Here is a 915,225-nt window from a genome sequence, read left to right as displayed (position 1 = left end):
TCGAGATCCTCGCCGCCGGCAAGGGCGCGACGCCCAAGGCCAGCGACACCGTCAAGGTGAACTACCGCGGCACTTTCAAGGACGGCAAGGAGTTCGATAGCTCCTACAAGAACGGCGGCCCGATCAGCTTCCCGCTGAATCGCGTGATTCCGTGCTGGACCCAGGGCGTCAGCGCGCTCACCGTGGGCAGCAAGGCCAAGCTGTTCTGCCCGGCGGCCACCGCTTACGGCAGCCGCGGCGCGCCGGGCGCGATCCCGCCGAATACCGATCTGTATTTCGAGGTGGAACTGCTGGAAATCCAGAAGTAAGCTCGAGCGATGATAAAAAAAGCCCGCATGCGCGGGCTTTTTTGTTGGCGGGAGGCGTCCGGCGCTCAGGCAGGGAACAGCGCCGCCAGCGGCGCGACGATGCGCTCCAGGTAATCGGCGTCGGTCTGGTCAAAGCTGGCGAGCTGGTCGGAGTCGATGTCCAGCACCGCGACGACTTTGCCGGCGGCGTCGCGAATGGGCACCACCACTTCGGAGCGGGCGCTGGACGAGCAGGCGATGTGGCCGGGGAAGGCGTCGACGTCGTCGACCAGCAGCGTGCGGTTCTGCGCCCAGGCGCTGCCGCAGACGCCGCGGCCATGCGGGATGCGGGTGCAGGCGATGGGGCCCTGGAATGGCCCCAGCACCAGCTGTTCGCCCTTGACCAGGTAGAAGCCGGTCCAGAGCCAGTCGAAAGTCATCGCCAGCGCGGCGGACAGGTTGGCCAGCGCGGCGACGAGGTCGGTTTCTCCGGCGACGAGCGCGTGGGCTTGCGGCAGCAGCGCCTGGTATTTCTCTTCCTTGCCGCCGTTTTCGACGATCAGATGTTCAGCCATGGGTATTGCTTGTCAGTTGGGTGGGATGTGACAGCATACACGGCTTTGGCAAAAAGAAAACGCCACCCAGGGTGGCGTTGTTCTCGACCGGCGCTGCCGGCGTCACATCATGTGCTGGCCGCCATTCATGGCGATATTGCTGCCGGTGATGAAGCCGGCGTTTTCGGAGCAGAGGAAGCCGACCAGCGCGGCGATTTCTTCCGGCTTGCCCAGCCGGCCCACCGGAATCTGGGCGACGATCTTGCTGCGCACGTCCTCCGGCACCGCCATCACCATTTCGGTGGCGATGTAGCCTGGGGAGATGGTGTTGACCGTCACGCCCTTCTTCGCCACTTCCTGCGCCAGCGCCATGGTGAAGCCATGCATGCCGGCCTTGGCGGCGGAGTAGTTGGTCTGGCCGAACTGGCCCTTTTGGCCGTTGATCGACGAGATATTGACGATGCGGCCGAAACCCGCTTCCAGCATGCTGTCCAGCACCGGCTTGGTCATGTTGAACACCGAGTCCAGATTGGTGCGGATCACCGCGTCCCAATCGTCTTTGCTCTGCTTCTTGAAGCTGGCGTCGCGGGTGATGCCGGCGTTGTTGACCAGAATGCTGATCGGGCCGATGTCCTTGGCGATGCGGGCGGCGATGTCCTGGCAGGCGGCGAAGTCGGTGACGTCGCATTGGTAGCTGTGGATGTCGTTGAAGCCAAGGCCCTTCATGTCGGCATGCCAGGCTTGCTCGCGGCCCGGTTTGCTATAGGTGGTCACTACGATGTGGCCGGCTTCTGCCAATGCTTTGCAAATGGCGGATCCAATGCCGCCCATGCCGCCGGTGACCAGCGCAATCCTTTTCGTCATGATGCTGACTCCTCTGTCGTTGCCTAAGTTTATTCTTCCGTAATGCTCATTCCCTTTTGTTACAGCATATGTAGGCAGCCATAAAAAGTAAATAAAGAGCGTGTGCTCTTTTATTTACAATCTTACCGGCGCTAGATCTTGAGTCAGCCGTTGCAGCAAGTCCAGCCGATGCCGGCTAATGGCGCCTGTTTCTGCTGCAGCCATGATCGCACAATTCGGCTCTACGCGATGCGTGCAGTTGTGGAAACGACACTGGCCAATATACTGGCGCATCTCCGGGAAATAGTGGATTAAATCCGCTGCTTGCAGGTGCTTTAAGCCAAATTCTTGCAGGCCTGGCGAATCGATCAGGTGACTGCTTTCGTCCAGGTGGTATAGCGCCGCGTGGGTGGTGGTGTGGCGGCCTGAGTCGAGCGCGATGGAGATGTCGCCGATGCGCGCGTTGGCGTCCGGCAGCAGCGCGTTGGTGAGTGTGGACTTGCCCATGCCAGACTGCCCGACCAGCACGCTGGTATGCCCTTGCAGCAAGGGCAGCAGCGGCGAGAAATCCTGCTTGGCCGACAATGTGACCAGTTGGTAACCAAGCTTTACATAGAGTTGCAATTTCGCCAGCAGCGCCGGCGTTTCCGGCAGGTCGCACTTGTTGACCACGATGACGGGTTCGATGTCGCCGGCTTCGGCGGCGATCAGGCAGCGGCCCAGCAGCTCTTCGTTGGGGCTGGGCACGGCGGCGATGACGAACAGGATGCGGCTGACGTTGGCGGCGATCACCTTGGCCTTCCAGTCATCCTGGCGGTAAAGCAGGCTGCTGCGCTCGCGCGAGCGCTCGATCACCGCCTGCTCCTGGTTCTGGATCAGGATGTCGACGAAATCGCCGCAGGCGAAGTCGACGCGCTTGCCGCGGGTGGTGCAATCGTAGGTGCGGCCGTCGGCTTCGACGATGAAACGGCGGCCATGGCTGCGTATGATCTGTCCGGTGCTGGCTGTCATGGGCGGCTGATCAGGGCTTCGGCTTTGGCCGCGCAGATGAAGTCGTTGAGGGTGAGGCCGCCGGCGTCGTGGGTGCTGAAGTTCACCACCGCGCGGTTGTAGTGCACCGACATGTCCGGATGATGGTCTTCGCGATGGGCGATCCAGGCCAGCGCGTTGACGAAGGCCATGGTGTCGTGGAAGTCGGCGAAGCGGAAGGTCTTGCTCAGCTCGATGCCGTCGATTTGCCAGTCCGGCAGGCCGGACAGCAATTGCTTGACGGTGTTTTCCGCCAGCGGGCTTTGGCCGTGTTGCGGGGTGCAGGACAGTTCCAGCAGATTCATGATTGGCTTCCTTTCAGGTGTTGGATGCGCAGCGCGGCGGGCGGGTGCGAATCGTAGAAGGCGGAGTGGATAGGGTCGGGCGTCAGCGTGGCGCCGTTGTCGCGGTACAGCTTCACCAGCGCGCTTTGCAGGTCGGCGGCGCGGGTTTCACCGGCGGCGAAGTCATCGGCCTCGTATTCGTGCTTGCGCGACGAGCGGCTGGACAGCGGCGTCAGCGGGAAGGTGAAGGCGGGAATGGCGATCATGAACAGCAGCAGCGCCATCGCCGTGCTGGGCGCGGTGACGCCGAGGCCGGCGTAGAACCAGGGCGCGTGCAGCAACTGGCCGAGCAGGGCCAGGAACAGCAGCGACAGCGTGAAGGCCACCGCGATGCGCTTGGCGATGTGGCGGCGCTTGTAGTGGCCCAGCTCGTGCGCCAGCACCGCTTCGATCTCGTCGTGGCTCAGCTTTTCCAGCAATGTGTCGTAGAACACGATGCGCTTGCCGGCGCCGAAGCCGGTGAAATAGGCGTTGCTGTGGCTGGAGCGGCGCGAGCCGTCCATCACGTAAACGCCGTTGCTGCGAAAGCCGGTGCGGGCGAGCAGCGCGTCTATCCTCGCCTTCAGCGCCTCGTCCGCCAATGGCCAGAACTTGTTGTACAGCGGCGCGATCAGGATCGGGTACAGCACCAGCCCCAGCAACTGCACCAGGCACAGCACCAGCCACACCCACAGCCACCATGCAGGCCCGGCGATGTCCATCAGCCACAGCACTACCGCCAGCAGCGGCAGGCCGATCAGGATGGAGATGCCGATGCCGCGCAGCTGGTCCAGCAGGTAAAGCCGCGGCGTCATTTTGTTGAAGCCGAAGCGCACTTCGACGCCGAAGGTGCCGTACAGGCTGAGCGGCAGCGATATCAGGCTGCTGAGCACGGTCATGCAGACGATCAGCGCCATGCCGGACAGCAGCGGGGAGGCGAACCACTGCTGGCTGTGGAGGGCCAGCCACTGCAGGCCGCCGCCGAAAGTGAAGGCGGCCGCCAGCGCGGTGTCCACCCAGGCCGACAGCAGGCCGAGCCGTGTTTTGGCGATGGTGTAGTCGGCGGCGTGCCTATGCTGCTCCAGCGTGATATTGTCGCGGAAGGCGGCGGGCACGGCATGGCGGTTGCCGCCGACATGGCGGATGTGGCGCCAGCCCAGCCACAGCTTCAGGCTGAGCGTGGCCGCCAGCGCGATGGCGAAGAGTAGGGAGAATGCCTCTATCATGGGTATCCGTACGGGTATCGGGTTTGCCGCGGAGGCGGCAATGAAGGAAAATGGCAGGGTTTTCTAAAGACTGACTAGTATGGCACAAGATACCAATAACCTCATCTGGCTCGACATGGAAATGACGGGCCTGAATCCTGACTCCGACCGCATCATCGAAGTGGCGATGATCGTCACCGACAGCCATCTGAACGTGGTGGCCGAGTCGCCGGTGCTGGTGGTGCACCAGAGCGACGCCATCCTGGATGGCATGGACGACTGGAACAAGAACACCCACGGCAAGAGCGGCCTGATCGAGAAGGTCAAGAACTCCGCTATCAACGAAGCCGAGGCCGAACAAGTGCTGCTGGCGTTCATGATGCAGTACGTTCCGGAGCGCGGCAGCCCGATGTGCGGCAACACCATCCACCAGGACCGCCGCTTCATGGCGCGCTGGATGCCCAAGCTGGAGGCCTACTTCCACTACCGCAATCTGGATGTTTCCACGCTGAAGGAGCTGTGCAAGCGCTGGAAGCCGGAGGTGGCCAAGGGCGTGGTGAAGCGCGGCAAGCACGAGGCGCTGGCGGACATCCTCGAGTCTATCGAGGAAATGCGCTACTACCGCGAGCACTTCCTCAAGCTTTGAGGCGCGGGGCAGCATTGCCTGACAGCGGGGCCGGCGCGGAGTAACGCCGGCCCTTTTGTTCACCAGTTCATCATTCCACTGGCAGAAAACATGGTCGCACATCGCCACGCCGACATAAACGCCACGCCGATCTGGGCCAAGCTGCACCAGCATCAGCGCGCCACCCGCCACATGCATATGCGGGAGCTGTTCGACACCGACCCTCAGCGTTTCCAGCGCTTTTCGCTGGAGTTGGACGGACTGCTGCTCGACTACTCGAAAAACCGCATCACCGAGCGCACGCTGGAATTGCTGTTCGATCTGGCGCAGGCAGCCGATCTGAAAGGCTGGATGGAGCGGATGCGTGCGGGCGAGCGCATCAATGTCAGCGAAGACCGCGCGGTGCTGCACACCGCGCTGCGGCTGCCGGCGGGCGCCGCATTGCAGCTGGACGGCCGCAACGTGACGGCAGAAGTGCATGATGTGCTGGACAGGCTGCGCCGCTTCAGCGACAGCGTGCGCGACGGCGCCTGGCTGGGGTTTTCCGGCCAGCGGATGCGCGATGTGGTGAATCTGGGCATAGGCGGTTCCGACCTGGGGCCGCGGGTGGTGCAGGAGGGCTTGGCCGCCTACGCGCACGCCGAACTCAATGTGCATTTCGTGTCCAATGTCGACGGCCAGCACCTGGCGCGCACGCTGGCGCGGCTGGATCCCGCCTCCACGCTGTTCATCGTCGCCTCCAAATCGTTCACCACGCCGGAGACGCTGCTCAACGCCCAGGCGGCCAAGGCCTGGTTTCTGCAGGCCGGCAGCGAGGCCGACATCGCGCGCCATTTCGTGGCGGTTTCCACCAACGAGCCGGCGGTGCGCGCCTTCGGCATCGATCCGCAGCAGATGTTCGGCTTCTGGGACTGGGTGGGCGGGCGCTATTCGGTGTGGTCCGCCATCGGCCTGCCGGTGATGATGGCGGTGGGTTACGACAATTTCCGCGCCTTCCTGGACGGCGGCCACGCGATGGACCGCCACTTCTTCGAGGCGCCGTTCTGCGCCAACATGCCGGTGCTGATGGCGCTGATAGGCATCTGGTACAACACTTTCTACCAGGCCCATACTCATGCCATCATGCCTTACGACCACGGCCTGCGCAGCCTGCCGGCCCATATCCAGCAACTGGACATGGAGTCCAACGGCAAGCGGGTGGGGCGTTTCGGCGAGGCGCTGGATTTCGACACCGGGCCGGTGATCTGGGGCGAGGAGGGCGCCAATAGCCAGCACGCTTTCTTCCAGCTGCTGCATCAGGGCACCCGCCTGGTGCCGTGCGACTTCATCCTGCCGCTGAACAGCCACTATCCGGTCGCCAACCAGCACGAGGTGCTGGTGGCTAACTGCCTGGCGCAGACCGAGGCGCTGATGCGCGGCAAGGCCGAAGCCGAAGTGATGCAGGAACTGAGCCACTTGTCCGGCGAAGAGCTGGACATGCTGCTGCCGCAGAAGCTGTTCCCCGGCAACCAGCCGTCCAACACGCTGGCGCTGGACCGGCTGACGCCGTACAGCATGGGCATGCTGATGGCGCTGTACGAGCACAAGGTCTTCGTGCAGGGCGTGATCTGGGGCATCAATTCCTTCGATCAATGGGGCGTCGAGTACGGCAAGCAGCTGGCGCGGCGCATTTTGCCCGAGTTGTCGGGCGCAGCCGCCGAGCTGTCGCATGACAGCTCCACCAACGGGCTGGTCAAACATTTCAGGGAACGTCATGGCAGATAGCAAACAGTTGGCGGTCGATCTGGGGCTGCTGTTGTCGGCGCGCGGCGAGAGCGTGGCTACCGCCGAGTCGTGCACCGGCGGCTTGATCGCCGCGGCGCTGACCGATGTGCCCGGCAGCTCCGCCTGGTTCAGCCACGGCATCGTCAGCTACGGCAACCAGGCCAAGCAGCAATTGCTAGGCGTGCAGGCGGTGTCGCTGATCGACCATGGCGCGGTCAGCGAAACGGTGGTGCGGGAGATGGCGCAGGGCGGCCAGACGCTGGCGGATTCGGACTGGGCGGTGGCGGTGTCCGGCATCGCCGGGCCGGGCGGCGGCTCGCCGGAAAAGCCGGTGGGCCTGGTCTGGTTCGCGATCGCCCATCCTGGCGGGCAGACCGAGGCCTGGCGCTGCCTGTTCGCCGGCGATCGCGAGGCGGTCAGGCGGCAGGCAGTATGCGAGGCCCTGTCGCAGCTGGAAAAGCGTGTCCGCAGCCATGTCCATCTGGCGTGACGGCGGGGAGCTGGGCGGGCGCGGCAGCCTGCCGGTCCGATTCAGGATTTTGCATATGGGTAGCGAATGGAGTTTTACGCATTTCCGGCGATAGCCTTGTTGTTCGTCGGCATCTTCACCCGCGAGGTGATCGCTCCGGCCTCCCGCAATGCCTGCGACCGGCGCTGGCTGGCGTTGGCGTCGATTCTGGGCGCGGCCACGGCGGCGGTGACGCTGGCTGTCGGTTTTCTTTTCGCCGGCTTGATCCGTGAAGTTTCGCTGATCCCGGCGGCGCGCGGCTGGCCGGACATCGCAGTCGGCGCGGCCAGTTTCCTGCTGACCAGTTTCGTCTTCTATTGGTGGCACCGGGCGACGCACGCTTCCGACTGGCTGTGGCGGGTGTTTCACCAGCTGCATCACAGCCCGAAGCGGGTGGAGGCGTTGACCGCGCTCTACGCCCATCCGCTGGATTCCGCGGCGGCGGTGCTGATCAGCGCGTTTTCCAGCTATCTGGTGCTGGGCGCGACGCCAGCGGCAGCCGCCTGGGCGCTATTCTTCACCAGCGTGTTCGATCTGTTCCTGCACAGCGACCTGAAAACGCCGCGTTGGCTGGGATATCTGTTCCAGCGGCCCGAAATGCACACCGTGCACCATGCCTACGGCCACCATGCCCAAAACTACGGCCTGCCGGTTTGGGACTTGCTGTTCGGCACCTGGAGCAATCCGGCGGAGCGGGTGGCGCGGCTGGGTTTCGATGACGATAAGGCGGAGCGGGTGCGCCACATGCTGTTGTTTCGCGATGTCCACAAAAGCGGCGCGGACGACGCCGAACGTTGACGCCGTCGGCGCTCAGTCGTCGTCGGGCTGCGCTTTTTTGCGGGCCCTGGGGTGGGCGTTGTCGTAGACCTTGGCCAGGTGCTGGAAGTCCAGCGCGGTGTAGATCTGGGTGCTGGACAGGTTGGCGTGGCCCAGCAGTTCCTGCACCGCGCGCAGGTCGCCCGACGACTGCAACATGTGCGAGGCGAAGGAGTGGCGCAGCATGTGCGGGTGCACGTGCTGATTGGCGCCGGTCTTGATCGCCCAGTCGCGCAGGCGGTTTTCGATCTGCCGTCCGCCCAATCGCCGCCCGTGGCGGGCGGTGAATAGCGCGCTTTCGCCATCTTGCGCCACCCTTTGCGCCAGCCACTTGTTCAGCCAGCTGGCCGCTTCGGCGCCTATCGGCGTCAGCCGCGTCTTGTTGCCCTTGCCGCGCACGCGCAGCAGATGGTCGGCGAAGTCGACGTCGTCCAGATTCAGCGCCACCGCTTCAGATAGGCGCAGTCCGCAACTATAGATCAACTCGAAAATGGCGCGGTCGCGCACTTCCAGCGCGTCGTCGCCGTCGATGCGGTCCAGCAGTGCGGCGGCGCTGTCCACCGGCAGGGCCTTGGGCAGCAGGCGGTCGCGTTTGGGCGCGTGCAGGCTGGCGGCGGGATTGTCGTCGCGCAGGCCGTTTTGCTGCAGCCAGTGATAGAACTGCCGCCACGACGACAGCCGGCGCGCCAGGGTGCGGCTGCCCAGGCCCTGGGCGTGCAGCTTGGCCAGCGCCCGCTTCAATTCGTTGACGCCGGCGGCGGCCAGCGGCGCCGGCCGCAGCATGGCGGCCAGCAGATTCAGGTCGGCCCGGTAGGCGGACAGCGTGTGGGCGCTGCGCCCGGCTATCGCCAGCTGGTCGATGAAATGCCGGATCGGGTCGTCCATGTCAGTTGCGGCGTCGGGCCATCTGCATCAGGCGCTCGAACAGCTGCAGATCCTGTTCGTTTTTCAGCAGCGCGCCGGCCAGCGGCGGCGGGGCGTTGCGCGCATGGCGGTTTTCCAGCTCGTCGGCGCCGATGTTTTCGCCGCACAGCAGCTTCAGCCAGTCCAGCAGTTCGGAGGTGGTGGGCTTTTTCTTCAGGCCCGGCAGCTCGCGGATGGAGAAGAACACTTCCAGCGCCTGCTTGACCAACTGCTGGCGGATGTCGGGGAAGTGCACGTCGATGATGGACTGCATGGTGTCGGCGTCGGGGAAGCGGATGTAATGGAAGAAGCAGCGGCGCAGGAAGGCGTCCGGCAGCTCTTTCTCGTTGTTGGAGGTGATGATGATGATGGGACGCTGGCGCGCGCGCACGAACTGCTGGGTTTCATGGACGAAGAATTCCATCTGGTCCAGTTCGCGCAGCAGGTCGTTGGGAAACTCGATGTCGGCCTTGTCTATCTCGTCTATCAGCAGCACCGGCGCCTGTTCGGCCTCGAAGGCTTGCCACAGCTTGCCCTTGACGATGTAGTTGGCGATGTCGTGCACTTTGTCGCCGCCCAGCTGGGAGTCGCGCAGCCGCGACACCGCGTCGTATTCGTACAGGCCGTGCTGGGCCTTGGTGGTGGATTTGATCGGCCAGACGATCAGCTCCCGGCCCAGGCTGGCGGCGACCTCTTCGGCCAGCATGGTCTTGCCGGTGCCGGGTTCGCCCTTGATCAACAGCGGGCGTTGCAGGGCGATGGAGGCATTGACGGCCATCATCAGATCGTCGGTGGCGATATAGCGTTCGGTGCCGGTGAAGCGCGTGTTCATTGTCGGTTTCGGTATCTTGGGTGGTGGAATGCAAAAAGCAGCCGCGGGGACTGTGCGCCGCGGCTGCTTCCATTTTTGGGCTCAGCGGGCGAATTCGCGCTCGAGATCGTCGAGAGAGATGCTCCAGCTTTTCATCATGTAGCTGAGCAGCGCCATTTCGCTGTCGCTGATGGTGCCGTCCGACTTGCTGATGTCCATGGCCAGCACGCAGGTCAGGATGCGCTTGCGGTGGTCGCTGACTTCGGACAGCAGGTTGTCGATTCTTTCGCGGTCCAGCAGGCGGATCGCGCCATCGTCGCCGGCTTCGTCCGACACATCGTCGCAGAAGTCGCGCAATACCTGGGCGAACTGTTTGCGCGGCAGGTTGATCAGGTGGTAGACATGCAGCTTTTCCAGCAGCTCAAGCTCGCGCGGGTCCATATTGCCGTCGGTGATCATGAACATGGCCAGGAGTCTGGCCAGCGCCTCTGGGCTGTTGGGCGGGTAGTTTCTCATGGCGCCATTCCTTTTTTCTATTGGCTGAGCTTGCCGGAAAACGCTTCCGGCATGGGGGCGACTTTGCGTGCCTGGTAGTCGAAAAAGACGATACCTGTCTTCAATCTTGCCACTTCTTTGCCAGTGTTGTCATCGACTGCTTGATAAATGAGGTCGAGGCCGTGGCGGCCGATATCCGCGACGCCGATGCGGAAGCGCAGCCGGTCGCCGTGGAAGGCCTCGGCGCGGTAGCAGGCGGCGACGTCGGCGATGACGATGCCGGCTCCCTCCACCGCCAGCTCGCTGGCGTAGCCTAGCTGTTTGAACAGGCGCAGCCTGGCTTCCTGGGCCAGTTTGAGCAGCGCGTCGTTGCCAAGATGTCCGGCGTAGTTGATGTCGCCGATGCGGACTTCCAGCGCGGTGTCGAAAATGAAGCGGGGCGGCAGTTCTATCTGGATGCGGGCCATGGCGGGATCCTGCGGAGGTGGGCTGTGTGGCGGATATGGCCTTTATGTCAAAGGAAGCTAATCTGTGTCAAACGGTACCGGCAAGGGTTTGATAGACTGAAGGTGTAGGCCAAACTCGTAGAGGAGCTGAGCGTCATGTATCAGAGAATCTTTGTGCCTGTCGACGATAGCGACACTTCCAATATGGCGCTGAACGAGGCGTGCAAGCTGGCGAAGGAGTTCGGGTCGTCGATCAGGCTGGTCCACGTGGTGGATCTGGCGCAGTTCGGCTGGGGCGGGACGGAGTTTCTGGACGCCACCGAATTGCAAAAGTCGATCAAGCAAGCCGGCGAGCAGGTGTTGGGACAGGCCGGCGAGCGCGCGAGGGCGCTGGGCGTGGAGCCGGAGTGCAAAATCCTGGAGAGCTGGGGCGACAAGATCGCCGCGGTGTTGTCCGACGACGCCAGCGTCTGGGGCGCGGATCTCTTGGTGATGGGCACCCATGGTCTGGGCGGCCTGATGCACCTGCTGATGGGCAGCGTGGCTGAAGGCGTGCTGAAGGTGGCCGACATGCCGGTGCTGCTGATCCGCAACCCTGGCGATTAGTCAGCAGGCATGGGCGGCGGCGCCTGTCGGCGATTGTTCGACATTCGGAATGTGAAAAAGCCAGCGCGGCGGAGGCCGGGCTGGCTTTTTTGTCGGACCGGATATCAGCCGGCGGTGGCTTCGGCGCCGCCTTCCTGAGCTTCGATCTTGGTGCGAACCGCTTTGCGCAGGCTCTTGTACAGATCGGGGTGGGTCTCTTTCAGGTACTCGACGATCTCGAAGTCTTCGCGGCGTACCTTGGACAGGTCGATCTGCTCGACATGCACCAGGCGCAGCAGTTCGCGCACCGGCTTGGGCATGTTGCGGCCGCTTTCGTAGCGGGAGCCGCCGGATTGGGTGACGCCGATGCGGCTCCAGAATTCTTGCTGGTTCAGGCCAAGCTTGCGGCGGATTTCCCGAGGGTTCGGGATTTTTTCAAACAGTTTCATGAGTGTTCCTCTCGTATCTGAACAAATGGTTCTAGTATTTTTTTAGGACTTCGCCCTGCTTACTAAAAATAGCAAAAAAAATTCAACAGGAATATTTATGATGCAGGGAAATTAGTGAAGTTCCATGAATTTGAAAATTCAACTTTGCTAATGTTAGCGGAATCTTATCGTCAAGGACAATGGGATTTGATGGCGACGTCGTAATTTGGCTGAAAAAGTGTCGCAAATCTGCAATTGAGCTTGGCGGAACTAAAGAGGGGAGGGGTGGCGAGCCTGACCCCCGGCACTTGCACTAAATAACTGTGGCTGCTTCCTTCCGGACCTGACCAGGTTCGCTATCGTGCAATGCGGGGAGGCCCGCCATAGAGAAAACGGATTGTATCCAAAGCCGTGCTAGTTGCCAAGCATTTTTTATGCAGCGCTTTGCCTCCCCGCCGCCGAGCATGATGATGAGGGCGGCCGCTATTGCCTGCAGGCCACGCCGGGTGCAGACTCTGGAACAGACTCAATAGCCAAGCGCAGGATTGTCTCATGCCTACAGACGCATCCGGATTGCTGTCCGAACTGATCCGCTTCGATACCACCAGCCGTTATTCCAATCTGCAGCTGATAGAGTGGGTGCGGGAATATCTGGCCGGCTTCGGCCTGACAAGCCGCCTGACTTATAATGATGATGGCAGCAAGGCCAATTTGTTCGCGCGCATCGGCGCCGAGGACCTGCCTTTGATCGTGTTGTCCGGCCACACCGACGTGGTGCCGGTGGATGGGCAGGATTGGCATTATCCGCCGTTTGAGCTGACCGCCGGCGGCGATGGCCGCTTGTACGGCCGCGGCAGCGCCGACATGAAAGGCTTCATCGCCTGCGTGCTGGCCCGAGTGCCGGATTTCGTCAGGCTGGCCGCCGAAGGCAAGCTGGCGCAGGGCATAGGCATCGCGCTGTCCTACGACGAGGAGGTGGGCTGCCTGGGCGTGGGGCGCATGATAGACGCGTTGATCGCCGATGGCGTGGATGTCGCCGGCTGCCTGGTGGGAGAGCCGACGTCGATGAAGCCGGTGATCGCGCACAAGGGCATCGCCCACTATCGCTGCGTGGTCAAGGGAAGAGCGGCGCATTCGTCGCTGACGCCGCATGGCGTCAACGCCATCGAGTTCGCCGCCCGCCTGATCACCCATATCCGCAAGCTGGCAGATGCCGAGGCCGCGTTTGGCCACCGGCAGCCGCTGTACGACGTGCCGTTCACCACCATGCAGACTGGTTTGGTGCGCGGCGGCGTCGCCTGCAATATCGTGCCGGCCGATTGCGAGTTCATGTTCGAGTGCCGCTGGTTGCCGGGCGACGACCCGCAGCGGTTGGTGGCATCGGTCGCCGACTACGCCGCCACCTTGGAGCAGGAAATGCAGGCGGTGGCCGGCGAGGCGCAGATTCGCATCGAGCCGGTGGTATACAGCCCCGCTTTCGAGTCCGACCCGTCGTCGTCCATCCGGCGCTACGTCGCCAGCCTGTGCGGCTGCGAAGGCGGCGCCGGCGTCGCCTACACCACCGAAGCGGGTCTGTTCAGCCAGGCCGGCATGCCTTGCGTGGTGCTGGGGCCGGGCTCGATCGAGCAGGCGCACCGGCCGGACGAGTTTATCGAGGTGGCGCAGTTGCAGGCCTGCTATGATTGGTTGGGCAGGCTGGCGGACGAGTTGATCCAGCCCAGATAGCTGTAAAAATTGTTTTGCACACATACAAAATAGGCTTCACAATCCACGCCCTGTAGCATCGAAGGTCATGTGAGCCCGCCCGGACGACCTCCGCGCGGGCTCGTTTCATTTGTGGTGGTAGAGAGAACAACAATGAGTGTGGACAAATCCAAATCGGGTGGAGAGGTCAAGCTGAGGGATGGATTCACGTCCAGCTTCGGCGTGCTGGCGGCGACGCTGGGCTCGGCGGTAGGCCTGGGCAATATCTGGAAGTTCCCGTATCTGACCGGCACCAATGGCGGCGCCGGTTTTCTGGTGGTGTACGTGCTGGCCACGCTGCTGGTGGGACTGCCGGTGATGATCTCCGAGATCATGCTGGGCCGCAAGGCCAAGCGCGACGCGGTGACCACGTTGGCCAAACTGGCGCCGGCCGGGCAGCCGTGGTGGCTGGTGGGCGCTTTCGGCGTGTTTGCCGCCTTCCTGATCATGGCTTTCTATTCCGAGGTTGCCGCCTGGGTGTTCGCCTATATTTTCAAGGCGATCGCCGGCGATATCCTGTCCAACGATCCCAAGGTGACGTCCGGCGCCTTCACCGCGCTGATCACGAATCCGGTTCAGTCGCTGCTCTGGCAATGGCTGGTTCTGGGCCTGATCGGCGGCATTCTGCTGATGGGCGTGTCGAAGGGGATCGAAGCGGTCACCAAGAAGCTGATGCCGCTGCTGTTCGCGCTGCTGCTGGTGATAGGCGCGCGCAGCCTGATGTTGCCGGGGGCAAGCCAGGGCCTGGCTTTCCTGTTCACCCCGGACTTCTCCAAGATCACCGCCGGCGTGGTGCTGACCGCGGTGGGTCTGGCTTTCTTCAAGCTGTCCATCGGCATGGGCACCATGATCACCTACGGCAGCTACTTCCGCGACGATCAAGACGTGCCGCTGACCACCTTCCGGGTGATGTGCGCGGATCTGTTCGTGTCGCTGCTGGCCGGCATCGCCATCTTCCCGGCGGTGTTCGCCTTCGGCTTCCAGCCTGCCGCTGGTCCGTCGCTGCTGTTCATCACCATTCCAGCGGTGTTCGCCAGCATGCCGCTGGGACATCTGTTCATGGTGGTGTTCTTCGTGCTGGCCGCCATAGCCGCCACCGGCGCGATGCTGTCTATCCTGGAGGTGCCGGTGTCGGTGGTGAGCGAGCGCTTTGGCATCAGCCGCGTCAAATCCACCATCATCAATCTGTTGCTGTTGGCGTTGGTGGGCGCGGGCTGCGCGCTGTCCAACAGCCTGACCGCCGATATCAAACTGCACGGCATGACAATGTTCGACCTGTTCGACTTCGTCACGTCCAATGTGCTGATGCCGCTGGGCGGGATCTGCCTGTGCCTGTTCACCGGCTGGGTGTGGGGCTACGACCGCTTCCGCGACGCGCTGAGCAATGGCGGCGCGCTGAATAACGCGCGTCTGTTGAAGGCGCTGTTCTTCGTGGTGCGCTTCGTGTCGCCGGTGCTGATCCTGGTGGTGATGCTGAAGGGCTTGAAGGTGATTTGAGGCGGTTTTGCCATGCCCGGCAGCGCGTGCGCGCCGGGCATGGCGCTCAGGAAGGCGTGCCGTCTTCGTCGCCGCTGACTACCGGCGGCGCAACGAAGCCGTTGATGTCGCGGGCGCTTTTTTCCAGCAGCAGGACGATGGCGGTATTGGCCGCGCCGAACAGCCAGCTGGCCAGCAGGAACACCGAATAGGCTGTGAGCTTGTCGGCGAATAGGGCGTTGCCGTGCAAGGTCAGTTCGGCGGGGTCGAAAATCGAGTAAAAAACGGCGGTGGCCGCCACCGCGATGATGAAAGACGGCCAGAACAGCAGGATTCCCTTTTTCATGAAAAGCCTCCGAATATCGGCCTCGGCGCCGGCGCGGAGCGTCCGGGCGCGATGGCCATACTTCTGCTTATGTCATCGGGCCGGCTTTGTCGATGCCGCGCATGCGGCCCTGCCCGTGGGGACAGGCAATCCGTTGTGGGGCGATCGGCATCCGCCATGTTAGACTGTTGTTCGGCTGCGAACTTATTTGCGTTCGAATGGCAACAAGCAAGACTGGATTTTCTTTGGCCGGCTCTGGCAGCCGGCTCATCTGCAAAGCAATGGAGCCTGGTATGACCTCTTCGATCTTCGCCGGTGTGGAACTGGCGCCGCGTGACCCCATTCTCGGTCTCAACGAAGCATTCAATGCGGACGCCCGCGATACCAAGGTCAACCTTGGCGTCGGCGTGTATTCCGACGACAACGGCAAGATTCCGCTGCTGGGCGCGGTCAAGGCCGCCGAGAAAGCCAGGCTGGAAGCGCTGCCGGCGCGCGGCTATCAGCCTATCGAAGGTCCGGCGGCTTACGACAAGGCGGTGCAGAACCTGCTGTTCGGCCAGGATAGCGAGCTGCTCGCCGCCGGCCGCGTGGTGACCGCGCAGGCCTTGGGCGGTACCGGCGCGTTGAAGATCGGGGCGGATTTCCTCAAGCGGCTGAATCCGGCGTCCAAGGTGTACATCAGCGACCCGTCCTGGGAAAACCACCGCGCGCTGTTCGAATCGGCCGGTTTCCAGGTGGAAAATTACCCTTATTATGAGGCGGCCAGCCGCGGCGTGGATTTCGCCGCGATGAAGTCGCATCTGGCGGCGCTGGACGCGGGTTCGGTCATCGTGCTGCACGCCTGCTGCCACAACCCCACCGGGGCGGACATGTCCGCGGCCCAATGGGACGAGGTAGTGGCGGTTTGCCGCGAGCGCGGCCTGGTGCCGTTCCTGGACATGGCTTACCAAGGCTTTGCCGATGGCATCGAAGCCGATGCGCTGGCGGTGCGCCTGTTTGCCGCCTCCGGCATGCAGTTCCTGGTAGCCAGCTCCTTCTCCAAGAGCTTCTCGCTGTACGGCGAGCGCGTGGGCGCGCTATCGATCGTGACGGCAGGCAAGGACGAGTCCGCCCGGGTGCTGTCGCAGCTGAAGCGAGTGATCCGCACCAACTACTCCAATCCGCCGATCCATGGCGCGGCCATCGTCGCCGCGGTGCTGTCCAGCCCGGAACTGCGCCAGCAGTGGGAAGACGAGCTGGCGGGCATGCGCGATCGCATCCGCGCGATGCGCCTGCGGCTGCTGGCGGCGATCAAGGCGCATGGCGCCGCGGTTGACTTCTCCTTCGTCACCGCTCAGCGCGGCATGTTCTCCTATACCGGCCTGAGCGCTGCTCAGGTGGAGCGGCTGCGCGCTGAGTTCGGCATCTACGCGGTGTCCACCGGGCGGATTTGCCTGGCGGCGCTCAATAGCAAGAATGTCGATTACGTGGCGGCGGCAATCGCCGCGGTGATCCGCGATTGATGAGTTTTTGACTCGCGCGCAAGGCCTCGGAAACGCTCCGGGGCCTTATTTTTTGGGGTGCGCGATGCAGCGGAAAAGTAGTTCAAATGCGGATTTGTCATGAATTGAAATGTCAATGGCATTTGCTGTTCGCGGCTGTGACATCCAGGCGAAAGATTGGGTGGCCAAAAGGACAGTTTTGATCTAGCGGCTGCGATATTTTCCTGAGATGGCATTGTCTGCGTCGGTAAATATCCTCATGATGCGTGAAGACATCAGTGAATGTCAGGTTGCAAACCGTCAGCTTCGGCGACGGCGCAATACAAAATAATCCAACAGCTTGTTAGAGGGGAAACCCTCGGGGTAGATGCCATGACTGCGACTTTTCCTGAAGTGCTGGTTCCGCAGGCCATAACTGCGGGTGCTTTTGACGCGGATGATGCCGATGTCCGCAATAACCTTGGCCTCCTTGGCCTGCTTGATGTTTATTCCCGCGACGGCAGCTATCGGCTGACCGTTTCGCTGGAGCCGGTGGATCCGGACAGGCAGCCCAGCTTGTGGGCGCTGGAAGTGGAGATGGAAGTGTGCGCCGACGGCAAGGTCGCGCGCCGCGCCGGGCAGCAGCTGGAGTATTCCGGTTCGACCCCTGGCAGCCATCTGCGCAAGTTGCTGGCCAGCGGCGAGCTGCACGGCTACTTGCTGCAGGGGACGGCCGCCGCGGCTTGATCTGGTTTGAGCTGAAACAAAAAAGCCACTCTCGCGAGTGGCTTTTTTGCGTCCATGGATGGGCATGTCAGACGGCGTGTCTCTCGTACAGCGAGCGGAAGGCGTGCATGTATTCCGGCTGCACATAGGGCTTGAGCAGCGCCAGCACCTGCAGCACGCCGCGGTGGCCGGACTCCTCGGTGATCGGCGCCTTGGGGCGGGAGGTCTGCTCGAAAGCGAACCAGAATTTCACCACCAGCCAGATGTTGATGCTGACGCCCTCGATGTCCTCTTCGTCCATCTTCAGCAGTCCCAGGCGGATGAATTCGCGGAAATGCTCGCCGAGGATGTTTTTCAGCTCGGTGTTGACGAACTGGTGGTACTCCGACTGCATCTGCGGATTGCGCGCCAGCATGCCGGGCAGGTCGTAGAACATGAAGCGGAACTGCCACATCGCCAGGAAGGCGGTGTCCAGATAGTTGACCAGATCGTCCACCGTCATCTTGCGGTCTTCCGGCACCGCCAGTCGCTGGTTGATGAACTCGCGATACATGGTGAATATCTGGTAGACGATCTCTTCCTTGTTGCGGAAGTGATAGTAGAGATTGCCCGGGCTGATGCCGAGGTGCGCGGCGATGTGGTTGGTGGTGATGCTGCGCTCGCCCTGTTCGTTGAACAGCTTGAGGCTCTCCTGAATGATGCGGTCGTAGGTCTTGATTCTGGTTTTACTCATGATGCACCGGCTGGTAATGACTTCGCATAGCGCAATTGTATACGATGTTTGGAGTTCTAGCTCTATTTTTTACGATTGGACGACAGGGTAACAGTCGGCCAGGAATTGATGCAGGATGGCTTGCTCGATACGTTGCCGCTCCCGCGCCGGAATGGCGATGCGCAGGATCAACTGGTAGCGCTTTTCGTCGACCGGCTGGATGGAAATGCGCGGCTCCACCGATGGAATGTCGACCAGATAGCGTTTGGCCATGTCCTCCATGTGGCGGCGCGCCACGTCCACGTGCGGCAGGCAGGCGCTTTCCGCCGCGCTCATCAGCATCTGCTCGGCGCGGGCGGGCGGCACTTCATAGGCCAGCGGCACGTTGACGATATGCATCACGTACTCGCCCATGTAGTTTTCGCGTATCACCGGGGTGGACAGCAGCAGGCTGTTGGGAAAGGTCAGCGCCCGGCCCGTCATCTGATGCGAGCTGTGGTTGGGGCCGATTTCCATCACGGTGGTGGACAAGAGGCCGATGTCCACCACGCGGCCGCGAACGGCTCCGATCTCGACGTGATCGCCCAGGCTGTAGCTGTTCGACATCTGCCGCACCACGCCGCCGGACAAGCACATGATCAGCTCCTTGGTGGCCAGGATCAGCGCGGCGGCGAATGCCAGCATGGAGACGGCCAGCGTCTGCAGCTCGTTGGCCCAGATGAAGCCTATGCCCGCCAGGCCGGTGAGAAACAGGCCGTTGCGGGTGTTGATCGACCAGCGGCGGCGCTCCTCGACCGGCACGCCGCTGTTGGCTGCCAGCAGCCGGTCCACCACCACGCGGATGATCAGCAGGGTCAGGATCAACAGCAGCGATCGGGTGATTTCATGCGAGTAGTTTTCCCGCAGGAAGGCGACCAGGTCGAGGAGGGTGTGCATGGGCTCAGTCGTTCAGCTTGACCGCGTGCTCGCGGGTTTCGTGGAAGACGATGTCCGGCCAGCGTTCCTGCGTCAGCTGCAGGTTGACGCGGTTGGGTGCCAGGTAGGCCAGATTGCCGCCGGCGTCGGTGGCGATGTTCATCTGCAGCGATTTGACGAAATCGTCCAGCTTCTTGCGGTCGTCGCAGGTGAACCAGCGTGCCGACCAGATGCTGGCGGATTCGAAGATGGCGTCGACGCCGTATTCGGCGGCCAGGCGGCTGGCCACCACTTCGAACTGCAGCACGCCCACCGCGCCCAGGATCAGATCGCCGCCGCTATGCGGCTTGAATACTTGCACCGCGCCTTCTTCGCCCAGTTGTTGCAGGCCTTTTTGCAGTTGCTTCAGCTTCAGCGGGTTCTTGATGCGCACCGAGCGGAACATTTCCGGCGCGAAGAAGGGAATGCCGGTGAAGGCCAGCTCTTCGCCTTCGGAGAAGCTGTCGCCGATCTGGATGTTGCCGTGGTTGGGGATGCCGATGATGTCGCCGGCGTAGGCCTCTTCCACGATTTCGCGGTCGTGCGACATGAAAGTCACCACCGAGGAGGCGGCGATGTCGCGGTTCAGCCGCAGATGCTTCATTTTCATGCCGCGCTCGAACTGGCCGGAGCACACGCGCAGGAAGGCGATGCGGTCGCGGTGCTTCGGGTCCATATTGGCCTGGATCTTGAATACGAAGCCGGAGAACTTGCCTTCTTTCGGGTCCACGCTGCGCACGGTGGCGTCGCGCGCCTGCGGCGCCGGCGCCCAGTCGATCAGCGCGTTGAGGATTTCGCGCACGCCGAAGTTGTTGATGGCCGAGCCGAAGAACACCGGAGTGAGGGTGCCGGCCAGGAATTCGTCCAGGCTCCATTCATTGGAGGCGCCCTTGACCAGCTCGATCTCCATGCGCAGCTGTTCCATTTCCAACGGGAACAGTTCATCCAGGCGCGGGTTGTCTATGCCCTGGATCACCTCGATGTCGGATACCAGCTTCTCCGCGCCGGCTTCGAACAGGATCACCGCATCGTTCAGCAGGCTGTACACGCCGCGGAAGGTCTTGCCCATGCCGATCGGCCAGGTGATCGGCGAGCAGCGGATCTTCAGCACGTCTTCCACTTCGTCCAGCAATTCCAGGCTGTCGCGCACTTCGCGATCGCACTTGTTCATGAAGGTGACGATGGGCGTGTTGCGCAGGCGGCAGACGTTCAGCAGCTTGATGGTCTGCTCTTCCACGCCCTTGGCGGCGTCGATCACCATCAGCGCGCTGTCCACCGCGGTCAGCACGCGGTAGGTGTCTTCGGAGAAGTCCTGGTGGCCCGGGGTGTCCAGCAGGTTGACGGTGTGGTCGCGATAGTCGAACTGCATCACCGAAGAAGCCACCGAAATGCCGCGCTGCTTCTCGATCTCCATCCAGTCGGAAGTAGCGAACTTGCCGCCTTTCTTGCCCTTGACCGTGCCTGCCATCTGGATGGCGCCGGAGAACAGCAGCAGCTTTTCCGTCAGCGTGGTTTTACCGGCGTCGGGGTGGGAGATGATGGCGAAGGTGCGGCGATGCGAGACTTCTTCGGCAATGCGGGACAGTTCGGCGGACATGGGCAGCTTGCTTGAAATTCAATAAAGCCGGGTATTTTACCGGACTTGGGGGCTTGAGGAAGTTTTATGTTAATATTTGAGAACGATTATCAATTACAAAAATTTCCGTGATGCAACCAAGAAGCGCCGCAGTACACCCTGGCTCTCCCTCAATCTTTCCATTTTGCTTGTCCGCGATCGCCTTTGGCCTGGCTAGCCACGCCGCCCTGGCGGCGGAGCAGTCCACGCTCGAGACCGTCAAAGTCAGCGCCGAAGCACCGGTGTTGAAGCCGGCAGCCAGCAAGCTCGCGCAAGAGGAAATCGCCCGCCCGCAGGCGAAATCGCTGGCCGAGGTGCTGGATGCGTTGCCTGGCGTCAACGCCGGCGGCTCGCCGCGTCCTGGCGGACAAACCATCAATGTCTGGGGCTTTGGCGACGTGGAGCAAGTGCAAGTGTATCTGGACGGAGCCGGGCAGGGCTTCGACAAATACCAGCAGGGCACCTCCTTCGTCGATCCGGAGCTGCTGGGCTCGGTGGAGGTGATCAAGGGCGGCCATTCGCCGTTTTACGGCAACGGCGCCTTTGGCGGCGTGGTGAAGGCGGAAACCAAGACCGTCAATGAACTGCTGTTGCCGGGGCGCAGCGTGGGCGGTTTCGCCAAGCTGGGCTATCAGGATAATGGCCACCGCTTCAGCCAGTCGCTGGCGGCGTATGCCGGCGGCGCCGGCCAGTCAGCCGACATCCTGGCCTATGTCACGCACAGCAAGGGAGGCGACGGCACGCAGCCGGACGGCACGCCTTACCGCTTCTCCGGCGGCGAGCAGCAAGGCGGCATGCTGAAGCTGGGCTGGCGGCCCGCCGACGGCCATAGCATGAAACTCGGTTTTGTGCGCCAGGACGACGAGCTGCGCACGCCGTGGGCGGCCCGGCGCGGCGACATCCCGGTGCCCAGCGCTTACGATATCGCCAAGTACGGCCTGGAGGAGGCCTGGCTGCGCAAAACCGTGTGGCGCGAGCAGACGGTGGAGTCGATGACCGCCGAATGGAGCTATGTCAGCAGCGATCTGCCTTGGCTGGATCTGCGGCTCAGCTACGCGCAGTCGCGGCGCTTCCAGCATGACACCCGGCCGGACGGGGTGAACAGCTCGGCCTTCGATTCGCAGTTCGGCAAGGAAAGCTGGGTCAGCCAGCGCGATAAACAGTGGGAGCTGCGAAATGTGGCCAACCTGGGCGAAGGCTGGGCCAGCCAGCAGGTGACGGTCGGCGTCGCCTGGTCGCGCAAGGATCGCGACGCCATCGCCTACATGCCGAGCAAGGCCAGGGATCCCAGTTACAACTACGGGCTGATGAACCCGCGCTATTCGCCGCCGGGCAGCGAAACCATGCAGTCGGCCTACTGGGTGCACGAATGGCGGCCGCTGGATGGTTTCAGCCTGACGCCGTCGCTGCGTTACGACCATATCGAGGTGCGCGGCAGGCAGAACCTGGCGCCCACCTACAACAATCCGGCCAAGGGCCACGACTACAGCGCGCTGGCGTTCGCCGGCTGGTCGCCGCGGCTGGCCGCCAGCTGGCGTTTCCTGCCGCGCTGGACGCTGGACGCCGGCTATGCCCACACTTGGCGCGCGCCCAACGCCGATGAGGTTTACGACGTGCAGACGCTGGGCAGCACCACCGCCAGCAGCCGCCAGCTGCGGCCGGAAAAGCTGAAAGCGCTGAAGCTGGGCCTGGCTTACGACGGCGGCGGCGTGCTGGCCGCGGGCGACAAGCTGTCGGCCAGCCTCGCCTGGTTCCGCCAGGATGTCACCGACGCCATCGGCCAGCGCATCGGCCCGAACCGCGGCGACGGGCCCGGCGCGCCGCTGCCGGCGGTGATCGGTTTTTACCGCAACCTGCCGGGTTATGTGATTCGCGGTTTCGAATTCGACAGTCGCTACCAGTGGCGTGGCGCTTTCGCCAGCTTGTCGTTGTCCTCCGTCGTCGGCGAGCGCCGCCACAGCTTGCGCGACCCGTGGGGCAAGGACGAGCCGATGGTGGACATCCCGCCGCGCAAGGCGGTGCTCACCGCCGGCTATACCTTCGCGCCGGCGGGGCTGACGCTGGGCGCGCAGGGCAAGTTCGTCCGCGCGCAGGACCGGGTGCCGCAAAACGTCAACCCGGAGGCCGTCGGCTACGCCTATCCGGCCCAGCATGGTTACGCGCTGGCCGGGTTGTTCGCGGTGTGGCAGCCGGCGACGGCCGGGCTGAAGGGCATGGAGCTGAGGCTGGCGGTGGACAATCTGTTCAACCGCAGCTACCAGCCTTACCTGACCGAAGGCGCGGAAGGCATGGGGCGCGCCATCCGCAGCAGCGTGTCCTGGCGTTTCTGAACGCATCGCGCAATCTTCGCAAACCGGCTCCGTGCCGGTTTTTTTATGGCGGCGGCGGATTGGAAAACGGCCATTCGGCTACAATATCGTCCAAACGACAATTCAAACCAAGGAGGCTTGCCGTGTTCACCGGTATCGTCCAGGGCGTGGCCGAAGTGGTCGCCATCGAGGAAAAACAGGATTTCCGCACCCATATCGTTCGCCTGCCGCAGGCGATGCTGCCCGGCCTGCAGCTTGGCGCCTCCGTCGCCCATAACGGCTGCTGCCTGACCGTCACCCGCGTCGACGGCGATCTGGTGCATTTCGACCTGATGCGCGAGACGCTGCGCATCACCAATCTGGGCGAGCTCAAGACCGGCGACGCGGTCAACGTCGAGCGCGCCGCGCGCTTCGGCGACGACATCGGCGGCCACGCGATGTCCGGCCACGTGATGGGCCTGGCTGAGGTCGTCGAGGTGATCGAATCCCCCAATAACCGCACAATCTGGTTCGAGTTGCCCGCCGGGCTGGAAAAATACGTGTTCGCCAAAGGCTATATCGGCATAGACGGCATCAGCCTCACCGTGGGCGCGGTGGAGGGGCGGCGCTTCTGCGTGCACCTGATTCCCGAAACGCTGACGCGCACCAATATCGCCGCCCGCCGGCCTGGCGCGCGCATCAATATCGAGATAGACCCGCAAACCCAGGCCATCGTCGACACTGTCGAGCGGGTGCTGGCGCAGCGCGGTCAGGCATGATTTTGCGGGATTTGCCGGTGGTGGCGTCGTGGAGCGGCGGCAAGGACAGCTGCCTCGCGCTGTGGCGCGCGGTCCAGGCCGGCGCCAGGCCGCAGGCGCTGCTGACCATGCTGGACGAGACGGGCGAGCGCTCCCGCTCGCACGGGGCGCGGCCCGAGGTGCTGGCGTTGCAGGCCGATGCGCTGGGCTTGCCGCAGCGGTTGGGGCGCGCGAGCTGGAATGATTACCGCGAGGTGTTCGTCGAGCGGCTGCGGGCCGCCGCGGCGGACGGCGCGCGCGCGGTGGTGTTCGGCGACATCGACCTCGCCGCGCATCGCGAATGGGAAGAGGGCGTCTGCGCCGAGGCGGGCCTTGAAGCGATCCTGCCCTTGTGGCAGCAAGCCCGCGCCGATCTGGTGCGGGAATTCGTCGCGGCGGGCTTCGTCGCCCGCATCGTGATGGTCAATGCCGCGCTGGCGGACGAGAAGTGGCTGGGGCGGATTGTCGACGCCCGGCTGATTGCAGAGATGCTGGCCGAAGGGGTGGATCCCTGCGGCGAGGCGGGAGAGTTTCATACCCTGGTGGTGGACGGGCCGCTGTTCGCCCGGCCGCTGGCGCTGCGCGACGGCGCGGTCGCCCATCTGGGCGACTATCGCGCCCTGGATTTATTGCCCGCGTGAGACGGGCAGACTGAACAAAGGAAGAAGCATGGCCATTTCTCCGATTCAAGACATCATCGCCGACATCAAGGCCGGCAAGATGGTGGTGCTGATGGATGCCGAAGACCGCGAGAACGAGGGCGACCTGGTGATGGCGGCCGAATTCGTCACGCCGGAGGCGATCAATTTCATGGCCAAGCACGGCCGCGGCCTGATTTGCCTGACGCTGAGCGAAGAGCGTTGCAAGCTGCTGAACCTGCCGATGATGGCGACCAACAACGGCACCAGCTTCGGCACCAACTTCACCGTATCGGTGGAGGCCGCTGAGGGCGTGACCACCGGCATTTCCGCCGCTGACCGCGCCCATACCATCCAGACCGCGGTGGCGAGGCTGGCCAAAGCCAGCGACTTGGTGCAGCCCGGCCACGTGTTTCCGCTGAAGGCGCAGAACGGCGGCGTGCTGATCCGCGCCGGCCATACCGAGGCCGGCTGCGACCTGGCGATGCTGGCCGGCGTGGAGCCGGCCGGCGTGATCTGCGAGATCATGAACGACGACGGCACCATGGCGCGCTTGCCGGAGCTGATCGAGTTCGCCAAGCAGCACGGTTTGAAGATAGGCACCATCGCCGACTTGATCCAGTACCGCAGCCGCACCGAGTCGCTGGTGGAAAAGGTGGGCGAGCGTCCGGTGGAGACGCCGTTCGGCAGCTTCGACCTGCATGTGTTCCGCGACATCACCACCTCCGCCACCCATCTGGCGCTGAGCAAAGGCAAGATCCGCGCCGACAAGGAAACCCTGGTGCGCGTGCACGAGCCGCTGTCGGTGATAGACGTGCTGGCGCCGCTGTGCAGCCACCACAGCTGGACCGTGCCCAACGCGCTGGAAACCATGGAGGAGACCGGCGGCGGCGTGATGATCCTGCTGTATCGCGATGAAACCGGCCAGGATCTGGCCGAGCGTGCGCTGGGTCAGGAGGCGGCGCGGCAGAAGTGGGACAGCAAGACTTTCGGCATCGGCGCGCAAATGCTCAAGGCGCTGGGCGTGGGCAAGATGAAACTGATGTCCAGCCCGGTGAGCCTGCCGTCGATGGCCGGCTTCGAGCTGGAAGTCACCGGCTTCTGCCAGCCCGGACATTTTCACGTGGATGGCCAGGGCGGCCCAGGCGTGGCCTAAATGCGGCAATTACGTTACAATTGCCGGCTTTCCTTAGTGTTTTCGCCGCGAGGACAAACCAATGCTTGATGCAATCCAGTGTATTGAACCCAATTTTTCCGGCAAGGGCCTGAAAGTCGGCATCGTGATGGCGCGTTTCAACACGCCGGTGTGCCATGGCCTGCGCGACGCTTGTCTCGCCGAGCTGGAGAAGCTGGGCGTGGCCGCTGGCGACATCACCCTGGCCACCGTGCCGGGCGCGCTGGAAGTTCCGCTGGTGCTGCAAACCATGGCCCAGACCGAGCGCTTTGACGCGCTGGTGGCCCTGGGCGCGGTGATCCGCGGCGAAACCTATCATTTCGAGCTGGTATCGAACGAATCCGGCGCCGGCGTCACCCGCGTCGGCCTGGACTTCGATATTCCGGTAGCCAATGCCATTCTCACCACCGAGAACGACGAGCAGGCGGAAGTCCGCATGCAGGAGAAGGGGGCGGACGCCGCTCGCGTCGCGGTGGAAATGGCCAATCTGCACAAGACGCTGCGCGGCTGATTTCCCGCCGCCAGCCATCCGTGGGAAGCGGTCGCCGCGCGCGCCGCTTCCCTTGCTCTTTTGAGGAATCGCCACCATGAAAACCGCCCGCCGCCGCGCCCGCGAATTCGCCGTACAAGGCATTTACGAGTGGGAACTGAACCAGGACCGCCCGGCCTCGCTGATCGAGAAGCATCTGCGCGAGAACGAATACTTCGCCAAGGCCGATGAGGCGCTGTTCCGCAACATCCTGTACGGCGTACTGAAGGATGTGTCCACGCTGTCCGCCCAGATCGGCCGCTACTACGAGCGCGCCGAGGATGAAGTCAGCCCGGTGGAGCGCGCCGTGCTGCTGATGGCCGCGCTGGAACTGACGCAAAGCCCGGAAACCCCGTATCCGGTCATCATCAACGAAGCCATCGAGATCACCAAAACCTTTGGCGGCACCGATGGTCACAAATTCGTCAACGGCGTGCTGGACAAGCTGGCCGCCGACGTTCGCGGCGACGAAGTCCTGGCGCAGAAACAGCGCCGCAAGCAGGATTGATCGTTCCGCCCGCCCTTGGGTCGGCCGGAATCCACGACACCCGCTGCTGGCGGGTGTTTTTGCGTGAGGGGTCATGAACGAGTTCGAACTGATAGCCCGCCATTTCCAGCGCCCGGCGCCGTCGGCGCTGCTGGGCGTCGGCGACGACGCCGCCATCGTGCGGCCGACGCCCGGCTGCGACCTGCACATGTCGGTGGACATGCTGGTCGAGGGGCGGCATTTCTTCGCCGACGTGGCGCCGCGCGCGCTGGGCCACAAGACGCTGGCGGTGAACCTGTCGGACATGGCGGCGATGGGCGCGCGGGCGCGCTGGGCGCTGCTGTCCATCGCGCTGCCGAAGGCGGATGAGGCCTGGGTGGCGGAATTCGCCGCCGGCTTTCACGCGCTGGCGCTCGAGCATGGCGTGGAGCTGATAGGCGGCGACACCACTTGCGGTCCGTTGACGCTGTCGGTGACCGTGCTGGGCGAGGCGCCGTCCGGGCAGGCGCTGCGCCGCGACGCCGCGCGGCCCGGCGACGATGTCTGGGTGTCCGGCGAGCTGGGCCTGGGCGCGCTGGCGGTGCGCCAGCGTCTGGGCTGGCTGACGGTGGATGACGCGGATCTGCTGCAAACGGCGCGGCAGAGGCTGGAATACCCGCAGCCGCGGCTGGCGCTGGGCCGCCTGCTGTTGCCTGTCGCCCATGCGGCGGCGGACGTGTCCGACGGCCTGATGGCCGACCTGGGCCACATCCTGGCCGCCTCCGGCGTGGCGGCCGAAATCCAGGCCGACGCCTTGCCGTCCGATCCCCGGCTGGAAGCGCTGCGCGCGCGGTATCTCGACTGCCTGGCCGCCGGCGGCGACGATTACGAACTGGTGTTCACCGCGCCGCCGCAACGGCGCGCGCAGGTGGAGGCAGCCGGCGCGCAATGCGCTTGCCGGGTCTCCCGCATCGGCCGCATCGTCGAAGGCGGCGGCGGCAAGCTTTTGGACGCCGCCGGCCATCCCATCCCTTTACAGAAAGAAGGCTATGACCACTTCGGCTGACACCCCGCTCATCGTTCCCAACTGGCGTTTTCTGCTGAGCCATCCCGCCCATCTGCTGTCTTTCGGCTTCGGCAGCGGCCTGATGAAGAAAGCTCCCGGCACCTGGGGCACGCTGGTGGCCTATCCCTTGTTCTTCCCGCTGCTGGCGCTGGGGGTGGACGGCTGGTGGCTGATGGCCTTGTGCGCGCCGCTGTTCGCGCTGGGAGTGTACGTGTGCGGCATCACCGGCAAGGCGCTGGGCGTGCACGACTACGGCGGCATCGTCTGGGACGAGGTGGTGGGCATGCTGATGGTGCTGGCTTTCGCGCCGGCTAGCTGGCAGGGCTGGCTGCTGGCCTTCGCGCTGTTTCGCTTGTTCGACATCGTCAAGCCCTGGCCGATCCGTTGGTTCGACCAGCGCGTCGGCGGCGGCTTCGGGGTGATGGTGGATGACGTCATCGCCGCGCTGTTCGCGCTGGCGGCGCAGTGGCTGATCTGGCGCGCCTTGTAAACAGAGGGAATCTAATCCCCGGCGATGTATCAAAGCCGTTACAATTCGGCAATAACAGCAGGTGGCGGCGCTGGCCGGGGTCGCGGCGCCGCCATGACTAAAAACATGCCCAGCCAGGATGCGGGCAGCTTGAAATCGGGGTTTTGATTGTGTGGGTCGTAGTGTTTCTGTTGCTGCTGCTGGCTGCGGCCGGCTGGCTGGTGAAAACCGGCAAGATATCGTTGCCATCGTTGACGAGCAAACTGGACGGGCTGCTGGGGGTGGAAGGCCGGCCGGAGCGTTACGAGCCGGACTACTTCGCCGAGCCGCGCGAGACGCCTCTCGCGCCCGAGGCCGAAGCGGCAATCGCCGCGCGCAGCGAAGACTCGGCAGACGCGCCTGAAATCGAAACGGTTCCGCCGCAGCCCGAACCGCCGCAAGCCCAGGCCGTGCGGCCAGAAATCCGCCTGCCGCGCCGCGCCGCGCCGGTCGCGCCGCAGCCGGAAGCGCCGCGCGAGACCATCGTGCTGCCGCGTCGCCCGGAGCCGCCGGCGCGCGAAGCGCCCGTCGAGCTGCCCAAGCTTGAGCTATCGCGCGAATACCGCAAGAAAACCCGCCTGCCGCCCCGGTCGCAGGGGGACGAGCTGCCGGTCATCGGCCTGTCGGAAATGCAAAGCAATATGCGGCAGGATTTTCGCCGCCGCCAGCGCGCCAGCGGCGTGGCAATGCCGGCAGGCGAGGGCGAGCTGCCGGTGATAGGCAGCCATGAGGTGAGGGAGAAGGTCGCCAGCCTGCATGCCCATCGCCGCGCCGCGCCTCCTGTTCAGCCGTCGTTGCCCAAGGTGGAGCTGGCGCCCATCGTTCGCGCCAATTTACCGCCGGCGGGCAAACCCGCGCCCGCATTCCGCCCCCCCGCGGCGGTCGCGCATCCGCAAGCCGCGGCCATGATTCGGCCTGCCGCCGCGCCGGCGATGCCTGCGGCGGAAACGGCGGCGAGTCCGGTCGCAATGCCAGTCGAAGCGGCCGAGCCGCCTGCGGCGGCGGCGCCTATCCCGCCTTCAGAGCCGCTTGCGGCGACAGCTGAATCCATTTCCGCGATGGCCCCGCAGCCATGGCCGGTACTCGACAGCGAGACGGCGGCGATGGCCGCGTCCGCGCCGGATGAGCCCGAGCAGACGACAACTGAGCTGACGCGCGAGGCGGCGCCTGTCGCGGCGGCCGAGCCCGCGGCGCAGACCGCGCCGGAATGGCAAGCCGCCGCCGAAGCGGAAGCCGAGTTTGACGCGGAAACCGAGGTTGAGACAGAGGTCGCGGCCGCGGATGACGAGCCCGCGCAAGCCGCCCGCACGCCTTGGCGCTGGCCGCAAACCCGCGAAGTGCTGGTGCAGCAGGAAAACGCCAGGCCGGCCATCGTGCAGCAAACCGTGCTGCAGAGCGAAGCCCTGGCCGCGCCGTCTCTGGCCGCCACCACCGACAAGCTGGCCGCCAATCCCATGCCTTGGGTGCTGATAGACAAGGCAGCCGATGCGCCGCCGCCTGAGCCTAGCCTGCAGGCCGCGGATGCCGAAGCGTCCGAGTCAACAGCCGAGGCGCCGGCCTGGACGGAGCGCGCCGCTTACGACGACTCCATCCTGCCGGGCTTGGAGCTGCTGCGTCCCGCCGATGCCGTCACCGTGGCCTGCAGCCAGGATGAGCTGCTGGAGCGCGGCATCGTCATCGAAGAGAAGTGCGCCGAATTCAAGGTCAAGGTCAGCGTGGTGGATGCTTATGCCGGCCCGGTGATCACCCGTTACGAGGTGGAGCCGGCGGTGGGCGTGCGCGGCAACCAGGTGGTGAACCTGATGAAGGACCTGTCGCGCGCGCTTGGCCTGGCGTCCATCCGCGTGGTGGAGACCATTCCGGGCAAAACCTGCATGGGCCTGGAGCTGCCCAACCCCAAGCGGCAGATGATACGGCTGTCGGAAATCTTCGCCGCCGATGTATTCCAGCAGCCGGCCTCGCGGCTGACGCTGGCGCTGGGCAAGGACATCACCGGCGAGCCGGTGACGATGGACCTGGCCAAGGCGCCGCACCTGCTGGTGGCCGGCACCACCGGCTCCGGCAAGTCGGTGGGCGTCAACGCGATGATTCTATCGATGTTGTATAAAGCCACGCCGGACGAAGTGCGCTTCATCATGATCGATCCCAAAATGCTGGAGTTGTCGGTCTACAACGATATCCCCCACTTGCTGGCGCCGGTGGTCACAGACATGAAGCTGGCCGCCAACGCGCTGAACTGGTGCGTCGGCGAGATGGAGCGCCGCTACCGGCTGATGAGCTCGCTGGGCGTGCGCAATCTGGCCGGCTACAACCAGAAGGTGCGCGAGGCGGCCGAACAAGGCCAGCGTATTTCCAACCCGTTCAGCCTGACGCCGGAAACGCCGGAGCCGCTCGACAAGCTGCCTTTCATCGTGGTGGTGGTGGACGAGTTCGCCGATCTGATGATGGTGGCCGGCAAGAAGATCGAAGAGCTGATCGCCCGCCTGGCGCAAAAGGCGCGTGCCGCCGGCATCCACCTGATTCTGGCCACCCAGCGGCCGTCGGTGGACGTGATCACCGGCCTGATCAAGGCGAATATCCCGACGCGGATCGCCTTCCAGGTGTCCAGCAAGATAGACAGCCGCACCATTCTGGATCAGATGGGCGCGGAAAGCCTGCTGGGCCAGGGCGATATGCTGTTCCTGCCGCCCGGCACCGGCTATCCGCAGCGGGTGCACGGAGCCTTCGTCACCGATGACGAGGTGCACGCGGTGGTCGAACACCTGAAGCAGTTCGGCGAGCCGGACTATGTGGAAGGCCTGTTGACCGGCGAGAGCGAGGCGGACGAGGCTTCGGCCGACGCCACGGCCAAGGCGCAGGCGGCGACAGAGTCCGACCCCTTGTACGACGAGGCAGTGGAGATCGTGCTGCGCACCCGCAAGCCATCCATCTCCGGCGTGCAGCGCCATCTGCGCATAGGCTACAACCGCGCCGCGCGTTTGATCGAAGAGATGGAAGCGGCGGGCATCGTCAGCGCGATGGAAAGCAACGGCAACCGCACGGTGCTGGTGCCGCAGCGCGATTTCTAGCGCGATCGCGGCCAATGAAAAAAGCGCGCCGCGAGGCGCGCTTTTTTCATGCTTGCAACCGGCCAGGGCTTAGGGCCACAGCTGGCAGTATTCGGTGTTGGCTTCGTAGTTGCCGCTGACCGAGCCGTCGGCGTTGATCTTCTTGACCCAGCCATTGGGCTGGCGGCTGGTCGGCTTGACGCCGCAGTTGCTATGCACCCAGTGGATGCCTACGCCGCTGGTATAGAGTTGGCCGCACAGTTGCAGGCGGTCGCCTGCCTGGATGGTGCTCAGCGGGTAGGGCACGCTCTCGCCTGCGGTGTCGTAGCCGGAGGCGTATACATTGTCCATCGCCACATCGTAGGTGCGGCCGTCCTGGTCGGCGCGCAGACGGACATGGGTGTGGGACAGCTCCACGCCGTTCAGGTCCTGGCCGGATGCGAACTGCGGGCCGGACACCACGGTGCCGGTCAGGTAGCTGCCGGCGGCGGCGCGACAGTCGGATTTGCCATCGGCCAGCGCGGCAAACGATACGCCCAGCAGGCAGGCGGCCATTACGATTGATTTCATCAGTTTCACCCTTGCAGTTTTAGTTTGATGGTTTTAATGCAGGGGCAATTCTAGTCAATCGGGATATTGCGTATGTTTCGGTTTTGAGAATAATTATGTTTTTTGTTTGCTCGGCGTTAACAAGTGTGAATTCACGCGGCCGGCAATGAAAAAACGCGCCGAAGCGCGCTTTTGATCGTATGGCCAGAGCCGTTCAGCGGCGGCGGGACGCCTCGTCGCGGCGAATGCGGATGGGCACCAGCCGGGGCTGCTGTTGTTCCGGGGTGGCCAGCAATTTGGCGACAGCGACGACCGCGGCGACAAGGGCGGCGAAAAGAAGAACTTGCATGGTATGACTCCCCGTAACGGATGAGGCGTGTTTCGGATCAGAATTCTGGCCTCTTGCTTCATTCTGGGCTACAACCTGCTCCAGACTCAAGGGAAAAGTTATGTGCCAACGTTAAATTTTCAAGCGCGGGCGGCAGTTTTTTTCAAATCCCGCATCGCCTGGTCCAGGCCGCCCAGCGTCATCGGCCGCATCCGCTGCGCCATCAATTGCCGCAGCATGGCCACAGACTGGGTGTATTGCCAATGCTCCTCGCCCAGCGGGTTCAACCAGACCGCGTGCTTGAAGTGTGCCAGCAGGCGTTTGAGCCAGGTTTCGCCGGACTCCTCGTTCATGTGCTCGACGCTGCCGCCGGGATAGGCGATCTCATATGGGCTCATGCTGGCGTCGCCGACGAAGATCAGCTTGTAATCGTCGCCGAAGGTGTGGATCAGGTCCCAGGTGGAAAAGCGTTGGCTTTGGCGGCGGTTGTTGTCCTTCCAGACCGATTCGTACACGCAGTTGTGGAAGTAGAAGTACTCCAGATGCTTGAATTCCGACTTCACCGCGGAAAACAGCTCTTCGCAGGCGCGGATGTGATCGTCCATCGAGCCGCCGACGTCGAACAGCACCAGCACCTTCACGCTGTTGCGCAGCTCGCGCTGCATCCTGAGATCCAGCATGCCGGCCTTGCGCGCGGTGGCGGCGATGGTGGCGTCCAGGTCCAGCACTTCCTCGGCGCCGTCGCGGGCGAATTCGCGCAGGCGGCGCAGCGCCAGCTTGATGTTGCGGGTACCCAGCTCCACCTGGTCGTCGAAATTGCGGAATTCGCGCTGGTCCCACACCTTGACCGCGCGGCGGTGGCGCGACTGGTTCTGGCCTATCCGTATGCCTTCCGGATGGTAGCCGAAAGCGCCGAAGGGGCTGGTGCCGCCTGTGCCTATCCATTTGTTGCCGCCCTGATGGCGCTCCTTTTGCTCCTCCAGCCGCTGGCGCAGGGTTTCCATCAGCTTGTCCCAGCCTAGCGCCTGCAGCCGGCGCTTTTCCTCGTCGCTCAGGTATTTCTCAGCCTGCTTGCGCAGCCATTCCTCGGGGATGGCGCGCTGCAGGTCGTCCAGCGCCATTTCCAAGCCGCGGAAGTGCTGGCCGAACACCTGATCGTAGCGGTCGAAGTGCTTTTCGTCCTTGACCAGCGCGGTTCGCGCCAGATAGTAGAAATCGTCCAGGCTGCCGAAGGCGACATGGAGCCGCAAGGCTTCCAGCAGCGTGAGGAATTCTTTCAGGGTGACCGGCAGTCCGGCGTTGCGCAGCGCGTAGAAGAAGTCGATGAACATGATGGACCGGCGAGGTGACAGCGGGTTTGGCGGGTGCTAATCTTGCCTAGAGCCCAGGCTCTAAACATTTGTTTGGCTACTACTAAAAGGATAATACTATGGACGCCATCAAAATGCCCACCCAAGAGGAAAGCTCGCTGCTCGAAGCGTTCGGCCGGCTCAAGTCGATCGCCCAGGCCACGCCCTATCCCGCGCTGGAAATGCGCCGCGCCTGGCTGGGCGCGCTGGAGCGCCTGATACAGGAAAACCGCGAGACGCTGATCGCCGCGGTGAATCAGGATTTCGGCCAGCGCAGCGCGGTGGAGACCCGCCTGGCGGAGCTGTTCCCCTCGCTGGAGGCGATCCGCCACGCCCGCCGGCATCTGAAAGGCTGGATGAAGCCGGAGCGGCGCCGGGTGTCGTTCTGGTTCATGCCGGCGAGCGCCAGCGTGCTGCCGCAGCCGCTGGGCGTGGTGGGCGTGGTGGTGCCGTGGAACTACCCGCTGTTCCTGGCCTTCGGCCCGATCGTCGCGGCGCTGGCGGCGGGCAACCGGGTGATGGTGAAAATGTCCGAATACACGCCGGCCACCGGCGCGTTGCTGAGCGAGCTGGCGCTGCGCTATTTCGGCCGCGACCTGTTGACCGTGGTCAACGGCGGACCGGAACTGGGCCAGGCGTTCACCCGGCTGCCGTTCGACCATCTGTTGTTCACCGGCTCCACCGCGGTGGGGCGGCACGTGATGCGCGCCGCGGCCGACAATCTGACGCCGGTCACGCTGGAGCTGGGCGGCAAATCGCCGGCGCTGGTGGCGCGGGGGGCCGATCTGCGCCGCAGCGCCGAGGCCATCGTCGCCGGCAAGCTGATGAACGCCGGACAAACCTGCGTGGCTCCCGACTATGTGCTGGTCAACGAAAAGGACTGCGGCCTGCTGCTGGACGAGATCCGCGCCGCGGCGGCGCGCGCCTACCCGACGCTGGCCGACAACCCCGACTACAGCGCCATCATCAACGACCGCCACTACCAGCGCCTGCAAGGCTGGCTGGAGGCGGCGCGCCAGGCCGGCGCCCGCATCGACGCGGTGAATCCGGCCAACGAAAACCTGGCCGCCCGCCGCAAATTCCCGCTGACACTGGTGCAGCGCTGCCCGGACGACTGCGCGCTGATGCAGGAGGAGATTTTCGGCCCCATTCTGCCGATTGTCGCCTACGACAAGTTCGACGAGGCGCTGGGCTACATCAACAAGCGGCCGCGGCCGCTGGCGCTGTATCTGTTCGACAACGATCCGCTGCGGGTGGAGCGGGTGCTCAAGGAAACCGTGTCCGGCGGCGTCAGCGTCAACGACACCTTGCTGCATGTGGTGCAGGACGATCTGCCGTTCGGCGGCGTGGGGCCGTCGGGCATGGGGCATTACCACGCGAAAGAAGGCTTCCTCGCCTTTTCCAAGCTCAAGCCGGTGTTCCGCCAGAGCCGGCTGTCCGGCAGCCGGCTAACCCGGGCGCCTTACGGCCGCACGGTCGAATGGCTGCTCAAGCTGATGCTGCGCCGCTGACATGCCAAGCCGCCGTGAACTGCTGAAAACCGGCGCGCTGGGCGCGGCGGCGCTGTTGTTGGCTGGCTACTGGGCCACGCCGCAGGCCGACCCGCTGGCGCAGCCGGGCGGCGCGGCCACGCTATGGCTGCAGCCGCAGGACGCGGCCATCATCCGCGCGCTGGCGCCGGTGATGCTGGGCCTGGATGGCTTGCCGCTGGAACAGGTGGCGGCTGGGGTGGACAGGGCGGTGCTGGGTTTGCCGCCGGCGCTGCGCCAGGAGGTGCGGCAGCTGTTCGATCTTCTGCAGAATCGCTGGGCGCGCCGCTGGCTGGCCGGCATCGGCTCGCCTTGGGCTTCGGCCGCGCCGCACGAACTGGAACGCTTTCTGCGGCGCTGGCGCAATAGCCGTTTCCAGCTGAAGCGCAGCGTCTATCAGGCGCTGCACCAATTGATCAACGCCGCCTGGTACGGCAACCCCGCCAGTTGGGCCGCGCTGGGCTATCGCCTGCCGGAAGGCGTGGTGGGGATGCTGCCTTGAGCGGCAAGATCCCCGATCCGATCCGCGCCGGACTGGCCTTGGGCTGGAAAGCGTTCGATGGCGCCGCGCAGGGCCAGGATCTGGCTTGGGATGCCGATGTGGCGATCATCGGCAGCGGCGCGGGCGGCGCGGTGGCGGCCGAGGCGCTGAGCGCAGCCGGTTTGGACGTGCTGATTCTGGAGGAGGGCGGTTTTTACAGTTCCAGCGATTTCCGCATGCTGGAGGCCAAGGCCTATCCGGAGTTGTATCAGGAGTCGGCAGGCCGCCAGACGGCGGACAAGGCCATCAGCATTCTGCAGGGGCGTTCGGTGGGCGGCGGCACCACGGTCAACTGGACCAGCAGCTTCCGCACGCCGCCGGATACCTTGCGCTGGTGGCAGGAGCGCTATGGCCTGGCGTCGCTGACCCCGGAAGCCATGCGGCCCTGGTTTGAAAAGGCGGAGGCCAGGCTGGGCATCGCGCCCTGGGACGGGCAGCCCAACGGCAACAATCTGGTGCTGGAGCGCGGCTGCCAGGCGCTGGGCCTGCGCCACGCCAGGATACGGCGCAATGTGCGCGGCTGCTGGAACCTGGGCTATTGCGGCATGGGGTGCCCGACCAATGCCAAGCAGTCTATGTTGGTCACCTGCATTCCCCAGGCGCTGGAGCACGGCGCGCGGCTGTTGTCGCGGGCCCGCGTCGATCGCTTGCAGGCGAATCAATCCAGCAGCCGGATCGTCCAGGTCCATGGCAGCTTGCTGGCGGCGGACGGGGTCCTGGCGACCGGGCGGCGCTTCGTGGTGCGCGCCCGCCATGTGGTGCTGGCGGCGGGGGCGATAGGCTCTCCCGCCATTCTGTTGCGCAGCGGTTTGGCGGATTCGTCGGGCCAGACCGGCAAGCGCACCTTTCTGCATCCGGTCGCTTTGTGCGCGGCCCAGATGCCGGAATTGATCCAGCCGTTCAACGGCGCGCCGCAAACCGTTTATTCCGACCACTTCATGCATACCCAATCGCTGGACGGGCCGCTGGGCTTCAAGCTGGAGGTGCCGCCCATCCACCCTTTGCTGGCCAGCGTCACCTTTCCCGGCTGGGGAGCCCGGCAGGCGCAACTACTGCGGCAGTTGCCGCATCTGCACGCCACGCTGGCGCTGTTGCGCGACGGTTTCCATCCGGACAGCCAGGGCGGCGAGGTGCGTCTGCGCGGCGACGGCTCGCCGCTGCTGGATTATCCGTTGAACGATGTGATCTGGGATGGGGTGTACCGCAGCTGGCTGGCGATGGCCGAGCTGCAATTCGCCGCCGGCGCCAGCCTGGTGATGCCGCTGCACGAGCGGGCCGAGCCAGTCAGTTCATGGCGGCAGGCGCGGGAGCAGATAGCGGGATTGCCATTGCAGGCCTTGCAGGCCAAGTTGGTCAGCGCGCACGTAATGGGCGGGATGGCGATGAGCGATGATCCCAGCCGCGGCGTGGTGGACGAATACGGCCGGCACTGGCTATGGCGCAACCTGACCATCATCGACGGCTCGATTTTTCCCACCAGCATAGGGGCCAATCCGCAGCTGTCCATCTATGCCTTCGCCTGGCGCGCCGCCGACGCGCTGATCCGGCAATTGGGGCGGGAGGGCTGAGCTCAGCGCGGCTCGGTTTGTTGGCGCAGCTGTTCGATGGCCACGCTCGCCGCGCTGGCCGCCACGGCGTAGGCGCCGTCATCCAGGGCCTGTTCCGCCTGGCTGAACTGCTGGCGGTTGACCAGGCCGGCGATCTTGGCGGCTTCCAGATGGAGGATGGCGTGGCGGCTAAGGCAAGTCTGGTACACGCTCAGGTGGCCGAAGCGGCTTTGCCCGGGGCCGTGCAGCCACTTGCCCAATTCGCAGCAGTCGTCGCGGCCGATGTTGTCCTCATCCATCCGCTCTTGCATGAAAATCGCCACCCTGAACCGGGTTTCCCATTCCACGTGTTTGAGCAAGGCCTGTTGCAGATCCATCTCTTTTCAACCGGGTTTCATTTGCGCCAAGCGCGCCGTCTGCCTGGCGGCGGCCGGGAAGTTCGAATTCGACAAGCCATTATTGGTGAATGGTGTTGTCAGATATTTTTATAGATAGACTAAGTAAATTCACTTATCAAGAATGAGCGAGCGCGGCCTCGTTGCCGAGGCCGCGCCGTGATGGGCGGCAGGGATCAGCCGCGCGATTCGTCAAGCGGAGGAGCGGTTTCCGTTTCCGCCTGCGGCGCAGACGGCGGCGGCAGGAAGAAGGCCAGCGGCTGCCGCAGGAAGCGCTTGGCCAGCATCGGCACCAGCGGCAGTAGCATGGTGCCGGACAGCTTGCGCGAGCGCAGCGCCACCCACAGCGCCATGAAGAAGCTGACCGCAAGGTTGGTCATGCCGATCAGGGCGACGCCGGCGCAGCCCAGCAGCACCGCGGACAACGGCACCTGGAAGTCCAGCGCCACGCTGGCGAAGGCCAGGTTGGCCGACGAGAAGGTGATGTGGCGGATATCCAGCGGCAGGCCGAGGATGGTGCCTATCGTGCCGGTCAGGCCGAGGAACATGCCGAAATAGAAGTTGCCGGCCAGCGCGCCCAGATTGTGTTCGATGTAGTGGCCCAGGCGCCAGGCGCGGTTTTCTCCCAGCAGCCGCTTCAGCAGTCGGTGGCTGGCCACCCGCTCCGGGATGCGGCGATAAATCGCCTTGTTGTCGTAATAGCCGGCGATCAGGCCGGACAGGAACAGGAATATCCCGGCGATGGCGGCATGCGGCAGGGCCAGGCTGTGTAGCGGGTCGATCTCGTGCAACAGCTTTTGCGCCTTGGCGGCATCCACCACCGGCGCGCCGAACAGCGCGCTCCAGCCCAGCGCGATCAGCGCCGCGGTGGGAATGGCCAGCAGCACATTGCCCATGATGGCGACGAATTGGGTGCGCACCACCTTGGTGATCAGGTCGGCCAGCACTTCCAGCTGCTTCTTGCGGCCGTTCTGCTCGTGCAGCGCCGCCGCCAGCCGGGCTGCGGTCATCGCGGGCTGCTTGGTGGCGATGGTCAGGTGCAGGATCTGCACGATGATGAAGCCGATCGCGTAATTCAGGCCGAAGGCGATGCCTTCCCACAGCAGCGGCAGGTGGCCGCGCGCAAGCATCAGCTTGATCAGCGCCATGAAGCCGACAATGAAACCGGCGCCCATCGCCGCCTTGCCCATCTTGGCCCAGTCGCGGCGGTCCTCGGCGATGTAGTGCTCGCCATGGCGGCCGGCGTGCTCGGTGACTTGCAGCGCCAAGAGCTCGGTGTTGGACTTGAACAGGTCGCGCAGGCTGTACTTGCGGTTTTCGGCGCGGGCGAAGTCCACCAGCAATCGGAATAGCTGGGGCTTTTCCGCCGGGTCGTGCTCGGGCGACAACAGCTCCAGTAGCGCGCGCAGCCGGGCTATGCTTTGCGCCAGCCGCAGGCCGTGGTAAGTGAGGCTGACGGAAATGCCGTAACGGGCGGCGTTTTTGCGCACTTTGCCGAGGATGGCTTCGCACTGCTCCAGCAGCACCAGCACCTGTTTTTCGTCTTCCGGCGGCGGCGTGCCGTCCACCAGCGCCTGGTGGTAGCCATCCACGTAACGCTGCACTTCGGCGTTCAGGTGCATGAAGGGCGAGGCGAAGCGCTCTACTTCGGGGCAGACCCGCACCAGCTCTGGCTCCAGGCCGATGGCGGTGATGCGGGCCGACAGCACTTGCACGGACTCCAGCAATTGCAGTCGGGTCTGGCGCTCGCTGTCCTGGCGCGGCGCTTCGTCCCAGGCCAGAGCGCGCCACAGCGCGTGCCAGGTGGCGTCGGGCACCGCCTCCAGCCACAGATAATCGTGCTTGTGGCTGAACAGCAGGCCGAAGCGGTCGCGCAGCGAGTCGGGATTGTGGGGCATGGGCAGCGCGCGCTCGCCCAGACGGTGCAGCAACGTAGTGCCGAAGCCGTCGTTGGCCAGGATGCCGGCTTCGGTGTAGAGCGGGATCTGGCGGGTTTCCGCCAGCAGCGTGCACAGGGCCAGGCGCAGTGCCTGGCGGTAATCGGCTTGATGTTCCAGCAGAAAAGACAACGCTTGCAGATTGACGGTGGACTGCTGCGGCGCCTGTCCGTTGCCGGGGCGCAAGGCGGCCACCAGCAAGGCGAGGGTTTCGGTTTTGCCGGGCTCCTGGCAAAGCCGGCGCAGCGAGGATTCCAGGTCGGGAGCGGTGTGTTCTGTCATGTTTTACCAGGTTGGGCGCGCGCTGGCGCGCGGACTTGAGGGGATGCTTGTCATTTTAGGGCATTTGTCCGGCCTGCGGCAGGGGGCGGGGCCGGCCGCAGGCCGCCGCGGGCGATTGACACCTTACTAACCAGTAAGTAGAGTGATTTGATGAGCAATGGTTCCGACAGCAAAAACGACACCCGCAAGCGCATCCTCGACCTGGCCGAGGAGTTGCTGCTGACCCGCGGCTTCAATGGTTTCAGCTACCAGCACATCAGCAGCGCGCTGGGGGTGCGCAACGCGGCCATCCATTACCATTTTCCCAAGAAGAGCGACTTGGGCGTGGCGCTGATCCAGCGCTATCGCCGCCGCTTCCTGCGCTTCACCGAACAGCAGGCGGACTGGGACGCGCCGCGCAGGCTGGAAAGCTATTTCGGCTTGTCGGACCAGTATTACCAGCAGCACAAGCAGATCTGCCCCAGCGGCATACTCAGCACCGAATTCCAGACCTTGCCGGAAGATATGCAGCAGGAGGCGTCCGCTTTCATCGACGAGATGCGGCAGTGGGCGGTCTCAATCGTCAGGCTGGGACGGGATGTCGGCCTGATGCGCTATGCCGGCACGCCGGAAGCGGTGGGCATGATGCTGTTTTCCGCCTTGCAAGGCGGTTTGCAGCTGGCGCGCATCGACGACGGCGCCTTGCCGCTGCTCAAGCAGCAGGTCAGGGTGACGCTGGGCCTGGGCGAATCATGACAACACGAAGAACAGAACTACAGAGGGGTTAAACATGGAATATCGCAAGAACAGCATGAGCCGGATCGCCGACAAGGTGGGCCGCCTGCCGGTGGGCTGGCGCCGCCCGGTGTTGTCGATGATGTTCGGCAAGATCGTGCCCTTCCTCTCCACCGCCGGCTTGCGTTTCGAGGATGTCGGGCACGACAAGCTGACCGTCTCCATCCGCAACCGCAAGAAGGTGCAAAACCACATCCGCGGCGTGCATGCGGCGGCGATGGCCTTGCTGGCGGAAACCTCCACCGGTTTCGTGGTCGGCATGAACATGCCGGACGACAAGCTGATGCTGCTCAAGTCGATGAAGGTGAATTACGTCAAGCGTTCGCAGGGCGATATGCGCGCGGTGGCCAGCCTGACGCCGCAGCAGATCCAGCAGATGTACGAGCAGGACAAGGGTGAGGTGCTGGTGGAGGTGTTGGTCACCGACGACTCCGGCGAATCGCCGATCGTCTGTGAAATGTTGTGGGCCTGGATTCCCAAGAAGCGTCCGGAGGCGAGCGCGGCATGATCGACTTGCAAACCCTGACCGTCGAACTGAACGACAAGGTCGCGCTGCTGCGCTTCAATCGCGCGGACAAGGCCAACGCGCTCAATCAGCAAATGTGGCAAGACCTGCGCAGCGCGCTGGACTGGGCCGATGCCGAGAGCGGCGTGCGCGCGGTGGTGCTGGCCGGGCACGGCAAGCATTTCTGTTCCGGCATCGACCTGTCGATGCTGATGGGCCTGCAAGCGCTGATTCAGGATGAGTGCGAAGGCCGCAAACGCGACAAGCTGCGCCGGGTGATCTTGGATCTGCAGGACTGCGTGACCAGCCTGGAGCGCTGCCGCAAGCCGGTGATCGCGGCCATTCACGGCGCCTGTCTGGGCGGCGGGCTGGATATCGCGCTGGCGGCGGACTTCCGTTTCGCGGCCGAGAGCGCGATGTTCGGCGTGCGCGAGGTGGACATCGGCATGGTGGCGGACGTCGGGTCGCTGCAGCGCCTGCCTCGGGTGGTGGGCGAGGGCGTGGCGCGCGAGCTGGCGCTGACCGGCCGCGACATGGCGGCGCGGGAAGCGCTGGATGTCGGCCTGGTCAACCGCGTGCTGGCGGACGCCGACGCCGTGCTGGCGGCGGCGCTGCAAAGCGCCAGGCTGATCGCCGGCAAGTCGCCGCTGGCGGTGCGCGGCAGCAAGGAAGTGCTGAATTACAGCCGCGACCACAGCGTCGCCGACGGCTTGCAGTTCGTCGCGGGCTGGAATGCGGCGATGCTGATTTCGGAAGACATCCAGAAGGCCGGCATGGCGGCGATGCTGAAGCAGGAAGCCAGCTTCCGCGATTGAGCGGCGCCGCGTTGGCGGCGGCGTATGGGCATGAAAAAAGAGGCGCCGCTGGCGCCTCTTGCTCATTGCGGGAGGGGCTTAGTTGCCGCCCACGGTCGACACCACTTCCCACTTGCCGTTCTTCACCTGGTAGACAGTGACGGCGCCGTTCTTGATGTCGCCCTTGTCATCGAAGGCGATCTTGCCGGTCACGCCGCTGTAGTCGGTTTTGCCGACTTCAGGCAGGTAGGCTTTGGGGTCGGAGGATTTGGCGCGCTTCATCGCATCCACCAGCACCATCACCGCGTCGTATTCGAACGGCGCGTAGATCTGCACGTCGGTGTTGAATTCCTTCTTGAACTTCTCGTCGAAGGCCTTGAAGCCCGGCATCTTGTCGCGCGACACGCCGCAGCTGGACGCGTACTGGCCGTCGGAGGCGTCGCCGGCGAGCTTGATGAATTCCGGGGTCTGCCAGCCGTCGCCGCCCATCAGCTTGGCCTTGATGCCCAGGCGCTGCATCTGCTTGGCCAGCGGGCCGGCTTGCGCGTCCATGCCGCCGTAGAACACCAGGTCGGGTTTGGCCGACTTGATCGAGGTGAGGATGGCGTTGAAATCGGTGGCGGTGTTGTTGGTGAACTCGCGTTTCACCACTTCGGCGCCCTTGGCCTTGACCGCGCCTTCGAACTGGTCGGCCAAGCCCTGGCCGTAGGCGGTGCGGTCATCGATGATGGCGATCTTCTTGGCTTTCAGCTCGCCGGCGGCGAATTCGCCCAGCGCCTTGCCCTGCTGCACGTCGTTGGCGATCACGCGGAAGGTGGTCTTGAAGCCTTGCTTGGTGTAGTCCGGGTTGGTGGCGGACGGCGAGATCTGCGGGATGCCGGCGTCGGAGTAGATCTTGGAGGCCGGGATGGTGGTGCCGGAGTTAAGGTGGCCGACCACGCCGGCCACGCCGGCGTCAACCAGGCGCTGGGCGACCTGGGTGCCGATTTTCGGGTCGCCCTGATCGTCTTCCGACACCAGTTCGAACTTGACCTTCTTGCCGCCGATTTCCACACCCTGGGCGTTGAGGTCCTCGATGGCCAGCTTGGCGCCGTATTCGTTGTCCTTGCCCAGGTGGGAGATCGGACCCGACATCGGCGAAACCTGGCCGATCTTGACCACAGCGGCGTCGCCGCCGGCGGCTTGCGCCGGAGCGGAGGAGGCCTGTCCCGAGGCCGGCTGCTCCTGCTTGCTGCAGGCAACCATGGCGATGGCTGCGGTAGCGATCAGGCTGAGGCGAGCGTATTTGTTCATTGAGCGTTCCCCTGAATCTTATCTGCGTAGACTTTAGATGATCTCTTTGGTAAACCAACAACACCATTAAGAGGCTGTTAGTTGCAACTGATTATGGTGACCAGTTTGCAAGGGTGTCAATCTGGAAAGACGCTGACCCAATGACTATAGGACCATTATTTACATTTTGCGGCAAACAAGTAAAAAACGGGCGCGCGGCTTGAATGCCCGCGCGCCCGGATGGTCTTTTATCTTGTTGATTTTGAAGAAATAGCGGGTAGTGATGCCGCCTGTGGCCTTAAGGCCTGATGTCAGCTGGATGCCCCTTTTTCACGCGCTCGCGCTTGGCGGGCGCGGCCATCTTCTGCCGGATTTTCCAGCCAGCCGGCAAGATTGTCTTTTACAATTGTCGCAAGTGAGACTATCCATTGCGAGTCTTCATTCAGGCAGGGAATGTAGCGAAATTCGCCACCGCCGCTGCTCAGGAAGGTTTCCTTGCCTTCCATCGCGATTTCTTCCAGGGTTTCCAGGCAGTCGCCGACAAAGCCGGGACAGATGACATCCACCTTGGCGGTTTTCGCCTTGCCCAGCTGTTCCAGCACCTCGCTGGTATAGGGTTTCAGCCATTCGGTGCGGCCGAAGCGGCTCTGGAAACTGATGACATATTGATCGGGCGCGAGACGCAGGGCCTCGGCCAACAGCCGGCCGGTCTTCTGGCATTCGCAGTGATAAGGGTCGCCCTTGTCGCGGGTGAAGCGCGGCACGCCGTGGAAGCTCATTACCAGCTTGTCCGGCTGCTGGCCATATTGCCAGTGCTTGCGCACCTGTGCAGCCAACGCGGCTATATAGCCCGGATTATCGTGGAAATGGCGCACGGTGCGCACTTCCGGCATATTGCGCAGCCGCGCCAGCACGCGGAACGCCTCATCCAGCGCGGTGGCGCTGGATGAGGCCGCGTACTGCGGATACAGCGGCAGCAGCAGCAGCTTTTCCACACCTTGTTCGCGCATCTTGCCTATCACGCTTTCGATGGACGGATTGCCGTAGCGCATCGCGTAATCGACCACCAGTCCCGTCATCCCCATTTCGCCCAGCTGGCCTTTCAGCAACTTGGCCTGGCTGCGAGTGTGCGTCAGCAGCGGCGAGCCATCCTTGGTCCAGATGCTGGCGTATTTGCGGGCCGATTGCTTGGGCCGGGTGTTCAGGATGACGCCGTTGAGGATCAGCCACCACGGCAGACGCGGAATCTCGATCACGCGCGGATCGGACAAAAACTGCTTCAGATAGGGGCGCAGCGCCTGGGCGGTGGGGGCGTCCGGCGTGCCCAGGTTGATCAGCAGCACGCCGGTCTTGGGCGCGTAGTCGTGGCGGAAAGCCGGTTCAGGCAGATAGCGGGGCATGGCCATCCTTTTATTGTGGGGAAGGGACGCCGGCATGGCGGCGTCCGCGGTCTCAGTCTTCTCGGGCCGGGGCCAGCACGGTCCGGTTGCCGTTGCTTTCCATCGCCGACACCAGGCCGGCGGCCTCCATTTGCTCGATCAGCCGCGCGGCGCGGTTGTAGCCTATGCGCAGATGGCGCTGCACCGAGGAGATCGACGCCTTGCGGGTTTTCATCACGATGGCGACGGCTTCGTCGTACAGCGGATCGGCCTCGGCGTCGGACTCGCCATCCAGGCCGCTGGAACTGGCGCCATCGTCGCCGTCGGCCTGGCCGGTGAGGATGCCTTCGATGTAATCCGGTTCGCCGGTGGTCTTCAGGAATTCCACCACGTGATGGACTTCATCGTCGGAGACGAAGGCGCCGTGCACCCGCTGCGGATAGCCGGTGCCGGGCGGCAGGAACAGCATATCGCCCTGGCCCAGCAGGCTTTCCGCGCCCATCTGATCCAGAATGGTGCGGCTGTCTATCTTGCTGGACACCTGGAAGGCGATCCGCGTCGGGATATTCGCCTTGATCAGGCCGGTGATCACATCCACCGACGGCCGTTGGGTAGCCAGAATCAGATGAATGCCGGCGGCGCGCGCCTTTTGCGCCAGGCGGGCGATCAGCTCTTCGATCTTCTTGCCGGCCACCATCATCAAGTCGGCCAATTCGTCTATCACCACCACCACCAGAGGCAGGGTGTCGAGGGGCTCCGGCGTTTCCGGCGTCAAACTGAACGGATTGGGAATCTTCTCGCCGCTCTTGTCCGCATCTTTGATCTTCTGGTTGAAGCCGGCCAGATTGCGCACGCCCAATTTGGACATCAGCTTGTAGCGCCGCTCCATTTCTCCGACGCACCAGTTCAGCGCGTTGGCCGCTTGCTTCATGTCGGTGACCACCGGCGCCAGCAAGTGCGGAATGCCTTCGTATACCGACAGTTCCAGCATTTTCGGGTCCACCATGATCAGGCGGACTTCCTTGGGCGTGGCCTTGTACAGCAGCGACAGGATCATCGCGTTGATCGCCACCGATTTGCCGGAGCCGGTGGTGCCGGCCACCAGCACGTGCGGCATCTTGGCCAGGTCGGCCGAAACTGGCTGGCCGGCGATGTCCTTGCCAAAGGCGATGGTGAGCTTGGACGCCATGTTCTGATAGCTGTCGGAGCCGATGATCTCGGTCAGCCGCACGATCTGGCGCTTGGGGTTGGGCAGCTCCAGGCCCATATAGGTTTTGCCGGGTATGGTTTCCACCACGCGGATGGAAACCAGCGACAGCGCGCGCGCCAGGTCCTTCATCAGGTTGACGATTTGCGCGCCCTTGACGCCGACCGCAGGCTCTATCTCGTAGCGGGTGATCACCGGACCCGGGTAGGCGGCGATTACTTTGACGTCGACGCCGAAGTCGGCCAGCTTGCGCTCGATCAGGCGCGAGGTGTATTCCACGGTGTCCTGTGATACCGGCTCCTGCTGCTCCTTGGCAGCATCCAGCAGAGTCAGGCCGGGCAGGGCGGCGTCCTTGGGGTCGGCGAACAGAGATTGCTGCACCGGCTTTTGGGCCTTGGCCGACACTGGCACCTCCAGCACCGGCGGCTCGATGCGCACCGGCGTGGTTTCCTCGATTTTCTTCTTTGCGACGGAAACCTTCTCTTCGCGCTTCTGCGCGGTTTCCTTGCCGATTTCGCGGTCCTTTTTCGCCTGCCAGCCATTCCATAGCCGGATGGCACCGTCTTCCAGCGCCGCGCCGATGCGCTCCATCAGGTCCAGCCAGGAGAGGCCAGTGAACAGGGAAAATCCTATAGCAGACAATACGCCCAGCAGCAGATAGGCGCCGGACAGCCCCAGGCCGTGGGCGATGCCCTTGCCGATGAAGTGGCCGAGCATGCCGCCGGCCTCCAGCGGCAGCGTCACCGCCTTGCCTTCCAGCACGATGGCCTCGAAGCTGGCGCTGGATAGCAGCAGCAGGAAGAAGCCGCCGACCGCGGCCATCGTGATTGGGCTGAACTTGAAACCCAGCGATTCCATGCGGCGGTAGCCCCAGCCTATCGCCACCAGGCAGAACACCACCAGCCACCAGGCGGAAAGGCCGAAGATGTATAGCAGCATGTCCGACAGCCAGGCGCCGAAAGCGCCGCCGTAGTTGCGCACGGTGGGGTCGGAAGAGCTATGCGACCATGAAGGGTCTTGCGGAGAGTAGCTGGCCAATACCAGCACAAGATACACCGCCGCCACCGCCATCAGCAGCCACCATGCCTCGCGCAGCAGGGCGGCCAGCTGCGGCGGCAGCGGCGTCTGGTTGTTCTTGACTACGGCTTTGCGCTTGAAAAATCGCATTTACGATTGCAACCTGTTGAATTTTATAGAAATCTTTGTTTTTTTGGCATTCGGGCGTGCATGGCTAACTGATGATTTTTGTGAGGATTATGCACATGATAATACTGTCTTCTGAATGGTCATAAGTCTACCACGGCGGCGGAATTGTGTTGATGAATAGCGATTGCTATCAACTTGCATCATGCTGCGCCAAAGAGTTGGGCAGATGAAGTGGCGGGATATTGTTCGGCAAAAAAGGTGATATGACGGAGTGTTGGGCGGTGTCGGCCCTTTGATTGATAGCCTGCATGCCATCGAATGGAAAAACCGGTTATGTAGCTAGTATAAGGCATGCAAACACCCCGCGTGAGCGGGGTGTTTCGGTGCGAGCCAGCTTAGCTCGGAAGGATCCGGTATTGCAAGCGATCAATCAGCCCGCCGCTGCTGATGCCGGTAAACGTAATTTGACACCCGTCCATCGCCTCCAGCGTAGCCGAGTTGGCGTTGAAGTTGCCGACTTTCTTTATCGATCCGGAAAGATCAAATTCCAGATAGCTGACAACCATATAGCCTTGATTGGTTCTGGCCTGCATCTTTTTTAGAATGACAACGCCATCATTGGGCATGGTTACCGTCAAGGATTGCAGGCCTTTGGTGTTGCCGCCATAGGAAGTGCTGCCGACAGTAATATTCACTAGCGCGTCACCCCAATAGAAGGTGACCTGGCTGCCTGACATGTTGACACCTTGGAGAGCGCCGCCGGCGCCGCCAAACGTTTGCTTGATTTCGGCCATGATACTTTCCTTTTAAGGTGCTGATTTAATATCGGTGGAATTCAATGGCTATTGCCAAAATAAATATAGGAGAAGGCGTGTGCGGCAGACCTGTCCTTTGGGTTGGTATTTGGCCATCAGTCCTTGGTTGGTGATGCCGGCGTCGAGCCAATGAGCAAGGAGTTTGTCTAGGCGCTGAAGGGGGATGTTTCTGTCGGGCGCCGATGTCGATCGCTCTTTTGTATTGGAGAGTCTGCTGGATGGAATGAATTAACCCTATTGGGTTTAGTGGTATGGGTTCATTGTCTGATTGAACTCGGAGGGGCGCCTGTTGCCAAGCATTGGGTGTGGATGGCTACAAAGAGAGGCGGCTGGAGGCGAGTTTTCCCATGGTGTGTGATGCGATGAGCCTGGTTGAAGCCTTGGCGCAACTCGATACGTTCTTGTATGAATGGAAAAGGGAGAGGCTTGTTCGTCAACTTTGGTTTGAATAATCGCTGTTTCTTGTTCGGTGTATTGTTTGGCGGGCTTGTTTAAGACGACCCTGCCGGTCATTGAAAAACAGCGTCAACGTGAGAGTGCGCTACCTATCTGGTGATAGGTTTGTGCGCGCGCTGACCGCAGGAATGCCGGCCGGGCAATCTCTGGCCATGGTTTGGCGATGGCGTCCGCGGATTTTGGCCGGCTTGCGTGGGGAAAATCCTGCTTGGGAATCGTTATGGTGCGATCATGTGCCATGATCCTGGTGGATCATGGCCTGATCTTATCGGGGATACAGCGCGCCCAGCACGCGAGGCCCCTGCGCGCCGGTGACGGCAGGCAGGTTTCCGGCTTGGCGCTGGTTGAAGCGCCAGCCCAGCCAGGCGAAGGCGATGGCTTCTATCAGCTGGGCCGGCAGCCCGAGCGCCTCCACCGGCTCGATGTTCTGGCTGGCTAGCAGGCGCGCCAGCTCGGCTAGCAGCGCGCCGTTGCGCGCGCCGCCGCCGCAGACGTAGACCGCTTGGTTGTCCGGGCAATGCCGCAGGATGGCGTCGGCGATGCAGCTGGCGCTGAAGGCCAGCAGGGTGGCCTGCACGTCGGCCGGAGCCAGCGTTTGCGGCTGACGCGCCAGTTGCCGGGCCAGCCAGTCGTCGTCGAACAGGTCGCGGCCGGTGCTCTTGGGCGGAGCCTCGCGCAGATAAGGTTCGGCCAGCATGCTTTGCAGCAGCGGCGGATCTACCCGGCCGCTGGCCGCCCAGCGGCCGTCGTCGTCGTAGGGCTGGCCGGTGTGGCGCAGGCACCAGGCGTCCATCAGCATATTGCCGGGGCCGCAGTCGAAGCCTATGGCTTCCCGGCCCGGATGCAGGCGCGCCAGATTGCTGATGCCGCCGATGTTGAGGATCACCCGGCGTTCGCGCTCGCTGGAGAACACGCATTGCTGGAAGGCGGGCACCAGCGGCGCGCCATGGCCGCCGGCGGCCACGTCGCGGCTGCGGAAGTCGGCGATCACGTCGATGCCGGAGAGCTCCGCCAGCCGCGACATATTGCCCAGCTGTATGGTGTAGCCAGCGTGCGGGGCGTGGCGTATGGTCTGGCCGTGGCAGGCTATCGCGCGGATGTCGGCGGGCGCGTGGCCGCTGCGGGATAGCAGCTCGGCGGCGGCGCGGGCGTAGATTTCCGCCAGCCGGTTGGCCAGCCGCGCGCTGCGGTGCAGTTCGTCGTCGCCGCGCGGCTGCAGCGCCAGCACTTCTGCCTTCACTTCGTCCGGATAGGGCAGCGCGTGCTCCGCCAGCAACTCCGGGCGGCCTTCGGCGTCGAAACGCGCCAGCACGGCGTCTACGCCGTCCAGGCTGGTGCCGGACATCATACCAATATATAGCTCGCTCATCAGTCGACCTGCGCTACGTTGACCGGGATATTCTGCAGCAACTGCAGCCTGGCGCTCAACTGCGCGCGCTTGGCGCCGAACTGGGCCAGCTGGGTCTTGCCCAGGTCCGGCGCTTGCAGCGCGTTGGTGGCCGGGTCTACCGGCTGGTCGTTGATCCTCACTTCGAAGTGCAGATGCGGGCCGGTGGCTCGGCCGGTGCTGCCTACGTAGCCGAGAATGTCGCCAGCCTTGACTTTGCCGCCCGCGCGCACGCCCTTGCCGAAGGCGCTCATGTGCGCGTATAGCGTGGACAGCTTGCCGTTGTGGCGGATCATCACCATGTTGCCGTAGCCGTTCTCGCGCTGGACTTTCACCAGCTCGCCGTCGGCCGGCGCCACGATGGGCGTGCCGGCGCTGGCGGCGTAATCTATGCCGGAGTGCATGCGCAGCGCGTGCAGCACCGGGTGCATGCGCAGGCCGAAGCCCGAGCTGATGCGCGCGCCGGCCACCGGCTGGCGGCTGAAGCCTTTCTTCACCGGGCGGCCGGCGGCGTCGTAGTAGGCGCCGCTTTCGCTGTCATGGGCGAAGTAAAACGCCTGATGCAGTTTGCCCTGGCGTTCGATCGACACCGCCAGCAGATTGCCGCTGGCGATGGAAGCGCCGGCGTACACCATGGTTTCGTACACCAGATTGATGCGGTCGCCGCGTTTCAGGCTGGAGAGTTCGAACTGATCGGCGAAAACTTCGGACAGCTGGTTGCGGATGTCCGCCGGCACGCGAGCGGCGGTCAATTCGGCGGCGGCGCTTCTCTTCAGTGTGATCGAGCGCACGGTTTCCACGCTTTCGGCCGCCACCGGGTCGGCGCTGGCCTGCCATTTGCCGTCGCGCTTCTCCAGCGCCACCAGCACCTGTTCGCCGTTGTCGTCATCCTGCAGGAAGCGCAAGCCGAACAGCTCGCCGGCGTCGTTGGTTTGCACCGTCAGCGTGGCGCCCACCTTGAGCTTGAGCAGGTCCTTTGCCAGCGGACTGGTGTACAGGAAGGCGTTGGCCTCCTTATCGCGCACGCCGACGCGGTTGAGCACGCGCGCCACGGTGTCGCCGCGCTTGATGCTTTCATCGCGCCAGTAGCGGGTCTGGCTGTCGGCGAATTGGAATTTCGGCAGCGCCAGGCGTTCCACCACCTGTTGCTGCACCACCTCCGGGCCGCGGGTTTCCTTGGCGCCCACCGCCACGGCGAAGGCGGTGGCGGTGCCCAGCATGGGCAGGCAGGCGGCCACGCCGAGCCAGCTGAGGTGGTGGTTGATCAGCTTGGACGCGCATTTTTGCGGGATGTGTAGCAGTTTGCGATAATCCATCAATTTTCCGGGCGGGCCGCGGCTCGCCATGCATAAACATTGATCAGGGTCCGGTCCCGCGCATGTCGGGGAGGCCGGCGCCAAACAGGGTTGGTTCGGCGAGTCGCGCGATAGTTCCGGCAAAGCGGCCAGTTTGCCGCAGAATCGCTCTCCGGCCAAATGCCCCATGGTCAAAATGGCGCGGATCCGCAATCCATCTGGCAAGAATATGAAATTAATCCTGTTGTTACCGGGCCTGGCCTGGCTGGACGCCCATGACGGCGGCGAAGTGAGCAAGGCGCTGCCGCTGCCCGCGCTGCAGCAAATGCTGGGCAAGGGGCGGCTTGAGCGCAAGGAACGCGGCCTGTCGGCGTGCGTCGAACAGCTGTGGGGCGCGCCGCCCGCCGGCCTGGCCGCGCTGGCGGCCGAGCAAGCCGGCCTCGCCGGGGACGGCGAATGGCTGTTCGCCGACCCGGTTCACCTGCGGGTGGACCGCGACCGGGCATTGCTGGCCGATGTCGGCGTGATGCAGATCAGCCTGGACGAAGCGCGCGGCCTGACCGACGCGCTCAACCGCCACTTCGGCGAAGACGGCTTGGCCTTCCACCCGCAGCAAGCGGGGCGCTGGCTGCTGAATGCGCCCAAGCCGCTGACGGCGCGCTTCGATCCGTTGTGGGATGTGGTGGGAGAGGACATCAATCGCCACCTGCCGCAAGGCGAGGGCGGCCTGGCCTGGAGCCGCATGCTCAACGAATTGCAGATGCTGCTATACACGCAGCCGCTCAACGACGCGCGCGAAATGCGCGGCGATTTGCCGGTCAACAGCGTATGGCTGTGGGGCGAGGGCGCGCCCGCGCCCTGGAAGGCGCCGGCGCCGGCGCTGCTTGCCGACGACGAATCGCTGCAGCTCTTGGCTGCGCGCAGCGGCATGGCGGTGGACGCCGCGCCGTTCGCTTTCGACGGCTTGCCGCTGGACGGCGACTGCCTGCTGATGCTGGACGCGCTGCAGGCGGCGGCGCAATATCGCGACGCCTGGGGCTGGCGCGAGGCGCTGCAACGGTTGGAGCAGGACTGGTTCGCGCCGCTGCAGGGCGCCGTTCGCCAAGGCAAGATCAGCGAATTGACGCTGATCGCCACCGGCCCCGCCGGCTTCGAGCTGACGCTGAAGCCCGCCGATTTGTGGAAATTCTGGAAACGCGCGCTGCCATTGGCGGCGCTTTACTGAGAGCCTATGTCGCAGATCGTCACCCGGGAAGTTCCCGTTCCGTTGCAGCAAACCCTGCTGCAGCAAGGCCTCACGCCGCTGCAGGCGCGGCTGTACGCCGCGCGCGGCATCGCCGACAGCGCGGAGCTGGATTACGGCCTCAAGGGCCTGCTGCCGTTCCAGAACCTGAAAAACGCCGAAGCGATGGCCATGCGCCTGGCCGACGCCATCGCCGCCCGCCAGCGCCTGCTGGTGGTGGCCGACTACGACGCCGACGGCGCCACCGCCTGCGCGGTGGCGGTGAAGGGGCTGTCCGCGCTGGGCGCGACGATAGACTTCATCGTGCCCAACCGCTTTGAGTACGGTTACGGCCTGACGCCGGAAATCGTCGAACTGGCGGCGCGGCAGCGTCCTGACATCATCATCACAGTCGACAACGGCATCGCCAGCGTGGCCGGGGTGGATGCGGCGCGCGCGCGCGGCATCGAGGTGCTGGTGACCGATCACCACCTGCCGGGCGACACGCTGCCGGACGCGCTGATCGTCAACCCCAATCAGCCGGGCTGCGAATTCCCGTCCAAGAACCTGGCCGGCGTCGGCGTGATGTTCTACGTGCTGATGGCGCTGCGGGTGGAAATGCGCCGGCGCGGCGTATTCGACGAGCGCAGCCAGCCCAATCTGGGCGAGTTGCTGGACCTGGTGGCGCTGGGCACGGTGGCCGACGTGGTGCGGCTGGACCGCAATAACCGCACGCTGGTGGAGAACGGCCTCAAGCGCATGCGCGCCGGGCGGATGGCGCCGGGCATCGCCGCGCTGTTCAAGGTGGCCGGCCGAGCCAGCTACAAGGCCAATACTTTCGACCTGGGCTTCACCCTGGGACCGCGGCTGAACGCCGCCGGCCGCCTGGACGACATGAGCTTGGGCATCGCCTGCCTGTTGTCCGGCAACGAGCAGCAGGCGACGGCGCTGGCGCAGGAGCTGGACAAGCTCAACCGCGAACGGCGCAGCATCGAGCACGGCATGCAGGACGAGGCGCTGGCGGCGCTGTCCGGCATCGACGCCGGCAACCGCTACACGCTCACGCTGTACCGCGACGATTGGCACCAGGGCGTGGTCGGCATCGTCGCCTCGCGGCTGAAGGAACGCTTCCATCGCCCGACCATCGTGTTCGCGCCCGGCGACGAAGGCGAAATCAAGGGCTCCGGCCGCTCCATTCCGGGCTTCCACCTGCGCGACGCGCTGGATCTGGTGTACAAGCGCCACCCGGGGCTGATCCTGAAGTTCGGCGGCCACGCGATGGCGGCGGGGCTGACGCTGGACGAGGGGCGCTTCGGCGAGTTCCAGCAGGCTTTCGAAGCGGCGGCGCAGCAACTGCTGGATGAAAAGCAGCTGACGCGCACCATAGAAACCGACGGCAGCCTGCCAGCGCGCGAATTGAGCCTGCAACTGGCCGAGCAGCTGGCGGCGGAGGTCTGGGGCCAGGGCTTCCCGGTGCCGTACTTCCACGATCAATTCCTGGTGGTGAACCAGAAGCTGGTGGGCGACAAGCACTTGAAGCTGCGGCTGGCGCGCGAGGGGCAGGAATTCGACGCCATGCTGTTCAACCATGCCGACTGGCTGCCGGACCGCATCCAGGCGGTGTACCAGCTGATCGCCAACGAGTGGCAGGGCCGCAAGGAATTGCAGGTCTACCTGCAACACTGGGCAGAGGCGTGAAGTAGGGTGGATGTCTTGAGGGCGATCCGCCATTTCTCCACCATGCGGGGCGGAGCGGCCGGTTAGCCGGGAACCCCGCCCTGCGCGGGCATCAAGCGGGATGGAAAGCGAAATGGAAATGTTGATCATCGGCCTGCTGGTCGGTTTGATGGGCGGCGGCGCGGCCTGGTTCGCCGCTCGGGCGCGCGCCGCGCGCGAGCTGGCAGAACTCAAGCAGCAAGCCGCGCAGCTGGATGCGCAGTGCGCCGGCTTGCGGGAACAGCTGGACGAGGCGCGCCGCCGCGAGAGCGCCGCGGCGCAAACAGCGCAGGAACAGAGCCGGCAACTGGCCGACGGCCAGACCCAGCTAGGCGCGTATGTGGCCCGAGCCCAGCGGGTGCCGGAGCTGGAACGCCAGCTGGACGAGCGCGAAAAGCAGCTGGAGGCGCTGCGCGGCGAATTGCGCGCGGCGTCGTCGCAACTGGCGGCGCGCGAGGAGCAGGGGCGGGTGCTGGAGGCGCTGGAAGCGCGTAGCCTGCAGCAGGGCCAGGACATCACCCGCTTGACCGCCCGCGAGCAGGAATTGGCCACCTTGCTGGAAAGCGAGCGGCGGCAAAACCAGGAGAAGCTGGCATTGCTGATGGATGCCCGCCAAGCGCTGTCCGACCAATTCAAGGCGCTGGCCGGCGACATTCTGGAAGAAAAATCCAAACGCTTCACCGAACAGAATCAGCAAAACCTGGGCGCCTTGCTCAATCCGCTGAACGAGCGCATCCAGAATTTCGGCAAGCTGGTGCAGGACACTTACGACAAGGACAGCAAGGAGCGCCTGTCGCTGGAGGTCGAACTCAAGCGGCTGCAGGAGCTGAACACCCGGCTGGGCGACGATGCGACGGCGCTGACCAATGCGCTGACCGGCGCCAGCAGCAAGGCGCAGGGCACCTGGGGCGAGATGGTGCTGGAAAAGGTGCTGGAAACCTCGGGCTTGCATAAGGGCCGCGAATACCGGGTGCAGGTGTCCGACGTGGTGCAAACCGAAGACGGCGCCAAGCGCTACCAGCCGGACGTGGTGATAGACCTGCCGGAAGGCAAGCAACTGGTGGTGGACTCCAAGGTGTCGCTGAACGCCTATGTCCGTTACACCGCGGCGGAGGACGACGCGGCGCGCGAGGCCGAACTCAAGGCCCACATCGCCGCCATCCGCGCCCATATCCGCACGCTGTCGGAAAAGCGCTATCAGGATCTATACCAGCTCAACACGCTGGACTTCGTGTTCATGTTCATTCCGGTGGAGCCAGCCTATTTGCTGGCGGTGCAGCACGACATGAGCCTGTTCAACGAGGCCTTCGAGCGCCGCATCATGATCGTCGGCCCCAGCACGCTGCTGGCGACGCTGCGCACCGTCGCCAGCATCTGGCGCTATGAATACCAGAACCAGAACGCGCAGGAGATCGCGCGCCAGGGCGGGGCGATGTATGACAAGTTCGCCGGTTTCGTCGCCAATATGGAAAAGTTGGGCAAACAGCTGGACAGCAGCCGCGACACCTTCGGCGACGCGATGCGCCAGCTTTCCAGCGGGCGCGGCAACCTGATGAGCAGCGCCGAGCGGCTGCGCAAGCTGGGCATCCGCAACAACAAGCAGTTGGCGGCGCAGTTGCGGCTGGACGACGCCGGCGACGGCGAAGAGGACGGCGAGGCCTAGTCGGAAGCTTGGCCAATGGCATGCGACCCCGCGTGGCAGCGCGCGAGCGGCGGGCGGCGGGCGGCGAAAATACATTACCATGACGCCTCTTTCATTTCGTATCGAATATCGCGATGAGCAAGATCAGGGTAGGTTTGATTTTCGGCGGCCAGTCGTCCGAGCATGAGGTTTCCCTGCAGTCGGCCAGGAATATCCTGGAGGCGCTGGATCAGGACAGATTCGAGGCTTTGCTGATCGGCATAGACAAGCAGGGCCAATGGCATGTCAGCCAGCCCGCCGACTTTCTGCTGAATGCCGATGATCCGGCCCGCATCGCGCTGCGCCAGTCGGGCGAAGGCCTGGCGCTGGTGCCCGGCCAGAGCGAACGCCAGCTGGTGGCCGCCGCCGACGCCCATCCGCTGGCGCAGATCGACGTGGCTTTTCCCATCGTCCACGGCTCTCTGGGCGAAGATGGCTCGCTGCAGGGTTTGCTGAAAATGGCCAACATCCCCTTCGTCGGCGCGGGCGTGCTGGGCTCGGCCGTGTGCATGGACAAGGACGTGGCCAAGCGCCTGTTGCGCGATGCCGGCCTGAGTGTCGCGCCCTTCGTCACGTTGACGCGGGGCAAGGCCGAGCAGGCCGATTTCGCGGCCATCAGCGCCAAGCTCGGGCTGCCGCTGTTCGTCAAACCGGCCAATCAGGGTTCGTCGGTCGGGGTCGGCAAGGCGCGCAACGAGGCGGAGTTCCGCGCGGCCCTGGCCGAGGCGCTGCGTTACGATCACAAGGCGCTGGTGGAGCGGGCGGTGGTTGGCCGCGAGATCGAGTGCGCGGTATTGGGCAATGACCATCCACAGGCCAGCGGCTGCGGCGAGATCGTGCTGAACGACGAGTTTTACGCTTACGACACCAAGTATCTGAACGAGGGCGGCGCGCGGGTGGCAGTGCCGGCCGACATTCCGGATGAAGCCTGCCAGCGCATCCGCCGCATCGCCATTCAGGCTTTCCAGGCGCTGGAGTGCCGCGGCATGGCGCGGGTGGATGTATTCCTGACCCCGGACGGCGAGGTGGTGATCAACGAGTTGAACACCTTGCCCGGCTTCACCAATATCAGCATGTATCCCAAGCTGTGGCAGGCGGCGGGCCTCTCGTACGCCGAACTGATCACGGCCTTGATCGAGCTGGCGTCGGAGCAGGGCGCGATGGACGCGGCGCTGTGCCGCAGCGCCGGCTTGCCTGGCTCTGCTTAAGCTTTTTCGGCGTTTTTATCTATATTTGTTTACACGAGGGGTGGCGCTGGGTAGAATCTCGCCGCTTCAATTGGCGAGTTGTATGCGCGGCCCTCGCGGCTGCCGCTTGCGATTTCGTTTCGTTCCTGTCCGGCGCGGTTCTCTGGGGTGCGCCGGGCACGGTCCGCTTCCTCTGAAGCGCCAGTTCGGCGTGGCCGGCCTGGCAAACCATCTCAAAACTACTACTAGAAAAGCTGATGAAAATGACGTTTGCGATCAAGACCGCAGGCTGCGCCGTAGCCGCCGCCCTGCTTGCCGGCCCGGTGCTGGCCAAGGACTTCAATGTGGCCGTGGTGTACGACCAGGCCGGCAAGTTCGACAAGAGCTTCAACGAAGCGGCCTATACCGGCGCCGAACGCTTCAAGAAAGAGTTCAAGATCAATTACCGCGAAGGTCAGCCCAGCAACGATGCGCAGAAGGAACAAGTGCTGCGCAATATGGCGCGCAAGGGCGCCGATCTGGTAGTGGCGGTAGGTTTCGCCTACTCCCAGGCCATCGAAACCGTGGCCAAGGAGTTCCCCAACACCAAGTTCACGCTGGTGGATTCGGTAGCCAAGGGCGCCAACGTGCAGAGCATCGCCTTCAAGGAGCAGGAAGGCTCCTTCCTGGTGGGCATGGCCGCCGCGCTGAAGTCCAAAACCGGCAAGGTAGGCTACCTGGGCGGCATGGACGTGCCGCTGATCCGCGCCTTTGGCTGCGGTTACGCGCAAGGCGCGCGTTACGTGAACCCGAAGGCTGTGGTGCTGCAGAACATGCTGGGCACCACCCACACCGCCTTCAATGACCCGTCGCGCGGCAACGAGCTGGCCAAGAGCCAGTACGACCGCGGCGCGGACGTGATCTTCGCCGCCGCGGCGCTGTCCAATGTCGGCGTGATCCAGGCGGCCAAGGCCTCCGGCAAGTTCTACATCGGCGTGGACAGCAACCAGAACTACATGCAGCCGGGCACGGTGCTGACCTCGATGGTCAAGCGCGTGGACAACGCCGTGTATGAAACCATGCGCGACGCCAAGGACGGCCAATGGAAGCCCAGCGTCAAGTTGATGGGCCTGAAGGAAAACGGCGTGGATTGGGCGCTGGACAAGTACAACCGCGCGCTGATCACGCCGGAAATGGAGAAGAAGATCGTCGCCGCGCGCAAGGACATCATCGCCGGCAAGATCAAAGTGGTGGACTACCGCGCCGGCAACAGCTGCCCGGTGAACTAAGCGGCCAAGCCGCCGCCGAAGCCGGGCCTGACAGGCCGCGCGGTTCCGGTGTCTCGATCATGACAGCGCCCTTGGGCGCTGTTTTTATTTCCGCGCCGGCCATTCCCGCCTGCCTGCCGGCCATTCTCATGTCCCTTCTTTTACGACGCACCGCTTGCCTTGCGTTTGCCAGAGCTGTCGCCGACTGATTAATATCTGTACGGCATTTTAAAATATTGCGCAATATGAGTCAGGTATGATTTCGCGTTGGGCCGGATAATCCATCCGAGATGCCCGCGCCGCCGTTTCGCCATCAGGCTGAAGCCTTGGCGGGCGGCCGGGCCATTCAATCACTCACGCCGCAGGGCCAGACAGCAAGGGACCAAGATGAAAGACCTTACCGAAGGCGCAATCACCCGCCACATCCTGACGATGGCGGCGCCGATTGCGATCGGCATGATTTTCCAGGCGCTTTATTTTCTGATCGATCTGTATTTCATCGGCGAACTGGGCGCCAATGCGCTTGCCGGCGTCGGCGCCGCCGGCAACGCGGCTTTCCTGGTGCTGGCATTGACGCAGGTGCTGGGCGTGGGCACGGTGGCGCTGATTTCGCAGGCGGTGGGCCGCAAGGACCGCGCCGAGGCGAACCTGGTTTTCAACCAGTCGCTGATGCTGGCGCTGCTGGTCGGCCTGACGGTGCTGTTGCTTGGTTATGCCGCCGCGCATGCCTATATGGCGTCGGTGTCTTCCGATCCGGCAACCATCGCCGCGGGCCGCACGTACCTGCATTGGTATATGCCGGGACTGGCGCTGCAGTTCGCCCTGGTTTCCATGGGTTCGGCCTTGCGCGGCACCGGCATCGTCCAGCCTACGCTGGTGGTCCAGCTGTTGAGCGTCATCATCAACGCCATCCTGGCGCCGGTGCTGATCGCCGGCTGGCTGACCGGCCATCCGCTGGGCGTGGCCGGCGCCGGCTTGGCCAGCACGCTGTCGCTGGTGGCGGCGGTGGCGGCCTTGTGGTTCTATTTTCATCGGCTTGAGCATTATGTCGGCGTGGATCGGCGCTTGCTGGCGCCGCGCTGGCGCGAATGGGGGCGGATCCTGGCCATAGGCTTGCCGGCTGGCGGCGAGTACGCGTTGATGTTCCTGTTTTCGGTGGTCATCTATTGGGCGATCCGCGATTTCGGCGCGGCGGCGCAGGCGGCTTTCGGCGCCGGCTCGCGTCTGGTGCAGGGGCTGATTCTGCCGGCGATGGCGGTGGCCTTCGCCGCCGGCCCCATCATCGGACAGAATTTCGGCGCCGGCCGCGCCGACCGGGTGCGCAGCTGCTTTGGCTCGGCGCTGTTGCTGATCAGCGCATTGATGGCGGCGCTGGCCGGGTGGGTCTACTGGCAGGCGGAAAGCCTGATCGGCTATTTCGCCAAGGATGGCGAGGTAGTGCGTTACGGCGTGCAGTTCTTGCAACTGATCAGCTGGAACTTCATCGCGCAGGGCGTGATTTTCACTTGCTCCAGCGTGTTTCAGGGGCTGGGCGATACCCGTCCGGCGCTGTTGAGCTCCACCGTGCGCCTGCTTGCCTTCGTCGCGCCGGTGATGTGGCTGACTGCCCAGGGCGGCTTTGCCATCGAGCAGGTATGGTACTTTTCGATTGGCAGCACCTTCATCCAGGCGCTGGTCAGCCTGCTGCTGTTGCGGCAGCAGTTTAGCCAGCGTTTGCGCCCTGCGGCCGTATTCGCGCGCTGAGGCCAAGGCGGCGCGGCGAAATGATCACGGTATATTTCGCCGCGGCGCCGCCGCCCGCCTGCGCAAGCGGCGGCTTTATGGTATTCTTGCGCCCCTCGTCAAAACGCCGTGACCCGTCACCCATCCATGAAAGACCCTTGCGATCATTACACCTTCGATCTGATCGGCGGCGTACAGAAAAAGCCAGGCCGCAAGCCGCTGGGTGAGCGCGCGATGACGGTGGCCGAGCGCAAGCGGCGCAGTCGCGAGATGCGGCGCAACCGGCTGCAGGAGTTGTCGGTGACGGTGGAGTTGAGCCGAGACGCGCAGAAGTCGCTGGACAAGATGATCGAGTGGTGGGGCGTCAGCAAGAAGGAAGCCATCAACCGCGCGCTGTTGATCGCCTGTCAATCCCAGACCGGCCGCACCGGCACCCTGTTCGATTTCGAGCTGCCGCCGCAGGGCAAGAAGCCGTCCCGCCGCAAGCCGCAAGGTTGAGTCTGAGAGAAAGAGCCAATAAAAAACGCCGCGATCCGCGGCGTTTTTTATTGGCTTCAGCAACCGTAGCGCTTCATCGCCTCGATGGCGAGGCCGCTGCCGATGCTGCCGAACAGATTGCCCTCGACATGATGCGCCTTGGGCAGCAGCGCGCGGATGCTGGCGCGCAAGGCCGGCACGCCGCTGGAGCCGCCGGTGAAGAACACGGTGTCGATCGCCTCGGCCGGCAGTTGCGCGTCGGCCAGAAGCTTGCTGACGGTGGTGGCTACCCTGTCCAGCATCTGCGCGATGCCGGCTTCGAAATCCTCGCGGCTGAGCTCGCAGCTCAGGCCCGCCTCGATCGGGTCCAGCGCCATGCGGTGCTGGGCCTGGTCGGACAGCGCGATCTTGGCCGCTTCGACTTCCATCGCCAGCCAATGGCCGGCGCGTTCCTGGATCAGGCGGAACAGGCGGTCCAGCTTGTTCGGCTCGGCCGCGTCGCGGTGCACGTCCTGCAGGTCCATCCAAGCCTTGCGGGTGTAGGCGAAGTTGATGGTGTGCCAGGTGGCCAGATTGAAATACTGGCTGGACGGCATTTCGGCGTTGTTGCGCAACCGGGTCTTGAAGCCGAACAGCGGCATCACGCCATGCAGGCTGAGCTGGCGGTCGAAATCGGTGCCGCCGATGTGCACGCCGCCGGTGGCCAGGATGTCGTCGCGGCGTTCCGCCTGGGCGCGGCGATCCGGCGACAGGCGGATCAGCGTGAAGTCGGAGGTGCCGCCGCCGATGTCGACAATCAGTACCAGCTCTTCCTTTTGCACCGAGGCCTCGTAGTCGAAGGCCGCGGCGATGGGCTCCAGCTGGAAGGAAATTTCCTTGAAGCCCACCTGGCGGGCGATGTCGGCCAGCGTGTCCTCGGCCAGCTTGTCGGCTTGCGGATTGTCGTCGACGAAATAGACCGGGCGGCCCAGCACCACCTCGTCGAAAGCGCGGCCGGCGTTGGCTTCGGCGCGCAGCTTCAGTTCCTTGATGAACAGCGTGAGCAGGTGGCGGAAGGGTAGGGCTTTGCCCTGGACTTCGGTCTGGCTGTCTATCAGGCTGGAGCCCAGCAGGCTTTTCAGCGAGCGCATCAGCCGGCCTTCGTAGCCGTCGATGTATTCGCGCAGCGCTTCGCGGCCAAAGCGGGAGTGGTCTTCCTCGTAATTGAAGAACACCACCGACGGCAAGGTGATCTTGCCGTCTTCCAGTTGCAGCAAGGTGTCCTGGCCCGGGCGCAGCCAGCCTACGGTGGAGTTGGAGGTGCCAAAGTCGATACCGCAGGCGCGGGCAGCGGTTTGGGGCGTCATTCAGGCATCTCCTTGAAATAAAAAAGAGGCGCGATGGTACGCTCAAAGCCGCGGCATGGGAAGGGGGAGGCTTTCAGTCTTCTGGCTTGAGGCGGTGCAGCCGGCTGGCCTGGTGCCGGGCGTCTTCTTCGCTGTGAAGGTAGCGGCGAGTGGTTTGGATGCTGGCATGGCGCAGGTTCTGGCTGACCAGCAGCAAGGGAACGCCGGCTTCCAGCTGGTGGCTGGCGGCGGTGTGCCGCAGCCAGTGGGTGCTGGCGCGCGCCAGTCGGGCGCGGGTTTCGTCGTTCGGCGCGTGTTGCAGGGCGCGGGCGAACACCTCTTTGCAGATCAGGTAAATTGCTTTGTCCGACAACGGCTCCGCGCGGTTCTTCGCGCCGATGCGGCAGACCAGGGGGGTATCGTCGCCAATGCCGATGTCGGCGGGTAGGTCCAGTGTCTGGCGGTAATGGCCATAGGCGGCCATCAACTCATCCGACAGCGGGATGCGGGCGCGCACGCCGCCCTTGCCTACCACGTTCCACCACCAGTTGCCGTGGCGGCGCGCGAGGTCGCCCGCGACGGCGCCGGCCACTTCGCTGCGGCGGGCTCCAGTCAGGTACAGCAGGGTGAACAGCCACTGCGCCCGCTCGGCGTGGCGAACTGCCTTTGCCGTGTCACGCGGCAGCCTATCCAGCGTGGCCTGGATGTGCCGCCAGCATTCGCCATCGAGAAAACGTTCCACTTCCGCGGTCTGGCGCGGCGCGCGGCGGCGCAGCAGCTTGAACGGGTTGCCGTTCAGATAGCCGGCGTCGTTCAGATAGCTGAACATCGCGCCGAGCACAGTCAGGCTATGTGCGGCGCTGTGCGGCGTCAGCCCCTTGCTGAACGGCTTCCAGTGCGGATGGCTGCGCGGGCGGGGCGGGCCTATCCATTGTTCGGCCGGGTGCGGCGCGGCGAGGAAGCGTTGATAGTCCAGCACGTCTTCGCGCCGCACCTGGGCCAGTTTTTGGCCGCGGCTGGCCAGCCACAGCAGCAGGCGTTCCGATTCCTTGCGGTAACTGGCCAGGGTGGCGGCGCTGCCAGTGTGCTCGGCCAACCAAGCCAGCACCGCTTGGGTGTCGGATTGCGCCTGGATCAGCAGCGGCGAGGCGTTGTGGGAGGACTGCGGGGGGATGTCGGGCAGCATGACAGTCTGGCTTGGTGAGTTGGGCCGGATTGTAAGGGATGCCGCCGCTCCGGGGAAACCGTTTCCAATGGCGTGAGGGAGGAGGGCGGCCGTGGGCCGGCTGGCGGGAGCGCGCCGGCCCTCGGCAGTTAGGCGCCGATGCCTAGCAGGCGCTGCAGCCGGTCGACGATTTGCCGCCTGTTCGCTTCTTCCTGTCGATAGGCGCTTTCGGCCGCCGCCAGATCGGCGGCGCAATGCGGACAGGTCTTTTCTTCCGGGTGGATGTATTGCTTGCAACTGCGGCAGATGGACAGCGTAGCCGGCGGCTGGCCGATTTCGGGCGCGCGCTTGCCCTGATTTTTCCATGTCAGCTCTATCACCTGTCCGTTGCGGCTGATCTGGCTGACCACTTTCCCGGTGGCGATCTCCTCGGTGATCAGGTCGAAGCGACCGACCGCGAACGAGGCCTGGGCGGCGTCCTGCAACTTGACGATGCGCTCCCGCAGGCCTTTCTTCTGCAGGTCCAGCACGCGATAGTGGCAGTAAGGGTTATTGCCCGGCTTGCCCAGCAGCGAGTGGGAAGTCCAAGTACAGCCGCCGCGGCAGACGTCGTTGTAGTAGCAGCCGCGGCAGTAGCCCCACAGGTCGTCGACCGAGCGCAGCCGGCCAAAGTGCATGCCCTCGCTATGCTGCCAGATGTCAGCCAGCGTCATGTCGCGGACATTGCCGCCGGAGAAGCCTACCGTGGCCAGCGACGGGCAGCCTTTGACGGTGCCGTCGGCCTCCAGCGCCATCACGGTCTGGCCGGCGGCGCAGCCGGTCCAGTGCACGCGCTCGTCGCCGAAGCCGCGCCACAGGTGCTCGTAAGGGCCGTAATAGCCGATATTGTTGCCTACGTTCATCAGGAGGCCGCGTTCCAGCCCAGACTTGTACAGGCGGGCGAGCAGCGGCATCAGCTCCTGCAATTGATAGGGCTGCAGCAGCAGCTGGTCGTTGTCCACCGCATTGCCCATCGCCACGGTCAGCTGGATCTGCCAGTGGGTGGCGCCGATGTCGATGATCGTTTCCATCAGCTCGGGCAGGTCCGGCATGGTGGCTGCGCCGATCTGAGTGTTGACGCTGACGGCGAGGCCGGCAGCCTTGGCGCGGCGCAGCGCGTCCACGGCCTTGTCGAACGAGCCCGGCACATTGCGCACCTTGTCATGCAGCGGCGCCAGCCCGTCCAGCGAAACGCCGATTCCGTTCAGCCCCGCGTCCAGCGCCTGCTGCAACCGGGCCGGATTGAGGTTGCGCCCGCCAGTCTGGACCGCGCAGTACATGCCGTGGCTGCGGATGGCGCGTATCAGCTGCGCCCAGTCCTTGCGCAGATAGGCTTCGCCGCCGATCAGCGTGATTTCGCGGGTGCCCAGCGCGGCCAGCGAGTCTATGACCTGCAGGCATTCTTCGGTGTTCAGCTCATCAGGGCGGCGGTGGCCTGCGCGCGAGCCGCAGTGTAGGCATTTCAGGTCGCAGGCCAGCGTGATTTCCCACACCACGTGCACCGGCGTGTAGCGCTTGAAATCGTCGTCGCTGAGATAGCGGGCAGGGCGGATGGCGGCGCTCTCTTGCATCAGTGTGTCCTTGGCAGGGCGCCGGCCCGATGGCCTGGGCCGGCGCGAGGGAGGCTTACTGCTGTTTTTCCAGACGGATGATTTCGCCTTTGAGCTGGGTCAGCGCGTTTTGAATATTGTCGTGCTGTTTCAGCTGTTCCTCAGCCTGGCTGGCCAAGGCCTTGAGCTGGGCGACATCGGTGCTGCCGCGGGACTGCTGCAGCGCGGCGGCGTACAGCGGCATCACCGGATGGTGGCGGGCATGGTTGCCGGCGTGCGGCTGCTTGCCCGGAGCCAGCTTGTCTTCGGTCACCACGGCATGGACAACGCTGTGCCATGCGCTCTGATAGAAGAAACGGTAGCTGGCGTAGCCTTTTGTCCAGTCTTGCTCCAGGATGCCTTGCAGATTGAAGGTCTCGGCGATCATGCTGTTGGGCGAGCTGGGACTGCCTTCCAGCGACAGCACGATGTGGTGCTCGGTGGCCTTGTCGAGCTTGGCCTGGGTGTAGTGGCCCCAGACATTGGCGTGGAATTGCACCGGCGGATTGGTGCTCTGGAAGATCTGGGCGGCGCCGGCAACCTTTTTGCTGACGGTGTCCACCACCAGGTCGAGGGTCAGAACGGGGGCGCCGAGGTTGGGCGAGGCGACGGTGAGGCGGGTATGAAACAGCCCTGCTGCTGACATGGAGTGCTCCTTGGTCATTGGAGGAATCGTGTAGGGACGAGGCCGCGCCTCTTTAGCCGCCCAGCTTGGAGATTTCCGCCTTCAGTTCGGCCAGCGCCGCTTCCAGCTGCGGCCTGCTGTCCAGCTGCTGCTGGGCCAGGTTGGCCAGGGTTTTCATATGGGTCAGGTCGCCGCTGGCGATGGCGCTTTGGATAGGGACGCCGTAAAGCGGGATGACGCGGCCGCCGGACGGAATGACCGGGCCGGGTTCCAGCGGAATTTCAGGGTGGCGGCGCGATTGCAGCTTGTCGTTCAGCTTGGCCGGCGCGTTTTCGACTTCCACCCACTGCTGGCCGTTGAAATAGCTGTAGTTGGCCACGCCTTTTTTCCAGTCGTGCTCCAGCACCAGGTGGATCTTGAAGTTGACGGCGGCGTTGGAGTGGGGGCCGCCGGGGTTGCCTTGCGCGGTGATCAGAATCCGGCCTTCGCTCGGCGGCATGATGGTCAGATAGGTGAATTGCCCCCGCACGTCCGAGTGCAGATCCAGCGGCGGGTTGGTGGCCTGGGTGATGTGCGCGGTGCCGGTCACCGTTTCGCCGGCGCTGTTCACCAGCAGATTCAGTTGCAGGTTCTGGGCGCCGGGCGCGCCGGTGGTGATGATGTAGCTGACCGGAAACAGTCCTTCAAGAGCCTGAGTGTTGCCTGACATAGAGCCTCCGCAAGTGGACGATGATGCCGGAATCGGCTTAGCGCCTTTCCAGGCGGGAAATTTCGTTTTCCAGTTCCTTGAGCTGAGCGCGCAGATCGTTCAGATACTGCTCGCTTTGCTGGTGGAGTTGCTTCATCTGGGACAGGCTGCCTTCGCTGATGGCTTGCTGAATGGCGGCGCCGTAAGGCATGACGGTGTGGACGGGTTGTGCGCTCATGTTCGCTTTCTCTCGGAAATTGAAAAAGGCAGGGGACGTGCGCGGCAACCCGCGGTGAAGTGACGGGCGGGCGCCGGGCAGTGCTTTCTGATTAGCAGCTTGCCCGGTTCCTGCTCTGCCCTTAAGTACAGGTAGATGGCTGGCGAGGCTTGGGAAAAGGCGGGGCGCGAGGCGGGGTCAGCTTGGGCTGGGGACGCGGCGCGGCATCACCATTCGTCGAATTCCGGCGGCGTGCCGTCCGACAACACCACGTCCTGCATCCACTTTTTCATCTGGAACTGCAGGTTGCTGGTGCCCAGCATCACCGCCATCAGCGGGGCGTGCAGCGGCGAGGTTTCTCCCAGCCGGGCCAGCGTGCGTTGCAGGATGGCGCTTTGCTCTTCCAGCGTGACGAAGGCCGCGCTGTCCGCGGGGTATTGGAAGTCGCGCAGCAGTTTGGCGATGGCGTCGATCTGCGCCTGCTTGTCGGCTTGCGCGTCCGAAAGCGCGGGCGGAAGTTGCTGCAACGCCGCGAGAAAGGCCATGGCCTTGGGGTCGGTGTCGTAATCGGGCCACTTGCCGGTCGGGCGGGTCTGCGGCGTTTCGGATGCGGCGGCGGCCAGCCTTTGCTGCAGAGAGACCGGGGCGTCCGGCTCGGGTGTCGCGGCCGAATAGGGCGATGGGGCGGACAGCGGCGATATCATTCAGCGTCTCCTTGCCGGGCGGCGGCGGGAGCGGATTCCGATTCTGGGTTGCGTTCCCGCTCCCGCAGCAGATGCGCCAGCGAATCGGCCGCGATCCGGCGGCAGTCCTCCTGCAAGCCGTCCAGGGCCTGCAATAATTGCCGCGATGCCGATTCCACGTATTGCTCCGGCTCGAATTCGGCGGCTTGGTCGGCGCAGCGCATGACGAAGCGCGGCTCGGAGTGATAGTCGATGCGTATCGCGCCTGGCCAGTGCTCCGCCAACAGCGCCATCAGCCGCGGCTGCAGCGCCTTGGCGCGCGACGGCAACTGCAGCGTCAGCACGTCGCTGCGCGCGCCGTCCTGCGCGCGCAGCCATTCGTCCAGCAGCAGCAGCAGCGTGTCGGGGTGGTCCACCGCGGCGGACAGCATGGCGCGGGCCTCGGCGCCCAATCGCAGCCGCCACTGTTCGGCCAGCGCGCGGCTGTCGGCGAGATGCGCCGCCACTTGGCCCAGCGCCTCCCGCATGCCCTGCCGGTAGCCTTCCTGGCATGCCTGCTGCCGAATGGCGTCGGCTTCGCGCCGGGCTTCGCGCAGCAAAACTTGCGCGCGCTGGCGCGCCTGGCCGTCCAGCCGGCCGAGCCGGGCGGCCTGGCCAAGCCGCTGGCTGCGGATCAACACGCCTTCTTCAATGCAGGAACGATGGGGAATGGGGATGTCTCTGGGCATGTTGCAAGGCCAAGGTCAGTAGCAAGGGATCGGGCAGCGCGGCGGGCCTGGCGGCCAGCACGGCTGCGGGCGGAAACAGCAGCGGCAGTCTTTGTACCAGCGCGCGCGGCAACTGGCCGCTCCAGGCCAGCAGCTGGCCGTAGCCCGCGGCCAGCAGATCGGCATGATCCGGCGCGCGGGGCAGCGCCGGCGCGGCGGGTGCGGCCAGCGGCATGGCGGCAAAATCCCGCGCCCACGGCGGCAGGCGCAGCAGCGCGCCCTGCCTGGCCAGCGAGGGCCGCAGCAGCTGGCAGCCCATCAGGTAGGCCGCTTGCGGCAGCCGCGCCCAGTGGCGCAGCCATTGCCGGGTGGCGTGGCTGTGCGGCCCCGCCGGCCAGGCGGTGTCCAGCCGGTAGGCGGCGATCAGCATGTCGTTGACGGCGGCGCGCTGGCCGCCGCCGCGCATCTCGTCCGGCAGGCTCAGGCGTTCGCGGTGCAGATAGCCGAGCGGGTCGAACAGGATGGCGCAGGCCTGGCTCCCCAGGCCGGTGTCAGCCATGCGACTCTCCCGCGGCAGGGGCGGGCGCCGTCGCCGGCGCGGGGGGGCGGCGGCGATGCCAGAACCAGCCGGCAGCGCCCGCCAGCGCCAGCAGGGCGGCCAAGCCCGCCAGCCACCAGGCGGCGCCGCTCTGGCCTTCATCGCGCCGCGGGCCGGGCGGCTGTTGCTGCGCTTCGCCGCGGCGCGACAGCACCACGGAGATGTTGTCGTACTCCACTTCGGCGAAGCTGTTTTTCAGGAAACGCTTGATGTTGTTGATCATGGCGGCGGGATCGGCCTCGCTGTCGTACACCGCCAGCGCGGAGATGTGCATGGGCTGGGCTGTCCGGCCGGCTTCGCCGCCGTCCAGGTCGTAGCTGACATGCACCCGGGCAGACAGTATGCCGTCCATGGTCTGCAGCGACTGCTCCAACCGCTGTTCCAGCGCGGAGTACAGCCGCGCCTTTTCCGCGCGCGGCGACGACACCAGCGAGTCGGCGGGGAACATCTGCGCCACCTCCACCCTCGGGCGCGACGGCAGGTTGTAGATGCGCAGCCAGTCCACCGCGGCGGCGAAATCGGGCTGGGCCACGGCGATGCTGAATCCGGTCTTGCCGCGGTCGGTCTTGTCGGCTTCTATGTTGTGGCGCTGCAGCACCGCCACCACTTCGTTGGCTTGCTGCTGATCCAGGCCCTTGAGCAGGTCTTTTTGCTGGCAGCCGGCCAACAGCAGCGCCAGCAGCGCGGCTTTCAGGCTGGCGCGCATCATGAGCGCAGCAGGCTTTCCACCGCGCCCACGGTCTTGCGGGACAGGGTGCTGATCATCGACACCTCCAGGTTGTAATTGGAGGTGCGTTGCTGCAGCTCGAACAGCTCGGCCGGGTTGGTGATGATTTCCGGCTGCTCCAGCTTTTGCAGGATGGCGTCTTTTTCCATGCCGGCGCTGACGGCCGAGCGGGAAAACGCCTGAATCAGCCGCTCTTCCAGCGAAACCAGCCGGTCTTCGCCGCGGGTGAGGTCGCCGGATTGCGCCAGCGCGTGCAGTTGAGAGGCGCCGATGGGATTCATGGGTGGCTCCTGGGGAGGCCGCCGGCGCGGGCCGGCGGCGCGGGTTAACGGAAGTTCTGGATGATGGCGGCGTCGATGTCCTTGAACGCCTTCACCGCGTTGGATTGCGCGTTGCGGTACAGGTTGTACTCGGACAGCTTGCTCTGGTATTGCGCCAGCAGTTCGGGATCGGACGGCTTGTCCTTCAGCGCCGCCAGCGCATCCTCCACCTGTTTGTGCATGTTCTTCACGCCTTCGTCGAACTTGGCGGAGGTTTCGTCCAGATAACCGCTCCAGGGAAAATCGATTTTTGCCATAGCTAGTGGGTCCTTGTGGTCAAAGTGGCTTGGGAAAATACCAGTGGCCGGTTTCCATCTTCACGTAGCCCTGGTCGCCGTACTTGAAGGACTTGCCCTTGAGCCAGTCGTCCTTCAATTCTGTGGCGAACTGCACGTAGCGGCTGCCCCATTGCCGGTAGTAGCCGTCCACGAATTGGCGCGCGCGCTGCAGTTCGCCGTCGTCCAGCGCGCCCTCTATCACGAAGGTGACGCTGTCGGGGTGCTTGTTGCGGCTGAAGGGCAGCGCCTGCCGCGTCAGCCCCGCCTCCGCCTCGCGCGCGGCGGCGGCGTCGTCCATCGGGACGATGTCCACCCGCTCGGCGTAAGGCAGCTGGCCCGCCAATTGCCGGCTGAGCGCCGCCGTGTCCGCCGCGCTCAGCGCGCTGCGCTGCAGGCTGGTCCAGAGCTGGGGGCGGCGCGGGTCGTCCAGCTGCAGCCGGTAATAGGCCAGGCCGGGCCGGGAGTCGGCCAGCCAGCGGTCGATGCGTTCGTTTTCCCGCCGCGGATTGATGACCCGGGCCAGGCCGCCGCCGCGCAGCAGCGCCTGCCGCGCCCAGGCGGCGTCGCGGTCGTCGGCGGCGGCGACGTAGAACGCGCCGTCGCGACCCGGCAGCACCTGGAAGCGTTGCGCGTCGCGTCCCAGCAGCGCGGACAGCTGCGCCGCCTGTCTTTGCGGCGTGTCCCACAGCCAGTAGGCGCCGCCGGCCAGCGCCGCCAGCAGAACGATGGCCAGCGCGGCAGGCCAGGCTGGACGGCGGGCGCGGTCCGGGCGCTCGGCCGCCGGCGCGGCGGCTTGCGGATGCAGCAGAATGTCCTCAGCCCAGGCTTGCCCCGGATGCCGCAGCGCCAGCTCCAGCTCGCCGATTTTCAGCGCCCGGTTGAGTTCGGCCGGATAGGCGTCCGCCGCATGCTCGCCCAGCTGGCGAATGGAAACCCGGCCGTCTGCCGCCTGCAGTTCGAAATTGACGCCGCCTTGCGCCAGCGGCACGTACAGGGTGTCGGCGGGCAGCTCGGGCAGCGTCGCGGCGCTGTCCGGCATCGGCTCGGGGCCGACCACGAACAGGGTCCGGCCTGCCGGCAACGGGAATTCGCAGCCGCGCAGGGGGCTGTTGAGCAGGCGCGCCACGATGGCGGCGCTTGCGCTGGTGTGGGTGTCTTCTACGGCCATGGGCTCTTTGCTGATCTGCGTTGTTGCCGCCACTGTAGCGCTGGCCCGTCCGCGCTTCCTGATGGAAAGCCGATCAAATTCCGATGGCGCGATCAGATTCGGCAAAAAAAGATGGCGGCCCGCCCACGCAGGGCTGCGGCCGCCATTCAAGGGGTGAATCGTTGTCAGCGGCTGGCGCGCAGCCGCTGGTAGCGCTGCCACACCTGATGGGCGTAGCGCATGCGCAAGGTTCGGCGTTCGGGGCCGACGCCGGCGTTGTAGGCGCCCACCGCCTCCCAGGAGTAGCCGTAGCGTTTCATCATGTCCGACAGGATGGAGGCGCCGACGATCACAGACAGACAGGCGTCGCCCAGCAGCCGCTTCTCGTCCACGCCCAGCTGGCGCAGCCGCGGCAGGTGCAGGCTGTTGATTTGCATCAGGCCCAGGTCGCGGCTGCCGTCGCGGTTGCGGCCGGCGGCGTCGGGCCGTAGGCCGGATTCCTGCTCGGCGATGGCGTACAGCAGGTCGGGCTCGATATTGAACATCCGGCCGGCCTGCTCCCAGCAGTCGGCATGGGCGGGCAGCGCGCACAGCAGCGCGGCGCCGGCCAGCCAGGCGCGGCTCACGCGGCCTCCGGCAGCGGCTGCTGAAACAGCGAGGCCAGCCGCGGGTCGTGCCGCCAGGCGCGCAGCCACAGGTAGCGCTCGGCCTGCAATTGACCCAGCAATTGCAGCGCGGCCTCGCGGCCGTGTAGGGCCAGGATCAGCGGCAGCAGGCCGGAGCGGACCTGGCGGCTGTCCACCTTGGCCAGGAAGTCCAGCAGCTGCGGCCGGGCGGCTTCGCCCTGGCTGCAGTGGCGCACGTAGCAACAGTTGGCCGCCAGCAGGCCGCACTCCTCGCCGGAGGCGCGCACCGCTGCCGCCAGCTCTTCTGCCTGGGCGTGCTGGCCTTGCACCGCCAGCATCAGCGCCAGCATGCTCTGCAGCACCGGGTGGTCCTGGCCGTATTGGCAGAGCTGGCTTTTGCCCAGCGCCACCGCGTCGTCGACGCGGTGCTGGCAATAGGTAAGCCACAGTTTGAGGATGCCGGCGGCGATGCGGGAAGGGTCGCGCGCCAGACAGGCGTCCACCGCCTGCTGCGCCTGCTCCAGCCGGTTGGACAGAAACAGGTGCCAGGCGTGGTAGTAGTGGATGTCCAGCGAATCCGGCGCCAGCAGGCGCGCCTGCTCGAACAGAGCGTCGGCCACCGCGATTTGCGCGCGCATGCTGCTGAGCAGGGCCAGCAAGCCCATGGCTTGCGGATGGCCCGCTTCCAGCGCGATCGCCTTGTTGACTGCCTGCTGCGCCTCCTCCAGCGCCAGCGCCTGGTCGAACAAGCCCAGTTGAGCCAGGGTCAGGTAGCACTCGGCCAGGCTGCAGTAAGGCAGCGCGTGGCTGGGGTTGCCGCTGACGCACTGGTGCAGCATGGTCAGCGCCTGGCGCAGGCTGGAGGGGGTGTGGCGCTGCAGTTGGTGGCGGCTGTTGAGGTAGGCCACGGCGAGGTCCAGCGAATCCAGCTCGCTGGCGTTGCCCTGTTTCCAGCGCAGGCCGGGAATGCGTTGCGGCAGCAGGCTGGCCAGCCGGCTGTGGAGCGCGGCGATGGGCTGGCCCGGACCCAGCTCCATGCTTTCGTGATGCACCAGCTGGTGGCCGTCGGCGCGCACCAGCTCGATCTGCAGTTGCGACGCGCCGCCATGGCGGCGCACTTGTCCGGCCAGGTAGTAGTCGGGGCGCAGTTGGTCGATCAGCGACATGATGTCGGCGACGTCGCTGCAATTGCGGGTGATGGTGGCCGGCAGCACGATCAGGCCGAACGGCGAATAGCGCGACAGGCATTGCACCAGCGCCGCGTGCAGCTCCAGCGCGTCCAGTTGGCCGTCGGTGCGAAAGGGCAGCACCGCCATCGTGCACTTTTCCGCGTTGGGCGTCGGGCGCGACACCACCGCCACCGGACGGCAGAAACGGTAGCCCTTGCCGTAGACGGTGTCTATGTAGCGGTTGTCCTTGCCTTCCAGCAGGATGCGGCGCAACGCGTAGATGCAGCGGGTGAGCGACTCCTCGTTGACGTCGCCGTCCGGCCAGACCCGGTCCAGCAGCGAGTCCTTGCTCACCAGCTCGCCAGCGGCTTCCAGCAGGGCGGTCAGCACCGCCAGCTCCTTGGGCGGAATGCTGAGCTGCTGTTCGCGGTGAACCAGCGCGCCGTCGAAGCGCAGGACAAAATCGCCAAAGACGAATTGCCGATTGATGAAGCCATCGTTGTGTAACGCCATCTTCAGTTCCTCTTGCGCGCGGGGCGCGACAACCGTGCGGGCGGGCCGCAGGAATCGAGTCGACCGCCGCCGCGCCTGCTGTTTCCCCGCAGCGTCGCGGCATGTCGCGTGTTGTTATCTGGATGTGTTCGAGTGATCTGTGCCGGTTCTTGTATTTATCTTCGCATCATAAAAACGGATAGTGCATGGTACTTATGCATGCGCGGATGCGGCTTGCAAAAAACGTCCAGAGCGATGGCGTGGCGAGGAAGAGTGGCGGTCATCTCTATTGAATTGAATGACTTGCCGCCGGTTGGATCACGGAATTCAACATTTAGAGTAGGAATACTACGCGAGGGTCTGCTTGCTACAAATGGGAAAAGTCTGAAAAACGACCGGGCGCGAAGGGCGTTTTATGCAAGTCGCGGCGCGCGGCCTGCGTTAATTTGACGCTGGGCCGCCTGCATGGATGCGGGACGCGCCGATCGCAAACTGTCGCCCGGGCCAAGCCGGGCAGGAGTCGAGAACATGGTGAATGGAGTGTCCGGGGCCGCCAGGCCGTATCCGTTGGCCGAAGCGCGGCAGGCGTCCCACGGCGCGGCGGCGTCCGGCCTGGCCCAGCGCTGCCGCGGCTGCGGCATGTCGCCGCAAGCGCGGCCCCAGCCGGCGATGGCCGGCAGCCAGGTCGGCGGTTTTCAATCTTGCCTGGACGGGCTGCGGCGCGATCTGGATGGCGCCGGCGCCATGCTGCGCCAGCTGTCCGGCGACGCCGGGCTTCCGTCGCGCCAGCAAGCGCAGGCGGGGCAGTTGGCGCAGCGGCTGGATGGCTTGAGCCAGGCGCTGGAACGGGGCAACCGGCTGGCGTTGGCGGCCAGCCTGATCGGCGCGCGCGGCGCCTGAGGAGAACACCATGCTGGATGCAATCGGCGCGAACGGCGCCGCCACGCTGCGCGGGTTTCGCGCATTGCCGGACGGCGAAGCCGCCCCGGCGGCGAACTTGGGGCGGGCGCTGCGCGGCGCGGCCGGCCGGCCGGAGAGGCGCGCGGCCATGCCGCGCGGGGCGGAGATCAAACTGGCGGATGCCGAACTGCGCCTGCAGCGCCAGGGCATGCGCGAGGTGCTGCGGGCGATGACGGACGAAGCGCGCCGCCTGGCCGAGCCCGCGCCGCGGCCGCGCTGGGCGGCGACGCTGCGGCTGGGGAATGCCAGCCATCGCCTGACGTCGGACAGCGTGGCCATTTTGCAGAACCTGCGCCAGGCGCTGCGCGAAGGCAGCGGCGACGCGCTGGACATCCGCGAATGCGCGAAGCTGTCGCTGCAACTGGAGAAGCTGGCGGAAAAATTGCCGGCCGACAGCCCGCTGGGCGAGCTGAGCCGCCGCCTGGCCTTGCAGGGGCAGGCCGCCTGGGCGCAGCTGGCGCGCGCCGATGTCGAACGGCAATTGCTGCCGCAGTTTTTGCGTTTCGATCAGCCGGGAGCGGCCAGCGAAAGGCATCTGGGCGTATCGGTGGGCGTCGGCATCGGCCTGGGCGAGGGCGGCCTCGGCGCCAAGGCGACGGTAGGCCTGGGCGCGAACCTGAGCCGCGGCATGGATAACGACGACGAGGGTTTCGTATTCCAGAACCGCGGCCATGCGGTATCGGTTCAGGCCGGGGTGAAGGCCGGCGTCGGCGCGGCCACGCTGTCGGGAGCGGCGGAAGGGCGGCGCCAGGTCACCCGCTTCACCGAATTCAACAGCGCCAAGGCATTTGTCCATCTGCGGGCCGAGCAACTGGGGCACGGTTCGCGCCGCGAAACGCTGGGCGTCAGCGCCCGAACCGTGGTGGGCGCGCTGATCCGGCTGTTCCGCCCCGGACACGGCAACGAGCTGCGCCATTACCACCGCTTGCAGCAACAGGCGGGCGATCAGCAGCAGCGGGTGGCGGTGCTGCTGGGCTGGCTGGGGCGGCGCGATGCTTCCGCCGCGCTGCCTGGCGCGCGGGTGCCGGTGTTGCCGGGCGGCGAATCGGTGGCTATCCGCGGCGCCGTCAGCGCGCGCGCGGCGGCGGCCGGCTTGAGCGCCGGCGTCGGCGCGGCGCTGGAGCGCATCGACATCCGGGCCGACGCGCTGACGCCGTTCTGGCAGGGCGTCGCGGCCGAAGCGGGCGCGGCGCGCGACCCAGTGGTGGCGGCGCAGCGGCTGGCCGGCATCGAGCAAAAGGCGCAGGCGCTGTTCGACCAAGTGGGCGACAAGCCGGGCGCGCGGCCGCTCAGCCGTTTGACCGGCGGGCTGCGGCTGGCGGATTGCCCGCCCGAGGCGTTGAAGTCGGCCGTCGGCCGGCTGGCGGCGGAGTTCGAGCATTTCTGCGCGGTGGCGCGGCAGCTGGATGCCGGCATCGGCCGCCGCGAAGGCGGCGCGCAGGTGGAAAAATCCATTCTGGCCAGCTGGCAGGGAAAAAGCCGCGAGGACGCGCTGGCGAACATGGCGCTGGCGCATGCCGCGCTGTTGCTGGCGGCGGGGCGGCGGGAGGGCGCGGACGATGCCCGCGCGGCCTTGTTGGAAGCCGCGCCCGGCTTGTACGCGCCGCCGATTCGCCATGACGCCGCGGCGCTGGCCGAGCGGGTGAGCTTCCGCGACACCCTGGCTCTGCAGATCCGCGACCGCAGCTACGCGCTGGACCTGGGCGGCGGCATCGGCCCGCTGGGGGTGAAGGCGGAAGCGTCCTTGACCGAGCGCGAACGGGTTCATCCCAATCCGGCGCGCGCCGGCAGCTACAAGGATGTGCGCGTCACCTTGTCCGGCAGCCTGGGCGACGCTGGCGCGCTGGACAAGCTGAAGGACGCGCTGCTGGCGCAACTGGCGCCGCATGGCCTGGCCGATCAGCTGCCGGCGGCGTTGGCGGGCGCGCAGTCGCAATTGAGCGCGCAGACCGGCGCGGGCGTCACGCTGCTGCTGCGCTTCTACCAGCCGCAATACCAGCGCCAGGCCGACTTCCCGGCCGCAGCCGCCGGCTACCGGCTGCAACTGGCCAGGGTGAGCGCCAGCGTGGACGGTTCGGCCGCGCTGTCCGGCGGCGTGCCGTTGCAGCCGGGCGTGTCGCTGGAGCTGGGTTTGAGCGCCGGAGCGTCCTCAAGCGCGGTGTTGCATGAGCGTTGGGGCGACAACAGCCTGAGCGCGCCGATGATGCATTATCTACACCTGCAGGCGGTGGGCGAGCCCGAGCGCTGGCCGGCGCTGCGCGAGTCGCAGCGGGAGGCGCTGTCGGGCCTGTTCCGGCAACTGGCCGACGACGGCGCCGCCGTGCATCAAGAGGCGGGGTATTTTCTGGCGCGCCAGCCGCAAGACGGCTTCGGCGAGCGCTTCTTCGCCGCGATGCGCGCCTTCGCCTCCGGCTCGGGCGGCTTCGACGCGGCAGGCGCGGCGCTGGAAGCCCTGCTGCAGCGGCAATACCCGCTGTGGCAGGCGGACAAGCTGTCCTTCCCCGGCCTGGTGGAGCTGCCGCTGCCGGCGTGAGCGAACCGCCATGATGGTTTTGCCGGCCCGCTTGAGCGCTTTTTGTAAGCGCCGGCGGGCCGGCTGTATTCCAATATTCCTGGTCAGTTCGTTGATCCCAACCAGGAGCCGTCATGCACATTTCCAGTCTTCAACCATCCCGTCCGTTGTCTTCTTCGTCCGCAGCCGATCAGGCCCAAGCTGTCCGCAGCTTTGCCCAGGTTTACGACAAGGCCGACTTCAAGCCGGTGCCGAATCAGATCCACATGGTGTGGGTGGGGTCGCAACCCGGCCAGACCCAGCAGGACTACCTGCGCCAATGGGCGGCCAAGAATCCGGGCTCTGAAGTCAATCTGTGGGTGGATTCCAAGCAGTTCGGCGCCTACGCCGCCAACCGCGAGGTGCGCCAGCAGGTGGACAAGCTGTTCCCCGATGCCGGCGCCTTCCAGGCGGAAAAGCTGTTCCGCGGCCTGTTCAGCCAGTTGGCCGCCACGCTGGGCAAGGAAGACGGCGCCTTGGGGCGCGCCGCGCAGAAGCAGGCGCTGAGCGAATTGAACAAGGAATTGGCGGCGTCGGGGAATGAGGCCTGGCGCGAGGCGCTGCTGCCGCAGGGCGGCAAGGTGACCGGCGACAATGCCGCCGCCGCGCTGGATGCCTTCCGCCAATTGGTTCGCGGCAACGACGAGAAATTCCTGTTGGCCGACCGCCTGATCCTGGACCAGACCGTCAAGGCCTGGGACCGCTGCGCCGCCGGCGCCGAGCGCGACGTCGCCGCGCTGGAGCGCCTGCAGGCCGGCTTCGCCGACGCGCCCAATGTGAAAGTGCGCGACCTGAGCCATGCCGGCGATATCCAGCTGCGCAACCGCGACGCCTACCAGCATGAAATCATCGGCCGCAACGGCGCGTATCCGGCGGCGTCGGACATCGCCCGCTATGAAATTCTGCACAACTACGGCGGGGTGTACGCCGATATCGACCTGGAGTGCACGCAGCCCTTGGCCGGCGCGTTGTCCGCCCACCCGGACCTGATGCTGGTGGGTCTGGCCGAAGGCAAGCGCGAGGCCAGCGGCAGCGCCACCCCGTATTTCGCCAACGCGCTGCTGGCCAGCCACCCCGGCAGCAAGATGCTGGACGGCTTCATCGACAAGATCGGCCGAGACTACCAGCAGATGAAGGGCGCGGAATTCGCCGGCGACCGTTACTTCAGCCGCGCCAACAAGAGCACCATCGAAGGCACCGGCCCCAACGCGCTGCGCGGCCATGTCGACGCCGTGCTGCGCGAAGCCGAGGGCCGGCCGGAAGCCGCGCGCGGCGACGCGCAATCGCTGGCGGAGCGCATCTGGAGCCAGGACGACACCCGCAACCATGATTTCTGGGCGGCGATGGACTCCCACTTCCGTTTCCCCGACGGCTTGGTCAACTTCGAAACCGAAGAGCAGCAGCAAAGCGCGACCAAGGGCATGGCCTGATGGACGCCGGCCGGGCAATGTCGGCCCGGCCATCAGATTCGCATCAGGATTCGCCCGGGACGCTGGGCGAAACTGTCCGTCATCCAAGCACGAGCCCGCAAGCGGGCATGGACCGATGACAGATAACGATGTGTTGAATCCGCTGGAAACATTGGGCGCGGCCGCCAGTCGCGGCGTGGCGTCCCAGGAGGCCTGGCTGTTGCAACCGCGGGAGGGCCGGGCCGCGCGCCTGGCCCTGGACTGGGCATCGGGCGGCGAGATGCTGGAGCTGCCCGCCGGCTGGCGCGGCCTGCTGCTGCTGGACCGGCTGGAGCTGACCGTGCTGGACGGCGGCGTGAGCTTCCAGCCTATGCGGCTCGAGGCGCTGACCAAGCTGCTGTCCTTCGTCGACGAGGCGCGGGACGCCGAGCAGCAGGCCAGCGAATGCCGTTGCGCGCTGCTGCCGTTGGGCGAGGACGAAGTCTGGACCGACCGCCGCGGCTGCGAGTACTGGTTTTTGCGCCAGGTGCTGGCGCCGTCCGAGCCGTTCCAGGCGCTGTTGTCCTTGCTCAGGCGCAGCGAAAGCTACTGGCTGGTGCGCTTCCTGCTGGCGCAGTCCGAGCGCGGCGACAAGCTGCAAGAGCTGGGCGAACGCTACGGCGTGTCCTACTCGCACTTTCGCCGCCTGTGCCGCAATGCGCTGGGCGGCGCGGCCAAGACCGAGCTGCGCGACTGGCGGATGGCCCGCTCGTTGCTGGACGTGGTGGAGGGGCGGGACAGCCTGACCCAGGTGGCGCTCAAGCACGGCTATGCGTCGTCATCGCATTTTTCCAATGAAATCAAGGGACTGATCGGCGTTTCTCCGCGTGGGTTGTCCAATATCATCCAGTTGGCCACCAAATGAACAAGTCTCTTTTGCTCGCAGCCTGTCTGGGCTGCGCCCTGTCGTTGCCGCCGGCCAGCGCCCTGGCCGCGCCGCCGGCCGAACGCGCCGGCGAGGATGCCGGCTATGTCGCCAGGAAAGACAGCCTGCGCGCCTTTTTCGACGCGCTGTCATCGCGGCTGAAGAAGCCGGTGATCGTCAGCAAGCTGGCGGCGCGCAAGCAAGTCAGCGGCGATTTCGACCTTTCCAGCCCGCAGGCGCTGCTGGAAAAGATGTCGCAGCAGCTGGGGCTGATCTGGTACCACGACGGCCAGGCCATCTATGTTTATGACGCCAGCGAAACCCGCAGCGCGGTGCTGTCGCTGCGCAACGTGACCTTGTCCGCTTTCAACGATTTCCTGCGCAAGTCCGGCCTGTACGACAAGCGCTACCCGCTGCGCGGCGACGGCCGCAGCGGCACCTTCTACGTGTCCGGCCCGCCGGTGTTCGTCGACCTGGTGAGCAGCGCGGCGGCGATGATGGACAAGCAGAGCGACGGCCTGGACCTGGGCCGGCAGAAGATAGGCGTGGTGAAGCTGAACAACACCTTCGTCAGCGACCGCAATTACGAGCTGCGCGATCAGAAAATCTCCATCCCCGGCATGGCCACGGTGATAGAAAAGCTGCTGGAGGGCGAACAGAAGCCGGTGCGCGACGTGGCGGCCGCGCCGCCGGCCCGCCGCGGCGACATCCCGCCCATGCCCGACTTTCCCGGCGCGGCCGACCTGAAGCCGCCGCCGTACGCGGCCGGGCTCAGCCTGCCGGAGGCGCTGAAGCAGGAAGCCGCCGCCGGCGACATCCGGGTGATCGCCTATCCGGACACCAACAGCCTGCTGGTTAAGGGCACCGCCGAGCAGGTGCGCTTCATCGAGAGCCTGGCGCAGGCGCTGGACGTGGCCAAGCGCCATGTCGAGCTGTCGTTGTGGATCATAGACATGCAGAAGGACGACCTGGACCAGTTGGGCGTCAACTGGAACGGCAGCGTCAGCGTCGGCAACAAGCTGGGCGTGGCCTTCAACCAGTCCGGCTCGCTGAGCACGCTGGACGGCACCCGCTTCATCGCCTCGGTGATGGCGCTGTCGCGCGACAACAAGGCCAATGTGGTGTCGCGCCCGGTGGTGCTGACCCAGGAAAACGTGCCGGCCATCTTCGACAACAACCGCACCTTCTACGCCAAGCTGGTGGGCGAGCGCAGCGTCGATCTGCAGCATGTCACTTACGGCACGCTGGTCAGCGTGCTGCCGCGCTTCGCCGCCGACGGCCAGATCGAGATGTCGCTGAACATAGAAGACGGCCGCGAAACCCGCGCGCCGGACTATTCGCAGGACAACAAGGACGCCGGCCTGCCGGAAGTGGGCCGCACCCGCATCAGCACCGTGGCGCGCGTGCCGCAGGGCAAAAGCCTGCTGATAGGCGGCTACACCCGCGACGCCAGCGACAAGGAGCAAGCCAAAGTGCCCTTGTTGGGCGACTTGCCGCTGCTGGGCGGCCTGTTCCGCTATCAGCGCAGCAACCAGTCCAACACGGTGCGGGTATTCCTGATCCAGCCGCGCGAGATAGACGAGCCGCTGATGCCGGACGCCAGCGATCTGTCGGGCGGACTGCCCGGCGGCGCCGGCGTCGATGCCGACCCGCTGCAGCAATGGGTGCGCGGCTATCTGGACCGCGAACAACGGAACGGCGGCTAGACGGCGATGGAAATCAACCACCGCGCGGTGTTCAGCATAGGCCTGCGCTCCCCCAAGCAGCAGGCCCGGCAAGAAGCGCAGCGCGACGCCGTGCGCCAGAGCGAGGCGAGGCAGGCCGAGGCGCAGCAGGCGGCGGAGGACGCCAGCCCGGCGGCCGAGCTGCAGCGCTTCGCGCAGTCCAGCGATGAGATGGCGGCGGCGCTGACGATGTTCCGCAACCGCCGCGACTACGACAAGAAGCAGGGCGGCCTCGCCGACAGCTTCGAGCGGGTGCTGGACGAAGAGGCGCTGCCCAAGTCGCGCCAGCTGCTGCAAGTGGCCAAGGCGCACGGGCTGACGGCGGAAGAGCTGCTGCGCCAGGCGCGCGCGCTGTTTCCCGACGACAGCGACCTGGCGCTGGTGCTGCGCGAGCTGCTGCGCCGCCACCAGCTGGACGAGGTGGAACGCAAGCGGCTGAAGGCGCTGCTCAAGCAGGTGGAGGAGCAGGCCGCGCCGCGGCCGTTCAAGGCCGGCATCAATTGCGCGTTGAAGGCGCGGCTGTTCGGCAAGGCGCTGGACCTCAGCCCCGGCCTGCTGCGCGCCAGCTACCGGCAGTTTCTGGAGAGCGACGCCCCCGAGGCGGAAATCTACCAGGACTGGGTGGCCAGCTACGGCTGCCAGCGGCGCGCGGCGGTGCTGGATTTCATCGAGGGCGCGCTGCTGGCCGACATCGACGCGCAAGACCCCAGCTGTTCCGGGCTGGAGTTCGGCCGCCTGCTGGGCCGGCTCAGCCAGCTCAAGGCGCTGCGCTCGGCCGACGCGCTGTTCGTCGGCCGGATGCTGGCCAACCCGCTGGCGCGCCGCTTCAATCCCGCCGAAGCCGACTGGCTGCTGTTGCTGCTGTCGCTGCTGCAGCAGCCGCAAGACGTCGACGCGCTGCTGGCCGACACGGTGGGCGAGGCCGCGCTGCTCAGCCGCCACGCCGATCATTCCGCGCTGTTGCAAACGCTGTACCAGGCCTGCAAGGCGTTGCCCCCCGGCCTGTTCGCCGACGAAGCCTGGCAGCCGGCGCTGCTGGAGGAGTTCCGCCGGCTGGCCGGCGTCGCCTACCGCCGCGAACTGGCGGAAAAACGGCGCGAAAGTTAACCGCCCGGCGCGCCGCGCCGGCTTACCCTGGATGGAGCCCTGGTGTTGAATTCCTTGCTGAACGGCGCGCGCACGCGGCCGGAACTGCTGATCTTGCTGTTGATGGTGATGATCATCGCGATGCTGATCATCCCGCTGCCCACCTATCTGGTGGACTTCCTGATCGGCCTGAACATCGTGCTGGCGGTGCTGGTGTTCATGGGCTCGTTCTATATCGACCGCATCCTCAGCTTTTCCACCTTTCCGTCGGTGCTGCTGATCACCACACTGTTCCGCCTGGCGCTGTCGATCAGCACCAGCCGGCTGATCCTGATCGAGGCCGACGCCGGCGAGATCATCGCCACCTTCGGCCAGTTCGTGATCGGCGACAGCCTGGCGGTGGGCTTCGTGGTGTTCTCCATCGTCACCGTGGTGCAGTTCATCGTCATCACCAAGGGCTCGGAACGGGTGGCCGAAGTGGCGGCGCGCTTCTCGCTGGACGGCATGCCCGGCAAGCAGATGAGCATAGACGCCGACCTCAAGGCCGGCATCATCGACGCCGACGGCGCGCGCGAGCGCCGCAGCGTGCTGGAGCGCGAAAGCCAGCTGTACGGCTCTTTCGACGGCGCGATGAAGTTCATCAAGGGCGACGCCATCGCCGGCATCATCATCATCTTCGTCAACTTCATCGGCGGCATCGCCGTCGGCATGAGCCAGCACGGCATGGACCTGTCCACCGCGCTGTCCACCTACACCATGCTGACCATAGGCGACGGCCTGGTCGCGCAGATTCCGGCGCTCTTGATCGCCATCAGCGCCGGCTTCATCGTCACCCGCGTCAACGGCGACGGCGACAATATGGGCCGCAGCATCATGAGCCAACTGCTGGGCAACCCCTTCGTGTTGGCGGTGACCGCGGTGCTGGCGCTGGCGGTGGGCATGCTGCCCGGCTTTCCGCTGCCGGTGTTCCTGGTGCTGGCGGCGGCGCTGGGCGGCTTGTTTTACTACAAGCGGCGCCAGGCCCGCGCGGCAGGCGGCAAGGCCGCTCCGGCCGCCAGCGGCGGAGCCGAGCCGACGCCAGCCGCCCGCGAGGGCGGCCTGGGCCTGATCGGCAACCTGGACAAGGTGGCGGCGGAAACCGTGCCGCTGATCCTGCTGCTGCCGAAAAGCCGGCTCGCCGCGCTGGAGGCGGCGCAACTGGCCGAGCGCCTGCGCAGCCAGTTTTTCATCGACTACGGCGTGCGCCTGCCGGACATGCTGCTGCGCGGCAACGACAAGCTGCCGGACAACCGCGTGGCGGTGCTGATCAACGAGATCCGCGCCGACGAGTTCGCCATCCATTTCGACCTGCAGCGGGTGGTCAACTACTCCGACGAGGTGGAAACGCTGGGCATGCAGCCGCTGCTGGCCGACGGCCAGGCCTGGGTGGCGCCGGCCGACGGCGACAAGCTCGCCACGCTGGGCTACCAGCTGCGCGCCGCGCCGGACGAGCTCTACCACTGCCTGGCCGCGCTGCTGGCGCGCCACGTCAACGAATACTTCGGCGTGCAGGAAACCAAACACATGCTGGACCAGCTGGAAGGCAAATACCCCGACCTGCTGAAGGAAGTGCTGCGCCACGCCACCGTGCAGCGCATCGCCGAGGTGCTGCAGCGGCTGCTGGCCGAGCGCATTTCGGTGCGCAACATGAAGCTGATCATGGAGGCGCTGGCGCTGTGGGCGCCGCGCGAGAAGGACGTGATCAACCTGGTGGAGCACGTGCGCGGCGCGCTGGCGCGCTACATCTGCCACAAGTTCGCCAGCGGCGGCGAGTTGCGCGCGGTGATGGTGTCGGCCGAAGTGGAAGACCTGGTGCGAAAAGGCGTGCGCCAAACCTCGGCCGGCGCCTTTCTCAACCTGGAGCCGGCGGCGTCTGACGAACTGATGGACCTGTTCGCGCTGGGCCTGGACGGCCTGGGCGTGGCGCACCGCGACATGGTGCTGCTGGCCTCGGTGGACGTGCGCCGCTTCATCAAGAAACTGGTCGAAACCCGCTTCCGCGAGCTGGAAGTGGTGTCGTTCGGCGAAATCGCCGACAGCGTGTCGGTGAACGTGCTCAAAACCATCTAATAGAGGAGGCAAGCTTATGTTCGCACTGGATATCGCCCAACTGGTCCGCTCGGCGCTGCGGGAAAGCGGCTGCGACCCGGCCATGCTGGGCGAGCTGGACAACCATTCCACCATCGCGTTGGACCTGCATGAGCTGCCCAGCATCCACGTCGGCGCGCAGGACGCCGAGGTCTGGCTGTGGGCGCGCCTGACCGAGCACGGCGAAGCGGCGCTGGCGCAGCGCGGCGGCGACCTGCTGCAAGAGCTGCTGCAAGGCTGCGGCTACGCCCGCGGCGGCCAATTGCAGCTGGCGTTGAACGACGGCGCGCTGGAGCTGAAGGCGTTGGTCAATCCGGAATTCCTCGCCGACGGCGCGCGTTTTTCCGAGGCGCTGAACGGCTTCTTCGACAGCCTGGAGCGTTTTTGCGAGTTCACGCTGCGATGAAGCCGCCGCGCCTGCTGCGCCGGCTGGCCAACCCGCAGCGCCTGTCCGGCCCCATTCTGGAAGCCGCCTTGCCCGGCGTGGCGATAGGCGAGCTGTGCGACATCCGCCGCGGCTGGCAGGACCGCGAGGTTGTGGCGCGCGCCCAGGTGGTGGGCTTCCAGCGCGAGCGCGCGGTGCTCAGCCTGATCGGCGCCGCTCGCGGCCTGTCGCGCGAGGCGGTGCTGGCCCCTAGCGGCCGCGCGATGTCGGCCTGGGTGGGCGAGGCGGCGCTGGGCGCGGTGCTGGACCCGACAGGGCGGATCGTCGAACGCTTCGCGCCGGCCGAGGGCGCCGGCGGCGAAGAACGCGCCATCGACGCCGACCCGCCGCCGTATTCGCAGCGGGTGGGCATACGCCAGCCGCTGGCCACCGGCGTGCGCGCGATAGACGGCTTGCTGACCTGCGGCGTCGGCCAGCGCGTCGGCATCTTCGCCGCCGCCGGCTGCGGCAAGACCATGCTGATGCACATGCTGATCGAACAGGGCGACGCCGACGTGTTCGTGATCGGCCTGATCGGCGAGCGCGGCCGCGAGGTGACCGAGTTCGCCGAATCGCTGCGCGCCTCGCCGCGGCGCGGGCGCTGCGTGCTGGTATACGCGACGTCCGACTTTTCCTCGGTGGACCGCTGCAACGCCGCGCTGCTGGCCACCACGGTGGCGGAACATTTCCGCGACCAGGGCAAGAAAGTGATGCTGTTCGTCGATTCGATGACGCGCTACGCCCGCGCGCTGCGCGACGTGGCGCTGGCGGCGGGCGAGCCGCCGGCCCGCCGCGGCTATCCGGCCTCGGTGTTCGACAGCCTGCCGCGCCTCTTGGAGCGGCCGGGCGCCACCCGCGGCGGCAGCATCACCGCCTTTTACACCGTATTGCTGGAGAGCGACGACGAGCCGGACCCGATGGCTGACGAGATCCGCTCCATCCTGGACGGCCACATCTATCTGAGCCGCAAGCTGGCCGGCCAGGGCCATTACCCGGCGATAGACGCGCTCAGGAGCGCCAGCCGGGTGGCGGGCCAGGTGACGGACGCAGACCACCGGCGCAGCGCCGCTGCGGTGCGCGGCCTGATGGCCAGGCTGGAGGAGCTGCAGGTGTTTCTGGACCTGGGCGAATACCGGCCAGGCGAAAACGCCGACAACGACCGGGCGCTGGCCGCGCGCGCGCCGCTGCAGCGCTGGCTGCGCCAGGGCGTGGACGAAAGCTCGCCGCTGGCGGACACCCTGGCGGGCCTGCATGCGCTCGCCGATTGAGCTGGGGCCGCTGTTGTCGCGTTGCCAGGCCGAACAGCGGCGCTGCGACAGCGAACTGGCGCAGCTGGCGCGGGAGGACGGGCAACTGGAAGCGCGCCAGCGCGATCTGGACGGCCAGGGCGAAGGCCTGCGCCGGCTGCTGCTGGCGCAGCGCCCAGCCGGCGCGGCCTTGGACCGCGGCCAGCTGTTCGCGCTGCTGCGCAAGCAGGCGGTGCTGCGCCGCCAGCTGCAAAACCTGGACTTGCAGCGGGAGCAGGCGCGCGAACAGCGGCTGCAGCTGGCGGAGCGGCGCGAGCGGCAGGCGGCGCTGCGCCGCCAGTGGCTGCGCAAGGAAGAAAAATACCAACGCTGGATGCAGCTGCAACGCCGGCGCCGGCGCTTGCTGGGCTTGCGTCAGGAAGAAATCGAACAAGAGGAGATGACGACATGGCAAGCGTGATGCCGACAAGCGCGCCGGCGGCGATGGCGCCGGCCCAGCAAGCGGAAGCCGAGGGCGTGGCGGGCGCGTTCGCGCGGCAGGCCGGCCGGCTGGCGCGGGACGAAACGGGGGGCGAGCGCGACAAGGACAAGGACGCGTTGCCTGAAACCGGCGTTTTCGCGCTGTTGCCGCCGGCGTTGCCGCCGCTCGGCCTGCCGGCGCATGGCCGCCGCGCCGCCGACGTTCAGCCTGCCGTGGCGGGCATGAAGGCGGCGAGCGGAGCGGTGGAGAAAGAGGCGCGCCGCGACGGTGGCCGCGCATCGCTGGAGCAGGCGCTCGCCGCGGCGGCGAAAGCCGCCGCCCATGCCGGCGCGGCCGCGCCGCAGCCGGGCCTGAAACCGCGCGGCAAGGAGGCCAGCGGTCCGGCCGCGCATGGCGAGGGTGGCCTGAAGGAGAAGGCGCAGCCTGCGCTGCCCGCCGCGCCGCTGGCCGAACCGTGGCGGCTTGGGCCCTTGTCGCACGAGCACTTGCGCGCGGCTTTGCCCGCCGCAGCCGGCATGCCGCCCAGCCCGCCGCAGAGCCCCTTGTCTGACCTGCCGGCAGTCCCGTCGCTTGGCCGGCTGAAGGATGAGCCGCACAAGCCGGTTGCGGCTGAAGCGTCGGCGCAGCCGGCCAGCCTGCCCGCCGCGCCGCGGAAAGAGGCGGAAGCAGGTCTGCCGCCGCGGGCGGAAACGCCTCGGCCGCAAACGCCGGGCATGGAGCGCCAGCCGCCGCAACCAGCCGCGGCGGCGGAGCCGCAAGCCGGCCTGACCTATCGCTTCCAGCGCTGGGGCGGCGAGCATTCGGTCAATGTGCAGTTGCCGTCCGGGCCGGGCGCCGCGCAGCTGACGCTGCAGCCGTCCGACAGCCTGGTGCAGCAGCGCCTGAGCGAGCAGTGGCAGCATGGCGACCCGCAGCGCTGGGAGCTGGCGCGGGACGGCGGCGAGCGCCAGCGCCGCGACGGCCGCCAGCCTGAGCCGGAGGAGGACGCGTGATGTTGAAACTGCGGCGAGTGGAGGGCGAAACGCTGGCCTTGCGCCAGGCGGCCGAAATCTGGGCCGGCCAGGGCTGGGAGGCGGAGATCGCCTATCCGCCGCGCCATGGCCGCTGGCTGGAAGTGGCGGACGAGGACGGGCGCTGGCAGGGCTGGCTGGAGCCGCGCGCCTGGCTCGAGAGCATGGCGCCGGATCTGGCGGTGCTGGCCAGCGGCGCTGGCGCGGAGCGGCAGGCCGGACGCCTGATCGCCGCCAGCCCCGCGCCGCTGCATTGGCCTATGCCAGATCTGCCGCGCGGACGGCTGCGCGCCGGCGCGGAACGGGATGGCGGCGAACTGCCGCAGCGGCCGCTGTTGCGGGTGGCCACGCCGCAAGGGCCGGTATGGCTGGCCAGGGTGGAAGCGCCGCGGCCCGCCGCCATGCCGGCGAGGCGTTTCGACTGGCTGTCTGCGCCGCTGGCTTTCGGCCTGGGGCATAGCCACATCAGCCAAGCCCTGCTGCGCAGCGTGCGCGGCGGCGATGTGCTGCTGGTCCAGCAAACGGCGTCCCTGGTGGCCTGCCATGGCAGGACGGTGGGGCGTTATCAACGATCCGATGAAGGAATCATCATGGAATGGCAAATGGAAGAGGCGGCGGAGCGGGATGAGCCGGCGCTGGCCGATATCGAACAATTGCCGGTGCGGCTGGAGTTCGTCTTGCAGCAAAGCCGGGTGACGCTGGCCGAATTGCGGCAGCTGTGCCAGGGCCGGCTGCTGCCGTTGCAGGCCGGCGCCGAGCGCCAGGTGGAGGTGCGCGCCAACGGCGCCTTGCTGGGCCGCGGCGAGCTGGTGCAACTGGATGGGCAGCTGGGCGTGGAAGTGACGCAGTGGCGGGACGGGCCGGACGATGTCGAATGATATTTCGCTGATCGCGCTGCTGGCGTTTTCCACGCTGCTGCCGTTCCTGATCGCGTCGGGCACCTGCTTCATCAAGTTCTCCATCGTGTTCGTGATGGTGCGCAACGCGCTGGGCCTGCAGCAGGTGCCGTCCAATATGACGCTCAACGGCATCGCGCTGATGCTGTCGATGTTCGTGATGCTACCCGTCGCGCAGCAGGCTTACGGTTATTACCAGGAAGAGCGAGTCAGCTTCACCAGCGTGGAGTCGGTGAGCAACTTCGTCGAAAACGGCCTGGACGGCTACCGCGCGTATCTGCAGAAGTATTCTGACCCGGAACTGACCCGTTTCTTCGAGAAGGCGCAGGTCGACCGCGCCGAGCGCGAAACCGGCAGCGCCGCGGCGGACGAACAGCCATCCATCTTCGCCTTGCTGCCGGCCTACGCGCTCAGCGAGATCAAGAGCGCGTTCAAGATCGGTTTTTACCTGTACCTGCCCTTCGTTGTGGTGGACCTGGTGATCTCCAGCATCCTGCTGGCGCTGGGGATGATGATGATGAGCCCGGTGACGATATCGGTGCCGATCAAGCTGGTGCTGTTCGTGGCGCTGGACGGCTGGACGCTGTTGTCCAAGGGCCTAGTGCTGCAATACCTGGACCTGGCGACGTAGCGGGCGCCGGGGCGGCGGCAAATGGCGCTACCGGTTTGAACGGAGCGGAGAGTCCGCTGCGCGGGCGATGATTTTCATGGCCGGGGCTGCCCGGCAGGCAGGTCAGGGAGCTGTCTCGCCAGCCCCCTGACAACCCCAGGCGACCCCGACAGCGCGGCGAAACCCCGCCCCCGCATCCCTCGCCAAGGCGCCGCCGAACTCGCGATTTGCTAGCGTCAAATCGCTCAGACAAACGGCGGCTTAAAACCTTGGCGAGGGATGCGCGGACGGCTTGCGCTGGCGGGGAAGGCGGGAGCGTCGGATGCGTCCTGCCCTTAGGCTCCTGCGTGCACGGTTTTTGTTGATTGAAAGGTTTTCCTATGAACGACCTGGTTTTCGCCGGCAACAAGGCGCTTTACCTGGTGCTGCTGATGTCGGCCTGGCCCATCGTGGTCGCCACCGTGATCGGCCTGCTGGTCGGTTTGTTTCAAACCGTCACCCAGCTGCAGGAGCAGACGCTGCCGTTCGGCATCAAGCTGTTCGGCGTCAGCCTGTGCCTGTTCTTGCTGTCCGGCTGGTACGGCGAAACCTTGCTCGCCTTCGGCCGCGAGGTGATGCGGCTGGCGCTGGCCAAGGGCTAGGCCATGGCGTTCGGGCTGTTTTTCGAGATCCACGGCTGGGTGGCCGCGGCGGCGCTGGGTTTCGCCCGCGTGGCGCCGGTGTTCTTCATCCTGCCTTTTCTCAACAGCAATGTGCTGACCGGGGTGGTGCGCACCTCGGCGGCGATGCTGGTGGCGCTGGGCCTGTGGCCGCACGCGCCGGAGGCGCTGCCGGCCTTCGACGCGCTGTCGTTCGCCGCGCTGATCGCGCGCGAGGCGACGGTGGGCTTGCTGCTGGGCTGCCTGCTGGCCTGGCCGTTCTGGGTGTTCCACGCGCTGGGCAGCATCATAGACAACCAGCGCGGCGCGACGCTGAGCAGCAGCATAGACCCGGCCAACGGCGTGGACACCTCGGAGCTGGCCAATCTGTTCAATCTGTTCGCCGCCGCGGTTTATCTGCAGGGAGGCGGCATGGCGCTGATGCTGGATTTGTTCCGCGAAAGCTACCGCTTGTGCGACCCGCTGGGCGGCGGCATGCCGGCGCTGGCGCCGCTGCTGAGCCTGCTCAATCAGGTGGTGTCCAAATCAGTGGTGCTGGCCAGCCCGGTGATGGCGGCGCTGCTGCTGACCGAGGCGGTGCTGGGCCTGTTGTCCCGCTTCGCGCCGCAGATGAACGCCTTTGCGGTGTCGCTGACGGTGAAGAGCGCGGTGGCGCTGCTGATCATGCTGCTGTATTTCGCGCCGGTGCTGCCGGACGCGCTGGCGCGGCTGTCTTTCCAGCCCGGCGCCTTGTCCGGCTGGCTGCCGGCCGGAGGCTGAGATGTCGAACAAGACCGAACAGCCGACGCGCAAGCGGCTGCGCGATTCGGCCAAGAAGGGCCAGTCCTTCAAGAGCCGCGACCTGGTGGTGGCCTGTCTCACCCTGTGCGGCGTGGCCTATCTGGTGTCTTTCGGCTCGCTGGTGGAGTTGATGGGCGCCTTTCGCCAGGCCATCGCCGGCGGCTTCAGCTTGGACATGGCGGGCTACGCCAAGACGGTGGCCTGGCTGGGGCTAAAGCTGCTGCTGCCCATTTTCTTGCTGTGCGTCGCCGCCTCTGCGCTGCCGGCCTTGCTGCAAAGCGGCTTCGTGCTGGCCAGCGAGGCCTTGAAGCTCAATCTGTCGGCGCTCAACCCGGTCAACGGCTTCAAAAAGCTGTTCAGCCTGCGCACGGTGAAGGAGGCGGTGAAGGCGCTGCTCTATCTGGCCAGCTTCGCGGCGGCGGTGGCGGTGATCTGGCGCAAGCACAAGGAGCTGCTGTTTTCCCAGCTCAACGGCAGCCCGCTGGACATGGCCGGCGTGTGGCGCGAGCTGTTGCTGTCGCTGGTGCTGACCTGTCTGGGCTGCATCGTGCTGGTGCTGCTGCTGGACGCCATCGCCGAGTATTTCCTGTTCATGAAGGACATGAAGATGGACAAGCAGGAAGTGAAGCGCGAGATGAAGGAACAGGAAGGCAATCCGGAAATCAAGTCGCGCCGCCGCGAGGCGCATATGGAAATCCTATCCGAGCAGGTGAAGTCCGACATCGAGAACTCGCGGCTGATCATCGCCAACCCCACTCACATCGCCATCGGCATCTACTTCCGCCCGGAAGTCGTGCCCATCCCCTTCGTGTCGGTGCTGGAAACCAACCAGCGCGCGCTGGCGGTGCGAGCCTACGCCGAGAAGGTCGGCGTGCCGGTGGTGCGCGACGTGCCGTTGGCGCGGCGGATCTTCGCCGGCCATCGCCGCTATTCCTTCGTCAGCCTGGAGGAGGTGGACGAAGTGCTGCGCCTCTTGGTCTGGCTGGAGCAGGTGGAGAACGCCGGCCAGCCGGAGCCGGACGACAACCCGCCGAACGCCGGATGAGCGATTCCTGAATGTTTGCCCGCGCGCTCCGCGCTTAAATGATTCCGACCGCTTGCCACACAGGCGGTTGCTAGCCAGCTCTGCCGGGTTGGTGACCTTACCAGGAGCAGATATGAACGCGAATGACAACGTCAGCGACGACCGCTTTGCGGAGATGGTCTGGGAAGCCGTGAGCGGAGGCGCCACGTTGAAGGACGTGCACGGGATTCCGCAGGACATGATGGAAGGCCTGTACGCGCACGCTTACGATTTTTACAACAAGGGACGGCTCGACGATGCGGAGACCTTTTTCCGTTTTCTTTGCATCTACGATTTCTACAACTCCGATTACATCATGGGCCTGGCGGCGGTTTGCCAGCTGAAGAAACAGTTCCAGAAAGCCGCCGACCTCTACGCGGTGGCCTTCGCGCTGAGCAAGGACGACTACCGGCCGGTGTTTTTCACCGGCCAGTGCCAGCTGTTCCTGCGCAAGGCCGCCAAGGCCAGGCAGTGCTTCGAACTGGTATGCGAGCAAAGCGCCGACGAAGCGCTGCGCGCCAAGGCCCAGGTGTATCTGGACACTTTGCAGGAAACCGAAAACGGGCAGTCCCGCGAGCAGGAAAAGGAGCAGGCATGAGTGACGCAGGCACCATAGGCAGCGCGTATCTGCGCAATCCCGGCCTTGCCGGCGCGGCTTTCGACAGCGTGCGCAAGGACGGTTCCTTTCTCGACGCCGCCGACAAGGCGCTGAAGGCGGTGCTGGCCACCCGGGCCGGCGAAGGCAAGCCGACAGTGAGCGAGCGCGATCTGGCCACCCCGGCGCTGAGCCAGCCCAGCCCCAAGGCCCAGCGCGAGCTGGACGGCAGCGGCAAGCTGACGCTGCTGCTGGGCCAGCTGATGACGCTGCTGGGAAATGTCTCGCTGTCGCAGCTGGAGAGCCGTCTGGCGACCTGGCGCGCGATGATGGAGTCGCAGCAGGCGATGGGCAATCAGCTGTCGCAGGAATTCCAGCAGGCGGTGGCCGAATCGCAGGCCGCCACCGAGGCCTTCCGCGGCGCCGAAGGCGAGTATGAAACCGCCAAGGCGGCGGCCGACGCCGCGCAGCAGAAGGCCGCGGCCGCCAAGGCGAAGCTGGAGGCGATGCAACCGGACGACCCGGGCTACGCCGAGGCCAAGGCGGCCAGCCAGCAAGCGGCGGCCGAGGCGCAGCTGGCGCTGCAAAAGGCCGGCCAGGCGGGCGAGCTGGCGGAGAAAGCCCGCCTGGTGGCGGTGGACAAGGCCAAGCGGGCGGACGAGCTGGCGGGCAAGGTGCAGGGCGCCAACGTCAACACCGACGCGGCCCGCAAGGGCGCGGAAGACCACCTGAGCAATGTCGGCAAGCTGACCATGCTGATGGCGATGTTCTCCAAGCTGGTGGGCGAGAATAGCGAAAACAGCCTGAAGAACGACCTGGCCCTGTTCGAAGCGATGCAGGAAGGCCGGCAAAAAGAGATGGACAAGAAATCCGCCGAGTACCAGGAAGAGGTGCGCAAGGCGGAGGAGCTCAACCGCGTCATGGGATGCGTGGGCAAGATTCTGGGCGCGCTGCTGACGGTGGTCAGCGTCGTGGCCGCGGCTTTCACCGGCGGCGCCAGCCTGGCGCTGGCCGCGGTGGGTGTCGCTTTGATGGTGGCCGACGAGGTGGTGAAGGCCACCACCGGCGTGTCCTTCATGGAAGAGGCGCTCAAGCCGCTGATGGAAAAAGTGCTCAAGCCCTTGATGGAGCTGATAGGCAAGGCGCTGAGCAAGGCCCTGGAAAGCATGGGGGTGGACAAGAAAACCGCCGAAATGGTGGGCGCCATCGCTGGCGCCATCATCGCCGCGGTGGCGATGGTGGTGGTGATGGTGGTGGTGGCCACCGTGGGCAAGGGCGCGGCCAGCAAGCTGGGCGGCGCGCTCAGCAAATTGATGGGCGATACCATCAAGAAGCTGGTGCCCAAGTTGCTGAAGGAATTGGCCAGCAACGGCGGCAAGCTGCTCAGCCAGGGCATGCAGCGGCTGGGCAACAGCCTGGGTCTGCGCACCGACGAGCTGTCCAAGCAGCTGATCCGCAACACGCTCAACCGCGTGGTGGTGGGCGGCGAGGTGGTCAATGCCGCCAGCCAGGCCGGCGGCGGCGTGGCGCAGGGCGTGTTCATGAAGAACGCGTCGGAAGCGTTGGCGGATTTCTCGCTGGCGCGCGCCTCGATGGAGCAGATCGAGCAATGGCTGAAGCAGGCGGTGGAAGCCTTCGGCAGCACCCAGAAAATCACCCAGGAACTGACCGCGGCCATGTCCGCCGCGCTGCAGCAAAACGCGGAAGCCAGCCGTTTCGTGCTGCGCCAGAGCCACGCCTGAACCAGAGGAGCCATAGAATATGATCAGCCTGAATCACAGCAGCCCCCTCGCCATTTCCCTCCCGACCGGCGCCGACAGCCCCAAGGCGCGCGCCGCCGACGGCCTGATTTCCGTCGCCACCCTGCTGCCGGCGCTGCGCGCCAGCGGCGAAACCGGCCGCGAACTGGCCGGCGCGCTGGCGGGCCAGCCCGAACTCGCCAAGCCGCAAGGCATGCTGAAGCCTGAGGACGCCGGCGCGCTGCACCGCTGGCTGAGCGGCAAGCTGGACGACCGCCAGTTCACCGCCGGCATCGAGCAGACCATGGGCAAGCTGGAGTTGCTCATCGACAAGGAATTGAAAGCGCGCGGCGACGAGGCCAAGGACCCGGCCTTCGACATCAGCGGCATGTCCACCCGCATGGCCGCGCTGCTGGCGCAGGCCATCGTGCTGATGTCGGCGCTGCGCACCGCCGACAGCGCCCTGAGCAGCAAGCTGTCGCAGGTGAGCTTCGACGCCACCAAGAGCACCGCGGCTTCCATGGTGCGCGAGGGCCTGTCCAATCTGTCCAGCAGCGTGGCGCAGGGCGCGATCCAGTTCGGCGTCACCGGCGTCGGTGCCAAGAAGCAGCTCAGCGGCCTGTCCGCCGAGCGCGGCGCGCTGAAGAACAACGCGCCCAAGCTGAACAAGCTGGGCGACGAGGCGCGCAACATCCAGGGCGCGCTGGGCCGCCAGGGCAGCGTCAAGCTGGGCGCGGACGCCGACGGCATGAAAGACATCAAGCTGGCGTCGCCGCAGGCGGGCAACCGCCAGAGCCTGGCCGAGATGAATGCCCAGCCGGGCGCCGGCGCCGTGGTGGCGGACGGCATGGCCGCCGCGCGCGACGGCGCGGTGCCGCTGCAGGCCAGCAATCAGCGTCTGGCCAGCCAGCATGAAGCCGCGCTGGGCAGCGTCGGCGACGACATCCCGGTGAAAACCCGCGCCGAGCAGGCCGCGCTGGAAGACACCCGGCTCAAGTCGCAGGCCAAGCAGACCACCGGCAAGGCCATCATGGAGGCATCCAACGCCGCCGGCGGCATCGCCGGCGGCTCCGGCCGCTACGCCGCCACGCTGGAGCAGGCCGATCAACAGATCAGCCAGGCGTCCGGCCGGGTGGCCTCCAACGCCTCCGACGAGGCGCGCGAGCGCAGCCGCAAGGCCGACAGCATCATCCAGGATCTGCTGAAGACCCTGGAAGGCGTCAGCCAGTCCAAGAGCGCCGCGATGGGCGCCATCGCCGGCAACATCCGCGCCTGATCCCGTCAACCGGGCCGGGGCGTTACGCCCTGGCTGCCCTGTCGCCCGCCGGCGTCCTGCTGGCGGGCGTGGAGAGACTCATGCTCGACTCCCTGATCCGCACCCCGTCCATTCCGCTGTACTCCGCCGCGCGCGCGCAAAGCGAAGCGCCGGCCGCCGAGCTGCAAACCGCGCCGCCGCGCGGGGAAAGCGCGCCGCTTCCGCCCAACGCCAAGCTGATGCAGGCCACGCTGCAGTCCGCCAAGCAGCTGTACGCCGCGCTGCAGTCGCAACAGCGAGACGCCGCCGCCGGCCGGCCGCCCGCCGGCGAAACGCAGGACCGCAAGGCCTTGGCGCTGCACCAGCTGGACGGCAATCTGCGCGGGCTGAGCGCGGCCGGCTACCGTCTGGCGCCGGAAGCGGCGAGCGCGATGGCCGCCGAAAACGACGCGGCGCTTGACGCCGCGCCGCAGCTGCTGCGAGAGCAGGCGCCGACGCTGGCTGATCACCAGATGTATCCGGACAGCGTGTTGTGGGACAACATCGCCAAGGCCATCGGCGGCATCAACGACAACTATCTGGGCGTCTACGAGAATGTGGTGGGCAAGTACACCGCCTTCTACCAGGCGTTCAGCGACATCCTGGCCAAGCTGGGCAGCCTGATTTCGTCCAACGACAAGGGCGACAAGGTGACGCTGGAGGTCGGCCAGCTGGTGACGCTGTTGGAGAAGCTGAAAACCGATTTCAGCCTGCCCAATTCCGCCGCCATCCTGTTTCCCAAACAGGGCGCCAAGGCCACCGAGGCGCAAGCCAAGCAGTGGGCGAGCGAGCTGGGCCTGCCGGACGGCTGCGTGAAGCCCTTGCCGGGCGGCGGTTACGGGGTGGTGCTGGACCTGGGGCCGATCACCGTGATGACAACGGAGCTGAACAAGTTGGGCAGCGGCAAGGTGGAACTGGACAACGCCAAGTTCCAGTCCTGGAAGGCCGGTTTCGACGCCCAGGAAGAAAAGCTGAAAAACACGCTGCAGACGCTGACCCAGAAATACAGCAACGCCAACTCGCTGTTCGACAACCTGGTCAAGGTGCTCAGCAGCACCATCAGCAGCTGCCTGGAAACCGCCAAGTCCTTCCTGCAGATCTGACGCCGAACTTCCGGGAGCGCGCATGACCATCACATTGCAACGATCGAACTCCTGCCCGGACCTGTCTTCGTCCGCCGCGCGGGAGCCGGGGCCGCAAACCCCGCTGGCCGGCAGGATGCGCGGCGCCGCCGCCGCGCCGGCGGTGGGGCTGGAGGGTTTCAAGACCGACTTCGCCAACCGCAGCCTGGACGCGCTGTTCGGCCAGTCCGGCCAGCCGGAGCGGCTGCGCCAGCTGTACCAGTCCTCCGCCAACGCCTACGCCAAGCTGGAAATCGCGGAATTCGCCAAAGTGTTCCACCGGCTGGCGCAAAGCCCGGACTTGAGCGCGGAGGCGAGAGCCGCGCTGGACGGGCAGGCGCGGCAATACGCCGCGCAGATTCTCAAGGACGGCCTGGGCGAGCGTTCGGCTTTCGGGCCGTGGACGCCGAAAACCGCCAAGGGCTACCAGCTGCGCGCCCGGCTGGAGCATCAGCTGGCGCAATTCGCCGCCTTGCAGCTGGGCGGCGACGCCGCGCGGCTGGGCGCCGATTTCATGAACCGGGAGGTGTTGCCCTTCGTGCGGCAATACCTGGAGCACCAATTGGCGGGCAAGCTGGACGAAGCCTGCGTACGGGAGCTGACCGGCGTGTTCGACCGCGCCGCGCACCAGGCCTTCGAAGCCTTGCGGCAAGGCCGCGACGAGCTGGTGCAGCTGCACGGGCTGGGGGTGGGCAAGCTGGCGCGCGATCTGGACACGGTGGCAGTGCTGCCGCTGCTGATGCGCAATGTGCTGGCGCAGCTGCAGCCGCCGGCCGAGGGAAGGGCCGATCCGGCCAGCCCGGCCGCTGATGACGGCGCGGCGAAGCCGGAGGCGGCCGGCGGCGTCCACATCCGCATTGGCGACATCCATATCGACAATAGCCGGCACATAGACAACAGCCGCCATATCGACAACAGCCGGCGCGGCCGCGGCGCGCCGACGCCGCTGTCCCTGGCGCTCAAGCTGCGGCGCGATCCGGGCGACGGCGGCAAGGCGCAGGCCGAGCCGACCGCATCCGGCAAGCCGCCGATGCCTCCGGCCGCCAGCCTGGCGCGGGACGCCGCCGTCCAGACCCATCCGGCAACCGCTGAGCCCGCGCCGCCCAGCCCGACCCAGGCCGATGGCCACGGTCAGGCGGCGCCATTCCCGGCCTGGCGCAGCTATTACCCGGAAGCGGTGCTGCGCTCCATCGGTTTTCAAAGCCGGGACGACGCGCACCCGGCGGCAAGGGCGTTGGTGGTGGACATGCGCAGCGCGCTAAGGCTGGATGCCGCCAGCGAGATGGACCCGCATTCGCCGTTCTCCGAGCTGGCGCGCGCGCGCGACGCGGCATTGCGCGAAACGCCGGGCGAGGCGCGGCAGCCATATGAAGCGCCCGTGGATGCTGCGCAGTGGGCGGTGCTGGAGCAGGGGCTGAACCGGCACCCGCAAAGAGAGCAGCTGCGCGGCCAGGTGCGCCGGCTGGCGCGCTTGACCAATCTTGCGCGCGGCGAATGGCCGCAAGACAGCGCGGTGCAGCGGTTGCTGCAATGGGGGCTGGCGGCCATGCCGGCTGCCGGACCCGCCCCGGACCTGCCGCCGGGGCCGCCTCCGGCCGCCGGCCCATCCATATCGACCCAGGATGGCGCGCCGTTCGCCGGCATCGCGCTGCGTGGCGCCGCGCCGCGCCTGCCCGCCGCCGACTACCTGCGCGGCTACCCGTTTCGCAGCGATCCGCAAGCGCCGGCGCTGCTGTTGATGAGCGCGCTGCGCGAAGCGCTGGAGGCGGACCCGGCCACGCCGTGGCCGCTCCGGCGCGAATTCGACCGCAGCCGCGACGAGCTGCTGCCGCGCGCGCAGCTGGACCAGCGCCGGGCCTTGCAACGCTTCGCCGACGGCGACGCCGCGGTAGCGCCCAGGCTGGGCCAACTGCTGTCCTTGCTGGACGCCCATCCGCGGCGGCAGGCGCTGGTCGATCTGGGCAGGCGGCTGGCGCGCGAAACGGCGCTGCTGCCGCGCGGCGAGCCGGCCAACCCGCTGGTGGCGCAGTTGCTGGCCGGACTGGGGCTGGACGCCGCGGAAGAGGCGAGGCGGCGGGAGCCCGCCACGCCGGCGTCCACGGTGGTCCTCACCGTAGACGGCCAGCATCTGGACGCCGCCGCCATCCGGGAGCGCAGCCGTGCCGCGCGCGATTGAGGCCAGGGTGCTGGCGGTGCTGGGCGCCAGCTTGGGCGCGGATTTGGACCGGATCCAGCCCGCGTCGCGGCTGGTGGACGATTTGTGCGCCGATTCGCTGGAGCTGCTCGACATGGTGATGATGCTGAACGACGAGTTCGGCATCGAGATCGGCGTCGAGGACATCGTCGGCATCCGCACCGTCGCCGATGTCGAGGCCGCGGTGGCGCGCCGCCTAGCCTAGCGCCTGCCGCAGCCGGGCCAGCTGTTCGCGCAGCGCGGCGTCGTCCTTTTGCGGCTGGCGCAGCAAGGCTTCCATCTGCCGCGCGGCATCGGCCAGCTCGGCGTGGCCGGTGGACAGCGCCGCGCCGCCCAGCCGATGCGCGTGGTGGATGGCGACCGGCCAGTCGCGCGCCTGCAGCGCCTGTTCCAGCAGCTGGGCGTCTTCCCCGCAACTGCTGCGGAATATCCGTTGCAGGTCGGCGTCGGACGAGGTCGGAGCATCGGCTTGTTCCTCTGGCGAGGCGGCGGGAGTTTCCAGCCACAGCGCCAGGATCTGCCGCAGCTGCTCCAGCCGCAGCGGCTTGGACAGGCAGCTGTCCATGCCGCTTTCCAGGCAGCGTTGCTGGTGCGCGATGCCGGTGGTGGCGGAAATGGCGACGATGGGCAGATGGGGCGGCGGCTGCAGCGCCGGATGGGCGCGCAGCCGCTGAGCCAGCTCGTAGCCGCTGATGCCGGGCAGGTCGCAATCGAGCAGCACCATGGCGAAACGCTGGCCTTGCTCCAGCAGCGCCAGCGCGGCGGGCGCGTCCTCCGCCATTTCGGCGCGGTAGCCCAGCTCCCGCAGTTGCTGGGCGATGACGAAGCGGTTGGCCGGCTGGTCTTCCACCACCAGGACCGCGGCGCTTGGCGACGCCGGCTGCGAAGGCGGGGCGGCGTCGATGTCCGCCGGCTTGGCGGCGGGCTGCGGCAGGCAGTCCACCGGCAGGCGCAGGGTCATGGTGGTGCCTAGCCCCGGCAAGCTGGACAGCGTGATGCTGCCGGCCATCAACTCCACCAGTTGGCGGCAGATCGCCAGCCCCAGGCCGGAGCCGCCGTAGCGGCGCGTGGTGTCGTCGGCCTGGGAAAAGGCGGAAAACAGCCGGTATTGCTGTTCCGGCTCGATGCCGATGCCCGTGTCCTGCACTGTCACCAGCAACGCGCCGCTTTCTCCTTCCGCCAGCCGCAGATCCACTCGCAGCAGCACCTCGCCCTGGTGGGTGAACTTCACCGCGTTGCTCAGCAGATTGCTCAGAATCTGGCGCATGCGCACCGGGTCCAGCAGCAGCGGGCGCTCCAGTCCGCTCAGCTGCACCGTCAGCTTCAAGCCCTTTTTTTCCGCGCAGGGGCGGTAGACGGCGGCCACGCTGCCGGCCAGCGCCGCCATGTCGGTGGCTACCGGCTCCAGCGCCAGCTTGCGCGCGTCCAGCTTGGAGATGTCCAGCACATTGTCCAGCAGCTCCAGCAGGTTCACCGCCGAGGCGTTGGCCAGTGCCGCCAGCTCTTGCTCGCGCGGCGGCAGCGCGGCGCGGCGCAGCAGCTCCACCGATGCCAGGATGGCGTTCATCGGCGTGCGGATTTCATGGCTCATCACCGCCAGAAACAGCGATTTTTCCGCCTCGCTGCGCTGGGCGGCGCGCTGGGCGGCGCGGGCCCGCTGGGCCAGCAGCGCCAGCGCCAGCAAGCCGGCGGCCAGCGCGCTGAGCTCGAAAGCGTAGTAGCGGGCGATGGAGCCCCACGACGGCATGCCGTAGTCGGTGGTGCGCAGCCAGGTGTATAGGATGGCGTCGGTGTCCTCGGCGGTGAGCTGGCCCAGCGATTTATCGATGATGTCGCGCAGCATGGGCTGGCGCAGGTTGACCGCCATCGATACCAGCCGCGGCATTTCGCTGACGCTGCCGGCGATGTGCAGCGTGCCGTAATAACGGCGCTGGATCACCGCCTGCAAGGTGGCGTCCAGGCCCACGGCAGCGTAGGCGCGGTCTTCCGCCACCGCGTCCAACGCGGCCAGCGGCGTGGCCGTCGGCACGATGCGGATGTCGGGGTAGTACTGGCGCAGGAAGTATTCGTAGGGGTCGCCTTGCTCCACCGCGACGGTCTTGCCGCTGAGTTTGGCCGGGTCGAACACGATGGGCTTGTCCGGCCGGGTGACCAGCAGGGTGCTGCCGGAGAAATAGGGGTCGGTGAACAGCATCTGCTGATTGAACGGCGCGGGAATCAGCTTGGGCGAGGTGGCGGTGAGCAGGTCCAGCTTGCCCTGCAGCATCATGGTCATCGCCTGGAAGCGGTTTTGCACCGGCACCAGTTGGAAGCGGATGCCGCTGATGTCGCCTATTCGTTGCAGGTACTCCTGGGTCAGGCCCTTGTGCTCGCCTTGCTCCAGATATTCGATGGGCCAGCCGTGCGGGTCTATCGCGTAGCGCACCACCGGGTGGCGCGCCAGCCAGGCGCGCTCGGCCGGATTGAACGGGCTGGCCAGGCTTTGGCCGTGGTCCAGCAGCAGGGCGGCGGCCAGCCACGCCGCCAGCCGGGCGGTGGATTTCATTTTTCCTCCAGACGCTGCTGCAGCTGGAACAGCTCGTTGTCGCGCCGCAGGCCCAGCTTTTTCAACGCCGACTGCTTCTGGTTGCTGATGGTTTTGACGCTGCGCGAGAACTTGGCGGCGATATCGCTCACCGACAGTCCGTGCAGGCAGCAGCGCAGCACTTCGCGCTCGCGCGGCGACAGGTCGGGGTGGTCCAGCAGGGTGGGGCTTGCGCCTTGCGGCGCGTCCGATGCCTCCGGCCGGGCATGCAATTCGCGCGACATCTCCGGGCTGAGGTAGTCGCGCCCGTCCGCCAGCGCGCGGATCGCCGCCACCAGTTCGTCCAGCCCCTGCTCCTTGCCGATGAAACCATGGGCGCCGCCGCGCAGGGCCAGCGCCACCGTGGCGGGCGTGTAGTAGGCGGACATCACCAGCAGCCGCAGCCGCGGAAAGCGTATCCGCAGCGCGCGGATCAGGTTGAGGCCGTCGATGTCGTCGGGGCGCAGCGCGTAGTCGATCACCACCACGTCGGTTTCCGCTGCCAGCCCGCCGGCCAGCGCCTGCATCAGCTGGCTGCTGGCGGTGAAGCTGCCGGCCACGCGCAGGCCGGCCACGCCAGCCAGGTGGCCGCTCAGGCCGTGCAGGATCATCAGGTGGTCGTCCAGCAAGGCGACGCGAATCGAGTGGGGCAGGGCGATGGAGATTTTGCTGTCGGACATGGCGTTTCCCACGGATGCTCGCCGCAGGGCCGGGCGCGGCCCCGCCGCTCTTTATTGTTGATTATGCATGCCGCCGGAGAAAGGGCGGCATGGCTGTTTTCATCATGGCGAGCGCGCGTATGCGCATTCTCCTGTGACGATTCTACCCGGCGGGGGAGCGGAGCTACAGGCTTATGTCGATGCCGACAATGATTTATGCTGTTGATTTTATTTTTGTTTCTTTTGAATGCCAAAGGCCTTTTGCCTGACCGGCCAGGCGTAGCTATTCTTCGCAAAGCGCCTGCAAAGACGACAGCTCTCCTTGCCTGACCAATTGGCGCAGCCGCTCGATGAAATCCTGGCAGCGCAGGTCGTCCTGGGCAATGTGTTCGGCCCAATCCAGCAGATCCGTCATGGCGCCAAGGCTAATCAGCCGGCGGGCTTCTTCCAGCTGGCTGGCATCCGGCCGCTGGGCATGGCTAGCGTCGGGCGGCGTCTCGGCGAAAGGTGGGCCGCCTAGTTGCAACAAGCTGGCCAAAGTATTGCGCAGTTCCGCCAGGTTGATCGGTTTGAGCAGGCTGGCGTCGTAGCTCTGCGGCCCTATCGGTTGCGGCAGCGCGGAAATGGCCACCACCGGCACGCCGGGCAGCCGTTGGCGCGCTTCGGCCAGTACCGCCAGTCCGTTGGCGCCGGGCATCATGTGATCGGTCAGTATCAAATCGGGCGAGGAGCTCAGTCGCTGCATTTTCCGGATCAGTTCCAAGCCATTTTCCGAAGCGTCCACGGCAAAACCCTGGCCCGTCAGCTCATCGGCCAGCAAGCGTCGGATGTCGGGCGTATCTTCCGCCAGCCAGACCGTTTTGCCTTTTCCGTCTATCTGCGGCAGCACGCCCAGCGCATCCGGCCTGCAATAGCTGTCCATGTCCGCCTCGGACAAGGAGGGCGCCGTCAGCGTGATCTTGACCGCGGTGCCGGCCCCCGGCGCGCTGTCGATCTGCAGAGCGCCGCCCATGCGCTCCACCCATTGCTTGACGATGGACAGGCCAAGGCCGATGCCGGGCTGGGAGCGCGCCTGGCTCAGCCGCAGGAACGGTTCGAAAATGCGCCGCTGGTCCTCAACGGCAATGCCGCAGCCCGAGTCCTTCACCGTAAGCGACAGCTTGCCAGGCTGCCCGGCAAGATGCCGACGGTAATCGACGGCGAGAATGATAAGGCCCGACTGGGTAAACTTATTGGCATTGTCCAGAAGATTGCCCAATAGCTGGCGCACGCGCTTGCCATCCAGCTCCAACACCGGGGGCAACTCCGCGCCCGCCTCCAGCAGGAAACGGTTGCCCTTTTTCATCGAGAGGCTCTCGTGTTCCTGCGCAATCGCTTGAAGCAGCGCATGGATGTAAACCGGCTCTTTCTTCACCGCGTTAGGCGAGGCGCCGGCCGCGTAGTCGATCAGATCATTGATCATTTGCAGCATATGGGTGGCGCTGCGGCGGATGATGCCGCCGCGCTCGGCATCGCTGTGGCCGCCGGCCTGAATCAGGTCGGCAAAGCCGATGATGGACGTGAGCGGCGTGCGCAGATCATGGCTGACGCGGGCCAGAAAGTCCGATTTGGCGCGGTTGGCTTCGCCGGCGGCGATCAAGGCGCCCTGCAACTCCCGCGTGCGCTCGTCCACTGCGTCCTGCAGACGCTCCTGCTCTTTTAAACGAGCATCCAGCAAGGCATCCTGAGCTTGCTGCTTTTCCAGCCGCAACTGCCGTTGGCGGCGAATGTTGACGGCCAGCAGCAGCAGGATGATGGACAGATTGCCCCAGATGATTTCCGCCCCGCCAATCATGGATTCGGACAGCAGGCCAAACCCCACGGCCATTTTCAGAATGGCGCGGCTGCTGTACAGGCAGAAGGCCAGGAAAAACAGCCTGGCCTCGCGCGAACCTTGCCGCCATCGGTGCAGGCAACTGCCAAAGATCAAAATCAGGCAGGGCACCAACAACCAGTTCAAGGCATAAATGAACATGCTGTAGTCGCCAAAGGCAGTGCCCGCGGCGCAGACCGCCAGCCCGGACATGGATGCTCGGTATAGCCAGCGCCAGAGCGCGATGCCGCCGGCTTCGATGAAGCGCATCATCAAGGCAAGCACAAACGCCACGACCAGGCAGGGCAGCACGCCAGTCATGCGTAAAACCGCATCGCCGCCGCCTTGCATCAGGTAGTAATAGTGATATCCCTGGAAGGAAAGATCGGCCATTAAGACGCAAAACGCCATGCCCGCCAGCAGCAGCGAAATCCGGTCTCGACGCGCCAGACCCATGGCCAGCGTGTACAGGGCAATGGTGAGCATGGAGCCGACCAGCAGCATTTCCATGGCCAGCTGTCGGTCCTGGTTGGCGCGATAGGCCGTTTGCGTCCATAGCTCAGGCGAAATGCTGATGATGGAACGACTGCGGATGCGCAGGACAAAGCGGATGCTTTCACCCGGCGCCAAGGTGATGGGAAACACCGACAGCAGCGCGGGAACGGGGTGCTGGGCCAGCGGAATGCGGGTGCCCGCCAGGATGGCCTGCTCCACCTGAACATGATGCGGCGGCAGCCGATAAAAACGGATGTCCTCCAGCCGGGACGAGCCGACGGAAAGCCAGCGCGTCACCGGCTGGCTGCCGCTATTGTCAAGCTGCCCTTGCAGCCAATAAGTGTCGGAAGAGAAGCCGGCTGTCAGCCGTTTGAGCGTGGCGGCCTGCCAGTTGGGGCTCGCGAGCGCCTGGGTAAGCGTCAAGCGCTTGCCCGGCTCCCGCATGATGTCCAGTTTTTCATTTGGCTGGACATGCTCGGGCGCGCCGGCCAAATCGACAGGGACGGCCGCCCCGGCCCAGCCGCAGCAGGCCAGCAGCAGCCAGAGCAAGCAGGCGCGCCAGATCATGCGCCCGCATCTCCGGCATGGCGCAGGCTGGTAGGCGGGCAGCCGAACCTGTCTTTGAACGCGGTGGAAAAATTGGCCGGGTTGCCATAGCCGGTGGCCTGCGCGATCGACTGCACCGGCAGGTCGGTTTCCACCAGCAAGCGCCGCGCCTCCTTCATCCGGGCCTCGCGCAGGAAATCGAACACCGTCATGCCCGCGCAGCTGCGAAAGGCCTGGTTCAGCCGCCGGGTGTTGGTGCCCACCGCCTGCGCCAAGCCGGCCAGCTCCGGCGTGACATCCAGCGCCGCCAGCAGCAACTTGCGAGCGGAGCGGTACAGCACCCCGTCCAGTCCGCCCGCCTTGGGTTCTTTGCTTTTATCTGCCGGCGCGGCCGGCGGCTGCGAGCAAGGCGGGGTCATCCGCAGATGGATGCACAAGCGCATCCGGACTTCCTCGAAATCAAAAGGCTTGGTGACGTAGTCCACCGCGCCGGCGGCCAAGCCTTCCACCCGTTCCTTGGGCAGTGCGGACGCGGTGAGAAACAGCAGCGGAATGGTGGAGGTTTGCTGATTGGCTTTCAGCAACCGGCAGGCGGTCAGCCCGTCGCATCGCGGCATGGAGATATCCATCAGGATCACATCCGGCTGCACTGCCTGCGCTTTGTGATAGCCATCCCGGCCATCCTCGCCGATGTAAAGGCGGCAACCGTGCCTTGACAAAAAATCCATCAGCAGCATGCGGTCCTGCGCATTGTCGTCGACGATCAGGACGCGCAGGCCACGAAGGCCTGCGTCGGGAGGTGCAGAAGCGATCTGATTCATACTTATTACTATGACATAGCTAGGCTGTGTGCGCCTAATTTAAAATGACAAATGAATTGTCTTTTGTTGGCGCAAGGAGAAATTAATATCCTTGCGGCAAATCTTTCCAGCCCTTGTGCAAAAGCGGCGTCTTCTGGCTTGGCTATGACTGGCATAGCATGTGATTGCATTGAAATGTTAAGCGCCATGCTTTGGCGTCTGGCGAAAATAAAACTGCGAAAGCCAGCATTGCCAAATTCAAGTCATGGCAAGTTGCATATCGCAGTGGACTGGCGGCAAGCGCATCCATGCCTGAATGGATGGTAGGGCTGCTTGGATGTATAGGCGCACCGAAAATGCAGAAGGGTGTGCCTGCAAGGCATGAGGTGATTTTCTCGGCAGATGGGATCGAAGTAGATCCGCGCCTGATTGTATGGATTGAGTTCCACGGTTTGAGTATTTCTCACTTACTCTCTTTGCAGCTTGCTGGGTAGGCCGGCTGCGATCGTATTCTACGCATTCATGGAGACATCCAATGAAGATTTTCTCCTTGCGCACCAAGGCGTGGCTGGGCTTGGCGATTGGCGGCGCCGCGTTGTTGAGCGGTGTGATCGGGGCCGAGCAGGCGTATTCGCCCGAAAAGAGCGCGGTGGCGGTGGCAGGCAAGGCCGCAAATTCCTGTTTGCCTCAAGAGGGATGGTTTCCCCATCGGCAGACGCTGGAGCCAAACTCCGGACAGTTCGCTGCCGACGCCAGCAATTGCGCCTTCCATCAATGGTCATGGCAAATGTTTCTGTGGCTGACGCAGGCGCTGCCAGACCCAGATCATCAGGGGCAGACTCTGCCGCGTTTCCTTACCTTTCCGGACCCCCGTATCCTGCGAGGCAAGTCCCAGTCATCGGCCGACAGCTTCCTGCCGGCGCTGAACTTGAAGGATGACAGGCCGCTAGACGAATACCTGCAAGCGGGGCCGGATGGCATGCTGGTCGACCAGAATGGCCGGCTTGTTTACTACTCGATGTATCTGAATGATGTTTTCGCCAACTTCGTCAAAGAGCAGGGCCTGAACAGCGCGGAACGCATCCGCGATTTCAATCCGGGCATTAACTATCCGGTAGGAACATTGACCTTGAAGGCGGCTTGGAAGGTGCTGTCAAGCGAGGAACAGAAACGCAATGACGTATCCCACAAGTTTTATACGCGAACGGCGGAGGTATATCCGCTTAAGAAGCGCGGGAAGGGATTCGAATTAGACCGAACTTACCCTCAAGAGGTTGTATTGGCCTTGGTTGGCTTACATGTTGTCGGCACCACGCGGCATCACGAAGAAATGATCTGGGCTTCCTTCGAGCATGTCGACAACGCGCCGGATGTCGATGCCGGAGCGATACAAGACCCCAAAACGCCGGTTTCGGACCGGGACTGGAGTTTTTACGCCAAGAACACGCCGCTTTCCGCTTGCAATCAGAACCTGGCGTCCAGCGGCAAGTTGGAGCTGGATGAGACCCGCCAGACATTCACTCCCGTCACGCAGGTGTGCCGGATGTATCCGTACGGCAGCGGTCCGGACAAGCAGCCAGCCAACGCCGCCAATATCAAGGCGCTGAATACCGCGGTGCGCAATAAGCTCGAGGGGCCGTGGAACAATTATTTCGAAGTCGGGGCCATCTGGTTCGATACCCAGAAGGGTAAGCCGCTGCAAGCAAATTGCAACTTCCAGCCCGGCGCCAACCAGTGCGGGGTGGTGCTGGCCGGATCCACGAGGTTGTCCAACGCTGCCATCGAAACGTTCACCCAGTCGCAGAGCAGCATGGACAACTGTTTTGCCTGCCATCAGACCATGCCGCATTACGGCGGACCGGGGCAACAAACCCTGCCTGGGAAGAACCTTAGCATCAGCCACATCATGAACAATCTGTATTTCGACCTGCAATCGTCGAAGAAGTCGAACTAAGGAGGATGACTTGATGAGCGATTACATTCTGCGGGTGCACCCGGCCATTAATATCGCGCGCGTGGGGAGCAGCGATGAGTTCTACATTGCGCCAGAAACACCTGCTGGCGAAAGCCTGCCGGATAGCGATCTATTGGGTGGTTTGCCTATCAAGGCCGGCACGGAAAATACGCCGATCGACGAAAGCGATTTTCGCGACGCGCAAGGGTTGGTCAAGCGGCAGGCGGCGCGTTTTCGCATCTTCGCCTATCTAAAGGGCGAGCATCTGAATCAGTATCCGATGGGTCCGCAGGCTCAGCCGGTGGAAGTGGTGCTGGGTGCCCGGCTAGGCGCCAAAATAGTGAAGGACATCATTTGGACCGTGCATGTGGCGAACAAGAAGCTCAACAACTTCGCCATCGGGAGCGATGGGCTGGATGGCTATGACGATCCAGCCAGCGTGCCGCTGCGCAATGGCTATTATCCCAATCTGCCGCCCAACTTCCCATTGCTGCCGACGACGAATGGCTCGCCGTATTGGCGCGAAATTCTGAGCAACGCCAAGCGTTGCATGGATTTGGTGATCGATCCTGGCCCGCGCAGCATCAGCGCCTTTCATGATCAAGGCAAAACCAAGGCCTTTTCGAAGCGTGAACGCGCCTGTTTTGCCGATGGCAAGGGCAATATCCAGTTTTTGGATTACCCGCAACATTTTCCCGATGATGCCCACCCGTATCTGGAGCAGCCCTTGGGGCCGATCGCCTCCCTGGGGGAGTTGCGAGTCGATGCCCAAGGACGCTTGCTCGTCACCGGGGGTTTTGGCCATACGGCGGGGGTAAAGCTATCGGCAACGGGGCTGCCACCAAGCCTGGCCAACTCAACCGAGAATGGACTGTGGTTTGATGATACGTCAGATGGCCCGGTCAATGCGGTGGTGGTGTTCGATGATGGAAGCTGCGAGGCCCATGGTGCCTGGGTGGTGACTGGCGATCCCGGCTATGCGCCGCAAATCCGCAATGTCGTGTCCGCCTGGGACGATATTTTCGACATGTGGGTGCGTGAACTCGATTTGATGCCGAGCCTCTACCGTGGTAACGCATTCAACCATGGCGAGTATCAGCCCTGTTTCCGCCATCAGGTGCAGCCTATTTTCCGGGCGGCCATGTTGCAGCGTTGGGGCACCAATTTACCGAACCATGTTGTGAATGCCCATGATGGGGTGGGCGCCATTCAGCCCACGACGGATCCCGGCGCGATCATTCAGGACTTGGAAAAACTGATCCGCAATCCGGAAGGCTCGCCCCAGGAAATGCAAACGGGCCGGCCGCTGATGCCCTTGTCTTTGGGCGACGCTCGCAAGAGCTTCCTGACAGTGACCCGCAGCCAATATTTCTTTTTGCAGTGTTGGCACAAACAGCAGTTTTCGGCCGAAGACGCGATGCCCTTGAGCGTGGGAGAGAAACTGGACTATGCCGCGCTGGCCAACTGTTTGGGCGGCCGTTACAGCCCGGGCATCGAGGTGTCTTTCCCGGTGCGGGACCGCAATCTGTACATCCAGAATTGGCGCGAGCGCGACTGCGGCCCCTTCCGTATCAATCAGGCTCGGATCGATTACGCCAACATCGACAGCGGCGAGCCTGTGCTGCGTTGCGGCTATGTGCCGCGGCAAATCGGAGCGGTGGAGCCGGGCGATCTTTCCAAGTTCATGTCGGTGCCTTGGCATACCGATTACAACTCCTGCGCAGTCCACCTGCCCAAGCCGAATCCCATCAATGTAGATGGCAACGGCACTCCATACCCTAACAATGTGCTGTTCTGGTCGTGGCCGGCGCAGCGCCCGGTGCAGGTGTTTCCCAAGTCCAGTTGCGATTACGACCCGGCAACGGGAACCTGGAAATTGGGCAATCAGGTGTTTTCCATCCGCGGAGTCGGAACCGAGACGGAATACCCGGCCAGAGCGGGCAGCTTCCGAGAGCATGCAGATTATATGCGGCAATGGAACAAGACCGGCTTTGTGATCCAAGGCTTGCAGATTCCATCCGCGCAGGGAGGCAGCTATGGCGGCAAGCTGTTCCTGGAGGTGTCCAGCCAGTGGGGCCCGGAGGAGGGACCGCCAGTGCAGCCGTTTCCTACGGCTTCCGTGCCGCCTGAGCCTGAGGGGAAGGTTTGACGACGCGGAGCCTGGCGCTGCAAACATGCGATGTGGCGGAAGCGGAAGCCGTCCGTGTCGCGGTCATCGGCGCAGGCGTGGCAGGCTGCGCCGCTTCCCTCAGCTTGCTGGCTTGCGGCGTGGATGGGGTGCTGATGCTGGACAGCGACTCAGGCGGGAGGGCGGATCGGGTAGGAGAGTGCCTGCCGCCTTCGTGCGCGCCGATTTTGCAAAGCCTGGGTGTGTGGAATGACTTTCTGGCCCAGGGGCACTTGCCCAGTGTGGGCAGCGCTGCGTGCTGGGGGCGAGACGGCTGGGGCTTCAATGATTTCCTGATTGATCCGCACCGTTGCGGCTGGCATTTGGATCGCCAGTCTTTCGACGCGAGCATGTTGGCGGCGGCACAACAGCGCGGTGCCCGCTTATGGAAGGGGTGCCGCTTGCGCGGCTTGGCGCGGCGCGACACCGGTGGCTGGCTGCTGGATTTGGAGAGGGAAGGCCAGGCGCTCCTGCAGCGGGCGGACTTTGTGCTGGATGCCAGCGGGGCCGCCGCCGTCGTGGCGAGACGCCTTGGCGTGATGCGCAACGAAATAGACTGCCTGAACGTGTCATATGCCTATTTGCACTGTGATGATGCCATGGCCTTCCCCGCGCGCTCCTGGCTGGAGGCGGTGGAAAATGGCTGGTGGTACGCGGCTGGCGTGCCGGGCGGCAGGATAGTCGCGGCTTATGCGACGGACCGCAAAAATCCCGCAAAGCCGCAAGGCCCGGTGGCGTGGATGGCGGCATTGCAAAGCACCCGCCATCTATGGCCGGTCATGCTGCGCGCGCGTCCCGCCTCCATGCCGGGCGCGGTGCGGGTGGCGGCCGCGCCCAGCGCCATTCTGAGCAATGTGGCGGGCCGGGACTGGTTGGCCGTGGGCGATGCGGCGTGCAGCTATGACCCATTGACGGCGCATGGCATTTTGAAAGCCTTGCAAGACGGAGAGGCTGCGGGGCGGGCGGTGGCGAATGATTTGGGTGGAAATCCCCAGGCCATGCACGATTACCAGAATGGCATTTTCACCCGCTTTTCCGACTACTTGCGCTTGCGAAACCGTTTGTACAGCGAAGAGGCGCGCTGGCGGCATATGGATTTCTGGGCGCGGCCCTTGACGCAAGCGGCGCGGGGCGCTGGCGGCGGACCGGGCGCGGCTGTGGATTGACACCAATGGCGCCTCTGATCGGATGGAGCGCCTATTGATGGTCGACGAGTTTGCGCTGCGCCGTTGGGCGCAGCTTTTCAGCGGAGGAAAATATGCAGCACATCGCAAGCAAACGGGTTATCACTCGACTGGCCGCCGCCGCTCAAGGCGTGCTCATGTTGGGATGGGCCGTGCTGGCGGCAGCGGAACCGCTGCCTGATCCCACGGCAATCGCGGATCCGCCACCGCTGCACCCCCGCGATCTATCCGAGCCTAAGCCTAAAAAGGGGACGCTGCAGCTGCAGAACTTCATGTCCCTCCCAGCTTTGTCGAAATCGGAGTCTGGCGTATTTGACAAGCCGGAATTCCTGACTCCTGATACTGTGGATCTGGATTTGGAAGTTGCGATGCTGAGTGGAAAGATACGCAATCCATCGGCAGACAAAGAGGGAGAGGCGCATTTTGACCGCGTCCTGCTGCGCGGCTACCGCCCCTGGTGCGATCCTGGAGAGAATGGAAAGCCATGCCGGGCATCACGGGTCACCAAGTCATTCATCGCGCCTTTGATCCAGGCCCATCCGGGTCAAACGGTTCGAATCACGCTGCACAATGATCTGCCGCCTGATCCGAGTTGCGTTTCTCAAGGGGGGAGCGCGAATAAGCCGCACTGCTTCAATGGCACCAATTTGCACACTCACGGCTTATGGATCAATCCGGCCGGCAATAGCGACAATGTGCTGCTCGCCATTCACCCCGGGGTGGCTTTTCAGTACGAGTACAACATCCCGTTGGAGCATCCGGCTGGAACCTACTGGTATCACACGCATCTGCATGGATCAACGGCGCTGCAAGTGTCCAGCGGCATGGCAGGTGCTTTAATCATTCGCGGCAACAGGCAGCCTCAACTGGATGGAAATCAGGCCAATTCCAGTCAGAAGAATTCACATGTCCATGGAGATCTAGACACGTTGTTGGTGTCAAGAGATAAAGATCAGTTCCAGGAGCATACCTTTGTCTTTCAGCAAATCCAATATGCTTGCCGTGGAAAAGATAGAAAAATAAAAACCAAAAACGATGAGGAAGGCGGGCCTTATCGTTGTGATGATGGCGATATTGGGCAGGTTGATGGTTACGATCTGTTCGGTCCTGGTCGGTGGGAAAAGTCTGGCCGTTATACCAGTATAAACGGAGTGGTAATGGGCAAACTCCAGAATGCGAAGGTAGGTAAGGTGCAGCGCTGAAGAATGATACATGGCGGTGTGAGAGATACCATTGCTTTGGAAATTCGGCGCCGCGAACCCATTTCCAATGAAAGCGCGCAGAATATTTCTGGACTTACGGCGGAACAGACTCAGGACTATGTCAATAAAGAGTGCACCGGCGAGCCCATCCCCTTCACTTTGGTGGCCGCGGATGGTTTGACTATGGCGCAAGCCATGCAGAAGAAGCGGCTAGTTTTCCAGCCTGGGTACCGCTGGGACGCTTTGATGGTTTTTCCGCAAGCTGGTGATTATTGCCTAATTAACAAAGTAGGCCGCTCCAATATTGACCTGGTTCAGCCTTACACAAGACTGCTGGGCATGATCCATGTCAATGCAGCAAATATGCCAGTTGTGCCCGATGACATCGATGGCAGCATCAAGCGCCATCTGCAAAATCTGTTGATCAAAGCTGCGCAAGATAACTACCCCTCCGCCGTAGCAAAGTTGGTGGTGGCGGATCTGCGGAATGATATGAAGCTAACCCGCTTTGTGCCGCATGCGGATATCCAGGACTCGGAATTGACTGGCCAGCAGCGACTGGCATTTAACATAGACACCCAGTCTGTGAAAGGCCAGTCATTCTATCAGATTGATGGCAAGCCCTACGATGGCGGAAGAATAGACCGTACTCTCCCATTGGGTGGCGTGGACGAATGGACGCTGACGTCGGACTTTGCCAGCCATCCCTTTCACATTCATGTCAATCCATTCCAAATAGTCAAAATTATCAATCCGAAAGGTCAAGATATTAGCGGGCCAATGCCACAAGCTGATGACGACGACGATCAGTATCATGGCATGAAAGGGATGTGGAAAGACACGCTGTGGATCAAGAGCCTGTTTGACGGCACTTCCGGGGGTGAAAAGGATGCGGCGGCGGGAAGATACACCTTTATAGTGCGCACCCGTTACCAGCGTTATGTCGGAGATTTTGTGCTGCATTGCCACATTTTGGACCATGAGGATCAGGGCATGATGCAGAATGTGCGCATCGTTTTGCCGGATGCCCAAGGAAATCTGACAGCAGGCCATCATTAGCAATGGACTGAGAGCCGTCTCAATTAATTTTCTAAGTGATTATCCTGAAGCATCAGCAAGCAACTTAAGGAAAATATATGAGCAATTTATATCTGGACACTGCCATTATCGGTGGTGGCGCTTCTGGCGCGTATAGCGCTTGGCGTTTGCAGCAAGCTTATGGCGAGGAGCGTAAAATCGCCTTGTTTGAATACAGCAACCGCATTGGCGGACGACTATATACGGTGACTATGCCAGGCCTGCCCAATGTCAAGGCAGAAGTGGGCGGCATGCGTTATATTCCGGATCAGCACTATATGGTTGCCAATCTCATCGGCCACCTTGGTCTTGCCACCAAGCCCTTTCCGATGGGGGAGCCTGCGCCGGTCGGGTCCAGCTGCAATATATTTTATTTGCGCGGCAAGCACTTCCGTCTGCACGAATTGTCCGATCCGGAGAAGGTCCCTTACAACCTTTCCTGGTCGGAGCGCGGCCTTGGGCCGACGAATCTGCAAGTGCAAGTGATGAATTATATTTACCCCAATATGCAGAATCTGTCACTGTGTCAGCAGATGCAGGTTAAGGCGTATGGCAAGCACCTCTGGCAGTACGGTTTCTGGGATCTGATGTTCCGCGCTCTGTCCAATGAAGGCTATCAATTCATGAAGGATGCGGGCGGATATGATGCCAATGTGGCGAATGCCAATGCGGTGACTCAATTGCCGGCGACGGAATATAGCGACAGCACGATATTTCTGACCTTGAAGGATGGCTACGATCAGCTGCCGATTAGCTTGGCGCAGGCATTCAATCATGAACTCCCGGGCCTGGTTCCCAAGGGAGAGCGGATTTACATGAATCATTGCCTCACCGAGATTCATGAAAACACTGGCGAATATCGCTACAAGCTGGTTTTCCGTCCGACCAAGGTGCAGCAGCATGAGGGCGGGCTGCGTTCTTTGCTTGATCATGGCGCCGACCCCATCGTTGTCTATGCCAAGCACATCGTGCTTGCGATGCCGCGCCGCTCGCTTGAACTGATCAAGTCTGATTTCTTTTTTAGCGATCCTTGGCTGAAAGAAAATCTGAAGTCGGTGCTGATCCAACCGGCGTTCAAGCTATTCCTGGCCTACGAGCGCCCCTGGTGGCGTTCGCTCGGCCTGGTGGCTGGCCGCTCGGTCACGGACCTGCCCATCCGCCAAGTCTATTACTTCGGCACGGAAAGCGAGCAGGACGGCGGGCAGCCTTGGCTGAACTCCTTGCTGATGGCGTCATACAACGACATCAGCACGGTGCCGTTTTGGAAGGGGCTGGAAGCGGGGCCTGCGTTCAACGGTTATCGTCCGGACTGCATCGAAGCAGACAGCAGCAATGTTGTTCCGCAGATGGAACATGTGGCTACCGAGGAAATGGTATTTGTCGCGAACAAGCAAGTGGCGGAAGTGCATGCCCAGCAGCAGATTCCGAGCCCGTATTCCGCCGTGTACCATGACTGGAGCGACGACCCCTATGGCGGCGGTTGGCATGAGTGGAAGGCGAATTACCGGCTGGACCAGATCATGTGGAAAATGCTCAAGCCGGTTGATGCGCACAATATTTTCATCGTCGGCGAGGCGTATTCCATAGGCCAAGGTTGGGTTGAAGGGGCGCTGTGCACCGCAGAGCAGATGCTGGAAAAGCATTTCCAGCTGAAGCGGCCAGGCTGGCTGAAAGAAGGCTATGAGCTGATGCCTGTGCCGGAGGGTGGCTGCGGCGAGTTGTGCGGCTGCATCCCGGCCAGCGCCATGGGGTCGACGCTTGAGGCTATCACGCCGAACTGTCTCAAGTGCGCGCAGGAGGGCTAAGCGATGACGGCATCGACTCCCGCCTACACGGTTTCAAACTACATACTGGATCGCTTGCGGCAGCTTGGCGTCCAGCATCTGTTCGAAGTTCCCGGCGACTACGCATCGATTTTCTTGAACACGCTCGATGAATGTCCCGCCATCGAGCGCATCCCCAACATCAATGAATCGGGCGTCGGTTATGCAAGCGATGGCTACGGGCGTTTCAAGGGCGCGGCGGCGTGCAGCGTTCAATATGGCGTCGGCACCTTCTCGATACTGAATTGTTTTGCCGGCGGTTTTGTCGAGCGCGTCCCCATGGCGCTCATCGGCCCTAGCCCCAGCACGCAAAATCGCGAGCTTGCCCGTACTGAGGGGATACTGTTCCACCACAGTACCGGCAATCTGAACGCCGATATGCGGGTTATGGAAAATGTGACCGCTGCGGCCGTCGCCATCCATGATGGCGCGAGCGCGCCAGCGTTGATCGACGAGGCGCTGACGGCGATGCTCACTCACCGTCGTCCAGTGTATATCGAGGTGTGGCAGGATATCTTCGGCGTGGAATGCGCGCGGCCCAGAGGCGAGTTGCGAGCGGTCGAGACCGCAAGCGAGCCTGCTGCGTTGCAAGCCATGCTGGATCTGGCGTGGCAAACCATAAGCGATGCCGCGCTTCCGGTGTTTTGGCTGGGCGTTGAAATCCAACGCTATGGCCTGCAAGAGCTGGCGCAACAGCTGGTCGATGCGAGCGGTCTGTTTTTCACGACCACCAGTCTTGGCAAAACCGTGCTAGACGAAAGCCAGGCTTCCTTTATCGGCACCTATGCCGGGCCAGCCTCCCCCGCGTTGACCCGCGAGGTGATGGGCAGCGCCGACTGCGTGGTGGCGCTAGGTGCCATCATCACCGACGATTACCTCGGCATCATGGCGCAGGACTATGCCAGGATGGTGGAGATCAACGATGAAGCCGCGCGCATCGGCTGCGGCCATTATCAAGGCGTGTATCTGCGCGATTTCATGCAAGGCTTGCTGGCGCGATTTCAGCGGCGGGCGAGCGCGCGGCGCTATCGCCTGCCGCAAGTCAGCCCCGATCCGCAGCCCAGCTTGCTGCCGACTGACGGGCTCACCTATGACCGCTTTTATCATGTGCTCGGGGATTGGCTGATTCGGGAGGGCCATATCCGGCAGGCCAAGCTGATTCTGGGCGAGAGCACCAGCTTGTATGTTTTCGGCAATCTGTTTGGCATGCCGCGGGATGCCTTTGTCGCGCAGGCCGCGTGGGGCTCGCTTGGCCATGAGACGGGCTGCGCGCTGGGCGTCGAACTCGCCACCGGCCAGCGCCCCTTGGTGGTTGCCGGCGATGGCGGCTTCATGATGATTTGCCAGGAAATCTCCAGCCTGGTTCGCCAGCGCTCCAATGCCGTCGTGTTTGTCATGTCGAATGCCGGCTACGCCATCGAGCAAGCTTTCGTGAATCTCAATGCCTTCACGCCGCAAGACAACTACGCGGCTTTTGATTTGCTGCCGAATTGGGATTACCTCGCATTGGCAAAGGCATTCGGCGCGCGCGGGCATGTTGTTGAAACTGTCGATCAGCTGCGCAAGCTGCTCAAGCAGTTGGAGCATATGGACGGGGTGCCCAATATCGTGCAAGTGAAGATACCGTTGAAGGATCTGCCGCCGCAGCTGCGGCGTTTGGCAAGCGGTTGAAGTGCTAGTTAGGCATAGGTTCGTTCTGGCTTGTGTGGGCGTTGAGGGGGGCGAGGAGCTTGCCTGCGAGCGCAAGTGGGACGATATATCGCAAAAAAACAGCGCGGCGCCTTGCCGGGGAGTCCGGGGGGAGAGCCGCTTGGCGCGCGGGGCGGCCTGGCAGCCGGGCGCGTGGGCGCCCGCCGCAGATTGTTCGTGCGGGCTGGGGCAATGGTCGCGCGATTCGGCCCCGGCTTGTCGGCCCTGGGTGACGATAGGAGGGGCTTGCCGGGGCGTCGGCGCCAAGTTGACGGGGCGCAATGGCGCGCGTGTCGCAGTCAGCGTTCGACGCTGTGGCAATGCGGCATTCCGGTCCCGCGCGGCGGTAAAACGCTTCGTCCGACTGCGTTCTATTCCTTCTTGCTGGCGGCCGGAGGAATCGTAAACCATCCAGGCGGACTGGGTGGCCGGCATCGCCCGCATTCCTGGTTTTGCGGCGGGTAGCGGGGGCAGTCCAGGGCTTGTGTTGATGCGGTGGGGTAGGGGGGGGCGGTCGGTGTATTGGTTTGCTTGGTGGTAATCATGGGAAAATTTCCGATAAGTAGAATTATCGGAAAAATATAGGATAAATAGTAAATTAATAATGTAATACGTAATATATTTATCAATAGATTTTTGCTACACTCCACGGCAAGTTGCCCAAGGGCATGGAGAGAACAATGGCTGCAGATATTTACGCGAGGATCCGCCAGGCGGCGGTTGAGCTGGTGGGCGAGGGGGTGTGGCCCACCGTGGTGGATGTGCGGACCCGCCTGGGAAGCGGCTCCAACACCACCATCAACAACACGCTGAAGGAATGGCGGCAGGAATTTTTAGGCCGGGTGGCCGCCTCGTCGCGGCGGCCGGATTGGCCGCCCAGCCTGGCGGAAGCTTTTGAACAGGTGTGGCAAAAGGCTTGCGACGAAGCGGAGCAGCAATTGAGCGCGGTCCGGCAGGAGGTGGAGGCGGAGGCGGCCGAGCTGCGCGCGGAGCTGGATGCCAGCCGGGAGCAGGCGCAAAAAACCGAGGCCGAGCTGCAATCGTTGCGCCATGAGCTGGAATTGCGCGCCGCGCGGCAAGTCGAGCTGGACAGCCAGTTGCAGCGGGAGCGGCTGGAGGTGGAGTCGCTGCGGCGTGAGCGGCAGGAATTGCGGCAGACCGCCGAGTCGCAACGCCAGGCCCTGACCGTGGCGCACAGGGAGGCGGAATCCCGGCTGCTGGAAATGGCGGACCGCCACGAGCAGCAGCTGCGCGAGGTGCAGGAGGAGGCGAACCGCAAGGAGGCGTTGGCCTATGAACGCCTGGAAGGCTTGCGCGTTCGTCTGTATCAGCAGGTGGAAGACGAGCGCCAGGAAATGAAGGGGCAGCAGCAAAAGCTGGAGGGCGCGCTGCTGCAGGCGCGGCAGGACGCAGCCAAGGTGGAAAACCTGTGGCGCGAGCGGGTGCTGGAGCGGGAGAGGGAAAACGGCGGCCTGCAGGCCCGGCTCGATCTGCAGCAACAGCAGGGCGATTCGCTGCGGCAGGAGGCGCGCCAGCAGGAGCAGACGGCGGAGGCCGCGCGGGAGAGGCTGCTGGGCGTGACGGCCGAACTGGCCGGGCTGCAGGCGCTGCACGCGATGCGGCGCGAGCAATGGCTGGAGCGGCTTGGCGCGGCGCTGCGCGCCGGCGCCTTGCCGGCGGAGCCGGAGGCGGTGCAGCCCTGGCTGGCCGCGCTGTTGGCCGAGCCTGTCCGGTAGCCGCGCGACCTGTCCTGTGGGACATGCCGGTTTTTCCGCGGCCGGCGCGGCCTTGGCTATGCTGAATGGGTTTCATCCCATCCAAGAAAGGAGCCGCTATGACTGTGCAAGGATATGCCGTTCTCTACCTGGCGTTCATCATCGTGCTGTTTGCCGCTTTGGTTTGGAAAACCCCCGTTCTGCGCGACCGCGGGCCGTTGGCGCCGGGCGTGGCCGATGGCCAGCAAACCTTCAGCCTGGCGCGCAGCCAACTGCTGTGGTGGACGCTGTCGGTGGCGCTGGTGGCGGGCTGGCTGCTGATCGTCACCGGCAATCTGCTGTCGCCCACGCCGCAGGTGCTGGCGCTGCTCGGCATCAGCGCCGGCACTTCGGGGCTGGCCAGCCTGGTGGGTCAGCCTGATGGCGGCGCGCAGGCCGCCGCGCTCGGCGGCTCCCGCGGCTGGGTGCGGGATGTGCTGGAGGACGGCCAGGGCATTTCGGTCCACCGTTACCAGGCCTTGCTGGCCAATGCCGGCATCGGCCTGGTGTTCATCTACAAATCGCTGGAGCTGAAGGCTTTCTACGCGATTGATCCGATGTGGCTGGGCGTGTTGGGCGTCAGCAGCGTGCTGTATGTCGGCATGAAGTCGCGCGAAACCGCGGCCGTCGGCGCGGAGGCGCTGTCGGCGCCGGCGCTCATCCAGCCGCAGGCGGTCAAGCCGGGCAACACGCCGCCGGCGCTGCAGGTCTGACGCCGCGCCGCTTTTCGCAGGCAGAGGCCGCCGCGGCGGCCTCTGGTCATTTTGACGCGGACCATGGCCAGTCCCGCCCCGATCCCCTACAATAACGGTCAATTCAATCAAGGCGGCCTCTGCGTGCAACGCGACCGGAGTCCGCTTTTTCATTACGGAAAGACAAATGGAACCTGTACGCCTGTCAAAACGCATGGCCGAGCTGGGGCTGTGTTCGCGCCGGGAGGCTGACAGCTATATCGAGCAAGGCTGGGTCAAGGTGGATGGCGAAGTGGCGGTGTTGGGGCAGAAAGTGCTGCCGCACAACCAGATCGAGGTCGACAAGAAGGCGCAGGATGCCCAGTCGGCTCGCGTCACCATCTTGCTGAACAAGCCGATGGGCTATGTTTCCGGGCAGGCGGAAGACGGCTACGAGCCAGCGGTGGTGCTGATCACCCCGGAAAACCACTGGGCCGAGGACGGCAGCCGCAAGCGCTTCCAGGCCTCGCACCTGCGCGGGCTGGCGCCGGCCGGCCGGCTGGACATCGATTCGGTTGGCCTGCTGGTGCTGACCCAGGATGGCCGCGTGGCCAAGCATCTGATCGGCGAGAACTCGTCGGTGGAGAAGGAATACCTGGTGCGGGTGGAAGGCCAGCTGAACGCCAACGGCCTGGCCCTGCTCAATCATGGACTGGAGCTGGACGGCAAGAAGCTGCTGCCGGCCAAGGTGAGCTGGCAGAACGAAGATCAGTTGCGCTTCGTGCTGCGCGAAGGCAAGAAGCGGCAGATCCGCCGCATGTGCGAGATGGTGGGCCTACGTGTGGTGGGGCTGAAGCGCATCTCCATCGGCAAGGTCAAGCTGGGCAACCTGCCCACCGGCCAATGGCGCTATCTGCGCGACGACGAACAGTTCTGATTCGACGGGAGGGGCGGCATGTTCGAACGGCTGCGGCGCATCCTGGGGCTGGACCCCGAAGCCCGGCGCGAGGCTAGGGCGCTGGCCGGCCAGGTGGAACAATTGATAGACGCTTGCGACAAGCGCCTGCGGCTGCTGCCCGGCTATTTCGACGCGCTGGCGCCGGGCATGCGCGTGTCGCAGGCCTATCTGTCCACGCTGACGGCGCAACTGCCGCCGGTGCTGGAGCTGTCCTTGCCTGGCTTTGCGCGCGATCCGCGCCTGGGCCTCTTGTTCGCCGGCCCCTCCAGCCTGCTTGCCTTTCTGGAAAGTAGCGAAGTGCTGCGCGACTTCTTTCTTCGCGCGGGCAACGGCGACGAAGCCTGGGCCTTGCTGACCATGCAGCGCAGCGAAACCAATCGCTTTGGCGTGGCGATGGAAAACGGCGAGCTGCGCAACGACGTGGCGCAGGTGGTGGTGAGTTTCGACGGCCACCGGCTGATGATGCCCAGCCCCAGCCAGGAACGCTTCCGGCTGGATTCGGGCGCGCACGCGCTGGACGTGATGGTTTCGGTGATCGCGCGCCGGCTAAGCCTGATGGAACAGGCGCGCCAGCAGCTGGAGGCCGAACAGGCGCGCTTGCAACTGCGCCGGCTGTCGCTGCAATCGAGCAATTGCGTGGTGGTGGATTGCCAGTCCGGTGATGAGAGCCTGCCGGAAACGGCGGCCGCCGTCGATGCCCGGCTGGCGGAAATCAACCCGCAGCTGGACGAGTTGCGCGGCCATGCCAGCCTGGAAGGCCTGCTACGCACGGTGCGCGAAGTACTGGAGCAGCCAGCGGATTACTTCAGCCTGCAGACGGTGACGTTGCGGCTGAGCCGGATGGGCGTCAAGGTGGATGGGGATGCGGAGGACGCCACCGAGCTGGCGCTGGAGGAAGTGGTGTTGGGCAGAATGCTGCCGATCCGCCGGGCTTTGGTGCCGGTGCGCATCCGCCGCGACGACATCGCCGAATTGCGCCGCCAGTTTGGCGGCGATTGAGCGAAAAGCCGGTGCAGGCGCGGCGGGAGCGGCTATGCTGAATACAGTGAGAGTTTCAATCGGCCTCAGGGCGGTCGGTTGAATCTGCCCCGACCTCCTGGCCGGGGCTTTTTTATGCGCGTCAGCCGCGCGGCTTGCCGTCCTGGCCAAACAAAATGGCGCGCGAGGCCTCGGTGAGCGTGGGGGTGGTGTTGACGCTTTCCGCCAGCTTGTAGGCCCTCTGCACCGCCGGCCGCGCCGCGATGCGGTCGAACCAGCGTTTCAGCGCCGGAAAATCGTTCAGATCCTGGCGCTGTTTTTCATGCGGCACGATCCAGGGGTAGCAAGCCATGTCGGCGATCGAGTACTCGCCGGCGATGTAGTCGCGGCCATCCGACAGCCGGGTGTCCAGCACCCGGTACAGGCGGGCGGTTTCGCGCACGTAGCGGTCTATCGCGTACGGGAGCTTCTCCGGCGCGTACTGGGTGAAATGGTGGTTCTGCCCGGCCATCGGCCCCAGGCCGCCCATCTGCCAGAACAGCCATTGCAGGACGTCGTTGCGGCCGCGCAAATCTTGCGGTATGAAGCGGCCGGTCTTGTCGGCGAGATACAACAGGATGGCGCCGGATTCGAACAGGCTGATGGCGGCGCCGCCGTCGGCCGGCGCCTGGTCGACGATGGCCGGGATGCGGTTGTTGGGCGAGATGCGCAGAAAATCAGGCTGGAATTGCTCGCCCTGGGAGATGTTCACCGGGAGCAGCCGGTAGGGCAGCCCGGTTTCTTCCAGGAATAGGGTGATCTTGTGGCCGTTGGGCGTGGTCCAGTAATGCAGGTCGATCATGGCGGGCTTCCTGTGGCTTTGGGTATGAAGTCATGACATGAGGGCATGGGAGCGTTTTCAAAGGGGCCGCGCGGGATTTCGCCTGCGCGCCTGGCTGCGAGGGTCCGGTCTGGAAAACGCCCGGCATGCGGTATGATGCGCCCATGAAAATCAACGGCACACAATCATGAGCCAAACATTGGACTCGCACTCCCGCTTCATCAGCCTGGTGCTGCGGCATCAGCCGCAGGCCATCGGGCTGGCGCTGGACGAGCAGGGATGGGCGTCTTTGGATGAGCTGGTGGCCAAGGCGCGCGCGGCGGGCCGCCAACTGAGCCGGGAGGTGGTGTTGGACATCGTCCGGAATAGCGACAAACAGCGCTTCGCCATCAGCGCGGACGGCCTGCGGATCCTCGCCAATCAAGGGCATTCGGTGCGGGTGGATCTGGACCTGACGGCGCAGGAGGCGCCGCCGCGGTTGTTTCACGGCACGGCGCGCCGCTTTCTCGCGGCTATCCGCGCAGAGGGCTTGCGGCCGGGGCAGCGCCATCACGTTCACCTGTCCAATTCGGCGGAATTGGCGGCCTCGGTCGGCGCGCGGCATGGCGCGCCGGTGGTGTTGACGGTGGATGCCGCGGCGATGCAGCGCGCCGGGCTAGCGTTTTATCAGTCGGCAAACGGCGTATGGCTGGCCGACGCGGTGCCGCCGCAGTTTCTGGCATTCCCGGAATGACGGCGATGCCAGGCGGGGCCGGCCGCCGGCGCGCGGGAGAGCGGCGATGTGCGTGAATTTTTTGCCGCCGTCCCGGCGCCAGATGCGGGAATGCTTCGGCGCGGAGATCGGCGACTGGCAGTGGCGGGACGAGGCCTGGCAGGATTACCTGGCGCCGATTCTCACCCGCGACGGCGTGAGGCTGGCTTCCTACGGTTTCATTCCCAAACGCCATCAGCCGCTGGGCGCGCGGCTGTCCACCATGAACGCGCGCGCGGAAACCATAGGCGAATTGCGCAGCTACCGCGATGCCTGGCGCCGTTGCCAGCTGTGCCTGGTGCCGATGCAAGCCTTTTTCGAGCCCTGCTACGAGCGCGGTCGCGCTGAGCGTTATCGCATCGGCCTGGCGGACGGCGCGCCGTTCGCCGTGGCCGGCTTGTGGCGCGAATGGCGCGAGGCCGACGGCTCGATCAGCGCCGCCTTCACGCAGATCACCATCAATGCGGACGAGCACGCGCTGATGAACCGCATGCATAGGCCGGGCGAGGAAAAGCGCAGCCTGGTGATCATCGAGCCGTCGCAGTACGACGCCTGGCTGAATTGCCGCAATCCGGAGGCCGCGCGCGCCTTTTTGGCGGCGTGGCCGGCGCAGGACATGGCCGCCGAAGCGCCCGACTTGCCGAGCCAAGGCTCCTTGTTCGACTAGCCGTCCGGCTGGGAGTCAGGACGCCGGGAGCGGCCCCGTCATTTGACCCGCAATATCTGGTCCAGGCGGGTGGAGTAGCAAGGTGAACGCTGATCCTGGCGCATCTCCCAGTTTTTCGTCAGCGCTTCCGCTCCCAGCCGCAGGCTGTTGCGGCCGTATTCGCGGTTGATGGCGTCCATGGTTTGCATCAGCTTTTGCCGGCGCGGGTCGGGCGCCTGCTGGAACAGATCAGTCTGGCGAATGCCGCGCGGCGAGATTTCCATCAGGATCACGCCCGCTTTCTGGTAAAGCAGCCCACGCCGGTAGACCGCGCGCAGGCCGGCGAGCGCGGCGCGCGCCAGCGTTATGGTATCGTCGCTGGGCTGCGCCAGCGGCATGGCGACATAGCCGTTGTAGGGGGCGCCCAGGAAGGGGCTGGTGCGTATGCTCACCGCCACCAGCCCGGCCACGCTGTTCTGCTGGCGCAGCTTTTCCGCGGCATGGCTGACGTGGTGGCTGATGGCGGCCGCCAGCACGTTCAGGTCGCGCGGTTTTTCGCCGAAGGAGCGGCTGGATAGGATTTGCTGCCGGGCCGGCGCCACTTCGCCCAGCCGCAGGCAGTTGACGCCGTTCAGCTCCGCCACGGTGCGTTCCAGCGTCACGCTGAACTGGCGGCGGATCTGATGCGGATCGGCCTGTTTCAGCTGCAGGGCGGTATGGATCCCCAGAACTTCCAGTTTGCCCGCCAGCCGCGGGCCGACGCCCCAAACCTTGCCCGCCGGCAGCGTGGCCATCATCGCGTCGGCGTCCGCCGCGGACAGCCAGTCCCAGGAAAACACGCCGTCCCAACGCGGTTGTTTCTTGGCGATGTGGTTGGCCAGCTTGGCCAGGGTTTTGCTCGGCCCCAGCCCGACGCAGGCGGGGATGCCGATGCGGCGCAGCACGTCGCCGCGCATGCGCCGGGCCAGCGCCTCGGCGTCCGCCACGCCGGTGAGATCGAGGAAGCATTCGTCTATCGAGTACACTTCCTGGCCGGGCGCGTGGCCGGCCAGGATGGCCATCATGCGCCGGCTCATGTCGCCGTACAGCGTGTAGTTGGAGCTGAACACCGTCACGCCGTGATGCTTGCAAAGGCCGGCGATTTCGAAAAAGGGGCCGAACATCCGCAAGCCCAGCGCCTTCGCCTCCGCGCTGGCGGCCACCACGCAACCGTCGTTATTGCTCAGCACCACGATGGGTTTGCCGGCCAGGTCGGGCCGAAACACCCTTTCGCAGCTGGCGTAGAAGTTGTTGCCATCCACCAGCGCGTACTGGCTCATCGGAATTTCCTCACGCAGGCGGTCACCACCCCCCAGATTTGCAGCTCCTGCCCGGCGGCGGGCACGATGGCGGGGTAGGCCGGGTTTTCCGCCAGCAGCATCCAGCGGCCGTTTTTGCCATGCAGGCGCTTGACGGTGAATTCGCCGTCCATCGTCGCCACCACGATATCGCCATGGACGGGGGGCAAGCCCTTGTCCACCACCAACAGGTCGTCTTCCAGAATGCCCGCGTCGCGCATCGAATCGCCGGCCACCCGCACCATGAAGGTGGCGGGCGGGTCGGATACCAGATAGGCCTGCAGGTCGATGCTGGCGTCCATGCAGTCGCTGGCTGGCGATGGAAAACCGGCGCGCACCGGGCATAGCGCCAGCGGAAGCGGGCGGGCGGCGGCCGGCGGGCGGAGAGAGAGGGGTGAGGTGTCCATGCGCTGCGCAATTTGAAAATGTACAAATTCAAATTACGCCATTTTCTTGCCGTTGGCAAATCCTTAGCCTGCGCGGTCGGCTCAGCCCACCCGCTGCAGCCGGTAGGTGTCGCGGCCGGCATCCTTGGCGCGGTAAAGGCTCTCGTCGGCGATTTCCAGCAGGCGTTCCGGCGTGATGTCCGGGGTGAGGGCGAAGGCGATGCCTATGCTGGTGGACATGCGCAGCGTCTGCCGGTTGAGCTCGACATCCCGGCGCACCGCCGCCAGCAGCTTTTCCACCACGCTGACCGCGGTGCGCTCGGCGTCCAGGCCGATCAGCAGGATGACAAACTCGTCGCCGCCGAAGCGGGCGACGTGGTCGGTGGCGCGCACATTGCCGCGCAGACGGCGGGCGAATTCGCGGATCAGCTCGTCGCCGGCGGCATGGCCCAGGGTGTCGTTGACCTGCTTGAAGTGGTCGATGTCGAGGAACAGCAGCGCCAGCGCCTGGCGTTTCATGTAGTGGTGCTTGATTTCGTCGCCCAGCAGCTCCATGAAGGCAGAGCGGTTGAGCAGGCCGGTCATCGCGTCCTGCGTCACCTGGCTGCGCAGCTGGATTTCCCGCGCCCGCGCCTGGGTGATGTCCCAGATCATCACGTAAAAGCCCGACACCGAGCCGTCGGCGTGTTGCTGCGGGATGTAGCGGCCTTCCACATAGCGGCTTTCGCCGCGGACGTCCATTTCCTGCTCGAATGAAACCGCTTCGCCGGCCAGCGCCTTGCCGACATGGGGCAGGACCGCCGCGTAGGCGTCCTCGCCCAGAAAATCGCGCATGCGCATGGAAATGATTTGCTCCGGCCCGATGCCGAACAGCCGCATATAGGCCTTGTTGCAGTAGCGGTAGCATTCTTCCCGGTCGACGAAGGCCACCAGCGCCGGGATGGAATCGGTCACGGTTTTGAGCAGCGCCTCGCGCAGCACCAGGTCCAGCTCGGCCAGCTTGCGCTGCGTGATGTCGCGCACGCTGACGCTGACGCTATCGCCGGCGCGGACGATTTCATGGTGGATCCAGGCGGGGTGCGAGGCGTCGAACACCTTGGGCACCTCTTCGGAGATGGCGTTGCCGGTTTCGATCACCTTCTTGTAGCTGTCGAAGTAATTGGGTATCCGGTAATCGGCCATCAGCCGCTTGAGCCTGCGGCCTATGGCTTCGTCGCGGCGCAGGTGCCACATCCGCTCCGCCTCGGCGTTGATGTAGACCACGTGGAAATCCTCCACTTCGCCGCCGGCGCCGCGCAGCGCCTCCATGATGATGAAGGCGTCCATATTGGCCTCGGCGGCATTGCGAAAGCGTTCCGCCGCCAATTCGGCCATCCGGTTGGACTGCAATACTTCATGCAGCAGCGGATGGGTGCGCCAGCGCAGGATCAGCGATCCCAGCGTCACCATCGCCAGCATGATCAGCGCGCTGGTTTCCAGGTCTTGCCGGATCGGCTCCATCAGGTCGGCCACCCGGATCTTGTAGCTGAAGGCCAGGCCGGTGCCGCCGACCGGCTCGTAGGCGCCGATCACGTTGCGGCCGGAGTAGTCGATGGTGTGCAGGGTGCCGCGTTGGCCGGAGAACGCCGGCCAGACGGTGAAGCGCGGGATATTGCCGGCCAGCGGGATGGTACTGCCCTTGTCCTGCGGCGACTGCGAAAAGCAGCGCAGGTAGCGGCTGTCGCGTCCGCACAGCGAGTAAATGCCGCTCAGGCCGCGGCTGGGCGCGGTGTCGGCGACGATGCGGTCGAACATGTCCAGCCGCTGCTCCAGCAGCAGCCGCGCGCTGCCGCCGGAGGTGCGGTAGGTGTCCACGGTGCGGTACAGGTAGTGACCATTCCATAGCAGAAGGGCGCCGGCAGGGGAGTTTAGCGCCACCGACTGGCGCGGCCGGTTTTCGAAATAGCCGACCTGCACCAGCGTGCGGCCGGCGCTGTCCTGTATCGCGATGCCGTTCAGGCTCATGTGGTTCAGCGCCGCCAGCTTGGCGGCGGCGTCGGCTGCCACGCGGCCGCTGCTGGCCGCCTCCAGCAGTGTCTGCATGTCCTGCCGCTGGTACAGGCGGCGGGCGATGTCGTTGCTGATATTGAATTGGGCATCCAGCAAGGCGGCGCGTTGCCGCGCGCTGTACAGCATCACCGTGCGCAGGCTTTGCTCGTGCGCGTTGCTGGAAATGCGGTAAACCAGCAGGCCAGTGGCGAGCGAAATGGCCACCAGCAGCGCGGTGGCGGTGAGAGAGGCCGAGTTGGCCAGGTCCTGCGAGCGCAAATGGCGGCGCGGCTCCAATCGCGTCAACGAGTACAGCCCCAGGCTGGCGATCATGACGCCGGCTGCGGTGAGCAGCGCCATCCGGGCCACCGTGCCCCAGCTGTACAGCAACTCCAGGCTGATCAAGTAGGCCGCGGCGCCCAGAACCCCCAGCAGCAGGGCGAAGGCGGCGCAGGCGCGCGCTGCCCGCCGCCAGCCGGCGTGGCCGGGCAGCAGGCATAGCCCGGCGCCCAGCGCTAGCAGCGCCAGCGCGGTGGAGGGCGCCATCCGCCCCGGGTGGGGCACCAGATCGTGCTTCCAGGCATGCAGGCGCGGAAAATCTATCCACCAGGTCTGCCCGCTGGCGTGCTCCAGCAATACCAGAACAGCGATGGCCAGCGTCAGCGCGGCCAGCAGGCGGTGCGCTTGCCAGCGGGGCCGCCACAGCGCCAGCCCCAGGCCCAATCCATACAAAACCAGACAGACAGCAGTGGATATCACCATGTGGACATTGTCCGGCAAAATGGATTCCGAATGCGCCAGCCAGCCGGCGATCACGCTAGCGCCCAGCAAAACCAGAGCCAGGCTGGCTACGCAGATCAGCAGCCGATGCCGGCGGTGAAGCAGTTGGCGCCGGAATTCGGCGATCGACAGGCTTATTTTGGGCACCGCTTCCATTGGGTAAGCCGATAGTGAAGGTCTCTACGCCGAATGTTAGGACAAATACGCGGCGCGGGACGGGGTGCGGTAAGTGAAATTACATACCCACCGTCGGATCATGTGCTTGTCCGATGATTTGCGGCAAAACATTCCATGGGTATAAATTGCGAGGCAGGCGGACCCGCGTCAAGACGGCAGCCTCCCATCATGGAAAGAGAGAAACCATCATGCAAGCATCCAGGCAACGGCAGGCCGGGCTAATCGAGCGCCGGTCGATAGATTTCATTCCCGAAGACGAACGCCACGGACGGGTTTTCAGCCAGTTCACCTTATGGCTGGCGGCCAATCTGCAGATCACCGCGGTGATGACCGGCGCGCTGGCGGTGGTGCTGGGCGGCGATGTCTTCTGGTCCATCGCCGGCCTGTTGCTGGGGCAGGCGATGGGCGGAACGGTGATGGCGCTGCACGGCGCCCAGGGGCCGCGGCTGGGCTTGCCGCAGATGGTGGCCAGCCGCGCCCAGTTCGGAATCAAGGGCGCGGTGCTGCCGCTGGCGCTGGCCTGCGTGATGTATCTGGGTTTCAACGCCACCGGCATGGTGCTGTCCGGCCAGGCGCTGGGTCAATTGCTGAGCATCAGCGACCGCGCCGGCATCGTGTTGTTCGCGCTGACGGTGCTGGCTGCCGCCGCGTTGGGTTATCGCGCCATCCACAAGCTGGGACGCTACGCCAGCGCGCTGGGCCTGCTGGCTTTTCTGTACTTGTTTGTCCGGCTGGCCGCCGGTGTCGACCTGCCGGCGCTGGCATTGACGCACAAGCACTTCGATCCGGCCGCCTTCCTGACGGCCGTGTCGCTGTCCGCCTCGTGGCAGATCGCTTTCGCGCCATATGTGTCCGACTATTCCCGTTATCTGCCTTCCGCCACCTCGCCGTTCTGGACCGCTTTGGCGATAGGCCTGGGCTCAGGGCTGGGCGCGCAGATCGCCATGTCGCTGGGCGTGCTGGTGGCGGCGGTGGGCGGCGCGGCTTTCCGCGGCCATGAAGTAGCGTATTTTGTCGGCTTGGGGGCCAGCGGCGCCATCGCCTCCGGCCTGTTTTTCTGCGTGGCCTTCGGCAAAGTCACCATTTCTACGCTGAACGCTTACGGTGGTTTCATGTGTTGCAGCGCCATCGCTTCATCCTTGGGCGGGGCGCAGGCGACAATCGGGCAGCGGCGGCGCTGGGCGACGGTGGCCGCCATGGTGTTGGCGTCGGCGTGCATCGCGATCCTAGCCCAGCATGGCTTCCTGTCGCTGTTCAAATCCTTCTTGCTGTTTTTGCTGGCTTTCTTTACGCCATGGAGCGCCATCAACTTGGTGGATTTCTACCTGATCGCCGGCGGCAAGGCGGACGCGGCGGCGTTGGCCGACCCGCAGGGCAGGTACGCCGGCTGCGACTGGACCGGCATGGGCGTGTACCTGGCGGGCATCCTGTTGCAGCTGCCCTTCATCGACTGCGCCTTCTTCACCGGCCCGGTCGCCAAGCTACTGGGCGGAGCGGACATTTCCTGGCTGGTAGGCTGGCTGGCCCCGGCGGCGCTCTACTACTGGCTGCGCCGGCCACAACGCCGGCACGTGGTGTCCGGCGCCATGCGCTGAGCCAGCCGGGCAGGCGCCACGGTATTCGGAGCGCCCGTCTTGCAAATCACCATAGAGGCTGGGCCGAAGGGCAGGGCGGCGCCACTGGGGCGTTGCTGCCGGTATCGAGGAAACCGTCGCTGATCCAGTGGCCGGCTGCGGTGCGGTTCCAGATGTCGGTGCGGCCCCATACGCCGTTCACCATCTCGCCGCGGACATGGCATTGCAGCGCCACCTGCTCCCCGCGGGCCGCCGAGCCCGCGACGTCGGCGCTCAGGCTGGGCGCGCGGCGCAGGTTGACGCGGCTGTCGCCGTTGCCGGGCGTGGCGATGCCGCTGACGCCTCCCGGTGCTGGAGTAGAGTCGCCAGCGCCGTAGTTGACTAGCCGGCCGCCGACATTCACCCGGTTGCCATTGCGCTGCGCGTAGCCTTGGTAGGCGCGGTTGCCGGCGAAAAACTGCCAGCCGCCGATCTGCTTGCGGTGCACCGGCTCGGCCTGTCCCTGATGGATCAGGGAAAAGTGCACATGGGGGCCGGTGGTGCTGCCGCCGCAAGGCAAGCCGTTGCCTATCGTGCCGAGATACGCGCCCTTGGCCACCCGCTGGCCATCCGGCGCGGCGCTGAGCTTGACCATGTGGTAGTAGGTGGTCGAGTAGCCGTTGTCGTGCACCAGCTTGACCAGCGCGCTGCCGTTGCGCACGCAGCTTTTGTAGATGACGCCGGCCAGCGGCGCCAGCACCCGCCCATCGCCGCCGGCGAAATCTATCGAATCGTAGGGCTGGCTTTCGCCGCTGTAGCCATGCGCGCCGCCGGTCAGGCTCCAGGCGGCGCCTTCCTGCCAGGGCAGGCCCAGGCCGGTGGCGTCCGGCGCCAGCCGTTTGCCGCGGGCAGCCTGACTTTGCCAGGCGCGCAGCTCATCATTGCTCAGCCAACCTGCCGGCGCGGCGGCCAGCAGCGCGGCGAATGCCTCGCTGCCTTCCGGCGCCACTTGCCAGCCTTGCGGCGTTTGGCGCGCCAGGAACTGGCGGGATGGCGGCACCATGTCCGCCGCCGCGTCGCCGGCAAGCATCGGCAGCGGCTGGGTGAGCGCGCCCAGCACCCACAGGCGGTCCGCGCTGACGCGGCTCTCTTCCACTAATGGTTCCAGGACCTGTTTGGCCAAGGACGGCTGCGGCGCGAACGCGGCGATAGCTGCCTGGCGCAGCGACAGGTCGCTGGTCTCGGCCGCGGCGAAAGCGGCTGGCGCCGCCAACATGGCGATCCAGGAGGACAGGCGGGCAATGGCGGGTTTCATCATTACGGGCTCCTTGTCTGGTGGCAATGGCCGGCCATGTGCCGGCCATTGCCACCATATGGGGAGCGGTTGCTATTTTCATCTGGCCTTAAGAGGTGGGCGGGCGCGGGGAACCTTTTGCCGCGGCGCGCTTTGCTTGCGTGGATGGCCTGGGTGATCCCGACGGCCAATGGGGCTATCATGTTCTGGCAAACTGGCCATCGTGCCTGTCGTTCAACTCGACTCAACTCGACCCTCTTCATGGCCAAACCGATCAGCGTGATGACGTACAACATCCACAAAGGCATGTCGCCGCTGAATCGGCACCTGCGGGTGGAGGACATGGCTGACGCGTTGGCCGAACTGGCGCCAGACATGCTGTTTTTGCAGGAAGTGCAGGGAAAGAACCTGGAGCGGGCCTTGCGGCACCAGCGCTGGCCGGCGCAGCCGCAGCACCATTTTCTGGCCAATCGGCTGTCGCACCGGGCGGTGTATGGTCTGAACGCCGCCTATGACCACGGCCATCACGGCAATGCCTTGCTGACGCGCTTCGCGGTGCGCGAGTGGTGCAACCGCGACATTTCCGTCAATCGCTTTGAAAGCCGCGGCGTGCTGCAGTGCGTGCTGCAGCCGGATGGCTGGCCGCAGGCGGTGGTGGCGCTGTGCGGCCATTTCAATCTGCTGGCGGCGGATAGGCGCAAGCAGTACCTGGGTTTGGCCAGCTATGTGCAGCAGGCCATCGCCGAGGATTTACCGCTGATCCTGGCTGGCGATTTCAACGACTGGCGTGGCGAGGCCAGCGCGCTGCTGTACCGCGAGCTGGGGTTGGAAGAGGCGTTTTTGCAGACTCGCGGCGCGCATGCGCAGAGTTTTCCGGCGCGGATGCCTATGCTGACATTGGACCGCATCTATGTGCGCGGCCTGAAGGTGGAGGCGGCGCGGGTGTTGTCGGGCCGGCCATGGTCGGGCTTGTCCGATCATCTGCCTTTATGCGCCGAAATACGCCCTTGCTAGCCCGTTGCCGAGTCATTTTGATAACTAAAAAAACTATACAAATAACTAGGCCACCGTAATTCATAGCGTTTTTTGCAATAACGCGACGGTTGCTTATAATTTTTCAAAAGGTGGTTGACGCTAAGCGAAAAAACATGTTCAATCTCAATCAAATTTATCGCCGATTTGAACACAGCTTGCGGGCGTAAAACAGCTAAAGCGTGGGTAAACAGACCCAGTCATCAGACCAACCTGTTTACAAGCAATCTCCCGGACATTCCGAAGATTCCCACCGCAAAGCCCGCCGCAGCCATCGGCGGGCTTTATGCATCTGGGAGTGTTAGGAATGATTCATCTGCAAAATGTCTGCAAGCGGTTTCGCAGCCCCGAAGGCGGCTGGTTCGATGCCGTGGCGGAAACCTCGCTGACCATCCACGCCGGAGAAGTCTTCGGCCTGATCGGCTTCTCCGGCGCTGGCAAGTCCACCTTGCTGCGCCTGATCAATCTGCTGGAGCGTCCGGACGCCGGCGCGGTGATCGTCGACGGCCAAGACCTTACCAGCCTGTCTCCCAAGCAATTACGCGCCGCGCGGCAAAACATCGGCATGGTGTTCCAGCAGTTCAATCTGCTGGCCAACCGCACCGTGGCCGACAATGTGGCCTTCCCGCTGGAGATCGCCGGCTGGAGCAAGGCCGACATCGAAAAGCGCGTGGCGGAATGCCTGGCCATCGTCGGCCTGGAAGACCGCGCCAACCACTACCCGGCCCAGCTGTCCGGCGGCCAAAAGCAACGCGTCGGCATCGCCCGCGCGCTGGCGCCCCGCCCGCACGTGATCCTGGCCGACGAGCCGACCTCCGCGCTCGACCCCAAAACCACCCAGTCCATCCTGGACTGCTTGAAGGACATCAACGCCCGTTTCGGCGTGACGGTGGTGATTGTCACCCATGAAATGCATGTGGTGCGCAGCATTTGCCACCGCGCCGCGGTGCTCGACCAGGGCCGCGTGGTGGAAGTCGTCGATGTGAGCAATCAAGAAGTGGCTGCCGATTCCGACTTGGCCCGCTCTTTGCTGGAGGCCGCGTAATGGATGCCGCAACCCTGAACGAAGCGCTGCAAAACCTGCAGTCTATGGCGCCGGAAATCTGGCAGGCCAGTCAGGAGACCGGCGTGATGCTGGGTCTGGGGCTGGCGGCCGCCATCCTGTTCGGCGGCCCGCTGGGCGTCGTTCTGTACCTGTCGCAGCAGGGCCAGATGTTCGCCAACCGTTTCGTCAACGGCGTGCTCAGCTGGCTGGTGAACCTGGTGCGCTCCTTCCCCTTCATCATTCTGATGGTGTCGCTGGTGCCGCTGACCCGGCTGATCGTCGGCAGCACCATCGGCCCGGTGGCCGCGTCGGTGCCGCTGGCCTTCGCCGCCATTCCGTATTTTGCCCGCCTGGTGGAACAGACGCTGCGCGAGATTCCGCGCGGCGTGGTGGAGGCGGCCGAGGCGATGGGCGCGAGCCCGGCGCAGATCATCTTCAAGGTGCTGGTGAACGAGGCCCGCTCCGGGCTGATATCCAGCCTCACCATCCTGACCATCAGCTTCCTCAGCTACACCGCGGTGGCGGGCGTGGTGGGCGGCGGCGGCATCGGCGACCTGGCCATCCGCTACGGTTACTACCGCTTCCAGACCGACGTGATGGTGGCGATGGTGCTGATGCTGGTGGTGCTGGTGCAGATCATCCAGCTGCTGGGCAACCGCCTGGCGGCCAAGTTGGACAAACGTTGAGCTTCAGACGCGCAAATTTAAAGGAGAAAACCATGCGTAGATTCGTCATCAAGGCAGTTGCAGCATCCGTAGTGGGCCTGGCGCTGGCCGGCAATGTCCTGGCCGCCGACCCGGCCAAGAAGGAAATCGTCATCGGCACCACCGTCGGCGACTTTGGCGACATGGTCAAGCAGTCGATCAAGCCGCAGCTGGAAAAGCAGGGCTATTCGGTCAAGCTGGTGGAGTTCACCGACTACGTGCGCCCCAATCTGGCGCTGCAGGAAGGCTCGCTGGACGTGAATGTGTTCCAGCACAAGCCTTACCTCGACAACTTCGCCAAGGAACACAAGCTGTCGCTGAAAGAGGCTTTCCAGGTGCCGACCGCGCCGCTGGGCATCTATCCGGGCAAGCTGAAGTCGCTGAAGGACGCCAAGCCGGGCGTGACCCTGGCCGCGCCTAACGATCCGTCCAACTTCGCCCGCGCGCTGGTGATGCTGAACGACCTGGGCTGGGTGAAGCTGAAGCCGGGCGTCAACCCGCTGACCGCCTCCGAGCGCGACATCGCCGTCAACATCAAGAAAGTGAAGATCGTTCAGCTGGAAGCCGCGCAGCTGCCGCGCTCGCGCAGCGATGTGGACTTCTCCGTGATCAACGGCAATTACGCCACCAGCTCGGGCATCAAGCTGACCGAAGCAGTCTACCAGGAAAAGAGCTACGCCTATGTCAACTGGGGCGTGGTGCGCGCGGCCGACGCCGCCAAGCCGTGGGCCAAGGACGTGATCGCCGCCTACAATTCGCCGGCGTTCAAGGCCTACACCAAGCAGAAATTCGCCGGCTACAAGCTGCCGCAAGGCTGGAACTGAGTTTTTCTTGTAACACTCCTGGCTACAAGACTTGACGGAGGGCTGCGGCCCTCCTTTTTTGCGTCTGTTTTTTGCCGGCAGGGCGAAGCGCGGCGGTGATTGCCAACTTATTCTGAAAACACTATCGACAAAGCTTGCGCGGCGGTGTTGCTTGCGGCGGCGGCAGGAGGGCTGCGTCGGGCGGGCGACAAACGCCGGCCGGGCGGGCATTTGCGCGGTGTTTCATGATAGAATGGCGGGATTGTTACATCCATCGGTTGTCGTTGCCTGAGCGCCGTTTTGCAAACGTGGCGCGCGCCGGGCGGGCGGCGGCCGGATCATCCTTACGAATCAAGACACTATGACCGATAACCTGTTCGCCAAGGAAACGATTCCCATCAGCCTCGAAGAGGAGATGCGCCGTTCTTATCTCGATTACGCGATGAGCGTGATCGTGGGCCGCGCGCTGCCGGACGTGCGCGACGGCCTCAAGCCGGTGCACCGCCGCGTGCTGTATGCGATGCACGAGCTGTCCAACGACTGGAACCGCGCATACAAGAAGTCGGCCCGTATCGTTGGCGACGTGATCGGTAAATACCACCCGCACGGCGACACCGCCGTGTACGACACCATCGTGCGCATGGCGCAGGACTTTTCCTTGCGCTACCCGCTGGTGGATGGCCAGGGCAACTTCGGCTCGGTGGACGGCGACAACGCCGCCGCGATGCGTTACACCGAAATCCGCATGGCGCGCATCGCGCATGAACTGTTGGCCGACATCGAAAAAGAGACGGTCGACTTCGGCCCCAACTACGACGGCTCCGAGCACGAGCCGCTGATCCTGCCGGCCAAAGTCCCGAACCTGCTGGTCAACGGCGCCTCCGGCATCGCCGTCGGCATGGCCACCAACATTCCGCCGCATAACCTCAACGAGGTGGTGGACGCCTGCCTGGCCTTGCTGGGCAACAGCGAACTGACCATAGACGAGCTGATTGACATCATTCCGGCGCCGGACTTTCCGACCGCCGGCATCATCTACGGCACCGCCGGCGTCAAGGAAGGCTACCGCACCGGCCGCGGCCGCGTGATCATGCGTGCGCGCACCCATACCGAACCCATCGGCAAGGGCGACCGCGAAGCGATCATCGTCGACGAGATTCCGTATCAGGTGAACAAGGCCCGCCTGCTGGAGCGCATCAGCGAATTGGTGCGCGACAAGCAGATCGAGGGCATCTCCGACCTGCGCGACGAGTCGGACAAGTCCGGCATGCGCGTGGTGATCGAACTGAAGCGCGGCGAAATGCCGGAGGTGGTGCTGAACCACCTGTACAAGATGACCCAGCTGCAGGACAGCTTCGGCATGAATATGGTGGCGCTGGTCGACGGCCAGCCGCGCCTGCTGAACCTGAAGCAGATCCTGGTTGAATTCCTGCGCCACCGCCGAGAAGTGGTGACCCGCCGCACCATCTTCGAACTGAAGAAGGCGCGCGAACGCGGCCACATCCTGGAAGGCCTGGCCGTCGCGCTGTCCAACGTCGACGAAATCATCGCGCTGATCAAGGCGTCCGACGCCCCGCCGCAGGCCAAGGCCGCGTTGATGGCTCGCGCCTGGCGCTCGTCGCTGGTGGAGGACATGCTGTCCCGCGTCGAAGGCGACAAGGCGCGTCCGGAAAACATCGATCCGGCTTTCGGCCTGAAGGACGACGGCTACCACCTGTCCGACGTGCAGGCCCAGGCCATCCTGGACATGCGCCTGCAGCGCCTGACCGGCCTGGAGCAGGACAAGATCGTCGGCGAATACCGCGAGATCATGGACGTGATCCTCGACCTGCTGGACATCCTGGCCAAGCCTGAGCGCATCAGCCAGATCATCGGCGACGAGCTGACCGCCATCAAGCTGCAGTTCGGCGACGCGCGACGCTCGGAAATCGAGCCGTACGGCGGCGACATCAATATCGAAGACCTGATCACCCCGCAGGACATGGTGGTGACCATTTCGCACAGCGGCTACATCAAGGCGCAGCCGATCGACGACTACAGCGCGCAGCGCCGCGGCGGCCGCGGCAAGCAGGCCGCCGCCACCAAGGACGACGATTTCATCGAAACGCTGTTCGTCGCCAACACCCACGACTACGTGCTGTGCTTCTCCAGCCGCGGCCGCTGCTACTGGCGCAAGGTGTACGACCTGCCGCAGGGCGGCCGCCAGAGCCGCGGCAAGCCGATGGTCAACGTGCTGCCGCTGGAAGACGGCGAGAAGATCAATGCGCTGCTGCCGATCAGCGAGTTCCGCGACGATCAATACGTGTTCATGGCCACGGCCGACGGCACGGTGAAGAAAACGCCGCTGCGCGCCTTCTCCAAGCCGCGCGCGGCCGGCATCATCGCCATCAATCTGGACGAAGGCAATTATCTGGTCGGCGTGGCGCTGACCTGCGGCAAGAGCGTGGCCGGCCAGGGAGATGAGGAAGACGAAGTGGCGTCCGAAGACGACACCATCATCGAGGGCGAGCTGATCGAGGACGCGCAGTCCATCGAAGGCGATCAGGTGATGCTGTTCTCCGACGCCGGCAAATCGGTGCGCTTCAGCGAAAGCCAAGTGCGTCCGATGGGCCGCACCTCGCGCGGCGTGCGCGGCATGAAGCTGGGCGAAGGCCAGAAGCTGATCTCGCTGCTGGTGACCAACTCCGCGGACCAGATGGTACTCACCGCCAGCGACGGCGGCTACGGCAAGCGCACCCGCGTCAGCGACTTCCGCCTGACCAGCCGCGGCACCCAGGGCGTGATCGCGATGGACCTGACCGACAAGACCGGCTTCAAGCTGGTGGCGGCCAGCCTGGTGGAGGAAAGCGACGACATCATGCTGATCACCACCGGCGGCGTGCTGATCCGCACCAAGGTGGCGGAAGTGCGCGAAACCGGCCGTTCGGCCCAGGGCGTGCGCCTGATTAATCTGGACGACGGCGAAAAGCTGATCGGCCTGGAGATCGTGGCCGAAGCCGAGTGCGCGGATGCCGAAGGCGAGGGCGATGCCGCGCCGGAGCAGGGCGAAGCGTAATGATCCCGACTCCTGCCAACCCGCAGGTGCTGGAGGCGATGAGCCAGCTCTTCGTCTCCTTCCCTCATTGCGCGACGCTGGGCTTCGAGTATGTCGGCACCGAGGGCCGCAAGCCCACGCTGAAGCTGTCCTGGCGCGAAGACCTGGTGGGCAATCCCGCCACCGGCATCCTCCACGGCGGGGTGATCACCTCGCTGGTGGATACCTGCAGCGCCATCGCCGTCACCGCGCAGCTGCCGGGGGCGGAAACCATCGCCACGCTGGATCTGCGCATCGATTACCTGAAGTCCGCCACGCCGGGCAAGGCCATCCACTGCACTGCCGAATGCTACCGGCTGGCCAGCCAGATCGCCTTCACCCGCGCGGTGTGCTATCACGATAATCCGACCGACCCCATCGCCCACGGCGTGGCCACCTTCATGCGCGAGTCCAGCCGGACGCCGATGCTGCCGGAGGAGGGCCGCGAATGAGCGAATTCATGCAACGCTTCGCAGAATGGCGCGAACGGAAGGCTTATGCCGAGATCGTGGACGCGCTGCCCTACGTCAAGTTGATGGGAGTGCAGCTGCGGGAGGACGAACAGGGCGAGCTGCGCTTCGATCTGCCTTTCGCCGAGCGCAACGTCGGCAACACCACGCTGCCGGCGCTGCATGGCGGCCTTATCGGCGGCTTCATGGAAAGCGCGGCGATGATACACCTGATGTGGAACCGCGAGTCGCTGGAAGCGCCGAAGATAGTCGATTTCTCGCTGGACTATCTGCGTCCGGGCCGTCCGCAGACCCTGTTCGCCCAATGCGAAATCACCAAGCAGGGCAAGCGCGTGGCCCATGTGCTGATAGAAGCCTGGCAAGACGACCGCCGCAAGCCGGTCGCCGTGGCCCGCGCCCATTTTCTGCTGAGCAACTGAGCCGCCCGCGATGGCGGCCCATGGAAAACCGGCGCATCCCTGGCGGGACGTGCCGGTTTTTTTATACACTCGTAGCGACAGCCGCAGCCGGCTGACCCCGCGCACGCAATAGATAAAGGATAGACATGGCCAAGGTTTACAACTTTTCCGCCGGTCCCGCCGTCCTGCCGCACCAGGTGCTGGCCGAAGCCCAGAGCGAACTGCTGGACTGGCACGGCTCCGGCATGAGCGTGATGGAGATGAGCCACCGCGGCAAGGAATTCATGAGCATCATCCATGACGCCGAGCATGATCTGCGCGAGTTGATGCGGATTCCCGCGAATTACAAGGTGCTGTTCCTGCAGGGCGGCGCTTCGCTGCAGTTCGCGATGGCGCCGCTGAACCTGCTGGGCGACAAGGACAGCGTCGACATCGTCAACACCGGCCATTGGTCCAAGCTGGCCATCAAGGAGGCGAAGCGCTACGCCAAGGTCAATGTGGTGGCCAGCAGCGAAGACCGCGACTTCAGCCTGGTGCCGGAAGAAGCGAGCTGGCAGCGCGACCCCAACGCCGCCTACCTGCACTACACCTCCAACGAGACCATAGGCGGCCTGCAGTTTCCTTACGTGCCGGCTTCGCTGCCCGGCGTGCCGCTGGTTTGCGACATGTCGTCCGACTTCCTGTCGCGCGAGGTGGACGTCAGCCGCTTCGGCATGATCTACGCCGGCGCGCAGAAGAACATCGGCCCGTCCGGCCTGACGGTGCTGGTGATCCGCGAAGACCTGCTGGGCAAGGCCAGGGCGGACATCCCCACCATGATGAATTACCAGGTGCATGCCGACGCCGATTCGATGTACAACACGCCGGGCACCTACCCGATCTACATCGCCGGCCTGGTGTTCAAATGGCTGAAGGAGCAGGGCGGCGTCAAGGGCATCGCCACCCGCAACGAAGAGAAGGCCGGCCTCTTGTACCACGCGATTGACAGCAGCGAAGGCTTTTACTCCAGCCATATCGAAGCGCCGTTCCGTTCCAAGATGAACGTGGTGTTCAAGTTGAAGGACGAGGCGCTGGACGAAATCTTCCTGCTGGAAGCGCGCAAGAACGGCCTGGCCCAGCTGAAGGGCCACCGCGCGGTGGGCGGCATGCGGGCGTCGATTTACAACGCGATGCCGATCGAGGGCGTGAAGTCGCTGGTCAACTTCATGCAGGACTTCGCGCGCCAGCATAGCTGACCGCAGCATGTCGTCTGGCCGAACGCGCCGCCGCCGTGACCGTCATGGGGGCGGCGGATTTTTTCCCTGCTTGTCGTTGGTGCAGCTGGGATAGGGAGGCGCTTCGCCAGGCGTGCGGTTGCAAAGCCTGATCGGTTCGACTAAAAGCTGGTAACGGGCGGTCCATTTATCGCTGTCGATAGGCAGCGGCGCGCTCGAGGGGCTGGATCGCTCCGCCCATTGCACGGTGTAATAGTCGCGCGCCCCCTTGATGACGGCGATCAGCGCCGATTCGCTGGTGCGCCCGCCTGTGGCCGGCGAAGTGCCGCATTGCATCAGCATGGTGAAAGCGTCGTATCCGTCCAGTTTGCCTTGTCGCAAGGCCTGGGCGCTGAACGAGTCAGGGCAGTCTTTTTTAAACCCGCCGGCTATCGCCATAGCCAGTTTTGGCAGCGTGACGTTGGGATTCAGCGCCAGATCTTTCCGGCCGGTTAGCGTGATCATCTGCGACCATCGTTCCACCGTTTCTCCACTCAGGACCGACTCCTGGATATAGGCGACGGGTTTGGCCTCTTCATAGGCTTGATCGAAACCCCGAGGCATGGGCACTAGCAGCAATTGGTTGTAAATCGGGGTGATGGTTTTGACCGAATAGCCTGGCGCGGCAGTGGGTCTGCTTGCCGCCGGCTTGGCGTCGTCGGCTGCGGCGAAGGCGGAGTATCCCCAAAAAGCGCAGCATAGCGCGCCGATGATGGCTTGGTTTCGCATGGTTGCGTAGCGCCTGTGATAAGTGTGGGTGTTTGCGGCCGCGTCTGGCCATTGAGATGGCGAAGCGGAATGATAGCGCCCAAGCAACCCGCCTCCAAGTTCGCCGTGGGGAAAGCTGCGGTGCCGGAGCTTAGCGCGCCTTGGGCTCGGCGCTGGCTTGCAGCGCCAGCCGGATGCCTCGGCTGATATTGCCGTCGCCCAACTCCAGCGCGATGTCTATGCTTTGCGCGTCGAGATAGACATTGCGGCGCGCGCCGCCTTGCATCTTGAGCGGCGCGCCGGCATTGCTGCCTATGCCCAGCGCCTTTTTCACCTGCCGCTGATCCAGCGGACGCAGCATGCTCGAATTGACCATGCTGTAGACGCCGTTACTGTATTTGCGCACCAGCGCGCCGCTGCGGCCGGCCAGTGTGATCACGCCCACCACCTCGTAGCCGGGCAAGTCGTCCAGCTGATACAGCCTGGGCCGGCCGGGTTGTTCGATATGGATCCGATGTCCGTGATTGTCGCGCATGGCATGCTCCGCTTGGATCGGCAAGCCCTAAGAATGAGGATTTCTGCCTGCCATAATCAATTTTGTACACACCCAATCAAAGCGCAAGCCAAAAATATGTGTGTATGAAAAAAACGGCATCCATGAGATTTGGCGCTGCTAAAAAGAAGAAGCCCGGCGGGGCCGGGCTGCTGAATGGGTGGGAGGCGCTATGGCTTGGCGGCGCTATCCGCTTCGCGCGGCTTGGCGTGCTTGACATACTGATCCAGCCAGCGGTCCTCCTCCCACAGCATGTGCAGAATGGACTCGCGGGCGCGGTAACCGTGGCTTTCCGCCGGCAGCATCACCAAGCGGGCAGTGCCGCCCAGGCCCTGCAGCGCCTGGTACATCCGCTCGCTCTGGATCGGGAAAGTGCCGGGATTGTTGTCGGCCTCGCCGTGTATCATCAGCAGCGCGTCCTTGATCTGGTCTGCGTAATTGAACGGCGACATGGTCTGGTACACGTCCTTGGCCTGCCAGAAGTTGCGCTCTTCGGATTGGAAGCCGAACGGCGTCAGCGTGCGGTTGAAAGCGCCGGAGCGGGCGATGCCGGCGCGGAACAGCCGGGTGTGCGCCAGCAGGTTGGCGGTCATGAAGGAGCCGTAGGAGTGGCCGCCGATGGCGATGCGGTCGCGGTCGGCGACGCCCAGCCTCACCACCTCATCCACCGCCGCCTGCGCGTCCATTTTCAGCTGCGGCAGGTAGCTATCGTTCGGCTCCTTGCTGCCTTCGCCTACGATCGGCATGGTGGGGTCGTCCAGCACCGCATAGCCGCGGGCGAGCAAGGGCTCCGGTCCCCAGTAGCCGATGCGGTTGAAGCGGTACGGCGAATCGGTGACCTGGCTGGCGGCCTCGGCGCTCTTGAATTCAGCCGGGTAGGCCCACATCAGCATCGGCAGCGGGCCGTCGCGCTTGGCGTCGTAGCCGGGCGGCAGATACAGGGTGGCGGTCAGGTCGACGCCGTCCGCGCGCTTGTAGCGCAGCTGCCGCTTCTGCACGCCCTTGAGTTGGGGCGTGGGGTGGGTGAAGAAGGTCAGCTGGCGCAGGCCGTCATTCTGTCCCAATGTTTTGATATACAGATTGGCTGGCTGCTCCACCTGCTCGCGGCTGAGCAGCGCCTTGCCGCTGCTCAGCACTGCCAGCGGCTGTTCGAACCACGGCGCCTGCGAGCGCCACAGCCGACTGCTTTGCTTGGTTTTCAGACTGAATGCGTCGATGAAGGGGCGGTCGCCTTCCGGACTGGCGCCGTCGCCCAGCAGGTAGAGGCTGTCGCCGTCGGCGCTGGTTTGCAGCAGCGACTGGCCCCGGCCGTTGCTGATCATCGCCGGCACGCCCGGATCGGCGTAACGGTCTTCGGATTTACGGCTGTTCAGCAATTCCGCGGCCTGGCCGGGGCGACCCGGCTGGATGCGCCAGGTCTTGATGTCACGGGTTTTCCACCAGTATTCGCTGACCAGCGCCAGATCGTCGCGGCCCCACTGGATGTCGGCGAAACGGCTGGCCAGCTCCTGCAGTTTGAGCGGCGGCTTGGTGAACGGCGCCGCTTGCAGGTACAGGGCATCCCGGACCTTGGCCGCCGCGGCCGGATCGCCGCCGTCCTGGGCTTCGGCCCAGAACAGCGACGCCGGCGCGTCGGCGCGCCACTCCACTTCGCGCGGGCCGGTTTCCACCGCGTCGTTGCCGGAAGGCAGGCGCTCCAGCAGCGGGCGCTGTGTCACTAGGTGGACGCTGCGGCCCTTCATGTCCAGCACTTCTATCCGTTGCGGGAAGCGGCTGATCGGCACCAGCGTGGAGTAGGGGCGCTGCAAGCGCACCGACAGCAGGTATTGCCGGTCGGGCGATGGGCGCACCGCCAGGTAGCGGTCGGGTTTGCCGATGCGGTTTGCCTTGCCGTTCAGGTCCACCAGCGCCAGCTGGCTGGTCAGCTCGTAATCCAGCAAGTCGGCGTCATAAGGGGTTTTCAGCAGGTCAGGATAAGTGCGGGTTTGCGACAGCTTGCCACCCAGGCTTTGCTGGATGTTGGGGCCGGCCGGGATCGTCGGCTTCTCCGGCGCCGGGCCTTGCTCGGCGGGGCGCAGCTTCGCCAGCAATTGCGAGCCCAACCAGGAGAATCCCGCGCCGCTGCTGGCGTTGAGATGGAAGCTGCCCAGCCGGTGCGCCCGCGCCTGGGAGACGTCCAGCAGCCACAACTCCACGCCTTTGTCGCCCCACAGGCTCAGCGCCACCCGTTTGCCGTCCGGCGACCATTGGCTGTCGGCGATGCGCGGGGAAGCCGGCAGGCCGGAGACCGGGCGGCTCTTGCCGTCGGCCAGAGTGAGCAGGGTCAGCGCCGTGCCGAATTCGAAACGGCTGCCGGCATGCATCCTGGGATTCAGCCGCAAGCCGGCCAGCCGCAGCTCCGGCTGCGATACGTCAGCGATGCCGGGCAGGCCGGGGCGGTGGATTTGCAAAATGGTGTCGCGCTGAGGGTTGAGCGACTGCGACGGCGTGCGCGGCGCATCGACGATGGCCGCCAGCTCCGACGGCGGCGTTTGGTAGCCGCTTTCCGCCGCGAGGCAAGGGGACAGCAAACCGGCCAGAACCAGGCCGGCCAAGGGTTGGTGATTACGGGCCATGCAGTCTCCAGATTAGGACAATGCCGCTGACTGGGCGGAAAGCAGCCAAACTGCACCACTCGCGCCGCGCAGTCAAGCGCTTGGCATGTTGCCTTAGGCCAACTGGGGGCCCAGCATGGCGTCCGGCTGCAATCCCGCCGGCGAGAGAGTGGGGTAGTCGAAGAATTGCAGGCTCAGGCCGCCGCCATCGGAATGGAAGCGCGCCGGATAGCCCAGCGGCAGCGTGGTCTTGTTGGCGATGTGGCCGAAAGGCACGCCGGTGAAGACCGGCACGCCGCTGATGCGCCGCAGCTCGGCCACCACCGCGTCGAAGTTGTAATGCGGATCGTAGACGTCGACATGCTTTTGCATCGAGAAGTCGCCGAGGAAAATGGCTTTCTGGCGCGACAGCACGCCGGCCAGATGCAATTGCTGCAGCATGCGCTCCACCCGGTACGGCTGTTCGCCGACATCCTCCAAAAACAGCAGGCCGCCCTGGATTTCCGGCAGATAGGGCGTGCCGGCCAGGCTGGACAGCACGCTGAGGTTGCCGCCCCAGAAAATGCCTTCGCCGCGGCCTTGGGGCTGCGGTTGCGCCGCCGCGATGCGCAGGCTGCGTTGCGGCGTGGTGATCGCGCTGAAGAACTCGTTGATGGCATAAGGGCTGGGGCTGGGGGCGCCGAAATCGCCCAGCATCGGGCCGGCGAAGCTGCCGACGCCGCTCTTGGCCAGCACCGCCAACTGGATGGCGCAAAAATCGCTGTAGCCCACCAGTGAGGATCGGGACTCCTTCAGCCGCGCCCCCAGCCGCGAGAAGTCTAGGTGCGGCAGCAGCCGCATCGCGCCATAGCCGCCTCGAGCCGCCAAGACCAGCGGCGGCAATTGCGGTTCGGTCAGCAGGGTTTGCAAATCGCTCAGCCGCTGGGCGTCGGTGCCAGCGAAGCGTTGATGGCTGCGTTCGAGCGCGGCGGTGTTTTCCAGCTGGAAGCCTGCCTGGGCCAGCCGCGGCAGCGCCAGCTGGCGTTGCTTCGGCGGCACGATGCCGGAGCAGGCGGTCAGGTAGAGGCGGGTGTTGGCGACGCGGGTGGGCAGGGCGTTTTGATCCGGCATAGAGCGGCATCCTTGCAGGATCCCGGCGCCGGCCCCGAGGGCAAGGCACTGCAGCAGCTGACGGCGGGAATGATTGATGTCTGGTGTCATGGAAGTCGGACGGGGCGGCCGGCTGGGAGTTCCGGGCCTGGCGCTGGTGGCGGAATGGCCAAGAGTATACGGCAAAAGAAAAGGCGGCCTCCAGCATGAAGGCCGCCCGGGAGAGGAAAAGGTATCAGCCGACCAGATTGGCCATGCTGGTGGAAGCTTGCTCCATTTGCGCCAGTTCGCTGTTGAGATTGGAGTATTCCGTCAGCAGGCTGCTCTGCTCATTGGAGAGCTGGCTTTGCAGCTGGCTTTGCAATTGCTGTTCGCTGGTCACCTGGGAATTCAGGTTGTTTTGGTCGATGGTTACCAAGCCGGTCGGTCCTAGCAGATTGTTGATGGCGGTGTTGAAGACGTTGCCGATGCCGGTGTTCTGGGCGTTGCCGAACAGATTGGTCACCGCGCCCGGGTTCGACGACAGCGCCGAATTGAAGGTGGTGGAATTCAGCGCCAGCGTGCCGTCGGCGTTCTGGGTGATGCCCACTTGCGCCAAGTAGGCGAAGGAGTTGACCGGATCGGCGCCGGCCACCGGAGTGCCGAGGATCCCGGCGAGCTGTTCCTGCAGGCCGGTCAGATCGCTGCTGATGTCGGTATTGGCCGGCGTGCTGCCCACGGTCTTCGAGCTGGTGGTGGCGGAGTTGGTCGCCGACACCACCTGGTTGTAGGCCGAGACGAAGGTCTGCAGCGTGGAGGTGATGTTGGCGGTATTCTGGCTCATGTTCACCGTCACCTGGCCCAATTTTTCCAGATTGACCGTCGCGCCGGTAATCACATTGCTGACGGCATTGCTGCTGGACGACACGTTGACGCCGTTCACGGTCATCAGCGCGTTTTGCGCATTGGTCGACTCGGTGGCCGCGGTGCTGCTTTGCTGCAGTCCGGCGAGGGTGTTGCCCGAGGTGCCGTTGCTGTCGGTGCCGCCGGCGGTGATGGTAAAGGCATTGCTGGGGCCAGCCTGGGCGGAGTTGAGCACCAGCGAGTAGTTGTTGTTGTACTGCACGATGGAGGCGTTCACGCCGATGCCGGCGCCGTTGATGCTGCTGGCGATGGAGGACAGCGTTACCGGACTGCCGCCATTGCTCAGGTTGACCGTGCTGCTGGTGCCGCCGATGTTGAAAGTCAGCGAACTGGGCGCGCCGCTCAGCGCCGCGTTTTCATTGGTGATGGGCGAACCGTTGGAGTTCTGGTCGAAAACCAGCTGCCGGGCTTGCGCCAGCTGGGTCACGTTCAATACGTAGGAGCCGGCGGTGCCGCCCGAGGTCGTGGAGACATTGGCTACCGTGCTGTCCGACGAGGTTGCGGCGAATTGCTGCAGAAAGGTGCCGGACGACAGGGTGGTCGCCGCGGTCTGCAGCGCGGACAAGGCGGAGCTGACCTGGCCGAGCGTGCTCAGTTCGGACTGGTAATTGGAGACGCGCTGCTGGCTTTGGGTAAGCGGCTGCGAATCGGCGGCGACCAGCTGGCTGACAATGGACTGGACGTCCAGCGGGCCGACGTTACTGCTGATGGATGAAGCTGACATGACGTCGTCTCCCAAACCCCGGTCTGATCTGCCATCAGGCCGGCATGTTGCAAAGTAGGGCGAATGAGCTGCCAAGCTGTCATCACGGACGGGTGCTGCTGTCGTTGTTTTGGTAAAGTTCTTTGAATCGCTATCGGCCGGTTTGGCGGCAACTTGAGCCTCTTGCCGGCTTTTTTTCATGTTACACCGCTTGCCAGGCGGCTTGCTGGCGGAAACGTTTATTCTTCGATTTCATATTTTAAGATTTGCTAAGTTTATATTGATATATCCAATCGGTTTTGAACGTCCCCGGATGTTTCCGGTAGATTGAGTCCATCAAAGAAAAGGCTGCAAGCATGGATATCGATCAAGCAAGGCTGACTCACCTGCAACAACTGGAAGCCGAGTCCATCCACATCATCCGCGAGGTGGCGGCGGAATTCGAAAACCCGGTGATGCTTTACTCCATCGGCAAGGATTCGGCGGTGATGCTGCATCTAGCCAAGAAAGCTTTCTATCCGGGCAAGCCGCCGTTCCCGCTGATGCACGTGGACACCACCTGGAAATTCCGCGACATGATCGCGCTGCGCGACAAGCAGGCCAAGGAAAACGGCTGGGATCTGATCATCCATGTCAATCAGGACGGCGTGGACGCAGGCATCAATCCCTTCACCGCCGGTAGCGCCAAGCACACCGACGTGATGAAGACCGAAGGCCTGAAGCAGGCGCTGAACAAGCACAAGTTCGACGCGGCCTTCGGCGGCGCGCGCCGCGACGAGGAAAAAAGCCGCGCCAAGGAGCGCGTTTACTCTTTTCGCGACAAGAACCACCGCTGGGACCCGAAAAACCAGCGGCCTGAATTGTGGAACATCTACAACGGCAAGATAGACAAGGGCGAGAGCATCCGCGTGTTCCCGCTGTCCAACTGGACCGAGCTGGACATCTGGCAATACATCTACCTGGAAAACATCGAGATCGTGCCGCTGTATTTCGCCGCCGAGCGGCCGGTGGTGGAGCGAGACGGCATGCTGATCATGATCGACGATGATCGCATTCTCGAATATCTGACGCCGGAAGAAAAAGCTCGCATCGAAACCCGCAAGGTGCGCTTCCGCACCCTGGGTTGCTACCCGCTGACCGGGGCGGTGGAGTCCGCCGCCGCCTCCTTGCCCGAAGTGATACAGGAAATGCTGCTGACGCGCACTTCAGAGCGGCAGGGCCGGCTGATCGACCATGACAGCGCCGGCTCGATGGAAAAGAAGAAAATGGAAGGGTATTTCTGATGTCGCATCAATCCGAACTGATTTCCGGGGACATCCTGGAATACCTGCGCCAGCATGAAAACAAGGACATGCTGCGCTTCATCACCTGTGGCAGCGTGGATGATGGCAAGTCCACGCTGATAGGGCGCTTGCTGCACGATTCCAAGCTGATCTTCGAAGACCAGTTGGCAGCGATAGAGCGCGATTCCAAAAAATACAACACCACCGATCAGAACATCGATCTAGCGCTGCTGGTCGACGGCCTGCAGGCGGAGCGCGAGCAGGGCATCACCATCGATGTCGCCTACCGCTATTTCAGCACCGACAAGCGCAAATTCATCATCGCCGATTGCCCGGGCCACGAGCAGTACACCCGCAATATGGCCACCGGCGCATCCACCAGCAACCTGGCCATCATTCTGATCGACGCGCGGCGCGGCGTGCAGACGCAGACCCGCCGCCACAGTTACATCGTCAGCTTGCTGGGCATCCGCCACGTCATCGTCGCGGTCAACAAGATGGACCTGGTGGATTACGACGAAAGCGTGTTCAACCGCATCCGCGACGACTACCTGACTTTTGCCGAACACCTGGACATTCCCGACATCCATTTCGTGCCGCTGTCCGCGCTGCGCGGCGACAATGTGGTCAGCCGCAGCGAGGCCGCTCCCTGGTACCAGGGGCCGACCCTGATGCACCTGTTGGAAACCATCCAGGTCAGCCATGATGTGGCGCTGGATGCGTTCCGGCTGCCGGTGCAGTATGTCAACCGGCCCAATCTGGACTTCCGCGGCTTCTGCGGCACGGTGGCGTCTGGCAGCATCCACCCCGGCGACCGCGTCGTGGCGCTGCCTTCCGGCAAGCAAAGCCGGGTGAAGGAAATCGTCACTTACGGCGGCCAATTGCCGAGAGCCTCGTCGGGCCAGGCGATCACGCTGACCCTGGAGGATGAGATCGATATCTCGCGCGGCGACATGCTGGTAAGGGCCGACGAGGCGGCGCCTCATGTATCGCAGAGTTTCGACGCGCATCTGGTAGCCATGGGCGAAACACCGCTACGGCCGGGCAAGGAGTATGGTTTCAAACTGGCCGGCAAATACGTGACTGGCCGCATTGAGTCGATCCTGCACCGCACCGATGTCAATACGCTGCAAAACGGCCCGGCCGAGGCGCTGGCGCTGAACGAGATAGGTCTGTGCCGCATTTCCCTCAATAGCCTCGCGGTTTTCGACTCCTACCGCAGTTGCCGCGGCAGCGGCAGCCTAATTCTGATCGATCGGCTGAGCAATGGCACCGTTGCCGCCGGGATGATAGGCCAGACAGTGGAAAGCGCTGTCGACAGCCAGTCGCCCTGGCAACGGTTCGAGCAGGAACTGAGCCAGTTGCTGCGCAAGCATTATCCAGACATGACCTTGGCTCAGTTGGCGCAGCGCTTGGCAGAGCGCGCCGGAGACTGACTCCCGATACGCCCAAAACAGCCCCGGCATGCCGGGGCTGTTTGCTTCCCTGAGAATGCCTGGGAGCGGAAGTGCCGTATATGCTGCGAGATGGGGGCGGGCACGGCTTTAATCGGCGCGGGCGCGTTGAGGCGGCAAGCATCTATAAGTTCGCATAATCTATATTATGTCAAATTGACGATACGGATAAAAACGACGAAAACTGCACCCGCAACAACAAAGAGCCCCGCCCGCCGGGGCTCAATAATTTGCGGAGCCCATGCAATGAAACGACGAGTGTTCAGCCCTAGGACGAATTTTGCATGGACCAATGGAACTGGCAGTGTTGTGATGTTCACCAACGACGATAAGGCAACTGCACGAAGAATACGAGCGTGACCGGGAACGCATGGGACCGTGGCGAGGCTTCGTTGGCCAGCCCGCCATCATTAGCCCTGCCCGCACCGACCATCCAGCGGGTGCCAGTCATCAGCTACCAACCAACAAGACTCACCCCATCATGCGCGGAAATACGTCACCAGCGCGACTACTACAGGTCAACCATGGAGCTGAATAGCACCATCAAAGAAAAAGATGTGTGGAGCAAGCTAAGAAGTGTTCAAGAGGAAATGGATAAACGAGAGTGCAGAATATAAAGCGATAAAATAATTCATTAACGGACAGGCCTATCTGGAATTGAAACTAAAAAATAACGTCTATATCATCCAGTTCAGCCGCATCAATGGTGGTGTATGGCTAATTAAAAGGATTTAACAATGACTCTTCCCGCAGGTACAAAGGCAAGAACTGGTGAAAAATGCCCTTGGAAAATCGGATAAAAGATTTTCCCAAGCTGAAGGTTACCGCCGATATCGCCTCGATCAGCGATATCCACCAAGCCTGCGGCATGACGCGCTGGATATGGGTCATTGGCGCTTTCATGCAAGGCTGCACCAGCTTCGACCAGGACATGCAATGGGCGCATATCCGCATTGCGAAATTCGCCGCCACCCGCGACCTGCGCCATGAAGTCGCGCATACCTGCGGCGAGTATCACGGCGACGCGATGCCGCGCTATGTGGAAAACTGGAAACATCGGGTGAACTGGCAACCCCGCACCGACAATCGCTGCTCGCCGCAATACGAAGCGGAAACCTACCAGCATCTTTATCAGGCGCTGAAGCAGGCAGGCTGGCAGCCCTGCGACGAAGAGCACGAACGACTGGCCCAGGACCGCACCCGCCGCGGCGGCTGAACTCGCCGCCCCCTGCCCTGCCCGACATGCAAAACTAGGCTGCCGACGCCGGGCTTTTTAACGCTCCAGCACATAGCGTCCCGGCGCCGGTTCTAGCGGTGGATATTGCGCGCAACCCAGCGCGGGCACCGCCGACAGCGTGCCCGACTGTTTGCCTAACCATTCCTCCCACGCCTCCCACCATGACCCATTTTGCGGAGCGGTTGTTTGCAGCCACGTGTCCGGGTCGATATAGCGGTCTTCGCTGCGGCAGGCCGACAAGCGAAAATGCCTGCCGGGATGGCCCGGCTCGCTCACAATGCCTGCATTGTGTCCGCCGCTGGCGAGGAGAAACTGGCTGTCGGTATCCAATGCCAACTTGATCTTGTGAACGGAACGCCAGGGCGCGACGTGGTCTTTTTCCGTGGCCACCACGAACACCGGCGCCCGGATGTCGTGCAGCACCACCGGCCGGCCGTCTACCTGATAGCGCCCTTCAAACAAATCATTGTCGAGAAACAGTCGCCGCAGGTATTCGCTGTGCATGCGGCACGGCATGCGCGTGCTGTCGGCATTCCAGGCCATCAGGTCCGTCAGCGGCTCGCGCTTGCCCAGCAGATACTCCTGCACCATCTGCGACCAAATCAGATCATTGGAGCGCAGCAACTGAAAGGCGCCGGCCATTTGCTTGGCGTCCAGGTAGCCATGGTCCCACATGATGTCTTCCAGAAAGGCGATCTGGCTTTCGTCGATGAACAACGTCAATTCGCCGGCCTCGGTGAAGTCGACTTGCGCCGCCAGCAGCGTGATCGATTGGATGACGGAATGGTTCTCGCGCGCCAGGTAAGCTGCGGTGATGGCCAGCAAGGTGCCGCCAAGGCAGTAGCCGATGGCGTTGACCCGGCAATCAGGCAGGATTCGGCCGATGACGTCCAGCGCATCCAATATGCCGAGGCGCAGGTAGTCGTCCATCCCCAGATTGCGGTCTTCCGCTCCGGGATTGCGCCAGGAGATCATGAATACGGTGTAGCCTTTCCCTACCAGATAACGCACCAGGGAATTGCGCGGTGATAGGTCCAGGATGTAGTACTTCATGATCCAGGCGGGGATGAACAGCACGGGCTGCGTCCTCACCCGCGGCGTGCAGGGCGAGTACTGGATCAATTCCATCAGGTGGTTGCGGAAGACAACCTTGCCTGGCGTGGCAGCCACCGTTTCGCCGGGAATGAACTGCTCCGCGCCGCATGGCGGCAGCCCTGCCCTGCGGCGCTCCCAATCCTCCTGGAGGTTGCGCCAGCCGCGCAGCAGATTTTGTCCCCCCTCGAGAAAAGTGGCCTCTTGCACCAGAGGATTGGTGGCCAGAAAATTCACCGGGGAAATCATGTCCAGCAACTGGCGCGCCACGAAGGACACCACCTGCTCATGATGGGGGGATACGCCGCGGATGCTGGTGGTGGCGTTGAGCCACCATTGCTGCTGCAGCAAAAAGGCTTGCGAATACAAGTTGAACGGCCAGCGCTGCCAGGCCTCGTCGCTGAAGCGCTTGTCCTGCTCATGAGGCGCGATGCAGGGCGCGCAAGCCGAGTCGAGGCAAGCGCGCGGCAGATAATGCGTAAGCTTGGCCCACTTGCCAGTGCCGTTCTCCGCCAGGTGCGCCCATTTTCCAGGCGATATGGCGAAGTGTGTCGCCCAATCGTAAAAAGCCAGCGCGAGGCTGGCTGGGGAAATGCCCAGCGTGGCGCGCGACATCTGGGCATGCAGCATCTGATCGAAAGTGTTGGACCATGCGGAATCCACCGCATCGGCGGTCTGGCCATATCCTGGGCCGGCAAGGCTTATCCACGGCGCCAGCCAGTGTTCCGCGGCAAGCGCATGCCATGCTTTTGGCGCTTCGTGCGAATCGTGGAGAAGGCGGCTGTCGTTCATACTGTCTCCTTGGCATCCTGCGGCCGGTGGGACGCTGCCTAGAAATCATATTTTCGCAATTGCCGCGAAAACTCCGACAATCCATCAATCCCGCTGTTTTCCGCGCGCTTGCACCAGTCTTCCAATTGACCGGACAACTGCTCTGTCGAATTGGCGGATCGCTCCCACAATGATGCCAGCTCGGCTCTCATGGTATAGATGGTATTCAGCGCCATGCTGAGCGGCAGTGTCCGCTCCAAAAGTTCGCAATCCGGCAGCGGCTCGCGCGCGGCGTGGCGCAGCCATCGGCGGATGGCCTCGACGCCTGCGGCAGGTTGCAGCGCCTCCAGGCGAAAGCGAAGCCGGCGCAATTCCGCCGCCGCTACCCGCCGCAAGGCGTGGTCGAATCGGGACAATACCAGATAACGATGGGCGATCACCGCGCTCAACGTTCCTTCGTCGCAATGGAGTTTGCGCGGATTCAGGCGCAGAGGCGCCAGCGGCTGGCGCACCATGGCCAAGCCCAGGCAGGCGAGCAAGCGGATGTACAGCCAGCCGACATCAAATTCCCACCAGCGGATGGACAACTTGGCGGACGTGGCATAGGCGTGATGATTGTTATGCAGCTCTTCGCCCCCTATCAGCAGCCCCAATGGCAAGATGTTGCGAGAGGAATCGTTGGTGGCAAATGAGCGATAGCCCCAATAGTGGCCGACTCCGTTGATGACGCCGGCCGCGAAAATGGGAATCCACAGCATCTGCGCCGCCCAAACGCTGAGACCGACGGGGCCGAACAACAGCAGGTCGATCACCAGCATCAGGCTGACGCCTAAGCGGGAATGGCGGGCGTACAGCCGGCGCTCCAGCCAGTCATCCGGGGTGCCGCCGCCATACTGATCCAGCATCGCCTGGTCGCCGGCCGCGCGGCGGTACAGCTCGCTGCCCTCCAGCAGCACCCTCCAGATGCCGAGACATTGCGGACTGTGAGGGTCGTCGAGGGTATCGGTGGCGGCATGGTGCTTGCGATGAATGGCGACCCACTCCCGGGTGATCATGCCTGTGGTCAGCCATAGCCAGAAACGGAAAAAATGGCTGGCCAGCGGATGCAGCCGCAAGGACTGGTGCGCCTGGTGGCGGTGCAGAAAGATAGTGACCGAAGCGATGGTGGCATGGGTGAGCCCCAACATCGCCAGGCCGGCTCCCCACCAATGCAGATCAAGTAAATTCAGTTGCATGGCGCCTCCTTCGGCAAGCGGCGCTAAACCGCTTGTCTCTTAACGGGTGCCGCCTGTTTTGGCCAAATCGATCTTCAGCGGACTGGCGTGATTGGCCACGGCGGCTGCCGCGGCATGGCGGGGCGAAGCCTTTTTGCCGATGGCGGCCAGCGGATTCAGGCTATCCACCATGGCGCTGGGTATCAGAATCGTGGTGCCGCGCTCCTTGGTGGTTTCATAGATAATGTTCATCGCCCGCAATTGCAGCGCGGTGGGATGTTCCGCGTAGATATTCGCCGCCTCGACAAACTTGCCGGCGATTTCAGCCTCGGCGGAGCCCAGGATGATCCGGGCCTGTTTTTCCCGCTCGGCCTGCGCCTGGCGCGACATGGCGTCCTGCAGCGCCACCGGGATGGCGACGTCACGGATTTCCACCGAGCGCACGGTGATGCCCCACTCCGCCGTTTTGTCGGCGATCTTGGCGCAAAGCGCTTGGACCGTGCCTTGCCGGTCGCTGAGCAGCACGGCCAGCATCGAGCTGCCTATCATTTCACGCAAGGAAGTCTGTGCGATTCTATCAATCGCCTGCGTGTAATCGGTGATGGCCAGCGCCGCCTTCTGCGCATCATGCACATGCCAGAAGATGATCGCATCCACATTCACCGGCACCGTGTCGCGGGTCAGCGCCTGCTCGGCATTGAAGGCGGTGGTCTGGATTCTTTCGTCTATGGTGGCCACCACGCGGTCCACGACCGGGATGATCAGAAACAGCCCGGGTCCGTTGACGCCGCGCAGCTTGCCGGCGCGCAGCACGACGCATTTCTGCCAGGTGTTGGCCATGCGCAAGGCTTGCGCCACGATCGCGGCGCATACCCAAAGCAAAATGGCCAGCGGCAGATAGCTGGACGCATAAGCCAGCAGGCCAGATAAAAAGAAAACAGCGACAATGAACGAGGTGATGGGATTCATGGCGGGACTCCTTGCCGAGGATTTGAGCGCCGGGCTGGCTATGCTTTAGCATCGGCGCGTTTGCCGCGCGCCATCTGTACGCTGTCATACATAGGGATGAATATTGAGGCCTTGTGTCATTTCAAGCACATCACTGCTCCTGGGTGCAGAACGCAATGGATAGGGCGATGACGGCCTGCCCCAACCCGCGCGCTTGTGACTCGCTTTCGGCAATGGGGTTTGCTTTCAAATGGCTTGAAGACTGGAGAAGACATGAGCGGCAATGATGATCCCAGGCGCAATGGCGTGCTCGCCGACCTGCCAGAGCTCGAGTGGCAAAGGCTGGCCCCGCAGCTGGAGCCGGTGGAAATGCCATTGGGCAAGGTGCTGTATGAGCCCGGCTGCACGCTAAGCCACATTTACTTCCCGACCACTGCCATTGTCTCGCTGCTCTACGTGATGGAGGATGGCGCCTCTGCGGAAATCGCCGTGGTCGGCCATGAAGGCATTGTCGGCATCGCCTTGTTCATGGGCGGAGAGACGACGCCGAGCCGCGCGGTGGTGCAAAGCGCCGGCACGGGCTACCGGTTGAAGGCCCAGATCTTGAAGGACGAATTCAATCGAGCGGGGGCGATGATGCACCTGCTGCTGCGCTATACCCAGGCGCTGATCACCCAGATGGGGCAAACCGCCGTATGCAATCGCCACCATTCGCTGGATCAGCAGTTATGCCGCTGGCTGTTGCTGAGCCTGGATCGGCTGCCCGGCAATGAGCTGGTCATGACGCAGGAGCTGATCGCCAATATGCTGGGCGTTCGCCGCGAGGGCGTCACCGAGGCCGCGCTCAAGCTGCAGAAAGCCGGCTTGATCCACTATGCGCGCGGCCATATCACCATTGTGGATAGAGACGGACTGGAGCGACGCACCTGCGAATGCTACGACGTCGTGCGAAAAGAGTATCAACGCTTGTTGACCGTGCCGCTGGCGCGGCGTTGAGTGCGCGGCATCGCGCCGCCGCGACAAGGCGGACACGCTCACCGCGCCCCCAGCAACTGCCGCAACACATAGGGCAGAATGCCGCCATGGCGGTAGTACTCCACCTCCACCGGGGTGTCGATGCGCAGCAGCAACGACAGTTGCCGGGTCTGCCCATCCGGACTCCGCGCCGTCAGCGTCACCGCTTGCCGCGGCTGGATGCCCTGCTCCAGCCCGCTCAAGTCGAACACTTCATCGCCTTTCAAGCCGGCCGCGCTGTCGGAACCGGTGAATTGCAGCGGCAACACGCCCATGCCCACCAGGTTGGAGCGGTGGATGCGCTCGAAGCTGCGGGCGATGACCGCTTTCACTCCCAGTAATCGAGTGCCCTTGGCTGCCCAGTCGCGGCTGGAGCCGGTGCCGTACTCCTCGCCGGCGAAGATCAGTGTTGGCGTGCCGGTCCGCTGGTATTCCATCGCCGCATCGTAGAGGAAGCGCTGCGTGCCATCCGGCTGGCTCAGCGTCAACCCGCCCTCCACCGGCTTGCCGTCGGCGTCCGGCGGCAGCATCAGATTGCGGATGCGCACATTGGCGAAGGTGCCGCGCATCATCACTTCGTGGTGGCCGCGGCGCGAGCCGTAGCTGTTGAATTCCAAGGGCGCGATGCCCCGTTGTTGCAGGTATTGCCCGGCCGGGGAGCTTGCCTTGATCGAACCGGCCGGACTGATATGGTCGGTGGTGAGCGAATCGCCGAAGATGGCCAGCGCCCGCGCGCCCTGCACCTGGGGCACCGCCGCCGGCTGCAGGGCAAAATCCTGGAAGAACGGCGGCTCGGCGATATAGCTGGAATCCTCCCAGCCATACGCCTGCCCGGTCGGCGCGGCGATGCCGCTCCACAGCGGATTGCTGTCGACAAAATCCTGGTACAGGCGGCGATAGGTGGCCGGATCGGTCGCCTGCGCCAGCGCGGCGGCCACTTCCTGGCCGCTGGGCCAGATTTCGCGCAGCCACACCGGCCGGCCGGCGCTGTCCACGCCCAGGGGCTCGCTGTCCAGGTCGATGTCCACCCGGCCGGCCAGCGCGAACGCCACCACCAGCGGCGGGCTCATCAGGAAATTGGCCTTGATAGCCGGATGGATGCGCGCCTCGAAATTGCGGTTGCCGGACAGCACGGCGGCGCAGATCAGGTCCTTGGCGGCGATTTCCGCCTCCAGCGCCGGCTCCAGCGGCCCGGAGTTGCCGATGCAGGTGGTGCAGCCGTAAGCCACCACCCGGAAACCCAGCTGCTGCAAGGACGGCAGCAGGCCGGCCTTGTCCAGATAGTCGGTGACCACCCGCGAGCCCGGCGCCAGCGAGGTCTTGATGCGCGGCGCCACCTTCAGGCCGCGCGCGGCGGCCTTTTGCGCCAGCAGGCCGGCCGCCAGCATCACGCCCGGATTGGAGGTGTTGGTGCAGGAGGTGATGGCGGCGATCAGCACCGCGCCATGTCCCAGCGCGCCATCCGACGCCGGCGCGGCGCCGGCCTTGCCGTAACCGCCGCTGGACGCCGGCTGCGCCAGCAGCTCATGGAAGCGGGACTTCAGCGCCGGCAGCGCGATGCGGTCTTGCGGCCGTTTCGGGCCGGCCACGCTGGGCACAATGCCGGCCAGGTCCAATTCCAGCGTCTGGCTGTAGTCGATCGCGCCGGCCTGCGGCATGCCGAACAGGCCCTGCGCCTGAAAATAGCGGCGGAAGGCATCGACCTCCTCCTCGCTGCGGCCGGTGGCGGCGAGATAGGCCGCCGCTTGTTCGTCCGGCGGAAAGAAACCCATGGTGGCGCCGTATTCCGGCGCCATATTGGCCAGCGTGGCGCGGTCCGGCAGCGTCAGGCTGGCGGCGCCCGCGCCGAAGAATTCGACGAACTTGCCCACCACCTGCGCCTGGCGCAGCCTCTCCGTCACAGCCAGCACCAGATCGGTGGCGGTAACGCCCTCGCGCAGCCTGCCGGTCAGATGCACTCCCACCACGTCCGGCGTCAGCAGATAGACCGGCTGCCCCAGCATGCCAGCCTCGGCCTCGATGCCGCCCACGCCCCAGCCGACCACGCCCAGCGCGTTGATCATGGTGGTATGCGAATCGGTGCCCACCAGCGTATCCGGGTAATAAACCTCATCCTTGCGCAGCACGCCGCGCGCCAGATATTCCAGATTCACCTGATGCACGATGCCGATGCCCGGCGGCACCACCCGGAAAGTCTCGAACGCCTGCATCCCCCATTTGATGAAGCGGTAGCGTTCGGCATTGCGGCGGAACTCCAGTTGCATGTTCAGATCCAGCGCATTGCCTTCGCGATAGTGATCGACCTGCACCGAATGGTCCACCACCAGGTCCACCGGCACCAGGGGTTCGATCAGCTTGGCCGGCTTGCCGAAGCGTTCCGCCACGCCGCGCATCGCCGCCAGATCGCACAGCAGCGGCACGCCGGTGAAGTCCTGCAGCACGATGCGCGCCACCACGAAGGGGATCTCCTCGCTGCGCGCCGCCCGCGGCTGCCAGCTGGCCAGTTGCCGCACATGCTCCTCGGTGATGCGCCGCCCATCCAGATTGCGCAGCAGCGACTCGAGCACGATGCGCAGCGACACCGGCAGGCGGCTGACATCGCCGACGCCCAGTTCGGCCAATGCCGGCAAGGAGTGGAAACAGGCCTGCTGGCCGGAGGCCAGCGGGAACTTGCGTAAACTGTCTTCAGCGCTAAGGGGCATGACCGGCTCCTGTGGAAATGGGGAACAGCGACGATGCGGATGGGATTCGCTTGGACTATGGCTGATGGACGGAGTTCTTCGCCCTCGCCTGCGCGGCGCCTTGGCCGTAAGGATGCCTGCCGGGACAAGAGGCTTTCGGCAAGGCGCGCGCCTATGAAAAACGCCGCCCACCCTTGCGGGCGGACGGCGCGATGGCGGGACGCGGCGAACCGATCCGGCGGTCAGGCCTTGCTGGCGGCCAGCTCCTGATACTCTTCGATTTGATCGAAATTCAGGTACTGGTACACCTCGGCGCTCTTCTCGTTGATGATGCCGATATTGGCCTGATATTCCTCCACCGTCGGGATCTTGCCCAGTTTGGAGCAGATCGCCGCCAATTCGGCCGAGCCCAGGAACACGTTGGAGTTCTTGCCCAGACGGTTCGGGAAGTTGCGGGTGGAGGTGGACATCACGGTGGCGCCTTCGCGCACCTGGGCCTGATTGCCCATGCACAGCGAGCAGCCCGGCATTTCCATCCGGGCGCCGGCGCGGCCCAGCACGCCGTAGTGGCCTTCTTCGGTCAGTTGCTTGGCATCCATCTTGGTCGGCGGAGCCACCCACAGCTTCACCGGGATGTCGGCCTTGCCTTCCAGCAGTTTGGAAGCGGCGCGGAAATGGCCGATATTGGTCATGCACGAGCCGATGAACACTTCATCGATTTTGGTGCCGGCCACTTCGGACATGAACTTCACGTCGTCCGGGTCGTTCGGGCAGGCGACGATCGGCTCCTTGACGTCTGCCAGATCGATCTCGATCACGGCCGCGTATTCGGCGTCGGCGTCAGCCTTCAGCAGCTGGCCCTTGGCGATCCACTCTTCCATGGACTTGATGCGGCGTTCCAGCGTGCGCGCGTCCTGGTAGCCGTCGGCGATCATCGCCTTCATCAGGGTGATGTTGGAGCGCATGTACTCGACGATGGGCTCCTTGTTCAGGTGCACGGTGCAGCCGGCGGCGGAGCGCTCGGCGGAAGCGTCGGTCAGCTCGAACGCTTGCTCGACCTTCAGATCCGGCAGGCCTTCGATTTCCAGGATGCGGCCGGAGAAGATGTTCTTCTTGCCGGCCTTGGCCACGGTCAGCAGGCCCTGCTTGATCGCGTACAGCGGAATGGCGTTGACCAGGTCGCGCAGGGTGACGCCCGGCTGCAGCTTGCCCTTGAAGCGCACCAGCACCGATTCCGGCATGTCCAGCGGCATCACGCCGGTGGCGGCTGCGAAGGCCACCAAGCCGGAGCCGGCCGGGAAGGAAATGCCGATCGGGAAGCGGGTGTGGCTGTCGCCGCCGGTGCCGACGGTGTCCGGCAGCAGCAGGCGGTTCAGCCAGCTGTGGATCACGCCGTCGCCCGGGCGCAGCGATACGCCGCCGCGGGTGGAAATGAAGGACGGCAGCTCCTTGTGCATCTTGACGTCCACCGGCTTGGGGTAAGCGGCGGTGTGGCAGAACGACTGCATCACCAGGTCGGCGGAGAAGCCCAGGCAGGCCAGGTCTTTCAGCTCGTCGCGGGTCATCGGGCCGGTGGTGTCCTGCGAGCCGACGGTGGTCATCTTCGGTTCGCAGTAGGTGCCCGGACGCACGCCCTTGCCTTCCGGCAGGCCACAGGCGCGGCCGACCATCTTCTGGCCCAGCGTGAAGCCCTTGCCGGAATCAACCGGCGACTTGGGCAGGCGGAAGGCGGTGGACGCGGGCAGGCCCAGCGCTTCGCGCGCCTTGGAGGTCAGGCCGCGGCCGATGATCAGGTTGATGCGGCCGCCGGCGCGCACTTCATCCAGGATCACTTCGGATTTCAGCTTGAACTCGGCGACGGTCGCGCCGTTCTTCTCGATCTTGCCGCTGTACGGGTAGATGTCGATCACATCGCCCATTTCCAGCTTGGATACATCCACTTCAATGGGCAGCGAGCCGGAGTCTTCCTGGGTGTTGAAGAAGATCGGCGCGATCTTGCCGCCCAGGGTGACGCCGCCGAAACGCTTGTTCGGCACGTAAGGGATGTCCTGGCCGGTGGCCCACACCACCGAGTTGGTGGCGGATTTGCGCGAGGAGCCGGTGCCGACCACGTCGCCGACGTAAGCCACCAGGTTGCCCTTGGCTTTCAGGTCGTCGATGAACTGCATCGGGCCGCGCTTGCCCTCTTCTTCCGGCACGAACTTGGCGTCCGGGCGCGGGTTTTTCAGCATGGCCAGGTAGTGCAGCGGGATGTCCGGACGGCTCCAGGCGTCCGGCGCCGGCGACAGGTCGTCGGTATTGGTTTCGCCCGGCACCTTGAATACGGTGACTGTGATCTTCTCGGCCACTTCCGGACGGCTGGTGAACCATTCGGCGTTGGCCCAGGACTCAACCACTTCCTTGGCCACGGCATTGCCCTTGTCCATTTTTTCCTTCACGTCGTGGAAGGAGTCGAACATCAGCAGGGTTTTCTTCAGGCCGGCGGCGGCGATCTTGGCGACGGCGGCGTCGTCCAGCAGGTCGATCAGCGGCTTGATGTTGTAGCCGCCCAGCATGGTGCCGAGCAGTTCGGTGGCCAGTTCGCGCGAAACCAGCGGCGACTGCACGCTGCCTTCGGCGACGGCAGCCAGGAAGGATGCCTTGACCTTGGCGGCGTCGTCCACGCCCGGCGGCACGCGGTGGGTAATCAGGTCGACCAGGGTGCTTTCTTCGCCTTTGGGCGGATTTTTCAGCAGTTCGACCAGTTCTTCAACCTGCTTCGCGGACAGCGGCAGGGGCGGGATGCCCAGCGCTGCGCGCTCGGCAACGTGCTGACGATAAGCTTCTAGCATGACTTGGGACCTTCTTGGCTTGGTTGTTGGCAAGCTTGCCGCTGCAAGCCATGCGGCTGGCAAGCTTCACCCGGCGATTTTGCACCATTCCTCGCGGATGGCGTAGTGAATGATGCTCTTTGTAGTGACTGAAGATTACGCGTTTAGACGATTGCATACAAACGAGTAATGGCAACATGGATTGTGAGTTAAAATCACAGCATGAGCACATACCCCCCATTGAACTCCCTGCGGATTTTTGAAGCCGCAGCCCGACTGGAGAGCTTTTCCGCCGCTGCCGGAGAGCTGTTCGTCACCCATGGCGCTGTGAGCAAACAGATAAAGCAGCTGGAGGACTGGCTGGGGATTTTGCTGTTCGAGCGCAGCGGCGGCCGCGTCAAGCTGACCGACGCCGGCTGGCGCTACCTGGTGCAGGTGCAAGATGGCCTGGACCTGATCGCCAACGCCACTTCGCAGCTGCTGCAGCCCAATAATCAGCGCCGGCTGAGCATCAACTCCACCCCCACTTTCGCCAGCTACTGGCTGCTGCCCAGGCTGGGCGGATTTCGCGCCCGCTTTCCCGACCTGGAGCTGCACCTGGCCACATCGGACCGCGACATCAGCCGACTGGACGCGCCGTTCGATCTGGCCATCCGCCGCGGCCCGGGAGACTGGCCGGGCCATATCGCCAAACCCTTTTTGAAAGAGTGGGAACTGCCGCTGTGCAGCCCGGCGCTGTTGGCGCGCATACCGCTGCACAGCCCGGCCGACCTTACCGCCCACACCCTGCTGCATGCCGATACCCGGCCCACCGCCTGGCCGCGCTGGTTGACGCTGGCCGGCGTGCCGGAGCTGAAGCCGGCCAGCAGCATGCATTTCGACAAGTTCTCATTGGCTTTGCAGGCGGCTACCGATGGGCTGGGCGTGGTGCTGGGGCCGATGCCGATGGGGCAGGCGCAGATAGACGCCGGCTTTCTGGTGTCGCCGTTGCCGGAGCCGGTGGTGACGGTGCGCGATTATTGCTGGGTGGTGCCGCGCATGGCGGCGGAAGACCCCACCGTGTCGGCGTTTTGCCGCTGGCTGGAAAGCGAGGCCGGCGCCTAGCGGACCGGCCCGGGCGGCACGCCTATCAGCCTGACGTCCATGGGCGCGGCATCGCGCGGCAGCCACTTGTTGTAGATGCGCTTGTAGGCGCCGTCCTTCTTGATGGCGGTAAAGCCGTCCTGCCAGCGTTTGACTTCGTCGGCCGGAGTGCCGCGGGAAAACGCCAGGTAGAGCTCAAGCGATTCCAGCACGCGCACCAACTCCACCGAGTCCGACGGCTGATGGATGTCCTTCAATACCGAAGACACCACGAAGCCGCCCTCCACCCACATATCGTAGCGGCCCAGCAGCAACTTCTGCGCCGTCACCTGCGGCGTCGGCGCCAAGTCAACTTCCACAAAGCCAGCCGCGGATGCGGCATCGGCGAAGATGCTGCCGCGATAGGCGCCGACCGGGCGCTGGTAAATGCCGGCTCCCAGCGCCAGCAGTTTCGCCGCTTCGCCCTTGCGCGCCAGCAAAACCGTTTGCGACACCGCTATCGGCCCCAGCAGCGACATCTGCCTCTCCCGCGCTTCGTTGCGGCCGACGGTGAACAGCATCACGCCAGGATTAGTCAGCAGTTCCTTGTAGCCGCGCGCCCAGGGCACCACTTCGATCTGGCTGTTGTCATGAATGCGGGATTGGATTTCCCGCACCACCTCCACCGCCATGCCGTCAGCCACGCCATTGCGCTGGAAGGTGATGGGCGGCCAGTCTTCGGTATAAATGGTAAGCGCGGGAGCGGGGGCGGACCAGGCGGCCAAGCTGAACAGCAGCAGCGCGATAGTGCGGGAGAGCATGGCGGCTCCTACGTAAAACTACTAGCTTCTTGATAGCCCTTCCCAAGCCCGGCCGCCGACTTATTCGCTATAATGCCGCGTTGTGCCCGGCAGCGCGCCGGCATTACCATTTGCGCACCCACCCATTCCCGAAGGAACGACATGAGCCGCATCACCCTCTCCCGCTTTCTGATCGAACAGCAACGCAAGGCCGGCACGCTGCCGCCGGAATTGCGCCTGCTGATCGAAACCGTTGGCCGCGCCTGCAAGGCGATCAGCTATTCGGTCAACAAGGGCGCGCTGGCCGGGGTGCTGGGCGAAGCCGGCACCGGCAATGTGCAGGGCGAGGCGCAGAAGAAGCTGGACGTGATCGCCAACGACTTTCTGCTGGACGCCAATGAATGGGGCGGCAGCCTGGCGGCGATGGCTTCCGAAGAGATGGAACTGCCCTACCACATCCCCGGCGAATACCCGAAAGGCGAATACCTGCTGATGTTCGATCCGCTGGACGGCTCGTCCAATATCGACGTCAACATCTCGGTAGGCACCATCTTCTCCATCCTGCGCTGCCCGGAAGGCGTGACGCAACCTAGCGAGGCCGATTTTCTGCAGCCCGGCACCCGCCAGGTGGCCGCCGGCTACACCGTGTACGGCCCGCAAACCATGCTGGTGCTGACTTTCGGCAGCGGCGTCCACGGTTTCACGCTGGACCGCGAGCACGGCTCCTTCGTGCTGACCCACCCGGACATGCAGGTGCCGGAGCGCACCGGCGAATTCGCCATCAACATGTCCAATATGCGTCACTGGGAAGCGCCGGTGCGCCGTTATGTGGACGAACTGCTGGCTGGCAGCACCGGCCCGCGCGGCCGCGATTTCAATATGCGCTGGGTAGCGTCGATGGTGGCGGAAGTGCACCGCATCATCACCCGCGGCGGCATCTTCATGTATCCGAAGGATGCGCGCGACCCGGGCAAGGCCGGCAAACTGCGTCTGATGTACGAAGGCAACCCGATGGCCTTCGTCATCGAACAGGCCGGCGGCGCGGCCACCAATGGCCTGCAGCGCATCATGGACATCCAGCCGCAGAAACTGCACGAGCGCGTGGCGGTGTTCCTGGGCTCCAAGGAAGAAGTGGAACTGGTGAGCCGCTACCATCTGGAGCAAAAGTAAATCCGGAGTGCCCGCTCCAAGCCAAAGCCCGCCATCCGGCGGGCTTTGTTTTTATCATGCCGCAATCACGCCTGCGCGGGCTTGAGCGCCGATGCCAGCATGCGCCAGCCGGCATAAGCGAACGACACGGACAACGCGCCATCGAACAAGCGGCTCACCCGCAAAAAGCCCTCCCGCACCCGCGGCAACGAAAACACCGCCGCGTAGCCGCCGAATACCAGCAGCCCTATCGCCCCGCACCCGGCCACCATCCACAGCCCATCCCGCAGCGAGCCGCCGGCCGGCATAGCCAGCGCGACAATGGATAACCAGACGAAAATCGCCTTGGGATTGGTCAGGCGCATGGCGGCGCCGCGCAGAAACATCTTCCGTCCAGCTTCCCCGCCCGGCATACCCGCCGGCACGCGCAGACCGGCGATGGCGGTGCGGCCGGAACGATACGCCAGCCAGAACAGGTAAAGCCCGCCGGCCATTTTGATCGCCAACAGGGCCATCGCGCTGTCGGCCAGCACCGCCGACAAGCCCAGAGCGGCAAGGCAGCCCCAGAACAGCGAGCCGCAAACGACGCCAAGCGCAAGCATCAGCGCCGGGCGCGGCCCCGCGTGCATGGCGGCGGACATGATGGCCAGATTGCTGGGCCCGGGGCTGGCCGCGCCCAGCAGATAAGACGAATAGGCCAGCAGCAGATCGACTGGGACGGCATGCGGAGAAATCATGGCGGGCTCCAATTGGGCTAGACCCCTCATTATGCCAACATCCTTACGTAGCTGCGCATTCGGACAAGAGCCACCGCCGGGCATCCGGCCAACCGCTCGGCCAGGCGCTTGGCAATGAGAGCGCTGGCCAACTGGTGTAGAATGGGGGAATACCAATCATTAGCAGCCGGACGAGGCTTGATGGTTTGGTTGGGCAATTCTCGAATTTGCCCGGCCAGCCCCCCTGCCAAACCCTGCCACCCACTGAAAACAACAGGCATTATCAAAAAATGGCTATTCAACTGAAAGACGCCCAGGACATCGAAAAAATGCGGATCGCCGGCCGCCTGGCCTCCGAGGTTCTGGACTTCATCACTCCGCACATCCAGCCCGGCATCACCACCGAAGCGATAGACAAGCTGTGCCATGACTACATGGTGCGCGAGCAAGGCACTATCCCGGCGCCGCTGAATTACGCGCCGGATGGCCACATCCCCTACCCCAAGTCCATCTGCACCTCGGTCAACCACGTCATCTGCCACGGCATCCCCAACGACAAGCCGCTGAAGAACGGCGACATCGTCAACCTGGACATCACCGTCATCAAAGATGGCTACCACGGCGATACCAGCCGGATGTTCTACGTCGGCGAAGTCAGCCCGCACGCACGCCGTCTGTGCAAGATCACTTACGAATGCATGTGGAAAGGCATCGAAAAGGTCAAGCCGGGCGTCAAGCTGGGCGACATCGGCTACGCGATCCAGCAGCACGCCGAAGCCGCCGGCTACAGCGTGGTGCAGGAATTCTGCGGCCACGGCATCGGCAAGAAATTCCACGAGGAGCCGCAGATCCTGCACTACGGCCGCCCGGGCACCGGGCTGGAAATCCAGGCCGGCATGATCTTCACCATCGAGCCGATGATCAACCAGGGCAAACGCCACCTGCGCATGCTGGCCGACGGCTGGACCGTGGTCACCAAGGACCGCAGCCTGTCCGCGCAGTGGGAACACACGGTGCTGGTTACCGAAACCGGCTATGAAATCCTGACCCAGTCCGCGGGCACGCCGGAAAAGCCTTCGTTCAAATAAGCCCGGCGTTGTCAAATGCCTGCCGTCCGACCCGCGCGCCGCGCGGGTTTTTTATTGGCGCGATAACCGCGACGGCGACAGAATTGTTGCGATTTTTAAATTGCCATTGTGTCGGCAAGCCATTGTTTCTAAACTGAACCAATAGTATTGTCTTGAGCAGTCCGTCTGCGGGAGAAGCACCATGTCACTGACCATCAATAGCAATCTGGCCTCGCTGGCCGGACAGACCCAGCTGAGCAAGACCCAGAAGTCCATCCAGCAATCACTGGCGGAACTGGGATCTGGCCAGGCCTCGGTCAATGCGGCCAATCAGGCGATCTCGCAGCAACTGCAGGCTCAGATCAACGGCAACAATCAAGCGTTGAACAATACCAACGACGGCGTTTCCCTGGTGCAAACCGCGGATTCGGCCCTTGGGCAATTGCAAAGCAACACCCAGCAGATCCAGGCCCTGGCGATCCAGGCCGGCGACGGCGCCCTCAGCGGCAGCAACCGCCAGGCGCTGCAGCAACAGGTGGACCAACTGACTCAGGCCAACTCGCAAATCGTGCAGAGCGCCCAGTACAACGGCACCCCGCTGCTGACCGGCGGCAACGCCACCACATTTCAGGTGGGGCCGAACGGCACCAGTTCCAATCAGCTCACGGTGCCCGGCATCAATCTGTCGGCGGCGCCGGCATCCGGCGGTCTCAACAGCTACAACGCCAACCTGGCGGCGACCAACACCATAGACATCACCACCCAGGCCAACGCGCTGGCAGCCCAGCAATCCGCCCAGAGCGACCTGAATGCCATCGGCACGCAACGGACCACGCTGGGAGCGGTCAACAATAGTTTCAACTCGGTGGTGGACAATCTGCAGACCTCCAACATCAGCACGCAGGCCGCCAACAGCCGGATCAGCGATGCGGATTACGCCGCCGCCAGCGCGCAGCTGGCTTCGCAGCAGATACTAGGCCAGTCGGCGGCCCTGGCGCAGCGGCAGGCCAACATCGCGCCGCAAGCCGCCTTGTCACTGCTAGGGTGAGGCAATATTCGGAAAAGTTCCACGGGATGAGGGGTAAATAATTGCGGGATCGGCCTTGTTGGCGCAGCTTTGAATCCTTTATGATCAAGATATGAATCCATCCAGGATTTGTCCATCGGGCACCCGTCGCGGTGCCCTTTGTCCATCTGAAGGAGTCTCATATGTCGATCACCCCAGCCATCACGGTTTCCTCTCTCGATTACGAGCGTCTGGCCGCCTTGCTGGAAACCTGCGAACAGGGGCACCCCGTTGCCGGACGCCTGGAAGCGGAACTGGAGCGTGCCGAGGTGGTGGAGCCTGAAGCCATGCCCGCAAACGTCATCACCATGAACAGCCGCGCCCGCATCCGCCTGGGCGACGGCCAGGAAAAGCTGCTCACCCTGGTTTATCCGCGCGAGGCGGATAGCGAACAAGGCCGGATTTCGGTGCTCGCGCCGATCGGGGCGGCGCTGCTGGGCTTGTCCATCGGCCAGGACATGCAATGGCCGACTCCCTCCGGCACTACCCGGCTGACTGTTCTGGAAATCGTTTACCAGCCGGAAGCCGCTGGCGAGTACCACCGCTAAGCGTTCGCCGCGGCCCGGATGCTGCCCGGATCGGCCTGTTAGGCATTGTCGGCGTAGCGCAGCGCGATGGCGTTGAACTCGTCGGCGATCTGCAAGAAGGCCTTCACCATCTCCGGGTCGAAATGCCTGCCGCTGCCCTCGCGTATCATGTCCACCGCCTGGTCGTGAGGAAACGGCGGCTTGTAGGTTCTGCGCGATATCAACGCGTCGTAGACATCCGCCAGCGCCATCAATCGCGCGGAAACCGGTATCGCGTCGCCGGCCAGCCCTTCCGGATACCCGCTGCCGTCCCACTTTTCCTGATGGCTGTGGGCGATCTCCCTGGCCAGCCGCAGGAAATTGCTGGGCGTATCCAGCATTTTTTCCGCGGCCGCGATGGTATCCCGGCCCAGCGTGGTGTGGGTTTTCATGATTTCGAACTCCTGCGGCGTTAGCGGGCCGGGCTTGAGCAGGATGTGGTCCGGGATACCAACCTTGCCAATGTCATGCAATGGCGCCGACTTGTACAACATCATGATGGTTTCGTCGTCCAGTCCCTTGCGGTATTTGGGGTGGTTGCGCAGCTCCATCGCCAGCGCGCGGACGTAGTTCTGGGTTCGGCGCAGGTGGTTGCCGGTTTCGTGATCCCTTGTCTCCGCCAGCGAGGCCAGCGCCATGATGGTGACGTCCTGGATCACCTGCACTTCGCGGGTGCGCCGCTCCACCTCGCTTTGCAGAAAGGCCGCCTTGTCTTCGAGAAAATCCGAAGCGGCCTTGAGACGGAGATGAGTGGTGACGCGCGCCATGACGATAGGCGGCGAAATGGGCTTGATGATGTAGTCGACCGCGCCGGCATCGAACCCCGCTTGCTCGTCTTCGTTCTCGCTCATCGCCGTCAGGAAAATCACCGGGATTCCCATGGTGCGCGGATCGCTTTTCAGCCGGCGGCACACTTCCAGCCCGCCGATGCCCGGCATCATCACATCCAGCAGCACCAGATCGGGCAGGACATCGCCGGCGACGATCTGCAGCGCCCGCTCGCCGCTGTTGGCGATCTGGGTACGGTAATGATCCTTCAGCAAGCCATAAAGCTGGGTGAGGTTCTCCGGCGTGTCGTCCACGATCAGGACAGTCTGGCGCCTCAGTTCTGACGTGTTCATGATGCATCCTCAGGAAGGGCGATGCCGTGCTGTGTTGCCGCCGTGCGCAATGATGTCAAGGCGGTGGCGAAGTCGAAATTCGTCAATGCCTTTTCGAATGCGGCGTAGTCTCCGCCGGGGAAGGTTTCCCTCACTTCGGCGGCGTGCGACAGGAAATACCCCAAGGCTTCCCCGTCGCTGGCAGCCAACAGACGGGACAGCTCAAGCAGCAATTTACCTCCCTGCGCCACACCCTGATCGGGAGCCGGCGCCAGCGCGTCGAGCCCGCCCTTAAGCGCAGCCACCGCGCGCTCCATCTGCCGCATCAGCGTCGCCACGCCTTCTTTGCATTCGGTTCGGGAACGGATCGCCTGCTCCAGCTTCGCCGCGGTTTCGGGCAAGCCGGCCAGCCCTATGCTGCCGGTGGTGCCTTTCAGCGTGTGGGCGATGCGCTCGGCCAACGGATAGTCGCCGTCCTCCAATGCCTCGTCAAGCCGCGCAGCGGCGCCCGCCTCTTCAGCGACGAACTGCCGCAGCAGGTGCAGGTACAGCTCCCGATTGCCCGCGACGCGCCGCAGTCCTGCGGCGCTGTCGAGGCCTTCGATAAGCGGAATGACCCGTTCCTCTTGGTTTGGTTCCTGCTTTCGCGCGGGAGGGCTCTCTACCGGCCGGGTCCAGCGCTTCAGCGTGGATAACATCAGATGGGGATCGATAGGTTTGGCGATATGGTCGACCATGCCAGCGCTCAGGCACCCTTCCCGCTCTTCCACCAGCGCGTCGGCGGTCATCGCGATGATGGGCAGCGCGGCGAAGCGGGCGTCCGCGCGTATCCGCCGCGTCGCCTCGATCCCGTCCATCACCGGCATCTGCACGTCCATCAATACCGCGTCGAATCCTTCCGGGCCATAGGTCTCCAGCTTGTCCAGCGCCAGCTGGCCGTTACCGGCGACCGTAACAGTGGCGCCCGCGCCCTCCAGCAGCTCCACCGCGATTTGCTGGTTGATGGCGTTATCTTCCGCCAGCAGCAGGTGCAGGCCGTTCAGACTGGTGAAATCATCGTTTTTCCGCGGCGACTCCGTCCGCGCGCCGCCGCCGAACACCTCCACCAGCACGTCGAACAACGACGACTGGCTGACCGGCTTCACCAGGAAGGCATCGCTGCCCGCCGCTTTGGCATCGGCGCGCACATCATCGCGGCCGAAGGCGGTCACCAGGATGATGTGCGCGGTGCGGGTGATTTCGCGGATGCGTCTGATCGTTTCGATGCCATCCATCTCCGGCATCATCCAGTCGATGAAAACGGCGTCGTAGGGTTGGTTGAGCGCCGCCTGGCGCACCAGCGGAATGGCCTCGCTGCCCAGCGTGCAGGTGCTTACCACGAAATCCAGCGCGCGCAGCTGTTCAGACAGGATGTCGCGCGCGGTGGCGTTGTCGTCCACCACCAGGATGCGCATGCCCTTGATATTGTGGGGCAAGGAATCGAGGCGAGCGTCGACAGCGCGCGACAAGCCGAGCCAGGAGCTGAAAATGAAGGAGCTACCCCAGTCGGGCGCAGACTCCACCTGTATCGTGCCGCCCATCAGCTCCACCAGCCGCCTGGAGATGGCTAGGCCCAATCCGGTGCCGCCGAAGCGGCGGGTGGTGGAGCCATCCGCCTGGCTGAAGGCCTGGAACAGCTTGGCTACCTGCTCTTCTGTCATGCCGATGCCGGTATCGTGCACGCAGAAGCGCAATTGAACCTTGTCGCCGATGCGGTCGGCCAGGGTGATGATGATGGCCACCTGGCCTTTCTCGGTGAACTTGATCGCGTTGTTGACCAGATTGGTCAGAATCTGCCCCAGCCGCAACGCGTCGCCCACCAACCCTTGCGGCACTTCCTTTCCCATCTCGAAAAGCAGCTCCAGGTTTTTGTCGGCGGCTTTTTGAGCAACCAGCGAGGAGATGCTCTCCAGCACGTCGTCCAGCCAGAACGGCTCAGACTCCAGGTCTAGCTTGCCGGCCTCCACCTTGGAAAAGTCCAGGATGTCGTTGATGATGCCCAGCAGCGAGGTGCCGGCGTTGTGGATTTTGCCGACATAATTGCGCTGCTGTTCGGTCAGCTCGGTTTTCAGCGCCAGATAGGACATGCCGATGATGGCGTTCATCGGCGTGCGGATTTCATGGCTCATATTGGCCAGGAACATCGATTTGGCTTGGGTTGCGGCTTCGGCCGCCTGTTTGGCGTCGCGCAATTCCGCCGACGAAGCGGCCAGCTTGGCGTAAAGCTTGCCGTTTTCCAGCAACAAGACGATCAGCACGAAGCTGGCGGCCATGAGGCCATAGACGCGGCCGACATAGAAGCCCAGATCGAAACGGCCGGCATTGAGCATGGCCGACAAGGCGACATCGCACAGCCAGGCGAACAGCACCACCATCAGCCACAGGTCTAGCAAACTGCGCGGACGCCTGAGGCCGACCGCCACCAGCGCCAGCAGGCTCATCCCCCAGACGCTGGACACCACTACCCACAGCAGCGGGCTATAACGGTTGCCTTGCATGATCACCGGCAGAAAGCCGTGGCCGGATGTGGCTAACGCCAGGAAGGTGAGGACCAGCACCAATGTCAGCAGAACCGATGCCAGGATGGAGCGCCCCACTCTGGCTGGCGACGGTTCCAGCAGCGGCCTGTCCGCCATCCAGGCATAAACCACCACTACCGCGGGGAAGCCGCCATGCCAGAACATATACATCCAGGCCGTGGTCTGCGCGCCCGAGCCCAGCAGCCCGTGTTCGGCGAACAAGCCGGGAAAGGTCAGCGAGTGCGCCATCGCCATCAGCGCGGTATACAGATAACCTATCGCCAACAGTTGCAGCGAGCGCAGCCTCAAGATGGCAAACTGGCCGAACAGTAGCACCGCGGTGACCAGATCGTTGATGGCCAGCGCCGACTGGTATACCGGAATGAAGGCCCACACCTTGGCCAGCGGAATTTTGGCGAACGGCACCGTAATGACGAACACCAGCGCGGAGATCAGCATGGCGCTGTAGGCCAAAGCGCTCTGGCCGCGCGTAGGCGGCAGGGTTGAGAGAAATTCCGGACTCTGGAGGTTCGCCGAGTCTGATTGCTGCATAAGCATCACTCTCCGCGGAAGCATGTCGCACCATTACCCAGCGTAGAGAACGATCAGGGTCGGCCGTGTCATTGTCGTATGATATCCAGCATAGGTGGAAAACCGGATTGCCGCATCTTTCCCGACTTGCTGACGGGATGAAAAGGCGGGCGCCATTCGCGCCCGCCTTTGGATGCTTGCCGCGTTGAGCGCCTATTTCAGCCAGCCGCTATCCCTGGCCTTCTCCAGCCGGCCTTCCAGGTATTCCCACATCGCCGGACAGCCCTGGCGCACCGGCGGGCCGATCCGGCTGACCACCTGCTCGTGGCGGATGCCGTTTTCCCGCCAGCTCTGGCCTTTGTTGGCCAGGTTCAGCAATACCGGCATCGCGCGGTCGGCGGCGTGGGCGAAACGCGCTTCGGCGCTCTCCCCGGCTTCGAACTCCTGCCACAAGGCGAGGAAGCGCCCGCCCTGCTCGGGCGGCAGCATGCCGAAAATGCGGGTGACGCAGGCCAGTTCCTGCGCCTTGCGCTCCTCCCAGCCGCCTTCGGCGTAGACGATGGTGTCGCCGGTTTCGATCTCGCCGATATCGTGCACCAGCAACATCGCCACCACCTTGGCGATGTCCACCGGCTCGGCGGCATACGGTTGCAAGGACGCCGCCAGCAGGGCGATCTGCCAGCTATGTTCGGCCGAGTTTTCATAACGGTCGCTGTTCAGCACCCGGGTCTTGCGCGTCACTTGCTTCAGCTTGTCGATTTCCAGCACGAAATCCACGATGTCTTGCATTGGTTTTCTTTCTGTCGATACAAAAAAAGCAGACCGCGGTCTGCTTGCGCCGGCGCTCACCAGCACCGTTGAATCATCTGGGCCAACTGCACCAAGCGGCCGTGGAAAAAATGGCCCGCGCCGGGGAACACCAGCACCGGCAGGCTTTGCGGCCGCGCCCATTCCATCACCGCCGCCAGCGGAATCACTTCGTCTTCTTCGCCGTGGATCACCAGCGTGTCGGCCGGCACCTCCGGCGTCGGAATCGGGTATTTGCCCACCGCCACGCCCATCAGCAGCAGCTTGTCGGCGTCGATGCGGGCGCGGGTACGGGCGGCGACGAAGCCGCCGAAAGAAAAACCGGCCAATGCCAGCGGCAAGCCCGGATATTGCGATTTGGCATGGTCGACCACCGCGATGGCGTCGTCCACCTCGCCGTTGCCGTAATCGTGTTCGCCTTCGCTGTCGCCGACGCCGCGCAGATTGGGGCAATAGCAGACATAGCCCAGTTGCGACAGGGCCTTGGCCGCAGTCTGCACCACCTTGTTGGTGTGCGTGCCGCCTTGCAGCGGATTGGGGTGGCAGATCACCGCGACGCCGGTCGCTTCGCCCTGGGCATCCACCACGATGGTGTCCAGCATGCCGGCCGGGCCGGCGATGCCGACCTTGTTCATCGCCTTCAGCATCAGATCTTCAGCCTTTCCACCACGCGGCCGTTGACCATGTGCTCGTTGATGATCTCGTCGATGTCGTCCTTGTCGACGAAGGTGTACCAGGTTTCCTCCGGGTAGACCACCAGCACCGGGCCCTCGTCGCAGCGGTCCAGGCAGCCGGCCTTGTTGACGCGGATCTTGCCCTTGCCGGACAGACCCTTGGCCTTGATCTGTTCCTTCATGTACGCGTGCAGTTCGCTGGCGCCCAGGTTGTTGCAGCAGCCCTCGCCGTTGGCGCGCTGGTTGCAGCAGACGAATACGTGCTTGTCGAAATAGCTCATCGGAATCTCTTGGTTGTGAGGGTCAGGAGTCGCTGTCGGCCCAGCCGCTGACGCCGACGGTGGCGGCGTTGTCGAACTTGGCGTATTTGCCGACGAAGGCCAGCCGCACCGCGCCGGTCGGGCCGTTACGGTGTTTGCCGATGATGGCTTCGGCCAAGCCCTTCACTTCCTGGTTGTCCGGACTGTAATACTCTTCGCGGTACATGAACACGATCAAGTCGGCGTCCTGCTCGATGGCGCCGGATTCTCGCAAGTCCGACATCATCGGCCGCTTGTTGGGACGCTGCTCCACCGCCCGCGACAGCTGCGACAGCGCGATCACCGGTACCTGCAGCTCTTTGGCCAGACCCTTCAGGCCGCGCGAGATTTCGCCCAGTTCTGCGGTACGGTTGTCGCCGCGGCCGGAGCCGGACATCAGTTGCAGGTAGTCGATCACGATCAGGCCGAGCTTGCCGCCGTGCTGGCGCGCCAGGCGCCGCGCGCGGGCGCGCACTTCCAGCGCGGTCAGCGCCGGGGTTTCGTCGATGTACATCGGCGCTTCCGACAGCTTGCCTATCGCGTAAGTGAGCTTCTGCCAGTCGTCGTCGCCCAGCTTGCCGGTGCGCAGCGTGTGCTGGTCCAGCCGGCCCACCGACCCCAGCATCCGCATCACCAGCTGCGCGCCGCCCATTTCCATCGAGAACACCGCCACCGGCAAGTGGGTTTCCACCGCCACGTGCTCGGCGATGTTCATCGAGAAGGCGGTTTTACCCATGGACGGCCGGCCGGCGACGATGATCAGGTCGCCCGGCTGCAGGCCGGAGGTTTTGGCGTCCAGGTCGACAAAGCCGGTGGGGATGCCGGTCACTTCGTCCGGGTTGTCGCGGCTGTACAGCATGTCGATCCGCTCCACCACTTCCTTCAGCAGGCCCGGCATTTCCAGGAAGCCCTGTTTGGACTTGGCGGTGGATTCGGCGATCTGGAACACTTTGCCTTCGGCTTCGTCCAGCAACTGCGAGGCGTCGCGGCCCATGGGCGAATATGCGGCCTCGGCGATTTCGGTGCCCACCAGCGCCAGCTGGCGCATCACCGAACGTTCACGGACGATTTCCGCATAACGGCGGATATTGGCGGCCGACGGCGTGTTTTGCGCCAGCGTGGCGAGATAGGCCAAGCCGCCGATATTGCCGAGCTGGTCGTTCTTGTCCAGCGATTCCGCCACCGTCACCACGTCGGCCGGGCGCCCCAGCTCCACCAGTTTGGCGACATGCTTGTAGATCAGCCGGTGGTCGTGGCGGTAGAAGTCGGCCTCGGACACCACGTCGGCGATCTTGTCCCAGGCGCTGTTGTCCAGCAGCAAGCCGCCGATGACCGACTGTTCGGCCTCGATCGAATGCGGCGGCGTGCGGATGGCGGCCATCTCGCCATCAAAATTCTCGTACTGTTCTGTCATGTATATCCGGGGTGCTCAGCGCCGGATGGCGCCCAAAAGGCAAAAGACGATTCTAACCCGAAACCCGGCCCGGCTCACGCGCTTTGGCCGGGCTGCGGCCTGTCAGCAGTTCATTCCGGCCACGTAGCCGGACGACCAGGCCCACTGGAAATTGTAGCCGCCCAGCCAGCCGGTGACGTCCACCACCTCGCCGATGAAAAACAGGCCGGGCACATCGGCCGCCATCATGGTCTTGGACGACAGGGCCTTGGTGGAAACGCCGCCCAGCGTGACTTCGGCCTTCTTGTAGCCCTGGGTGCCGTTGGGCTTCACCCGCCAGCGGTGCAAGCTCTCCGCCAGCTGTTTGCGCTGCTTAAGCCCCAGGTCCTTCAGCCGCTTGTTGAAGCCCTCGCGGTCCAGCCAGGCCTCGGCGAAGCGCTTGGGCCAATGGAATTCGCCCAGCGCGTTGGAAATCAGCTGCTCGCTGCCCGCCCTTTCCTCCAGCCAGGCTTCTGCATCGGCGTCCGGCAGCAGATTGAGCGTCAGCTCCATGCCGGGCTGCCAGTAAGACGATATCTGCAGGATGGCCGGGCCGGACACGCCCTTGTGGGTGAACAGCACGTTCTCGCGGAACTTGCCCTTGCCGGCGCGCGCCTCGACGTCCAGCGACACCCCCGCCAGCGGCGAAAACGTGTCGGCGTCCTCCACATGGAAGGTCAGCGGCACCAGCGCCGGCGTCAGCGGCGTCAACGGCAAGCCGAACTGCTCGGCCAGCTGATAGCCGAAAGGCGTCGCGCCTATCTGCGGGATGGACAGCCCGCCGGTGGCCACCACCAGAGATTCGGCGCGCAACTCGCCCATCGAGGTTTGCAGCGCGTAGCCCGACTCGACGCGCGCCACCTGCGAGATAGTGGTCTCCATCCGCCGCTCCACGCCGGCCTGCCGGCATTCCTCGTCCAGCATGGCTATAATCCGCTCGCTGCCGTCGTCGCAAAACAACTGGCCCAGCTTCTTTTCGTGATACGCGATGCCATGGCGCTCCACCATGGCGATGAAATCCTGCGGCGTGTATTGCGCTAGCGCCGAGCGGCAGAAATGCGGGTTGTCCGACAAGTAGCAGTCGAACTTGGCGTAAAGGTTGGTGAAGTTGCACCGCCCGCCGCCGGAGATGCGGATTTTTTCCGCCAGTTTGGCGGCATGGTCCAGCAACAGCACCTTGCGGCCGCGCTGGCCGGCGGTGGCGGCGCACATCAAACCGGCCGCGCCGGCGCCGATGACAATCACATCAAATTGCAAATTTCTATCCTTACCATTTCGGTCAACTATTGGCCTGTCCGCGCATCTTCCAGTAAACTGCGCGTAAAGCATCCGCTTATGCGGCTTACTTTCTCAACCAGGAGAGCATAATGGAACACAAACTGCCTGAACTGCCGTACGCGCTGGACGCTCTGGCGCCGCACATTTCCAAGGAAACCCTGGAATTCCACTACGGCAAGCATCACCAGACCTACATCACCAACCTGAACAACCTGATCAAGGGCACCGAGTTCGAGAACGCCTCCCTGGAAGAGATCGTGAAGAAATCCTCCGGCGGCATCTTCAACAACGCCGCTCAGGTTTGGAACCACACCTTCTACTGGTTCGGTCTGGCGCCGAACGCGGGCGGCGAACCGACCGGCGCGCTGGCCGACGCCATCAAGGCCAAGTGGGGTTCGTTCGAGGAATTCAAGAAGGCCTTCACCCAGACCGCCGTCGGCACCTTCGGTTCCGGCTGGGCCTGGCTGGTGAAGAACAGCGACGGCAGCCTGGACCTGGTATCCACCAGCAACGCCGCCACTCCGCTGACCACCGACAAGAAGCCGCTCTTGACCTGTGACGTGTGGGAACACGCGTATTATATCGATTACCGCAACAGCCGCCCGAACTATCTGGACAGCTTCTGGAAGCTGGTGAACTGGGACTTCGCGTCCAAGAACTTCGCCGCCTGATTCCGGCGCGCAAGACCAAAGGGGCTTCGGCCCCTTTTTTATTGTCGGCGGCCAAGCGGGCGGCTCAGCGCTCGGCCATCCACTGCAGGAACATTTCCGCCGACAGCGGACGGCTGCTGTAATACCCCTGCGCCACATCGCAACCCAGCGCCGACAGCTGCCGCCAGTCTTCTTCGTTCTCCACCCCTTCCGCCACCGACGACAGCCGCAGACGCTGGCACATGGCGATGGCCGCGGTGAGAATGGCCAGCTTCTTCGGACTGCTGGATGCGTCGTGGACGAATTCGCGGTCGATTTTCAGTTCGGTGAACGGGCTGCGCGACAGCTGCTTCATCGATGAGTACCCGGTGCCGTAGTCGTCCATCGCCAGGCCGAAGCCATTCAGCCGCAAGCGCGCCAGCGTGCCCAGCGAGGCCGCCAGGTTGGACATCAGCGAGGTTTCCGTCACCTCCACCACGATGGCATGGCAGGTCAGTCCGCATGACTGCACGATGCAGGTCATTTCATCCACCAGATTGGCGTCGTTGAGCAGCGGAACCGGCAGATTGATCGACGCGTGCAGATCCGGCTGCACGGCGAGAAAACGGTTCAACTCCAGGCAAACCTGGCGCAAGAACTGGTAAAAGAAGCGCAGCGCCAGCGGCCCCTGTTCCAGGTGATGGACGAACACCGCCGGCTGCAGCACGCCGAACTGCGGGTGCTCCCAGCGCACTAGCGCCTCCATCCCGAACAGACGTCCGTCGCCTATCGAGATCTTGGGTTGAAAATAGGGGACCAGCTGCCCCAGGCCCAGCGCCAGCGCTACCTCTTCCTGGCTGAGCTTGAGATTGCTGATGACGGCGCCGGACAGGTGCCAGTCCGGGTCGCAGCCGTCCAGCACCCGCCGCACTTCCGCCAGGCTCAGCGGCTTGGGAAACACCGCCAGCAGGTCCAGCTCGGACGCGTCCACCACCCCCTGCACCGTATCCAGCACGTCGCGCGGCACGCCGCTCATCACCGCGACGAACTTCACCTTGCCCTTGCAGGTCTTGGCGATGCTCTCCAGCAGCTTGACGCCGTCCATGCCGGGCATGTTGAGGTCAGTCACCACCAGGTCCACCGACGCCAGCACAGCCAATTGTCCCAGCGCGTCCAGTCCGTTCTCCGCCTCGTGCACCACGGCAAAACCAAACTCGCGCAACAGTCCGGCTGCCACCATGCGCTGGCTGGGGGAGTCGTCCACCACCATCGCGCTGCGGCCCAGCCATTTTTCCAGATGCGTCATGGTTCAACCCCTGATTCCGGCCAAGGTGTGGGTAATGCGCTCCAGCGACATCACCTCGTTCACCCCGCCGTGGCTGATGGCCTCGTTAGGCATGCCGAACACCACGCAGGACTCCTCGTCCTGCGCCAGCGTCCGCGCGCCCGCGTCGTGCATCTCGCGCATGCCTCGCGCGCCGTCGTCGCCCATGCCGGTCATGATCACCCCCACCGCATTCTTGCCTGCGCTCACCGCCACCGAGCGGAACAACACATCCACCGACGGCCGGTGGCGCGACACCAGCGGGCCGTCCTTGACCTCGGCCATGTATTGCGCGCCGCTGCGCTTGATCAGCAGATGCTTGCCGCCGGGGGCGATCAGCGCCACGCCGGAAATCAGCCGGTCGCCGCTTCTCGCCTCCCTCACCTCCACCTTGCATAGCCGGTTGAGGCGATCGGCGAAAGACGCGGTGAACTTCTCAGGCATGTGCTGCACCACCGCCACGCCGGGGCAGGTGGCGGGCAGCCTGGGCAGCAGATATTCCAGCGCCTGGGTGCCGCCGGTGGAGGTACCAATGGCGATGATCTTCTCGGTGGCGTGGTATTTCTCCAGGCCCGATGGCGCGTCCAGCACCACATCGGCGGTAAGCTTGGGCGCCGGGCCTTGCTCGCCGCCCCTGGGATTGGCCGCGCTGCTGGCGATGCGCTTGAACACGCCCATCCGCGCGCCGGCGGCGTCGCGCACTTCCTGGATCAGTTCCTTGGCCGCCTCCTGCAGAAAGGATTTCAAATTGATGGTGGGCTTGGTGATGATGGCCACCGCGCCGGCCGACATCGCGTCCAGCGTGATGCGGGCGCCTTTTTCGGTCAACGACGAGCAGATGATGACCGGCGTCGGCCGCTCCTCCATGATTTTGCGCAGGAAAGTCAGGCCGTCCATCCGCGGCATCTCGATGTCCAGCAGGATCACGTCCGGCCAGCGCAGCTTCATCCGGTTCATCGCGAAGATGGGGTCGGGCGACGCGCCTATCACCTCGATGTCCGGCGCGGTGGCCAGCATCTGCCCCAGCACTTCGCGCACTACGGCGGAATCATCCACGATCAGGACGGCGATGCTCATTTCCCTCCTCCTCTCATCCGCGAGGCATCCAGCCGGTAGCGGGACGGTTCCTCCTGGACCAGCGGCAGCGCCAGCTTATGCAGCGATTCGGAATGCCCGATCAGCAGATGGCCGCCCTGCTTCATCCGGGTGCACAGATTGGACAGCACGCTCAGCTTGGTCGTCTCATTGAAGTAAATCAGAACATTGCGCAAAAAGACAATATCGAATTCGCCATGGTGGAACTTGTCGCAATGCAGCAGGTTGAGATTGGCGAAATCCACCCGCCGCGCCAGTTCCGGCGCCACCTTGACCATGCCTTCGTATTCATCGTGGCCGCGCAGAAAATATTTCTGCCAGAAATGCGGCGGCGTGCGGCGGGCGCGCTCTATCGGATACACCGCGCGCTTGGCGGCGGCCAGCACCTTGGTGTTGATGTCGGTGGCGTAGATCTTCCAGTTGCCGCTCAAACCCAGCGCCTCGGCCAGCACCATGGCGATGGTGTAGGGCTCTTCGCCGGTGGAACAGGCCGCCGACCACACTCTGAGCATGCCCGGCCGGATATCGCGCAGATGCTGCGCTTCCCGTTCCAGCCAGTGGAAATGCTGGGGCTCGCGGAAAAAATAGGTTTCGTTGGTGGACAGCAGGTTGATCGCCCGCTGGCGCTCGGCATGCGCGCTTGGGCTGCGCAGCAGCTGCCAGTAGGCCGAGTAGCTGGCCAGCCCCAAGTGGCGGATGCGTTTGGACAGCCGCGACTGCACCAGCGAGCGCTTGCCCGGCGGCAGGTCTATCCCCGCCTCGCGGAAAATGAACTGGCGGAAAAAGGCGAATTCCTCATCGCTTAGCACCGGGTCACGATTCAGCACGCGCCGCTCCCGCCCTCAGGCCACCTCGGCATCGTCGTTGAAGTGCTGCTGGGCGACCGACTCCGCCATCGCGCTCAACTCCGTCACCGACAGCGCCTGCTGCACATTCAGCAGAATGGCGAAGCGCTCGTTGATGGTGGCGATGCCCTGGATGAAATCGCCGCGTATGCTGACGCCGAAGGTCGGCGATGGGTCGATGTCGGTCTCCGGTATCTCCAGCACTTCGCACACCGCGTCCAGCAGGATGCCCACCTCGTTGTAGCCGTTGTCCAGCCCCGGCAGCGACAGAATGGCGACGCAGGTGGACGGTTTCAGCTCGGTCAGGCCGCGGCCGAAGCGGATCGACAGGTCTATCACCGGCACCACCGAGCCGCGCAGATTGATGATGCCGCGCACGAAGCTCGGCATCATCGGCACATGGGTGATGCCGTCCAGCTCGATGATCTCGCGGATGAAGTTGATCTGGATGCCGAACAAATCCTCGCCCAGGATGAAGGTGACGCAATGGAACTTGCCGCTGCCATGCGCGGCGCCCGGATTAGCGCGCTCGGTCATGTTGGTTCTCCTCAGTATTTGGAAAACTTGTCGTCGTCCACGCCTTCGTCGAAATCATCGTCGTCCGCCTGCATCGAGTGCGGCGGCGCCGAGGCCGTTTTGCGCGCGCCGCCGGCGCCATGGCCGCTCATGTGCAGCGATATGCCCTTGCGCGCGTGGCGGCTGCTGCGCAGCTTGAACTGCTGCATCAGGTCCTGCAGCTGCATCGCCGCCGAACTGAGCTCTTCCGAGGTGGAGCTCAGTTCCTCCGCCGACGACGCCGACGACTGCATGCCGGTGCTGATCTGCGAAACCGCGGTGTTGATCTGGTCGATGCCGGTGCGCTGCTCGCGCGAAGCGGCCGATATTTCCTGCACCAAGGTGGCGGTCTGGTCTATCCCCGGCAGCATTTCCTGCAGCAGCACCCCGGCGCGCTCCGCCACGCTGACCGAGCGCCCGGCCAGGTCGCCGATTTCCTTGGCCGCCACTTGCGAGCGTTCGGCCAGCTTGCGCACTTCCACCGCCACGGTGGCGAAGCCCTTGCCGTGTTCGCCGGCGCGGGCCGCTTCGATCGCCGCGTTGATCGCCAGCAGGTCGGTTTTGTTGGCGATGTCGTTGATCACGGTGATGCGCGAGGCGATTTCCTTCATTGCGTGCACCATGTCGCCCACCGCCTTGCCGCTTTCGGTGGCGCTGTCGGCCGACTTCGACGCGATGCCCTCGGTGACGCGGGCGTTATCGGCGTTCTGGGTGACGGTGGATGCCATCTCCTCCACCGACGCGCTGGTTTCCTCCACGCTGGAGGCCAGTTCCGACGCCGTCTGCGCCAGCGAGCTGGCGGTGGACGACACCTGTTCCGACGCCGCGCCTATCGACTCGGACATCGAGCTGACCTCGGCCAACGTGTCCGACAAGCGGTGCGCCATGCCTTTGATCGAGTACAACAGGCTGCTGCTGTCGTTGCCGTTCAGCTTGATCGGCACCGACAGGTCGCCGTCGGCCACCCGCGCCACCACCTGCATCGCGTAGGATGGATCGCCGCCCAGCTGGCGCAGGATGCTGCGCGTCACCAGCAGGGACAGCGCGCCGCAAATGAGCAATGAAATGATCGAAAGGGTGATCACCACTCGCGTTGTGGAGGCATATGTCTCCTGACCCAATGTATGCGTCTTTTCAGCGACTCTCTCATTCACTTCTTTCACGAGCGTCAGTGATTGCTCGACAATATCAAAAGCGGGTCGCGCCTTGCTTCTCACAATCTCCATTGCCCGTTTGCGCCCTTCCCCCGTGCCTGGGTCTTCATAAGCCAGCTTCATGGCTTCCTTGCTTGCGCTCAAATAAATAGGCCATTGCGTCTGCCAGCGCCTATTGGCATCAGCTTCTTCTGGCTCCATGGTCGAGCCTAGTTCCAACTTCATCTGCTGGAACAACTCCTTGTCATATTGATCCATGTGCGCCGCGGCATCATCCATTTTGGCCTTGTCGGTTTCTGCCAGATATCGATAAAGCGCTCGGTTGTGCGTCATCGCCGCGACTCTGGCGTTGCTGATGCCGATCAGTGGGCTGAACTGATTGGTGAATAAATCCTCGAGACCCGCATTCACTCTTGCGCTGGCTTGGTAACCGACGATACCCATCGTCAACAACAACGCCAGAAGCACGCCGAAACTAAGCAGCAGCTTGGTCCTGACTTGCAGGTTGTGAAACCAGTTCATGACAGACCTCTCTCCTGAAATTGTCAAAATTAGAACATTCAAGCTCTAATCCCAGTGCGTCGCCGCTTCCGTGCCCTGTTTTATCAACCGGCGTTCGCGCCGGCAGGCGTGATGGATCAACTGCGGAATGTCCAGCACCAGCGCCGGCTTGCCGTTGCCCAGGATGGTGGAGCCGCTGATGCCGCGCAGCGATTTGAAGATCTCGCCCAAGGGCTTGATCACCGCCTGCACTTCACCCATCAGCCGGTCCACCACGATGCCGGCGCGGTGCTCGCCGTAATGGACGATCACGATGTATTCCGGCTGGCCCGATGGCGGCAGGCCGAACAGCTCGCGCAGGGAGACGAAGGGCAGCCAGTCGCCGCGCAGGTTAACCTGGCGCGCGCGCTGGCTCATCGCGCCGGGCGGCATGTCCACGCATTCGATCATCATGTCCAGCGGCATCACCAGCGCCGATTCGTTCACTTCCACCCGGAAGCCGTCGATGATGGCCAGCGTCAGCGGCAGCCGCAGCCGGAAGGTGGAGCCCAGCCCCGGCTGCGACTGAATCTCTATCTCGCCGCGCAGCGATTCGATATTGCGCTTCACCACGTCCATGCCGACGCCTCGGCCGGACAGGTCGCTCACCGCTTCGGCGGTGGAAAAGCCGGGCAGGAAGATCAGCTGCAGGGTTTCCTGGTCGCTCAGAACCCGGCCCTCGGCGACCAGGCCGCGCTCCACTGCCTTGGCCAGCACCTTTTCGCGGTTGATGCCGCCGCCGTCGTCCTTCACCTCCACCACCACCGAGCCGGCGTCGTGGTAGGCATTCAGCGTGACAGTGCCCTCTGCCGGCTTGCCGGCGGCCAGGCGCTTGTCCGCCGACTCCAGGCCGTGGTCCACCGCGTTGCGGACGATGTGCATCAGCGGGTCGGTCAGCTTTTCCACCATCGATTTGTCGATTTCGGTGTCGCCGCCCTTGATTTCCAGGTGGATGGTCTTGCCCAGCTGCTTGGACACTTCGCGCACCATGCGCGGGAAGCGGCTGAAGATTTCGTCCACCGGCACCATGCGCAGGGTCAGCGCGTCGTCGCGTATGCTTTCCACCAGGGTGTTGATCACCGCCACCGATTCCAGCAGCTCGGCATCGCCGCGCGCCTGGGCGATCAGCTTGGTGCCGGACGAGGCGATCACCAGCTCGCCCACCCGGTTGATCAACCGGTCCAGCTTGCCAGCCTCGATGCGGATGTATTGGCCGTCGCCGCGGCCGGGCTTGCTTGGCGCGCCGCCGGCCGGCTGCGCGGCCGTTGACGCCGGCGCGGGGCCTTCCAGAACTGCGGCGGTTTCGGATTCGGGCTCGGGCTGCCCCAGGTCGCCGCGCTCAATGCGGGCGGCTTCGGCCTCGGTCAGCGCTCCCCGCCTGAGCCAGCGCGCCAACTGCTCGTCCAGCGGCTCGCCCAGGCGTTCCGCCAAGGCCAGGAAATCCGCCAGCGAGGCGTGCGGCGGCAGGATGCCGATCAGGCTGTCCTCGGCGATGAATTCGAAGGTGCCCGCGATGCGCTCCGGGCTCTCCGCCGACTCCAGGCTGAGATCCAGGCCCATGAAGCACTCGGTGGCGTCGAACAGCGGCAGCGGCGGCCAATTGCGCCACACCGGCTCCGCCTGCAGCACGGTGCCGCATCCGGCCAGATAGCGCAGAAAGGACAGCGGATCGAAGCCGTGGCGGAAGGTGTCGGCGTGGAAGCGCAGCGACAGCTGCCAATAAGGCGTCTGCGTCGCGACGGACTCGCTGGCGGCCGCTGCGGGCGGCGCAGCGCCCTCCGCCTGCGCGTCGGTTTCGACCGCCTCGCCGTCCTGATAGCGCCGCAGGCTGAGCAGCAGCGGCTCGCCTTCGGGCAGATCCTGGCGCGCCATATCGTCGCTGACCGAGGCGCTGTCCAGCAGCCGGCGCAAATGGTCATTGCAGGACAGCAGCAGGCCGATCAGGTCGTCGCTCAGCGCCACCTGTCCCGAACGCAGCCTTTCCAGCACGTTTTCCACCACGTGGGCGAAGCGGACCAAGGCGTCCAGGCCGAAAATGCCGGCCGACCCCTTGATGGTATGCGCGGTGCGGAACAGCAGGTTGTAGGTTTCGGCATTGGGCGGATAGGCCACCGGGTCGAGCAGCGCCGTTTCCAGCCCGTCGCACAGCTCGCGCGATTCCTCGAAGAATACCGCCTTGGCCTTGCTAAGATCCATGCTCCCCCTCCCCCGCCCCTTCCATCCGCGCGGCGTCTGTTTCGGCGGCGAAACCAAGCCAATTGCCCACCTCGTCCACCAGCGCGTTGCTGCCGGCAATGGAGACATCGCGTTCCATCCGCCGCGCCTCGGCCAACAGCACGCACAGCAACTGGGCGCCGCAGCCGTCCAGCTCCGTCACCGTGGACAGATCAATCCGCACGCTTGGATGATTGAGCAGGCCAAGCAGCTCATCCTGCAGCGTCTCGACGGTGAAGATGGTCAATTCGCCGTCGATTGCGGCCCGCATCGCCTCGCCATCCTGCGTCACTTGAATCGGCATGATGGTTTCGGCTTATGGCTGGATCAGCTTGGACACCGCGTCCAGCAGCTTGAGCGGGTCGAAAGGCTTGACGATCCAGGCTTTGGCCCCGGCCTCCTTGCCCTGCATCTTCTTGTCGTCGCTGCCTTCGGTGGTCAGCATGATCACCGGCAGGAAACGGGTGGCGGCGCCTTCCTTCAGCCGCTTGAGCAAGGTGATGCCGTCCATGCCGGGCATATTGACGTCGGAGATGATCAGATTGACGCGAACGCCGTTCAGCTTGGCCAGCGCGTCGTTGCCGTCGCAAGCCTCTATCACCTCGTAGCCGGCCCCCTTCAGCGCGATGCTCACCGTGGCGCGGATGCTGGCCGCGTCGTCGACTATCAGGATGGATTTGCCCATTGACACCTCCGGGTGGCGGACAGCCCCGCTGTCCTGGTCGGATCAGAAAAAGTCCACGTCGCCTTGCGAGGCCTGCGCCTTGGCGCCGGCGCCCTGATGCAGCGCCGCCTGCTCCAGCGTGGTATAGGTCGACTCCAGCCGCTTCATCCATTCCTGGCTGCTGATGGCGGGCGGCTCGCAGCCGGTTTTGCGCGCCTCGCGCGTCTGGCGCAGGTGCTCAAGCATGCGCTCCAGGTCGCTGGCGACATGCTGGATGATCTGGCTGACCCGGTCCTGGTATTGCAGCGCGACCAGCGAGGCGTTCAGTTCGCGCTCCACCTGCGAGCCGTCGCTCTGCATTTTCTGGTTGATTTCGGCCAGCCGGCCGGCGGCGGCGCTGAAGTCCTGCACCGAGGCGTCCAGCAAGCCCAGCGCGCCATTGCCCTTGTCAGCATCCTGGGCGCCCAGGCTGGTGGTGGATTGCCGGGTCTGCTCCAGCGCGGCGTTGATGGTTTCCACCTTTTCCGACATCTTGATGCCGGTTTGCGCCGATTGCTGCGACAGCTTGCGCACCTCGTCGGCCACCACCGCGAAGCCGCGGCCGAATTCGCCGACGCGCGCGGCTTCGATGCTGGCGTTCAGCGCCAGCAGATTGGTCTGATTGGAGATATTGCCCACTTCTTCGGCCATGGCGCGCAGCTCCACGGAAAAAGTGGTGAGCTTGGACACTTCGTCTATCAGCAACTGGCGATGGCTGACGATTTCCGACAGCACGTGGGAAATTTCCCGGCTGCGCATGCCGGCGTCGCTCACCATCTTATCCAGGCTGTCGGCGCCGATATCGGTGGCGGCCGAGCGCGAAGCCTCGATGGTGGCATGCAGGCTGCCTGCGATGGCGCTCAAGGTGGCGGCCACTTGGTTGCTGCCGGAGGTGGACTGCTCCAGCACCAGTTGCAGATTGCCCATCCAGCGTTGTATCACCGCCTCCAGCAAGGCGAGATTCTCATCGGCAGGCCCCTGGCCGGCATGGCTGGCAGAGGCAGGCTCCTCTCGCGGCGAAATGGGAGACTCCTGCTTGCCCGCCAGCAAGCAAGCCGCCGCGCCGCCGCTGCCGGCCATCAGCCAGCCCAGCCAGGGCGACAGCCAAACCAGCGCCAGCGCCGCCAGCGCGCAAAGTATGAGGTAGGCGATCAGAAAACGATTGCGGTTTGGCATGCTGGCCATGCTCCCGACTGTATTGTGAATCGCGCGCGACAGCCCTCGGCCGATCGTGTGCCGCCGCTTCTGGCGGAAATTCGCCATCGGCTGACGCGCTAGATCGTTTCACTTAAGATGTCGGCGTTGACGGTGTCAAGGCGCGGCGCTCAGGCGCGCGTAGCTGCCGTCCCGCTTCATCGCCGCCAGCGCGGCGTCGAAACGCTGGCGCAGCCCGGCGAGGCTGCGCTTGCGCGCGAAAGCCATATAGCTGGGAATGGCCTCCAGCGGCGGCGACAGTTCGCGCACCAGGGCCTCCTCGTGGCGACGGCGCAAGATATCGCGCGCGCCCAGCCGGTTGCTGACCAGGATGTCGAAGCGCTGCGCCAGCAGCATGTCCATGTTCTGCTCGCCGCTGGCGGCGACTTCGCCCACTTTGATCTGGCCGCTCTTCACCGCCTGGTCGAAAACCACGCCATAGCTGACGGCGCGCACCACGCCGAAACGGTAAGCGGACAACGCATCCAGGCGACCGCCGGACGAAATGGGCGAATCCTTGCGCACGAACAGCGACACCTCCTGCTGCGCCAGCGTCTCATTGGAATAATCGAGCAGCGCTTCCCGTTCCGGCGTGCGGTACAGCGTGAAGATGGCGTCGGCGCGTCCGTCCGTCACCATGGCGATGGAGCGCCCCCAGGGGTAGACGCTGATATGGACCGCCAGATTCAGTCTGCGGAAAGCCTCGCGCACCAGATCGGCCGCGAACCCCTTCACCTCGCCGTTTTCCTGATACTGGTACGGCGGGTACTGCAGCGTGACCAGCTCCAGCGCCGGGGCGGCGCGCGCCGGCGTCCCGCAGCACAATGCGAACAGCAAGCCCGCCAGCGCGATTCTCGACATTGGCCCTTTCCCAAAAGACAGCGGCCGAAGCCCGCTCCCGGCCGGGAGAGCGCTTCGGCCGCCCATGGCGGGGATCCCCCACCGAGGTATAGCCCAATGGCGAGGGTCAGATCAGGTTCTGCTCCGCCACGTTCAGGTTCAGGTCTATCATTTGCTCGCTGCCCGCCTGGTCCTGCTGCTTCAGGTCCAGCCGCGCGCATTCGATGGCGTCCAGATAGGCGGCGGTGATGTCGCCGGTGATGTATTCGCCGTCGAAGCAGGAGCTTTCGAAGTCGTGCAGCTCGCGATTGGCGCTGCGCACCGCGTCCTTCAAGGCTTCTAGGTCCTGGTAGATCACCGCGTCGGCGCCGATTTCGCGGGCGATCTCCGCCTCGTCGCGGCCGGTGGCCAGCAGCTCGGCGCGGGTGGGCATGTCGATGCCGTAGACGTTGGGGAAGCGCACCGCCGGCGCGGCCGAGGCGAAGTACACCTTCCTGGCGCCGGAATCGCGCGCCATCTGCACGATTTCCTTGGAGGTGGTGCCGCGCACGATGGAGTCATCCACCAGCAGCACGTTGCGGCCGGCGAATTCCAGCGGCACCGGGTTCAGCTTCTGGCGCACCGACTTCTTGCGCACCGCCTGGCCGGGCATGATGAAGGTGCGGCCGATGTAGCGGTTCTTGATGAAGCCCTCGCGATACGGCAGGCCCAACGCGTTGGCCAGCTGCAACGCGCTCTGGCGGCTGGAGTCGGGAATCGGGATCACCACGTCGATGTCCAGCTCCGGCAGGTCGCGGCGGATCTTCTCCGCCAGCGTCTCGCCCATGTTCAGCCGCGACTGGTACACCGACACGCCGTCTATCACCGAGTCCGGGCGGGCGAAATACACGTACTCGAACAGGCAGGGCGCGTGGCGGGTGTGCTTGGCGCAGGGGCGGGAGTGGAATTCGCCGTCGAAGCTGATGAACACGCCCTCGCCCGGCTGCACGTCGCGCAGCAGCGTGAAGCCGGAGCAGTCCAGCGCCACCGACTCGGACGCCAGCATGTATTCGGTCTTGGGCAGGCTGTCGTTGACGCCTATCACCAGCGGGCGGATGCCGTTGGGGTCGCGGAAGGCCACCAGGCCGTAGCCGGCGATCATCGCCACCACCGCGTAGGCGCCTCGCACCCGGCGGTGCACCGCCTCGATGGCGCCGAACACCGCGTCCACGCTCAGGTCGTGGCCCTTGACCCGCTGCGCCAGCTCATGCGCGAACACGTTCAGCAGCACTTCCGAATCGGAGTTGGTGTTGATGTGGCGCAGGTCGTGGCGGAACATGTCCGCTTTCAGCTCTTCGGTATTGGTCAGGTTGCCGTTATGCGCCAGCACGATGCCGAACGGCGAATTGACGTAGAACGGCTGCGCCTCGGCCAGGCAGGAGGCCGAACCCGCAGTCGGATAGCGCACGTGGGCGATGCCTGCCGCGCCCAGCAGCGAGCGCATATTGCGGGTGCGGAACACGTCCCGCACCATGCCGCTGCCCTTGTGCATGTGAAAGGTCTTGCCATTGGCGGTCACGATGCCGGCAGCGTCCTGCCCGCGATGCTGCAGCACCTGCAGGCCATCGTACAGCAGCTGATTGACCGGGGATTGACCGACCACGCCTAGAATTCCACACATCTTTAAGCTCTCTTCCCAACTACCTGAAAACAGACAAGACAAAGAAAAAGGCGGAATCTTGAAGTGAAGATATCAAGAGATTCCGCCTTATTCACCTTAACTATCCGGCGCCTGGCCGGTGGTGTAGTGGAGGTTGTCCGCCAGTATCGGCGGCAACCATGGCCTTAATGACAAGGCCAATGATTCGAATGGCACCGAGAGCACCGCATTCCTCCACATCGGTTTCTGCGGCAAACTGCTCAAGCCGCCTATCAATACCAGCGCCGTCACCAGCACCACGCCGCGGGCGAAGCCGAACACGCCGCCCAGCAGGCGGTTGATCAGGCCCAGGCCCACGCTGTCCAGCAAACCGGTGAGGGTGACGCGCAGCAGCGCGCTGGCCAGCCACACCAGGAAAAACACCAGCACGAAGCCGGCCACCAGCCGAATGCCCTCGCCGGGCAGGCTTTCCGGCAGAAAGCCCGCCGCCAGCGGCGAAAACTGCTTGGCGCACCAGAAGGCGATCAGCCAGGAGCCCAGCGACAGCACTTCGGCGATCAGCCCGCGCATCAGCGCCACCAGCACCGAGCCGCCGATGACGGCAATAGCGATATAGTCGAACACAGTCATGGCGGCTACTTGTTAATGATGATGCCGTTGATGCCGGACTTCGCCAGCTTCTGCAGCGTGCTCTGCGCTTCCGCCTGGCTCGCGAACGGGCCGACGCGCACGCGGGTCACTTCGCCCTTGCTGGTTTCCACCTTGGAGAAGTGGGCGCTGACGCCTATGCCGGACAATTTGGCGCGCAGCGCGTCCACTTTGGCCGGGTCGGACAGCGCCGCCAGCTGGATGATGGATTTGCCGTGAGTTTCGGCCTTGGCCGGGCGCGGCTCGGGATCGAAGCGGCCTTCCAGAATGGCGGCCGGGTCGGCCTTGCGCGGCTTGCTCTCCGCTTTGGGCTCGGTCTTGGGCTTGGCTTCGGCCTTCGCTTCCCTAGGCTTGGGCTCCGCCGCCTGGGCGACGGCCGGCTTCGCCGGCGCCGCTTGGGGCTTCACTGTTTCTTTTTCCGCCGGCAGCGGCGCGGTGATGGTGGACAGATTGGCCGGCAGCTCGGTGGCCGGCGCAGCCGCCGCTTCGGCCGCCGAGCCCGACGCGGCATGCTTGCTCCCCAGCGGCGCCGAGGCAGGCACCGGGGCGGAGGCCGCGCCCATGATTTCAATCGATTCGGGCTTCATCTGCTGTTCCGGCAGATGGCCCACTACATTCCACAGTACGACGGTGGCAATCGAAACCAGCACCAGCGCGCCGACCAGACGGCGGCGGGCGCGCTTGCGCAGCAGTATCAGTTCATCGTGGCTGGACAGTGCCATGCATTCCTCAAACCGGGTGACGCCGGGCTTCCATCACCTCGGCGACGGTGTGGAAAGATCCGAAAACGACGATTCTATCATTGTCGCCGGCCCGAGATAAGGCGGCAGACCACGCATCCGCCACAGAGCCGAAGCTTTCGACATTGGCGAGACCCGACTGGCGCAGCGCCGCGGCGATGGTTTCGCCGCTTTGGCCGCGCGGCATGTCCAGCCCCGCCGTCAGCCAGTGGTCGAATTCGCCGCGCGCCAATTCCGCCACCGCGGCCAGATCCTTGTCCGCCAGCATGGAGAACACCGCGTAGCGGGTTTCCGCGTAAGGCAGCTGCCGCAGCGCCGCCAGCATCGCCTTGACCGCGTGCGGATTGTGGCCGACATCCAGCACCACCGCCGGCCGCCCCGGCAGCACCTGGAAACGCCCGGGCCACTCCACCTCCACCAGGCCCTGCTTGATCGCGCCGATGCCCACCGGCAGCGTCTCCTTCAGCGCATCCAGCGCCGCCAGCGCCGCGCAGGCGTTTACCATCTGGTAAGCCCCGCGCAAGGCGGGGATGGGCAGCGCGTGGCGCTGATGGCCGCCGCAGCGGAACGACCATTGATTGTCTATGCGGGTAAAGCCGAAGTCGCGGTCGTACAGCTTGAGATCGGCGCCGATGGCGGCGGCATGGTCCAGCAGCCGCTGCGGCGGATTGGGGTCGGCGCAGATGGCGGGCTTGCCCGCCCGGTAGATGCCAGCCTTCTCGAAGCCGATGTCCTCGCGGTTGTTTCCCAGTATCGCCTGGTGGTCCAGGTCGACGCTGACCACCACGGATACGGCAGGCTCGAAGATATTGACCGCATCCAGGCGGCCGCCCAGCCCCACTTCCAGGATGATCACATCCACCTTCTCGGCGATGAAGCTATGCACCGCCGCCAGCGTGCCGAATTCGAAATACGTCAGCGAAGTCTCGCCGCGGGCGGCGTCTATCGCCGCGAAGCTGGCGACGATGCGCTCGTCGCTGGCCGGCTGCAGATTGATGGCGATGCGCTCGTTGTAGCGCAAGATGTGCGGCGAAGTGTAAGTGCCCACCTTGAATCCCGCGGCGCGGAATATGCTGGACAGCATCGCGCAGGTAGAACCCTTGCCGTTGGTGCCGGCCACCATGATCACCGGGCAATTCGGCGCAAGATCCATGGCCTGGCGCACCTTTTCCACCCGGGCGAGCCCCATGTCGACGGCGCTGAGGTGCAGCCCTTCCTGCCAGCGCAGCCAGTCGTCCAGTGTCTTTCTTGCGGTCATGGTGTGGTTTCCGTTGTATCTGATGGCTGCGGCGGATGGAACCACAGCAGGTATACCCTGAGCTGGCGGCGCGATTCGGCATCGGCCGAGTCCGGCCACAGCATCAGGCTGACGCGGCGGCCCTCCAGCCGCAGGTTGAGCACCGTCAGCAGCGGCGTGACGAAGCAATCGTCCAGCACCTGCGCCTCCCGGCTCTCGGCGGCCGCGCATAGGCTGAGGCGGCCCTGGGGGTCAACCTCCAGCCGCTGCCAGGCGCCGTTCCGCCGCCAGCCTCCGGCGCGCAGGGCGCGCCAGGCGAAATAGCCCGCCGCCGGCAGGCTGAGCAGATAAGCCGGCGGCAGATAGCGCGACAGCAGCAGCGCGTAGGCCAGCCAGCTCGCCAGCACCAGCGCCAGCCACAGCTGCGACGGCCGCATGGCGACGGCGAACGGTTGCAGCAGCGGCCGGTCTCGCATGCCGGGTGTTACAGGTCGTTGGCCGGGTGGTTGGTGATGTCGGCGTCGACGCTGTCCATCACCATCGAATGGATCTCCACGTCGAACCATTCCCAGAAAGCCTTCAGCGACAGGTCTTTCGGCCATTTCGCCTCGTCCTCGTCCCAGGAGGCGAGCTCCATCTTGAACAGCTGCTCGCTGATTTCGTCGATATGGGCGACGCCCTCTTCCGGCTCGACGAATTCCGGCAGCAGGATGGCGGTGCAGTCGCTGCGCAGGCTGTCCAGCGTCAGATCGATCATGTCGGTGTCCGGCAGCTGGTTCAGCCAGTCCAGGAACGGTTGCTTGGGTTTGATGACGGCGACGGCGCGATCGACGAAGTACATGGTGCGGCCTTTCTGGGCAAAACGATTTGGCGCGCATTGTATCAGTCCGCCCGCGGCTAGGCGACCCGTTTGCCTGCAGGGTTTGCCGCCGCATGCCCGTGTTACACTATGCGCCGTTTTTCCTTATCGCTAGACACATAAACATGGCCCTCATCACCGTCGAGAAAGCTTGCCTGGCTTTCGGACACCACGCGCTGCTGGACAATGTCGACTTTTCGCTGGAGCCCGGCGAAGTCATCGGCCTGATCGGCCGCAACGGCGCCGGCAAATCCTCCTTGCTCAAGGGCATCGCCGGCGCAGTGCAGCTGGACGACGGCCGCATCAACATCAAAGGCGACGTCAAGGTGGCCTATGTGCCGCAGGAGCCGGAATTCAACCTTGAGCATACCGTGTTCGAGGCGGTGGCCGAAGGCCTGGGCGACCTGAAGGCGCTGCTCACCGACTACCACCACATCACCCACCAGCTGACGCAGGCGGACGCCGACCACGAACAGGCGCTGGCGCGGATGGAAAGCATCCAGCAGCAACTGGAAGCGCGAGACGGCTGGCAGTTCGACGCGCTGATCAGCTCGGTGCTCAGCCACCTGGACTTGAATCCCGACGTGCGCATCGGCGCGCTGTCCGGTGGCTGGAAAAAGCGGGTGGCGCTGGCGCGCGCGCTGGCGTCCAAGCCCGACGTGCTGCTGCTGGACGAGCCGACCAACCACCTGGATGTGGCCGCCATCGAATGGCTGGAGGGCCTGATCAAGAACTTCGCCGGCAGCGTGCTCTTGATCACCCACGACCGCCGCTTCCTCGACAACGTCGCCAGCCGCATCGTCGAGCTGGACCGCGGCCTGCTGCGCAGCTATCCGGGCAGTTTCAGCGCCTACCAGACGCGCAAGGCCGAAGAGATGGCGGTAGAAGAAGAGCAGAACCGCATCTTCGACAAATTCCACGCCCAGGAAGAAGTGTGGATACGCAAGGGCATCGAGGCGCGCCGCACCCGCAACGAAGGCCGCGTGCGCCGGCTGGAGGCCATCCGCCGCGAACGCTCCTCGCGCCGCGAGCGCGTGGGCCAGGTGAATTTCCAGCTGGACGCCGGCGAGCGCTCCGGCAAGCTGGTGGCCGAACTGGAGCATGTCAGCAAGGGCTTCGGCGATAAACAGCTGATCCGCGATTTCACCAGCCGCATCCTGCGCGGCGACAAGATCGGCCTGATCGGGCCGAACGGCGCCGGCAAGACCACGTTGCTGAAGCTGATCCTGGGCGAGCTGCAGCCCGACGCCGGCGTGGTGAAACAGGGCTCCAAACTGGAGATCGCCTATTTCGACCAGTTCCGCGAACAGCTGGACGAAGACATGAGCGTGGCCGATGTCATCAGCCAGGGCAACGACTTCGTCGAGATCGGCGGCGCCAAAAAGCACGTGATGAGCTATCTGGAAGACTTCCTGTTCTCGCCGCAGCGCGCCAGAAGCCCGGTGAAGTCGCTGTCCGGCGGCGAGCGCAACCGCCTGCTGTTGGCGCGCCTGTTCACCCGCCCCGCCAATGTGCTGGTGCTGGACGAGCCGACCAACGACCTGGACATCGACACGCTGGAGTTGCTGGAAGACGTGATCGCCCAGTACTCCGGCACCGTGTTCCTGGTCAGCCACGACCGCGCCTTCCTCGACAACGTCGTCACCCAGGTGATCGCCTTCGAAGGCTCGGGCCGGCTGGAAGAATACCCGGGCGGCTATCAGGACTGGCAGGACACCCGCCAGCGCATGGCGGCGCTGGGCGCGGCGGACAAGCCCAAGGAAGCCGCGCCGGCCGCTGCCGCCGCGCCGGCGCGCCAGGACAAGCCCAAGGCCGCGCGCGGCAAGCTGTCCTACAACGAGGGACGCGAACTGGCGGCCTTGCCTGACCAGATCAGCGCGCTGGAGGCGGAACAGGCCGAGCTGAACCAGCGCCTGCTCGACCCGAACTGCTACCGCGACACCCCGCGCGAAGCCGTGGCCTGGCAGCAGCGCATCGAGGAAATCGACGAGCTGCTGCTGGAGAAGCTGGCGCGCTGGGAAGAGCTGGAAGCCGCGCAGCAACGCACGCGCTGAGTCCGCCGCCTTTGCCGCGCGCCGGCGCATGAACTACACAAGTAGAAGACTGCAATACCGGACGCCGGCCGGCACGGGAGCGGACAGCGCTTTTCCCTGCCGCGCTGACGCGCGCTGTCGCCGCGGCGAAGCGGCTTTACCATCGGGGACAAGGCGGATGGGGTTCACACTCGCGGGCTGGCAAGGCAGGCGCGTCCGGGCTTGGCGCCTGGCCGCGTGGCTGGCGCTTGCCGCCGCCGCCGCGCATGGCGCGCCGTTGCGCGCTTGCGCCTCCGACATCGACTTCCCACCCTTCGTGCTGACCTCCGGCTTCGCCGAAGGCGCGCAAAGCACCGGCCTCGCCATCAATGTGCTGCAGCGGGCGCTGCGGCGCGCCGGCCGCGAACCGGCAGTGGTGGAGCGGCTGCCCTGGCGCCGCTGCCGGGAGACGGTGGCCTACGGCCAGCGCGACATCGCCATCGGCGTGCCGACCCGGGAGCTGGACCCGCGGCGCTTCCGCGCCACCCAGGCTTTCGCTTCCGTCCACCTGCTCTATTTCTATTCGGCCAAACGCCATCCCGAAGCCGCGCCGCTGCGCACGCTGGCCGACCTCAGGCGCTACACCGTCTGCGGGCTGCTGGGCAGCCGCCTCGACGCTTTCGGCATCGCGCCCGAGCATCAGGACACCGGCTCGAAAAACGAGCGCAGCGCCATCGTCAAAGTCATCGAAGGCCGCTGCGACCTGTTCATCGAAGTCAGCGAAGTGATAGACAGCCTGTCCGCGCACGACGCGGAGCTGCGCGACTTGTTCAACGCTTCCGCCATCCGCCGCGCCGCCTTGCCCGGCAACACGCCCACCGGCCTGCATTTCGAATTCAGCCGCGCGCTGAAGGACGCCCCGGCGCTGCAGCGCTCGTTCGACGCCACCATCCAGGACCTGATCCGCAACGGCGAAATGACGCGGATGACGCCCTAGCCGCTCACTTGCCCGCCCTGCCGAACACCGTCCGCGCCGCGATCGGCATCAACTGGTCTACGTTGCGGCCGGTGGCCACCAGGATGGGCACCAGAATTTCCTTCGCCGGCTGGTGGCCGCGTAGCGAGGACAGCAGCGCCCCGGCGGCGGCGCTGCCCATCAGATAAGGCTGCTGCATGCCGACCGCGATCAAGTCGCCGCTTTTCAGCAGACGCGCGACCTCTGGCATCGCGTCGAACGAAACCAGCAGCACCTGCCCGCTCTTGCCGGCCTCGCGTATCGCCCGCATCGCCCCCTCCACCGGCTGATCGGTTTCGATGAAAAATCCGCGCATCTTCGGCCTCGCCGCGAGAATCTCCCTGACATAGCGGTAACTTTCCTCGGCCGAGTAGTCCTTCATCTGCCGCAACGCGGCTTCGGACGCGAAGCCGGCATCCTTCATCGCGTCGCGGAAGCCGTCGGTGCGGTCCTGGCCGTTTTTGCGCGTCAGCTCTATCGTGATCATGCCGTAGCTGGCGCCAGTCCAGCCGCGCGATTTCAGCGCCGCCGCCAACTCTGAGCCGACATCGTAAGCGCCGCGGTAATTGTCCGACTTGACGAAGCTGACGTAGTCGCCGCCATTGCTGCCGATATCGGCGATGGCGATGGGAGTGTTGGCCTTTTTCGCCAGCCTCAGCGCGTCTTCCGCCGATTTGCTGTTGGTCGGCGAAATCACGATGCCCGCCGCCCGCCGCTCTATCGCCTGGCGCACATTCGCCAGCTGCGCATCCGCGCTGAGCTTGCTGTCCAGCATCGAAAACGTGTATCCGCCGGATTCGGCCGCGGCCCTGACGCCCTTGCCGACCGTGTCCCAGAACGGCAGATCGGCCTTGGCGGCGATGTAGACGATTTCCGCCGCCATCGCCGGCGCCGCCGCCAGGCCAATGGACAAGGCCAGGGCCGCCAGCTTGGCCAGCCAGGCGGAGCCACGCGCGCATCTTGTTGCTTTGCCACTCATCTCGATTCTCCCCGAACCCTGCCATATCTCCATTCTAGTTTGCCCGGCGCGCTCGGCAGCGTTGATGCGGCGCTTCAGGCCATGGGCATCGCCCAGTCACAGGTCATCGCAATTTGCCGCCAGGATTTACATAGGCTTAACGGCGGGCCGGCGGACTCGCGCTATACTTTCGGCAAAGCGTTGGTCCTGGCTCCCCCGCGGAACAGTCAAGACACGCCAGCCATGCCCGTTCATGCGGCCGCGCCGCCAGATCGCGCAGAAATCGCCAAGCGCCGCATGAACCTGACAGGAGTCCAAGCCTCGATGAAAGAAGATTTACCGATCGAAACCGGCCCAAGCCGCCGCCGTTTGCTGCAGAGCGCGGCATTGGCCGGCCTCGCCGCCCTGCTCGCCGCCTGCGGCACCACCCCGCCGCAGAAAACCAGCCAGCGCCCGCCCTACCGCCCCGGCAAACCCGGAGGCGATGTCTCGCTCTCCAATCTGCAGGCGGATGGCAACGGCCGTGAAATCCTGCTGTACACCATAGGCTTGCTGGATGGCGGTTACCAGTTCGGCGGCAATAACCCGGAAGCCGGCCTCGACTGCAGCGGCATGGTCAGCTACATCTATCAAAACGCCGTCGGCATCAAGCTGCCGCATAACGCCGCCAAGATCGCCGGCCTCGCCCGGCCCATCCCGGACAGCCAGATGCAGGTCGGCGACCTGGTGTTCTTCAACACCATGAGCCGCCCGTTTTCGCATATGGGCATCTTCATCGGCGACGGCAAGTTCGTCCATGCGCCGCGCACCAACAGCACCATACGCGTGGCCCGTCTGGACAATGTCTACTTCGCGCCCCGCTACGAAGGCGCCCGCACCGTATTGCGCACCTGAATCTGGCCGCCATTCGGCCCGGGATGCAAAACGTGGCGCTGTCGGGAACAATCGCCCTCCCTGCCGCGTATATCCTGCTGGGAGCGAGACATCATTACCGCTCCTCCGCCCGCCCTGTCATGCCTCATGCATGGGCAGCGCCAGTCCTGGCTTCTCTCTCCCGGAGCGCCAGGACGACGCGCTACGCCAGCCGTGGGCGCTGCCCCAGAGCGATCCGGCGCCCGCAGATGTAAGCCCGGAATGGCTGTGATAAGCTGCCGCATCCACAATGCATTCCGCGACCCGCAATGAAACTGAAATTCAGCAAGATGCACGGCCTGGGCAACGACTTCATGGTCATCGATGGCGTCAGGCAGGCCGTGGCGCTCACGCCGGAGCGCATCCGCCAACTAGGCGATCGTCAGATGGGCATAGGCTTTGATCAGCTGCTGCTGGTGGAGGCCCCGCGCGAGGTCGGCCATGATTTCCGTTACCGCATCTTCAACAACGACGGCGGCGAGGTCGAGCAATGCGGCAACGGCTCGCGCTGCTTCGTCAAATTCGTCTGCGACGAGGGGTTGAGCGACAAGTCCGGGATCGCGGTGGAAACCGCGCGCGGCGTGATCCGCCCCGAATATCTGGGCGACGGCATGGCCCGGGTGGACATGGGCGTGCCCCGCTTCGCGCCCGTAGACATCCCCTTCATCGCCGAACAGGAAGCGCTGAGCTATCCGCTTGAGCTGGAAGACGGCCCATGCGTCGTCAGCGTCGCCTCGATGGGCAACCCCCACGCCGTGCAGCTGGTGGATGACGTGGACACCGCCCCGGTGGCGGCCATCGGCCCGCAAGTGGAAAGCCACCCGCGCTTCCCCGAGCGCGTCAATGCCGGCTTCATGCAGATCGTCTCGCGCGGCGAGGTCCGCCTGCGCGTCTACGAGCGCGGCGCCGGCGAAACCCTGGCCTGCGGCACCGGCGCCTGCGCCGCGGTGGTGAGCGGCATCCGCCTGGGCCTGCTGGACGCGCGCGTGCTGGTCCACGCCCGCGGCGGCGACATGGTGATCGAATGGGCCGGCGCTGGCTGCCCGGTGATCATGACCGGCCCCGCCGTCACGGTTTTTCAGGGCGAGATAGAACTTTAACGCCCTTAGAGACACCAACCCCACTAGCCGCATCATTTCGAAAGGACAAGGCAGATGCACAGCGAACAGGTTCTGGCTTTTCTCGATGAACACCCCGACTTCCTGCAGCAGCATGCCGCTCGCCTCAACCTGCAGGCCGCGCCGCAGAACGGCGAACGGGTGGTGTCCTTTGTCGAGCGCCAGTTGCTGGAGCTCAAGGACCAGAATCGCCAACTGGAAGCGCAGCTGCAGCAGCTGGTCGAGCGCGCGCAGACCAACGAGCGCACTGTCGCCCGGCTGCACCGCCTGACGCTGGGCCTGCTGGCCAGCCGCGAGCTGAAGCCGCAAATCGAGGCGCTCAAGCGCAGCCTGCACCAGGAGTTTCAGCTGGACCGCGTCGCGCTGAGGCTGTGGCACCCGGCGGCGGAAAGCGAGGCCGGGCATTACAACGCGCAGAACGACGTGCAAGGGCTGGCGCGCAATCTCACCACGCCCTACTGCGGCCCCTATGTCAACGACGAGTTGATGAGCTGGTTCCCCGCCACCCCCGTGCTGCAGTCATTCGCCCAGGTTGCGCTGCGCGGATCGGACGGCCAGGCTTTCGGCCTGCTGGTGCTCGCCAGCGACGATGCGCAGCGCTTCACCTTCGACATGCATACCCAGTACCTGAGCCAGATCGGCGAAGTCCTGTCCGCCGCCCTGCTGGGCGCGCTGGAGGCTAAATGACGGCAACGCCGGTCGGAGTATCGCTGCTGCTGGTCGTGCTGCTGTTCTTCCTGCATGCCTCATGGCGGCTGATCGTCAGCCGCAGCGGCAGCGCCATCGCCTGCTTTCTGGCCGCTTACGTGATGCTGGCGGCCCTGCTGAACTGCCACCCCGAGCCTATCTCGCTGACCCCGCTGCTGCTGCCCTTCATCTACGCCTATGCTTGGCTGGGCATCGCCGCGGCGCTGTGGGCGGCGGTGATGATGCGGGTGACGCGCAAGGCGCTGCTGTTTCCAGGGCAAGACAAACGGCTGGCCGCGCTGTTCTCCAGCCAGCTGGCTTTGCATGTCGGCGTGTTTGGTCTGTCGCCGTGGCTGGATTGGCGGCCGCTGGCCGCTTACGCGATGGCGCCGCCGCTGCTGGCCTTCGTCAGCTATTTCGCCTATCGCGCGCAGCTGTTGGCCATGCGCCGGCGGGAGGATTGCGGCGCGCCTTGGGTATCCTGGGGCGCCATGTGCCTGTTGTTGCCGTTGATCCTGATGTGGCTGGCGCAATGGCTGACTCCCGCCATCCTGGATCTAACCTGATCTGCCCCATGCCCCTGGGCATGAGAAAGCGGCGCCGAAAATCGGCGCCGCTTGCGTTTGGATTCCTTTCCCGGCGCCGCGCGTTCAGGTTTGCGGCTCTTGCCGTCGCACCGTAGCTTGCGTGTCCGTGGCCGCCCGGCTGCGGGTGAGCGAACTGAGCGCGATGCCGCTGAAGATCGCAGCCAGGCCGGCAGCGTGGTACCAGTGCAGCTCCTCGCCCAAAAACCAGATCGATTGCAGCGCGCCGAAGGCCGGCATCAGATACAGGAAACTGGCCGCCTTTGCCGTGCCCACCATGCCGATGGCGCGGTTGTACATCAGATAGGCGGCGACCGACGGCAGCACGCCCAGATAAATCAGGCTGGCCAGCCCGGGGCCGTCCAGCGCCGGCAGCCCCCGCCCGGCGGCCTCCGCGGCGAACAAGGGCAGCAACAGCATCTCGCCCACCGCCAGCAGCACGCTCATCAGCACCAGCGAGTCTATGCCCGGCTTGAGTTTGCGCAGGCCCAGCGTGTAAATCGCCCAGCTCAGGCCGCCGGCCAGCACCAGCAGGTCGCCGCCGCCGAAATGGAAGCTGGACAAGGCTGCCGGATCGCCCCTCAGCACGATCAGCAAGGCGCCGGACAGCGCCACCGCCATGCCGCCCCACTGGCGGCGGCTCAGCCGCTGGCGAAAATACAGCGAACCCAGCAGCAGCACCATCACCGGCGTCGCGCTGTTGAGGATCACGGCGTTGGTGGCTGATGTGGTCTGCACCGCCCAATAGACGAAGGTATTGGTCAGGCCTATGCCGAAAACGCCCAGCAGCAACAGCAAAGGCCACTGCGCGCGCAGCTTCGCCAAATTGCCGCGCAAACGCGGCAGCGCGAACGGCAGCAGGCAGCACAGCGCGATGCCCCAACGCGAGAAGGCCAGCGTGAACGGGCCGACCTGGCTATGCAGCGCGCGGGCGATGACGAAATTGGTGGACCACATCAACATGGTCAGCACCAGCAGGAGATAGGCGTTGCGGGAGGTGGAGCGGGCAGACATGGCAAGCTTTTGAATGAAAGTGCGCCATTTTAAAACATGTCAATGATTTATTATGCTCAATGTTGTTTATTTATTAAAATAAACAACCATTTTAAAGTAAATAAATGGATTAATTTTCCAGTAAATTCGCAAATCACGACTTATACAACCTAAGCAAGGCAGCCAGCGTCACGGCTGCCAGTCCTGATAAGGCTGATGCACCTTGGCGTAAGCCTTCTGCAGTTCGCCGCTATCCCGGGCGGCGCGTATCGCCGCGCTCATCGCTTGGTTGACGAAGTCGCCGCGCTTGTTGCAGGAGAAGAACAGCACATCCGGATAGTCGTCCAGATGCTCGCGATGGATATGGCCGAGTCCGTCCTTGCGCACCAGGTAGTCCGCATCCTCCTGCGCCCATATCACCGCGTCTATCCGCCCCAGGTTCAGCTGTTTCAGCGACAGCTCCAGATTGATCACCCGACTGGCGGGAAAGTCCCAGCTGGCCGGCGGCGCGTGTATCGCCACCTCGTACTTGGGCAGCGTGGCCATCCGCAGCAGGTCGGCCTTGCCGAACGGTTTTTCCTTGTTGGAATAGATGACGAAGCTGACCTTGCCCAACATTTCATGGGAAAACTGGAACGGCGTGCCCCGATCGGCGCCTTCGCGGATTTTCATGATGGGAAAACGGAAATCCACGCTTTTGTCGGAGGTGTCCAAGTACACCCGCTTGACTGGCTCGATGCTGAAGCGTATCCGCCCGGCCGGATAATGGCGGCCGACGACTTTCAGCAGGTCGGCGAAAGGCCCGGAATCGCTGCTCTCCAGCACTTTGGGCAGATACACCGCGATGCCTTGCAAGTCGGGCGCGTCGACTGCGGCCGCGCTGTCGGGTGCCGGCGCGCCGTCGCAGGCCCGAGCCGGCAAGACGAACAGACACGCCAGAAGCGCGCCAAGCCAAGTGTGCACCGGTGTCATCGCCATCGCTCCCGCCAAGTCCGCCCTGGTTCAGGTGTAGCACAGCCAGGACGGAACGGCGCCGGCTCAGGAGCGGCCGGCCGGCGGCTGCCACCATTCAGGATGCTGGCGCAGCGGCTGCGCCATTTCGCCGGACAAGGCGTCCAGCAGGCTTTGCAGGCCGGCCAGCGCCGCGTCGACGCCGGGGGCGGCCAGCGGGATGCTGCGGCTGAAGCTGCCGGCGGCCAGCAGCTTGCCGTCGGACACGCCTTGCAACTGCCACACCACCTCCAGCGCAGCCTGGCGTCCCGGCTGCAGGCTGAGCCGCCGCACGTCCAGCGCGTAGCGCAGGTCGCCGCCGTCCATTGTCGGCTGCGGATAGGCGTAGACGCTGGCGACGCCGCTGCGGCGCGACACCGCCAGCGTCAGGCTCTGCGCCAGCAGCCGGTCCAGCGGCGCGCTCCAGCGGTCGAACTCTTGCAGCCGCAACCGGCCGCCGCCGTCGTCCAGCACCAATTGCGGCCTGTCCAGCGCCGCCGGCAGGCTTACCGGCCCCAACATCACGCGTTTGCCGAATTGCGCCGGCTCGCCGGATGCGGCGGACGCGGATTCCAGGCTGTAAAAGCGGGCTTGCGGCGACGCGCAGCCTGCCAGCGCCAGCAACAGCATGCCGGCGCCGCTCCATCGTCGCAGACTCATGGCTGCGCCTCCTTGCCCCGCACCAGCGCTTCCGGGTGGCGGTCCAGATAGTCTGCCAGCGCGCGGAAGCTGCGCGCGGTTTCCTTCACTTCCTGCGCCGCCGAGCGCACGTCTTGCTGCAGCGGCGAGTCTGCCTTCATGGTCTGCCGGGTAGCGTCCAGCGTCTGCTGCAGCTGCTCCAGCGTCTTCAGCGTCTGCGGCAGCATTTCGCCGTTGATGCCGTCGGACAGCTTGCGCATGCTGTCCAGCGTCTGGTGCAGCGACTTCAGCGAGGCGTCCATCTCCTGGCCTATGCTGTCGAACGGCACCGCGTCCAGCTTTTTGGCGATGCGCTGCAACACGCGCTGCAGCTCTTCCAGATCGCCCGGGATGGTGGGCAGCTCGGCGATGCCGCCGCGCACCACCAGCTTGGCCGGCGGCGCGTCGCGGAAGAAGTCCAGCGCCACGTACAGCTGACCGGTGATCAGGCTGCCGGAGCGCAACTGCGCGCGCATGCCGTTGGCCACCAGCTGTTGCGACGACAGCTTGCGCGAGATGCGCGAGCCGTGCGACAGGCTGTCCAACCGGCTGGGGTAGGTGCGGATGTCCACCGTCATGTCGAAGTCCTTGCGTTCCGGCACGTATTCCACGCCTATCGCCGTCACCTCGCCGATGATGATGCCGCGGAAGTCCACCGGCGCGCCGATAGCCAAGCCGCGCAGCGACTGGCGGAAGCGCAGGCGGAAGGCCTGCATTTCGCGGTCGGGGTTCTGCAACGCTTTATCGCGGGTGTCGTGCAGGATGAAATTGCGGTCGGACAAAGGGATGGCGGCATTGTCCGACAGCGGCGTTTCAAAGGCGATGCCGCCCAACGCGATCGCCGCCAGCGACTGCGTGTTGACGTTCAGCCCGTTGGCGCTCAGCGACACGTCGACGCCGCTGGCGTGCCAGAAGCGGCTGTTGGCGTTGACGAAACGGTCGTAAGGCGCGTTGATGAACACGCTGACGCGCACGAAACTGCCCTTCTGGTCCAGTTCGTACCCCACTACTTGGCCCACCGGCACCCGGCGGAAATACACCGGCGAGCCGGTGTTGAGCGAGCCCAGGTTGTCGGCGCGCAGGAAGAAAGTCTGCCCCGGCAGGTCGGCGTTGATGATGGGCGGCGTTTCCAGGCCGACGAATTCGGTCTTGCGCGCCAAGCTTTTGCCTACGTCCATGCCGATATAGGAGCCCGACAGCACGGTGCCCAGCCCCGACACGCCGCCGCCGGAGACGCGCGGCCGCACCACCCAGAAGCGGCTGTCCGCCGCGAGGTAGTCGTTGGCCTGTTTGCTCAGTTCGGCGGTGGCCAGGATGGACTGGCGGTCGGCGCTCAGCGCCACCGCCGTCACCTCGCCGATTTCCACATCCTTGTATTTGATTCTGGTTTTGCCGGCCTCTATCCCTTCGGCGTTCTGAAAGGATATGGTGATGGTCGGCCCGCGCGACATGATGGCGTGCGCGGCCAGCCAGCCGCCTATCAGCGCGGCCACCACGGGGATCAGCCACACCAGTGACGGCGCCCAGCGGCGGCGCTTCAACACCACGGCCTGCGGCAGTTGCGGCTCCTGGCCTTGCGGTTCTACCGGTTCTTCACTGCTCATCTTCTTCCTCTACGGGATCCCAGATCATTCTGGGATCGAAACTCATTGCGGCCAGCATGGTCAGCACCACCACCGCGCCGAAAGCCACCGCGCCGGCGCCGGCCTTGATGCTGGCCAGCGACTGCCATTGCACCAGGGCCACCATCAGCGCCACCACGAAAATATCCAGCATCGACCACGGCCCTATCAGCTCTATCAGCCGGTACAGCCCGGTGCGCTGCCGCGGCGCCCATGACCAGCGCCATTGCACGCTGCACAGCAGCAACAGCAAGGCCAGTATCTTCAGCAACGGCACCAGCACGCTAGCGGTGAACACCACCAGCGCCAGCGGCCAGGAGTCGTTGTTCCACAAATAGACCACGCCGCTGAGTATGGTGTCGCGCTGCACGCCGGTCAGCGCGGTGGTTTCCATGATGGGCAGCAGGTTGGCCGGCAAATAGCTGATGATGGCCGCCAGCAGCAGCGCCCAGCAGCGCTGCAGCGCCGCCGGCCGGCGCAGGTGCAGCGGCGCCCTGCAACGCGGGCAAACGCCGGCGGCGCCGGCCTCCAGCCGGCATAGCAGGCCGCAGCCGTGGCACAGCGCCAGGTTGCGCGCCGCCGCGCTTTTCATTCCGTAGCCTGGCATGCCTGGTAGCGCTCCCACAGTTGCACCGGCTTGAAGCGGCTGGCGCAAGCCGCCATCAGCACGATCAAACCGAAAAAAGCCCATAGCCCGATGCCGGGATGCACTGCCGCCAGATGCACCAGCTTGACCAGCGAAACCAGCACCCCCAGCAGGAAAACCTCCACCATGCACCAGGGCCGCGCCAGCTGCCGCAGCCGCATCACCGCCGCAAAGCCCGGCGGCGCGCGTCCGTACTGCAGGGGCAGCAGCAGGTACAGCATGCTGGCCAGCTCCAGCGCCGGCATCACGATGCCGGTGAACAGCACCAGCAGCGCCACTTCCGCCATCCCCTGCCCTTGCAGCGCCAACGCGGTCTGCCACAGCGTGGCGGCGTTGCGGTTGCCGGCGATTTCCAAGACCAGCACCGGGTAGCTGTTGGCGATGACGAAGGCCACCGCGCCGGCCACCGCCAGCGCCGCGCCGGCATGCAGCGCGCCGTCGGCCTGCTCGTGCAGCAAGGCGCCGCAGCGCGGGCAATGGATGCAGGCGCGGTCGGCGGCGGCGGCCGGCAGCCGCAGCAGCAAATCGCAATCATGGCAGGCGGCCAGCGGCCCGCGCGGCGGCGTCACTGCGGCCATCGGCGCTTGCGCTCCGCGGTGAAGCTCCACCAGCTGCGAGCTTCGCCGGTGTCCATGTAATGGCAGATGGACAGCATCACGTCCAGCACGCAGGGATCATGCCGCTGGCCGGTTCTATCGCACAACTCCAGATAAAGCTGATGAGGATCGCGGCCGCGCAGCTGCCCTGGCTCTTGGATGCCCAGGCGTTCCAGATCGGCAGCCGCGCGCAGCCCGACATTGGGCAATTGCAGCAGGCTAAACGCCGCGTCTGGCGCGGGGCAACGAGATGGATGCATGGAAAGGAACCGCCAAGTAGTCATTCTGCCTACATGATAAAGGAGCGGGACGCGCAGTTCAAAGCGCGTCCCGCTCCCGGCGGCCAGGCCGGCGCGCGATCAGCCGCGCAGAATGTCCCAACCCAGCTTGCAGATCAGCACGCTGGTCAGCATCAAGAACAAGATGCGGACGAAACCGGCGCCCTTTTTCATCGCCAAGCGCGTGCCCACCATCGCGCCGGCCATATTGGCCGCCGCCATCGGCAGCGCGTAGGCCAGCAGGATATGGCCGCCGATGGCGAAGGACAGCAGCGCCGCCACATTGGTGGTGAGATTGACGACCTTGGCCGCCGCCGAGGCGTGCAGGAAGTCGAAGGCGAAAAAGCGGATGAACAGGAACATCAGGAAACTGCCGGTGCCGGGGCCGAACAGGCCGTCGTAAAAACCGATGGCGCCGCCTATCGCCATGCCCATCAGCAACTCGCGCCGGCCTATCGCCACCGGCTTGTGCAGCTTGCCGAAATCTTTCTTCCACAGCGTGTACGCCGCCATGATCAGCAGCAGGGTCAGCACCAAGGGCCGGATCACGTCCTTGGGTATCAGCGCCACCACCTGGGCGCCGGCGAACGAAAACACGAAGGCCATCGCCGCGCAAGGCAGCACCAGTCGCCAAGGCAACCGCACCCGACGCAGATAGGAGCGCGCCGCCGACAAGGTTCCCACCGCCGACGCCAGCTTATTGGTGCCGAACAAGGTGGCCGGCGCCACATTCGGCAAGGCGCTGAACAGGCCCGGAATCTGGATCAAGCCCCCGCCGCCGACAGCGGCGTCGACCAGTCCGGCAAAAAAAGCGATCACGCACAAAAAACTCAAGCTCAACAACATTGGCATTCTCCTCCTTGCACGCATTCTAAGGCCTGGGCCAGATTCATGCTTGCAATGTAATATTGCAATAAACGCAATACTGGAGGCGCGATGAAGCCGCTATGGGGAGTCAGGATATTTTGCGCGGTGGTGGAGCGCCGAAGCTTCGTCGCCGCCGCACGCCAGCTGGGCACCTCGCCCAGCAGCGCCACCCGCGCGCTGCAGGCGCTGGAAGAGGAAATGGGCGCGGCGCTGCTGGCCCGATCCAGCAAGCAGGTGGAGCTGACCATGGCCGGCGAGGCTTATTATCCTATCGCCCGGCAGATGCTGGACCTGCAGCAGCAGGCGGAAGAGGAACTCAATCAGCAAGTCGCCGCGCCGCGCGGCCTGCTGCGCTTCTCCGCGCCGGAAACGCTGGGGCGCGGCATCCTGCCGCGGGTGCTGGCCCGCCTCGCCGAGGAAAACCCGGACCTGCGCTTCGACGTGCTGTACAGCGACGCCACGCTGGAGCCGATCCGGGAAAAGCTGGATTTCGCCATCCGCGGCGCGTTTCCCACCTCCAGCGAACTGATAGGCTATCCGCTATGGGACTACCGGCGCCATCTATATGCCAGCCCCGCCTACTTGGCGCGCCACGGCGCGCCGGCCAGCCCGCGCGAGCTGCCTGAGCACCGGGTGATCATCCACACCGCGCCGCGCGTGCTGAAAGCCTGGAACTTCGTCAGCGCGGGCAGCCAGATCAGCCTCAACCTCAGCGCCTGGCACCGCAGCAACTCCGGCAACGGCGTGCTGGAGGCGATTCGCGCCGGCATGGGCATCGGGAGGCTGGGAGACTGGTTGGCCGAACCATTGGCGGCAAACGGCGAACTGGTCCGGCTATGTCCTGAGTTTCGCATCGTCTCCAGCCATGGCGACGATCCGCAAATGCACGCGGTGTTTCCCAGCCGCAACATTCCGCGCAAGGCGCGGGTGCTGCTGGATGCGCTGCGCCAAGAGGGGCGCGCCGCGGCGATACCCGCGCCATGAAAGCGAAAACCCCGCCGAGAGGCGGGGTTGGCGGAGCGAATGCGTCCGAGCTTACTGGCTATTGTCGTTCAGCGACTGCTTGCCGGCCGTCACCGGGTACTTCTGCCGCAGCGCCTGCAGATAGCTGCCCAATTGGTTATTGGCGGAGATCTCTCCCAGCACCCCGCCCAGCTGGGCGCGATCGGCTTCGCTGACAGCGGGAGCCGCAATCACCTTGTTCACGCGGTAAATCACATACTCGCCGGTATCGTGGCGCACGCCGGCGAACCCCGGCAGCTTGGCTGCGGCCACGCTGAACACCGCGCGCGCATCGGCCATCGGCAGGCCGCCAGACGCGCGGCGCGATACCGTCTGCTCGGCGCCCCACTTCTGCGCGTCCACGCCCTTCCCAGCCTTCAGCTCGGCCAGCAATGCCTGGCCTTTCTTGTCGGCCAGCTTGGCGCCTTCGCGCTCAACCAGTTCGCGCTTGATGTCTTCGCGCACATCCGCGACCGGGCGCTGGCGCTCTGGCTGATGCTCGGCCACGCGCGCCACCACCAGACGGCCGCCGCCGACATCCACGACTTCGCTGTTGTGCTTTTTCTTCAGCACATCGTCGCTGAACACCGCCGCCAGCAACTTGTCGTTGCCCAGCAGCTCATCCTTGCCCGGCTGATTGCGCTGCAGCCAGTCGGAGTGTTTGACTTCCAGCTTCAGCGCATCGACCACGCCCTTCAGCGAGTCGGCCTGCTGGTAAGCGACTTCGTTCAGCTTGTCCGCTTGTTCGCGGAACAGGGCCGAAGCTTTCTGCTTCTGCAGCTTGTCGACGATGGCGGCCCTGGCCTCTTCCAGCCCCTGGGTCTTGATCGCATCCAGGCGAATGATGTGGAAGCCGTAGTCGGTTTCCACCAGGTCGCTGATCTGGCCAGGCTTCATCGAGAACACGGCGTCGTCGAACGGCTTGACCATCATGCCGCGCGCGTTGAGACCCAGATCGCCGCCCTTCTCCGCCGAGCCCGGATCCTGCGACTTGGCCTTGGCGATTTCGGCGAACTTGCCCGGATTGGCGCGCACTTCCTTCAGAATGGCCTCGGCCTCCGCCTTGATCTTGGCCTTCTGCTCAGGTTTTGCGCCCTTCGGCACCGTCAGCAGGATGTGCGAGGCGCGGCGCTGCTCGCTGGCGAGGTCCGACTTGTGCTGATCGAAATACTTATGCACGTCGGCGTCGGACACCTTGACGCTTTGCGCCAGCGCGTCTTGCGACAGCACCACGTAATCCAGCTTGACGCTTTCCGGCGTGCGGAAGCGCTTGGCGTTGGCGTCGTAGTAGGCCTTGACCGCCGCGTCGTCGGTTTTCACTTCGGCGGCGAAATCGGACGGCTTCAGCGTCAGCGGCTGCAGCACGCGGCCTTCGCCCAGCAATGCCGCCATGCGGGTCACCACGGTGTTGGACACGAACTGGGTGCCGGCGACGGCTGTCAGCTGGTTCCTGATCAGCATGTCCTCGCTGATTTCGGCTTCGAAATCGGCGGCGGAGCGATAGCGGTTTTTCAGAAACTCCTCATAGCGCTGCGGGCTGAACTGGCCGTTGTCCTGAAACAGCGGAATGGAGGCGATGACTTTGCGCAGCTGGTCAGGGCTGATGGCGGCGCCATGATCGCGGGCGTCGGCCAGGACCAGCTTGTTGCGGATCATTTCCTCCAAAGCGGCCTGACGGGTGGCCGGATCGCTGGGCTTGCCCTCCAGCGCGCGATCAAGATCGCGCTTGGATATCTTGACGCTGCCCACCTTGACCAGATAGGGGTCTGCGGTGACGTCGCTGTAGCTGCTGACGCCGAAGCCGACGAAAGTCAGCGCGACAGCCCCCAGGATGACTTGAATGACGGTTTTGTTGTTCTGGACAAACTCGAACATGACGATTGGCTAAGGCCACCCCTGTAAAAAAAAAGGTGAACGCGTTGAACCGGTTCACCTTCTCTCGTGTATTTGGCGGAGCGGACGGGGCTCGAACCCGCGACCCCCGGCGTGACAGGCCGGTATTCTGACCAACTGAACTACCGCTCCGGACCTTGGTGGGCGTTGACGGAGTCGAACCGCCGACATTCTGCTTGTAAGGCAGACGCTCTACCAACTGAGCTAAACGCCCGTCTGCCCCGCCGCGGAACCGGTCAGACCGGCCCTGCGGCAGGGGCGCCGATTATAGCGCGTCTTTCAGTGCCTTGCCAGCACGGAACTTCGGAGAACGTGCAGCCGGGATCTTGATGGTTTCGCCGGTCTTCGGATTGCGGCCGCTACGCTCTGCGCGCTCGCCCACATAGAAGGTGCCGAAACCCACCAGAGTCACGGTATCGCCTTTTTTCAGGGCGTCGGTAACGGCAGCAACCATGCCGTCCAGAGCTTTCGCGGCAGCGGCTTTGGAAATGTCGGCTTCTGCCGCGATGGCGTCAATCAGTTCAGACTTGTTCACGTAAGTCCCCTTTCGTCGTTCTTCGGTCTACGTAATTCGGATAAAAACGCTTGCTTTATAGCAAGGCGGAAATCCTTGTGTCAAGCGGCTTCCACGGGTGTTTTGCTAATTCGCAAGCACATTTGGAAGCCGCGAAACCACAAGATATTCACAGCTTCGGTAAGGCCATGATTCTTAATGCTTCAAAACCGACACTCCGCCGGAAGCATCTTGCGCAGGAGGAATGTCCGCGGACTGTTCTTCTTGCGACAATTCTTCCGGCTGACGCTCCAGCGCCAGCGCCAGCACCTCATCGATCCATTTCACTGGATGGATTTCAAGCTTCTGCTTGATGTTGGACGGGATCTCCGCCAGGTCTTTCTCATTGCCCCTGGGAATCAGCACGTGGCGAATGCCGCCGCGATGCGCCGCCAACAACTTTTCCTTCAAACCGCCGATCGGCAGCACTTCGCCGCGCAGCGTGATCTCGCCGGTCATCGCCACATCGGCGCGCACCGGAATGCCGGTCAGCACCGACACGATGGCCGTGGTCATCGCGATGCCCGCGCTCGGGCCATCCTTGGGCGTCGCGCCTTCCGGCACGTGGATGTGCATGTCGCTCTTCTCGTAGAAGTCCGGCTTGATGCCCAGGCTTCTGGCCCTGCTGCGCACCACGCTCATCGCCGCGGTGATGGATTCCTGCATCACTTCGCCCAACTGGCCGGTGCGGACGATATTGCCCTTGCCCGGCAGCGTGACCGCCTCAATGGTCAGCAGCTCGCCGCCCACTTCGGTCCAGGCCAGGCCCGTCACCTGGCCGACGCGGTTTTCCTCTTCGGCCAGGCCGTAGTCGAAGCGCCGCACGCCCAGATACTTGTCCAGATTCTTGGCCGACACCGTCACTTTGCCCGTCTTGCCCGGCTTGAGCAAGGCGCCGGTCACCACTTTGCGGCAGATCTTGGCCACTTCGCGGTCCAGGCTGCGCACGCCGGCCTCGCGGGTGTAGTAGCGGACGATGTCGCGGATGGCGGACTCCTGCACCGCCAGCTCGCCCTCGCGCACACCGTTGGCCTCCATCTGCTTCGGCAGCAAATACTTCAGCGCGATGTTGACCTTCTCGTCTTCTGTGTAGCCGGAAAGACGGATGATTTCCATCCGATCAAGCAAGGCCGGCGGAATATTCAGCGAATTGGCGGTGGCGACGAACATCACGTCGGACAGGTCGTACTCAACCTCGGCGTAATGGTCGATGAAGGCGTGGTTCTGCTCGGGATCCAACACCTCCAGCAGGGCGGACGACGGATCGCCGCGGAAGTCCGCGCCCATCTTGTCCACCTCGTCCAGCAGGAACAGCGGGTTCTTGACGCCGACCTTGGACATGTTCTGCAGCACCTTGCCCGGCATCGAGCCGATATAGGTGCGGCGATGGCCGCGGATTTCCGACTCGTCGCGCACGCCGCCCAGCGCCATGCGCACGAACTTGCGGTTGGTGGCGCGGGCCAGCGACTGGCCCAGCGAGGTCTTGCCGACGCCCGGAGGGCCTACCAGGCACAGGATGGGCGCCTTCAGGCGATCGACGCGCTGCTGCACCGCCAGGTACTCCAGAATCCGTTCCTTGACCTTCTCCAGGCCGAAGTGGTCCTCGTCCAGCACAGCCTCGGCCGCGGCCACGTCCTTGCTGATCTTGGTCTTCTTCTTCCACGGCAGGTCAAGCAGGGTGTCGATGTAGTTGCGCACCACGGTGGCTTCCGCCGACATCGGCGACATCATCTTCAGCTTCTTCAGCTCGGCCAGGGTCTTGTCGCGGCCTTCCTTGCTCATGCCGGCAGCCTTGATGCGGCGCTCCAGCTCGTCGAGGTCGCTGACCTCGTCCATCTCGCCCAGCTCTTTCTGGATGGCCTTGACCTGCTCGTTCAGGTAGTACTCGCGCTGGCTCTTTTCCATCTGGCGCTTGACGCGGCCGCGGATGCGCTTTTCCACCTGCAGGATGTCGATCTCGCCTTCCAGCTGCGACATCAGATGCTCCAGACGTGTCTGGACATCGAACATCTCCAGCACTTCCTGCTTTTGCTCCAGCTTCAGCGGCAGGTGGGCGATGATGCTGTCGGCCATGCGGCCGGCGCGGTCGATGCCGGCCAGCGAGTTCAGCACTTCCGGCGGGATCTTTTTGTTCAGCTTGACGTACTGCTCGAACTGGGCGAGCAGCGCGCGGCGCATCGCCTCGGTCTCGTTGGACTCTTCCAGCTCGCTGGACAGCGGGCTGAATTCGGCGACGAAGCAGCCGTCCTCCTCGCCCACTTCCTTGATGGTGGCGCGCTGGCGCCCTTCCACCAGCACCTTGACGGTGCCGTCCGGCAGCTTGAGCATCTGCAGCACAGCGGCGATGGTGCCCACGCCGTACAGATCTTCGGCGGAGGGTTCGTCCTTGGAAGCCGAGCGCTGGGCTACCAGCAGGATCTGCTTGCCTTCGTCCATCGCCAGCTCCAGCGCACGGATCGACTTGGCCCGTCCGACGAACAGCGGGATGACCATGTGCGGGAAGACCACCACGTCGCGCAGCGGCAACAGCGGCAGCGTGGTCTCTTCTCTGATTTCTGCGGGTTGGGACATATCACCTAACCTTAGCTTTGGGGAAACAATGCATGGAAAATGGGGTGCAAGGCCAGAATATCAACACCCCATACTAAAACAGATTACATGGACGACAAATAAAAAACCGCCCTGCCGGGCGGTTCAGTCATTCAGGCCAGGCTATCAGGCGGATTGTGCCACACCGCCCTCTTCGCGATAGATGAAAAGCGGCTTGTCGCCCTTCTCGATCACCTTCTCGTCCACCACGACTTTTTCCACGTCCTGCATGGACGGCAGATCGTACATGGTGTCGAGCAGCGCGCGCTCCAGGATGGAGCGCAGGCCGCGGGCGCCGGTCTTGCGGATCAGCGCCTGCTTGGCGATGACGCGCAGCGCCGACGGACGCACCTCCAGTTCCACCGACTCCATCGAGAACAGGCGCTGGTACTGCTTGATCAGCGCGTTCTTCGGCTGGGTGAGGATGGTGACCAGCGCCTCTTCGTCCAGTTCCTCCAGCGTGGCGACCACCGGCAGGCGGCCGATCAGCTCGGGAATCAGGCCGAAGCGGATGATGTCCTGCGGTTCGACATCCTTGAACAGCGTACTCAGGCTCTTGCCGTCGTCCTTGGAGGACACTTCGGCGCCGAAGCCGATGCCGCCCTTCTCGGAGCGTTGGCGAATGATCTTCTCCAGGCCGTCGAAAGCGCCGCCGCACACGAACAGGATATTGGTGGTGTCCACCTGGATGAATTCCTGGTTCGGATGCTTGCGGCCGCCCTGCGGCGGCACCGATGCTACCGTGCCCTCGATCAGCTTCAGCAGCGCCTGCTGCACGCCCTCGCCCGATACGTCGCGGGTGATGGACGGGTTTTCCGACTTGCGCGAGATCTTGTCGATCTCATCGATGTAGACAATGCCGCGCTGGGCCTTTTCCACATCGTAGTCGCACTTCTGCAGCAGCTTCTGGATGATGTGCTCGACATCCTCGCCGACATACCCCGCCTCAGTCAGCGTGGTGGCGTCGGCGATGACGAAGGGCACGTCCAAGAGGCGCGCCAGCGACTGCGCCAGCAGGGTCTTGCCGGAGCCGGTGGGGCCGATCAGGAGAATATTGCTCTTGGCCAGCTCCACGTCGTCCTTGCCGCTCTTCTGGTACAGACGCTTGTAGTGGTTGTACACCGCAACCGACAGGGTTTTCTTGGCGAAATCCTGGCCGATGATGTACTGGTCCAGATCCGCGCGAATTTCCTGCGGCGTCGGCAGCGGGCGGTCGGCGGACGCGCCGCCCACCACTTCACTGCTGCTACCCTTCTCCAGCTCTTCGCGGATGATGTCGTTGCACAACTCGACGCATTCATTGCAAATGAATACCTGCGGGCCGGCGATCAGCCGCTGCACTTCGTGCTGGCTCTTTCCGCAGAAAGAGCAATAGAGAAGTTTCTCGTTGCTGTTTTTGTCAGCCATTAGCCAATTCCACTACTTACGCCGTGACATCCTTGCGGGAAGACAGCACTTTATCGATCAGGCCGTAGACACGGGCCTCTTCCGCCGACATGAAGTTATCACGCTCGGTATCCGCCTCCAGCTGCTCCATGGTCTTGCCGGAGTGCTTGGCCATCAGCTCGTTCATCTTGGCTTTCACCTTGACGAGTTCGCGGGCGTGGATTTCGATGTCGGTCACCTGGCCGGACAGGCCGCCGCCGTACAGCAGCGGCTGGTGAATCATCACCCGGCTGTTCTCCAGCGCGAAACGCTTGCCCTCGGCGCCTGCCGACAGCAGGAAGGCGCCCATGCTGGCCGCTTGGCCAATGCACAGGGTGGAAACGTCCGGCTTGATGAAGTTCATCGTATCGTAGATCGACATGCCGGCGGTGATGGAGCCGCCCGGCGAGTTGATGTAGAAATGGATGTCCTTGTCCGGATTTTCCGACTCCAGGAACAGCATCTGCGCGACAACCAAGTTGGCCGATTCGTCCGAGACGGGGCCGACCAGGAAGACGATGCGCTCCTTCAGCAGACGCGAATAGATGTCATAGGCGCGCTCGCCGCGACCGCTCTGCTCCACCACCATGGGCACCAGGCCCAACCCTTGCGGTTCCATCATCGATTTCATCGGCCACTCCTAGAGGTTGTTATCAGGCTTGGCTGCCCATCAGTTCGTCGAAGGACAGCGCCTTCTCTACTACATTGGCCTGAGACAGCACAAATTCAACCACGTTGTCTTCCAGCACCATCGAGGTCGGGCCTTCCAGGCGGTCGGCGCTCTCGTAGTACCAGGCCAGCACGTCTTCCGGCTCTTCGTAGCTGTCGGCGAATTCGACGATCATCGAGCGAACCTGTTCCGGCTTGGCTTCCAGCTTGTTGGCTTCCACCACTTCGGACAGGATCAGGCCCAGTTTGACGCGGCGTTCCGCTTGGGCGGTGAACAGTTCCGGCGGGAACGGCATGTCTTTGACGTTCATGCCGCGTTGCTGCATGTCGCGACGGGCCTGCTCGACCAGACGGCCGATCTCCAGGCCGACCAGCGCCTTCGGCAGTTCGATTTCGGTCGCGTCGATCAGCGCCTGCATCACGTTTTCCTTGGTGCGGGCCTGCAGGCGGCGCTTCACTTCGCGCTCGACGTTCTTGCGGATTTCGCCGCGCATTTTTTCCACGTCGCCTTCGGCGATGCCCAGCATCTTGGCGAACTCTTCGTTCACTTCCGGCAGGATGGCTTCGGCCACGTTCTTCACCAGGATTTCGAACACGGCGGTTTTGCCGGCCACGTCCTTGCCGTGGTAATCAGCCGGGAAGCTCACTTCCACGCTCTTGATGTCGCCTTCTTTGGCGCCGACGATGCCGGCTTCGAATTCGGCCAGCATCTGGCCTTGGCCCAGCACGAAGGGGAAGTTCTCGGAGGAGCCGCCTTCGAAGGCCACGCCGTCGATGGCGCCCTTGAAGTCGATGATCACGCGGTCGCCGACGGCGGCTTCGCGCTCAACGCGGTTGTAGCGGGTGCGCTGCTTGCGCAGGATGTCGATGGTCTTCTCGATTTCGGCGTCGCCCACGGTGACGGCCGGCTTCTCGATTTCCTTGCCCGCCAGCTCGCCAACCTTCACTTCCGGGTACACTTCGAAAGTGGCGGCGAACTTGAAGTTTTCCTTGTCGTCGCCAGCGGCAACCGACTCGAAGCGCGGGTAGCCGGCAACGCGCAGCTTCTGCTCGGTCACGGCCTTGTAGAAGCCTTGCTGAACCTGTTCACCCATAACTTCTTCACGCACCTGGGCGCCGTAGTTCATCTCCACGATCTTCAGCGGCGCCTTGCCCGGGCGGAAACCTTGAATCTTGGCGCTGCGGGCCACGCGCTTCAGGCGCTCGGTGATTTGCGAATCAATGGCGGCCATCGGCAGGGCGATGTCCATGCGGCGTTCAAGATTGCTCAGTGTTTCCAGCTGTACTTGCATGTTAAATCCTTCGAAGTGTGACAGGTTGTAGTCATCTGGGACGGTACGACGCCGGACGGCGCGCTCCCGCGGGCGGGAAAGCTGCCGCTCAGGCGCTGCGCGGAGTTACACCGCGCACCCAACGAAACGCACAGTATATCACGCACCTCGCGCTTGTCTGCCCCCGCGCGGGCCGCCCGACCCGCCAGCGGCGGGCGCCGCCAGCCCGCCCGGACCGGCCTTGGCGCCCAGGCGCCGCGCCGGCCTTTCGCTTGCCGTTTGATATTGCTGGACAATTTCGCCGCGCCGCTCCCGGCCCGGCCAGCCATCTGCTATGATTCCGCATCATGCGAATTGCCAGCCAAGACAAGAAAAATATCCGTTCAGAATGACACGCCCGACAGCCGACTCCCGCCCGAAACCCGATCCGCACCATGGTGACGCCATGAAAACACCGCTGCGCCCAGGCCTGATCGCCGCCTGGCTGCTCCTGCCCGGCCTTTGCGCCGCCGCCGGAGTCACCACCTTCAGCCCGCAAGGCGAAGTGAAGGAAGTCACCCAGGTGCGCGCCACCTTCAACAGCAGCATGATCGCGCTGGGCAACAGCGCTGCGCCGGCGCCGTTCGCCTGGAGCTGCGGCTTGAAGGGCAAGGGCCACTGGGTGGACGACAAGACCTGGACGCTGGACGTGCGCGAAACTCCGCCGGCCAATACTGATTGCCGCTTCACCCCCAAGCCTGGCCTGAAGGACCTGCAGGGCAACGCCGTAGCATCGGGCCAAAGCTACCGCTTCTACACCGGCCAGCCCATCATCGCCGCAAGCTGGCCTTCGGATGGCCGCATCGAAGAAGACCAGGCCTTCGTGCTGCGCTTCAACGCCAGCGGCGTCAAGCCCGCGGCGCTGTATTGCCAGTCGTCCAGCCTGCCCGAGCGCATTCCGGTGCGAACGCTGGCCGCGGCCGACCGCGCCGCGCTGCTCAAACACCTGAAACTGGAAAAACAGGCCGCCAACGTGCTGACCGTGCGCTGCGACCAGCGCCTGGCGCCGGACAGCAAGCTGACGCTGGTGCACCTGCGCGGCGCCAGCGCGCCGGACAAGCAGCAATACCAGGTGCGGCCGGCCTTTGCCGCCAGCATGAGCTGCCAGCGCGAAAACGCCAAAGGCGCCTGCATTCCGTTCAAGCCGATCACGCTGAATTTCAGCTCGCCGGTGCCGGCCAAGCTGGCCCAGGCGATCCGGCTGTCCGGCGGCGGCGCCGAGCGCGCGCCGCAAGCGGAGCAGCGCAACAAGGGCGAGCCGGTGGACAACGTCAGCTTCGCGCCGCCCTTCCCGCCGCTGGCAACCCTGACCCTCGCGCTGCCCAAGGACTTCCGCGACGAAGTGGGCCGGCAGCCGGTCAACGCCGGCCGCTTCCCGCTGCCGATCAAACTGGCCGACTACCCGCCGCTGGCCAAGTTCGCGGCCGCGCCGTTCGGCATCATCGAATCCGGCGCCGACGCCGCCCTGCCCATCACGCTGCGCGGCGTGGAGGGCGACCTCAACATCAAGTCGGTGCAACTGGGCGGGCAGGCGCTGCGCCTCAGCCGCGACGCCGACATGATGGCCTGGCTGGCCAGGGTGGAACGCTACCATGAGAGCAATCTGCCGGCCGGCAAGGACAAGACGGTGGAAAGCCGGCGCGTGTCGCTGCTGAACAAGAACCGCGACGCCGTGCCGCTCAAGCTGCCGGCCAAGCCCGACGGCAACGGCAAGTGGCCGTTCGAGGTGGTGGGCATCCCGCTGCCCAAGCCGGGCCTCTACGTGGTGGAGGTGTCGTCCCGGCTGCTGGGCAAATCGCTGCTGGCCGCCAACAAGCCGATGTACGTGCGCACCGCCGCGCTGGTCACCAACCTGGCGGTGCATCTGAAAAAATCCGGCGAAAACGCCGCGGTCTGGGTCACCACGCTGGACAAGGGCAAGCCGGTGCCCAATGCCCGCATCAACATCTACGACTGCAAGGGCAACGCGCTATGGAGCGGCACAACAAACGCCCAGGGCAGCGCGCTGGCCAAGAGCGCGCTGCCGGCCGGCGATTGCTCCGACGAAGAGCTGTCCGGCCTGTTCGTCACCGCCCGCGCCAAGGACGCGCAGGGCAACGAAGACGTGTCCTTCGTCCGCTCCAGCTGGAACCGCGGCATAGAGTCCTGGCGCTTCCCCTTCCCGACCCAGGGCGGCGACGGCCCGGCCATCATCGCCCACAGCATCCTGGACCGCGCGCTGTTCCGCGCCGGCGAAACGGTGTCGATGAAGCACCTGCTGCGGGTGCAGGCCGGCAAGGGCCTGGCGCAGCTGAAACCCGGCCAGCTGCCGCAGCAGCTGCGCATCGTCCACGACGGCAGCGGCGACGAAGTCAGCCTGCCGCTGACCTGGCGCAAGGGCCGCTACGCCGAAAGCAGCTACGCGCTGCCCAAGGAGGCCAAGCTGGGCGAATACACGCTGTATCTGGAACGCAAGGGCACTCGCGGCCCGGCCGACCAGGGCAAGCCGTCCAGCCCGGAGCTGGACGGCTACTCGCTGCAAAGCGGCAGCTTCCGGGTGGAGGAATTCCGCCTGCCGGCGATGACCGGCCGCATCGCCACCGCCAAGAACGCCGGCATCGCCCCGGTGCAGGTGCCGCTCAATGTTTCGCTGTCCTGGGGCAACGGCGGGCCGGCCAAAGGCTGGCCGGTGGAAGTCAGCGCCATGCTGGCCGACGGCTACCAGCGGCTGAAAGCCTACGACGACTTCAGCTTCTCGCCGCCGCAGCGCAGCCGCGAAAACAGCGAGGCCTCGCTGGACGGCAAGGTGGTGCTGGACAAAGCCGCCATCCAGCTGGACGGCAACGGCAACGGCAAGGCCATCGTCGACAAGCTGCCCAAGCTGGACCGCCGCTACGACTTGGTGACCGAAGCCGCCTACCGCGATCCCAACGGCGAAACCCAGACCCTCACCCGCCGCATCGCGCTGTGGCCGTCCGCCGTGCAGGTGGGCATCAGCGTGGACAGCTGGATCACCGCCGGCCGCGCCTTGCAGATGAAAGCCGTGGCGCTGGACACCGCCGGCAAGCCGCTGGCGGGCAAGGACATCAAGGTCACCCTGCGCGAGCATCGCTACCTGTCCAGCCGCAAACGGCTGGTGGGCGGCTTTTACGCCTGGGACCACAACGAGGAAACCGACGACAAGGGCAAGGTGTGCAGCGGCACCACCGACGGCCGCGGCCTGATCTACTGCGAGCTGAGTCTGAAAGACGCCGGCGACATGGAGCTGATCGCCGAAGCCAAAGATGAGCAAGGCAACGTCACCCGCAGCTCGCAATCGGTATGGGTCAGCCAGCACGACGAGCTGTGGTTCGATGTCGACAACAACGACCGCATCGACGTGCTGCCGGAAAAAACCAGCTACGCGCCTGGGGAAACCGCCCGCTTCCAGGTGCGCATGCCCTTCCGCAAAGCCACCGCCTGGGTGGCGATAGAACGCGAAGGCATCCTGGAAACCCGCGTGGTGGAACTGGAAGGCAAGAACCCGTCGATCGAACTGAAGATCGCGCCGGACTGGACGCCGAATGTCTATGTTTCGGTGCTGGCCGTGCGCGGCCGCATCCGCGACGTGCCCTGGTATTCCTTCTTCACCTGGGGCTGGAAGAGCCCGTCGGAATGGTGGGACGCCTACTGGAACGAAGGCGGCGACTACGCGCCGCCGACCGCGATGGTGGACCTGTCGCGCCCGGCGTTCAAATACGGCATCGCCGAAATCCAGGTCGGCGACGCCGCCAAGCGCCTGAGCGTGGAAGTGACGCCGGCCAAAAAAACTTATGGCATCCGCGAAACCGCCGACGTCGCCATCAAGGTGAAGCTGCCCAACGGCAAGCCGGCGCCGGCCGGCACCGAAGTGGCTTTCGCCGCGGTGGACGAGGCGCTGCTGGAGCTGCAGCCCAATCACAGCTGGGAGCTGATGCAGGCGATGTACCAGCGGCACAGCTACGGCGTGGAAACCGCCACCGCCCAGCTGGAAGTCGTGGGCAAGCGCCACTACGGCCGCAAATCGCTGCCGCCGGGCGGCGGCGGCGGCAAGGCGCCGACCCGCGAGCTGCTGGATACCCTGCTTACCTGGCAGCCCCGGGTGACGCTGGACGCGAACGGCAGCGCCCGCGTCAAGGTGCCGATCAACGATGCCCTCACCCGCTTCCGCCTAGTGGCGGCGGCCGACCTCGGCAATGACCAGTTCGGCACCGGCGAAGCCGGCTTCAACGTCACGCAAGACCTGCAGCTGACGTCCGGCATCCCGCCGCTGGCGCGCGAAGGCGACCAGTTCCAGGCCGGCGTCACCGTGCGCAACGGCGGCGACAAGACGCTGAACATCAAGGTGCAGGCCGGCGCGCCGGGCCTGCCGGCGCTGCCCGCGCGCCAGCTCGCGCTGCCGGTGGGCGAATCGCGGCTGGTGAGCTGGCCGGTGACCGTGCCCAGCGACATCAAGGAGCTGAAGTGGACGTTCAGCGCCCAGCAAGTGGACGGCAAGGCCGCCGACAAGCTGGCGATCAGCCAGCGGATCGACCCGGCGGTGCCGGTGACGGTGGAACAGGCCACGCTGCAACGGGTATCGCCTGAGCTGTCCATCCCGGTGGCGCTGCCGCCGGGCGCGCTGCCTGGCCGCGGCGGCATCCGCGTCAGCCTGCAGGCCAAGCTCGGCAACAGCCTGCCCGGCGTGCGCCGCTGGTTCGAGGACTACCCCTACGCCTGCCTGGAGCAGCGCAGCTCGATCGCGCTCGGCCTGTCCGACCGCAAGCGCTGGGATCAGCTGATGAGCGAGCTGCCGCTGTATCTGGACGGCAACGGCCTCGCCGCCTACTTCCCGCTGGGCGAAGGCGCGCCGGACCGCGGCAGCGACGTGCTGACCAGCTATCTGCTGGCCGTCGCCGGCGAAGCCGGCATGGAAATCCCGGAAAGTCCGCGCGGCAAGATGCTGGACGGCCTGTCCGCCTTCGTCGAGGGCCGCCTCAAACGCGATCTGCCTATCAACCGCCAGGACGCCGACGCGCGCCGCCTGGCCGCGATGGACGCGCTGTCGCGCTACGGCCGCTTCCGCCCGGCCATGCTGGACGTGCTGGACCTCAATCCGCAGAAGATGAGCACTTCGATGCTGGTGGACTGGCTGTCGCTGCTGAACCGCGCGGCCGACATCCCGCAACGCGCCGCCCGCATCAGCGAAGCGTCCAACCTGCTGCGCGCCCGCCTGACCTACCAGGGCACCCGGATGGGTTTCAGCACCGAGTCCGGCGACAACGCCTGGTGGCTGATGGGCAACGGCGACGTCAACGCCGCCAAGCTGCTGCTGGCCGTCCGCAAGCTGCCCGACTGGCAGGCCGACATGCCGCGCCTGCTGACCGGCCTGCTCGCCCGCCAGCAACGCGGCCACTGGGACACCACCACCGCCAATATGTGGGGCTCGCTGGCGGTGGCGCAGTTCTCCCGGCAGTTTGAGAACGCGCCGGTGAGCGGCCAGTCCAGCGCGCTGCTCGGCAAATCCAGCCTCAGCCTCGCCTGGCCGCAGGAAGGCGTCAAACAGCTGGGCCTGCTGCCGTGGCCGGCTGGCGGGGCCAGCCTGCAGCTCAAGCACGCCGGCTCCGGCGCGCCGTGGGCCACCATCCAGGCGGAAGCCGCCATCCCGCTGAAAACCGCGCGCTACGCCGGCTACAGCATCAAGAAGACGCTGACGCCGGTCAGCCAGAAGGTGGGCGGCCAGTACCAGCCCGGCGACGTGGTCAAGGTGACGCTGGAAATCCGCGCGCAGAACGACATGAGCTGGGTGGTGGTGGACGACCCGATCCCGGCCGGCGCGGCGATTCAGGGCAGCGGCCTGGGCCGCGACTCCGCCATCGACGCCAAGTCCGGCAACGGCGGCGACTACGCCGACTACATCGAGCGCCGCTTCGCCGGCTACCGCGCCTACTACAGCTACGTGCCACGCGGCGAGTTCAAGGTGGAATACACGATGCGTTTGAACAATCCCGGCGCCTTCAAGCTGCCACCCACCCGGGTGGAGGCGATGTACGCGCCGGAGGTGTTCGGCATGGCGCCGAACGGGGTGTTCCGGGTGATGGACGGACAATGACGCGAACGGTCCCTCTTCGCAATCGAAGAGGGGCCTGTTTCATTATGACGCCGATCCGGTCGCTATGCCGTGCGGTTCGCGTGGTAGAAAATCAGAGGCGAGGCCCAAGCCCTCCACTCTGCAAACCACTACCGCATCCGACATGGCCATGGACATCGAACAGATCAAAACCCTGCTGGCCAAACCCATCGCCAAACTGACCGCCGGCGGCTTTCGCCCCACTTATCAGGAAACGGAAAGTTGGCTGGGCAAGGTGTCACTATTTGCGCCTGGCGAAGCCATTCCGCTCGACGATGCGGGCAAGCCGATGCTGCCGCTAGCCCAGCTTTGCATTCCGGCTCTGCCTGTCATCTCGCCGCGGCTTGCCGATACCAGGCTTTTGACGGTATTCATTTCCGCCACGCTGCCAGAACCATTCGAAGCGATGGGGGCCAACTGGCTCGTCAGGGAATATGGGCATGGCGATTTGCTGATCCGCCAGGATTTCCTGCCTCAGGGCCCCAGCCTGAAAGCCTTTCCGCTGCAAGCGGAGCGCATCGACGAGGACTATCCGCTATGGGACAGCGGCGACATTCCTCTGGAGCTGGAGAGTGAGATCCTCCGCCAGGAAAAAGCCGGCAAGATCGCTGGCTATTACGATTTGACCTGCCACACCTATACACACAAAATTGGCGGTTATCCTTCTTATTGCCAGTCGGGCGTGGATCTTGGCGAAGGTTTTGAATTTGTTTTCCAGATTGCGTCCGACTCCAAAATCCATCTCAACATCATCGACAACGGCTGCCTGATGTTCTGGAAGCACAAAACCACTGGCCAATGGGCCCTCTACTACGATTTTTATTGAGGCACGCGCCTGACGCTCCGCCCCGCGAAACCACACCATGCCGCTGAACGACTCATCCCATCACATTGCACCGGCCAGGAAGCTCGCGCCGGCCCCCTCGGCTCGCCGCTGGCCAAAGCTGTCGCTCGTCCTGCTCGCCCTCCTCTCCGCCCCCGTCTGCGCGCAGCCCACCTTCAAGGAAGTGAAAGCCGCCTGGCAACCGTCCGACGTGACGCTGCTGGACCGCCACGGCCAGGTGCTGCAGCGGCTGAGGGTGGACAAGCAGGCGCGGCGGCAGGATTGGGTTGGCCTGGCCGACACCTCGCCCGCCTTCCGCCAGGCGCTGGTGCTGTCCGAGGACAAACGCTTCTACCAGCACAGCGGAGTGGACTGGTCCGGCGCGGCCGCGGCGGCCTGGGCCAACTTGTGGAACACCCGCACCCGCGGCGCGTCCACGCTGACCATGCAGCTGGCCGGCCTGCTGGACGATGATCTGAAAGCCGGCAAGGGCGGACGCAATCTATGGCAGAAGATGGGGCAGACCTGGTCCGCCGCCTGGCTGGAGCGGCACTGGAGCAAGGCGGAGATTCTGGAGGCCTATCTCAATCTGGTGGGGTTCCGCGGCGAATTGGTGGGGCTGTCCTCGTTGTCGTCCACATTATTCGGCAAATTGCCGGCGGGGCTGAATCTGGAAGAGTCTGCGATCGCGGTGGCTTTGATCCGCGCGCCCAATGCCGCGCCGGACAAGGTGGCGGGCCGCGCCTGCCGCATTTTGCAGGACATGGGCCGCAAGCCCGACTGCGGCGTCGTCGCCGTCCACACCGCGCAGGCGCTGGCCAAAAGCCGCGCCGCCAACCCGCTGGCCGAACAGGACGCGCCGCACTTCGCGCAAAAGCTGCTGCAAAGGCAAAAGCTGGCGGCCGGCAGCCGGGTGGCCACCACGCTGGACCTGCCGTTGCAGCGCTATGCCAGCGCCGCGCTGCGCCGCCATCTGGCCGCGCTGTCGCAACGCAATGTCCAGGACGGCGCGCTGGTGGTGCTGGACAACCAGAGCGGCGACATCCTGGCCTGGGTGGGTTCCAGCGGCCGCGGCCTGTCCAATGCCGCCCAGGTGGACGGCGTCACCTCGCTGCGCCAGGCCGGCTCCTCGCTCAAACCCTTTCTTTACCAGATGGCGCTGCAACAGCGCTACCTGACCGCCGCCTCGCTGCTGGACGACAGCCCGCTGAACCTGCAAACCGGCGCCGGACTCTATGCGCCGCAAAACTACTCGAAAGATTTCAAGGGCCTGGTGCCGGTACGCACCGCGCTGGCGTCGTCATTGAACATCCCGGCGGTGCGGACGATAGAAATGGTCACCCCCAACGCCTTCCGCGACCGGCTGGTCCAGCTGGGCTTCGCCAGCCTGACCGAAGACGGCGACTATTACGGCTACAGCCTGGCGCTGGGCGCGGCTGACATCCGCCTGCTGGATCTGGCCAACGCCTATCGCACGCTGGCCAACCAGGGCCTGGCCAGCCCGCCGCGCTGGACGCTGGCCGACGCCAAAGCGAAGCCGACTCGGCTGCTGGATGCGGCCAGCAGCTTCATCATCGCCGACATCCTGTCCGACCGCACCGCGCGCGCGCTCACCTTCGGGCTGGAAAGCGCGCTGTCCACCCGTTACTGGAGCGCGGTGAAGACCGGCACCAGCAAGGATATGCGCGACAACTGGGCGGTGGGCTTCTCGCGCCGCTACACGGTGGCGGCCTGGGTGGGCAACGCCGGCGGCGAGCCGATGTGGGACGTGTCCGGCATGCATGGCGCGGCGCCGATGTGGCAGACGGTGCTGGATCGCGCCCAGCAATCGGCGCCGCCATCGCAGCCTCCCGCGCCGCCGCCCGGTCTGGCGCGCCAGCGCGTGCGTTACCAGGGCGATGTGGCCGCGCCGCGCACCGAGTGGTTCCTGGCCGGCACCCAGCGCGCGCTGATCGTGCCGCAAAAGGGCTCCGCCGCCGACCTGACGCCGGGCATCGCCGCGCCGGTGGACGGCAGCATCTTCGCGCTCGACCCGGACATTCCGCCGGCCAACCAGCGCATGGTGCTGCGCGCGCGCGGCGTCGCCAAGCCGCAGTGGTGGCTGGATGGCAAGAAGCTGGGCAATGGCGTGGAGCTGGCCTGGTTTCCCTGGCCGGGCCGGCATCGGCTGGAATTGCGCGCCGGCGACGGCAAGAGCGTGGAGAAGGTGAAGTTCGAGGTGCGCGGCGCCGCGGCGAAGCCTAAGCCGCGCTGAAGCGCCGCGCATGCCGCCCTATGCCGGTTTGCGCCGCGCGAGCGATTGCATCAGCTGATCCGCCCGTTGCGCCGCGCCGGCCTTCTGCTGATCGGTCAGCGCCTGGTAGTCCTTGGTCTTCAGAAACCAGTCGGCGCTGAGCGCATCGCCTGAACGGCGCGCCACCTGGTTCCAGGCCGCGGCCTCCAGCGGCTGTTTTTCCAGCAGATAGCTCTCCGAAATCATCGCCGCCGCATGCATATTGCCCAGCGCGTAGGCCTGCTGCAGCGCCTCGCGCGCTTCGTCGCGGTAGCGGAAGCCAGCCTCGTAGCCGGGCTCGCCCGGATGGCCGTCCAGCTGGAACAGGTAGCGCTCGGCCAGATGCGTCAAGGCCTGCACGTTGCCTTGCTTCGCCAGCTCGCGCAGTTGCGCCAGCGACATCTGGTAATAGCGCGCCTCGATCTGGTAGCCCAGCTTGCGCAACTGCTGCTTGCGCTGGCGCTCGGCCGGCGTTTCCGGCGGCGGCGCCGCCTGGCCTTGGGCGGCGGGATTGCCGCCCACCGCGAAGCTGAAGCCGTCAGCCGGCGCCGCGGCCGTCACCGCCCGTCCCGCCGCCGGGCCGGAAGTCGGTTGCGACGCATGCGTCGCCCCGGCCGCCGGCCCCTGCGCGCGGGGCCCCCATAGCCAGCCCGCCGCCACCGCCGTCCCAACGGCGGCGACGAGCAACAAGGGTGCGCCCCTCATGTCAGATCCGGTTCAGGCAAGTGTTGAGGCCGTTGGCGTAGCCGTAGCGCGAGTAGTAGTCGCGTTGCGACGGCGTGCCGTGCTCGGCGTAGTCGGCCGCGTCGCGGGCGGAGGCCACCGCGTTTTCGATGAAGCTTGGGTAGCGCAGATTGGTCTCGGCGTACTTGGCGAAGGTGCCGCCCACGCAGTCCGCCTGCAGCTCTTGCATCGGCGGCTGGCGGTTGATGCCGCGGGTGAACTGGATGGTGTGGCCCCATTCGTGCGCCAGGATGAACTTGGCCACGTAGTTGCCGTAGCTGCTTTCCTGCTGCTGCAGGAAGCCGACGCCGACGCTGATGGTGTACGGACCGCAAGCCATCGCGCTGGCCTGGCCTTCGCCGCAGGCCGACTGGTCGACATACACCGTCGGGCGGGAGTACGAGCCGAGCTGGCCGCGGATCTCATTGGCGCTGGACTGGATGTAGGCGTTGCTGACCGGCATGGCCAGCGCGCCGGCCGCCTGTCCCGCGATCGCCACTGCCAGGGCTGCCGCGTTGAAGATTTTCCTTGTCATGATCTCTTTCTCCTTGGGTTGTTACATCAGGGAGATTTGTTTATGCGATATAAATAAATCATTTTGAAAGAATTATTTTGCCTAAAAATTCAATTCAATATGCTCGTTATATGTCAATGTATTATTTACATCAAGATCAGACAATCTCTGCAGATACTGAATAAAAAAAGGGCGGCCCATTGCCGCCCCTTTTCCGTCAAGCCGATCCGGACTCAGGCCGCCTGCCCGGTCGCCGCCAGCACGATCTCGCGGATGCATACCCGCTGCGGCTGGCCATAGGCGTAGGCGATGGCCTCGGCCACGTCCTGCGCCTCCAGCACGCCGCCCATGCCCTGCTTCCACTCCTGGTAGCCTGCCTTGATCGCCTCGTCGGTGGTGTGGCCCAGAAGCTCGGTCTCCACCGCGCCCGGGGCGATGGTGATCACCCGCACGCCGCTGCCCGCCACCTCCTCGCGCAGATTCTCCGAAATGGCGTGCACGGCGAACTTGGTGCCGCAATAGGCCGCGTGGCTGGGAAAGGTTTTCCGCCCGGCGATCGAGCTGATGTTGATGATGCTGCCGCGGCCGCGCGCCTGCATGCCGGCCAGCACCGCGTGGATGCCGTTGAGCAGGCCCTTGACGTTGACGTCCAGCATCGCCTGCCATTCGTCCGGGTCCTGCCGCGCCAGCGCGCCCAGCAGCATCACGCCGGCGTTGTTGACGATGGCGTCGGCCGGACCGAAGCGGGCCTCCGCCTCGGCCACCGCCGCCAGCATCGCGGCGCGATCGGTCACGTCCACCTGCCGGCACAGGGTGTCCGGCAAATCCAGGGCCTGCAGGCGGTCGATGCGGCGCGCCAGCAACAGCAGCGGGTGGCCTTGCTGGGAAAACAGTTTGGCGGCGGCGGCGCCGATGCCGGAACTGGCGCCGGTGATCACGATCAGGGCTTTAGTCATAATTGGGCTCTCCATAGAAAAATACGATGTGTTTTTGATGGCTGGAGTATATTCATCGCAGTGCGGCTCTGAAAAATGATAAAAATCTCTACCTGGCATCGAAATTTTCTATGGATATCCGTCAACTAAAGGCCTTCATCGCGGTTTTCGAGGAACGCAGCATCACGCTGGCCGCCCAGCGGCTGTTCGTCACCCAGCCAACGCTGTCGGTCACCATCCGCCAATTGGAAGAGGCGCTGGGCGCGCAGCTGTTCGAACGGCTGCCGCGCGGCGTGGAGGTCAGCGAGGAAGCCCGGCTGCTGTATCCGCAGGCCAGGCGGCTGGTGGCCCAGGCCGAGGCGCTGGCGCGGATGTTCCGCCAGCCGCACGATTGCCTGCCGCTGACCCTGGGCGTGGACGCAGATGTCGGCCCCGGGCAGCTGGAAGCATTTCTCGCCATGGCCGCGCGGGCCTCGCCGGCCATTCTGCTCAGCGTGGAGGAAGGCTGCGTCGGCGACGCCAGGCTGGCGGCGGAGGACAGCCGCTGCGAGGACGAGCTGTTTGTCCCGCTATGGGAGGAAAGTTTTGTGCTGGCGGTTACGGCCGGACATGCGCTGGCGGAACGGCGGCAGGTGGAGATGAGCGAACTGGCCGGCGCCGACTGGGTCACCTGCCCGGCGCACGCGTCGCATCAGCGCCTGCTGGATCTGCATGGCGCGGTGGCGCCGGAACTGGCGCTGGCGGCACAGGCCGGCAGCCTGCGGCTGGCCGCGCGCATGGCGGCGGCGGGACTGGGCTTGGCATTGCTGCCGGCCTCACTGCTGGCGGGCGCGGACGGGCTTGCGCCCATTCCGCTGGCCGGCGCCACGTTGACGCGCCGCGTCGGCCTGTGCCACGCGGCGCAGGCGCAGGAGCTTCCCGCGCTACAGGCGCTGCTGGCTTGCCTGCCGGCCCAGGATCACAGCGGCAGCGGCGCGGACAAGCCGTAGTTGCCGATCAGCATCGCCGCGGTGAACAGCATCACCAGACCGATCACGCAATCCAGCACCTTCCAGCTGGATGGTTTCTGGAACAGCGGCGCCAGCTTGCCGGCGAACAGCCCGATGGCGCCGAACCACAGCACCGACGCGCACAGGCTGCCCAGCAGGAAGGACAGCGCGCCGTGCTCGCCGTACACCGAGGACACGCCGCCTATCAGCACCACGGTATCCAGCCAGACATAGGGATTGAGCAACGTAACCGCCAAAATGGTGCGGATGGCGCGCTTGCGGTCGCGCTCCACGCTGCCCTCCAGCGACATCGCGCCGGCGGAAAAGGCGGAGCGGAAGGATTTGAAGCCCAGCCACAGGATGAAAGCCGCGCCGCCCCAGGCGACCACGCCGACAAAACCGGGAATGCCGGCCACCACCTTGCCCATGCCCAGCACGCCGCTGGCGATCAGCAGAATGTCGGCCACGATGCAAATCAGGATGATGGGCACCACATGGCTGCGACCGATGCCCTGGCGCAGCACGTAAGCGTTCTGCGGGCCGATGCCCACGATCTGGCTGAAGGAAATGCCCAGTGCGGAAAGAAATACGCTGAAGTTGAACACAGTCTGCTCCAAAATTATTCTATTACAGACTACCTGCGCATTTTCATTCAGTAAAACTAATAAAAATCATGATACATAAGAATTATTAATATCTGCCGTCGCACCCTTGCGCAGCCAGTTTCGGGTCCACGCCGGCAACTCGGCGGCGGCCAGCGGCGGCGAAATGCCGTAACCCTGGCCGTCATGGCAGCCTATCTCCAGCAAGCGGCTCCAGATGGCGCGGCTTTCCACCCCCTCCACCACCAGCTTGCGCCCGGTATAGTGGGCGAAGGACACCATGCTGCGGATGATGGCTTCGTTGCCCGGCATTTCCAGCAACAAGCGCACGAAACGCTGATCGATCTTGATGGTGTCGAATGGCAACTGCTGCAGATGCACCAGCGACGAGGCGCCGGTGCCGAAATCGTCCAGCGCGATCGACAGGCCCAGGTCGCGGCAGCGCTCCAGCTTGGAAGTGATCTGCTCCGCCTCCTGCTGGGTGACGCTTTCCAGCACCTCCAACTCCAGGAAGCCGGCCGGCAGCGGATTGGCCTCCAACAGCGCTTCCAGCGTGCGCAGGAAATCGTCGTGCTTGATGGTGGCGGCGGACAGGTTGACGCTCACCGGCATCGGCAGCCCCTGCTGGCGCCACTCGCAAGCCTGGCGCACCGCTTCGCGCAGCACCCACCAGTCCAGCTCGCGCATCTGATCGGTGTTTTCTATCGCTGGGAAGAACTCCCCCGGCGCGATCAGCTGGCCGTCGCGCGTCCAGCGCACCAACGCCTCGGCGCCTTCTATCCGGTGGTTTTGCAGATTGATCTTGGGCTGGTAGTAAAGCATCAGCTCGCCGCGCGCTATCGCCAGCGCGAAAGCGCTGCGCAGCGCGTGCAGCTTGTGGATTTCCTCATCCATCGCCGCGTCGTAATGGCGGAAATGGCCGCCGCCCTGGGCCTTGGCCCGGGTCAGCGCCAAGTCGGCGCGCCGCAACAACGCGGCGGCGTCGCAAGGGCCTGGGCTGCTCACCGCTGCGCCGACGCTGCAGCGCATTTCCACTGCCACCCCCATCGCGTCCACCGGCCGCGGCAGGCTCTGCAGCACGGCATCCGCCAGCGATTGCAGCTGATCGATCCGCTCCGAGCACGCGATGAAGCGCGACGCGCCCACCCTGCCGACGTAGCCGAACGGATAGATGGCCTGGCGCAGCCGCCGCGCCATCTCGCACAGCACCGCGTCGCCGCCGTCATAGCCCAGCCTGGCGTTGATGTCGTGGAAACCCTCCACCGCGATGGCCATCACCGCCACTTGCCCGTCGTTGAAGCGGGCTTGCAGCAGCCTGGCGATCAACTCCTGCATCTGGCTGCGGTTGGGCAGGCCGGTCAGCGCGTCGTGGCGGGCCAGGAAAGCCAGTTCGGTTTCGGCGCGGTGGCTGCGCTCCAGCGCGTCCAGCCGCTCCAGCGCGCGGCCTATCTCGCGCGCCATCACATCGAACAGCGCCAGTTTCGCTTGGTCGAAATAAGCGGTCTCGCGCGAATACAGCGACAAGGTGCCCACCACTTCGCCGCGGACCAGCAAAGGCGCCACCAGCAAGCTGTTGATGCCGTGGCGGCGCAATTCCGACTGCCAGGGCTGCAGCGAGGCGTCGCGCCTGGCGTGGTTCACCACCTGGACCACCCGGCTGCGGATGGCGCGGCCGCTGGGGCCGAGTCCATATGGATTGTCGGGGTCGCCCGAGACATTCGGGGCATTGGTCAGCGGCGTCATGCCGCAATTGGACAGCGCCGCCACCTGGACATGGCGGCGGGTCGGATCCAGCATGCCGATCCAGGCCATGCCGAACTTGGCTTCGCGCACGCAGACGTCGCATACGGCCTGCAGCAAGGCGCGCCGGTCCGGGCTTTCCGCCAGCGCGAGACTGACGCCGCTGAGGGTGGCGTACAGGCTGGACATTGTCTGGAAGTGCCCGCGCCGCCGCGCGGCCTCGCCATGCAGGAAGCGCTGGTAGCCGTGGATTTTCAGCATCTGGTCCAGTAGGATGCGCTTGCGCAGCAGGCGGGAAAGCCCCTCTTGGCCGGCGGCACCGGGCACGGCCGCCAGGCTCGCCAGCAGGTGCGTCTGGCAACGCTCGTACAGGCCAAACAGCCAGCCCAGGCTCACGCCCAACTGGCAATACAGCTCGCCCTGCTCGGCCAGCTTGCGCGCGCCGCCTTCGTCCAGCGGGTCGCGCAGCAAAGCCTCCCACTCCCGCAGCAGGCGCGCCGCCAGGGCTTCCATCGCCTCGCCGTAGTGCCGCTGCAACGGCTCAGCCTCCTGCGGACTCTTCAGCAAATGCCAGTACAGCTCCTTGGCCAGCAGTTCGCTCCTCGCCAGACAGGCGTCGGCCTGAAGCGACAACGCGGCCAGGTGTTCGGTCCGGATCCCGATAAAGCGGCACATGCCTGCCAGGAGCGCCATATTATCCGTCTGCATCTTGTTTTCTGCGCCTGTCGTGGCCAGGGCGCGCTCCTGCCGGCACGCGCCCTCCTTGCTGTCTTGCCCGCCTGCCCGAAAGCAGGCGATTATTGTCGGCGCAAGCGCCTTGCGCCGAAGCCTGCCAAAATGCCACGGCGCTGGCTTTTAAGCAAGTCCACGGGCATTATTAACCAGATAATTATTTTTTAGCGGCATTGGAAAGCGTTTCGTGCTTGATCCCCGACAATTGCAGACTCTGGCCGCGGTGGCGGAAACCGGCGGCTTCGACAAGGCGGCGAAAAAGCTGTTTCTGACCCAGTCGGCCGTATCCCAGCGCATACGCCAGCTGGAAGAACAGCTTGGCCAACCGGTGCTGACCCGCACCTCGCCGGCCGAGCCCACCGAGGCCGGGCGACAGCTGTTGCAGCACCATCAGCAGCTGATGTTGATGGAAAACCAGCTGTTGAGGCAGCTGAGCCCGGCGCCGCGGCAGCGCGAATTCACCACGCTGGCGGTGGGCGTCAACGCCGACAGCCTGGCCACCTGGTATCTGCAGGCGGTGGCGCCTGCGCTGGAAGAAAACGACCTGCTGCTGGACATCGTGGTGGACGACCAGGACCACACTCACGAACTGATGCGCACCGGCCATGTGATAGGCTGCGTCAGCACCCGGCCGGTGCCGATCCAGAGCGGCATCCAGCACTATCTGGGCGCCATGCGCTACCGCTGCCTGGCCACGCCGGCCTTCGCCGAACGCCACTTTCCGGACGGCGTCAGCCATGCCGCGCTGGCGCGCGCGCCCAGCATCATCTTCAGCCGCAAGGACGCCGTGCACGGGCAATTCCTGCTGCAGGCCGCCGGCTACCAGGGCCATTTCCCCTGCATGACGGTGCCCACCGCCCAAGGCTTCGTCGAGCTGACCCGCCAGGGGCTGGCGTATTGCCTGCTGCCGGAGCTGATGCTGGACGACGACCTGGCCAGCGGACGGCTGGTGGACCTGTTTCCCGGCCAATGGCTGGACATCCCGCTTTACTGGCACCACTGGCGGGTGGAGTCGCGGCTGTCGCAGGCGTTGACCGAAGCGATGCTGGCCTATTGCGGCCGCCACTTGCGCCAGGACAAGGACGCCGCCCCCGCCGCCGGCGGAGAATGCCGCTGACAACGCTCGACAGGCGCCGGATTGACAAGGCAAGGGTCCTGGCGCATCATCCGTCGCCGACCTGGTTTTATGGAGGCAGCATGACCAGCAATCAACAAGCACCCAGCAAGGCACAATGGGCCGAACTGGAAACCGCCGCCCGGCAGGCGGCCAGCCAAGCCTACGCGCCATACAGCAAGTTTTCCGTCGGCGCCGCCATTCTCGACGGCGCCGGCAAGATCCACATCGGCTGCAATGTGGAAAACGCCTCATACAGCCTGGGCAACTGCGCGGAACGCACCGCGGTGTACTCGGCCCGCGTCAACCACGGCATGCGCGAGGTGGTGGCGGTCTGCATCTACACTCCCACCGCGACGCCCACCCCGCCCTGCGGCGCCTGCCGCCAGGTGCTGAATGAGTTCGGGCCGACGATGCGGGTACGCGCGATCTGCGACGGCGGCGACGTGATAGACGCCACGCTGGACGCGCTGCTGCCCGGAGCCTTTGGCCCTAAAAATCTGCAGGACGCCGCCGGCTGAAGCGCCGCCCGTCCTTGCCCGCCACGCCAGCGGAAGCCTAGCGCTTCCGCTTTCTTTTTGTCCGCGCCGGCTCAAACCGCCTCGCGGCGGCGCACCAGCCCCAAGTCCTGCGCCGTCGGCAGCCAAGCGGCGGCCCGGGCGCGCAGCCAGGCCGCCTCTACGCCGGCTTGCTCGGCCGCCTCGGACAAAGCCTTTTCGCCGCCGCCCAGCCGCGCCATAGCCTGCAGCAACTCGAATTGCCACGGCTCCAGCTCGTGCGCGCTCACTCGCCATTGCCGCCGCGCCAGCGCCAAGCGCCCTTCCGCCAATGCCGGCACCGCCGGTCGCTGTCCGCGCTGCAGCTCATGCCAGCAGGCCAGGAGCGGCAGACTGGTTTTCAGCAGCCGCACGCTGTCCGGCAGCGCCATGCCGGCCAACGGACTCTCCGCGCCCAGCAGGACCAGCCAGTCGTCGAATGGCGGCGGCGGCGCGCCCTCCACGCCTTCCGCCCGGCCTATCTCGGCATGGGCCCGCTCCAGCCGCGCCAGCTCCACCGGCAGCCGGCACTCCGCCGCGTCCGGGTCTGGCTGGCTGGCCGCCAGAAAATCGGCGAAATCCGCGCCCAAGTCATGCAGCGACGGCGAGCGCGATGGCCGCGACGCGATGTAGCCGCGCGCCAGCAGGTCGAACAAGGGCTGGCCCAGCAAGACGAGCAGCATCGGATAGTCGGCGCGCAGGCACTCCAGCAGCCGCGCCCAATAGCCATGCTGATATACGCCGATGCGATCGCGCCGCTTGCCGCGCGGCGGCTCGGCCACCAGGTCTTCGCCCAGCCCGCAGCGGGACCGCGCCAGCGCCAGGCCCTGCTCCAGCGCGCCGCCGGCCGTCATCGCCGTCAACAGCCACATCTGGCTGTCAAGCAAGGCAGGCCGGCTCATGGCTTTCCTTTCCTCCCGGCAGCGCCTGCGGCGCGTATTCGGCCAGCAAGCGCCTGGCCTTGTCCAATTCCTCCAGCAGCTCCGGATACGGCGGAATGTCGGCATCCCACTCCAGCAGCGTGCTGACGCCGCCGCAAAGCCGCTGCGCCAAGAGGTAGAGCTGCCAGACGCGCTCCGGCACCGGATGGTCGTGGGTATCGATCAGGCAATCGCCGCAGTCGCTCGGCCCCGCCAGGTGGATTTGCACGATATGGTCGGCCGGCAGCTCGCGGATATAGTGCTCCGGATCGAAGCCGTGGTTGTAGCCGGAAACGTAGACGTTGTTGACGTCCAGCAGCAGGCCGCAGCCGCATGCCTCGGCCAGCCGGGACAAAAACGCCCATTCCGGCATCGTGGAGTGGGAAAACTGCAGATAGCTGCTGGGATTTTCCAGCACCAGCGGGCGGCCCAAAAAGTCCTGGACCTGCAGCACGCGGTCCCGCACATGGCGATAGCTTTCCTCGGTCAACGGCATCGGCAGCAGGTCGTGGGAATTGACCGACGCCACGCCGGTCCAGCACAGGTGGTCGGACAACCACGCCGGCCGCAACTCATCGGCCAGCCGGCGCAGTTGTTCCAGATAGCCCCGGTTCAGCGGGTCGCTGCCGCCTATCGACAGCGACACCCCATGCATGACGATGGGAACCTGCCGCCGCAGCTGGTCCAGCATGTGCCGGGCGTAGCCGCGGTGGCCGATGAAGTTCTCGCTGATGATCTCGAACCAGTCGACGCCGGCGCCGTGCTCGGCAAGGTGCTGGAAATGCACATTGCGCAAGCCGACGCCGAAGCCCAGGTTCGGCAAACCCAAACGGGGCAAGGTCACATCGCGCTCCTTTTCAGGTCGAGGGCGGCAGGGCCACCCGCAGCGGCGTAGGCGTCGGCGGATCGCCGGCAGGTTTGCCGCCGCTGGCGGCCATCACTTCGCGATAGGCTTGCCAGGCCTTGTCGTATACCGATTCGCCGACGGCGAAATCCAGCGTCTTCGGCAACGGCTCGCTGGCATGCGTCGGTCCGACGAATTTGTACAGCAGCATCGTGCCCTGGCTAGGGAACAATTGCGACGCCGAAATCGGCACCGCGCAGCCGCCGAAGCTGGCGCACTTGTTGTCGCTTGGCGCGCTGAAGGCATCCGTGGGCGGGGTTGGCCCCGGCGGCATGCAGCACTGCGCGCCGGCGGCCGCGTTCAGATTCGGCGCGGCCCGGCGCATCGCCGAACAGGAGCCGCCGCCCTTGTCGCTCTGCACAAAGCCGCAGCCGCCTTCCGCCTTGCAGCTGTTGGAGCCGCGGCAGGTGTGGTAAACCTCGATCGCCGCGCAGGTTTCCCCGCTTGAGCCGTCCAGATTCATGCCCTGGCATGCGTGGTACAGCTTGCCGGCTTCGCGCTGCCCGACGCCCAGCGCCAGATTGGGCGCCTTGCCCAAAGCCGCCCAGCACAAGGAAACGCGGTCGCCCGAACCCACCATGGAAGGATATGGAAAAGTGGTCTGCGGCTTCTGCCAGTAGGTGTTCAACACCGTGGTGACGCCGGCGATGGCGCCCGCCGATACGAAGCTCAGCACCCGGAACATCGACGGGTCCTGCTTCAGCGTGTTCAGCGCGTCGGCCACTTGGCTCGGAGACGGGATGTTCTTCGGCGCGATGGCCGGGTCGTACGCCGGATTTTTCAGCATGTCCGCCGTCCAGCGATTGCCTTTGGCATGCCATTGCTCCCAGGTTTCCACCTGCCGCAGCAACGCGTACAGTTCGGCGAAACGCTCGTAGTGGGTCCAGGCGGCGCTGTCGCAGCGCGCGGCGGCATCGGCCGACGGCACCGGCTTGCCGGCGCCGTCGTAGGACGGATAGTCCACCTCCAGCGCCTTGCGGTCCTCGCGGTAGGGCTCCTTCACTTCTTGCAGCATGCCGCCGCGGCGATAGCGGCTGAGGCTAATCTGCGCGCCCTCGCCCTGATCGGTGATGGCCGCCATCATGTCGATGACCTTGTTGAACGAGCGATCCTTGCCGCTGAAGTCTTCCGGGACGAACAGCGTCGACAACTGCGGAAATTCCCGCATCGGGTGGCCGCCGCCCTGGGCATTGAACAAATCCTGCTGTACCGAATTCGCCCCTGCCGTCACCCCTGGCTGGTCTGCGCTGGTCAGGTAGTCCCACAGCGACTTGCCGCTGGCGTATTCGATGCTGACATATTGGGCCAGGCACTCGTACATCCAGCCTATGGTGCCGAACAGCGGCAGGTTCTGCACCCCCATGTCCGGCTTCCAGCCGGCGAAAGGCACCTGCGGGAAATATTTGGCCTGCACCGGCGGCGGCTGCTTGGCCAGCTCGGCCCGCGCCGCGCCTTCCGGCTGCTCGATAGCGCGGAACAATTCGATCTGGTTTTCGTTCAAGGCCTCCAGATTGACCCGCACCTTGTTGTAGGTGCTGGTATCGCGCAGGTCGATGATATGCGGCAGCATCGACTGCTGCGGCCCGTAGCAGATCCAGCCCAGCCGCTGGTCCACCAGTCCCGGCGGCGTGAAGTCGGGCTGCACGCCCATCGCCGTGGCCAGGTTGGCCGCCATCTGCAGATGCAGCATTTCCTGGATGAACACGCTGAAAATGACATTGAACGCGCGCTCGTTGCTGTTGCGCGGCTGGCTGACGGGCGCGGAGCCCGGCCATTGGCGGCCGCGATAATAATCCAGGTTCTTGCTGTTGATCTGGTGGGTGCCCTGAATGGAGTACATGGTGGTCATGTACAGCGGGATGGTGAACAACTCCACGCTGACCGCAGCCTGAATGATGGCGCGGGCCGCCGACTTGTCGCTTTCCAACTCGTTCAGGCTGCGATCGGTGATTCGATTCAAACTGGCGCCGAGAACAGGAATTTCCATCTCATCCTCCTAAAAAGCGCGCGAGGCGCAAGGCTGGGGTGCTGCCTTATAACCTTAGGAGTCCGGATGCACGGAGAAAGCGCATATGCGCGGGACTAAGAAATAGTACTTAAGAGCGGCCGTGAAAAACCCGCCGGCAAACCGGCGGGTTTCAGAGGCTTCGCGGCGGCAAACTGCCTCAGCGGCCTGCCAGGATCGCCTGCGCGACCGCCTCGGCGATCTTGATGCCGTCCACGCCGGCCGACAGGATGCCGCCGGCGTAACCGGCGCCCTCGCCCGCCGGGAACAGGCCTTTGATGTTCAGGCTCTGCAGGTCTTCGCCGCGGGTGATGCGCAGCGGCGAGCTGGTGCGGGTTTCCAGGCCGGTCAGCACCGCGTCGTTGAGGTCGTAGCCGCGGATCTGGCGCGCGAAATGCGGAATCGCCTCGCGCATCGCCTCCACGCAGAAGTCCGGCAGGATGCGCGCGAGGTCGGTCATGGTCACGCCCGGCTTGTACGACGGCTCCACCTCGCCCAGCTTGGTGGACGCCTTGCCGGCCATGAAGTCGCCCAGCAATTGCGCCGGGGCGAAGTAGTCGCCGCCGCCCAGCTCATACGCCTTGCTTTCCAGTTCGCGCTGGAAATCCAGGCCCGCCAGCGGGCCGCCCGGGTAGTCCACCTCCGGCGAAATGCTGACCACGAAGCCGGAGTTGGCGTTGCGCTCGTTGCGCGAGTACTGGCTCATGCCGTTGGTGACCACGCGCTTCTCTTCCGAAGTGGCCGCCACCACGGTGCCGCCCGGGCACATGCAGAAGCTGTACACCGCGCGGCCGTTGGCGGCGTGGTGCACCAGCTTGTAGTCCGCCGCGCCCAAAAGCGGGTGGCCGGCGTATTTGCCCCAGCGCGCCGCGTCGATCAGCGATTGCGGATGCTCGATGCGCACGCCGATGGAGAACGGCTTGGCTTCCATATAAACGCCGCGTTTCTCCAGCATCTGGAAGGTGTCGCGCGCGCTGTGGCCCAGCGCCAGCACCACGTGATCGCTGAAAATCTCGCCGCCGTCGGCCAACTTCACGCCGCGCACGCGGTCGCCATCCAGGATCAGATCGTCCACGCGCTGCTCAAAGCGGATCTCGCCGCCCAGCGCGATGATGTCGGCGCGCATGTTCTCCACCATGGAAACCAGACGGAAGGTGCCGATGTGCGGGCGGGCCAAGTAGAGGATTTCCTCCGGCGCGCCGGCCTTGACGAATTCGGTCAGCACCTTGCGGCCCAGATGGCGGGGATCCTTGATCTGGCTGTACAGCTTGCCGTCGGAGAAGGTGCCGGCGCCGCCTTCGCCGTATTGCACGTTGGATTCGGTATTGAGTTCGCTCTTGCGCCACAGGCCCCAGGTGTCCTTGGTGCGCTGACGCACTTCCTTGCCGCGCTCCAGCACAATGGGCTTGAAGCCCATCTGGGCCAGGATCAGCGCGGCGAAAATGCCGCAGGGACCGAAGCCGACCACCAGCGGCCGCTGTTTCAGCTCGGCCGGCGCCTGGCCGACATAGTAGTAATCGGTGTCCGGAGTGGGCATCACCCGGCGGTCGCCCTTGAAACGGGCGAACAGCTTGTCTTCATCGACCGCATCGACGTCGATGATGTAAACCAGGCTCATCACGCCCTTGCGCGCGTCGTAGCTGCGCTTGAACACGGTAAAGCCGCGAACGTCACCGGCCGCGATCTTCAAAAAGCCGGCAACGGCAGCCGCCAACTCCTCCGGAGAGTGATCCAGCGGCAGTTTCAGTTCGGAAATACGCAACATAAAAAATCCAGTACCAGGTTGGTGTCTATTCAACGAGGCGCCATTGTAACGGCAAACCGCCCAGCGAGCACGGCCATGGCCCAGCCTGCGATTGCAATTCACCCGCGCCTTGGCTATAGCGTACTGTGGCTCTATGTGGGCCGCGGCGCCGCATGCCTTGCGCCTGCGGCATCCCCGTTTGCCGCCGGCGCGGTGACGTGGCCATCCAAGCCGCACGGCTCCAGACAGTGCCGGCTGGACATCAAGCTGCAAGTGATCGGGACCGCTGCGATTTTGACGCGCCCGCCGCGGCGGCAACAAGGCGACATCGCCATGCGCGCGGCCTTTGCCAGAAAAGGTCAAGGCGAGCGGGAAGTTTTGCACCAAGGAGAACCTCATGGATCTGGACATGCTCACCCAGCCGGTGGTGCGGCTGGCGATAGAAGCGTTGCAGCAAGGCAACGAAATCATCTGGCTGGAGCAATTCGTCCCCGACGCGACCCTAACCGACGACGGCCTGCCCGCCAACTTCCACAAATTCAGCGAACATGCCATGGGCCACGAGCGCTTCACCCGCATCGACCGCGTGGAAAACCAGGGGCTGGACATCTACGGCGCCTTCCACAGCGACCGCTGGGGCGACTTCGACGCCTGTTTCAAGTTCCGCCTCGACGCCAACGGCAAGATCTGTCAATTGGACATAGGCCAGGCAGCCTGACCTCTCTCCCTCGGAGGACTCCCGCGCAATGCCCGCTATAATGCAGAGCGCGCGCTTGCAACCGGACGCTTCCGCCGAGGAGAGGCAATGCACCAGATACTGATCGTGGATGACGATGCCGTATCTCAGCAATTCCTGCTGATGGTGTTGCGCCGGCTCGGCCATGACAATATCGCGGTAGCTAACGACGGCATAGACGCGCTGATCCAGCTGGACGCCGGCGACCGGTTGTTCGACGTGATTTTCTGCGACCTGGACATGCCGCGGATGGACGGCATCGAATTCGTCCGCCATCTGGGCGAGCGCGGCTATCAAGGCAAGCTGCTGATTTCCAGCGGCTTCGACGAGCGCGTGCTCGAATCGGTAGCCGAACTCGCGCGCCTGTACGACCTGTGGCTGGCCGGCCTGCTGCCCAAACCCATCAACCACCAGCACCTGCAGGCGCTACTGAGCCAGCCGCCGCCTAGCATCCGCCGACCCGGCAATATCAGCCACCCCTCGGAAGACGATTTGCGCACCGGCATCGAAAAAGGCGAGTTCCGCCCCTTTTTCCAGCCGCAAGTGGAAATGGCGTCGGGAGTGGTCCGCTCAGTCGAAGTGCTGGCGCGCTGGCAGCACCCCCGTCTCGGGCTCACCAGCCCGCTCCAGTTCATCGAACTAGCGGAGACTTCCGGCCTGATCACGGATCTCACCAAGCGCCTGCTGGACGATGCCGCACAGATCGTGGCCAAGCTGCCGCCAGATCCGCCGCTCCACATGTCGATCAACCTGTCGATGGCCTCGCTGAGCGAAACCAGCTTGGTCGCCGAATTCGAGGCCATCTTGCGCAACAATGGCTTTCCCATGTCGCGGCTGACGGTGGAAGTCACCGAAAGCGGCCTGATGGCCAATCCAACCCGGGCACTGGAAGTGCTGTCGCGCCTGCGGCTGAAGGGCGCCGGACTGTCGATAGACGATTTCGGCACCGGATTCGCCAGCATGGACCGTCTGTCCCGCATCCCGTTCACCGAGCTGAAAATAGACAAAGGCTTCGTCATCGACGCGCTGCAGAACCCCACCAATATGTCCATCCTGCGCGCCAGCGCCGAACTGGGGCGCCAGCTAGGCCTGAAGGTGGTGGCCGAGGGCGTCGCCTCTTTCGCCGAATGGCAACTATGCCGAGACCTGGACGTGGAAATGGTGCAGGGCTCGTACATTTCCCCGCCGGTCGATGCGGAAAGCTTTCGCCGCTGGCTGTTGAAGCACCAGGGAAGCTTCCCGCTGCCGCCGGCCGCCGATGCCGGCCCCGCTTAATCCCCATCATCAAGGAGCCTTACCATGCGTACGCTGCGCGTTCTCCTGATATCGATCCCGCTCCTGTTTTCCGCCGCGCCGCGCGCTCAAGGCGAAGCCATGCTGGAGAAGCCCGCCGGCAAAGTGGTGCTGACCATCAGCGGCCAGATCAGCAACAAAAACCACGACAATGACGCGGTGTTCGACATGTCCATGCTCGGCAAGCTGCCGCAACACACCATCGCCACCCATACGCCATGGCTGCCCGGCGTCAGCCGCTTCACCGGCCCCTACCTGGAGGACGTGCTCGCCTTGGTCGGCGCCAGGGGCAAGATGCTGAAGGCCATTGCCTTGAACGACTACAAGACCGACATTCCGCTGGAAGACGCCTCCCGCTTCAATATCGTGCTGGCCTTGCTGTTGAACGGCAAACCGATGCCGGTGCGCGACAAAGGCCCGCTATTCATCGTCTATCCCTACGACAGCCAGCCGGAGCTGCGCTCGGAGCTCTATTACAGCCGCTCGGCCTGGCAACTGAAAACCCTGCAGGTGGAGTAAGGCATGTCCGTCCTCAAACGGCAGCGCCTGGATTGGCGGATGCTGATCGCGATCGGCGCCACCTTGATCTGCGTGTTCATCGGCGTCGCCTATATCCAGTTCCGTCAATCTGAGATGCTGGCCGGCGCGCTGCGCGACCAGAACGACAACGTCACCTGGGCGTATTTCCAGCTGGAAACCGAAGGACTGCGCCTGCAAGCGGCGCTGCAAAAGGCGCAGCGCCGCCGCGTCGATCCCGAGGAGCTGCAGCAGCGCTATGACATTTTCGTCAGCCGCGTCGGCATCATCCGCAGCGGCCTGTATCAAAGCCTGCTGCAGGACCAGCCTGAGTATCGGACAATGCAGCCGCGGCTGGACCGCTTCATCCGCCAGGGCGACGCCCTGCTCTCCCGCCCCGGCGCGCTCCAGGATCCGGCGGCGCTGGAAAGGCTGGCCAGCCAGTTGGCCAGCCTCGCCGACGGCCTGCATGACATGTCGCTTAGCGCCAACCAGGCCATGGCCGAACGCTCCGACCTGCGCAACCGGGCGATGGAGCAGCACATCGCCATCGGCAACTGGCTGATGGGCTTCGAATGGGCGCTGGCGCTGGGCTTCGGCTTCACCGTCATCCGCCAGTTGCGCCAATTGGAGAAGCGCCGCCAGACGCTGGAAATCCTCACCGCGCGGCTGGAGGAGGCGCGCAAGCAAGCCGAAGCCGGCAGCCTGGCCAAGAGTGTCTTCCTCGCCAATATGAGCCATGAAATCCGCACCCCGCTCAACGGCGTGCTGGGCATGCTGTCGCTGCTGGCCAGCGAAGCCCCCAACCCGGTCCAGGCCGGCTATATCCGCACCGCGGAAGAGTCCGCCAAACACCTGCTGTTCCTGCTCAACGATGTGCTGGACGCCAGCAAGCTGGAATCCGGCAAGCTGGAGCTGGCGCCGGTCACCTGCAATCTCAGCTACCTGCTGCGGCAGCTCGCCAAACTGATGAGCGCGCAGGCCCAGGCCAAGGGCCTGATGCTGAGCCTGGACATGGCGACCGCGATTCCGGAATGGGTGGAGGTCGATCCCACCCGGCTGCGGCAGATCCTCCTCAATTTGCTGAGCAACGCCGTCAAGTTCACCGAGCGCGGCGGCGTCGCCATCCACGCCTCCTGCACACCTGGCGCGCGCGCGGACCAGTGCAATCTGCAGCTGATCGTCACCGACACTGGCGTAGGCATGAGCAAGGAAACGCTGTCCCGACTATTCAGGCGTTTTTCACAAGGGGATAGCTCCACCGCGCGCCAGTATGGCGGCAGCGGCCTGGGCTTGGAGATCTCCCAGAGCCTGGCCGCGCTGATGGGCGGCGAGATTTCGGTCACCAGCGTCCTGGGGCAAGGCAGCTGCTTCCAGCTGAGCCTGCCCTTGAAAATCATCCAGGCGCCGCAGTTGCCTGAAGAGGCGGCCAGCCCGCCGCTCCGGCTGGATGATGGCCCGCCCCGCCGCGTGCTGGTGGTGGATGACAACGAGGTCAATCGCAAATACATCCAGGCGATGCTGGAGCGGATGAACCAGCAGCCGACGATGGCGGGCACGGGTCCGGAAGCGCTGGAAATCGCAAGAAAGCAGCCGTTCGACCTGGTGTTGATGGATTTGCACATGCCGGGCATGGACGGCATCGAGACCAGCCGGCGCCTGCGCGAGGAGGCGCTGACGCCGCGAATGGCCATCGTGGCGCTGACTGCCGATGCCTTCCCCGAAACGCGGCAAACGACGCTGCGCCAAGGGCTGGACGGCTTTCTGGCCAAACCTGTCGATGGCGATCAACTGCTGGCGGCGTTGCGGCGGCATTTGCCGCCGGCCGCGCCAGTCGCTGCGCTCGACGATGCGCCCGAGCTCGACGAAAAAACCATCGCCGGCTTCATCGAATTGCTGTCGCCCGCCAAATACCGCGAACTGGCCACCCAGTTTTTCTCCAACCACGAATCCACGCTGCGGCTGCTGGAAGCCAACCGGCAAGCACCCGACCGCGACCAGTTGTTCCATCTGGCCCACAGCCTGAAGGGCGGCGCCCTGACCCTGGGATTCTCCGGCCTAGCCCGGCGCTGCCAGGAACTGGAGCAGGAAGCCCAGCAGGACGTCTGCGCGCCAGAGCGGATCATCGGCCAGTTGGCGGCGCAATTCCGCGCCACGCGGGAGGCCTGCGTGCGGCAAGGCTATCTCGCCTGCGCCGCCGGCTAACAAGGCCTCAGGCGACGCGCGCCAACCGGCCGCCGTCAGCCTCGGGAACCTCGAACCGTTTCCAGTCGACGATCATCACCTGGCTGAGGCCGCAGTCCAGCGCCAGCTGGGCTTCGATCTCTTCCAATACCTGGTGGCAATGGATGACGCCATTGATGGCGACCTCGGCCCGACGCATCACGCTGTCGTCGGCGGTGACAAACCAGATGCAGTATCGGCTCATCGGCTACCCTCCCGCAAAGTGCCGCAAAACACAGGCTCAGGAATGTAAATATCGGTCCAATTGCCGCCAGACTGCAAGTTTTGCCTCGAAGGCCAGGGTATGCGCGGGGCTGGACGAAGGCAAGGCGAGCCAAGCCTCCTTGCGGCCGGCCAGTTGCGGCGCGGCTTTGGCGGCGGTCGCGCCATTGAAGGCCACCGCCCGAAGGCCGGGAAGGCTATCCAGCAAGCGGCTCAGATCGTTGCGGCGGACGTCGCGCAGATCGGCATCCAGGCTGCCCTTGCGGCTTGCCTCGGCCACCACGTCCCACAAGCCTATGCCTGCCCCCTGCAACGCCGACAACTTGTCCGGGTAAGGCAGCGCGTGCAACTCCCGCCCCAGCAGCGCGCCGAACAGCCGCCAGAACTGGTTGCGCGGATGCGCGTAATACTGGCTGGCAGCCAGCGAAGCGTCGCCCGGCAGCGAGCCCAGTATCAACACGCGGGTATTGGCGTCGACCACGGGAGGGAAGCAGCGTTTCTGTTCCACTGCGCTCAGCGGAGTATCCATGCTCAGAATAGCTGGCCCTGGTGGCTGGCCAGCCAGGACCGGACCGGCCCGAAGGTTTTGCGGTGTTCCGCCAGCACGCCATGGCGCTCGATGGCGGCCAGATGCTCGGCGGTGGGATACCCCTTGTGGCGCGCGAAACCGTACTGCGGGTGCCGCGCGTCCAGCGCCACCAGCTCGGCGTCGCGGGCGGTTTTGGCCAGAATCGAGGCGGCGGAGATCGCCGCCACCTTGGCATCGCCCTTGACGATGGCCTCGCCCGGCACCGGCAGATGCTTGGGCACGCGGTTGCCGTCTATCTGCGCCAGGTCCGGGCGCGTCGACAAGCCTTCCACCGCGCGGGTCATCGCCAGCATGGTGGCATGCAGGATGTTGAGCTTGTCGATCTCTTCGACGCTGGCGCTGGCGATGCACCAGGCCAGCGCGTCGCGCTTGATCCAGGCGGCCAATGCGTCGCGCTTCGCCTCGCTCAGCACCTTGGAGTCGGCCAGCCCGGCGATGGGCTTGGCCGGATCCAGGATGACCGCGGCGGCGAACACCGCGCCGGCCAGCGGCCCGCGGCCGGCCTCGTCGACGCCGCAAATCAATGGCATCGCGCCACCTCCAGCACCGCGCGCGCGGCGCGGGTGGCGGTGTCCTGACGCAAGGCCAGATGCAGCTCGGTGAACGCCTTTTCCATATCCGCGCGCGCCGCGGAGTCGGTGTACAGCCGTTGCATCTCTTCGGCCAGCTTCTGCGGGGTAGCCTGGCCTTGCAGCAGCTCCGGCACCACGAAGCGCCCGCACAGGATATTGGGCAGGCCGACATAAGGCAGCTTGATCTTGCGCTTGACCAGGCGGTAAGTGAACGCCGACAGCTTGTAGCTGATCACCATCGGTCGCTTGGTCAGCGCCACCTCCAGCGTGGCGGTGCCGCTGGTCACCAACACCACGTCGCTGGCGATGGTGGCCATCTGCGCGTGGCCGAACAGCTTGCGGATCGGCAGATCGCGCGCCTTGTAGCGGTACAGCATCTGCTCGAACAGGTCCAGCGTGGCGCGGGTGGCCAGCGGCACCAGGAACTGGGCGTCCGGATACTGGCGCAGCAGCAGGCGGGCGGTGTCCAAGTATACCGGCACCATGTATTCCAGCTCGCTCTTGCGGCTGCCGGGCATCAGCGTGAACACCGGCACCTGCAGCGGCACGCCCAACTGCTCACGCATCGCGTCCTTGTCGGGATCAAGCGGGATTTCGCTGGCCAGCGGGTGGCCGACATAGGTCACCGGCACGCCGGCCTGGCGGTACAGCGGCGGCTCCATCGGAAACAGGCACAGCACGTGGTTCACCGACTTGCCTATCTTCTGCACCCGCTCCGGCCGCCAGGCCCATACTGACGGGCTGACGTAATGCACGGTGGGAATGCCGCCCTTCTTCAACGCGCCTTCCAGCGCCAGGTTGAAATCGGGGGCGTCCACGCCGATGAACACATCCGGCCTTTCCGCCAACAGGCGGTCGCGCAGCTGGCGGCGGATGCGCAGCAACTCCGGCAGGCTTTTGATCACCTCGGAATAGCCCCGCACCGCCAGCTTTTCCTGCGGCACCATGCTGTGAAAGCCGCGGGCTTCCATTCTGGGGCCGCCGATGCCGGCGAATTCGATATCGCTGCGATGGGCGCGCAACGCATCCATCAGATGGGCGGCAAGAAGGTCGCCAGAGGCCTCGCCGGCCACCATGGCGACCTTCAAGGCCCCCTTGCGCTTGAACAAGTGATCGCTCATAGGGCTTAGCGGATGATGCCTCGCGCCGATTGTCCGAAGAAGCGGGTGAACGCCTCCAGCTCGACGTGCCCTTCGGCCGCCTCGGCCAGGATCGCTGCCTTGGCTTCATCGTAGCTCAAGCCCTGGCGGTACAGCGTCTTGTAGGCGCTGCGCACGCGGCGGATCTGCTCCGGCGTGAAGCCTCGGCGCTTCATGCCCTCGGCATTGATGCCGGAAGGCACCGCGCGGTTGCCATGCGCCGTCACGTACGCAGGAATATCCTGCGCCACGGCGCTGGCGAAAGCAGTCATCGCATGCTCGCCGACAATGACGAACTGGTGCACGCTGGTGAAACCGCCCAGGAACACCCAGTCGCCGAGATGCACATGGCCGGCCAGCGTCGCATTATTGGCCAGGATAATGTGGTTGCCGACCTGGCAATCGTGCGCGATGTGCACGTAGGCCATGATCCAATTATCGCTGCCGATGCGGGTGATTCCGCCATCCTGCACCGTGCCGGTGTTGAAGGTGCAGAATTCGCGGATGGTATTGTTGTCGCCGATTTCCAGACGCGTCGGCTCGCCCGCGTATTTCAAATCCTGCGGGATAGCGCCCAGCGAGCAGAACTGGAACACGCGGTTGTTCTTGCCGATGCTGGTGTGGCCCTCGATCACCACGTGCGGGCCGATCCAGCTGCCGGCGCCGATGCTGACATTCGGGCCGATGATAGAGTAAGCGCCGATTTCGACATCGTCGGCGATCTGCGCCTTGGGATCGACAATGGCGGTCGGATGAATAGCCATGCTCACACCTCGCGACGGGCGCACATGATTTCGGCCTCGCAAGCCACCTGGCCGTCCACCAGCGCGCGCGCGGCGTACTTGCCGATGCCGCGCTTGACGGTCATCTGCGTCACTTCGAACACCAGTTGGTCGCCCGGCACCACCTGGCGCTTGAAGCGGGCATTGTCGATGCCGACGAAGAAGTACAACTCATTCTCCGAGCGCTCGCCCTGGCTCTTGATCGCCAGGATGCCGGCGGCCTGCGCCAGCGCCTCGATGATCAGCACGCCCGGCATCACCGGATATTGTTCGAAATGGCCGACGAAGAACGGCTCGTTGATGGTGACGTTCTTCAGCGCCTTGATGCGCACGTTGGCTTCCAGCTCGGTGACGCGGTCAACCAGCAGGAACGGGTAACGATGCGGCAGGCAGCGCATGATCTCGCGGACATCGATCGAGACAGCGTGTTCACTCATGAGGTTCTTCCTTCGATTTTTTCAGTGTTTCCAGTTCCCGCTCAAGCTGCTTGACGCGCTTGGCGAAATCATCCAGATGACGCACGTGGACGGCGTTGGACAGCCAGTCCTTCATGCTTTGCAAAGGGTAGGACGAGGCGTAATTGCCCGCTTCCTTGATCGACTTCGACACCAGGGTGCCGCCGCCGATATGGGTGCGGTCGGCCACTTCGATATGGCCGACGAACATCGCCGCGCCGCCGACGGTGCAGCGCGCGCCGATCTTGGCGCTGCCGGCGATGCCGACGCAGCCCGCGATGGCGGTATGCTCGCCGATTTCGACGTTGTGGGCAATCTGCACCAGATTGTCTATCTTGGCGCCCTTGCGGATCACGGTGTCAGCCATCGCGCCGCGGTCCACCGTAGTGTTGGCGCCAATCTCGACATCGTCTTCCAGCACCGCGCGGCCGGTCTGCGGAATCTTGAACCAGTGGTCCTTGTCCCAGGCCAGGCCGAAGCCGTCGGCGCCTATCACGCTGCCGGAGTGCACGCCGACTCGGTTGCCGATCACGCAGCCATGATAAACCGTGACATTGGGATGCAGCGTGACATCGTCGCCGATCACGCAGTCGTCGCCCACCACCACGCCCGGCAACAGGCGGCAGCGCTCGCCGATGACCACCCGGTCGCCGATGGTGACGTTGGCGGCGATCTCGCTGCTGGCGGCGATGCGCGCGCCCTCGCCCACCACCGCGCGCGGATGGATGCCGGCGCGCGGCTGCGCTTGCGGGTGGAACAGGCTGGCCAGCCGGGCGAAATACAGGTAGGGATCGGCGGCCACGATCAGCGAACGGCCCTGCAGCTCGGCTGCCAGAGCTTCGGTCACGATCAGCGCGCCGGCGCCGCTCGCCAGCATCTGGCGGCGGAGCTTGGCGTGCGCGACGAAGGCGATCTCGTCGGACCCGGCCCGCTCCAGCGGAGCCAGCCTGACGACCGCCAGATCGTCGCCGCGCAATTCGCCGCCCAGCTGTTCAACAATATAAGCAAGTGTATAGGACATCAAAAACAAAGCCGACCGGGGGTCGGCTTACTCCGGTGACGGTTGAGACGACTACTTGTCCAGTTCTTTCAACACCTGCGGCGTCAGATCGAACTTGGGATTGATGTAGACCGCGTCTTGCAGGATCAGATCATACTGCTCGCGCGCGGCGATCTCCTTGACCAGGCGATTGGCGCGCTCGGTGACCCCGGCGAACTCCTCATTGCGGCGCTGATTGTAATCTTCCGCCAATTCGCGCGTCTTGGCGCGGTAATCGCGGTCCAGGCTCGCGTACTCGCGCTCGTAACGCTTGCGGTCTTCCTGCTGCAGGCTGTTTTTGCCTAGCAGGGTTTCCAGCTCCTTGGCGCGCGCCTCCATCTGCTTCATCGCCTCGCGCCGGTCGGCGAACTCCTTGTCCAGCTTCTTGTAGATGGCGATGGACGCGCCCGCCTCCCGGTAGATGCGCTCAACGTTGATGTAGCCCAGCTTGAAGTCGGCAGCGTGAACCGGCAAGGCAGCCACGCTCAAAACCGCGAGCCACCATTTCAATGCTTTCATGATTGCATCCTGAGAATCGGGTTAGAACGAAGCGCCCAACTGGAATTGGAAGCGCTGGATCTTGTCATTCGGTTCTTTCTTCAGCGGATTGGCAATACTGAATTTCATCGGTCCCATCGGCGACAGCCAAGTCAAGGCCAAGCCGGCGGAATAGCGCAGGCCGTTGCTGGCATTGCTGGCGGTTTGCGGATCGTTCGGACCCGGGGTCCAGCTGGTGTTCCACAAAGTGCCGGCATCGAAGAACAGGCTGGTCCGCAACGATTTATTATCCTTCATCCCCGGGAAGGGGAACAGGATTTCCGCATTGGCCACCACCTTGCGGTTGCCGCCGATGAAGTTGCCGCTGCCGTCTACCGGGCCGATGCTGCTGGTATCATAGCCGCGCACCGAGCCCAGGCCGCCCATGTAGAAGTTCTGGAAGAACGGCAGCTGCTTGGTCTTGCCATAACCGTCGGCATAGCCCAACTCGCCATTCAGCATCAAGGTGAAGTCTTTGGACAGCGGGAAGAACCAGGTCTGCTGATGAGTCAGCCGGTAGTACTGCATGCTGCCGCCAGGCAAGCCGGCGTCGGCGTTCACCTTGATGGAGGCGCCGCGAGTCGGCCACAGCGCGCTGTCGCGGGTGTCCCGCGCCCAGCCTACCGTGCCCAGAACGGTGTAATTGCTGTTGCCGTATTTGTTGACGAAATCGATGTATTGCGACGGGCTGTTCGCATACGTGGTGATATCGGTTTTTTCGGCGCCCAGCGTGAAGTTGATGCGATCATATTCAGTGATTGGCACCCCGAAACGCACATCCGCGCCGACCGTGCTGGTCTTGTACGCCGAAATCGACGTGGCGTCCGGGTTGTAGACGCGGTCATAAATGTCATAACCCAGGCTCACGCCGTCCGGCGTGAAGTAAGGGTCGGTGAACGACAGCGAGTAATTCTTGTTGACCTGGCCGGTGGACATGCTCAGCGACATGTACTTGCCGGAGCCGAAGATGTTGCTCTGCGAAATGCTGGCGCCCAGCACCAGGCCTTCGCCCTGCACATAGCCCAAACTGCCGGAAATGCTGCCGGTGGAGCGCTCTTTCAGGCTGATGTTCATGTCGACCTGGTCCGGCGCGTCGGACACCGCCGGCGTTTCGACGTTGACGTCTTCGAAGTAGCCCAGCAGCTCCAGTCTTTCCTTGCTGCGCTTGACGTCGGCGGCGTTGTACGGCGCGCCCTCCAGCTGGCGCAGCTCGCGGCGGATCACTTCATCGCGGGTCTTGCTGTTGCCGGCCACGTTGACGCGGCGGACGTAGGTCTTGCGGCCCGGGTCCACGAAGAAGGTGAAGGCGGCGGTTTGTTTGTCGTGATCGATGTCCGGCAGCACGTTGACGTTGGCGAAGGCGTAGCCGGCGACGCCCAGGCGGTCGCTGATCGCCTTGACCGACTCGGTCACTTTCTCGTTGTCGAAGGTGTCGCCGCTCTTGATCAGCACCAGCTTGCGCAGCTCGGCTTCCGGCACTTTCAGGTCGCCGGCCAGGCGCACGTCGGACACGGTGAACTTCTTGCCCTCGTGCACGTTGATCACCAGATACATTTCCTGCTTGTCCGGACTGATCGACACCTGCGAGGAATCGATCGCGAACTCCATATAGCCCTGATTCTGGTAGAAGGCTTTCAGCTTCTCCAGATCGCCGGTCAGCTTCTGCTTCGAGTATTGATCGTCCTTGGTGATCCAGGACAGCCAGCCGCCGGTGGTCAGGCTGAATTCGTCCAGCAGCTTCGACTGGGCGAAGGCGTTGGCCCCGACGATGCGGATTTCCTTGATGCGGGCGGTGACGCCCTCGTTGATGTCCAGCGTCACCGAAACGCGGTTGCGCTCCAGCTTGGTCACCGACGGGGTGATTTCCACCGAATACTTGCCGCGGCTATAGTATTGGCGCTTCAGTTCCTGCACCGCGCCGTCCAGCAGCGCCTGGTCGAAGATCAGCGATTCGGCGAAACCGTTGTCCTTCAGCGCTTTCTTCAGCTGGTCCTTGCTGAATTCCTTGGCGCCGTTGATGTTCAGCTGGGTGATCACCGGACGCTCGGCGACGGTGACGATCAGCGTGTCGCCGCGGCTTTCCACCCGGACATCGTTGAAGAAGCCGGTGTTGAACAGGGCCTTGATCGACTCCTGCGCCTTGGCGTCGGTGAAGGTGTCTCCCACCTTGACCGGCAAATAGTTGAAGACCGTGCCCGGCTCGGTACGCTGCAGGCCTTCAACGCGGATATCCTTGATTACAAACGGGTCAGCAGCCATGGCGACGGAGGCCATGGACAGGCCCAATACGGCCGCTGCGAGTCGCTTCAATTTCATAGGTGTGCTTTAACCCCCAAATAGCCGGCTGAAATCATTCAGGATGGCGAACGCCATCAAAGACGCCAGCAATATGAAACCAATTTTCTGTCCGAGCAATTGCACCCGTTCGCTGACGGGCTTACCTCTAACCAGCTCCGCGACATAATACATCAAGTGCCCACCATCCAGAACCGGTATGGGCAGCAGATTCAATATGCCGATGCTGACGCTGATCAGCGCCAGGAACTCCAGATACGGCGTCAAGCCTTCACGCGCGGTCTGGCCGGCGACATTGGCGATGGTCAGCGGGCCGGACAGGTTGTCGAGTGAAGCGTGGCCGATCAACATATTGCCAAGGAACTTGACGCTCATCCAGGCGGTGTCGCCGGTCTTGGTCGCCGCGGCCAGCAAGGCCCCCATCGCATCGTAATGCAGAGTGAAGCCCAGCTTGTCGTTCCAGGCGCGGTCGGGCATCGGCCCCACGCCGATCCGCCCCACCACCTCGTCATCCTGCGTCACCGCCATCGGCCGCAGTTTGACTTCCATGTCCTGCCCCTTGCGTTCTATGCGCAGCGCCAAATCCTTGCCGGGACTGTTGCGCACGATCTGCACCCATTCCTCCCAGCTGCGCAGCATCACCCCATTGACTGCCAGCAGCTTGTCGCCGGTCTTGAGACCGGCCCGCGCCGCCACGCTGTTTTCCTCCAGCGCGCCCAGCACCGGCAGGAAGCGCGCCGGAGACAGGCCCGGATCGCCCTGCTGCAAGGCCTGCGCCGCCTTGTCGCCGAAACGTTGGGCGTCGATGCGGCGCTCGCGGCTGGCGCCGGAAGCGTTTTGCACCACCACCGGCACCGCGCCGCCCGACATCGCCGCATCCACCAGCGCCAGGCGGACATCCTGCCAGCTGGACACCCGCTGCCCGGCTACGCTCAGAATGCGTTCGCCTTCCTGAAAGCCGGCCGCCGCCGCCGGCGTCTGCCCGATCACAGTGCCGATCAGCGGCTTCAACTGCGGCACGCCCTGGGCGATCACGCCCCAGTACAGCAGCACCGCCAGCAGCAGATTGGCCGCCGGCCCCGCCGCCACAATGGCCATGCGCTTGAGCACATGCTGATTGTTGAAGGCGCGGCCGCGTTCGGACGGCGCGACGAAACCCTCGCGCTCGTCCAGCATCTTCACATAGCCGCCCAGCGGGATCGGACACACCACCCACTCGGTTTCGCGCGGGCGAAAACGCAGCAAGGGCGAGCCGAAACCGAGGGAAAAGCGCAGCACCTTCACGCCGCACAGCTTGGCGACCCAATAATGGCCAAGCTCATGAAAAGTCACCAGCAGGCCGATGGCCAACAAAAAAGCCAGGAGCGTCAGCATGCCGCCACCCTGCCGCGGGCGAAGCGCCGCGCATCCTCATCCCGCGCCAGCAGCGCGTCCAGGCTTGCGCTGGCGGCCAGGTCCACTCCCGACAAGGTCTCGGATACCACCTTGGGAATGTCGACGAAGCGCAGCCGCCCGTTCAGGAAGGCGTCCACCGCCACCTCGTTGGCGGCGTTCAGCACCGCCGGCGCGTCGCCTCCCATCGCCAGCGCGTCGAAGGCCAGCCGCAGGCAGGGGAAATTCGCCAGATCGGGCTTTTCGAAACTCAGGCTGGACAGCGAGAAGAAGTCCAGCGGTTCTACGCCGGCGTCGATGCGCTCCGGCCACGCCAATGCGCAGGCGATCGGCGTGCGCATGTCGGGGGAGCCCAGCTGCGCGATCACGGAGCCGTCGCGGTACTGCACCATCGAATGGATCACGCTCTGCGGATGCACCACCACCTCGATCTGCTCCGGCGGCACGCCGAACAGCCAATGCGCCTCTATCACCTCCAGCCCCTTGTTCATCAAGGATGCGGAGTCGACCGATATCTTGCGCCCCATGCTCCAGTTGGGGTGGCGGCAGGCGTCGGCCGGCGTCACGTCCAGCAGCTCGGCCGCGCTCTTGCCGCGGAATGGCCCGCCGGAGGCGGTGAGAATGATTTTGCGGATGCCCGCCAGCGCAGGCTGGCCGGCATAGTCAGCGGGCAGCGACTGGAAAATCGCGCTGTGCTCGCTATCGACCGGCAACAGGCCGGCGCCGCTGCGCCGCACCGCGTCCATGAACAAGCGCCCCGCCACCACCAGCGATTCCTTGTTGGCCAACAGAATGCGCTTGCCGGCGCCGGCGGCCGCCAGCGCGGAAGGCAGGCCGGCCGCGCCGACGATGGCCGCCATCACGGCATCCACCTCGGGCAGGCGGACGATCTCCTCCAACGCCTGAGGCCCATGCAGCACCTCGCCCGGCAGGCCAGCCTGCTCCAGTCGCAGCGCCAGTTGCGCGGCGGCGTCAGCATCGGCCACAACCAGGTAATCCGGCCGGAAGCGGCTGGCCTGCTCGAAAAGCTTGTCCAGCTGGCGATGGCCGCTCAGCGCCACCACCCGATAGCGCTCCGGATGCCGGGCGATCACGTCCAGCGTGCTGCAGCCGACGCTGCCGGTCGCCCCCAGCACGGCAATACCCTGAGGTTTGGTCATTTGAATCGATTCCAGAATTACATGCCGCCCAGCGCGCGCAGGGCATTGCTGACCGCCAGCACGGCGATCAGGCTGTCGATGCGGTCGTACACGCCGCCATGGCCTGGCAGCAGACGGCTGCTGTCCTTGACGCCCGCGGCGCGCTTGAACCACGACTCAAGCAAATCGCCGCACACGCTCACCGCCGTCAGCGGCAAGGCCAGCAACAACAGCCCCCACAGCGGCAGCTTGATGTCCAGCCAGCCGAAATGATCCACCAATGCGACGTAAACCGCCACGCAGATCACGGCGCCATATACGCCCTCCCAGCTCTTGCCGGGGCTGATGGCCGGCGCCAGCTTGCGTTTGCCGAACGCCTTGCCGGAAAAATAGGCGGCGATGTCCGCCACCCATACCAGGCCCATCACCGCCAGCAGGGCCAAAGCATCGTGCCGGCTAGGCTGCGGGCGCCACTCCAGGAAGGCAAACCAGGCCGGCAGCATCAATACCCAGCCCAACAGCCAGGCCGGCGCGCCGCCCGGGATGGTCCAGCGCCGCGCCAGCCAGCACGGCATCAACGCCAGCCAGAACGCCAGCACCACGCCATGCAGCAGCGGCCCCGCCTTCCAGCCCATGGCCCAGCAAACGGCGGCCAGCAGCGAAGAGAGAACCAGGTAACAGGCCTGCTGCGGCCGGCCCATGCCGGCCATGCGGGAGTACTCCCACAACGCCAGCCCGACGATCAGCCAGGAAAAGCCGGCCCAGATGGGGGCCGGAAAAAAGAAAAGCGCCGCCAGCATCAAGGGCAGCAGCGCCAGCGCGGTCAGAATTCGCGTTTTCAGCATGAATGGTCAGGGTGTGTCGCGGCGCAAATGTTCCGGCAATTGCTCGCTGGTGCGACCAAAGCGCCGTTCACGCTGCCAATAGGAAGAAATCGCCTGCTCCAGCGCCGCGCGGTCGAAATCGGGCCAAAGCAGATCGGTGAAATACAATTCCGAATACGCCAACTGCCACAGCAGGAAATTGCTGATGCGCTGCTCGCCGCCGGTGCGGATGAACAGATCAGGCTCCGGCGCCCAGGACATGGCCAGACGCTTGGTCAGCGCCTCTTCGGTAATCGGCGCCACGCCTTCCGCGACCAGTTGATTCACCGCGTTGACGATATCCCAGCGACCGCCGTAATCGGCGGCGATGGTCAGAACCAAGCCGTCGTTGTCGGCGGTTTTCGCCTCGGCGCGCGCGATGCGCTCAGACAGCTCCGCGCTGAAGCGCTCGCGCGAGCCCAGCACCTGCAGGCGGATATTATTGCTGTGCAGCTTGCTGACCTCGTGCTCCAGCGCGCGCAGGAACAAGTCCATCAGGAAGGTCACTTCCTCCTGCGGCCTGCGCCAGTTCTCAGTGGAAAACGCGAACAGAGTCAGATAGCCGACGCCCATTTCCTTGCAGGCGCCGACCACCTCGCGCACGGCGTCCAGCCCGCGCTTGTGCCCGGCCACCCTGGGCAGGAACCGCTTCTTGGCCCAGCGGCCGTTGCCATCCATGATGATGGCCACATGCCGGGGCGGCTGGCGCCCCTCCGGCATTGGTTTCAAAGAACCGGAAAACAAGGCCTGCCCCTTATACTGCGAGCAGGTCGGCTTCTTTTGCGGCCAGCGCCTTGTCGATCTCGGCGGTGTACTTGTCGGTCAGCTTCTGGATCTCGTCCTGGCCGCGGCGCTCGTCGTCCTCGGTGATGGACTTGTCCTTCAGCAGATTCTTGAATTCGGTGTTGGAATCGCGGCGGACATTGCGCACCGCCACGCGGGCGCCTTCGGCCTCGGCGCGCACCACCTTGATCAGGTCCTTGCGGCGCTCTTCGGTCAGCATCGGCATCGGCACGCGGATGATCTCGCCCATGGAAGCCGGATTCAGGCCCAGATCGGAATCGCGGATGGCTTTTTCGATCTTCGCCACCATGGGTTTTTCCCAAGCCTGGACGCCGATGGTGCGGGCGTCGATCAGGGTGACGTTGGCAACTTGATTGACCGGCACGTCGCTGCCGTAATAATCAACCATGACATGATCCAGAATGCCGGTATGGGCGCGGCCGGTGCGAACCTTGGACAGATCGTTTTTGAACGATTCCAGTGTTTTTTGCATTTTTTGTTCGGCCGACTTCTTGACGTTGTTAATCATGTCCACTCCCATCAAAACTTCAAATGACAAGGCGAAAACGGCCATTGCCGTTTTCGCCCTCAGCAATTTTCAAACTCAGCAGTGTACCAGCGTGCCTTCGTCTTCGCCAAGCACGACCCGCTTGAGCGCGCCGTTCTTGAAGATGCTGAAGACCTTGATATTCAGATGCTGATCGCGGCACAGCGCGAAGGCGGTGGCGTCCATCACCTTCAGGTTGCGCGAGATGGCCTCGTCGAAGGTCACGCTCTGATAGCGGACCGCATCGGGATTCTTTTTCGGATCATCGGTATACACGCCGTCGACCTTGGTGGCCTTCAGCATGATGTCCACATTCATTTCCATGCCGCGCAAGGCGGCGGCGGTGTCGGTGGTGAAGAAGGGGTTGCCGGTGCCGGCGGCGAAGATCACCACTTTGCCTTCCTCCAGATATTGCATCGCCTTGCCGCGCACATAGGGCTCGGCGATCTGCTGCATGGTCAGCGCCGACTGCACGCGGGCGATCAGGCCCACCTTAGTCATCGCATCCTTCAGCGCCAGCGCGTTCATCACGGTGGCCATCATGCCCATGTAGTCGGCCGTAGCGCGATCCATGCCCGCGGCGGCCGGAGCCACGCCGCGGAAGATATTGCCGCCGCCGATCACGATGCCCACTTCGATGCCCAGCTCGACCACTTCCTTCACCTGGCCCACGATCTGCTCAATGGTGGTGCGATTGATGCCATAGCTGTCGTCACCCATCAGGGCTTCGCCGGAAAGTTTCAGCAGGATGCGTTTATAGGCAGGAACTTGGCTCATGATGTCCTCGGATTGGCGATTTGTGGTTTTCAGTTTGCAAAACGGCACCCTGCAGGCAGGGTGCCGTCAATAAAGCTGTAAGCCTGGGCTTACAGCTTGGCCGCGGCGGCAACTTCCGCTGCGTAGTCTACTACCTTCTTCTCAATGCCTTCGCCTACTACGAACATGGCGAACGCCTTGACGGAGGCTTTCTGCTCGGCCAGCAGCTTCTCAACGGTCAGGTCCGGGTTCTTGACGAACGGCTGACCCAGCAGGGTCACTTCAGCCAGGAACTTGTTGATGCGGCCTTCAACCATCTTGGCGACGATGTCGGCCGGCTTGCCGGATTCGGCAGCCTGAGCGGTGTAGATCTTGCGCTCTTGCTCCAGGGTCTCGGCCGAAACCTGATCCTTGGAAACACAGATCGGCTTGGAGGCGGCGATATGCATGGCCACGTCTTTGCCCACGCTCTCGGCGCCGGCGTAGTCGACGATCACGCCGATCTTCGCGCCGTGCAAGTAGGTGGCGATAGCGCCTTCGGTCGAGTAGCGAACGAAGCGACGGATGGTCATGTTCTCGCCCAGTTTGGCGATGGCGGCCTTGCGGATTTCCTCAACGGACACGCCGTCGATTTCAACCGCGGACAGGGCTTCCACGTCGGCCGGATTGGCGATGACGGCGGCCTTGGCTGCGGCAGCGGCCAGAGCCAGGAAGGTCGGATCCTTGGCAACGAAGTCGGTTTCGCAGTTCACTTCAACCAGCGCGCCTACGCCGCCTTCAACATGGGAACCGATAATGCCTTCGGCAGCCAGACGACCGGCCATCTTGGAGGCCTTGGTGCCGGACTTGATGCGCAGGATTTCTTCAGCCTTGGCGGCGTCGCCGTCCGCTTCAACCAGAGCCTTCTTGCACTCCATCATGCCGAGGCCGGTGGCCACGCGCAGATCCGAAACCATTTTTGCGGTGATTTCCGCCATGTTTCACTCCTAATGATTTAGATTACGTAAACGATCGGGTCCAAAAAAAGGGGCTTGCGCCCCTTTCTGGTCCGCTTACTCGGCTTGCGCCGGCTCAGCGGCGGCGACGATCTCTTGCAGAGAGTGCGCGCGGCCTTCCAGTACCGCGTCGGCGATGCCGCGAGCGTACAGGCGGATGGCGCGGCTGGAGTCGTCGTTACCCGGGATTACGTAATCGATGCCGTCCGGGGAGTTGTTGGTGTCAACAACGCCGATAACCGGGATGCCCAGTTTCTTGGCTTCGACGATGGTACCCTTCTGGTAGCCGGTGTCGATAACGAAGATGGCGTCCGGCAGGCCCTTCATATCCTTGATACCGCCCAGCGAGCGCTCGAGTTTGTCGACTTCGCGCTGCAGATCCAGCAGTTCTTTCTTGTTGTAACCGGTATCGCCGGAACCTTCCAGGATGGCGCGCTTCTCTTCAAGACGCTTGATCGACTGCTTCACGGTCTTGTAGTTGGTCAGCATGCCGCCCAGCCAGCGGTGGTCAACAAACGGCATGCCGCAACGGGCAGCTTCTTCACGTACGATCTCACGCGCTTGACGCTTGGTGCCGACGAACATCACGGTACCCTTGTTGGCGGCCAGGCGACGCACATACTCCTGAGACTCTACGAACAGCGGCAGGGTCTTTTCCAGGTTGATGATGTGGATCTTGTTGCGGCTGCCAAAGATGTACTTGGCCATCTTCGGGTTCCAGAAGCGGGTTTGGTGGCCGAAGTGGACACCGGCCTCAAGCATTTGACGCATGGTAACGTTGGTGGACATGCAAAAACTCCTAAAGGGTTAAGCCTCCATCCGCGCAGACAACCCGCCTGAACGCAAGTTCAGCCAGGCACCCTTTTGCGCGGATGTGCGTAGTTTGGTTTATATCCCCCGCCAGAATGGCAGAGAACACGAGATTCTAGCACCCAAAGGCCCGCCAGCTCAAGCTTTGCCGGCATCTTTCTCCGCCGCGCGGCGGCGGCGCAGCTTGTTGCGCGTCGCCCACGCCACAAACCAGGTCGGCAGCACGCCCAGAAAGAAGGCGACCGCCAGACCGCCCGCCACGCTGCCCTGGGTCAGCGCCAGCATCAGCACCACGTAAAGCCAGCCCATCAGCACAATGATCAGCGTCATGAATTAAACAATCGTTTGAATTTTAGGACGAATACATCAACAATAGACCCGCATTGTAAACCAGCCGCGAGTTCCAGCCATGCAAACCGCCATTACCCGCCTGTTCGATATCCGGCATCCGCTGATTTGCCCCGGCATGAGCTATATCGCCACGCCGGAATTGGTCGCCGCCGTCGGCAATGCCGGCGGCCTCGGCATCCTGGCCAGCGGCCCGCTGTCGGCCGACGCCACCCGCGCCGCGATCCGCCGCATCCGCGAATTGAGCGACCGCCCCTTCGGCATCGGCGCCACTCTGATGATGCCCGGCGCTGCCGACAACGCCCGGGTGGCGTTGGAAGAACAAGTCCCCGTCATCAACTATTCGCTGGGCAAGGGCGACTGGATAGCCGAAGCCGCCCATCGCTATGGCGGCAAGGTGGTCGCCACCGTCACCACCGAAAAACATGCTGTCTCGGCGGAAAAAAGCGGCGCCGACGCGCTGCTGGTCACCGGCCACGAGGCCGCCGCCCACGGCGGCAGCGTCACCTCGCTGGTGCTGATCCCCGCCATCCGCAAGGCCAGCCGACTGCCCATCATCGCGGCCGGCGGCTTCGCCGACGGCAGCAGCCTGGTCGCCGCGTTGGCGCTGGGCGCCGACGCCGCGGCGATGGGCTCGCGCCTGGCCATGACGCGGGAAAGCCCGGTGCACGCCAAGACCAAGGACATGATCCGCGAACGCGGCGTGGCCGACACGCTTTACTCGAAGAATTTCGACGGCCTGTGGTGCCGGATGATGGACACCCCGAACGCCCGCGCGGCCTGCCGCAAGCCGCTGGGCCTGCTGCCGGCGGCGTTCCGCGCCAGCCGGATGGCGCGGCGCATGGGCATGCCGGTGTTGAAAGTGGCGCTGGGCGGCATGATCAGCCAGCCGCAGGCGCTGCGCCAGTTGGCGCTGTTCGGCGCGGCGACCGAGTCGATACGGTTGGCGATACAGGATGGCGACCACGACAAAGGCGTGCAGCTGATAGGCCAGGCCCAGGGCCTGATAGACGATGTGCCGACGGTGGCCGAGCTGTTCGAGCGCATCATGCAAGAAGCGCAAGCCTGCCGGCAACGGCTGGCCGGCTACTGAAAGCGCGGGCGAAAGCCGGCGCCCCCGCGCCGGCTGCCCGCCCCCAGCCCTAGCCTGACACGCGCATATCCTCGCCGCGCCGCTCGCGGCTGAAGCGTATCAACACCGCGATGGCGATCGCCACGATGCCGGCGACCGTAGCCATCGCCAGGCCGTAATCGCCGCCGTTCATCTTGGCCATATGCGCCTGCATCGGACTGTTTACCGAAGCCAATAGATTGCCCAGTTGATAGACCAGGCCTGGAAACGTGGCGCGCACCGCAGTTGGCGAAATTTCATTGAGGTGCGCGGGAATCACCCCCCAGGCGCCCTGCACCGCGATCTGCATCAGGAAGGCCCCGGCGGCCAGCATCAACGGCGTGGACGAGAACGCCCACAGCGGCAATACCGGCAAGGCGAACAGCGCCGCCAGCGTGATGGCGTTGCGGCGCCCTATCCGCTCCGACAAGCCCCCGATCGCCAGCCCGCCGACGATGGCGCCCACATTCAGGCAAATGGCGATGGTCTGCACGGCATGCGGATCGAACTTGTGCTGCACCCTAAGAAAAGTGGGGTACATGTCCTGGGTGCCGTGCGAGAAGAAGTTGAAACAGGTCATCAGCACGATGGCGTACAGCGACAAGCGCCATTGCGCGGCGATGGCTTGCAGCAGCCCCGGCTTTTCCTGCCCCCTCGCCGCCTCCCAGCTGGGACTTTCCGGCACGTTGCGGCGGATGTACAGCGTCAGCAGCGCCGGCAGCAGGCTGAGCATGAACATGCCGCGCCAGCCTATGTGCTCGAACAGCTGGCCGAAAGCCAGCGTCGCCAGCAGGTAGCCGCTGGGATAGCCGGCCTGCAGCAGGCCGGACACGAAACCGCGCGATTCGCGGGGAATGCTCTCCATGGTCAGCGACGAGCCCACGCCCCACTCCCCACCCATCGCCACGCCGAACAGCGTGCGCAGAATCAGCAAGACCATCAAATTGGGCGAAAACGCCGACGCGAAGCCCAGCACCGAATACATCACGATATTGGCCATCAGCACCGGACGGCGGCCATAGCGGTCGGCCAGCCGGCCGAAGATCAGCGCGCCTATCGGCCGCGCCGCCAGCGTCAGCATGGTGGCCCAGCTGACCGCCTCGACATCGGTGCCGAACTCGCGGGCGATGTCCTTCAGCACGAACACCATCAGGAAAAAATCGAACGCATCCAGCGTCCAGCCTAGATAGCAGGCGAAAACTGTTTGCCTCTGCTCTTTGGTCCATGCCATTTCCATCTCCTCACATCATTCTTCTAACAGCGCACGCTTCATGATATGTGAGTTTTTTGGCGAAGAAGCCGCAAGACAGAATTTGCAACACATTCGCCCGCGGCCGTTCAATAGGGCTGCGGATCGTATTTGCCCGCGGCGAAATCACGCGCCATCTGCCGATACTCGGCGCTCGCCTTCAATTTGGCCAGCCCGGCGTTGAAGCGCCGCAGCAAGGCCTCGCCGCCCGGCTGTTTGCGGCTGAACATCACACCATATTCAGCGCGCACGAACACATGCGGCTCCGCCACGATCGCCGCCTGCTCCCTGGGAGTGAAATGCTGGCGCAACACGCTGAAACCCACCGAGCGGATCAAGGGAATGAAATCCAGCCTGCCGATCAGCAACTGGCGCATCCCGGCCTCGATGTCCTTGACGACGTAACTGCGGATGCGGCCGGCATCTATCGCCTCCTGCCACGCCCCCAGCCGCGAGCCGTTGAAAGTCGCCATCGTCAGGCCGTAGAAATCCTCGATGCGCTCGGCCTTCATCTTGCGGGTGGCAAGATGGAACACCACCTCGTCGTCCACGATCACCGGATCGCTGAACCAGGCGAATGCCCGCCGCTGCGGCGTTTCAGACCATACCAGCGAGCCGGCCACGCCGCCGCCTCGCACCATGGCCTCAGCCCTGGCCCAGGGATAAAAACGGTAAATCACCTGAATCCCGGCCAAACGGAACGCCTCGCTGACCACGTGAGAGGCGAAGCCCTGATGCGGCAGCTTCGCCGACTGATACGGCGCCCATTCGCCATTGGCGAGCACCACCTCATCCAGCGCCCATGCCCGCGCCGCCGCCCCGGCCAAGCACAAACCGCACGCGATCCAGGCCAGGCAACGCATCCTCATCTCCCCGCGCATCACTGCATCCAGCCTAGCCGCTGCCGCCTCCGCCCGCCACCACGCCAACCCGGCCTTCACCCAAAAGCTTGCGGGGGAGATGGCGATGGAGAATACGGACAGCCTTGCTCTGCCTGGCCTGCTGCGGCCACCTGGACATCAGCGGCCTGACCGCGCCCTATCGGCCGCAGGCCTGCGGCTTGGCCAACGCCATCCAGTCCGCCTGCCCATCGCCAGCCTCAGCAACGCCGGTCGCCATCCGGGACTCGACGTGCGGCGCCAACGGGCCGGGATCGGCCGCTTCAACAACAGGGACGCCCCGATCTCCGCCCTCTATCGGCATGGACGGCGCCTGAGCGGGCCGACCGCAGCCGCCAGCGATTTCAAACAAATCGCGATTGACGGGCGCGACCGCAGCGACGTCGGCTGCCAGAGCAACTACGTCAGCTGCGTCACCGGCAGCAACGGCCGCCCCCGCGCCGGCGCCAGCCTGAACAGGCGCTGATTGTCCGACCCCCGCCAGGGCTTGCTGGTCGGCAAGTCCCGGCGGTAGCGGCCATCGATCAGCACATCGACGAAACGCAGGATCTCCAACTCCCGCACCTCTTCGTAGTCGTAACCAGTCCACAGCCAGATGCTCTTGCCCGGATAGCGTTGTTTGAACGCGCGGCACAGCGACAGGATTTCATCGCGATTGGCCGGCAGCAGCGGATCGCCGCCGGACAGGCTGAGGCCGTCATGGCCGGCGCAATGCGCCAGCAGAGCCTCCCGCACCTGGGCAGTGAACGGCCGCCCGCTTTTGCGATCCCAGGTGGAGCGGTTGTGGCAGCCCTCGCAGGCATGCGCGCAGCCGGTGACGAAGAGCGTGACGCGCACGCCCTCGCCATTCACCAAATCGCAGGTGTAGTAGCGATCGTAATTCATGGATCGATCAATGCTCGCCGCCGAAGTGCTTGACCCGGCGCATCACTTCCTTCTGCTTGCCGGCATTGAACGGACGCGCATTGGGACTGCCCAGGTAGCCGCACACGCGGCGCGTCACCGACAGCGAGGCGCTGTCGCGATTGCCGCATTGCGGGCAGCTGAATCCATCTGCCGCGGCCAGCGCCTCTCCCATGAAGCCGCAGGCGCCGCAGGAGTCCACCGGCGTATTGCTGCCGAAATACGGCACCCTCTCCAGCGCGTAATCCCAGATCCGCTCCAACGCCTGCAGATTGTGCTTCATGTTCGGCAATTCGACATAGCTTATATGGCCGCCGCTGGCCAGCTCGGCATAGCCGGTTTCAAAGTCTATCTTCTCGAACGGATTGACCTTGCGGAACACATCCAGATGGAAGGAATTGGTGTAATAGCCCTTGTCGGTCACTTCGGCGATGTCGCCGAAGCGCTCCCGGTCCAATTTGCAGAAACGGTTGCACAGCGACTCGCTGGGCGTGGAGTAGAGCGAGAAGCCGAAACCGGTTTCGCGCTTCCACTGCGCAGCGGCCTCGCTCAGGCGGGCCACCACCCGGCGCAGAAAAACCTGAGCAGGCTCGCTGTCGGCCGGATGCGCGCCGAACAGCAGCACGCCGACTTCGTGCAGGCCGATGTAGCCGAGCGAGATCGACGCCCGGCCGCCCTGAAACAGCGCCATGATGTCTTGATCCGGCTTCAGCCGCGCGCCAAAGGCGCCCTCGGTATACAGAATCGGCGCGACATTGGCCTTGACGCCGCGCAACCGCTCGATGCGCAGCATCAGCGCGCGCAAGCATAGGCCCAAGCGCCCCTCCAGCAGCGCCCAGAACGCCTGCGCGTCGCCCCTCGCCTCGATGGCGATGCGCGGTAGATTCAAGCTGACCACGCCCAGATTGTTGCGGCCATCCAGCACCTCCCGGCCCGCCTCGTCGCGCCAGGCCGGCAGGAAGCTGCGGCAGCCCATCGGCGAAACCGGCACCGACGAGCCGGTGATGCGTCGGTTGAGCTCGGCGGAGATGATGTCCGGATACATGCGTTTGGACGCGCACTCCAAAGCCAGTTGCTTGATGTCGTAATTCGGATCGGCCGGCCGCAGATTGACGCCCTGGTCGATGAACATCACCAGCTTGGGAAAAACCGGCGTGACGCCCTCTTTGCCCAGCCCCTTGATGCGCACGCGGAGGATGGACTGCTGTATGATGCGCGCCTCCCAGCCCAGGCCCATGCCGAAGGAGAAGGTGACGAAGGGCTGCTGGCCATTGGAGCTGAACAGGGTGTTGATCTCGTACTCGCAAGCCTGGATGCCGTCGTACGTTTCCTTTTCGGCGCGCTCGCGGGCATAGCGTTCTGGCTCGGTGATGCCGTACTCCCGGGCCACCTCCAGATTTTTGCGATAGCTTTTCAGCACATAGGGCGCCAAAACCTGATCGATATTGGGAATGGTGGTGCCGCCGTACTGGTGGCTGGCCACCTGGGCGATGATCTGGGCGGTGACGGCGCAGGCGACGCCTATCGACCTGGGGCTTTCGATCTGGGCGTTGCCGAGGCGGAAGCCCTGCTCCAGCATGCCTTTCAAATCCACCAGGCAGCAATTGGTGAACGGCAGGAACGGCGAGTAATCCAGGTCATGGAAATGGATGTCGCCGCTGTTGTGAGCAGCCAGGATGTCCTTGGGCAGGAAGTTGCCGGCAAACTGCTTGGAGACGATGCCGGCCATCAGGTCGCGCATCACCGGAAACACATTGGCGTCCTTGTTGGCGTTCTCAGTGGCGGCCTCTTCGTCCGTTCTGTGCACCAGCCCCATCAGCTTGGCATGCAGCTCGGAGCCGCGCGCGCGCACGCTGTCGCGGTCATGGCGGTACTGAATGTAAACCCGCGCCACTTCGGGATACTCGCGCATCAGTTCGTCTTCAACCAAACGCTGGATCGCCGCGATGCTGATCCGCCCCTGCGCCGAGCGCTCGCGGCAGCGGCGCTCCACCGCCGCCGCGATGGCCAACGCCAACGCGGCCGGCGCCGCATGGCCTGCCGCCGCCGCCGCCCGCTGGCATGCATTGGCGATCTTGCCGATATCGAATTGCGTCACTGCGCCGTCGCGCTTGCTCACTTGCACATCGCACCTCCTGGCATGGCTATCCAACCGGCCGGCTTGCCGCCGGCCGGGAAACGTTGCCACTGTATGCGATTTGCCAGCAGGCTGCCGCGCTATTTTTACAAAATGTAGATATGGAATTTGCTCGTAATCAATATATGGTGCTTTCGCCTGCCAAGTCGGCTTGGGCGGACATCCTGCGGAACCATTTCACGCCATTGGCATCATACAGCGCTATATTCATCCTTTTATCCTGACAGCGAGCCCGCCATGCACTCCCCGCTTCCCGCCCTGCTGCTGACCCTGCCGCTTGCCAGCTACGCCCACGCCGCCGAACAAGTCCAGGGCCAGGGTGGGCGCATCCTGCATTACAGCTCCACCCAGACCCGCTCCGACCTGGACCACGAGGAGCAAAACCGCTACCGCAACCATCGCGACCACCAGTTCAACGGCGCCAGCCTGGCCGCCGTGCTGCAAGCGGCGCAGAGTGCGCTGCATCAGCACGGCTACGGCCAGATCGAAGCGGAACCGGATTACCACGTGATCCGCGCGCTCAGGCACGAGCAGCTGGTCAGCCGCGGCCGCCAGGTGCTGCGCGGCATCCTGAAGCTCAAGCTGCCGATGCCCGGCAAGCCCGATCACCAGAGCACCGAGCTGTTGCTGATGCTGCGCCCCGGCAGCCAACCGCAGCAGGTGCTGGCGCGCGCGCGCCTGGAAACCACCGTCTGGGACAGCAACGGCAACTCCCACACCAAGCTCGACAGCGATCCGGACGACTACCGCCAGCTATACGGCCATATCGACGCCGCGCTGCGAGGACGCTAAGGCCGCCAAACAAAACACCCCGCCGCCTGCGAACAGGCGACGGGGTGCGGGTCTTGCGCGAAGCGCGGTCGGCCGGCTTAGTTGCTTTCAGCCTTGGACATGCGGCGACGCTCGTTTTCCTGCAGGTAACGCTTGCGGATGCGGATGGATTTCGGGGTGATTTCCACCAGTTCGTCGTCGTCGATGAACTCCACCGCGGATTCCAGCGTCAGCTTGATCGGGGTGGTCAGGCGAACCGCTTCGTCGGTGCCGGAGGCGCGGACGTTGGTCAGCTGCTTGCCCTTGACCGGGTTCACCACCAGGTCGTTGTCGCGGCTGTGAATGCCGATGATCATGCCTTCGTACAGTTTTTCGCCCGGAGACACGAACATGCGGCCGCGGTCTTCCAGCTTCCACAGCGCGTAAGCGACGGCTTCGCCGTTTTCCTGCGAGATCAGCACGCCGTTGTGGCGGCCCGGCATGTCCGGCTTCACCGGCGCGTAATCGTCGAACACGTGGCTCATCAGGCCGGTGCCGCGGGTCATGGTCATGAAGTCGGACTGGAAGCCGATCAGGCCCCGGGCCGGAATGTGGTATTCCAGGCGGGTGCGGCCCATGCCGTCCGATTCCATATTGGTCAGCTCGCCGCGGCGGCGGCCGATTTCTTCCATGACGCCGCCCTGGTGGTCGTCTTCCAAGTCGATGGACAGGTTTTCGTACGGCTCGCACTTCTGGCCGTCGATTTCCTTGTAAACCACGCGCGGTTTGGCGACGGCCATTTCAAAGCCTTCGCGACGCATGTTTTCCAGCAGGATGGTCAGGTGCAGCTCGCCGCGGCCCGACACGCGGAAGATGTCCGAATCTTCGGTGTCTTCGACGCGCAGCGCCACATTGGTCAGCAGTTCCTTGGTCAGGCGATCGCGGATCTGGCGGCTGGTGACGAACTTGCCTTCGGTGCCGGCCAGCGGCGAGGTGTTGACCATGAAGTCCATGGTCAGGGTCGGCTCGTCCACGCCCAGCACCGGCAGGCCTACCGGCTGCTCTTTGTCGCAGATGGTGACGCCGATGCCGATGTCGTCCAGGCCGGAGATGATGATGATGTCGCCGGCTTCGGCGCCTTCCACCGGCACGCGGTCCAGACCCTGGTAACCCAGCACCTGGTTGATGCGGCCGGAAGCCACTTGCTCTTCATGGTTCATCACCACCACTTGCTGGCCCGGCTTGATGCGGCCGTTCAGCACGCGGCCCACGCCCAGGCGGCCAGTGTAGGTGGAGTAGTCCAGCGCGGAAATCTGCAGCTGCAGCGGCGCGTCGGCGTCGCCCGGCGGGGTCGGAACGTGCTTAAGCACGGTCTCGAACAGCGGACGCATATTGTCGGAGGTTTCTTCCAGTTCCAGCTTGGCGAAGCCGTTCAGGCCCGAAGCATAGATGATCGGGAAGTCCAGCTGCTCGTCGGTGGCGCCCAGCTTGTCGAACAGGTCGAAGGTTTGGTCCACCACCCAGTCCGGACGCGCGCCCGGACGGTCTACCTTGTTGATCACCACGATCGGGCGCAGGCCCAGGGCCAGCGCCTTCTTGGTCACGAAGCGGGTTTGCGGCATCGGGCCTTCAACGGCGTCCACCAGCAGCAGCACGCCATCGACCATGCCCAGCACGCGCTCTACTTCGCCGCCGAAGTCGGCGTGTCCCGGAGTGTCGACGATGTTGATGTGCACGCCTTCGTATTCGATGGCGGTGTTTTTGGCGAGAATGGTGATGCCACGTTCTTTTTCAAGATCGTTGCTGTCCATTACGCGCTCGTCAACCTGCTGGTTTTCGCGGAAAGTGCCGGACTGGCGCAGCAGTTGGTCAACCAGGGTGGTCTTGCCGTGGTCAACGTGGGCGATGATGGCGATGTTACGAATTTGTCGGGTCATGTCTCAGGCGGCTATCTGGAAACAGAAAAATCGAAAGATTATAGCATGATAGCCAAGCACCAAGAAAATTTCGGTAAAAACAGATTACCGTTTTGTATTTTTCACGTTAAAGCGATGGCGGCGGCAAACTCGTCGCGCGGCGGTTTTGCCATTAAACTGCCAGCCATCAGGCAACAAGGAACACAAGACATGTACGACTGGAACGCATTGTGGCATGAGCGCGAAGCCTACCGCACCGGTTACGACATCCACCACGGCGACGCCAATATGCTGGCCGAGCCGCTCAAGGCCAAGCTGATCCACGCCGCCGAAACGCCGGACCAGGTGGCGGTGTACGAAGACGCCCACCGCTACATCCTGGCCGGCCACGCCGACGGCCTGCAGCTGCTGGAAGTGTTCAAGCACGGCCTGTTCGACATCACCCTGCGCTTTGTCGGCGAAGACGAGGGCCAGGACGCCGCCGTGCCTTATATAGAGCTGCATGTCGACAACCTCGCCACCGAGGAACAGGCGGTATGGCGCGGCGAGGCGCAGCTGGATGAAGAAGGACGCGTCTGGATAGGCAAGCGCACGCTGGACGAAGACGTGTTGCCGGCGATGCCCTTCGACGAACTGTCCTTTACCGACCAGGCCGTCTTCCGCGACGAACTGGCCCGCGTCTGGCATGAAGACCTGCCGCAATTGCGTCCGCTGATCGAAGCCTGGTTCCGCCACGACGAACTGGCGGCGCCGCAGGACGAGCCGGCCCACTACGGCGACCAGGAGCGCGTGATGCAGATCTGCGACCGCTACGCCGAAATCGTCCGCCGCGAACAGGCGGCGCTGTCGCGGCTGTTCAGCGACGACGAGCTGCGGCTGATGGCCGGCGTGATCGGCAGCGTGCATTTCGACAGCGCCGCCTCCTGCCGCGGCGTCTGGCTGGCCGTGGAGGCCCGCATCATCGAAGACGAGCTGGATCAGCAATTCCAGCTGGACGGCGAGGCGCTGCTGGCCAAGATGAAAGGCCTGAGCTACGCGCAGGAAGTGGCGCTGATCGAGGCGCTGTCGCCGCTGAAATCCTGAGAGCATGGGCCAAAAGCGGCGATCGCTGGTATCATGCCGCCGGATTTCGAGCAATCACACTAAACCTTATATCGCGCCGCGGACGCCATCGCGCGCGGCGCGCCGCTGGCCCGAACGCCTCCAGACAAGGAGCCGATCGGCGCCTGAAACCCACCATGGAGAATGCAATATGGCTCAGCCGATTGCCCTGAGAAACCTGCCGCAAAGCAATATCTTCCGCCCCGGCGACGTATTCGTGCTGTTCGGCGAGCTGTTCGGCCGCGGCTACGCCAATGGTCTGGTCAACCAAGCCCGCCAGGCCGGCATGGAGATCATCGGCATCACCGTCGGCCGCCGCGACGACGACAACCGCCTGCGCCCGCTGAACGACGAAGAACTGGCGGCCGCCGAGGCCAATCTGGGCGGCAAGATCATCAACGTGCCGCTGATGGCCGGCTTCGAGCTGGACGCCCCCGCCGGCGAAGCCACCCCGACCGAGCTGCTGGGCGGCCTGACGCTGAAAGGCTGGCAGGACGACAAGCTGGACTGGGCGCATATCGAAAAATGCCGCCAGGTCGGCGTCAAGCGCTTCCAGGACGGCGTCGCCGAAGTGATGGCCAAGCTGGACGGCATGATCGCCGACGGCCGCAACGTGTTCTTCGCCCACACCATGGCCGGCGGCATTCCCAAGGTCAAGGTGTTCCTCGCCATCGCCAACCGCATCTACAAGGGCCGCGGCGACCGCTTCCTGTCCTCGCAGGCGCTGCTGGACAGCGACCTGGGCAAGCTGATCCTGCAAAACTTCGACGAAGTCACCGCCAACACCTTCCAGCACCTGATAGCAGGCAGCGCGGCGCTGCGCCGCCGCCTGGAAGCCAGCGGCGGCCAGGTGCGCTACACCGCCTACGGCTACCACGGCACGGAAATCCTGATCGACGGCCGCTACCAGTGGCAGACCTACACCAACTACACCCAGGGCTACGCCAAGATGCGGCTGGAGAAGGTGGCGCAAGCCGCCTGGGAGCAAGGCGTCAAGGCCACGGTGTTCAACTGCCCGGAAATCCGCACCAATTCCTCCGACATCTTCGTCGGCGTCGAGCTGCCGCTGTTCGCGCTGCTGCGCGCGCTGAAGAAGGAAGCGCCAGGCGCCTGGACCGATAGCCAATGGCAGGACTGCGCCAGCCTGCTGAAGGACGGCCACTCGCTGGAAACGCTGCTGAAAAAGATAGACGCGCTCAACGACGGCGCGGTGATGCAGGGCTTCCGCCGCTTCGACGCCTGGCCGATGCCCAACAGCCCCGAGCTGGCCGAGGTGATGATAGGCACGTCGGACGAGCTCACCGACATGCACCTGGACCGCAAGGCGCTGATCACCGACCGCCTCAGCGCGCTGGTGATCGAAGCCGCCGGCCCGCTGATGTTCGGCGAAGCCTCGCAGCCGTCCGGCCCGGTGCTGTGGCTGAACCACGACATCATCGCCAGCCAGCTCAAACAGCTGCACGGCTGATCGCGGCCTCCCCCCGCGCGAAAAACCCCGCAGCCGTCAGGCCGCGGGGTTTTCTTTTAGCCGGCGGCCTGCGTCGAGAACATCGTCAGCACCACCTTGCCCAGATTACGGTTTTCCTCGACGTAGCGATGGGCGTCCCGCACCTGGGTCCACGGAAAGCTGCAGTCCACCACCGTGCGCAAGCGTCCGTCCAGGATGCCGGGCAGGATGCGCTCGCGCAGCGCCGCCGCCAGCCTGGCCTTCGCCGCGGGCGGCTGCGGCCGCAGCGTGGAGCCGATCAGGCTGATGCGCTTCATCAGCAGCCGGCCGAAATCCAGCTCGGCCTTCAAACCGCCCATCAGCCCAATGTTCACCAGCCTGCCGTCCGGATTCAAGGCCTGCAGGTTTTCCGCCAGATAGGCCGCGCCCACCGGGTCCAGCACCGCGTCCGCGCCGCCCCAGCTTTTGACCAGCTCGCTGAAAGCCGGCGTTTCCCGATAGTTGAATACTTGCGCGGCGCCCAGTTCGCGGCAGAATGCCAGCTTTTCCGCGCTGCCGGCGCTGGCGAAAGCCCGCGCGCCCAGCAAGCCGGCCACCTGGATCGCCGCCACGCCGACGCCGCTGGCACCAGCGTGCACCAGCACATTGTCGCCTGCGGCGACGCCGGCCTTCTCCGCCAGGTTGAACCAGGCTGTCATCCAGGCCTCCGGCAGGCTGGCGGCCTCCACCCAGGACAGCGCGTCCGGCTTGGCGATGGCCAAGGCTTCGTCCAGCAGCGCGTACTCGGCATAGCCGCCGCCCTCAACCAGGCCGAACACCGCGTCGCCGGGCTGAAAGACTGAACCTTCCGCCGCCTCTTCCACCCAACCAGCCACTTCCAGGCCCAGCAGCGGGCTAGCGCCGGGAGGCGGCGCGTAACGGCCCTCGCGCTGCATCATGTCGGCCCGATTCACTCCGGCCGCCATCACCCGCACCAGCAGCTTGCCAGGCGCCAGCTGCGGCCGATCCCATTCCGCCAGCTCCATCGTCTCCGCCCCGCCCGGCCCTTGCTGGACCACCGCCTGCATTTTCATCGCGCTCTCCTTCGCATTGAGTCCACAGCACATGAGGCCGGCCGCCGCCTATCTCAAGTCAATGCGCGAAATATTCGAATACGGCGACATATGCCATGAGCTGGATCAAGCAATGGCGACCGGCTTTGATTACAATGCCCCGTCATGAGCGAGAACTGTTTCCATTGCGGCTTGCCGGTCCCGCCCGGCGCCGATTTCCCCATCCGCTACCGCCAGCGCGATGAAGCCGCCTGCTGCGCCGGCTGCCAGGCCGTGGCCGCCACCATCATAAATTCCGGCCTGTCCGACTACTATCAGCACCGCACCGAGGGCGCGGCCCGCGCCGAAGCGCTGCCGCAGAATCTGCTGGAACAGATCCGGCTGTACGATTCCGACGAACTGCAGCGCGGCTTCGTCCACATCGACCGCGACCAGGTGCGCGAGGCTGCGCTGATGCTGGAAGGCATCACCTGCGCCGCCTGCATCTGGCTGAACGAACAGCATCTGCACCGGCTGCCGGGCGTGGTCGGCGTCGACATCAATTACAGCACCCAGCGCGCCCGCGTGCGCTGGGACAACAGCCGCGTCAAGCTGTCCGCCATCCTGGAGGCGGTGGCAGCGATAGGCTACCGCGCCCACCCCTACGATGCCGAGCGCCAGGAAAAGCTGCAACAGAAGGAGCGCAAGCAGGCGCTGAGCCGGCTATGGGTGGCCGGCTTGTCGATGATGCAGGTGATGATGTACGCGGTGCCGGTCTACCTGGCGCCGGACGGCGACATCGCGCCCGACCTGCTGTGGCTGCTGCACTGGGCCAGCTTCATCCTCACGCTGCCGGTGCTGCTGTATTCCGCGCTGCCGTTCTACCGCGCCACCTGGCGCGATCTGAAAAGCGGCCGCGTCGGCATGGACACGCCGGTGACCATAGGCATCCTCACCGCTTTCTGCGCCAGCTTCTGGGCGCTGATCCACAAGTTCGAGCATGGCATCTATTTCGATTCGGTATCGATGTTCGTGTTCCTGCTGCTGGGCGGCCGCTACCTGGAATCGATCGCCCGCCGCAAGGCCGGGGCCGCCAGCGAAAGCCTGGTCAAGCTGGTGCCGGCCTTCGCGCACCGGCTGGACAATTGGCCCGCCAGCCGCGACAGCCATGAAGCCACCGTCGCCAGCCTGCGCCGCGGCGACGTGATCCTGGTCCGCCCGGGCGAAACCATCCCCGCCGACGGCGTGGTGCTGGATGGCCAAAGCGCCAGCGACGAGGCCTTGCTCACCGGCGAAAGCCGGCCCATTCCCAAAACCGCCGGCGACGCGGTGATAGCCGGCAGCGTCAACACCTCCAGCCCGCTGCTGCTGCGGGTGGAGGAAAGCGGGGAGTCGACCCGGCTGGCCGGCATCGTGCGCCTGCTGGACCGCGCGCTGGCGGAAAAGCCCCGGCTGGCGGTGCTGGCCGACCGCTTCGCCAGCTGGTTCGTCGCCCTGCTGCTGCTGGCCGCCGCCGCCAGTTATCTGGCCTGGCATTTCTTGGACCCCGGCCGCGCGCTGTGGATCATGGTGGCGGTGCTGGTCATCTCCTGCCCCTGCGCGCTGTCGCTGGCCACCCCGGCGGCCCTCACCGCCGCCGGCGGCAGCCTGGCCAGCCTGGGCGTGCTCGCCACTCGCGGCCACGCGCTGGAAACGCTGGCCAAAGTGACCGACGTGGTGTTCGACAAGACCGGCACCCTTACCCACGGCAGCATGAAGCTGCTGGACGTCGCCATCGAGGGCAGCCTCGCGCCGGAACAAGCGCTGGCGTTGGCCGCCGCGCTGGAGCACGGTTCGGAACACCCGCTGGCGCAGGCGCTGCGGCAAGCCGCCGAAGGCCTGGCCGCGCCGCGCGTCGAATCGCCGCTCAACCACCCGGGCCACGGCGTGGCAGGCGTGATGGCCGGGCGCGAATGGCGGCTGGGCTCCGCCCCCTTCATCGCCGCCTGGCTGCGGCAGCCGCAGCAAGACGTCGCCGACTGGCACGCCGGCAGCACCCAGGTGCTGCTGGCGAATAGCGACGGCGTGCAGGCCCGTTTCGCCATCGGCGACGCCGTGCGCGCCGACGCCGCCGAGCTGGTGGCGCGCCTGCGCCGGCGCGGACTGGCCGTGCATCTGCTCAGCGGCGACGGCGAACAGGCCGTCTGCGCACTGGCGCGCGAGCTGGGGCTGGAACGCGCGCGCGCGCGCGCCACGCCGGAAGACAAGCTCGCCTACGTCGGCGCGTTGCAGGACGCCGGCCGCCGCGTGCTGATGGTGGGCGATGGCGTCAACGACGCGCCGGTGCTGGCCCGCGCCGACGTCTCCATCGCCATGGGCGGCGGCACTGACGTGGCGCGCGCCAGCGGCGACATGGTGCTGATCGCGGACCAATTGGGCCTGATAGACGCGTCGCTGGACATCAGCCGGCGCACGCTGACGGTGATACGGCAAAACCTGTGCTGGGCGGCGGGGTATAATCTGGTGGCCTTGCCGCTGGCCGTGACCGGCCACGTCACGCCCTGGCTCGCCAGCCTGGGCATGGCGCTCAGCTCGCTGCTGGTGGCCGGCAACGCCCTGCGCCTAGTCAAACGGAAGAACTGATGGAAAGCCTCTACCTGCTCATCCCGCTCAGCCTGGTGCTGGCCTTCGTCATCGGCGCCATCTTCTGGTGGGCCACCCGCTCCGGCCAGTTCGACGACATGGAAGGCCCGGCCCACCGCATCCTGATGGACGACGACACCCCGCGCCGGGAGGACGATCAGCAGTAGTCCCTCCCGGCGCGGGATGGCCGCGAATTGACAAATCACGATTCGCTTATATAATCGCCCTCTTTTTTGCGAACAGCTTCCCGGCAACCGCCGCGCCGCCAGGCGCCCCGCTGCGGCCATCGCGCCCCTGCCGCTGTTTCACTCCCGAAGGGCATCCGTGAATACCATCCAAGCACTCGCCGGCATGTTGCTGCTGGTCGGCGTAGCCTATGCTTTTTCCACCCGCCGCGACGCCGTCAACTGGCGCACCGTGCTGATCGGCCTCGCCATCCAGAGCGGCTTGTTCCTCTTGATCAACTATATCCCGGCCATTCACCACGGTTTCGCCGCCTTCGGCGCCGGCTTCGCCAAAGTGCTGAGCTTCGCCGGCGAAGGCGCCGGCTTCATCTTCGGCGACCTGGCCAAACCTGGCGGCAAGCTGGGCTTCCTGTTCGCCTTCACCGTGCTGCCGGTGATCATCTTCTTCTCCGCCTTCAGCGCGCTGCTCTACCATTTCGGCATCCTGCAGCGCGTGGTCGCCGCGCTGGCCTGGGCAATGAAGCGCAGCATGGGCATTTCCGGCCCGGAAAGCGTGGTGGCCGCCGCCAATATCTTCCTGGGCCAGACCGAGGCGCCGCTGCTGGTCCGCCCCTACATCCGCCACATGACCCGCTCCGAGTTGGCCTGCATCATGATCGCCGGCATGTCGACGCTGTCCGGCGGCGTGCTGGCCGCCTACGTCGCCTTCCTGGGCGGGCCGGACGCCGCCGAGCAGGCGCGCTTCGCCACCTACTTGCTGACCGCCTCCTGCATGAACGCGGCCGGCGCGGTGGTGTTCTGCAAGATCATGTTCCCGGAAACCGCCCCCGGCGAGCTGTCCAGCAGCAAGCTGCAGGCGTCCAAGGAAAAGAGCGGGGGCAATTTCGTCAGCGCGGTGGTGACCGGCGCGCTGGACGGCATGAAAATGGCCGCCGCCGTGGCCACCATCCTGCTGGCCATCGTGGCGCTGATCGCGCTGGCCAACTTCCTGGTGAAGGACGGCCTGGGCCAGATGCTGGGCGTCAACGCCGCGATCCAGGCCTCCACCCACGGCATGTTCGACGGCCTGACGCTGCAATACTTGGCCGGCCAAGCCTTCCGGGTGTTCGCCTTCCTGATGGGAATCGGCTGGGATGAGACGCTGGGCGTCGGCAGCTTGCTGGGGCAGAAGATCGTTCTCAACGAATTCATCGCCTACCTCGACCTGGCCAAGATGAAGGCCGCCGGCACGCTGTCGGCGCCGACGGTGATGATTTCCACCTTCGCGCTGGCCAGCTTCTCCAACCTGTCGTCGGTGGGCATCTGCGTGGCGGGCATCGGCGCGCTGGCGCCGGAGCGGCAGCAGGAGCTGGCGCAGATCGGCATGCGCGCGCTGCTGGCCTCCATCCTGACCGGCTTCATGACCGCCTCCAGCGCCGGTTTGTGGCTGTCGCTATTCTGATCGGCACCTGACAGTGCGGCGGGAATCAGCTAGCATGCGATTCCCGCTTTTTACCAGAACGGCCATCCGTGAAAGCAGATTTCTCCTTTTTCGCCACCCGGCGCTTCCTGCCCTTGTTCGGCACCCAGTTCCTAGGCGCCTTCAACGACAATATGCTGAAAACCGCCATCGTGGTGCTGATCAGCTTTCACGGCCTGACCCTAGCCGGCCTGCCGCCGGAAATGCTGGTCAATCTGGCGGCCGGCATCTTCATCCTGCCCTTCTTCCTGTTTTCCGCCAGCGCCGGCAAATTATCCGAGCGTTACGACAAGGCGCGCATCGCCAGGCTGATCAAGCTGGCCGAGATCGCCATCATGCTGCTGGCCGGCGCCGGTTTCCTGTGGCAATCGGCCGGGCTGCTATTGTCAGCGCTGTTCCTGATGGGCACCCACTCCGCTTTCTTCGGCCCGATGAAATACTCGGTGCTGCCGCAATACCTGCGCGAAGACGAACTGGTCGGCGGCACCGGCCTGATCGAAATGGGCACCTTCCTCGCCATCCTGCTGGGCCAGCTGCTGGGCAGCGTGCTCACCCACAACGGCTCGCTGCTGATCATCGCCGCGCTGCTGGTCACCGCCGTGCTGGGCTATTTCAGCAGCACCGCCATGCCGGCGGTGGCGCCCGGCGCGCCGCATCTCAAGCTGTCGTGGAATTTCCTCGGCGATTCGGTGCAACTGGTGGGCAAGGCCTGGCGCATCCACGACGTGCGCTGCTCCATCCTGGGCATTTCCTGGTTTTGGCTGATGGGCGCGGTCTACACCACCCAGCTGCCCACCTTCACCCGCATGCACCTGGGCGGCGACGCCGACGTCTATACCCTGCTGCTGGCGCTGTTCTCCATCGGCATCGGCATCGGCTCGGTGATTTGCGCCAAGCTGTCTCACGGCAAGCTGCAGCTGGGCATCGTGCTGCTAGGCAGCGCCGGCATGACGGTGTTCGGCGGCGACCTGGCGCTGGGCGCGATGCCTCATTACCACGGCCCGCTGGCGACGCTGGCCGAATTCATGGCCCGCGCCAGCAGCTGGCGCAGCATCGCCGACGTGGCGCTGCTGGGCTTCTTCGGCGGCTTCTTCACCGTGCCGCTGTACACCTGGCTGCAAACCGGCAGCCCGGATGAGTTCCGCTCGCAGGCGGTGGCCGCCAACAACATCATCAACGGCTTTTACATGGTGGCGGCCGCCATCGGCAGCGTGCTGATGCTGAAATGGTTCGACAGCATCTCGATGCTGCTGCTGGCGGTGGCCGCGCTCAACATCCTCGCCACCGCGCACCTGGCCTGGTGCGCGCCGGACATCTGGCGCCAGCGCTTCAGCTGGATCGCGCCGCTGTTCGCCGGCAAGGCCTGAGCCGATAAAACGACAACGGGGGCAAACGCCCCCGTTTCGCATTGCCCGCCCGGCGCGCTCATTCGCCAGCCCCGTGCGCGGCAGCCTCCTTCTCCCCCAGCAGCAGCGACAGGCGCTCCATGGTTTTGCTGTTCTCCGCGTCCGGCAGCGAGACGAAGAAGCAGATCCCGCCCGCCGGCAGGTTTTCCGCGTAAATGCTGCCGGCGTGCGCCAGGGCGATCTGCCGGCAGATCGCCAAACCCAGCCCGGTGCCGCCGGAACCATTGGCGGTGGCGCTGCTCTGCACGAACTTGTCGAAAATGCGCTCCAGTTCGGCTTCCGGCACCCCCGGCCCCTGATCGGCCACCGACAGGGTGACGATGGAGCCGAAATGCTGCAGGCCGATCCGGATCCGGCTGCCGCGCGGCGCGAACTTGATCGCATTGGACAGCAGATTGGCCAGTATCTGCTGCATGGACTTGCGGTCCACCCAGGCTAGCAGCGGCAGCGGCGGCAACTCCAGCTTCAAGCCGATGCCCGCCTCCGCCATGCGCCCCTCTTCCGCCTGCGTCATCAGGCGGACCAGCTCGCATAGATCCACGTCCTCGCGGTGCAGCGCCATCCGCCCCGACTCCAGCTTGGCCAGATCCAGCAAATCGTTCAGCAAGATCAGCAGCCTGGCGCCGCTGGCATGGATATTGTCGAAATAGCGCTTGATCCGCTCCGGCGGCGCCTGCCCAACCTTGTCGCCGCCTATCTCGGCGAAGCTGAGTATGCCGTGCAGCGGCGTGCGCAGCTCATGCGACATATTGGCCAGGAATTCCGACTTGGCCTGATTCGCCCGCTCCGCCTCCTCCTTCGCCTGCAACAAGTCGGCGGTGCGTTGCGCGACCAGCTCCTGCAAATGATTGCGGTGGCCGTACAACTCTTGCTCCGACCGCTTGCGTTCGGTGATGTCGCGGCCGACGCCGCGATAGCCGCACAGCTCGCCGTCCGCGCTCAGCAGCGGACAGGCGTTGATGGCTATCCAGCGCTCCTCTGCGCGCCGCCGGTAGCTCAGTTCGAAATCCCGCACCTCTTGGCGCCCGGCGAACAGCCGCGACAGCCGCTCAGCCTGGTCGCGGTTCGCGCGCACCGGCCGCCACTCCCGCCAGTGGCGGCCTAGCAGCTTGCCCAGCGGCACGCCGGTCAATTCGCTGAAATGCTCGGAACAGTAGCTGAGCCGTCCTTCGGCATCCAGCTCCCACAGCCAGTCCGAGGCGATGCTGGCGAACATGCGGAAACGCTCCTCGCCCTGCCTTAGCGCGCGGGCGCTTCGGCTGGCCAACTCTTCCGCCACCTCGCGGCGCCGGTGCAGCAGGTTCAAGTAAATGCCGAGCAGCAGCGTGAACACCATGCCGGCCGGCAACACCAGCAGCGCCGCATGGCTGCCGCTGGCCTCCAGGTAACGCGGCAGCGCGCGCAAGGTCACCTTCCAGACCCGCCCGCCTATCGCCAGCTTGCGGCTCAGCCACGGGCTTCCCGGACTCGCTCGCTGCGTCGGCGCCACCAGGCTGACCGTGCCGCCGCCGCCGACATCGTCCAGCTGCAGACTGATCCCTTTTTCAGCCAGCGCCGGGAGGGCCCGCGCCGCCAGCCGGGCGGCGTTGATGCCGCCCACCACCACGCCGCCGCGGACGCCGGGCACAGGAATGATCATCGACACCCCCTTGCCGGAGTCGTCGTTGAACTGGGCCAGGATCAGCGGCTCGCTGATCCTGGCCTGGCCGCTGGCCAGCGCGCGGCGGATGGCTTCGCGCCGCCTGGGCTCCGACCACAGGTCGAAACCCCATACTTTCGGATTGTCTTCCTTGGGCGCGATATAGGTCACCGGATAGTATTCGGGCCGGATGCCGGCGGCGACAATGCGGCCATCGGCCCGCTTCTCGCGGACCTTGCCGTACTTCGCCTCATAAGCCGGCCGGCCGGCCTGCGGCACCAGCGGCGCCCAGCCTATCCCTTGAAACAGCGGCCGGCTCGCCACCAGCGGCCTGGCGAAACGGTAGAAATCATCCTGGCGGATATTGGGCGCGTTGCCCATGAAAAGCGCCAATGAGTCCAGCGCGTCGACATCCTGCTGAATCGCGCTCGCCAGTTGCTCGGCCGCCGCCCCGGCATCGTGGCGGAAATTGGACTCGGTCGCCGCCCGCTCAGCCGTGTCGAAATGACGCGACAATATGACGGTGAGCAACAACGGCGCCAGCAGGATCAGTCCCTGCACCTCGCGCCGGGCCACCATGCGCCGGCAGCGCGCCGCACCGGCCCGCGCGCGCGGCCAGCGCCACAAGATACCGGCCAGCGCAGCGCTCTTCGCCGGCCAGCCTTGGCTCACCTCAAACTCCCGCTAAAGCGAAAACCCCGCGCCAACGCAAAGCCGGCACGGGGTTTTCGGGACGGGGCTCCAGCCCCGCTCTGGGCGGCGAAGGACATGAATTACTCCAAGCGCGATGCTTATGGAATATTCATAGCCACTGCGGCCTCACTTAGGCAAGCGCTATCGCATCCAGCTTCGCCTTCGCGTCGCGCAGAGCGGTGCGCAAGCCTTCTTCTATCACCGGGTGATAGAAAGGCATTTGCAGCATTTGCGCCACCGTCAGCTGTTGCTGATGGCTCCAGGCCAATAGATGCGCCAGATTCTCCGCCCGCGGGCCTATCATCTCGGCTCCCAGGAAGCGGCCGGTTTCCTTGTCCGCGTATACGTGCAACAGGCCTTTGTTGATCCCCATCACCCGGCTGCGCCCCTGGTCCTCGAAGCTGACCTCGCCCGCCACGAAACCCTCGTCGGCCAGATCGGCGAAACGGCGGCCCACCATCATCATCTGCGGATCCGAAAACACCACCGCGATAGGCGAACGGCGCAATCCAGCCGTCAATTGCGGGTAAGACGCAGCATTGCCGCCGGCGGTAGCGCCTTCGTCGGCCGCCTCATGCAGCAAGGGCAGGATATCGTTGGCGTCGCCGGCGATGAAGACCGGCGCGCCGACGCACAGCAGCGTTTCCGGGTCGAACATCGGCACGCCGCGGGCATCCAGCAGCACGCTGGTATTCTCCAGACCGAGGCCGCGCACATTGGGGGCGCGGCCGGTGGCGGCCAGCACATAATCGAAGCGCTCCTCCACCTCCGCGCCGTCCAGGCTCACATAGCGGATCCGCGCCGCGTCGCCATCATTGGCCATTTCCAGCACCTTGGCGTCCGGGTCCAGGTAAAACTCGTTGCCCAGCGCCTGGCGCGCATAGTCGCGCACCGCCGGATCGCTCAAGGGTCCCACGCCGCCGCGGGCGCCGAATACCTTCACCTTCACGCCCAAACGCGACAGCGCCTGTCCAAGCTCCAGGCCGATGACGCCGGGGCCGAACACCGCCACGCTTTGCGGCAGGTCTTCCCAATCGAACACGTCATCGTTGATGATCAGGCGGTCGCCGAAGGCCTGAAACGGCGGCGGAATCACCGGCGACGAACCGGTGGCGATCACCACGCGCTTGGCCTGTACCAAGGTATGCTCGTCCACCTGCAAGGTGGTGTTGTCGATGAAGCGGGCATAGCCGCGCAGCTTGTCCTCGGCCGGAATGCCATCCACGCTTCGCACCACGAAGCCGACGAAGCGGTCGCGCTCGCTCTTGACGCGAGCCATCACTTCGCGGCCGTCGATGCGCACCTCGCCATCCACATGCACGCCGAACATATCGGCATGGCTCGCATGGTGGGCGGCCTCGGCGGCGGCGATCAGCAGCTTGGACGGCATGCAGCCGACGCGGGCGCAGGTGGTGCCGTAAGGCCCGCCCTCGATCACGATGGCGGAAGCGCCGCCGGCCTTGGCGGCGCGGTAGGCGGCGAGGCCGGCGGTGCCGGCGCCGATGACGGCTACGTCGATATGGATGGTTTTCATGGTTTTATCCTTGTATCTGGCAGGGATGCGGCACGCCACGCACGCATGGCGTCCCGCATCCCGGCAAAAAAGGCGGCCGGCAGGAGTACCGGCCCAAAAGAACCGGCGGCGTCAGGGCCCGAGCCGCCGGAAACGAACACCTTACTTGGCGAAGCGCTTTTCCACTTCGTCTGCCGAGCCGATCAGTTCGCCGTTGATGAACACTTGCGGAGCGGTCATCTTGCCAGACACCGCGCCCAGCGCCTTGCCGCGGATCTTGTTGTCCAGCGGCACTTCGACGAAGTCGTAGCCGTTTTCGGCCAACACGGCCTTGGCGCGGGCGCAGTGCGGGCAGCCCACCTTGGTGAACACCACGACCTGGTCGGGCTTCTTGGCGTTGGGGTTGATGTAGTTCAGCATGGTGTCGGCGTCGGACACCTTGAACGGATCGCCCGGCTCTTGCGGCTCGATGAACATCTTCTGCACCACGCCGTCCTTCACCAGCATCGCGTAGCGCCAGCTGCGCTTGCCGAAGCCCAGATCGGCCTTGTCCACCAGCATGCCCATGCCTTCGGTGAAATCGGCGTTGCCATCGGGTATCATCACGATGTTGGCGGCTTCCTGGTCCTTGGCCCACTCGTTCATCACGAAGGTGTCGTTGACCGACACGCACAGGATGGCGTCGACGCCGTTGGCGTAGAATGCCGGCGCCAGTTCGTTGAAGCGCGGCAGGTGGGTGGACGAGCAAGTCGGGGTGAAAGCGCCCGGCAGCGAGAACAGGGCGATGGTCTTGCCGTCGAACAGTTCGGCGGTGCTCACGTTTTTCCACTCGTTGTTTTCGCGGATGCGGAAAGTGACGTTCGGTACGCGTTGGCCTTCACGATTTTGCAGCATGGTCAGCTCCTTGTGGGGTGTTGGTTGTTTGCTATCGATGAATGCATTCTGATAGCCAGTGCCAAAAAGGTCTAATTGATTGTTGCAAGATTTTTGATTGTCTTTTTCAATGCCCCCGCCCCGCGCTGGGCAGCCCGCCGCCCGCGACGTTAAAATGCCGGCATCCGGCAACTGCCTCGTTCAACGACCATGCATATCAGCGGCCTGCATCATCTCGCCATCATCGCCTCCGACTATGCGCGCTCGCGCGACTTCTACCACCGCGTTCTCGCCCTGCCCATCGTGGCGGAGAACTGGCGCGCCGACCGGCAGTCGTGGAAACTGGACCTGGTCCTGCCCGACGGCAGCCAGATCGAACTGTTCAGCTTCCCGCAAACGCCGGCGCGCCCCACCCGGCCCGAGGCCTGCGGGCTGCGCCACCTGGCTTTCGCCTGCCCGGACATAGACGCGGCCCGCGCGCACTTGCTGGCCCAGGGGGTAGAGGCGGAAGCGATCCGCCTGGACGAATACACCGGCTCGCGTTTCTTCTTTTGCGCCGACCCGGACCGCTTGCCGATAGAGTTTTACCAGGCGGCGCATGCCGACCGCCCGACATGACCAACATGCCGGGCGCGCCCGCCTTCATATTTCGCCATTGGCTGTCATAGTGAATTATCGAACCGCCGGCGCCAGCGCCGCGCCGGCGGCAATCCACCCGAAAACGGAATGCTTATGAATATCTCTAACACGCCTGCCCTCCTGGCAGGCTTGCTGGTCGCCCTCGGCACCGCGGCCTCCGCGCACGCGGGCGCCGACGACACCCTGCTGGCGGCCCGCGACGCCTTCCGCGCCAATGAACTGGGCAGGCTGGCCAGCCTGGGCGGCAGCCTGCCGGACAGCTATCCGCTGAAGGATTACCCTTCCTACTGGCTGGCCTGGAAGGCGCTGGAAAAAAACGACGACGCCCAGGTGACGCGCTTTCTCGAACAGGTGCCGGAAGGCCTGATGCCGGAGCGGATACGCAACGAATGGGTGAAGAAGCTGGGGATGCGCGAAAACTGGACCGCTTTCGCCGCCGAATGGAAAAAGCTGCCGGAGGAAGGCCGCGACGAGGAGTCCAGCTGTTATGGCCAACTGATGGGGCTGTACCAGGGGCAGAAGCCCGACAACCTCGACCGCTTCCTGGAGGGCAAGCCGGTCCCGGACGGCTGCAACCGCCTGATCGAAGGCGCGTACGCCCGCGGACTGATCAACCAGGACTGGCTGTGGCGCCGCGCCCGCCTGCTGCTGGCCGGCAACTTCGTCAGCCAGGCGCGCCAGTTGGCCGCCGACACCCAGCTGCCGCTGGACAACGCCGCGCTCAACAAGCCGGCCAACGCCAATTTGTCCACTCCGGGCGGCCAGGAAGCCGCGCTGCTGGAAATCGAGCGCAAAGCGAAAACCGACTTGGACGGCGCCGCCGCCAGCCTGTCCCGTCTGGAAGGCAATATCGACGCCGACCGCAGCGGCTTCGGCTGGGGGCAGTTGGCGCTGCTGTCGGCGCGCAAGCAGCTGTCCGCCCAAGCTCTGCAATGGTTCGACAAGGCCGATCCGCGCCAGCTCACCGCCGACCAATGGGAATGGTGGGCGCGCTCGGCGCTGCGCCTGGAGCAATGGACGCAGCTGGACGGCATCATCCGCCGGATGCCGGCGGCGGTCGCGGCGCGCCCGGCGTGGCGCTACTGGCTGGGACGCTCGCTGCAGCAGCAGGGCAAGCCGGCGCTGGCCGCGCCGCTGTTCAGCCAGGCCAGCGTCGGCCATAACTACTACGCGCTGCTGTCGCTGGAGGAACTGGGCAATTCGCTGTCCGCCTCCACCAATAAAACCATGCCCAGCGCCGACGATGTCGCGCGGATGAAGCAGGACCCCGCCATTCGCCGCTCGCTGGCCTTGCTGTCGGTGGCCGAAATCTACACCAAGCCCGAATTCCGCACCGACGCGCAGCGCGAATGGCGCTGGGCAATGCGCGGCCGCAACGATATGGAACTGCTGGCCGCGGCGGAAATCGCCCGCAAGGAAGGCTTTTACGACATGGCCATCTACAGCGCCGAGCGCACCAAGGAAGAGCATGACTTCTCGCTGCGCTACCTGACGCCCTACCGCGACATCACCCAGAAGTACGCGCGCCAGCTCGACATCGACGACGCCTGGGTCTACGGCCTGATCCGCCAGGAAAGCCGCTTCATCACCATGGCGCGCTCCGGCGTCGGCGCCTCCGGCCTGATGCAGCTGATGCCGGCCACCGCCAAGTGGGCGGCCAAGAAAATCGGCCTCACCCATTTCGCCGTCAACGACATCGACACAAATGTCCAGCTGGGCACCTGGTATCTGCGCTACGTGCTGGACAACCTGTCCGGCAATCAGGTGATGGCCACCGCCGCCTACAACGCTGGCCCCAGCCGCGCCCGCAACTGGCAGACCAACCGCGCGCTGGACGGCACCATCTATGCCGAAACCATACCGTTCAGCGAAACCCGCGATTACGTGCAAAAAGTGATGGCCAGCGCCGCCTACTACTCCAGCACCTTCGGCCACGCCAATATCTCGCTGAAAAACCGCATGGGCATGATCCCTCCGCGCTGAACCGGAACCAACCGTGATGAACCAGACAATTGCCCCACTCCCGCAAAAGATCTGCCTGATAGGCGGCAGCGGATTCATCGGCCGCCATCTGGCGGCGCGGCTGGCCGGGGACGGCCACCGCATCACCGTGGCCAGCCGCAAAACCGCGCTGCCGGAATTCCTGGTGCTGCCGTCGGCGCGGCTGGTGAACGCCGACATTCACGACCCCGCGCAGCTGGAGGCGCTGATCGCCGGCCACGACGCGGTAGTCAGCATGGTCGGCATCCTGCACGGCAGCCGCGCCCAGTTCGAAAAAAACCACGCGCGCCTGCCCGAAGCCATAGTCGAAGCCTGCCGCCGCCAGCGCGTGCCGCGCCTGGTGCATGTCAGCGCGCTGGGCGCGGCCCAGGATGCCCCAAGCGATTACCTGCAGACCAAGGCATTGGGCGAGCTGGCGGTGGAAGGCAGCGGGCTGGACTGGACCATTCTGCGCCCCTCGGTAGTGTTCGGCCGCGACGACGCCTTCCTCAATCTGTTCGCCGCGCTGCAGAAACGGTTGCCCTTGCTGCCGCTGGCCGGCGCCGCCAGCAAGATGGCGCCAGTATGGGTGGAAGACGTGGCGCGGGCGGTGTGCGCCAGCCTCGGCCGGCCGCAAACCCTGCGCCGCAAGCTGGACCTGGCCGGACCCGAGATTTACACGCTGGCAGAGCTGGCCAGACTGGCCGGCCGCTGCAGCGGCCATTCCCGTCCGGTCATCGGGCTGCCTGACAGCCTGGCCATGCTGCAGGCCGGCCTGATGGAACGGCTGCCCGGCCCCACGCTGATGAGCCGCGACAATGTCCGTTCGCTGCGTTGGGACAATATCAGCGAGCATCCCTTTCCGTCCGGGCCGCTGGGCTTCGCGCCCACCCCGCTGTCGGCGCTGGCGCCCGCCTGGCTATCAGGCCGCGACGGCAATCATATCGTCTCCCGCTACCGGGAAAAGGCTGCGCGTTAAGATGGACATTTATATCGTCGGCGGCGCGGTCCGCGACCGCCTGCTGGGCCTGCCGGTCAAGGACCGCGACTGGGTGGTGGTGGGCGCCACGCCGCAGCAGATGCTGGACCAGGGTTTCCGCCCGGTCGGCAAGGACTTTCCGGTATTCCTGCACCCGCAAACGCAGGAGGAGTACGCGCTGGCCCGCACCGAGCGCAAGATAGCCAAGGGCTACCACGGCTTCGTATTCCACACCGATAGCGGCGTGACGCTGGAGCAAGACCTGGCGCGGCGCGACCTCACCATCAACGCCATCGCCGAAGCCGGCGACGGCAGCCTGATCGATCCCTATGACGGCCAGGCCGATCTGAAGGCCGGCATTCTGCGCCACGTCAGCGACGCCTTCGCCGAGGACCCGGTGCGCATTTTGCGGCTGGCGCGCTTCGCCGCCCGCTTCGATTTCGCCGTCGCGCCGGAAACCATGGCGCTGATGCGGCAAATGGTGGACAGCGGCGAAGCCGATGCCCTGGTGGCCGAGCGGGTATGGCAGGAACTGGCCAAGGGCTTGATGGAAGACAAGCCTTCGCGGATGCTGCTGACGCTGCGAGAATGCGGCGCGCTCGCGCGCGTGCTGCCGGAAGTGGATGCCCTGTTCGGCGTGCCGCAGCGCGCCGACTACCACCCGGAAATCGATTGCGGCGACCACACCATGCGGGTGCTCGATTACGCGGCCGCCGCCGGCTACCCGCTGGCGGTGCGCTTCGCCGCGCTCGGCCACGACCTGGGCAAGGCGCTGACGCCGCCCGAGGTGCTGCCGCGGCATATCGGCCACGAGATCAACGGCACCCGGCCGCTGGCCGAACTGTGCCGCCGCCTGCGCGTGCCCAGCGACTGCCGCGACCTCGCCCACATCACCATGGTCAACCACACCAAGGTGCATCAGGCGCAGGAGTTGCGGCCCGCCACCGTGCTGCGGCTGTTCAAGGACAGCGACGCCCTGCGCCGGCCCGACCGCTTCCGCCAGATGCTGGACGCCTGCCTCGCCGACGCGCGCGGCAGGCTGCATTTCGAAACCGCGGCCTACCCGCAAAAGGACTACCTCGAGAGACTGCTGGCTGCTACGCTGCAAATTGATGCCGGCGCCATAGCCGCCGGCTGCAGCGACAAGGCCGCGATTCCCGCCACGCTGGATGCGGCCCGCACCGCCGTCATCGCCGACTGCAAGGAGCAATGGGAGGACCGCTGATGGATGCGCTTTACCGCCTGCCGGCCATGCTGATGCGCGGCGGCACCAGCAAGGGGCTGTTCATCCGCGCCGACTCGCTGCCGGAAGACACCGAGCAATGGGAAGCCATGCTGCTGCGCGCCCTCGGCAGCCCCGATCCCTACGGCCTGCAGATGGATGGGCTGGGCACCGGGCTGGCCAGCAGCAGCAAGGTGATGATACTCAGCCCCTCGCGCCGCGACGATTGCGACATCGACTGCCTGTTCGGCCACGCCTCCATCGCCGACGCGCGCATCGACTGGTCCGGCAACTGCGGCAACCTCAGCGCCGCCGCGCCGCTGTTCGCCATGCTGGAAAACATGGCGCGTCCCGCGGACGGCGTCGCCACCATCGCCATCTGGCAAGCCAATGTCGGCAAGCGCATCCTGGCCGAGCTGGAAGTCTTCGACGGCCAGCCGGTGTGGCAGGGCGACTTCTTCATCGACGGCGTGTCCTTCCCCGGCGCGCCGATCCGGCTGCGCTTCCTCGACCCCTGCGGCGTCAGCTCGGGCGAGCTGTTCCCGTCCGGCCGGCTGATGGACGAGCTCAAACTGCCCGACGGCAGCCACATCGAGGCCACGCTGGTGGACGCCGGCAACCCTACCGTGTTCGTGCGGGCGCGCGACTTCGGCCTGAGCGGGCGCGAGCCGGCCGGACCGATGCCGCTGGCCACGCTGCGCCGGCTGGAGCTGGCCCGCGCCACCGCCGCAGTGGCGATGGGGCTGGCCGAAGACATCTTCGCCGCCGAACGCGAGCGGCCGGCCTTTCCCAGAATCAGCTTCCTGTCCGCCGCCGCCGATGCCGAATGCCAGCTCAACGCGCGGCTATTGTCGATGGACAGGGTGCATCATGCCTATTCCGGCACCGGCGCCATCGCGCTGGCCTGCGCCTGCGCGGTCGACGGCACCCTGCCGGCGGAGCTGGCCGGCGGCGCGGTGCGAGGCATGCCGCTCACTTTCAGCCACGCCAGCGGCAAGCAGACGCTGGAAGCGGTGCTGGGCCGCGCGGAGTTGGGGTGGTCGGTCAGCGAGGTGGTGATGACGCGCACCGCCAGGCCGCTGATGCGCGGCGAGGTCTACATCCCGCCAGCCTGAGTCCATGCCATTGACGTGAATTGACCATTTCCGCCACGCCAGGCGGGATGCTCTCTTGCCTGAAAGCCCCCGAAAATCAAGCCCCCTCCCCCGCCGCCCGGCGTGACAAAGAAATAAGCCCGCAGTTCCTGTTCATTTTTTTTATTTAAAATTGTAAAATTTCGGCCCTAACTATCATCTATGCAACAAAATCGGCTGCCGCGCAGTCCGAATGGAAAACCGAACGCCCGATGTCATCCGCTTTGCATTTCACAATCGACAGCCTGATCAGCTGGCCTCCGGCCCCGGATGTCGACGGCCAGACCAGCCACCCGCCGCTGGAGCCGGTCCCCGCCATGCAGCGGCGGCGCATGAGCCCGCTGTGCAAGGCTGCCATGCATGGCGCGTTCGGCCTGGGCGACGGCGGCGACGACATTCCCTTGGTATTCGCATCGCGCTTCGGCGACATGTCCCGCTCCATCGAACTGTTGCAGCAACTCAGCCAGGGCGAGTCGCTCTCCCCCACCCAGTTCAGCCTGTCGGTGCACAACGCCATCGGCGCGCTGCACGGCATATTGTCCGGCCATGCCGGACAGTACACGGCGATCGCCGCCGCCGAAGAAACCGTGGAGGCGGCCTGCTGCGAAGCATTGGCCATGCTGGTCGACGGCGCGCCGGCTGTGCGGCTGGTGGTTTACGACGCCCCGCTTCCCGCGCCATACCAAGACGCCGCGCCGGCTCAGCCGCCGCTCATCGCCTGGGCATGCCGGCTGCGCCTGGCCGACAGCGGCCCGCGCTTCAGCCTGGAAAGCGCGCCTGCCAGCGGCGACGCCGACAGCCAAGGGCTGTGGCCGTTCCTGAACAGCGCTGCCCGGCAGCATACCCACCATTGCGGCCAACGCGACTGGCATTGGGCCCGACATGGCTGAACGCTGCAATTATTTGTGGCGCCTGATGGCCACCGCCATCGCCTTCTCCGTGTTCGGACTGGGCGGCGTGCTGTTCTCGCTGATCGTCTTTCCGCTGCTGATGCTGCTGGTGCGCCGCCCGGCGCGCCGCATCGCCTTGTCGCGGCGCGTGGTCCAGATAAGCTTCGCGGCCTTCATTCAATTGATGCGCGCGCTGGGCATTCTCCGCTACCGCATCGTCGGCGCCGAAAAACTGCGGCGCCCCGGCCTGCTGATCCTGGCCAACCACCCCACGCTGATAGACGTGGTATTCCTGATTTCGCTGCTACCAAATGCCGACTGCATCGTCAAGTCGTCGCTGGCGCGCAATCCGTTCACCCGCGGCCCGGTGCGCGCCTCCGGCTACATTTGCAACGATTCCAGCGAAGGGCTGATCGAGGACTGCATTCACTCCGTCCACGACGGCAACAATCTGGTGATCTTCCCGGAAGGCACCCGCACGCCGCTGGACGGCCGCTTCACATTGCAGCGCGGCGCCGCCAATATCGCCGTCCGCGGCCGCCGCGCCATCACCCCCGTGTCCATCCGCTGCGAACCGCGCAGCCTGGCCAAGGGCGTGCCCTGGTGGCGGATTCCGCCGCGGCCGATGCATTTCACCATCGAGGTGCTGGACGACCTGCCGGTCGCGCCGTTTCTCGAGGGGCAGAGCGAAGCCATGGCTGCCCGCAAACTGACCCGTTTCCTGCACGACTTTTACCTTACGACATCGAGCCTTCATGCAAACCCTGGAACTTGAGATCAAAAACCTGTTGATCACCTCCTTGAATCTGGAAGACATCACCCCCGACGACATCGTCGCCGACGCCCCGCTGTTCGGCGACGGCCTGGGCCTGGACTCCATCGACGCGCTGGAGCTGGGCCTCGCGCTGCAGAAGCGCTACGGCATCACCCTGTCCCCGGACGGCGAGGAAACCCGCCGCCATTTCGCCAGCATCGCCAGCCTGGCCGGCTTCGTCGCCAGCGCGCGCAAGCTGTAACCCCACTTCCGGAGACCGCCATGACCAAAGACGAACTCTTCGCGCGCCTGAGCGCTGTGCTGCAGGACACTTTTGAAATCGAAGCCGACGCCATCCACCCGGAAGCGCGCCTGCGCGAAGACCTGGACATCGACAGCATCGACGCCGTGGACCTGATCGTCCAGTTCCGTCCGCTGGTGGGCAAACGCCTGCAGCCGGACGTGTTCAAGTCGGTGCGCACGCTGCAAGACGTAGTGGACGCCCTCCACGGCCTGATGCAGGAAAACGACTGAGCGATGCCCGCCACCGCGCTGGCCAGCCTGCTGACCCTGAGCTACCCCTTCCTGATCTATTTCGGCCAGGGACGGGTGGAGCCGCGCCTGCTGGCGGGCGTGCTGGTCGGCATCGCCCTGCTGCGCGCGCTCAGCACGCGCCAGGCGGTCTGGTACTGGGCCGCCGCCGCCACGCTGCTGCTGGCGGCGTTCAGCATGCTGGGCAACGGTTTGCTGCCGCTGAAGCTCTACCCCTTGCTGGTCAATGCCGTCCTGCTGGCGATGTTCGCCGGCAGCCTGCGCTTCGGCCCGCCGCTGATCGAACGGCTGGCGCGGCTGACCGAGCCGGAGCTGGACGCGCGCGCCATACGCTACACCCGCGCCGTCACCCAGGTCTGGTGCGGCTTTTTCATCGTCAACGGCAGCCTGTCGCTGGCTACCGCGCTCTGGGCCGACAACGCCGTCTGGACCGCCTACAACGGTTGCATTTCCTATCTGCTGATGGGCGCGCTGTTCGGCGGCGAATGGCTGGTGCGCCAGCGCGTCAAATCCCGCAATACCACTCATGGCTGATTTCATTCCCCTTTCGCGACTGCTGGCCGTCGGCCGCGGCGCAGGCCACCCCGTCGCCCGCGACGGCCAGCGGCATTACAGCTTCGCCGATTTCCGCCAACGCGCCGCGCGCTGGCGCGCCGGCCTGCTGCGCACGCGCCAGCACGTAGTGGCCATCCATCTGGACGACAGCTTCGAGTTCGCCGCCGCCCTGTTCGGCGCCTGGCACGCGGGCAAAACCGTCTGCCTGCCCGCCGACGACCTGCCGGCCACCCGCGCCGCGCTGGCCGAACGCGGCATGCTGCTGGATGCGCAGCCGGCCGACGCCGACGCCGACGCCGATTTCGGCGAGCTGTCCGAAGACGGCTGCCGGCTGCAGCTGTTCACCTCCGGCTCCACCGGCGAGCCGCAGGCGATAGACAAAGGCCTGCGCCAGCTGGCGGCGGAAACCGCCATCTTGTCGCGGCTGTGGGACGAGGCGCTGCCCGCCGGCTGCCTGGTGGAAGCCACCGTTTCCCATCAGCACATCTACGGCCTGCTGTTCCGCGTGCTGTGGCCGCTGGCCGTCGGCCGCCCCTTCGCCTGCCGGCGCCAGACCTTCCCGGAAAACCTGCTGCAGGCGCTGGCAAACGAGCCCTGCCTGTTGGTCAGCAGCCCGGCCCACCTGAAACGCCTGCCGGCCAGCCTCGACTGGACAAGCGCAGCCGGCAAGCTGGCCGCCGCGTTTTCCTCCGGCGGGCCGCTGGACGACGCCGCGCTGGCCAACAGCCTGGCGACGCTGGGACAAGCGCCGTGCGAAATCTTCGGCAGCACCGAGACCGGCGGCATCGCCTGGCGCCGCCGCCAGACCGACGCCGCCCAGCCGTGGCAGCCGCTGCCCGGCGTGCAAGTGCGCCTGGACGACGGCCTGCTGGCCATCCGCTCGCCCCATCTGGACGATGACGGCTGGCATCAGACCCGCGACAAGGCGGCGCCGCAGGGCGAGGGCTTTGTCCTGCTCGGCCGCGCCGACCGCATCATCAAGCTGGAAGAGAAGCGCGTGTCGCTGGACAGCGTGGAGGCCGCTCTGTTGGCCAGCGGCCTGTTCGACGCCGTGCGCCTGGTGCTGCTGCCCGGCTCCCGCGACACGCTGGGCGTGGCCGCGGTGCCCAACGCCGCGGGCTGGGAGCGACTGGCCGCGCTCGGCCGGCGCGAATTCGCCGCCCGCCTGATCGCCGAACTGAAGCGCAGCGTGATCCCGGAAGGCCTGCCGCGGCGCTGGCGCTACGGCTTCCGCCTGCCGGTCAACGCGCAGGGCAAGACCACCCAGGCGCAGCTGTTGTCTTGGTTCGAGGCCCGCCGCCCCCACGTCACGCTGCTGCGACGCGACGCCGGCTACGCGCTGCTGTCGATAGAAGCCGCCGCCGCGCTGCCGGACTTCGCCGGCCACTTCCCCGGCTTCCCGCTGCTGCCCGGCGTCACCCAGCTGGACTGGAGCGTGCGCCTCGCCCGCGAGCTGTTCGATCTGACCGGCTTCAGCGGCATGGACAATCTGAAATTCCAGCGCATCATCGCGCCGGACAGCACGGTGCGGCTGGAGCTGCGCTACGACATTGACAAGCGCAGCGTCAGCTTCGCCTACGATTCCGACGGCGAGCCCCACGCCAGCGGCAAGCTGCGCTTCGGAGCCCCGGCATGCTGATCTGCGCGGTAGTGCCGGTATACAACCACGGAGGCGCGGTGGGCAGCGTGGTGGCCTCCTTGCGCGCGCAAGCGCTGCCTTGCGTGCTGGTGGATGACGGCAGCGACGCCGACTGCGCCGCGGTGCTGGACGCGCTGACCGCCGCCGACGAACACGTGCGGCTGGTGCGGCTGCCGGAAAACCGCGGCAAGGGCGGCGCCATGATCGCCGGGCTGCGCGCCGCGCGCGAGCTGGGCTACAGCCACGCGCTGCAGATAGACGCCGACGGCCAGCACGACAGCCGCGACATCCCGCGCTTCCTGGAGTTGGCCCGCGCCCAGCCGCAAGCCTTGATCTGCGGCTGCCCGCTGTACGACGAAAACGCGCCCAAAAGCCGCCGCTACGGCCGCTACGCCACCCATGTCTGGGTATGGATCAACACGCTGTCGCTGCAGATCGCCGACGCGATGTGCGGCTTCCGCGTCTACCCGCTGGCGGCGACGGTGCCGCTGTTCGACCAGGCGCGGCTGGGCCTGCGGATGGATTTCGACGTGGAAGTGCTGGTCCGGCTGAGCTGGCGCGGCATGCGCATCGTCAACCTGCCCACCCGCGTCAGCTACCCGCTGGACGGCGTGTCGCACTTCCAGCTGTGGCGCGACAATCTGCGCATCAGCCGCATGCACGCCAAGCTGTTCTTCGGCATGCTGCCGCGGCTGCCCCTGCTGCTGGCCCGCAAGGCGGCGCGATGAAGCCGGCCCGCCATTGGGCCGGCATCGGCGAAAACACTTTCGTCGCCGGCATCGTGCTGCTGTTCTGGGTTCACCGCCTGCTGGGGCGCCGCCTGTTCCGCCTGTGCCTGCTGCCGGTGGTGGCCTGCTACTGGCTGGCATGCGCGCCGGCGCGCGCGGCCTCGCTGCAATACCTGCGCCGGCTGGAGCGGCACTGCGGCGCGCTGGGCCGCCAGCCCGGCGCGCGCGACACCTTCCGCCATCTGCTGCGCTTCGCCGACACCATGCTGGACAAGCTGCTTGCCACCGCCGGCCACTACCCGGCCGACCGGGTGGCGATCAGCGGCGCCGACGTCATCATCGACGGCCTGCGCCAGCGGCGCGGCGTCTTGATCGTCACCGCCCATCTCGGCTGCCTGGAACTGTGCCGCGCGCTGGCCGACCGCTCGCCCGACGTGGTGGTCAACGTGCTGGTGCACACCCGCCACGCCCAGCGTTTCAACGCGCTGCTCGACCGGCTCAATCCGCAGCAGTCGGTGCGGCTGCTGGAGGTGACCGAGGTCAACGCCGCCACCGCCGTGCTGCTGGAACAGAGAATCGCCGCCGGCGAGGTGGTGGCCATCGCCGGCGACCGCGTGCCGGTCAGCGGCGACCGCACGGTGAGCGTGCCGTTTCTGGGCGAACCGGCGCCGTTCCCCTGCGGCCCCTATCTGCTGGCCCACCTGCTGCGCTGCCCGCTCTACCTGATGGCTTGCCTGCGCCAGGGCGCCGGCTACCACTTGCAATTCGTGCCGCTGGCCGAGTCCATCCGCCTGCCGCGGCAAAACCGCGAAGCAGTGATCGGCGAATACGCCGCGCGTTTTTCCGGCGAACTGGCCCGCCTGCTGGCCGCCTCGCCCTACGACTGGTTCAATTTTTTCCCGTTCTGGGATCAGAAATCCAAATCATGACCCCCAAGCATCAAGACTCTGTAATATTCGACGGCTCCTGGCTGTCGCTGGACGACATCCACGCCATCGCCATCGGCGCCAAGCAGGCGCGGCTGTCCGATGACCCGGCGTTCTGCGAGCGCATCGAAAAAGGCAGCCGCTTCATCGACCAGCTGCTGGCCGAAGACGGCGTGGTCTACGGCGTCACCACCGGCTACGGCGACTCCTGCACCGTGGAGATTCCGCCCGCCCTGGTGCAAGAACTGCCGCACCACCTGTACACCTACCACGGCTGCGGCGCCGGCCGCTTTCTCGACGCGGTCGAAACCCGCGCGGTGCTGGCGACCCGGCTGGCCTCGCTGTGCCGCGGCGTCTCCGGCGTCAGCCTGGCGCTGCTGCGCCAGCTGGCCGCGCTGCTCAAGCACGACATCCTGCCGCTGATTCCAGCCGAAGGCTCGGTCGGCGCCAGCGGTGACCTGACCCCGCTGTCCTACGTCGCCGCCGCGCTGTGCGGCGAGCGCGAAGTGACGCACCGCGGCGAGCGCTGCGCCGCCGCCGACGCGCTGAAGGCCGCCGGCCTCGCGCCGCTGCGGCTGCGCCCCAAGGAAGGCCTGGCCATCATGAACGGCACCGCGGTGATGACCGCGCTGGCCTGCCTGGCCTGGCCGCGCGCCGACTACGCCTCGCGCCTGTGCTCGCGCCTGACCGCGATGAACGTGGCCGCCGCCGCGGGCAACGCCCACCATTTCGACGAAGCGCTGTTCGCCGTCAAACCCCACCCCGGCCAGCAACGCATCGCCGCGCGCATCCGCGCCGACCTGGAAGCCCCGCGCCCCAGCCGCAACGACAGCCGGCTGCAGGACCGCTACTCGCTGCGCTGCGCGCCCCATGTGATCGGCGTGCTGGAAGACGCGCTGCCCTTCCTGCGCGGCCTGATCGAAAACGAGCTGAACAGCGCCAACGACAACCCCATCATCGACGCCGACGAAGAGCGCGTGCTGCACGGCGGCCACTTCTACGGCGGCCACATCGCCTTCGCGATGGACAGCCTGAAAAACGCGGTGGCCAATCTGGCCGACCTGATGGACCGCCAGATGGCGCTGCTGGTGGACACCCGCTACAACAACGGCCTGCCGCGCAACCTCAGCGGCGCCAGCCCGGAGCGCGCGCCTATCAACCACGGCCTGAAGGCGCTGCAGATCAGCGTATCGGCCTGGACCGCCGAAGCGCTGAAGCAGACCATGCCGGCGTCGGTGTTCTCGCGCTCCACCGAATGCCACAACCAGGACAAGGTCAGCATGGGCACCATTGCCGCCCGCGACGCGCTGCGCGTGCTGGAGCTGACCGAACAGGTGCTGGCTGCCTTGCTGATCACCGCGCGCCAGGGCGTGGAGCTGCGCGGCGAAATCGCCGAGCTGTCGCTGAGCCCCGCGCTGGAGCGGATGCAGCGGGACCTGGCCGCGCGCATTCCGCGCATCGCCGAAGACCGCGCGCTGGACCGCGAGCTGCAGCAATTGCTCGCCGCCATCCGCGCGCAAGCCTGGAGCCTGTATGCCTGATCTGTCGCACGCCATAGCGCTGGACCCGGCCTTCCACGACCTCGACCCGATGGACGTGGTCTGGCACGGCAACTACGTCAAATACCTGGAAATCGCCCGCTGCGCGCTGCTGGAGAAATACGGCTACAACTACCCGCAGATGCGCGACTCCGGCTATATCTGGCCCATCGTCGACATGCGGCTCAAATATGTGCAATCCATCCGCTTCGGCCAAAAGGTCAGCATCGAGGCCCGCATCGTCGAATGGGAGTGCCGGCTGAAGATCGAATACCTGATCCGCGACGCCGCCACCGGCCACAAGATCAACAAGGCCTACACCGTGCAGGTGGCGGTGGACATCGCCAGCCAGGAAATGCTCTACCTGTGCCCGCCGGTGCTGTGGGAAAAACTGGGAGTGCCCGCGCCGTGAAGAAACTCGTCCTGCTGGCCGGCCTCGCGCTGCTGCCGCTGACCGCCGCCGCCGGCGATCTGATCGCCGACATCACCCGCAAGCTGGCGCAGCCGGCCGTGCTGCGCGGCGCGTTCGAGCAAAGCAAGGAGATCGCCGGCTTCGCCAAGCCGCTGCGCTCCAGCGGCGCTTTCCTGGTGTCGCGCGAGAAAGGCGTGCTGTGGGATACCCGCCAGCCCTTCGCCAGCAAGCTCAGGCTGACCCGCGGCGAGATCGTCGCCACCCAGAACGGCTCAGTGTCATTTCAGCTGAGCGCGGCCAAAGAGCCCACCGTGCGCACCATCAACGAGCTGATGTTCGCGTTGCTGGGCGGCAACCTGAAAGCGCTGGACGGCTATTTCCGCATCGACGGCAAGCTGTCCGGCCGCGCCTGGCAGCTGACGCTGACGCCGCGCCAGAGCGCGCTCGCCCGCGTGATGCAAAAAGTGGAGCTGTCCGGCGACCAATACGTGCGCGCCATCCGCATGGACGAAGCCAACGGCGACGTCACCCGCATCATGTTCAGCGGCCAGAACCCCATGCCCGCCAAGCTGAGCGGCGAGGAAGAGGCGCGCTTTGACTGAGCATCTGGGATCCAGCCGTCCGCAACGCTGGCTGGCCGCCGTCTGGCTGGCCATCCTGCTGGCCGTGGCCGGCCATAACGGCTGGCTGTGGCTGGGCGGCCACGCGCGGCTGGAAACCGACATCCTGGCGATGCTGCCGCAAAACCGCCAGGACCAGGCGGCGCAGGACGCCACCCGCCAGTTGGCAGACGCCGCCGCGCGCCGCGTGGTGGTGCTGGTGGGCGCGCGTGACTGGGCCGACGCCCGCCGCGCCGGCGACGCCTACGCCGCCGCCATCCGCGCCTCCGGCCAGCCGCTGGCGCCGCGCTACCGGGTGGGCGCGCAGGAAAGCGACAACTGGCTGGACTTCTACGCCGCCTACCGCGGCCAGCTGCTCGGCGACGATACCCGCCGGCAACTGCGGCAAACCGCGCCCGCCGCGCTGGCGGAACAGGCCGCCGCCGCCTTGTTCCAGCCAATGGGCATGCCCAGGCTGGGACGCTGGCAGGACGACCCGCTGAATGTCTACGGCCAATGGCTGGGCGAGCGCGCCGCGCAAAGCCGGGTGCGAGTGCGGGACGAGCGCTTGTCGCTGTCCGGCGCCGACATGCAGTACGCGCTGATCATGCTGGAGCAGCAAGGCCCGGCGTTCTCGGTGGCGGCGCAGCAGGCGATGCTGCCGGCGCTGCGCCAAGCCGAGGCCGCCGCCCGCCAGGCGGTCCCGCATGCCCAGATCATCCAGGGCGGCGTGCCGCTGTTCGCCGCCTTCGCCGCCAGCGCCGCCGAGCGCGAAGTCCACACCATAGGACTGGGTTCCTTGCTGGGCATTCTGCTGCTGACGGTGCTGGCCTTCAGCGGCATTCGCCCGCGCATCCTAGTGACGCTGTCCATCGCCGCCGGCCTAGGCTGCGCCATTTCGCTCACCTCGCTGCTATTCGGCAAGCTGCACCTGATCACCCTGGTGTTCGGCGCCAGCCTGATCGGCGTGGCGGAAAACTACGGCAACAATTACTACGCCTATCGGCTGGGCAAGCCGGCCGGCGAGCGCTGGGCGATGCTGCGCGGCCAGCGCGCCACCATGTGGCTGGCCTTCGCCACCACCGCCATCGGCTACGCGCTGCTGGCGCTGGCTCCCTTCCCCGGGCTGCGGCAGATGGCGGTGTTTTCCGTGACCGGCCTGTTCGGCGCCTTCGTCACCACGCTGTGCTGCCTGCCCTTCGCCGACCGCGGCGAGATGCCGTTCAACCGCTTCGCCCGCGCGCTGGGCGGCTGGCGCCGGCGCTGGCCGCGCTGGGGACGCAACCGCTTCAGCCTGCTGCTGGGCCTGGCGATGGCCGCCGCGCTGCTGGCCGGCTTCGCCGTCCTGAAAACCAATGACGACATCCGCGCGCTGCAAAACGCGCCGCAAAGCCTGCTGCAGGACCAGCGCCGCATCGGCGAACTGATGGAAATGGCCGGCCCGGCGCAATTCTACCTGGTGAGCGGCGATAGCCCGGAGCAGGTGCTGCGCCGCGAAGAAGCGCTGAAAACCCGGCTGGCGCCGCTGATCGCCGCCGGCCAGCTCAAGGGCGTGCAGGCGATTTCCGACTGGGCGCCGTCGCAGGCGCGCCAACTGGCAGACCGGCGATTGCTGCAACAAACGGTGTTCGCGCCCGGCGGCGTGCTGGCGCTGGCCTCCGCCCGCCTGGGCCAGCCTGCCGCCGCCGCGCCGCCGCCCGCCGCCTTCCAGCCGCTGACGCTGCAGGCCTGGCTGGCCGCGCCGGTGTCCGAACCCTTGCGCGCGCAATGGCTGGGCCGCTTCGGCCAGGGCTACGCCAGCGTGGTGATGCTGCGCGGCCTGGCCGGCCCGTCCATGCTGCCCTTGCTGGCGCGGCAGGCCGAACCCGCCGCCGGCGTCCGCTTCATCGACAAGGCCGGCGAGGTGTCCGGCCTGATGCGGCACTACCGCCAGTTGATGAGCTGGGTGATCGCCGCCAGCTACCTGCTGGTGCTGGCCATGCTGTGGCGGCGCTTCGGCCGCCAGGCCTGGCGCGCGCTGCTGCCCACGCTGCTGGCCAGCCTGCTGACCGTGGCGCTGTCGGCGCTGCTGGGGCAGCCGCTGCAGCTGTTCACCATCCTGGCCCTGCTGCTGATTCTGGGCATGGGGGTTGATTACGGCGTGTTCCTGCTGGCCGACGACGATCCGCGCGCCTTTCTGTCGGTGACGCTGGCCGCGGCCGGCACCCTGCTCTCATTCGGCCTGCTGGCGCTGTCGTCCACCCCGGCGCTCACCGCCTTCGGCCTGACCATGCTGCTGGGCATCAGCCTGTGCTGGCTGCTCAACCCCCTATTCACCCCAAAAACATAAAAGAAATAAAGCGAAGACATGGAAACTGGCTCTCAAACCCTGCAAGACAAAAGCTTCTCTCCCGCGCGCCAAAGCGTGATGGACGCGCGTTTCGAAGCGCAAAAGATCGCCTTCGGCCCGGTCGTGTTCCAATGTGTGCGCATCGCCTGGAAGCGCGGCATCCTGAAAGCCCTGGCCGAAGCCGGCGAGAAGGGCCTGTCCATCGCCGAGCTGGCCGCCGCCGGCGACTTCACCGTCTACACGCTGAAGCTGGTGCTGGAAACCTGCCTGTCCGCCGGCGTGGTGGAGTTGCGCCAGGGCCGCTACGCGCTGGACAAGACCGGCTTCTGCCTGCTGTCCGACCCCATCACCCAGATCAACCTCGACTTCATCCATGACGTCTGCTACCAGGGCCTGTTCGAGCTGGAGCGTTCGCTGGACGAGGAAAAACCGCACGGCCTGGCCGCGCTGGGCCAGTGGGACACCATCTACCAGGGCCTCGCCACGCTGCCGGAGCCGGCGCGCGAAAGCTGGCTGCGCTTCGACCACTTCTACTCCGACACCTCGTTCCCGGCCATCCTGCCCGACGTGTTCGCCACGCGCCCGCGCAAGCTGATGGACATCGGCGCCAATACCGGCAAGTTCACGCTGGCCGCGCTGGCGCACGACGCCGAGGTGGAGATGCACCTGGTCGACCTGCCGGGGCAGCTGGCAGTGATCGAAAAGACGCTGGCGGAAAAAGGCCTGAGCGCGCGCGCCAACCTGCACCCGATAGACATGCTGAACCCGGCGCTGGACTTCCCCGCCGGCATGGACGTGATCTGGATGAGCCAGTTCCTGTCCTGCTTCAGCGAGGAGGCGATCGCCAGCATCCTGCGCCGCGCCGCCGCCGCGCTGGCCGACGGCGGCCGGGTGATGATCCTGGACACGTTGTGGGACCGCCAGCAGCACGACATCGCCGCCTACTGCCTGATCAACACCTCGCCCTACTTCACCGCGATGGCCAGCGGCAACAGCAAGGTATACCGCGCCGACGACTACATCCGCCTGTGCGAAGCCGCCGGCCTGAAACTGGTGCAAGAGCGCGACGGCATCGGCTATTGCCACTCTCTGCTGCAGTTCGCCCGCGCATGATCCGCCTGCGCCGCCTCCTGCCCCTGTGCCTGTGCCTGGTTCTGCTGGCCGGCTGCCAGAGCGCGCCCGCGCCGCAGCCGCGCCTGCCGGCCATCGCCCTGTCGCCGGCCAGCCTGGGCCTCAGCCTGAGCCTGGCCCAGCGCCTGAGCGCGGCGCCGCTGGACCCGCGCGACGGCACGCCCTCGCCGGCGCTGGACGTGCAGCTGGAAATCGACGGCGACCGGCTGCAATTGGCCGGCCTGGCGCTGGGACAGCGCATCCTGCGGCTGAGTTGGGACGGCAAGACGCTGCAAAGCCAGCGCAGCCCCTTGCTGCCCGCCAGCGTCGACGAAGCGCGCATCGTGCGCGACATCCAGCTGGCCTACTGGCCGCTGCCGGCCTTGCGCGCGGCGCTGCCGGAAGGCTGGACGCTGGAGCAGCGCGGCGCGACGCGCGTGCTCAGCCAGCAGGGGGAGGAAGCGGTGCGGATAGACAGCCAGGCCGACCCGGCCTGGACCGGCCACAGCGAATTGATCAATCGGCGCGAAGGCTATCGCCTGAGCATAGACTCCGCGCCACTGCAGTAAAGATGACGCCATGACGAACGCCGTCTATCTCAACCATCTGGGAGCCCTGTGCAGCGCCGGCCGCGGCCACGCCGCGCTGCGCGAGGCATTGTTCGCGCCGCCGGCGCCTATTCGGCGGCCCGGCCTCGCGCTGCCCGATGGCCGCGTCTGGCCTAGCGCGCCCTATCAGCAGGCGCTGCCGGACGTGGACTGGCTGCCGCTGCCGCTGCGCAGCCGCAACAACGCGCTGCTGCTGGCCGCGCTGGAGGATATCCGCGCCGAAGTGGACGCGGCCATCGCCCGCTTCGGCCCCGACCGGGTGGGCGTGGTGCTGGGCACCAGCACCTCCGGCATAGGCGAGAGCGAAGCCGCCTTCGCCGCGCTGCGGCGCGACGGGCGCTTTCCCGCCGGCTTCCATCCGCTGCAGCAGGAACTGGGCTCTCCCGCCGCCCTGCTGCGCCACGCGCTGGGCATAGGCGGCCCGGCGCTGGTGATCTCCACCGCCTGCTCGTCCGGCGCCAAGGCCCTGGCCAGCGCGGCGCGCCTGTTGCGTTCCGGCCAGTGCGACGCCGTGATCGCCGGCGGCGCCGATTCGTTGTGCCAATTCACCGTGGCGGGCTTCGCCGCGCTGGATTCGGTCAGCGCCACCGGCTGCAACCCCTTCAGCCGCAACCGCGACGGCATCCACATCGGCGAGGCCGCGGCGCTGTTCCTGATGAGCCGCGAACGCGGCCCGGTGCGGCTGGCCGGCTGGGGAGAAAGCGCCGACGCGCACCATATCTCGGCGCCCGATCCCAGCGGCCGCGGCGCCGCGGCGGCCATGCGCCAGGCGCTGGAACGCGCCGGCCTCGCGCCGGCCGACATCGACTACATCAATCTGCACGGCACCGCCACCCAGCAGAACGACGCGATGGAAAGCCTGGCGGTCAGCCAGCTGTTCGGCGCCACCGTGCCGGCCAGTTCGACCAAGGGCCTGACCGGCCATACGCTGGGCGCCGCCGGCGCGCTGGAAGCCGCCTTCGCCTGGCTGACCCTGCACGGCAATCCGGCGGCGCGGCTGCCGGTCCATGTCTGGGACGGCGCGCCCGACGCGGCCCTGCGGCCCCTCAACCTGGTCCGCCCCGGCCAGGCGGCCGCCACGCCGCCGCGCCGCGCGCTGAGCAATTCTTTCGCCTTTGGCGGCAGCAATGCCTGCCTGATCCTGGAGGCCGCGCAATGAGCGACGAGCTGTACGAAATCGACTCCCTGGTGCCACACGCCGGCGACATGTCGCTGCTGGACCGCGTATTGTCCGCCGACGCCGACAGCGTGGTGGCCGAAGTCACGCCGCGGCTGGACCAGCTGTTTTGCCGCGACGGCGAAATCGGCAGCTGGGTGGGCATCGAATACATGGCGCAGACCATAGGCGTCTGGGCCGGTTTGCGCGCCAAAGCCCAAGGCCGGCCGCCCAAGGTGGGCTTCCTGCTGGGCACCCGCCGCTACACCGCCGAGGTATCGTCCTTCGCGCCCGACGTGCCGCTGCAGGTGAGCGTGACCCAGCAATTCATTTCCGACAACGGCCTGTGCCAGTTCGACTGTCATATCGACAGCCAGGGCCGGCGCCTGGCCACGGCCCAGCTCAAGGTGTTCGAGCCGGCCGATATCGATCATTTCATCAAGGAATCCTCGCAATGACAGACCATGCCATTCTGGTCACCGGCTCCAGCCGGGGCATAGGCCGCGCGATCGCCCTGCGTCTGGCCCGCGACGGCCATGACGTGGTGGTGCATTGCCGCAGCCGCCGCGAAGAAGCGGACGCCGTCGCCGCCGAAATCGCCGCGCTGGGCCGCCAGGCCCGCGTGCTGCAGTTCGATGTGACCGACCGCCAAGCCGCCGCCGCCGCGCTGCTGGCCGACATCGAAGCCCACGGCTGCTACTACGGCGTGGTATGCAACGCCGGCCTGGCCCGCGACAACACCTTCGCCGCCATGCCGCCGGAAGACTGGGACCTGGTGGTCAACACCGATCTCGGCAGCTTCTACAACGTGCTGCAGCCGCTGACCATGCCGCTGGTGCGCCGCCGCAAGCCGGGCCGCATCGTCACGCTGGCTTCGGTATCCGCACTGATGGGCAACCGCGGCCAAGTCAACTACAGCGCCGCCAAGGCCGGCGTGATCGGCGCCACCAAGGCGCTGGCGGTGGAGCTGGCCAGCCGCGCCATCACCGTCAACTGCGTCGCGCCCGGCCTGATCGACACCGAAATGGTGGAAGCGCACGTGCTGGATGAAGCGATGAAGATCATCCCGGCGCGCCGCATGGGCAAGCCGGAGGAAGTGGCCGCGACGGTGAGCTTCCTGATGAGCGAGGACGCCGCCTACATCACGCGTCAGGTGATTTCGGTAAACGGGGGGATGATGGGATGAAGCGAGTCGTGATTACCGGCGTGGGCGCCCTCAGCCCGCTGGGCCATGATTGGCAAAGCGTGTACGCCCGGCTGCAAGCCGGCCGCAACGTGGTGCAGGTGATGGAGCCCTGGGGCGAGTACGAAGGCCTGGGCACCCAGGTCGGCGCGCCGGTGCAGCCGTTCGAGCTGCCCGCCCACTACAATCGCAAAACCACCCGCAGCATGGGCCGGGTGGCGCTGATGGCCACCCGCGCCACCGAAATGGCGCTGGAACAGGCCGGCCTGCTGAACGACCCGCTGCTGGGCAGCGGCCGCATGGGCATTTCCTACGGATCGTCGTCCGGCTGCCCGGCCAATATGGGCGATTTCGGCCGCATGCTGGTCAGCAAGAACATCGAAGGCATCAACGCCAACACCTACATCCGCATGATGGCGCACACCGCGCCGGTGAACATCGGCGTGTTCTTCGGCATCACCGGCCGCGTCATCACCACCTCCAGCGCCTGCACCTCGGGCAGCCAGGGCATAGGCTACGCCTTCGAGGCAATCCAGAGCGGCCGCCAGGTGGCGATGATAGCCGGCGGCGCCGAAGAGCTGGACCCGACCCAGGCGGCGGTGTTCGACACCCTGTTCGCCACCAGCGTCGCCCACAACGACCAGCCCTCGCTGACGCCGCGCCCGTTCGACGCCGCCCGCGACGGCCTGGTGCTGGGCGAAGGCGCCTGCAGCCTGGTGCTGGAGGAGCTGGAGCACGCCAAGGCGCGGGGCGCCAACATCCTGGCCGAAATCCTGTCCTTCGGCACCAATAGCGACGGCAAGCACGTCACCCATCCGCAATCCGCCACCATGGCCGGCGCCATCCGCATGGCGCTGGACGGCGCCCAGCTCGCGCCGTCGGACATTCCCTACGTCAACGCGCACGGCACCGCCACCGATCAGGGAGACGTGGCCGAGTCGCACGCCACCCGCGACGTGTTCGGCGAAAAAGTCGCCATCTCTTCGCTGAAGAGCTATATGGGCCACACGCTGGGCGCTTGCGGCGCGCTGGAAGCATGGATGTCGATAGAAATGATGCGCGAGGGCTGGTTCGCGCCCACGCTCAACCTCACCGAGGTGGACCCGAACTGCGCGCAGCTGGACTACATCGCAGGCGACGGACGCCGGCTGCAAACCGAGCTGGTGATGAGCAACAACTTCGCCTTCGGCGGCATCAACACCTCGTTGATCTTCCGCCGCTGGCGCGACTGAACCTTCCCGCCGGCCCCGCGGCCGGCACCACCCTTGACTACTAGGAGCATTAGAAGATGAAATTCGCCGCCCCGCTGCTGGCGCTGGCCCTGGTCGCCGGCCCCGCCATGGCCCGCGACACCGTCGTGCAGATCCCGCTGGCCGACGTGCTGTCCATGCCGGAAGCGCAGGAAAAACTGGATGGTTCGGTCAAGTTCTACCTCGCCGGCCAGCATACCCCCGCCATCCAGACAAAAATGGGCTCCGATGTATCCAACCAGAAGACCAACGCGCTGAACAAGTCCGACGAGCAAGCCTGCCGCTGGGCCATTCTGTCCACGCTGATCTCGTTCCAGGAATCCGCCAAGAAGCGCCACGCCAACGCGGTGGTCGACATCGTCAGCTATTACAAGAAGGAAGAGCGCCGCGATAAAGAAACCATCGAATGCCACTCCGGCACGATGATCGCCGGCGCCGCGATCAAGGGCAGCTACGCCAAGATCGGCCGCTGAGGCCATGCCGCCGGCCGGCGGCGCGAAGCCGGCAAGGCCGCCCGGAACGGGCGGCTGCTTATTGCTCCAGCTGCCGCACTCGCTCGAACAGGCAAACGGTGGCCGCCATCGCCACGTTCAAGGACTCCGCGTGTCCCGGCATCGGGATGCGGATGCGGGCATCCGCCAGGGCCAGCAGCTCGTCGCTGACGCCGGCCCCCTCGTTGCCGAACACGAAAGCCACCGCCCCGCTCAGATCATGGCCGTACAGCGAGCTGGAACCCTCCAGATGCGTGACCAGCTTGCGCCCGCCAAAGCCGGCCAATTCGGCGGCTAGGTCGGCGTGCTCGTGGATGCGGAGCGCGAAGTGCGCGCCCATGCCGGCGCGCAGCACCTTGGGCGAAAACACGTCCACGCAGCCCTTGGACAAAAACACCTCGTAAACGCCCGCCGCCGCGGCGGTGCGCAGAATGGTGCCCAGATTGCCCGGATCCTGAATATCCTCCAGCAGCACTCTGGCGGCGGACGCCTGCGGCGCGGGCGGCCGCGGCCGTTCGCACAGCGCCAGCAACTCGCCGGCGCTGGCCATGGCCGTCACCTTGGCCATCACCGCCGCCGGCAGCGTCGCCACCGCGCAACCAGCCGGCAGCCGCGCCAACAAAGCCTGAACCTCGGGATGGCCCTGAGCCTCCTCGTTGACATACAGCCGCGTCAGCGCGCCGCCAGCTTGCAGGCAGGATTCAGCCAGGTGGATGCCTTCCAGCACCATCACGCCCTCCTTGCGGCGGTCGCGGCTGTGCTGCGCCAGCCTGGCCAGCGCCTTGACTTCGTCGTTATGGGGTGAGGTGATGGTCTTGGAGATGTAATGCATGGTCGATTCTTGTGGCGGAGCGAAGGCGAAGGGGCAGAGTGTACCCGTCCCCCCGCCTTCTTGCATCAATGCTGCATCTGCGTCAGCCGGGTGACCAGATCCTTGAAGCGGTGGTAGGTGGCGTCGTCTATCCCGCGGCCGCTGCGGGCATTGTCGACATAGAACACGCCGCTGAGCTTGTGGCCGCCGAACAGCGTCATCAAGGCGAATTCGTGATCGCCGACATGCTGGAAAAATTCGTCCTCGTAACGCCTGGTCAGCTGCGACCTGACATCGGCCGGCGCGTGAAAGCTTTGCGGCTTGCTGGTGAACACGCCGAAGAAGCTGCCCGGCTCCAGATCCAGCGGCAGCTTGCGCAGCGGGCTGTCGCCGGCCACGCCCACCTGATAGCGCAGCTTGAGGTTATGGCCGTCGTGCTCGTAATGGTAGTACAGCACCCGCTCGAACTTCAGGTCGTTGGCCAGGAAGCGGATGGATTCGCGGATCGCGTGCTCCAGCTGGTCTTCGCCGGACAGCGCCGCCGCCTTCTTCATCTCGCCCTTGCGCGGCCCCGGCGGCAGCAACAGCAGGGCGCGCGCCGGGAAGGTATAGCCGATCACATGCGGGTGGCGCGCCACGTTCAGCACCGCGTGCACCACCGCCATATAGGCCAGCTCCGGCATCACGTTGATCATCTTGGCGGCGGTGTCCACCCCCACCAGCCAGGTGCTGCGCTCCACGCCCTGCTCCAGCGAGTTGGCGGTGGCGATGGCCAGCTTCAGCAACTGGCGGCGCTTGGTCGGCGCGCCCGCGCCTATCAGCGCCTTGAAGCCGCCCGGCAGCGGCATGTGTTTGACGAAAGCCTCCAGCACCTGGCCGTAGTCGGCGTCGAAAGCCTCCGACACTTCCTGCAGCAGCGGCTTGTCCGGCAGCTGGTTGCGCTGGATCATGTAGATGCAGGCCGGCAGGTTGTACAGCAGCGCGGCGACGAAACAGTCCTCGACCTTCAATTCGCCCATGATAGACAGCCACTCCTTGACCAGCAGCGCCGCCACGCGGCTGCGGCCCAGCCAGTCCCCCACCGCCTCGTAGACCTCGGGGTCGAGCACGCCTGGAGACGGCTCCAGCGGAACGATCTTGCCGAAGCGGTTGACCACCGCCTCCAGCCCCATCAGCATCAGCGTCTGCTCCACCGACGGGATGCTCTCGTTGCGCTGCAGCGCGCGCGAATTGCCCACCACCCGGAACAGGTCCAGCAGCAGGAAAGGGTCGGACAGGCACAGATTGGCCAGATCGGTGAAGTTGATCAGGTCGCTGTGGCGCGCGCAGGCGTCGGTCAGCTGATTCAGGGTATCGGGCAATATCGGCCAGCGTTTTTCGCCGATGGACTTGGCCCAGTCATTGAGATCCATTTGGATGGCGCCAGATCAATAATTCTTTTTGCAAGGGTCCGCCAAGCGGAATGCGCTCGTCGGGCTGAATGTCCGGCACTTCGAAAGTATTGCTGATGAGCAGGCTGCCCGGCCGCCCTTCGGACAGGAACTTGCGCCATACCTTAGGCATGGGCTCGGGCGAAAGAAACACGTAGATTGCGTCATAGCTCCCCCAGTCTTCCTTCCAGAAACTGCGGCAACCCACCGCCAGCCGCGCCGGCCGGCCGGCGCGCAGCCAGCGCAGCCAGGCCAGCAGCCAGCTGCCGACGGCGTTTTCCAGCGCGCGCAGCCGCAGATCGGGCCGCAGCCGCGCCAGCTGCAGCGCCAGCCGGCCGTCGCCGCAGCCAGCCTCCAGCAATGCGGCATCCGCAGCCAGCAGGCCTGCCAATCTGTCGGCCACCCGCCGGCCGGAACGGTAAAGCGGCACCCGCTCGACCAGCGCGTTGCGCCCCAGCGCCAGCGTCAGCAGCAGCGCCAGCAGATACCAGCCGGGCGGTATGCCGGCCTGGCGCATCGCCACCGCCGCGGGAACGAACAAGCCGTGGGCCAGCCGCTGCCAGCCCGGCTGGCGCAAAACGATGGCCAGCAAAGCCGCCAGCAGCCCCTGCAGCACTGCCCAGGCGGCGAGATGCTGCGCCGGCGCGATGAACACCCAGGCGCCGACGCAGGCCAAGAGCTGCAACAGCAGGTGGCGCAGCCGGCTCATGTCCGCGCCGGCGTCACGGATTGCCGGCCGGCGCGGCGTCCTGGCCGCCGCCTGGGCCGCCGATCACTTCCTGGTTCATCTGCGGCTTGAAGCCGTCGTTGAGGATGGACTGCTCGGCATCCTTGTTCAGCACCAGAATGGTGATGCGGCGGTTTTCCGGACTGAACACATCGCTCTTGATCAGCGGGTTGGCCGACGACAGCCCCACCACCCGCAAAATCTTGCTTTCGCTCAGGCCGCCGGCGATCAGCTCGCGGCGGGCTGTGTTGGCGCGGTCGGCCGACAGTTCCCAATTGCTATAGCCGCCCTGGCCGCCGGCGAAGGGCTTGGCGTCGGTATGGCCGGAGATGCTGATGCGGTTGGGCAACTGGTTCAAGTCGGGCGCCAGCTGCTGCAGCAGCACGCGGGTGTGCGGCAGCATGCGCGAGCTGCCGGAATCGAACATCGGCCGGTTCTGCTCGTCGACGATCTGGATTTTCAGGCCCTCCGGCGTCATTTCCAGCTTCAACTGGCTCTTGTACTGGTTCAGCAGCTCGCTGTGCTCGATGTTCTGCTGGATCTTCTGCTGCAGCTGGTCAAGCTTGGCCTGCTCCTGCTGCTTCTGCATGACGTCTTCCTTGCGCGCGCCGGCCTTGTTCACCTGGCCGGCCTGCTTGGTCAGGTCGTTGCCGCCGCCCTTGACCACCGAGGTGGCGTCGCCGGCGCCGGCGCCGCCGCTCAGCGCCACCTTCAGCGGGGTCTTGAAGTATTCGGAGATGCCGTTCAGCGTGCCTGCCGAGGCAGAGCCCAGCAGCCACATCAGCAGGAAGAATGCCATCATCGCCGTCACGAAGTCGGCATAGGCGATCTTCCAGGCGCCGCCATGATGGCCGTGGCCGCCTTTCTTGATGCGTTTGACGATAATGGGGCGTTGCGATTCGTCAGCCATGGTGATCTCCCGTCCGCCTTATTTCTTGGCCTGCTTGACGTGGTCTTCCAGTTCCTTGAACGAAGGACGGTCCATCGACGACAGCGCCTTGCGGCCGAACTCCACCGCCACCTGCGGCGCGTAGCCGTTCAGGCTGGCCAGCAGCGTCACCTTGATGGTCTGGTAGACCCGGGTGCCCTCGCCCAGCTTGTGCTCCAGAATGGTGCCCAGCGGGCCGACAAAACCATAGGCCAGCAAAATACCAAGGAAGGTGCCCACCAGCGCGTGGGCGATCAGCATGCCCAGCTCCGACGGCGGCGCGCCCACCGACTCCATGGTGTGCACCACGCCCATCACCGCGGCCACGATACCGAAGGCCGGCAGGCCGTCCGCCAGACCCTTCACCGCGCTGACCGGCACTTCGCCCTCATGGTGGTGGGTCTCGATTTCCACGTCCATCAGGTTTTCGATCTCGAAGGCGTTGAGGTTGCCGCCCACCATCAGCCGCAGATAGTCGCAAATGAATTCGACCACATGGTGGTCGTGCATCACCGACGGATATTTGGAGAACACCGGGCTGGCTTCCGGATTTTCGACGTCGGCCTCGATCGACATCAGGCCTTCCTTGCGCACCTTGGTCAGGATCTCGAACAGCAGCGAGAAAAGATCCATGTAGAAGGCCTTGCCGTACGGGCTGCCCTTGAATACCGTGGGCAGCGTCTTCATGGTGGCTTTCAGCGGCGCGCCGCCGTTGGCGACGACAAAGGCGCCGATGGCGGCGCCCGCGATCATCACCACTTCCAACGGTTGCATCAGGGCCGCGACATGCCCCCCTGCTGCGATGAAGCCCCCTAGCACCGAGCCTAGGATGATGAGATACCCGATTCCGACGAACATGCGTCAAGTCCTGTTTTGATGTTGCCCTATGCCGTTACTTGTATTACAGCATGCCTTTTTGCAATTCATTATAGAAATAATAGAAAAAGCGGGTGGAATTGTACCAACCCGCTTCATCAGCTGTAAAACTTGCTGAGGAGACAAAATTACCGCCTCCCCAGCCAGCATAGCCGCTTACACCAAGCCGCGCGCCTTGATCGTCTGCTCGAACTCCTCCAGGCAGCGCGACGCCACCGCCAGCATCTCGTCCACCTCGGACCGGCTGATCACCAGCGGCGGCGCCGACACGATATGGTCGCCGCAGGCGCGCATGATCAGGTTGTTGCGGAAGAAGATGTCGCGGCACAGCGTGCCGACCTCGCCGAAATCGGAGAACAGTTCGCGCGTGGCCTTGTTCTTCACCAGCGTGAAGGCCTGGATCAGGCCGACGCCGCGCACGTCGTCGACATGCTCGAAGCGGCTGAAGGTTTCGCGCCAGCGCTGCTGCATGTAAGGACCGATGTCGTCCTTGACGCGCTGGACGATGCCTTCGTCGCGCAGCGCCGTGACGTTGGCGTGCGCCACCGCCGCGCACACCGGGTGGCCTGAATAGGTGAAGCCGTGGTTGAAGTCGCCGCCCTCGATCAGCCCCTCCGCCACGCGCTGGCCGATGAACACCGCGCCTATCGGCAGGTAGCCGGAAGACAGGCCCTTGGCGGTGGTGAAGATGTCAGGCTGAAAACCCAGCTGCTGATGGCCGAACCACTCGCCAGTGCGGCCGAAGCCGCAGATCACTTCGTCCGCCACCAGCAGCACGTCGTGCTTGCGGCAGATTCGCTCGATCTCAGGCCAGTAGGTGGCCGGCGGGATGATGACGCCGCCGGCGCCCTGGATCGGCTCGCCGACGAAGGCCGCGACCTTGTCGGCGCCGATTTCCAGGATTTTCTCCTCCAGCCAGCGCGCCGCCACCAGGCCGAACTCGTCCGGCGTCATGTCCTTGCCGTGCTTGTACCACCACGGCTGCTCGATGTGCGCCATGCCGGGAATCGGCAGGTCGCCCTGCTCGTGCATGTATTTCATCCCGCCCAGGCTGGCGCCGCCGATGGTGGAGCCGTGGTAGCCGTTCCAGCGGCCGATCAGCGTCTTCTTCTGCGGCTTGCCCTTCACGTCCCAGTAGCGGCGCACCATGCGTATCATGGTGTCCACCGATTCGGAGCCGGAGTTGGTGTAGAACACGCGCTCGAAACCGGCAGGGGTCACTTCCGCCAGCAGGCTGGACAGCTCCACCACCGCCGGGTGGGTAGTCTTGAAGAAGGTATTGTAGAAAGGCAGCTCTTCCATCTGGCGGCGCGCCGCCTCGGCAAAATCATGGCGGCCATAGCCCACATTGACACACCACAGGCCGGCCATGCCGTCGATGATCTTGTTGCCGTCCGAATCCCACAGATACACCCCCTCGCCGCGCGTCATCACGCGCGCGCCCTGCTGGTTCAGCGATGCGGTATCGGTAAACGGATGCAGATGGTGGGCGGCATCCAGTTCGCGCCATTGGCTGGTGGTACGTTGCTTCTGCATAACACTTCCTTCCAGTTTTCTCCGACGGGGCGGGCCGCTGCCCGCCCCTCCTGCGCCTGCGGCGTCGATTTATTCGAATGTCCTGTCTGTCTCGGCGATTCTACCCGCGCGCGCGCTTCGCGCACTAGACGTGCAACAGCAGGAACTTGCGCTCCCACGGGCTGATCACGCGGAAATACTCGGAAAACTCTTTTTCCTTCATCGCCACGTACATCTTGACGAAGCGCGGCCCCAGCACTTCGGCAATCTCCTTGCAGCCGGCCAGTCGCTGCAGCGACTCCTCCGAACTATTGGGAAACTGGTAAGGCAGTTCGTAGGCGTCGGTCTGGCGCGGTTCGCTGGGCTGCAGCTTGTTCACCATGCCCAGGTAGCCGCAGGCCAGCGTGGCGGCCATCGCGATGTAGGGATTGACGTCCACGCCCGGCACCCGGTTTTCCACCCGGCGCGCGGCCGGCGACGAGTGCGGCACGCGCAGGCCGACGGTTCGGTTGTCGTAACCCCATTCGACGTTGGTCGGCGCCGCGGTGTAGCGAGACAAACGACGGAATGAGTTCACATAGGGGGCGAACAGCGGCATGGTCTGCGGAATGTATTTCTGCAGGCCGGCGATGAAGCCGAAAAAAATCTCAGACGGACTGCCGTCCTCGTTGGTGAACACGTTGCGGCCGGTGTTCTTGTCCACCAGGCTCTGGTGGATATGCATGGCGCTGCCCGGTTCGTTTTCCATAGGCTTGGCCATGAAGGTGGCGTACATATTGTGGCGGAAGGCCGCCTCGCGCACGGTGCGCTTGAACAGGAATACCTGGTCGGCCAATTCCAGCGGATTGCCGTGCAGGAAGTTGATCTCCATCTGCGCGGTGCCGATTTCGTGGATCAGCGTGTCCACTTCCAGGTTCTGCGCGTGGCAGTAGTCGTAGATGTCCTCGAACAGCGGGTCGAACTCGTTGACCGCGTCGATGGAATAGGAGCGGCGGCCGAATTCGGCCCGGCCGGTGCGGCCCACCGGCGCCGCCAGCGGAATGTCAGGGTCGGGATTGGGCGACAGCAGGTAGAACTCCATCTCCGGCGCCAGCACCGGCTCCAGGCCCATGTCGTCGAACAGCCGCAGCACGCGCTTGAGCACATTGCGCGGCGCCACGTCCACCGGCGTGCCGTCGGCGCGGCAGCAGTCGTAGATCAACTGCGCCGTAGGGTCCACCGCCCACGGCACGTAGCGCAGCGTGTTCGGATCGGGCTCCAGCACCATGTCCGGGTCGGTCAGGTCCAGCAGGCTGTCGTCGGGATAGTCGCCGGTGACGGTCTGGATCAGCACCGCCTCGGGCAGCCGCATTTCCGGGTCGGAGACGAACTTGTCCTTCGGCACGATCTTGCCGCGCGCCACGCCGGTCATGTCCGGCACGATGCACTCCACTTCGGTGATGCGATGCTCTCGCAGCCATTCATTGATCTGGTGATTCATAACGCTTCCTCAGTTGACTCCCCGGCCGCTGGATACGGCTCTGGATCGGGAGGTGCTTCTTTATGAGTCATCAAAACGCGCGCCGGGTTCACCGGCCGGCGCGCGGCACTGCCATCATCCCCGGGCGGCCCTCCTCGCGCGGCAGGCGTCGCCGAAGGCGCTGAAGATCGCCTGCGACAACGGATTTTCCCAATAGCGCCACTCCGGATGCCATTGCACCGCGAAGGCGAAAGCCCGCGCCTCGCGGATGCGATAGGCCTCCACCAGGCCGTCTTCGGCATGCGCTTCGGCGTCCAGCCCCGGCGCCAGCCGCTTGATGCCCTGCTGGTGCAGCGAGTTGACCCGCGCCTCGCGCTGGCCGGTCCAGCCCGCCAACAGGCCGCCTTCGACGAAGCTGACGGCGTGCGAGGGCGCGTACATCTCGGCGACCTCCTCGCTGTCGGCCTCGCGATGGTCGTTCAGGCCGGGCTGCTCCTGCACGTGCTGGTGCAGTTCGCCGCCCAACGCCACGTTGATCTCCTGGAAGCCGCGGCAGATCCCCAGCAACGGCACGCCCTCCTCCAGCAGCAGCCGGATCAGCGGCAGCGTGGTGGCGTCGCGCTGCGGATCGTGCAACGTGCTCTGCCGGCTGGCCGGCCCGCCATAATGATGCGGCTCCACATTGGACGGCGAACCCGGCAGCAATACGCCGTCGAGCAGCGCCACCGTGGCGCGCAGCAGCTTCTCGTCGCCCAGCGACGGAATCAGCAGCGGCAGGCCGCCCGCGCCGCCGGCCGCCGCGGCGATGTATTTGTCGCCCACCGCGTGAAACGGCAGCTTGCCTATCATTTTCACGTCGCTGGGTATGCCGATGATCGCTTGCTGCATGGTGTGCTGCGCTCCTCTTTCAGCTGGCGGCCTTGATGGCCTCGATGGGGTCGACATAGGCGTAACCCAGATCCTTCGCCACCGCCTGGTGGGTGACGCGGCCGCGGCAGATGTTCAGGCCGTTGCGCAAGTGGGCGTTGTCCAACAGGGCCTGGCGCCAGCCCTTGTTGGCCAGCTCCAGCATGTACGGCAGCGTGGCGTTGGTCAGCGCCTGGGTGGAAGTGCGCGCCACGCCGCCCGGCATATTGGCCACGCAATAATGGACGATGCCGTCGACGGTGTAGATCGGGTCCTGGTGGGTGGTCGGCCGGCTGGTCTCGAAACAGCCGCCCTGATCTATCGCCACATCCACCAGCACCGCGCCCGGCTTCATGGTTTTCAGCATCGCGCGCGTCACCAGCTTGGGCGCCGCCGCGCCGGGAATCAGCACCGCGCCTATCACCAGGTCGGCCTCGCGTATGCTTTCGTCAATATTGGCGCTGTTGGACATCAGCGTCTTGATGCGGCCGCCGAACACCATGTCTATCTCTTTCAGACGGGTCAGCGACTTGTCCAGGATGGTGATGTCTGCGCCGGCGCCCATCGCCATCCGCGCGGCGTTCAGGCCCACCACGCCGCCGCCTATCACCACCACCTTGGCCGGGGCCACGCCCGGCACGCCGCCCAACAGCACGCCGCGGCCGCCCTGCGCCTTCTCCAGCGCGTGGGCGCCGGCCTGGATCGCCATGCGGCCGGCCACTTCCGACATCGGCGCCAACAGCGGCAGGCCGCCGCGCTCGTCGGTGACGGTTTCATAGGCGACGGCGATGGCGTCGGACTCGGCCAGCAGCTTGGTCTGCTCCGGATCCGGCGCCAGGTGCAGATAGGTGAACAGCACCTGGCCGGGGCGCAGCAGCCGGCACTCCACCGGCTGCGGCTCCTTCACCTTGACTATCATCTCGGCCCGCTCGAACACTTCTTCCGCATTGGAGGCGATGGACGCCCCCGCCTGGATGTACTGCTCGTCGGTAAAGCCTATGGCCAGGCCGGCCTGGGTCTGCACCAGTACCTTGTGTCCGTTCGCCACCAGCTCGCGGACGCCGGACGGGGTCAGGCCCACCCGGTACTCGTGGTTTTTGATCTCCTTCGGAACGCCGATCAGCATAGTCGCCTCCATCTGGTTCTGTTCATGGGCAAGCAAACAACATGCGTTTAAGAAAATTCACATTGCGCTTGCTCCTTCCAGCTGATTCTGACTATAAACCCTCATCCTTGCAAAGATAATCGATTTTGCGACGCAGCAAGCACAATGACGCTTCCACGCGGTACAATGCCTCAAATGTCTAAAATTATTAACATATTGATGGAGCAGGAAGAATGGACGTCGGCGCACGGTTGAGAATGGTCAGGACACGGTTCGGCTTGTCGCAAAGAGAGCTGGCCAAGCGCGCGGGCGTCACCAACGGCACCATCTCGCTGATCGAGCAGAACCGGGTAAGCCCTTCGGTCAGTTCCCTCAAGAAAGTACTGGAAGGGCTGCCGATCACGCTGGCAGAATTCTTCACTTTCGACGCCGAGCCGTCGCAGCCGCGGGTGTTCTACCAGGCGGACGAGCTGCCCAATCTCGGCAACGAGGACATCAACCTGATGCTGGTGGGCACCAGCCACGACAAGCGCGACATCGCCATCCTGCGCGAACGCTACCTGCCCGGCGCCGATACCGGCCCGGACATGCTGGTGCACGATGGCCAGGAAGGCGGCGTCATCATCCGCGGCAGCATAGAGGTGACGGTGGGCAATGAAAGCCGCGTGCTGGGGCCGGGCGACGCCTATTACTTCGACAGCAAGTTGCCGCACCGCTTCCGCAACGTCGGCGACGACATCTGCGAAATGGTGAGCGCCAGCTCGCCGCCCACATTCTGATGCGCAGCAACCAACGGAGAGTTCCATGAAGCTGGGTTACACCATCGTTTACGTGCCGGATGTCGCCGCCTCGCTGCGTTTCTTCGCCCAGGCTTTCGGCTTGAAGCAGAAATTCCTGCACGAATCCGGCGCTTACGGCGAGCTCGACACCGGAGACACTGTCCTGTCCTTCGCCAGCCACGAACTGGCGGCGATGAATCTTCCCGCCGGCCACGTGCGCGCCAGCGATTCGACGCAGCCGCTGGGCATGGAAATCGGCCTGGTCACCGAACAGGTGGAGGCCGCGCACCGGCGGGCGCTGGAATGCGGCGCGCAGGAATTGGCAGCCCCGGCGCGCAAGCCGTGGGGGCAGACGGTGTCCTACTTGCGCAGCCCGGACGGCGCGCTGATCGAACTGTGCAGTCCCCTTTCCGCCTGAAATCCGCACCGCAACCGCAAAGCAGCACCACACAAGAGGAGAAAACCATGTCCCGCAGTACGCATGCCGACTGGAAACAACTTGCTGCAGAACTGAAAATCGAGGGCCGCGCCTTCATCGACGGCGCCTACCGGCATGCCGACGACGAACGCCGCTTCGATTGCGTCAACCCGGCCACCGGCGCCAAGCTGGCCGACATCGCCCACTGCGGCGAAGCCGACGTCAACAAAGCGGTCAAGGCCGCGCGCCGGGCGTTCGAATCCGGCGTCTGGTCCAGCCTGCCGCCGATCAAGCGCGGCGGCATTCTCAAGCGCTTCGCCGCGCTGATCCGCGAACACGCCGACGAACTGGCGCTGCTGGAAACGCTGGACGCCGGCAAACCGATCGGCGACACCACCAGCGTCGACGTGCCGGCCGCCGCCCATTGCGTGGAATGGTATGCCGAATCGATAGACAAGATAGGCGGCGAAGTGGCGCCGGTCGATCCCAAGCTCGTCGGCCTGGTGACGCGCGAGCCGGTAGGCGTGGTCGCCGCGGTGGTGCCGTGGAACTTCCCCATTCTGATGGCCAGCTGGAAATTCGGCCCGGCGCTGGCCGCCGGCAACGCGGTCATCGTCAAGCCGTCGGAAAAGTCGCCGCTCACCGCCATCCGCGTGGCGGCGCTGGCCAAGGAGGCCGGCATTCCCGACGGCATCTTCCAGGTATTGCCCGGCCCCGGCGAAGTCGGCAAGGCGCTGGCCCTGCACATGGGCGTCGATTGCGTCGCCTTCACCGGCTCCACCGCGGTAGGCAAGCTGATCGCCGGCTACGCCGCCCAGTCCAACCTGAAGCGCGTATGGCTGGAATTGGGCGGCAAGTCGCCCAACATCATCTTGCCCGACTGCCCGGATCTCGCGCAGGCGGCCCGCAGCGCGGCCGGCGCCATCTTCTACAATATGGGCGAAGTCTGCACCGCCGGTTCGCGCGTGCTGGTCCACAGCGCCATCAAGGAACGCTTCCTCGCCGAACTGCAGGCCGCCGCCGCCCGCTACTATCCGGGCGACCCGCTCGACCCGGCAACCAGCATGGGAGCCATCGTCGACGGCATCCAGCACAAGAAAGTGCTCGGTTATATCGACAAAGGCGTGAGCGAAGGCGCCAGCCTGCTATTGGGCGGCAAGGCGGCGCATGCCGACAAGGGCCTGTTCATCGAGCCGACCGTGTTCGACTGCCCGCGCCCCGATCTCGCCATCTGCCGCGAGGAAATCTTCGGGCCGGTGCTGTCGGTGATCACCTTCGACGATGTCGAGGAAGCCATCCGCATCGCCAACGACACCGAATACGGCCTGGCCGCCGCCGTGTGGACCGCCAATGTCAGCACCGCCCATCAGGTTTCGCGCCGGCTGCGCGCCGGCACCGTCTGGGTGAACTGCTATGACGAAGGCGGCGACATGAACTTCCCCTTCGGCGGCTACAAGCAATCGGGCAACGGCCGCGACAAGTCCTTGCACGCTCTGGAGAAATACACCGAGCTGAAAAGCACGCTGATCAAGCTGTAAACCCTCTGCGCCGGCCTGGCACCGCCTGGGCCGGCGCGTTTCCCCTCCGCCTCCCCCTCCGCCGCGCATTCTGAACTCACCCACCCAGCCTGTCTTTGCCCTCTTCGCCCGCAAAGCCGCCGCGCGCCAGCCGGAGCTAGCAGCCGCCGACAGCCGGGCTATGATTGAAATCAAAGACTTCCGGATATTTCCCCGCATGCAGCGAATCTACCGACTTGCCGTAGTCGGCCTGCTTTGGCTCACCCCCCTTGCCCAGGCAGCTGACAGCAGCCCCGCCTGCCCTTCCGGGCCGCTCAGAGTGGGATTTTACGAGTATGGCTTGGCTTACCGCGCCGGACGCGGCTATGACGTTGACCTGATACGCGAATTGGCGCGCCGCCTGCATTGCCCCATCGCCAGCGAGAGCGTGTTTCCCTGGATCCGCACCCTCAAGATGCTGCAAATCGGCGAAGTGGACATCGCCACCTCCGCCACCCCCACTCCGGACCGTCTGCAATACGCGTGGATCTACACCTACAAGCACAGCAAGAGCATGGTATTGCTGCGCACCGAGGTTCAAGCCCGCACCCTGGCGGCCCTGCCGGACGACCCCAAGCTGCGCTGGGGCGTGATCCGCGGCTGGAAGTTCAGCCCGATGCAGGACCAGTTGCTGGCTGACCTGGCCAAACGCAACAAGATCGTGCCGGCCGTCGATGAGGACGATTTGTACAAGATGCTGGCCGACGGCGTGATCACCGGCGCGCTAGCCCACCCGACCAGCTACGACGACTGGCTCAGAAACCCGCGCATCCGCAACCAGGTGGTCGTGCTGGATCTGTTTCCGGATGTCGAGGCGACCGCGGGCGGCGTAGCGCTCAGCAAAAAGCGCTTCCCGGAAGCTTCGGCCGAACTATGGCATGCGGAGTTGAAAAAGATGTCCCGCGACGGGACCTTGCGCGACATCTTCCGCCGCTTCCTCAGCGAGGAAACCGCGGACTACCTGCTGCGTTCGCCCGTTCCCTGACGCAGCGTGCCGCGCGGCGCAACAAACGCGCGCGCCGCCAAGGGGTGGAAACGGCTTCCGCGCCGACGGAACATGAGATGAATCCACGAGAGGGAGGAAATACACCAAATGCGGCGAAACATCTGCCTCGCGCTTGCCCTGCTCTTCGCCACCGTCTGCCAGGCCGCGCCCAATCCGGCCTGTCCCAACGGGCCGCTGCGAGTCGGGTTTTACAAATTCGGCGCGGCTTACCGCATGGGCCAGGGCTACGACGTGGACATGGTGCGCGAACTGGCGCGCCGGCTGCATTGCCAGATCGCCTCGGAGACCGAGCTGCCGCGGCTGCGCGCGCTGAAAATGCTGGCCAGCGGCCAGATAGACATCGGCACCTCCACCCTGGCCACGCCGGACCGGCTGGCTTACGCCTGGATCTACCCCTACAACCACACCAAGAACATGGTGCTGCTGCACCCCTCCCTCAAGGAACGCACGCTGCCCGACCTGCTGAACGATCCGGCTCTGCGCTGGGGCATGGTGCGCGGCTATCGCCACAGTCCGGAGCAGGACCAATTCCTGGGGCAGCTGGACGCGCAGCGCCGGCTGGTAGTGGCCGACGACGAAGACGATCTGTACCGGATGCTGAACGACGGAATCGTGACCGCGGCCTTCGCCCTGCCGGGCAGCTATGGCCGCTGGCTGCGCGACCCGCTGCTCGCCAAGCGCATCGCCGTGCTGGACCTGTTCCCGGCCAGCACGCCCATCGCCAGCGGCATGGCGCTGAGCAAGGTGCGTTTCAGCCGGCAAGCGGCCGAGCGCTGGCATCAGGAACTGCTGAAAATGGACCAGGACGGCAGCCTGCTCGGCATATTGCGGCGCTACATCAGCGACGGCGCCGCCAAGCAAATGATGCAGTTGCCGCTAGACTGAATGCAGCGGCCCCAGCGGCCATCGATTGCGGAGTGCGCAGATGAAATGGTTGGCAGCCTGCCTATTGGCGCTTTGCCTGGCGGCCGCGCGGGCGGCGCCCAACCCGGCCTGCCCGCAAGGCGCGCTCGCCATCGCCTATTACGACTTCGGCATCGCCTACCGCCAGGGCAAGGGCTACGACCCCGAAATCATCCATGAGCTGGCCAGGCGGCTGAACTGCCCGATCCAGAGCGAAACCGACTACCCCAGGCTGCGCGTGCTCAAGCTGCTGGAAATCGGCCAGGCCGATATCGGCACGTCCACGCTGATCACCCCGGAGCGCCAGCGCTATCTATGGCTGCTCCCCTACCACCACAGCAAGAACATGGTGCTGCTGCACCGCGGCGTGCAGGCCAACTCCCTGGCCGAGCTGCTGAAGCTGCCCGACCTGCGCTGGGGCATGGTGCGCGGCTACCGGCACAGTCCGGCGCAGCAGAAAATGCTGGACGAGCTGACGCTGCAGCACAAAGTGGTCGTCGCGGAGAACGAGGACGACCTGTACAAAATGGTATGCAACGGCGTCGTTTCCGCGGCCTTCGGCCACACCGTCAGCTACGACCCGTGGCTGCAAAACCATCAGGCCCAGCAGCAGGTGACGGTGCATGACTTCTTCCCGGACAGCGAGATCATCGCCGGCGGCATCGCGCTGAGCAAGGCCCGCTTCAGCCAGGGTGCCGCCGAGCTGTGGAGCGAGGAAGTGCGCCGCATGCTGCGCGACGGCTCGATGCGCGCGATCATGCGCCGCCACCTGAGTCCCGCCGCCGTCGAGCAACTGTTCAAACAGCCGCTGGAATAGCCAACGCCGGATGGCCGCGAAAAAGCCCGGCAGCGCGCCGGGCTTTTCATTCATCCGAGCTGGGCGGGAATCACAGCGCCAGCTTGGCGATGGCTTCCTTGGCCAGGTGGATGGAGGTGGCGCGCTTGTCCGGGCCCATGCCGATCGCTTCGGCGCGGACGATTTCCACGTCGGTCACACCCAGGAAGCCCAGCACCTTCACCAGGAAGTCTTCCTGGAAATCCATCAGGCTGCCTTGCTCGCCGCTGTGCACGCCGCCGCGGCCGGAAACCACTACCACTTTCTTGTTCGGCACCAGGCCGACCGGGCCGTTTTCGGTGTACTTGAAGGTGCGGCCGGCCGCGGCTACGCGGTCGATCCAGCTCTTCAACTGCGTCGGGATAGAGAAGTTGTACATCGGCGCGCCGATCACCAGCACGTCGGCGGCGAAGAATTCTTCAATCAGCTGGTCGGTCAGCGCCGCTTCGCTGCGCTGCAGCTCGGTCCAATCAGCTTCGGCGGTGAAGCGGGCGCCGACGATTTCACCGGACAGGTGGGCGATCGGGTTGGCCGCCAGGTCGCGGTAGGTGGTTTCCACCTTGTCATGGCGCTGGCGCAGGGTGTTGGCCACCACCGCGGACAGTTCGCGGGTGACGGAGTTGTCGGCCAGGATGCTGGAATCGAGATGGAGCAGTTTCATTTGGAGGTCTTTCCGTGTCGGGTGGGAATGAGTGCATGATAGGCATGCGCAACAATCCGCACTAGACTGCTAAAATTGGAAACATTGTTCCACCAATGAGACAATCCCATGCATGATCTGAACGACCTCATGTACTTCGCCAAGGTGGTGGAGCACGGCGGCTTCATGGCCGCCGGCCGCGCGCTGGGCATCCCCAAGTCGCGGCTGTCGCGCCGGGTGGCCGAACTGGAACAGCGCCTGGGCGCGCGCCTGCTGCAGCGCACCACCCGCCGGCTGGCGCTGACCGAGATCGGCAGCCAGTACTATCAGCACTGCCAGGCCATGCTGGCCGAGGCCGAAGCCGCCCATGAGGCCATCCTGCAAAGCAGCGCCGAGCCGCGCGGGCTGATACGGGTAAGCTGCCCGGAGCTGCTGGCCAAAACCATGCTCAGCGCGGTGCTGCCGCGCTTTCTGGCGCTGCATCCGCAGGTGCGGGTGGCGCTGGACTCCACCAACCGTCGGGTAGACCTAATAGAAGAAAGCGTGGATGTCGCGCTGCGGGTGCGCAACGTGATAGACGACAGCGCCAGCCTGGTGGTGCGCCGGCTGGGCAAGAGCCGCTTCATCCTGGTGGCCAGCCCGGACTTCATCCGCCAGCATGGGGAGCCGCAGGCGCCGGAGCGGCTGGCGGCGCTGCCGGCGCTGAGCATGAGCCGGCCCGACGGACGCGGCCAATGGACGCTGCTGGACAACATCGGCCAGAGCTACACCATCCACCTGGATACGCCCCGGCTGATGACCGACGACATGATAGTCCTGCTGGAGGCCGCCATCGCCGGCGTCGGCGTCGCCGCGCTGCCGGCCAACGTCTGCCACCAGGCGCTGGCGGACGGCAGGCTCAGGCACATCCTGCCGCAATACGACTTTCCCTGGGGCATCCTGCACGCCGCCTTTCCCACCCGCCGCGGCCTGTCGCCGGCGGTGCGCGCCTTTCTCGACTTCATCGCCCAGGAGCTGATCAGCGACGAGATGGCGGGCGACTGGGGGCGCAGCGACATTCGCCCGGCATGACTATTGCTTTGGCAGAATGGTGTTCATTCCATTCCGCTCCGCCATGTTCACCATCCGTCCACTGACCGAAACCGACTCCATCGACGCCCTCACCGCCCTGCTGCACCGCGCCTACGCGCAGTTGGGCGCGATGGGACTGCCCTATACCGCGGTGAGCCAGAGCGCCGAGGTGACCCGCCGCCGCATCGCCGGCGGCCACTGCCTGCTGGCCTGGCACCGCGACGAGCTGATAGGCACCGTCACGGTGCATCATCCGCTGCCGGCTTCGTCCTGCCCGCAGTTTCGCCAGCCGGATGGCGCGGTGCTGGTGCAGCTGGCGGTGGCGCCGGACTGCCAAGGACTGGGCCTGGGCGAGCGGCTGATCGCCGCCGCCGAAGCCTGGGCGCAAGCGCAGGGCTATCGCGCCATCCGGCTGGATACCGCCGTGGAAGCCCACCACCTGGTCAGCCGTTATCTCAGGCGCGGCTACCGCATGGAAGCGCCGTTGCAATGGCCGGACAAGCCCTACCGCAGCGTGGTGATGGAAAAACGCCTGGAACCGATGGCCGGCGCGGACACTCCTAACCGCTATTGCACTGCAACAGAATGATGGCTGCGCGCCACAAGTGTCCGCCCCCGCCATCCGCTTTTATTGCATTGCAGCAACAAGCGAGTACAGTGGCGTCCATGGCTCAGTCATGGGCCGCCGCGTCCGTCTCCATCTTTTCCAAAGCAAGGGGTTGCAATGTGGTCAGCTACTGCAGTTCAAGGCGGGACACTCCCGTTCGCACAACCGCTGTTTGATTACTGGCTCGATGCCTGCCAGCGCGGCGTCCTGTACTGGGACACGCTGTACCGGCGCGGCGCCACCTATCTGGAGCATTGCGAAAGCGGCAAGCCGCCGGTGCTGGTGTTCGATTACCGCATCATCCTGGACGGGCGCGAATTGCCCGACCCGGCCAATTACGCGCTGGCCGCCATCGAGCCGCCGCCCAGCTGTCCGCCCACCGACGCCGCCAAGCGCCCCTTCGTGGTGATAGACCCGCGCGCCGGCCATGGCCCGGGCATAGGCGGCTTCAAGATGGACAGCGAAATCGGCATCGCCCTGCAACAGGGCCACCCCTGCTACTTCGTGATGTTCTTCCCGCAGCCGGTGCCCGGACAAACCATAGAAAGCGTCAGCAAGGCCGAAGGCGTCTTCCTCAAGCGCGTCAACGAGCTGCACCCCAATAGCGACGGCAAGCCCTTCGTCATCGGCAACTGCCAGGGCGGCTGGGCGCTGGCCATGCTGGCGTCGGTGGCGCCGGACCTGGTCGGCCCCATCCTGCTGGCCGGATCGCCCTTATCCTACTGGGCCGGCGTGCGCGGCAAGAACCCGATGCGCTACGCCGGCGGGCTGAACGGCGGCACCTGGACCGCATCGCTGGCCGGCGACCTCGGCAACGGCCGCTTCGACGGCGCGCATCTGGTCAGCAACTTCGAGAAGCTGGACCCAGCCAATACCTTATGGAAGAAGTCCTACAACCTCTATTCCAAAGTGGACACCGAACCGCAGCGCTACCTGGATTTCGAGCGCTGGTGGGGCGGCCATTACCTGCTGAACAAGGCGGAAATGGAATGGATCACCCAGAAGCTGTTCGTCGGCAACGATCTGGTGCACGGCAAAATCGCCAGCCATGACGGCAAGCTGCGGGTGGACATGCGCAACATCCGCTCTCCCATCGTGGTGTTCGCCTCCTGGGGCGACAACATCACGCCGCCGCAGCAGGCGCTGAACTGGGTGGCCGACCTCTACGACAACGTGGAAGACATCCGCAACAACGAACAGACAATCGTCTACTGCCTGCACAACAAGGTGGGCCACCTCGGCATCTTCGTCTCCGCCGGCGTCGCCAACAAGGAGCACAGCGAATTCGCCAGCGCGCTGGACCTGATAGACGTGCTGGCGCCGGGCCTGTACGAAGCCGTCATCGAAGACATCGCGCCCGACGCGCCGGGACAGGAATACATCGAAGGCCGCTACATCATCCGCTTCGAAGCGCGCGACGTATCGGACATCCTGGCGCTGGACGACGGCCGCGACGACGAGCACGCCTTCGAAGTGGTGAAGCGGGTATCGGAAATCAACCAGGGCCTGTATGACCGCTTCGCCTCGCCGCTGCTGCGCGCCGCCGGCAACGAAGCCGGCGCCCGCCTGCTGCGCGAGTTGCACCCCGCCCGCCTGGAACGCACGCTGATCTCGCCGAAAAACCCCTGGCTGTGGTGGCTGCCCGGCCTCGCCGCCCAGGTGCGCGAACAGCGCCGCCCGGCGCCCCTGGACAATCCGCTGTGGCAATGGCAGGAACAGCTGTCCGGCTTCATCGGCCAATCGCTGGATCATTACCGCGACCTGCGCGACGCCGCCCAGGAACAGCTGTTCCGCGCCATCTACGAATCGCCGCAGCTGGCGACGCTGGTCGGCGTGCAGCCGGCAAGCGAGCCGCGCCGGCATGCGCTTGCCTGGGAAAGCCGCGAACTGGCGCGCCTGAAGCGCGAGGCGCTGGCCCCCAGCTTCGAGCAAGGCACGCTGGCCGACGGCTTTGTGCGGCTGTTGCTCTATGTCAGCATCGGCATGGGCGTGGTGGATGAGCGGCCGTTCAACGCCATCCGCCGCGTGATGCGCGACGTCAGGCACGAATACCCGCTGACGCTGATGCAGTTGAAGGACATCGTCCGCCACCAGGTGGCGCTGGTGCGGCTGGACGCGCCGCGCGCGCTGAACGGCCTGGCGGCGCTGCTGCCCGACGCGCATCGCCGCCGCCAAGCCTGGACGCTGGCGCGCGACCTGCTGACGCTCAACGGCCCGATCCCGGCCGAGCACCAGGCGCGGCTGGACGAAGTGGCCAGGACGCTGCAATTGGACATGCCCGCCGCCCCTGGCCATCCGACTGCGCCGTCCATTCTGCCCCAACTGGAAACGGCAGCCGCGCCGGCGGAAATCAAGGCCGAGAAAGCCAGCGCCGTCGCGTTGCAGCCCAAACCGGCGCCCGCGCGCAAACCCGCGGCAAAATCCGCCGCGGAAGCCGCCCCGGCCGCCAAACCCGCCCAGGCCGAGGCAAAACCCGCCGCCGCGCGCGCGCGCAAATCTCCCGCCAAAGCCAACGGCCAAGCCCCCGCCGCCGCGCCGGCCAAAACCGCCAAGACAGCCACGCCGGCCAAGCGCCCAGGCAAGGCCTGATCCGGCAACCGGGGCGCGAAAGCGCCCCGGTTCTGACATTGACTATTCCAATAGCAAAAGCTAATATTGCGTCTCTCTGCGGGAGAGAGGGGCCATGCCCCCGCCGAAGACGCAAGCTCCCATAATCGCTCAGGCAAGCCGTACCGCAGTGTTTCATTGATTCAAGCCGATTGGAGAGAGGCTGCCCCGAGCAGCCCACCGAAGGGGCAAGTGGCCGCAAGCCATGCAACTCTCAGGTAAAAGGACAAGGGGAGAGGCTGTTCCGTAGCCCGGAATCCACCCAGGAGTCTGCCTTGTCCCGCTCGCCATTCCGCGGCGCGCCCGGCGTTTGCCGATGGCCCGCCCGCACATCATTCCCTGTTCTTCCGCAGCCGGCTCGTCCGGCGTTATTGCCGCAACCTCGCAAGACACCATCATGCTGACCCTGATCTACCTGATCGCCATCACCGCCGAGGCGATGACCGGCGCGCTGGCGGCCGGCCGCCGCCACATGGACATTTTTGGCGTAAGCGTCATCGCCTTCCTCACGGCCCTGGGCGGCGGCACCGTGCGCGACATCGTGCTGGGCCGCTACCCGATAGGCTGGACCCAGCACCCGGAATACGTGCTGCTGGTGGTGGCCGGCGGCATCGCCGCGGTGCTGGCCGCGCGCTTCATGCGCCATCTGAACCGCCTGTTTCTGGTGCTGGACGCGCTGGGCCTGGTGGCCTTCACCATCATCGGCTGCGACGTGGCGCTGGGCATGCACTACCATCCGGTGATAGTGGCGATGGCCGGCATGATCACCGGCATCGCCGGCGGCATCCTGCGCGACGTGCTGTGCAACCGCGTGCCCATCGTGTTTCGCCGCGAGCTGTACGCCAGCGTGTCGCTGCTGGTGGCCGTGCTCTACATGGGCCTCAACCAGCTGAACCTGCCGCACGACTACAATATCGCCGCCAGCTTCGCCTTCGGCCTGGCCTTGCGCCTGACCGCGCTGTGGCGCGAATGGCAGCTGCCGGTATTCGCCTACCGGCACGATCACCACTGAACCGCCGACGCCCCGCTGCCGCGGGGCGTTTCGCTTGATCGGCGCGCCTCATGCTTGAAGCCACCCCGCCGGGATGCCATGATCAGCCCCTTTGCTGACTCGCCGGCCCAGACCCCGCCTCCCACATGCGCCCATCCCCAATCCGCCCAACCATGCCCCTCCGCCGCCTCGCCATCCGCGCGCTGGCCGGACTATTGGCCCTGCCCGCCCTCTACCTGCTGGCAGCCCTGCTGGCCGGCTTGCTGCCAGTCAACAAGGGCTGGCAAGCGCCGGCAGACGGCATCGCCGTGTATCTGCAGGACAGCAATGGCGTGCATACCAGCCTGGCGCTGCCGGTCCAGACGCCGCAACAAGACTGGAACGCGCTATTCTCTCCGCGCCAAACTCAGCGGCCCGAGCTGTCCGCCGCGCAGCCGTACCTCGCCATCGGCTGGGGCAGCCGCACCTTTTTCCTGCGCACCCGCAGCTGGGCCGACCTGACTGCCGGCAATGCCATCGCCGCGCTGGCCTCGGACGCCAGCGTGCTGCACGTCGAATATCTGCCCAAGCCGGCAGAGGACGCCGATACCCGGAAAATCCTGCTCACGCCCGGCCAGTACGCGAAACTGGCGGCATTCATCCGGCAAAGCGCCGCGGCCGGCGCCGATGGCAAACCGCTTTGGCTGGCGAATGAGCGCTATGATGGCAACGATGCCTTCTATCAGGCCCATGGCCGCTACACCCCGTTCGTCACCTGCAACCAGTGGACCCGCAACGCGCTGGCCGCCGCCGGCGTGCGCACTGCCTTATGGTCGCCGTTCACCCGGCCCTTGTTCTGGCGCCTTCATGGCTGAGCCAATCCCATCCGCACAGGAAAAATGGCAACAACCTGTCCTTTTGTTCAGGTGAAAGCGCCATTCTCCTACCCTCGGTTGCAACACAAGCTCCCCACCCTTTAAAATGCCGGCTTCCGCTTAATAGCCAATCCATACCCTCTTCCGAGGGTATTTTTGCGTTTGTCATCGCCATGAACCTTAGCGCCCTCCTCGCCAGCTTCGCCTCCGCCTTCACCCAGGACCGCCGCCAGCTCACCCTGCAACTGGGCGACGGCCATGTCGCGGCCGAGCAGCTGCTGCCGCAAAGCTTGGACGGCGAGGAAGGCGTGTCCCGGCCCTATCGCTTCACCCTGACCTGCCTGTCGCCCGACGGCGCCATCGCACTCAAGACCCTGCTCGGTCAATCCGCCCGCCTCGGCATCGCCGACGCCCAGGGCCAGGAGACGATACGCTGCGGCGTGGTGTCCCAGGCCCGGCAGCTGGGCGCCGACGGCGGCTTCGCCCGCTACGAACTGACCATCGAGCCGCCGTTCGCGTTGCTGCGCCACCGCCGCACCTCGCGGGTGTTCCAGGACCTGACGGTGCCCGACATCGTCCAGCAGATCCTGCAAGAGCACCAGGCCGCCAACCCGGCCTTCGCCCGCGGCCAGGCCATCGAAATCCAGGTCGGCCCGGCGCAGCCGCGCAGCTACTGCCTGCAATACCGCGAAAGCGACTATGACTTCATCGTCCGCCTGCTGCACGAGGAAGGCTACGCCTGGCGCTTCGAGCATGTCGACGGCGACACGCCCCAGGTCAAGCTGGTGGTGTTCGACGACGCCTACAGTCTGCCGCCGGCCGAGGTGGAACGCGTGCGCTTCCACCGCAGCGACGCCACCGAAGACGAGGATGGCCTCACCGCCTGGCACGCCAGCCGCCAGATCGTCCCCGGCAACGTCGCGCTGGCCAGCTTCGACTACCAGCCGGTGTCCACCCAGCACAGCGGCGACAGCAGCCAGATCGACCAGGGCCAGGGCGGCCAGGCGCTGCAATCCAGCCTGCAGGACTACGACCCGCAGGGCCTGTACTACGCCGGCGACGCCGACCAACTGAGCCACTACGCCCGGCTGCGCCAGCAGGCGCACGACCTGCAGGCCAAACAATTCGAAGGCGGCGGCGCCGTCCGCGGCCTCACCGCCGGCCAATGGTTCCGCCTGGACGACCACCCGGCGCACGAAGCCGACAGCCACGAACAGCGCGAATTCGTCGTCACCGGCCAGACGCTGCAAGCGCGCAACAACCTGCCCAGCGAGCTGACCCAGCAACTGCGCGCCCTCGCCCCCAGCCTGCTGGCCGACAGCGACAGCCAGGCCGCCCCCTTCGCCAGCCAGATCCAGGCGCAGCGCCGCGGCATCCCGCTGACGCCGGCCTACGCCGGCACCGAATCGGCCAAGCCCACCAGCCTCGGCGTGCAGACCGCCACCGTGGTCGGCCCCGCCGGCGAAGAAGTCCACACCGACGCCCAGGGCCGCATCAAGGTGCAATTCCACTGGCAGCGGCCGGACGAACACCCGACCATCGGCGCCGGAATGGACGACACATCCTCCTGCTGGCTGCGCGTCGCCATGCCCTCGGCCGGCGCCGGCTGGGGCCACCAGTTCATCCCGCGCATCGGCCAGGAAGTGCTGGTCGACTTCATCGAAGGCGACATCGACCGCCCCGTCATCACCGGCGTCTTGTACAACGGCAGCCACCCCACGCCCGACTTCAGCAGCGCCGGCAGCCTGCCCGCCAACAAGACCCTGTCCGGCATCAAATCCAAGGAACACCAGGGCGGCGGCTACAACGAACTGCTGTTCGACGACACCCCCGGCGAAGTGCGCGCCAAGCTATCCAGCGAAGCGGGCAAGACCCAGCTCAACCAGGGCTACCTCGCCCACCCAAGAAGCAACGGCAAAGCCCAGCCGCGCGGCGACGGCTTCGAACTCAGAACCGACCAGCACGGCGCCATCCGCGCCGCCCACGGCCTGCTGCTGTCCACCGAAGCGCAAAACGGCGCATCCGGCAAACAGCTGGCGCGCGAGCACGCCCAAAGCCAGCTCGACGCCGCCCTCAGCCTATCCCAAGCGCTGGCCGAAACCGCCAGCGGCCAACTGGCCGACAGCATGGAAACCGGCCCCGACGAAATCAGCGCGGACAACGCCAAAACCGGCAAGAAATCCCAAGGCCACCTGCAACACCACGCCGACGCGCTGAAGGCCTGGGAAGCCGGCAGCAACACCGACAAAGACGGCAAAACCGCCCAGGACCAAGCCGGCCAACAGCCGCTGCTGGTGCTGTCCGGCCCGGCCGGCATCGCCTCCCTGACCGAGCAGAGCCAAACCGTCTCCGCCGGGCAAAACCTGAACCTGATCGCCCAACGCGACGCCAACCACACCACCGGCCGGCGCTGGATCCACAACGTCGGCCAGCACCTCAGCCTGTTTGTGGCGGGGGTGAAGGACAAGGTGGCGCTGAAGCTGATCGCGGCGAAGGGGAAGGTGCAAGTGCAGGCGCAGAGCGACGCGATGGAGCTGACGGCGGATAAGGAGCTGACCATCACCTCGGCCAAGGGCAAGGTGCAGATCGCCGCCAGCCAGGAAGTGCTGCTCACCAGCGGCGGCGGCTACATCCGCATCGCCGGCGGCAATATCGAAATACACTGCCCCAGCGAAGTGAGCGTCAAGGGCGCCAGCCATAGCCTGAGCGGCCCGGCCAGCCTCAGCACCCCCACCCCGGCATTCGCCAAGCCCGGCACCGGCAATCTGCAGGTCATCCACGAGTTCGCCAACGGCGTCTCGATGAACCAGGGCAAGTTCGTCGTCACCGACGCGCTGGGCGTCAAACACAAGGGCGTGCTGGACGAGGCCGGCAAGGCGATGGTGCACGGCTTGCCGGTGGGCCCCGCCCAGGTCGACTTCCTGGGCCGGCCGAACAAGGACAAGGCCGACATCTTCCCCTTTGTGCCACAGCCGGAAGAAGCGGTGAAACAGCTGGTGGGCGGAGAGGCGGTGAAGAAGCAGGCGATGAGCCAGCTCTCCAGCCTGGTGGGCAAGACCTTGCCGCCCGGCGTCGCCGCGGCCGCCGGCCAACTGTCCCAAGCCAAGAATACGCTGGACCAGGCCAAGCAAGTGGCCGGCCAGGCGCAGGCCATGCTGCAGCAGGCGCGCGATGTGAAGCAACTGGCTTCTTCCGCCGCCACCGTCCCGAACGCAGCCAATCTGCTCAAGAAAATACTGTAAAAGATACTCGCCATCATGACGACCGCAGCCCTCGCACGCCCCGTAGCCGTTATTCCCGCCACGCCTCAAGCCGCAGCCCAGGCGCTGCAGCAAACCGGCCAAGACTTCGATAAATGGCTGCGCAGCATCAGCGACGGCCATCTGTCGGTGGAGAGCCTGAAAACCATCGCGTCCGCAGTGCCGGTGGTGGGCAACCTGATTTCCATCGGCGACGTCATCGTCGACATCGTCGACATGTCCAACAAGTCCCGCGCCAATCAGGAGGTCGATGTCTTCGACTGGCTGTTCCTCGGCGTGGACCTGATCGGCGTGATCCCCGCGGCCGGCGGCCTGTTCAAGATGGGCGCGCGGCCCACGCTTAAGTTGTGCGCCACCAGCCTGCGCCGCGCCGGCAAAGACTGGGCCAAGGGCGAGATCGAAGCGGGCCTGGCGGCCAAGCTGGTGACCATGCTGCCGGCCAGTTACCGCAACTCGCCGGCGGAATGGGTAAAGTATGTAGACGGCAAGATCCAGAACGAGCTGAAAGTCTGCGGCGCCAAAGGCGCCACCATCATCGCCGGCATGGGCGAACTGCTGACCAGCCTGGGCACCGGCAAGTTCGGCGCCTATGTGCAAAAGAACGTCAAGCATGCGCCCGTCCGGTACAACCTCAATAAAACCAATGACCAAGGTTTTTGGGGCACGGTCAGCGCCCACCTGCATTCGCTGAACCAGGCCGCTGCCGATGCCGGCACCGAAGCGGCCGCCGGCATGACGGTGGCCGCCGCCAAGCAGATCGACTCCATCCTGAAAGGCACAGTTTCCGCGCGCCTGATGCAGCGCCTGGGCGCGGCCATGGCCAAATGGGCGGGCATGCTGGTGGACATGCTGATGAAGATGTACAGCAGCCACCTGAAGCCGTTGCTGGACAAACTGCTGAAAGCCTTCCTCAATCACCTGCCGAAAAAAGCGGCGGCGGTGGCGACCAAGGCGGTGAATACCGCCAAGAAAAAGGTCGAACAGACCGTGAAGGAAGTTGCCGCCAAGCTCAAGCAGCTCGCCAAACCAGGGCCAAAATGTGCGTGCGCTAGCACCCAGGCCTCCATCGGGTACGCTTTTGGCGACGAGTCGCTACAACACACCGACTTCAGCCTTCCGGGTGTTCTTCCTATTGTTTGGACACGGCAATATCGTTCCAACTTCGGCGGCAACGATCAAAAAGGCGAGTTCGGCGCGCGCTGGAGTCTTGCCTACGCCGCCCGCTTCGACATTGAAGGCGGGCAGCTGAAATTCCACGACGACAGCGGCCGCACGCTGGACTATCCGCTGCTGCCGGAAGGCGAGTCGCACAAGGACGGCATCGAGGGCTTTACGCTCACCCGCCTATCCGACACCCTGCTGTCGCAGACCTTTGGCCATGACTTGATCCAGCTGTACGAGCGCCACGGCGACAGCTTCCGACTGGCGCTGATCAAGGACCGCGCCGGCAACAGCATTGCGATGAACTTCCGCGATGGCCGCCTCAGCCAGCTGGTCAGCAGCGCCGGCTACGCAGTGGACCTGAATCACGACGCCATTGGCCGCGTCACCCGCGTTACCCTGCAGAATCTGGAAACCGGCCTGCCGCAACGCACGCTGGCCGAATACCGTTACAGCGATATCCCGCAGCTGGGCGGCGATGCCGGCGACCTGCTGGCCGCCACCGATGAAAACGGCGAAAGCTGGAGCTACCAGTACCAGCATCACCTGATCACCCGCTACACCGACCGCACCGGCCGCGGCATCACGCTGGAATGGGATGGCACGCATCTGGACGCCCGCGCCATTCGCGAATACGCCGACGACGGCAGCCTGGACGTGCGCCTGGCCTGGGACGAGAACATCGATCTCACCTATGTCACCGATGCCTATGGCCGCACCACCGAATACTATTTCGACGAAAAAGGCTACAACTACCGCATCGTCTATCCGGACTACAAAGAAGAGTGGTTTGAATTCGATGACGACAAGAAGCTGCTCAGCCATATTCGCCCGGACGGCACGCAAGACAGCTATGACTACGACGCCAACGGCAACCTGATCTGGCACGAGCGCGCCGACGGCAGCGAAGTGCGCTTCGCCTACGACGAACAGGACAATCTAGTCGAAATCATTGACCCGATGGGCGAGAAATGGCTGCGCGCCTACGACGACATGGGCCAGCTGATAGAGGAAACCGACCCGCTCGGCCACAAGACCAAGTACGCGTACAACGAGCAAGGCCTGCCGGTGGCCATCACCGACGCCAAGGGCGGCGCCAAGAAGATCGCCTATCGTCCGGACGGCCTGCTGGAAAGCTATACCGACTGCTCCGGCAGCGCCACCCAGTGGCAGTACGACGAACGCGGCCGCCCGCTGCTGATCGTCGACGCGATGGGCAATGCCACCCGCTATCAGTACGCCGCCAACGGCACGCTGCAGGCCATCGTCCAGCCGGACGGCCAGGCCACCCTGCTGGAGCATGACGCCGAAGCCCGCCTGCTGAAAATCACCGACCCGCTGGGCCGAAACACCCACTACGAATACGACAAGGCCGGCCGGCTGCAAAAGCGCACCGACGCCAACGGCCACAGCCTGGGCTACCAGTACGACAAGCTGGGCCGCCTCACCGCGCTGCGCAACGAAAACCACCGCTACTACCGCTTCGACTACGACGACGGCGGCCGTCTGACCGCCGAAACCGGCTTCGACGGCAGCGCCACCCGCTATGTCTACGACAACGCCGGCCGCCTGGCGCAGCAGGTGGAAGGCGACGTCGCCACCGACTACCGCTACGACCGTGCTGGCCGCCTGATCGAACGCAGCGCGCCGAACAGCAAGGAAAGCTTCGGCTACGACCCGGCCGGCCGCCTGTTCCAGGCCAAGAACCGCTACGCCAGCCTGCGCTGGGTATACGATGCTGTCGGCAACGTCGTCGAGGAGCACCACGGCTACCACGTCGCCGGCGTCAAGGAAACCTACCGCTGGCAGCATGAATACGACAAGCTGGGCAACCGCATCGCCACCATCCGTCCGGATGGCCACCGCGTGGACGTGCTCAATTACGGCAGCGGCCACGTGCACGGCCTGCTGTTCGGCCAGCGCGATATCTTCAACCTGGAGCGCGACAAGCTGCACCGCGAAACCCAGCGCATGCTGGGCAATGCGCTGCAGCAGACCCTGGCCTACGACAAGGCCGGCCGCCTATCCAGCCAGCGGCTGATGGGCGCGACGCAGTGGAGCCGCCAGTACCAGTATGACGCCGCCGGCCAACTCGTCGGCATCGCCGACAGCCGCAGCGGCCAGCTGAGTTACCGCTATGATCCGGTCGGCCGCCTGCTGGAAGCCGCCACCCCCAAGGGCGTGGAAAGCTTCCGCTTCGACCCCGCCGGCAACCTGCTGGACAACGCCGCGGCCGCCGACGGCCATCAGGACAACAGCCTGATGGGCAACCTGCTCAGCCAATACGCCGGCCGCCACTACCGCTACGACAGCCGCGGCAATCTGGTGGAGAAACGCGTAAACGGCAGCCTGACCAAGCTGGAATGGGACAGCCACAACCGCCTGTCCCGCCTCACTGCGCCGGATGGACAGCGCACCGACTACCACTACGACCCGCTGGGCCGCCGCATCGCCAAGATCAGCCAGGGCCAGGCCACGCTGTACGGCTGGGACGGCGACGTGCTGGCCTTCGAAACCCGCGACGAAGCAGCAGTGCACTACCTGTTCGAGCCGGACAGCTTCGTGCCGCTGGCCCAGGTGCACACCGACGCCATCCGCGGCGTCAAGGTGCCGGCCTGGAGCCAGCACAATCCCTACGACCCGGACAAGGACCCGCTGCGTCAGGCCGGACCTGAGCCACAAGCGCCGAAGGCGGTGTACTACTACCACACCGACCACCTGGGCACCCCGCAGGCGCTGACCGATGAGCATGGCGCGCTCGCGCTGGAAATGGACTACCAAGCCTGGGGCCAGGCGCGCGAAGTCATCGCCGACGCCGCCTCAAAAGCCGGCATCCGCAACCCGTTCCGCTTCCAGGGGCAGTATCATGACGACGAGTCCGGGCTGCACTACAACCGCCATCGCTACTATGATCCGGAGATAGGACGGTTTATTTCGCGCGATCCGATTGGATTGATGGGTGGGATTAACATTTATGACTATGCGCCAAACCCTCTTAATTGGCTTGACCCATTAGGCTTAAGCAGTACTGTTCTCAATAAAGATCTAGGAGGAGTTGTTGGTGACAAAATGCAGGCTCACCACGTAATTCCCGAAGAGATATGGGGTAAAAAGAAATCATTCCTTGATGCTATTGGTTATCAAGGCCAACGCGACAAGGCACCGAATGGAGTTTTACTTCCTGATAGTCAAAAAACAGCTCAGACAATGGGGAAAAAAGTCTATCACTGTGGCAGTCATGCCAACTACTCTCAGCTCGTCGAAGAAAAGCTTTCTCGCATACAAAACAGATATGAATCAGGTGCAATAACAGCTGATCAAGCAAAAAATCAAGTTTCTTCACTACAAATAAGTTTAAGAAAAAAAATCAACAGTGGCCGCATTTCAACTAAAGCGGCATGTGGCAGGCTAAATTAAGGAATTAAAATGCACTACATTCTCAACAGAAAAGATGGTATCGGTCGCCCTCCATTCATTAATGCCATGTTGCACGAGAGCTTTATTGAAAAAGGGGCCGACATCCCCATGGAATATGATTGGAATTTCGCCCCGCCGCCAGAAATGCCAAAGCCGCTACCAAAAACACTCTACCTAATATCGAAAGACAAAAAGTACAATTTTGATTTTGCCACGACATTCGGCGGCCACATCGTTTCTGGAAAGTTCCTAGAATTAATGGATCAATTTGGCATTCCTACTTGGGAAAGAGCAGCTCTCACTGTGACGAATCAAAAGGGGCAAGCCATATCGCAAAAAAAATATTACTTTATTCGTGAGGTACGGAAATTTTGGAAATCCAACATTGTTGACATAGAAAAATCAAAGTTAGACATAAGAAAAAATGGAGAAATAAAAAAAATTTGGTCACTGGCAATAAAAGGAAACGACCTTGGTGATATTTTTCACTCGACAGAAATAGCACTCACTGGATTTGTTTTTTTTAGTGAAAGCTTCTACCAGGAAGCCAAAAAAACAGAATGGGATGGCTTTCAATTTTTAAGTTGCGACCAAATAGCAGACGCTCGATTTGCTTAGAAAAATCATATACTATCGTTCAAAAATACTGTAGCAATTTAGGCTTCCAAACCAGCCTAACAAGCTGATCTCCTTACTCTAGTTTTTTAATAAATTAGCAGAAGGAAGGAGAACACCAGAAAGGGTAAACGAAAACTTCCGCTTCGACCCCGTCGGGAGTTTGCTGGACAACGCCGCGGCCGCCGATGGCCATCAGGACAACAGCCTGATGGGCAATCTGCTCAGCCAATACGCCGGCCGCCACTACCGCTACGACAGCCGCGGCAACCTGATGGCGAAACGCGCAAACGGCAGCCTCACCAAATTGGAATGGGACAGCCACAACCGCTTGTCCCGCCTCATCGCGCCGGACGGCCAGCGCACCGACTACCACTACGACCCGCTGGGCCGCCGCATCGCCAAGATCAGCCAGAGCCAGGCCACGCTATACGGCTGGGACGGCGACGTGCTGGCCTTCGAAACCCGCGACGGGGAAGCGGTGCACTACCTGTTCGAGCCGGACCGCTTCGTGCCGCTGGCGCAGGTGCACACCGACGCCATCCGCGGCGTCAAGGTGCCGGCCTGGAGCCAGCACAATCCCTACGACCCGGACAAGGACCCGCTGCGTCAGGCCGGACCTGAGCCACAAGCGCCGAAGGCGGTGTACTACTACCACACCGACCACCTGGGCACCCCGCAGGCGCTGACCGATGAGCATGGCGCGCTCGCGCTGGAAATGGACTACAAAGCCTGGGGCGAAGCGCGCGAAGTCATCGCCGACGTCGCAGGCAAAGCCGGCATCCGCAACCCGTTCCGCTTCCAGGGGCAGTATCATGACGACGAGTCCGGGCTGCACTACAACCGCCATCGCTACTATGATCCGGAGATCGGGCGGTTTATTTCGCGGGATCCGATTGGGTTGGTGGGTGGAATCAACACCCATAGTTATACATTAAACCCTGTTATATGGATTGATCCATTAGGACTCTCTCCTACACAGCTTGTTCGCTACAAACCTAGAAGTAGTGTCAAACCTTGCCCAGGGGGACGAGCCACAGCAATTCATCGTGCTTGGGGGGAAGAGCGTGAACTAGTAGCAGCTGGTGGCGGTAGCCGAGAATGGAGTGCAAGTGAGCATGAAACAATTTTGAACACAAAAAATAATGCGCAACTGTCTTCAATAATGTCTAAAGCAGGCTATACGGGCCTTCACATCAACAGTGTGAAAGGAAATGGCGAGCTCGGCACTGCATGGAAAGGTGACCCTCGGAACATCGTATTTCTACAAAATGGCTCTCACCCGAGTGGGTTTGATGAGCACTTGATGGGAAATCAGGGGCACCGAGGAAATTACGATACTCCAGGAAAAGGCCGATTAATTGATAGAAAAGCAACAGCATCCCAAATGGGACAAGATAGCTGCCCACTATAGTTAATCACACCTAATTTCCAAATTGAAAACTTAAACCGAGGCCAACATGACAAACATCGCGACCGAGATGAAAAAAATCATCTCCCTACATAAAAAATATTCACTAAATGGTCACGTCACCACTGGCAATCAAACCATTCAAAATTGGCCATTTACGACATCACCAAATAAAGAACTAGTAGAACTATACGATAACTTTAATCCAGTTGATGTGGAAATTGAAACAGGTTTAACACCACTGACTTTTTACCCCCTAGAAAAGCTAAATGATGCACAAATCGGCTATGCCATCAAAAAAAACAAATCAGGAAATACAGAAGCAATAATCAATTGGCCTAGCAATAGAATTGTTATCATGGATGAGATCGGCGGCGGAAAGCCTATTATTGCCGAAATATCCGAGGAAACTACTACAATTCTAGCTCAATACGAGCCGGGCTCAACAGTTAAAATCTCAGACTCACTGGCTGATTTTATAAATTCTCTTTCTGAAACAATTGATATTGTTTACGGCAAATATCAAATATTTGATGTATTCAATGACGATGGGACTGTAAAAGATTTATTTTTGCAAGACTTTTTCAATACAATTACCCCTATTATTGGACATGATTACTGTTCAAATCTTTTCGAATATCTTTATGGATAGCACATTGCATCCATAATTACTTTATCGCAAAAGCTACACACAACATGGAAAAATTTCTTTACCACATTAAATAAAGCACAATCAGTTAGGCCTGCCAATAATTTAAAATCGGCAGGCCTATCTTCTTTATCAGATCAAATATCTACACTCCCCTCCCCTTCGCATAACTGGCAATCAATCCTCACATCTGGATCACCTTGGCATACAGGACAGTACACTGGGTGTTTCTCCGTAGCAAAAGCCAAGTCGCAAGGAACTTCCCCACTACCGTTGCACTCCGGACATTTCATCTTCGTCATCGCGATACCTCCATCGATAAGAACAAGTCTCATGGACACGCATCAACTTTTCTTCCCCGCCCTCATCGCAAGATCAACTCACTATGCCGATTACCAACCTATAAAGTTGAGCGCCAACCCTGACGGTCATTCATGTCAATGGAGTGCCACTCGACCATATAGGTCGAATGGAGGACTCTAGATGCAAAATGAAGACGCGCTCGCCAAGTCTGTTGGCAAAGCCATTGCCAAACGCCGGACATCTATCGGGCTCAGACAGGAGGAGGTGGCAGAAAAGCTTGGAATTGGCTTGGAAGCCATGTCTAGGATGGAGCGTGGAGTGGTCATCCCAACTATCACGCGCATGATGCAGCTGTCGGAAATTTTCGGCTGCTCAACAGCCGATTTGGTACAAGAAGCTAGCTATCGTCCAACAGATCAGGCCATGTATATAACCGATCTGCTGGCCAAACTGGCGGACGAAGATCGCACCATGCTGGTTGGAATGATCGAACAGCTTGCAGCTCGCCTGCAAAAAAGCTAGCCCCCGTTCCGCAACGGCCACCAGACCGCCGAATCCGGCTTCGACGGCAGCGCCACCCGCTATGTCTACGACAAGGCCGGCCGGCTGAGCAGCCAGCGGCTGATGGGCGCGACGCAGTGGAGCCGACAGTACCAGTACGACGCCGCCGGCCAACTCGTCGGCATCGCCGATAGCCGCAGCGGCCAGCTCAGTTACCGCTATGATCCGGTCGGCCGCCTGCTGCAAGCCGCCACCCCCAAGGGCGTGGAGAACTTCAATTTCGACCCGGCAGGCAATTTGCTGGACAACGCCCCTGCCGCCGACGGCCATCAGGACAACAGCCTGATGGGCAACTTGCTGAGCCAGTACGCCGGCCACCACTACCGCTACGACAGCCGCGGCAATCTGGTGGAAAAGCGCGTCAACGGCAGCCTGACCAAGCTGGAATGGGACAGCCACAACCGCCTCTCCCGCCTCATCGCCCCGGACGGCCAGCGCACCGACTACCACTACGCCCCGCAGGGACGCCGCATCGCCAAGATCAGCCAGGGCCAGGCCACGCTGTACGGCTGGGACGGCGACGTGCTGGTCATCGAACCCTGCGTCAAAGAAACGGTTCGCTATCTATTCGAGCCAACAGCTGCGCACAAAGGGTTCCGCCTCGCAAGAAGAAATTGACAATGCCCTCCTCCAATTCCACCGCCCAAAAGCAAACAGGCCATGCCACTTTGAGGCATGACCCGCTTGTCGAGCATAAAGAACGAAATCAGCGTTCGACATCTGTTGCAACACTCGCCTCACCTGCGCTCGGCATGGCATGCATATGTGTTTTGGGCGCCGACTTTGCTCGTTCTCTTTGGCGCATCAGAAATTCAGTTGCCAATCCGGGCGGCGGGTTTTGATCAGGCCAACCGGCAAATGCTTGCCTTCCGAAGCCAAATTGCAAGATATGCTGAATTGCTTGCTGCCCTCCTTGCTAGCCATAATTTGCAGATAGGGTTCGCCTGCCTTCAGCTGTTCCGGCTTCACCGCTTGCCAGCCGCCTTTCGCCATGCGCTGGTAAGCGAGACAGTTATTGCCATCACAGCTATACGATAGATTGCCGGTCAGGCGCAGGAAATCGCGCAGCAACATATCCTTTTTGCCATCCAGATGAAAAACCCAGTTATAGGTTTCCTTCACGCCGGCATCTGAGTTTTTGGCAAAACGCGCATGCTCTTCAAAGTAGCTGCTCAATGCCCATTGCCCAGAAATCGGAATGGCTTTATCGATATCGGCGTAACGACTGATATCCTTCACTCCGGTCGAACTGCCCGGAATGTTTTCTTCCAGTTCCTTGGCGGCATCGGTTACCAGTTTCATCTTGAGAGCGGCTGCGCCGTTCTTCACGGAAAAATGCTTGTCGGCAGCCGATTGCGGCTGGCTGGCCATATAACGGGAAAAACTGTCGGAACAGTCGGCGATATGGCGCAACACTTCATTATCATCAGCGCGGGAGTTCGCGGATAGGCTGGCCAACGCCAGCAGCGGAAGAATTTTTTTCATTATTGCCAATTACAAAAAATGGAAAAGCAAGCATATTATATCATTAGTCATACGTCTTGCCCTCTGCTGGCGCAGGACATATGGCCGGCTCTCAGCTTTCAATGAACTAGGATGCGCACGGCAGAGTCCCGTTGGCTGCCAGCAGGCCGATCATTCCCTTGCTGAAAGCGCGGATTAGAGAGCCATCCACCAAGATCAGAATGCCTGCCGCCTTAGCTGGGAATTCGACGATGCCGCAGCCGCGCGGCATATCAGGCAGGCATAATCACTGTATGACGGCGCCACTCAGTCTCCAGGAAACGCATCATATTGCGGCAGCGCATCGCTGATGGCATGCCAGGGCGGTTTGGATCCTCTGCCTAGCTTCGCACGCCACCCGCCTCAGCGAGTTTGAAGCGGCCCGCATGGCGTTTTTGATATGACCGCGCGAGAAAGAACTCAATTGCGGACATCACTACAGAAAATTCCGATTTTCTCGATAAAAGTCCATCCATTCAATCTGGGACTCCCCCTGCAGCAGCACCTCCCGCTTGCCTACCGAGCATTGATCGCGGTTCGAGCCATCGAATTCGACGCAGCCCGCGGCTTGAGCGGTGCCAGAGCACAGGATGACGAAAACAGCGGCCTGCTTGCTCGTTGCGGAACTCCCTGGAAACGCTTAATGGTGGTTTTTGACATCACAGCTTCCGCTGATGCGAACCCGCTTGTTCTCATACCATTTGGCGATTTTTGCAATGCATTTCATGACCTGGTTTTCGGTTAATTCAAGATGGCGCCCCCCATGCCATCCGGATGAAAAAGACGCTACGGCAAAGCATGCCCCCATCTCGCCGCGCAAGGCGCGCCCTCTCTTTAGGGCGGCCTGCCGCGGCAAAGCGCGCCGGCTCCGGAAAAAGCAACTCGGCCAAAGGACGGCATCCGCCATCCGCAGGCTCGCTATGCTGCAGGCTTATGGGCCGTGGCAACGGCCCCTAACCAGCCCATGAGGATACAAGCCATGAACAATGCCATCGCCTGCGCCATCGCCGCGGCCGCCAGCTTGCTAGCTCTTGCCACCACCAGCCAGGCTGCGGAATGGCGGCTGGGCGACATCAAGACTCAGGAGTGCCTGAAAAACTCCACGCTGATATCCAGTAGTATCAAGTATTGTCACAATTGCGTCGGCAAGCAGGGCAATCTCACTTCATGGACGTTCACGACAACCTGCGACGGCAAGCTGCAAACCCGGCTTGCGCAATCCAAGATCAATTGCAACACTCCCGCTGGCCAAGCCAGCGAAACGGCGCAGAAAACCACTCACACCCAACAAGCCGCCGCCACCCTCCCCGGACCGGCGACCCCTTGCAAATAATCAGGACGCACTGGCTGCGGCCGCGCGACCAGACCCAACAAATGCGTGCGCCGCCCGGTCTACCCTCCCAGCATCCGAAACACCCATCCGCAGATCTAGGCCCCCCTCTCCATAAAATATCAAACCGCTAAAAAGGGACTTCGCCAGGATTATCAGCGACCGCAGATCGGACCTAGGTGACCGACAGCCACGATCAACTTCAAGCCCAGCGCGCCGCGCCGCCAGGCCAGCAAAGCGCCACCGAAAACGCGGCTCCCCTCAGCCTAGTCGGCACCATCCTGTTTCCGCTGGCAGGACTGCTGCATGCTGGCCGGAGCGGCCCGCCCCCGGCGGGTTCGCCCACGCCATTGGGACATATTCGCCGCAACGTGCCACCATCGCCGGGATAGGCCAACCCTGGCAACACGACCATAACGCCGCGCTGAAAATCACTCGCCGCCCGGCTCACACCAGGCGGCTGCCGTTCGGCCGCGGCAATGGAAGCTCCGCAGGAGCGGCATGGCGGGCTGCGTCGCAAGCACCGGTGACCTGCGCCTCGAAACATACGCCAGACAACCATTTGGGCGGGAAATTGCAAACACGCAACACCCGCTTGCCTATCCGCCGCGAACGCATGCTCCCAGCCGTGCCTTCAATCACCAACTCCCCGCAGCCCAAAGCTGGCCACGTGGGCCCATATGATTTGTTTAGAAAAAACCAAGCAGTAGATTATCCGAAAAGGGGAAAACCTAGTAAAAAGGCCAGGTATAGACCGTTCAAAACCGCTGAGAAATGACAAGAACCTAATAAAAACAACGTGGCTGCCTATATCATTTCGGCTCGGCCATCTTGCCGAGCACGCCCTATTCTTCAAGGCTGCGTTGGCAGCTCAGCTTATCTGGAGTCCTTTCTGCACCTGATTGATTGTAACGACGACTGCGTTTTGGCCTCAAAGCAGGAAATCATTGGCACAATCAAGATGCAATCATATCTCGCCTGCCAAATAAATTTGACAAGCTCTTAAAAAAGGCGAAATATAAAAACCGCCTCACAAGAATACCACCCAAAAAATACTCAAACGGCAAACCCTGGCGTTTCGCCCTTGACGTTCGGATGTCTAGTTATGGACAAGGTCTTGGCCTATTTATCACAATCGACCTGCCATTCAAATTGATCATCGATCAATCACACACCACAGCAAAAAGCGCATACTGCTTTTCCCCACCCATAAAAATTGCGAAAAATAGCAATAATCACAGAGATTTCAATAAAATAAAAATTCTTACAAACACCCCAGCAGCGCGTAGCCTTATACGAGAATAGACTCACCGAAAAGCAAGCCTCTATTTAACCAACCAATTCAATCTACAACATCAATCATATAAGCCACACGCACCATAAAAACAGATTGCCACAAACCCATAAACTTGCAGATTGAAATAAAAAATGAACAATTAACATGGGGGCTGAATGATTGAAAGGACCCCCCATGCGCCGGTTAGATGAAGAAGCAAAAATATCCTCCACGGAGAAAATCGACGACCCTTGCAAAACATGGCCAATACAAGCCAGACTAAAACTTGCCGATTCTCTTTTCCGCAGCCACAGCGAAGGCGTATGCATCACTGACAACCAGCAGAAGATACTACAGGCAAGCCAGACCTTATGCCGAATAACGGGATACAGTCTTACCCAGATAGCAGGCAAAAGGCCTAATCTATTTTCTTCCGGCATCCATGACAAAGCCTTTTTCGACTCGATGTGGGAATCCATCAACGAAAATGGCCAATGGCAAGGCGAAATGTGGAATAGAAATAAAGAAGGTTCTTTATACGCCATCAGACTCAATATTTCTGCTGTTCATGACGCTCAGCATGAAGTATCCCACTACATAGGAATCATGAGTGACATCACGCAACAAAAAATTGACTTGGCCGCAATAACCAAAAGCGCTCACATCGATACATTAACGGGGCTACCCAATCGCCTACTTTTCACCGACAGACTGATTCAGGCAATCTCTCAAGCAGACCGGAATAAAACTTTCCTCGCAGTCTGCTTTATGGACTTGGATAACTTTAAAGCGATAAACGACATGCACGGCCATCAATGTGGCGATGCCGTTTTAAAAGAGCTCGCCATTCGACTGGACTCTACCATCAGGGCTGGCGACACCGCTGCCAGACTTGGCGGAGATGAATTCATCTTATTGCTTATGGGCCTGAAAAAAAGCTCAGAATACGCGATGATTCTAAAAAGAATAGTACGCTCGATATGCCAACCCATTACACTGCCCAGCAGCGTCATTTTTCCGACTGCCAGTATTGGCATCGCCATTTACCCTGCAGATGCAAATACTCCAAACAATCTTGTGGCGCTGGCAGACTCCGCTATGTATCGAGCGAAGGCGCAGGGCGGAAATCGCGTGATCTATCATCACAAAAAAATCGCTTAGCACGCTAGCGCGACAAGCGGCATGGCAACCATGCCACCAGAAGAAAGCGCTCAAAACGAGGCACAATCTACCTATCAAGAGATATTTTGGAAGGAGTACCCAATGCGAATTTATCATATTGCGTGCGAGCGTGGTTCAACTGGATTATTCCTGGGCTGGTCCGTTCATACTGCTGAGAATATATTAGCCTCATCCATTTATCCACGATATGACATGGCCGAAAGTGAAAGCCAACGGCTGGAAGAAGCATATGGCACGCCTGCGATAGGCTTCACGCTCCTCAATGGCAATCAAATCCTGAAGAAATACTGCCACTGAATACCAGACGAAGAGAGCCCCACTCAATCCAAACCGGTTTTGGCCGCCCAACTGCCAGGCTTCTGCATGGCCACTTTGCCAAGAGGAGCAACCCAATGGGCGCGAGCGATTCATGCCATCGCGACGGCGCCTGTGCAGATGCGCGCGCCTGCGAAAGCGGATGGCTGGCTTCGGACAGACCGGGCCGCCCCAGGCCTGCAGGAAAATAGTCTTGACAAATCAAAAAATTACCAGCATAATTTTCTGCTATTGTTTCATGTTGTAGCGCTCGCACGAGCCGTCACGCTCCTCTTCTCAAGCCCAGCCTCAGTTTTCCAGTAAATCAGCCGTTGGCACGCGAAGGTTGTTGTCACAAGCCTAGCCAGCAAACCGTTTCACGCCGCACAGCGCCAGCGCTCTGAATTTTGACGGCGATGAAATCCATTGCCTCGCAGCCCCCCACGACATCCGGGCACAACTCATGAAAATATCGCAAAGCGTCCTTGCCGTTAGGACTCGTTTTACCCATTCCACGCCATGCTATCGGCATGGAGAGCAGAAAGTAAACCATGAAAATTCAGGAACTGAAACAGGGTGACCTGATCACCCAGCACATCGACAATCTGGTTGTATCGTTCGAAGTTTTGTCTATCCAGCAGATCGGCCGCCGCTTCCAGATAACATTCAGCTCGGCCTCCGGCATCGCCACCGCCAGCTATCAGGCCGATGCGTTGATCACCACCATCTGACCAAGCCTACGCTGGCACCGACAACCGCTCTCCGCCAGCGCAAGCTGCCACAACTACGCCCATGGCGCGCTATATCCGGCATCGACAGATGAATCACGTCGCCCATCGCCTGCCGGCCAACGCAGGCAATCACCTCACGGCCACCCGCCCCTCCCATAAGCATCAAGTTGCCTGGCGAAGATTTACCTCCTAGCCAGGGCTATCAAAATTGCCTCTCCGCTTTTCATTAAAATTCATTTGTCATAAAGTCGGCTTTGCCTTAACTTGCCAGAGCCTTCAGGCAAACCAATCCTTCTGGAGATCGTGATGAATTTGAAAGCCTTCAAAGCATTGCTTGCAGCCATCTCTCTAACTATCGCATCCACCGCCAGCGATGCCGCTCCCATCGTCACCCTTTCTGGCCCGCTGGCCCTGCAAACCAGCAATGGCCACTACCTGACCGCAGTGAACGGCGGCGGCTTGGGCGGCCCCAACAACGGCCCGAGCGCAGTCGCACTGCATTCCGACGCCAAAACCAAGGGCGGATGGGAAACGCTCTATCTGGTGCAACTGCCCAATGGCCGCGTCGCATTCCGCACCACCGCCGGCTACTATCTGACTGCGGTGAACGGCGGCGGCGTGGGCGGCCCCAACACCAGTGCCAGCCCTTTTCATACCGACGCCACCTGGGCAAGCACTTGGGAACGCTTCCAACTGGAGTTTGATCCGGCTAGCAACACTTACGCGCTGAAAACCGCCAATGGCAACTACGTCACCTTCGTCAATAATGGCGGCATCGGCGGCGCCAATAATGTCCCTGTCCATAGCGATGCCCGCACAGCCAATGATTGGGAATCGTTCACGCTGGTGCCATTGAGCAATTAAACCGGCAAACTCCACTCCGCATGCCGGGTAGGATGCGTCGCCCGCCACGGGACGCATCCCAGCCTCCTTCCCCGCCTGCCTGTCCGCCCGCCGTTAAGTGACAAAGTAAAAATAAATACCACAGAGGTTGACATGTGAATTTCCTAATCGAATATTGAATGTCCGCTCCGCTTTGGCCGTTGCCTTCACCAGCGCCGCGCCAACAGCCACAAAGGATGCCGCGACGATAAACAGCATCTCCCCATCATTGCCCGCCGCAGCCGCGCGGACAGACAATTCAAGCCTCGATAGCCAGCTGGAGCAACAGATACAACAACTGGAACAGCAACTGCAGAATGGCGGCTAGGGCGGGTCCCAAAGCTCGCAGGAAAGTCAGCAAAAACAAGCGAACCGGATAGAACAGGAAATTGCCCAACTTGAGGCCCAGCTTGCCCAGCTCCAAACAGCAAGAGGCACGCTCAAGCACAAGCGACGGCCGCAGCCCGGCAAGCCGGCAACGCAATCCGCGAGGCGCGATAGACGACTACGCCTGAGTCGCCGCCACTCCCCGCGCTCCCCCCCAATGCGCCCAGCCTGCCGGCATCCGCCGCCGGCCCGTCATTGCACGCCGCCGCATCGCCATGGTATAAATCCGCGTCGGAAAAGGCAGACTTGGTCTGGTAGGCCCAAGTCCTTTCGGTAACGAAAGCTCTGGTCTTTGGCCTCGCGCACAAGATCCCCGCGACGAACAGCAGACGCTACAAGCGTCCCGTCGTTCGTCCGTGCGGGTCTCAAAGTGGGGAACGCTCCGGTCGAACATCGACAATGGAGCTCCTCATGCGCAATCATCATCCCACCCCTTACGACGTCATCATCGCCGGCGCCGGCCCAGTTGGACTCTTTCTTGCTTGCGAACTTCGCCTCTTCGGCCTTTCGGTTCTGGTGCTAGAGCAGGCTGCGGATTCACACTCCCCTCTAAAGCGCCTTCCGTTTGGCATGCGCGGTCTGTCGGTGCCCACCCTTGAAGCCCTGCATCGCCGCAGCCTGCTGGACGAAATCATCGCCGCGACTCAGGCCAACGATGCAGCCAAGCAAACAAAGGCAAGCGCCCATTGGATGCAGCAACCGCGCCGCGCTGCCGGACATTTCGCCGGCATACCGTTCCATCTCGATGACATCGACACCTCGAATTGGCCTTTCCATTTGCCTGGCCCCGCCGACACTCCGATGGCAATCACATTGGAGGTCTTCGAAACGGTCTTGGCACGCCGTGCTTCCGCCACGGGGGCGACGATTCTGCGCGGCGTCGGTGTCGATGGCTATCTTGTTTCAGACGACGAGGTCACGGTTCACGCCGGCGGCACGGTTTTTAACGGAAGCTGGCTCATCGGCTGCGATGGCGGCCGCAGCCAGGTTCGCAAGGCTGGCGGCTTCGAATTCCTTGGCACCGCTCCCGAGTTCACCGGCTACTCCGTGGACGCGGTATTAGCAGAGCCGCACACGCTTCAACCCGGCCGGCACTATACGCCAACCGGCATGTACACCTATGCCAAGCCCGGCGTGATCGCCATGGTTGAATTCGACGGCGGCGCTTGCCATCGAACGCAAGCTCTCACTCAGGAACACTTGCAAGCCGTACTGCGCCGCGTGTCCGGTGCCGATGTGACCCTGGCCGATATTCGGCTTGCCACTACCTGGACCGATCGCGCTTATCAGGCAAGCGCATATCGCCGGGGGCGCGTGCTGCTTGCCGGCGACGCCGCGCACATCCACTCCCCCCTGGGCGGCCAGGGGCTGAATTTAGGGATAGGCGACGCGATCAACCTGGGCTGGAAGCTGGCAGCGACGATGCGCGGGGACGCGCCGGCCGGACTGCTGGACAGTTATCAGCAAGAGCGGCACCCAATCGGCGCCCGCGTGCTCGATTGGTCCCGCGCGCAGGTGGCGCTGATGCGCCCCACGCCAAGCACGCGCGCGCTCGCAGCCATCATCGGCGATTTGATCGAAACCCGAGATGGCGCGACCTATTTTGCAGAGCGGGTATGGGGCCTGTCCCTGCGCTACGACATGGCAAGCCAGCATCCGCTGGCAGGCCGCAGCGTGCCGGACTTCGAGTTTGACGACGGGACGAAGGCCGGCCGCCTGTTGCGCAATGGCCGGGGCTTGCTGCTGCATTTCGACGCAGCTGCGCCCCTTCTAAACTGGATGAAGCGCTGGCAAGGACGCGTCGACTATGTCGCGGCCACGGTCAAAAACAATCTTGGCCTGCGCGCCGTTCTGGTTCGGCCCGACGGATTTGTAGCCTGGGCCAGCGAGACCTCGCCCGATGTAGAGGAGATTACGCCCATCTTGGCGCAATGGTTTGGCGAACCGAAAGATCCAAGCTATCACCAATAGGGTGCGTCACCCCGCTGGGGGGACGCGCCCTACCTGGCCGGCCATGGCCAAATGGCAGCAGCCCCAAATAGAAAAGCCGCCAGCGCAGATGCCGGCGGCTTTTGCTTTCAACTCATCGAGGCTCGCTCAGGGGCTGATCGCGAAGAACACGAAAGACGCGAAGATCACCAGGTGCACAATGCCCTGCAGAATCGTGGTGCGCCCCACCGAAAGCGACAAGGAGCACGCCACCAGCGTCAGCAGCAGGAAGATGGTTTCCTTGATTTCCAGCCCCAGGATCAGCGGCTCGCCTCGGAACACGAAAATCATCGCCACCGTGGGAATGGTCAGGCCAATGGATGCCAGCGCCGAGCCCAAGGCCAGGTTCAGGCTGGTCTGCACCCGATCCGCCCGCGCCGCGTTGGCGGCGGCCAGCCCCTCCGGCAACAGCACCAGGGCGGCGATGATGATGCCCACCACCGCCGCCGGCGCGCCGGCGTTCACCACAAAGCTTTCAATCGATGGCGACAACAGCTTGGCCAGGGTCACCACCGCCACCAGGCATATCAACAGCATCGCCACGGCCAGCATGGCCACCTTGTTTGACGGCGGCGGCGCGTGCTCGTCCTCGTCATGGCTGCCTTCCACCAGGAAATAATCGCGGTGGCGAATGGTTTGCACAAACACGAAAGCGCCATACAGCACCAGCGACACCACGCCGGTAAACGCCAGCTGCGACGACGACAGCAACGGCCCGGGCTGGCTGGTGCCATAGTTGGGCAGCACCAACGCCAATACCGAAATCGCCGCCAGCACCGTCAAGGCCGCCTTGGCGCCGCTGAGCTGGAAGTTCTGCTCGCGATGGCGCAGGCCGCCCAGCAGCAGGCAAATGCCCAGAATGCCGTTGCAGGTGATCATGATGGCGGAAAAAATGGTGTCCCGCGCCAGCGCCAGCTTCTCCTCGCCCCCGCCCAGCATGAAGGAAATGATCAGCGCCACTTCGATCACCGTCACCGCCAGCGCCAGGATCAGCGTGCCGAAAGGCTCGCCCACCTTATGCGCCACCACCTCGGCATGGTGCACGGCGGCGAATACCGTTCCCGCCAGCAACACCGCCAGCAGCGTCAGATAGGAAGCATGCCCACCGGCCGCCGAAGACGCGGCGATGGCGGCCCAGGCCAAGACAGGGGTGACAATGGTCCAGCGCGGAATCGAGTTATGAATCAATGGATTTTCCTTATTGTTGGCGAACAGCCGCTTATCTCGTCCGGCAAAACCTGGCCAGGACACCGAGCAACCGTTCTGGGAGAGCAATCGAGAAACCAGCATGGAGGCTGCACTAGCCACAGCATAGCAGCATTAAGTAAATAGACCACGACACGGCCAATGGGTTCAGGCTTTGTAAACAAACGGCGCGTCGCTCCGTCAGAAAGAACGCAATCGCCCCTCACTCCGAAGGCCCATCCACTTGACCATCACAAATGATCTCCAAGTAAGGTGCGTCACCCGCCAGGGCGACGCACCGCCGGCATATGGTCTGTCCCATTCCCCGTGGACACTAACTTAAGGTGGATAATCCCCACCAAGGAGCAGTGTTCATGATCAAGACCAGACGTACTTTCCCGGAGGCCCTCAAGCGCGAAGCGGTTGAGCAGGTACTTGCCGGCACCCCGTTACGGCATGTTGCCCAAGCCTTCGACATTACCGAGTCGCTGCTGGGCAAGTGGAAGCGTCAACTCCAAGACGCAGGACCCGATGCCTTCCCTGGCCGAGGCAAACAGACCGGTGAAGCCGCCGAGCTCAAGCGACTGCGGGATGAACTGGCCCGCGTTACCATGGAGCGCGATGTCCTAAAAAAGGCGCTCGCCATCTTCTCGCAACCCATGAAGTGAAATTCCGCGCGATTCAGGCGCTGTCGGACCGCTACCTGGTAGCCCCGATGTGCCAACTGTTTCGTGTGTCCCGCAGTGGCTACTATGCGTGGCTACACCGCCCACCTTCGGCGCGAGAGATGGCGAACCGACAACTACTACGTGAAATCCGGCTGGTGCATGCCGAGGTCAATGGTATTTATGGCCATCGGCGTATTCATGCCGAACTTCTTGCACAGGGCTTCGCCTGCGGGCGGCATCGCATCGCGGGCCTGATGCGGCGAAACGGTATCAGGGTTAGAACTCGTAAACATTGTCGACCCGTCAGTGGTGGTCAACACCTTCTACCCGTGGCGCCTAATCTGCTGCAGCGACAATTTGCTGCTGGTGGCGACATCAATCAGCGTTGGGTGTCGGATATGACCTATATCCGGACCGGTGAAGGGTGGCTGTACCTGGCGGTGGTGCTCGACTTGTACTCCCGGGCGATAGTGGGCTGGGCCATGCATCATCGAATGCAGCAAGAACTGGTGCATGCTGCCCTGACGATGGCAGTGGCGCGCCGCCAGCCTTCAGGAGAGGTGATTCTGCATTCGGACCGCGGGAGTCAGTACTGTGCCTTTGACTACCAGGCATTGCTGAAACGGCACGGAATGGTACCGAGCCACTCCCGCACCGGGAACTGCTGGGATAATGCAGCGATGGAGAGCTTCTTCCGTTCATTGAAGTCGGAACGTGTTTATCTGACCCACTACCGGAGCTACGAGGAGGCGCGTACGGATGTGTTTGATTACATCCGCTTTTACAATCACCAACGACGTCATTCAACCCTGGGGTATCTGACCCCGGTTGAATTCGAACGCCGCCGTTCAGAGCTTAGTGCTTAACCCTCTGTCCATGGGGAGTGGGACAGACCAATATGCCACCAGATCAAGATTGGAAAAGGTGGAAACAAGCGGTGCGTCGCCCCGCCAAGAAGGAGGTGACGCACCCTACTCTCACTCATCCACCACGCGCAGACTCCGCTCCGCCAATCGCAGATGGCAAGCCGCAGCCAATCAAGTAGGGTGCGTCACCCGCAAGGGCGACGCACCGCCGGCCTATGCCACCGGATCAAGATTGAAAAGGTGGAAACAAGCGGTGCGTCGCCCCGCCAATGAGGCGGGGTGACGCACCCTACGTTACTCATCCGCCACCCGCAGGCTCATCCGCTCCGCCAGCCGCAGATGGCAAGCCGCCGCCAACTTGACCAGCTCGGTATCACTGGCCGGCATGCCGTCCGGCACCGCGATCAGCTCGGCCAGCGCATCCAAGGTGGCGACGGAGCTGTTCAGGCCCATCATGCGGCCGAGCGGGCGCTTCTGGCGGTTGTGGCGCTCGTAGTCCAGCGTCACCAGCCAGCGGCTATGCTGCCAGCACGCCTCGCCATTTTCCAACACCGCATCCAGCACCGCCCGGCTCACCTGCCGCGCCGTCTCCGCCGCCAGCGCCAAGGCCAGCTCCAGCTGATCCGCCGTCAACGCCTCCTCGCCCTCCCGCCGCAAGGCCGGCAGCAACTCCTCCTCCAGCCAACGCCGAAACCGCCGCGCCGCCGGCTTGCGATAGCGCCGAATCGCCATGGCCACGCCGGTTTCCGACAGGCAAACCACCTCCCCGCCACCCAGCGGCATGGCGCGGACCTCCTCCTTGTTGAGCTTGCTCAGCAAGGCCGCCGTAGTACGGCATTTGATCGCCGCCGCGACATCATCGGCGAAGAACCATAGGCCGTTGTGACGATGCAAGAGATGGAAGGGTTTATCGAGAAATGTGAATTCCCGCAAAGATGGGGACGCGGGTGATTGGATGGACTGTGCCATTGGGAAAGCTCCATGTGGGTATTAGCCACTGCCCCCTCGTCGCCAAACGGGGTGGCAGGCCGAAACGGGGTTGGCGAACCGGACACATGGACCCGGCAGACCCGGAGGTCTCCCCGCCCGGCCCGCCATGGAGTGCATGAGCGCGCGCAAGCGCGACAGACACCGCCTATACCAGCAATGTCTGCCATGTGTCCCAGGTCGCCAAACCTGATCGTGCTGTTGAACACGATCCGACAAGGCTAGAACTCAGGCACAAGGGGGTCAAGGGTAAATGACGGCGGGAAGACTGGCAAGAAGAGCAGGAAATCAAATGAAGTCGGGGGCAATACAGCGCGAATACAGCAGACAAGGTCCCAAGGCTTAGAAACGAACCGTCGCGCCCCCTCCCCATCAGCGCAAGCCGGGGTTTCGCAGCGCTGCTGGGCCGCCTTTTCTTTCGTCCATTTCTTTTGGCGGAGCAAAAGAAATGGACCCGTCCGCCGGGCGGAACCGGCACTTAAACATCCGCCCGCGGAGCGGGCACAAAAATCCTAACAAACCAACGCGGCAAACGTTGGGCTTCATTACATTCAGCCCAACCTACAGCCTTAATACAAACCCGAACAGGAAAAAATCTATCACCATCAACTCATCTTACGCCGCTTACCTTTATTAGCCACGACCAACTCTAACTCCCTTATATTCATATCTACGTCCACAAAATTACCATCTAAGTACAACAAATCTATGGAGTTCAATCGTGTCACCTGGTAGATTAATAATTTAATCTGCAAAGAAATAATAGGATGGCCAGTTGGAATAAAATAAATCCTCTTCCAGCTACGCTCCATCAACTTATCTTTTACTTTTAGCAAAATTCTTGCCAAAGACAACTCAATTACATCACTACCAAACAAATCAACATTGCCTTCACTTGCAACAAAAACATCACCTCGCAAATAGAAATCTGGTATATGATGATGAGATAAATTTGAAATAATAGTTAATTCATGCACCTCAACATTCATTTCTTTCTTAAGAATAGATGTTGCACTTTCCTCCCCAACCTTCTCAACCAATTTCTCTAACAATTGAAGCAGTTCGGTTCTCATACCATTGCCCCAAGGTTTTCAATGTCATTTTTTAAAAATTCATACATAGCAGTTCCGGCCTGAATCTTTAAAGCAGGAATGGAAGCGACATAACCCATAGATGATGTTGAAAGAATTACCCATATAAACTTTTCCGTATAAATAAAACTATACTTCTGCACCGCATCAACATCTCTAATTGTTATCAAATTTCCATTCTTAAACGCTCCAACCACTCTATCCTGCTTACTTATACATTGCGACACAATCGCCCCAACATGCCAATGTTCCAAATATTTCGCCGCAGCCCCACCAGCCTTAACTCGATGAATATGAACTTCCTTCCCTCGACTCAACCGCGACTCAATTAAATCTTTAAACCGGCTCAAAAAACCATCTGAGTAATGCACTCCAATAATAAATTTACTAACCTCCCCTAGCTCTTTTCGGTTATCATCAGAGTGCAAGTCTCGTGAATGCTCCAAAAAGTCTATGACACCACCTGAGCGAACAAAGTCTCTCTTTTTAATCTCACCATCATGCTTAGAGAAATAAAAATCCAAGGTCGACTTAACATCGTCAATAATTAGACGCCGCCCTTCTTGATCAAAAAACCACTGCATAACACCAACAACAAGCAACAAAGCACCAATATTAGCAATCAACTCATGCATCTTAACTTCAAGGACAGTAAGTTTAAATATATTCCCCAAAAAAATAAGAACCAGTCCTATAACCATCAAATTTCTAGATGTAAGCTTTCCAAACATATCACCCATGCTGCACCTCAATAGAAGTAATGCAAAAGCTTTATTAATTAACAATCATGTGACTATAATAAATCCCCTTGAACATCCACCTCCAACGGGAAAACATTCTTTATTATAATGGTCGGCCTTCGATCTGCCACCTTCCTTTTCTTCATATGACGATTTACCGTCCCCTCAACCACACACTTCAAGAAAAGTGCAGATTTAAATCTTGTTATCTTCCCATGTTCCGGAATGCAATTTATATAGTGACCGGCATATTCAACCCCCATTGAGTTTGACCTTTCATTTCCTCTTATTAACTTTCCTTCAATTCTCACTTCGTCCCCATGCACCAGCTCAGGAAAAAGAAAATCCTCCTCACCCTCATCTTCCTCATAAACAAAGAGCGCTTTGTCGAAAACCGATACCGTTGCTAACTCAATGCGCCCTTCCTTCTCGACACCCACCTCCAGTTCACGCCCTTCGACTACCGGGGAGATCATCTTATCTAAAAGCTTTGGCGGCATCTTTTTATACCATTCCAGGTATCGAATAGGAATTTCAACTACAGCACCATTGGAACCAATTACCCTAGCACATGCTTTATCAGCATCAACTTTAAAATCTTCCCTCTCCCAGTTACTTCTCCGCCCAGTTAATTTCACCAGCTCTATAAATTTCCCGATAGCATCTAGAGACTTTGCAATAACGTCTTTCAGCCCAATATCTTTGAAATCATTTTCAGCCATTTTCTCCCCTGCCTTTTTTAAATAAGACAGAGCAAAAGTTGATGCACCAACACCAAGCCCGCCCAAAACAATTACAACCCACGATCCTTCTGATGTCTTTATAGGAATTTGATAGTCAACCACTATCAAATCCTTAAACTGTCTAGAATTAAAATACCTTAGAGATTCATCCAACCCAATCAGTGCAGACCCGGCGGCTTTTGCCTCAATAATCCCCTTACCAACCGCTTCACCGTGATATCGGATAAAACCAACTTCATCGAAGAGATCATTTTCCATATTCATCACAAAAAAAGGCTGCCCGAAGACAGCCTTTTATCATTAAACGGCAATGCAATCAACCCAGTTTGACTAACTGAGCCTTCACCTTCTCCAACTTGTCATTCAGCTCAGCCAACTGAGCCTTGTCGCGCTCCACCAAATGCGCCGGCGCCTTGTCGACGTAGCCCGGCTTCTCCAACTTGGCGGTCAACTTGGCCAGCTCGGCTTCCACCTTGCCCTGCTCCTTGGTCAGACGCGCGGTTTCGGCGGCTTTGTCCACTTCCACCTTCAACATCAGGCGGGCTTCGCCGGACATCGCCACCGGGGCGTCGTCTTCCGGCAGCTTGGACACCAGCGTGCCTTCGGTCAGACGGGCCAGCAGCTTCAAATAAGGCACGAAGTCGGCGATGGAGGCGTCGGCGGTTTCGATGAACAGCGGGGCCTTGACGGCCGGGCCGATGCCCATTTCGCCGCGCAGATTGCGCACCGCGTTGACCATGTCCTTGAACGCGTCCATGCGGGCGTTGGCTGCCGCGCTGATCTTGGACTCGTCCGCCACCGGCCACGGAGCCAGCATCAGCGATTCCGCCTTCTTGGCGTTGGCCAGCGGGGCCACGGTTTGCCACAGCTCTTCGGTGATGAAAGGCATCAGCGGGTGAGTCAGCCGCAGCGCCACTTCCAGCACGCGGACGATGGTGCGGCGGGTGGCGCGCTGCTGGGCGTCGTTGCCGGTTTGCAGCTGCACCTTGGCCAGTTCCACGTACCAGTCGCAGTACTCGTTCCAGATGAATTCGTAGATCACCTGGGCGGCGATGTCGAAGCGGTAGGTTTCCAGCGCGTTGGTGACGTCGATCTCGGCCTGTTGCAGGCGGCCGATGATCCACTGGTCGACGAAGCTGTACTCCAGCGGCAGGCTTTCATCCTGGCCGCAGTCTTTGCCGTCCACGTTCATCATCACGAAGCGGGTGGCGTTCCACAGCTTGTTGCAGAAGTTGCGGTAGCCTTCGGCGCGCTTGAAGTCGAAGTTGACCGAGCGGCCCAGCGTGGCGTAGCTGGCCATGGTGAAGCGCAGCGCGTCGGTGCCGTAGGCCGGGATGCCTTCCGGGAACAGCTTCTCGGTGGCCTTGGCGATGGCCGGGGCCTTTTCCGGGCGGCGCAGGCCGGTGGTGCGTTTTTCCACCAGCGGCGCCAGCGCGATGCCGTCGATCAGGTCCACCGGGTCGATGACGTTGCCCTCGGACTTCGACATCTTCTTGCCTTCGTGATCGCGCACCATGCCGTGGATGTAGACATCCTTGAACGGCACCTTGCCGGTGAAATGCTTGGTCATCATGATCATCCGGGCTACCCAGAAGAAGATGATTTCGTAGCCGGTCACCAGCACGTTGGAGGTGAGGAAGGCTTTCAGGTCCGGCGTTTCTTCCGGCCAGCCCAGCGTGGAGAACGGCACCAGGGCGGAGCTGAACCAGGTGTCCAGCACGTCCTGTTCGCGGCGCAGGGTCTTGCCGCCGGCCTTGGCCTGGGCTTCGGCTTCAGTGCGGCCGACGTAGATGTTGCCGTCTTCGTCGTACCAGGCCGGGATCTGGTGGCCCCACCACAGTTGGCGGGAGATGCACCAGTCCTGGATATTCTTCATCCACTGGTTGTAGGTGTTGACCCAGTTTTCCGGCACGAAGCGCACTTCGCCGGATTCCACGGCTTCAATCGCCTTGGCGGCGATGGACTGGCCGGTGGCGTCGCCTTCGGCGACCTTGTTCATCGCGACGAACCATTGGTCGGTCAACAGCGGCTCGATCACGGTGCCGGTGCGGTCGCCGCGCGGCACCATCAGCTTGTGCGGCTTGGTTTCCAGCAGCAGGCCCTGGGCTTGCAGATCGGCCAGCATCGCCTTGCGCGCTTCCTGGGCGGTAAGGCCGGCGTAGGCGGCCGGCAGCTCGATGGTGCCTTGCGCGGCGCCATCGAAGCCGAAGATTTGCGCCTTGGCCAGAATCTTGGCTTCCAGGCTCATCACATTGATCAGCTGGGTGTTGTGGCGCTTGCCCACTTCGTAGTCGTTGAAATCGTGCGCAGGGGTGATCTTGACGAAGCCGGTGCCAAATTCCTTGTCCACGTACTCGTCGGCGATCACCGGGATGGTGCGGCCGGTGAGCGGCAGTTCCAGCTGCTTGCCCACCAGGTGCAGGTAGCGCTCGTCGTCCGGGGCGATGGCCACGGCCACGTCGCCCAGCAGGGTTTCCGGACGGGTGGTGGCGACGGTGACATATTCATCGCTACCCACCACCGGGTACTTGATGTGCCACATGTGGCCGTCTTCTTCCTCGGAAACCACTTCGAGGTCGGAGATGGCGGTGCCCAGCTTGGCGTCCCAGTTGGACAGGCGCTTGCCGCGGTAGATCAGGCCTTGCTCGTACAGGCGGACGAAGACTTCGGTCACCACCTCGGCGCGGGTGTCGTCCATGGTGAAGTATTCGCGGTCCCAATCCACCGAGCAGCCGACGCGGCGCATCTGGCTGGTGATGGTGCCGCCGGATTTTTCCTTCCATTCCCAGATCTTGCTGGTGAACGCTTCGCGGCCCATGTCGTGGCGGTTCAGGCCCTGGTCGGCCAGCTGGCGTTCCACCACGATCTGGGTGGCGATGCCGGCGTGGTCGGTGCCGGGAATCCATACCGTGTTGTCGCCCTTCATCCGGTAGTAGCGGGTGAGGCCGTCCATGATGGTCTGGTTGAAGGCGTGGCCCATGTGCAGCGTGCCGGTGACGTTGGGCGGCGGCAGCTGGATGGCGAAGGACGGCTTGGCGGTGTCCATGCTCGGCTTGAAGTAGCCGGCCTGTTCCCATTGATCGTACCAGCGACGCTCGATGTCGCCCGGTTCATAGCTCTTGGCAAGTTCCATGGTGCTTAATCTTGGTTTTTTGAATGGAAAAATGGCCTGATTATACCTCTTTTTCAGCCATTCACCGAGCTTGGCGCCGCGATTCCGGCAGCGCAAGCTGCTGCCAGCTGCCCTATCCGACAGCTTCCACACCATGCATTTGAAAACTTTAATGAAAAAAGCTTAATCTTTTAGTTGCAATGCCAAAGGAATTTCAAACACCACGAAACAAGGATATCCACATGACACAACACCATCGTCTAGGCTGCGCCTGCTGCTCGATGCCGCATCTGCCTTCGTTGTTCGACAACCTCCCCAATCCTCAACAAGCGCTGCAAGCCCTGGAAGCCGCGCTCAAGCAAGCCATTCCTTCGCACACCCCGGCGCGCGCGGTTTTCTGCGGCGGCCCTATTTATACGGTCGCCGCCAATGGCAATCAGCGCGTGGAGGCACTGGGCATCGCCGACGGCGTCATCGTCGCCACCGGCTCCCTGCAACTGGTGGAAACCGCGATGGAAGCGCAAATGCCGGGACAAGCCTATGACAAGGTAGACCTGGCGGGCCGCACGCTGCTGCCCGGCTTCATCGATCCGCATGCTCATGTGCTACCCAGCGCGCTTTACCGGCATTGGCTGCCGCTGGCGCCCTTCAAAGGCCAGCGCCTGGACCCGCAATACAGTTACGAAAGCATCTCGGGGCAGATTCGCGAGGCGCTCACCCAGTCCAAATTGCCGAAAGATGCGCAAGGAGACCCATGGGTGCTGGGTTTCGGCGTCGATCCGTCGCTGATGAAGGAATGGATCGATATCAACGCCGACCTGCTGAACGAATTGAGCGAACAGACGCCTATCGCCCTGATCAACGCGTCCGGCCACATCGCCTATGCCAATACGCCTGCCTTGCGCAAGGCAGGGTTGCTGAATCCTGACGGCAGCCTGCCGCCGAGCAAGGGCGTGCTGACCGAGGACCGGGTCAAGGCGCTGCTTGGGGCGATGCCGCCCATCGTCTGGGCGGAGGCCGTGCTCCAGATTCCGAAGGTGCTGCAGGATGCGTCGCAGACCGGCATCACCACCCTGCTGGACGCGGGAGCCGGCGTATCCGGCAGCAAGCTGGAAATCGACCTGCTGAAGCTGGCCGCCCATGAGGGGCCGCTGCGGATCGCCGCGGCGCTGTTCACTCCGGACAAGGAGAGGATGCAACACTGGAAAGAGCTCCAGATCACACCCGATCTGGACAATGCCAAGGACAAGCGCTTCGCGCTGAAGGCGATCAAGCTGATATACGACGGCTCCAACCAGGGCCTGACCGGTTATCAGAACGAACCCTATCCGTGCGCCGAAGCCCATCCGGTGCCGGACGTTCCGCCCACGGGCCTGCACAATCTCGAACCCGGCGAGCTGGCGGAACTGATCCAACTGGCCAGTGATGAAGAATGGCCGATCCTGATCCACGCCAACGGCGACCACGCGATGGCCGATGTGCTCAACGGTTACGCCGAGTCGTTGGCCCCCGCCTCTGAAGCCGCGGATAAGAAGCGCCGCCTGCGCATGCGGGTGGAGCACGCCTCGCTGATGGACGATCGCGCAATCGCCAAGATGGCTCGCCTCAAGGTAAGCCCCAGCTTCCTGATCGGCCATGTCGGCTATTGGGGCTATGCCTTCAACAAGACCATTCTGGGAAATCGCCGCGCGCAGCTGCTGGACCGGGCGCAGTCCGCCGTTCAGGCCGGCATGCGCGTCAGCTTGCATTCCGATCACTTCGTCTCTCCCTTCGGCCCGCTGCGCATGATGGAGCAGGCCATCTTCCGCACGATGGAAGGGGCGCCGGCCAAGGAGCGCGCGCCGTTGAATCCGGCGGAATGTCTCAGCCGCGAGCAAGCGCTGCGGGCGGTGACCCTGGATGCCGCGTGGCAGTGCCATATGGACCACCTGGTGGGTTCGCTGGAGCCGGGCAAGCTGGCTGACCTGGTGATTCTGGACCAGAATCCGCTTGACGACGCGGTGACCGACCTGCGCGGCATAACCGTATGCCAGACCTGGCTGAACGGGGCTCCAATCTATCGCAATCCGTCCCACGGCTAAGCGAGTTCAGGCCACCACAGGCGGCCTGTCCGGCAACGGGCAGGCCGCTTGCTATATTTGAGCATGGAGACGACCCAAGCCGAGCCGGCCAGCCGATTGCGCGCATCCTCCCCACCTTGTCTGCGCGCCTTGTCGCGCCGCGCCCTGCCGCGGCTGCTGGCATTTTCCCTCCTGATATCTTCCGCCGCTCAGCCGGCGGAGCCCGCGCCGAACGCCGTCGCCCCGGCCGCAGGCCCGCCGGCGCAAAGCGGCCGCCATGTGCTGTTGATCGCCTACGATCTGCGCAACGGCGGCATCTCCAAAACCACCCGCAGCTTTCTCAACGCCGCCGGCTATCTGCACTGGCGGGTGACGGTGGCCGACGCCAAAAGCAGCAACGACTCGGTGCGTGAACAACTGCTGCTGCAAGCCACCGCCAAGGACGTCGCCGGAGTGGCGCTGGTGGGCGCCGACAGCGCCGGCTACCACCTGGAACTGGCGTTGCTCAAGCAGATGGGCAAGGTCGCGGTGGGCTGGCACGCCGGCAGCAGCCCGGGTCCCAATGCAGAGCTGTTCGCCAACGTCACCACCGACCCCATCGCCGTGGCCCAAACCGCGGTCAGCTACGCCATTGGCAGCAGCACCGGCACGTTGGGCGCGGTGATCTTCACCGACTCCCATTTTTCCATCGCCATGCGCAAGGCCAACGCGATGAAGGACGCGCTGCTGCGCTGCAAGCGCTGCAAGGTGCTGGCCATGGAAGACGTGGACCTGAGCAAGACCGCGCAGCTGATCCCGCAACGAGTGCCGCGGCTGGCGCAGAAATACGGCGCGGCCTGGACCCACACGCTGGCCATCAACGATCTGTACTTCGACAACATCAACTTTCCGCTGCACCAGACCGCCCGGCCGGACATCGTCAACATCTCGGCGGGCGACGGCTCCAATTCGGCGATGAACCGCATCCGCGAAGGCATCTCGCAGCAAAAGGCCACCGTGGCCGAACCTTGCAACCAACAAGGCTGGCAGATGGCGGACGAACTGAACCGCGGCTTCGCCCGCCAGCCGCCCAGCGGCTTCGTCAGCAAGCCCATCCTGGTGACCCAGGACAAGCTGCTGGCCCACCCGCGCGACGGCGACATCGAAGACGACCAGGCTTATCGCCAAGCCTATCTCGGCATCTGGCTGAAAAAACCTTGACCCCGCGCGCGGCGACATCCTGGCGCGCTGCGCTACACTCCAACCAGGCATGACAGATGGCAAAAGCCGCGGCGTGGTTTGATTGAAAAGCATGCGGCTGATACTATTTAAATAATCTGGAATCAAAATACTGCAATGGACACCACCCAAAGCCTGGGCATAGACGGGATTCCGCCGTCCGCCGCCGCCCTGAACGGCGGGGCGCTTTACCTGATCGCCGCGCCCGGCCCGGCGCTGGCCCAGGCGCTGCTGTTCGCCAACCTGCCCTCGGCCGGCAGCCAGCCGCTGATCTGCGCCAGCCGGCAGCAACCCGCCGCGCAACAAGACACCGCCTGGCTGGACCGCCGCATCCACGCCGGCAATCTGCATCTGCTCTCCCCGCGCAAGCCGCGCAAATCCTCCGCTCAGCAAATCGACGCCTATCTGGATGAGCTGGCGCGCTGCCGCAAGCTGCTGCAGCCTGCCGGCGGCGGCATGACCGTGGCGTTGGACCACGCCGAAGACTATCTGCCGCTGCAGCAGCCGGCCCTGGCGCGCCGCGCGCTGCAGGCCTGCAGCCACTGGGCGGCGCGCCAGGGCCATGCGCTGCTGTTGCTGCTGGACAGCAGCCATCTGGACGCCGCCGCGCTGGCCGCCCTCAGCCAGCTGGGCAGCGACTGCGCCGGCATGGTGTACGCGCAGCCGCTGGGCGACGGCTTCTATAGCTGGCAGATCGCGCACTGGCTGGGCGCCGGGCCGGCGGAAACCGCCAGGCTGCGCACGCTGGAACTGAGCCCGCGCCATTTGCTCAGCGCGCAGCGCGAAGCCGAAGAAGACGCCGGCGACGCGACCGAGGGCCACAGCCGGCTCGCCACCGACGCGCTGCAAGTGCTGGCCACCAACGCCGCCCTCAGCGGCAACACCCCGCCCACCCCGCACTGGCGGCTGTTCGACGACCTGCCCCAGTTGCTGGAAGCCGCCCGCGAGGCAGTGGCGGCCACCGTGCTGCTGGACACCGCCAGCAGCAAGAAGGAAGTGCTGGGCAACGCCGTCGCGCAGTTGCGCCAGCAATGCGGCAAGCGCCTGAAGATCGTAGTGCGCGAGGTAGGCAACCGCCGGCTGCGCCAGAACGAGGAACAGCTGCTGCTGCGGCTGGGCGCCAACGCGGTGCTGCCGGCGGAGCTGCGCTTTTCCAGCCTGGCCAGCATCGTCCACTCGCTGCGCCAGGCGGTGTACCAGGGCAGAAAACATGTCGAAGCCGACGCCCTGCGCGCCGCCAGCCGGCCCGAGGCCGACCGCGGCTACCTGCCGCCGGCCCGTTTCGTCGAGGTGGTGGCCGGCACCGTGCAGCGCAGCCGCGCCATCGATGTCAGCAATATGTTCATCCGCCTGCAGCCGGCGCTGGGCGCGAGCCCGGCCGAACTGCTGGCGCTGGGGCGCTTCCAGCGCGCCGGCGACCTGTGCACCGCCGACGGCGAATACGCCTACCTGTTCCTGTTCGCCTGCCGCGAGGCCGACGCCGACGCCGCGCTGGGCAACCTGTTCCGCATGCCGATAGGCGAAGTGGCCCAGGCCGAGGTGCGCAGCGCGGACAGCGAAAGCATCCAGCTGGCGCTGTCGCAGCTGTCGCGCCAGTCCGGCTTCGACAAGCTGCCGGACCTCAGCCGCCAGCTGTCGGACGCGCCGCGCCCGCGCGACAGCCGCCACGCGCACACGCCGCCCACCCTGCAACGCGCGCCGCTGCGGCGGCACGGCAGCCAATAAAGGACCGATATGTTCAATCCCGAATTGAGCCAGTTGCAGTTTCTGGTGCTGCTGGCGGCGCTGGCGGCCGGCATCGCCGGTTACCAGCTGCACGCCCGGCTGCTGCCGCGGCTGCGCGAGCTGCTGTCGCGCCGGATGCGCCACTTCCAACCCCACCCCTATCTGCAACGCCTGCGCCAGCAGGATGACGCGCCGCTGGCCAAGAGCCGGCGCGCCGATCCGGGCCACAAGCCATCATGAAATCCAGCCAATCCGCCACGCCGGACACCGTCGCGCCCGCCGCCCCCCGCTCTTTGGGGCTGGGCACGTGGAGCGTCTACTTCATCGCCAAGCTGCTGCTGTCCTGGCAGGGCACGCTCAACCTGCACCCGCTGCCTAATCTCGCCTTCGCGCTGGCGCTGCTGATCCCGATCTCCGGCAAAACGCGCCTGCGCCTCCGCGCCGCGCTGGCGCTGCTGGCGGGCGCCGCGCTGCTTTACCACGACAGCTGGCTGCCCTCGCCGTCGATGGCGCTGCAGCAGCTGTCCACGCTGCAAGGCTTCAGCTTCCACTACCTGCTGGATCTGGCCGGGCGCGTGCTGTCGCTGTCCTTGCTGACCGGCGCGCTGATCCTGCTGTGCGGCTATTGGCTGTTGTCGCGCTACCTGCGGCTGGGCACCATCGTGATGATTTCCCTGCTGGGGCTGAGCGGACGCCAGCTGTGGCAGGAGCAGCCGCGCGCGCCGGCCGCCGCGGTGGCCGACAGCGGCGCGGCGACTGCGGGCGCCGCGCCCAACGCCGCGCAGACGCCGGACCAGCAACTGGCCGCTTTCTTCAAGAGCGAAGGCCAGCGCATGGTGAAATTCCAGGGGCCGCTGGCCGACCCGGGCTTCGACGTGCTGATCCTGCATGTCTGCTCGCTGTCCTGGGACGACCTGCGCGCCATCGGCATGGACCAGCACCCGCTGCTGGGGCGTTTCGATTTCTTGTTCAGCAATTTCAACTCCGCCACCCCGTACAGCGGCCCGGCGGCGCTGCGCGTGCTGCGCGCCAGCTGCGGCCAGCCCAAGCACAGCGAGCTGTACCAGAGCGCGCCCAAGGAATGCTATCTGTTTGAAGACCTGGCGGCGCTGGGCTTCAAGACCGAGCTGACGATGAACCACGACGGCAGCTTCGACGACTTCCTCAAGCAGATCCGCAGCGACGGCCGGCTAAACCAGCCGCTGATCTCGCAGCAGGGCCTGCCGGTGGGCCTGCGCTCCTTCGACAACACGCCCATCTATAGCGACTACGCGGTGCTCAACCGCTGGCTGGAGCAACGCCAGCAGGACAGCAGCGCGCACGTGGCCACCTACTACAACACCATCAGCCTGCACGACGGCAACCGCATCCCCAGCGCGCCCGGGCTGAACACCATGGACAGCTACAAATACCGGGCCAACCGGCTGTTCGCCGACCTGTCCCAGTTCATCGACCAACTGGAAAAGAGCCATCGCAAGATGGTGCTGGTGCTGGTGCCGGAACACGGCGCCGCGCTGCGCGGCGACAAGCAGCAATTCAGCGGCCTGCGCGAGATCCCCACGCCGCACATCACCATCGTGCCGGCGGCCGTCAAGGTGATAGGCGGCCAGGCCCACCCCAGCCAAGTCCGCATCGACCAGCCCAGCAGCTATCTGGCGGTGTCCACCATCCTGTCGCGGATGATGACCAAGAGCCCGTTCGGCGCCGACTACCAGCCGGCCGAGTTCGCGCGCGACCTGCCGACGACGCCTTATGTTTCGGAAAGCGCCAGCTCCATCGTGATGCAGAGCGGCAAGCGCTTCCTGTTGCAGCAGGACGGCGGCGACTGGACCGAGTACCCGGTGCAATAATCGCCCCCTCGGCCCCACCTGCCACAAAGCGGCCCTGTCCAGGGCCGCTTTTTTACGCCCCGCCCAGGCGCGCGGACAATAAAAATGCCGGCCACGCGTTCCGTGACCGGCATTTCGCAAGCATCCTGCCGCTATGGCTTGGCGGCGGGCATGGGCCAGGGCGGCGGCAAGGCCTCGGCGGCGGCGGGCGCTGCCAGAGGCTGGCTTGGCGCGGCATCGGCCGGCTCCGGGCCCTGCCCGGCCCACGGCGCGTCCACCACCTGGCGCGAACCGGACTGCAGCCGCAGCAAGTTGGCGCGGATGTCCTCGCGGTCCGGCGCGATGCGCGCCGCCCGCTCCAGCAGCACGATGGCGCTGCCGGTTTGGCCTGCCTTGACCAGTTGCAGCGCCAGGCGGTTGATCGCCTCCGGCTGGTAAGGGTGCTGCCAGTACCAGGCGCGCGCGGCGTCCAGCTCGACGGATGCCGCCATGCCCGCCTGCGGCAGCAGCGCGATGGCCAGACAACAGCCCACCATTTTGAGCAGATTCACGTCATTCTCCTCAGAAGCTCGAATACGGCTGCAGCGGCTCCACCGGGAACGGCAGCGTCAGCGACGCGCCGTCCGGCTGGTAACGCAGGTAGAACAACGCCCGCCCCGGCTGGTAGTACTGCGAATGCTGGTACTCCAGCATGCCGCCCAGGGCCAGCCTGGCGGTCAGCTGGTATTCGAACGCGCCGCTCAGCGACACCCCCCAGCCCGGCCCCGAACTCGCGCTGACGTACGGATTGCCCGCCTGCGCCTGCAGGTCCGGCCGGGTGGGATAGAACGGCGACGCCGCCTCGTTGGCGCTAGACACCGAAACCGACGCCCGCCCCAGCCAGCTCCAGCGCTCATTGCGCGCCGCGTAGCTGAGCGGGACCGACAGCGAGTTGTAACGCTGCGGGCTGTAATAGCCGCCCTGGCCGAAAGTGAATTCGCCCAGGTTTTTCTGGAACCAGAAATTGATGCTGTTGACGCCCACCGTCACTTGCCGGGTCGGCTCCTTCAGCAAGCGCCAGTAGACGCCGCCCATCGCCGTCAGCTTGCGGTTATCGGCCACGTTTTCGCCGGTCAGCTGTTGATAGGCGAAATTCGACCACACGCCGAAGCGTCCGCCCTTGTCGTAGCCCAGGCTGCCGCCGACGCCTGTGGCCACCACCCCGCCCCAGGTCTGGCCAGTGTAGGGATCGCGCACGCCGGCGTAGCTGAGCAGCGAACTGGTCACCGGGCGGCGCGCGGCCTCCAGCTTGTAGTTCAGGATGGAGACGCTGTCGGAATAGCGAACGCCGCCGATCAGATTGGACACCGGGAAGCTCTGCGGCGTGACGCCCGCGTCCACCCGCCAATGCTCGTTCTCGTAGCCCAGCCCCAGCGCCGCGCCTTGCGCGGTTTGCGCGCCGTACTGGCCGGCGCAGCTTTGCACGCTGCTGCCGGACTGCGCGGCGCAGGCGGCGACCGAGCCGAAACGCTGCAGCGCGTAATCGTTGCCCAGGCTGTTGTCCAGCGAGCCGGCGTTGATGCTGACCGCGTCGGCGCGCAGGAAGTACTTGCCCGCGCGCGGGGCCGGCAATTCCACCAGCAGCGGCGCTTGCCACATCGTCATCTGCGACTGGCCCGGCGTGCCGTTGTCGGCGCTGCGGTAGGTCAGGTCCAGCCCCTGCCAGATCTTGACGCTGCGCGCGTCCAGCAATTCGGCGTAGTCTTCGTGCAAGCCTTCCTGCTGCGCCGATTCGGCCGGCACTGGCCGCAACGGCTGCTGCCCCAGCAGCAGGCCGCTGTTGGCGGTGGTCTGCACTTCGTTGCCGGCGGGGGCGAAACCGGCGCGATACCAGGCCAGCGCCTGGGCCGGCCTATCCTGCTGCCGGGCGCGCCGCGCCGCCTGCCCCATCAGCGCCGGGCTCTTCACCCCCTGCGCCAGCAAGGCGGCGATTTCGCGATCCAGCCGCTCCGTCTCGCCGGCGTCGCCCAGGCGCGTCAGCGCCCGCAGGCGGAAGTCCAGGCTGCGGCCGGGCTTGTCCCGCAGCAGCGCGTCCACGCCTTGCACGGCCAGGTCGCGCTGGCCGGTCTTGATGTAGAGATCCACCAGTTGGAGCTGCGCCTCGTCGTCGTTCGGCTGCTGGCTCAACACTTGCCGCAAGCGGGCGCGCGCGCTGCCCCAGCGGCCGGCGTCCATATCGTAATCGGCCAGCTTGCGCTGCAGGCGCGCGTCCTGCGGCGCCGCCGCGGCCGCCTGCAGCAGGATGGCTTGCGCTCGGGCGCCATCTCCGGCGTCCCGCGCCGCGTCCGCCTGCGCCGACGCCAGCGCGGCCTGCAGATCGGCCAGCTTGCGCTTTTGCTCATCGTTCATGTCCTGCCGCGTCTGGGCGGAAGCCGCCAGCAACGGCGCCGCCGCCGCCGCGTCGCCCAGGTCCAGCAGCAGGTCGGCGTAGGCCAGTTCATTGTCGGCGCCGGGCTGTTCCAGATATTGCGTCAACAGCATCTGGCGCGCGTGCTCGGCGTCGCCGGCGCGCAGCCAGGCCTGCGCCAGCTCGGAGAGCCGCGCCGGATCGCCGCGCATCAGACGTTCGGCGTTTTGCAGGCTGCGCCGCGCCTCGGCCGCATGGCCGAAAGCCAGCTGGGCGTCGGCCTGGCGCATGGTTTCCCGCAGCCACACCCGGCGCTGCAGCGCCGCCATGCCTTCGCTGCGCGCGTCCGGCGCGATGCGCTGCAAGGCGCCCAGCGCCGAGCGATCGTCTTCCCGCTTGGCCTGGAACAGCGCGTAGGCGTACAGGCTTTCCGGGCTGGCGGCCGGCGCGTCGGCCAACTGGCGCAAGATGGCGCCGCCCTTGGCCGCGTCGCCGGCCGCCAGCCAGGCGTTGGCCAGCGCGTAGCGGTTCCAGGTGTTTTGCGGCTGCAAATCCACCGCCTTTTGCAGATGCGGCAGCGCCTGGCTCAGCTGGCCCTGGGCCAGCAGGCGGTCGCCCAGTTCGCGCTCCACGTCGGCGCGGGCCGACTGGTAGGACGTCCCCAGCGCGCGCTGCTGCTTCGGCGGCAGCGCGCGCAGCATCTCGGCCGCCTGCGCGTACTCGCCGGCATCCAGATAGGTGCGCAGCAGGCCCGCCAGCGCCTGGCCGCTGTCCAGCTTGCTCTGCAAGGCTTGGCGGTACAGCTGGCGCGCGCGGACGGCGTGCTTCTGCCCCGCCTGCCATTCGGCGTCGGCCAGCAGCACGTCGACATTGCCGGGCTGCTGTTTGCCGGCCTGGTCCAATTGCGCGCGCGCCGCCTGCCATTGTCCCGCCTGCATCGCCGCTTGCGCCCGCGCAAGCAGGTCGGCCAACTGGGCGTCGGCGATGCGGCGCTTCCAGCCCTTGTCGTCCGGCTGTTGCGATTGGCCCTGGCGATAGCTGGCCACCGCGTCGGCGTAGCGGCCCTGTTTCTCGCGCAGCCGGCCCAGGCTTTGCAGATAGCCGGCCTGCTTGCCGTAGCGGCTGGCCGCCAATTGCAAGCTTTTTTCCGCCGCCGCCAGCTGGTTGGCGTCCAGCTGCTTGTCGGCCGCCAGCAAGGCGCGGTAAGCCGGGTCGGCCAGCTGTTCGCGCCGCTTGCGCCGGCCATCCTGCAACGACGCCAGCCGCGAGCTGACCAATTCGTCCTCCGGCTCCACCTTGAGATAGGCGAGATAGGCGTCATCCGGCAGGTCGGACTGCTGCAGCGCGCGGCGCCACAAGCCCAGCGCCTCGCTGCGGCTGTCGGAGAATTGCGTCAGCGCCTTCAGGTCCGCCAGCACGGAAGCCGGCACCGGCGGGTGCAGCAGATAGATGCTGGCCAGCGCCAGGCGGTTTCGGTGATTGGATGGGCTTTGCCGGATCAGCTTTTTCAACTCGGCCTGGCTGCGGGCCCAGCCGCCATTGGGCAGCCGCGCCACCAATTGCCAGTACTCCAGCGCCAGCGCGCCTTCCGGCGGCGGCCCCTGGTACAGCGCGTTGAATGCGGCGTAAGCCTGTTCGATCTTGCCGCTGTTGAACAGGGAGCGCGCGGTCAGCAGCTTGTTGCGGTCCGGCCCCATGATGCGGCGCATCTGCTCCACGCGGGCGATGCCGGAATAGCCGGGATACAGCTTGCGCAATTTGGCCAGCGTCTGCTGCGCGTCCTTATCCTGGCGCTGCTGCACTTGCACCAGCGCCTGCAGGGTCAGCGCCTCGGCACGATCCTGCGCAGTGGCGGCATGGATGCGCTGCAGCTTGTCCAGCGCCTGCTGCGCTTCCAGCGGCCGGCCCAGCGATTGCCATAGCCTGGCCTGCTCCAGCAGCGCCTGCGCCGGATCCACCGCCGCCGGCGCCGCATGCAGCGCGCCGCTGAAGCCCACCGCCAACATGGCGCTCAGGATGCCGCGCATGCGCCCTCCCAGGCCGGCTTGAGCTCGCCATTCGCGTTGAACTGATATCGGCCTTGCTGCCAACCCTGGCCAAACAGTGTCAGCACATGGTCGTAATAGGCATCCGGCCGCTCCGACAGCGGCATCGCCTCCACACGCAGCAACTGCGCCTGCAGCGCCGCCTGCTCGTCCTGCGCTTGCAGAAAAGGCAGCAGCGCCATCGAAAACCCTATCGGCCCGGTGCCCTGCGCCTTGCCGTTGCGGGTGTCCACTGTTTCCGGCGGCAGCCCGGTTTTGGCCACCAGTTGCGCCATCGGCTTGAACTTGGCCAGCAAGGCCGCCCGGCCCGGCGCGTCCGGCGCCAGCATGCCGGTCCACAGGTAGACGCGGATGGCGTTGTAGCTGCCGGCGGCCTGGCTGGCCGCGTCGGCGGAAAAGCCCTGGCGGTAAGCCGCCCAGTCGGGCGCGTATCCTGCAGGCGCGCTCTCCAGCAGCAGGCGCTGCGAGGTGCCGCGCAATGCCGCCCAGCCGGAGCCAGGCAAGGCGTGCGCCATGCGCGCCACCAGTTGCGGCGGCACATAGCTGGGATTCAGCCGGGTCAGCCCCGGCTTGCTGAAGCCGTAGCGGCCGGGCAGCAGGGTCGGCCCCAGGCCCGGCAGGTCGGCCACCTCCTCGCGCAGGATGCGCAAGGCCAGCAGCTTGCCCAGCGCGGTATAGCGCGGCTCGCGCCACAGCCGGCCGGCTTCCAGCAGGTTGTAGGCTATCCACAGGTCGGAATCGGACGCGCTGTTGTCATCCATCACGCCCCACTGGCCGTCTGGGCGCTTGCCCCATTGCCAGGCGGGCAGGCGCGCGCTGAAGTCGCCGCCGGCCAGGTTGTCGCGGGTCCAGCGCAGCAGCTTGTCGAAAGCCGGCCGGTCGTTGGCGGCCAGCGCGAAGAACAGCGCGTAGCTTTGGCCTTCGGAAGTGGTGGGCTGGCCGTCGGCGCCGCGGTCCAGCACCCGGCCGCCGTCGGAAACGAAATGGCGCTGGAAATCCTGCCAGGCCGGCCAGCCGTCGCACGGCGCGGCCCGGGCCGTGGATATGGCCAGCGCGCCCAGCGCCGCCAGCAGCGCGCGTCGCGGCATGCCCACCTCAGGACTCCCGGATGCGGCGCGCCGCCAGCGCCTTGAACAGGCGCAGGATGGCGAAGGCGAAGATCAGCACCGCCAGCGCTGACAAACCGGCCAGCAGCAGCGGATGGGCGGACAGGAACAGCCACACCCAGGTCCACAGCGGCAGGTTGCCGACGTAGTACACCGGCCCCAGTTGCTGGCTGTCTATGGTGTCGCCGCGCACCAGCACCGCGCTGCCCGACATCTGCGCCACCTTGCCGTCGTCGGCCAGCGCGCCGGTCGCCAGCGCCAGCGCGTCGGGCTCGCTGCCGGTGACGATCACCGCGCTGCGGCCGCTGGCCAGCGGCGATTCCAGCGCCAGGATCGCGCCCAGCTTGCCCTGGGCGGCGAAGTCCACCTGGCCGTTGATGCGGCCGCCGGCCGCCTGGCCCGGCGCTTGGCCCATGCCGGCCGGCAGATCGGTGGTTTCGCCCTCAGCCACCTTGCGGCCGGCGCTGTCCAGCGTGGTGGGCAGCTTGTCGCGCCAGGCTTTGAGCAAGCCCAGGTTGCGGGCGTTGCCCACGATCAGCAGGTCCATTTTTTTGACGCTGTCCAGCGCGCCCTCGTCCACCAGCCGATAGCGCAGCGCCGGGTAACCGGTGGACTGGCCCATCTGGCCCATCACATTGAGGAAGGCGCCGATGTCCTGCTGCGCCGGCTGGCGCGGCAGCACCACCGCGGTGTCCGACAAGTCGGCCATCCGGGTGAACGGGAAGCCGGAAGTGGCGAACAAGCCCAGGTTGGGCAGCGCCGCGTAGTGCGGATAGCCGCTGAAATCGATGGTGGAGTCCGGGTCTATCGCCGCGCGGTTGCCGTCGGCCAGGTTATTGGCGCACTCGCCCTGCTTCTCCGCGGCGAACACGTACTGGAACTGCATCTCGTTGCGGCTGCCGACGCGGAAAGGCGGCAGCAGGATGCGGTCGATATTGCTGAGCAAGCCGTTTTCCAGCACCGGCAGGCGCAGGCTGGTCTGGGTGCTGCCCACGCCGCTGGCGTTGAGGTTCAGGCTTTGCACGAACAGCTCGTTGATGCCGATGTTGAGGCGCGAGCCGGTCGCCTGTTGCTGGCCGGTGTAGCGGAATTTCAGGTCCAGCGGAATGCCGCGGCTGCCCCAGGTGAATAGGTCGCCCGGCACGCGGAACGAGACGCGCACCGGCGCCGGCTGCTGGCCGGTGACCTGCAGGTCGCGCGGATTGTCCACCAGCTCGCCCAGCCGGGTCGGCCGGTCGGGTCGCACCCAGTTGGGCGCGTCGTAGGGCTTGCGCGGCGCTTCCAGCTTGATGCCGCGCACCGCCACCTGGCTGCCGCTCATGCCAGCCTGGCCCAGCACCAGCGCGTCGGTGGCCAGCTTGAGGTCCTTGTCGTCGCGGCCCAGGATCAGCAGCAGCTTGCGCTCGGGGCGTTCCGGATGCGGCACGATGGCGATGGTGGGCGCGTTCACCGGCGGCAGCTTGGCGAGGAAGTCGGGACGCTGGCCGTTGACGGCGTAAACGATGGCGTGCTGCGCCGCCGGCAGGCTGTTGAGCGCGGCGCTGTAGCGCACGCCGCGCCAGCCGGCCTGGGCGCCAAACCACGAGGCCAGTTCGCCCGCCGCCTGCAGCGAAGTTTGCGACGGCCGCGCGGCGAAAATGAAGGGCAGCTTCAGCGGCGAGAAATCGCGCCGGTCGAAGAACGGCTCCGGGAAATAGCTCAGATCATTGACGAAAGGCAGCGCCTGCACCGTCATCTGCAGTTCGCTGGCATTGCTGATCTCCGCCCACAGGCTGCTGTGGGTTTCGTCTTCGCAGCGGTTGGTGTAATGGCCGATCAGGCGGAACTTGAGCTGGTTGAAATTGGCCAGCAGGCGCGGGTCCAGCGGCAGGGTCAGCTGCTGCGGCTTGCCGCCCTGCTCTTTGGGCAAGGCCAGCACGGTCACCACTTCGTCGTTGAGCAGCACCTGCACGTGCGACAGGTCGGCCAGCATCGCCGGCGAGAAGGTGTAGCGCAGATGCAGCGTCAGCCCGGTGATCACCTCGTCGCCGCGGCTGCCGAAGCCGACGCCGACCAGGCTATTGTCGCCGCGCATCTTGAGCGGGTAGCCGGCGCCCATCTGCTTGAAGCTGAGGGTGCGGGTGGTGACCAGCGGCGCCGCCTGGACCGGCGGCTGCGCGGCCGCCGTCTCCTCCTTGGCGCCGACACTCAGCGCCGGCGCCGCCAGCAGCAGGCCGGACAGCAGAATGGACAGGGTTTTTCTTGGTATGCGGCTTGTCATTTGATGTCCCGATGAAGATGCGGCTGCCGCGGCAGCAGGCTGCCCAGCCAATTCCAGAAGCCGGCCCAGCGGCCATTGCGGACCGCGAGCGGCGAAAACAACTGCTGCGCCAGCTGCCACAAGCTGCCGCCGCCCATCCGCCAGATGTCCCAGGCGCCGCCCAGCGGCGTGCCCTCGTGCGCGCGCTCGCCGGTTTGCAGCCAGGCGTCGGCGCGGCCGAACGTGCATTGCACCAGCGCCATTTCCTCGTCCAGCGTCAGGCCGACGAAACGCACGCTCAGCCTGCCGCCCTTGGAAAACACCAGGCGGCAAGGCAGCGCGAAGCTGCGGCCGCTGCGGCGCATCGACACCGTCAGCTCGGTGTTCTGCCGCAGTTTCAGCTGCAGGCCCTCGGGCAACTGCAAGGCCATGCCGCCTTCGGAGTAATCCAGCGTATGGCAGGGATACACCTTGCCGTCGTGCAGGTGCAGCGATACCGGCAGGCGGCTTTCCACCCGGTGCGACACCCGCACCTGGCGCAATTCCCGCGCCACGCCCAGCGCCACGCCCAGCAGCAGCGTGTTGTAGCCAACCCAGAACAGGTTCACCAGCACGGTGCCGATCTCGTTGCCCGGCCCGCTCCAGATCCGGTAGACGCCGAAACCGACGCCCAGCAGGTTCAGCGCCAGCAGAAACAGATAGGGCTTGGTGATGTTCCAATCGACATGGTCTTCCTCCACCACGCCGCCCTTGGCGGTGACGTTGAACTTGCCCAGGCCCGGAAACAGCAGCGCCACCGTGGTGGGCAGCGTGATGTACCAGGCCAGCACCGTCTCGTACACCTCGCCCCAGAAGGAGCGGCGGAATTCGCCGTGCATCCGCGAGTTGGACATCACCGAAAACACCATGTGCGGCACCACGTACAGCACCAGGCCCAGCGCCGGCGCGTAGATGGTGTAGGCGTGGAACAGCAGGAAGGCCAGCGGCGCGGTGAGGAAAACCAGGCGCGGGATGCCGTACAGGAAGTGCATCATCGCGTTGAGGTAGCAGAAGCGCTGCCCCAGCGTCAGCCCCTTGCCCAGCAGCGGATTGTCGCTGCGGAAGATCTGCGCCATGCCGCGCGCCCAGCGGATGCGCTGGCCGACGTGGGCGGACAGGCTTTCGGTGGCCAAGCCCGCGGCCTGCACCAGGTTGATGTAGGCGGAGTGGTAACCGCGGCGGTGCATCTTCAGCGAGGTGTGCGCGTCCTCGGTAACGGTTTCCACCGCGATGCCGCCCACCGACATCAGCGCGTCGCGGCGCAGCACCGCGCACGAACCGCAGAAGAAGGAGGCATTCCACAAGTCGTTGCCGTCCTGCACCCGGCCATAGAACAGCTCGCCCTCGTTGGGCACCTTGTCGCGGGTGTTCAGATTGCGCTCGAACGGATCGGCGGAGAAGAAGTGGTGCGGCGTCTGCACCAGCGCCAGCTTCTCATCCCTGAGAAAGCCGCCCATCGTCGTCTGCAGGAAGGAACGGGTGGGGATGTGGTCGCAGTCGAAGATGGCGACGAAGCTGCCGTCGGTGCGGCCAAGCGCGTGATTGATGTTGCCGGCCTTGGCGTGCTTGTGCTCCTGGCGGACGATGTAGCCGACGCCGATTTGCGCGGCGAAATTGCGGATTTCGTCGCGGGTGCCGTCGTCCAGGATGTGCACCCGCAGCTTGTCGGCCGGCCAGTCCATGCTCATCGCCGCGAACACGGTGGGCTTGAGCACGCGCAGCGGCTCGCTGTAGATGGGGATGAACACGTCCACGCTCGGCCACAGCGAAGTATCGGCCGGCAGCGGCACCACTTTGCGCTCCAGCATCCACGACGACTGGAAGAAGCCCAGCAGCAGCACCAGCCAGGCATACATTTCCGCGCCCAGCAGGATCACGCCGGCGATCAGATTCGGCCAGGTGTCGTCATTGATGGTGGAGGTGGTGCGCCACCAAATGTAACGGGTGGACACCGCGATGGAGAACACCATCAGAATCAGCGTCGGCACCGGGCCGGGGATGCGCCGCACCCACAGCGCCATCAGCAACAGCACCACGGTGAACACTGCTTGGGAGTATTCGTCGAACGGCGTCGTCACCAGAACCACGCCCAGCAATGCCGCCGCCAGGTAGCAAATCGTTCGGATCGCCGCGCTTTGCCACCAGGCGTGTTCGGCTATGCCCTCCACCGAGCCGCGCAGGCTGGCCGGATCGAACAAGCGCGGAAAGCGCCCCTCCAGCCAGCCGGCGAGGCGGCGGCGCTGGGCGGAAACAGCCGCCAGCTCGCGGCGCGCGAACTGCAGCAGCGCCGGCAAACGCGCCTGGCGCCTGGGCCCCGGCGCGCGCGGCGGCTTGACCAGCGCCAGCCAAAGCAGCTGCAGCAGTATGCGCAGCGGATCGGCCGGCCGCGGCCGGGAAAAATCCACCTGCGGAAAATAGCGGCGCGCCGCCCTGCCCCAAGCCGCCCAGCCCTCTGTCGGCGCGACGAAGAACAGCCCCAGCAGCGCAAACGCCAGCCGCGGCGCATCGGCCGGATGCAGCAAACCCAGCCGCAGGCACCACGCGCGCCAATCCGCCCCCCGCAAGCTCATGCGCCGCTCCGCCCCGCGTCCAGCCTAACCGACAGCCATACCGCCAGCTGGCGCAAATCATCGGCCGCCTGGCTGGCCGGCGCGTAATCGAACAGCGGCTGCTGCTTGGCGAAAGCCTCGCGCACCGCCTCGTCGCGGTGGATGGGCAACGGCGCCAGCCTGGGTCCCAGCTTCTTGCGCAGCAGCAGCTCGACGTCGCCGTCCAGCTTGCGCAGCGGATTGAAATGATTGATGACGAAAAAGATGCGCTCAGCCGGCAAGCCGCCGGCGTGAAGCTCTGCTTCCACCGCGTCCAGCAACGCGCAGGCGGCGGGGTCGGCCGACAGCATCACCAGCGCGTGGCTGGCGGCTTTCAGGCCCTGCTGCCGCTCGGCCACGCCGCGCGCCGGCAGGTCCAGCACCGTGCGTTGACCGGGCTGCCGCTCCAGCTGCGCCAGCTCGTCGCGCAGCCATTCTTCCGGTTCCGGCCCTTCCTGGTCGACATCCTCTTCCACCCGGCCATGCGGCACCAGCGTCAGGTGGCGGTCGCCCACTTCCCACGCCGCGCGGGCCCAGTCGGCGCCGGCGTCGCGCCGCCGCCGCCAGCCATCGGCCTCATGCCACTCCATGCCGAAATGCAGACGCAGCAGGTTTTGCCGGCACAAGTCCATCGCCAGCACCGGCCTTTGCTGCCGCTGCCACAACAGGGCCAGGGCCGCCGCAACCGTGGTGGCGCCGCAGCCGCCCTTCACTCCGCATACCGCCAAAATCGCCATGTCGTGCTCCATCAAGCCGTATCGCTCGCCGCTTCGCGCGCAGGCGCCGCGGCGTCCTCCCGCTCCCGGCTATCGGTCTGACCGCAATAGATGGCCTGCAGTAAAGGCCAGCGCTCGCAGATCTCGACCACCTCGGCATCCCGGCCGAGTTCCTGATAATGAAAATCCTGACTCTGCAGATGAAAACGTAAACGCGAGGTGTCTTGATGCATACAGTATGGATGAGATTGCGGGTCCGGTTGATCGCGGCGGCAAAGTTTTGCGCCGCTGGGGCGTGAGAATCAATCCGAACAATCTAAAGTAAACCGTTGATTATAAGAATCTATATTTGATATGTAAATATAATTGAAATCAGTTTAATTCAAACAAACAATAACGCAATCTATTCGGCAAATCGCTGATATTCGGCGCGCCGGCATGACGAACTGCCATCCCCTTGGCCGCGCAAGCCATTGATAGCAAAGCGGCATCTTGAAAAAACAATCCGGCATGAATGCCGGATGGAAATGCCACTTTTTAACCACAAAAAGACACAAAACACCCAATATGAATAATCATAAAGCATAAAAAAGTGTTGTATAAAATCACATGACAAAGGCCGCCCTGGAGGGGGGCCCTGGAAAAACGTCTTGCGCACCGCGGCGCTCAGTGCGCGGACGACTGGGAAAACAGATTGATCACCGCCACGCCGGCGATGATCAGCGCCATACCGGCCAGCGCGGCCGCGTCCAGCTTCTGGCCATACAGCAGCCAGGCGATCAGCGAAACCAGCACGATGCCGATGCCGGACCACAAGGCATAGGCGATGCCCACCGGGATTTCGCGCAAGGTCTGCGACAACAGGTAAAAAGCCAGCAGATAACCGCCGGCGGTCAACAGCGACGGCCACAGCCGGGTAAAGCCATCCGACGCCTTCAGCGCCGAAGTGGCCACCACTTCGGACAGGATGGCCCCCATCAGGAACAGCCAGACTTTCATCGATCACTCCACTGCGGCCGACAAGCCCCGCCGAGCGACAAAGCGCTCCCGCAGATGGTCGTACAGCCAGTTGAACACATAGGTGTAAGGCAGGAAAAACACAAAGAAGCCCAAATCCAGCAGGAAAGCCTGCCAGTAGCCGCTATCCAGCCACCAGGCGGCCAGCGGCACCAGCAATATCACCAGTCCGCCCTCGAAACCCAGCGCGTGCAGGCAACGCACGCCGGCGGTCCGCCGCCACCCAAAAAGACGCTCCACGCGCTCGAACAGCGCGTTGAACACCATGTTCCACAACATGGCCGCCGTCGACATCATCAAGGCCAGCGCGCCCATGTGCAGCACGTCCTTTTGCATAACCAGCGCCGCCAAAGGCACCAGCAACGCCATCGCGCAAGCCTCGTACAGCACCGCATGCAGTACTCGCTCGCCCAGTTTCTTGTTTGCCGCTTGCATCGATTTCTCCCGACTGCTGAAGTTCAATGCTTGGCATTATGATTGGCTTTCCGGATACTATAAAAATACCACTCATCGGTTAAACCGATATGACTCTCTCCGTCGACGCCCTCTCCGCCTTTGTCTACGCCGCCGAGCTCGGCTCCTTCTCGGCCGCCGCCAGGCGGCTGGGCAAAAGCCAGTCCACCGTCAGCGAAGCCATCGCCAATCTGGAAATCGACCTGAGCAACCTGCTGTTCGACCGCGGCACTCGCACGCCCACCCTCACCCCGGCCGGACGTCTGCTGCTGCCGCAAGCGCGCCAAATCATGACCGCCAGCCAAGACATGCAGCGACAGGCGGCCCAACTGAGCGCGGGCGTGGAAAGCCGACTCACCATCGTGCTGTCCGACACCTTCCAGTCCGAAACGCTGGAAAACGTCGCTTGTCGGCTGGAGGCGCGCTACCCGCTGCTGGAGCTGGAGTGCCTGGCCGGGGAGCAGGAAGACGTGCTGGACCTGATCTTGTCCGGCCGCGCCCAACTGGGCCTGGTCGGCGCGCTGGACCGCTATCCGCCGGATATCCGCCATCAGCGCCAGCGCGAGGCCAGCGAGCTGGCTCTGTTCGCCGCATACCGGCATCCGCTGGCGGGAATGGACCGCATCGACGAACAGCAACTGGCCCTGCATCGCCAGTTGCGGCTGAATACCTACAACGACAAGAACCCCGCCCACGCCGGCCAGCGGCAATGGTACGCGCCCAGCTACCTGATGCTGCTGGACATGGCGCGCCTGGGCGTGGGCTGGGCTGAACTGCCGTGCTGGCTGGTGAAAAGCTTTGGCGGCGGCGAGCTGAAACAGCTGGACGTGGCCGGCTGGCCCAAGCGGATGCCGGTAGACCTGGTGTGGGCCGCCAACAGGCCGCTGGGCGCGGCGGCCGGGTGGCTGCTGGAACAACTGGCGCGGCCGGCCGACGACGCTCAGCCAAATGGCCAGACATGAAGCGCCAGCGCCGCCAGCCAGCAAAACAGCCACAGCAGGTGCGCAGCCATCCATAGCCGGAACACGTTGGAATGTTCGAATGCCGGCCGCGCCCCCATCGGGACCAAAAGGCGCAGCATGATCCCGCCAGCCGCTCCCGGCAAAGGCAATAAATTGAATACCGCCATCTTGGCCGCGACCACCGGCAACATCGCCAGGAAGCCCGACTGCGCCGTCCAGTCCGACAGCGCGGCCAGCCAATGCTGCGCCTCGCCCCATGGCGGCAGCGCGCCGAACGGCAGTTGCGACCAGCCTGCGCGAAAACTATCCAGGCTCGCGCCCTCATTCAGGCAAGCCCCCAGCCAGAGCAGCGCCACGCAGCCGGAAGCGGCGACGATCAGCTGAATGGGAACGGCCTTGGCATCCAGGCAAACGCGTTCCGCCTCCTCCGGCCGGCGGTCAGCCAGCAGCGCCATCCGCACCCAGGCGGAAATCGGCAGCAAGCGCAGCTGCAGCTTGCCATTGCCGAACAACACCGGCCCGATGCCCACGCAATGCTCCCGCACCCGTATGCCATAAAACCTGGCCGCCAGCAGCAAAGCCAGCCAATACGCCAGATTGCAAACCGCGATCGCGGCCAGCAAACGTCCCCACCCCATCGTCGTCCTTCAAATTGATTCGGTTGATTGTCCGCGCCCATCTCGCCCGGCTGAAAGGACAGCCGTCGGCAAGCTTGCCGGCTCCGCCGCCTATCCTTGCCTGGCGCCCTTCCCACACACGCCCGCAAGGAGATGCAGATGAGCCAACCCGTAGTCACCGTGAAAAACCATTCCAGCCGAGACGTCTTCATCGAAGGCGATCCCAACTGGGATGACCAGACACTGCTGATAGACGGCCAGGCCGAGAGCGGCGCCTATCCGCTGGGGCCGGATCAGTCGGTCCAGTTGAGCGTGGACTGGAGCGGCCCCGGCAACGCCTACATGCTGGGCGTGATCTTCGCCGATGGCCCCGACTACGACTACGGCGGCGATGGCTTCTACCAGCTGACGCTGGGCCAGAACGAGGGCAGCGGCCTGCTAGGCGTCACGGAAAGCGACGGCCAGGCCAAGATCTCCTACAGCGTGAGCCAGCAAACGGCCTGGACCGTCAGCCTGGATTTCGCCGACGGCTGACGCCGGCGAGCGGAACGCGAAACCATAGACATAAAAAACCGGCCTTCGCGGCCGGTTTCGTTTCGACTTCACCAGAACTCAGGCCGGCGCCAGCGCCGCGTTCCACCCCTGCGGGATCGCCCCCAGCAGCTTCTTGGTGTAGCTGTCCTTCGGCTCGCGGTAGATCACGTCCGCATCCGCCTGCTCCACCACCTGACCCTTGTTCATCACCAGCACCTGGTCCGAGATGTGCTTCACCACCGCCAGATCATGCGAGATGAACAGGTAGGACAGCTTGTACTCGTCCTGCAGGTCCTGCAGCAGGTTCAACACCTGCGCCTGCACCGACACGTCTAGCGCCGATACCGATTCGTCGCAGATAAGCACTTCCGGCTTCAGCGTCAGGCAGCGCGCGATCGCGATCCGCTGCCGCTGGCCGCCGGAGAACTCGTGCGGGTACTTGGCCAGCGCGCCCGCCGGCAGGCCCACCTTGTCCAGCAGGTCCTGCGCCAGCTTGCGGCGTTGCCCGCCGTCCTGGCCGATGCCGTGCAGCAGCATCGGCTCGGTCAGGATCTGCTCGACGGTGAAGCGCGGGTTCAGCGACGCGTACGGGTTCTGGAAGATGATCTGGATCCGCTTCTTGTAGGCGTGGAACGCCTTGGCGCTCATGCCGATCAGGTCCTGGCCGTGGAACAAGGCCTTGCCGCCGGTGGCCTGGTGCAGCCGCACCAGCGTCAGGCCAACGGTGGTCTTGCCCGAGCCGGATTCGCCGACGATGCCCAGCGTCTTGCCGCGCGCCAACTGGAACGACACGTCCTTCACCGCGTGGAACTGGCGCTTGCCGAACAGCCCTTCGCGGATGTCGAAGCTCTTGCACAGCCCTTGCACGTCCAGCACGATTTCGTCGCCGGCGGCGTAGCCACGTGTCCTTTCGGCCGGTTCGACATAGCCGCCCGGCTGGAGGAAGTCGTCGATCACCGCCAGCCGCTCCGGGCGGCGGTCCAGGTGCGGCCGGCACGACAGCAGCGCCTTGGTGTAGGCGTCCTGCGGGTTTTCGAAGATCTGCTTCACCGTGCCTTGCTCGCGGATCACGCCGTGGCGCATCACGATCACTTCGTCGGCGAATTCGCCCACCACCCCCAGGTCGTGGGTGATGAACAGCACCGACATGCCGTGCTTCTTCTGCAGGTCGGCGATCAGTTGCAGGATCTGCTTCTGAATCGTGACGTCGAGCGCGGTGGTCGGCTCGTCGGCGATCAGCAGCTTCGGTTCGCAGGCGATGGCGATGGCGATCATCACCCGCTGCTGCTGGCCGCCGGACAGTTCGTGCGGGTAGGCTTTCACCCGCTTTTCCGGCTCCGGCAGGCCCACTTCGCGCAGCAGCTCCACCGCGCGCTTCCAGGCGGCGGAACGGCTCAAGCCGGCGTGAAGGGTCAGCGTCTCGACGATCTGCTCGCCGACGCTGAACACCGGGTTCAAGGAGCTCATCGGCTCCTGGAAAATCATCGCGATGTCCTTGCCGCGCAGCTTGCGCAGCTCGCCGCGCGACAGCCGCAGCAGGTTGCGGCCCTGGAACAGCAGTTCGGACGCCGGATCGATCTCGCTGGATTGCGGCGGCAGCAGCTGCATGATGGCCATCGACGTCACCGACTTGCCGGAGCCCGATTCGCCGACCAGCGCCACCGTGCGGTGGGCCGGAATGTCGAAGCTGACGCCCTTGAGCGCCTCGAAGCGGCCGCCGTCCTCCTGGCGGAAGCCCACCTTCAGATTGCGCACGGACAGCAAAGGTTTGTTGTTGCTCATCGGGTGATCCTCACTTTACCTTGGGGTCCAGCGCGTCGCGCAGGGAATCGGTCAGCATGCTGAACGCCGTCACCAGCACCGACATGAACACCACCACCATCGCCAGTTGCCACCAATAGCCCTGCAGCAACTCCTCCGGCACCTCGGCCAGCATCGATCCCCAGCTGACCTGGCGCACGTCGACGCCGAAGCCGAGGAAGGACAGGATCACCTCGTATTTGATCAGGCCGACCATCAGCAAGGAGAACTGCACCAGCAGCAGATGGGAGATATTGGGCAGGATGTGGACGAACATCCGCCGCGCGCTGCTGGCGCCGATGGCGTCGGCGGCCTGCACGAATTCGCGCGAGCGCAGCTTGATGAACTCGGCCCGCACCAAGCGGAACACCCCGGTCCAGGTGGTCAGCGACAGCACCAGCACCACGGTGCCCAGGCCGCGGCCGGCCACCGCGGCGAAAGCCAGCAGCAGCAGCATGTCCGGCATCGCGGTGAACACGCTGTAGAACCACATCAGGAAATCATCCACCTTGCGGCCGAAGAAACCGGCGCTGGCGCCCAGCACCGCGCCGATGACGATGGCCAGCAAGGAGCCGAAGAAGCCGACGAACAGCGAGGTGGAAGTGCCCTTGATCACCTTGTCCAGGATGTCGCGGCCGCGCTGATCGGCGCCGAAGGTGAGCGATTCCGCCTTCTTCACTTCCGGCACCACGTATTTGTCGCGGTTCTGACGGGCGCGCTGGGTTTCCGCCCAGATCGGGTCTTCCGCCGGTTTCAAGCCTTCCAGCGCCGGTTCGGCGGCCTTGGACTTGTGCACGGCGACCGACTTGTCCTGCTGGTAGATCGCGGTGGGCGGCGCGTAGGAAACGGCGATCTCGTCGTTCCAGCCGCGGCCGATCAGGCCCAGCCAGCTGGCCAGCGCCAGCAGCATGAAAGCCGCCACGATCCACAGCGACGCGAAACCGATGCGGTCGCGCTTCAGTCTTTGCCAACCCAGCGCCCACAGGCTGCGGGATGGCGCGGCCGGCGCGGCGCCGGCGGTATTCTGCAATGTCGTCATTTATCTCTCCCCCGCTCACTTCAACTGAACGCGCGGGTCGATCCACTTGTAGAGGATGTCGGCCAGCAGGTTGAACGCCATGGCGGCTGCGGCGATGGTGATGGTGATCGCCTTGATCACCGGGAAGTCGCTCTTGTCCACCGCGTTGAGCAGCTCGTTGCCCATGCCTGGAATGCCGAAGAAGCGCTCCAGCAGCATCGAGCCCAGCATCAGGAAGGGCAGCGACATGGTGATGTTGGTCACCACCGGGATCAGCGCGTTGCGCAGCACGTGCTTGAACAGCACCTTGGGTTCGGACAAACCCTTGGCGCGCGCGGTGCGCACATAATCGTGGTTCAGCTCCTCGACGATGAAGCTGCGGTAGAAGCGCACGCTGGGAGCCAGCGACACCAGCAGGCCCAGCAACAACGGCAAAGGCAGATAGACGAACAGATTGGCGACGATGCTGTCGTCGTCCCAGCCCATCACCGGGAACCAATCCAGCGCGAAGCCAAGCTGGTATTGGCCGACGATGATGTAGACCAGGGAGCTGATCGACATCGCCACCGTGCAGATCAGCGTGACCAGACGATCGGTCAGGCCGCCGCGGAAATAAGCCACCGCCACGGCGATGGGCAGCGCAGTGAACAGCTCCAGCACCAGCAAGCTGCCGGCCAGCAGCAACGAAGGGCCCACCCGGCTGGCCAGCGTATGCGCCACCGAATGCTGAGTGGCCCACGAGTTGCCGAAGTCATAGGTCAGCACTTGCTTGGCGAACAGCAGGAATTGCTCGGGCAGGCTCTTGTCCAGGCCCATCTGGGCGCGGAAGTTGGCCATCATTTCCGGCGTAAGGCGCTTGCCTTCCAGAATATAGGTGGGATCTCCGCCCACCCAGTTGAACAGCACGAACACCAGCAGCATGACGCCCAGCATGGTGGGGATCATCTGCCAGAGACGGCGAATGACATATGCAATCATGATTTTCCCTCGCTCAGGCGATCAGTGCGGCGCGACGTCCACATAACGCCAGAAACCGCCGAAAGTGGAAATGGGGTGGCGCTTGAAACCGCTGACGTAACCCTGGGTCAATTCGTTGTAAAAGCGGGTGACGCCCAGCACATAGGGCTGCTGCGCCGCGACCAGGCGGTTCATCTTGCTGTACAAGGCCTGACGTTCCGCTCCGTCCGGCAGTATCTGCGATGCGTCGTAGGCCTTGTCGTAAGCCGCCACCTGATAGCCCGCCAGATTGCCCTGGCCGATCAAGCGCGAGGAAAAGCTGGAGACGAAATCGTCGCCGTCCGGCGTCGAGGCCGACCCGCCCAGGCTCCACATCTGCAGCTTGTAGGCGTAAGCCGCCTTCAGGTTCTCATTCCACTTGGCGGTTTTGAAGCGCACTCTCACCTTGATGCTGTCAAAAGCCTTCTGCCAGATCTCATTGAACTGCTTGTCGGTCGCGGAGGACTGAGTGCCCTGCTCTATAACCAGCGGCTTGCCATTCGGCAGGGTGCGATAGCCATCCGGCCCGATCTTGTAACCGAACTCGTCAAGCAAGGCGTTGGCGGTAGCCGGGTCGTAAGGCACCTGTCCCTGGAAATGCGGATCAAAACCGACCATGCCGACAGGCACCAGCCCCTGAAGCGGAATGGCCTGATTGCCGTATAACAGAGGAATCACTTCCTTCTGCAACGGATAGGCCATGGCGATGGCGCGGCGCAATGCGACTTTGTCCTTGCCGTAACCGCCGATGACCGGATCTTTCAGATTGAAATAGGCGTAAGTGACATCCAAGCCGAGCGTATGGCTAAGCCGGATGCTGCGCTTGGCGAGCACCGGCCTCAGGGTGGTGTCGTAAGGGTCGGCCGGATTGATGTTCAACGCGGACTTCATCGCCGACTTAGGCACGTTGATCCAGTCCAGTTGCTTGTTCATGAAAGACAGCCAACGCGGCTGGTCTTCCTCGATGATGCGGATTTCCACCCGGCCCACTTGCGGCAAGGTCTTGCCCTTGAGCGACCGGTAGATTTCCGCGTCGCCCGGCTCGCTGCCCGGCGAGCCGTCGAACACCGTCTTGCGATAGCCCGGATTGGCCACCAGCACGATGCGGTTGCCCGGCTTCCACTCTTTCAGCATGAACGGACCGGTGCCGACCGGATGGGAAAGGGTGTCTTTGCTATAGGTCTCGATCACTTCGCGCGCCACCGCGCCGGAATCCTTGGCGGCGATGGTGTACAGGAATCCGAAATTCGGCTTTTTCAATACGATGCGCAGCGTGTAGCGGTCCAGCACCTGCAGGCCGGAAATCGGCGTGTCGTAATCGAACTTGCCGGTTTTAGCGGCTTTTTTGGATGCCTCTTCCAGGCCGGCGATGAAATCCATATAGGACGCGCCGCTGGGAGCGTTGTTCAGCGGATCGGCGAAACGCTTGAAAGTGTAGGCGTAGTCCGCCGCGGTCAACTCCCGCTTCTTGCCCTTGAACACCGGATCATCCGCAAAATAAATGCCGGGTTTCACCTTGAATGTAAAGACTTTGCCATCTGGCGATACCTCAGGCATCGCGCTGGCGGTATTGGGCACCACTTTCAACGGCCGGGCCAGGTAGTCATAGGTCAGCAGGCCGTCAAAGATGTTCTCGCCAACCGCCATGGAATAAACATCGTGCACTTTGACCAAGTCGAATCCGGTCTCTGGCGCGGAAAACGCCACCCTGAGCACTTTGCCGGGATCGGCCGCCTGGGCATGAGGCATGAGCGCGGCGCCCATCAGCAGCATGGGCAGCCATTTCAGGTGCTTCATATTGTTTTATCTCCTTCGTAGCGCAGGAGCTGTGATCAGCCCCCATCTTCTTGTCGCCGCCCAGAGGGCTGTGCCGAAGCAGCCATGAGCGGCGCGAATGAATGTAAAGCCAACATGCCAGGTAAATCAACAAAAAATTATCAAGATGGCATCAACAAAATTCAAATGCCAAAAGCATGACCATCAAGTGGCGCTGCGGCAGGCATGGTCATACCAGCGCTGCGGCAGCCAGCGGCGCAATAGCCAGTAGAGTTTGGTGGGGAAAGTCACCGGATAACGGGCCTTGGGCCGGCGGCTGGAAATCGCCCGCCACACCGCCTCGGCCACCGCGGTGGCCGGCAGCGTGAATGGCGCGGCGTGCCCCTCCTTTTTCAGCCTTTCCAGCTGTTTCTGGTAGTTGTCGCGGTGCACGCTGGCGTCGATATCGACATTCTTCAAGAAACGCGCCAAGGCGTTGGGGCGGAAACGGCTCTCTATCGGCCCCGGCTCCACCAGCGAAACATGGATGTCGGTGCCGTGCAGCTCATGGCGCAGCGTGTCGCACAGGCCCTCCATCGCGAATTTGCTGGCGTTGTAGGCGCCGCGCCAGCGCATCGCGGCGAAGCCCAGGATGGAGCTGTTGAACACGATGCGGCCGTGGCCCTGGGCGCGCATGACTTTCAGCACCGCGTTGGTCAGCTCCCACGGGCCGAACAGATTGGTCTCGAACTGCTCGCGCATCGCCTGGCGCGAAATGTCCTCCACCGCGCCCGGCTGGCCGAAGCCGGCATTGTTGAACAGCGCGTCCAGCCGACCGCCGCTTCGTTCCAGCACCTCGGCCAGCGCCGCCTGGATGGACGCGGGGTCGTCCACATCCAGCTGCAGGCACTCCAGTCCCTCCTCTCGCAGACGCATCGCGTCCTCTGGACGGCGGCAGCTGGCGAACACCCGCCAGCCGCGCTGGCTCAGCACTTTCGCGCTGTGGTAGCCGATGCCGCTGGAGCAACCGGTGATCAAGATGGAAGGCTGGATGTCTGGCATGAAAAACCTCGCGCGATGGGCAAACGTCCAACCCTACACCAATCGCCGCGGCGCCGGAATCGGCCACATGACAAACATCTGACAGCGGCACTGTCGTTTTGCCGTGGAATTGGACTAGAATGTCGGCCTGACACGCACGAGGAATACCGCCATGGCAAAAGCCGCCAAAGCGCCGGCCAGCTTCGAGAGCGCGCTGGCCCAGCTGGAGGACATCATCCAGGCGATGGACAGCGGCGATCTGCCGCTGGAAACAGCCCTTGCCTCCTACAAGCAAGGCACCGAATTGATCAAGTTCTGCCAGGCCAAGCTCGCCGACGCGGAACAGCAGCTGAAAATCCTGGAAAACAACGAACTGAAGGCGCTGGATCTGCCCAATGGCCAATGAAACCTTCATCGGCTGGATGACCGCCATCCAGCAGCACATGGAAGCGGCGCTGGAACGCCTGCTGCCCGCCGCCGACGCCGCGCCGCAGCGCCTGCACCAGGCGATGCGCTACGCCACGCTGGAAGGCGGCAAGCGGGTGCGCCCGCTGCTGGCCTTCGCCGCCGGCGAGCTGGTGGACGCCAAGCCGGAAAACCTGGCCCGCGTCGGCGCGGCGCTGGAAATGATCCACGCCTATTCGCTGGTGCACGACGACATGCCCTGCATGGACGACGATGTGCTGCGCCGCGGCAAGCCCACCTGTCACGTAGCCTACGACGAAGCCACGGCGCTGCTGGTGGGCGACGCGCTGCAAACCCGCGCCTTCGAGCTGATCGCCACGCCTCTGCCCGGCATCGCGCCGGCCAGCCAGCTGGAAATCGTCCGCATCCTGGCCCATGCGTCCGGCCACGCCGGCATGGCCGGCGGCCAGGCGATAGACCTGGCCAGCGTGGGCCAGCCGCTGACGCCGCCGGAGCTGGAATTCATGCACATGCTGAAAACCGGCGCGCTGATCCGCGCTTCGGTGCTGATGGGCGCGATGGCAGGCAGTGAACTGTCCGCCGCGGATAAAGAAGCGCTGGACGTGTTCGCCAAGCGCGTCGGCCTGGCCTTCCAGGTGGTGGACGATATTCTGGATTGCGAGGCCGACACCGCCACGCTGGGCAAGACCGCCGGCAAGGACGCCGCCCATGACAAGCCCACCTACGTCAGCCTGCTGGGCCTTGCCGAGGCCAAGCGCATGGCTAAGGATTTGCACGACCAGGCCTTCGCCGCGCTGCAGGGCTTCGGCCCGCGCGCCGACCGCCTGAGACAACTGGCCGACTACATCGTCGCCCGCTCGTTTTGAACCGCTCGTAAAGCCAGCAATCGAACCAGGGCGGCCCACCGCCCGGCGAGCCATACCACTGCAGACCAAACAATGTATCCGCTGCTAGAAAACATCAACAGCCCCGCCGACCTGCGGCAGCTGTCCCGCAACCAGCTGCCGCAGCTGGCGCGCGAACTGCGCGAATTCCTGGTGGAGACGGTCAGCAAGACCGGCGGCCACTTCGCGTCCAATCTGGGCAGCATCGAGCTGACCGTCGCCCTGCATTACGTGTTCGACACGCCGCACGATCGCCTGGTCTGGGACGTCGGCCACCAGACCTACCCGCACAAGATCCTGACCGGCCGCCGCGAGCAGATGGGCAGCATGCGCCAGTACGGCGGCCTGGCCGGCTTCCCCAAGCGCGAAGAATCCGAATACGACACCTTCGGCGTCGGCCATTCGTCCACCTCGATCGGCGCCGCGCTGGGCATGGCGGTGGCGGCCAAGACGCTGGGCGTGGAGCGCAAGAGCGTGGCCATCATCGGCGACGGCGCGATGACCGCCGGCCAGGCCTTCGAGGCGCTGAACAACGCCGGCGCGATGGACACCGACCTGCTGGTGATCCTCAACGACAACGACATGTCGATCTCGCCCAATGTCGGCGCGCTGAACAACTACCTGGCCAAGCTGATGTCCGGCCGCTTCTACGCGGCGATGCGCGAAGGCTCCAGCAAGGTGCTGGGCATCGCCCCGCCTTTGAAGGAAATCGCCAGCAAGGTGGAAGAGCACGTCAAGGGCTTCTTCACCCCGGGCACGCTGTTCGAGGAATTCGGCTTCAACTACATCGGACCGATCGATGGCCATGATGTGGACGTGCTGGTGGACACGCTGAAGAACATCAAGAGCCTGAAAGGCCCGCAGTTCCTGCACATCGTCACTAAGAAAGGCCAGGGCTACAAGCTGGCCGAGAATGACCCGGTCAAATACCACGGCGTCACCAAGTTCGACCCTGCCAACGGCCTCGCCGGCGCCAAGAGCGGCGGCGGCAAACCGCAATACACCCAGGTGTTCGGCGACTGGCTGTGCGACATGGCCAAGCTGGACAAGCGCCTGGTCGGCATCACCCCGGCGATGCGCGAGGGCTCCGGCATGGTGCGCTTCGAGAAAGAGCACCCGGACCGCTACTACGACGTGGCCATCGCCGAGCAGCACGCGGTGACTTTCGCCGGCGGCATGGCCTGCGACGGCCTGAAGCCGGTGGTGGCGATCTACTCCACCTTCCTGCAGCGCGGCTACGACCAGTTGATCCACGACGTGGCGCTGCAGAACCTGCCGGTGATGTTCGCGCTGGACCGCGCCGGCCTGGTCGGCGCCGACGGCCCCACCCATGCCGGCGCCTTCGACCTCAGCTTCCTGCGCTGCATCCCCAATATGACGGTGATCGCGCCGTCGGACGAAAACGAGTGCCGCCAGCTGTTGTACACCGCCTTCCAGCTGGACAGCCCGACTGCCGTCCGCTACCCGCGCGGCACCGGCCCCGGCGTGGAAATCCAGCAGCAGATGGCAGCGCTGCCGGTCGGCAAGGGCGTGGTTCGCCGCCAGGGCGGCAAGATCGCCATCCTGGCCTTCGGCAGCATGGTGCGCCCCGCCCTCGCCGCCGCCGAAGCGCTGGACGCCACCGTCGCCGACATGCGCTTCGTCAAGCCGCTGGACATGGAGCTGGTGCGCACGCTGGCAGAAAGCCACGAGCTGATCGTCACCGTGGAGGAAAACGTGGTGATGGGCGGCGCCGGCTCCGCTTGCCTGGAAGCGATGCAGGAAATGTGGCTGAGCACGCCGGTGCTGCAGCTGGGCCTGCCCGACGACTATGTCGAGCACGGCGACCCGGCGCTGCTGCTGTCCAAATGCGGCCTGGACGCCGCCGGCATCGAGGCCAGCATCCGCCAGCGTCTGGCCGGCTGATGGCGTCTCTGCCGCTTCCCAGCCTGGAAACCCGGCTGCAATTGCATGCCGAAACGGCGCTGTCTCTGGCCTGCGCCGCTCTGCTCACTCTGCTGTGGCACGGCGCGGGCCTGCATGCGCTGCTGCCGCGCCAGGGCGAGCAATGGCTGGCCTGGGCGGTGTTCTTCTGGCCGCTGTGGCGCACCGTGCGGCACATCCTGCGGCGGCCGCGCCAACGCCAATTGGGCGACCTGATCGGCCTTTACGTCGGCCTGGTGCTGCAATTCGCCGTGGTGTACTACCTGTTCGCGCTGCTGCTGACCGGCGGCAGCGCCTTCCACGGCATGACGGCGCTGTACGACGGCCAGGGCGGCTTCCTGCCCGGCTTCTACGGCCACGCCGCCTTGCTGTTCCTCGATTGCTTCCACCTGTCCATCGCCACCGCCGCCACCGTCGGCTATGGCGACATGTACCCCACCTACTGGCCGGTGCGGCTGCTCGCCGACTTGCAGATCATCTTCACCAGCGCGCTGGTGATCATAGGCTTCGGCCGCCATTTCTCCGGCCAGGGTCCGCGCGGCGCCGGCAAGCAAGCCGACTGACGCCGCGCCGGCCCGGCGAAACCGACACCATCGCCGCCCGCGCCGCGCGCCCATGAAAAAGCGGCCGGACTTTTCAGTCAGGCCGCTCTTCAGACAAAGCGGGAAATCAACGCGCCGGAATGGCTTTCAGCACCGCCTGCAGCAACTGCCAGGCCTTGCCTACCGACTCCACTTCCACTCGTTCGCCCGGCGCGTGCGCGCCGCGGATGTTCGGGCCGAAGGACACCATGTCCAGATTCGGGTATTTGGCGCCCAGGATGCCGCATTCCAGGCCGGCGTGGATCACCTGCACCTCGGCTTCGCCGCCGAATTCCTGGCGGAACACGTCCTTGAACAAGGCCAGCAGCTTGGAGCCCGGGTTCGGCGCCCAGCCCGGGTAGCCGCCTTCCATTTCCACCTTGAACGCGGCAAGCTTGAACAGGCTTTCCACTTCGCGCGCCAGCATCCAGGTGCCGGAATCCAGCAGGGAGCGCACCATCAGGTTGGCGAAAACCTTGCCGTCGGCCACGGTGACCACGCCCAGGTTGTTGGAGGTTTCCACCACGCCGTCCACGCGCTGGCTCATGCGCTTGACGCCATGCGGCGCCGCATGCAGCGCGGACAGAATGGCGGCTTGGTCGGCGCGAGCCAGCACGCCGGCAGCGGCGGCGGCTTCGGACAACACCGCCACGCCTTCGTCGACGCCAGCCAGTTCGAAACGCATCAGCGCCTGGAAGGCATCCAGCTTGGCCGCCACCTTGGCGGCGTCGGCGGCCGGATAGGCCACCACCGCGAAGGCCTCGCGCGACAGCGCGTTGCGGGCCGTGCCGCCCTTGAGCGTGGCCAGGCGCAGTTCGGTTTCCGCCTCCAATTCACGCAGCAGGCGGATCAGGATCTTGTTGGCGTTGCCGCGGCCCAGGTGGATGTCGGCGCCGGAGTGGCCGCCCTTCAGGCCTTTGATGGTCAGGCTCGCGGTCTGGAAGCCGGCCGGCACGGTCTCAACCGCGTATTCGCGGCTGACATTGACATCCACGCCGCCGGCGCAGCCCATGTAGAACTCGCCCCACTCTTCGGTATCGATATTGATCAGGTACTGGCCTTGCAGCAGGCCGGTCTCCAGGCCCAGCGCGCCGCCCATGCCGGCCTCTTCGTCCAGCGTCAGCAGCACTTCCACCGGGCCGTGGGCCATGTCGTCGCCGGACAATACCGCCATGCCCAGCGCCACGCCGATGCCGTTGTCGGCGCCCAGCGTGGTGTTTTCGGCGATCAGCCAGCCATCTTTCAATACCGGGCGGATCGGGTCTTTGAAGAAGTCGTGCTCGGTGCCGCTATTGGCCTGGCACACCATGTCCAGGTGGCCTTGCAGCACCACGCCGGCGCGGTCTTCATAGCCCGGCGTGGCCGGCTTGCGGATGATCAGGTTGCCCACCTTGTCGACGACGGTTTCCAGGCCGCGCAGCTCCGCCCAGCCTTTCATGTAGTCGCGCACCTGTTCCTCGTGCTTGGACGGGCGCGGAATGTCGCACAGGGTTTGGAAGTGTTCCCAGACGGCTTTGGGTTCGAGTTGGGCGATATCGGTCACAACGCATTCCTTGATTCAGTTCGCGGCGCGCGGTCAGCCGCGTCGCCGGGCACAACATTCGCCATCGCGGCGAAAGCTGGAAATATGATGAAACGCCGCTGCGCGGGGAGAAATCCCGGCCCGCCGACGGCGCTTGCAAATCCGTCACGTTAGCGGATGTGCAATGAAGAGAAAGCATACCCCGGCTTGTCTGGAATGGAAAGAATTCCAAGCAAAATCATGGCGGCAGCAGGCCATGCGATGCAGCACCACCCATGCAGAAGGCATTAAACATGCGAAAATTGCATGGATACATGCAAGGTGGCCGCCAGCCCCCTCGAAGCTGGCAGCCGACCAGATGCAGCCCTTACAGGCTGAAATGCAAGGAGGAAACCAAGGCGCCGGGCAGCAGTTTGCTCTGGGTGGCGCGGCCGCCGTAGCTGCTGGCGTCCGCCAGCAATTCGCGCTCGGCGGTCAGCGCCTCCAACTGCCCGCCCAACAGATCGAACAGGCTATCGTCGAAACGCATCACGCCCAGCGGCGCGACGATCTTGCCGCCCTCCACCCAGAAACAGGCGAAACGCGTCATGCCGGTGATGCGGCAAGCGGCCCGGTCGGAAAAGTTCAGGTACCACAGATTGGACAGGTACACCCCGGTGCCCAACGCTTCCAGCGCCTGCTGCTGCGGCAAGGCCCCCGCCTCCATCCGCAACGATTCCGCCATCTCATGCGCGCCGGCATTGGGCGCCAAGCCGAACTCGCCGGCGCTGCGCGGCCCGATCAGGCTGTTGCGGTGCGCGCCGCCGACGATCAGGCCCACCTGATCCGGCTTGATGAAGCCATCGCTCTGGAACATCGGCGCCAGGCCGGCCGCGGCATCCTCCGTCAACGTCACCAACGGCGACAGGCCGACTTCGCCGGCGGCCAGCTTCAACAAGGGGCTGCGCTTGGAACGCACCTCTTTTTCCGACAGGCCGCCCCAGCTGAGCATGGACAACAGGCTGCCCAGCGCCGAAGGCGTGAAATAAGCGCGATAACAGCCCGGCTCCAGCGTCTTGGGCGGCAACTTCAGCCACTCCAGCTGCGCCGCCGCCTCGTCGATGGCGCCGCGCAGCCGGCCCGCGTCCCATTCGCCGCCGGCCATGCTGCGCTTCACGGCCTTGTCGCCAAACGCATGCAGGCTCCAGTCGAAATTCCAGCTGCCGCCCTGCTGCCAATTGAATTGGCCCAGATGATTGGCGAAGCCGAAGCTCATCTCGCCGGCTGCCAGAATGCCGACCAAGTCATGCCCGCGCGCGGCGGCCAGGATATCCTCCGCCATGGCCGCGCCGTCCGGCAGCGCCGCAGCGGACAGCCGTTCGCTGTCCTGCGGCTTGTCGTTCAGCAACAGGAAGGGATCATCCTCCACATCGTCCAGCGCCGCGCGCAAGGCCGGCAAGCTGCTCTCCAGCAAGGCCAGATCGTGGTCGTCGCCGGATAGCGACAGCTGCTGCGTGACCTGGCGGCTTCCCCGCAGCAGGCGCACATCCAGATACGCCTGCCGCACCGAGCCGGCCTGCCGCACCTTGCCATGGTTGAACCTGACGAAATCGGTGGACTCGGCCTCCAGCCACAGGGTAAAGCCCTCGCCCTCCCGCAGCTGCCGCTTCAGCTCGTTCGCCAATAATTTGAAATGCGCCCGCATCACGCCGCTCCTCCGAATACATCCACCTCGCCGAACACGCAGGCCGGCGAAGCGTGGCCCACTCTCACCACCTGGTTGGGCTCGCCCTTGCCGCAATAAGGCGTTCCCAGCACCGACAGCGTAGACTCGTCGCCCACCGCCCGCAGCGAGCGCCAGAAATTGGCGGAAATGCCGCGGTAATTGGGATTGCGCACCACGCCCTTCAATTCGCCGTCTTCTATCAACTGGCCCCATTCGCAGCCGAACTGGAACTTGTTGCGCGAATCGTCGATCGACCAGCTGACATTGGTCTGCATCAGCACGCCGCGCTCCACGCCGGCCACCAGCTGTTCGAAAGTCTTGTCGCCGGGTTCGACATTGAGGTTGGCCATCCGGTCTATCGCCGGCCGGTTCCAGTTGCAGCCGCGGCTGTTCGCCACCCCGTCCAGCGCGATCCCCTCCAAGCCGGCCCGGGCCGAAGAGATGTCGCCGCCCAGCGGCCGCTCCAGCACGCCGTTCCGGATCAGCCACGTCTTGTCGGCGGCCTTGCCGTCGTCGTCCCAGCCATAGCTGGCCAATTCCTGGCGGCGCAGCGGATCGAAGGTGACGTTGAGCAGGCTGGAGCCGTACTGGTAATGGCCGAACATGTCCAGGGTGACGAAGCTGGTGCCGGCGTAATTGCGCTCGTCGCCCAGGATGCGGTCCAACTCCAGCGGATGGCCTATGCTTTCGTGAATCTGCAGCATCATCTGCTCCGGCATCAGCAGCAGGTCCATCTTGCCGCTCGGGCAATTGGGCGCATGCAGCAGCTGCAAGGCTTCGTCGGCGACGCGGCGGCCGGCGCCGGCCAGGCCGGCCTCCGCGATCAACGCCTCCTCCGCGCCCTGGCGCGCCATGCCGCCATACTGGCCGCCCAGGCTGCGCGTCTGCACTCGGCCGTCGGCGAAGGCCGTCACCGTCAACGACGGCGTCAGCATGCGGAAACGCTGCTCCGCCTCGCCGCCGCGCGACGTCAGGTAGAGCTGGCGGATGTCCTGCCGCACCAGGCCGGCCGACCAATCCACGATGCGCGCGTCCTCGCCCTTGGCCGCGGCAGATTCCTCCATCAGCAAACCCAGCAATTCAGCGCGGCGCCACGGCGCCTCGCTCTCGCTGCCCGGGCCGGCGTAGCGGCCGGACGGGCTGGGCAACTCGACTTGGCGGTAATCGAACACCCCGCAGCCGGCCGTGGCGCGGGCCCACGCCTTCGCCCGCGCGAAAGCGGCGCGCAGGCCGGCCTCGCTCAGGTCGGCGGTGGCCGCATAGCCATAGCCGCCGCCATCGATCACGACGATCATCGCGCCGCGGTCGTGGCTGCGGCTCAACGGCTGCTGCCGCCCCTGCCGGACATGCAGCCGTTCGCGGTCTTCCTCCACGTAGCGCAGCGAACAAAAATCCGCCTGCGGTTGCAGCGCCAGGAAGCGCTGCCGGATGGTTTCAAGCATGGGCAAAACTCCATGTGATGTCGGCCTGGGCCGCAATGTCAATGGCATTGATACTAATCAGCCGCATGTCCCGCTGTCCATACCTATTTCCATTGCCCAAGCGGCAGGCGCGCGCGTCCGCGCGGCCCGCCGCGTCCACGGCTACAAGCCCAGATCGCTCAAACCTGGATGGTCGTCCGGACGACGGCCCAGCGGCCAGAAGAACTTGCGCTCGGCTTGCGCAATCGGCATGTCGTTGATGCTGGCGTGGCGGTCGGTCATCAGGCCGTCGGCGCCGAAGGCCCAGTTCTCGTTGCCGTAACTGCGGTACCACTGGCCGGCGTCGTCATGCCATTCGTAGGCGAAGCGCACCGCGATGCGGTTGCCGTCGAATGCCCATAACTCCTTGATCAAACGGTAATCCAGCTCGCGTTTCCATTTGCGCGCCAGCAAGGCCTCGGCTTCGGCCCGGCCCTGAGGAAAGTCGACGCGGTTGCGCCAGCGGGTATCCACGCTGTAGGCCAGCGCCACCCGGGCCGGATCGCGGCTGTTCCAGCCATCTTCGGCCAGGCGGACTTTCTCGATCGCGGTCTCGCGAGTGAACGGCGGCAGCGGCGGGCGGTTTTCCATGATGTTTCCTTTTCAGGTTAAGTAGACAGATTTGTCTACACGCAAACCAGTCTAGACTTAAGTAGACAACTCTGTCTACAATCACTTTCATGAAACCGAATCCATCCAGCGGCATCGCCGCGCTGCCGGCGCGGGAACGCATCCTCGCCACCGCGCACCGCTTGTTCTACCGCGAAGGCCTGCGCGCCACCGGCATAGACCGGCTCATCGCCGAATCCGGCGTCAGCAAAGTGACGTTTTATCGCCACTTCCCCAGCAAGCACGACTTGATACAGGCCTACCTGGAACAACGCCACCAGCAATGGATGGCGGGCTTTCGCGCCGCGTTGGCGCGCCATGCCGCCGACGGCGCCATGGCGCTGGCCCAGGCGCTGCGGGAATGGTTCGCCTCCGACGACTTTCGCGGCTGCGCCTTCATCAACGGCGTCGGCGAAATGCCGGCCGAAGCGGAGCTGGCCGAGGCGGCGCGCCGGCACAAAAGCGAAATGCGCGATGCGATCGCCGCGCTGCTGCCGGCCCGCCCGGCCCCAGCCGGCTTGGCAGACATGCTGGCGCTGGCAGCCGACGGCGCCATCGTGCGCGCGCAGATCGACGGCCGGCCGGAAGCGGCGCTGGCGGCGCTGGAAGGCTTGATCATGAAACTGGCGGGGTGACGCGGGCGGCGGCGCCGTGATAGTTTCAAACGGAACGAAACGCCGGAGAACAATGCATGGAACACGCGCTGTATCGCCTGCTGGACGCGCAGCAGGTCCGCTATCAACGCTTCGAGCATCCGCCGGTCTATACCTGCGAAGAGGCCGCGCGACTGATTCCAGACCTGCCCGGCGCGGAGTGCAAAAACCTGTTTTTATGCGACGCCAAGGGCCGCCGGCATTTTCTGGTGGCGGTGCCGGCCGCGGCCGGAGTGGACATCAAGGCCCTGGGCGAAACGCTGGACGCCAAAGGGCTGCGTTTCGCCTCGCCGGAAAGGCTGAAGCGCCACCTGGGGCTGGAGCCCGGATCTGTGACGCTGCTGGCGGCGGTCAACGACCGCGACGACGCGGTGCAGGTGGTGGTGGACGCCGAACTGTGGGCGGCGGAGGCCATCCTATGCCATCCGCTGGTGAATACCGCCACGCTCAGCGTGCCGGTGGCCGACCTGGAGCGGCTGTTGCGGCACTGCGGCCACCCGCCGCGGGTGTTGGCGGTGCCGCGGCGCGATAGCCGCTAGTCGGCCAAACCCAGCCGCTCCCGCAGCAGGGCCGAGGCCCATTCGACGAAAACCTGCACCCGCCGCGACAAATGGCGCCGGTGCGGATACAACACCGACACCGGCATCGCCGGCGGCGGCCAGTCGGCCAGCACCTCAACCAGCCGCCCGGCGGCCACATGCGGCGCCGCATCGTAGCGCGGCAACTGGATCAGGCCCAGTCCGGCCAGCGCGCAGGCCAGATAGGTTTCCACCTGGTTGACACTGATTTTGGCGCTCAGCGCCCTCTCCTGCCGCTCGCCGTCGCGCTGCCACTCCCAGGCGAACACCTTGCCGCTGGACGGCGACGCGTAGTTCACCGCCTGGTGCCGCGCCAGATCGTCCGGGCTGCGCGGTTCGCCGAAACTCGCCAGGTAGGCCGGGCTGGCGTAATTGCCTTGCGCCAGCATGCCCACCCGCCGCGCCACCAGCCGCGACTCGCCAAGCTGCCCCACCCGGATCACGCAATCCACCCCTTCCTGAATCAGGTCCACCGGGCGGTCGGTGACGCCCAGCTCCAGCTGGATGTCGGGGTACTGGCGGAAAAACTCCGGCAACGCCGGCGCCAGCACCTGGCGGCCTATCGGCCCCGGCACGTCTATGCGCAGCTTGCCGCGCGGATTGGCCCCCTGCTGGCTGAACAAGGCCTCGATTTCCTCGAAATCGGCCAGCAGCTGCTGGCAGCGTTCGTAGAAGCCGCTGCCGTCCAGCGTCAATTGCACCCGGCGCGTGGTCCGGTGCAAAAGCCGCACGCCCAGCTGCGCCTCCAGTTGCTGCACCGCGCTGGACACCGTGGCGCGCGGCAGCTGCATCTGCTGCGCGGCCTTGGTGAAGCCGCCGGCATCCACCACGGTGGCGAATACCTGCATCGCCTGAATCCGGTCCATGCCTGCTCCAATTAGATCGATTTTATGGATAGTGTAATCAAAATCATCATATTTATCAGGAGATATCCAAACAATACACTGCGAAGCGTCAACACCCGCCGCGACATGCGGCACAGCCAACGGAGCAGCAAACATGAGCCAATCCCACTTCGCAGGAAAAGTCGCGCTGGTAGTCGGCGCATCGCGCAATATGGGCCGCGCCTTCGCCGAGGCGCTGGCCGCCGACGGCGCCGCCGTCGCCATCCACTACAACAGCGCCGGTTCCCGCGCCGGCGCGGAAGAAGCCGCCGCCCAGATCCACGCCGCCGGCGGCCAGGCTTTCGCCGTGCAGGCCGACATCACCAAGACCGCGGAAGTGCGCCGCCTGTTCGACGCGGTGGAAGCGCGCTTCGGCCATCTGGACATTCTGATCAACACCGCCGGCATGATGGTGAAAAAGCCGGTCACCGAGGTCAGCGAGGAAGAGTTCGACGCCATCTTCGCCCTGAACACCAAGGCAGCCTTCTTCTGCCTGCAGGAGGCCGGCCGCCGCCTGCGCGACAACGGCCGCATCCTCAGCATCGGCACCTCGCTCTTGGCCGCCACCACCGGCTACTACGGCGTCTACGCCGGCAGCAAGGCGCCGCTGGAGGACTTCACCCGCGCGCTGGCCAAGGAAGTGGGCCAGCGCGGCATCACCGTCAACGTGGTGGCGCCCGGCCCGATGGACACCGAATTCTTCTACGCGGTGGAAACCCCGGAAACCGTGGCCTACCTGAAACTCGCCAGCATCAACGGCGAGCTGGGCCAGGTGGCGGACCTGGTGCCGCTGGTCAAGCATCTGGTTTCCCCGGAAAACCGCTGGACCACCGCCCAAACCCTGTTCATCAATGGCGGCTTCGTCTCGCGCTGAACCCGGCAGCCTGCGCCGCGAACCGTCCGTCCCGGGCGGTTTTTTCTTGCGCGGCCACGCATCGGCCAGCCTCGCGCAGCCGAGCCGCCGCCCGCATCGCGCAAACATCATTTTGCGTGACTTGCCAGACTCGGCGATGTTCTGCATGATGGCTGATTCGTTGTCGATACCACAGAAGCCAGCATGTCCGATATTCTCAACACCATCATCGCCACCAAGCATGAGGAAATCGCCGCGGCGCAAAGCGGCCGCCCGCTCGCCAGCGTGCGCGCCGACGCCGAATCCCGCGGCGACCGCCGCGACTTTGTCGCCGCCATCCGCGCCAAGCATGCGCTGGGCAAGGCCGCCGTGATCGCCGAAATCAAGAAGGCCAGCCCGAGCAAGGGCGTGATCCGCCCCGACTTCGACCCGGCCGCCATCGCCGCCAGCTACGCCAAGCACGGCGCGGCCTGCCTGTCGGTGCTGACCGACCGCCAGTATTTCCAGGGCGACGCGAGCTTCCTGGAAGCCGCCCGCGCCGCCTGCCACCTGCCGGCGCTGCGCAAGGACTTCATCGTCGACGAATACCAGATCTACGAAGCCCGCGCGATGGGCGCCGACTGCATCCTGCTGATCGCCGCCGCGCTGGAGCTGCCGCAGATGCAGGCATTCGAGGCGCTGGCCGACGAGCTGGGCATGGCGGTGCTGGCCGAAGTGCACAACGAGGCGGAGCTGGATGCCGCGCTGCAGCTGAAGACCGAGCTGATAGGCGTCAACAACCGCAATCTGCGCAGCTTCGAAGTGAGCCTGGCCACCACGCTCAAACTGCTGCCGCGCATCGACAACGGCCGCATCGCCGTCACCGAGAGCGGCATCGCCGGCGTCGACGACGTGCGCCTGATGCGCAGCAGCGGCGTGCACAGCTTCCTGGTGGGCGAAGCCTTCATGCGCGAAGCCGAGCCCGGCGAGGCGCTGGCGCGGCTGTTCAGCCAGCAGCCCTGATGCGAACGGGCGCCTGACGGCGCCCGCTGCTTTCCTTCCTTATCCTGCTTTCCGCTATCTGGCCGGCGAGAAAGCCCCCAGCCGCAAGGCTTCCTGCTGGCTGAAGCGCTGCGCCTGCAGCTGGCTGACCGCCTGCTGGCGCTGCTGATCGCTCAGTTGGCCGTTTTGCAGAATGGCCGCCCGCTCGCGATTGAAATCGGCCACCCGCTGCTGCCAGGCGGCCTCCTCCTTGTCCAGCGACGCCAGCCGGTCGGCAGCGGCCTGCCCCACCATGCCGGCCCGCAGCGCGTACAGTTCCTGCTCGCCGCCGCCCCGCTTGCGCAATTCGGCTTCGGCCTCCGCCAGCTGCAGATGCTTGACCGGCTCTTCACGCGCCGCGCGCAAGGCCGGCGGCAGCTGCTGCTCCAGCAGCGCGATCTGCCGCTGCTTTTCCGCCGCGCTCAAGGCCGAATTGGCCAGAATGGCCAGCCGCTTGGCGGTGAAAGCGTCGTAACGGTCCTCATCGCCGAACAAACCCTCCACTTCCGCCTGCGAGAAGTACTGCAGCCGCAGCGACTGCGCCCGCGCCAGCCGCTGCGCCAGGTCGCTGCTCGCCGCCACCGCCATCCCCGCCAGCGACTGGCGGTAAGCGACGTAGCGGTCGAACAGCGCCATCGCCTGCTTCAAGGCGCCGGCGGACAAGGTGCGCTGCAGATAGGCGCGCAGCTCGGCGCGGATCGCCGGCAGCTCGCGCTCGCCCAACGCGGCCAGATAGTAGTCGAACAGGCGGCGCAGCTCCTGATTGACCTGCAGCGCGCCGTCGGCCGCAGCCTTGACCGCGCCATCCGGCCGCGTGCCGCGCAGGGACGGCGCGAAACCGCCGTCCTTGCCGGCCTGCGCCGAGGCAGGAGCGGTTTTCTGCGCCTGCGGCCAGGCCTGCCAAACCAGCAGGCCGGCGCAGACGCCCGTCAAGCCAAGCAACAGACGGGCCTTGCGCATCTTACAAGCCCGCGTTCTTCAGGCGGTTGGCCTGCTGGCGGTACAGGCTGACCGGGCTGACTTCGAACAGGCTGACCAGGCCGAAGCTCTGGTTGATTTCGTTGACGTGGTTCATCTTGTAGTCGTCGCGGATCACCTGCCCCAGGTGCGCGGAGCACACCGCCACCAGGCCGTCGGAGGCAGTGGAGCCGAAAGCCAGGCCCAACACGCCCATCGGGATGGTCAGCGGATCCAGCACATTGGTGGTGGTGGCCGCGCCGGTCCACGAGTAGTACTGCACGCCGTTGACCTGGTAGTCGCCTTCGCCGCAAGCCGAGCGCGGCACGCCGGCCGGAAACTTGGCGTTGAAGGCCAGCGAACCGGCGGTGGTCAGCGAGTTCAACGCGGCAATCGGCTGCTGCGGCAGGTCGCTGGTGCCGGAGAAGAAGGCGATCACCTTGGCCAAAGCGCCGGCGATGGCGGCGGCCACCGCTTCGGAAACCGTGCCCGCAGGCGCCGCGCCGCGCACGATGTCGGCCACGGTGGAGCCCTTGTTGACGCCGCCTATGGTGGTGACCGAAGCCACCAGGTCCGGCCGCACGCCGGCCACGTAGCGCGCGGTGGGCGCGCCCTGGCTGTGGCCGATCAGGTTGACCTTCTGCGCGCCGGTGATGGCCAGGATCTTCTGCACCTGCTGCAGCAATTGCTCGCCGCGGGCCTCGTTGCTGTCGGTGGCGGAAACCTCGGCCACGTATACCTGGGCGCCGTCAGCCTTCAATGCGGCCGGCACCTGGTAGAAATAATCCACCCCCAGCATCTGGCCAAAGCCGAACAGGCCATGCACCAGCACGATGGGATAGCGGGTTTGGGTGTAGCCGGAGGAAGCGAAGGCCGATGCGAACGGCAACATGAGCAAGGCGAGGACGAATGCGCTGCGCGACAACAGGTGTTTCATTTTCTCTCCCGAATTATTCGTATGATTTCAGGCGTCGAATGGCGCCTATATCGAGATAGGCCATGACAAATGCAAAATCCAGCAATGGTTCAAACGTTTGTCCAACAAAAAGCAAACAACTGGCCACTATGCCAGCTCCGACTGGCCGGACGACTGGCCGCGCTAGCCATCCAGCCCCCCGCCCAGCGCCTGGTACAGCGCCGCCATGTTCTCCGCCTCAGCCAGGCTGGCGCCGATCCACTGCTGGCGCGCCACCTGCGCCGTCCGCTGCGCCTCCAGCAGGCTCAGGTAGCCATCCAATCCTTGCCGATAGCGCGCCTCCGCCAGCCGCAACGAGGTTTCCGCGCTGGCGAGCGTCGCCTGCCGCGCCTGTTTTTCCTCAGCCAGCGCCTGGCGCTGGCTCAAGGCGTCGGCCACTTCGCGAAACCCGCTTTGCAGGGCTTTCTCGTAAGCGGCCAGCGCCGCCAGCCGCTGCGCTTCCGCCTGATCCGCGCCGGCCCTGGCCGCGCCGCCATCCAATAATGGCAGGCTGGCATCCAGCGCCAGGCTCAAGGCCCGCGCAGGCGCGTTCAGCAGACCGGCCAGCGTCACCCCGCTGAAGCCGGAGCTGGCGCTAAGCCCCAGCTTGGGCCACAAGCCGGCCCGCGCGGCGTCCACATCGGCATGGGCGGCCCGCAGCAGATTTTCCGCCTGGCGCACATCCGGCCGGCGCAGCAAGGCATCGGCCGGCGCGTCCACCGGCAGCGCCGCCAGCGTGTAAGGCTTGTCCTCCAGCGCCGCCGGCAGCCGCGTCTCGTCAAGCTCCGCGCCGACCAGCAATTGCAACGCCAGCCTGTCCCGCTCCGCCAGCCCTTGGTAGCGGGCGACATCGGCCCGCGCCTGTTGCGCCACGGTATTCATCGCGCTGACGTCCAGCGCCGAAGCCGCGCCCAAGCGCAGCCGCTCGCGCGTCAGGGCGAGCGAGCGCTCGGCGCTTTGCTGCGTCGCCCGCGCCGCAGCCAGCTGGCTGCGGTCGGCGGCCAAGGTCAAATAAGCATTGGCGGTTTCCGCGATCAGGCTGACCCGCGCCGCCTGCGCGCCGGACTCGCTGGCCAGGTAACGCCGCCACTGCGCATCGCTCAGGCTTTTCACGCGGCCAAACAAATCCAGCTCGAACGCGCTGACACCCACTCCGGCGCTGATGCCGCGGCTGGCCGCCGCCAGCGACGGATCGCCGCTCCGGGTCAATTGCCGATTGGCGTTGCCCTGCAGCTGCACCGTCGGCAACCGCGCCGCATCCTGCACCCGATATTGCGCCCGCGCCACCTGCACATTGGCGACAGCCGCGCGCAAATCGCGGTTGTTGGCCAATGCCTGGGCAATGGTTGCGCGCAGGCCCTCGTCGACGAAGAAGCGCCGCCAGGCCACATCGGTCTGTCCGCTTTCCGCGTCCGCAGCGGGCCAATGCGCCGGCACCGGCGCGGCGGGCCGTTGGTAATCCGGCTGCGGCGACGCGCAGCCTGCCAAAACCGCGCCCACCAATAAGCAGAAAACTCGCTTCATGGCCGCGCCTCCGCCATTTTCAAACGCCGCTGCGCGACTTGCCCCGCCAGGCCGCGTATCAGCAGATGCGCCAGCGGCACGAAGAACAGCGTCAGCAGCGTGGCCGACACCACGCCGCCCAGCACCGCCGCGCCGATCGCGTTCTGGCTGCCGGCTCCCGGCCCGCCGGCCCAGACCAGCGGCGCGACGCCGACGCCGAAGGCCAGCGAGGTCATCAGGATAGGCCGCAGGCGCTGGCGGGCGGCGGCCAGCGCCGCGCTCAGCGCATCGTCGCCGCGCCGTATCGCCGCCTCGGCGAACTCGATGATCAGAATGGCGTTCTTGGCCGACAGGCCTATCGTCGTCAGCAGACCCACCTGGAAATAGATGTCGTTGGCCAGGCCGCGCGCCATCACCGCCAGCACCGCGCCCAGCACGCCCAGCGGAATCGCCGTCATGGCGGCGCAGGGCACCAGCCAGCTTTCGTACAGCGCCGCCAGGCACAGGAAGACGAACAATATCGACACCGCGTACAGCAGCGGCGTCTGGCCGCTGGACAACCGATCCTGATAAGACAGGCCGCTCCACTCGTACTGCGTGCCCGGCAGCTTGCCGGCCACGGCCTCCACCGCCTTCATCGCCTCGCCGGAGCTGACGCCGGCGGCGGCCGAGCCCGACAGCGGCAGCGCCGGCAAACCGTTGTAGCGGTTAAGCTGTGCCGGGCCGTATTCCCAACGCGCGCGGGCGAAGGCGGAAAACGGCGTCATCGTGCCGTCCGCGCCGCGGACGAACCACAGGCCTAGATCTTCGGGCTTGGAACGGTAAGGCGCGTCGGCCTGCATCATCACCTTCTTCACCCGGCCTCTATCGATGAAATCATTGATGTAGCGCCCGCCCCAGGCGGCGCCCAGCGTGTCGGCGACATTGGCCGGGTCCAGCCCCAGCGCGGCGGCCTTGCTCTGGTCCACATCCAGCCGCAGCTGCGGCTTGTCGTCGGCTGCGCCGGAGCGCACCGCGCTGAGCCTGTCGTCGCCCTGCGCGGCCTTCAGCAATTGGTCGCGCGCTTTGGCCAGGCCCTCGCGCCCCATGCCGGACGCGTCCTGCAGCCAGAACTCGAAACCATTGGTCTGACCCAGGCCCCCGATGGGCGGCAGCACCATGCCGAACACCTCGGCGTCCCGCGCTGAGGCCAGCGCGGTGGTGGCGCGGTCGGCTATCGCCTGGGCGCTGTTCTCTTGGCCGCGTCGCTGCGACCAGTCTTTCAGCGCGACGAAGGCCATGCCCGCGTTCTGACCGGAGCCGCCGAAGCTGAAGCCGGACAACATGTACACCGACTCGACATTGGCCTTCTCGGTCTCCAGGAAATGCTGCTCCACTGCGCGCGCCACCTTGTCGGCGCGCTCGTGGGTGGCCCCGGTGGGCAGCGTGAACTGCACCATCACCGTGCCCTGGTCCTCGTCCGGGATGAAGGCCGTCGGCAGCCGCGGATACAGCGCCGCCAGGCCAGCCGCCAGCGCCAGATAAACCATGCCGCCGCGCATGGGACGGCGCAGCCAGCTTGGCAGCCAGCGGTCAGCATAGGCCGACTGCAGGCGGAGGAAACGGCGCTCAAACGTGGCCAAAGGGCCGCTATCCGATGGTTTTTCCGGCCGCAGTAGCGTCGCACACAAGGCTGGCGTCAAGGTCAGCGCGGTCAGCACCGACAAGGCCATCGCCGCGACGATAGTGATGGAGAACTGGCGGTAGATGACGCCGACCGAGCCGCCGAAAAAAGCCATCGGCAGAAACACTGCCCCCAGCACCAGGCCGATGCCGACCAGCGCGCCGCCGATCTCGCCCATCGAACGAACAGTGGCGGCGCGCGCGTCCAGCCCCTCCTCGCTCATCACCCGCTCGACGTTTTCCACCACCACGATGGCGTCGTCGACCAACAGGCCGATGGCCAGCACTATGCCGAACAAGGTCAGCGTGTTGATGCCGAAGCCGGCCGCCGACAGCACGCCGAACGTGCCCAACAGCACCACCGGCACCGTCAGCGCCGGAATCAGCGTCGCGCGCCAGTTGCGCAAAAAGACGTACATCACCAGCACCACCAGCGCCACCGCCTCCAGCAGCGTCTCCATCACCGCGCGTATCGACAGCCGGACGAAGTGGGTGGTGTCCTCCGGATAGGCGACGCGGATGCCCGGCGGGAAGTTTCGCTCCAGCTCGGCGACGCGCGCCTTCACCGCCTCGGCGGTGGCCAGCGCGTTGGAGCCCGGCGCCAGCATCACCGCCAGGCCGGAAGCCGGATGGCCGTTCAGCCGCGAGCTGCTGCTGTAATCCTCCTGCCCCAGCTCCACCCGCGCCACGTCGCCCAGCCGCACCGCGCCGCCGTCCGGCAGCGCCTTGAGCACGATCTCGCGAAACTGCTCCGGCGTGGACAAGCGCGACCAGGCGGTGACCATCGCGTTCAGCTGCTGGCCCGGCGGCGACGGCAAGGCGCCCAGCTCGCCGACCGAGACCTCGGTGTTCTGCTTGGAGATGGCGGCGCTGACATCGGACGGAATCAGGCCGTAGCTGTTCAGCTTGTGCGGGTCCAGCCACACCCGCATCGCGTACGGCGCGCCAAAGGCCCGCACCGAGCCGACGCCGTCCACCCGGCTCAGCGGGTCTTGCACATTGCTGGCCAGCCAGTCGGCGATGTCGGTGTCGCCGCGTTGGCCGCTGACATCATAAAAGGAGGCGATCAGCAGGAAATCGCCCTGCATCTTCTGCACCGACAAGCCGTTCTGCTGCACCTGCTGCGGCAGCCGCGCCAGCATCTGGCTGACCTTGTTCTGCACCTGCACCTGGGCGGTGTCGGCGTTAGCGCCCTGGCGGAAGGTGAGCATGATCTCGGCCTGGCCGGACGAGGAGCTGGTAGAGCTGAAATACATCAGATTGTCCAGGCCCTTCAGCTCCTGCTCCAGCACCTGGATCACGCTGGTCTCCACCACCTGGGCGGACGCGCCGGGGTAGCTGGCGCTGACCATCACCGTGGGCGGGGCGATGTCCGGATATTGCGACACCGGCAGCGCGCGCAAGGCGAACAAGCCGGCCAACATGATGACGATGGCCAGCACCCAGGCGAAAACCGGGCGGCCTATGAAGAAACGCGCCAGCATCGCTCAACTCCTCCCGGCCAGGGCCGGCAAGGCCACCGGCGTCGCCGCCTCGCCCGGGCGGGCGCGCTGCAGGCCGTCGACGATCAGCCGGTCGCCGGCCTTCAGACCCGTCGTCACCAGCCAGTAAGCGCCGTGGGTGCCTTCCGTCGTCAACAGCCGCTGCTCCACCTTGTCGCCGGCGCCCAGCACCAGCGCGGTGGCTCGGCCCTTGTCGTCGCGCGCCACCCCCTGCTGCGGCGCCAATACCGCCTGGCGGCGCACGCCCTGCTCCAGCTCGGCGCGCACATACATGCCGGGCAGCAGCAGCCCCTCGGGGTTGGGGAATTCGGCGCGCAGCGTCACCGCGCCGGAGACGCGGTCCACGTTCAACTCGGTGAAACGTAGCTTGCCGGGATGCCGGTACGGCACGCCGTCCTCCAGCGTCAGCCTGGCGGCCGAGCCGGCGGGCTCAAGCTCGCCGTCGGCCTGACGGCGCTTGAATGCCAGCAAATCCTGGCTGGACTGGACGATGTCCACGTACATCGGGTCCAGCTGCTGGATGGTGGCCAGAGTCGCGCTCTGGCCTGAAGTGACCAGCGCGCCCTCGCTGACGGCGGAGCGGCCGATGCGGCCGGAAATCGGCGCCAGCACGCGGGTGCGGGACAGCTCCACCCTGGCCGCCGCCACCGCCGCCTCGCCGGACTTCGCCGCCGCCAGGCCCTTGCGGTAGTCTGCGTCCGCCTCCTCGCGCTCCTGGCGGCTGACGCCGTCTATCTTGGCCAATTCGGCATAGCGTTCGGCGCGCCCCTTCAGGCTGCCCAGCGCGGCGCGGGCGGACGCCAGCGTCGCCTCCGCCTGCTGCAAGGCAGCCTGGTAGCCGGCCGGGTCGATCTGGTACAGCAGGTCGCCGGCCTTGACCAGGCTGCCCTCGGTGAAATGGCGCTTCAGCACGATGCCGTTGACCTGCGGCCGGACCTCGGCGCTGCGGTAGGCGACGGTGCGGCCAGCCAATTCAGCCCTTACCGCCACATCCTTGGCCTCCAGTTTCACCACGCCCACCTCGGGCGGCTTGCCCGCCTCCGGCGCTGGCTCCTTTCCTCCGCAGCCGGCCAAGCCCGCCGCCATCGCAACAACCGTCAATATCCGCATATTCCCGTGCATTCCGGCCGCGAAAACGGGAACCATCAAGCCCCGGAAAATGCGCGCGCGGACGCATGCGGTCTTCGGCGATTGGACTTGGCGGCTCCCGCTTCGGGCTCAATCGAGTCCAGAAACCGAACGGCGGACAAGCCGGGCGCAGCGCCCGCGCCCATCCGTCGCTCGCAAGAGCTTGCAGGCAAATTCCCGGATTTGAGACGGGAATTTTGGCATCGGCGACAATGTTAATGATAATACTTATCACTTGCAATAAAATCGCCGGACGCTATCGAATGCAAAGGAAACACTCCATGCCGCTCCCCTACGCCACGCGCCGCGGCGCGCTGCGCCTGGCCGCCGCAGCCGGCCTCGCCGCGCTGCTCGGCGCTTGCAACGCCCCCGCCGAATCCGACAAGGCGGCCGCCGCCTCCGCCGGCTGGCCGCGCACGCTGGACACGCCCAAGGGCAAGGTGACGCTGGACAAGATGCCGCAGCGCATCGTCTCCACCAGCGTGACGCTGACCGGCACCCTGCTCGCCATCCACGCGCCGGTGGTCGCCAGCGGCGCCAGCGCCGCCCATTCCAAGGTGACGGATGATCAGGGCTTCTTCACCCAGTGGAGCGCGGTGGCCAAGCAACGCGGCGTGACGCCGCTGTATCAGGGCGAACCCAACGCCGAGGCCATCATCGCCGCCCAGCCGGACCTGATCGTGATGGCCGGCACCGGCGGCGACTCCGCGCTGAAGCTGTACGAGCAATTGAGCCAGATGGCCCCGACCCTGGTGGTGAATTACGACGACAAGAGCTGGCAGGAACTGGCGGCACTGCTGGGCCAGGCCACGGGCCGCGAGGCCGATGCCCGCGCCGCCATCGCCGGCTTCGATGCAGAAGCGGCCCAGCTGAAGGCAGCGTTAAAGCTGCCGCCGCAGCCGACGGCAGCGTTGGTCTATTACGAGGACGGCTCCGGCGCCAATCTGTGGACGCCGCAATCGGCGCAGGGCAAGCTGCTGCAGTCGCTGGGATTTGAGCTGGCCACCGCGCCGGACAGCGTCAAAGGCAATACCAGCATGGGCGTGCGGCACGACATCATCCAGCTGACCGGCGAAAAGTTCGCCGACGGCCTGCAAGGCAAATCGATGATCCTGTTCAATGCCGACCAGGACCAGGTGCCGCAGGTGCTGGCCAATCCCTTCCTGGCCGGCAATCCGGCGGTGAAGGCCAAGCAGGTGTACGCCGCCGGGCTGGACACCTTCCGGCTGGACTACTACAGCGCGCGCAATCTGCTGGCGCGGCTGCGCAAGCAGTTCGGCTGAAAACCACCCGAGCGGCGGCAATAAAAAAGCGGACCGAGGTCCGCTTTTTTTCATATTCCACGCATCACACTCAAGACCCCGCAGCCTGCTCCGCCGGTTCGCCTTCGGCCTGCTCCGGCTTGCCGCCGGAAAGGCGGCGCAAGGAACCAAAGCCCACGCACATCAGCAAACCCGCCGCGGCCGCGCCGGCGCCGAACCAGGCCACCGCCATCAGCGGCGCCAAGGCCCGCGCCAGCGCGCCCAGACCCAGCGCGCCCAGGCTGTCGCCCACCACGTCCTGGGCGTTCCACAGGCTGTTGACGCGGCCCAGCAGGTGGTCCGGCGTCTGGCCCTGCACCAGCGTGAACTGCAGCAGCGAGGCGATGGAGCCCAGATAACCCAGCACTACCAGCGCCGCCAGGCCGTAAGCCAGGTGGGTGAAAGCGCCCAAGGATGCGATGGCCAGCGACGAGGCCGTCACGCAAGCCAGCATCATCGCGCCGGGACGGCTGAGGCCGCCAACCCAGCCGCTGGTGAAGGCGCCCAGCATCGCGCCCAGCGGCACCGCAGAATACATCAGCCCCACTTCGAACGCGCCGCCGCCGTAGCCATCCTCGGCGAGCGACGGGTACAACACCCGCACCGCGCTCAGCAGCGTCTGCAGCGTGCCCACCGCCACCACCGCGCCGACCACCTTGTTCTGCCACAGGAATTCAAAGCCTTCCATCAAGGAGCGCAACGGGTGCGACGGTTCGGCGTTTTGCGGCTTCAGCGACGGCAGCCGCGTCAGCGGAATCAGCGTGGCCAAGGTGCCGATGCCGGCCAGCAGGTAGTTCCAGTTGACGCCGGCGGCGGTGATGATCACCCCGCCCAGGAGCGGCGACAGCACTGCGCCGAAGCGCACGGTCAGCATGCTCAGCGCGCCGGCTGCCGGCAGGTTCTCGCGGCCGACGATCACCGGAATGGACGCCATCAGCGAGGTGATGCCGATGCCGCTGAAGAAGCCGTCCCAAGTGGACACCACATACAGCGCCGTCACCGACGGGTTGGTCATGAAACCGTTCAGGGCCAGCGCCAGGAAGCCCAGGCCGCAAGAAGTCCGGCCCAGCAGGATCAAGCGGCGGCGGTCCATGCGGTCGGCCAGCACGCCGCCGCACATCAGGCCGGCGAACATGCCGATGCCGTCCAGCGCCATCGCCGCGCCCACCTGCAGCGTGGAGCCGGTGAGCTGATGGATCTGCACCGGCACCGCCACCATCAGGATGCCGAAGGCGAACACCGAGATCATCCGGGCGATGAAGATGGAGCGGAAATGCGGGTTAAGCCTGAGCAGGCTGAAATCGACGAAGATGGGCGATTTTTTCATGTTCTCAACGCAGTGGTTCGATCAAGAGCGGCATGCGCGCCGCGGGGATGATGACAAGCCGCGCCATGGGCCTGTCCCTTCATGTAACAGGCATGGTAACATCGGCAGTTGTGATTAGGAATCATTTTCATTTGATTATGCAGACAAGTCCCGCCCGCGGACGCCGCGCCACCCTGCTGCTGGCCTGCCTGGCGCTGCTGGCCGTCGTATCCGTGCTGAGCCTGGCCCTGGGCGCCAAGCCGATTCCGCTCGCCACCGTCTGGAACAGCTTGCTGGGCCGCGCCGCCGGGCCGGACAGCGTGGTCGTATTGCAGGGGCGGCTACCGCGCACGCTGCTGGGCCTGCTGGCCGGCGCGGCGCTGGGCTTGTCCGGCGCGCTGATCCAGGCGCTGACCCGCAATCCGCTGGCCGATCCCGGCATCCTCGGCGTCAACGCCGGCGCCAGCTTCGCGATGGTGCTGGGCGTCGCCTTCCTCGCCGTGGACAGCCAGGGCGGCTACATGGCCTGCGCGGCGGCAGGCGCGCTGTGCGCGACGCTGCTGGTCTACGCCGTGGGCGCGCGCGGCCGCCGCGCCGATCCGCTGCGCATCGTGCTGGCCGGCGTAGCGGTCGGCGCGGTGCTGATGGGCCTGTCCGCCGCCATCACCCTGCTCGACCCCATCGCCTTCAACCGGCTGCGCTACTGGAGCGCCGGCACCCTGGACGTGCGCGACATGGCCGCCGTCGGCCTGGCCGCGCCCGCCATCCTGGCCGGCGGCGTGCTGGCGCTGCTGCTGGCCCGCCCGCTGAACGCGATGGGTCTGGGCAACGATCTAGCGCTCAGCCTGGGCGGCCGGCCGCTGCTGATCCAGGGCGGTACCGTGGCCGCCGTCACCCTGCTGTCCGGCGCCAGCACCGCCGTCGCCGGGCCGATAGGCTTCGTCGGCCTGATGATTCCCCACGTCGCGCGCCGGCTGGGCGGCGCCGACCTGCGCTGGAGCCTGCCCTTCACCGTCCTGCTCGCCCCCATCTTGCTGCTGGCCTCGGACATCGCCGGCCGCTTGCTGACGCCGGGCGAGCTGCGCGTGTCCATCGTCACCGCCTTCATCGGCGCGCCGGCGCTGATCTGGCTGGCGCGCAGCCACGGCGGCGCGGGAGGTAAACCATGAAAACAGCGCACCTGCGGCTGGGCCATCCAGACGGCCGCTTCAACCTTCGCCTCCGGCCTAGCCGGCTATGGCCGGCGCTGCTGCTGATGGCGGCCTGCGCCGCGCTGGCGCTGATCAGCCTGCGCGCAGGCGCCTTGCATCTGAGCGTCGAGCAAGTGTGGGCGGCGCTGCAAGGCCAGGGCAGCCGGCTGAACGTGGCCGTGGTGCAGCAATGGCGGCTGCCGCGGGTGGCGATGGCGCTGATCATCGGCGCGGCGCTGGGCATGAGCGGAGCCATTTTCCAATCGCTGCTGCGCAACCCCTTGGGCAGCCCGGATGTGGTGGGTTTCAACACCGGCGCTTACACCGGCGCGCTGCTGGTGATCACCACCATAGGCGGCAGCCATTTCCAGATCGCCGGCGGCGCGCTGGCCGGCGGCCTCGCCTCCGCCGCGCTGGTTTATCTGCTAGCCTGGCGGCGCGGCGCGCACGGCCTCCGGCTGATCATCGTCGGCATCGCCGTCAGCGCGATGCTGAGCGCGCTCAACAGCTGGCTGCTGATCAACGCCAGCCTGGAGTCGGCGATGAGCGCCGCCATCTGGGGCGCCGGTACGCTGAACGGCATGACCTGGAGCAAGGGCTTGCCGTCGGCGCTGCTCTGCCTGCTGGCGATGCTGGCGGCGCTGACGCTGAAGCCACGGATGCAGCTGCTGGAAATGGGCGACGACAGCGCCAATGCGCTGGGCGTGCCGGCCGAGCGCACCCGGCTGTGGCTGATGGGCCTGGGCGTGGCGCTGATCGCCTCCGCCACCGCGGCCGCCGGCCCCATCGCCTTCATCGCGCTGGCCGCGCCGCAGATCGCCCAGCGCCTGCAGCGCGCGCGCGCCACCAGCCCGATGACCGCCGCCTGGACCGGCGCGCTGCTGCTGCTGGCGGCCGACTACGCCGCCCAGCATCTGTTCTACCCGCGCCAGCTGCCGGTTGGCGTCGTCACCATCTGCATCGGCGGCCTTTACTTGCTATGGCTGCTGCTGCGCCAAACCGGAGGCGCGAAATCGTGACCACCCTGTCCTTCAAGCTCAACCCCGCCGCGGCACTCGACGCCACCCTGCCCGCGTCCGGCCGGCCGCGGCTGTCCGGCGACGGCCTGCGCCTGGGTTACCGCCAACGGACGATCTGCGAGCGGCTGAACCTGCGGATACCCGATGGCTCCTTCACCGTCGTCATCGGCCCCAACGGCTGCGGCAAGTCGACGCTGCTGCGCAGCCTCAGCCGCCTGTTGAAGCCGCTGGATGGCCAGGTGCGGCTGGACGGCCGCGACATCCACAGCCAGCCGGCCAAGGCGGTGGCCCGCCAGCTGGGCCTGTTGCCGCAAAGCGCCGTCGCGCCGGACAGCATCACCGTGGCCGACCTGGTGGCTCGCGGCCGTTATCCGCACCAGGGCCTGCTGCGGCAATGGAGCCGCGACGACGAAACCGCCGTCCAGCAGGCGCTGGAAGCCACCGGCACCGCCGAGCTGGCCGGCCGGCTGGTCGACGAGTTGTCCGGCGGACAGCGCCAGCGCGTCTGGGTGGCGATGGCCCTGGCCCAGCAGACGCCGCTGCTGCTGCTGGACGAACCCACCACCTACCTGGACATCGCCCACCAGATCGAGCTGCTGGAGTTGTTCCGCACGCTCAACCGCGACGGCGGCCGCACATTGGTGGCGGTGCTGCACGACATCAACCACGCCTGCCGCTACGCCACCCACTTGATCGCAATGAAGGACGGCCGCATCGTCGCCGAAGGCGCGCCGTCGCGCATCGTCAGCGCCGAGCTGATCGAGCAGGTGTTCGGCCTGCCCTGCCTGATCATCGAAGACCCAGTCAGCCATACGCCGATGGTGATTCCGCGTTGATGCCGTTTTGATTCGCAGATATGAGAAATGGCCCTCTCTAGGGCCATTTCTTGTTTTTACTGCCATCCCATGCTCGCAGCAAAAGCGAGTCGGCCAACGATTCTAGCTTTGCCTTTTCACACCTAGCCTCGCCCTCCCCTTCGTGCTTCCCCTCCAGGAAAACTGGAGCACGATTAGCACGCACAGTACCGGCAGCACAATGAGCACTACATTGTCGGAAAAGTCCTTGCAGGACCGACTCTTCATGCCATCCCTGCGTGCAAATCCGCACTTGATAGCAACCTGAAGTGGGCTATACAACACAATACAATTATCTGAACCAGACATTCAAGCAAGTCTACTAAGTAAGTGACATGTGCGTCGTGAATCATTGCCGATCAAGTACTTAGCACCCAATATGAAACTGTAATCAGGAGGGCTAGACAATGAATGTGAAGCAAGCAGGTAAGAAGTACTTGAATATGACCGAGCGGGCTGAAGCCATGCTCAACTTACAGTTTCCAGACTTTGACCAGCGCCGCCTTTGGTCCCGGCACCGTCAACAGGGTTTTAGCACAATCCCGCGGACGCTCCCCATCATTATGCAGGCGATTAATGACGCCTCAAAATCTCAGCCGGCAGGCCATGTGCTGTTTTGTCTGTGGGCACGATCACCCGATCATCCGCTACTACGCGTTGAGAACCCAGCCGTTTTCGCAGCAGAGGCTGGCTTCTCTGGACTGCGCATGGTCGATACGTGGCGCAGAAGAATGAAACAGCTTGTCAGTCTTGGCTTTATCAAAAACAAACCTGGAGACCTCGGTGACTTCCAATATGTACTTTTGCTCAACCCTAATATTGCGCTAGTGCACTTACATGAAAAAGGCGAAGTTCAGGCCAGTCTTTACAATCGCTTTCTCGAACGGCTAGCAGATGTTGGTGCCTCCAATGAAATAGAGTTGTACCACACACTATTTTGCGAATCACAAGTAAAAGCACAGGCATAGTCACGAGAAACAACTGTGCCGCCTGTTGATTGAAAAGGAGTAAATGGTGAACAAATTATTAGTGAATGGCACTTGGCGCGAGCCTGCCCGTCAAGTGCCTGATACGAGAAAGCCCTCGATCATCAAAGGTTCGCGGCCAAATTGATCGAGGGCTGTGGCGGGCTAGTGTGTACCCTGCAGCGATTGTAGTACGGCTGCAGGGGCCATGAGGAGGGTCAATTTAGATCAGCCCAGGCTATCCACCTCCTGCAGGATGCCATCCAGCAACGGGCCCAGCGTCTCCAGCGACTGCGGCGACACGATGTCCTCGTGCGCGCAATCCAGCTCATGGACGGTCAGGCCGGCCAGGTGCGGCCGCCAGGTCTCGCGCACGTCCATGCCTTCCGGCAAGGTACGGCGGGCGACGAACAGCGTGGCCGCGCCGTCATAGCGCGGCGTGCGCGCCTTCGACAGCAGACGCACCGCGTCCTGGTAGTTGGCGACGATGTGGCCGAACATCTCGGTCTTCTCGCGCAGCATGAAGGCGTCGGCCGCGTCCTCGGTGGCTGACATAAACTGCTCCTGCTCGCGTGCCACCTCGGCCTTGGCCTCGTCCTCGGTCGGGCCGTTCCAGTCCTGGCCCTCCGGCGGATAAGTGTCGAGCAGGCCCAGGAAGGCCACCTCCTCGCCCTGCTGCCGCAGCCTGGCCGCCATGGCCTGCGCCACCGTGCCGCCCAGCGAATAGCCGATCAGGTGATACGGGCCTTGCGGCTGGATGCGGCGCAGATTGGCCAGATGGCGTTCGCACGCCTCGTCCATGTCGACGCTGCGGGCGATGGCGCCGTCCGGACGCGGCGATTGCAGGCCCACCAGCGCGAGGCCGGGGCGCAGATGGCGCGACAGGCCGCTGTACTGCCAGGCGAAGCCGGAGGCCGGGTGGATGCAGAACAGCGGCCGCCCCTTGCCGGCGCGCAGCGGCAGCACCTCGCCGAAGCCGGCCAGCGCCGGGTCGGACGCCAGGCCAGCATCGGACAACACCGTTGCCAGCTTGGCCACCGTCGGCGAGCTCATGATCTGGCCGACCGACACCGGCAGCTTCAGCTCGCGGCGCAGCGTCGCCGCCAGCCGCATCGCCAGCAGCGAGTGGCCGCCCAGCGCGAAGAAGTCGTCGTCGGCGAACACCGCGTCGCATTCCAAAATCTCGGCGAACAGCGCGGCGACGCGGCTCTCCAGGCCCGGCCGCGGCTCGCGGCCGTCGGCCGCCGCCGTCGAAGACGGCTCCGGCAGCCTCTTGCGGTCCAGCTTGCCGTTGGCGCTGAGCGGAAAATCCGCCAGCCGCATCACGGCCACCGGCACCATGTGCGCCGGCAACGCCTTGGCCAATGCCGCCCGCAGCGCGTCGGCATCGGGCGGGTTGTCCGGATCGGACGCGATCACATAGCCGACCAGCTGGCGGTTGTCGGCGCCGGCGGCGTGGGCCGCCTGGCCGCCCAGCGCGCGGGCGTGGACCACGGCGCGGGCCACGCCAGGCTGCGAGAGCAGCGCCGCCTCGATCTCGCCCAGCTCGATGCGCTGGCCGCGTATCTTCAGCTGGTCGTCGCTGCGGCCCAGATACTCGACCGCGCCGTCCGGCAGCCAGCGCGCGATGTCGCCGGTGCGGTACATCCGTTCGCCATCGGCGTACGGGTCGGCGACGAAGCGGGCCGCAGTCAGATCCGGCCGGCCCAGATAGCCGTGGGCCAGCTGTACGCCGCACAGATAAAGCTCGCCCGGCGCGCCCACCGGCACCGGCCGCAGCGCGGCGTCCAGAATGCGCAGCGCGGTGTTCCACACCGGCAGGCCGATCGGCACGCTGGCCGATTCCGGCGCCGGCTTGGCCGCCGGCTGGTAGCTGACGTCCACCGCCGCCTCGGTCGGGCCGTACAGATTGTGCAAGGGCGCGGCTATCAAGCCGGCGTAGCCGTCGGCCAGCTCGCGCGACAATGCCTCCCCGCTGCAGAACACCCGGCGCAAGCCGGCCGTCTGGGCCGAACGCGCCGCCGCGTCGCCGTGCATATGGGTCAGCAGCGCCGCCAGCATAGACGGAACGAAGTGCAAGGTGGTGACCCCGCGCGCGGCGATCAGCTCCAGCAACGCCTCCGGATCGCGGTGCGCGTCCGGCGGCGCCATGAACAGCCGCGCGCCGACGATCAGCGGCCAGAAGAATTCCCACACCGACACGTCGAAGCTGCAAGGCGTCTTCTGCAATACCACGTCGTCGCTGCCCAGGCCGTACTCGTGCTGCATCCAAACCAGGCGGTTGACGATGGCGCGGTGCGAGACCAGCACGCCCTTGGGCCGGCCCGTGGAGCCGGAGGTGTACAGCAGATAGGCGGCGTGATCCGGCGTCAGCGCCGGCGCGTCGAAGGCTTGAAGCTCGGCCGCCAGCTCATCCTGCAGCAGCAGCGTGCCCATCGCAGCGAAGCGCGGCGCCAGCTCGGCGCAAGTGATGATCAGCGCCGGCTTGGCGTCGGCCACCATATAGGCCAGCCTCTCGTCCGGGTAGCCGGTGTCCAGCGGCAGATAGGCGGCGCCGGCCTCCTGCGCCGCCATCAGCGCCAGGCTCAGGTGCACCGAGCGCGGCAAGGCCACCGCGACGATGTCGCCCGGCTTGACGCCGGCATCCTTCAGCCTGCCGGCCAAATGGCCGACCTGAGCGCGGGTTTCGGCGTAGCTGAGCGCATGCGCTTCGTCCAGCAGCGCCGGCGCGTCGGGTGTCCTGGCGGCCTGCTCGGCCAGCAAGTCCGGCAGCGTGGCTTCCGGTATCGCAGCTGCAGTGGCGTTGACCTTGTCGATCAGCTCGCGCTCGGCGCCGGTCAACGGGTCGAAGGCCGACCACGGCAGCTCGGGCCGGTAGGCCAGATGCTCGAGCAGCGCCAGCATCCGCTCGGCCAGCTGCTGCGGCTCTTTCACCAGATTGCGGTACTCGATCAGCAGGCGCAGCCGGTCACCCGGCAGCGCCAGCACCGTCAGCGGATAGTGGGTATGGCCGCGGTTGCGCAGCGAGGCGATGCGCGCGCAGTGGTAGTCGCGCGACTGCATGTCCTGATCCGGGTAGTTCTCGACCACCAGCAGCGTGTCGAACAGCGTGGTCGCGCCGGCCAGGCGCTGGATTTCGGCAAGGCCCAGCCCGTCATGCTCCAGCAGACGGATCTGCCGCGCCTGCAAGTCGGCCAGCTGTTCCCACAGCGGCGCGTCCGGCCGCAGCGCCACCCGCACCGGAATGGTGTTGCTGAACAGGCCGATATGCTCGTCCACGCCGTCCACCGGGCTGAAACGGCCCGACACCGGCGAGCCGAACACCACGTCGTTGCGGCCGGTCAGCACCGACAGCAGCGCGCCCCACATGCCCTGCATCGCGGTGTTCAGGGTGAGGCCGCGTTCGCGGCAGCGCTCGGTCAGCGCGTCTTCCAGCGCTTGCGGCAGCACCAGCTCGAATTCCCGCACTTCCGGCGCGGCCGTCTGCTGGCCGAACAGCAGCGTAGGCTTGACGCCGTCCAGCGTCTGCAGCCACAGCTGCCGTGCCGGCGTCAGTTCGCGCGCGGCCAGCGCGCGGACCACGCTGGGGTAGTCGACGCGGATCGAAGGCAGCGTGTCCGGCCCGTCGCCGTAGGCGGCCAGCAGGTCGCGCAGCATGATGGGCGTGGACCAACCATCGACAACCAGATGGTGCGCGGTCAGGAACAGCGTGGACAGTTGGCCGTGGCGCGCCAGCGTGGCCTGCAGCAGCGGGCCATCGCCGGGGCCGCCGACCGTAAAGTCGCGGTCCAGCTCCTCACGCTCCAGCGCCTGCAGCGCCTCGGCCTCGTCGGCCGAGGCGGCCAGCTCCAGCTCGCGCCACGGCCATTCCGGCAGCGCAAGCGGCAGCAGTTGCAACGGTTCGGCCTGAGCTTCGCTGTCGAAACCGGCGGCCAACTGCGGATGGCGGCGCAATACCGCCGCCAGCGCCGCGCGCAGCCTGTCGCTGCCCAGCGGGCCTGCGAAAGTGACGCGGGTGATGGAGTTGTACTTGCCGGCCGCCTCGCCCAGCTGGGCGTGGAACAGCAGGCCCTGCTGCAGCGGCAACACCGGCAGCGCCGCGGCCAGGCTGCCATGGCGGGCGCAGAGCGCCGCCAGCTCCGCGTCGGACAGCGGCGCGCCGCCGGCGCCCAGCGTCTCAGCGGCCACCAAGGTATCGGCCGCGGCCAGCGGATCACGCTCCGCCAACTGGGCCAGCGCGGCGATCGCGCTGTCCATCCTTTGCCCCAGGCGCTCGATGGCGTCGGCGCCATACAGCGCGTCGGCCCAGGTCCAGTTGACCGCCACCCGCGGCGCGGCGCCGGACTCGTCGACGAAGACATTGGCCTCCAGCCCGTATTGCAGCGGCAAGGCCGGGGCTATGTCGACGGCGAAGGCGTCGGCGAAGCGGCCGCCGGCGGCCAGCGGCATCCATTCGCCGTCGCTGGCCTGGAAGCGGCCCAGGTAGTTGAACAGCAGCGCCGGGCGGTTCTGCGCCTCCAGCGCGCCCAGCGCCGGGCCGTGCTCGTCGTCCAGATAACGCAGCACGCCGTAGCCCAGGCCATGGTCCGGGATCGCCCGCATCACGCGCTTGACCGCGCGCAGCGCCGCCAGGGCGGCCGCGTCGCCGGCCGTCTGGACTGACAGGTCGAACAGCGCCGGGTATTCGGCGGTCAGCCAACCCACCGTACGACCAAGATCGATGCCGTCGTCGCCGGCATGGCGGCCGTGCGACTCCAGGCCCACGCGCAAGCGCGGCGCGTCGAATTCGCCGCGGCAAGCCAGCAGCAGCGCCGCCAGCAGGATTTCCTCCACCGTCGCGCGGCAGGCGTTCGGCAGCTTTTGCAGCAGCGCCGCGCTGGCCGCCTCGCCCAGCAGCGCGCGGCGGTGGCGGGCCGCGTCGTGGCGGTCGCGGGCCGGGTCCAGCGCCTTGGCGCTCAATGCGTCGGCTTTTCCGGCCAGCATGCCGCGCCACATCGCCAGCTCGCCGCGGCGCGCCGGAACCTGGGCCGCCAGCGTTTTCGCCCATTCGCGCAGGCCGAAGTCCTCGCGCGGCAGTTGGACCGCCTCTCCGGCCATCGCCGCCTCGCAGGCGGCCTGCAGCTCCGGCAGCAACGCGCGCCAAGACACGCCGTCGACCGCCAGGTGGTGAACGGCCAGCAACAGATGCTTGCCGTCGGCCCCGTCCCGCAGCGCGGCCTGCAGCATCAGGCCGTTTTCCGGGTCCAGCCGCGCGCAGGCGGTTTCGAATAGCTGATCCGGCGTCGCCTCCGGCGCGGCCTCGATCAGTACCCGCGCGTCCAATGCCGTTGGAGCGGCATCCAGATGCAGTTGGCCATCGGCGGCGCGGCTGCGCAAGGCCGGGTGGGCGCGCTGCAAGGCCAACAGGCCGGCGGCCAGGTGTTCGGCGCCCAGCGCTGCCGGCGCTTTCAGCCACACGCCCTGGACGAAGCGGCTGGCCATGCCGTATTGCTCGGCGAACCAGCTGACGATGGGCAGCCTGCCCAGCGGGCCGGCCTTGTCGTCGGCCGCCGGATTGGCGGCGCTCAAGGGCTGCAGCGCCGCGGCCATGCCGGCCGGCGTCCGTTTGGCGAACACGTCGCGCGGGCGCAGCAGGAAGCCGGCGCGACGCAGCTCGGTGCCCAGGCTCATCGCCGAGATGCTGTCGCCGCCCAGCTGGAAGAAGTCGTCGTCGGGGCTGGCCTGCTCCAGGTTCAGCACCCGGGCCACCGCCGCGCACAGCAGGCGCTCGGCGTCGTTGGCCGGCTCCCGTCCTGCGGCGGCGTTCTGCGGCCGGATCGCCGGCAGCGCCTTGCGGTCTATCTTGCCGTTGATGTTGACCGGCCATTCCGGCAGCACCGCCAGCGCCGACGGCACCATGTAGTCCGGCAGCGTCTCGGCCACTTGCGCCAGCAAGGCGGCGGACAGGCCGGCCTCCTCGTGGCGGCCGGCGTCGGCCATCGTGCAATAGGCGATCAGCCGGTGGCTGCCGCCCACCGCCTCGGCCAGCACCACGGCGGCGTTGACGCCGGGGAGGCTGGCCAGCGCGTGCTCGACCTCCCCCATCTCGATGCGGAAGCCGCGCACCTTGATCTGGTGGTCGACGCGGCCGATGAAGTCCATCTGGCCGTGGGCGTTCCAACGCACCAGATCGCCGGTGCGGTACATCAACTCGCCGTCGCCGAAGGGGCTGGCGACAAAGCGGGCCGCGGTCAAGGACGGGCGGTTCAGATAGCCGAGGCCCAGCCCGGCGCCGGCCAGGTACAGCTCGCCGGCCACGCCTATCGCCACCGGACGCAGCGCGGCGTCCAGCACCAGCGCGCGGGTATTGGCCACCGGCCGGCCCACCACCGGCTCCTCCGCGACCGAGCCCGGTGCGCCCAGCGCCGAGATCGTGTATTCGGTCGGGCCATAGAAATTATGGAAATGCAGCTGCGAGTAGCCGCGCATCTCCTTCCACAGCGCCGGCGGCACCGCTTCGCCGCCGACCATCACCATGCCGGGCTGCCAATGGCCGTCGTCCATCAGGCCGCAGTCCAGCATCTGCCGCAGCAGCGACGGCGGCACGTCCATCTCGTCTATGCGCTCGCGGCGCACCAGATCCACCAGCTGCTGCGCGTCGCGGCGCAGTTCTTCGTCGCACAGATGCACTTCTTGGCCCATGAAGAGCCAGAACAGCTGCTCCAGCGCGCCGTCGAAGGACAGCGAGGCGGTCTGCATCGTACGCACGCGGCGACCGCGGGAACGGACGAAGTCGCCGAACAAGCCGGTCTGCTGGCTCAGCAGCAAGTTGAGGAAGCTGGCATGGGCGATCATCACGCCCTTCGGTTTGCCGGTGGAGCCGGAGGTGTAGATCATATAGGCCAGCCGGTCGCCGTTCAGCGGACGCAGCCGTTCCCCGTCGTCCAGCGGCTGGGCGGCGCGGGCGGCCAAGCGCGCGCGGACCGCCTCGTCGTCCAGGCACAACGCCGGCAGGTCCGGCAAGCGGCCGCGAACGTCGGAGCGGGTCAGCAGCAGCGCCGGCGCGGCGTCCTCGCACATCATCGCCAGCCGCTCGGGCGGGTAGTCCAGGTCCAGCGGCAGGAAGGCGGCGCCGGCCGCCAAGGTGCCCAGTATCGCCACCACGGTGTCGACGCTGCGCGGCACGGCGACGCCGACCACACTGCCGTCGCCGATGCCGCGCGCCAGCAGCTCGCGCGCCAGCTGCGCGACGCGGGCCGACAGCTGGCCATAGCTCAGCCGCTCGTCGCCGCACGCCAGCGCGGTCTCATTTTGGTATTGCAAGGCGCTTTGCAGGAACACGTCCAGCGCGGTGCGCACGCCGGCCGGCGCGGCTACCCGCGGACCCTGCGCCCACTCGTCCAGCGCGGCCTTCTCCGCGGCGCTGTGCAAGGGCGCGTCGCCCACGGCAGCGCCGCTGGCCAGGGCGGCGATGAAGCCTCGCAGCCGCCACGCATGCCACTCCAGCTCCGCCGCGCCGTAGCGCGCCGGATGGGCGCTCAGCTCCACCACCAGGCTCTCGCCCTGCTGCCAAAGGCCGAATTCGATATCGTCTATCGGCCCCACCGCCAGCGGCAGCGTGACGCCCGCCACCTCGCCCAGCCGCAGCGACTGATCGTAGATCTTCAGGTTCAGCGTCGCGCCGTATAGCGCGCGGCGGGAGCCGACCATGCCGCTGTCGCGCTGGATCTGCTCGGCATCGTAGCGCTCATGGCGGCGCACCTGTTTCAATTCGTCGGCCAGCCGCCGCGCGAGCGTAGCCAGGTCGTCGCCATCGTCGATATCCAGCGCCACCGGCAGCACATTCACCACAGGGCCCACGGCCCGCAGCGCCGCCGACCCCATGCGCCGCATGAAAGGCACGCCCATCGCCACCCTGCTCTTGCCGCTCATCCTGGCCAGGTAGGCGAAAACGGCCGCCATGGCCTGCGGCGCCGCCGTTCCTCCAGCGATTTCAAAACGCCGGCGCAGCACGTCGACATTGGCCGCGCCGTCGCCTGCCAGCGCGTCGCGCGCGGACAAGGTGGACGGCGACGGCAGCGCGGCGGCGTAGCCGCGCCAGAACGCGCGGTCTTCCTCGCAGCGCGGGCTGGCCAGGTAGCTTTCGCGCTCGGCCGCGACATCGGCGAAAGAAACAAATGGCGACGGCGGCGGCGCTTCGCCGCGGCCCAGCGCCTGGTAGAGGTCGGCGATGCGGCGGGTCAGCGCGGCGAAGCTGTAGCCGTCGACGCAGACATGGTGGTAGCGCTGATACCAGAACCAGCGCTCGCCCGCGCCGCCAGCCAGCTTGAACAGGCGGTGCAGATACAGCGGCCGCTCGCCGTCGGCCGGCAGATCCGCGGACAAGTCTTCGCGCATCCACCGCCGAGCCAGGCTTTCCGGATCAGCCTCGGCGCTCAGGTCATGGATTTCGGGATGGGGCAGGTTCTCGGCGCTCAGCCCTTGCCGCAGAAGCTGCGCCGGGCCGTCCGGCGTTTCCAGGTACTGGGCGACGACGGTGTCGGCCTCGGCCAGGCCCAAACAGATGGACTGCCGCAGCCGCTCGGCGTCTATCGCGCCGTCCAGTTCTACGCAGTGGGCGACGGCGTAGGTGCTCTTTTGTTCGGCGATCTGGTCCGCTAGCCAGATGCCCAGTTGCGAGCCGAACAGCGGCAGCTCGCGCTCTACGGCGGAGGGTTTGGTTTCAATGGTCAACACGATGCTTCCCCGGATGCGGGTAATCGGAACGGCCGGCGCGCAGCCGGCCGCGCCCAGGCCTGCGGCATGGGCGGGACGATGCGAAGATGAGGAAACGGCGGCCTTAACCGCTGCGCAGCGATCGCGGACGGATGTCGGTCCAGTTGGCGTCGAGATAGGAAACGCACGCGCCGCGGCCGGCCGGGCCGAATACGGCGCGCCAGCCCGCGGGCGACGCGAGTTGCGACGGCCACAGGCTGTGCTGGTCCTGGGGATTTACCAGGACAAGAAAGGAAAGGCTTTCGTCATCGAAAGGGTTGGTTTGCTCCGCGCTCATGGCGAACACTCCAGCAAGGCGAGCCGGCCTGCAGGCGGGCTTGGCCCGCCTTTGGACGATTCTGGTTTGTTTTACGGGGCGACCCAGGGCCGCCACAGACAGCCCAGCCCCTGCAACAAACCGCCGCGCCAGCACAGCCAGTCGTGCCCGCCTTCGAACACTTGGTAATGCACGTCATGCCCGGCGCGCTCCAGCGCCGCGCGGTGGCTATCGTTGACGTCCACCATCACCTCCTCGCGGCGGCCCACCTCCTGGAACACGCGCAGCCGTCCGGGCGGCGTCTCGCCAGCTTCCAGCTGCTCGGCCAGCCAGCCCTTGCTGCCCGGCAGGCGGCGGCCGCTCGCCGCGCGCGCCTTTTCATGCAGCTCGACATGCGGCCACCAGAACGAACCGGACTGGCTGAGCACGCAGCCGAAACGGTCCGGCCAGTTGAGGCCGGCGAACATCGCCGCCAGGCCGCCATAACTCTGGCCGGCCACCACGGTGCGGTCTGCGCGGTCGCTGAACGGCGCGATCAAGGCCGCCTGCGGCAACAGCTCCGCTTGCAGCGCCAACCAGAATGCGGCGTTGCAGGGCAGGTCTTCCTCGCGGTGCTTGCCGTCGATGCTGTCGATCAGCAAATACACCGCGGGCGGCAAACGGCCGCGGCGGGTATCCTCGTCCAGCGCGGCGAACACCGGCAGGCGCTGCGCCCAATGCTGGCCGTCCAGCAGGATCGCCAGCGGCCTCCCGGCCCATTCTCCAACAGAAACCGCGCCTGTGTGGTAGATCCAGACCCGGCGCGCCTTGCCGAGCATGGCGCTGTCCCAGCGGATCTCCGTCAGGCGGTGCGGATCGGCCCCCTGCCCGGTTTTGTCCCAGGCGGTCCAGGCGGACTGGTCCGGCGCGTCGGGCAGATGCAGCGGCGACAAGCTGGCGCCCCAGCTGCTGCGGTAGCCGGCGGCGGGGTTGAGCGGATCCGCGATGGCCTGGCTCATGATGCTTAGCCACCATTCGCGGTGGCGCAGCCGGCTTTCACGGACATCGTCGCTGGGAACCGGCGGCGTCTGTCCGGCCGCTACCGGGATATAGGCATAGCTGCCGCGCCAATCCGCCGGCAACACCGCCTGCCACCACCAGACATCGGTATCGCCCAGGCGGGACAGCGACTGCGGCTGCGGGCTATGGTGGTCGGTGACGGAATTGACATCGGCGTACACCCGCACCGTCGCCGACGCGGCCGGGCCGCCGGCCGGATCGCGCCACAGGAAAGTCACGCAGACGCGCCCATCCGGCAGCCGCTCGCGCAGCGGCGCGCCGATGGCAGCCAAACGTTCCCACCAGGATGGCAGGCCCGCGTCCGGGTGTTGCAGCCAGGCCGCACTCTCGGCAGCCATTTGATTCCATTTCACATTTCCACCCATGATTTCCATCCACTCCGGCAGTCGGATCGCGCATTTCTCCCGGCGTGCCATTACCGTTTGCATATTGTTAATGATAAATATTATCATTCGCATCGACGAGCTGCAATGCTCGTCCCGGGCCAGCATCATCCCGACTTGTTCAGACGCCGCAATAGCCAACGATTCCTCGCCAGCCAGACGACGCAGAACACCCGGACGCTCTGGCAACGACAACAATGAGGAACGCAAGCAAGATGAAAAACACTCCGCACCGCCAACGCAAGGCACTATCGCAGGCCACCATTCTGGCGCTGGCCTGCCTGGGAAGCACCGCCGCCCTGGCGGCCGGCGCGCCCGACCTGCAGGACAATTCCACCACTCTGCCCGCGGTCACCGTCACCGGCGAGAAGATCAATCGCTCGCTGCAGGACACCACCACCGCGGTGACAGTGCTGCGCGACGCCGACAAGGGCGAAGTCAAATCGGTTTATGACGCGGCGGCCGCCACGCCCAACGCCAGCCTAAACGGCGCCGGCATCGTCAACATCCGCGGCGTGGAAGGCACCGGCCCCGGCACCGGCTACAACACGCTGGTTTCCGGCTCTCGCCCGCGGGTGAGCACCACGGTGGACGGCATGGCGGAAAGCTGGACCGGCCAGCGCTACGTCGACGCCAGCCCGTGGGATGTGGAACAGATCGAAGTGCTGCGCGGCCCGCAGTCCACCACCCAGGGCCGCAACACCATGGCCGGCGCCATCGTGGTCAACACCAAGGACCCGGCTTTCGATTGGGAAGGCGCATTGCGCGCCGGCTACGAAGACAAAGGCGGCCGGGCGACGCTCGCCGGCATGATCTCCGGCCCGATCACCGACGAGCTGGCTTTCCGCGTCACCGCCGAGGGCCTGAACGGCCATGGCTTCATCGACTACCCGGGCCAGCTGCCCTGGGATGCCTCCCAGATCAATCACAGCAGCTACCGCGGCAAGCTGCTGTGGAAGCCCAGCGCCCTGCCCGGCTTCAGCGCCAAGTTGACGGTATCGCACCGCAAGGACAAGGGCGAATACTTGAACTACGTCGACGGCAATTACTTCGACTACCAGTACCATCGCCTGTCCACCCAGGCCCGCTATCAGGACTCGTCCAACAACACCATCAGCACCGACCTGCAATACCAGTTCAACGACGCCTGGAGCGCCCACCTGCTGGTCGGGCACGCCGACAACGTCAGCGCGTTCAAGGACACCGACACCCCGCCGCTGAACATGCGCCTGGATGAGAAAAGCGACACCGTCGAAGCCCGACTCGCCTATGCGCCGCAAAACGGCTGGCTGAGCGGGATGATGGGCGTATACCACTACGACCGCGACCAAAGCCTGCGCACCTTCCAGTTCCCCAATCTGCTGGCCAAGGACCGCCTCAAGACCGAAGCGCTTTATGGGGAGGCCACCTTGGCGCTCAGCGATAAGTGGAGCCTGAACCTGGGCGGCCGCGTCGAGCGCGAAATGCAGCGCCGCCACACCCTGTTCAATCCGGATACCGCCGCGCAAAATCAGGCCAGCTACAACGTGGGCGAAACCTTGTTCCTGCCCAAGGCCGGCCTGAGCTACCGCTACAGTCCGGACACCACGCTGGGCCTCACCGCGCGCAAGGGCTACAACGCCGGCGGCTCCGGCCTGGACAACAATTACGTCTACTACACCTACAACAAGGAAGAAGTCACCGCCTATGAGTTGAGCAGCCGCTCCGCTTTCCTGGATAACCGCGTCAGCCTCAACGCCAACGCCTTCTTCAACCAGTACACCGGCTACCAGGCCATCCTGGCTTCGCGCTTCACCAACATTCCGGAAGGCCAGAGCTACGGCCTGGAATTGGAAACCAAGGCCAGGGTGACGCCGACGCTGACCGTCAACGCCGGCCTCGGCCTGCTCAACACCAAGGTGACCGGCACCGATGCCGCCAACCCCGGCATCATGGGCAACCAGTTCAACTACGCGCCGCACATGACCGTCAACCTGGGCTTCAAGCAGCGCCTGCCGCGCAATTTCTACGTGGGCGGCAGCCTGAACCGCGTCGGCTCCTATTACTCGGAGATCACCAACGACCCCAGTCTGAAGGCCGGCGACTACACAGTGGTCAACCTGAACACCGGTTACGAGGATGCCCGCTGGGGCGTGCGCGCCTACGTCAACAACCTGACCAACCGCGGCGTGCTGTATGCCCAGATCGCATCCCGCGGCAACAACCTGGGCGTGGTCGGCGCGCCGCGCACGGTTGGCGTGACGGTGGACTACCGCTTCTTCTAAGCCGATCCCGCGGCACGTCAAACCGCCCGCAGGCCTCGCCCGCGGGCGGTTTTCATTGCCCGGATGCGCTGCCGGCGCCGCAAACGACAACGCCCGGCGATGACCGCTCATCGCCGGGCGTTCTTTTGGATCAAGATCAGTAATCGACGCCCAGGTAGATGTAACCGGTCAACTGGCCGCCGCGCGCCGTGCCGACGCCGACGAAGAACGGCCCCAGAATGGTGTCGGCTCCCAGGAAAAGCGAACCGGCGGGAATCCAGCCGCGGGCGGTTTGGAGGTCGGAATAGTTCTGCCCCCACAGCCGGCCGGCCTCCAGCGACACCCCGGCGTATACGCCGGAGCCCAGCACCGCCGGCAGCGACGCGGCGCGCCAATACACCATCAGCCGCGCCAACGCCACCTGATCGGCCAGCAACTCGCCGTTCTGGTAACCGGTCAGATTGAGGAAACCGCCCAGCGTCTGCGGAATGTCGCCATTGCGGATATCCACATAACCCCTGGCCTTGGCGGTGAAGCGCGCGGTGACGTCGCCATAGGTGTGGGCCGTCTCGCCGATCAGGTCATAGAATTTCTGGTTGACCTCGCTGCCCAGCCCCGGCAAACCGGCGCCGACCTTGCCGCTGAAGTAATAACCGGCCCTCGGCCAGCGCGGATTGTCGAATTGGTCCACCACCAGGCTGCTTTGCACCCCGGTGTTGCGGAAACGATCGTTGCCGTTGAATTCGCTGGGGTCGCCCTGCTCCAGCGAGTAATCGTTGTCCTGCCGGTACAGGCCCACCCGCCATTCGCCGTACTTGCCCAGAGCCAGGCCGACATTCACCTGGCCGCTCAGCACATCGTTCTTCAAGGTGGCCAGCACCGTATGGTTGTCATTGAACACGCGGAACGGCTTTTGCTCATAACCCAGCGAGCCGGCGACGAAGAACGGGCTGCCGTTCCACAGTGGCTGGTACAGCTCGGTGGTGATCGACTTGTCGTAGCCTATCGCCAAGTCGTTGCGCCAGGACGCGCCGGCGTCGTTCAAGGCCGTCCATTCATGGGCGGCGCGCAGCGTGAAGCTGTTGTCGCCCGGGGTATCGCTGCGCAGGTTCAGCCCGAAATGCAGATAGTTTTGCCCTATGCTGCGCTCCACCGGCATCACCGTCATCACGCTGCGGCCGGACACATTGTCGACGCGGTAGCCCAGCTTGTCGTATTCGCCGCCGGTGAAGATTTCAGCCAAGCGGTTGCGCGCCGTTCCCACCGGCACAGGCCCCGGAAAGGCCAGCGATTCGCGCAGCGTGGAAAGCTTGGTGAAGGTGCCGTCCGTCCCCTCCACCTTCACTTCGTCCAGCACCGGATAGCGCGGCCGCTGCAGCTTGCGCTTCCAGGCGGCGTAGGCCTCCTCCGACACCGAGTAAGCCGACAGCTGCTTGGCCATCTTGCGCGCCGCCTCCTCGCCGCGCCGCACGATGGCCTGGTGATCGCCGAAGGAAGTGGCGGCATAGCCGGTCAGGTCCGGCCGGATCACGATGTCTTTCTTGTCCAGCAGCTTCATCTGCTCCTGGACATTGCGCAGCACCGCCAGATTGGAGCTTTGCGCCACCACGTCGAACAGGGTCTGGATTTCATCCGGCTTCATCAGCGGCGTGCCGACATCCACCACGATGGCCTGCTTGGCGCAGCGTCCCTTCACATCCTCCACCGGCACATTGCGGGCGATGGCGCCGTCCACCAGCAGCCGCCCCTCGTCCTCCACCAGATCGAACACCCCCGGCACCGCCATGCTGGCGCGCAGCGCGCGCGTCAACGAGCCCTGCTTGAACACCACCGCGTCGCCGGTGCTCAAATCGGCGGCGATCGCCCGGAACGGAATGGGCAGCTTGTCGAAATCGTCGATGTCGCGGTCGCGGGTCAGCTTGTGGATGTAAAGCTCGATGCCTTGCGAGTTGATGGCGCTGCGCGGCACCCGCAGCGCGCCGTCCTTCAGGCCGAAGCTGACATCGAGATAGTTTTTGTAATCATTGCGCTTGCGGTCATACGGAATATCCGCCCGCGCCGGCTTGCCGGACAGCATCTGGTCCCAATCGGCGGCATTGAATTCGCGTTCGATCTCATCCAGCGGCAGGCCGTTGGCGTAAATGCCACCAATCAGCGCCCCCGCGCTGGTGCCCGAAATGCAGGCGATCGGAATGCGCAGGCGCTCCAATTCCTTGAGAACGCCCAGGTGGGCGAAGCCGCGCGCGCCGCCGCCGCCCAGCACAACGCCAACGCCCTCAGGCACTTGCGATTCGTCGGCGGCATATGCCGGCGGCGCATTAAAAAGGACTGAAAAGGACAATACCGGAATAAACAGACGAAATGTAAATAGCTTGCGAATTGGCATGTCTGATAATTTTGAGATTATGGTTTCACCATCATCAACGCGTGACGTAAGATATAGTGACATATAAACGAGAACATAAACCCATTAAAAGTTGGCTCAATGTTTGACTTCAAATCCCTAGTCAGCTCGCTCCTCAGCAAAAACACGCCGGCATCTGGCGTGGCGCAGTCGGCCACCCTTCTGGTGCGCGACCTGCCGCAGGCCGAATACTTTACCGCCCTGGTGGAAATCATCAAGGCAGTTTCCAAAATCAACGCCGACACCGACATGTCGCTGAAAGAGAGGGTGAAAACCCTGCTCTATGTCGACGACAAGGCCGCAGGCATCCATCGCCAGCTATGCCAGGACTATCTGCAGTCGAAAAGCGGCAGCAAGGGCTATCTTCCCACCATCCTGGCTTACTGGCACGAACTGTCCAGCGCCTACCAGATCTGCCTGCGCTTGAGCAAGAACGCCGCCAGCCCGGCGGCCGAGCCCGACCTGCAGCTGGTCACCATCCGCGGCTTGCATCACCAGATGCGGCTGATCGCCTGGAACGCGCTGCGCTACCTGAAGCCGGAAGGCACCGCCTGGCAACAGGGCTTCCGCTTTTACACCTACGCCGAAGAGGCGGGATTTTCCCGCACCGCGATGCTGCTATACCCGGACGCGCGCCAGGAAATCAGCTGCGAGCACCTGCTGATCCAGATCGGCATGCTGCACCTGGCGCAGACCGAGAACATGCTGCACAAGGAAATCATCGCGGTGGACCAGCTGCTGATGCTGCTGAGCCAGCACATCCCGCTGGACAAGCAGGCGCCGCCGGAAGGCCCGATCTTCGTCTACAACCTGTCCATCCCCGAGCCGCCGCAGCCGATGCTGCGCGGCATGGCCGGCAAGTGGCACCGCTACTGGTCAGCCTATGAAATCACCAGCCGCCTGGCCGACCTGATGTTCGACCTGGACAGCCGCATACCTTCGTCCCTCGCCACGCTGGGCTGCGAGCTGGAACGCGAGGAGTGGGCCGACCTGTGCGAAAAGCTGGCGATACGCTGGTCCAACGACGGCGGCAAGTCGCTGCGCAAGTCGGAACGCTCGCTGCACACCTCCAATGCGCAAGTGTCCATCGGCTTCGACCGGGTGGCGTTCCAGATCAAGGTGCAGGATGTCGGATCGCTGGACCCCGAGCGGGTGGACGAATGGCGGATCAATGATATCAGCAGCACCGGCATGGGGCTGACTTTCATCGGCAAAACCATAGACCAGCTGGCCATAGGCCGGCTGATCCTGGTGAAAACAGAGAGCCACCCGCTGCTGCTGGGCGTGATCCGCCGCATCCTGCGCCAGAACAACGGCACCAAGGTCGGGATAGAAATCCTGGGCCAGACGCCGGTAGGCGTCTCGCTGCAGGACCCCTCGCGCCAGGATATCCCGCCCTTCACCGCCATCTACATCACCCAGCCCAATTCCCGCAAAGGACAGCGCTGGTTCCTGATGCCCCGAGCCCTGACCTCGCCCGACAAGGAACTGGTCCTCACCGCGCAGGGAAAATCGTACCAGATCAAACTGAAAGACCCGCAGCAGGAATTCGAGGACTGCTGCCACAGCAACTTCGACACTCTGTCCAAGATAGATTGACCCCCGGCCGGCTCCGCGATGGAGCCGGCGCCCTTCCCCGCCCGCCCTCCTCCTCCGAGCGTCCTCTGCCATCCTGCAAATTCTCCATCGCGCAAACATTATGACAAAAGGGTATTTGCGCAATAAAAATTTGCAAATAATATCTTGATTCGGCTACGCCGAACAAAACAAAGGAAATCAGAGGATAAAACCATGCACCATCGCATCTCAAGCAGCGCGGTTCTGCTGGCGCTCGCATCGCTGTCCAGCCATGCCGCCGCCGAACAACCGCGCAACACTCCGTTGCAGCCGGGCGACCCGCTGGCCGCGCAACAATGGCACTTGCAGAATACCGGCCAAAACGCGTTTTCCAAACGCGGCGGCGTCAAGGGCGTCGATCTCAATCTGGCCTTCACTCACTTGCGCGGCATCCGCGGAGTCGGCACCACCATCGCCGTCATCGACGACGGCCTGGAAATCCGCCACCCGGACCTGGCCGCCAACATCGTGCCGGGCTCCAAAAACCTGGTGAACGGCAGCAACGACCCCACTCCCGACTCGCCCGACAACGCCCATGGCACCTCGGTGGCCGGCATAGCGGCGGCGGTGGGATTCAACGGCATAGGCGGACGCGGCGTGGCGCCGTCCGCCAGCCTGAAAGGCTTCAACTGGTTGCTGGCGCAAACGCTGGACGGCTGGCTGCTGTCGCACGGCAAACAACCGGGCGGACGGCCACTGGAGGCCTTCACCGATTCACGCGTGTTCAACCAGAGCTACGGCTCCTCCGCCGTCCGCTCCACCCCGGGCAATCCCGACCAGGACATCGAACTGAAAACCGAGGAGGAAACCTACGAAGACGTCAGCCGCAACAGCCACTGGGGCCGCGGCGCGACCTTCGTCAAATCGGCCGGCAACGCCTACAGCTACTTCCGGGCCGGCAACGGCTACCTGATAGGCTACAAGGGCAATGAAGGCCTGCCGGTGCAGGACGCCAACCTCACCACCGACAACAGCAACTACTGGAACGTGGTGGTATCGGCGCTGAACGCCGACGGCGTGCGCTCCTCGTACTCGTCGGTGGGCGCCAACGTGCTGCTGACCGCGCCCGGCGGCGAATACGGCACCGACTCGCCGGCCATGATCACCACCGACCTGACCGGTTGCCAGCGCGGCTGGAATATCGCCGGCAGCAGCGACAACGCGCTGCACGGCGGCAACGCGCTGGACCCCAACTGCGACTACAACGGCGTGATGAACGGCACCTCGTCGGCGGCCCCGGCCACCTCCGGCGCCTTCGCGCTGGTGATGTCGGCCAATCCGGCCCTCAACGCCCGCGACGTGCGCCACATCCTGATCACCACCGCCCGCCAGGTGGATGCGGCCAACCCCGGCGTCGCTCTGGCCTTCCAGGACGCCGGCGGCGGCAGCCACCGCTACCAGGCGATTCCCGGTTGGCAGAAAAACGCCGCTGGCCTGCCCTTCCACCAGTTTTACGGCTTCGGCCTGATCAACGTCGACAAAGCGGTGGAAAAAGCGCTGTTCTATAACCGCCCGCTGCCGCCGCTGGAAAAAACCCGCTGGCAGACCATCAGCGCGCAGGCATCCATTCCCGACGCCGACGAAAAAGGCGTGGAAAGCGTCTACACCCAGCCGGACAATCTCACGGTGGAGGCGGTGCAAATCCTGGTGGATGCCGAGCACAGCCGCGCCAGCGACCTGGCGGTGGAGCTGATTTCGCCGGCCGGCACCCGCTCGGTGCTGCTATCGCCGCGCACCGCGCTGGTGGCGGAAGACTACGGTCTCAATCAGCAGCGCCTGCTGTCCAACCATTTCTACGGCGAATCGGCCAAGGGCCAATGGCGCATCCGCGTGATAGACACCAACGGCGGCGACTACCAGTTCATCCACCGCGTCGGCGCCAAGAACACCACTTACACCCTGCCCAATGCGGCGGGCAAACTGAAATCGTGGTCGATCCGCTTCTTCGGCCACAGGAGCGCAACATGAAAAAAACCATCCTGACCCTCTCGCTGCTGGCGCTGGCCGGCGGCGCGCTGGCGGCCGACCTGCCCTTCCTGCCCAAGCCGGCGGGACAGGCCGTCACCATCAACGGCAAAACCTATTACAAGCAAGCAAGCCAAGCCAAGGCAGCGGCCAAATCGGCCAGCGGCGCCAGTTTTCGCGCCAGCGGCGCTCCGGCCTTGAACCGCGGCGACGTGGTCCAGTCGCCCAAGCAGGCGCTGCCCGCCACCGTCAGCGGCACGGTGCTGGTGCAACTGGCCTCTGCCCAGGATGAAGCCGCCGTCGCCCGCGACCACGGCCTGAGCGTGCGCTTCCGCACCCAAAGCGTGGTGGTATACGAAGCGCCGGCCCAGACCGAACTCTTGGGCCTGCAGCAAAGGCTGGCCGCCGACAAGCGGGTGAAAAAGGCGCAGCTGGAGCTGGCCAGCAACGACAACCTGCCGCAATAAGTCATGCCGACCAACCGGGCGCGTGCGCCCGGTTTTCTTCTGCCCCGCGCGAAGCGCTTTCAAAGCCCTGCAGCGAGTCGATCGCCAAACAATTGAATACACACAATATATCCATTCCAATTCGCATTTTGTGTGTATAGGAATTTTCCCTGCCGCGGCACAGCGGCAATAGACGCGGACAATAAAAAAACCCAACCGCGAACGGTTGGGTTTTGAATGTGGTGGAGGCGGCGGGAATCGAACCCGCACCCCAAACAAGCCAGTATTGGCTTACAAGGCAACTTTTCAAAATTTGGGCGAAATTTGGGCGATTTGTACCGCCCAGCTTCCCGCCACCACAAACCCGCCGCCGGCGGGTTTTTTCATGCCCAGAGGAAACATGAAAACCATCGCCACATTCTCGCAAAAAGGCGGCTCGGGTAAGTCCACCCTTGCTGTCCACCTTGGCGTCGCCGCCGAAGAGGACTCCACCTCCGTAATCATCTTCGACCGAGACGACGCTCAGGCATCCAGCTCGCGCTGGGCCGGCAGCCGCTCTGCCGAATCCCCGGTCGTTCTCCAAACGCCGCCCTCGCAGCTGCAAGCCGCGCTCAAGGCCGGCAGCGCCAAGGGATTCGGCCTGGCCATCATCGACGGGCCGCCACACTCCTCTCCCGATTCAGCTGCCATTGCGCGGGTCGCCGACCTCATCCTGATCCCCGTTCGGCCGACAGCATTCGACCTGGCCGCGGTCGGCAACGCAGTGAAGATCGTCACCGCCGCGGGCAAGGAGCCGCTGTTCGTGCTGTCCGCCTGCCCTCCTCGCGTGCCGGAGGTGGCTGACGCGCGCCAGGCGCTGGCCGACTTCGGCGAAGTAGCGCCAGTAGAGATCGGTGAGCGCATCGCATTCTCGCGCGCCATCGCCACCGGCCAGTCGGTGACGGAGTTTGACTCGCGCAGTAAGGCGGCGGCCGAGATCCGGGCCCTGTGGCAATGGGTCAAGGAGAAGCTGCAATGAGCAAGACCAGCCTGAAGGAATTCCTGGGCGGAGGCGAGACGGAAGCGCCGACCAAGGAAGAGAAGCCCCTGCCCGACTATGTGTCCATCAAGGTAAAGGTCCACCCCGACGACCACCGCCGGCTTTCGGACCTCGCCAAGGCGGAACGGCCGTCCAGTCTGCAAGACCTGGGCGTGGAAGGATTCAACCGCGTGCTTGCAGAGCGCGGCCTGTCGCCGCTGCGGCCTTACAAGGAGGGGTAAATGCGCATTTGCCCCTTTGCTCACCTGCTCATTTACCCATTTGCGCACATTCGCAATTGCTCATCGAACCGGAGAAACCAATGATCGACATCGACGCAATCATAGACAGCATGGGCTGGTCGCTGGACCCCAGCGAGTGCGCGGATATGCGCCGGCTGTGCCAGGCCACGCTGAAGGCCGCCACCGAGCAGAGCGGCGAGCCGGTAGCGTGGGTAAACCACGCCAACTTGATCAGTGCTGAAATAGAGCGGCAGCGTGGCGGGGCTGGTGATTGCCACACGTGGTCTGAGCAAAAAACCGATTACCACAACACGCCGCTCTACACCCGCCCGCAGCCCGCGCCGGCGGTGCCAGAGGCTGTACAGCTGGTATGCGACGCGTTGATCGCCATCGCTGCCCACTCCGGCAACCCGAAAGGCATGGCCGAAATGCTCAAGCCGTGGCGCGCCCGCGCCGAGGAGTTCACCCGAAACTATGGTAGGCAGCAGCCCGCGCCGGCTGTGCCGGAGGAGGTGTACAGCAAGACCCCCGGGTGCAAGCAGTGTGATGAAGCCGAGGCCTGCGGCCTTACATTTTGTCCGGAGTGTGATGCCCTGCTCGCCGCCGCGCCGGAAACCGGTAAGGAATCCTTACAGGTTCAAGCGGTTCCGGGTATATCGGATGCGGTCATCGATGATCTGCGCCAGGCATTCGCCAACGCTGCCCGCTGGGGCGGTCATGAGGCATGCCATCAAGTTGATGTGCGCGCTCTGCTCGCGGGCAAGTCGCCCAATTGACACACAATTCGCGCATCATACTCTGTAAATTTGCGTAATTCACGCATCATTGCCATGCTGATTGCAAATCACGGAGCAATCAGCCATGCGCCTCTACCTCTCCCCTGACCGCTACTACGCCATCGCCATCCAGCTGGACCTGTTCGACAGGCCGGTGATCGTGCGCGCCTGGGGCGGCCGCGGGAGTCGGCGCGGCGGTATGGCGACGGAACCATTCAGCACGGCGCGGCTCAAGGACATTGACCGCCGCCGGCGACAGCATGGGTATTCTCATGCCTCAGGGAATTAAGTTCCAAACGCCACTCTTGACTATTGACTTTTAGTATGATTGCATGTTATGATGTATTCATGTGAGGAGAGCATCCTCATAACATCCAGCCCTTAACGTCTTTATGACTGCAAGGGCTTTTTTTATTGCCTACTTAATAAGGATAAATATGTTTATAAATTATAGCTTTTACGGCTCCCCTGAAGCTCGCGAAATCATGCCTCCCGACTATCTGTCCTATGGAGATGGCGTTGTTGCTGCGCTCATTGGCATTCATCATCCCTCAGAAGTAAATCCATTTACCGCCGGCAATCACAACCCTTCAACTGGTCAGCGGTTTGGATATCTCGGCGTACTTAAATATTACGGAATCACCTTGAGTCCTTACTGGCACTGCTGCCTTGAGGCTGGCCGCACTCTTGGGACGGAGGACATAAATGCATAACTAAATCAATTACACACGGGCATGATTATTTGAATGAACAGTCTGGAGAAATCTATGAAACTCTCTGCCCTACTCCTCGCCGGCGCTCTTGTAGCGCCGTTTTCTTTTGCTGTGCCGCTGCCGGCTGGCACCGACTATGAGGTCGGGTTCTCGCCCAATGCCGGCGGGTTGGCGCTGGTCCTGCAGAGCATCGACGGCGCCAAGTCGTCGATCCTGGTCGCCGCCTATTCATTCACCAGTAAGCCCATTGCCGAGTCGCTGCTGAGCGCGCACAAGCGCGGCGTGAAGGTGCAAGTCGTCGCCGACGAGAAGAGCAACCGCAAAGGCTACAGTGCTGCTCAGTTCCTGGCGAATCAGGGTGTGCCGGTGCGCCTGAATGGCAATTACGCCATCTTTCACCACAAGTTCATGGTGATCGACGGCCAGCACCTGGAAACGGGCTCATTCAACTACAGCGCTGCCGCGGCCAACAAGAACGCCGAAAACGTGCTGCTGCTACGCAACGCTAAGCCGCTAGCCGACAAATACGCAGTCGAGTGGACGCGACTGTGGCAGGAGGCGACACCCTTGCCGAAAGCATACTGAAATCCGTTTTGATATTTCCTCACCTGTGGTGTAATTTGAATTTGTACGAATTCATAATTTCACCACCATGGCCACCATCCCCTACTTGATGCCGACACCTGGAGGCCAGCCTCTACCGTTGGTCTTGGCCCCCATCCGCGCCGGCTTCCCATCGCCGGCCGACGACTACCTCGACGACAGCATCAACCTGCACGACTATCTCGTGACCGACCCGCCGGCGACGTTCATCGTCCGTGTGCGCGGTGACTCCATGATCGGCGCCGGCATCGACAACGGCGATCTGCTCGTCGTGAACAAGGGGCTCGCGCCGGCGCATGGCGACATTGTGGTGGCCGTGATCGATGGCGAATTCACCGTGAAGCGACTACACAGCCGCGGCGGCTCCTGTGCGCTGATGCCGGAGAACCCCGCCTATGCGCCGATCACCCTGCATTCCGGCCAAGAGCTGCTGGTATGGGGTGTCGTAACCGGCGCAGTGAAGAAGTTCCGGCAATGAGCGCGCCAACCCTTTTCGCGCTGGTGGACGGCAACAGCATGTACGCCAGTTGCGAGCGCGTGTTCCGGCCCGACCTGATCGGCAAGCCCATAGTGGTGCTGAGCAACAACGACGGCTGCGTGGTGGCGGCCAGCGCCGAGGCAAAAGCATTGCCAGGCCTGCGCATGTTCGGCCCGTACTTCGAGATTGCCGACGTGTGCCGGGAACACGGGGTGACCGTGTTCAGTTCCAACTACGCCCTTTATGGCGACATGAGCCGGCGCATGATGCGGGTGCTGTCGGAGTTTGCTGCCGAGCAAGAGGTTTACAGCATCGACGAGTGTTTCCTCGACATGACCGGCATGCCGGATCTGGACAGCCATGGCCACCGGATGCGCGAGGCGGTGCTGCGCCGCGTCGGCATCCCCACCTGCGTGGGCATGGGACCCTCGAAGACCCTAGCCAAACTGGCGAACCGGATCGCAAAGAAGCAGCCAAAATGGGCAGGCGTGTTCGAATGGGACTTCGTGACGCCGGCCGAGGCCGACCAGATGATGGCGCAGATCGAGGTGGGCGACGTGTGGGGGATCGGGCGCCGGCTGTCAGAGCAGCTACAGGCCATGAACATCCACAGCGCGCTGGACTTGAAGCGAGTGGACTCGCGGCAGATCAAGCGGCGCTTCAGCGTCGTGGTGGAGCGGACGGTGCAGGAGCTGAACGGCATCAGCTGCTTGGCGCTGGAAGACGTGACACCCAGCAAGCAGCAGATCATTGCCAGCCGGTCGTTTTCCAAGAAGGTGCGCGACCTGAACACCCTGATCGCGTCCATCTCTCACCACGCAGCGCGGGCGGCAGAGAAGCTGCGCGCCCAAGGCTCTACGGCACGGCTGATCGGTGTCGGCATCCGCACCAGCCCATTCAGCGATGTGGCGCAGTACCGGCCCTATATCGTGGTGCCGCTGGTCCAGGCGTCTGACGACACCCTCGAAATCACGCGCGCGGCGCTGGCGGGCCTGCGGGCCATCTACAAGAAAGGCTACCTCTACCACAAAGCTGGAATCGTGCTGATGGAGATCAGCCCGCGAGGCGTGGTGCAGTCGGATCTGTTTGCGGCGCCGCCAGATCCGCGCCGAGAGCGGCTGATGCGAACAATGGACGCCATCACTCGACAATTCGGCCGCGGCACGGTGCGACTGGCGTCTGAGAACATGACTCAGCGCTGGCAGATGAGGCAGGATGTGAGGTCGCCGCGCTATACGACGCGGCTTGATGAATTGCTGGAAGTGAAATAGACCAATGATATTTGCAAGGGCTGCTGGATAAAACCAGCCAAGCCTTGCCCTGTGGTGGCTACCGAAGCCACGATGCTGGCGCTTACTGCGCTCAAACTACGAACACAGCCAATAACGAAATAAATAAAATAAGCTTTGCATTTTTTCATACCGAACCCCTCTTTCTTTGACGAATTACTTGTTTCTGAACACAAAAAAACATCAACACAGTTCAAGAAAACAGTCAAAATCAAGAGCACAGTAAAAATGCACCAAACACCATGTCCAGGATTCGAACCGGACACCAACCCTAGCAAATACCACTGCAAGAATTCCGAAACAATATCACGATCAACAATAAATGTCAATGCAATTGCGTTAGCCACTTTATTTTGTCATTGGTGCGCTTTCCAACAAATGTGCACCTGAAAGTATCAGAAAGCTCCGAGCTACATCAGGATTCGGACACTCCAACCATGCCTCATAATGTTCGGTCGGCACAATAACCAATGAGCGCTTCTCTTCGCCAGGCCGGTGCATCCTTCCCATCACCTCGTGACCGTCTGCGTTGATGGTTATTTGCGTGAAAGCGTAGCTAACCGCCCCCTCTGGCTCTTGCCACTCGCGCCACATGCCCGCCACGGCGAAGGGCTGGCCGTCGGCCAGTCCGATCCGCGTCCGCACTGCCTTTCCTGACTCGTAGCAGGGTTCGAAGAAGGCTTGCATCGGCACGAGGCAGAGCTGGCACTTGCGCCAAGCTGCCTTGTAAGTCGGCTTCTCCCCGATGGTCTCAGCGCGCGCGTTCATGGTTGTGAAGCGAACGCCAGGCGGCAGATGGCGCTTTGGCACGAAGCCATAGGTCGCCAGCTTCAGCCCGTCACGGGTGATGATCGGCGCTGCATAGTCCTGCCAGCACTCAGGCTTCCAGAGGCCATCGTCGACCTCATAGCCAAAATGCTGGCGGATCTGCTGCGCCGTGGGTGGAATGAAATTTACGCACATGCGCAAAGCATAGTCGCTTAACTCGGACTCGCAAAGGGGGGGCTACAGATGGCCGCTGCAGCATAATTTTATTTTGTCAACTATTCTGATGATAACTGCCATATAAGAAAGGTTTTGGTATACGGCTGCTTTTCCGGGGTGTCTTGACTACTGGCAGTGTTACTGCCTATACAACTGAAATCGAGAAAAATTCAGAAAAATCACATAGTCAAATTAGAAATGGAGAAAGGAAAAGGAATGACCCAAACTGATCCAGGCATTTTAATAGAAGAGTATCGTGGCTATAAAATTATATGCGATTGCAATAATTGCAATACCGTTACAGGTAGATTTGCTGTCATTACCATTTCAAAAATCAATAAAAACATTGATGAAATAATACTTTCTGCCAAAATATCTATCCCAAACGGTGCTGGACTTATGAATTACATTGTAGAAGTGCAATCAATCTCAAGAAAGTTTATTGATCGTTATATTGATGGTGAAATAGAAAATAAATAACGCCCAGCAGCATGCCTTCGACATGCCGCCAGGCCGGATTACTGCCTGTCCGACCGGATCAGGGCTTGGCAGGCGCTGAGTTGCCGGACGACGTCGTCTGCCTCGGCGGCGAGCCGGAGAGCATCGTCTCCATGCGCTGCAGAAAAGTCGGCTGGCGCGGCACCATCACGCTGGCCGGCGCTGGCGGCAGCTGCGGGCAGATCGCCGCGCCCGGCGGCGGGCTGTTGCTGGTGCAGCCGGAGAGCAGCAGCATGGCGAGCCAGAGCGGCTTGCAATTCAAGTTTCCCATCTTCCAAATCCTTTTCGTAGGCGGCCGCCGTGGCCGCGTCATCTGCTGCCACCTGGCGCTCGTGCATCCGGGCGGCTTGGGTGGCCACTGCCTGCTGCTGGGCCTGGCTGGCGCGCACCACCGCAGCGTCACGCTGGGCCAGCACAGCCCGCATCTCCCACCCCAGAAAAGCCAAGGCCGCCACGGCGGCGGCCAGCACGATCTCCCTCCACAACTGCATGTTCACCCTCCTTTTGCCTTAGCCAGAACTACGATGCCGGCCCAGATCGCGCCCAGCAGGCCAATCACAATGCCGCCGGCCAATGCCTTCAGCACAGCATCCGCCACGCCATCCACTCTCTTGGCCAGCTTCACTGCATCAGCCACTCCGGCCTCGTCCAGCGCCTGGCGCGCGCCGGCCTTGGCCGCCGCCTCCAGCAGCGCCCGGAACTCTTCCCGCGGCAGCACGACTTCATCACCCATCCCCTACTCCCCAAAGTAAGCGCGATACTTGCCCCTCCGCACGACCATCACGTTCCTGACGTGCGTATTGGTGATATCCGCAAACGATTGCCCATAGCCGGCATGCCGAGCCTCCGACTGCGCGCTGCTGCGTTCAAGATTGCCGAACCAGACGCCAGGCTGACAGCCGGAGGTATTGGCGCACTTCCGCCGTCGCTGGATCACCCCTCCGAGGCCGGAGTTGTAGGCCGCGTCCATCATGGCCAGCCGGTCAGCGTCGGAAGCTGCCCAGCGGATCAGCTGGTAATTGCCACGGTTCTTCAGCACGATGGCCGGCAGTTGATAGCGCGGATCATAAGCGTTTGCCCAGCTCCAGCCTCGGAGCTCTGGATGCGCAACCACCATCTCTCGAATCGCATCGAAGCGAACCGAGCCATCTGCCTTGTACGCCTTGGTGAACTGCCCCAGGCCGGCGCCCAGCTCGCGCGACGTCTGCAGCTTTGCGTTGACACGCCAGCCGCTTTCTTGCTCAACCTGAGCCGCCAGCACAGAGCGGGACGGCATGTCGGGCCAGTGCTGAGTCACAGCGGTGTTCAGCAGCGGCAACAGGGCCAGCGCGCCGGCGCTCAGCCCCGCAGCCACAACACACCACCAATCACCACCGCAGCCATGAACAAACGGTCGGCCAGCACCACCAGAGCAGCACCAGTAGGCGCGTGCAGAGCAATGTCGGCGGCCTCCGACATGTCAGCATGGAACAGCGCTTTGCGTAGCAGCAGCGCCACGCCCACCAGCACCGGCAACGCCAAACCCAGCTGCAGCCAGGTTTGGGCAACAACGGAGTCAATCCAGAACAGCGCCAACGCGGCCGGAAGGATCAGCAGGTAGATGCGATAGTCGTGCAGTTTTTTCAGCATGGTGTCTCCAGGAATGATTAGGGCCGGGAATCCCGGCCCTGTTTAACTGCCCGCAGATTGCGGAACAGAATGAACACGTAGAACGCGCATAGCAGTTGGTAGGCCAGTGGCGGTGGCGCGAGCAGGTAGCAGGCAAAGAACAGAAATGCCTTGCTCGCCACCAATGCTGGCAGGATGCCAACGCGTGCCATCAGGCGCCTGACGAACGGATTCAGCTCCCTCCCATTCAGGCGGACCAGCGCGTAGTTGGTGCTGGCGATGTCGGCCAGCTGCAGCAGAATGAAAAGCGCGATCCAGATCACTTCGCCCCCTCCGGCAATGCCGCCAGCCTGTTTTGCACGTCTGCCAATTGCAGCTGCAATGCCTGATTTTGCGACAGCGCCACGGTAGCCACCTGCCCGAGCACATCCGCCAGCTTCAGGCCGCTCTGACCATCCGCCACACCAAGAGACTGGGGATCGCTGATGTAGGTCTGCAGCTGCTGGCTCAGGGGGTTGGGCTGATCTGCCGCGAATCGTACCGATGCGCCGACAATGCCAGCGGCAGAGAGCCGGATAAGGATTTCATAGGGATATTGATTCATGGTGTCCTCAGACAGGGTTGCCGGTTCTGACGCTGATCCAGGCATTGCCGTTTGACCATGCCAGCGCAGCGCCGCCAGTGGCGTCTGTGATGTAAACCGATGCGCCAGCGTAGGCCGCCGCCGCCGGCGCAGTTGCCCGGGTGTAGGCTGGAGCAGGAGTTGGCGTCGTGTTGAAACTGCTGACCGTCAAAATGCCTTGCGGCTGTACCGTCAGGAGGTTGCCAGCGGGCAATTTGCTGCCGGTATTCACCACGCTTGCCACCCAGCCTCCATTCGAGGCATCCCCAAACGCGCTGCAGCCGCCAGCGCCGGCCCAAGCCTGGAGCTGGACAAATACCGTGTACGACGTCGGGCTGTTCTGCGCGATCAGAAACGTGCAGCCGCTGTTGCCGAAAACCATGGCCGTCGCGGCACCAAAAAATGGGCCGGCAGAGCCTGGCTGCTGGGCACCGCCATTGCTCGTGCTGAAGATCAGAGTCGCCATGCCCAGCTGGCTGTTGGCTGCGTTGTATCCATTGCCAAAAACAACCGACAAAGCCAGCTTGGCGCCATTCTGGCCGCAAGTGAATGTGCCAAGCTGGACATAGGACATCGCTCCTTTTGTGTCTGGAATGCTGTCCTGTCGCACCGGTTGATAGCCGAGACCAGCGGCCACCTGGGCAGCAGTCACGCTGCTGACCGAGCCCGCATTGCCCGACACCGAGATGGGCCAGGTGCCGCTGGCATTGGAGCCGTCAGCGCGCAGCACATTGGCGGCGCTGGGCACCGTGTGAGTTCCGCCGGCGGCGTCGGTCAGCGTCACCATGCCGGCACTGGTCAGCCAGGCATTGAACTGGTCCATCGTGACGTTGTACTTCTGGAGCAACTGGGCTAGCGATGCCGCAAGGTCTGCGGGAGTTGGGTTTGATGCGGACATCACACCTCCAAAGGAGAAGCCCCGCTGTCATCGCGGGGCTTCGGGTAGGTTTGCTTGACGGCCTGGATCTCCGCCAGCATCGCCTTCGTTTGCGGCGGCAACTGGTCGGGCGGCGCGTCGGCCACCATGCGCCACAGCGCGTCCAGCTGATCGCCAATGTCCGGGTACTGCTGGCGGCGCGCCGCGGCGTGGTCGCCAGCGTGGTGGATCTTCATCATGTCGTCACCTCAAAAACAGCGGTTTGCATTGGGAAGGCATCGACCACGATTTGGTGGCGCCCGGGATGCGCGAACGACAACTCGCACACCTCATCCGGGCACGGGTACGGCGTGCCGTCGAGTATCAGCTGGCACGGCGCCGGCAACTGCCGCAGCGTCATGCCGTCCAGCACCGCGCCGGCCAGCGGGCGCGGCGCGACCGCACCGTCCCGCACGTACTGCGTCAATGGGTCTGCCGCGCCGACCAAGATGCGCTTGCCGGCGGCCACGTCCAGCTGGATATTCTCCGGCCGGCTGGTGCCGACCTGCAGGATGCGGCCGGCGTCGTCGTATTCGATGATATCGATGGGCATCTGCTACCTCCTGAACAACACGCAGCCATAGCGAATCATGCCGCTCACATTGATCGCAGGCGAGGAAACACCAATCGTCACCACCTCACCTGCATTAACATTCAGCACCAGCACCGCACTGCCATTGATGGGCGCCGAGCGCCCGCGACCGTATAGCGTAGGTATCGGCGTCGTGAATGGAGAATCCGCAAACGCCAGCAGTGTGCCGGAATCGCTGCAGTTGAACTGGAACGAGTAGTCGAAGGCATTGGTCCAGCCGCTGACCGTGATGCTGCGGGTGTCGTTCTTGCTGACCGCTTCCCCCTTGATCTGCAAGGTGTCCACCATCAGGTTGCGGATGAAAGAGCCGTCGATCCCGTTCATGCTAACGACGATATTCCCCACGGCATCCCTGATCGTCATGCCCCGGGTGTCAATCTGGCCGACAGTCAGCTGCCCCTTGATATAGGCAGCGCCCATCCCGGTCATGTCGACCACCACATTGCCAGCCGCATCGCAAATGGTCAGCCCTCGCGTGTTGATCTGCCCCGCATCGATAGAGCCGGAAACGATTGCATTTCGGCCGCTGATCGAGCCATCAACAATCATGGATCCGTCAACTCCGACGGCAGTCTGCCCGTTGATTCGGCCAACCGTGAAAGCCGCCCGCGGGTTGGAGCCATCCGGAAACGCGACCTGGAACTTGTCTGCGAGGACCGCAAACGATGACCCCCCCTGCCCATTGCTCAACTGAATGCCGGCCACGCGAGGATTTTGGCCATTCGCGTCAAGCTGGACCTGCACCGCCCACTGCCCAAGAAGACCGTTAATGCTCTGGGCCTGCTGGGTAATGGTCGCGCTGTTGCCAATGAGCGTCGTCTGCATCTGAGAGATTTGGCTGGCCACAGCACTATCGGCGGTGACGCGCGCCATCCATTCGCTCGTGATCGCCGCAGCATTGCCGGCGACGGATGCCTGGAGTGCCGAGATATTCGACGCCATCGAGGCATTCTGGTCGGCGCGGATTTTCTGCTCGTTCACGATGGCGGCCGTAGCCTGGCCGCTGATCACGCGCGCGCCACGCGCTTGCGACCAGGACGTGTCAACCTGCAGCAGCGCTTGCAACAGCGCGTTAGCCACGTTGTCATTGCTGGTAATGCTGCCGGCCAGATCCGGCGCCAACAAGCTGTAGTCGACACCGCCCTGCAATTGCTGGAGCAGCAGCGTGGGGTCTTTCATCGTCTGGGCTTGGGCTGTGGCAAACGACGAGACATTCCCCCAGGTGTCGTAGATGCGAAGCCAGAAGAAATACGTCACACCCAGCTGCGCGCCCTGGAAAGTAAAGGCTGTCGTAGGGTAGCCGAGGTCCGCCAGCTTGCCGGGATTGGGGTCCGCTGCAGTGGTGCTATAAAACAGCTCCGCCCGCTTGATGTCCGGTCGGCCGGCGGGATAAGCCCACGTCAGATCGACCTTCATCGCGCCGCCCACTGCAGACAGCGTCGGCGCCGGTGGCGGCGTCACCTGCCCTTGCGTCTGCTGGTTGCCGGTAACAGGGATGCTGACGACACCGGTTACCGATACCGTGGACACGCGCACATCGTAGCTGCCAGGCACCACGTCCATGATTTCTGCGTGGTTGCTGACCTGATCCGGCAGAACAATCCAGTTGCCGCCATTCTGCCGGTAAGTCATCCGATACCCTCGAAGGTACGGATGCACAACCGATGGCCAGTCCACCAACAGCTTCACCCTGCGGCTGCTATCCGGGGCCAAGTAGGGCTGCTCTTGCAGTTGGAGCGCCAGGACTGGCGGCATCGCCCCTGGGTCAGGCAAGCTGCTGGTCGGCGCCGGATCGAAGCGGAGGCCGGTTTCGATAGCGGCCCACTTGTTCGGATCGTACTGAAGACCCGAGATCTCGAATTCACCGTTGTCCGCCGACTTGATTGAAACGCAGGTCCACAAGTCCGGCTGCAGGTTGGTAGCGATCAGCACCCAGGTCGCGCCGGCGACCGGCTGGGCTGGATACTGCGAAACGATATTGAGGGTGTCAGTCGTGCCCGGCGACGCGACAACGCCGCGGCGAACCGGCACGCCGTCAGGTCCGGTCACCTCCAGCGTGTAGGTCACGCCGGATTGAAGCGTAACCGGTGCATCCAGCTTGACAACCGTGCCGGCGACCGACCCCACCCTGCCGCCCATCCGCGCGCCGGTCACGTGGAAGTCAGACGTTGCAAACAGGTCACCCGGCTGGAGATCCGCACCATAGGCAGCCGCCTTGAACACCACCATTTCGGTGCTGCGCTGCGCCGTCTCCAAAATGTACCGGCCGCAGCGGCGCGCCTGGCCTCGCGTCACCGCCCCCATCGCTACCGCCGCGGTCTGCTGCAGCCCATAAGCCAGCAAACCCTGGCCATGCTCGACATACTCAACTGCGCGCCGGTAGCGGTCACCCGGATCCGTCCAGGCTACCGACGCCGCGGTAAAGCGGCCATTCTTCGGAGTAGACGAATAGGTGAATTTGCCTTCAATGACATTGGTGGCGTTGAAGTGCTTGACCGGCTGCTTGCCGGGCATGTCTGCGACAATCCGAATACCACCGGCCGACCAGTAGGCTTGACCACAGAAGCTGCTCACGATGTCGGACACGACCTTCCAGGCGTCTTGCGTGTCCTGCTGGAAGTTGTGGAACTGGAAGCGTGGCTCGGTGCCGCCGTACCCATCCGGGACGGGCTGGTCGCACCACTGCGCAATGGCGTACATCCCCCACCGGTCCATGTTGGCGGCCGGAATGTTGATGCCGAAGCGGTTGTCCGTGCAGTAGGTCCACAAGAACCATACCGGATTGCTGGTCACCGCTGGCTTGAAGTTGCCATCCCATGGGCCGGTGTACGTGCGCGCCACCGGGTCATAGTTGCTGGGAACCTGGCACTTCAGCTGCTGCCACAGCGCCGACACCGTCGGCATCCGAGAAAATTGGCGCGAGTCGAACTTGAGGGCAAGCACAGTCAGGTTCGGATAGCGTAGCTGCGCATCGATGATGCTGGTAAAGGAGGTGAAGACGGTCTGGTTGGCCAGGTACTGCGTCGTGCTGTCGGGCGTGATGCGGCGGACCCGAACCAGCCAAGGCCCGGCGCCGGTCAGCGGCAGCCGAGTGCTGCGCTGATAGTTGGCCGCGGTCTTGTCGGAGATGGTGACAATGGCCGCCTGCGCGAAGGCCCCATTCGCCGGTGCCAGATCAATCGCATACTGCACCGACGCGCCAGCGGTATCTCCAGTTTTCTGATCCGTCGATCGGAGGCCGGCCGGCAACGAAACCGTCACCCGGATGGCGGTGGCGTTCACATCCGCCACGGTTTGGGTGATCGGGTTCGCAGCCTTCACCTCCAGCCCGACGCCAATCTCTGTTTCAACCGCAGGAAACCCCTGAATGGCCGGCTGCGTCTGCGTACCATTGCGGTATGAGACTTGCATGTTCTGGAAGTTGAACGAGCCGTCCTGGTTTTGGATCGGCGTATCATCCAGATAGATGCTCTTCAGTGGGTTGGCCGCGTCCGCCGGCCCGCCCGTCTCACCATGGCTCAGCAGGACCATCATGCGGCCATAGCTGATCGACTGCGCGGTATCGGGCGACTCTACCGGGGTGTGCTGGCTGCCGCCGCCTCCGCCCTTGGCGCCAAAGATTGCATCGTCGGACATTCATGCTCCAAAACAGAAATGCCCGCGCGTGGCGGGCTATATGAGTACAGGGGAATTGCTGGGCAGCGCCCCGGTGCCGATGTCCTCGACGCTGACGCCGGCGGAGATCACCGTGCCGGCAATCAGCATGGTGCCGGTTCCAATCGGAATGGGCAGGCCCTGCGCGCTGGTCTGCTGCGCGCCGTTGAACCAGTAGTTCGGTTTGCCGTCCTTGGCTTGCCAGTCGGGCTGTTTGGGAATGGGGGTAAGCATTTCGATGGCACCGCCAACCATCATGCTGATTCCAACAGGGACAAGGTTCAAACTTGCGCCGCCGGTATATGGCGCAAGAAGATAGCCCGCCACCACTAGGACAGCGCCAGCAAATATTTTCATGCCGGCACTGGCTCCGCCGATCACTGGCATGATGAGGATGTCGCCCTTGCTCACCAGTACCAGCTCATCTTCTTCAACGACATCCCGGTCAGCCACGGTCACCCGGTATCCCACTTTTTCCGGATCGCTGTCGCGCAGGTGCTGGGCAAATCCGGGCCAGTTCGCCTCCAGCATCCGGATGGCCTCACCGACGCTATCCACGTAGGCGGAAAACTCCTTCACGAACTTCTCGCCCAGCTCGCCGCCGAGGCGGACGGTACGTTTTTCACTCATGTCGTGGCCTCACAACGGTTACGGTGCAGCGCCGCCACCAGCCGCCATAGATGCCGACCTGGCTGGGCTGATGGTAGAGCTGATGCAGAATTCGGCTATCGCCGAGGTAGACGGCTACATGGTTGACCACGTTGGCCTCGCACATCATGAATATCAGGTCACCGCGCACGGGCTCTCCCTCCACGGCATCCACTGGCGCGCTGGCCAGCCAGGCCGGGAACGGGCTGTCACCCTTCAGCCAGAACTCTTCCGCCACCTGCGCCCGTGGCAGCTGAATGCCCGTCTCGTGCCGATGCCAGTCCTGCGCCAGGCTGAAGCAGTCGAACATCCCCCAACAGAACGGGCGCCCTTCGTAGGGTGCCTGCCAGCCGACCGGCTCGGTCAGCGTGTGCTCGCCATTCGGCCAGCTGACGATGTGCCAGGGCAACCCGGTCCGCTCGCACATCACACGATCCACCATGCTCGGGTCGGCCGTGTCGTCCGGGTGGCTGTGCCAGATGCCAACGACCCGGCCCAGCTGCTCGGCGGCGGCATAGTCCACCGGGTCGAGCTCGAATTGCGCGCGGGGATCGCCGGCAATGTTTCTGCACGGGTAGACACGGCCGGAGTCCAGCAACACCCCGCACGCTTCCTGCGGGTGCGCCAGCTCCGCCAGGTGCAGCATTTCGTTGATCATTAGGGCTCCAGAAACGAAGAAACCCGCCGAAGCGGGTTGTTTGTTGGATTGGGATCGCTCAGCTGTAGCGGCGCAGCCCCAGCAGTCCGGGATAGTTGATCTGATTCCCCCGGCACTGGCAGTCGCTGAAGTGCTTCCCGCAAGCATCTTTGCTGGGATCGTTCGTAGGCTTGCCATCGACGTCGAACATGGCAGCGCCAGCGTAGCCGCACGCCGCGCTCCGGTACTGCGTCTGTGCCGGGCAGTAAACGCTGGCCATGGTGTTTGGCACAGTCTTGCCTTCAAGGTCCAGCGCGCTCACCAGCTCAAACTGCAGAACCGTGCCGTCATCCTGGGTACGCCGGTTCACAAACCAGATTTCCTGCTGGTGGAACTCCGGAGCGCCGGCCAGCGCGCCGCCATCCAAATACTTGGCGTAGGTCACCATGCGCGTCACCTGCCAACCGGCCAAGCCTCGGAACTGGCGGACCAACTGGGTAAAGATGCCATAGATGGGGCCATTGGCGCCCATCACCGCGTTGGCGATGGACAGCGTCGGCCGCGGCGCACTGCCCTGCACTGTTTTCTCGAATCCCTCTGCCTGGATTGCCCAAGGTTGGTACTGCTGGCCCATGAAGCTGATCGCATTGGTGTTGGCGTCCGTGCCGGCCGGCGTGAAGTACTGCACCGGGTATTGGGTGCCAGGTGGTGGGGCCAATTGAAAAAGCTCCACCCTTGCATCAAGGATGAAGCCTTGGACGTCTTGCTGGATTTGCATATTAAAACTCTAGGTTATTTACTCGCAGACGCTGATGCCGGAGCAGATGCAGATGCATCAGTCTGTTTTTTTGGATCAACCCCTTTATTTGGCTTGGGGGTGCTTATAGGAAAATCAGCAATCTGTTGAAGGAGGGCAGCATCAACTTTGGAAGAACCCATTGCACAGTCTGCTGCCATCATTATCGATCCGAAAACTATTTTGTTATTTGAAACAGGGTTATCACTACCGCTTTCATTAAAAATAACCGAAACATCATGTGCATACGACTGATTAACCGCATCCATTTTCTTGTAAGACACAATGCTTGAAAAAGTTTTATCCATTGTAGCCTGAATGCCATTCGCCGCCCCAGACATCCCAGACCAGCCTTTTGCAGCAGTTCCCTTTGCAACCACCGACAGTACCGAGCCAGAAAGCACCCCAACCGACCCGACTAAAAGCTTAGAACCATCATCAAGTTCACCGCCAGATTCATAGTAATTCAAAACCTGTCGACAGAATGTAGTTGCCTTAATATAAGTAGAAATCGCATCTTCAGGAGTACAGGGTTCTGTACTGATCTTCGAACAAGGGTAATTTTGAGCATCTTGCCATGGCCACTGCGGAGAAAACACAACACAGCCAGACTCCACCACAAGCACAACACCCAAGAAAGCCAATTTAGCCACTTTCATATCATCCATCCAACCGATCTACTTTTCCTATTTAGCTCCTTATTTTCAAAAATATTATTAGGAGTACTACCTACTCGTCAAAATTCCCACATCATCTTTATTGGTATCTTTAATTTCAACACCATATCTATCTAAGTTGCATCAAATACTTGATCAAAAATACAAGTGAGACTTACCACTCCCGACACTGGATCAGTTCGCTTCCAAGGCTTCTGGCAAATCACTTTGACCTTGTTGCCATCCGCCCCCGTAAACCAGAACCAGGACACGCCACGCTGCTTTGTCAGGAACGCATCAATCGCAGCAATCTCGGCGGGAGAACGGTTATTGAAGGCCAGCGTGAAGGTGTCGGCCAGATTATTGATCCCGGCCGGCGCCCGCTGGCTGTAACCGTCGCCAAACTTGGAAACCGTTACCGCCGGAGCGGTTTCGGTCTCCATATTCACCGAGGGCGTCCAGGTAAAGGTGTCTGCCACTATGCGCTCCTCGCCTTGTACAACATGCCGCCCTGCCGCAACTCTGCGGCAATGCCCTGCTTCACCAAGGCCTTCACCGCCTCGGCCATTCCCGCCATCATCGCGCTACCCTGCGCATCGCCCTGCGTCTGCTTGCCGCCGGCGTCCTGATAGATCACCGTCTGGTTGATCATCACGTCGCCGCCCCCCGAACCGCCGGACGCTCGCACGCCCAACCGGCCATCGGCACCGCGCGTCAACGGCATCACCGCCTCCGGCCCGGCCTCACCCAGCACGCCCAGACCTCCTGCGTGAGCAAACCCAGTCGGCCGGTCGAACACGCCGCCATTCGCATAGAACTGCACACCTCGCGACCATGCCCCGCCGTCGGCCTGAGCGGTCCAAGATGGCGTACCTGCCTCAACAGGAGCGGCAGATTGCGTCGGCATCACGCCCGACACAAAGCCGGCAGCCTGGGTCAGCATGCCGGCCGCAGCCTTCGCTACCGCGATCTTCTCAATTTCCTGAAGGATCGCCGCGGCGAAGCTCTTCCAGCCCAATTTGCCGGTTTCGAAGAACTGGGTCAGCGTCGACTCCATACTGTGCGTCATGGAATTGAAAACGCCGCTGGCAGCGTTTGCGTTGTTATTGGCGGCGTCCTGGTACTTGGCCCATGCATCGGCCCAGCCTGTGGACCACTGCTGCTGAAGCTCGATTTCCTGCTGAATAGCAGGGATTTCCTGCTCCAGCCGGACCTTTGCCCCTTGGCGCAGCTGCTCGACAACCTGCGGGTATTGAGCGATGAACTCCTGATCCGTCAGATTGACCTTGTTGGCCGCGGAGGAGATTGCAGCCCGCAGATCCTGCTCGATCTTCAATTGGGCCGCGTAGAGCTTGCGCGCCTGCGTCGATGCGCCGACCAGATCATGCTCTTGCTGCAGTTGTGCCAACTGCTGAGCAGTGGCGCCGCGCCACTTGTTGCCAGTATCCAGCGCGGACTTGCTCGCCATCTCCTGGTTGTGAGCGGCCAGCCGATCCTCCATGAACTTGCGCTGCAGCGGGATCGCCTGCTGATACTCGGCAATCGCGCTCTTGATTTGGCCGTCGCTCATCTGGCCCACGCGGAACTGCTGCGGCATCTGCAGCTGGGTGCGCAGCTCGATGATCCGCTTCTCCGCCGCAGTCAGCTTCGCCAACCGGCTGTCGTCGCCGTCGGCCAGCATGCCGATCTGTGCCCTTGCCTCTGCCAACATCGCCTGCGCGCGCGCCATCTCTTGATCTGTCTGGCGGGCGGCATGGTCGATCTTGGCATGCGGAGGCTTTTTGTCCTTGTACTTCTCGTTGATCGCTGCGATAGCGTCATCGCGCATCTTGGGCGTAATCTGGTCACCGGCCATGATCATCGCGTCGAAGTCGCGCATCTTTTCTGCGATTTCCATCTGCCGCTTCTCTGCCGGGCTGGCAAATTCTTTTAGGAATAGCTTATACCGAGCTCGAGCTGCAATACCCTCTTGATTGATCTGGGCGGCTTGTCCTTTCGCCTGCGCCACCTCAGTGTCCCTGACCAGCCGTGCTTGCAAATTGGCGTTCTCTGCTCGCAAAGCATCGGCGCGGGCCTTGTTGCCTGCCCCATATCCTGAACCTGTCGAGGCCGCCATCAGGCTGGCTATTTCAGCGTTGTTGGCTGCGATCTGCTCCGCAACCGAGCTATCACGCCCCCACCCCTTCATTGCATCCCAGGCCTTGCGTACCCCCATGGCGACGCCTTCCCAGGCCATCGCCAGATACCCTAGATTTGGCAGTGAGGCAGATTGAAGATGATCATCCAACGCCTTGGACAGCGCCAGTTGCGCCCCCTGAATATCTCCCGCCTTCTGCATCGCCTCAATCTGATCATACTGAGCCAGCGTCAGGAAATGCATCTGATTGTTGAGCTCGACAGCGCTCTTGGACGGATCGCTCAAAGCCTTGGCAAACTTGGTCGCAGCATCCGCAGCATCGCCGCCGGTCAACTTGGCATAGCGCTGCGCCGCATCGGTGATCAGCTCAATCTGCTTGCCGCTCACCTGGCCGGTTTGGATCATCTGATCCATCAGCTCGCGCATCGACCCGGCGCTGACGTGGTTGGCGTCAGCCAACCTCTGGGCCATGGCCTCAAACGACGACGAGGTCATTCCGACATAGTTGCCGGTCAACGCTATGGCGTTGTTGAATGCTTTGGTCTCTTGAGTACCCTGATAGAAGGCAACGGCCACGGCACCCACGGCGGCGGCACCGGCAGTGGCCAGCAGGCCGAACGGAGAGACCAGGGCACCCAGCATCTCATGCAGGCCGCCGGCACGCTCCATCAGCACCATGAACGATCCCGGCATCCGGCTGAAGTTGCCGGTCATGGCCTCGTGAGCCAGAACAATCAGCTCACGGGTCGAACCCGCATTGGCAAACGTCAGGGCTTTGAATCCCTCAGCCGACACCGCTGCGGTACGGCCGGCAAGCTCCTCCGCCTTCGCGGCGGCCTTGGCGGCCTCCTCCTCCCGGTGCCAGGCATCGATCTTCTTGCCGATGTCGTAGGCCTGCTGCTGGATCTGCTGGCTGAAGCCGCTGTATTGAGCCTGTAGCGCCGCCTGCTCTGCCTTGTTCTTGCCCAGCATGTCCAGCTGCTTCTGCAGCGACTGGATGTAGGCATTGGCCGCGCGCTCGCTGCGCTGTATGGCGTCGACGGTTGCGTCCACGCCCGGCACGTAGTCGTGCGCCATCTTCCGTCCGGCGCCTCCGGCGGAAATCGTTGCCTGCTCCGTGCGGCCGGCCGCATCCGTCACTCGGTCCAGCGCCTTGGTCGCCTCATCCAGCTGGCTGGTATCGACCGAGAATCCCAGTTCCGCGTTGTCAGCCATTGCTGCTCCTCGATTCGAAATACACTCCGTCCAGCTGTATGATCAGCTCCACTTCGCGCGGCGACGGGTTCGCCTGCGTCATGGCATTCCATGCCGCCATGTCAGCCCAGCTGATGGGCAGAGGGCCAAACTCAGACTGCCCGCGACGGACTGAGAGCTCACCGAACCAGCGCCAGGCGCCGGAAAGCAGCTCAGGAAATGCGCAAGGCGGATCCAGATCAGCCGGCCGGATGCCGGTGGCCTTCCAGATGGCTTGCAGGTGCTGCGCTGGCGCTACGCCGTCGGCACCGGGTCGGTGGAGTCGGAAGTAGTGCTTTGCCCAGTCGAGGAGTCGCCGGGCTTGCTCCCGAAAAAACTCTCGTCGTCCAGATGAGCGCGCTGCACTTGGCGCTGTATCCAGGCGTGGCGGCGCATCAGCTGCAGCACAACCTCGGGGCTGTATGCCACCGGCTGGCCGTTGTCGGTCAGGCCGGTGAGCCCTACGACTACAGCCGCAGCGCGCCGGGCTTCAAGCTCGTCCTTCTCGGCATCGGTCAGCGGCAGATTCTCGCGCCCCTCTTTGAAGGCAGCGGCGGCGCGCTGGAACAGCTCCGCCTCGATCTGGCGGTCGTGGTGACGCACGCGCGCCGACTCGCGGCCGACAATGTCCAGCACCAAGCCATTCGGCCGCAGCGTCAGGGGGTCGAGGATCTTCAGGGGTTGAGCGACATCGGCCAGATCGGCCAGGCTCGGGGAGGAAAGGTCCATGCAAGGGCTCCAAAATGAAATAACCCCGCCGTAGCGGGGTTGTGCTGTGTTTTTTTGCGGCTTATCGCAATAGCCGGCTGATCGCCGCCTGCGCCTCAATCAGGCCAGTCACCGTGAAGGGAAGAAACTGCGCCTCGTGATGTAGAGACTCCAGGATCCGCTGCGCCTCCTCGGCGTGATAGCGGCGGACCGCTCCGACATTGGCCTGGGCATGCTGGATATGCTCGGTGATGGCGATCATGTGCGACTGCGCCACGCGCTCCGGCGTGTCCTCGCCGCGATGCAGCGGAATCACTGCATCTGGCGGGGTATAGCCGACCTGTCGCACGCGCGGGCGCGCCAGCAGCAGGATCAGCAAGAATGAGGTGATGGCAAGGAAGATTCCCATGCCACCATTCTACATCAGGCGGGGTTGCTCCGCTGGATCAGCAGGTTCGTCCCGTACTGCGTGCCGGTCTGCGCAGCCGTGCCGGGGTCGGCCAGCGCCTGGGCTTTGATGTTCAGCAGCACGCCGGCGTTCAGCTTGATATCTTCGTCGGCAGACAGGATTTTCACGTTGCCCATGCGCAACTTGATGAAATCCACGCCGTTGACATCGAAGAACGGCAGGTCGATCGCGACATTGGTCTCACTACGGAAGGCCTGGACCAGCGACTGGTCGCTGAAGTAGGCGGTGATGTCGAGCGTCACTTCGTTGGTGCCCTCGATGATGGCCGGCGCCACCTTCGATCCGAGCACGCCGTCGGCAGCCTTTCGCCCATTCTGCAGATTCAGAGTCATGCTGGTGATGTTACCTACCGCCTGGCCACCGATGTACAGCGGCGCGCTGAACGCGTCCATCGGCGCATTGGTTGGCGCGGCCGGATAAGTGGTGCCATTGGCGACCGTGCCCTGCACCGAATTCAGGCCGACGAAGTCGAACGAAATCTTCACCATCTCGTTCGGCTTGGCCGAGATGGTCATCTTGTCGACGCACATGCCGGAGTACAGCTCGTAAACGCCGTTGCCGGGAATGTAGTGTTCGATGGACAACGACCCCGGCAAGGTGGCCGCCTGGCCGACGGTCAGGTATTTGCCAATCACCGTAACCGACCGGCCTGCCGCAGCTGCCTCATCGACCAGGGCACCGCCGGCCGGAGAGATGATGGCCAGCGTCAGCGCCTGGGCTGTCACCGCGTTGATCTGGGCGATGGCTGCATTGTTGGCACCCGCCGTAAATCCCGCCAGCTTAACCCACTCACCAGCCATGAAGCCGTCGGTGATCCACGACCCGGCCGAGCGTGTGATCGTGCCGGCGGCGCCAGCGACGGAGGCAGAACCGCTGAACGCCGGCCCCCCTGTCCAGCTGTTATTCATGGCACACGCCAGTTCATCGTCCCACCCGCCCAGCAGCAGGTTGCCGTCGAATTGGTAGTTCGCCTTGTACATGCCCAGGCGCATGGACAGCACCTGGCGCGACACGTTCAGCTCGTCGCTTTTCAGGGCGTCGCGCTGGAACTGAGGCTTCAGGCTGGTGATTCGCTTCACCCTGAACGCCGGGCTCGCCGGCAGCGCGCCTTGAGCAGTTTCAACGCAGGTCGCGAGCCGGACACCAGAGCCGGCAGGGATATTGATTGCCATAGTGGCCTCGTGTGGTTATGGATTGCAGTAGCCGTAGTAGCTGATGCTGATCGGCAGGTATGACCATGTGTCGGTGTGGATCGCTCGACCGCGGCTGGGCGGCTTGTCGACCCGGACGAAGCCGTCAGCAACCGGCAGCGCCAGCCCGCGACGGAACAGCGCCTCCACCTGGTCAGCCATTTGCCCGGCCTGGCCGGTGCCCTCGCCTGTCGGTGTGCACGCCATCACCTGAAAGATGCCGGCAGCGCGGTTCATCGCATTTTCGCCAATGCCGGCGGCGACGCTGCCTGCCGGGAGGTTGTCCACCCGCAGGTATGGCTGCGCCAGATCCGGAGTAAACGTCACATCTTCCCAGGCGATAGGGTATGCGACGAGCTGCGCCAGGTGCGCGCACAGCGCCGCCTCCATGTCGGATGGGGTCATTTGTTGCTCCGGTTAATCTGGTTTTGCAGAATGCGCGGCTCATGGAGCCTGCCATAATCGGCGATATAGGCGGACCGGCCGATGCTGGTATTGGTGAGTCTGCTGGCGAGGCTGGGCGCGTTGTAGCTGGCCGCCTCTGTCAGGTTCATGGTTTTGTCGATGGCATCGAAGACGAAGCCCTTCCACTTAGCGCACGACACGCGGAACATGCCCTGCGGCGCCTGTGTTGAGTAGCCATTCACGGTCCTCTCCGTCTGCCGGTCGAAACCCTTCAGCAGGCGATACAGCCCGTACTCCAGAATCGGGCCATATGGCGCTGAGTTGGTCAGGTAGAACACATCGCCCAACTTCAGCTCATCAACCACAGCGCGAATCCGCATCGCAGTCGGCACCCCGTCCGTGTCGGTGTCCATGGTCCATGTTGTGTCGGGCGCATTCAGGCTGGCGCGCATGTTGGCCATGAACTGGCCGGTGTCGATTGGCGTCGCCGCACCCTGCAGCACCTCGTCGACCAGCTCGACAATCGCGACCTTCGCGACGTTCTCCATGCGCAGGCGTTGGTGGTCCACCATCGACCGGACCTGGGCTTGAAAGGAAATGCTCATTTGCGCAGTTGCTCACTTGCGAATCAGCAGTCGGAAACTCACTGCAACGCCGCGGTCATAGGTGGCCTGGACATTCGACACGTTCCAGGTCGCCCCCTCGTGCAGCAAATTGTCGTTAGGTGCCGGGACAAAGCCGGGATGCATGATGCGGATGCGCTGGTCTCCTGCCAGAATCGACGTGCCATTGATCTCGTCATCCTTTACTGCCGACGGCAAGCCCTTCCCCTCCCACACCTGTCGACTTTGTGTAGGCCGTCTAGCGACTGGATCATAACCAGCGGCCAACAGGTGGATGATGGTCAAACCCACACCTTCCAGCTCAATGGATCGGGCTATCGTTGCCGCTATCGACATATCAGACCCTCTGAATGAAAGGCTTCAGCAGCGCGGCAGTACCGTTGTCGATATAGCCACCAAACGCCAGCGGGCTATGCTCCGAATTTCGGTAAGACACCCCATCAACCGTATGCGAGACCAGATCATCAGCAACCGGCTTGCTTGCGATGTTCGATGCGACCCGAGCGCAGGCTTGCTTAAGCGCACCTGGTGCCGACACCCAACCGGCCAGATATGACACCTCTGCGTCACCTACGCCGTCAGGAAGCACAAGGCCGGCTGCAGCGCGCCGTAGTTGAGTAAGCTGCCCACCAACCGCAGCAGCCAACGGGATTGCTGGTGACTTTCGGAGCGGGAAAATACCTTTTGCCGGTACTGGACCTTCCTCTTTGATGCACAGCCCAGCAAGTGCTTGGCCAGCAGCGTGCGCGTACTGGACCTGCTGCAGAATGACAACCTGGCCGGCGACGCTTTGAACAACTACCGCCTCAGCAGTAGCCGTACCGCGATCCAGCACCAGCACGTCACCAGTCGTCAACACGGTCCAGGCTGGCACAGCCATGGGAACCGATGCGCCGGCCTGAATCGGCCCCGCCTGGATGGACAGAGCAGGCTCCAGCTGTGCCATGCAAACTGGCGTCCCTTGGTTTGTTTCGATCAGGAAGCCTTCCGGCCTCCCGCAGTACTGGTCGATAAGCCGGGACGCCTGGTCAAGCATGGGCTGCGTCACTCCGGCCGCGGCACCAAACTGGGCCGCATCGGCAAGCAACAGGTAGCCCATGCCAATCACTCCTGCGGCTTGTCGGCGGCGGCGCCGGATTCGGAAGTCGGCGCAGGGTCGGTCGGAACCGGATCTGCGACAGGGGCTGCAACCTTCTTAGGTGGCTTCTGCGGCTTGTCGGCGGCGGCCGGCCGCTCCTGAGTCAGTGCAAAGCCAAAGGGCTGCACGGCCCGCAGGAATTCGTGGGCGATATCCTCGGGGAAGGCGATCAGCGCCTGGTCGTCGGCAATATACTGCTCGCCCTGAAAGGTCACGCTGTCGCCGGGGTTGCCCGCTTTGGCGTAAAGGTCTGCCATATTCTCTCCAGATGCTGCCGCCCCTACATAGGGGCGGAGCAGGTTATCAGCCGTTGCCGATGTTGGTGATGACGCCCATCGCGAACGGCGCGTAGTTGGCCAGCACGCCTTCGGCGTACACGCCCATCTCGTACATGCGGGTGCGCAGCGGCCAGTCGATCTGGTAGTAGTCGCGACGCATCTTCATCTCGACCACGTTCTGGATTTCGCTGTTCTGGTAGGACACCGGCAGTTCTTCGCAGCGCGCGACGATGGTGCCCGGTGGCAGATCCGGATGGATCACGATCGGGATGATGCGACCGCCACCTTCGACATACGGATTGAAGTAGCTGTCCACCACGCCGGAGCCGGTCACACGGTACGGCTGATTGCCGCTGCTCTCGCTGTTGTAGCGAAGCAGCGTGCCCTGAGCCGAGTTCATCACCTTGGAAGTGATATTCGTCGCTTCCTGGCTGTTCACGTAGATGACGGTGGCGCCGAGTCGGTAGGTATCCCACATGCCCTTGAGCATGTTGTCGATCTCCACCACGTTGCCGCGGCCGCCCGGCGTCAGCGGAGTGCCTTGGCCGGCAGGACCGGTCGGCAAGGTCACGATGTAAGCGCTGGACGCCGGGTTAAACGCCGAGTACAGCAGGCCATCGAAGGCCATGCCGGGGTTGGCCGAAAAGTCAGCCACCAGCACGCTGGCCGGCTGGCGATTCGCGGCCAGCGGTGCGGTGAAGGTCACGCTATTCAGCGTGGTGATGGCCTGCAGCGTCTCGCCGCCGGCCGCGCCCACGAACCAGGCATAACCGAGAGCGCCATTGACCGGCTGCACAGTCGCTGCCAACGCTTGGCCGATGGTCACGCCCTGCACCGCATTTGCGGACTTGTTCGACACGCCACCGTTCAGCGTGTAGGTCTGGCCATCCGCGCCCTTGATCTGCTGGGAGGTGATAACGCCGCCGGCCAAGGAAGCGACCTTGATGCCTTCGAAGGTCAGAGCCGCCACGATGACGGAGTAGTTGCCGGCAGGCAGCGTCGCAGCAAGACCGGTCGGCGCATACGCCGAGACAACCGGCGAGGCGGGAGTGCCCAGCGAAACGGATGCATTGCCGCCCAGGATCGCCTTTTCTTCCTTGATCATGGTTTGCTGCAGCAGGCGCACGCCAGCAGTCGCACGCGCGTTTTCGAACTCGGCCGAGGCGCTTTCAGCCTCGAACGTCAGGCCATCTTCTTCGCCAAGAGTGACGTAGATCGCAGACTTCGGCACGGCTTGATAGCTCATACGACCCGAGCGCTGGCCTTCCGGCACCCACGGCATCGAGGCAACGCCAGAGCCATTCAGGCCCATGATCACCTTCCAGTTGGTGGACCCGCCGAAGCCGCCCGGCACGCGCGGGATCTTGTTGCGAAGGGGCGTCAGCACCGGATACAGATTTTTGGCCGGTCCGGACAGGTCGTAGCCCATCAGGCCGGTGCTCAGGGTCACCGTCTTGTTGATGTCTTGTCCTGCGGCCTTCATCAGGTCGAGGGTTTCCTTGGTTACATCGGTCATACGTGCTCCAGAAAAGAAGAAACCCGCCGAAGCGGGTTTGGAATTTGAAGCCCGCCATGGCGGGTTGCTTTTATTGAGCAGCGATCACTTGCTGATTGCGAAACCGCCAGCGGCGTACACTTTCTTGAACGCGGTTGCATGCTCATCAATCGAGCCATCCGCCTTGCGAACCGGCTCCACCTCTTGCTGTGCCGATGTCACCACGGCATCAGCCCCCTTCTCCACCGCGATCACTGCCTTCGGCTCGGTGGGCATCTTGTTGAATTTCTCGACCAGCGCTGCGTGATCGGCCTGCAGCGACTCATGAGCCTTGGTCACCGCCTCGAACTGGCCAGCCATCTTGGAGACTTGCTCCTGCAAGCTCTTGACGATGTCCGCCCCGGGCAGCTCCATGGCCTTTGCGACAGGTTCAGCGTCCGCCGAAAGTGCGGTCGGCGCCGGAGCTGCCTCGGCCTTGCCTATGTTGCCTTGCTCCCTTGCCTTGCCCAGGCTGGCCACCAGCTCCGCCGATTCTTCTGCGGCCATGGCGTTGAAGATCTCGGCGCCGGTCTTCAGCCACTCACGCAGTTGGGCGGGTACGGGGCTATCATCGCCCTCCCAGTTGGCTTCATCCTGGGCGTCGCTGGCCATCCAGAAGATGTCGCGCAGTACGTTGGCGAAGTCGCCGACGCTATATATGCCCTTTGCGATCACGGGCTCGGCCTTCTCCACCTGCTTGGCTGCCGGCGATGCTTCCGCCACATCTACGGGCTCGGCTGCCGGCGCCGCAGCCTTCTTGATCAGCGCCACCAGATCGCCCGCACTGATGCCAGACTTCTCCACCAGCGCCGCCAGTTCGTCGTGTACCTGCTCTTGGCTCATGCCTTCCTCGCTTACCTCGGCCTTCCACACCTGGATGACCGCGTTGGGGTTGCATGGGGCATCCACCAGGCTGATTTCCGTCAGCCTCAGCCCCGTGATGGTTTTGCCGAGGCGGCTGGTGCTGCTGCCGCCTATCGAGAATCCCTTGTAAACGCCCTCCTTCACTTTCAGGACGGCCACCGGATCAACTACGCGCGCCTGGATGATGGTTTCGCCGGCGTCGTTGACGTCCGCGACATTCACCGTGCCCGCGGCCATAGGTTGGTGCATCTCACGCAGCGCGCCAGTGCCGTATTTCATGAAGTCGGGCAGCGCCGCCTTCATCGCCTCGGGCGCTACGATCTCGCCGGCCAGGTCAACCGCGCCGTCAGACGCGATACCCTCAACGGTGACGGTGCCGTCGTCGTTGTCGGTCACCTTTCGGATGGCCGCGTAACCGCGATATTTCGTCATTTCGTATGTCCAAAAGAAAGGCCACCCGCGGGCGGCCATCAGTAAATTTCGCCAGTATCGTTATCGATCAGCACCGGCTCGATATCGCATCGACAGCTTACGTGCAGCGGCGAGCGCATCGCGCCGTTGCTGAAGGGCTCAGTCAACGGCACCGTTTCGCCGGAAACCGCTAAGCAGGCGCTGCAGCAGCCTGGATAGGCGTTCCAGCGCTTGTAGGCCACCAGAGGCGATGCCTCGAACAGATCGAGTGAGGCGACGCCTTGCGCCTCCATCACCTCATTGCCCGCAATCGTCGCCGCACGCTCCGGAGAAACCGCATAGCCGGGGTCGATCTGGTCGGCCGCAATTCCTCGCTGGATTGCATCCTCAATCACCGACTTCAGCATGTTGGCGGTCGCGCGCGCAATGCTGACATCGCCGGCCGGCGACAGTAGCTCGCCAATCCGCTGCTTGAGAGTCGCCACAGTTGCCTGAGCTGCGCTTGCAGCCTGCCCTGCAGTGGCGCGCGTCTGCGCTGATCCGGTCGAGATGGTCCGATTGATCACGCCAGCAAGCACCGACTCCAGCGCCGGAGAAAGCCTGGCAAACGCCGCCAGATCCAGCGACGCCATCGCTGCATCCACGCTCGACAGGTTGATCACCAGCACCTGACGCTTCCACCAGTCCTGTAGGAATGCCAGCAGCAGCGCGGCCAACTCCAGCTCGTGATGATCAGCCGGCTTTACCGGCGTCACACTTCCTGCATCACCCGCGTCGACCTTTTCGGGTTCGGCAAACTTCGCCAGCTTCTCGGCCGGCGGATCGCTGCCCAGTCCGGGCTCGCCGTTCGGGTTGTCCTCATCCTCAGCCGCCTTGATGATCGGAACGAAACCCGTCGCAGTGGCGAACATCGGCACGTCGCCGCCATCGACTGGCTCGCGGTTGTCTTCGGCGCGGGCCTCGTTGATCGAAAGCGTGCCATTGCGCACCTTTGTGTCCTGCACCTTTGCCCGCGCCTCGGGGTCGATCTCCTCTTGCGCATCCCATTCCAGCGCCAGGTCGGGTGCCTTGAACTGCTGCGCGATGATCCTGTCCAGCAAAGCTTTCAGGAACGCCTTGGTGATCTCGTCGCCGCGCAGGTCGGCACTGGATTGCTCTGTCTGCTGGCCGGCGCGAGTCTGCTGCTTGAGCGCCCAATGGTTCGGGACATTCAGGGCGTAGCAGACGATGCGTGCAATCCACTCGTCGAACTGGTCCTGAAGCGCACCCTCCTTCACGTTGAAGGGCTGAGTGCCACCAGGAACAAATTTCGTCCGGCGCCGCGCCGCGGTATCGCCGGCCAGCGTGTCGTTCCAGTGCTTGTCGAACGCACGCACCTGGTCGATGGTCCATTCGGGCGGCAGCGAAAACACCAGATCGGGCGTGCTGCCTTCGGTGTAGAACTGCAGCTGGTGGATGGCGCGGCGGATGGCCATGTTGACCGTGAGCAGTATCTGCTCGACCACCGAATGGCCGTAGATTTTGTTCGTCCGGACATTCCGCGGCATGTAAACCAACTCGTCGATAGCGTAGTTGGCCACCACGACGCCCTTGATCACCTGCTGATACGCTGGGCTGGGCGCCGATGGCGTGCGGCCAGTGGCTGTGATCAGCCGCTTGACCGTCGCGCCGTCAATCAGCTCAAGGCGGTAGACGTCCCCCCCATTGGTCTTCCATGGGTAAATCGTCGCGGCGTCCAGGACAAGCATGTCCTCGACGACAGCTCGCGCCCAGGTCGAGAAATCATGCTCGCCATCCGGGAATCGCAGAAAGTCCTCGATCTGCTTGCAGCGCTTGTCCGGCTTGCTCTTGCCATCGCGCGGCTTCACGGCGAATCGAAAGTCGTCGATTGCATCCTTGCGCGTTTCGATAGCCCCGCGGAGGATGTCGCACCCATCTGCCAGCGCCCGGAGCTTTTCGAAAGTGGTCAGCTCGGTACTACGCGGGCGGCTGACCAAGTTGTAACCCGTCGGGTAATCGAACTGGCGCCCTTCCGTTCCAGCTGCCACCGGGTCGGACACAACTGGCACCATCGGCTCCGCCGGCCCCATGTATGCGGCGCCTGAGAAAACCGACTTGATTGCACCGGTGACGCGGGCAATCAGGCCCGTCTCTATCGGCACCTTTTGCCCTGCCGTCATGTAATACCCCTTAGCTTGTGGCGCTGCTCAGCTCCTGCGCCTGCTCGGCGTAGTAGTCCAGCAGCCCCGTATTGCCGGTGAATAGTTCGTTGAACGCCCGGGACAGGGCATCAATCTGGTCGTCGTGCGCACCGTTCGGGAACATGCGCATTTCCTCGACCAGGTCTTGATTCCAGCTCGCCCGCAGCATCATCACATTGCCCACGTTGCACTGAGCGGCGAATGGCTCGGCGCGCGTCACCTTGTCGCCGGACTCCGGCGAGGATGTGACGCTGTAGCCCGCCAACAGGCGGGTGAATGCCGCGACCTGCGACTTGCCGGCCTGGCCAGGGTCTTGCGGGATGCTGATCTTGACGGGCCTGCCGTCGCGGTCTGCCGTGTTTTTGAGCGTGCGCTCAACCTCATCCGGCGAGCCGCGCATGCGCTCCATGTCGCCGATCACAAAGCAGCCATCAGGCGTGATGCCCAGCTTGCCGCCTGCCGTGTGGTCGGGATCTTTGCCCGGCGTCGGCTTGGTGGCTGCGAAGTCCCAGCCACGCACCCACTTCACGCCGGCGGGTATCGCATTAACGATGGCGATGTTACCGGGCTTGAATGTGCCACCCTCGCCCGGCGACGGCTCTTGCTGGTACTGGCCGGCGAACGTGTACGGGTTGGCGATCTGCATCGTCTTCAGGCGCTCGACGCTGTGCTTCTCTGGCCACAGCGCCGTGCCGTCATCCTGCAGGGCCTTCAGCTTGATGATTTCCCACTCTTCGCCATTGCCGCCGGCGGCCAGCCAGCCGGCCAGGTCGCGCTCGTGCAGCCGCTGCATGATGCAGATGATGGGCGTGTGCGGGCTGTTGCAGCGTGACTCTAGCGTGTTCTGGAACCACTCGATTACGCCGTTTCGGATTGTGTCGCTGCGCGCCTCGTCAGCCTTGTGTGGGTCGTCGATGATGATTGCGCCGCCAAAGCCCTCGCGTACCTTGCCGGCACCGTAGCCGGTGATCGTGCCGCCAGAGCCCACGGCGTACATGACGCCGCCGTCCTTGGTCCGCCATTCATCCTTGGCTTGCGAGTCGTCGCGCAGTGCGACGTCGGGGAAGATCTCCTGGTATACCGGGTCGCGGATGATCTCGCGGATCTCGGCGCTGTTCTTGATGGCGAGCTTGCCCGAATAGCAGGTATGGATGAATTCGCTGTCGGGATGCTTGCCCATCGCCCAGGCGATGAACATAACCACAGCCAGCTCGGTCTTGCTGTAGCGCGGCGGGATGTTGATGATCAGCCGCTTGCACTCGCCGTGGAACACCCGCATCAGCGCGTCGCAGATGATTCGGTGCTGCCGGGCGCGCTTCCACTGGAATTTGCGACGGTGCAGGAACATCCAGCGAACGAAGAAATAGAAGTCTTCGCGGGCGGTTAGGATCGCGGCGGCTCGCTCATCGGCCGTGAACTGCCGCATGGTCACACCTCGTCGATGATGTTCTTCAGGGCTGCCAGCAGCTCCGGCGAGGCGCTGTGCTGCGTCTGCTGCTGAATCGGGCCGCCGTCCTTGCCGGTGATGGCCAGCTTGTCGTTGAACATGCCCAGGTGGCGAGCGACGTTCTCAAGGGCCTTGTCGCGGTCGGCCAGCAGCACTTTCAGGCCGTCCTTGCCCTGGTGCACACCGGCGTACAGTCTGCGCGCTGCGCCCCTTAGCCGGCGGGTATCGTGGACGTGGATCTTGCCCTTGCCTTCGCCCTGGCATTCCGGGCATTCAGCATTCGGCTCGCGCGTCGCGACAAAGCCGAAGCCGCCGGCAGCGTCAGGCTGGGAGTCACCCTTCTCTGTTGCCTCGCGCTTAGCCTGCTCGAATTCCGGCTCGGTCCATTGGTACTGGTGGCCGGCGCCCCAGCAGTGCCGGCAGTTGTCGCGTCGGTACTCGACCAACTCGTTGACGTCGGCGTTGGCCAGCTCCCACCAGCGCTGCAGCACCATGTCGGCGGTGATCTCGGTCCGATGGGAGCGGGCTTGCTGAGCTTCAGCGATTGCGGCGATGACGTTATGTTTCGTTATGAGCTGGCGGCCAATGTTGGGGTCTGAATATTTGGCACGCGCAGCAGCAGCGGTGGCGTTCAGGTCGACCAAGTATTCCTGCACGAACAGCTTTTGTTTTGGTGTGAGTTTCGCCATAGAGGCGTTGCCTCCTCGGCTGGTGGAATAGAAAAAGCCGCTTTTGAGGCGGCTCAGTTTTTGTTTCCTAGTTGACTGTCACTTCCAGGGTTTGCAGCTTGCTGGGTAAGTACCAAACAAACTTGGAAGTTTTTCTATATGGCACGTCTCTCCGTCCTTATTATTTGCAACCGTGATATGTTCTAACTCCAACCAGTCATCGGGCGTGTTTTTGCTTCCCTTGTGCCAGTCCTTTAAGATTAAGCAGTTATCTCCCCCGAGTCCTGTCGCTTCGACAAGTTTCTTATTTTCTGAACTTCTAATCACATCCTGCACATTTTTCAGATTATTAATTTTGGTACCAATCTTGACTGCGCAGTCAGCCGAAGCAAATGCGCTTAAAAGCAGAAGTGGAATAAAAAAGAGTTTCATACTGCCTCCAGGGTTTTGCGGGATCGCAAAGTCATGAACGCAATTCAAATAAACTCTGTGAATCCCGCCCCATCAGGAGGGGAAATAGACAAGCTTGGTCGGGCCAACGACAACGGTATCCGACAGTCGCGCAAATGTTCAAGCAGCACTCAGCCACTTATGAGGATGGCTGCGCGTTATTGGCGCTATGTTTGAGGTTGCGCCCCAACCAGCCTCTCCTTCAGCGCATAGCCCAGCAGCGGCCAGACCTTGTTGACCGCGTTCTGGCGGGCGATCTTGCGACCCAACTCGGCGTCGAAGTTCTCCGGGCTGGCGCAGGCGCTCTCGCCGGTGACGGTGTAGCCGTTGCGCAGGATCAGGACGCAGAATGTGAGCAGCAGCAGCGGGCTGCCGAACTGCACCTTCTTGCCAGCTCCGATAACCCCCTGCGAAGCAGTAAAATAGTGCTCGCCGGCAATCGCCGCCTCCACATCCGCCGGCGTCACGCGCGGCGCGGTCATACCCTTCTCCTGAATTTCCCTCTCGATAGCCGAATCAGTCATTGCTCCACTTCCTTTTTCGTAGCCGTTAATACCACTTGGCCGTTTTGATGCGTTTTTGCCGGTGAAATACTCGACCCTGTTAATGCCAGTTGCGATTTTCGGCCTGCACTAAGGGTTATTGCCGCGCCAACACGATCTCCACGTCCATGCACTCCATCGCGATTGCCAGAGCGCGCCGCTGGATCACCTCCATGCGGTGCGGGCTGATCGACTGGCCGGCGTACTCGGCCACCAGGGCGGCGATCCGCTCCTCCGCGGTCACGCTGTCGAACTGGACACGGGCGGTGATGGGCTGAGCCATGGCTATCTCCTTACCAACTTGATGAGTGCGCGGCGGGTGAACGTGGCGTGCTGCCGGTTACGGTGAAATCGCACCGTGATTTCGTCGCCGTCTCGGGCGATGACTCGACAGCGCGTGCCGGTGATCAGCACCAGCTCGGCGCCACGGCCCCAGGGCGCGGCCTCGTAGACGATGGTTGTGTGACGTAGCCGCATACGGGCCTCGGAAAAGAAAAAGCCCCGCGATGTGCGGGGCGAGGTTGATGGTGCCGGTTTTGCGGGGTGCTCACGACGGGAGAGCCGGCGTCCTAGTTGCCAGGTTTAGCCGCTACTGGTGGTTAAGGTGTCGGCGGCGATAGCCTGGCGATCTTCTATTGTAATTTTCAAATCTGCACAAACATGACATCGGCACTTTGTTAATAAGGGATATACCATGCGCAGATATAGCAGCTTGTTTCGTTCACCTTCCTTGTCCTTGGAAAGTTTTTCGAGTGATGTAATCGATGCAGTATGGGAAAAGGCCCTGAGCCACCTCTCACTGTCTGATGGCAAGAAGCTGGACCGCTATGGTGCCATTATTGAACGCGACCAATATGGGAAACAAGAAAGCAGGACAGGTTGGCAGGTTGATCACATAGTGCCTAAATCCAAAGGCGGCTCAGACGAGATTGAAAACTTGCAACCTTTGCAATGGGAGAACAATAACTCAAAGGGGGATGGCAATCACCCATCTGAGCTAGTCACAGCAAAACCTGACTACTCCGACAATGAAATCCCAAAAGCCTTTGGTAAGAAGGTAGAAGACTAACGCTTGCATATCACTACAGCCCACGGCAGAAGCCGTGAGGCTGTGTACCCTTTGGCGACTGCCATTCCTACAGACGCAAAAAGGCCGCCTTTCGGCAGCCTTTTACTCGCCCGCGGGCGGTGACAATTTGTAGATCAATTCTACCGCTGCATTTTGCAGAATTCAAGCGGCCCTTTGCTGTTTAATGCGGTTGTAAATCATCTGAACCAGTTTTGCTACACGATTCTCGTATTCCGCGGTCTGGATACCCAGCTGGCGGCACAGCACTTTCGGATTGCTGGCCTGCCATTCGCCGGCGCGATTACGGAAGCCGCGGAAATGAGCCAGCAGGATGGTCACGTCTCGCTCCGGCATACCCGCCTCTACGCGCCGACAAACCACGCGGCCGTGAGTAATTGCCCGCTCCACGCGCAGCGCCAGTTGGATGTCCACCGGCAGCCCGGCGCCCTTCAGGTATTTGCAGGCGTCGCACGGGTCGGGCAGCTCGAAGCAATGCTCGCAGCGGTTCGACCGGTAGTTTTTGCCCTCTATGCCGGAGCGCCGGCTCGCCTGGCTGTCGCTGCGCTGCCAGCGACCCCAATTTTCCATGGCCTCGTGCGCCTCCAGCGGCAGGTTCAGAATGCGCATTGCGCGGATTACACCGATATCGACAACTGAACTCATTCCCTACCCCTTTCAGATTCCAAACCGACCAATCAGTGCGGCCTCGGCGCGGCCGTCGTCCTTCACTCTGGCGAACAGGCCAGCCTGGGCTGGAAACAGTTCCGCGGCGCGCGCCCGGCTGCCGTCCTTGCCATCCCTGCGCCCCGCCCGCTTCTGCCACTGCTGCGGCGTGACGAACGACACCGGCAGGCCCAGGCCCGCGCAGACGCCCTCCACGATGCCTGCGCTCTTGCCGAAGTTGAACATGCTGGCCACACCCTGGCCGGGCATGGCGCCAACTTTCTCGATCACCACATGCGCGCCGGCGAGCTGCCGGAGCAGGTCGGCCAGCAGCGCCGGCGACACGCTTCGCTTCGTGGTCTTGCCGCTCCTCAACTCCACGACCGGCATGTCGTACACGGCCAGCAGCTGCTCGCCGTCCAGCACCGCGATGGCGCCGTTGATTCCTGGGTCGATTCCTAGCCTCACGCCGCCCTCCATTTCCCGTTGATCACATGCAGCAGCGACCGCTTGCCGCTCGCGTATTGGATGCAGTGCGTGTGCCGCCAGCCGGACAACCCGGTGTTGTAGCCCATGGCCATCTGCGAGGACGTGCCGACCTGGTAGACGCCGTCGGCGATCCCCGGTGCGTGGCCGTGGCCGATCACCAGCTTGGCGCCGGCCTTAGTCATGCCGTGCAAGCTGCCGCGCGCGCCGTTGATGCCTTTGTCGCCGTGCTGGCCATATTCCACGCCGTCGACAATGAACGACTCATCGCGGCGCAGAAAGCGAATGTTGTCCGCGCCCGGCAACAGCTTTCGCACCCAGTACTCCAGTGGATCCAGCTCGCGGCCGGCGGCCAGCGCGCGCAGCATTTCCAGCTTGGTCTCGTGGTACACGATGGCGTTTTGCACGTCCTGGGCGTTCTGGTGGTTTTCCAGCCAGCGGTAGATGTGCTCGTTGTGGTTGCTGCCGGCCAGCACCACTTCGGCGCCGGTGGCGGCGATGCGGCCCAGCAGATCCGCCGTAGCGCGCAGCTCACCATAGACGTCATCGTTGCCGGCCCGGCGCAGCCTGAACCGCTCGAAATAGTCGTTGTGATGGCTGGCGCTTTGAAAATCCAACACGTCATGCAGCACGATGGTTTCCGGCTGCAGGGCGTTGACCATGCTGTCGGCGCCGAACACTGTAGCCTCCAGCACCTCCGGATCATGGCGGACGCCGTGGAGATCGCCCAAGGCCAACACACGGGCGCGGTGGCTGATGCGCTTAGCGTTGCTGGCGCTGTACTTCCGGTCGAGATCACAGAAAGAGCCATCCTTGCCGGCGTTCAGGTGGCGAAAATGGGCGGCGCGGCCGTCCCACTCGACCACCACAGCGCCCTGCACCTGGTGGAATTCCCCCTTCTTGCCGGCTTTGCTCTTGCTGTAGACCGGCTCGGTGATGGCGCCGGTGGTCATCACCAGCTTGGCGGCGCGGCCGATGGCTACCGGCACGCTCTCCAGCGCGATCTTGGGGTGCGCGAAAATGCCGTGGCTGTCGCCACTCATCGTGTGCAGGCCCGACAGCGGGCGCACCGCGGTCGGCTGCGTCGGCACGTCGGCCAGCAGCAGGACGCCCGGGCACAGCTCCAGCCTTTCGACGGTCATGTACCGGGCCAGCTCCGGCGCGAACCACTCGTGCGGCTTTTCGAGGTTGCTTGTCGGGTTGCGATAGGCCACCGGCACGACGATCAGGCGCGCGCCGTTCTCGCGGCAGTACTGCTGCAGGCTCTTGAGGAACGGAGCGTGAACCGGCGAGCCCGACACGGCGCAGGTAATGACGAACCTGTTGCCGTCCGCTGGCTTGGCCACGGTCGTCGCCTGGGCGGCGCGGGCGCGGAACGTCCGGCCGCAGGCCTTGCACATGAATCGCTGTGCCGCGGCGGAGTGAACGCCATGCGGACCGGCGTCGTTGCAATTCGGGCAATTAAGCTGCATTCAACTCCCTTTCGTTCATCAGCCTTGCGGCTTCTGCTTTCGCCTCCCTCGAGGTCTGAAAATTGCCCAGGAACCGCGGCCACTCCCATAGCTCGTAGCGCGGCGGCGTGGCCAGCGCGTAGCGGAATATCCGCCAGTCTCCGCACGCTAGGCATTCACCCTGCAGAATCCATTTCATGCCGCACCCTTTATCGTGATCAGCCCTTTGGCCAGCAGGCGGCGCAAGGTCCGCACCATGGCGCGGCGCATGTAGAAATCTTTCTCGCCCGGCTGCCAGTCACACGGCACGCGGCCGTCGATGACGTCATGGCATGTGCTGCAGCCGTAGCAGCTGGAAACGTCGTCGGCCTTGCGCCCCATGCCGTGGCTTTCGTCCGGCAGATGGCACAGGACTGTCGTGTCGGCGCGGCCGTTGCAGATGCCGGCGATTTGCAGAGTGCAGGTCTCGCCGGCGGCGCTGTCGCGAATGGCTTGGCTGGCGATGCGCCTGGTGTCGCGCCGACCAGTGCCAGGCGTGGACCCGGGGCGCTGTACGATCTTGCTCGGCGTCTTCATGCCGCCCTCCTCCCATACGCTGCGCCCAGCCCGAATTTCACGCCCCTCTCCGCGCCGAAGGCGTAGATCAGCTCCAGCAGCTCGCCCATCTCCCGGATGCTCATGTCGCTGGTGCGCCGGCCCAGGATCACGAAGCCGCTGCCGTCCAGGTTCGGCACCACCTTGGTCTTGCGAAGGCCGGCGGTCAGCAGGTCTTTCCACTCCTCCGGCGTCAGCTTGTTGCCGTACCAGTCCAGTTGCTCACTGACATCCGTCAGCGCGGCCCACATGGCAGCGTTCTGGCTCAGGTTGCGGAGGCTGGCGGTCTGGATCGTGACCTTCAGGCCCCTGCCATCGGCGGCCTCGTCCAGCATCTTGCACGCCAGCTGGTATGCGTGGGCCATGCGCGGCCGGAGATCGGTGCCGGTCTGGATGGTGATAGTCTCGCGACTCATTCCGCCCCCCTTTCCAGCTGCAGCGCAGCCATGAACCACAATGGCGCGGTCAGCAGCAACATAGCGACGAGTAATGTGCCGATGACGGTTCGGCGCCAGGCTGGAGAGCGCTTCATGCCACCTCCAATGCACGGTAATCATCCCAATCGAAGACCAGCACCTCGCAGCCGTCCTCGCGCAGCCGGCTGAACAGCCTCGGCCCGATGCTGGCGGCTACGCCATCACGGTCAAGATTGCTCAGGAAGATGGTCGGCCGACGCGCCTCGTAGCGGCCATTCACGACGGCGAACAGCGAGCGCGCTTCGGTGTCGGTGCCGGACTGCACGCCGACCTCGTCGATGATCAGCAAATCCGGGTCGGTGTAGAGGCGGATAACTTTGCTTTCCGACATCGCCGAGTCGAAGCTCTTGGCTTCGCGGATAAGCCGCGCCATCTCGTCCAGCTTGGTGAAGACCGCGGTGCATTGGTAGCGATGCATGATGCGCAGGGCAATGCCGCAGGCCAGGTGCGTCTTGCCGGTGCCGAACTCGCCTAGGAATATCGCGCAGCGGCCAGAATGGCCATGCTCAAACTCAGCGGCATAGGTTTTGGCAAACTCCAGAGCCGTGCGCTGACCGTCAATCGCTGCGCGGTAGTTTTGCAGGGTGCGATCCTGGAAACGCAGCGGGATGCCAGAGTTTCCACACAGGGCCAGCCAGCCGGCGCGCTGGCGCTCAGCGGCCTGGGCCTTCTCGCGGGCCTGTCGCTCGGCGTCGGCCAGGTCTTTTGCCTCCTGCGCGCAGGCCGGGCAGCGCGTCCAGACGCGGCCAATCGGATTGCGTGCGGTGTATTCGCCGTGGCGCTCGCAGGTTTCTGCACGCTCCCGCGGCGTCGCCGGCACGATATCGGCCAGCAGAGCGCCAATGGGTTTCAGATCATCCATCACAGCCTCCCGCTCTTGCCGTAGTCTTTGGGGGTTTGGTTGATGCGCGGCGCGCGCTTTTGGCCGCTTGCATCGGACTTGAGTGCGAACAGTCCTTGCCAGCTGTTCAACGTCGACTGATCAAGAACGGCCTTGGGGTCATGCCCTTCGGCGCGCAGCTCGGTCAATTTTTCGATAGCAAGTTCTGCGGCGTATTCGGTCAGGGGCTTGCGGATTTTCTTCCGCATCTCGACGAATGCTTTCCAGGCGTCGGCAGGCAACCAAGACGGGGGGCCACCTCGCGCGGCATTGACGGTTACTTGATGATTGAAGTTGGTTACTGACGGTTCGGGTGACATAGCTGTGTCACCCTTTCCGTCGTCGATGTCACCCTTTTCGCCTTGGATGTCACCCTTTTTGTCGTCAATGTCACCCTTTTCTTTGGGTGACAAATTGTCATCCTTTTCAGGGTTCGACAAAATGTCACCCTTTTCGTCGAAGGAAATATCTTCCCCGGCAAGCCATTTGGGATTGATGCAATACTCGTTCGAAAGCCCACGGCCTCCCTTATTCCCAGAGACACGAATCAGCCAGCCCGCTTTGACCATTTTCTCGATCTGCCGCTGTACCGTTCTATCGGACTGACGGGTCTTTTGCGCAAGACTGTCCACTGACGGGAAAATATGCGTCCCATCATCATGCGCATGGTCTGCAAGCTTCAGCGCCAGCACCATCAGGCCGCCACCTTCAGGAAATCGGTCAAAGACTACGCCCATCACTTTGACGCTCATTTCCGCTTGCCTCCGTCGGTATTCGTTGCCATAATTTCTCCAGTGAAGTTGAACCCACCCGAGGCCCGGCCAGGCTGTTGACGGTGGGTTTTGTCTTTATCCCTGAGGGCTAACGCCCGACACCTTCCCTCTAGCCAAAAAGGACTGCATATGGGTGCCGTTCACTTCCTTGACGATCAATTCCTACTGGCAGATGCAAGAGACGACGCAGTCGAACATGAGCTTGAGTTGTTCGAAACTGGAGGGAAGCGTTACCTCCGCATATGGGTTGGGGGTATTGGCAATGGGCCGGAGATTCTCTGTGAAATAACAGAGGAACAGGCCCGGCAACTCTCAGAAGCCGCCGAAAGTTTGGCAGACCGAATCTCCTAAGCATCACTCCCTCACTTGATCTCATGTGCCCGGCCGCCGGTGCCCGGCACCTTGTACGCGCTCAACTTGCACTGCCCGTTCTCGCCCGGCTTGTAGACCACCAGCACGGCCGGGAACGGCGCCTTAGCCTTCGCCCCATCGAACCGCAGCCGCTTGTCCAGCGCGCGGATCTCTGCGGCCTTCAGCGCGTGACGATGGAACCAGCGCGTGTCCGTCCGCGCCGGCACAAGACAGACCACCAAGGCGCCGTCGATGCTGGAGCGGTAAGCTTTGGCCATCCATAGCTTGATCTGGTGGCCAAAAGGCGGATTCATCCAGACGACTTCCCTGCTCCAGTCCTGGGCCAAGCCATCCTGCTCGCGCGTGAAAAACCGCTCGCACTTGGCGTTCTCCTGTGTCGCGCAGACATCCAGCGTGAACCCGAACTCCGCGTGCAGCTGGTCGAATAGCGCCTGCGGTGTCGGCCACTCGTCCGTTTTGCTGCTGAAGTGGATCTGTTCGCTCAGGTCGGCCATTAGGCGGCCTCCGCGAGTGCATAGTCGTTGGCGGCTTCGCGCGGCAGGAACGGGACAAGGCGCTCATCGCCGGTGACCGCGTACAGCCTGGCTCGCTCCGCAACAGAAAAACGCGCCGGACAGTGCGTCGTTTTGTCCCGATTGACCTTCCGCCTTAGCGAGTTGGGGTTTATGCCCAGCTCGTGAGCCAGATGCCTCAGTTTCAATCCGGTCCGATCCTTCCAGTCGGCGACGACCTGGTAGATCACCACATCGATCTCAGAAAACATGGTTCGCAACATTTCCTTGAAAGTGATCATTTTCAAAGGTTTAGCGCTTTGCCATACTTCACTCAGCACCAAGCCAGACCCGCTGCAGCGCCTCGACCGGCTGCCACCTTGTAGCGCGATGCGGGAGTTCTTTTACAACCAGGCCAGCTCCAAAGCAGAGCAATATCAATGAAAGGATAACCCTATGGGTTACCATAACGCAAGCACCGACACAGCAAAAGAACCTTTCAGGCATCTACCCCCATGGGTAAGCTATGACTACCATGCGGGTATGAGCATTGATATCTTCCAGATCCGACTCAACAACCTGCTGCCCTTTTTGGAAAAAAGGGGGGAGACGGCGCGGCTTGCCAAGTTGATTAAGGTTGAGCCGAACTACATCAGTCGGATTAAGGCCGGAAAGAAACGAATTGGCGAAGATGTGGCCAGGCGGCTTGAGGATGCCCTCGGCCAGGAATACGGCTGGATGGATAGAAGCCACGACAACGAATATGCTTCGGCACCTGAGCAGGTTGTGATAACCGCTCTATCTGAAGAGGAGCTCGTGAAGCTCTTGCGCGAGAAAGGCGAGGCCTACGCGTTCGAGCTGCTCCGCAAGGCCTTCATGGAGAAGGAAAACAAAAAAGGCGACTGAGAGTCGCCTTTATTTTTACGCCACCATCTGCGCTAACCAGTCTGGATAATCATCAAAAATAGCTGCATCGCCACTGCGGTAAAACTCAACAGATCCATCCTCATACTTCCTTAGCCCTACTGTCACCTCGGCAACAATTCGGCCTCGCCTATCTGCCAGGCAGCACCCTACTGCCAAGTTACCGCTCACGGAATTCTCGTTTTTTTTCATATACAAGCACATGCGTTGTTGCGGAGCCATCAGTCTCACGCTGCCGGCGCTGGTGGGCATATACGTATTTTTACTTACATGCGACACCTGTCGCATGAAACTCCCTCGCAACAACCAATAGTGCATCCATCTGATTGCACGTCAGGTCCTCGCAGAGTTCGAGTAGCTCTAGTCGCTTGGCTGCCATCCTGGCGCTATCCTGGCCATGGAGTAGCACATCTGCCGGCATGCAAACGCACTCGGAAATCATATCCATATGTTCTTTGTTAGGCACTACATCTATGAGCCAACGGTATGCGGTAGACCTAGAGACGCTGCAGGCTCGGGCGAGCGCAGTGATTTTGATGCCCTTTAGGCGAAGGATGGCTTTCAGCCGTTCATGGAAGGATTGCACGCATGGATGCTAAGTGTAAGCACGTACTATTAGCAATAGTTCATGTTTGAACACTTGTAAAATCCATGCGACACCGTGCGACAAAATCTGATGCAATGGACATACACTGTCCGTTGGAGCAGTTGTATCAGCGACGGTCCTTCTCAGCCAGGATCAGCGCCCAGAGTTGGGTGATCTCGTCATTGCCACGGTCTACCAATTGGCGTGCAAGATCCTCCAGAGAGGTCGCCGCAATATAGGCCCTTTCCTCCTCCACCGCCGGCTCCCGCGGCCCTTTGCCTGTCTGCAGCCATTGCGGCCTCACCATGAGAACTTTGGCAAGCTTGAGCAGATCGCGCGGCTTTCTGGTCGGATCGAGTTCAAGAGCAGAGATAGTGCTTTGGGACACGCCTGCGCGTCCGGCGAGCACTTCTTGAGACATTCCCCGCTTCTCGCGGGCATTCCGTAGTCGGTCGGAGAAGCTATCCATCGCGGCATGGTGCCGCACAGATCAACCACAAAGGTGGTAACTATTACCCGTAAACAAGTTGATCGGTTGTGAAAAAGCCCGCGCGAGGCGGGCTTCGTGGGCGCCAGGTGTTTTTATCCGAACCGTGGTGGGTCAGGCCTGACGTTGGGGGTAGTGTGGATGCCGGCCGGCGGCGGGGTCAAGTAAGGGAAAACCCGCCGGAGCGGGTTTCATTTAGTTACGAGCTGGCAAACTCAACTATTTTATCCTTTTCCACATAGTCGACGACCAAGATGCCAAGGCTTTTGAGTTCCTTTTCTATGCTTCTTGCGGCGGAAACTCTTCTCTCATAAGCGGAGTCAGGCATTTTTATGGTAAATAGGACCTGATTTGGCAAAAAACCAAGCCTAGAAAGGCGGCCGATTTTAGCAATCCATCCATCGCCATGTGTGTAGATTTTATTTGGCTCATCCTGCCCTAAGTAAAGGGGCTTGATAAGTTTGGAAACGCCAACATCGGGTATGGTCTGAACCAAAGGGAAGGTTACTGAGTAATCTTCGCTTCCAATTCTTTCTTCACGAAATGGCAATTGAAGGTCTAGCGAGTTCACAATTGATGCAACACGCTTTGCTAGTTGATTCTCCTGGTATTCCTTTGTTACAAAATTCCGCCCTACGTAATAGTCGAAAAGTTGTTCCAAAGTTTTCTCCGGAGACTCGGTTACCAAAACTCTAGCATTTCCAAACCTGACAATAGCCTCTCTTGGACGAACTAGATGATCAAACTCATCCCTCAACTCGTCTGGAGATATATATTCGGCACCTATGGTTAGCTTGATTCGGCTGAGCTCTGCGTTGAAATTATAGACAGAGCGTTTATATATTTGCCCATCAAGCTCATCAAAAAAGCTAGTTACTCTCGCGTATTTTCGCTTTTCAATGCGAAAATCAAAAAAGCCCGTCTTGGGGCAAGTGAGTACAACCCCTATATTTGCAAATTCACCAGTCTCAGAGTACGGCATGAACTGAATAATGGCATACCGACAAGCCAATTTAGTCATATCGCCTCCCAGAATTCTTGCGACCTAAAGCACCCCAATCGAGTGTGCGCATGTTCAATATCAAAGTCGACAAGGATATCATACTCATCATTCTCGTACTTCCAGTATTCAGGAAGAAACCCACGTGCAGCGTCCCATCTGAGGAACGCTTGCTCTATCCGTTCAGCGTATTGGGCGCGTGAAACCAAGTCCGCGCAAATTTTCGGCCACTCTTCTGAAAAAATATGATTTTCAATTAGACTTTGTCGCGAAACATGCTCATTGAAAGCCAGGTTATGGTCAATTACTATGACTTTATTATTGGTGTCAGAATACAACAAATTCGAGTTGCCGGGGGTGCGATCATCATTGCTGATCCAATAATCAAATACTAACAGATCACGTCTGAATTTTTCAGTTGTCCTATAGACATCCGCAGCCTCAAACCAGCGAACGCTTGGACATTCTTGCAAACCAAACAGCATTCCCTTTCCGATGCCCTTCAAGTCTTTAGTGAGCTCCTCATGAAGCTCCTCGCTCACCTCAAGCATAGCGGCCGGGGGAAGCGGCAGCCCGAATCCTTGGCCAAGGAACCAAGCAAGTAGCTCGCAAGTCTGGCTCCGGCGACCTGCCGGTTTTTGTCCCTTTACATAATAGCTTTGTCCATCATCTGCTTTGCAAATGTATGGCTCAGACTTGCCTTGCGATGACTTGTACAAAATCTCATTGATCTGCAATCGCTCCAGCATACATCTCCCTGTTCTACGTCAGGTCACTACAGAATAGTTTTTCGTTAGAAGGCACTCAGAAGCCGCTTTGTCCGTTCATGCTTTTGAAGTAGCCAGCCCACAGTTGGTGCATCAGAGTCATCAACCTCATCCCACACGGAAATCTGGCAATTCAGTCCAAGCATCAAGGAACTACATGCTCAGCACCCCACCCACCAGAACGCCCACTCGCCCAGCACCAACAACATCGTCACCAGCCGGCAGCCGGCCGGGTCCAGCGCAGCGGCGTCGCCGGCGTAGTAGAGCGGGTCGTTGGCGGCAGTCATCGTCCGCCAGGCAAGAACCACTCCGGTTCAGTCACAATTCGAACAGCCTTGCAGGACTTATGGGCAAAATCCAAGGCGACACTCTCTGTATCGAATGGGCCGTGCACAATGGATTGTTCGTGAGCCCCCTCCGAAACAAACCATTGCCCCAAAGAAAATTCAGTACCGGCGTGCTGGCTCACCGGCTCACGGTTTTGTTCGATGATGTTGGATATCATGCAATGAGGAGGCTCTCCCTCCCCTTGGTCGGCACGAAATCCAAAATACCGAACCAGGCCCTCGGCTTGCGAGTCAAATTCTTCATTTTCAGAATGCCAGTCCTCGAAGTCCTCAAGTTCCTTTTGGGCGGCCTCTGCCTCTTTTTGCATCTCCTCAATGGTTAGTGGTCGTTTCACCTCCACTAACTCGATGCTGTGTATGTTCGAGTACTTATCGACGATGCTCTGCAGAAGAACACCCAACTTTTGTGGGGCGAAACCGAACCGTACAGGTTGAGTCAGGTAAAGGCGAAGCAGGACGAGATCACCATTACTTGCCTGCTGGTCTATTTTTGCGACTTCGCTTTGCAGCCAGCCGCGAAGCTTGAGTGCCGAGATATCTTCCGCTGGATTTAACAAGCAAATTCTCAGTTGCGCCATAAAGTCCTCCTTTGCCCAATCCTCAAGAGTCACAGCCAGTAGCTAGATCACACTCCACAGCCACCTTAGGAACAACCAAGCGATCGAGACAACCACCGCGCCAACAAACATCGCCAGGATCAGCACGCTCAGCCAGTAAAGGGCCGCGCCGCCAGCCGCGGCACCGAGCACGGTCAAGATCAAACGGATTGCCTTCGGCCACTCGGCGCCACCGTGGGCCATGATGGTGTGCCAAGTAAGCAAACCTCCTCCGATCAGGCCAACGAGCAGCCCAAAAGAGCGGATGTTGCTCTCGCGCGCCTCGTCCTCTGCTCGTACTAGATCCGCGGCAGAGTTGTAGTGGGCGGTGACGCCGCCGCCCTGGCGTTTGCTATAGCGGGTCATGCATTTCCCCTTGGAGATACCTCGCAGGATGGCACCCAGTAGACCTTATCGAACGCCTGCATGGCGGCATTACCATTCAGGTCCGGCCCAGGCTCGATCTGTAGGTCAGCTACGTCAAGGACGTTCTTCCCAAAAACTGCACGCGCAACGAAACGCCGCTCTCCAACCATTGCACCGAAAGAGTTTTTGCCGTTGACGTACCCGCAGACATACCCCCTGGTGAACGTGCCATCCTCGCTCTCCTTCTTGAAAACGACATTACGAAAGATGGCAGAAGATGGGTCATTCAAAGAAGCCTTGGCAACCTCTTTTGCCTGGATGATTGCCCGATCCTCTCCAGTTTGCAGCGCCACCGTCACAATGCTGAAAGTGACAAGCATGGCCAGAATGCCAAGTCCAGCGCCAATCCAAAGCGGGGAGCGCTTCTTTGTGCACCCGCAATGTGGACAAGCTTTGGCCTTAGTACTCACTTCCTTGCCACACTCCCTACATGAAGTAAGCGCCAATTCTTGCCCCTACTCAGTCGCGGTCGGCACGATCGACATGGACATGGCCTGATCGATCAGTACGCGGAAGCGGTTGTCCTTGGTCGGGTCAAGTGTCGCTGCGAGCTCCTTCAGGTTGCCCCCACACATGCCGTCAGGCTCTGCCCCGATGATCGCAGCACCTGGCTTGGAGCGAAGCTGCACGACCTCTCCTGCGCCCAGCAAAGCGCTCAACGTCCCGTTCATATAGATGCGTGTATTACACGCACCACCAACAAACCCTGAGTCACGCTTTATTAGGATGCTGGCATCCCCAGATCCCGCCGCAATCAGCCTAGAAGGTGGCACCGGCTTAGCCTGCGCAAATGTCACAGGCTGCGTAGCGCAGCCGGACAACCCCACAACTACCGAAAGAGCTGTCAATACAAGAGTCTTTTTCATATCAACACGCCCACTTATGTGACGTTGGCATTTTACACCCAGCACACCCCGCCCTACTTCTGCCTCTTCATCGACCCGTATGTGAAATGCAACACATAACCTCATGGGTAACTGAAAACACCTTGATTAAAATAACCTGTAGGGTTATTGTTACCCCAACAGCACAGCAACACAGTGCACCGATCTCTAACAACCAGCAGCGATACGGCACAGCCCAGGGCGCAGAAGTGCGGCACCCCTGTCAGGTCTCTGACCTGAGGAAGAAAGCCAAGTCATGCAGCAGCAACTGCATGTCGCGTGAGAGGGCCGCGAGGAGCGGACTAATGACCACGTAAGCGCCAAACCCACCGTGGCGGGTAACGGGGGGCAAGAGTTTCAAACAGGCGAGAGCGGCCTGAGTAAAACGGCTTATTCGAATCGCACCCGTAAGGTGCCAACGAATTCTCCCGTGTAGGCGCCGTCCGCGGCGCGAGGGATGCAGGCAGACCCCTACAGAATGACCCTGCCCTGGCTCAGCAGCGAAATCGGAAGGCGAGGACACCGCCCGGAATCTGAGATAGGACATCCCGACTGGCCGCCGTAAGCGGCCACCTACACGCATGACGATTGACGGAAAGCCCGTCGTCAGCCGTGTAGGTCGCAATCACAAACGAGGAACACATGAGCGAATTCAAAGTTGGTAGCAAAGTGAAGTTCACCACCATCCACAAGCGCGCCGGCAGCGGCAAGATCACTCACATCGACGATGGCCCGAAAGGCTCGTTCTACTCGGTGAAGGAAGAGGACGGCAAGATTACCAAGTGCCGCCTGAAGCAGCTGGAACACGCCTGATCCGCCGCCGGCCTGGCCGGCTTTACCACTGAACGCCTTGCTGTGAGCAAGTGCAGCGTTTGGCCACGCGTACCGGGCGCCACCCGGGCAGGAGCCGGCAGGACGTTCAGTAGTAAAGCAAGACCCCCGCACTGCGCCGGGGCCGCTTCGGCGGGAGGCCTTCCGGTTGCGCACCCCAACCGATATGCGCAGATGGGTCGACCACAACACATCGTAGGTCGTTGCAACAGCGCCGGCAGCCCTCGCGGGTAGTCTGATGCCGGTCGTACCGCTGGATTCAGCGGCGGGGGATTGGACCATGTTCAGCAGTCGCTGGGTGACGAATCGCGCCAGCGCCCCCGCCCCTGCACCTCGCAATACGTGCTTGAGCCGTTCAATCGAATCGATTTATCTTTCAAGCGAATTTGATAGAAATGGACACTTGAATGCATCCTGATCTAGCCCGCTTGGTCGATATCGCCGGCATGGCTCTTGAGGCGGAAGACCGACAAATACTCGGGGCCGTTACCGCTAACCGAGTCGCATACTCCGGCGAGTCTGGCGGCCTTCTCCGCTTCAACAATGAGCGATTCTACCAATTCATAGTTGCCAAGTCCTTGCTGTCCTCCATGCCTTACAAGGTGTCTGTCGAAGTCAATTCTCACGACATGGTGTTGGAGGTGCCGGATACCGGAAATCACTTTGCTGTGGTCGAAATGAAGCGCTGGATGAGCCCGAATGGTGAGCAAGAGTTGCCGGGTATCCGCAAAGATATTTTCCAAAAATTACAAAATACGACAGGGGCTCACAAGCTCATGTTGCTGTTCTCATCCAATCCTCGTGATCAAATGCGCGAGCAGATGAGCTGGCTGCTTGAAAGACTTAACCTTCCCGAAGATAGCTTTTCATCATATTGCTTCTCAACATATGACCAGTTAGGCAAAGCCGTAGAGTTTTGGATCGCCGGGATTGAAATCACTTAGCCCCCTTCGTTCTCTTCCCTATCACCACACCCCGCCATGTGCGGGGTTTCTTTTTCTGGAGCACTCCATGCCCAAGATCGACATCACCATCCATGCGGATCTGGCCTGCGTCAGACCACGCACCATCGCCACTCGCACCGAGATGGAGGTTCGCATCGAGGGCGTGGCACTGGAAGACCTCTTGCAGAGCGTGTCCGCTGACGATCTGGTTCGTCTCATCGGAACGGATGAAATCATCGCAGCAGTTGGCCGGGTTCGAAATGCCGACCTGCTGCTACCCAAGGAAAGGAAAGCAGCATGATCGCCAATGCCATCGCAGCGCCCTCCTCGGCGCTGATTCACCAAGACTGCCGCAACCTGCGCGCAGCCAATTCCGGCAGCTACGCAATCCACTCGCTGGCTGGCTTCCGCGTCCACTTCCAGTTTCCTCGCACTCGCCGCCGCATCGACAACCTGATCGTGCTGGCGCGCAGCAAGGGGGAAGTACTAGACCGCGCAGACGCGATTCTTCCCGACTACTTGCCCACCGGCATGTCGCGGATATGAAAGCCTGGCTCCTTCGCACTCTGGGCGGATGCATAGCCACCTCACTCTTCTTCGTCGTTGTCACTGTGGTTCAAGCCGTGGAGCAACTCAAATGAACATTCACCTGCACTGCCCCATTCAAAGTTCCATTGCCCACCATATTCATGCAGAGACGCTGGCCGCCGCAGCTGATCACCAGTTCGATCGGTTGCGTGAGCAGTACACCACCAACGGCATAGACTGGTCCGACGTCGCAAATCGCAACGAGGCCACGATGGCCATGGCTGCCCAGGTGCTAGCGCTGGTCTATGGGATGCCTGACTGCCCGGCGCGCCGGAAAACTATCCAGTTACTGGACGCTGCGACAGACAGCTACGCCCAAGACATGGTACGGGAGGCAGCGTGATACGCACCATCACCGGCGACAAAATGCATAACGCTCTGAAGGCCCGCACCATCCAACAAGGCGGCCCATTGACCGGCACCCCTCCACACATGAAACGCGCGGCTAGCAAATACCGCGAGCGCCACGTCATTGAAGACATTCTTCTTAAATTCAACAAGCTCGCCTGAGCGGGCTTTCTTAAACGAAAAGGCCATGGCCACCCATCTTGAAGTCTTACAAGGCGACATTGCCGCCATCGCGCCGCAATTTGACGCGGTCCTAGCCGACAAGTCCCTGAATTTCGAAGCCGAAGCCGGCTTCGCCATGCAGATCATCCAGGGCAGCGATTACCTAGCGAAGGTCGCATTCGGGAATCGCCAGTCCCTGGTTGATGCTGTCACCAACGTCGCAGCCATTGGCATCAGCTTGAACCCGGCCAAGAAGCAAGCCTATCTGGTGCCGCGCAAGAGCAAGGTATGCCTCGACATCAGCTACATGGGCATGATGCACCTAGCCCAGCAAACCGGCGCCATTCAATGGGGTCAAGCGCTGATCGTTCGCGAGAGCGACACATTCGAGCTAACGGCGATAGACACCGCGCCGGTCCACAAATACAGCCCGTTCGCCACCGAGGAGCAGCGCGGCAAGATCATTGGCGCGTATGTGGTCGTCAAAACCGATGGCGGCGACTACCTCACCCACTGCATGACCATAGCGGACATTCACTCAATCCGCGACCGCTCCGAGGCCTGGAAGAAATATCAGCAGGACAGCTCCAAGAAATGCCCCTGGGTAACGGATGAGCCGGAGATGATCAAGAAGACGGTCGTCAAGCAGGCATCCAAATATTGGCCGCATCGCGAGCGCTTGCAGCAAGCCATCTACCACATGGACACCGAGGGTGGCGAAGGATATGCCCGCGAGCCCGAGCGGAATGTCACGCCGTCCACCGATGAGCAGCAGGCCCATCTTGCGTCCCTCCTGACCAGCTACGGCCGCACCTGGGAGCAGCTGTCTGCGGTCTACCCCAAGAACGCCCCTTACAAGGGGCAGCCCATGGAAGCCGTGACAGCGCTGGACATGGACACGTTTATTCGATTCGTTGAAAGGAAACTCAATGAACCCCCGCAGCAACAAGCAGCTTAGATCTGACCTTACCCGCCTTACGCTGCGGCACATGGGTTTCGACGGTGCGGCCGTCACCCAGGGCTCTGACAGCTGGGAAACAATGCGCCTCGGCGTCATAACCGCCAGCCGAGCAAAAGACCTGATCGCCAAGGGCCGCAGCGCAAACAGCATCGGCGAAGCTCGCAACACCTACCTGATGGAACTGATCGCTGAAGTCGCAACCGGACAGCAGAAACGCAGCGGCGGCAAGGCCTCCGCCTGGGGCCATGAGCATGAAGAATCATGCGTCGGCCTATACGGCTTCGACGCTGGCGTTGAAGTGGAGACCATCCCCTTCGTCTATGGCGATGACAGCATGCGCTACGGCGCCAGCCCTGACGGACTCATCGGTGATGCGTTGGGAATTGAAGCCAAGAACCCATTCAACACCGCCGTTTACCTCAAGTTCGTTTTGAATGGCGAAATCAAGCCGGAGTACATCGAACAGGTTCAGTTTTCCATGTTCGTCACCGGCCGCGAGCAATGGGTATTCGCCAACCACGACCCGGACGTTCGCAATTACATCCTGCACAGCATCACCATCGATCGTGATGAAGCCAAGATGAAGACGTTCGCGGATGCGATCGGCCAATTCTCCCACGATATGGACCGCGCGCTTGAGAAGCTGGGCTACAAGTTCGGCGATCAATGGACGCCCCTCATCAACACCAGAAAGGCGGCATGACATGGCAGCCGAAGACATCAAAGACCTCGTAGTCATCGAAAAGACCTCCGTTCAGGAGGTCTTTCTGCATCGCGAACTCCTGGACGTGATTTTGGAGCAGATCCGCGACAAGGCGCTGAGCATCGCTCCCGATTTATCCACGGCGACCAGCCGCAAAAACATCGCCAGCGTGGCGTACAACGTGGCCAAGGCCAAAACCTATTTGGACGACCTTGCCAAAGAGCGCGTGGCCGAACTGAAGGATCTGCCGAAGCAAATAGACGAAAGCCGCAAGTACATGCGCGACTTTCTGGACCGGCTCAAAGATGAAGTCCGCCAGCCCCTGACCGACTGGGAGGCCGAGCAAGAACGCATCGCCGCCGAGAAGAAAGCGGCCGAAGAGGCCGCGGCCCTCGCCCGCCAAATCGAAGCCGATCATGAAATCGCCCTGCTGATGAATCGCGAGTTTGACCGAGTGGCCGAAGAGAAGCGCCAAGCTGATCTGCGCGCCCAGCAAGAGCGCGATGCCGAAATTGCCCGGCAGGCCGAAGAGAAGGCACGACGCGAAGTCGAAGAGAAAGCAGAGGCCGAACGGCAGGCGGCCATTCAGCGCGAAGTTGACGCCAAGATTGCCGCTGAGCGCGCGGAGCAAGAGCGCCTGGCCGCTGAGCAGCGTGCTAAGGATGCCGAAGCCCGCGCGGCCCGCGAGAAGGCTGAGGCCGAGGAGCGCATCCGTCAAACCCAGGCCAAAGCCGAGCAGGATCGCCTTGAAGCTGCAGAGCGCGCCAAGCAGGCCGCAATCCAGGCGGAAGCCGATCGCATCCGCGCCGCCGAGGAAGCGGCAGCGGCCGAACGGCGCCGCCAAGATTTGGAACGCCAGGCAGCCGCGGCCGAGCAAAAACGCCGCGAAGCCGATAAGGCACACAAGGCAACAATCAACCGCGCAGTACTAGATGCCCTGCTCACCGAAACAAACATATCGGAAGAGCAAGCAAAGGCGGTCGTAGTTGCCATCGCCCGCGGCCTAGTCCCTCACATCACCCTCATGTACTAAGGCGAATCATGAACAGCATCACCTTTGACGGCCGCCTAGCCGCCGACGCCGAGCTTCGCTATACGCAGGCCGGCGAACCCATCCTCACCTTCCGCGTGGCCAGCGATATCGGCTTCGGAGAGCGCAAGACCACCAACTGGTTCAGCTGCCAGGTCTGGGGCAAGCGCGGCGAATCGCTGAAGAACTACTTGGCAAAAGGCCAGCAGGTGACGGTCTATGGCCAGCTTAACCTGCGCGAATGGCAGGACAAGGACGGCAACAAGCGGCTATCGCCGGATGTGCGCGTCAACGAGCTGAGCCTGCAGGGCGGCCGTCAGGAGGATGGTGGAACGCATTCGCCGCGGCAGGAACCGCCGGCAGCCCCGCGCCGCCAGGAGCCGAGGGCAGCCCCGCGCATGGATGACATGGAGGACGATATCCCGTTCTGAGAGGAGCGACAAAGTTCTATTCAGTAATTTTACTTTAAGAACAAAGAACAATATATAGCCAAGCGCTCTTGAAATTAAATGCCCAAACCACATAATCCCCTATTGCGAACATGGCTGACATGTCCGCAAAGTCTTGATTGAAGCTACATCAACAAATCATTGAAATAAGGGGATCGTTATGGGCATTAAAATGGATGAGGCATATGATAGTGATCGAAAACCATGGAAGGCATCCGATTATGAAAAAGGAAAAGGAACCGAACCTTTGTCCTGCATACACTGCCCAGCAGAAATAACCCACAACCTCGCCCACTTTCGAGAATATCACGACAAATCAGTATTGGTACCAAGCTATTTTAAGCTAAAGCCTGGCAGAAAACATGAAATCGGTTGTCAATTTGGCATTACTAAAGAAGTAGAAATTATTGCCGACAAGTCGGAAGGGCTAATCGAAGCGCTCAAAGGGGGAAAGCGGAGACTAAGGCTTGCAATGCTGAAAGAGGCCATACAAACCCCCGAAGAGCTAACCGCACCGCCCAAGAGCAAAAAGGATGAGGATGAAGGCACTGATAAAATAAGTAAAAAATATGTTAGCTCAGGAAAAAACATTTCCGCCTATATAAATACCGCAAAGCGTGTACTCGAGGTCGCAGCACAATGCGAAGAAGATCTCGATATGGCAGATGAACTTGAACTTGTCTTCGAAGGCACAACCGTTGTTGAGTGGAAGAAATTTTACTTCAATGCCATACGTCAACTCGAAGCATACGAAACCGTCCGCAACAACACTAAGCAGCACCCAATTGCGATATGCGGAACTATTGCATCGATAAAATCGACATCAAAGGGCAAGGTCATCAATCTAGAAAAAAGCAAGGCCATAAAATGCCCTGACCTACCTGACAACTGCATCAATATTGAAATATCCATATTTCTTAAAGATTCCAGCTGGGCAGATGGTTTCTCAGAGGGGGATGAAATAATTGCTTTTGGGATGTGGACCCGCAGCCCGGATCAGAATGGGCGCATTGAAAAACCCATCAAGTATAAAACAATTACAACCAGAAAATTAAACCTTAACCCACAATTAAAGGGGCAAATATTTAAAATTCAACGGCGATAGCCAGCATGCCTTAAAAATACATCTGTAAAAAATGAAGCCCGCCATGTGCGGGCTTCATCAATTCTGGAGCCATCATGCAAAACCCCCGCGACATCCGCCGCCAAACTGGCCTCAACCAGCAGCAATTCTGGAGCGTCCTCGGCGTCACCCAATCCGGCGGCAGCCGCTACGAGAACGAGCGCAACATCCCCAAGCCGGTACAGACCCTGATAAACGTAGTCCACGTTCACGGCATCGACCTGTCCAAGATCACAGCCGAGAATGCCCAGGTCATCCGCGCGCTGCCAGCTGGTGAGCTGGATGTTACATCTCTACTCCGAACCGCCGAGAACATGCGCAAATTGTCTTTACTTGCCGCAGGAGTGTCGAGTGAGGCCGCCAATACATCAGCACGGCTCCAAGGACTGGGGGTGGCAGCATGACCTGGTTCAAACAACTGTCGTTCTACCGCCTGGCCGGCCTGGTCGATCAGGCTGCCCTCGCCACCAACCTGGAGCGGCGCCCGTTCCAGCCCTGCATGGGCCTGGATTGGTTCAGCGAAGGCTGGGTGGCCCCGGCCGGCCACCTGGACGCGCCTGTCTACGCAGAACGCGGCAACCTGCTTCTGGCGCTGCGCCGCGAAGACAAGGTGCTGCCGGCCTCCGTGATTCGCGACTATGTCGATGCCAAGGTGGCAGAAGTAGAGGCTCGGGAGCTGCGCAAGATCGGCCGCAAGGAAAAGCTGGCGCTGAAGGAGCAGCTGACCGACGACCTGCTGCCGCGCGCCTTCGTGCGCAGCGGCCGCACTCTGGCCTACATCGACAACAACCGGCAGTGGTTGATGGTGGAGTCGGCCACCGCCAGCAAGGCAGAGGCACTGGTCTCCAAGCTGCGCGAAGCGCTGCCGCCATTCCCCGCCGCGCTGCCGCGAACGAAGATCGCCCCGCATGCGGCTATGACCGACTGGCTGGCCATCGGCGAAGCGCCCGATGGCTTCGAACTGGACGCTGACGCGGTGCTTCGGGATAGCAGCGAGAACGGCGCGCAGGTGCGGGTTAGCCGTATCGACCTGACTGCCGATGAGATCCGGCAGCACATCGCCACCGGCAAGCAGGTCACCATGCTGGGCCTGATCTGGAACGAGAAGATCCGCTTCCAGCTGACCGACTCGCTGCAGCTGAAGCGCATCCAGTTCCTGGACGTGCTGCAGGAGGAGGCCAGCCAGGCTGGCGACGACCGCGAAAGCCTGTTCGCCGCCACCTTCCTCTTGATGAGCGAAGAGCTGGGCGAACTGGTCAGCGCGCTGGTGGAGGCGCTGGGCGGGCTTGAAGACAGCCAAGCAGCCGCGCCGGCGGCGCCTACTGAAGTGGCCGCAACCCCGTGGGAATAATCCATCAGGCAAGGAGCGATCGCAATGAGCAAGAAACCCATAGGCGCAGACAAGCCGCCCGCCCGCCAGAAACTTGAACGGTTCAGCCATCAGATCAGCCTCACCCTATCCGATGGCGAGCGCACGCTGCCGCTGGGCGTGGCCAATATCCAGTGGAAAGCCCCCCCCGGCAGCACTTTGTCATCCTCGCAGCTTTTCATGGCCGCCGTGCTGGGCGCCCAGCGCCGCTACTCGGCCACCATCAAGGGGCTGGGCCTGCGCTACCTCTGGCAGATGGCCGACGATGCCGGCAACCGAGTGACGCTTCTGGAAATCGACCAGCGGCACATGGAGGCCAAGGATAAGAAAGAGCCGCTAACCATCAAGCGGCTGGGCTTTGACTCAGTCGAAATCGTATAGCAGGCCGCGCGAAGCGGCCATTTTCTTGCCCGGCGCCCGCTCGGCGCCCTGGAGAGCAACATGAACACCCACATCAGCACCATGCGCTACGCGATGCAAATCGCCGTACTGGCACAGCTCCTGGAGCAACGTGAGCGCCAGATCGAGCAATTGGCGACCGTCATCTCCATCAAGGACGAGCAACTGGCCACCCAGAATAGCGCGGCAATGGAATATGTCGCGCGCTGCAACGAGCTGGAAGCCCGCAATAGCGAGCTGGCGCGCCAGCGCGACTTGCTGGCGCTGGAAGCTCAGGAACGGAGGGCGGCGTGATCTACCAGAGCTACGGCGAGGACTACCACGTCACGCCGCGGCCTGAGCCGCTGCCGGCGGCGGCCGGCCAGGCCGATGAGCCGCGCTACCCCGACGACGGGGTGGAGAGCGATGGGGGCGAGCTATGAAAAAACGCACTCCACGGCGCCACTGGCAGATGCCGCAGGGTATTCCCGGCCTGCCGGCCTGCGCTGAATTCAGCCCGATCGCGGAGCGCTGCCAGTCCAAATCCATCAAGCAGCTACTGACCGCCGCGCGGCCGGCCGCGGAATGGACCTCTCACGACGTCAATGAGTTGATCTACCTGGCCAACACCTGCAGCGAGCTGCTGCACCGCTGACCGCAGTACAGCACGCCGGCGCGCTTGGCTGCCGGAAATGAGCTGGTGGCCGTTTTGACCGAGGTGAAGCGGCGCCGGCGGGAGCATGGCCACTATGGCATCACCGGCGACGAGTGGGCGGTGCTGCGGCGAATGGTTGCCGACCTGCAGGGCTGTGTAGAGGCGGTGCCGACGCAGCGGCTGTTTGCTGCTGAGGCGGAGGTTGACCGGGAGATAGTGGTGAGTAGTTTGACCAAGGTGGTGTAGATGATAGGGTGAGCAGAATATTGCACTGAATATTTATTAGGAATACTATTTGTGCTCACTTTAATTTTGGAGAATAAATTATGGGTATCGCAGTCTTTAGAGATAAGAACGGTAAAGAAGTGATGGTCAATCCCAGTGCTGTTTCTTATGCCAGGGAAAGCGATCAGCAATTTGAATGCGTCGTTATTCATTTTGTAGATGACCAGTCGTCCATTATCGTTCGTGATACTTTCTCGGCTGTCCTTCAGGCTTTGAGGAATAACTATTAACATCTGCTGATTTCTTGCCCGCTCATTCGGGCATCGTTATTTACAAGGCCCCATGCGGGCCTTTTTTCATGGAGGCACGCATGAGCATGTACCGAATATGCAGTCACTGCCACCGTTCCCGGCACAAAGCCAGCGGCGCGTACGTGATGACACTAAGCGGCGCAGGGAGCGTGTGGCGCTGCAAGACGTGCAAGGCGGCGAAGTGATGCGGCAGGTCGCGGCACTGTTCGTCCGCGCCGACAGCATCTACAAGGACATGCCCGGCGTGGATGCCTGGGACGCCGAGAGGGACGCCAGAACCTGGCCGGGAGGCTGCCCGGTTGTGGCGCACCCGCCGTGCCGGGCCTGGGGGAGGCTGCGGCAGTTTGCAAAGCCACGCGCCGACGAGAAGGAGCTGGCTCTCTTCGCCCTGCAGCAGATCCGCAAGTTCGGCGGCGTGCTGGAGCATCCAGCGGAAAGCTCGCTTTGGAATGAAGCATTCCTGCCCAAGCCGGGCGAATTCCCTGACGAGCGGGGGGGGGTGGAGCATCGCAGTCGAGCAGTTCCACTGGGGGCACCGCGCCGAGAAGGCGACGTGGCTCTACATCGTGGGCTGCACACCTTACAACCTGCCGCCCATGCCGTTTCGACCGGGGCGCCCAACCCACTGCGTCAGGCCCACTCGTTCATACCCTCGACTGCCATCCATCACCAAGGCCGAGCGCGAGCACACGCCGCCCGATTTCGCCGCCTGGCTCGTCCAGGTAGCCCGGCTATGTGGCCGACAGCAAGAGAGGACCGCCGCATGACCTGCCCCTACGACCGCTGGCTGCCCGATCAGCCGGCACCAATGCCCGACCAGGGCGAGGAGTGCCCATGTCCGTCATGCATGTTGTGAGCGTCAGCGGCGGAAAAGATTCGACAGCCACGCTGCTGCTGGCGCTGGAGCGGGTGCCGCGGGAGAACATCCGACCCATTTTCTGCGACACCGGCAACGAGCACGAGGAGACCTACGAATACCTGCGCTACCTGGAGCTGGCGCTGGACGTGGAGATAACCAGGCTGCGCGCCGACTTCAGCGATCGGATGGCGGTGCATCGCCAGCGGCTGCTGGACATCGCCGCCGGCGGCGCCGACTACCACCCGCAGGCGAAATATGCCTGGACGCCTGAGCGAGCGGCGCGGGCGGCGGAGCTGATGCACCCCACCGGCAACCCGTTCTTGGACCTGGCAATGCTCAAGGGCATGTTCCCCAGCCACAGCCGGCAATTCTGCACCGAGGCGTTGAAACGCGACCCGGCCGTCGAGTTCCAGCTGCAGTTCGTGGACGCTGGGCACCGCGTCGTCAGCTGGCAGGGCGTGCGCCGGGATGAGTCGGCGCGGCGCGCCAACGTCGCGCAGTTCGAGCGCATCGGCCCACGGCTGTATGCCTATCGCCCGATCGCGGCATGGACGGCCAACCAGGTGTTCGACTACAGCGCCAGCAAATCCATCATGCCAAACCCGCTGTACCTACAGGGCATGGATCGCGTCGGCTGCATGCCCTGCGTCAATGTCGGCAAATCGGAGTTGCGGGAGATCGCGCGTCGGTTTCCAGAGCACATCGAGCGCATCGCGCAGTGGGAGTCCCTGGTCAACGAGGTCAGCCGCTCGCAGCGCGCGTCGTTCCTGTTCTCCGGCGGCTGGGAGCCGATCCACCAGCGGGTCGAATGGGCCCGCACCACCCGCGGCGGCGCGCAGTTCGACCTGCTGGCCGACATCGAAGAACCAACGGCCTGTGCCAGCTCCTACGGCTTGTGCGCATAAGGCGCCACGGTCCATTGACCATCGCTATAAGAAGCGTACTGGTTGCCACCCAAGAATACGTTGGCCCTGTGAGCTCCAGCGGCCTGTGCCTCGTGCCATCTGGCGAGCACAAATTCTTGGCACTCCTCATACGTTTCACAATTTCCATGCGGACCAACAATGTCACCGAGGTGGATGCCAGTACTTGTTGATTTCGGCTCTTGTTGAAAGAAAACACTGAACTCCTGCTTTTCGATAGTCATCGCAAACACTTTCAAAAATATGGAAATGGAGTATCTCATGACCATGCACCACCTGCACGACATCCCCGACACCGGCGCGGCGATTGCCGTAGTCAACGCCGCCCACGCGGCCGGCATCATCGGCACCGATACCCGCACCGTCAGAATCCCGGCGTGCGATGAGCACCAAGGTTTCTATGGCCTGACGCTGACCCTGACCTGGCGTTGCATGTACTGCGGTGCCCCGCGCGGCGAGCCGTTCGAAACCCTCAGCTATGACGGCAGTCGCCGGCTGGGCGTCCACGGCTGGGAAAACCCCTGCGGGCACGTCGAAAAGTACAGCGCGATCCGCAAGCTACTCAAGGAGACAGCATGACCACCCAACCCCTGACCCAACTGGCGGACGCCGCGCGCGCCGTCATCGCAGCAGACCGCGCCGGCGAACTGACCGACGACATGATCAATGCGCTGGAGCTGGCGCTGAATGCGCCGGCCACCGAGCAGAGCGGCGAGGCGGTGGCGTGGATATGCCCGGTTGACCTGGATGCACTTGTGAACGGCAGGACTGGTGCAGCTACTGTCCAGCGCGAAAACTCTCCGTACCCTGCTCCGCGTATCGCCCTCTGCACCCGCCCGCTGCCCGCGCCGGCGGTGCCGGATGAATGGCGCGATGTGCTATTAGGCAATTTCGATGCCCTGGAGGCAGCGGCCGATTCCATCGATGCCCTAGGGATGAACAGCCATGCAGAGGGGATTCGTGCGGTAGCGCACGCGCTGAAGCAACTCGCCGCCGCGCCGCAGCCGGCCCAGAAGCTGCCATCCGTGATCGAGGAGATTGCCGCCGAGCGCCGTCGGCAGATCGAGGTGGAGGGCTGGACGCCGGAGCATGACGACCAGCATCGGGACTATACCCTGGCGGGCGCCGCAGGTTGCTATGCCATGCATACGCTCGCATTCCCGGCTGGAGATCCTCCGCCCTCCTGGCCGTGGGATAAGGCATGGTGGAAACCAAGCCAGGACAAGCGCCGCAACTGGATCAAGGCTGCCGCGCTGCTTGTGGCCGCGATCGAGCGTGAGGACCGTGCCAGCCGAAAGGGGGGCGAGTGATGCCCTGCGAGCACTGCACCGGCCTGGATGGCGACGTCTGCTATCCATACTACGGCCACGCGCCGCACATCCATACCCAGCCGATCGGCGGGACGGTGTTCACCGGAGAGGTGCCGGAAAATTTCGAGCCCGATCCGGATGCGGCTGGCCTTGGCACCTACTACTGCCCGAACTGCAAGGAGGGAATGAATGCTGAACGCTGATCAACACCTCATGGGCATACCTGTTGTCGTGAACGACATTGCAACGCACACGGCCCGCATTCAGGTCCGAGCCAGCTTCGAATGGATCACTGAGGCCGCGCGCCGCGACATGAATGCCTGGCTGCTGGAAAGATTCGGCACCCAGTGCCGGGTATTGAACATGGGCGGACTGGGGCTGATTATCTGCCCGCACGTGATGGAGCGGCTGAAGAGGAGGCAACATGCTAACCCCTGACCAGCTCGCCGCCCTGCGGGAGGTATTCGCACGCCAGAGAGAGCGGCCTGGTGCTGTCCTGGGAATGCAGCTGCTCGACAACATCGATGCCTAGGCCGCGCGCATCGCCGAGCTGGGGCGGCATGCAGCCGAGCGCGACGCTGAAATCGCCAGCGTGCTACCAGGAACCTACTACATGGACCCTCCAGATGGCGGCGACGTGCCGCTGCTGGAGCAGTTGCAGCGGATGGCGCGGGATGCGGCGCGCTGGCGCTACGCCGCTGAGAATGGGTTCCCGCAGTGCAGCCGGCAGATCCACCCCGCTCGCGGTCCACGTGAGTGGCATGCTGGGGAGCGCGCGCCAGGCGCGCCGACCTATGAAACCCCTGAGACCGCTATCGACGCAGCTATTGAGCGGGATCATTCCGCAACTCAAGGGGTTGCTGACTGAATGCGGATCAAGCAATCACCCGTTGAACGCGCATGCATGATCAGATCTATTGTCAGCCCATGCACTGCAAATTCCTTATCAGGCCAGGGGCGGGTAACGATACGAAAAAAGTCACTTACATCCTTGCCATTGCGAAGTGAGCCTGGCGGATCCTCATCACCAAAATCCGTTCGACGCTCAAGAAGATAAAAAAGCTGCTCATATCGAAAATCGAACACAAGCCTCCCCTGCTCATCCCGAACGGGGCTTCGCATTTCCTTCAGCTCTTCCAGCAATTCAGCATCTCTCGCAGCCAGCAGCCGGGCAAACTCCCCCTTGAAATATGCTGCAACACGGGCGAGGTACTTTGTCTTTGTCACGGCACGCTCCGCAGAAGAAACATTCATCATATCGCAGGCTCTCTCTACCGTGCTTGCGCAGGAGAACCACATGCAACTAATCGGCCTCGCCGGCCCGAAGAAATCCGGCAAAGACACCATTGCCGACCACCTGGTCGCCAATCACGGCTTCGTGAAGATCGGCTTCGCGGACAAGATACGGGAGGAACTGCGCGCGGCCTACCCTGGCTTGGAAGCGGGTACATTCGAAAATCAAGTATTCAAAGACGTCAATGACATTTCTCTTGCTCTTGAGCATTGCGAGAACTTGGGCTTCATAGACTGGCTGAGGCATAGACGCGTAGTAGAGATATACGCCGAGCTGAGCGAGTCCCGCTCGCCTCGCTGGCTCCAGCAGCAATGGGGCGACTACCGTCGCGCGACCGCCGGCTGGGATTATTTCATCTGCGATGTTTGCGAACGGATTGAGGCGTCAACGACGCCGGTTGTCGTGTCTGGCCTGCGCTATGCTGCCAGCGCGCCGATCCCGACCGCAGAGGCCGGCCTGATCCGGCAGCTGGGTGGTTGGGTATGGCACATCGACCGACCGGGCTATCAGGCGTCGGCCGAGCACACGACCGAAATCGCCCTGCCGCGCCACTCGCGCGACCTCACCATCGACAATGACGGCGACGTCAAGACCCTGCTCGACGTGGTCGACCTAACAGTCGGGGCGCTTGCATGAAGCAGAACTCCCTTCCCGCGAAACGGCCGCCCTCGCTGGCGGCCTTGTTGTTTCCGCAGGCAGTGCCGGCGAGCATGCGCGCCCTGCCCTCTACGCAACATGCCGAGCGGCACAACAAGGGCCAGTCATTCAGCCCGGCGCACTGGCCGCGGATGCGGTCGTCCAGCGAAAATAACTGATAAAGGAATCGCCATGAAGTGGGTAACGCTGACAAAGTACTGCGAAGACTCAGGGGACACCAAGGATGCGGTTTACAATCGCCGCCGTCGCGGCACCTGGCTAGATGGCCGTGAATGCAAATTGGTATCAGGGAAGTTGTGGGTTAACACTGAGGCGGTAAAAAAATGGATAGAAAACGAGGGAATGAAGTCTCACAAGGCGGCGTAGAAACGCGCAGCGGGGCGAAAGGATCGTCTATTCGAATACGGTTCATGTACAAAGGAGTCGAATGCAGAGAGACTCTAAAAATACCCGCTACAAAAGCGAATATTGCATATGCCTCCCGCCTAAAGGGAGAAATTTTAAACGCAATTGAAAAGGGCACCTTCAATTACGCTGACTACTTCCCGGACAGCAAACGTGCGTCACTATTTGGCCACGCTATCATCAAATCAACCATGAATGATCTATTCGACTCAGCAATTTCAGGATGGGAGCAGGCGGTACAAAATGGCACAATGTCACCATCAACGCTCGACGGATACAAAAAGATCGTTTCCGGCCGCTTACGGCCAGCAATGGGCGAAAAACTGTTGCGCGACGTCGGACCTGCATTCTTGAGAACGTGGATTGGAGCACTTGGGGTTACCGCAAAAACGGCGAGAAATATCATTAGCCCTTTGCGCTCTGTTTTTGATGATGCCATGAATGATGGCATGATCGACTTCAATCCACTGGATCGAGTGGCTTTGCGAAAGCTGCTTTCTCAAACCTCACACAAATCTGACTATGTTGTCGACCCATTTTCGATTGAGGAGATTGAAGCAATCCTGAAATTCGCATCGGGAAACGATGTAAATATGTATCAATTTTGGTTTGAGACTGGTTTGCGGCAAGGGGAGCTAATTGCTTTGCGCTGGTCGAAAGTCGATTTCATCCATGGATCAGTCAGGATTGAAGAAAACATCGTAGTCAAAGAGGAGAAAGGGCCAAAAACTGCCGCAGGTATCCGTGACATTACCTTGACGGCCAAGGCGCTGGAAGCCCTGCAGCGGCAAAAGGCGATTTCGTTTCTGGCCGGTGATCGAGTCTTCACTCACCACAAGACCGGCAAGGGATGGGAGACGGAAAAGCAAATCCGAATGAGCTCCTGGACACCCCTGCTGAAGCGGGCTGGCGTCCGCTACAGGAATCCCTATCAGATCCGCCACACGTTCGCCTCTCACCACGTCAGCAACGGTGCGAACCTCTGGTGGTTAGCTCGCCAGCTCGGCCACGAGACTATCGAGATGATCATCCGGCACTACGGCAAGTGGGTTCCGCTGGAGCGAAGAAACTTGGGCGAAAATTGGGCGAACACGACGACAGCAGGAGGCGGCACCAGACAGCAAAGAAAAACGGCAGACTAGCCTAAAAGCCGCGTCCCTATTGGTTTGCGACCTTCTGCTATTGTCTGCCGTTGCCAAAAAACTGGTGGAGGCGGCGGGAATCGAACCCGCGTCCGAAAGTCCTCTACAGTGAGTTCTACATACTTAGTCGTGTCATTTGGATTTAACCGCTGCCACGCCGACGGACAGGCTGGACTTTGGCGAGTCACCTATTATTTCGCACTGCGCCAAGTAACCCGACACAGCACTAGCAGATGTAAAGTGACACTACAGGGTTTTGACGCCCCCGGCCCATCTGCGAACCGTTGTAGTGTCTAGCCGGCCGTTAGGCTGCTAGAGCGTAAGTTTCGTCGTTTGCGACTAAAAAAATTCAGTGTTTTACGGGGTGACTGAAATCCCGGTATGCCCCCATCTGCTTCGCAACCCCCGTCGAAACCAGGTCGCCCCCAGATAAGAAAGAATATTCTACAACATTTGCCATCTTTTGGCGAGCATTATCCCGCGCCCGGCCTTATTTGCTCAGCATGTGGCCCAGCTTGGCCGCCTTGGTGTCCAGATAACGATCGTTGTAGGGATTGCGCCCCACTTGCAGCGGCACCCGTTCGGCCACGTCGATGCCGGCGGCCGCCAGCGTGGCCAGCTTGCGCGGATTGTTGGTCATCACCCGCACGCTGCCTATGCCCAGGTGCTCCAGCATGTGGCGGGCGATGCGGAAGTCGCGCATGTCGGCCGGGAAGCCCAGCCGCTCGTTGGCCTCCACGGTATCCGCGCCGCCATCCTGCAGCTTGTAGGCGCGGATCTTGTTGATCAGGCCGATGCCGCGGCCTTCCTGGCGCAGATACAGCAGCGCGCCGCGGCCCTCCTTGCAGATGGCCTCCATCGCCGCCTCCAGCTGGAAACCGCAGTCGCAGCGCAGCGAAAACAGCGCGTCGCCGGTCAGGCATTCGGAATGCAGCCGCGCCAACACCGGCTGGCCGTCCGACACGTCGCCCAGCGTCAGCGCCACATGCTCGCGGCCGCCTTCTTCTTCGAAACCGTGCATGACGAACTCGCCCCAGGGCGTGGGCAATTCGCAGCTGGCCACATACTGGATGACGGGCTCTGCGGAATCTGGCAACGGGAATGACGACATGACTTCTCCAACTCGGTGAACGCCAGCAACTGGCCTGCAATGCAAAAAGGCCGCCGCGGCGGCCTGGACAAAGTTTAGTTGGGGAGCGAATCCGGTTTTTCAAGCGCAGGCAGCGCGGCAAGCTGCGGCGCCAGCACGATGGCGAGGGCCGCCAGCCACACCTGGCGTTCCGGCGTGAAGAAGCCGGGTTCGAAAGCTTCGGCGTCGATGATGCCCAGCACATTGTCGTCACCGCCCAGCACCGGCAGGCAAACCTCGCTTTTCACTTTCGGGTCGCATTCGTAGTAGCCGCCGCCATCGGCGCGCCACTGCGCCACGTCGTCGACCACCACCGCCCAGCCGGTCAGGCCGACGCGGCTGTTGTTGCTGTATTCGGCGAAGGCTTCGGTCAGCGGGAATTCGGCGCGGCTCTCCACCCCCTGGTAAGCCAGCTTGACCAGGATGGCGTCCTTGCCGACGCCGATCTTGCGGTAGATGCCCAGCCATTCGGCGCCGACCTTGGCGTTGACCGACTCCACCAGCGCGTTGAGGTTGACCAGCGCGGCGGTCAGCTCCGGCGTTTCGCCGCCCAGCACGAACGACAGGTCGTACGGGGTGTCGTCCAGCTCGTTCACCAGCGAGCAGCTGCCGCCCTCGCCCAGCTTGGGCACCCGGTAGCGGTACAGATCGCGGCGCGGCGCGGGCTTGTCCACGCTGAGGACGGCCTGCAGCGTGATCACGGCGATCTGCAGCTCCGTGACATCCAGATTCAGCGCCTGCTCTCGCAGATAGTCGGTCAGCTGGCTTGCGGGTATCATGAGGACTCCTGAACAGCGGCGCATTTGCGATGCGCTTCGATTTGAAACCTAACAGGATACCAAACTCCCCTTCGGTCCGCCATTTCAGCCCCTTATATCCTCATGACAGCCATTCATATCCGCCACCCGGCGCTCACCATCAAGGCCGGCGCCAAAGCCCGGCAAATCCTGCAACGCGGCCTGTCGGCGCAACAAGTCGGCAGCCTGCCCGGCGCGGCCGGGGGACCCAAGGCGGTGGGGCTGACCGGGCTGGACCAGGCGGTGTTCGAATGGCTGGCCGGCGCGCCGCGCGAGCGCGAGCTGGTGGGCGCGTCGATAGGCGGCTGGCGCTTCGCCTGCGCGATGCAGCCGGACCCGGCGCGGGCGCTGGCGCGACTGGCCGAACGCTATACCGAGGAGGGCTATTCCCCCCGCGTCACCACCGCCCAGATCACCGCGCAGACCCGCGCCATGCTGGACGACATCCTCGGCGCGGACGGCCTCGCCAGGCTGCTGGACCATCCGCATTATCGGCTGAGCCTGCTGCTGGTGCAGTCGCACGGCCTGGCCAATAGCGAGGCGAAGCCGGCGCTGTTGTCCGGCCTGGCGGTGGCGGCGGCGCTGAACATGGTGTCGCGGCCGCTGCTGCGGCACAGCTTCAGCCGGGTCATCTGCCATGATCCGCGCAGCTCGCTGCGCTTCAAGCCGACGGACGCCATCCCCACCCGGCTGCTGGCGCTGGACGCCGGCAATCTGCGGCAGGCGCTGATGGGCACGGTGGCCATTCCCGGCTTTCTGCACGGCGTGCAGCTGCCCGACGCGCCGCCGGCCATCTACCGCGACGGCGGCCTCACCGACTACCACATCGACTTCCCCTTCGCCGACGGCGAAGAGATCGCGCTATACCCGCACTTCACCGACCGCATCGTGCCGGGCTGGTTCGACAAATCGCTGCCTTGGCGCAAGGCCAGCCGCAGCAATCAGGCCAATACCGTGCTGATCGCGCCGTCGCGCGAGTACCTGGCGCGGCTGCCCTCCGGCAAATTGCCGGACCGCAAGGATTTCCACCGCTACCTGCGGCGGGACGCGCTGCGGCGCGAGCACTGGAAAACCGCCAGCGCGGAAAGCCAGCGCCTGGGCGACGCCTTCCGCGAATGGCTGGAGAAGCCCGGCTCCATCGCGGTGCAGCCGCTTTAAGCCGCCGGACTGCCGGCGCCGGCATGAAAAAAGCCGGGCAGATGCCCGGCTTCGCTGTTTGTTGATGGGTCAAGCCATCAACCCGCCTGCGCCCAGCACTGCTCTTCCGGCATGTCGCGCGGCGTGGCGTTCAGCTCCACCACCACGTCGCGGGATTGCGCGCCCTTGCTGAGACGAACGGTGATCTTGTCGGCCACGCCCGGCTGATCGAGGTCGCGGCGATAGCTGAACGTGCCCCAGTCGGAAACCACCGCTCGGCCCAGTTGCGGCGCCTGCACCAGCTGGTAGCGCTCGACGCCGCCCACGCCTTCAAACTGGCCGCGCAGGCAGCGCGCCGGGCCGCCGTAGCTCAGCTTGGCCAGGTTCAGCTCGCCGGTTTGCGGCGGCTGCGGCTTGGCGCTGCCGGCCGGACCCAGCGGCCCTTCGCAACGCAGCACGGCGGTCTTGCGCTTGAAGTCGTAGTCGGTGGCCGAGCAGTTGGTCGCCATCAGGTTGTTGACGCCGCCAGTCTTCACCAGGCTCTGCAACGCGCCGTCCAGCAGCTTGTCCAGCTCCTGGCGCGCTTGGGTGTTGTTCGCCGCATTCAGCGGCAGCGTGCCGTTGCACTCGAAACGGCGCAGCGCGCTGTCCTTGCCGTCTGCCCATACCTGGCAAACCGCTGGCAGCGAGCGGCGCAGCGCCGCCTCCACCGCGGCGGCGTCGCCGGCCTGCCACTTATCCTGCGCCAGCCAGTCCGTCCCCTCCTGCGTGGAGGTATTGCCCAACTGGCCGGACTTGGCCGCCTGCACCTGCTGGTCCACATACTGGCGGAAACCGGACACCAGCGCGGCGTCGCCGCCCATGCTGTTCACCAGCGCGTCGAAACGCTTGACGTCGTCGACGCGCAGCGCGGCCAGGATGTCGGCGATCTTGCCCGGCTGCCGCTGGTTCAGGTAGTAGAACCACAGCGCGGAATGGCTGTAGAAGTCCCAGCCGTCGCTATAACTGGAACGCATGATGCGGGACGGCTCGAGGAAGCTGTTCGGCCAGCCGTTCGCCACCACGTCCACCACGTGGCCGCGCACCTTGATGCCGTCGCGCGGGGTGCTCCAGGCCATGAATTCGGCGAAGCCTTCGTCGTACCATGGCATGCGGCGATCATCGCGGTAAAACTCCGACGTCCCCCACATGCCCGGCTGGATGAAGCGGCCGGACAGATAGTGCACGTATTCGTGGCGCACCAGTTCTTCCAGGGTCAGATAGCTCTCGCGCGGCACTTCGCGCTGGAAGGTATAGAAGGTACCGTCTTTCTCGATGTAGATGCCGCCGTTGTCGGTGGACAGCTCGTTGAGCAGGCCCTGGAAGCGCTGGTAGGCGGTCTTGGTGCCGTAGATCACCATCCGCAGCTTGGCGTTGGGGTCGTCCGCCACCGGCTGCTTGGTGCCGGCGACGCGGAACAGCTGGGTCTGCACCTGCTTCATCGCGTAATAGAGCGGCTCCACCTCGGCCAGGCTCAGCGGCGTCTCGAACACCAGATTGCCGTTGTCGAAGCTCCAGCGGTTGGGAAACAGGCTGGCGCGCAACTCCTGTTCAGCCTGGCAGATGCCGTAGCGCTCGCACGGCACCTTGCCCAGCTTCTTCAGCGCATACACCGCTTCGGCCCAGGCGGCGCCGAACCTCTCGCCTTTCAGGTGCAAGGCGACGGCGGCCTCGGCTTGCGGCGCGGTGCGCGGGTATTGCATGAAGCGGCCGGTTTCGCGCAGGGTGTTGAGGAACATTTGCTCGTCGGCGAAAGCCGGCTGGCCGGCGCGGGTCAGCCCTGCCAGGCTGGCCGCGAGTCCGTCAAGCTGGCCCTTCTCCACCTTTTGGGCGAATTCGGGCTGGTAATGCATATTGAACAGCAGCGTCTGCATCGGGTGCAGCGCGAAACGCGCCCAATTGTCCTTGGCCGCGGCGTTGTAGCGGTTGAAGAAACGCGTCAGCAAAGGCAGCGCGTAGTCGGCCTTGCGCACCGAATCGGCCAGGATCAGCGTTTCCGCCACGCTCTGGCGGGCGTCGCGCTCGCGATACCACGCGTCGTGGTCGCCGCGGCTGTCTATCGCCTTGACCTCCCACAGCGCCGGGTTGGCCGCCAGCGCCTCCACCACCTGCATCACCGGCTGGTCCACCGCCGCGCCGTAGTCGCCCACTTCCTTGGCATGGCTGTACTGCAGGAAGTAACCCGCCTTCAGGAACACCGCCAGCGGCCACAGGCCATTCGCGTTCTGGCCGTCCCAGGCGGCCGCGCGCTGGCGCGCCTCGGCCGCCAGCAACTGCATATTGGCCGGCGACACCACCCGGTAGCTGAAAGTGTCCGCCTGGAACAGGCGGTTCATGCAAGTGCCGTCCACGCTGGCCACGTAGCGCACCAGCGCCTGGCCGGACAGCTGGCTGAGCTTGGCTTCGTCGCAATCGGCATAGGCCAGCGCGGCCGCTTCGGCCTTCGCCGCCCGGCGGGCGGCCTGGCCTTGCTGGCCTTGCTGGCCTTGCGGCTTGGCCGGCGGCTGCCCGGCGCCGTTATCCGGCGCGGCCGGCGGCAGGCCGTGCGGATAGTCCGGTTTTTCCGGCAAGGCCGGAGAATGGGAGGAATAGCGCGCCGACGGCTGGTTGGCTTGCGGCGCGGGCGGCTTGGCCGCGGCCTGATCGCCGCCGCCAGTGCCCACGCATGCCGACAGCAGCGCCGAGGCCATCACGGAAAGTCCCAGGGCGCGATACCGCCCCAGTGTTTTTATTGTGCTCATCGAGTCATCCATTCGCTGTTAATGACGCACGACTTGAAAATCATGCGACGCGAAGCATAATGGATGACGCGTATATTGAATATTGTGTTTAAGGTCAGGAAGTGATCTTAAACAATAAAACCGGTCAGTTAATTTTCACAGCTGGAAAAAGCTAAAGTTTGCGCAAAAAAAGCCGCATAAGCGGCTTTTTCCAGAACAATGCGCCCGAGGCGTCAATGCCGCGCATCGCGCGCGCTGGCCACCACATCGTAATCGAACAACTGGGTGACGTCTTCCTCGTCGAACACATAGTGCTGGTTGCAATAGTCGCAAACGATCTCCACGCTGCCCTGCTCCAGCAGCACGCTGCCCACTTCCTCGCCGCCCAACATGGTCAGCATGCCGCCAACCCGTTCGCGCGAGCAATTGCAGTTGAAGCTGACGCTTTCCTGTTCGAACACCCGCACTTCTTCTTCATGGAACAGGCGATGCAGGATGTCTTCGGCGTCCAGCGTCAGCAACTCTTCCGACTTCAGCGTGCGGCCCAGCATCTGGATGCGCTGCCAGCCCTCAGCTTCGCCATGGCCTTCCGGCAGGCGCTGCAACAGCATGCCGGCGGCGGCATCGTCGCCGCTGGCCAGCACCAGCGCGGTGTCCAGCTGCTCGGAGCGGCGCATGTAGTTTTCCAGCATTTCGCCGACGGACTCGCCCTCCAGCGCCACGATGCCCTGCCAGGTCTGGTTCTTGTCCAGGCGCGGCTCCAGCGTCAGCACGAAACGGCCGCCGCTGCCCAGCAGTTCGGCCAGCGGCTTGCCCTCCAGCTCGCCTTCCCATTTGGCGGTGGCGCGCACGGTGCGGTCGTTGTTGCATTCCACCACCGCCAGCTTCAGCGCGCCGGTGCCGTGGATCTGCAGGATCAGCGTGCCGTCGAACTTCAGATTGGCGGCCATCAGCACCGAGGCCGCCATCATTTCGCCGAGAATGGTCTTCAAGGCTTGCGGATAGGCGCGGCGGGACAGCACCTGCTGCCAGGCGCCGTCCAGGCGCACCAGCGCGCCGCGCACCGGCGCGCCGTCGAAAAGGAATCGTTGCAGTTTGTCGTGTTGGTTCATGCTTTTACTTCCCCGGCCGCGCTCGCGGCCAACTCTACGGTATAGACAGACATCGGCATCGAGGAGCTGACGTCGAATTCGCAGCCGGCGCGCACGCCGATCTCGGCGATCTCCCTGGCGGACAGGTCCTGATCGTAAACCGCGTACATCGCGCCCATCGCGAATTTGCGGCCCGAGCCTATCGCCCAGATGCGGGAGAATTCGTAGATCTCGCGCATCGGGTACACGCCAAAAATGCCGTGGGCGTTGGCGATCACCACCATCATCTGGCTGGATTCGTACGGATCTTCCTCATCCTCCTCCGGACGCAGATAGAAGGCGTCCTTCAGCTTGGGATGCAGCTTGCGGAAAGTGTCGAAGATGCCTTGGCGGCTGCTCAGGTCTTTCTTCTTCAGATCCTTCAGCGCGCCCTGCAGCACCAGGTCGTGCGCGGCCGAGCCGGACACAGCCAGATAGCTGTCGCCGTGGCGGAAGATCTTGTTGTGGAAGCAGTCGTACGGCGCCAGCAGCTTCTGGTCATCGCCAAAAGTAGTCTGGCTATCGGCGGCGATGGCAATCTGATTGCCCTTGCGCACAGCCACGATGGTTGTCATGCGGCACACCCTGTCAATGATGGAGAAAATCGCCCATGCCGGCGATATCCGCTTGAAGATATGGCCGGATGGCGGATTTTCCAAGCCCGGCGCGGCGCCGAACCCGCAAATATACCATAGCCGGCAGCTGCGGCGCAGCAGCGTGGACGCGGCGCCGCCCGATCGAAGCTAAGCCGCTGTTTCCTGATGAATTTTATGCGCCGACTAGAGGATCCTACTTATAAACAATCGCCTTCAACCCGCATATGATGTAAGGGCAAAGTTCAGCCCGCCCAGCGCCAAGAGCCAGCGGCGGAGACCCCTTCTTCAAGAGGTGAGTGCCATGCTTGACAGCAACTTCGACCTGGATGAGCCGTTGGAGGCCATTCTGCAGCGTCCCCTGACCTGGTTTGAAAAACAGCAGATTCAGGAAAACGAATCCGCCCCTCTGGAGGTCATCGACGCCGCTGAAGCCGCAACCGATGCTCACCCGCTACGCCGCCATCTGAAAGATCTGGCCAAAATGCAGGTCATCCACATCGACCGCAGCCGCGATGGCCGGCCGTCCCTGATCGACATGCCCTTCAACGCCGAAGCGTTCTAAGCCAGGCCAGTTAACCAGCGCCATGCCCCCGCCCCGCGCGGGGGTTTGTCTTGATGGCAGGAAGAGGCAGCCCTCTCCCGTTCCCCATTCCCCATTTAATTCACAAATAACAAAAAAGATACTGTACTTAATGCCTAATTAAATCCCGTAAATTCGGGGCGAAAAAGCGAACAAATCCGTACAAAAACCATCATCTCCAGAACAAGCCAACTTGCCCAATCAGCAGGGACTGAAACAAAATGTAAATAAATTGAAGATCAGCCCTTAATTACAATGAATTTGATTGCAACTGGCAAAGCCTTGCCGACACAAGCGGTCAGCGCCGCCAGCCTCGACCTCAAACTGGGTTATCGCAGCGGCCGCTGCCTGCAAAAAAGCGGCGTGCACACCCGCTATTTCGCCGCCGATCATGAAACGCAAAGCCAATTGGCCGCCCGCGCGCTGCGCGATGCGCTGGACAACGCCGCGCTGCGCGCGTCCGGCATCGACCTGCTGATCGGCGCCTGCGGCATCCCCGAGCAGGCGCTGCCCGGCACCGCCAGTTTCATATCCCACGCCGCGGGCCTGTCGGCCGGCACCGCCGCCTTCGACGTCAACACCAGCTGCCTCAGCTTCCTCAGCGCCTTGCAGGTGGCGGACAGCCTGCTGCGCGCCGGGTCTTACCGCCGCATCGCCGTCGTCTCCGCCGATCTCGCCTCGCGCGGTCTGGACTGGGACAACCCGGAAGCTTCGCTGATTTTCGGCGACGGCGCCGCCGCCGCCATTCTGGAGCGCGGCAGCCCGGCGCAGGGCCTGAAGGCCTTCAAGCTGGCCACCTATCCTGATGGCCGCCATTACTGCGAAATCCGCGCCGGCGGCACCCAGCGCAATCCGCGCCGCGGCGTAGCGGAACACGACTTCCTGTTCGACATGAACGGCAAGGCGGTGTTCAAGCTGGCATCGAAGCTGATGCCGGACTTCATCGATCAGCTGATGGCCGCCACCCCTGGCGGGCTAGGCAGCATAGACTGCGTGGTGCCGCATCAGGCCAGCCACCTGGGCATGCAGCACATGGCCAAGAAGTTGGGCATCGCGGCGGACCGCATCGTCGACATCTACGCCTCGCACGGCAATCAGGTGGCGGCCTCGCTGCCGACCGCGCTGCACGAAGCGGTCAGCAGCGGCCGCGCCCGAAACGGCCAGCGCGTGCTGATGATAGGCACCGCCGCCGGCCTGAACCTGGGCGGCCTGGTGTGGGATCTGTGATGCGGATTCTGGTCACCGGCGCTACCGGCGGACTGGGGCGCAACGCGGTGGAAAGCCTGCTGGCGCGCGGCTGCCAGGTGCGGGCCACCGGCCGCAAGATGGATATCGGCCGGCAATTGGCCCGCCAGGGCGCGCAATTCGTCGCGCTGGACCTGGCCGCCGCCACGCCGGGAGAGCTGGCGGAGCTGCTGCGCGGCGTGCAGGCGGTATGGCATTGCGCCGCCTTGTCGTCGCCATGGGGGCCGGAGGCGGACTTCGTCGCCGCCAACGTAACCGCCACCCGCAATCTGCTGCAAGCCGCCGGCCAGTCGCAAGCCACCCGCTTCGTCCACATTTCCACCCCGGCGCTGTACTTCGATTTCCGCCACCATTTCGACATTCCGGAAAACTACCGCCCCGCCCGCTACGTCAACGCCTATGCCCGCACCAAGGCCCAGGCCGAAGAATGGGTGCAAGCGGCGGCGCGCGACTATCCGCGGCTGCGCTGCGCCATCCTGCGGCCCCGGGCGATCTTCGGCGAGCACGACCAAGTATTGATTCCGCGCCTGGCGCGCATCCTGCGCGAGCGCCGCGGCCGCCTGCCGCTGCCGCGCGGCGGCGCGGCGACGCTGGATCTGACCTATGTCGGCAACGTGGTGCACGCAATGTGGCTGGCGACGCAGGGCCCGGACATCGCCAGCGGCGAAGCCTTCAACATCACCAACCAACAGCCGGCGGCGCTGCGCGACATGCTGCGGCGGCTGTTCATCGACGAACTGAGACAAGACATGCGCATCGTCGACCTGCCCTACCCGCTGCTGAACGCCGCCAGCCATCTGTTGCAATGGCTGGCCGCCGCCAGCGGCCGCGAGCCGGCGCTGACGCCCTATAGCCTGGGCGCGGTCCAGTTCGACATGACGCTGGACAACCGCCGCGCCCGGGAAAGACTCGGCTACCAGCCCATCTACAGCCTGGAGGACGGCGTGGCCCGCACCGCGCGCTGGCTGCGGGAGCAGGCTCATGGCTAACATCCGCGAATTCAGCGTCGGCCATTGCACCCACCCATCCTGCATGGCTTTGAAAGGCAGCGGCCTCGCCAGCCGATGCTTCCCGTCGCGCGCCTACCTGATTGAAACCCGCAGCCGGCTATACCTGTGGGACACCGGCTACGCCGAACATTTCATCGACGCCACCCGCCGCGGCATCTACCGGCTGTACCCGCTGGTGACGCCGGTGTTCTTCAACGCCGACGATTCGCTGCGCGGCCAATTGCGGCGGATCGGCGTCAATCCCGACGACATCCACGCGCTGCTGCTGTCGCACTTCCACGCCGATCACATCGCCGGCCTGCGCGATTTTCCGCAAGCCCGGCTGCTGGCCTCAGGCGCCGGCTGGCGCGCGGTGCGCGGGCTGACAGGACTGACGGCGCTGCGCCAGGCCTTCGTGCCCGCCCTGCTGCCGGCCGACATCGACAGCCGGCTGGAATGCGTCGAAGCGCAGCCGCGGGTGGCGCTGCCGCCGGAGCTGGCGCCGTTCAGCCACGGCTGGGATGTCTCCGGCGACGGCGAGATTCTGGTAGTGGAGCTGCCCGGCCACGCCGTCGGCCACCTGGGCGCCTTTGTCCGCACCGAAGCCGGCTGGACGCTGCTGGCCTCCGACGCCGCCTGGGCCGTCGAAGGCTACGCGCAATTGCGCGGCCCTTCCGAACTGTCGTTCCTGATTCAGCACAACCGCCGCGACTACTACCAGACGCTGGGCAAATTGCATGCTCTTCACCGCCGCGGACAGGTGGACATCCGCCTGACGCACCAGGAAGCCAACTGATCCATGCTTCGCCTCTTCCGCATTTTGCGCGCCTACCGGCGCACCCGCGGCCTGCGCTTCGCCGACCGCGCCGCGCTGGCGCGCCATCAAAGCTGGCAACTGGCGACGTTCCGCGCCCGCCTGCAGCGCCGCAGCCCCTATTTCGCCGACCTGGGCGAGCTGCCGTTCGCGCAATGGCCATTGATGGACAAAGCCGCCATGCTCCGCCACTTCAACCGGATGAACGCCGCCGGCCTGACGCTGGAGCAGGTGATGCGCGCCGCGCAGCAGGCGGAGCGCAGCCGCGATTTCTCGCCGACCATAGGCCGCTACACAGTGGGCCTGTCGTCCGGCACCACCGCGCAGCGCGGCGCCTTCGTCGTCAGCCGCGCCGAACAGGCGCAATGGGCCGGCGTCATGCTGGCCAAAGCCTTGCCGGACGGCCTGTTCGCCCGCGAGCGGGTGGCGCTGTTCCTGCGCGCCAACAGCAATCTGTACACCGCGGTGCGCAGCCGCTGGCTCACCTTCGAATTTTTCGACCTGTTCCAGCCCTTCGCCAGCCAGCTGTCCCGGCTGGCCGGCTACCGTCCCACCATTCTGCTGGCCCCGGCCCAAGTGCTGCGCGCGCTGGCGCAGGCCCAATTGACCGGCCAGCTGCAATTGGCGCCGAAGCGGGTTTATTCGATCGCCGAGGTGCTGGAAACCCAGGATCGCGCCATCATTGAAAAAGCTTTCGGCCAGGTCCACCAAATCTACCAGGCCACTGAAGGCTTTCTCGCCAGCAGCTGCGAGCACGGCGTGCTGCATCTGAACGAGGAATACATCCATGTCGAGCCGGAATGGCTGGACGAGGAGCGGCGCCGCTTCGTGCCCATCATCACCGACTTCAGCCGCCACACCCAGCCCATCGTCCGCTACCGGCTGAACGACGTGCTGCTGGCGCGCGCCGCTCCCTGCCCATGCGGCCGCGCCACGCTGGCGCTGGACGGCGTGGAAGGCCGCTGCGACGATATGCTGCTGCTGCCCGACCGCGCCGGCCGGCAGCAGACCGTGTTCGCCGATGTGCTCAGCCGCGCGCTGGCGCAAGCCTTGCCCTGGGATGCCGATTACCGGCTGCGTCAAACCGGCCCGCGCGCGCTGACGCTGCACCTGGAGTTGGACGATGCCGGCGCCGGCGCGGTCCGGCAGCGGCTGGAGCAGACCCTCGCCGGGCTGGGGGTGGATGTCGCCGCGCTGGAATGGCGGCTGGAGGGCGCGCTGCCGCCGCTCGACCCCACCCGCAAGCGCCGGCGCATCATCCGGGAGGCGGCATGATGCTAGCCTTGTCCTGGCTGCCGCCCCGGCTGCGCCACATGCTGCTGGGCTGGGGGGCGGTGGGCTGCGCCTACACGCTGGGCAGCGTCTGGCCCGGCGCGCCGCGGCTGCTGCCGGAGTGGCCGACCGACCGCTGGATAGCGTTCGACCCGGCCGCCATCTGGCTGTACCTGTCGTTTTTCTTGCTGGTGCCAGCGGGCTTTCTGTTGGCGCCGCCTGACAGGCTGCCCTGGCTGCGGCGTTCGATGCAGCTGTGCGCGCTGGCCGCCGGCGCGACCTTCCTGCTGCTGCCGACCACGCTGCCCTACCCGGCCGTCGCCGGCGGCGGCTTTCACGCCGAACTGCTGCGCGCCGCCCTGCGCTTCGATACGCCGCACAACTGCCTGCCCTCGCTGCACGGTGCGCTGACCGTGCTGGCGGCATGGGCGCTGTCGGAGCGGCGCCGGCCCTGGCGCGCTGTGCTGGCCTGGCTGTGGGCCGCCGCCATCCTGTTCGCTGTGATACAGCTGCGCCGCCACCTCACCTTGGACCTGGGCGCCGGCGTCGCGCTGGGCCTGCTGTGCGGCTGGCTGTGCGCGCGTCCCGCATTCCTCTTTTCTTTCCGCTATCGCACCACATGAACGTATTCGCCCTCACCTTCATCCTGATGCTCGCCGTGGTTCTGCTGGAGCTGCTTGCCTTGCGCCTATGGCGCCGCGAAGCCATTCCCTGGCGCGAGATCATCTTCAACCTCAACTCCGGCCACATCCTGATGTGGGTCTTCCGCGGCGTGGAGGTGGCCAGCTTCGGCTGGCTGCTTGAACACGCCAACCTGCACCTGGTGGACCGGCTGCCGGCGCTCTGGCAATGGGTTTTCGCCTTCATCGCCTGGGATCTGAGCTTTTACTGCATGCACCGGGCCCACCACACCTGGCGCATTTTCTGGGCGGTGCACGTTGTCCACCACCAGGGCGAGCATTTCAGCCTGTCGCTGGGCATCCGCAATTCCTGGTATTCGTCGCTGACTTCGCTGCTGTTCGTCGCGCCGCTGGCGGTGCTGGGGCTGCCGCTGGAGATGTTCGTCGCCGCGTCGTCCTTCCATTACGCGGTGCAGCTGTACAACCATAATGCTTTCGTCGGCAAGTCCGGCTGGCTGGACCGCGTGCTGGTGACGCCGTCCAACCACCGCGTGCATCACGCCACCGACCCCATCTACCTGAACAAGAACTTCGGCGGCACCTTCCTGATCTGGGACAAGCTGTTCGGCAGCTATCAAGCCGAACGCGACGATGTGCCGCTGCGCTACGGCGTGCGCGGCGAGTCGCCCGGCTACAATCCGCTGTGGGCCAGTAATCCCGGCTTGCTGGCGCTGGTCCGCCGCCGCTTTCCCGCGTGGCTTGCGCGCGCGCGCATGGACGTGCCGGCCGGCTATATCGCCAGCGGCGGCGTGCTGCTGTTCGGCGTGGTGATCTATTACGTGCAAAACGTGGCGGAATGGTCGGCGCCGCAGCAATGGACGCTGTTCGGCTACCTGCTGGCCGGCACCCTCGCCATCGGCGGGATGTCCGACCGCCAGCGCTGGGGCTGGCGCGGCTGGCAGGCGCTGGTGCTGACCCTGCCCGTCCTGTGCGCCGGCTGGCTGGGCATGCGCGACCTGTGCGCGCTGGCGCTGTTCGCGCTGCTGCTGGGCCATGGACTGCTGGGCTGGCGCCTGAAGGAGGCCGCATGAGCAAATTGCGTTTTCAATCGTCGGCCGAGCTGCCGTTCCGCATCGAGCTGCAACAGGCGGCGCAAGCCTATCTGGAGCAAAGCCGCGACCACCGCTTCGCCAGCGCCGGCATCTGGCTCAAGGCCTGGCTGCTGGCCGGCCTGAGCCTGGCCTGCTATCTGCTGGCGTTGCGCGCCGACGCGCTGTGGCAGTTCGCCCCGGCCTATGTCGCCGCTATCCTGCTGGCCATGCTGCTGGCGATGAACAGCCTGCACGACGCCGCCCACGGCGCGGTGTTCCGCCGCCCCTGGCTCAACCGGCTGCTGAGCCGCGTCGCCAGCCTGCCGATGGGCATAGACTCCGATATCTGGATCCGCCGCCACGTGCATCTGCACCATACCTATCCCAATGTCGACGGCTACGATCTGGACATCGAACCCAATCCCTTCCTGCGCCAGACGCCGTTTCAGGACTGGGCGCCGCAATTCCGCCATCAGCACCGCTATTGGCCGCTGATCGCCGCGCTGTCGCTGCCCTATCTGTGCTGGTACGGCGACTGGCTGGACCTGATGGGCAAGAGCAAGCTGCAGCTGCGCGACGCCAAGCCGGTGCGCGCTCCGGGCTTTCTGCTGGCCAAGGCCGGCCACCTGGCGCTGGCGCTGGGCCTGCCGATCTGGCTGCTGCACGACGGCGGCATCGGCTGGGGCAGCGTGCTGCTGTGCTATCTGCTGGGCCAAATGGCCGCATCCTGCTTCCTGGTGGCGATGATACTCGGCACCCACTGGGCCGACGTGGCGTTTTTCCAGCCCGGCGCCGACGGCAAGCTGCCGCACACCTGGCACGAGCATCAATTCCTCACCTGTTGCGACTGGGAGCCGCGGCCGCGCGCGCTGGCCCATCTGCTGGGCGGTCTGCACCTGCACCTGACCCATCACCTGTTCCCGTCCTACAGCCACCGCCATTATCCGGCGCTGGCCCGCATCACCCGGCAGGTGGCGCAAAAGCACGGCCTGGATTACCGCTGCTTGGACTACCCCGAGCTGTGGCAGGCGCAGCAGCGCTTCCTCAAGTTCATGGGGAGCCGGCCGCAGCCATGAAAAAGGCCGGCGGCCGCATGCCAGCGGCCGCCGGCCCGGTTCTCCCCCGCCTTACAGCGGCCCGTACACCGTGCCCTGGTTCTGGTCCACCCTGTCCCGCACCCAGAAGCGCCAGCCGTTGGCCTGGCCGTATTCGCCGACGATGTTCACCCCCTGCTGGCTGTTGTATTGGCCGGCCGGGATGTTATTGACCCCCGACGGGCTGATATGCAGCAGATAGGCCGGCTTCAGCGCCACCACCTCCGCCAGCCGCGCCGCGTAGCGCGTCGGGTCGCCGATGAAGTTGTTGTGCTCGACGGTGATGTGCTGCCTGTCCGGCCCGTAGGCCAGAAACTGGCAGCCGTTCATGCCGTCGGTGAACATGTAATACCTTGCCGGCTGCTGGGTGGGCAGCACGAACAGATTGATGTTGTTGGCCACCGGATGCGCGTAAAAACCGGGGATGTTCGGGCTGGCGGCGGTGGACTGCAGCACCGCCGCGTGCGCGCCCTGCGCCGCGAACTGGTATTTGCCGTTGCCGGGCGGAACCTGCGCCGGAATCAATATCGCCTGAGAACGCATGAAAGCCTGCGGGTTCTCCAGAAAATCGGTAGTCAAAGACATGCCATTCCTTTCCGTTTTACGATGCCGGGATTATTTGTGACCCGGCCGCTTGCCGATCGGTTTCCCTGCCGGCGCGGCCGATTTGTAAATCCGGCGCGCCCCTTGCTGGCGCCGGCGTCCAAACCTTAAACACCTGTTTAAATTGCGGCAACGGTAACAAAGGCCAGTCTGCTGCCCACTACCGGGCCGCCGCCTGCGCGCCTAGCAGGCGGCGCGACTGCGCCAGCAACACCCCGCCCACCAGCAGGCCCAGCAACAGATTGACCAGCGGCATCGCCAGCCATACCCCGTCCACGCCCAGCCACAGGGGCATCAGCCCCAGCGTCGGCAGCAACAGCAAGGTCTTGCTGATGGTGATGCCGAGAGCCAGCCGCGTCAGCGCCATCGCCTGCAGCGCGGTGCAGCCCACCACCACCAGGCCGTCCAACGGCATCGCCAGCAGATGCAGGCGCAGCGCATGGCTGCCGGCCGCCACCAAATCTTGGCTGCCGTCGCTGTACCAGCCGGCGATCCAGGCCGGAAACAGCTGCACCGCCGCCAGCGCCGCCAAGCCCAGCGCCAATCCCACCCTGACGCCGTGCAGCAGCGCCTCGCGCGCCCGGCCCGGCTGGCCGGCGCCGGTGGCGTGGCCCAGCAGCGGCTGCATGCCCACCGCCAGGCCGTGGATCGCCAGCGTGAACAGCGCTTCGGTGTAGCCTGCCACCGCGTAGGCCGCCACGCTCAGGTCGTCGCCCCAGCGCAGCAACTGGTGGTTGTGCGCGTACAGCAGCAAGGCGAGATTCAGCTCCATCAGCAGGCTGGGCGCGCCCAGCGCCAGGATGGGCCACAGCGCGGCCTTGTCCAGCCGCATATTGCCGACGCGCAGCCGCACCGCGGCATGGCGCGTGAAGAAATAGCCCAGGCCCAGCGCCACCACCACCGATTCGGCCAGCAGCGTGCCTATCGCCGAGCCGGCCAGCCCCAGGCCCAGCCCGCCCACCAGCAGGAAATTCAGCGGGATGTTCAATAGCGCGCCCAGGATGGTCAGCGCGGTGGCCAGGTCCGGGCGGCCATCGTTGCGCACCAGATAGGTGACCAGCATCTGCCCCATGGTCAGCGCCGCGCCGGCCAGCATCCACCACAGATAGGCGCGCGCCTGCGCCGCCACTTCAGGCTGGCCGTCGGCCTGCAGCCATTCCAGCAGCTTGCCGACGTTGGGCAGCCCCGCCAGCGGAATCGCCGCGCCCAGCAAGGCCAGCAGCGCCAGGGCCGCCAGCAGCGTGCCGCGCGCGCCGGCGACATCGCCGGCCCCCTGCCGGATCGCGATGCGGGTGGCCGCGCCCATGCTGACCATCGCGCCCAGGCCCACCTGCAGCATCACCAGCGGGTAGGCCAGATTGATGGCGGCCAGGCCGTGGCTGCCGACATAGTGGCCGACGAACACGCCGTCCACGATGGCGTACAGGCCGGTGACGACCATGCCGGCGACGGAGGGGATGGCGTAGCGCCAGAACAATGTGGACACCGGCAAGGTGTCCAGGTCTCGGGTATGCGAGTGAGCCACGGGGAACTGCCTGATGGATAAAACGGCGATTCTAACATTTAATCAGTCATGCATGATTAATTAATTTCCCGCACAATGGCGGCAAGCAAAAAGAAACGGACGAATCGCATGGCCCGCAAAACCAAGGAAGATTCGCAGAAAACCCGCGACGCCATTCTGGACGGCGCCGAACAGGCTTTTCTGGCCAAGGGCATCGCCAACGCCACCATGGCCGACATCGCCGAAGCCGCCGGCGTGTCGCGCGGCGCGGTCTACGGCCACTACGACAACAAGCTGCTGGTATGCCAGGCGATGATAGACCGCGCCTTCGCGCTGGACGCGCTGGACTTCCCCTCCCAGCGCGAATCGGCTTGCGACACCCTGCTGGCGGCCGGCCTCTACTACCTGGCCCAGTTCCTGGAGCCGGGCTCGCCGCAGCGGGTATTCGAAATCCTTTACCTCAAGTGCGAGCGCAGCGAGGAAAACCGCAGCGTGCTGCGCCGGCGCGAGATGATGGACCGGCTGACGCTGCACTACACCCGCCGCCAGCTGCGCCGCGCCATCGCCGGCCGCGAACTGCCGGCCACCCTGGACGTGGGCCTGGCCGCCGACTACCTGGTGTACCTGTTCCTGGGCCTTTACGACCTGCTGGAAACCGGGCCGGCGGCGCTGCCGCGCTGCGAACGCATCCTGCGCGGCGCGCTGGAAGCCCTGCCGCACGCGGCCAGCCTGCAGCGCCAGCCCTGACGGCTATTCGACATGGCGGCGGAAACGCCACAGCGCCAGCGCCAGCGTGGCCAGCGCGATCAGCCACAGCGGCAGCAGCCACGGCCAGGCGTCGGCGAAACCATAACCCTTGAGGAAAGTCCCCTTGAGAATGGGAATGAAGTAACTGAGCGGATTGAGCCGCGCCAGCCATTGCAGCGCCAGCGGCATGTTCTCGATCGGCGACACGTAGCCGGACAGGATCACCGCCGGCACCATGAAGGAAAACACCCCGAGGAAGGCCTGCTGCTGGGTATGGGAAATCGACGAGATGAACAGCCCCACCCCGGCCAGCGCCAGGCCGTAGCTGGCCATGCTGGCCAAGAGCAGCGGCAATGAGCCGCCGAACGGCACCCGGTACGCCCACGCCGCCGCCGCGGCGATCAGGCTGCCCTGCAGCAAGGCCACCAGCACCCCCGGCAGCGCCTTGCCGACCATGATGTAGGCCGGCGTCAGCGGCGACACCAGCAGCTGGTCGAAGGTGCCCTCTTCGCGCTCGCGCGCCACCGACAGCGCGGTGACGATCAGGCAGCCTATGGTGGTGATGATAGCCACCAGGCTGGGCAGCACGTGCCACTGGAACTCCAGGTTCGGGTTGTACAGATTGCGCACCACCACGCCGCCGGCCGCGCCGCCCGCCCTCTCCTGCGCGTAATCCGCCGCCACCTGGCCGACGTAAGCGCCGGCAATCTGCCCGCTGTTGGAGCGCCGCCCGTCCACGATCACCTGCAGCGGCGCGGCGCGCCCCGCCGCCAGATCGCGCGAGAAATCGGCCGGGAACACCACCGCCAGCAGCGCGTCCTGCCGGTCTATCGCCGCCCGCAGCCCCGCCTGGCTGGCCACCGGCACCACCCGGTCGAAAGTCGCGCTGGCCGACAAGCGCTTGATCAATTCCAGCGAGGCCGCGCCGCCGTCCTGGTTGTACACCGCCAGGCTGGCGTGCTTGACCTCCAGCGTGGCGGCGAACGGAAACACCAGCAGCTGCAGCAGCACCGGCACCACCAGCAACAGGCGGCCCTGGCGGCTGCCGGCGACGGCCTGAAGCTCCTTGATGATCAGCCACAGCAAGCGACGCAACATGGCTTCAGTCCAGGGTCCGGCGGGTTTTGCGCACGGTCTGGCCCAGCCAGAAGGCGCCGAGCAGGATCAGGCTGGCGGCATTGAACCACAGCAGCGACGGGATCACCCCGGCCTGGAACAACGTCTGCAGCGTGCTGGCGAAATAGCGCGCCGGCAGGATGCGCGTCAGCCATTGCAGGGGCGCCGGCATGCTGGAGATTTCAAACACGAAGCCCGACAGCATCAGCGCCGGCAGGTAGCCGGCGGTCAGCGCCGCCTGCGCCGCGTCGAACTGGCTTTTCAGCGTGGTAGACAAAAACAGCCCCATGCCCAGCGCATTGGCCAGAAACAGCGAGGACATCAGCCACAGCAGCCACAGCGGGCCGCGGAACGGCACCCCCATGACGAACACCGCCACCAGCAGGCACAGCAGCATGGCGGCGATACCCAGCGCGTAGTAAGGCAGGATCTTGGACAGGATCAGCTCCGCCCGGCTCACCGGCGTGGCCAGCAGCGCCTCCATGGTGCCGCGCTCCCATTCGCGCGCCACCACCAGCGAGGACAGCAGCGCGCCGACGATGGTCATCACGATGGCGATGGTGCCCGGCACCAGAAAGTTGGGGCTTTCGGCGCTGGGGTTGAACCAGACGCGCTGGCGGATATCGATGGCCGCCGGCGGCGGCAGCTCCCGCTTCTCGGCCTCGGACTGCCGCCATTGCAGCCACACCCCCTGCGCGTAGGCGGCGACGAAATTGGCGGTATTGGGTTCGGCGCCGTCGGCCAGCAGCTGGATGGCGGCGCCGGCGCCGCGGCGGGAGAAATCATCGGGGATCACCACCGCGCCGCGTATCTCGCCATGCGCCAGTTGCTCTTCCAGCTGCGCGCGCGAAACCATCGGGTGCACCTCGAACGACGGCGAGCCGTAAAAGGCGGCCGCCAAACGCGCCGCCGCCGCGCCGCCATCCTGGTTCAGCAGGCCCAGCCGGATGTGGGCGGAATCGAGATTCACCGCATAGCCCAGGATGAACAGCAGCGCCACCGGCAGGATGAAGGCGATCAGGATGCTGCTCGGATCGCGGACGATCTGGAAGCTCTCCTTGCGGCACAGCGCCAGCAGCCGGCGCAGCTTCAGTCCGCGCATCGGTCGGCCTCCTCCACCAGCTGGATGAAGGCGTCTTCCATGGTGGGATTGGGCCGCGCCGCGCTCGCCACACCGCTTTTGAGCGCGTCCGGGGTGTCCAGCGCCAGCAGCTTGCCGCGGTAGATCAGCGCGATACGGTCGCAGTATTCCGCCTCGTCCATGAAGTGGGTGGTCACCAGCACGGTGACGCCCTTGTCGGCCAGCCCGTTGATATGGGTCCAGAACTCGCGCCGCGTCACCGGGTCCACGCCGGAAGTCGGCTCGTCCAGGAACAACAGCGGCGGCTCGTGCATCACCGCGCAAGCCAGCGCCAGCCGCTGCTTGAAGCCCAGCGGCAGCGTGGCCGCCGGGCCATCCAGATACGGCTCCAGGCCGAACACCCGCGCCATCTGCGCCACCTTGGCGCGCTGCGCCTGGCCCGCCAGGCCGTAGACGCCGGAGAAGAACATCAGGTTGCGCCGCACCGACAGCTGCGCGTACAGGGAAAACTTCTGCGCCATATAGCCCAGCTGCTGGCGGGCGGCGCTGGGGCTGGTCTTCAGGTCCATGCCCATCACCAGCGCCTGGCCGGCGCTGGGCTTCAATAACCCGCACTCCATCTTGAAAGTCGTCGACTTGCCGGCGCCGTTGGGGCCCAGCAAGCCGAACACTTCGCCGCGCCGCACCGCGAAGCTGACATTGTCGGTGGCGCGAAAATCGCCGAAGCGCTTGGTCAGCGCCCTGGCCTCTATCACCGCCTCCGCGCCGCGCGCCGGCACCGCCGGCATCACTTCCGCCAGCACCGAATCGCCGCCCGGTCCGCCGCCCAGCAGGCTGATGAAGGCGTCCTCCAGCCGCGGCGGCGCCGGCTCCAGCCGCGCGTCCGGCCCGGCTTCCGCCTGCGCCAGGTCCGGCCATTCGCCCTCATGCCGCAGCAGCAGCCGCAGGCTGCCGCCCTGGATGGCGCCGTCCATCAGCTGCGGCTGGCGCAACAGCCTTTGCAGCAAGCGGCGGCGATTGCCGGCGATGCCGGACAGTTTCAGGCAGCGCCCGGCCAGCGGACGCGTCAGCTCGGCCGGCGGCCCGGCGGCGCGGATGCGTCCCTGGTCCATCAGGTAAACCGCGTCGCAGCCTTCGGCCTCGTCCAGATAGGCGGTGCTGAGCAGCACGGTGATGCCGTCGGCCGACAGCGCGCGGATCAACTTCCACAATTCGCGCCGCGAGATCGGATCCACCCCCACGCCCGGCTCGTCCAGCAGCAGCACCCGCGGCCGCCCCAGCAGCGAGCAAGCCAAACCCAGCTTCTGCTTCATGCCGCCGGACAGCTTGCCGGCGTAGCGGCCGGTGAACGGCGCCAGATCGGTCAGCGCCAGCAGCCGTTCGAAATCTTTTTCCCGCTCTGCGCCCGTCACATCGCGCAGGTCGGCGTACAGGTCGAGGTTCTCGCGCACCGTCAGGTCTTCGTACAGGCCGAACTTCTGCGGCATGTAGCCGACCTCGCGGCGCAGCCTCTCCCCATCCGCCTGCGGGTCCAGCCCCGCCACCCGCGCCGCGCCCAGGCTGGGCGCCAGCAGGCCGGCCAGAATCCGCAGCAAGGTGGTTTTGCCCGCGCCGTCCGGCCCCACCAGGCCGGCGACGCAGCCGGCGGGAATCGACAGTTCGACATCGGCCAGCGCGTCGCGCTCGGCGCCGGGAAAGCGCTTCGCCAGGCCTTGCGTCAGAATGGCCGGCGCGGCGCTCATGGCGCCAGCCTCACCGTGACCGGCATGCCCTGGTTGAGGCCGGCGTCGGCGTCGCTCACCACGATGCGGATGCGGTAGACCAGCGAGGTGCGCAGATCGGCGGTTTCCACCGATTTCGGCGTGAATTCGGCGGTGGGCGACACGAAGCCGACCACGCCGTGATAGGTCTTGTCCGGATGGCTGTCGGTGCTCAGCAGCACCTTGCCGCCGCTGGGAAAGCGGCCCAACTGGGCCTCGCCGACATAGGCGCGCACCCACACCGGCTGGCGCAGCGACAAGCTGAAGGCCGGCGCGCCCGCCTGCACCATGCTGCCGGCTTCCACCGCCCGGGTCAGGATGATGCCGGCGCTGGGGGCCTGCAGATTGGCGTCGCGCAATGCCAGCCTGGCGGCGGCCAGGTCGGCGCGCGCCTGCTTCAGTTGGGCATCGGATTCGGCGATCTCTTCCGGGCGGTAGCCCCTGGCCAGCGCCTGCCATTGCTGCGCGGCCGCGTCGCGCTGCGCCAGCGCTTGGTCGCGCTGCGAGCGGGCGGCCTCCAGCGACTGCTGGCTGCTGCCGCCGGCCGGCACCAAATCACGCTGGCGGCGGTACTCGCTTTGCGCCTGCGTCAGCGCGGCCGCGGCGGCCTCCAGCCGGGCTTTGGCCTGGGCGATGTCCTCGCCGCGGTTGCCTTTGTGGATCAAGGCGTTGCGCGCGGCCAGCGCCGCCTCATTGGCCAGCGCCGCGTTCAGACTGTTGCGCAGCGGCTCGGCGTCCAGCCGCGCCAATATCTGCCCCGGCTGCACGCTGTCGCCCTCGTCCACCTGCACCGCGGCCAGGCGGCCGGATACGCGGAAAGCCAGGCTGAGCTCGCGGATGTCGACATTGCCGTACAAAGTGGCGTTCCGCTCCGCGCCGGCCGCGCGCTGGTAGGCGTAATAGCCGGCGCCAGAAGCTGCCAGCGCCACCGCCAGCGCCGCAAATGCGACCCCGATCTTCCTCATCCCGCCTCCCCCGCTTCGCCATGCCCGGCGCCATGTCATTTTTATACGCCCGCGCGGATGCAGCGGCAATGCAATGGATCAAACTTCGGCAGGAGAGCGCCCGCGCAGGCGGGCCGGGGCGGCTATCGCGCGGGTGCGCTCAGAGCGTTTTGCACATCAGGAAGCCGGCGCCGAACCACAAACCCACCACCATCAGAGGCTCGGCCATCTTGCCGCGCAGCAGCATCAACGGCGCGCGGAAACGGACGCGGATGGGCCACAGCAGCGGGATGCCGGCCGGCGTCAGCCAGTCGCCGGCCAAATGCGAGGCATAGCCGACGCAGATGCCCAGCACCACGGGCATCGCGTGCCCCAGCTTGACATGCCAGCCGTGCAGGCAGGCGGCGCAGGCGTAGAACACGCCGGCCACCGCCAGCAGGCTGTGGGTGATGCCGCGGTGGCCGAACAGATAGGCCACCGGGCGCGAAAGAAAGGGAATGCGCCGGCCCAGCCAGCTTTTGGGGTGGTCGATGTCCGGCAATAGCGAGCCGGCCAAGCCGCCGGCCAACAGCAACAGCGCCATCAACGGCGGAAAATGCAGCAACAAGGCGGTGGACACCGCGCAAAACGCGCCAAACGCGACATGTGTGGCGACCATCATCCGGCTATCCCGCCGCTTTCCCTGCTGACCATCGTGCTGCCCCTGCGGCATATTGTTACCGTGCTACCGACCGCTCATGCCGCCATCGCCACCCGCGCGTCCGCCGCCATGGATTTCAGACCGAGGGCGGACAGCGGGCGCCATGCTACTGCATCGCGCGCCGGATGCAAAGAAAACTTGCCATCTGTGAAAGTAAAAGCCTGATCTTATGCCGACGCGCTGCCGGATTTGCGCTGATGGCTGTCAGTATCCGCCGGCGTCCAAGACGCTCACGGCCTCAACAGACAAGGAATTTGCCGTTTAGTGCCGCGGCGCCGGCCGGCGGGAAAGCGTTATAGAATGAAACGGCCAGCAGCGCGCCCGCCGGTGCCGGGCGCCAGCCGGACCCGCCATCCACCGACAGCGAGGACCCCATGCCGCGACGCCTGCCCAGAATCCTTCGCCCGCTCTGCCTGGCCGCCATCGCGCCGCTGCTCGCGGCCGGGCCGCTGCGGGCGGAAACCATGACCTGGGTGCTGTCCGACTGGCCGCCCAACTTCATCGTGCGCGAAGGCAAGCCCACCATCGGGCAGAACGATGTCTATCTGCGGCTGATCATCGAACGCTGGCCGCAGGCGCAGCACCGCTTCGTCGTGATGAGCACCGCGCGCAGCATACTGGAGCTGCAGAACAAGACCCGCCTGTGCCGGCCCAACCTGATCCCCACGCCGGAGCGGCAACGATTCGCCTATTTCACGCTGACCCATATGCAGCTGCCGCTGCAGCTGATCATCCGCCGCGACCTGGCGGCCAAGGCGCCGCTGAACGCCAAGGGCGAAGTGGAGCTGGCCAGGCTGATCCGCCAGCCGGGGCTGCGCGGCATCGTCGCCGCCGGCCGCAGCTACACCGCCGCGATCGACGGCGTGTTGGCCGCCGCGAAAACCGGCTCCAACATCCGCGCGCTGCAAAACCTGCCCGCCAACGAGGGCCTGTTCAAGCTGCTGGCGCTGGGCCGCGCCGACTACACGCTGGATTACGAGCCCAATCTCGAATACCACAATCGGCAAAACCGCGACCAGACGCTGGCCGGCCTGCCGATAGCCGGCGCCGCGCTGATTCCGGTCGGCATCGCCTGTCCGCGCACCGAATGGGGGCTGCAGGCCATCCGCAAGATCGACGCGCTGCTCGCCCAGGCAGTCGCCGACCCCGCTTATCGCGCCGCGCAGGCCAGCTGGGCGTCGCCGGCCTCCTTGCAGCGCTACAAGGCCGGGCTGGACCGCTTCTACCAGCAGCGCAGCCATCCCTCGCCCGCAGCGGAATTCGCGCCGCCGCTGCGGCCCTGAGCCCATACAAAGACAATGCCGGAGGATCGCTCCTCCGGCATCGTTCATCTCCCCGCGCGGCCTTGCGGCCTACACCTGGAACTGCGCCACCGACTGCCTGAGGCTGCCAGTCACCTCGTCTATCCGCTGTATGCTCTCCGACGCCTGGGTGGCTGCCACAGCGTTGCCGGAAGCCACTTGGGCGATCTGTTCGACGTGGCGGGCGATGTCCTGGCTGGCGGTGCCCTGCTCCTGCAGCGCGTGCGAGATGTCGTTGACCACCCGCACCACCTGGCTCGCGCTGCCGTGGATCTGCTGGATCAGCTGGCCGCCTTGCTCGGCCAGCTCCAGGCCGGTTCTCACCTTGGTCACTGTCTCGCTCATGTTCTGCCGCGACAGGTCCGAGCTGACCTGGATTTCGGTGATCATCGTCGCAGTCTGCTCGGTGGCCTTGGCGGTGCGCTCGGACAATTTTCGCACCTCGTCCGCCACCACCGCGAAGCCGCGGCCGCTCTCGCCGGCGCGCGCCGCCTCTATCGCCGCGTTCAAGGCCAAAAGATTGGTCTGGTCGGCGATGTCCTTGATCACCTGCATGATGTTGGAGATGGTGGCGGTCTTGCTGGCCAGGTCGGCGATCGCCGCTTCCGTCATGTCCACCGTGGCGCTGATGCCCTGCATCTCCTCCACCGCGCGCGCGATCACCTCGCTGCCGGTTTCCGACAGCTGGCCCGAGTCCTGCGACACCGAGCGGGCATCCTTGGCGTGCTGGGCGATGTGGTTGATGCTGACCGTCAGTTGCTCCACCGAGGCCGCCATCGCCGCCGCGCCTTCGCTCTGCCCCTGCGAATTGTCCGCCACCATCTTGGCGCCGTCGACCACATCGGCGTTCAGCCGGCCCAGCTCCTCGGCATCGCGCATGATTTCCCCCACCAACTGGCGCAGTTGCGCCTGCATCTCGCGGATATGCGCCAGCAGGCTGTCGCCGTCGCCGGCCTCCAGCCGTATCTCGCGGTCCAGCTTGCCGGCGGCGATCTCGCGCACGATGGCGGCCGCCTCGGACGGCTCGGCGCCCAACTCGCGCATCACGCTGCGATACACCCACCAGCCCAAAGACAGGCTCACCGCCATGAACAGCAGCACCTGGGCGCCCACGCCCAGCAGCTGGCGCAGCAGCACCGTGTTGATGTCGTCGAGATACAGGCCGGTGCCCACTACCCAGCCCCAGCGGGCGGTGGTCTGGAAATACGCGAGCTTGGGCTGCGGCGCGCTGGCGCCCGGCTTGTCCCAGTAATACTCGGCGAAGCCCTTGCCGCCGTTTTCCCTCAGCACGCCGTCGAACAACTGGCCCATGCTGGTGCCGGCCGCGTCCTTCACTCCGTGCATGTCCCTGCCGACCAGCTTGGGATTCATGCCATGGGCCAGCCACACCATATTGCGGTCCAGCGTGAAGAAATACTCGCGGCCGTCGAAACGCAGCTTGCTCAGCTCCAGCAAAGCCTGCCGCTTGGCGTCCGCTTCCGGCACCAGGCCCTTTTCCGCCATTTCCTCATGCGCGGCCACCAGGCTGGCGGCCGCCTCCACCTGGCCGCGCACCTGATCGTGGCGGTCGGACAGCATCTGCTGGCGCAAAGCGTTCATCAGCAACGCGCCCAATACGCATACCAATACGATGGTGCTGGCGGTCTGCAGCAGCAATCGTCGCTTCAATGAAATGGTTTTCGCCATTGCCCCATCCGATGATTTGTAAACAGCTGGCAACGATAGCGCATTCAATTATTCATTTTCAATATAAATATCCAATTTATTGACTTTTGTCATGCCATGCCGCCGAAAAATCTGCCGGATGGTCGGCGCGGCATGCTTCTTCTTGACTTTTATATCTTAAGACATATATCTTAAGATAGTTATCTCTTGCAGGAGCCGCCATGCGCTTCTTTCGCCACGACTCCGGCCGCCATTGCGGCGGCCGCCGCCACGCCCATCACGCCGGCGACAGCGAACACCTGTCGCGCGGCCGCAAATTCAGCTCCGACGACCTGCAATTGCTGTTGCTGGCGCTGATAGCCGAGCGCCCAAGCCACGGCTACGAACTGATCAAGGCGCTGGCCAGCCGCTCCAACGGCTATTACAGCCCCAGCCCGGGCATGGTCTATCCCGCCCTCACCTATCTGGAGGAAATCGGCCATGTCACCGTGGCGAGCAGCGGCAACCGCAAGTGCTATTCGATCGCCGAACCCGGCCGCCTGCACCTGGCAGTCAACCGCGAACATGTGGAGCGGATGCTGGCCAAGCTGGAGCACATCGGCCGCAAGATGGAGCTGGCCCGCCGCGCCTACGCCGGCGAGGAAATCGGCGAAGAAGGCGCGGCCGGCTGGGTCCGGGAGCTGATAGAGGCCCGCCGCGCGCTCAAGCACGCGCTGCTGCTGCGCGACAAGGCCGACGCCGACGAGCAACGCCGCATCGCCGACATCCTGCAACGCGCCACTGCCGAGATCATCGGCCAAAATTAATAAAGGACCACCCATGCGCCACGATCTGACCATACAAAAACTGCGCCACCCGCTGCAATTCCGCTTGCTGCGGGTTAGCCGCATAGAGCGGCTCGCCGGGCGCCTGCTGCGCGTCACCTTGAGCGGCGCCGACCTGGAAGGCTTCGCCTCCTCCTCATTCGACGACCACGTCAAGCTGTTCTTCCCCGCGCCCGGCGAGATCCGGCCCGTCAGCCCCTCCGTCGGCGAGGGCGGCATCGTCTTCCCGGCCGACCAAGCCAAGCCTGCGATGCGCGACTACACGCCGCGCCGTTACGCCGCCGACGCCGGCGAGCTGGACATAGACTTCGTGCTGCACGAAGGCGGCGTCGCCTCCGACTGGGCCGCCCAAGCCCAGGTCGGCCACTATCTGGGCGTAGGCGGACCGCGCGGCTCGCGCGTGGTGCCGACGGGATTCGACTGGCACTGGCTGATTGGCGACGAAACGGCGCTGCCGGCGATCAGCCGCCGGCTGGAAGAGCTGCCGGCCGACAGCCGCGGCGCCGCCGTCATCCTGGTAGACAACGCCGATGCCCGCCTGCCCCTTGGCGGCCCAGCCGGCATGGAAATCATCTGGCGCCAGCGCGACCGGCGACAAGACCTGCTGCAGACGGTGACGGAAATGCCCCTGCCGGGCGGCGATGGATATGTCTGGGCCGCAGGGGAAAGCGGCGAAATGCGCGCCGTGCATAAACATCTGCAGCTGCGCGGCGTGGACAAGGACAGGATGCGTGTGGCCGGCTACTGGAAACGCGGCGACGCCGGCGCGCATGAAACCATAGGCGAATAAGAGCAAACCCGTCGCAGCAGGCCAGGCCGCCCGCCTGCCTGCCTGCGGACGCAGGCATCGCGCAACAGCGGCCCCCTGGATGGATGCCGGCGATCACTCAATCGATCATCACGCCATGCCGAAAAACCATCGTCATTTTGAAAACATAATCGCGGTAAAACATTTTTATAACTGCATAAAAGCGTTTATATACTGATTTTCTCCATCTCAGCGCCCAACAATCCCCCGCCATCGCCATTCTCTGCAGCCGGCTTAAAATCCGCAGTCCAAAACGAATACCTGCATGAAAGCCCGGCGCGCCAGGCTTTCCAATGCCATCCCCCAGTAAAAATACTTATTCGTATCATCCGATAAAAAATATTGTGGCATAAAGGTATATCAAAAAAATCTTGCATTTTGGGTAAGCATTTCTACGCTGAAAAATCGCATACCGGCTGTTGAGTCTTCAGAATGTTGGTTGATTAGCAAAGGATATTGACATGGAAATGTTCGATATACGGCAACCTCTGTCGCGACACCATCTGGACCAGCGCTTTCCCTCTTGCCTGCACGTTCCCGCCGGCGTTCAGGAAACCCGGATCGAGCCTGGCTGCACCGCGTACGGCTTCGTGCAGCAGGGACAGATGCTCGTCTCCCATGCCGGCCTCAACCAGATGCTGCACGCCGGCATGTTCTTCTCGATTCCCGGCCCCGCCCTGCTCAGCCCCTTCGTCGGCCTGGTCGGCATCCGCCAGGACTATCACGGCGCGCCGCTGTACGGCGGCCCGATAGAACGGCTGGGCCGGCTGAAATACATCGACGGTTGCTCCGACAGCCTGCTGATTTCGCCGATGATCAAGGGCGACCCCTGCCTCAACTATCTTTACGTGCCACCGCATCTGCACCAAACCGCCCACACCCACCCATCGGTGCGCATCGGCATCATCATCGAAGGCGAAGGCTACTGTCTGACCGAACAGGAGCGCCTGGAACTGGTTGCCGGCAAGATCTTCGTGTTGCCGGCCGACGAAATCCATAGCTTCCACACCGAGCACAGCCCGCTGCGCATCGTGATCTATCACCCGGATTCCGACTTCGGCCCCACCCACGAAGAACATCCGATGATCAACCGCACCCTGGTGGATGGCGTCTCCCTGGCCGGCGACAACCCTTACCGCACCAGCAAAATCGCCGAATACGTAGCCAACTGAGCGCCCCATGCCAAGAGACGTTCACCCAGGCCCGCCCTGCCCCCAGCTTGGCGCCGACGCGCTGTCCGGCGCGTTGCCGCCGCTGCCTGCCTGGCTGGCAGACCCCAGACCAGCCGCGCCGCGCCTGCCGTGGCCGCCGCGCCCGGACAGGCGGGACCCCGGCCTGAGCCAGGGCGAGTTCGCCCGCCTGCTCAAGCACGCCGGCGTTTGCGATCTCGGCGCCGTGCCGGTGCCGGGCGCCTGCGTGCTGCTGCCGTGGGGGGTGGCGCTGAGCGAAAGGCTGGCGGGGCTGCTGCGCGCCGCCCTCGACGATCTGGGACTGGACGAATACGCCTATCCGCACGTGGTGCCGCAGGAATGTTTCGAGCCGATGGCCGATTTGCTCGATGCCGAACGCTGCCTGTTACAGGTCGCCACCGGCCACGACCGCGAACGCAACCGCCTGCGCGGCGTGCTGACGCCCACCGGCGAACAGGTGATCGCCAGCCACTGGCGGCAGCTGGTCACCCAGGCCGAGGCGCTGCCTATCCGCATGTTCCAGCGCGCGCGCTACTTCCGCCCGGTCAGTTCGGCCGACCGCAGCGGCAAAGGGGTGTTCGCCGCGCTGGAGGCGGCCGACGTCTTCGAATTCCACTGCTGCCACGCCGCCATGGAAGAGGCGCAGGGCGACCTGCAACGGCTGCACCTAGGGCTGGAACGGCTGGCAGAATCGCTTTGCCTGCCGCAATTTGTCGGCGTGCGCCCGCCCTGGGGCAACCGCGAAGCCCTGTACGAATGGGCGCTGGGCGGCGACACCCCGTTGCCCAGCGGCGAATGCGTGCAGACTTCGGCGCTGTATTTCCAAGGCCAGCGCTTGTCCAGCCGCTACGACATCGGCCTGGGCAAAGGCGAGCGGCGGCGGCACGCCTGGCAGCTGGACGGCTTCGCCAGCCGCAGGATGCTGTACGCCCAGCTATGCCTGTCGGCCAAGGCCGATGGCTCCCTGACGGTGCACCCGCAGCTGGCGGCGACCCAGGTGGCCATCCTGGCGCGCAGCCAGGATGAAGACGAACGGCGCTTTCTGGAGACGCTGCGGGAACAACTGAAGGCCCGCGGCCTGCGTCCGGCTCTGGAGCGCTGCGCCGATGCCCGGACGCTGACTTCGCGGATGCGGCAATGGCGGCACCGCGGCGCGCCGCTGCTGCTGCTGTATTTCGGCCGCCGCCACGCGCAAGACCAACCCAGGCTGCGCCTGTACCGCACCGATGCCGACCTCGAGCTGGAAGCCGCTGCGGACTGCGCAGCGGAGGCGCTGGCGCAGCAGCTGGCGGACGCGCTGGCCGACGTAGAAGCCGACGCGGGCGCCGATGTCCTGCGGCGCGCCCGCAGCCAGATCGCCTTCGCCGGCTCGGAGGCCGAAGCCAGGCAGGCGTTGGCGGCGCGCAAGAGCGTGATCGCGCCCGTCAGCCCGACCCGCCGCCACGCGGAGGCCGCGGCGGCGTGGCAAATGGGAGAGCTGTGCAGTTTCGCGGCGGCGGACGAACCCGCCCCATGCATTTTCTCAGGCCGACCGACCTGGGCGCGCGCCCTGCTGTCGCGACGCATCTGACCCCTATCTTGAGCAAAGGAGAAGACATGACAAGCAGCCATGCAGACCAGCTGGAAATGATAGTCGGGCCGGTGCGCCTGCCGCTGAAGATCGACGACAGCGTCAACTACTTCCAGCTGCACTACTTCGAATTCCAGGGCAAGCGCTGGGCCTGCGCGGCGCTTGGCGATCTCGCCGCGCAGGAAGCGGTGCCGCTGCGCATAGAATCGGCGTGCTTTTTCGGCCACGTGATGCATTCGCAGCAGTGCGACTGCGGCTTCCAGCTGGACGAAGCCTTCCGCCGCATCTCGCAGCGCCAGGGCGGGCTGGTGATCTACGGCATAGACCAGGATGCCCGCGGCCTGGGAATAGAAAAGCATTTCCGCATCTACGACTACCGGCAGAACCACCAACTGGACACCGATGAAGTCTACCAGCGCTTCCATGCCCCGCTGGATAGCCGCTCTTACGAGGCGGTGGCCGCCATCCTGCGCTTCCTCAAGGTGGAAAGCATCCTGCTAATGTCGAACAACCGCGCGCGGCTGGAGTTTCTGCGCGAACAGGGCTTCCGGGTGGAGCGCGACCAGATCGAGGCGCCGCTGACCCGCTACAACATGGCCACCATGATGCTGGAGAAGGAAGACCTGGCCTACCAATGGAGCTTCCAGACCCACGGCGACTGGCTGCGGCCGCTGCAGGACCAGGCGGAGGCGCATCCCGACCGCCGCGCCGCGCGCATCGTCCGCGACAACCAGCAGGTGGTGGCGGAATGGCAGGGCGACAGCTGGGACGTGGCCCGCCATCTGCTGGCTGGGCTGGCGCCGCAACCGGCAGGCGAGCTGGTGATCTACCTCAGCGATCTGCCCAGACTGGACGAACTGGCGGCCTACGCCGCCACCGGCGCCCGCTTCGTGGTGGTGCCTTTCGCCACCCTGCCAGGCTATCTGGAAACGGAAGCCCGCCGGCTCGGCATCAAGCTGCAGGACTGGGGCCGTGAAAACAAGTACGCGCAGCCTCGGCCGCAATGGCAACTGGAGGACCAAACCGGCGACAGCCACGTCTATCGCCGCGGCGATGAAAGACGGACCTGCCGCCGGGACGGCGCGGCGGATGCCGTAGCCTGAGTCGCCGCCATGCCCCATCTGGCCCTCTCCACCTCCAGGCAGGCCGCGCTGGCCGCCATGCAGGACGATGCCTCCGACTGCCTGATGGTGGACAGCTTCAACGGCGCGCCCGCCAATATGCGCGGCTTCCGCTGCTTCAATCCCTTCCAACTCTGGCCCGATCCCGTCATCCCGGTGCCGGGGCAGGCCGGACGGCTGGCGCGATCGGTCGAATCGGTGTGGCAGGGCTTGAAGCTGGTGGACGGGCGCACCGACTTCGAGCAGTTTCTGGCCGAGCCGCGCAAGCGGCCCAGCGACGATGAGCGCCGCCGCCAACCAGGCTACTGCTATTCGGACAGCCGCTTCATTTATGGCGACCGGCAGCTGGGCCTCCTGGAAGCCCGCTTCCTGATCTACCTGCCGACCTATCTGTTTCTGCTGGACAGGCTGGCCCCGGAGCCGGTGCTGCGGGAGCTGCGCCGGCACATCGCCGCCGATGGTCCGGTGCTGTTCTACGACTGGGACGCCAATCAGGACATCGCCGACACCAGTTCTTCGTTCAGCCACTCCGCCATTCTGGCCGCCTGGTTCAACGGCACGCTGGAGCGGCGCTACCGCGAGCTGGCCGGCCGCCTGCTGTCGCCCGCCGACAAACCGGCCTTCGACGCCGCGCTGGACGGCCTGCTCGGCCGCTATCGCGCCATCCATCGGGAGAAACCATGACGCTCAATCCGGCTCTGGCCCGCCGGCTGTACTGGGGCTGCGAAAAACTGCAAGGCCGCCAGGATGTGGCGCAACGCCTGCGTTGGCTGGAAGAAACCCAGCACCTGTCGCCGCAGGCTTGCCGCGAACTGCAAATGCGCAAGCTGCACGCGCTGCTCAGCCATGCCTACGAAAGCGTGCCCTATTACACCCGGGTGTTCCGCGAGCGCGGCCTGGTGCCCGACGACTTCAACTCGCTGGCCGACCTGGCCAAACTGCCGCTGCTGACCCGCCAGGAGCTGACCGCCAACCAGGCGGAGCTGATCTCCAGCCGCGCCGATCGCGCCACGCTGCAAACCAATTACAGCAGCGGCTCCACCGGCAAGCGCGCCTGCTTCGTCCAGGACGCCGACTTCAGGCTGTGGATGCGCGCCCACCAATTGCGCACCTACCGATGGTGCGCCGGCTGGAAAGTGGGCGAACCGTTCGCGCTGCTATGGGGCTCTTCCATCTACTGGAGCTTGAAAAGCGTGTCGGACCAGCTGAAGAATCTGCTCAGCAACCGGCGCGAATTCAACACCTTCCGGCTGTCTCCCGAATTGATCGGCCAGTTCACCCGCAGCCTGGCCAGCTTCAACCCGGTGCTGATCAGCACCTACACCAACGCCATGCACCTGATCGCCCGGCAAATGGAGCGCGAAGCGGTCAAGGTGCCGGCGCTGCGCGCCATCCAGGGCACCTCGGAGCCGCTGCCGCCCATCATCCGCGAGCGGCTGCAAAAGGTGTTCGGCTGCGAGGTGTACGACAAGTACGGCTCGCGCGAAACCAATATCGTCGCGCATGAAAGCCCCTGCCACGACGGCATGCTGATCCAGGTGGAAAACGTCGCGGAAGAATTCCTGCGCGACGACGGCGCCGCCTGCCAGCCCGGCGAAACCGGCCGGGTGGTGCTGACCACACTGAACAATTTCGCCATGCCGCTGATCCGCTACGAAACCAGCGATCTGGCCGCGCCGCTGTCCGGCCACTGCGCCTCCGGCCTCGGCCTGCCGCGCATGAGCCATGTCGCCGGCCGTCAGCAGGATCTGATCGTCACGCCCGACGGCGCCTATGTCGACGCTTACCTGTTCTCTTTCCTGATCATGCGCTTCGAGGAAATAGAATGGTTCCAGGTGGTGCAGGATAGCCTGGACAGCCTGCGCATCCGCTTGATGGCGCCGGCCGGCATCTCCCGCCAGCGCTGCGACGCCATCGTCGAGCGCATCCACCACCACACCGGCTACCCATTCCGCATCGAATTCGAACCATTCGACCGCATGCCGGAATCGCCCACCGGCAAATTCCGTCTGTGCGTGTCGGCGCTCAGCGACATCGGCACCCGCCATCCGGTGAACCCATGAACGCAGACATCGCGGTGGACGAGATGCGCGAACTGGCCACGCAAGCGCTGCAACGCTGCGGCGCCCCGTCCGCGCGGGCCCGGCAGGTGATCGACGACCTGCTGGAAAACGAACAGGTCGGCTATCCCTCGCACGGCATGCTGCGCCTGCTAGACTACGCCGCCGATATCCGCTCCGGCGCGCTCGACCCCGCCGCCCTGCCCGCCATCGAGCAGACCGCGGCCAATATCGCCATCGTCGATGGCAGGCGCGCCTTCGGCATCCTCGCCCGGCAGTCCATCGCCGAGGCCTTGCAGCGCATGTGCCGCGAGCAGCCCTTGGCCATGGTCTGCCTGCGGCATGGCCACCACCTTGGCAGGCTGGCGGCGCTAGGCCGCGAACTGGCCAGCGCCGCCCGGCAACCGCTGGCGGTGATGGGGTTTTGCAACTTCCAGGGCCGCGGCCAGAGGGTGGCCGCGCCCGGCGGCCGGCTGGGGCGGCTCTGCACCAATCCGCTGCTGCTGGCCTTCCCCTCCGCCGATGCCGACCCGGTGGTGCTGGACATGAGCACCACCGCCGTGTCCGAAGGCTATGTCCGGCGCCGCGCCCAAGAAGGCGCCGCGCTGCCTTCCGGCTGCCTGGTCGGCGCGGACGGAGAGCCGGCGCTCGATCCCGCCCTGCTCTACGCCCAGCCGCCGCAAGCTACGATGCAGCCGCTGGGCGGAGCCCTGGCCGGCCACAAAGGCTACGGGCTGGCGGTATTCATCGAATTGCTCGCCGGCGCGCTGGCCGGCGCCGGCCATGTCGCCCGACCGGAGGACGCAGGCAACGGCGGCTTGTTCCTGGCGATCAACCCGGCGCTCGCGCCATCCGGCCTAGCCGCCGTCAAAGCCGAGGCGGCCGCCATCGCCCGGCATTGCCGCGAGACCGGACAGGCTGGCCGTTTGGCCAGGATGCCCGGCGAAGGCTACGCCGAACGCCGCCGGGCCGCCGCCGCACGGGCCATACTGACACTTCCCGCCGCCACGCTAGACGCCATCCGGCATCTGGCCGGCCAGCACCAGGAGAACCCGCATGTCGAATGACGCGCCCTTCCATCCGCTATTGAATGCCGGCAATCCGATCAAGGACAAACTGGCTGCCGGCCGCACCTGTTTCGGACTGTTCCTGGTATCGGCCAGCGCGCTGATCGCCGAATGCTGCGCCACCCGCGGGCCGGACTGGCTGCTGGTGGACATGGAAGCGTCCCCGGCCGACCGCCGCGACTTGATCCAGATGCTGCAGGCGCTGAACGGATCCCACACCGCCGGCATGGTGAGGGTGGCCCGCAACGAGCGCCACTTGATCGAGGCGGCGCTGGACAGCGGCGCGCAGGGCCTGATGGTGCCCAAAGTAGACTCGGCGGCCGATGCCCGGGCAGTGGCGAATTGCGCCTATTACCCGCCGCGCGGCCGCCGCGGCGTCAACCCCATCCGCTGCTCCGCTTATTTTTCACGCCTGCCCGACTACTTCGCCGAAGCCAACCAGTCCTTGCTGACCATCGTCCAGATCGAGTCGGCGCAAGCGGTGGCCGAAGCCGACGACATCGCCGCCGTCGACGGCATAGACGTGCTGTTCATCGGCTGCGGCGACCTGGCCTGCGACCTGGGCCAGGCCGGCCAGGTGACCGGCGCGCTGATGGACGCCGCGATCGAACAAGTGCTCGAGGCCTGCCACCGCCACGGCAAGATCGCCGGCATCTTCGCCTACAGCCTGGAATTGGCGCAACGCTACGCCCGCCAGGGCTTCCGCTTCATCGCCTTCGGCAACGACATGAAACTGCTGGCGCAATCGCTGGAGCAACAGATGCGCAGCCTGGAGGAATTCGCTTCACCATGATGCGGCTCCCGCCATCGCATCATGGCGCTTGCAGACTGGCGGTTTGGCAAGCCTCTTTCATACGTCAAGACTTTGGGAGATCGAGATGGTCGCACACAATGAAACCAGCGCCGGCGTCGAACCGCGCCCCGCCTCCGGCCGCGAGCAGGAAGCGCTGGCGCTGATGCGCAGCTACATGCCCTGGGCGGCCGGCGCCGGCCTGGTGCCGGTGCCGCTGCTGGACATGGCAGTGATCGCTGGCGTGCAGCTGAAATTCCTGGCCAGGCTGTCGGCGCTGTACGACGTGCCGTTCAGCGAAAACCAGGCCAAGTCCATCATCGCCGCGCTGCTGGGCAGCGTGGTGCCGGCCAGCATCGCCACCACGGTGTTCTCGCTGCTCAAAGGCATTCCGCTCCTGGGCTTCGCCGCCAGCTTCCTGACGCTGCCGGCGTTGGGCGCCGCCTCCACTTATGCGCTGGGCAAGGTATTCATCCAGCACTTCGAGTCCGGCGGCACCTTCCTCAACCTCGATCCGCAGAAAGTGCGCAGCTATTACCAGGAACAGTTTGAACAAGCACAAAAATAACGCCCCGTCCCGGCCGCCGGCCTTGCGCCGCGGCCGGGACGCTTGCCGGAAGCCCTGCCCGATGAAGCCCTGCCCTCCCCGCCGGCCGCGCCGCGGCCTGCTGACACTCGCCTTTTGCGCCGCCGCGGCTTCGCACCCGGCCGCGCGCGCCGACTTCCCTTACGCCAAGGACCAGACATCCCCGGTGCAGACCGCCACGCAGAACCTGCCGACACAACGCGGCTCCATCGACATCGCCATCAGCCAGGCGCATGTCTACGGCCTGGACACGCCCGGCTCGCATAGCTATTGCTCGCCATCGATCAAAATCATCAATCACGCGTCGGACACGCTGCGCACGCTGATCCTCGGCATCGAATACCACAAGAACGGCAGCCGCGAGTCCTCCGGCTCTTCGGTGGTCAATCTGACTTCGCCGCTGGAGCCGGACAATTACAGCACCACCTATTTCAATCCGCTGAATGTCGCCAGTTGCAAGGACCTGCAAGGCGCCGTCACTGTGCTGAGCTGCCAGTACGCCTTCAATGGCGATTGCGGGGCCGATGTGCGCGCCATCGGCTTCGGCGCCATCCCGCTGCAGCGCGCCGCCGGCAAGAAACCATGAGGCCACGCCATGATTATTTATTCCTACCTGGGACTATGCCTGGTGGTCGCCTACATGGGCAGACACACCCGGCTGGGCTTTCTGCGCACCATGCTGTTCTCGATATTCATGACGCCGGTGCTGATGATGATCTATCTGCTGATCGCCTACGCCACCGACGAACGCCGCTGAAACCCACCACGCCGCCACCCATCGCCTACTGAAATGCTGCTATCCAAATTCCTTTTCCAAAACAGCAAGCTGCCGATGAAACGGCTGGGCGTGATGGCCGCGCTGGCCAGCGCCTCCAACGCCGGCCTGTTGGCGGTGATCAATCACGCCGCCGAGCACATCAAGGACGTGGACATGCAGTTCTTCCACGTGCTCATCTACGGCCTGGTGCTGACCCTGTACATCTACAGCCAGCGCTATGTGCTGCTGGCTACCTGCGACGAGGTGGAGGACATCGTCCACCAGATCCGCTGCCGGATGGTGAAGACCTTGCAGTCGTGCGAGCTGGCCATGCTGGAGCACAGCGGCCACGGCCGCATCTATTCGGCCATCTGCAACGATACCCAGACCCTGTCGCAGGCGGCCTGCACCATCGTGCTGGGCTTCCAGTCCATCATCCTGATCGTGTTCGCGTCGCTGTACATTGCCTGGCTGTCCCTGATGTCGCTGCTGCTGATCATTGCGGTGATGGCGATCGCCACCCTGATCTACTGGGCCAAGATGAAATCGGTGCATGCGATGCTGTACCAGGCCAACGAACAGGAAAGCCGGCTGCACGACCAGATCGGCAGCCTGCTCAGCGGCTTCAAGGAGGTCAAGCTGTCCAGCCGCCGCGCCGAGGCGCTGATAGACGATGTCGAAACCACGTCGGAAATCACCGCCCAGTTGCGCAAGGTGGCGCAGCGCGGCATCTCCATCAACTTCATGTTCGCCCAGATCGCGCTGTTCCTGGTGCTGGGCAGCATGGTGTTCGTGCTGCCGGTGTTTTCGCCGGCCTATACCGACACGGTGATGAAAACGCTGACCGCGGTGCTGTTCCTGGTGGGGCCGATCTCCGGCATCATCGCCGCCATTCCGCAGATCGCCACTGCAACAGCCGCGGTGGAAAACCTGCAGGAGCTGGAGCGCGCGCTGGCCAGCCATGCCCAGGCCGCGCAAACCGCGGCCGACGAAGCGGCCGCCTTCCGCAGCCTGGAATTGAAGAACATCCATTTCCGCCATGAACGCAGCGATGGCCAGGGCTTCGCCATCGGCCCGATCAATCTATCCATCCAGGCCGGCGAAATCATTTTCATCACCGGCGGCAACGGCTCCGGCAAATCCACACTGATCAAGCTGCTCACCGCGCTGTACCCGCCCTCCGGCGGCTCGCTGCTGCTGAACGGCCGCGCGGTGGCGGCGGAGCGGGCGCAGGCCTACCGCAACCACATCTGCGCGGTTTTCTCCGATTTTCACCTGTTCGACAAGCTATACGGGCTGGAGGACTGGAGCCGGGACGAGGCGGAGCGGCTGCTGGAGGAGATGGAAATCGCCGACAAGGCCGAAATGGGGGAATACGGCTTCAACACCATCGACCTCTCCACCGGCCAACGCAAGCGCCTGGCGCTGATCGCGGCGATGCTGGAACACAAGCCCTTGTGCGTGCTCGACGAATGGGCGGCCGACCAAGACCCTCATTTCCGGCGCAAATTCTACGAAACGCTGGTTCCCAGCCTCCGCGAACGGGGCATGACCCTGATCGCCGTCACCCACGACGACCGCTACTTCCATCTGGCCGACCGCCGGCTGCACATGGAAGATGGCCGCCTGTACGAACTTGGCGAGGAAAGCCACCATGCCTGATGCCGCAGCCAGCGCCGTTCCGCGCCCGCCGCTCCGCCGTTTCGAAGCCTGGCTCCGAGAGCTGACCATTCCCCTCACGGTCGCCTTCGCCATTTTCATCTTCCTGCTGCCGCTGATGATCTACACCATCCGTCCCGGCCAACTGGGCGTGCAATGGAAACGCTTCCAGGGCGGCACCCAGCTTGATCACATCTATGGCGAAGGCACCCACATCATCCTGCCATGGGACCACATCTACATCTACGACGCCCGACTGCAGCGCGTGGAACGCGAGTTCGACGTGCTGTCGTCGGATGGCCTGACGATGAAGGTCAGCATGGCCTGGCGCTTCCGCGTCAATCCGTCCAACCTGCCCTACCTGCACCGCTACGCCGGCGAGAACTACGCCGAAACCTTGATCGCGCCCAGCGTCGGCGCCCGCACCCGCGATGTGATCGCCTATTACCGGCCGGAACAGGTCTACACCCAGTCGCGGCTCACCATCCAGCAGCAAATACTGTCCTCGGTGCGTTACGACCTGATCAACAACTTCAACCCCGACGGCCGCAAGGGCTTGAAATGGGTGGAAATCGAGGACGTGCTGATCAAGGGCGTCACGCTGCCGCGGGGCGTGCAGGACGCCATCATCAAGAAAAACGCCGCCTACCAGGAAATGCAGACCTACAACTTCCTGCTGAGCAAGGAGGAAAAAGAGGCCGAACGCAAGCGGATAGAAGCCACCGGCATCCGCCATTTCCAGGAAATCGTCAGCAACGGCATGAGCGACAGCTATCTGCGCTGGCGCGGCATCGAAGCCACCGTCCAGCTGGCCAAGTCCGACAATGCCAAGGTGGTGGTGATAGGCGCCGGCGCCAACGGCCTGCCGCTGATCATGAACATGGATGACAAGAAGGCGGAGGCGAGCAAGCCGAAGGCGCGGCCGCGCAAACCATGAGCGTCATCCGCTCCAGCAGCGCCTGGGCGCGCTCCCGGCCCACGCTGGCGTCGTTGTAAATCAGATCCAGCGCCCAGCGTTCGCCGAACTGCGTCGCCATCAGCTCGGTATCGGCCCCGGCCCAGTTAAGCGCGGCGCCCAGGTCGGGCCGCCATTGCGCCGCCATGCCTGGATACGCGTAATCCAGCTGGAAGTGCGGCCGCGGGTTGAACTGATGGCGCGCCGGCCAATGGCACAGGCCCAGCGCGCCATGGCTGGCGAACAAGTCAGGGCGCAAACTGCGCAGCAGGTGCAGCACCGGCAGCGAGCGCGCCTCGCAGTCGCGCACCGCCTGCCTGGCCGCGTCGCTGGCCGCGGTCAGGCCATCCCCCGGACGCAGCGGCAGCGGAATCGGCAAGGCGTTGGAGAACAAGCCCAGGGTATTGCGCTGAGCCAGCGCGCGGTTGCCCATGCTGAGATTGACCACCAGCGGCTGGCTGGGCGCCATCTCGCGCAGCGCCAGCGCATAAGCCGCCAGCAACATGCTCCTCACCGCCTCCGCCCTCATCCCCGCGCCCACCCCGGGCGGCAACTCGCGATGCACCCATCCCGCCGGCCGCGCCAGCCCTGGCGGCGGCTCGACCGCGTCCATCACGGCGGACAACGCGTCGCGCCACCATGCCAGTCTCTGCGCGCCGACTGCGCCGCCAAGCAAACGCTCTTCCTCCTCCAGCGCCTCCCGCACCGGCCGCCCCGCGGGAACGGCAGGCGCCGGGCAGCCCGCCAGCCGCGCGCCGTACTCCCTGAGCAGCTGCTGCAGGAATAAATGCACCGACCAACCGTCCAGCAGCGCGTGGTGGAAAGTCAGGATCATGGCGCTATTCCCGCCCTCCGTGTCCACCAGCGTGAAGCGGCACAGCGGCGGCGTCGCCAGGTCGAACGGCTCGGCATTGTCGCGCGCCGCCAACCGGCGCAAGCCCGCCTCCCAATCCGCCGCCGCCAAGCTTTCATGCCGGCAGGCCGGCTCGCCCGGCTCGCCCAGCCGCGCCGCCGCCTCTTCGCCGTCGCGGACGAAGCCCAGGCGGAATGCATCGTGCCTGGCCAAAACCTGCCGCAGCGCCGCGCGCCATAATCCAGGCGCCGCCGGCCCCTGCATCAGCGCGGTGATGGTGATGTGCAGGTGTATCCCCTGCCAGGACGAACGGATGAAAAACTCCTGATTGGATTTGACCCGCATGTTTCCTCGCAAGAAACAGGCCGCCACCGCGGCCTGGAGATGAAAATCAATGGGCGCGCCGAGAGTCTCCGGCGCTTACGCTGAAGGATACTTGCCGCGCATCCAGCGGTTGGTGATTGGGCGCGGCCAGCTCCAGGCGGAGCTGATGCGGCCCCGGCGGCAAGCCCACCAGCACCAGCGGATCGGGCGTGGCGTGCACCCAATGCCAGGCCGCCCCGTCCAGATACACGTGCAGGTGGCCGACTCCCCGCAGCGCTGCGGGAACCGGCTCCCCGGCAGGCGCGTAGCGCGGCGCCAGCCGGATCTGTTCGGCGTGGAAGCGGACAATCAGCGCATTGCCCACCGCCTGGCCATCGACGGGAGACTCGATCACCAGTTTCGGCGCCGGCGCATCCGCGGCCTGAGCCGGCGCGCAGCAGGCCAAAGCCAGCAAGGCCAACCATCCCGATAGTCTATTGGTCATCCCCATTCCTCATCGCTTGGGCTTCCGCCGCCGTCATCGTGAGCGCGCAGCCTGGCGGCCCGCCGGAACGCCATTGTCATTATGGTTGGCCACGCCCATAGCGCAAGCGCTTCACGCGCGCGCAAAAAAAACGGAAGCCGCAGCTTCCGTTTGCCTTGCCTGCGCGCAAGCGCGCCCCGATCAGCCCACCCAGCGGCGCGCCGAGGCGAACATGCGGAACCAGGCGCCGTTTTCGCCCCAATCCGCCGGATGCCAGCTGTTCTGCACGGTGCGGAACACCCGCTCCGGGTGCGGCATCATGATGGTGAAGCGGCCATCCGGCGTGGTGACGCCGGTGATGCCCGCCGGCGAGCCGTTGGGGTTGAGCGGATACGTTTCGGTGGCGCGACCGTCGAAGTCGATGTAGCGCAGCGCGGTCAGCGCCTGCTCCTGGCTGCCCGGCGCGAACACCGCGCGGCCTTCGCCGTGGCTCACCACCACCGGCAGACGGCTGCCCACCATGTCTGCGAGGAAGATCGACGGCGAAGCGGTGACTTCCACCATCGCGAAGCGCGCCTCGAACTGCTCCGACGCGTTGCGGCGGAACTTCGGCCAATACTCGGCGCCCGGGATGATGGACGACAGGTTGGACATCATCTGGCAGCCGTTGCACACGCCCAGCGCAAAGGTATCCTCGCGGCCGAAGAAGGCCTCGAACTGTTCGCGGGCGCGCGGATTGAACAGGATGCTCTTCGCCCAGCCTTCGCCGGCGCCCAGCACGTCGCCGTAGCTGAAGCCGCCGCAGGCGGCCAGGCCCTTGAAGTCGGCCAGCGAGACGCGGCCGGCGATGATGTCGCTCATGTGCACGTCCACCGCCTCGAAGCCGGCGCGGTCGAACGCCGCCGCCATCTCCAGCTGGCCGTTGACGCCCTGCTCGCGCAGGACGGCCATGCGCGGCCGCGCGCCGGCGGCGATGAACGGCGCCGACGGATCGCCATGCACGTCGAAGCTCAGCTGGGCGAACAAGCCGCGCGGCTTGGCGTGGCTGCGCAGCAGCTGCTCGCTGTCGGCGCAGGCCGGATTGTCGCGCAGGCGCTGCATGCGGGCGCTGGTTTCCGACCAGGCGCAGAACAGCTCGCTGCGGCTTTCGCTGAACAGGTCCTTGCCCTTGTGCTTGATCACCAGCCGGTCGTAGCCGTTGACGCGGCCCAGCACGAACAGCTCGCGGCCGATGCCGGCCTTCATGAAGCGCGAGATCACTTCCGGGGTGTCGCCCTTGCGCACCTGCAGCACCGCGCCCAGCTCCTCATTGAACAGCACGCGCATGATGCGGCCGTGGGTGGCCGCTTCCAACGATGGCTGCACGTAGTCGTCGATGATGCGCTGGGTATTCTGGCGCTCGATCACCAGCTCCTGCAGATCGACGCTGATGCCGACATGGCTGGCGAACATCATTTCCGCCAGCGTGGCGAACAGGCCGCCGTCGGAGCGGTCGTGGTAAGCCAGGAGCTTGTCGTCGCGCAGCAGCGACTGCACGGTGTTGAAGAAGGCGGCCAGCTGTTGCGGACTTTCCACATCGGGCGAGCGGCCCTTCATGTCCTTCCACACCTGGCCGTAGATCGAGCCGCCCAGGCGGCAGCGGCCGTAGCCCAGGTCGATCAGGATGAGGTCGCTGTCCTTGACGTCCTGCAGCACCGGGGTGACGGTCTTGCGCACATCCTCGACCGGCGAGAAAGCGGAAATCACCACCGACATCGGCGCGGTGACGGCCTTCTGCTCGCCGCCATCCTGCCAAACCGTCTTCATCGACAGCGAGTCCTTGCCCACCGGAATGCTGACGCCCAGGCTCTGGCTCAGCTCGGACACCGCCTCCACCGTGCGGTACAGGCGCACGTCCTCGCCGGGGTGGCCCGCCGGCGCCATCCAGTTGGCGGACAGCTTGACGTTGCCCAGGTGGCCGACGAAGGCGGCGGCGATATTGGTCAGCGCCTCGCCTATCGCCATGCGGCCGGAGGCCGGCGCGCTGAACAGCGCGGCCGGGGTGCGCTCGCCCATCGCCATCGCTTCGCCGCGATAGGTGTTGAAGCCCATGGTGGTGACGGCCACGTCGGCCACCGGCACCTGCCAGCGGCCCACCATCTGGTCGCGCGCCGTCATGCCGCCGACGCTGCGGTCGCCGATGGTGATCAGGAAGGACTTGTCGGCCACGGTGGGGTGGCGCAGCACGCGGTAGGCGGTTTCGCGCAGCGGGTATTTGGACGCGTCGAACACCTGGTAGTCAGGCTCCACCGTCTTCACATCGCGGGTCATGCGCGGCGGCTTGCCCAGCAGCACTTCCAGCGGCATGTCCACCGGGTTGTTGTCGAAATGGTCGTCGCGCACCTGCAGATGGCCGTCGTCGGTGGCCGTGCCCAGCACCGCGAACGGGCAGCGCTCGCGCTCGCACAGCGCGCTGAAGCGCTCCAGGTCCTGCGGCAGCACCGCCATCACGTAGCGCTCCTGCGCCTCGTTGGACCAGATCTGCATCGGCGTCATGCCCTTTTCTTCCAGGTGCACCTTGCGCAGATGGAAGACCGCGCCGCGGCCGGCGTCGTTGACCAGCTCCGGGAAGGCGTTGGACAGCCCGCCGGCGCCGACGTCATGGATGGAGACGATGGGGTTGGCTTCGCCCAGCTGCCAGCAGCGGTCGATGACTTCCTGGCAGCGGCGCTCGATTTCCGGGTTGCCGCGCTGCACCGAGTCGAAGTCCAGGTTTTCGCTGTTGGCCCCGGTGTCCATCGACGAGGCGGCGCCGCCCCCCAGGCCGATCAGCAGGCCGGGGCCGCCCAGTTGGATCAGCAGCGCGCCTTCCGGGATTTCGTTCTTGTGGATCTGCTGCTGCTGGATGTTGCCCAGGCCGCCCGCCAGCATGATGGGCTTGTGGTAGCCGCGCATCTCGCCGTGCACTTCCTCTTCGAAGGTGCGGAAGTAGCCGGTGAGGTTGGGACGGCCGAACTCGTTGTTGAACGCCGCGCCGCCTATCGGACCTTCCAGCATGATCTGCAGCGCCGAGGCGATGCGGCCCGGCTTGCCGTACTCGGCCTGGCCGTCGCGGTATTGCTCCCACGGCTGCTTGAAGCCCGGGATGTTCAGGTTGGACACCGAGAAGCCGGTGAGGCCGGCCTTGGGACGCGAACCGCGACCGGTGGCGCCTTCGTCGCGGATCTCGCCGCCGTTGCCGGTGGAGGCGCCGGCGAAAGGCGAAATGGCGGTCGGGTGGTTATGCGTCTCCACCTTCATCAGGATGTCGGTGGGCTCGCTGTTGTATCCGTAGCGGTGGCTGCCGGGCTGCGGGTAGAAGCGCTCGATGAAAGCGCCCTCTATCACCGAGGCATTGTCCTTGTAGGCCACCAGCGTGCCTTGCGGATGGGCGTCGTGGGTATCGCGGATCATGCGGAACAGCGACTTGCCCTGCTCGACGCCGTCGATGACGAATTGCGCGTTGAAGATCTTGTGGCGGCAGTGCTCGGAGTTGGCCTGCGCGAACATCATCAGTTCGACGTCGCTGGGATTGCGTCCCAGCTTGACGAAGTTTTCCACCAAGTAGTCGACTTCGTCTTCGGACAACGCGAGGCCCAGCTTGGCGTTGGCGGCCGCCAGCGCCTCGCGGCCGCCGGCCAGCACGTCGACGCGGTCCATCGGCTGCGGGTCGATATGGACGAACAGTTTCTCCACCTCGTCGAACGAGGCCAGCACCGTTTCGGTCATCCTATCGTGCAAGAGGCCCGCCAGAATGTGGCGAGCCTCTTTACTTAAAGATTTATCGGCGGACTTGATTCGGAAAGCCGTGCCGCGTTCGATCCTGCGGATTCTTGGCAATCCGCAGTGCCGGGCGATGTCGGTGGCCTTGGACGCCCACGGCGACAAGGTGCCGATGCGCGGCGTCACCAGGAACAGTTCGCCTTCCGGCTCGGCGCTGAGCGGCGGCTCGCCGTAGCTGAGCAATTGGCCCAGCACGCCCACCTCTTCCAGCGTCAGCTCGCTGTCGCTTTCCGCAAAATGCCAATACTCGGCCATCAGGACCAGATCCTTCAAACCGGCATCGGCAGCTGCCGCCTGCAGTTTTTCGAGACGAAACGGTGACAGGGCAACGCCACCGCGCAGCTTGGTAATGTAAGACATTAGACACCCGCGACAAGTACCAGGAAAGGGCGTCATAATACAGCAAAACATCGCTGCATTTAAGGCGGTGCCGGAGTTTCCGGGCGCATATTGGCAATTTTTGCGATTTACCCCCTCGTCATCCGTTCTATCAGGAGCATTCCGCAATGAAAAAGGTCGAAGCCGTCATCAAGCCGTTCAAGCTGGACGAGGTGCGCGAGGCGTTGTCCGAGATCGGCATCAACGGCCTCACCGTTTCCGAAGTCAAAGGCTTCGGCCGCCAGAAAGGCCACACCGAGCTGTACCGCGGCGCCGAATACGTGGTGGATTTCCTGCCCAAGGTAAAGATAGAAGTCATCCTGCCGGACGATCTGGTGGAGCGCGCGATCGAAACCATCGTCGCCACCGCCCGCACCGGCAAGATAGGCGACGGCAAGATCTTCGTCACCGCGGTGGAGCAAGTGGTGCGCATCCGCACCGGCGAAACCAACGAACAGGCGATCTGAGCGCCGGCCACGGCCAAAGAAAAAGCCGCCCCGGCGCGGGAGCGGCTTTTTTCGCGCGCGGCGATCAGCCCGCGCTTACTTCCACAGCTTCCACCACGGCATTTCCTCGACCGTCCACGGCTTGGCCAGGTACTGGCTCTTCGGATAGTTGAGCGCCAGCACGCGGCGGGCGTCGTCGCGCAGCTGCGGCAGCTGCAGCTTGTCGTAGGCGGCCACCATGATGGCCAGCGCCTCTTCCGGATACTTGGTGTTGGCGTAATCCTTCACCACGCCCTGCGCGCGGTTGGCGGCGGCCAGGTAGGCGCCGCGCTTCATGTAGTAGCGCGCCACGTGCATCTCGTTGCCGCCCAGCGCGTCCACCAGCTTGATCATCTTGGCGCTGGCGTCGGCGGTATAGGTGCTGTTGGGAAAGCGGGTGGTCAATTCGCGGAACGCGGCGAAAGCTTCGCGCGCCGCGCGCGGGTCGCGCTCGCTCATGTCCTGGCCGGCCCATTTGGCGAGCAGGCCGGAATCGTCATTGAAATACACCAAACCCTTCAGATAATAGATGTAATCCAGATTGGGGTGGGTCGGGTGCAGCTTGATGAAACGGTCGGCCGCGGCGATGGCCTGTTCCGGCTCTCCATCCTTGTAATGGGTGTAGGCCAGGTCCATTTGCGCCTGCTGCGCATAGCGTCCGTAAGGGAAGCGCGACTCAAGCGTTTCGTAGAGCTTGACAGCGCGGGTATAATTGCCGCTGTTCAACTCGTCGTGAGCTTCCGAATACAGCTTCTCCACGGTCCAGCCGCGCGTTTCGTCGTAGGTTTCCGTGGTTGCACATCCGGCAAGCCCCATCACCAACATTGCTGCAACAACGTATCTTTTCATGACTGATCCTTACATTGACCCGGACGATTATAGCGACATCTCGGAAAACGAGATATCCGCCACGCAACATCTCGAAATTCCGCTGTCGCTGGGCGGCGAAAGACTGGACGCCGCGCTGGCCAAACTGCTGCCCGATTTCTCGCGCAGCCGGCTGACCCAGTGGATCAAGGACGGCCAAGTCAAGGTGGACGGCCAGGTGGTGGCGCCCAAGACCAAGATGCTGGGCGGCGAGAAACTGGAAGTTTCGCTGCAGCCCACGCATGAGGAAATGGCCTTCCAGCCGGAAGCCATGGACCTGCCCATCGTCTTCGAGGACGACCACATCCTGGTGATCAACAAGCCCGCCGGCCTGGTGGTGCATCCGGCGTCCGGCAACTGGAGCGGCACCCTGCTCAACGGCCTGCTGAATCACTGCCCGTCGCTGGCCGGCGTGCCGCGCGCCGGCATCGTGCACCGCCTCGACAAGGACACCTCCGGCCTGATGGTGGTGGCCAAGACCGTGCCGGCCCAGACCGATCTGGTGCGCCAGATGCAGGCGCGCAGCGTCAAGCGCGTCTATCGCGCCATCGCCGACGGCGTGGTGCCGTTCGACGGCACCATAGACGCCAACATCGGCCGCGATCCGCACAACCGGCTGAAGATGGCGGTGCTGAAATTCGGCGGCAAGCCCGCCATCACCCATCTGCGGGTGCTGGAGCGCTTCGCCAGCCACTCCTACGTGGAATGCAAGCTGGAAACCGGCCGCACCCACCAGATCCGCGTCCACATGCGCGAAGCCGGCCACCCGCTGTCCGGCGACCCTGTGTACGGCAACCTGCGCCACAAGATGGATGAAGACACCGCCGCCGCGGTGAAGGCGCTGGGCCGCCAGGCGCTGCACGCCTACGCGCTGGCCCTGGTCCACCCGGCCTCCGGCGAGCTGCGCAGCTGGAAAGCGCCGCTGCCGGACGACTTCCGCCGCCTGCTCGACCTGCTGCGCGGCGACGGCGCGCTGCCGGACGAAGAGGCTTTCGCCCACGCCGACGAGCAGGACGACGAAGACTGGGATGACGACGACGATGACGACGGCGACATCGAGGTGATCTATGCCCGCTGAAACCTGGCTTGCCGCCGACTGGCCGGCTCCGGCCAGGGTCCGCACCCTGGCCACCACCCGCCAGGGCGGCGTCAGCCAGGCGCCGTACGCCAGCCTCAACCTGGGCGCGCATGTCGGCGACGCGCCGGACGCGGTGGCCGCCAACCGTGCGCGGCTGCGTGACGAATTGCCGGCCGAACCGGCCTGGCTGAACCAGGTGCACGGCGTCGCGGTGGCTGACGCCGCCGCCCTCCGCGGCGCCGCCCCGGACGCCGACGCCAGCTTCGCCCGCGCGCCGGGCGTCGTCTGCGCGGTGATGACTGCCGACTGCCTGCCAGTGTTGCTGTGCGACGACGCCGGCCGCGCGGTGGCGGCGGCCCATGCCGGCTGGCGCGGGCTGTGCGACGGCGTGATCGAGGCCACTGTCGCCGCGATGGCTCTGCCGCCTGCCGGACTGATGGCCTGGCTGGGGCCCGCCATCGGCCCGGACGCCTTCGAAGTGGGCGCGGAAGTGCGCCAGGCCTTCCTCGCCCGCGCTCCGGCGGCGGCCTCGGCCTTCATCGACATCGGCGAAGGCAAATACCTGGCCGACATCTACGCGCTGGCGCGCCAGCGCCTGCAAGCCGCGGGCGTCGAGCGGGTGTACGGCGGCGATTTCTGCACCGTGATCGACCGCGAGCGTTTCTTCTCCTACCGCCGCGACCGCATCACCGGCCGCATGGCCTCGCTGATCTGGCTGCAGGACTGAGCCCTTTCGCCCCCGCCGCCCGGCGGGGCGTCCCAACCCGCCACAACTCCCCTTCCTCAAACGCCGCGCGGCGCGATTGACCCGCGCGCGCCACGCGAACATCATGTTGTTTTCACCACAGCCCCTTGCCGCCATGGACATCGCCATCGTCACGCTGGACAGTTTCAATGAGCTCGACTCGCTGATCGCTGCGGGCATCCTTGGCCGCATGTCCCCGCATGGTTGGAACGTGCGCATCTGCTCGCCCATTCCCGTCGTGCAGTCCCGCAGCGGCACGCGCCTGGAACGCCAGGCGGACCTGTCCTATGCCGGCAGCGCCGACGCGGTGCTGATAGGCAGCGGCTGGCGCACCCGCGACTGGGCGGCGGACGATGCCATCATGAGCCAGCTGCGGCTGGATCCCGCCCGCCAGCTGATAGGATCGCAATGCTCGGGCGCGCTGGTGCTGCATCGGCTGGGCCTGCTGGCCGACGGCGTCGCCTGCACTGATGGCCTGACCCGGCCGATGCTGGAGCAGTTGGGCATCACCGTCGCGCCCCGCGCCTTCCGCGCCGTCGGCAACATCGCCACCGCAGGCGGCTGCATGGCTTCGCAGTATCTGGCCGGCTGGGTTCTGCTGCGTCTGGCCGGCGAGGCGCGCGCGCGCGAGGTTTTGTCCTATGTCGCCCCGGTCGGCGAGGAAGCCGGCTTCGTCGACAGGGCCATGTCCGCCATCGCCGCGGCGTCCGAACCCGTTCCCGAATGAAAACCGCCCCGCTCACCAGATTGTCCCCCGCCGACCTCCATCCCTGCTTCCTGGAGGCGTTCAGCGACTACCTGGTGCCGGCGCAACCCAGCCTGGAATCGTTCAGCGCCATGCTGCGCCGGCGCGGCTGGGTGCCCGAGCTGAGCGCCGGCGCCTGGATAGACGGCCGGCTGGCCGGCTTCTGGCTATGCGCGACGCCGCCGATTGACGACGGAATGGAAGGTTATTGCATCGCCGCCGGCGTAGTGCCCGCCGCCCGCCGCCAGGGCGCGCTCTCCGCGATGGCGGCCCGGGTGGCGCGCCTGCTGGCCAGGCGCGGCATCCACCAGCAAAGGCTGGAAGTGATAGACGGCAATCAGCGCGCGCAGCTGGCCTACGCCCAGCTGGGCTTCCAGCCGCTGCGCCAGCTTGACTGCTACCTGCTGCAGGCGCCCATCGACAGCCGGCGCCATTGGCCCGTCACGGTCCATCATGGCTACACGCCGGCGCGCTGGCCAAGCGCTGACTGGCTGGCCTATCCGCCGGCGGTGCCGAACCGCCGGGACTCGCTGCGGCGCGCCATCCCCGCCCCGCGCTGGTTGACGGTAGACGCCGGCGGCGCGGCGCTGGGCTCGCTGCTGCTGTCGGCCGACGGCGAAGCGCTGGAGCTGATGGTGGACCCGGCCCACCGCCGCCGCGGCATCGCCAGCCAACTGCTGCGCGCGGGACAGCTGCTGACGCCGGGCGGCCGGCTGGCATTCAACAACGTCGACCGCCGCGACCTGGCCCTGCTCAGCCTGCTGCTTCGGCACCAGGCCGCCTACCGGCTGTCGCAATGGGAAATGCTGAAACCGGCCGCAGCCGGGGCCGGCATTCGCTCCGCGCGGTGATAAAATAGAGAGTGTCGGCGGCGGCGCGTCCGCAGCCGGCGCCATTCACGCGACACAACCAGCCAGGCCGTCCGCTTACTCGCGGCCCGGCGCAGAACCCAAGGCCAGCCCGATGACTCCACAACAACAAACCGACTGGCAGAACCGCCTGATCACGCTGCTCGAGCAGCAACCGCCCGACGACGACGGCGCCCACGACCTCAGCCACCTGCACCGGGTATGGGCGGTGGCGCGCCAGTTGCTGGCCCACCATCCCGAAGCCGATGCGCGGGTGGTGATGGCCGGCTGTTACCTGCACGACCTGGTCAATCTGCCGAAAAACCACCCGCAGCGCCAGCTGGCATCGCACTGGTCCGCCGAGCGCGCCCGCCAGCTGCTGGCCGACGACGCGCTGTCGGCCGAGCAGCTGGACAACCTGGCGCACGCCATCGAGGCCCATAGCTACTCCGCCGCCATCCCGCCGCGCACGCTGGAAGCCAAGATCGTGCAGGACGCCGACCGCATGGACGCGCTGGGCCCGGTCGGCCTGGCGCGGATGTTCTACGTTTCCGGCCGCATGGGCCGCGCGCTGGCCCACCCGCTGGACCCGCTGGCCGAACAGCGCGGCACCGACGACCAGGCCTGGGCGCTGGACCATATCGCGGTGAAGCTGGCCAAATTGCCGGCGATGATGCAGACCGAAGCCGGCCGCGGCATCGCCGAGCGCAAGCTGCAATGGCTGCTCGCCTTCCGCGACGAGTTCTGCCAGGACTGGATGGCCCGCTAGGCCGAAGGCGCCCCCGCCATGATGATCCGCAAGCTGCCGCGCAACACCGCAGGCCGCGACTGGGTGGTGGGGGATCTGCATGGCTGCTTCAGCCAACTGGGCCGGCTGTTGAAAATCATCGCCTTCAATCCGGCCTGCGACCGCCTGCTGTCGGTCGGCGACATGGTGGACCGGGGGCCGGAAAGCCGGATGGCGGTGGAGTGGCTGACGCAGCCGTGGTTTCACGCGGTGCGCGGCAATCACGAACAGATGGCGCTGGACGCGATGCGCAATCCGCTGGAAGACCTGGAGCGCCACCTGCGCAACGGCGGCCGCTGGCTGACCGAGCTGAGCCATGCCGAGCGCGACGCCTGCCTCGCCGCATTCGCCGGCCTGCCGCTGGCGCTGGAAATCGACGTGGAAGGCGGCAAAATGGGCGTGGTGCACGCCGACTGCCCCGACAACGACTGGCCGTCGCTGCGCGCCAGGCTGGAAGCCGACAATCCCCGCGACCAGGACTACGAGGCGCTGCTGTGGTCGCGCGAGCGGGTACGAAACGGCGGCGGCGGCGCCGTCCATGGTCTGGACCTGCTGCTGGTGGGGCACACGCCGCAGGAAAACGCCATCCTGTACGACAACGTGATGCACCTGGACACCGGCGCGGTCTACGGCGGCAAGCTGACGCTGTTCTGCGTCAGCGACTTCGTCGAAGTCTCGTTGCCGGCCAGCTTCGAACACATGGCGCAGTTCCAGCTGCATTAGACGCCCGCCGCCGCCTGCGGCTAGAATGCGCGGCCAGCATACCAGGAGGCCATATGGCCGAGCACAAGAAGAAATCCGCCGCCCCCAAGGCGGGCCAACTGGACCGCCGCGTTCAGGAGCAACGCCATGGCCAGGCCGAAGACGCCTGCCGCCGCCTCGTCGCGCTGCTGGAAGCCCTGGCCGCCGACGGCCGCCTGGACGGCAACCAGCAGGCCAGCCAATACCTGAACTCCACCCGCGCCTACTACCGCCGCATCCGCAACGGCAAGGTGATGGGAGCGGCCGACTTCACCGCCGCCGCCGACGTCTGCGCCTGCGCCCGCCGCGCGCTGGCCGCGCTAGACCCAGAACTCGTCTTCGCCGGACTGCCGCAGGCGGACGAGCTGCTGCAGGCGCTGCGGCTGGGCGAACAGGTGGAAACCGAAATGCGCCGGATCAAAGCCGCCGGCAAAGCTGGCTGAGGCAGCCATCCGCATGGCATGATGGCTGCACCGCCACGCCATAGGTCGCCATCATGTACAACCGCATTCCCCATCTGCGCGTCGCCCGCCCGGTCAGCAATCTCGCCGCCAGCAAGGCCATGTATTGCGAAGGCCTGGGTCTGCAGCTATTGGGCAGCTTCGCCGGCCACGACGGCTTCGACGGCGTGCTGCTGGGGCTGCCCGACGCCGGCTATCATCTGGAATTCATCGTCAGCCATCGGCATCCGGTCAGCCCCGCCCCCGGCGTGGAAGATCTGCTGGTGCTCTACCTGCCGGACAAGGCCGAATGGGAGGCGCTGTGCGCCTGCATGCGCGCCGCCGGCTTCCGAGCCGTGCCGTCCGCCAACCCGTACTGGGACGCGCGCGGCGTCACCTTCGCCGACCACGACGGCTACCGCACCGTGCTGCAAAACGCCAAAAGCCCGGTATAAGCCGCTATTTGACTTCGCTGGAGACGATTTTCTCCAGCAGCCCGGACGCGCGCATCTGCTCGATCACGCGGTTGAAATCCGGCGCCCAGCGATCGGCGCCGGCCGCCCGGGAAAAGCCGAAGGCGGCGTAGCTCAACTCGCCGATCGGCACGTCGGACACGCCGATCGCATCGGCCACGCCCTGTTGGTTGACCAGATATTTGCCGACATTCGAATCGATGGTCGCCAAGTCGATGCGGCCGGACTCGATCATCTTGATCAGGGTGACCGAATCCCGGGCCCGCTCTATCGGGTGCGCCGTCATGAAGGCGGCCTCCATGTCCTTGTCGACCACCGAGCCTATCTCCATGCCCAGCCGGTGCGTTTTCAGCCTGTCGTAATCCCGCCAGTCCACCGCGCCGCGGAATGCGCTCTTCTTGTACAGGAAGCAGTTGTACTGCCGCATCACCGGCGCGGAAAACTCCATGTACTGCTCGCGCTCCGGCGTTTTGTACAGCGGCAGGATGCCGTCCACCCGGCCCTCCTTGGCCTCGGTCAGGCAGCGCTTCCAGGGCATGATCTTCACCGTCACCGCCAGGCCCAGCTGCCGGCCTATCTCCTGCAGCAGGCGCACCTTGATGCCGCCGCCGGCCACAGTGTCGAACTCGCCCAGCGCGTACGGCGGGTACTTGTCGTAGCACATCGTCAGCTCATCCGCCCGGGCGCCAAGCGCGCACAGCATCGCGGGCAGCAGAAACAGCAGTCTGGCTAACATGCGGCTTCTCCGGTCGAGTAAACGATCATGCGCGGCGCTCCGCCGGCTAGCCTTCCACCGCCTCGCTCTCCTGCTGCAGCTGCCACATTTCCGCGTAGCGGCCGCCCAGGGCCAGCAGTTCGCGGTGGCTGCCCTGCTCCACCACTCGGCCGGCATCCAGCACCAGGATGCGGTCGGCGTCGACCACGGTGGACAGCCGGTGGGCGATGATCAGCGTGGTGCGGTTGGCCGCGATTTCCACCAACTCGTGCTGGATGGCTTTCTCGGTGCGGGAATCCAGCGCGCTGGTGGCTTCGTCGAAAATCAGGATCGGCGGGTTTTTCAAAATGGTGCGGGCGATGGCGACGCGCTGCTTCTCGCCGCCGGACAGCTTCAGGCCGCGCTCGCCCACCAGGGTGTCGTAGCCGTCGGGCAAGCTGGCGACGAAATCGTGGATATGCGCGGAACGCGCCGCCTCCATCACCTCCTCGCGGCTGGCGCCGGCCTTGCCGTAGGCGATGTTGTAGTAGATGGTGTCGTTGAACAGCACCGTGTCCTGCGGCACGATGCCGATGTGGGCGCGCAGCGAGTCCTGGCTCAGCTCGCGGATGTCCGCGCCGTTGATGCGCACCGCGCCGGCGTTGACATCGTAAAAGCGGAACAGGATGCGCGACAGCGTCGATTTGCCGGCGCCGCTGGCTCCCACCACCGCCAGCGTCTGGCCGGCCGGGATGGCGAAGTCCACATCGTGCAGGATCTGGCGCTTGCTCTCGTAGGCGAAGCCCACCCGTTCGAAGCGGATGGCGGCGCTGCGGGTATCCAGCGTTTTCGCTCCCGGCGCGTCGGCCACTTCCAGATTGACGTCCAGCAGCTTGAACATCCGCTCGATGTCGGCCAGCGAATGCTTGATCTCGCGGTAGACGAAGCCCAGGAAGTTCAGCGGCGCGTACAGCTGGGTGATGAACGTCGCCACCAGCACCACGTCGCCCACCGTCATCCGGTGCGCCACCACGTCGCGCGCGGCCAGCACCATCACCAGCGTGACGCCGATGGCGATGATGGCCGCCTGGCCGGCGTTCAGCAGCGACAGCGACACCTGGTTCTTGATCGCCGACGCTTCCCAGGCCTCCAGATTGCGGTCGTAGCGCTTGGACTCATACTCCTCGTTGTTGAAGTACTTGACCGTCTCGTAATTGAGCAGCGCGTCTATCGCCTTGGAATTGGCCTTGGAATCCAGATCGTTCATGGTGCGGCGGTAGACGGTGCGCCACTCGGTCACCAGCAATGTGAAGGCGATGTAGAGTCCGATGGTGCCCAGCGTCACCGCCGCGAATTCCCAGGCGTAGCGGTGGAACAAGATCGCCGTCACCATGCCGATCTCCAGCAGCGTCGGCAGGATGTTGAACACGGTGAAATTGAGCAGGAAGCCTATGCCCTTGGTGCCGCGCTCGATGTCGCGGCTCATGCCGCCGGTGTGGCGCTCCAGATGGAAGCGCAGCGACAGCCTGAACAGATGGCGGAACACGTTGCGCGCCACGCTGCGCACCGCGCCCTGGATCACCCGGGCGAAAACCGCGTCGCGCAACTCCCCCAGCACGCCGGACAGCAGCCGCGCCACGCCGTAGCCCGCCAGCGCCAGCACCGGAACCGCCAGCAGCGTGGCCGGCAGCGACAGCTGGTCGACGATGTCCTTCAGGTAGAGCGGCACCGTCACCGCCGCCACCTTGGCCAGCACCATGCAGCCAAGCGCCAGCATCACCCGGCCCTTGAAACTCCACAGATACGGCAACAGCGTCTTGATGGTTTGCAAATCGTTTCGATTGGCCGGGGCCGGGCCGCTATGACTGATGCGCATAAAGGGTTTGCCTGTCGATCTATCCTGTCCGAAAGTGAAGAAGGCTCACTCAACAAGGGGCAGGCATCATGTGGATTCTGTTGCTGGAAGCTTTGGGCGCCGGAGCGCTCGCCTCCTTCATCGTCTGGTGGACCTGGCCGCGCGAGGACAAGGACCCGTCCTGTAAACGCGACTAGTGCAGCACCCGCGGCGCCACCAGCGTCATTTCCGGGATTTCCGCCTCGAAGCGCTGGCCGTCGTCGGCCACCAGCTGATAGCTGCCCTTCATGCTGCCGTACGGCGTTTTCAGATGGGTGGCGCTGGAGTACTCGAAAGCCTGACCCGGGTCCAGGTGCGGCTGCTCGCCCACCACGCCCATGCCGCGCACCTCCTGCACCTGCTGGTTGGCATCGGTGATGATCCAGTGGCGGCTGACCAGCTGCGCCGGCTCGCTGCCGGTGTTGACGATGCGGATGCGGTAGCCGAACACGTAGATGTCGTTGGCCACATTAGATTGCTCGTCGATGTAATGCGGCTCCGCCATCACTTCCATGAGGTAGGTCTTGTCGGCCATTGCGGCTTCTCCTGATTGATATGGTTTTCATTTTATCCCGCCAATGGCCTTTTGGCGCGGTAGAATGCCCGGCATCCGTGTTTATCGATGTCAGAGCAATCGCCATGCGCACTTTCCGTATCGCCCCCAGCATTCTGTCCGCCGATTTCGCCCGCCTGGGCCAGGAAGTCAGCGATGTCGTCGCCGCCGGCGCCGACATCATCCACTTCGACGTGATGGACAACCATTACGTGCCGAACCTGACCATGGGTCCGATGTTCTGCGAGGCCATCCGCCCGCACACCCGGGCGCCGATCGACGTGCACCTGATGGTGAAGCCGGTGGACGCGCTGGCGGCCGCCTTCGCCAAGGCCGGCGCCGACATCATCACCTTCCACCCGGAAGGCTCCGAGCACGTCGACCGCACGCTGGGCCTGATCAAGGAGGCCGGCTGCAAGGCCGGCCTGGTGCTCAACCCGGCCACGCCGCTGTCCTGTCTGGACCACGTGATGGACAAGCTGGACATGATCCTGATCATGTCGGTGAACCCTGGCTTCGGCGGCCAGTCCTTCATTCCGCACGCGCTGGAGAAAATCCGTCTGGCGCGCCAGCGCATCGACGAATACACCGCCAAGCATGGTGGCGAAATCTGGCTGGAAGTGGACGGCGGCATCAAGGTGGACAATATCGCCCAGGTGGCCGCCGCCGGCGCCGACACCTTCGTGGCCGGCTCCGCCATTTACGGCCAGAAGGACTACAAGGCGGTCATAGACGCCATGCGCGCCGAACTGGCCCGAGTGCAAGGATAAGCGCGCAGCCGTTTCATTCCTATCCATCAAAGGGATAAAGCAAGCAATGCATGCATTCATCGTCACCGGCGCCTCGCGCGGCCTGGGCTACGCCATCTGCGAAACGCTGCTGAACGACGGCTACTTCGTCGTCGGCGTCGCCCGCCATGCCGGTCCGGCGCTGGAAGGCCTGGCCGCCCGCCACCCGGAGCGGCTGCTGGCCGTCAACGCCGACTTGGCCGACGCCGCCCAGGCGTCGGCGTCGATTCACTCCGCGCTGCAGCAACTGCCGCTGCCTGAGTGCGCGACCGTCACGCTGATCAACAACGCCGGCGTGGTGACGCCCATCGCCCAGGCCGGCCGCTATCCGGCCGACGAGGTGGTCAAGGCCGTCGCCATCAACGTCACCGCTCCGCTCCTGGCTAGCGACGCGCTGCTGTCCGCCACCGACCATCTGCCGGCGCGCCGCCGCATTCTGAACATCTCGTCCGGCGCCGCCGCCAAGGCCTACCCCGGCTGGAGCGTGTATTGCGCCACCAAGGCCGCGCTCGACCACTTCAGCCGCAGCGTCGCCGTGGAGCAGGAAGGCAAGGCCAATCCGGCGCAGATCGTCGCGCTGTATCCGGGCGTGGTGGACACCGACATGCAAGGCGATATCCGCGCCAGCGACGAAGGCCAGTTCCCGCAAAAAGCGCGCTTCGACGCCTACAAGGCCGACGGCGCGCTGAGCAGCCCCGGCGACGCCGCGCGCAAGATCGTCGACTACCTGGTGTCGCCGGCCTTCGGCCAGGCGCCAGTCGTCGACATCCGCGAGCTGTAAGCCCGCATTCTTCAATTCCGCCGCGGCCCGCCGGCCGCGGCTTCAAAAGCCAATATATGAATCTCAAGCACATCAAAGCCGTCGCCTTCGATCTGGACGGCACCCTGATCGACTCCATCCCCGATCTGGCCAATGCCGCCAACGCCATGCGCGCTCATCTGGGCCTGCCGCCGCTGGACCCGGAGCGCATCAAGAGCCATGTCGGCGACGGCATCGCCAGCCTGGTCCACCGCGCCATCACCGACGAGCGCCACGCCGAGGCCGACGGCCCGCTGTGGGAGCGCGGCTACCGCTTCTTCATCCAGCATTACCGCGAACACCTGGCCGACCAGACCACGGTCTACGCCGGCGTGCGCGACGGCCTAAGCCTGTTGCGCGCCCTCAAGCTGCCGCTGCTGGTCATCACTAACAAATCCGAGCGGCTGGCCGTGCCGCTGCTGGAACAACTGGAGCTGCGCGACCACTTCAGCCTGGTCCTGGGCGGCGACACCCTGCCGGAGAAGAAGCCATCCGCTTTGCCGCTGCAACACGCCTGCCAGGTGCTGGGCATCTCAGCCAAGGAAATGGCGATGGTGGGCGACTCCGCCAACGACGTGGCCGCCGCGCGCGCCGCCGGCTGCGCCGCCATCGCGGTGGGCTACGGCTACGGCGACGCCGCCTCGCTGGGCGCCGACCTGACCGTGGCCAGCATTGCCGAGCTGTACGATTTGATGAAGAATGACGGCTCCATCTCACTCTAAAACCGGAAACCCCTGACTCATGGCTTTTCTTCCCGCTCCCGCCAGCTGGCGATGGCGCCGCTGCACCCGCTCCCGGCGCCCCGCCCCCAACTGACAGAACCCAAGGAAGAACACCCATGCAGCCACAGACTTTCCAGCAACTCGCCGCCGAAGGCTACAACCGCATCCCGGTCACCCAGGAGCTGCTGGCCGATCTAGACAGCCCGCTGTCCATCTACCTGAAGCTGGCCAACCAGCCGTACAGCTACCTGCTGGAATCGGTGGTGGGCGGCGAGCGCCGCGGCCGCTACTCCATCATCGGCCTGCCGGCCGACACCCGCCTGCGCGTCAACGGCCAGCGGGTGCAGGTGGAGTGCGGCGACAAGGTGATAGAGCGCCACGACGGCGATCCGCTGGCCTTCATCGAAGCGTTCCAGCGCCGTTTCCGCATCCCCGAGCTGCCCGGCCTGCCGCGCTACTCCGGCGGCCTCGTCGGCTACTTCGGCTACGACACCATACGCTATATCGAACGCCGCCTGGCCGACGTCCAGAAACCGGACCCGGTGGGCACGCCGGACATCCTGCTGATGCTGTCCGAGGAAATCGCCGTGGTGGACAACCTGTCCGGCAAGCTGCACCTGGTGGTGTACGCCGACCCGGAAGTGCCCAACGCGCTGCCCAAGGCCCAGGCGCGGCTGGCGCAGCTGCGCGCCAAACTGCGCGAGCCGCTCGCCATTCCGCTGTCGCTGCCCACCGGCCCCGCCGCGGAGGCGGTGTCGGAATACGGCGAGCAGGCCTTCATGGACGCGGTGGCCGCCAGCCAGCGCTACATCCACGACGGCGACATCATGCAGGTGGTGCTGGCCCAGCGCATGCAGCAGCCCTACCAGGGCTCACCCATCGCCTTGTACCGCGCGCTGCGCAACCTCAACCCGTCGCCGTACATGTTCTTCTACCATTTCGACGACTTCCACGTGGTGGGCGCTTCGCCGGAAATCCTGGTGCGCCGCGAGGGCGAAACCGTGACCGTGCGCCCGATCGCCGGCACCCGCCCGCGCGGCCAGAGCCGCGAACAGGACGAGGCGCTGGCCGCCGAGCTGCTGGCCGACCCCAAGGAAATCGCCGAGCACGTGATGCTGATGGACCTGGGCCGCAACGACGTCGGCCGCGTCGCCGACATCGGCACGGTCAAGATCACCGACAATATGGCCATCGAGCGCTACTCGCACGTGATGCACATCGTCTCCAACGTCGAAGGCCAGGTAGACCGCAAGATCAGCAATATCGACGTGATCAAGGCCACCTTCCCGGCCGGCACCCTGTCCGGCGCGCCCAAGGTGCGGGCGATGCAGATCATCGACGAGTTCGAACCGACCAAGCGCGGCGTCTACGGCGGCGCGGTCGGCTACCTGGGCTTCAACGGCGACATGGACCTCGCCATCGCCATCCGCACCGCGGTGCTGAAAAACGGCATGCTCTACGTACAGTCCGGCGCCGGGGTGGTGGCCGACTCGGTGCCGCAATCGGAATGGCTGGAAACGCAGAACAAGGCGCGCGCGGTGCTGCGCGCCGCGCAAATGGTGGCCGACGGGCTGGATGCCTGAATCCGGCCCTCCGCCCCGCCCCGCTCCATGCCGCCGGCCCCGCCCGGCGGTTTGCATTTGCGGACCGCCATGAAAAATGGCGGACGCCCCCGAGGGAGCATCCGCCACGCGCCGATTCTCGCAGAGCGCTCAGCGCTTGGTCAGCGTGATCCAGCTGTTTGCCGGCACCCGCAAAGTCCAGATGCCGTTGCCGATATAAGAGAACTGCTTGCTGGTATCGTATTGCCCATCCATGGGAATGAGCGGCTTGTCGGCGGACAGCGCAATGCCCGGCAGCTGGATTTCCCTGCCCTGCGGCAGCAGCGGACTGCCCGGCAGCACCACCCGCTTGGCCGGATAACCATAGCGCCCCGCGACATTCGCCGCGCCGGCGCTCAGCATGGTGCCGGCGTAGCGCTCCAGCATGTCCGCATAACCGGCGCCGCCTGCGGCCCGCAAGCCCTCGGAGACCGCCTGCGCGCCGGGATTCTGGCTTTCCAGCCACGGCCGGAACAACTGATGGCCGTATTGATGCACCATCAGCGCGCCCAAAGCCAGCGCCTTGGGATAACAGCTGCTCGCGCCATTCCAGCGAGAGAAGTCACAAGGGACGAAATCGAGCGCCCGCTCGAAGTCCGCTCTTGGCCGCAAGTCCGGATGCGCGTCCCGCCCGGCGCCGCGCCCGCCGCCGAAGGTATCGGCCAGCACCAGATAAGCGATCGACTGGGCGAACATTTCGTCCTCCCAGGTTTCCACCTTGACTGGGACAGCCGGTTTGTAGCGCTTGTTGTAGCTGTAAAACAGGTGGGAAAACTCATGCGCCAGCGTGGAAAGCGCCTCGCCCGCGCCTTGCGAGCGCTCATGCCACTCCTCACCCGCCGCGCTGCGCGCCAGCACTTCGGATGACAAGAAGACCGCCAGCGCCGCGTTGCTGCGCTGATATTTCTGGCATGGTTTCGCGTCTTCCGTGCACAAATTGCGCAGCGCGTTGCCCGACCAGACATAACCCATCAGCCCGGCGTTGCCCTGGGCGCGCAACGGCGTTACCACGATATGGACGTCGCGGGTATCCGCCGGGATGGTAAATCCGGCGAACACCGGATTGCCGACCACGCCCCACGGCTGCCCCAGCAGCGACACCTCGAGCGGGTAGACGCTGCCCGCGAAACGCTCGGCCAGGAAGTCGGCCTGCCTGGCGCTGACGCCGGCGCCGTTCTCGGTCCAGACATGCACCGAGGCGCCGCCCGGCAGCGCGCGCTTTGTCCTGAGCGTGGTCGCGACATCATTCTCATGGATGGAATCGAACCATGTCTTTTCCTCGCCCGGCGCATATGCGACCGGCGCCTCCCGCCTGGCGCCCTGCCCCAGCTTCAGACGTTGCGCCGGCGCTTTCTGCGCGTAAATCGCGCTCAGCTCGGCATGCTCCGCCTGATAGTCCGGCTCGCGCGGCCCGGCGTCCTTCTCTTCCTGACGCAGGCTGAGCTCGCCAACCGCCACGCCGGCGCCGCTCACCTTGGTCGAGACCGCGTGCCAGATCGCCGGCGACAGGCCCGATACCACCAGCTCACGTTCAAGATGGCTGTCATTGTAAAAACGGTACATCGAGCCGACCGCCTGGTTGGCGCCATCCGCCAGGCGGCAACGGTTGCCGCTGCAGACCAACTCTCCCGCCTCCGCCCCCGACTTCGCCTCCGGCGCGGCGCCATGCGTAACCGCGCCGCCGCCATCATTGGCGGATGGCGAACCACCTCCTCCGCCTCCTCCGCCGCATGCCGTCAAACCGGCAACCATGGCCGTCAGCAAAAGAGGTCTGAGCATTTCATTCATACAAGTTCACAGTTGCAATATTAATTAACAAGAATGTAATAATACTCATGGCAGCCATCAAGAAAATACAAGCCTGCTCGATAGCGGCAAATCCCGGAAGAGTTGTTGCTCTAAAGCAACAAAATTCCAATAAATATTCTAGTTGGGTCATAAATTTAATATTTTCACCCAGAAAAACCCGTAAACAGTATGTAAACAAACCACGCCGCCCTACAGTCCTTTGTCCTCTCCGCTAAGCGAAAGGGTTCGTTGCCGCATCGCCGACGCGGGAAGCGCCCTCTGCCCGGGGCTCTGGCCGCAGGATGAAATTTCAACGTCATTTTCATGCCCCCCGTCCCCTCGGCGCGAAAAGGCGTTTATCGCAGCGCGCGGCGCGGCCGGGTCTCGCCCGCGAAGGAAAATCATCAAGCCGCGCTGTCGCCGGCCCGCGCCGCGAACTAGTCTGAATGCAGACTAGTTCAGACCCCAAGGTGACAGTCATGCTGCTGCACGATATGCGGACACGCCATAAACTGGCCCTGTTGCTGGCGATCCCGCTGCTGGCCATCGCCGCCGTAGCCGGGGAAGGGCTGGTGACCATGGCCGAATTGAAGGACCACGTCGCCAAGGTTTACGTCAGCAGCGCCGCGCCGCTGTTCGAAGTGTCCAAGGTCAGCTCTCTGGTGCCGCGCACCCGCATAGACGTGATGCAGGCGATGATGGACGCCATGGCCGGCGGCGCCGGCTACCGCACCCCCACCCAGCGCGCCGACCGGCTGTACGGCAAGATAGGCGAAATGCGGGAGGCGATCGCCAAGCTGCAGCAAGGACACATTTCAGCGGAACTGAAACCCCAGGTGGACGCCATCGCCGCGCTGTATCAGGACATGGCCGCCAACAGCCTGGAGCCCTTCGTCAACGCCATCCGCGCCAACCGCATCGAGGACGCCAAGGCGATCTATCCCAAATTCGTCAAGCAGTACGAAGGACTGCGCGACCAGGTCGGCGCGCTGATGCCGCGCCAGCTGGCTATCGCCGAAACCGCCTACCAGGACGCCAACCGCACCTATCAGAGCCAAAGCCGGCTGATTTACGGCGTGCTGGCGGTATCGGTGCTGCTCAGCCTGGCCATAGGCTTCGCGCTGGCCAAGCTGATTAGCGAGGAATTGGACAAACTGCGCGCCACCATGCTGGAAGCCGCCGACCACTTGCGGCTGAGCCTGCGCGCCCGCGTCGGCGGCCGCGACGAATTCGGCGAAGTGGCCGATGCCTTCAACCGGCTGATGTCGGCGTTCGAATCCGCATTGCAGCGGATACGCGCGGTGGGCGAACAGGTGAGCGAACGCTCGCACGCGGTGGCCGACGCCGCGCGCGCCATCGCCCGCGGCACCATGGAGCAAAACCAGGCGGCGCAGCACACCACCACCGCGGTGGAGGATGTCTCGGCCAGCGTGCAGCGGGTGGCGCAGACCGCCAGCGACAGCACCGCCTTGTCGCTGTCCGTGCAAACCCTGTCCGAACAGGGCGGCCAGGTGCTGACGGAAAACGCATCCAACGCCAACACCCTGCACGGCGCCATCCACAAGACCGCCGAACTGACGCAGAGCCTGGCGCAGCGCTCGCAGCAGATCAACAACATCGTCAGCGTGATCCATGACATCGCCGAACAGACCAATCTGTTGGCGCTGAACGCGGCGATCGAGGCGGCGCGCGCCGGCGAGCAAGGCCGCGGCTTCGCGGTGGTGGCCGACGAGGTGCGCAAGCTGGCCGAACGCACCACCAGCGCCACCGGCGAGATCGGCGCCATGCTGGGCGGCATTCAGAGCGACGTGGCCAGCGTGGTCAAGGACACTCAGATGTGTTCGGAATTGATAGAGGAGAGCCGGCGCAGCTCCGAACGGGCGATGGAGGCGCTGCAGCAGATACGCGGCGGCGCCGAGACCTCGGCGCGGCAGATCGCCGAGATTGCCTCCGCCACCGTGGAACAAGGCGCGGCGACAGCGGATATCGTGCAAAGGATAGAGCACATCGCGGCGATGGCCGGCGAGAACGACAGCTCGGTGCAGGCAGCGTCGGCCGCGGCAGACAGCCTGGCGGCGCTGGTCAGCCAGCTGGAAGCGGAAATCGACCGCTTCCGCGCGCGCTGACGCCCTGCCCGCCTCAGGGCTTGCTGGCGGCGTGGATCGCCAGGGTGCCCAGCAGAGTGGGAATCTGCCGGACCAGCCGCACGCCGGCAAAACCGGTTTCGCCCATCAGCCGGGGCAGCACGCCTTCGACATTGCCCTGGGTAGTGGCGAAACCATCCAGCCACTGCACCGGATAGAACAACGCGCGCATCAGCCGGTTTTGCGGCACTCCCCAATCGGCGACATATAACTCGCCGCGCGGCTTCATCACCCGTTGGATCTCCACCAGCGTGCGGCGCTTGTCCTCGGTGTCCAGATGGTGGAAAAACAGGCTGGACAAGACCCGGTCGAAAGCGTTGTCCAGATAGGGCATGGAAAACGACATGCCTTGGCGAAAGGCCAGCCTGGCGCCCGCCCGTTCCGCCTTGTCCGTCGCCAGGCGCAGAATGCGCCCGTCGCCGTCCAGCCCCTGCACCAGCAGGCCCGGCGCGCGCAGGCTGGCCGCTATCGCCAGCGTGCCGGTGCCGCAGCCCACATCCAGTACCCGGTGTCCGGGCCGCAGTTGCGCGGCGTCCAGCAACGCGTTTTTGAAATGCTTCTCCCGGGCGGTAAGCGCCACCAGCGGATCGTAAAGCGCGGTCAATGCCGAAAAGCGCAGCGCATGGATATATTGCCGCCTGGATGAAGCCATCGGTGTTCTCCTTCCTGGTTGACCGGCCACGGCCCGGAACCCGGCCCGGACGCGCGACAGCCTCCTTACCCTAGCCGACCCGCGCTTGCCGACAAACCGTCTGAATGGCCACCCTCCCCCTGTCGTCAGGCCACTTTTCACGCCGCGGCCGTGGCGAAGGCGCAACAGAAGCGGCGCTCGCGGCGCGACACCGCCCGCGTCCCTGGCACCTGCTGCCGGCCAGCGCGTGGTTTTCCGCCATTTCCTGTCGACGCCATTCCGCCGCCGCGACGGCCCCGAAAAAAATCTCACGCCGCAAAGCCAATAACGACGCGGCTTTCCTTGGTTTCAGACAAAGTCAAGACTTGAACTACGTCACCCCCACCACTAGAATTTGGGCATCTAAAGCGCTGCGGACAGCACATCTTGTGTTTACCCACAAACAGCGCACAGCTTTTCAACAAAATTGTCCACAAGCCGACCTGCCCTCAAGAACGCAGCGCGGCCGGGCCTAAACTTCTCTTTATCGAGGGATACATGCAATTGACCACCTTTGAAGGGCAAACCGCCGCAGAACTCGGCCGCGCCGCCGCGCCGCAAGCCGATTTCAGCCTGTACAAGACCATTCGCCGCAATGGCGCGGTAGTGCCGTTCGAGCCTGTCAAAATCTCCATCGCGATGACCAAGGCCTTCCTGGCCGTGGTTGGCCAACAAGGTGCCACCTCCGCCAGCATCCGCGACAAGGTGGCCCAACTGACCGAACAGGTGGTCAATGCGCTGATGCGCCGCAAGCCCGAAGGCGGCGCGATCCACATCGAAGACATCCAGGACCAGGTCGAACTGTCGCTGATGCGCTTCGGCGAGCACGATGTGGCCCGCGCCTACGTGCTGTACCGCGAACAACGCTCGCAAGAACGCGCCGCGCGCGGCGAGGCGCTCACCCAGGTGCAGATCAACGTGCTGCGCAAGGATGGCCGCAAACTGCCGCTGGACGTGGCCCGCCTGCGCGGCAACATCGAAGCCGCCAGCAAGAATCTGGCCGGCATCGACGTCGACGCCATCCTCGGCGAGACGCTGAAGAACATCTACGACGGCGTGCCGGAAGAGGAAGTGGGCAAGTCCGCCATCCTGGCCGCCCGCTCGATGATCGAGCAGGACCCGGCCTACGATTACGTGACCGCCCGCCTGCTGATGGGCAACATCCGCCTGGAAATCCTGGGCGAAGCCGTGGGCCAGGACGAAATGGCCGCGCAGTATCCGCACTATTTCGCCAGCTTCATCAAGAAGGGCATCGCCGCCGAGCTGCTGGATGAAAAGCTGGCCGAATACGACCTGAAGAAACTGGGCGCCGCGCTGGACGCCGAGCGCGACCTGAAATTCGGCTACCTGGGCCTGCAAACCCTGTTCGACCGCTACTTCCTGCACATCGACGGCACCCGCATCGAAATGCCGCAGGCCTTCTACATGCGCGTCGCCATGGGCCTGGCGCTGAACGAAGTGAACCGCGAAGACCGCGCCATCGAGTTCTACAACGTGCTGTCCAGCTTCGACTTCATGTCGTCCACCCCGACGCTGTTCAACTCCGGCACCCGCCGCAGCCAGCTGTCCAGCTGCTACCTGACCACCATCGCCGATGACCTGGACGGCATCTACGAAGGCATCAAGGAAAACGCGCTGCTGTCCAAGTTCGCCGGCGGCCTGGGCAACGACTGGACCCCGGTGCGCGCGATGGGCTCGCACATCAAGGGCACCAACGGCAAATCGCAAGGCGTGGTGCCGTTCCTGAAAGTGGTCAACGACACCGCGGTGGCGGTGAACCAGGGCGGCAAGCGCAAAGGCGCGGTCTGCGCCTACCTGGAAACCTGGCACGCCGATATCGAGGAATTCCTCGAACTGCGCAAGAACACCGGCGACGACCGCCGCCGCACCCACGACATGAACACCGCCAACTGGATTCCGGACCTGTTCATGAAGCGCGTGATGGAAGGCGGCGAGTGGAGCCTGTTCTCCCCGTCCGAAACCGCCGACCTGCACGACCTGTACGGCCGCGCCTTCGAAAAGGCCTACACCGCCTACGAAGCCCGCGGCGAGCGCGGCGAGCTGAAAGTCTACAAGCGCATCCCGGCCCTGAGCCTGTGGCGCAAGATGCTGACCATGCTGTTTGAAACCGGCCATCCGTGGGTGACCTTCAAGGATCCGTGCAACATCCGCAGCCCGCAGCAGCACATGGGCGTGGTCCACAGCTCCAATCTGTGCACCGAAATCACCCTGAACACCAACGACGACGAGATCGCCGTTTGCAATCTGGGCTCGGTCAACCTGGCGGCGCACCTGAAGGCCGACGGCAGCCTGGACGGCGACAAGCTGCAGCGCACCATCCGCATCGCGCTGCGCATGCTGGACAACGTCATCGACATCAACTTCTATCCGGTGAAGAAGGCGCGCAACTCCAACCTGAAGCACCGCCCGGTCGGCATGGGCGTGATGGGCTTCCAGGACTGCCTGCACATCAAGCGCGTGCCCTATGGCTCCAACGCCGCCGTCGAATTCGCCGATGAATCGATGGAAATGGTGGCCTACTACGCCTACCTGGCCTCCACCGAGTTGGCGGAAGAGCGCGGCCGCTACCCGTCGTACAGCGGCAGCCTGTGGGACCGCGGCGTGCTGCCGCACGACAGCATCAACCTGCTGGCGGCCGAGCGCGGCGGCTATCTGGAAGTGGACCGCACCGAACGCATGGACTGGAACCTGCTGCGCGACCGCATCAAGCAGTTCGGCATGCGCAACAGCAACTGCCTGGCCATCGCGCCGACCGCGACCATCGCCAACATCATCGGCGTGTCCGCATCCATCGAGCCGACCTACCAGAACCTGTTCGTGAAATCCAACCTGTCCGGCGAATTCACCGTCACCAACGAATACCTGGTGCGCGACCTGAAAGCCGCCGGCCTGTGGGATGAAGTGATGGTGGCCGACCTGAAATACTTCGACGGCAGCCTGGGCCAGATCGACCGCGTGCCGGCCGAGCTGAAAGCCATCTACGCCACCGCCTTCGAACTGGATCCGCGCTGGTTGGTGGAAGCCGCTTCGCGCCGCCAGAAGTGGATCGACCAGGCGCAATCGCTGAACCTGTACATGGCCGGCGCGTCGGGCAAGAAACTGGACGAGCTGTACAAGCACGCCTGGATCAAGGGCCTGAAAACCACCTACTACCTGCGCACCCTGGCCGCCACCAGCGCCGAGAAATCCACCGGCCGCGGCGGCGAGCTGAACGCGGTGTCCAGCGGCAACAGCCAGCAGGCTCCGGCCGCCGAGGTGGACAACACCCCGGCCACCGACGCCAAGTTCTGCAGCATCGACAATCCGGACTGCGAATCCTGCCAGTAAGGCGGAACCCTCGCCCCAAGACAAACGGCCACCCTGATGGGTGGCCGTTTTTCATTCATGGCCCGCAGCGCCTGCCAGAACGCTGCGCGGCGATAGTGATGCGGCAAAGCCCAAAAATTCGCGCCTGCCGCCGTATCGGCATGAACAGCCTAGTCTTACATGCCCCTTTCGCCTCTCCCGCAGCCATGCCGAACCGGCATAGCCCGCGCCAAACCAGGCTTCCGCCGGCATCTTCTTCCCGCCGGCTCTGCAATCGCGACACAAGATTCGCTTAATCACGCGGAGCCTGTCACTCCGCCGCTGGCGCGGCGCCGCCCCGAAAATAATGACATTGTAATTTAAATTAAAGATCAAAATAATAAATGTCTGCTCTTTAATTTAAATGATTAAGACAATGCTTCATTGAAATTTCAATACAAAAACGCTTAGCCATAATTAGAGCATTTCTACCACACCACCCCTGTCCTAAAGCACAGCCAAACTGACGTCAAACTGTCACTTCTCCAGTCATGGCCGCCAAGCCTACCTAACTCACATCGATTTCAACACATCAGCAAAACTAGATATTTCCTTTTTTATCAATGATCTGTATGTCCAACCATGGACATTCACGCCACGCCGCGCAATGAGATCGTCATGAAAACAGGGGAATTACAATGTCGTACATACCTGTTTTGGCATGCGGTATCATTTACTCGTCATTGGCAGAAAATTTAATGCTGAAAACAAAAAATAGTACAAAGTCATTTTTATGCAGCCAAGCCACAACCCTATTTGACCGCAATGAGATAAAGCAAAGAAATAAATTCATCGAAAAAACAATTTGAATAAAAACAATATCAGGAAGAAGCAAACCGGATCACCCCTTTTACTATGCCGCTAGCAAATCGGCCCAAATAATGGCGCAATCCTCATGAACCATCCGCAACCGTCCCAACCGACCAGCGCTTCGGAAAATCGCCTCCTCCCGTCGCGCCAACCAGAACGCGTCGCCATCATCGGCGCAGCTTGCCGCTTCCCCGGCGCCAACAGCCTCCAGGCGCTCAGAAACCTGCTGCTGGAAGAACGCGAAGCCGTGGACCAGATCGCCATAGACCGCGGCGCCATCGCCGCCGACGGCGTGAGCCGGGCCGGCCTGATCGACCCGCCGGATGGTTTCGACCCGCCTTTCTTCGGCATCGCCCAGCGCGAAGCCAATCAGATGGACCCGCAGCAACGCCTGGTGATGGAGCTGGCGGTGGAAGCGCTGGAGTCCGCCGGCATCCCGCGCGCCAGCCTGGCCGGCAGCCGCACCGGCGTCTACATCGGCATCTCCACTTTCGACTACAGCCGGCTGCAGATGAACGAAGGCCAGGATCTCGACCTGTACGCCGGCACCGGCAACGCCTTCAGCATCGTCGCCAACCGGCTGTCCTACTTCCTCAACCTGGCCGGCCCCAGCCTGGCGGTGGACACCGCCTGCTCGTCGTCGCTGACCGCCGCCCACCTCGCCGTCCGCGCGCTGCGCGCCGGCGAAATCGACCTCGCCATCGTCGGCGGGGTCAACCTGCTGCTGGCGCCCGACCTGATGAAAGTGTTCGCCGGCGCCAAGATGCTGTCGCCCGACGGCCGCTGCAAGACTTTCGACGCCGCCGCCGACGGCTATGTGCGCGGCGAAGGCGCCGGCATCGTCATCCTCAAGCGCGCCAGCCAGCTACAGCCGGAGAGCGAACGCGCGTTGGCGCTGATCGCAGGCAGCGCGGTCAACCAGGATGGCCGCACCAACGGCCTCACCGCCCCCAGCGGCCCGGCCCAGGTCGGCGTGATCCGCGACGCGCTGGCTGACGCCGGACTGCTCCCCGCCGATATCGACGCGGTGGAGTTGCACGGCACCGGCACCCCGCTGGGCGACCCGATCGAAGCCCAGGCGCTGGGCGAGGTTTTCGCCGCGGATCGCGAACAACCGCTGGCGGTCGGCTCGGTCAAGACCAATATCGGCCACCTGGAGGCCGCCGCCGGCATCGCCGGCCTGCTCAAGGGCGTGATCGCCCTGCGCGAGGCCAAGCTGCCCAGCTCGCTCAACTTCCGCCAGGCGAATCCGGACATCGACCTGGCGCGGCTGAAGCTCGCCGTCGCCAGCGCGCCGGTCGCGCTGCCGTCCGCGCGCCGCCCCGCCCGCATCGGCGTCAGCAGCTTCGGCTTCGGCGGCACCAATGCCCACCTGATACTGGAGACCGCCCCGGCGCAACCGCCGCGGACGGCCCATGCCGACGATGCCGCCAGCTGGCTGCTGCCGCTGAGCGCCGCCTCCGCCGACGCCCTGCGCGCGCAAGCCGCCCAATACGCGGCGCTGCTGGAGCGATCCGGCGGCGCCGCGCTGGCCGACATCGTCCACACCGCCGCGCGCCACCGCGACCATATGGACCACCGGCTGGCGGCTCATGGCGATCGCGGCCAGTTGATCGCCGCCCTGCGCGCCGCGGCCGGCGGCCAGACGCATCCCGGCTTGTCGCTGGGCCGCCGCCCGGCCGCCGGTGCCCGCAAGCTGGCGCTGCATGGAGCTGCGCCGGAACTGCGCGCAGCGCTCGCCCAAGCCGGCATCGCCGCGGACGCCGAACTGGAGAGTTCGTCGCCCGAGGCCTGGCAACAGCAGTTGCCGGGCCGCTGGGACATCCTCGCGCCCAGCCATGGCGAAGCCGCCGCGCTGCCGGAAAGGCTTCGGCCGCTGGCCGCTCCCGCCAACGCCATGGCCGCGCTCGGCCTGCTCTACGCCTACGGCCACGAACTGGACTGGCAGCGGATCCAGCCGGCCGGCGCGCTGGCCGAACTGCCTGCCTATCCGTGGCAGCGCCGCCGCTGCTGGTACGGCGACCAAGGCCTGGCCGCGCGCGTCACCGACCGCCCCCGCCATCTGCTCGCTCTGGCCGCCGCCAGCGCCGAAGCGCTGTCCAGCCAAGCCGCGCAAGCGCTGCAAGACTGCGCCCAACTGCCGCCCGACGCCTTGGCCGACTTCTGCCATGCCGCCAACGCCGGTTTGGCCAAGCAGCCCTGGCGCGCCAGCGTCGGCGCCGCCGACTCCGAAGAATTGCGCCGCGGCCTGCAGCAACTGGCCGCCCGGCCCCAGCCCGTGCCCGCGCCGGCCGCCGAGCCCGGCGTGGTGTTCCTGCTGACCGGCCAGGGCAGCGCGCTGGCCGGCGCCGGCGCCGAACTCTATGCCAGCCATCCCCGCTTCCGCGACGCCATCGAACACTGCTCCTCCCTGCTCAAGCCGGTGCTTGACGTTTCCTTGTCGCGGCTGCTGTTCGACCGCGTCCGCGGCGACGCGCTGCTGCAGAACACCTGCTACGCGCAGCCCGCCTGGGTGGCGCTCAGCTGGTCGCTGGCCCAGCTGTGGGCCGACTGGGGCGTGCGCCCGGCGGCGCTGCTGGGCCACAGCCTGGGCGAATACACCGCCGCGGCGCTGTCCGGCATGGCATCGATAGAACAGATCCTGCCGCTGGTGGCGGCGCGCGGCGCGCTGATGCAGGAAACCGCCGGCGCGGCCGGCATGGTCGCGGTGAAGGCTTCGGCGGAGCAACTGCGCGAGCTGGTCGCCGCCCATGCCGGCAGCCTGGCGTTGGCCGCCGACAACGGCCCCGCCAGCTGCGTGCTGTCGGGCGCGTCCGACGCGCTGGCCGAGGCGCTGAAGGCGCTGGACGCCCAAGGCATACGCTGGCGCACGCTGGACGTCTCCACCGCCTTCCATTCCCCTCTGCTGGACCCGGTGCTGGAGCGGATGGCCGCGCTGGCCGCGCCGATAAACTGGCAGCCCGGCACGGTGCCGGTGATTTCCAACCTCAACGGCCTGGCGCACGCGGCAGCGCCCGACGCCGCCTACTGGGCGGCGCATGCCCGCGGCACCGTGCAGTTCCGCCAGGGCGTGCAAACCCTGCTGGCGCAAGGCCACAGGCTGTTCCTGGAGCTGGGCCCGCGGCCGACTCTGAGCGCGCTGGGCCGCGCCGCCAGCGGCGAGCTGGCCGTCAACTGGCTCAGTTCGCTCGACGGCGCCGGCAACGATTGGCAAGCCATGCTCGACAGCGCGGGCGCGCTGCACAACGCCGGCGTCAACCTTGACTGGAGCCGCTTCGACCAGCCCTACCGCCGACGCGCCCTGCCGGCCCCCGCCGCCCGATCCTCCATTCCATCTTCGCTGGAGCCATCCATGCCACAAGTCAACAGCTCTCTGGATCCCCGATCCAATCCGTCGACCTCCGACGACCACGTGCGGCAAGTCCGCGCCGACCTGGTGCGGCAAATCGCCAAGGCGCTGGGAGAGTCGGAGGCCGACCTGCAAACCGACCGCCTGTTCATCGAGATGGGCGCCGACTCCGTGATGCTGGCCGAGGCGATGCGCGGCATCCAGGCCAGCTACGGCGTCAAGATCAGCGCCCGCCAGCTGCTGAACGAACTGAACACCATAGACCGCCTCAGCGTGCACCTGGCCGAGCAAACCGCGCCGCAGGCCGCCCCGGCGGCGGCCGCGCCTGCGCCGGCCATCGCGCTGCCGGCCCACGCCGCGGCGGGCGACATGAACGCGCTGTTCCAGCAACAGCTGAACCTGGTGCAGCAGGTGATCCACAGCCAATTGGCCGCGCTGGGCGGCGCGCCGCAAGCCGCGCCGGCGCCGATTCGCCCGGTGGCCGCGGCCATCGCCGCCCTGCCGGCCGCGCCCAGCAGCATCCCGGCGGCAAAAGCCGCGCCGGCCCGCGCCGCCGGCTCCGCCCAGTCCCAGCAGCAGGCCGCCCACTTCGCCGCCTTTTCCCAGGCCTACGTCGCCCGCACCGCCACCTCCAAGCGCCTGGCCGACGAGCGCCGGCAGCGGCTGGCCGACGTGCGCGCCTCCGCCGGCTTCCGCCCCACATTGAAGGAAATCGTCTACCCGCTCACCGGCAACCGCGCCGACGGCGCCCGGGTCTGGGACGTGGACGGCAATGAGTACATCGATATCTCGATGGACTTCGGCGTCAACATCTTCGGCCATGGCGCGCCTTTCCTGAAAGCGGCGCTGCACGAGCAAGCCGAAAACAGCCTGGCGCTCGGCACCCGCTCCACCCTCGCCGGCGAAGTGTCCACCATGCTGTGCGAAATGACCGGCATGGACCGAGTGCTGTTCTGCCAGTCGGGCAGCGAATCGCTGATGACGGCGCTGCGGCTGGCGCGCCTGTTGCGCGACCGCTCGCGGGTGGCGGTGTTCCGCAAGTCCTACCACGGCCACTTCGACGGCCTGTTGGGAGACCGCTCCGCCATCGGCGACGCCACCGAGCCGGTGGCGCCCGGCATCCTCCCCAACTTCGTCGCCGACCTGCTGATGCTGGACTACTGCGACGACGCCGCGTTGCGGGCGATTGAAACCAACGCCGATCAACTGGCCGCCGTGCTGGTGGAGCCGATCCAAAGCCGCGTGCTGGACGCCCAGCCGCGCGAATTCCTGCACAAGCTGCGCGAAGTCACCCGCCGCCACGGCATCCTGCTGATTTTCGACGAAATGATCACCGGCTTCCGCTGCGCCCCCGGCGGCGCGCAGGAAGTGTTCGGCGTGGAGGCCGACCTGGTCACCTACGGCAAGACCATAGGCGGCGGCGTGCCGATGGCGGCGCTGGCGGCGCGCGGCTCGCTGCTGGACGGCATAGACGGCGGCATCTGGCGCTTCGGCGACGACTCCGCGCCCGACGCCGGCACCACCTTCTTCGCCGGCACCTTCAACAACCACCCGCTGGGCCTGGCGATGGCGCACGCGGTGCTGAAGGAGCTGAAACAGCGCGGCCCGGCCTTCCAGCAGTCGCTGACCGAACGCACCCGCCAGCTGACCGAACGCCTCAACCAGTACTTCCAGGCCGAGAAGCTGCCGCTGTCGATGATCCACTTCGGCTCGGTGTTCCGCTTCAAGCACGCCGGCAATCTGGACCTGTTCTACTACCATCTGCTGCACCGCGGCCTGTTCGTCTGGGAAGGCCGCAACTGCTTCCTGTGCGACGCGCACGGCCAACAGGAGATCGACTTCATCGTCGACAGCGTGATCGATTCCGTCGAGGCGCTGCGCGCAGGCGGCTACCTGCCGGCGCGCCCGGCCGGCGCCGGCCTCGCCGCCGGCGAAGCGCCGCTGTCCGACACCCAGCGCCAGATCTGGCTGGCTTCGCAGCTGGACGCCTCCGGCGCCGCCGCTTATTGCGAAACCGTCGCGCTGGAGCTGGGCGGCCGCATCGAAGCCGCCGCGCTCCAGCGCGCCCTGGCCGAGCTGTCGGCCCGGCACGAGGCGCTGCGCACCACCGTGCACGGCGACAAGGGCATCCAGCGCGTCCACGCCGAACTGGCCATCCCGCTGACGCTGGGCGAAGGCGGCGACGGCGCCGACTGGCTGCGCGCGTTCTCCGCCGCGCCCTTCGCGCTGGAAAGCGCCGGCCCGCTGCAAGCCGGCCTGTTCCAGCATGCCGACGGCAAGCCGGTATTGGCGCTGCGCGCCCACCACATCCTGATCGACGGCTGGTCGCTGGCGCTGATTCTGGAAGAGCTGAGCGCGCTGCTGGATCCGGCCGGCCGCGCGGCGCTGGAAGCGGCGCAGCCGTTCCGCCGCCAGCTGGAATGGCTGCTGTCGGCGCGCGACGAGCAGGCTGAAGCCTTCTGGAGCCAACGCCTGGCCGACGCGCCGGAAGCCTTGCCGCTGCCGCGCGCCAACGCCGGCGACGATGGCCAGCAGGCCCGCTGGCAGGGCGAGCGGCTGCGGCTGCCGGTGCCGGCCGGCACCGCCGACGCGCTGACCCAGCTGGCCGTGCGGCAGAAGGCCACGCTGTTCACCACCACGCTCAGCCTGACGCTGGCGCTGTTCCACACCCTGTTCGACCGCGACGACATCCTGCTGGGGGTGCCGACCCACGGCCGCCTGGACGGTCTGGAGCGCATGGTGGGCCAGGCGGCCCAGATCATGCCGTTGCGCTCGCGCCTCGCGCCCGGCGCGCGCTTCGAGCAACTGCTGGAAACGGTGGACTTTGAACTGGAGGCGATGTCCGACCACCAGGCCTACCCGCTGGCGCGCCTGCTGGAGCCGGTGCTGGCCGGCGGCGAGCGCCCGGGCGCGCTGACCGTCACCTTCAACCTCGACCGCGTGCGCCAGAGCGATTTCGCCGGCCTGCCGGTCACCTTGCTGGACGCGCCGGTGTCCGGCGTCAAGTTCGACCTGGCGATCAACCTGATGCAGACGCCCAAGGGCTGGCTGCTGGACCTGGACTACCAGAGCCGCCGCTACCGCCGCGAAGACATCCAGCGGCTGGCCGAGCGCTGGCTGGACTGGGCCGCGCGCGTCGCCGCCGACCCGGCCGTCGAACTGGAGCGCGCCAACCCGCTGCCGGCCGCCGAGCTGCAGCAGGTGCTGCGCGGCTTCAACGCCACCGCCAACGGCAAAACCGCGCTACCGGTGCCGCAACGCATCGCCCGCCAGGCGGCGCTGACGCCCGACGCCATCGCCGTCACCGCCGACGGCCGCCATATCGACTACCGCACGCTGGACCTGGCGGCGCGCACCATCGCCAGCGAATTGGTCAACCACGGCGCCGGCCCGGAGAAGATCGTGGCGGTGATGCTGCCGCGCTCGGCCGAACTGGTGGCCTCCCTGCTGGGCATCTTCTACACCGGCGCCGCCTACATGCCGATAGACCCGGACGAACCGGCGCTGCGCCGCGAGGAAATCTTCGCCGAGACCCAGCCCATCGCGCTGGTGACCGATGCCGCCATCGCCTCGCGCCTGGCGGTGGACTGCCCGGCCATCATCGTCGAATCGCCGGAAGAGCTGGCCGCCGGCTGGCCCAGCACCGCCGATGCCTGGGTCAACCCGGCGCCGGTGGAAGCCGGCGACCTGGCTTACGTGATCTACACCTCCGGCTCCACCAACAAGCCCAAGGGCGTGCTATGCACCCATGGCGGTCTGGCCAACCTGATGGAGTGGACCACCGAGCGCTTCCCGCTCGACGCCGCCGACGCGGTGCTGCAAAAAGCGCCGTACACCTTCGACATCTCGCTGTGGGAGCTGTGCTGGCCGCTGCTGACCGGCGCCCGCCTGGTGGTGGCGCCGCCGGAAACCCACCGCGATCCGGACTACCTGGCCCGGCTGATCGCCGCTGAACGCGTCACCGCCGCGCAATTCGTGCCGGCGATGCTGGAAGCCTTCGCCGCCACCCCGGCCGCGCGCGAATGCCGCTCGCTGCGCCACCTGTTCGCCGGCGGCGAGGCGCTGCTGCCTTCGCAATGCATCGCGGTGCGCGAACTGGGCTTGCCGGGCCTGGAGCTGCACAACCTGTACGGCCCCACCGAAGCCACCATCCTGGTCACCCATTACACGCTGCGCGCCGGCGGCCGTGGCGCGGTGCCCATCGGCTACCCGATCGCCAACACTTCGCTGCGCATCGTCGACAGCCGCGGCCGCCCGGTCGGCGTCGGCATCGAGGGCGACCTGCTGATCGGCGGCGTCCAGCTGGCGCGCGGCTACCTGAACCGTCCGGAGCAGAACGCCGCCGCCTTCATCGAAACCGTAGCCGACGACGGCGCGCCGCTGCGGCTCTATCGCTCCGGTGACCGCGCCCGCTGGCTGGACGACGGCGCCGTCGAATACCTGGGCCGCGTCGACAACCAGGTCAAGCTGCGCGGCCTGCGCATCGAGATCGGCGAGATCGAGCACGCGCTGCGCGCCCACCCGGCCATCCAGGAAGCGGTGGTGGACCTGCGCGGCGACAGCGCCGCCACCCAGCGGCTGCTGGCCTGGATCGTGCCGCGCCAGCAGGCGGAAGCCCTGCCGGCCGGCGACTGGCAGCAGGCGCTGCGCGAATACCTGGCGCAAAGGCTGCCGATCTACATGATCCCGGCGCAATTCGCCGCGCTGGCCGCGCTGCCGCTGAGCCGCCACGGCAAGATCGACCGCGGCGCGCTGATCGAGCCGCGCCCCGACGCCGGCGCCGTCCAGGCGCCGCGCAACCCGGTGGAAGCCGAGCTGCTCGACTACGCGCGGCAGAACCTCGCGCTGGAAATGGCCGGCGTGGAGGACAACTTCTTCGTCGCCGGCGGGCAATCGCTGGCCGCCGCGCAACTGGTCACCTGGGCGCAGCAGCGCTTCGGCGCGCGCCTGGCGCTGAAGGACTTCCTGCTGAAGCCGACGCTGGCGCAGCTGGCGCTGCTGATCAGCCAGGCTGGGCCGGCCTCCGCTGACGACGAAGGCGGCTTGCGCAGCCGCGAGCGCCGCCGCGTGCGCCGCGATCAGATCGAAAACGAAACCCTGGGCGGCGCCGACAAATGAGCGCTCATCAAGACATGACAGGCAAGGCAACGGATATGCAAGACAACAGCATGGCTCACGAAGTTTTCCTGTGCGACGCGTCGGCGGCGCAACAACGCTTGTGGCTGGTATGCGGCCTGGAGGGCGAACGCAGCAACTACACCATCGCCGGCGCGCTGCGCCTGTCCGGCCCGATGCGGCCCGAGGCGCTGCAGCAGGCGCTGGACGACTGCCTGGCGCGGCACGAAACCCTGCGCACCGGCTTCGTCGACGTCGACGGCGTGCCGATGCAGGCGATCGAACCCGCCGCCTCGCTGCCGCTGGCGCGCGTCGATCTGGGCGCGCTGCCCAGAGAAGAAGCGCTGCGCCAGGCCATGGACGCCGCCGCCGAGCTGGCGCGCCGCCCCTTCGCGCTGGAAAAGCCGCCGCTGCTGCGCGCGGCGCTGTTCCGCCTGGCCGACGACGACTGGCTGCTGGCGCTGGCCATCCACCACATCGTCTGCGACGGCCCGTCGCTGGGCCTGCTGATGCAGGACCTGGCCCACGCCTACGCCCATCGGCAAGACCCGGCCCAGCCGGCGCTGGCCGAGCTGCCGCTGCAGTTCGCCGACTTCGCCGAATGGCAGCAGGAGCAGCTGGCCAGTCCAGCCAGCGAGGCGCTGCTGGCGGCCTGGGAAGCGCGGCTGGCCGGCGTGCCCGATCTGCAGCCGCCGACCGACTTCCCCCGCCCCGCGCTGCGCGAGGCCAGGGGCGCGCGCCATGAGGCCCATCTGCCCGCCGCCGTCCGCGACGCGATGGCCGCGCTTGCGCGCGAGCTGGAAACCACGCCGTTCGCCGTGCTGCTCGCCGCTTGGGGCATGACCCTGGCCGGCTGGAGCGGCCAGGACGATTTCGCCATCGGCAGCCCGGTCAGCGCGCGCAACGACCCCGCGCTGGCCGAAGTGGTGGGCATGTTCGCCGAAACCTCGGCGCTGCGCTTCAAGCTGGAGGGCGACCCCAGCGTCGACCAGGTTCTGCTCTCCATGCGCGACGTCTGGCGCGATTCGCTGGCCTTCTCCGGCGCGCCTTTCGACCGCCTGGTGCAGCGCCTGCGCCGGCCGCAGGACCGCAGCCGCACGCCGCTGATCCAGACCATGTTCTCGCTGAACCCGCCGGCGCTGCCGCTGGACATGGCCGGCCTGCAAGCCGAAACGCTATCGTTGCCGGACGGCGACGCCAAGGCCGACCTGTCGCTGGAAGTCGACGAAACCGGCGATGGCTACGCGCTGACGCTGGACTACGACGGCGCGCTGTTCCGCGCCGAAACCATCGCCTGGCTGGCCGAGCGTTACGCCGCCCTGCTGGCGCAACTGCCCGCCGCCCGCGCCCAGCCCTTGCGCGCCCTGCTCGCCGCCGCGCCGGCCCAGCGCCTGGCCAGCGACGCCGAGCGCGAACAGCTGGACCGCTTCAACGACACCGCGCTCGCTTTGCCCGGCGCGCCGCTCCTGCATGCCCAGCTGGCCCGCCAGGCCGCGCAAACGCCGGCCGCGCCGGCGCTGTGGCATGACGGCAGGCAAATGGACTTCGCCGAGCTCAACCACCGCGCCAACCGGCTGGCGCATCATCTGCGCGCGCTGGGCGTGATGCCCGACAGCCGCGTGGCGCTGCATTTCGAGCGCGGCTTCGACCAGCTGATCGCGCTGTGGGCGGTGCTGAAGGCCGGCGGCGCCTACGTGCCGCTCGACCCGGTCTACCCGCAAGAGCGGCTGGAATTCATGCTCGCCGACAGCGGCGCGCAGATCGTGCTGACCGAAAGCGAGCTGGCGCCGCGCCTGGCCGGCGCCGCCGCGCGCGTTCTGGCGCTGGATTCGGCCGAGCTCGCCGCCGCGCTGGCGCAGCTGCCGGACAGCGACCCGGACGACGCCGAGATCGGCTTGCGCCCCGACCACCTCGCCTACGTGCTCTACACCTCCGGCTCTACCGGCCGGCCCAAGGGCGTGATGGTGGAACACCGCTCGCTGCTCAATCTGCAGGCGGCCTTGCAGCCGCTGCTGGCCGCGCTGCCGCCGGGCAGCCGCCACAGCCTGAACGCCCCGATATCGTTCGACGCCTCGCTGGAGCCGCTGCTGCAGCTGCTGAGCGGCCACTGCCTGTACATCATCCCCAACGAGCTGCGCGCCGACGCGCCGGCGCTGCTGGCCTTCATCCGCGAACACCGGCTGGACGCGCTGGACTGCACGCCGGCGATCATGGAGCCGCTGCTGGCCGCCGGCTTCGGCGACGGCGGCCACGTGCCGCGCTGCGTGCTGATCGGCGGCGAAGCCATTTCCGAGCACACCTGGAACCGGCTGCGCGCCATCGACGACTGCTTCATCTACAACACCTACGGCCCGACCGAGTGCACGGTGGACTCCACCTACTGCGAATTGCACGAGGCCGGCGACATGCCGCACATCGGCCGGCCGATGGCCAACACCCGCGTCTACCTGCTGGACGAGGCAGGCCGCCTGCTGGCGCCGGGCGAAGTCGGCGAACTCTATATCGCCGGCGATTGCGTGACCCGCGGCTATCTGAACCGGCCCGAGCTGAACGCCGAACGCTTCCTGGCCGACCCCTTCCGCCCGGGCGAGCGCATGTACCGCAGCGGCGACTTGGGCCGCTGGCTGCCCGACGGCTCGCTGCAATATCTGGGCCGCAACGACCTGCAGGTGAAGATCCGCGGCCAGCGGCTGGAGCTGGGCGAGATAGAAGCCCAGCTGTGCCGCTGCGACGGCGTGCGCGACGCGGTGGTGGTCGTGCGCGAGGACACCCCGGGCGACAAGCGCCTGGTGGCTTACCTGGTGCCGGCGGCCGGCGCCGCCCCCACCGCCGCGCAACTGCGCGAAGAGCTGGCGCGCACCTTGGCTGAAGTGATGCTGCCCAGCGCCTTCGTCATCCTGGACGCGCTGCCGATGACGCCCAACGGCAAGGTGGACCGCCGCGCGCTGCCGGCGGTCGGCCAGCAAGACCTGGCGCTGCAAGCCTACGAAGCGCCGCAGGGCGAGATCGAAACCGCCATCGCAGAATTGTGGCAGGAGCTGTTCGCCATCGACCGGGTGGGCCGCCACGACGATTTCTTCGCGCTGGGCGGCCACTCGCTGCTGGCCACCCGCGTCGCCTCGCGGCTGGGCAAGCGCTTCGGCATCCGCCTGCCGATGACCACGCTGTTCGATTCGCCGGCGCTGCGCGCGCTGGCCGCCCGCATCGAAACGGCGCAGGCCTCGCTGCGCGCGCCGGCCGAGACGCCGGCCGCCGCGCCGGTCGACGCCGCAGCCGGCGCGCCGCTGTCGGCTGCGCAAACCGGCATGTGGTTCATTCACCAATTGGCGCCCGCCAACACCGCCTACGTGCTGTCCGGCGCCATCCGCATTGACGGCCCTCTGCAGCCCGAATTGCTGCGGCGCACGCTGGACATCCTGCTGCAGCGCCATGAAATCCTGCGCAGCCGCTTCGACCAGATCGACGGCGAACCGCGCCAGTTTGCCCAGCCGGCCGCGCCGCTGGCCTTGCCGCTGGAAGACCTGAGCCAACTGGACGAGGACGCCCGCCAGCGGACGCTGCGCGCCCGGCTGGAGGCCGAGGCCCGCACGCCGTTCGACCTGACCCAGGCGCCGCTGCTGCGCGCGCGGCTGTTCGCGCTGGCGCCGCAAAGCCACGCGCTCAGCCTGTCGCTGCACCACATCGTCGCCGACGGCTGGTCCATCGGCATCCTGTGGCGCGAGCTGGCGCAGATCTACGCCGCTCTGGCCGCCGGCCGGGCTCCGGACCTGCCCGCCGCGCCCAGCTACGCCGACTACGCCCGCGCCGAGGCCGCCCGCCTGCGCGACGAGCAAAGCCAGGACGATCTCGCTTACTGGCGCCAGGCGCTGGCCGACGTGCCGGCGCTGGAGCTGCCGCTGGACCACGCCCGTCCGCCGCAAACCGACAACGCCGCCGCCGAATACCGCTTCACCCTGCCGGCCGCGCTGCGCGCCCAGATGGACAAGCTGGCGCAACAGGCCGGCGCCAGCCGCTTCATGGTGATGCTGGCGGCGTTCCAGATGCTGCTGGCGCGCTGGAGCGGCCAGCGCGACTTCGCCGTCGGCGTGCCGGTGTCCGGCCGCGACGGCCTCGACGTGCACGACACGGTCGGCTGCTTCGTCAACACGCTGGCGCTGCGCGCCGACCTGTCCGGCGACTGCGGCTTCCTGTCGCTGCTGGAGCGCGTCAAGGCGAGCAGCCTGGCGGCGTTCGCCCACCAGGGCCTGCCGTTCAAGCGCCTGGTGGACGAGCTGCGCCCGGCCCACGACGCCGACCGCACGCCGTTGTTCCAGGTGCTGTTCAACTACCAGCACACCGACCACGGCCGCCACGCGGTGGCAGGCCTGCAAATGGAGACGCTGGCGGTGGACGCCGGCGCCGCCCAGTTCGAACTGGGGCTGTATGTGGAGGACGACGGGACCGACATCGTCGCCAGCCTGGTGTACCGGACCGACCTGTTCGCGCCGCGCCACATCGCCCGCATGGGCGCGGCGCTGCAGATGCTGCTGGAGGCCGGCGCCGACCCGGCGCGCTCGCTGTGGCTCGCGCCCATCGTCAACGACCACGACCGCGAGCTGATGGCGGCCTGGAACCACACCGACGTCGACTTCGGCCCCGCCGTCCACATCGACACCCTGATCGCCGAACAGGCGCGGCGCACCCCGCATGCCTGCGCGGTAGAAGCCGAGGACGGCGCGCTGGACTACGCCGCGCTGATGGCGCGCGCCGACGCGCTGGCCGTCCGCCTGCGCCGGCTGGGCGCCGGCCCCGGCAAGCTGGTGGCGGTGCATCTGCCGCGCGGCCAGGACCTGCCGATGGCGCTGGTCGGCATCCTGCGCAGCGGCGCCGGCTACCTGCCGCTCGACCCCGACCTGCCGCATGAGCGCCTGTCCTACATCGTCGAAGACGCCGCGCCGGTCGCCATCGTCGCCTATCCGGGCAGCACCGGCTGGCTGAGCGCCCCGCTGCCGGAGGTCGTCCCGGTGGACGAGGCCGGGCCTGAAACCGAAGCGCTGCCGGCAATCGCGCGCAGCGTCGACGACCTGGCCTACGTGATCTACACCTCTGGCTCCACCGGCAAGCCCAAGGGCGTGCTGGTGCCGCACGTCGGCGTGGTCAACCGCCTGCTGTGGGGCCAGTCGGCCTTCGGCCTGGCGGCCGGCGACAAGGTGCTGCAGAAAACCAGCGCCAGCTTCGACGTGTCGGTATGGGAATTCTTCTGGCCGCTGGCCAACGGCGCCACGCTGGTGATGGCCCGCCAGGGCGGCCAGCGCGACCACGAATACCTGAGCGCGCTGATCGAGAAAAGCGGCATCACCCACATGCATTTCGTGCCGTCGATGCTGGCCATCTTCCTGGCCGAGGTCGACGCCGCGCGCTGCGCCTCGCTGCGCCAGGTGTTCACCAGCGGCGAAACGCTGCCGCCGCAGTTGCGCGATCGTTTCCACGACTGGACCCGCCACGCCCGGCTGTTCAATATGTACGGCCCCACCGAAACCTGCATCGAGATGACCATGTGGCCGTGCGCGCCGATCGAGCGCGGCCAGCCGCTGCCCATCGGCCGCCCGATCGCCAACAGCCGCGTCCACATCCTCGACGAAAACGGCATGGAGATGCCGGTGGGCGTGCCCGGCGAAATCTGCATCGCCGGCGTCCAGGTGGCGCACGGCTACCTGAACCGGCCTGAACTGAGCGCCGAGCGCTTCCTGCCCGACACGCTGGACCACCGCCCGGGCGGCCTGCTCTACCGCAGCGGCGACATCGGCCGCTGGTGCGACGGCGGCTGGATCGAATACGTCGGCCGCCGCGACAACCAGATCAAGCTGCGCGGCTTCCGCATCGAGCTGGGCGAGATCGAATCGGTGCTGCGCCAGCATCCGGGCGTCAGCGACGCCACCGTGCTGGTGGCCGGCGCCGACGCCGAATCGCAGCGCCTGGTCGCCTTCCTGCTGGCGCCGGACGGCGGCATCGACGTGGCCGCGCTGCGCCGCGAGATCGCCTCCCGCCTGCCGGAAATCATGATCCCGTCAACCATCCTGCCGCTGCCCGGCTTCCCGCTCACCAGCAGCGGCAAGACCGACCGCCGCGCCCTGCTGGCCCAGCTGGCGCAAGCGGCGGCCCCCGCCGCCGGCCATAGCCCGCTGGGCGAGGTGGAGCGCCAGCTGGCGGCGATCTGGTGCGAAGTGCTGGGTCTCGCCTCCATCGACACCCGCGCCAACTTCTTCGAAGCCGGCGGCAATTCGCTGCTGATGATCAAGGTGCATTCGCGGCTGAAGGCCTTGTACCAGCCGGCCCCGGCGCTGGTGGATCTGCTGCGCCACCCGACCATCGCCGCGCTGGCCGCCCACCTGGCCCCCGGCGGCCAGGACCAGGCCGCGCCGCTGGCCGCCGCGCCGCGCCGCGCCGAAGGCGACGACGCCATCGCCATCATCGGCATGGCCGGCCGCTTCCCGGGCGCAGACAGCGTCGAGGCGCTGTGGGACAACCTGCTGGCCGGCCGCAGCGGCGTGCGCGAGATCAGCCGCGAGGAAGCCCTGGCCGACGGCGCCGACCCGGCGCTGCTGGACCATCCCGGCTACGTGCCCTTCTCCGGCGTGCTGGAAGGCATAGACCAGTTCGACGAAAAGCTGTTCGGCTACAGCCCGGCCGACGCCGCGCTGATCGATCCGCAAGGCCGGCTGCTGCTGGAAACCGCCTGGGAGGCGCTGGAAAGCGCCGGCCTCGACCCGGCGCGCGCCGGCGGCCGCATCGGCATGTTCGCCGGCGGCTCGGTCAGCACTTACGCGCTGGGCGCGCTGAAAAACCTCACGCTGGCCGATAGCGAACTGCTGCGCGCGCTGTTCTCCAACGACAAGGACTACCTGGCCAGCCGCGCCGCCTACAAGCTGGGCCTGACCGGCCCGGCCATCGGCGTGCAAACCGCCTGCTCCACCTCGCTGGTGGCGGTATCGCTGGCGATACGCTCGGTGCTGTCCGGCGAATGCGACGCCGCGCTGGCCGGCGGCATCTCGGTGGCCGTGCCGCAACGGGTGGGCTACCTGTACGAGGAAGGCTCCATTCTGTCGCCTGACGGCCGCTGCCGCGCCTTCGACAACGACGCCGCCGGCACCGTGCCCGGCAACGGCGCCGGCCTGGTGGTGCTCAAGCGCCTGTCGCGCGCGCTGGCCGACGGCGACCCGATCCGCGCGGTGATCCGCGGCATCGCCATCAACAACGACGGCGACGACAAGGTGGGCTTCTCCGCGCCGTCCATCGCCGGCCAGGAAAACGTGCTGCGCGCCGCGCTGCAAAACGCCGGCCTCAGCGGCGAGGACATCGGCTACGTCGAAACCCACGGCACCGGCACCCGCCTGGGCGACCAGGTGGAGCTGAGCGCCCTCAACGCCGCGCTGGGCAAGGACGGCGGCGCCTGCCTGATAGGCTCGCTGAAGTCCGGCATCGGCCACCTCGACGCCGCCGCCGGCGTCGCCGGCCTGATCAAGGCGGCGCTGACCGTGGAGCGCGGCGTCATCCCGGCCAGCCTGCACGTCGAACAACCGAACGCGCTGCTGGCCGAAACCGCCAGCCGCTTCCAGGTGGCCACCGCCGCCCAGGACTGGCAGCCGGACGGCCGTCCGCGCCGCGCCGGCGTCAGTTCCTTCGGCATCGGCGGCACCAACGCCCACTGCATCGTCGAGCAGCCGCCGCGCGCCGAGGCGGCGGCGATCCAGACCAGCGCGCAGCTCCTCACGCTGTCCGCCAACGACGGCGCCAGCCTGGTCCGCCTGAGCGAACGGCTGCAAACCGCGCTGTCGCAGCCTGACGCCGATCTGGCCGCCATCGCCTGGACGCTGCAGACCGGCCGCCGCGAACTGCCATGGCGCTTGGCCGTAGCGGCGGATGACGCCGCCTCCGCCGCCGAGGCGCTGGCCGCCGCGACGCCGCCGCGCGACGCCGCCGCCGCGCCGGAGCTGTGGTTCGCCTTCCCCGGCCAGGGCAGCCAGCGCGCGGCGATGGGCGCGGGCCTGTTCGCCGAAGAGCCTCTGTTCCGCCAGACGGTGGAAACCTGCCTCGCGCTGCTGGACCGCGAGCTGGCCGCCACCCTGCGCGCCGCGGTGTTCTCGCCGCAGCCGCCGGCCGACGCCGACGCGCTGCTGGCCCGCACCGACATCGCCCAGCCGGCGCTGTTCATCATGGAATACGCGCTGGCCACGCTGCTGCAGGCCTGGGGCCTGCGCCCCAGCGCGCTGGTCGGCCACAGCCTGGGCGAAATCAGCGCCGCCGCGCTGGCCGGCATGCTGCAACTGGGCGACGCGCTGCGGCTGGTGGCGCTGCGCGGCCGGCTGATGCACGACAGCCCGGCCGGCGGCATGCTGCAGGCGGCGCTGTCCGCCGACGCGCTGCGGGCGATGCTGCCGGCGGAGCTGGCCATCGCCGCCTGCAACGCGCCGGAGCTGACCGTGGTCGCCGGACCGGCAGACGCGGTGGACCGCTTCGCCGACGCGCTGCGCGGACAAGGCATCGACCATCAGCGCCTGGACACCGGCTACGCCTTCCACTCGCCGCTGATGGACCAAGCCGCGGCGGAATTCTCCCGCCAGCTGGACAACCTGCAGACCGCCGCTCCCAGCCAGCCCATCCTCACCAACCTGAGCGGCGGCTGGCTGAGCGCCGAAGACGCGCTGGACGCCGGCCGCTGGGCGCGGCAGATCCGCCAGCCGGTGCTGTTCGCCCAGGCGCTGGAACAGGCGCGGCTGCGCGGCGCGCTGGTGCTGGAGGTCGGCCCTGGCCGCACCTTGGCCGCCTTCGCCCGCCAGGCCGGCGTCGCCGCCGTCGCCGCGCTGCCGCAAGCCGGCGCCGAAAACGGCCGCCGCGCGCTCTTGGCCGCCGTCGGCCAGCTGTGGCAGGCCGGTTGCGCGCCGGACTGGCGCGCGCTGCAGCATGACGCGCCGCCGCGCCGCGTGCCGCTGCCTACCTATCCGTTCAACCGCAAACGCCACTGGCTGGCGCAAAACGCCGCCGCGCCGGTTCAAGGCCGCAGCGGCGCGCACCTGGCGCTGCTGGACTGGCGCTACGCCGAAGCGCCGGAGCTGCGGCCGCTGCGCCGCGCCGCCATCCTCGGCGGCGATGCGGCGCTGGCCGGCGCGCTGGCGGAAAAGCTGCGCGCCCGCGGCGTGGAAGCCCATTGCTGGCGCGAGCTGCCCGCGCAGCGCGACATAGAGCTTCTGGTGGCGCTGACGCCCGATTTCGACGCGCTGGCGCGGCTGGCCGGCCAGCTGGCCAGCCAACCGGCCCGCCTGCTGGTGGTCACCCGCAACGCGCAGCTGGACGACGAAAACGCCGACGCCGACGCCGCGATGACCGCCGCCGCCGCGCTGGCAATCGGCCAGGAGCTGCCCGAACTGTCGCTGCGCCAGGTAGACCTGGCCGGCGGCGATCCGGCGCGGCGGCCGCGCCAATTGGCCGCGCTGGCCGATGAATGCCTGGCCTCCGGTCCCGCGGTGCTGGTGCTGAGCGACGGCCGCCGCCGCGCGCCCAGCCTCTGCCCGCTGGATGTTCCGGCCGCCACTGCGGCTCAGGCGGGCGCCGTCACGCTGATCACCGGCGGCTTCGGCAATGTCGGCATGGCCTTCGCCCGCCGCCTGGCCGGCGCCGGCGCCGCCAAACTCGCGCTGCTGGGCCGGCGCATCCCGGCCGACGACGATCCGCGCCTGCTGGAATTGCGCGCGCTGGGCGCCGAGGTGCTGCCGCTGGCCGGCGACATCGCCGAACCCGGCGTCGCCCGCCAGGCGGTGGAAGCCGCGCTGGCGCGCTTCGGCCGGCTTGACGCGGTCATCCACGCCGCCGGCATCGCCGGCGACGCCGCCCACCGCCCGATCCTGGAAACCGACGCCGCGGAAAGCGCCGCCATCTGGGCCGCCAAGCGCGACGGCAGCCTCCATCTGGCCGAGGCGCTGCAAGGCCTGCCGCTGGACCACGTGCTGCTGTGCTCGTCGCTGTCCACCGTGCTGGGCGGCCTGGGCTTCGCCGCCTACGCCGCCGGCAACCGCTGGCTGGAAGTGTTCGCCGAACGGCAAAGCCGCAGCGGCGACACCCGCTGGCTGGCGCTGGCCTTCGACGGCTGGCGCTTCGACGAGCCGGCCGGCAAGGATGCGGCGCTGAGCGCAGCGCAAGGCGTGGCGCTGGCCGAACAAGCCATCGCCGCCGGACTGAGCGGACGGGTGCTGGCCAGCGCCGGCCAGCTGCAGGAGCGGCTGGCGCGCTGGACCCAGGGCGGCGGCGAAACCGACGCGGCTCCCGCCGCGCCGGTGGACATCGCCGGCTACGCCAATCCCGCCGAGGCCATCGTCGCGCAGACCCTGGCCGAGACCCTGGCCCTGCCCGCCATCGGCCCGGACGACAATTTCTTTGAACTGGGCGGCGACAGCCTGGTCGCCACCCGCGTCATCGCCAAGCTGCGCGGCGCCACCGGACTGCCGCTGTCGGTCGGTCTGGTGCTGCAGGCGCCGACCGTGCGGCTGCTGGCCGCCGCCATCGCCGCGCTGCAAGGCGGTGCCGCAGCCGTCGCCGACGACGCGGAAGAATACGAGGAGGGAGCACTATGAGCGCCGAAGCGATACGCCTGCTGGCCGAACTGAACACCCTGGGCATCAGCGTCTGGGCGGAGCAAGGCCAATTGCGCTTTCGCGCCCCCAAAGGCCGGTTGACCGAACCGCTGAAAGCCGAACTGGCGGCGCGCCGCGACGCCTTGCTGGCGCTGCTGGACAAGGACGCGGCGGCGGAAACCGCCATCGTCCGCCGCGACATGCCGGCCGGCCAGCCGGTGCCGCTGTCGTCGCAGCAGCACTCGGTGTGGATGGCCGAACAAAACGGCGGCGGCCACGCCTTCCTGATTCCCGGCGCCCTCAGCCTGCGCGGCGCGCTGGACGTGGATGCGCTGCGCGCCGCGCTGCAGGCGCTGGTGAACCGCCACGAGGCGCTGCGCTGCGCGATCAGGCTGGTGGACGACGTCCCGATGCAGGTGGCGTTGCCGGACGTGCGCTTCGAGCTGCCGCTGACCGACCTGTCCGCGCAAGACCAGGCCGGCCGCGAAGCCAGCGTTGCGGCGCAGCTGGCCGCCGAAGCCGAGCAGGCCTTCGATCTGGCTACGCCGCCGCTGCTGCGCGCCCGTCTGCTGCGCCTGGCGGCCGACAACCATGTGCTGATCCTGACGCCGCACCACATCATGTCCGACGGCTGGAGCATAGACATCATGGTGCGGGAGCTGAGCCGGCTCTACCGTCCGGGCTCCGCCCCCGCCGACCTGGGCCCGGTTCCGCTCGGCTATCCCGACTTCGCTCTGTGGCAGGACGCGCGCCGCAGCCAGGGCGGCGACCGCGCCGATCTGGACTACTGGCGCCGCGCGCTGGCCGACCTGCCGGCGCCGCTTGAGCTGCCCAGTGACCGCGCGGCTGCGCCCGATGTCGATTTCGCCGGCGCCGAGCTGCACGCCGAACTGCCGGCCGCCACCGCCAACGGCCTGCGCCAGTTGGCCAAGCAGAGCGGCACCACGCTGTTCAGCGCGCTGGCCGCCGCCTTCGCCGCGCTGCTGCACCGCTACACCGGCGAAACCGACCTGACCCTGGGCACCGCCATCGCCGGCCGCAGCCGCGCCGAGCTGCAAGACGTGATCGGCCTGTTCGCCGGCCGCCTGCCGCTGCGGCTGGATCTGGACGGCAATCCCTCCTTCCTGCAGTTGCTGCGGCGCGTGGCCGGCGCCGCAGCCGAAGCCTTCTCCCACGCCGAGGTGCCGGCCGAACGCATCCTGGCCGAAGCCGTGGTGCCCGATGCCCGGCCGGCGCTGTTCCAGGTGATGATCGCGCTGCAGAACGCGGTGAAAAACCGGCTGGACTTCATCGGCCTGGAAGTCCAGCCGCTGCCGATCGCCGGCCATACCGCCAAGTTCGAGCTGTTCCTGGCGGTGGACGAAGCCGACGACCGCCTGGCGCTGGCGCTGGAGTACAGCACCGCCCGCTTCGACCAGCCGGCCATGCGGCAATTGCTGAATCACCTGGTGCGCCTGGCCGCCGCCGCGGTGGCGGCGCCGGAGCTGCCGCTGTCCGAACTGGCCATGCTGGACGCGGACGAGCGCCGGGCTCTGCTGGCCCCGCCGCGCAGTCCTAAGGCCTGGGACGGCGCCGGCGATCTCTGGCGGCGCTTCCTGCAGGCGGCCGACGCCCATCCCGAGCGCCCCGCCCTGACGCTGCCCGCGCAATGGCAGCACGCCGGCCCCGACGCTGTGCTCAGCTACGGCGCGCTGCGCGACCGGGCGCAAGCGTTGGCCGGCAGCCTGCGCCGCGCCGGCGTCCGTCCGGGTGAAATCGTCGCGCTGGCCGGCGATCGCTCCGGCGACTTCATCGTCGGCATGCTGGCCATCCTGGCCGCCGGCGGCGGCTACATGCCGCTGGCGCCCGACCTGCCGCCGTCCCGCGTCCAGGAAATGCTGGAAGATTCCGGCGCGGCGCGCCTGGTGTTCAGCGACGACGCCGGCGCCGCGCTGGCCGGCAGCTTCGCCGCGGCCTTCGACGCCCGCGCCGCCGCGAATGGCGATGATGGCGCCGAACTGCCCGCCATAGACCCCGCCTCGCCCGCCTACGTGATGTTCACCTCTGGCTCCACCGGCCGCCCCAAGGGCGTGGTGGTCAGCCACGCCAACGCGCTGCATTTCGTCGCCAACATGCCGACCACGCCGGGCAGCGGCCGCGAAGTTTTCCTGCAGTTCGCGCCGTCCGGCTTCGACGCGTCGGTGATCGAAATCTGGAGCGCGCTGTTGATCGGCGCCCGGCTGGTGATCGCCCCGCCCGGCCTGCCCAGCCTGGACGCGCTGGCTGAATTGATCGAGAGCCGGGGCGTCAATGTCTGCTGGCTGACCGCCGGCCTGTTCCACCAGATGTGCGAGGCCCATCCGGCGGCGCTGTCGCGGCTGGACTACCTGCTGAGCGGCGGCGACAGGCTGTCGGTGGCCGCGGCGCGCGCGGTGCTGGCGCAAAACGGCCCGGCGCGGGTATACAACGCCTACGGCCCGACCGAAACCACGGTCTTCGCCACCCTCCACCGCATCCTGCCGGCCGATGTCGGCCCCGACGCCCGCTCGGTGCCGCTGGGCGGCGCCCACGGCGACGCCAGGCTCTACATCCTGGACAGCCGGCGCGAGCCGGTGCCGGCCGGCGCCGCCGGCGAGCTGTACATCGGCGGGGCCGGCGTCTCCGCCGGCTACATCAATCGCCCGGACCTCACCGCCGAACGCTTCCTCCCCGATCCGTTCAACGCCGCGCCCGGCGCCCGCATGTACCGCAGCGGCGACCTGGTGCGCCGGCGCGCCGACGGTTTGCTGGAATTCATGGGCCGGGCCGACCGCCAGGTGAAGATCCGCGGCTTCCGCATCGAGCCCGCGGAAATCGAAACGCATCTGCAGGAGCACCCGGCCATCTCGCAAGCGGCGGTGGAGCCGCAAAAGCAAGGCGGCATCCAGCGCCTGGTGGCCTACGTGGTGGCGTCCGCGCCGCTGAGCCTGGACGATATCCGCGATTTCCTGGCCGAACGCCTGCCCGAACACATGATCCCCGGCGCGCTGGTGGCGCTGGACGCGCTGCCGTTGACCCGCAACGGCAAGCTGGACCGCCGCGCGCTGCCGCAGCCTGCCGTGGAAAGCTCGGCCGGCCAGGAGCCGGCCAGCGCCGAAGCGCGCCTGCTGGCGGCGATCTGGCGCGATGTACTGCAGGCGGAGCGCATCGGCCTGGACGACAACTTCTACGAGCTGGGCGGCGACTCCATCATGGCGATGCAGGTGGCGATGCGCCTGACCCGGCAAGAGTGGGAGCTGCGGCCGCAGGACATGCTGCGCCATCCCACCTTGCGCGCGCAAAGCCGCCTGCTGCGCCGCAAGGCGAAAACCCTGGCCCGGCGCGAGTTCTCGCAGCCGCTGCCGCTCACGCCGATCCAGAACTGGTTCTTCCAGCTGCCGCTCGCCAACCGCAACCACTGGAACCAGGCGCTGCGGTTGGCGCTGGAGCCGGCCGCGGCCGAGCGCCTGGAAACCGCGCTGGCCGCGCTGGAGCAAACCCACGACGCGCTGCGCCTGCGCTTCAGCCCCGATGCCGGCGGCTGGCGCCAACTGCCCGCGGCCGCCGCCAGCCCGCGCTTGCGCCGCGAGCGGGTCGCCGACGAGGAACAGGCCGGCGAACGCATCGCCGCCGCCCAGCGCAGCCTGGACATCGAGCATGGCCCGGTATGGACCGCGCTGCTGCTGGAGGGCCTGGGCGACTGGCCGCAGCTGGTGCTGATCGCCCACCACCTAGTGGTGGACGGCGTGTCCTGGCGCATCCTGCTGGAAGACCTGGCGCTGGCGCTGCAAGGCCGCGCGCTGACGCCGCCGGCGCTGGGCCTGTGCGACTGGGCCGCCCACCTGGCGGAACAGCCGGACGCCGAGCCGGCCGCCGCCGAAGCCGCTCCCGCCCTGCCGCCATTGGACCATCCGCAAGGCGGCAATCTGGAATCGCAAACCGCCATCGCCAGCCTGCTGCTGCCGCCGGATGCCGCTACCCAGTTGCTGGGGCCGGCCAACGCGCCCTACCGCACCGAGCCGACCGAGCTGCTGCTGGCCGCCATCATGCTGGGCCTGCGCGACGCCTTCGGCCGCGACGCGCTGACGGTGGCGCTGGAGCGGCACGGCCGCGAGGCGGACGGCATCGACCTGTCCGGCACCGTCGGCTGGTTCACCGCCATCGCCGCGGTGCGGCTGGATCTCGCCGCGGCGCAAACGCCGGGCCAGGCCTTGCTGGCAGTCAAGCAGGCGGCGCGCACCGCGCCGCGCCGGATGCGCAATGGCGACGGCCGCGCGCCGGCGGTGGCGTTCAACTACCTCGGGCGCTTCGACAACACCCTGCCGCCGGGCGGCCCGTTCCGGCCGCTGGACGCCGACAGCGGCGTCTGCACCGATCCCGCCGGCGCGCGTCCCTACGCGCTGGAAATCGTCGCCAGCGTCGACGCCGACGGCCTGCGGGTGGACTTCCGCCACAGCGCCGAACAGTTCGAGCGCGCCACCATCGCCGCCTGGGTGGACGCCGCCCGCGCCAATCTGCTGGCCCTGGCCGCGCTGGCCGACGCCGAAACCGCCGGCGGCCGCGCCCCCTGCGACTTCCCGCTGTCCGGCATAGCCAGCCAGCGCGAGCTGGACGATCTGCTGGCCGAGCACCAGCTGGCGGCGCCGGCGCTGGACGACCTGCTGCCCGTCAGCGCCCAGCAGCGCGGCATGCTGCTGGAAAATCTGGCCCACCCCGGCCGCGGCATGCACGTCGAGCAATTCGTCGCCACCTTCGCCGGCCCGCTGGAGCCGGCGGCGCTGGAAGCGGCGTGGAGCGGCCTGATCGCCCGCCACGAAACGCTGCGCAGCGGCTTCATCTGGCGCCATGACGGCGAGCCGCTGCGCGTGGTGCATCGCCAGGCCGCCGCCGGCTGGCAGCACCTGGACTGGCGCGCCGACGCCGGCGCGGAAGGCCGGATAGGCGACTGGCTGGCGGTCGACGCCGCCGCCGGCTTCGCCGGCAGCGCCGCGCCGCTGCGTTTCGCCACCATGCGCCTGGACGACGAGCGCTGGCTGTTCGTCTGGACCTATCACCACGCGCTGCTGGACGGCTGGAGCGTGGCGCGGCTGCTGGCCGAAGTGCTGGAGCCGGCCAGCGGCAAGGCCGCCCCCACCAGCGCGCGCGACCACGCCCGCTGGCTGGCCAGCCGCGACCGCGAAGCCGCGGCGGCCTTCTGGCGGCGCTACCTGGCCGACGCCGCCACCCCCAGCCTGCCCGGCCGCCGCGATGCCGCACTGGAGCCGGGCGAAGGCTATGCAGACCTGCGCCAGACCCTGGACGCCGCCCGCGCCGAAAAGCTGGAAACCCTGGCGCGCCGCCGCCGCATCACGCCCGCGATGCTGGCCCAGGGCGCCTGGGCGCTGACGCTGGCCTGGGCCTCCGGCCAGGACGACGTGGTGTTCGCCTCCACCGTGTCCGGCCGCCCCACCGAAATAGAAGGCAGCGAGGCCTGGGTAGGCCTGTTCATCAACAGCCTGCCGCTACGGCTGACGGTGCCGGCCGCCGGCGACGCCTGGCGCTGGCTGGAACAGCTGGGCGACAACGCCGCCGAGCGCTCGCAATACGAATGGTGCGCCGGCGGCGACATCCACGCCTGGTCGGGGCTGCCGCTGGGCCGCAGCCTGAGCGACACCCTGATCATTTTCGAAAACTACCCCAACACCCCGCAGCAGCCGGTTGCCGAGGGCGGCGCGCGCCTGGTGTCGGTGGCCGGCCGCGGCGCCCGCACCCACTTCCCGGTCACGCTGCTGATCATGCCGGGCGACGGCTGGCGCTGCGAATTCGTCTGCGACAACCAGTACATCCCGGCCGAGGAAGCGGCCCGCCTGCTGGACGCCTTCATCCGCCTGCTGGCCGCGCTGGCCGACGAAGGCGCCGCGCTGGACGGCGTGCGCGCCGCCCTGCCGCCGCAGCCGCCGCGGCTGTGCCGCCAGCCGGAACGCGTGGTGCAGCCGCCGCGCACCGCGCTGGAGCTGGAGATCGCCAAGCTGTGGGAAGACCTGTTCGCGCTCAGCCCGATAGGCGCGGACGACAACTTCTTCCTGCTGGGCGGCCATTCGCTGCTGGCGCTGGACCTGATGGCGCGGCTGCGCGCCCGCTTCGGCCGCCGCGTGCCGTTCACCGCCTTCCTGGCCGAGCCGACCGTGGCCGGCCTGGCCCGGCTGCTGGCCGGCGACGAGCTGCAAGGCGGCGTCAGCCTGCTGCCGCTGGCCGACCAGGGCCGGCCGCTGTACCTGATGCCGGGCGCCAGCGGCAACCCGCTGGCTTACCTGGAGCTGGCGCAGGCGCTGGAGGGACGCTACGCGCTGATAGGCGCGCAGCCGGACATGGTGGACCGCGGCGCGGCGCTGACGATAGAAGCCGTGGCCGCAGACCTGGCGCAGGCTATCGAACGCCGCCAGCCGCAAGGCCCGGTGCTGCTGGCCGGCCACTCCTTCGGCTCCGCCATCGCCTTTGAAACCGCGCGGCTGCTGGCCCGCCAGGGGCGGACCGTGGGCGCGCTGGTGCTGATCGACACCCCGGTGCCGAACGGCGGCGACGAATTCGCCGGCTTCGGCGAGATCGACTGGATCGTTTCCATCGCCGACGCCGCCGGCAGCTACTTCGGCCAGCCTATCGACCTCGCGCCGGAAGAGCTGGAGCCGCTGCCGTCCGACGCGCGCCGCGCCTTGATGCTGGCGCGCTTCCAGGCAGCCGGCGCCTTGCCCGCCGGCGCGTCGCGGCAGGTGATAGACGATTTGCTGGCCACCTATCAAAACAGCATCGCGGCGTTTTCCGCCTATCGCCCGGCCTATTGGGACGGCGCGCTCAGCGTGATCCGCAGCGAACAGGAACACGGCATCGACGACCCCACCCTGGGCTGGGGCGGACTGTGCCGGGAAATCGGCATCACGGCGGCGGCGCCGGGCGACCACATCTCGATGGTGGCCTCCGCCCACGCGGCGGAGCTGGCCAAGCGGATCGTGCTGTGCGTGGACAGCGCGCTGGAAGCGGGACAGGCGCGAGACAAGGAGGCGGCGGCGACAGTGTGAGCACCTTACATCCAGGCAGCACCCAAACCAAAAACCAGATTTTTCCAATTGCACAAGAGAAATGGACATGGCAAGCAACACTCCGCCCCGCAACCACCACGCCGCGCCGATAGCGGTGATAGGCCTGGCCGCCCTGATGCCCAAGGCCAACAGCCTGAGCGACTACTGGACCAACATCCTCAACGAAACCGACTGCCTGGAGCGGGTTCCGTCTAGCCGCTGGCCGCTGGATGAATATTTCGACGCCGACCCCGCCGCGCCGGACCGCACCTATTCCGACCGCGGCGGCTTCGTGCCCGACCTGGCGTTCGACCCGCTGTTGTTCGGCCTGCCGCCCAATGTCCTCAGTTCCACCGACGCCGCCCAGCTGTACGCGCTGGCGGTGGGACGGCAGGCGCTGCTTGACGCCGGCTACAATCCGGACCCGGCCGGGACCGGCCGCAAGCTGCCCAACAGCCGCTCCGGCATCGTGCTCGGCGTGTCCGGCACCACCATGAAGCTGACGCTGGAAATGGCCAAGCGCAGCGAAATCCCCAAGTGGATAGACACGCTGCGCCAGGCCGGCGTCGACGACCAGCTGATAGACAGCGTGGCGCGCGCGATGCGCAGCCACTACCCCAGTTGGACCGAAGACACCTTCCCCGGCTTTCTCGCCAACGTCGTCGCCGGCCGCGTCGCCAACCGCTTCGGCCTGGGCGCCGCCAGCCATACCGTAGACGCCGCCTGCGCCAGCTCGCTGGCCGCGGTGCGGCTGGCCTGCCAGGAGCTGCGCAGCGGCGCCGCCGACATCATGGTCACCGGCGGGGTGGACACCGACAATTCCAATGTCGCCTTTCTCAGCTTCAGCAAAACTCCGGCGCTGTCCAAAACCGGCAAGGTGCGCTCCTTCGACGCCGACGCCGACGGCACCATGATTTCCGAAGGCGTGGGCATGCTGGTGCTCAAGCGGCTGGAAGACGCCGAGGCCGACGGCGACCGCATCTACGGCGTGATCCGCGGCCTGGGCGCCTCCACCGACGCCGCCGGCGGCGCCATCTACGCGCCGCGCAGCGAAGGCCAGATGCGCGCGCTGCGCGCCGCCTACGCCGACGCCGGCTTCGATCCGCTGTCGGTGGGCCTGATCGAAGCCCACGCCACCGGCACCGTGGTCGGCGACGCGGTGGAGATCGAATCGCTGGAAGCCGTGCTGGGCGAGGCCGCCGCGCCGATCGCGCTGGGCAGCGTCAAGGCCCAGATCGGCCACACCAAGGCGGCCGCCGGCGCGGCCAGCCTGATCAAGACCGTGCTGGCGCTCTATCACAAAGTGATCCCGGCCACGCTGAATGTGCAGGCGCCCAACGCGCGCCTGAAGCAGGACGGCCCCTTCTACCTGCCGCGCCGCGCCCGGCCGTGGCTGGCTCCCGCCAACGGCCCGCGCCGCGCCGGCGTCAGCGTGTTCGGCTTCGGCGGCGCCAATCTGCACGTAGCGGTCGAGGAATACCAGGACAAGCACCCCGCCCCCAGCCACCACGCGGCCGCGCCCATGCTGCTGAGCGCCGACACCCCGGCGGAACTGGCGCGCCGCTGCCGCGAACTGGCCGACCGGCTGCAAGCCGGCGACCACAGCGCGCCGCTGTGGCCGGACGCGCCGCCGCCAGCCGCGGCCGCCCGCGTCGGCCTGTTGGCCCGCTCGCTGGACGCCGCGCCCGAACTGCTGAAGAGCGCCGCCGACATGCTGGACAAGCGGCCCGACCAGGACGCCTGGTCGCTGCCCACCGGCGTCCACTACCGCCGCCAGGCGCTGGCGGGCGAAGTGGTGGCGGTGTTCAGCGGCCAGGGTTCGCAAACCGTGGGCATGGGTTCGCGCCTGCTGATAGACCAGCCGCAAGTCCGGCAATACTTCGAAGCCTTTGACGACGCCGGCCGCGAGCGCGGCTTCACGCCGGTGTCGCAGCTGATCTTCGCGCCCGACACCTTCAGCGCCGAGCGCGCCGACGCCCAGCGCGCCGCGCTCACCCATACCCTGTACGCGCAAACCGCCATCGGCGCTTACAGCATGGCCGCCTACTCGGTGCTGCGCGACGCCGGCCTGCAGCCGAAAATGGCCCTGGGCCACAGCTTCGGCGAACTGAGCGCGCTGTGGGCGGCCGGCGTGTTCGACGACGCCGGCTACCGCGCCGCGGTGCTCTCCCGCGGCGACGCGCTGACCCCGCCGGCCGGCGCCGACGCCGGCGGCATGATCGCCATCCAGGCATCGGCCGAACAGCTGCAGGCGCTGGCCGCGCAATTGCCCGGCCTCCACCTGGCCAACCACAACAGCCCGAAGCAGACCGTCGCCGGCGGCGACGCCGCCGCGCTGGAGCGCGCCATCGCCGAACTGGCGCGCCACGGCATCCAGGCCACCCGCATCGCGGTGGCCGCCGCCTTCCACACCGGCCATGTCGGCTACGCCGCCGCGCCGTGGCAGGCGGCGCTGCGCGACATACCGCTGCAGGCCCCCAAAATGCCGGTGCTGGCCAATCTGAACGCCCAGCCCTACCCGGCTGACAGCGAGGGCATCCGCTCGCTGCTGGCGCAGCAGCCGTTCAACGCGGTGCGCTTCCAGCAGCAGATCGAAGCCGCCTACCAGGCCGGCGGCCGGATCTTCATCGAAATCGGCCCGCGCGCGATCCTCACCCGCATGGTCGACGACATCCTCGGCGACAGGGCGCACATCGCCCTGCCGGTGGCGCACGACCCGGCTGGCGACGACGGCCGGCAAATCCAGGAAGCGATCCTGCGGCTCGCCGTGCTGGGACAGGCGATGCGCCTGGCCTCGCCGGCCCCGCGCAAACCGGCGGCCAGCCCGCTGTCGATACAAGTAGGAGCCCATATCATCCGCACCGCCAATCAGCCGGCCTGGCCGGTAGTCGACAAAACCGCCGCCGCGCCCGCTCCGCAGCCGGCCGCCGCCTCCGAACCCGCCGTCGACAGCGCCCAGCTGCTGGCCCAGGTGCACCAGAGCTTCCTGCAGCAGCAGGCCGAGCTGGCGCGCATCCTGGCCGAACGCCAGCCCGCGCCGGAAGTGCTGGCGGAAATCCGCCGCGCCCAGGACAAGGTGCACGCGCTGCACCAGGCCTTCCTCGACAGCCAGCGCCCGGCCGCCGCCGCGAGCGCGGCTCCTCAGCCGGTCGTCGTCCAAGCAGCCCCCGCCATCGCGCCGCCACAGGCTCCGGCCGCTGCGCCGCTGGCTGCCCAAGCGGCTCCGGTCCCCACCGCCGCGCCGTCGGCCGACATCAGCCAGTTGCTGCTGGCCACCGTCGCCGACAAAACCGGCTACCCGGTGGACATGCTGTCGCTGGACATGCGCCTGGAAGCCGACCTCGGCGTCGACTCCATCAAGCGCGTGGAAATCCTCTCCAGCGTCCGCGACGCATTGGGCGTCTCCGCCGCCTCCGCCAGCGACGAGCTGCGCAGCGCCGCCACCCTGGCGGAAATCGCCGCCCTGCTGAGCGGCTACGCCGGCCAAACCGTCACCGCTCCGGCTCCGGCAATCGCGCCGGTTCAGGCCCAAGCGGTTCAAGCTCCAGCGGCTAGCCCGGCCGCCGCCGCCGCCCCGTCCGCCGACATCAGCCAGTTGCTGCTGGCCACCGTCGCCGACAAAACCGGCTACCCGGTGGACATGCTGTCGCTGGACATGCGCCTGGAAGCCGACCTCGGCGTCGACTCCATCAAGCGCGTGGAAATCCTCTCCAGCGTCCGCGACGCATTGGGCGTCTCCGCCGCCTCCGCCAGCGACGAGCTGCGCAGCGCCGCCACCCTGGCGGAAATCGCCGCCCTGCTGAGCGGCTACGCCGGCCAAACCGTCACCGCTCCGGCTCCGGCAATCGCGCCGGTTCAGGCCCAAGCGGTTCAAGCTCCAGCGGCTAGCCCGGCCGCCGCCGCCGCCCCGTCCGCCGACATCAGCCAGTTGCTGCTGGCCACCGTCGCCGACAAAACCGGCTACCCGGTGGACATGCTGTCGCTGGACATGCGCCTGGAAGCCGACCTCGGCGTCGACTCCATCAAGCGCGTGGAAATCCTCTCCAGCGTCCGCGACGCGCTGGGCGTCGCCTCCGCCTCGGCCAGCGACGAACTGCGCAGCGCCGCTACCCTGGCGGAAATCGCCGCCCTGCTGAGCGGCTACGCCGGCCAAACCGTCACAGCTCCGGCTCCGGCAATCGCGCCGGTTCAGGCTCAAGCGGTTCAAGCTCCAGCGGCTAGCCCGGCCGCCGCCGCCGCCCCGTCCGCCGACATCAGCCAGCTGCTGCTGGCCACCGTCGCCGACAAGACCGGCTACCCGGTGGACATGCTGTCGCTGGACATGCGCCTGGAAGCCGACCTCGGCGTCGACTCCATCAAGCGCGTGGAAATCCTCTCCAGCGTCCGCGACGCGCTGGGCGTCGCCTCCGCTTCGGCCAGCGACGAGCTGCGCAGCGCCGCCACCCTGGCGGAAATCGCCGCCCTGCTGAGCGGCTACGCCGGCCAGGCTGCCGCCGCGCCGGCTGTCGCTCCCGCAGCCGCGCCGATTCAAGCCCAAGCGGTTCAGACTCCGGTGGCGGCCCCGGCTGCGGCTGCCGCGCCGTCCGCCGACATCAGCCAGTTGCTGCTGGCCACCGTCGCCGACAAGACCGGCTACCCGGTGGACATGCTGTCGCTGGACATGCGGCTGGAAGCCGACCTCGGCGTCGACTCCATCAAGCGCGTGGAAATCCTCTCCAGCGTCCGCGACGCGCTGGGCGTCGCCTCCGCCTCGGCCAGCGACGAACTGCGCAGCGCCGCCACCCTGGCGGAAATCGCCGCCCTGCTGGGCAACTACGCCAGCGAAGCCACTGCTCTCGCTCCGGCTCAAGCCCCGGCCGCCGCGACGCAGGCTCCGGCGTCCCCCTGGCAGGCGCTGCCGGTGGTCGCTGTCCCGCTGCCTCCGCCCCAACCGAGCCATGACAGCCCTGCTGGCAAAGTGGTGCTGGTGATCGGCGACGGCGGCGAGCTGGCGGCCGAAACCGTGGACCAACTGGCGCGCGCCGGCTACCGCCCGGTCGCCCTGCACTGGAGCGGCTGGATGCGCGCCGGCGCGGCCGTGCGCCCCGCCAGCCAAGCGCCGGTGGTGGAAGCCGGCCCGCAACAGCTGGCCGACGCGCTGGAAGCGATTGAAACCGCCAACGGCGCGCCCAGCGCCATCGTGCTGCTGCAGGCGCAGGATCAAAGCCAGGCCAGCCGCCAACGCCTGGGCCAAGCCTTGCTAGCCGCCCGCCAACTGCTGCCCTGGCTGAACCAGCGCAGCGCGCTGCTGGCAGTCGCCCGCCTGGACGGCCGCCTGGGCACCGCGGGCGCCACCCACGGCGACCCGGTGTCCGGCGGCCTCGCCGGCCTGGTCAAGACGCTGCGCCATGAAGTGCCGGGCGTGGCCGCCCGCTTCGTCGACCTGGCGCCGCAGCTGCCCCCGGCCCTGGCCGCGCAGCGCCTGCTGCAGGAATTGGCCGACGCCGACGGCGCGCCGGCGGAAACCGGCTGGGACGAACAAGGCCGCTGGACGCTGGACTGCGCCGCGCCCGGCGCCGAAGCCGCCTTCGCCGGCGCCGAGCTGGCGCCGCTGCGCGCCGGCGAGCTGGTGCTGGTCACCGGCGGCGCCCGCGGCGTCACCTCGCACTGCGTGCAGGCGCTGGCGCGCCAGGTGCCGGCCCATTTCGTGCTGATCGGCCGCACCGCGCTGCTGGAGAGCGACCCGGCCTGGGCGGCGGGCGTGGATGACAACGCCGCGCTGAAGAGCAAGGCGCTGCAGCATCTGCGCGCCTCCGGGCAAAACCCGACGCCGCGCCAGCTGGAAGACAGCTGCCGCGCGGTGCAGGCCGCCCGCGAAGTCCGCGCCACGCTGCAAACCCTGGCCGCCTCCGGCGCGCAGGCCACGTATCTGCCGCTGGATCTGGGCGACGTCGACGCCACCCGCGCCGCCATCCGCGAGCTGACCGCCCGCCACGGCCGCGTGGCCGCGCTGGTGCACGGCGCCGGCGCCCTGGCCGACCGCCGCATCGCCGACAAAACCGCCGCCGACATCGAAACCGTGTTCCGGCCCAAGCTGGACGGCTTCCTGACGCTGCTGGAGGCGCTGCGCGACGCGCCGCCCGCCCGCATCGCGCTGTTCTCGTCCACCGCCGGCTATTCCGGCAACTTCGGCCAGTCCGATTACGCGATGGCCAACGAGGCGCTCAGCAAGCTGGCCTTCCACCTGCCGCGCCAGACCGGCGGCCGCGTGGTGTCGCTGGCCTGGGGCCCGTGGGAGGGCGGCATGGTCACCCCGGCGCTGCGCCAGATGTTCGCCGAGCGCGGCGTCGGCCTGCTGCCCATCGCCGACGGCGCCGCGGTGTTCAGCGCCGCGCTGACCGGCAAACGCGCCGGCGGCTTCCAGTTCGTGGTGGGCGATGTGATGCCGGCCGACGACTCGACCACAGATCAACAGGCCGGCCACGGCCGCCGCGCCCCGGCCTACCCGGCTTGAGCGGACGCGAAAGGAGAGTATGAAAATGATGTTCCCACTGGATATCACCGGCATCGCCTGCCTGGTGCCGGACGCCGACACCCTGGATGGATTCTGGCAAAACCTGCTGGCCGGCAAGCGCTCGATCCGCGACGCCGACACTGAAGACTGGGGCGTGGACCCCACCCGCTTCCTCGGCCCCGGCCGCGGCGTGGCCGACCAAAGCTCCAGCATCGAACTGGCCAAGCCGCGCGGCCATGACTTCGACGCCAGCGGCTTCCTGCTGCCGGCCGCGCTGCTGGGCGCGCAAGACCGCTGCATCCAATGGCCGCTGCAGGTCGGCCGCAACGCGCTGCGCGACGCCGGCCTATGGGGCGGCGACCTCAGCCGCGTCGGCATGGTGCTGGGCAGCTATGCCTGGGCCGCCAGCGCCGCCAGCGACGCCATCACCCGCCCGCTGTACGACGAGGCGCTGGCCAGCGCCTTCGCCGAGGCCGCGCCCGGCCATCCGCTGCGCCTGACCGCCGGCCGCCTCCAGAGCGGCACCCATCCGGAATCGGCGCGGGTGTCCGGCGGCATCACCACCCTCACCGCCCGCGCGCTGGGCTTGGGCGGCCCGCGCTACGCGATAGACGCCGCCTGCGCCACCTCGCTGTACGCCATCCACCTGGCGGCGATGCACATCGCCTCCGGCGAGGCGGACGCGATGCTGGTGGTGGCCGCCAACGGCTTCGACACCCTGTTCGCCAACTTCGGCTTCGCCGCCACCCAGGCGCTGCCCGACGGCACCTCCAACCGCCCGTTCGACGCCGATTCCGACGGCGTGGCCCCGGCGGACGGCGCGATGGCGCTGGTGCTGCGCCGCCCGGACAGCCACCGCTCCACGGTGTACGGCACGCTGCGCGGCATGGGCCTGTCCAGCGACGGCCGCGGCCAAACCCTGACCGCGCCCAACCCCAAGGGCCAGAAACTGGCGTGCGACCGCGCCTACGAACAAACCGGCATTTCGCCGGACACCATCGCCTACGTCGAATGCCACGCCACCGGCACCAAGCTGGGCGACCGGGTGGAGCTGGAAACCGTGGCCCGGGTGTTCGGCGACAACCAGCCGGTGGGTTCGGTGAAGTCCAACGTCGGCCACCTGTTGACCGCCGCCGGCATCGCCGGCCTGGTCAAAACCCTGCTGGCGATGCGCCACGGCGTGATCCCGGCCACCGTCGGCATCGAAAAACCGCTGTCGCGCGACATCGCCGGCACGCCGGACATCATCACCCAGGCCACGCCCTGGCCGGCCGGGCACAAGCGGGCCGCGATCAACGCCTTCGGCTTCGGCGGCGTCAACGCCCATCTGATCGTGGACGGCCCCGGCCAGGCCGCGCCGGAAACCGCGCCTTCGCGCCGCCGCGGCGACGCCGCGCTGCTCACCGGCCTGGGCGCGGCGATAGGCGACTGCCCCGACCTCAACGCGGTGGCGCGGGCGCTGGCCGCCGGCCAGCCGCGCCTGCGGCCGCTGCCGGAAGGCCGCCACGCCGGCATGCCTTTCCCGGCGCCGCAGGGCGCCTACCTCGACCGCGTCGCCATCGACGCGCTCAAGCTGCGGGTGCCGCCCAACGACATCTCGCGCATGTACCCGCAGCAGCTGCTGATGCTGTCGGTGGGCGACGCCGCGCTGCGCGGCGCCGGCGTCGCGCCGGGCAGCCGCACCGCCGTCATCATCGCCAGCGCCATGGACCACAGCGGCCACCGGCTGATGGCGCGCTGGGAATCCAGCTGGCGGCTGGAGGACAGCCTGGACGCCGCCGGCTTCGAACTGAGCGATGAAGAGCGCCGCAACCTGACCCAGGCGGTGCGCGAATCGCTGCACAACCCGGTGGACGCGGTGGTGATGCTCAGCTACGTCGGCAGCCTGCTGGCCAGCCGCATCGCCGCCACCTGGGACTTCTCCGGCCCGGCCCTCATGCTGACCGGCGACGAAACCGGCGCGCTGCGGGCGCTGGAGCTGGGCCAGCGCCTGTTGGCCGAAGGCGAGGCAGACGCGGTGCTGGTCGGCGCCATCGACCTGGCCGGCGCGATTGAAAACCTGATGGTGCGCCAGGCCTGCGGCGCCGACATCTCCGCCCCGGTGGGCGAAGGCGCGTGCGCGCTGGTGCTGGAGCCGGCCGACGCGGTGCGCGCGCAAGGCCGCGCCGCCTACGCCGAATGGCGCGGCGCCGGCTTCGGCGAATCGGCGCAGGCCGCTGCCGCATCCATCCGCGCCGGCATCGGCCAGGACGCCGCCAGCGCCGGGCTGGTGGAAAGCGCCGGCCCGCTGCCCGCCGCCGACCTGCTCGGCGGCCGCCCGGCGCTGTCCAGCGCCGCCGCCGTGTTCGGCCACACCCGGATGACCGCCCCGCTGCTGAGCGTGCTGCACGCCGCGCTCAGCCTGAGCGGCCGCAGCCTGCCGGCCTGGGCCGGCTGGAACGGCGCGCAGATCCCCGCCGGCCTGGAAGAGGCGCACGCCTATGTGCCGACCGACGCCCGCCCCTGGTTCCGCCCGGCCGACGGCCGCCGCGTCGCCGCCGTGCTAGCGCGCGACGACGACGGCAGCTCGGCGCAGGCGCTGCTGGCGGAAACGCCGGCCGGCATCGCCAACAAGGCGGTGGCGCCGGCCCTGCCGCTGCTGCTGCCACTGGCCGCCGCCGACCGCGATGCGCTGCTGGCCCAGCTGGCAGCCCACATCGCCGAGCTGGAAAAACCGGCCGCCGACGCCGCCGCGCTGTGCCGCGCCGCGGTGCTGGCCCACAACCCGCAGGCGCCGCTGGCGCTGGCGCTGGTGGCCGACGACGCCGCCGGCCTGCTGGAAGAGGCCCGCGCCGCGCTGGCGCAGCTGCCCAAGGCTCAGGCCGACTGGCAATCGCCGCGCGGCAGCCGCTTCAGCCCCGCGCCGCTGGGCCGCGACGGCAAGGTGGCTTTCGTGTATTCCGCGCTGAACACCGCCTTCACCGGCCTCGCCAGCCGCGTCGCCCAACTAGAGCCGCTGGCCGGCGAGCGCCTGTCCGCCGCCCACCGCGACGCCGGCGCGACCATCCGCAGCGAACAGCTGTACCCGCGCCGGCTGACGCCGCTGGACGCCGAAGGCCGCATGCAGGCGGAAGAGGCGCTGCTGCAGGACAATCCGGCGCTGATCAATGCCGGCATCCTGTCCGGCTGGCAATACGCCACCTTGCTGACCGAGCGCGTCGGCCTGGAGCCGGCGCTGCAATTCGGCCACAGCCTGGGACAGGCCACGATGATGTTCGCCAGCGGAGCCTGGACGCCGGGCGACGCCTGGCTGGCGCGGCTGCAGGAGCTGGACGGCTCGCTCACCCGCCTGTCCGGCGACAAGCAGGCGGTGCGCGAAGCCTGGCAACTGGCCGACGGCCAGCCGGTGGACTGGGTCAACTACCTGGTGCTGGCGCCCGCCGCCGGCGTGGTGGAAGCCGCCAAACAGGAAACCCGCGCCTACGTCAGCCTGATCAACTCGCCGGACGAAGTGACGCTGGTGGGCGAGCGCGCCGCCTGCGACCGCATCCTGCAGCGCCTGGGCGCGGAAGCGGTGCCGGCGCCGGACAGCCTGGCCATGCACTGCGCGCCGGCCGAGCGCGAGCGCGCCGCCATCGCCGAGCGCTTCACCGCCCAGCTCTCCGCCCAGCCGCAAGGTTTGCTGTTCGCCGGCGGCGCGCCCGCCGCCTGGACCCCGGAAGCGGTGGCCGAACGCGTCGCCGGCGACCTGGTGTCGCCGCTGGACTTCCCGGCGCTGGTGGACCAGGCCTATGCGCAAGGCGCGCGGCTGTTCCTGGAACTGGGGCCCGGCGGCAACTGCAGCCGCTGGATAGGCAAGACGCTGCGCGGCCGCCCGCACGCAACCTTCGCGCTGGCCCGCCGCGACCAGGACGACGCCGCGATGCTGGCCAAGCTGCTGGCGCTGCTGGTGGCCCAGCGCGTGCCGCTGGACCTGGCCGCCGCGCTGCGCGTCCAGCCTGAAGAGAAAAAACCGGCCCTGCTCAAGGACCTGTGCTTCTGCCGCCCGCCCATCGCCGCCACGCTGGTCGAGGCGCTGCGCAAGCAAGGCCTGGACCAGGCGCTGGCCCGTCCTTCCAAAATCCTTACCCTCAAACCCGCAACGCAAGACGCCATGACCGCCACCACCCAAACCACGCAGCACACACTGGCTGAACAAGCCGAGCGCCACCGCGCCGAACTGGCCGCCAGCCACGCCTCGCTCGCCAGCCTGCTGGCCGGCAAGCCCGCCGCCGACCCGGCGGCCGCGCCCAAGCAGCCGCCGCTGTTCAACGAAGCCGACATCATGGAGTTCGCCGAAGGCCGCGTCGCCAACGTGCTGGGGCCGAAATTCGCCGAAATCGACCGGCTGCCGCGCCGCGTGCGGGTGCCCGGCGCGCCGTTCATGGCGGTCAGCCGCGTCACCGCGCTGTCCGGCACCTACGGCAAGCTGGAAGACAGCCGCATCCGCACTGAATATGACATCCCGAAACCGGCCTGGAACGCGGTGGACGGCCAGGTCTCCTACCTGTCGCTGGACGCCCAGGGCGTGCTGTTCCTGGTGGGCTGGCTAGGCATAGACTTTGAAAACCGCGGCAACCGCGCCTACCGCTGGCTGGACGCGCAGCTGACCTATCTGGACGTGATGCCGCAGGCCGGCCAGTGCGTGGAATACGACATCCACATCACCCAGTCCTTCCGCAACGGCGACGCCACCCTGTTCAAGACCGACTTCCTGGCCAGCGTGGACGGCCGCCCGGCGCTGAAGATCGACCACTGCACCGCCGGCTTCTTCACCTACGAGGAGCTGAGCAAGGGCGCCGGCATCACCGACCAGCACCGCACGCCGCGCAAGGTGGCGCAAACCGCCTTCATCCCGCCGCTGGCGCCGCCGCGCCGCTCGCTGGACGGCGCCGACCTGCTGGCCATCTCGCGCGGCGAGATCGCCCAGGTGCTGTCGCCGGCCCACGCCAGCGGCGGCCGCAACCCGTCGCTGCGCCTGCCGCCCGCCGCCATCCAGTTCATCGACCGCGTCACCAGCATCGAACCGGCCGGCGGCGCCCACGGCCTGGGCGGCTGCGAAGCCGAATTCCAGGTGAACCCGCAGCACTGGGCGATCCGCGCCCACTTCAAGGACGACCCGATCTTCCCCGGCCCGTGCATGATGGAAGGCGCGTTCCAGCTGCTGCAGGCTTACGCGCTGTCGCTGGGCCTGCAAACCGCCGTCACCGGCGCGCGCTTCCAGCCGCTGCCGCACCGCCCGTCGCTGGTGCGCTTCCGCGCCCAGGTGCTGCCGCAGAACCAGACCTTCACCTACCGCGCCGACATCGTCGAGATCGGCCTGACGCCGGAACCCTACCTGATCGCCGACATCGACCTGATCGACAACGGCCGCGTGATGGGCCGGGTGGAAGGCCTGGGCATCCGCCTGACCGGCCAGCCGGCGCTGCCGCAAGCCGCGGCCGCCGCGGCGCAAACCCAGGGAGCGGCGCTATGATCCAGGCCTCCTCCCCAGCCCTCCGCGGCGCCGAGCAACTGGGCAGCGCCGCCTTCCGCCAACGCCACGGGCTGCGCCTGGCCTATATGGCCGGCGCCATGGCCAACGGCATCGCCGGCGAAGAGCTGGTGATCGCGCTGAGCCGCGCCGGCTGCCTGGCCAGCTTCGGCGCCGCCGGCCTCAGCCTGGAACGGGTCGACGCCGCCATCGCCCGGCTGCGCGCCGAGCTGCCCGGCAAGCCGCTGTGCTTCAACCTGATCCACACTCCGGACGATCCCGCGCTGGAGCGCGCGCTGGTGGACCTGTACCTGAGCCGGGGCGTGGAAACCATCGAGGCCTCGGCTTTCATGGCGCTCAGCCCGGCCATCGTGCTGTACCGCGCCAAGGGCGCCCGCCTGGATGGCGCCGGCGGCGCGGTGGCGCGCCAGCGGGTGATCGCCAAGGTGTCGCGCCGCGAAGTGGCCGAGCCCTTCTTCCGTCCGGCGCCGGACGCCATCCTGGACGCGCTGCAGGCGGCCGGCGAGCTGACGGCGCAGGAAGCGGCGGCGGCGCGGCTGCTGCCGGTGGCCGACGACGTCACCGTGGAAGCCGACTCCGGCGGCCATACCGACCGCCAGTCGCTGGTTTGCGCGCTGCCGGCGCTGTCGCTGCTGCGCCGCCGCGTCGCCGAGGTCTTTCCCGCCGCGGCGCGGGTCGGCCTGGGCGCGGCCGGCGGCATCAGCACCCCGGCGGCCATCGCCGCCGCCTTCGCCATGGGCGCCGATTACGTCGTCACCGGCTCGGTCAACCAGGCCTGCGTCGAATCCGCCACCTCGCCGGCGGTGCGCAAGCTGCTGGCCGCCGCCGACCTGGCCGACGTGACCATGGCCCCGGCCGCCGACATGTTCGAACTGGGCGTGCAGGTGCAGGTGCTGAAGCGCGGCACGCTGTTCGCCGTGCGCGGCGCGCAGCTGGCCGAGCTGTACCGCGCCCACCCGTCCTTGCAGGCCATACCGCCGGCCGAGCTGGCGCGGCTGGAGCAGCAGCTGTTCCGCCAGCCGCTGGCGGCGGTGGAGGCCGAAACGCTGGCTTTCTGGCAGCAGCGCAATCCAGCGCTGGCCGAGCAGGCCAGCCGCGACCCCAAGGTGCGGATGGGCCTGGTGTTCCGCTGGTATTTAGGCCAGTCCTCGCGCTGGGCGATACAGGGCGCGCCGGAGCGGACGCTGGACTACCAGGTGTGGTGCGGCCCGGCCATGGGCGCCTTCAACGCCTGGGCCGCCGGCACCCCGTTCGCCGACCCGGCCGCGCGCCGCGCCGCCGCGGTGGCCGACGCGCTGATGCAGGCCGCTGCGCAGCCGCTGCCGCAGCCGGCGACAGGCATGGAAGCCCCGCAAGCCGCGCCGCAGCAGGCTTTGCGGCCGGAACCGGCCCCGGCCGCCATGCCGCCGGCCTCGTTCGCCGCCGAGGACATCCAGGAGTGGCTGATGGAGCAGATCGCCTCCCAGCTGGACCTGTCGCCCGACGACATCGACCCGCGCCGCACCTTCGAAAGCTACACGCTGGACTCCACCCGCGCGCTGCTGATCCTCACCCGGCTGGAAAAGCGGCTGGCGCTGAAGCTGTCGCCGACGCTGATCTGGAACTACCCGACCATAGAGACACTGGCGGCGCAATTATGCAAAATGGCATCAGTAAAGAAAATTGACATGCAAACAGCACAAACTACGTAAGACCGCCGCCCCGGTCGGACTTCGCGCCGCGCCGGGGCGGCTTGAGCACAGATTCAGACCGAACCAGGAATCCGCATCATGATCACAACCCATCAGACCGCGTCATCGCTCCCGCCGGGCCTGCACGACACCGGCAACTGGCTGATCTTCCGCAAACCGCGCCCCAGGGCCGAAGTGCGGCTGCTCTGCTTCCACCACGCCGGCGGCGCGGCGCTGGCCTATCGCAGCTGGACCGATCGCATGCCGGACTTCATCGACGTCTGCCCGGTGCAGCTGCCGGGACGCGGCACGCGCTACGGCGAAGACGCCTATACCCGCGTGGAACGCCTGGTTCCGTCGCTATTGCGGGCGATCCGTCCGCTGCTGGACCGCCCGGTGGCGCTGTTCGGCCACAGCATGGGCGCGGCGCTGGCCTTCGCCACCGCCCAGGCGCTGGAGCGCAGCCAGGCGCAGGTGCTGCACCTGTTCGCCTCCGGCCGCCGGCCGCCGCTGCCGGAATACCGCACCCAGTTGCACCGGATGGGCGACGCCGACCTCACCGCCTACCTGCGCCAGCTGGGCGGCACCCCGGAAATCGTGTTCCAGGAGGAAGAGCTGAAGCACGCGGTGTTTTCGCTGCTGCGCGCCGACCTGGAAATGAACGACCACTTCCAGGCCTCGTCGCCGCTGTTGAACGTGCCCATCACCGCGCTGGGCGGCGACGACGACGACCACGTGCCGGTGGCGGCGCTGGAAGACTGGCGGCGCCTGACCCATTCCCGCTTCAGCCGCCAGCTGTTCAGCGGCGGGCATTTCTTCGTCCGCGACATGGAAACCGCCGTGATCCAGCACGTGGCCTCCACGCTGTCCGCCAGCGTGGCCTGCCCGCTGTGAGCGCGTTGCGGCAAGCGCTGGCCTCGCCCGGCGCGGCGATAGACGTGATCGCCATCCCGCTGGACGGCCCTCCCTGCCCGGACGCGCTGTCGCCGGACGAGCGCCTGCGCGCGGCGCGGTTCATCCGCCCGCGCGACGGCGCCCGCTACGCCGCCGCCCACAACGCGCTGCGCCAGCTGCTGGCCGCCGCGCTGGGCGCCGACCCGGCCGCGCTGGACTTCGCCGCGGAAAGCGCCGGCAAGCCCTGGCTGCCGGCTTATCCTGAGCTGGGCTTCAACCTCAGCCACTCCGGCGACGCCGCGCTGGTGGCGCTGGCGCGCGGCGCGCGGCTGGGCGTGGACCTGGAACAAGCCCAGCGCGACGGCCGCGAGCTGGACTGGCAAGGCATCGCCGAATCCTACTTCAGCGCGGGCGAAAGGCTGGCGCTGGGCGACGCCGACGACGGCGCGCGGCGCTTCCTGCGGATGTGGACCGCCAAGGAAGCGGTGCTCAAGGCGATGGGCAGCGGCCTGTCCGGCCTGGCCGACGTGGAAATCGCGCTGGACGAGGCCGGCCGGCCGCGGCTCGTGTCGGCTCATGGCGACAGCTGGCGGCTGCACGCGCTGGAAACCGAAGACGGCCACGCCGCCGCGCTGGCCCACGATGGCGCGCCGCGCCCGCTGCGCCTGTGGCGCGCGCAAGATTTCACCTTATCCTTCCCCACCTGAGAGGACTCGACCCATGTCCAAGCTGCTTGAAGCGTTTCTGGCGTCCAACGCCTCCTATCCGGTGTTGTACAGCCAATTGACCGAACTGATAGGCGAAGCCGCCCACCTGCCGCCGCCGGCGCGCGAAGCCGGCAGCCCGCTGCGGCTGCTGTTCGCCGGCTACGCCGGCGGCGGCAACACCGGCTCCGACGTGCGGGTGGCGGAAATGATCCGCCAGGTGCGCGCCATCCTGGGCCGCGACCGGGTGGAAATCGGCCTGGTCGGCACCGGCGTGGACCTGCCGGAAGACCTGCAAGACGACGTCAAGCTGGAGCTGGTGCAGGACTACTTCCCGGAATTCCTGATCCGCACCATCCGCGAATACGACGGCGTGATCGCCTGCGACGGCTCCATGTTCAAGTCCAATCTGTGCTGCATGCTGTCGGCGATGCTGGGCGGCGCGCTGGGTATGGCCGTCGCCAGCGGCCGGCTGGCGGTGGGCTACGGCGCCGAGGCCGGCAAGATGGAGCCGGAACTGTCGGCCTTCATTTCCAGCCTGGGCAGCGGCCCGCTGATCCTGTGCCGCAACGAAGAGTCCAAGGCCGTGCTGCAGCCGCTGGGCCTGCGCGCCACCGGCGGCGCCGACACCGCCTGGACCTACCAGTCCGAGCCGGCCGATTCGGTGCGCGAGCGGCTGGTGCGGCTGGGCCTGGCCGACTTCCCGCTGCTGGCGGTATGTCCGATGAACCCCTTCTGGTGGCCGGTGAAGCCCGACCTGGTGAAAGCCCAGGAAATGGCCGAAACCGGCGCGCACAGCGAACTGTTCTTCGGCAGCATCCTGTTCCACCCGGACAACGAATCCATCCGCAGCCGCTATGCCGCCTATCTGGACGCGCTGGCCCACGCCGCCAAACAATGGCAGCAGGACACGGGCGGCGGCGTGCTGATCATCGGCATGGACAAGGTGGACCGCGCCGCCTGCAACGACCTGGCCGCGCGCTTCGAACAAGCGCCGCCCATCGTCGCCAGCGGCGACATGCCGCCGCGCGCCATCGTCGGCCTGCTGCGCGCCGCCGACCTGCTGCTCAGCTCGCGCTTCCACGCCATCGTCACCAGCATGGAAGCCGGCGTGCCGGCGGTGGGCGTGAGCATGGACGAACGCATCGCCAACCTGCTGGACAAGGACGAAATCGGCCGCCGCCTGCTGAAGGTGGACGCGCCGGACCTGGCGGACAAGCTGGTGGACTCGCTGCGCCACGCCGAGGCCAACCGACTGGACATCTCGCGCCAGACCCGCCAGTCGGTGGCCGGCCACCTGCGTGAAATGGCCGAGATGGGCCGCCGCTTCGCCCAGGAAGTGCGCCGCTTCCATCCCGACATCGACACTCCGGCCGACGGCGCGCACTGGACCGCCTTCCTGCCGGAAATCAGCCCCGAGCTGCAAAGCCTGATCGCCCAGCACAACTAAAGCGGCAAACCAGCGACACCTGTTCCAATTGACAGGGGGCGGCACCCAAGCGCGTCCAGACAATCAACATATTGCTACCGCGGCGCGCAAGCGCCCCCCGTCAACCCCACCCCATCGCCTTCCCACAGGCGATGGAGCCGTTTTCATCCGGAGATTTCCATGGCGCACCCCAGCCCCATACCCGCCATCCGCGCGCCGCGCCGCAGCCGTGCTGCGTTGCCGGCGCTGCTTGTCATCGCCGCCCTCGCCGCCTGCTCCACGCCCAATCCCAACGAAAGGGTGACCGGCGACGGCGGCAGCCGGCTGCTGAAACTCAGCTCCAAACAAGTCACCGTGGATCTGACCCCGGCCGAGCAGCAGACGCTGGCCCAGATCCAGGACAAGACCTACCAGCGCGTGCAGCCTCCCTCCGCCGTCAACGCCAGCAGCTCCGCGCTGCAGGCGATGGGCTTCAAGCCGGTGAAGGCCGACCAGGAAACCATGCTGGTGGAAGGCGAACTCAACCGCGTGATCGGCGTGCGCTGGCGCGAAGCCATCCGCGCCATCTTCAAGGCCAAGGGCATTCCGCTGCAGGCCAAGCCCGACCACGAAAGCGTCAGCGCGCTGGTGACCGTGCGCCCCGACCAGGATGGCGAAACGCTGGTGCGCGCCCGCTTCAAGGTCACCATCTGGGACACCAACGGCGACTCCAAAACCTCCACCGTGACCGACCCCAAGATGTACGACCACTTCTTCTCGCTGGTGCAGGACTCCCTGTCCGGCAAAACCTCCTGACCCGCCGGCGCGGCGAAGCCAGCTTGCAATCCGGTTTCGCCTCCGGTAGCCTCGCACCCTTCGGCCGCAGCCTGCCGCGCGCCGAAGGGCCGTCTTGGCCCGGCCCTCGGGCCCGGGCGCGCATATGCGAAAAAACAACGCCGCCCGTTTCCGGCCAAAGCGCCGCCCGCGCCGGGCTGCCAACCACAAGCTATGCCGCCGCCGGCCGCACACCACCACAAATTTCACTAGATATTGTAGAAATTCACATCTAATACACCAGATATGCTAACCTTGAAGCACTGAGAAAACAGTCTGAACACGAATGGCATGCGCCGCGCAAAGCCTGATTCCACAAGGGTTTGCCGACCATCCCCCCGTGGAATGACGCGCCGCCCGGCCCCATCACCGCGACGAAACCGACCATGAGCCTGGAAGCCTTTTTCAAACAATACCAGCACAGCTATTCGCAGCTGGACACGGCCGGCGTGACCCATCACTTCACCGTGCCGTTCACCGCCATCCACCATGGCGACCTGGCCTGCTGGCCCGACATGGCCGCGCTGGAAGCCACCACCGCCTCGCTGCTGGCGTGGTACCGCAGCCAGGGTTTCCTCAGCGCCAGCCACCGGCTGGAAAGCGTGCAGGCGATGGGCGCCAACGCCGCCAGCGCGGTAGTGGCCTGGACCGTGGAGCGCAGCGGCCAGTCCGCCTGGCATTACCACACCGGCTACCACCTGAAACGGGTGGACGGCCACTGGAAGATCTACGGCGTGGTGCAGTACGACACCGCGCCGGAACAGGAAACGCCAATGATGGCCTAGCCATCGCATCCTCAAGCCGTTTGGCGACAGACGGCTTCGGGATGGACCGCAGGGGCCGCGGCAAGGCGCCCCGTGCACGGCAACTGGCAGCGCCTTGGGAGGACAAGATGCAGACATTTGAAAACATCGGCATTACCGGCTTTTGCGAAGACAAATCCCACAATCCGGACAAGCAGTTCCTGCTGTTCAACCTGTACCTGCAGCTCAACCTGGCGCCGCCCAACGAATGGAAGGACTACTTCCAGGAATCGCGCCGCGTCCCGCGCGCCCAGCGCTGGCGCAAGGCCTGGATAGAAGGCGACACCCTGGTGGTGTACTGCCAGCCCGAAGAGCTGCAGCAGGAAATCGAAACCCTGAAGCACGACATCGCCGCCGCCAACCAGCAATACCGCCAGCTGCGGCAGCTGCGCGCGGCGCGCAACCGGCTGCAGGAGCAGCTGGAGCAGGAGGAAGCGCGCGAACGCGTGCTGATCCGCCAACTGGCCCAGCAACTGCGCTTCTAAGCCGGGAGAGCCCATGAGCACCACCGCCTATTACCTGCTGCGCAAAAGCGTGGCCGGCCGCCGCCCCGCCATGGTGAATGCCGGCGCCCACGCCGCCATCGTGCCGGCGCCGCAGCCGGAGCCCGCCGCGGCGCCGGGCGAGGTCCGCATCATCCAGCATTGTCAGCTGCAGCCGGCGCAAGCCGCGCAACAACGCAGAGAACACGTAGTAAAATCCGCATAGAACCGCCGCCGCGCCCCCGCGCGGCAACCGAAGACGATACAGGAGCACCCATGCTGAACTTTGAAGACACCCTCCCCTCCACGCCGTCCGCAGCCGCCAATGCCGCCAGCCACGGCAGCGGCCGCGTAAACGCGGTGGACAAGAAGGTGATCAATGGCACCACCGACGTCAACCAGCTGGTGCCGTTCAAGCACAAATGGGCCTGGGAAAAATACCTGGCGCAGTGCGCCAACCACTGGATGCCGCAAGAAGTGAACATGCAGCGCGACATCGAACAGTGGAAAACCGGCCAGCTGACCGAAGACGAAATGCGCATCGTCAAGCGCAACCTGGGCTTCTTCGTCACCGCCGACTCCCTGGCCGCCAACAACATCGTGCTGGGCACCTACCGCCAGATCACCAGCCCGGAATGCCGCCAGTTCCTGCTGCGCCAGGCCTTCGACGAAGCCATCCACACCCACGCCTACCAATACATCGTGGAAAGCCTGGGCCTGGACGAAGGCGAAGTGTTCAACGCCTACAACGAAATCAAATCCATCCGCGACAAGGATGAATTCCTGATTCCGTTCATCGACGTGCTGTGCGACCCGGCCTTCAAGACCGGCACCCTGGAAAACGACCAGAAGCTGCTCAAATCGCTGATCGTGTTCGCCTGCATCATGGAAGGCCTGTTCTTCTACGTCGGCTTCGTGCAAATCCTGGCGCTGGGCCGCCAGAACAAGATGACCGGCGCCGCCGAGCAGTACCAGTACATCCTGCGCGACGAGTCCATGCACTGCAACTTCGGCATCGACCTGATCAACACCATCAAGCTGGAACAACCGGAAATCTGGACCGAAAGCTTCAAGGCCGAAGTGACCGAGCTGTTCAAGCACGCGGTGGAGCTGGAATACGCGTACGCCGAAGACACCATGCCGCGCGGCGTGCTGGGCCTGAACGCCAGCATGTTCAAGGAATACCTGCGCTTCATCGCCAACCGCCGCATGCAGCAGATCGGCCTGGATCAGCTGTTCCCGGGCGTGAACAACCCCTTCCCGTGGATGAGCGAGATGATCGACTTGAAGAAGGAAAAGAACTTCTTTGAGACTCGCGTCACCGAGTATCAGACTGGCGGGGCGTTGAGCTGGGATTGATTCAAATTGTCAGCGTCGAGCGACACATATTCTTGCCAGAACGACAGATAAGTTTACACTCGACGACACATAAAGCTGCATCAGAAAGCCCGCACATGCGGGCTTTTTCATTTGAATAAAACCAAGTAGGATAAAAATCCTACTTGCATTATAATAAAAACGGCATATGCCATTACTGCATGGAGATAAGATGCTTAGCTCTATCATTGCTGCCATTCAAAACCGTCAGGTCCTTTCTCTCACGTACGATGGGATTGACCGCATCGTGGAGCCACATACAGTTGGCGTGTCGAAGACTGGAAATGATGTTCTTCGCTGTTACCAAACAGCAGGTGGGCATATCACACCTGGTCATGAGTGGGATCTCCTATTGCTAAATAGGATAAGGAACTTAACAACCACCAGCATGACCTTTTCCTCCCCTCGGCCCGGCTATAAAAAAAGGGATCGAGACATGACCAGAATATATGCAGAATTATAATAAAACCAAGTAACAGTCCGGGCAAAAATCTTTACGAGATATTTAACCCGGGCTATTTCACAGACTCGCTTTTTATGCTAAGCCTCGCTTGCCACCTCAAGCATTTCCTTGAAATGAACTTCATCAACTTCGTTTAGCCAATTAAAAATGTCTTTTATGACATTCTGACTTTCGCCAAATAGGTTTTCAGACGAGTCTTCATTAATTTCAATCACAGCCGAGTGCGAGTATTTGTTAATAAAGCGATAAATTTTTTCCTTCGTCTCTGCCGTGATGGTCTTGCTATCTTTCAGTCCGCGATCCATTAATTGGGCAATGTCACTCCGATGCTTTGGATACTTGAAGCTAAAAAATGATTCCAATAGTTTCCTCGCCAAATTCGCGGTAAGAAAGGCATCATCCCGCGAAAGAGCATCCTTCCCAGCGAAGTCTTTCAATCTGGAGAAGATGTAATGGTACTCAGAGTTGTAATGAATTAGGCTGCTACTTGCATTTTTAATTTCAGAATGGCGAGGCTGCCCGCTAGATTCGATTGAAAAGAAATATGCATTTGGCTCTTTTTCCTTGCGTCGCCGCCCTTTGTTAACACCCTCAAACCAATCTCTCACCAATTTAAAATAGGTAAAGTTATGCGTAAAGACAAACAACTGCTTCGCCTTTTCGCAGTTGCTTCTCAAAAAAGAATATGAGTGGAAAAGGTGATTAGAGTCAAAACTTGAAACTGGGTCATCAACAACAATTACACTATCCTCAATCTTGTTGTCATTTTCTTTTATCTTTATCATGAAATAAACAAAAGCAATTGCAGTTTTTTCGCCCTCACTAAGTTGCCCATTTATCACTTCGGAATTATTTCTAATAATTTCATAACCCTTTTTCTGCTGATTAAACCTAAGGGTTAACTCAGTTCTGCCCAAAAATTTATGAAGTGCTTCATTGAATTTGTCGGCACCAATGCTTTCATTTGCCAACGAACTCTCAATAGCAATTATTTCTTTCTCTCGATTATCTATCGAAAGCTTCAATTCATTGTTTTTAGCCTCCCTATCGAAAAGATCTTTTTTCTTCACTTGATACCCAAAGCTTCTTATTTCGGTTGCAGCATAATGCAGTTCAAGTTGCTTTTTGGACTTTGCAGTTTCCTCTTCAAAATTTGCTGACTTGTGATTGTGCGCCTTTACAATTAAATCAATTTTCGCCATGGCCTCATTAAAAAAGCCAATCGCACCTGAATCTATACTTTGGATATGAAAGTTGGTATTTAATGGGGACGTTCTTTTAGCCCCCAGGGCGCCATGCCATAATTCAATTCCCTTATTTACCAATTGAATGGCGTTTTGCAGTTCATCGGAAGCACCCAAATAGCTAGACTTCAACTCATCATAAAACTGGCTAACTGCAGGTAGTACTGGTGTTGTTATATATTGATCGGCAAGCCACTTGTCTGCCGCCTCAATTCTTTCTTGGAATTTCCTGTAATTATCATTAAAGTGCCCTTCAAGCTTTTTTACCCTGTCTTCCGATATTTTTTCTCCACAAAATTCGCAAGAATTCGCATTGTGATTCTTGTGCAGAGCAAGCCCAGCCTCAACCCATGACTTAATGTCAGGGTTATTTGTCAAGTGATCTATAGTTTCGCTTACAAATGTATTTCCAAGTAAATCATCTAAGCGTTCTCTTGCCTTTTCGTACGTCGCATCACTAATTTCCTGTTTTGCAAAACTAACACTTGGAAGCTCTATTGGTTTGGCCGCATTGGTCAATTCAAGCAATTTTTCTTCATCTAAGATAGCCTCTTCCTTTGCCACGCCGTCTTTATTGGCTTCAATAAATGATTCAAATTTTCTTTTGTCGTAGTTGAGATAGTATCTGTCAGAAGTGTCAATGGATTGCAGGCTTGCCTTAATATGCCTCGCGCTATCCGTTCCAAATTTCTGAATGGATGTATTTATCTTTGTCAGCTCTAAAAGCTCTTCCTCATAAAATTCACGGTCAGTTTTTTGTATTTTCTTTTTTGACTCTAACTCTTCTCGTTCTTTAATCTTTCCCTCGTCAATCAGGAGAATTTTCTTAACGACACTATTCCATGCAATATTTTGATCTATAAATTCTTGATTAAAAGTGTGTATATTCAAGCTAGTCAAATCAAGTTGATCAGAGCTAACTGTCACCCCATCTTCCAGGACAATTGAAAACGCACCCTGAGGAAATTTTTCTGACTTTGCCTTCTTCCCTAGGCCGTAAAATATGGTTGACAAGGTTGACTTGCCACAACCATTCCACCCATAGAATAAATTATATTTTCCATAGTCATGCAAGCCAGTATTGTTAAAGCTATTGAAAATGCCATAGTTATTAATTTTCGATATGCTTTTTATTGACATACTTTCACCTTTAACATGTGATGGAATTACTAAATGATTAATATTGCAGTTTCGTTATTGCTTTACGTGGACACAAGAAAATCCTACCCCAGCAGCCTTCTCAATAGATATTTGTACATTTATTCTTTCTTTCATGGCCGATACGTGACTAATTACACCGATTGACTTGCCAGAAGAGTTTATTACGTCCAGCGCATCAAGAGCCATTTCCAATGTTTCTCCGTCCAAGGAACCAAAACCCTCATCCAAAAACAGTGAATCAATAGAAGTCTTGTGACTCACCAGGTCGGACAGAGCCAAAGCTAACGCCAGACTGACCAGGAAACTCTCACCGCCGGACAAAGTACGGGTATCTCGGGTGACGTCGGCTTGCCAGGTATCCACAATTTCCAGTTCCAACTCACCGCTGCTCTTGCGCTGCAAGAGATAGCGGCCGTGCAGCCGCTCCAGATGACGGTTGGCCAGATGCATCAGATGGTCCAGTGTTAGCCCTTGGGCAAACTTGCGGTATTTGTCACCCTCTTTAGAACCAATCAGGCTGTTGAGTCGTTGCCAGATATCAACATCGGCGGCCTGTTGCTCGATTTGATGGAATAGCGCTTGCTGGTTGTCGCGGCGCTGCGCATCGTCCCGGAGCAAGGCATTCAGAGCGCCCTGTTCGCTGAACAGGATTTGTCGCTTCCCGTCTTGCGCTGCCAGCGCTTCATCCAACTCGATCAGGCCGAGCGGTGTGCGATTTTGCTGCTGCAGTACTTGCAGAGTGGCGTCTGCGCTTTGGTGTACTGCCGCGCTGCGTTCCAGCGCTTGCGCCAGTTGTTGCTGCCAGTTGCGCAGGCGCCGGCTCTCCTCTGCCGGTAGCAGTGCCCGCAGGAAAGTATCGGTATCGGTGAAGGGGCTGGTTTGCAGCGCAGCTGACCAAGCGGCCTCAGCCTCGCTGTACTGCTGATGAAGTAAGGCCAGGTCAGTGCTCAACTGAGTTTGCTGGCCCTGCAGATTAGCGATCTGTGCAGTCAGCACCTCTACCAGGTCGGTGTAGCGGGCAAAGGATGGCTCGTCGATCTCCGGTTTGGCTTGCCCGGTTGGAGCTTCGACATCCAGTTTGCTCCAACGGAGCTGCCAGCCTTCGGCAAGGTTGGCTGCCTGCTCAAGATGGCTTTGCAACTTGAGCAGCTCAGCCTGTTGCAACTGCTGTGTACGCTGCCTAGTCTGCCACGCCTGCCAGTCCTGCTGACGATCTGCCAGCCATTGCGCCATGTCGTCTGCCACGGTAAAACCACTGTCGGCAATGGCAGCTTGCAATTGCTCGCGGGCTTGCTGCGCCGCATGGGCGGCCTGTTCTTGCTGCGTGGCCAGCGCCTTCACACCTTGCATGGCATGCAGACTGGCCTGCTGTAGCAGCTCATATTGCTTCCCTGCTTCCTGCAACGCTTGGGCGCTGCGGTAAGCCATCTGCTGGGCCACTACCCGGTCCTGTTCTGCCTGCTCCGCTTGCGCCAACTGGGCTTTCAATTTGGCGTCATGCTGTTCTGCCTTAGCCAGAGCTTGCGGCAGTGTGTCTTCCTGCTGCCAGTCGTTGTCACCTAGCCCCAGCGGCGTAGCCTGTTCACGCCAGGCCGTAGCGGCCTGCCGCTGTGCCTGCTCCAGCACCTGCAGTGCTTCCTGCTGCTGTTGCAAACGACCTTCCAGCTTGGCCTGCTCGCCCTTGGCCGCATTGCCTTGCTCTTCCAGCTGCGCGAGCGCAGCCTCTTTTTCCTGAAGGGTACGCTCGGTATCAGACACGCTAAGCTGCTGGTAGGTCTGGATGCCAGGGTGTTCGTGCGAGCCACACAAGGGGCAGGCCTCACCCGGCTGCAGCGCAGCGCGGTGTGCTTCCAGGCTCTGGATGCGTTGCTCCTGGGCCAGCAGCTTGCGCTTATCTTCAACTTGCTCTTTCAGCTGCTTGTAGTCTCGGCGCAGAGTGTCCAGCAATGCTTGCTGAGCAGTTAGCTGCTGCCGGCTATCGGTTATCGCTGCTTGCTGCTGCACTTGCCGACTGGCGTGTTGACGCTGCTGTGCGGCCAATTGCAACAGCTGTCGCCAGGACTGCACCTGTTCCTGTGCGGTCATCCAGCTAGTGCGCAGCTCGGCCAGCGTTTGGCCGTGGAAAATGTTGGCCGCGACCTGTTCAGCAGCTTGGGCGACAAGCAGTTTTTGCTCGTGCTCCTTTTGGGCAGCCTCCAGCAGTGTTTTCTGTTCGCCTAGGCTGCGTTCGGTCGCTTCCAGTTCGCGCTGCTGTGCCTGTAACTGGTCGTGCAGCTGCTGTACGGTGTGCTGAGCCTGCTGAGTCTGACTGAATTGGCTCTGCCAACCGCTGAGCTGTTCGCCCAGTACGGCAAAATGGCCATGTTCTGCCAGCCAGGCTTGCAAGACCTGCAGTTCGTCATGCGCCGTTGTGTACTGCTGCCTGGCGTGCTCAGCCAGCCCTGTTGCAATGGTGTTGGCCTGCCAGTGGGCGATAACGATCTGTTGCTGGCTATCCGCCAGTGTGACCTGTATTTTGTCCAGCGCACTTCGTGCCTGATTCCGTCTTGCCTGCGTGTCTTGCCAAGCCTGATAGACGGGGCGCATCGCCTCGGCAGGCTCGCTCTGTTGCAGGCGTTGCAGTTCGGGTTCGGCTTCATCCAATGCTTTCCGGGCCGCCTGTTCGCCCTCTCGTGCCAGTGCAGCTGCCTGCTCTGCCTGAATCAGCTCATGACGCCACTGGCGCAAGGCTTGCGTCTGCGTTTGCTGACTCTGCAGCTCGACCAACTGCTGAGTCAGCGTGTCGATTTGCTGCTTCATGGATTGCCGCCGCTCTTCCGGCAGCAGTTCCACACCATCTGCACGGGCTTTCAACTGGTCCAGCGCCTGCTTGGCGTCGCGGGCCTGCTCGAATACGCGTTGGGAGATCTGGCCATAGATATCTGTGCCGGTCAGCTCTTCCAGCAATTCGGCACGTTCATTGGCGCTGGCATTGAGGAAGGCAGCAAAGCCGCCTTGCGCTAGCATCATGGACTTGGTGAAACGGGCAAAATCTAGGCCGGTAATTGCCTCGATACGCTTGAGTTTGTCGTTGATCTGGCTTGTCAGGATGTTGCCGGCACCATCGGCCAGTTCAACCTTGGGTGCCTGCAAAGCACCATCGGCCTTGTCGCGGGCCCGACGCTGGCTCCAGAACGCACGGTATACCTGCCCCTTCACCTCGAATTCCACCTCGGCCAGGCAGTCCGCCGTGTGGCGAGTCATGATTTCGTTGGACGAGGCTGAGATGGTCTTGAGGCGCGGCGTTTCGTGATAGAGCGCAAGACAGATGGCGTCCAGTAGCGTGGACTTGCCGGCACCGGTGGGGCCGGTAATGGCGAACAGGCCGTTGTCCTTGAACGGCGGCTGGGTGAAGTCGATTTTCCACTCGCCCTTGAGCGAGTTGAGGTTCTTCAGGCGCAGGGTCAGGATCTTCATGCCGTACCCTCCTGCAAGCTGGCCACAATACTGCGATAGCGTGCGTCCAACTGTGCCCTCAGGTCTTCATCCAGTTCCTCCTGTTCCATCCGCCTGTTGAACACGTCAAACGGTGTCAGCTCATCCAGCGTTTCTTTGGCGGCGGCTTGCAGGGCGGCTACGGCATTGCCCCTATCCCGACGCAGGCGCAGCACCTCCACCGGCAAGCCTTCCGTCATACTCTGGATGCGGGTTTGCAGATCCGACAGATAATCGTCCCCCTTCACCATCACTTCCAGCCAGACCGGCTGCTCGGCACGGCCCTGCTGGGCCGCCTCCTGGATTGCAGCTTCCAGTTCTTTAAGGTCACCCTTGACCGAGACCAATTGCTGGAAACGCGGAACCGGTAGCGCCGTTACCCCCATCAGACCGATATCGTCCACGTCCACCAACAACACTTCCTTTTGTTGACTGGCTTCGTCAAAGCTTAAGGGGATGGGTGAACCGCTGTAGCGGATGTGATCCAGCCCTCCCACCTTTTGCGGGCGGTGGATATGCCCCAGCGCAATGTAATCGGCTGGCGGAAAAGCGGTGGTCGGAAACGCCTCCAGGGCACCGACATAGATCTCGCGCACGGATTCGCTGGCGCTAGCCCCCACAGTCGTCAGGTGCCCGGTAGCGATGATGGGCAATGGCAGGCGTAGCGCGTCGCGCTTGGCGCAGGCCCGCTGGTACACGGCCTGGTAGTGGTGATGGATGGCTTCCTGTAGCGAAAGCTGCTTTTCTTCCGCGCTCTGCCCGGCTTGGCTCTGCATGACATCACGCGGACGGATGAAGGGAATCGCGCAGATGATGGCGCCAGCTGTGCCGTCACGCTTATTCAGCACCTGCACCTGTTTATCAAGGTCTTCTTCGACTGCCGGGATGACGGTGGTGCTGAGGTAGGACAGCAAAGGTCGGCTTTCACCCAGAGTGGCAACCGAATCGTGATTCCCCCCCAGCATCAGCAAGGAGGTACCGGTGTTGTGCAGCTCGACTACCAGCTGGTTATACAGCTCACGCGCATAGCTGGGCGGTGCTCCGGTATCGAAGATGTCGCCTGCGATGATGACGGCGTCGATGGCATGGTCACGAACTTGTTGGATCAGCCAGTCAATGAAGGCTTGGTGCTCAGCTTGGCGGGTCTTGCCCATGAAGTGCTGGCCAAGGTGCCAGTCCGAGGTATGGAGAATTCGCATGGGTGCCTATGGCGTTTGCAATGCTGTTGATTGTAGCAATACCTACGTGCCAAAAGCATAAACGCCCTGTCATCTGTACTACATGATCTTTGTCAGTATCCAGCCCCTCAGAAACAGTTCTGACGTTGGAAATCATGTACTACCCGACTGCCTCCGCTATTTTGCGACAGCAAAATAATATAAATAAATCATTTAAAAACATGTACTTATTTTTGACAAATGACTCAGGAAAAACTACTCTTCGCGGTGATATTCACCTTAGCCACCGGTCAACATGAGCCCCTTCTCCAAGTATCTACACCAGTTGCGCACAAGCTACGGCGTCCGACAGGTCGAGCTGGCGGAGTGGCTTGGCTATGAACAAAGCTACATCTCTGCCCTGGAAATCGGCACCAAAGGGCCCCCGACTGCCGAGTTCGTTCAGCGCCTAGTCGATGTACTGTCTCTTACTGAAAAGCAACAACAAGAATTGCACAAGACCATTGAGGCATCACAGCGCAAGCTGGTGATACCTACGGGTGTGCATGAAGACGTGTATTGGTTGATGCAGGACTTGCGCAAGCACTTGAACACACTGCGCCCTGCCGAGATCAACATCATTCGGGAAATCATCAAGCTGAAAGACTGCCCCAGCTCAAATCTCTCCCTGCCTGTTCGGGAAGTACGTTCCCGTCGAAAGGAGGAAGCCAAAATGTAAAACGGGACAAACCTTGCGGCTTGCCCCGTTGGTGTAAGTGCCTGATGGCAAATACGGTTAGCGCCTTCAGTATCGTCATCACGCCTTCCAACGTCAAGTCGCCCTCCTTCACGCATTACCTGCATTTCCGCTGCTCATGACCCGCGGTAGGGTTCTTTACGCCCAAATCCAGGTGATTTCAATTCTGTGATCGGCACCGAATAGGCAGCGCTTTGCCTGCTGTTCGGTGCGGCAAGGAGTGATGATGTATCTCCACTCGATACAACTGACCCTGCGTAGAGCCCTACTACAGCAGGCAGAAGAAGCTTTTTCTGAAAAACCTGACCTAGCCGGCGTCGTGCACGGCCGCAGGCGCATTACACAAGGGGCCCGCGGTCGACGTACTACGCTATTTCCCAGCCGTAAAAATGGTGTGACCGTCGCACTGGAAAGCCAGCTGGAAACATCATTTTGCCTACTGCTCGAACGCGACGCAGAGGTAACCGGCTATCGCTGTCAGGCGCTGGAAATCGAGTTTGACCACGGTCGATGCTACTTTCCCGATTTCTTGGTCAGGATGAACGACGGGCGTTGGCTGATCCGAGAGATCAAGCCAAGCCGGCTTCACCTAACCGATGAGGTTCGCGAGTGCCATGAGTTGGTTGAGAAACTCCTAGAACACTGCGATTTTGACTTCGCCGTGCTCGACCAGACGGATCTGCCCGATACCGGTAGCATCCAACTCGAAAACCTCTACACCTTGTACCACCGCTCGATCATCAAGCCGTGGTCACGCCAGGAGTGCGACCTAGCGATGGAGCGCATTGCTCAACTATCGGGCACGCAGCCTCTCGCTACGTGGCACGCACATCTTGCCGAGGCTGGGCTATCGCCGCTGCTCGTCGACCATCTGCTGTTTCATGGGCGCTTGTCGGCGGATCTGGACCGGCCGCTACGACTGAACATGCCAGTGGGGATATCGATATGACCGACAAGTCCTATCTCCCCAGAGCCGGGCTGCGGTTTGCCATTTACGGCAGCGAGTTCGAAGTCACCTACGTTGCCGCTGGCATGGTGCGCTATGCGGCCACCGCTGGCGGCAAGCCATATCGCATTCCTTACGAACGCTTCATGGAGATGCAGGCGTCGAGCACGCTGCTGATTCTGAACAGCGAACTTGAGCGCATATCCGCCGACGGCATTGATCGCAAATTACCCGAGCTGGATCAAAGGGCGATGCGCGAGATGGTTCGGCATGCTAGGTATGTCGAGGCGGCGGTCACCCAGTTGAGTCATCCACGCTCGGTCAAGCGACTGGAAAAGCTGATCCCAGTACTGGCTGCGGAATTTGCCGACGTTGATCCGCCAGCGCCGCGGACGGTGGCGTGGTGGGTGCAGAAATATTTTCAGGAGAGCAAGGCAGTTACGGCTTTCATCCCGCGAGAGCATTTGCGCGGGAACCGAACGCTGCGGTTTTCGCCGCAGGTCGAAATGCTAATCACGGAAGGGATACAACAGGTCTACTTACTGCCCGAGCGCCGACATGCCAAGGATGTCCTGGCCCATATCGTTGGCAAATTCGCCGAACAGGGACTGCTCGACGCGCATAGTGCGGTCATCAAGTTGCCGTCACTACGAACGATCGAGCGTCGGATCAAGGATCTTGATCCCTACGTCATTACGATGGCCAAGCGTGGCAAGGTGGCGGCAGATCGTGTGGCTCGTGCCGCTGGTCGGCAGATTCTAAGTCCCCGCGCCATGTTCTTGGTGCAGATAGACACCCTCTACCTCGATATCCTATTGATCGACCCGGAAAGCGGGGAGGTAATCGGTCGCCCCTATTTGGTTTGTATCATCGACGTGTACACGAGGGCGGTTGTTGGTGTGTATATCAGCATGTTTCCTCCCTCCGCGACGACAACGCTGGCGGCCGTCAAAGACATGCTGACTCGACAAGGGCGTGGCTTGCCCGGAGGGGTTCCGGTTCGCATCATTCCGGACAATGGCGTCGATTTCAAAAACTCCGCCTTTGTTCGCTTATGCGGACAGCTCGGCATCATCACTGTCCCCGCCGAAATACAAGATCCGAATGACAAGGCTCACATTGAGTCGTTTTTTCGGACGTTGACCTATTCCCTGACGCAGAAACTCACGGGAACCACGTTTTCGTGCCCGATCGATCGCGGTGAGTACGACTCGCGTCGTAGGGCGACCCTGATGCTTGAGCGGCTGCAGGAGTACATCCTCGAATGGATCAATGAGGTCTACCACAAGACCATTCATACCCGGACCGGACGAGCGCCCATTCTTGCCTGGGAAGATGCCACGAAAGGCTGGTCAGCCCCGGCGTTCTCTGCTGAAGAGATCAACGCCATCGCGCGCTGGCCCTGGGAGCGCAGCATCCACAAAGGGCGAGTGCTAATCGATGGTATTGAGTATTTTTCGCATCCCCTGGCAACGTTGGAAGTAATGGGGGAAACACGCGTCACCGTGCTGGTCGATGAACTCGATCTCCATTCCGTGTACGTGGAACATCCGTCGGAACGCGGGACACTGATCCTAGCTGAATCAACTAACCCGGATTACACATTGGGCCTGACCTGGTACGCCCATCAGGAAGTAAAAAAGCTTCGCAAAGAGATGAGCAAGGCTGACCTACGACGGCTCGGTCAGTACGCCTACATGCTGGCATGGTGGAAGTTACTCGAGAAAATCCAGACCGACTCCACTCTCGCAAAACGTCAGATCGCCAAACTGACCAATGGCAAGGGGCGATCGCAGCTCACGACCGCCGCACTTTTACCGCCACAGGACCCACCCCATCTCGGCCGCACAGCACCTGTTGAGCCTGTGTCGATACCCACGTCTGTACCTATGGCACCGCCGGCGTCGTTGCCGGAGCACGAACCGAAACCCGCCCTGCCCGCTGCCGATGTCATCGCTTGCAGCTACGCAATCATCACATTGGAGTGATTCCCATGAGCAACTTTGGACTATCGGCCCTGGAAGAGGCCGCGATCGAACGCGTCGCAACGTGGTCTGTCCCATTCCCCGTGGACACTAACTTAAGGTGGATAATCCCCACCAAGGAGCAGTGTTCATGATCAAGACCAGACGTACTTTCCCGGAGGCCCTCAAGCGCGAAGCGGTTGAGCAGGTACTTGCCGGCACCCCGTTACGGCATGTTGCCCAAGCCTTCGACATTACCGAGTCGCTGCTGGGCAAGTGGAAGCGTCAACTCCAAGACGCAGGACCCGATGCCTTCCCTGGCCGAGGCAAACAGACCGGTGAAGCCGCCGAGCTCAAGCGACTGCGGGATGAACTGGCCCGCGTTACCATGGAGCGCGATGTCCTAAAAAAGGCGCTCGCCATCTTCTCGCAACCCATGAAGTGAAATTCCGCGCGATTCAGGCGCTGTCGGACCGCTACCCGGTAGCCCCGATGTGCCAACTGTTTCGTGTGTCCCGCAGTGGCTACTATGCGTGGCTACACCGCCCACCTTCGGCGCGAGAGATGGCGAACCGACAACTACTACGTGAAATCCGGCTGGTGCATGCCGAGGTCAATGGTATTTATGGCCATCGGCGTATTCATGCCGAACTTCTTGCACAGGGCTTCGCCTGCGGGCGGCATCGCATCGCGGGCCTGATGCGGCGAAACGGTATCAGGGTTAGAACTCGTAAACATTGTCGACCCGTCAGTGGTGGTCAACACCTTCTACCCGTGGCGCCTAATCTGCTGCAGCGACAATTTGCTGCTGGTGGCGACATCAATCAGCGTTGGGTGTCGGATATGACCTATATCCGGACCGGTGAAGGGTGGCTGTACCTGGCGGTGGTGCTCGACTTGTACTCCCGGGCGATAGTGGGCTGGGCCATGCATCATCGAATGCAGCAAGAACTGGTGCATGCTGCCCTGACGATGGCAGTGGCGCGCCGCCAGCCTTCAGGAGAGGTGATTCTGCATTCGGACCGCGGGAGTCAGTACTGTGCCTTTGACTACCAGGCATTGCTGAAACGGCACGGAATGGTACCGAGCCACTCCCGCACCGGGAACTGCTGGGATAATGCAGCGATGGAGAGCTTCTTCCGTTCATTGAAGTCGGAACGTGTTTATCTGACCCACTACCGGAGCTACGAGGAGGCGCGTACGGATGTGTTTGATTACATCCGCTTTTACAATCACCAACGACGTCATTCAACCCTGGGGTATCTGACCCCGGTTGAATTCGAACGCCGCCGTTCAGAGCTTAGTGCTTAACCCTCTGTCCATGGGGAGTGGGACAGACCAAAGTGTTTCAACACCACTTTCGATTAGTTTGCATGCGATTTTATATACCCATTCTTTATGCTCATCACTATCATGGGAATACGAAATAAATACTTTCGGGCTTGTTGTCATAGCGGAGCAACCATAGAGATTCGAAAAATCTAACGCCAAAGGTAAGCGGTGCCGGAAGGAGCGCAGCGAGTGCAGGGCACCAACAAGGCCCATGAGAATAGCGAAGCCATGGGCCTTGTTGGCGTCCGCTTGACCGACCAGTTAGGCTGGCAGCTGATGTTTGATTGATGCATTCGGCGGAATTCGAAGACCCCTGTTAAAGCAGGAATAAGTGCTGCTGTAGCTTCGATATGGCCTTAATTTTTAAGCACTGCTGCTTGCATTTCCTGCGACGGAGAGATTTTTGCGTGCAAGCTCCTGGGCGACCTGCAAGTAAAGGCCAAAAATGCTTGGAGCAACGCCGAACGAAGAGGATCCATCTGCATTTGGTTGTCGGATTGCCTGGCGCCAGTTCTCTACCTTTCTTGCGATCTTGAACATAGCATCGACATCATCCTCGATGTCCGAGATAGTGAGCGTGAAGGTATTGTTGTAGCCCTCGTGTGCCATTTGGTTCCGGCGCTGTCGAACTCGACTAAGCAACTCTATTTCTCTCGTGTCGAGCACGCCGTGTTGTACTAGCCTCGGTTCGCAGAACTTTAGAGTGTTGTTTGCCGTGCCGAGTGATCCGTAGAATTTCTTCAGGGATGTTGGTTCATTGCTTGCGAGGTAGCCCTGCATCTGGTCTTTTACCGTCAGAACAAGTGACTCAAACGCGACGGTGTAGAGGCCGATAGCCAGAAGACTTTGGCCTATGGTGTTCTGGAGTTGCGGTTGCATAGGTGTATTCGTGGAGCCTAACGTGAAATATACACCTTTGCAGGTGTATATTTGGTTTGTCTATGTGTATAACCAGGTATGATAGGTGCATTTCTCATTGTTTTACAAGCCACTGGGGTTGCCAATGCCTGAAAGTACACAGCCAGATGGGACCGCCGCGCCACGCTTGCTCGATGTGTTGCGCGAAACGCTGCGAGTCAGGCATTACAGCCTGCGCACCGAGCAGCAATACGTCAATTGGGTACGGCGCTTTTTGCGCTTTCAACATCATCGGCACCCTCGCGAGATGGGGGCTGCGGAGGTCAGTAGCTTTCTCACCCATCTGGCCGTTGAAGGTCAAGTGTCTGCATCCACGCAAAATCAAGCATTGTCTGCGCTTCTGTTCCTCTATCGTGATGTGCTGATGCTGAACTTGCCCTGGCTGGATGAGATTGTTCGGGCCAAACCGTCCAGGCATCTGCCAGTCGTTCTGACGCGACAGGAGGTCGCGGCACTGTTGGCGCAGGTCGATGGGCTATACGCGCTGCAGCTGCGTTTGCTATACGGCACCGGCATGCGGCTGATGGAGTGCATGCGCCTGCGGGTCAAAGACATCGGCTTCGGGCGTGGCGAAATTCTGATCCGCGATGGCAAGGGGGCGAAAGACAGAGTGACAATGTTGTCCCAGAGCCTGGTGGCACCACTACAGGCCCATCTGCAGCGGCGGCGCGCCATCCATGAGGCAGACTTGCAGGCCGGCATGGCTGATGTGTTTTTACCCGATGCGCTGGCACGAAAATACCCGCATGCCGGGCAGGAATGGGGTTGGCAATATGTGTTTGTCACCACTGGCTATGTGCGCGACCCGCGTGCTGGCGCACAACGGCGGCACCATCAGGATGAAAAGCTACTGCAGCGAGCGATGAAGCGGGCGGTAACTGCTGCCGGAATTGCCAAGCTGGCCACCGCATACGCTACGCCACAGCTTTGCCACCCATCTGCTTGAATCCGGCTACGATATTCGCCCGGTGCAGGAGCTACTGGGCAACGCGGATGTCAGCACCATGATGATTTATACCCATGTACTGAACAAGGGAGGCCGGGGAGTAGGCGGTCCGCTGGATAGCCTGTGAGCGCATTATGTGTCGTGCTGGAAGGCGCGTGACGATATTCTTTAATGTCGGCTTTGCTGCAACTAGCTGCCAATGACATCGATGTTATCGACAGGCAGCTTTGGCCGATAAGCAACCGCATGAGTAACAACAGAAGTACTTTCCCGACGAGCCGCCAAAGAGCCATATGGCTAAACAAGGCGAATCGCTACTGCGATATCGCCAAGCGCCAGTTCAAGAAAGTCGATGCCAAATACAAAGCCGATAAAGATGTCCAGGCCATCTTGGAAAACTACCGCGACGAACTGGACGATTAACTGAAAGGTTCGCGATTGCAGACCTTTTCCGGTAGTCCATAGTCAACTGCCAAACCTACCCATTCTGTCAGGAAAGTGAAAACCCTCCCCCAGCCTTCTACGCGTAGAATCGCCAAATGGTGCTCAACACACCTCCGTTAGCGGTGGCCCACGCCCGAAAGCCGTGGTTGTTCAACACGCCCTTGCATTGCATCCCACGCGCGCCTTTGCGCTCGCAATGCTTGGTCGGGCAAAGCCGTTTGGAGACATCGCTATGGATGCTCGTCTTGTGTTTGTCGTGCCAATCTCCCCTCCTCTAATTCGCCCTCCCCGCTGCTTGCCACGCGCCTGGTTGCGCCTACGAGCCGCATATCGCCTTGCGTTCTTGGCGGCGCGGTTTGCGCGTTGGATTGGGGAGGCCCGGCCATGAGCACGGCTATCGATCAGCAGGTGAACACGCCGCTGCGGCTGGATTTCGCCAAGGGTTTGGCGATGCGGGTGGTGCGGCGGCCGGAGGGGTTTTGGCTGGTGGCGTCGGAGGTGGCCGCGTCCATGAGGCTGGAGCTGAAGGATTTGTTGAAGGCGCTGGGCGAGCCGCTGGGGCGGCCCTTGCGGCTGGCGGATGAGGCGGAGCCGGTATTGTGCCTGTCCGAAGGCGAGCTGGACGAGGTGTTCCGCCGCATCAAGAAACCCGGCGCGCGGCGGCTGCGGCGCTGGTGGCTGGAAGAAACCCGCCCGGCCTTGCTGCATGAGGCCGGCGCGGCCAATACGGCGGAAACCCTGCACCTGGCGCTGGCCCTCGCCGCGGAGGCGGCGCAGCAGGTTAGCCGCGCGGTGTTGGAGGCGGTACTGAACGAACCCGGCACCTGGCAGCATTCGCGCTGGGTGGTGGCGCTGGACTACGCGCCCAACAACAAGCAGCGCTGGCCGCACGGCAGGCTGATAGGCCTGAACTGCGACGTTTCCACGCTCAGCGGCATGGCGGAGTTGATCGCCCCGCCCGGCCAAATGCCGGCCACCAGCGCGGAGCTGCTCAAGCTGGCCACCGCTTGCCAGCTGCGGCTGGCGCAGCGGCTGGATAAGTTCGCCAGCTGACCGCGCAGCGCAATAAAAAACACCGCTTCAGCGTGGCGAAGCGGTGTTTTCGTTTCAGCGGCCGCACTCCAGCTGGAATCCGCCTGCTATCAAATAATGCCTAGTAGTTCAAAGGTATCTTGCCGCTCGGCTTCTTTCTCAAGGTATTCACCTGGATATGGGGCCAGCGCGTCACCTGGCCATTTGAGCCGAACATGAATTCAAAGAACAGCACTTGCTCGTATTGCAGCTGCAACACCTCGCAACCATCGCTGTCTATCACGGTTTGTATCCATAAATTCAGGCTCATTTCCGTCACATTAGCGAAGGTGCTGACAAACGGGGTATTCAAAATCCCGCCTTGCGGGCCGCCGTTGTGTTTGCTGGTGAGCTGAATCAGCGTGTATTTTTCCATGCGCTGATCCTTGATCGCGTCACGCAAGCGCAAATTCGGGCGAACGGAATACGGATAGTTGGGATGCGCGACAATGCGTTGGAAATAAGTCAGATTGCTGTCGGGCTGGGTGGTAGGCAAGGACTTATCAAACGCCCATGCCGGCGCGGGCGCGTCGAGATTGAGCGGCGCCGGCGGCGAGCCATCCCCTACCGACAACAAGGCGGCTGCGCCCATGCTGGGTGAAATGGCGAGCGGCGAACCCGCCAAGGGCACGGGGTTGGCCGCAATGGCTGCCGGCACGATGGTATCGTCTTCCGGCGGCGGCGTAGTCGGCCACGATTGGGTGAAAGGCTGGGTCCAGCAATCGGCGCCGGCAGGATAGTCCGGTTTGCCGGGGATATCCGCCTGAAAGCCGCCGGTAATCATGATCGCGCTGCCATGGGGTATCGTCCCGCTGCGCGCAATGGAATACGGCGGCACATAGTTTGGCCCGTTGGCGCCGGCGCCGATGGCGATGCCGGGGAAGCCGTTGTCTGAAATAACGGATTCTTCCGTAGCCGCATGGTTGTACATCGGGTTCATCCAAAGATACATCCCATCTTCTTCGTGAATCCCAACGCCGTCGCTGACACGCTGTATGCTTTGGTTGTATTTCACCGCGCCGGCAAACTGTTCGTTTGTGCCGCCGCGATTGCGCACGCCGCCATCCACCAGGGAAAACGTCAGTTCCTCGGTATAGTTTTCACAGAGGAAATGGAATATGCCAAAAATGGTTTCTGAATTGGTCCCCGGCGACGGCATACAGGTGGTATGCAGCCCCCACCCCACATCTTTCTTGTCCGGATTGTAATTCACCCATGTGCCTTCCAGCTGCTTCAGCACGCCATAGTCAGCCGGCTGACTCAATAGCTCATCCGAATATTCCGGATAGGGAGGGATTGGGGTTTGAGCAATTTTCTTTTCAGTCATGGAAACCTCGCGTGGTTATTCATTTGTAGAAAAGGCGACACGGCGGGAATGCAATGCAAACAAAATAGTTTGAATCAGATAATGACGACCCTTCAACAAGGCTGCATTTGCGATGCGGCAGTCTGCTGCAAATCACCAACTTATAAATGAAATGAATTTCGCCTATACAAAAAACATAGCACCGAAAATGACATTATCAAGGTAAATTCTTTGATAACCATTATTATTATGATGGAGGAAGGACTTGATTATTCCAAACTTCCTGAGATTCATCCGCTTGAAAGAATGCATCTTTAGGAAATGGTTAAAGGAAAAACTAAAGAAAAGAGAAATTGCAGCCGAACTTATCCCTGAAAATCCCTGGCACAGGGGTATCTGACAGGGTCAGAATTGGAACGGACTGCCATCCATTTGAATTCATCCGCTGGATCCAACCAAGACCACATCCGACTTTCATTTTGCTACACGATGAACTTCATTTCATTCTGCAGCCCCCACCCCGGCATTGCTAAGCGGTGCTTTCTTTACAAATCCAGCGCCAATCTCAGCGATTACCTTGATAAGCTTTCAGAGCCTCAAGCCCGCTGCGTTCGGCGCGCACCTGAGCCAAAGTGCCAAATGCCTTGCTGCTTTCCATCAGGCTTTGCGTGTCGGCCAGCAAGTCAAACCGCTCTGCTTGCGGCGCGCCCTGCTGCTCATTGAGCAGCCGGATATAAATCGTCGGCATCAGGTTCTGGAACTCTTCCGAACTCAATTTTCCGGTATTGGCCAAACCCGACAGCACATCATAAGCCTCCTCCGTGGTGACGCTTTTCAGATTGAGCTGCGCCGGGGGATTGGCTTGAGCGGGTAAGAAGCGAGTAGACTTTGCCGCATCCAGCTGTTGAGAAAAGCTGGCCGCCTGCCCAACCTCAAGCGAAGCTCGCATCACAGTGGTTCGGTGCCCTGATGTCGCAAATATCAGCATTTTCCCTCCGTCACGAGTGCGGATTAATAGTGTTTCTAATCTCGTCTGCAAACATGGCACAGCGCGCAACTGGGCGGAGCTGCATGACTCCCCGAGTCGTCAGCTGGAAACTCCCCGGCAACGTTGCCACGGCCCCGCCAACCTGGCCCGGCAACGGGCCAGGCAAAGCCACGGATGCTTCAATGATGCCCGCTGGTCGGATTGCCCTTTTCGTCCGGCAGCGCGATGCGCACGTTCTGCATCATGCCCTGGTCCTCATGGTCCAGGATGTGGCAGTGCAGGACGAAATCGCCGATGTAGCGCTCGTAGCGGGTGCGCACGATGAAGGTGTACTTGCCCGTATCCTTGTTCAGACTGGAATTAGGATCGCCGGAGTAGAGGTTCTTGATCCACAAGGTATCCTTCCACATCCCCTTCATGCCGCGGTACTGCTCATCGTCCTCATCCGCGCCCGGCACCCCTTGGGGGCCGCTGACATCCCTGCCTTTGTTATCCAGAATTTTGACTATCTGGAACGGATTGACGTGGATATGAAAAGGGTGGCTGACAAAATCGGATGTCAGCGTCCATTCATCCACGCCTCCAAGCGGCAATACGCGATCCATCCGCGATCCATCGTAAGGTTTGCCGTCTACTTGATAAAACGACGCCCCCGGCACCGAAGTGGTATCGATATTGAACGCCAGCCTCTGGCGACCGGTCACCTCATTCGCCAGGATATCCGCGTGGGGCACGAAGCGGGTCAGCTTTATGTCCCGCTCCAGATCCGCCACAACCAGCTTAGCTACCGCGCTCGGATAGTTTCTGCGCGCCGCCTTGATCAACTGCGCTTTCACATGGCGCTCAATCGCGGCGGGCGAGCCATCCATATTGCCTGCGGCAGCCGGCTTGACATGAACGATGCCCAGCAAACGCGTATAGGGCGTCACCCGGTCCACGTTGGAACTTTGCACTCGGTTGATCAGACAGTAATCCCCCGACTTCGGGAAAACCATCAACGCATCCCAACGATAGCCTGGCTGGAAAACCACCCGCGTTTTCTGCATCGCCTGCCCTAAAGTGAGGCCATCCGCCGCCACCAGGGTGAGCGGCAGCGGATCGCCCGTGCACTCTTGCGCGACATAGTCCTGGCTCTTCTCCGCCGTCAGGCCGACAAGCGTCCTGGCCGGATGCGGCCGGCGCAGGCGGAGCTCCAGCGCGATGGTATCGCGCACTCCGCCATGGATCATGCGCCAGCGCTGCACCTGGCCCACGGCGGCATCCGGCAGTTTCCCCATGACCATGCCATTGATGCTGGTATAACGGCCGGACTTTTCCCACCTGCCCGGACCGAATAAATCATAGCCGTCGATTTTGCCGACATCGCCGGCATCGCATCGATAACGCTCGTCCGGATAGGTTTTGACCTTGCCGTCTTGATCGCGGCACGCGTACTGGATTTGCTGGAACACCAGCGTGCGTTCCTGGAACGCCCCACCCTTGACAGGCTTCAACAGGGTATCCAGATCGCCGTGGCCATTTTCGCCCCCGCCGGCCTGAGGCTGCCTATCGCCGCGGATGATCAAGGCGCCGGCCATGCCGCTGGAGACCTGCAGCGCGGTAGAACCATGCACATGCGTGTGATACCAGTAAGTGCCCGCCGGGTGCTCCTGCGGGATGTTGTATTCGTACTGAAAGGCAACGCCAGGTTGAATGTTGATCATCACGTTGTCGCTGTTGCCTGCCGGGTTCACCCACAAGCCGTGCGTGTGCAGATTGCTGCCGTTGAAGCAGTGCGGCGTGTTGGCGCTGCCGCCTTGCGATACGCAGCTGGGATCGTCCGGCAGATTGTTATGCAACGTGACCCGCACCGTCTGGCCCGGTCTGGCTTCAATCCTGGGCGCGACAAACTGCAGCGTCTCGGCTGCGTCGTTGCGCTGCGGGCAGCTTTTCTTATCCGGATCGCACCACTGGCGATAGCCGCGCAATCTCACATGGTCCTCGCCTTGCTCCGCCGACGGATTGCGCATGACGCCGTCCAGATAGCGGATTTCCAAGTCCATATTGACCGTTTGCCGCGGCCGGGACGGCCGATCGGGCTGAACTGGCAGCGCCATGAAGTTTTGCAATTGCAAAGGCCCATGCTTGGGCTTGGCCGCCGCCTCGCTGGTGGGCGACAACAAGGGCGGCTGCGAGGGTATCGCCGGCAATTCCTCCGCCGCCGCGCATGCTCCCCAGCTTAACAACGCCGCGCCTTGCGCCGCGGCAAACAGCCGGGCGAAGGCCGGCTTGAACCCTTGATATCGCATTCACATCTCCTTGGCTGATATCGGCGAAGCCTTGCATAGCGCTATCCGTCGTTCATCGATTGACTCGCCATGAAGTTCGCCGCCATTCGTAATGAGCAGCAAATTCACTCATAACAATGCGCCAAAAGAAATGCCAAAAGCATTACACCCCTATCCCTTAGGACAGGTCATCAGCGGCGAGAACACGCGCATTGCCCAGTAGAAGCGCCCGTCAAGCAAGGCTGGCGGGAGGATAGCTCAATTGCAACACTGAAAAGTATTTAAATTTCATATTGCATATTCAATGCCAAAACTCTACAACGCATCTGCAATATTTGTTTTCCATAACTTAAACAAAACAAAGGAAATGAGATGACGTATGAGCGCAAGAGCGTGATGCAATTGGACGGCGTCTGGAACGACACCATGCTGTGGTATGCCAAAGCCGTCCGCGAGATGATGCGCCGCCCCATCACCAACCCTACCAGTTGGCGCTTCCAGGCTGCCATGCATGGGTTCGACCGCGCCTCCTGGGAAGACGCCGGCTATCTGGAGCCCGATGAAAAGCTTCCGCACCAGACCCATTGGAACCAGTGCCAACATCAAACCTGGTATTTCCTGCCCTGGCATCGCGGCTACATCGCGGCCTTTGAAGCCATCGTCCGCGATGCCATCGTCAAGCTAGGGGGGCCGACCGACTGGGCGCTGCCGTACTGGAACTACAGCGACGACGACAACGATTTCACACGGATGCTGCCGCAGTGTTTCAGCGAGCGCACGCTGCCGGATGGGGCGCCCAATCCGCTTTGGGTAGAGCGCCGGTACGGAGAATATACCGTTGAGGGACGCATCGTTCTGCGCCGCGACCTGGTGAATCTGCAAGCCTTGGATGACGCGATGTTCACCAGCCCCAGGGGAAAAGAGTCTGTGCTCAGCGGATTCGGCGGACCGTGCTCCAAATTCCGCCATAGCCGGCGCGGCTGGAGCGGCGGGCTGGAAAACAAGCCTCACAACGGAGTGCACAACGCCATCGGCGGCACCAACCCCGCCAATAACCATATCGCCGGTTTGATGAGTTCCCCCATCACCGCGGCCCTGGACCCCGTATTCTGGATCCACCATGCGAACATCGACCGCTTATGGCAAGTCTGGCTGGACATGAAAGACCGCGGCCACCATAACCCCGAAGACGACAACTGGCTGTATGGCCCGCCGCAAAAATCCGATCATAAAACCTTCGTGATGTACCAGCCGGATGGCAGCCACTATCTGTTCGCCCCCCATGACATGGTCGACCTGGCATCGCCCCGCCTGGACTACACCTACCAGAAATCCCACGATCCCATTCCCCCGGACAGGCTGCAGCGGCGCAGCAAGCAGTTGCGCGTCCGCGCAAGCCAGCTTGAATCGACCCAAGCAAACGCAGCGGCGTCGGTCGAATTGCTGGGCGCCAGCCAAACGGAACTGCAGTTGTCCGGGCAATCGCACCAGGCTACCGTCCGGATCGACCCGCCAAGCCATGCCAAAATGGCGCAATCCTACTTGGCTTTGGAGCAAGTTTCTGGACAAGCGTTGACGCAAGACGAGCCTGACCGCGCCTTCCTGCGACTGGATGGCATCCGCACCCGGCGCAGCGATGTATTGCTGCGTGTCTTCCTCGAGCATCCGGTCGACGGCAGCCATCTGCAAGTCGGCGTGTTCTCGTTGTTCGGCGCCAATGCCGCGGCTCACGACGCGGCTGACCACGACGATGACGGGGTCAGCGAAGTTTTCGAAATCACCGACGCCATCGATCAATGGCATCTGGACGGCCATGCCGACCTGGCAGAGCTGCGCGTGCATATCGAAAGCAACCGCCCGCTGTCCGCCGCGGAAGATGTCCGCATCGAACACATCCGGCTCTACCGGCTGGGCGGCAATTGATGGCAAGAATGCTGCCGGACTCTCTGTTCCGCCTGCCCTGGCCGGCTCGGCTGGCCATGGCGGCCGGCTGGCTGGGGCTGCTGTGGAGGCCGAGCGGCATGGCGGACCCCGGCTTGTGCTTTTCCAGCCCAAGCCCCGGCGCGGGCTGGCTCAGCCTGCGCGCCGCCTGGGAATTCAACTCCGCCACCGCGCTGGCGGCATCCTGGCTTTGCATGCTGTTGGCCATGATGCCGCCCTTGCTCGGCGATGCCATGGATTGGCTGAAAAGCCGGACGCTGTCCCGCCACCTCCAGCCAGCCCACGCCGTTTTTCTATCCGCCTATCTCGCCGCATGGATGGCGGCCGGCGCGGCGATCTGCGCATTGGCGATGTTGTTGCAAGCCTTTTCTCCCGCCGGTGGCCCGCTTTTCCTTGCAGCTGCGGCGACACTGGCATGGCAGGCGTCGCCAGCCAAACGTCTCAGTCTGGCCCAATGCCACCGCCCGCCGCCACTCGCCACTTTCGGCATCCGCGCGTATGCCAGTTGGACGCACTATGGCTTCCGCCATGGATTTTGGTGCGTGGCTTCGTGTTGGCCGTGGATGCTGTTGCCCATGACCCACGCCTACCTCCACTGGCCGTTGATGCTGTTCGCCGCGCTTTTTGTCTGGCGCGAAAGGCTGGCTCCGCTCCCCGCGCCAGGCTGGCGCTGGCCACTGGCGTTAAGGCCGCGCCGCGCCGCCGCCATTCCGCGCCTGAGTCAGCTGCAGCCGCCCGATCCGAAACCCTTTCCTCGGGAAGATCAGCGGATGTCGCCTCCGCGCCCCGCCCTGCGTTAGTATGCCGAGGTATCGCCGCGCGGCGGGCGTCCGCCGCGCGCATCCATCCAGGAGGAGCAAACGATGAGCCTCTTCTCCGCTTCGCGCGAAATCACCGCCGGCGTGGACCAGGTATTCGCCGCCATCAGCGCGCCGGAACGGCTGGCGCGCTGGTGGGGCCCGGACGGGTTCAGCAACCGTTTCGAGACATGCGACTTCCGGCCCGGCGGCCGCTGGGTTTTCACCATGCACGGCCCGGACGGCAAGCATTACCCCAATGAAAACGTGTTCGTGGAAATCGATGCGCCGCGCAAAGTGGTGGTGGAGCACGTCGGCCAGCCGAAATACCGGCTGACGCTGACCCTGACGCCCACGCCGGCCGGCACGCGGGTGAACTGGGCGCAGCAGTTTGAAAGCGCGGAGCTGGCCGAACGCATGGCGCCCATCGTCATCCCCGCCAACGAGCAAAACCTGGACCGGCTCCAGGCCGAAGTTCTGCGTTCCTGATCCCCCTCACCCCCGCCATAGGAAACCGATATGAAGCTCATCGCCCGCGCCCTTGTTCCTTCCCTGCTCCTGGCCGCCCTTGCCGGCTCCGCCCAGGCCGCGCCATTGCAGGCCATAGACGGCACCGCCAGCGGCAAGGTGCAAAAAGTGGGCTTTCGCGCGATGATCCTCAAGCAGGCCATCCAAGACAATCTGGCCGGCAGCGCGAAAAACACCGATGCCGGCACCGTCCTGTTCAGCCTGCAAGGCAAGGACAGCCGGCTGCAGGACGCGCTGAAACGCATAGCGCAAGGCACGGCCAAATCGGCGGATGTGAAGATTGCGACCAGCGCCGGCAAGCCCGTTGCAGACTTGCGCACCTTCACCGTGGTGGGCTGGACCTCCACCAGCCACGGCATCAGCAAGCCCTACAACCTGGTGTTCACGCTGCGCGACGACGACAAGAAAGTGTCGAAAAAAGAAGCGAAGCGCGAGTTCTGCCATATTCTGCAAACCACGCTGGACCCGCATGACTGGCAAAAAGCCGAAGCCGGCTGCCAGGGCAAGTAAGCGGATGCGCCTCCGCTATCTGAACACTTCGGCCCCCGGCCTGCGGGCAAACGGAACGCCTCGGCGCACGAAAGTCGCGCCATGAGGATGCCCCGCCGCCGCTGGATCCGCATCGCCGCGCTGCTGGTCTTGATCTGGCTGGGTTGGCAGGTGGCGCAGCGGCTGGTGATCCTACAGCCCTCGCGGCAGGTAAGCGTCACCCCGCTCAACTACGGCGTGCCGTTCAGCGAAAGCTGGCTGGACGCGCCAGCCGGCGGCGCCACCCGCGCCGGCCGGGTGCATGTCTGGTGGCTGCCCGCTCCCAGCGCCGCGGCGCCGGCGGTGCTGTATCTGCATGGCAATGAAAGCACGCTGTCCACCGACATCGGGCTGATCCTCAGCCTGCGCCAGGCCGGCTTCGCGGTGATGGCGATAGACTACCGCGGCTACGGCCAGGGCGCGCTGCGCCTGCCCAGCGAAACCTCGGTCTATATCGACGCCCGGCTGGCCTGGGCCCACTTCCTGTCGCAAACGCCGCAGGCCTCGCGCCGCCTGCTGTACGGCCATTCTATGGGCAGCGCCATCGCGATAGAACTGGCGCGCAAAGCGCCGCGCCTGGATGCGCTGGTGGTAGACGGCGCCTTCACCTCCGCCGCCGACGTCGCCCGCTACATGACCTCCGACTGGCTGCCGTTCTCCCGCCTGCTGCGCCAGCAGTTTCTATCCCAAGACAAGATAGAAGAACTGAAAATGCCGCAGTTGTTCATCCACTGCACGGCGGACGAGGTCATTCCGGTGGCGCTGGGCATGCGCCTGTACGGCCTGAGCACCGCGCCCAAGCGGCAGCTGCTGATCGAGGGCGGCGACCACGACCATTGCTACCGCGCCGCGCCCGAACCCTGGCGCAAGGCGCTGCGGCAAATCGGCGGGCTGGAGGCGGGCTGAACTCGCTCTCCAGCAGCCGGCGGCAAGCCACCGCGCACCTTGGCCTGCGACCCGCCGAACGTGACCATCCACTGGCAGGAATTGACAGCTTAATGTCATTCCTGTCTGATTCTCCGGCATCGATAATGCAAATGTTATCGATCCGGAGAATCCGACATGTCCACTCCCGCCCCCCGTTCCGGCCTCGGCGCATGGGTTGCCGCCCTTGCCCTGCTAGGCGGCTGCGCGTCCGCGCCGCAGGCTTCAAACGGTTTCGCCGACGCGGACGGCAAGCTGCCGTCCTATCAGCCCCGCCCTGGACATGAGCGGCCGCTGATCGCGGTTTTCGGCGAAAACAGCGGCACGGAACTCAGCGATTTCACGGTGCCTTACGGCGTGCTGTCCGAATCCGGCGCCGCCGACGTGGTGGCGGTATCCACGCGGCCGGGGCCGATCGCCACCTTCACCGACATGGGCAAGCCCGGTTTCCGCATCTTGGGGCAGGCGACGCTGGCGGCATTCGACGCCAGCCATCCGGACGGCGCCGACTACGTCATCGTCCCGGCCCTGCGCGAAACGCCGGAAGCGCTCAGTTGGCTGGCGCTCCAGGCCGGCAAGGGCGCAACTCTGGTCAGCATCTGCAACGGCGGCATGGTCGTGGCCGATACCGGCCTGATGGCCGGCAGGCGCGCCACCGCGCATTGGTCCACCGAGGCGCACCGGCTGGAGCATCACGCCGCCGTGCGCTGGGTGAGAAACGCGCGCTATGTGGCCGACGGCAACTGGATTTCGACCGCCGGCGTCAGCGCCGCCCTGCCCGCCTCGCTGGCGCTGGTGGAAGCCATCGCCGGAACGGAGCGCGCGCAGGCCCTGGCGCGCCAGCTGGGAAGCGGCGGCTGGAGCGCCAGGCACGACAGCGACGCGTTCCATCCCCAGCCCGGCGTGAATCTGCTGCCGCTGGCCCAGGTGGCCTATCTCAATCGCTGGCTGCACGCGGGCGATGCCTACGCCCTGCCCGCCGCCGACGGCGCGGACGAAACCACCCTGGCGCTGACGCTGGACGCGTATTCGTCCACCGGCCGCAGCCGCGCCTACCTGACGGCGGCGGCCGGCGCGCCGCTGCGCACGCGGCATGGCCTCTTCGTTTTGCCCGACCGCGTCCAGGGCGCGGCCGACGCTCCCGCCAGCGCCCTGCCCGCCATCGACGGACTGCCGCCGGGCCAGGCGCTGGACCGGGCGCTGGACGGCATCGCCGCGCGCTATGGCCGCGCCACCGCGCGCGGCGTCGCGCTGGTATTCGAGTACCCCGACTTTCAGGAGTGAGCTGCCAACCATGATCCATCCGCCCGCCTCTTTGCGCGTTGTCGTGCTGGCGCACGACGATATGAATCTGCTCGATCTGACCGGGCCGGTGCAAACGCTGTTCACCGCCAGCCGGCGCCGCGGCGACGGCCCGCCCTTGTACGAGGTGATAACCGCTTCCGAGAATGGCGGCCTGATCGCCACCAGCTCCGGCCTCCAGGTGATGACGACGGCGCTGGCCGCGCTGGACGGCATGCCTATCGACACCTTGATCGCGCCCGGCGGCTGCAAGGGCCGGGAATACCGGGCGTCTCCCGGGCTGGTCGAATGGGTGCGCCTGCGCGCCGGCTCGGCGCGGCGGCTGTGCTCGGTGTGCACCGGCGCCTTTTTGCTCGCCGAAGCGGGCTTGCTGGACGGGCGGCGGGTGGCCACGCATTGGGAATGGGCCGGACGCCTGCAGGAGCGGCATCCGGCGCTGCGCGTCGATCCGGACAAGATCTTCATCCGCGACGGCTCGGTCTGGACCTCGGCCGGGGTGACGGCCGGCATCGACCTGACGCTGGCCTTGATAGAAGAGGACTACGGCCACCAGGCGGCGATAGAGACCGCGCGCCAACTAGTGATGTTCATCAAGCGTTCCGGCGGCCAGTCGCAGTTCAGCGCGCCCTTCGCGGCCCAGGCGGCCGCCTGCGGCCGTTTCGCCGAACTGCACGCCTGGGTGGCGGCCAATCTTGCCGCGGACTTGCGGGTGGAACGCCTGGCCGCGGCCGCCGGCATGTCGCCGCGCACCTTCGCCCGCGTCTACGCCGCCCAAACCGGGCAGACGCCGGCCAAGATGGTGGAGGCCATCCGCCTGGAAGCCGCCTGCCGCTCCCTGGAGGAAACCGCCTTGCCGCTCAAACGCGTCGCCGCGCTGAGCGGCCATGTGGACGAACAGAACCTGCGGCGAGTGCTGTTGCGGCGGCTGGGCATCACGCCCAGCCAGTACCGCAGCCGCTTTTCCGCCCACGGCGCCCCCGCCCCGGCCGGCGACGCGCCCTGAGTCGCCAACCGGGGCGCCGCGCGCTCAGTAGGTGTAAAACCCCTTGCCGGACTTGCGGCCCAGATGGCCGGCGTCCACCATGCTCCGCATCAACGGGCATACCCGGTATTTCGAATCCTGGAATACCTGGTAGAGCACATCCAGCGAGTTCACCACCGTGTCGACGCCGATCAGATCGGCGGTTTCCAGCGGACCCATCTTGTGGCCGAAGCACTCCTTGAAAATGGCGTCCACATCGGCCGGACGGGCGATGCCGTCCTGGATGGAAAACGCCGCCTCGTTCATGAACAGATGGGAAATCCGGTTGGAGACGAAACCGGGGCCGTCCTTCACCACCACTGATTTCTTGCCCAGCAGCGCCAGCATTTCCAGGCAGCGGTCCCGGGTTTGCTCGGTGGTGTTGAGGCCGACGATGACCTCGACGGTGTGCTTCATGTAAACCGGGTTCATGAAGTGCACGCCTATCACCTGCTCCGGCGTCTTGTGGAAGGAGCCCAGCTTGGTGATGGGAATGCAGGAGGTGTTGGCGGCCAGCACCGCGTGGGGCGCGATGAAATCGGCCATGCGCTGGTACAGCGCCTGCTTCAGTTCGATGTTCTCCGGGATGTTTTCCACCACGAAGTCGCAGCCGGACAACGCCTCCAGTTCCGTCGACCAGGTGATGGCGGCCAGGATGTCATCCGGCTTCCGGCCCTTGGCCAGCGGGCTGAACAGGGGCGCGTAGCCGGCGGTTTCCCGCACCCGGGCCTGGCTCTGCTCGCAAGATGGCAAGTCTTTCTCTATCACCACCACGTCCTGGCCGCGCAGCGCGCAATCGAAAGCCAGGCTGGAGCCGATGTTGCCGCCGCCGACCACGGCCACTTTAAGCTTTGTCATAATCATGTCCTTATTGCTGTGTTTGAGAAGCGTGCGCAACGGCCGCTCATTCGGCGGCATCGGGGGAAATCACTTCCCACTTGCCGAACAGGCGCAAACCGGCCGCCTTGGCCAGCGCGACGGAAGCCTGGTTGTCCAGCTGGCAACGGTACTGCGGCTCATGGCCCTGCTCGCAAGCGTGCCGGCTGATGGCGCGCACCACTGCGCGGGCATGGCCGCGCGAGCGGAACGGCGGCAGCGTCAGCACGCCCAGATCGGCGACGCGGGCATTGCTCCACGGATACATGCTGGCGGCGCAGGTCAGCCGGCCTTGTTCGATGGCGCCGAACACCGCCCAGTGATCCAGCTCCACATAGGCGTCGTCCAGATCCTGCTCCGACGCGGATGCCTGGAACTCGGCAAACGCCGCTTCGTCCCGCTCCGTCAGCCGGCGCACCTCAAGCGCCGGGGCGTCATCGGCCAGCGCGGCCTTGTCCGCTTGCGGAAAATAGAAGATGTAATCCGCGCCGTGCAAAGCCAGGCCGGCATCGCGCAAGATGCGGCGCAGCTGCGGCTCGGACAACTGGGGCTGGCTGCGCAAGGCCAGCCTGTCGGCCAGCGCCGGCGTCATGACCGCCATCACGCGGCCTTCGGCGGTTTCCAGCACCATCAGCCGGCGATCCTCGCTCAGGCCCGGATGGATCGCGACCGTGAAGTCGCCGTTGCGGCACAGCACTTCGCCGCCCAGAAAGGTTGTCAGCCAAAAATCGGCAATCGCTGGTGAAAATTCAGACATGTTTCTTTACTCGACTGGGTTATAGCCTGCGAGCGCGGGGGAATGCCGCTCGGCCGAATCGCCCGCCGGCGGATATTCCGCCAGTTCCCGGGCCCGTTCTTCAATCCACGGAATCACTTCCTCGCTGGCGAACAGGTAAAAGTGTCCGCCAGCGAAAATCTTTTGCCGCGCCGGCGCCGCAAACGCCCCGCGCCATCCGGCCAGGCGGGCCAGCGGCACGCGGCTGTCGGCGTCGCCGCCGGCCAGGTGAGCGTCGACATCCAGCGCCGGCTTGGGCAGGCGGGACAGGCTCGCCAGCAGCGCCAGGTCGTTGCGCATCACGCCTATCACATACTTTCTCATTTCGGGGTCGGCCAATACCTCCGGCGGCGTACCTTCGTATTGCTCCAGCAGTTGCAGAATGTCGGCGTCCGACAGCGCCTCGCCCGGCTGCGCGGCCATACTGTCCGGATCGACAAAGCCGCGGGCGGAAAGAACCAGCCCAAGCTTCAGCCGCGGCGCGCGCCGCCGCAGCCGGTGCGCCAGCTGATAGGCAAGCTCGCCGCCCAGGCTGTGGCCGAACAGCAGCAGCGGCTTGCGCCGTCCCAGCTGCAGCCGCTCGATCGCGGCGAGCGCCTCCTCCAGCGTCCGCTCGGCATCCGCCTGGAACGGTTCCATGAAGCGCCCGCCTCTGCCCGCCAATTCCAGGCAGAACGCCTCTATCGATCCGGACAACTGCTGCGCCAGTTGCAAGTAGGGATAGCTGGAGCCGCCGGCGTGATGCAGGAACAGCAATTGCACCGCCGCGTCGGGCCGGCTCCGGGCCAAGGACAATATGGCGTCAGACAAGATGAGGCTCCCTGCTGGCGGCGCGCGGCGTGGCGCCGCGATACACGCGCTCGAACGCCGGCGCCGCGGAGATGGGCGCGCCGGCGATCCAGCCCGGGCCGCGTTCGCTCTTGAAGCGCAGGTAGTCCGGATATTCCGCATCGGTGACGAAGTTGTACGTCAGCGAAATGCTGGGCGACAGCGTATGCACCTCATGCGTCAGCCCCTTGGGAATCAGCATGATCTCGCCCGGCCCCAGGTCGAAGCGCCAGATCCGGTCCGCCTGGCCGCCCAGGCCGCGCCCGGCGGCGGACGGCGCGCGAGTGGCGCGGCCCTCGGCCGCGCTGCGGGCCGCGTCCTCCAGCGATGCGGAAAAAATCCAGCCGGCCTTATAGCCCGCCGCCTGGCACAACACCGCGTTGCTGCGCATGCCGTCCACATGCAGCCGGGTGCACGCGCCCGGCGCGGAGAAATACAGCCCCCAGTCCTGGCACATCCGCAGATTCGGCTGCAACTCCCCCGCCTGCACCCAGGGAATCCGGTAGCCGCCGGCCGGCAGGAAATAAGGCCTGCGCCAATGGTCGCGGATGCGCTGGAACGCCAGAAAGCTGAACGAGCGGGTGCGCACCAGGTGGCCGAAGCCCCAGGTGAACAGCAGGTGCTTGAAAAACGAATCATAGGTGTAGCGCAGGTAATCCAGGTCGCGCCCCGCCTCGCCCAATTCCACGGCCGGCAGCGAGGCGATGCCGCGCAGATAGGCGCGCAGTTCCACCTCGCTCCTGGGCTTGAAGCCGGCGTCCTGCAGCCGCACCGGCATATCGCCGAACTCGCGGCAGAAGTAGTCGAAGCCCCAGATATCCCGCGCCGGCCAATCGCGCAAGCCGTCGCTGACGATGACCGGCTCGCTGGGCATCAGGTAGCGCTCGGCGAAGTCGGCGGCGGAAATATCCGCCACCCGCGCCACATCGCGGTAGTCGGCCGCCCGCAAGCGCTCCGCCGCGTCGCCGTGCGCCGGCTGCGCCGGCCACTTGCGGCGGTAGATGCTCGCCTCTTCGTAGGCCCATTGCCCGACATCGCCCAGCGCATTCCATGCATTGCCGAAAAAACCCATTTTCCGCCCCTTCTCAAAAATCGAATTCCAGATCCACGTCGCGCTGATCCGCCTGGCTGGACGCCCCCGCGACCGCTGGCGCGTCCAGGCCCGGCAGCAGGCTGCCCACTTCCGCCTCGGGATCCGCCAGCACTGCGTCTATCAAGCCGAAGTAGTAATCGAACAAAGCGGCGATGGTGGACTCAGCGAACAGGCGCTCGCGGTACTGGATCGTGCAATCGAAAGCCTCGCCGGTTTCGGACACCTCTACCGCCAGATCGAATTTGGCGGTGTCCGACGCCAGCTCCAGCCGGACGAAATCGCCGCCGCTCTCTTCGGCGCCGTTCAGGCTGAAAGGCAGATAGCCGAACACCACGTCGAACAGCGGATGCCTGCCCTGGCGCCCCTGGCAGTAGTCTTCGCCGCTCAAATCATCCAGCAGCGCGCTCATCGGATAGCCTTGGTGCGGCGCGCTCTCCAACCATTGGGCATTCAGATCCAGCAGGTATTCCGCCACCGGGAAATCCGGTTCCGGCTCGATCTTCATCGCCCGCATATTGACCAGATACCCCACCAGCGCCAGCTCCTGCGCCTGCGCCCGCCCGGTCACAGGCACGCCCAGCAGGAAGGATTCGGCATGGGCGATCTTGCTCATCAGCACGCCGAAAGCGCCGAGGAAGAAGCTGAACGTGGAGACGCCCAGCTCGCCGCACAGGCGCTTTACCGCCTCGCTGGCCGGCGCAGACAGGCTGCGGACCCGCGTCGCCCCCTGATGGCCGTCGCGGCTGTCATGCCCATCCAGCGTCGGCAGCGCCAGCGGCGCCGGCAAGGGCAGCAGATTGCCCAGCCAGTAGGCCTTGTCCTTGCGCGTCTGCTCCGCGTTTTCCGCGCTCTGCCGCTGGCGGCGGTAGGCGGCGAAACTGTATTCCGGCGCCGGCAGGTCGCGCCCGGCGAGCAGGTTTTGGAAGTCGTCGGCCAGGATGCCCAGCGACACCGCGTCGCATACGATGTGATGCACCACGATCAGCACCTGGTGCGGCTGCCCGGCCCCCTTGGCCGCCACCATCATGGCGCGCATCGGCAGTTCCGCGTGCAGATCGAAGGGCTGGCCGGCGAACGCTTCCAGCCGGGCGCGGTCCTCGTCCGTTTCCGCCGCGGCCTCGAACGTCCGCAGCCCCACGCGGGCGTCGAGCTGCGGCAGCATCAGCAGATCGGCGCCCCGCCGCTCGAACAGGCACTTCAGCACCGGGTGCCTGTCGGCCACCCGCTCGATGGCGTCGGCGATGGCGTCCGCGCCGTATGCGCCCGGACACTGGAACGCCACCGGCATGTTGTAGCTGGCGTCGCGGAACGTGGTCTGGTGGATGTACAGCAGCTCCTGGTCGGCGCTGGCGACAATCGGCGCCGCCGGGTCGACCGCCGGCAGCCCGGCATCTTCGGCCGCCGACTCCAGCAGGCATTGGCGTTCGATCTCGCGAATGGTGGGCTGGGCGAAGAAGTCCTGTATCGCGATCCGCTTGCCAAGCTTCTTGTACACTTTCTCCGCCATCACGATGGTCTTCAGGCTATCGCCGCCCAATTCCATGAAACGGTCGTCCGCGCCCACGCCTTCCACGCCGAGAATCCCGCTCCAGATGGCGGCGATGTCGCGCTGCATCGCGGTTTCCGGCGCCAGGTAAGCCGTGGCCAGCGCCTCCGGCCTTGGCTTCAGCCTGACGCCGACGACGGCCGCCTGCTCGCGGCCGCCGGCCGCCGCGCGCCGCCCGCCCCAGGCATACAAGCGCTCAACGAAACGTCCGGCGGAGAAGATCTTCTGGTTTTCGCGGTCGTATTCGCGCAGGCTGCGCTCGAACCAGGCGGGAAATTCGGCGCCGGACAGCGCCTCTTCATTGGCCCCCCAAGCCTGCGCGTCGCCGCGGCCATCCGCGTCGAAATGCACGGTCTCCCAGTTCACCACCACCCAGCGCGGCGCGCCGGGACGGCGGTTCTGCACTTGTCCCCAGCCATCCAGGAACAGATTGGCGGCCGCGTACGGCGCATGGGCGATGCCGCCGAAGAACGCCGACATCGAAGACGTCGCGAAGCAGTAGCGCACCGGCACGGTTTCGAACACCCGCGCCAGCGTCTGCGCCGCCCGGGCCTTCGGGCCCAGCTGCGCCAGGTAGGCGCCGGCGTCCAGTTGCGCCAGCGCGCGGAAGGAATCGCCGTCGGTGACGCCCGCCGCGTGGATCATCGCGAAGATATCGCCCAGGCGGCCGCGGATGGACTGGAACAGGGACAAGGCCTCGGCTTCGGATTCCAGCGCGTACGGGAATACCTCCACCGCCGCCGCGCCGGCCGCTTCCAATTCCCGGCGCAGGCTCAGCATGGCCGGCGAATCGGCCGCTTGCCGGCTGATCAGCGCCAGCTTGCCGCGGAAGCGCCGGGCGATGGCCAGCGCCATCTCCCGGGCCATCCGGCCGCCGGCGCCGCTGATCGCATAGGTCTTGCCGGCGAAGTCGGCCTCGTCCAGCGTTTCGTTCTCTTCCGCATCCGGGCAGCGGAAGTCCTCGGCGAACAGGCCGTCCCCGGTCAAGCGCAGCGGGCCGGACATGGGCGCGCGCAACAAGGCGGCGAGCGCGGCCGGCTCGGGGTCGCGGATGCTCAAAAACGCGCAATCGATGCCGGGGATTTCCTGCGGCGCCACCAGCGCCAGCGACTTCAGCGCCGAGGCGGTCAAGACGTGCTCGGCGGCGGCCTCTCTCGCCTCGGGAACCAGCAGGTAGATATGCGCCGAGGCGAAAGCGGAGAAATCGGCCTCGGCCAGCGCCCTGCCCAGTTCGGCCAGCGCCTGGAGCGACGCCTCCGCGAAGGAGAAGCCGGCGGCGGGAAACGCCAATGTCAGGGACAGCGCCTGCGCCGGGTCCGCCGCGGCCGACAGCCGCGCCAGCGCCGCGCCGAGCTGTTCCGGGCACAGCAGGTTCAAGCTGACGGTTTCCACGCCGCCAGCCGCCGCCTGCGCGGCCAGGCCGTCCAGCGCGGAATCGGCCAGCAGCACCGCGCGGACGGCGGCACCAGCCGCCGGCACTCTCACCGGCTTCCAGAACGGGGTCAGCATCCCCGGCGCGTTTCTCGACGCGTTGCGTCCCTCCGGCGCGGCGATGATGCCGGCGATCTGCGCCCAGGTACGGTCGGCGATGTGCCCGGCGCCATGTTCGTCGCGCGCGAAAACGTAGCCGGGCACGTCCAGCAAGGCGGGGCCGTCGAAACTGCCCAGCAATCCGGCCCCGGCCTCCTTGGTTTTGCCGGACAGCCAGTCGGCGATGGCCTCCCGCTTGCCGGACCAGCCGTCTTCCCGCTCAAACAGCGCCAATGGATCGGCATCGTCGTCCAGGGCCAGGTAGCGCTCGATCGCGCGCATCAGCGCGAAGCGGGAGTCCGCCGCCAGCATCGCCCGGCAAGGCAAGCTGCGGCGCTGCCCCAGCGTGTGGGACAAGGCCCGCAGGTCCAGGCCGGACTGCGACACCAGCCACTGCGACATCGCCTCCAGCTGCCGCCGCAAGGCCGGCCGGTTTCTGGCGGAAAACGGCAACAGGCAAACCTGCTCCGCGCCGTCGCCGCCCGGCGCCGGATGCGCAGGCAGATATTGCTGCAGCACCGCGTGCGCATTGGTGCCGCCGATGCCGAAGCTGCTGACGCCGCCGGTGCGCGGCCGGCCCGCGCGCGCCGGCCAGGGCTGCGCGCGGGTATTGACGTAAAAAGGCGAGCCGTCGAAGTCCAGCTGCGGATTGGGCCGCTGGAAATGCAGGGTCGGCGGGATCACGCCATGGCGGAGCGCCAGCACCATCTTGATGAAGCCGGCGACGCCGGCGGCCGAATCCAGATGGCCGATATTGCTTTTCACCGCGCCCAGCGCGCACTGGTTCGGCGCGCCGCCGCCGCCGAACGCTTGCTGCAGCGCCATGAATTCGATGCTGTCGCCCAGCGCCGTCGCCGTGCCATGGCATTCGATGAAGTCCAGATCGGCGGCCTCGACCTCAGCCACCTCCCAGGCGGCGCGGATCGCCTGCGCCTGCCCCTTGACGCTGGGCGCGGTGTAGCCGACCTTGCGGGCGCCGTCGTTGTTGATCGCCGACCCCTTCAGAATGGCCCAGATCGGGTCGTTGTCGGCGATGGCGTCGCCGGCTCGCCGCAGCACCACCGCGCCGAGGCCGCTGCCGAACACGCTGCCGCTGGCGTCGGCGTCGAAGGCGCGGGTTTTGCCGTCGCGGGAAAACAGCATGCCTTCCTGATAGGTATGGCCGTTCTGCTGCGGCAGGAGCAGGCTGGCGCCGCCGGCGACGGCGAAGTCGCACTCGCCGCACAGCAGGCTCTGCGCCGCCTGATGAATGCTCACCAGGCTGGTGGAGCACGCCGTCTGCAAGGTGAAGCTCGGGCCTTCCAGCCCCAGCTTCCACGAAATCAAGGTGCTCATCGCATCCTTGTTGGACAACTGCGACGCCAGAAAGCCGCCGACATTCTCCACCTGGCCGGACAGCATCGCCTGCATGGTCCATTGCACCGTGCTGCGCGCCCCCAGGAACAGGCCGATATTGCGGCCGCGCCGCTCCGGGTCGACGCCGGCGTTTTCCAGCGCGTGCCAAACGCACTGCAGCATCAGGCGGGTTTGCGGGTCCATCAGCGCCGCTTCCGCCTGGCTGTAGCCGAAGAATTCCGCGTCGAAGCACTGCGCGTCGGGCAGCGCGCCGTTGACCGGCACGAAATCGCGGTTGCGGATCTTGGCCGGGTCGTGCCCGGCTTGCAGCAGCGCCTCCTCGCTGAAGCGGGTGGTGCAATCGATGCCCATCAGCAGATTGCGCCAGTACGCGTCGCAATTTTCCGCGCCGGGAAACCGGCCCGACAAGCCGATGACGGCGATATCCAGATCTTCTCTTATTTCTGCGCTCATGATTTTTTACCTTGTTAAGCTTTCAGGCAATGCCTTCGCGGATAGGGGTTCCGGCGCCGCGCGCCTCGGCCGCGCCGGCTTCCAGGCCGGGGAAGTCCGCGGCGCCCAGGCGGGCGAAAAAGCCGGCGTGGCCGCCGCGGACGCGGCGGATGGCGGCGCGCCCGTCCAGCGCCCCCTCCAGCGCGGCCACTTCCCGGCCATCGGCGTCGTCGGAGAAAAACAGCGTCGCGGCCAGGCCGCCGTCAAGCAGCGCAAGCGCCCGCGCCGTGAAGGTTCTGCCGCTCAGGAAACGGTGCTGCAGCCGGTAATGCAGCCACTCCCGGTGCAAGGCCGGAGACGCCGCGCGCAAGGCTTCCTCATCCGCCGCCGGGCCGGACAGCTGCCCCAGCTCGCTGAAGAAATCGCGGAAACCGGCGTACAGCGCCGGCCCGTCGAACACGCGGGTTTGCAGATTGGGGTCGAGGAACACCAGTCTGGCGACGCCCTGCGCGGCTTGCGGCTGTCTTTCCAGCAGCGCCGCCAGCATCTCCGCGCCCAGCGAGTAGCCGCCCAGCCACAGCGGACGGGCGGGATCGCCGGCATGCGGCCGCAATGCTTCCAGCAAAGCGCGCTCCAGTTCGGCCGGAGACAGCGCGTCGAGCGATGCATGCTCCAGCGTCAGCGCCGAAACCGTCACCCGTCCCGCCAGCCGGCCGGCCAGGGCCTGCAGCTCCACCAGCCCGCCCAGCGCCGGCGGCAGCAACAGCAGCCTGGGCGTCCCCGGCGCGTCGGCGTTCAACCGGCGCTCGCGCACGATGGCGGCGGCGCCGCCGCCGGCGCGGCGCGCCTCGATCAACGCCCATTGCGCGCCTACCGTGGCGTTGCGGAACACGTCGACCGGACTGAAGTCGACGCCGAAGCGCGCCTCCAGCTGGCTGGCCAGCCGCACGGCGCTCAGCGACGAGCCCGACACCAGGAAGAAATCGGAATCCGCCGCCAGCGCGCCCTGGTATGCCAGGCAGTCTCGCCAGCAAGCGACCAGTTGGCGCATACCATCGTCCAGTGCCGCGTCCTGCCCCGCCGCCGCCGGCAGGCTTTCGCGCCAGGCATGGAACAGCGCCACGATCCTGGCCCGGTCCAGCTTGCCGATATCGGTGCGCGGCAGGCCGGCCACCGGAAAAATGGCGGATGGCAGGTGCGAGCGCGCGTAATGGCCCGCCAGGTGCCCGCGCAGGCCGGACAGACTGCTCGGCTCGCCCTCCACCGCCAGCACCAGGCACGCTTCCGGCGTGCCGGCGAACGCCACCGCGGCCCCCGCGGCGGCCACGCCCGGATATTGCCCGGCCCGGCTCTCCAGCTCGCCCAGCCCGATGAAGTTGCCGCGCACCTTGCAGCTGTCGTCCATGCGCCCCTTCAAATAGAACAGGCCGTCTCTGTCCGCCATCGCGCAATCTCCGGTGCGGAAGAAGCTGCCCTGCTCGTCGCGGCCGAACTTGGCCGCGCTCAGCGCCGGGTCGTCCAGATAACCATGCCGTTCGAAATCGCCATAGATCGCCAGCTCGCCCCATTGGCCGGGGCGCAGCCGCCGGCCCTCGGCGTCCAGCACGGCGAAGGCGACGTGCGCGAACGGCCGGCCTATCGGCAGCGTCGGCCCCGACGCCGCCGCCGCGCAATCCACCATGGCGGCGGCGATGCAGGTTTCCGTCGGCCCGTAGCTGTTCCAGATCCGCATGCGGCCCAGCAGGCGGCCGATGTCGCCGGGCGCGAGAAAGTCCCCGCCGCTGATGCACACTTCCGGCAGCGGCTGCAGCCCATCCATCCGGTTCCAGGCGGCCAGCAAGGCCGGCGCGGCGGAGATCACGTCGGGACGCCGGCTGGCCAGGAACGCCTGCGCCCGGCGCTCGTCCAGCAGGCTGTAGCGGTCCGCCACCACGCTGGCGCCGCCCAGCGCCCAGGCCAGCAGCACTTCCTCGAGGTAGCCGTCGAAACTGGGGGAAAACTGCTGCGTCACCCGCATGCCCGGCCGCAGCTTCAAAGTGTCGACCAGGGAGTCCAGATACTGGGCCGCAGTCGCGGCCGCGACGCAGATGCCCTTGGGCCGGCCGGTGGTGCCGGAGCTGTACAGTATCCAGGCGATGGGATTGTCCGCCCGCGCCTTCTCGCTGCGGAAAGCGCGCCAGTCGGCATCGGCCGGCGCCGGGGCATCGTCGGCATCCAGCGCCAGGTCCGGCGCCGCGTGGCGGATCACTTCGTCGATGCGCGCCTGCGGCGTGCCGCGCTCCAGCGCCAGATAGGTGGTGCGCGTCAGGAAGCAGGCCGCCAGGAACGCCTGCATCCGCCGCCCCGGCAAGCCGACCATCAGCGCGCGCCTGACCTCGCGGCGGTTCAGCTGCTGCGCGTAGGCGGCGACAAGGGCGGCGAAGCCGTCCCAAGAGAGCTCGCCCTCGTCGTCTATCACCGCCGGACGGCCGCCCAGCTCGGCGAAGCCGCGCAGCAGCAGATCATCGATCTGCGCGTAGGCGGCGCGCCGCCGCGCCGGCCGGAACGCCCGCGCGGCCGCGGCGGCGTCGGCCAGCATCTCGTCCAGCGGCAGTTCGGCGGGCGCGCGGCCCAAGGCCAGCGCCAATACCGCCCGGTAGCTGGAGGCGATGGCGGCGACCCTTTCGCCGGCGAATACGGCAGGCTGGTACTCCAGCGCGAAGCCGCAGCCTTGCCCGCCATCGCTGACCGCCAGGCTGAGCGGCCCATGCGCCTCGATGGCCAAACCGGCCTCACCGGCGCCGTCCTCCTCATCCTCCGCATAGGCATAGGCGACGTTCAGCAGCGGATTGCTGCCGAAACGGCGCGGGTCCTCGCTCAACAAGGGGAACACTTCCTCCACCGGGAAAAACAGCTGCTCGGCCGCCCGCCATTGCTGGTCCGCCAGCGCCTTGACGTAGTCGGCGAAGGTTCCGCGCGGCTGCCCCAGGCGGAACGCGCAGGGCGCCAGCGACACGAACATGCCGACGGTGGCCTGGACCTGCCGCGGGCGCAGCGCGTTCGCCACCGAAATGGAAAAATCGCCGCTTCGCCCTTCGCGCGCCACCGCCAGGCCCCACAAGGCCAGGAAGAACACCGCCGGCGTCACGTTCAGCTGCGCGCACAGGCGCTTGACTTGCGCTTGCTCGGCCGCCGGCAGGCGCCAGCGGAGCGCGTCGCCGCGGTCGTCGCCCAGCGCCGCGCCATGGCCGAAAGGATCGAAATCCAGCCCGTTCAGGCAATCTTGCCAATAGTCTTGCGCCCGGCTCCACAGCGGATGCCGGCGCGCGCCGGCCAGCGCCGCCGCATAGCCGCGATAGCTCAGTTCCGTTGGCGGCGGCGTCTCTCCGCGCGACAGTTGCGCGAACTCGCGCTGCAGCTGCTCCAACGCCGGCTTGTCGACCAGAATGTGGTGGATTTGCAGGCGTAGCCGGGCCCGTTCCGTGCCCATCTCCAGCAGGCAGCCGCGCAGCAGCGGCCCCTGGTCCAGCGCGAAGGCCCGCGCGCTCGCCCGCTCCCAATCCTCGCCGGCGTCCAGCAATACCCGTTCTACCGGCAAGGCCGGCAAGATGTCGGCGCAGGGCTCGCCCCGGGCATCAAGCCGGTAGCGGGTGCGCAGGATGTCGTGCCGCGCCAGCAAGGCTTGCAGCGCCTGCCGCGCCGCGCTGGCGGACACTTCGCGGGCCAGCGGCATCTCCATCGCCAGCACATAGGCCATCGAATCCGGATGCAGCCGGTATTGCGCATACAGGCGGGCTTCCTGCGCGGACAGCGGCCCCGGCCCATCCGCCGCTGACGCCTCGGCGAGCAGGATGGAAAACGCGTCCGCGCCCGCGCCGCCGGCTTGCGCCGACTTGGCGTCGACCAGCTCCGCCAGCGCGGCTATCGTTTCGTGCTGGAAGAATTCGAGCAGGGACACCTCCAGGCCGAAGCGCTGCCTCAGCTCCGCCAGCACGCGCGCCGCCCGCAGCGAATGGCCGCCCAGCGCGAAAAAGCTCTTGTCCGCCGGCACCGCGTCCGCTTCCAGCTCCAGGTGGCGCGCCCAGCACGCTGCCAGCCACGTTTGGGTGGCGCCGAGCGGCCGCGCGGCGGCGCCGTTGCCGGCTTCGCTCAGCAGCCGCTTCAACTGCAGCCGGTCCAGCTTGCCGTTGCGGGTCTGCGGCAGCCGCGCGGCCAGCGCGATCTGCCCAGGCACCATATAGGCCGGCAAGCGGGCCAGCAAAGCCTCGCGGATGGCCCGCTCGTCCAGCCCGTCGTCCGCCGCCGCGACCAGCGCCGCCAGCCGCGCGTGCCCCAGCCGGTCTTCCACGCCGATCACCGCGGCCTGGGCGACGCCCGGCAGCGCCAACAGGCTTTTCTCCACGGCGTCCAGCTCGACGCGGAAGCCGTTGACCTTCAGCTGGCGGTCGCGCCGCCCCAGCACTTCGATATCGCCGCCGGCGTCCCAGCAGCCCAGGTCGCCGCTGCGGTAAAAGCGGCCGCTCAGCCGCTCCGTATCCAATTCGATGAACGCCTTGGCAGTCAGGTCCGGGCGGTTGAGATAGCCGGCGCCCACGCAAACCCCGCCGATCAGCAGCTCGCCCGCCACGCCGATGGGGCAAGGCTCCAGGGTGCCGGGAAACGCCACCACGCACCGGCAGCCGCGAATGGGCTTGCCGACGGTGATCCGCCGAATGCCGGCTGCCATGCGCAGGCAGGTCGCGAATACGCCGGTTTCGCTGGGACCGTACACATTGAACAGCTCGTAATTGTTTTGCCTATGGCTGCGCAGGCTTTCGCCGCCAAAGTACAGCTGGCTCAAGCCGGGGATGTCGCCCAGCGCCATCAACTCCTCCGCCAGCACCGTCGTGGCGAACGCCACATCGATGCGGTTTGCCGCGAGGAAGGCCGCGTATTTCTCCGCGTCGACGCGGACATCGTCCGGCACCAGCACCAGCACGACGTCCTGCGTCAGCGCCTCCACGCAATCCAGCAGGAAATAATCGAAAGTGTGGTTCGCCGCGGAGGCGACCCTGAGCCGGCCAGCCGGACTGAGCGCGCGCTTTTCCCGGCTCAGGTTGAGCAGCGCCCGATGCGTGTTGACGCTGCCCTTGGGCTTGCCCTCGCTGCCGGAGGTCATCACCACGCACAAGGCATCGTCGGGACTGGCGGCCTCGCCCATGCGCAGCCATTGCGCCAGCTGGGGCGCCGGCGCCGCGGCGGAGGCGTCCCAGCGCGGCAAGACCACCGTCTGGCAGCCGCGGGCATGGAAAAACGGCTCCCAATGGCGGCAATCGTCCGGCAGCAAGGCCACCTTGCTGCCATGCAAGGCGACGATGTCGGCCATCTGCTCGGCCGGCAATTCGTGCGACTGCAGGCAAAACGGCTTGCCTATGCGCATGCATGCCATCGCCGCCAACGCGAGCTCCAGGCTTTTCGGCCCGACGATCAGCACGCAATCGCCCATTTCCTGCCACTGCGGCCAAGCGGGGTCGCTCAGCAGCGCGGCGGAATAACGCTCCAGCTGGGCGAAGCTGACGCTGTCGCCGCCGCGCTCCAGAAACGTCGCGTCCGGCCTGTCGCGCAGCGCCGCGGCGATGGCCTGGGCCAGGTTGGGCCAGGCCATCGGCCAGGCCGGCGCCTGGGCGGACAGCGCGTCGATGCGCTCCCTTTCCGCCTGCGGGATCCACGGCATCGCCCCAAGCGGCGCGCCCGGATCGAAGGCCATCGCCCCCAGCAGCAAGCTCAGGCGCTCCAGCAGCAGCGACGCCAGCTCGGCATCCACGCGGCCGGCGTCGAAGCGCATGTGCAGCCGGGTCTGCGCCGGACTGGCCTGGACCCAGATGCCCAGCGCGCAAGCCGACAAATCCGCGCCCTCGAACGGCGAGCGCGTCTCCGAATAACCGATCAGCACCTGGGGCGGCGCGCCGCCCATTTCCGTCTGCGGCGGCAATCCGGCCGTCAGCGCGGCGGTCTGCTTCCACAGCGCCAGCTCGGCGCCGAACAGGCTCTTGACCGGCTGCGCCAGCGTTTCCGCCGTCACCCGCCAGGCCGCCGGCAACTGGTGGGCGCCGGCCGCATCCGCGTCCAGCGACCAGGCCAGCACGCCTTCCTCCTCGCGGCAATGCAAATAGGCGAGCAGCTTGAGGCAGGCTGAGAACAGCGCTTGCCGATGCAGCGCCGACGCCGACGCCATGGCGAAAATCCGCTCGTTGAGCGCCGGCGCCAGCTCGACAGCCGCCGTCGACATCGCGCCGGATGCCGGCCGGGAGACCGCGAAGAACGGGCAGCCCCGGTATTCCGCGGCCACCTGCCGCTGCGCATGGTCCTTGAGCGCCCGCTTCCGGGCGTTCAAGGCGATGGGATCATTAATCAGCATTTCCAGAGTTTCCTGCTTCAGTTTGACTGGCGGCCGGCGTCGAGCGCGCCTTGCACGATAGAGTGGAACAGCGCGTCCCAAGGCTGCCCGCGGTCATCCGCCGGATGCGACGAGGCTTCCAGCCGCACGTCGAAGCCCGCGTCGTGTTCGGCGATTTCGCAGCTCAGGCTCCAGTGCGCCTGTCCGCCGGCGATGACCGGCGTCTCCCGTTGCCGGCACGGCATCCCGGCGATCCGCCCCGTAAAGCCGTCGCGCGTGAAGTAGCCGAAAAAGGCGGATGGAGACAGAGCCTGCCGCGGCAAATCCGGATGGCGCGCGGCCATCTCGTCGGCATCGAACAGGTAATGGCGGCAAGCCTGGCGCACCGCGGCGCTGACACCGCGCAGCGTTTCCGCGTCCGCCCCGCCCTCCGGCCAGTCGAAACGCACCGGCAGAACCGCCATCAGCGGCGCGATCACCGCTTGCTGCTCCAGTTGGTCGCGGCCGTGGAAAATCATCGACGCCAGTTGATCGCGCCGTTGCTCCAGCCGCGCCTTGAAGCCCAGGAAAACCGCCATGAAGAATTCGGGCATGCTGATCTTCAGCCGCGCCGACAAGGCGGCGATCCGCGCCTTGCTGTCGGCGTCCAGCGCCAGCTCGCATGTTCGGCTCTGCGGCTGGATCCCGGCTTGCGGCGCCGGCGCCCACCCTTGCAGGCGCTCGCGCCAGAACGCCGCGTGCGCTTGCCGCATGGCGGCGAAACCGTCGCCGTGGAACAGGTCCGAGTACGCCGCCAGGCTCGCGCCCGCCGCCAGCTCCGGCGCTTCGCCCGCCAGTTCCTCCAATATCCGCATCAGACCCGAGCCATCGATGCAGGCATGGGAGAAGTCCAGCAGCAGAACGGGCCGCTCGCCATCGGCCAGCCAGCGGCCGCGCACATTCATGCCGTCTTCCAGCGAGAACGGCCGGATGAAATCGCGCAGGTCCTCCTCCAGCGATCCCAGGCTCTGGCGTTTTTCCAGCCGGAACAGGAAGCGCGGCGCCGGCTGCAGGAACAGCTCGCCGCCATCCAGCGCGAACCTCGCGCCCAAGCCCTCGTGCCGCGCCAGCGTGGCCTGCAACAAGTTGCGCAGCTGTTTCAGATCGGGTTCGGCATCAAACTCCAGCGCCACGAAACTGTTGTTGCTCAAGTCGGCAGGATTGAGCCGGATCGCCTTGTAGATGGCTTTCTGCGCGGGCAGCGCCCGGATGCGTCCGGTTTGCGCCGCGGCCTGCGCCGGCGCTTGGGACGGCGCGGCCGCGGCAGCCTTTTCCCGCTCCGCGTCGATCAAGGCCGCCTGCGACATCAGATCGAGATGGGCGACCAGCGCGCTCAGCGGCAGCGACAGGTCGAACGCCTGCCGTATCCGCCCTATCAGCGCCACCGCCAGCAGCGAATGGCCGCCGGCCTCGAAAAAGTGGGTTTGCCGGCCGATGGCGCCGGTATTGAGCAACTCGCTCCAGATAGCCGCCAGCCTCGCCTCGGTGCCCTCTCGGGGCGGCTGCGCCGGCTGTCCGGCCGCGACGCCGGACGGCGCCGGCAAGGCCTTGCGGTCCAGCTTGCCGTTGCCGCTCAGGGGCAAGGCATCCAGCGTCACGATGCTGGACGGGATCATCAAAGCCGGCAGCCGCGCTTGCAGATGCTGCCGCAGCGCCGGCTCCAGCGCCTCTGCGCCGGCAGCCGGCACCACGTAGGCGGTCAGCCGCGCATCGCCGGCCACGTCCTCGCGCACCAGCGCCACGCATTCCTTCACGTCGGCATGGGACAGCAGCGCCGACTCCACCTCGCCCAGCTCGATGCGCACGCCGCGCAGCTTCACCTGGAAATCATTGCGCCCCAGATATTCGATATCGCCGTCTGGCAGGTAGCGGGCCAGGTCGCCGGTTCGGTACATCCGGCCAGGCCGGAAAGGATCGGCGACGAACTTCTGCGCGCTCAGCTCCGGCTGGTTCAGATAGCCGCGCGCCACGCCCGTTCCGCAGATGTGCAGCTCCCCCGCCACGCCTACCGGGCAAGGCTGGCCGTACGCGTCGAGGATATGCAGGCGGATGTTGTCGATGGGCTTGCCGATCGGAATCACGTCGTCGTCGCCGACCTGCCGGCAATCCCAGGCGCAGACATCGATCGCCGCCTCGGTCGGGCCGTACTGATTGTGCAATTCCACGCCGGGGAAGCGTTCGAGGAAACGCCGCACGCTATGCGCCGGCAAGGCCTCGCCGCTGCAGAACACCCGGCGCAGGCTGCCGCCGGCGTCCGGCGCCTGGTCCAGGAAAACCGACAGCATCGACGGCACGAAATGCAGGGTGGTGATGCCGCGCTTGCGTATCGTTTCGCTCAGGTAGCCGGGGTCCTTGTGCCCCTCCGGCTCCGCCATCACCAGGCGGGCGCCGTTCATCAGCGGCCAGAAAAACTCCCACACCGACACATCGAAACTGTAAGGCGTCTTCTGCAGCACCGCGTCCGTCGCATCCAGCGGATACCTCTTCTGCATCCATGTCAGGCGGTTGACGATGCCGCGATGCTCGTTCATCACGCCTTTCGGCCGTCCGGTGGAGCCGGAGGTGTAGATCACATAGGCCAGATGGGAGGCGGTCAGGCCGATCTGCGCCGCGGGCAAATCGGCGGCGTCCTGTCCGGCCCAATCCGCCGCGTCCTCGCTCAGATCGATCAGCGCGGCGCCGGCGCCGGCGGCGTATTCGGCCAGCCGCGCCCGCGCCGCCGCCGGAATGCCGCCATGGCACAGCACCGCCGCCGGCGCCGCGTCGCGCAGCATGTAATCCAGCCGGTCGGCGGGATGGCTCGGATCCAGCGGCGCGTAGGCTCCGCCCGCCTTCAACGCCGCCAGCAAGGCCACCACCATGTCCAGGCTGCGCGCCATGCACACGCCCACCAGCGCATCCGGGGCGATGTTCGCCTTCGCCCTCAGGTGGCGCGCCAGCCGGTTCGCCGCGCCGTTCAGCTGCGCATAGCTGAGCGATTGCGCGCCGAATTCGACCGCGACGGCGTCCGGCGTCCGGCGCGCCTGCGCCTCGATCAGCGTGTGCAGGCAGGCCTCGGCCGGAAAGTCGGCGTCGGTCTGGTTCCATTGCCGCAGGATGCGGTCCTTCTCCGGCGCCGGCAGCGCGTCGATGCGGCTGATCCGCTCCTCGGGGTCGCGCGCCAAGGCGGCGGCCAGCTCGCGCAGGGCCGTCTCGAAGAAGTCGCACACCCGCTCCGGGTCTAGCGCCTGACCAACCTGGGCATTGATGACGAAGTCGTCGCCGAAGTCATCGACATTCACCGCCACCGGATAGGTGGTGCGCTCCATGATTCCGGAATAGGACACGCCGGCCACCGCGGCGGGATTGACGGCGCCGAACGGGTCGGACGACGGCACATTGCGCACTTCGCTGTGGCGGTAGTTCAGCAAGGTGGTGAACAAGGGCGCCGCGCCGGCCGCTCTTTGCGCCTGCGCCAGCGACGCCTGCTCATGCCTGAGCAGGCCCGTCAGCGCGTCCTGGACATGCGACAGGCAAGCCGCCACCGGCAGATCGTCCAGCCGCAGGCGGATGGGCAGCGTATTGATGAACTGCCCCATCGCGCTGTCTGCGCCGCCGCCGGCGCTCATGCGCCCCAGCAGCACCGTGCCGAAGGCCACGTCGGCCTGGCCGCCCAGACTGGCCAGCACCTTGGCCCAAGCCAGGTGGACAATGGCGGCGACGCTGACGCCGCGGGCTCTTGCCTGCTGGCGTATCAGCCGGGATGACAATGCGGGCAAGGTCCGCCAGGCTTCGGCCACGGCGGCGTCGCCGGCCAGCGGCTCGGCAGCGCTGAAGGGCGCCGGCCCCGGTTCGAACCCGCGCAGCATCTCGTCGAAAAAGGCCTTGCGCTCGCCGGCGTCGTCGGCGGCGAACATCCCCGCCCGCACCTGCTCGAAGGCGGCGGCCGCCAGCGGAGCCGGCGTTTCGCCGCGCAGCCTGGCCTCGATCTCGCGCAGCATCGCCTCCACCGTGGCATGGTCCACCGCCAGGTGGTGCAGCTGGTGCAGCAGCACCCATTGTCCGCGCCCCGCATCGTAGCAATAGCTGCAACGCTGCAGCGGCGCCTGGGCGATGTCGAAACGCTGCCGGGCCGGTTCGCAGCGCCGGCGCAGCGCCGCCAGCGCGTCCTCCCCCTCCAGCTCCGCCCGCACCTCCTCCACCGGCAACTCGGCCTCGCGCCACACCAGTTGCAACGGCTGCGGCAGCCCCTCGTGCAGCACGGCGACGCGGAAGGCGTCATGGCGGGCGATGACGGCGCGCAGCGCGTCCAGATAGGCGCGCAACAGGTCTTCGCTGTCGAAGCGGACCACCTGCCACAAGACATACGGATCGCCGGCCTGATGGGCCAGCGCGTGATACAGCATGCCCTGCTGCAGCGGCCCCAGCGGGCAGGCCGCCTGGATATTGGCCAGCCCGCCGGGCACGGCGGCGGCGACGAGGTCCCGCTCCGCCGCGCTCAACCCCGCCAGAAAGGCAGCGCCGCCGTCCTGCCGCGCCGGAGCGGCGCCCTCCGCCAGCGGATCGAACACCCGCAGCTCGGCCGCCAGGCCGGACAAGACCGGCTGCTGGTAAACAGTGTGCGCATCCACAATGAAGCCGCGCCGGCGCAGCGCCAGCATCATTTTCACCACCAACAGCGAGTGGCCGCCCAGATTGAAGAAGTGGGCATGCCGGCCGACGCGGCTTTCGCCCAGCAGCTCGCCCCATACCTCGGCGAGCGCCTGCTCCCGCGCGTCCCGCGGCGGCGCGAAGGCCTCCGCCGCCGGCGCCTGGCCGCAAACCAGGGGGAAAGCCTTGCGGTCGATCTTGCCGCTGGCGGACAAGGGAAAAGCGTCGACGATAGCCAGCGCCGCCGGGCGCATGTATTCCGGCGCGGCGTCCCGCATATGGCGCGCGACGCTTTCCCGCAGGCCGTCCTCATCCGGCGTGGCGGCGATGATGAAGGCCACCAGCCGCTTGTCCGCCGCGCTGTCGCCCTGCGCCAGCACAACGGCGTCGCGCACCGCCGGATGGCTCATCAGCAATGCCTCCACTTCGCCCGGCTCCACCCGGTGGCCGCGTATCTTGATCTGGAAATCGATGCGGCCGAGGATGTCGAGCAGGCCATCCGGCCGCCGCCGCGCCAGGTCGCCGGTCCGGTACAGGCGCCGGACGCCCGCGCCGTCCGGATCCCGCTCGACGAAGCTGGCCGCGGTTTCCTCCTGGCGCCGCTGATAGCCGCAGGCCAGTTGCGGGCCGGCGATGCACAACTCGCCCGGCTCGCCAGGCGCCGACTCGCGGCCTTCAGCGTCCAGCAGATGGATCGTTACATTGTCGATCGGGGCGCCGACCGGCGGCAGCGTCGGCCAATCCTCGGCCCGTCCCGGCAGGGTGTAGGCCGTCACCACATGGCTTTCGGAAGGGCCGTAGTGATTGTGCAGCCGGCAGCCCTGCAGCACGCCGAAGAACTGCCGGATGGCGGCGGTGACCACCAGCTGCTCGCCCGCCGTCACCACGTCCAGCAAGCTGGCGGGGTAGCATTCCTGCTCGGTCGCGGCGGTGGCCAGGCTGTTCAGCGCCACGTAAGGCAGGAAGATGCGCGCCACCTGCCGCTCTTCGATGAAGGACAGCAGCGCCAGCGGGTCCAGGCGCAAGCGGTTGGAAATCAGCACCAGCTCGCCGCCGCTGGCCAGCGTGGAGAAAATCTCCTGGAAAGAAACATCGAAGCTCAACGGGGAAAACTGCAGCGTCCTTCGTCCCGCGTAGTCGCCTTGGTCCTGCAGCTGCCAGGCCACTAGATTGGCCAGCGCCCGGTGCGGCATGCGCACGCCCTTGGGCGCGCCGGTCGAGCCGGAGGTGTAGATCAGATAAGCGAGATCCTGCGGATCGCAAACCGCCGCGTCATCCTCTGCGCCGTCGCCGCGGGAGAGGTCGCGCTGGTCCATGTCGATGAAGGCGTGGCCGGCCGGCAGCGAGCGGATGATCTCCGTGCTGGAGATCACCAGCGACACTTCTGCGTCGCGCAAGATGTAAGCCTGGCGCTCGGCCGGATAGGAAAGGTCGATCGCCGCATAGGCCGAGCCGGCCTTCAGCACCGCTATCACCGCGACGATGGCGTCGATGCCGCGCTCCAGGCAGATGCCCACCACTTCCGCCTCGCCATGGGCGCGGATCAGGCGCGCCAGCCGGTTCGCCCTGCGGTTCAGCTCGGCATACGACAGCGACCGGCCGTCGAAGCTCAGCGCCGCGGCGTCCGGCGTCAGCGCCGCCTGGCGCTCGAACAGCCGGTGGACGCCGTCATCGGCCATCGGCCCGATCGGCGCCGGATGGCCGCCGCTCTTTTCCAGCAAGGACTCAGCAAACATAGCTCTCTTCTTTCAACTCGATCAGTTGACCGTTTTTCATGGTGATCAGCGCATCCGCTTCGGCGAAATACTCATCGTCATGGGTCACGACAAAAACAATGCGGCCCTGGGCTTTCAGCATGGGTAGCCACTCCTGGTAAAACCGGGCCTTGGCGCGGGGGTCCTGGTCGGCGGCCCACTCATCCAGCACCACCAGCGGGCTCGGGTCGGCCAGCAGCATCGCCAGCGACAGCCGTTTGCGCTGCCCGGTCGACAGCTTGATGCTGTCGAAGGCGCCGTCATCGCGCAGTTCGGTCTTGCCGGCCAGCCCCAGCAGCGCGATGTTGCGGTTGATCGCCTCGCGCGACTGCGCCAGCGCCGGGTCGTAGAGGCGTTTGAACAGCCAGTTGTCGCTGAAGATGGCTCGGGTCAGCTCCAGCAGCCGGCGGTGCGGAACCTCCTCGCCGTTCACCTTCACCGTGCCTTGCGACGGCGCGTACAGCCCGGCCAGAATCATCGCCAGCGTGCTCTTGCCCGAGCCGTTGCCGCCGGTCAGGAAGTAGGCCTTGCCACTTTGCGCCGTCAGCGACAGCGGGCCCACGCCGAAGCGCTCGCCTTCGGCGCCGGAAGCCGGGTAATGGAAGCTCACCGCCGACAATTCCAGGGTGTGCACCGCGGGGGGAGGCGACGCGTCCGCCGCCCGCGCGTCGGAACGGATGGACTGGCAAAACGCCACCATATTGCGCATCAGGCTTTGCAGCCGGATCAGCTCGGGCATCGCCGACATCACCGCGTTCAGCGGGCCGATCAGGTACAGCAGGATGATCAGGTATTCCTTCGACGTGTCGGCGTCGAAGCGCGGTATCAGCAGCGGGAACAGCAGCGCCACCGCCACCAACAGCACCGTGAGCAGCGATTCGCCGATGAAGAACGCGCCCAGGAAGCCGCGGTCGTACTGGATCCGCAAGGCTTTGAATCGGTCGGAAACCGCTTGCGCGTGGCGGTGGAAGCCTTGCTTCACCGCCTCGCGGCGCAATCCCTTGTAGCCTTTTTGCAAGTCCTCGACCGCGTCCATGAACTCGCTGCGGGTATCCAGCGCCTGGGGCATCAGGCGGTTGGCGCGCTGGGAGACGTAGTAATACAGCCCGACCATGGGCAGCACGCACGCCAGCAGCACCGAGGTGGCCCCCGCGGATTTGAATGCCATCAGGTAGGCGAACAGGAACACGATGGTCAGCAGGTTGGCGAAAAACGGCACGAAGGCCAGCACGCTCTTCGCCAACTCCTGGGAGTCTTCCCCCACCACCGACTGTATCTTCCCCGGCGACAGCCGCTCGACGCTCTGGTAGTCCGACGCCAGCAGCCTGCGGATGATCTCCATCCGCCAGCCCTGCACGAAGGCGTGGCCGAAACGCATGATCTGCTGCTCGGCGGCCTTGCGCGACGAGATATAGAAATAAATGCAGTTGAACAGCAGCGCGGCGCTGAACGCCAGGTGCGAGGCCGGGCTGCCTATGGTCTGGATGATGCACAGCACCAGCGCCGAGTTGAGCAGGCCGGAAATCACGGTCAGCCCCACCACTCTGGCGATCATCAGCGCGGAAAACGCCTTGCCGGAAAAATCGTCGCCGCGCCGCGCCGCCAGGAAGAAGAACAGGCTGACGGCATTGGCGAAGAAGACCAGCCCCGCGGCCGCCGCCGGCAAGCTGGCGGGGCCCCATACCAGCAGGCTAGTCCACCCCAGCCCGGCCAACAGCGGCGGCGCCGCCGCCAGCGCGGCCAACAACGCCGCGTTCTGCACCGCCAGCCGCGCCAGGAAGGCCCGCCAGCTGGCCGGTTCGGCCGACTGCGCCAGGCTGTCGCGGATGATCGCGCCCTCCAGGCTGCGCGCGTGGGCGCCGGCGGCGGCGGCTCGCTTGCTCCAGCGCGCCCAGGCCGGCCAAAGCAGCAGGCCGCCCAGCCAGAACAGCGCCGCCGCCGCGGTGGACACCCAATCGCCGCTATCGGCGGCGAAGCTGGCCGGCAGGGTTTGCGGATCCGCGCCGCGCAGATGCTGGAAGACCGAGCGGCCCAGCTGGATCACCTGCGGGCTGTTGCTGTTGCCCAGCATGACCACGCCGACGCCGGCCGCCGGATCGAACGCCACATAAGCGCCCGCATTCGGGTTCTGTCCCGGATGGCTCCAGCTGGAGGTTTTGCCGGCCTCCACATCCCAGCCGTAGGCGTAGCCGGCGTCGCCGCCCCCGCCATACGGCCGCTTCGCCTGCTGCAGCGCCGCGTACAGCGCGGCCTGGCTGGCGTCCGCGTCTGGCTTGGCTTCGCGCTGCAGCAAGAAGCGCAGCCAGGCGGCCATGTCCTCCGGCGTGCTCAGCACGTAACCGGCCGGCGCGTTTTGCAGATAACGCGGCGCCTGGTACGGCCGGGCAGCGGTGAAGCCCACCTTATAGCCGGGGATGCGCGCCAAGCCGGCGGGCGCCGCCGGATCGCCTTCGACGAAGGTGTGCCGCATGCCCAGCGGCAGGAAGATCTTCTCCCGCAGCAACACCGCGAACGGCTTGCCGCTTGCCCGTTCCGCCACCAGCCCCAGCAGGCTGTAGTTCAGCGTCGCGTATTCCTCCTTGCTGCCCACCGGATAGGCGAGCGGCACATCCTGCAGCAGCGCCGGCAGCCGCTCCAGCGCCTGGGGCCCGCCGTCGGGCCGCAGCAGGTCCAGCGTGTCTTCGGCTATGCCGCTGGTGTGGAACAGCAGGTTCTTGAGGCGGACGGCGGCATACCCCGACGAGGGCCTCCGCGCCAGCTCCGGCACCCAGCGGGTGAGCGCATCGTCCCGGCTCAGCGCGCCCTCGCGCTCCAATTCGGCGATCAGCAGCCCGGTAAAGGCCTTGGAGCACGAGGCCAGCTCGAACACGCCGGCCTCCTGCTTGCCCAGACGCATGGTCCGGGTCTGCCCGCCCGCCACCACGCTCAAGGCGCCGGTGGGAACCTGGCCGGCGTCCCAGCGCGCGCTCAGCTCGCCGAGCGCGCGTTGCAGATCCCCGCCGGGCGCCGCCGCATGCGCGCCGCCTCTCAGCGCCAGGCACAAGCAGGCCAGGGACAGCGCCAGGCGGAACCATCCGGACTTAGCCATTGATTTCGCCCTCCTGCTTGGCGCCGCGCAGCTTGCGCTGCGCCAGCAAGGCCCGCCGCTTGTCTCCCGCGCCGGATGGGGGCGTCTGCGCGGACTCCGCCGCCGCCGCCGCGGGCGCCAGCTCCCGGCTCAGTTCGCGCAAGGAAGCCGCCTTGAACAGCAAAGCCACCGGCACTTCGCGTTCCAGCCTTTGCTCCAGCCGCTTGGCGAACTGGATCAGATCCAGCGAGGTGGCGCCCAGCGCGAAGAAGCTGGCGTCCACGTCCAGGCCATCGGCGCCCAGGAACCCTTCCAGCATCTCGCGCATCGCCGGCAGCAACGCGTCCGCGTCCGCGCCTTTCAGCGAGTCGCCGCCGGCCGCCTCCGCTCCCCCGGTTTTTGAACCCGCGCCAAACAACATCTGCTGCGTGCTCGACTGTTTCTCAAGCACCGCGCCGATCGGCAGCTTGGACACCGCCAGATACGCTGCCGGGCTCTGGCGAACCAAGGCCGCCATCGCCATGGCGATTTGCGTGCCCTCCGCGTCGCTCAGCCCTTCTTCGCGCAATTTGGCGGCGAAGCCGCGCGCCTCGCCGCGCTCTTCCATCGCGACGACGATCTTGCCGATATGCCGCCCCTGCGCCATGAACTGGAACGCGTCGGCGATATCCCTGGCCGGATAGGCCTTGGTCGGCAGAGGCCGCAGCGCCTCTTGCTCCAGCAACTGCACAACCTCGGCCCACGCCTCGCGATAGGCCGGATGCTCCGCGCCGGCCTGCACCGCGTGGAAACTGCCGCCTTCGGCGAACAAGGCCAAGCCCAGCCGCCAGTTCTGCAAGATGTCCCGCAGCCCCAGCTCCAGGAAACGGCCTTGCGGCGCCAGCAAGGACAGGCTTTCCTCCAGCAGCTCTCCGGCCAGCGCGTTGAGAATCACCGCAAAAGGCCGCTCGCCGAGCTGCCGGCGGAAAACCTCGCCGAACTCGCGCGTTCTGGAGTTCGCCGCCCCCTTGGCGCCCATGCCGATCAGCAGCTCGCGCTTTTCCTCGCTGCCGGCGGTCACCCAGACCTCAGCCCCCAGATACAGCGCGATCTGCATGGCCGCCATGCCGACCCCGCCGGCCGCGGAATGGATCAGGATGCGCTCGCCGCGCTTCAAATTGGCCGCATGGCGCAATGCGATCCACGCGGTGGTGAAGGCCACCGGCACGCCGGCGGCCTGCTGGAAGCCCAGCGTGCGCGGAATCGGCGCCACCACGCGGCGGGGCATCAGCACGTGCTCCGCCAGGCAGCTGTGGCCAGCGCACATCACCCGGTCGCCGACGCGCACATCTTCGACCTCCCGCCCGACCCGGGTCACGATGCCAGCGGCTTCCTGGCCGAAGGTCATGCTGGGGTCGGTCGGGGCCGGCAGCACGCCCAGCGCGATCAGGACATCCTTGAAGTTGAGCCCGGCCGCCTTCACCCGGATCTCCACTTCCTGCGGGCCGGGCGCCCGGCGCGGCTCCTGCCGCGTATCGAAGGCGAAGCCCGCGCCGCCGTCCTCGCCGCCGCGCAGCCGCATCACGCCATGGCTGTCGGCGCCGCCATCCCGCAGCGCGGCGGACGCGTCCACCAGCAGCAGGTCGTCTATCGCCACCAGCAACGCGCCGTCCTCGGAGAAAATTCTCACCTGCAACAGCTTGTTGGCGCCCAGCTCGCCGATCCGCACATGGCTGAGCACGCAGTCGCGCATCGGCGCGAACTGGCTGAATCCGCCGATCGACACCGGCGCGAATTGGGCGTCGGCGTCCTCGGGCGAAGCGATCAGGGTGGCGGTGTCCAACAACGCGATATGCAGGCCGCACTCCGCCGCCTCGCCACGGAACGCCGCCGGCAGTTGCAGCCGGTTCAGCACTTCGCCGGCGCCGAGGCGATCGACGGCCACCACGTTGCGCCAGCGCGGACCGAAGTCCAGCGCGCCTTGCGGGCTGACGCCCGCGCCGTCCCCGGCGCGGAACAAGGGCTCGCCGGACAAGCCCGGCAAGCCGGCGTCGGCCGCCGCGCGGGCGCCCACCTTGCCGCCCGCATGCTTGAGCCAGGTCGCGCGGGAAAACTCGCCCAAACCGGAGAAAATCTCAAAAGCGCCGAAATCAGCGGCGAACGCCACCACGACATCGGTCTGGGCGGCGTCGGGCACCACCAGCGGCCGCTCGATGGCCACCCCTTGCAAGGAGAACGCCGCGCCGTCGGCGCGCGTCTGGGCCAGCGCGCGATGGACCAGGGCCAACATGCCCATGGCAGGCATCACCGCGGTGCCGGCGTCGAGACGATGCTCGTCCAGCCACCAGTCCCGCCGCGCATCCAGCCGGCTGCGCCAGACAACGCCGTCCGACTGCTCGGCCGGGCCGGACTGCAGCAGCGCCTGGTCCAATTGCCGCGCCGAACGGGTGGCCATGCCGGACTCCGCCCAGTCGTCCCAGGCGATGGCCAGGGCCTTGCCGCCCTGGCTGCGCGCCTGCTCGGCGTAGGCTTCCAGGCAGGCGTTGGCGGCGACATACGCGACCTGCCCCACTTTTTCCTTGGGCAGCAGATTGCCCAGGCTGGAGAACAGCAGCAGCGCCGGGTTCCCCAGCTGCGCCAGCTTGGCGCACAGGAAACGGCTGCCCGTCACCTTGGGCGCCAGCGTGGCCGCCGACTCCGCCTCGGTGCGCATCTGCATCATCGCGCCTTCGCCGCGGCCTGCGGTGTGGAACACGTAGTCCAAGCCCTCGCCCTGCGCCGCCAGCCGGAAAACCGGCTCGAACGCCTTGGCCAGCGACGCTTCGTCGCCCAGTTCCGCCTGCAGCAGGGTCACCCGGCTGCCCATGGCTTCCAGGCCGTCCACCCAATGTAAAAACGCCGCGTCGGGGCCGGCGCCGGCCATGGTCTCCGCCCATTCCCGGCGCGGCGGCAGCGCTTTGCGCGTCAGCAGCAGCAAATCGCAGTGATAGACCCGCGCCAGGTGCTCGGCGATGGCGGCGCCCATGCCGCCATTGGCGCCGGTGATCAGCACCCGGCTGTTGCGGCCGATGTCCGGCAAAACCCGGTTCAGCGGCTGCGACTGCGCGCGCGCGGTGACGCGCCGGCGCCAGAAGCCGCCGTCGCGCCGGCAATAGAATTGCCCGCCTTGCCAGCCTCTATCCAGCCAGAGCCGCAGCGCCTGACCGATGTCCCGCGCGTCGTCGCCGGGGAAGTCCACGCCCAGGGCGGCGATGCCGGGGTATTCCTCCGGCGCGATCAACAGCGGCCCCAGCAATTGGCTTTTCTCCGCGTCCAGCGTTTCGGTTCCGCTCCAGGCCGCCATCTGCGTGGCGGGGAACAGCAGCCGCAGCTTGGGCGCAGGCGTTTGCCCGGCGCTCCAGCGCGCCAGCGCCGTCGGCAGCCAGAATGCCCAGAACTGCGCCTGGCGCGCGTCCAGCGCGTCCAGCAAGCCGGTGGCGACGATGTCCATCGCCGCGGAAGGCTTCAGGCCTTGCCGCTCCAGCGCGGCCGGCAGTTCGGCGTGGATGCCGGCGAAGTCGCCGCTCCAGTCGCCGCACTCGATGAACGCGCACGCGCCGTCGCCCCATCCCAGCGCGGCGGCCAGCGCGCGCTCTCTTTCCGTGACTTGCCGGCAAAGGATCCAGCCGGCCGGCGCGGCCTCTTCGCCGGCGGCGTCTCGCGCCGGCGCTTCCACCCGCTCCCACTCCATCCCGTAGTAGCGGGAGCCGAAAAACAGCTCGGACGCCGTCAACGGCGCGGCGGCCCGCGGCGGCGGCGCGCAGACGCGCCGCTCGAACGCATGGCCGGGCAGATGCGCGCGCGCCGCGGCAGCCGGGCCGCGCAGGCGAGCCCATTCGATCGGCGCGCCATGCGTCCACGCCTGGCCGATGAACTGCAGCGCGGCGCTTTCCTCCTGCTCCGCCCCGCCCGTGCCCAGCGTGGGCGCCAATCGGCCGCCGCCCAGGCCCAGCCATTTGCGCGCGTTTTGCAGCAAATCGGCGCCGGCGCCGATCTGCGCGTACAGCGACGCCGGATGGGCGGCTTCGGCCTGCCGCAAGGCGGCGCCCAGCCGCACCTGGCCCAGCATCTGCTCCACCCAGTACTGCGGATCGCGCATCTCGTCGGCGGCCAGCTTCCGCCCCAGCGCGGTGGAATAGACCGCGCACTCGGCCGGGCGCAGCGCGTAAGCCTGCAGCAGTTCGCCGAAGGCGCGCGCCGCCGGTTCGATCAGCGGCGTATGGAAAGCATGGGACACCGCCACCCGCTTGTAGGAGAAGCCGCGCGCGGCCAGCCAGTCTTCCGCGTCTTGCGACCTGTCCTCGGCGGCGGCCAGCGTCCAGACGCCGGGGCTGAGCTCCGACACCCGCCACAGCCAATCGGGCACTTCATCCAGGCCCTGGCGGCAATTGGCGGCGAATACCGCGCCCCGCGGCATGGCGTCCATCAGGCGCGCGCGCGCGACCACCAGCTCCATGCCTTCCTCCGGACTGAATACCCCGGCGACCGCCGCCGCGGCGAATTCGCCCAGGCTAAAGCCGCACAGCGCGGCCGGCCGGCAGCCCAGCCGGCGCAGCCAGACGCCCAGCGCCGTTTGCGCGGCGTACAGAATGGGCTGCAAGCGCAGCGTGGACAGCTGCTCCGGCCGCTTCACGCTGTCGATCAGGGCCGAGGGCTCGATCGACAGCAACGCCGCCGCCTTGTCCAGCAAGCCTAGGTACAGGCCGCCGAACTCGGGATAGCGCTCCGCCAGGCGCAAGCCCATGGCGGCGGACTGCGTTCCCTGCCCCGGGAATAGCCAGACCTGCTCCGGCAGCGGCTCGCGCGCGCCGTCCAGCAGCGTCCAGCCATCCAGCTGGCGCTTCCAGCCTGCGCCGTCGGCGGCGACGAAAGCGGCGCGGCACGGGTATTCGGCGCGTCCCTCCTGCAGTTGGCCGGCGACGGCGCCCAGATCCAGCTCGCCGCCATGCAGCTCCAGATGGACGGAATAGGATGCGATCAGGCTGGCCAGCGCCGACGGCGAGCCGGCCGACAGCGGCAGAATCTGGTCCGCGCCAGACTCCGGCGCTTGCTCGGCGGCAAGCGCGCGCGGCGGCTCTTCCAGCAGGACATGCACATTGGTGCCGCCGATGCCGAAGGAGCTGACGCCGGCGCGCCGGATCGCTTGCGCCTGCGGCCACGCGGTCGCCTGCGTCGGCACCCAGAACGGCGTTTTGTCCAGTTCCAGGTGCGGGTTCGGCCGCTGGAAATGCAAGGATGGCGGGATCATGCCGAAGCGGACGCTCAAAGCCGCCTTGATCAGTCCGGCGATGCCGGCGGCGGCGTCGAGATGGCCCATATTGGACTTGACGCTGCCGATGGCGCAGCGGAAGCGGGCAAGCTCGTCCGGCGCCAGCAATTCCGCGGCCACGCGGCTCAGCGCCTGGATTTCGATGGGGTCGCCCAGCGCGGTGGCGGTGCCGTGCGCCTCTATCATGCCCAGGCTGGAAAAGGGAATGTCCGCCAGCCGGTACACCTGCTCGATGACTTCGGCCTGCCCCCGCACGCTGGGCGCCTCGAAGCTCACCTTCCGGTCGCCGTCGTTGTTCATGCCGGACTCCACGATGACGGCGTGGATCGGATCGCCGTCCGCCAGCGCGTTCTCCAGCAGCTTCAACAGCACCACCGCCGCGCCGTTGCCGTTCACCGTGCCCTGTCCTTCGTCGGAGAAGGTTTTGCAGTGGCCGTCCGGAGACAGGATCATGCCGTCGCGGTGCAGATAGCCGCCCGCCGCCGGGTCGGTGATGCACGCGCCGCCCGCCAGCGCCATCTCGCACTCTCCCGCCAGCAATGCCTTGCTGGCCAGGTGCACCGCGGACAGCGAGGTCGAGCAGGCGGTCTGCACATGCAGCGCCGGCCCATTCAGCTTCATCCGGTAGGCGATCTGCGTGGCGAACGAAGCCGGGTCGTTGTAATTGCCGACATCGAACATTTCCGCGATGTCCTGGCTGGCGCCGGCGAATTGCTCCAGCCGCTCCAGGTTCAAGGTGGAGCCGATGAACACGCCCGCGTTCAGGGTCGATTCGCCCGGGCGCAGGCCGGCGTCCACAAAGGCGTTATGGCTGACTTCGTGCAGCACCCGCAGCTGCGGGTCCATTTTCTGCGCCTCCCGCTGCGAATAGCCGAAGAATCCGTAGTCGAAGCATTCGGCGTCTTCCAGAAAGGCCTTGGCCGGGACGTAATGGGGTTGGTCTACCACCTCGGCGGGCACGCCGGCCGCCAGCGACTCCTCCCGCGAGAAAAACGACACCAGTTCGCGGCCCGCCAGCAGGTTGCGCCAGAAGACGCGCCAGTCGGGGCTCTGGGGGAATCGGCAGGACATGCCGATGATGGCGATTTCATTGCCGGTGTATTCGCGCTTCATGATGCGGAACTTCCTTTTGCTTTGCGGCGCCGGTCCGCCAGCCGGCTCTTGCCGGTCTGGGCGGATGACAGTTGGTGTTCGTGGGACGACGAGGCGGCGGGCGCGCCGTCGCGCCGGATCCAGTCGGAGAAGGAGGCGATGGTCGGGTGCTCGAACAAGACCGCGACGCCGACCTCCCTATCGAAGGCCTGCCGCACGCCGGATTGCAGCGCGATGATCTTGATGGAGTCGCCGCCGGCGTCGAAGAAGTTGACATCGGTCGCCGCGGTGCGGCCGTCCAGCACCGCGCGCCACACCTGCTGCACCTTGGCCTCCACCGGATCGGTCGCCAGCGCCGGGGCGGGCGCCGACTGCTCCTGCAGCTCGGCGCGTTGCAGCAGGCGGTTGCGGTCTATCTTGCCGGTGAGCGTGCGCTCGAAACCATCCACCGCCACGATGCGCGCGGGCATCCAGGCCTCCGGCAACTGGCTGCGGATGCGTTTGCGCACCAGGGGCAGCAGCGTCTCCGCCGCCATGGCGCTATCGACGAACAAGCTCCATTGCCGCTTTCCTTCCGGCGTGGGCGCCGGCAGCAGGCTGCAGGCGCGGACTTCGGCCATCGCCTCCACCACCCGCTCCAGTTCGCGCGGCTCGATCCGCACCCCGTTCACCTTCACCTGGTCGTCGATCCGCCCCAGGTATCTGAAACCCAAATCCGGCGCGAACGTCACCGCGTCGCCGGTGCGGTAGTAAGCCTGGCCGTCGCGCTCGACGAAGCTCTTGGCGGATTCGGCGGGATTGCCGGCATAGCCGCGCGCGATGGAGAGGCCACCCACCCACAATTCGCCGCGCACCCCGGCCGGCAGCGCTTGGCCGAAAACGTCCGCGCAAAAAGCGACCGCGTTTTGAATCGGCCAGCCGATGGCGACCTCCCGCTCCGGCGACTGCCTGGCGCTCAGGCAATCCACCGTGGTTTCGCTGGGGCCGTAGTGATTGCTGACCGCGTAGCCCTGGCCCAGCAGCTCGTCGCGCAGCGGCGCCGGCAAGGCTTCGCCGCCGAAAATCCATAAGCGCATGTCCGGCAAGCGGGGCGCGCCATGGATCAGTTGGGCGATGGCGCCGGGAATGAAGTTGACCAGCGTCACCGCCTGGCCGCGCAACACATCGATGAAGGCCTGCCGCTCGCGCAGCGCCTCGGGCGCGGGGTAGATCAGGACGGCGCCGACGGCGAGGCTGGCGAAGAGGTCTTCCACGCTGGGGTCGAAGTTCAGGTCGGTCAGGCCCAGCACCCGGTCGGCCGCGCTCAATCCGGTTTCGCGGACAAACCAGTCCAGCAGGTTCGCCGCCGACTCGTCGCGGACGGAAATGCCTTTGGGCCGGCCGGTGGTGCCGGAGGTGAAGATGAAATAGAACTCGCTCCCCGCCTCCCGCTTCGGCCACAACCACGGCGCCGCGCCGCCCGCCGCTGGCGCGGCCGCCTCGATGTCCAGCAGCAGGCGGCCGGCGTCGGCGCCGAGGTCGGCCTGCGCCAGACCGCCGCACAGCACGATGCCGCAGTCCGCCAGCGCCAGCAGCATCCGCTTGCGCTGCGGCGGGTCTTTCGGGTTCAGGTAGACATAACTGCCGCCGCTGAACAGGATCGCCAGGATCGCCTGCGTCGACCGCAGCCCCTTGTCCAGATGGACGCCCACCCGGTCGCCGGGAACGAAGCCCGCCGACCGCAACTGCTCCTGCACGGCGCGGATGCCTTGCGCCAGCTCGCGGTTGGCGATCCGCCGCTCGCCTTCGATCAGCCCGACCGCCTCCGGGAAGTCGGCCAGGCGCTGGCCAATGCGCCGCAACAGCGCGTTGATGTCCGGCGTCTGCTCATTGCGCTCCCCCGCCACCAGCGAGCCCGCCGCGCCGTCCGGCCCCAGCTTCAGCGCCAGTTCGCCGATCGTCGCCGTTTCCGGCGCGGCCAGCAGGTCCGCCGCCAGCGATTCGAACGCATGGAACGCCGCCCGCACCGCGGCCGGGTCGGCCTCGCTGGCGGCGCTGGCGCTCAGCTCCACCTGCCATTGCTCGACGCCGGACACCGTCAGCGTCAGGCCGAAGTGGGTTGTCTCCTCGCTATGCAGCGCCTCCACGTGCGCGCCGCAGCCGGCATCGCGCAGGCTGGCGTCGATCGGGTAGTTGTCGAACACCACCAGCGAATCGTAAAGCTCGCCCCGCTGCCCGGCCGCTTCCCGCACCAGCAGCGGCGGACTCTTCTCATGCCGCTGGGTGCGTTGCAGCGTCTGGAACACGGCGCGCAGCGCCGCCGCGGCGTTCCAGCCGCCATCCAGCGTCAGGATCAGCGGCGCGGTATTGGTGAACAAACCCAGCGGCTGGCGGTCGGCGCTGCGCGCCAGCGCCGCTTCCCGTCCGGAAAACGCGCAGCCGAAAGCCACGCTCTTCTGGAAGGAAAGCTTGGAAAGGGTCAGCGCCCAGCACAGGTAGACGAAGCTTGCCGGCGTGACGCCGGCGCGGCGGCACAACGCCTCGACCGCGCCCTTGCGCGCCTCGTCCCAGCGGCTGCCCGCCGTGGTTCCCGCTGCGGCGCTGCCCGCCGCGGCGGCGCGGCGGAACATGGGCTCGGCCAGCAGCCGGGTGGCCGCGGCCGCTTCGCCGTCCGGCAGATCGCGGAAAACGGCGTCCCAGTATTCGCGGCTGGCTTGCAACTCTTCCGGGGCCAGGCCCTGCCAGAGCTGGCGCGAATACAGCCTCGCGTCCAGCGCGGCGATCTCCTGGCCGCGCAAGCCTTGCAGCCAGAGCGCGATCAGCAGCGAGCTGCTCCAGCCGTCCATCAGGATATGGTGGAAGGAAAACGCGATGTCCAAGGTCCCGGCGGCCGCGTCATGGAAGCAGGCGATGCGGAACACCTCCTCATCCAGCGCGAACGGCGACGCTTTCGATCGCGCCAGCCAATCCAGGCCGCGCTGTCCGGCCGGCGCCTCGCCCGGCTCGACCCGGACATACTCCAGCGGAATGCGCGGCGCGGCGTGGATCAGTTGATGGGGAAAACGGATGGCCCGCCAGGCGAATACCGAACGCAAGGCTGGCTGGGACGCCTGGATGCGGCGCCAAACCTCGCGGACTTCCGCCTCCTCCGCCTGCGCCTTCACGCGGAACGCCACGCCGATGTGGTAGGCGTCGTTGCCGTCCTTCAAGGCATGGAACAGCAGGCCGCTGGCCTGGGGCGTCGCCTGCAGCACTTCTTCGATAGGATTGTCATGCGCCATCTTCAACCCTCCGCCGCCTCGTACAGGCTCTGCAGCCTCGCTTGCGCCATCGCCGGCGCGTCGCCTCCCTGCGCCGCGGCGATCTCCAGCCACTGCCGGGTGCGCTGCAGCAGGAAAGCGCAGTCTTCCCGGCTGGGCGTCTCGCCCAGCGCCCTTTGCCCGATTTCTTCGCGGATCTTCCGCAGCTGCCGCGCCGCCTGCTCGTCCACGGCGGCGGGCAATGGCTCGCCGTACAGGTGGGAGCGGCAGTGCCGGACGAAATGTTCGCGCCGGCGTTCCGGCGCGCTCCTCTCCTCGGCCAGCGCCAGCAGGTCGCCCGGCTCGCACACCGGCAGCATCGGCAAGCCCGCGCGCTGGACCAGATAGCTCAGCACCGACTTCGGCGAGATTTCCAGATAGCGGGTGACGCCGTTCCGCGCCGCGTATTGCAGGCTGCGCAGCCATTGCACCGGCGACGTCAGGTGCTGCAGGATCGAATCCTTCAGGCCCGACGCCGGCAGCTCGGCGGCGCTGACGTTGCAGATCAGCCGGGAAAGCAGCGGCCGCGGCTGGTCGGCTGGCGGCAGAAAGTCCAGCGCCGCCTCCAGTTGCGCCCGCGCCTCCTCCATCAGCGGCGAGTGGAACGGACCGCCTATCCTCAGCGGATAAAACAGGCCGCCCAGCGCCTCGATCCGCGGCGCGAAGCGGCGGATCTCCGCCATTTCGCCGGACACCGAAGCCTGGTCGAACGCGTCGACGGCCGAGACGTAAATCTTCAGCCCGTCCTCGCGCCTGGCCTTTTCCACCTCCCGCTCCACCGTCTCCGCCGGCACATGCAGCACCCAGCACATCTCCCCTTGCTGGAAAGTGCGCGCGCATGACTCGGCCGCCTGCGCGCGCAGGCTCACCACCCGCGTCAGCGTGGCCAGGTCCAGATAGCCCGCCGCGCACAGGGCCGGGTACTGGCCCAGGCTATGCCCCATCACGAAATCGGGCATCCATCCGCAGCGCTGGCGCAGTATCCGGGCGATGGCCACCGTGGTGGCGGTCAGCGCCAGCTGGGCAGTGCGCACCTGCTTCAGCTCGTCGCGGCGGCCGCCGTGGATCACCGCGTCGAGGTCCAGGCCGGCCAGGTCCGACACCTCTTCCAGGCACGCGCGGTATTCGGGATAGGCGCGGAATCCGGCGAACATGTCGGCCTGCTGCGCGCCGACGCCCGGAAACAGGAATACGGTCTTCGCCGAATCGATATCGGTTTTCATGCTGAAACTCCGTGAATGATGAGATCGAGCTCCGCCTGCTCCAGCCGGCACAAGGGGAAGTCAGACGGCAGCAGCGCGGCTTCGGGCCGCAGCTCGCCGTCCTGCGGCGCGGCGCGCCAGGCGGACAGCCGCGCATCCAGCGCGGCCAGCCAGCGGCGCGCGTCTTCCTGGCCGGCGCCGGGCAGCCCCAGCCGCAGCTCGATGAACACCGAGCCGGACTCGCGGCAATCGCGGATCAGCAGGTCGAAATCGGCCACGCTGGCCTCCTCCGGGTGCCGGAAGCCGCCCGACAGTTCCGCAAGCAGCTGGAAGTGGCGCCAGGCGCCGTCGCCGCCCAGGCCGGCACCGATGTCGTTGACGCAGACCGTCGGGCGCTCGCCGCCGCCTGCCAGGCCCAGCTGGCCGCGCCAATCCTGCCCGCGCTCATGCAGCCGGGCTTTCAGTTCGCGCAGGAAGCCATGGGGGCGCGGCTGCGGCTGGCCGAGGCTCAGGCGGTTGAAGCCGGTGAACCAGCCGACGGCGCCCGCCAGCTGGGCCGCCCACCCGGCAGGCGTTTCAGCCTCGGCGAAGCAGCGGCCATGGTTTTCGAACAACGCGACCGGCCGCGCCGGCAGCAGGCCTTGCTCCTGGATGGTTTCCAGCAAGGCCGCGGCGATCAGCGCGCCGCGCTCGGCCTTGAAGCGCCGCTCCATTTCGCGGATGTCGGCGCCGGACGCCGCCAGCGCCGCGCTGACCGGCGCGCAAGCCGGCGCGGCCGGTTCGGCGCGGCGATCAGGCGCGGCCGCGCCATGGTCGCGCAGCCATCGTCCCCACAGGAAAGCGCCTTCCTCAGGCGGCGCATCGCCGGCGGGCGGCGCGTCGGCGGCCAGCGCCAGGTCCAGTTCGTCCAGCAGGTAAATCCACGAGTGCACGTCGCAAAGCAGATGGTGGCAAATCCAGATCAGATGGCTGTCGCCCGAGGCCGGGTCGAGCGCCACCTGATGGACGCTGGGCCGCGTCTCCAGGCTGACGGCTTCCTGCAGCTTCAGCAGCCGGTCTTGCAGGCTTTCGCCGGCAGACAGCGCATGGACGCCAGTCGCCGGGGCGGCCTCGGCGGCGAAACGGCATGCGCCGGCATCCGGCCCCATCCGCAGCGCGAAGATCGCGTGCCGCGACTGCACCGCCGCGACGGCCGCGTCGACGCGCTCCGGCGCGAGGGACGGCTGCAGCCGCAACACGATGCCCTGCTGCAGCCGGTCGCCATGCCGGAAGCCTTGGCCGCGGAACCAGCGCGCGCCAGGCAGATGGCCGATCCAGTCCGCCTGCGCCGCCTCCGCGGCGCCGGCTTCCGCAAACCGCGAAGCGCCGGCGCAGGCGTTTTCCAGCACCGCGCCCAAAGGCTCCGCGGCCAACAGCTCCGCGGCGCCGACGCGCACGCCTTGCTTCGCCAGCAGCGCCGCCAGCCGGATCGCCTTGATCGAGTCGCCGCCCTGCTCCAGGAACGACGCTTCCAGCCTCGCCCGCTGCGGCCAGATCGGCGCCAGAAAGGCCTCGTCCAGCCAATCCGGCAACGCGTAATCGCGCGGCGCAGGCTCGCCAGCGGCGCGCGCGGCTTCGTCGCTTGCCGCCAGCTGGGCCTCGGCGGCGGCGATGAGCGCCGCGGCGTCCACCTTGCCGTTGGCGTTGACCGGCCACGGCGCCACCGCGCAATACAGGCCGGGCAGCCAGGCGTCGGGCAGTTTTTCCCGCAGGCAGGCCAGGAATGCCGGATCGCCGGCCGGCAGCGCTTCGCTGCTGCACAGCGCCACGGTTTCGCGCCCGTTCGCGGACAGCTTCAGCGCCTTGAGCTTGCCGCCGCGCGTCAGGCCGCCGACGCGCGCCAGCGCGCCCTCCACCGCCTGTTCGATCTCCGCCGGGTGGATGCGGTGGCCGCGCACCTTGAACTCATCGTCGATGCGCCCCAGGCAATGCAACACGCCTTGCTCGTCGCTCAGGCCCAAATCGCCGGTGCGATACCAGCGGCCGTCGCCGCCGGACACGAACTTCGCCTCGGTCTGCGCCGGATTGCCGACATAGCCGTCCGCCAGCACCGGTCCGCCTATCCATATTTCCCCCTGGAAGCCCTGCGGCACGGGCTGGCCCCAGGCGTCGCGGATCGACATCCGCGCCATTCCCAAGGCCGCGCCTATCGGCATGATGGCGCCGGCCTCCAGCTCGGCCGCGGCCGCGCGGTCCACCGAATGCACGCAGCAGCCCACCGTCGCCTCGGTCGGGCCATATTCGTTGATCACCCGGCTCCCCGGCGGGAAAACCGCCAGCGCCTGGCTCACCAGCGCCATCGACAGGTTTTCCCCGCCGACGACGAAAGTCAGCGGCCCGCGCCGGGGCGGGCTGTGTTCGGCCAGCAGCGCCAGATGCGACGGCGTGCATTTCACGCCGGTCAATTCTTCGTCGGCCAGCAAGGCCTGCAGCAAGGCCGGCTGCTCGCGGATGTCCGCTTCCCGCGTCTGGATGAAGCCGCCGGACAATACCGGCGCCAGGATGCTGGTCTGGGTGAGGTCGAAGCCGAAAGAGGTGAACAGCGGCGCGCTGAACGGCCGCTCCGCCGCATAGTCGGCGGTAGCCGCCAACGCGTAGCAGGCCAGCGCCTCTGGCGATATCGCCACGCCCTTGGGCTCGCCGGTGGAGCCGGAGGTGTACAGAATGTAGGCGGGATCGCGGCTCGCCGGCGCGTCCGGCAGGGCTTCGGCCGCCGGCCAGCCGTCCGGCTCGCGCGCGGCGAGCAGCAGCGGCAGGCCCAGCGCCCGCGCCAGCGCCTGGTCGGCCTCGGCGTGAACGCACAGGCCGGCGCCGGAATTGCGGGCGATGGTCAGCAGGCGCGCGCTTGGCGTGCTGGGGCAAACCGGCACCACCGTCACGCCCGCCATCAGGCAGGCCAGGTAGGCGAGCGTGGTCTCCGGCGCGCGCCGGCCCAGGATCAGCACCGGACGCCCGGCGTCGCGCCGGCGGCGCAGTTCGGCGCTGAAACGGCGGATCCACCGCAGGCCCTGGCCATAGCTCAGCGCCTCGCCACCGTCGCCCGGCTTGAACAGGCAGCGGTCGGCGTGGCGCGCGAACGCCTCTCGCAAATGAACGCCGATCGGCAGGGCCGGAACGGCATCCGCGCCGTCCGCCGGCTCGCCCAGCAGCTGCGCGGCGGCTTCCAGCGCGTAGTCGGCCACGGTTTGCAGGAAGGCGCGGCACTGCGCCGCGCTCCATTGCTGGCGGAAGTCGGCCTCCAGCTTGAACTGCCCGCCATCGAAGCGATCATGGATGTGGATGGTGGCGAACAGCGCCTCCACCGCCTGCAGGTGGTCGATTTCCACCTGGGCGCCGGACACGCTGGCCTGGAACACGCCGGTCTGGTACGAAACGCCGAAGGCCGGCACGATGCGCTGCCACTGCGGCGTCGCGAATTCGCCCCAGCGGATGCCGGGCGCATAGCGCGAATGCGCCACCGCCTTCAGCAGCCGCTTCTCCAGCGCCCGGTAGCTGTCGGCCACCGCCGGGCCGTCCGACCGGAGCACCGGAACCAGCACCGGCGCCACCGCCATGGCGACGGTACGTTTATCCTCCTGGCTCCAGCGATTGAGCATGGGCGCCTGCAACAGCACGCCGTCGCCATCCTCCACCGCCATCTGCGCATGGGCGACGGCGGCGAAAAACAGGCGGAAAACCGAGCCGCCGCCGTTCTTGAAGCGGCGCAGCCGCGCATTGTCCGCATCGCTCAATGCCAGCCGGACGCGCCGGGACAGCGCCTCCGCTCCGCGGTAGTCGCCGATAGGCGATCGGCGCGAGGCCGGCGGCGCGGTTTCTGCGAACGCGCCGCGCCAGTATTCGCCATCCCGCTCCCGGCGGCGCGAGTCCTCATAGGCCCGCTCGCCGTCGGCGATGACGGAAAACGCGGGGGACGCCAACGGCGCCGGCGCGCGGCCGCCATCTTCCAGCGCATTGGCCAGATGCTCCATCACCAGCGCCAGCGCCGCGCCGTCCGCCGCGGCGTGATGAGCCTTCACGAACCAGCCCGAACGCTCCGGGTCGAAACGCACCGCGAATATCTTGATCGGCGTCTGCGCGAGGTCCTCGTCCAGCAGCAGCTGGCGCCGGGCCCAGCCGGCGAACGCCTGCTCCGGATCGGGATGGCGGCTGAAATCCATGCTCTCCACCGCGCTTTGCGGCCGCGCATGGCGCACGCCGTGCCACGCCGCGCCCTCGCCGTCGGCGACGAAGCCGATGCGAAACGCGTCCTGCGCGTCCCGCACCGCCGCGCCGGCCCGCGCCAGGCTCTCCAGCGACACCTGACCGCTCAGGCGCGCCACGCCGCCCAGGAAAAACGGCCGGCCGGACAGATGGAACGCCTCCATCGTGAAAACCGCCTGCTGCGAACGGGACAATTCAAAAGTGAGCGCATCCATCGATCAAACCACCGTCTCGCTGAAAAAACGTTCGCGCATGGCCGCGGCAATGGCCTTGCGGTCCAGCTTCCCCGAACTGTTCCTGGGCAGCCCGCCGGCTTGCCAATAGCGCGCCGGCAGCATGTAGGCCGGCGTTTGCGCGGCGAGGAAGCGGCGCAAGTCCTGGGGGTCGAGCGCCTCGGCGCCGGCGACGATGGCGGCCACCAGCCATTGCTCGGCGTCCGCGTCCTCCACCACGCAAGCGACCGCCTCGGTAATGGCCGGATGGTTGAGCAGGTGGTGCTCGATCTCGCCCAGCTCGATGCGCAAACCGCGCAGCTTCACCTGCGTATCCTTGCGGCCCTGGCAGAAAAAGCGCTCCCCGCCCTCGCACCAGCCCAGGTCCCCGGTCAGGTAGACGCGCTCGCGCAATTGCGGGTGGAAGACGAAGGCCTTGTCCGTCAGGTCTGGCCGGTTGCGGTAACCGTCGGCCAGGCAGATCCCGCTGATGGCGATCTCGCCGACCTCCAGATTGCCCTTCAGCGCCAGGGTGTCGGGATCGACGATGTGCAGGCGGCAGCCGGTCAGCGCCGCGCCGATGGGAACGACATCCGGCGCCGGCTCCGCGCAATCGTAGAAACTGACGTCGATGGCCGCCTCGGTGGGACCGTACAAATTGGTCAGCAGGCAGCGCGAACCGAACGCCTGCTGGAATTGCTCCACCAGGCTGGCCTGCAGCGACTCCCCGCTCACATACACCTTGCGCAGGGCCGGCAGCGCCGAGCCGTCATATTGCAACTCCCGCAGCACCGGCTTGAGCAAGCTGGGGACAAAATGCACCAGCGTGATCTTTTCGCTTTCCAGCGCGGCGACGATGCCGCGCGGGAAGGACTCCAGCCCCGGCTGCAGCAAGTAAAGGCTGGAGCCGTTCAGGGCCGGCAAAAACAGCTCCCACAAGGACACGTCGAAGGTCAGCGCCGTTCTTTGCAGAATGATGTCCGCCGCCGTCGCCGCGCTGTGCTCTTGGTGCCACTGCAGGCGGTTGATCAGCGCGCCGTGGTTGACCAGCACGCCCTTGGGCGCGCCGGTGCTGCCCGAGGTGAAAATCAGATAGGCGGGGTCCGAGGCCTCCAGCCTGGGCGCGCCATCGGAAGGCCCAGCCTGCGGATCCGGATCGGCCTGGAAAATCCCCTCCAGCGCATCGCCGCGGATCAGCGCCAGGCCGGGCGCGGCCCGCGCGAACGCGTCCGCCTGCGCCTCGCCGCAAAACGCCAGCCGGCATTGGGCGGTCGCAAACATCGAAGCCATCCGGGCGGGCGGCGTCTTGGCGTCAATCGGGAAGTAAACGCCGCCGGCCAGCAACACCGCGTAGGCCGCCGTCAGGAAATCCGGACCGCGCTCCAGACCGATGGCGACGCAGTCGCCCCGCCGCAGGCCGCGCTGGTCCAGCAGATGGCGGGCCAGCCGCTGCGACCTGGCGTATAGCTCGTTCCAGGACAAAGAGCGCCCTGTGCCCCAGCGTATCGCCGGGTCCGGATTGCCTTTCGCCGTGCTTTCGAAAAAATCAGTGATCAGTCGGCTGCTTTTCATGACGCCGGATTCCTCGGATTGCCGCCGCGGCCTCCGCCGGCGCGCCGCGCCCGGCATGGCGAAAACGCCGGGCGATGGCGCGCCGAGCAAGCGCTTGCGACAAGCGGCTTGCCGGCGGAGCGGCTTGACTTGGATGGATGGGTTTCAGTGGGCGCGGCAGCGCGCGGCGCCGCTCACGAAGCGGGCTGAAGCGCGCCGTGGCCGTAGCGGTTGCAGACTTCCTTGCCGATCAGCATTTTCTGCAATTCGTTGCTGCCTTCGACGACCTGCAATATCTTCGCGTCCCGGTACAAACGGCTGACGCCGCTGCTTTCATCGCAGCCGTGGCCGCCATGGATCTGCACCGCCTTCGCCGCCGCGTCTCCCGCCTCTTTCGAGGCGAACAGCTTGGCTTGCAGAATTTGCTCCAGCGCGTCTTCCTCCCTGGCCTCTTTCGCTTGGGTGGCCGACAGGCAAATCAGCTGCGAAGCCAGCAGGCTGCCGGACATTTCCGCCAGATAGGCGCGGATGATGCCTTGGTCCGCCAGCAGCGTGCCGAAGGTGGAGCGGGAGCCGGCCCGGCGGGCCGACGCGGCCAGCGCCGCCTGCTGGATGCCCAGCGCGGCCCAGGCCACGCTGATGCGGCCGTAATCCAGCGCGCCGGTGGAGATGAGGCTTTGGCCGAACCCTGGCTTGCCGACGATATTCGTCTTGGGGATGCGGCAGCCGTCGAAATCCAGCACCGCCAGATACGCGCTCTTGAAGCCAAGCATGTTCTTCTTGGCGGTCACCGTCAGGCCGGGCGTATCCTTGGGCACCAGCACCGCGGTATCCAGCCCCTGGTATTTGCCGAACACCAGAAACAGGTCCGCTATCTGGGCGAAGGTGATCCAGCTTTTCTGCCCGCTGACGATCAGCTCATCGCCGCGCTCATCGAACCGGGTCGACAGATTTCTGGAGTCGCCGCCGGCGGAGACTTCGGTTTGCGCGAACGCGCCTATGATCTCGCCCTTCACCAGCGGCGCCAGAAAGCGCTGCTTCTGCTCTGGCGAGCCCCAGGTTTCCAGGGTTTTCAACACCATGGAATGGACATTCAACAGCCCAGTGAGCGAACCGCTGCCGGCGCCGATCGCCATGTTCAGCAAGCCGAACGTGGTGGCGTCGAAGCCCAGGCCGCCGCTTTCCTTCGCCGCCAACCCGCCCAGCCAGCCGTTTTCCGCCAGCTTTCGCACCACGGCCGCGGGCGTGGCTTCGCGCAAGTCCCAATCATCGGCATAAGGCGCGACTTCAACCGCCGCGAATCGCTCAAACTCTCGCAGCCACGCGTTTTGCGAAGGGGACAGAAAACGCTCAAGCATTTGCCGCCGCCTTTTGTTCCAGGAAATCGCACACTGCCCGGATGCTGGAGAAATTAGCGGTGTCCAGATCGTCGATTTCAACCTTGATCCGGAAATTCTTTTCCAGGAAGGCAATCAACTGAATAACGGCCAAAGAGTTGACCAAACCAGTTTCGAAGATATTGACCGACTCATCCAGATCCTGTTGCCCAGCCAATTTGCACAGGTATTCAGACACCAGACTTTTGCGCGCGGATACGTCCATTGCGATTTACCATTCCCTTTGCGAGTTTACATTCCATGGGGCCATTCCTTGCGGCCCCACAGCTGGCGGGCAGCCGTCCCAGCCATTGCCGATAATGACATTGGCAACGAAGCATATATCATCACAATGACAGTCGCAAGGTATTCAATTGGCATTTTTAACATGGCTGCAATCTCCCATAAAACATTGGGGAATGACGCCAATCCGCCCGCCCAGCAAGAACTTATCCTCTATCCGCCAGTCTCAGCCGGCCATGTAAACACACTGTTATAAACATGTTTTTTTCTCATGCCGCGTAATAGAAAAGCCACCCCCTTCCCGTGCAACGAGGCTTCTGCCGTTTCCCTCCCCCCCACCCAAAGCCGGCGCCATTTGCGTCACCGGAAAACGCCTAATCCCGCGCATGGCTGATTTCCCGCCGCAGTAAAGCCAGCCACCCGCTTGCAAGGCGGCAGGGCCAGCTGCGGACGCGATCATCCATTTGATCGGATCCAGAGCTGGCCCTGCCTGTCATATTCGCCGCGTCTTGTCCCGCCGACGGAATGCCGCCCTTTATCTTGCGCGCATCCCCCGCCCTTGAGTCCGACTCCGGAAAATCAAATAGATAGCGATATCAAGCTTGCGTAAAAGTACGAATTGAACAATGCGCAGCCATTACTTACAACAAACTTATCCATAAAAACAAACCGCATGATCGCGCGCCATTTCCCGGCATTGCCGGCCGCCTATACGCCGCCGGCGCAAAATAAACCGCAGCCATGCCGAAAAGATTGCCCGCGCGGCCATTCTGGAATCGCTCCTCAACGCCCTGCCCGCAGTGACGCCGGATTTTCCGGTCCTGCTCCTCCCCGGTCGCCGGCGGCCGCCCCCTGACGACGGCGCGCTCCGCCTCGCGCCCATCATTTGAAGGGAAGCGCCCATGAACGACCCGATACCCCTGTTTCTGGATATTTCATCCCAGCTGACCGGTTTCAGCGCGACCGAGCTGGAAGCCACCGGCATGGCCAGCCTCTACTGGGACACCGTCCTGCGCCAGAACCCCCCGGCCGATGTCGAAGGCTTCCTGTCCTGTTCGCGCAGAATCCTGCAGGAGGGCGGAGGCGATGAAACCGCCATCCACGAGATGATCGCCGCCCAGCTCTTTCCCGTCAGCCAGTTCGGCGGCCTCGCGCAGAACCTCATCAATCTCTGGTACCTGGGCCAATGGATTCCGGCCAACCAGAACTTTGGCCTGGCCATGCAGCACAACGTCAGCAGCGAGGCCTATGTGCAGAGCCTGGTCTGGCGCGCCGCCCAAACCCATCCGCCCGGCGCCAGGCAGCCCGGCTTCGGCTCCTGGGCGGAAAAGCCGCTCAATCCCAACTGATCCCGTGCGCAAGCACACCCATCAAGCGAGCCCATCATGCGCGACTCCCAATACGACGTTGTGATTGTCGGCACCGGCATCGCCGGCGCGGTGCTGGCCAAAAGCCTCACCCAGGCTGGCAAGCGGGTGCTGATGCTGGAAGCCGGACTGCAAGCCGGTCTGGAGCTGGACGCCGAATCCGCGTTCGCCAACTACCAGTCTTATGTCGACACCTTCCACTACAAGGCCAACCCGGCCACCAACGGCCCCTATCCGGCGCTGCAGGATGCCCCGGCGCCCAATGTGCTGGACATCGCGCTGGGCGACCCGATGGACCAGACCGGCTACCTGGTGCAGATGGGTCCGCTGGCCTTCGGCAGCGACTGCCTGCGCACCCCGGGCGGCACCACGCTGCACTGGCTGGGCAATGTGCCGCGCATGCTGCCCAACGACTTCCGCATGCAGACGCTGTACGGCCGCGGCGTGGATTGGCCGATCAGCTACGACGAGCTCAAGCCCTACTACGAACTGGCCGAGCTGGAGATAGGCGTGTCAGGAGATGCGGCCGCCCAGGTCGGCCCGGACATGGGCCGCGCCAACTACGGCGCCGGCTACGTGTTTCCGATGCAGGCCATCCCGCAGTCGTACCAGGACAAGGTGTGGATCCGCAACGCCCAGGGCGCCAAGGTGCGGGTGGACGGCGCCGACTACGACGTCAGCTTCATCAGCATGCCGCAGGGGCGCAACTCCACCCCCAATCCGGACTATCCCTACTCCGCCATCGCCTGGGAGCCGGCCTCGCAGCGCTTCGCTCCGCAGCGAGTCGGCGCGCAGTATCAAGTCATAGGGTCGACCTGGTCGCCGTATACCGGCGAGCGCTGCGAAGGCAATGCCAGCTGCGTGCCGCTATGCCCGGTCCAGGCCAAGTACAATGCGCTGAAAACCCTGAAGCAGGCTGACCGCAGCCGGCTGACCATCCACACCCAGGCCGTGGCGTCCAAAGTGCGGATCGACCCGCAAAGCCGGCGGGTGACCGGCATCGAATACAAGCGCTACCAGCAGCCGGACGCCGGCGGCTACACCAACCATACCGCCGAGGGCACGCTGTACGTGCTGGCGGCCAACGCGCTGGAAAACGCCAAGCTGCTGCTGATGTCGGGGGCGGCCAACAGCAGCGACCAGGTGGGGCGCAACCTGATGGACCACCAGGTGATGCTGACCTGGGGGCTGTTCAAGCACGAAAAGGTCTATCCCTACCGCGGCCCGGGCTGTACCACCTACATCCCCACTTTCCGCGACGGCGCCTTCCGCAAGGATTTTTCCGCGTGGATCTCCCCGGTGGACAACTGGGGCTGGTCGTGGCCCGTTTTCTCGCCCGGCAGCGATCTAAGCGACGGCATGAACAAGGGCCTGTTCGGCAAGGCGCTGCGCGCCTATCTGGCCGACCGCGTGCCGCGCCAGGCGCTGTTGCATTTCGAGTGCGAACAGCTGCCCAGGCCGGAAAACCGCATCACCATAGACGAGCGCTTCCTGGACCGGCTGGGCAACCCCAGGCCGGTGATCCACTACTCGCTGTCCGACTACGAGCTCAGGGCCTTCGCCGCTGCCAAGGAAGCGTCGGACCAGATCTTCGCCCAGGCGCAGATCAAGGACTACACGCATTACCCCGCCAACGAGGGCGACCAGGACGTGGTGCAGTGGCAGGGCAAGACCTATCAGTTCTGGGGCGCCGGCCACATCGTCGGCACGCACCGGATGGGCAGCGAGGCGGCCAGCTCGGTGGTGAAGCCGACCCAGCAAACCTGGGACCACGACAATCTGTATCTGGTGGGCTGCGGCAATATGCCCACGCTGGGCACCTCCAACCCCACCCTGACCCTGACCGCGCTGGCCTTCATGGCCGCGGAAAACATCCTCAAGCAACTGGACTCGCCATCCCGCCAAGGAGACGCTCATGAGCAATGACTACCTCGTCCAGACCGCCCAGGGCCGCCGCCGCCAACGCCTGGTCCGTCCGCTGCAAAGCCCGCTGCAGGCGCTGCGCTTCACCGCCGAGCCGGCGGAGTTTCAAGTTAGCGGCACCATCAAAACCCTGCCGCAATTGCGCGAGCACCTGCAAACCGCCATCCAGCTGGAACACACCACCATTCCGCCCTACCTGACCACGCTGTACACGCTGGATGAACGCCGCAATCGCTTCGCCTACCAGGCGATACAAGGCGTGGTGATGGAAGAGATGCTGCACATGATCCAGGTTTGCAACATCCTCAACGCCCTTGGCGGCAGCCCGGCCATCAACACGCCGCACTTCATCCCGGAATACCCGGCCCCGCTGCCCCACAGCGACAACGCGTTCAAGGTGCCGCTGCAAAAATTCTCGCCCGACACCATAAGCGTTTTCCTGCAGATAGAAATGCCCGCGCCAAGCGACGCGCCGCCCGAGGCCAACCATTACAACAGCATCGGCCAGTTCTACGATGCCATCCGGCTGGCGATAGAGGAGCTGGACGCCGAAAACTGGCTGAAGCATGGCCGCAGCCTGTTTGACGAGTTTCCGGAAAAAGCCGGCTATCAAATCCTGCCCGAGCACTATTACGGCGGCGGCGGCAAACTGCTGGCAATCCGCTCGCTGGAAGACGCGCGGAACGCCATCGAGGAAATCATCGGCCAGGGCGAAGGCGTGGATGGCACCATCATCGATACCGACAGCATTGAGTTCGGCCAGGATGTCGAATACGCGCACTACTTCCGCTTCAACGAGATCAAGCACGCGCGGCGCTATCTGCCGGACGACAGCGCGCGCCTGCCGCCCACCGGCCCGGCCGTGGAGGTGGACTGGAACGCGGTCATCGACATGGCGCCCAACCCCAGGATGGCCGACTACCCGGAAGATTCGCCGCTGCGGCGGCAGTCCTGGGAATTCAACCGCACTTATTGCCAATTGCTGAACCTGCTGCACATCTCCTGCAACGGCAAGCCCGACCGGCTGGGCGAGGCGATACCGGTGATGTACCAGCTCAAGTACCAGGCCCAGGCCTTGCTCAACCTTCCCAACGGCGCCGGCCAAAGGGCGGGGCCAAGCTTCGAATACGTTCCGCTGTAAGCCCATGCCGGGTTAACAAAGGCGGCGCGGCCCACCGCGCCGCCTTCCCCAGCGCCCTCCCCGCCACAAAACCCGCCCGCCCGCGCCCATCTTGCGCTACCCTACGCGCCGTGAATCCAAACCCGCGGCCAAGAGCCGCGCCTGCGGCAAGAAACCAGACATGCGCATCCAGGAACTGCACCAAGCCCTAGCCGACATCGGCGCCCGCCCCTGCCACATCGGCCGTATCCATCGCGCCTGGCTGCAAGGCCTGCCGCTGGATGCCGGCACCAGCCGGCAAAAGAGCGAAGACTACTTCCCGCTGTCGGTGCGCAACGGCCTGCCGCCCATCGCCGCGCGGCTGGAAGCGCTGGCGCGCGTCCACTCGCGACACCCCGCCGCCGACGGCTCCTTGCGGCTGTTGGTGGCGCTGGCCGATGGCCAGATGGTGGAAAGCGTGCTGCTGCCACGGGACGGCTTGTGCGTATCCAGCCAAGTGGGTTGCGCGGTGGGCTGCACCTTCTGCATGACCGGCAAGACCGGCCTGCTGCGCCAGCTGGGCAGCGCCGAAATCGCCGCGCAGGTGGCGCTGGCGCGCCGCATCCGCCCGGTGAAGAAAGTGGTGTTCATGGGCATGGGCGAGCCGGCGCACAACCTGGACAATGTGCTGGAGGCGATAGACTGGCTGGGCACCGATGGCGGCATCGGCCACAAGAACCTGGTGTTTTCCACGGTGGGCGACCCGCGCGTGTTCGAACGGCTGCCCCAGCAGCGCGTCAGGCCGGCGCTGGCGTTGTCGCTGCACACCACCCGCGCCGACCTGCGCCAGCAGCTATTGCCGCGCGCGCCGCGGATAGACCCGGCCGAGCTGGTGGCGCAGGGCGAAACCTACGCCCGCCTCACCGGCTACCCCATCCAGTACCAGTGGACGCTGCTGGCCGGCATCAACGACAGCCAGCAAGAGATGGACGCCATCGCGGGCCTGCTCAAGGGAAAATTCGGCGTGCTCAACCTGATTCCCTACAACAGCCTGGAGGCCGACAGCTTTCAGCGCCCCGCCGCCGAACGCATAGAAGAAATGAAGCGCTATCTGCACAGCCAGGGCGTGCTGACCAAGGTACGCGACTCCGCCGGCCAGGACATTGACGGCGGCTGCGGCCAGCTTCGCGCGCGGGCGGCGCACGTGATAGACGCCAGCCGGCTATCGCGGCGGGAGCAGGCCGGCATAGCCCGCGCGTAAGCCGTCCATCCCGCGGCAGGCCAGGCGCGGCAAAAAACCGCATCGCATCCAAAATGCATTAACATCCAAAGTTGCCGAACCATATGCAATGGAGATGCCACCATGCCTGCCCGCAACGCCCCGCCCGTAGTCGACCTGCTTGCCATGCAGCCGGGCGACATCATTCTTTCGCGCAGCGTCTCGTCCGACCGCAAATTGATTTTCGCGCAACGCGTGCTGCACCCGACCCGCGACCTGCTGCGCGCCCGCAGGGAGTTTTGCACCCATGCCAGCGTATACCTGGGCCACGGCCTGCTGGTGGAAGCGGTGCGCGATGGCATCGCCCTGCGCGCCCTTAGCCTGAAAGCAGACGACTTCTTCCACGATGCGCCCGCCGCGCTCTCGCCTGACGCCGCGCCGCCAAAACTACGCGTCAACTATCGCCCGCAGGCCGACGGCTATGAATATTTCCGGGTAGTCCGACTGAAACAGGACGCCGCCGCCCTGGGCCGAGGCATCGCCCAAACCGCGCTGGACTTATGGGGCGGGGATTACGCCAGCGTGAAGGAATTCCTGAAGTTTCTGCCCTTGCATCCGGCCACGGGGAAGATCAGCGGCGGCGCAAAGGAACAAGGCGAGATGTTCTGTTCGCAACTGGTTTGCCATGCCTACCATGCCAACGGCGCGCGGCTCCACGCCGGCAATCTGGCCAAAAGCCCGATGTCGCTGCGGCCCGACCACTGCCGCCAGCTTGGCTGGCCGCATACCACGCCGGTGGCGACGCAATATCCGCTGCCGGAGCTGGCGCAAACCGAAGTCGGCTTCTACTTGATAAGCCGGGCCGCGCTGATCAATGCCTTGCCGATGCGCAAGACCCTGTTTTCCATCCACGCGCTGCTCACTCCCGGCGGCCAGCCGCTGACAAGCGAACGGCACACCCATGCCAGTGAAATCGCCGGTCAGATCGACGCGCTGGACCAGCACTGGGCTGCGTTGCACCTGCCCCTGGAACAGAAACTGCAGCGCCTGACCGGCATGCTGGCCACGGCCGGCGCATAGCTGGCCGGCCCGTCCGCAAGAAAGGCCGCCCGCGGCGGCCTGAAAGCGGATGCCCCGCCAGCGCCCGCGGGTTAGATCAGAAAGCCGTCGTCGAAAAACGGCGTGCCGTCAAAACTCAGCCGGCCGTTGGCAAAGATCAGATCCAGGTGGTGGCTGCCCAGCACGCCGCCGCCCAGCCCCAGGTGCAGGCCGGGATGGCGCTCCTCGAAGCCGGCGTTCAAGCCGTACAGGCCCTTCACCCCGCAATTGGTGCCGATGCCGAACTCCTCCACCGTGCGGTTGCCGGCATTGGCCGCCAGGTATTTGTCGAAATCGGCGGCGAAGCGCGCGTCGTCGCAAGAGAAATCCACTACCTGGCTGGCGTGTATGCGGATGGAGACGAAATCCCGCACCACGCCGTATTTGACGGCAAAGGGGATGGTGCTGAGAAAGGCGCCGCTGAAACGCACTTCGCCGTCCAGATCGCGGATGGTGGTGGCGATCTCGCCGGGCGTCAGGTCGACATTGCCGTCGCCGTCTATCGAAGTCCAGGCCTGCTCCGGGCCGATGGAGCCAGTTAGCCGGCCGCCGTCCGCTTGTTCAAACACCACCTGCCGCGACTCCTTGGCCAGCGCCATCAAGCGGTGGTTGCGCGCGGCGATGCTGGCGCGCGGCTCGGCGAACGCCTCATGAAAGTGCGGACCGTAGTCCTTGAACAGGATGGATTTTTTCCAGTTGTCCTGCATGGTCTTCTTGATCGGCTGCAGAAACGCCGGCCCCAGGTGGCCAACCGCCTGCAGCGTGGATGAGCGGTACAGAAAGATGAACGCATCGCAGCGCGCTATCGCGTCGGCGATGTCGTCGGGCTGGGCTGTTTCCAGCGGCAGCAGCTGCGCGTCGCCGGGAAACTCGGCGGCGGCGCCGGCCGCGATGGCGCTGGCTATGCCCTGGTGAAACCCATCGAAACCCAGCAGCAGGCGCACCGGTTCGCCGGCCGCGGCCTTGTCCCTGACCGCGGGATGCAAGGCCAGGCAGGCATACATATTCTGTATGCTTCGCATATCATCATCGCTAGCGCGCATGAACCCCTCCCCAAAAACGGGGCCGCCCGGCCCCGTTCTGCAAAATGCGGATGAATGCCCCGGCTTCAGACCGGCCACAGCGCCGTGCCGAACGGCACAACCGCCTTGTCCTGCATCATTTCAACCGCTTCGGCGAAAGTTTCTTCCTGGAACCAGGCATCCAGTTCGATATCCTGGGTTTGGATGTTTTCGATCATTTTGCATCTCCTGTGTAGTTATCAAGAAAACACGGTCACGCCAAGGCAAACGCCCCGACAAGATTACAGATGCATATTTATTGAGAAAGTTCATGAATTGATAGTATTAGTAATGCTATCAAAGCCCGCGCTTTCTGACGAAATGGAATGACAAATACATCAATCTGCCTCGCCCGCAGCCCAGGCAAACCAAACGCCCGGACAAAGCCGGGCGTTTGGTTTTGATGCCGGCAAGCCGCGTCAGCTTGCCTTGACCGGAGCGGCTTCGCCGGCAGGCTGCTCGCCGGGCCGCTCCGCCGCCTGGTTGAGCTCGGCTCGGCCGCCGCTCCAATAGCCGGCATTGGCGATGCCCAGCCTTTCCGGGTGGAACACCGGGTCCAGCCCTTGCGCCTGCTGCGCTTCGTAGTCTTTCAGGCAGGCCAGAGCCGGCTTGCGCAACAAGATGATGGCGACGATGTTCAGCCAAGCCATCAGCCCCACGCCGATATCGCCCAGCCCCCAGGCCATGTCCGCCGTCTTCACCGCGCCGTACACCGTCGCCGCCATCAGGCCGATTTTCAGCGCGAACACCAGCCACGGCCGCTGCGCCTTGCGGTTGATGTAGGCGACATTGGTTTCCGCGATGTAGTAGTAAGCGATGATGGTGGTGAAAGCGAAGAAGAACAGCGCCAGCGCCACAAACACCGAACCGAAGCCCGGAAGGATGCTTTCCATCGCCGTCTGCACATAGCCGGGGCCGGCAGCCACCCCGGCGATGCCGGTGTACAGCGCCTGGCCGTCCGGGCCCTGCACATTGTATTGCCCGGTGATCAGCAGCATGAAAGCGGTGGCGGAACAGACGAACAGCGTGTCGATGTACACCGAAAACGCCTGCACCAGGCCCTGTTTGGCCGGATGGCTGACCACCGCCGCGCTGGCCGCGTGCGGGCCGGTGCCCTGGCCGGCCTCATTGGAATAAATGCCGCGCTTCACGCCCCACTGGATGGCGAAGCCCAGAATCGCCCCCATGCCGGCCTCCAGGCCGAAAGCGCTCTTGAAGATCAGCGCCACCACGCCCGGCAGTTGCTCGATATTCAGCGCGATCACCACGCAGGCGACAATGATGTAACCCAGCGCCATGAAAGGCACCACCGCCCCGGCGAACACCGCGATCCGCTTGACGCCGCCAAAAATGATGAAGCCCAGCATGATGGCCAGCACCGCCGCCGACACCGAAGGCGCGATGCCGAAGGCCGACTGCATGGAATTGGCGATGGAATTGGACTGAATGCCCGGCAACAGCAAGCCGGTGGCCACAACCGTGGTGATGGCGAACAGCCAGGCATACCACTTCTGCCCCAGGCCTTTTTCAATGTAGAACGCCGGCCCGCCGCGGTACTGGCCGTCTATCTTTTCCTTGTACACCTGGCCCAGCGTGGATTCGACAAAGGCGGAGCTGGCCCCCAGGAACGCCACCATCCACATCCAGAACATGGCCCCCGGCCCGCCGAAAGTGATGGCGGTGGCCACCCCGGCGATATTGCCGGTGCCCACCCGCCCCGCCAGCGTCATGGCCAGCGCCTGAAACGACGACACGCCCGAACTGCTGCTTTGGCGATTGAACATCAGCCGCAGCATCTCGCGAAAATGCCGCATCTGTAAAAAGCGGGTGCGCACCGAAAAGTACAAGCCCACGCCCAGGCACAGGTAAATCAGCGCCGGGCTCCAAACCACGCCGTTGACGGCGTTGACCAAATCATCCATCGGGTTCTCCTCTGTAAACGAAGGCCGGCAATCAGCTTTTTTTATGATTCCGCGCGCTGACTGTCCGTACTGAACCGACAAGATAATGAGCAAACCACCGCCAACTCCAGTAAATGGATTGTAAAAATCATCAATTACAACAAATTGCGCGCAATGCGCTTGCCGCCGCCATAAAAACCTGACGGCATATGGAGCAAACACTCCAATCCATCTCCCGCCCCGCCCGCCCAAACGCGGCGGCTCCTGCCGCGTGGTATAGTGGCGGCCGAATCGTTTGACACCAAAGGACCATGCCGATGCCCACCCCCGTCCGCCTGGCGGCCGCCATGCTGCTGGCCGCGCTTTGCGGCTGCCAGCAGCAGCAAAAAGTCAAGGCCAGCTACCACTGCGCAGACCAGGTGACATTCCGCTACGACCGGCAAAGCCAAACCGTGGAGCTGACCCGCAACGGCCAAAGCTACCAGGGCATCATGGATGAAAAAGGCTTGCTGACCTGGCCCAAGGCCAATGCCGGCCAGGCCCTGCCGGACAGCTTCTTCATCTCCCGCAAAACGCCGGACCAGATGAAGCTGTACGGCGGCTTCGCCGGCACCGGCAAAGCCTGCCGGCAAGACCCCGGCTGAACGAGCCCGGCCAGATAAATGAAAATGCCGCCCGCCCTGCGCGGGCGGACGGCATTCAGGCCGGCGAAACCAGCCGGTTTAATGCGTCGGCAGCTGATTCCAGGCGCGGGTCACCGACTGATTGCTCTGGCCGTAGAAAGTGACGGTTTGCGCCGCCGGGTCGGAAGTGATCTTCCACAAATAGCGCGTGCCCTGCAGCTCCTGCTGCGCCACCTGCTTGCCCGACGCATCGTAGGCCACCAGCCCCAGCGAAACCCGGTTGTCGATGTACGAATACGCCCAGTAGGTCAGCCCGTTGTAGCGGATCACGTTGCAAGTCGAGCTCTCGCCGTCAGGCGTGGGCGAATTGGGCCCGGCCATGAAGGCCACCTTCATCCCCGCGGGGATGGCCGGATGGGTGCTGACGTTGACGGTTTCAATCTGCGGCCCACCCGGCTGCACGGTGATGGGAATGCCGGTGCCCGGCGAGCCCGCGCCCTCGGTGAACCACACCACGCCATTGCCCGCAGCGCCGCTGCCGGCCTTTTGCGCGCCGCCGTTCACATTGAGCGCGAAGCTCCACGGCCCGCCCCAGTTGACCCCCACCGCCACCAGCTCGTAGTCGCCGCTGGGCAGGTTGACCGAATAGGTGCTGTTCAACGGCCCGTTCACGCCGTTTTGCACCGCCGGCTCGGTGTAAGCCCCCTGATTGATATTCACCGTGACATTGACGGCATTGCCGTTGCCACTTTGGATATGCGCCAACTGGTAGCTGGCGCCCCATTGGTAAGCCAGCACATACAGCTCGTTGTCGCTTGCGGTGATATGGATGGTATTGGACGACATGGCATGCTCCTGGAGGATTGAGGATGAGACATGACAGCCCGAATCCGTCGAAAACAGCCGGCCATCGCTTGCGGGAAGGTCGGAAATCCATCCCGGATACCTAACAGGGAAGATGGCGGGTTTGACAGGCGGAGCCTATTGCAGCCAGCTAAATCACACCAGCATGTCCGCCACTGTGAGCGCATGCGTTCATCGATTCAAGCTAGTACGAACACCTACCCGCAAAGCGGATTCGGCAAACACACGGCGCTCCGGGCCTGACTGTTGGGCCAGCGCCCATGCATCGCCATCGCGCCCCACCAGGCAGCCGCATAAGCTATTGATTTTGCCAAGTTCCCGCTGACTGCCAATTGGGACAGGCCGAATCTGCAGCCCAGCAACTACGATCATCAGAAGCATGGCAAAGTCCGGCCGGCACGCACACCGTTCGCATCAGCGCTTCAGGAAACACCCCGTCTTCACCTTTATCACAAGGAGCAAGCATGGCAATCCTGACCAAGGCATGGATCAGGCAATTTCTGCGCGGCGTCGCCCTGCTGGCGGCGCTAGGCGCGTCGGCGTCGCAGACCGAAGCCGCCGGCCTCACCGCCGCCAGCGCCCACCGCCCGGCCAGCGTCCCGGCCAACTACGTGGTGACGCCCTTCGGCTATTTCCACCCTTCCTGCGTGCAAGAGATCAAACCCGGCGAAAAACTGCTGGCCGACGGCCGCGTTCAGGCTGAAAACGGCGGCGTCCGCCCCGGCGCCAGCTGCCGCCATCCGCGCTACAACGCGCGCGGCGAAGCGGTGACGGCAGACAGCGCGCCCCGCCCGGGCGCCGCCTCCACGCAGGACGCGGTGAACGGCTGGGTGGAAGACACCGACCTGGTCACCTCGTCCGCCTATAGCGGCATCAACGCCAGCTGGGCGGTGCCCGCCGCGCCGGCCAGCAATGACGGCCAGGTGGTGTACTTCTTCCCCGGCCTGCAAGACAGCAACAATGTGCAAAGCATCCTGCAGCCGGTGCTGGGCTGGAATGCCTTTGGCGACAGCGCTTGGACCATCGCCAGCTGGAACTGCTGCCGGGACGGCGCGGTGAACTACAGCACGCCGCAAACGGTGAACAGCGGCGACCAGATCGTCGGCACCGTGCAAAACAACTGCGCCGCCGGCGCCGCCACCTGCAGCACCTGGAACATCAACACCAAAGACGTCACGCTGAACGTGTCCAGCGCGCTTAACCGCACCAGCAACTACGGCCAAACCTTCAACTGGGCCTTTGGCGGCGTGCTGGAGGTATACGGGGTGGCCAGCTGCGGCGACTACCCGCAGGACGGCGCCATCAGTTTCAGCAACATCCAGCTGTTCGACGTCAACAAAAAGCAGATCACCCAGCCGGCCAGCCTGGCCTGGAGCCCCAACGTCATGCAGCAAAGCAGCTGCAACCTCAACTCCAGCGCCACCCCGTCCGTCAGCACGCTGAGCTACTGACGCGCCGCTTTTGATCGCCATGGTGTTGCAGCCCCCCTGTTGCCATGGCGGTTTTTTTTCATTCCCCGCTTGCTCAGCCTGCTTCCCCACCTGCCCTTGATAGCCTAAGGACTGGCCGGCCACTGCATCTGCGCAGGAAAGCCCGGCTGCTGCGGCACATCCCGCAAGGCTTGCGCATACAGCGCCCACCCCCTCGCCTGCTCCTCCGACAACGACGGCGCAATGCCAAAGCAGGTCTGGCCAGCATGACGCTCCAATACCGCCAACGCGTCCTTCAGCAGCAGATCGCGCTGCCGACGCGCTTGCTCCGCTGCCTCATCTAGCGTCATGGCAGAACGGGGCTGAGCCAGCGGCAAGCCATCATCCCCTGTGCTTATCACGGCGCCTTCAGCTTGAGCCGACAACAGCGTCTGGTAAGTTTCATCATCGATTTCAACCGCATCCTCCGGCATGATGGTGCTGCCGGCATCGAAAAAACCGCAAAGAGATGGAGAAAAATACATGACAGGCCCCTTTCAAAGTTTGCCGATGGCGCGGACGTAGACGACACCGGCATCCGGCGGTCCGCCATAAATGCCGCGAACCCTCAACTGCCCGCCAGTTTGCGATGGCTGCGCGCTCAATACCGCCGTCACTTCGCCTTCCGCATCCAGCGCGGTAACCCATACTCCATGCACCTCGGCCATGGCGGTCGGAAAGGTAAACGGCATCTGTTCGTCCCTCCTGGAGAAACCCACGCTGAACCACTGTTCCACCAAGCCGCCAGGACGCTTTTGATAGCCACGCGGGCCGATTGCGCCGTCAAACGCGACGGCATCCAGTTTGCCCGCCAGCTTCCGGTTCGCGGTATTGGCGTAATCGCTATCTCCACCCAAGGCGGCCGCCAGTTTTTTCAATGTATTCAAGGACTCAGGCACGCCATCCGCCAGCAGGCTGACAGCCGTTTGCAGATCGTTCTTGCTGGCTGCGTCGCCGATCCCGTAACCAGCCAGAGTTGCCGCCTTCGCGGCGAAGCGTTCGTGCAGCCAGCCATATTGCCGGGCATAAATCGCACCGCCACTGCTGATCGCGCATTGTTCATCACCGTCTATCTTCAGCATCAGCCGGCTAGAGCCACGTCCCGGTTCAACACTCTTCGCCGCGAACAAGCCCGTATCGCCATCCACCCCAAACGCGAACCCGACGGAAGCGACATCTTCGCCGCTATCTGAAGGATCCCCCTTCTCCGCGCGGAAAGCCGCCCCCCAAACCCGGCCTGCCGCATCTTTGAACGCAGCGTCGGCTATGCCGTAACCCGCCAAAGAGCTGGGCTTGCCAGAAACGATCTTGCTCCAATCCAACGCGGGCAAATCCGCCGCCGCCATCTGCCGCCCACCAGTGACGCGGCCCTTGGCATCCACCGTCACCATGCCATAGCTGCCGGCGGCCACGCCGCTATCTGCCAGAGTCAACGCGCCGCTGGCGCTGCGGCTGCCATCGAAGCTGACGCTCCAACTCCCGTCGCCAGTCATCCCCAAGACACGCGGCGCGGTCAGGCGGGCTGCGCACGCCACCGCCAGGGTGCCGGACAGCAGATCATCCACCTGGCTTTTCAAATAGCCCGTGCGGTTGGCTAACTGCTTGCCTTGCAGATTGTCGATGCCGTCCGGGCCGCCCAGCACCGGATCGGAAGTTTCCAGCTGATAGATGCCGCTCTCCCAGACCGGCTTTTCCTGCAGATTGGCCATTACGCGCTCCCTCGGTTGAATTGGCGGTTGCGAGACACCGACCCATTGCGTCGGCAAGCCACCGCTTGGTATTCCAGGCTGGCCAACTCGCAACGAGCCGGAGCATACGCATCCAGCAGCTTGCGCAGTTGCGTCGCCTGATCGTTGGCGATCGGTTGCCGCAACAGGACGCGGTACTGCGCCCAGGCCGTCGGATCGCCATGCACATAGACTCCGTCGCGGCGGCTGCCGCCATCACGCGCCCGAATGGACAAGCCCTCGATCAGGCTCGCCTCGCCCAGTCCCAGCCGACGGATCAACTCCCGCAACGCCCATGGCGTCCCCTTGCGGCAATGCAGCTCAATGGCGCCTTTGATCAACCGGCGGCGCGCATCATCCGACTCGGCCAACTCCCAGCCATCGCCGATCAGACTGAACTGGTCGGCCAGCCAAGGCAAGGCCTGGGCCGCGACCATATCCACCAGGCACAACAGCATTGGTCGGGTATCCAACTGCCAGATGGCGGCCAGCAACGCATCGAATGCCGCCAATCGACGGTCATGAGCCAACGAATCCGGCAACAGGCCGCTGGGAGACAGAGTCCAGTCAGTCATCCGCCCTCCCTTCGATCCGAATATCCAAATCATCACAACGCGCCCACTCATACGGCGCCAATGCTCGCAGCGCTGACGGCGTCCGCAGATCGACACGATAGACTCCCGGCACAGTCGCCAGCGCGGCGGAGATCTGGCTGGGCACGATATCGCGGCCCAACCCGGCGGCCAGCCTTTCCACCAATAATCGGCCCTCAGACTGGAGCGCGGCATTCACCGTCTTCGCGTCGGCAAATGCCAGCAATGTGACGCGCGCGACGATCCGGTACGGCACTTCGCGCGGCGGCAAAACCTCCACCTGGTCTGTCAGCGGCCGAGCTTTATCATGGCTGCAACGCGCCAGCACGGCCGCCAGCACCTCAGCGGAGGGCAAGCCGCGCTTGCACAGCGGATACACCCGCACCACGCCGGGCGGAACATCCCGCCCGCCACCCGACACCGCGACATCGATGATGTCCTGGCTGGCCTGCAACGCATGAAAGCGATAAGCGCCAACCGGTCCCGCTACTGAAAATCGCTCCGGCGCCAGGCGAATGCGTTGCCGGTAGCGCTCGTCGTCCTCCTCGTCCGCGCCGCCGGAGCTGACTGTCGAATTGACAGCGGACGCAATCCCAGGCGAAAAGTCCTGCAAGGCATTGATCTGTCCGGGCAACCAGCCATTGCCCTCCACGCCGGAGACGGTTGCGATAGCATCGACTTCGATCGCGTCGACTCCTGCCTGCATCTTGGCGTCGCCCCCGGTGAAGAAAGCGATGCGGCCATCGCCGCTTGCCACCCGGGTGCCCGCCGGTATCAACATGTCTTCGGGCTGCGATGCGCCTCGAGAAAATCGCAAGGTGGTACGCGCAGGGCGCGCAGCCAGCCGGGCCGTGGCCACCAACTGGCCAAGATGGTCCAGAATGGCGCCACGTGAAAAAGCCAGTAAGTTGAGCCGGGCGCTATCGTTGATCTCCGCCGACTTTTGCGCCGCCACGCTGGCGATCAGATCGATCATGATGCGGTCGATATGTCCGGGATACAGCGTCTTGCCGCTCATCGCCTCGTAACGGGCGAGCAATTGGGCGGTAATCGTCTGCGGATCGTCATCGACAAAACGGGGAAGATTGTCTGTCATCGGGTCCACTCCACTTGGGTTTGCTCCAGGTTGCCGCCGCCCTTGACGCGCCAGCCTATGCGTAGCCGGACCTCTCCAGGCAACAGTTCCACCTCGATGTCCACCACCTCGGCTCGAGGTTCTCCTTCGACCGGATGGAGAATGGCAGCCCGGGCCTCGCGCACCAGATATGGACTGATGCGGTTTTGCGGCCAGTCCAGATACCGATGCAGCAAGCTGCCAAATTCAGGACGGTGCGGCACTGCGCCTTTGCGCGTTTTGAGAATCACGCGAATGGTTTGGTGGATATCGGCCAAGCCGCTTGCCACGCCGTCAGCGGCGAGAGCGGGTTGCCAGTACAGGGTATCGGGGATGAGTTCGGTCATAGCGCGAATGCTATGACCGACAGGAAAATGCGATCAGCGGGAAAGGCTTCAGTCCGCTCCGCGAGACGGGCTGGTTGGCGGGCTGGTTGGCGCGCCATCGCCCTGCTCCATATGGGCATGAGAACGCAGACTGACCCCGCCGGACACGATATCGCCGCTGGCTTCGATGCCGCCCAGAATCTGCGCCGCAGTGCCGCCGCCAGAACCCAGCAAGCCGCCCTGATAGGTCAACCGGCCTTGCACCGTGACATTGCCAGTCATCAGGGTTTCCGCCGCGGCTATCGTCACAAGTCCGCCGGCGACAAGCCGCACCGGACCGCTGGCGACAATCGCAAGCGTGCCGCTGGCGCGGTCGTACTCCAGGCTCCCGCCGTCCCGGAAGCTCAAATGCAACTTGTCCGGGCTGGCAATAGGGGGCCGATCGACATCGGAATAAATGGCCCCGACAATGCAGCCATCATCAAAAGTCTCGTCCATCAGGCATGCCACCTGCTCGCCGACATCCAGCGTCAGGCACTCTTTGTCGCGCAGCGTCTTGCGCATGGTCAGCGGCAGCCAGCCGCTTACCAATCCGTCCAGGTCGGGGAAACTCACCCGGGCAAACCCGGGCCTGGCGGCAAATACTATCCCGGTCTTATACGATGCCCCTCCCGTAGCAGCCGCCATTACTTGTCTCCTTTGCCGGTTTTGCGCGCAAGCCGTCTGGCCTCCACCTCCGTCCGATAGCCTCCGCCGCGGTCCATCTCATGCCGGCTGCTCACAATATGGTAGATGCCGGACAACGCCCCCATATCCAGCAAGCTGAAGTTCACTCCCGCCACCAGTTTGGGATTGCCATACAGCGTCAATGAGACCGAGGTCGCCTCCAAGCGCTGCCGCGTCATCGCGGCCTCCGCCTTGACGCGGGCCTGCTGCGCCGACTCTACCCGGCTATTGAGCTTGATGGCATCGCCGCTAGCCGTTCCATTACGCTGCCGCGCGCTGTGGCTGACACATTGTCGGGTACGCGGATCATGGTAGCTAACCGAAGCCTGTCTCACCACGCCCTTGATCTTGTCGCGGCAGCCGTAACGGCTGATATCTCCGCGTCGCAGTTCCAATACCGGCTTGCCTCGATGCAGATCTTCCAGTTTGCAGAACACCAGCCGCCCCCCTTTTACAGAAAACGCATAACCGTATTCGCCGGCCAGCCGCCGCAGAAAAGCAAGATCGGTCTCATGGATTTGCGTGGCGCGGATAATGCGGATGGGTTCGATTCTCCCTATCAATGCCAGTTTCTGCCTGCCAGCGATGCTTTGGGCGATAGCGGCCAGCGTGGTATCGTCATAACCGCGCCCTTGCGGCGTGCGTTGCGGGCGCGTCACCCCGGCGGCCAACGCGCGGATGACGACGATGTCCGGCGGACCGGACAGCTCTACTTCGTCAATCTCGAACTCGCCGCCATCCAATTGCTCGCCATCCTGATAGCCGAGTTGCAGACGCAGCCTATCGCCATGCGTGGGATACCAGCCCGAGCGAAAACGGCCATCGACATCTTCCAACGTGATATCCATCGAATCCGACTGGCCTTCCTCATGGTCCGTGTAGGACAAGCGCAGGATGAAGGGCGTCAATTCCTCGCTCACCTGCCGGCCCGCCCACTGGATCTTGAACGCCGGCCGAGCCGGATCCCGCATACCCGTCAACGTTTCCATGGCGGTAGCGCCTCCACTGGCTGCGCATCGTCCTCTTCGATCAACGGAATGGCCAGCCTTAAGCCCGCCGGCAACCTGGTCTGGATGGCCACCGCCGGATTGGCCTCCAAGAGGCGGACATAGCCATAAGGATCGCCGTAATAGCGCCAGGCGATCTGATCCCAGCGCTCGCCGTCGCTGGTGGTATGGATCAGTTGCTGCATCACGCTCCTCCCATTCTGGCGCTGCGCAGCTGGGAATGCGCGGCAAGTCCTGCCAAAGGCGCCGCCGTCTGGCCCCATGCCCCATCTAACCGACTCATCGAACCTTGCATGCGCGCCATGCGCCCAGCCACATTGGCCGGCGTCAAACCATCCAGTTCGGCTCGCATATTGCGAGCCTCCTCCGACGCAACGGTTGCCGCCTGGATCAAAGGCGCAGCCTCTCCCAGCCTCGAACGCACCGATCCCAGCGCCAACTGCATCGCGCCGCTGGATTCCCCCAGCGTCTCCAGATCTCGGCGCGCGCGCGTCAGTTGCGCCACAGCGCCGACAGGATTGCTTGCCAAAGCCTGAGCCGCTGCCAATGCCGAATGCGCAGCCCCGGCGGCATCCGTCAATTGCCGGGCAGAACGGATAGCCGCGCCTATCGCCTGCTTGTCTGGAGACAAAGCCGCCGTCCCCCCACCAAACCTGACCCGCTGACCGACACCCGCCGGCACAGGTTGGCCGAGTTTGCATACCGCAGGGCCAGATGGCTTGGCAGGCCTGGGCAAAAGCGGCGCAGATTCCCGCAACTTCAAATCGGCATCGGCGGAAACCAGCCGGCCATCGGCGTCGGTATGCTCGGCGACTACCGACAACTCCGCGACGACGAATTCACCCTTGTATTGGCCATTGGCCAAAATGAAAGGCAAAACCTTATGCTCGGCCAACAAGGCGCGCAGCTTCAACACCTCATCCTCCGGATCGCAATAGCCATCATGGAACCTCAGTTTCAAGCTCCACTCATCCAACCGGTCGCCGGTCCATTGCAAGCGGGGCTTGCCGCCGATGCGGGCATGTTCGGCGAAATCAGCGGCAAAACGGCCATCCAGTCCATTGAAATACGTAATCAGCTCAAATTGCATCTCCCCTAACAAGGCAAATTGCATCAAAGCGCTCCTCTTTGCTGTTGAACGGTTTGCTGCCTGACGATCTCCCCCACCAAGCGGGCGTTGGCCTCCAGCAACTTGCGGAATGTCTCCATCTGCCCAGGAATCACATCGCCATGAATGGTGAGCGCCGGAGCGTAATGCACCTTCACCTCTGGGACGAGCGCATGCGATTTGGCCAATGGTTTGCTGGCCAGCTCGGCAGCCGCAAGCGGCCTGGCTGGCGGCAAAGACACAGACGCCATCGCCACCGGCGCGCCAGCCCCTTTCTGCGCATGCCCCGCGGCAGTCAAAGCCGCTGCCGGATATCCGGATGTTCCGCCGGCCTGCGGGCTGGCGCCGGATAAGCCGCCGCCGACCGTAGGCCGCGCCACAACCGGCGGATTGCGAGAAGAGGAAACCGCATCATGGATGGCGCCGCCCAACCAACGGCCACCCATATCGCCGCCCATGGAACCGATCAATCCGCCGATAACGCCGCCTATCGCGGTGCCAATGACCGGCACAACGGACCCAAGCGCCGCCCCCGCCGCCATGCCGGCCAAACCGCCGGCCACGCTCCCGGTCAATCCGCCAGCGACACCAGCGTGAGCCTGGTCTTTTTGTTGTTGGGTCAATTCGGCATTCCGGCTGATGGCCCAAGCCTCCGCCCCCGCCATGCCGACAGCAAGCAACGGCACCCGTCCCAACAGCTTCAAGGCTGCCCCCCCGCCGCTTTTCAACATGCTCCCCGCGCCGGCCGCCAACGCCACTCCCCCGGAAACCATCTTTCCGACCACGCCGGAAGCGCCGCTCCTTGGGAGCATGCCGGCGCTGCCTGTCGGCAATGCGCCGGGCTTCAAGCGGATTCGCGGCTTGGGTTTCTCATTTCGGCCATTAGGCTTGCCGTCTCCCCATTCCACGCCCGACGAGCCTCCCAAACCTCCAGCCGGCCAGTTGGTAATGAAAACTTTCTGGACATGTAAAGCTGTCAACACCTGGCCAGCCACGCCTTTTCCCTTGCCGCCAAACAATTTGAAGATGCCGTCAAACGCACCTTTGAACACACTCAGCCCTCTGACGACGGCAGCCAAAAGCAAACCCAATGCTCCCAGCCCTGAAACGGCTACCGCGACTCCGGCCAGCAAACCGAAACCCCATTTCGCGGTAGCAGGATGCTCTTTGACCCAATCTCCCATCTTTTCCGATTTGCCCTGCAGCACCTGGCCAAAGGGCTCTCCCCACTCCTTGATGGAGGGGCCGGCCAATAACGACAGTGTCGTACTGATGGACTCATTCAACGACTTCCACAAATTCAGGGTTTCCTTCTGGATGACGCTGAGGCGGTCCTGCAGCAAGGCTTGCTTATCAAGCTTGTCCAGAGAGGCTTGGTAGCCTGCAACCCCAGCGGTTGCTATAGCTTCAGCGGCCTTAGCTCCTTGCCTACCAAATAGAACCTGCAGCACCTCATTTCTCTCCGACCTCTTCACTTCGCCTAACCCACCAATCTGCTTTGCCAAATTATCAACCCCAAGAAAACCACCTGCCTCATTGAAAAATTTTAATTTAATTCCATAGCTTGCCAATTTTAAATTAGCCCGACGTATTGCATTACCATTACTGGGCAATAGAGTATCTTTCCGCCCCTCCACCTCTGCCAATAGATTGATGAATTCATCACTACGTCCACCCACATACCCTCCAATACTATTCCCCAATGCCAAAACGCTCTTCAAATCATTGATGCCATTCACACCCAAACCATCCCTAACATTGTTTGGGAGAGAAAGGATTCGCTCTAATTCAGCAGGTTTCTTATTAAAAGCAAAACTGGCCTGTTGAAGAATGTTAGCTCCACTTGGCAAATCATCCATCAACAAACCATAAACCTCCTTCAAAATGGACACCAGCTTGGCCGCCTCTTGCGGCGGCTCGCGCAATACCGCGCCAAGCTTGGCGCTAGCCTCCAAACCGCCAGCCACGACTTCCTGATAAACCATACCCTGATCAATCAAAGCTTTGCCGGCCAGCAGCATGTCCACCTCGCCCCCCGGCAGGGCGCGTCCCAATGCCACAGCCTTGTCGCGAATCAGCGCCAAGCCCTCTCCAGCCTTGCCGCTGCGATCCAGCAGCGACAAGGTCAAGCTCGCCAGCGCGCTATCCATGCGGGTGAAAGCTGTCGCAGGTTGCTCTGCCAGACCAAGCATCCTCCCCCCGAGTGACTGGAACGATCCATGCAAGCCAAGCAGCTTGCCGGAAACCGACTCAATCGCATCGCCGATGTGATTGAACGCCCTCGTAGCCCGCTGCCCCTGCAATACCGCCGCATTGCCGATATCCAGCAATACACCGCTAGCCAAGTCGCGAGCGGCAACCTGAATTTCAAGTTTTACCGGACTATCCATCTCTTACCTTCGCATCAGTTGGTTGACAGAATTCACGTAGCCAATCCGAGATCCGGAAGGGCTAACGCTCCTGCCATGATGTCTGTTCGATAGACACAAATCGAGAAAGAAGACATTCAGTAGATCAGCCATACCACATGCCAAACTGTACTTTAGGCCGGCATATCACAGAAAAAGCCATACATCCGGGTGTGATGTATCATCCAAAAATGAAAAACTAGCTTCTAGGGCATAACCCTTCATCCTATGCCTAAAAAACCAAAACCATTTTCGCCAGGAGTAAAACGTGTCCATCTTCTCAAAACTTATTTTCTTTACTTGCTTGACCGCCATATCACCATTCGCTTTGGCATCACCATTCATTTCCGGTGGACTCGGAATGCCTTACCATGAACTGATATCAAAGTATGGCCCGAAAGAAACATACTGCCCATCATCCAGCCCATACTATAACTACCCATGCTTACAATCTGGATTAATACTACTAACCGATGAAACCAACAAGGGAAACACTGAAGAAATAGGCATTTTCTGGCCAACTGAGATCAACACTGACCACGCCAGAATACTAGTCACAAGCTATTTCCCAAAAGACTGGAAAATAGTTAGAACATACAAAATAAAATACTCAGGAAGAGTAGTCGATTTATACTACAGCCCATCCCTAGCCAAACGGTTTGGAAAAAACAAATGGAATGGAGAAAAGCCTGGAACTTTCACTGCAGCTCACTCCCCAGATAAACGCTTCGTTCTCATCTCCATCGGCAACAACCCATGACTCAATGCAAAAGCCGCCGCAAATCGCGGCGGCTTTCATTGCCCCATAAAACTGCCTTAACCGTACGCTTCTTGTTCGGTCCGAATTTGCTCAGTCGCCCGTTCGCACCATGCCAGGAAATCCGCCACCTCCAGGCCATCTATTTCCGACGGCTGGAAATGAAACCACTTGGCAAGCAATGCCGCTCCGGCCCATAACTCAGCCGTTGTCACCCAGCATCCGGCGAAAAGACTCCTGCACCTTGCGCCAATCGCCAAGATCCAGGTTCTCGATGTCCTCCGCGGCCAAACCGGACAATAAAGCCGCCAAACCGATTTCCTGCTCTTCCTGGCGTTCGCCAAAACGCGCCGCCAGTTTGACGTCCTTCACTTTTGGACGACGCAGCGTCAGTTGCGAGACGCGGGAGCCGTTGCCAAGCATCAGGGGCGCCAGCAGTTCTACCGTGATGCTCTCGATCAGGCTGCCAGCTGGTTGCGGCTGAATGGTTTCGCTCATGGGTCAGGCTCCGATATGGCTGCGGTAATTGGCCAGCATGTCCTCTCCGCCGACGCGGAAGATATTCGACATCACATCCAGTTCCACCACATCCTGGCCAGCCAGGGTCTGCTTGATATAGGTGGCGGTGAATTTGCTGGGGAAGTCGACTTGCTCGTGCTGCTTGAACGAGCCTAACGGAAACTCCTGGAACGACACCGTCAGCAAAGTCACCAGCTCGCGCTCCTGGCTCAAACCCTGGGCATTCCAGCTTTCCACGTTGGAGCGGCACATCAGTTGCAACGCGCGCAAAGGGTTGGCCACTGCGCGGAAGGCATCCAGGTAGAACGAGCTCCACTTGATGTCGCCCTCCAGCGCCTCGAACCCCGCCGGCAACTTGAGCTTGCCGAACATGCCCAGCGCCTTGTGGTCCTTCATCACCGCCTTGAGCACCGGCAGCTTGATCTCTTCGGCGCAACCCAGCAGGTTGTTGCCGCCCAGGTAGATATTGGCATTGACGATATTGTTGACTTGCACGGCCATGGTTATCGCTCCCCTTTCAGATTCAGCAGGTACTCGTCGGAAATCTCGGCCTCAAGGCTCAGTCTTTCCATGGGCGGCGGCGGAGTGAATTTGTACTGCAGCAGCAGATGGCCGGCAGCCAGCTCTTCCTTGACGTTGCGCGCGGGATCGAACCAGCAATGTCCGCCGAGAATGGCGCCGTCGCCGATCAGTTTGCGGAAAAAAGCGTTGATGCTGCCAACCAGGCTGTCGATCAACGGCTGGTCCAGCGGGCGATCCATGTATTGCTTGCTGAAATAGCGCAGACTCTCGTTGATGATGTCGGCGGTACGGCGCACCGGAATGAAATTCCTGATATGCGACAACACCGGCCAGGCGGCGGAGCGATTGCCCCAAACCTCCCAGCCGCTGCCGAAGGCATTGAACACCGTGACGATGCCGGCTTCGTTGAGCAGGTTCACTTCGGCATTGGCATCATCCAGCAATGCCGTCAGCGGCCTTTCGATGCCGATCACGCCCTGGATTCCGGTGTTGGATGGCGACCACCAATAGCCTTTGTCCAGGTCCTTGCGCGCGATCACGCCGGCCAAGCGCTGGCTGAACGGCTCCAGCCGCGGCGCGTTGGTTTGGTCATCCCACACCTTCAGATGCGGGTAGCACAGGATGGCGCGCTCGCTGCCGACGTTGAAGTTGATCGCGCCACCCGGCCCCCGCCCTTGCAGCGCCTGCTGCACCGAAACGCCGATAGGCGCGTCGATCAGCGCGAAAGCGCCAGTCTGCTCGGCCACGGCCACCATTTCCGCCGCCACAGAAGCCTGGGTGCAATAGGCCGGCGCGATCACCAGCTTGGCCAGGAAGCCGAACGCGCTGAATGCGTCCTTGGCAGCCTTCAAGCCCGTGCGGCGGCCGGCGGCATCCACGCCGCCGATGATGTCGGCCGCGGTCACCTTGGCGGGATCGGCATAGCTGTAATTCGCCCGCACGGTGGCCAGGCTGGCGATCGCGCCGGCTTTCAAACGCGACAGCTCCCCGCTATCGGCATCCAGTTGGTAGTCGACTCCGGCTACGTAGTTCCTGCCGCCATCCAGGCTTTTCAATTCCAGGCCCATCACCGCGGGATGACGCAAGCGCGCGCGGCCCGAGCTATCGAAGCTGACGTTCTCGTTTTCCACCGCGCTCTTGTGGAGAGAGGAGTCCAGCACGTTCAACACCAGAACCGTGCCTGCGCCTTGATCGTAAATGGCAGCCAGCGCCTGCGGGATGGTGAAGCCGGCATGGCCACGTCCAAACGCCGCGGCATCTCGCTCCGACAGGCACAAAGTCAACTCGCCCGGCTTGCCCTTGGGAGCCGTGCCCACCAGCAAGATGGTGGCGGATTTCACCACCCGTACCGGCCGCGCGCCCTTTTCCACTTCGATGGTTTCCACTCCGTGCAGAAAATTAGCCGGCATGAGTCTCTCCTTGGTTGAGCTGGCGGTCTGCTGGCTGCAAATAGCGCTGAGCCAACAGCGCGCGGGTATATTCGCCGTCCTCGGGCAAATCAGCCTCTTGCCCGCAAAACAGCATCACTTCGCGGCCATCGGCCAGCGTAACGCCGGACGGCGGGCCATCGTAGCGGTAGATCATCAAGCACCCTCCTCGTGGTTGACTACGGTGAGCGACGGCGCGGCCTCCCCATCCAGCTGCGCCACCGCCAATACACGGCAAGCCAGATGCACCTTGCAGCGCCAGCCATCCTGGCCCTGCTGAATCCGGCTATCCCGTACACGCCGACAAGGCTCTGCGCCTACCGGCCGAAACCCAAGCAAGCAGCGATATACCGCCGCCAGTTGTGCATACAGTCCCTTGTCTGTGCGCAATTCGCTTGCGCTCAACTGCAGTTCAAAGCGCAAAGTGCGCCATTGCGCTGTCCCCTGCCTCCGCCCCAAGCGGGAACCGCGGTATGCCAGCCATGCCGCCGTTTCTCGCCGTGTCGGCGGACCCGGCAACACTGGCATGTCCAAGAGCTGCAAAGCCGCTCCCAGCCGCTGGATGCAGGCGTCTTCTATCGCAGTGACCATGTCCATAGTGAATCCCGAGTAAAAATGAAAACCCTACCAAGCTCGCTTGAGCATCTCCGCCGCGATAGCAGTCAACACCGCGACCACGCAGCCGCTGATGGCGCCGACGCGCGCTGCTTGTTGCTCCACTTGGCGCAGCCGAGCGTCCAAGCCATCCAGCCGCTCGCTCTGTCCCACTTGGCTGGCCGCTATCATGTCCAGCTTGCCCTCGATCCGGCCAAGCGCGCGGGTCAACTCCCCACCGCTTTCCAGCATCAGCACCAACCTTTTTCATGGCTTTTCTGGCAAATCAGGCAACGCCGGCAGCCGGGAACTGCGCGGCGGCGCGATGCAGGAATATCATCGCCGCACTCCTGGCAATGGCTATAACTGGCCGCGCCGGCCAGGTTCATGCGCACCGCCTGCCGCGCCAAAGCCTCCTCCCGCTGGCGCTGTTCCAATGCCTGGGCTTGATCGAATAGATCAGTCATGGCGGTGCCTCCCGCCATCGTCCTCTGCGGAAAGGCCTCCGGCTCGGCTCCGGCGGGAGTCAATCAGCCTCAAGGCCGCGGAATACCCGCCCACCAAGCCCAGATAGAGCAGCCACTGCTCAGGGCCGAGCATGTCGCGCCCGCCCTGGTACAAAAACATGGCGGTGGCGGTCGCGCATGCCACATTGGCCCACAGCTTGGCATGCGACAGACGTCGGCTGCGGGGGTGGCAGATCAGATCGGAAATTCGCATTACGATTCTCCTTCGGGTCATTCGAGACAAACCGCAAGCAGGAAACAGGCATCGCGCATCGATGCGGCCGGACGGATAACAAATCGCCAGCCAGGCGTGCAAATTCATTGCATGCCCCGGCGGAGCATCGTTCACGCGCTGCCTGTCATTCAGAAAAGATTGCCGCGAGTTTGGCGCTGCGGTTTGCGGCCGATTCGGAAACAGCGGCACTCTGCATGCTGGAATGCCCTGATTGTGCCCAACGCAAGAAGAGCGCTGGAGCGGGAAGGTCTTCAGTGGCGGCGGGGATCGGTAGCCGCCGGGTCACTGCAATCGGTGCGCTTCAAAATGTCCCAAATGCGGCGGTCTGTCAGCCGATGCTGCTGGGCCAGCTGGCTGACCGCGGCATTGCTGCCCAACTCGCGGCTGAGCCGATCAAAAGCCTCGCAAATGGCGTAATCACGCAATCGACGCAAGGCGCTAGCGCAGCGCGGAATGTAAAGCAGGTCTCCACCGTAATGCTGGCAAAGCCGATCTGCCGCCTCCACTCCCACCACTTCTGCCAGAGCCAGGTAACGAGCCTCCCCCAGCCTGCTGCGCTTCTTGCTGACGGGAAAGGTGGTACCTCCCAAGTTCTCCACCAGTTTCAACGTATTAGGCAGTCCTATCATGCCGGCAATCAGGCGTACGGTTTCCGGCAACAAGTTTGGCAACTGTTCCAGCTTCATCGTCTTGTTCTCCTGGTATGTGCGAAAGTGCGGCAGCTTAATATTCGGTCCAGACCACCAGACAGCCGTTGATTCTGAATCGGCCAGCCTTCGGGCTGCTATAGAAGTCGTCATGGGCAGCATCGCCTTGGCCCGCCATCCGCCGGCAATCTGGATGCGGCTCTATGCGTATCGTCGGTTGCCGCGGCTCAAGCAACTCCACCCACATCACGGTGAAACCGAGCCGGGTCAATCTCTCCACCGCGGCAGCCACTCTGTGGGCCGAGGCGACGATGGCCGCATTGCGTAGCGGCCGCAATGGACTGTTCGCGTCTATCATTTTTTTCTCCCCCAAATCATCCACAAGGTTCATGGCGCGCTGGCGTTCCACTCCCGCGCAGCCAGCGGAGTCAAACCGTTCAGCCACCGGCAACCGGATGGTTTGCCACCCCAAAGATCGGAGCCGCGGCAACCAAGATATCCATCACGCCACAATGTCTCCAAAGTGGAAAACTTTCCTCCTTCCCAGAACTGTTTTTGAGAAAACAAACATGGCACTTTCCACTTTATCCGCTTAGAATTCCATGCAGGGGTTCGTCTGACTACCCTGAGAAAAGATTTCAGACACAGCCCAGGCTTACCTGACAAAGCAGGCCATGGTTTAGTGAAAGTCTTTTCATGGCACTGATGGCAAAAGCATAAGCGCCAACAAAGTGCAAAGTCAACTCGGGAAAACTTTTCACTTATGCCATGTGACGCCCACGCAACAGCCTGAAATTTCGGAAAAATACTGAAGTCCATCAGAAAAGTGGAAGGTTTCAATAAATCTCCACTGATTCAAGAAGGAAGCGAAAAGTGGGACCATTACTATCCGCCAGTGAAATCGCCGCGCTCAAATTGCCAGGTCTGCCCGGCAGCAAAGTCGCCATCGCCGCTCGGGCGGAACGAGAAGGGTGGTATGGCGAGGAAAGAACGGGACTGGGGGGCACCCGCAGGGTGTATCGCCTGCCCGAGCACTATTTGGTCAAGGCAGACGCGGGGACCACCCGAGCAGATGACCAGACCTCGTCGTATTCGGTCGGCGGCGCCCCAGCCAAACGGAGCGTTGCGATCAGCCCTCCCCAAATTGACTTGGAGACGCTGCAGATGGTGGAAACTGTGCTGGATCAGGTTTTACAGGAGCGCAACCTCAGACTGAAGTCGGAAAAGCGCGGCGCCGTGGTCGCGTTTCTATATGACTACGCCAGCAAAGGCGGCGGACGGGATGGCATGTTGATGGCGCTGCAAGCGCTGGTGGCATAGCACTGGGCTACTTGGCCAAGTGGCCATGTATCTTGCAGGGAACGGCTGGGATAACATCAAGACTTTTCGCATGCATATCAGTCATCCTCTGAATGCAAGACGAGACCCAACAGGCCTTGAGGGAACTGCTGGCCGGGGCACTTGAGCCCTCCCCTTCACGTGGCGGCCAGCCCCTCTCGCCCGGCCATCCGCGGGTCTCGCATCCCGCTCCGGACGCCGCCAACGATGCGCGCTATGACGACGGGCCGGCTCCAGCAACGATGGCGGGCGGCAACAAAAATGGCGCAACCCTGTTCAAGGTTGCGCCATTCTTCATCGCGTTCATCCATTTCTTTCTGGACGATGCCGGCCAGTGGCTGGCCGCCTGGGTATTGGCCTATCTCGCCCATGCGCGGCCGGGCCGCGCCGTGGTCAAACCCGCTGCGCGGCCTGCAATTCGTCCAGATAAGGCCTGATTTTGGCCGCGGCCACTTTTTGCAGCTTGCACAGCATGCCGTGGTTCACATCGCCCAGGCGGAACTGGCCGCGCAGGGTGTCTTCCAGGTGGCACAGCAGGTTGGCGGCCATTTCGGCATCAGCCAGCGCGCGGTGGGCGCGGCCGGTGTCCGGCAGGCTGGCCCAGCGGGTGAGCGTGCCCAGCTTGTGGTTGGGCGCCTGCGGCAGCAGCCGGCGCGACAGCAGCAGCGTGCAGGCGAAATCCTGCCCGCGCGCCAGGCCCAGCTGCGCCAGTTCGTAATCCCAAAACTTGCGGTCGAAGCTGGCGTTGTGCGCCGCCAGCGGAGCGGAGCCGACAAAGGCGGCGGCGTCGCGCATCACCGCGTGGGCCGGCGGCGCGGCGCGCAGCATGGCGTTGCTGATGCCGGTTAGCGCCTCTATCATCGGCGGCACCCGCACGCCGGCGTTCATCAGGCTTTGAAAACGGTCCACCACCCGGCCGTTTTCCACCATCGCCACGCCGATTTCGGTGGCGCGGCAATCCGGCCCCGGCGTGATGCCGGTGGTTTCAAAGTCGATGACGGCGACGCGCTGTCTCACGCCAAGGCCGCCTTGGCGGCCTCTTCCGGCGTCAGGCCGTCAAAAAACTGGTCGGTATACCATTCGGCCTGCTCTTCGATATGCTCCTGAGCCTCGGCTTCGGTGGCGCCGGCCGCCACCAGATGGGTTTCCACCTCGGCGCACCAGGCCAGCAACGCCAGGGTTTCCTCATCCAGTTTTTCTTGCGGCTTTTTCGACATCGGGTTTTCCTTGCAATTCAGTACATTATCGAGCCCGGCATTGTACCCGGCTTTGGCCGGCATGCAAGCGCCAAAACGCGCTTGCCGCGCCGTCAGTCGTCCACCCGGCCGCGCAGCGACTTGATGGCGCCGCGCTTCGACTTGCCGGCCAGCCGCCGCTGCTGAGAACCATAAGTGGGCTTGGTGGCGCGGCGCGCCTTGGGGGTGTGGCTGGCGCTGTCCACCAGCGCCTGCAGCCGTAGCAGCGCGTCGGCGCGGTTTTGTTCCTGGGTGCGGTACTGCTGCGCCTTGATCACCAGCACGCCCTCCTTGCTGATGCGCGTGTCGTTCAGGCCCAGCAATCTTTCGCGCAGCCACTCCGGCAGCGACGACGCGGCAATGTCGAAACGCAGGTGGATGGCGGACGAAACCTTGTTGACGTTCTGGCCGCCCGCGCCCTGGGCGCGCATCGCGGTGAACGCCACCTCATCCTCTTTGACGAGATAGCGGGAAACAGACATGGAGAAGAAAACGGTTTCTTAAAACCGCATTATAAGCCGCGCGGGCCGCCAGGTCCGCGCGGCTTGCCGCTTACGCGCCCAAACGGATGCGCCGTCGCAGATCAGCACCTGGCTGGCGACGAAGCTGCTGCCGATCAAAAACGCCACCGCGTCGGCGATATCCTCCCCTCCACGAAGCGCTTCCCGCCCGCGCGGGCGCTGACATGACTGGCAGCGAGCCCGCGCCCATCCATCTATCATTAACGCGCCGGCGCTTTTATTTTGATGCTCCTTGCCATAGCTAAAGGATTCTTGCTTAGCTCAAAAAACATGTTCCCACTTCTGACCGGAGAACCTGATGCGACAACTGACCATTCGCCAACTCATGTCCATAGGCACCGCCATCGCCGTCATCCCCTTGCTGTTCGGCAACCTGCTGATATGGCAGGGGAATGCCTCGCTGAGACAGGCCGCCACGGCAAGCGGCAATGCGTCGGCCGCCCTGCTGCATTTCAAAAACGCCCGCTACAACGTGGTGCAGATTCAGCAGTTCTTGACCGATGCCGCCGCCACCGGCGAAACCGCCGACGACTACCGGGACGAGGAAAGCAACTGGAAACAAGCCCTGACCGAGCTGGATACCCTGTCGCAACTTCTGCCGGAACTGGCCGCCGACCTGCAGACGCTGAAACCGCAAGTCAACCACCTGCACGAAGAAGGACGCGCGATGGTGGAGGCCTACATCCGGCAGGGCCGCGAGGCCGGCAACGCCATCATGAAAAAACCCGGCTCCGGCTTTGACGACACCACTGACGCGATAGACAAGAAACTTGAAGAACTGTCCAAGCGCATCGAACAACTATTCAGCGCGGCGAACAACGCACAGGAAAGCGCCCTGCGGCAAACCGCGCTGCTGAACGCCGCCATCGCGGCATTGGCCATTCTGCTCATACTGGCCGCCAACAGCTATCAATACCTCAGTCTGCGGCGCTTGCTGGGCGGCGAGCCGGCTTACGCTTCCGAAGTGGCAAAGGAAATAGCCGACGGCAACCTGTCCTTGCAGGTCGCTAACCAGTCGCAGTCGACGGACAGCCTGCTGGGCTCGATGAAAACGATGACGCAGAAATTGACGGAGCACCTGCGGCTGCTGGATCAGGAAACCAAGCAGGTCGGCCAGTCCTCGTACCAGATTTCCGAAATTTCCAAACACATCACCGACAACTCGGAACGGGAGCAGGGCCACTCGGATGAGGTGCGCCAGGCCACCACTGTGCTCGAGGAAACCACGGAATCGGTGCGCGCCATCGCGCAGAAAGTCAGCCAACACGCAGACCAGGCTCGCCTCAGCGCCAACCAGGGCATGGCCACCATGCGCAGCAATATCGAGGAGATGGGACGCGCCGTAGACGAGGCGCAGCAGGCAGAGGGCAAAATCCAGGCCTTGAGCGAGGCCAATCAGAAAATCCAGGTCATCACCCAGACCATATCCAGCATCACCGAGCAAACCAATCTGCTGGCGCTGAACGCCGCGATAGAAGCCGCCAGGGCGGGCGAAGCCGGACGCGGCTTCGCCGTGGTGGCCGACGAGGTGCGCAAGCTGGCCCACCATGCCGGCCAGGCTACCGATGAAATCACCGCCATCATCGGCAATCTGAACCAGCTGATAGAGGAAAACACTCAGTCGGTGCAGGGCATCATCGAGCGGACCCGCGCCGGCATGCAAAAAGCCGAAGAAGCCAGCACCGCCATCTCCAGCCTGGTGCACGACATCGACAACAATGTCCATGCCGCCCATCAGATCAGCGACGCCAGCTCCACCCAGATGCAGCGCCTGGACACTTTGCGCTCTACGCTGGCCAAGCTGCTGGACAATATGTCCGGCAACGCGCTGAAAGTGCGGACCACCGGCGTCATCAGCCGCGACTTGTACCGGGTGACGGGCAATCTGAGCCAGATCATGGAGAAATTCCGCTTCGACCCCAACTGGACGCCGACTGCGCGCAGCAACGAACACCGCCGCCATCCCCGCGTCAACAAGAACCTGCTGGTGCAGGTGGACGACGGCGGCCAGAAGCGCGACGCCACCACCGTGGACTTCAGCCTGACCGGCTTGCAGCTGCGGCTGCCGATGCCGCTGCAGGCCAAGGCCGGGAGCGAACTGCCGCTCAGCATCCAGCTGCCGCAAGACTCCATCGAACGCTATTCCAAGCAGCAACCACTGACGCTCACGGCCAAGTTGCTATGGACACGCAAAACCGAGGAAGGCGAGTTGTACGGCTTCTCGTTCGGCCGCCCGAACCCGCAGCAACTGGCGCAACTGGAACAAGCCTTCCTATTCTTCTGCCACAACCCGATCTACGAATAAGCGCGCCCGCCCGCAAATGACAACCCCCGCCGCAGGCCTGGCCTGGGCGGGGCGGGGCGGGGGTTTGCGATGCGCGCCAGCGCCGGATCAAGACTTCAGGTTTTTCACCAGGCCATCGCACACCGGCTTTTGCGCGTCGCCGGCCGGCAGCTTTTCGCACACGCCGTTCAGCTGGCCGGCCAGGCGGCCGATTTCGTCCGCGTGCTTCTGGTCCTGGTTCCAGGCCTTCAGGCGGCTGGCGATCTTTTCCAGCGAACGGCGGCTGCGCTCGTAGAAGGCGCTGCTGGAGCGGCCCGCGTCGGAGAAGACCTCGCTGGCGGCCTTTTCGATGCGATCGGCGTCCTGCGGCGCCAGTTCCACCGCGTTGCTGACATAGCTGGCGCCCCACTGCAGGCGGGTGGCCTGCCCTTCCGACGCCTGGTAGGCCTTTTCATACCAGGCCAGCGCCGCGGCCTTGTCGCCGCGCTCCTTGGCGTTGGAGGCCAGAATAAGCATGTGGTAGTACGGCGCGTGCGAGGTTTTCAATTCCGCCTGCAGCAACTTGTCCGATTCGTCCAGCAGGCCGGCATCGGCCAGCAATTCGCCGGCGGCGGTGATGACCGCCTGGCGCTGGTAGGGATTGGCGCTCGCCTTGTCCGCGGCGGCCACCTGGCTGCGCACGTCCGCCAGCAGCGACGCCGGCAGAGGCTGCTTGGGGTGTTGCTGCTTGAACTGCGACAGCAAGGCGGAAGTGGCGCCCAGGCGGTCGCCCCAAGACAGCGTGGCGTCCGCCTCCAGCGCCGCCAGCTGCCGGCCCCAGGCCTGCTGCAGCGCCTGCTTGCCGGCCGCGTCGTCGCCCAAGAGCTTGATCACATCGCTGGCGGCGTAAATCACGATGTCGGCGTTGGCGCGGCTAAGCTTGCCGTCGGCCAGCACCTGCAGCAGCTGCGCGCGCGCGTCTTCGTGGTCGAACGGCGGCGGCTCCTTTTCGCCCGCCAGCGCCGCCAGCGCCTTCAGCCGCAAACGGGTGGCGGTGGCGGTCTGCGCCGCCGGCACCCGTTGCGCCAGCTGCGCCAGCGTGGCGGTGACGTCCTTCTCCGGAATGATCTGGCCCTGGTCAACATCCCAGGCGTAGTCGGCCAGCAGTTGCCAATCTTCCGCCGCCAGCGGCTTGCCGGCCAGCGCGTCCGCCAGCAGCGCCTTCACCGGCTTTACCGTCACCAGGCCCAGCTGTAGCGTGCGCAGGTAGCGCTCGGGATCCACCTCGCCCGGCAGGCGGGTGATTTCCGTGCCGTCGGGACGGAACAAGATCATGGTCGGGTAGCCGCGCACCTTGAACTGCTCGCCCAGTTGCTGGGCGTTGGCGCTGTCGCCGTCCAGATACACCGGCACGAACTGGCGGGTAGCGGCGATGAAGTCGGGCCGGTTGAAGATGGTGGATTTCACCTGGTTGCACGGCGGGCACCACACCGCGCCCCAGTACAGGAACACCGGCTTGTTTTCGCTGCGCGCCTTGGCGAAAGCCGCCGGCACGTCGCCCTGCTGCCAGCTGATGCCGGGCGGCAGCGCGTGGCCGTCGGCGACATCGGCATGGGAGAGCGGGGCCAGGCCGGCCAGCACCAGGGACAACGCCAGTAAAGTACGCTTCATGATCCAGCCTCGTTCAAAATGGGTAATGGCCCATGCTAAACCAAATATTCACAAAGCATATAGCACAACTGGCGATTTGCTTAGCAAGCCCGCTGCAAATCCCTGATGCCTAGCCGGCTCCAAGCGCGAAATGACATTGACCTACCCGCGGCGAGCGAGGAAAAATGGGGCTCGTCACTCCGCCGGAAAACCCAGCCATGCCCGTGAAGAACCGCAAACATCGAATCTTGCTCTTGTCGTCGCTGCTGGCCCTCTGCTTGATCGGCCAGATCCTCTCTTACCGCACCGTCAACCTCTCCAGCCTATGCGCCGGCGCGATCATCGGCATCCTCATCGCCCAGCTATCGGCGGAACTTGATGCCCTGCGCGCCGTTTAGGCTTCGCGCAGTTCGAAATCGTGGCTGATGTCGGCGGTCTTGCCCAACATGATGGAGGCGGAACAGTATTTCTCCGCCGACAATTTAATCGCCCGCTCCACCACGTCCGGCTTCAGTTCCTTGCCGGTCACCACGAAATGGAAATGGATCTTGGTGAACACCTTGGGCTCGGCGTCGGCGCGCTCGGCCTCCATCTCCACCCAGCAATCCGTCACCTGCTGGCGCGACTTTTTCAGAATGGTGATCACGTCATAGCTGGTGCAGCCAGCGGTTCCCAATAGCAGCAGCTCCATCGGCCGCGGCCCCAGATTGCGGCCGCCGCCTTCCGGCGCGCCGTCCATCACCACCGCGTGGCCGCTGCCGCTCTCGCCCATGAAGCACACGCCGTCCACCCATTTCAGCCTCGCCTGCATCGCTTATCCCCTGCTTTTTCAATGAAAATGGCCATCAGACTATCATTGCCGATTTGGGACGACAAAGAATCACCTGTAGAATGGAAAGATTGTCCCGTTATATCTGAGCTGCACCATGCTGGTACTTGGTATTGAATCTTCCTGCGACGAAACCGGCGTCGCCCTCTACGACACCGAACAGGGCTTGCTGGCGCATCAACTGCACACGCAGATGGCGATGCATGCCGAATACGGCGGCGTGGTGCCCGAACTGGCCAGCCGCGACCACATCCGCCGCGCCATTCCGCTGACCGAAGCCTGCCTGCAGGACGCCGGCAAGCAGCTGGCCGACCTGGACGCCATCGCCTACACCCAAGGCCCGGGCCTGGGCGGCGCGTTGCTGGTGGGCGCCAGCATGGCCAACGCGCTGGCCTTCGGCCTGAACATCCCGGTGATTCCGGTCCACCACCTCGAAGGCCATTTGCTGTCGCCATTGCTGGCCGACCCCAAACCGCAGTTTCCATTTCTGGCGCTGCTGGTATCCGGCGGCCACACCCAGCTGATGGCGGTGCGCGGCGTAGGTAATTACGAAATCCTGGGCGAAACGGTGGACGACGCCGCCGGCGAAGCCTTCGACAAAACCGCCAAGCTGCTGGGCCTGCCCTACCCCGGCGGCCCGCTGCTGTCCAAACTGGCCGAATCCGGCAACCCCGGCCGCTTCACGCTGCCGCGCCCGATGCTGCACTCCGGCAACCTGGACATGAGCTTCTCCGGCCTGAAAACCGCGGTGCTGACGCTGACGAAGCAAGTGGAGGCCGAGCACGGCGCAATCGACGAACAAGCGCGGATGGACATCTGCCGCGCCTTCCAGGAGGCCATCGTCGAGGTGCTGGTGAGAAAATCGCTGGCTGCGATGAAGCAGGCCGGCATGAAGCGGCTGGTAGTGGCCGGCGGCGTCGGCGCCAACAAGCAGCTGCGCGCGGCGCTGGACGACGCCGCGGCGCGGCGCAAATTCGAGGTGTTCTACCCGCCGCTGGCGCTGTGCACCGACAACGGCGCGATGATCGCCTTCGCCGGCGCGATGCGGCTGAAATTCGCCGAACCGGCCGGCGGCTACAGCATCAAGCCGCGCTGGGACCTCTCCAGCCTGCCGGCGGTATAAACCCACCCATTTAGCCGCGCCGCCGCCCAGCGCCGGCGCGGCCAAGCAAAACGCCATGATCCAACTGAAAAACCTCAACCTGCGCCGCGGTCTGAAAGAACTGCTGGTCGGCGCCAATTTGACGCTCAACCCCGGCTACAAGGCCGGCCTCACCGGCGCCAACGGCGTCGGCAAATCCAGCCTGTTCGCCATGCTGCTGGGCGAATTGCACGCCGACAGCGGCGACGCGCTGATCCCGCCCAACTGGACCCTGGCCCACGTGGCGCAGGAAACCCCGGCGCTGGAGCGCAGCGCGCTCGATTACGTGCTGGATGGCGACAAGGAGCTGCGTTCGCTGGAAGCCCAGCTGGCCATCGCGGAAGGCAAGCACGACGGCAACGCCATCGGCCACCTGCACGGCGAGCTGGCCAATATCGACGCCTACTCCGCGCCCGCGCGCGCCAGCAAGCTGCTGACCGGCCTGGGCTTCGACGAAGCCGGCCAGCAGCGCCCGGTGGCCAGCTTCTCCGGCGGCTGGCGCATGCGGCTGAACCTGGCGCAAGCGCTGATGTGCCGCTCCGACCTGCTGCTGCTGGACGAGCCGACCAACCACCTGGACCTGGAAACGGTGCTGTGGCTGGAAGATTGGCTGAAGAGCTACCCCGGCACCCTGCTGATGATCTCGCACGACCGCGACTTCCTCGACAGCGTCTGCAGCCACATCGTGGAAGTGGCCAACCAGAGCCTGACCCTGTACACCGGCAACTACAGCCAGTACGAAACCATGCGCGCGGAAAAACTGGCGCGCCAGCAGGGCGAATACGAAAAGCAGCAGCGCCAGATCGCCCATCTGGAATCGTTCATCAACCGCTTCAAGGCCAAAGCCAGCAAGGCCACCCAGGCGCAAAGCCGGATCAAGGCGCTGGAAAAGCTGGAGCGCATCGCGCCGGCGCACGTGTCCTCGCCGTTCGACTTCCATTTCGACAGCCCGGACAACCTGCCCAACCCGCTGCTGAAGCTGGAAAAGGCCAACGCCGGCTATGGCGACAAGATCATCCTGTCCCAGATCAGCCTGTCGGTGGAGTCCGGCGCGCGCATCGGCCTGTTGGGCGTCAACGGCGCCGGCAAGTCCACGCTGGTGAAGCTGCTGTCCGGCGACCTGGACCCGCTGTCCGGCGAACGCGTCAACGCGCAAACGCTGAAGATAGGCTACTTCGCCCAGCACACGCTGGAAACGCTGCGGCCGGAGGAATCGCCGCTGCAGCACATGCAGCGCCTGGCCCCCACCGCGCGCGAACTGGAGCTGCGCAGCTTCCTCGGCGGCTTCAACTTCCGCGGCGACAACGCCACCGACCCCACCGGCCCGATGTCCGGCGGCGAGAAGGCGCGGCTGGCGCTGGCGATGATCGTCTGGCAAAAACCCAACCTGCTGCTGCTGGACGAGCCGACCAACCACCTTGACCTAGAAATGCGCCACGCGCTGACGCTGGCGCTGCAGGACTTCAGCGGCGCGCTGATCGTGGTATCGCACGACCGCAGCCTGCTGGAGTCCACCACCGACGTGTTCTGGCTGGTCAGCGGCGGCAAGGTGCAGCCGTTCGACGGCGATCTGGAAGACTACCGCCAGTGGCGCATCGCCCAGCTGGCCGAAGGCAGCCAGCCCTCCAGCGGCGACGCGCAAGGCGTCAACCGCAAGGAACAGAAGCGCCAGGAAGCCGAAGCGCGCCAGCAACTGGCCAAGCAGCGCAAGCCGCTGCAAAACCGCCTGAGCAAGCTGGAACAGGAAATGAACAAGCTGAGCGAGGAAAAGTCGCAGCTGGAAGCCTTCCTGTCGTCCAGCGAGGCCTACGACGACGCCAACCGCCAAAAACTGGCCGACAGCGTCAAACGCCAGGGCGAAGTGGCCGGCCGGCTGGAAACCGTGGAAGAAGAATGGATGGACGTGCAGGAACAGCTGGAGGCGATGGAGTAAGCGCTCGCGCCCGCTTCCACCCCATTGACGACACCCCTCTCGCAGGGGTGTTTTTATTTTCGCCGTACGCGACCCGCATTGGCAAGCCGCCGGCAAAGGCTAGACAGGCCGAAAACCGGGCAACCGAACCGCCGCGCTCTCGCCGCAGCCCCTCTTTGCAGGATAGCCATAAGCCGCGGAGCTTTCGCTTTCCAACACAATCCACATCCAAATAGAACAAAGCTGTGGACAAGCCCGGGATAGCCCGGCTTTTATCTTTAGATTGAACAACTTGCCGAATCAGATTAAAAAACAGGCAATATCGCCGCTTACCCACACCGCTCCGGAACAAGCCTGGTGACAGACTGTGGATAAACCCAACAGCCCATTGAAATAAAAGCATAAAATCAGCATGTTCATTTTTTAAGCAGCCAGGCCGGCCTGGACGGCAAACGAATATCGAACACCCAGCATGCCCGCATCTCGGCCTGCGCGACGATGCGGCGGCGGGAAGTCAGGCGCATCCAAGCTGCGGCGCGCCAAATAAAAATGCCATCCGCTTTTGACAGCGGACGGCATTGGCCGGACGGCGCACTGAAACGAATCAGGCGACCGACGGTTCTTTCATCAGCAGGGTGATCAGGCCGGCGATCTTGCGCTTCAACTCGCGCCTATCCACCACCATGTCCACCGCGCCCTTTTCCAGCAGGAACTCGGCGCGCTGGAAGCCTTCCGGCAGCGTTTCGCGCACGGTCTGCTCGATCACGCGGGCACCGGCGAAGCCGATGCGCGCCTTGGGTTCGGCCAGCACCACGTCGCCCAGGAAGGCGAAAGAGGCGGACACCCCGCCCATGGTCGGGTCGGTCAGCAGCGAGATGAACGGCAGCTTGTTCTCTGACAGCAGTTGCAGCGCGGCGCTGGTCTTGGCCATCTGCATCAGCGAATTCAGGCCCTCCTGCATCCGCGCGCCGCCGGAGGCCGCCACGCAGATGAACGGAACCTTGGCTTCCACCGCGGCTTGCACGCCGCGCACGAAGCGCTCGCCCACCACCGAGCCCATGGAGCCGCCGATGAAGCGGAATTCAAACGCGGCCACCACTGCCGGCAGCGAATGGATGCTGCCCTGCATCACCACCAGCGCGTCGTCTTCGCCGGTGTCACTCTTGGCCGCGGTAAGGCGGTCGGGGTACTTCTTGCTGTCCTTGAACTTGAGGATGTCCACAGGGCGGACTTCCTCGCCTATTTCGCGCCGGCCCTCTTCATCCAGCAGCAGGCTCAGGCGCTGACGCGCCGTCAGCGGATGATGGTGGCTGCACTTGGGGCAGACCTGCAGATTGCTCTCCAGGTCGGTGTAATACAAAACTGCTTCACATTCCGGGCACTTGCTCCAAAGCCCCTCGGGTACCGCCGAAGGCTTGTCAGCGCGGTTTTCGCGCTTGATCTTCGGCGGCAGGAGCTTGTTCAACCAGCTCATGCTGACTCCTTGAATCTTGAGTGTCCGGGACATATCCCGGCCACAGGAAGACGGAGGCCTCGCCTCCGTCAGTGTTCTAGCGGATGGCGGCCTTCAGTTCGGCCACCAGATGAGTTAACTGCTCTCTGGCAGTTTCGGGTGTCGCCGCCTCGATTTCCTGCACCAGCCGGCTGCCCACCACCACCGCGTCGGCGGCGGAGGAGATGGCCTTGGCGGTCGCGGCGTCGCGAATCCCAAAGCCCACCCCTATCGGCAACGGCAGTTTTTGTCTGAGGGCAGCAATTTTACGCGCTACGTCATCAATGTCCAGATGTCCGGCGCCGGTCACCCCCTTCAGGGACACATAATAAACGTATCCGCGCGCCAGTTTGGCGATTTCCGCCACACGCGCCGGCGGCGTGGTGGGGGCAATCAGAAATACCGTATCCAGGCCGGCGGCGTCCAGCGCCGCCTGCAATTCTGCCGCTTCTTCCGGCGGACAGTCCACCGTCAGCGCGCCATCCACCCCCGCTTCCTTGGCCCGGCGGGCGAATTCGGCATAGCCCATCGCGCACAGCGGGTTCAGGTAACCCATCAGCACCACCGGCGTGACGGCGTTGGTGCGGCGGAACTCGGCCACCATTTCCAGCACGTGGCGCAAACCCACCTTGTGCTTGAGCGCGCGCTCGGACGCGCGCTGGATCACCGGGCCGTCGGCCATCGGGTCGGAAAACGGCACGCCCAGCTCGATGATGTCGGCGCCGCCGTCCACCAGACCGTGCATCAGCGATACCGTCAACCCCGGATGCGGGTCGCCGGCGGTAATAAACGGGATCAGCGCCTTTTTGCCGGCAAGATCGGCGAAACACTTGGCAATACGTGACATACAGCGCCCCCTTACAGCGTGATGCCGGACAGGCCGGCCACGGTATTGATGTCCTTGTCGCCGCGGCCGGACAGATTGACCAGGATCACCTTGTCCTTGCTCATGGTCGGCGCGGTCTTGGCGGCCCAGGCCAGCGCGTGGCTGGATTCCAGCGCGGGGATGATGCCTTCCAGATGGCAGCAGTCGTGGAAAGCCTGCAGCGCCTCCTCGTCGTTGATCGCCACGTATTCGGCGCGGCCGATGTCCTTCAGATGGCTGTGCTCCGGGCCGACGCCCGGGTAATCCAGACCCGCCGACACCGAATGGGTCTCCACCACCTGGCCGTCTTCGTCCTGCATCAGGTAGCTTTTGGCGCCGTGCAGCACGCCCACTTTGGCGCCCGCGGTGATCGGCGCGGCATGGCGGCCGCTATCTATGCCGTGGCCGCCCGCCTCCACGCCCACCATGCGCACGCCGGGAACGTCGATATAGGGATGGAACATGCCTATGGCGTTGGAGCCGCCGCCGACGCAGGCTACCACAAGGTCGGGCTGGCGGCCGATGATTTCCGGCATCTGCATCTTGGATTCCTCGCCGATCACCGACACGAAATCGCGCACCAGCATCGGGTAAGGATGCGGGCCGGCCGCGGTGCCCAGGATGTAGAAGGTGGAGTCGACATTGGTCACCCAGTCGCGCATCGCTTCGTTCAGCGCATCCTTCAGCGTCTTGGAGCCGGACTCCACCGGCACCACGGTGGCGCCCAGCAGCTTCATCCGGAACACATTGGGCGACTGGCGCTTCACGTCTTCCGCGCCCATGTACACCACGCATTCCATGCCGTAGCGCGCCGCCACGGTGGCGGTGGCCACGCCGTGCTGGCCGGCGCCGGTTTCGGCGATCACGCGTTTCTTGCCCATGCGCTTGGCCAGCAACGCCTGGCCGATGGCGTTGTTGATCTTGTGCGCGCCGGTGTGGTTGAGGTCTTCGCGCTTCAGGTAGATCTGCGCGCCGCCCAGCTGCTCGGACCAGCGCTTGGCATGGTAGATCGGGCTGGGGCGGCCGACGTAATGCTTCAATTCGTGATGGAATTCCTGCCAGAACGTCGGATCGGCCTTGACTCGGGCGTATTCCGCCTTCAATTCGTCCAGCGCCACCATTAAGGTTTCCGCGACATAGACGCCACCATAAGGACCGAAATGGCCCTGCGCATCCGGAAAATCATACCGATCCATGTCTTGCTCCTGATATGAATGCCGCCATTCTGGCCGCATCTTTGATTCCTTTGGACGCCTCCACTCCGCTGGAGACATCCACCGCCGCCGGCTTCACCCGGCGCACGGCTTCCACAATATTGCTTTCGTCCAGGCCGCCGGACAGTATCAACGGCAGCGGCAGCGCTTCCGGCAGCAGGGTCCAGTCAAAGGTGGCCCCGGTGCCGCCGTGCGCGCCCTCTACGAAGGCGTCGGTCAACAAGCCGCGCGCGTCCGGATAGCGGCCGGCCCACTCCAGCAAGTCCATGCCGGGCCGTACCCGCACCGCCTTCAGGTAAGGCCGGCGGAAAGAGCGGCAGAACTCGGCCTCTTCCTCGCCATGGAACTGCAGCACATCCACCGCGCACGCGGCCAGCACCTGCTCCACCCACTCGCGCGCCGGATTGACGAACAAGGCCACCACGCTGACGAAGGGCGGCAGAGCGGCGATCACCGCCCGCGCCTGCTCCAGGCTGACATTGCGCGGACTGGGGGGGTAAAACACTAGGCCGACGGCATCCGCGCCCAGCGCCGCCGCCGCCGCGCCATCTTCCGCCCGGGTGATGCCGCATATCTTGATTCTGACCATCGCGCGTTACGCCCTTGTTATGACGATTGAATATTACCGCAAAGCCAATCGTTCCGCCGCAAACTGCGAAGGCAAGGCGAACGGTTCCGGATAGCCCACCCCGGTCAGGTACAGCCCGTCCGGCATGAAGGTGGGCGGGGCGCTGGTGCGGTCGCAGGCCGCCAGCAGCGCCGACATGCCGTCGGCGTCCATCGCGCCCTTGCCGACATACACCAGCGCGCCGACGATATTGCGCACCATATGGTGCAGGAAAGCGTCGGCTTTCAGGTCGAAGCGCAGCAGGCCGCCGTTGTCGTGGATATCCAGCTGCTGCAAATCCTTGACCGGCGATTTGGCCTGGCACTCCGAGGCGCGGAAGCTGGAAAAATCATGGCGGCCCAGCAGCCTGCCCGCCGCGGCGCGCATCGCGCCCACATCCAGCGCCTGATGGAACCAGCCTACTTTGCCGGCCAACAGGCAAGGCCGCACCGGGCTGCTCAGCAGGAAATAACTGTAACTGCGGGAAAAGGCCGAAAAGCGGGCATGGAAGGTTTCATCCACTTCGCGCGCCCACACCACCGCGATTTCCGGCGGCAGCAGCGCATTGACGCCGCGCACCCAGGCGTTCAGCGGCCGGGCGGCCTCGGTATCGAAATGCACCACCTGCATCGCCGCGTGCACGCCCGCATCGGTCCGGCCGGCCGCCAGGGTACTTATCGCCTGATTGCCGGCGATCTGGCTCAAAGCCTGATTCAGCCTGTCCTGCACCGTATTGCCATGCGGCTGGGTCTGCCAGCCGGCAAACGCCCGGCCGTCGTATTCAATGCCCAGCGCGATTCTCATGCCCACTCTTTCATTCCATCCCGGCAACCGCCGCGCCTTGCGCGCGGATGCGACAAAACTGCCACTCTACCCTATCCGGCCCGGTTTGCGCCATGTTCCGGGCTGCGCAAAAGCAAATGGCATCGCCTGAATAAGCGATGCCATCTGCCGACTTTCCCCCCGCATGCGCGCGTCTAGCGGCCTTGCTGCGCTTCGCGGATCAGGATTTCGGCGGTTTCCTTGTCACCCATCTCCATATAAAGCTTGGCCAGCTCCAGCTTCTCCGGATCCGGACGCGGTTCGGCTTCAAGCTCGGGCGCCGCTGGCGCGGCCCGCAGCGGCGCGGGCTCCCGTTCGGCTTCGATCATGGTTTCGGCGACGGCGGGCGCGGCAGTCGGGGGCAAAGGCGTGCGCGCCTCCTCAGGCATGGCGATTTCGGCCGCTGCCGCGGCGGAGGGGACCACAGGCTCCAGTGCGCCCACCGCCGGCATTTCCACCGACTGCGGCGCTTGCGCGGTTTCAAACAAGGGATGGCCCGGCATCGCGGCGCGGCCCAATTCGCACACCCTCATCCACTGGGTGCTGTCCTTGCCGAATATGTCGCGCGAGCGCGCCGCCTCTTCAAGAAACGCCGCCTTGTCCGGCTGCGCCGACAGCACTTCCAGCAGCTTATAGCGCAGATCCTGCCGCGCCGGCTCCTTCTCCAGCCCTTCGCGCAGGATCAGCAAAACCTGATCATCACGGCCATAAGCGAGATACACCTCGGCCTCGGCCATCGGATCGACCGAATCCAGATCGATGCCGTCGCCTTTTTTCAGCGTGCTCATCAGCGAGGTCAGCGGCCCCAGCGTCAGCATAGAGGACGGCACGTCTTTGCCGCCGCCGTACTCGTCCGCGGTCTCCGCCTCCGCTTGCGCCGCGCCCGCCCGCTTTCTGCGCATCAGCAGCAGCGCCACCAGCGCCAGCGCCGCGCCGGCGCCGCCCAAGCGCAATTGCACATCCCTATCGCCCAGCACCGCCAGCGCATCGTCCACCACGCTGCTGGCGGCATGCGGCGCCAACGGCGCCTTGGCCTGCTGCTTTGATTCGGCGGGCGACATGGCCTGGCGCGGCGCCGATGCGGTCACCGCGGTGACGACCACCGCCGGCTTGGGCTTGTCCATCCGGGCCGCGGAGGCCGGCGGCGCATGAATGGCAGCCGGCGGCGGCACAGCCGGTTTGGCCTGAGGGGGCATCGGCGGCGTCATGGCGGCGGCGGGCGGCGCGGCGGCGGTCTTGTCCTTGTTTTGCTGGATGGTGCGGATTTGCGCTTCCAGCGCGCGTGCGCGCGCCTCGGTCTGCTTCAACGCGCGGTCCTGCATCGCCAGCATGTCGCGCATCCGGCGTTCCGCCGCCAGGGCGGCCGGCGACGACGCGGCCGGTTTGACGGAGGCGGCCGATGGCATCGGTTTGTTGTCTGCCGCCTTGGCTACGCCGGCCGGCCGGCCGTCGGCCAGCAGTTTCGCCATGCTGCCCGATTTGGCTTCCGCGCCGGCGGCGTCACCCTTCTCCGCCGCATGGCGGGCCGGTTCGCCGCGCAGCGTCCATTGCGCCGGGTAACGCAACTCGGCCCCGGCCAACAAACGGTTGGCGTCGCCGCGGATAAACGCGTCCGGATTATCTTTCAACAGCTTGCCCGCCACGTCCTCGCCGGCGGCATGGCCGCGCATGCGCGCGGCGATCGCCGACAGGCTGTCGCCCTTGCGCACTTGGTAGACGCGGGTTTCCGGCGCGGCGGCGGATGGCGGCTTGGCGTGGTCGGCAGCGGAATCCTGCGCCGTCGGCGCGCCTTCCAGCATCAACGCATAGCGCTTCTCCACCTTGACGCCGGCGGCTCTCACCTCCAGCCGGAACGTCAGCCGCGGCGCCGTGATGGGCAAACTGGAAGCCAACTGCAGCACATGCCGCCCATCGCTGGAGCGATCCAGCTTGTGCGCGATGGACGCCACCTGCTGCAGTTGCTCCGGCGCCACCTCTCCTTGCGCGGGATCGGCGAAAATGGCCACCTGCACCTGGTCCGTCTTATCGAATACGCCGCCCAGCAGCCGGAGCTCCGCCTGCAAGGGCTCGCCCAAGCGCGAGCTGACCTTGAGTTCGCCCAAACCCGCGCCGTCCAGCCGCGAGCCCTGGTCTGGCGAGGCGACATGGCGCTTGCCATCGTCGCCGCTTGCCGGCGCGGGCTCCTTGCGGCGCGGACCGTCGCGCTTGTAGTCCACTTCAAATTCGCGCACCAACCGCCCATCCGGCCAACGCACCTCCACCGCGAAACGCAGCAAAGGCTCGCTGAAGCTGGCCGGTCCCTTGACCGTCACTTTCTGGATATGCCCGTCGCTGCCGCGAATCAATCCGAACTGCAGCATCGAGGCCGACCCGCTGTAAGGCGACAACAGGGCATAGCGATTTCTATCCGCCAGGTCGGCCTGGGCGAAGTTTTCAATTTCCTCGTTCACCACGGGAATTTCCGCCGAGAACGCCTCGCCGTCGGCGGAAAGCACATGTATCGGCCCCAATCCCGCCCGGACTGCCGATACGCTTCCCAAGCCTGCCAACAGCAAGGCCAAACTCGCCATGCGAAAATTTGCGACCATCGTGGACGTCCCCAACCTATTTGCTTGCATGTTTTGCCCCAGGCCCGGCGGATATGCCCGCCATCTCGATCCGCCCTGGCCCCATCTTGAAATCAAACCATTTCAAGACGGCTGACAATGCTGATAATTACCTGCGATTAAACCTCAAGCCGCTGCCGGCTGACAACCCGATGCCGGACCGATTTCCAGCGATCATCTTTATATAAAATAGGCCGGAAACCGCGCATAGCAAATTGTCCCAAACCCGATTCGTCAAATAAAACAAAATGCTAGCCGATTCTTTCACGCATCGAATCCGCCATTGCCCCGCAGGATCGCGGCGCCGCGTCCGCCGCCATGAAAATAATCCGGACAAACAAATGGCCGGGCGTCGTTTCGGAAAACAAACGCCCGGCCATCGGAAGAATCCGGCACACCGGAAAATCAGACGCTGATCTTGTCCAGCAACGCTTTCGCCTCCTCCTTCAACGCGCCCTGAGCTTCGCTCACCAAATCCTGCAATACCTCGCGCGCGCCTTCTCTATCGCCCATGTCCAGATAAACCTTGGCCAGATCCAGTTTGGTCGACAGCGGATCGTCCATCACCGACATGCCCTCCGCCTGGGCGGGAGGCTCTTCGGCCGGGGGCGCTTCGGCGGCCGGCGCTTCGGCCAGCATGTCCTCGTACAACGACTCCAGCCCGCCCCCGCCTTCCGCGGCCGGCTTGGCTTCCTCAGGCGGCGGCGCGTCCAGATTGAAATCGAAATCCAACAGGCTGGCCTCGCCTGCCGGCGCCGGTTCCTCGGCGGCAACGGGCGCGGCTTCCGCCGGCAGCATCGCTTCCAGGTCGAAATCCAGCGTGCCGCCCTGGTCTTCGGCGGCGGGCGCTTGTCCCGCCGGCGTATCGAACAAGGCGGCCAGCGGATCCGCCTCCTCCGCCATCGCCGGCGCGGACTCGGCGGCGGGCGGCGCATCCGGCGCGGCTTCGCCGAACAGCTCCTGATCCAGATCGATGCCGCCGCCAAGGCCCGCGGACAGATCCAGCTCCGCGTCGGGCGCCATCTGGTACAGCGGATTGTCCGGATCGATCGCGCGCCCCAGCGTAACCGTCCTGGCCCACAACCCGCCCTTGCCATCGAAAGCGGCGTTCATTTCCTTGGCCAGGCGCTCGAAAGCGGCTGTGTCCGGACGCGCCGCGTACACCTCCATCAGCTTCATCCTGACCTCATGGCGGGAAGGATCCTTCTGCAACGCATCCTTCAGAATTTCCTCGGCCTGCTGGTCGCGGCCATAGGCGATATAAACCTCGGCCTCGGCCACCGGGTCGACTTCGGCCGCGTCGATCGCGCCCGCCGCCTGGGTGAAGTTGCTCATGAAGGAATGGCTGCCGCCCACGGTGCTGGGACCATGCCCGGTGACCGTAGAGCGCGCCAGCGTGGCGCTGGTAGCCGACAGGCTGCCCGCCGCCGCGCGCCTGCGCATGACTACCGCGCCCAGCAGTCCCAGCAAGGCGACCACGCCCACCCCGCCGCCGATCAACGGCAGATGATCCAGCAACTTGTCGAGCAGCGATTTGTTTGGCGGCGGCATCGGCGGCGCCGCGTGCGCAGGGGCTGGCTTCTTGAGCGGATGGGGCGCCGGTTCAGGCTTGGGCATCGGCTTAGGCGCGCTTGCCGCCGGAGCCGCCGCCGGAACGCTGGCGACCGCCATGGGCGCCGACGCCATGACAGGCTTGGCCGGCAGCGGCTGGCCGCCCCGCATCGCCTTCAACTCCTGTTCCAGCGCCGTGATTCTGGCCGACGCCTCTTGCAAGGCCTTTTCGCGGGCGTTGATCTGCTGCTGCAGGTCATTCAGCCGCGCATTGTCGCTCCCGTCGCCCGGCACCAGCTTGAGCACGTCGCCGCCCTTGCCGGCCGGCGCCGCCGACTGGCCACCGGCCGAAGCCGCGGCCGGGGCGGCATCGCCCAGAATGCTGGCGACCTGGGCCGCGCCCAACGCCTTCATCTTGCGCGCCGACGGCACTGTCAGCGACGAGCCCGGTTTCGGATGATTGACGTCGCCTTCGGCGAAAGCGTCGGGGTTCGCCTGCACTAGCGCCGCCATGGTCTGCCGCAACGACGCGCCCCGGGGCTTCACCCTCTGCGCCAGCGAACGCAGGGTCGCGCCCGGCCTCACTTTCAGCACTGTGGGTTCGACGACGCGCGGCTTGGCCGGGGCCGCCGCCTGGTAGCGGCCGGCCTGGTCGCTGTCGGCGTAGCTGGGGACATCCTGGACGATGTTCGGGCCGCCGACATTGTAATTGGCCGGATCCAGCAACACCGTGTATTCGCGCACCGAGCGGCCGGACGGCGCCTTGGCCTCCACCACGAAGCGCAGGTAGGGGTCGGTGATCGGCTGGACCGAGCTGACGCGGATCAGCGCGCCGCGCGGATTGGGGCTGAGCGCGAAGCGCAATTGGGACAGCGAGGAGGCGTAATCGACATTCAACGCCTGGAAGGTATCGATGCTGGCCAGCCCCACCCTGACGGCATCCATTTCGCCAGGCTGCACTCCGGTCATTTCGATGTCGGCTTTCAGCAACTCGCCAAGATTGGAGCGGACATGGATCCTGCCCAATCCCGCCCAAGCCGCGGCAGAGCATGCCAAGCCTATCAACAGGACGCCAAGTTTGAGTTTTACCTGATTTCTCACTGTCTACCTTCCGGCATGGTCTCGTTTTATTTTATAGGCACAGACCCGCTGGCGCGCGCATGGGCCATTGCTGCAATCTTAGGCCCTGCCTGGGCGTTTAGCCAGATTTCATGCGGGCTGCAAGCCGGGCGGACCCGGCTGCCCGCTTACATCAGCGGGCTCTGGCCGGCCAGGATTTCGGCGATGCGCACGCAATGGATGGCCGCGCCCGCCTTTACGTTGTCGGCCGACAGCCACATGCTCACCACCTTGCCGTGCGCGCGCAGGCGGCTGACCCAGACCAGCTCGTTGCCGGTGGCTTCCATCGGCGTCACGTAGCCGCCATGCTGATCGCGGCCCACCACTTTCAATCCTGCCGCCTGCAGGCGCTTTTTCACTTGCTCGAGATCAAACTCCTTATGCAGTTCGACTTGAACCGCCCAGGAATGGCCAAAGAACACCGGCACGCGCGCGCAGGTCACCTCCAGAGATTCCGGCGCCAGCCCCAGCAGGCGCGCGGTCTCGTCGCGCACCGAGCGCTCTTCTTCCGAATCGCCGTTCTCGTCCAGCTCGCCGATCTGCGGCAGCACGTTGAAAGCGATGCGCTTGTCGTAGGCTTTGACCTCGGCGTCGCGGTGCGAGAACAACGCGGTGGTCTGGTCGGCCATTTCCTCCATCGCCGCCTGGCCGCTGCCGGACACCGCCTGGTAGGTGGCGATGCTGGCGCGCTGGACGCCCAGCGGCAGCAAGGCTGCCAGCGCCAGCGCCAGCGGCGTGGTGGTGCAATTGGGCACGGCCACCAGCGGCGCGCGGCCCAGGTCCTCCAGTTCGGCGGCGTTGATCGCCGGCGCCACCAGCGGCACGCCGGCGTCGGCGCGGAAAGCGGAACTGAAGTCCACCACCGCGGCGCCGGCATCGCGCGCCTGCGGCGCGTATTCGCGGGAAACGGCGCTGCCGGCGGCGAAGATGGCCATGCCGACATTCTCGAAGTTGAATTCGTCCACCATGTGCACGTCCAGCTCCAGGTTGCCGAAGGAGACGGTGCTGCCGTCCTGTTCGGCGACATCCACCGCGAACACGCGGGCAGCCGGGAAGTTGCGCTCGGCCAGCAGTTCCAGAATGGCCTGGCCCACCAGGCTGGTGGCGCCCACTACGGCAAGCTGAAGGGATGTCGACATGATTGGTTTCCTATTCATTACTGCGCCGGACGGACAACTCCGCCGGCGAATCCATGCGAAAAGGGCACCTAAGTGCCCTTATGTTCTTGAGACGGCCGGCAAGCGCCGGCCTCAGGCTGACGCCTATTCTACCCGTCAGCGCTCGATCAGGATACGCAGCATGCGGCGCAGCGGTTCGGCGGCGCCCCACAGCAGCTGATCGCCGACGGTGAACGCCGATAGATACTCGCCGCCCATCGCCATCTTGCGCAGGCGTCCCACCGGGGTGCGCAGCGTGCCGGTGACCGCGGCCGGGGTCAGATCGCGCATCGACGCCTCGCGGGTGTTCGGCACCACGCGGGCCCACGGATTGGCCGCGGCCAGCATCGCCTCGATCTCGTCCAGCGGCACGTCTTGCTTCAATTTGATGGTCAACGCCTGGCTGTGGCAGCGCATCGCGCCCACCCGCACGCACAAGCCGTCCACCGGCACCGGATTCGCGCCGCGCCCCAGGATCTTGTTGGTTTCCGCGCCGCCCTTCCATTCTTCCTTGGACTGGCCATTGCCCAGATCCTTGTCTATCCACGGAATCAGGCTGCCGGCCAGCGGCACGCCGAAATTCTGGCTGGGGAAGCCGTCGCCGCGCAGGAAATCTGACACCTTGCGGTCGATGTCCAGGATGGCGGAGGCCGGGTCGGCCAGCAGATCGCCCACCTGGCCATGGATGGCGCCCATGCCGGTCAGCAGTTCGCGCATGTTCTTGGCGCCGGCCCCGGAAGCCGCCTGGTAGGTCATCGACGTGGCCCACTCCACCAGATCATTCTGGAACAAGCCGCCCAGCGCCATCAGCATCAGCGAAACGGTGCAGTTGCCGCCGATATAGTCTTTCACGCCGCTGGCCAAACCCTGCTCAATCACGTTCTGGTTGACCGGATCGAGGATGATGATGGCATTGTCCTGCATGCGCAGCGAGGACGCCGCGTCTATCCAGTAGCCCTTCCAGCCGGCTTCGCGCAGCTTGCCATAGACTTCGGAGGTGTAGTCGCCGCCCTGGCAGGTGACGATGGCGTCCATCGCCGTCAATTCGTCGATATTGCCGGCATCCTTCAAGGCCGGCACCTCGCGGCCGATATCCGGCGCTTTGCCCCCCACATTGGACGTGGTGAAGAACACCGGTTCGTCGATGGCGGCGAAGTCGTTTTCCTCGCGCATGCGCTGCATCAGCACCGAACCGACCATGCCGCGCCAACCTACAAAGCCTACTCTCACTGGAAATCTCCCGAGTCTGTCCTAAGTCCGAATCGTGGCCGCGCCAACGGCGCGGTTAATTTTTTATTACCTCATTGTGCAGCGCGCAATCGTGCCAGGCAATGGGGTAAATCGTTTTTATTGAGAATGTAATGAGAAGAACAGATTTGAATGACATCAACACCGACCGGACGACTCGCGTTCGCCATTCTTACAGGCTCGCACAGCCCCGAAACGCGGCAGCCCGAGTGGAGCCGGCCACCGCGCAGACTGACAGCATAAGAAAGTTGACTATGTAAATGACGATTCTATAACTCATTGCAAGCGCGCATATGCCGAATAATTCATCGCCTCGGGCGCGCCGCAGCAGTCCCTCGCCATCGCGACATGTCATCGGAGAAGCACGGCAATGTCTGACTACGATCTGATCATCATCGGCGGGGGCCTGATCGGGCTATCCACCGCCTACAACGCCGTCAGCCCCTACGGCGGCCATCCGGTTCTGCAAGGCAACAAGGTGCTGGTGCTGGAGCAAAGCACCTTCTTCAACCAGTTCTGCAGTTCGGCCGGCGCATCGCGCCAGTTCCGCTTCCAATACAGCGAAACGTACATGACCCAGCTGGTGATGGCTGCGGTTCCGGAGTGGGAGCTGCTGCAAAGCCAGACTGTCACCCAGCTGATTCCTCGCGTCGGCAGCCTGTGGTTTGGCGACCCGAACACCCCCACCACCGAAGGCGGCATCGCCCCGGCGATCGAAACCATGCAGGCCATGGGCGTGCCCTTCCAGTCGCTGACCCGCGCGGAGGTGGAAGAGTGGTACGGCTTCCGCGACCTGCCCGCCAACTACAGCGGTTTTTTCCAGAGCGGCGGCGGCGTCATCAATCTGCCGGCCACGCTGCGGGCGATGTACAACCTGGCGCATGACCAGGGGGTGCAGCTGAAGGAAGAACAGAAAGTCATCGATATCGAATCCAGCGGCGGGCAGATCACCGTCACCACCGATGCCGGCGTGTATCGCGGCAAAAAACTGGTCATCACCGCCGGAGCCTTCACCAACGAAGTGATCGCGCCGCTGGGCATCCAGCTGAATCTGACCATCTGGAACATGGTGTCCGCCTATTTCCGCAAGACGCGGGCCGACATCGACTACCCCACCTGGTTCGCCTTCCAGCAACCCACCGCAGCCAACGCCAATCTGTACTACGGCTTTCCGGAAACCTCCTGGTCGCATCCCGGCTATATCCGGGTGGCGCCGGACTACCCGTACCAGATCACCAGCGATCCAAGGGAACGCCGCCCTCCCACGCCGCAAGACTACGCCGGCACTTGCGAATGGGTGGCCCAGCACATGAGCGGTCTGTCGCCGGAGCCGGAATACGCATCGGCCTGCATGGTGGCGCTCGCCGACGACGGCAAGGAATTCATTCTGGACACCCTGCCCGGCCACCCCAACATCGTGCTCTACACCGCGGGCTGGGCCGCGAAACTGGTGCCGCTGCTGGGCAAGATCTGCGCGCAGCTGGCGATCAACGGCGCCACAGACTACGACATCAGTCCGTTCAGCATCGGCCGTCCCGGCCTTGTCCGCTAAACACCAGAGGAGCGCTGCAAAATGATCACACTGAATGACATTCCCCACAGCACCGGCAGCCAGGCCGACCTGGCAGTCGATGTCGCCGTGGTCGGCGCGGGCGTGGGCGGCTTGTACACCGGCTACCGTCTGCTAGGCGGCGAGTACAAGCCGGGCGGCAGCCGGCCCGCCAGCGTGCATGTGTTCGACCTGGCCGACCGGCTGGGCGGCAGGCTGCTGTCAATCAAGCTGCCGGGCATGAACGTGATTGGAGAGCTGGGCGGCATGCGCTACATGCGCTCGCAGGAAATGGTGACCGCCCTGATCGAAGACGTCTTCAAGCTGCCCAACCAGGAATTTCCCATGGGCGAACCGGACGATCTTTACTTCTACCTGCGCTGCCAGCGCTTCAAGGCCAACGCCTGGACCAGCGCTCAGGCGCAAGGGGAGAAATTCCACGTCCGCTATACCTTCAAACTGGGCGAAGAAGGCTATAGCCCGGACCAGTTGTTCAACAAGATAGTCTACGACGTGCTGATGGCCGACCCCTGGTTCGTCGCCGAATTCGGCGACAAGGTCAAAAAGATCGACCAATACACCTACACGTTCCAGCTCACCAGCCGCGAATGGAACATCGTCAAGCCAGCCCTGACATACGTTTTCCCCGACAGCCCCTTCCGCGGCATGAAGGTCAACGATATCGGCTTCTGGAACCTGATCAAGGACCAGGTAGGCCAGGACGCCTACAGCTTCCTGGCCGATGGCGGCGGCTACTATTCCAACACCATCAACTGGAACGCCGCCGAAGCCTTCCCCTATATGGTGGGTGACTTTTCCAGCGCCGACTCCAGCTACCGCACCATCAGCGACGGCTATGATCAGATCGCCTACGCGCTGGCGCAGTCCTTCACCGACATGTCAGGCGCCAAGCTGTGGCTGGGCAACCGCCTGGAAACCTTCAGCCGCGCGCAGGACGGCAGCGGCTACCGCTACCTGCTGACCTTCTGGAATGCCGCTGGCCAATACCGCTGGACCGTCAAGGCCAATAACATCGTGCTGGCGATGCCGCGTCGTTCGCTGGAGCTGCTCGACCAGCAGAATTTTTTCTTCAACCGCGAAGGCGCGCAGCAGCTGCAGAAGAACATCGCCTCCGTCATCATGGAGCCTTCGTTCAAACTGCTGATGGGCTTTGAGGAGCCATGGTGGACAGAAGACTTCGGCGCGGAGTCCGGCCATTCCATCACCGACCTGCCGATGCGCCAGTGCTACTACTTCGGCACCGATCCGGCCAACAACCATTCGCTGTTCCTGTCCAGCTACAACGACATGCGCACCGTGCCGTTCTGGCAGGTGCTGATGCAAGGCCGCGACAAACTGCCCCGCTACCTGGGCCACACCACCCGGCTGGTCCGCCAGGAGCATCTGGAAGCGCTGGCCAAAGAGCCAGGCGAGCCAGCGCCCATCGCGATGGTGGAAGAAGCGATGAACCAGGTGCGCGAACTCCACGGCAAGGGCAACGAGATTCCGCCGCCCTATGTCGCCCGCCTGCAGGACTGGACCCAAGACCCGTACGGCGGCGGCTACCACGCCTGGTGCGCCGACGTGTCGGTGCAGAACATCATGCCCTATATGCGTCGGCCCGATCACGGCGAGAACATCCACATCACCGGCGAGGCCTATTCCGACGACCAAGGCTGGGTGGAAGGCGCGCTTTGCGTGACCGAGCTGATGCTGCAGGAGTGGTTCGACATGGCCTGGCCGGCCTGGCTGAACCGAGACTACTACCTGGGCTGGTGAAGCGCGGCCGCCTCCGCCTAGCCGGACGCGGCGGCGTCATCTTTCGGGAAAGGACGCGGCCGGGCCAAGACATGCTTGCGCCAGGCCGCGGCCTCGCGTCAATTCGCGGCTTGAATCAACACGCGCGTTTGCCCGGCATTGTCCCGACCATAGTCGTCGCTGACATAGGCATCATCATCGACGCGGTGGACGATCAGCGGCTCGTGAAAGCGCAATGCCTCTGATCGACATGCGGCCTCGTCTCAAAAAACAGCGCGCACCCTCAGGATGCGCGCCGTTGCACTTTCTTCCCCGACTCAAACCAGGGACGCGTCCTTACATCGCCGCCACCACCGCGTCGCCCATGCCGGAGCAGCTGACCTTCTCGCAGCCGGCCTCGTAGATGTCGCCAGTGCGGTAACCCTGGGCCAACACCTTCTTCACTGCGGTTTCCACGCGCTGCGCGGCGGTCTCCTGGCCGAAGCTGTAGCGCAGCATCATGGCGGCGGACAGGATGGTGGCCAGCGGATTGGCCAGGTTCTGCCCGGCGATGTCCGGCGCCGAGCCGTGGCTGGGCTCGTACAGGCCCTTGTTGTTCTGATCCAGCGACGCCGACGGCAGCATGCCGATGGAGCCGGTCAGCATCGAGGCCTCGTCGGACAGGATGTCGCCGAAGATATTGCCGGTGACCATCACGTCGAATTGCTTCGGGTTGCGCACCAGCTGCATCGCGGCGTTGTCGACATACATGTGCGACAGCTCCACCTGCGGATACTCGCGCGCCACGTCTATCATGATCTCCTTCCAGAACTCGGTGGTCTCCAGCACATTGGCCTTGTCCACCGAACACAGCTTCTTGCCCCGCTTCATCGCGATGCCGAAGGCGACATGGGCGATGCGGCGCACTTCGCTCTCGCTGTAGCGCATGGTGTTGTAAGCCTCGCGCTCGCCCAGCTCGTTGACGGCGATGCCGCGCGGCTGGCCGAAGTAGATGTCGCCGGTCAGTTCGCGCACGATCATGATGTCCAGCCCCGCCACCACCTCGGGCTTCAGCGTGGACGCGTTGGCCAGCTCCGGATACAGGATGGCCGGGCGCAGGTTGGCGAACAGGCCCAGGTCCTTGCGGATGGCCAGCAGGCCGCGCTCCGGCCGCAGCGGCCGGTCCAGCTTGTCGTATTGCGGGCCGCCCACCGCGCCAAGCAACACCGCGTCGGCCTCGCGCGCCAGTTTCTGCGTGGCTTCCGGATACGGCGCGCCGTACTGGTCGTAAGCGGCGCCGCCCAAGGGCGCGTGCTCGGTTTCGATCTTCAGCCCGTCGCGGCGCAATACGTCCAGCACGCGCTCGGCCTGCGCGATGATTTCCGGCCCGATGCCGTCACCCGGCAGAATGGCGATTTTCATGGTTTCTTCCTTATTTCCGTTTGTCTTCTTCGCGCCGGGTCAAACGTTCCACCAGCGCCTTTTCGCAGCACTTGAACACGATGTAGGCCGCCATCGCGGCGTAGCCGGACAGCAGCAGCTCTCCCAACTGGCGCAGCGCGCCATCCATTGCCGCCTGCCAGCCCGCGTCCAGCCATAATTTCAAATTCAGCTGCAGCAGCAGGGCCAGGTTGATGGTGCCCACGCCGAACAGCAAAAAACTCAGGCCCAGCAGCAGGAAAGCCGCCAGCGGATGGCGATGCAGCCAGGCCATCCCTCCCCGTCGCGCTGCGGCTTCCTTCCCGCCGCCATCTTCACTGCTGACGGGTTTCATCGGCGCTTGCCAGTCCGCTCTTTTCCACAATGCCGGTCGGCAGGCCATCCAGGCTCGACACATTCCGGCTGCGCCAGTAGTCTTGCACCCCCGCCTCGCCTTTGGTCCGGGCCCAGTCGTTCAACTGCTCCCGCTCGCCCTGGTATTGGTAGTAAGGAACCGACATGCCGCAAGAGGACTGCGCCAGCCCCACGTCCAGCAAAAAGATCTGCCGCGCGCCGGGCAAGGGTTCGAACAGGCCGTAATAATCGGCCCATTCCGGGTCGCCCTGATGAATCGCCCGCGCCTGCCCATACAGGCGCAAAATCAGCGGCTTGCCTTCGAACGCGCAGAACATCAAAGTCATGCGCGGGCTGTGTTCGACATGGCAGGCCGTCTCGTTGCCGCTGCCGGTGACGTTCAGCCAGGCCACTTGATTCGGCCCCAGCACCCGCAGCGAATCCATTCCCTTGGGCGACATGTTGACGCGCCCATCCTGCATGGCGGTAGCGACGAAAAACAGTTTCTGCCCGGCAATAAACTCGCGATGCGAATCCTTAAGCTCCAGATAACGCTGTCCCATCTCGCTACCTCCTATGCGTTGAACAATCCTCTCAGGCGAACAGCCAGGGCTGCTCGGCGCGGCGCTTGGCTTCGAAAGCCTTGATTTCGTCCGCGTGCCGCAAGGTCAGGCCGATTTCGTCCAGCCCGCCCAACAGGCAGTGCTTGCGGTGCTCGGTGATGTCGAACGGGAAGGCCTGGCCGGACGGGGTGGACACGGTCTGCGCCGCCAGGTCCACCGTCAGGCTGTAGCCCGGCGCCGCCTCGCACTCGCGGAACAGCTGGTCGACGGTGCCGGCGTCCAGCACGATGGGCAACAGGCCGTTCTTGTAGCAGTTGTTGAAGAAGATGTCGGCAAAGCTGGGCGCGATCACCACCCGAAAACCCTGGTCATCCAGCGCCCATGGCGCGTGCTCGCGGCTGGAGCCGCAGCCGAAGTTTTCCCGCGCCAACAGCACCTGCGCGCCCTGATAGCGCGGCTGGTTCAGCACGAAGTCCGGATTGAGCGGCCGCTTGCTGTTGTCCATGCCGGGTTCGCCATGGTCGAGGTAGCGCCATTCGTCGAACAGATTGGGACCAAAGCCCGACCGCTTGATCGACTTCAGGAACTGCTTGGGAATGATGGCGTCGGTATCGACGTTGGCGCGGTCCAGCGGACAGGCCAGGCCCTGCAAAGTGGTGAATGCTTTCATTTTCTACGCTCCGTTGCGCGGCAGCGGCGGTTTACTCGGCGGTGCGCTTGATCGCCTCGCCGCCTTTTTCCACCGCGTTGCCGATTGCCTGGCCCGCCTTCTGCAGGCCGTGGCCCACCGCCTGGCCGCCTTCCTTGGCGTCAGTCTTGATGCCCTGCACGGTGTTGCACGCCGCCAGCAGCAAGGCCAGGCAGATCCAGACAATCTCTTTTTTCATGATGCGAAACTCCATTCGATAAACAGCCAGGCTGTCGGATAAGTAAACAGGGTGGGATTCTACCCAAGCCGGAATCGCCGGTCTGCCCCATCCTTAGGACACGACGCCTGGCGTTTTGCTCCCGGCAGGCCGGGACAAAACGCTGCTTATCGGACGGACCACTGGCGCACGTCGACGAAATGCCCCGCCACCGCCGCCGCCGCCGCCATCGCCGGGCTCACCAGATGGGTGCGCCCGCCCTGGCCCTGGCGGCCTTCGAAATTGCGGTTGGAAGTGGAGGCGCAGCGCTCGCCCGGCAGCAGGCGGTCGGCGTTCATCGCCAGGCACATCGAGCAACCCGGCTCGCGCCATTCGAAGCCGGCGGCGGCGAACACCTTATCCAAGCCCTCGGCTTCGGCCTGCGCCTTCACCAGGCCGGATCCCGGCACCACCAGCACCTGCTTGACGTTGGCGGCCTTGCTGCGGCCCTTGGCCACCGCGGCGGCCTCGCGCAGGTCCTCGATGCGGCTGTTGGTACAGGAGCCGATGAACACCACGTCCACCGGAATCTGATCAATCGGGGTGTCGGCCTGCAAGCCCATATAGGCCAGCGCGCGCTCGATGCCGGCTTTCTTCACCGGGTCGCTCTCGCGGGCCGGGTTCGGCACCTTGCCCCCCACCTCCACCACCATTTCCGGCGAAGTGCCCCAGGTCACTTGCGGCTGGATAGCCGCGCCGTCCAGCTCCACCACCGCGTCGAAATGCGCGCCGGCGTCGGAATGCAGGGTGCGCCAGTAGGCCACCGCCGGTTCCCACTGTTCACCCTTGGGCGCGTACGGCCGGCCTTTGACGTATTCGATGGTCTTGTCGTCCACCGCCACCAGGCCGGAGCGCGCGCCGCCCTCGATCGCCATATTGCACAGCGTCATGCGGCCTTCCATGCTCAGGCCGCGGATCGCCTCGCCGCCGAACTCTATCGCGTAGCCGGTGCCGCCGGCGGTGCCTATCTTGCCGATGATAGCCAGCGCCACATCCTTGGCGGTGACGCCCGCGCCCAGCTTGCCGTCCACCCGCACCAGCATGTTCTTGGACTTCTTGGCCACCAGGCACTGCGTGGCCATCACGTGCTCCACCTCGGAAGTGCCGATGCCGTGCGCCAGCGCGCCGAAAGCGCCGTGAGTGGAGGTGTGGCTGTCGCCGCACACCACGGTCATGCCCGGCAGCGTGGCGCCTTGCTCCGGCCCCATCACGTGGACGATGCCCTGGCCCTTGTCCTTGAACGGGAAGTAGGCCAGCGCGCCGAAGGCCTGGATGTTGGCGTCCAGAGTTTCCACCTGCTGGCGCGAGATCGGGTCCTGGATGCCCTGATCCCAATGGTCGGTCGGGGTATTGTGATCGGCGGTGGAAACCACCGAATCCACCCGCCACAGCTGGCGGCCAGCCAGTTTCAGGCCTTCGAAGGCCTGCGGGCTGGTCACTTCGTGCACCAGGTGGCGGTCGATATACAGCAGCGCGGTGCCGTCGGCCTCCTGGCGCACCAGGTGGCTGTTCCACAGTTTGTCGTACAAGGTTTGCGCGGTCATATGGCGTGTCCTCGGGTCGTCGTTGCAGACATCTTTGACCAGCTTTGATCCTGTTACAAGATAAGCGGTTATACTGGTATAAAAACCAACAGGATCAGACTATGGAATCCCCGTCCGCCACCCCGCTCGGCGCTTTCCTGCGCGCCCACCGCGAACGGCTGACGCCGCAGCAGGCCGGCCTGCCGACGGGAACGCGCCGCCGCGCCAAGGGCCTGCGCCGCGAAGAGGTGGCGCAATTGGCCGGCATCAGCCCCACCTGGCTGACCTGGCTGGAGCAAGGGCGCACCGAGTCGGTATCAGCCCATACCCTCACCCGGCTGGCGGCCGCATTGCAGCTGTCCGGCGCGGAAACCGACTATCTGTTTGATCTGGCCGGGCTGAAAAACCCCAAGGACAAGCGCGCCGAAGACAATCCGCAGGCGCGGGACATTCTGGCCGAAATGCTGCCGCACATCGCCATCCCGGCCTATGTGCTGGACCGCCACTGGCGGGCGGCGGCCTGGAACCCCGCGGCCGCGGAGCTGTTTTGCGGCTGGCTGGGCAAGCCGGAGGCCAGCCGCAGCCAGCTCGACTTCATTTTCCTGGCGCCCGAAGCGCGGACCTTCCTCGACAACTGGCCGGAGAGGGCGCGGCGCATCGTGGCGGAGTTGCGGGCCGACCTGGGCCAGCAGCTGGATGACGCGGAAACGGCGGACATGCTGGAGCGGCTGCGCCGCGACAGCGCGGAGTTCGACCGCCTATGGCAACAGCAGGATGTATTGGAGCGCGAAGGCGGCGAGCGCGCCTTCCATCACCCCACGCTGGGCCAGCTCAACAAGCGGCAGATCACGCTCAGGCCGGCCAACGCGCCGGAGTTCAAGCTGGTGATGCTGCTATGACTCGGCTGGCGGCCCCAGATGCTCCTGCAGCAGCCGCCAGCCCTGCCCATCCTTGATCAGCGCGCAGCTGCCGCGGCCTCGCCCCTCCGCGGGCTGCCCATCGACCAGCCCGCGCCAGGAAAACGCATAGACGCAGGCGGCGAAATTCTCTCCCGCATGAGTCCAGTGCAGATCCGCGATGCGGTAATCCTCGCCGCGTATCCAGTCAAAAGTTTGACGGATGGCCTCGCACACGGCCGCCTTGCCCTTGAAGGTGCCATCGGAAAACACGAAGCAAGCGTCTTCATGCAGCCACGGCGCCACCTGGCGCCAGTCATGCGTCGCCAAAGCCTGCTGGTAGCTGTCCAGCGCCTGCTGCGGCGTCATGGCCATCGTCATTGGCATGCCTGTCGCTTGGGCCTGAGCCAGCGCAGGCAGACGAAAACGCCGGCCAGCGCCGCGCCGGCGGACATGGCGAAGGTGGGCAGCACGCCGCCGTGCGGCCACACCAGCCCGCCCACCAGCCCGCCGCCGCTGCCGCCCAGGCCGAACGAGGCGATGATGTACAGCCCTTGCGCACGGCCATGGTGCTGCTCGTCGAACATGCGATTGATCAGGCCTATCGCCGACGCGTGGTGCAAGGCATAGGTGAGCGCGTGCAGCGCTTGCGCCGCCGCAGCCAAGGCCGGCAGCGACAGGCCGGCGGCGATCAGGCCGAAGCGCAGCACCGCCGCCAGCAGCGATGCCAGCATCAAAGCCTCCAGGCTGAAGCGGCGCATGATGCGCGGCATCAGCATGAACACGCCCACCTCGAACACCACCCCCAGCGCCCACAGCACGCCGACCGCGGCCTTGTCATAGCCAAACTGCTTCAGGCCCAAAGAATAGAAAGTGTAATACGGGCCATGGGCGAAGGCCTGCAGGAAACAGCAGGCGAACAGCGCGATCACCGCCGGCTTTTTCAGCGTGTCCCAGATCGGCCCGGCTGGCTTGCCGCGGCTGGCCAGCTTCACCTCCGGCACCTTGAGCGCCGTCAGCGCCACGCCTATCAGCAAGGCGGAGACAATCCACGGCGTCGCCGCGATGCCCAGCCAGTCCAGCAGATAGCCGCCGGTCAGCGCCAAACAGACGAAGCCTATCGACCCCCACACCCGCACCCGGCTGTAGCGGCCGGGCTGCGCCCGCGTCAGGTAGGCGGTGCTGGCCTCCACCAGCGGCAGCGCCGCCGCCCAAAAGAAATGCGACACCGCCATGCTGACGAAAATCCACCAGAAGCCGTTGTGCAGCCCCACCAGGCAAAAGCTGGCGGCGGACAGGATGGAAGTGGTGACGATGATGTTGCGGCGTTGTCCGCTCTTGTCGGCCAGCCAGCCCCAGAAGCCCGGGGCGATGATGCGCGCCAGCGTGGATAGCGCCATCAGCACCGAAATCTGCAGCGCGCTGAACGACAGCGACTCCAGATACAGGCCCCAGAACGGGCTGAACATGCCCTGGAAGGTGAAATAGGTGAAGTAGAACCCGGCGAACGGCAACAACGACTGCATTGATTGTCTTTCTATTCGAATCAGCCCGGCACCAGGCCGGGCTGGCGCCGCGGCGGCGGCTAAAACGACGACTTGAAGCGGGAGATGTCGCGCCGCGCTTTCTTGGTGGGGCGGCCGTCGCCATGCGGAAAGCTGGCATGCTCGGCCTTCAGCAGCAGCATGCGCGCTTCGCGGGCAGCCACCGACTCCGCATCTTCGCGGTACATCAACACCGCCTCCTTCGCCGGCCGGCGCTGGGTGGCGAGCTGCAGCACTTCCACGTTGTACTCCAGCTGGTTGATCCGCAAAAACAGCCGGTCGCCTTCCTTAACTACACGCGACGCCTTGACCCGGTCGCCGTTCACCAGCACCCGGCCCAGCTCCAGCGCCTCGTGCGCCAGCTGGCGCGTCTTGAAGAAGCGCGCCGCCCACAGCCATTTGTCCAGGCGGACCTTGCCGTCGTCCTGCTCTTCCGGCCGCGCCATCACGCCACCTTCCAGTGCGCGGACACCTGGCCGTGCAGGCTGAGATCCAGCTCGTCGCCGGAGCGGATGCGCGCCACGCCTTCCGGCGTGCCGGTGTAGATCAGGTCGCCTGCGCTCAGGCCATACGTGCGCGACAGGTAGCTGATCTGCTGCGCCACAGTGAACAGCATCATGCCGGTGTCGCCCGCCTGACGCAGCTGGCCGTTCACCCGCAGTTCGAATTGCAGCCGCTGCGGATCGGCCACCCGCTCCGCCGGCACCAGCGCCGACAAGCAGGCCGCGCCGCGAAAGCCCTTTGCCTTGGTCCACGGGTGGCCCTTGCTCTTGGCCGCGCTTTGCGCGTCGCGGGCGGTCAGGTCCAGCCCGACGCCGTAGCCGGCGACATGGCTCAGCGCCTGTTCGGGCGCGATGTCGCCGCCGCCCTTGCCTATCAGCACCACCAGTTCGCACTCGTGATGCACGTCGTCGGAATATTCCGGCAAATGAATGGGAGAGGATTCGTCCAGCAAGGCCGAAGTCGGTTTGAGGAACACCAGCGGCTCGCTTTCCACCGGGTTTCCCAATTCGGCCGCGTGGGCGGCGTAATTGCGGCCGATGCAAAAGATGTTTTCAACGCGGATGGTATGTAAAGCCAGTTTTACACTCGCCATTGCAATTCCTCATAACTAATCCGGTCAATTATCCCACAAGCGATGCGAAAGCCATAATGCGGCGCGATTTGGCCGCCGCCATTTTTTGCGCATTGCAGCAACAGTCACCGGCATTTGCCAGCCCTTGCCGCCGGGAGGGCGTGAAAATGTCATGCAACCCTGTTACAGTCTGCAGGTACATTCGCTTGACCATGCATTCCAAACAGATTGATTCAGACAGGCTTCGATAACGCTATATCAGTACGTATCAGGAGATTCATCTTGTCCCAGAATAATACCGCTACGCTGGAAGATTTCTTCACCGGCCTCTCCGAAGCCAACCAGCAATGGATGCAGCAGTTCGTCAATTCCCTGTCGCTGGGCGCGAGCCCGGACAGCGCCGCCCACCCGCTGGCCGGCGCCTGGTCGCAGCTGATGAATCAGACCAATCAGCTGTTCAGCCTGCAGTCCGCCCTGTACCAGCAACAGCTGAACCTGTGGTCGCAGTTTCTGGGCAAGGCGGCGGACACCGCGCCGGAGGCCAAGGCCGGCGACCGCCGCTTCGCCTCGCCGGAATGGAACGAACACCCGTTCTACAGCTTTCTCAAGCAAAGCTACCTGCTGACCTCCAAGTGGATGACCGAGCTGGTCGACCAGACCCAGATCGACGAAAACGCCAAGGACAAGCTGGCCTTCGCCACCCGCCAGTACCTGGACGCGATGGCGCCCAGCAACTTCATGCTGACCAACCCCGACGTGGTCAAGCGCGCCATCGAAACCAAGGGCGAAAGCCTGGTGGAAGGCATGAAGAACATGATGGAGGACATCCAGAAGGGCCACATCTCGATGTCCGACGAGAGCAAGTTCGAGATCGGCGAAAACCTGGTGATCACCCCCGGCCAGGTCGTGTTCCGCAATGAGCTGATCGAGCTGATCCAGTACACCCCCACCACCGAAAAAGTCTACGAGAAGCCACTGCTGTTCATCCCGCCCTGCATCAACAAGTTCTACCTGATGGACCTGCAGCCGGACAACTCCATGGTGCGCCACTTCGTCGCCCAGGGCTACCGCGTCTTCCTGGTGAGCTGGCGCTCGGCCGTGGCCGAGATGAAGCATTTCACCTGGGAAACCTATGTCGAGAAAGGCGTGATCGCCGCGGCGGAAGCGGTGCGCAAAATCACCAAGCAGCCGACGATGAACGCGCTGGGTTTCTGCGTCGGCGGCGTCATCCTCAGCACCGCGCTGTGCGTGATGCAGGCCAAGGGGCTCGACTACATCGACTCCGCCACCTTCATGACCTCGCTGATCGACCACGCCGAGCCGGGCGAGATCGCGTACTACATCGATGAAAACCTGGTGGCCAGCCGCGAGGCCAAGCTGGCCGCCGGCGGCATCATCAGCGGCAAGGAAATCGGCCGCACCTTCGCCTCGCTGCGCGCCAACGACCTGGTGTGGAACTACGTGGTCAACAATTACCTGCTGGGCAAGACGCCCACGCCGTTCGACCTCTTGTACTGGAACAACGACGCGGTGGACCTGCCGCTGCCGATGCACACTTTCATGCTGCGCCAGTTCTATCTGAACAACGCGCTGGTGAAGCCGGGCGCCATCACCCTGTGCGGCGTGCCGATCGACATCTCGAAAATCAATATCCCGGTCTACATGTTCGCCGCGCGCGAAGACCACATCGTGCTGTGGAGCTCGGCCTACTCCGGCCTGAAATACCTGAGCGGCGCGCCGAGCCGCCGCTTCGTGCTGGGCGCGTCCGGCCACATCGCCGGCTCGATCAACCCGGTCACCAAGGACAAACGCAACTACTGGGTCAATGAACAATTGCCCATCAGCTCCGACGAATGGCTGGAAGGCGCGCAAAGCCAGCCGGGCAGCTGGTGGAAAGATTGGGATGCCTGGCTGGCGCCGCAGTCCGGCAAGCAAGTCGCCGCGCCCAAGGCCCTGGGCAACAAGGAATTGCCGCCGCTCTTGGCCGCGCCGGGCAGCTATGTGCTGGCCAAGGCGATGCCGAGCGTGACCGCCAGCCTGCAATAAACGCCCGCAACCGGATCATCGGTCCCTATCAGGACACATGGCCCGCCGCCACGGCGGGCCCCAAGCCAAGGAGAAAGACATGGAAGTCGCAATCGTAGCAGCGCAACGCACCGCGGTCGGCAGTTTCGGCGGCTCGCTGGCCAAGATCCCGGCCCCGGAACTGGGCGCAACCGTGATCAAAGCGCTGCTGGAGAAAACCGGCGTCAAACCGGAAGACGTCAGCGAAGTGATCCTGGGCCAGGTGCTGACCGCCGGCAGCGGCCAGAACCCGGCGCGCCAGGCGCTGATCAAGGCCGGCCTGCCGGTCACCACCCCGGCCACCACGCTGAACGTGGTATGCGGCTCCGGCCTGCGCGCCGTGCACCTGGCGGCCCAGGCCATCCTGGCCGGCGACTCCGAAATCGTCATCGCCGGCGGCCAGGAAAGCATGTCGCTGTCGCCGCACATCCTGCCGGGCTCCCGCGACGGTTTCCGCATGGGCAACGCCCAGCTGGTGGACACCATGGTCAACGACGGCCTGACCGACGCCTACAACGCCTACCACATGGGCATCACCGCCGAGAACGTGGCCGCCAAGTACGGCATCGGCCGCGAAGAGCAGGACGCCTTCGCGCTGCAATCGCAGCAGCGCGCCGCGGCCGCGCAGAAAGCCGGCAAGTTCCAGGACGAGATCGTCCCGGTGCTGGTGCCGCAGCGCAAGGGCGACCCGCTGGCCTTCGACGCCGACGAGTTCATCAAGCATGACGCCAGCGCGGAAGGCCTGGCCAAGCTGCGCGCCGCCTTCAAGAAAGACGGCACCGTCACCGCCGGCAACGCCTCCGGCATCAACGACGGCGCCGCGGCCGTGCTCTTGATGTCCACCCAAAAGGCCGACCAGCTGGGCCTGAAGCCGCTGGCCATCGTCAAGGGCTACGCGCTGACCGGCTGCGAACCGGAAATCATGGGCATCGGCCCGGTATCGGCCACCCGCAAGGCGCTGGCCAAGGCGGGCTGGACCGTCGAGCAACTGGACCTGGTGGAAGCCAACGAAGCCTTCGCCGCCCAGGCGCTGGGCGTGGCCAAAGAGCTGGGCTGGGGTTCGGACAAGGTCAACGTCAACGGCGGCGCCATCGCGCTGGGCCACCCGATCGGTGCCTCCGGCTGCCGCGTGCTGGTGACCCTGCTGCACGAAATGCAGCGCCGCGGCGCCAAGAAGGGCCTGGCCACGCTGTGCATAGGCGGCGGCATGGGCGTGGCGCTGGCGGTAGAGCGTCCGTAAGCCGCTCAGTCGCGCCAAAAAAACCGCCTGGCAACCCAGGCGGTTTTATTTTTCCCCGGCTGCGCTCAGGACAGGAACACTTCCGCGGCCTCGAGCAGAGGCTGGGCCTTGTCCTTGGCCGACAGGTTAAGCTCCCCCGCAGCCGGCCAGTCGATGCCGAGCGACGCGTCGGACCACAAGATGCCGCGGTCGTATTGCGGCATGTAGTAGTTGGTGGCCTTGTACACGAACTCCGCCTCATCGCTAAGCGTCAGGAAACCGTGGGCGAAGCCTTCGGGAATCCAGAACTGCCGCTTGTTCTCGGCGCTCAGCACCACGCCCACCCACTGGCCGAAGGTTGGAGAGGACTTGCGGATGTCCACCGCCACGTCGTAAACCTCGCCCGCCACCACCCGCACCAGCTTGCCTTGGGCGTAAGGCGGCAATTGATAATGCAGGCCGCGCAGCACGCCCTTGGCGGACTTGCTGTGGTTGTCCTGCACGAAATCCACCGCGCGGCCTATGCCTTCCTCAAACCGCTTCAGATTGAAGCTTTCGAAAAAAAAGCCCCGCTCATCGCCGAAGACCGTCGGCTCGATGATTTTCACATCCGGAATGCTCGTATCGATTACTTTCATCGGCCCCTGGCCTCGCAAATGACTGGCGACGGTCCCCGCTCCGCGGGCGAAACCTTCGCGCTGGGATTCAAGAATTTTTCGCGCCTATCATGGCCAGCAGGTACTGGCCGTAGCCATTCTTTTTCAGCGGCGTGGCCAGGCGCACGATCTGTTCGTCGTCTATCCAGCCCGAACGGTAGGCGATCTCCTCCAGACAGGCCACTTTCAGGCCCTGCCGCCGCTCGATGGTGGCGATGTACTGGCTGGCATCCAGCAAGGATTCGTGCGTTCCGGTATCCAGCCAGGCGTAGCCGCGGCCCATGGTTTGCACGTTCAGCAAGCCTTGCTGCAGGTAAACATTGTTGACGTCGGTGATTTCCAATTCGCCGCGCGCAGAGGGCTGGATGGACTTGGCGATCTCCACCACCTGCGAATCGTAAAAATACAGGCCGGTCACCGCATAATTCGACTTGGGCAGCGCCGGCTTTTCCTCGATGGAACGCGCCACGCCGGCGGCGTCGAACTCCACCACCCCGTAGCGCTCCGGGTCCTGCACATGGTAGGCGAACACCGACGCGCCCGCGGTTTGGCTGCTGGCCTCGGTCAGCAATTTGGCGAAATCATGGCCGTAGAAGATGTTGTCGCCCAGCACCAGCGCCGACGGCGCGCCCGCCAGGAACGCCTCGCCGATGATGAAGGCCTGCGCCAGGCCATCCGGACTGGGCTGCACCTCATATTGCAGATTGAGCCCCCAGCGGCTGCCGTCGCCCAGCAGCAATTGGAAGCGCGGCGTGTCCTGCGGCGTCGAGATGATGAGGATGTCGCGGATGCCGGCCAGCATCAGGGTGGACAAGGGATAGTAGATCATCGGCTTGTCGTAGATAGGCAGCAATTGCTTGCTGACCGCCAGGGTGGCCGGATACAGGCGGGTGCCGGAACCGCCTGCCAGAATGATGCCTTTACGTGCTTGGGTCATTGTTCGAATGATGTCCTGTCATGCCGCGAGATAGATTCAATCACACAAGCCCACCCCTCAAAGGCAGGGCCCGCGCCCCCATTCCAAGATCAGACGGCCCCTTCGGCTTGCGACAACGCGTAAAGCTGATCGACCACGCCATCCACACCATCCTCCCACCTGGGCAGCGCCAGGGAGAAGGCGCGCATCAGTTTGCCGCAATCCAACCGGGAATTAGCCGGCCGTTTGGCCGGCAACGGGTATTGGTCGCTGCCTATCGCCTGGATAGCGTCCGCCGTCAGCCGCAGCGGGAATCCCCGCTCCCCGGCCCGGCGGATCACGCGCTGGGCATAGCCGTGCCAGCTGGTTTCGCCCTGCGCCGCCAGGTGGTAAGTGCCATCCGCGAAATTTTCGGGCCGCGCATGATAACGGGCAATCAGCTGCGCCGTCACGTCGGCGATCAAGGCGGCGCAGGTCGGCGCGCCGAACTGGTCGCCCACCACCTTCAGCGCGTCGCGCTCTTGCGCCAGCCGCAGCATGGTTTTCAGAAAGTTGCCGCCATGCGCGCCGAACACCCACGAGGTGCGCAGGATCAAATGGCGCGCCCCGGCGGCGCGCACCGCCTGCTCTCCAGCCAATTTGCTGGCGCCGTACACCGACTGCGGGCCGGTTTCGTCGTCTTCGCGGTACGGCGCCGGCTTGTCCCCGGCAAACACGTAGTCGGTAGAATAATGGATCAGCAGCGCGCCATTGGCGGCGGCCCAGCGCGCCAGCACCCCGGGCGCGGCGGCATTGACGGCGAAGGCGGCATCCCGATCGGTTTCCGCCTTGTCCACCGCGGTATAGGCGGCGGGATTGACGATGATATCGGGCTTGGCGGCGTCCAGGACGGCGAGAATGGCGGCCTCGTCGGCCAGATCCATCTGCGCGCGGCCGCAGGCCGTCACCTCGCCAAGCGGAGCCAGCGCCCGGCGCAATTCGAATCCCACCTGGCCATCCGCCCCAGTCAGCAGCACGCGCGTCATGCTTGAGCCTCGTATTGCTTGGCCAACCATTCGCGATAAGCGCCGCTGCTTACGTTTGCCACCCAGTCCTGATTATCCAGATACCAGCGCACAGTTTTACGGATGCCGGTCTCAAACGTCTCCGCCGGTTTCCAGCCCAGCTCCTTTTCCAGTTTGCGCGCATCGATCGCGTAGCGGCGGTCATGGCCGGGACGATCCTGCACATGGCTGATCTGATCGGCATAGGAGCCGCCGCCGACTTTGGGCCGCATTTCATCCAGGATCGCGCAGATGGTCCGCACCACGTCGATATTGGGTTTTTCGTTCCAGCCGCCGACATTGTAGGTTTCGCCGGGCCTGCCGGCCTCCAGCACCCGGCGGATCGCGCTGCAATGGTCTTTCACGTACAGCCAGTCCCGCACCTGCAAGCCATCGCCATAGATCGGCAGCGCCTTGCCCGCCAACGCATTGAGGATGACCAGCGGGATCAGTTTTTCAGGGAAATGATAGGGGCCGTAATTATTGCTGCAATTGGTGGTCAGCACCGGCAAGCCATAGGTATGGTGCCAGGCGCGCACCAGGTGGTCGCTGGCGGCCTTGCTCGCCGAATACGGGCTGTTGGGTTCGTAGCGCCGGGTTTCCGCAAACGGCGGCTCCTGTTCGGACAACGTGCCATAGACTTCGTCGGTGGAGACGTGCAAGAAGCGGAAGGCCTTGGCGGCAGCTTCCGGCAGGCCGTTCCAGTAGCCGCGCACGCTCTCCAGCAGATTGAAAGTGCCGACCACATTGGTATGGATGAAATCGCCAGGGCCATGGATGGAACGATCGACATGGCTTTCCGCGGCGAAATTGATCACCGCGCGCGGCTGATGCTCGCTCAGCAACCGGTCCACCAACGCCCGATCGCCGATATCGCCGTGCGCAAACACATGCCGGCGGTCATGCTTCAGCGATGCCAGAGTTTCGAGATTGCCCGCGTAGGTCAGCGCATCCAGATTGACAACCTGCTCATCGCTGCCGGCCAACCAGTCGAGAACAAAGTTGGCGCCGATGAAGCCCGCGCCGCCCGTCACAATAATTGTCATTATGGCATTCCGTTTTTAATCAAGTTTCCAGGCCCGCGATTGCCCGCGAACCGCATTATCCATGCAAGCGCGCCGCTTGACTCCGCCCAGTCGGGGAATGGCCGGCGCCCGACGAGCCTCGTCGAATGCGCGGTTTGGCGCGCGCGCCCCAAGTATGCCATTTCCTGACGACGCCGTGAGGCCTTGCGTAAGGAACAAGGCGCTCAAGCCGTGTCAACAGGCGCATCGCCCAGCAGGAAACGGGGGCCATCGCCCAAACGGGCCGCGTGGTCGGCGGGATTATTCAATTTGCACTTTCGCAGCGATAGGCAGCCGCAGCCTATGCAACTGTCCAATTGATCACGCAATTGGCACAACGTATCGATGCGGGCTTGCAGCATAGGCCGCCAGGCCGAGGACAAACGCGCCCAGTCTTCCGCGGTGGGCGTCCGCTGCCGCGGCAGCCCCGCCAGCGCCTCGCCGATGTCCTGCAGGCTCAAACCCAGCGTCTGGGCAATGCGGATGAAGGAGACCCGACGCAGGACATCCTTGTGGAAACGCCTGGGCTGCCCCGCCTCTCCCACACTTTGAATCAAGCCTTTCGCCTCGTAAAAGCGCAAGGCGCTGGCCGCCACGCCCGAACGTTTCGCCAGCGCGCCTATCCCTATCCAATTCGCAGACATGCCCGCTCCTTGACTTAAAGTTAACTTTAACTTTTATGCTGAATGCGCATCATACCACTCAAGAATCGATCGGACATGGCCCACACTTTGATTGTCTATTTCTCAGCCGAAGGCAGCACCCACCAACTGGCATGCGCGATACGCGACGGCGCCGCGGCATACGGCGGCGCCAGCCTGCTGCGGCTGGAGCCGCGGCACATCGTCGACGGCCGCTACGCGCCGCCCGCGATGGCCGCATCGGCCGAATCGCTGCGGCGAGCGGATGCCGTCATCTTCGGCAGCCCCACCTATATGGGCGGCCCCGCCGCTCAGTTCAAGGCGTTCGCCGACGCTGGCAGCGCATATTGGCGCGGCCAGCCCTGGACCGACAAGGTCGCGGCCGGCTTCACCATCGGCAGCAGCCTGAACGGCGACCAACAAGGCACGCTGTCCTATTTCGCAACGCTGGCCGCCCAACACGGCATGCTATGGTGTGGCTTGGACCTTCCCGGCGGCAAACATATAGACGATCTCAACCGCCTGGGCTGCCAACTGGGCCTGTGCGCCCACTCCGCGGATGGTTCGCTGCACCCCGCCGACCTGGCCACCGCCCGCCATCTTGGCGCGCGGGCGGCCCGCGTCGCCGATCGCCTCCGCCGCAACGCCTTGCTTGAAGAGAACGCGCCATGACGCCTGCCATCCAACGGATAGACCACATCCATGTCCATGTGAGCGACCGCGAGCAGGCGGAAGCCTGGTATCGACGCGTGCTCGGTTTCGAGCGCATTCCGGAACTGGCGTTCTGGGACGCCGACGGCGGCCCGCTCACCCTGGCCAACCGCGAGCGCACAGTGAAGATCGCGCTGTTCGAGCGCGGCGGCGCCGGCAAACAGCCTGCCGTGGCGCTTGAGGTCGAAGCCGACGCCTTCCAGGCTTGGCGCCGCCACTTGAAGCAAGCGCTGGGCCACGCTCCGGAGCTGGCCGACCACGCCGTTTCCTGGTCGATCTACTTTGCCGACCCCGATGGCAACGGCTACGAAATCACCTGCAACGACTACGCCGCGCTGGCGCAAAGATTGCGGGCCTGCCCCTGACATCCGGCCGGCCGCGCATGAAAAAACCTCCCGCCGCATGGACCAGGAGGTTTGTTTCTCATGCCGGCCATGAACCGGACGATTCGGCTCGACAGAGAGCCAGAGGAAAAGCGGCGGTTATCGCGCTTCAAGCCAGGCGGCAACGCCAGCCGGACGGGCCGGACGCGCCCCGGCTAGTGGGGAACAATGATGGGGGTGCCATCCGGCGCGTGCTTTTTCTGATGCTTGGCCGCGCGTTTCTCCTTCGGCGACATCAGGGGTTGTTTCTTGGCTTCCTTGGTGCTGTGTCTTGATTTGCTCATGATCCGCTCCAATTGGTGAGCATCGGGAACGCCCGATACCAGCCACAGTATAGTCCGATTGCCGATGGATGGCGGGACGCATTCCAGCATCCGCGCGGCATGGCCGTTGACGGAAATCAAACAGCGCTCAAAACGCAAAACCTCCCAAACCGACAAAATGCCTTTATCATTATCCGCGCAAATCGATGAACCGCCGCCGCCCCTCCGTCAAGGCGGCATGTCTAGCCCTGGAGCCGCCAGCATGAAACATTTCCTGTCCCACTTCGTCCACCTGTGCAATCTCGCCGGCCGCCCCGGGCTGCGCCGTCTGAAACCGCGCTGATCCGGCGCCGGATTCGCCCCGGCCGCGCCGATGGACTGGACATGGCAGCCATGAGCCATTCTCATCCACTTGCGCGGCCTTTCCATTGCTAACAGAATGCATGCAATCTTTCTTCCGGAGCTGGCATGAACACCCTCGCAACCCCGCAGCTGGACACCGTTCCGCAACGCATCGCCTCCTTGCGCGCCGCCATGCGCAACGCCGGCGTCGACGCCTGCCTGGTGCCCTCGTCCGACCCCCATCTTTCTGAATACCTGCCCAAGCGCTGGCAGGCGCGCCGCTGGCTGTCGGGCTTCACTGGTTCGATGGGCACGCTGATCGTCACCGCCGACTTAGCCGGGGTCTGGGCCGACGGCCGCTACTGGGTGCAGGCGGAACAGGAGCTGGCCGGCAGCGGCGTGCAACTGATGAAGATAGACACGGCCGCCAGCAGCCAGCATCTGCAATGGCTGGCCGACACGCTGCAAGCCGGCCAGACGCTGGCGGTGGACGGCGACGTGCTGGGCCTGGCCGCCGCCAAGGCGCTGCAAGCCGCGCTGGCGCCGCGCGGCATCCAGCTGCGCACCGATATCGACCTGATCGACGCCGTCGATCCGCAGCGCGCGCCGCTGCCGGACGCCGCCGTCTACCAGCATGAGGCCGCCTTCGCGCCGCAAAGCCGCGCCGACAAGCTGGCCCGCGTCCGCGAAGCCATGCGCCAGACCGGCGCAGAGCGCCACTTCATTTCCACGCTGGACGACATCGCCTGGCTGTTCAACCTGCGCGGCGCCGACGTCAATTACAACCCGGTGTTCATCAGCCACGCGCTGATCGAAGCCGACCGCGCCACGCTGTTCGTCGCGCCGGGCAAGGTAGACGCAGCCCTCGCCGCCCAGTTGGCGGCCGACGGCGTCCGCGTCGCCGATTACGCCGCAGCCAAACCAGCGCTCGCCGCGCTGGCCGGCGGCGCGCTGCTGATCGACCCCCGCCGCGTCACGCTGGGCCTGCGCCAGGCGGTGGCGGACGGCGTCAAGGTGATCGAGGCGATCAACCCCAGCACGCTGATGAAATCGCAGAAAACCGCCGCCGAAGCCGCCCATGTGCGCAAAGCCATGGAGCAGGACGGCGCCGCGCTGTGCGAGTTCTTCGCCTGGTTCGAAGCCAACGTCAACCAGAGCCGCATCACCGAGCTGACCATAGACGAAGAGATCACCGCCGCGCGCGCGCGCCGGCCCGGCTTCGTTTCGCCCAGCTTCGGCACCATCGCCGGCTTCAACGCCAATGGCGCGCTGCCGCACTACCACGCCACCCCGGAAGCGCACAGCGAGATCAAAGGCGACGGCCTGCTGCTGATCGACTCCGGAGGCCAGTACCTGGGCGGCACCACCGACATCACCCGCGTAGTGGCAGTCGGCGCGCCGTCCGCCGCGCAGAAGCGCGACTTCACCCTGGTGCTGAAGGGCACGATGGCGCTGTCGATGGCCCACTTCCCGCGCGGCACGCTGTCGCCGATGCTGGACGCGCTGGCGCGCGCGCCGCTGTGGCAGCACGATATCGACTTCGGCCACGGCACCGGCCACGGCGTCGGCTATTTCCTCAATGTGCACGAAGGCCCGCAGAGCATTTCGCGCGCGGTGCCGGAGCCGCATATGGCGATGCGGGAAGGCATGATCACCTCGATCGAGCCGGGCGTGTACCGCGATGGCCAGTGGGGCGTGCGCATCGAAAACCTGGTGCTGAACGTGGCGTCGGAAAAGAACCAGTTCGGCGACTTCCTGAAATTCGAAACGCTGACGCTGTGCCCGATAGACCGCCGCTGCATCGAGCGCTCGCTGCTGACCCAGCCGGAAATCGACTGGCTGAACGGCTACCACGCCGAAGTGCGCGCGCGGCTGCTGCCGCTGGTGGACGGCGCGGCGCGCGACTGGCTGCTGGCCAACACCGAAGCGCTGTAAACTGCGGGTTGACCCGCGCAGGCCATGCCCCCCGTGGGCATGGCCTGTTTTGTTTTCCAGAAAGCCCCTATGCCGTTTGACCGACTCAACGACCTGCGCCTGTTTCTCGACGCTGCCCAGCTGGGCAGCTTTTCCGCCGCCGGCCGCAAGCACGGCCTGTCTCCGGCCGCCGCCAGCGCCTGCATCCAGCGGATGGAAGCCGCGCTGAACGTCCGGCTGTTCCAGCGCACCACCCGGCAGCTGAAACTGACCGAAGCCGGCGACACCTACCGCGCCTATTGCCGGCAGGCGCTGGAGCTGCTGGAAGAAGGGGAAAGCCGGCTGCAGCAGGAACAGCAGGCGCTGAGCGGCGCGATCCGGCTGTCGGCGCCGTCCGACCTGGGCCGCAATCGGCTGCTGGATTGCCTGGACCGCTTCGGCGCGGAACATCCGGGCGTGTATTTTTCGCTGTCGCTCGACGACACCCCGGTAGACCTGATAGGCGAAGACGTGGACCTGGCGATACGCTACGGCAAGCCGGCCGACAGCAGCCTGGTGGCGCGCGAGCTGGCCGCCAGCCGCCGCGTGGTCTGCGCCGCGCCAGGCCTGCTCGCGCGACTGGGCGCGCCGGCCCATCCGCGGCAACTGGCCAGCCTCCCCACCCTAACGCTCGCCACCGGGCACGGGCCGATGAACGAATGGCGCTACCGCGAGCGCGGCGAGGCCCGCGTCCTGCGGCTGGAACGCGCGCGCCAGAGCAACGATGGCGAAGTGATCCGCCGCTGGGCGGTGCAAGGCCACGGCTTCGCCTACAAGTCGCAGCTGGACATCGAGCCGGACCTGCGCGCCGGCCGGCTGGCGACTGTGCTGGACGACTACTTCACCGAACAGGCGCCGCTGCACCTGCTCTACCCAGGCCAGCGGCTGCAGCCGGCGCGCATCCGCCGGCTGATAGACCATCTGCTGGAAACATTTGCCGGCACCACGCAAAAATGACAAAATCATTTACATGACGCCATCGTTTCTCGCTACGGGCAATCTGCTGCCGCTGCTGCAGCAGATGGAACAGACCTTGCACCAGCCCGCCGCCCGCGCCGACGCCGCGCTGCTGGAACACTGGCTGGACGACGACTTCCGCGAAATCGGCCGCTCCGGCCGCCAATACGACAAAGCCGCCATCATCGCCGCGCTGCTGCGCGAAAATCCCGATGCCTCCGCCGCGACCCACTCGTCCGATTACCGGCTGACCCTGCTGGCCGAAGACATCGCATTGCTCACCTACCGCTCCGCCCATGCCCAAGCGGATGGCGCGCTGAGCGGGCACGCGCTGCGCAGTTCGATCTGGAAACGGGTGAACGGCGCCTGGCGGCTGGCCTTCCATCAGGGCACCCCGGCCTGCGCGGCGCCCACAAACTTTTGAAACCCTGAAATTCGCATGCAACACGCCTCGTCCCCCTCTGCCTTCAACACGATTTTCATGACCGTCTGGATCGCCATGGCGATTGGAGGCCTCGCGTTCTCCACGCTGTCCCGCAACGCGAAACTGAAAAGAAAAGTCTCGCGGATCGTGATGATCGCCGCGCCATTGCTGTTCTGCCTGTTCGCTTGGCATCAGGGCGCGCAAGCGAGCGAATTCGCCATCTTCCTCCCGTTTCTGGCGCTGATCACCTTCCTCAATCTGCGCAACACCCGCTTCTGCGACGCCTGCGGCGCCACCCAACACAGCCGCGGCTTCTCCCGTCCGCGCCATTGCTCGCAATGCGGCGCCTCCTTGCCCTGAGCGCCGCGGCCGGGCTTCACGACATTTCCACCGGCAGGCCGGCCGCCTTCCAGTCGGGAAAACCATCCGCCAAACGCCTCGCGGCCAGCCCGCCTGCCCGCAAGGCCGCCACCGCCTGGACGGAAAGCGCGCAAAACGGCCCGCGGCAATAGGCGATGACTTCCAGCCCGGCCGGCAGTTCGGCCAAGCGCTGCGGCAGCATCTCCAGCGGGATGTTCAGCGCGCCGGGCAGATGGCCTTGCGCGTATTCGTCGGCCGGCCGCACGTCCAGCAGCAGCGCGTCGCCATCGCGCAGCCTCTCCAGCAACGCCTCGCGCGATACTGCCTCCGCGCCATCCGCTCCGGCGGACAAGCGGCCCATTTCGCGGCGCCGATGTTCCGCGCACTGCCGCAAGGCATCCAGCAGATTGACCACCGGGCCGTCGCCCAGCCGGTAAAGCACATGCTTGCCATCGCGCCGCGACGCCACCAGGCCTGCCCGCTTCAGCTGCTGCAAGTGCTGCGAAGCATTGGCCACCGTCAATCCCGCCAGTTGCGCCAGCCGCTCCACCGGCCGCTCGCCCTGGGCTGCATGCTCCAGCAGCAGCAGGCGGTGGGCATTGCCCAGCGTGCGCGCCAGCTCGGCGAATTCATCGAACATCCGGCCCTGGATATCTCCATCGCTCATTGACATCACTCCATTGAAATATCATCATTCAATTTTTCAATTGAATATTATCCAATTTTCCCCTACCCCGCCATCAAACCGCCTCAAGGAGCTCATCTCATGGATATCGGACTGGAATCGCTGCGTTGGGCCGTGCCGATCGGCATCGGCGCCACTTTGCTGATGGATGGCTGGGCCTGGCTGCAAAACCGCCTGCTGGCCACGCCCTCGCTAGACTACGCGCTGGTCGGCCGCTGGATTGGCCATCTGGCACGCGGCAAGCTCAGCCATCCCAGCATCGCCAAGGCGGCGCCGATACGCGGCGAAGCCTGGCTGGGCTGGAGCGTGCACTACCTGATAGGCATCCTCTTCGCCGCGCTGCTGCTGGCCGTTGCCGGCCCGGAGTGGGCGCGCCGCCCCACCCTGGCGCCCGCCTTGCTGACCGGCGCGCTGACGCTGGCCGCCCCCTTCCTCATCCTGCAGCCAGGCATGGGCGCCGGGCTGGCCGCCCGCAACACGCCGCAGCCGAATGCCGCCCGTCTGCGCAGCCTGTCGGCCCACATGTCCTTCGGCATCGGCCTGTACGCGTCGGCCGGCATGCTCTGCGCGCTGGCGCCGTTTTGAGACTTCTGGCGGTCGACGAATCGGTAGTCCGGGCGGCGTCTTTCGCCGCCCTGTCAACCAGATCCGCCCTCTTGGATTAAACAGTGTACTAGGCGGGCGCAAACTGAATAAAATGCATGCCAATCGTCGATTCCGAGCAGACTGCTTCTCAATACAGCCAGGACAGAACAAGAATGAAAAACATGTTTTTGCTGGGACTGAGCCTAGCCTCAGCCCCTATCGCCGGCCTCGCCGCCGCGCAAGCCGAACCGCAAACCGCCGAACAGCAGGTTGACCGCTACGGCAGCCAGATATTCCGCGACAGCCGGGCCGTCGGCATGGTGATGGTGGTGGTCGACAAGAAACAAACCCTGCAGCGCTTCTACGGCCAGACCCGTCCCGGCAGCCGCCAGAAACCCGATGCCGATTCGCTGCTGCGCATCGCCAGCATCAGCAAAACCATGACCGGTGAAGTGCTGTCGTCATTGGCGCTGGAAAACCGCGTCAAGCTGGACGACCCGCTGCAAAAATACGCTCCCCAAGGCATGGCGCTGCCGCAAGCAGGCCAATCCATCACCCTGCTCAACCTGGCCACCCATACCAGCGGCTTTCCGCGCGAGATGCCGGGCAGCAAGCCGCAGGACACGCCGGTATTCGTCTGGCCCGACCAGCAGCAGCGCTGGAGCTGGCTGAGCGCCAGCAAGGCCCGCTTCGCCGCCGGCGAGAAAGCGCAGTATTCCAATCTGGCGTTCGATTTCCTGGCCGACGCGCTGGCCGTGGCCACCGGCCGGCCTTACGCGGCGCTGCTGCGCGACAAGATCACCGCGCCGCTGGGCATGAAGGACACCACGCTGAACCCGACCGCCGCCCAATGCGCGCGGCTGCTGGAAGGCTTCGGCGCCAGCCCCTGCGTCAACACCACCGCGGCCAGCGGCAGCGGCGGCATCTACTCCACCCCGCGCGACATGCAACGCTGGCTGCAAGACCTGGTCTACCCGCAGGACGCCGCGCGCAAGCAACTGCGCGACCAGATGTTCCGCATGTACTTCAAACGCGACAACCTGCGCAGCCTGCGCGGCATGGATGTGGCGGGCCAGGCTGACGAACTGGGCCTGGGCTGGATCCGGATGCAGGAAAAGCCGGACGCGCCGGAAATCATCCAGAAGACGGCGGGCGGCGGCGGCTTCATCGGCTACGTCGCCATCGCGCCCAAGCATGACGTGGCGGTATGGGTGGCGCTCACCCGCAGCGGCGGCACCCACTACCACAATATGAGCGGCGGCGCGAACAAGCTGGTGGCGGAATTAAGCGGCTACCAGCCCGCCGCGCTGGTTGCGCCCAAGCCGGTCGCCGCCCACAAACCCGCAGCCCACAAGGCGGCGGTTAGCAAGCCGACCGCCCGCAAAGCCGCTGCCCACGCAAAACCGGCCGCGCGCAAGGCGGCGGCCGGCAAAAAGACTCACAAGAAACACAAACCGGCCAATAGCTAGAACGCCGGCACTCCGGAGGCCCGCTGCGCGAAGCGGGCGATCTCGTCCTTGCGCATGAAGCGAACGCCGTCATGCCCCTGCGCATAGCGGATGAAGTCCTCCAGCACCTTGACCCGCGCCGGGCTGCCGGAAATGCGGTCATGCGTGCTGATCGACATCATCCGGCGGCGCTGGCCGGCCTCGCGGTACAGCAGGTCGAATTCGGCCTTCAGGTCCGCCAGGTAGGCCTCGTTGCTCAGCGCCGGCGAATCGTAGCGGACGATGTCGTTGTTGCGCAGCGTGTACGGCACCACCACGAAGGGCTTGCCGTTCACCGGCACCGTGAACGGCTCGTCGCGGCTGACGTTGTCGATGTGATAGACGAAGCCCAGTTCCTGCAGGATGCCCAGCGTATTGGGCGTGCCGCGCAGCCAGAAGGCGTTGAAGCCTGTCGGACGGGTGCCGGTGGCGCGTTCGATGCTGGCGATGCTGGCGCGATAGGCGTCGCGCTCCTGCTGCGGCGTCATCGAATACTGCGGCTCCCAGGTCTGGCCATGGCCGGCGGCCTCGTGGCCGCGCGCCACGATCTCCTTTGCCAGCTGCGGATTGCGGTCCACCGCCTGTCCCACCATGTGCGAAGTCACCTTCACCCCGGTGCGGTCCCACAGGTCCAGCAGGCGCGGGATGCCCTCCTTCACGCCGTAGTCGTACCAGCTTTGCATCGGCAAATCGGCGTATTTCGGGTCCAGCGGCGGGAACGGCCCGCTGGCGCCGCGCTCCGGCTGCGCGCCGGCTTCGAACTGCATGGAAATGGAAATCACCAGTCTGGCGTCTCCGGGCCAGAAACCCGTTTTGCCGCTTTCAAGTTGCGTCATGTTCTTGCTCGCTCCATTTGCCGCCAGCGCGTCGCCGTGCGCCAGCAACAGGCCGACGCTGCCGGCCGACGCGCTGGCCAGGAACTGGCGGCGGTTGATTGAAAAATCGTTGCTCATCGCCGGCTCCGCCTATAGCAAGCCGCCGCCGTCCACATCCAGCACCGCGCCGGTGAGAAAGGCGTTGCCCATCGCGAACAGATAGGCCTGAGCCAGATCCTGCGGCCGCCCCACCCTCCCCAGCGGCAGGCCCGCGCCGATGCGCGCCATCGCCGCCTGGCGGCTTTCCGCGCCGTCCGGCCCCCACAGCTCGGTGTCCACCACGCCGGGGCTCACCACGTTGACGCGGCGCGGCGCCAGTTCCTTGGCCAGATTCTTCGCCGCCGCCTCCAGCGCGGCGTTGACCGTGCTTTTCAGCAAGCCGCCGGCGCCGTATTTGCGCGACAGCAGCCCAGAGGTGAAGGTCACCGAGGCATCGGCCGCCAGGTAGGGCAGCGCCTGGCGCACCGCCAGCACGGCGCCGAACAGCTTCACATTGAAAGTCCGCTCGAAATCCGCCCACTCCACCGCCGCCAGCGTGGGCGACCCCACCCGCGCGCCGGCGGTCAGCACCAGGTGGTCGATGCGGCCGATTTCGGCGAAGGCCGCGTCCAGGCTGGCGCTGTCGGTGACATCAGCCCGCAGCGACTGCCATGGGCCGCTGGCCGTCGGCGAACGCCCCAGCACATACACCTGGGCGCCGGCGTCGGCCGCCTCCTGCGCCACCGCCCGGCCTATGCCGGAGCCGCCGCCCACCACCACCACACTGCGTTGCCGCAGAAAATCCGCGTTCAGGCTCATGGCTTCACCACTCCCAGTTGCTTGAGCAGGGTCAGGTTGTCTTCCAGATGCCAGTTTTCCGCGATGCGGCCGTTCTTCACCCGGTACAGGTCGAAGGCCTGGAAATCCACCGCCTGTCCGGCCCCTTGCGCGTCGCCGAACTTGCCGGTGAAGTGCCCGGTGAAATGCAGACGCAGCGACACCCGGTCGCCGGCCAGGATCATGTCTGTGACCTCAACCTTCAAATCCGGCACCGCCGCGCGGAAAGCGTTCGACGCCTGCAGGGGGCCGGCCACGCCCTGGCGGCGTCCGGCGGGCAAGGTGCGGTCGATGAAGTCGGGGTCCAGCGCCAGCTCGGCATAGCTCGGATCGCCGGTGTTCCAGAACGCCGCATAGCGCATGGCGGCCAGCTTCACCGCCGCCGCGGCGCCGCCGTTGCGTTCGGAAAACACCCGCTGCGGCTGCGGCAAGGCCTCGCCGGCGGCCGCGTGGCCAGCCAGCAGCGCCAGCAGGCCTGCGGTCAGAATATGGGGCAAACGGTTCATAGCGATTCCTCGTGTCAGACAGCGCCGGCCAATCGCCGGCACTTGGGAATCGATTATTGAACCATCAGTTTGAATTGATAATTGGTGTGGAAATTAAAGGATTTTATTGCCAAATTTTAAAATGCCGAGCAAACGCGCCGCCGGCCAGCCGGGGAGTGGCTGAGGAAGAACGGCCGCGACGCCGGCAAAGAAGCGAGCAAACCGGCCAGGACCGGTACGGCAGCCATGAAAAAGCGGCCCACAGGCCGCCTTAATTATCGCCCGCGCGCCAAGCGCGGCTCACTGGCTGCGCGCCGCTCAGGCCCGCACGTCCACGTTATTGCCCAGATGCGCCGGATTGGACGCCTGGATCTGCGCCGACGACTCGGCCGCGCCCTGCAGCAGGGTCATCGCGGTTTGCGAATCGGCCTGCATCGCCTTTTTCAGCACCAGCGCCTGCGCATTGGTGCTGACGTTCGCGCTCACTTGACTTACTGCGTCCATAACCCCACCTCCCGGATAGTATGCGTCACTGCCTGCAGTTTAGCCGCAAGCCGGCCTCTCGGCATAGCAAAACTGCTAGAATGTGCGCCAACCCCCACCTTTTGACGACAGGAAACACACATCATGAGCGCAACCCGTCACAACCCTCTGCTGATTCTCGGCTCCGGCCCGGCCGGCTACACCGCCGCCGTCTACGCCGCGCGCGCCAATCTGAAACCGGTCCTGATCACCGGCATGGCCCAGGGCGGCCAGCTGATGACCACCACCGACGTGGACAACTGGCCGGCCGACGCCGAGGGTGTGCAGGGTCCGGAACTGATGCAGCGCTTCCAGCAGCACGCCGAACGCTTCGGCACCGAAATCCTGTTCGACCACATCCACACCACCCACCTGAGCGAGAAGCCGATCCGCCTGGTCGGCGACGCCGGCGAATACACCTGCGACGCGCTGATCATCGCCACCGGCGCTTCCGCCCAGTACCTAGGCCTGCCGTCGGAAGAGGCCTTCTCCGGCAAGGGCGTGTCCGCCTGCGCCACCTGCGACGGCTTCTTCTACCGCAACCAGGACGTGGCGGTGGTAGGCGGCGGCAACACCGCCGTGGAAGAAGCGCTGTACCTGGCCAACATCGCCAAGCACGTCACCCTGATCCATCGCCGCGACACCTTCCGCGCCGAAAAGATCCTGGTCGACAAGCTGATGAGCCGCGTCGCCGAAGGCAAGATCAGCCTGAAGCTGAACGCCACCCTCGACGAAGTGCTGGGCGACAACACCGGCGTGACCGGCGTGCGCGTCAAGCTGAACGACGGCGGCAGCGAAGAGCTGGCGCTGACCGGCGTCTTCATCGCCATCGGCCACAAGCCCAATACCGACATCTTCAAGGGCCAGCTGGAGATGGACGCCACCGGCTACCTGATCACCAAGGGCGGACGCGACGGCAACGCCACCCTGACCAGCATCGACGGCGTATTCGCCGCCGGCGACGTGCAGGACCATATCTACCGCCAGGCCGTGACCAGCGCCGCCTCCGGCTGCCAGGCCGCCCTGGATGCCGAGCGCTACCTCGACAGCCTGAAGTAAGCCGCCGTGAAGACCTTCAAGGACTCTTTGAAGGGTCTTCGCCAGACGCTGCGCCAGGCCGCCCCTCCCCCGGCGGCCCCGGCGCGGCCCGCAGCGCCCGAAGAGCCGGATTTCAAGCAACTGTTCCGCGACGTCAAGCCGCTGAAGCCCGACGGCCGCCATCATCCCAAACCCGCGAAACCCAGTCCGCGCCCGCGCAAGCCCAGCCAGGGCCCCGCGCTGCACGCCGCCGCCTGCCAGGAAATCCTGCAGCACCAGATAGGCTGGTTCGAGCCGGCGGCCCAACTGCACCAATACGCCCGTCCCGGCATGCCGGCCGCCACCCTCAAGCGGCTGCGCCAGGGCTATTGGCCGCAGGCCGCCCAGCTCGACCTGCACGGACTCGACCGCTACCAGGCGCAGGACGCGCTGGCGTTGTTCCTGCACCGCGCCCGACAGCGCGGCCAATGCGTGCGGGTGATACATGGCAAGGGCTTCGGCTCGCAAGGCGCGCCGGTGCTGAAAAAAATGGTGCGCAGCTGGCTGCAGCACCATCCGGACGTGCTGGCGTTTTGCGAGGCGGAAAGCGGCATGGGCGGCAGCGGCTCGCTGCTGGTGCTGCTGCGCCGGCCCAGCCATGCGGACGGCCATGGCGACGATTGAAGGATGACGTGACAATCCCAACTGGAATCCGCTAAGCTCAAAGCACGGCGGACCCCTGCACACCACCAGGAGTTATGCATGACAGGCACACCCTGCCCCAACTTCACCCTGCCCGGCACCGCCGGCGCCGAGTTTCAGCTTGCCTCCAGCGACAAACCGCTGGTGATCTACTTCTACCCCAAGGACAACACCCCAGGCTGCACCAACGAGAGCATGGATTTCCGCGACCTGCACGGCGAGTTCGCCGCCGCCGGCGCGCAGATCGTCGGCATCTCGCGCGACAGCCTGAAGTCCCACCATAACTTCAAGGCCAAGCTGGAACTGCCGTTCGAACTGCTGTCGGATGCGGAAGAAACCGCCTGCAGCCTGTTCGGCGTCATCAAAATGAAAAACATGTACGGCAAACAAGTAAGAGGCATCGAGCGCAGCACCTTCGTGATAGACGCCCATGGCAATGTGGCGCGCGAATGGCGCGGCGTGAAGGTGCCCGGCCACGCTTCGGAGGTGCTGGCCTTCGTCAAGACGCTGTAAACGGTTGTACCCGCCCGGCCAGCCGGCCGGGCAACAACATGAACAAGGGGACCACATCATGGCCGGCCGCAAAAAGACCACCGCGTGCAAGCTGTTTGTTTTGGACACCAACGTCCTGTTGCACGACCCCACCTGTCTGTACCGCTTCGAAGAACACGATGTGTTCATCCCCATCATCACCCTGGAAGAGCTCGACACCCACAAGAAGGGCATGTCCGAAGTGGCGCGCAACGCCCGCCAGGCCAGCCGCTTCCTCGACGACATCATCAGCGGCCAGGAGCTGAAGATCACCGAAGGCATCCCACTCAAGCACGCCAGCCGCGACGCCGCCAGCGGCAGGCTGATCCTGCAGACCCAGGCCATCAACGGCACCCTGCCCTCGTCGCTGCCCATGGGCAAGGCCGACAACCAGATCCTCGGCATCGTGATGGCGCTGAAGAGCCACTACCAGGGCCGCTCCGTCATCCTGGTGTCCAAGGACATCAACATGCGCATCAAGGCCCGCGCGCTGGGCCTGGAGGCGGAAGACTACTTCAACGACAAGGTGCTGGAAGACACCGACGTGCTGTACACCGGCACCCGCGAGATCGACCAGAACTTCTGGGAACGCAACAGCAAGGACATCAAGTCGTGGCAGGACCACGGCCGCAGCTACTACCAGCTGTCCGGATCGGACTGCGCCAACCTGTACGTCAACCAGCTGCTGTGGCAGGAAGGCGAAAAGCCGTTCCAGGCGCGGGTGATCAAGGTGGAAGGCAAGACCGCGGTGCTGGAAACGCTGAAGGACTACAGCCACAACAAGAACAACGTCTGGGGCATCACCGCCCGCAACCGCGAGCAGAACTTCGCGCTCAACATGCTGATGGACCCCAATGTCGACTTCGTCACGCTGCTGGGCCAGGCCGGTACCGGCAAGACGCTGCTGACGCTGGCGGCCGGCTTGGCGATGACGCTGGAGCAGAAGATCTACAGCGAAATCATCATGACCCGCGTCACCGTGCCGGTGGGCGAGGACATCGGTTTTCTGCCCGGCACCGAAGAGGAAAAGATGGCGCCGTGGATGGGCGCGCTGGAAGACAACCTCGACGTGCTGAACAAGAGCGACGACGACGGCGGCGACTGGGGCCGCGCGGCGACGCGCGACCTGATCCGCAGCCGCATCAAGGTGAAAAGCCTCAACTTCATGCGCGGCCGCACCTTCCTCAACAAGTACCTGATCATCGACGAGGCGCAGAACCTGACGCCGAAGCAGATGAAGACGCTGATCACCCGCGCCGGCCCTGGCACCAAGGTGGTGTGCCTGGGCAACGTCAGCCAGATCGACACCCCTTACCTGACCGAGGGCAGTTCCGGCCTGACCTATGTGGTGGACCGCTTCAAGGGCTGGGACCACTCCGCCCACATCACGCTGCAGCGCGGCGAGCGCTCGCGGCTGGCCGACCACGCCGGCGAAGTCCTGTAAACCCTCCGATTCCGGAAAAAGCCCCCGCTTGGGGGCTTTTCCATTGCCGCGCCTGTAACCGCGGCCATTCGCCGGAAAAGCCCCCGAACATGAAAAAGCCCCGCAGGCGCGGCCGGCGGGGCTGACGTTCACCTCACGACAAGCTTATTTCCAGCCGGATGCCGCCAAGGTCGGCGCTTCGGACGCATAGTCGGCCGACAGCGACATCTGGCCCGCCGCCGGCGGGTTGAACGCCGCCATCGCGCCGACCAGCGCCTGCGCCTGCGAAGCCATCGGCACCCCAGCTGCCGCATTCATCGCCATCTGGTCCAGCTGCCCCGCGTTCCAGCTGCCGCCGTCGGCGAAGGTCACCGTCTTCACCGTGCCCTGCTGGCGCTGCCAGTCGAACCAGCCTTGCACCCGGATCGAGTCGTGGCCGTTGACGTGCTGCAGCAGCAGGTCCTGGCCGCTTTGCGACGCGACGATGTCGCTTTGCGCGATGCCTGCGCCGAAGCGGATCTCGCTTTGGCGGCTGCTGTCCACCGTCACGTGATCGTCGATCACCAGGTCGTTGCCGTCGCCCAGATTGAATACATAGGTGTCCTTGCTGCGGCTGCCGCCATGCAGCGTGTCGTCGCCCTTGCCGCCTTCCAGCGTGGTTTCGTCACCGCTGCCGATCAGCACGTCGTTGCCCGCGCCGCCGCGCAGGGTGTCGCGGTAGCCTTCGGCGCCGGAACCTGTCAGCGTGTCGTCGCCTTCGCTGCCCAGGAACAGGCCGCCGGCCACCGTGCTGATCTGCCCCGCGCTCCAGCTGCCGCCGTCGGCGAAGGTCACCGTCTTCACCGTGCCCTGCTGGCGCTGCCAGTCGAACCAGCCTTGCACCCGGATCGAGTCGTGGCCGTTGACGTGCTGCAGCAGCAGGTCCTGGCCGCTTTGCGACGCGACGATGTCGCTTTGCGCGATGCCTGCGCCGAAGCGGATCTCGCTTTGGCGGCTGCTGTCCACCGTCACGTGATCGTCGATCACCAGGTCGTTGCCGTCGCCCAGATTGAACACATAGGTGTCCTTGCTGCGGCTGCCGCCATGCAGCGTGTCGTCGCCCTTGCCGCCTTCCAGCGTGGTTTCGTCACCGCTGCCGATCAGCACGTCGTTGCCCGCGCCGCCGCGCAGGGTGTCGCGGTAGCCTTCGGCGCCGGAACCTGTCAGCGTGTCGTCGCCTTCGCTGCCCAGGAACAGGCCGCCGGCCACCGTGCTGATCTGCCCCGCGCTCCAGCTGCCGCCGTCGGCGAAGGTCACCGTCTTCACCGTGCCCTGCTGGCGCTGCCAGTCGAACCAGCCTTGCACCCGGATCGAGTCGTGGCCGTTGACGTGCTGCAGCAGCAGGTCCTGGCCGCTTTGCGACGCGACGATGTCGCTTTGCGCGATGCCTGCGCCGAAGCGGATCTCGCTTTGGCGGCTGCTGTCCACCGTCACGTGATCGTCGATCACCAGGTCGTTGCCGTCGCCCAGATTGAACACATAGGTGTCCTTGCTGCGGCTGCCGCCATGCAGCGTGTCGTCGCCCTTGCCGCCTTCCAGCGTGGTTTCGTCACCGCTGCCGATCAGCACGTCGTTGCCCGCGCCGCCGCGCAGGGTGTCGCGGTAGCCTTCGGCGCCGGAACCTGTCAGCGTGTCGTCGCCTTCGCTGCCCAGGAACAGGCCGCCGGCCACCGTGCTGATCTGCCCCGCGCTCCAGCTGCCGCCGTCGGCGAAGGTCACCGTCTTCACCGTGCCCTGCTGGCGCTGCCAGTCGAACCAGCCTTGCACCCGGATCGAGTCGTGGCCGTTGACGTGCTGCAGCAGCAGGTCCTGGCCGCTTTGCGACGCGACGATGTCGCTTTGCGCGATGCCTGCGCCGAAGCGGATCTCGCTTTGGCGGCTGCTGTCCACCGTCACGTGATCGTCGATCACCAGGTCGTTGCCGTCGCCCAGATTGAACACATAGGTGTCCTTGCTGCGGCTGCCGCCATGCAGCGTGTCGTCGCCCTTGCCGCCTTCCAGCGTGGTTTCGTCACCGCTGCCGATCAGCACGTCGTTGCCCGCGCCGCCGCGCAGGGTCTCCCTGTCAGGGCTGTTCGAACCGCGGATGGTCTCGTTGCCATCGCTTTCGCCTGCGCTCATTTCACGGAACAAATCTGTCATTTGAAAACTCCTTATTATCAATATTCACGCACTGCAATCATGCCGGTCAGGTTCGATGCGAAAACGTTCGCTCCGCGCGCATCCCCACGCCCAGCAAATCTCGATAAGCGACAATCCCCGGTTCCACCCCATAGCGCGCCGCGGTCCGCCGCGCCTGCGCGCGCATGGCGGGGTCATCCGCGCGCAAAGCCTCCCTCACCCGCCCGATCAAGGCTTCTTGGTCGAAAAAGCTGGTCAGATGCCCGTTGACGCCGTCGCGGATCACCTCGCGCAGCGGCGCGGTGTCCGACGCCACGATGCGGCAGCCGCTGGCCATCGCCTCCAGCAGGCTCCACGACAGCACGAAGGGATAGGTCAAATAGACGTGCGCCGCCGACACCTGCAGCGCCTTGCGGTAGACCTCGTACGGCACCTTGCCGAGGAAATGCACCCGGTTCGGGTCGACCGGGTTTTCCCGCAGCAGCTTCTCCCGCCAGTTGGCGGCATCGGCCGGCGCATTGCCGTAGCTGACGCCGTCGCCGCCGACGATCACCACTTGGCAATCGGGCTCGGCCCGCAATAAATCCGGCAGCGCGCGCATGAAGATGTGGAAGCCGCGGTAGGGTTCCAGATTGCGCGCGACGTAGGTGACGATCTTCTGCCCGGCGCGCAATTCGCGGCCGTTCGGCAGCGTCAATGCCGCCGATGGATCCGGGCCCAGCCGTTCGGCGTGGATGCCCTCGTGCGCCACCCGCAGCTTGGCGCGGTAAGCGGCCGGGTGCAGGCTGTGCTGCCAGTGGGTGGGGCAGATGCCGGCGTCGCAGTTTTCCAGATTGAGCAGATGCAGCGCATTGCGGGCGCGCAGCCGCGCCGCGCCATCCAGGCTGAGCGGGAATTCCGGGTCGAAATCGGCGTCGGCCCCCTGGCCGTGGTAGAAGAATTCGCAGTAGTGGATCAGCCGCGCGTTCGGAAACAGGTCTTTCAGGAACAGCGTCTCGCCCCAGCCGGGGTGGGCGAGGATCACGTCGGGCCGGTAGCCGCGATGGGCCAAGGGCTGCAAGCTGCGCAGCACCGCCTGGCCGTGCAGCACCGCGTCCTCGTAGCTGATCAGATAGGGATGGGTTTCCCGGCTGGGCCGGCGATGCGGCTTGTAGCGCAGCAGCCGCACGCCTTGCAGGCCGGGCGCGGTGTCCCGCCCCACCGCCAGCAGGTCGATGCCGGGCCGGGTTTTCAGATCATCGGCGATGTGGCGCAGTTGGCCGGGGAAATTCTGGTGGATCAGCAGGATCTTCATCTCAACGCTCCCGCATGCCTTCGCCGATGTGCTCCTGCAGCGGGCTGAGGAAGTAGTCGATCACCCGGCGCTTGCCGGTCTTGATCTCGGCGCTGACCGCCATGCCGGCGCTCAAGTTGACGCGCGCGCCGTCTATCAGCAGATGGCCTTGCTTCAGCCGGATGCGGGCGGGGAACAGCAGACCGCGCTTTTCGTCCTGCTGCGCGTCGTGGCTGACGGTTTCCACCACGCCGTCCAGATAGCCGTAGCGGGTGTAGGGAAAGCTTTCCACTTTCACCGTCACCGCCTGGCCGGGCCGGACGAAGCCGATGTCCTTGTTCTCGATCTGCGCTTCCACTTCCAGCGTCTCGTTGGCGGGCACCACGGCCAGCAAGGGCTGCGCTTCGGTGACCACGCCGCCGACGGTGTGGATGGCCAGCTGCTGCACGCTGCCGGACACCGGCGCGGTGAGTTGGGTCAGCGCCTGGCGGCGGCCGGTTTTCTTCATTTCCTCGCCGGATTGGCTGGCCTGCTCGCGCGCTTCGCGCAGCTTGCCCAGCGCGTCGCTGCGGAAGTTGGCGGTCAGCGCTTGCAATTCTTCGCGCTGGCCGGCGATGGCTGCGGCCAGCTCCTGGATGCGGCTTTGCTGGCTGGCCAGGTCGCCCTGCTGCTCGATGCGCGCCTGCTGCTTGTCCAGATAGGCGTGCCTGGAGATGAAATTCTTGTCCAGCAGCTCCTGGTAGTCGTGCTCGCGCGCCTCGGCCAGCCGCGCCGTGCCTTGCAGCTTGCGCACCTGCTGGCGGGTGGTAGAGAGTTCCGCCTCGCGCTGGCGCAAGGTGGCCTGCAGCGCCTCGCGCTTCGCCTGGTAGGCGCGCCACTGGCCGACGGCCAGGGTTTCCTCGCTCAGTTGCTTGGCCGGATCGACGCCGTCCAGCTTCTCCAGCTGCGGCAGCCGGCCATTGTCCAGCGCCGCCAGCAGCGCCTGGTAGCGGGCGGCGGCCAGGCGGGCGGTTTCCAGCGCGTCGCCGGCCTTGCGGTTGTCGGCGCCGGCGGCGGTGGCGTCCAGCTCGATCAACAACTGGCCGGCCTTGACCAGCTGGCCGTCGCGCACGTGGATGGCCTTGACCACGCTGGGCTCCAGCGGCTGGATGATCTTGGTGCGGCCGCCGCTGACGGTCTTGCCGCCGGCGACGGCGACGATGTCCAACTGGCCGATCAGCGCCCACAAGAACATGCAAAGACACAACGCGACGATCACCCGCATGCTCCAGCGCGGCAACGGCGACACCGGGCTGTCGGTCAGTTCCAGGTGGGCGGGCAGGAAGGCCAGTTCGTCCTCGCTGCGCGGCTTGGGGTCGAGCTGGTGGCGGATGGACCAATATTCGGCGAAGGCCTGGCGGTAGCGGCGCAGGAAATCCCGCAATGCCTCAATCTGCTGCTTCATCGCGGCTTATCCTTGCTGCAGGCTGTGGAGGTGGGCGTAGTAGCCGCCCGGTTTCTGCGCCAGCTCGGCGTGGCTGCCGGCCTCGACGATCACGCCCTTGTCCATCGCGATGATGCGGTGGGCGCCACGCACGGTGGACAGGCGGTGGGCGATGATCAGCACCGTGCGGCCCTGGCAGATGGCGCGCATGTTCTGCATCACCGCGCGCTCGGACTCATAGTCCAAGGCGCTGGTGGCCTCGTCCAGAATCAGGATGCGCGGGTTGCAGACCAGCGCGCGGGCGATGGCGATTCGCTGGCGCTGGCCGCCGGACAGGCTGGCGCCGTGCTCGCCGACCATGGTGTCGTAGCCCTGGGCCAGCTCCATGATGAAGTCATGGGCGCCGGCCAGCTTGGCGGCGCGGATCACCGCGTCCAGCGGCATGCCGGGATCGGACAGCGCGATGTTGTCGCGTATGCTTTGGTTGAACAGCAGGTTTTCCTGCAGCACCACGCCGATCTGGCGGCGCAGCCAGGCCGGATCGGCCAGTGCCAGGTCGTTGCCGTCCACCAGCACGCGGCCGGACTCCGGCACGTACAGCCGCTGCACCAGCTTGGTCAGCGTGCTCTTGCCGGAACCGGAGCGGCCGACGATGCCGATCACCTCGCCCGGCCGGATCTCCAGGCTCAGCTTGCGCAGGATCTCCGGGCCATCGGGGCGGTAGCGGAACACCACCTGGTCGAACTCGATCTTGCCCTGGATGGGCGGCAGCGCCGCGCGGCTGGCCGGCAGCTCGGTGCGGGTATTGAGGATGTCCCCCAGCCGCTCCACCGAGATGCCCACCTGCTGGAAGTCCTGCCACAGCTGAGCCAGGCGCACCACCGGCGCCGCCACTTGTCCGGCCAGCATATTGAAGGCGATCAGCTGGCCGACCGACAGATCGCCGCCTATCACCAGCTTGGCCCCCAGCCACAAGGTGGCCACCGTCACCAGCTTCTGGATCAGCTGCACGCCGTTCTGGCCGATATTGGCCAGCCGCGTCACGCGGAAGCCGGCGGCCACGTAGGCGGCCAGCTGCTTGTCCCAGCGCCGGGTCATGTGCGGTTCCACCGCCATCGACTTGATGGTGCCGATGCCGCCCACCGACTCCACCAGGAAGGACTGGTTGTCGGCGCCGCGGGCGAACTTCTCGTCCAGCCGCCGGCGCAGCACCGGCGTCAGCAGCGCCGACCAGGCGGCGTAGCACGGCAAGGAAATCACCACGATCAGCGTCAGCCAGCCGCTGTAATAGAACATCACCGCCAGGAACACGAAGGAGAACAGCAGGTCCAGCACCGTGGTCAGCGCCTGGCCGGTGAGGAAATTGCGGATGCTGTCCAGCTCGCGTACCCGCGCCACCGTGTCGCCGACGCGGCGCGCCTCGTAATAGGCCAGCGGCAGCGCCAGCAGATGGCGGAACAGCCGCGCGCCCAGCTCCACGTCGATGCGGCTGGTGGTGTGGGCGAACACGTGGCCGCGCAAGGCGGACAACACCACATTGAACACCGACAACAACAACAGGCCGACGGCGATCACGTCCAGCGTGTTGAAAGCGCGGTTGACCAGCACCTTGTCCATCACCACCTGGAAGAACAGCGGCGTCACCAGCGCGAACAACTGCAGCGCGAAGGACACGCCCAACACCTCCAGCAGCAGCTTGCGGTACTTGACGATGGCCGGCACGAACCAGGTGAAGTCGAACTTGGCCAAGGCGCCGGCCGCCGACGCGCGCGATGCCGCCACCAGCAGCCGGCCGTCGTAGCGCGCCGCCAGTTCGTCCAGGCTCAACACCACGGGACGTCCCTGCTTCAGATCATGGATCAGCGCCTTGTCGCCATCGCAGCGGGCGACGATGAAGTGCTCGCCATTGACCGCCAGCGCGAGCGCCGGCAAGGCCATCAGGCCGATGCGCTCCAGCGGTTGCTTGACGATCTTGGCCTTCAGTTCCAGCTGCTTGGCGGCAAGGAGGAGATCGGTTTCGGAAAAGCGTTCGGCGCTGCGGCCAAACTGGTGGGAGAGCTGCGCGGGGTCGGCGGCGATGCCATGGAACTGGGCCAGCAACACCAGGCCCAGCAAACCCAGATCATGCGGAACAACCTGCTCCGGAACATCCTGAGCGCTTTGGTATTTCATGAAAATTAACAATAATCCAGTTATTTTTCATATTTTTTAACAACTGCGACAAAGCGTCAACGGACAACCCCGGTGCAAAGCCGATTAATTGCGCTTGAAAATTACCAATTCAGAAAAAACAAGGACAAAATAGAACATTAAACGCCACGTCAATGGCAGAAAATAGCCAAAATTCACACAACTCAACGGCGCAGCCGGCCGGTTGCGGCATCCGGCCCGTACAGACTCCATTCGCTGATCAGCAGCATGCCGTCGCTCGCCGCCACCAGCAACTGATCGGCTTGCGAATAAATCAGGCTGCCCGGCGCGAAGCCATGGCTTTCCACCCAGCCTTCGGCGCGGTGGATGAAAATGGTGATGTTGTTGATGGTGGCCGCGCATTCGAAATCGCCGAAGGCGCGCAACTGGCGCTGCAAGTCGGCCACCGGCCGGGTGAAATCGAGCATGCGCTCCTGTTCGCTCCACAGCGGCCAGTAACTGCCCCCCTCCGCCTGCGGCGCGGCGTCGCGCCATGACGCTTCGAAATTGTGCGCCACCGTCCGGCTCAGCCGGTAAAGCGCGAGTTGCAGCTTGACGTCCAGCGTCTGGTGGCTTTCCGTTTCCGACAATGGAAACCGCTCCTGCGCCAGCACCTCGCCGGTATCGAAATCCGCGGCCACCTTGTGGCAGGTCGCGCCCCATTCGCGGTGCCCTTCCAGCAGGGCCCGCACCTGCGGGTACGGCCCGCGCGCGATGGGCAGCGGCGAAGGATGGAAATTGACCGCGTATTTCAGATAGGGCGTCCAGTCCGGTATGCGCCAGTTGTAGCTGGCCACCAGCAAGGCCTCGCAACCCTGTTCGGCCAGCTCCTGCAAATCCCGCGGCTGCATCGGCGACAGCTGCAGCGGCAGCTTGCGCTGCTCGGCGAAAGCCAGGGAAGCCTTGTGATGGTGCATGCGGTGGTCCACCGGCGTGCAGAACACTTTGACAGGCTGCCAGCCTGCCTGCAGGAAAACATCCAGCACCGGCTTGAAGCGGTCGGACAGGGTAATGGCGAAACGCATGGCATCCATTTCCGGCAAGCGGGGAGAAACGCCCCCGATAGCCTCGTTATACCATCCGCCTTCCGGCCGCCGGCGCCGATGACACGCAAATTAACAGAAGCCCGCGCCGGCGCGCGAAATTCAAGCCTGGGCCGCGTCCAGCCAATCGTCGAAGGCCTGCAGCAACCGCGCGATGCCGGCTTCGGCGGTGCTTGGGCTCATCAACAGCATATTGTGGAACGGCGTGATCAACAGGCCGCGGTTGAGCAGGTGCAGGTGGATGCAGCGCTCAAACTCTTCGTCCTGCCAGGCGCCGGCCTCGCTGCCGTTGCGCGGCGGCCGCGGCGCGAACTGGAATTCGCAGCGCGCCCCCAGCTGCGTCACGCACCATGGCAGGCCGCGGCGGGCGAACAATTCGCGCAGGCCCTGCGCCAGCCTCCCTGCGCGCTCAAACATGATCCGGTAATTGTCTTCGGTCATCACTTCGGCCAGGTTGGCCCGCATCGCCGCGCAGGCCAACCGGTTGGCGCTCAGCGTGGTGCCGATGCCGGAGTGACCGGGCGGCGCGGCCCGCTTGGCCTGCTGCGCCCTTTGCGCCAGCTCGGCGCTGAAGCCATAGGCGGCGGCCGGCAACCCGCCTGCCAGCGGCTTGCCCAGCACCAGCAGGTCGGGGGCCAAACCGTGCGCGGCGGCATAGCCGCCGGGGCCACAGCTGATGGTATGGGTTTCGTCCAGCAGCAACAGGCTGCCGCGGCGGCGGATGATGGCCTGCGCCTGCTCCCAGTAGCCGGGATCGGGCAGCACCATGCCGATATTGGTCATCGCCGGCTCGGCCAGCACGCAGGCGACGCGGCCATCGGCCAGCGCGGCGTCCAGCGCCGCCAGGTCGTTGAACTCCGCCACCCGGGTATGCTCGGTCAACGGGTAGACCTGTCCCAGCAGGCTGGCGCGCGGCCGCGCCGCGCCGTCGACCAGGTCGACGAACACATCGTCCACTGTGCCGTGGTAGCAGCCGTTGAACACCAGGATCTGGTCGCGGCCGGTCATCGCGCGGGCCCAGCGGATGGCGAAACGGTTAGCGTCGCTGGCCGACAGCGTGAACTGCCACGCCGCCATGCCGAAGCGGCGGGACAATTCCTCCGCCACCCACAACGCGTCCTCGCCGGGCAGCATGGCGGTCAGGCCGCGCGCCGCCTCGCGCGCGATCGCCGCCGCCACCGGCGCCGGCGAGTGGCCGAACATCGCGCCGGTGTCGCCCAGGCAGAAATCCACGTATTCCAAGCCGTCGGCATCGGTCAGCGCGGCGTCGCGCGCTTCGGCGATGAACAGCGAGCACGGCGTCGGCCAATCGTCCATCCAGTGCAGCGGCACGCCGAACAACAAGTGCGCCCTCCCCCGCTCCGACAGCGCCAGCGAGCGCGGGTGCCGCGCCAGGAAGCCGCGTATTTCCCGCTCATGCCACGCGCGGGCCTTGTCCAGATCGATGCCGTGCCGCACTGCCATATCCGCCTCGCCGTCCGCGTTTCACACGCCCCCAGTATGCCAAACCCAGGCGGCGCGCGACAAAAAGCCCGGAGGGGCTGCGCCGCTCCGGGCCAATCACTGCAATGAACAGGTGTTCAGCGCAGGGGCAGGTGCCCCGTCAGCGTGTTCACTTGCCTGATCGCGCGGACAAAGCGCGCGTGGGCGCGGGATACGGTGGATTCGCTGATGTCCATCTGCTGGGCGGCGGAATAACCGGTCATGCCCTCCACTTCCATCAGCCACACCGCCTCGCGCGAGCGCTTTTTCATGCCGATCAGGTCGGCCACCACATTGAAATCGTCGATTTTCATGATGCTCCTCCCAGTGTCGGCGCCGTGCAGCCCTGGACGCCGGCCTTGTCGCGCCACGAAATGCGCGGGTGCCATCCCAGCATAGATGCTTGCAAAAAAAATGCAGGCACGCGCGAGGCCACGCCAAGCCGATTTTTGGAATATTTAAAAATAACAAATCACACAAATACATATTGTGAATATTTTATTTTAAATAAACACCATTATTTGCAACACTATTCCAATGAATTTTTCCACCCGCCTCGCTCGGCCGGCTCGCCGGCCATTCAACAAAAACACAAGGAAACAATCATGAGCATGGAAAACCAAGCCGCGCCCGACAGCCGCGTCATCAACGTGCGCGACAGCGACAGCCGCACCGAAATCGATACCGACCCCAGCCTGGGCCGCATCGCGGACATCCATTTCCCCGATACGCCCGACTACACCGTGCGCGGCATGGTGCGCCAGGGCGACGACCTGTTAGTCCAGTTCGGCAATAACCAGCAGCTGGCGCTGAAGGGCCACTACCTGGGCGCGGACCATCAATTCGGCAAGATGAGCTTCCAGAGCTATGCCAGCTGGACCTACGAAATGATGACCCAGCGCTTCGGCCTGAGCGTCGAAGGCGCGGGACCGTTCCACTTCACCGACGCCGGCGAAACCATCACCGGCAATGATCAAAACAACGCCCTCTACGGCGAAGGCGGCGACGACGTGCTGCGCGGCGGCGCCGGCAAGGACACGCTGGTGGGCGGCGCGGGCGCCGATGGCTATGCCTTCGCCCCGGGCGACGGCCAGGACATCGTCGATGCCTACAGCGCCGGCGCCGGCCGCCAGGACAGCATCCACATCAGCGCCCCGCTCTCCATCGTCGACAAGCTGACGCGGCAAGGCGACGATCTGACGCTCAGCTACAACCAGACCGACAGCATCACAATCAAGGGTTTCTTCCTGGGCGCGGACCACCAGATCGCCAGCTTCAACTTCTTCGACGCCGGCCAAATCAGCGCCTTGAGCTACGAAGAACTGGCGCAACGCTTCCCGCCGCAGATACTGGGCACCTTGGGCGACGACACCCTGGCCGGCACCGACGGCAACGACCTGCTGCAAGGCGGCCTGGGCGATGATTTGCTCATCGGCGGCAAGGGCGACGACACCCTGGAGGGCGGACCTGGCAAGGACACCCTGATCGGCGGCCGCGGCAACGATCTCTTCGTGCTGCGCGCCGGCGACGGCCGCGACGTCATCGACGCTTTCGACGACTCCGCCGACCGTCTCGACACCCTGCTGTTCCAGGATGTCTCCCCCGACAGCATCCGCAACGTCCGCCGCCAGGGCGACGACCTGGTGTTCGAATACGGCCCGCAGCAGCCGTACCCGGGCCTGGGCAGCCAGCCCGACCAGGTGACGCTGAAGGGGCACTTCCTCGGCGCCGAGCACCAGATCAGCCAGATCGCCTTCAATGACGGCACCCGCTGGAGCTATGAGCAGCTGGCGGCCAAGCTGCCGATCGCCGTGGTCGGCAACGACACCAGCTCGCATTTCACCGACGCCAATGAAACCATCCACGGCAGCGGCGGCGACAACGCCATCTACGGCATGGGCGGCAACGACCTGCTGCTGGGCGGCCTGGGCGACGACTTGCTCGACGGCGGCAAAGGCGACGACACCCTGGAGGGCGGACCCGGCAAGGACACCCTGATCGGCGGCCGCGGCAACGACCTCTTCGTGCTGCGCGCCGGCGACGGCCGCGACGTCATCGACGCTTTCGACGACTCCGCCGACCGCCTCGACACCCTGCTGTTCCAGGATGTCTCCCCCGACAGCATCCGCAACGTCCGCCGCCAGGGCGACGACCTGGTGTTCGAATACGGCCCGCAGCAGCCGTATCCGGGCCTGGGCAGCCAGCCCGACCAGGTGACGCTGAAGGGGCACTTCCTCGGCGCCGAGCACCAGATCAGCCAGATCGCCTTCAACGACGGCACCCGCTGGAGCTATGAGCAGCTGGCGGCCAAGCTGCCGATCGCCGTGGTCGGCAACGACACCGACTCCCGCTTCACCGACGCCAATGAAACCATCCACGGCAGCGCCGGCGACAACGCCATCTACGGCATGGGCGGCAACGACCTGCTGCTGGGCGGCCTGGGCGACGACTTGCTCGACGGCGGCAAAGGCGACGACACCCTGGAAGGCGGCCCCGGCAAGGACACCCTGATCGGCGGCCGCGGCAACGACCTCTTCGTGCTGCGCGCCGGCGACGGCCGCGACGTCATCGACGCTTTCGACGACTCCGCCGACCGTCTCGACACCCTGCTGTTCCAGGATGTCTCCCCCGACAGCATCCGCAACGTCCGCCGCCAGGGCGACGACCTGGTGTTCGAATACGGCCCGCAGCAGCCGTATCCGGGCCTGGGCAGCCAGCCCGACCAGGTGACGCTGAAGGGGCACTTCCTTGGCGCCGAGCACCAGATCAGCCAGATCGCCTTCAATGACGGCACCCGCTGGAGCGGCGACGAACTCGCCAGCCGCTTCGCCGTGACCATCGCCGGCAAGGGCGGCTCCTACCGCTTCGGCGACGCCAACGACAATGTCGTCGGCAGCGCCGGCAACGACACGATCTACGGCATGGGCGGCGACGACCTGCTGCAGGGCGGCGCCGGCAACGATCTGCTGGATGGCGGCGACGGTGACGACACGCTGGAAGGCGGCCTCGGCCGCGACACCCTGGCCGGCGGCGCCGGCGACGACCTCTACCTGCATCCGCGCGACAGCGGCGACGACCTGATCCGCGACAATCAGGGCAGCAACCGCCTGCAACTGGGCGAGATGAGCGACAGCCTGTGGCTGTCGCGCCGCGGCGACAACCTGGAAATCAGCCTGCCCTACGCGCAAGGCAAGGACAAAGTCACCGTGGAAAACTGGTTCCGCGGCGCGGAGCACCAACTGGAGCGGATCTCCAGCGCCGACGGCAAGACCTTGCTGGCCGGCCAGGTGGATGCGCTGGTTTCCGCGATGGCGGCGCTGGGCGGCGACGCTCCGGGCGCCAGCGCCATGACGCAGTCGCTGCAGCAGGAGCCGCTGCACGCGCTGGTGGCCTCCAGCTGGCACTAAGCGCAAACGCGCTCGTCCGGCCCCGCCGCTTAATGCGGCGGGGCTTTTTCATTCCCCCTCCGGCTGCGGCCCCGGTTGGCTCCGCCAACGGGCGAACCCGGCCAGCCCGGGTTCAAGCATGCGCCGAGCCCGCCGCCTTGCGGTAAAGACTGCGCCGCAGCGGATAAAGACAAAGTTTCCAGCCAGAACCAGCCCAGTCCGCCCCCCATCCCTGGAAGCAAGCCGGCATGGGTTTTCCGGCCGTCAAATTAGTTAGTTTGCTAATTAACAAATTGACCGCTACAATCCGTTTACATCACCACTATCGGAACCCGGCCCGCCGGCCGGTACACCCCATGGAAGAAATCGATTTATTGCGCCTGAAGCTGACCAGCAGCCTGCGCCCGCTGGGCGTGCTGTGGCGGCATATCGCGCAGGAAGCGCTGACCGCTCACGGCGTTTCGGTATCGGGCGGCTCCGCGCTGCTGTTCATCGGCCGGCTGGGAGAAGGCGTCAGCCACCGCGCGCTGGCAGACGAGCTGGGCATGGAGCCGGCCTCCCTGGTCCGCATCGTCGATCAGCTGAGCCAGGCCGGCTTGCTGCGACGGGAACAGGGTTTGCAAGACCGCCGGGTGAAAACCTTGTGGTTCACCGACGCCGGCCGCGAAGTCACCCGCAAGATAGAAACGGAACTGGTGGCGTTGCGCGCGCGCGTGCTGGCGCCGCTCAGCCAGGCCGACCTGGAAGCCGCGCTGCGGGTATTCCAGGTGCTGGAACAGGCGGCGCAAACCCGCGTCCCCGACGACCCGATGCTGGACCCGCCCCATGATCGCGCTGCCCGCTAAACGCGACTGGCTGTTCTCCGCCCGCACCTTCGCCGCCGCGATGCTGGCGCTGTACATCGCGCTGGCGCTGGGCCTGCCGCGGCCCAGTTGGGCGATGGGCACCGTCTACATCGTGTCCCATCCGCTGATCGGCGCCACCCGTTCCAAGGCGGTGTACCGCGTGTTCGGCACCCTGCTCGGCGCAGCCGCAGCGGTATGGGTGGTGCCGCCGCTGGCAGGCCAGCCCGTGCTGCTGAGCCTGGTGGTCGCGCTGTGGTCCGGCTCCCTGCTCTACCTGTCCATGCTGGACCACACGCCGCGCCACTACCTGCTGCGGCTGCCGGCCTACACCATGCCGCTGATCGCGCTGTCGGCGGTGTACGCGCCGGAAAACGTGTTCGACATCGCCATCGCCCGCAGCGAGGAAATCGCCCTCGGCATCGTCTGCGCCAGCGTGATGGCGGCGCTGGTGCTGCCCACCCGGGTATCCGCCGTGCTAAGCCCGCGCGTGGACGGCTGGCTCAAGGACGCCGCCGCCTGGGCGACCGACACGCTGGGCAGCGCGCCGCAGCCGCCATCCGCCGGCCGCAATCGGCTGGCTGCCGACCTGCTGGCCTTCGACCAATTGCTCACCCACCTCTCCTACGACGCCGCCAGCCGCAACGCCGAGCGCACCGCGGGCGAGCTGCGCGCGCGGATGAGCATGCTGCCGCCGCTGCTGTCCTCGCTGTCCGGCCTGCTGGCCGAATTGCGCAACACGCCGCAAGGGCCGTCGCCGGCACTCGCCCAGTTGATGGAGGCGATGGCCGACTGGCTGGGCTATCCCGTCGACAACCCCTGGTTTCTGAGCCAGGCGCGCGCGCTGCGCCGCCAGCTGGACGACCCGCCGCCTGCCGGCGGCTGGCCGTCTTTGTTGGAAAGCACGGTGCGGATGCGGCTGAAATCGCTGGTCAATCTGTGGCAGGACTGCCTGACGCTGCGCGCGCTGATTTCGCGCGGCGCGCCGCTGTGGGACTGGCGGCCGGCTTACCGCCGCTGGGAAGTGGGCGTGAAGGCCCGCCACTACGATTACGGCCTGCTCGGCTTCGCCGCCGCCAGCGCCGCGCTGGGCATTTTCCTGGGTTGCCTGGCCTGGATCGCGCTGGGCTGGCAGGACGGCGCCAACGCGGTGGTGCTGGGCACGGTCGCCTGCTGCCTGTTCGGCGCGATGGACGAGCCGGCGCCGATGCTGCGCACGCTGTTCGTCGTCAATACCGTCTGCACCATGCTGGCCGGCCTGCTGCTGTTCGCCGTGCTACCGGCCGTGCATGAATTCGAGATGCTGGCGCTGTGCCTGGCTCCGCCCTTCCTCTTGGGCGGCGCGCTGATGAACCAGCCGCGCTTCGGCCCGGTGGCGATGCTGCTGGTGGTGTTCACCGCCAATCTGATCGGCCTGCAGCAAAGCTACAACGCCGACTTCCAGTCCTTCCTCAACAGCAATCTGGCCGGCGCGGCCGGCATCCTGTTCGCGCTGGTCTGGACCCTGGCCACCCGCCCCTTCGGCGCGGAGCTGACGCTGCGCCGCCTGATCCGCGCCAACTGGCGCGACCTGGCGCAAAACGCCGCCGGCCGCCACGGCGGCGACTACGAGCGGCTGACCGCGCTGATGCTGGACCGCCTGTCGTTGCTGGCGCCGCGCCTGGCCGCCGACGGCGCCGACTCGTCCGCCGGCTTCCGCGAACTGCGGGTGGGCTTCAGCGCGCTGGACCTGCAACGCGACGAGCACCGCCTGGCCGGCGCCGCCCACCAGGCGGTGGACGCGGCGCTGCAAGGCGTCAGCGAGCACTTCCGCGCCTGCGCCGAAGCCGACCGCTATCTCGACGCGCCCGGCGCCTTGCTTGGCCGGCTGGACGCCGCCATCGCGCTGACCCTGGCCGATGCCGCGCGCGAAGCCCGCAACGCGCTGGTGGAAATGCGCGTATCGCTATTCCCCGACGCCGCGGGCTGCCAGCCGGCGTCGCCCGTTTCCGGAGCCCAGCCATGATAGGCGAAATCAATTTCTACGGGGTGTACTTCCCCAGCCTGCTGGTGATGATGCTGATCGCCTTCGCCGCCAGCAGCCTGCTGTGCCGCGCGCTGGCCCGCCTGGACCTGTACCGCGCGGTGTGGCACCGCTCCCTTTTCAATTTCGCGCTTTACCTGATCGTGCTGGGCGGCACGATCGCGCTGTTTCACAGGTGACATCATGAACAACCGCATTCGCAAAGCCGGGTCCGTGCTGCTGACCCTGGCCACACTCGCCGTCGCCATCGTGGTGGTGCGGCATATCTGGGTTTATTACACCGACGCGCCGTGGACGCGCGACGGCCATATCGCCGCCGACGTGGTGCAGGTGGCGCCGGACGTGTCCGGGCTGATCACCGAGGTGAAGGTGGCCGACAACCAGCTGGTCAAGAAAGGCCAGGTGCTGTTCGTGGTGGACCGCGCGCATTACGAACTGGCGCTGCGCCAGGCCGAAGCCGCCCTCGCCGCGCAGCGCGCCACGCTGGCCCAGGCCCGCCGCGAAGCCGCGCGCAATCACTCGCTGGCCGACCTGGTGGCCGCCGAGGCCCGCGAAGAGGGCGACGCCAAGGTGCAGCTGGGCGAGGCCACGCTGGCCGCCGCCGAGGCCGCCGTCGGCGTGGCCCGGCTGAATCTGGAGCGCACCGAGGTGAAAAGCCCCGTGGACGGCTACCTGAACGACCGCACGCCGCGCGCCGGCGATTACGCCGCCGGCGGCCGCGCGGCGCTGTCCATCGTCGACGCCCGCTCCTTCCATGTCGACGGCTATTTCGAGGAAACCAAGCTGGGCGGCGTGGCGCCGAACCAGCCGGTGGACATCCAGATCATGGGCGAATCGCGCAAGCTGCGCGGCCACGTGCAGAGCATCGCCGCCGGCATCGAAAACCGCGACCGCAGCAACGGCGCCTCGCTGCTGCCCAACGTCAACCCCACCTTCAACTGGGTGCGGCTGGCGCAGCGCATCCCGGTGCGCATCGCGCTGGACGAAGTGCCGGCCAATTTCCGGCTGATCGCCGGCCGCACCGCCACCGTGTCGGTGCGGCAGGGAGGCCGCTCATGAAAGCCGCGCTGAAGCTGAGCGCGCTGAGCCTGGCCGGCGCGCTGGCCGGCTGCGTCGCCGTCGGCCCGGATTACCATCTGCCTTCGCAAGCCGCGCTGGGCAAGCCCGCCGCCAACGCCGCCTTCCAGTCGGCCAACCATGCGGCCTTCGCCCAGCAGCCGGTCCCCGCCGGCTGGTGGCGGCTGTATGACGACGCCAGGCTGGACAGCTTGGTGGAGGAAGCGCTGACAGCCAACGCCGACATCCGCGCCGCCGCGGCCAATCTGCGCAAGGCGATGGCGGTGGAAGCCTCGGTCAACGCCGAGCGCGATCCCCACGCCAGCGTGTCCGCCACCGTCCAGCGCAGCCAGGATTCCGGCGAGGCCTACCTGCTGGAGAAAAAGCTGCCGGTGGCCAATGTCGGCGACGGCGGCCTGCAAATCGGCTACGAGATCGACCTGTTCGGCAAGCTGGCCCGCGCCGAGGAAGCCGCCCGCGCCGGCACCCAGGCCACCGAGGCGGCGATGGATCTGGCGCGGACCACGGTGGCGGCGGAAACCGTGCGCGCCTATGTCCAGGGCTGCGCCGCCGGACACCAGCTGGCGGTGGCCAGGCACGAGCTGGATCTACAGAACCGCGGCGTGGCGATGGCCAAGCGGATGCAGTCCGCCGGACGCGGCCGCGCCACCGATGTGGAGCGCGCCCAGGCCCAGGCCGACATCCAGCGCGCCGCGCTGCCGCGCCTGCAGGCGGAGCAGGACGCCGCCCGCTTCCGCCTGGCCGCGCTGCTGGGCAAGGCCCCGGCCGAGCTGCCCGCCGCCGTCTGCTCGGCCCTGCCCCAGTTGAAGCAGCCGCTGCCGGTCGGCGACGGCGCGGCGCTGTTGAAACGCCGGCCGGACGTGCGCGAGGCGGAGCGCAAGCTCGCCGCCGCCACCGCCCGCATCGGCGTGGCCACCGCCCAGCTCTACCCCAGCGTCAGCCTGGGCGCGTCGGCCGGCTTCACCGGCCTGCTGGAACACGTGGGGGAAGACCGCACCCAGCGCTGGAGCCTGGGGCCGCTGATCAGCTGGACCATCCCCGACAGCGGGGCCCGCGCCCGGGTGAAGGCGGCCGAAGCCGACGCCGACGCGGCGCTCGCCCATTTCGACGGCGTGGTGCTGAACGCGCTGCGCGAGACGGAAACCGCGCTGACCTTCTACGCCAAGGATCTGGAGCGCAACGCCGACCTGCGCTCGGCGCGCGACAACGCCCATGCCGCCGCGCAGGACAACCGCCGGCTGTACGCGGCCGGACGCGCGCCCTACCTGGCCAGCCTGGACGCCGACCGCGCGCTGGCCGGCAATGAATCGGCGCTGGCGGCGTCGGACGCGCAAGTGGCGCTGGATCAGGTCAGCCTGTTCCTGGCGCTGGGCGGCGGCTGGGAGCAGGCGCCGCGCTGAACCTAGCAATCGAACAGAACGACAACAAGATGAAACAGGAAGTGATTTTTCTCAGCGAAGGCCTGGAGCTGGTCGGCCATCTGTACCGTCCCGCCGACTATCAACCGGAGAAGCGCTACCCGGCCATCGTGGTCAGCCATCCGTTCACCGGCGTCAAGGAGCAGGTGGCGGGGCGCTATGCCGAGCGGCTGGCGCAGGACGGCTATCTCGCGCTGGCGTTCGACACCGCCTACCAGGGCGAGAGCGAGGGCCTGCCGCGTCATCTGAAAACGCCCCATTCGCGCGCGGAAGGGATCAAGTCGGCGGTCAGCTATCTGTCCAACCTGCCTGATGTCGACCCCGGACGCATCGGCGCGCTGGGCATCGCCGCCGGCGGCGGCTACGCGGTGTTCACCGCCCGCACCGACCCGCGCATCCAGGCCGTGGCCACCGTCAACGCGGTTTGCCAAGGCAGCCTGCTGCGCGACGGGCTGAACGGCAGCCGCTCGTCCGAACAGCTGCAGGGCCTGCTAGCCGCGGCGGCGGAAGACCGCACCGCCCAGGACCGCGGCGAAGCCGCCGCCACCCGCAGCGCTCTGGCGGAAACGGCGCAAGCGGCGGCCGAACAACCGCAGCGCCTGCTGCGCGAGGCCTACGACTACTACCGCACGCCGCGCGGCCATCATCCCAACGCGGAAAACCGCTTCGTGCTGTCCGGGCTGGACGCGCTGGCCGGCTTCGACGCCTTCGCCCGCATCGACATGCTCGCCCAGCGGCCGCTGCTGATGATAGCCGGCGCCGACGCCGACACCCGCTACTTCAGCGAACGGGCCATCGCCGCCGCCGCCGAGCCGAAGGAGCTGTGCCTGATCGCCTGGGCCTCGCACTTCGACCTGTACGACCGCGAGCCGTGCGTGGCGGCCGCCGCAGCCAAGCTTCAAGCCTTTTTTGACCTGAGCCTGGCCTAGCCGGCCAGCAGCGGCGCCGCCTCATTGGCCGCCGCCGGCGCTCCCCGCAGCGCCGGCAAGCCGTGGCTGGCGCGCGCCTTCAGGCATTGCGCCGAACCGGCCTCCACTTCGCGGCAGGGACTGGGCCGTAGCGGATACACCCCACAGCCGACGCTGTCGCCCACCTCGCCCTGCAAGGCGGCGCAGCGCGGGCTGGCGGACCAGGTGCCGCGCATGCAGCGGGTCCAGTCGTTGAGCTTTTCGGTGAGATGGCTGGGCACCAAGCCGCCGCCGTCATCGGCTTCGGCCCAATAGAAAGATACGCGGAAGCTGGCGCAGCACGCGCCGCAGGATTGGCAGGGATTGCTTTTTTCACTCATGGCAAGCAAGAAAAACAGGTTGCGGATCGCGCCCGGGATGGGCGAATGAAATGCTATCCGAGTATTCTGTCAGGCCTGCTTGCCGTCCTCAAGTAAAACTATTTTGATGCATGCCGCTCCAGCCAGTCGGCGATGCCCTGCCCAGCCGCGCGGCCGCTGGCGAAGCAGGCAGTCAGCAGATAGCCGCCGGTGGGCGCTTCCCAATCCAGCATCTCGCCGGCGCAGAACACGCCGGGCAGCGCGGCCAGCATCTGCCTCTCATCCAGCGCGGCAAAGCTGACGCCGCCGGCGGTGCTGATCGCCTCGTCGATGGGCCGCGCCGCTTTCAGCGTAACAGGCAAACGCTTGATCGCCGCCGCCAGCGCCGCCGGATTCTGGAAGCTGTTCTTGTCCAGGCATTCGCGCAATATGCCGGCGCGCGCGCCCTTCAGGTTCAGCCGGCTTTGCAGATGGCTGGACAAGGAGCGCGAGCCGCGCGGATGCGACACTTCGGCTAGCACCCTGGCCTCGTCCCAGGCCGGGATCAGGTCCAGGTGGCAGGTGGCGGAGCCGGCGCGGGCGATCTCGTCGCGCAGCAGCGCCGAGCAGGCGTAGATCAGGCTGCCTTCGATGCCGCTCTTGGTGATCACGCACTCGCCGACGCGCTGGAATGCGCGGCCGTCGCCGCCCTGAAAAGCCAGGCCGACCGACTTCAGCGGCTCTCCGGCGAACTTGTCGGCGAAAAATTCGCTCCAGGCGGCGTCGAAACCGCAATTGGACGGTGCCAGCGGCGCGGTGGCCACGCCCTTTTCCGCCAGCCACGGCAGCCAACGGCCGTCCGAACCCAGCTTCTTCCAACTGCCGCCACCCAGCGCCAGCAGCGTCGCGTCGGCGCGCGCCGCCAGCTCGCCGCCCGGCGTGTCGAACTTCAGGCTGCCGTCGGCGTTCCAGCCCTGCCAGCGGTGGCGCACATGAATGCGCACGCCGGCTTCGCGCAGCCGGCTGAGCCAGGCGCGCAGCAACGGCGCGGCCTTCATCTCGCGCGGGAACACCCGGCCGGAGCTGCCGACGAAGGTTTCCACCCCCAGGCCATGCACCCAGGCGCGCAGCGCGTCGGCGTCGAAATCCTTCAGCAGCGGCTCGATCTGCTGAGCGCGGTCGCCGTAGCGGCCGACGAAGGCCGGGTAAGCTTCGGAATGGGTGATATTGAGGCCGCCGATCCCGGCCAGCAGGAATTTGCGGCCGACGGATGGCATCGCGTCGTACACATCCACCGCGCAGCCGCGCGCGGCCAGCACCTCCGCCGCCATCAGGCCCGCCGGGCCGCCGCCGATGATGGCGACGCCGCGCCCTGCCTTTTCACTCATATCCGCTCCCCAAACCGCTGAATTCGTTCCGTTTTCACAATAGCCCTCGCCGCCGCAGCCCGGCGGCGAGGGCGCGATTGTTGCAGAAATCGCCGATAAACCCAAGCGCCGGCCCGCCTTTCACGCGCCAGAGCCGCTTGGCAAGCCTTATCCGCGCATTGTTTGATCCAGGCCAGACGCCTGGCAACCGCCGCCGACTAGAATTCCCACGGCATAGCTCCGCCCGCATGGCGGCGGCGACAAACCAAGGAGACGGGGCCCACCACCCCGGGAAGCGATGAGAAAATTTTCCGATTGGCCGATCTGGCTGCGTCTGACCGGCGCGATCTGGACCTGCCTGGTATTGGCCTGGAGCGGCTTGATCGCCTGGGAAACCCAGGCCAGCCGCCAGATCGCGGTAGAACAGGCCAAAGACCTGGCGCACAGCATGAATGAAATGACGCTGGCCGGCCTCACCGGCATGATGATCACCGGCACCGTCGGCCAACGCGACGTGTTCCTCGATCAGATCCGCGAGCTGTCGGCAGTGCGCGACCTGCGGGTGATACGCGGCGATCCGGTCAACCAGCAGTTCGGCCCCGGCAATGCCGGCGACAAGGCGCGCGCTGGCGATGCCCTGGAGCGCGCTGCCCTGCAAGACGGCAAACCGCGCATCGAGATCGAATCCACGCCGGAACAAGGCGAACAATTGCGCGTGGTGTATCCGGCGCTGGCCTCGCCCAATTATCTGGGCAAGAACTGCATGACCTGCCACCAGGTGGCGGACAAGACCCCGCTGGGCGCGGTCAGCATGCGCATCTCGCTGGAAAAGCCGTATGCCGCGGTGGACAGCTTCCGCACCCAGAGCATCCTGTTCGCGCTGCTGGCCTCGCTACCGCTGCTGGCGGTGGTCTACCTGTTCATCCGCCGCTTCGTCACCCGGCCGCTGCAGGAGATGTCGGCCGGCTTGGCAGAGCTGGCCCAGGGCGAAGGCGACCTCACCCGTCGCCTGCCGGCCGCGCACAGGGACGAAATCGGCACCACCGCCAGCCACTTCAACCGCATGCTGGCCACGGTGGCCGACCTGGTGCGCCAGGTCAGCGATTCGGCCAACGCGGTGGCGCAATCGTCGCGCCGCCTCTCCGGCGGCGCCAATCAGCTGGCCGCCAGCTCCCACCGCCAGAACAGCCAGTCGCTGGCCGCCGCCGAAGCGGTGGAACAGCTGGCCTCGCACATCGGCGAAATCGCCGGCCAGGCGGAGCAGGTCAGCAACGGCGCCGAAGAAAGCCTGCAGCGCTCGGAACAGGGCCGGCAAAGCCTGCGCCAATTGCAGCAGGAAGTGGGCCAGGTGCAAGAAGCGGTGCAGTTGATGGCCCAGGCTGAAAGCGACCTGGCCAACTCCACCGCCATCATCACCACCATGACCCGCGAGGTGCGCGAAATCGCCGAACAAACCAATCTGCTGGCGCTGAACGCGGCGATAGAAGCCGCCCGCGCCGGCGAGCAGGGCCGCGGCTTCGCGGTGGTGGCCGACGAGGTGAGGAAGCTGGCGGAGAAGTCGGCCAAATCCGCCAGCGAGATCGATACCGTCACCGGCTCGCTCAACAGCAAGACCGACGCGGTGCGCCAGGCGGTGGCCGCCAGCCTGGCGTCGCTGGACGCCAGCCGCCAGTCGGCCGACAGCGTGGCCAGCGTGCTGGCCGCCGGCAACCAGTCGGTGGCGGAAGTGCGCGGCGGCCTCAGGCAGATCGTGGAAGTCACCGAGCAGCAGCGCCGCACCAGCCAGATGGTCAATGAGAGCATAGACGCCATCGCCGACATGGCGCGCACCAACGACGCCGACATCCAGCAGACGGTGGGCGCGGCCGAAGAGCTGGAAGCGCTGGCGCAGCGGCTGACCGATTCGGTGTCGCGCTTCAAAGTGTGAGCCTATCCCGGCAGAAACGAGCGCATCTGATACAACTAGATAGGAAGACCCCAGCGCCCGGCTTCGCCGGGCTTTTTTTCACGCGAAATGCGCCGGGCATTTGGCCGCGAGCCTCACTGCTGTTACACTGCCCAGCCTTTAGCCAACCGCGCCAAGTCATTGTGAAACCAGCCGCTTTTTCCACCCTGCCCCTGCCCGCCCCCTTGCTGTCCAACCTGGACAGCCTGGGCTACCACCAGATGACCGCCATCCAGGCCGCCAGCCTGCCCGCCATTCTGGAAGGCCGCGACCTGATCGCCCAGGCCAAGACCGGCAGCGGCAAGACGGCTGCGTTCGGGCTGGGCCTGCTGGCCAGCCTCAATCCGCGCTGGTTCGGCGTGCAGGCGCTGGTGATGTGCCCGACGCGCGAGCTGGCCGACCAGGTGGCGCAGGAAATCCGCCGCCTGGCGCGCGCCATCGACAACATCAAGGTGGTGACGCTGACCGGCGGCTCGCCGATGGGCCCGCAGATCGGCTCGCTGGAGCACGGCGCCCATATCGTGGTGGGCACGCCGGGCCGGCTGCAGGACCACCTGTTCCGCGAAACGCTGAACCTGAGCGGCGTGAAGACGCTGGTGCTGGACGAGGCGGACCGCATGATAGACATGGGCTTCATCGAGGAGATCGTCGGCATCGTCCGCGCCTGCCCGAAAACCCGCCAGACCCTGCTGTTCTCCGCCACCTACCCGGAAGACATCCGCAAGGCCAGCTCGCAGTTCCTGAGAAACCCGGTGGAAGTGAAGGTGGAGTCGCTGCACAACGCCGACCACATCGAACAATGGTTCTACAAGGTGAAGCCGGAAACCCGGCTGGAGACGGTCAGCCGCATCCTGCGCCATCTGCGCCCCACTTCGGCGCTGGCCTTCTGCAACACCCGCGAGCGCTGCAAGGAATTGGTGCGTGAGCTGCAGGAACAGGGCTTCAACGCGCTGACGCTGCACGGAGACCTGGAACAGCGCGAGCGCGACCAGATCCTGCTGCGCTTCGCCAACAAGAGCGCCACCGTGCTGGTGGCGACCGACGTGGCGGCACGCGGCCTGGACATCAAGGAACTGGACGTCGTGATCAACGTCGACGTCACCCATGATCCGGAAGTGCACATCCACCGCATCGGCCGCACCGGCCGCGGCGAGCAGCACGGCCTGGCGCTGACCCTGGCCACCGACAGCGAGGCCAAGCGCCTGGTGCAGATCGAAAACTACCAGCAGGCCGACCTGACCTGGGCCGACGTGGAAGAGCTGACACCTGCGCCCGGCGGCCCGCTGCTGCCGCCGATGGTGACGCTGGAGATCGCCGGCGGCAAACGCGAAAAGCTGCGCCCGGGCGACCTGCTGGGCGCGCTGACCGGCGACGCCGGCTTCGCCGGCAGCCAGATCGGCAAGATCAATATCTTCGAATTCGCGAGCTTCGTCGCGCTGGACCGCGCCATCGCCGAACAAGCGCTGGCCAAGCTGTCGCAATGCAAGATCAAGGGCAAGCAATTCAAGATGCGGCTGGTCGGCTGATCCATTCCGCCATCAAGAAAAAGGCCATCCCGCGGGATGGCCTTTTTTGCTGGCTGGCGCAACGCAAAATCGGCACTTAGTACGGCCGGTCGCCCAGTATCGTCGCCCGGTGCATCACCCGCCGCGCCGGCCGGTAGTCGTCCACCGCGTAGTGGATGGTGCAGCGGTTGTCCCAGAACGCCACGTCGCCCGGCTGCCAGCGCCAGCGTATCGAAAACTCCGGCTTGGACTGGTGGGCGAACAGGAACTGCAGCAAGGCCTGGCCCTCGGCTTCCGGCAGATCGTTGACCGCGACGGTGAAGCCCTCGCTGACGAACAGCGCCCGGCGGCCGCTTTCCGGGTGGATGCGCACCAGCGGGTGGCTGATCGGCGGATGCTTGCGCCGCGTCTCGTCCCAGCGGCGGCGGTCTTCGTCGGTGACGCCGTAGCGCGCCAGCGGGAAGGATTTGGCGAAATCATGCACCGCGCTCAGGCCTTCCAGCCTGGCCTTCAGGCTGGCCGACAACGCTTCGTAGGCGGCGATGCCGCTGGCCCACAGCGTGTCGCCGCCCAGCTCCGGCAGCTCGCGCGCCGCCAGCACTCCGCCCAGCGGCGGGGTTTCGATGAAGGTGACGTCGGTGTGCCAGATCGCGTTGTCCTGCAAATCCACCACATCGGTGTCCAACACCATGATCTCGCGCGCCTCCGGGTGCTGCGGATAGATCGGGTGGGTGTGCAGGTCGCCGAAGCGCACCGCGAAATTGCGCTGCTGCAGCGGGGTGATGTCCTGGCCGCGGAAAAACAGCACCTGGTAGCGCAGCAGCGCCTCGTTCACTGCCCGACGCTGCTCGTCGTCCAACGGCCGCGCCAGGTCTATCCCCTCCACCACCGCGCCCAGCGCCGGGCTCAGGCGGGTCAATTGCAAACTCATGCGTATCCCCTCTTGTATTTAGTCTTGTTGTCCATGCCAAGGCGCCAGCCGGCGCTGCAAGGCCCGCAGACCCAGCTCCAGCGCGAAGGCCACCGCGGCGATCACCAGGATGCCCAGCACCACCACATCGGTGACCAGAAACTGCGCCGCCGACTGCACCATGAAACCCAGCCCGCGCGTGGCCGCCACCAGTTCCGCCGCCACCAGCGTGGACCAGCCCGCGCCCAAGCCGATGCGGATGCCGGTCAGGATCTGCGGCAGCGCCTCGGGCAGCACCACCAGCCACAGCAACTGCGCGCGGCTGGCGCCCAGGCTTTGCGCGGCGCGCAGCCGGTTGCGGCTGACTTGGGCCACGCCATGGCGGGTGGCGATGACCACCGGCGCCAGGATGGCCAGGAAAATCAGCAGCACCTTGGACAGCTCGCCTATGCCGAACCAGATCACGATCAATGGCAGGTAGGCGAGCGGCGGCACCGGACGATATGCCTCCAGCATGGGATCAAGCAAGCCCTGTGCCAGCCGGCTGCGCCCCATCAGCGCGCCCAGCGGCACGCCGACCGCCGCCGCCGCCATCAGCGCCAGCGCGATGCGTTGCAGGCTGGCCTCCAGGTGCTGCCACAGCGTGGCGTCCATGAAGCCCTGGCCGGCGACGACAAACAGCTTGTTCAATACCGCCTCCGGCGCGGGCAGAAACAACGCCGGCACCCAGCCGCTGTGCGCCAGCAGCCACCAGCCGCCCAGCAGCAATGCCAGGCTGGCAACGCCCAGCCATAGCCGGGAGGGCTCGCGTTCCCGCCTCGGGCTGCCCTCGATCCGAGAGGAAACGGACAACAACTCCGCCTCCGCCGTGGTTTCAATGCCGCTCATGCCCATGCCTCTTGTCTGCGCTGGGCGAACACGTCGGCCAGCAGTTGTTCTCTCAGCGCGATGAATTCCGGATCGGACTTGATCGCCCGCGCGCTGTCGCCGGCGCGCCAGCGGCGGCTGAACGGCGGGCGCAGCGTCTTGACGATGCGGCCCGGCCCCGGCGACATCAACACCAGCTCGGTGGCGAGGAACAGCGCCTCTTCGATGTCGTGGGTGATCAGAAACACGCTGCCGCCGGACTCCGCCCATACCTTGAGCAGCAGCTCCTGCATCTGCTCGCGGGTGAAGGCGTCCAGCGCGCCGAAAGGCTCGTCCATCAGCAGCGTGCCGGCGCGGCCGGCCAAGGCGCGGGCGATGCCGACGCGCTGCTTCTGCCCGCCGGACAGCTGCCAGGGGTAGCGGGCGCCGGCCTCGGCCAGGTCCACCTGTTCCAGCGCCTTCTGCGCCAGCTCCCGACGCTCGGCGCGCGGCACGCCGCGCAGACGCAAGCCGAAGGCGACGTTGTCCAGCGCGTTCAGCCACGGCAGCAAGGCGTGCTGCTGGAACACCACCGCGCGCTCCGCGCCCGGCCCGGTTACCGGCGCGCCGCCGAAGCGCACGCTGCCGGAATCGGGAAACTGGAAGCCGGCGAACAGATTGAGCAAGGTGGTCTTGCCGCAGCCCGACGGCCCCAGCGCCACTGCCAGCTCGCCCGGCCCCACGTTCAGCGACACCCCGTCCAGCGCCGGTTGCGCCTGGCCGGGATAACGGACCGACACCCGGTCGGCGATCAGGGCGGCCATGTTTAGCGCGCCGTCTTGACGAAGCGGTTGGTCACGTAGGGGCCGTAATCCGGCTGCAGCGATTCCACCTTGCCCTGCGCCTTCAGAAAGGCCGCGGTCTTGCCCACCGCCGCCACGAACGGCGATTGCAGCAGCGCGGCCTGTTCGTCGCGGCCGAGGAAGCGGTTGCCCTTCAGCCCCACCACCACGTCCGGCGCGGCGGCGCCGGTCAGCCGGCTGATCTTGGCGATATTGGCGGCGTTGGCGATGAAGGCCTGCGGATTCGCCTGGTAGCCGGCGATGGCGTCCAGCGACACCTTGGCGAAGCGGGAGACGAACTCGGGATGGGCGGCGGCGAAGTCCTTGCGCACCACCCAGATGTCGTAGGTGGGCGCCCCCCACTTGGCCACCTCGGCCGAGCTGGTCAGCACCGCGCCGCCGGGCTTGATCTTGCCCAGCGCCGGGTCCCAAACGTAGGCGGCGTCGATGTCGCCGCGCTGCCAGGCGGCGGCAATCTCGCCGGGGCGCAGATTGAGGATATTCACCTTGGCCGGGTCCACGCCCCAGTGGTGCAGCGCGGCCAGCAAGCTGTAATGGGTGGTGGAGACGAAAGGCACCGCCACCTTCTTGCCGATCAGATCCTGCGGCTTGGCGATGCCGCTGCCCTTGCGCGCCACCAGCGCCTCGGCGGAGCCGATTTCGTCGGCCACCAGGAAGGTTTCGATCGGCAGGCCGCGGCTGGCGGCGGCCGCCAGCGGGCTGGAGCCGATATTGCCGATGGCCACATCGCCTGAAGCCACCGCGGCGATCAGGTCGGCGCCGCTGTCGAACTTGCGCCAGTTGATGCGGCTGCCGGTGGCTTTCTCATAGGCGCCGTCGGCCTGCGGCACCTTGGTGGGGTCGATGCCGGTCTGGTAGCCGACGGTGATGGCATCCGCCGCCGCAGCGACGCCCGAAACGGCCAATGCGGCGGAAAGGATCAGTTTGAGAAATGCGCGCGGTTTCGCCATGGCTTGTCCATTTGGTACGAGTTGGAAATATCGTACCAATCTAACAAGCCTACCTCCATAGGCTAAATGCTGATTTATAAAAAGCTTTACACTTTATTGAATATACTCGATGACCAACCCAATGCTTCACGCCCAGAGCAGCAAAAAATTCGACTTAACCACCCATGTCAATCCGTAGGCTACTCTTACTAGCGCCAATGCCAACTTGTCACTTCAGATGGAAAACGAAATACACCCTACATCACATCACCTGTTTCCTGCTTGCTGCCATCCATTACGAAAATCATGCAAAGCACAAAGCCTTTAAAATTACCACCGCCAAGGCCTTGACAAAACAAGCCATAGAAAGAAGGTGCCGCACTCAAACTATTTTAAAAAACAACTAACTGGGCATACGCAACGGTATCAAATTATGAACTGCAGCCCGCTCCAACAATTGACTTGTGGTGTTGACATCGAATTTGACATACAATCTATCGCTGATCGCTGTCTGTACCGCCCGAACTGAAATATCTTTCCCATGAAGAACCGACAGTATCCTTGCTATCTCTTTAGGGGATTTATAAATAGATAGATAGTAAATAATTTCACTCTCTCGACTACTCAAACTGATTTGCCGCCTACCTATCCCCTCACTCCTCTGGCTTAACCCGACACGCTGCTCAACGATTGATAGCTTGGTGTGCTGAACTTCATTCATAAACTTGCCAACCAAGTCAGCCAGTTGCAAGTGCAGCTTATCAATACTTCTCTCCCGCTCTATCTCCTGCAATCTCCTTTCAATTGTTACATCCTTACAAAAACCAACAAGCCCTGCAATTTCTCCGTCTTGCACAATCGGATGTTTGATGGTTTCAGACCAAACCACCTCACCATCGCCAGATGGAATCTGTTCCAACCTCGATACTATCTGCCCGGCCTCCAATACTTGTCGATCGTCCCTCTCGAATTGCTCCCAGTTACGAGCCCAAGGCAAGTCAATATCTCGCTTCTCAAGAAGGCTATCAATATTTTCAACATCAACCATATCCAAGAACTTTTGGTTGCAACCCATGAAATATCGTTCAGCGTTCTTCCAAAATGTAGGAACAGGGCTACAATTTATAATCTGAAAGTACTTATCCGTCTTGTCCATACCGTTTTCCAATATCTGCCCTCTTAAGCCAGGCGACAAAATCATTCACTTCGATGCTTCCCTCATCCGGAGCCCAACTAGCAAATGTCCTATCGACCTCCGGCTGGCCATAAACAAACCTGCAATTCCTTATCTCAAGATATGCACAATCAGACAAGGGCACATAACTGTGATACTGATTACGCTGTATCTCCATTATGCGATTACTTCGCTGCCCTATTTTAACTTTATTCAGAATTCCGCCTAAATCATCAAAGATGACAATAAGCATCTCCCCTGACATCCAAGTTACTAGCTCCCATTGATTATCGCTTTCATGCTTATGCGGCTTAATATAAGAGTCCGATGCCATGCAATTTACAAAGCGCTGTGGAATTTCATCATAACTATCGTGAACAAGTATCGGGATACGCTTCCTAGGTACCCCTTTGCTTTCTTCAATAACAGTTTCGATATAGTCATTGCTAATAAGTTTGGACTTTATTGTCTGCACGTTGATTGTTCCTTGTGGAACTATTTGCAAAATGCCTTTATAGTAACACATGCCAAAGACATGTGGAACAGTTGTTATTGCGCCATAAAAAATACTTAGCACATATAAAATTCCACCACCTCCGTCTGTTGGAATTTACCACCATGAATCCCGAAGAATATGCATACAAACACCCTTCCTGTATAGGTTTGCTGTCTTTCAAAAATGTGTTCGCCCAAGTGATCGCTCAACATGTTTGCTCTTTACCCGATGACGAACTGCTCCAGCTTGAGGCCTGTTCATGGCCACATGGCAAGATAGCCGACATGGTCTGCATAGACGAGGTATCGGTTAGCGACATGTTGGCATCTCCGTTTTATCAACCAAGAGCATCTGTCATCGCTTACATCGACCTCAAACCGGTGCTCTACTACAACGGAGCGGGTATCTACCAATGGAGCGATACGCTGGATAAGCAATGCCTCAGCTACTGGCTTACCCACCCAGAGCTGCCGCCAGGCTGGGAGCTGAACTAATATGGTGATTGATTTTCAGCGGGCGAGAAGTCTTAGACTGGAAAACAAAGACGACTGCCATGACGCCATCGTGCTGCTTGCGGGCTATTTCAGCCCAACAGAGATCAGCAACGCAGAGATTGAGTGCTACAAGGTTAGCCACGCGGATATAGCCTTGATCCGCGATGCCTTCAAGCGCGCCGCGCCCGGCTAAGTAATTAATCCCGGCTTGCTTATCGCTTTTCCTGCAAAACGTCCGATCCAAAAAAACAGGGCCTTTCGGCCCTGTCCGGTCTTCCCCGACCCTCTCGTTGTCCGTGTTTACACTTGGTACTGCGCCACCGTCTTCTGGATATGGCCGGCCTGCTCTTTCAGCTGCTGCGCCGAACTGGCCGAATCGGACGAGGCTTTGGAATTGGCTTCCGCCATCTGGGCGATCTGCTCCACCTTCTGCGCGATGGTGTTGCTGGCGCTGCCCTGCTCGACGATGCTGTCGGAAATCTCGCCGATCAACAGCGTGCTGTGCTCGGAATTGGTCTTGATCTGCTGGATGGCGTCGCTGGCCCCGCGCGCCTTCTCCGCCTCCTGGTTGACCCGGTCCACCACCTGCTGCATGCCGGTCACCGCCGCCTGGGTGCCTTGCTGCATCTTGTCTATCACCGCGGAAATCTCGGTGGTGGAACTGGCGGTGCGCTCGGCCAGCTTTCTCACCTCGTCCGCCACCACCGCGAAGCCGCGCCCCATCTCGCCGGCGCGGGCCGCTTCGATCGCCGCGTTCAGCGCCAGAAGATTGGTCTGGTCGGCTATGTCCTTGATCACGCCCAGCACCGTGGCGATGGTGACGCTGTCTTCCCGCAGCTTGCCTATCCGGTCGGACGCCTCGCCCACCGATTCGGCCACCGCGCTGATGCCGTCCACCGTGCCCAGCACCACCCGGCTGCCGCGGTCGGCGATCTCGCCAGCCTCGCGCGCCTGGTGGTTGGCCTCGCGGGCACGGTCGGCGACGTGGTTGATGCTGACCGTCACCTGCTCCACCGCCGCCGCCATCGCCGACGCCGATTCGCTCTGCTGCACCGAACTATGGGCGATGTGGCCGGAGGAGTCGGCCATATGGACGATGGCATCCTCCATCGCGGTCACGCTGCCGCGGATCTCCTGGAAGCTCTGCTGCAGCCTGGCCATCAGCTCATTGAAGGCGGTGGCGGTCTTGCCGATCTCGTCCATCCTCGCCACCGGCGCGCGCAGGCGGAAGTCCAGCGAAGTCCGCACCGACTGCATGGTGCTCAGCGTCTGCTCCAGGCTGCTGCGGATGTTGAGGAACAGATGGCCGCTGAGCCAGCCGCATATCACGACGGCCAGGCCGATCAATATCGCCGATTGCCACCACGCGGCGGCATAGGCCGCGTCGTTGTCCTTGCTCAGTTGGTCGGCGAGCTTGTAGTTGAACTCGATGTGGTCGATCAGCGCCTGGTTCAGCGCCTTGGCCTCGTTGGACATGTCGCCGGTCATCAGCTTGTCCGCCTCCGCCACATTACTGCCCTGCAGCAGCTGCAGGTACTTGTCGCGCTGCTGGCGGTAAAGCTTCATGTCGTCGCGGTCCACCTGCAGCAGCTTGCGGTCGTCGTCGTTTGAGATCAGGTCCTTCTCGTACTTGTCCAGCGCCGCGTCAAAACGCTTGTCCAGATCGGCCAGCGCGGCGAACTCCGCCTTCTTGGCCGCCGGATCGGACAGCGCGACGCTGCGCGCCAAGGTCAGCCTCACGTCCGCCAGCGCCTCCTTGGCGTCGTCCAGGGTGTGGATGCTGGGAAAAGTGTTGATCTTCATGTAATCGAAGCGGTCGTTCGCCTGCTGCTGTTTCCACAAGCCCTGCACGCCCAGGGCCAGCATCGCCAGCAGGGCCAGCACGGTGGTCAACAGCAGTCTCTTGGTAATCGTCATGTCCAACTCCTTGCAGGCCAAGCGCTTCAGACTCGGTTTACGAGAATTTACTTAGGATATTTATAGCTTTGTTTATCCAACAAACAATAAATCAATGCGCCGAAAATCGCGCATGGCAGTCCGCCAGCGCCTTGATTATTCGAAAGTATTTTCATGTATAGATAAAACAGGGTATGATTTCGCCCCTTGCTTGCGGCATCGGTGCGCGGAAAACCGCGGCGGCGCCAACCGAAACTCACTGGGTTCCCTCACCCCATTCAGCAAAAAGGATGCATCCATGTTCGCCTTCACCGACCGGCAGCGCCTGTCCGCGCTGGTCCAGCTGTCGCTGTTCCATATCGCCATCATCGCTTCCAGCAACTACCTGGTGCAGCTGCCTATCACCGTGTTCGGCTTCCACACCACCTGGGGCGCGTTCACCTTTCCGTTCATCTTCCTGGCCACCGACCTGACCGTGCGCATTTTCGGCGCGCCGCTGGCCCGGCGCATCATCCTGGCGGCGATGGTGCCGGCGCTGCTCATCTCCTACCTGGTGTCCACGCTGTTCTACCAGGGCGGATGGCAGGGCATGGCGGCGCTGGAGCAGTTCAACCTGTTCGTCGCCCGCATCGCCGCCGCCAGCTTCGCCGCCTACGCGCTGGGCCAGATCCTGGACGTGCAGGTGTTCAACCGCCTGCGCCAGCTCAAGGCCTGGTGGGTGGCGCCGGCCGCCGCGATGTTCCTCGGCAACATCAGCGACACGCTGTCCTTCTTCTTCATCGCCTTCTACAAGAGCAGCGACCCGTTCATGGCCGCCAACTGGGTGGAGATCGCCCTGGTGGACTACAGCTTCAAGGTGCTGATCTGCATGCTGTTCTTCCTGCCCATGTACGGCGTGGTGCTGAAAATGATAGTGAAGCGCCTGCTGCGCGCCGGCATCGGCGAACAGCTGCAGCCGGCCTGAGCGTCCCGGCAAAACAAAACGGCCAGCCCCCTGCGGAGCTGGCCGTTGCGCATGGCGCGGCGAGGATCAGCCCCGCATCGCCTCCCACACCTTGGCGCTGTCGACGATCTGCTCGAACTTGACGATCTTGCCGCCCTTCAGCGTGTAGACATGGGCGAAGGACGCGCTGAAGCTTTTGCCGGTAGCGCGATAAGTGCCGTGGTAGAAGCCCTGCGCCACCACGTTGTCGCCGTCGACGAAATAGCGGTCCACCGCCGCGCGGTAGCCGTCCCACTCGCTGCCCAGCCGCTGGAACACGTTTTCGACGATGGCCTGCGGGCCGACATAGGTGCCAGCGTACGGGAAGCCTGCCGCCTCGGTCCACGCCGCGTCCGGCGCCAGCGCCGCCAGCAGGTTGCGGCCGTTGTCCTCCGACTTGCCTTCGTAAGTGGCGCGGACGATGTCGAGATTGCTGCGTTGAGTCATGGGGCTTCCTTCAGGAAAACAAGAATGGTTCTCAAATATAGCCAAGACCGCGCCAATTCAAGCCTGGCCGGCGGCCAAACCGGCATATTCATATTCCATGCCGCCGCAGCCGGCGCGCGGCGCCGGCCGTATACTAGGCGGATCGCGCGCGCCGCGGCGCGCCTGCTCTCTGATAGGCTTCGCACATGATCTCTTCCGCCCCGCGCCTCTCCATGCTGGAGCTGGCCCCCATCGTCGCCGGCGGCGACGCCGCCCAGGCGCTGCAAAACAGCGTGCGGCTGGCGCAGCACGTCGAACAACTGGGCTACACCCGCTTCTGGGTGGCCGAGCATCACAATATGGCCGGCGTAGCCAGCTCCGCCACCGCGGTGCTGCTGGGCCAGATCGCCGCCCACACCCAAAGCATGCGGGTCGGCTCCGGCGGCATCATGCTGCCCAACCACGCGCCCTTGGTGGTGGCCGAGCAATTCGGCACGCTGGCCACGCTGTTCCCCGGCCGCATCGACCTGGGCCTGGGCCGCGCGCCCGGCACTGACCCCCTCACCGCCCGCGCGCTGCGCCGGGACCGCTTCGCCGGCGAAGACTTCCCGCAGCAAGTGGCGGAGCTGCGCAGCTATCTGGCGCCGGCGCAGGCTGGCCAGCAGGTGCGCGCCATTCCCGGCATCGGCACCGAGGTGCCGATATGGATTCTGGGCTCCAGCCTGTTCGGCGCGCAGCTGGCGGCGCAGCAGGGCCTGCCCTTCGCTTTCGCCGCCCACTTCGCCCCGGCCCAGCTGGGCGAGGCGCTGCAACTGTATCGCCACCTGTTCCAGCCATCCGCCGCCCTGGCCAAGCCATACGCGATGATATGCATCCCGGCGCTGGCGGCCGACAGCGACGAAAAAGCCCGCCGCCTCGCCACCACCCCGTACCAGAAATTCCTCAACCTGATCCGCGGCGACCGCCAGCCGCTGCCCGCGCCGGTGGACAGCATGGACGGACTGTGGAATCCGCGCGAGGAATTCTCCGTGCGCCACGAATGGCTGGGCGCGGCGGTGTTCGGCGGACCGGCGACGGTGAAGGCCGGGCTGCAAAAACTGCTGGACGAGACCGGCGCCGACGAAATCATGCTGTCGGTCGATTGCCACGATTTCTCCGACCGCCTGCGCTGCTGCGAGATCGTCGCCGACATCCTGCCGCAGCTGAAAACCGCACAGGCCGCGCCCGCCGCCGCGAATTGAAACCCGAAGCCTGAGCCGACAAAAAAGCCGCGGCCCCTGCCGCGGCCTTTTCCGGTTCGATCCGGGCAGAAAGCCCGGCAGCCGTTAATCGGACTCTCCGGCAATCAGCCGGTACACCCTCGCGCCCAGCACCGCGCCGATAATCGGCGCCAGCCAGAACAGCCACAGCTGCTGCACCGCCCAGCCGCCGACGAACAAGGCCACGCCGGTGCTGCGCGCCGGGTTGACCGAGGTATTGGTGACCGGAATGCTGATCAGATGGATCAAGGTCAGCGCCAGGCCTATCGCCAGCGGCGCGAAGCCCGCCGGCGCGCGCTTGTCGGTGGCGCCCATGATCACCAGCAGGAAAAACATGGTCATCACCACCTCGCACACCAGCGCGGCCGCCAGCGAGTAGCCGCCCGGCGAGTGCTCGGCGTAGCCGTTGGAAGCGAAGCCCTTGGCCACGTCGAAGCCGGCCGCGCCGCTGGCGATCACATACAGCACCGCGCCCGCGGCGATGCCGCCCAGCACCTGCGCCGCGATGTACGGCGCCAGTTGCCCGGCGGGAAAACGCCCGCCGGCCCACAGGCCGATGGATACCGCCGGGTTCAGATGGCAGCCTGAAATGTGGCCGATCGCGTAAGCCATCGTCACCACTGTCAGGCCGAAAGCCAGCGCCACGCCGGCGAAGCCTATGCCCAGGCCGGGAAACGCCGCCGCCAGCACCGCGCTGCCGCAGCCGCCCAGCACCAGCCAGAAAGTGCCCAGAAACTCCGCGCCATACGATTTCATCGCTTCTCCCCTTCAGGTTTTGAAAACCAGGCCGCCGCGGCGGCGCATGCGGAATGCGCGCTGGATGCCGGGTCGGGTGCCGTTTAACCATAGCAAATGGGAATCAACGGCACGCGCCCGGCGCGGAATTCCGTGGCGCGGCCCTGGTCAAACCGGCTGCCCAGGCGATGCCGCCCCTCTTCAACACGATTGAAAGCCGATACGGATCATGGAAGGAATGCTTGCAGGCCTGCTCGCCGCGCTGGCTTTGCCGAAAGTCGGTTTGCCCGCCATTTTCGCAGTCAGCCTGATCTCCGCCACGCTGCTGCCGCTGGGCTCCGAGCCCGCGGTGTTCGCTTATATCAAGCTCAGGCCAGACATGTTCTGGCAGGTGATGGCCGTCGCCACGCTGGGCAACACCCTGGGCGGCATGATCGACTGGTGGATGGGCTACGGCGCCAAGGTCGGATTGCTGCGCTACCGCCAGCGCCGCAGCCACCACATGCATGGCCATTCCCACGCCAAGCCGGACGGACGGCCGCCGCGCGCGCGCAAGCCCGCGCTGAACCCGCGCTATTTCCGCTGGATGCGCCGCCGCGGCGCGCCCATCCTGCTGCTATCCTGGCTGCCGGGCATCGGCGACCCGCTCTGCACGCTGGCCGGCTGGCTGCGCATCCCGTTCTGGCCCTGCGTCTGCTACATGGCGATCGGCAAATTCCTGCGTTACCTGGCGGCCACCTCCGCCCTGCTGTGGATTCCGGACGATTTCTGGCGCGACCTGACCCAATGGCTTTGAAGCGAGGCCGCAAGCGGAAAGCATCCCCAGAAAAAACAACGACATATTCCAAACAAGACCACATTCTCGACAGGGTGGTGCAGGATTGCGCTCTGCGGTAATCTGCCGGCGAAGCCGCCCGGCCATGCCGGCGGCGCGGCCCACGCACCTTGGCCCGGCAACCGTTACAATACAAACTAAGAGACGCCTCGCGGCGCCCGACAACAACCCGGACCCGATCCGGGACTTTCCCTTAGAGAAGCACGACCATGGCAATCAGCGTTTTCGACCTGTTCAAAATCGGCATCGGCCCATCCAGCTCCCATACCGTGGGCCCGATGCGCGCCGCCCGCCAATTCATCGCCCGCCTGGAGAAGGATGGCCTGCTGGACGCCGCCACCCGCGTCCAATCCGAGATGTTCGGCTCGCTGGGCGCCACCGGCAAGGGCCACGGCACCGATGTGGCGGTGCTGCTGGGCCTGCAGGGCGAACAACCTGACCTGGTCGACACCGACGCCGTGGACGGCATGCTGGCCGCCATCCGCGAGCAGCGCAAGCTGAAGCTGCTGGGCAAGCATGAGATCGACTTCATCGAAGCCGAGCACCTGGTGCTGCACAAGAAGAAAACCCTGCCCTATCACCCCAACGGCATGATCTTCGAAGCCTTCGACGCCGCCGGCAACAGCCTGTCCAAGCGCGCCTACTATTCGGTGGGCGGCGGCTTCGTGGTGGACGAGGCGGCCATCGACGCCGGCTTCGTCCCGCCGGGCGTCACCGAGCTGAAGCACCCGTTCAAGAGCGCGGCGGAACTGCTGGCGCTGTGCCAGCGCCACGGCAAGAGCATCAGCCAGATCATGCTGGAAAACGAACTGTCCTGGCGCAGCGAGGAAGAAGTGCGCGCCGGCCTGCTCAACATCTGGAACGTGATGCAGGCCTGCGTGAAGCGCGGCTGCGAGCGCGAAGGCATTCTGCCGGGCGGCATGAAGGTGAAGCGCCGCGCCGCCGACATGCACAAGAAGCTGCTGGCCTCGCCGGAGGCCGCGATGCGCGACCCGCTGACGGTGATGGACTGGGTCAACCTGTACGCGCTGGCGGTGAATGAAGAAAACGCCGCCGGCGGCCGGGTGGTGACCGCCCCCACCAACGGCGCCGCCGGCATCATCCCGGCAGTGATGCACTACTACGCCCGTTTCGTGCCGGGCGCCAGCGACGACGGCATCGTCCGTTTCCTGCTGACCGCCGGCGCCATCGGCATCCTGTTCAAGCTGAACGCGTCCATCTCCGGCGCCGAAGTCGGCTGCCAGGGCGAAGTGGGCTCCGCCTGCTCGATGGCGGCCGGCGCCTTGTGCGAAGTGATGGGCGGCACGCCGGAGCAAGTGGAAAACGCCGCCGAGATCGGCATGGAGCATAATCTGGGCCTGACCTGCGACCCGGTGGGCGGCCTGGTGCAGGTACCCTGCATCGAACGCAACGCGATGGCCTCGGTGAAGGCGATCAACGCGGTGCGGATGGCGCTGCGCGGCGACGGCCAGCATTTCGTGTCGCTGGACCGCGTGATCAAGACCATGCGCGACACCGGCATGGACATGAGCACCAAGTACAAGGAAACCGCGCGCGGCGGCTTGGCAATCAACGTGATCGAAGTGCCGGTCAACATCGTCGAGTGCTGAGCCCGCTCCCGTGAAACGACAACAGACGGCCGCGAGCATCCGCGGCCGTCTTTTTTCTTGCTGGCACGCTTGCCGCCCAATCTGGCACACTAGTGCCGATATCAGACGCCATCAGAGCCCCTTCCCGTGCACGCACTTGAAATAGAAACGCCCCGCCTGCGCCTGCGCCCGCTCCTGGAGCGGGACGACGCCTTCATCCTGGAATTGCTGAACGAACCCGCCTTCCTCGCCAATATCGGCGACAAGGACGTGCGCGACCTGTCCGGCGCGCGCAACTACATAGAAAAAGGCCCGCAGGCCAGCTACCAGCAGCACGGCCATGGCCTGCTGCTGGTCGAACTGCAAGCCGGCGCCGTTCCCGTCGGCATCTGCGGCCTGGTCAAGCGCGACAGCCTGCCCCACCCCGACATCGGCTACGCCTTTCTGCAGCGCCACTGGGGCCGCGGCTACGCCAGCGAGGCCGGCGCCGCCTGCCTGGCTCACGGCCGCGAGCGGCTGAACATAGACTACGTGGTGGGCATCACCGCGCCGGGCAATCTGGGCTCCATCCGCGTGCTGGAAAAGCTGGGCCTGCAATACGACCGCACGCTGGCGCTGCCCGGCATCAACGGCCCCAGCCTCTACTACGTTCCCGCCGGCCGCGGCGAGAAACCCGCCTGAGCGCGCCTCCGAGCCGACACCGCGGGCATGAAAAAACCGGGCGCGAGGCCCGGTTTTTTGTCTGCTGCGGAGGCGAGGATCAGACCGACAGGTAGGACGACTGCTTCAGGCCGCGGCAGAACTCGGCGAAGAACTGGCTGCGCTCCTCGGCGCTGAGATCGCACTCGCGGGTCTTGGCTTCGTAGCGGTTGAGCAGGTCTTCCGGCGACAGGTGCACGTAGCGCAGCATGTCCTCGATGGTGTCATGCTCTTCCACGCCGGAGAACTCCAGCTCGCCGCCTTGGCGCACGTAAACGTTGACCGAATCGGTATCGCCGAACAGATTGTGCATGTCGCCCAGGATTTCCTGGTAGGCGCCCACCAGGAACACCGCGATCAGGTACTCTTCGCCCTGCTTCACCTCATGCACCGACATGCTGTTCTCGATGCTCTGCTGATCGACGTAGTGCTTGAGCTTGCCGTCGGAGTCGCAGGTCAGGTCCTGCAGCACCGCGCGGCGGGTCGGCTGCTCGGCCAGCCGGTGCAGCGGCATGATGGGCAGCACCTGATCGATGGCCCAGGTGTCCGGCAGGCTCTGGAATACCGAGAAGTTGCAGAAGTACTTGTCGGCCAGGCGGTCGGTCAGCTCGTCGTACACCTGGCGCTGCGAACGCTGGCTGGCTTGCAGCTGGGTGTGCAGACGGCGGCACAGCGTGGCGTGGACTTCCTCAGCCAGCGCCTTTTCCTTCAGCGACAACCGGCCTTCCGCGTACATGTCGCTCACTTCCGACACGCAATGGCTGGCGCGGTAGTAGATTTCAGTGACCAGCTCTTCATCGTTGAGGCTGGCCAGCTCCAACAGCTTGCGCAACGGCAGCGACAGCGCTTCCACGTTGTCGATCTTGGACACGGTGTCAGGCAGGCGCTCGACATCGGTGACATTCATCAGCAGCACCGCGTGGTGCGCGGTCATCGCGCGGCCGGATTCGGACAGGATGCGCGGGTGCGGAATGCCGTTCTCGGCGCAGAACTCCGACAGCATGGAGACGATCACGTGAGCGTATTCGTCCATGTCGTAGTTGATCGAGCTGTCGTTGCGCGAGTGGGTGCCGTCGTAGTCGACGCCCAGGCCGCCGCCGACGTCGACATGGTCGACCGGCAGGCCCAGCGCGCGCAGTTCGGCGAAGTAGCGGATGGCTTCGCGGAATCCCAGCCGGTAGTCGGCGATATTGGCGATCTGCGAACCCATGTGGAAGTGCATCAGGCGCACGCAGTCGGCCATGCCGGCCGCGGTCAGCTTGTCCACCGCGGAGATCAGCTGGCCGGCGGACAGGCCGAACTTGCCCTTCTCGCCGCCGGTGTCCGACCACTTGCTGGAGGCCAGCGACGACAGGCGCACGCGCAGGCCCAGATTGGGGCGCACGCCGAGCTTCTTCGACTCCTCGATCACCAGCTCGACTTCGGATTCCTTCTCGATGACGATGAACACCTGGTGGCCCAGGCGCTCGCCGATCAGCGCGAGGCGGATGAATTCGCGGTCCTTGTAGCCGTTGCAGACGATGGTGCAGCCCTTGGGCGCCAGCGCCAGCACCGCCATCAGCTCAGGCTTGGAGCCGGCTTCCAAACCAATGGAAACTTCCTGCGTGGCGATGATGCTCTTGACCACCGCTTCTTGCTGGTTGACCTTGATCGGATAGATGGCGGTGTAGCGGTTGCCATAGCCTTGCTCGGCGATGGCCTTGTCGAACGCGCCGCACAGCCGGCTGACGCGGTCTTGCAGAATGTCGGGGAAACGCACCAGCAGCGGCAGATCCAGCCCCTTGGCGCCCAGCTCGTGCACCAGCCGGTACAGATCGATTTCCTTTTGCTGGCGGACATTGGGACGCACGACGATATTGCCGCTGTCTCCGACGTCGAAATAACCAGCCCCCCAATGCCGGATGCCGTACAGGCTCCGGCTATCAGCCACAGACCAAGCCATGAGTTTTCCTCTCAGAACTTATGATGGATAACCCCGCTCCTTAGTGCACGGCTTTCGGGCTCTACAGCTTTTATGTGGGCCTGGGATGTCGGAGCGAAACAGAGTGAATTGTTAGTTGTTGCATAGCGCAAACGAGCGCGGATTGTAACAACATCTCGCTGATTGACAAGTAAAAAAATGTACCCGTTCCGACGCGTCCGATCGAATTCTCCGCCCCTTGCCGCCGCCATGGTTTGCACAGTGAAAATTCATGGCAGTTAAAACAATGAATTGCATGCCAGGCGCGCGCTCCGGCATGACATTCAACAGTGCTTCGCCGCGCTCGCGGTGTGCGCGATTTCCAACAAAAACACCCATCCCGAGCCGGGAGGCGGCGCCGGCCGCGCCAAGCCGGGCATGACGCGGCCATGGCCAGAGATTACAATCGGCCATCCATCACTTCCATCATGCCGCCATGACCCAAGCCAGCCGCTTTCTGCAACACGCGCTCCATCCCGACGCCGGCGCCGACGCATCCTGGCCGCTGCCTTCCGGCCTGCAGGCGCGCTGGGTTGCCGCCGGCTGCGTCGAAATAGACCCAGGCCTGCCCCAGGCCGATTCGGTATTGCTAAGCTGCGGCGTGCACGGCAACGAAACCGCCCCCATCGAAGTGGCCGACGCCATCCTGGCCGACATCGCCGACGGCGCGCTGGCCCTGAATTGCCGGCTGCTGGTGATGTTCGCCAATATCGAAGCCATTCGCGCCGGCGAGCGCTACCTCGGCTATGACATGAACCGGCTGTTCAACGGCGCCCATGCCAAACACGCCGACCTGGCCGAGTCCCGGCGCGCCGCCGAGCTGGAAGTCCTGGCAGGACGCTTCTTCGCCCAGGCCCGGGCCCGCAAGCTGCACTACGACCTGCATACCGCCATCCGCGGTTCGGCGTTCGAGAAATTCGCCATCTACCCGTACTTGCACGAACGCGTCCATAACCGCCAACAGCTGGCCTGGCTGCAGCAAAGCGGGATAGAGGCGGTGCTGCTGCACAGCCAGCCAGCCAACACGTTCAGCTACCATACCAGCCGCCGCTTCGAGGCCGACGCCTTCACTCTGGAGCTGGGCAAGGCGCGGCCATTCGGCCAAAACGATCTGGCGCGCTTCGCCGGCATAGACCAGGCGCTGCGCCGCTTGCTGTCCGCGCCGGCCAGCGGGGTCCCCGCCCTCCAGCCCGACGCGCTGCCGCTGTTCCGCGCCAAGTACGATCTGGTCAAGCGCAGCGAGCATTTCCGCCTGCACCTGGCCGACGACGTGGAGAATTTCACCCGGCTGCCGGACGGCATGCTGATCGCCGAAGATGGCGATACCCGCTATCTGGCGACCGGCGGCGAAGAGCGGATCCTGTTCCCCAATCCCGCGGTCAAGCCCGGCCTGCGCGCCGGCATCGTGGTGGAGCCGGCGCGGCTGGATTGAGCCGGACAAGACAAAGGGCCGCATCCGCGGCCCTTTTCCCACGCCACCTCATCGCCCGTCAGCCGGAAATGTAGTTGAACAGCGACAGCTGCGACACCTGGGCGTAGGTTTTCTGCGTGTACTGCAGCGAGGTCTGAGTCATGGTGAAGGTGGAGATCGCCTGCGCCATGTCCAGGTTCTGCAAATCGCCGATGCTGGTGTTGTATTGCAAGTCCAAGCTGCTGCTCATCCCCTGCAGGTTGGCGTTTTCCTGTTCGCGCGCGCCAACCGACGCCAGGCTGGTGGTCATCTGCTGCGTGGCGCTGGTGATCTGGTTGGTGATCGCGTTCAGCTGGGTCTGATAGTTGGCCGGCTTGGGATTCTGCCCCAACAGGTTGTACAGATTGATCAGCGAATCGAATGCGCCGGTGGCGCTGCCGCCGGTGCCGGGCGTGCCGAAAATGGCATTGCCCGGATCAGAAATGGTCATGATGCGGGACGCGGCCACCTGCACGCTGCGCTGGCCGCTGTCGCCGTTATAGGTCGCGGTCGGCGGCGACGATGCCATGTTGACGGTGAACGGCACCGTGGTCACCTGGTTGCCGCTGAACAGATAGCTGCCGTTGCCGTCGGTGGCGTTGGCGTAGCCGGTCAGTTCGGAAATCCCCTCTTTCACCGTTTGCTGGATCGCCTGCAGCTGGGTAGGGGACAGAGAGCCGTCGCCAGCGTAGATCGATTGGCTCTTCATCGCGTTCATCAGATTGATCGCGCTGTTGATGGTGGTGTCCGACAAGGACAGCCAGGACTGCACCGACTGGGTATTGGTCTTGTACTGGCTGTTCTGGCCGCTGGAGGTATTCAGCAACTCGATGCGCGCGGATGCCACCGGATCGTCGGCGGGGGTCACCACCCGCTTCTGGTTGTCGATCTGCATATTGACCTGCACCAACTGGGCTTGCAGGTTGGACATATTATCTATGCCGGACTGGTATAAAGTCGCTGAACTGATGCGCATCGCCGCTCTCCTCTCGCGAATATTCAGGACATGATGTTGAGAATGCTGGAAAAGGTGCTCTGCGCAATCTGGATCACCTTGCTGCAGGCCTGATAGGACTGCTGGTATTTGATCAGATTGGCGGCCTCCTGGTCCAGATTGACACCAGTCAAGTTGGAATTGGCCCGGGTAGCCTGTTGCAGCGTGTTCTGCGCCGACGTGTTCTGCAGGCCTACCGCGTAAGTCTGGTTGGCCACCGTGGTGACCGTAGAGGTGAAATAAGTCTGGTACGACTGTCCATTCACCAGCGCGATGTTCTGTTGCGCGGTCAGCTGCAGCAGATTGCTGTTGTCGCCGGACGGCGGCGTGACAGTCCCGACCGCCGGAATCGGCTTCGGCCCCACCGTGAAGGTCTGGCCCGGGTCAGGCGATCCGGACAGCTGGAAGCCTATGCCCACGTCCACCGGCGGCGTCGCCGTGGTTTGCAGCTTGTAGGCGTTGGGCTGGCCGGTGACCGGCACCACGTTGTACGGTCCGCCGCCGTTGGTCCCGGCGATGGTGGCGGTCATCGACACCGGCGCCGCCGACGCGGTGATGGTCATATTGGTCAGGCCGCTGGACGGGTGGCTGGTGGTGGCCGGAAACGACGGCGGCGTGCCATTGATGCTGGTGGCGTAAGTGCCCGGCAGACTGGACCACACCGCGCTCATCGTCACGCCGCTGGGATTGCCGGCGGTGCCGGTGGCAACCAGGTTGGAGGCGGTGGCCAGCAGCTTGGGATCGCCCATCGTCACCTGGAACTGCCCGGCGGCATACTGCGGATTGCTGGCGTAGGCGGACAGGTCCTTGAAGATGGGCCCGCCCGGCTGGCCGTTGTAATCCACTCCCAGCGAATTCTGGTAATTCATCGCCGCGGCGAAATCGATCGCCATGGTGCCCAGCTGGTTCTGCGTCTGCGCCAGCGCCCCGTCGCGGAAGTTCAGCAAGCCGCCCAGCTGCCCGCTGTTGAGGATGGTGTCGGGCAGAATGGTCAGGGTGTTGTTCGGATTGGTGAAGCCCACCTGCAGATTGCTGGGATTGTTCGGGTCGGCCTGGGTGGCCAGCTGGTTCACCGTGCCGCCGGTCACCAGGGTCTGGCCGCTGCCGATGGAAACCGTGTAGGAGCCGTCGCTCTGCACCGAGGCGGTGGCGCCTATCATCTGGTTCAGCTGCAGCAATGCCTGATCGCGCTGATCCAGCAGAGTGTTGGGTTGCGGCGCCTGGGTGTTGCCGCCGGTGGCCGCGCCGATCTGCTTGTTCAGATTGGCGATTTGTTGAGCCAGCGCATTGATGCTTTGCACCGCGGTCTGAACCTGGCCGTTGACGCCTTGCTGCAGCTGCACCAGCTGGCTGTTCAGCGAAGTGATGGAGGCCGCCATCGCCTGCCCCATGCTCAGCACGTTCTGCCGGGTAGGCAGCGACGAAGGCTGCTGCGACAAGGTTTGCATCGCGCCGAAGAAGGACTGGATCGCCGGATTCGGACTCTGGGTGGAGTTGCCGATCATGTTGTTGATCTGGTTCAACTGCTGCAGCTGAGTGGTGTAATAGCTGCTGCCGGTCTGCGCGCTCTGCACTTGGCCGGCCAGATACTGGCTATAGGTGCGCAGCACGTTGGTGACGTCCACGCCCTGCCCCAGGAAGCCGAAGCCGACATTCTGCGGCTGGCGTCCCGCTTGCGTGATGTACTCGACGTTGTAGCCCGGAGTGGACGCGTTGGAGATGTTGTTGCTGGTCACCGACAACGCGTTTTGCGCCGCATTCAGCCCACTCAGGCCTATGCCGAAAATATCAGCTCCGACGATTGCCATGATTACCCTCTACAATTCTTCATCTCTATCGGCCGACTCTGCCAAAACTTGATCAAGTTTTGGCCACTTGTTGCGCCAGGCTGGCGGCGACATCCACCAGTTTGCGCGCGTAGCGCGGATCGGTGGCATAGCCGCCCGACTGCAGGCCCTGCGCGAAACCGTACATGTTCTGCCCCTGGTTCAACACGTTCTTGTAGCGCGACGAGCCTTTGAGCACCTTGGCGTAATCGCTGAACGCATCGGCGTAGGAGTCGTAGGAACGGAAGGTTTCCATCCGCTTTTGCGCTACGCCGCCGCTGTATTCGGTAGTCATGATAGTGGTGGTCTTGCCCTGCCAGTCGGAACCCGCCTTGATGCCGAAAAGATTATGGCTGTCCGAGCCGTCGCTGTTGCGGATGGCGCGCTTGCCCCAGCCGCTTTCCAGCGCCGCATGCGCCACCACGCACTCCGGCGCCACGCCCAACTGCTGCGCCGCGGCGCGGGCATGCGGCAGCAAGCTGCTGGCGAAGGCGCGGCCGCCGCCGACCGGCGTGGCAGCCGTCGGCGAGTCCGCCGCGGCCACGCCGGATGCGCCCTGCGCGCTGCGGTAAGCTTGCTGCATGCGCTGGCCGATGGGCTGAACCGGCGACCACTGGCCGGCGACCGGGCGGCTGTTCAACGCGTGCGTCTGGCCTTCGTCGGGGCTGAAGCCGGATTGCCTGGCGATCTGGCGGTAAATCATATCGCCCAGGCCCAGGCCGCCGTTGGCGCTCATCGCCTGCACCATCTGCTGGTCCGCCATGCTGCGATAGGTATCCATGCCGTTCGACTCTTCCGAATCGTCGAACTTGGTCTCGCGCATGGTTTTCAGCATGGTGTTCATCAACAGCGCCTCGAACTGCGACGCGGTTTCGCGCGCCGCGGCTTTGGGGTCGCTGCTGGCCTTGGCCTTCAGGCTGCGCATGTGGCTGGGGTCGATCGCGAGCTGGCGGCTAAGCGCGTCCTGCGGCGCGACGGCTTGGAATTTGGCGGTCATCAATTACTCCTTGAGCCGCAAAAAGCAATAATCATGCCACCACGCCGTAACCCACGCAGGCTCAGATGATTTGCAGGTCCGCCTTCAGCGAGCCGGCCGATTTCATCGCCTGCAGAATGGAAATCAGGTCTTGCGGCGTCGCCCCCAGCGCATTGAGCGCGTTGACCACCTGCGACAGATTGGCGCCCCCCTTCAGGCCCACCACCTTGCCGCCGGTGCTGTTGATCACGATATCCGCCTGATTGGTGACCGTGGTCTTGCCGCCGGAGAGCGAGTTGGGCTGGCTGACTTGCGGCGTGTTGGTGACCGTCACCGACAGGTTGCCGTGCGACACCGCGCAGGACGACAGCGTCACCGCCTGGTTCATCACGATGGAGCCGGTGCGGGCGTTGATGATGACCAGAGGGGAAACATCTGCCGGGTCGACGGCAATATTTTCCATCCGCGACAGGAATTGCACCCGCTGGTTGCTGTCGAACGGCGCCCTCACTTCGATCAGCCGGCCATCCACCGCGCGGGCGGTGTCGGCACCGAAGGTTTTGTTGATCGCCTGCACCGCGCGGTTGGCGGTGGTGAAATCCGCCTCCTGCAGCTCCAGATGGATGAATTCGCCGTCGCCCAGCGCGGTTTGCACCTCGCGCTCCACCGTGGCGCCGGCCGGAATTCGGCCCACGCTCAACTGGTTGATCTGAGTGGAGCTGCCGCCGGCGGACGCGCCCGCGCCGCCGACCACCACATTGCCCTGGGCCATCGCATAGATCTGGCCGTCGGCGCCCTTCAGCGGCGACAACAGCAAAGTGCCGCCGCGCAGGCTCTTGGCGTCGCCTATCGACGACGCCGTCACGTCTATCATCTGCCCGCGCTTGGAGAAGGCCGGCAGCGTGGCGGTCAGCGACACCGCCGCCACGTTCTTCGGGTCTATCTTGGTGCCGGGCGGCACCTGCACGCCAAGCTGATTGAGCATATTGATCATCGCCTGGCCGGTGAACGGCGAGGAAGTGACCTTGTCGCCACTGCCGTCCAGGCCGACCACCAGGCCGTAGCCTATCAACTGGTTGGGCCGCACGCCGCCGATATTGGCGATATCCTTCAAGCGCTGCGCCGACAAGGCCGGCAGGGACGCCAGCAACAGACAGGCCAGCACGATCCATTTCTTCATCATTCCACCCCTATGCCGGGCGCCGATCAGATCGGCAGCAGCGACATGAAAATCTTCGACAACCAACCCGGCTCATTGTATAGGCGGTTGTTGCCCTTGGTCTGCTGTTCGACGCGCGCGTCGGCTATCTTCAGCGAGGACACGGTGCGGTCCGGCGCGATGTCGCGCGGATTGACCACGCCGGACAGGCGGATGGATTCGGTATCGCTGTTGATCCGCACCTGCTTCTCGCCGCTGACCTCCAGATTGCCGTTGGCCAGCACGTCGATCACAGTGACAGTGATGGAGCTGACGAAGCTGGTGGCCACCTGGTTGTTGCCCTTGCCGGTATTGTTGGCCGAGCCGGAGCTGTTGAAGTTGGTGCCGCCCAGGCCGCCGGCCAGGCCGCTTGGCAGGAACGGTATCTTGACGCCGGCGGTGATGTTGGAGGTCAGCGCCGAAGTCCGAGTGTCGGTGGTCTGCTCGGACGCCGAGGTCGAGGAGTTTTCCTGGATCATCACCTGCAAGGTGTCACCCACCTGGACCGGCATGCCGTCCTGGAACAGCGGCCGATAGCTGGCCGCCTGGAAAATGGCGCCATTGGCGGGAATGCCCATCGCCCGCGGCTGCGGCTTCGCCGTCGTCGGCGTCTGCACCAGCGGCGGCTCCTGCACCGCACAGCCCGCCAGCGCCAACAGCGCCGCGGCCAGCATCACCAGATTGGTTTTCATCGCCATTCCTCCCTTCGGCCCGGCGGCCGCCGGCGCCCATTCATTACATATTGCTCAGTTTCTGCAGCATCTGGTCGGCGGTGGTCACCGCGCGCGAGTTCATTTCGAACGAACGCTGGGCAGTGATCATATTGACCAGTTCTTCAGTCACATTGACGTTGGACGACTCCAGAAAACCGGACTTGATCGCGCCGCGGCTGTCGGTTTGCGGATTACCGTCCTGCGGATCGCCGGAAGCGGCGGTCTGCAGATACAGGTTGCTGCCCAAGCTTTGCAGGCCCTGCGGGTTAATGAAGGTGGTCAGCTGGATGGTGCCGGCGGTCTGCGGCGCGGTGGCGCCGGCCAGCGTGTACTGCACCACCCCGGCGCTGGACACCGTGATCTGCTGCGCGGTGGCCGGGATATTGATGTTGGGATTCAGCGGCAGGCCGTCCGGATTGACCACGTCGCCGTTCGAGTTGCGCTGGAACTGGCCGTTGCGGGTGTAGGCGGTGGTGCCGTCCGGCTGCAGGATGCGGAAGAAACCGTCGCCGTCGATTTCCAGATCCAGCGGCTGGCCGGTTTGCTGCGGACTGCCCTGGCTGAAAATGCGCGACGAAGCCACCGCCGCCGCGCCGGTGCCGATCTGCAGGCCGGTGGGATTGGTATTGCCATTGGCCAGTTGGCCGCCCGGCTGGCGCAGCGTCTGGTAGTACAGATCCTCGAACACGCCGCGGCTGCCCTTGAAGCCTATGGTGTTGACGTTGGCCAGGTTGTTGGACACCACGTCCAGCTGAAACTGGCTGGCGTCCATGCCGGTCTTGGCGATATACAGTGCGCGCATCATGGCGAGTTACCTTGCTTGTTCTATGGCCGCGGTCAGCTGGTGACCGACAACAATTGCGCCGCCTGCTGGTCATCCTGCTGGGCGGTCTGCATCATTTTGATATTGAGTTCGTACTGGCGGCCGTGCGAAATCATCTGCACCAGCGCGTCCACCGAGTTGACGTTGGACGATTCCAGCGTCTCCGGCACCAGCTTCACGTCGGCGCTGGCCGGAGCGGTGCCGCCGCCGTTGACGTGATACAGCCGGTCTTCGCCCTTGTACATGTCTTTGGGGCCAGGATTGATCATCTTGATCTGGCCCACCAGCTGCGGGGTGCGGTTGGTTCCGGACAGCGGAATGGCCAGCACCGAACCGTCCGCGCCCAGCTGCACCTGCGAGCCGGCCGGCACCGTGATCGGGCCGCCGTCGCCCATGATGGGCAGGCCGGTGCGGGTGCGCATCAGGCCGTTGGCGTCCAGCGCATAGCCGCCGTCGCGGGTATAAGCCTCCTGCCCGTCCGGCCCCTGCACCGCGAAAAAGCCGGGCGAGCCCAGCGCGAAATCAGCCGGGTTGCCGGTGTGCTGCAGGCTGCCCTGGCTGGCGTCGAAGCCTATGGTGTTGTCCACCACGTAGGTGCGCGTCGGCGCGCCGTCCCCCACCACCGGCAGCGCCCGGAACGCCGCCAAGTCCGCCTTGAAGGCGTTGGTGTTGACGTTGGCCAGGTTGTTGGCGGTGGTGGCCTGCTGCCACATTTCATGCTTGGCGCCGGTCATGGCCAGAAACAACACTTTATCCATGCTTCAGCCTCTACCTGGATTAGATGTTCAGCAGGGTCTGAATCAGGGTGTCCTGGGTTTTCACGGTCTGCGCGTTGGCCTGGTAGTAGCGCTGCGCGGTGATCATGTTCACCAGTTCGTTGGTCAGGTTGACGTTGGAGTCCTCCACCTGCCCGGCCGACAGCGTGCCGGTATTGCCGGAGCCCGGCGCGTTGACGGTGGCCGGACCGGAGGTGCCGGTCTGCGTCCACAGATTGCCGCCGGTGTCTTGCAGGCCCTGCGGATTGATGAAGTTGGCGAGCGCCACCTGACCGATGGTTTTGGTCTGGCTATTGGAGAAGCTAGCCTGGATCAAACCGTTGGCGGAAATATTGATGGTCTGCAGCGTGCCCGGGGCGGAGCCGTCCTGGGTCACCGGGCTGGTGAAGAAGTTCTGCGCGATCTGGGTGGAATGCGCGAAATTCACCGCCACGGTCTGCGGCGCCGCGGAGCCGTTGGCCGAAGGCGGCGTGAAGGTCACATTGAACGGCGTGTTGGTGGTCAGGTTGCCGTTGGTGTCGAAGCTCAGCGTGAAGGTGCTGGGCGCCGTCGCCGCCGCGCCGTCGACATAGGCGTTCACCGTCCAGGTATTGCCCGCGCCGGCCACCGGCGTATTCAGCGAGTAATAGAACGTCATCTGGTGCGAATTGCCCAGGCTGTCATACACCGTCTGGTTATTGGTCCAGTTGTAGGACGACGGCTGCGCCGGATTGTTGATCGGCGCGGTGGTCGGCGGCGTGGACGCGGAATTCAGCAGCACCGCCATATTCATCTTGCTGGTGGCCGTCGGCGGAATGGAGGTATTGGTCAGTTGCAGATTGCCGACCGGCCCCTGCGAGATCGCGCCTTGCGCGTTGGCGGTCCAGCCTTGCAGGTAGTTGCCGGCGGTGCTGACGATGTAGCCCTGGTTGTTCACCTGGAACTGGCCGTTGCGGCTGTAGGCCTGGGTGCCGTTGGGCAGGCCCATGATGAAGAAGCCAGAGTTATTGATAGCCAAGTCCAGGCTGCGGCCGGTAGTCTCCAGATTGCCGCTGCCCATATTCTGCGTCACCGCCGACACCTGAGTGCCGATGCCCGGCGTGGTGGAAGTCATGCCGTACAGGCTGTTGCCGTACAAGTCGGCGAATTCGGTACGCGAACTCTTGAAGCCGACGGTATTGGCGTTGGCGACGTTGTTGCCTATGGTGTCAAGCTGCGTGGACGCTGCGTTCAGACCACTCAAGCCTTGCTGAAAGCCCATTTTCCCTACTCCTTAACTTAAGCTTGTTTTCGGCAGAGTGCTTCAGGACATCTGCGCAACACTGGACAACGGAACCTGCGTATTGCCGGACAGCACCAGCATCGGCGTGCCTTGCGCCCAGGACACGGCCTTCACCTGCTGGTTGCTGTAGGCGGTGGCGGTGGTGGTCCCGCCGGCGCTGGCCTGGGTGACTTGCGCCGTGAACGTGTAGTTGCCGGCCGGCAGCGGGTTTTTATTGGCGTCGGTGCCATCCCAACTGAAGGTGTTCAAACCGGCGCCCGGATTGGTCAGTGGAACCGAATCCACCACGTTGCCGTTCTTGTCCAGCACGCTGATGGTCACCGACGCGGCCGGGCCGCTCAGCACCACGCCGGCCTGCACGGTCTTGCCCGCCGCCGGCGCGGTGAGGGCGTTGCCCGCCACCATCACGTTCTTGCCTATCATGCTGGAGGCCATCAGCGACTGGGTGGAGTTTTGCGCCGTCACCAGCTGCTGCATGGTCTGGTTCAGCGTCTGCAGGCCCGAAACCTGGCTGATCTGAGCCATCTGGCTGGTCAACTGGCTGTTGTCCATCGGATTGAGCGGATCCTGCGCGTTCAACTGCGCGGTCAGCAGGGTGAGGAAGTTGTTCTGCAGGGATTGGGCGCTGGCGGCCGCGGTGCCGCTGCCGGTGGACGAGCCGTTGGCGGCCTGGACGGAAGTGCTGCCCGGAGCGGGCTGGTTGTTCAGCGAGTTGTAGTTGAACGGGGAGGTTGCACTGGTAGCGGAGGCCATGGCCGTCATCCTTGCGATAAAATTTACTGACCCAGCTGCAGGGTTTTCTGCAGCAGACTCTTGGCGGTGTTCATCATTTCGACATTGTTCTGATAGGCCCGCGAAGCGGCGATCATGTCGGCCATCTCTTCCACCGGATTGACGTTGGGCATGGTCACATAGCCGCGCTCGTCCGCCAGCGGGTTGCCCGGCTCGTACTTCAGCCGCGGCGGCGATTGATCCTCAACCACCGAAGTGACTCTCACGCCGGCCACCTGCGGCTGCGCCGCGTCCACCGGCACCGCGGTGAACACCACATGCCTGCCCTTGTAGGGCTGACCGGTGGAGCTGGTGGCGCTTTCCGCGTTGGCGAGGTTGCTGGCCACCACGTTGAGCCGCATCGACTGCGCCGACAGCGCCGAGCCGGAGATATTGAACAGATTCGACAGAGACATCTAACCTTAACTCCCGGAACCTTGAATGGCCGAATTCAGACTGCTGATGCGCTTGCCGAGGAAGGTCAGCGTGGTCTGGTACTGCAAGGCGTTGTCGGCGAAGGCGCCGCGCTCGACGTCCATGTCCACCGTGTTGCCGTCCAGGCTGGGCTGCACCGCATTGCGGTACTGCATCGGCACGTTGGCGTTGACGCCGCCGGCCTCGCTGGCGAGGTGGCGCGGATCGGTCACCGCCATGGCCAGCTTGCCCTGCTTGTCCTGCTGCGCCTGCAAGGCTGCCTTGAAATCGAAATCCACCGCCTTGTAGTACGGGGTTTCCGCATTGGCGATGTTGCTGCCTATCACCTCGGCGCGATAGGCCTGCAGATTCAGCGCGCGCTGCTGGAAATCGAAATAGTGGGCAATCTTGTCTAGCATGAACAACCTCCTTGCTGGCCATCGATAAAGCACAAAGCGTGCCAGCCCACGCGACGCGCCCAAATCCTTGTTTTAAAAGCCTCTCGCCAATCCCCGGCAAAAAACCCGCCGCACGCCGCGCCGGCAAGCGGCAAAACTTGCCGCCAAGGCCTTCCGCCCGCGCCAGATCAGCTTTGTTGAGGATTTTGCTTGCCCGATGAGAAAAATCGTGCCAAAACCGTCAATAATGCAATAAAGCGCAATGCAGGAGCAGAGGCATGCTGGCTCTAGAACAATTACTGATCTCCCTGGCCGAGCCCTCGCCGGTCCAGGCCCAGATCATCACCAAGGCGCTGGAGGCGCTGGGCGCCGCCCAGATCCAAATCCACCCGAACGGCGAAGAGTTGATCCAGCAGGCGCGCGAGCGCATGCCAAATCTGGTGATCAGCGCCTACCACCTGCCGGACATGACCGGCAGCCAGTTGGTGCAGACGCTGCGCGACAGCCATGACCTGTACGACGTCCCTTTCATCCTGATCTCCAGCGAAACCAAGCAGGAGCGGCTGGAGTCCATCCGCCAGGCCGGCAGTTTGGCCATCCTGCCCAAACCGTTCAGCGAAGAAGAGCTGCACGCCGCCATGCAATCGGTGATGAGCTTCATCAACTGCGACAGCCTGGGCGCGGAAGTGGACGCCGACATGGCGCTGATGAACGTGCTGATCATCGACGACAGCAGCACCTCGCGCCACCACATCCGCCAGGTGCTGGAGAAGCTGGGCTTCGAACACTTTTGCGAGAGCAGCGGCGGCGAGCGGGCGTTGCAGCTGATAGAGCAGGAGGCGTTCCAGCTGATCATCACCGACTATCACATGCCGCAGATGGACGGCATGGAGCTGGCGCGGCGCATCCGCGCCAGCGGCACGCAGGAAGGAGCGCCCATCCTGATGATCACCAGCGACAGCGAGCATGTCGGACAGGCCGAACTGGAAGACGCCGGCATCGCCGCCTGCTGTAGCAAACCCTTCGACATCGACAAGCTGCGCGAACTGGTCCGCCGGCTGCTCAACGAATATTAGCGCTCAGCGCGGCGCCACCCACACCAGGCGCGAATGGCCCTTGTCGCCGCCCAGCGCCTGCCGGCGCCAGTAACCCTGGCTGGAATAGTCCGCTCCGGCAGCCAGATCCGCCGCCTCGCAGAAAGTGATTTCGCCGAAGCCGGCTTTCAGCAGCTGGCTACGCGCCTTTTGCCGGGTCTTGGCGCAGGTCGGATGCCCGGCGGCGGCCACCCATTCGGCCGGCGCCCCGGCTTCCCAGCCCTTCACCCGCTCCAGCTTGGGCTGGGTCATCATCGCCAGGCCATTGAGCACCGCCGCCAACAGGCCATGCCATGTCTCGCCCACCTCGGCCAATTGCGGCGCCAACTCGCCCGGATACTCCACCCGGACCACCTCCACCTGATCGGCGGCCTGCAGCCAGTTGACGCCGTCCGGCGCGAAACCCATCCGCACCAGGGTCAGCAGCAAGGCGCGCCGCTCCGGCTGGTGCGCGACAAAGGCCCCGCCCTCGCCCGGCACATGCAGGAAGAACGCCTCGGCCGGCAAGGCCAGCGTATCCGGCAGATTGCCCGGCTGCCGGGTCTGCCCCAGCGCCAGCGCCAGCGCGTCCCGCAAATGCGACACCACCCGGCCCTGGCGGACGAAATGCCCCCAGGCCTCGGCCAGCGCCAGCTCGCAGCCTATCGCCGACTGCGGAATCTCGAATACCTGCGCCGCGCGCTCCAGCTCACGCCGGATCACATCCTTCATCTGCGCCCTCGCCTCGGCGACCTGCGCTGCCTGGACATATAGCTGGCCCACCCGCTTGGCCCAAGGCCGGGTGGCCGCGTAGCGCTGCACGGCATACTCCATTCCACTGCTTCCTTACAAACGAAAAAGGGCCGCATTGTAACAAACACGGCCCCGCGCCCCAACCCGCCAGCCCTATCCTCCACCCCGGTACGATGCGCGCCGCCCCGTCGACGAGCGGCGCTGGGCATGGCGCCGGTCCTCGACAATGCCGGAATACAGCCACTGGCGGAAATGATTGAGCGTCATCGGCTTGCCGAAATAGAAGCCCTGCAGCAGCTCGAAGCCCTGCACATTCAGGTAGCTTTGCTGCCCCTGCGTCTCCACGCCCTTGACGATCACCCGCACGCCCATTGCCTCGGATGACAGCGGCAGCCCGTCCAGCACATTGCCGCGCAGGCACTCCTGCCCCAGCGCCGAAACGAAGCCTTTCTCCACCTTCAGGTAATCGAAGCCCCAGCGCTGCAGATAAGCCTTGTTGGCATAGCCGGCGCCGAAATCGTCCAGCGCCAGCTTCACGCCCAGCAGGCGCAACTCACGAATTACCTCCAGCGCGCCCGACGCCTCCCGCAGCGGCGTCTGCTCTGATACCTCCAGCACCAGCACCGCCTGCTTTTCGTTCAGCATGTCCAGCATTTCGCGGCAATCGTTGACCAGTTCCGGCATGGCCAGGTGCTCGCTGGCGATATTGATGCCCACCATGAAGCCCGGCGGCAGCACCACCTGGCGCAGCTCGCCGGCCACCCGCTTCAGCAGGTAGCGGGTGAGCGGCACGATCAGGCCGGCGTCTATCGCGGTCTGGATGAACAAGTCGGAACGGACATTGCCCTGCACCGGATGACGCCAGCGCGCCAGCATTTCCACCCCGACGCACTCGCCGCTGGCCGCGGTGACGATGGGTTGGTAATGGGCGAAGAACTCCTGGTGGCGTATCCCCTCCAGGATTTCCCAATCGCTGGCATTGCGCACTCCGGCGCCGCGCAACAGCCACGCGGCCAGCATGCCTCCCGCCAGCAGCGACAGCAGCAGCGCCTCCAGGCTCGCCGCCCAGCTGCGGCTGGCGAAGGCCCAGACGTCGACGCTTCCCGCCACCGCCATGTCCGCCGCCAGGTTCGCCACCGGGAACGCCGCCTCGCCGGGATGCCCGCCCGCGGGCACGATGGCGCCGTCGGCGGACAAGCGCCCGCCCTCCAGCCTCACCTGCAGATCCACCCCCGCCTCGCGCGCTTGCGACAGCAGCGCCCGCAGCCAGCCGGTTTCCAGCTCCAGCGCCGCCATGCCGCCGCGCAGCACCAGCGTCGCCGCCCCCGCGCCGGAGCGCGCCCACTCCAGCGGCCGCTCGCCGGACAGCGCGTCGGATCGGGCCTGGTCCGATCCGCACCAGCGGCCATCGGGCAGGCGGCGGATCGCGTAGCGCGCATGCGGCGTCTGCTGGACCAGCGATGCCAATGCCGCGCGCGCGGACAGGCAGGCGGGCGCATCGATCGCCACCGCGCCCGCTCTCGGCAGCGCCGCGCCGGCCGGCGCCAGCTCTGCCGCCAACTGCCGCGCCAGCCACTGCGCGCGCGCCGACAATTCGGCGTCCGCCGCCCACCACTGCAGCGCCAATAGCGCGGCCATGGCCAGCGCGGCGCTGCCGGCCATCGACAGGCCGTACACGACCGCAGGCCGGGCCTGCGCCGCTCGCCCGGACAACCACCGCACCAGATTTCGCATCATGAATGCCCGCCCCGCCATCGCGGCGAACGCCGCGACACGGCCTGCCTATCCGCGCCGAATGGCCGGCCCATCGCCAGGCCCGCCAGCCCGGTAGCCTTTATATATTTCCAGTGTAGCGGCCGGCGTCCGAATCGCCAGCGCCAGGCGCACCCTCCGTGGACGGACAATCTTTTTTTAAAAAACCCTCATCGGCAAGCCATAAACAATCAAACACTTACCCAGGCTGATTGCGAAAAATAGTTGCAATCGAGCGAAAATTAGCGTACAGTCCGGCCTCTTGCATTTTCACCGGGCAAATCCAAACCTCACGCCTCTTGCCCGAGTGTGTTTTCATCGTCCCTGACCCTTTCCAGGCTTCGTCCAAGCAATAATGTCGCTTTCGACTGGACCGCTGTTCGCCGCTTGCCAGGTTAGTGCCGATGATTTACGGCCCACAGGCGCCGTATAACCGCCACGAAATCTGGCTATAAGTGACGCCGGCATCATCCGGCCTGAAAGGATATACATGAACTTTTCCGATCTGGGCATCGCCCCGACCATCCTGCGCGCTCTGGAAGCTGCCGGCTACACCTCCCCGACCTCGGTTCAAGCCGAAGCCGTTCCGGCCGCCATCGCTGGCCGCGACCTGCTGGTTTCCGCTCAAACCGGCAGCGGCAAGACCGCCGCCTTCCTGCTGCCCGCGCTGACCAAGCTGTCGGAACGCTCCACCGGCAAGGGCCAAGGCCCGCGCGTGCTGGTGCTGACCCCGACCCGCGAACTGGCGCAGCAAGTTGAGAAGAACGCGCTGGAATATGGCAAGGACCTGCGCTGGATGAAGACCGCCTGCCTGGTGGGCGGCTCCTCCTTCGGCTTCCAGATTCGCGCCCTGTCCCGCCCGATCGATCTGATCGTGGCCACTCCGGGCCGCCTGATGGACCACATGCGCTCTGGCCGCATCGACTTCTCCCGCCTGGAAATGCTGGTGCTGGACGAAGCCGACCGCATGCTGGACATGGGCTTCATCGACGATATCGAAGCCATCGTCAAGGCTACGCCGGAAACCCGTCAAACCGTGCTGTTCTCCGCCACGCTGGACGGCATCGTCGGCCGCATGGCTGAAAAAATGACCCGCGATCCGCAGCGCATCGAGATCGCCCGCACCGAAACCTCGGGCGGCACCATCGAAGAGCACCTGCTGTACGCGGACGACCTGAACCACAAGCATCGCCTGCTGGATCACATCCTGAAGGAATCCGGCTTCGACCAGTGCGTGATCTTCTCCGCCACCAAGGCGTATACCGAAGAGCTGGCCGACAAGCTGGCCGACCAGGGCTATTCCGCCGCCTGCCTGCACGGCGACATGCCGCAAAGCTGGCGCAACCGCACCCTGAACGACCTGCGCCGCGGCCGCATCAAGGTATTGGTTGCCACTGACGTGGCCGCCCGCGGCATCGACGTGCCGACCATCACCCACGTGGTGAACTTCGACCTGCCGAAGCAAGCTGAAGACTACGTGCACCGCATCGGCCGTACCGGCCGCGCCGGCCGCGACGGCACCGCCATCACTCTGGCGGAAGCGAAAGAGTCGCACAAGGTGCGCCGCATCGAGCAATACCTGAAGCGTTCCATCACCGAAGGCGTGATCGAAGGCATGGAGCCGACCCGTCGTCCGTCCAAGGGCGGCCCGCGCCGCAACGGCAAGCCGGGCGGCTACGGCGATCGTCGCAACGGCGGCTACCAAGGCCAGCGTCGCGAAGGCGGCTACCAGGGCCAACGCCGCGAAGGCGGCTACCAAGGCAACCGCGGTCCGCGCACCAGCGCGCAGTAATCGCGTCAAGCACGAAAAAGCGGCGGGTCATCCCGCCGCTTTTTTCATTGCAGCCCGCCCCGCCTACTTGGCCGCAGGGCAATCCATCGCCGAGCCGCCCATGAACGAGCCATTGGGCACGCCATTGCTGTAAGTGGTGCCGCCCAGCATCAAGCCCTTGTTCGCATGCGCGCCGCCGGCCGGGAACGGTGCCAGGTAGTTGATGCGCGAATTGGCGTTGGCCACCCCGGCGCTGTTATAGCCGAAGGAAACATTGCCGGCGAACACGATCTTGGCCGTCGTCATCACGCTGCCCGCCCCTTGGCCCGGCAGGTGCGACCAACCGCTGATGTCCATTTCCTTGCCGTTGATCACCAAGCTGGTGATGCCGCCGCCCGGCCAGGCCGCTCCGGCCAGGTTGCCCCAGCTGCCGCTGACGGTGAAGCCCACCAAATCGATGTAGCGGGTCACCTGCATGCCGTTCACATTGCCGGAAATCATCAGCTGATTAGGCGTGCTGGCGCCGATGTAGTTGATCGAGCCATTGGTGCCGCGCATGTCGAAACCGCTGTTGATCACCGCGTAAGTGGTGCCGCAATCGTTTATCCCCGCCGAGGCAGCCATGCTCCAGCCCGCCGCCGCCGCCAGCGCCGCCATTTTCCATCCGTTCATCGCTTCGCTCCATCTGAGTTGCTCTGCTTCATCGAAGCAGGGTTGGAAACATTCCAACCTATGCATATTGCATTTCAATTAATGACCGCGCCAGCGCGGCGGGCGAAAATCGGCTGCCTCATTGCGCGCCGTCAAACCGCTGCCGCAGCGCCAGCGCCAGCAACAGCCAGGCGCCGTGCGGCAGCCATTGCTCGCTCCAGCGCCACGATTGGCTGATGTCGGTTTCCTCCGGCAGCAGGAAGGCGATGCCGCCCTCCGCCCCCGGCGCGCCGGTGATGCCGTTGCATACCCCGCCGCAGGCGTTGTAGTAGCCGGGCTCGTAATGCGGGTTGTTGCGGCCATGGCCCTGCAGCATGCAGGTATCGAAAGGATTCATGCCCAGAATCCAGTCCAGCGCTGACTGCGCGTAGCCGTGCAGCCGCGGCGCCAGCTCCGGCCAGCGCCGGCCGCCCGCCCAGGCCGCGGCCGCCAGCGAAGCCAGCCTGGCGTTCTCTCCCTGCCACCAGTAGCCGCTGGCGTTGTCGTGCGGCATGAAGAAGCGCGCCCCCGGCGTCCGGCCCGGCCGCTGCGCCCATTGCCGCGGATAGCCGAAGGGGTTCCCCTCCTGAACGGCGCTGCGCGCCATCTCGCCCTGCATGGCCAGCCGCCAGCCCCGTTCCGCCTCCGCCGCGTACAGTCCATCCGGCAGCGTTTCCAGATAACGCGCCAGCGCCAGCGCCGGCAGGCCGGCATCGGACGCGTGGCAATAACTGAACTGGCGCTCGTCGTCCAGCCAAAACCAGCCGTCCTCATGCTGGTGCGCCAGCAGGCAAGCCACTCGCTCGGCCGCCGCGTCGGCGTAATCGCCGTCGCCGGTGGCGGCATGCAGTTCGCACGCGGCCAACAGCGCGCAATAGTCGTCGATCAGGTTTTCCCGGCCATCAGCCAGGTAGGACAAGCCATGCTCCTGCAAATGGACGAAGCCGCGCCTGGCCGCCGCCAGCATCGCCTCGCGCGGCGCGTCGCCGTCGCGCGACAAGCCGGCCGCCGCCGCCAGCGCCGCCACCGCCATGCCGCCGCCCTGGCGCCAGCCGGCTTGGAAGGCGGACGAGCGCAGCCCCTGCTGGGTGGAATAGGCGCACAGGCTGCGCCGGTCTTCGTCTTTGCTCCAGCCATCGAACAATGTCTGGTAGAAAAAGCCCGATTCGTGTTGCATGCGCAGCAGAAAGGCCGCGCCATGCAGCGCCTCGTCCGTCATCCGCTCGTCAAACCACTTGGGCTGCGCCGACAGCGCGCGGCGGGCTCGGACCAGGCTCCAGACCAGCAGCGGCGTCTGTTGCGGATTCAAGTGGTTGGCGTAAGAAAGGTGGCTGAGATATTTCGAGCAGTCGCCGGAGGCGTCGAACCAGCCTCCGCGCGCGTCGCGCCGCTCATCCGTCCCCTCCACCCGCGCCTGGCGGTCGGCCTGGTCGTACAGGCCACTGCAGCGCTGCGATTTGAAGTAGTGCAGCAGATCGGACAGCAACGGCGTGCCGAAGCGCCGATCCGCCACCTCGAACGGCGCCGACAGCAGCGGCGGCGCGCTGCCGTCCAGCCACAGCTGGTAGCGGCCCGGCGCCCGCAGCGCGCTGATATCGGCCTGCCAGTAGTGCCAATCGCGCCAGCCGTCCACGCGCCCCAAAGCATGCAGCGGGCTGCGCAGCACCGGACGCCGCTCGGCGTCCAGCACCGTCACGCTGTCCACCGCCGCGTCGCCCGGCCCCTGCAGCAGCGCGCGCTTGGCGGCGGACGTTTCAAACCCCAGATGATTGAACAGAAACTGCAGCGCCATCACGCCCTCCTCTGCCGGATATCAGGAATGAGCGGCCCGCCCGTTCAGCCGCGGCCGCTTTTCAGCAACACCTCGTACTGCGGATTGAATTCGTCGAAAATCGCCAGGGCGGCGGCGCCCAGCGCCACCACGTCGCGCCCGGCGCTGCCCAGCCGCAGGCGCTCGCCGCCGCGGTGCCGGGTGGACACCGGCAAGGGATCCAGACGCCGTACCAGCGCCCCCATCCAGGCCGGGGGCAGCAGGCCGCCGATCACCACCGCGTCGATGTCCAGCAGGCATTCGAGGATGTTCACCGCCTGCCGCAAGGGAGCGGCCGCGCTTGCCAGCCAGGCCTCGCCGGCCGCGTCCACTTCCCGCCGCGCCAGGTACTCGGGCGTGGCCAGCGCGCCATCCGCCAGCCCCAGCGCCTCATACAGCGCCCGCAAAGACACGTAGCGCTCCAGACAGCCCTGGTTGCCGCACTCGCAGGCGCGCCCCCCCGGCACCACGATCATGTGGCCGACCTCTCCCGCGTTGTGGCGGCCGCCCGCGTACAGGCGGCCATCCAGAAACAAGCCCGCGCCGAGGCCGGTGCCGATGAACAGGTAAACGAAGTTTTGCAGCTGGCTGGCCATGCCGTACAGGCGCTCGCCTATCGCCGCCGCGGTGGCATCCTTCTCCAGCAGCACCGGCATGCCCAGCGCCGCGCTCAGCGCCGCGGCGTCGATGTTTTCCCAGCCGGGCAGCGTGGTCGGCCCCACCGAGGTCATGCCCTCCACGCCGAACGGCCCCGGCATCACCAGGCCCATTCCCAGCAAACGGCTCCAATCCAGGCCAGACTCGCGCCGCAGCCGTTGCGCCGCGTCGGCGATCAAGGGCAGCGCCGCCCCCGGCGACGGCCGCTTCACCGCCAGTTCCACCCTGGCGCGCACCTGGCCGGCCAGATCCACCACCACCGCGATCAGCGATTGGTGATCCAGCTGCACGCCTATCGAATACGCGCCGTCGGGGTTGATGCTCAACGGGATGGCCGGCTGGCCGCGCGCGCCGTCGCGCAGCGGCTCGCCGGCCGACAGCACGCCGGCCGCCAGCAATTCGGCGGCGATGTTCGATACCGTCTGCGGCGTCAGCGCCGTCATTCTGGCGATATCCGCCCGGGTAAGCTGCCGATTGCGGCGTATGGTTTCCAGCACCGCCCGGCGATTGTGCGAACGGGCGTGCTCCAGATTGGTTCCGGACACCATCAGCGGGTCCGGCTTGGCGGCAGGCGATTTCATGAGGCGGGAGTATGGCGCGGCCCACCGCCACCGGCAAGCATTTGTCATTTCAAGGCAATTAAATAAATCAACTTGACGAAATAAATAGCCAATGCTTTACTGCTGAAAATCCAAATGTCATCATTGATGAGGCGGCCGCTAGGCCATACCAAGCATGCACATTCCAGCGAAATTCCTGATCGGCGTCGACGGCGGCGGCACCGGCACACGGACCTGCGTCGCCGCGCCCGACGGCGCGGTGCTGGCGCAGGCGGAAGGCCCGGGATCGGCCTTGTCGCTGGGCGTGGAAAAAGCCTGGCGCACGATACTGTCCACGCTGGACGCGGCTTTCGCGCGCATCGGCGTCGCCAGCCCCAGCTACCGCGACTGCGCGCTGGGCATCGGCCTGTCCGGCGTGCACAACAGCCAATGGGCGCGGCAGTTTCAGGCTCAATCCCCCGGCTTCGCCGCGCTCAAGCTGGCCACCGACGGCTTCACCACCTTGCTGGGCGCGCACGCCGGCAAACCAGGCGTGATCGTGGCGCTGGGCACCGGCAGCATAGGCGAGGCGCTGTACGCCGACGGCAGCCACCGCGAGGTGGGCGGCTGGGGCTATCCCAGCGGCGACGAAGCCAGCGGCGCCTGGCTGGGACAGCGGGCGGCCCAGCTCACCCAGATGGCGCTGGACGGCCGCAGCAGCCACGGCCCGCTGACTCGCTCGGTGCTGGAATTCGTCGGCGGCAGCTGGCAAAGCATGATGGGCTGGAACGGCCGCGCCACGCCGGCGCAGTTCGCCCAGCTGGCGCCGCTGGTGCTGGCCGCGGCCCGCACCGATCCGCAAGCCGACGCGCTGCTGCGGCAGGCGGGCGAGGACGCCTGGGCCATCGCCCGCGCGCTCGATCCGCGCTCGGAGCTGCCGACGGCGCTGTGCGGCGGCCTGGGGCAGGCGCTGCGCGACTGGCTGCCGCCCGGTTTCCGCCAGCAACTGGTGCCGCCGCAGGGCGATGCCACCCGCGGCGCGCTGCTGTTGCTGCAACGTTGAAAAACACTAAGGAGAAGACTGCGATGAAACCCCACCGACAGGCGCTGGCCTGCCTCGCCCTGCTGGCCTGCGCCCTCGGCGCGCCGGCCCATGCCGACAAGGTCAAGCTGGAATTCTGGACCGACTCGCTGAAGCCGCGCTTCGACGGCTATTTCGCCGCGGTGAAGAAAACCTACGAAGCGCAGCACCCGGATGTGGAAGTGCAGTGGGTGGACGTGTTCAACGACAACTTCGAAACCAAGCTCAACGCCGCCATCGCCGCCGGCAAGCCGCCGGCGCTGGTCAACCACGACGTGCCGCGGCTGTTCAAGTATTCGCAAAAAGGCTCGCTGATCCCGCTGGACAGCGCGCTGGGAGCCGACAAGTCCGCCTACCTGCCCAACGCGCTGGCCGACCTGAGCTTCGGCGGCAAGCTGTACGGCCTGCCCTGGTACAACAACGTCAATGTGCTGACGCTCAACGGCGAGCTGTTCCGCAAGGCCGGCCTGGATCCGCGCCATCCCATCGCCAGCCTGGACGACGAGCTGCGGCTGGCCAAAATCATCAAGGCCAAAACCGGCGTGCCCGGCCTGCTGCCGCAATTGGGCCAGATAGACGGCATCATGCTGGGCCAGGGCCTGCCGCTGATCCAGAACGGCAAGGCGGTGTTCAATAGCCCGGCGCACGCCGCGCTGGTCCGCAAGTTCGCCGACGCCTACCGGGCCGGCGCGCTGGCGCGCGACAGCCTGTTCGCCGACGACAACTATCAGGACAGCGTCAAGCTCTACAACAGCGGCCGGCTGGCGATGATGGAAACCGCGCCCACCGCCGCGCAAAAAGCCCGGGAAGACGCCCGTGGCATCTACGCCGCCACCGTGGTGCAGCCGGCGCCGCTGGGGCCGACCCGCATCGTCCAGGGCGGTTACCTGTTCAGCTGGGCAGTGTCCCGCGGCCTGCCGGCGCGCACCCAGCAGGAGGCGGTGAAGTTCGCCCGCTTCCTGACCAGCGACAGCCAGCAGCTGGCCTTCTCCAAAGTGACCGGCGCCACCTTCCCTTCCACGCAGAAGGCGCTCGCCGACAGTTATTTCGTCAAGGCCTCGGCCGACGGCGGCGCGATCGAAAGCTCGCGCATCGAAGGCGCCAAGGTGGCGCGCAATATCCGCACCCTGGTGCTGACCGGCGTCCCCCGGGTCGCCGATCTGAAAAAGAGCCTGGTGGACAATGTGGAAGCCGCCGTCACCGGCAAGAAAGACGCGCAGAAGGCGCTGGACGACGCCGCCGCCTTCTGGAACCGGCACTTGCAGTAGCGACAGGAGCCCAGTCTCTCCTCCTCGCCCCTTCCGGTTAGCCGGAGAGGGGCATTTTTTCAGCGCCCGCGGAAACCCTCCATGAAATCGTCGGAACGCAACGCCTGGCTGTTCCTGGCGCCGGCCCTGCTGCTGCTGGCCGTGTTCACCTTCTGGCCGCTGCTGTTCGGCGGCTTCATCGCCTTCACCCGCTACGACCTGGTGTCGCCGCCGCAATGGGTCGGGCTGGACAACTTCCGCGACCTGCTGGACGACGCGGTGTTCTGGCAGGCGATGGCCAACTCGCTGAAATACCTGCTGGTGGTGCCCGCCATCCAGCTGTCCGGCATCGCGCTGGCGGTGCTGGCCAACCGCAGCCTGCCCGGCATCCGGCTGTTCCGCGCCGCCCTTTACCTGCCGGTGGTCACCACCGTGTCAGTGGTGGGCATCATGTGGAACTGGATGTACGCCGATTACGGCGTGCTCAACAGCGCGCTGCACTGGCTGAAGCTGTTGGCGGCGGAGCGCGACATCGGCTTTCTCAGCGACGACAGCCTGGCGCTGTATTCGGTGATGTTCGTCACCTGGTGGCGCGGCCTGGGCTATTACATGGTGCTGTACCTGGCCGGCCTGCAATCGATACCGGCGGAGATGCAGGAAGCGGCGCGGCTGGACGGCGCCAACGCCTGGCAGCGCTTCTGGCGCATCACCGTGCCCATGCTCAAGCCCACCATTCTGTTTTGCAGCCTGATCTCCACGCTGGACGCGCTGAAGGCTTTCGAAGAGGTGCTGGTGATGACGCGCGGCGCGCCGCTCAACTCCACCTACACCGTGCTGTACTACGCCTTCCACCAGGGCTTCAACCAGCTGGACTTCGGCCGCGGTGCCGCCGCCGGCCTGACGCTGGCCCTGGTCTGCCTGCTGCTGGCCTGGCTGAATTTCAAACTGATCCGCGCCGACCACCGCTGAGGACGCCATGACCGCCATCGCCCTGCTTCGCCCCGCCGCGCGCCGCCGCGCGCTGCGCCGCCTGCCCCATAGCCTGTTGCTGCTGGCGCTGTCCTTCGCCTGCTGCTATCCCTTCATCTGGACGCTGGGCATCGCCTTCGGCAACGGCGAGCAGGTGTTCGACTTCCCGCCCGAGCTGTGGCCGCGCGACGCCGGCTGGCGCCACTTCATCGCGGTGTGGGACGCCATTCCGCTGGGGCGCTTCTTCTGCAACTCGCTGTGGATCTCCGGGCTGACCACCGCCGGCACGCTGGTCGTTTCGGCGCTGGCCGCCTTCCCGCTGGCCAAGCTGCGCTTTCGCGGCCGGCAACTGGTGTTCTACGCCATTCTCGCCACCCTGCTCTTGCCCAGCGAAATCAACTTCATCAGCAACTACGTCACCATTTCGCGGCTGGGGCTGGACGACAGCCGGCTGGGCGTGGTGCTGCCATCCTTGGCCGGCGCCTTCGGCATTTATCTGATGAAGCACGCGTTCGAGGAGATTCCCGATGAAATCGTCGACGCCGCCCGCATGGACGGCGCCGGCGACTGGCAGGTGTTCTGGCGCATCTGCCTGCCGCTCAGCCTGCCTTACCTCGCCACGCTGGGCATCTTCACGCTGGTGTGGTCGTGGAATGTCTATGTCTGGCCCAGCGTGGTGCTGAAAACACCGGAACTCTATCCCTTGTCGGTGGGCGTGCTGTACCTGAAGGGCGCCTTCGCCACCTCCACCCGGATGGTGGCGGCCGGCGCGGTGATCGCCATCGCTCCGGTGCTGCTGGTGTTCCTGTGCTGCCAGCGCTTCTTCATGCGCGGCATGGACGGCGCGGTGAAATAGCCGCCCCCCCATCGTATTGTCAGACAGCGGAGGCTCCTTTACTCTGGCTGCAGCGGCCGACATTCCAAAACCATACGGTCCGCTCATAACTAGACCAAGACAAGAGGAAAGCCACCGATGGACAAGCACCCACCCGTTCTGCCTTCCGCCCGCCCGCTGCAACGCCAGGATTACAAGACCCTGAGCCTGGCCGCGCTGGGCGGCGCGCTGGAATTCTACGACTTCATCATTTTCGTGTTCTTCGCCGTGGTGCTGGGCAAGCTGTTCTTCCCCCCCGCCATGCCCGACTGGCTGAGCCAGCTGCAAACCTTCGGCATCTTCGCCGCCGGCTATCTGGCGCGGCCGCTGGGCGGCATCGTGATGGCGCATTTCGGCGACCTGCTGGGCCGCAAGCGGGTGTTCACCCTCAGCATCCTGCTGATGGCGCTGCCGACGCTGGCGATGGGCATGCTGCCCACCTACCACGATATCGGCATCTGGGCGCCGCTGCTGCTGCTGGCGCTGCGCATTCTGCAAGGCGCGGCGATAGGCGGCGAGGTGCCGGGCGCCTGGGTGTTCGTCGCCGAGCACTCCCCCAGCCGCCACACCGGCTTCGCCTGCAGCATGATCACCGCCGGCCTCACCGCCGGCATCCTGCTGGGCTCGCTGATCGCCACCGCCATCAACCTGGCCTTCACCCCGCAGCAGATCGCCGGCTGGGCCTGGCGCCTGCCTTTCCTGATCGGCGGCGTGTTCGGCCTGGTGGCGATGCAGCTGCGTCAATGGCTGCATGAAACCCCGGTATTCGCCGAGCTGAAAGCGCGCAAGGCGCTGTCCGAGGAGCTGCCGCTGAAAACGGTGCTGAAGAAGCACAAGACGGCGGTGGCGCTGTCGATGTTCGCCACCTGGTTCCTGGCCATCGCCATCGTGGTGGCCATCCTGATGGCGCCGGCCTATCTGCAGAAGCAATTCAACATCCTGCCGGTGGACGCGCTGCGCGCCAACAGCCTGGCCATCGTGGCGCTGACCCTGGGCTGCCTGGTCGCCGGCGTGCTCTCCGACCGCATCGGCAGCGGCCTCACCTTCATCGGCGGCAGCCTGCTGCTGGGCGCCAGCAGCTACGCCTTTTACACCGTGCTGGCGGTGGACAGCAGCCAACTCTATCCGCTATACGCACTGCAAGGCTTCTGCGTCGGCATCGTCGGCGCGGTGCCGCTGGTGATGGTGCGCGCCTTCCCGGCGGCGGTGCGCTTCTCCGGGCTGTCGTTTTCCTATAACGTCGCCTACGCCTTCGCCGGCGGCCTCACCCCGGTGATTTTGTCGGTCTGGCTGAAATACGACGCGATGGCGCCGGCCTACTATCTGCTGCTGCAATGCCTGCTGGGCTTGCTGGTCGGCGTTTACCTGCTGGCGCGGCGGCGGGACGCCGGGCTGGCGGCCGGCATTCAGGCCTGAGGCGGGGGCGGGGGCGGCAGCAGGTCGGCCTCCGCCACTTCGGGCAGCCGCGCGGCCGGGTCTTGCCGGTAGAACAGGCTCAGTTGCCGGTACAGTTCCGGGTAATCGCGCCGCTGCAGATGGGGAATCTCGAAAAATGCCTCGCTCTGCACCGCGAAGAACTCCGCCGGGTTCTCGCTGGCGTACGGGTCCAGCCAGCCTTCCAAGCCATGGTCCACCTCGCGGCAGAACTGCCGGTAGGCCTGGTTCCACACCCGGCTCCACAACGCGCGGTCCATGCCTTTGTGCAGCGGCGGCGCGCCGTTGGCCGGGCCGTCCAGCATGTCGAACTGATGGGCGATCTCGTGCAGCGCCACGTTCCAGCCATCCAATAGCGGCGACTCGTTGACATCCGGCCAGGACAGCACCAGCGGCCCCTGGTAATGCGCCTGGCCGATCAGCACCTGCTCGCCCTCGTGGGTCAGCCCCATGCCGTCCTGCCAGCGGCTGCGCACCACGAAGGGCGCCGGATACAGCACGACCTCGCGCCAGTTGCCATAGGCCCCGATTCCCAGGTTCATGCCGGGCAACGCCAACTGCAGAACCGCCCGGCAGCGCATGGCGTCGTCCACCTCCATATCCTCCAGCGCGGTGATGGTCTTGGCCATCAGCAGCTCGCCGGCCAACTGCAGCAGGCGGCCGTTTTCCTCGGCGGACAGGCCGGCCAGCAACGGCATCGCCGCGGCTTCTTCCCGCAGTTTTTCCAGCAATGCGGGGGGCACCCGCTTGCCGCCCAGGCGGCGCATCCAGTCTAGCAGCATGAACTCTTGGCCTTGAATCGCGTCAGTCATGAATACCTTTGGGCGCGGCGGCGCAATTCAATGGCTCCCCGCCCTGCATCACAGGAGAAAAACATGACCGTCCCCATCTGGCACGATCTGGCGCTGAACCCGCTGGCGGCGTTCGGCATATTGCTGGCCCTGGGCGTGATAGGCGGCCAGATCGCCGTGCGCGTCGCCCGCTTGCCCGCCATCACCGGCTACATCGTCACCGGCCTGCTCATCGGCCCGTACAGCCTCAATCTGCTGGACCAGCAGCTGCTGAACGAAGCCTCGCTGTTCGTGCAGCTGGCGCTGGGCATCGCGCTGTTCGAGGCCGGCCGCCGCGTCGACCTGCGCTGGCTGCGGCTGGAGAAAACCCTGCTGGCCACCACCCTGCTCTACTGCCTGCTGGTGTTCGCGGCGCTGTACGCGCTATTGAGCGGCAATGGCTTCGGCCCCGCCGCCAGCCTGATGCTGGCCGCGCTGGGCATGGCCACCTCGCCCATCGTAGTGCTGGAGATCGTGCGCGAATCGCGCGCCGACGGCCAGGTGAGCGAACGGCTGCTGACCGCCACCGCGCTGTCCAGCCTGCTGGCGATGATAGGCTTCGCGCTGGCGCTGTCCTACAGCCATTTGTCCGCAAACCACAGCGTGGAGGACGGCATCCTGATGCCGGGCTGGCTGATTCTGGGCTCGGCGGCGCTGGGCCTGGCCGCCGGCCTGGTCACCACCCAGCTCAACCGCTGGCTGGGCGGCCACCAGCGCGACGCGCAGCGGGTGATGCTGTTCGGCCTGATCGCGCTGCTGGTCGGCCTGGCCGACATGCTGCAGCTGCTGGCGCTGCTGGCGCTATTGGTGGCCGGCATGAGTACCCGCAGCCTGCGCCACGGCTACACCGTCAGCGAACCGGGCATCCTGTCGCTCAGCCACGTGTTCACGGTGGCCTTCTTTGTCTCCGCCGGCGCCCACCTGTCGCCGCAGGCGCTGGCCTCGCATTGGCAGCTGGCCTTGCTGTGCCTGATCCTGCGCAGCGGCATCGGCATGCTGGTGTGGTGGCTGGCCGCGCGCGGCAACGGCCTCTCGCGCAAGCAGGGCGCCTGGCTGGGGCTGGCGCTCAGCCCGCTCACCGGCGGCTCGGCGCTGCTGCTGGGCCTGGGCATGGTGTCGCTGGGCGAAGCCGCCACCTCGTTCAGCGCCGCGCTGATGGCCGCCCTGCTGATCAACGAAATCGTCGCCCCCATCCTCACCCGGCTGGCGCTGCGCCTGGCCGGCGAAACCGCAGGAGCCAGCCATGCTTGAATTCAACCAAAGCCAGCCGCTCACCCTGGGCGTGGAGCTGGAGCTGATGATACTGAACCGCCGCGACTACAACCTGACGCGCGGATCCGACGACCTGCTGTTGCAAATCAACCGCAAGCCGCACGGCTTCGACATCAAGCCGGAAATCACCCAGGGCATGATAGAGATCGGCACCGCCATCCACCACGACGTCAACCAGATGCTGGAAGAGCTGCTGGCGATACGCCAATTGCTGGTGGACAGCGCCCACAAGCTCAACCTGGGACTGGCCGGCGGCGGCGCCCACCCGTTCCAGCACTGGGACGACCAGCGCATCTACCCCAAGGAGCGCTACCAACTGGTATCCGAGCTGTACGGCTATCTGGCCAAGCAGTTCACCGTCTACGGCCAGCACATCCACATCGGCTGTCCCGATGGCGACGCCGCGGTGCGACTCAACCACTACCTGGCGCGCTACATTCCGCACTTCATCGCGCTGTCGGCGTCATCGCCGTTCTACCAAGGCGTGGACACCGCCTTCCAGACCTCGCGCCTGACCAGCGTCAACGCCTTCCCGCTGTCCGGCTGCATGCCGGTGGTGGACAGCTGGGACAGTTTCAACCACTACTTCCAGCGCATGGCCTCGCTGGGCATCGTCGCCAGCATGAAGGACTTTTACTGGGACATCCGTCCCAAACCGGAATACGGCACGGTGGAAATCCGCATCTGCGACACCCCGCTGGCGATAGACACCCCGGTGCTGCTGGCCGCCTACGCCCAGATGCTGGCGCGGCGCTGCTTCGCCGAGGACTGGCACGACATCAGCCCCGAGCCCTACCTCACCTACAGCTACAACCGCTTCCAGGCTTGCCGCTTCGGCTTCGACGGCGTGCTGGTGGACGCCCGCTCCAATCGCCAGCAAGGCCTGCAGGAAGACCTGCTGGACAGCCTGAAAGCGCTGGACGAGCACGCCGAGGCGCTGAATTGCCAAGCCCAGCTGGCCCAGCTGCGCCAGCGCGCGCTCAAGCGCCACAGCGACAGCCAGTGGCTGCGCCAGATCCACGACCAGAGCGGCTCGCTCAGCGAAGTGGTGCGCCGGCAAAGCGAACACTGGATGTACGCCGGGCCGGGAGTGGGCGTAAACTGAACGCGTCGAAACATGCCTGAGGCATCATGCCCTTTCAACTTCCGCAACAGCCAGCGCCGGCGCTGCCCGCGCGCTGGTGCGTTTTCGACGGCAGCCAGCTGTGGCTGCTGGACAAGCGCCTCCCCTCCCTGCCGCCGGAAGGCTGCCAGTTGACCGGCACCAGCTTTCTCGGCGTGCACGAAGAGCACAATCTGTTCATGGCCGAACTGGTGGGAAACCGCCCCGAGCAAGGCGAATGGCTGCCGCTGCGGCCGGCCTTGATGGCGCTGCCGGCGGCGCAAATCCAGGCCGCGGCGCGCGCCGCCCAGCTGCGCCAGTTCCGCCACAGCCACCGCTATTGCGGCCATTGCGCGTCGCCGCTGCAAACCAGCCGGGACCAGGTCGGCAAACACTGCCCCAGCTGCGGCCAAGTCTACTATCCGCGCATCTCGCCGGCGATGATGGTGCTGGTCAACCGCGGCCGCGAGCTGCTGCTGGCGCGCAGCCCGCACTTCACCCCCGGCATGTACAGCGCGCTGGCCGGCTTCGTCGAACCCGGCGAAACGCTGGAGGAATGCGTGCACCGCGAAACGCTGGAAGAAGTGGGCATCCGGGTCAAGAATCTGCGCTACGCCTTCTCGCAGTCCTGGCCGTTCCCGCACTCGCTGATGCTGGCCTTCACCGCCGAGTACGACGGCGGTGACATCCGCCCGCAGGAAGACGAAATCGAGGACGCCGGCTGGTTCGACATCGACGCGCTGCCGACGCTGCCCAGCCCCATCTCCATCGCCCACCACCTGATCGCGCATGGCCGCGAGCTGATTCTCAAGCAGGAAACTTAAGCTCGGCTGAAAACCTGAAATGGCGGGGTGTTTCGATCCCGCCGCCCCTGCGCCGCATTCGCCCAACCGCCTCCAAAACCAGCCCGACTTCGGCAATATCCCACGTCGGCGTCGGCCAAACCCATCCCCTGTCTTTCATGCATAAAACTCACGCGCAATCCCTCGCCCGCCGCGGCAAAAATTCAAATAGAATATTTGCTCAAAGAAAGCGTTGCCAAATGCCGCTCGCCTTGCCCACCCCCGGATGAAAGAAGCAATCGTGAAACAGAAAACCCTGCTGAGCCTTGCCCTGACGCTGAGCCTGCCGCTTGCCTGCGCCCACGCGCAGGCTGCCGCCATGACCGTGGACAGCCTGGATGGGTCGGTCACCCGCAATGAAATCCAGTCCTTCGTCGATTACGCCCAGGGCCTGCAGCCAGGCGCGTCCAATGTCGGCAATGAATGGGCGCAGGGCCGCAGCGGCGAAAACCTGAAAGCCATGGCGCTGGTTTACGACATCGCCCCCAGCCAGCCGCTGCTGGACAAGATGGTGTCGTTTTGCGACGCTCTGCTGTCGGAACGCAATGACATCGCGCCCGCCCCTACGGGCCAGCGCGTGATCTGGACCGGCCGCATCGACCCGGTATGGCCGAACACGCCGGACGTCAGTCCGATCCAGACCGGCGGCGAGCAAGGCGACCCGGTCGGCCACCTGGCCAGCTGCGCGCGCCAAATCCTGAAAACCAGCGCCATCTACGACCAAAAGGTCGCCGGCGGCGACCCCTTCCTCTTCGGCGCCACTTATTTGCAACGCGCCAAGACTTATCTGCGCGAGGCCGACAAGACGGTCGACCAGCACATTCTGAAATCGCTGCTCAAGCTCAGCGACGGCAAACTGATGTACTTCGCCGCCAACGCGCCCTACAAGGGCGGACAGCCGGTGCCGTGGAACCAGCAGATGATGTTCGGTTACGGCTTTCTCAACCTGGCCCAGGCACATGAGCTGCTGCGAGACAATCCCTCCCTGGTCAAACGCTACGACCAGATCCTGCAGGCCAACCTAGACTGGTTCCTCCAGTCCGGCCTCACCCGCTACACCGACAAAGCCGGCCGCTCCGCCTACGATTGGGGCTACACCCTGCCCGACACCTCCGGCGAGGACAATAGCCATGGCAGCCTGGACACCGCCGGCCTGTACCGGCTGTATCAAAGCGGCCGCTACGGCCTGAAAGCCGCGCAGCTGGCGCCCATCGCCAACACCGTCCTCGACGTGATGCGCCTTGGCGACCGCCACTACGCTGGCCGCCTGAACGGCACCACCGGCACCGGCAACAGCAAGGACACCAACTACCTGCGCAGCGGCTACCTGTTCACCTCCCTGTTCCAGCCCAGCGCCTACTACACCATGATGAGCGACGCCGGCATCCAGGACGGCAGCACCGCCTCCCGCATCGACGCCTTCTCCCGCTTCCTGGCGGTGAAGGCCGCGCGCGCCGCCGGCAAAACACAGCGTTAAGCGCCCACGGGCCTGACCGCAAAAGCAAACCGCACAGACTGGCTGTGCGGTTTTTCATGTGCGCGCCAAAGCGCCAAGCTAGCCGTCCAGCCCCAGCATGATGTGCAGGCCCCACTCCCCGCCATGGAAACGATAGCGCCGCTCCGCCACCAGCAACCGCAGCGGCGGGTCGCCCAGCAAGAAGACATCGCCCTTGGCCGGCGCCGGATATCCATCTGGCAGTTGCTTGATCGGCGGCGGGTCCCCCTTTAAGGCGGCAATGGAAAACGGCGTGTATTCAAAGGTGATTTTCATGCAAAATCCTTTATTCCAAAAGGGTCATGAAATTCAACCATAGCAGGCCCGCCGGCATTTGCCAGATGGCGACGGGCTCCATCCCGCGCCAACAATCATCAAACCCTGCCATCAGCCAAAGCCCTTCCGCCACCGCCATATCCGATACCGCCCACTCGCCACCAACGCCATCGCATCTCGGCATCCCCGCCTGCGCGCGTCGCGCCACGCGAGTCCCTGGCCGCATGCCGAACACATGCTAATATAGGCAAATACGCGACATAACCTTGCTCGTTTTATCCAAACAACATCTCAAGCCAATATGAAACTTATCAAGCTCATCAGTCCCTTGATCGCCATCGGTCTGGCCATGGCCAGTTCCGTGAGCCACGCCGAACCGGAAGACCAGCCCCTGCCGGGCGACTTCCAGGCCGCTCCGGCGGCAAAACCGCTGCACAAATCACGCGCCAGCCAGGCAGCCCCCCGCGCCGCCAGCCACAACAAAGCCGCGCGCGCCAAGCATCACGCCCCCAAGGCCAGCCACGGCAAACTGAAACCCGCCAAAGCCCACGCTCACGCCAAGCACCACCGCCACACCGGCAAAAAACACGCGAAAAAGCCGCATGGCGCGCATCATGCCGCCAAGAAAGCCCACAAGCCGGCCAAAGCACACAAAAACAAACACCATAAAAACAAAAAGCTAGCCAAGAAGCATCACGCCAAGCATAAAAAAACGCAGTGACTAGCTTGTCAATCCAAAGAAAGCTCGGCATAATGCCAATCTCTTCGCCGGTGTAGCTCAGTTGGTAGAGCACCTGACTTGTAATCAGGGGGTCGCGAGTTCGATTCCTGCCGCCGGCACCAAGATTCATTCCCAGAAGCTTCTGGGAATACTGAAAAAGCCCGCAGACATTAGATCTGCGGGCTTTTTCATTTCCAGAGCCGTCCGCAGCCATCTCATGGATTCCAGCGCAAAAGCGGGGTATGTTTCGGGGTATGATCCAGTTTGATTATTGAGATACCCGACAGCCCTTACCGCCCAGACCGTGAAGCACATCCCCTCTTGAAGCAGCGCATCGTTGTCTCCACCAAACTGCGGCGCGATAAGCGCTCCAGCGTTTCCAGATTCGTCGCCCCAAGCGTTTGCACGCCGCAATCGCTGCGTTGCGGACTTCGCGGCCTGCAATTCCACTAGTTGACGCTCTTGCGCGGCGGAGTCACCGGCATAATCCCTCGCCCAAGCAGCGCAGCGTAACAACCCTGCGTGTCATAAGCACCATCCAGCGTCGCCGTAGCTATTGGCTTATCCGCAGGCAACTGCATTAACAACTCAGGCAGTATAGGTGCGTCGCCCACGCCGTTGCCGCTCACTTCGATGGCACGGATTTCCAGCGCTTCGGCATTGATGCCCAGATGTACCTTGCGCCACTGGCGACGATATTCGGCACCGTACTTTTTGCGTTTCCCCTCGCCCTCGTCGTGAAACTGGATGCCGGTGCTATCGACCAGCAGATGCCGCGGGCCGTTGCTGCGACGATAGCTGATCCGGACCCGCAAGGTACGCTGGCGACGGCATGGTGGAGTGATCCGGCACAGGCCAGTCAAACCCAGCCAATTGCAGCAGGCTATGCACCATGCCCAGACTCTTCCGCAACGGTAGACTGAACAGGCATTTGATGCTCAGACATAACTGGATGGCAGCATCGGTATATTTGGCTGGCCAACCGTGTCAAGTATCGGTTCCGATCAAGGGCAATGGTTTTAATCTGGTAGGATGCAACTCGCGCGCCTCCTCAAGAATGGGGTAGGCGGTAGCGCAGATGTGCGAATGGATGCGTTTGAAGTCGCGCAGGATGTCCAGATGCAAGGAGCTGCTTTCCAGGCTTTCCAATCGCCCTTCCCGCAGCCTCGCCAGGTGGCTTTCCGACATGGCCAATTCCAGTTCGCGGAATTTTGCCTTTTCATCCAACAAACGCCGCGCCGAACCGATATCGCCCGACAGAAAGAGGCTGAAAGCCAGTTTGAGATTGCCGATCAGCGTACGGTGCATCGCCGCCAGCTCTTCCGCCCCCTCACGGGAAAACTGCAGCTTATGCTTGATTTTTTTGCCGGCCAGCTCCATCAAGTTCTTGTCTATGATGTCGCCGATGTGCTCCAGGTTGACCGACAAGGCCATGATTTCCATCGCCTTGCGCCCCTCCTGCTCCTCCAGGCTATTGCTGGTAAGCCGCACCAGATAAAATTTGACCGCCTCATGCAGGCCGTCAACGGCATCATCCAGCCGAGACACGTCCGCCATCAATTTGCGATCATCGGTCTGCAACACCGTCATCGTCTTGCGCAGCATGTCTTCAATGATGTCGCCCATATGCAAGGTCTCGCGGGCGGCGCAAGCCAGAGCCACCGTCGGCGTCTCCAGCGCGCTGGCATCCAGATACTGCGGCGCGGACAGGTCATCCACCGCCTTCTGCTCCGGCAACAGGCACTCCAGCCAGCCCGCCAGCGGCTTCAACGGCAGCATGAACAGCGCCGCCATCAACAGATTGAACGCGGTGTGGAAATCGGCCGGCTGCCGCCAAGGGTCGGGATCGACCGTAGCCAGCAAGGCCGCCACCGGCCCCAGCGCCGGTAGAAAGATCGCGCATCCCGCCACGCGATTGATCAGATTGCCCAGCGGCAAGCGCCGGGCGGCGGAGTTGCCGCCAGAGGCCGCTTCCAGCAGCGGATTGATCGCACTGCCGAGATTGGCGCCCAATACCAGAGCCAGCGCCGCGCCTGGCGCGATGAAATGCGAAGCGCTCAGCGACATGACCAGCAGAACGGTAGCGACGCTGGAGTGAGCGGCCCAGCTGAGAAAAGCGCCTATCAACAGATTGAGCATGGGATCATGGGTGAGCGCCGCCAGCACCTCGCGCGTCAAAGGCGCGTTTTCCGCCGGCGCCAGCGTTTCCATCAACGCATGCAGCGACAGCAGCATCAAGCCCAGACCGATGGCCACTCTTCCCATATCGCGGGTCAAAGTGCCAGATCCACGCTTGAAGGCGATGACGCCGCCAATCAGCAGCACCGGCGAGAACAACGAAGTATGAAACGACAGCAGCTGCACGATCAGCGTGGTGCCGACATTCGCCCCCAGCATCACTGCCAGCGCCGGCGTCAGCTCCACCATGCCGGAAACGGAAAAGGAAGTCAGCATCAGCGCCGTGGCGGTGCTGCTCTGCAACAGCGCAGTCATGCCGAACCCCGCCAGAAACGCCAATGCGCGGTTGCGCAAGGCTCGGCCCAGCCAATGGCGCATGTTCGCGCCAAAAGCGCGCACGATGCCGCTGTGCACCATGTGCAAGCCCCACAACAACAGCGCCACCCCGCCTATCAGATCCAACAGCACCGTACTGGCCATATAGCGCCTCCGCGGAGAAACGTCTTGGCTCGGCATCGGCTATCGCCCGTCTTCAACAGAGACCAGTCCTCGCCCCGGATGCCCGCTCTTTCATTGCAAGGCATAATTCACCGGCAAGCAAGGAAAACACTATCAAAAAAGCTTGAAAATATCGGGAAAAGCGCAGCCTACAATAAAAATGGCCAGCTGCCTGAAGCACTCAGGCAGCTGGCCGTCTGCATGCGGCTCGAAACAGGATCAGCGCTGGCGGCCCGCCTGCCACAACACATCGGGCACCCCGCCCTGGCGGTTGAGATAACGCGCCAGCACAAACAGGAAATCCGACAAGCGGTTCAGATAGCAGCGCAGCGCCTGGGACGGCTCTTCCTCGCGCGCCAGCGCCACCACAGCCCGCTCCGCGCGGCGGCAGACCGAGCGCGCCTGGTGCGCCAGCGCGGCGCTGCGCAAACCGCCGGGGAGGATGAACTCCCTCAACGGCCCCAGCTCCTCATTCATGAAGGACACCAGGCCTTCCAGCGCCTGGACGTGGGAATCGCTTATCGCTTGATAGCCCGGCACGGCCAGTTCCGAACCCAGATCGAACAGATCATGCTGGACTTCGCTCAGCCACTGCGGCAGCGGCTCCGGCAACGGCTCCGCCAGCAGCACGCCCATTACCGAATTGAGTTCGTCCACGTCGCCCAGCGCCTGAATGCGGGCGCTATCCTTGGCCACGCGGCTGCCGTCGCCTAGCCCGGTGCTGCCGTCATCCCCGGTGCGGGTGACGATATCCGACAAACGGTCAGCCATGGCCGTCTCCATCCTTCATCGATGCGCCGACATCGCCCAGCGCCTGGCGCAGGCTTTCCTTCAACGCGTCGCCGAACAGCATTTCATAGTCTTCCTTCAGTTGGTGCATCATGCCCGACAGCATTTGCTTGGCCTGAACCTCCACCGCCTCCTGCAGCCACAAGGAGAGCTCCACCTTCATCCGCGGCAGCATCTGCTCATACAGCGAATTGAACAGCGCTTGCTCATCGAACGGGGGTGCGGCCGGCCCCCGGCCGGCGCTGCCCGCCGCTGCCATCGCGGCGATCTTCACCACCGCAACCGGGCTGGGCTCAGCCAGAGCTGGCAAAACTGACGCGTCGCCAGCTGGCGGCTGAGCCGCCTCGGGCGCGGCATGGCCGCTCCGCCCGCCCAGCAGGCCGGACAATGCGGGCAAATCCTCATCCTCGACCACGCCAAACGCCGCATCGCCGGACTCGGCCGCTTCGTCGACAAGCTGCGCTTCCAACATCGGCGCTTCAGGCTCGGCAATGGCTTCGCTCACTTCCGGCGCAGCCGCCGCTTCGACCAGCTCGGGCTCCAGCGCGTCTGCAACTACCGGAATGTCGAAGGACTCCATCACATCCGCCTCGACCGGCTCGAAGGCCGCCACCGGTTCCGACTGCGCGGCCGCTTCAGCGGCAGGCAGTTCTTCCGGCATCGGCGCTTCCGACTCGGCAATGGCTTCGCTCACTTCCAGCGCAGCCGCCTCTTCGGCCGGCTCAGGCTCCTGCGCGTCGGTGACCACTGGCATGTCGAAGGACGCAATCGTCTCCGTCTCGAACGGCTCGAATGCCGCCGCGGCTTCCGGCTGCGCGGCCACTTCAGTGACAAGCGGTTCGGCCGGCATCGGCGCTTCCGGCTCGGCAATGGCTTCGCTTACTTCCAGCGCAGCCGCCTCTTCGGCCGGCTCAGGCTCCTGCGCGTCGGTGACCACTGGCATGTCGAAGGACGCAATCGTCTCCGTCTCGAACGGCTCGAATGCCGCCGCGGCTTCCGGCTGCGCGGCCACTTCAGTGACAAGCGGTTCGGCCGGCATCGGCGCTTCCGGCTCGGCAATGGCTTCGCTTACTTCCAGCGCAGCCGCCGCTTCGGCCGGCTCCGGCTCCAGCGCGTCGGCGACCACCGGAATGTCGAAGGACGCAATCGTCTCCGCCTCGACCGGCTCGAATGCCGCCGCGGCTTCCGGCTGCGCGGCCGCTTCTGCGGCAGGCAGTTCGGCCGGCATCGGCGCTGCCGGCTCGGCAATGGCTTCGCTCAATTCCGGCGCAGTCGCTTGCCCGGCATCTTGCATGGCCCGCTCATCCGCCAGAACGCGTTCGGCCTCCTGCAGCACCTGCTCCTGGGAGGCCGGCGGGATTTCCGGTTTGGGCAGGGAGGACAGCCATTCCAGGCCGGTTTCCGCCGGCGCCGGCTCGCGGCCCACGCCGCCGCCCAGCACCCCGCTTGGCAGGCTGTCTATCGATATCGAAGTAAATGCGGGCGGCTCCGCGATTGGGGACGGTTCCGAGTGGGGCGCGGCTTCGCCGCTCTCCTCCGGCGTCGCCATATCCAGCGCCATCGGCTCCGCTAATGCGGATTCCGCCGCTTGTGAAGATGCCGCCACCACGTCTTCCCAGCTCAGCTCCGGTTCCGCCGAGGCTGTGCTTGCGCTGGCCGCTTCCGCAGCCTTCGCCTCGACAGGCTCGGACGGCGTCAAATCTTCGGCGGCCGGCGCGGCAGACGGCAGCTGCGCGTCGCGGGGCTCCAGCACGAAGCCCAGCCCATCGGCCGACTCGTCCGCGCCGTCGGCATCGCTCAACTCCAGCGAAGGCAGGTTGCTGAAGTCCAGCCCGCCCAGAGAGGCGGACTCGTCGGCCGCGGGGGCATCATCGGCCAGCAGATCGGCCAACGACAGCTCTGGGATTTCCAGTTCGGCCTCGCCGTCCAGCTCGGCGGCAAGCACATCCAGCTCGGAAGAGAAGTCGAACTCGGGAACCTCCGCCGCGGTGGCCGGCGCCTCTTCCGCCAGAACCGGCACCGCCGGCTCCTCCACCACATCGGTCAAAACCGGCAGGTTGAGACCGTTCCAGTCTGCGTCATTGGCCTTCGGCGACTCAGTCATGATGACGTTTGGCTCATGTCGTGATGTTGGACTTCGCAGCCATGCTCACGGTAGGCACGGAAGCGCTCGCGGGCGGTCGCCAGCGAGGCCGGATCCCGCCCTACTATCTCAAGAATGCGCTCGAAGCGTTCGATTGCATAGGGCAGCTGCGGCCCCAGGTTCAGCAGTACCGGATGCGCCAGATCGTCGGGCAGGCGGGCCGTCAGCCAGACCGGAGTCTGGCCCGCCTCCGGCGCTTCCAGCCGGCAATGCGGCACGAAGCGGGTATCGCCGAAACTCCACAAGCGGTTGCTGAACACCTCGACTTCGCGTTCGCTGTCCAGCCAGATCAGCAACCGTTCCTGCTTGCGCTGCACGGTATCGGCCAATCTGCAGGCAAAAGCCTGCGGATCGGCGACATTAGTGTAAAAATCAATCCTGGTCATCTTCTGCCACTTCAGGCGTCTCACGACGCGGGCGGCCCCTGCGCACCACATTGCCCAGCGCGATGTCGGCGCGGTCCTGCAGGAACTGCACCAGGAGCGGCACCGGGCGCGCGGTGGCGCCCTTTTCCTTGCCGCCCTTCCAGGCGGTGCCGGCGATGTCCAAGTGCGCCCAATCGTAAGCCTTGGCGAAACGCGACAGGAAGCAGGCCGCGGTGACGCTGCCGCCCGGACGGCCGCCGATATTGGCCATATCGGCGAACGGGCTCTTCAGCAGCTCCTGGTATTCGTCCCACAGCGGCATGTGCCAGGCGCGGTCTGCCACTTCTTCGCCGGCGGCCAATAGCTCGCGCGCCAGGCTGTCCTGGTTGCTGTAGAGGCCGGTGGCGATATGGCCCAGCGCGATCACGCAGGCGCCGGTGAGGGTGGCGACGTCGATCACGGTGGCCGGGCCGAAACGCTCGGCGTAGGTCAGCGCGTCGCACAGGATCAGGCGACCTTCGGCGTCGGTGTTCAGCACTTCGATGGTCTGGCCGGACATCGAGGTGATGATGTCGCCAGGCTTCACCGCGTTGCCGTTGGGCATGTTCTCGCAGGCCGGCACGATGGCCACCAGGTTCAGCGGCAGGTTCATTTCCACCGCGGCGCGGAAGGCGCCCAGCACGGTGGCGGCGCCGCACATGTCGTACTTCATTTCATCCATGCCCTCGCCCGGCTTCAGCGAAATGCCGCCGGAGTCGAAGGTGATGCCCTTGCCCACCAGCACGATGGGCTTGTCGTTCTTGTCCTTGGCGCCCTGGTGCTTGAGCACGATCAGGCGGGCCTCTTCAGAGCTGCCCTTGGCTACCGACAGGAAGGAATGCATGCCGAGATCGGCGATTTCCTTCGGCCCCAGCACCTCGGCCGCGGCACCGAAAGCTTCGGCCATTTTCAGCGCTTCGCCGCCCAGATAGGCCGGCGTGCAAACATTGGGCGGCAGATTGCCCAGGTCCTTGGCCAACCGCATGCCGCTGCCGATGGCCAGGCCGCGCTGCAGGCCCTTTTCGCCGTCGGCCAGGTCGCTGCGGCGCGGCACGGCCAGCGTCAGCTTGCGCGGCTCGCGCACCGGCTCGTCGGACTTGCTCTTGAAGCGGTCGAAGCGGTACAGCACGTCCAGGGTGACCACCGCGGCCTGCTCGATCATCCACTCGACATCGTGCTTCTTCACCGTGAGTTCGGACAGGTAGCTGACGGCTTCGCCGGCGGAAGTCTGGGTCAGCGCCTTGATCGAGGCGCGCACCGCCTCGCGGTATTCCTTGGCGCGGAATTCGCGTTCCTTGCCCAGGCCGACCAGCATCACGCGGTCGCACAGCGTGTGCGGCACCGAATGCAGCACCAGCGTGCTGCCCAGCTTACCCTCCATGTCGCCGTGGCGAATCACGTCGCTGATGAAGCCGTTGGAGATGCGATCGAGCAGATCGGCGGCAAAGGTCAGCTTGCGGGATTCGTATACGCCGACTATCACGCAGGCGACGCGCTGCTTCTCCGGGCTGCCGCTTTTTATGTTAAATTCCATAGGTACTCCGCTTGTAGAACGAGTGTCGGTTGCTCCACCTCATGACGGCCGTCTAAGCTCGGGAAAGACGGGCGCGCTTACCGCCGGTGAACGCAAGATTGTTGTAATGGTCCAAATTTGCCAAAAACGGCGCTTCAGAATTGTCTCATCGAATTATCACAATGCTTTTCACAAAAAGTCAAAAAGGCACTGAATAAATGGTTTTTCAAAAAAGCCTGACACGCGAATTGACTTTGACCGCCCTGGGCGTTTTCGTCGTGTTGCTGGCCATCATCGTCTCCACCCAAGCCATCAACCTGCTGGGCCGCGCCGCCGAAGGCCAGATCGCCAACGAGGCGGTGACCGCGCTGATCGGCTTCTGGACGCTGGGCTTTTTCCCGGTACTGATGATTCTCACCGTCTTCGTCAGCGTGCTGGTGGTGCTCACCCGCAGCTGGCGCGACCACGAAATGGTGGTGTGGCTGTCCTCCGGCCTGTCGCTGCGCGACTGGATCTGGCCCATCATGCGCTTCGCCCTGCCCTTGGCGATATTGATCGCCGGCGTCACCCTGTTCGTCGGGCCGTGGGCCGACCAGCGCAGCCAGGACTACGCGGAAATCATCAAACGCCGCGAGGAGATCTCCGCCATTTCCCCGGGCGTGTTCAAGGAATCGGCGTCGTCGACCAAGGTTTACTTCATTGAAAATTATTCCGGCCTGCACAGCGCCGCCACCAATATTTTCATGCAAGACATGACCGACGGCAAAGTCAGCACCATTTTCGCCAAGCATGGCTATATTTCGACCAAACCCGACGGCGAACGGGTATTGGTGCTGGAAGACGGCCAGCGTTATGTCGGCGAACCGGGCAAAGCCGATTATCAAGTCGGCGAATTCAAACGCTATACGGCCAGCATAGGCGAAGGCCAGGCGATCAACGGCCCGGCCAGCAACCGCCAATCCATCCCCACCAGCCAATTGCTGGGCAGCGGCAACCCCGAGTACAAGGCCGAGCTGGCCTGGCGGCTATCCATGCCGATCAGCTGCATCATCCTGGCGCTGCTGGCGCTGCCGCTGTCCTACTACAATCCGCGCAGCGGCCATACCTACAACCTGCTGTTCGCGCTGTTGGCGTTCTTCGTCTATCAGAACGGCCTCACCGTCGCGCGCAACTGGATCACGCAAGGCAAAACCGGCGTGTGGGCGGTGGCGGTGGTCCACATCCTGATGCTGCTGCTGGCGTTGGCTCTGCTCAAGCACCGCAACCGGCCGCAGATTCCGTTCGGCCAGTCGCTGGCGCAGATGCTCGGTAAAAACTGACAGACCTTTCCGATGAAACTCATTCACCGCTACATCGTCAGCACGCTGACCCAGTCCACCCTGTTCACCCTGCTGGCCCTGCTGGGCCTGTATGGCTTTTTCGACCTGCTGGGCGAAGTGCCCGCGCTGGGCACCGGCAATTACACCGCCGGCGTGATGGCGGGCTACGTGGCGCTGTTGATGCCGGGCCACGCCTACGAACTGATGCCGCTGGCGGTGCTGATCGGCGGCATGGTGGCGATGACCCAGCTGGCCAGTTCCAGCGAATACACGGTCATCCGCACCTCAGGCGTCACCCTGCGGCAGATTGCCGCCACGCTGCTCAAATTCGGCCTGGGCTTCGCCGTCCTCACCATCCTGCTGGGCGAATTTCTCTCGCCGTGGGCGATGCAGGAGGCGGAACGGATGAAATTGTCGGCCACCCACTCGATGGTGGCGCAGGAGTTTCGCTCCGGCATCTGGGTGAAGGACAACCAGAACTTCATCAACGTGCATGAAATGCTGCCGGACAACACCCTGCTCGGCGTGCGCATCTACACCTACGACCAGAATTTCAAACTGGTGCGCACCCGGCTGGCCGAGAAAGGCACCTTCCTGAAGAACGAGCGCAGCTGGCAGCTGGAGAACGTCAAGGAAACCGAAATCGCGCGCGACCACACCGCCAGCAGCACCTACCCGCTGCTGAAGTGGAAATCCATCGTCGAGCCGGAAATCCTGTCCGTGCTGCTGGTAGTGCCGGAGCAAATGTCGGCGCTCAATCTGCTCACTTACATCGAGCACCTGAAAAAGAACAAGCAGCAGACACAACGCTACGAAATCGCGCTGTGGAGCAAACTGTTCTATCCGCTGGCCTGCATTTCGATGGCGCTGGTGGCGCTGGCCTTCACCCCGCAGCAGCGCCGCCACGGCCAGCTGGGCATCAAGCTGTTCGCCGGCATCTGCCTGGGCGTCAGCTTCCACTTCGTCAATCGCCTGTTCGGCCACCTGGGCCTCCTGTACGACTGGAACGCCATCCTGTCGGCCACCTTGCCGACGCTGAGCTTCCTGCTGGCCGGCATCGCCATCATCGTCAAACAGGAAAGGCGCTGACATGGCGCTTGCGGCCGCTCCCCTCCAGCACTGGCGGCAGACGCTGGCCGACAAGCGACAGCAACTGGCCGAACGCTACCGCGCCGAGCGCAATCCGCAGGCCTATCTGCGGCATTACAGCCAGGCGGTGGATGAAGTGCTGGCCGAACTGTGGCGCGAACAGGGCCTGGACGAATCCGCCAGCCTGATCGCGGTGGGCGGCTACGGCCGCGGCCAGCTGTTTCCCGGCTCGGACGTCGACATTCTGATCCTGCTGCCCGAGCCCACCCCGGCGGAAACCGCCGACAAGGCCAGCCGGTTCATCGCGCTGATGTGGGACATCGGCCTGGAGATCGGCCACAGCGCGCGCACGCCGGGAGAATGCCTGCGCGAGGCCGCCGCCGACATCACCGTGGAAACCAATCTGCTGGAGAACCGGCTGGTGGCGGGCCCGGCCGAGCCGTGGCGCGCCTTGATGGCGCGGCTGGAGGCGCAGCGCGACCCGCTGGCCTTCTTCGAAGGCAAGACGCTGGAGCAGCAGCAGCGCCACACCCGCCACTTCGGCGTCAGCAACAATCTGGAGCCCAACCTGAAGGAAAGCCCGGGCGGCCTGCGCGACCTGCACACCATACTGTGGATCAGCAAGGCGACCGGGCTGGGCGACAACTGGGACGCGCTGGTGCGGCGCGGCATCCTCACCCTGGCAGAAGCCAGGCTGATCAAGCACAGCGAAGACCAGCTGCTGAAGCTGCGCATCGATTTGCACCTGTTGGCGCGCCGCCGCGAAGACCGGCTGATCTTCGACCTGCAGCAACAGGTGGCGCTGGCCTGGGGCCTGGCTGACACGCCGGCCAAGCGCGCCAGCGAGCAGCTGATGCAGCTCTACTTCCGCGCTGCCAAGACAGTGAACCAGCTCAACGGCATCCTGCTGCCCAATCTGCGCGGCCGCATCTACTGCCAGGTGCCGCGCGTCACCCAGCACATCAACGACTACTTCCACTCGGTCAACGGCATGCTGGGCATCCGCGAGGCCAATGTCTTCGACAAGCATCCGCAGGCGATACTGGAAGCCTTCCTCACGCTGCAGCGCCATCCGGAACTGTCGGGCTTCGCGCCGCGCATGCTGCGCGCGCTGTGGCACGCGCGCAGCCAGATCAACGAACGTTTCCGCCAGGACGCGCGCAACCGCCAGACCTTCATGCAGATCTTCCGCGAGCCCGCCGGCCTTACCCGCACGCTCAGGCGCATGAATCTGTACGGCATCCTGGGACAATACCTGCCCAACTTCGGCCAGATCGTCGGCCAGATGCAGCACGACCTGTTCCACGTCTACACCGTGGACGAACACATCCTGATGGTGGTGCGCAATCTGCGCCGCTTCGCCATCAGCGCCTACAACCACGAGTACCCGTTCCTGTCGCGGCTGATCGGCGATTTCGAGCAGCCGGAAGTCCTGTACCTGGCCGGACTGTTCCACGACATCGCCAAGGGCCGCGGCGGCGACCATTCGCAGTTGGGCATGGCCGACGCCGAAACCTTCTGCCGCCAGCACGGCCTGTCGGAGGAAAACAGCCGGCTGGTGAGCTGGCTGGTCGGCCAGCACCTCACCATGTCCAGCATCGCGCAGAAACAGGACATCTACGACCCGGAAACTGTGCAGCGCTTCGCCGACCTGGTGGAAACGCCGCGCCGGCTGGCCGCGCTCTACCTGCTGACGGTGGCCGACATCCGCGGCACCAGCCCCAAGGTGTGGAACGCCTGGAAGGCCAAGTTGCTGGAGGACCTGTACCACGCCACCTACCGGGTGCTGTCGCGCGGCGGCGGCATGGACATCAATTCCGAACTGGAAGCCCGCAAAAACCAGGCGCGCGCGCAATTGCGGCTGCACGCGATCCCCGACGGCGCCGAGGCCGGCCTGTGGGCGCAGTTGGACACCGTCTACTTCCTGCGCCACGAGGCCAAGGAAATCGCCTGGCACGCCCGCGCGCTCAACCGCCAGCTGGCGCCGGCCCAACCCATGGTGCGGGCGCGGCTGGCCGACGACCACGAAGGCATCCAGGTGCTGATCTACTCGTCGGACAAGCCCGAGCTGTTCGCCCGCGCCTGCGCCTTCTTCGGCCGCACCAACTACAGCATCGCCGACGCCAAGGTCTACACCACCCGCCACGGCTACGCGCTGGACACCTTTCATGTCTTCGTCCCCGAGCATCACGACGGCGACTACCGCGACATGATCAACTTCATCGAATTCGAGCTGGCCGCCAGCCTGGCGGAGGACAAGCCGCTGCAGCTGCCGCCGCCGGGCCGCATCAGCCGCCACCTCAAGCACTTCCCGATCACGCCGCAGGTATCGATGCGGCCCGACGACCGGGACAGCGCCTTCGTGCTGTCCATCGTCGCCGGCGACCGGCCGGGCCTGCTGGCCCGCATCGCCAAGGTGCTGGCCGACTACCGGCTGGACGTGCAGTCGGCCAAGATCATGACCTTGGGCAGCCGCGCCGAGGACTCCTTCCTGATCCGCGGCGCGGCGCTGAAGGACGACAAGACCGCGCTGGCGCTGGAAACCGCGCTGATCGCCGCGCTGCGCGTCTGAATTTCGAATTGTAATATTTCATGCCGTGACGTTAATATTGCATTGCACAATGCAAGGAGCATGGCATGGACGATATTCTGCGCGACATCCCCGACCAGATCGAAAGCGAACGCCTGATTCTGCGCAGCCCGCAGCCGGGCGACGGCCCCATCGTATATTCCGCAGTCTGCGCCTCGCTGGAAGCGCTGCGCGCTTTCCCGGCCTCCATGCCCTGGGCGCTGGAAGAGCCGTCGGTCGATATCTCGGAAACCTTCTGCCGCCAAAGCCGCGTCGATTACCTCTCCCGCAAAACCCTGACCATGCTGCTGTTTTTGAAGGATGGCGGCCACTTCGTCGGCGCCAGCGGACTGCATGACATCAACTGGAAACACCGGCGGGCGGAGATCGGCTTCTGGGTCCACCGCGACTGGCAGGGCCAGGGCCTGGTCAGCGAAGCCGCCCGCGCCATCTGCGCATTCGCGCGGCAGGAACTGGGCCTGCGCCGCATCGCCTGCCTGGCCGATGAGCAAAACGTGGCCAGCCGCCGCGTGGCGGAACGCGCCGGCTTCACGCTGGAGGGCATCATGCGCCAGGAGCGCATCGCGCCGGACGGCAGCCTGCGCAACACCACCCTGTACGCGCTGACCAACTGAACACGCCGAAACCGGAGCCGACATGCAAAACTTCAAGCTGGCCCAGCCCGACGCGGTGCTGCGCTACCACGACCTTCCCGGCCACGGCGCGCCGCTGCTGATGCTGCACGGCCTCGGCTGCGCCTCGTCGTTCGACTACCCGCGCCTCCTGGCCGAACCGGCCCTCGCCGGCCGCCGCGCGTTGCTGGTGGACCTGCTGGGCTTCGGCTTCAGCGACAAGCCCGACGACTTCCGCTACGACACCGGCTCGCAGGCCCTGGCGCTCAGCCAATGGCTGGAGCGGCTGGATCTGCCCGCCGTCGACCTGTTCGGCCACAGCATGGGCGGCAGCGTCGCCATCGAGCTGGCCACGCTACAGCCTGGCCGCGTGCGGCGGCTCATCGCCGCCGAGCCCAATCTGGACAGCGGCGGCGGCAGTTTCAGCCGCGCGCTGGCGGCCTGGGACGAGCGGGATTACATCGAACGCGGGCACGCCGAGATCATAGCCGCCTGCCGCGGCGACAATCCCGCCTGGGCCGGCAGCATGGCGGCCGCTTCACCGCTGGCCGCGCACCGCGCCGCCGCCGAACTGGTCAAGGGCCGCCCGGTCGGCTGGCGCGAGCAATTGCTGGCGCTGACCATGCCGCGCTGCCTGATCTTCGGCGCAAAATCGCTGCCGGACCCGGACACCGAATGGCTGCCGCGGCACGGCGTCGCCATCCGCATCGTCGCCGACGCCGGCCATTCGCTGGCCTGGGACAATCCGGCGGGCCTGGCCGCCGCCATCGCCGGCGCGCTGGCGGACCCAGACTGACGATCCCGCGCCAATGCCGCCCGTGACTGTCTTGACTTTGACCAATGTCGATGCCGGCGTTATGCTTCGAGGCTTAGCATTACGTTAACGTAAGTTCAGACATGATTTACTTTGAAGACCTGCAGCCCGGCCAACGCTTCCTCAGCCCGACCCACACGCTGAGCGAGGCGGAAATCATCGCCTTCGCCCGCCAGTTCGATCCCCAGCCTTTCCACATCGACCCGGCTGCGGCGAAAGACTCCTTCTTCAACGGGCTGGCCGCCAGCGGCTGGCACACCAGCAGCCTCTCCATGCGGCTGGTGGAAGGATCGGCGCTGGGCCAGGCAGCCAACGGCCTGATCGGCATGCAGATCGACCAGATGCTCTGGCCGCAGCCGACCCGGCCCGGCGACACGCTGCAGGTGGAAGTGGAAGTGCTGGATAAGCGCCGCTCCGGCAGCCAGCCCGGCTTCGGCGTGGTTAAGGTGCGCTGGCAAACCCGCAACCAACGCGGCGAAACCGCCATGCAGCTGGAGTGCGCGATCTGGCTGCAATGCCGCGACAGCCAGGTGCCGACCGCCGACTGAGAGACAGGCCGGCCGGCGTCTGGCCGCCGGCTCAGCGGTGGACCTGGATCATCTCCACATCGCGCAGCGCGGCCAGGGTGCGGCCGCCGGCGTAGCTGATCGACGATTGCAGGTCTTCCTGCAACTCGCGCAGCAGCTTGGGAATGCTGCCCTTGTACTCCACCAGAATCTTCTTGCCTTCCACGTTGACGTAGGCGCCTTTGTTGAACTGCGAGGCGCTGCCGAAGTATTCCTTGTAGTGCTTGCCGCCGATTTCCACGATTTCGCCGGCCGACTCGTCGTAGCCGGCGAACAGCGAGCCGGCCATGATCATGGCGGCGCCGCACACGATGGCCTTGGCCATGTCGCCATGCTCGACGATGCCGCCGTCGGCGATCACCGGCACGCTCACCGCGCCGACACAGTCGCGCACCGTGGAAATCATCGGGCGGTGGAAGCCGGTCTTGTTCTTGGTGATGCAGACGCGGCCGCCGGCGATGCCGGCCTTGATCGCGTCGCAGCCCCAGGCTTCGAGGTCGCGCGCGGCGGCGGCGGTGGCGACGTTGCCGCCGATCAGGAAGGTGGCGGGGAAGTGCCGCTTGATGTGCTTGATCATGCGCTCGGCCTTCACGCACCAGGCGTTGGCGATGTCCAGCGTCATGTATTCCGGCGACAAGCCGGCGGCTTGCAGCGCGGCCAGTTGCTCGTAGGTGTCGTCGTTGACGCCGACGCTGATGGAGGCGAACAGGCCCTTGCCCTGCATGTCGGCGGTGAAAGCCACCGCGTCCACATTGAAGCGGTGCATGGTGTAGAACCAGCCCTGGCGGGCGAAGAACTCGCAGGTTTCGGCCGACACCACCGACTTCATGTTCGACGGGTAAATCGGCATGGCGAAACGGCGCGGGCCGAATTGCACGCCGGTGTCGCACTCCTTGCGGCTGTCGACAACGGTTTTCTTCGGCACCAGGTATACGTCGCCGTAGTTGAGTTCGGTCTGGATCATGCGTGTGCTCCCAAAGACAGGTATGGATGAAAAAACAGGGGCCCCAAACAAAGACGGGAGCCCGATGGGCTCCCATTTGCACTGACCCCTGCGACGCCTGTTTCGGCTCGCACGCAGTTACGAAACAAAGCTACGCCGCTTGGCGGCGGCCGTCAAGTGTTTCGAAGTAAAAATATTTCCTACTTGTCGCACCAGGCGCTCGGATCTTCGCCCAGCCAGCGCAGGATAGGCAGCCAGGCCTCGCGGTCGCGCAGGGTGCGCGAGGCCGGCAAGTCGAACAGCGACATTCCCTCCGCCGCCGCCTGCACGTACAGCTGGGTGTCGCGCAGCCAGCTGAGCACCGGCACGTCGTGGCGAGCCAGGAACTGCTCCAGTTCGCGCGCTGAGCGGGTGCGCGGATCCACCCGCATGCCCACCACCGCCATATAGGCCTTGTTCTTGCGGATAGCCTTTTCCTCCAGCATCTGCTCGAAGAAAGCCTCGCTGGCCCACATGTCGAATGGCGAGGGCTGAATCGGGACGATCACGTGACCCACCTGCGACAGCAGCGAGGTGAGCTTCTTGCCGTGCAGACTGGCGGGACTGTCCAGCACCACCACTTCGGTGCCCTTGGGCGGACGCTTGGGCTCGTTGGGCGCCACTTCCCAGCCGGCGATGCCCGGCAGACCGGCGCCGCGCTGCGCCAGCCAATGCAGCGAAGTCTGCTGGCGGTCTACGTCTCCCAGCATCACCTTCTTGCCGCTGGCGGCGAAATAAGCGGCCAGATTGGTGGCCAGCGTGGATTTGCCGCTGCCGCCCTTGGGATTGGCTATCAGTACCGACTGCACATCGTCCTCCCCTGTCTGCTGAACCCAGCCACTATACCAGAGCCATGGCGCCGGCCGCTGCCGGATGGCAAGCGCCCGCCTCGACAAGCCGGCGGCCCTGGTTGCACAATCCAGACAGAAACAGTCAATCCAAGCGGGAGAAACACGATGTCACGCAGCTTCGACGCGCTATTGTTCGACATGGACGGCTTGATGCTGGACACCGAGCGCATTTCCAACGAGACCTGGCGCCGCGCCGGCGCCGAGCTGGGAATCGAAATCAAGGAGGAAATGCTGGACGCGATGGTGGGCCTGTCCTTCAAGGATTGCGTCGATTTCGTCGCCGAATACCTGGATGACGCCGAAGCGGCGGACCGGCTGCAGCTGGGGTCGGACAAGCATTACCAGCACATCCTGCGCCACGAGCCTATCCCGCTGAAAACCGGCATTCTGGAGCTGCTGCGCTGGGCCGAGCAGCAAGGCATCCCGCGCGCGGTCGCCACCTCGACCCAGCGCTTCAAGGCCGATCTCAAACTGACCCGCAGCGGCCTGGACGCCTTTTTCGACATCACCGTCGCCGGCGACGAAGTGCCGCGCGCCAAGCCCGCGCCGGATGTCTACCACGCGGCGGCTAGCCGGCTGGGCGTGGCGCCGCAACGCTGCCTGGTGCTGGAGGATTCCCGCTTAGGCCTGCAGGCCGGCGTCGCCGCCGGCGCCCGGGTGATTCTGGTGCCGGATCTGCTCACTCCCAGCGCCGAAGACCGCGCCAGCGCGCTGGCGGTGTGCGGCGACCTGCACCAGGCGCTGGAGCTGATCCGCGCGCTGTAGCCGCTCAGCCCAGGCCGCGGATGCGGGACAGCAGCTCGTCCAGCACGTCCTCGGCCCGGTCCGACGGCACCTGGCAAGTGCCGGCCGCGTCATGGCCGCCGCCGCCGTACTGCAGCATCAACGCGCCGATATTGGTGCGCGCGCTGCGGTCCAGGATGGACTTGCCGACAGCGAACACGGTGTTTTGCCGGTTCAGCCCCCACATCACGTGGATGGAGATATTGCAGTCGGGAAACAGCGCATAGATCATGAAGCGGTTGGTCGGGTGGATGGTTTCCTCGTGCAGCAGGTTCAGCACCACCACGTTGCCGTGCACCCGGGAACAGCGCAGGATTTGCTCCTTGGCCTGGGTTTCGTGCTCGCGGTACAGCGCCACCCGCTCCATCACGTCGGGCAGCTGCAGGATTTCATCGATGCCGTGATTGCGGCAGTAGCCGATCAGATCCATCATCAGCTGAAAATTGCTGACCTTGAACTCGCGAAAACGCCCCAGCCCGGTGCGGGCGTCCATCAGGTAGTTGAGCAGCACCCAGCCCTTGGGATTGAGGATTTCCTCGGCGCTGAACTGGGCGGAGTCGGCCTTGTCCACCGCCGCCATCATCTCATCGCTGATGCCGGGAAACGTCTTCTTGCCGCCGTAGTGGTTGTACACCACCCGCGCCGCCGACGGCGCCTTGGCATCGATCACGTAGTTGTCGGCGTCGGTGGCGTTGCGCAGCGTTTCCGACAGGTGGTGGTCGAACACCAGGTGGGCCTTGGCCACATACGGCAGATTGGTGGTGATGTCGTCGGCGCTGATGTCCACCTTGCCGTCCTGCATGTCCTTCGGGTGGGCGAACTTCACCTCGTTGATCAGCTTGAGCTCGTTGAGCAGCACCGCGCAGACCAGGCCATCGAAATCGCTGCGCGTCACCAGACGATATTGCTTCTGCGTCATTCCCGTTCTCCCGTTTCTCCCGCGTTGCCCTCAGCCGTCCGACAACAGCCGGATCGCGCCGGACATCCCGTCCGTCAGCCGCGCCACGCCCGCGCCGCAGGCCGCCTCGGGCAGCGCTATGGTCAGCAGCGCCTGCTCGCCATACTCCAGCGCCAGCACGGCGAACCCCAACTCCTGGCACAGCCGCCGCAGCCTGGATTCGGCCGAAAAATCCACCGCCAGCCGCAGCCGGCGCATCTTCACCACCTCGGCCAGGCTGGCCTGCTCCAGCGCGGCGTTGACAGCTTGAGTGTAGGCCCTCACCAGGCCGCCCGCACCCAGCTTGATGCCGCCGAAATAGCGCACCACCACGGCAAGCACATTGGTGATTTCCTTGTGCTGCAATACGTTATACATCGGTTTGGCGGCGGTGCCGGAAGGTTCGCCGTCGTCGTCCAGCATCGAATCCCCGGCGCACAGCAGCACCGCGCAATAATGGCGCGCGTCCGGCCACTGCCGGCGGATGTCGGCCAGCGCGCTTTCCGCCTCGGCGCGGCTGGCCGCCGGCAGCAGCACGCCGATGAAGCGGCTCTTGCGGATTTCGATTTCGGCGCTGGCGCGGGCCTGCAACTGGAACATTCGCGTCTTCCTGCGGTCTGAAAGGACCGGATTGTAAACCCGGGACAGGCTGTCCGCCCATTAACGGTCTAAACTGAAAGCAGAACAAGGGCTTGCAAGGAACGGCGTCATGAAAATCCTGCTGCTGTTGTGCGCGGTGGTCGCAGCCGGCCTGTGGCTGTACATCCGGAAAACCTGGCTGGAGAGCGAAGAGCGCATCCACCTGTCGCATTACCTGCCCGACCGCGACCACGTCTAGCCGTCCCGGCGTCCCCGAGCGGCCTGGCCTGGCCGTTGTCATTTTCAAGGTTTGGCCGGACAATATCCGTCATGGCCATTCAACGGGGAAACCATGTCTCAAGCCATCACCTTCTGGTTTGCCTGCGCGCTGATCGCGCTGATCGCCGAATTCATGTCCGGCACCTTCTACCTGCTGATGATCGCGCTGGCGATGGGCGCGGGCGGGCTCGCCGCCTGGCTTGGGCTGGCTGAATTCACGCAATGGTTGATCGCCAGCGCCTGCGGCGCCGCCGGCGTGCTGCTGATCCGCCAGCGCAAACGGCGCCGTCCCGCCCCGCCGCCGCCGCGCGACGACCCCGACTGGGGCCAGCAAGTCAGCATCCGCTCGCTTACCTCCCCCGGCCATGCCCGCGTCTTCTACCGCGGCGCCGAGTGGGACGCCCAGCTGCTCGACGCCGGCCTGAACGCCGGCGACGCCGGCTACATCTGCGGCCGCGAAGGCAATCTGCTGAAAATCTCCTCCACACAACCGGAATAACGCCAATATGGATACCGCCCTGATCCCCCTGATACTGTTTCTGGCCGTCGTCGTCTTCATTTTCAAGTCGCTGGCGGTGGTGCCGCAGCAGAACGCCTTCATCGTCGAGCGGCTGGGCCGCTACCACGCCACGCTGGCGCCCGGCCTCAACATCATCCTGCCCTTCATCGACCGCATCGCCTACCGCCACAGCCTGAAGGAAATCCCGCTGGACGTGCCCAGCCAGATTTGCATCACCCGCGACAACACCCAGCTGAAAGTCGACGGCATCCTGTATTTCCAGGTGACAGACGCCAAACTGGCGTCCTACGGCACCAGCAACTTCATCATCGCCATCACACAGTTGTCGCAAACCACGCTGCGTTCGGTAATAGGCAAGCTGGAACTGGACAAAACCTTTGAAGAGCGCGACGACATCAACCGCACCGTGGTGGCCTCGCTGGACGAGGCCGCCATCAACTGGGGCGTGAAGGTGCTGCGCTACGAGATCAAGGACCTGGTGCCGCCGCAGGACATCCTGCACGCGATGCAGGCGCAGATCACCGCCGAGCGCGAAAAGCGCGCCCGCATCGCCCAGTCCGAAGGCGTGAAGATGGAGCAGATCAACCTGGCCACCGGCGCGCGCGAAGCGGCGATCCAGAAGTCGCAGGGCGAGATGCAGGCCACTATCAACAACTCCGAAGGCGACAAGCAGGCCGCCATCAACAAGGCCAAGGGCGAGGCCGAAGCGCTGCGCCTGGTGGCGGACGCCACAGCCGACGCGCTCAACCGCATCGGCGGCGCGATCCAGAATGACGGCGGACTGGAGGCGGTCAATCTGAAAGTGGCCGAGCAATACATCGCCGCCTTCGGCAAATTGGCCAAGGAAAACAATACCATCATCATGCCGGGCAACGTCGCCGACGTCGGCGGCCTGGTCGCCAGCGCCCTAAGCGTCGTCAAACAAACTAACCGTTAATCACGCGCCAGGGCCCGGCGCAGCTTGAATCTGCGCCGGCCTGCCCCCATAATCACCCGCATGAAATTTTTTACCGACCTCCTCCCCGTCCTGCTGTTCTTCGGCGCCTACTGGCTGACCCGGGACATGTTCGTCGCCACCGGCGTCGCCATCGCCGTCACCGTGATCATGGTGGCATGGGCCTGGATCCGGCACCGCAAGGTTGAAACCATGCAATGGTTCAGCCTGGCCCTGATCGTGGTGCTGGGCGGCGCCACCTTGCTGCTGCACGACAAGCATTTCATCATGTGGAAACCCACCGTGCTGTACTGGGCGATGGGGGCCGGCCTGCTGATCAGCGACTTCGCCGGCAAGAACGGCCTGCGCATGATGATGGGCCAGCAGATCAGCATGCCCGATCCGGTATGGCGCAAGCTGACCTGGGCCTGGGGCGGCTTCTTCGCGATGATGGGCGGGCTCAACCTGTTCGTCGCCTATCACTTCAGCGAAGACGTCTGGGTGAATTTCAAACTGTTCGGCGGCATGGGCCTGATGCTGCTGTTCGTCATCGCCCAAAGCCTGTTCCTGGCCAAGTACATCGAGGAAAAGAAATGATGCTGTACGCCATCATCGCGCAAGACGCCCCCGGCACCCAGGAGCAGCGCCTAGCCGCCCGCCCCGCCCACCTGGCCCGCCTGCAGGCGCTGCAGGATGCCGGCCGCCTGAAACTGGCCGGCCCGTTCCCGGCGATTGACAGCATCGACCCCGGCCCGGCCGGCTTCACCGGCAGCCTGATCGTGGCGGAATTCGCCTCGCTGGACGACGCCCGCGCCTGGGCCGCCGCCGACCCCTATGCCGCCGCCGGCGTCTACGCCGCGGTGGAAGCGAAGCCATTCCGCCAGGTGTTTCCCGCATGAGCAGCACGGTAGCCATGCTGGAAGCGGCGCTGCAGTCGCTCGCGCCGGAACACCTCGACATTCAGGACGACAGCGCCCTGCACGCCGGCCATGCCGGCGCCCGGGACGGTGGCGGCCATTACACGCTGACCATCGTCAGCGCGCGCTTTGCCAATCTCAACCGGGTGCAACGCCACCGGTTGGTCTATCAAACTCTGGGCGAACTGATGGCCAGCCGCGTGCACGCGCTGGCCATCCGCGCCCTGACTCCAGAAGAACTCTGAATTTCTACAAAGGGCTAAGCATGAAGCATTCCCGTATCGCCGCACTGCTGCTGGCTGCCACGATCAGCCTGCCGGCCGCCGCCGAATCCATCGCCGTGGTCAACGGCACCGCCATCGACAAGGCGGAATTGGACGCCGCCGTCGCCAATGTGGTGCAAAGCAACGGCGGCAAGGTGCAGGACTCGCCGGAACTGCGCGAACAGCTGAAAAGCTCGCTGATCAACCGCGAAGTGATCCTGCAGGAAGCCGCCCGCCGCGGCCTGGACAAACAGCCCGCCTTCGCCCAACGCCTGAACGAAGTGCGCGCCGGCATGCTGCGCGACGCCCTGTTCGGCGACATCGTGCAGAAAGCCGGCATCGACGACGCCCAGATCAAGGCTTTCTACGACCAGCAGGCCGCCAAGCTCGCCGCAGCCAAGGAAGTGGAAGTCCACGCCTACCAGATCACCCTGGCCAACGAGGCCGACGCGCAAAAAGTGATCGCCGCGCTGAAGAAGGGCGCCAAATTCGAAGACCTGGTCAAATCCAAGTCGGTCGATCCCAACGCCAAGCAAAGCGGCGGCGACATGAACTGGGGCAATCTGTCGCAGATGGACCCCAAGCTGGCCGAAGCGCTGAAGCCGCTCTCCAAGGGCCAGTACAGCAGCAAGCCGTACCAGTCGCAACTGGGCTGGCACGTATTCAAGGTTGCCGACATCCGCAACGCCCAGTTGCCGCCGCTGGAACAGATCAAACCGCAGATCGCCCGCCAGTTGCAGGAAGAGGCAATCGCCAAGGCCGTTGAAGACTTGCGCGCCAAGAGCAAGATTCAGTAATCCACCCATACCCGACCCAGGAACAGAAGAAAATGCGTAAACTCCTGCTGACAACCGCCCTCGTCGCCGCCTTCGCCGGCAGCGCCATCGCCGTGGCCGGCCCCTCCATCAACGGCCAGCAAATCACCGACGCCCGCATCGACGCCGTCGCCAAGATGATGGAAGCCCAGGGCCAGAACGTGACCCCGCAAGCGCGCGACCAGATCAAGGACCAGCTGGTCACCGCCGAAGTCCTGCGTCAGGAAGCCGTGAAAAAGGGTCTGGACAAGAGCCCGGAATTCACCGCCGAGCTGGCCAATATGCAAGCGATGGCGCTGGCCAACCGCCTGGTCAAGGATTTCGAGAAGGCCAACCCGGTCAGCGACGCCGACCTGAAGGCTGAATACGACAAGCTGGCCGCCTCGGTGCCGGAAACCAAGCAATACCACGCCCGCCACATCCTGGTGAAGACCGAAGCCGAAGCCAAGGCCGTCATCGAAGCGCTGAAGAAGGGCAAGGCCTTCGACAAGCTGGCCAAGGAAAAGTCGATCGACCCGGGCAGCAAGAACAAGGGCGGCGATCTGGACTGGCAGGAAGCCGGCACTTTCGTAGCGCCGTTCTCCGAAGCGATGAGCAAGCTGGCTAAGGGCGAAGTCACCGCCAAGCCGGTGAAAACCGAATACGGCTGGCACGTGATCAAGCTGGACGACGTGCGCACCCAGCGCAATGTGCCGTCGCTGGAGGAAATCCGTCCGCAGCTGACCCAACGGGTGATGGGCTCCCGCATCGAGAAGTACGTCGCCGATCTGAAGGCCAAGGCCCAGATCCAGCAGTAAGCTCCTCCGGGCAACACAACGGGGACGGCATGCCGTCCCCGTTTCTCTTGACAGCCGCTGCCGCCGCGCTTACCTTCGCGCACATTCGCCCGCAGGCCTGCCCTGCTCCTCTTTGCGCTGCCTCCGGCGGCCTCATTCGGAAACGCCAAGACATGGCCGCTCCCTCACAGGAAACTCACATGACCATCACCGTCAACGGCGTTGAAATCAGCGAAGACATGATCGCCTCGCAACTGGAACACTACAGCGACACCCCCAGCCCGCGCGACACCGCCATCCAGCAGCTGATCCTGCACACCCTGCTGGTGCAGCAGGCCAAGAGCGAAGGCCTGGACGTCGCCGACGAGCAGCAAGCCATCCAGGCGCTGCTGGACCAGAAGCTGCAAGTCGCCCCGATCGACGAAGCCAGCTGCCGCGAATTCTACGAACAATATCCGGACCGTTTCGCCAGCGGCGACAGCGCCGTGGCAAGCCACATCCTGCTGCCCAAGGGCGAAGGCCTGGAAGCCGGCCTGATCAAGGCCAAGGCCGAAGGCATTCTGGCCGAAGTGCAAGCCGCCCCGTCGCGCTTCGCCGACCTGGCCCGCGAACATTCCACCTGCCCGTCCGGCCAGCAAGGCGGCAGCCTGGGTCAATTCGGCCGCGGCCAGATGGTGCCGGAATTCGAACAGGCGGTATTCAGCACCGCTGCCGGCGAAATCACGCCCCACCTGGTGGAAACCCAGTTCGGCTACCACATCATCCAGGTCAACGAGCGCGCCGAAGGCAGCAAGATCGGCTTCGACGAGATCAAGGATCGCCTGCAGCAATACCTGACCGATCTGGCCGCCAACCAAGCCATGCATGAATACCTGAATGGCCTGGTCGGCGCCGCCGACATCAGCGGCTATTCGATGAGCGCCCACTAAGCGCCCATCCTTTCCGCCTTACCAGGCCGTCCGCACCGCGCGGACGGCCTTTTTCACTTTGGCCTGCGTCGCCGGCAGCTGATGCAGGCTGGCGGCCACCGGCTTGGAGAACGGGTAGCCGTCGTGCCGGTCCCAGTTGATCGACCACGTCATCACGCCGCGGAAAGTCGGATACGCCTGCGCCGGCGACACGCTGCCGCAGCCTTGCAACGCGGTCAGGCAGCTCAGCGCCTTGGCCACGGCGTCGGCGGTGACGAAACCGGAGTTGGCCGAACTGCGGCCGGACGGCACGCCGAAAGCCACCTGGTCAGGCCGCAGGCCCTTGAAGCTGCCGGAGGCGCCGTTGCCTAGCGGGAAGCCTTCGATCAGCATCTTGCTGCCCGCCACCAGCATATCGGTCGAGCCCTCGGCCAGCGCGCCGTTGGAATACGGCGTGTACAAGCCGCCGTTGTTGTAGTACTGGACATGAATCACCGACAGATCATCGCGCAGGCCGTCGATGATAGGCAGATAGGCGCCCCAGTTGCCGCCGTAGGCGACGAAGCCGCCCTGCACGTACGGATGCTCAGGCGCCATCGACAGGTAGAAATTGGGGCCGACCTTGGCTTTCAACTGCTTCACCGCGCTGACCAGATTGCTGATCACCGGCGCGCCGACGACGATGCCGCTGCCGCTTTCCAGGTCCAGATCAATGCCGTCAAACCCGTACTGGGTGAGGATGCCATACAGGCTGTTGACGAAATTCTGCACCTGGGTCGCATTGTTCAGCGTCACCGAGCCATTCTGCCCGCCCAGCGACAGCACCACCTTCTTGCCCTTGGCCTGCTGCGTCTGGATGTCTTGGATGAACTGGGCGACGCTGCCGGCTCCCGGGTCCAGCGTGAAGCTGACGTTGCCGTTGCCGGCGTCGTCGGCGAAGGCCACCACGATCACGTCCCAATCGCCGCTGACCTGCGCCAGCGGGAAGGCCGAACCGCTGGGGTTGGCGAAGTTGTGCCAGTAGCCTATCAGCGCATGCTTGGCGAACGGCGCGGTATTGCCCGGCGGCGGGCTGGGCGGCGTCGGGGGATTCGGCGGGGTCGGCGGCGTGGGATCGCCGCCGGAGCAGCTGCCGCCCGGCGTCCACAGCGTCGGCGAGGCCGCCGGGTTCCAGTTGGCGCCGACATAAGCGGTATGCGCCACCAGCGCGGTGTAATTGGCATTGTTATAGCTGACCACATCGCCCGCCTTGTAGGCGGTGCCTTCCGCCCAATTCGGGCAGGCCGCCAGCGCCAAGCCGCCATAGGCCAGCGCCGCCGCCAGCGCCATCCCGCGCAAAACCCTGCTGATCCCTTTATGCATTTGCCGTCTCCTTATCTCGCAGTCAGCCACAATTGGTATTTAACTGGTATTTCAGACTATGCGATAGGGGCGAACTTGCAAGGAATAAATGTAAAACGAATATCCAAACAATCATCACCTCAAGGTCAAATATTGACAAATGCATAGTGGCATATAGAATCTCTAAGCCCCACGCCAGCACGACTCTCTCTTGCCTTCCGCCCTTCAGGACATTCCGCATGCGCCGCCATTGCCACCCAGCTGCCCGCCTTCTTCCGGCACTCGCCTTGCTGGCGCTGCCGGGCTGCGCGTGGGCAAACCCGACGGCCGGTTTCGATCGCGCCGCCTGGCAGCAGGACTACCAATTGCTGAAACAGACGCTGCAGCAGCGCTACTCCCATCTGGCCTGGATGGCTTCGCCGCAAAGCGGCATCGACCTGCCCGCGCTGGACCGCCAGGCGCAAGCCGCGCTGCGGCAAGCCCGCGACGACGCCGAGGCTCGCCAGGCCATCATCGGTTTTCAGCAAGGCTTCCGCGACGGCCATTTCTCGCTGCTGGCCAACACGCCAAGCGCCGCGGAAAGCAGCGGCCGCGACGAGCCGGCGCCGCGCGACCTGGCGCGCGACAAGCCTCTGGACGGCTGCGCCGCCCTGGGCTACGAGCAGGACAGCAAGATCGGGTTCTCGCTGCCGTTCGAAACCCTGCCCGGTTTCCATCTGACTTCGGACGGCCTGTCTGAGTCCATGCGCAGCGGCCTGGCCGACCTGGGCCGGGCCGGACAGGCGGCGGTGCTGCGCATCCCCACGTTCAGTCCCAAAGGCTATCCGCTGGCATGCCAGCGCGTCTGGCGCGCGGCGATGCCGCAAACCGGGGCGTTCGACTCGGAAAAACTGTTCCAGCTGACCTACCGGCAATGGTTCGCCGACGTGGCCCAGCGCCTGGCCGAACTGCGCCAGGCCGGCGCCCGGGTGCTGATCCTCGACGTGGGCAACAATCCCGGCGGCAACGACAGCGGCGACGCGATGACCCGGCTGCTCACCCCGGGCGTGGTCCGCTCTCCGTCGCTGTGGATGGCCAGGAGCCCGGCCGGCAAAGCCTATCTGGACCAGTGGATTGAGGACTTGAGCAGCGGCCTTCCCGCCTCGGCGAGCGCCAGCGACAAAGCCAAGCTGCAAGGCCTGTTGCAGGACTTCCGCCAAAAGCGCGCCGAGCTGGATAGCCGGCCGGCGCCGGACATGAGCTGGGTGTGGCGCGAACAGCGCCGATGGGACCCTCAGGCCGGCTACAGCCGGCTGATCGCAGCCGGCTACGCGTCCGGCGCGGTGGCTCACCTGGAACCTGGCAGCTATTCGCGGGAAGTGGCGGAAACGCTGTTCTGGCCAGCGCAGACGGAAAAGCTGAAAGGCGCCTGGCAAGGGCCGGTCTATATCGTCGCCGACCAGAAAACCTACTCCGCCGCCGAGATGTTCGTCGCGGTCAGCCGCGACAACGGGCTGGCGAAAATCGTCGGCGCGCGCACCGGCGGCGATGGCTGCGGCTTCATGGGCAAGCTGGAGCCGCTGCTGCTGCCCCACTCCGGCCTGCGTTTGCGCATTCCCGACTGCGTGCGGCTGCGCGCCGATGGCGGCGACGAAGTCGCCGGCATCCAACCCGACCTGCCGGTGCCGGCGCAGCCTGGCGAAAGCCGGCGCGCCCGCGCCCAGAAAACCCTGCAAGCCATCGCCGCCGACTTGCTGGCCCAGCCCTAGCCCAGACGCAAAAAAAACCGCTGCCAGAAGGCAGCGGTTTCATCCGCGGGGACAGGTTCAGCGGCAGCTGTCCGGCGTGCAGAACAGCGCGTCGTCACCGGATACCGCCAACTTGGGCAGCCGCTGCGCCAGTTCGGCGGCCAGCTGTTCCGGCTTGCCGAACCAGCCGGACAATTCCAGCCGCTCCAGCTTGCCGTCTTGCTCCAGCACCGCCGACGGGAAGCCGCGCAGCCCCCACTGGCTCATCAGGCCGCGCGTCTGGGCGATATGCCGCTCCGCCTCCGCCCTCGCCTCGCGCCAGGCCAGAGCGAAGTCCGCCGCGGCCAGGCCCTGCTCAAGCGCCAGCTCGCTCAGCGTCTCCAGTTCGGCGATGCGCTTTCCTTCCAGATAATGGGCGCGCTGGATGCGGGCCAGCATCGCCAGCGGATCGGCCCCCAGCTTTCCGGCCGCCAGGATCGCCGCGATCGGCGGATTCGAGGCTAGCGGCGCGCCGATATCCTTCAGCAAGCCGTTGAAGTAGGCGTCGCCGAAAGGCTGGCCGCTCATCTGGGCGATGCGCGCGTCGTGCGGCATCACATAGCCCCGCCAGTCCGGCGTGACGGTGCGGCCTTCGGACTCGTCTATCATGCCGCCGGCGTGCATTTCCACGCTGACGCCGGGCAGCGCCGCCACGGCCTTCAGCAAGGGGGAGGCGCCGTAGCACCAGCCGCACAGCGGGTCGTAGAAGTAATGCAGTTTCATCGCGCGCTCGCTTACCACTTCATTTCGCCCTTGCGCACCTTGGCGCCCAGCTCCAGCGTCGACACTTCGGCCGCTTGCGGGTAAGCCTGCTTCATCGCTTCGATCAGCTCGCCGCTGTTGCGGGTGGCGGCGTTCTTGGCTTCAAACGTCTTCAGATAGTCGCGGGTGTAGCGGATGGCGGACACGTCCATCTTGTCGCCGGCGATCATATGGCCCGGCACCACCGTTTCCGGCTTCAGCGCTTCCATGTCGTCCAGCTGCTTGTACCAGCCCTTGCGCTCGGCATCGTTCTGGGTATCCGCGGTCCAGACATGCATGCCGGAATACACGCCGACATTGCCGACGATGGCGCGGATCGACGGAATCCACACATAGCCGCGGTGCGCCATCACGCCCTTGGTGTCGCGCAGCTCCAGCGCCTTGCCTTCCAGCATGATCTTGTCGGCCTTGATCTCGGTCGGCAGCAGCGGCTTGGCTTGCGGCGCGTTGGCGCCCATCTTCGGGCCCCAGAACGCCACCTTGCCCTTCACATTGCCCTTGATGTGGGCCAGCACTTCCGGCGCGGCCACCAGCTCGGCCTTGGGGAAGATCTGCTTCAGCACCGAGGCGCCGAAGTAGTAGTCCGGATCAGCCTGGCTGATGTAGATGGTTTTCAGGTTCTTGCCGCTGTCCAGCACGCGGGCGGCGATGCGGTAGGCGTCGGCGCGGGTGAAGCCGGTATCGATCAGCACAGCGTCCTTGTCGCCGGACACCAGCACCGAGCTGACGTTGAAGCTGTTGCCGTCGGCGTTGTAAACCGACAGCTTGAGGTCGCCCGCATGGGCGAAACCGGCGGCGGACAGGGCGGCGGCGATCAGGGTTTGACGGATCATGGTGTGACTCCTTAAGTCTGGTGCCGGCGCCCGCCGGCGGGTTGAAAGCGATTCGGTGAAGATGCGCACACTATAAGCGCAGGAATCGCACCAATAAATGGGTTAAACTGCACATTATTGTTTCAAAAAACGAGCATATTGATGGACAGGCTCACCGCCATGCAGGTTTTCGCCGAGGTAGCGCAACTCGGCAGCTTCACCGCCGCCGGCGACAAGCTGGACATGTCCCGCCCGATGGTCACCCGCTACGTCGACGAATTGGAGCAATGGCTGGGCGTGCGCCTGCTGCAGCGCTCCACCCGCAAGGTCACCCTCACCGACGCCGGCCTCGCCTGCCTGGCCCGCTGCCAGCAGATGCTGGAGCTGGCGGCCGAAGTGCGGGCCGACGCCAGCCAGCGCGACGGCCAGGTGCGCGGCCTGCTGCGGGTGACCGCCAGCACCTCCTTCGGCCAGGCAGTGCTGGCCGGCGCCATCGCCGAATTCTCCGAACGCCATCCGCAGTTGCGGGTGGACCTGCAATTGGGCGACCGCACCGTCAACCTGATAGAAGAAAGAATAGACCTCGCCATCCGCATCACCAATGAGCCAGATCCCGGCCTGGTGGGACGGCGGCTGTGCGACTGCCGCTCGCTGGCGGTGGCCTCCCCCGCTTACCTCGCGCGCCACGGCGTCCCGCGCCATCCGCTGGAGCTTGAAGCGCACCGCTGCCTCAGCTACAGCAACTTCGGCCGCAGCGAGTGGCGCTTCCAGCAAGGCGCGGAGGAAGCGCTGCGCGTGCGGGTGAGCGGCCGCATCAGCGCCAACGAGGCCAGCGCGCTGCTCAGCGCCGCGCTGGCCGGCGCCGGCGTCAGCCTGCAGCCCAGCTACCTGGCCGCTCCCTACGTCCGCCGCGGCGAGCTGGTGACGCTGCTGCCCGGCTGGGAGCCGGCAGTGCTGGGGATCCACGCGCTCTATCCTTCGCGCCGGCTGCTGCCGCTGGCGCTGCGCGGGCTGCTGGACTTCCTGGCCGAGCGCTTCAGCGGCCCGCAAGCGCCATGGGACCGCCAGCCATGACCGCTGCGCGCGCCTGCGCCATGCCATCCACGTAAAAAGTCATCAGCTTATGAAATTTTCCCATATCGCCGGCGGCGAAATACGGGCATGCGGCGATTGCCCGCCGGCCCCATATCGCCTAAGCTCAGGCTGAATGGTTACGCTGGCAATACGGCCAGTCCGAATGCAAACTGATAAAGACGTGGAATCAAGCCGATGTGCCAGCTCTTGGGCATGAATTGCAATATCCCTACCGACATCCTGTTTTCCTTTGAAGGCTTCCATCGCCGCGGCGGCCTCACCGATCATCATGCCGACGGCTGGGGCATCGCCTTTTTCGAGAACAAGGGCTGCCGCGTGTTCCTGGACGACAAGCCCTCGGTGGAATCACCGGTGGCCGACCTGGTGCGCCGCTACCCGATCAAGTCGGAAAACGTCATCGCCCACATCCGCAAAGCCACCCAGGGCGAGGTCAACCTGGCCAATACCCACCCCTTCATGCGCGAGATGTGGGGCCAGTACTGGATCTTCGCCCACAACGGCAACCTGGAGGCCTTCCAGCCCGAGCCCGGCCAACACTACCGCCCGGTCGGCACCACCGACTCCGAGCGCGCCTTCTGCCATCTGCTGGAAAAACTGCGCGCCAAATGGTCGGAGCCGCCGGAACTGGAAGCGCTGTTCGACGAAGTGGCGCGGCTGTCAGACGAAATCAGCGCGAGCGGCGTGTTCAACTTCATGCTGAGCAACGGCGAAGCGCTGTTCACGCACTGCTCCACCCATTTGCACTACATCATCCGCCGCTCGCCGTTCAACACCGCCCACCTGGTGGATGACGACGTCAGCGTGGACTTCGCCACCGTCACCACCCCGCGCGACCAGGTGGCGATGGTCGCCACCCAGCCGCTGACCGACAACGAGCACTGGCAGGCGCTGTCGCCGGGAGAACTGATTCTGTTCCGCGATGGCGCGCCGCTGCTGAGCCGGACCCGACCCGCCTGAAGCGCCGCGGAGCGGCTCTCCTCATTCAGGGATACGCGATGAGCCGCTTCGATTTCAGCCACCCGCCATTCGACAGCCTGACGCCCGCCGAGCGCGAGGCGCTGGAAGCCCGCGCCGACATCGTCTACCACCCTGACGGCGCCCAGGTTTGCGGCCCTGGCCAGCCGATAGACGCGCTCTACGTGGTGTTGAAGGGCGTAGTGTGCGAACTGGCCGGCGACGAGGCGGTGGCGCGCTACCTCAGCAGCGACAGCTTCGACGCCCGCGCCGTGGCGGCCGGCCAGACGCTCCATCGCTTCGTGGCCGAGGAAGAAGCGTTGCTGCTTGCCTTGCCGCGCGACGCGCTGCTGGCGCTGACCGAAAAAAACCCGCAATTCGGCGCCTATTTCTACGCCAGCGCGTCGCAGAAACTGAGCCTGCTGGCGCAGCGCGCCGGCGGCCGCGAACTGCAGACCTTGCTTGCCGCCACCGTGCGCGACGCAGGCTGCCGCCAGCCGGTATTCGTCGACGCAGCGGCCAGCATCCGCGACGCCGCCCGCGCGATGCGGGCGCAGCGCAGCAAATCGGTGCTGGTGAGAGACGGCGAGCGCCTGGGCATCTTCACCACCACCGATTTTCGCGACATCATCATTGATGGCGTCGACAGCGGCGAGCCGGTGGGAAGGCACTGCAGCTACACCCTGCTCACCATCGACATCGACGACTTCCTGTTCAACGCGCTGCTGCTGATGACCCAGCGCAATCTGCGCCGGCTGGTGGTCACCGAAGACGGCCAGGCGGCGGGCATCCTGGCCCAGGTCGACGTGCTGTCCTATTTCTCCAATCACTCCCACCTGATCGCGCAGCGGCTGGAGCGCGCGCAAAACCTGGAGCAGCTGGCCGACGCCGCGCGGCAGATCACCCGGCTGGTCGGCATCCTGTCCGGCCATGGCGTGCGGCCGCTGCAGCTGGGACGGCTGGTGCAGGCGCTCAACGCCCGCCTGTTCGCCCGCGCCTGGCAGATGATCGCGCCGCCGGCGCTGCTGGAAAACAGCTGCCTGCTGGCGATGGGGTCGGAAGGCCGCGGCGAGCAGTTGCTGAAAACCGATCAGGACAACGCGCTGCTGCTGCGCGACGGTTTCGCGCCGGACGGCCTGGCGGCCTGCTGCGACGCCTTCTCCGCCGCCCTGGCCGGCTTCGGCTACCCGCCCTGCCCCGGCCGGGTGATGGTGAACAATCCGCGCTGGCGGCTGAGCGGCGCGCAGATGCGGCAGCGCATCGACGGCTGGATCCACGACAGCGACGGCGAAACCATGATGGAGCTGGCCATTTTTTGCGACGCGGAAGCGGTGTGCGGCGACGCCGGCTTGCTGGACGACTGCCGCAGCTATCTGCGGGACGGCCTGCAGGACGATGCCGCCTTTTTTTCGCGCTTCGCCCGCGCCATCGGGCAATTCGATACCCCGCTCGGGCCGTTTTCGCGGCTGCGCACCCGCGAACATGACGGCCGCGAGCTGCTGGACCTGAAAAAAGGCGGCATCTTCCCGCTGGTGCATGGCCTGCGCGCGCTGGCGCTGGAGCATGGCGTGCGCGAAGCCTCCAGCCAGCAGCGGGCGCGCCGGCTGGCGGAGGCCGGCCAACTGGATCCGGCGCTGGCCGACGACATTCTGGAAGCGCTCGCCTTCCTGCTGCAGCTGAAGCTGGACCACGGCCTGCGCCGATTGGCCGAAGGGCGCGAGCCGGACAATCAGATCGAGCCGGCCAAGCTGAGCACGCTGGAGCGCGACCTGCTCAAGGACGCGCTGGCGGTGGTGAAGCGCTTCAAGTCGCAGTTGCAGCACCGCTATCGGCTGGGAAGCTTCTGATGCTCGGCGCCCTTTGCCGGCGGTGGCGGCGCAGCCGCCTGCGCGATCCCCGCTATGCCGGCCTGTTCGACGGCCATCCGGACGAACTGGTCAGCCTGGACTGCGAAACCACCAGCCTGGATGTCTCCCGCGCCGAACTGCTGTCGATAGGCGCGGTCAAGCTGCGCGGCAACCGCATCCTGCACAGCGAGGCGCTGTATCTGCTGGTGCGGCCCGGCATCGCCCCCGCCGGCGACAATATCGCCATCCACGGCCTGCGCCGCCGCGACGTCGGCCAGGGCCTGGCGCCGGAAGACGCGGTGCGGCGGCTGCTCGATTTCATCGGCGGGCGGCCCCTGCTGGGCTATTACCTGGAATACGACGTCGCGGTGCTCGACAAATACGTCAGGCCGCTGCTGGGAATAGGCCTGCCGCAGCGCCGGATTGAAATCTCGTCGCGCTACTACGACTACAAGCTCAGACAGCATCCCGGCGGCCACATCGACCTGCACCTGTCCTGCCTGTACCGGGAGCTGGCCATTCCCGAACCGCCGCGCCACGACGCGCTGGGCGATGCGCTGGGCGCGGCCATGCTGTACCAGGCGCTGCGCCAACGCGGTTTCGGCTGAAACCGCATGACACAATATTTGTAAACATTTCCCTTTCCGAGATGCCTGATTCTGGCATGCCTCTTGCTCAAACCCACATCGCCAAGTCATTGTTCCTGCAAGAAAAAGCGGAAATCCAGCCGCTTGAACCGGAAACGGCGGCAAGGACGGGCGGCGCGGCGGCAAGAATTGCCAGTCCAGCGGCAAGCCGGCGGCCTCGCCTCCGTCAAGGACACGAGCGGATCCGTGAAGCTCTGCCCGGCAAACATCTTCTCAAGGAGAGGCAACATGTCTATCAGCAGCACCAGCAGCGACTCGAACACCTACTGGCAGCAGATGCAGGCCCTGCATCAGCAACGCCGGCAGGACGTCAACAACCTGACCCAATCGGTCCAGCAAGGCGACATCTCCGGCGCGCAGCAGGCGCTGGCCGCCTTGCAGCAGCTGAACGGCTCCAACAGCAGCAGCGCTAGCGGCAGCCAGGACTTCAGCGCCGCGCTGAACAACGCCATCAGCAGCGCCTCGGCGGCCGGCTCCAGCACCAGCGCCGCCGATCCGTTCGCCGCCGCCAACTCCAGCACCACCAGCGGCGCTAGCAGCTCGATATCGTCGTTGCTGAACACCCTGGGCCAGGATCTGCAAACCGGCAACATCAGCCAGGCGCAGCAGGACTTCCAGCAACTGCAGCAAGGCCTGCAGCAAGCCGGCGGCACCCAGCAAGCCAGCGCGGGCGGCCACCACCATCACCACCATGGCGGCGGCGAAAACGGCGGGCAGAGCGGAGGGCAGAACGAGCTCCTGAGCGCGCTGGGCGGCACTTCGCAAACCAGCGGCGCCAGCGCCGCCGGCAGCAGCAGCAGCGCGACCAACACCCAGCAATTGCAGGCGGCGCTGAGCCTGTACCAAGCCAATGCCGGCAGCAACGATATCTCCAGCTTGCTGATGTCGCTGTCGGTCTGATCCTGCGCGCGCAAAAAAGCGGCCTCTTCAACGGAGGCCGCTTTTTCTTGCGCGATGGCTAGCGGTAAGGCGCCAGCAGCCGGCACATTTCCTGCCGGCCGGCGGCGGAGTCGCACGCCAACCGCAGGCGCAGCATGGCGGCGGCGTCCCGCGACAAGGCGCTGGCGCGCGAAACGTAGATCTCCAGCGGCTGTTCGGCGAACAGCCACTCTCCCAACCCCGCCGGCTCCACTCCGGCTTCGGCCAGCAGGTTGCCGCAGCCCGGCCGCACGCACACGGTGGCGTCCAGCATCCGCATGCCCTGGCTCATGTCGCTCAGCAACACCGGCCTGTGCTTGACGGTGCGGTCAAACTCCTCCAGCGTCCGGCTCCCGCGCAGTTCGCCTATCTGCAGCCCGGAGAAGCTGGCGGCGCTATGGTGCTCGCGCCCGGCCGACTTCAGATACACCAGCGACACCTTGACCGATCCTATCGTGCAGATAGCGATGCCGTAGCGATTGCGCTCCGGCGAAGGGATGCCGAGATTGATGGCGTTCTCGCCGCTGCGCATGCCGTCCAGCACCCGCAGGTAAGGCCTGGCCTCCGCCGTCACCTCGAAGCCGGCCTGCGCCGCCAGAAAACGGATGAAGTCCGGCCCCACTCCCCGGTCGGTGTCCAGCATGCCCCAAGGCTCCACCGCCAGCGTGTAGGATTGGTAATGCGCCGCCGGCGCCGCTTGCGCCAAGCCGGCCAGCAGCAGCCACCCGCCCTTCATCTTTCCCATTGCCCGTTCCCCGCCGGCCAGGCGCGGCGGCGTTGCGCCATCTCCGGCCATTTCTGTCCGCGCGATTAATGCGCATCAGTACAGTGTAGACCAGCCTCACGCCGGCCAAGCCGTTGCCGCCAGGCGCGGGCGGCCTGCGGCGCAGGCGCCACAATGCCGCGGCCCCCGCCGCGCAACGCCGTCTGGCCACTTGGCGATGTTCGCTTACGAACCTTGAATAGAATTAATGCGAAAATGTTGAAGGCATACGGGAGAGGAGTAGAATGACACCACATCTATTTTTCTTTACACAGGCCAACCACCATGACGTCCCCCGACGGCCCCAGTCCGCGCAATCTGCTGCAATACTGGCTGCACAAGCTCACCGGCTCCCGCTTGAGCGCTCATGACGAACTGCATTTCGGCCATCTGCAAGAAGAGTTCGCCCTGAACCTGGCGGTGATACTCTGCATCCTCCTGTTGACGCTGTTCACCTACCTGCGCAACTAAACCCGGGCGGCGACAAGCCGCCGCCGCCGAACTATCCTGTCTGCAAGGCGTCGACATATCGATGCCTCTTCAATCATGCCGACAAGGAAACTGCCATGAAAATCGCCATGCTGGCGCTATGCTCCGCGATGGCCCTGAGCCTGCCGGCCCGGGCCGAGACGCCCGCCCAGACGGAAAACCTGTTCACCCTGCCGCTGGACGCCTTCCAGCAAAGCAAGGCGCAGCCCAGTCAACGCGTGTATCTGAAACCGGGCGTGGATCTGAAGTCTTATCACGCGGTGCTGCCGGAGCCGCTGCTGTTCATGCGCCAAGGGCCGGACGGCAACTGGCAGCTGCTGCAGCCGGGCGACGAGAACGCCATCGCCAGCTATTTCCACCAACGGCTGCAGGCGGAACTGGCCGCCGCAGGCGTGCCGATCGCGCTGCAGCCGGCGCCGGGCGTCGCCCGGCTGCGCGTCGCCGTCACCGGATTGAGCCAGGAACGTCCCGGCGTCGACCCGATCGACCTGCTGCCGGTCAAGGCGGTGTTCAATCTGGCGCGGCTGGCCGCCGGCAAGGAGCCCTATCTGCTGAAGATCGCCAGCATGGCGCAGCTGGAGGATTCGCAGGACGCCAGCCTGCTGGCCGGCACCGTCAACCTGCGCCAGAACGCCAAGAGCAAGGACAAGGAGCAGCCGCTGACGCTGGACCTGATCAAACCGCTGGTCGACGACTGGTGCCGGCAGAGCGCCCGCCAGCTGGCCGCCCACCTGGGCAAGGCGCCCTGATCACAGCGGCTTCTGCATGAACACGCTGTGCGGGTCTTCCCGGTACGCGCCGAAAGGCCCGCAAAAGCCATAGCCGGCGCGCTGGTAAAGGGTGATGGCGTCATGCTGGAGAACGCCGGTCTCCAGCGCCATCGCCGCGCAGCCGCGCGCCCTTGCCTGATCCTCCAGAAACGCCATCAGCCGCCGCGCCACGCCCAGGCCGCGGCACGCCGGCCGCACGAACATCCGCTTCAACTCTCCGACGCCGTCCGCGTACCAAACCGCGCCGCAACCCAGCGCCCGCCCTTCGCCGTCGCGGGCGACGGCGAACGCCACGTCGGGACGCAGCAGCGTCTCGATATCCACGCCATGATGGCTTTCCGGCGGAGACAAGGGCTTCTGATAGGCGTCCAGCTCGTCGATCAGCGCCATGACTTCCGGCTGATCGGCGCGCTCCAGCTCGATGCGGATGGCGTCGCGCGCCGCTTCGGCCTGCAAATCGAGATATGCGCCGCGCACCAGGCTGGCGCCGGCGATGCCCAATGCCGCCATCAAGGCCTCGATTTCGGCGCGCGCCGCCGCTTCCGGCTCGCCATCGGCCAGCTCCGCCTCCAGCTCGATGAAGTCGCCCAAGCCTTCCACTCGATCGAGATGGATGGCGCAGCGCCCCAAGCGATAGCGGCTGCGCTGCTTGCGCACCCGGCCCAGCAAGCCGTGCGCCTCGGCCAGCAGTTCGCGCAGCGGGTCCGGCGCGGCGGTTTCGCTGGCCAGAAAGAACGAAGGCTTGAGACCGGCCAGGTCTTCGCGCCGGTAGAAAATCAGCCGCCCCCGCCCCTCCCCATCCACCCTCAGCTTCAGCCTGCCGTTGCCGCAGGCGAAAAAGCTGTCGTCCTGCAGCAGCGCGCCCTCCGGCTGCGCCAGGCCGCCCACCTTGCGTTCCAGAGCCGCCCAGTCCGCCACCCTGGCTTTGATTTCGATATTGCGTGCCACTGTCGTTATCCTGTGTTGATCATGTTTGCGCCGCGGCCATATCCCGCCGGTACATGACGAAGCCGCGCTTGGCGTCGCCGCGAAAGCCCGCCTGCAGGAAAAAACGGTGCGCGTCGGCCCGCTGCGCCGAGCTGAGCAGCATGATCTTCGAGCATCCCCTAGCCAGGCAGCGCCGCCGCGCCTCGTCCAGCAGCGCGCGGCCCAGGCCTCGGCCGCGCCAGTCCCGGTCCACCACGATGTTTTCCAGCACGGCGAAAGGTTGGCCGCCGTACATCACGTCCTCGCAAAAACCGAGCCAGGCGCTGGCCGCCAGCCGGCCTTCGCCTTCGCACACCAGCACCTGCGCCCGTTCGCCGTCCGCGAGCGCCTGCAGTCGTTCGGGCAGCACCCGGATGGCCGGGTCGTCCACCAACTGCCGGTACAAGCGGGCCAATTCGCCGGCATCGGCTGCGCGCGCCAGACGGATGGTCGCTTTCGGACTCGCCGCCGTCATCCCCGTCATATTCCGCCCCCTGTAACAAACAAGGCCTGCGGCCATCGATTGCCAAGGCAATCCCCGGAACGCAGGCCATCCGCCGCCAGGCCAACATATACATGCAAAACGCATGCGGCTTCAATACCAATATTGCCAGCCGCGCTCAACCCCGGTCCGGCGCCGGCTCCGCGGCAAGCAAGCGCTGCCAGGCCCCGTCGTCGCGCCACTGCCGGCACCAGCCAGGCACCTCGTCCGCCGGCATCGGCGCCGCTATGCCCAGGCCCTGGGCATAACGGCAACCCAGCTGGCGCAGCAGCATGCCGTGCGCCAGCGTCTCCACGCCCTCGGCGACCACCTGCCGGCTCAAGGCCGATGCCAGCTGGATCACGCTTTCGACGACGCGCCGGTCTTCCTGGTTGCCCAGCATGTCGCTGACGAAACTCAAGTCCACCTTCAGGGTATCCACCGGCAATCGGCGCAGAAAGGTCAGCGAAGCATAGCCGGTGCCGAAATCGTCCAGCGCGAAGCGCACGCCCAGTTCGCGGCAGCGCTCCATCACCCGCGTCGCCTGCTCCACATCGGTGATGGCGGCGCTTTCCAGCACCTCCAGTTCCAGATAGCCGGACGGGACCGCGGGGTGGCGGCCCAGGACCGCTTCCAGCTCGCCGCAGAAATTCGGCCGCAGCAGCAGGCTGGCGCTGATATTGGCGCTGACCCGTATGTTCAGGCCGCGTCCCACCCATTCGGCGGCCTGCGCCAACGCGGCGTCCAGCACCCACAGGTCGAACGCCAGCTCCAGCTCGTTGCCGCGCAAATGCGGCAGAAACTCGGCCGGCGCCAGCAGGCCGCGCTTGGGGTGACGCCAACGGATCAGCGCCTCCACGCCGATGACCTCGCCGTCGAACAGGTTCACCTTGGGCTGGTAGTGCAGCACGAACTCCTTCCGGGCCAGGCCGCGGCGCAGCATATCCAGCAACTGCCGATGCGATTGCGCCTTGCGGTCGTTTTCCGGATCGAACAGCTGGTAACGGTTCTTGCCGCCGTCCTTGGCCAGGTACATCGCCTGGTCGGCATGGCGCAGCAGCGTGTCCGCGTCGACATTGTCCTGCGGGTACAAGCTGACGCCAATGCTGGCGGTCACGCGCACCTCCGCCTCGCCCAGACGCACCGGCGTGGCCACCGCGCTCAGGATGCGGTCCAGCACCAGCATGCATTCCTCCAGCGTGCCGACATCGGACAGCAGCACCACGAACTCGTCGCCGCCCAGCCGCGCCAGGGTGTCGTCGGCGCGCAGTATCGATTTCAGATGGCGGCTCACCGCCACCAGCAGCTGGTCGCCCGCCGCATGGCCGTGCTGGTCGTTCACCGCCTTGAACCCGTCCAGATCGAGGAAGCACACCGCGCAGGACTTGCCGCTGCGATTGGCGCGGATGATGGCCTGGTTCAGGCGGTCGGACAGCAGCCGCCGGTTGGGAATGCCGGTCAGGGGGTCGAAATGCGCTACCCGGTCCAGCTCAGCTTCGTGCGCCTTGAGCTTGGTGATGTCGGAAAAAATGCCGATGTAGTGCAAAACTTCGCCCTGAGCGTCGCGCACCACCGAAATGGACAGCAGTTCGGCGTACAACTCGCCGTTCTTGCGCTGGTTCCACAGCTCGCCGCGCCAGAAATCGTGCCCCAGCACCGACTGCCACAAATCCTCGTAGAATTCGGCCGACTGCTGGCCGGACGACAGCATGCTGGGCTTGCGGCCTATCGCCTCCTCGGCGCTGTAGCCGGTGATGCGGGTGAAGGCGCTGTTGACCTTGGTGATCACGCCCTCGCGGCTCACCATCAGAATGCCCTCGTAGCTGCTGTCGAACACCGCCGCCGCTTCCTTCTGCGTCTGTTCGAACACTTTGCGCTCGGTGATGTCGGTATGGGTGCCCGACATCATCAGCGCCTCGCCCTCGTCGCTGCGCTCCACCACCCGGCCCCGCGACAGAATCCAGCGCCAGTCGCCGCCGCGGGTGCGGCAGCGTATCTCCACCTCATGGCTGGCCAGCTCGCCGCGCAGATTGCCCTGGATCGACGACCGCGTCCGTTCGACATCCTCCGGATGGACATGGTCGTACCAATTCTCGGCGGTGATGCGCATTTCGCCTGGACCGTAACCGAGCATGCTTTCCCAGCGCGGGCTCACCTGAAAGCTGCCGCTTTTCAGGTTCCAGTCCCAGTAGCCCTGGTCCGAACCGTCTATCACCCGCGCCAGCTGCTGTTCGCGGCTGCGCAATGCCTGCTCGGCGCGATGCTGCTCGGTCAGGTCGCGGCCGAAAGCCATGTATCGGCCGTCCTTCAAGCGCCCGGTGGTCAGGTCGACGCAGATGCTGCCGCCCTGCTTCAGCCGCAGCAGCCACTCCGAACGCTGGAACGGCCCGCTGCTCAGCTTGGCCAGATGCTCGGGCAGCGCGCCCAGGCACTCCGGCGCCACCAGGTCGCGGATATGCATGGACTTCAACTCTTCCAGCACGTGCCCGGTCAGCCGACAGGCCGCCGGATTGGCGAAGATGTAATAACCGTCGGCGTCGGTCACCCAGATGGCGTCGCCCGCCTCGTTCAGCACCAGCCGCAGGTCGTCGTCCACCCGCTTGCGCTCGGTGACGTCGGACAAATTGCCCACCAACCGCAGCGCCGCGCCCTTGTCGTCCCATTCCACCGCCCGGCCGCGCACCTGCAGCCAGCGCACGCCGTCGTCCTGTCGCGCCAGGCGGAACTCCAGTTCGATGCGCGGCGTCTTGCCGCGGCGATGGGCCTCGATCGCCTGCAGCACGAAAGGCAGATCCGCCGGGTGCACCAGTTGCCGGAAAAAGCGGAAATCGCCGGTATCGTCCTCCGCCCGCGTGCCGGTCACCTCGTAATAGCGCGGCGAACGGTAGACTCTCCCGGTGCGCAGGTCCCAATCCCAGAAGCCGTCGCTGGTCGCTTCCGCCACCAGCTGCAGCCGCGCTTCGCTGGCCTTCAGTTGCATCGATATCTGCTTGCGGTCGGTGATGTCCTGCACCGTGCCGTACAAGCCGACGATCTTGCCCTCTGCGCCGTGCTTGGCCTCGCCGCGCGCCGTCACCCAGCACGCGGCGCCGTCCGGCCGCTGCAGCTCCAGATCGCAGTCGTAGCCCAAGCCTATCAGGCGGCAGCGCTCCACCGCTTCGGACAGCACGGTCCAGCTCTCCTTGACGAAATAGCGCTGTATCGCCGGGTAGCCCGGCGGCGGCGCGCGATTGTCCAGGCCGAACAGCCGGTAAACTTCGTGCGACCAGCGATGCGTGTCCGTCTCCAAGTCCCAGGACCAGTTGCCGATGCCGGCCAACTGCTGCGCCTGGCGCAGCGCCGCCTCGCTCGCCTGCAGCGCCTCCTCGGCCGCCTTGTGCACGGTGATGTCGCGCGAAATGCCGAACAACCCCCCCAGGCGTCCATCCGGGCTGTAAATCGGCCCCTTGGTCACCAGAAACACCAGCTTCTCGCCGTTCTGCAGCGTCAGCAATTCCTCGTGGGTCTGCACGCGCCCGCCCTGCATGATGACGCGGTCGCTGGCCATCACTTCCCGCGCCGTCTCCGCGTCGAAAACCTCACGGTCGTCCTGGCCCAGCACCTCCTTGCCGCTCTTGCCGACAAAAGCCAGGCCGGCGCGGTTCACCAGCAGGTAACGTCCTTGCGGATCCTTGACGAAGATGGCGTCCGATGTGCTGGACACCACCGCGTCCAGCAGCCTGCGGTTGAGCTCAACCCGCGCCAACGCATGCCGCAGCGCGGCGTTGAACAAGCTGGCCGCCAAGCCGTTGGCCACCAGGAAGGCCAGTTGCAAGCGCTCTGTCCAGGGCGTCAGCGGATCATGCAGATAAGGCGTCGCCATCAGATCGGCCGCCAGCGCGGCCAATACGGTAGCCAGCAGGCCCGGCCCCAGCCCGCCGATGCCGGCGCTCAGGATGACCGGCAGGGCCAGCAGCATCAGCATGGGATGGCTGTCGCCGCCCAGCAGCAGCTGGCGCAGCCCCAACGCGCAGGCGGTAAGCGCCAGCGCCGCGGCATAGCCGCGCCAGCCCGACCAGCGGTCCGGATTCATGCCGCTGGACACGGCCCCCAGCCAGGTCAGCGACGCCGGCGCCTCGGCTGCCGGCACCGAGCGCAGCAGCAGCGACAGCAAGACGGCGGAGACCGCGACGAAGGCGACTCCCTTGACCAGCGGCAACGGCAGCAAGCGGCCCGTTTCCGCCCCAACCGGCAGCTGATCGGCGAAGAAAATCCAAGCCAGGGCAAAAAGAACATAGCTGCTTACGGCAAGCAGGATGAATTTCATCCGCGGGCTCATCGGCATACCCCATTTCCCCAAAGTCTGGCTGGCAGGCAGTCGTCCCGATGCCGGACCGCAAGCCCGCGGCGGACAGCAATTCAGCGGGGGTATCGACCGCTCGCGGGCGCACCCAATAACGGTATAGCACTCCTCGCGCCGTCGCCGGGCATTGTCCCGCGCCGCCGCGCGCCGCGAATGCGCCAATATTGGTTTGAGTATGAACTATGATTGGGCGGTAACCCCTTGTCGCGCGAGGAAATGGGGATGGAGTTTCTGTTCGATCTGGATGATCCCCTGCAATGTCTGGAGCAGATCTACCAACAACTCAGCCCGATGGTGGTGGCCTTCCAGCCGCAGCAGCCCGGCGCCAAGCCCGGACGCTGCTTCGGCAGCGGCCTGCTGCTGGACTACCGCGGCGAGAAATTCATCGTCACCGCGGAAGCGGTGTTGGCCGAGGCCTGCGTCGCCCACGGCCAGCAAGTGCTGGCCTGCCTCGACAAGCTGCAGCTGCCGCTGCAGGATTTGGCCTGCGCCAGTCCGCAGCACATGGACATCGCCGCCATCCACCTGCCGCAGCCCTGGCTGGAGCGGTACGCCCCGCCGCATGGTTTCGCGCTGGATCACGGCGGCGCGCCCGACCCGCTGGCCAGCGCCTTCACCCTGCTGCTGGGCCACCCGGTGCGCGGCCCCAAACCCGCCAGCCAGCTGAATAGCCATATCGGCATCGTATCCCGCGCCTACCGCGGCGACAGCCGCCGCAGCCAGGTGATCCACCCGCTGTTCGTCGAGTTCGACAGCCGCGACATCCTCAGCCGCGCCAAGCTGGACAAGGCCGGCCTGCAAGAGTACTACCAGCTGTGTGGCGCGCCGGCGATCAGCCTGTACCACTCGTTCCAGGACGACAGCAACCGGCTCACCGCCTATCTGCAGGGCGTGGTAGTGGAGTGGGACCGCGACGGCATCGGCGCCACCGCTTCCAGCGCCGCGCTGCTGCCGGGCTTTCTCGACAACTTCCTGCAGCAACTGCGGCGCGGCGACGCCCACTGCCGCGCCGAAGTCGCGTCGCTGCTGGAGAAATACCGCCGCTAGCGGCGTTCAGCCATCCAGTCCGCCAGCGCTGAGCCGCGCGCCGCCAGGCCGCGCCGCACGCTGTCGCGGCTGGCTTCGGGCTGGTTCTGGCTGAGCTTGAACTTGCCCTCCAGCCGCGCCACTTCCAGCTCGATGCCGACGATCGCCCCCAGCAGCTTGCCGATGTAATCTGCCGGCGCGTCCGCCACTTTCCAGGGCGTCTCGAAGCCGGCTTCATGCGTGCGGGTCAGCTCGTCCAACAGGCCGCGCAGCCAGGCCGCATCCTCCACCGCCCGCAGCCGGCCATAGGCGTGCGCCACCGCGTAGTTCCAGGTGGGCACCACCTTGCCGTGCTCGGCCTTGGCCGGATACCACGACGGCGTCACGTAGGCGTCGCCGCCGTGAAAAACGGCCAGCGCGTCCGCGCCGCCCTCCAACAGCCGCCACAGCGGATTGGCCCGCGCCACATGGCCGCACAGCCGCAACACGCCGCCCTCTTCGCGCGCGAGCAGCGGGATGTGGTCGGCGATCAAACCGTCCGGCCCGTTCAGCGTCAGCGTGGCCAGCGGCCGCGCCCTCATCAGCCGCAGCAGGGCCTCGCGGTCGCCGACGGCGAAATGCTTGGGCAGATACATGGCGCTCTCCGGCAAAAACTTGACCATACAATCAATCGTCATCGCCGGACAAGGACCGCGCGCGCCGGCTGCGCTACAATAGCCGCGCCCGGCCGCCATCGCCGCCGGACGCGCATTTGCCACAGGAAACCCATGTCGAGAAAACCGCGGATCCGCTCCGGCGGCGGCGCCACCATGCACGACGTCGCCCGCGCCGCCGGCGTCAGCGCCATCACCGTATCGCGGGCGCTGAACCAGCCGCAGCAAGTATCGCCGCAGCTGCGCGAAAAAGTGATGCAGGCGGTGGACGCGCTGGCTTACGTGCCCAGCCGCTCCGCGCGCACGCTGGCCTCGGCGCGCTCTCGCACCGTGCTGGTGCTGATCCCCTCGCTGGACAACACGGTGTTCCTCGACACGCTGGCCGGCATCGAAAGCGTGCTGGACGCCGCCGGCTACCAGATGCTGATAGGCAACAGCCATTACAGCGCCGAACAGGAGCTGCTGCTGCTGCGCGCCTACCTGCAGCACCAGCCGGACGGCGTGCTGCTCACCGGCCTGACCCATGCCGCGCCGTTCGAAGATATCCTGCGCCGGCGCGCGCTGCCGGCGGTGTACATGATGGACCTGGCCGACGATGGCCGCTGCTGCGTCGGTTTTTCCCAGGAGGCGGCCGGCGCCGCCATCACCCGCCACCTGCTGGAGCGGGGCAAGCGCCGCATCGGCTTTCTGGGCGCCCAATTGGATGAGCGGGTGATGAAGCGGCTGGACGGCTATCGCGCCGCGCTGGATGCCGCCGGCCTGCGCGACGCCGGCCTGGAATGGCTGGACCCGTCGCCGTCCAGCATGCGGATGGGCGCCGACATGCTGGACGCCGCGCTGGCGGCGCGGCCCGACTGCGACGCGCTGTTCTGCTGCAACGACGACCTGGCCATCGGCGCGCTGGCGCGCTGCCAGCAACTGGGCATCGCCGTGCCGCAACGGCTGGCGCTGGCCGGCTTCAACGATTTGCAGCCCTCCGCCTGGTGCACGCCCGCCCTCACCACCGTGGCCACCCCGCGCCGCGAGATCGGCAGCCATGCCGCGCGCCAGCTGCTGCGGATGATAGACGGCGACGAGCCCGATGCTCTGCAGACCGATCTAGGCTTCCAGCTGATGCTGCGCCGCAGCAGCTGAAAGCCAGCGCCGGCGGGCCTTCCGCCTTGGATGCCGCCGCGTTGCGCGGCGACTACATATTTCCCGCGCCCGGCCGAAAACTTGATCCCGCTGCTTGTTATCGCAGATTTGTTAGCGCTAACATCCGCAGACAGATCGCGCCGGCCAAACCGCCGGACATCATTTCAACCATCAATGTTAGCGCTAACATGAAATACGGAAATATCGTGGTGATGGGCGTGGCCGGCTGCGGCAAAAGCAGCGCCGGCCGGCTGCTGGCCGAGGCCTTGAACGCCAGCTTCATCGAAGGCGACAGCTTCCATCCGCCGGAAAACATCGCGCGGATGCGCGCCGGCGTCCCGCTCAACGACGCCGACCGCGCCGGCTGGCTGGCCAATCTGGCCGAGCGGCTGCGCCAGGGCCGCGCCGACGGCGAACGCATGGTGCTGGCCTGTTCGGCGTTGAAGCGCCGCTACCGCGACGTGCTGCGCGGCGGCGACCCCGACCTCGCCTTCATCCACCTGGCCGGCGAGCGCGCGCTGATCGCCGAACGCATGCGCGAGCGCAGCGGCCACTTCATGCCGGAAAGCCTGCTGGACAGCCAGTTCGGAGATCTGGAAGCCCCCGGCGCCGACGAGCGCGCCATCCGCTGCGACATCCAGCAGCCGCCCGCCGCCTTGCTGCGGCAAATCCTGCAGGCGCTCGCCTGAACGGACCCAGGCGGCATTCCCAAAGAAGAAAGAGGAGAACAACAATGAACGCCCCGTCCCCGCACTCGTACAAGATTCCCACCCGCCGCTGGCGCATAGGCTGGCTGCTGGGCGTCGGCATCCTGGTCAATTATTTCGACCGCATCAGCCTGTCGGTGGCCGCGCCGCAGCTGCAGCAGGAGTTCGGACTCAGCAACGGCGAGCTGGGCCTGCTGTTCAGCGCCTTCTTCTGGAGCTACGCGCTGCTGCAGATTCCCACCGGCGTGATCCTGGACCGCTTCGGCGCCACCCGCATCGGCCGCCTGGGCGCGCTGCTATGGGGCGTGGCCGCCACCCTCACCGCCTGCGCCGGCGGCTTCGCCGGCATTTTCGCAGCCCGCGTGCTGCTGGGCGTCGCCGAGGCGCCGGGCTTCCCGGTCAGCGCCAAGGCCACCGGCTACTGGTTTCCGCGCCGCGAGCGGGCGATGGCCACCGCCATCTTCGACGCCGCCGCCAAATTCTCCAACGTGATAGGCGTGCCGCTGGTGGCGCTGGCGGTGGTGCACCTGGGCTGGCGCTGGGGCTTTGGCGTGTCGGCCATCCTCAGCGTGCTGTACTTCATCGCCTTCTACCTGCTCTACCGCGACCCCAGCGCCGACGCCAAGCTGAGCGAGGCCGAGCGCCAGTACATCACCCAGGGCGGCGCGGCCGAGGAAGGCGTCAGCCGGCAAGGGTCGCTGGCGATGCTGGGCTACCTGCTGCGCCAGCGCAAGGTGTGGGGGCTGTCCATCGGGTTCGCCGCCTACGGCTATGTGTTCTACCTGTTCCTGACCTGGCTGCCCGGCTACCTGGTGCAGGCGATGCATATGGACATCCTGAAGTCGGCCTGGTTTTCCGCCATCCCGTGGCTGTTCGCCACCGTCGCCGACCTGTTCGTCGGCGGCTGGCTGATCGATAAGCTGATCGCCCGCGGCCATGACGAAACCCGCGTGCGCAAGACGGTGCTGCTGTGCGGCATGGCCATGGGCATGGCGGTGTTCGGCGCGACCACCACCACCGACCCCTACGTTGCCATCATCTGGATCACCATCGCGCTCAGCGGCCTGGCCGCAGCCGCGCCGGTGGGCTGGTCGCTGCCGTCGCTGATCGCGCCGCGCGGCGGCACCGGCACCGTCGGCGGCATCATGAATTTCGCCAACAACATGATGGGCGCGGTGGCTCCCATCGTCACCGGCATCATCGTCGGCGCCACCCACTCCTTCGCCAACGCCTTTCTGGTGGCCGGCTTCATGCTGGTGATCGGCATCCTGGCCTTCGTGTTCCTGCTGGGCCGGATCGAACCGATTCCCGAACCCGGCGCGTCTTCCCGCTAAGCACGCCAGCCCCGGCGCCCGCCGGGGCTTCTCTTTCCCTTCCCTCCTCGCCGCAAATCCCTTGTGATGTCGCAATGCGGCATCTAGGCTGGACTGAGTCGCACCCGAGCCGGACGGGCTCCGATTTCCACTCAGCGGGAGGGCGTGCCATGAAGCAAGAGGAAAGCAGGCAGCAGACGACGGACGGAGACGCGCCCGACGGCGGACGGCGCAAAACCTTGTCCTGTCTGGCCGAATGGTCCGGCGCGGCCATCGTCTGGACGATATCGGGAGGCATCCCCCACGCGCTGGGCGCCGGCAACGCGGCCGCCGCCGCGGACGGCAAGGCGCTGACCTTCGTGCAAATCAGCGACACCCACCTGGGCTTCCACAAGGAAGCCAATCCAGATGTGGTGGGCAGCCTCAGGCAGGCGATAGCCGATATCAACGCGCTGCCGCAGGCGCCGGCCTTCGTGCTGCACACCGGCGACGTCAGCCACTTGTCCAAACCGGAGGAATTCGCGCTGGCGCGCGATATCTTCAAGGAAATCCGCACCGACCGCGTGCATGCCATTCCCGGCGAGCACGACGCGATAGACGACGGCGTCAGCGGCTATCTGAAATTCTTCGACCACGACGGCAAGAACCGCGCCTGGTACAGCTTCGACCAGGGCGGCGCGCACTTCATCGCGCTGAACAATGTGCTGAATTTCAATATGGGCCGGCTGGCGGCGCTGGGAGAGGAGCAACTGGCCTGGCTGAAAAGCGACCTGGCCGGCGTTTCGCGCTCCACTCCCATCGTGGTGATGGCCCACATTCCGATGTGGACCGTCTACGAACCCTGGGGCTGGGGCACCGCCGACGCGGCGCAGGCGCTGGCGCTGCTGCGGCCGTTCGGCTCGGTGACCGTGCTGAATGGCCACATCCACCAGGTGCTGCAAAAAGTGGAAGGCAATATCGCGCTGCACACCGCGCGCTCGCTGGCCTACCCGTTGCCCACGCCCGGCCAGGCCGGCGTCGGCGAGCCCGGTCCGCTGAAGGTGCCGGCCGGCGAGCTGGGCAAACTGCTGGGCACCCGCCAACTGACGGTAGTGCCCGGCGCGCAGCGGCTGGCGATGATAGACAGGCCGCTGGTCCGCTGATCGCCACATTCCATGGAGACCACCCGAATGACACTCCACCGCATCGCCGCCGCGCTGGCGGCCCTGCTGTTCGCGCTCGCCCCGGCCGCCTGGCCGGCGCCGGCGACCGTGACCATAGACATTTCCAAATTCGCGTTCAACCCCAAGGAGATCACCGTCGCGCCCGGCACCCGCATTATTTGGACCAACCGCGACGACACCCCGCACACGGTCAGCAGCCGCGACAAGATCTTCGCGTCCAAGGCGCTGGACACCGACGACAAGTATGAATACACCTTCGCCACCCCCGGCGACTTCAACTACTACTGCGTGGTGCACCCGTATATGACCGGCGCCGTGCACGTGCGCAAGCCGTAAGCGCAGCCGGCAAACGCGACAAAGCCCGCATTGCGCGGGCTTTTTCCATGGGTGCGCCTTCTCGCGCCGGGCCGGCTACGCTTCCGGCAGGCCCAGCCTGCCCGGCAGCAAGCGCAGCGCCTCGGCGTTGGACGGCGAAAACGCCAGCGCGGCCGCCTCGTCCCAACGCAGCCAGCGGTACGCCAGGTGTTCGCGCGGGGCCAGCGTCACCGCGCGCGGCGCGTCCAGCAGCAGGCCGAACACGTGCTCGTCGTTATGGGTGACGCCTTCAGGGTAACGGTGGCGCCAATGCGGGTAGATCTCGTAGCGGTTGACGATGCCCCAGTCGCTGAGCTGGCCGGCGCCGATGTCCAGCCCGGTTTCCTCGGCCACTTCGCGGCGCGCGGTGTCGATCAGCGCCTCGCCGCCCTCGCGGCTGCCGGTCACCGATTGCCAGTAGCCGGGCTTGTCGGCGCGCTCCATCAACAGCGCCTGGCCGTCCTTGCTATGTATCACCACCAGTACCGATACCGGCTGCTTGCTGCCCATCAGAGCTTGCCCCCCTGCGCGCCCGGCGCCGCCAGCATGCCCGCCAGCTCCACCGCCGATTTGACGCCCATTTTCTCGAATACCCGCGAACGGTGCACTTCCACCGTCTTCATGCTGATGCTCAGTTCCTCGGCGATCTGCTTGTTCAGTTTGCCGGCCAGGATCAGCTGCATCACCTCGCGCTCGCGCTCGGTCAGCAGCGCCAGCGCCGCCGACACCTTGCGCTGATGGCCATGCAGCTGGCGGTTCTGCTCGTCCAGCGCCACCGCCGCCGCCGCGCGCTCCAGCAGGTGCACGTCGTCGAACGGCTTCTCGATGAAATCGAGCGCGCCCAGCTTCAGCGCCGCCACCGCGTGCGGCACGTCGCCGTGTGCGGTCAGCATGATCACCGGCGGGCAGTACGGCCGGCCGGCCAGCTTCTCCAGCAACACGATGCCGCTGATGCCGGACAGCCTGAGGTCCAGGATGATGCCGTTGTACTCCGCCTCGCAGCCGTCGGCGAGAAAGGCCTCGCCGCTGTCGAAGCCGTCGGCGCGGTAGCCCTGGCCGTCCAGCAGCCACAGCAGCGATTGCCGCACCGCTTCGTCGTCGTCGATGATGGCCAGCCGTTTTGCGCTCATTGCCTTCTCCTGCCTCACGCCTGCGCGGGCTTGTCGCCGATGATGCGCACTTCCCGCTGCGGGAACGGAATCTCGATATGGTGCTGCTTGAACAGCCGCCAGATGGCTAGGTTGATGTCCGACTTCAGCCCCATGAAGCCGTTTTCCGGATCGGCCACCCAGAAGCCCAGCTCCAGGTTGATGCCGCTGTCGGCGAACAGCGTGACGAAGGCGTTCGGCCCCGGGTTCTTCAGCACCCGCGGCTGGTCGGCCGCCTGCTTCAGCAGCGACAGCGCAAGGTCGAGGTCGGTGCCGTAAGCCACCTGCACTGGCAGGCTGGTCCACATATTCTTGTCGGAGTACGACTGGTTGATCACCGTGTTCGACATCAGCGCGTCGTTGGGGATCAGCGCCTCGGTGCCGTCGGCGCCCTTCAGCACCACGTAGCGCGAAGTCATCTTGGTGACGTAGCCGACGCGGTTGTCCACCATCAGCCGGTCGCCGATGCGGATCGAGTGGTCGAGCAGAATGATGAAGCCGGACACGAAATTGCTGGCGATCTTCTGCAAACCCAAGCCCAGGCCGATGCCCACCGCGCCGCCGAACACCGACAGCACGGTCAGGTCTATGCCCATCACCGGCAGCGCCACCAGCACCGAGGCCACCACCAAGCCGGTGCGGGTCAGCTTGGCGAACACGATGCGCAGATTGGGGTCGAGGTGCTTGAGCTTCATGATGCGCGCTTCAAGCAGGCGGCTGGCCCACAGCGCCACCACCACGATCACCGTCACCCACAGCAGGCCGTTGATGATGGTCAGCAGGTCCAGCCGGGTCTTGCCGATGTGGAAGGAGATGGACTCCAGCCAGTCCATCACCGCCACGTCGAAGCCTATGGTCCAGCTGACGAAGCCCAGCCAGAACATCGAGGCCAGAAAGTGTTCGGTATTGCGCTCGAACTTGCCTTGCGGCAGCGCCTGGCGCACCACCGCCGTGCACAGCCGGATCACCGCCAGCCAGAACAGCAGCGCGCTGATGATGTGCAGCACCAGCATAGGCGCGTGCTCGAAGCGGCTCCAGGCCAGGCTCACCAGCACCACCAGCAACTGGGCCGACACCGGCAGCACCAGGCGGAAGCCGGTATAGGGCAGGAAGCGGTCGTAGCGCTCGGGGTGATGGGCGAACCAGTGGATGAACAAGCGGCGGGCGATCGCGTAGGCGGCCAGCACGCACAGCGCGCCCAGGCCCAGCTCGATCAGGCCGTTCTCGGTCTGCAGCGCGTCAAGCAACGCGAAAAAATTCATTTCCTTGCGGATGAACAGCAATGTTCCACTCCTTGTTTAACGGCAAACCGCCCCTCGCCGGGGCGGTTTTCAGGCTCAGGCGGATTCGGGCGCCGCCAGCCTGCCTTCGTTCAGGCGCAACACCCGCTGGGTGCGCGCCGCCAGGTCCAGGTCATGCGTGACGATGATCAGGCTGGTGCCCAGCGTCCGGTTCAACTCCAGCATCAGCTCGAACACCTGGCGCGCGGTCTGGGCATCCAGATTGCCGGTGGGCTCGTCGGCCAGCAGGCAGGCAGGCTCGGTCACCAGCGCCCGAGCGATGGCCGCGCGCTGGCGCTCGCCGCCGGACAGCTCGCCCGGCTTGTGCTCCAGCCGCTTGCCCAGCCCCACCCGCTCCAGCATGTCGCCGGCGCGGCGCGCCGCCTCTTTCTTGTCCATGCGGCGGATCAGCAGCGGCATCATCACGTTTTCCAGCGCCGAGAATTCCGGCAGCAGATGGTGGAACTGGTAGACGAAGCCCATCGATTCATTGCGCAGCTTGCCGCGCTCCTGCTCGGACAGCTTGGACAAGTCCTTCCCCAGCACCTCCACCGTGCCATGGCTGGGGCTGTCCAGCCCGCCCAGCAGATGCAGCAGCGTGCTCTTGCCGGAACCGGACGCGCCGACGATGGCCAGGTGCTCGCCCTTGGCGACTTCCAGGCTAACGTCGCTGAGCACGTCCAGCGCCAGCTTGCCTTCCTCGTAACGCTTGCCCAGCCCCTGGCAGCTCAATACCTTACTCATAGCGCAGCGCCTCCGCCGGTTGGGTGCGCGCCGCGCGCCAGCTGGGGTACAGCGTGGCGAACAGGGCCAGCAACAGGGAAATGATGGTGATGGTGGACACGTCGCCCCACTGCACGTCGGACGGCAGGTAGTCGATCATGTACACCTCGCTGGACAGAATCTTGGTGCCGATGATGCGCTCGATCACCGGCACGATCACGTCCAGATTGAGCGCGATCACCACGCCGCCGACGGCGCCGGACAATGTGCCCAGCACCCCGGCCACCGCGCCCTGGATCATGAAGATCTTCATGATGCTGCCGGGCGACGCGCCCAGCGTGCGCAGGATGGCGATGTCGGCCTGCTTGTCGGTCACCACCATCACCAGCGTCGATACCAGATTGAACGCCGCCACCGCGACGATCAGCGTCAGGATGATGGTCATCATCCGTTTTTCTATCTGCACCGCGCGGAAATAGTTGGCGTTGGTGTCGGTCCAGTCGGTCACCATCAGCTGCGGCAGCTGCGGACGCAGATCGGCCTTCAGCTGAGGCGCCAGCATGGGGTCGTCCAGCTTCAGCCGCACGCCGCTGACGGTGTCGCCCATGCGGGCGAGCAGCTGCGCGTCGCGCAGATTGACCATCGCCAACGAGGCGTCGAATTCGAACATGTCCACCTTGAACAGGCCGGTCACGGTGAACTGCTTGGTGCGCGGAATCATGCCGGCCGGCGTGATGTTGCCTTGCGGCGTCATCAGCGTCACCTTGTCGCCGACGCCGACGCCCAGCTGGCGCGCCAGCTCCACGCCCAGCGCCATGCCGAAGCTGCCCGGCTTCAGGTCTTCCAGCTTGCCGGCCACCATGTGGCGGCCCACGTCCACCACCTTGTCTTCCTGCGCCGGATCGATGCCGCGCAGCAGGCCGCCGCGCACATTGCCGTAGGCGACGAACAGGCCCTGGCTGTTGACGAAGGGCGCGGCCGCCACGACGTGAGGCTGCTTGACCAGCATGTCGCGCGCGCCCTGCCAGTTGCCGAGGCGGCCATCGTAGCTGCTCACTTCCAGATGGGAAGCCACGCTGAGGATGCGGCCGCGGATTTCCTTCTGGAAACCGTTCATCACCGACAGCACGATGATCAGCGCCGCCACGCCCAGGGCGATGCCGACGATGGAAATCAGGGAAATGAAGGAAATGAACCCGTTGCGGCGCTTGGCGCGCAGGTAACGCAGCCCGATAAAGGCTTCAAATGGCATCAAGATGGTTCTCTCATTCGGTGCGGTAGGGGTTGTCCAGGTTCTGCATCATCGCCACCATGAAGTCGCGCACCTGTTTTTCGTCGCAGCCCATCAGCACGGCGTCCTCGAAGGCGTCCTGCGCCATCTGCGCGATCTCCTCCAGGTTCTCGCGCATCACTTTCAGTTTTTCGACGCAGGCCACCACGTTGCCGTCGGGGTCGCGCCACACCGGAAATTCCATATTCAATGCCATTGACTCAGTTCCTGAAAACACGATGCCCGCCAATGCGGGCATCGCGGTTCGGCCAGGCCGCTCAGTGCCTGCCCTTTTTCTTCTTGCCGCCCTTCGCCGCCTTGCCTGACGACTTGCCGCGGGCGGCCTCCGCCTTGCACTTCTTGTGGCCCTTGCGGCATTTGACCTCCGCCGCCGGCGCGGCCTTTTTCGCCGCGCCTTTTACGCTGACGTCATCGGAAGTGTCCGCCGTCTGCCCGGCAGTGCTACGATTGACCCTGCGCGCGCCGTTGAAGCGCGCGCTCCAGTAGCTCTGCGTCAGGTTGGACACCTCGATGTTCTTGCCGGTTCGCGGCGCGTGGATGAACTTGTTGTTGCCCATGTAGATGCCGACATGGGAATAGTTGAAGCCGCGCGTGTTGAAGAACACCAGGTCGCCCGGCACCAGTTCGGCCCGCGCCACCGACTTGCCCACCTTGGCCATTTCGGCGGCGGTGCGCGGCAGGTTCACCCGCAGCGACTTCTGAAATACATAGCGGATGAAGCCGCTGCAGTCCAGGCCGTCGTCGGGCGTGTTGCCGCCGAAGCGGTAGGCGACGCCCAGCAGGCTCATCGCTTGCAAAAGCAGGTCGCCCACCGCATCCTCTTGGGGCGCGGCGTATTTGGAGATGGGGTCGTCCGGTTTGTCCGGCGCCGCGCTTTCGGCGGCGGGCTTCCCCTCTGCTGGAGCCTTGTCCGGTGTAGCCTTGTCTGGCGCGGCCTGGGCAAAAACCATGAAGCCCGCCAGCGCCAGCGCTGATAAGCGGAGTTGCAATTTCATAGGCCGCACTCTATCGGACGGGACCGGGAGTGTAAAGCCAGGCGGGACAGTGGAAAGCACATGATTCGGGAAACCTTGATTGCAATGCGGGACTTACCGCGACTAAGAGAAATCAGCGGAATTTTGATTCGTCATGGCCTGGGGGAGTTCGCCCAGCGGCTCAAACTGCCGCGCGCGGTGGAAAAGGCCGGCGAGTGGCTGAATCTCGGCCTGCCCGACGGCGCTGCCGGCCAACCCACCGCAGTGCGGGTGCGGCTGGCGTTCGAGGAGCTGGGGCCAACTTTCATCAAGCTGGGGCAGATCCTGTCCACCCGGGTGGACGTATTCCCACCCGACTGGATAGACGAATTCGAAAAACTGCAGAACCAGGTGCCGCAAGTGCCCGCCGCCGCGGTGAAGAAGCTGATCCGCGAAGCGCTGGGCGCCGAGCCGGACGAACTGTTCGCCGAATTCGACATGCGCCCGATCGGCTCCGCCTCCATCGCCCAGGTGCACCGCGCCCGGCTGCCGGACGGCCGTGAAGTGGCGGTCAAGCTGCGCCGCCCGGGCATCATGGAAAAGGTGGAGGCCGACCTGCGCATCCTGGCCCACCTCGCCCACCTCTTGGAGCTGGAGTTTCCCGAGCTGCGCCGCTACCAGCCCTCCAGCATCGTCGCCCAGTTCTCGCGCTCGCTCAGGCGCGAGCTCGACCTGGCGATAGAAGCGCGCAATATGGAGCGCTTCGCCAAGGACTTCGCCGACGATCCGCACGTCGTCGTCCCCAAGGTGCATTGGCAATACACCCGGGCCGCGGTCAATGTGCAGGACTTCGTCGACGGCGTCTCCGCCGGCGAACTGGCCCGGCTGGAATCGAGCGGGCTGGACCCGGTGTTGCTGGCGCAACGCGGCGCCGACGCGGTATTGAAGATGATACTGGTCAACGGCTTCTTCCACGCCGACCCCCACCCCGGCAACGTGTTCTTCCTGGCCGAGCACCGCATCGCCTTCATCGACTTCGGCATGGTGGGCCGCATCAGCCACGTGCGGCGCGACGAGATCGTCGACTTGCTGTCTGCGGTGGCCGAGCACAACGAGCACGGCATCATCGACGTGCTGGTCGAGTGGACCGGCAACACGCCGGTGGACATGCAGAAATTCGCCGACGAAGTGGGCGAATTCATGTTCCAGTACGAACACGTGCCGCTGAAGGGGCTGAACATCAGCCAGCTGATCGCCGACATCATGACGCTGATCCGCAACCACGGCATCGTGCTGCCGCCGGACATGGCCATGCTGTTCAAGGCGCTGATCACGCTGGAGGGCCTGGGCCGCCAGCTCAACCCCGACTTCCAGCTGGTCGCGCACATCACCCCCTTCGTCAAGGAGTTGATCGTCGCCCGCTATCATCCGGCGGCGCTGCTCAAGCGCGGCCGCCAGTCGCTGTCGGAAGGGCTGGAGATGATCACCGGCCTGCCGCGCGACCTGGTGCGCATCGGCCGCGACATGCGCCACGGCAAATTCCGCGTCAACCTCGACCTGCAGCGGCTGGACAACTTCGGCAAGCAGCTGGACCGCAGCAGCAACCGGCTGACCATGGGCATCGTCACCGGCTGCCTGATCATAGGCTCGTCCATCGTGATGACGGTGAACGCCGGCCCCAAGCTGTTCGGCCTGCCCTTTTTCGGCTTCGTCGGCTTCATGCTGGCGCTGTTCAACAGCGTGTGGCTGGTCTGGTCGATCTGGCGCTCCGGCAAGGACTTATAAGCCGGCAAGCAGCCATTGGAACCATTGGCAATAAGGAAAACTGCGGCGTCAAGTCGACGGCGGACAGGTCGATAGCAGGGGGTGCGCCCATCAGGACATCGCCATGAAAATCGCCTCCGCCACCGTCAGCCTTGGCAGCAGCTTCAGCCAGAGCCAATCCCTCAGCGTCACACAGACCCTCGCCGTGCAGCAACCAATGCCGCAAGCCGACAGCGTGCAGCTGAGCAGCCAGGCGACCCAGTCCAGCCTGCTCGACCATCTGGCCTCGGACAAGGACGCCGTCTACAGCTTGATCGAAGCGATACTGGAGAAAGCCTTCGGCGTCCACTTCAAGCTGCTGCGCCTGTTTCCGCTCAACCCAGACCAAACGCAAGCGCCGGCCGCAGCCCAGCCCGAAGTCAGCGCGCAGCAGGACATAGATTACCAGGAGCAGCAGCGGCTCAATTTCACCGCCAGCGGGCAGATCACCACCCAGGACGGCAAGCAGTTGCAATTCTCGCTGAACATGCAGATGCAGAGCAGCTATCAATACCACAGCAACCAGCGCTACCAGTCCGGCGGAGCCGCAAGCCACGACCCGCTGATGGTCAACCTGGCTAGCAACGCCGGCAGCCTGGACGGCGCCAGCGTCAGCTTCGACCTGCAGGACAACGGCCAGATGGCGAGCCTGCCCTTCTCCAGCCAGGGCGGCTGGCTGGCTCTGGACAAGAACGGCGACGGCAAGATCAATGACGGCAGCGAGCTGTTCGGCCCGCAGTCGGGCAATGGCTTCGCCGACCTGGCCAAGCTGGACAGCAATCACGACGGCGTGATCGACGAGAACGACCCCGCCTTCGCCCAGCTGAAGATCTGGACTGGCCGCGACAGCAGCGGCAAGGACCAGCTGCTATCGCTGAAGGATGTCGGCATCGGCGCCATCCTGCTGCCCAGCGTCGACGCGCCGCTGACGCTGCGCGCCAATGCCAGCGACCCCGCCCCGCAAGCGCAGATGCGGCGCGCCGGCGTCTTCGTCAAAGACGACGGCGAAGCCGGCATGATCAGCCAGCTGGACGTCTACGGCTGAGCGCCTATTGCGGCCGGCTGACGATGTCGGCCTTGAACCATTTGCGCGACAGCGCCTGCAAGGTGCCGTCGCGCTGCAGATGGCCTATCGCCCGGTTCACCTCGGCCAGCAGCTGCGGATTGCCCTTGCGCACCACCACGCAGGCATCCTCCCGCGCCAGCATGCGCCCGGCCGGCACCAGCTCGCCCTTGCTCTGCAGCGACAGATTGAACGCCGCCAGCCGGTTGATCACGATGGCATCCACCTCGCCGCGGCGCAGGCCGTCGTACTTGGTCGGATCGTCCTGATACAAATGCACGTGGGCCTGCGGCGCATGGGTCCGCAGCCATTGCTCGTAATTGGAACCCGAACTGACGCCGACATGGGAGCCGGCCAGATCGCCGGCGTTCTGGAAACGCGCCAGGTCCGCCTTGCGCACCACCAGCTGCAAGCCGGAATAGGTATAGGGAATGGAAAAATCGAAGCGCTTGGCGCGTTCGGGCGTCGCCACCACCTGGTTGATCACCACGTCCAGCCGCCCGGCCGCCAGACTGTTCAGCATATGCTCCCACAGCACGGTCTGGAAACGCGCCGCCACCCCCATCTGCGCCGCCAGCGCCCGGCCGAAATCCACTTCGAAGCCTTGCAGCCGGCCGTCCTTCATCTGGCTGTACGGCGGAAACGTCCCCTCCAGGCCGATCAGCAAGGCATGATCGCGCTGCACCCTCGCCCACGGGCCGTCGCCCGCCCGCGCCAGCGGCGCCAGCAGCAGCGCGCACAGCGCCCACCTCCCCCACACCGCCACCGTCATATCGCTTCCCTCCCCGCGCCTCACTGGCATTAAGGGCAAGCCCCATCTTTACAAAATAGGCGATGGCCGCCGGCCGGCCAGGAAAAAGCGGGGGAAATTCCTTTTCCGACAAGGCATTCCGCGCGCGGCAACCCAGAGCGGCGGCCATGCTTCCGCGCCGGGCTGAGGAAAAAAACCTTGAAAAACACGATTGACTCTGCAAATGATAATTATTATCATTTTCAAAAACCCACACAGGAGCAAGTCAGATGAACGCCATGCTGGTAGGGGCCGATACCCTGGGCAATATCCCCGACGTGCTGCAGAACTACGGCATCACCATCCACCGCCACTTGAGCGGCCGCAACAGCTCGCACCAGCGCAAGGTGGACCGTCTGCCCGCAGGCACCGACCTGCTGATCCTGTTCACCGATTTTCTCGGCCACAACGTGATGCGCCATTTCCGCGACCTGGCCGCCGAGGAGAAGATCCGCTTCATCGCCTGTCGCCGTTCCGTCTGCGCGCTCAAGCAGTCGCTCACCGGCGCCGGCATGTGCGAAAACCCGTGCGCCGCCTGCCCGCAACGCGCCAGCGAAAAGGCCGGCAAGCGCAAGCGCTGACCGGCCGCGGCAAAGCTTCTCTCTAAGCTCTACCTTTGTAGATTGACGAGCCGGCGCAAGCCGGCTCTTTTTTCGCCTCAGCCTTCCGCCAGCCGCACCGCCGGCGGCTGCCAGCGGCGCTGGCGCCAGTCGTTCTGCCGCTGCCGGTCCATGAAGGTCCACGCCACCAGGCGGCTCTGCTTCTGCCCCTGCGCCATCGGCACGGTCAGGCTGTGGGCGCCCGCCTGCCGCAGCGCGCGCTGGATCGCGGCCAGGCTGGCCGATTTGGACACCAGGCTGGTGAACCAGTACACCCGCTCCGCCAGCGCCGCGCTCTCTTCCACCATCCGGCAGACGAAGGCTTCCTCGCCGCCCGCGCACCACAATTCGCGGTTCTGCCCGCCGAAATTGAGCTTGGGCGAACGCTTGCCGCCGTCTTTGCCCAGATTCTGCCATTTGCGCCGCGAGGCGGCGTCGGCTTCGGCCTGGGAGGCGTGGAACGGCGGGTTGCACAGCGTCAGGTCGAAGCATTCATCGGCCGCCAGCACATGGCGGAATATCGACTGCGGCGAGGTCTGCCGGCGCAGCTCGACATGCGCCGCCATCTCGGGATTGGCCGCCAGAATGGCCTGGGCGTTGCGCAGGGCTTCGTCGTCGACATCGGTGCCGACAAAGCTCCAGCCGTACTCGGCATGGCCGATCAGCGGGTAGACCGCGTTGGCGCCGGTGCCGATATCCAGCGCGCGGATGCCGGCGCCGCGCGGAATGCCGGTCTTGTGCCCGCGCGCCAACAGATCGGCCAACGCGTGGATGTAGTCGGCGCGGCCGGGAATCGGCGGGCACAGATAGCCGGCGGGAATGTCCCAGCCGTCGACATCGTAAAACAGCTTGAGCAGCGCCCGGTTCAGCGCCCTCACCGCCGCCGGGTCGGCGAAATCCACCGACTCGTCGCCGAAAGCGTTCTTGCCGACATGCGCGGCCAGCCCGGGAAATGCCGCGATCAGCGCGGCGAAATCGTAGCGTCCCTGATGGCGGTTGCGCGGGTGCAAGCGGGCGGCGGGCGGGGCGGACGGTTTGGCGGGCATGGAAACTCCTGAAGCGGCGATGCGAACCGGGGCGATCCGCCCCGGCGAAAGGCGACACTATACCCAAGTTGGCCCGGCGGCGCAGGCCGCCGCGCTAGGCCGGCGCCGCCGCCAGCGCCTGGGCCCGGCGGTCGAACCACTCGCGCAAAGCGGGATCGAAAGCCTCCGCCAGCCTCCGTGCCTGCTCCCACGCCGCCTCGGCCTCGCCGCGCCTATCCAGCCGCCGGCAGGCACGCGCCCGCTCCAGCAACAAAAACGCCTGGTCCACGTCTTCCGGGCCATTGGCGGCGATCAAGGCCAGGCCGGCGTCGGCCGCCCGCAAAGCCGCCTCGGCGTCGCCCAGGCGGTTTTCCACCAGCGCCTGCAGATAGCGCGCGCGTTCGCGGTTCAGCCAAGTGCCGGCCCGCAGCCACAAGTCATGCGCGCGATCGGCGCCTTGGCGCATCGCCTGCGCCACCGCCTCGTCCGCTTCGTCCAGCTGCGGATGGTCCAATAGCGCGGACACGATATTGTTGAGCGCGGCGGCCAGCGCCGCGTCCTGCCCGCTGGCCGGCGGCAAGGACTCGGCCAGCAGCGGCGCCAGCGCCTGCGCAGTTTGCCGCGGCGGCTGCCCGGCCGCCAGGTGCTGCAAGCTGGCGAAACGCACCACGCGGCCCGCCAGTTCGCCGCTGACGCCGCAGGCTTCGGCCAAACGGGCCTCCAGTTGCCGGGCATCCGCCTCCTGTCCCCCCAGGCCGGCGGCCACGGCGGCGCTGCGCAGCAGCCGGGGCGCGGCGGCTCGCGACAGCAGCTTTTGCTGCAGCGACCAGGCGGCTTGCCAGCCGCCCTGCGACTCGCCGACCACATGGTTGATCAGCCAGCTCAGGCTGGACAGTTCTTCGTCGCTCAACGGTTCCGCATCCGCCAGCAGACGCAGCCCTTCGGCCGCCGCCGGCAAATCGTCGTCATGATCGGCAAGCAGTTTCTGCAGCATCCGGCTGGGTTCCATCATTCCGCTCCTGGTTCGAATTCAGACCGAATCATGACAATGAATTAATCGGCCGCCAAGAAAAAACCGGCTGCCGCCGGTTTCGTCATTCCTTCATGCGCCTACTCGCCCTGCCCCGCCCGGCGCGCCGCCTGCTGCAACAAGGCCAGCTGCTGCGAGAACTGGCGGCAATTGCCGCACAGCAGCAGGTGCATTCTCAGCTTCAGGTGTTCGCCCGTGGTCAACGGCCGGTCCAATCCGGCGGATATCAGCCGGCTGGCCGCGCGGCAACTCAACTTCATAGCTCGCCCTCCCGGCTCCAGCGTATGGAAAAACATTCGCGCAGGCTCATCCGCGCGCGGTACAGCAGCACCGAACAGTTGGTCGCGGTGATCTCCAGATTGTTACAGATGTCGGCGATTTCCATACCCATCACCTCGCGCATCACGAACACCATCGCGGTGCGCTTGGGCATCACCTGCGAGCATTGCTCGAACACCTGCCAGAACTGCCGCGAAATCAGCTGCGATTCCGGCCCGCTCCAGGCCTTCACCGGCTCGCGCCAGTGGCCATCCTGGCTGAACAGTCCATCGAAATCGCCGTCGTCGGCTTCGTCCTCCAGCGATTCGAACAGCTTCTCCTTGCCCTTGCGCCGCATGCCGTCTATCAGCTTGAAGCGCAGGATGGAGGTGAGCCAGGTGCGCAAGGTGGACTTGCCGGAGAAATTGTTCTGCGACTCCAGCGCCGCCAGCAGCGTTTCCTGCACCGCCTCCTCGGCCGCGTCGCGCTCGCGCAGCTGCGCCAGCGCGTAACGCAGCAGGTAGGGCCGCTCCTGCTCTATCAGTTGGGCGTCTATCATCCGGGTCTACTCCCTGCAGAATTCCACCGCCTGGTCCAGGCGGTCCACCGCCAGCACTTTCAGGCCCTCGATTTCCTGGCGCGGCTTGTTGGCCGTCGGCACGATGGCGCGGGTGAAGCCGAGCTTGGCCGCTTCCTTCAGCCGCTCCTGCCCGCGCGCCACCGGCCGCACTTCGCCGGCCAGCCCTACTTCACCGAACACCACCAGCTTTTCCGGCAAGGGCTTGTCGCGCAGCGACGACACCATTGCCAGGATGATGGCGAGGTCGGCCGCCGGCTCGATGATCTTCACCCCGCCCACCGCGTTGAGGAACACATCCTGGTCGAAACAGGCGACGCCGCCGTGGCGGTGCAGCACCGCCAGCAACATGGACAGCCGGTTCTGCTCCAGGCCCACCGCCAGCCGCTTGGGCTGGCCGCCGTGGCAATCGTCCACCAGCGCCTGCACCTCCACTAGCAGCGGGCGGGTGCCTTCCTGGGTCACCAGCACGCAGGAGCCGGCGACATCGTCGCGGTACGAGGACAGGAAGATGGCCGACGGATTGGACACGCCTTTCAGGCCGCGGTCGGTCATCGCGAACACGCCCAGCTCGTTGACCGCGCCGAAGCGGTTCTTGATCGCGCGTATCATCCGGTGGCTGGAATGCGAATCGCCCTCGAAATACAGCACGGTGTCCACCATGTGCTCCAGCACGCGCGGGCCGGCCAGCGAGCCGTCCTTGGTGACGTGGCCCACCAGCAGCACGGTGATGCCGCTTTGCTTGGCCATCCGCGTCAGTTGCGCCGCGCATTCGCGCACCTGCGACACCGAGCCCGGCGCCGAGGTGACGTGCTCGGTGTACAGCGTCTGGATCGAGTCGATCACCACCACTTCCGGCGGGTCGTTCTTCAGGGTGGCCAGGATGTTTTCTATGCAGATTTCCGCCAGCAGGTTGACGCTGCTGGTATCCAGCGCCAGCCGCGAGGCGCGCAGCGCGATCTGCTGCGCCGACTCCTCGCCCGACACGTACAGCACCTTGCGGCGCTGGCCTATCACCGACAGCGCCTGCAACAGCAGCGTGGACTTGCCGATACCGGGGTCGCCGCCGATCAGCACCACCGCGCCGCGCACGATGCCGCCGCCCAGCACCCGGTCCAGCTCGTCGATGCCGGATGGGTCGCGCGGGGTTTCCTCGGTCTGCACTTCGGACAGCCGCTGCACCTTGGTGACATTGGCCGCCCACGACTGGAAGCGCGGGCCGGCCGCCGCCGGCGTGGACACCGCTTCGGTCAGGGTGTTCCAGGCATTGCAATGCGGGCATTGGCCCTGCCATTTGGGCGTCTGCCCGCCACACTCGGTGCAGCTGAATACGGTTTTGGTTTTGGCCATCGGAAAAATCAGGACAAGGTGGAAGGAGTCAAGGCGGGAAGGATAGCAGGAGCGGCGCGAGCGGGCTCTGGAAAAACGCTCAACCCGGCGCGCGGCCCGGATCGGTCTTGTTCAGATCCTGGATGATGTTGAGCAGGCGCTTCTGGTCCGGCTCGCCCTTGCCGCTGGACTGGCGCGCGGCGCTGCCCGCGCTGCTGGGGCTGCCGTTGCGCATCGCCGCCAGCACCGCCTCCACCTGCGGGTCGTTCTTGGCGGCGCGGTCGGCCTCTTCGCTGGTGAGCGGCTTGGGGCCGTCGCCGTTCTTGCCGCCCGACATCGCGGCGCTGGCCGGCCGGTCGGCCGACATCGCCGCGCTGGAGCCGGTCGGTTTTTCCGGCGGCGGCGCCATCGTCTCCAGCTTGTTCTTGGCCATGTATTCGTTCATCTCGCGCCAGCCGGCGTAAATCGACGCCTTGTCTGCCTCCGGATTGCGCAGATAGCACTCTTCCAGCGAGCGGCCGGTCTGGCGGCAGGCCGCGCCCACCGCCTTGTCGGAATCCTTGGTCAAGCCGGAAACCGTCCCCACCCAGTTGCAGCCGGCCAGCGCCAGCAGCGTCGTCAGCAAAACCAGTGCTTTCATCTTGTTCCCGCCTTGTTCACGATTGCGGCTTTCGCAGGTCCAGCTCCACCACCTCGCCGCTGCGGCCGCGGCTGTCGCCGCCCAGCCAGTACAGCAGATGCGGCATCAGGTCGGCCAGCTCGCCGCGCTCGCTCTTGGCCTCGCCCGGGTGGGTGCGGTTGCGCTGCGGCGAGTTGACCGGTCCCGGCGTCAGCAGGTTGACGCGCAGATTGGCGTGCATCTCCCACTCGCTGGCCGCCACTTTGGTCAGATAAGGCAGGCCGGCGTTGGACGCGCCGAAGCCGCCCCAATACGCCGCCGGATGCAGGCCATGGCTTTCGCCGACGAACAGCACCGACGCGTCCGGCGCCGCCTTCAGCAGCGGCAGGCAGGCGCGCGTCAGCGCGAACGGCGCCACGGTGTTGATCCGGTACTGGTTCATCCATTCTTCTATGGTCTGGTTCGACAGCGGCGACAGCGCGTAAAAATGCGAGGCGCAGTGGAGTATGCCGTCGAGCCGGCCGAATTCGCGCTGGATGGTCAGGGCCAGGTTGCCGAACTCATTCTCGCCCGCGTTAAGGAGGTCGAGCGGCGCCGCCGCCGGTTCCGGCGCGCCGGTGGCCACCACTTCATCGTAGACCTTCTCCAGCCCCTTGACGCTGCGCGCGAGCAGCACCACCGCGGCGCCGTGGCGGGCAAACGTCAGCGCCGCCTCGCGGCCTATTCCCTGGGAGGCGCCGGTCACCAGGATCACGCGCCCTGCCAGGGCATCTTTGGCAAACTCTGTTTTCATTGTCGTGCTTTCATCCGTAAATCCTGCATCACCGCTGCCGCCGCGGCCACCCCGCTGCGCGCCGCGCCTTCCAGCGTGGCCGGGTAATCGGGACATGCCCAATCGCCGGCCAGATAAATTCCTTCCGCGCCGCTGCGGACCGTTGCCCGCCGCAAACCCACCGCGCTGGCGAAAGTGGCGCGTTTTTCCACTATCACCTTGCATTCGATCGGCTGTTCCAAATGAGGCGCCAGCCGACGCACGTCGTCCAGCACCGCGCGCACCAGTTCGTCCTGCTCCGGCAGCGCCGGCGGCGCGCTGAGCACCGCCGCCACCAGGCCGGCCTCTCCGCACAGCGCCTCGCGGTCGAACAGCCAGTCGGCCGCGCCGCCGCGCACGCCCATCATCGGCGCCGGCAAGCGCGGCGACGCCGCGAAGCGCAGATAGACGGTGACGATGGGACAGTAGCGGTAATCCTGCAACTGCGCCCGCAAGCGCGGCTCGTCCAGCAAAGCGGCCGCATGGTAGGGAGCCGCGGCCAACACCACGGCGTCGTACGCCTCGCCATCCACCAGCAGCCTGCCCGCCTCCCGCGACAGCCGGCGCACCCGGCAGCCCAGACGCAAGTCCGCTCCCTGGCCGGCCAGCCAGCGCCAAGCGGGCTCGGGAAACAGCGCCGACAGGTGGCGCGCCGGCAGCAGCAGGTCGCTGGCCGCGCGGCGCGCGCCCAAGCTGTCGCGCAGCACCGTCGCCAGCACCTGCATCGATGCCTGCTCCGGCGGCGTGTTCAGCGCCGACAACACCAGCGGACGCCAGAATTCGCGCAGCGCCTCCTCCTGCTGTCCGTGGTCGCGCAGCCAGTCGGCCACCGCGCAGTCCTGGGGCAAGCGATAAGCGGCGGCGCGCAAACCCAGCAGCGCCCGCGCCAGCTGCCATTTGGCCGACCAGCCCAGGCCGCGCGCCGCCAGCAGGCCGGCTGCCAGGTGCAGCGGCGCCGGCCAGCGCGGGCAGCGCATGTCCACCCCGCCCTCGCGCCGCCACTGCAGCGGCAGGCGGCGCAGCAGGCTTTCGGGCTCGGCCCCCACCCGCCGCATCAGGCGCAGGCATTCTGCATAAGCGCCCAAGAGAATGTGCTGACCATTGTCAAACCTGTCGCCATCCGTGCCGACCTGGCGCGCGCGGCCGCCGGGTTCGCGTCCGGCTTCCAGCACGGTGAGGTCCGCCTCTCCGGCCAGCTCCACCGCGGCGGCCAGGCCGGCCCAGCCGGCCCCCACCACCGCCACCCTGGGCTTCACGGCCGGTAGCCGAGAGTCCAGGTTTTCCAGGCCAGCCACAATTTGCGGCCAGTGCCCAGCGACAAGCGCTGGTTCAGCACCTTGGCCGGGCCGTCCTGCTGGATTTCCCGCAGCGTGGCGCGGTAGATGGCGGCCATCAAGAGGCCCGGCCGCTGCGACTTGCGATCCGCCGCCGGCAGCAGCTCCCATGCCTTGCGGTAGTGCTCCTCGGCGCGCTCGATCTGGAAGGCAATCAATTGCTTGAACGGCTCGCTTTCCTCGTAATGCAGGATGTCCATCGCCGGGCAGTTGAAGCGCTGCAGCTCCTCCATCGGCAGGTAGATGCGGTCGCGGCGCGCGTCCTCGCCGACGTCGCGGATGATGTTGGTCAGCTGGAAGGCCACGCCCAACTCATGCGCATACTCCAACGTACGCTCGTCGCTATAGCCGAAGATGCGCGCCGCCAGCTGGCCCACCACGCCCGCCACCCGGTGGCAATACAGCAGCAGGTCCTGGAAACGCTGGTAACGCACCATGGACAGGTCCATCTCCATGCCGTCTATGATTTCCTCCAGTTGCTCGCGCGGCAGCTGGAAGGCCGACAGATGCGGCAGCAACGCGCGCATCACCGGATGATCGGCCTCGCCCTGGTAGGCCCGGCCCACCTGGCCCCGCCACCAGGCCAGCTTGGCCTGCGCCACGCCCAGGTCGTGGCACTCGTCCACCGCGTCGTCCACCTCGCGGCAAAAGGCGTACAGCGCGGTGATGGCGCTGCGCCGCTCGGCCGGCAGAAAGCGGAAGCTGTAATAGAAACTGGAGCCGCTGGCCGCGGCCTTGTCCTCGCAATACTGATCGGGCGTCACGCGCCTCTCCTCTGCTGCCGCCGGCGCCGCCCGGGCGCCGGCAAGATTCCCACCGCGGGCGCCGGCCTCATACGGCCCGGCATGCCCGCCACATCATGTATATCCAATCCAGGCCGTTCAGCTTGGGCCGCTGCCTGAACACGTCGCCGCCCGAGGCGTGCAGCTTCTTCAGGATGCGCTCGCCGCCCAGGATGATCAGCCGCAGCTCCAGGCCCAGGCGCCCCCGCAGCGTGCGACCCAGCGGCGCGCCGGCCTGCAGCATCTTGCGGGCGCGCTCCACCTGGTACAGCATCATGCCGCGCCAGGCGGCGTCGCACTGGCCGGCCTCGATCCGTCCTTCCTCCAGCCGGAAGCGCGCCAGGTCGTCCTGCGGCAGGTAGACCCGGCCTTTTTGCCAATCCACCGCCACGTCCTGCCAGAAATTGATCAACTGCAGCGCGGTGCAGATGCCGTCCGACTGGGCCAGGCTGCGCGCGTCGTCGACGCCGTACAGCGCCAGCATCAGCCTTCCCACCGGATTGGCGGAGCGGCGGCAGTAATCGACCAGCTCGGCGAAGCTCTGGTAGCGCGTCTTGACCACATCCTGGCGAAAAGCCGACAGCAGGTCGTGAAACGGCTGAAACGGCAGCCCATGCGCGGCGATCGCCGCCGCCAGCGGCCGCATCAGTTCGATCTGCGGCTCGGCGCCGGCCTCGATCCGCGCCAAATCGGCGGACAGCCGGTCCAGTTCGGCCAGCCGCGCGGCCGCGTCGGCGTCGCCCTCGTCCGCCACATCGTCGGCGTAGCGCGCGAAATGATAGATCGCATGCACCGCCCGCCGCATCCGGCGCGGCAGCAGCAGCGAACCTACCGGAAAATTCTCGTAATGACCAACCGACATCCGCGCCTTCCCGCCCTCATCCAGACTGCCGATTATAACCGAGCGCCCGCCCAGCCACAGCGTCCTGAGGCCTGACAATGCCATGCGCGCATGTCCTCAGCCATGCCAATCGTCGCGGCGCGGGAAATTTCACGTTTTGCGCCGCCCCGGGTTTACAAGCGCCCGTCGGCGACATATACTCGCTCCCACTGTGAATGCAGCGCATGGGGGTATAGCTCAGCTGGGAGAGCGCTTGCATGGCATGCAAGAGGTCAGCGGTTCGATCCCGCTTATCTCCACCAAAACCTGCTTCACACGCCGCCAGACGGCCCGCCCTTCCCAGGCGGACAAAAAAACAGCCCGCGCAAGCGGGCTTTTTTCATTCCTTTCGCCCACACGCCCCGCGTCGCAAATTCCCCGATCATAACTATGATCAATTTAAGCCGGGCGCGCGCCCGCGCCGGTCCCACCCAACCGTTGCGACGACATCCGCCATGACGAGCAAGCCCCACCTCTCCTCGGCCGCGCGCTGGGCGGCGGCCACGCTGCTGCTGGCGCTGGCGCTGACCACGCTGGCCTGCCGGCAGATCGAGCAGCGCAATGCCGAAACGTTGCGCCAGGCCGCCAGCCAGCAGGCGCAACGAGCGCTCTCCGCCATCGTCGAGCGGCTGCAGCGCTACGCCTATGGCCTGCGCGGCGCCCGCGGCGCGGTAGTCGCCGCCGGCGACGGCCCCCACGCTCAGGAAGCCTTCCACCGCTACAGCCTGAGCCGGGAGCTGCCGCGCGAATTTCCCGGCGCGCGCGGCTTCGGCTTCGTCAGGCGGGTGCCGGAAACCGAACTGAAAGCCTTCGCCGCCGCCATGCGCGCCGCCACCGGCTTTTCCGTTCACCAGTTCCAGCCTTACCGCGCCGAGCACGCCATCATCCAGTTCATCGAACCGCTGGCCGCCAACCGCTAGGCCGTCGGCCTGGATATCGCCTCCGACCCCGACCGCCGCGCCGCCGCCCAGGAGGCGGTCGATAGCGGCGAGGCGCGCATCAGCGCGCCGGTCACGCTGCTGCAGGCGCCGCGCCTCAGCAAACAGGGCTTTCTCATCCTGATGCCTATCTACCGCGACATCCTCACGCCGGCCAGCCTGGCCGAACGTCGCGCGCAGGCGCTAGGCTGGAGCTACACCCCGGTGGTGATGCCCGAAGTGCTGGCCGGCCTGGAGCAGGATCCGCAGGACGGCTGGGTGGAGCTGAGCGACGCCACCAATCCGGCCAATCCGCTCGGCTTCTTCCGCAGCTACGCCTCAGGCTCGGCCGAAGCCGCCGTCGCCACCCAATCGGCGCCGATTTTCGGCCGCGTCTGGCGCCTGACCTTCCACGCCAGCCCCGCCTTCGCCGACAGCCTGCAGCTGCCGCCAACGCGGCTGCTCAACCTGGGCAGCTTGCTGTTCAGCCTGTTCTGCGCCGCGCTGGCCTATGCCTGGCGCAGCGAAATGCTGTCGCGCAAGCGGCTGCTGGACGCGAGAAAAGACCTCGCCACCATTGTCGAAAGCTCGATCGACGCCATCATCGGCAAGACGCTGGACGGCATCGTGATCAGCTGGAACAAGGGCGCGCAGGAGATGTTCGGCTACCACGCCGGCGAAGCCCTCGGCCGCTCGCTATGGCAATTGATCGTTCCGGAGGACAAGGAGCGCGAAGAGCACGACATCCTGTCCCGCATCGCCCGCGGCGAGCGCATCGCCCATTTCCAGACGGTGCGCCGCCGCAAGGATGGCAGCCTGATCGACGTGGCGGTGTCGGTGGCGCCGATCTACGGCGACAACGGCGCGGTGATCGGCGCGGCCAAGACGGTGCGCGACATCACCCGGCAAAAAGCGATGGAAGCGGAGCTGCTGGCGCTGAATACCAGGCTGGAAGAACAAGTGGCGGAACGCACCTTGCAACTGGAAGGCGCTCGCCGCGACCTGCGCACGGTGCTGGACTCGGTGCCCTCGATGATAGGCTACTGGGACAAGAATCTGGTGAACCGGGTGGCCAACCATGCCTATCACAACTGGTTCGGCCTAGAGCCCGACAGCCTGCCCGGCACCCTGCTGCCCGACCTGCTGGGCGAGGCGTCGTTCTCCATCAGCCGGCCGCACGTGGAAGCGGCGCTGCGCGGCGAATCGCTGCGCTTCGAACGCACCCTCCCCGATCTGGACGGCAACCCCCGCCACACTCTGGTCCATTATCTGCCCGACGTGATGGACGGCGAAGTGCGCGGCTTCTACTCGGTGGTGCACGATGTCACCGAACTGGTTGAAGGCCGGCTGCAACTGGCGGCGGCGCTGCGCGAGAACCAAGCCTTGCTCGGCATCATCAACGAGCAGCTGCAATACGCGGTCACCGACCCCGAGGGACGCTTCCTGGAAGTCAACGACCGCTTTTGCGAGATCAGCGGCTATCGCCGCGAAGAGCTGCTGGGCCGCAACCACCGCATGCTGGCCGAAGGCCTGCACGACGAGCCGTTCTGGCAGGGCATCCGCCAGACGCTGGACCGCGGCGAAGCCTGGCACGGCGAAATCTGCAACCGCGCGCGCGACGGCTCGCTGCGCTGGGCCGATACCGTGATCGTCCTCCAGCGCGACGGCGACGGCGCGATCGAACGCGTGATCGCGCTGCGCATCGATGCCACGCGCCGGCGCCTGATCGACGCCGAAGTCAGCCGGCTGAGCCTGCTGCTGTCCAATGTGCTGAGCGCCGCATCGGAAGTTTCCATCATCGCCACCGACCGCGACGGCCTGATCACGGTGTTCAACGCCGGCGCGGAGCGGATGCTGGGCTATGTCCAGGATGAAATGGTGGGTCGCTGCACGCCGGCCCGCTTCCACCTGGCCGACGAAGTCGCGGCCCGCGGGCGCGAACTTAGCCAACAGTACGGCGAAGACATCGCCGGCTTCCGGGTATTCGTCCATGTGCCGGAATCGGCCGGCGCGGAAATCCGCGAATGGACCTATGTGCGCAAAGACGGCGGCCACGTCGCCGTCTCGCTGGCGGTCACCGCGATGCGCGACGGCGACGGCGCCATCAGCGGCTATGTCGGGATCGCCACCGACATCGCCGAGCGGCGGCGCTCGGAAATGCAGCTGCGGCAAGCCAAACAGCAGGCGGAACAGGCCAATCAGGCGAAAAGCCGCTTCCTCGCCAATATGAGCCACGAAATCCGCACGCCGCTGAACGCGGTGCTGGGCCTGCTGCAGCTGCTGCAGCGAACGCCGCTGGACATCCGCCAGCAGGACTACGTGGCCAAGACCCGCGCCGCAGCCAATTCACTGCTGGGGCTGCTCAACGATATCCTGGACTTCTCCAAGATCGAGGCCGGCAAGCTGCAGCTGGACCCCCACCCCTTCGCGCTGGACGACCTGCTGCGCGACCTGGGCATCATCTTGTCCGGCAGCCACGGCGACAAGGACGTGGAGCCGGTGTTCGAAATCGACCCGGAACTGCCGGCCGCGGTGATAGGCGACCGGCTGCGGCTGCAGCAGATCCTGATCAACCTGGCCGGCAACGCGATGAAGTTCACCGAACGCGGACAGGTGATCATCAGCGTCGGGCAGATCCTCAGACAAGGCGACGCGACGACGCTGCACTTCGGCGTCAGCGACACCGGCATCGGCATCGCCGCGGAACAGCTCAAGCGCGTGTTCGATGGCTTCACCCAAGCCGAAGCGTCCACCGCCCGCCGCTTCGGCGGCACTGGGCTGGGGCTGGCAATCAGCCAGCGGCTGGCGCGGCTGATGGGCGGCCAATTGGAAGCGCAGAGCGAACCCGGCCGCGGCAGCCGCTTCTGGCTGGAAATCACGCTGAAAATCGCCGATCCCGCGCCGCTGGTGGCCCCCGGCGGGAAAGCACTGCGAGTGCTGATCGTCGACGACAACCCGCTGGTGGGAGAAGTGCTGGGCCACACGCTGCAGGCCGCCGGCTGGCATAGCGACTACATCGCCAGCGGCGCCGAGGCCGCGCGCGCGCTGGAGGCGGGCCGCCGCTACGACGCGGTGCTGCTGGACTGGCGCCTGGCCGGCAGCGACGGCGTGGAAACCGCGGCCCGCCTGCGCGCCGCCGGCGCCGGCAAGCCGCCGGTGCTGATGATGGTCACCGCCAACGGCCGCGAGACCCTGTCGCACATCGCCGACGCGCCGTTCGCCGAACTGCTGACCAAGCCGATGACGCCGCGGCAACTGATCGAGTCGGTGCAAGCCTGCCTGAGCGGCCGCGCCGGGCCGCCCTGCCAGATCGCCGCCGAGCCGCGCCTGCCCGGCATGCGGCTGCTGCTGGTGGAGGACAACGCGCTGAACCGGCAGGTGGCGTCGGAGCTGCTCGCCCTTGAAGGCGCGCGCGTAGAGCTGGCGGAAGGCGGGCTGAGCGGCGTGGAAAAAGCCACCGCGGCCGACGCCGATTACGATGTGATCATCATGGACATGCAGATGCCGGACATAGACGGCCTGGAAGCGACGCGGCGCATCCGCGCCAGCGGCTGCGAATCGCCGATCCTGGCGATGACCGCCAACGCCAGCCCCGCCGACCGCGCCGAATGCCTGGCCGCCGGCATGGACGACCATATCGGCAAGCCGATAGACATCAACCAGCTGGCGCCGCGGCTGCTGGCACTGTGCGGACGCGCGCCGCGGACCGAAGCGGCGGTCGTCGGCGTCGCGCCCGCCTTCGACATCGAACCGGAGGAAGTCGTGCTGCGGCGTTTCGGCCAGCAGGCCGACACCATGCGCAACGCCCTGCGCCGCTTCATCGAGGAAGCGGAACTGCTGGCCAATTTGCTGCAACTGCAGCTGGAAAGCGGCGACGCCGCGCAGCGGGCGGCGACGCTGCACTCGCTCAAAGGCATCGCCGCCACGGTCGGCGCCGCCGCGCTGGCCCGCCGTGCCGGCGAATTGGAGCAATGCGCGAAACCGTCGGCGCCGCGCCCGCTGGATGCCGATGCTTGGCGCGAAGCCGCCATGGCGCTGCAGCAGCTGGCAAAAGACAGCGTGCGCCAGTTGGCCCGCCGCCTGCCCGAACCGGTCGCGGCTGCCGCGCCGGCCGCCGCGCCGGCGCTGTCGATTCAGGAATGGCGCGAGCGGCTGCAGGCGATCCAGCCACTGCTGGAGCGCGGCAACCTGGCCGCCATCGACCTGGCCACCGCGCTGCTGCCGCTGGCGGGAGAGCGCATGCGGCCGCAAGTGGAAAGCCTGGTGGCGCAGGTTGGACGATTGCAATTCGCGCCTGCCCTGCATCTGCTCAAAACCCTGATCGAAAGCGAGCCATGACATGGACCAATCCCTGAACCAGTTGCCCGGCGTGCCGCGGCCTCGGATCCTGGTGGTGGACGACCAAACCGCCAACATCTTGCTGATACGCGAATTATTCAAGGACGAGTGCGAGATTTTCATGGCGCTGGACGGCGAACAGGCGATCGCGCAATGCCAGGCGCTGATGCCGGACCTGATCCTGCTGGATCTGGTGATGCCGGGCATAGACGGCTTCGAGGTCTGCCGCCGGCTGAAGGAGGATCCGCGCACCCGCGCGGTGCCGGTGATCTTCATCTCGGCCCAGCGCGAGGAGGCCGACGAAGCGCGCGGCTTCGAGCTAGGCGGCGTCGACTACATCGTCAAGCCGGTCAACCGCACCATCTTGCGCGCCCGGGTCCGCACCCACCTGGCGCTGAAATTCCAGACGGACCTGCTCAATTCGATCGCGCTGATGGACGGCCTGACCGGCGTGGCCAACCGCCGCAAGTTCGACGAGGAGCTGCAGACCAGCTGGCTGCTGTGCGCCAGGCAGCGCCAACCAGTCGCGCTGCTTCTGCTGGATGTGGACTACTTCAAGCGCTTCAACGACCGCTACGGCCACCAGGCCGGGGACGACTGCCTGCGCCAGGTGGCGCAGGCAATGCGCCGCGCGCTGCAGCGGCCGCACGATCTGGCCGCGCGCTACGGCGGCGAGGAATTCGCCTGCATCCTGCCGGACACCGACCGCGAAGGCGCCGCGCACCTGGCGGAAACCATCCTGCAATCGATACGCGAGCTGGGCATTCCGCACCAGGACTCCGAGCTGGGCGGCGCCGTGACCGCCAGCATAGGCGTCGCCGTCGCCCAGCCGGAGCCGGACACCGCGCCGCAGTCGCTGATCGAAGCCGCCGACCGCCAGCTCTACCAGGCCAAGCGCGCCGGCCGCGCCCGCGTCAGCGCGGCCTGAGACGCTTCAGATCTGCACCAGATCCCTGGCGCCGGCGGTCAGCGTGGACACGTATTCCGCCGTGCGCGCCTCGCGCGGCTGGCGGAAAATCTGCGCGGCGGGGCCAGCCTCTACGACGCGCCCGCCCTCCAAAAACACCACATCGCGAGCGACGCTGGACGCCAGCCGCAGATCATGGGTGGCCATCAGCATGGTGACGCCGTCTGCGGCCAGCTGGCGCAGCACCGCCACCACCTCGGCCGCCAGTTCCGGATCCAGCGCCGACGTCGGCTCGTCGCACAGCAAGAGCTGCGGCGACGGCGCCAGCGCGCGGGCGATCGCCACCCGCTGCTGCTGGCCGCCGGACAGGGTGGACGGCCAGGCATCCGCCTTGTGCGCCATGCCCACTTTGTCCAGCAACTCGCGCGCGCGCCGCTCGGCCTTATCGCGCGGCCAGCGCTGCACGGTCAACAGTCCCTCCATCACGTTCTGCAGCACCGTCTGGTGCGGAAACAGCTGGAAACTCTGGAACACCATGCCGGTGACGCGGCGCACGCGCAGCACGGCATCGCGCGACAGCTTTCTGCCCGGCTCGAAACGCAAGGTTTCGCCGGCGAGCTGCAGCTCGCCGCCATCCGGCGTCTCCAACAGGTTGGCACAGCGCAGCAGCGTGCTCTTGCCGCTGCCGGACGGGCCGATCAACGCGGTGACGCCGCCCTCGGCCAGCTCCAGGCTGACATCATGCAGCACGGTCTGCTCGCCGAAAGATTTGACGATGCGGCTCAGCTTGATCATGACGCGGCTCCCACCGGCGCCACGTGCCGGTCAAAACGTTTTTCCAGCCGCTCCTGCAGCCAGGTCAATACCGTGCTCAACAACAGGTAGATCAGCGCGGTCTCCAGATACAACAGCAGCGGCTCATAGGTGGTGGCCGCTATGCGCTGCGCCGCCTGGAACATTTCCGGCACCGTCAGCACCGCCGCCAGCGAGGTGTCTTTCACCAGCGAGATGAAGGAATTGGCCAAGGGCGGCACCGCCACCCTGCCCGCCTGCGGCAGGATGGTGCGGCGCATCGCTTGCGACCAGCTCATGCCCAGCGAATTCGCCGCCTCCCACTGCGCCTTGGGCACCGAGGCGATCGCCGCGCGTATCACTTCCGAAGTGTACGCTCCCACGCTCAGCACGAAGCCGAGCAAGGCCGCCGGAAACGGATCGAACACGATGCCGACGCGCGGCAGGCCGTAGAAGATCACGAACAGCTGCACCAACAGCGGCGTGCCGCGCACCAGCCAGGAATAGCCCCGCACCAAGAGCACCAGCGGGCGCGGCCCGAACAGCCGGATCAACGCCACCAGCAGGCCAAGCGCCAGGCCGCCGGCGAACGACAGCAGGGTAAGCGGCACGGTGAATACGAAGCCGGCGTAAAGTAGCGACGGCAAGGAGTCCGCCATCAACTGCAACCACGGGGGCATTGCCGCTCCTCAACTCAATGCGACACGTCGGCGCCGAAGTACTTGTGGGACAGCTTCTGATAGCTGCCGTCCGCCTTGATGCCAGCCAGCGCCTTGTCGATCGCCGCCTTCAGCTCCGGGCTGCCTTTGCGCAGGAGCACGCCGGAAGCGTCGCCATTGGCTTCGGTGGCCGCCACTTTCAGACGGGAGGCCGGCTGCTTCTTCTTGAAGTCGAGGAAGGACAAGCTGTCGTTGATGGTGGTTTCCACTCGGCCGGACTCCAGCAAAGCCACCGACTCGTTGAAACCCTGGGTCGGCACGATTTCGGCGCCGTAGCGCTGCGCCAGCTTGCCGAAGTTGCTGGTCAGGGTATTGGCCGATTTGCGGCCTTTCAAGTCTTCGAAGCGCTTGATGTCGCGGTTGTCGTCGCGGACGATCAACACCGCCTTCGACACGATATAGGGCTCGGAGAAATCGTATTTCTGCTTGCGGGCGTCGGTGATGGCCACTTCGTTGATCACCACGTCGTAGCGCTTCACGTCCAGGCCGGCGATCAGGCCGTCCCACTTGCCCTCGACGAATTGCGCCTTCACGCCCAGCCGCTTGGCGATGGCTTGGCCCAGTTCCACGTCGAAGCCGGTCAATTCGCCGGCCGGGTTATGATAGGTGAACGGCGCGTATGTGCCCTCGGTGCCGATCTTCAGCACGCCCGCCTTGCGGATGGCCGCCAGATCGTCCGCCTGCGCGGCGGCCGCGCCCAGGGTCAGCGCCAGCGCCAGTACTGCATTCAGTTTTTTCATCTTCAGGTTCTCCGCGATATCCAGGATCGCCGCCGCAGCGGCGGGCATGTCGGCACCTTAACAGTCGCAACATAGACCTCAAAGTAATAATATTTTTCTTATTTATTTCTTTTGGAAATATAAATACCCATAACGCCTGCGCCTCGCCCGCCAAACAGCGCCACGGCTAGTCAAATCGGGTAATTTGTCCGATTTTTTGAAATATTTCCGCAAAACGCTTGCACGGAAAAAACCGGCAATGTATAGTGCGCTTCCTGTCGAGACCAAACGGCCGCCGCAAAAGCGGAATCGACAGAATATGTGGGGGTATAGCTCAGCTGGGAGAGCGCTTGCATGGCATGCAAGAGGTCAGCGGTTCGATCCCGCTTATCTCCACCACAATTTAGTCCCTATCGTCTAGAGGCCTAGGACACTGCCCTTTCACGGCGGCAACCGGGGTTCGAATCCCCGTGGGGACGCCAGCTTCAACTGGGGGTATAGCTCAGCTGGGAGAGCGCTTGCATGGCATGCAAGAGGTCAGCGGTTCGATCCCGCTTATCTCCACCACGTTTCAAACGCATTCCGCATTCCAGGCGGAAAGCGGGCAGCAAAAACAGTTTACCGGGGGTATAGCTCAGCTGGGAGAGCGCTTGCATGGCATGCAAGAGGTCAGCGGTTCGATCCCGCTTATCTCCACCAGTAAAAAAGCCGAAATCGCAAGATTTCGGCTTTTTCCGTTTTATTTTCCAAAATTCCGCAAATAAAGAAAAAAGGACGCCTCCGCGCCCACCTCCCCACCCTCTTCCGCCAAAATCTACAAACTCTCTCCACGCAGACGCCCAACCAGTCCCGCCAGCTTGCCGGCGTAGTCCGGATCGGTGGCATAGCCGCCGCGCGCCAGCGCGCCGGCGAAGGCCCGCGCGTCCGAGCCCACCCCCAAGGCGGCGCGATAGCGCGGATTGGTCGCCAGCAGGTCGGCGTAGTCGGCGAAGGCCGCCCGATAGTCGGGATAGGCACGAAAAGGCTCTACCCGCGATTGCCTCTTGCCGCCCAGGTATTCGGTAGTCAACGACGCCGCCACCTCGCCGCGCCAGCGCGAATCGGCCTTGATGCCGAACAGATTATGGCTGTCGCCGCCGTCGGCGCGGCGCAACGGCTTGCGCCCCCAGCCCGACTCCAGCGCCGCGTGGGCCACCAGGATATCCGGCGCCACGCCCAGCCTGTCGGCCGCTTCGCGCGCATACGGCGCCAACTCGGCGACAAAGGCCTGCCGATCCGGCGGCACCGTCGGCACCGTCGGCATCGCCTGGCCAGCCTTCATCTGCTGCTGCACGCGCCAAGCCTCGGGAGACAGCGCAGTCGGCGCGGCCGCGTCGCCGTCGGCGATGAAACGCTCCACTTCGCCGCGCACGCCGGCCAGCTGCTCGGCGAAACCCGCGCCCGGCGCCGGCAACGCCAGCGGCAAGGCGACGCCGTCGGCAGCCTGAGCGAACGCCGCGCCCAAGCCAGCCTCACTGCGCTGCGTAAACATCCGACTCCCCCTCCAGCACGCGCTGCAGCAATAGCCTGCGCTGCTGCAGCAACTGGCCGTTGCGCAAATTCAATTCGCGGCAATCGGCCACCATGCCGCGCAGCCGCAGCCAATGCCGCTCGCCCTGCTCGCGCTGCCGCTCCGGCAACGCCCGCAAGACCGCGGCCATCGTCAACTCAGCCCCCGCCGGCAGCAAGCGCTCCGCCGCGCCCAGGCGTTCGCGGCGGCTTAGCTCCAGGCGTCGGCACAACGCGCCGATCTCGTCGGCGCAAACCGACAAGGCCTGCGCGTCATGCGCCAGCGCGGCGGCGAACTGCCGCTCCAGACACGCCTGCAGCAAGGGATAAGCCGCCAGGTCGTCCGCCACCGTGGCGAACAGCCGGCGCAAGTCCTGCTGCCTATCCATCAACGACCGCCGTGATACTGCTCGATCAGGCCGGCGAGCCGCTGCGGATCGAAGCGCACTTCGCCGCGCGCCAATGCGGCGCGCACCGCGTCGACCTTGGCCAGATCGACTTCCGGCATCGCCTGCAAGGCCGCCGCCAGCGGCGCCTCGGCCGCGGCGGGAGCCGGACGGGCCGGCGCATCGGCCGTCGCGGCGGCGTCGGTCTTGGCAGGCGCGGCCTTGTCGGCGCGCCAGGAGGAAAGGGAAGATATCTGCATCAGTCTGCCTGCTACTGTGGAATTGGGTGTGATACCCATACAGGGCGACGCCGGGCCGCCAAACTTAAATCCGCAAGCGAAACGGCCGCCTGGCGGTTAGCCCGGGCGGCCGTTGGCGCATCAGAAGTTTTCCGGCAGCATCTTCAGCACCACGATGCGGCGGTTCTCCATCCGGATATAGTGGCCGTAGATCAGCTCCTTCAGGATACGCGCCACCATCTCGCGCGAGGAGCCGATCTGGTCGGCGATTTCCTGCTGGGTCAACTGCTTGCGCAGGATCAGCACGCCGTCCTGCTCGATCAGCATCTGGTTGATCAGGATGCGCACCCTGCCATAGACATCCAGCAAGGCCAAATTGCGCGCCAGCGTAGTCATGTGGCGCACCAGCGAAACCAGGTAGCACATGATGCTGCTGCGCACCTTGTCGCAGCCGGGGAGGCCATCCTCGCTGTCGAACAGGCCGCTGAGGGCCTCGCGCGAGAACATCAGCAACACGCTTTCCTCATCGGCCACCGCGCTGCTGCCGCGGCCGCCGCCGTCCACAAACGACTCCATGCCCAGCATCCCGCCCGGCATCGCCATCTGCAGCACGTATTTCTTGCCCACGGCATCTGCCACATACACCTGCATGCAGCCCCCCAGCAGCAGGTAGACCGCATCCGAAGCGTCGCCCTCCTCGTACAGGGCCTCGCCCCTAGCCAGACGGACGGTTTCGCAACATTCCAGCGCCCGATCCAGCGTATCGTCTGCCAAATGACCAAACAACGGCGTTTGCCGCAACATCTGCGTAACTTGTTCTTGATTCATCTCGGTAACACGTCCCCGACTATCCGGCAGCCCAAGCCTTGAACGGCAAAGCCATGCCCAAGTCATTATTTATTGTTCGCGATATGAGATCTGGCTCATACACCGCGTATTGTTATCAACACAGGGGAAATTGTAAATAATTTGATTAAAATTTATGTGAAAATCGCACAAAAAAAGACCTTGCAACGCAAAGTCTTTTGTGATTGCACAATATTAACAAATACTCACCTGATACCGATGGTATTTTCTCTAAGTTTTTGCAAGTCTTTCTCATTTGGTAGCGCGGACGCAACACCGGGCAGCCCGGTCTTGCCGTCGGCGGCCGAGCCGAACATCGCCACCACCGCCTGAGCCTGGCCCGAAGTCAGGATCAGCAGCTCGATGCGGCGGTTCGCCGCCGCCAGCGGATGCTCGCGGTCGAGCGGCGCGCGCTCGGCCATGCCCACCACCTGCAGCACCGAAGCCGGGGCCAGGCCGCCCTGCAGCATGTGCATCCGCGCCGCCATCGCCCGGTTGCTGGACAGCGACCAATTGGACAAGGCGGCGAAGCCGCCGGCGCTGTGGTACTGCGCCGCGTCGGTGTGGCCGACCAGCAGGATCTGGTTGTCGATCTCGCCCAGCATGGCGCCCATTTGCTGCAGCAGGCCGCGGAAGCGGGGTTCGACGATGGCGCTGCCGCGCTCGAACATGCCCTGCTGATCGGTATCGTGCAGGGTCACGCGCAGGCCGTAAGGCGTGATGATGGTTTGCAGATTGCTGGACAGGCCGGCCTGCTGGCTCATTGTCGACAACTGCGCGGCCAGCTTGCGCAGGTCGGCCTCGCTGTCGTAGCTGCGGCGCGGCATTTCCGGCTGATCTTGCGCCGAACGCTTGTCGCTGTCGCGCAGCGCCGACTTGCTGGCAGCCTGGCTGCCGGTCGGGCCGGGGATGGGGTCGCGCGGGATCAGGCTGCCAGGCGGATTGCCCATGTGGTCGATCTGCTTGCCGTCGCCCTGCATCAGCGGGCTGCCGCCGGAGGTGGTCAACAGCTGCCGCAGGTTTTCCTGATCGCGCGCGGCCAGCACCCACAGCACCAGGAACAGGCACATCAGCGCCAGCACGAAGTCGGCGAACGCCACTTTCCACGCGCCGCCGTGGCCTTCTTCCTCATGGCGGCGCGACACGCGCTTGATGACCGCGCCTTCGTGCTCGTCCTTTTTCTTCAAGCCGGCCATGGATCAGCCCTGACCTTCCAGCATGGTGATCCACGACTCCAGCTGCGAGAAGCTGGGCTTGGTGTTGAGCTGCACCAGGCGGCGGCCGGCGTCGATGGCCAGCAGCGGCGGCTTGCCGGAGGCGTGGGTGGTCAGCACCACTTTCACCGATTCGAAATTGGACAGCTCTTCCTTCACCAGCTGGCTCATCACGTTGGAAATCGGGTCCAGCACGCCGTAGCAGAAGAAAATGCCGATGAAGGTGCCCACCATGGCGGCCGCCACGCTGTTGGCGATTTCGCCGGCGCTGGCGCCCTGGGCGACGGTGTTCATCGCCATCACGATGCCCAGCACCGCCGCCAGGATGCCGAAGCCCGGCATCGCCTCGGCGATCTTATGCAGCGACTTGGACGGCTGGTTCAGCTGCTCGTGGATCGCGTCCAGTTCTTGGTCCAGCACGCCTTCCAGCTCGTGGGCGTTGATCTTGCCCATCGCCATCAGGCGGAAGTTGTCGACGATGAAGGCCAGCAGCTTGGGGCTTTCCAGCACCAGCGGGTAGCGGTTGAACAACGGGCTCTGGCGCGGCGCCTCCACGTGCTGGTCCAGCGCCTTCAGGCCGCGGCTGGCGGTGATCAGCAATTCGTACATCAGCAGCAGCTGCTGGCGCTGGAATTCGGCGCCCTGCTTCTTGCGCGTCGCCACCCGCTTGAGCTGGCCGCCCATCTCCTTGAGCACATGCGGCGGATTGCCCAGCACGATGGCGCCCAGCGCCGCGCCGCAAATGATCAGCAACTCCACCGGCTGCCAGATCACCGACAGCACGCCGCCATGCAGCATGAAGCCGCCGAATACACAAACCAGCACGATCAGGATGCCAAACAGTTGCTGCATGGGATGTTTCCTTGCTTCAGGCCGCCATCAGGCAGGCCTGCATCTTTTTCAGGGCGCTCTTGTTGATCTGGCAGATGCGGGCCTCGGTCAG

The 915,225-nt window shown here is 64.9% G+C and carries 815 protein-coding genes, 8 tRNA genes, 2 other RNA genes, 3 pseudogenes and 2 riboswitches (2 of these 830 running past the window's edge); of the genes and pseudogenes, 397 read left to right on the top strand and 431 right to left on the bottom strand.

All coding sequences use genetic code 11. The features are described from left to right. Nucleotides 1-308, top strand: the 3' portion of a protein-coding gene (locus U6115_RS13560; protein WP_043577357.1) for an FKBP-type peptidyl-prolyl cis-trans isomerase. It extends 100 nt beyond the left edge of the window; 308 of the gene's 408 nt are visible here — the last part of the coding sequence; the start codon falls outside the window, past its left edge; its stop codon occupies nucleotides 306-308. 65 nt (nucleotides 309-373) lie between these two features. On the opposite strand, the gene U6115_RS13555 is transcribed toward U6115_RS13560, so the two are convergent. From U6115_RS13555 to U6115_RS13535, 5 genes are all read right to left on the bottom strand, one after another. Then, entirely contained in the window at nucleotides 374-862 is a 489-nt protein-coding gene (locus U6115_RS13555) for a GAF domain-containing protein (protein ID WP_043577354.1), read from the bottom strand. A gap of 102 nt (nucleotides 863-964) precedes the next feature. Beyond that, the gene (phbB, locus tag U6115_RS13550) at nucleotides 965-1,705 is read right to left on the bottom strand and encodes an acetoacetyl-CoA reductase (RefSeq protein WP_043577352.1); all 741 of its coding nucleotides are present in this window, start codon (nucleotides 1,703-1,705) and stop codon (nucleotides 965-967) included. Between the two features lie 114 nt (nucleotides 1,706-1,819). Then, the gene (gene rsgA, locus U6115_RS13545; protein WP_043577349.1) at nucleotides 1,820-2,695 is read right to left on the bottom strand and encodes a ribosome small subunit-dependent GTPase A; all 876 of its coding nucleotides are present in this window, start codon (nucleotides 2,693-2,695) and stop codon (nucleotides 1,820-1,822) included. Next, a complete protein-coding gene (locus U6115_RS13540) occupies nucleotides 2,692-3,018 on the bottom strand; it encodes a 4a-hydroxytetrahydrobiopterin dehydratase (RefSeq protein ID WP_043577347.1) in 327 nt (108 codons plus the stop codon). Before U6115_RS13540 ends, rsgA begins: the two co-directional genes overlap by 4 nt. Then, on the bottom strand, nucleotides 3,015-4,262 hold the full coding sequence (locus U6115_RS13535; RefSeq protein ID WP_043577345.1) for a M48 family metallopeptidase: 1,248 nt from the start codon (nucleotides 4,260-4,262) through the stop codon (nucleotides 3,015-3,017). Before U6115_RS13535 ends, U6115_RS13540 begins: the two co-directional genes overlap by 4 nt. A 79-nt stretch (nucleotides 4,263-4,341) precedes the next feature. On the opposite strand from U6115_RS13535, the gene orn reads away from it, so the two are divergent. From orn to U6115_RS13515, 4 genes are all read left to right on the top strand, one after another. Beyond that, a complete protein-coding gene (orn, locus tag U6115_RS13530) occupies nucleotides 4,342-4,887 on the top strand; it encodes an oligoribonuclease (RefSeq protein WP_043577343.1) in 546 nt (181 codons plus the stop codon). A gap of 90 nt (nucleotides 4,888-4,977) precedes the next feature. Beyond that, nucleotides 4,978-6,630 (top strand): glucose-6-phosphate isomerase, encoded by a 1,653-nt coding sequence (pgi, locus tag U6115_RS13525; protein ID WP_043577341.1) that lies wholly within the window; start codon nucleotides 4,978-4,980, stop codon nucleotides 6,628-6,630. Further along, nucleotides 6,620-7,120: a CinA family protein gene (locus U6115_RS13520; RefSeq protein WP_043577338.1), complete on the top strand. Its 501-nt coding sequence runs from the start codon at nucleotides 6,620-6,622 to the stop codon at nucleotides 7,118-7,120. Before pgi ends, U6115_RS13520 begins: the two co-directional genes overlap by 11 nt. 66 nt (nucleotides 7,121-7,186) lie before the next feature. Further along, a complete protein-coding gene (locus U6115_RS13515) occupies nucleotides 7,187-7,936 on the top strand; it encodes a sterol desaturase family protein (RefSeq protein ID WP_043577335.1) in 750 nt (249 codons plus the stop codon). A gap of 12 nt (nucleotides 7,937-7,948) precedes the next feature. Here the strand turns inward: U6115_RS13515 and xerC are convergent, their stop codons facing one another. The 4 genes from xerC to U6115_RS13495 form a co-directional block, all read right to left on the bottom strand. Then, on the bottom strand, nucleotides 7,949-8,839 hold the full coding sequence (xerC, locus tag U6115_RS13510; RefSeq protein WP_047236701.1) for a tyrosine recombinase XerC: 891 nt from the start codon (nucleotides 8,837-8,839) through the stop codon (nucleotides 7,949-7,951). 1 nt (nucleotide 8,840) lies between these two features. Continuing rightward, on the bottom strand, nucleotides 8,841-9,689 hold the full coding sequence (locus U6115_RS13505; protein WP_043577333.1) for an AAA family ATPase: 849 nt from the start codon (nucleotides 9,687-9,689) through the stop codon (nucleotides 8,841-8,843). 81 nt (nucleotides 9,690-9,770) lie between these two features. Then, the gene (locus U6115_RS13500) at nucleotides 9,771-10,184 is read right to left on the bottom strand and encodes a TerB family tellurite resistance protein (RefSeq protein ID WP_043577331.1); all 414 of its coding nucleotides are present in this window, start codon (nucleotides 10,182-10,184) and stop codon (nucleotides 9,771-9,773) included. A 17-nt stretch (nucleotides 10,185-10,201) separates the two neighbouring features. Then, on the bottom strand, nucleotides 10,202-10,630 hold the full coding sequence (locus U6115_RS13495) for an acyl-CoA thioesterase (RefSeq protein ID WP_043577328.1): 429 nt from the start codon (nucleotides 10,628-10,630) through the stop codon (nucleotides 10,202-10,204). A gap of 135 nt (nucleotides 10,631-10,765) precedes the next feature. Between U6115_RS13495 and U6115_RS13490 the strand changes: the two genes are divergently transcribed. Further along, on the top strand, nucleotides 10,766-11,215 hold the full coding sequence (locus U6115_RS13490) for a universal stress protein (RefSeq protein WP_043577326.1): 450 nt from the start codon (nucleotides 10,766-10,768) through the stop codon (nucleotides 11,213-11,215). A 104-nt stretch (nucleotides 11,216-11,319) separates the two neighbouring features. Here U6115_RS13490 and U6115_RS13485 read toward each other — a convergent pair whose 3' ends face one another. Beyond that, on the bottom strand, nucleotides 11,320-11,643 hold the full coding sequence (locus U6115_RS13485) for a helix-turn-helix domain-containing protein (protein WP_043577324.1): 324 nt from the start codon (nucleotides 11,641-11,643) through the stop codon (nucleotides 11,320-11,322). Between the two features lie 263 nt (nucleotides 11,644-11,906). Beyond that, an RNA gene (gene ffs, locus U6115_RS13480) (signal recognition particle sRNA small type) lies at nucleotides 11,907-12,005 on the bottom strand. A 169-nt stretch (nucleotides 12,006-12,174) separates the two neighbouring features. Here ffs and argE point away from each other — a divergent pair. Beyond that, complete coding sequence (gene argE, locus U6115_RS13475) at nucleotides 12,175-13,347, top strand: acetylornithine deacetylase (protein WP_043577322.1); 1,173 nt, start codon at nucleotides 12,175-12,177, stop codon at nucleotides 13,345-13,347. A gap of 132 nt (nucleotides 13,348-13,479) precedes the next feature. Next, nucleotides 13,480-14,862, top strand: a complete 1,383-nt coding sequence (locus tag U6115_RS13470; RefSeq protein ID WP_043577321.1) for a sodium-dependent transporter — start codon at nucleotides 13,480-13,482, stop codon at nucleotides 14,860-14,862. Between the two features lie 46 nt (nucleotides 14,863-14,908). Here U6115_RS13470 and U6115_RS13465 read toward each other — a convergent pair whose 3' ends face one another. Beyond that, nucleotides 14,909-15,187 (bottom strand): hypothetical protein, encoded by a 279-nt coding sequence (locus U6115_RS13465; RefSeq protein ID WP_043577319.1) that lies wholly within the window; start codon nucleotides 15,185-15,187, stop codon nucleotides 14,909-14,911. 272 nt (nucleotides 15,188-15,459) lie between these two features. Between U6115_RS13465 and U6115_RS13460 the strand changes: the two genes are divergently transcribed. After that, nucleotides 15,460-16,668 carry an amino acid aminotransferase gene (locus U6115_RS13460; RefSeq protein WP_043577317.1) on the top strand — a complete coding sequence of 403 codons (1,209 nt, stop codon included), beginning with the start codon at nucleotides 15,460-15,462 and terminating at the stop codon, nucleotides 16,666-16,668. A 351-nt stretch (nucleotides 16,669-17,019) separates the two neighbouring features. Then, complete coding sequence (locus U6115_RS13455; protein ID WP_043577314.1) at nucleotides 17,020-17,373, top strand: hypothetical protein; 354 nt, start codon at nucleotides 17,020-17,022, stop codon at nucleotides 17,371-17,373. A 67-nt stretch (nucleotides 17,374-17,440) separates the two neighbouring features. On the opposite strand, the gene U6115_RS13450 is transcribed toward U6115_RS13455, so the two are convergent. The 3 genes from U6115_RS13450 to U6115_RS13440 form a co-directional block, all read right to left on the bottom strand. Beyond that, nucleotides 17,441-18,085, bottom strand: a complete 645-nt coding sequence (locus tag U6115_RS13450; RefSeq protein ID WP_043577311.1) for a TetR/AcrR family transcriptional regulator — start codon at nucleotides 18,083-18,085, stop codon at nucleotides 17,441-17,443. A 69-nt stretch (nucleotides 18,086-18,154) separates the two neighbouring features. Next, the gene (locus tag U6115_RS13445) at nucleotides 18,155-19,000 is read right to left on the bottom strand and encodes a mechanosensitive ion channel domain-containing protein (protein ID WP_043577308.1); all 846 of its coding nucleotides are present in this window, start codon (nucleotides 18,998-19,000) and stop codon (nucleotides 18,155-18,157) included. Between the two features lie 4 nt (nucleotides 19,001-19,004). Next, nucleotides 19,005-20,615, bottom strand: a complete 1,611-nt coding sequence (locus U6115_RS13440) for a peptide chain release factor 3 (RefSeq protein WP_043577306.1) — start codon at nucleotides 20,613-20,615, stop codon at nucleotides 19,005-19,007. 167 nt (nucleotides 20,616-20,782) lie between these two features. On the opposite strand from U6115_RS13440, the gene U6115_RS13435 reads away from it, so the two are divergent. From U6115_RS13435 to U6115_RS13395, 9 genes are all read left to right on the top strand, one after another. Then, nucleotides 20,783-22,963, top strand: coding sequence for a TonB-dependent receptor domain-containing protein (locus U6115_RS13435; RefSeq protein WP_052258151.1), 2,181 nt, complete (start codon nucleotides 20,783-20,785; stop codon nucleotides 22,961-22,963). 122 nt (nucleotides 22,964-23,085) lie between these two features. Continuing rightward, nucleotides 23,086-23,700, top strand: coding sequence for a riboflavin synthase (locus tag U6115_RS13430; RefSeq protein WP_043577304.1), 615 nt, complete (start codon nucleotides 23,086-23,088; stop codon nucleotides 23,698-23,700). Beyond that, nucleotides 23,697-24,359 carry a Dph6-related ATP pyrophosphatase gene (locus tag U6115_RS13425; RefSeq protein WP_043577297.1) on the top strand — a complete coding sequence of 221 codons (663 nt, stop codon included), beginning with the start codon at nucleotides 23,697-23,699 and terminating at the stop codon, nucleotides 24,357-24,359. The genes U6115_RS13430 and U6115_RS13425 overlap by 4 nt, the downstream gene beginning before the upstream one ends. Nucleotides 24,360-24,387: 28 nt before the next feature. Further along, nucleotides 24,388-25,512 carry a bifunctional 3,4-dihydroxy-2-butanone-4-phosphate synthase/GTP cyclohydrolase II gene (gene ribBA / locus U6115_RS13420; RefSeq protein WP_043577294.1) on the top strand — a complete coding sequence of 375 codons (1,125 nt, stop codon included), beginning with the start codon at nucleotides 24,388-24,390 and terminating at the stop codon, nucleotides 25,510-25,512. Nucleotides 25,513-25,573: 61 nt separating this feature from the next. Then, complete coding sequence (ribH, locus tag U6115_RS13415) at nucleotides 25,574-26,041, top strand: 6,7-dimethyl-8-ribityllumazine synthase (protein WP_043577291.1); 468 nt, start codon at nucleotides 25,574-25,576, stop codon at nucleotides 26,039-26,041. Nucleotides 26,042-26,117: 76 nt separating this feature from the next. Next, a complete protein-coding gene (gene nusB, locus U6115_RS13410) occupies nucleotides 26,118-26,567 on the top strand; it encodes a transcription antitermination factor NusB (protein ID WP_043577289.1) in 450 nt (149 codons plus the stop codon). 73 nt (nucleotides 26,568-26,640) lie between these two features. Next, on the top strand, nucleotides 26,641-27,591 hold the full coding sequence (thiL, locus tag U6115_RS13405) for a thiamine-phosphate kinase (RefSeq protein ID WP_043577286.1): 951 nt from the start codon (nucleotides 26,641-26,643) through the stop codon (nucleotides 27,589-27,591). Further along, the gene (locus U6115_RS13400) at nucleotides 27,575-28,081 is read left to right on the top strand and encodes a phosphatidylglycerophosphatase A family protein (protein WP_043577284.1); all 507 of its coding nucleotides are present in this window, start codon (nucleotides 27,575-27,577) and stop codon (nucleotides 28,079-28,081) included. The genes thiL and U6115_RS13400 overlap by 17 nt, the downstream gene beginning before the upstream one ends. Before the next feature lie 149 nt (nucleotides 28,082-28,230). Further along, on the top strand, nucleotides 28,231-31,167 hold the full coding sequence (locus U6115_RS13395) for a DNA translocase FtsK (protein ID WP_309137401.1): 2,937 nt from the start codon (nucleotides 28,231-28,233) through the stop codon (nucleotides 31,165-31,167). A gap of 69 nt (nucleotides 31,168-31,236) precedes the next feature. Here the strand turns inward: U6115_RS13395 and U6115_RS13390 are convergent, their stop codons facing one another. From U6115_RS13390 to U6115_RS13380, 3 genes are all read right to left on the bottom strand, one after another. Further along, complete coding sequence (locus tag U6115_RS13390; RefSeq protein WP_052258469.1) at nucleotides 31,237-31,716, bottom strand: hypothetical protein; 480 nt, start codon at nucleotides 31,714-31,716, stop codon at nucleotides 31,237-31,239. A 193-nt stretch (nucleotides 31,717-31,909) separates the two neighbouring features. After that, entirely contained in the window at nucleotides 31,910-32,044 is a 135-nt protein-coding gene (locus U6115_RS13385) for a hypothetical protein (protein ID WP_255361874.1), read from the bottom strand. Between the two features lie 119 nt (nucleotides 32,045-32,163). After that, nucleotides 32,164-33,354 (bottom strand): vWA domain-containing protein, encoded by a 1,191-nt coding sequence (locus tag U6115_RS13380; protein ID WP_043581453.1) that lies wholly within the window; start codon nucleotides 33,352-33,354, stop codon nucleotides 32,164-32,166. A 98-nt stretch (nucleotides 33,355-33,452) separates the two neighbouring features. On the opposite strand from U6115_RS13380, the gene U6115_RS13375 reads away from it, so the two are divergent. The 3 genes from U6115_RS13375 to U6115_RS13365 are packed head-to-tail and all read left to right on the top strand — an operon-like array spanning nucleotide 33,453 to nucleotide 37,010. Further along, a complete protein-coding gene (locus U6115_RS13375) occupies nucleotides 33,453-34,883 on the top strand; it encodes a coniferyl aldehyde dehydrogenase (RefSeq protein ID WP_043581455.1) in 1,431 nt (476 codons plus the stop codon). 1 nt (nucleotide 34,884) lies between these two features. Then, the gene (locus U6115_RS13370) at nucleotides 34,885-35,403 is read left to right on the top strand and encodes a twin-arginine translocation signal domain-containing protein (protein WP_043581459.1); all 519 of its coding nucleotides are present in this window, start codon (nucleotides 34,885-34,887) and stop codon (nucleotides 35,401-35,403) included. Further along, a complete protein-coding gene (locus tag U6115_RS13365; protein WP_043581460.1) occupies nucleotides 35,400-37,010 on the top strand; it encodes a GMC family oxidoreductase in 1,611 nt (536 codons plus the stop codon). Before U6115_RS13370 ends, U6115_RS13365 begins: the two co-directional genes overlap by 4 nt. Before the next feature lie 2 nt (nucleotides 37,011-37,012). Here the strand turns inward: U6115_RS13365 and U6115_RS13360 are convergent, their stop codons facing one another. Then, nucleotides 37,013-37,366, bottom strand: a complete 354-nt coding sequence (locus U6115_RS13360; protein ID WP_043581461.1) for a CZB domain-containing protein — start codon at nucleotides 37,364-37,366, stop codon at nucleotides 37,013-37,015. Nucleotides 37,367-37,560: 194 nt separating this feature from the next. Then, nucleotides 37,561-39,603 (bottom strand): site-specific recombinase, encoded by a 2,043-nt coding sequence (locus U6115_RS13355; RefSeq protein ID WP_101527446.1) that lies wholly within the window; start codon nucleotides 39,601-39,603, stop codon nucleotides 37,561-37,563. A gap of 150 nt (nucleotides 39,604-39,753) precedes the next feature. On the opposite strand from U6115_RS13355, the gene U6115_RS13350 reads away from it, so the two are divergent. From U6115_RS13350 to U6115_RS13340, 3 genes are read left to right on the top strand one after another with little or no spacing between them, the layout of a single operon-like run. After that, on the top strand, nucleotides 39,754-40,338 hold the full coding sequence (locus U6115_RS13350) for a TetR/AcrR family transcriptional regulator (RefSeq protein ID WP_043581507.1): 585 nt from the start codon (nucleotides 39,754-39,756) through the stop codon (nucleotides 40,336-40,338). Between the two features lie 34 nt (nucleotides 40,339-40,372). Then, complete coding sequence (locus U6115_RS13345) at nucleotides 40,373-40,885, top strand: DUF4442 domain-containing protein (protein ID WP_043581505.1); 513 nt, start codon at nucleotides 40,373-40,375, stop codon at nucleotides 40,883-40,885. After that, nucleotides 40,882-41,697 (top strand): crotonase/enoyl-CoA hydratase family protein, encoded by an 816-nt coding sequence (locus tag U6115_RS13340; RefSeq protein ID WP_043581503.1) that lies wholly within the window; start codon nucleotides 40,882-40,884, stop codon nucleotides 41,695-41,697. The genes U6115_RS13345 and U6115_RS13340 overlap by 4 nt, the downstream gene beginning before the upstream one ends. A 78-nt stretch (nucleotides 41,698-41,775) precedes the next feature. Here U6115_RS13340 and U6115_RS13335 read toward each other — a convergent pair whose 3' ends face one another. The 6 genes from U6115_RS13335 to U6115_RS13310 form a co-directional block, all read right to left on the bottom strand. Next, nucleotides 41,776-42,969, bottom strand: a complete 1,194-nt coding sequence (locus U6115_RS13335; RefSeq protein ID WP_043581501.1) for a branched-chain amino acid ABC transporter substrate-binding protein — start codon at nucleotides 42,967-42,969, stop codon at nucleotides 41,776-41,778. Nucleotides 42,970-43,259: 290 nt separating this feature from the next. After that, complete coding sequence (hemH, locus tag U6115_RS13330; RefSeq protein WP_043581509.1) at nucleotides 43,260-44,348, bottom strand: ferrochelatase; 1,089 nt, start codon at nucleotides 44,346-44,348, stop codon at nucleotides 43,260-43,262. Between the two features lie 52 nt (nucleotides 44,349-44,400). After that, nucleotides 44,401-46,701 carry a DNA translocase FtsK gene (locus U6115_RS13325; protein WP_059184226.1) on the bottom strand — a complete coding sequence of 767 codons (2,301 nt, stop codon included), beginning with the start codon at nucleotides 46,699-46,701 and terminating at the stop codon, nucleotides 44,401-44,403. A 374-nt stretch (nucleotides 46,702-47,075) separates the two neighbouring features. Continuing rightward, nucleotides 47,076-47,474: a hypothetical protein gene (locus U6115_RS13320; RefSeq protein WP_043572019.1), complete on the bottom strand. Its 399-nt coding sequence runs from the start codon at nucleotides 47,472-47,474 to the stop codon at nucleotides 47,076-47,078. A 742-nt stretch (nucleotides 47,475-48,216) separates the two neighbouring features. Next, complete coding sequence (locus tag U6115_RS13315; protein WP_043572022.1) at nucleotides 48,217-49,320, bottom strand: anhydro-N-acetylmuramic acid kinase; 1,104 nt, start codon at nucleotides 49,318-49,320, stop codon at nucleotides 48,217-48,219. After that, a complete protein-coding gene (locus U6115_RS13310) occupies nucleotides 49,320-50,654 on the bottom strand; it encodes a M23 family metallopeptidase (RefSeq protein ID WP_043572024.1) in 1,335 nt (444 codons plus the stop codon). Before U6115_RS13310 ends, U6115_RS13315 begins: the two co-directional genes overlap by 1 nt. Before the next feature lie 208 nt (nucleotides 50,655-50,862). Between U6115_RS13310 and U6115_RS13305 the strand changes: the two genes are divergently transcribed. The 7 genes from U6115_RS13305 (at nucleotide 50,863) to U6115_RS13275 (ending at nucleotide 59,906) form a co-directional block, all read left to right on the top strand. After that, the gene (locus tag U6115_RS13305; protein ID WP_043572518.1) at nucleotides 50,863-51,858 is read left to right on the top strand and encodes a hypothetical protein; all 996 of its coding nucleotides are present in this window, start codon (nucleotides 50,863-50,865) and stop codon (nucleotides 51,856-51,858) included. Between the two features lie 6 nt (nucleotides 51,859-51,864). Beyond that, nucleotides 51,865-53,553 (top strand): single-stranded-DNA-specific exonuclease RecJ, encoded by a 1,689-nt coding sequence (gene recJ / locus U6115_RS13300; protein ID WP_043572026.1) that lies wholly within the window; start codon nucleotides 51,865-51,867, stop codon nucleotides 53,551-53,553. Nucleotides 53,554-53,665: 112 nt separating this feature from the next. Then, the gene (locus tag U6115_RS13295; protein WP_043572520.1) at nucleotides 53,666-55,234 is read left to right on the top strand and encodes a DNA recombination protein RmuC; all 1,569 of its coding nucleotides are present in this window, start codon (nucleotides 53,666-53,668) and stop codon (nucleotides 55,232-55,234) included. Nucleotides 55,235-55,347: 113 nt separating this feature from the next. Beyond that, complete coding sequence (gene ddlA, locus U6115_RS13290) at nucleotides 55,348-56,460, top strand: D-alanine--D-alanine ligase (RefSeq protein ID WP_043572028.1); 1,113 nt, start codon at nucleotides 55,348-55,350, stop codon at nucleotides 56,458-56,460. A gap of 236 nt (nucleotides 56,461-56,696) precedes the next feature. Beyond that, entirely contained in the window at nucleotides 56,697-57,707 is a 1,011-nt protein-coding gene (locus U6115_RS13285) for a BMP family lipoprotein (RefSeq protein WP_080509398.1), read from the top strand. Between the two features lie 366 nt (nucleotides 57,708-58,073). After that, nucleotides 58,074-59,429: an MATE family efflux transporter gene (locus U6115_RS13280; RefSeq protein ID WP_043572030.1), complete on the top strand. Its 1,356-nt coding sequence runs from the start codon at nucleotides 58,074-58,076 to the stop codon at nucleotides 59,427-59,429. Between the two features lie 126 nt (nucleotides 59,430-59,555). Then, nucleotides 59,556-59,906, top strand: a complete 351-nt coding sequence (locus tag U6115_RS13275) for a hypothetical protein (RefSeq protein WP_043572032.1) — start codon at nucleotides 59,556-59,558, stop codon at nucleotides 59,904-59,906. 56 nt (nucleotides 59,907-59,962) lie between these two features. On the opposite strand, the gene U6115_RS13270 is transcribed toward U6115_RS13275, so the two are convergent. From U6115_RS13270 to U6115_RS13200, 15 genes are all read right to left on the bottom strand, one after another. Next, complete coding sequence (locus U6115_RS13270; RefSeq protein WP_043572035.1) at nucleotides 59,963-61,231, bottom strand: Hsp70 family protein; 1,269 nt, start codon at nucleotides 61,229-61,231, stop codon at nucleotides 59,963-59,965. A 73-nt stretch (nucleotides 61,232-61,304) separates the two neighbouring features. Next, complete coding sequence (locus U6115_RS13265; protein WP_043572037.1) at nucleotides 61,305-62,396, bottom strand: tyrosine-type recombinase/integrase; 1,092 nt, start codon at nucleotides 62,394-62,396, stop codon at nucleotides 61,305-61,307. Nucleotides 62,397-62,524: 128 nt separating this feature from the next. After that, nucleotides 62,525-63,985 (bottom strand): GDL motif peptide-associated radical SAM/SPASM maturase, encoded by a 1,461-nt coding sequence (locus tag U6115_RS13260; protein ID WP_043572039.1) that lies wholly within the window; start codon nucleotides 63,983-63,985, stop codon nucleotides 62,525-62,527. A 55-nt stretch (nucleotides 63,986-64,040) separates the two neighbouring features. Beyond that, nucleotides 64,041-64,649 (bottom strand): DUF1842 domain-containing protein, encoded by a 609-nt coding sequence (locus U6115_RS13255; RefSeq protein WP_043572526.1) that lies wholly within the window; start codon nucleotides 64,647-64,649, stop codon nucleotides 64,041-64,043. A gap of 52 nt (nucleotides 64,650-64,701) precedes the next feature. Beyond that, complete coding sequence (locus U6115_RS13250) at nucleotides 64,702-65,337, bottom strand: DUF1842 domain-containing protein (RefSeq protein WP_043572041.1); 636 nt, start codon at nucleotides 65,335-65,337, stop codon at nucleotides 64,702-64,704. 37 nt (nucleotides 65,338-65,374) lie between these two features. Beyond that, nucleotides 65,375-65,554 carry a DUF1843 domain-containing protein gene (locus U6115_RS13245; RefSeq protein ID WP_043572043.1) on the bottom strand — a complete coding sequence of 60 codons (180 nt, stop codon included), beginning with the start codon at nucleotides 65,552-65,554 and terminating at the stop codon, nucleotides 65,375-65,377. Between the two features lie 206 nt (nucleotides 65,555-65,760). Further along, nucleotides 65,761-66,237 carry a hypothetical protein gene (locus U6115_RS13240; RefSeq protein WP_052257896.1) on the bottom strand — a complete coding sequence of 159 codons (477 nt, stop codon included), beginning with the start codon at nucleotides 66,235-66,237 and terminating at the stop codon, nucleotides 65,761-65,763. Beyond that, entirely contained in the window at nucleotides 66,234-66,944 is a 711-nt protein-coding gene (locus U6115_RS13235; protein WP_047243327.1) for a hypothetical protein, read from the bottom strand. The genes U6115_RS13240 and U6115_RS13235 overlap by 4 nt, the downstream gene beginning before the upstream one ends. Further along, complete coding sequence (locus U6115_RS13230) at nucleotides 66,904-67,482, bottom strand: type III secretion apparatus protein OrgA/MxiK (protein ID WP_047243326.1); 579 nt, start codon at nucleotides 67,480-67,482, stop codon at nucleotides 66,904-66,906. The genes U6115_RS13235 and U6115_RS13230 overlap by 41 nt, the downstream gene beginning before the upstream one ends. Further along, the gene (locus U6115_RS13225; RefSeq protein WP_047243325.1) at nucleotides 67,475-68,230 is read right to left on the bottom strand and encodes an EscJ/YscJ/HrcJ family type III secretion inner membrane ring protein; all 756 of its coding nucleotides are present in this window, start codon (nucleotides 68,228-68,230) and stop codon (nucleotides 67,475-67,477) included. Before U6115_RS13225 ends, U6115_RS13230 begins: the two co-directional genes overlap by 8 nt. Further along, nucleotides 68,227-68,529 (bottom strand): type III secretion system inner rod subunit SctI, encoded by a 303-nt coding sequence (sctI, locus tag U6115_RS13220; RefSeq protein WP_043572045.1) that lies wholly within the window; start codon nucleotides 68,527-68,529, stop codon nucleotides 68,227-68,229. Before sctI ends, U6115_RS13225 begins: the two co-directional genes overlap by 4 nt. A gap of 44 nt (nucleotides 68,530-68,573) precedes the next feature. Then, on the bottom strand, nucleotides 68,574-68,825 hold the full coding sequence (locus U6115_RS13215; protein ID WP_043572047.1) for a type III secretion system needle complex protein: 252 nt from the start codon (nucleotides 68,823-68,825) through the stop codon (nucleotides 68,574-68,576). A 19-nt stretch (nucleotides 68,826-68,844) separates the two neighbouring features. Next, nucleotides 68,845-70,014, bottom strand: a complete 1,170-nt coding sequence (locus tag U6115_RS13210) for a PrgH/EprH family type III secretion apparatus protein (RefSeq protein ID WP_043572049.1) — start codon at nucleotides 70,012-70,014, stop codon at nucleotides 68,845-68,847. Between the two features lie 164 nt (nucleotides 70,015-70,178). Beyond that, entirely contained in the window at nucleotides 70,179-70,619 is a 441-nt protein-coding gene (gene iagB / locus U6115_RS13205) for a type III secretion system invasion protein IagB (protein ID WP_047236234.1), read from the bottom strand. Next, complete coding sequence (locus U6115_RS13200) at nucleotides 70,616-72,301, bottom strand: HilA/EilA family virulence transcriptional regulator (protein WP_043572051.1); 1,686 nt, start codon at nucleotides 72,299-72,301, stop codon at nucleotides 70,616-70,618. The genes iagB and U6115_RS13200 overlap by 4 nt, the downstream gene beginning before the upstream one ends. A gap of 507 nt (nucleotides 72,302-72,808) precedes the next feature. On the opposite strand from U6115_RS13200, the gene U6115_RS13195 reads away from it, so the two are divergent. The 22 genes from U6115_RS13195 (at nucleotide 72,809) to U6115_RS13090 (ending at nucleotide 97,359) form a co-directional block, all read left to right on the top strand. Then, complete coding sequence (locus tag U6115_RS13195; protein WP_043572053.1) at nucleotides 72,809-73,180, top strand: hypothetical protein; 372 nt, start codon at nucleotides 72,809-72,811, stop codon at nucleotides 73,178-73,180. Nucleotides 73,181-73,190: 10 nt separating this feature from the next. Next, a complete protein-coding gene (locus U6115_RS13190; RefSeq protein ID WP_043572054.1) occupies nucleotides 73,191-75,773 on the top strand; it encodes a hypothetical protein in 2,583 nt (860 codons plus the stop codon). A 113-nt stretch (nucleotides 75,774-75,886) separates the two neighbouring features. After that, nucleotides 75,887-77,221, top strand: coding sequence for a TcdA/TcdB catalytic glycosyltransferase domain-containing protein (locus U6115_RS13185; protein ID WP_080770142.1), 1,335 nt, complete (start codon nucleotides 75,887-75,889; stop codon nucleotides 77,219-77,221). Nucleotides 77,222-77,336: 115 nt separating this feature from the next. Next, nucleotides 77,337-78,104 carry an AraC family transcriptional regulator InvF gene (gene invF, locus U6115_RS13180; protein WP_230623322.1) on the top strand — a complete coding sequence of 256 codons (768 nt, stop codon included), beginning with the start codon at nucleotides 77,337-77,339 and terminating at the stop codon, nucleotides 78,102-78,104. Further along, nucleotides 78,101-79,810, top strand: a complete 1,710-nt coding sequence (sctC, locus tag U6115_RS13175) for a type III secretion system outer membrane ring subunit SctC (protein WP_043572059.1) — start codon at nucleotides 78,101-78,103, stop codon at nucleotides 79,808-79,810. The genes invF and sctC overlap by 4 nt, the downstream gene beginning before the upstream one ends. Before the next feature lie 6 nt (nucleotides 79,811-79,816). After that, a complete protein-coding gene (locus U6115_RS13170; protein ID WP_043572061.1) occupies nucleotides 79,817-80,935 on the top strand; it encodes a YopN/LcrE/InvE/MxiC type III secretion system gatekeeper in 1,119 nt (372 codons plus the stop codon). A gap of 42 nt (nucleotides 80,936-80,977) precedes the next feature. Continuing rightward, a complete protein-coding gene (locus U6115_RS13165) occupies nucleotides 80,978-83,023 on the top strand; it encodes an EscV/YscV/HrcV family type III secretion system export apparatus protein (protein WP_043572064.1) in 2,046 nt (681 codons plus the stop codon). A gap of 16 nt (nucleotides 83,024-83,039) precedes the next feature. After that, the gene (gene spaK / locus U6115_RS13160; RefSeq protein ID WP_043572066.1) at nucleotides 83,040-83,447 is read left to right on the top strand and encodes an SPI-1 type III secretion system chaperone SpaK; all 408 of its coding nucleotides are present in this window, start codon (nucleotides 83,040-83,042) and stop codon (nucleotides 83,445-83,447) included. Then, nucleotides 83,426-84,733 carry a type III secretion system ATPase SctN gene (gene sctN / locus U6115_RS13155; protein ID WP_279625440.1) on the top strand — a complete coding sequence of 436 codons (1,308 nt, stop codon included), beginning with the start codon at nucleotides 83,426-83,428 and terminating at the stop codon, nucleotides 84,731-84,733. Before spaK ends, sctN begins: the two co-directional genes overlap by 22 nt. Then, nucleotides 84,717-85,172 (top strand): hypothetical protein, encoded by a 456-nt coding sequence (locus tag U6115_RS13150; protein ID WP_047236240.1) that lies wholly within the window; start codon nucleotides 84,717-84,719, stop codon nucleotides 85,170-85,172. The genes sctN and U6115_RS13150 overlap by 17 nt, the downstream gene beginning before the upstream one ends. Beyond that, nucleotides 85,160-86,185, top strand: coding sequence for a SpaN/EivJ family type III secretion system needle length determinant (locus U6115_RS13145; protein WP_047236241.1), 1,026 nt, complete (start codon nucleotides 85,160-85,162; stop codon nucleotides 86,183-86,185). The genes U6115_RS13150 and U6115_RS13145 overlap by 13 nt, the downstream gene beginning before the upstream one ends. Then, nucleotides 86,185-87,081 carry a YscQ/HrcQ family type III secretion apparatus protein gene (locus U6115_RS13140; protein ID WP_047257635.1) on the top strand — a complete coding sequence of 299 codons (897 nt, stop codon included), beginning with the start codon at nucleotides 86,185-86,187 and terminating at the stop codon, nucleotides 87,079-87,081. The genes U6115_RS13145 and U6115_RS13140 overlap by 1 nt, the downstream gene beginning before the upstream one ends. Beyond that, the gene (locus tag U6115_RS13135; protein WP_043572072.1) at nucleotides 87,071-87,730 is read left to right on the top strand and encodes an EscR/YscR/HrcR family type III secretion system export apparatus protein; all 660 of its coding nucleotides are present in this window, start codon (nucleotides 87,071-87,073) and stop codon (nucleotides 87,728-87,730) included. Before U6115_RS13140 ends, U6115_RS13135 begins: the two co-directional genes overlap by 11 nt. Nucleotides 87,731-88,089: 359 nt before the next feature. After that, entirely contained in the window at nucleotides 88,090-88,350 is a 261-nt protein-coding gene (locus U6115_RS13130) for an EscS/YscS/HrcS family type III secretion system export apparatus protein (protein WP_043572074.1), read from the top strand. Nucleotides 88,351-88,353: 3 nt separating this feature from the next. Further along, nucleotides 88,354-89,127, top strand: coding sequence for a type III secretion system export apparatus subunit SctT (gene sctT / locus U6115_RS13125; protein WP_043572076.1), 774 nt, complete (start codon nucleotides 88,354-88,356; stop codon nucleotides 89,125-89,127). A 1-nt stretch (nucleotide 89,128) separates the two neighbouring features. After that, entirely contained in the window at nucleotides 89,129-90,193 is a 1,065-nt protein-coding gene (locus U6115_RS13120) for an EscU/YscU/HrcU family type III secretion system export apparatus switch protein (RefSeq protein WP_043572078.1), read from the top strand. A gap of 112 nt (nucleotides 90,194-90,305) precedes the next feature. Beyond that, complete coding sequence (gene sicA, locus U6115_RS13115) at nucleotides 90,306-90,809, top strand: type III secretion system translocator chaperone SicA (protein ID WP_043572081.1); 504 nt, start codon at nucleotides 90,306-90,308, stop codon at nucleotides 90,807-90,809. Continuing rightward, entirely contained in the window at nucleotides 90,806-92,548 is a 1,743-nt protein-coding gene (locus U6115_RS13110) for a type III secretion system needle tip complex protein (RefSeq protein WP_043572083.1), read from the top strand. Before sicA ends, U6115_RS13110 begins: the two co-directional genes overlap by 4 nt. A gap of 19 nt (nucleotides 92,549-92,567) precedes the next feature. Beyond that, nucleotides 92,568-93,821 carry an IpaC/SipC family type III secretion system effector gene (locus U6115_RS13105; protein WP_052257898.1) on the top strand — a complete coding sequence of 418 codons (1,254 nt, stop codon included), beginning with the start codon at nucleotides 92,568-92,570 and terminating at the stop codon, nucleotides 93,819-93,821. An 80-nt stretch (nucleotides 93,822-93,901) separates the two neighbouring features. Continuing rightward, the gene (sctA, locus tag U6115_RS13100) at nucleotides 93,902-94,942 is read left to right on the top strand and encodes a type III secretion system needle tip protein SctA (RefSeq protein WP_052257899.1); all 1,041 of its coding nucleotides are present in this window, start codon (nucleotides 93,902-93,904) and stop codon (nucleotides 94,940-94,942) included. Between the two features lie 22 nt (nucleotides 94,943-94,964). Further along, entirely contained in the window at nucleotides 94,965-97,136 is a 2,172-nt protein-coding gene (locus tag U6115_RS13095; protein ID WP_101527447.1) for a hypothetical protein, read from the top strand. Continuing rightward, entirely contained in the window at nucleotides 97,120-97,359 is a 240-nt protein-coding gene (locus tag U6115_RS13090; protein ID WP_043572087.1) for an acyl carrier protein, read from the top strand. Before U6115_RS13095 ends, U6115_RS13090 begins: the two co-directional genes overlap by 17 nt. Here the strand turns inward: U6115_RS13090 and U6115_RS13085 are convergent. From U6115_RS13085 to U6115_RS13070, 4 genes are all read right to left on the bottom strand, one after another. Then, a complete protein-coding gene (locus tag U6115_RS13085) occupies nucleotides 97,351-99,699 on the bottom strand; it encodes an ATP-binding protein (protein WP_052257900.1) in 2,349 nt (782 codons plus the stop codon). The two genes, U6115_RS13090 and U6115_RS13085, sit on opposite strands and share 9 nt — an antisense overlap. Continuing rightward, nucleotides 99,696-100,397 carry a response regulator gene (locus U6115_RS13080; protein WP_052257901.1) on the bottom strand — a complete coding sequence of 234 codons (702 nt, stop codon included), beginning with the start codon at nucleotides 100,395-100,397 and terminating at the stop codon, nucleotides 99,696-99,698. The genes U6115_RS13085 and U6115_RS13080 overlap by 4 nt, the downstream gene beginning before the upstream one ends. A 262-nt stretch (nucleotides 100,398-100,659) precedes the next feature. Continuing rightward, complete coding sequence (locus U6115_RS13075; protein WP_326912753.1) at nucleotides 100,660-103,167, bottom strand: hybrid sensor histidine kinase/response regulator; 2,508 nt, start codon at nucleotides 103,165-103,167, stop codon at nucleotides 100,660-100,662. Nucleotides 103,168-103,286: 119 nt separating this feature from the next. Then, entirely contained in the window at nucleotides 103,287-104,090 is an 804-nt protein-coding gene (locus U6115_RS13070; RefSeq protein WP_043572089.1) for a response regulator transcription factor, read from the bottom strand. A 514-nt stretch (nucleotides 104,091-104,604) separates the two neighbouring features. Between U6115_RS13070 and U6115_RS13065 the strand changes: the two genes are divergently transcribed. The 11 genes from U6115_RS13065 to U6115_RS13015 all read left to right on the top strand — a co-directional run bounded on the left by U6115_RS13065 (nucleotide 104,605) and on the right by U6115_RS13015 (nucleotide 119,547). Beyond that, on the top strand, nucleotides 104,605-106,023 hold the full coding sequence (locus U6115_RS13065) for a hypothetical protein (protein WP_052257903.1): 1,419 nt from the start codon (nucleotides 104,605-104,607) through the stop codon (nucleotides 106,021-106,023). Nucleotides 106,024-106,036: 13 nt separating this feature from the next. After that, nucleotides 106,037-108,172 (top strand): LodA/GoxA family CTQ-dependent oxidase, encoded by a 2,136-nt coding sequence (locus U6115_RS13060; RefSeq protein WP_043572091.1) that lies wholly within the window; start codon nucleotides 106,037-106,039, stop codon nucleotides 108,170-108,172. Next, entirely contained in the window at nucleotides 108,169-109,356 is a 1,188-nt protein-coding gene (locus tag U6115_RS13055) for an NAD(P)/FAD-dependent oxidoreductase (RefSeq protein WP_122983719.1), read from the top strand. The genes U6115_RS13060 and U6115_RS13055 overlap by 4 nt, the downstream gene beginning before the upstream one ends. Before the next feature lie 92 nt (nucleotides 109,357-109,448). Then, on the top strand, nucleotides 109,449-110,576 hold the full coding sequence (locus tag U6115_RS13050) for a multicopper oxidase domain-containing protein (protein WP_101527448.1): 1,128 nt from the start codon (nucleotides 109,449-109,451) through the stop codon (nucleotides 110,574-110,576). Between the two features lie 18 nt (nucleotides 110,577-110,594). Beyond that, nucleotides 110,595-111,635, top strand: coding sequence for a multicopper oxidase domain-containing protein (locus U6115_RS13045; RefSeq protein WP_172670426.1), 1,041 nt, complete (start codon nucleotides 110,595-110,597; stop codon nucleotides 111,633-111,635). A gap of 77 nt (nucleotides 111,636-111,712) precedes the next feature. After that, nucleotides 111,713-113,458, top strand: a complete 1,746-nt coding sequence (locus U6115_RS13040) for a flavin monoamine oxidase family protein (RefSeq protein WP_076098212.1) — start codon at nucleotides 111,713-111,715, stop codon at nucleotides 113,456-113,458. 3 nt (nucleotides 113,459-113,461) lie between these two features. Next, nucleotides 113,462-115,147, top strand: a complete 1,686-nt coding sequence (locus U6115_RS13035) for an alpha-keto acid decarboxylase family protein (protein ID WP_043572093.1) — start codon at nucleotides 113,462-113,464, stop codon at nucleotides 115,145-115,147. A gap of 698 nt (nucleotides 115,148-115,845) precedes the next feature. Beyond that, nucleotides 115,846-116,901, top strand: a complete 1,056-nt coding sequence (locus tag U6115_RS13030) for a DNA-binding protein (RefSeq protein WP_043572095.1) — start codon at nucleotides 115,846-115,848, stop codon at nucleotides 116,899-116,901. Nucleotides 116,902-116,999: 98 nt separating this feature from the next. Continuing rightward, nucleotides 117,000-117,632, top strand: a complete 633-nt coding sequence (locus U6115_RS13025) for a hypothetical protein (RefSeq protein WP_043572097.1) — start codon at nucleotides 117,000-117,002, stop codon at nucleotides 117,630-117,632. A gap of 166 nt (nucleotides 117,633-117,798) precedes the next feature. Further along, a complete protein-coding gene (locus tag U6115_RS13020; protein ID WP_043572099.1) occupies nucleotides 117,799-118,527 on the top strand; it encodes a pseudouridine synthase in 729 nt (242 codons plus the stop codon). 18 nt (nucleotides 118,528-118,545) lie between these two features. Continuing rightward, nucleotides 118,546-119,547 carry a hypothetical protein gene (locus U6115_RS13015; RefSeq protein WP_043572101.1) on the top strand — a complete coding sequence of 334 codons (1,002 nt, stop codon included), beginning with the start codon at nucleotides 118,546-118,548 and terminating at the stop codon, nucleotides 119,545-119,547. A gap of 121 nt (nucleotides 119,548-119,668) precedes the next feature. On the opposite strand, the gene U6115_RS13010 is transcribed toward U6115_RS13015, so the two are convergent. Next, nucleotides 119,669-120,367 (bottom strand): glutathione binding-like protein, encoded by a 699-nt coding sequence (locus U6115_RS13010; protein ID WP_043572103.1) that lies wholly within the window; start codon nucleotides 120,365-120,367, stop codon nucleotides 119,669-119,671. A gap of 166 nt (nucleotides 120,368-120,533) precedes the next feature. On the opposite strand from U6115_RS13010, the gene U6115_RS13005 reads away from it, so the two are divergent. Continuing rightward, nucleotides 120,534-121,079, top strand: a complete 546-nt coding sequence (locus U6115_RS13005; RefSeq protein WP_043572105.1) for an RNA 2'-phosphotransferase — start codon at nucleotides 120,534-120,536, stop codon at nucleotides 121,077-121,079. A gap of 46 nt (nucleotides 121,080-121,125) precedes the next feature. Then, a complete protein-coding gene (locus U6115_RS13000) occupies nucleotides 121,126-121,764 on the top strand; it encodes an SOS response-associated peptidase (protein WP_043572106.1) in 639 nt (212 codons plus the stop codon). A 38-nt stretch (nucleotides 121,765-121,802) separates the two neighbouring features. Here U6115_RS13000 and U6115_RS12995 read toward each other — a convergent pair whose 3' ends face one another. The 3 genes from U6115_RS12995 to U6115_RS12985 form a co-directional block, all read right to left on the bottom strand. Beyond that, entirely contained in the window at nucleotides 121,803-123,062 is a 1,260-nt protein-coding gene (locus tag U6115_RS12995; protein WP_043572108.1) for a Y-family DNA polymerase, read from the bottom strand. Further along, nucleotides 123,059-123,487 (bottom strand): LexA family protein, encoded by a 429-nt coding sequence (locus tag U6115_RS12990; protein ID WP_043572110.1) that lies wholly within the window; start codon nucleotides 123,485-123,487, stop codon nucleotides 123,059-123,061. The genes U6115_RS12995 and U6115_RS12990 overlap by 4 nt, the downstream gene beginning before the upstream one ends. 81 nt (nucleotides 123,488-123,568) lie before the next feature. Further along, on the bottom strand, nucleotides 123,569-126,430 hold the full coding sequence (locus U6115_RS12985; protein WP_052257908.1) for a diguanylate cyclase: 2,862 nt from the start codon (nucleotides 126,428-126,430) through the stop codon (nucleotides 123,569-123,571). Nucleotides 126,431-126,639: 209 nt separating this feature from the next. Between U6115_RS12985 and U6115_RS12980 the strand changes: the two genes are divergently transcribed. Further along, nucleotides 126,640-128,046, top strand: a complete 1,407-nt coding sequence (locus tag U6115_RS12980) for a purine-cytosine permease family protein (RefSeq protein WP_043572112.1) — start codon at nucleotides 126,640-126,642, stop codon at nucleotides 128,044-128,046. 46 nt (nucleotides 128,047-128,092) lie between these two features. Here the strand turns inward: U6115_RS12980 and U6115_RS12975 are convergent, their stop codons facing one another. Then, nucleotides 128,093-129,322, bottom strand: coding sequence for a M23 family metallopeptidase (locus U6115_RS12975; RefSeq protein WP_047238532.1), 1,230 nt, complete (start codon nucleotides 129,320-129,322; stop codon nucleotides 128,093-128,095). Nucleotides 129,323-129,559: 237 nt separating this feature from the next. On the opposite strand from U6115_RS12975, the gene U6115_RS12970 reads away from it, so the two are divergent. The 8 genes from U6115_RS12970 to serC all read left to right on the top strand — a co-directional run bounded on the left by U6115_RS12970 (nucleotide 129,560) and on the right by serC (nucleotide 138,058). Continuing rightward, nucleotides 129,560-130,312, top strand: coding sequence for an endonuclease/exonuclease/phosphatase family protein (locus U6115_RS12970; protein WP_043572114.1), 753 nt, complete (start codon nucleotides 129,560-129,562; stop codon nucleotides 130,310-130,312). Between the two features lie 325 nt (nucleotides 130,313-130,637). Next, the gene (locus U6115_RS12965) at nucleotides 130,638-131,375 is read left to right on the top strand and encodes a methionine ABC transporter ATP-binding protein (protein ID WP_080770144.1); all 738 of its coding nucleotides are present in this window, start codon (nucleotides 130,638-130,640) and stop codon (nucleotides 131,373-131,375) included. Continuing rightward, the gene (locus tag U6115_RS12960; RefSeq protein WP_043572129.1) at nucleotides 131,375-132,061 is read left to right on the top strand and encodes a methionine ABC transporter permease; all 687 of its coding nucleotides are present in this window, start codon (nucleotides 131,375-131,377) and stop codon (nucleotides 132,059-132,061) included. The genes U6115_RS12965 and U6115_RS12960 overlap by 1 nt, the downstream gene beginning before the upstream one ends. Before the next feature lie 32 nt (nucleotides 132,062-132,093). Next, nucleotides 132,094-132,903, top strand: coding sequence for a MetQ/NlpA family ABC transporter substrate-binding protein (locus U6115_RS12955; RefSeq protein WP_043572131.1), 810 nt, complete (start codon nucleotides 132,094-132,096; stop codon nucleotides 132,901-132,903). A 340-nt stretch (nucleotides 132,904-133,243) separates the two neighbouring features. After that, a complete protein-coding gene (gene gyrA / locus U6115_RS12950) occupies nucleotides 133,244-135,937 on the top strand; it encodes a DNA gyrase subunit A (RefSeq protein WP_043572135.1) in 2,694 nt (897 codons plus the stop codon). After that, nucleotides 135,937-136,407, top strand: coding sequence for a PaaI family thioesterase (locus tag U6115_RS12945; RefSeq protein ID WP_043572137.1), 471 nt, complete (start codon nucleotides 135,937-135,939; stop codon nucleotides 136,405-136,407). The genes gyrA and U6115_RS12945 overlap by 1 nt, the downstream gene beginning before the upstream one ends. Further along, entirely contained in the window at nucleotides 136,404-136,844 is a 441-nt protein-coding gene (locus U6115_RS12940) for a PaaI family thioesterase (RefSeq protein WP_043572139.1), read from the top strand. Before U6115_RS12945 ends, U6115_RS12940 begins: the two co-directional genes overlap by 4 nt. 125 nt (nucleotides 136,845-136,969) lie before the next feature. Beyond that, complete coding sequence (gene serC, locus U6115_RS12935) at nucleotides 136,970-138,058, top strand: 3-phosphoserine/phosphohydroxythreonine transaminase (protein WP_047249375.1); 1,089 nt, start codon at nucleotides 136,970-136,972, stop codon at nucleotides 138,056-138,058. A gap of 42 nt (nucleotides 138,059-138,100) precedes the next feature. On the opposite strand, the gene U6115_RS12930 is transcribed toward serC, so the two are convergent. From U6115_RS12930 to fliD, 5 genes are all read right to left on the bottom strand, one after another. Then, nucleotides 138,101-138,805, bottom strand: coding sequence for a hypothetical protein (locus U6115_RS12930; RefSeq protein ID WP_043572143.1), 705 nt, complete (start codon nucleotides 138,803-138,805; stop codon nucleotides 138,101-138,103). A 130-nt stretch (nucleotides 138,806-138,935) separates the two neighbouring features. Then, on the bottom strand, nucleotides 138,936-139,319 hold the full coding sequence (locus U6115_RS12925) for a hypothetical protein (protein WP_059184191.1): 384 nt from the start codon (nucleotides 139,317-139,319) through the stop codon (nucleotides 138,936-138,938). Between the two features lie 188 nt (nucleotides 139,320-139,507). After that, nucleotides 139,508-141,952 carry an alpha/beta hydrolase family protein gene (locus U6115_RS12920; protein WP_043572150.1) on the bottom strand — a complete coding sequence of 815 codons (2,445 nt, stop codon included), beginning with the start codon at nucleotides 141,950-141,952 and terminating at the stop codon, nucleotides 139,508-139,510. A 93-nt stretch (nucleotides 141,953-142,045) separates the two neighbouring features. Then, nucleotides 142,046-143,041 carry an LD-carboxypeptidase gene (locus U6115_RS12915; RefSeq protein WP_230623323.1) on the bottom strand — a complete coding sequence of 332 codons (996 nt, stop codon included), beginning with the start codon at nucleotides 143,039-143,041 and terminating at the stop codon, nucleotides 142,046-142,048. 214 nt (nucleotides 143,042-143,255) lie between these two features. Next, on the bottom strand, nucleotides 143,256-144,647 hold the full coding sequence (gene fliD, locus U6115_RS12910) for a flagellar filament capping protein FliD (RefSeq protein WP_043572154.1): 1,392 nt from the start codon (nucleotides 144,645-144,647) through the stop codon (nucleotides 143,256-143,258). Between the two features lie 335 nt (nucleotides 144,648-144,982). On the opposite strand from fliD, the gene cysD reads away from it, so the two are divergent. The 3 genes from cysD (at nucleotide 144,983) to U6115_RS12895 (ending at nucleotide 148,579) form a co-directional block, all read left to right on the top strand. Further along, nucleotides 144,983-145,909, top strand: coding sequence for a sulfate adenylyltransferase subunit CysD (cysD, locus tag U6115_RS12905; protein WP_043572157.1), 927 nt, complete (start codon nucleotides 144,983-144,985; stop codon nucleotides 145,907-145,909). Then, nucleotides 145,909-147,345: a sulfate adenylyltransferase subunit CysN gene (cysN, locus tag U6115_RS12900; RefSeq protein WP_043572160.1), complete on the top strand. Its 1,437-nt coding sequence runs from the start codon at nucleotides 145,909-145,911 to the stop codon at nucleotides 147,343-147,345. The genes cysD and cysN overlap by 1 nt, the downstream gene beginning before the upstream one ends. Nucleotides 147,346-148,147: 802 nt before the next feature. Further along, nucleotides 148,148-148,579, top strand: coding sequence for a hypothetical protein (locus tag U6115_RS12895; RefSeq protein WP_146008291.1), 432 nt, complete (start codon nucleotides 148,148-148,150; stop codon nucleotides 148,577-148,579). Between the two features lie 57 nt (nucleotides 148,580-148,636). On the opposite strand, the gene U6115_RS12890 is transcribed toward U6115_RS12895, so the two are convergent. The 3 genes from U6115_RS12890 to U6115_RS12880 are packed head-to-tail and all read right to left on the bottom strand — an operon-like array spanning nucleotide 148,637 to nucleotide 152,646. Then, the gene (locus U6115_RS12890) at nucleotides 148,637-150,484 is read right to left on the bottom strand and encodes a PHA/PHB synthase family protein (RefSeq protein WP_080770145.1); all 1,848 of its coding nucleotides are present in this window, start codon (nucleotides 150,482-150,484) and stop codon (nucleotides 148,637-148,639) included. Nucleotides 150,485-150,522: 38 nt separating this feature from the next. Next, nucleotides 150,523-151,698, bottom strand: a complete 1,176-nt coding sequence (locus tag U6115_RS12885) for a DesA family fatty acid desaturase (protein ID WP_043572165.1) — start codon at nucleotides 151,696-151,698, stop codon at nucleotides 150,523-150,525. Nucleotides 151,699-151,737: 39 nt separating this feature from the next. Continuing rightward, nucleotides 151,738-152,646: a slipin family protein gene (locus U6115_RS12880; protein WP_080770146.1), complete on the bottom strand. Its 909-nt coding sequence runs from the start codon at nucleotides 152,644-152,646 to the stop codon at nucleotides 151,738-151,740. Between the two features lie 252 nt (nucleotides 152,647-152,898). On the opposite strand from U6115_RS12880, the gene U6115_RS12875 reads away from it, so the two are divergent. Beyond that, nucleotides 152,899-153,621, top strand: coding sequence for a Crp/Fnr family transcriptional regulator (locus tag U6115_RS12875; protein WP_043572167.1), 723 nt, complete (start codon nucleotides 152,899-152,901; stop codon nucleotides 153,619-153,621). A gap of 38 nt (nucleotides 153,622-153,659) precedes the next feature. Here U6115_RS12875 and acnA read toward each other — a convergent pair whose 3' ends face one another. Together acnA and acnB are read right to left on the bottom strand one after the other, a co-directional pair. After that, nucleotides 153,660-156,341: an aconitate hydratase AcnA gene (gene acnA, locus U6115_RS12870; RefSeq protein ID WP_043572170.1), complete on the bottom strand. Its 2,682-nt coding sequence runs from the start codon at nucleotides 156,339-156,341 to the stop codon at nucleotides 153,660-153,662. A 221-nt stretch (nucleotides 156,342-156,562) separates the two neighbouring features. Continuing rightward, the gene (acnB, locus tag U6115_RS12865; protein ID WP_043572173.1) at nucleotides 156,563-159,151 is read right to left on the bottom strand and encodes a bifunctional aconitate hydratase 2/2-methylisocitrate dehydratase; all 2,589 of its coding nucleotides are present in this window, start codon (nucleotides 159,149-159,151) and stop codon (nucleotides 156,563-156,565) included. Between the two features lie 201 nt (nucleotides 159,152-159,352). On the opposite strand from acnB, the gene gcvA reads away from it, so the two are divergent. Further along, nucleotides 159,353-160,234 carry a transcriptional regulator GcvA gene (gene gcvA, locus U6115_RS12860; protein WP_043572176.1) on the top strand — a complete coding sequence of 294 codons (882 nt, stop codon included), beginning with the start codon at nucleotides 159,353-159,355 and terminating at the stop codon, nucleotides 160,232-160,234. Here the strand turns inward: gcvA and U6115_RS12855 are convergent. Further along, nucleotides 160,231-161,013, bottom strand: a complete 783-nt coding sequence (locus U6115_RS12855) for a substrate-binding periplasmic protein (protein WP_052257909.1) — start codon at nucleotides 161,011-161,013, stop codon at nucleotides 160,231-160,233. The two genes, gcvA and U6115_RS12855, sit on opposite strands and share 4 nt — an antisense overlap. A 141-nt stretch (nucleotides 161,014-161,154) precedes the next feature. Here U6115_RS12855 and U6115_RS12850 point away from each other — a divergent pair, with 141 nt between their 5' ends. After that, entirely contained in the window at nucleotides 161,155-162,162 is a 1,008-nt protein-coding gene (locus tag U6115_RS12850; protein WP_043572179.1) for a class 1 fructose-bisphosphatase, read from the top strand. Nucleotides 162,163-162,227: 65 nt separating this feature from the next. Here U6115_RS12850 and U6115_RS12845 read toward each other — a convergent pair whose 3' ends face one another. Further along, nucleotides 162,228-162,878 carry a LysE family translocator gene (locus U6115_RS12845; protein ID WP_043572181.1) on the bottom strand — a complete coding sequence of 217 codons (651 nt, stop codon included), beginning with the start codon at nucleotides 162,876-162,878 and terminating at the stop codon, nucleotides 162,228-162,230. Nucleotides 162,879-163,111: 233 nt separating this feature from the next. On the opposite strand from U6115_RS12845, the gene map reads away from it, so the two are divergent. The 3 genes from map to rnk all read left to right on the top strand — a co-directional run bounded on the left by map (nucleotide 163,112) and on the right by rnk (nucleotide 165,538). Next, nucleotides 163,112-163,945 (top strand): type I methionyl aminopeptidase, encoded by an 834-nt coding sequence (map, locus tag U6115_RS12840; RefSeq protein WP_255361819.1) that lies wholly within the window; start codon nucleotides 163,112-163,114, stop codon nucleotides 163,943-163,945. Nucleotides 163,946-164,126: 181 nt separating this feature from the next. Further along, nucleotides 164,127-164,972: a flagellin N-terminal helical domain-containing protein gene (locus U6115_RS12835; protein WP_043572186.1), complete on the top strand. Its 846-nt coding sequence runs from the start codon at nucleotides 164,127-164,129 to the stop codon at nucleotides 164,970-164,972. 161 nt (nucleotides 164,973-165,133) lie between these two features. After that, the gene (gene rnk / locus U6115_RS12830; RefSeq protein ID WP_043572188.1) at nucleotides 165,134-165,538 is read left to right on the top strand and encodes a nucleoside diphosphate kinase regulator; all 405 of its coding nucleotides are present in this window, start codon (nucleotides 165,134-165,136) and stop codon (nucleotides 165,536-165,538) included. Nucleotides 165,539-165,576: 38 nt separating this feature from the next. On the opposite strand, the gene U6115_RS12825 is transcribed toward rnk, so the two are convergent. From U6115_RS12825 to U6115_RS12795, 7 genes are all read right to left on the bottom strand, one after another. Then, on the bottom strand, nucleotides 165,577-166,677 hold the full coding sequence (locus tag U6115_RS12825) for an HD-GYP domain-containing protein (protein WP_043572190.1): 1,101 nt from the start codon (nucleotides 166,675-166,677) through the stop codon (nucleotides 165,577-165,579). Then, nucleotides 166,674-169,766, bottom strand: coding sequence for a response regulator (locus U6115_RS12820; RefSeq protein ID WP_160309796.1), 3,093 nt, complete (start codon nucleotides 169,764-169,766; stop codon nucleotides 166,674-166,676). Before U6115_RS12820 ends, U6115_RS12825 begins: the two co-directional genes overlap by 4 nt. 192 nt (nucleotides 169,767-169,958) lie before the next feature. Next, complete coding sequence (locus U6115_RS12815; RefSeq protein WP_043572192.1) at nucleotides 169,959-170,534, bottom strand: HD domain-containing protein; 576 nt, start codon at nucleotides 170,532-170,534, stop codon at nucleotides 169,959-169,961. Nucleotides 170,535-170,590: 56 nt separating this feature from the next. Then, nucleotides 170,591-171,199: an alpha/beta hydrolase gene (locus U6115_RS12810; RefSeq protein WP_043572193.1), complete on the bottom strand. Its 609-nt coding sequence runs from the start codon at nucleotides 171,197-171,199 to the stop codon at nucleotides 170,591-170,593. Continuing rightward, nucleotides 171,199-171,507, bottom strand: a complete 309-nt coding sequence (locus tag U6115_RS12805) for a (2Fe-2S) ferredoxin domain-containing protein (RefSeq protein ID WP_043572195.1) — start codon at nucleotides 171,505-171,507, stop codon at nucleotides 171,199-171,201. The genes U6115_RS12810 and U6115_RS12805 overlap by 1 nt, the downstream gene beginning before the upstream one ends. Nucleotides 171,508-171,529: 22 nt before the next feature. Then, nucleotides 171,530-172,939 carry a replicative DNA helicase gene (gene dnaB, locus U6115_RS12800; protein ID WP_043572197.1) on the bottom strand — a complete coding sequence of 470 codons (1,410 nt, stop codon included), beginning with the start codon at nucleotides 172,937-172,939 and terminating at the stop codon, nucleotides 171,530-171,532. Nucleotides 172,940-173,041: 102 nt separating this feature from the next. Beyond that, a complete protein-coding gene (locus tag U6115_RS12795) occupies nucleotides 173,042-174,214 on the bottom strand; it encodes a BaiN/RdsA family NAD(P)/FAD-dependent oxidoreductase (protein ID WP_043572199.1) in 1,173 nt (390 codons plus the stop codon). Nucleotides 174,215-174,324: 110 nt separating this feature from the next. Between U6115_RS12795 and sodB the strand changes: the two genes are divergently transcribed. Further along, nucleotides 174,325-174,906, top strand: a complete 582-nt coding sequence (gene sodB, locus U6115_RS12790; RefSeq protein ID WP_043572201.1) for a superoxide dismutase [Fe] — start codon at nucleotides 174,325-174,327, stop codon at nucleotides 174,904-174,906. A 64-nt stretch (nucleotides 174,907-174,970) separates the two neighbouring features. On the opposite strand, the gene U6115_RS12785 is transcribed toward sodB, so the two are convergent. The 17 genes and pseudogenes from U6115_RS12785 to U6115_RS12710 all read right to left on the bottom strand — a co-directional run bounded on the left by U6115_RS12785 (nucleotide 174,971) and on the right by U6115_RS12710 (nucleotide 190,433). Continuing rightward, nucleotides 174,971-176,170: an EAL domain-containing response regulator gene (locus U6115_RS12785; protein ID WP_043572206.1), complete on the bottom strand. Its 1,200-nt coding sequence runs from the start codon at nucleotides 176,168-176,170 to the stop codon at nucleotides 174,971-174,973. Nucleotides 176,171-176,173: 3 nt separating this feature from the next. Then, nucleotides 176,174-177,265, bottom strand: a complete 1,092-nt coding sequence (locus U6115_RS12780) for a protein-glutamate methylesterase/protein-glutamine glutaminase (protein WP_043572212.1) — start codon at nucleotides 177,263-177,265, stop codon at nucleotides 176,174-176,176. Then, nucleotides 177,262-178,110 (bottom strand): CheR family methyltransferase, encoded by an 849-nt coding sequence (locus U6115_RS12775; protein WP_043572215.1) that lies wholly within the window; start codon nucleotides 178,108-178,110, stop codon nucleotides 177,262-177,264. The genes U6115_RS12780 and U6115_RS12775 overlap by 4 nt, the downstream gene beginning before the upstream one ends. 15 nt (nucleotides 178,111-178,125) lie before the next feature. Further along, complete coding sequence (locus tag U6115_RS12770; RefSeq protein ID WP_043572217.1) at nucleotides 178,126-178,665, bottom strand: chemotaxis protein CheW; 540 nt, start codon at nucleotides 178,663-178,665, stop codon at nucleotides 178,126-178,128. An 11-nt stretch (nucleotides 178,666-178,676) separates the two neighbouring features. Then, a complete protein-coding gene (locus U6115_RS12765; RefSeq protein ID WP_230623324.1) occupies nucleotides 178,677-179,768 on the bottom strand; it encodes a methyl-accepting chemotaxis protein in 1,092 nt (363 codons plus the stop codon). A 30-nt stretch (nucleotides 179,769-179,798) separates the two neighbouring features. Next, nucleotides 179,799-180,359: pseudogene (locus tag U6115_RS22800) on the bottom strand (MCP four helix bundle domain-containing protein); the annotation flags it as partial. A gap of 45 nt (nucleotides 180,360-180,404) precedes the next feature. Then, nucleotides 180,405-182,573: a chemotaxis protein CheA gene (locus U6115_RS12760; protein WP_043572223.1), complete on the bottom strand. Its 2,169-nt coding sequence runs from the start codon at nucleotides 182,571-182,573 to the stop codon at nucleotides 180,405-180,407. Next, nucleotides 182,563-182,895, bottom strand: a complete 333-nt coding sequence (locus U6115_RS12755) for an STAS domain-containing protein (RefSeq protein ID WP_052257911.1) — start codon at nucleotides 182,893-182,895, stop codon at nucleotides 182,563-182,565. The genes U6115_RS12760 and U6115_RS12755 overlap by 11 nt, the downstream gene beginning before the upstream one ends. A 12-nt stretch (nucleotides 182,896-182,907) precedes the next feature. Then, nucleotides 182,908-183,276 (bottom strand): response regulator, encoded by a 369-nt coding sequence (locus U6115_RS12750; RefSeq protein WP_043572226.1) that lies wholly within the window; start codon nucleotides 183,274-183,276, stop codon nucleotides 182,908-182,910. A 42-nt stretch (nucleotides 183,277-183,318) separates the two neighbouring features. Continuing rightward, the gene (locus U6115_RS12745) at nucleotides 183,319-184,470 is read right to left on the bottom strand and encodes a methyl-accepting chemotaxis protein (protein WP_160310639.1); all 1,152 of its coding nucleotides are present in this window, start codon (nucleotides 184,468-184,470) and stop codon (nucleotides 183,319-183,321) included. 135 nt (nucleotides 184,471-184,605) lie between these two features. After that, the gene (locus U6115_RS12740; protein ID WP_043572231.1) at nucleotides 184,606-185,349 is read right to left on the bottom strand and encodes a substrate-binding periplasmic protein; all 744 of its coding nucleotides are present in this window, start codon (nucleotides 185,347-185,349) and stop codon (nucleotides 184,606-184,608) included. A 106-nt stretch (nucleotides 185,350-185,455) separates the two neighbouring features. Further along, on the bottom strand, nucleotides 185,456-186,988 hold the full coding sequence (gene purF / locus U6115_RS12735) for an amidophosphoribosyltransferase (RefSeq protein ID WP_043572233.1): 1,533 nt from the start codon (nucleotides 186,986-186,988) through the stop codon (nucleotides 185,456-185,458). A 96-nt stretch (nucleotides 186,989-187,084) separates the two neighbouring features. Beyond that, nucleotides 187,085-187,597, bottom strand: a complete 513-nt coding sequence (locus tag U6115_RS12730) for a CvpA family protein (protein WP_043572236.1) — start codon at nucleotides 187,595-187,597, stop codon at nucleotides 187,085-187,087. 5 nt (nucleotides 187,598-187,602) lie between these two features. After that, nucleotides 187,603-188,337, bottom strand: a complete 735-nt coding sequence (locus U6115_RS12725; protein WP_043572238.1) for an SPOR domain-containing protein — start codon at nucleotides 188,335-188,337, stop codon at nucleotides 187,603-187,605. A 7-nt stretch (nucleotides 188,338-188,344) separates the two neighbouring features. Next, nucleotides 188,345-189,613 (bottom strand): bifunctional tetrahydrofolate synthase/dihydrofolate synthase, encoded by a 1,269-nt coding sequence (folC, locus tag U6115_RS12720; RefSeq protein ID WP_043572240.1) that lies wholly within the window; start codon nucleotides 189,611-189,613, stop codon nucleotides 188,345-188,347. Then, nucleotides 189,610-190,068 carry a protein YgfX gene (locus tag U6115_RS12715; protein WP_043572243.1) on the bottom strand — a complete coding sequence of 153 codons (459 nt, stop codon included), beginning with the start codon at nucleotides 190,066-190,068 and terminating at the stop codon, nucleotides 189,610-189,612. Before U6115_RS12715 ends, folC begins: the two co-directional genes overlap by 4 nt. A gap of 8 nt (nucleotides 190,069-190,076) precedes the next feature. Next, on the bottom strand, nucleotides 190,077-190,433 hold the full coding sequence (locus tag U6115_RS12710) for a hypothetical protein (RefSeq protein ID WP_043572246.1): 357 nt from the start codon (nucleotides 190,431-190,433) through the stop codon (nucleotides 190,077-190,079). Nucleotides 190,434-190,576: 143 nt separating this feature from the next. Here U6115_RS12710 and U6115_RS12705 point away from each other — a divergent pair, with 143 nt between their 5' ends. Then, a complete protein-coding gene (locus U6115_RS12705; RefSeq protein WP_043572248.1) occupies nucleotides 190,577-192,505 on the top strand; it encodes an ATP-binding cassette domain-containing protein in 1,929 nt (642 codons plus the stop codon). 157 nt (nucleotides 192,506-192,662) lie between these two features. Further along, on the top strand, nucleotides 192,663-193,460 hold the full coding sequence (locus tag U6115_RS12700) for a substrate-binding periplasmic protein (protein ID WP_043572250.1): 798 nt from the start codon (nucleotides 192,663-192,665) through the stop codon (nucleotides 193,458-193,460). A gap of 4 nt (nucleotides 193,461-193,464) precedes the next feature. Here the strand turns inward: U6115_RS12700 and U6115_RS12695 are convergent, their stop codons facing one another. After that, on the bottom strand, nucleotides 193,465-194,457 hold the full coding sequence (locus tag U6115_RS12695) for a substrate-binding domain-containing protein (RefSeq protein WP_043572255.1): 993 nt from the start codon (nucleotides 194,455-194,457) through the stop codon (nucleotides 193,465-193,467). Nucleotides 194,458-194,760: 303 nt separating this feature from the next. Between U6115_RS12695 and U6115_RS12690 the strand changes: the two genes are divergently transcribed. The 4 genes from U6115_RS12690 (at nucleotide 194,761) to U6115_RS12675 (ending at nucleotide 197,719) form a co-directional block, all read left to right on the top strand. Further along, on the top strand, nucleotides 194,761-195,330 hold the full coding sequence (locus tag U6115_RS12690; RefSeq protein ID WP_047243179.1) for a C40 family peptidase: 570 nt from the start codon (nucleotides 194,761-194,763) through the stop codon (nucleotides 195,328-195,330). A 287-nt stretch (nucleotides 195,331-195,617) separates the two neighbouring features. After that, on the top strand, nucleotides 195,618-196,448 hold the full coding sequence (gene dapF / locus U6115_RS12685) for a diaminopimelate epimerase (RefSeq protein WP_043572258.1): 831 nt from the start codon (nucleotides 195,618-195,620) through the stop codon (nucleotides 196,446-196,448). A gap of 54 nt (nucleotides 196,449-196,502) precedes the next feature. After that, nucleotides 196,503-197,153, top strand: coding sequence for a DUF484 family protein (locus U6115_RS12680; protein WP_043572260.1), 651 nt, complete (start codon nucleotides 196,503-196,505; stop codon nucleotides 197,151-197,153). Continuing rightward, nucleotides 197,150-197,719 carry a hypothetical protein gene (locus U6115_RS12675; RefSeq protein WP_043572262.1) on the top strand — a complete coding sequence of 190 codons (570 nt, stop codon included), beginning with the start codon at nucleotides 197,150-197,152 and terminating at the stop codon, nucleotides 197,717-197,719. The genes U6115_RS12680 and U6115_RS12675 overlap by 4 nt, the downstream gene beginning before the upstream one ends. A gap of 84 nt (nucleotides 197,720-197,803) precedes the next feature. Here U6115_RS12675 and U6115_RS12670 read toward each other — a convergent pair whose 3' ends face one another. From U6115_RS12670 to U6115_RS12635, 8 genes are all read right to left on the bottom strand, one after another. Beyond that, nucleotides 197,804-198,751, bottom strand: coding sequence for a DMT family transporter (locus tag U6115_RS12670; protein WP_047243180.1), 948 nt, complete (start codon nucleotides 198,749-198,751; stop codon nucleotides 197,804-197,806). Nucleotides 198,752-198,919: 168 nt separating this feature from the next. Further along, entirely contained in the window at nucleotides 198,920-199,702 is a 783-nt protein-coding gene (locus tag U6115_RS12665) for an amino acid ABC transporter substrate-binding protein (protein WP_146008292.1), read from the bottom strand. A gap of 66 nt (nucleotides 199,703-199,768) precedes the next feature. Then, entirely contained in the window at nucleotides 199,769-200,380 is a 612-nt protein-coding gene (locus U6115_RS12660) for a PqiC family protein (RefSeq protein ID WP_080509415.1), read from the bottom strand. After that, a complete protein-coding gene (locus U6115_RS12655; protein WP_043572266.1) occupies nucleotides 200,377-202,002 on the bottom strand; it encodes a PqiB family protein in 1,626 nt (541 codons plus the stop codon). The genes U6115_RS12660 and U6115_RS12655 overlap by 4 nt, the downstream gene beginning before the upstream one ends. After that, on the bottom strand, nucleotides 201,992-202,612 hold the full coding sequence (locus tag U6115_RS12650) for a paraquat-inducible protein A (protein WP_043572268.1): 621 nt from the start codon (nucleotides 202,610-202,612) through the stop codon (nucleotides 201,992-201,994). Before U6115_RS12650 ends, U6115_RS12655 begins: the two co-directional genes overlap by 11 nt. Beyond that, complete coding sequence (locus U6115_RS12645) at nucleotides 202,609-203,244, bottom strand: paraquat-inducible protein A (RefSeq protein ID WP_043572271.1); 636 nt, start codon at nucleotides 203,242-203,244, stop codon at nucleotides 202,609-202,611. The genes U6115_RS12650 and U6115_RS12645 overlap by 4 nt, the downstream gene beginning before the upstream one ends. Further along, complete coding sequence (locus U6115_RS12640) at nucleotides 203,232-203,522, bottom strand: helix-hairpin-helix domain-containing protein (RefSeq protein WP_043572274.1); 291 nt, start codon at nucleotides 203,520-203,522, stop codon at nucleotides 203,232-203,234. The genes U6115_RS12645 and U6115_RS12640 overlap by 13 nt, the downstream gene beginning before the upstream one ends. Before the next feature lie 99 nt (nucleotides 203,523-203,621). Further along, the gene (locus U6115_RS12635; RefSeq protein WP_197465929.1) at nucleotides 203,622-204,386 is read right to left on the bottom strand and encodes a sulfite exporter TauE/SafE family protein; all 765 of its coding nucleotides are present in this window, start codon (nucleotides 204,384-204,386) and stop codon (nucleotides 203,622-203,624) included. 90 nt (nucleotides 204,387-204,476) lie between these two features. Between U6115_RS12635 and U6115_RS12630 the strand changes: the two genes are divergently transcribed. After that, on the top strand, nucleotides 204,477-205,391 hold the full coding sequence (locus U6115_RS12630) for a LysR family transcriptional regulator (RefSeq protein ID WP_043572277.1): 915 nt from the start codon (nucleotides 204,477-204,479) through the stop codon (nucleotides 205,389-205,391). 51 nt (nucleotides 205,392-205,442) lie between these two features. On the opposite strand, the gene U6115_RS12625 is transcribed toward U6115_RS12630, so the two are convergent. From U6115_RS12625 to tig, 8 genes are all read right to left on the bottom strand, one after another. Further along, nucleotides 205,443-207,284, bottom strand: coding sequence for a SurA N-terminal domain-containing protein (locus U6115_RS12625; protein WP_043572288.1), 1,842 nt, complete (start codon nucleotides 207,282-207,284; stop codon nucleotides 205,443-205,445). 73 nt (nucleotides 207,285-207,357) lie between these two features. Further along, a tRNA-Asp gene (locus U6115_RS12620) sits at nucleotides 207,358-207,434 on the bottom strand. 6 nt (nucleotides 207,435-207,440) lie between these two features. After that, a tRNA-Val gene (locus tag U6115_RS12615) sits at nucleotides 207,441-207,516 on the bottom strand. Between the two features lie 51 nt (nucleotides 207,517-207,567). Then, a complete protein-coding gene (locus U6115_RS12610) occupies nucleotides 207,568-207,837 on the bottom strand; it encodes an HU family DNA-binding protein (protein WP_043572292.1) in 270 nt (89 codons plus the stop codon). A 174-nt stretch (nucleotides 207,838-208,011) separates the two neighbouring features. After that, a complete protein-coding gene (lon, locus tag U6115_RS12605; protein ID WP_043572294.1) occupies nucleotides 208,012-210,426 on the bottom strand; it encodes an endopeptidase La in 2,415 nt (804 codons plus the stop codon). 144 nt (nucleotides 210,427-210,570) lie between these two features. Further along, on the bottom strand, nucleotides 210,571-211,851 hold the full coding sequence (clpX, locus tag U6115_RS12600; RefSeq protein WP_043572296.1) for an ATP-dependent Clp protease ATP-binding subunit ClpX: 1,281 nt from the start codon (nucleotides 211,849-211,851) through the stop codon (nucleotides 210,571-210,573). A 16-nt stretch (nucleotides 211,852-211,867) separates the two neighbouring features. Next, on the bottom strand, nucleotides 211,868-212,500 hold the full coding sequence (clpP, locus tag U6115_RS12595; RefSeq protein WP_043572302.1) for an ATP-dependent Clp endopeptidase proteolytic subunit ClpP: 633 nt from the start codon (nucleotides 212,498-212,500) through the stop codon (nucleotides 211,868-211,870). A 22-nt stretch (nucleotides 212,501-212,522) separates the two neighbouring features. Continuing rightward, the gene (tig, locus tag U6115_RS12590) at nucleotides 212,523-213,830 is read right to left on the bottom strand and encodes a trigger factor (protein WP_043572305.1); all 1,308 of its coding nucleotides are present in this window, start codon (nucleotides 213,828-213,830) and stop codon (nucleotides 212,523-212,525) included. 424 nt (nucleotides 213,831-214,254) lie between these two features. On the opposite strand from tig, the gene U6115_RS12585 reads away from it, so the two are divergent. From U6115_RS12585 to pbpC, 3 genes are all read left to right on the top strand, one after another. Continuing rightward, nucleotides 214,255-219,936: an alpha-2-macroglobulin family protein gene (locus U6115_RS12585; protein ID WP_043572308.1), complete on the top strand. Its 5,682-nt coding sequence runs from the start codon at nucleotides 214,255-214,257 to the stop codon at nucleotides 219,934-219,936. 148 nt (nucleotides 219,937-220,084) lie between these two features. Continuing rightward, nucleotides 220,085-220,780 (top strand): DUF1963 domain-containing protein, encoded by a 696-nt coding sequence (locus tag U6115_RS12580; protein ID WP_043572591.1) that lies wholly within the window; start codon nucleotides 220,085-220,087, stop codon nucleotides 220,778-220,780. Between the two features lie 37 nt (nucleotides 220,781-220,817). After that, the gene (gene pbpC, locus U6115_RS12575) at nucleotides 220,818-223,031 is read left to right on the top strand and encodes a penicillin-binding protein 1C (RefSeq protein WP_230623325.1); all 2,214 of its coding nucleotides are present in this window, start codon (nucleotides 220,818-220,820) and stop codon (nucleotides 223,029-223,031) included. Nucleotides 223,032-223,049: 18 nt separating this feature from the next. Here pbpC and U6115_RS12570 read toward each other — a convergent pair whose 3' ends face one another. From U6115_RS12570 to U6115_RS12560, 3 genes are all read right to left on the bottom strand, one after another. Continuing rightward, complete coding sequence (locus U6115_RS12570) at nucleotides 223,050-223,754, bottom strand: hypothetical protein (RefSeq protein ID WP_146008293.1); 705 nt, start codon at nucleotides 223,752-223,754, stop codon at nucleotides 223,050-223,052. 1 nt (nucleotide 223,755) lies between these two features. Beyond that, the gene (locus tag U6115_RS12565) at nucleotides 223,756-224,307 is read right to left on the bottom strand and encodes a neutral zinc metallopeptidase (protein ID WP_043572313.1); all 552 of its coding nucleotides are present in this window, start codon (nucleotides 224,305-224,307) and stop codon (nucleotides 223,756-223,758) included. 212 nt (nucleotides 224,308-224,519) lie between these two features. Continuing rightward, nucleotides 224,520-225,242, bottom strand: coding sequence for an SDR family oxidoreductase (locus U6115_RS12560; protein WP_043572314.1), 723 nt, complete (start codon nucleotides 225,240-225,242; stop codon nucleotides 224,520-224,522). Nucleotides 225,243-225,352: 110 nt separating this feature from the next. Between U6115_RS12560 and U6115_RS12555 the strand changes: the two genes are divergently transcribed. Next, complete coding sequence (locus tag U6115_RS12555; protein ID WP_043572316.1) at nucleotides 225,353-226,210, top strand: LysR family transcriptional regulator; 858 nt, start codon at nucleotides 225,353-225,355, stop codon at nucleotides 226,208-226,210. Here the strand turns inward: U6115_RS12555 and U6115_RS12550 are convergent. Together U6115_RS12550 and U6115_RS12545 are read right to left on the bottom strand one after the other, a co-directional pair. Next, nucleotides 226,180-226,815, bottom strand: coding sequence for a LysE/ArgO family amino acid transporter (locus U6115_RS12550; protein ID WP_043572597.1), 636 nt, complete (start codon nucleotides 226,813-226,815; stop codon nucleotides 226,180-226,182). The genes U6115_RS12555 and U6115_RS12550 overlap by 31 nt on opposite strands. A gap of 66 nt (nucleotides 226,816-226,881) precedes the next feature. Further along, nucleotides 226,882-229,260, bottom strand: coding sequence for an EAL domain-containing protein (locus tag U6115_RS12545; protein ID WP_043572318.1), 2,379 nt, complete (start codon nucleotides 229,258-229,260; stop codon nucleotides 226,882-226,884). A gap of 211 nt (nucleotides 229,261-229,471) precedes the next feature. On the opposite strand from U6115_RS12545, the gene U6115_RS12540 reads away from it, so the two are divergent. Together U6115_RS12540 and U6115_RS12535 are read left to right on the top strand one after the other, a co-directional pair. Next, the gene (locus tag U6115_RS12540; RefSeq protein WP_043572321.1) at nucleotides 229,472-230,401 is read left to right on the top strand and encodes an ArgP/LysG family DNA-binding transcriptional regulator; all 930 of its coding nucleotides are present in this window, start codon (nucleotides 229,472-229,474) and stop codon (nucleotides 230,399-230,401) included. Nucleotides 230,402-230,481: 80 nt separating this feature from the next. Beyond that, a complete protein-coding gene (locus U6115_RS12535) occupies nucleotides 230,482-230,919 on the top strand; it encodes a cytidine deaminase (RefSeq protein WP_047249418.1) in 438 nt (145 codons plus the stop codon). 71 nt (nucleotides 230,920-230,990) lie between these two features. On the opposite strand, the gene U6115_RS12530 is transcribed toward U6115_RS12535, so the two are convergent. The 4 genes from U6115_RS12530 to U6115_RS12515 all read right to left on the bottom strand — a co-directional run bounded on the left by U6115_RS12530 (nucleotide 230,991) and on the right by U6115_RS12515 (nucleotide 236,528). Further along, a complete protein-coding gene (locus tag U6115_RS12530; RefSeq protein ID WP_043572323.1) occupies nucleotides 230,991-231,836 on the bottom strand; it encodes an HvfC/BufC N-terminal domain-containing protein in 846 nt (281 codons plus the stop codon). After that, nucleotides 231,814-232,698 carry an MNIO family bufferin maturase gene (gene bufB / locus U6115_RS12525; RefSeq protein WP_080770149.1) on the bottom strand — a complete coding sequence of 295 codons (885 nt, stop codon included), beginning with the start codon at nucleotides 232,696-232,698 and terminating at the stop codon, nucleotides 231,814-231,816. The genes U6115_RS12530 and bufB overlap by 23 nt, the downstream gene beginning before the upstream one ends. Before the next feature lie 13 nt (nucleotides 232,699-232,711). After that, nucleotides 232,712-234,745, bottom strand: a complete 2,034-nt coding sequence (locus U6115_RS12520) for a ferritin-like domain-containing protein (protein ID WP_043572326.1) — start codon at nucleotides 234,743-234,745, stop codon at nucleotides 232,712-232,714. Nucleotides 234,746-234,923: 178 nt separating this feature from the next. Next, on the bottom strand, nucleotides 234,924-236,528 hold the full coding sequence (locus tag U6115_RS12515) for an NAD(P)/FAD-dependent oxidoreductase (protein WP_043572329.1): 1,605 nt from the start codon (nucleotides 236,526-236,528) through the stop codon (nucleotides 234,924-234,926). A 376-nt stretch (nucleotides 236,529-236,904) separates the two neighbouring features. Between U6115_RS12515 and U6115_RS12510 the strand changes: the two genes are divergently transcribed. The 4 genes from U6115_RS12510 to U6115_RS12495 all read left to right on the top strand — a co-directional run bounded on the left by U6115_RS12510 (nucleotide 236,905) and on the right by U6115_RS12495 (nucleotide 241,257). After that, a complete protein-coding gene (locus U6115_RS12510; protein WP_043572332.1) occupies nucleotides 236,905-237,225 on the top strand; it encodes a hypothetical protein in 321 nt (106 codons plus the stop codon). 87 nt (nucleotides 237,226-237,312) lie between these two features. Further along, on the top strand, nucleotides 237,313-238,518 hold the full coding sequence (locus U6115_RS12505) for an EAL domain-containing response regulator (protein ID WP_047237993.1): 1,206 nt from the start codon (nucleotides 237,313-237,315) through the stop codon (nucleotides 238,516-238,518). Nucleotides 238,519-238,542: 24 nt separating this feature from the next. After that, on the top strand, nucleotides 238,543-239,055 hold the full coding sequence (locus tag U6115_RS12500; protein ID WP_043572335.1) for a putative pterin-binding protein: 513 nt from the start codon (nucleotides 238,543-238,545) through the stop codon (nucleotides 239,053-239,055). Between the two features lie 3 nt (nucleotides 239,056-239,058). Beyond that, entirely contained in the window at nucleotides 239,059-241,257 is a 2,199-nt protein-coding gene (locus U6115_RS12495) for an ATP-binding protein (RefSeq protein WP_052257913.1), read from the top strand. Nucleotides 241,258-241,264: 7 nt separating this feature from the next. On the opposite strand, the gene U6115_RS12490 is transcribed toward U6115_RS12495, so the two are convergent. The 18 genes from U6115_RS12490 to U6115_RS12405 form a co-directional block, all read right to left on the bottom strand. Next, a complete protein-coding gene (locus U6115_RS12490; RefSeq protein WP_043572338.1) occupies nucleotides 241,265-241,480 on the bottom strand; it encodes a hypothetical protein in 216 nt (71 codons plus the stop codon). A gap of 36 nt (nucleotides 241,481-241,516) precedes the next feature. Further along, nucleotides 241,517-242,026, bottom strand: coding sequence for a DNA-deoxyinosine glycosylase (locus U6115_RS12485; protein ID WP_043572340.1), 510 nt, complete (start codon nucleotides 242,024-242,026; stop codon nucleotides 241,517-241,519). A gap of 2 nt (nucleotides 242,027-242,028) precedes the next feature. Then, nucleotides 242,029-242,616: a ribonuclease HII gene (gene rnhB / locus U6115_RS12480; protein WP_173427785.1), complete on the bottom strand. Its 588-nt coding sequence runs from the start codon at nucleotides 242,614-242,616 to the stop codon at nucleotides 242,029-242,031. Further along, complete coding sequence (lpxB, locus tag U6115_RS12475) at nucleotides 242,607-243,779, bottom strand: lipid-A-disaccharide synthase (protein WP_043572342.1); 1,173 nt, start codon at nucleotides 243,777-243,779, stop codon at nucleotides 242,607-242,609. The genes rnhB and lpxB overlap by 10 nt, the downstream gene beginning before the upstream one ends. A gap of 5 nt (nucleotides 243,780-243,784) precedes the next feature. Further along, complete coding sequence (lpxA, locus tag U6115_RS12470; RefSeq protein WP_043572344.1) at nucleotides 243,785-244,561, bottom strand: acyl-ACP--UDP-N-acetylglucosamine O-acyltransferase; 777 nt, start codon at nucleotides 244,559-244,561, stop codon at nucleotides 243,785-243,787. A gap of 2 nt (nucleotides 244,562-244,563) precedes the next feature. Next, the gene (gene fabZ / locus U6115_RS12465) at nucleotides 244,564-245,016 is read right to left on the bottom strand and encodes a 3-hydroxyacyl-ACP dehydratase FabZ (protein ID WP_043572347.1); all 453 of its coding nucleotides are present in this window, start codon (nucleotides 245,014-245,016) and stop codon (nucleotides 244,564-244,566) included. Next, nucleotides 245,009-246,055: a UDP-3-O-(3-hydroxymyristoyl)glucosamine N-acyltransferase gene (lpxD, locus tag U6115_RS12460; protein WP_043572350.1), complete on the bottom strand. Its 1,047-nt coding sequence runs from the start codon at nucleotides 246,053-246,055 to the stop codon at nucleotides 245,009-245,011. The genes fabZ and lpxD overlap by 8 nt, the downstream gene beginning before the upstream one ends. A 51-nt stretch (nucleotides 246,056-246,106) precedes the next feature. Continuing rightward, on the bottom strand, nucleotides 246,107-246,592 hold the full coding sequence (locus U6115_RS12455; protein WP_043572353.1) for an OmpH/Skp family outer membrane protein: 486 nt from the start codon (nucleotides 246,590-246,592) through the stop codon (nucleotides 246,107-246,109). Between the two features lie 21 nt (nucleotides 246,593-246,613). Then, entirely contained in the window at nucleotides 246,614-248,926 is a 2,313-nt protein-coding gene (gene bamA / locus U6115_RS12450) for an outer membrane protein assembly factor BamA (RefSeq protein ID WP_043572356.1), read from the bottom strand. 9 nt (nucleotides 248,927-248,935) lie between these two features. Continuing rightward, nucleotides 248,936-250,279, bottom strand: coding sequence for an RIP metalloprotease RseP (rseP, locus tag U6115_RS12445; RefSeq protein WP_043572360.1), 1,344 nt, complete (start codon nucleotides 250,277-250,279; stop codon nucleotides 248,936-248,938). Beyond that, nucleotides 250,273-251,457: a 1-deoxy-D-xylulose-5-phosphate reductoisomerase gene (gene ispC, locus U6115_RS12440; RefSeq protein ID WP_043572363.1), complete on the bottom strand. Its 1,185-nt coding sequence runs from the start codon at nucleotides 251,455-251,457 to the stop codon at nucleotides 250,273-250,275. Before ispC ends, rseP begins: the two co-directional genes overlap by 7 nt. A 17-nt stretch (nucleotides 251,458-251,474) precedes the next feature. Further along, nucleotides 251,475-252,281 carry a phosphatidate cytidylyltransferase gene (locus U6115_RS12435; protein WP_043572366.1) on the bottom strand — a complete coding sequence of 269 codons (807 nt, stop codon included), beginning with the start codon at nucleotides 252,279-252,281 and terminating at the stop codon, nucleotides 251,475-251,477. 6 nt (nucleotides 252,282-252,287) lie between these two features. Then, on the bottom strand, nucleotides 252,288-253,019 hold the full coding sequence (locus tag U6115_RS12430) for an isoprenyl transferase (RefSeq protein ID WP_043572369.1): 732 nt from the start codon (nucleotides 253,017-253,019) through the stop codon (nucleotides 252,288-252,290). Between the two features lie 34 nt (nucleotides 253,020-253,053). Beyond that, a complete protein-coding gene (frr, locus tag U6115_RS12425; protein ID WP_043572611.1) occupies nucleotides 253,054-253,611 on the bottom strand; it encodes a ribosome recycling factor in 558 nt (185 codons plus the stop codon). Between the two features lie 75 nt (nucleotides 253,612-253,686). Beyond that, a complete protein-coding gene (gene pyrH / locus U6115_RS12420) occupies nucleotides 253,687-254,406 on the bottom strand; it encodes a UMP kinase (RefSeq protein ID WP_043572372.1) in 720 nt (239 codons plus the stop codon). Nucleotides 254,407-254,495: 89 nt separating this feature from the next. Continuing rightward, nucleotides 254,496-255,362: a translation elongation factor Ts gene (tsf, locus tag U6115_RS12415; RefSeq protein WP_043572375.1), complete on the bottom strand. Its 867-nt coding sequence runs from the start codon at nucleotides 255,360-255,362 to the stop codon at nucleotides 254,496-254,498. A 75-nt stretch (nucleotides 255,363-255,437) separates the two neighbouring features. Further along, on the bottom strand, nucleotides 255,438-256,169 hold the full coding sequence (rpsB, locus tag U6115_RS12410; protein ID WP_043572377.1) for a 30S ribosomal protein S2: 732 nt from the start codon (nucleotides 256,167-256,169) through the stop codon (nucleotides 255,438-255,440). A gap of 159 nt (nucleotides 256,170-256,328) precedes the next feature. Then, nucleotides 256,329-256,520, bottom strand: coding sequence for a hypothetical protein (locus U6115_RS12405; protein ID WP_043572379.1), 192 nt, complete (start codon nucleotides 256,518-256,520; stop codon nucleotides 256,329-256,331). A 52-nt stretch (nucleotides 256,521-256,572) separates the two neighbouring features. Here U6115_RS12405 and U6115_RS12400 point away from each other — a divergent pair, with 52 nt between their 5' ends. Next, nucleotides 256,573-257,631 (top strand): NAD(P)H-dependent flavin oxidoreductase, encoded by a 1,059-nt coding sequence (locus U6115_RS12400; protein ID WP_255361820.1) that lies wholly within the window; start codon nucleotides 256,573-256,575, stop codon nucleotides 257,629-257,631. A 49-nt stretch (nucleotides 257,632-257,680) separates the two neighbouring features. On the opposite strand, the gene U6115_RS12395 is transcribed toward U6115_RS12400, so the two are convergent. Then, the gene (locus U6115_RS12395) at nucleotides 257,681-258,880 is read right to left on the bottom strand and encodes an MFS transporter (protein WP_043572384.1); all 1,200 of its coding nucleotides are present in this window, start codon (nucleotides 258,878-258,880) and stop codon (nucleotides 257,681-257,683) included. Between the two features lie 107 nt (nucleotides 258,881-258,987). Further along, nucleotides 258,988-259,683, bottom strand: coding sequence for a substrate-binding periplasmic protein (locus U6115_RS12390; RefSeq protein ID WP_181243331.1), 696 nt, complete (start codon nucleotides 259,681-259,683; stop codon nucleotides 258,988-258,990). Between U6115_RS12390 and U6115_RS12385 the strand changes: the two genes are divergently transcribed. Then, entirely contained in the window at nucleotides 259,673-260,263 is a 591-nt protein-coding gene (locus U6115_RS12385) for a hypothetical protein (RefSeq protein ID WP_181243329.1), read from the top strand. The two genes, U6115_RS12390 and U6115_RS12385, sit on opposite strands and share 11 nt — an antisense overlap. On the opposite strand, the gene nrdG is transcribed toward U6115_RS12385, so the two are convergent. Together nrdG and nrdD are read right to left on the bottom strand one after the other, a co-directional pair. Next, entirely contained in the window at nucleotides 260,197-260,682 is a 486-nt protein-coding gene (gene nrdG / locus U6115_RS12380; RefSeq protein WP_043572386.1) for an anaerobic ribonucleoside-triphosphate reductase activating protein, read from the bottom strand. The genes U6115_RS12385 and nrdG overlap by 67 nt on opposite strands. 7 nt (nucleotides 260,683-260,689) lie before the next feature. Continuing rightward, the gene (gene nrdD, locus U6115_RS12375; RefSeq protein WP_043572388.1) at nucleotides 260,690-262,825 is read right to left on the bottom strand and encodes an anaerobic ribonucleoside-triphosphate reductase; all 2,136 of its coding nucleotides are present in this window, start codon (nucleotides 262,823-262,825) and stop codon (nucleotides 260,690-260,692) included. A 249-nt stretch (nucleotides 262,826-263,074) separates the two neighbouring features. Here nrdD and U6115_RS12370 point away from each other — a divergent pair, with 249 nt between their 5' ends. Further along, the gene (locus U6115_RS12370; protein WP_043572390.1) at nucleotides 263,075-263,629 is read left to right on the top strand and encodes a hypothetical protein; all 555 of its coding nucleotides are present in this window, start codon (nucleotides 263,075-263,077) and stop codon (nucleotides 263,627-263,629) included. 77 nt (nucleotides 263,630-263,706) lie between these two features. Here U6115_RS12370 and typA read toward each other — a convergent pair whose 3' ends face one another. Continuing rightward, the gene (typA, locus tag U6115_RS12365) at nucleotides 263,707-265,524 is read right to left on the bottom strand and encodes a translational GTPase TypA (RefSeq protein ID WP_043572393.1); all 1,818 of its coding nucleotides are present in this window, start codon (nucleotides 265,522-265,524) and stop codon (nucleotides 263,707-263,709) included. Between the two features lie 189 nt (nucleotides 265,525-265,713). On the opposite strand from typA, the gene U6115_RS12360 reads away from it, so the two are divergent. Both U6115_RS12360 and U6115_RS12355 read left to right on the top strand, forming a co-directional pair. Continuing rightward, nucleotides 265,714-266,586, top strand: coding sequence for a hypothetical protein (locus U6115_RS12360; RefSeq protein ID WP_043572395.1), 873 nt, complete (start codon nucleotides 265,714-265,716; stop codon nucleotides 266,584-266,586). 169 nt (nucleotides 266,587-266,755) lie between these two features. Continuing rightward, nucleotides 266,756-268,072: an enoyl ACP reductase FabMG family protein gene (locus tag U6115_RS12355; protein ID WP_043572397.1), complete on the top strand. Its 1,317-nt coding sequence runs from the start codon at nucleotides 266,756-266,758 to the stop codon at nucleotides 268,070-268,072. A gap of 56 nt (nucleotides 268,073-268,128) precedes the next feature. On the opposite strand, the gene U6115_RS12350 is transcribed toward U6115_RS12355, so the two are convergent. Next, nucleotides 268,129-269,124: an NAD(P)H-quinone oxidoreductase gene (locus U6115_RS12350; protein WP_043572399.1), complete on the bottom strand. Its 996-nt coding sequence runs from the start codon at nucleotides 269,122-269,124 to the stop codon at nucleotides 268,129-268,131. A 144-nt stretch (nucleotides 269,125-269,268) separates the two neighbouring features. On the opposite strand from U6115_RS12350, the gene U6115_RS12345 reads away from it, so the two are divergent. From U6115_RS12345 to U6115_RS12330, 4 genes are all read left to right on the top strand, one after another. Continuing rightward, nucleotides 269,269-271,704, top strand: a complete 2,436-nt coding sequence (locus tag U6115_RS12345; RefSeq protein ID WP_043572401.1) for a heavy metal translocating P-type ATPase — start codon at nucleotides 269,269-269,271, stop codon at nucleotides 271,702-271,704. Then, the gene (gene ccoS, locus U6115_RS12340; protein ID WP_043572402.1) at nucleotides 271,704-271,871 is read left to right on the top strand and encodes a cbb3-type cytochrome oxidase assembly protein CcoS; all 168 of its coding nucleotides are present in this window, start codon (nucleotides 271,704-271,706) and stop codon (nucleotides 271,869-271,871) included. Before U6115_RS12345 ends, ccoS begins: the two co-directional genes overlap by 1 nt. A gap of 157 nt (nucleotides 271,872-272,028) precedes the next feature. Next, entirely contained in the window at nucleotides 272,029-273,330 is a 1,302-nt protein-coding gene (locus U6115_RS12335; RefSeq protein ID WP_043572406.1) for a NupC/NupG family nucleoside CNT transporter, read from the top strand. Nucleotides 273,331-273,398: 68 nt separating this feature from the next. Further along, complete coding sequence (locus U6115_RS12330) at nucleotides 273,399-274,715, top strand: MFS transporter (RefSeq protein WP_043572408.1); 1,317 nt, start codon at nucleotides 273,399-273,401, stop codon at nucleotides 274,713-274,715. Between the two features lie 58 nt (nucleotides 274,716-274,773). Here U6115_RS12330 and U6115_RS12325 read toward each other — a convergent pair whose 3' ends face one another. From U6115_RS12325 to U6115_RS12315, 3 genes are all read right to left on the bottom strand, one after another. Further along, on the bottom strand, nucleotides 274,774-277,065 hold the full coding sequence (locus tag U6115_RS12325; RefSeq protein ID WP_052257915.1) for a CHASE domain-containing sensor histidine kinase: 2,292 nt from the start codon (nucleotides 277,063-277,065) through the stop codon (nucleotides 274,774-274,776). Between the two features lie 151 nt (nucleotides 277,066-277,216). Next, nucleotides 277,217-278,620, bottom strand: coding sequence for a dihydrolipoyl dehydrogenase (locus tag U6115_RS12320; RefSeq protein WP_043572410.1), 1,404 nt, complete (start codon nucleotides 278,618-278,620; stop codon nucleotides 277,217-277,219). Between the two features lie 141 nt (nucleotides 278,621-278,761). After that, a complete protein-coding gene (locus U6115_RS12315) occupies nucleotides 278,762-279,493 on the bottom strand; it encodes a redoxin family protein (RefSeq protein WP_043572412.1) in 732 nt (243 codons plus the stop codon). A 189-nt stretch (nucleotides 279,494-279,682) separates the two neighbouring features. Between U6115_RS12315 and gloA2 the strand changes: the two genes are divergently transcribed. From gloA2 to U6115_RS12195, 24 genes are all read left to right on the top strand, one after another. Beyond that, complete coding sequence (gloA2, locus tag U6115_RS12310) at nucleotides 279,683-280,090, top strand: SMU1112c/YaeR family gloxylase I-like metalloprotein (RefSeq protein ID WP_043572414.1); 408 nt, start codon at nucleotides 279,683-279,685, stop codon at nucleotides 280,088-280,090. 114 nt (nucleotides 280,091-280,204) lie between these two features. Further along, nucleotides 280,205-282,094 carry a lytic transglycosylase domain-containing protein gene (locus tag U6115_RS12305; protein ID WP_043572417.1) on the top strand — a complete coding sequence of 630 codons (1,890 nt, stop codon included), beginning with the start codon at nucleotides 280,205-280,207 and terminating at the stop codon, nucleotides 282,092-282,094. Between the two features lie 16 nt (nucleotides 282,095-282,110). Further along, nucleotides 282,111-283,070 (top strand): complex I NDUFA9 subunit family protein, encoded by a 960-nt coding sequence (locus U6115_RS12300; protein ID WP_043572420.1) that lies wholly within the window; start codon nucleotides 282,111-282,113, stop codon nucleotides 283,068-283,070. Between the two features lies 1 nt (nucleotide 283,071). Beyond that, nucleotides 283,072-284,295 (top strand): multifunctional CCA addition/repair protein, encoded by a 1,224-nt coding sequence (locus U6115_RS12295; protein WP_043572422.1) that lies wholly within the window; start codon nucleotides 283,072-283,074, stop codon nucleotides 284,293-284,295. Beyond that, nucleotides 284,295-285,407 (top strand): PrpF domain-containing protein, encoded by a 1,113-nt coding sequence (locus tag U6115_RS12290; protein ID WP_043572424.1) that lies wholly within the window; start codon nucleotides 284,295-284,297, stop codon nucleotides 285,405-285,407. The genes U6115_RS12295 and U6115_RS12290 overlap by 1 nt, the downstream gene beginning before the upstream one ends. 242 nt (nucleotides 285,408-285,649) lie before the next feature. Continuing rightward, a complete protein-coding gene (locus tag U6115_RS12285) occupies nucleotides 285,650-286,315 on the top strand; it encodes a beta-ketoacyl synthase chain length factor (RefSeq protein WP_043572620.1) in 666 nt (221 codons plus the stop codon). Continuing rightward, a complete protein-coding gene (locus U6115_RS12280; protein WP_043572426.1) occupies nucleotides 286,308-287,090 on the top strand; it encodes a lysophospholipid acyltransferase family protein in 783 nt (260 codons plus the stop codon). The genes U6115_RS12285 and U6115_RS12280 overlap by 8 nt, the downstream gene beginning before the upstream one ends. Continuing rightward, entirely contained in the window at nucleotides 287,071-287,331 is a 261-nt protein-coding gene (locus U6115_RS12275) for a phosphopantetheine-binding protein (RefSeq protein ID WP_043572429.1), read from the top strand. Before U6115_RS12280 ends, U6115_RS12275 begins: the two co-directional genes overlap by 20 nt. A gap of 20 nt (nucleotides 287,332-287,351) precedes the next feature. Further along, on the top strand, nucleotides 287,352-287,603 hold the full coding sequence (locus U6115_RS12270; protein ID WP_043572432.1) for an acyl carrier protein: 252 nt from the start codon (nucleotides 287,352-287,354) through the stop codon (nucleotides 287,601-287,603). Nucleotides 287,604-287,606: 3 nt separating this feature from the next. Next, nucleotides 287,607-288,155, top strand: coding sequence for a COG4648 family protein (locus tag U6115_RS12265; RefSeq protein ID WP_043572434.1), 549 nt, complete (start codon nucleotides 287,607-287,609; stop codon nucleotides 288,153-288,155). Beyond that, a complete protein-coding gene (locus tag U6115_RS12260) occupies nucleotides 288,148-289,815 on the top strand; it encodes an AMP-binding protein (RefSeq protein ID WP_043572436.1) in 1,668 nt (555 codons plus the stop codon). The genes U6115_RS12265 and U6115_RS12260 overlap by 8 nt, the downstream gene beginning before the upstream one ends. Then, nucleotides 289,809-290,543, top strand: coding sequence for a glycosyltransferase family 2 protein (locus tag U6115_RS12255; protein WP_043572438.1), 735 nt, complete (start codon nucleotides 289,809-289,811; stop codon nucleotides 290,541-290,543). Before U6115_RS12260 ends, U6115_RS12255 begins: the two co-directional genes overlap by 7 nt. After that, nucleotides 290,540-291,472 carry an LpxL/LpxP family acyltransferase gene (locus U6115_RS12250; protein ID WP_043572440.1) on the top strand — a complete coding sequence of 311 codons (933 nt, stop codon included), beginning with the start codon at nucleotides 290,540-290,542 and terminating at the stop codon, nucleotides 291,470-291,472. The genes U6115_RS12255 and U6115_RS12250 overlap by 4 nt, the downstream gene beginning before the upstream one ends. Continuing rightward, on the top strand, nucleotides 291,469-293,010 hold the full coding sequence (locus U6115_RS12245; protein ID WP_047237109.1) for an HAL/PAL/TAL family ammonia-lyase: 1,542 nt from the start codon (nucleotides 291,469-291,471) through the stop codon (nucleotides 293,008-293,010). Before U6115_RS12250 ends, U6115_RS12245 begins: the two co-directional genes overlap by 4 nt. Beyond that, nucleotides 293,003-293,419: an acyl-CoA thioesterase gene (locus U6115_RS12240; RefSeq protein WP_043572443.1), complete on the top strand. Its 417-nt coding sequence runs from the start codon at nucleotides 293,003-293,005 to the stop codon at nucleotides 293,417-293,419. The genes U6115_RS12245 and U6115_RS12240 overlap by 8 nt, the downstream gene beginning before the upstream one ends. After that, complete coding sequence (locus U6115_RS12235; RefSeq protein WP_043572445.1) at nucleotides 293,416-294,021, top strand: outer membrane lipoprotein carrier protein LolA; 606 nt, start codon at nucleotides 293,416-293,418, stop codon at nucleotides 294,019-294,021. Before U6115_RS12240 ends, U6115_RS12235 begins: the two co-directional genes overlap by 4 nt. Then, nucleotides 294,014-296,347, top strand: coding sequence for an MMPL family transporter (locus U6115_RS12230; protein ID WP_043572447.1), 2,334 nt, complete (start codon nucleotides 294,014-294,016; stop codon nucleotides 296,345-296,347). The genes U6115_RS12235 and U6115_RS12230 overlap by 8 nt, the downstream gene beginning before the upstream one ends. Before the next feature lie 18 nt (nucleotides 296,348-296,365). Then, nucleotides 296,366-297,460: a class I SAM-dependent methyltransferase gene (locus U6115_RS12225; RefSeq protein WP_043572449.1), complete on the top strand. Its 1,095-nt coding sequence runs from the start codon at nucleotides 296,366-296,368 to the stop codon at nucleotides 297,458-297,460. Next, on the top strand, nucleotides 297,457-298,026 hold the full coding sequence (locus tag U6115_RS12220) for a DUF3261 domain-containing protein (protein WP_047237254.1): 570 nt from the start codon (nucleotides 297,457-297,459) through the stop codon (nucleotides 298,024-298,026). The genes U6115_RS12225 and U6115_RS12220 overlap by 4 nt, the downstream gene beginning before the upstream one ends. 10 nt (nucleotides 298,027-298,036) lie before the next feature. After that, nucleotides 298,037-299,224, top strand: coding sequence for a beta-ketoacyl-ACP synthase (locus U6115_RS12215; protein WP_043572451.1), 1,188 nt, complete (start codon nucleotides 298,037-298,039; stop codon nucleotides 299,222-299,224). Beyond that, nucleotides 299,221-299,679, top strand: a complete 459-nt coding sequence (locus U6115_RS12210; protein WP_043572453.1) for an ApeP family dehydratase — start codon at nucleotides 299,221-299,223, stop codon at nucleotides 299,677-299,679. Before U6115_RS12215 ends, U6115_RS12210 begins: the two co-directional genes overlap by 4 nt. After that, nucleotides 299,676-300,407: a 3-oxoacyl-ACP reductase FabG gene (gene fabG, locus U6115_RS12205; RefSeq protein ID WP_043572455.1), complete on the top strand. Its 732-nt coding sequence runs from the start codon at nucleotides 299,676-299,678 to the stop codon at nucleotides 300,405-300,407. The genes U6115_RS12210 and fabG overlap by 4 nt, the downstream gene beginning before the upstream one ends. Further along, the gene (locus U6115_RS12200) at nucleotides 300,404-301,636 is read left to right on the top strand and encodes a beta-ketoacyl-ACP synthase (RefSeq protein WP_043572457.1); all 1,233 of its coding nucleotides are present in this window, start codon (nucleotides 300,404-300,406) and stop codon (nucleotides 301,634-301,636) included. The genes fabG and U6115_RS12200 overlap by 4 nt, the downstream gene beginning before the upstream one ends. A gap of 56 nt (nucleotides 301,637-301,692) precedes the next feature. After that, complete coding sequence (locus U6115_RS12195) at nucleotides 301,693-302,127, top strand: hypothetical protein (protein ID WP_043572460.1); 435 nt, start codon at nucleotides 301,693-301,695, stop codon at nucleotides 302,125-302,127. A gap of 58 nt (nucleotides 302,128-302,185) precedes the next feature. Here U6115_RS12195 and U6115_RS12190 read toward each other — a convergent pair whose 3' ends face one another. From U6115_RS12190 to ald, 9 genes are all read right to left on the bottom strand, one after another. Then, nucleotides 302,186-302,977: a TrmH family RNA methyltransferase gene (locus tag U6115_RS12190; RefSeq protein ID WP_043572463.1), complete on the bottom strand. Its 792-nt coding sequence runs from the start codon at nucleotides 302,975-302,977 to the stop codon at nucleotides 302,186-302,188. A 65-nt stretch (nucleotides 302,978-303,042) separates the two neighbouring features. Then, the gene (locus U6115_RS12185) at nucleotides 303,043-304,368 is read right to left on the bottom strand and encodes an HDOD domain-containing protein (protein ID WP_043572467.1); all 1,326 of its coding nucleotides are present in this window, start codon (nucleotides 304,366-304,368) and stop codon (nucleotides 303,043-303,045) included. Next, nucleotides 304,355-305,095 (bottom strand): class I SAM-dependent methyltransferase, encoded by a 741-nt coding sequence (locus tag U6115_RS12180; RefSeq protein WP_043572469.1) that lies wholly within the window; start codon nucleotides 305,093-305,095, stop codon nucleotides 304,355-304,357. The genes U6115_RS12185 and U6115_RS12180 overlap by 14 nt, the downstream gene beginning before the upstream one ends. A 13-nt stretch (nucleotides 305,096-305,108) precedes the next feature. Continuing rightward, nucleotides 305,109-306,023 (bottom strand): flagellar motor protein MotB, encoded by a 915-nt coding sequence (gene motB / locus U6115_RS12175; RefSeq protein ID WP_043572471.1) that lies wholly within the window; start codon nucleotides 306,021-306,023, stop codon nucleotides 305,109-305,111. 18 nt (nucleotides 306,024-306,041) lie between these two features. Next, on the bottom strand, nucleotides 306,042-306,899 hold the full coding sequence (motA, locus tag U6115_RS12170; RefSeq protein WP_043572474.1) for a flagellar motor stator protein MotA: 858 nt from the start codon (nucleotides 306,897-306,899) through the stop codon (nucleotides 306,042-306,044). 174 nt (nucleotides 306,900-307,073) lie between these two features. Next, nucleotides 307,074-308,453 carry an aspartate aminotransferase family protein gene (locus U6115_RS12165; RefSeq protein ID WP_043572477.1) on the bottom strand — a complete coding sequence of 460 codons (1,380 nt, stop codon included), beginning with the start codon at nucleotides 308,451-308,453 and terminating at the stop codon, nucleotides 307,074-307,076. Between the two features lie 124 nt (nucleotides 308,454-308,577). Beyond that, nucleotides 308,578-309,912 carry a glutamine synthetase family protein gene (locus U6115_RS12160; RefSeq protein ID WP_043572479.1) on the bottom strand — a complete coding sequence of 445 codons (1,335 nt, stop codon included), beginning with the start codon at nucleotides 309,910-309,912 and terminating at the stop codon, nucleotides 308,578-308,580. Nucleotides 309,913-310,026: 114 nt separating this feature from the next. Continuing rightward, nucleotides 310,027-310,779, bottom strand: coding sequence for a gamma-glutamyl-gamma-aminobutyrate hydrolase family protein (locus tag U6115_RS12155; protein ID WP_043572481.1), 753 nt, complete (start codon nucleotides 310,777-310,779; stop codon nucleotides 310,027-310,029). A gap of 19 nt (nucleotides 310,780-310,798) precedes the next feature. Further along, nucleotides 310,799-311,923 (bottom strand): alanine dehydrogenase, encoded by a 1,125-nt coding sequence (ald, locus tag U6115_RS12150; protein ID WP_043572483.1) that lies wholly within the window; start codon nucleotides 311,921-311,923, stop codon nucleotides 310,799-310,801. A gap of 212 nt (nucleotides 311,924-312,135) precedes the next feature. Here ald and U6115_RS12145 point away from each other — a divergent pair, with 212 nt between their 5' ends. The 6 genes from U6115_RS12145 to U6115_RS12120 all read left to right on the top strand — a co-directional run bounded on the left by U6115_RS12145 (nucleotide 312,136) and on the right by U6115_RS12120 (nucleotide 317,381). Further along, complete coding sequence (locus U6115_RS12145; protein WP_043572485.1) at nucleotides 312,136-312,681, top strand: cupin domain-containing protein; 546 nt, start codon at nucleotides 312,136-312,138, stop codon at nucleotides 312,679-312,681. Nucleotides 312,682-312,706: 25 nt separating this feature from the next. After that, entirely contained in the window at nucleotides 312,707-313,099 is a 393-nt protein-coding gene (locus U6115_RS12140; protein WP_043572488.1) for a VOC family protein, read from the top strand. A gap of 47 nt (nucleotides 313,100-313,146) precedes the next feature. Continuing rightward, nucleotides 313,147-314,637 (top strand): aldehyde dehydrogenase, encoded by a 1,491-nt coding sequence (locus U6115_RS12135; RefSeq protein ID WP_043572492.1) that lies wholly within the window; start codon nucleotides 313,147-313,149, stop codon nucleotides 314,635-314,637. Nucleotides 314,638-314,956: 319 nt separating this feature from the next. Next, the gene (locus U6115_RS12130; RefSeq protein WP_043572495.1) at nucleotides 314,957-315,640 is read left to right on the top strand and encodes a substrate-binding periplasmic protein; all 684 of its coding nucleotides are present in this window, start codon (nucleotides 314,957-314,959) and stop codon (nucleotides 315,638-315,640) included. A gap of 108 nt (nucleotides 315,641-315,748) precedes the next feature. Continuing rightward, nucleotides 315,749-316,546, top strand: a complete 798-nt coding sequence (locus U6115_RS12125) for a substrate-binding periplasmic protein (protein WP_043572498.1) — start codon at nucleotides 315,749-315,751, stop codon at nucleotides 316,544-316,546. A 40-nt stretch (nucleotides 316,547-316,586) separates the two neighbouring features. Then, nucleotides 316,587-317,381 (top strand): substrate-binding periplasmic protein, encoded by a 795-nt coding sequence (locus U6115_RS12120; protein WP_080509638.1) that lies wholly within the window; start codon nucleotides 316,587-316,589, stop codon nucleotides 317,379-317,381. Nucleotides 317,382-317,451: 70 nt separating this feature from the next. On the opposite strand, the gene U6115_RS12115 is transcribed toward U6115_RS12120, so the two are convergent. Then, nucleotides 317,452-318,060 carry an FMN-dependent NADH-azoreductase gene (locus U6115_RS12115; protein WP_043572505.1) on the bottom strand — a complete coding sequence of 203 codons (609 nt, stop codon included), beginning with the start codon at nucleotides 318,058-318,060 and terminating at the stop codon, nucleotides 317,452-317,454. Nucleotides 318,061-318,168: 108 nt separating this feature from the next. On the opposite strand from U6115_RS12115, the gene U6115_RS12110 reads away from it, so the two are divergent. The 12 genes from U6115_RS12110 to U6115_RS12055 all read left to right on the top strand — a co-directional run bounded on the left by U6115_RS12110 (nucleotide 318,169) and on the right by U6115_RS12055 (nucleotide 336,164). Continuing rightward, nucleotides 318,169-319,110 (top strand): LysR substrate-binding domain-containing protein, encoded by a 942-nt coding sequence (locus U6115_RS12110; protein WP_047237259.1) that lies wholly within the window; start codon nucleotides 318,169-318,171, stop codon nucleotides 319,108-319,110. Between the two features lie 43 nt (nucleotides 319,111-319,153). Continuing rightward, complete coding sequence (locus tag U6115_RS12105) at nucleotides 319,154-319,699, top strand: GNAT family N-acetyltransferase (protein WP_043572629.1); 546 nt, start codon at nucleotides 319,154-319,156, stop codon at nucleotides 319,697-319,699. Between the two features lie 135 nt (nucleotides 319,700-319,834). Next, a complete protein-coding gene (locus tag U6115_RS12100) occupies nucleotides 319,835-322,306 on the top strand; it encodes a DUF3141 domain-containing protein (protein WP_043572507.1) in 2,472 nt (823 codons plus the stop codon). A 69-nt stretch (nucleotides 322,307-322,375) separates the two neighbouring features. Continuing rightward, a riboswitch (glycine riboswitch) is annotated at nucleotides 322,376-322,462 on the top strand. A 4-nt stretch (nucleotides 322,463-322,466) separates the two neighbouring features. Next, nucleotides 322,467-322,564: riboswitch (glycine riboswitch) on the top strand. Nucleotides 322,565-322,721: 157 nt separating this feature from the next. Beyond that, the gene (locus U6115_RS12095; RefSeq protein ID WP_043572511.1) at nucleotides 322,722-323,336 is read left to right on the top strand and encodes a trimeric intracellular cation channel family protein; all 615 of its coding nucleotides are present in this window, start codon (nucleotides 322,722-322,724) and stop codon (nucleotides 323,334-323,336) included. Nucleotides 323,337-323,488: 152 nt separating this feature from the next. Next, nucleotides 323,489-324,169, top strand: coding sequence for a TIGR02117 family protein (locus U6115_RS12090; protein ID WP_043572513.1), 681 nt, complete (start codon nucleotides 323,489-323,491; stop codon nucleotides 324,167-324,169). 173 nt (nucleotides 324,170-324,342) lie between these two features. After that, nucleotides 324,343-327,411 (top strand): type VI secretion system Vgr family protein, encoded by a 3,069-nt coding sequence (locus tag U6115_RS12085; RefSeq protein WP_101527450.1) that lies wholly within the window; start codon nucleotides 324,343-324,345, stop codon nucleotides 327,409-327,411. Between the two features lie 15 nt (nucleotides 327,412-327,426). Beyond that, complete coding sequence (locus U6115_RS12080; RefSeq protein WP_059184201.1) at nucleotides 327,427-332,007, top strand: RHS repeat-associated core domain-containing protein; 4,581 nt, start codon at nucleotides 327,427-327,429, stop codon at nucleotides 332,005-332,007. 9 nt (nucleotides 332,008-332,016) lie between these two features. After that, nucleotides 332,017-332,625 carry an Imm43 family immunity protein gene (locus U6115_RS12075; RefSeq protein ID WP_080770384.1) on the top strand — a complete coding sequence of 203 codons (609 nt, stop codon included), beginning with the start codon at nucleotides 332,017-332,019 and terminating at the stop codon, nucleotides 332,623-332,625. Nucleotides 332,626-332,833: 208 nt separating this feature from the next. Continuing rightward, nucleotides 332,834-334,036, top strand: a complete 1,203-nt coding sequence (locus tag U6115_RS12070) for an RHS repeat domain-containing protein (RefSeq protein WP_146008294.1) — start codon at nucleotides 332,834-332,836, stop codon at nucleotides 334,034-334,036. Between the two features lie 67 nt (nucleotides 334,037-334,103). Continuing rightward, complete coding sequence (locus U6115_RS12065; protein WP_146008295.1) at nucleotides 334,104-334,685, top strand: hypothetical protein; 582 nt, start codon at nucleotides 334,104-334,106, stop codon at nucleotides 334,683-334,685. Nucleotides 334,686-335,165: 480 nt separating this feature from the next. Next, entirely contained in the window at nucleotides 335,166-335,507 is a 342-nt protein-coding gene (locus U6115_RS12060; RefSeq protein ID WP_043581533.1) for a helix-turn-helix domain-containing protein, read from the top strand. Nucleotides 335,508-335,609: 102 nt separating this feature from the next. Continuing rightward, on the top strand, nucleotides 335,610-336,164 hold the full coding sequence (locus U6115_RS12055) for an RHS repeat domain-containing protein (RefSeq protein WP_052258473.1): 555 nt from the start codon (nucleotides 335,610-335,612) through the stop codon (nucleotides 336,162-336,164). Nucleotides 336,165-336,350: 186 nt separating this feature from the next. Here the strand turns inward: U6115_RS12055 and U6115_RS12050 are convergent, their stop codons facing one another. Further along, a complete protein-coding gene (locus tag U6115_RS12050; RefSeq protein WP_043581535.1) occupies nucleotides 336,351-337,031 on the bottom strand; it encodes a hypothetical protein in 681 nt (226 codons plus the stop codon). Nucleotides 337,032-337,449: 418 nt separating this feature from the next. Between U6115_RS12050 and U6115_RS12045 the strand changes: the two genes are divergently transcribed. From U6115_RS12045 to U6115_RS12020, 6 genes are all read left to right on the top strand, one after another. Then, nucleotides 337,450-337,794 carry a hypothetical protein gene (locus U6115_RS12045; protein ID WP_146008296.1) on the top strand — a complete coding sequence of 115 codons (345 nt, stop codon included), beginning with the start codon at nucleotides 337,450-337,452 and terminating at the stop codon, nucleotides 337,792-337,794. Between the two features lie 234 nt (nucleotides 337,795-338,028). Further along, the gene (locus U6115_RS12040) at nucleotides 338,029-338,382 is read left to right on the top strand and encodes a hypothetical protein (protein ID WP_043581537.1); all 354 of its coding nucleotides are present in this window, start codon (nucleotides 338,029-338,031) and stop codon (nucleotides 338,380-338,382) included. A 1,468-nt stretch (nucleotides 338,383-339,850) separates the two neighbouring features. Beyond that, nucleotides 339,851-340,816, top strand: coding sequence for a GGDEF domain-containing protein (locus U6115_RS12035; protein ID WP_080770381.1), 966 nt, complete (start codon nucleotides 339,851-339,853; stop codon nucleotides 340,814-340,816). 21 nt (nucleotides 340,817-340,837) lie between these two features. Further along, complete coding sequence (locus tag U6115_RS12030) at nucleotides 340,838-341,134, top strand: hypothetical protein (protein ID WP_146008297.1); 297 nt, start codon at nucleotides 340,838-340,840, stop codon at nucleotides 341,132-341,134. 548 nt (nucleotides 341,135-341,682) lie between these two features. Next, a complete protein-coding gene (locus U6115_RS12025; RefSeq protein WP_043581539.1) occupies nucleotides 341,683-341,862 on the top strand; it encodes a hypothetical protein in 180 nt (59 codons plus the stop codon). Between the two features lie 306 nt (nucleotides 341,863-342,168). Continuing rightward, a complete protein-coding gene (locus U6115_RS12020; RefSeq protein WP_052258475.1) occupies nucleotides 342,169-342,726 on the top strand; it encodes a fascin domain-containing protein in 558 nt (185 codons plus the stop codon). A 93-nt stretch (nucleotides 342,727-342,819) separates the two neighbouring features. Here U6115_RS12020 and U6115_RS12015 read toward each other — a convergent pair whose 3' ends face one another. Further along, on the bottom strand, nucleotides 342,820-342,963 hold the full coding sequence (locus tag U6115_RS12015; RefSeq protein WP_155294760.1) for a hypothetical protein: 144 nt from the start codon (nucleotides 342,961-342,963) through the stop codon (nucleotides 342,820-342,822). A gap of 579 nt (nucleotides 342,964-343,542) precedes the next feature. Here U6115_RS12015 and U6115_RS12010 point away from each other — a divergent pair. Next, nucleotides 343,543-345,102, top strand: coding sequence for an FAD-dependent monooxygenase (locus tag U6115_RS12010; RefSeq protein WP_043581548.1), 1,560 nt, complete (start codon nucleotides 343,543-343,545; stop codon nucleotides 345,100-345,102). Nucleotides 345,103-345,228: 126 nt separating this feature from the next. Here U6115_RS12010 and U6115_RS12005 read toward each other — a convergent pair whose 3' ends face one another. Beyond that, nucleotides 345,229-346,308, bottom strand: coding sequence for a calcium:cation antiporter (locus U6115_RS12005; RefSeq protein ID WP_059184199.1), 1,080 nt, complete (start codon nucleotides 346,306-346,308; stop codon nucleotides 345,229-345,231). 371 nt (nucleotides 346,309-346,679) lie between these two features. On the opposite strand from U6115_RS12005, the gene U6115_RS12000 reads away from it, so the two are divergent. Both U6115_RS12000 and U6115_RS11995 read left to right on the top strand, forming a co-directional pair. Further along, complete coding sequence (locus U6115_RS12000) at nucleotides 346,680-346,973, top strand: transposase (RefSeq protein WP_043580908.1); 294 nt, start codon at nucleotides 346,680-346,682, stop codon at nucleotides 346,971-346,973. After that, nucleotides 346,970-347,839 carry an IS3 family transposase gene (locus tag U6115_RS11995; RefSeq protein ID WP_081050412.1) on the top strand — a complete coding sequence of 290 codons (870 nt, stop codon included), beginning with the start codon at nucleotides 346,970-346,972 and terminating at the stop codon, nucleotides 347,837-347,839. The genes U6115_RS12000 and U6115_RS11995 overlap by 4 nt, the downstream gene beginning before the upstream one ends. A gap of 294 nt (nucleotides 347,840-348,133) precedes the next feature. Here the strand turns inward: U6115_RS11995 and U6115_RS11990 are convergent, their stop codons facing one another. The 5 genes from U6115_RS11990 to U6115_RS11970 all read right to left on the bottom strand — a co-directional run bounded on the left by U6115_RS11990 (nucleotide 348,134) and on the right by U6115_RS11970 (nucleotide 354,533). Then, complete coding sequence (locus U6115_RS11990; protein ID WP_080770196.1) at nucleotides 348,134-348,808, bottom strand: BRO-N domain-containing protein; 675 nt, start codon at nucleotides 348,806-348,808, stop codon at nucleotides 348,134-348,136. A gap of 623 nt (nucleotides 348,809-349,431) precedes the next feature. Beyond that, on the bottom strand, nucleotides 349,432-349,899 hold the full coding sequence (locus tag U6115_RS11985; RefSeq protein WP_146008298.1) for a hypothetical protein: 468 nt from the start codon (nucleotides 349,897-349,899) through the stop codon (nucleotides 349,432-349,434). Further along, on the bottom strand, nucleotides 349,896-350,657 hold the full coding sequence (locus U6115_RS11980) for a hypothetical protein (RefSeq protein WP_146008299.1): 762 nt from the start codon (nucleotides 350,655-350,657) through the stop codon (nucleotides 349,896-349,898). The genes U6115_RS11985 and U6115_RS11980 overlap by 4 nt, the downstream gene beginning before the upstream one ends. Nucleotides 350,658-350,710: 53 nt before the next feature. Then, on the bottom strand, nucleotides 350,711-351,658 hold the full coding sequence (locus U6115_RS11975) for a hypothetical protein (protein WP_146008300.1): 948 nt from the start codon (nucleotides 351,656-351,658) through the stop codon (nucleotides 350,711-350,713). A 58-nt stretch (nucleotides 351,659-351,716) separates the two neighbouring features. Then, entirely contained in the window at nucleotides 351,717-354,533 is a 2,817-nt protein-coding gene (locus U6115_RS11970) for a valine--tRNA ligase (protein WP_043573781.1), read from the bottom strand. A gap of 221 nt (nucleotides 354,534-354,754) precedes the next feature. On the opposite strand from U6115_RS11970, the gene U6115_RS11965 reads away from it, so the two are divergent. The 5 genes from U6115_RS11965 (at nucleotide 354,755) to bcsG (ending at nucleotide 361,365) form a co-directional block, all read left to right on the top strand. After that, nucleotides 354,755-356,593, top strand: a complete 1,839-nt coding sequence (locus tag U6115_RS11965; protein ID WP_043573779.1) for an amidohydrolase — start codon at nucleotides 354,755-354,757, stop codon at nucleotides 356,591-356,593. A 63-nt stretch (nucleotides 356,594-356,656) separates the two neighbouring features. Further along, the gene (locus tag U6115_RS11960; RefSeq protein WP_146008301.1) at nucleotides 356,657-357,772 is read left to right on the top strand and encodes a type 1 periplasmic-binding domain-containing protein; all 1,116 of its coding nucleotides are present in this window, start codon (nucleotides 356,657-356,659) and stop codon (nucleotides 357,770-357,772) included. Between the two features lie 135 nt (nucleotides 357,773-357,907). Further along, nucleotides 357,908-359,515, top strand: coding sequence for a cellulose biosynthesis protein BcsE (gene bcsE, locus U6115_RS11955; RefSeq protein WP_043573776.1), 1,608 nt, complete (start codon nucleotides 357,908-357,910; stop codon nucleotides 359,513-359,515). Nucleotides 359,516-359,524: 9 nt separating this feature from the next. Next, complete coding sequence (locus tag U6115_RS11950) at nucleotides 359,525-359,755, top strand: hypothetical protein (protein ID WP_043573774.1); 231 nt, start codon at nucleotides 359,525-359,527, stop codon at nucleotides 359,753-359,755. After that, entirely contained in the window at nucleotides 359,752-361,365 is a 1,614-nt protein-coding gene (bcsG, locus tag U6115_RS11945; RefSeq protein WP_052257985.1) for a cellulose biosynthesis protein BcsG, read from the top strand. Before U6115_RS11950 ends, bcsG begins: the two co-directional genes overlap by 4 nt. A 131-nt stretch (nucleotides 361,366-361,496) precedes the next feature. Here bcsG and U6115_RS11940 read toward each other — a convergent pair whose 3' ends face one another. From U6115_RS11940 to U6115_RS11900, 9 genes are all read right to left on the bottom strand, one after another. Beyond that, entirely contained in the window at nucleotides 361,497-361,895 is a 399-nt protein-coding gene (locus tag U6115_RS11940) for a hypothetical protein (RefSeq protein WP_043573771.1), read from the bottom strand. A gap of 10 nt (nucleotides 361,896-361,905) precedes the next feature. Further along, nucleotides 361,906-365,757, bottom strand: a complete 3,852-nt coding sequence (locus tag U6115_RS11935; RefSeq protein WP_043573768.1) for a cellulose synthase subunit BcsC-related outer membrane protein — start codon at nucleotides 365,755-365,757, stop codon at nucleotides 361,906-361,908. After that, a complete protein-coding gene (gene bcsZ, locus U6115_RS11930; RefSeq protein WP_043573766.1) occupies nucleotides 365,742-366,863 on the bottom strand; it encodes a cellulose synthase complex periplasmic endoglucanase BcsZ in 1,122 nt (373 codons plus the stop codon). The genes U6115_RS11935 and bcsZ overlap by 16 nt, the downstream gene beginning before the upstream one ends. 7 nt (nucleotides 366,864-366,870) lie before the next feature. Continuing rightward, nucleotides 366,871-369,141 carry a cellulose biosynthesis cyclic di-GMP-binding regulatory protein BcsB gene (gene bcsB, locus U6115_RS11925; protein ID WP_052257984.1) on the bottom strand — a complete coding sequence of 757 codons (2,271 nt, stop codon included), beginning with the start codon at nucleotides 369,139-369,141 and terminating at the stop codon, nucleotides 366,871-366,873. Continuing rightward, complete coding sequence (gene bcsA / locus U6115_RS11920; RefSeq protein WP_043573764.1) at nucleotides 369,138-371,729, bottom strand: UDP-forming cellulose synthase catalytic subunit; 2,592 nt, start codon at nucleotides 371,727-371,729, stop codon at nucleotides 369,138-369,140. The genes bcsB and bcsA overlap by 4 nt, the downstream gene beginning before the upstream one ends. Next, entirely contained in the window at nucleotides 371,726-372,484 is a 759-nt protein-coding gene (gene bcsQ, locus U6115_RS11915) for a cellulose biosynthesis protein BcsQ (RefSeq protein ID WP_157889405.1), read from the bottom strand. The genes bcsA and bcsQ overlap by 4 nt, the downstream gene beginning before the upstream one ends. A gap of 11 nt (nucleotides 372,485-372,495) precedes the next feature. Beyond that, complete coding sequence (gene bcsR / locus U6115_RS11910; protein ID WP_043573760.1) at nucleotides 372,496-372,696, bottom strand: BcsR/BcsP family cellulose biosynthesis protein; 201 nt, start codon at nucleotides 372,694-372,696, stop codon at nucleotides 372,496-372,498. A 433-nt stretch (nucleotides 372,697-373,129) separates the two neighbouring features. Further along, a complete protein-coding gene (locus U6115_RS11905) occupies nucleotides 373,130-373,462 on the bottom strand; it encodes a DMT family transporter (RefSeq protein ID WP_043573758.1) in 333 nt (110 codons plus the stop codon). Nucleotides 373,463-373,465: 3 nt separating this feature from the next. Continuing rightward, nucleotides 373,466-373,915, bottom strand: coding sequence for a multidrug/biocide efflux PACE transporter (locus U6115_RS11900; RefSeq protein ID WP_043573756.1), 450 nt, complete (start codon nucleotides 373,913-373,915; stop codon nucleotides 373,466-373,468). A gap of 89 nt (nucleotides 373,916-374,004) precedes the next feature. Here U6115_RS11900 and U6115_RS11895 point away from each other — a divergent pair, with 89 nt between their 5' ends. Beyond that, nucleotides 374,005-374,895, top strand: a complete 891-nt coding sequence (locus U6115_RS11895; protein ID WP_043573754.1) for a LysR family transcriptional regulator — start codon at nucleotides 374,005-374,007, stop codon at nucleotides 374,893-374,895. Here the strand turns inward: U6115_RS11895 and U6115_RS11890 are convergent. Further along, nucleotides 374,874-375,533, bottom strand: coding sequence for a hypothetical protein (locus tag U6115_RS11890; RefSeq protein WP_146008302.1), 660 nt, complete (start codon nucleotides 375,531-375,533; stop codon nucleotides 374,874-374,876). The two genes, U6115_RS11895 and U6115_RS11890, sit on opposite strands and share 22 nt — an antisense overlap. A gap of 138 nt (nucleotides 375,534-375,671) precedes the next feature. On the opposite strand from U6115_RS11890, the gene U6115_RS11885 reads away from it, so the two are divergent. After that, a complete protein-coding gene (locus U6115_RS11885; protein ID WP_043573750.1) occupies nucleotides 375,672-376,046 on the top strand; it encodes a hypothetical protein in 375 nt (124 codons plus the stop codon). A 78-nt stretch (nucleotides 376,047-376,124) separates the two neighbouring features. Here the strand turns inward: U6115_RS11885 and U6115_RS11880 are convergent, their stop codons facing one another. The 5 genes from U6115_RS11880 to U6115_RS11860 form a co-directional block, all read right to left on the bottom strand. Next, complete coding sequence (locus U6115_RS11880; RefSeq protein ID WP_043573748.1) at nucleotides 376,125-377,828, bottom strand: ABC transporter ATP-binding protein; 1,704 nt, start codon at nucleotides 377,826-377,828, stop codon at nucleotides 376,125-376,127. Between the two features lie 10 nt (nucleotides 377,829-377,838). After that, nucleotides 377,839-378,885 carry an ABC transporter permease gene (locus U6115_RS11875; RefSeq protein WP_043573746.1) on the bottom strand — a complete coding sequence of 349 codons (1,047 nt, stop codon included), beginning with the start codon at nucleotides 378,883-378,885 and terminating at the stop codon, nucleotides 377,839-377,841. Nucleotides 378,886-378,900: 15 nt separating this feature from the next. Further along, entirely contained in the window at nucleotides 378,901-379,842 is a 942-nt protein-coding gene (locus U6115_RS11870) for an ABC transporter permease (RefSeq protein ID WP_043573744.1), read from the bottom strand. 21 nt (nucleotides 379,843-379,863) lie between these two features. Next, nucleotides 379,864-381,657 (bottom strand): ABC transporter substrate-binding protein, encoded by a 1,794-nt coding sequence (locus U6115_RS11865; RefSeq protein WP_043573742.1) that lies wholly within the window; start codon nucleotides 381,655-381,657, stop codon nucleotides 379,864-379,866. Nucleotides 381,658-381,840: 183 nt separating this feature from the next. Then, the gene (locus U6115_RS11860; RefSeq protein WP_043573740.1) at nucleotides 381,841-382,677 is read right to left on the bottom strand and encodes an SDR family oxidoreductase; all 837 of its coding nucleotides are present in this window, start codon (nucleotides 382,675-382,677) and stop codon (nucleotides 381,841-381,843) included. 151 nt (nucleotides 382,678-382,828) lie between these two features. On the opposite strand from U6115_RS11860, the gene U6115_RS11855 reads away from it, so the two are divergent. From U6115_RS11855 to U6115_RS11840, 4 genes are all read left to right on the top strand, one after another. After that, nucleotides 382,829-383,062 carry an exodeoxyribonuclease VII small subunit gene (locus U6115_RS11855; protein ID WP_043573738.1) on the top strand — a complete coding sequence of 78 codons (234 nt, stop codon included), beginning with the start codon at nucleotides 382,829-382,831 and terminating at the stop codon, nucleotides 383,060-383,062. Beyond that, nucleotides 383,052-383,948 (top strand): polyprenyl synthetase family protein, encoded by an 897-nt coding sequence (locus tag U6115_RS11850; protein ID WP_043573736.1) that lies wholly within the window; start codon nucleotides 383,052-383,054, stop codon nucleotides 383,946-383,948. Before U6115_RS11855 ends, U6115_RS11850 begins: the two co-directional genes overlap by 11 nt. A 72-nt stretch (nucleotides 383,949-384,020) precedes the next feature. Next, entirely contained in the window at nucleotides 384,021-385,871 is a 1,851-nt protein-coding gene (gene dxs / locus U6115_RS11845) for a 1-deoxy-D-xylulose-5-phosphate synthase (protein WP_043573734.1), read from the top strand. Beyond that, nucleotides 385,871-386,452: a potassium channel family protein gene (locus tag U6115_RS11840; RefSeq protein ID WP_043573732.1), complete on the top strand. Its 582-nt coding sequence runs from the start codon at nucleotides 385,871-385,873 to the stop codon at nucleotides 386,450-386,452. Before dxs ends, U6115_RS11840 begins: the two co-directional genes overlap by 1 nt. Nucleotides 386,453-386,558: 106 nt before the next feature. On the opposite strand, the gene U6115_RS11835 is transcribed toward U6115_RS11840, so the two are convergent. The 4 genes from U6115_RS11835 to U6115_RS11820 all read right to left on the bottom strand — a co-directional run bounded on the left by U6115_RS11835 (nucleotide 386,559) and on the right by U6115_RS11820 (nucleotide 391,748). Further along, complete coding sequence (locus tag U6115_RS11835) at nucleotides 386,559-388,013, bottom strand: aminoacyl-histidine dipeptidase (protein ID WP_043573730.1); 1,455 nt, start codon at nucleotides 388,011-388,013, stop codon at nucleotides 386,559-386,561. Nucleotides 388,014-388,359: 346 nt separating this feature from the next. Then, nucleotides 388,360-389,676, bottom strand: a complete 1,317-nt coding sequence (locus U6115_RS11830) for a metallopeptidase TldD-related protein (RefSeq protein ID WP_043573729.1) — start codon at nucleotides 389,674-389,676, stop codon at nucleotides 388,360-388,362. After that, complete coding sequence (locus tag U6115_RS11825; RefSeq protein ID WP_043573727.1) at nucleotides 389,676-391,139, bottom strand: TldD/PmbA family protein; 1,464 nt, start codon at nucleotides 391,137-391,139, stop codon at nucleotides 389,676-389,678. Before U6115_RS11825 ends, U6115_RS11830 begins: the two co-directional genes overlap by 1 nt. Before the next feature lie 141 nt (nucleotides 391,140-391,280). After that, a complete protein-coding gene (locus tag U6115_RS11820; protein ID WP_043573725.1) occupies nucleotides 391,281-391,748 on the bottom strand; it encodes a nuclear transport factor 2 family protein in 468 nt (155 codons plus the stop codon). Between the two features lie 89 nt (nucleotides 391,749-391,837). On the opposite strand from U6115_RS11820, the gene U6115_RS11815 reads away from it, so the two are divergent. Both U6115_RS11815 and U6115_RS11810 read left to right on the top strand, forming a co-directional pair. Then, entirely contained in the window at nucleotides 391,838-392,401 is a 564-nt protein-coding gene (locus tag U6115_RS11815) for a TetR/AcrR family transcriptional regulator (protein WP_043573723.1), read from the top strand. Between the two features lie 56 nt (nucleotides 392,402-392,457). Continuing rightward, nucleotides 392,458-392,958: a prolyl-tRNA synthetase associated domain-containing protein gene (locus U6115_RS11810; protein WP_043573721.1), complete on the top strand. Its 501-nt coding sequence runs from the start codon at nucleotides 392,458-392,460 to the stop codon at nucleotides 392,956-392,958. Here the strand turns inward: U6115_RS11810 and U6115_RS11805 are convergent. After that, on the bottom strand, nucleotides 392,955-393,863 hold the full coding sequence (locus U6115_RS11805; RefSeq protein ID WP_043573719.1) for a LysR family transcriptional regulator: 909 nt from the start codon (nucleotides 393,861-393,863) through the stop codon (nucleotides 392,955-392,957). The genes U6115_RS11810 and U6115_RS11805 overlap by 4 nt on opposite strands. 133 nt (nucleotides 393,864-393,996) lie before the next feature. Between U6115_RS11805 and U6115_RS11800 the strand changes: the two genes are divergently transcribed. Beyond that, entirely contained in the window at nucleotides 393,997-394,755 is a 759-nt protein-coding gene (locus tag U6115_RS11800) for an SDR family oxidoreductase (protein ID WP_043573717.1), read from the top strand. Between the two features lie 183 nt (nucleotides 394,756-394,938). Beyond that, nucleotides 394,939-395,736, top strand: coding sequence for an indole-3-glycerol phosphate synthase TrpC (gene trpC / locus U6115_RS11795; protein ID WP_043573715.1), 798 nt, complete (start codon nucleotides 394,939-394,941; stop codon nucleotides 395,734-395,736). Between the two features lie 54 nt (nucleotides 395,737-395,790). On the opposite strand, the gene U6115_RS11790 is transcribed toward trpC, so the two are convergent. The 5 genes from U6115_RS11790 to U6115_RS11770 form a co-directional block, all read right to left on the bottom strand. Then, nucleotides 395,791-396,714: a lipase secretion chaperone gene (locus U6115_RS11790; RefSeq protein WP_052257983.1), complete on the bottom strand. Its 924-nt coding sequence runs from the start codon at nucleotides 396,712-396,714 to the stop codon at nucleotides 395,791-395,793. Nucleotide 396,715: 1 nt separating this feature from the next. After that, on the bottom strand, nucleotides 396,716-397,648 hold the full coding sequence (locus tag U6115_RS11785) for an esterase/lipase family protein (protein WP_043573712.1): 933 nt from the start codon (nucleotides 397,646-397,648) through the stop codon (nucleotides 396,716-396,718). A gap of 162 nt (nucleotides 397,649-397,810) precedes the next feature. Beyond that, complete coding sequence (locus U6115_RS11780) at nucleotides 397,811-399,190, bottom strand: efflux transporter outer membrane subunit (protein ID WP_043573707.1); 1,380 nt, start codon at nucleotides 399,188-399,190, stop codon at nucleotides 397,811-397,813. Then, complete coding sequence (locus U6115_RS11775; RefSeq protein ID WP_043573705.1) at nucleotides 399,187-402,315, bottom strand: efflux RND transporter permease subunit; 3,129 nt, start codon at nucleotides 402,313-402,315, stop codon at nucleotides 399,187-399,189. The genes U6115_RS11780 and U6115_RS11775 overlap by 4 nt, the downstream gene beginning before the upstream one ends. Before the next feature lie 3 nt (nucleotides 402,316-402,318). Continuing rightward, entirely contained in the window at nucleotides 402,319-403,443 is a 1,125-nt protein-coding gene (locus U6115_RS11770; RefSeq protein ID WP_230623343.1) for an efflux RND transporter periplasmic adaptor subunit, read from the bottom strand. Nucleotides 403,444-403,742: 299 nt separating this feature from the next. Here U6115_RS11770 and fepB point away from each other — a divergent pair, with 299 nt between their 5' ends. Next, a complete protein-coding gene (gene fepB / locus U6115_RS11765; RefSeq protein WP_043573703.1) occupies nucleotides 403,743-404,744 on the top strand; it encodes a Fe2+-enterobactin ABC transporter substrate-binding protein in 1,002 nt (333 codons plus the stop codon). A 70-nt stretch (nucleotides 404,745-404,814) separates the two neighbouring features. Here fepB and entS read toward each other — a convergent pair whose 3' ends face one another. Beyond that, a complete protein-coding gene (gene entS, locus U6115_RS11760) occupies nucleotides 404,815-406,089 on the bottom strand; it encodes an enterobactin transporter EntS (protein WP_043573701.1) in 1,275 nt (424 codons plus the stop codon). 137 nt (nucleotides 406,090-406,226) lie between these two features. Here entS and fepD point away from each other — a divergent pair, with 137 nt between their 5' ends. From fepD to U6115_RS11740, 4 genes are all read left to right on the top strand, one after another. After that, complete coding sequence (gene fepD / locus U6115_RS11755; protein WP_047243983.1) at nucleotides 406,227-407,237, top strand: Fe(3+)-siderophore ABC transporter permease; 1,011 nt, start codon at nucleotides 406,227-406,229, stop codon at nucleotides 407,235-407,237. Beyond that, the gene (fepG, locus tag U6115_RS11750; RefSeq protein ID WP_043573694.1) at nucleotides 407,234-408,277 is read left to right on the top strand and encodes an iron-enterobactin ABC transporter permease; all 1,044 of its coding nucleotides are present in this window, start codon (nucleotides 407,234-407,236) and stop codon (nucleotides 408,275-408,277) included. Before fepD ends, fepG begins: the two co-directional genes overlap by 4 nt. Continuing rightward, entirely contained in the window at nucleotides 408,274-409,113 is an 840-nt protein-coding gene (locus U6115_RS11745) for an ABC transporter ATP-binding protein (RefSeq protein WP_230623342.1), read from the top strand. Before fepG ends, U6115_RS11745 begins: the two co-directional genes overlap by 4 nt. Before the next feature lie 425 nt (nucleotides 409,114-409,538). After that, entirely contained in the window at nucleotides 409,539-410,099 is a 561-nt protein-coding gene (locus tag U6115_RS11740) for a hypothetical protein (RefSeq protein WP_146008303.1), read from the top strand. A gap of 225 nt (nucleotides 410,100-410,324) precedes the next feature. Here U6115_RS11740 and U6115_RS11735 read toward each other — a convergent pair whose 3' ends face one another. The 3 genes from U6115_RS11735 to fes all read right to left on the bottom strand — a co-directional run bounded on the left by U6115_RS11735 (nucleotide 410,325) and on the right by fes (nucleotide 420,503). Beyond that, the gene (locus U6115_RS11735) at nucleotides 410,325-418,811 is read right to left on the bottom strand and encodes an amino acid adenylation domain-containing protein (RefSeq protein WP_230623341.1); all 8,487 of its coding nucleotides are present in this window, start codon (nucleotides 418,809-418,811) and stop codon (nucleotides 410,325-410,327) included. A gap of 103 nt (nucleotides 418,812-418,914) precedes the next feature. Then, nucleotides 418,915-419,127 carry an MbtH family protein gene (locus U6115_RS11730; RefSeq protein WP_043573692.1) on the bottom strand — a complete coding sequence of 71 codons (213 nt, stop codon included), beginning with the start codon at nucleotides 419,125-419,127 and terminating at the stop codon, nucleotides 418,915-418,917. Nucleotides 419,128-419,198: 71 nt separating this feature from the next. Beyond that, complete coding sequence (gene fes / locus U6115_RS11725) at nucleotides 419,199-420,503, bottom strand: enterochelin esterase (RefSeq protein WP_043573690.1); 1,305 nt, start codon at nucleotides 420,501-420,503, stop codon at nucleotides 419,199-419,201. A gap of 260 nt (nucleotides 420,504-420,763) precedes the next feature. Here fes and U6115_RS11720 point away from each other — a divergent pair, with 260 nt between their 5' ends. Next, nucleotides 420,764-422,812, top strand: coding sequence for a TonB-dependent receptor (locus U6115_RS11720; RefSeq protein WP_043573687.1), 2,049 nt, complete (start codon nucleotides 420,764-420,766; stop codon nucleotides 422,810-422,812). Nucleotides 422,813-422,948: 136 nt separating this feature from the next. On the opposite strand, the gene U6115_RS11715 is transcribed toward U6115_RS11720, so the two are convergent. Beyond that, complete coding sequence (locus tag U6115_RS11715; RefSeq protein WP_167595304.1) at nucleotides 422,949-425,075, bottom strand: patatin-like phospholipase family protein; 2,127 nt, start codon at nucleotides 425,073-425,075, stop codon at nucleotides 422,949-422,951. Between the two features lie 201 nt (nucleotides 425,076-425,276). Here U6115_RS11715 and U6115_RS11710 point away from each other — a divergent pair, with 201 nt between their 5' ends. The 11 genes from U6115_RS11710 to U6115_RS11660 all read left to right on the top strand — a co-directional run bounded on the left by U6115_RS11710 (nucleotide 425,277) and on the right by U6115_RS11660 (nucleotide 434,324). Beyond that, nucleotides 425,277-426,794 (top strand): hypothetical protein, encoded by a 1,518-nt coding sequence (locus tag U6115_RS11710; protein WP_043573683.1) that lies wholly within the window; start codon nucleotides 425,277-425,279, stop codon nucleotides 426,792-426,794. A gap of 192 nt (nucleotides 426,795-426,986) precedes the next feature. Then, nucleotides 426,987-428,780 carry a S8 family serine peptidase gene (locus U6115_RS11705; RefSeq protein ID WP_043573681.1) on the top strand — a complete coding sequence of 598 codons (1,794 nt, stop codon included), beginning with the start codon at nucleotides 426,987-426,989 and terminating at the stop codon, nucleotides 428,778-428,780. Then, on the top strand, nucleotides 428,777-429,244 hold the full coding sequence (locus U6115_RS11700; protein WP_043573678.1) for a hypothetical protein: 468 nt from the start codon (nucleotides 428,777-428,779) through the stop codon (nucleotides 429,242-429,244). Before U6115_RS11705 ends, U6115_RS11700 begins: the two co-directional genes overlap by 4 nt. A 379-nt stretch (nucleotides 429,245-429,623) precedes the next feature. Beyond that, the gene (locus U6115_RS11695; RefSeq protein WP_043573674.1) at nucleotides 429,624-430,241 is read left to right on the top strand and encodes a ParA family protein; all 618 of its coding nucleotides are present in this window, start codon (nucleotides 429,624-429,626) and stop codon (nucleotides 430,239-430,241) included. After that, entirely contained in the window at nucleotides 430,238-430,483 is a 246-nt protein-coding gene (locus U6115_RS11690) for a hypothetical protein (protein ID WP_043573670.1), read from the top strand. The genes U6115_RS11695 and U6115_RS11690 overlap by 4 nt, the downstream gene beginning before the upstream one ends. Before the next feature lie 80 nt (nucleotides 430,484-430,563). Then, nucleotides 430,564-431,259 carry a hypothetical protein gene (locus tag U6115_RS11685; RefSeq protein ID WP_043573668.1) on the top strand — a complete coding sequence of 232 codons (696 nt, stop codon included), beginning with the start codon at nucleotides 430,564-430,566 and terminating at the stop codon, nucleotides 431,257-431,259. 85 nt (nucleotides 431,260-431,344) lie between these two features. Beyond that, on the top strand, nucleotides 431,345-431,548 hold the full coding sequence (locus tag U6115_RS11680) for a hypothetical protein (protein ID WP_043573665.1): 204 nt from the start codon (nucleotides 431,345-431,347) through the stop codon (nucleotides 431,546-431,548). Nucleotides 431,549-431,696: 148 nt separating this feature from the next. Next, complete coding sequence (locus tag U6115_RS11675) at nucleotides 431,697-431,972, top strand: hypothetical protein (RefSeq protein WP_146008304.1); 276 nt, start codon at nucleotides 431,697-431,699, stop codon at nucleotides 431,970-431,972. A 54-nt stretch (nucleotides 431,973-432,026) separates the two neighbouring features. Further along, the gene (locus U6115_RS11670; protein WP_043573663.1) at nucleotides 432,027-432,557 is read left to right on the top strand and encodes a phospholipase D family nuclease; all 531 of its coding nucleotides are present in this window, start codon (nucleotides 432,027-432,029) and stop codon (nucleotides 432,555-432,557) included. Nucleotides 432,558-432,624: 67 nt separating this feature from the next. Next, nucleotides 432,625-433,053, top strand: coding sequence for a LexA family protein (locus U6115_RS11665; RefSeq protein ID WP_052257980.1), 429 nt, complete (start codon nucleotides 432,625-432,627; stop codon nucleotides 433,051-433,053). After that, entirely contained in the window at nucleotides 433,050-434,324 is a 1,275-nt protein-coding gene (locus U6115_RS11660) for a Y-family DNA polymerase (protein ID WP_043573661.1), read from the top strand. Before U6115_RS11665 ends, U6115_RS11660 begins: the two co-directional genes overlap by 4 nt. Here the strand turns inward: U6115_RS11660 and U6115_RS11655 are convergent. Next, nucleotides 434,285-434,689, bottom strand: coding sequence for a hypothetical protein (locus U6115_RS11655; RefSeq protein WP_146008305.1), 405 nt, complete (start codon nucleotides 434,687-434,689; stop codon nucleotides 434,285-434,287). The two genes, U6115_RS11660 and U6115_RS11655, sit on opposite strands and share 40 nt — an antisense overlap. Before the next feature lies 1 nt (nucleotide 434,690). Then, nucleotides 434,691-435,305 (bottom strand): SOS response-associated peptidase, encoded by a 615-nt coding sequence (locus U6115_RS11650; protein WP_043573658.1) that lies wholly within the window; start codon nucleotides 435,303-435,305, stop codon nucleotides 434,691-434,693. A gap of 237 nt (nucleotides 435,306-435,542) precedes the next feature. Here U6115_RS11650 and U6115_RS11645 point away from each other — a divergent pair, with 237 nt between their 5' ends. Continuing rightward, the gene (locus U6115_RS11645; RefSeq protein WP_146008306.1) at nucleotides 435,543-435,806 is read left to right on the top strand and encodes a hypothetical protein; all 264 of its coding nucleotides are present in this window, start codon (nucleotides 435,543-435,545) and stop codon (nucleotides 435,804-435,806) included. A 38-nt stretch (nucleotides 435,807-435,844) separates the two neighbouring features. Here the strand turns inward: U6115_RS11645 and U6115_RS11640 are convergent, their stop codons facing one another. From U6115_RS11640 to U6115_RS11485, 33 genes are all read right to left on the bottom strand, one after another. After that, nucleotides 435,845-436,315 (bottom strand): lysis system i-spanin subunit Rz, encoded by a 471-nt coding sequence (locus U6115_RS11640; protein WP_043573656.1) that lies wholly within the window; start codon nucleotides 436,313-436,315, stop codon nucleotides 435,845-435,847. Between the two features lie 2 nt (nucleotides 436,316-436,317). Then, nucleotides 436,318-436,557 (bottom strand): hypothetical protein, encoded by a 240-nt coding sequence (locus U6115_RS11635; protein WP_043573654.1) that lies wholly within the window; start codon nucleotides 436,555-436,557, stop codon nucleotides 436,318-436,320. 3 nt (nucleotides 436,558-436,560) lie between these two features. Then, a complete protein-coding gene (locus U6115_RS11630; RefSeq protein ID WP_052257979.1) occupies nucleotides 436,561-437,178 on the bottom strand; it encodes a transglycosylase SLT domain-containing protein in 618 nt (205 codons plus the stop codon). Beyond that, complete coding sequence (locus U6115_RS11625; protein ID WP_043573651.1) at nucleotides 437,163-437,453, bottom strand: hypothetical protein; 291 nt, start codon at nucleotides 437,451-437,453, stop codon at nucleotides 437,163-437,165. Before U6115_RS11625 ends, U6115_RS11630 begins: the two co-directional genes overlap by 16 nt. Before the next feature lie 17 nt (nucleotides 437,454-437,470). Beyond that, a complete protein-coding gene (locus U6115_RS11620; protein WP_043573648.1) occupies nucleotides 437,471-437,755 on the bottom strand; it encodes a hypothetical protein in 285 nt (94 codons plus the stop codon). Next, nucleotides 437,752-438,036: a hypothetical protein gene (locus U6115_RS11615; RefSeq protein ID WP_043573644.1), complete on the bottom strand. Its 285-nt coding sequence runs from the start codon at nucleotides 438,034-438,036 to the stop codon at nucleotides 437,752-437,754. The genes U6115_RS11620 and U6115_RS11615 overlap by 4 nt, the downstream gene beginning before the upstream one ends. Nucleotides 438,037-438,043: 7 nt before the next feature. Next, the gene (locus U6115_RS11610; protein WP_043573641.1) at nucleotides 438,044-438,952 is read right to left on the bottom strand and encodes a hypothetical protein; all 909 of its coding nucleotides are present in this window, start codon (nucleotides 438,950-438,952) and stop codon (nucleotides 438,044-438,046) included. Then, nucleotides 438,952-439,170: a hypothetical protein gene (locus U6115_RS11605; protein ID WP_063251077.1), complete on the bottom strand. Its 219-nt coding sequence runs from the start codon at nucleotides 439,168-439,170 to the stop codon at nucleotides 438,952-438,954. The genes U6115_RS11610 and U6115_RS11605 overlap by 1 nt, the downstream gene beginning before the upstream one ends. Further along, nucleotides 439,167-439,523 (bottom strand): hypothetical protein, encoded by a 357-nt coding sequence (locus tag U6115_RS11600; protein WP_043573635.1) that lies wholly within the window; start codon nucleotides 439,521-439,523, stop codon nucleotides 439,167-439,169. The genes U6115_RS11605 and U6115_RS11600 overlap by 4 nt, the downstream gene beginning before the upstream one ends. A 3-nt stretch (nucleotides 439,524-439,526) precedes the next feature. After that, nucleotides 439,527-443,198 (bottom strand): TipJ family phage tail tip protein, encoded by a 3,672-nt coding sequence (locus U6115_RS11595; RefSeq protein ID WP_043573633.1) that lies wholly within the window; start codon nucleotides 443,196-443,198, stop codon nucleotides 439,527-439,529. A 36-nt stretch (nucleotides 443,199-443,234) separates the two neighbouring features. Continuing rightward, complete coding sequence (locus tag U6115_RS11590) at nucleotides 443,235-443,846, bottom strand: tail assembly protein (RefSeq protein WP_052257978.1); 612 nt, start codon at nucleotides 443,844-443,846, stop codon at nucleotides 443,235-443,237. Further along, nucleotides 443,839-444,522, bottom strand: coding sequence for a C40 family peptidase (locus U6115_RS11585; protein ID WP_052257977.1), 684 nt, complete (start codon nucleotides 444,520-444,522; stop codon nucleotides 443,839-443,841). Before U6115_RS11585 ends, U6115_RS11590 begins: the two co-directional genes overlap by 8 nt. A gap of 58 nt (nucleotides 444,523-444,580) precedes the next feature. Beyond that, the gene (locus tag U6115_RS11580) at nucleotides 444,581-445,279 is read right to left on the bottom strand and encodes a phage minor tail protein L (protein ID WP_059184274.1); all 699 of its coding nucleotides are present in this window, start codon (nucleotides 445,277-445,279) and stop codon (nucleotides 444,581-444,583) included. Between the two features lie 14 nt (nucleotides 445,280-445,293). Continuing rightward, entirely contained in the window at nucleotides 445,294-445,956 is a 663-nt protein-coding gene (locus U6115_RS11575; RefSeq protein WP_146008307.1) for a hypothetical protein, read from the bottom strand. A gap of 131 nt (nucleotides 445,957-446,087) precedes the next feature. Beyond that, nucleotides 446,088-446,432 carry a phage tail protein gene (locus tag U6115_RS11570; RefSeq protein WP_052257976.1) on the bottom strand — a complete coding sequence of 115 codons (345 nt, stop codon included), beginning with the start codon at nucleotides 446,430-446,432 and terminating at the stop codon, nucleotides 446,088-446,090. Continuing rightward, nucleotides 446,432-449,305, bottom strand: coding sequence for a phage tail tape measure protein (locus tag U6115_RS11565; RefSeq protein ID WP_043573628.1), 2,874 nt, complete (start codon nucleotides 449,303-449,305; stop codon nucleotides 446,432-446,434). Before U6115_RS11565 ends, U6115_RS11570 begins: the two co-directional genes overlap by 1 nt. Then, complete coding sequence (locus U6115_RS22850) at nucleotides 449,298-449,555, bottom strand: phage tail assembly chaperone (protein WP_419761224.1); 258 nt, start codon at nucleotides 449,553-449,555, stop codon at nucleotides 449,298-449,300. Before U6115_RS22850 ends, U6115_RS11565 begins: the two co-directional genes overlap by 8 nt. 23 nt (nucleotides 449,556-449,578) lie before the next feature. Continuing rightward, nucleotides 449,579-450,052 carry a hypothetical protein gene (locus U6115_RS11560; protein WP_043573626.1) on the bottom strand — a complete coding sequence of 158 codons (474 nt, stop codon included), beginning with the start codon at nucleotides 450,050-450,052 and terminating at the stop codon, nucleotides 449,579-449,581. A gap of 61 nt (nucleotides 450,053-450,113) precedes the next feature. Next, nucleotides 450,114-450,440 carry a hypothetical protein gene (locus U6115_RS11555; RefSeq protein ID WP_043573624.1) on the bottom strand — a complete coding sequence of 109 codons (327 nt, stop codon included), beginning with the start codon at nucleotides 450,438-450,440 and terminating at the stop codon, nucleotides 450,114-450,116. A gap of 14 nt (nucleotides 450,441-450,454) precedes the next feature. Further along, entirely contained in the window at nucleotides 450,455-451,672 is a 1,218-nt protein-coding gene (locus U6115_RS11550; RefSeq protein ID WP_146008308.1) for a phage tail tube protein, read from the bottom strand. A 15-nt stretch (nucleotides 451,673-451,687) separates the two neighbouring features. Then, nucleotides 451,688-452,095 (bottom strand): phage tail terminator-like protein, encoded by a 408-nt coding sequence (locus U6115_RS11545; RefSeq protein ID WP_043573619.1) that lies wholly within the window; start codon nucleotides 452,093-452,095, stop codon nucleotides 451,688-451,690. Beyond that, nucleotides 452,092-452,700, bottom strand: coding sequence for a hypothetical protein (locus U6115_RS11540; RefSeq protein WP_043573616.1), 609 nt, complete (start codon nucleotides 452,698-452,700; stop codon nucleotides 452,092-452,094). Before U6115_RS11540 ends, U6115_RS11545 begins: the two co-directional genes overlap by 4 nt. Nucleotides 452,701-452,712: 12 nt before the next feature. Continuing rightward, on the bottom strand, nucleotides 452,713-453,003 hold the full coding sequence (locus tag U6115_RS11535) for a hypothetical protein (protein ID WP_146008309.1): 291 nt from the start codon (nucleotides 453,001-453,003) through the stop codon (nucleotides 452,713-452,715). A 52-nt stretch (nucleotides 453,004-453,055) separates the two neighbouring features. Beyond that, nucleotides 453,056-453,817, bottom strand: a complete 762-nt coding sequence (locus U6115_RS11530; RefSeq protein ID WP_043573611.1) for a hypothetical protein — start codon at nucleotides 453,815-453,817, stop codon at nucleotides 453,056-453,058. Between the two features lie 5 nt (nucleotides 453,818-453,822). Next, nucleotides 453,823-454,113, bottom strand: a complete 291-nt coding sequence (locus U6115_RS11525) for a hypothetical protein (protein ID WP_043573609.1) — start codon at nucleotides 454,111-454,113, stop codon at nucleotides 453,823-453,825. Nucleotides 454,114-454,159: 46 nt separating this feature from the next. After that, nucleotides 454,160-455,650 carry a hypothetical protein gene (locus U6115_RS11520; protein ID WP_043573607.1) on the bottom strand — a complete coding sequence of 497 codons (1,491 nt, stop codon included), beginning with the start codon at nucleotides 455,648-455,650 and terminating at the stop codon, nucleotides 454,160-454,162. An 84-nt stretch (nucleotides 455,651-455,734) separates the two neighbouring features. After that, nucleotides 455,735-456,964 carry an HK97 family phage prohead protease gene (locus tag U6115_RS11515; protein WP_146008310.1) on the bottom strand — a complete coding sequence of 410 codons (1,230 nt, stop codon included), beginning with the start codon at nucleotides 456,962-456,964 and terminating at the stop codon, nucleotides 455,735-455,737. Between the two features lie 38 nt (nucleotides 456,965-457,002). After that, nucleotides 457,003-459,123 carry a phage portal protein gene (locus U6115_RS11510; RefSeq protein WP_052257974.1) on the bottom strand — a complete coding sequence of 707 codons (2,121 nt, stop codon included), beginning with the start codon at nucleotides 459,121-459,123 and terminating at the stop codon, nucleotides 457,003-457,005. A gap of 10 nt (nucleotides 459,124-459,133) precedes the next feature. Then, nucleotides 459,134-460,570: a phage terminase large subunit gene (gene terL / locus U6115_RS11505; protein ID WP_043573605.1), complete on the bottom strand. Its 1,437-nt coding sequence runs from the start codon at nucleotides 460,568-460,570 to the stop codon at nucleotides 459,134-459,136. 2 nt (nucleotides 460,571-460,572) lie between these two features. Then, nucleotides 460,573-461,280, bottom strand: a complete 708-nt coding sequence (locus U6115_RS11500; protein WP_080770188.1) for a terminase small subunit — start codon at nucleotides 461,278-461,280, stop codon at nucleotides 460,573-460,575. A 78-nt stretch (nucleotides 461,281-461,358) separates the two neighbouring features. Beyond that, complete coding sequence (locus tag U6115_RS11495) at nucleotides 461,359-461,691, bottom strand: hypothetical protein (protein WP_146008311.1); 333 nt, start codon at nucleotides 461,689-461,691, stop codon at nucleotides 461,359-461,361. Nucleotides 461,692-461,876: 185 nt separating this feature from the next. After that, nucleotides 461,877-462,233 (bottom strand): Gp49 family protein, encoded by a 357-nt coding sequence (locus tag U6115_RS11490; protein WP_043573603.1) that lies wholly within the window; start codon nucleotides 462,231-462,233, stop codon nucleotides 461,877-461,879. Between the two features lie 115 nt (nucleotides 462,234-462,348). Then, a complete protein-coding gene (locus U6115_RS11485) occupies nucleotides 462,349-462,534 on the bottom strand; it encodes a hypothetical protein (protein WP_043573602.1) in 186 nt (61 codons plus the stop codon). A 411-nt stretch (nucleotides 462,535-462,945) separates the two neighbouring features. Here U6115_RS11485 and U6115_RS11480 point away from each other — a divergent pair, with 411 nt between their 5' ends. Continuing rightward, on the top strand, nucleotides 462,946-463,320 hold the full coding sequence (locus tag U6115_RS11480; protein ID WP_080770187.1) for an HNH endonuclease: 375 nt from the start codon (nucleotides 462,946-462,948) through the stop codon (nucleotides 463,318-463,320). A 162-nt stretch (nucleotides 463,321-463,482) separates the two neighbouring features. On the opposite strand, the gene U6115_RS11475 is transcribed toward U6115_RS11480, so the two are convergent. From U6115_RS11475 to U6115_RS11435, 9 genes are all read right to left on the bottom strand, one after another. Beyond that, nucleotides 463,483-463,983: a hypothetical protein gene (locus U6115_RS11475; protein WP_146008312.1), complete on the bottom strand. Its 501-nt coding sequence runs from the start codon at nucleotides 463,981-463,983 to the stop codon at nucleotides 463,483-463,485. Nucleotides 463,984-463,995: 12 nt separating this feature from the next. Beyond that, a complete protein-coding gene (locus U6115_RS11470; protein ID WP_197466021.1) occupies nucleotides 463,996-464,451 on the bottom strand; it encodes a RuvC family protein in 456 nt (151 codons plus the stop codon). After that, nucleotides 464,448-465,815: a hypothetical protein gene (locus U6115_RS11465; RefSeq protein ID WP_146008313.1), complete on the bottom strand. Its 1,368-nt coding sequence runs from the start codon at nucleotides 465,813-465,815 to the stop codon at nucleotides 464,448-464,450. Before U6115_RS11465 ends, U6115_RS11470 begins: the two co-directional genes overlap by 4 nt. A 300-nt stretch (nucleotides 465,816-466,115) precedes the next feature. Further along, on the bottom strand, nucleotides 466,116-466,496 hold the full coding sequence (locus U6115_RS11460; protein WP_080770186.1) for a nuclease domain-containing protein: 381 nt from the start codon (nucleotides 466,494-466,496) through the stop codon (nucleotides 466,116-466,118). Continuing rightward, the gene (locus U6115_RS11455) at nucleotides 466,493-466,930 is read right to left on the bottom strand and encodes a recombination protein NinB (RefSeq protein ID WP_197466020.1); all 438 of its coding nucleotides are present in this window, start codon (nucleotides 466,928-466,930) and stop codon (nucleotides 466,493-466,495) included. The genes U6115_RS11460 and U6115_RS11455 overlap by 4 nt, the downstream gene beginning before the upstream one ends. A gap of 112 nt (nucleotides 466,931-467,042) precedes the next feature. Then, the gene (locus tag U6115_RS11450; protein WP_052257973.1) at nucleotides 467,043-467,852 is read right to left on the bottom strand and encodes an ATP-binding protein; all 810 of its coding nucleotides are present in this window, start codon (nucleotides 467,850-467,852) and stop codon (nucleotides 467,043-467,045) included. Next, the gene (locus U6115_RS11445) at nucleotides 467,852-468,622 is read right to left on the bottom strand and encodes a helix-turn-helix domain-containing protein (protein WP_052257972.1); all 771 of its coding nucleotides are present in this window, start codon (nucleotides 468,620-468,622) and stop codon (nucleotides 467,852-467,854) included. The genes U6115_RS11450 and U6115_RS11445 overlap by 1 nt, the downstream gene beginning before the upstream one ends. A gap of 383 nt (nucleotides 468,623-469,005) precedes the next feature. Continuing rightward, nucleotides 469,006-469,509: a DNA N-6-adenine-methyltransferase gene (locus tag U6115_RS11440; protein ID WP_080770185.1), complete on the bottom strand. Its 504-nt coding sequence runs from the start codon at nucleotides 469,507-469,509 to the stop codon at nucleotides 469,006-469,008. Further along, nucleotides 469,509-469,847, bottom strand: a complete 339-nt coding sequence (locus U6115_RS11435) for a phage regulatory CII family protein (RefSeq protein WP_155294740.1) — start codon at nucleotides 469,845-469,847, stop codon at nucleotides 469,509-469,511. The genes U6115_RS11440 and U6115_RS11435 overlap by 1 nt, the downstream gene beginning before the upstream one ends. A 115-nt stretch (nucleotides 469,848-469,962) precedes the next feature. Between U6115_RS11435 and U6115_RS11430 the strand changes: the two genes are divergently transcribed. After that, the gene (locus tag U6115_RS11430) at nucleotides 469,963-470,412 is read left to right on the top strand and encodes a helix-turn-helix transcriptional regulator (protein WP_043573583.1); all 450 of its coding nucleotides are present in this window, start codon (nucleotides 469,963-469,965) and stop codon (nucleotides 470,410-470,412) included. 15 nt (nucleotides 470,413-470,427) lie between these two features. Here U6115_RS11430 and U6115_RS11425 read toward each other — a convergent pair whose 3' ends face one another. The 10 genes from U6115_RS11425 to U6115_RS11385 form a co-directional block, all read right to left on the bottom strand. Next, entirely contained in the window at nucleotides 470,428-470,718 is a 291-nt protein-coding gene (locus tag U6115_RS11425) for a hypothetical protein (protein WP_181243259.1), read from the bottom strand. Continuing rightward, nucleotides 470,693-471,016: a helix-turn-helix domain-containing protein gene (locus U6115_RS22795; protein ID WP_122983743.1), complete on the bottom strand. Its 324-nt coding sequence runs from the start codon at nucleotides 471,014-471,016 to the stop codon at nucleotides 470,693-470,695. Before U6115_RS22795 ends, U6115_RS11425 begins: the two co-directional genes overlap by 26 nt. 127 nt (nucleotides 471,017-471,143) lie before the next feature. Next, nucleotides 471,144-471,485: a helix-turn-helix domain-containing protein gene (locus tag U6115_RS11420; RefSeq protein ID WP_043573577.1), complete on the bottom strand. Its 342-nt coding sequence runs from the start codon at nucleotides 471,483-471,485 to the stop codon at nucleotides 471,144-471,146. A gap of 217 nt (nucleotides 471,486-471,702) precedes the next feature. Continuing rightward, complete coding sequence (locus U6115_RS11415) at nucleotides 471,703-472,524, bottom strand: DUF3037 domain-containing protein (protein WP_080770184.1); 822 nt, start codon at nucleotides 472,522-472,524, stop codon at nucleotides 471,703-471,705. Continuing rightward, complete coding sequence (locus U6115_RS11410) at nucleotides 472,521-473,252, bottom strand: HipA family kinase (RefSeq protein WP_146008315.1); 732 nt, start codon at nucleotides 473,250-473,252, stop codon at nucleotides 472,521-472,523. The genes U6115_RS11415 and U6115_RS11410 overlap by 4 nt, the downstream gene beginning before the upstream one ends. A 179-nt stretch (nucleotides 473,253-473,431) precedes the next feature. Continuing rightward, nucleotides 473,432-473,557, bottom strand: coding sequence for a hypothetical protein (locus tag U6115_RS11405; RefSeq protein ID WP_255361877.1), 126 nt, complete (start codon nucleotides 473,555-473,557; stop codon nucleotides 473,432-473,434). Then, complete coding sequence (locus U6115_RS11400; RefSeq protein ID WP_101527452.1) at nucleotides 473,554-474,195, bottom strand: hypothetical protein; 642 nt, start codon at nucleotides 474,193-474,195, stop codon at nucleotides 473,554-473,556. The genes U6115_RS11405 and U6115_RS11400 overlap by 4 nt, the downstream gene beginning before the upstream one ends. A gap of 42 nt (nucleotides 474,196-474,237) precedes the next feature. Further along, the gene (locus U6115_RS11395; RefSeq protein ID WP_043573573.1) at nucleotides 474,238-474,579 is read right to left on the bottom strand and encodes a hypothetical protein; all 342 of its coding nucleotides are present in this window, start codon (nucleotides 474,577-474,579) and stop codon (nucleotides 474,238-474,240) included. After that, nucleotides 474,576-474,959, bottom strand: a complete 384-nt coding sequence (locus U6115_RS11390) for a hypothetical protein (RefSeq protein WP_052257968.1) — start codon at nucleotides 474,957-474,959, stop codon at nucleotides 474,576-474,578. Before U6115_RS11390 ends, U6115_RS11395 begins: the two co-directional genes overlap by 4 nt. A 135-nt stretch (nucleotides 474,960-475,094) precedes the next feature. Continuing rightward, on the bottom strand, nucleotides 475,095-475,505 hold the full coding sequence (locus U6115_RS11385) for a YajG family lipoprotein (RefSeq protein WP_043573570.1): 411 nt from the start codon (nucleotides 475,503-475,505) through the stop codon (nucleotides 475,095-475,097). 660 nt (nucleotides 475,506-476,165) lie between these two features. Here U6115_RS11385 and U6115_RS11380 point away from each other — a divergent pair. The 20 genes from U6115_RS11380 to U6115_RS11285 all read left to right on the top strand — a co-directional run bounded on the left by U6115_RS11380 (nucleotide 476,166) and on the right by U6115_RS11285 (nucleotide 487,364). Next, entirely contained in the window at nucleotides 476,166-476,336 is a 171-nt protein-coding gene (locus U6115_RS11380; protein WP_155294739.1) for a hypothetical protein, read from the top strand. 425 nt (nucleotides 476,337-476,761) lie between these two features. Continuing rightward, entirely contained in the window at nucleotides 476,762-477,298 is a 537-nt protein-coding gene (locus U6115_RS11375; protein ID WP_043573568.1) for a hypothetical protein, read from the top strand. A gap of 67 nt (nucleotides 477,299-477,365) precedes the next feature. Then, a complete protein-coding gene (locus U6115_RS11370) occupies nucleotides 477,366-477,599 on the top strand; it encodes a hypothetical protein (RefSeq protein WP_043573565.1) in 234 nt (77 codons plus the stop codon). Then, nucleotides 477,596-477,844: a hypothetical protein gene (locus tag U6115_RS11365; RefSeq protein ID WP_043573562.1), complete on the top strand. Its 249-nt coding sequence runs from the start codon at nucleotides 477,596-477,598 to the stop codon at nucleotides 477,842-477,844. The genes U6115_RS11370 and U6115_RS11365 overlap by 4 nt, the downstream gene beginning before the upstream one ends. 91 nt (nucleotides 477,845-477,935) lie before the next feature. Next, complete coding sequence (locus tag U6115_RS11360) at nucleotides 477,936-478,229, top strand: hypothetical protein (protein ID WP_043573561.1); 294 nt, start codon at nucleotides 477,936-477,938, stop codon at nucleotides 478,227-478,229. After that, complete coding sequence (locus U6115_RS11355; protein WP_155294738.1) at nucleotides 478,226-478,396, top strand: hypothetical protein; 171 nt, start codon at nucleotides 478,226-478,228, stop codon at nucleotides 478,394-478,396. Before U6115_RS11360 ends, U6115_RS11355 begins: the two co-directional genes overlap by 4 nt. A 25-nt stretch (nucleotides 478,397-478,421) precedes the next feature. Continuing rightward, the gene (locus U6115_RS11350; protein WP_052257990.1) at nucleotides 478,422-479,354 is read left to right on the top strand and encodes a recombinase RecT; all 933 of its coding nucleotides are present in this window, start codon (nucleotides 478,422-478,424) and stop codon (nucleotides 479,352-479,354) included. Then, nucleotides 479,326-480,060 carry a YqaJ viral recombinase family protein gene (locus U6115_RS11345; RefSeq protein WP_080770183.1) on the top strand — a complete coding sequence of 245 codons (735 nt, stop codon included), beginning with the start codon at nucleotides 479,326-479,328 and terminating at the stop codon, nucleotides 480,058-480,060. Before U6115_RS11350 ends, U6115_RS11345 begins: the two co-directional genes overlap by 29 nt. A gap of 1 nt (nucleotide 480,061) precedes the next feature. Continuing rightward, nucleotides 480,062-481,093: a coiled-coil domain-containing protein gene (locus U6115_RS11340; protein WP_043573556.1), complete on the top strand. Its 1,032-nt coding sequence runs from the start codon at nucleotides 480,062-480,064 to the stop codon at nucleotides 481,091-481,093. A gap of 8 nt (nucleotides 481,094-481,101) precedes the next feature. Continuing rightward, on the top strand, nucleotides 481,102-481,521 hold the full coding sequence (locus U6115_RS11335) for a single-stranded DNA-binding protein (protein WP_043573553.1): 420 nt from the start codon (nucleotides 481,102-481,104) through the stop codon (nucleotides 481,519-481,521). Between the two features lie 178 nt (nucleotides 481,522-481,699). Then, nucleotides 481,700-482,644, top strand: a complete 945-nt coding sequence (locus U6115_RS11330) for a hypothetical protein (RefSeq protein WP_146008316.1) — start codon at nucleotides 481,700-481,702, stop codon at nucleotides 482,642-482,644. Between the two features lie 74 nt (nucleotides 482,645-482,718). Next, nucleotides 482,719-483,066, top strand: a complete 348-nt coding sequence (locus tag U6115_RS11325) for a helix-turn-helix domain-containing protein (protein WP_052257965.1) — start codon at nucleotides 482,719-482,721, stop codon at nucleotides 483,064-483,066. Then, nucleotides 483,063-484,013 carry a recombination-associated protein RdgC gene (locus tag U6115_RS11320; protein ID WP_043573548.1) on the top strand — a complete coding sequence of 317 codons (951 nt, stop codon included), beginning with the start codon at nucleotides 483,063-483,065 and terminating at the stop codon, nucleotides 484,011-484,013. The genes U6115_RS11325 and U6115_RS11320 overlap by 4 nt, the downstream gene beginning before the upstream one ends. A gap of 24 nt (nucleotides 484,014-484,037) precedes the next feature. Beyond that, entirely contained in the window at nucleotides 484,038-484,412 is a 375-nt protein-coding gene (locus tag U6115_RS11315) for a hypothetical protein (RefSeq protein ID WP_043573546.1), read from the top strand. Between the two features lie 60 nt (nucleotides 484,413-484,472). Further along, complete coding sequence (locus tag U6115_RS11310; RefSeq protein WP_043573544.1) at nucleotides 484,473-484,724, top strand: hypothetical protein; 252 nt, start codon at nucleotides 484,473-484,475, stop codon at nucleotides 484,722-484,724. Next, complete coding sequence (locus U6115_RS11305; RefSeq protein ID WP_255361876.1) at nucleotides 484,721-484,852, top strand: hypothetical protein; 132 nt, start codon at nucleotides 484,721-484,723, stop codon at nucleotides 484,850-484,852. The genes U6115_RS11310 and U6115_RS11305 overlap by 4 nt, the downstream gene beginning before the upstream one ends. Beyond that, on the top strand, nucleotides 484,849-485,064 hold the full coding sequence (locus U6115_RS11300) for a hypothetical protein (RefSeq protein WP_146008317.1): 216 nt from the start codon (nucleotides 484,849-484,851) through the stop codon (nucleotides 485,062-485,064). The genes U6115_RS11305 and U6115_RS11300 overlap by 4 nt, the downstream gene beginning before the upstream one ends. Before the next feature lie 45 nt (nucleotides 485,065-485,109). Further along, nucleotides 485,110-485,310, top strand: coding sequence for a hypothetical protein (locus tag U6115_RS11295; protein ID WP_043573540.1), 201 nt, complete (start codon nucleotides 485,110-485,112; stop codon nucleotides 485,308-485,310). Nucleotides 485,311-485,390: 80 nt separating this feature from the next. Further along, entirely contained in the window at nucleotides 485,391-485,579 is a 189-nt protein-coding gene (locus tag U6115_RS11290) for a hypothetical protein (RefSeq protein WP_059184272.1), read from the top strand. A gap of 855 nt (nucleotides 485,580-486,434) precedes the next feature. Continuing rightward, nucleotides 486,435-487,364 carry a phosphoadenosine phosphosulfate reductase domain-containing protein gene (locus U6115_RS11285; protein WP_043573534.1) on the top strand — a complete coding sequence of 310 codons (930 nt, stop codon included), beginning with the start codon at nucleotides 486,435-486,437 and terminating at the stop codon, nucleotides 487,362-487,364. Here the strand turns inward: U6115_RS11285 and U6115_RS11280 are convergent. After that, nucleotides 487,346-487,645 carry a hypothetical protein gene (locus tag U6115_RS11280; protein ID WP_146008318.1) on the bottom strand — a complete coding sequence of 100 codons (300 nt, stop codon included), beginning with the start codon at nucleotides 487,643-487,645 and terminating at the stop codon, nucleotides 487,346-487,348. The two genes, U6115_RS11285 and U6115_RS11280, sit on opposite strands and share 19 nt — an antisense overlap. Here U6115_RS11280 and U6115_RS11275 point away from each other — a divergent pair. From U6115_RS11275 to U6115_RS11260, 4 genes are read left to right on the top strand one after another with little or no spacing between them, the layout of a single operon-like run. Further along, entirely contained in the window at nucleotides 487,644-487,961 is a 318-nt protein-coding gene (locus U6115_RS11275) for a hypothetical protein (protein ID WP_146008319.1), read from the top strand. The genes U6115_RS11280 and U6115_RS11275 overlap by 2 nt on opposite strands. Further along, nucleotides 487,958-488,692, top strand: a complete 735-nt coding sequence (locus tag U6115_RS11270) for a hypothetical protein (RefSeq protein WP_052257964.1) — start codon at nucleotides 487,958-487,960, stop codon at nucleotides 488,690-488,692. Before U6115_RS11275 ends, U6115_RS11270 begins: the two co-directional genes overlap by 4 nt. Further along, nucleotides 488,692-488,895, top strand: a complete 204-nt coding sequence (locus tag U6115_RS11265) for a hypothetical protein (RefSeq protein ID WP_043573531.1) — start codon at nucleotides 488,692-488,694, stop codon at nucleotides 488,893-488,895. The genes U6115_RS11270 and U6115_RS11265 overlap by 1 nt, the downstream gene beginning before the upstream one ends. Further along, complete coding sequence (locus tag U6115_RS11260; protein WP_043573530.1) at nucleotides 488,882-489,130, top strand: hypothetical protein; 249 nt, start codon at nucleotides 488,882-488,884, stop codon at nucleotides 489,128-489,130. Before U6115_RS11265 ends, U6115_RS11260 begins: the two co-directional genes overlap by 14 nt. Nucleotides 489,131-489,541: 411 nt before the next feature. Here U6115_RS11260 and U6115_RS11255 read toward each other — a convergent pair whose 3' ends face one another. Continuing rightward, nucleotides 489,542-489,949 carry a hypothetical protein gene (locus U6115_RS11255; RefSeq protein WP_146008320.1) on the bottom strand — a complete coding sequence of 136 codons (408 nt, stop codon included), beginning with the start codon at nucleotides 489,947-489,949 and terminating at the stop codon, nucleotides 489,542-489,544. 40 nt (nucleotides 489,950-489,989) lie between these two features. Here U6115_RS11255 and U6115_RS11250 point away from each other — a divergent pair, with 40 nt between their 5' ends. From U6115_RS11250 to U6115_RS11240, 3 genes are all read left to right on the top strand, one after another. Then, on the top strand, nucleotides 489,990-490,622 hold the full coding sequence (locus U6115_RS11250) for a nucleoside/nucleotide kinase family protein (RefSeq protein ID WP_043573517.1): 633 nt from the start codon (nucleotides 489,990-489,992) through the stop codon (nucleotides 490,620-490,622). Continuing rightward, entirely contained in the window at nucleotides 490,619-490,801 is a 183-nt protein-coding gene (locus U6115_RS11245) for a hypothetical protein (RefSeq protein ID WP_146008321.1), read from the top strand. Before U6115_RS11250 ends, U6115_RS11245 begins: the two co-directional genes overlap by 4 nt. 165 nt (nucleotides 490,802-490,966) lie before the next feature. Next, nucleotides 490,967-492,190 carry a site-specific integrase gene (locus tag U6115_RS11240; protein WP_080770181.1) on the top strand — a complete coding sequence of 408 codons (1,224 nt, stop codon included), beginning with the start codon at nucleotides 490,967-490,969 and terminating at the stop codon, nucleotides 492,188-492,190. Between the two features lie 62 nt (nucleotides 492,191-492,252). On the opposite strand, the gene ssrA is transcribed toward U6115_RS11240, so the two are convergent. The 3 genes from ssrA to U6115_RS11225 form a co-directional block, all read right to left on the bottom strand. Then, nucleotides 492,253-492,617: a transfer-messenger RNA gene (ssrA, locus tag U6115_RS11235) on the bottom strand. Between the two features lie 63 nt (nucleotides 492,618-492,680). Further along, nucleotides 492,681-493,301: a GTP cyclohydrolase II gene (ribA, locus tag U6115_RS11230; protein ID WP_047243987.1), complete on the bottom strand. Its 621-nt coding sequence runs from the start codon at nucleotides 493,299-493,301 to the stop codon at nucleotides 492,681-492,683. 74 nt (nucleotides 493,302-493,375) lie between these two features. After that, nucleotides 493,376-494,098 (bottom strand): GAF domain-containing protein, encoded by a 723-nt coding sequence (locus U6115_RS11225; protein WP_043573514.1) that lies wholly within the window; start codon nucleotides 494,096-494,098, stop codon nucleotides 493,376-493,378. A gap of 102 nt (nucleotides 494,099-494,200) precedes the next feature. Here U6115_RS11225 and U6115_RS11220 point away from each other — a divergent pair, with 102 nt between their 5' ends. After that, a complete protein-coding gene (locus tag U6115_RS11220; RefSeq protein ID WP_043573511.1) occupies nucleotides 494,201-495,274 on the top strand; it encodes a patatin-like phospholipase domain-containing protein in 1,074 nt (357 codons plus the stop codon). Nucleotides 495,275-495,351: 77 nt separating this feature from the next. Here U6115_RS11220 and U6115_RS11215 read toward each other — a convergent pair whose 3' ends face one another. The 3 genes from U6115_RS11215 to U6115_RS11205 all read right to left on the bottom strand — a co-directional run bounded on the left by U6115_RS11215 (nucleotide 495,352) and on the right by U6115_RS11205 (nucleotide 499,717). After that, a complete protein-coding gene (locus tag U6115_RS11215) occupies nucleotides 495,352-498,033 on the bottom strand; it encodes a M9 family metallopeptidase N-terminal domain-containing protein (RefSeq protein ID WP_181243258.1) in 2,682 nt (893 codons plus the stop codon). Between the two features lie 212 nt (nucleotides 498,034-498,245). Next, complete coding sequence (hslO, locus tag U6115_RS11210) at nucleotides 498,246-499,124, bottom strand: Hsp33 family molecular chaperone HslO (protein ID WP_043573505.1); 879 nt, start codon at nucleotides 499,122-499,124, stop codon at nucleotides 498,246-498,248. Beyond that, nucleotides 499,121-499,717 carry an Ntn hydrolase family protein gene (locus tag U6115_RS11205; RefSeq protein ID WP_043573502.1) on the bottom strand — a complete coding sequence of 199 codons (597 nt, stop codon included), beginning with the start codon at nucleotides 499,715-499,717 and terminating at the stop codon, nucleotides 499,121-499,123. The genes hslO and U6115_RS11205 overlap by 4 nt, the downstream gene beginning before the upstream one ends. Before the next feature lie 322 nt (nucleotides 499,718-500,039). On the opposite strand from U6115_RS11205, the gene U6115_RS11200 reads away from it, so the two are divergent. The 8 genes from U6115_RS11200 to U6115_RS11165 all read left to right on the top strand — a co-directional run bounded on the left by U6115_RS11200 (nucleotide 500,040) and on the right by U6115_RS11165 (nucleotide 507,425). Beyond that, nucleotides 500,040-500,300 (top strand): hypothetical protein, encoded by a 261-nt coding sequence (locus U6115_RS11200; RefSeq protein ID WP_043573499.1) that lies wholly within the window; start codon nucleotides 500,040-500,042, stop codon nucleotides 500,298-500,300. A 300-nt stretch (nucleotides 500,301-500,600) separates the two neighbouring features. Next, on the top strand, nucleotides 500,601-501,545 hold the full coding sequence (locus tag U6115_RS11195; protein ID WP_230623339.1) for a 3-oxoacyl-[acyl-carrier-protein] synthase III C-terminal domain-containing protein: 945 nt from the start codon (nucleotides 500,601-500,603) through the stop codon (nucleotides 501,543-501,545). Beyond that, nucleotides 501,545-502,552: an NAD-dependent epimerase/dehydratase family protein gene (locus tag U6115_RS11190; RefSeq protein ID WP_043573495.1), complete on the top strand. Its 1,008-nt coding sequence runs from the start codon at nucleotides 501,545-501,547 to the stop codon at nucleotides 502,550-502,552. Before U6115_RS11195 ends, U6115_RS11190 begins: the two co-directional genes overlap by 1 nt. After that, the gene (locus U6115_RS11185; protein ID WP_043573491.1) at nucleotides 502,545-503,348 is read left to right on the top strand and encodes an MBL fold metallo-hydrolase; all 804 of its coding nucleotides are present in this window, start codon (nucleotides 502,545-502,547) and stop codon (nucleotides 503,346-503,348) included. The genes U6115_RS11190 and U6115_RS11185 overlap by 8 nt, the downstream gene beginning before the upstream one ends. A 3-nt stretch (nucleotides 503,349-503,351) precedes the next feature. Continuing rightward, complete coding sequence (locus U6115_RS11180) at nucleotides 503,352-504,641, top strand: F390 synthetase-related protein (RefSeq protein WP_043573489.1); 1,290 nt, start codon at nucleotides 503,352-503,354, stop codon at nucleotides 504,639-504,641. Continuing rightward, entirely contained in the window at nucleotides 504,638-505,261 is a 624-nt protein-coding gene (locus U6115_RS11175; protein WP_043573487.1) for a phosphatase PAP2 family protein, read from the top strand. The genes U6115_RS11180 and U6115_RS11175 overlap by 4 nt, the downstream gene beginning before the upstream one ends. Continuing rightward, entirely contained in the window at nucleotides 505,258-506,349 is a 1,092-nt protein-coding gene (locus U6115_RS11170; protein ID WP_043573485.1) for a sterol desaturase family protein, read from the top strand. Before U6115_RS11175 ends, U6115_RS11170 begins: the two co-directional genes overlap by 4 nt. Next, a complete protein-coding gene (locus U6115_RS11165; protein WP_043573483.1) occupies nucleotides 506,346-507,425 on the top strand; it encodes an acyl-CoA desaturase in 1,080 nt (359 codons plus the stop codon). Before U6115_RS11170 ends, U6115_RS11165 begins: the two co-directional genes overlap by 4 nt. A 51-nt stretch (nucleotides 507,426-507,476) precedes the next feature. On the opposite strand, the gene U6115_RS11160 is transcribed toward U6115_RS11165, so the two are convergent. Both U6115_RS11160 and U6115_RS11155 read right to left on the bottom strand, forming a co-directional pair. Continuing rightward, nucleotides 507,477-508,028, bottom strand: coding sequence for a hypothetical protein (locus U6115_RS11160; RefSeq protein ID WP_043573479.1), 552 nt, complete (start codon nucleotides 508,026-508,028; stop codon nucleotides 507,477-507,479). A gap of 178 nt (nucleotides 508,029-508,206) precedes the next feature. Beyond that, nucleotides 508,207-509,571 (bottom strand): MATE family efflux transporter, encoded by a 1,365-nt coding sequence (locus U6115_RS11155; RefSeq protein WP_146008322.1) that lies wholly within the window; start codon nucleotides 509,569-509,571, stop codon nucleotides 508,207-508,209. Nucleotides 509,572-509,679: 108 nt separating this feature from the next. Between U6115_RS11155 and U6115_RS11150 the strand changes: the two genes are divergently transcribed. Further along, nucleotides 509,680-510,297 (top strand): TetR family transcriptional regulator, encoded by a 618-nt coding sequence (locus U6115_RS11150; protein ID WP_043573477.1) that lies wholly within the window; start codon nucleotides 509,680-509,682, stop codon nucleotides 510,295-510,297. A 3-nt stretch (nucleotides 510,298-510,300) separates the two neighbouring features. On the opposite strand, the gene U6115_RS11145 is transcribed toward U6115_RS11150, so the two are convergent. The 5 genes from U6115_RS11145 to U6115_RS11125 all read right to left on the bottom strand — a co-directional run bounded on the left by U6115_RS11145 (nucleotide 510,301) and on the right by U6115_RS11125 (nucleotide 515,859). Then, complete coding sequence (locus U6115_RS11145) at nucleotides 510,301-511,395, bottom strand: ABC transporter permease (protein ID WP_043573474.1); 1,095 nt, start codon at nucleotides 511,393-511,395, stop codon at nucleotides 510,301-510,303. A 4-nt stretch (nucleotides 511,396-511,399) separates the two neighbouring features. Continuing rightward, nucleotides 511,400-512,515: an ABC transporter permease gene (locus tag U6115_RS11140; protein WP_043573471.1), complete on the bottom strand. Its 1,116-nt coding sequence runs from the start codon at nucleotides 512,513-512,515 to the stop codon at nucleotides 511,400-511,402. Then, on the bottom strand, nucleotides 512,503-514,236 hold the full coding sequence (locus tag U6115_RS11135) for an ATP-binding cassette domain-containing protein (RefSeq protein ID WP_043573469.1): 1,734 nt from the start codon (nucleotides 514,234-514,236) through the stop codon (nucleotides 512,503-512,505). The genes U6115_RS11140 and U6115_RS11135 overlap by 13 nt, the downstream gene beginning before the upstream one ends. Further along, on the bottom strand, nucleotides 514,233-515,219 hold the full coding sequence (hlyD, locus tag U6115_RS11130; RefSeq protein ID WP_052257960.1) for a secretion protein HlyD: 987 nt from the start codon (nucleotides 515,217-515,219) through the stop codon (nucleotides 514,233-514,235). The genes U6115_RS11135 and hlyD overlap by 4 nt, the downstream gene beginning before the upstream one ends. A gap of 139 nt (nucleotides 515,220-515,358) precedes the next feature. Then, on the bottom strand, nucleotides 515,359-515,859 hold the full coding sequence (locus tag U6115_RS11125) for a metal-dependent hydrolase (RefSeq protein WP_052257959.1): 501 nt from the start codon (nucleotides 515,857-515,859) through the stop codon (nucleotides 515,359-515,361). A 413-nt stretch (nucleotides 515,860-516,272) separates the two neighbouring features. Here U6115_RS11125 and U6115_RS11120 point away from each other — a divergent pair, with 413 nt between their 5' ends. Beyond that, complete coding sequence (locus U6115_RS11120; RefSeq protein WP_043573467.1) at nucleotides 516,273-517,181, top strand: TIGR02285 family protein; 909 nt, start codon at nucleotides 516,273-516,275, stop codon at nucleotides 517,179-517,181. A 69-nt stretch (nucleotides 517,182-517,250) separates the two neighbouring features. On the opposite strand, the gene U6115_RS11115 is transcribed toward U6115_RS11120, so the two are convergent. Next, on the bottom strand, nucleotides 517,251-518,885 hold the full coding sequence (locus tag U6115_RS11115) for a methyl-accepting chemotaxis protein (protein ID WP_043573464.1): 1,635 nt from the start codon (nucleotides 518,883-518,885) through the stop codon (nucleotides 517,251-517,253). 200 nt (nucleotides 518,886-519,085) lie between these two features. Between U6115_RS11115 and U6115_RS11110 the strand changes: the two genes are divergently transcribed. The 14 genes from U6115_RS11110 (at nucleotide 519,086) to U6115_RS11045 (ending at nucleotide 532,233) form a co-directional block, all read left to right on the top strand. Continuing rightward, complete coding sequence (locus U6115_RS11110; protein ID WP_052257958.1) at nucleotides 519,086-519,670, top strand: PadR family transcriptional regulator; 585 nt, start codon at nucleotides 519,086-519,088, stop codon at nucleotides 519,668-519,670. A 13-nt stretch (nucleotides 519,671-519,683) separates the two neighbouring features. Further along, nucleotides 519,684-520,478 (top strand): siderophore-interacting protein, encoded by a 795-nt coding sequence (locus U6115_RS11105; RefSeq protein WP_043573461.1) that lies wholly within the window; start codon nucleotides 519,684-519,686, stop codon nucleotides 520,476-520,478. Between the two features lie 479 nt (nucleotides 520,479-520,957). Next, a complete protein-coding gene (locus U6115_RS11100; protein WP_052257957.1) occupies nucleotides 520,958-521,668 on the top strand; it encodes a cupin domain-containing protein in 711 nt (236 codons plus the stop codon). Nucleotides 521,669-521,675: 7 nt separating this feature from the next. Beyond that, entirely contained in the window at nucleotides 521,676-523,256 is a 1,581-nt protein-coding gene (locus tag U6115_RS11095; protein ID WP_146008323.1) for a class-II aminoacyl-tRNA synthetase family protein, read from the top strand. Between the two features lie 26 nt (nucleotides 523,257-523,282). Further along, nucleotides 523,283-524,359, top strand: a complete 1,077-nt coding sequence (locus tag U6115_RS11090) for a GTP cyclohydrolase II (protein ID WP_052257956.1) — start codon at nucleotides 523,283-523,285, stop codon at nucleotides 524,357-524,359. 9 nt (nucleotides 524,360-524,368) lie between these two features. After that, entirely contained in the window at nucleotides 524,369-525,061 is a 693-nt protein-coding gene (locus U6115_RS11085; protein ID WP_043573455.1) for a DUF6939 family protein, read from the top strand. Continuing rightward, nucleotides 525,058-526,440 carry a phenylacetate--CoA ligase family protein gene (locus tag U6115_RS11080; protein ID WP_043573450.1) on the top strand — a complete coding sequence of 461 codons (1,383 nt, stop codon included), beginning with the start codon at nucleotides 525,058-525,060 and terminating at the stop codon, nucleotides 526,438-526,440. The genes U6115_RS11085 and U6115_RS11080 overlap by 4 nt, the downstream gene beginning before the upstream one ends. Then, the gene (locus U6115_RS11075; RefSeq protein ID WP_052257955.1) at nucleotides 526,437-527,504 is read left to right on the top strand and encodes an Ldh family oxidoreductase; all 1,068 of its coding nucleotides are present in this window, start codon (nucleotides 526,437-526,439) and stop codon (nucleotides 527,502-527,504) included. Before U6115_RS11080 ends, U6115_RS11075 begins: the two co-directional genes overlap by 4 nt. Next, on the top strand, nucleotides 527,494-528,297 hold the full coding sequence (locus U6115_RS11070) for an HpcH/HpaI aldolase family protein (RefSeq protein ID WP_080509621.1): 804 nt from the start codon (nucleotides 527,494-527,496) through the stop codon (nucleotides 528,295-528,297). Before U6115_RS11075 ends, U6115_RS11070 begins: the two co-directional genes overlap by 11 nt. Before the next feature lie 85 nt (nucleotides 528,298-528,382). Beyond that, the gene (locus U6115_RS11065; protein WP_043573447.1) at nucleotides 528,383-528,862 is read left to right on the top strand and encodes a YcjF family protein; all 480 of its coding nucleotides are present in this window, start codon (nucleotides 528,383-528,385) and stop codon (nucleotides 528,860-528,862) included. A 61-nt stretch (nucleotides 528,863-528,923) separates the two neighbouring features. Beyond that, nucleotides 528,924-529,466: a hypothetical protein gene (locus tag U6115_RS11060; protein WP_043573445.1), complete on the top strand. Its 543-nt coding sequence runs from the start codon at nucleotides 528,924-528,926 to the stop codon at nucleotides 529,464-529,466. A 9-nt stretch (nucleotides 529,467-529,475) separates the two neighbouring features. Further along, the gene (locus U6115_RS11055; protein WP_162837615.1) at nucleotides 529,476-529,637 is read left to right on the top strand and encodes a hypothetical protein; all 162 of its coding nucleotides are present in this window, start codon (nucleotides 529,476-529,478) and stop codon (nucleotides 529,635-529,637) included. Between the two features lie 33 nt (nucleotides 529,638-529,670). Beyond that, complete coding sequence (locus U6115_RS11050) at nucleotides 529,671-531,299, top strand: cyclic peptide export ABC transporter (RefSeq protein WP_043573442.1); 1,629 nt, start codon at nucleotides 529,671-529,673, stop codon at nucleotides 531,297-531,299. Then, nucleotides 531,292-532,233, top strand: a complete 942-nt coding sequence (locus U6115_RS11045) for a prohibitin family protein (RefSeq protein WP_052257954.1) — start codon at nucleotides 531,292-531,294, stop codon at nucleotides 532,231-532,233. Before U6115_RS11050 ends, U6115_RS11045 begins: the two co-directional genes overlap by 8 nt. Here the strand turns inward: U6115_RS11045 and U6115_RS11040 are convergent. From U6115_RS11040 to purL, 3 genes are all read right to left on the bottom strand, one after another. After that, nucleotides 532,169-533,449 carry a condensation domain-containing protein gene (locus U6115_RS11040; protein ID WP_043573439.1) on the bottom strand — a complete coding sequence of 427 codons (1,281 nt, stop codon included), beginning with the start codon at nucleotides 533,447-533,449 and terminating at the stop codon, nucleotides 532,169-532,171. The two genes, U6115_RS11045 and U6115_RS11040, sit on opposite strands and share 65 nt — an antisense overlap. 46 nt (nucleotides 533,450-533,495) lie before the next feature. Then, the gene (locus U6115_RS11035; protein ID WP_146008324.1) at nucleotides 533,496-533,912 is read right to left on the bottom strand and encodes a DUF6130 family protein; all 417 of its coding nucleotides are present in this window, start codon (nucleotides 533,910-533,912) and stop codon (nucleotides 533,496-533,498) included. Nucleotides 533,913-534,092: 180 nt separating this feature from the next. Continuing rightward, nucleotides 534,093-538,052 (bottom strand): phosphoribosylformylglycinamidine synthase, encoded by a 3,960-nt coding sequence (purL, locus tag U6115_RS11030; RefSeq protein ID WP_043573437.1) that lies wholly within the window; start codon nucleotides 538,050-538,052, stop codon nucleotides 534,093-534,095. Nucleotides 538,053-538,198: 146 nt separating this feature from the next. On the opposite strand from purL, the gene U6115_RS11025 reads away from it, so the two are divergent. After that, complete coding sequence (locus U6115_RS11025) at nucleotides 538,199-538,537, top strand: P-II family nitrogen regulator (RefSeq protein WP_043573434.1); 339 nt, start codon at nucleotides 538,199-538,201, stop codon at nucleotides 538,535-538,537. Nucleotides 538,538-538,612: 75 nt separating this feature from the next. Here U6115_RS11025 and U6115_RS11020 read toward each other — a convergent pair whose 3' ends face one another. Further along, nucleotides 538,613-539,404 carry an outer membrane protein assembly factor BamD gene (locus U6115_RS11020; protein WP_043573431.1) on the bottom strand — a complete coding sequence of 264 codons (792 nt, stop codon included), beginning with the start codon at nucleotides 539,402-539,404 and terminating at the stop codon, nucleotides 538,613-538,615. Here U6115_RS11020 and rluD point away from each other — a divergent pair. The 8 genes from rluD (at nucleotide 539,403) to U6115_RS10980 (ending at nucleotide 545,261) form a co-directional block, all read left to right on the top strand. After that, nucleotides 539,403-540,500, top strand: a complete 1,098-nt coding sequence (rluD, locus tag U6115_RS11015) for a 23S rRNA pseudouridine(1911/1915/1917) synthase RluD (protein WP_043573429.1) — start codon at nucleotides 539,403-539,405, stop codon at nucleotides 540,498-540,500. The two genes, U6115_RS11020 and rluD, sit on opposite strands and share 2 nt — an antisense overlap. Next, a complete protein-coding gene (gene pgeF / locus U6115_RS11010) occupies nucleotides 540,490-541,227 on the top strand; it encodes a peptidoglycan editing factor PgeF (RefSeq protein WP_043573426.1) in 738 nt (245 codons plus the stop codon). Before rluD ends, pgeF begins: the two co-directional genes overlap by 11 nt. Nucleotides 541,228-541,330: 103 nt before the next feature. After that, nucleotides 541,331-541,972 (top strand): type 1 glutamine amidotransferase family protein, encoded by a 642-nt coding sequence (locus tag U6115_RS11005; RefSeq protein WP_230623337.1) that lies wholly within the window; start codon nucleotides 541,331-541,333, stop codon nucleotides 541,970-541,972. Then, nucleotides 541,969-542,841: a GNAT family N-acetyltransferase gene (locus tag U6115_RS11000; protein ID WP_080770178.1), complete on the top strand. Its 873-nt coding sequence runs from the start codon at nucleotides 541,969-541,971 to the stop codon at nucleotides 542,839-542,841. The genes U6115_RS11005 and U6115_RS11000 overlap by 4 nt, the downstream gene beginning before the upstream one ends. Before the next feature lie 112 nt (nucleotides 542,842-542,953). Next, complete coding sequence (locus U6115_RS10995) at nucleotides 542,954-543,607, top strand: HD domain-containing protein (protein WP_043573420.1); 654 nt, start codon at nucleotides 542,954-542,956, stop codon at nucleotides 543,605-543,607. A gap of 18 nt (nucleotides 543,608-543,625) precedes the next feature. Then, the gene (locus U6115_RS10990) at nucleotides 543,626-544,348 is read left to right on the top strand and encodes a metallophosphoesterase (protein WP_047244008.1); all 723 of its coding nucleotides are present in this window, start codon (nucleotides 543,626-543,628) and stop codon (nucleotides 544,346-544,348) included. A 53-nt stretch (nucleotides 544,349-544,401) separates the two neighbouring features. Further along, a complete protein-coding gene (locus tag U6115_RS10985; RefSeq protein ID WP_043573417.1) occupies nucleotides 544,402-544,809 on the top strand; it encodes a hypothetical protein in 408 nt (135 codons plus the stop codon). 53 nt (nucleotides 544,810-544,862) lie between these two features. Next, nucleotides 544,863-545,261, top strand: coding sequence for a VOC family protein (locus U6115_RS10980; RefSeq protein WP_043573414.1), 399 nt, complete (start codon nucleotides 544,863-544,865; stop codon nucleotides 545,259-545,261). 4 nt (nucleotides 545,262-545,265) lie between these two features. Here the strand turns inward: U6115_RS10980 and U6115_RS10975 are convergent, their stop codons facing one another. The 3 genes from U6115_RS10975 to apaG all read right to left on the bottom strand — a co-directional run bounded on the left by U6115_RS10975 (nucleotide 545,266) and on the right by apaG (nucleotide 548,402). Continuing rightward, the gene (locus U6115_RS10975; protein ID WP_043573412.1) at nucleotides 545,266-546,015 is read right to left on the bottom strand and encodes a substrate-binding periplasmic protein; all 750 of its coding nucleotides are present in this window, start codon (nucleotides 546,013-546,015) and stop codon (nucleotides 545,266-545,268) included. Between the two features lie 46 nt (nucleotides 546,016-546,061). After that, nucleotides 546,062-547,849, bottom strand: a complete 1,788-nt coding sequence (locus U6115_RS10970; protein ID WP_043573410.1) for an ABCB family ABC transporter ATP-binding protein/permease — start codon at nucleotides 547,847-547,849, stop codon at nucleotides 546,062-546,064. Between the two features lie 172 nt (nucleotides 547,850-548,021). Beyond that, entirely contained in the window at nucleotides 548,022-548,402 is a 381-nt protein-coding gene (gene apaG / locus U6115_RS10965) for a Co2+/Mg2+ efflux protein ApaG (protein WP_043573408.1), read from the bottom strand. Nucleotides 548,403-548,506: 104 nt separating this feature from the next. Between apaG and rpe the strand changes: the two genes are divergently transcribed. The 4 genes from rpe to trpE all read left to right on the top strand — a co-directional run bounded on the left by rpe (nucleotide 548,507) and on the right by trpE (nucleotide 552,312). Next, a complete protein-coding gene (rpe, locus tag U6115_RS10960; protein WP_043573406.1) occupies nucleotides 548,507-549,190 on the top strand; it encodes a ribulose-phosphate 3-epimerase in 684 nt (227 codons plus the stop codon). Nucleotides 549,191-549,236: 46 nt separating this feature from the next. Next, a complete protein-coding gene (locus U6115_RS10955; protein ID WP_043573403.1) occupies nucleotides 549,237-549,989 on the top strand; it encodes an SDR family oxidoreductase in 753 nt (250 codons plus the stop codon). Between the two features lie 56 nt (nucleotides 549,990-550,045). Next, entirely contained in the window at nucleotides 550,046-550,729 is a 684-nt protein-coding gene (locus U6115_RS10950) for a phosphoglycolate phosphatase (protein ID WP_043573401.1), read from the top strand. Nucleotides 550,730-550,845: 116 nt separating this feature from the next. Then, complete coding sequence (gene trpE / locus U6115_RS10945) at nucleotides 550,846-552,312, top strand: anthranilate synthase component I (protein WP_043573399.1); 1,467 nt, start codon at nucleotides 550,846-550,848, stop codon at nucleotides 552,310-552,312. Nucleotides 552,313-552,441: 129 nt separating this feature from the next. On the opposite strand, the gene U6115_RS10940 is transcribed toward trpE, so the two are convergent. Beyond that, entirely contained in the window at nucleotides 552,442-554,082 is a 1,641-nt protein-coding gene (locus U6115_RS10940) for a M30 family zinc metallopeptidase (protein ID WP_155294736.1), read from the bottom strand. A gap of 515 nt (nucleotides 554,083-554,597) precedes the next feature. On the opposite strand from U6115_RS10940, the gene U6115_RS10935 reads away from it, so the two are divergent. Continuing rightward, entirely contained in the window at nucleotides 554,598-556,244 is a 1,647-nt protein-coding gene (locus U6115_RS10935) for a methyl-accepting chemotaxis protein (RefSeq protein WP_043573394.1), read from the top strand. 13 nt (nucleotides 556,245-556,257) lie between these two features. Here U6115_RS10935 and U6115_RS10930 read toward each other — a convergent pair whose 3' ends face one another. Beyond that, on the bottom strand, nucleotides 556,258-556,914 hold the full coding sequence (locus U6115_RS10930; RefSeq protein WP_043573392.1) for a class I SAM-dependent methyltransferase: 657 nt from the start codon (nucleotides 556,912-556,914) through the stop codon (nucleotides 556,258-556,260). Nucleotides 556,915-557,430: 516 nt separating this feature from the next. Between U6115_RS10930 and U6115_RS10925 the strand changes: the two genes are divergently transcribed. The 15 genes from U6115_RS10925 to U6115_RS10855 all read left to right on the top strand — a co-directional run bounded on the left by U6115_RS10925 (nucleotide 557,431) and on the right by U6115_RS10855 (nucleotide 607,384). Further along, on the top strand, nucleotides 557,431-560,280 hold the full coding sequence (locus U6115_RS10925) for a ribonucleoside-diphosphate reductase subunit alpha (RefSeq protein WP_043573390.1): 2,850 nt from the start codon (nucleotides 557,431-557,433) through the stop codon (nucleotides 560,278-560,280). A gap of 913 nt (nucleotides 560,281-561,193) precedes the next feature. Beyond that, on the top strand, nucleotides 561,194-569,575 hold the full coding sequence (locus U6115_RS10920; RefSeq protein ID WP_043573388.1) for a hybrid non-ribosomal peptide synthetase/type I polyketide synthase: 8,382 nt from the start codon (nucleotides 561,194-561,196) through the stop codon (nucleotides 569,573-569,575). Nucleotides 569,576-569,625: 50 nt separating this feature from the next. Continuing rightward, a complete protein-coding gene (locus U6115_RS10915; RefSeq protein WP_193603928.1) occupies nucleotides 569,626-580,176 on the top strand; it encodes a non-ribosomal peptide synthetase/type I polyketide synthase in 10,551 nt (3,516 codons plus the stop codon). Further along, nucleotides 580,173-587,225: a non-ribosomal peptide synthetase gene (locus U6115_RS10910; protein ID WP_043573382.1), complete on the top strand. Its 7,053-nt coding sequence runs from the start codon at nucleotides 580,173-580,175 to the stop codon at nucleotides 587,223-587,225. The genes U6115_RS10915 and U6115_RS10910 overlap by 4 nt, the downstream gene beginning before the upstream one ends. Nucleotides 587,226-587,292: 67 nt before the next feature. Continuing rightward, a complete protein-coding gene (locus tag U6115_RS10905; RefSeq protein ID WP_193603929.1) occupies nucleotides 587,293-593,718 on the top strand; it encodes a type I polyketide synthase in 6,426 nt (2,141 codons plus the stop codon). A gap of 25 nt (nucleotides 593,719-593,743) precedes the next feature. Further along, complete coding sequence (locus U6115_RS10900; RefSeq protein WP_326912750.1) at nucleotides 593,744-599,212, top strand: beta-ketoacyl synthase N-terminal-like domain-containing protein; 5,469 nt, start codon at nucleotides 593,744-593,746, stop codon at nucleotides 599,210-599,212. Further along, on the top strand, nucleotides 599,209-600,921 hold the full coding sequence (locus U6115_RS10895) for a PfaD family polyunsaturated fatty acid/polyketide biosynthesis protein (RefSeq protein ID WP_052257951.1): 1,713 nt from the start codon (nucleotides 599,209-599,211) through the stop codon (nucleotides 600,919-600,921). The genes U6115_RS10900 and U6115_RS10895 overlap by 4 nt, the downstream gene beginning before the upstream one ends. A gap of 78 nt (nucleotides 600,922-600,999) precedes the next feature. Beyond that, nucleotides 601,000-601,794, top strand: coding sequence for a thioesterase II family protein (locus tag U6115_RS10890; RefSeq protein WP_047249468.1), 795 nt, complete (start codon nucleotides 601,000-601,002; stop codon nucleotides 601,792-601,794). Beyond that, a complete protein-coding gene (locus U6115_RS10885; RefSeq protein ID WP_052257950.1) occupies nucleotides 601,791-602,501 on the top strand; it encodes a 4'-phosphopantetheinyl transferase superfamily protein in 711 nt (236 codons plus the stop codon). Before U6115_RS10890 ends, U6115_RS10885 begins: the two co-directional genes overlap by 4 nt. A 13-nt stretch (nucleotides 602,502-602,514) precedes the next feature. Continuing rightward, complete coding sequence (locus U6115_RS10880; RefSeq protein WP_043573373.1) at nucleotides 602,515-603,948, top strand: polysaccharide pyruvyl transferase family protein; 1,434 nt, start codon at nucleotides 602,515-602,517, stop codon at nucleotides 603,946-603,948. Between the two features lie 159 nt (nucleotides 603,949-604,107). Then, nucleotides 604,108-604,722 carry a hypothetical protein gene (locus U6115_RS10875; RefSeq protein WP_052257949.1) on the top strand — a complete coding sequence of 205 codons (615 nt, stop codon included), beginning with the start codon at nucleotides 604,108-604,110 and terminating at the stop codon, nucleotides 604,720-604,722. A gap of 404 nt (nucleotides 604,723-605,126) precedes the next feature. Beyond that, nucleotides 605,127-605,525: a nuclear transport factor 2 family protein gene (locus U6115_RS10870; protein WP_043573370.1), complete on the top strand. Its 399-nt coding sequence runs from the start codon at nucleotides 605,127-605,129 to the stop codon at nucleotides 605,523-605,525. Between the two features lie 107 nt (nucleotides 605,526-605,632). Beyond that, entirely contained in the window at nucleotides 605,633-606,028 is a 396-nt protein-coding gene (locus U6115_RS10865; protein WP_043573366.1) for a hypothetical protein, read from the top strand. Nucleotides 606,029-606,041: 13 nt separating this feature from the next. Continuing rightward, on the top strand, nucleotides 606,042-606,251 hold the full coding sequence (locus tag U6115_RS10860; protein WP_043573363.1) for a hypothetical protein: 210 nt from the start codon (nucleotides 606,042-606,044) through the stop codon (nucleotides 606,249-606,251). Nucleotides 606,252-606,301: 50 nt separating this feature from the next. Then, nucleotides 606,302-607,384, top strand: coding sequence for a ribonucleotide-diphosphate reductase subunit beta (locus U6115_RS10855; protein WP_043573358.1), 1,083 nt, complete (start codon nucleotides 606,302-606,304; stop codon nucleotides 607,382-607,384). A 558-nt stretch (nucleotides 607,385-607,942) separates the two neighbouring features. Here the strand turns inward: U6115_RS10855 and U6115_RS10850 are convergent. The 3 genes from U6115_RS10850 to sbcD are packed head-to-tail and all read right to left on the bottom strand — an operon-like array spanning nucleotide 607,943 to nucleotide 614,943. Further along, on the bottom strand, nucleotides 607,943-610,249 hold the full coding sequence (locus U6115_RS10850) for an AAA family ATPase (RefSeq protein ID WP_043573354.1): 2,307 nt from the start codon (nucleotides 610,247-610,249) through the stop codon (nucleotides 607,943-607,945). 54 nt (nucleotides 610,250-610,303) lie between these two features. Continuing rightward, nucleotides 610,304-613,726: an AAA family ATPase gene (locus U6115_RS10845; RefSeq protein ID WP_043573351.1), complete on the bottom strand. Its 3,423-nt coding sequence runs from the start codon at nucleotides 613,724-613,726 to the stop codon at nucleotides 610,304-610,306. Further along, complete coding sequence (gene sbcD / locus U6115_RS10840) at nucleotides 613,723-614,943, bottom strand: exonuclease subunit SbcD (protein ID WP_043573348.1); 1,221 nt, start codon at nucleotides 614,941-614,943, stop codon at nucleotides 613,723-613,725. The genes U6115_RS10845 and sbcD overlap by 4 nt, the downstream gene beginning before the upstream one ends. Before the next feature lie 274 nt (nucleotides 614,944-615,217). On the opposite strand from sbcD, the gene U6115_RS10835 reads away from it, so the two are divergent. The 5 genes from U6115_RS10835 to U6115_RS10815 all read left to right on the top strand — a co-directional run bounded on the left by U6115_RS10835 (nucleotide 615,218) and on the right by U6115_RS10815 (nucleotide 619,879). Beyond that, nucleotides 615,218-615,640 carry a helix-turn-helix domain-containing protein gene (locus U6115_RS10835; protein ID WP_043573345.1) on the top strand — a complete coding sequence of 141 codons (423 nt, stop codon included), beginning with the start codon at nucleotides 615,218-615,220 and terminating at the stop codon, nucleotides 615,638-615,640. A 241-nt stretch (nucleotides 615,641-615,881) separates the two neighbouring features. Further along, a complete protein-coding gene (locus tag U6115_RS10830) occupies nucleotides 615,882-616,607 on the top strand; it encodes a hypothetical protein (protein WP_047237662.1) in 726 nt (241 codons plus the stop codon). Beyond that, on the top strand, nucleotides 616,604-618,592 hold the full coding sequence (locus U6115_RS10825; protein WP_080770172.1) for a Mu transposase C-terminal domain-containing protein: 1,989 nt from the start codon (nucleotides 616,604-616,606) through the stop codon (nucleotides 618,590-618,592). The genes U6115_RS10830 and U6115_RS10825 overlap by 4 nt, the downstream gene beginning before the upstream one ends. 127 nt (nucleotides 618,593-618,719) lie before the next feature. Next, complete coding sequence (locus tag U6115_RS10820) at nucleotides 618,720-619,013, top strand: transposase (protein WP_043580908.1); 294 nt, start codon at nucleotides 618,720-618,722, stop codon at nucleotides 619,011-619,013. Next, nucleotides 619,010-619,879 (top strand): IS3 family transposase, encoded by an 870-nt coding sequence (locus U6115_RS10815; protein ID WP_101527469.1) that lies wholly within the window; start codon nucleotides 619,010-619,012, stop codon nucleotides 619,877-619,879. Before U6115_RS10820 ends, U6115_RS10815 begins: the two co-directional genes overlap by 4 nt. Before the next feature lie 384 nt (nucleotides 619,880-620,263). On the opposite strand, the gene U6115_RS10810 is transcribed toward U6115_RS10815, so the two are convergent. Further along, a complete protein-coding gene (locus U6115_RS10810; RefSeq protein WP_043581207.1) occupies nucleotides 620,264-620,779 on the bottom strand; it encodes a hypothetical protein in 516 nt (171 codons plus the stop codon). 124 nt (nucleotides 620,780-620,903) lie between these two features. Here U6115_RS10810 and U6115_RS10805 point away from each other — a divergent pair, with 124 nt between their 5' ends. The 4 genes from U6115_RS10805 (at nucleotide 620,904) to U6115_RS10795 (ending at nucleotide 623,261) form a co-directional block, all read left to right on the top strand. Next, complete coding sequence (locus U6115_RS10805; protein ID WP_146008326.1) at nucleotides 620,904-621,764, top strand: integron integrase; 861 nt, start codon at nucleotides 620,904-620,906, stop codon at nucleotides 621,762-621,764. After that, entirely contained in the window at nucleotides 621,709-621,891 is a 183-nt protein-coding gene (locus U6115_RS22845) for a tyrosine-type recombinase/integrase (RefSeq protein ID WP_425332022.1), read from the top strand. Before U6115_RS10805 ends, U6115_RS22845 begins: the two co-directional genes overlap by 56 nt. A 44-nt stretch (nucleotides 621,892-621,935) precedes the next feature. Further along, nucleotides 621,936-622,187 carry a hypothetical protein gene (locus tag U6115_RS10800; RefSeq protein WP_043581209.1) on the top strand — a complete coding sequence of 84 codons (252 nt, stop codon included), beginning with the start codon at nucleotides 621,936-621,938 and terminating at the stop codon, nucleotides 622,185-622,187. 405 nt (nucleotides 622,188-622,592) lie between these two features. Beyond that, nucleotides 622,593-623,261: a BRO-N domain-containing protein gene (locus U6115_RS10795; RefSeq protein ID WP_043581211.1), complete on the top strand. Its 669-nt coding sequence runs from the start codon at nucleotides 622,593-622,595 to the stop codon at nucleotides 623,259-623,261. 100 nt (nucleotides 623,262-623,361) lie between these two features. Here U6115_RS10795 and U6115_RS10790 read toward each other — a convergent pair whose 3' ends face one another. The 3 genes from U6115_RS10790 to U6115_RS10780 form a co-directional block, all read right to left on the bottom strand. Next, nucleotides 623,362-624,606, bottom strand: a complete 1,245-nt coding sequence (locus tag U6115_RS10790) for a peroxidase, FMP-type (RefSeq protein WP_146008327.1) — start codon at nucleotides 624,604-624,606, stop codon at nucleotides 623,362-623,364. A 544-nt stretch (nucleotides 624,607-625,150) separates the two neighbouring features. Then, entirely contained in the window at nucleotides 625,151-625,573 is a 423-nt protein-coding gene (locus U6115_RS10785; RefSeq protein ID WP_146008328.1) for a hypothetical protein, read from the bottom strand. 179 nt (nucleotides 625,574-625,752) lie between these two features. After that, a complete protein-coding gene (locus U6115_RS10780) occupies nucleotides 625,753-627,861 on the bottom strand; it encodes a multicopper oxidase family protein (protein ID WP_052258448.1) in 2,109 nt (702 codons plus the stop codon). Nucleotides 627,862-628,212: 351 nt separating this feature from the next. Here U6115_RS10780 and U6115_RS10775 point away from each other — a divergent pair, with 351 nt between their 5' ends. From U6115_RS10775 to U6115_RS10745, 7 genes are all read left to right on the top strand, one after another. After that, a complete protein-coding gene (locus tag U6115_RS10775; protein WP_043581215.1) occupies nucleotides 628,213-629,763 on the top strand; it encodes a tyrosinase family protein in 1,551 nt (516 codons plus the stop codon). Beyond that, nucleotides 629,763-630,581 carry a copper chaperone gene (locus U6115_RS10770; RefSeq protein WP_052258449.1) on the top strand — a complete coding sequence of 273 codons (819 nt, stop codon included), beginning with the start codon at nucleotides 629,763-629,765 and terminating at the stop codon, nucleotides 630,579-630,581. The genes U6115_RS10775 and U6115_RS10770 overlap by 1 nt, the downstream gene beginning before the upstream one ends. Nucleotides 630,582-630,644: 63 nt before the next feature. Beyond that, entirely contained in the window at nucleotides 630,645-631,067 is a 423-nt protein-coding gene (locus tag U6115_RS10765; RefSeq protein ID WP_047243948.1) for an SRPBCC domain-containing protein, read from the top strand. A gap of 30 nt (nucleotides 631,068-631,097) precedes the next feature. Beyond that, entirely contained in the window at nucleotides 631,098-631,616 is a 519-nt protein-coding gene (locus U6115_RS10760) for an acylphosphatase (RefSeq protein ID WP_043581219.1), read from the top strand. Nucleotides 631,617-631,697: 81 nt separating this feature from the next. Then, on the top strand, nucleotides 631,698-632,540 hold the full coding sequence (locus U6115_RS10755) for an alpha/beta hydrolase (RefSeq protein ID WP_080770369.1): 843 nt from the start codon (nucleotides 631,698-631,700) through the stop codon (nucleotides 632,538-632,540). A gap of 156 nt (nucleotides 632,541-632,696) precedes the next feature. Beyond that, nucleotides 632,697-633,842: a DJ-1/PfpI family protein gene (locus U6115_RS10750; protein WP_162837614.1), complete on the top strand. Its 1,146-nt coding sequence runs from the start codon at nucleotides 632,697-632,699 to the stop codon at nucleotides 633,840-633,842. 10 nt (nucleotides 633,843-633,852) lie between these two features. Next, the gene (locus U6115_RS10745) at nucleotides 633,853-634,863 is read left to right on the top strand and encodes a GlxA family transcriptional regulator (protein ID WP_043581221.1); all 1,011 of its coding nucleotides are present in this window, start codon (nucleotides 633,853-633,855) and stop codon (nucleotides 634,861-634,863) included. A 24-nt stretch (nucleotides 634,864-634,887) separates the two neighbouring features. Here the strand turns inward: U6115_RS10745 and U6115_RS10740 are convergent, their stop codons facing one another. The 15 genes from U6115_RS10740 to U6115_RS10670 form a co-directional block, all read right to left on the bottom strand. Further along, on the bottom strand, nucleotides 634,888-635,739 hold the full coding sequence (locus U6115_RS10740; protein ID WP_043581238.1) for a 3-hydroxyacyl-CoA dehydrogenase family protein: 852 nt from the start codon (nucleotides 635,737-635,739) through the stop codon (nucleotides 634,888-634,890). A 46-nt stretch (nucleotides 635,740-635,785) separates the two neighbouring features. After that, a complete protein-coding gene (locus U6115_RS10735) occupies nucleotides 635,786-636,514 on the bottom strand; it encodes a GNAT family N-acetyltransferase (protein WP_043581223.1) in 729 nt (242 codons plus the stop codon). Nucleotides 636,515-636,520: 6 nt separating this feature from the next. Continuing rightward, a complete protein-coding gene (locus tag U6115_RS10730) occupies nucleotides 636,521-637,342 on the bottom strand; it encodes a thioesterase II family protein (RefSeq protein ID WP_053006684.1) in 822 nt (273 codons plus the stop codon). Continuing rightward, on the bottom strand, nucleotides 637,335-638,432 hold the full coding sequence (locus U6115_RS10725; protein WP_052258452.1) for a cupin domain-containing protein: 1,098 nt from the start codon (nucleotides 638,430-638,432) through the stop codon (nucleotides 637,335-637,337). The genes U6115_RS10730 and U6115_RS10725 overlap by 8 nt, the downstream gene beginning before the upstream one ends. Before the next feature lie 13 nt (nucleotides 638,433-638,445). Then, nucleotides 638,446-643,338, bottom strand: coding sequence for a beta-ketoacyl synthase N-terminal-like domain-containing protein (locus tag U6115_RS10720; RefSeq protein WP_043581225.1), 4,893 nt, complete (start codon nucleotides 643,336-643,338; stop codon nucleotides 638,446-638,448). A 22-nt stretch (nucleotides 643,339-643,360) separates the two neighbouring features. Further along, nucleotides 643,361-649,693 (bottom strand): AMP-binding protein, encoded by a 6,333-nt coding sequence (locus U6115_RS10715; RefSeq protein ID WP_047257529.1) that lies wholly within the window; start codon nucleotides 649,691-649,693, stop codon nucleotides 643,361-643,363. Between the two features lie 17 nt (nucleotides 649,694-649,710). Further along, on the bottom strand, nucleotides 649,711-656,076 hold the full coding sequence (locus U6115_RS10710; RefSeq protein ID WP_059184172.1) for a non-ribosomal peptide synthetase: 6,366 nt from the start codon (nucleotides 656,074-656,076) through the stop codon (nucleotides 649,711-649,713). Next, the gene (locus U6115_RS10705; RefSeq protein WP_043579144.1) at nucleotides 656,066-659,182 is read right to left on the bottom strand and encodes a serine hydrolase; all 3,117 of its coding nucleotides are present in this window, start codon (nucleotides 659,180-659,182) and stop codon (nucleotides 656,066-656,068) included. Before U6115_RS10705 ends, U6115_RS10710 begins: the two co-directional genes overlap by 11 nt. Further along, complete coding sequence (locus tag U6115_RS10700; RefSeq protein WP_043579142.1) at nucleotides 659,175-665,561, bottom strand: type I polyketide synthase; 6,387 nt, start codon at nucleotides 665,559-665,561, stop codon at nucleotides 659,175-659,177. The genes U6115_RS10705 and U6115_RS10700 overlap by 8 nt, the downstream gene beginning before the upstream one ends. Beyond that, nucleotides 665,558-668,800 (bottom strand): AMP-binding protein, encoded by a 3,243-nt coding sequence (locus U6115_RS10695; RefSeq protein WP_043579140.1) that lies wholly within the window; start codon nucleotides 668,798-668,800, stop codon nucleotides 665,558-665,560. The genes U6115_RS10700 and U6115_RS10695 overlap by 4 nt, the downstream gene beginning before the upstream one ends. A gap of 2 nt (nucleotides 668,801-668,802) precedes the next feature. Further along, nucleotides 668,803-670,041, bottom strand: a complete 1,239-nt coding sequence (locus U6115_RS10690; RefSeq protein ID WP_043579139.1) for an ACP S-malonyltransferase — start codon at nucleotides 670,039-670,041, stop codon at nucleotides 668,803-668,805. Further along, nucleotides 670,038-674,474, bottom strand: coding sequence for an AMP-binding protein (locus tag U6115_RS10685; protein ID WP_043579138.1), 4,437 nt, complete (start codon nucleotides 674,472-674,474; stop codon nucleotides 670,038-670,040). Before U6115_RS10685 ends, U6115_RS10690 begins: the two co-directional genes overlap by 4 nt. Nucleotides 674,475-674,477: 3 nt before the next feature. Further along, nucleotides 674,478-676,043, bottom strand: a complete 1,566-nt coding sequence (locus U6115_RS10680; protein WP_043579137.1) for an amino acid adenylation domain-containing protein — start codon at nucleotides 676,041-676,043, stop codon at nucleotides 674,478-674,480. A 173-nt stretch (nucleotides 676,044-676,216) separates the two neighbouring features. Then, the gene (locus tag U6115_RS10675) at nucleotides 676,217-677,380 is read right to left on the bottom strand and encodes an acyl-CoA dehydrogenase family protein (RefSeq protein WP_043579136.1); all 1,164 of its coding nucleotides are present in this window, start codon (nucleotides 677,378-677,380) and stop codon (nucleotides 676,217-676,219) included. Continuing rightward, entirely contained in the window at nucleotides 677,373-677,624 is a 252-nt protein-coding gene (locus U6115_RS10670; protein WP_047237357.1) for an acyl carrier protein, read from the bottom strand. Before U6115_RS10670 ends, U6115_RS10675 begins: the two co-directional genes overlap by 8 nt. A gap of 919 nt (nucleotides 677,625-678,543) precedes the next feature. Here U6115_RS10670 and U6115_RS10665 point away from each other — a divergent pair. From U6115_RS10665 to U6115_RS10645, 5 genes are all read left to right on the top strand, one after another. After that, nucleotides 678,544-678,990 carry a hypothetical protein gene (locus tag U6115_RS10665; protein WP_043579135.1) on the top strand — a complete coding sequence of 149 codons (447 nt, stop codon included), beginning with the start codon at nucleotides 678,544-678,546 and terminating at the stop codon, nucleotides 678,988-678,990. Nucleotides 678,991-679,026: 36 nt separating this feature from the next. Next, complete coding sequence (locus tag U6115_RS10660; protein ID WP_047237359.1) at nucleotides 679,027-680,934, top strand: GMC family oxidoreductase; 1,908 nt, start codon at nucleotides 679,027-679,029, stop codon at nucleotides 680,932-680,934. Then, complete coding sequence (locus U6115_RS10655; protein ID WP_052258271.1) at nucleotides 680,924-682,072, top strand: ferritin-like domain-containing protein; 1,149 nt, start codon at nucleotides 680,924-680,926, stop codon at nucleotides 682,070-682,072. The genes U6115_RS10660 and U6115_RS10655 overlap by 11 nt, the downstream gene beginning before the upstream one ends. Nucleotides 682,073-682,232: 160 nt before the next feature. Next, complete coding sequence (locus U6115_RS10650) at nucleotides 682,233-683,291, top strand: RNA methyltransferase (RefSeq protein WP_043579132.1); 1,059 nt, start codon at nucleotides 682,233-682,235, stop codon at nucleotides 683,289-683,291. Nucleotides 683,292-683,393: 102 nt separating this feature from the next. Beyond that, nucleotides 683,394-684,329 (top strand): hypothetical protein, encoded by a 936-nt coding sequence (locus tag U6115_RS10645; protein ID WP_043579131.1) that lies wholly within the window; start codon nucleotides 683,394-683,396, stop codon nucleotides 684,327-684,329. A 71-nt stretch (nucleotides 684,330-684,400) separates the two neighbouring features. Here the strand turns inward: U6115_RS10645 and U6115_RS10640 are convergent, their stop codons facing one another. The 3 genes from U6115_RS10640 to U6115_RS10630 all read right to left on the bottom strand — a co-directional run bounded on the left by U6115_RS10640 (nucleotide 684,401) and on the right by U6115_RS10630 (nucleotide 687,330). Continuing rightward, complete coding sequence (locus tag U6115_RS10640) at nucleotides 684,401-685,369, bottom strand: M29 family metallopeptidase (protein WP_043579130.1); 969 nt, start codon at nucleotides 685,367-685,369, stop codon at nucleotides 684,401-684,403. A gap of 86 nt (nucleotides 685,370-685,455) precedes the next feature. Then, nucleotides 685,456-685,587: a hypothetical protein gene (locus tag U6115_RS10635; RefSeq protein ID WP_043579129.1), complete on the bottom strand. Its 132-nt coding sequence runs from the start codon at nucleotides 685,585-685,587 to the stop codon at nucleotides 685,456-685,458. 240 nt (nucleotides 685,588-685,827) lie between these two features. Next, nucleotides 685,828-687,330, bottom strand: a complete 1,503-nt coding sequence (locus U6115_RS10630; protein ID WP_043579128.1) for an alanine/glycine:cation symporter family protein — start codon at nucleotides 687,328-687,330, stop codon at nucleotides 685,828-685,830. Nucleotides 687,331-687,626: 296 nt separating this feature from the next. Here U6115_RS10630 and U6115_RS10625 point away from each other — a divergent pair, with 296 nt between their 5' ends. Beyond that, entirely contained in the window at nucleotides 687,627-687,953 is a 327-nt protein-coding gene (locus U6115_RS10625) for a hypothetical protein (protein WP_043579163.1), read from the top strand. Nucleotides 687,954-688,031: 78 nt separating this feature from the next. Here U6115_RS10625 and U6115_RS10620 read toward each other — a convergent pair whose 3' ends face one another. Beyond that, complete coding sequence (locus U6115_RS10620; protein ID WP_052258268.1) at nucleotides 688,032-688,778, bottom strand: hypothetical protein; 747 nt, start codon at nucleotides 688,776-688,778, stop codon at nucleotides 688,032-688,034. Between the two features lie 482 nt (nucleotides 688,779-689,260). On the opposite strand from U6115_RS10620, the gene U6115_RS10615 reads away from it, so the two are divergent. Next, nucleotides 689,261-690,247, top strand: a complete 987-nt coding sequence (locus tag U6115_RS10615) for a hypothetical protein (protein ID WP_052258266.1) — start codon at nucleotides 689,261-689,263, stop codon at nucleotides 690,245-690,247. Between the two features lie 104 nt (nucleotides 690,248-690,351). On the opposite strand, the gene U6115_RS10610 is transcribed toward U6115_RS10615, so the two are convergent. The 10 genes from U6115_RS10610 to U6115_RS10565 are packed head-to-tail and all read right to left on the bottom strand — an operon-like array spanning nucleotide 690,352 to nucleotide 699,256. Next, nucleotides 690,352-690,750, bottom strand: coding sequence for a phage tail assembly chaperone (locus U6115_RS10610; protein ID WP_043579127.1), 399 nt, complete (start codon nucleotides 690,748-690,750; stop codon nucleotides 690,352-690,354). 12 nt (nucleotides 690,751-690,762) lie between these two features. Beyond that, entirely contained in the window at nucleotides 690,763-691,974 is a 1,212-nt protein-coding gene (locus U6115_RS10605; protein WP_043579126.1) for a hypothetical protein, read from the bottom strand. Further along, a complete protein-coding gene (locus U6115_RS10600) occupies nucleotides 691,974-692,567 on the bottom strand; it encodes a phage tail protein I (protein ID WP_043579125.1) in 594 nt (197 codons plus the stop codon). The genes U6115_RS10605 and U6115_RS10600 overlap by 1 nt, the downstream gene beginning before the upstream one ends. Next, nucleotides 692,560-693,681: a baseplate assembly protein gene (locus U6115_RS10595; RefSeq protein ID WP_043579124.1), complete on the bottom strand. Its 1,122-nt coding sequence runs from the start codon at nucleotides 693,679-693,681 to the stop codon at nucleotides 692,560-692,562. Before U6115_RS10595 ends, U6115_RS10600 begins: the two co-directional genes overlap by 8 nt. Beyond that, the gene (locus U6115_RS10590; RefSeq protein WP_043579123.1) at nucleotides 693,678-694,046 is read right to left on the bottom strand and encodes a GPW/gp25 family protein; all 369 of its coding nucleotides are present in this window, start codon (nucleotides 694,044-694,046) and stop codon (nucleotides 693,678-693,680) included. Before U6115_RS10590 ends, U6115_RS10595 begins: the two co-directional genes overlap by 4 nt. A gap of 48 nt (nucleotides 694,047-694,094) precedes the next feature. Continuing rightward, nucleotides 694,095-694,712 carry a phage baseplate assembly protein V gene (locus tag U6115_RS10585; RefSeq protein ID WP_052258262.1) on the bottom strand — a complete coding sequence of 206 codons (618 nt, stop codon included), beginning with the start codon at nucleotides 694,710-694,712 and terminating at the stop codon, nucleotides 694,095-694,097. Continuing rightward, nucleotides 694,712-695,740, bottom strand: a complete 1,029-nt coding sequence (locus tag U6115_RS10580; protein WP_043579122.1) for a phage late control D family protein — start codon at nucleotides 695,738-695,740, stop codon at nucleotides 694,712-694,714. Before U6115_RS10580 ends, U6115_RS10585 begins: the two co-directional genes overlap by 1 nt. Further along, entirely contained in the window at nucleotides 695,728-695,943 is a 216-nt protein-coding gene (locus U6115_RS10575) for a tail protein X (RefSeq protein WP_043579121.1), read from the bottom strand. Before U6115_RS10575 ends, U6115_RS10580 begins: the two co-directional genes overlap by 13 nt. After that, complete coding sequence (locus U6115_RS10570; protein WP_052258260.1) at nucleotides 695,943-696,872, bottom strand: phage tail protein; 930 nt, start codon at nucleotides 696,870-696,872, stop codon at nucleotides 695,943-695,945. The genes U6115_RS10575 and U6115_RS10570 overlap by 1 nt, the downstream gene beginning before the upstream one ends. Continuing rightward, complete coding sequence (locus U6115_RS10565; protein WP_043579120.1) at nucleotides 696,872-699,256, bottom strand: phage tail tape measure protein; 2,385 nt, start codon at nucleotides 699,254-699,256, stop codon at nucleotides 696,872-696,874. The genes U6115_RS10570 and U6115_RS10565 overlap by 1 nt, the downstream gene beginning before the upstream one ends. Nucleotides 699,257-699,542: 286 nt before the next feature. Between U6115_RS10565 and U6115_RS10560 the strand changes: the two genes are divergently transcribed. Further along, the gene (locus U6115_RS10560) at nucleotides 699,543-700,034 is read left to right on the top strand and encodes a hypothetical protein (RefSeq protein WP_146008329.1); all 492 of its coding nucleotides are present in this window, start codon (nucleotides 699,543-699,545) and stop codon (nucleotides 700,032-700,034) included. A 56-nt stretch (nucleotides 700,035-700,090) separates the two neighbouring features. On the opposite strand, the gene U6115_RS22790 is transcribed toward U6115_RS10560, so the two are convergent. The 11 genes from U6115_RS22790 to U6115_RS10515 form a co-directional block, all read right to left on the bottom strand. Then, nucleotides 700,091-700,246 (bottom strand): GpE family phage tail protein, encoded by a 156-nt coding sequence (locus U6115_RS22790; RefSeq protein ID WP_080770305.1) that lies wholly within the window; start codon nucleotides 700,244-700,246, stop codon nucleotides 700,091-700,093. Further along, nucleotides 700,233-700,529 carry a phage tail assembly protein gene (locus U6115_RS10555; protein WP_043579119.1) on the bottom strand — a complete coding sequence of 99 codons (297 nt, stop codon included), beginning with the start codon at nucleotides 700,527-700,529 and terminating at the stop codon, nucleotides 700,233-700,235. The genes U6115_RS22790 and U6115_RS10555 overlap by 14 nt, the downstream gene beginning before the upstream one ends. A 3-nt stretch (nucleotides 700,530-700,532) precedes the next feature. After that, nucleotides 700,533-701,051: a phage major tail tube protein gene (locus U6115_RS10550; RefSeq protein ID WP_043579118.1), complete on the bottom strand. Its 519-nt coding sequence runs from the start codon at nucleotides 701,049-701,051 to the stop codon at nucleotides 700,533-700,535. A gap of 2 nt (nucleotides 701,052-701,053) precedes the next feature. Beyond that, a complete protein-coding gene (locus U6115_RS10545; RefSeq protein ID WP_043579117.1) occupies nucleotides 701,054-702,481 on the bottom strand; it encodes a phage tail sheath subtilisin-like domain-containing protein in 1,428 nt (475 codons plus the stop codon). Continuing rightward, nucleotides 702,471-702,656, bottom strand: a complete 186-nt coding sequence (locus U6115_RS10540) for a hypothetical protein (protein ID WP_043579116.1) — start codon at nucleotides 702,654-702,656, stop codon at nucleotides 702,471-702,473. The genes U6115_RS10545 and U6115_RS10540 overlap by 11 nt, the downstream gene beginning before the upstream one ends. Then, nucleotides 702,656-703,090, bottom strand: coding sequence for a Gp37 family protein (locus tag U6115_RS22785; protein ID WP_369816126.1), 435 nt, complete (start codon nucleotides 703,088-703,090; stop codon nucleotides 702,656-702,658). The genes U6115_RS10540 and U6115_RS22785 overlap by 1 nt, the downstream gene beginning before the upstream one ends. 33 nt (nucleotides 703,091-703,123) lie before the next feature. After that, entirely contained in the window at nucleotides 703,124-703,345 is a 222-nt protein-coding gene (locus U6115_RS10535; RefSeq protein WP_080770304.1) for a hypothetical protein, read from the bottom strand. Further along, nucleotides 703,345-703,560 (bottom strand): TraR/DksA family transcriptional regulator, encoded by a 216-nt coding sequence (locus U6115_RS10530; RefSeq protein ID WP_076098137.1) that lies wholly within the window; start codon nucleotides 703,558-703,560, stop codon nucleotides 703,345-703,347. The genes U6115_RS10535 and U6115_RS10530 overlap by 1 nt, the downstream gene beginning before the upstream one ends. After that, nucleotides 703,553-703,813, bottom strand: coding sequence for a hypothetical protein (locus tag U6115_RS10525; protein ID WP_047236604.1), 261 nt, complete (start codon nucleotides 703,811-703,813; stop codon nucleotides 703,553-703,555). The genes U6115_RS10530 and U6115_RS10525 overlap by 8 nt, the downstream gene beginning before the upstream one ends. 272 nt (nucleotides 703,814-704,085) lie before the next feature. Then, nucleotides 704,086-704,520, bottom strand: a complete 435-nt coding sequence (locus U6115_RS10520) for a Mor transcription activator family protein (protein ID WP_043579113.1) — start codon at nucleotides 704,518-704,520, stop codon at nucleotides 704,086-704,088. A gap of 37 nt (nucleotides 704,521-704,557) precedes the next feature. Further along, entirely contained in the window at nucleotides 704,558-704,872 is a 315-nt protein-coding gene (locus U6115_RS10515) for a hypothetical protein (RefSeq protein WP_047236603.1), read from the bottom strand. Nucleotides 704,873-705,354: 482 nt separating this feature from the next. Between U6115_RS10515 and U6115_RS10510 the strand changes: the two genes are divergently transcribed. Both U6115_RS10510 and U6115_RS10505 read left to right on the top strand, forming a co-directional pair. Continuing rightward, nucleotides 705,355-705,801: a hypothetical protein gene (locus tag U6115_RS10510; RefSeq protein WP_146008330.1), complete on the top strand. Its 447-nt coding sequence runs from the start codon at nucleotides 705,355-705,357 to the stop codon at nucleotides 705,799-705,801. A gap of 92 nt (nucleotides 705,802-705,893) precedes the next feature. Next, nucleotides 705,894-706,256, top strand: coding sequence for a hypothetical protein (locus U6115_RS10505; RefSeq protein ID WP_146008331.1), 363 nt, complete (start codon nucleotides 705,894-705,896; stop codon nucleotides 706,254-706,256). Here the strand turns inward: U6115_RS10505 and U6115_RS10500 are convergent. The 3 genes from U6115_RS10500 to arfB all read right to left on the bottom strand — a co-directional run bounded on the left by U6115_RS10500 (nucleotide 706,213) and on the right by arfB (nucleotide 707,536). After that, nucleotides 706,213-706,836 (bottom strand): 3'-5' exonuclease, encoded by a 624-nt coding sequence (locus tag U6115_RS10500; protein ID WP_043579112.1) that lies wholly within the window; start codon nucleotides 706,834-706,836, stop codon nucleotides 706,213-706,215. The genes U6115_RS10505 and U6115_RS10500 overlap by 44 nt on opposite strands. After that, nucleotides 706,833-707,036: a hypothetical protein gene (locus U6115_RS10495; RefSeq protein ID WP_021476013.1), complete on the bottom strand. Its 204-nt coding sequence runs from the start codon at nucleotides 707,034-707,036 to the stop codon at nucleotides 706,833-706,835. Before U6115_RS10495 ends, U6115_RS10500 begins: the two co-directional genes overlap by 4 nt. Nucleotides 707,037-707,128: 92 nt before the next feature. Further along, a complete protein-coding gene (arfB, locus tag U6115_RS10490; protein ID WP_043579111.1) occupies nucleotides 707,129-707,536 on the bottom strand; it encodes an alternative ribosome rescue aminoacyl-tRNA hydrolase ArfB in 408 nt (135 codons plus the stop codon). 337 nt (nucleotides 707,537-707,873) lie between these two features. On the opposite strand from arfB, the gene U6115_RS10485 reads away from it, so the two are divergent. Next, on the top strand, nucleotides 707,874-709,880 hold the full coding sequence (locus U6115_RS10485; RefSeq protein ID WP_065202488.1) for a methyl-accepting chemotaxis protein: 2,007 nt from the start codon (nucleotides 707,874-707,876) through the stop codon (nucleotides 709,878-709,880). Between the two features lie 87 nt (nucleotides 709,881-709,967). Here the strand turns inward: U6115_RS10485 and U6115_RS10480 are convergent, their stop codons facing one another. Continuing rightward, nucleotides 709,968-711,509 carry a thioredoxin family protein gene (locus U6115_RS10480; protein ID WP_043579108.1) on the bottom strand — a complete coding sequence of 514 codons (1,542 nt, stop codon included), beginning with the start codon at nucleotides 711,507-711,509 and terminating at the stop codon, nucleotides 709,968-709,970. A 197-nt stretch (nucleotides 711,510-711,706) separates the two neighbouring features. Between U6115_RS10480 and U6115_RS10475 the strand changes: the two genes are divergently transcribed. Continuing rightward, the gene (locus U6115_RS10475; protein WP_047257542.1) at nucleotides 711,707-711,886 is read left to right on the top strand and encodes a hypothetical protein; all 180 of its coding nucleotides are present in this window, start codon (nucleotides 711,707-711,709) and stop codon (nucleotides 711,884-711,886) included. Here U6115_RS10475 and U6115_RS10470 read toward each other — a convergent pair. Next, entirely contained in the window at nucleotides 711,883-712,299 is a 417-nt protein-coding gene (locus U6115_RS10470) for an OsmC family protein (RefSeq protein WP_043579106.1), read from the bottom strand. The two genes, U6115_RS10475 and U6115_RS10470, sit on opposite strands and share 4 nt — an antisense overlap. 115 nt (nucleotides 712,300-712,414) lie before the next feature. On the opposite strand from U6115_RS10470, the gene tsaD reads away from it, so the two are divergent. After that, complete coding sequence (gene tsaD / locus U6115_RS10465) at nucleotides 712,415-713,440, top strand: tRNA (adenosine(37)-N6)-threonylcarbamoyltransferase complex transferase subunit TsaD (protein WP_043579104.1); 1,026 nt, start codon at nucleotides 712,415-712,417, stop codon at nucleotides 713,438-713,440. Between the two features lie 55 nt (nucleotides 713,441-713,495). Continuing rightward, on the top strand, nucleotides 713,496-715,391 hold the full coding sequence (locus tag U6115_RS10460) for an ATP-binding cassette domain-containing protein (RefSeq protein ID WP_043579103.1): 1,896 nt from the start codon (nucleotides 713,496-713,498) through the stop codon (nucleotides 715,389-715,391). A gap of 583 nt (nucleotides 715,392-715,974) precedes the next feature. Here the strand turns inward: U6115_RS10460 and accD are convergent. The 9 genes from accD to asd all read right to left on the bottom strand — a co-directional run bounded on the left by accD (nucleotide 715,975) and on the right by asd (nucleotide 728,033). Then, nucleotides 715,975-716,844, bottom strand: coding sequence for an acetyl-CoA carboxylase, carboxyltransferase subunit beta (accD, locus tag U6115_RS10455; RefSeq protein WP_043579102.1), 870 nt, complete (start codon nucleotides 716,842-716,844; stop codon nucleotides 715,975-715,977). 76 nt (nucleotides 716,845-716,920) lie between these two features. Further along, nucleotides 716,921-717,709, bottom strand: a complete 789-nt coding sequence (gene trpA, locus U6115_RS10450) for a tryptophan synthase subunit alpha (protein WP_043579101.1) — start codon at nucleotides 717,707-717,709, stop codon at nucleotides 716,921-716,923. An 11-nt stretch (nucleotides 717,710-717,720) separates the two neighbouring features. Next, complete coding sequence (trpB, locus tag U6115_RS10445; RefSeq protein WP_043579099.1) at nucleotides 717,721-718,923, bottom strand: tryptophan synthase subunit beta; 1,203 nt, start codon at nucleotides 718,921-718,923, stop codon at nucleotides 717,721-717,723. Continuing rightward, complete coding sequence (locus U6115_RS10440) at nucleotides 718,910-719,530, bottom strand: phosphoribosylanthranilate isomerase (protein ID WP_043579097.1); 621 nt, start codon at nucleotides 719,528-719,530, stop codon at nucleotides 718,910-718,912. Before U6115_RS10440 ends, trpB begins: the two co-directional genes overlap by 14 nt. A 33-nt stretch (nucleotides 719,531-719,563) precedes the next feature. Continuing rightward, nucleotides 719,564-720,352: a tRNA pseudouridine(38-40) synthase TruA gene (gene truA / locus U6115_RS10435; RefSeq protein WP_043579096.1), complete on the bottom strand. Its 789-nt coding sequence runs from the start codon at nucleotides 720,350-720,352 to the stop codon at nucleotides 719,564-719,566. A 173-nt stretch (nucleotides 720,353-720,525) separates the two neighbouring features. After that, nucleotides 720,526-722,940 carry a FimV/HubP-related protein gene (locus tag U6115_RS10430; RefSeq protein ID WP_444861077.1) on the bottom strand — a complete coding sequence of 805 codons (2,415 nt, stop codon included), beginning with the start codon at nucleotides 722,938-722,940 and terminating at the stop codon, nucleotides 720,526-720,528. 441 nt (nucleotides 722,941-723,381) lie between these two features. Then, complete coding sequence (locus U6115_RS10425) at nucleotides 723,382-725,553, bottom strand: FimV/HubP family polar landmark protein (RefSeq protein WP_052258258.1); 2,172 nt, start codon at nucleotides 725,551-725,553, stop codon at nucleotides 723,382-723,384. 221 nt (nucleotides 725,554-725,774) lie between these two features. Beyond that, nucleotides 725,775-726,785 (bottom strand): aspartate-semialdehyde dehydrogenase, encoded by a 1,011-nt coding sequence (locus U6115_RS10420; protein WP_043579092.1) that lies wholly within the window; start codon nucleotides 726,783-726,785, stop codon nucleotides 725,775-725,777. Between the two features lie 135 nt (nucleotides 726,786-726,920). Beyond that, on the bottom strand, nucleotides 726,921-728,033 hold the full coding sequence (gene asd, locus U6115_RS10415) for an aspartate-semialdehyde dehydrogenase (protein WP_043579091.1): 1,113 nt from the start codon (nucleotides 728,031-728,033) through the stop codon (nucleotides 726,921-726,923). Between the two features lie 388 nt (nucleotides 728,034-728,421). On the opposite strand from asd, the gene U6115_RS10410 reads away from it, so the two are divergent. Together U6115_RS10410 and U6115_RS10405 are read left to right on the top strand one after the other, a co-directional pair. Then, nucleotides 728,422-729,603, top strand: coding sequence for an FAD-dependent oxidoreductase (locus U6115_RS10410; protein ID WP_043579090.1), 1,182 nt, complete (start codon nucleotides 728,422-728,424; stop codon nucleotides 729,601-729,603). Nucleotides 729,604-729,624: 21 nt separating this feature from the next. Further along, on the top strand, nucleotides 729,625-731,379 hold the full coding sequence (locus U6115_RS10405) for a flavin monoamine oxidase family protein (RefSeq protein WP_101527458.1): 1,755 nt from the start codon (nucleotides 729,625-729,627) through the stop codon (nucleotides 731,377-731,379). 315 nt (nucleotides 731,380-731,694) lie between these two features. Here the strand turns inward: U6115_RS10405 and leuB are convergent, their stop codons facing one another. The 6 genes from leuB to leuC all read right to left on the bottom strand — a co-directional run bounded on the left by leuB (nucleotide 731,695) and on the right by leuC (nucleotide 736,122). Continuing rightward, nucleotides 731,695-732,759 (bottom strand): 3-isopropylmalate dehydrogenase, encoded by a 1,065-nt coding sequence (gene leuB / locus U6115_RS10400; RefSeq protein WP_043579089.1) that lies wholly within the window; start codon nucleotides 732,757-732,759, stop codon nucleotides 731,695-731,697. A 10-nt stretch (nucleotides 732,760-732,769) separates the two neighbouring features. Further along, a complete protein-coding gene (locus U6115_RS10395; protein WP_043579088.1) occupies nucleotides 732,770-733,051 on the bottom strand; it encodes a hypothetical protein in 282 nt (93 codons plus the stop codon). Between the two features lie 40 nt (nucleotides 733,052-733,091). Then, complete coding sequence (locus U6115_RS10390) at nucleotides 733,092-733,673, bottom strand: pyridoxamine 5'-phosphate oxidase family protein (protein ID WP_043579087.1); 582 nt, start codon at nucleotides 733,671-733,673, stop codon at nucleotides 733,092-733,094. Between the two features lie 31 nt (nucleotides 733,674-733,704). After that, entirely contained in the window at nucleotides 733,705-734,343 is a 639-nt protein-coding gene (gene leuD, locus U6115_RS10385) for a 3-isopropylmalate dehydratase small subunit (protein WP_043579086.1), read from the bottom strand. Nucleotides 734,344-734,374: 31 nt separating this feature from the next. After that, nucleotides 734,375-734,560, bottom strand: a complete 186-nt coding sequence (locus tag U6115_RS10380) for an entericidin EcnAB (protein WP_052258275.1) — start codon at nucleotides 734,558-734,560, stop codon at nucleotides 734,375-734,377. Between the two features lie 146 nt (nucleotides 734,561-734,706). Further along, nucleotides 734,707-736,122, bottom strand: coding sequence for a 3-isopropylmalate dehydratase large subunit (gene leuC, locus U6115_RS10375; protein ID WP_043579084.1), 1,416 nt, complete (start codon nucleotides 736,120-736,122; stop codon nucleotides 734,707-734,709). A 101-nt stretch (nucleotides 736,123-736,223) separates the two neighbouring features. Between leuC and U6115_RS10370 the strand changes: the two genes are divergently transcribed. Further along, nucleotides 736,224-737,000 carry a helix-turn-helix transcriptional regulator gene (locus U6115_RS10370; protein WP_043579081.1) on the top strand — a complete coding sequence of 259 codons (777 nt, stop codon included), beginning with the start codon at nucleotides 736,224-736,226 and terminating at the stop codon, nucleotides 736,998-737,000. On the opposite strand, the gene U6115_RS10365 is transcribed toward U6115_RS10370, so the two are convergent. The 4 genes from U6115_RS10365 to U6115_RS10350 are packed head-to-tail and all read right to left on the bottom strand — an operon-like array spanning nucleotide 736,995 to nucleotide 739,637. Continuing rightward, on the bottom strand, nucleotides 736,995-737,384 hold the full coding sequence (locus U6115_RS10365) for a nuclear transport factor 2 family protein (RefSeq protein WP_080509453.1): 390 nt from the start codon (nucleotides 737,382-737,384) through the stop codon (nucleotides 736,995-736,997). The genes U6115_RS10370 and U6115_RS10365 overlap by 6 nt on opposite strands. Then, complete coding sequence (locus tag U6115_RS10360) at nucleotides 737,375-738,523, bottom strand: MFS transporter (protein ID WP_043579080.1); 1,149 nt, start codon at nucleotides 738,521-738,523, stop codon at nucleotides 737,375-737,377. Before U6115_RS10360 ends, U6115_RS10365 begins: the two co-directional genes overlap by 10 nt. Nucleotides 738,524-738,582: 59 nt before the next feature. Beyond that, nucleotides 738,583-738,987: an RNA-binding S4 domain-containing protein gene (locus U6115_RS10355; protein ID WP_043579079.1), complete on the bottom strand. Its 405-nt coding sequence runs from the start codon at nucleotides 738,985-738,987 to the stop codon at nucleotides 738,583-738,585. Beyond that, on the bottom strand, nucleotides 738,987-739,637 hold the full coding sequence (locus U6115_RS10350; protein ID WP_043579078.1) for a fumarylacetoacetate hydrolase family protein: 651 nt from the start codon (nucleotides 739,635-739,637) through the stop codon (nucleotides 738,987-738,989). Before U6115_RS10350 ends, U6115_RS10355 begins: the two co-directional genes overlap by 1 nt. A gap of 330 nt (nucleotides 739,638-739,967) precedes the next feature. Here U6115_RS10350 and U6115_RS10345 point away from each other — a divergent pair, with 330 nt between their 5' ends. After that, entirely contained in the window at nucleotides 739,968-741,662 is a 1,695-nt protein-coding gene (locus U6115_RS10345) for a PHA/PHB synthase family protein (RefSeq protein ID WP_101527506.1), read from the top strand. Between the two features lie 79 nt (nucleotides 741,663-741,741). Continuing rightward, nucleotides 741,742-742,920, top strand: coding sequence for an acetyl-CoA C-acetyltransferase (locus U6115_RS10340; protein WP_043579073.1), 1,179 nt, complete (start codon nucleotides 741,742-741,744; stop codon nucleotides 742,918-742,920). Between the two features lie 65 nt (nucleotides 742,921-742,985). Here U6115_RS10340 and rfbC read toward each other — a convergent pair whose 3' ends face one another. The 5 genes from rfbC to soxR form a co-directional block, all read right to left on the bottom strand. Then, complete coding sequence (gene rfbC / locus U6115_RS10335; RefSeq protein ID WP_043579071.1) at nucleotides 742,986-743,537, bottom strand: dTDP-4-dehydrorhamnose 3,5-epimerase; 552 nt, start codon at nucleotides 743,535-743,537, stop codon at nucleotides 742,986-742,988. 67 nt (nucleotides 743,538-743,604) lie between these two features. After that, nucleotides 743,605-744,492 carry a glucose-1-phosphate thymidylyltransferase RfbA gene (gene rfbA, locus U6115_RS10330; protein WP_043579069.1) on the bottom strand — a complete coding sequence of 296 codons (888 nt, stop codon included), beginning with the start codon at nucleotides 744,490-744,492 and terminating at the stop codon, nucleotides 743,605-743,607. A gap of 89 nt (nucleotides 744,493-744,581) precedes the next feature. Continuing rightward, nucleotides 744,582-745,496, bottom strand: coding sequence for a dTDP-4-dehydrorhamnose reductase (gene rfbD, locus U6115_RS10325; protein ID WP_043579067.1), 915 nt, complete (start codon nucleotides 745,494-745,496; stop codon nucleotides 744,582-744,584). Further along, nucleotides 745,493-746,560 (bottom strand): dTDP-glucose 4,6-dehydratase, encoded by a 1,068-nt coding sequence (gene rfbB, locus U6115_RS10320; protein WP_043579064.1) that lies wholly within the window; start codon nucleotides 746,558-746,560, stop codon nucleotides 745,493-745,495. The genes rfbD and rfbB overlap by 4 nt, the downstream gene beginning before the upstream one ends. A gap of 203 nt (nucleotides 746,561-746,763) precedes the next feature. Then, entirely contained in the window at nucleotides 746,764-747,222 is a 459-nt protein-coding gene (gene soxR, locus U6115_RS10315; RefSeq protein ID WP_043579059.1) for a redox-sensitive transcriptional activator SoxR, read from the bottom strand. Between the two features lie 75 nt (nucleotides 747,223-747,297). Here soxR and U6115_RS10310 point away from each other — a divergent pair, with 75 nt between their 5' ends. Both U6115_RS10310 and U6115_RS10305 read left to right on the top strand, forming a co-directional pair. Continuing rightward, nucleotides 747,298-747,891 (top strand): flavodoxin family protein, encoded by a 594-nt coding sequence (locus tag U6115_RS10310; protein WP_043579056.1) that lies wholly within the window; start codon nucleotides 747,298-747,300, stop codon nucleotides 747,889-747,891. Further along, nucleotides 747,888-748,295: a VOC family protein gene (locus tag U6115_RS10305; protein ID WP_043579054.1), complete on the top strand. Its 408-nt coding sequence runs from the start codon at nucleotides 747,888-747,890 to the stop codon at nucleotides 748,293-748,295. The genes U6115_RS10310 and U6115_RS10305 overlap by 4 nt, the downstream gene beginning before the upstream one ends. 173 nt (nucleotides 748,296-748,468) lie before the next feature. Here the strand turns inward: U6115_RS10305 and U6115_RS10300 are convergent, their stop codons facing one another. Beyond that, nucleotides 748,469-748,597 (bottom strand): hypothetical protein, encoded by a 129-nt coding sequence (locus U6115_RS10300; protein ID WP_255361899.1) that lies wholly within the window; start codon nucleotides 748,595-748,597, stop codon nucleotides 748,469-748,471. A 471-nt stretch (nucleotides 748,598-749,068) separates the two neighbouring features. On the opposite strand from U6115_RS10300, the gene U6115_RS10295 reads away from it, so the two are divergent. From U6115_RS10295 to U6115_RS10280, 4 genes are all read left to right on the top strand, one after another. Next, nucleotides 749,069-750,853 carry an aminopeptidase P family protein gene (locus U6115_RS10295; RefSeq protein ID WP_197466034.1) on the top strand — a complete coding sequence of 595 codons (1,785 nt, stop codon included), beginning with the start codon at nucleotides 749,069-749,071 and terminating at the stop codon, nucleotides 750,851-750,853. Nucleotides 750,854-750,922: 69 nt separating this feature from the next. Beyond that, nucleotides 750,923-751,828 carry a LysR family transcriptional regulator gene (locus U6115_RS10290; protein WP_043579047.1) on the top strand — a complete coding sequence of 302 codons (906 nt, stop codon included), beginning with the start codon at nucleotides 750,923-750,925 and terminating at the stop codon, nucleotides 751,826-751,828. Nucleotides 751,829-751,841: 13 nt separating this feature from the next. Next, complete coding sequence (locus U6115_RS10285; protein WP_043579044.1) at nucleotides 751,842-752,252, top strand: nuclear transport factor 2 family protein; 411 nt, start codon at nucleotides 751,842-751,844, stop codon at nucleotides 752,250-752,252. Nucleotides 752,253-752,267: 15 nt separating this feature from the next. Next, nucleotides 752,268-752,612 carry a hypothetical protein gene (locus U6115_RS10280; protein WP_043579041.1) on the top strand — a complete coding sequence of 115 codons (345 nt, stop codon included), beginning with the start codon at nucleotides 752,268-752,270 and terminating at the stop codon, nucleotides 752,610-752,612. Nucleotides 752,613-752,628: 16 nt separating this feature from the next. Here U6115_RS10280 and U6115_RS10275 read toward each other — a convergent pair whose 3' ends face one another. After that, the gene (locus tag U6115_RS10275) at nucleotides 752,629-753,279 is read right to left on the bottom strand and encodes an ArsR/SmtB family transcription factor (protein WP_043579038.1); all 651 of its coding nucleotides are present in this window, start codon (nucleotides 753,277-753,279) and stop codon (nucleotides 752,629-752,631) included. Between the two features lie 99 nt (nucleotides 753,280-753,378). On the opposite strand from U6115_RS10275, the gene U6115_RS10270 reads away from it, so the two are divergent. Further along, nucleotides 753,379-753,882, top strand: coding sequence for a DUF2938 domain-containing protein (locus U6115_RS10270; protein WP_047238139.1), 504 nt, complete (start codon nucleotides 753,379-753,381; stop codon nucleotides 753,880-753,882). 173 nt (nucleotides 753,883-754,055) lie between these two features. Next, the gene (gene ampH / locus U6115_RS10265) at nucleotides 754,056-755,351 is read left to right on the top strand and encodes a D-alanyl-D-alanine-carboxypeptidase/endopeptidase AmpH (RefSeq protein WP_080770303.1); all 1,296 of its coding nucleotides are present in this window, start codon (nucleotides 754,056-754,058) and stop codon (nucleotides 755,349-755,351) included. Here the strand turns inward: ampH and U6115_RS10260 are convergent. The 4 genes from U6115_RS10260 to U6115_RS10245 form a co-directional block, all read right to left on the bottom strand. Further along, the gene (locus tag U6115_RS10260; RefSeq protein ID WP_043579037.1) at nucleotides 755,348-756,322 is read right to left on the bottom strand and encodes a polysaccharide deacetylase family protein; all 975 of its coding nucleotides are present in this window, start codon (nucleotides 756,320-756,322) and stop codon (nucleotides 755,348-755,350) included. The genes ampH and U6115_RS10260 overlap by 4 nt on opposite strands. A 12-nt stretch (nucleotides 756,323-756,334) precedes the next feature. Further along, entirely contained in the window at nucleotides 756,335-757,042 is a 708-nt protein-coding gene (locus tag U6115_RS10255; protein WP_043579035.1) for an SDR family oxidoreductase, read from the bottom strand. After that, complete coding sequence (locus U6115_RS10250; RefSeq protein WP_043579032.1) at nucleotides 757,039-757,566, bottom strand: ester cyclase; 528 nt, start codon at nucleotides 757,564-757,566, stop codon at nucleotides 757,039-757,041. The genes U6115_RS10255 and U6115_RS10250 overlap by 4 nt, the downstream gene beginning before the upstream one ends. A 297-nt stretch (nucleotides 757,567-757,863) precedes the next feature. Next, nucleotides 757,864-758,049, bottom strand: coding sequence for a putative motility protein (locus U6115_RS10245; protein WP_043579030.1), 186 nt, complete (start codon nucleotides 758,047-758,049; stop codon nucleotides 757,864-757,866). Between the two features lie 123 nt (nucleotides 758,050-758,172). Here U6115_RS10245 and trxB point away from each other — a divergent pair, with 123 nt between their 5' ends. The 4 genes from trxB to U6115_RS10225 all read left to right on the top strand — a co-directional run bounded on the left by trxB (nucleotide 758,173) and on the right by U6115_RS10225 (nucleotide 761,761). Next, nucleotides 758,173-759,126, top strand: a complete 954-nt coding sequence (gene trxB, locus U6115_RS10240) for a thioredoxin-disulfide reductase (RefSeq protein ID WP_043579028.1) — start codon at nucleotides 758,173-758,175, stop codon at nucleotides 759,124-759,126. A gap of 6 nt (nucleotides 759,127-759,132) precedes the next feature. Beyond that, entirely contained in the window at nucleotides 759,133-759,768 is a 636-nt protein-coding gene (locus U6115_RS10235; protein ID WP_043579026.1) for a Smr/MutS family protein, read from the top strand. 78 nt (nucleotides 759,769-759,846) lie between these two features. Next, nucleotides 759,847-760,299: a peroxiredoxin gene (locus tag U6115_RS10230; RefSeq protein WP_043579025.1), complete on the top strand. Its 453-nt coding sequence runs from the start codon at nucleotides 759,847-759,849 to the stop codon at nucleotides 760,297-760,299. Nucleotides 760,300-760,357: 58 nt separating this feature from the next. Next, complete coding sequence (locus U6115_RS10225; protein ID WP_043579021.1) at nucleotides 760,358-761,761, top strand: PhoH family protein; 1,404 nt, start codon at nucleotides 760,358-760,360, stop codon at nucleotides 761,759-761,761. 144 nt (nucleotides 761,762-761,905) lie between these two features. On the opposite strand, the gene U6115_RS10220 is transcribed toward U6115_RS10225, so the two are convergent. From U6115_RS10220 to U6115_RS10190, 7 genes are all read right to left on the bottom strand, one after another. Then, nucleotides 761,906-763,921 carry a calcium-binding protein gene (locus U6115_RS10220; protein WP_101527460.1) on the bottom strand — a complete coding sequence of 672 codons (2,016 nt, stop codon included), beginning with the start codon at nucleotides 763,919-763,921 and terminating at the stop codon, nucleotides 761,906-761,908. A 46-nt stretch (nucleotides 763,922-763,967) separates the two neighbouring features. Further along, on the bottom strand, nucleotides 763,968-765,194 hold the full coding sequence (locus tag U6115_RS10215; RefSeq protein WP_047237490.1) for a glycosyltransferase family 4 protein: 1,227 nt from the start codon (nucleotides 765,192-765,194) through the stop codon (nucleotides 763,968-763,970). 1 nt (nucleotide 765,195) lies between these two features. Beyond that, complete coding sequence (locus U6115_RS10210; RefSeq protein WP_043581522.1) at nucleotides 765,196-766,617, bottom strand: HlyD family type I secretion periplasmic adaptor subunit; 1,422 nt, start codon at nucleotides 766,615-766,617, stop codon at nucleotides 765,196-765,198. Between the two features lie 6 nt (nucleotides 766,618-766,623). Then, on the bottom strand, nucleotides 766,624-768,768 hold the full coding sequence (locus U6115_RS10205) for a type I secretion system permease/ATPase (protein ID WP_047237489.1): 2,145 nt from the start codon (nucleotides 768,766-768,768) through the stop codon (nucleotides 766,624-766,626). A 182-nt stretch (nucleotides 768,769-768,950) separates the two neighbouring features. Then, nucleotides 768,951-769,811: a methionyl-tRNA formyltransferase gene (locus U6115_RS10200; RefSeq protein ID WP_043581520.1), complete on the bottom strand. Its 861-nt coding sequence runs from the start codon at nucleotides 769,809-769,811 to the stop codon at nucleotides 768,951-768,953. A gap of 120 nt (nucleotides 769,812-769,931) precedes the next feature. After that, a complete protein-coding gene (locus U6115_RS10195; protein WP_043581518.1) occupies nucleotides 769,932-771,293 on the bottom strand; it encodes an aspartate aminotransferase family protein in 1,362 nt (453 codons plus the stop codon). 116 nt (nucleotides 771,294-771,409) lie between these two features. Then, nucleotides 771,410-771,625, bottom strand: coding sequence for a sigma factor-like helix-turn-helix DNA-binding protein (locus U6115_RS10190; protein WP_043581516.1), 216 nt, complete (start codon nucleotides 771,623-771,625; stop codon nucleotides 771,410-771,412). A 291-nt stretch (nucleotides 771,626-771,916) separates the two neighbouring features. Between U6115_RS10190 and U6115_RS10185 the strand changes: the two genes are divergently transcribed. The 7 genes from U6115_RS10185 (at nucleotide 771,917) to U6115_RS10155 (ending at nucleotide 780,986) form a co-directional block, all read left to right on the top strand. Further along, a complete protein-coding gene (locus tag U6115_RS10185) occupies nucleotides 771,917-774,718 on the top strand; it encodes a calcium-binding protein (protein ID WP_059184267.1) in 2,802 nt (933 codons plus the stop codon). 335 nt (nucleotides 774,719-775,053) lie between these two features. Then, nucleotides 775,054-775,542, top strand: a complete 489-nt coding sequence (locus U6115_RS10180) for a MarR family winged helix-turn-helix transcriptional regulator (RefSeq protein WP_043577249.1) — start codon at nucleotides 775,054-775,056, stop codon at nucleotides 775,540-775,542. Beyond that, nucleotides 775,523-777,544, top strand: coding sequence for an FUSC family protein (locus U6115_RS10175; RefSeq protein ID WP_043577251.1), 2,022 nt, complete (start codon nucleotides 775,523-775,525; stop codon nucleotides 777,542-777,544). Before U6115_RS10180 ends, U6115_RS10175 begins: the two co-directional genes overlap by 20 nt. Then, nucleotides 777,541-777,741, top strand: coding sequence for a DUF1656 domain-containing protein (locus tag U6115_RS10170; protein ID WP_043577254.1), 201 nt, complete (start codon nucleotides 777,541-777,543; stop codon nucleotides 777,739-777,741). The genes U6115_RS10175 and U6115_RS10170 overlap by 4 nt, the downstream gene beginning before the upstream one ends. Before the next feature lie 4 nt (nucleotides 777,742-777,745). Next, nucleotides 777,746-778,621: an efflux RND transporter periplasmic adaptor subunit gene (locus U6115_RS10165; RefSeq protein ID WP_043577255.1), complete on the top strand. Its 876-nt coding sequence runs from the start codon at nucleotides 777,746-777,748 to the stop codon at nucleotides 778,619-778,621. Beyond that, nucleotides 778,618-780,039 carry an efflux transporter outer membrane subunit gene (locus tag U6115_RS10160; RefSeq protein ID WP_043577257.1) on the top strand — a complete coding sequence of 474 codons (1,422 nt, stop codon included), beginning with the start codon at nucleotides 778,618-778,620 and terminating at the stop codon, nucleotides 780,037-780,039. Before U6115_RS10165 ends, U6115_RS10160 begins: the two co-directional genes overlap by 4 nt. Before the next feature lie 29 nt (nucleotides 780,040-780,068). Continuing rightward, nucleotides 780,069-780,986 carry an alpha/beta hydrolase gene (locus U6115_RS10155; protein ID WP_043577260.1) on the top strand — a complete coding sequence of 306 codons (918 nt, stop codon included), beginning with the start codon at nucleotides 780,069-780,071 and terminating at the stop codon, nucleotides 780,984-780,986. On the opposite strand, the gene U6115_RS10150 is transcribed toward U6115_RS10155, so the two are convergent. Both U6115_RS10150 and U6115_RS10145 read right to left on the bottom strand, forming a co-directional pair. Continuing rightward, entirely contained in the window at nucleotides 780,983-781,345 is a 363-nt protein-coding gene (locus tag U6115_RS10150) for a YkgJ family cysteine cluster protein (protein ID WP_043577263.1), read from the bottom strand. The two genes, U6115_RS10155 and U6115_RS10150, sit on opposite strands and share 4 nt — an antisense overlap. A 98-nt stretch (nucleotides 781,346-781,443) precedes the next feature. Then, on the bottom strand, nucleotides 781,444-782,691 hold the full coding sequence (locus U6115_RS10145) for a TIGR03862 family flavoprotein (RefSeq protein WP_043577265.1): 1,248 nt from the start codon (nucleotides 782,689-782,691) through the stop codon (nucleotides 781,444-781,446). A 277-nt stretch (nucleotides 782,692-782,968) separates the two neighbouring features. On the opposite strand from U6115_RS10145, the gene U6115_RS10140 reads away from it, so the two are divergent. Both U6115_RS10140 and dbpA read left to right on the top strand, forming a co-directional pair. Further along, a complete protein-coding gene (locus U6115_RS10140) occupies nucleotides 782,969-784,597 on the top strand; it encodes a methyl-accepting chemotaxis protein (protein ID WP_047243744.1) in 1,629 nt (542 codons plus the stop codon). Between the two features lie 161 nt (nucleotides 784,598-784,758). Then, nucleotides 784,759-786,141: an ATP-dependent RNA helicase DbpA gene (gene dbpA / locus U6115_RS10135; protein WP_043581189.1), complete on the top strand. Its 1,383-nt coding sequence runs from the start codon at nucleotides 784,759-784,761 to the stop codon at nucleotides 786,139-786,141. A 76-nt stretch (nucleotides 786,142-786,217) separates the two neighbouring features. Here dbpA and tauD read toward each other — a convergent pair whose 3' ends face one another. From tauD to U6115_RS10105, 6 genes are all read right to left on the bottom strand, one after another. Continuing rightward, complete coding sequence (gene tauD, locus U6115_RS10130) at nucleotides 786,218-787,051, bottom strand: taurine dioxygenase (protein WP_043581187.1); 834 nt, start codon at nucleotides 787,049-787,051, stop codon at nucleotides 786,218-786,220. An 18-nt stretch (nucleotides 787,052-787,069) separates the two neighbouring features. After that, nucleotides 787,070-787,918: a taurine ABC transporter permease TauC gene (tauC, locus tag U6115_RS10125; RefSeq protein ID WP_080770365.1), complete on the bottom strand. Its 849-nt coding sequence runs from the start codon at nucleotides 787,916-787,918 to the stop codon at nucleotides 787,070-787,072. Further along, a complete protein-coding gene (gene tauB, locus U6115_RS10120) occupies nucleotides 787,915-788,700 on the bottom strand; it encodes a taurine ABC transporter ATP-binding subunit (protein ID WP_043581185.1) in 786 nt (261 codons plus the stop codon). Before tauB ends, tauC begins: the two co-directional genes overlap by 4 nt. Nucleotides 788,701-788,702: 2 nt before the next feature. Beyond that, entirely contained in the window at nucleotides 788,703-789,689 is a 987-nt protein-coding gene (gene tauA, locus U6115_RS10115; protein WP_043581183.1) for a taurine ABC transporter substrate-binding protein, read from the bottom strand. A 382-nt stretch (nucleotides 789,690-790,071) separates the two neighbouring features. Then, nucleotides 790,072-790,824 (bottom strand): helix-turn-helix transcriptional regulator, encoded by a 753-nt coding sequence (locus U6115_RS10110; RefSeq protein WP_043581181.1) that lies wholly within the window; start codon nucleotides 790,822-790,824, stop codon nucleotides 790,072-790,074. Further along, nucleotides 790,808-791,419: a WbuC family cupin fold metalloprotein gene (locus tag U6115_RS10105; protein ID WP_146008333.1), complete on the bottom strand. Its 612-nt coding sequence runs from the start codon at nucleotides 791,417-791,419 to the stop codon at nucleotides 790,808-790,810. The genes U6115_RS10110 and U6115_RS10105 overlap by 17 nt, the downstream gene beginning before the upstream one ends. A gap of 41 nt (nucleotides 791,420-791,460) precedes the next feature. Here U6115_RS10105 and U6115_RS10100 point away from each other — a divergent pair, with 41 nt between their 5' ends. Beyond that, nucleotides 791,461-791,832 (top strand): hypothetical protein, encoded by a 372-nt coding sequence (locus tag U6115_RS10100; RefSeq protein WP_059184307.1) that lies wholly within the window; start codon nucleotides 791,461-791,463, stop codon nucleotides 791,830-791,832. A gap of 1 nt (nucleotide 791,833) precedes the next feature. Next, nucleotides 791,834-792,025, top strand: a complete 192-nt coding sequence (locus tag U6115_RS10095) for a hypothetical protein (protein WP_043581177.1) — start codon at nucleotides 791,834-791,836, stop codon at nucleotides 792,023-792,025. A gap of 107 nt (nucleotides 792,026-792,132) precedes the next feature. On the opposite strand, the gene U6115_RS10090 is transcribed toward U6115_RS10095, so the two are convergent. Continuing rightward, nucleotides 792,133-793,749, bottom strand: coding sequence for a methyl-accepting chemotaxis protein (locus U6115_RS10090; RefSeq protein WP_043581175.1), 1,617 nt, complete (start codon nucleotides 793,747-793,749; stop codon nucleotides 792,133-792,135). Nucleotides 793,750-794,026: 277 nt separating this feature from the next. On the opposite strand from U6115_RS10090, the gene U6115_RS10085 reads away from it, so the two are divergent. Beyond that, on the top strand, nucleotides 794,027-794,692 hold the full coding sequence (locus U6115_RS10085) for a 7-cyano-7-deazaguanine/7-aminomethyl-7-deazaguanine transporter (RefSeq protein WP_043581173.1): 666 nt from the start codon (nucleotides 794,027-794,029) through the stop codon (nucleotides 794,690-794,692). 66 nt (nucleotides 794,693-794,758) lie between these two features. Here U6115_RS10085 and U6115_RS10080 read toward each other — a convergent pair whose 3' ends face one another. Continuing rightward, nucleotides 794,759-795,157, bottom strand: coding sequence for a nuclear transport factor 2 family protein (locus U6115_RS10080; RefSeq protein WP_043581170.1), 399 nt, complete (start codon nucleotides 795,155-795,157; stop codon nucleotides 794,759-794,761). Nucleotides 795,158-795,342: 185 nt separating this feature from the next. Between U6115_RS10080 and U6115_RS10075 the strand changes: the two genes are divergently transcribed. Next, nucleotides 795,343-796,377 carry an LLM class flavin-dependent oxidoreductase gene (locus tag U6115_RS10075; RefSeq protein WP_043581168.1) on the top strand — a complete coding sequence of 345 codons (1,035 nt, stop codon included), beginning with the start codon at nucleotides 795,343-795,345 and terminating at the stop codon, nucleotides 796,375-796,377. 84 nt (nucleotides 796,378-796,461) lie between these two features. Here U6115_RS10075 and aqpZ read toward each other — a convergent pair whose 3' ends face one another. After that, a complete protein-coding gene (gene aqpZ, locus U6115_RS10070; protein WP_043581166.1) occupies nucleotides 796,462-797,151 on the bottom strand; it encodes an aquaporin Z in 690 nt (229 codons plus the stop codon). A gap of 208 nt (nucleotides 797,152-797,359) precedes the next feature. Here aqpZ and U6115_RS10065 point away from each other — a divergent pair, with 208 nt between their 5' ends. The 3 genes from U6115_RS10065 (at nucleotide 797,360) to U6115_RS10055 (ending at nucleotide 800,235) form a co-directional block, all read left to right on the top strand. Further along, nucleotides 797,360-797,926 carry a YqaA family protein gene (locus tag U6115_RS10065; protein WP_043581164.1) on the top strand — a complete coding sequence of 189 codons (567 nt, stop codon included), beginning with the start codon at nucleotides 797,360-797,362 and terminating at the stop codon, nucleotides 797,924-797,926. 248 nt (nucleotides 797,927-798,174) lie between these two features. Then, a complete protein-coding gene (locus U6115_RS10060) occupies nucleotides 798,175-799,575 on the top strand; it encodes an L-serine ammonia-lyase (protein ID WP_043581162.1) in 1,401 nt (466 codons plus the stop codon). 126 nt (nucleotides 799,576-799,701) lie between these two features. Then, nucleotides 799,702-800,235: a GNAT family N-acetyltransferase gene (locus U6115_RS10055; RefSeq protein ID WP_043581161.1), complete on the top strand. Its 534-nt coding sequence runs from the start codon at nucleotides 799,702-799,704 to the stop codon at nucleotides 800,233-800,235. A gap of 79 nt (nucleotides 800,236-800,314) precedes the next feature. On the opposite strand, the gene speA is transcribed toward U6115_RS10055, so the two are convergent. Further along, nucleotides 800,315-802,195 (bottom strand): arginine decarboxylase, encoded by a 1,881-nt coding sequence (speA, locus tag U6115_RS10050; RefSeq protein WP_043581159.1) that lies wholly within the window; start codon nucleotides 802,193-802,195, stop codon nucleotides 800,315-800,317. Between the two features lie 454 nt (nucleotides 802,196-802,649). Between speA and astE the strand changes: the two genes are divergently transcribed. Continuing rightward, nucleotides 802,650-803,645: a succinylglutamate desuccinylase gene (gene astE, locus U6115_RS10045; protein ID WP_043581157.1), complete on the top strand. Its 996-nt coding sequence runs from the start codon at nucleotides 802,650-802,652 to the stop codon at nucleotides 803,643-803,645. A gap of 58 nt (nucleotides 803,646-803,703) precedes the next feature. Here astE and flgL read toward each other — a convergent pair whose 3' ends face one another. The 11 genes from flgL to flgB form a co-directional block, all read right to left on the bottom strand. Further along, nucleotides 803,704-804,639: a flagellar hook-associated protein FlgL gene (flgL, locus tag U6115_RS10040; protein ID WP_043581156.1), complete on the bottom strand. Its 936-nt coding sequence runs from the start codon at nucleotides 804,637-804,639 to the stop codon at nucleotides 803,704-803,706. 23 nt (nucleotides 804,640-804,662) lie between these two features. Further along, complete coding sequence (gene flgK, locus U6115_RS10035) at nucleotides 804,663-806,465, bottom strand: flagellar hook-associated protein FlgK (RefSeq protein WP_043581154.1); 1,803 nt, start codon at nucleotides 806,463-806,465, stop codon at nucleotides 804,663-804,665. A 52-nt stretch (nucleotides 806,466-806,517) separates the two neighbouring features. Then, nucleotides 806,518-807,480 carry a flagellar assembly peptidoglycan hydrolase FlgJ gene (flgJ, locus tag U6115_RS10030; RefSeq protein ID WP_043581152.1) on the bottom strand — a complete coding sequence of 321 codons (963 nt, stop codon included), beginning with the start codon at nucleotides 807,478-807,480 and terminating at the stop codon, nucleotides 806,518-806,520. A gap of 61 nt (nucleotides 807,481-807,541) precedes the next feature. After that, a complete protein-coding gene (locus U6115_RS10025) occupies nucleotides 807,542-808,639 on the bottom strand; it encodes a flagellar basal body P-ring protein FlgI (RefSeq protein WP_043581150.1) in 1,098 nt (365 codons plus the stop codon). A 26-nt stretch (nucleotides 808,640-808,665) separates the two neighbouring features. Further along, a complete protein-coding gene (locus U6115_RS10020; RefSeq protein WP_043581147.1) occupies nucleotides 808,666-809,349 on the bottom strand; it encodes a flagellar basal body L-ring protein FlgH in 684 nt (227 codons plus the stop codon). A gap of 43 nt (nucleotides 809,350-809,392) precedes the next feature. After that, on the bottom strand, nucleotides 809,393-810,175 hold the full coding sequence (gene flgG, locus U6115_RS10015; RefSeq protein ID WP_043581144.1) for a flagellar basal-body rod protein FlgG: 783 nt from the start codon (nucleotides 810,173-810,175) through the stop codon (nucleotides 809,393-809,395). Between the two features lie 32 nt (nucleotides 810,176-810,207). Next, nucleotides 810,208-810,951, bottom strand: a complete 744-nt coding sequence (locus U6115_RS10010) for a flagellar basal body rod protein FlgF (protein WP_043581142.1) — start codon at nucleotides 810,949-810,951, stop codon at nucleotides 810,208-810,210. 19 nt (nucleotides 810,952-810,970) lie between these two features. Next, on the bottom strand, nucleotides 810,971-812,209 hold the full coding sequence (gene flgE / locus U6115_RS10005) for a flagellar hook protein FlgE (protein WP_043581140.1): 1,239 nt from the start codon (nucleotides 812,207-812,209) through the stop codon (nucleotides 810,971-810,973). Nucleotides 812,210-812,251: 42 nt separating this feature from the next. Then, nucleotides 812,252-812,983 (bottom strand): flagellar hook assembly protein FlgD, encoded by a 732-nt coding sequence (locus U6115_RS10000; RefSeq protein ID WP_181243338.1) that lies wholly within the window; start codon nucleotides 812,981-812,983, stop codon nucleotides 812,252-812,254. A gap of 23 nt (nucleotides 812,984-813,006) precedes the next feature. Beyond that, a complete protein-coding gene (gene flgC / locus U6115_RS09995) occupies nucleotides 813,007-813,417 on the bottom strand; it encodes a flagellar basal body rod protein FlgC (RefSeq protein WP_043581138.1) in 411 nt (136 codons plus the stop codon). A gap of 6 nt (nucleotides 813,418-813,423) precedes the next feature. After that, complete coding sequence (gene flgB, locus U6115_RS09990; protein WP_043581136.1) at nucleotides 813,424-813,834, bottom strand: flagellar basal body rod protein FlgB; 411 nt, start codon at nucleotides 813,832-813,834, stop codon at nucleotides 813,424-813,426. 257 nt (nucleotides 813,835-814,091) lie between these two features. Between flgB and U6115_RS09985 the strand changes: the two genes are divergently transcribed. Beyond that, nucleotides 814,092-814,889, top strand: a complete 798-nt coding sequence (locus U6115_RS09985) for a response regulator (RefSeq protein WP_043581134.1) — start codon at nucleotides 814,092-814,094, stop codon at nucleotides 814,887-814,889. A gap of 3 nt (nucleotides 814,890-814,892) precedes the next feature. Here the strand turns inward: U6115_RS09985 and U6115_RS09980 are convergent, their stop codons facing one another. Both U6115_RS09980 and U6115_RS09975 read right to left on the bottom strand, forming a co-directional pair. After that, nucleotides 814,893-815,720 carry a hypothetical protein gene (locus U6115_RS09980; RefSeq protein WP_043581131.1) on the bottom strand — a complete coding sequence of 276 codons (828 nt, stop codon included), beginning with the start codon at nucleotides 815,718-815,720 and terminating at the stop codon, nucleotides 814,893-814,895. Between the two features lie 72 nt (nucleotides 815,721-815,792). After that, complete coding sequence (locus tag U6115_RS09975; protein WP_231882385.1) at nucleotides 815,793-817,376, bottom strand: EAL domain-containing protein; 1,584 nt, start codon at nucleotides 817,374-817,376, stop codon at nucleotides 815,793-815,795. A gap of 499 nt (nucleotides 817,377-817,875) precedes the next feature. On the opposite strand from U6115_RS09975, the gene U6115_RS09970 reads away from it, so the two are divergent. Next, nucleotides 817,876-819,183 carry a DEAD/DEAH box helicase gene (locus U6115_RS09970; RefSeq protein ID WP_043581129.1) on the top strand — a complete coding sequence of 436 codons (1,308 nt, stop codon included), beginning with the start codon at nucleotides 817,876-817,878 and terminating at the stop codon, nucleotides 819,181-819,183. Between the two features lie 63 nt (nucleotides 819,184-819,246). On the opposite strand, the gene U6115_RS09965 is transcribed toward U6115_RS09970, so the two are convergent. The 3 genes from U6115_RS09965 to U6115_RS09955 form a co-directional block, all read right to left on the bottom strand. Then, nucleotides 819,247-819,834 (bottom strand): hypothetical protein, encoded by a 588-nt coding sequence (locus U6115_RS09965; RefSeq protein ID WP_146008334.1) that lies wholly within the window; start codon nucleotides 819,832-819,834, stop codon nucleotides 819,247-819,249. Nucleotides 819,835-819,952: 118 nt separating this feature from the next. Continuing rightward, nucleotides 819,953-821,644, bottom strand: coding sequence for a glycoside hydrolase family 9 protein (locus U6115_RS09960; protein WP_230623460.1), 1,692 nt, complete (start codon nucleotides 821,642-821,644; stop codon nucleotides 819,953-819,955). Between the two features lie 44 nt (nucleotides 821,645-821,688). Further along, a complete protein-coding gene (locus U6115_RS09955; RefSeq protein ID WP_080770362.1) occupies nucleotides 821,689-822,900 on the bottom strand; it encodes an ROK family transcriptional regulator in 1,212 nt (403 codons plus the stop codon). Nucleotides 822,901-823,054: 154 nt separating this feature from the next. Here U6115_RS09955 and U6115_RS09950 point away from each other — a divergent pair, with 154 nt between their 5' ends. The 5 genes from U6115_RS09950 (at nucleotide 823,055) to U6115_RS09930 (ending at nucleotide 828,445) form a co-directional block, all read left to right on the top strand. Beyond that, a complete protein-coding gene (locus U6115_RS09950) occupies nucleotides 823,055-823,921 on the top strand; it encodes a glucosamine kinase nucleotide-binding domain-containing protein (protein ID WP_043581125.1) in 867 nt (288 codons plus the stop codon). A 23-nt stretch (nucleotides 823,922-823,944) separates the two neighbouring features. Beyond that, nucleotides 823,945-825,207 (top strand): ABC transporter substrate-binding protein, encoded by a 1,263-nt coding sequence (locus U6115_RS09945; protein ID WP_043581123.1) that lies wholly within the window; start codon nucleotides 823,945-823,947, stop codon nucleotides 825,205-825,207. An 81-nt stretch (nucleotides 825,208-825,288) separates the two neighbouring features. Continuing rightward, nucleotides 825,289-826,155, top strand: a complete 867-nt coding sequence (locus U6115_RS09940; protein WP_043581121.1) for a carbohydrate ABC transporter permease — start codon at nucleotides 825,289-825,291, stop codon at nucleotides 826,153-826,155. A 7-nt stretch (nucleotides 826,156-826,162) separates the two neighbouring features. Further along, nucleotides 826,163-827,011, top strand: coding sequence for a carbohydrate ABC transporter permease (locus U6115_RS09935; protein ID WP_043581119.1), 849 nt, complete (start codon nucleotides 826,163-826,165; stop codon nucleotides 827,009-827,011). Nucleotides 827,012-827,128: 117 nt separating this feature from the next. Further along, nucleotides 827,129-828,445, top strand: coding sequence for an MFS transporter (locus tag U6115_RS09930; RefSeq protein ID WP_043581117.1), 1,317 nt, complete (start codon nucleotides 827,129-827,131; stop codon nucleotides 828,443-828,445). Here the strand turns inward: U6115_RS09930 and U6115_RS09925 are convergent. Next, complete coding sequence (locus tag U6115_RS09925; RefSeq protein ID WP_043581115.1) at nucleotides 828,436-829,275, bottom strand: M90 family metallopeptidase; 840 nt, start codon at nucleotides 829,273-829,275, stop codon at nucleotides 828,436-828,438. The genes U6115_RS09930 and U6115_RS09925 overlap by 10 nt on opposite strands. 63 nt (nucleotides 829,276-829,338) lie before the next feature. On the opposite strand from U6115_RS09925, the gene U6115_RS09920 reads away from it, so the two are divergent. The 4 genes from U6115_RS09920 to U6115_RS09905 all read left to right on the top strand — a co-directional run bounded on the left by U6115_RS09920 (nucleotide 829,339) and on the right by U6115_RS09905 (nucleotide 833,986). Then, entirely contained in the window at nucleotides 829,339-830,544 is a 1,206-nt protein-coding gene (locus U6115_RS09920) for a cation:proton antiporter (RefSeq protein ID WP_043581114.1), read from the top strand. Then, nucleotides 830,537-831,670, top strand: a complete 1,134-nt coding sequence (locus U6115_RS09915; protein WP_043581112.1) for a YbdK family carboxylate-amine ligase — start codon at nucleotides 830,537-830,539, stop codon at nucleotides 831,668-831,670. Before U6115_RS09920 ends, U6115_RS09915 begins: the two co-directional genes overlap by 8 nt. Nucleotides 831,671-831,696: 26 nt before the next feature. Next, on the top strand, nucleotides 831,697-832,491 hold the full coding sequence (gene nudC, locus U6115_RS09910) for an NAD(+) diphosphatase (RefSeq protein ID WP_043581110.1): 795 nt from the start codon (nucleotides 831,697-831,699) through the stop codon (nucleotides 832,489-832,491). 259 nt (nucleotides 832,492-832,750) lie between these two features. Next, nucleotides 832,751-833,986: a hypothetical protein gene (locus U6115_RS09905; protein ID WP_146008335.1), complete on the top strand. Its 1,236-nt coding sequence runs from the start codon at nucleotides 832,751-832,753 to the stop codon at nucleotides 833,984-833,986. A 78-nt stretch (nucleotides 833,987-834,064) separates the two neighbouring features. On the opposite strand, the gene U6115_RS09900 is transcribed toward U6115_RS09905, so the two are convergent. Next, on the bottom strand, nucleotides 834,065-834,280 hold the full coding sequence (locus U6115_RS09900) for a hypothetical protein (protein WP_043581106.1): 216 nt from the start codon (nucleotides 834,278-834,280) through the stop codon (nucleotides 834,065-834,067). Between the two features lie 301 nt (nucleotides 834,281-834,581). Between U6115_RS09900 and U6115_RS09895 the strand changes: the two genes are divergently transcribed. Next, nucleotides 834,582-835,001, top strand: coding sequence for a hypothetical protein (locus tag U6115_RS09895; RefSeq protein ID WP_146008336.1), 420 nt, complete (start codon nucleotides 834,582-834,584; stop codon nucleotides 834,999-835,001). 46 nt (nucleotides 835,002-835,047) lie between these two features. Further along, nucleotides 835,048-835,123 (top strand) — tRNA-Thr (locus U6115_RS09890). A 195-nt stretch (nucleotides 835,124-835,318) separates the two neighbouring features. Here U6115_RS09890 and U6115_RS22780 read toward each other — a convergent pair. The 6 genes and pseudogenes from U6115_RS22780 to U6115_RS09855 form a co-directional block, all read right to left on the bottom strand. Continuing rightward, a pseudogene (locus U6115_RS22780) lies at nucleotides 835,319-835,970 on the bottom strand (IS5 family transposase); the annotation flags it as partial. Nucleotides 835,971-835,988: 18 nt separating this feature from the next. Beyond that, on the bottom strand, nucleotides 835,989-837,659 hold the full coding sequence (locus tag U6115_RS09875; RefSeq protein WP_043581103.1) for a Na/Pi cotransporter family protein: 1,671 nt from the start codon (nucleotides 837,657-837,659) through the stop codon (nucleotides 835,989-835,991). A 237-nt stretch (nucleotides 837,660-837,896) separates the two neighbouring features. Beyond that, complete coding sequence (locus U6115_RS09870; protein ID WP_043581101.1) at nucleotides 837,897-838,448, bottom strand: cob(I)yrinic acid a,c-diamide adenosyltransferase; 552 nt, start codon at nucleotides 838,446-838,448, stop codon at nucleotides 837,897-837,899. Then, entirely contained in the window at nucleotides 838,441-840,570 is a 2,130-nt protein-coding gene (locus U6115_RS09865; RefSeq protein WP_059184264.1) for a hypothetical protein, read from the bottom strand. Before U6115_RS09865 ends, U6115_RS09870 begins: the two co-directional genes overlap by 8 nt. Then, nucleotides 840,567-840,995, bottom strand: coding sequence for a DNA polymerase III subunit chi (locus tag U6115_RS09860; protein ID WP_043575880.1), 429 nt, complete (start codon nucleotides 840,993-840,995; stop codon nucleotides 840,567-840,569). Before U6115_RS09860 ends, U6115_RS09865 begins: the two co-directional genes overlap by 4 nt. Continuing rightward, nucleotides 840,982-842,547 carry a leucyl aminopeptidase gene (locus tag U6115_RS09855; protein ID WP_047243761.1) on the bottom strand — a complete coding sequence of 522 codons (1,566 nt, stop codon included), beginning with the start codon at nucleotides 842,545-842,547 and terminating at the stop codon, nucleotides 840,982-840,984. Before U6115_RS09855 ends, U6115_RS09860 begins: the two co-directional genes overlap by 14 nt. A 197-nt stretch (nucleotides 842,548-842,744) precedes the next feature. Here U6115_RS09855 and lptF point away from each other — a divergent pair, with 197 nt between their 5' ends. The 6 genes from lptF (at nucleotide 842,745) to U6115_RS09825 (ending at nucleotide 849,497) form a co-directional block, all read left to right on the top strand. Further along, nucleotides 842,745-843,845, top strand: coding sequence for an LPS export ABC transporter permease LptF (gene lptF, locus U6115_RS09850; RefSeq protein WP_043575887.1), 1,101 nt, complete (start codon nucleotides 842,745-842,747; stop codon nucleotides 843,843-843,845). A gap of 12 nt (nucleotides 843,846-843,857) precedes the next feature. Then, nucleotides 843,858-844,934: an LPS export ABC transporter permease LptG gene (lptG, locus tag U6115_RS09845; protein WP_043575888.1), complete on the top strand. Its 1,077-nt coding sequence runs from the start codon at nucleotides 843,858-843,860 to the stop codon at nucleotides 844,932-844,934. A gap of 1 nt (nucleotide 844,935) precedes the next feature. Next, the gene (locus U6115_RS09840) at nucleotides 844,936-847,506 is read left to right on the top strand and encodes a [protein-PII] uridylyltransferase (RefSeq protein WP_043575889.1); all 2,571 of its coding nucleotides are present in this window, start codon (nucleotides 844,936-844,938) and stop codon (nucleotides 847,504-847,506) included. Nucleotides 847,507-847,571: 65 nt separating this feature from the next. Beyond that, entirely contained in the window at nucleotides 847,572-848,138 is a 567-nt protein-coding gene (locus U6115_RS09835) for a GNAT family N-acetyltransferase (protein ID WP_043575890.1), read from the top strand. Nucleotides 848,139-848,160: 22 nt separating this feature from the next. Beyond that, nucleotides 848,161-848,931 (top strand): alpha/beta fold hydrolase, encoded by a 771-nt coding sequence (locus U6115_RS09830; protein ID WP_043575895.1) that lies wholly within the window; start codon nucleotides 848,161-848,163, stop codon nucleotides 848,929-848,931. Nucleotides 848,932-849,032: 101 nt separating this feature from the next. Next, nucleotides 849,033-849,497 carry a MaoC family dehydratase gene (locus U6115_RS09825; RefSeq protein ID WP_043575897.1) on the top strand — a complete coding sequence of 155 codons (465 nt, stop codon included), beginning with the start codon at nucleotides 849,033-849,035 and terminating at the stop codon, nucleotides 849,495-849,497. A 31-nt stretch (nucleotides 849,498-849,528) separates the two neighbouring features. Here the strand turns inward: U6115_RS09825 and U6115_RS09820 are convergent, their stop codons facing one another. Then, nucleotides 849,529-850,479 (bottom strand): GMP reductase, encoded by a 951-nt coding sequence (locus U6115_RS09820; RefSeq protein WP_043575898.1) that lies wholly within the window; start codon nucleotides 850,477-850,479, stop codon nucleotides 849,529-849,531. 179 nt (nucleotides 850,480-850,658) lie between these two features. Continuing rightward, on the bottom strand, nucleotides 850,659-851,306 hold the full coding sequence (locus U6115_RS09815; RefSeq protein ID WP_043575903.1) for a ParA family protein: 648 nt from the start codon (nucleotides 851,304-851,306) through the stop codon (nucleotides 850,659-850,661). A gap of 147 nt (nucleotides 851,307-851,453) precedes the next feature. Here U6115_RS09815 and U6115_RS09810 point away from each other — a divergent pair, with 147 nt between their 5' ends. After that, entirely contained in the window at nucleotides 851,454-852,113 is a 660-nt protein-coding gene (locus U6115_RS09810) for an HAD family hydrolase (RefSeq protein WP_043575906.1), read from the top strand. Between the two features lie 4 nt (nucleotides 852,114-852,117). Here the strand turns inward: U6115_RS09810 and U6115_RS09805 are convergent, their stop codons facing one another. Together U6115_RS09805 and U6115_RS09800 are read right to left on the bottom strand one after the other, a co-directional pair. After that, nucleotides 852,118-853,050: an exopolyphosphatase gene (locus tag U6115_RS09805; RefSeq protein WP_043575909.1), complete on the bottom strand. Its 933-nt coding sequence runs from the start codon at nucleotides 853,048-853,050 to the stop codon at nucleotides 852,118-852,120. Nucleotides 853,051-853,080: 30 nt separating this feature from the next. Continuing rightward, the gene (locus U6115_RS09800) at nucleotides 853,081-853,668 is read right to left on the bottom strand and encodes an IMPACT family protein (protein WP_043575912.1); all 588 of its coding nucleotides are present in this window, start codon (nucleotides 853,666-853,668) and stop codon (nucleotides 853,081-853,083) included. Between the two features lie 109 nt (nucleotides 853,669-853,777). Here U6115_RS09800 and U6115_RS09795 point away from each other — a divergent pair, with 109 nt between their 5' ends. The 9 genes from U6115_RS09795 to U6115_RS09755 all read left to right on the top strand — a co-directional run bounded on the left by U6115_RS09795 (nucleotide 853,778) and on the right by U6115_RS09755 (nucleotide 859,080). Beyond that, the gene (locus tag U6115_RS09795; RefSeq protein WP_255361868.1) at nucleotides 853,778-853,906 is read left to right on the top strand and encodes a hypothetical protein; all 129 of its coding nucleotides are present in this window, start codon (nucleotides 853,778-853,780) and stop codon (nucleotides 853,904-853,906) included. Nucleotides 853,907-853,999: 93 nt separating this feature from the next. Beyond that, nucleotides 854,000-854,425 (top strand): NfeD family protein, encoded by a 426-nt coding sequence (locus tag U6115_RS09790; protein WP_043575914.1) that lies wholly within the window; start codon nucleotides 854,000-854,002, stop codon nucleotides 854,423-854,425. Nucleotides 854,426-854,432: 7 nt separating this feature from the next. Further along, nucleotides 854,433-855,383, top strand: coding sequence for an SPFH domain-containing protein (locus tag U6115_RS09785; RefSeq protein WP_043575924.1), 951 nt, complete (start codon nucleotides 854,433-854,435; stop codon nucleotides 855,381-855,383). Nucleotides 855,384-855,443: 60 nt separating this feature from the next. Further along, complete coding sequence (locus U6115_RS09780) at nucleotides 855,444-855,977, top strand: septation protein A (protein ID WP_043575927.1); 534 nt, start codon at nucleotides 855,444-855,446, stop codon at nucleotides 855,975-855,977. Then, the gene (locus U6115_RS09775) at nucleotides 855,977-856,279 is read left to right on the top strand and encodes a YciI family protein (RefSeq protein ID WP_043576210.1); all 303 of its coding nucleotides are present in this window, start codon (nucleotides 855,977-855,979) and stop codon (nucleotides 856,277-856,279) included. Before U6115_RS09780 ends, U6115_RS09775 begins: the two co-directional genes overlap by 1 nt. Then, on the top strand, nucleotides 856,276-856,542 hold the full coding sequence (locus tag U6115_RS09770; protein WP_043575928.1) for a BolA family protein: 267 nt from the start codon (nucleotides 856,276-856,278) through the stop codon (nucleotides 856,540-856,542). The genes U6115_RS09775 and U6115_RS09770 overlap by 4 nt, the downstream gene beginning before the upstream one ends. A gap of 20 nt (nucleotides 856,543-856,562) precedes the next feature. Then, on the top strand, nucleotides 856,563-857,357 hold the full coding sequence (locus U6115_RS09765) for a peptidylprolyl isomerase (protein ID WP_043575929.1): 795 nt from the start codon (nucleotides 856,563-856,565) through the stop codon (nucleotides 857,355-857,357). 32 nt (nucleotides 857,358-857,389) lie between these two features. After that, complete coding sequence (locus U6115_RS09760) at nucleotides 857,390-858,172, top strand: peptidylprolyl isomerase (RefSeq protein WP_043575930.1); 783 nt, start codon at nucleotides 857,390-857,392, stop codon at nucleotides 858,170-858,172. Between the two features lie 179 nt (nucleotides 858,173-858,351). Then, nucleotides 858,352-859,080 carry a peptidylprolyl isomerase gene (locus tag U6115_RS09755; RefSeq protein ID WP_043575932.1) on the top strand — a complete coding sequence of 243 codons (729 nt, stop codon included), beginning with the start codon at nucleotides 858,352-858,354 and terminating at the stop codon, nucleotides 859,078-859,080. Between the two features lie 18 nt (nucleotides 859,081-859,098). Here U6115_RS09755 and U6115_RS09750 read toward each other — a convergent pair whose 3' ends face one another. Beyond that, entirely contained in the window at nucleotides 859,099-860,421 is a 1,323-nt protein-coding gene (locus U6115_RS09750) for a chitinase (RefSeq protein ID WP_043575934.1), read from the bottom strand. A gap of 218 nt (nucleotides 860,422-860,639) precedes the next feature. On the opposite strand from U6115_RS09750, the gene U6115_RS09745 reads away from it, so the two are divergent. Beyond that, a complete protein-coding gene (locus tag U6115_RS09745) occupies nucleotides 860,640-862,148 on the top strand; it encodes a S41 family peptidase (RefSeq protein ID WP_080770245.1) in 1,509 nt (502 codons plus the stop codon). Between the two features lie 57 nt (nucleotides 862,149-862,205). On the opposite strand, the gene U6115_RS09740 is transcribed toward U6115_RS09745, so the two are convergent. Both U6115_RS09740 and U6115_RS09735 read right to left on the bottom strand, forming a co-directional pair. Next, the gene (locus U6115_RS09740) at nucleotides 862,206-862,889 is read right to left on the bottom strand and encodes a DsbA family protein (protein ID WP_043575937.1); all 684 of its coding nucleotides are present in this window, start codon (nucleotides 862,887-862,889) and stop codon (nucleotides 862,206-862,208) included. Between the two features lie 11 nt (nucleotides 862,890-862,900). Then, nucleotides 862,901-863,761 (bottom strand): MBL fold metallo-hydrolase, encoded by an 861-nt coding sequence (locus tag U6115_RS09735; protein ID WP_043575939.1) that lies wholly within the window; start codon nucleotides 863,759-863,761, stop codon nucleotides 862,901-862,903. A gap of 141 nt (nucleotides 863,762-863,902) precedes the next feature. Here U6115_RS09735 and U6115_RS09730 point away from each other — a divergent pair, with 141 nt between their 5' ends. From U6115_RS09730 to U6115_RS09710, 5 genes are all read left to right on the top strand, one after another. Further along, on the top strand, nucleotides 863,903-864,814 hold the full coding sequence (locus U6115_RS09730) for a LysR family transcriptional regulator (protein WP_043575940.1): 912 nt from the start codon (nucleotides 863,903-863,905) through the stop codon (nucleotides 864,812-864,814). Between the two features lie 195 nt (nucleotides 864,815-865,009). Further along, on the top strand, nucleotides 865,010-865,792 hold the full coding sequence (locus tag U6115_RS09725) for a class II glutamine amidotransferase (RefSeq protein ID WP_043575943.1): 783 nt from the start codon (nucleotides 865,010-865,012) through the stop codon (nucleotides 865,790-865,792). A gap of 38 nt (nucleotides 865,793-865,830) precedes the next feature. Then, nucleotides 865,831-867,636 carry a putative nucleotidyltransferase substrate binding domain-containing protein gene (locus U6115_RS09720; RefSeq protein ID WP_043575945.1) on the top strand — a complete coding sequence of 602 codons (1,806 nt, stop codon included), beginning with the start codon at nucleotides 865,831-865,833 and terminating at the stop codon, nucleotides 867,634-867,636. Continuing rightward, complete coding sequence (locus U6115_RS09715; protein WP_043575950.1) at nucleotides 867,636-868,244, top strand: 3'-5' exonuclease; 609 nt, start codon at nucleotides 867,636-867,638, stop codon at nucleotides 868,242-868,244. The genes U6115_RS09720 and U6115_RS09715 overlap by 1 nt, the downstream gene beginning before the upstream one ends. Before the next feature lie 267 nt (nucleotides 868,245-868,511). After that, nucleotides 868,512-869,183 carry a hypothetical protein gene (locus U6115_RS09710; RefSeq protein WP_043575956.1) on the top strand — a complete coding sequence of 224 codons (672 nt, stop codon included), beginning with the start codon at nucleotides 868,512-868,514 and terminating at the stop codon, nucleotides 869,181-869,183. Nucleotides 869,184-869,241: 58 nt separating this feature from the next. On the opposite strand, the gene U6115_RS09705 is transcribed toward U6115_RS09710, so the two are convergent. Beyond that, nucleotides 869,242-869,946 (bottom strand): hypothetical protein, encoded by a 705-nt coding sequence (locus U6115_RS09705; protein WP_146008338.1) that lies wholly within the window; start codon nucleotides 869,944-869,946, stop codon nucleotides 869,242-869,244. Between the two features lie 303 nt (nucleotides 869,947-870,249). Between U6115_RS09705 and U6115_RS09700 the strand changes: the two genes are divergently transcribed. Both U6115_RS09700 and U6115_RS09695 read left to right on the top strand, forming a co-directional pair. Continuing rightward, complete coding sequence (locus U6115_RS09700; protein ID WP_043575963.1) at nucleotides 870,250-870,435, top strand: hypothetical protein; 186 nt, start codon at nucleotides 870,250-870,252, stop codon at nucleotides 870,433-870,435. A 95-nt stretch (nucleotides 870,436-870,530) separates the two neighbouring features. Continuing rightward, nucleotides 870,531-871,202 carry a DUF3313 domain-containing protein gene (locus U6115_RS09695; RefSeq protein ID WP_043575964.1) on the top strand — a complete coding sequence of 224 codons (672 nt, stop codon included), beginning with the start codon at nucleotides 870,531-870,533 and terminating at the stop codon, nucleotides 871,200-871,202. On the opposite strand, the gene U6115_RS09690 is transcribed toward U6115_RS09695, so the two are convergent. From U6115_RS09690 to U6115_RS09680, 3 genes are all read right to left on the bottom strand, one after another. Then, on the bottom strand, nucleotides 871,203-872,171 hold the full coding sequence (locus U6115_RS09690; protein ID WP_230623380.1) for a GNAT family N-acetyltransferase: 969 nt from the start codon (nucleotides 872,169-872,171) through the stop codon (nucleotides 871,203-871,205). 19 nt (nucleotides 872,172-872,190) lie between these two features. Then, nucleotides 872,191-872,673 carry a GNAT family N-acetyltransferase gene (locus U6115_RS09685; protein WP_197465984.1) on the bottom strand — a complete coding sequence of 161 codons (483 nt, stop codon included), beginning with the start codon at nucleotides 872,671-872,673 and terminating at the stop codon, nucleotides 872,191-872,193. A gap of 136 nt (nucleotides 872,674-872,809) precedes the next feature. Further along, nucleotides 872,810-876,976, bottom strand: coding sequence for a sensor domain-containing protein (locus tag U6115_RS09680; RefSeq protein ID WP_052258095.1), 4,167 nt, complete (start codon nucleotides 876,974-876,976; stop codon nucleotides 872,810-872,812). Nucleotides 876,977-877,234: 258 nt separating this feature from the next. Between U6115_RS09680 and U6115_RS09675 the strand changes: the two genes are divergently transcribed. Beyond that, entirely contained in the window at nucleotides 877,235-878,059 is an 825-nt protein-coding gene (locus U6115_RS09675; protein WP_043575968.1) for a hypothetical protein, read from the top strand. On the opposite strand, the gene U6115_RS09670 is transcribed toward U6115_RS09675, so the two are convergent. Further along, nucleotides 878,056-878,673: an FMN-binding negative transcriptional regulator gene (locus U6115_RS09670; RefSeq protein ID WP_043576223.1), complete on the bottom strand. Its 618-nt coding sequence runs from the start codon at nucleotides 878,671-878,673 to the stop codon at nucleotides 878,056-878,058. The two genes, U6115_RS09675 and U6115_RS09670, sit on opposite strands and share 4 nt — an antisense overlap. A 132-nt stretch (nucleotides 878,674-878,805) precedes the next feature. Between U6115_RS09670 and gntR the strand changes: the two genes are divergently transcribed. The 5 genes from gntR (at nucleotide 878,806) to U6115_RS09645 (ending at nucleotide 883,344) form a co-directional block, all read left to right on the top strand. Further along, nucleotides 878,806-879,825, top strand: a complete 1,020-nt coding sequence (gntR, locus tag U6115_RS09665; RefSeq protein WP_043575970.1) for an HTH-type transcriptional regulator GntR — start codon at nucleotides 878,806-878,808, stop codon at nucleotides 879,823-879,825. A 188-nt stretch (nucleotides 879,826-880,013) separates the two neighbouring features. Then, nucleotides 880,014-880,514 carry a gluconokinase gene (locus tag U6115_RS09660; protein ID WP_043575971.1) on the top strand — a complete coding sequence of 167 codons (501 nt, stop codon included), beginning with the start codon at nucleotides 880,014-880,016 and terminating at the stop codon, nucleotides 880,512-880,514. A 44-nt stretch (nucleotides 880,515-880,558) separates the two neighbouring features. Continuing rightward, nucleotides 880,559-881,866, top strand: a complete 1,308-nt coding sequence (locus U6115_RS09655; protein ID WP_043575975.1) for an MFS transporter — start codon at nucleotides 880,559-880,561, stop codon at nucleotides 881,864-881,866. A 149-nt stretch (nucleotides 881,867-882,015) separates the two neighbouring features. Next, on the top strand, nucleotides 882,016-882,987 hold the full coding sequence (locus tag U6115_RS09650; protein ID WP_043575977.1) for a metallophosphoesterase family protein: 972 nt from the start codon (nucleotides 882,016-882,018) through the stop codon (nucleotides 882,985-882,987). Nucleotides 882,988-883,014: 27 nt separating this feature from the next. Then, nucleotides 883,015-883,344, top strand: a complete 330-nt coding sequence (locus U6115_RS09645) for a cupredoxin domain-containing protein (protein ID WP_043575978.1) — start codon at nucleotides 883,015-883,017, stop codon at nucleotides 883,342-883,344. 75 nt (nucleotides 883,345-883,419) lie between these two features. On the opposite strand, the gene nudB is transcribed toward U6115_RS09645, so the two are convergent. From nudB to U6115_RS09610, 7 genes are all read right to left on the bottom strand, one after another. Beyond that, nucleotides 883,420-883,872: a dihydroneopterin triphosphate diphosphatase gene (gene nudB, locus U6115_RS09640; RefSeq protein ID WP_043575979.1), complete on the bottom strand. Its 453-nt coding sequence runs from the start codon at nucleotides 883,870-883,872 to the stop codon at nucleotides 883,420-883,422. After that, nucleotides 883,872-884,492: a response regulator transcription factor gene (locus U6115_RS09635; protein ID WP_043575987.1), complete on the bottom strand. Its 621-nt coding sequence runs from the start codon at nucleotides 884,490-884,492 to the stop codon at nucleotides 883,872-883,874. The genes nudB and U6115_RS09635 overlap by 1 nt, the downstream gene beginning before the upstream one ends. A gap of 14 nt (nucleotides 884,493-884,506) precedes the next feature. Then, nucleotides 884,507-885,793: a mechanosensitive ion channel family protein gene (locus U6115_RS09630; RefSeq protein ID WP_052258096.1), complete on the bottom strand. Its 1,287-nt coding sequence runs from the start codon at nucleotides 885,791-885,793 to the stop codon at nucleotides 884,507-884,509. Nucleotides 885,794-885,847: 54 nt separating this feature from the next. Beyond that, on the bottom strand, nucleotides 885,848-886,534 hold the full coding sequence (lolD, locus tag U6115_RS09625; RefSeq protein WP_043575989.1) for a lipoprotein-releasing ABC transporter ATP-binding protein LolD: 687 nt from the start codon (nucleotides 886,532-886,534) through the stop codon (nucleotides 885,848-885,850). Next, nucleotides 886,527-887,768 (bottom strand): lipoprotein-releasing ABC transporter permease subunit, encoded by a 1,242-nt coding sequence (locus U6115_RS09620; RefSeq protein WP_197465983.1) that lies wholly within the window; start codon nucleotides 887,766-887,768, stop codon nucleotides 886,527-886,529. The genes lolD and U6115_RS09620 overlap by 8 nt, the downstream gene beginning before the upstream one ends. Before the next feature lie 10 nt (nucleotides 887,769-887,778). After that, entirely contained in the window at nucleotides 887,779-888,000 is a 222-nt protein-coding gene (locus tag U6115_RS09615) for a hypothetical protein (RefSeq protein WP_369816091.1), read from the bottom strand. A 61-nt stretch (nucleotides 888,001-888,061) separates the two neighbouring features. Then, a complete protein-coding gene (locus tag U6115_RS09610; RefSeq protein ID WP_043576229.1) occupies nucleotides 888,062-888,799 on the bottom strand; it encodes a C40 family peptidase in 738 nt (245 codons plus the stop codon). A 123-nt stretch (nucleotides 888,800-888,922) separates the two neighbouring features. On the opposite strand from U6115_RS09610, the gene U6115_RS09605 reads away from it, so the two are divergent. Next, nucleotides 888,923-890,542, top strand: coding sequence for an ABC1 kinase family protein (locus U6115_RS09605; protein ID WP_309137399.1), 1,620 nt, complete (start codon nucleotides 888,923-888,925; stop codon nucleotides 890,540-890,542). Nucleotides 890,543-890,645: 103 nt separating this feature from the next. Then, entirely contained in the window at nucleotides 890,646-891,605 is a 960-nt protein-coding gene (locus U6115_RS09600; protein ID WP_052258097.1) for a hypothetical protein, read from the top strand. 4 nt (nucleotides 891,606-891,609) lie between these two features. Here U6115_RS09600 and U6115_RS09595 read toward each other — a convergent pair whose 3' ends face one another. Next, a complete protein-coding gene (locus tag U6115_RS09595; RefSeq protein ID WP_043575996.1) occupies nucleotides 891,610-892,395 on the bottom strand; it encodes a transporter substrate-binding domain-containing protein in 786 nt (261 codons plus the stop codon). A gap of 248 nt (nucleotides 892,396-892,643) precedes the next feature. On the opposite strand from U6115_RS09595, the gene U6115_RS09590 reads away from it, so the two are divergent. Continuing rightward, complete coding sequence (locus U6115_RS09590) at nucleotides 892,644-892,994, top strand: DUF2325 domain-containing protein (RefSeq protein WP_043575998.1); 351 nt, start codon at nucleotides 892,644-892,646, stop codon at nucleotides 892,992-892,994. 77 nt (nucleotides 892,995-893,071) lie between these two features. Here U6115_RS09590 and rlmF read toward each other — a convergent pair whose 3' ends face one another. The 10 genes from rlmF to hpnC all read right to left on the bottom strand — a co-directional run bounded on the left by rlmF (nucleotide 893,072) and on the right by hpnC (nucleotide 901,639). Further along, the gene (rlmF, locus tag U6115_RS09585) at nucleotides 893,072-894,058 is read right to left on the bottom strand and encodes a 23S rRNA (adenine(1618)-N(6))-methyltransferase RlmF (protein WP_043576000.1); all 987 of its coding nucleotides are present in this window, start codon (nucleotides 894,056-894,058) and stop codon (nucleotides 893,072-893,074) included. 94 nt (nucleotides 894,059-894,152) lie between these two features. Next, a complete protein-coding gene (locus U6115_RS09580) occupies nucleotides 894,153-895,049 on the bottom strand; it encodes a hypothetical protein (RefSeq protein WP_059184263.1) in 897 nt (298 codons plus the stop codon). A 98-nt stretch (nucleotides 895,050-895,147) separates the two neighbouring features. After that, entirely contained in the window at nucleotides 895,148-895,327 is a 180-nt protein-coding gene (locus U6115_RS09575) for a zf-HC2 domain-containing protein (protein WP_043576004.1), read from the bottom strand. Next, nucleotides 895,324-895,884, bottom strand: a complete 561-nt coding sequence (locus tag U6115_RS09570) for a sigma-70 family RNA polymerase sigma factor (protein WP_043576016.1) — start codon at nucleotides 895,882-895,884, stop codon at nucleotides 895,324-895,326. Before U6115_RS09570 ends, U6115_RS09575 begins: the two co-directional genes overlap by 4 nt. Before the next feature lie 6 nt (nucleotides 895,885-895,890). Further along, complete coding sequence (gene radA / locus U6115_RS09565; protein WP_043576018.1) at nucleotides 895,891-897,252, bottom strand: DNA repair protein RadA; 1,362 nt, start codon at nucleotides 897,250-897,252, stop codon at nucleotides 895,891-895,893. 79 nt (nucleotides 897,253-897,331) lie between these two features. Beyond that, complete coding sequence (locus tag U6115_RS09560; protein WP_043576021.1) at nucleotides 897,332-897,871, bottom strand: hypothetical protein; 540 nt, start codon at nucleotides 897,869-897,871, stop codon at nucleotides 897,332-897,334. A 16-nt stretch (nucleotides 897,872-897,887) separates the two neighbouring features. Beyond that, nucleotides 897,888-898,643, bottom strand: a complete 756-nt coding sequence (locus U6115_RS09555) for an SDR family oxidoreductase (protein WP_043576024.1) — start codon at nucleotides 898,641-898,643, stop codon at nucleotides 897,888-897,890. Further along, nucleotides 898,640-899,917 carry a hydroxysqualene dehydroxylase HpnE gene (gene hpnE / locus U6115_RS09550; protein ID WP_043576026.1) on the bottom strand — a complete coding sequence of 426 codons (1,278 nt, stop codon included), beginning with the start codon at nucleotides 899,915-899,917 and terminating at the stop codon, nucleotides 898,640-898,642. Before hpnE ends, U6115_RS09555 begins: the two co-directional genes overlap by 4 nt. Next, nucleotides 899,914-900,759 (bottom strand): presqualene diphosphate synthase HpnD, encoded by an 846-nt coding sequence (gene hpnD, locus U6115_RS09545; RefSeq protein ID WP_043576029.1) that lies wholly within the window; start codon nucleotides 900,757-900,759, stop codon nucleotides 899,914-899,916. The genes hpnE and hpnD overlap by 4 nt, the downstream gene beginning before the upstream one ends. A 67-nt stretch (nucleotides 900,760-900,826) precedes the next feature. Next, nucleotides 900,827-901,639, bottom strand: a complete 813-nt coding sequence (gene hpnC / locus U6115_RS09540) for a squalene synthase HpnC (RefSeq protein ID WP_043576030.1) — start codon at nucleotides 901,637-901,639, stop codon at nucleotides 900,827-900,829. Nucleotides 901,640-901,844: 205 nt separating this feature from the next. Here hpnC and U6115_RS09535 point away from each other — a divergent pair. From U6115_RS09535 to U6115_RS09520, 4 genes and pseudogenes are all read left to right on the top strand, one after another. Then, a tRNA-Ala gene (locus U6115_RS09535) sits at nucleotides 901,845-901,920 on the top strand. Further along, nucleotides 901,876-902,877, top strand: a pseudogene (locus tag U6115_RS09530) (CHASE domain-containing protein); the annotation flags it as partial. The gene U6115_RS09535 and the pseudogene U6115_RS09530, both read left to right, overlap by 45 nt. 225 nt (nucleotides 902,878-903,102) lie before the next feature. Then, nucleotides 903,103-906,912, top strand: a complete 3,810-nt coding sequence (locus tag U6115_RS09525; protein ID WP_231882409.1) for a PAS domain-containing hybrid sensor histidine kinase/response regulator — start codon at nucleotides 903,103-903,105, stop codon at nucleotides 906,910-906,912. 1 nt (nucleotide 906,913) lies between these two features. Beyond that, a complete protein-coding gene (locus tag U6115_RS09520; protein ID WP_043576033.1) occupies nucleotides 906,914-907,840 on the top strand; it encodes a diguanylate cyclase domain-containing protein in 927 nt (308 codons plus the stop codon). A 6-nt stretch (nucleotides 907,841-907,846) separates the two neighbouring features. Here U6115_RS09520 and U6115_RS09515 read toward each other — a convergent pair whose 3' ends face one another. Genes U6115_RS09515 through U6115_RS09505 form a run of 3 tightly spaced genes read right to left on the bottom strand, consistent with a single transcriptional unit; the run spans nucleotide 907,847 to nucleotide 910,070 of the window. Continuing rightward, nucleotides 907,847-908,614: an amino acid ABC transporter ATP-binding protein gene (locus U6115_RS09515; RefSeq protein ID WP_043576036.1), complete on the bottom strand. Its 768-nt coding sequence runs from the start codon at nucleotides 908,612-908,614 to the stop codon at nucleotides 907,847-907,849. Continuing rightward, entirely contained in the window at nucleotides 908,611-909,291 is a 681-nt protein-coding gene (locus tag U6115_RS09510) for an amino acid ABC transporter permease (protein ID WP_043576040.1), read from the bottom strand. Before U6115_RS09510 ends, U6115_RS09515 begins: the two co-directional genes overlap by 4 nt. 14 nt (nucleotides 909,292-909,305) lie before the next feature. After that, complete coding sequence (locus tag U6115_RS09505; protein WP_043576235.1) at nucleotides 909,306-910,070, bottom strand: amino acid ABC transporter substrate-binding protein; 765 nt, start codon at nucleotides 910,068-910,070, stop codon at nucleotides 909,306-909,308. Nucleotides 910,071-910,372: 302 nt separating this feature from the next. Between U6115_RS09505 and U6115_RS09500 the strand changes: the two genes are divergently transcribed. The 4 genes from U6115_RS09500 to U6115_RS09485 all read left to right on the top strand — a co-directional run bounded on the left by U6115_RS09500 (nucleotide 910,373) and on the right by U6115_RS09485 (nucleotide 910,748). Then, nucleotides 910,373-910,448, top strand: a tRNA-Ala gene (locus tag U6115_RS09500). A gap of 7 nt (nucleotides 910,449-910,455) precedes the next feature. Further along, nucleotides 910,456-910,531 (top strand) — tRNA-Glu (locus tag U6115_RS09495). A gap of 9 nt (nucleotides 910,532-910,540) precedes the next feature. After that, a tRNA-Ala gene (locus tag U6115_RS09490) sits at nucleotides 910,541-910,616 on the top strand. 56 nt (nucleotides 910,617-910,672) lie between these two features. Next, nucleotides 910,673-910,748, top strand: a tRNA-Ala gene (locus U6115_RS09485). A gap of 115 nt (nucleotides 910,749-910,863) precedes the next feature. Here the strand turns inward: U6115_RS09485 and flgJ (U6115_RS09480) are convergent. The 7 genes from flgJ (U6115_RS09480) to U6115_RS09450 form a co-directional block, all read right to left on the bottom strand. Next, complete coding sequence (flgJ, locus tag U6115_RS09480) at nucleotides 910,864-911,580, bottom strand: flagellar assembly peptidoglycan hydrolase FlgJ (protein WP_043576044.1); 717 nt, start codon at nucleotides 911,578-911,580, stop codon at nucleotides 910,864-910,866. Next, the gene (flgN, locus tag U6115_RS09475) at nucleotides 911,561-911,986 is read right to left on the bottom strand and encodes a flagellar export chaperone FlgN (protein ID WP_043576046.1); all 426 of its coding nucleotides are present in this window, start codon (nucleotides 911,984-911,986) and stop codon (nucleotides 911,561-911,563) included. Before flgN ends, flgJ (U6115_RS09480) begins: the two co-directional genes overlap by 20 nt. Beyond that, nucleotides 911,986-912,243, bottom strand: coding sequence for a flagellar biosynthesis anti-sigma factor FlgM (gene flgM / locus U6115_RS09470; RefSeq protein ID WP_043576048.1), 258 nt, complete (start codon nucleotides 912,241-912,243; stop codon nucleotides 911,986-911,988). The genes flgN and flgM overlap by 1 nt, the downstream gene beginning before the upstream one ends. 120 nt (nucleotides 912,244-912,363) lie before the next feature. Next, on the bottom strand, nucleotides 912,364-913,050 hold the full coding sequence (locus U6115_RS09465; protein WP_043576050.1) for a Crp/Fnr family transcriptional regulator: 687 nt from the start codon (nucleotides 913,048-913,050) through the stop codon (nucleotides 912,364-912,366). A 224-nt stretch (nucleotides 913,051-913,274) separates the two neighbouring features. After that, on the bottom strand, nucleotides 913,275-914,264 hold the full coding sequence (locus U6115_RS09460) for a flagellar motor protein MotB (protein WP_043576052.1): 990 nt from the start codon (nucleotides 914,262-914,264) through the stop codon (nucleotides 913,275-913,277). A gap of 3 nt (nucleotides 914,265-914,267) precedes the next feature. Next, the gene (gene motA, locus U6115_RS09455; RefSeq protein WP_043576055.1) at nucleotides 914,268-915,134 is read right to left on the bottom strand and encodes a flagellar motor stator protein MotA; all 867 of its coding nucleotides are present in this window, start codon (nucleotides 915,132-915,134) and stop codon (nucleotides 914,268-914,270) included. Between the two features lie 16 nt (nucleotides 915,135-915,150). Next, nucleotides 915,151-915,225, bottom strand: partial view of a FliA/WhiG family RNA polymerase sigma factor gene (locus U6115_RS09450; protein ID WP_043576057.1) — the 3' end only. The gene runs 621 nt beyond the window's last position; only the last 75 of its 696 coding nucleotides appear in the window; its start codon lies beyond the right edge, outside the window; the stop codon is at nucleotides 915,151-915,153.

The organism is Chromobacterium subtsugae (assembly GCF_035919665.1).
Lineage (GTDB): Bacteria > Pseudomonadota > Gammaproteobacteria > Burkholderiales > Chromobacteriaceae > Chromobacterium > Chromobacterium subtsugae.
Note: the sequence above shows the minus strand (reverse complement) of the source record. Positions and strands in the feature narration are given on the sequence as shown.

Bases quoted from the DNA above. Each gene is read 5' to 3' on its own strand.
- U6115_RS12200 (WP_043572457.1), top strand. From the start codon at position 300,404: ATGAAGCGAGTCGTGATTACCGGCGTGGGCGCCCTCAGCCCGCTGGGC.
- gntR (WP_043575970.1), top strand. From the start codon at position 878,806: ATGTCGAGAAAACCGCGGATCCGCTCCGGCGGCGGCGCCACCATGCAC.
- U6115_RS10630 (WP_043579128.1), bottom strand. From the start codon at position 687,330: ATGGATGATTTGGTCAACGCCGTCAACGGCGTGGTTTGGAGCCCGGCG.
- U6115_RS12555 (WP_043572316.1), top strand. From the start codon at position 225,353: ATGGATATCCGTCAACTAAAGGCCTTCATCGCGGTTTTCGAGGAACGC.
- U6115_RS10705 (WP_043579144.1), bottom strand. From the start codon at position 659,182: ATGGCTAAGTCCGGATGGTTCCGCCTGGCGCTGTCCCTGGCCTGCTTG.
- U6115_RS11005 (WP_230623337.1), top strand. From the start codon at position 541,331: ATGTTGTTTTCACCACAGCCCCTTGCCGCCATGGACATCGCCATCGTC.
- U6115_RS10285 (WP_043579044.1), top strand. From the start codon at position 751,842: ATGACGCCATCGTTTCTCGCTACGGGCAATCTGCTGCCGCTGCTGCAG.
- U6115_RS12960 (WP_043572129.1), top strand. From the start codon at position 131,375: ATGGATGCCGCAACCCTGAACGAAGCGCTGCAAAACCTGCAGTCTATG.
- U6115_RS11440 (WP_080770185.1), bottom strand. From the start codon at position 469,509: ATGGCCGACCTGAGCGAACAGATCCACTTCAGCAGCAAAACGGACGAG.
- acnB (WP_043572173.1), bottom strand. From the start codon at position 159,151: ATGCTAGAAGCTTATCGTCAGCACGTTGCCGAGCGCGCAGCGCTGGGC.
- rpe (WP_043573406.1), top strand. From the start codon at position 548,507: ATGCGCACTTTCCGTATCGCCCCCAGCATTCTGTCCGCCGATTTCGCC.
- U6115_RS10340 (WP_043579073.1), top strand. From the start codon at position 741,742: ATGGAAGTCGCAATCGTAGCAGCGCAACGCACCGCGGTCGGCAGTTTC.
- U6115_RS11105 (WP_043573461.1), top strand. From the start codon at position 519,684: ATGCGCCACGATCTGACCATACAAAAACTGCGCCACCCGCTGCAATTC.
- U6115_RS11840 (WP_043573732.1), top strand. From the start codon at position 385,871: ATGGCGTCTCTGCCGCTTCCCAGCCTGGAAACCCGGCTGCAATTGCAT.
- U6115_RS12435 (WP_043572366.1), bottom strand. From the start codon at position 252,281: ATGCTGAAAACGCGAATTCTGACCGCGCTGGCGCTGCTGCCCTTGATG.
- U6115_RS10175 (WP_043577251.1), top strand. From the start codon at position 775,523: ATGATCGCGCTGCCCGCTAAACGCGACTGGCTGTTCTCCGCCCGCACC.
- U6115_RS12155 (WP_043572481.1), bottom strand. From the start codon at position 310,779: ATGCAGCAAGCGATCATCGGCATACCCAGCGACGTGAAAATGATAGGC.
- U6115_RS10620 (WP_052258268.1), bottom strand. From the start codon at position 688,778: ATGTCGTCCAATACCATCCATATCACCGCAAGCGACAACGAGCTGTAT.
- U6115_RS09785 (WP_043575924.1), top strand. From the start codon at position 854,433: ATGGATACCGCCCTGATCCCCCTGATACTGTTTCTGGCCGTCGTCGTC.
- U6115_RS10550 (WP_043579118.1), bottom strand. From the start codon at position 701,051: ATGGCCGTGCAAGTCAACAATATCGTCAATGCCAATATCTACCTGGGC.
- U6115_RS11095 (WP_146008323.1), top strand. From the start codon at position 521,676: ATGCCAAGAGACGTTCACCCAGGCCCGCCCTGCCCCCAGCTTGGCGCC.
- U6115_RS12780 (WP_043572212.1), bottom strand. From the start codon at position 177,265: ATGAGCATCGCCGTCCTGATCGTGGATGATTCCGCCGTAGTGCGCGAA.
- U6115_RS13555 (WP_043577354.1), bottom strand. From the start codon at position 862: ATGGCTGAACATCTGATCGTCGAAAACGGCGGCAAGGAAGAGAAATAC.
- U6115_RS12740 (WP_043572231.1), bottom strand. From the start codon at position 185,349: ATGTCGAGAATCGCGCTGGCGGGCTTGCTGTTCGCATTGTGCTGCGGG.
- U6115_RS09740 (WP_043575937.1), bottom strand. From the start codon at position 862,889: ATGAAACTGCATTACTTCTACGACCCGCTGTGCGGCTGGTGCTACGGC.
- U6115_RS10420 (WP_043579092.1), bottom strand. From the start codon at position 726,785: ATGTCGACATCCCTTCAGCTTGCCGTAGTGGGCGCCACCAGCCTGGTG.
- U6115_RS12730 (WP_043572236.1), bottom strand. From the start codon at position 187,597: ATGACTGTGTTCGACTATATCGCTATTGCCGTCATCGGCGGCTCGGTG.
- U6115_RS10110 (WP_043581181.1), bottom strand. From the start codon at position 790,824: ATGGACAAGACGGATAAGTACTTTCAGATTATAAATTGTAGCCCTGTT.
- U6115_RS11330 (WP_146008316.1), top strand. From the start codon at position 481,700: ATGGGCATTAAAATGGATGAGGCATATGATAGTGATCGAAAACCATGG.
- U6115_RS11400 (WP_101527452.1), bottom strand. From the start codon at position 474,195: ATGGCGCAACTGAGAATTTGCTTGTTAAATCCAGCGGAAGATATCTCG.
- bcsZ (WP_043573766.1), bottom strand. From the start codon at position 366,863: ATGCCGCGACGCGCGCTGCTGGCGGCGCTGGGCGCGCTGGCCATATCC.
- U6115_RS11200 (WP_043573499.1), top strand. From the start codon at position 500,040: ATGCTTGACAGCAACTTCGACCTGGATGAGCCGTTGGAGGCCATTCTG.
- U6115_RS11275 (WP_146008319.1), top strand. From the start codon at position 487,644: ATGACCATGCACCACCTGCACGACATCCCCGACACCGGCGCGGCGATT.
- U6115_RS13025 (WP_043572097.1), top strand. From the start codon at position 117,000: ATGACTGTGCAAGGATATGCCGTTCTCTACCTGGCGTTCATCATCGTG.
- ribBA (WP_043577294.1), top strand. From the start codon at position 24,388: ATGGCCATTTCTCCGATTCAAGACATCATCGCCGACATCAAGGCCGGC.
- rfbD (WP_043579067.1), bottom strand. From the start codon at position 745,496: ATGACGCGCGTGCTGCTGACTGGGGCGGATGGCCAGGTGGGATTCGAA.
- U6115_RS12250 (WP_043572440.1), top strand. From the start codon at position 290,540: ATGAAGCCGGCCCGCCATTGGGCCGGCATCGGCGAAAACACTTTCGTC.
- U6115_RS12570 (WP_146008293.1), bottom strand. From the start codon at position 223,754: ATGAGGGGCGCACCCTTGTTGCTCGTCGCCGCCGTTGGGACGGCGGTG.
- flgJ (WP_043581152.1), bottom strand. From the start codon at position 807,480: ATGACCGCCAAATTCCAAGCCGTCGCGCCGCAGGACGCGCTTAGCCGC.
- U6115_RS12355 (WP_043572397.1), top strand. From the start codon at position 266,756: ATGGCTCAGCCGATTGCCCTGAGAAACCTGCCGCAAAGCAATATCTTC.
- U6115_RS11885 (WP_043573750.1), top strand. From the start codon at position 375,672: ATGAGCCAACCCGTAGTCACCGTGAAAAACCATTCCAGCCGAGACGTC.
- leuD (WP_043579086.1), bottom strand. From the start codon at position 734,343: ATGAAAGCATTCACCACTTTGCAGGGCCTGGCCTGTCCGCTGGACCGC.
- U6115_RS11990 (WP_080770196.1), bottom strand. From the start codon at position 348,808: ATGGCACAGTCCATCCAATCACCCGCGTCCCCATCTTTGCGGGAATTC.
- U6115_RS11855 (WP_043573738.1), top strand. From the start codon at position 382,829: ATGGCAAAAGCCGCCAAAGCGCCGGCCAGCTTCGAGAGCGCGCTGGCC.
- fabZ (WP_043572347.1), bottom strand. From the start codon at position 245,016: ATGAGTGAACACGCTGTCTCGATCGATGTCCGCGAGATCATGCGCTGC.
- U6115_RS09820 (WP_043575898.1), bottom strand. From the start codon at position 850,479: ATGATCCAGACCGAACTCAACTACGGCGACGTATACCTGGTGCCGAAG.
- U6115_RS10545 (WP_043579117.1), bottom strand. From the start codon at position 702,481: ATGCCGGCTAATTTTCTGCACGGAGTGGAAACCATCGAAGTGGAAAAG.
- U6115_RS12405 (WP_043572379.1), bottom strand. From the start codon at position 256,520: ATGACGCTGATCATTGTGCTGATGGGCTGGCTTTACGTGGTGCTGATG.
- U6115_RS11625 (WP_043573651.1), bottom strand. From the start codon at position 437,453: ATGCTGAAAAAACTGCACGACTATCGCATCTACCTGCTGATCCTTCCG.
- U6115_RS12055 (WP_052258473.1), top strand. From the start codon at position 335,610: ATGGGCGCGACGCAGTGGAGCCGACAGTACCAGTACGACGCCGCCGGC.
- trpC (WP_043573715.1), top strand. From the start codon at position 394,939: ATGTCCGATATTCTCAACACCATCATCGCCACCAAGCATGAGGAAATC.
- U6115_RS10940 (WP_155294736.1), bottom strand. From the start codon at position 554,082: ATGGTTGCCGGTTTGACGGCATGCGGCGGAGGAGGCGGAGGAGGTGGT.
- rfbC (WP_043579071.1), bottom strand. From the start codon at position 743,537: ATGAAAGTAATCGATACGAGCATTCCGGATGTGAAAATCATCGAGCCG.
- U6115_RS10185 (WP_059184267.1), top strand. From the start codon at position 771,917: ATGAGCATGGAAAACCAAGCCGCGCCCGACAGCCGCGTCATCAACGTG.
- hslO (WP_043573505.1), bottom strand. From the start codon at position 499,124: ATGAACCAACACGACAAACTGCAACGATTCCTTTTCGACGGCGCGCCG.
- U6115_RS13000 (WP_043572106.1), top strand. From the start codon at position 121,126: ATGTGCGTGAATTTTTTGCCGCCGTCCCGGCGCCAGATGCGGGAATGC.
- U6115_RS12095 (WP_043572511.1), top strand. From the start codon at position 322,722: ATGCTGACCCTGATCTACCTGATCGCCATCACCGCCGAGGCGATGACC.
- astE (WP_043581157.1), top strand. From the start codon at position 802,650: ATGACCCAAGCCAGCCGCTTTCTGCAACACGCGCTCCATCCCGACGCC.
- U6115_RS10875 (WP_052257949.1), top strand. From the start codon at position 604,108: ATGGCGCACCCCAGCCCCATACCCGCCATCCGCGCGCCGCGCCGCAGC.
- fliD (WP_043572154.1), bottom strand. From the start codon at position 144,647: ATGTCAGCTTCATCCATCAGCAGTAACGTCGGCCCGCTGGACGTCCAG.
- U6115_RS10245 (WP_043579030.1), bottom strand. From the start codon at position 758,049: ATGGACGCAGTAAGTCAAGTGAGCGCGAACGTCAGCACCAATGCGCAG.
- U6115_RS09695 (WP_043575964.1), top strand. From the start codon at position 870,531: ATGAAAATCGCCATGCTGGCGCTATGCTCCGCGATGGCCCTGAGCCTG.
- U6115_RS13040 (WP_076098212.1), top strand. From the start codon at position 111,713: ATGAGCAATTTATATCTGGACACTGCCATTATCGGTGGTGGCGCTTCT.
- folC (WP_043572240.1), bottom strand. From the start codon at position 189,613: ATGACCGCAAGAAAGACACTGGACGACTGGCTGCGCTGGCAGGAAGGG.
- U6115_RS11100 (WP_052257957.1), top strand. From the start codon at position 520,958: ATGGAAATGTTCGATATACGGCAACCTCTGTCGCGACACCATCTGGAC.
- U6115_RS10820 (WP_043580908.1), top strand. From the start codon at position 618,720: ATGATCAAGACCAGACGTACTTTCCCGGAGGCCCTCAAGCGCGAAGCG.
- U6115_RS12785 (WP_043572206.1), bottom strand. From the start codon at position 176,170: ATGACGCATCTGGAAAAATGGCTGGGCCGCAGCGCGATGGTGGTGGAC.
- phbB (WP_043577352.1), bottom strand. From the start codon at position 1,705: ATGACGAAAAGGATTGCGCTGGTCACCGGCGGCATGGGCGGCATTGGA.
- U6115_RS11820 (WP_043573725.1), bottom strand. From the start codon at position 391,748: ATGGAAAACCGCCCGCCGCTGCCGCCGTTCACTCGCGAGACCGCGATC.
- U6115_RS11825 (WP_043573727.1), bottom strand. From the start codon at position 391,139: ATGCTTGAAACCATCCGGCAGCGCTTCCTGGCGCTGCAACCGCAGGCG.
- flgM (WP_043576048.1), bottom strand. From the start codon at position 912,243: ATGCAGATATCTTCCCTTTCCTCCTGGCGCGCCGACAAGGCCGCGCCT.
- U6115_RS11965 (WP_043573779.1), top strand. From the start codon at position 354,755: ATGACACAACACCATCGTCTAGGCTGCGCCTGCTGCTCGATGCCGCAT.
- U6115_RS13535 (WP_043577345.1), bottom strand. From the start codon at position 4,262: ATGATAGAGGCATTCTCCCTACTCTTCGCCATCGCGCTGGCGGCCACG.
- U6115_RS13470 (WP_043577321.1), top strand. From the start codon at position 13,480: ATGAGTGTGGACAAATCCAAATCGGGTGGAGAGGTCAAGCTGAGGGAT.
- U6115_RS11245 (WP_146008321.1), top strand. From the start codon at position 490,619: ATGAAGCAGAACTCCCTTCCCGCGAAACGGCCGCCCTCGCTGGCGGCC.
- U6115_RS09915 (WP_043581112.1), top strand. From the start codon at position 830,537: ATGCTTGAATTCAACCAAAGCCAGCCGCTCACCCTGGGCGTGGAGCTG.
- U6115_RS10680 (WP_043579137.1), bottom strand. From the start codon at position 676,043: ATGAAAAGCAGCCGACTGATCACTGATTTTTTCGAAAGCACGGCGAAA.
- U6115_RS10155 (WP_043577260.1), top strand. From the start codon at position 780,069: ATGAAACAGGAAGTGATTTTTCTCAGCGAAGGCCTGGAGCTGGTCGGC.
- U6115_RS09875 (WP_043581103.1), bottom strand. From the start codon at position 837,659: ATGGCCAGTACGGTGCTGTTGGATCTGATAGGCGGGGTGGCGCTGTTG.
- U6115_RS09900 (WP_043581106.1), bottom strand. From the start codon at position 834,280: ATGAAAATCACCTTTGAATACACGCCGTTTTCCATTGCCGCCTTAAAG.
- U6115_RS09685 (WP_197465984.1), bottom strand. From the start codon at position 872,673: ATGACGGGGATGACGGCGGCGAGTCCGAAAGCGACCATCCGTCTGGCG.
- U6115_RS11260 (WP_043573530.1), top strand. From the start codon at position 488,882: ATGCTGAACGCTGATCAACACCTCATGGGCATACCTGTTGTCGTGAAC.
- flgN (WP_043576046.1), bottom strand. From the start codon at position 911,986: ATGGATAGGCAGCAGGACTTGCGCCGGCTGTTCGCCACGGTGGCGGAC.
- U6115_RS11475 (WP_146008312.1), bottom strand. From the start codon at position 463,983: ATGAGTTCAGTTGTCGATATCGGTGTAATCCGCGCAATGCGCATTCTG.
- U6115_RS11215 (WP_181243258.1), bottom strand. From the start codon at position 498,033: ATGAGCACAATAAAAACACTGGGGCGGTATCGCGCCCTGGGACTTTCC.
- U6115_RS11850 (WP_043573736.1), top strand. From the start codon at position 383,052: ATGGCCAATGAAACCTTCATCGGCTGGATGACCGCCATCCAGCAGCAC.
- U6115_RS13445 (WP_043577308.1), bottom strand. From the start codon at position 19,000: ATGCACACCCTCCTCGACCTGGTCGCCTTCCTGCGGGAAAACTACTCG.
- U6115_RS10280 (WP_043579041.1), top strand. From the start codon at position 752,268: ATGCAACACGCCTCGTCCCCCTCTGCCTTCAACACGATTTTCATGACC.
- U6115_RS13240 (WP_052257896.1), bottom strand. From the start codon at position 66,237: ATGATATCGCCGCTGTCCGCCCCATCGCCCTATTCGGCCGCGACACCC.
- U6115_RS10310 (WP_043579056.1), top strand. From the start codon at position 747,298: ATGGCCCACACTTTGATTGTCTATTTCTCAGCCGAAGGCAGCACCCAC.
- U6115_RS11615 (WP_043573644.1), bottom strand. From the start codon at position 438,036: ATGAATCAATATCCCTATGAAATCCTTATCCGGCTCTCTGCCGCTGGC.
- hemH (WP_043581509.1), bottom strand. From the start codon at position 44,348: ATGCCCCGCTATCTGCCTGAACCGGCTTTCCGCCACGACTACGCGCCC.
- U6115_RS12260 (WP_043572436.1), top strand. From the start codon at position 288,148: ATGGCTGATTTCATTCCCCTTTCGCGACTGCTGGCCGTCGGCCGCGGC.
- U6115_RS12825 (WP_043572190.1), bottom strand. From the start codon at position 166,677: ATGAACACGTCAGAACTGAGGCGCCAGACTGTCCTGATCGTGGACGAC.
- rfbA (WP_043579069.1), bottom strand. From the start codon at position 744,492: ATGACCCAAGCACGTAAAGGCATCATTCTGGCAGGCGGTTCCGGCACC.
- U6115_RS11555 (WP_043573624.1), bottom strand. From the start codon at position 450,440: ATGGGAATCTTCCTTGCCATCACCTCATTCTTGCTGATCCTGCTGCTG.
- U6115_RS10690 (WP_043579139.1), bottom strand. From the start codon at position 670,041: ATGAAAACCGATATCGATTCGGCGAAGACCGTATTCCTGTTTCCGGGC.
- U6115_RS12510 (WP_043572332.1), top strand. From the start codon at position 236,905: ATGGATCTGGACATGCTCACCCAGCCGGTGGTGCGGCTGGCGATAGAA.
- U6115_RS11050 (WP_043573442.1), top strand. From the start codon at position 529,671: ATGCTGCTATCCAAATTCCTTTTCCAAAACAGCAAGCTGCCGATGAAA.
- U6115_RS09805 (WP_043575909.1), bottom strand. From the start codon at position 853,050: ATGACGCAGAAGCAATATCGTCTGGTGACGCGCAGCGATTTCGATGGC.
- U6115_RS11160 (WP_043573479.1), bottom strand. From the start codon at position 508,028: ATGTCTTTGACTACCGATTTTCTGGAGAACCCGCAGGCTTTCATGCGT.
- U6115_RS10220 (WP_101527460.1), bottom strand. From the start codon at position 763,921: ATGACAGATTTGTTCCGTGAAATGAGCGCAGGCGAAAGCGATGGCAAC.
- U6115_RS13150 (WP_047236240.1), top strand. From the start codon at position 84,717: ATGCGCTCGCCGATTGAGCTGGGGCCGCTGTTGTCGCGTTGCCAGGCC.
- U6115_RS11320 (WP_043573548.1), top strand. From the start codon at position 483,063: ATGACCTGGTTCAAACAACTGTCGTTCTACCGCCTGGCCGGCCTGGTC.
- U6115_RS13280 (WP_043572030.1), top strand. From the start codon at position 58,074: ATGAAAGACCTTACCGAAGGCGCAATCACCCGCCACATCCTGACGATG.
- pbpC (WP_230623325.1), top strand. From the start codon at position 220,818: ATGCCGCTGAACGACTCATCCCATCACATTGCACCGGCCAGGAAGCTC.
- U6115_RS12980 (WP_043572112.1), top strand. From the start codon at position 126,640: ATGCAAGCATCCAGGCAACGGCAGGCCGGGCTAATCGAGCGCCGGTCG.
- U6115_RS10765 (WP_047243948.1), top strand. From the start codon at position 630,645: ATGAGCCTCTTCTCCGCTTCGCGCGAAATCACCGCCGGCGTGGACCAG.
- U6115_RS12760 (WP_043572223.1), bottom strand. From the start codon at position 182,573: ATGGATCTTAGCAAGGCCAAGGCGGTATTCTTCGAGGAATCGCGCGAG.
- U6115_RS10790 (WP_146008327.1), bottom strand. From the start codon at position 624,606: ATGACTGAAAAGAAAATTGCTCAAACCCCAATCCCTCCCTATCCGGAA.
- U6115_RS12930 (WP_043572143.1), bottom strand. From the start codon at position 138,805: ATGCGAAACCAAGCCATCATCGGCGCGCTATGCTGCGCTTTTTGGGGA.
- U6115_RS11395 (WP_043573573.1), bottom strand. From the start codon at position 474,579: ATGACCCGCTATAGCAAACGCCAGGGCGGCGGCGTCACCGCCCACTAC.
- U6115_RS09920 (WP_043581114.1), top strand. From the start codon at position 829,339: ATGACCGTCCCCATCTGGCACGATCTGGCGCTGAACCCGCTGGCGGCG.
- U6115_RS11540 (WP_043573616.1), bottom strand. From the start codon at position 452,700: ATGAGCATTTCCTTTCAAGCCCAGGTCCGGTCGATGGTGGACCACCAA.
- U6115_RS11265 (WP_043573531.1), top strand. From the start codon at position 488,692: ATGCCCTGCGAGCACTGCACCGGCCTGGATGGCGACGTCTGCTATCCA.
- U6115_RS09670 (WP_043576223.1), bottom strand. From the start codon at position 878,673: ATGTATCTGCCCAAGCATTTCGCCGTCGGCGACCGCGAGGCCCTGCTG.
- tauB (WP_043581185.1), bottom strand. From the start codon at position 788,700: ATGGCCGCCCTGATCGCCGACCGGGTGTCGGTCCGTTATCCCGGCCAG.
- speA (WP_043581159.1), bottom strand. From the start codon at position 802,195: ATGGCTTGGTCTGTGGCTGATAGCCGGAGCCTGTACGGCATCCGGCAT.
- U6115_RS11380 (WP_155294739.1), top strand. From the start codon at position 476,166: ATGAGCGAATTCAAAGTTGGTAGCAAAGTGAAGTTCACCACCATCCAC.
- U6115_RS11670 (WP_043573663.1), top strand. From the start codon at position 432,027: ATGAAACTCTCTGCCCTACTCCTCGCCGGCGCTCTTGTAGCGCCGTTT.
- U6115_RS12115 (WP_043572505.1), bottom strand. From the start codon at position 318,060: ATGAAACTGCTCCATCTCGATTCCAGCATCCTGGCCGACAACTCCGTC.
- U6115_RS12125 (WP_043572498.1), top strand. From the start codon at position 315,749: ATGCGGCGAAACATCTGCCTCGCGCTTGCCCTGCTCTTCGCCACCGTC.
- U6115_RS10695 (WP_043579140.1), bottom strand. From the start codon at position 668,800: ATGGCGCATGACAATCCTATCGAAGAAGTGCTGCAGGCGACGCCCCAG.
- ccoS (WP_043572402.1), top strand. From the start codon at position 271,704: ATGGAAAGCCTCTACCTGCTCATCCCGCTCAGCCTGGTGCTGGCCTTC.
- U6115_RS09810 (WP_043575906.1), top strand. From the start codon at position 851,454: ATGTCACGCAGCTTCGACGCGCTATTGTTCGACATGGACGGCTTGATG.
- serC (WP_047249375.1), top strand. From the start codon at position 136,970: ATGGCCAAGGTTTACAACTTTTCCGCCGGTCCCGCCGTCCTGCCGCAC.
- U6115_RS11675 (WP_146008304.1), top strand. From the start codon at position 431,697: ATGTTTATAAATTATAGCTTTTACGGCTCCCCTGAAGCTCGCGAAATC.
- dnaB (WP_043572197.1), bottom strand. From the start codon at position 172,939: ATGACAGAACAGTACGAGAATTTTGATGGCGAGATGGCCGCCATCCGC.
- U6115_RS12255 (WP_043572438.1), top strand. From the start codon at position 289,809: ATGCTGATCTGCGCGGTAGTGCCGGTATACAACCACGGAGGCGCGGTG.
- sctT (WP_043572076.1), top strand. From the start codon at position 88,354: ATGGCGTTCGGGCTGTTTTTCGAGATCCACGGCTGGGTGGCCGCGGCG.
- U6115_RS09715 (WP_043575950.1), top strand. From the start codon at position 867,636: ATGCTCGGCGCCCTTTGCCGGCGGTGGCGGCGCAGCCGCCTGCGCGAT.
- U6115_RS13265 (WP_043572037.1), bottom strand. From the start codon at position 62,396: ATGCTGCCCGACATCCCCCCGCAGTCCTCCCACAACGCCTCGCCGCTG.
- U6115_RS10380 (WP_052258275.1), bottom strand. From the start codon at position 734,560: ATGAAAAAAGAGATTGTCTGGATCTGCCTGGCCTTGCTGCTGGCGGCG.
- lpxD (WP_043572350.1), bottom strand. From the start codon at position 246,055: ATGTCCTATACACTTGCTTATATTGTTGAACAGCTGGGCGGCGAATTG.
- U6115_RS09725 (WP_043575943.1), top strand. From the start codon at position 865,010: ATGTGCCAGCTCTTGGGCATGAATTGCAATATCCCTACCGACATCCTG.
- U6115_RS11040 (WP_043573439.1), bottom strand. From the start codon at position 533,449: ATGCGGGTCAAATCCAATCAGGAGTTTTTCATCCGTTCGTCCTGGCAG.
- U6115_RS11250 (WP_043573517.1), top strand. From the start codon at position 489,990: ATGCAACTAATCGGCCTCGCCGGCCCGAAGAAATCCGGCAAAGACACC.
- U6115_RS13345 (WP_043581505.1), top strand. From the start codon at position 40,373: ATGGAATATCGCAAGAACAGCATGAGCCGGATCGCCGACAAGGTGGGC.
- U6115_RS09700 (WP_043575963.1), top strand. From the start codon at position 870,250: ATGACGTCCCCCGACGGCCCCAGTCCGCGCAATCTGCTGCAATACTGG.
- U6115_RS10660 (WP_047237359.1), top strand. From the start codon at position 679,027: ATGCGCGACTCCCAATACGACGTTGTGATTGTCGGCACCGGCATCGCC.
- lpxB (WP_043572342.1), bottom strand. From the start codon at position 243,779: ATGAGCGATCACTTGTTCAAGCGCAAGGGGGCCTTGAAGGTCGCCATG.
- U6115_RS13075 (WP_326912753.1), bottom strand. From the start codon at position 103,167: ATGCGGGAGCCGGGCAAGCGCTTGACGCTTACCCAGGCGCTCGCGAGC.
- U6115_RS12535 (WP_047249418.1), top strand. From the start codon at position 230,482: ATGACCAGCAATCAACAAGCACCCAGCAAGGCACAATGGGCCGAACTG.
- U6115_RS12505 (WP_047237993.1), top strand. From the start codon at position 237,313: ATGCACCAGATACTGATCGTGGATGACGATGCCGTATCTCAGCAATTC.
- U6115_RS10010 (WP_043581142.1), bottom strand. From the start codon at position 810,951: ATGGATAAAGTGTTGTTTCTGGCCATGACCGGCGCCAAGCATGAAATG.
- U6115_RS12560 (WP_043572314.1), bottom strand. From the start codon at position 225,242: ATGACTAAAGCCCTGATCGTGATCACCGGCGCCAGTTCCGGCATCGGC.
- U6115_RS13035 (WP_043572093.1), top strand. From the start codon at position 113,462: ATGACGGCATCGACTCCCGCCTACACGGTTTCAAACTACATACTGGAT.
- U6115_RS10935 (WP_043573394.1), top strand. From the start codon at position 554,598: ATGCTGCTGCACGATATGCGGACACGCCATAAACTGGCCCTGTTGCTG.
- U6115_RS10000 (WP_181243338.1), bottom strand. From the start codon at position 812,983: ATGGCCTCCGCTACCAGTGCAACCTCCCCGTTCAACTACAACTCGCTG.
- U6115_RS10160 (WP_043577257.1), top strand. From the start codon at position 778,618: ATGAAAGCCGCGCTGAAGCTGAGCGCGCTGAGCCTGGCCGGCGCGCTG.
- fepD (WP_047243983.1), top strand. From the start codon at position 406,227: ATGCAGACAAGTCCCGCCCGCGGACGCCGCGCCACCCTGCTGCTGGCC.
- U6115_RS12085 (WP_101527450.1), top strand. From the start codon at position 324,343: ATGAACCTTAGCGCCCTCCTCGCCAGCTTCGCCTCCGCCTTCACCCAG.
- U6115_RS11705 (WP_043573681.1), top strand. From the start codon at position 426,987: ATGCACCATCGCATCTCAAGCAGCGCGGTTCTGCTGGCGCTCGCATCG.
- U6115_RS10640 (WP_043579130.1), bottom strand. From the start codon at position 685,369: ATGCGAAGCATACAGAATATGTATGCCTGCCTGGCCTTGCATCCCGCG.
- U6115_RS10470 (WP_043579106.1), bottom strand. From the start codon at position 712,299: ATGCAGGCGAGGCTGAAATGGGTGGACGGCGTGTGCTTCATGGGCGAG.
- U6115_RS12265 (WP_043572434.1), top strand. From the start codon at position 287,607: ATGCCCGCCACCGCGCTGGCCAGCCTGCTGACCCTGAGCTACCCCTTC.
- U6115_RS09765 (WP_043575929.1), top strand. From the start codon at position 856,563: ATGAAGCATTCCCGTATCGCCGCACTGCTGCTGGCTGCCACGATCAGC.
- U6115_RS13250 (WP_043572041.1), bottom strand. From the start codon at position 65,337: ATGTCAGGCAACACTCAGGCTCTTGAAGGACTGTTTCCGGTCAGCTAC.
- U6115_RS11610 (WP_043573641.1), bottom strand. From the start codon at position 438,952: ATGTCCGCATCAAACCCAACTCCCGCAGACCTTGCGGCATCGCTAGCC.
- U6115_RS13350 (WP_043581507.1), top strand. From the start codon at position 39,754: ATGAGCAATGGTTCCGACAGCAAAAACGACACCCGCAAGCGCATCCTC.
- tsaD (WP_043579104.1), top strand. From the start codon at position 712,415: ATGCTGGTACTTGGTATTGAATCTTCCTGCGACGAAACCGGCGTCGCC.
- rfbB (WP_043579064.1), bottom strand. From the start codon at position 746,560: ATGACAATTATTGTGACGGGCGGCGCGGGCTTCATCGGCGCCAACTTT.
- bamA (WP_043572356.1), bottom strand. From the start codon at position 248,926: ATGAAATTGAAGCGACTCGCAGCGGCCGTATTGGGCCTGTCCATGGCC.
- nudC (WP_043581110.1), top strand. From the start codon at position 831,697: ATGCCCTTTCAACTTCCGCAACAGCCAGCGCCGGCGCTGCCCGCGCGC.
- U6115_RS09735 (WP_043575939.1), bottom strand. From the start codon at position 863,761: ATGATCCGTCAAACCCTGATCGCCGCCGCCCTGTCCGCCGCCGGTTTC.
- U6115_RS13140 (WP_047257635.1), top strand. From the start codon at position 86,185: ATGTTGAAACTGCGGCGAGTGGAGGGCGAAACGCTGGCCTTGCGCCAG.
- nrdG (WP_043572386.1), bottom strand. From the start codon at position 260,682: ATGAATTACGATCGCTACTACACCTGCGATTTGGTGAATGGCGAGGGC.
- U6115_RS11985 (WP_146008298.1), bottom strand. From the start codon at position 349,899: ATGAGAACCGAACTGCTTCAATTGTTAGAGAAATTGGTTGAGAAGGTT.
- U6115_RS13145 (WP_047236241.1), top strand. From the start codon at position 85,160: ATGGCAAGCGTGATGCCGACAAGCGCGCCGGCGGCGATGGCGCCGGCC.
- U6115_RS12995 (WP_043572108.1), bottom strand. From the start codon at position 123,062: ATGAGCCAGTACGCGCTGGTGGATGGCAACAACTTCTACGCCAGCTGC.
- flgK (WP_043581154.1), bottom strand. From the start codon at position 806,465: ATGGCAATCGTCGGAGCTGATATTTTCGGCATAGGCCTGAGTGGGCTG.
- U6115_RS09705 (WP_146008338.1), bottom strand. From the start codon at position 869,946: ATGGGAAAGATGAAGGGCGGGTGGCTGCTGCTGGCCGGCTTGGCGCAA.
- U6115_RS10210 (WP_043581522.1), bottom strand. From the start codon at position 766,617: ATGAAGCAGCAGATTGAGGCATTGCGGGATTTCCTGCGCCGCTACCGC.
- U6115_RS09945 (WP_043581123.1), top strand. From the start codon at position 823,945: ATGAAACCCCACCGACAGGCGCTGGCCTGCCTCGCCCTGCTGGCCTGC.
- U6115_RS12040 (WP_043581537.1), top strand. From the start codon at position 338,029: ATGAACAATGCCATCGCCTGCGCCATCGCCGCGGCCGCCAGCTTGCTA.
- U6115_RS09660 (WP_043575971.1), top strand. From the start codon at position 880,014: ATGAAATACGGAAATATCGTGGTGATGGGCGTGGCCGGCTGCGGCAAA.
- U6115_RS11165 (WP_043573483.1), top strand. From the start codon at position 506,346: ATGAGCAAATTGCGTTTTCAATCGTCGGCCGAGCTGCCGTTCCGCATC.
- U6115_RS11365 (WP_043573562.1), top strand. From the start codon at position 477,596: ATGATCGCCAATGCCATCGCAGCGCCCTCCTCGGCGCTGATTCACCAA.
- U6115_RS13190 (WP_043572054.1), top strand. From the start codon at position 73,191: ATGCTGGATGCAATCGGCGCGAACGGCGCCGCCACGCTGCGCGGGTTT.
- U6115_RS10140 (WP_047243744.1), top strand. From the start codon at position 782,969: ATGAGAAAATTTTCCGATTGGCCGATCTGGCTGCGTCTGACCGGCGCG.
- fepG (WP_043573694.1), top strand. From the start codon at position 407,234: ATGAAAACAGCGCACCTGCGGCTGGGCCATCCAGACGGCCGCTTCAAC.
- clpX (WP_043572296.1), bottom strand. From the start codon at position 211,851: ATGGCTGACAAAAACAGCAACGAGAAACTTCTCTATTGCTCTTTCTGC.
- U6115_RS10985 (WP_043573417.1), top strand. From the start codon at position 544,402: ATGGCCGAGCACAAGAAGAAATCCGCCGCCCCCAAGGCGGGCCAACTG.
- U6115_RS10080 (WP_043581170.1), bottom strand. From the start codon at position 795,157: ATGACTCAACGCAGCAATCTCGACATCGTCCGCGCCACTTACGAAGGC.
- lptG (WP_043575888.1), top strand. From the start codon at position 843,858: ATGAAACTCATTCACCGCTACATCGTCAGCACGCTGACCCAGTCCACC.
- U6115_RS12770 (WP_043572217.1), bottom strand. From the start codon at position 178,665: ATGACCGAGCGCGCTAATCCGGGCGCCGCGCATGGCAGCGGCAAGTTC.
- U6115_RS10925 (WP_043573390.1), top strand. From the start codon at position 557,431: ATGCAATTGACCACCTTTGAAGGGCAAACCGCCGCAGAACTCGGCCGC.
- nusB (WP_043577289.1), top strand. From the start codon at position 26,118: ATGAAAACCGCCCGCCGCCGCGCCCGCGAATTCGCCGTACAAGGCATT.
- U6115_RS11870 (WP_043573744.1), bottom strand. From the start codon at position 379,842: ATGATTGCATATGTCATTCGCCGTCTCTGGCAGATGATCCCCACCATG.
- U6115_RS13315 (WP_043572022.1), bottom strand. From the start codon at position 49,320: ATGAGCGAGCTATATATTGGTATGATGTCCGGCACCAGCCTGGACGGC.
- U6115_RS10780 (WP_052258448.1), bottom strand. From the start codon at position 627,861: ATGCGATATCAAGGGTTCAAGCCGGCCTTCGCCCGGCTGTTTGCCGCG.
- U6115_RS13385 (WP_255361874.1), bottom strand. From the start codon at position 32,044: ATGCAAGTTCTTCTTTTCGCCGCCCTTGTCGCCGCGGTCGTCGCTGTC.
- U6115_RS10915 (WP_193603928.1), top strand. From the start codon at position 569,626: ATGGCTCACGAAGTTTTCCTGTGCGACGCGTCGGCGGCGCAACAACGC.
- tauD (WP_043581187.1), bottom strand. From the start codon at position 787,051: ATGAGTTTGCAATTGACCCGCCTGAGCCCGGCGCTGGGCGCGGTGGTG.
- U6115_RS10775 (WP_043581215.1), top strand. From the start codon at position 628,213: ATGACGTATGAGCGCAAGAGCGTGATGCAATTGGACGGCGTCTGGAAC.
- U6115_RS10205 (WP_047237489.1), bottom strand. From the start codon at position 768,768: ATGAAATACCAAAGCGCTCAGGATGTTCCGGAGCAGGTTGTTCCGCAT.
- U6115_RS12660 (WP_080509415.1), bottom strand. From the start codon at position 200,380: ATGAGTCTGCGACGATGGAGCGGCGCCGGCATGCTGTTGCTGGCGCTG.
- U6115_RS11890 (WP_146008302.1), bottom strand. From the start codon at position 375,533: ATGGGGTGGGGACGTTTGCTGGCCGCGATCGCGGTTTGCAATCTGGCG.
- U6115_RS11045 (WP_052257954.1), top strand. From the start codon at position 531,292: ATGCCTGATGCCGCAGCCAGCGCCGTTCCGCGCCCGCCGCTCCGCCGT.
- U6115_RS10165 (WP_043577255.1), top strand. From the start codon at position 777,746: ATGAACAACCGCATTCGCAAAGCCGGGTCCGTGCTGCTGACCCTGGCC.
- U6115_RS09595 (WP_043575996.1), bottom strand. From the start codon at position 892,395: ATGACGGTGGCGGTGTGGGGGAGGTGGGCGCTGTGCGCGCTGCTGCTG.
- U6115_RS10605 (WP_043579126.1), bottom strand. From the start codon at position 691,974: ATGGCCAATCTGCAGGAAAAGCCGGTCTGGGAGAGCGGCATCTATCAG.
- U6115_RS11775 (WP_043573705.1), bottom strand. From the start codon at position 402,315: ATGCTGGCGCGTTTCTTCATAGGCCGCCCGGTTTTCGCCTGGGTGCTG.
- U6115_RS13215 (WP_043572047.1), bottom strand. From the start codon at position 68,825: ATGGCAAAAATCGATTTTCCCTGGAGCGGTTATCTGGACGAAACCTCC.
- U6115_RS11560 (WP_043573626.1), bottom strand. From the start codon at position 450,052: ATGGACCTTTCCTCCCCGAGCCTGGCCGATCTGGCCGATGTCGCTCAA.
- U6115_RS11170 (WP_043573485.1), top strand. From the start codon at position 505,258: ATGAACGTATTCGCCCTCACCTTCATCCTGATGCTCGCCGTGGTTCTG.
- U6115_RS13310 (WP_043572024.1), bottom strand. From the start codon at position 50,654: ATGGATTATCGCAAACTGCTACACATCCCGCAAAAATGCGCGTCCAAG.
- U6115_RS13370 (WP_043581459.1), top strand. From the start codon at position 34,885: ATGCCAAGCCGCCGTGAACTGCTGAAAACCGGCGCGCTGGGCGCGGCG.
- U6115_RS12820 (WP_160309796.1), bottom strand. From the start codon at position 169,766: ATGCAGCAATCAGACTCGGCGAACCTCCAGAGTCCGGAATTTCTCTCA.
- U6115_RS09730 (WP_043575940.1), top strand. From the start codon at position 863,903: ATGGACAGGCTCACCGCCATGCAGGTTTTCGCCGAGGTAGCGCAACTC.
- U6115_RS10475 (WP_047257542.1), top strand. From the start codon at position 711,707: ATGCCCGTGAAGAACCGCAAACATCGAATCTTGCTCTTGTCGTCGCTG.
- U6115_RS12395 (WP_043572384.1), bottom strand. From the start codon at position 258,880: ATGGCATGGACCAAAGAGCAGAGGCAAACAGTTTTCGCCTGCTATCTA.
- dxs (WP_043573734.1), top strand. From the start codon at position 384,021: ATGTATCCGCTGCTAGAAAACATCAACAGCCCCGCCGACCTGCGGCAG.
- U6115_RS10555 (WP_043579119.1), bottom strand. From the start codon at position 700,529: ATGAGCGAAACCATTCAGCCGCAACCAGCTGGCAGCCTGATCGAGAGC.
- U6115_RS10890 (WP_047249468.1), top strand. From the start codon at position 601,000: ATGATCACAACCCATCAGACCGCGTCATCGCTCCCGCCGGGCCTGCAC.
- U6115_RS10525 (WP_047236604.1), bottom strand. From the start codon at position 703,813: ATGCGAATTTCCGATCTGATCTGCCACCCCCGCAGCCGACGTCTGTCG.
- U6115_RS11805 (WP_043573719.1), bottom strand. From the start codon at position 393,863: ATGGACCGGATTCAGGCGATGCAGGTATTCGCCACCGTGGTGGATGCC.
- sbcD (WP_043573348.1), bottom strand. From the start codon at position 614,943: ATGCGAATTCTCCATACCTCGGACTGGCACCTTGGCCAGCACTTCATG.
- U6115_RS09980 (WP_043581131.1), bottom strand. From the start codon at position 815,720: ATGGAGTATGCCGTGCAGCGCTACGCGGCCACCCGGCCTTGGGCCAAG.
- U6115_RS09720 (WP_043575945.1), top strand. From the start codon at position 865,831: ATGAGCCGCTTCGATTTCAGCCACCCGCCATTCGACAGCCTGACGCCC.
- U6115_RS11190 (WP_043573495.1), top strand. From the start codon at position 501,545: ATGCGGATTCTGGTCACCGGCGCTACCGGCGGACTGGGGCGCAACGCG.
- trpE (WP_043573399.1), top strand. From the start codon at position 550,846: ATGCAGCCACAGACTTTCCAGCAACTCGCCGCCGAAGGCTACAACCGC.
- flgB (WP_043581136.1), bottom strand. From the start codon at position 813,834: ATGCTAGACAAGATTGCCCACTATTTCGATTTCCAGCAGCGCGCGCTG.
- U6115_RS11580 (WP_059184274.1), bottom strand. From the start codon at position 445,279: ATGCAAATCCAGCAAGACGTCCAAGGCTTCATCCTTGATGCAAGGGTG.
- U6115_RS12180 (WP_043572469.1), bottom strand. From the start codon at position 305,095: ATGAGCCGGCTGCGCCACCTGCTGTTGCAGCTCTTGGCCTGCGTCGGC.
- tig (WP_043572305.1), bottom strand. From the start codon at position 213,830: ATGCAAGTACAGCTGGAAACACTGAGCAATCTTGAACGCCGCATGGAC.
- U6115_RS10855 (WP_043573358.1), top strand. From the start codon at position 606,302: ATGCTGAACTTTGAAGACACCCTCCCCTCCACGCCGTCCGCAGCCGCC.
- U6115_RS13400 (WP_043577284.1), top strand. From the start codon at position 27,575: ATGACCACTTCGGCTGACACCCCGCTCATCGTTCCCAACTGGCGTTTT.
- U6115_RS10505 (WP_146008331.1), top strand. From the start codon at position 705,894: ATGCAAGACGAGACCCAACAGGCCTTGAGGGAACTGCTGGCCGGGGCA.
- rseP (WP_043572360.1), bottom strand. From the start codon at position 250,279: ATGCTGACGCTCCTGGCTTTTTTGTTGGCCATCGGCCTGCTGGTGACT.
- U6115_RS12270 (WP_043572432.1), top strand. From the start codon at position 287,352: ATGACCAAAGACGAACTCTTCGCGCGCCTGAGCGCTGTGCTGCAGGAC.
- U6115_RS12220 (WP_047237254.1), top strand. From the start codon at position 297,457: ATGATCCGCCTGCGCCGCCTCCTGCCCCTGTGCCTGTGCCTGGTTCTG.
- U6115_RS10750 (WP_162837614.1), top strand. From the start codon at position 632,697: ATGTCCACTCCCGCCCCCCGTTCCGGCCTCGGCGCATGGGTTGCCGCC.
- U6115_RS09710 (WP_043575956.1), top strand. From the start codon at position 868,512: ATGTCTATCAGCAGCACCAGCAGCGACTCGAACACCTACTGGCAGCAG.
- U6115_RS12105 (WP_043572629.1), top strand. From the start codon at position 319,154: ATGTTCACCATCCGTCCACTGACCGAAACCGACTCCATCGACGCCCTC.
- U6115_RS12015 (WP_155294760.1), bottom strand. From the start codon at position 342,963: ATGCTGTTTATCGTCGCGGCATCCTTTGTGGCTGTTGGCGCGGCGCTG.
- rluD (WP_043573429.1), top strand. From the start codon at position 539,403: ATGACTGATCCTTACATTGACCCGGACGATTATAGCGACATCTCGGAA.
- U6115_RS10195 (WP_043581518.1), bottom strand. From the start codon at position 771,293: ATGGCAGTGCGGCACGGCATCGATCTGGACAAGGCCCGCGCGTGGCAT.
- U6115_RS10725 (WP_052258452.1), bottom strand. From the start codon at position 638,432: ATGGGTTTTTTCGGCAATGCATGGAATGCGCTGGGCGATGTCGGGCAA.
- U6115_RS09760 (WP_043575930.1), top strand. From the start codon at position 857,390: ATGCGTAAACTCCTGCTGACAACCGCCCTCGTCGCCGCCTTCGCCGGC.
- U6115_RS11545 (WP_043573619.1), bottom strand. From the start codon at position 452,095: ATGACCCCATCCGACATGGAGGCGGCGCTGTGCGCGCACCTGGCGCAG.
- U6115_RS12565 (WP_043572313.1), bottom strand. From the start codon at position 224,307: ATGACAAGGAAAATCTTCAACGCGGCAGCCCTGGCAGTGGCGATCGCG.
- bcsG (WP_052257985.1), top strand. From the start codon at position 359,752: ATGAAATCCAGCCAATCCGCCACGCCGGACACCGTCGCGCCCGCCGCC.
- U6115_RS13015 (WP_043572101.1), top strand. From the start codon at position 118,546: ATGTTCGAACGGCTGCGGCGCATCCTGGGGCTGGACCCCGAAGCCCGG.
- U6115_RS09655 (WP_043575975.1), top strand. From the start codon at position 880,559: ATGAACGCCCCGTCCCCGCACTCGTACAAGATTCCCACCCGCCGCTGG.
- U6115_RS12545 (WP_043572318.1), bottom strand. From the start codon at position 229,260: ATGCAGACGGATAATATGGCGCTCCTGGCAGGCATGTGCCGCTTTATC.
- U6115_RS12225 (WP_043572449.1), top strand. From the start codon at position 296,366: ATGGAAACTGGCTCTCAAACCCTGCAAGACAAAAGCTTCTCTCCCGCG.
- U6115_RS11685 (WP_043573668.1), top strand. From the start codon at position 430,564: ATGATCGACATCGACGCAATCATAGACAGCATGGGCTGGTCGCTGGAC.
- U6115_RS09580 (WP_059184263.1), bottom strand. From the start codon at position 895,049: ATGATGGAACCCAGCCGGATGCTGCAGAAACTGCTTGCCGATCATGAC.
- gloA2 (WP_043572414.1), top strand. From the start codon at position 279,683: ATGCATATCAGCGGCCTGCATCATCTCGCCATCATCGCCTCCGACTAT.
- U6115_RS09610 (WP_043576229.1), bottom strand. From the start codon at position 888,799: ATGAAATTGCAACTCCGCTTATCAGCGCTGGCGCTGGCGGGCTTCATG.
- U6115_RS11220 (WP_043573511.1), top strand. From the start codon at position 494,201: ATGACAGCCATTCATATCCGCCACCCGGCGCTCACCATCAAGGCCGGC.
- U6115_RS13005 (WP_043572105.1), top strand. From the start codon at position 120,534: ATGAGCCAAACATTGGACTCGCACTCCCGCTTCATCAGCCTGGTGCTG.
- U6115_RS10300 (WP_255361899.1), bottom strand. From the start codon at position 748,597: ATGAGCAAATCAAGACACAGCACCAAGGAAGCCAAGAAACAACCCCTG.
- U6115_RS11445 (WP_052257972.1), bottom strand. From the start codon at position 468,622: ATGAGCGTCAAAGTGATGGGCGTAGTCTTTGACCGATTTCCTGAAGGT.
- U6115_RS10975 (WP_043573412.1), bottom strand. From the start codon at position 546,015: ATGTTAGCCAGACTGCTGTTTCTGCTGCCCGCGATGCTGTGCGCGCTT.
- U6115_RS13255 (WP_043572526.1), bottom strand. From the start codon at position 64,649: ATGTCAGCAGCAGGGCTGTTTCATACCCGCCTCACCGTCGCCTCGCCC.
- bcsA (WP_043573764.1), bottom strand. From the start codon at position 371,729: ATGAGCTTGCGGGGGGCGGATTGGCGCGCGTGGTGCCTGCGGCTGGGT.
- U6115_RS10980 (WP_043573414.1), top strand. From the start codon at position 544,863: ATGTACAACCGCATTCCCCATCTGCGCGTCGCCCGCCCGGTCAGCAAT.
- U6115_RS10430 (WP_444861077.1), bottom strand. From the start codon at position 722,940: ATGGCGAGTTTGGCCTTGCTGTTGGCAGGCTTGGGAAGCGTATCGGCA.
- flgJ (WP_043576044.1), bottom strand. From the start codon at position 911,580: ATGTTTACGCAGCGCAGTGAGGCTGGCTTGGGCGCGGCGTTCGCTCAG.
- U6115_RS11785 (WP_043573712.1), bottom strand. From the start codon at position 397,648: ATGAAACACCTGTTGTCGCGCAGCGCATTCGTCCTCGCCTTGCTCATG.
- fabG (WP_043572455.1), top strand. From the start codon at position 299,676: ATGACAGACCATGCCATTCTGGTCACCGGCTCCAGCCGGGGCATAGGC.
- bcsQ (WP_157889405.1), bottom strand. From the start codon at position 372,484: ATGGCGATTTTGGCGGTATGCGGAGTGAAGGGCGGCTGCGGCGCCACC.
- U6115_RS12700 (WP_043572250.1), top strand. From the start codon at position 192,663: ATGGGGTTCACACTCGCGGGCTGGCAAGGCAGGCGCGTCCGGGCTTGG.
- U6115_RS10370 (WP_043579081.1), top strand. From the start codon at position 736,224: ATGGAATCCCCGTCCGCCACCCCGCTCGGCGCTTTCCTGCGCGCCCAC.
- U6115_RS10685 (WP_043579138.1), bottom strand. From the start codon at position 674,474: ATGGATGCGCTCACTTTTGAATTGTCCCGTTCGCAGCAGGCGGTTTTC.
- U6115_RS13200 (WP_043572051.1), bottom strand. From the start codon at position 72,301: ATGGCGTTACACAACGATGGCTTCATCAATCGGCAATTCGTCTTTGGC.
- U6115_RS11815 (WP_043573723.1), top strand. From the start codon at position 391,838: ATGAAACCGAATCCATCCAGCGGCATCGCCGCGCTGCCGGCGCGGGAA.
- U6115_RS13380 (WP_043581453.1), bottom strand. From the start codon at position 33,354: ATGTTCATCGACTTCTTCTACGCGCTGCGCAACGCCGGACTGCCGGTC.
- U6115_RS12145 (WP_043572485.1), top strand. From the start codon at position 312,136: ATGGACGTCGGCGCACGGTTGAGAATGGTCAGGACACGGTTCGGCTTG.
- soxR (WP_043579059.1), bottom strand. From the start codon at position 747,222: ATGTCTGCGAATTGGATAGGGATAGGCGCGCTGGCGAAACGTTCGGGC.
- U6115_RS10745 (WP_043581221.1), top strand. From the start codon at position 633,853: ATGATCCATCCGCCCGCCTCTTTGCGCGTTGTCGTGCTGGCGCACGAC.
- U6115_RS11665 (WP_052257980.1), top strand. From the start codon at position 432,625: ATGGCCACCATCCCCTACTTGATGCCGACACCTGGAGGCCAGCCTCTA.
- U6115_RS13065 (WP_052257903.1), top strand. From the start codon at position 104,605: ATGAAGATTTTCTCCTTGCGCACCAAGGCGTGGCTGGGCTTGGCGATT.
- U6115_RS12320 (WP_043572410.1), bottom strand. From the start codon at position 278,620: ATGAAAACCATCCATATCGACGTAGCCGTCATCGGCGCCGGCACCGCC.
- U6115_RS11000 (WP_080770178.1), top strand. From the start codon at position 541,969: ATGAAAACCGCCCCGCTCACCAGATTGTCCCCCGCCGACCTCCATCCC.
- bcsR (WP_043573760.1), bottom strand. From the start codon at position 372,696: ATGCATCAAGACACCTCGCGTTTACGTTTTCATCTGCAGAGTCAGGAT.
- U6115_RS11565 (WP_043573628.1), bottom strand. From the start codon at position 449,305: ATGGCTGACAACGCGGAACTGGGATTCTCGGTCGATACCAGCCAGCTG.
- U6115_RS09505 (WP_043576235.1), bottom strand. From the start codon at position 910,070: ATGAAAAAACTGAATGCAGTACTGGCGCTGGCGCTGACCCTGGGCGCG.
- trxB (WP_043579028.1), top strand. From the start codon at position 758,173: ATGAGCGCAACCCGTCACAACCCTCTGCTGATTCTCGGCTCCGGCCCG.
- U6115_RS10710 (WP_059184172.1), bottom strand. From the start codon at position 656,076: ATGTTTGCTGAGTCCTTGCTGGAAAAGAGCGGCGGCCATCCGGCGCCG.
- U6115_RS10610 (WP_043579127.1), bottom strand. From the start codon at position 690,750: ATGTATTTTTCTCCATCTCTTTGCGGTTTTTTCGATGCCGGCAGCACC.
- U6115_RS12185 (WP_043572467.1), bottom strand. From the start codon at position 304,368: ATGGATCTCAATGACTGGGCCAAGTCCATCGGCGAAAAACGCTGGCCG.
- U6115_RS12585 (WP_043572308.1), top strand. From the start codon at position 214,255: ATGAAAACACCGCTGCGCCCAGGCCTGATCGCCGCCTGGCTGCTCCTG.
- U6115_RS13120 (WP_043572078.1), top strand. From the start codon at position 89,129: ATGTCGAACAAGACCGAACAGCCGACGCGCAAGCGGCTGCGCGATTCG.
- U6115_RS10530 (WP_076098137.1), bottom strand. From the start codon at position 703,560: ATGACTGATCTATTCGATCAAGCCCAGGCATTGGAACAGCGCCAGCGG.
- U6115_RS12990 (WP_043572110.1), bottom strand. From the start codon at position 123,487: ATGGACACCTCACCCCTCTCTCTCCGCCCGCCGGCCGCCGCCCGCCCG.
- U6115_RS13505 (WP_043577333.1), bottom strand. From the start codon at position 9,689: ATGAACACGCGCTTCACCGGCACCGAACGCTATATCGCCACCGACGAT.
- sctC (WP_043572059.1), top strand. From the start codon at position 78,101: ATGAACAAGTCTCTTTTGCTCGCAGCCTGTCTGGGCTGCGCCCTGTCG.
- sctA (WP_052257899.1), top strand. From the start codon at position 93,902: ATGCTCGACTCCCTGATCCGCACCCCGTCCATTCCGCTGTACTCCGCC.
- U6115_RS11225 (WP_043573514.1), bottom strand. From the start codon at position 494,098: ATGATACCCGCAAGCCAGCTGACCGACTATCTGCGAGAGCAGGCGCTG.
- U6115_RS11500 (WP_080770188.1), bottom strand. From the start codon at position 461,280: ATGGCGAAACTCACACCAAAACAAAAGCTGTTCGTGCAGGAATACTTG.
- U6115_RS12025 (WP_043581539.1), top strand. From the start codon at position 341,683: ATGAAAATTCAGGAACTGAAACAGGGTGACCTGATCACCCAGCACATC.
- U6115_RS10145 (WP_043577265.1), bottom strand. From the start codon at position 782,691: ATGAGTGAAAAGGCAGGGCGCGGCGTCGCCATCATCGGCGGCGGCCCG.
- U6115_RS11575 (WP_146008307.1), bottom strand. From the start codon at position 445,956: ATGAAAGTGGCTAAATTGGCTTTCTTGGGTGTTGTGCTTGTGGTGGAG.
- U6115_RS11175 (WP_043573487.1), top strand. From the start codon at position 504,638: ATGATGCTAGCCTTGTCCTGGCTGCCGCCCCGGCTGCGCCACATGCTG.
- U6115_RS12120 (WP_080509638.1), top strand. From the start codon at position 316,587: ATGAAATGGTTGGCAGCCTGCCTATTGGCGCTTTGCCTGGCGGCCGCG.
- U6115_RS12970 (WP_043572114.1), top strand. From the start codon at position 129,560: ATGGCCAAACCGATCAGCGTGATGACGTACAACATCCACAAAGGCATG.
- lptF (WP_043575887.1), top strand. From the start codon at position 842,745: ATGGTTTTTCAAAAAAGCCTGACACGCGAATTGACTTTGACCGCCCTG.
- dapF (WP_043572258.1), top strand. From the start codon at position 195,618: ATGAAACTGAAATTCAGCAAGATGCACGGCCTGGGCAACGACTTCATG.
- U6115_RS10595 (WP_043579124.1), bottom strand. From the start codon at position 693,681: ATGACAGACAATCTTCCCCGTTTTGTCGATGACGATCCGCAGACGATT.
- U6115_RS11495 (WP_146008311.1), bottom strand. From the start codon at position 461,691: ATGAAACTCTTTTTTATTCCACTTCTGCTTTTAAGCGCATTTGCTTCG.
- ribA (WP_047243987.1), bottom strand. From the start codon at position 493,301: ATGTCGTCATTCCCGTTGCCAGATTCCGCAGAGCCCGTCATCCAGTAT.
- U6115_RS11070 (WP_080509621.1), top strand. From the start codon at position 527,494: ATGTCGAATGACGCGCCCTTCCATCCGCTATTGAATGCCGGCAATCCG.
- U6115_RS10700 (WP_043579142.1), bottom strand. From the start codon at position 665,561: ATGAAGCGCGAATACACCGGCAATGAAATCGCCATCATCGGCATGTCC.
- U6115_RS13340 (WP_043581503.1), top strand. From the start codon at position 40,882: ATGATCGACTTGCAAACCCTGACCGTCGAACTGAACGACAAGGTCGCG.
- U6115_RS11605 (WP_063251077.1), bottom strand. From the start codon at position 439,170: ATGATGAAGATCCACCACGCTGGCGACCACGCCGCGGCGCGCCGCCAG.
- U6115_RS10655 (WP_052258271.1), top strand. From the start codon at position 680,924: ATGAGCAATGACTACCTCGTCCAGACCGCCCAGGGCCGCCGCCGCCAA.
- U6115_RS11120 (WP_043573467.1), top strand. From the start codon at position 516,273: ATGCCGCGACGCCTGCCCAGAATCCTTCGCCCGCTCTGCCTGGCCGCC.
- U6115_RS10905 (WP_193603929.1), top strand. From the start codon at position 587,293: ATGGCAAGCAACACTCCGCCCCGCAACCACCACGCCGCGCCGATAGCG.
- U6115_RS10580 (WP_043579122.1), bottom strand. From the start codon at position 695,740: ATGGAAACGTTGACGGGTATGCGGGATCCGGCTCGGCCGGCGTTCAAG.
- U6115_RS13030 (WP_043572095.1), top strand. From the start codon at position 115,846: ATGGCTGCAGATATTTACGCGAGGATCCGCCAGGCGGCGGTTGAGCTG.
- U6115_RS11290 (WP_059184272.1), top strand. From the start codon at position 485,391: ATGGGTATCGCAGTCTTTAGAGATAAGAACGGTAAAGAAGTGATGGTC.
- U6115_RS10910 (WP_043573382.1), top strand. From the start codon at position 580,173: ATGAGCGCCGAAGCGATACGCCTGCTGGCCGAACTGAACACCCTGGGC.
- U6115_RS12070 (WP_146008294.1), top strand. From the start codon at position 332,834: ATGGGCAATCTGCTCAGCCAATACGCCGGCCGCCACTACCGCTACGAC.
- U6115_RS11730 (WP_043573692.1), bottom strand. From the start codon at position 419,127: ATGAGCGCGGAGCAAACCAACCCTTTCGATGACGAAAGCCTTTCCTTT.
- U6115_RS10480 (WP_043579108.1), bottom strand. From the start codon at position 711,509: ATGAAGCGTACTTTACTGGCGTTGTCCCTGGTGCTGGCCGGCCTGGCC.
- U6115_RS10625 (WP_043579163.1), top strand. From the start codon at position 687,627: ATGCCCACCCCCGTCCGCCTGGCGGCCGCCATGCTGCTGGCCGCGCTT.
- U6115_RS11385 (WP_043573570.1), bottom strand. From the start codon at position 475,505: ATGAAAAAGACTCTTGTATTGACAGCTCTTTCGGTAGTTGTGGGGTTG.
- U6115_RS10255 (WP_043579035.1), bottom strand. From the start codon at position 757,042: ATGAGCCTGAACGCGGATTTTCTGCGGCAACGCAGTGTGGTGGTGGTG.
- U6115_RS12880 (WP_080770146.1), bottom strand. From the start codon at position 152,646: ATGAATCCCATCACCTCGTTCATTGTCGCTGTTTTCTTTTTATCTGGC.
- U6115_RS09680 (WP_052258095.1), bottom strand. From the start codon at position 876,976: ATGAAATTCATCCTGCTTGCCGTAAGCAGCTATGTTCTTTTTGCCCTG.
- U6115_RS10860 (WP_043573363.1), top strand. From the start codon at position 606,042: ATGAGCACCACCGCCTATTACCTGCTGCGCAAAAGCGTGGCCGGCCGC.
- U6115_RS12915 (WP_230623323.1), bottom strand. From the start codon at position 143,041: ATGCCGGATCAAAACGCCCTGCCCACCCGCGTCGCCAACACCCGCCTC.
- U6115_RS12190 (WP_043572463.1), bottom strand. From the start codon at position 302,977: ATGCATTACATCTCCAAGACCATCACCTCACCCCATAACGACGAAGTC.
- U6115_RS10805 (WP_146008326.1), top strand. From the start codon at position 620,904: ATGCCTGAAAGTACACAGCCAGATGGGACCGCCGCGCCACGCTTGCTC.
- U6115_RS12020 (WP_052258475.1), top strand. From the start codon at position 342,169: ATGAATTTGAAAGCCTTCAAAGCATTGCTTGCAGCCATCTCTCTAACT.
- U6115_RS09965 (WP_146008334.1), bottom strand. From the start codon at position 819,834: ATGAACGGATGGAAAATGGCGGCGCTGGCGGCGGCGGCGGGCTGGAGC.
- U6115_RS13130 (WP_043572074.1), top strand. From the start codon at position 88,090: ATGAACGACCTGGTTTTCGCCGGCAACAAGGCGCTTTACCTGGTGCTG.
- U6115_RS12345 (WP_043572401.1), top strand. From the start codon at position 269,269: ATGAGCGAGAACTGTTTCCATTGCGGCTTGCCGGTCCCGCCCGGCGCC.
- U6115_RS09835 (WP_043575890.1), top strand. From the start codon at position 847,572: ATGGACGATATTCTGCGCGACATCCCCGACCAGATCGAAAGCGAACGC.
- U6115_RS11935 (WP_043573768.1), bottom strand. From the start codon at position 365,757: ATGCGCGGCATCCTGAGCGCCATGTTGGCGGTGGGCTTCAGCGGCGCG.
- recJ (WP_043572026.1), top strand. From the start codon at position 51,865: ATGTCGCAGATCGTCACCCGGGAAGTTCCCGTTCCGTTGCAGCAAACC.
- U6115_RS10190 (WP_043581516.1), bottom strand. From the start codon at position 771,625: ATGAAAATCGACGATTTCAATGTGGTGGCCGACCTGATCGGCATGAAA.
- U6115_RS12835 (WP_043572186.1), top strand. From the start codon at position 164,127: ATGTCACTGACCATCAATAGCAATCTGGCCTCGCTGGCCGGACAGACC.
- U6115_RS11695 (WP_043573674.1), top strand. From the start codon at position 429,624: ATGAAAACCATCGCCACATTCTCGCAAAAAGGCGGCTCGGGTAAGTCC.
- U6115_RS09600 (WP_052258097.1), top strand. From the start codon at position 890,646: ATGAAAATCGCCTCCGCCACCGTCAGCCTTGGCAGCAGCTTCAGCCAG.
- U6115_RS10785 (WP_146008328.1), bottom strand. From the start codon at position 625,573: ATGCTGATATTTGCGACATCAGGGCACCGAACCACTGTGATGCGAGCT.
- U6115_RS11640 (WP_043573656.1), bottom strand. From the start codon at position 436,315: ATGCAGTTGTGGAGGGAGATCGTGCTGGCCGCCGCCGTGGCGGCCTTG.
- U6115_RS12580 (WP_043572591.1), top strand. From the start codon at position 220,085: ATGGACATCGAACAGATCAAAACCCTGCTGGCCAAACCCATCGCCAAA.
- U6115_RS12215 (WP_043572451.1), top strand. From the start codon at position 298,037: ATGACGAACGCCGTCTATCTCAACCATCTGGGAGCCCTGTGCAGCGCC.
- U6115_RS12035 (WP_080770381.1), top strand. From the start codon at position 339,851: ATGCGCCGGTTAGATGAAGAAGCAAAAATATCCTCCACGGAGAAAATC.
- U6115_RS11970 (WP_043573781.1), bottom strand. From the start codon at position 354,533: ATGGAACTTGCCAAGAGCTATGAACCGGGCGACATCGAGCGTCGCTGG.
- ddlA (WP_043572028.1), top strand. From the start codon at position 55,348: ATGAGCAAGATCAGGGTAGGTTTGATTTTCGGCGGCCAGTCGTCCGAG.
- U6115_RS13455 (WP_043577314.1), top strand. From the start codon at position 17,020: ATGACTGCGACTTTTCCTGAAGTGCTGGTTCCGCAGGCCATAACTGCG.
- U6115_RS12695 (WP_043572255.1), bottom strand. From the start codon at position 194,457: ATGAGTGGCAAAGCAACAAGATGCGCGCGTGGCTCCGCCTGGCTGGCC.
- U6115_RS12065 (WP_146008295.1), top strand. From the start codon at position 334,104: ATGAAAAAAATCATCTCCCTACATAAAAAATATTCACTAAATGGTCAC.
- typA (WP_043572393.1), bottom strand. From the start codon at position 265,524: ATGACCCGACAAATTCGTAACATCGCCATCATCGCCCACGTTGACCAC.
- U6115_RS11585 (WP_052257977.1), bottom strand. From the start codon at position 444,522: ATGATCAACGAAATGCTGCACCTGGCGGAGCTGGCGCACCCGCAGGAA.
- U6115_RS13520 (WP_043577338.1), top strand. From the start codon at position 6,620: ATGGCAGATAGCAAACAGTTGGCGGTCGATCTGGGGCTGCTGTTGTCG.
- U6115_RS10665 (WP_043579135.1), top strand. From the start codon at position 678,544: ATGAACGACCCGATACCCCTGTTTCTGGATATTTCATCCCAGCTGACC.
- U6115_RS11680 (WP_043573665.1), top strand. From the start codon at position 431,345: ATGCGCCTCTACCTCTCCCCTGACCGCTACTACGCCATCGCCATCCAG.
- U6115_RS11525 (WP_043573609.1), bottom strand. From the start codon at position 454,113: ATGGCAGACCTTTACGCCAAAGCGGGCAACCCCGGCGACAGCGTGACC.
- U6115_RS11150 (WP_043573477.1), top strand. From the start codon at position 509,680: ATGGCCCGCAAAACCAAGGAAGATTCGCAGAAAACCCGCGACGCCATT.
- U6115_RS12090 (WP_043572513.1), top strand. From the start codon at position 323,489: ATGCCCCTCCGCCGCCTCGCCATCCGCGCGCTGGCCGGACTATTGGCC.
- U6115_RS11880 (WP_043573748.1), bottom strand. From the start codon at position 377,828: ATGAGCAACAACAAACCTTTGCTGTCCGTGCGCAATCTGAAGGTGGGC.
- U6115_RS09615 (WP_369816091.1), bottom strand. From the start codon at position 888,000: ATGGCATTGAATATGGAATTTCCGGTGTGGCGCGACCCCGACGGCAAC.
- U6115_RS11145 (WP_043573474.1), bottom strand. From the start codon at position 511,395: ATGTTGCGTCGCTTGCTGTGGCTGATCATCAAGGAGCTTCAGGCCGTC.
- U6115_RS11025 (WP_043573434.1), top strand. From the start codon at position 538,199: ATGAAAAAGGTCGAAGCCGTCATCAAGCCGTTCAAGCTGGACGAGGTG.
- U6115_RS10305 (WP_043579054.1), top strand. From the start codon at position 747,888: ATGACGCCTGCCATCCAACGGATAGACCACATCCATGTCCATGTGAGC.
- fes (WP_043573690.1), bottom strand. From the start codon at position 420,503: ATGGCTGCCGAGAGTGCGGCCTGGCTGCAACACCCGGACGCGGGCCTG.
- U6115_RS09755 (WP_043575932.1), top strand. From the start codon at position 858,352: ATGACCATCACCGTCAACGGCGTTGAAATCAGCGAAGACATGATCGCC.
- U6115_RS13095 (WP_101527447.1), top strand. From the start codon at position 94,965: ATGACCATCACATTGCAACGATCGAACTCCTGCCCGGACCTGTCTTCG.
- U6115_RS12010 (WP_043581548.1), top strand. From the start codon at position 343,543: ATGCGCAATCATCATCCCACCCCTTACGACGTCATCATCGCCGGCGCC.
- terL (WP_043573605.1), bottom strand. From the start codon at position 460,570: ATGCGGCAGTTCACGGCCGATGAGCGAGCCGCCGCGATCCTAACCGCC.
- flgG (WP_043581144.1), bottom strand. From the start codon at position 810,175: ATGATGCGCGCACTGTATATCGCCAAGACCGGCATGGACGCCAGCCAG.
- U6115_RS09925 (WP_043581115.1), bottom strand. From the start codon at position 829,275: ATGACTGACGCGATTCAAGGCCAAGAGTTCATGCTGCTAGACTGGATG.
- xerC (WP_047236701.1), bottom strand. From the start codon at position 8,839: ATGGACGACCCGATCCGGCATTTCATCGACCAGCTGGCGATAGCCGGG.
- U6115_RS11085 (WP_043573455.1), top strand. From the start codon at position 524,369: ATGCCCCATCTGGCCCTCTCCACCTCCAGGCAGGCCGCGCTGGCCGCC.
- rnhB (WP_173427785.1), bottom strand. From the start codon at position 242,616: ATGCCATTGATTTGCGGCGTCGACGAGGCCGGCCGCGGGCCGCTGGCC.
- U6115_RS12515 (WP_043572329.1), bottom strand. From the start codon at position 236,528: ATGTTGCGTATTTCCGAACTGAAACTGCCGCTGGATCACTCTCCGGAG.
- tsf (WP_043572375.1), bottom strand. From the start codon at position 255,362: ATGGCGGAAATCACCGCAAAAATGGTTTCGGATCTGCGCGTGGCCACC.
- U6115_RS10180 (WP_043577249.1), top strand. From the start codon at position 775,054: ATGGAAGAAATCGATTTATTGCGCCTGAAGCTGACCAGCAGCCTGCGC.
- U6115_RS13490 (WP_043577326.1), top strand. From the start codon at position 10,766: ATGTATCAGAGAATCTTTGTGCCTGTCGACGATAGCGACACTTCCAAT.
- U6115_RS12855 (WP_052257909.1), bottom strand. From the start codon at position 161,013: ATGCTCTCCCGCACTATCGCGCTGCTGCTGTTCAGCTTGGCCGCCTGG.
- U6115_RS12370 (WP_043572390.1), top strand. From the start codon at position 263,075: ATGCACTCCCCGCTTCCCGCCCTGCTGCTGACCCTGCCGCTTGCCAGC.
- U6115_RS12850 (WP_043572179.1), top strand. From the start codon at position 161,155: ATGAGCCGCATCACCCTCTCCCGCTTTCTGATCGAACAGCAACGCAAG.
- U6115_RS11035 (WP_146008324.1), bottom strand. From the start codon at position 533,912: ATGACCAATAGACTATCGGGATGGTTGGCCTTGCTGGCTTTGGCCTGC.
- U6115_RS12925 (WP_059184191.1), bottom strand. From the start codon at position 139,319: ATGCGCGACAATCACGGACATCGGATCCATATCGAACAACCCGGCCGG.
- U6115_RS10025 (WP_043581150.1), bottom strand. From the start codon at position 808,639: ATGAAGAAATGGATCGTGCTGGCCTGTCTGTTGCTGGCGTCCCTGCCG.
- U6115_RS13230 (WP_047243326.1), bottom strand. From the start codon at position 67,482: ATGGCTGACACCGGCCTGGGGAGCCAGGCCTGCGCCATCCTGTTCGAC.
- U6115_RS09940 (WP_043581121.1), top strand. From the start codon at position 825,289: ATGAAATCGTCGGAACGCAACGCCTGGCTGTTCCTGGCGCCGGCCCTG.
- U6115_RS10215 (WP_047237490.1), bottom strand. From the start codon at position 765,194: ATGAAGATCCTGCTGATCCACCAGAATTTCCCCGGCCAACTGCGCCAC.
- flgE (WP_043581140.1), bottom strand. From the start codon at position 812,209: ATGGGCTTTCAGCAAGGCTTGAGTGGTCTGAACGCAGCGTCCACGCAG.
- U6115_RS11520 (WP_043573607.1), bottom strand. From the start codon at position 455,650: ATGACCGATGTAACCAAGGAAACCCTCGACCTGATGAAGGCCGCAGGA.
- U6115_RS10950 (WP_043573401.1), top strand. From the start codon at position 550,046: ATGAATCTCAAGCACATCAAAGCCGTCGCCTTCGATCTGGACGGCACC.
- U6115_RS12490 (WP_043572338.1), bottom strand. From the start codon at position 241,480: ATGAGCCGATACTGCATCTGGTTTGTCACCGCCGACGACAGCGTGATG.
- U6115_RS13070 (WP_043572089.1), bottom strand. From the start codon at position 104,090: ATGAATCAGATCGCTTCTGCACCTCCCGACGCAGGCCTTCGTGGCCTG.
- U6115_RS12520 (WP_043572326.1), bottom strand. From the start codon at position 234,745: ATGGAAATTCCTGTTCTCGGCGCCAGTTTGAATCGAATCACCGATCGC.
- rnk (WP_043572188.1), top strand. From the start codon at position 165,134: ATGTCGATCACCCCAGCCATCACGGTTTCCTCTCTCGATTACGAGCGT.
- U6115_RS12690 (WP_047243179.1), top strand. From the start codon at position 194,761: ATGAAAGAAGATTTACCGATCGAAACCGGCCCAAGCCGCCGCCGTTTG.
- U6115_RS09675 (WP_043575968.1), top strand. From the start codon at position 877,235: ATGGAGTTTCTGTTCGATCTGGATGATCCCCTGCAATGTCTGGAGCAG.
- U6115_RS11425 (WP_181243259.1), bottom strand. From the start codon at position 470,718: ATGCGACAGGTGTCGCATGTAAGTAAAAATACGTATATGCCCACCAGC.
- U6115_RS10535 (WP_080770304.1), bottom strand. From the start codon at position 703,345: ATGCTGGAAAGCGGTGGGGAGTTGACCCGCGCGCTTGGCCGGATCGAG.
- U6115_RS09770 (WP_043575928.1), top strand. From the start codon at position 856,276: ATGAGCAGCACGGTAGCCATGCTGGAAGCGGCGCTGCAGTCGCTCGCG.
- U6115_RS11455 (WP_197466020.1), bottom strand. From the start codon at position 466,930: ATGAGTCGCGAGACTATCACCATCCAGACCGGCACCGATCTCCGGCCG.
- U6115_RS10350 (WP_043579078.1), bottom strand. From the start codon at position 739,637: ATGGCGAGTGTAAAACTGGCTTTACATACCATCCGCGTTGAAAACATC.
- U6115_RS11350 (WP_052257990.1), top strand. From the start codon at position 478,422: ATGGCCACCCATCTTGAAGTCTTACAAGGCGACATTGCCGCCATCGCG.
- entS (WP_043573701.1), bottom strand. From the start codon at position 406,089: ATGAAAAAATCGCCCATCTTCGTCGATTTCAGCCTGCTCAGGCTTAAC.
- U6115_RS12755 (WP_052257911.1), bottom strand. From the start codon at position 182,895: ATGCCGATTCAAGTGACGCAGGATGGCGAGGCGATGCGGGCCGCAATC.
- U6115_RS10085 (WP_043581173.1), top strand. From the start codon at position 794,027: ATGTTCGCCTTCACCGACCGGCAGCGCCTGTCCGCGCTGGTCCAGCTG.
- U6115_RS10800 (WP_043581209.1), top strand. From the start codon at position 621,936: ATGTCGGCTTTGCTGCAACTAGCTGCCAATGACATCGATGTTATCGAC.
- U6115_RS11410 (WP_146008315.1), bottom strand. From the start codon at position 473,252: ATGCTGGAGCGATTGCAGATCAATGAGATTTTGTACAAGTCATCGCAA.
- U6115_RS12875 (WP_043572167.1), top strand. From the start codon at position 152,899: ATGAGCGGCAATGATGATCCCAGGCGCAATGGCGTGCTCGCCGACCTG.
- U6115_RS12360 (WP_043572395.1), top strand. From the start codon at position 265,714: ATGTACGACTGGAACGCATTGTGGCATGAGCGCGAAGCCTACCGCACC.
- U6115_RS11515 (WP_146008310.1), bottom strand. From the start codon at position 456,964: ATGACGAAATATCGCGGTTACGCGGCCATCCGAAAGGTGACCGACAAC.
- U6115_RS13450 (WP_043577311.1), bottom strand. From the start codon at position 18,085: ATGAGTAAAACCAGAATCAAGACCTACGACCGCATCATTCAGGAGAGC.
- U6115_RS13060 (WP_043572091.1), top strand. From the start codon at position 106,037: ATGAGCGATTACATTCTGCGGGTGCACCCGGCCATTAATATCGCGCGC.
- U6115_RS09520 (WP_043576033.1), top strand. From the start codon at position 906,914: ATGGACCAATCCCTGAACCAGTTGCCCGGCGTGCCGCGGCCTCGGATC.
- U6115_RS10485 (WP_065202488.1), top strand. From the start codon at position 707,874: ATGCGACAACTGACCATTCGCCAACTCATGTCCATAGGCACCGCCATC.
- U6115_RS13295 (WP_043572520.1), top strand. From the start codon at position 53,666: ATGGAAATGTTGATCATCGGCCTGCTGGTCGGTTTGATGGGCGGCGGC.
- hlyD (WP_052257960.1), bottom strand. From the start codon at position 515,219: ATGAGGAAGATCGGGGTCGCATTTGCGGCGCTGGCGGTGGCGCTGGCA.
- U6115_RS11310 (WP_043573544.1), top strand. From the start codon at position 484,473: ATGAACACCCACATCAGCACCATGCGCTACGCGATGCAAATCGCCGTA.
- U6115_RS11875 (WP_043573746.1), bottom strand. From the start codon at position 378,885: ATGACGACATTGCAGAATACCGCCGGCGCCGCGCCGGCCGCGCCATCC.
- U6115_RS10635 (WP_043579129.1), bottom strand. From the start codon at position 685,587: ATGATCGAAAACATCCAAACCCAGGATATCGAACTGGATGCCTGGTTC.
- U6115_RS13110 (WP_043572083.1), top strand. From the start codon at position 90,806: ATGAGTGACGCAGGCACCATAGGCAGCGCGTATCTGCGCAATCCCGGC.
- U6115_RS09555 (WP_043576024.1), bottom strand. From the start codon at position 898,643: ATGAAAACAGAGTTTGCCAAAGATGCCCTGGCAGGGCGCGTGATCCTG.
- motA (WP_043576055.1), bottom strand. From the start codon at position 915,134: ATGCAGCAACTGTTTGGCATCCTGATCGTGCTGGTTTGTGTATTCGGC.
- invF (WP_230623322.1), top strand. From the start codon at position 77,337: ATGACAGATAACGATGTGTTGAATCCGCTGGAAACATTGGGCGCGGCC.
- U6115_RS13195 (WP_043572053.1), top strand. From the start codon at position 72,809: ATGGTGAATGGAGTGTCCGGGGCCGCCAGGCCGTATCCGTTGGCCGAA.
- U6115_RS12030 (WP_146008297.1), top strand. From the start codon at position 340,838: ATGGCAACCATGCCACCAGAAGAAAGCGCTCAAAACGAGGCACAATCT.
- U6115_RS10495 (WP_021476013.1), bottom strand. From the start codon at position 707,036: ATGTCGAAAAAGCCGCAAGAAAAACTGGATGAGGAAACCCTGGCGTTG.
- U6115_RS11300 (WP_146008317.1), top strand. From the start codon at position 484,849: ATGAAAAAACGCACTCCACGGCGCCACTGGCAGATGCCGCAGGGTATT.
- U6115_RS13285 (WP_080509398.1), top strand. From the start codon at position 56,697: ATGAAAATGACGTTTGCGATCAAGACCGCAGGCTGCGCCGTAGCCGCC.
- U6115_RS11595 (WP_043573633.1), bottom strand. From the start codon at position 443,198: ATGTCCGACGATGCAATCTTTGGCGCCAAGGGCGGAGGCGGCGGCAGC.
- U6115_RS12135 (WP_043572492.1), top strand. From the start codon at position 313,147: ATGTCCCGCAGTACGCATGCCGACTGGAAACAACTTGCTGCAGAACTG.
- U6115_RS10060 (WP_043581162.1), top strand. From the start codon at position 798,175: ATGGCAATCAGCGTTTTCGACCTGTTCAAAATCGGCATCGGCCCATCC.
- U6115_RS09855 (WP_047243761.1), bottom strand. From the start codon at position 842,547: ATGGAATTTAACATAAAAAGCGGCAGCCCGGAGAAGCAGCGCGTCGCC.
- lon (WP_043572294.1), bottom strand. From the start codon at position 210,426: ATGTCCCAACCCGCAGAAATCAGAGAAGAGACCACGCTGCCGCTGTTG.
- U6115_RS09950 (WP_043581125.1), top strand. From the start codon at position 823,055: ATGCACATTCCAGCGAAATTCCTGATCGGCGTCGACGGCGGCGGCACC.
- U6115_RS10830 (WP_047237662.1), top strand. From the start codon at position 615,882: ATGATGTATCTCCACTCGATACAACTGACCCTGCGTAGAGCCCTACTA.
- U6115_RS11345 (WP_080770183.1), top strand. From the start codon at position 479,326: ATGAACCCCCGCAGCAACAAGCAGCTTAGATCTGACCTTACCCGCCTT.
- U6115_RS13270 (WP_043572035.1), bottom strand. From the start codon at position 61,231: ATGACGCCCCAAACCGCTGCCCGCGCCTGCGGTATCGACTTTGGCACC.
- U6115_RS10250 (WP_043579032.1), bottom strand. From the start codon at position 757,566: ATGAACCGTTTGCCCCATATTCTGACCGCAGGCCTGCTGGCGCTGCTG.
- U6115_RS12295 (WP_043572422.1), top strand. From the start codon at position 283,072: ATGGACATTTATATCGTCGGCGGCGCGGTCCGCGACCGCCTGCTGGGC.
- U6115_RS12495 (WP_052257913.1), top strand. From the start codon at position 239,059: ATGTCCGTCCTCAAACGGCAGCGCCTGGATTGGCGGATGCTGATCGCG.
- U6115_RS11770 (WP_230623343.1), bottom strand. From the start codon at position 403,443: ATGCGGATATTGACGGTTGTTGCGATGGCGGCGGGCTTGGCCGGCTGC.
- U6115_RS10895 (WP_052257951.1), top strand. From the start codon at position 599,209: ATGATCCAGGCCTCCTCCCCAGCCCTCCGCGGCGCCGAGCAACTGGGC.
- U6115_RS10100 (WP_059184307.1), top strand. From the start codon at position 791,461: ATGAATCCCGAAGAATATGCATACAAACACCCTTCCTGTATAGGTTTG.
- U6115_RS10880 (WP_043573373.1), top strand. From the start codon at position 602,515: ATGTCCAAGCTGCTTGAAGCGTTTCTGGCGTCCAACGCCTCCTATCCG.
- U6115_RS10795 (WP_043581211.1), top strand. From the start codon at position 622,593: ATGAGCACGGCTATCGATCAGCAGGTGAACACGCCGCTGCGGCTGGAT.
- U6115_RS09865 (WP_059184264.1), bottom strand. From the start codon at position 840,570: ATGACTGAGTCGCCGAAGGCCAATGACGCAGACTGGAACGGTCTCAAC.
- U6115_RS13050 (WP_101527448.1), top strand. From the start codon at position 109,449: ATGCAGCACATCGCAAGCAAACGGGTTATCACTCGACTGGCCGCCGCC.
- U6115_RS10150 (WP_043577263.1), bottom strand. From the start codon at position 781,345: ATGAGTGAAAAAAGCAATCCCTGCCAATCCTGCGGCGCGTGCTGCGCC.
- U6115_RS13080 (WP_052257901.1), bottom strand. From the start codon at position 100,397: ATGTCCGACAGCAAAATCTCCATCGCCCTGCCCCACTCGATTCGCGTC.
- U6115_RS10615 (WP_052258266.1), top strand. From the start codon at position 689,261: ATGGCAATCCTGACCAAGGCATGGATCAGGCAATTTCTGCGCGGCGTC.
- U6115_RS10345 (WP_101527506.1), top strand. From the start codon at position 739,968: ATGCAGCAGTTCGTCAATTCCCTGTCGCTGGGCGCGAGCCCGGACAGC.
- radA (WP_043576018.1), bottom strand. From the start codon at position 897,252: ATGGCCAAAACCAAAACCGTATTCAGCTGCACCGAGTGTGGCGGGCAG.
- U6115_RS13440 (WP_043577306.1), bottom strand. From the start codon at position 20,615: ATGTCCGCCGAACTGTCCCGCATTGCCGAAGAAGTCTCGCATCGCCGC.
- U6115_RS12675 (WP_043572262.1), top strand. From the start codon at position 197,150: ATGACGGCAACGCCGGTCGGAGTATCGCTGCTGCTGGTCGTGCTGCTG.
- U6115_RS11450 (WP_052257973.1), bottom strand. From the start codon at position 467,852: ATGGATGATCTGAAACCCATTGGCGCTCTGCTGGCCGATATCGTGCCG.
- U6115_RS12210 (WP_043572453.1), top strand. From the start codon at position 299,221: ATGAGCGACGAGCTGTACGAAATCGACTCCCTGGTGCCACACGCCGGC.
- U6115_RS10230 (WP_043579025.1), top strand. From the start codon at position 759,847: ATGACAGGCACACCCTGCCCCAACTTCACCCTGCCCGGCACCGCCGGC.
- U6115_RS12965 (WP_080770144.1), top strand. From the start codon at position 130,638: ATGATTCATCTGCAAAATGTCTGCAAGCGGTTTCGCAGCCCCGAAGGC.
- U6115_RS10755 (WP_080770369.1), top strand. From the start codon at position 631,698: ATGAGGATGCCCCGCCGCCGCTGGATCCGCATCGCCGCGCTGCTGGTC.
- arfB (WP_043579111.1), bottom strand. From the start codon at position 707,536: ATGTCTGTTTCCCGCTATCTCGTCAAAGAGGATGAGGTGGCGTTCACC.
- U6115_RS11065 (WP_043573447.1), top strand. From the start codon at position 528,383: ATGGTCGCACACAATGAAACCAGCGCCGGCGTCGAACCGCGCCCCGCC.
- aqpZ (WP_043581166.1), bottom strand. From the start codon at position 797,151: ATGAAATCGTATGGCGCGGAGTTTCTGGGCACTTTCTGGCTGGTGCTG.
- U6115_RS11510 (WP_052257974.1), bottom strand. From the start codon at position 459,123: ATGACGGCAGGGCAAAAGGTGCCGATAGAGACGGGCCTGATTGCCCGC.
- lpxA (WP_043572344.1), bottom strand. From the start codon at position 244,561: ATGGCTATTCATCCGACCGCCATTGTCGATCCCAAGGCGCAGATCGCC.
- U6115_RS09800 (WP_043575912.1), bottom strand. From the start codon at position 853,668: ATGTTCCAGTTGCAGGCCCGCGCCAGCGCCGAAATCGAAATCCGCAAG.
- U6115_RS10460 (WP_043579103.1), top strand. From the start codon at position 713,496: ATGATCCAACTGAAAAACCTCAACCTGCGCCGCGGTCTGAAAGAACTG.
- rpsB (WP_043572377.1), bottom strand. From the start codon at position 256,169: ATGTCCACCAACGTTACCATGCGTCAAATGCTTGAGGCCGGTGTCCAC.
- U6115_RS13135 (WP_043572072.1), top strand. From the start codon at position 87,071: ATGTCGAATGATATTTCGCTGATCGCGCTGCTGGCGTTTTCCACGCTG.
- U6115_RS12430 (WP_043572369.1), bottom strand. From the start codon at position 253,019: ATGCCGGAGGGGCGCCAGCCGCCCCGGCATGTGGCCATCATCATGGAT.
- U6115_RS10900 (WP_326912750.1), top strand. From the start codon at position 593,744: ATGATGTTCCCACTGGATATCACCGGCATCGCCTGCCTGGTGCCGGAC.
- U6115_RS10355 (WP_043579079.1), bottom strand. From the start codon at position 738,987: ATGGCGCGGCCGGAAGAGCAGGACGACGGCAAGGTCCGCCTGGACAAA.
- tauC (WP_080770365.1), bottom strand. From the start codon at position 787,918: ATGAGCGGCATTGAAACCACGGCGGAGGCGGAGTTGTTGTCCGTTTCC.
- purF (WP_043572233.1), bottom strand. From the start codon at position 186,988: ATGTGTGGAATTCTAGGCGTGGTCGGTCAATCCCCGGTCAATCAGCTG.
- U6115_RS09895 (WP_146008336.1), top strand. From the start codon at position 834,582: ATGAAACTTATCAAGCTCATCAGTCCCTTGATCGCCATCGGTCTGGCC.
- U6115_RS10870 (WP_043573370.1), top strand. From the start codon at position 605,127: ATGAGCCTGGAAGCCTTTTTCAAACAATACCAGCACAGCTATTCGCAG.
- U6115_RS10600 (WP_043579125.1), bottom strand. From the start codon at position 692,567: ATGACTGACTGGACTCTGTCTCCCAGCGGCCTGTTGCCGGATTCGTTG.
- U6115_RS10955 (WP_043573403.1), top strand. From the start codon at position 549,237: ATGCATGCATTCATCGTCACCGGCGCCTCGCGCGGCCTGGGCTACGCC.
- U6115_RS12815 (WP_043572192.1), bottom strand. From the start codon at position 170,534: ATGCAAGACATCGTGGATTTCGTGCTGGAAATCGACAAGCTGAAGCAA.
- U6115_RS10540 (WP_043579116.1), bottom strand. From the start codon at position 702,656: ATGATCTACCGCTACGATGGCCCGCCGTCCGGCGTTACGCTGGCCGAT.
- U6115_RS12940 (WP_043572139.1), top strand. From the start codon at position 136,404: ATGAGCGAATTCATGCAACGCTTCGCAGAATGGCGCGAACGGAAGGCT.
- U6115_RS10410 (WP_043579090.1), top strand. From the start codon at position 728,422: ATGTCTGACTACGATCTGATCATCATCGGCGGGGGCCTGATCGGGCTA.
- U6115_RS12075 (WP_080770384.1), top strand. From the start codon at position 332,017: ATGCACTACATTCTCAACAGAAAAGATGGTATCGGTCGCCCTCCATTC.
- U6115_RS10290 (WP_043579047.1), top strand. From the start codon at position 750,923: ATGCCGTTTGACCGACTCAACGACCTGCGCCTGTTTCTCGACGCTGCC.
- U6115_RS09985 (WP_043581134.1), top strand. From the start codon at position 814,092: ATGCTGGCTCTAGAACAATTACTGATCTCCCTGGCCGAGCCCTCGCCG.
- U6115_RS13325 (WP_059184226.1), bottom strand. From the start codon at position 46,701: ATGCGATTTTTCAAGCGCAAAGCCGTAGTCAAGAACAACCAGACGCCG.
- U6115_RS12315 (WP_043572412.1), bottom strand. From the start codon at position 279,493: ATGCTGCAAAATCGTGAAGGCCAACGCGTACCGAACGTCACTTTCCGC.
- U6115_RS12500 (WP_043572335.1), top strand. From the start codon at position 238,543: ATGCGTACGCTGCGCGTTCTCCTGATATCGATCCCGCTCCTGTTTTCC.
- U6115_RS10740 (WP_043581238.1), bottom strand. From the start codon at position 635,739: ATGACAAAGCTTAAAGTGGCCGTGGTCGGCGGCGGCAACATCGGCTCC.
- clpP (WP_043572302.1), bottom strand. From the start codon at position 212,500: ATGAAATCGATGATGGAACCGCAAGGGTTGGGCCTGGTGCCCATGGTG.
- U6115_RS10565 (WP_043579120.1), bottom strand. From the start codon at position 699,256: ATGGATAGTCCGGTAAAACTTGAAATTCAGGTTGCCGCTCGCGACTTG.
- U6115_RS09510 (WP_043576040.1), bottom strand. From the start codon at position 909,291: ATGCCCCCGTGGTTGCAGTTGATGGCGGACTCCTTGCCGTCGCTACTT.
- U6115_RS12000 (WP_043580908.1), top strand. From the start codon at position 346,680: ATGATCAAGACCAGACGTACTTTCCCGGAGGCCCTCAAGCGCGAAGCG.
- U6115_RS12050 (WP_043581535.1), bottom strand. From the start codon at position 337,031: ATGAAAAAAATTCTTCCGCTGCTGGCGTTGGCCAGCCTATCCGCGAAC.
- U6115_RS13020 (WP_043572099.1), top strand. From the start codon at position 117,799: ATGGAACCTGTACGCCTGTCAAAACGCATGGCCGAGCTGGGGCTGTGT.
- U6115_RS11405 (WP_255361877.1), bottom strand. From the start codon at position 473,557: ATGACTGCCGCCAACGACCCGCTCTACTACGCCGGCGACGCCGCTGCG.
- U6115_RS10515 (WP_047236603.1), bottom strand. From the start codon at position 704,872: ATGAACCTTGTGGATGATTTGGGGGAGAAAAAAATGATAGACGCGAAC.
- ribH (WP_043577291.1), top strand. From the start codon at position 25,574: ATGCTTGATGCAATCCAGTGTATTGAACCCAATTTTTCCGGCAAGGGC.
- U6115_RS11700 (WP_043573678.1), top strand. From the start codon at position 428,777: ATGAAAAAAACCATCCTGACCCTCTCGCTGCTGGCGCTGGCCGGCGGC.
- U6115_RS12650 (WP_043572268.1), bottom strand. From the start codon at position 202,612: ATGAAAAGCGCGGCGGCGCGCAACCTGGCGCTGTGCCACGGCTGCGGC.
- U6115_RS11860 (WP_043573740.1), bottom strand. From the start codon at position 382,677: ATGCCAGACATCCAGCCTTCCATCTTGATCACCGGTTGCTCCAGCGGC.
- U6115_RS12100 (WP_043572507.1), top strand. From the start codon at position 319,835: ATGTGGTCAGCTACTGCAGTTCAAGGCGGGACACTCCCGTTCGCACAA.
- U6115_RS11390 (WP_052257968.1), bottom strand. From the start codon at position 474,959: ATGCTTGTCACTTTCAGCATTGTGACGGTGGCGCTGCAAACTGGAGAG.
- U6115_RS09935 (WP_043581119.1), top strand. From the start codon at position 826,163: ATGACCGCCATCGCCCTGCTTCGCCCCGCCGCGCGCCGCCGCGCGCTG.
- cysN (WP_043572160.1), top strand. From the start codon at position 145,909: ATGTCGCATCAATCCGAACTGATTTCCGGGGACATCCTGGAATACCTG.
- U6115_RS12955 (WP_043572131.1), top strand. From the start codon at position 132,094: ATGCGTAGATTCGTCATCAAGGCAGTTGCAGCATCCGTAGTGGGCCTG.
- cysD (WP_043572157.1), top strand. From the start codon at position 144,983: ATGGATATCGATCAAGCAAGGCTGACTCACCTGCAACAACTGGAAGCC.
- U6115_RS11020 (WP_043573431.1), bottom strand. From the start codon at position 539,404: ATGAAAAGATACGTTGTTGCAGCAATGTTGGTGATGGGGCTTGCCGGA.
- U6115_RS13360 (WP_043581461.1), bottom strand. From the start codon at position 37,366: ATGGATCTGCAACAGGCCTTGCTCAAACACGTGGAATGGGAAACCCGG.
- U6115_RS10845 (WP_043573351.1), bottom strand. From the start codon at position 613,726: ATGAAGATCCTGACCCTGCGCCTGAAGAACCTCAACTCGCTCAAGGGC.
- U6115_RS12635 (WP_197465929.1), bottom strand. From the start codon at position 204,386: ATGTTGTTGAGCTTGAGTTTTTTGTGCGTGATCGCTTTTTTTGCCGGA.
- U6115_RS11660 (WP_043573661.1), top strand. From the start codon at position 433,050: ATGAGCGCGCCAACCCTTTTCGCGCTGGTGGACGGCAACAGCATGTAC.
- U6115_RS12245 (WP_047237109.1), top strand. From the start codon at position 291,469: ATGACCCCCAAGCATCAAGACTCTGTAATATTCGACGGCTCCTGGCTG.
- U6115_RS09775 (WP_043576210.1), top strand. From the start codon at position 855,977: ATGCTGTACGCCATCATCGCGCAAGACGCCCCCGGCACCCAGGAGCAG.
- U6115_RS12645 (WP_043572271.1), bottom strand. From the start codon at position 203,244: ATGGCCGCAGTGACGCCGCCGCGCGGGCCGCTGGCCGCCTGCCATGAT.
- U6115_RS12640 (WP_043572274.1), bottom strand. From the start codon at position 203,522: ATGCATCCATCTCGTTGCCCCGCGCCAGACGCGGCGTTTAGCCTGCTG.
- U6115_RS13460 (WP_043577317.1), top strand. From the start codon at position 15,460: ATGACCTCTTCGATCTTCGCCGGTGTGGAACTGGCGCCGCGTGACCCC.
- U6115_RS12890 (WP_080770145.1), bottom strand. From the start codon at position 150,484: ATGAACGACAGCCGCCTTCTCCACGATTCGCACGAAGCGCCAAAAGCA.
- U6115_RS11780 (WP_043573707.1), bottom strand. From the start codon at position 399,190: ATGAAGCGAGTTTTCTGCTTATTGGTGGGCGCGGTTTTGGCAGGCTGC.
- U6115_RS11125 (WP_052257959.1), bottom strand. From the start codon at position 515,859: ATGATGGTCGCCACACATGTCGCGTTTGGCGCGTTTTGCGCGGTGTCC.
- U6115_RS09590 (WP_043575998.1), top strand. From the start codon at position 892,644: ATGAACGCCATGCTGGTAGGGGCCGATACCCTGGGCAATATCCCCGAC.
- U6115_RS11975 (WP_146008300.1), bottom strand. From the start codon at position 351,658: ATGGAAAATGATCTCTTCGATGAAGTTGGTTTTATCCGATATCACGGT.
- bcsE (WP_043573776.1), top strand. From the start codon at position 357,908: ATGGACACCACCCAAAGCCTGGGCATAGACGGGATTCCGCCGTCCGCC.
- pgi (WP_043577341.1), top strand. From the start codon at position 4,978: ATGGTCGCACATCGCCACGCCGACATAAACGCCACGCCGATCTGGGCC.
- U6115_RS11110 (WP_052257958.1), top strand. From the start codon at position 519,086: ATGCGCTTCTTTCGCCACGACTCCGGCCGCCATTGCGGCGGCCGCCGC.
- truA (WP_043579096.1), bottom strand. From the start codon at position 720,352: ATGAGAATCGCGCTGGGCATTGAATACGACGGCCGGGCGTTTGCCGGC.
- U6115_RS10970 (WP_043573410.1), bottom strand. From the start codon at position 547,849: ATGCGCATCAGTCATAGCGGCCCGGCCCCGGCCAATCGAAACGATTTG.
- U6115_RS12300 (WP_043572420.1), top strand. From the start codon at position 282,111: ATGAACCAGACAATTGCCCCACTCCCGCAAAAGATCTGCCTGATAGGC.
- U6115_RS12670 (WP_047243180.1), bottom strand. From the start codon at position 198,751: ATGTCTGCCCGCTCCACCTCCCGCAACGCCTATCTCCTGCTGGTGCTG.
- tauA (WP_043581183.1), bottom strand. From the start codon at position 789,689: ATGGCGAAACCGCGCGCATTTCTCAAACTGATCCTTTCCGCCGCATTG.
- U6115_RS11055 (WP_162837615.1), top strand. From the start codon at position 529,476: ATGATTATTTATTCCTACCTGGGACTATGCCTGGTGGTCGCCTACATG.
- rlmF (WP_043576000.1), bottom strand. From the start codon at position 894,058: ATGCCCGCCAAACCGTCCGCCCCGCCCGCCGCCCGCTTGCACCCGCGC.
- U6115_RS10520 (WP_043579113.1), bottom strand. From the start codon at position 704,520: ATGAAGCTGGAACAGTTGCCAAACTTGTTGCCGGAAACCGTACGCCTG.
- U6115_RS12160 (WP_043572479.1), bottom strand. From the start codon at position 309,912: ATGAATCACCAGATCAATGAATGGCTGCGAGAGCATCGCATCACCGAA.
- U6115_RS09790 (WP_043575914.1), top strand. From the start codon at position 854,000: ATGTCTCAAGCCATCACCTTCTGGTTTGCCTGCGCGCTGATCGCGCTG.
- U6115_RS11800 (WP_043573717.1), top strand. From the start codon at position 393,997: ATGAGCCAATCCCACTTCGCAGGAAAAGTCGCGCTGGTAGTCGGCGCA.
- U6115_RS11270 (WP_052257964.1), top strand. From the start codon at position 487,958: ATGACCACCCAACCCCTGACCCAACTGGCGGACGCCGCGCGCGCCGTC.
- U6115_RS12140 (WP_043572488.1), top strand. From the start codon at position 312,707: ATGAAGCTGGGTTACACCATCGTTTACGTGCCGGATGTCGCCGCCTCG.
- U6115_RS11865 (WP_043573742.1), bottom strand. From the start codon at position 381,657: ATGAAGCACCTGAAATGGCTGCCCATGCTGCTGATGGGCGCCGCGCTC.
- U6115_RS11960 (WP_146008301.1), top strand. From the start codon at position 356,657: ATGGAGACGACCCAAGCCGAGCCGGCCAGCCGATTGCGCGCATCCTCC.
- U6115_RS11895 (WP_043573754.1), top strand. From the start codon at position 374,005: ATGACTCTCTCCGTCGACGCCCTCTCCGCCTTTGTCTACGCCGCCGAG.
- U6115_RS09870 (WP_043581101.1), bottom strand. From the start codon at position 838,448: ATGGCTGACCGTTTGTCGGATATCGTCACCCGCACCGGGGATGACGGC.
- U6115_RS09650 (WP_043575977.1), top strand. From the start codon at position 882,016: ATGAAGCAAGAGGAAAGCAGGCAGCAGACGACGGACGGAGACGCGCCC.
- U6115_RS12705 (WP_043572248.1), top strand. From the start codon at position 190,577: ATGGCCCTCATCACCGTCGAGAAAGCTTGCCTGGCTTTCGGACACCAC.
- U6115_RS13515 (WP_043577335.1), top strand. From the start codon at position 7,187: ATGGAGTTTTACGCATTTCCGGCGATAGCCTTGTTGTTCGTCGGCATC.
- orn (WP_043577343.1), top strand. From the start codon at position 4,342: ATGGCACAAGATACCAATAACCTCATCTGGCTCGACATGGAAATGACG.
- U6115_RS13235 (WP_047243327.1), bottom strand. From the start codon at position 66,944: ATGCCCAGAGACATCCCCATTCCCCATCGTTCCTGCATTGAAGAAGGC.
- U6115_RS12920 (WP_043572150.1), bottom strand. From the start codon at position 141,952: ATGGCCCGTAATCACCAACCCTTGGCCGGCCTGGTTCTGGCCGGTTTG.
- motB (WP_043572471.1), bottom strand. From the start codon at position 306,023: ATGGCTGACGAATCGCAACGCCCCATTATCGTCAAACGCATCAAGAAA.
- U6115_RS12290 (WP_043572424.1), top strand. From the start codon at position 284,295: ATGGATGCGCTTTACCGCCTGCCGGCCATGCTGATGCGCGGCGGCACC.
- accD (WP_043579102.1), bottom strand. From the start codon at position 716,844: ATGAGCTGGTTGAACAAGCTCCTGCCGCCGAAGATCAAGCGCGAAAAC.
- ispC (WP_043572363.1), bottom strand. From the start codon at position 251,457: ATGACCAAACCTCAGGGTATTGCCGTGCTGGGGGCGACCGGCAGCGTC.
- U6115_RS09795 (WP_255361868.1), top strand. From the start codon at position 853,778: ATGAAAATCCTGCTGCTGTTGTGCGCGGTGGTCGCAGCCGGCCTGTGG.
- U6115_RS10825 (WP_080770172.1), top strand. From the start codon at position 616,604: ATGACCGACAAGTCCTATCTCCCCAGAGCCGGGCTGCGGTTTGCCATT.
- U6115_RS12805 (WP_043572195.1), bottom strand. From the start codon at position 171,507: ATGAGCTATTTCGACAAGCACGTATTCGTCTGCTGCAACCAGCGCGCC.
- U6115_RS11185 (WP_043573491.1), top strand. From the start codon at position 502,545: ATGGCTAACATCCGCGAATTCAGCGTCGGCCATTGCACCCACCCATCC.
- U6115_RS11135 (WP_043573469.1), bottom strand. From the start codon at position 514,236: ATGAGCGCCGCGCCGGCCATTCTGACGCAAGGCCTGGCGAAGCGCTTT.
- U6115_RS10570 (WP_052258260.1), bottom strand. From the start codon at position 696,872: ATGCAATTTGCCTTGTTAGGGGAGATGCAATTTGAGCTGATTACGTAT.
- ampH (WP_080770303.1), top strand. From the start codon at position 754,056: ATGAAAAACATGTTTTTGCTGGGACTGAGCCTAGCCTCAGCCCCTATC.
- U6115_RS10590 (WP_043579123.1), bottom strand. From the start codon at position 694,046: ATGACCGAACTCATCCCCGATACCCTGTACTGGCAACCCGCTCTCGCC.
- U6115_RS12945 (WP_043572137.1), top strand. From the start codon at position 135,937: ATGATCCCGACTCCTGCCAACCCGCAGGTGCTGGAGGCGATGAGCCAG.
- U6115_RS09515 (WP_043576036.1), bottom strand. From the start codon at position 908,614: ATGATCAAGCTGAGCCGCATCGTCAAATCTTTCGGCGAGCAGACCGTG.
- U6115_RS22785 (WP_369816126.1), bottom strand. From the start codon at position 703,090: ATGGTCACTGCGATAGAAGACGCCTGCATCCAGCGGCTGGGAGCGGCT.
- U6115_RS13320 (WP_043572019.1), bottom strand. From the start codon at position 47,474: ATGGCCGAAATCAAGCAAACGTTTGGCGGCGCCGGCGGCGCTCTCCAA.
- pgeF (WP_043573426.1), top strand. From the start codon at position 540,490: ATGCCCGCTGAAACCTGGCTTGCCGCCGACTGGCCGGCTCCGGCCAGG.
- U6115_RS11060 (WP_043573445.1), top strand. From the start codon at position 528,924: ATGAAGCCCTGCCCTCCCCGCCGGCCGCGCCGCGGCCTGCTGACACTC.
- U6115_RS11710 (WP_043573683.1), top strand. From the start codon at position 425,277: ATGTTTGACTTCAAATCCCTAGTCAGCTCGCTCCTCAGCAAAAACACG.
- U6115_RS12750 (WP_043572226.1), bottom strand. From the start codon at position 183,276: ATGGGCAAATCCATCCTGATAGTCGACGACGCGGCCAGCATCCGCGCC.
- U6115_RS11900 (WP_043573756.1), bottom strand. From the start codon at position 373,915: ATGCAAGCGGCAAACAAGAAACTGGGCGAGCGAGTACTGCATGCGGTG.
- U6115_RS10585 (WP_052258262.1), bottom strand. From the start codon at position 694,712: ATGGCGGCTGCTACGGGAGGGGCATCGTATAAGACCGGGATAGTATTT.
- U6115_RS10365 (WP_080509453.1), bottom strand. From the start codon at position 737,384: ATGCCAATGACGATGGCCATGACGCCGCAGCAGGCGCTGGACAGCTAC.
- U6115_RS10200 (WP_043581520.1), bottom strand. From the start codon at position 769,811: ATGCGTTTCGCCATTACCCTGTCCGACCGCTTCAAGCCGGTGCTGGAT.
- U6115_RS13170 (WP_043572061.1), top strand. From the start codon at position 79,817: ATGGAAATCAACCACCGCGCGGTGTTCAGCATAGGCCTGCGCTCCCCC.
- U6115_RS11430 (WP_043573583.1), top strand. From the start codon at position 469,963: ATGGGTTACCATAACGCAAGCACCGACACAGCAAAAGAACCTTTCAGG.
- bcsB (WP_052257984.1), bottom strand. From the start codon at position 369,141: ATGACAAGCCGCATACCAAGAAAAACCCTGTCCATTCTGCTGTCCGGC.
- U6115_RS13540 (WP_043577347.1), bottom strand. From the start codon at position 3,018: ATGAATCTGCTGGAACTGTCCTGCACCCCGCAACACGGCCAAAGCCCG.
- U6115_RS10575 (WP_043579121.1), bottom strand. From the start codon at position 695,943: ATGCAGCAACTGATCCATACCACCAGCGACGGCGAGCGCTGGGATCAG.
- U6115_RS10405 (WP_101527458.1), top strand. From the start codon at position 729,625: ATGATCACACTGAATGACATTCCCCACAGCACCGGCAGCCAGGCCGAC.
- U6115_RS11180 (WP_043573489.1), top strand. From the start codon at position 503,352: ATGCTTCGCCTCTTCCGCATTTTGCGCGCCTACCGGCGCACCCGCGGC.
- U6115_RS12845 (WP_043572181.1), bottom strand. From the start codon at position 162,878: ATGATTTCTCCGCATGCCGTCCCAGTCGATCTGCTGCTGGCCTATTCG.
- U6115_RS12045 (WP_146008296.1), top strand. From the start codon at position 337,450: ATGACCGCGCGAGAAAGAACTCAATTGCGGACATCACTACAGAAAATT.
- U6115_RS09525 (WP_231882409.1), top strand. From the start codon at position 903,103: ATGCTGTCGCGCAAGCGGCTGCTGGACGCGAGAAAAGACCTCGCCACC.
- U6115_RS11480 (WP_080770187.1), top strand. From the start codon at position 462,946: ATGCGCAGATATAGCAGCTTGTTTCGTTCACCTTCCTTGTCCTTGGAA.
- U6115_RS13085 (WP_052257900.1), bottom strand. From the start codon at position 99,699: ATGAAATCCACCGCCCGGCTGGCGGCGTGGCTGGCCGCCGCCCTGCTG.
- U6115_RS13210 (WP_043572049.1), bottom strand. From the start codon at position 70,014: ATGGCCGTAGAAGACACCCACACCAGCGCAAGCGCCGCCATCGTGGCG.
- U6115_RS10390 (WP_043579087.1), bottom strand. From the start codon at position 733,673: ATGGGACAGCGTTATCTGGAGCTTAAGGATTCGCATCGCGAGTTTATT.
- U6115_RS10260 (WP_043579037.1), bottom strand. From the start codon at position 756,322: ATGAGCAACGATTTTTCAATCAACCGCCGCCAGTTCCTGGCCAGCGCG.
- sctI (WP_043572045.1), bottom strand. From the start codon at position 68,529: ATGAATCCCATCGGCGCCTCTCAACTGCACGCGCTGGCGCAATCCGGC.
- U6115_RS10270 (WP_047238139.1), top strand. From the start codon at position 753,379: ATGGATATCGGACTGGAATCGCTGCGTTGGGCCGTGCCGATCGGCATC.
- U6115_RS10020 (WP_043581147.1), bottom strand. From the start codon at position 809,349: ATGAAAACCAATCTGGTGATGCTGGCCGCGGCGCTGTTGGCGCTGGCG.
- U6115_RS11690 (WP_043573670.1), top strand. From the start codon at position 430,238: ATGAGCAAGACCAGCCTGAAGGAATTCCTGGGCGGAGGCGAGACGGAA.
- ald (WP_043572483.1), bottom strand. From the start codon at position 311,923: ATGCTGATCGGCGTTCCGAAGGAGATCAAAAACCACGAGTACCGGGTG.
- U6115_RS10930 (WP_043573392.1), bottom strand. From the start codon at position 556,914: ATGGCTTCATCCAGGCGGCAATATATCCATGCGCTGCGCTTTTCGGCA.
- U6115_RS10360 (WP_043579080.1), bottom strand. From the start codon at position 738,523: ATGCAGTCGTTGTTGCCGTTCGCCGGGTTCTACTTCACCTATTTCACC.
- hpnC (WP_043576030.1), bottom strand. From the start codon at position 901,639: ATGTCGGTTGGTCATTACGAGAATTTTCCGGTAGGTTCGCTGCTGCTG.
- argE (WP_043577322.1), top strand. From the start codon at position 12,175: ATGCCTACAGACGCATCCGGATTGCTGTCCGAACTGATCCGCTTCGAT.
- U6115_RS10170 (WP_043577254.1), top strand. From the start codon at position 777,541: ATGATAGGCGAAATCAATTTCTACGGGGTGTACTTCCCCAGCCTGCTG.
- U6115_RS11830 (WP_043573729.1), bottom strand. From the start codon at position 389,676: ATGCGGGCGCATTTCAAATTATTGGCGAACGAGCTGAAGCGGCAGCTG.
- U6115_RS12195 (WP_043572460.1), top strand. From the start codon at position 301,693: ATGAAATTCGCCGCCCCGCTGCTGGCGCTGGCCCTGGTCGCCGGCCCC.
- flgL (WP_043581156.1), bottom strand. From the start codon at position 804,639: ATGCGCATCAGTTCAGCGACTTTATACCAGTCCGGCATAGATAATATG.
- U6115_RS13010 (WP_043572103.1), bottom strand. From the start codon at position 120,367: ATGATCGACCTGCATTACTGGACCACGCCCAACGGCCACAAGATCACC.
- U6115_RS11645 (WP_146008306.1), top strand. From the start codon at position 435,543: ATGACCCAAACTGATCCAGGCATTTTAATAGAAGAGTATCGTGGCTAT.
- U6115_RS13485 (WP_043577324.1), bottom strand. From the start codon at position 11,643: ATGAAACTGTTTGAAAAAATCCCGAACCCTCGGGAAATCCGCCGCAAG.
- U6115_RS09860 (WP_043575880.1), bottom strand. From the start codon at position 840,995: ATGACCAGGATTGATTTTTACACTAATGTCGCCGATCCGCAGGCTTTT.
- U6115_RS11370 (WP_043573565.1), top strand. From the start codon at position 477,366: ATGCCCAAGATCGACATCACCATCCATGCGGATCTGGCCTGCGTCAGA.
- U6115_RS09840 (WP_043575889.1), top strand. From the start codon at position 844,936: ATGGCGCTTGCGGCCGCTCCCCTCCAGCACTGGCGGCAGACGCTGGCC.
- U6115_RS11255 (WP_146008320.1), bottom strand. From the start codon at position 489,949: ATGATGAATGTTTCTTCTGCGGAGCGTGCCGTGACAAAGACAAAGTAC.
- U6115_RS09645 (WP_043575978.1), top strand. From the start codon at position 883,015: ATGACACTCCACCGCATCGCCGCCGCGCTGGCGGCCCTGCTGTTCGCG.
- U6115_RS10770 (WP_052258449.1), top strand. From the start codon at position 629,763: ATGGCAAGAATGCTGCCGGACTCTCTGTTCCGCCTGCCCTGGCCGGCT.
- U6115_RS09575 (WP_043576004.1), bottom strand. From the start codon at position 895,327: ATGAAGTTGAGTTGCCGCGCGGCCAGCCGGCTGATATCCGCCGGATTG.
- pyrH (WP_043572372.1), bottom strand. From the start codon at position 254,406: ATGAGCCAAGTTCCTGCCTATAAACGCATCCTGCTGAAACTTTCCGGC.
- U6115_RS10760 (WP_043581219.1), top strand. From the start codon at position 631,098: ATGAAGCTCATCGCCCGCGCCCTTGTTCCTTCCCTGCTCCTGGCCGCC.
- U6115_RS11650 (WP_043573658.1), bottom strand. From the start codon at position 435,305: ATGTGCGTAAATTTCATTCCACCCACGGCGCAGCAGATCCGCCAGCAT.
- U6115_RS11980 (WP_146008299.1), bottom strand. From the start codon at position 350,657: ATGGGTGATATGTTTGGAAAGCTTACATCTAGAAATTTGATGGTTATA.
- U6115_RS11810 (WP_043573721.1), top strand. From the start codon at position 392,458: ATGGAACACGCGCTGTATCGCCTGCTGGACGCGCAGCAGGTCCGCTAT.
- U6115_RS09780 (WP_043575927.1), top strand. From the start codon at position 855,444: ATGAAATTTTTTACCGACCTCCTCCCCGTCCTGCTGTTCTTCGGCGCC.
- U6115_RS12985 (WP_052257908.1), bottom strand. From the start codon at position 126,430: ATGGAAGCGGTGCCCAAAATAAGCCTGTCGATCGCCGAATTCCGGCGC.
- U6115_RS11420 (WP_043573577.1), bottom strand. From the start codon at position 471,485: ATGGATAGCTTCTCCGACCGACTACGGAATGCCCGCGAGAAGCGGGGA.
- U6115_RS13495 (WP_043577328.1), bottom strand. From the start codon at position 10,630: ATGGCCCGCATCCAGATAGAACTGCCGCCCCGCTTCATTTTCGACACC.
- acnA (WP_043572170.1), bottom strand. From the start codon at position 156,341: ATGCCCCTTAGCGCTGAAGACAGTTTACGCAAGTTCCCGCTGGCCTCC.
- U6115_RS11315 (WP_043573546.1), top strand. From the start codon at position 484,038: ATGAGCAAGAAACCCATAGGCGCAGACAAGCCGCCCGCCCGCCAGAAA.
- U6115_RS11415 (WP_080770184.1), bottom strand. From the start codon at position 472,524: ATGACTAAATTGGCTTGTCGGTATGCCATTATTCAGTTCATGCCGTAC.
- sodB (WP_043572201.1), top strand. From the start codon at position 174,325: ATGGAACACAAACTGCCTGAACTGCCGTACGCGCTGGACGCTCTGGCG.
- U6115_RS09830 (WP_043575895.1), top strand. From the start codon at position 848,161: ATGCAAAACTTCAAGCTGGCCCAGCCCGACGCGGTGCTGCGCTACCAC.
- U6115_RS10715 (WP_047257529.1), bottom strand. From the start codon at position 649,693: ATGCTGATTAATGATCCCATCGCCTTGAACGCCCGGAAGCGGGCGCTC.
- U6115_RS10075 (WP_043581168.1), top strand. From the start codon at position 795,343: ATGATCTCTTCCGCCCCGCGCCTCTCCATGCTGGAGCTGGCCCCCATC.
- U6115_RS13185 (WP_080770142.1), top strand. From the start codon at position 75,887: ATGCACATTTCCAGTCTTCAACCATCCCGTCCGTTGTCTTCTTCGTCC.
- purL (WP_043573437.1), bottom strand. From the start codon at position 538,052: ATGTCTTACATTACCAAGCTGCGCGGTGGCGTTGCCCTGTCACCGTTT.
- U6115_RS09570 (WP_043576016.1), bottom strand. From the start codon at position 895,884: ATGATAGACGCCCAACTGATAGAGCAGGAGCGGCCCTACCTGCTGCGT.
- U6115_RS11635 (WP_043573654.1), bottom strand. From the start codon at position 436,557: ATGGGTGATGAAGTCGTGCTGCCGCGGGAAGAGTTCCGGGCGCTGCTG.
- U6115_RS13245 (WP_043572043.1), bottom strand. From the start codon at position 65,554: ATGAGCGCACAACCCGTCCACACCGTCATGCCTTACGGCGCCGCCATT.
- U6115_RS13390 (WP_052258469.1), bottom strand. From the start codon at position 31,716: ATGAAATCAATCGTAATGGCCGCCTGCCTGCTGGGCGTATCGTTTGCC.
- U6115_RS11950 (WP_043573774.1), top strand. From the start codon at position 359,525: ATGTTCAATCCCGAATTGAGCCAGTTGCAGTTTCTGGTGCTGCTGGCG.
- U6115_RS12530 (WP_043572323.1), bottom strand. From the start codon at position 231,836: ATGAGCCGGCCTGCCTTGCTTGACAGCCAGATGTGGCTGTTGACGGCG.
- gcvA (WP_043572176.1), top strand. From the start codon at position 159,353: ATGAGCACATACCCCCCATTGAACTCCCTGCGGATTTTTGAAGCCGCA.
- U6115_RS11080 (WP_043573450.1), top strand. From the start codon at position 525,058: ATGACGCTCAATCCGGCTCTGGCCCGCCGGCTGTACTGGGGCTGCGAA.
- U6115_RS11490 (WP_043573603.1), bottom strand. From the start codon at position 462,233: ATGACTGATTCGGCTATCGAGAGGGAAATTCAGGAGAAGGGTATGACC.
- U6115_RS13355 (WP_101527446.1), bottom strand. From the start codon at position 39,603: ATGACAGAACACACCGCTCCCGACCTGGAATCCTCGCTGCGCCGGCTT.
- U6115_RS09750 (WP_043575934.1), bottom strand. From the start codon at position 860,421: ATGCATAAAGGGATCAGCAGGGTTTTGCGCGGGATGGCGCTGGCGGCG.
- U6115_RS11360 (WP_043573561.1), top strand. From the start codon at position 477,936: ATGAACATTCACCTGCACTGCCCCATTCAAAGTTCCATTGCCCACCAT.
- U6115_RS09560 (WP_043576021.1), bottom strand. From the start codon at position 897,871: ATGAAAGCACTGGTTTTGCTGACGACGCTGCTGGCGCTGGCCGGCTGC.
- U6115_RS12745 (WP_160310639.1), bottom strand. From the start codon at position 184,470: ATGCCAAACCGCAATCGTTTTCTGATCGCCTACCTCATACTTTGCGCG.
- U6115_RS12710 (WP_043572246.1), bottom strand. From the start codon at position 190,433: ATGTACTTCGTCGATCGCGCCGTCGCCGTCATCAAACCCAAGCAACCG.
- U6115_RS12485 (WP_043572340.1), bottom strand. From the start codon at position 242,026: ATGGATACTCCGCTGAGCGCAGTGGAACAGAAACGCTGCTTCCCTCCC.
- trpB (WP_043579099.1), bottom strand. From the start codon at position 718,923: ATGGATCGGTATGATTTTCCGGATGCGCAGGGCCATTTCGGTCCTTAT.
- U6115_RS10065 (WP_043581164.1), top strand. From the start codon at position 797,360: ATGGAAGGAATGCTTGCAGGCCTGCTCGCCGCGCTGGCTTTGCCGAAA.
- U6115_RS13225 (WP_047243325.1), bottom strand. From the start codon at position 68,230: ATGATGCGCGCCAGCCTGAAAGCCGCGCTGCTGGCGCTGCTGTTGGCC.
- U6115_RS11325 (WP_052257965.1), top strand. From the start codon at position 482,719: ATGCAAAACCCCCGCGACATCCGCCGCCAAACTGGCCTCAACCAGCAG.
- U6115_RS12630 (WP_043572277.1), top strand. From the start codon at position 204,477: ATGAAGCCGCTATGGGGAGTCAGGATATTTTGCGCGGTGGTGGAGCGC.
- leuB (WP_043579089.1), bottom strand. From the start codon at position 732,759: ATGAAAATCGCCATTCTGCCGGGTGACGGCATCGGGCCGGAAATCATC.
- U6115_RS12060 (WP_043581533.1), top strand. From the start codon at position 335,166: ATGCAAAATGAAGACGCGCTCGCCAAGTCTGTTGGCAAAGCCATTGCC.
- U6115_RS10920 (WP_043573388.1), top strand. From the start codon at position 561,194: ATGAACCATCCGCAACCGTCCCAACCGACCAGCGCTTCGGAAAATCGC.
- U6115_RS11550 (WP_146008308.1), bottom strand. From the start codon at position 451,672: ATGGCAATCAATATCCCTGCCGGCTCTGGTGTCCGGCTCGCGACCTGC.
- U6115_RS10835 (WP_043573345.1), top strand. From the start codon at position 615,218: ATGAGCCCCTTCTCCAAGTATCTACACCAGTTGCGCACAAGCTACGGC.
- U6115_RS09960 (WP_230623460.1), bottom strand. From the start codon at position 821,644: ATGGCGCTGCAGTTTCTGTTCAATCATCTGGGGTTTGAAACGTCCGCC.
- U6115_RS12305 (WP_043572417.1), top strand. From the start codon at position 280,205: ATGAATATCTCTAACACGCCTGCCCTCCTGGCAGGCTTGCTGGTCGCC.
- U6115_RS12350 (WP_043572399.1), bottom strand. From the start codon at position 269,124: ATGAAAATGCAGGCGGTGGTCCAGCAAGGGCCGGGCGGGGCGGAGACG.
- U6115_RS11590 (WP_052257978.1), bottom strand. From the start codon at position 443,846: ATGAGTGAAAAACGTACCGTCCGCCTCGGCGGCGAGCTGGGCGAGAAG.
- U6115_RS10395 (WP_043579088.1), bottom strand. From the start codon at position 733,051: ATGGCCTGGCTGCATCGCCATCCGCTGGCGGCTTTCCTGCTGCTGGGC.
- U6115_RS12680 (WP_043572260.1), top strand. From the start codon at position 196,503: ATGCACAGCGAACAGGTTCTGGCTTTTCTCGATGAACACCCCGACTTC.
- thiL (WP_043577286.1), top strand. From the start codon at position 26,641: ATGAACGAGTTCGAACTGATAGCCCGCCATTTCCAGCGCCCGGCGCCG.
- U6115_RS12810 (WP_043572193.1), bottom strand. From the start codon at position 171,199: ATGCTGAAGGCGATGAACAAGGTCGGCATCGCCGGCCCGGCCGGCATG.
- U6115_RS11335 (WP_043573553.1), top strand. From the start codon at position 481,102: ATGAACAGCATCACCTTTGACGGCCGCCTAGCCGCCGACGCCGAGCTT.
- U6115_RS11240 (WP_080770181.1), top strand. From the start codon at position 490,967: ATGGATAGAAAACGAGGGAATGAAGTCTCACAAGGCGGCGTAGAAACG.
- U6115_RS11485 (WP_043573602.1), bottom strand. From the start codon at position 462,534: ATGGCTCAGCCCATCACCGCCCGTGTCCAGTTCGACAGCGTGACCGCG.
- U6115_RS09465 (WP_043576050.1), bottom strand. From the start codon at position 913,050: ATGAATCAAGAACAAGTTACGCAGATGTTGCGGCAAACGCCGTTGTTT.
- U6115_RS11285 (WP_043573534.1), top strand. From the start codon at position 486,435: ATGTCCGTCATGCATGTTGTGAGCGTCAGCGGCGGAAAAGATTCGACA.
- U6115_RS12455 (WP_043572353.1), bottom strand. From the start codon at position 246,592: ATGAAAGCATTGAAATGGTGGCTCGCGGTTTTGAGCGTGGCTGCCTTG.
- U6115_RS12280 (WP_043572426.1), top strand. From the start codon at position 286,308: ATGGCTGAACGCTGCAATTATTTGTGGCGCCTGATGGCCACCGCCATC.
- U6115_RS10720 (WP_043581225.1), bottom strand. From the start codon at position 643,338: ATGAGCGCAGAAATAAGAGAAGATCTGGATATCGCCGTCATCGGCTTG.
- frr (WP_043572611.1), bottom strand. From the start codon at position 253,611: ATGATTAACAACGTCAAGAAGTCGGCCGAACAAAAAATGCAAAAAACA.
- U6115_RS12885 (WP_043572165.1), bottom strand. From the start codon at position 151,698: ATGCAACTGAATTTACTTGATCTGCATTGGTGGGGAGCCGGCCTGGCG.
- U6115_RS12665 (WP_146008292.1), bottom strand. From the start codon at position 199,702: ATGACACCGGTGCACACTTGGCTTGGCGCGCTTCTGGCGTGTCTGTTC.
- U6115_RS09930 (WP_043581117.1), top strand. From the start codon at position 827,129: ATGGACAAGCACCCACCCGTTCTGCCTTCCGCCCGCCCGCTGCAACGC.
- U6115_RS11530 (WP_043573611.1), bottom strand. From the start codon at position 453,817: ATGGGCTACCTGTTGCTTGCCGATGCGGCCCAGTTTGGTGCCGCGGCC.
- flgC (WP_043581138.1), bottom strand. From the start codon at position 813,417: ATGTCTCTGTCGAATCTGTTCAATATCTCCGGCTCGGCGCTGTCGGCG.
- U6115_RS11460 (WP_080770186.1), bottom strand. From the start codon at position 466,496: ATGAAGACGCCGAGCAAGATCGTACAGCGCCCCGGGTCCACGCCTGGC.
- U6115_RS11075 (WP_052257955.1), top strand. From the start codon at position 526,437: ATGAACGCAGACATCGCGGTGGACGAGATGCGCGAACTGGCCACGCAA.
- spaK (WP_043572066.1), top strand. From the start codon at position 83,040: ATGTTCGCACTGGATATCGCCCAACTGGTCCGCTCGGCGCTGCGGGAA.
- U6115_RS11720 (WP_043573687.1), top strand. From the start codon at position 420,764: ATGAAAAACACTCCGCACCGCCAACGCAAGGCACTATCGCAGGCCACC.
- leuC (WP_043579084.1), bottom strand. From the start codon at position 736,122: ATGACCGCGCAAACCTTGTACGACAAACTGTGGAACAGCCACCTGGTG.
- U6115_RS09825 (WP_043575897.1), top strand. From the start codon at position 849,033: ATGATTTACTTTGAAGACCTGCAGCCCGGCCAACGCTTCCTCAGCCCG.
- U6115_RS13105 (WP_052257898.1), top strand. From the start codon at position 92,568: ATGATCAGCCTGAATCACAGCAGCCCCCTCGCCATTTCCCTCCCGACC.
- U6115_RS10675 (WP_043579136.1), bottom strand. From the start codon at position 677,380: ATGCTTGAGCGTTTTCTGTCCCCTTCGCAAAACGCGTGGCTGCGAGAG.
- U6115_RS10735 (WP_043581223.1), bottom strand. From the start codon at position 636,514: ATGTCTGAATTTTCACCAGCGATTGCCGATTTTTGGCTGACAACCTTT.
- U6115_RS10850 (WP_043573354.1), bottom strand. From the start codon at position 610,249: ATGTCAATAAAAAGCATATCGAAAATTAATAACTATGGCATTTTCAAT.
- U6115_RS10095 (WP_043581177.1), top strand. From the start codon at position 791,834: ATGGTGATTGATTTTCAGCGGGCGAGAAGTCTTAGACTGGAAAACAAA.
- nudB (WP_043575979.1), bottom strand. From the start codon at position 883,872: ATGGGCAGCAAGCAGCCGGTATCGGTACTGGTGGTGATACATAGCAAG.
- U6115_RS10810 (WP_043581207.1), bottom strand. From the start codon at position 620,779: ATGCAACCGCAACTCCAGAACACCATAGGCCAAAGTCTTCTGGCTATC.
- U6115_RS09635 (WP_043575987.1), bottom strand. From the start codon at position 884,492: ATGAGCGCAAAACGGCTGGCCATCATCGACGACGACGAAGCGGTGCGG.
- apaG (WP_043573408.1), bottom strand. From the start codon at position 548,402: ATGGCCGACAAGACCTACCTCATGGAAGTGATGGCGGAGCCGCATTAC.
- U6115_RS10670 (WP_047237357.1), bottom strand. From the start codon at position 677,624: ATGGACGTATCCGCGCGCAAAAGTCTGGTGTCTGAATACCTGTGCAAA.
- U6115_RS09745 (WP_080770245.1), top strand. From the start codon at position 860,640: ATGCGCCGCCATTGCCACCCAGCTGCCCGCCTTCTTCCGGCACTCGCC.
- U6115_RS10090 (WP_043581175.1), bottom strand. From the start codon at position 793,749: ATGACGATTACCAAGAGACTGCTGTTGACCACCGTGCTGGCCCTGCTG.
- U6115_RS12725 (WP_043572238.1), bottom strand. From the start codon at position 188,337: ATGGCACTGTCCAGCCACGATGAACTGATACTGCTGCGCAAGCGCGCC.
- U6115_RS12975 (WP_047238532.1), bottom strand. From the start codon at position 129,322: ATGATGAAACCCGCCATTGCCCGCCTGTCCTCCTGGATCGCCATGTTG.
- U6115_RS10650 (WP_043579132.1), top strand. From the start codon at position 682,233: ATGCGCATCCAGGAACTGCACCAAGCCCTAGCCGACATCGGCGCCCGC.
- U6115_RS11600 (WP_043573635.1), bottom strand. From the start codon at position 439,523: ATGCCCATCGATATCATCGAATACGACGACGCCGGCCGCATCCTGCAG.
- U6115_RS13335 (WP_043581501.1), bottom strand. From the start codon at position 42,969: ATGAACAAATACGCTCGCCTCAGCCTGATCGCTACCGCAGCCATCGCC.
- U6115_RS12240 (WP_043572443.1), top strand. From the start codon at position 293,003: ATGCCTGATCTGTCGCACGCCATAGCGCTGGACCCGGCCTTCCACGAC.
- U6115_RS13500 (WP_043577331.1), bottom strand. From the start codon at position 10,184: ATGAGAAACTACCCGCCCAACAGCCCAGAGGCGCTGGCCAGACTCCTG.
- U6115_RS11205 (WP_043573502.1), bottom strand. From the start codon at position 499,717: ATGACAACCATCGTGGCTGTGCGCAAGGGCAATCAGATTGCCATCGCC.
- U6115_RS13305 (WP_043572518.1), top strand. From the start codon at position 50,863: ATGAAATTAATCCTGTTGTTACCGGGCCTGGCCTGGCTGGACGCCCAT.
- U6115_RS11115 (WP_043573464.1), bottom strand. From the start codon at position 518,885: ATGGCGAAAACCATTTCATTGAAGCGACGATTGCTGCTGCAGACCGCC.
- U6115_RS12080 (WP_059184201.1), top strand. From the start codon at position 327,427: ATGACGACCGCAGCCCTCGCACGCCCCGTAGCCGTTATTCCCGCCACG.
- U6115_RS11790 (WP_052257983.1), bottom strand. From the start codon at position 396,714: ATGCGCAAGGCCCGTCTGTTGCTTGGCTTGACGGGCGTCTGCGCCGGC.
- U6115_RS10865 (WP_043573366.1), top strand. From the start codon at position 605,633: ATGCAGACATTTGAAAACATCGGCATTACCGGCTTTTGCGAAGACAAA.
- lolD (WP_043575989.1), bottom strand. From the start codon at position 886,534: ATGAGTAAGGTATTGAGCTGCCAGGGGCTGGGCAAGCGTTACGAGGAA.
- rsgA (WP_043577349.1), bottom strand. From the start codon at position 2,695: ATGACAGCCAGCACCGGACAGATCATACGCAGCCATGGCCGCCGTTTC.
- U6115_RS13465 (WP_043577319.1), bottom strand. From the start codon at position 15,187: ATGAAAAAGGGAATCCTGCTGTTCTGGCCGTCTTTCATCATCGCGGTG.
- U6115_RS10645 (WP_043579131.1), top strand. From the start codon at position 683,394: ATGCCTGCCCGCAACGCCCCGCCCGTAGTCGACCTGCTTGCCATGCAG.
- U6115_RS12655 (WP_043572266.1), bottom strand. From the start codon at position 202,002: ATGAGCAGTGAAGAACCGGTAGAACCGCAAGGCCAGGAGCCGCAACTG.
- U6115_RS10995 (WP_043573420.1), top strand. From the start codon at position 542,954: ATGACTCCACAACAACAAACCGACTGGCAGAACCGCCTGATCACGCTG.
- U6115_RS12625 (WP_043572288.1), bottom strand. From the start codon at position 207,284: ATGTTCGAGTTTGTCCAGAACAACAAAACCGTCATTCAAGTCATCCTG.
- gyrA (WP_043572135.1), top strand. From the start codon at position 133,244: ATGACCGATAACCTGTTCGCCAAGGAAACGATTCCCATCAGCCTCGAA.
- U6115_RS12110 (WP_047237259.1), top strand. From the start codon at position 318,169: ATGCATGATCTGAACGACCTCATGTACTTCGCCAAGGTGGTGGAGCAC.
- U6115_RS10225 (WP_043579021.1), top strand. From the start codon at position 760,358: ATGGCCGGCCGCAAAAAGACCACCGCGTGCAAGCTGTTTGTTTTGGAC.
- U6115_RS09955 (WP_080770362.1), bottom strand. From the start codon at position 822,900: ATGAAATCGCCTGCCGCCAAGCCGGACCCGCTGATGGTGTCCGGAACC.
- U6115_RS09975 (WP_231882385.1), bottom strand. From the start codon at position 817,376: ATGATGCGAAATCTGGTGCGGTGGTTGTCCGGGCGAGCGGCGCAGGCC.
- U6115_RS13375 (WP_043581455.1), top strand. From the start codon at position 33,453: ATGGACGCCATCAAAATGCCCACCCAAGAGGAAAGCTCGCTGCTCGAA.
- U6115_RS11140 (WP_043573471.1), bottom strand. From the start codon at position 512,515: ATGCGCGGACTGAAGCTGCGCCGGCTGCTGGCGCTGTGCCGCAAGGAG.
- sicA (WP_043572081.1), top strand. From the start codon at position 90,306: ATGAACGCGAATGACAACGTCAGCGACGACCGCTTTGCGGAGATGGTC.
- trpA (WP_043579101.1), bottom strand. From the start codon at position 717,709: ATGTCACGTATTGCCAAGTGTTTCGCCGATCTTGCCGGCAAAAAGGCG.
- U6115_RS12715 (WP_043572243.1), bottom strand. From the start codon at position 190,068: ATGCGAGACCGGCCGCTGCTGCAACCGTTCGCCGTCGCCATGCGGCCG.
- U6115_RS09460 (WP_043576052.1), bottom strand. From the start codon at position 914,264: ATGGCCGGCTTGAAGAAAAAGGACGAGCACGAAGGCGCGGTCATCAAG.
- U6115_RS11905 (WP_043573758.1), bottom strand. From the start codon at position 373,462: ATGAAAGTCTGGCTGTTCCTGATGGGGGCCATCCTGTCCGAAGTGGTG.
- U6115_RS11340 (WP_043573556.1), top strand. From the start codon at position 480,062: ATGGCAGCCGAAGACATCAAAGACCTCGTAGTCATCGAAAAGACCTCC.
- U6115_RS10990 (WP_047244008.1), top strand. From the start codon at position 543,626: ATGATGATCCGCAAGCTGCCGCGCAACACCGCAGGCCGCGACTGGGTG.
- U6115_RS11740 (WP_146008303.1), top strand. From the start codon at position 409,539: ATGAATGTGAAGCAAGCAGGTAAGAAGTACTTGAATATGACCGAGCGG.
- U6115_RS12275 (WP_043572429.1), top strand. From the start codon at position 287,071: ATGCAAACCCTGGAACTTGAGATCAAAAACCTGTTGATCACCTCCTTG.
- fepB (WP_043573703.1), top strand. From the start codon at position 403,743: ATGCCGCTCCCCTACGCCACGCGCCGCGGCGCGCTGCGCCTGGCCGCC.
- motA (WP_043572474.1), bottom strand. From the start codon at position 306,899: ATGTTCGTCGGAATCGGGTATCTCATCATCCTAGGCTCGGTGCTAGGG.
- U6115_RS11280 (WP_146008318.1), bottom strand. From the start codon at position 487,645: ATGAGATACTCCATTTCCATATTTTTGAAAGTGTTTGCGATGACTATC.
- U6115_RS13275 (WP_043572032.1), top strand. From the start codon at position 59,556: ATGAAAGACCCTTGCGATCATTACACCTTCGATCTGATCGGCGGCGTA.
- U6115_RS10275 (WP_043579038.1), bottom strand. From the start codon at position 753,279: ATGAGCGATGGAGATATCCAGGGCCGGATGTTCGATGAATTCGCCGAG.
- U6115_RS10440 (WP_043579097.1), bottom strand. From the start codon at position 719,530: ATGGTCAGAATCAAGATATGCGGCATCACCCGGGCGGAAGATGGCGCG.
- U6115_RS13425 (WP_043577297.1), top strand. From the start codon at position 23,697: ATGATTTTGCGGGATTTGCCGGTGGTGGCGTCGTGGAGCGGCGGCAAG.
- U6115_RS11375 (WP_043573568.1), top strand. From the start codon at position 476,762: ATGCATCCTGATCTAGCCCGCTTGGTCGATATCGCCGGCATGGCTCTT.
- U6115_RS11090 (WP_052257956.1), top strand. From the start codon at position 523,283: ATGACAAGCAGCCATGCAGACCAGCTGGAAATGATAGTCGGGCCGGTG.
- U6115_RS13260 (WP_043572039.1), bottom strand. From the start codon at position 63,985: ATGCAAGAGAGCGCCGCCATCCGCCCTGCCCGCTATCTCAGCGACGAC.
- U6115_RS12165 (WP_043572477.1), bottom strand. From the start codon at position 308,453: ATGCAGAAGCAACGTACCACCAGCCAATGGCGCGAACTGGATGCCGCC.